This is a genomic window from Shewanella aegiceratis (genome assembly GCF_019457495.1).
In the GTDB taxonomy this organism is placed as follows: domain Bacteria; phylum Pseudomonadota; class Gammaproteobacteria; order Enterobacterales; family Shewanellaceae; genus Shewanella; species Shewanella loihica.
In genome coordinates this window covers 2,880,950-3,803,695 of the sequence record NZ_CP080416.1, presented here as the reverse complement: position 1 = coordinate 3,803,695, position 922,746 = coordinate 2,880,950, and the positions used below count along the sequence as shown (strand labels likewise).

Here is a 922,746-nt window from a genome sequence, read left to right as displayed (position 1 = left end):
GTGGCGGGCGCCGCCCGTTATCGCCAGTGGGGGAACCTGGATGAGTCGGGGCTCTCCGCCGACTATCTGTTCGCCGAGTATAAGTTCATCTTAGATCAGGGTTATGTGGGGGCCAGGGGCGGTCTGTTTAAGAGTGAGGCCGGCTTCTACACCAGTACCCGGGATGTCTCCTTTACCCGGCCGGGGATCTTGTTGCCCCAGTCTGTCTATAGCGACTATCTTCGCGATGCCCTGCTGCATATCACAGGCGGCGAGCTGTTTGGTGGCCATCCTGTGCTGGACGGCTCACTGGAATGGCACCTGACCCTGGGGGATGCACAAACCTCTGACGACCTGACCCGTAACGTGGTGGGCTCGAAGGAGTTTGGCCGCTTCGATGCCGATGGCTATTGGGGGGCGGATCTCGAGTATCAGGACGACAGCCTGAGGCTAGGGCTCACCTATTTCGACGCCAAGAGTCGTTATCAGTCCCATCTGGGGGGGCCTTTTGCCGATGGCAGCCTGCGATCCAAACACTGGATAGTGTCGGCCCAGTACCGGATTAACTTCCTCGAATTTACCGGCGAATACCTGCATTGGGATCGCTATGTGGGCGGGGTGTTTGTGCCGCCAGAGCTGGGCATCTATGAGGTGAGGGGCTACGGCTACTACCTGGATGTGCGCGGCTATCTGCCGGGGGATGTCGAGGTGTTTGTTCGCTACGATCATCAGGTACAGGATGAGAAGGACCCAGATGGCGACAAGCTGGCCGAACGAGGGCTGCCCGGCTACTTCGGCTACGCCCACGACTGGACCATTGGGACCCGCTGGCTGCCTGCGAAAGATTGGATGGTGGCGGCGGAATACCACAAGGTACGCGGCGCCGCTTGGGTGACCCCTATCCTGCTGCCGAATCCGGCGGTGCAGGACAAGGACTGGTCGCTGTTTGCCATCGAAATATCCTATAAGTTCCAGTGGTGATCCCATGATAGTGAATCACCCCAATCGCTTCTTGAGTATCAAATGGAAACTCCTTATCGCGGTGATTCTGATCTTGACCCTGGTGGGTGGGGTGATCTGTACCTTGGCCTACCAGCAGCTACTGAACCAGCAGAAGATGTTACTGGAGGCCCAGCGGGACAAGCTGGCCCAGAGCCTTTCCTTCTCCATGAGCACGGCGGTGGAACATTCACTGCAGGCGGCGATGCAGCTTGGGTTTGTGGCCAATGCCAAGGGCGATGATGGCGCCGAGGGCTATCAGCTACTGCTGAGCGAGAACTGGCCCGACGTACAGCTCTATTGGGATCTCAAGGGCTTCGGCCTGTATCAGCTAAACGGTGAACGACTGGCCCACGCGGGCGAGCCACACTCTCAGGACGATCTCCAGTGGCTGATGCAGAGCGAGGCCTCTTTCGAACTCACCTCCAGGGTGGTGTGTGTCGAGGACTGCGTGATCCAGGTGCTGGTGCCGACCTTGGTGAACAGCAAGCCTCATCTGTTCTTCTTCGAGTCGGCACTCACGGAGGTGATCAGCCACTTTCGTACCGACAAGTCGATCGAGCTGGCGGTATTAGGCGCCCAGTCTCGCGGCGCCGAGCCAGGTCCCCTGTGGGGGCGCCACCTCTACAGCATCAGCAACCGCCCCAGCAGCTTCGCCCTGCTGAGTCACATGGCCGACAGTTACTCCTGGCAGCAGATCTCCCTTGGAGAAGGCATCTATAGCTATCAGGGCAGCCACTGGGCGGTGTGGTCCTTCCCCCTGGATAAGGTGGAAAACGCCCCGGCGATCGTGGTGTTGATGAGTCTGGAACAGTGGCAGCAGATGCTATCTACCTTCCAGCTGGGGATGGTGGGCACCCTGCTGGTAGGGCTTATCTTGGCCGCCGGTCTGGTGCTGTTGGTGGCATGGTCGCCGGTGATAAGCCTGGCGCGCCACGCCAGCCTCTTGCCCCTGTTGGCGGACCACGACTTTGGCAGCGTGCGCACCAGCCTGCCGAGCAAGCCATCCTGGTTTCCCGACGAGGTGGACCTGATCCATCTGGCGACCCGTCAGCTGGCCGACAACATGCAGGGGATGGAAAATGAGGTGGACGAGTACACCCATGAGCTGGAGCGGCTCGCCATGCTGGATACCCTGACGGGCCTGCCCAACAAGGCCATGTTGCACCATGAGCTGCAGACCGCCATCGCCTGTATCGCCAGCGAGGAAGATTGTGTGGTGCTCATGTTCCTGGATCTCGACGAGTTTAAGCGGATCAACGACACCCTGGGGCACATTCAGGGGGATGAGCTGCTCAAGATAGTGGCCGCCAGGCTGACCAACAGCGTGCGCGAGATGGATACAGTGTTTCGTCAGGGGGGCGATGAGTTTCTTATCTTGCTCAGGCAGGTGCGCGACGAGCAGGAGGTGAGCAATGTGATCCACAGGATCTTCTCGGCCCTGCAACATCCCGTGGTGCTGGGCAGTCACAAGCTGATCGTTACCACAAGTATTGGCCTGGCTTACTGCAACAGTTCACAGCTCAGGGCGGAGGAGCTTATTCAGCATGCGGATCTGGCCATGTATCAGGCCAAGAGTGCCGGTCGCAGCAACTACCGGGTGTTCAGCGAGGAGATGCTGCATCAGGCCAATAACCGCCTAATGATAGAGCAGAGCATAGGCGCGGCCATCAACGAGGAGCAACTGGTGCTCTTCCTGCAGCCCATAGTCGAGCTGCCCTCGGGTAGGCTGCGCGGCTTCGAGGCGCTGATCCGCTGGTTTCATCCCGAGCGCGGCCTCATCATGCCGGGAGATTTCATTCCCGATATCGAGCATAGCGAGGCGATCATCGAGGTGGGCAACTATGTGATCCGCAAAGCCTCGGAGTTAGTCGCCCAGCTCAAGTCGGCTGGCTGGCCCGAGCTCTATATCGCGGTCAACCTGTCGGCCAAACATTTCCTGGCCCCTGATCTGCTTAACGTGGTGCGCCAGGAGGTGGAGGCGCAGCAGATCTCGGCTCAGTCCCTGCTGCTTGAGGTGACCGAGGAGAGCGTGATCGAGCAGGTAGAGCAGGCCATGGCGGCCATGGCGGCGCTCAAGGCTCTGGGGGTGAGGATCGCCATCGACGACTTCGGCACCGGCTACTCCTCGCTGAGCTATCTCAAGCAGTTGCCCTTCGATCTCTTGAAGATAGATCGCTGTTTCACCGCCAATGTGCTCGATGGTGAGGCCGATGCCCATATCATCACCACAGTGATCGAGCTGGCCCATAACCTGGGGCGTCAGGTGGTGGCAGAGGGGATAGAGACTCAGCAGCAGGCGGAGTGCCTCAGCTGTCAGCGCTGCGAGCTAGGTCAGGGCTACTACTTCTCGCGGCCACTGGACGTGGCGTCGGTGTTTAAGGTGTTGCAGGAGATAGAGGAGACTCGTCTGTGGCCCATCAGCCAGGCTCCCCAGCCTAAGTTGGCTAGGCAGGGGAGCTAACGAGAGAAGCTAGTAAAAAGTAGCGTTTAGTCTTGATTGTCTACCTGAGACACGGGGGCGGCAGACTGGCTCTCGGCGCCCTCGCTAAGCAGATCTTCTGCCTGCTGCAGCGCCTGCTTGGCGTCCATCTCCTTAGCCTCCATCTTCTTGGCGTTAGAGTCGCTGGCGGCCGGTTTGACCTCAACGGCCGGATTTACATCTTCTTTCGGCAATACCTGTGAGTCGATGAGATCCTTGGCCTTGCTTTCAACTTCAGCTTCAAGCTCAGCTTTAACCTTCCCCTCAGTTTTCTGCTGTGCCGCTTCTGGCTCGGCATCTAGTGGCAGAGCATCGACAGGCTTGGCAGACTTTGATTCTAAAGGCTTAGCTTCTGGCTTAGCTTTAGCCGCTTTAGGTAGCAGACTGATCAGCTTATGGGCGATATCCGTGTTGTCCTGATGGCCGGCAAACAGGGATGAGGCCGGGCCGGCGGCAAACACCTGTACGTCCACTCCCGTATGACCGCCCGTGGTCCAGCCTGTGTTGGAGCGCTGGTCAATTAGCTTCTTAAGCTGGGTGGTAAGCACCTGCTCGCCCTGCATTCTGGCGTTATCCAGTGCGCTAAACTCGTCATCGCTCGGGGTAAAACCTAGGGCGCCGCTCACGCCGCTTCGCCACTCGTCCTGGGCCAATGCCTGCTTGGCGATTTGTGTCGGGCTAGCGCTTATCTGACGCAGCATCTGGCTGTCCCAGCGGTACTCGCCTTGTTTGCCGATTGAGAGACCGCCGGTGTTATGGTCGGCGGTGACGACTAAGAGAGTATCTTGATGCTGACGCACATACTGCTCGACTACCTCGATGGCGCTGGCAAATTCATGCATCTCGGCCATGGCGGTGGCGATATCGTTGTTGTGGCCGGCCCAGTCGATCAGGCTGCCTTCTACCAATAACACGAAGCCTTGGTCGTTCTGGGAGAGTAGTTCCAGCGCCTTGGCGGTCATGGTGCTTAGGCGTCTGGCCTCCGGCTCATCGATCGCCCAGGGAAGCTGCACGTCGGCGAACAGCCCCATCACCTTAGGTTGGGTTACACCCTCCAGCAGTGCTGAATCCTTGAGTACCCGATACCCCTTGGCCTCGAACTGCTTGATCAGCTTGTCTGAAAAATATTTCTGACCGCCGCCGAGCATGACGTCGGCATCTGTGGTCAGGTAATTCTGGGCCAGAGCCTCATAGTTACGGCGGCTCTCGTTGTGGCTTAAGAAGGCGGCCGGGGTGGCGTGGTTGATCTGGCTGGTCACTGTCACGCCTGTGCTCATGCCACGCTTCTTGGCCAGCTCCAGCAGAGTGGGGACGGGGCGCTTGTCGACATCGACTGACACGGCGCCGTTATAGGTCTTCACCCCTGTGGCCAGGGCGGTGGCGGCCGCGGCCGAGTCGGTGACATAGCCGCTGACGGGCGCCGGATAGGTGCTGGCGTTACCCACCAAGAGGCGGTCAAATACCGTCTGCTCTATCTCCTGAGTGTTGGGATTGTCCTGATAGTAGCGATAGGCGCTGGTGTAGGCAGGGCCCATGCCATCGCCCACCATGATGACGATATTCTTGGGGCGGCTCGGCGCCGTCTGCGGGCCGAGCAGGTTGTCGGCCCAGAGGCTGCCCGATACCAGTGCGGCACCCAGGCAGAGGAGGGAACATAAGCGGGTTAGTTTCATCTTGGCTCCAGATTAACGACCAACACGGGCCTCGATGGCGTCCATCAGCATGCCTGTGATATCCACGTCGAAGGCGGCCTCGATCTCTCTGATACAGGTCGGGCTGGTGACGTTGATCTCGGTGAGCTTGTCGCCGATCACATCCAGGCCGACGAAGATCAGGCCACGCTTCTTCAGCTCTGGGCCGATGGCGTTGGCGATGGCCCAGTCGCTCTCAGACAGGGGCTGAGCGACGCCGCGACCACCGGCGGCCAGGTTACCCCGGGTCTCGCCCTTCTGGGGAATGCGCGCCAGGCTGTATGGCACAGGGACGCCATCCACCACCAGGATGCGCTTGTCGCCGGCGGTGATATCCGGAATGAAGGCCTGGGCCATGGCATATTGCTGACCATGGTTGGTGAGGGTCTCGATGATCACCCCTAGGTTAGGATCCTGTGCCTTAACCCGGAAGATAGAGCTGCCGCCCATGCCATCCAGCGGCTTGAGGATGATATCGCCCTTCTCCTGATAGAAGGCGCGGATGCGCTGGGCATCGCGGGTCACGATTGTGTCTGGAGTAAATTCGCTGAACCAGGCGGTAAACAGTTTCTCGTTGGCGTCGCGCAGGCTCTGGGGCTTGTTGACAATCAGCGTGCCTTGCTCCTCGGCGCGCTCCAACATATAGGTGGCGTAGACGAACTCGGTATCGAATGGCGGGTCCTTACGCATCAGGATCACGTCGAGATCTGCAAGCGGCGTATCGACGGCCTCTTCCAGTTGGTACCAGGATTGGGGATCTTGCTTCACCGTGAGGCGACGCATGTTACCCATGGCCACGCCGTTCACCATGGCCAGATCTTGCATCTCCATATAATAGAGCTGATAGCCGCGCGACTGCGCCGCCATCAACATGGCGAAGCTGGAGTCTTTCTTGATGTTAATGTCGCTGATGGGATCCATCACTATGCCAAGCTTTATCATCTCATCTTTCCTTTTGTTAATGCTAAGGGCCGAGCCTTTTAGCTCAGGTCGCCAAACTTAAGTTGCAGTGCGCTGATGGCCGTCAGGGCGGCGGTCTCGGTGCGCAGTACGCGGGGGCCGAGCAGCACGTCGGTGAAGGCATGGGTCTCTGTCATGGCGATCTCCTGGGGCGACAGGCCGCCTTCGGGGCCGATCAGCAGACGCACCCTGGGAGTCTCCATTACCAGGCCATTGATGCCATGGTCGGCCCTGGGGTGCAGGTTGAGCTTGAGGGCCTGGGTAGCTTCGCCGCACCAGTCGTCGAGCTGCATCGCCGGTCTCACCTCTGGTACCGTGCTGCGACCAGACTGTTCACAGGCGCTGATCACTATCTTCTGCCACTGCTGGATCTTCTTCTCCAGACGCTCGCCGGTCAGCTTGACGCCGCAGCGCTCGGAAAATAGCGGGGTAATCGTATTGACCCCCAGCTCGACTGATTTTTGCAGGGTGAAGTCCATACGATCGCCGCGGGAGATCACCTGACCCAGATGCAGGTTGAGGGGCGACTCGTTGTCGTTCGCCTCCTTGGATAGGACCCGCACTTCGACATTTTTCTTGCTGGCGGCGACGATCTCGGTCAGGTAGTTGTGGCCATCGCCGTTGAACAACTCGAGCTGTTCGCCGGCACCCATGCGCAATACGCGCCCGACATGGCCGGCGGCTTCCTCGTCCAGCATCAACTGCTGGTTAAGGTCATAGTTGCCGGGCTGATAGATCCTTGGAATTCTCATGCATTACTCCGCGATACGCTGGGTATCTGTCCGTTTTTGGCACTGGGCCTGGACAAAGGGGTTGTGGTTGCCCTGTTTGGCCGCGATGGCGGCGTCTCTCTGACACTCAATAGTATCAACTGGATAGCTTTTATCCCATGCCTGAAACAGTTTTAGCTGACTTTTGGCGATCTTGAGGCCATAGGCCTGCTGCATATAGAGATAGGTGCGGGCTATCTGACCGCGGGTCTGGCTGGGAGGCTCCACCTTTCTGCCCTTGAAGTCGATCACCATGGCACACTGGCCATATTGCTCAGCTTTGGCGTTCCATTGGCTGAAGCGGAAGTTGCTGCGATCGCCATTGACCTCACCGATAGCGGGTACCAGGTTATGCAGGTCGCTCTCCATTTTCTTAAACTGTTTGTCTATCTTGCCGCAGTTTTTGCGGCCACCCTCTTGCCAGCATTGACGCTGGTGGCCAAATTCCCAGGCGGGGACTATGTGTTCCCACTCGATACGCTTGGCGCGCTTCTCCTGTTTACGTACCTGATAGCCGCAGCGCTCAAAGTCGGGCAGCCACAGCTTACCTGTGATGCTGATGTCGCAGCCACAGTAGAAGCTCTTGGCTGGCAGTATCTCGCTGTAGATGCTGCGTGCGACCTGTTTGGCTTGATTAAAACTGGTGGGATGGGAGGCGAGGGCGCCCGTGGTAAAGCCGAGCGCCAGCAGCGCCAAGGCGCCGCGCAGCAGCGGCCTCAAACTCAATGAGGTAGTTAGCACATCTATTCCCTAAAAATAAAAATTGTCGCCTATCTCTGCCGCGCTCTCTATTTGGCCGGCTTGGTGGCGACTCGTGTGTTGGCACCCACTCATCTTGTACCGCTGAATATGGCGCCATAATTCAAGCCGATTCTACGGGAATCGACTCAGTTCAGGCAAGTTAAGCCGGATTCATCATGCCTCGCCGCCCATGCCACCCAAGGGGGTGAGGGTCTCCTTGCAGCGGCGGCAGCGATACTGAGTCTCTTGTCGCTGCACCTTGTTGTGTCTGCGAATGCTCAGAGGCACGACGCCGCAGCGGCAGCGATAGTCGAAGGTCCGGCCGGCGACCGAATCGGTATTCAGGCTGTGGGTGGTGCTCGGCGTGAGGCCATAGAGTTTCACCATCAAGGCCTGCCACTCCTTGCCATGGGGTTTGACCCGGCCATAGAGCTGATAGGCGAGCAGGTGACAGATCTCGTGGGGCACCACCTGCTGGACAAACTCATCCAGGTTTTCCTCCAGCAACACAGGGTTGAACCTCAGCTTGTTGAGCTGAAGATGGGCGGTGCCGGCGCTCTTGCCCCTGAGTTTGAAGTTCACCTCGGGGCGGGGAAAGTTGCGCTTAAGTTGCCCCTCTGCCTTTTGATAGCAAGATTCAACAGCCTCGAGAATAAGCTGCTGGTGTTCGTTAAGCTCGGTACTATTTGCGGGAGGGCTAGACGTTCTTGATTTAGACGTTCTTGATTTAGACGCTTTGGAGCTAAGCCTGGATGATTCTGGCGTAGGCGTGTGAAACAGGGATTGCAATCGTCGAAACATGAAAGGTCAACAGGCCCTAGGCGTTAGGTGATAGACGCCCGCCAAGAGGGCGGGCGTTTTCAGGAGGAGTGATTATAGCCGGGTTGCCGCGGCTTTGACCATCTCCTTGACCTGATCCACGATCGCCATCTCCGTCTCTGCCTCATAGGCCTTCACCCTTGGGGTGTGGATATGACCGACCTTGATGCCGCTGTTGAAACGCTGTCCCAGGAGCACCGCGCGGTAGGAGATCTCGTTGGACAGGTAACCGCCGCCCGAGCCGTTGACCGAGCCATTGACCTGAGTCGTGTTTTGCAGCTCGCTCAGGGAGCTGGCGTCGAATTCGCCTCGCGAGAGCGTGGTCACTGTGTGATTGTCATTGATCTTCCACTTACCCTTGACCGACTGCATGGCGCCGACAGGTAGCGAGAACTCGACAAACTCTGGGCCATAGAGTGGCTTGCCATCGAACATAGGCGCCTGTGGCGACTGGGCCGTGGCGCCGGTCAGCACATTGAGGTTATCGGGCGCTGCCGCGCTGCGGTTACGGCCGGGGAAGCGTTCCAGATCGAAGTCGTCACGGCCCATGCTGACGGTGAAGATGGCGTTGACGCTGTTTTCACGATACACAGGGGTGAGCAGGGATTCGATGATCCCCTGATCGAAGTCGGCGAAGCGCACCGGGATCATTACCGTCTCTATCTGGGCCTTCTTGCCGTCGACGCTAAACTTGTAGCCGTCCAGCGCCAGCGCGGTTAAGCCAGATGGGTTGCTCTGATCTATGTTGCGATCCAGGAAGAAGGGGTCGAAGCCGGTGAGCAGAATACGGATCTGGCTGTCGTCATCGAAGTGGATGTCGCTGAAGCCGCGGGAAGATTTCTCTACCGCCTTGAGTAATATGCTGCGCTGCCAGTCGGCCATGTTAAAGGCGGGCTTAGACTCTTTAAGGGTCTTCTTCATCGCCAGGCGACTCCAGTAGAGGGGTCTGTCGTCCTGACCGCCAGATTGCACGTCTCTCACGGCCTGTTGCCATAGGCGCTCGCCTTGGTGGGCCACCATCTGTGTCATGATGAGTTCATCTTTTTGCTGACGATACTTGTCGTCCAGGCTATCGACCAGGGCTTGATAGCGGTTGACGACGTCGGGCATGGCCTGGGTTGCCTTGGGAAGGCGCAGTTCTTCGAGATCCAGAGCGGCGAAGGCGCTGCTACTCAGCAAGCTGGTCATCGCCAGGGCTATGGCTGTTTTACGCATGACATGGTTCCTTTGCAAAAACCTCTTACCCTTACACTCAGCCTAAGGCTGATGTTGGGCAATGATGGCTCAGGGCGGTTATCAATTTGAATTTATTATACCAATCACGGTAAGTAAGTGATCAGAAGTAGCGTAGAGAAAACGTTCGAGAACAAGGCATGATTTTTCGATAAGTAGTTATTCTACAATCAAAAATAGTAACGCCGTTATCGGACGTTTTAACAAGCTAGCATGATCAGTTATTTACTACGATTGGTATTATAGTCAACAACTGAGTATGCACGACATCTGCCTGCAAATAAAGACTTGAGATGGCTTGATAAAATGCCAGATTCTTGACACAAATCATCATGAGTTTTCCCCCACGGCGCAGGGGCAAGTTGCTAGACTCGAGGCAGGGATTTTATACGGCCTAGTGGAGTGTGAAGATGAAAATGTGGGTTAGCTCGGAGTCTGGTCTTAGTTGTGGCTTTCGTTCCGGTTTTAGTTCTGGTCTAGGCTCTGGTCTAGGTTCTGGTATTAGTGCTGGCTTAGGTTACCGGCTGCTCTGTTCGCTGGGGTATCTGGGGCTACTCTGCCTGGCCCTGTTGAGTTGGGCTGGCGGCGCGGCGGCAGCACCTCAAACTGGGCCTGATAAACCGGTGGCAGAGCAAGAGTCGGCTGGGCCGCTCAGGCTGGATGGCGAGATACAGGCGGCATTCGATGCCGTGGGCGCGAAAGGTGTCATGGTGCTATTAGATGACAAAGAGGGGAAGCTGCTGACTAACGACGCCGCCCGCAGCCAGCATCCTTATATTCCCGCCTCCACCTTTAAGATCCCCCACAGTTTATTGCTGCTTGAGGCGGGCATAGTAGAAGATGAACACAGCCGATTTGCCTGGGATGGGGTTAAGCGCTCCTACAGCAGCTGGAATCGCGACCACAACTTTATTGGGGCGATGAAGTATTCCGTGGTGCCCATCTACCAGAAACTGGCGTTGCAGCTGGGGGCCGAGCGTATGGCCAGTGGGCTGGAAAATCTCGATTATGGTAACGCAGATATCGGCGGCGGGCTGGACAGCTTCTGGCTCGATGGTGACTTGGCGATATCGGCCCTCGAGCAGGTGCGCTTCTTAAGGCGTCTGTATCACAATCAACTGCCCCTGTCCGAGCGCAGCCAGCGCATCGTCAAGACCATGATGCTCAACGAGGCTAACGGCGATTGGGTACTAAGGGCCAAGACGGGCTATGGCGTGCGTAAGGGGCAGAAACTGGGCTGGTGGGTCGGCTGGCTCGAGCGTGAGGAGAACACCTACTTCTTCGCCATGAATATGGATATCACCTCAGATAAAGATCTAGCGCTGCGTAAGCGGGTGGTGAAGCATCTCTTAAAAGCCAAGGGCTGGATGTGAAAACCTAGATCCAACAGAGACTGCCTACATCTGCAGAGGTTAGCTACATCAGTAGAGGTCAGCTACATGAGTAGAGGTCAGCTACATGAGTAGAGATTGTAGCGACTCGTGGCTGTTGAAGCGCTTGGTGAAGAAATCCAGGAAGACGCTGATGTTGGTGGCCAGCTGTCGACGACTGGAATAGACGCCATAGACCTTGAAGGGTTCCATCGGCCACTCCTGCAATAGCGGCACCAGGCTACCACCGGCCAGCTCGTTCTTACATACTGAATTGGAGAGCATGGCTATGCCGAAATCGTCCAGCACCAGCTGCTTAACCATTATGGCGCTGTTTACCCTCACCTTACGCTTGAAGTTGACCATGGTTTTGCGGTCGCCCTTGCCCAGGGGCCAGATGGGCGCCGAGCGTGAGGTCCCCAGCAGTATGCCGCTGTGGTCTTTGAGATCCTGTGGGGTCGCCGGGGTGCCGTTGGCCTTGAGATAGCCGGGGCTGGCCACCAGTATGGGTTGACGCTCAAACAGCAGGCGGGCGACTAAGTCGGATGATTGCAGCGGCCCATACTTGATGGCGATATCATAGCCTTCGCCTACTAGGCCCACATCACTGTCGGTAAATTGGACGTCGAGATCCACGTTGGGGTAGAGCCGCATAAAGCTGCTACAGAGGCTGGCGATCAGCTCCTGACTGAAGGAAACCGGAATGGCGATGCGCAGTGAACCAAATACATCATTATGCGTATTTTCTATGGTTGCCTTGGCAGCCTCGATTTCATCGCTAATACTACTGCAATGCTGGTAAAAAAGCGCTCCAACCTGAGTCAGGCTGAGATTGCGGGTATCGCGTTGCAACAGGCGCACGCCTAGCTGCTCTTCGAGCTGAGCCACCTTACGACTAATGGTTGATTTTGGCATGCCCGTATTGCGAGCAGCCTGGGAGAAACCCTTGGCGCGAACGACGGCCGCAAAGAGCATCATACCGTTTAAATCTGGCATTATTTATCACTGTCTCAAATATGGAACAAAGCGTCTAAGCCAGTTTAATAGCATTTGACCCTATAACAAAGCTATATTTATGGGCTAAAAATTTTAGAGGCTAAAGCAGAGGATCTATTGATGACCAGCAACAATCAGCCCACAAACACGACTCAGGTTCAAACAGCCGATCCGCTTTTTCTTCAAGCTGAACATTTGGCACAGGATTTTTCTCTGTTTCCTAAGCATAGTAAGCAGAGCCTTTCACAGCAGATCAAGGGTCTGCTCAGCGACGATGAAATTCAAGCTAACTTAAAAGAGTTAGAGCAGTTGGATGTTGACGGCTACGTGGCCAAAGTCATTCAACCTACCTTAGATAAGAGCCGCCCTGGCGCCAAGCGCGTGATTGCGGATCTGAAAGGCAAGTTAATTGTCGAAAAACATATGGGGCCTTTTTATAGTGCCGAGATCGAACTGAATTTTGGATCTCGTACTCGTCGCATAGGTTTTATCGCCCAGGAACGTACCACGAGCAATGGTGCCTGGATGCCTGAGCATCACCTGGCGGCCTGCACGGCCATTCGTCATTTTGCCGAGCTTTCAATGCCTATCGTTTACCTCATCGACACTCCGGGTGCCGATGCGGGTGAGATAGCCAACAGCCAAAACCAGGCGCACACCATCTCTAAGGCGATTGCCGAGAGTGCTAACGTCGACGTACCTACCGTAGGTATCGTTATCGGTGCCGGTTACTCTGGTGGTGCTATTCCACTGGCGGCGGCCAACATCCTTCTGTCGCTACGTGACGGCATCTTCAACACCATCCAGCCACAGGGTCTACAGAGCATCGCGCGTAAGTACAACCTCTCTTGGCAGGAGTGTGCTAAGTCGGTTGGTGTGTCGCCAGAAGAGCTGTACACCTCAGGTTGTATCGATGGCATCATCGACTTCTCGCCATCTGACAAGGATGAGCGTCAGCACAACCTACGCCGCGCCATCATCAGCAGCATCGAGGCCGTTGAGCATGCGGCGGTACAGTTTGTTCGCGAATCTAAGGATCTGCGTGAGCACTACGATCGCAGCCTCCACCGTTTCCTTGAGCCTTCTAAAAATCTGGAAGCGCTTGAGCACCACGCCGAACTGTCGGTGGCTAACAACCCCACCATGCACCTCAACCTGTTTGGTAGCTCATACCGTTACCTGCGTTACCTGACGCTGCGTAGCCGTATCCATTCGATCTCACAGGAGCAATATGGTCGCCTGTCTAAGGTGAGCGTGCCTGAGGGTGATCTGTTGGCGCGTATTCAGCAGGAACAGGACAAGGTGTTCCAGTCTTGGCTGTCTAGCCCAGATAAACTGGTATACGACGAAGAGCTGAACAAGCTGTGGAGCAACTTCACCGCCAAGCGCGACGAAGTCTCTACCGAGCGTAACATGCTGACTCGTCTCATCTTAGGTGAGCCGAAGCAAAACTATAAGAAGGCCCGTAAGGCGCTGTTGTTCAACATTGGCTGGTCGCTGTACCACAGATGGAAGAGCAACGCCGAGAACAACTTCAAGGGGCTGATCCACTATCTTGAGAGCCTTCCTGACGAGGTGACTCAGGCAGATTGGCCTGAGCTGAACCAGCTGACGGTTCTGGATGTGATCGTGCACGAAGAGCTGCGCGAAGACTTCATCTGGCAATGTTATAACATCCTGATCTTCAACGCGCTGTACGACAACGTCGTGGGCAACCTTGCCTCTATCGCGAAAGAAGCCATGATGTCTAAGAGCCTGTCGCGCGCCTCGGTTGACGGCCTGCTACATGACTCTATTGACCGCGCTATCTCTAAGCAAGATACCGCTAACGATAAGAACAAGTTCTATAAGTGGCTGAAGTACTTCATGTCTCAGTCTAACCGCGCCGATCTGCTGACCAAGACTGAGCAGTGGAAGAGTGTTGGTTTCCCTCAGCTTAACGACTCTCTGTTCGTTATCCTGACCTACTTCTTCGAGCGTCTGCTGCCTGAATACTTCGCCAGCGAAGAGGAGAGCAGCGAGTACACGGGGGCCATCAACCCGGTTCGTATCGGTCGTCGTAAAGACTTCTGGAACCGTCTGACCATGGGTTATCAGGATCTGCTGATCCAGAAGGTACTGCGTGACGAGAAGCGCGCCGGTAAGATGAGCTGGGAAAATGTGATTGCCAAGTTCTTCACCGAGTTTGAAGAGCTAAACGGCGACAAGATGTCGGCTAACCTGCTGAACTTCCCTGGCTTCCGTCTCTCTATCGAAGACGCGCTAGACAAGGGTATCCGTCCTTGTGGCCTGATCACAGGTACCGCGGACTTCGAGCACCATGGACAAACCATGCGCGTTGGTGTGGCCGTGTCTAACACCGCCTTCCAGGCCGGTGCCTTCGATATGGCTTCTGCCGAGAAGTTCTCAGCGCTCTTGATCGAGTGTGCCAAGCGTAAGCTGCCGGTGATCTGCTTTATCAGTTCTGGCGGTATGCAGACCAAAGAAGGTGCTGCGGCGCTCTTCTCTATGGCGGTAGTGAACGACCGTATTACCCGTTTCGTTCGTGATAACGAATTGCCGGTATTGATGTTTGGTTTCGGTGACTGTACCGGTGGTGCACAGGCGAGCTTCGTGACTCACCCGTTAGTACAGACTTACTACTTCTCGGGCACCAACATGCCGTTCGCCGGTCAGATGGTGGTTCCTGCGTATCTGCCGTCTACTTCGACCCTGTCGAACTATCTGTCTAAGGTACCTGGCGCCATGAACGCCCTGGTCACCAACCCATTTAGCGACACTATCGACGATCAGCTAAGCAGCATAGATCCGCTGATGCCTAAGCCAACGGCTAAGGTAGTGGATGTGATTGGTAACGCCATTTCGACCCTGGTGCCTGAGATGTTGATCACCGAGGAAGAGCTGGTACAGGACGATCCACGTCAGCTGATGAAGCCGATCGATAAGGTACTGGTGCACGCCCGTGGCTGTACTGCGGTGAAACTGATCCGCAAGGCACACGACAACAACATCAAGGTGGTACTGGTGGCGTCAGATCCTGACATGACCTCAGTACCAGCCGACATGCTGAACGAAAACGACAAGCTGGTCTGTATCGGTGGTAACACCTCAGACGAGAGTTACCTCAACGCCTACTCGGTATTGAAGGTTGCCGAATATGAGCAAGTCGACGCGCTGCACCCTGGTATCGGCTTCCTGTCGGAAAGCCCGCAGTTTGCGGCCCTGTGTGTGAACAACGGCGTTAACTTCGTCGGTCCAAGTGTGCACTCAATGACGACTATGGGTAACAAGTCGAACGCGATTAAGACCTCGCAGTCGCAAAATGTACCTGTAGTGCCTGGTAGCCACGGTATTCTGACCAATGCCGAGCAGGCGGTGAACGTGGCCAACGAAATCGGCTACCCTGTGCTGCTTAAGGCGGTACAAGGTGGTGGCGGTAAGGGTATCCAGGTCGTTCAACGTCCAGAAGATATGATCTCTCTGTTCCAGAAGACCTCTACCGAAGCGGCTGCGGCCTTCGGCAACGGCGACCTCTATCTAGAGAAGTATGTGACCTCACTGCGTCACATCGAAGTGCAGTTGCTGCGTGATAAGTTTGGTAATACCAAGGTACTGGGTCTGCGTGACTGTTCGGTACAGCGTAACAACCAGAAGGTGATCGAAGAGTCTGGTTCTACCATGCTGCCAGAAGAGCTGAAGCAGAAGGTGATGGAATATACTCGCGCCCTCGGCGACGCCACAGACTACATGGGCGCAGGTACCGTAGAGTTCATCTACAACCTGGATGCCAACGAAGTCTACTTCATGGAGATGAACACGCGTCTGCAGGTTGAACACCCTGTGACCGAGGCGACCTCAGGTATTGATATCGTGAGCGCAGGCTTCGACATCGCCGCCGGTCGTTCAATCGAAGATCTTGAGCCACAAGAGATCGGCTACGCCATCGAGGTGCGTGTGACTGCCGAGAAGGCCGCACTGGACAGCAACGGCGTGCTACAGCTGCTGCCACATCCTGGCATGATCACCGAGTGTGTGATCCCAGAGCGTGACGATATCGAGATCATCTCTATCGCCGGTGAAGGCAAAGAGGTTTCACCATACTACGACAGCCTGATCGCCCAGATCATCTGCCGTGGTGAGAGCCGTGAAGATGTGATCAACAAGCTGCATGACTACCTGGCGAACCAAGTAGTGATCAAGGGCATCGCGACTAACATCCCATTGTTAACGCGCATCCTGAAAGATGGCACCTTCAACGAAGGCGTATACGACACTAACTACCTGCCACGCTTCATGGCCGAGCTAGATATTCCTGCGCTGATCGCCGAGATGGAAGCCGCCGCAGAGACTGTAGGCGTCGATACCGAGTCGCTGCGTGTGGGTGAGAGTAACGAGCTTAAGGTTCTGGCTCAGGGTGCAGGTATCTTCTATACCTCTCCAGCGCCGGGTGAAGCCGACTTCGTTAAGGAAGGCGACATAGTGACTGTGGATCAGACACTGGCGTTGACCGAAGCGATGAAGATGTTCTCTCAGGTGACACTGGCTGGCTTCAACCGCCAGGGTGCCGTGCTCTATCCAGAGGATAAGCAGTACCGTATCGAGCGTATCCTGAACAGCAATGGTCAGCAGGTTTCACAGGGTGAGCTACTCTTCGTGGTCTCTCCAGTCTAACCTAAGACGCTAGCTGCTAAATACCCGCCTGATGGCGGGTATTTTTTTGCCTAAGGCTTAGCTTCTGCTTAGTCGCTACTTACTGGCTATTTATCGTCTGTCGCCAGCGCCCACTTGAGTAGCAGGGGGCCGGCAATTGTGGTGATGGCGATGATCAGCACCAGCTCGGTAAACAGCTTTGGCGAGATGATCTCCATCTGCAGCCCCATCTCGGCAAACACTAAGCCTACCTCGCCCCTGGGCACCATGGCGCTGCCGACAATTGCCTTGGTGCGCAGGTGACCTGGCACCCTCAGCCCCGCCATCATCTTAGTGATAATCGCCAGCAAGGAGAGCATCAGCAGGGTAAGCAGGCCGCTCCAGCCAAGATCTATCTGGCTGAGATCTAGGCTTATTCCCACATAGACGAAGAAGATGGGGGCGAAGATATCCACCAGGGGCTTAGATTCCACCTCCATCTCGTGGGTGAAGGCGAAGGGGTTTTGCAGGTAACGATTGAGGGGCGAGATAAATTGGCGACTGAGCGCCAGGCCGACGGCGAAGCCGCCCAGCAGGGCCGGAGCGTGTAGGGCGTGGGCCAGCCAGGCAAACAGGCAGATGAGGATCATGGTAACGATCGCCTCATAACCTGTCTCCTCCTCTCTAGGTTTGACGGCGCGAAACAGATACAGCAGCAGGCGTGCCATAGGCGGTGCCAGCAGCAGGAAACCGACTATCTTGAGGATCAACAGGCCGCTGGGGATAAGCCCCACCTCACCCGAGCTGGCAAAGTTAAACAACAGGCTCAGTAGGATCACGCCGGCGATATCGTCGATCACCGCCGCACCGAGGATGATGTGGCCCTCCTTGCTTTGGGACTGTTTGGCCTGGGCCATCACCCGCACCGATATGCCTATGCTGGTGGCGGTCAGGGCGCAGCCCAGGTAGAGAGCGGTAAAGCCGGGGAGATCCAGATAGAGCAGGCACACCAAGCCGATGACTACGGCAGGTAGGGCGATGCCCAGCAGGGCCACCCCGGCGGCGCTGTTGCCCGCCTGAAACAGATGCTTGATGGAGGTTTCGCAGCCAATGGAAAAGAGCAGCAGGATCACCCCCAGCTCGGCCATCACCGCCAGGGTCTCGTGGGGGGCTATCCAGCCCAGCAGGCTTGGGCCGATAAGGATGCCCGCTAGGATCTCGCCGACCACGGCCGGGAGTTGCAGCCGTTTGAAGGCCTCGCCCAGCACCCGGCCGAAGAGCAGGATCAAACACAGGGATAAGACGAAGTTATCTATGGCCATAACAGGCGCGACTCCCCGAGAGTGGTGATAATGTGATCTTGATCATTTTGATGACCGAGATCAAGGCGTAACCCATGGAGTGTGACTAAGCTCAAATGAAAACTTGCCGACAGGAGGTAACCATGGACAAGGTGTTTATTATTTCCCAGAAAGCCGAGCAGCAGGCCGATGCCATAGAGACGGGGATCGCCTTGGCCAGGGTACTGGAGAAGGAGGCTGAGGTGTTTGCCTACAGCTACGAATCTTTTGCGGGTAAGGAGTACTACAACCCCAGGCTGGGTGCGGCGGCCAAGGTGGCCCTGATGAACCAGCGCAGCGAGGAGATCGCCGCCAAGCTTAAAGCGCTCAAGGCGGAAGACGTGGCCGTGCATAGCGTGTGGACCAAAGATCTGTTCGAACATGCCTGTCATCACTCCATTCGTCATGGGTTCGACCTCATGGTTAAGGCGGTGCATCACAAGACCCACTATCTGCCGATGGACTGGCAGCTGATCCGCCATGTGCGTATCCCGCTGATGATGCTGTGCGACAACCCCTTGCAGCGCGCCCGCAGCGTGTTGATGGCGGTGGATCTGGGCAGCGACAACCCCATCAAGCAGAAACTCAACCAGTGCGTCATTCAACAGGGTCGCCAGTTGGCCGAGGCCCTCGATTGCCAGCTGCATCTGGCCTATATCATACGTGTGCCTAAGATCTTAAGAGACATGGATCTTATCGACACCCGCACCCTGGTGAAGGACGCCTATCACAGGTATCAGCCTCAGCTGGACGAGATTGGCCTGCATCAGGAGCATGTACATTTCCTGGCGGGCGACCCGGATCTCTGCCTCTACGAGCTCTCTTGTCGCCTCAAGGCCGCCTATCTGGTGATGGGCGCTCGCCAACGCAAGGGGCTGATGGGCATGGTCATAGGCAATACCGCCGAGGCCATGTTAACCCGCATCCGCAGCAATGTGTTGATCATTCCAGCTGACGATCAGCTGTTGCCTGCCTAACCTTGGGCCTGTGCTGCTGACGCCAGAGACGCTTGTGATATTCATCGATGAACAACAAGGTCGAGGCGGCGCTCAGCAGCATCAACCACTGTCCTAGCCCGATAGGGCTAATGCCCAGGGCCTGACTCAATCCGGGCGTATAGCTGGCGCCTATGTGAATGCCCTGAGCCAGTATGATGCCAAACAGCAGCAGCGGATTGTTCAGCACGGGCATGCGAAGCAGCGAGTTACGCTCCGAGCGGCTGTTGAGGGCATGCACGTTTTCAAACAGCACCATCAGCATCAGGGTGAGGTTACGGGCGTCGTTCTCGCTGCTGCCCATGGCCAGCACCAGGGAGAAGAGGCCGAAGGCCACTATGCCCATCCACAGGGCGCTGACGATCAGCCGCTCCAGCATGAGGCGATCGAAGATGGGCTCGCTGGGGCGACGCGGCGGCTGATCTATCTCATGACCTTCGCCGGGCTCGAAGGCCAGCGCCACATCCTGTACGCCGTTGGTGACCAGGTTAAGCCAGAGGATCTGCAGCGGAAACAGTGGGATAGGCTGGGCAAACAGCACACTTAAGATAAACAGCAGCAGCTCGGCGGCCCCTGTGCTGATCAGCAGGTAGATCACCTTACGGATATTGTTGTAGACGATGCGCCCCTCGATGATCCCTTTGACGATGGAGCTAAAGCGGTCGTCGGTCAGCACAAGATCGGCGCTCTCGCGGGCCACATCCGTGCCCTTGAGGCCCATAGCGATGCCCACATGGGCATGCTTCAGCGCCGGGGCGTCGTTGACCCCGTCACCCGTCATGGCGACAAATTCGCCCTGGCGGATCAAGGACTCGGTGATCTCCATCTTCTGCCTGGGCTGTACCCGGGCAAACACCCTGTGGCTGGCTATCAGATGGTCGAACTCGGCCAGACTCTGCTGCTGGGCCTGGGTGAGCTGCTCGCCGGTGATCACCCCATCCTGGTCGTTGGCCAGCTTGAGCTGACGCGCCAGCGCCAGGGCGGTCACAGGGTGGTCGCCGGTGATCATCGCTACCTTGATCTGTGCCTGCTGACACAGGGCCACCGCCTCTATGGCATCTTCCCGCAGGGGATCGCTCATCGCCACTAAACCCAGAAAGTCCAGGCCGAGAAAATCCGGCTCTTGCAGTGGATGGTTTGGGTCGCTGACCTCGCCGCTGGCGAGCGCCAACACCCGGTAGCCGTGGCGCGCCAGCCAGTGGGTCTCATCCAACACAGCCTGCGTCTGCTGCGCATCCAGCTGACACATGGTGAGCAGCTTCTCCACCGCGCCCTTGACCGAGATGACGGAGCGCCCCTCTATCTGGTTGATGCTGGCGCTGAACTGGTTCTCCGACTCGTAGGCAAACAGCTGCTCCTGCGGTGGCTGCTTGGCTTTGTCCATCTCAAGATTGAGCTTATAGCCCAAAGCCAGGAAGGCGAGATCTACCCCGTCGCCGTCTGCATGTATCTGATCCGCATGGCTCTGTTCGGCCTCGAAGCTGAGGTGAGCCTCGTTGGCCAGCACGCCGGTGAGAGCCAGACGGTACAGCTCGGGATCCCGCGCGGTTGATACTGGCACCCCATGGCCATGCTTGTGCACCAGGCCAGTGGGCGTCAGCCCTGTGCCCGCCACATGATAGCGCTCACCCGACAGCAGGCTGATCTGGCTGATGGTCATCTCATTGACCGTCAGGGTGCCCGTCTTATCCGAGGCGATATAGGTGCAGGAGCCGAGGGATTCTACCGCCACCAGTTTGCGGACGATCACATTGGCCTGGGACATGCGTTTCATGCCTATGGCCAGGGCGACCGTAATGGCCGCCGGTAGCCCTTCGGGAATGGCGGAGACCGCCAGGGCGACCCCCAGCAGGAACACCTGGGAGAGATCCGCGCCCCGCAGCAATGTCAGGCCGAAGATGAGGGCGATGATGATTAAGGTGGCTATGGCGATGATCAGGGTGAAGCGCTCGATACGCTGCATCAGCGGCGGCTTGGCGCTGCCGCCCTGGCGAACCAGATCGGCTATCTGACCTATCTGGGTGCGGGCGCCGGTGGCGATCACCTCACCCTCGGCTCGCCCATGGGTGACCAAGGTGCCGGCGAAGGCGAGATCTGTCTTGTTGACCGCCACAGACTCGCCAGTGAGGGCCGATTCGTCCACCTTAAACTGGTTATGCTTTTCGATTTTGATATCGGCGCCGATGCGATCGCCGTTGGACAGCAGAATATAGTCGCCGGGTACCAGACTCAGGCTGTCCACCATCTTGGGGTGGCCATCGCGGATCACCTTGGTCTGGGAGGGCACCATCTTGCTCAGGGCATCGGCGGCCTGCTGGGCTGAGTATTCCTGCACTGTGCCTATGATGGCGTTGAGCATGAGCACGGCGAAGATGAAGATGGCGTTGAGGATCTGGCCGAGCAGCAGACAGGCGATGAAGGCTGCGAGCAGCACATAGATGAAGGCGCTCTTAAACTGCAGAATAAACAGGCGGATGAAGCTGAGTCTTGCCGGCTTGGGCAGGCAATTGGGCCCATATTGTTCCAGCCGCTCGGCCGCCGCTTGACTCGATAGTCCTGGCCCGGCCACGAAAACTCCTTGTGCACTTAGGCTGAGGTGATGCTAGATCTATAGCTCATCTCGGCCCTCGCTGCCGGGAATCGGCCTAAGGCTTGATAGAGATCAATGGCTTCGGGCTTAGCGAGATATTTTACTCCTTGAGGGGATGCTCCTCGGGTAGCTGGCGATGGATCCACAAAATCAGCTTGTGCTTCATGTTGGGGCCATCCTCCTTGTCGGTCGCCAGGGGCTGGATCAGCTTATCCTGCACCAGCAGGCGGTAGATGCATTCTACCTTGTCTTTGGGGGAGATCCCCTTATCGAAATCGGCGAAGCCACGTTTCTTGGCGTAGCCAACGCCAATCTCCAGGGCCAGTTTTAACAGCTGTGCGTCGTGCTTACCGTGTTTCATCACCTATCTCCATGGAACCTGATAATGACAAGCTACGCCAATTTTGCGTTTAAGCCTACCGCCAATTACCCGGAGTGGGCGCTTGGCCAAAAATATTAGCTACAACTATTTGCCGAAACGGTTAGCCGAGACTAGCTAGCAACTGCTGTCAGTTACAATTAGCGGCGGGCTATACTCATGGGGAGATAAACACAGGAGATAAGCAGAGGAGAGGGATTATGTTAGCGATCTTGGGGATAGATCATCTGGTGTTTCGCACCACAGATCTGCCCGCCATGCTGGCCTTCTATCGGGGCGTGCTCGGCTGCGTCATCGAGCGCGAACTTCCCGAGGAGGGGCTGACTCAGCTGCGGGCGGGCAATGCGCTCATCGATATCGTCACCTGCGACAGTAAGCTGGGCAGGCTCGGCGGCGGCCCTCCTGTGCAGGATGGCCGCAACGTCGACCACATCTGCCTGCTCATCGAGGCCATGGAGGAGCAGGCGTTGCTGGATTACCTAGCCCATCACGGCATCGCCACCCAAGGCTTTGCCAGACGCTATGGCGCCCAAGGATTTGGGCGATCCCTCTATATCCATGACCCAGAGGGGAACGTGGTGGAGTTGAAGTTGGCTAATGAGGAGCCTTAGTGGCTTCTCTATGGAACTATTCCTTACCTTTGGTTTGGTGTTCTTATCGCGTTGTAGCGTTAACCCTTACTTCATTTTGATGTTTTTTCATCTACCTGACTTAGGTACTTGGATGGGAGCTTTAAATCATAGCCTCATGGTTAATCAATTGCTTGGCAGCAGGCCTTATGTGCAAACATTCTTTTGGCACGCAGCAAGTCCATCCATGGATGCTCTGCGAAATCATCTATGATTTCGAAGGCCAAAAGCATGTTTACACCTAGTTATCCATCTCTTCGATTGAGCTGCATTTGGCAGTTATTATCTTCTAAAAGCTAAGTCCTTACAAAAATGAGTTAGAACTTTAGAGCTATATATGTGAGCTTTAGATTAATGTTTTTATGTGCTAACGCCCCGCTTAACCGGCGCAAAATAGCAGGCTAAAATTAGCGACGAAGGAGCGCAAGCCAAGCGTTTTGCGTCCTTTTTGAGTAACTTGTTATGTTGATAGTGTATTATGCAACTGATTATTGACAATGATTTTTGAATAATGCAAGATCGCGAAGCTATGTAGTTGATATGAATCAACATACTTAGTAAATCAGTTGGTTACAATAAATAAGACAAAAAAACAGAATGAAACAAACACTAAAACTTTATCGAGATATGCAGATTGACGAAGACGGTTACCCGAAACTAGGGTTAAACTCTAAACGTCTTGGTGTAAGAATCGTTGGTTTCAATAAAGTAGATGGTGAACCTGCTGATACAAAAATGGATGAAAATGGAGATGTACATCCCGGTAAGGGAATGAGCGTGACTCCACCAGATGTAAGAGTCAACGTTAAAGATTTCGCTGTTGAACGCATTAATGATGGTAAAACTGTAATGTGGGAAATTGACGAGGCTGTGCTAGCTCCTCTAAATTTAAAGTTCGTTAAAGACTCAGATGATCACGGATGCATCGAACCAGCCCACAAGATGCCTGCTCAGAGATATGCTATGCTTATCGAAGGTACAAAAAAATTATGGAGGGTAAGTAATGACTTATAACATAAATAGTCTAGCTACTTTATTAAATACCCAACCTGAACTCCCTATTTTAGTTTCAGCGTTGTCTGGCATGCTAGAAGCAGGGTATAGACATAACTCTCTTTCGGCAACAATTACAGCTTTTTGTAGAAGTAAAAATCTTCCTGAAGACTATGAAGATACATTAGATGATTTAGTTGCTGCTATGGAAGGATGGTGTGATAAAGATTATATCCTACACCCTAGCCACTACACTGAAGTAAAGCGCAACGCTGTAATTTAGTAACTGTAATTACTTTAGCTTGAGCCTCGCCTTTGCGGGGCTTTTTAATATCAACATAACGCCTGGCTCAGCCGCCGCAAAAAATGGCGGTTGTTTTGCCGGCTTTTTGGCAAAACAAGTGACAGTTTTTTCGGTCGGTTGCAGCCACTTGTTAAGTGCCCACCCTTTTAAAAGCGTGCACATCTAATTCAAATCCTTTGGCATGTATAAACCATTCATACCATGGTGTTCTGTTCTTGAAACCATCCAGATGGAAAATGCCATTCTCATAAGTTGCATGCATAATCTCATCTATTGGAAAATCTGGTTCCGGATGCGCTTTTGGTGAAACGTTATCTTCCCAGAACTTTGCCTCTTCAGATATAACACCTAATATTTTTAGCTCGCACCCTTCAACATAGAGATCGTTGCCTTGTGACATAGGGTGACCTTTAAGAATATAGACGCCCTTTATCTCTAAAATAATATCTCCACCAAGTCGCTCAATCCTTTCAATTGAAGCATCGTGTAGATCGAGTTTTTCGAAACCATCTCTAATTTTCATAAGCACTTAACGCTTATTAGCGAGAATGCCGCCTATATAAATCACTAATGCCTAATGTATGTCGCGACAATTTTTTAACCATCTGAAATTTATACCAATAATGGCATTACATAACAAGGAGAAAGTGAGCTGCCCAAAACAAAGCGAGACCTTGCTTATTTGAAAGAAAGGGCGAGACCTCAACCACTCCCTATTAAATGGCTGATGCTTAGTTTTTTAGTAAATTTAATCAATTGGTTACGAATTTTCAAAAAACAAAGCGAGAATTACAAGATTACATAGTAGGAAGCGAAAGGGGCGCTTTTTTGTAAAATCCCATTATACCTGTATAGATGCGCAGTATAGCGAGTAGAGTTTGGCAACCTGCCGAACACTCATCTAGCCCCCCTACTCACATCAAATAAAGCCAAATCGAAGAGGCGTTAGATACGGGTGTAAGCACGCTTTTGGCTCTCGGCGGCATGGCCAAAAATGTTCCCTACATTTTTTGGCATTCCCTACATCCATGTAGGTCAGTACCGCCGTGCTAGAAGTATGCTTGGTTTATTCTATTGATAACTAATGAAGCCAAATCGAAGAGACGTTGGATACCGGGTGTAGATGCATCTGCGGACGTCGATGGCAGGGATGCCATCGTCGAGCCTACAAGGAAGTATTCACGGCGTGTAGCAGATGTATCTGCACAAAAGCGAGCCGCAGGCTATTAATTACGGCGAAGGTAAGACCTTCAAATTCACTTAACCTACCACAGCTATGCTGAGCGTTTACAATCAATGCTTCGGGCATTATCTATCGAGTACTTTGGCATCCCTTGCCGGGCAGGCGCTAGATAGCCATGAAGGTACGACCCTCAAACATTTTCAATAAACTAAAATGCAGCCAAATTCTATTCAAGCAAATAAAGGAAGTGCCAACCATACACCCTTACCTAGGCATCGCCTTCAACAAGCGTGATGTTCAGCCCCTCATCGTCAGTTGGCGGCTCAAAAAATTGCGTCACCTGACGGAACACGACTTCGTTATCGAAGCGGGCGCGCTCGGGCTGCTCCTGGCGTCGCTTGTCTATTTGAGCCAGGCACTGCTGATCGCTGAGATCCAGATAGATGAGCTGATGCTCGCAAGCTAGTTCGTTGCAGAGCGAGAGAAACCACTGCCGCTGCTTTCTGGTGTTGGCGGGAAAATCCATCACCACATTAGTGCCGACGTTTATCAGGCGCGCCACATGGTTTCTGATGAAGGATTTGATGAGGCTTGAGAAGTGAATATAGTCATCAAACGACTCAATCTGATTGGGGTAGTGGGCTGCCAGCCATTCATCTTCCGACAATAACAGCGCCCCGTTTTCATCGGCGATGAGCCTCGCCTTGGTCGACTTACCCGCGCCCATCTTGCCGCAGAAAAAGAAGAGTTTTCCCTTATGTGTCATCTACTGTCCCTTTATTGTCTCTTTTCCGGTTCAGGCCATTTATGCCACAGCCACATTAAACCATCGCCACATATTTGGGATGCGCGGCGATGCGTTTGAGCCATGATTGAATCGCCGGGTAGTGGCTGAGTTCGAATCCGCCTTCGTGGGCCACATGGGTGTAGCCATACAGAGCGACGTCGGCCGTGGTCAGCTGCTCACCAGTTAAATAGGGCGTCTCTTTCAGCTGGGCTTCCATCACCGCCAGCGCCTTATGGCCGCCTTGCTGTTTCGACTCATAGTCGGCGCGGCGATCGTCAGGCAGCCCGAGATACTTGGCGATAAAGCGCGCCACGGCAATATAGGGCTCATGGCTGTATTGTTCGAAGAACTGCCACTGCTGTACCTTGGCAAGGGCAAAGCTGTCTCTGGGCAGGAGTTCGCTACCGGCGGCGAGGTAGTTCAAGATGGCGTTGGATTCTGATAGATAGCGGCCATCGCTCAGTTCGAGCAGAGGGATCTTGCCGTTGGGGTTCTTGGCCAGAAACTCGCTATTGCCGGTATCGCCCGCGAGAATATCCACATGAATCCACTCATGTTCAATGCCCAGCAGGGCGCACAACAACTTCACCTTGTAGCAGTTACCAGACTGCAGATCGCCGTAGATTTTCACACATTCTCCTTAGGTCTTTCGCGCCTGCCAAACAGACGCTTTTTACTGAACTCGCTAATTACAAAGCACCTGAAGGCGGATCATCGCCAGCCGGGTCGCCGGACTCCAGATCCCGTTTCACCTCTTCCTGTTTAATGCGTTGCAATTTTTTGATCTCGCTGGGCGGGATAGGAAACAGCGAAATCAGAGGAAACAGCGCAAAGGCGAGATAGGCGCCGGCGGGCATCCCCTTGGCCCAACGGATTAACCTTGCCAGCACTAAAATCAGCAGGATAAACAGAGTACCCAGCATAAAATAGCTCAGCAGCGGCTCCCAACCACCTAGTCGCCCAACAAAATCCATTTGCTTACCCTATCAATTCATCGTCATAAGTTAAATGGGTGTCAGATAGGAAAAATCAAGCGGACCTAATGCCCTGGCAAAGGCAGAAACAGATGAAGTTAAATCGAAGAGACGTTGGATACCGGGTGTAGATGCATCTGCGGACGTCGATGGCAGGGCCAAAAATGTTCCCTACATATATTGGCATTTCCTACGTCCATGTAGGTCAGATGCCATCGTCGGGCCTACAGGGAAGTATTTACGGCGTGTAGCAGATGTATCTGCACATAAGCGAGCCGCAGGCTATAAATTGCAGCGAAGGTTCGACCTTCAAATTCACTTAATTAACAGCTGTGACGCTATGCGCCCACATTAATTATCCGGACACTAATTACAACGTGTCTCCATGCTCCTCCGCCGGGCAGGCGATAGATTACCATGAAGGTATGAACTAAAACTGACCAAGTCAGTCACAATGCTGCCTTCCGCAAATAATCGTGCCCCATTGCCGCCTGGCAATAAAAAACCACCCATTATTGGGTGGTTTTATGTTTCAGCGTCTAACGTTCAAGTGTGCAAGACCTGAACTTCAAGCCTTATTGATTCGAGAAATTATTCTCAACCAACTTCTGCTTGTTTTCCGCCTGTGGCACGTGACATTGAGTACAGTTGAAATACTCATAGTTGAGCTTGTTGTCGGCCAGGATGTGCGACGAGTGGATCTGGGTCGCCTTCATGCGCTTGGCTTTTTCCGGGCTGTGGCAGGTCATGCAGCCATTCTTCTTGATGCTGATATTGTAGTCCGCCTTGTGGGGGATCAGCGGTGGCTGGTGGACGAAGCCACGCTCGATGGCCTGACCCTTCTTAGGATAGGTCGGCATCTCGTCGGCCGCGCGGACCGCGGTGATCTCGCCTTTTCCGAGTGAACTGATGTTCACGGGTTCGGCCGCAGGCTTGCTTTGCTGACCGGAACAGGCACCTAGCGCCATCAGCGCGACTAAAGTGAGTACTTTTTTCATTGGTTGTTCTCCGCCTTTAGGGCAATTCGATTTTGATACTGGAAAACGCGTTGGGCGCAAACATCGATACATCGGCCACACTGGGTGCAATCGCTGTCGACTATCATGGGGTTGTCGCCCTTGAGGGCGGGCTTCAACACCTGCCGTTCTGGGCAGACCTCGAAGCAATCCATGCAGTTGTCGCATGCACTGGCATTGACCGCAGATACCTTGACCGGGCTCGCCTTGCCCAGCAGGGCAAACAGGGCGCCTGTGGGACACAGGTGACCACACCAGGCCCGTTCACTGATGAAGAGATCCAGCAAGAAGATCATCGCCAGTATCCACAGCCCGCTACCGGCACCAAACAGCAGGGCGCGATAGAGGATAGGCACTGGGTTGACCCACTCCCACACTGTTATCCCTGTGACCAGGGGCAGTAATAGCACCAGGGCCAGCAGGTAGTAGCGCAGGCCTCGAGGCATCTCGGCGGTGCGGGGCAGACGCAGCTTGCGCCTTAGCCAGCTCGCAGCATCGGTGACCAGGTTGACCGGGCAGACCCAGCTGCAGAACACTCGTCCACCCGCAAGCAGGTAGAAGAGGGCGATCAGCAGCGCGCCGACAAGCAGCGCGGTCTCGGGTAGGTGTCCCGTCATCAGCACCTGCAGGGTCACAAGGGGATCCGACAGGGGCACAGTGCCCAGTAGCTCGCTGGAAGAGAGATTGCCTTTGAGTACCCAGAGCCCCATCCAGGGGCCGATGGCAAAGGTGAGCAGCACACACAGCTGACTGGCACGGCGCAGGAACAGGAACTTGTGGGCGCGCCACCAGCCGAGTTCATCGATCGCCGCCTGAGCGAAACGTGTCTGAGCCGCACCTGGCGTCTTCATCTTCGTATTACTCATGCCGTTTGTCATAGTGTGAGCCCCTTGTTTAACATCTCAAGCGTGGTCTCTTCGGTGTTGATATAGGTATCGTGGGTTGCCGTCTTTCCGAGCGCGATATGGGCAGGCAATACCTTGATGGCCGCCTCTTCCAACACGCAGGCATGTTCACACTTGCCACAGCCGGTACAGGTGTCGCTGTTGACCGTGGGCAGGAACATGGCGTGGTGGTCGCTGCGTTGGTTGTGCTGCCGCTCGAGCGTGATGGCGTTGTCGATCAAGGGGCAGACGCGGTAACAGACGTCACAGCGCAGGCCCTTGAAGTTGAGGCAGTTTTTCTCGTCGATCAGTACCGCTATCCCCATCTTGGCCTCGTCGATATTGGTCAAGGCGTGATCCAGCGACCCAGAGGGACAGGCCTTCACACAGGGGATATCTTCGCACATCTCACAGGGCACAGTGCGCGCCGTGAAATAGGGCGTGCCCGTCGGTGCCCCCTCAAACCAGCGTGCCAGTTTCAGGGTGTCGTAGGGGCAGGCCTGTACACAGAGTCCGCAGCGTACACAGGCCGATAAGAAATCTTGCTCATCTAACGCGCCAGGCGGTCGAATCGCCATAGGATCAAGGTGTGAGGATTGCTTGGCAACCCCACTGACGCCCAATCCCAAGAGGCCCATGGCACAGCCTGCCTTAGCCGTAGTGGCTAAGAACTGGCGGCGATTGACCCCCTTGGCTTTGCTATTGCGATTGACCTGGCTCATATCTAGCTCTTCATATCTGATGTTTGACTCAAGCGATTAAAGGGTTCGATGAACCGCTTTAGGCTTTCATCACTTTTACCGGACACTTCTTGAAATCCGTCTCTTTCGAGAGGGGATCCGTGGCGTCCAGTAACAACTTGTTGACCAGTTGGCGCGCGTCGAAGAATGGCATAAATACCACGCCTCGTGGCGGTTTGTTCCGGCCTTTGGTTTCAACACGTGTCTTGACTTCACCGCGAGGCGAGGCCACGACCACTTCATCACCACGCTTAAGACCACGGGCCTTGGCGTCGTCCGGATGCATGAAGATCTGTGCATCTGGGTAGGCGCGGTACAGCTCAGGTACGCGGGCGGTCATAGACCCTGTATGCCAATGCTCGAGCACACGGCCCGTCGACATCCAGAGATCGTATTCTGCGTTAGGCTCTTCCGCGGCAGGCTCGTAAGGCAGGGCGAAGATCACCGCCTTACCGTCTGGCTTACCATAGAAATTATAGCCTTCACCTGCTTTGACATAGGGGTCACTACCTTCGACGAAGCGGCGCAGCGTCTCCTTGCCTTCGACCACAGGCCAGCGCAGGCCACGGGTCTCGTGGTAGGTGTCGAAGTCGGCTAAGTCGTGGGCATGGCCGCGACCAAACTGGGCGTACTCCTCGAAGATACCCTTCTGCAGGTAGAAGCCGAAGGCTTCTGACTCGTCGTTTAGCTCGCCCTTGCAGTCTGAGGTGGGGAACTTGTTGATCACCCCGTTGGCAAACAATACGTCGTAGAGCGTCTTGTCGGCGTATTCAGGCTTCTTGGCCACCAGCTCGGCGGGCCAGACTTCTGACACCTTGAAGCGCTTAGAGAACTCCACCAGCTGCCAGAGATCTGACTTGGCGCCTTCGGGTGCCTTCACCTGCTGGTGCCACATATGGGTACGGCGCTCGGCGTTACCATAGGCACCTTCCTTCTCGACCCACATGGCGGTCGGCAGGATCAGGTCGGCGGCCATGGCGGTGACCGTTGGATAAGGATCCGAGACCACGATGAAGTTGTCTGGGTTACGGAAGCCCGGATAGATCTCATCGTTGATGTTAGGACCGGCCTGCATGTTGTTGGTACACATGGTCCAGTAACAGTTGAGCTTGCCATCTTTGAGCATGCGGCTCTGCAGCACGGCGTGGAAGCCAGGCTTAGGCGGAATCGTGCCTTCCGGCAGCTGCCACAGCTTCTCGGTGACGGCTCTGTGCTTAGGATTGGCCACAACCATGTCGGCTGGTAGACGGTGGGCGAAGGTACCCACTTCACGGGCGGTACCACAGGCTGATGGTTGACCCGTCAGCGAGAATGGGCTGTTACCTGGGGTGGCTATCTTACCTGTCAGCAGGTGGATGTTGTAGAGCATGTTGTTGGCCCACACACCACGTACGTGCTGGTTGATACCCATGGTCCAAAGGCTCATGATCTTCACGCTTGGATCGGCGTAAGCCTTGGCCAGAGTCTCGAGTTTTTCAGGCTCGACGCCACTCATCTTGGCGGCATATTCCAGGGTATAGGTGCTGACGAACTTGGCGTACTCGTCGAAGCTGATGGCGGTCGACTTGCCGTTACCTGGGTTCTTGGCCTTCTTCTCTAGCGGATGGTCTGGACGCAGTCCATAGCCGATATCTGTGGTGCCCAGGGCAAACTTAGTATGCTTGCTGACGAACTCTTTGTTTACCGCGCCATTCTGTATGATGTAGTTGGCGATGAAGTTGAGGATCACCAGATCAGACTGAGGGCGGAACACCATAGGGTTGTCGGCGAGATCGAAGCTGCGGTTCTCGAAGGTCGACAGCACATGCACGCGGCTGTTTGGCTTGCTGAGGCGGCTGTCTGACAGGCGTGCCCACAGGATCGGGTGCATCTCGGCCATGTTGGCGCCCCAGAGTACAAACTGATCGGCGGCTTCTAAGTCGTCGTAGCAGCCCATAGGCTCGTCGATACCGAAGGTACGCATAAAGCCACCCACGGCCGATGCCATACAGTGACGGGCGTTTGGATCTATGTTGTTGGTGAGGAAACCTGCCTTGTGCAGCTTAGACGCGGCGTAGCCTTCCCATACCGTCCACTGGCCAGAGCCGAACATGCCGACGGCGGTAGGACCCTTGGTCTTGAGGGTGTTTTTCCACTTCTCGGCCATGGTGTCGAAGGCCTTGTCCCAGCTGACCGGGGTAAACTCACCCTCTTTGTCATACTGGCCGTCCTTCATGCGCAGCAGCGGCGTGGTTAGCCTGTCTTTACCGTACATGATTTTGGATAGGAAATAGCCCTTAATACAGTTAAGGCCCTTGTTGACCGGACTTTCTGGATCGCCCTTGGTGGCAACGACTTTGCCGTTATTGGTGCCGACCAAAACGCTACAGCCCACGCCGCAGAAACGGCAGGGGGCCTTATCCCACTTGATGTTGTCATTCTGCTCAGCGGCTTCAACGATCTTCACTGGCAGAGTGACGCCAACCGTGGTCGCAGCGGCAACTGCGGCGTTGGCTTTTAGAAACTCGCGACGGCTAATGCTCATGGTGTTTCCTCACTCTTTTCTTCTATTGGTTCAACTTGGTGATAGACAAGACTGCTTGATAACACCCCGCTAAGGGCGTTAATGGCTTCGACGTTATCGAGGATCGCACCTTGGGTGGCCCCCTCCAGAGTAATGATGAACTTACCCTCGTCGGTGACGGCGTGAATATCCGCACCCGCAAGGGCGTTGATATCCTCTGTAACTTTTGCGACCTGGCCGGGGGCGGCGTGTACCACCAGGCTGGTCACATGATATTCCTGTGTCATGGGTTAACCCTTCTGTGGCGGCCTTGCTTCCCGGGATATTGGCGATATTTAGGGACTTGGCCGCATTAGGATAGGATTCAGTCTAATCCTTGCTTTTGATAGGGGTATACCTCTTGAGAGGTAACTGGAGCTTTTGTAGATCGAGATCAAAGTTTTTCGTGTGACCTGCCTCTCAGTTCGAAATTTAAACAGTTTTTAGGGCTGGACAACTTAGGTTTTCAAACACCTTAACAGTCGTTAATTTGCTCAATTTGGCATCGGGGCGTATAACCAAAAGAGGGGCAAAGGTGATATCTGCCCCTGCGGCGAAAGCCCAAGCTTAGTTGGGCTGGCGCTAATTTAGTGATTTGGGTTTTGCCCGGGAGGGAGCTAGCTATGACACAGGAAAATACGCGGGAGATCCCCGTATGGGATCTCTTTATTCGTCTGTTTCATTGGTCCTTGGTGCTGCTGTTTACCCTGACTTATCTCACCGAGGGTGAGGATGAATGGATGCTGGTGCACAGCTACGGCGGCTATATCATCTTAGGTATATTGGCGCTACGTATTATCTGGGGGCTGGTGGGCACTCGATATGCCAGATTCAGCAGTTTTGTCAGGCCTCCGGCCCAGGCGATGGAGTACCTCAAGCAGCTCTTTGCCGGCAGGGCGAAAGATTATCTGGGCCATAATCCCGCCGGCGGCCTGATGATAGTGGCGCTGATCGTCTGCGTCTCGCTGACGGCGCTGACCGGCATGGCGCTCTACGCCACCACAGGCCATGGCCCGCTGGCTGCCACCTTTGTGGCAACTTGGCCCGATGGGGCGCTGGAGGAGGTGCATGAGTTCTTCGCCAACTTCAGCCTGACGCTGATTGTGGTGCATATCGCCGGGGTGATCGTCGGCAGCCTGGCCCACAGGGAGAATCTGGTGCGGGCCATGTGGACCGGTAAGAAGCGCAGGCCGCTGCCTTAGTCAGAATTTCCCCTTTTCGCTAGGGCGCAGTTCGAGCTAGTAGCCGGTCAGCTCCATATAGCCTTGGCCTCGATGGGAGCCGCTTACCTGTATTGGGCCCTCCCAGTAGCGCACGCTGAGCGGCATCAAGCTGTTTGGGTTAAGGGGCGAGATGTTGAGGTTTAACTGCTCGCTGGGAATGGCTATCTGCCAGGCGATGGGGTAGTTGGCCCCGTCTATCTTGTGCCACTCAGTCGCTTTCATCCTGATGCCACTGCTCGCTATGTTGCGGCCGCTGCCGTCGGCGAACATGCGCCGCGCACTGTAAAAGGAATCTCCCTTAGATCTGAGTTGGAACAGCATCAGGGTAGAGGCTTCGTCGAGGCGCAGGGCGAACCAGTCCCAGCCCTGCTGCTGACGGGTGAGAAACTGCGAGCTCCACTCCCTGTCCAGCCAACCCTGCCCGCTGACGCCGTGAACCTTGCCATCCAGGGTGACACTGCCGGTGATCGCGATGAAGGGTTGGCTGTAGTAGTAGGAGGCCACCTCGCCATCCGCGCTCTTGATGCTGTAGCCCTCATCCCCCTGTCGCTGATACGGCGCGCCGCTACTCAGTGTTAACTGATAGCTAAAGTCGTCGCTGTTAACCGTTAGTGTCGCCGGAAACAGATCGTCTCCTTCGCTCTGCCAGCGCCAGTCATCCAGGGCTATGGTGAGCGGTGAGGCCTTTGTCCCCGCCAGCTTGGGGTAGGCGCGAGACCAGCGCTCACTCGCCTTATGGGTCTCACTGGTGGTGACCGCGCTGTGGGCCATGTAGAGCTGCTTGGTCGCCCAGGATGTTTCTGGCTTTGGTTTCTCTGACTTTAGTTTCTCTAGCTTTGGCGCTTTTGAAGTCGGCGACTCTTTTGTGCCAGGAGATTGTGGTGAATCGAGTGAACTAGGTAAGAGAGCGATGCGAAACTGGGTCCATTGCAGCCCCAGCGGTTCGCCCGTATCTGTGGTGAGGTTGGCGGTGAGATACCACCATTCCTGTCTGAAGTCATCGTGGGCCAGATGATCTTTAGGAAAGCTAAGTGGTTTTCCCGGAAGCACTTTGGCGTAGCCGCCAGACGTTGAATCAGAACCAGAAGCTGAGCCCATGAGATCCCCCATGCCTTTCGACTCCTGTTTGGGCGCGTCGCAGCCCAGCAGCATAAGGCTAGGTAGCAAGAGGGCCGTTAGCATTAGCGCTATCATTCCATGGTGTTGCCGGCGCGTCATATGACCTCCCGTTGCAGGCTCGACACCAGGGGGCGTCTGGTTTGTTGATAGAGGGGGAAGGCGAGTGCCAGCGTGCTGGCCAGCAGCGCCAGTCCCACCAGCTCGAGGTAGGCGAGCCAGTCCCACACCATGGCGATGGTCCAGCCGAAGGCCTGCAGGGTCACCTTATGGATCAGCAGGTACCCCAGCAGGGCGCCCGTCGGCAGGGCCACCAGACAGGTGAGCAGTACCATGAGCAGCATCTGGCCAACCACCAACCACACCAGCTGACGGCGATTGACCCCCAGGGCGTAGAGGCGCGCGATAGGTGCCAGGCGTGCCTGGGTCAACATGTAACAGGCGCTGAACAGGCCGATGGCGGCCACCATCAGGGTCAGGCTGTTAAGCACCTGGGTGATGGAGAAGGTGCGCTTGAACATGGTGATCGCCTGAGCCTTGATATTCTCCTGGCTGTAGACCAGCGCGTCTGGCAGTTGGAAGCGCGTCTGGATCTGCTGGCTAAACCCGGTCACATCAGTGCTCAGGGTGAGGGCCAGACTCAAGGGCGTCTCACTAAGGTTAGCCCTGCGCCACAGGGCTGGCGGGATGATCACCTCGCCGTAGGGATTTCCATAATCATAATAGATGGCGCCTATGGTGAGTTCGGCCTCGCCCAGGGCCGCTATCTGTATCTTATCACCCAGCTGCTTATCCTGCTTGATGGCGAAGGGCTCGCTGACTAAGGCGAGTGGCTTAGTCTCGGGATCGGCCGAGAAAAAATCTCGCCACAGATCCGGCCTCGCCTGCTTGATGATGGTGGTGTGCTCGATGGAGTAGGGATCCCGGGTCAGCAGGAAGATGGGCGTCTGTTGGTAGTGACTCTTGAGTAGCCACTGCTTGTAGAGGCCGGTCACCTCGGGGGCCTGGCTCAGCGCCTTCTCCACCTCGGCCATCTGGCTGGCAGGTGGGCGCAGGTAGAGCTGGGCATGGAGCCTGGCGTCCAGCCACTGCTTGAGGGTGATCTCGAAGCTCCCCACCAGGCTGTTCATGGCGATATTGGCGGTGAGCGCCAGCAGCATGGCCATCATGGCCAGCGACAGCGGCGCCAGCAGCTCCCGGGTCTCACTGATCTGATAGCCGATAAGCCCCTTGGGGCTGATTCTCTGTAGCAGGCCGATGAGCTGCCTGAGCAGATAAGGCAGGGCCAAAGGAATGGCGATCACCACCAGACCCAGCAGCGCCATGGTGAATCGGTAGTCTTGGCTGAGCGGCATCAGGATAAGGGTCATGATGCCCAGCGTGCAGGCCAATAGCATGAGGCGATTCTGCGCCGGCTGGCTGCTGCGCTGCTGACTGAGCTGGCCGCTGCTCTGGGCGAGGGGCTGATTGAGCATCTGCCTCAAAAGGGAGCCGCAGGCTAGCAGGGCGGCGATCAGGGTCAGCAGGCTAGCTTGGGCCAGCCACTGCCAGCGCCAGCTTCCCGGCAAGATGTTGGCGCCATAGAGCTGCTCTAGGGTGACAGACACCATAGGCTGTAGCCAGAAGCTCAGCTGTAGCCCGAGGAAGAAGCCGATGAGTGAGCCCAGTAGCACCAGCAGGGTGAGCTCCAGCCCCAGCGCGAGCATGATGGCGGCGCGGCGCACGCCCTGTTGCTGCAGCTGGATAATCAGCCGTTTACGTTTGAGCAGGCTGTAGCGCACGCCGTTATAGGCGATAAACAGGCCGACGATAAAGGCCAGCAGGCTCATGGCGGTGAGGTTGAGATGAAAGCTGTTGGTGAGGGCCTTCATCGCCTCGCCGTTATCGCTCTCTACCAGCTCGCCCCGGCCGATGAGTAAGGATGTAAGGCGCTGCTGTTGACGCTCGCCGGGCGGGTCAAACAGGGCGATATAACTGAGCTCGCCCGGCTTGCCCAGTAGCTGCTGGGCCAGGGAGATATCCATCAGCAGGCGATCGCCTAGCTTGTAACTCTCATCGACCGCCACCACCTGGAGATGCATGCCGTTGAGGCTAAGCCAGGGCTCTGGCAATCGCTTGGCGTTGGCCTCACTCATCACCACAATTGGCTCGCCCGCCAGCATGGCCGCCAGGGGCAGGGGGCCGCTCATGGGCACCTTGCTATCTGATGGCTCGTCTGTTTGCGGCTTGTTTTTACTGTTTGGCGCTAAGGCGGAGAGGGCGGCGATAAGATCGCTGCCGGTGACTTGCCAGCGGTGCTGGGCGCTATCCAGGGCCGAGCCTTGAAGCACCGCCAGGCTGTGGTGGAACCCTTGGGCCCTGAGATCAAAATAGAGGTTCTCAGAGAGCGCCTTACCCGGCAGCGGGGTGACAAGATTGCTGGCCTGGCCGCTCAGCAGCTCGTTGGCCTGGCCATAGCTGTCGATGGCGCTCTCGTTGGTGGCCCTGACGCCGGTCAGCAGGGTGACCGCCAGCACTATGCCGATCAGTATCGCTCCGGCCTGCAACGGCGCCTTCTTGTAGTGGGCGACGAATACCCTGAGGGTAAGACGGGTGGCTCGCAGCAGCGCCTTGGCGCCGTCTCTGGCCTGACTGTTAACAACTAGGCTACTCATGCACCCGACCAAGATCCAGGTGCCAACGGCGCTGCATGAAGGCAGCGCACTCCATGGAGTGGGTCACCATCAAGATGCTGGTGTCGTGCTCGGCCGCCAGGGTGCAGATAAGCGCCATCACCTCCAGGCTGGTGGTCTGATCTAGGTTGCCCGTGGGTTCGTCCGCCAGCAATAATGCTGGCTTGTGGGCCAGGGCCCGGGCGATGGCCACCCTTTGCTGTTGACCGCCAGACAAGGCCTCCACGTGACGCTTGAGCAGGGGCCTTAGCCCGAGCGCGTCGACCAGATGATCGCACCAGGCGTTCCAACCGTCTCCCTGCAGGTGCAGGGGAAAGGCGATGTTGTCTTCGACATTGAGCGGGGTGAGCAGGTTAAATTGCTGGAAGACGACGCCTAGTTGGTGGTGTCTGAACTGGCTCCAGCGGCTGTCGTCCCAGGTTCGGGTATCTTGGGTTAATAGGGTGAGGGCGCCACTGCTGGGGCGCTCGAAACCGGCGATGATATTGAGTAGCGTGCTCTTGCCGCTTCCACTCGGGCCGGTGAGGGCAACCGTCTCGCCGAGGGCGAGCTCTAGGTCGAGCCTGTCCAGCACAAGATGAAACTTATCGCCGTCGTTAAAGCCCTTTGAGATCTCGCTCAGGGTCGCGACACTCGTCATTGCCAGTCCTTATCCTTTGATCGCCCAAGCGCTGAAGTTGGCTTGCGGCAGGCTTTCCATTAAAGCCATAGCCCATTAAATCAATAGCCCATTAAACCCATTGATAACTCTATCGATAGCAGATTGCAACCGCCAACCAGAGCCAATAGACAGGGTTATAATTAAATACCAATCGTAGTAAGTAACTGATCATTTTAGCTTGTTAAAATGCCCGATAACGGCGTTAGTATTTTTGATTGTAGAATAACTACTTATCAAAAATTCTGCCTTGTTCTCGAACGTTTTTTCCGCGCTATTTCTGATCACTTATTTACCGTGATTGGTATTACTTACGTAGCGCCTCGAGCAAAGGATCTATCGTCGTGAAACCTCATGCACTTGATGTTGGATTTTTACTTTCAGATGGCGGCTCAGGGGCTGGTGAAAAGCGGCTTATTTTTCACCTGTTTAATCGAGTGTTCGACCAAAGGTAAAGATCGCGCTAACTGGTTGATTGTCGATGGGCAAGGTGATTTAATGAGCAAGTATTTTTCTGGTTCATCATGAAGTTAGCAAGTTTTCACTATTTGAAGAGCAGAGTCTTTCGTGTCGGAAAACGGCCCCAGGCAGACACGGGAGTGGGTGAGCTTACCCGTTACTTAGTCAAGTCATGAAACTGGCACTGAGTGGGTGAGCCGTGGCAGGCCTGCGCGCCGCTAAGCCGATTGCACTGTGGAATATGGACATGAGCAGACTTCGTACCTTTCGTAGCCGGATAATCGTACAGATTGCCTTACCCCTTATCGCCATCATGGCCATGGTGTTGAGCCTGATCGCCTGGTTTAACTACCGGGCCGAAGAGAGCTACCTCTATGGCGATCTCGAGAAGCAGGCCGAGATGGTGGCCAGCAGGGTGCATCATTTTCTCTCCTTCGCCGAGAAGGATACCCGCACCTTTGCCGACCTCTTAGGCCAGATGAGTCGCGATCAGCTGCTCGAGCAAGGTGGCGAGCTCAAGGCATTGCTGACCCGGCGCCTGGAGCGCCAAAGCGACTTCTATGCCAGCGCCATCGCCTTTCGCCCCAGCCTGACGGCTAATCAGCAGTCCTATGCCCCCTATGTCTACCGGGATCAGGACGGCGTGAAGTTCCTGGATATCGGCGCCGACAGCTATGACTACACCGACGGCCAATGGGCCTGGTGGAGCGAGGCGATAGACAAGCCTCAGGGCTATTGGTCGCTGCCCTATTTCGACGAGGGTGCCGGCAACATCTTGATGATCACCTTCTCCCAGCCCTTCGGCCCCTCAAGCCCCTATTGGGGCGTGGTGACAGTGGATCTGGCCCTGGACGCTCTGCCGGCCATGGCGGGGATCGATGCCGATCGCATGCTGGTGTTGGATGACAAGGGACGGCTGATCTACCACAAGGATGCGCAGCTGCTGATGTCCCAGGGCACAGATAAGTGGCTCGCCCCATCAAATGACAACGGCGACTTCATCACCCTGCTCCAGTCGGCTAAATCTGGTAACAGCCGCATGCTGGCCGCCGATGGTCAGGCCTATCTTGCCAGCGTGGGCGTGGTGCCTAAGCTCAACTGGCGGGTAGTGATCATGACCCAAGAGGACAAGCTCTCCCATCAGCTCTACATGGGGCTCTCCTCTCTGGTGCTTACTCTGCTGCTGATCTCCGCCGTGCTCTATCTAACGGGTTATCTCACCGCCAGACGCCTGTCACTGCCCATCGAGCGTCTGGCCGCCGGCATAGTGGCCTTCGGCGCCGGTAAGACCAAACATATCGAAGGCACCCGGGGCGCGGTGACCGAGGTGGAGACCCTGACGGACAAGTTTAACGAGCTGGCCGAGGTGCTGGCCCAGCGCGAGCAAGCGCTGCTGGATTCACGCGGCAATCGTTTCGCCAAGCTGATCGATGGCATGAGTGACAAGTCCTTCTACTGCTCGCTGGAGCCCGATGGTCAGATCGCCCAGGTCTCTGCCGGAGTGGAGAAGGTGTTGGGAGTCAGCCCGGATCTGCTCAAGCGTAAATATCAGCGGATGTTCTCCGACAACCCCATCAATGAGGCGAACTGGGAGTACATGGACAGCGCCCTGCAGGGCAATAGTGTACCGCCCCACCAGGTGGAGATGATCGCCGCCAACGGCAGTGTGCGTCGCCTGGATCTCTTCATGCAGCCGCTATTGTCGGACAACGGCGAGCTGCTCTCCATCGAGATGCTGTTTAACGATGTGACCGAACAGTTCTCGGCGGCGGCCTGGTCTAACGCCGTGCTGGAATCGGCCCCCGAGGCTATGTTGATCGTCGACGAGCAGGGCCAAGTCGTCTTCAGCAACAGTTGCTGCCAGCAGTTGTTTGGCTTTGATGCCCAGCAGATGCTGGCGCTGAATGTCGACCAGCTGGTGCCCGATAGCGTCAAGCATCATGAGGCCCTAAGAGCCAAGTTTATCGGCGAAGGGGTGGATCGTCGCATGGGTCTTGGGCTGGGGAAGACGCTCAAGGCCAAGAAGGCCGACGGCAGCCTGTTTCCGGTGGAGATCAGCCTTGGGCTGCTGCCCGCCGACAGCGATGGACTGCGCCAGGTGGCGGCCTCGATACGGGACATGACAGAAGAGTTGGCCACCGCCAAGCGGATCAAGGACAGCGAGAGTCGTTTCCGAGGCCTGGTGGGCAACATTCCCGGCGCCGTCTACCGCACCCGATTAGGCGAGCAGTGGGTGATGGAATATGTCAGCGACAACATCGCCGAGATCACCGGCTATCCCGCCGCCGACTTTATCGAGAACAAGAAGCGGGTCTTTGCCAGCCTGATCCTGGAGGCGGACAGGGAAGCCACCGACACGGCGATCAACAAGGGGATCGCCGAGCAGCAGAGCTTCGAGGTGCAATACCGTATTCATCACCGGGATGGCAGCCTGCGCTGGGTGCACGAGAAGGGCAAGGCCAGCTATGACGATGAAGGCAATGCCCTCTGGTTCGATGGCAGTATACAGGATGTCACCCAGAGCAAGCTGGCCCAGGAGAAGATTGCCCAGTCCCAGCAGCAGCTGGAGACGATCACTGAGTCGATCCCCAACACCGTCTATCAGCTGCGTTGGATAGCCAACGATCAGCGCTACTTCACCTTCCTCTCCCGCGCCTGCATCACCACCCTGGGTTTTCACCGGGATCAGCTGCTGGCGAACTTCGACCTGGTGGCCGATTGCATCATAGAGTCGGAGCGGGCCCGCATCATTCGCGCCCTCTCCGGCGAGAGCGCCTCTGGGCTCAAATGGATTGAAGAGTTTCGCTACCAACACCCCACCGGCGAGCAGCGCTGGCTACAGGCGGGGGCCAGGGGCGATCGTCAGGACGATGGCAGCATAGTCTGGAACGGTTACCTGATGGATATCAGCGAGCGCAAGCAGATGGACAGGGAGCTGGCCAAGCGCGAGGCGCACTTTAGGGCTCTGTTCGATAACGCGGGTATCGGCATAGTCAATGTCGACGATCGCGGCGTTATCTTAGATTGCAACGAGCAGTTCAGCCAATACCTGCAGCTGCCGATCGAGCGGCTCAAGGGCAGTCTCTTCTTCGATTATCAGGACCCTGAGCAGGGGCTCGAGGCCAAGAACAGCTTTAAACACCTGATGAGCGACGGCGCCGACAGCGTCAAGTTGGAGATCCGTCTGCTCAACCAGGCCGGCGAGGCCAGGTGGATGGACGTCAACATGACCGGCCTGTCGGACAAGCAGGGGGAATATCGCTCCGCCGTGCTCTCCATGGCGGATATCAGCTCCCTCAAGCTACTCTCCGAGGAGCTGACCCAGGCCAAGGATGTGGCCGACGCCGCCAGCAAGGCAAAGAGCGACTTTTTGGCCAACATGTCCCACGAGATCCGCACGCCGATGAACGCCATTATCGGTATGTCGCAGCTATGTCTACAGACCAGTTTGGATAAGAAGCAGCAGAACTATGTGGAAAAGATCGACCGCGCCTCCAAGTCGCTGCTGGGGATCATCAACGACATCCTGGACTTCTCCAAGATAGAGGCGGGCAAGCTGGATATCGAGGCGGTGCCCTTCCAGCTCGATACCATGCTGGAAGATCTCAGCGACATGTTCTCGGTCAAGGCCGCCGACAAGCAGCTCGAGCTGCTGTTTGCCGTGGCGCCCAACATTCCCCGCCATCTTGTGGGGGATCCGCTGCGACTCAGTCAGGTGTTGATCAATTTGATGAACAACGCCATCAAGTTTACCGAGCAGGGCGAGGTGATGCTGTCGATCAGCCAGCTGGTGCGCGAGGATGAGGAGATACTGCTCAAGTTCAGCGTGCGCGACAACGGCATAGGCCTCACCGAAGAGCAGCGCGGCAAGCTGTTCCAGTCCTTTAGTCAGGCCGACAGCTCCACCACCCGCAAGTATGGCGGCACCGGCCTTGGGCTGGCGATCTGCAAGCAGCTGGTGGAACTCATGGGCGGCGAGATCGGCGTCGAGAGCCAGTTCGGCAACGGCAGTACCTTCTTCTTCAGCGTGCGCTTCAAGGTCGCCGACAATCAGCTGATCAAGGTGGCCCAGGAGCTGGAAGGAATGCGGATTCTGGTGGCCGACGACAACGCCACCGCCCGGGATATTCTGCGCAGCACTCTCGAAAGCATGGGCTTTACTGTGGATACGGTGCGCAGCGGCGCCGAGGCGCTCAGTCGCTGTCAGGAGACCGACTATGGGGTGGCGCTGATCGATTGGCGCATGCCTGAGATGGACGGCCTGGAGACGGCGCGGCGACTGCTGAGCGAGCGCGCTAACCCGCCCAAGACGCTGATCGTCTCGGCCCATGCCGACGGTGATTTTATTGACAAGGCGGAGCAGGCGGGGATCTCGGGTTATATCACTAAGCCGATCAGCGCCTCACGCCTGTTGGACGGCATCATGTCGGCCCTGGGTAAGCAAGGCGCCATGCCGGTGCGGCGCAAGGGCAGTGAGATAAGCCCCGCCCTGCTGGCGCAGCTCAAGGGCAAGCGCATCCTGCTGGTGGAAGACAACGAGATGAACCAAGAGGTGGCCAGCGAGTTCCTCGAGCAGGTGGGGGTGATCCTCTCGATTGCCGAGAATGGTCAGGTGGCGCTGGAGAAGCTGGCCATGCAGAGCTTCGACTTGGTGCTAATGGATTGTCAGATGCCGGTAATGGATGGCTATCAGGCCACCGCCGAGCTGCGTAAGCGTCCCGAGTTGGCAGACCTGCCGGTGATCGCCATGACGGCCAACGCCATGGCTGGGGATAAGGAGATGTGCCTGCGCGCCGGTATGAACGACCATATCGCCAAGCCTATTGAGGTGTCGCTGCTCTACAAGACGCTGCTGGAATACCTGGGGGATGACAGTCAGGTCATAGAGGAGACCAGCACTGAGCAGACACATCAGCACAGTCAGGATGCCTATTGGCCACAGCACCCGGCGCTGGATATCGACAAGGGACTGCAGCTGGTGCAGAACTCGGCGCGTCTCTACCGGCGGATATTCGAGCGTTTCTATACGGGTCAGTCCCGCTGCGCCGAGCTTATCGCCACCGCACAGCGTGAGGGCAAGCAGGAGGAGGCGGTGCGTTACGCCCACACCCTCAAGGGGGTGGCCGGTAACCTCTGTTGCCCCGAGCTGGTGACCCTGGCCAAGCAGGTGGAGCAGACACTCAGCGATTCGATCCAGGCCGATGTGACAGAGGCGCTGACTCAGATGGGTGAGCTGTTAGACAGCCTGTGCGCCACCATAGGCGACTGGCTCAGTCAGACCGGGGCCGAGACGCTGCCGCAAGAAGATGGCACCGAGCCCGGGGCGGCTACCGATGCGCCAGCCATGTCGGCCCAGGAGCTGGATGCCGCCATCAAGGAGCTGCTCAAGATGCTGGAGGAGGCGGACGCCGAGGCGGTGGAGAAGCTGCAGGCGATCCGCGATCGTCTACCTAAGTCACTGGCTAATAAGATAGCGCCCGTGCTCAACATGGTGAACGCCTATCAGTTTGACGAGGCGATCGAGCTGGTGGAGGAGATCTTTAGCTAGGCTTTACGCATGGCTAGGCTTTACGCCGTGACTAAGTGTGAGTGAGCTGGCTGATCGTGATAGTCGCTTGGGGCGTATGACAAAGAGGGATGGCAAGATTTGGCCGCGCGCCGCTTCGAAGGGCTGCGGGGCCTTAGGCGTGTAGGAACTATACTCAAACAGCTGAGTATCACAGGGTGCAACGGGAGAAGGGATTGATGGAGAAAGCCACGGTATTGGTTGTAGACGATACCCCGGAGAATATCGATATCTTAGTGGGTATTCTTGGGGATGAGTATAAGGTGAAGGTGGCGATCGACGGGCCTAAGGCGCTGACGATCGCAGGCAAGAGCGCGCCTGACATCATCTTGCTCGACGTGATGATGCCGGGCATGAATGGCTATGAGGTGTGTAAGCGGCTTAAGCAAGAGCCTTTGACGGCGCACATTCCGGTGATCTTCGTCACCGCCCTGACCGACGTGGCCGACGAGACCCAAGGCTTTGAGCTGGGGGCGGTGGACTATATCACCAAGCCGGTCAGTGCCCCTGTGGTTAAGGCGAGGGTGAAGACTCATCTGTCGCTGTACGATCAGAAACGCCTGCTGGAACAGGAGGTGAAGGCCAGGACCCGTGAGCTGGAGGTGACCCGGCTTGAGATCATCCGCCGCCTGGGCCGCGCCGCCGAGTATAAGGACAACGAGACGGGGATGCATGTTATCCGCATGAGTCACTATGCCCGTCTGCTGGCCCGCCAGGCCGGGATGTCGGAACATTTCTGTGAGCTTATCTATAACGCCTCGCCCATGCACGACATCGGCAAGATAGGCACGCCGGACGCTATTTTGAAGAAGCCCGCCAAGTTAGACGATGAGGAGTGGCGAGAGATGCAGCGTCACGCCGAGATAGGCGCCGAGATCATCGGCGAGCATCCGGATCCCATGCTGGAGATGGCGCGGCGTATCGCCCTGACCCACCACGAGAAGTGGGATGGCTCGGGCTATCCTAAGGGGTTGAGCGGCGAAGAGATCCCCATCGAGGGGCGCATAGTGGCCATTGCCGATGTGTTCGATGCCCTGACCTCGATTCGTCCCTACAAACAGGCCTGGAGTGTGGAGGATACCCTGGCGCTGATCGATCGCGAGGCGGGTAAGCACTTCGATCCCGAGCTGGTGACCCATTTCAAGGCGATCGTCGATGACGCGGTGAAGATCCGTGACAGCCATCAGGACAAGGAGTGATCAGTAGTCAGATGGCGCTGAGGACTAGGCTCTGAGCGTTAGGCACAGAGTTTTGAAGATAGAGCCGTACATTAAAAAAGGCGCCATTGGCGCCTTTCTTCGTTAAATCTGAGCTTACTCTTCATCTAGGGAGTAGGGCAGCGGCACTAGGGTGAGAACTGATGCCTCATCGCCCGCCACTCTCAGCTGAGCCGTTAACGGCGTATCGTTGGGCAGTACGGCGCTCAGCAGCAGCTGACCGTCACGCTGCACGGCTTCTACAATGGTGCCGGCGCGGCGATAACCTTCATCGTCTTCCAGTTTCATCTCGAGCTGACTGTCGTCATCTATCGCCACACTGGCCGAGCCTTGGACGATATAGAGGGCGCGCTTGTTGCCGCCGCGATACTTCATGCGGGCCACGGTCTCCTGACCCATGTAGCAGCCCTTGGTGAAGCTGATGCCATCGACCGCCTGCACGTTACACATCTGCGGCACAAACTGGCTCTGATGACGGGCATAGATATTAGGCAGACCGGCGGCGATCTCGACCGCCTGCCAGGCGCTGAAGTCATAGATCGGCTGGTCTATCTTAGCTAGCAGATCAGCTTGGGTATCGCGCTTGACCGCTAAGATAAAGCGTTCGCCGTCTCTTAGGATGACGCCGCCAGGGATCTCGGTGAGCTCGGCTGTGGTCTCGCCGAAGGTCTGGGCTATCCAGGCAGGGGCCTGCTCGCCGCTGACGCCCATTAGACACCAGTCGTCGCTGGCATCGACCAGTTCTGCCTTGCTGAACACGGCATATTTCTGCAGCTGCGGCAGGTCCAGCGCCAGCGTCTCTCTTGGCATCATCATCAGCAGTGCATCTTGATGGGCGAAGGTTCTGAAGCTTGCCAGCATCTTGCCCTTAGGATCGCAGTGGGCGCCCCAGCGCCACTGATTGGCCGCCAGAGAGGTGATATCTGTGGTCACCTGACCGTGGATGAAAGTCCGTGCCTGCTCGCCGGTTACAGAGATAAGGCCGAGATGGGAGAGTTGGCTGAAAACGATGGCGGGTTGCGCCTCATTGAGGGGCCACTGAGGTTGAGAAACGGTAAGCGTCATATCATGTTCCTGGGCGAATGGGCAGATTTGGGGTTGCCCGGTTAAGGGCTCATTATCATCAATATAGGGGCGCGGGGAAAAATTTAAAGGGGCCAGGGGAGGAATCTTTCAAATGATTAAGGCCAATCTTTAAAATTATGATCCCTAAACGCTTTTGGTTTGGCATGCCAGACTGATTAGCGATTAGCGGCGCCGCGAGCTTCTTAGGCTCCACAGGCCAAACAGGACAATCGCCAGCCCAAGGATAATATCGCCAAGCTGCTCGAGCTGAACGCCCCTGATAAGCCGCGACTGTCGCGGATCGTCCGGGTCGAGATACACGGGACCCGCTGGCCGATGCCATAGGGCGCCAGACGCGCCTCGGCGTCTTCTCGGGTGCGATCGCCGCTGTAATCTGGATAGAGTAACTCGCCACGGTGTTTTATCCCCTGCCAGATATATTCATAGCCGACTTCGGCCTGGTAGAAGTCGGTGCCCTGACGGGCGCCGCTGGGGCGAAACCGGCCGATATGATTGGTCAGTACCTTAGCCTGAGTCTCCTGCCAGCCGTAGCTGAGCAGGCTCTGGTAGCTGTTGAGTCCGCCGCGGATAGCGAGCGCCGCCCCAAACAGTATCAGCCCCGTGATCACCAGTGAGACTAACACGCGTTGCTTATCCATGATTGCTCGATTTCCGTTTATGAGTCCAAGATGAGCCCAAGTTGTAGGGCCGCCGACTGCGCGCATCATATCCTATGTATTGCTTGAGGTGCCAGATTCTGCCGAGTGGTCGAGAGACTGAATCGTGAAATAAAGCGCTGTTAAAGAAAAAGGCACCACAGAGTGATGCCTTTTTTCGCGAAGCTTATTTCCAAAGACGGGGCCGTCTTAGTGCAGCAGGCGGGTCCTGATGGTACCGTCGATCGCCTTCATCTCTTCCAGCGCCTCATCGGCCTGATCTGAGTTGACCTCCATTACCACGTAACCAATCTCTGCGGTGGTTTGCAGGTATTGGGCGGCGATGTTGATCCCTTTCTCGGCGAAGGCCTGGTTAATCTTGATCAGAATACCCGGACGGTTGTGGTGAATATGCAGCAGACGCGAGGTGTCTTTATGCTGCGCCAGCGATACTTCAGGGAAGTTGACGGCTGTCATGGTCGAGCCGTTGTCTGAGTATTTCGCCAGCTTGCCTGCCACCTCGATACCGATATTTTCCTGAGCTTCCTGGGTGCTGCCGCCCACGTGTGGGGTCAGCAGTACGTTATCCAGGCCGCGCAGTGGGCTGACAAACTCGTCGTCGTTCGACTTAGGCTCGACCGGGAAGACGTCGATGGCGGCGCCGACGATATGATCGCCGCGGATCGCCTCGGCCAGGGCATCGATATCTACCACAGTGCCGCGTGAGGCGTTGATCAGAATGCTGCCCTGACGCATGGCCGCCAGCTCTTTGCTGCCAATCATGTTCTTGGTCTGCGGCGTCTCTGGCACGTGCAGACTCACCACGTCGGCGAGGGACAGCAACTGCTCCAGCGAGTGGATCTGTTGGGCGTTACCCAGAGGTAGCTTGTCTTCGATATCGAAGAAGATGACGCGCATGCCTAGGGTTTCGGCCAGGATCCCCAGCTGAGTACCAATGTGGCCATAGCCAATCACCCCAAGGGTCTTGCCGCGGGCCTCGAAGCTGCCATTAGCGCTCTTGAGCCAGCCACCACGGTGGGCCAGGGCGTTGCGCTGTGGAATACCACGCAGCAACATGATGATCTCACCCAGTACCAACTCGGCGACGGAGCGAGTGTTGGAAAACGGCGCGTTGAAGACCGGAATACCCAGCTTTTCTGCGGCGGCGAGATCGACCTGGTTGGTGCCGATACAGAAGCAACCTATGCTAACCAGCTTTTCAGCCTTGTCGAGCACGGCCTTGGTGAGTTGGGTACGGGATCGGATGCCAACGAAGTGAGCATCTTTAATCGAGGCTAACAGCTCCTCTTCCCCCAGTGATGCCTTGTGATATTCGATGTTGTTGTAACCTGCACGCTTGAATACATCTACCGCAGATTGGTGGACGCCTTCCAACAGCAGGATCTTGATCTTATCCTTGTCCAGCGAATGTTTCGCCATGATTTAGGTACCCTCTTGCTCAATTGTTGCTAGGTGAGTATCGCTCTCGGGGACAATTTCTACTCGGCTTTCGCTCTGTGGCCTGATACCAATGAATCTTCGTCGTCTCGCTATTGGCCTGGGGCCAGGGACGATGAGCTTCTAAGGATGGCAGGACGCTGAGCCCAGTCGGGCAAGGTTATTGCGGATGCTGTACGGTTTCCGGCTGACTTGTGTAGAATGACTACACAGAGCAAGCGTTTTAGCGCAAAGCCCTTTAAACCTTGGTAAAAATGCGCCCAGAAAGGTCTACAAGCCCTGTTCTTGTGGTGATTTTTATCTGTTGCCTGTCAATGCCTCCACAAAATAGCACCTTTTTTGGTCAGTGTGGAGGGCTAGATGGCTAAAGTTATTATTCTGATATTAAAACAATATCATCTAAGGAGTTCTTATTTTGAATAAAAGCACCGTGTGGCTCACAATTTTCTTCGCCGTGCTGATCTGGTCAGGGATAGAACCAAAAGATAGCTTTACCTGGTTTTTAGAGGTTGTTCCCGCGCTGATCGCCCTGCCTATCCTCTTTGTGACCCGCAAGAAGTTTCCACTCACCTCTCTGGCCTACGGTCTTATCTTGATCCACGCCATCATTCTCATGGTGGGTGGGCACTACACCTATGCCGAGGTGCCGCTGTTCGACACCATAGCCGACTGGATGGGCAGCGAGCGCAATAACTATGACAAGGTGGGCCATTTCGCGCAGGGCTTTATTCCCGCGTTGCTGGCCCGTGAGGTGTTTCTGCGCCTCGAGGTGGTGAAGAAGGGGGCCTGGTGCAATTTCCTGGTCTGCTGTTTCGCCCTGGCGCTGTCGGCATTTTATGAGTTGATCGAGTGGTGGGTCGCGTTGGCAACGGGTGAAGATGCCGAGGCCTTCCTGGGCACCCAGGGCTATGTGTGGGACACCCAGTCTGACATGGGGATGGCGCTTATAGGCGCCCTGGCGAGCGTGATGCTGCTTTCACGCTGGCATGACAGACTGCTGCTTAAACTGAAAAAGCAATAATAATCTGTAGCTTGCCTATCACATCAGAAGCATTATTATATGCTAATGATGTGATGAGTTAGCTTTATATAACTAATAGTGATAACTATTCTCACTAGAGTTAGTTAATATAGCTGACATACTTTTTTACTAGTCATAAATGGATAAATTAAGTGGTATCTATGACTAGGAGGAATGAAGTTCATAAAGATCAATAACAGGGATAGCTTACTCACATATGGTTAACTGCATTGAGATGCTTTTCAGGGAGAGAAGCGTATGAGTAAAATTGATGAACTGGTTTTTCTACACCAAGATTCAACACCGTGCCATCTGGCCGTTCTGGCCGAATCGATCGGCTTAAAGACGCGTATCGCCCGTCAGGTCAGCGACCTGGATCCGGAGCGGGATCGCAACAGTTTCTACCTCATTGCCCAGAAGGGTGCGGCGCTGGACAGCAAGGGCGTGCCCTTGATTGTCGCGCGTCTATTACCCCATGTGCCCATCGCCCTCTATCAGGTCGAACGCGGCAGCCTGGAGCCGGAATCTGCCCTGCTGCTCGGGGTGCGCGGCCTGCTGTTTTCCGATCAGCGTATGGATCTCTCGCTGACCGGATTGCGTAAGATGGTCAACGATGAGCTGTGGTATGACAGACCTTTGATCTCTAAAGTGTTTCGTCAGCTGGTGAGCCGCCAGGACAGTGGCGTCGAGCTGACCCAGGATATGGTCGCCATGCTGCAAAAGCTCACCACTCGTGAGCGCACCATCATACAGTTGGTCTCCAGCGGTGCCCGCAACAAGGAGATCGCCGATCGCCTCTGCATCAGCGAGCACACGGTCAAGGCCCATATCTCTTCAATCTTCCGCAAGACTCAGTCTCGTAATCGGGTCGAGCTGCTGCGCTGGTCCCAGGCAAACGCCTGCCACTTCGAGTTTTGTTAATCCAATAATCTTTCATACCTAAGCAAGCTCAGTGTCTGCTGAGCTGGGCTTTGTAGCTGGGCTTTGTAGCTGGGCTTTGGAGCTGGGCTTTGGAGCTAGGCTTTGGGCTAGGCTTTGAGGTTCGCTTTGGCATCTGCTTTTGGCATTAGCTCGTCGCACCGGCTAGTAGCATTAGCTTCTGGCATTTGCCTGACGCCTTGGCTTTAAATCCTGGATTTAGCTTACAAACTTTGTCAGGCGGCTGAATCTGGTTTGAATTGCATCGGATTCCCCGCCAGTCCAAGTTGCGGCTTGTCACACTTTCGACATTTCACCTTCTTATCAGTAGAAAGGTTAAATTGACCTTAAAATAAAACCACGGTTTGTAAAATCGTTGAGCATTTGCACTAATCAGGCTTGGTGCTGGGTGTTTGAATGCTCAAACTTATCTATTGTTTTGCTTGAAATTATCTAATCCCACCACGAATGAATCCTGACGGCCTCATGTTTTGTGCCGCGAAACCAATCGCTTAATCACAATTTACTAATATGTATGTCATTTGCTGTACAGATATTAACCGTATTTTATAAACATAATGTTCGCTATTTTGGAATGTGATCTTCGTCACAAATTGGCTTGGGCACTTCTGTAACAATCTCGCCGCACGTTAATAAAAATTAGCGGCATTATTATAAAAATGGGGTTGAACAATGGATAATGTTAAAAAGTTGTCAGTGCTTGCACTGTCAATAGCCGCGGCTTTGCCCGTTTCTGCGAAAGCCGACCTGCTGATCAGCGAGTATGTTGAAGGCAACAGCAACAATAAGGCGATCGAGCTGTATAACTCAGGCGACGCCGCCTTAGATCTTACCGGCTACAAGCTGGTGCGCTACAAAGATGGCGATACCAATGCCTTAGATATGGTCGCCCTAGACGGTCTCACCATAGATGCCAAAAAGCTCAAAGTGATCTTACACCCAAGTGCCGAAATCGCCCTAGGTAGCGATGTCGACAGCAGCACGGGTAATCTCTATTTCAACGGCGGTGATGCCGTAGCACTGGTCAAAGATGGTGCCGTGGTAGACATCATAGGTGCCGTGCCTACGCCTAGTGGCTGGGGCATGAACGTCACCATGCAGCGCAACACAGATGCCCTTGTTGCATCAAACGTCTTCGTCGAAAGCCAGTGGAAAGTATTGCCTGTCGATACCTTTACCGGCCTGGGTAACCTAGATGGCGCCAGCGCACCAACCGAACCTGAAGCTCCTGCCTTCACCTGTACCGGCGCTAAAATCACACCAATTTACAGCGTTCAGGGGGCAGGCAAGTCTAGCCCACTGATCGCCGACGGCGAGTATGCCTCTAAAGAGGAAGTGACGATTCGCGGTGTAGTAACCGCTCGTGGCGACAGCCTGTTCAAGGGCTTCTACCTGCAAGAAGTTGAGGGGGACAACTCGCCTTACACTTCTGACGGTATCTTTGTCTTCTTAGGCGAAGCGGCCGGCGAAGAGATCCAGCCTGGCGTTGAAGTCTGTGTTCAAGGTCTGGTGAAAGAATACTATGGCTTGACTCAAGTCGATATCAAGGCCGACAAGAAGATGGAAGTGGGTGAGAACGTAGGCGCGCCTGCTGCTCAACCTTTCTATGTGGCCGACGGCGAGAGCCTGGGTGATGCGCTAGAGCGTTTCGAAGGCATGCATGTGGTACTCGATGCCGGTAGCGACATGAAAGTTAGCCGTACCTTCAGCTATGACTACGCCGCCCGTCGTAACAACATGATGTTGTCTCACAAGGCGCCGCTGATGAAGGCGACCCAGCTCTATCCAGCGATGAGCGATGAAGCGATTGCGCTGGAAGCACAAAACCGCGCTAATCAGCTATTTATCGAGTCAGACTATAAGGCGAAAGATGGCGAAGTCCCTTACTTCCCAACCTTCAATGCCGAGAACGGTTATATCCGTGTCGGTGACCAACTGACTAACCTTCAAGGTGTGGTGAGCTACAGCTATAACGAATACCGCTTGGTGGCGACCAACGAGATTGTGGCGGGTGACTTCATTCGCGGCGATGATCGTAGCGATGCACCAGGCATTGCCACTAAGGGTGATATCCGTGTAGCTAGCTTCAACGTACTGAACTTCTTCAACAATGCGGTTGGTGGTGACGATACGCCTGCCGATAATCGTGGTGCTAACACCGAAGAAGAGATGCTACTGCAACGCACTAAGATAGTTAATGCCATCACCGCCATGAACGCCGACATCGTTGGCCTGATGGAGATAGGTAACAACGGCTTTGGCGAGAAGAGTGCGATTCAAAACCTACTCGATGCATTAAATGCCGAACTCAGCGATGCCGATGCCTATAGCTTCGTCGAGATCAACGATGCCGATAAATACCAAGGTAAGTTTGTCGGTAGCGATGCTATCACTGTGGGCATGCTGTACCGCGCCGCTAAGGTGACACCGAGTGGTGATGCCTTCTTGATCGCCACACCTGAGCAACACGCTACCGCAGGCGTAGTGACTCGCGGCGAAGGCGACAAGGCGGAACTCAGCCCAGCGTTCGATAAGTATCAACGTCACAGCCTAGGTCAAACCTTCAAGATCCATGACGAGCAGTTAACTGTCGTTGTGAACCACCTCAAGTCTAAGGGCTCAGGTTGTGTCGAAGATTGGGCTAACTATGAAGACAAGAGCGATCCAGCGGATCTTCAGGGCAAGTGTAACGAGTTCCGTGTATCGGCTGCTAAGGTCATTGGTGATGCGCTGCAGGACGTGAAGGGTGATCTCTTAGTGATCGGCGACATGAATGCCTACGGCAAAGAAGATCCTATCCGCGTATTGACCGACTTCGATGCCGCAAACAGCGATCGTGACATCATGACCGCCTCTTGGACAACGCTAGATGGCAAGGTCTATGAACGTGAAGGTAGCAAGATTGAGAAGGGCTATGGCCTGATCAACCTAAATACCAAGGTTCATGGCCCAGATACTTACTCATACAGCTACAACGGCGAGTTGGGTAACCTGGACCACGCATTGGCTAACACTAGCCTGGCCGAGCGCGTACTGGATATTCAAGACTGGCACATCAACGCGGTCGAATCGAACCTGTTCGAATACGGCAGCAAATACACAGGTGAGCTTGCCAAGTCTGAGAATGCCTTCTCTGCATCGGATCACGACCCTGTGATCGTGGCGCTAAGCTACCCAGCGCCTAAGCCAGAGCCTAAGCCTGAGCCGGAAGAAAAGGATGACGGCGGTTCACTGGGTTATCTAGGACTGATGTTACTTGGACTGGCCGGATTGCGTCGCCGCAACTAGTCTGCCAAGTCTCTCGCAAGCCAGCTGTTCTCCCCAGCTGGCTTTTTTTATGCCTGCATTTAACCGTCTAGTCTGTTTCGCCTTAGTGTCATTTAGTCTTTTAGCCTGTAGCTGATGTCACTCGGTTCTGTTTCATCTGTTTAGCCGCAAGTTTAGCGCCTTGTTAGCGGCTGTTTTGCTTTGTGTAGCGTCGCCTCGCCATTTCTGCGGCTCAGATAACGCTGTGATATTTTTCTATTTTTCTCTCACTCATCGGGCTTGTTAATTTGTATTTTCAGGATAAACTGTCGCGCGTTATCGGCCAGGCCCAAGTGCCCTAGCACTGTGCCGACAACGTGATACAGCGCCTTTGATTAAGAGCCCTTGATTCGGCGTAAACGTTACCAGTCACCCTAGGCCTTCATTCGTCACACAAACCCACTTGATGCGGCCAATTTGGCGGCAAACGAGACTAACAATTCAGGGCGGATGAAGGCCAACCCCAGTATGTTTTTCTGGTGACCCCTTAACACCGCCGTCTGTTCAAAGCAGCATGCCTCGCAAGGCGATTCCAGCCCTTATCCTTCAATATCCTAATGCTCTATTTCCTATTGCCCTATTTCCTATTGATTAGCGACGAAGTAGACTAAATATCACTTTTGATCGTTGTGGAATGAGACATGAGCATTTGGTTTAGACCCGTTACCCTGGAAGATTGCGCCAAGATGGACGCAGGTATGCATGGCAAAGGCACCTTGATGCAGACCCTGGGGATCACCATCAGCGAGATTGGCGAGGATTACATGAAGGCGACCATGCCGGCCTCGCCAGCGGTGCACAATCCCTTGGGAATAGTTCATGGCGGCGCCAATGTGGCCCTGGCCGAGACTGTGGCCAGCTATGCGGCCAACTTCGTGGTGGATTTTGAGCACTACTATTGTGTCGGTCAGGAGATCAACGCCAACCACCTTAAGGCGTCGCGCAACGGCACCCTGACGGCGACCGCCAAGCCAGTTCACCTGGGCAAACGCAGCTCGGTGTGGGAGGTGTTGATCCACAACAGCGCCGGTGAACTCTGCTGTATCTCGCGTATGACGGCGGCAGTGGTTAAGCGGCAGGCGATGGTCTGATGGCTGGACGCAGAAGCAGAACGGCTCTGGCGTAAAGCTCGCATTCATCTGACATGCACCTGAATTAGTAAGATAATTTAGTCAGATTGGCTGCCACTTGTGCAGCCCGGTGCCATAATTAGGGAAGATATGCTTAAGGGTTAAGGAGTGCCTATGGAAACGGCAACAATTTGGGAATGGGTCGGCTATCTGGCCTCTGTGGTGGTCGCCATCTCCCTCATGATGTCAAATATCAAGAAGCTGCGTTGGTGGAACCTGATCGGCGCCGCCCTGTTTGTCGCCTACGGTCTGGCCATCGGCGCCCTGCCTGTGGCCTTGGTGAACTTCTTCATCGTGTTGATCGATGCCTTCTATCTGGTGAAGCTGTATCAGGTGGCCAAGGTCAAGTTGGACAAAGATAGCTGATCTGAGCCAACTCAGGCTAAGCGGGGAGATAAGCGCGAGTGTTGACGCTTACTCCCCGCGGCTAAAGATCGCGGCGAAAACCCTGTCATCTGATTTTATATCTATCTAACTCTCTCCGCTCTCTCCACTCTATCTCCACTCTCTCTCCTTTCTGCTGTCGGCTCTCCGTTCATTCTTCTTCTCTGTTTTTCTGCTTTGCGTCTCTGTTTATCTCTCGCCTTTCCTTGGTATCTGCATCGTTTCTATCTCGTGTCTATCTCGTTTCTATCTCGTTTCTATCTCGTTTCTATCTCGTTTCTTTCTCATTTCTATCTCGTTTCTACCAACCCCTCTTAGGCTGGCTCGTCAGTGAGTTCGGCTCGTAAAGCGCGTACAGATTAGGCATCTGATTAGGAATCTAATTTAGAAACTAAACCTTAATCTATAAATCAGTTTAAAGTTATCAGTTTTAATCGTTTTATATTTCTCTGAGACTCGACTAATCTTGCTACATCGACAAGTTAATCGCTAAGCGAGTCACTTAACTCAATGGCCTAGCGCTTAACCTGAGCGCTTGGAAAGAGTGCTTGAAATGAGCGTTTAGAGGAACAGAGCTAATTTGGAGAAGAGCTATGGTCACAATATTTGATGTTATCGAAGACTGGTTGAGCTGACCAGGCCGCGGAAACGAAAAGCTAAATTTATACCTAAACTATTACTTAAATTTTTACCCAGGCCAAGACCCGAGCCGAGGGCCCAACAAGCTAAACAGGATGGAGCGAATTATGACAACCAACTACTTAACCAGCCAAAACGGCGCACCCATTGCGGACGATCAAAACTCTCTCTCTGCCGGCGAGCGCGGCCCGCTACTGCTACAGGACTGGCACCTTATCGAGAAGCTGGCGCACTTTAACCGTGAGCGGATTCCCGAGCGTATCGTCCACGCCAAGGGCACGGGGGTGTATGGCACCTTCACCCTGACCAAAGATCTGAGCGATTACACCATCGCCGACCACTTCAACGGCGAAGGTAAGCAGACTGAGACCTTCGTACGCTTCTCGACCGTGGGCGGCGAGATGGGTTCGGCCGACGCCGAGCGCGATCCCCGTGGTTTTGGCCTGCGTTTCTACACCAAGCGCGGTAACCACGATATCGTCGGTAACAACACCCCGACCTTCTTCCTGCGTGATGGCATCAAGTTCCCGGACTTCATCCACACCCAGAAGCGTAACCCTATGACTAACCTGAAAGATCCACAGGCGATGTGGGACTTCTGGTCGCTTAACCCAGAGGCTATGCATCAGGTGACCATCTTGATGTCAGACCGTGGTATTCCGGCTAACTACCGTCAGATGCACGGCTACGGCTCGCACACCTTCTCATTCTGGAATGCCAAGGGAGAACGTTTCTGGGTCAAGTTCCACTTCAAGTCACAGCAGGGCGTGGTTAACCTGACCAACGAGCAGGCGGACAAGCTTAAGGGGATCGATCCCGACTCGTCACAGCGTGACATGGTGGCGGCTATCCAGGACGCTAACTTCCCGCGCTGGACGGTGAATGTGCAGATCATGCCTGAGGCCGATGCCAACAGCTATCACATCAACCCGTTCGATCTGACCAAGGTGTGGCCACATGGCGACTACCCGCTGATCGAGATAGGCGTGCTGGAGCTTAACCGTCTGCCGCAGAACTATTTCGCCGAGGTGGAGCAGGTGGCCTTAGCCCCGAGTAACCTGGTGCCAGGCGTAGGCGCCTCGCCGGACAAGATGTTGCAGGCGCGTCTGTTTGCCTATGCCGATGCCCAGCGCTACCGTATCGGCGCTAACTATAACCAGTTGCCGGTAAACTGCCCTCATGCCACTCAGGCTAACCATCATCAGCGTGGCGGTGCCATGGCCGGAACCCAGTGCCCCTTCAGCGGCAGTCAGACGGGCGGCGATGCCAGCGCTAACTATGGGCCGAACAGCACTCAGTCTGCCCTGGTGGAGCCGACACAGTTTGCCGAGCCACCGCTGAGACTTGATGGTGAAGCCGACCGTTACAGCCGTTACGACCAGGATGACTACACCCAGGCGGGTAACCTGTATCGCATCTTCTCAGAAGACGAGAAGGCCAGACTGGCGGCGACCATCTCAGGCTCTCTCAGTCAGGCGAGCATGGACGTGCAGGAGCGCATGTTGGCCCACTTCTTCAAGGCCGATGAAGACTATGGTCAACGCATTAAGCAGGGCCTAGGTTTGTAAGATAGGTCTGTAAGTTAGGCTTGTAGATAACCAGGTGTGTACAGCCTGAAAATAGAAAGCCAGTGATCTGAATCACTGGCTTTTTGCTATCCAGCAGGGCTCACGTCCTGCGCCTGGCTGACTTAACTTAATAGAGCAGAGTTGCCACACCCAGCAGGGCAAACAAGGCGGCGCAGCCACGGTGGATCCACTTCATCGGCAGCTTCTCGGCGCTGAAATGACCGGCGATCACCACAGGCACGTTGGCGATCATCATCCCCAGTGTGGTGCCCAGTACCACTAGCGGCAGGGCGTCATACTTGGCGGCCAGCACGACTGTGGCAACCTGAGTCTTGTCGCCCATCTCGGCGAGGAAGAAGAGAATGAAAGTAGCGATAAAGGGGCCCATCTGATAGAAGCGGCTCTCTTCGGCGTCGACCTTGTCGGGCACCAGTACCCAGAGGGCGATGGCAAAGAAGGAGAAGGCGACGATATAGGTAGCCATCTCTGGGCTTATCCAGTTGATGGCCCACTGGCCAACCCAGGCGGCGGCAAAATGGTTAGCCAGGGTAGATAGCAGTATCCCCAGGATAATCGCGGTCTTATTCTTGAATCTTGCGGCGAGGATCAGTGCCAGTAGCTGGGTCTTGTCACCTATCTCGGCGATGGCGACGGTGAAGGTTGAGGCGAGTAATGCTTCCATCATAGTTCCTAAGGGGGCAAAAATTCCAAGCACGATCCGCCGCCCCCTAATGAATGAACGGTAACCGTGCTCAGGTCTTGCAGAGTAAGAGGTGTTCCCCTTACCGTGAGTACCATGGCATGTGGCCAAGTATGTTGACACTCACTCAAGGCAAATGGCTTTGCCTTGTTAGCTACTCCCCTGAAGCAGTGGTGGCCATTATACCCAAATCCGTTTGAGGTGCAAGGAGGTGCCGGCTCGCCTGTGGTGATCACTCTGTAGACAGCTTGTTTCGTGGTTTTTACGCCTTTGTACAAACTTGCATCCGATCAAGCGGCATACCTTGTGCGCCGCCTGTGGCTCTGTTAATGTGCCAAACAGTCAAATTTATAGAGTAAAGGTAGTGATGAAACATACCTATCGATATTGTTACCGATTTAGGCAGCCTCAGGGGCTTAGCTAGATCGTAAGATAGTAGAAGCTAAGCTGTTGAGGCCAACCCGACACGTACTAGGGCAGAGATCCATAGTTCGGTTAGGAGGCTATCGCTTAGTGTGTTTCATGACTAATTCCCGCCTTCGCAGTCGTTCTAAATCTGACCTTCCAAAAAGAGATAATAAATAAAGACAGGACAATTTTGTGAACTTAAAAATGCTTGGCTCTATTGCCATCGTTGCGGGGACCGCAATTGGGGGAGGCATGTTGGCCTTGCCTCTGGCAACTGCTTCATTGGGGACGATTCCAGCCTTACTACTATTAGTGGCGATCTGGGGGGTATCTATCTATACCTCTCTGTTGATGTTAGAGATTAACTTACGTGCCGGTGTGGGGCTGAACGTCCACGCCATCACGGGCAAGACCTTAGGCAAGGTCGGCCAGCTGATCCAGGGTGGCTCCTTCTTGAGCCTGCTATTTGCCCTGACCATGGTCTATCTGATGGGCGGCTCCTCCCTGCTGGAGTCCCGCTTCGAACCCCTGGGGATCAAGGTTAACCACGAGGCGGCAGTATTGCTGTTTACCTTGGTGTTCGGCGGCTTCATCGCTATCGGCGTCTCCTGGATCGACAAGGTCTCACGTGTGCTCTTTAGCGCCATGGTAGCCCTGTTTGTCATCGTAGTGCTCTTCCTGCTACCCGAAGTCAGCCCAAGCTATATCCTGCGTGAATCGGCCACCGAATTGGTGTCTAAGGGCGAGCTGGGTAACCTCTGGCTGGCTGCCATCCCTGTGGTGTTTACCTCTTTCGGTTTTCACGTCTGTATCGCAACGATTGTGCGCTACCTGGATGGCGATGCCATGTCGCTGCGTAAGGTACTCATGATTGGCTCGACCATCCCCTTGGTGTGCTACATCCTCTGGTTGATGGTGACCCTGGGCACTGTGGGCGGCGCGACCGTGTACGGTTTCGAGGGCTCTCTGCCTAAGCTGGTGTCGGCGCTGCAGGGTATCGCTCACTCAGACATTTTACGTCAATGTATCGATTTGTTTGCAAACCTGGCGCTGATCACCTCCTTCCTCGGGGTGACGATGAGCCTGTTCGACTATATTGCCGAGCTGACCCGCGCCAGAGACAACCTGCTGGGTCGCCTGCAGACCTGGTTGATAACCTTTGTGCCGCCGCTGCTGTGCGCCCTCTACTATCCAGATGGTTTCATTAAGGTATTAGGTTTTGCAGCCCTGCCGCTGGTGGTGATGATCATCTTCCTGCCTATCGCCATGGCGCTGGGACAGCGTAAGCAAAATCTGGGCGGTTACCAGGTGAGTGGTGGTCAGTTTGCATTAGCCGCGTCGGCGCTGGTGGGTCTGGTGATTATCGCCGCCCAGCTCTGGGTTGCGCTGTAAAAAGAGACTGACAATTTGCGCCTAAGCGAAGGGGCAGGGGATTGCTGGAAATACCTGCTTACCTTTTCGCTAATTTGCTAAGCTGTTTGTTACTCAAGAATTTATGATAAAGTCGGGCCATTGCCCGACTTTTTTGTAGGGCTTTTAAGGCTTCATGCGCTGAGGACTTAAAAGACCATTGGGTATTATAAAAATTTTTATAACGATAAAACGGACTTAGCAAATGAAAAAGTTACTCGTGTCAGTGGCGCTCGCCGCTGCCTTCGGCGCTCAAGCCGATGAGGGGATGTGGCAGCCCTATCAACTGCCTGCCATGGCTGATGAGCTGAAGGCCAAAGGGCTGGAAATCGACGCCAAATCTATCTCTAAACTCACCGAATTCCCCATGAACGCCGTGATCAGCCTAGGTGGCTGTACCGCGTCGTTCGTGTCGCCAAAGGGTCTGGTAGTGACTAACCATCACTGTGCCTATGGCTCGATTCAATACAACTCGACTCCAGAGAAGAACCTGCTAAAAGATGGCTTCCTGGCGAAGAACTATGGCGAAGAGCTACCCGCTACCCCAGGTTCACGCATCTATGTCACCGAAGCCGTGACTAATGTGACCGATGAGGTGAAAGCCGGCCTGGAAAACAAGGTGGGTAACGACTTCTATCAGGGCATCGAAGCCAAAGAGAAGCAACTGGTTGCCCAGTGTGAGGCCGACGACGGCTACCGCTGTCAGGTTTACAGCTTCCACGGCGGCCTGGAGTACTATCTGGTTAAGCAGCTGGAGATCCGCGACGTGCGTCTGGTGTATAACCCGGCGGCTAGCGTAGGTAAATACGGCGGCGACATCGACAACTGGATGTGGCCACGTCATACCGGTGACTTCTCTTTCTATCGCGGCTATGTGTCGAAAGATGGCAAGCCTGCTGATTTCAGCAAAGACAACGTGCCTTACGAGCCTAAGAGCTTCCTTAAAGTGTCTGCCAAGGGTGTGAGCGATGGCGACTTCGTCATGGTTGCCGGCTACCCGGGTCGCACCAATCGTTACCGCACCGCCAACGAGGTGGAAAACCAGTTCGAGTGGGCCTATCCAGAAGGCAAGATGCTGCGTGAACGCTTCATCGAGATCATCAAGGAAACCGCGCCTGAGGGCAGCGACGAGCGCATCAAGTATGAGAGCCTGATCGCCGGTCTGGCCAACTATGCCAAAAACTTCACCTCGATGATCGAGTTCTATGGCAAGTCGACCATGCTCGACGATCGCAAGGCTCGCGAGGCGGCGCTGACTGCTTGGATCAACAAAGACAGCAAGCGTCAGGCCCAGTATGGCCAAACCATGGCCGAGCTGGACAAGCTGATCAAGGAAAGCCAGGAGCATCAAGCTCGCGACATCATCTTAGGTTATATCGGTTACACCACCATGCTGCCGACTGCCCGTAGCCTCTACCGTCTGGCTAACGAGAAGCAGCTGGACGACATGGCGCGTGAGCCAGGCTACCAAGATCGCGACATGACCCGCTTCAAGTCGGGGCTTGAGCGTATCGACCGTCGTTATGCACCGAGTGTTGATAAGGCCGTGGTACTGGATCTGCTGAGCCGTTACGCCAAGCTGCCGAGCGAAGAGCGCATCCCTGAGCTGGACAAGGCATTCGGCATCGGCAAGAAGTTCGACGCCGCCAAGCTGAGCAAGGTACTGGACAAGATGTACGCCAAGACCGAGCTGGGCGACAAGGCGACTCGTCTTGCCTGGATGGACAAGTCGGTAGCCGATTTCAAGGCCTCTAAAGATCCTTTCATTCAGTTTGCCGTCGCCATGTATGACACTGATATGGCTCAGGAAAAGAAAGAGAAGGAGCTGTATGGCAAGCTGATGAAGGTGCGTCCTCAGTATATGGACGCCATCATCGCCTACAACAAGGAGCTGGGTAAGCCGGTTTACGCCGACGCCAACTCTAGCCTGCGTGTGACCGTGGGTCATGTGAAGGGCTACTCGCCACAAGATGGTCTGGTTGCCGTACCTTTCACTCGCCTGGAAGGCATAGTAGCTAAAGACACGGGTGAAGATCCGTTCGACGCGCCTAAGAAGCAGCTTGAGCTGATCAAGCAGAAGCAATATGGCGACTACTATGTGAAGTCTATCGACTCTGTGCCGGTAAACTTCCTGTCGACCCTGGATACTACAGGTGGTAACTCAGGTTCACCAACCCTCAACGGCCGCGCCGAGCTTGTTGGCCTGCTGTTTGACGGCGTCTATGAGTCAATCATCGGCGACTGGGGTTATGATACCGACACCAACCGCTCTATTCAGGTAGATAGCCGCTACATGCTATGGGTGATGAAGTATCTGGACAACGCCGACAACCTGCTGGCGGAAATGGAGATTGTTCACTAATTACAGCGATTAGTGGAGGCGCTGGTTGGATGCTTTTAGTATCTAGTCAGCGATAAGATAAAAGGGCTTAGATGAGAATCTAAGCCCTTTTTTGCGTTAAAGGGGTAACTTTTTTGGTGTTTACTCTTTGTATTTATTTGAAATTCATTACCCTTGTTTTAGCGTTAGCCGTTACTGTTATCAATTGCCTGCGGCAGGTGAAGTGCAGGAGGCACAAATGTCGTGATCACATGGATGTGAAGGAACGACCTCAAGTGCAGATACGCTTGTGAGACGCCGTAAATACTTCCTTGTAGGCTCTGCCGAAACATCCCTGTTTCGGAAGCTCACCAGCGTATCTACACCCGGTTTTCCATCTCTTCGATTTGCCCTTACTTGCATCACTCAGATAATCAAAAGCTAAATTGTTTTTGGACAATTCCGAGTTAAAGTCTTAACTCTAGTTCGTCAATTTTAGCGAAAAATTTCTATGAGATAACGCCCGCCTAAGAGGCGGAAAATGCTTGGCTAAAATTAGCGAAGAATGAGCGCAAGCCAAGCGTTTTGCGTCCATTTTTTAAGGCGTTTGTTAGGTGTTTGGATACACCACAATTGAACTTCCAGATTCTATTGCTTCGTGATAAAAGCCAGCAAAACCTTTGAATGAGTCAGTATTCAATACTTCAACCTTTAGAGGATTCCCCCTTAAATTGGATAGCTTCTCGAAGCCAAATTTAACTATTTCCAGCGATGCTACTTCGAAGTTTAATTCGTTATCATCTTGCAGTAGGAACAATATACAGCGATGTTTTTGACCTATTTTAGGAAAGGAATAATCGTATTCTGCTTTTCCTGTGAATGTCCCCTCAAATCCATAGATAACGACAATACTCATGAAACACCTAACATTCTATTAGTGCGCATGCGCGTTTACCTCATTGAACCAGTGAAAACGCGCACAGTTAACTATCTGTATCTAATGAACTTATCAGCATTTTGCTAGATACACCATTTGGAAAAACGCGCATGCGCGTTTCCCAAATCTATTATCTACCTAACGAATAGTATAAGCAGTTAATTTTAATGCTATTTATTTTGTCCGAAATGAGAAAATGCGCATGAATACAGGCTGAAAAACGTTCAAAATCCTTATGGTTTTAATATGACTGTATAGTTATCCAGTTTTTTGGGTTGGTGAGTAATGAATTACATCACGCTGGTGTAGCGATGTAAATGACCAGACCAGAAAGTCGATTCGTTACAACTCCGTCGACCCCTTGCCTAACAAGCTTTGGGGCAAGAATCAGTTAGCTTTTATGCCTTAAATACACCAATACCGCCAAATCGAAGAGACGTTAGATACCGAGTGTAAACACGTTTTTGGCTCTCGGCGGCATGGACGCCGCCGTGAAGCGTATAGGGATATATTCACAGCGTGCCAAAAACGTGTTTGCACATAAGTCCACCGCAGGTGATAGATTGCCATGAAGGCATGACCTTTAAACACCTTTAGACAAGCATTCAGCCCGACGCCAAGTCATAAATCACACAATCAACAGCCTACTTATATAGGCTGCTCACAAACTCATTGGTGGGCTCAGGTAAGAGATCCTGCGGATGATCGCCGCCGAAACTGGCCCATTTACTCTTGCCTGTGTATGACGCGTTGGCGATCTCTTGCTTGGTCTGTGCATCCAAGACGATAAGCTGAATCTCTATGGTGTCAGGGATCCCTGACCATTCGGTTGCCCTGTCTTCCCAGTGAAGAATGACAGGTTTGACAAAGTAGCCAAACTGATTGGCATCGAGCTGTTTTAGGCAGTCATCATCCACGCAATCGGTCGCGATACTGACCTTACTGGTGTATTTGGAGAAGGCGCTTCGCACTGCATTTGCCGTCATTCGGCCTGAGTTACGATATTCCTGGTTGCCATACCAGCCATCTTTGGGCATGGCGATTAATACGCCTTTTGCAGGATCTAATTTGGCAATGGGTGCCTGTAGCGCCGAGTGTTGATAGGTCGAGCTACAAGCTGTGAGTAATAACGCAGAGGTAAGAAGTGTTATCTTTTTTATCATCGCAGAGCCTTATTCAATTAACCCATTAATCGCCAAATTAGCCTAGCTTTATTCCATGTCTGAGTCCATGAACTGCATCACTAACAAATACCTCATCAAGAAACAAAGACAAAGACCTCATAGATACCAGTAAAGCCAAATCGAAGAGACGTTGGATACCGAGTGTAGATACGCCGGTGAGCTTCGGTTTCAGGGCCGAAAATGTTCCTGACATTTTTCGGCATTCCCTCCATCCATGGAGGTCAGATGGCGCACAGCCTGTCACAGGCGTATCTGCACAACCCCCGCCGGGCAGGCGTTAGATGGCGATGAAGGTACGACCTTCATTTACCTCCCCAACATCCATTCCGGTGTGAAGACGTACAGCGTGTCACAGGCGTATCTGCATATACGTCGTTCTTTCATATCTGACCCATAGGGATATGGAAAATGTCGGCCTGATGCAGGGAGCATCACTGACCATGTGATCACGACATTGGTACCTTCATGTACTGCACCCGCCGGGCAGGCGTTAGATAACAATGAAGGTTCGACCTTCAATCCCCAACCCAATACGAATTAAGCCGGAAGTTACTCTAGCAACTATTCACCCAACTAAGCCCCCCAACAAAGCCCCTTTAAGCAGGCTAGTGCTTAAGAAAAATGTTCCCATCGTTTCTTGGTGGTCACGAAGACGAGCACGCCGCCGAGTAGCCCAGTCAATGAGCCCATAACGCCTATGCCGATATAGAGGTTGATGATGAACCCGATGGCGATGACGCAGTAGAATCCATATACGCCTAGCTTCTGCCATCGCCAGATCATGACGGCCAGGACGACATTCACCAGACTCATCACTCCGAGAAAATAGAGTATGCCGGTGCTGGCGCTGGGGTAGATCTCTGTTATGGCTTGTGGATTGGCGAAGTAGGTGATGGCGGTCATCGGATTGGCGATAAACATCAGGACTAAGAAGGCGCTTAGCCAAAATCCGCGCTGCTTCTCTGTGATCTGCTCGCCCGTTTCTGTTGATGTCATATAACCCCCTAGTGAGTTTTATTTTTATATCGTTCTCTCGCGCAATAATCACTATAGCGCTGGCTTATGACAGGGAATGTGATGTCGCCCTTAATCAAGAGATTAAATCAGATTTGAATCATGGGGATATGGAGCGAGCCCTAGACGCAAGATCCAAGAGTGAAGGAATACGAGAAAAAGAGGGAAGCGATGATAAGAGGACGTTGGGATAAACAAGACTAACAGGCTGTTAAGAAGAACCTGCCAAGTGGAGCCCACCAACAGGAGCCGATCGCTTTAGGTGATACTCTCCTTGAGTGCAGCGATTTCCTGCGTGGTCAGCGGTCGCATCTCGCCTTCTGGCAGTTCGTCCAGGGTTAAGGATTCGATGGCGACGCGCTCAAGGTCTATTACCTTGTGGCCGAGAGCCTGGCTCATGCGGCGGATCTGGCGGTTGAGTCCCTGGGTGAGGATAATTTCGAAGCTGTCTGGCCCCAGGCGTGTCACCTGGCAGGGCAGTGTGGTGATATCCTTGTAGCTGACGCCCGCAGCCATCTGAACCACAAAATCATCATCGAAGGGCCTGTCTAGCCTGACATGGTAGCGCTTGTGGTGGGCGAAGCTTGGGTGCATCAGCTTCTGGGTCAGTTCGCCGTCGTTGGTTAGTAGCAGCAGTCCCCTGGAGTCTTTATCCAGCCGTCCCACGGGGTAGAGTCGCGGCTGCTGTGGCAGCAGATGGATCAGGCTGGCAGTATCCTCTGCCAGCAGGCGGCAGTCTGTCCCCACCGCCTTGTTGAATATCCAGTAGGCCTTGTCGGCGATGGGGGGCAGCGGCTCGCCATCAACACAGACGCTGAGCGATGCCTGTGTGCCTGCGGGCGTCTCTATCAACTCGATGCTGTCTGTGTGTTTGGCGAGCCGATCGCCCAGGCTGACTCGGCCGTCGCGGATCAGTCTCGATGCGGCGCGGCGGGAGCAGTATCCAGTTAAGGCCAGGTATTGGGCGAGGCGCATCGACGCGCCTAGCCGTGGGCCGAGACTTGGCTGATCAGGTTGTCCTGATAGCTGTGTCTGGCGAGCTTCTTGATGGTGAGCGCCAGGGTGACACACCAGACCATCACCAGATTGGTCTGGGCCCACATGGCAAAGGCGACGCCGCAAATTGAGCCATCGTGGTGGCTGCAGGGCGCAAAGTCGAGTATCCCCCAATCCACCATGAGGGCCAGGCTGCTGGCGGCCGTCAGGCCCAGGCCGCTGACGATAAACAGCGGCGTCGAACAGATTGCCTTATGGTTGACCCTGGCCGAGAGGGTCAGGAAATAGAGGATGATGGTGGCGATCAGGAAGATGGTGGAAAACAGCCTGTGCTCTTTGAGGTAGTTGATGGGGTAGATGCCGATGAGGATGATAGTCACCCCCACCACAAAGCCAGCGAAGGCGATATAGTTGCCAAAGTGTCCCAGCTTGAGCTGCAACAGGCCGTACATGGCCAGCAGTATGCAAGAGCCTGCCAGGATAAGTCCCATGTTGAAGATATAGGCCAGGGGGGAGTCCACATAGTTGCCCAGCAGATCCGGCCTTTGGTTAAAGGCCTCCAGTCCCATCACCTGAAATTTGGCGAACAGGGAGATAGAGATGCCCAGGGCAGAGATGAGCGCACCGGTCAGAATGGTGAAGACCACCATGCGCTGCAGGTCATAGTTTATGGGTTGGTGTAGGGCCATAGCGATGCCATTTATTGTTATTTTTTGAATATAAAAAAGGAGTACATTTTTGGTACTCCTTTCGTTTCGACGCATGGCTAATTTCAGTAAATGCTTAACCTAATTCACTGCGTCGCAATTATATCCCTATGGCATTAGTTTAAGTGAAAACCCCCATAGAGTGGAACTGTTAAGGTGAGGATTGTCACAAATTGATCCGTGCGCCCATGGTCAGGGCGCACAAATTCAGCTTAGTGACGCTTGCGCAGCACCACTATGGCGATGGCGACTATGGCGAGGATCATGCAGTACCAGGCGTGGGCAACCGCCTGCAGCGGGCTGATGCTGAAGGTAGAGGCGATCAGTAGCGCCTGGGCACCGTAAGGGATCAAGCCCTGAATGATACAGGAGAAGATATCCAAGATACTGGCGGCGCGCTTAGGGGTTACCTCATGCTTCTCGGCCAGATCTTTGGCGATATCGCCGGTCACCACGATAGACACGGTATTGTTGGCCACACAGGTGTTGGTCAGGGCGACTATGCCTGCCATGCCCAGCTCAGAGGCACGGGTCGAGGCCTCGCCCTTGGCGCTGGAGAAGCGGACGATCAGCTTCTCAATCTGCTTGCTCACAAATGCCAGGCCACCCTGTTGCTGCATCAGGGCCGCCAGGCCACCGACCAGCATGGAGAGGATGAAGATCTCCTGCATGTTGCTAAAGCCGGCGTAGATATCCTTACCAAATTGGATCAGGCCGTAGTCCAGGGTGGCAAAGCCGGTGATGCCTGCCAGCAAGATGCCCACGGTCAGCACCACGAATACGTTCAGCCCGGCGACCGCCAGCACCAAGATGGTGAGGTAGGGGATAACCTTAAGAAAATCTATCTGCTGCGGCGCCACATCGGCCTGGCCTTGACCGGCTAGGGTGAACACTACCAGGGTGATCAGCGAGGCGGGAATGGCGAAGATCAGATTTTCTCTGAACTTGTCTTTCATCTCACAGCCCTGGGTGCGGGTTGCGGCAATGGTGGTGTCAGAGATGATCGACAGGTTGTCACCAAACAGGGCGCCCGAGATCACGGCCCCGGCCATCAGCGCGAGATCGATCTGCGCCTCTTCGGCCACGCCCAGTGCGATGGGAGCAACCGCGGCAATGGTGCCCATAGAGGTACCCATGGCGGTGGCGATGAAGGCGGCGATCACGAAGAAACCGGGTAGCAGCAGGTTAGAGGGCACAAGCGACAGGCCCAGCGCCACGGTAGCATCCACGCCGCCAGTGGCCTTGGCCACAGAGGCAAAGGCACCGGCTAATAGGTAGATGAGACACATGGCGATGATGTTGGAGTGGCCTATGCCGCCGATGAAGGTCTCTATGCTCTGGTTCAGCTTCTCTTTCGAGATCAGCAGCGCCAGTATGATGGCGGGCAGGATGGCGACCACGCTCGGCAGCTGATAGAAGGCAAAGTCGACGCCCTGGCTCTGGAAATAGACGCCGGCACCGATAAACAGGGCCAGAAACAGGAATAGTGGCAGCAGGGCGATAAACGATGCCTTGGGGGCCGTGGTTTGTGTTGGTGTTGTCAAAACGCTCTCTCTTCTCGCTAAACGTCTCCGTGGAGACGTGTCATTAAAACTGGATGCTCGTTCCCTTGCCCTCCTAGCTGGAACATCTCGCTTTTTTGCGAAATGGGACATCTCAATAGGTGAGAGGATATGAGATCGAAAGACGTCTGTCAATTTAGACGTCTAGATGTTTTTACCGCTAAATGTTTGGTTGCTGTTAAATCCTCTGACAAGCCTGTTAACATCTTGCGGTAACAATTTATTAACTTGCCTAGCTTAAGCTGAGAGATCAAATTTTTTATCTTGTTAAAACTGTCACTTAACTTATTACTCATGCTAGGCTTGCGCCTCATGTGGCTTAGTGGAAATCGAAAAAATGATGTTAGTCGAGGTGGATAAGGCGCGTTATCGCCAGCACTTAAATCGGGTGATAGCGGTGTTTATCGCCAGTTTGGCTCTGCTGTCTCTGGTATCTGGGCAGCTGTTGATCGCCTTGTTTGGCAATCAGGAGGTGGTTAGCGGCGAGTCTACCGGCAACCTGCACCTGAATTTCTTCGGCGTGTTGATAGGCTTTGGCATCTGCGCCTTGGGGCTCTACCAACAGCGACACAAAGCGTACTTTCGCGAGATCTATTATGTGTCTAGGCTCAAGGCGCTGCAGAACCGCATCTACCGCAAGTTTAAGCAGATCAAACAGGCGGGCGAGCGTAACGACATCGACGCCCTCACCATACAGGTGTTCTATTTCAGCAGCCAGAAACTGGTTTATCTGCTGGACGACAACACATTGACCCTGAGCCAGGTCGATAAGGAATTAGAGGCAGTTAAGGCGCGTATCGCCGAGCTTGGGCTTAATATCGGCCCAGAGGATTTCGACGAGTCGCTGCTGAAGAAGTTTTAGCCCCTTTATCTCTGCTCGCCTCGTGGCTTATCCAGGCCAAACACTTCGTTGAAGGCCTGGGTCAGCAGCTCCACCTTGGCGCTCTCACGCGCCGACTGCTTGACCACCATGGAGAGGTTGAACTGGTAACAGGCCTCATCTCCGTGAATGATCTTGATCTCCTGCTGTTTCAGCTCCTCCTGAATGTAGCTCAGGGGCAGGTAACCTATGTAGCAACCCGATAGAATTAAGGTTTTACGAGTATCAAACTGATAAGCCTTGGCCGACAGGTTGAGGCGTTTGAGCTGCTCTCTGCCCTCGGGGTCTATATCGACACCTGGGTGGATAGAGGGGGTCTTGGCCAGCATCTCGGCGCTGATCTCTTCGTCGCTCAGGTGAAAATAGGGATGCTTGGCGCTGCAACACAGGTAGATGGGCTCGCTAAAGATGGTCTGATAGTTTAAGCCCTGGATCTGTTGATAGCTGGGCAAGAGGCCGACGTGGGCCTTGTCCTGTAGCAGCGACTTCTCAATCTGGTGCAGCGCCTCGCCATCAAGAATAAGGTGTAGCTGGGGCTGACGTTGGTGTATGTAGGCGATCACCTGGGCCAGCTTCTGCTGCATGCCGTAGTCCAGCTGATCGGCGCAGAGGATCACCAGTTCGCCGATCAACTCCTCCCCCAAGTTGTTAACAAACATCGAGAAATCGTTGAGGGAATCGAATAGTTCGATACAGGCGTGATACACGGCCTGGCCCGCCTCCGTGAGGGCAAATCCGCCCCGTCCTCGGCTACACAGCTTAAGCTTCATTCGACTCTCAAGGTTAGACATGTGCACGCTGATGGTGGAGCGGGTGACCCCGAGTTCATTCTCTGCGGCGGCGAATCCACCATTCTCGACCACGGTGCGAAAGATACGCAGTAACCTTAGATCGTATTCGGTGATCGCCTTAGGGATGATGGACTGTTTGCTCATTAGTTTTATCGGCTTCAAACTTTTTGTTGAATATTTGGTATTTAACCCGAGTTAGTTTTGCTATTCAATAGAGAAATTAGCGCGCCCGTCTTGATTCAAGCTCTGGCGTAGCCCTTTAGATTCGAACTATTTATGCAGGGAACTGTTATGCAGGGAATTAAAGACACTCAGTTAATCAAACTTTCCTCCTATATCGATGGCAGATGGACGGCGGGCGAGCAGCGCTTCGACGTGGTGAATCCGGCCAGCCAGGAGGTGATTGCTCAGGTGGTTGACGCCAGTCTCGACGATACCCAGGAGGCCATACTGGCCGCCAAGCGGGCACTGCCGGAGTGGTCTAAGCGTTCGGCCAACGAGCGCGCCGCCCTGATGCGTAAATGGTTCAACCTCATGATGGAGCACCAGGAAGATCTGGGCCGCTTGCTGACCCTGGAGCAGGGTAAGCCCCTGGCCGAGGCCAAGGGGGAGATCGCCTATGGCGCCGCCTTTATCGACTGGTTTGCCGAGGAGGGCAAGCGTGTCTATGGCGACACCATTCCGGCACCGGCCAACGACAAGCGTATTCTGGTGATCAAGCAGCCTGTGGGCGTGGTGGCCTCTATTACTCCGTGGAACTTCCCCAACGCCATGATCGCCCGTAAGGCAGCGGCTGCGCTGGCGGCCGGTTGTACCTTCGTGGCGCGTCCATCGCCGCTGACGCCGCTGTCGGCCCTGGCGATGGCCGAGCTGGCCGAGCGCGCCGGCATTCCTGCCGGGGTGTTCAACATAGTGGTGGGCGAAGATGCCGTGGGCATGGGCAAGGTGCTGACCCAGCATCCGGACGTGGCCAAGTTCACCTTCACCGGTTCTACCGCCGTGGGCAAGATTTTGCTGGCCCAGTGCGCGACCAGCGTGAAGAAGGTCTCCATGGAGCTGGGGGGCAATGCGCCCTTTATCGTGTTCGACGATGCCGATATCGATGCCGCGGTGCAGGGCGCCCTGATCTCCAAGTATCGCAACGCCGGGCAAACCTGTGTCTGCACCAACCGTATTTTCGTGCAGAAGGGAGTTGCCGCGGCCTTTACCGAAAAATTTACTGCCGCCGTGGCCAATCTCAAGTTGGGCGATGGCCTGGGCGATGGCGTGACCGTCGGCCCCATGATCTCCAAAGATGCAGTGCAAAACGTGCTTAAGCTGGTGGATGATACTGTGGCAAGCGGCGCCAAGCTGGTGACCGGCGGTCAGCCGAGTGAGCTGGGCGAGAGCTTCCTGGCACCCGTGATTGTCACAGATGTGACTAACGAGATGCCGCTGGCCCGCAACGAGATCTTCGGCCCTGTGACCCCTATCATCAGCTTCGATAGCGAGGCCGAAGCGCTGGCCATGGCCAACGATACCGAATATGGCCTGGCCGCCTATTTCTACGCCCGGGATATCGGTCGCATCTTCCGCGTCGCCGAGGGGCTGGAGTATGGCATGGTGGGCGTCAACGAGGGGATTATCTCCAACGCCGCCGCACCTTTTGGCGGGGTGAAGCAGTCGGGCAACGGCCGTGAAGGCTCCAAGTATGGCCTGGACGATTATCTGGAAATTAAATACCTGTGCCTCGGTGGCCTGGATAAGTAGTGGCTTGGATAAGTAAACGGAAGGATAGAGACGATGAGCAACGCAGAATTACAGGCGCGTAAGGTACAGGCGATCGCCAGGGGACAGGGGAACGCCTATCCCGTCTATGTGGAGCGGGCGTTAAACGCCGAGCTGTGGGATGTCGAGGGCAAGCGCTACATCGACTTCGGTACAGGGATCGCCGTGTGTAACACTGGCCATAGCCATCCCAAGGTGGTGGCGGCGGTCAAGGCGCAGCTGGATAACTTCAGCCACACCTGCGTGATGGTGAATCCTTATGAGTCGGCGGTAGCCCTGGCGGAGCAGCTTAATCGTATCGCCCCCGGTGATAGCGACAAGAAGGCTATCTTCGTGACCACGGGCGCCGAGGCGGTGGAGAACTGCGTCAAGATCGCCAGGGCTCATACCGGGCGTCGCGGCGTTATCGCCTTCAACGGTGGCTTCCATGGCCGCACCAACTTGACCATGGCGCTGACGGGTAAGATCACCCCCTACAAGCATCAGTTTGGCCCCTTCGCCGGGGATATCTTCCATGCGCCTTATCCGGTGGCCTTCCATGGCGTGAGCGTGAAAGACTCCCTCAAGGCGATCGAGCATCTGTTTAAGGTGGATATCGCCCCTTGTGATGTGGCGGCGATCGTGGTCGAGCCTGTGCAGGGCGAGGGCGGTTTCTACGCCGCGCCGCCTGAGTTCTTACAGGCGCTCAGGGCGCTGTGTGACCAGCACGGTATCGTGCTGGTGATGGATGAGATCCAGACAGGTTTTGGCCGTACCGGCAAGATGTTTAGCTGCGAGCACGCGGGCGTCGAGCCGGATCTGATGACCATGGCCAAGGGGATCGCCGGTGGCTTCCCACTCGCTGCCGTGGTGGGTAAGAGCGAGATCATGGACGCGCCGCTGCCGGGCGGCCTTGGCGGCACCTATGGCGGCTCACCCGTGGGCTGTGTGGCGGCGCTGGCGGTGCTCGAGGTGATGCAAGAGGAGCAGTTGGTGGAGCGCGCCGTTCAGATAGGCGACAGCTTCAATCAGGCGCTCTCTGCCCTCAAGGAGCAGTATCCACAGCTGATTGGCGAGGTGCGCAATCAAGGCGCCATGATCGCCATGGAGTTGGTGATCGACGGTGACAGTGAGCAGCCCAACACGGCATTGACCCAAGCGATTATCGCCAACGCCGCGGCCCATGGCCTGGTGCTGCTGGCCTGTGGCTTCTATGGCAACGTGATCCGCTTCCTGCCGGCGTTGACCATCAGCGATGAGATCATGGCCGAGGGGCTGGCCAAGTTTAAGACGCTGTTCGAGAGCCTGGTGGACTAATTCGCTCTTGTTTGCGAGCTGGGGACTAAATCCCCCGGGTTTGCGAACCATCACCAAAAGCCTGGGAGATTTCTCCCGGGCTTTTTTGTATCTGTATGTTGAAAATCGCCACAAGACCTTGAATAACCAAGTCGAAGCGCGTAAAACTGCCTGTCAGCAGCGTTATTCACCAGGCCAATGGGCCTCAGGCGAGGGAGTTTAGGTTTTTGGATCACTTTATTTGGAATATGGACCCTGTGTTGGTCTCTTTCATGGGGCTGACAATACATTGGTACGGCGTCCTGTTTGCTACAGCGATCTTCGCGGGCTTTCAGGTGATGAAACGCATCTATGTGCGCGAAGGCCTGGATGTGGAGTCACTGGATAACCTCTTAATCTACTGCGTTATCGGCATAGTGGTGGGGGCGCGTCTGGCCCATGTGTTGTTTTACGATCCCAGCTACTACTTCGCGCACCCGGCTAAGATTCTGGCGATCTGGGAAGGCGGCCTGGCCAGCCATGGCGGCGGCCTGGGGGCGATCCTGGCGCTCTACTATTACCATCGCAAGATGAAGTTGCCGTTCCTCTTCCTGCTGGATCGGCTGGCGATCGCCACGGCCATCTTCGGCTTCTTCGTGCGCATGGCCAACTTCGTCAATTCTGAGATCCTCGGGGTGCCGAGCGACAAGCCCTGGGCCATAGTGTTCGAGCGGGTGGACATGTTGCCGCGCCATCCGGCCCAGTTGTATGAGGCGCTGGCCTACCTGAGCATCTTCATCGCCCTTTGGGCTATCTACAAGACCACTGAGATGAAGCAGAAGCAGGGCGCCCTGTTCGGCCTCTTCCTGGTGTGGGTGTTCAGTGCCCGTTTTGCCATAGAGTTCGTCAAGGTGAAGCAGGCGGCCTATGCCCAAGACTGGACCATGAGCGCCGGTCAGATGCTGAGTATTCCTTTCCTGCTGGTGGGGGTCTTCCTGCTGGTGAAGCCCTATCTGGCATCCAAGGCCAAATAGCGATAAGTAAGCCCGACTCAGCTCGGGCTTTTTTTTCAATTAAAAACAGTTAATCAATCATTTAACTCATCTCCAATTAATAGTTCCTCTGCTAAAATAGGGGGGCAAATCTCATTGTCCCAGCCTATTCATCTGCCAGAAGGAGACCTATGTCCTACCAGGTTATCTTGTTAGGGATCGCCGCGCTGATTGCCGTGGGGATCTTGTTGCATCACCCCTCAAAGACCCTGGGGTTGCCCAGTCTGTTGATCTTCATGGGCGTGGGCCTGAGCCTGGGCAATGGCGAGTTTAATTTTGTCTACGATAACCTCACCCTGACCTCCACGGTCGGGGCGGTCGCCCTTAACATGATCGTCTTCGTCGGCGGCATTAATACCAAGACGGAGAGCATCAAGCTGGCCTACCGTGAAGGTGGGGTGCTGGCAACTTTTGGGGTGCTGCTGACCACGCTTATTCTGGGCGGGCTCCTCTATCCATTGACCGACTGGAGCCTGGTGATCTGCCTGCTGTTTGCCGCCGTGGTCTCCTCGACCGATGCCGCGGCCGTGTTCTCGATTCTGGAGTCGAAGAAGCTTAAGCTCAAGGAGCGCACGGATACCGTGCTGGAGTTCGAGTCGGCCACCAACGACCCGGTCGCCCTGGTGATGGTGATGATACTCACAGGTATCGCTCTGGCGCCGGATGCGCCGGTATCTCCCTGGGCAATAGGCCAGATGCTAGGCTTGCAGATCGCCTTAGGGATAGGCGTCGCCTTTGTCGTGGCCAAGTTGGCGGTGTGGGCACTGAACAGCATACATCTCGAGGAATATGGTCTGATCCCCGTATTTGTGCTCGCCAGTTTCGTGCTGGCGGCCTATGGCAGCGAGCTGGCCGGCGGCAATATCTTGATCGCCTCCTATGTGTGTGGCGTGGTGATGGGCAACGGCATACGCCGGGGCGTGGAGGTGACGCGGCATTTCTTTAACAGCCTCTCCTGGCTGGCGCAGTCGCTGATGTTCATCATACTCGGGCTGCAGATCTTCCCCCAGACCCTGTTTAGTGTGTTCTTCCTGTCGCTTATTCCGGCGGCGCTACTGATGCTGGTAGCCAGGCCCTTGGCGGTGCAGATCTGCTATCTGCCGTTTCGTCAGGCGAGCTGGAAGAAGCGACTGTTTATCTCCTCCATAGGTCTCAAGGGGGCGACCCCTATCGTCTTCTCGCTGATCCCGGCGGCGGCCGGTGTCGAGGGGGCGGTGGAGATGGTGCATCTGGTGTTTTTCATCGTGCTCTTCTCCATATTGTTGCAGGGCGCGGCGATTGAGCCCCTGGCCAAGCGACTTGGGCTCAATAGCGACAGTTAAGGGGCATTGCTCTGAGCCTAGTGCTTAATTCCGTGTGCTCAACTTCCAGCGCTCAACTTCCAGCGCTCAACTTCCACTGCTCTAGGGCGCCGTCTGAGCTGAGAGTGATGAGCTGCCCACCATAGCTCACCATATCCATGACGGTCGTGCCCATGGAGAAGGGGGTAAGCTGCCAGCGCGCTAGCTCCTTGCCGGTGGTGACCTGCCAGCGAAAGATAGTCTGCTTTGAGGTGGCGGTGATCAACTCATCGCCCCTGTGAATGAAGCGGGCGCGGCGAAAATAGCGGTAGCGCTCGAAGTAGCTCAGTTCACTCAGCGCCTCTCCCGTATCGAATGCCAGCAGTTGATGATTGTCCAGGTTGTCGGCGAAGAAGAGGCGTCTATCGGCCTCATCAAACGCCAGGCTGGTGATGCGCTGGGGCAGGGAGAACTGCTTTATTATCTCGCCGCTGCCACTGACCCACCAGAGCACCTTGCCATCATGGCCTGCCGATAACAGACGCTCATCCGAGCTGCCAAAGGCGAGGAAAGCCACCTCGGCGTCGTGTTGTTTAAACAGGGAAAACTGCTGCGCCGTGAAATCCACCAAGATCACGCTGCCTTCGTTCATGCCGATGGCGATGCGACTGCCCGACTGATTGAGTGCCAGGGTCGAGATGCTGGCGTAGTCGTCAAAGCCATTGACCTGCCAGGTCAGCTGGATATTGCCCTGCTGGATATCTATCAGAGTAATTTGGCGTTTGCCGCCATAGGCCAGATAGCGCTTGTTGCCCGATAAGGCCAGCTGATAACCCGGATGCTCGAAGGCGGTAGCCGGCCAGTGAAAGCGCTGCTTGCCCTCGGGGAGGCTCCAGACGCTGAGATCCCGACTTCGACTCAATGTGATGGCCAGGCTGGCATCCTCTGCCAGTAGCCCCGCCACCAGGTTGTCCTCCACCAGACGCTTGAGGCTCTGCGGTGGCAGGCTTGTCTGCTTATCTGAGCACCCTGAGAGGACGACGAGTAACAGGGCTAGGCTTACGAGGTGGCACAGGTGCTTGAGTGTGGACATGACAATTGCGGATAAGGCTCAGTTGCAGGGAGTTAGCTGAGCATAACACATGTAAAAGCCCGCCGGTGTCAGCCATCGGGCCTGAAGGGCCATGTCTTGTATGAGGCAAGGATTGTATGGGCCATGTCTTGTATGAGCCATGGCTTGTATCGACTAAGCCTTCTATGAGCCATTACTTGAGGCGGTAAATCACCTCGACGCGATCGCTGATGCTGGTCTGGGCCTCCTGATAACTCTCGGCCACATCACCACGGGCTGCGGCGCTCATCTTATACACCATGGGGCGCACCGCTCCCTGAGCCTGATAGCGGATCTCCCATACGCCATCCAGACGCTCACCGAAGCCTTCGGCCAGGGCGGCGGCCTTCTGCTTGGCGTCCTTGATCGCCATCAGCCTGGCCTGTTCAATCATCTCGGCCTCCTTACTGGATTTGAAGTTGATCTGATGGATGCGGTTGATCCCTTGCTGCAACGCGCTGTCGAGCAGGTCGTTGAGCTTGTCCAGTGCCCTTAGGGTGACCACCACCTGGCGACTGGCGAGGTAGCCAATCTCCTTGTTGGTGCGCGTTTCAGGGTCGTACAGATAGTCGGGACGCAGATTCAGGTTGGCGCTCTGTACATCGTCTCGAGCGATCCCCGCCTTGGCTAATCTGGCCAGGAAGTCGCTGACCGCCTTGTCTGATCCCGCCTTGGCCTTGGCCGGGTTGTCGGCCTTAGTCACCACCTCGACGGTTAGCTCGGCCATGTCGGCCTTGACGACCAGCTCGCTGGTGCCGACGGTTTCGATATGGGGGAAGTTTAGTTCTGCGGCGGCCGCGTTAGGTAAAGCAAGCAGGCTGCCGGTGAAAACCAATGAACCAAATAGGGTGGCAATCAGGGTCTTTTTCATCGAATACTCCAAACGCACGTAATAGTGACAAATCAGTAGATAAGAATCGGTTGTTTGAGCATATAGACGCAAGATTTCTGAAAAGGGGTTAAATAAACTGAAAATTTTTTTGGTGCTGTCGGAGAGGCTTCACCTAAAAGAAAAAACCTGGTGATAGAGCATCCTGCCTATCACCAGGCGAAAGCGCCTTTGGGGGAGCGCTGGGGAAGTTGCAAATAAGTCCTTGTGGGACTCGTTTGCATCTTCCCTAGAGGTGCCACCTGTAAAACACCTCTTTTTAAATGGTTTTGCGATTCAGGCCCGTCGTCGGTCTCTGGCCCTCGACTTAGGCTATTATGTTTGCTGCCCTCTAACCTGAAATCACATGCTTCCTGCAGACCACTTATTCTGTTTCCATCTTGTTATCTTGCCTTCCCTAGCCCTTGGCGAATCGATTAAGTCCTTGGCGATTCTATTTAGCTCTTAGCGAATCGACTTAGCTCTTGGTGAATAGAGGCTTATCCTTGGATAAGCTTGAGTTCACGCATGAGCTGATTGAGTTGCATGGTGAGTCGGTCGATCTCGGCGCGCAGCACACCCACGCGCCCGCCTTGCTGCTCACTCTGGCGAACCAGTTGGTAGACCGTCTTGGTGGAGACGCCAAACTGTTTGGCGACATCCGATAGCAGGCAGTTGTTTCCTTTGACTTCGGCGACGATCCGCTCTGCCATCTTAGGCGTGATACTCTTAGATACTGTACTCATCTGTGACTCCTTATGGATGAATCCGCGTGTTAGCCTATTCGACATCCCACTGGCTGATGCCGAGGTGAAAGATAAACTGCCAATCTTCGAAGCGGCTGACCGCCATTAACCAAGGTTTCATCTACAACTCCTTATGGGATGGTGCTTCATTTACCTTTGGCAATTCTGCCCGCCCCAATGACTACCTACAAAGTAATATGTAAGTTCTGTGCCAACTTTTTCAAAGATTGTTAATTAATTGATTTTTATGGTTATTAATGATTTTTGATTGCGTCTGACAAGTGTGACATCGCGCACAGGGCTCACCAACTTGGTGCCGCCATGGCTTGCATTGGTGCAAGTCTGCAAGTTTGGCTTGGTGCCGCTTTGGGCTGGCCGAGCTACACTGACAAATAGGCAAGTTTATGTTAATAAAAAGCAAACAAAATGACTAAATAGTCATTTTTATCGCATAAGTATTGACTGTGTGAGTCGGGCTGCCTATAGTCGTGGCCAATTGAGCGAATATTCCTGGTAAGAGAGTAAATAATGAACAAATCTATCCTGTTAGCCGGCTTTACGGCCCTGTTGCTGCTGAGTGGCTGTGGCAAAGAGAAAGATTATTTGGTGGTAGGCACCAATGCGGCCTTTCCGCCCTTTGAATATGTGGGCGGTGTCAGCGGCGATCAGGTAATGGGGTTTGATATCGATCTGGCCCGCAAGGTGGCTGAGGATGCGGGCAAGACGCTCAAGGTGGAGAACATGAAGTTCGACTCGCTGATCGTGGCCCTCAACGCCGGCAAGATAGATATGATCGCCTCGGGCATGACCATCACTCCAGAGCGTCAGGCCAGCGTCGACTTTTCCGAGCCCTATTACGAGGCGACCCAGGTGGTCTTGGTTAACAAGCAGGATGACAGCATCCATAGCCTGGCGGATCTCGCCGGTAAACACTTCGCGGTGCAGCTGGGCTCAACCGCCGACATGATGGCCAAGAAGTACACCCAGTCGGTGACCGCCTTCAATACCGGCTTTGAGGCGATCATGGAGCTTAAGAACGGCAAGGTGGATCTTGTGCTGTTCGACAGCGAGCCAGCCGCCAACTACCTGGCCAAGAACCCTGAGCTCAAGCTTATCAGCCTGGACTTCCCCCCAGAGTTTTATGGTTTCGCCGTGGCCAAGAGCCAGCCCGAACTGCTAGCCAGCATCAACAAGACGCTGGCGACCATGAAGCAGAATGGTGAATACGACGCCCTGCTCGCCAAACACATGAAGTAGGCCGCCATGTTAGATGCAATCAATTCCTCGCTGTTTACGCCCATAGGTGAAGATGGGCTCATAGGTATCTACCTGATCCTCAATGGCTTAAAGGTGACGCTGATCGTGACCCTGTTCGCCATGATCTTGGGTGCCATACTGGGCGTTGCCACCACATTGATGAAGATGTCGAGCCGCTGGTATCTGCGCTGGCCCGCCAACCTCTATGTGGGCGTGATACGCGGCACCCCAGTGGTGGTGCAGCTGGTGATCCTCTACTTTATCGTGCTGGCCACCTGGGATGTGGATAAGGTGAGCGCCGCCATCATCGCCTTCGGCCTCAACAGCGGTGCCTACATCTCTGAGATCATCCGCGCCGGCATACAGGCGGTGGATAAGGGGCAGACGGAGGCGGCGCGCTCCCTCGGCCTGTCGCAGGCGGTGACCATGAAGGAGGTGATCCTGCCCCAGGCGATCAAGAACATTCTTCCTGCCCTGGGTAACGAGTTTATCGTGCTGCTAAAAGAGACCGCGGTGATCGGTTTCATCGGCGGCGTGGATCTGATGCGCTCGGGCGAGATCATCCGTAGCCGCACCTTCGAAGACAGCGTGCCCCTGTTTACCTGTGCACTCATCTACCTGGCGTTGACCTATAGCTTCACCTTTATGTTGTCGAAGTTTGAGAAGAGGCTTAAGCAAAGTGATTAAGATTAGTAATCTGCATAAATATTTCGGCGACAACCAGGTGCTCAAGGGGATCGACGAATCGATCGCCCGGGGTGAGGTGGTCAGCGTCATCGGCCCCAGCGGCAGCGGCAAGAGTACCTTCCTGCGCTGCATCAACCTGCTGGAGCAACCCACCCAGGGGGAGATAGTGATCGATGGTCAGTCGATCACCGCGCCAGATGCCTGCATCGATAAGCTGCGGCAGAAGGTGGGCATGGTGTTCCAAAACTTTAACCTCTTCCCCCACAAGACGGTGCAGCAGAACATCACCCTGGCGCCGGTGAAACTGGGCTTGATGACTCAGGCCGAGGCCGATAGCGAGGCGATGCGCCTGCTGGACCAGGTGGGACTGAGTGACAAGGCGAGCGCCTATCCCGCCAGCCTGTCTGGCGGACAGAAACAGAGGGTCGCCATCGCCCGCGCCCTGGCGATGAAGCCTGAGCTAATGCTATTTGACGAGCCCACCTCGGCGCTGGACCCCGAGATGGTGGGCGACGTGCTGGATGTGATGAAACAGCTGGCTCAGGCGGGAATGACCATGGTGATCGTCACCCACGAGATGGGCTTTGCCAAGGATGTCTCCGACAGGGTGATCTTCATGGATGGCGGCTATGTGGTGGAGAGCAATGTGCCTTCGCTGTTGTTCGGTCAGCCACAGGAACCGCGCACCCAGGCGTTCTTGAGTAAGGTGCTCAGGTAAGTTAAATATTCAGGTAATTTAAATCTTCGGATGAGTTAAATCTTCAGGTCAGTATAGGGGCTAGCCCTCGGCCGCTTGCTCGGCCTGCCAGAACTGGTAGTCGTGTTTGCCCTGGGCCTTGACCCGGTACATGGCGGCGTCGGCGAACTCGCAGGCGCTGGCAAAGTCATCGCTCGGGGTGAAGCAGTAGATGCCGATACTCAGGCCGAGTTTGACCTCAGTGCCTTCTAAAATGATCGCCTGACGATAGACATCCAACAGCGACTGGGCCCGCTCACTCAGCAGAGTCTCGTCCTGGCTTGGGTGCAGAATTAAAAACTCATCGCCGCCGAGACGGGCGATCTGGGCCTGAGTGCCTATGACGCCCCTGAGGGTGTGGGCTACATGGACCAAGAGGTGGTCGCCAAACTTGTGGCCCAGCTTGTCGTTGAGCTCCTTAAAGCCATCGAGATCGATGAAGAAGATGCTGCCCGTGCCTCGTTGATACAGCTCCTCAAATGCCAGGGTGATCGCCTTACGATTACTCAGGTTGGTGAGAGGGTCGCAGTGGGCCAGCTCAGACAGCTCCTGCTCGTAGCGTTTCTCCTGGGTGATATCCATGTGAGTCCCCATCATGCGTAGCGGCGTACCATCCGGCTTGCGCTCGACGATACGGCCACGATCGGACACCCAAGTGACCGAGCCATCCTTGTGGATCATCCGGTGCACCGCCTGATAGTAATCAGACTTGCCCTCTACATGATCTTCGAAGGCCTTGATCACCCACTCCTTATCCTCCGGATGCAGATTCTGTTTCCAGCTGTCCACATGGGCCGCCAGCTCTTCGCGACTAAAGCCCAGCAGTTCGCCCCATCGCATGTTGAAGATGGTCAGGTTGCCACTGGGAAGATGTTGCTCCCACAGGCAGAGACGGTTGCCATCGAGTGCGGCAAAGAGTTTCTCTTCGGCGCGATCGTTGAGCAGCGTTAACTTGGCGTTCTCGCGTCTGAGCGCCGCATTTTCGGCGCGTAGCTTCGCGATCAGGTCCGCCGTTTGCTCGGCACTTTTCTCTGCCGATGGCTCTGTGTTGGCTAATTGATTAGATGGCTGCTCATCCGGCTCCATCGAAGGGGCTCTCCTTTACGTTTGTCAGGCATAAGTTAACCATTATTGGGTAGTGAAACAACTGTCTAAACAAGATGATACATTTTGCTACAGATGTTGCATCCCAGGCGTGGTGGCCGCTAGGTAAAGATTTGGAAGGCGAGCTACGAAACTTAACAAGAATTCACTTGCTAAGGTTCATGGCTAACTCATTAGCCCTAAAGCAAAAAAGAAGCCGACGAGCGGCTTCTTTTTCTATTGCTGAACGATATCTACTGGCTTAAAGCACTGGCAGGTAAGTGATCACTCGCTCATCGCGGGCGATGATGGGGTCGACCACCAATTGCTGGAAGGTCTCCCCTTTGCTGTTCATCTGATGCTTCATCAGCTCGGGTGAGCTGGCGATGAGTGCCTTGAGCGTGTCTATCTGGTCGATCAGCATGAGAGCCAGCTGGTTCTCCTCGGTCGCCACATAGTTTTTGCCCCGTAGGCTGATCTGCTTGCTGGCGGCTACGGCGTCGCTGGCAAGATGAATGCCCACATACTCGCGCCACACTCTGGCCTTCTCTTCGCCGCGGTAGTCGCTGTCGCGCGATGCCAGCACCACCTGCTTGAGCATCATCTGCAGCAGGTTGCTCTTACCCTTCATCTCATAGCTGCTCTGGGGGAAGCCGAAGTAGCGGCCCAGAGAGGTAGCGTAGCTAGGTAGTGCCTCGATATGCTGGTCGGCATAATCGACGTCGTTGACATAGTACTTGGCGTCTACTGCCTTACAGCTGTCGCTCAGCACAGGCTTGGTCAGGTACTGGTTGATCTCCTGAACCGTGTTGCCCAGCGTCATCTGACACAGCATGCCTTCGAGCTGATCCTTCACCTTAGGATAATCAGCCAGGGCGTAGTAGGTGCGGCCCGTGGTGCTGCGAGGCGACTTGCGGGTCAGCAGCTGACGCATCGCCAGCAGTTTATCGGGCCACATGCCCAGCACGTCACGCTCGTTGACATAGGGATGGTTCGGGCTCGATGCCGGAGCCTTGACGCCGTTGAGCAGGCGTCCCTTGTTGGCGCTGACATCGGCGTAGAGTAGGTCTTGGTAGGCCTCGACGATATCGGCCTTGAGCAGCAGCTCTTTCAATTTTTCAGGGGCTTGCTCGTAGGCGGTGATGATCTGACCCAGCTCGAAGCCTTCATCCAGCTTGCCGGCATTGAGGCGGTAGAGGCGAGTCAGAATATCTTCCAGCGAGTGCACCTTAGTCAGGGCGCGGCTGTCATCGCTGTTCATGCGATAGGTGACATGCAGATAGATGTCGCTCAGACCGGCCGCGGTAAGGAAGGTGTCGGCCGCCTTTTCCACCGCTCTTTGTGAGGCGCAGAACCAGTAGTTCTCATGGCTTGGGCAGAAATCGGCCAGCTCGTTCTGATCGAAGGCAAACAGCTCCTCAACCGTGGCCGTGTCTTCGACGAACTGACGTATGTCGCTAAAGCCTCTCAGACGGTTGATGGTGTAGGGCAGGATATGATCTTCGAACAGGGTCTGACGGTTGTGACGCACGTTCATGGTGTCATAGCTGTCGTGGTAGCTGTCGATATAGTACTGCACTATGTCGTCGTTGTTGGTGCCGGCGTCGAAGCGGTTACAGTTGGAGTTGAGGGTCACATGGCCGTCGGTACAGAAGGCGAAGTATCTCAGGTCGTGCTCTTTGTCTATCTGATGCAAGGCGCCATATTGGATCTCGCCCGTGATATTGCCCTGGCGTAGCTCCTCGCGGCGTTTGGCATCGGCCGCCTCGAGTGATACCAGGCTGCCATCTTGGGTCTCAACCTGACGACCATAGCCGAAGCGCAGCGCCGCCAGATCGTATTTCTGGAAGGTGGTGGCGAAACGGTCAGCGTTATAGTCCATCTGGCTGGAGAAATCGGCCTTGACCGTCAGATGCGGGTAACCCGCCTCGCTGAAGGCCTGGCTGAACTTGGCGATCTCCTCTTCGTTGAAGAAGTTGGCTTGATCCCGACTACCGGCGAAGTTGTGTCTCAGGCCAAGGGTGTGGCCCAGCTCATGGGTGAGGGTACCGGCAAAGGCCTGAGCCGCCAGCTTAGTCACCAGATCCGCCTGGAAGCTGGTGGGCATGGCTTCGATATCCTTCAGCTTGCCGCCTATGATGCCATCGACCCAGAATTGAGTGTCTTTCCAGTCGATCTCATAGCCCTGAATGCCGCGCGGCAGTTCGCGCAGGGCGCCGCCTGTGAGGCCGAAGGCCTGATCCACACTCATCAGATTATGCTCGGCCCAGAAGGCTTCGGTCTTGTTCTGCTGATTGACCAGCTCCTCGAAGGGGGCGTTGCTGGCATCATCTGTGGAGAGATCCGGGATGATGGTCTGAGGCTGGGCCTCGGTGCGCGGTTGCTGCACCATAGGATCTTGGCTCTTACTGTTCTGCTCGGCAATTAGCTTGTTGGCCGCCACCTGATTGGCGCGATCCACCGCCTCTTGTGATGGGGTGTAGTCGACCCCGGTGAGATCTTTGACCGAGTTAGGGTCTAGCATGCCGCGGTTGTAGTCCAGTTGCACCCTGCGGTAGTAGCGGGTCGAGCCCTGTTGTAGGTTGGCGCTGTATTGGTCTACCCGGCCGCTGACGATCTCGCCGGTGAGCGGGTTGGCGGCAGAGGGGCCGTAACCGGCCAGGCCGTTATCTAACGGCTCGTCGAACAGGGTGATGTTGCTGTAGCGCAAGTCTCCGTGTCTGCGTTCGTTGGCCTGGGCCAGCTTGAGCTCCGGCAGGCCGGTTTCGAACAGCTTGTTCTGGATGTTGATGGCAGTAATGCTCTGTTTGGCCGCGTCCAGGAAGGGCTTATTCTTTGGCTCGAAGAAGTTGTTACTCAAGAAGTAGGTGATTGCCTCCTTCTTGGGGTTGAAATGGTTGAGGTACTGGCGCACATAGCCATCCTTACCATCAGCATTGTTGCCGTCACGGTATTCATGCTGGGTGCGGAAGAAGCCGAAGGTGCCGTTTTCATCCTCACTATAAGGGATGGTGACAAAGTCCTTGCTGGCCAACTGATCCAGAGCCACGACAGAGATATATTCCGTGGTGGTGAAGGAGAGGTTGTCGAAGCTGCCCTTGAAGAACTTGCCGAAACAGGCGGGATTGGCCTGATAGGTGTGCTCGATCTCGAAGTTGATCACCCCCTTGGCCAAGTCCATCTCATAGCCTTCCCAGTTGCCATCTTTTACCAGGTGGGCCGACTCTGTCTCTGTGGTGCACTGCTTGAAGGTGACCAGATCCGTGTAGTTCTCCTCGGCGATCTGCGCCCCTTCAAACTTAGGAATGAAGAACTTCTTCTGATCCCAGGTGATGTTGCGATCTGTGACTTCCTCTTCGCGGTTGGTACAGTCGCCCCAGTTATCCTCCTGGCACTGGAAGTCGATGTAGTCGCCGGGAATGGTCAGCACTGGGGCCTTGTTGTACTCGTTATCGAAGCGCGAGTCGTGGTCCAGACCTATGTTGTCTCTGTCGATCTGACGCAGCTGGATGCCGTTTTCCGTCATCCGCAGGGTTACCAGCTTGGCTTCTCCCTGAGAGAAACCATGGATGGGGGCCGAGTAGCGCGGTGCCTCACCCAGGCTGCGGGTGTAGAGAAAGAGTCGCTCGGATTGTTTGCTGGCCAGCTCGCCGGTGGTGGTCGAGGAGGTAAGTTGATCCCCCGCGGCGCCGCTGGTGGTGGCATCTTTGAAGTCTTTGACGGCGATCATCCGCTCATCTTTCTTGACCTCCTGATACGGCTCGTCTGTGCCGCAGGCGCTTAATCCTATCGCGCTCAATATGGCGATGGCGACAGTGCTCTTGTACATTGAAACCTCTCCTAGTTGTTTAATTTATAAGTGCTTTTTATAAATATTTGGTAATTGACAGATAAAAGACGGAGTTGCGTTCGTCGTAGAGCGTAAAGCTGTGGGACGGGCCGCGATCCGGGTCGAAGAAATAGCCGCTGTTGTTGTGACCTATGGCCGCCACCCAAGTGGGGGCAAAGGACCAGCCGATCTCTTCGCTGATGGTGAAACGGTTGTCGTAACGACTGGTGTTAAAGGGCTTGTTCATGGTGTAGGAGGCGTTGACATCCAGATACCAATTGTCGATGAACTGCCAGGTGGCATCTGCCAGCAGGCTGATGCTGTGCTCGATGAAGTGCTCGCCGTGACGGCCTATCTCATGTTCATAGGCGTTATATTTAAGCCGGGGTGAGAGATAGAAGTTCCAGTCTTGGTTCGGGCGGTAGAAGAGATAGCCAGCCAACCTAGGGGCGGCCCTCAACTTGTTTTCTTTGCTGGTATGGCCGGTAGGCAGATAGATCCCGGCGCTGCCCACATAGCTCCAGTCATTGCCCAGAGCCTTGGACGGGGTGCGATACTCTAAGAAGGTGTCGTAGAAATAGCTCTGGTTATGGCGCGTCTCCACCTCGCCACCGCTGGAGAGACGTATGCTGCCCCAGGTGTCGCGGTAGGCTATCCTGCCGCTGGCACTGAGGGCCTGGTAGGAGCTGGGGGCCGACTGCTCGAAGGTGTTGCTGGCGGCGCTGGCACTGAGATAACCGGACCAATGGGAGCGCTTGGTGTCTATGGCGGCGGCGACGTTTTCATTATCGGCGAATGCCTGATTCGAAAGCAGCAGAGCCAATATGAAGCACAGAGATGCTGTTATTTGCTGCGCCGTTTTTTCTCGTATGGCCTTTTTACAAATTGTCTTTTTCCACATGGCTATTTTCCCTATGGTTGGTTTGGGCAAGAAAATAGGCGCGCACGGGGGCGCACTCGACAGACGTGAGTGTGCATAAGGCATGAAATAAACCTCATTAAAAATAAGTTAAAAGAAATAGCTTGGTTGGCGGCTAGGTATGTCCGTCAAAATTGATCGCGTTATAAATAGTGGCTCAGCGCTATCTATCTACGCGTGTCAAAATGGTATTTTGGTTGGCTAAGAAGGAGTGCCCTTAATAGGTTTAATCCAGCTCATTAATAAAGAGATGCACTCGATAATAGATTTTGGGGTGCGGTATTTCGTTCGCCCGTAACCAGGCAGTCCGGCAGAGAGAAATAACAGGCAGAAGATCACAACAGTCAGTGTCATTCCGTTGCCCTGACTTTCGTGGGTCTCGCCACTTAGCGGTGGCATGCTGGGAAATAGCTGCTGATATGTGTGGTGCCAGCAGGAGGATAATCCAGTCTCTTGCCTGGCGGGGGCGACCTCTTTGGTGGCCAGGCGATCTCCTTGGATGACGCTGCAGCTAAGGTTTTTGTTGGTGCTGCCGGTTTGTTGCTGCGCCATTAGGCCGCCGCTCAGCTGAGTGAGTACCAGTAGCCCAAGTAACAGGCTTAAGCTCGATAGTGTGACAGATCCTTGTTTCAACATATAACCAGCTAAGTGAGAATTGATATACCACCAGCTTGATACAAAGTGATACATTTAAATTCGAGACGAATATTCAATGTATGAAACCGATAATTTTTATTCAATATGAAAATAACATTAACCTCAATATTGCGGTCTTTGTCACATTCATCTTTCGATTGTGGTCTTTAATGTAAAATTTATTAACCTTTTATTATCTAGCTGTTTACCGCTAGGTGTTAGCTTTCTGGTTATTCTAAATTAGAAATAATTTGTGATATAAGTTTGTGCATCTTATTGTAGCTGGCTCTAAAAATGTGGCTTTGGGGTTTTTGAACTTTGAATATTTGATGGCAGAACTTAATTGCACAGGATTTAATTTTTCTGGATCTAGTTAATAAAAGATTTATTTAATTAAGTAGATGATCTTTTAATGATTAGTATGAATAAATTCTGTATCGATACTGAGGTCTAGGAATGTGGGTGTGAGTGTAATTTTGAGTATAGGTATAGGTATAGGTATAGGTATAGGTATAGGTGAAGGATCGGCGCCTTGCTCGACAGCTTTGCTAAAGACGTGCATCGAAAGATGGATTAGAGTAGGCATTAGCATTGATGATTAATGTCTCTCATCTTATCTGCCAAAGGAGCCTCTATGCCTAGTGATAGCCGCCTCAAGATTGCCTTGCCTCTGCTACTCCTGCTTGCCTCACTGCTGATGCTGTGGGCGCTCTGGTATCGCCCCAGTGATGAGTCGGGCGCCCTGTCTCCTGCCTTGGCCGCTGCCGGGATGGAGCCGCCGGTGGCAAACGCCGACGAGCTGGCGACCCCGGCTGACAGTCAGCAGACCCAAACCAGCTTTAAGACTGTCTCCAAGGCGAGGCCGACCAAGGCGCCCAAGGATGTGGTGCTTAACTCCCTCGATGAGCTGATCGCCCTGTTCGATAGTCTGGGGTATAACCAAGCCGGTTGGCAGGCGGGCAATCGTGAGGTGCCCAGACTCACCTTCGAGGCGGTGAGTGAGCGCTGGCAGAAGACCTCGTCGCAGATCCCGGTGCAGCTGAAGAAGATGGTGTTCTTCCGTCTGATGGCGCCGCTGATCCTGGTGGCCAATGAGCAGATATTGCTGGAGCGGCAGACTATCGCCCAGGCAGCGTTGGATGCCCCCGAGCTGTTGGCCCTGGCCCGTAAGTATCGACTGTTAACCGATGAGAGCGGCAGCCAGACCGTTGAGAGCGGCAGCCAGACCGGTGAAAGTGTCAGCCTGACCGAGGAGCAGCGCCAGCAGCTTTTGGTACGGGTCGATATCATGCCGCCTTCTCTGGTGCTGGCCCAGGCGGCGGAGGAGAGTGGCTGGGCGACGTCGCGCTTTACCGTCGAGGGTAACGCCTTCTTCGGTCAGTGGGATTTTAGCGGCAAGGGGATGACCCCCAAGGCGCAGCGCAAGGAGCTGGGCAACTATGGGCTGGCGCGTTTCGATACGCCGCTGGCCTCGGTGGAGGGCTACCTGCTTAACCTCAATACCAACGCCGCCTATCAGTCGTTGAGAAGCCTGAGGGCGCAGCTGCGGGCAGATAACAAACCGATCACAGGCCTGGTGCTGGCGGGCACCCTGGAGCGATATTCCGAACGAGGTCAGGCCTATATCGACGGCATACGCCATATGATCCGCTACAACGGTCTGGATCAGGTGGATGAGGCTTACCTGAGTGACGGGGCGCCGCTGCACCTGATCAGCGCAGATGACGCCCGTGATTGAATGGCCAGCGGGGATTAGATCCCCGTCATCTGGCCGGTATAGAGGATAAAGTTGCGCAGCAAGAACACCCCTATCAGGCTGAAGCTGGCGGTGACCGCCACATAGGCGAACTTACGATCTGCCGACACCTTCATCCATAGGTTGAAGGCCAGTGGCAGGGTGAGGCCTATGCCGATCACGCCGGCCCAGAAGATCCAACCCCAGAAGCCGAAGCCCAAGGCGTTGAGTGCCGCAACCTGGCTCTGACCGCCAGAGAGGATCAATCCGGCGAAGAAGGTAAACAGCAGGCCAATCTCCACTAAAATCAATGGGATCTCTATGCCGTGGATGAAACGCACCTCGACACCATTGGGGTTACCCCTGAGCAGCACACCACCCAGCAGGGTCGCGGCGGCGCCGGAGGAGAGCCCGGAGATCAAGAACAGCAGCGGCAATACCGGGTTATTCAGCAATGGGAAGCCGATCAGCGCCGACAGCAGGAAGCCGGTATAGGCCCCAAGGGAGATGGCGAGGATCACCAAGACGCCGGTGATCGCCGCTTCCTGTTTCACCAGCCAGTTCAGCAGCCGGTTGGCGATAGGTAAACGCTTACCCAACAGCTGAGTGATGCGGCGCTGGAAGACGCAGGCTATCCAGGCAAACAGCACCAGCTGATAGGCCATCAGCACCAGTACCCCCATGGACATCACAGAGCTGGTGTTGTAGAACACCAGGATCTTCCAGAAATCCAGTGGCCGGGTGAGGTCGAATACCAGAATACCCAGGCCACCAAACACGGCGACCGGGGCTATGATGGCCGCCGCCTGCACGAAGGGCGAATGCCAGGCCTCATGGGATAACTTGAAATGTTTCAGCATGATGGCGAAAAATACCGCCCCGGCTGACAGACCGGCGAGGAAGAGGTATATGGCGATAGGCCAATGCCATACCAGGCCTTCGAAATGAAAAGCACTCATAGCATTATCTCCCCATCTATGGTTTGAATATGGAACAGCTTAGGCCGGGTGCCCAGGTCCACCTTGGCGCGGTAGCTGGGCTTGCGCTTAAGCAGCTTGACCAGATCCGACTCGGGATCCTTGAGGTTGCCGAAGGTCAGTGCCTTGGTGGGGCAGGCCTCGACACAGGCAGGCTGAAGCCCCTGGGCCAGGCGACTCTTCTGACAGAAATCGCACTTGTCGGCGGTGCGGGTCTCGGGGTGGATATACCTGACCTGATAGGGGCAGGCGGCGATGCAATACTGGCAGCCCACGCAGCGATCGCTATTGACCGCGACTATGCCCGTCTCTTTGTCGATATAGGCGGCGCCTGTGGGGCAGACCCGTACACAGGGCGCGGCTTCGCAGTGCTGACAGGAGACACGGCTGAAGCGGTAGCTCTGATCTGGATACTCGCCGAAGGGCCCCTTGCGTTCTATCTTCACCCGGGTGACGCCTTCGGGAATATGATTGACCTCACGGCAGGCCTGGACGCAGGCGTTACAGCCGATACAGGCATTCTCATCATGCACCATGGCGTATTTGATCTCGCTTTCCTGCTCGGGCTGGAGCAGGGAATCGGCCTGGGGCGTGCGGGTGGCACCATACACAGAGACACCGGCCAGTAGGGCCCCAACCCCCTTGAGAAATTGGCGTTTAGAAACTTGCATCACAGGCCTCCTATTGTTCGACTTTGTGGCAGGCGACACACAGCTGGCTATGTTGTTGCGTATCGAGCGACAACATAGGATCCGTCTCGGGATGAAGCTTATGGCACTGATCGCAGCCAAGGCGATTGGCGTGCACATTGTGAGTCCATTCAACTTCACCCAGGGCCTGATGGTCGTGACAGGTCAGGCAGACGGCGCCGCGTTGCTGAGCCGAGAAGGGGCTATCGGGCCCAAAGGTCATGATGGTCGATCCCTTCTTGGGATGGCTACCTTTCGGGCCGTGACAGTCCTGACAGAGAATGGCGAGGCCAGGGCTTGCGTGTATGCCCTCGAGTTGGCCATTGCGTTTATGACACTTGATACAGCTGCGGCTGGCTTGTTCGTCGGCGGCTAAGGCATTGGGCGTTAGGCCCACCAGGCCAAGTGTTAGGACGCTGGCCAGCAGCAGAGTAGTACAAGGGGTAATTTGACACATAATGCATCCTTACACCTCAGTGAGCATGACGTTGTGGGGAAGAGGAGCGTCAAGTGGTCGGTTTGACGCTCATTGGGCGTTGCGGTGAGAGACACTCATCAGGCGGCGAGTGCGGTGCGCAGCAAGGCTTCGTCGCAATGCTTGTCTTTGTCCAGCTTAATCAGCTGCACCCCTATGTAATCTAAACATTTTTCGACAAACTTCATCTGCTCTGGAGAGCTGGCCGCAGGGTCGCTCACCACGAGTTTGACCGCAGAAGATTCGTTGTCGACGACCACGTAATCCAAGTGACAGTGCTCCATGAAGTCCTGTACCTCTTCGTGGTTCCTGAGGGAGTCATCTAAGTCGACTACATTCACCAGCGACGCTCCGTAAAGGACATCGTAGCGGTTGGCGGCGATGGCCTTTAAGCCTTTCAAAAAGTGCATTGAATCCTTGTCTAGCAAGTGAGGCTTGATGCTTACGGCGGCATCGACCAGCTGATTCTCGCTTGATCTAAAGAACTTGATGCACGTCATGACGAAGGTCACGATGACGAGAGGACAAATGATGAACAAAACAAAGTACATAAATGCATAGCTTAAAATAACGGTCGCGGTGGTGTTCATAGTAAACCTCCAAGGTTATTTTCATTTTTAACTCTCGATTTAATTATTACGCTATGGGATTTATTTACAATAATTATTGAAATCGGATTATTAAAATTTAGCCCTTGGTCAGATACTTATATTCAGCTATTTCATTTTGTAGATAATCAATAATTAGATATGTGTTTTTTAATTGTTGAATATCTGAATGTTGGCGTGGTTTATAAGATATTTTGCATGAAAATTAAGCTATTGCAATGTTTTTGTAAATGCTTGAAATTTAGAAATATGATCAAGATCTATTTTATTTGTTTTATTAATATCGAATAAAGATATTGTCAGCTTAAATATATTTACTATACTCTGAATGGGTATATTCGATGTCGGGAGAGGTATTTTGAAATGAAAAATATGACTCTAGATAGTTTAGATATGCTGAGCGCCAATATATTAGTTAATTTGTATGAAAAGCATTCCGCTTCGTCGGTGGCGATGGAGATGAATATACCCGCGCCCAAGGTGAGTCGCTGCCTACAACACGCGCGGATGATCTTTAACGATCCCCTGTTCATCCGTAAGAAACATGGCCTAGAACCCAACGAATTTACCCGTCAACTCTATCCCCTGGTCAAGGCCCTGGTGCAGTGTGGTGAACAGCTGCATCAGCTGGAGAGCTGCCACGATCTGGCCGCGAGCCAGATGATGGTGCTCTATGTGAGCGATCTCTTGATCGCCGAGCTGCCCCAACGCCTGAGCGGCGCCATCAGCGAGGCGCAGCTGCCCATCAGTTATGAGCTGCGCACCGGCTCTGTGGATCTGCTGGAAGATCTGGCCCAGGGACTGATCGATCTGGCGATCGTCAGCGAGTCCTCGGACAAGGCGCTGCAGGACGACAGACTCACCATCACGCCTCTCAAGCAGTTGACCCACCTGTATCTGCTCTGCTCCCTCAAGCATCCCCTGTTGCAGCAGGAGATCAGCCTGGCCAATATCGCCAACTATCCCTATCTGAGCGCCTTCGGTCAGCTGGACAGGCAGGCGCCGGATCCTTTCCAGCGTTACTGCACTCAGCAGCGCCTTAGTTGTCATCTGGCCCCTGTGGATCTGGGACGTGAGGGGCTGGAGTTTAATCAGCTGTATCGCTATCTGTCCGACGACAAGACGGTGAGCCTGCTGCCTTACAGCAGGGTGTATGAGCATAGCGAGCTGCTGCCCGGCCTGCATGTGTGCTGCCTGTCGGGCATGGATACCGCGCGCCTCTATCAAGATCAGCCCTATCCTAGGCTCTACATGTTGAGTCGTAGCGGTCGCAGCGCCGCCCATCTGGATTGGTTGAAGCAGGAGATAGGTCAGCTGATCAGCCAGAACGTGCACTAACACAGGCACTAATACGAGGCACTAATACAAGGTACTAATAACAGGCACTAATACAAGTACCAGTACAGGCAGCAACTAACCTACTGGTTCATTCGCAGCCTTATTGCGGCGCTAATTACAGGCTCTGGCTAAAGGGTCTAACTAAAGGGCTCTGGCTAAGGGCTTATGCTAAGCACTCTGGCTAAAGGCTTATGCTGAAGGCTCTGGCGCTATGCTCGGCTGGGCGAGGGGCGTACGTTCCCGGGCCACCTGATCGCAGTGGGCCTGCATCTCGATCAGCTTCTCCGTCAGTACCCGGCGCAGGCAGTTCGCCAGCTCCGGTTTGATCCCCTTGTGGCAATGCAGATAGTAGCTCTCGGTCTCGAGATCTCGGGTCTGCAGCCAGACCCTGGAGATATCCAAGTAATCCACATCGTCGCGATTCTCGAAATAGCTCATCGACATGGCCGAGGAGAGCAGGGCGATATCCTCGCTGTGACTCACATGATCCACCAACATCCTCAGGCTCGGGCTCTTGAGGGCCACGCGGATCTCTATCAGCCTGGCCTTGGCATACAGCTCTATGGGGTGAGGCTCCTGCTCCTGCAGGTGAGTGTTCACCAGGGCGATATGGTAGTTAAACATCTGCGCTAAGGGATCGTCGCTGGTTAAGATAGGATGGCCACGGCGGGCGACGATGAAGAAATGGGTGATATCCCCCAGCTTAAAGTTGTTCACCATGGGGTGATTAATCGGCTCGGTGGAGATGCTGCAGTCGACCTTGCCCTGACACAGGCGCTGATTGACCTTGTCGGTCCAGGGCTGAATATTGATGCTGACGCCGCCCTCGATGCAGTGGCAGGTGTTGTGCACACAATTCATCGCCATCAGCGACCATTGCTCATAGGTGGCGACGCTGAGCTGATAGGGCTCGGCGCCCTTGTCTATGGTGGCCGCCACTATCTTGTCGTACTGTTCCACTATGGTCTTGACCATGGGATAGATGGTGAGGGCGACCTGATTGGGCTCGAAGCCATATTGCTGGCGGATAAAGAGCTCGTCCTCCAGCACCTCCCGCAGGCAGGTCAGGCTGCGGCTCACCTTAGACTGAGTGGTACGCAATCGCTCGGCCACCGCACTGCCGCTCTTCAGCTCAACCAGTCCGATAAATACCTGCAGGGTATAGTAATCGAGTCGGCTCACTTTCTTCAGCATGACAATATCCCTCTATCGGCAGTTTTCGATGGCGTTAACAGGCAAAAGTAATAGATCTTATATTTAAAAATTAACCATTTGCTGAACGATCCTTGTAGCACAAGTTGGTTAAAAATTCTGCGGATCACATCACAGTTAACTTGTGGTTAACCTTTCGCTAAATCGCCAGCTAAGCCTGACAACACCGAATTTTAGCCACCTTGCCAGGATTTCTGTAACAAAAAGATACACCTAGGGGGACTAGTGACTGTGGGCCGCGGGCGCAGGGGACAGATCGCCGTGAGCTTAATTCCCTTAGCCCAGAGGATCTGTTTAGCCGGCAGCGGCTTGTTGGTAGGAGCTGTTGCGCGGCGAGCCACACCTAGCTTGAGTCACTATGTCCGGGAGACAGTAAGGGTTTTCCATGGTCACTTTTTCTAGGGTAAATACGGGTCGATTAACGGCTCAGATGTAGCCCAAATGTTACATAAAGGTACGTTTTTCTTTGACGTCGTTTGATATACCTAATGCGCATGTAAATGCATGAAAAATAATAAGCTTATGATTTCAAAGGAATATCAATGCGTACCCAACAAATGTTTAAGCGAAGCGCCGTCGCCAGTCTGACCGCGCTCTATCTCGCCGGGGCGGGCTCGATTGCCATCGCCCAGCCGGGGATGGAGAAGGTGCCTGGCACCAGCTTCTACACCCCGACCTTTACCGCCGAAGATATTCAGCGGGTCAACGAGGAACGTCAACTCGAGTTGAGTGGCGAGGTCTACCTGGGCACACCTGGGCAGATCAACCGCGTCAAGAAGGCGCGCACGCCTGAGGAGATCTTCACGCCATCGGAAAAAGCCAGCGGCGTGCAGACCTATATCGTTCAGCTCGATGCCGAGCCGCTCGCCACCTATGCCGGTGACGTGCCTGGCTACGCCGCCACCACGGCGCCCAAAAACCGCTCAGTGATCGCCAAGGGCCGAGTCGCGGTCAACACCGCCTCGGCTCAGGCCTACAAGCAATACCTGGTGTCCAAGCAGGATAAGTTTATCGCCAGCGCCCGTCAGGCCGGCGCCTCGGTGAAGGTGACTAAGCAGTTCACCCTGGCGAGCAATGCCATGGTGGTTGAGATGACCCAGGAAGATGCCATCAAGATGTCTCATCAGCGTGGCGTCACCCGCATCTCGCCTAACCGCGTGTTCCAGCTGCGCACCGACCGTGGCCCCGAGTTCATCGGCGCCGACAAGGTGTGGCAGGGCACGGCAACCTCGGGTAGCCTGGCCGCCAAGGGTGAAGGCATGGTCGTGGGGATCATAGACACGGGAATCAACACAGATCACCCGGCGTTTGCCGACGATGAGGCCTACGCCACGACTAACCCCTTTGGCGCCGACAACGGCGTGGGTGATTGTGTCGACTCGCCAGAGCTGTGTAATAACAAGCTGATCGGTCTGCACTCTTATCCGGAGATCACCGACATCTATGCGGCGCCCGAGTTTCAAACCGGCGGCCGCCCCGTGATGATCCGCCCTGCCAATGGCGAAGACTATAACGGCCACGGCTCTCACACCGCCAGCACAGTCGCGGGTAACACTCTGACCGACACCCCGCTGCAAACCTTCAGCGGCGAGGCGACCAGCGACGGCATCAATGTGCCCTTTAACTTCCCACAAACCAGCGGTGTGGCGCCCCGCGCCCATATCATCGCCTATCAGGTCTGTTGGCCCGGTGGCAGTGGCGACCCCTATGCGGGCTGTCCCGAGTCGGCGATCCTGTCGGCATTTGAAGATGCGATAGCCGATGGCGTCGATGCCATCAACTTCTCTATCGGCGGCGCCGAGTCTCTGCCGTGGGCCGATCCCATGGAGCTTGCCTTCCTGGCGGCCCGTGAGGCGGGGATCTCTGTCGCCGTGGCGGCGGGTAACAACGGCGCCTACTGGTCGTCGGATCACAGCTCGCCTTGGGTGACTACCGTAGGTGCCAGCACCCATGATCGTCAGCTCGACGCCGGGTTGAAGACCCTAGGTGAGTTCGAGGGGGTAAGCGCGCCAACGGCGCCAATGCAGGGTAAGAGCTTCTCCGGTGGTATCACGGGCCAGGTGGTGATGGCTGAGAAATATGCCGACCCGGATCTTAACGATGGCTATAACGCCGCCAGCTGTAATGCGCCTTTCCCTGCCGGTACCTTCACCAGCGACCAGATCGTGGTGTGTGAGCGCGGTGACATTGCTCGTGTCGACAAGGCCAAGAACGTGGCGGCCGGTGGCGCAGGTGGTTTCATCCTGCAAAACATCAGCTACTCGGCGGACAACCTGGTGGCGGATAACTTCGTGCTGCCTGGCATTCAGATCAAGGCCGCCGAGCGCTACAAGCTGCGTAACTGGGTCAACCGTAACGGCGAGGCCGCCCGTGCGACCATCTCAGACTATAGCAACGACTATTACTTGGACGCCGAGCTGGGCAACAACCTGGCGACCTTCAGCTCCATGGGGCCGAGCCGCACCAATAACACCTTGGTACCGGATCTGACGGCGCCGGGTGTCGATATCTATGCGGCTAACGCCGACGATCAACCCTTCACCTACTCACCGACGGCCTCTGACTGGACCTTCATGAGCGGTACCTCGATGGCGACGCCTCATGTGACCGGCGCCATGACACTGCTGAGTCAGATCCATCCAGACTGGACACCGGCGGAGATCCAATCGGCACTGATGCTAACGGCGGGTCCAGTGATGCTCAACACCGGTTATCAGCTGATTGAGCCTTACTACAACTTCATGGCCGGGGCGGGGGCGATCAACGTGGCGCGCGCCGCAGATACCGGCCTGTTGATGGATGAGACTGTCGAAAACTACCGCAATGCCGACCCGACCAACGGCGGCCTGGTGAACTGGCTCAACATCCCCTCTATGGTGGAGATGGAGTGTACCGACACCTGTAGCTGGATGCGTACGGTCAAGGCGACCCGCGACGGTACCTGGACGGTTGAGGGTATCGGTAAGGAGGAGGGCTTCGAGCTGACGGTATCGCCGGCGCAGTTCTCCCTCAAGGCGGGCGAGACCCAGAGCATTATCGTGACGGCGACACCGCCGAGCAAGATAGAGATCAAGGTCGATCCCGAAGAGGCCGATGGCCCGTGGGATGCTGTGCTCAACAAGGACACCTTCTTCAACGGCCAGGTGGTGTTGAAGGAGCAGGGTGACAGAGCACCAGAGGTGCACATGCCTGTGGTGGTGGCCACCAGTGGTGAGCAACTGCCCGTGTCACATCATTTTGAGATCACCAGGGATCAGGGCACAGAAATGCTGACGGTGAATACCGATGCCTATAGCCAGCTGACGCCGCGCTTCTACGGCCCGGTGAAGCCAGAGGTGTATAGCAATCGTCTGACCGCCGTGGGACCTTTCCTGCGTCAGGACTATATCGAGAAGGGCTGGGATATCCGCACCATCACGGTACCCGAGGGCGCCAAGCGTCTAGTGGTCGAGGTGCAGAAGGCCGGAGTGGTGAGCACCCTTGAGGATCTCAACCCGCGCTACACCACGCCTCATCCGTTTGTGATTGTGGGTCTGGATGAGAACGACAACGGCACCTTCGTGCCAGACAGCGAAGCTGACAGCAGCGCCATCAAGGCGGAATACTCGGCGGAAACCGTCTGTCTCTCAACCAGTCAGGCGGAGCACAACTACTGTAGCCTGGAAAACCCGGCCCCCGGCACCTACTGGGTTGCTACCGCCATGGCCTATGGCCAGGGTGAAGTAGATGTGGATACCGGCTACGCCATCATCATGGAAGATGACGATCGCGGTAACCTGAGCATCACGGGTCCAGCCTCGCACGATGGCAACGGTAACTATGAGATCGGCATCAACTGGAACCTGCCACAGACCCAGGCCGGTGATATCTACTATGGTGGTTTCGACCTCGGCAACATGCCGGGCGCCGAGGGCACCCTGGGCTTCACCGCCCTGGATATTCGCCGCGCCGACGATGCGGTGACCTGGGAAGTGAGCCAGGACAAGGCACGTAGCATGGATGTGGTGGATATCAGCCTGAAGATCGCCGCCAACATGGAGACTCAGGACCGTCAGTACCAGTTTGCCCTGCAACTGCCTGAGGGAATGCGTCTGGCACCGGCGACCCTGACCACCAACAACGATCAGGTGACTCAGGCGGTGACCGCCGATGAGCGCGGCTTTACCCTGACAGGCATGCAGGCATCGACCCGCGACGTACAGCGCGAGTACAAGATGACCACCAACCTGACCGACAAGATGTGTCGCACGCCGATGATCGACGAGTACTCGACCGGTGGCTATATCGACCTGTTCGGTGAGTTCAAGATGCAGCCGCTGGCCGACTGGTTTGTGGGCGACTATCGCAGCGCCTTCGACGTGCCTATCGACTGGTTGTTCTACAAGGAAGGCGCCAAGTTCGAGCTGTACAATCAGCCGAACGCCGGTTATCTGCGCATGCATACCGTAGGGGCCATGCAGCTCAACACGGGCTACTGGTACATGATGCTGCACCGTGGTCCTGGCTTCCTGGTCGAGGCGCTGGCGCCATTCTGGCGTGGTAGCTTCGAAGGTAAGTATCGTCGTCACTGGGAAGATCCGTGGGGACTGACCATTGCCTCTCAGTATGCCGATGAGCGTCCAGATCTTGGGGATCTACTCTTCCTCGAGTTCGATAACGTGACCGATAAGAACACAGGCGAAGAGTATGATTTCGAAACGATTCTGCGTAGCGGCATCGATGACCGTCCGGGTCAGTTCGAGATCATCTATGCCTACGATAACCTGGGGGCCGATCTGGCCAAGGGGGCCGTGTTCCTCGAAGGTTTCGATACTCAGTGGTCGACCAAGGCAGGTGCCAAGGGCGGCGGTCTCTATGAGGTGCTGGGCTTCGATAACTTAGATGAGGTGCTGGCCGACGATCTCGTGGTCTGTTTCGACTATGTGGGACCTGAGCAGAGCCGTATGGAGGTCAACTTCAAGGCGGTGATCAAGCCTGAGGCGACCGGTACGGTGCAAGACATAGTGCTGGATTACGACCTGGAAGGCGCACCGTCGATTCAGCTGATTCACGCCATCAGCGTCCAAGGCAACATACAGATCGCCGAGATTGCCGATCAGGTTGTGGCCGAGAACACGCCGCTGGAAGGGCTGACGGTAAGCTATATCGATGCCAACAAGGTGCCTAACACGGTAGAGGTGACAGGCGAGCACATCACAGCCGAGGTGCAGGGCAACAGCTTTACCCTGATCCCAGAGGCCAACTTCCACGGTGACACCCTGGTCACTGTGACCGTGCGCGATAACGAGCACAGTGGCGATGCCGCCAGCACCAGCTTCATGCTGACGGTGGAGTCCGATGGCGTCGAGCCGACACCGCCGCCTCAGCCTGAGGTTGTGCAGCCTGAGTCGAGCTCGGGTGGTGCCTTAGGCTTGGGTCTGCTTGGCCTGCTGCCGCTGGCACTGCTGCGTCGCCGTAAGGCCAAGGCGCGTGTGAGCTAATATGGCTGCATAAGATGGCTAATTAAAAAGGTCAAAAGTATGGCCAAACAAGCATTTCGGGTATGACCCAAGATGCTTGAAGCTAAAGTGAAAAAGAGGAGCCTAGACTCCTCTTTTTTTATGCCAGTAATCTTGGCATCGACCTAACTCCTTAACCTTTAACCTCTAGCCTAGAGCCTGCAGCCGGTTCTTCTGCTTCTGATAGAAGTAGGCCACCGTCAGCAGGATAATGCCGATAACGATGAAGGCGACCACCTTCTGCACCAGTACGAAGGAAGCCATGTCGATAAACAGTATCTTGAGACAGGCGAGGCCGAAGAGGATCCCCGCCATGCGTATCAGGCTGGTCTGTTGCGGTCGCAGGCTGAGGAACATGAGCGCGCTGCCGTGGCTCACCAACAGGATGCTGCTGACAGGCGCGGCTATTTGATCCCCCAGCTGATAGCTCCAGAGGAAATAGCTCACCGCCAGCAGGCTGTGCCAGCTCCACAGCAGGGCAGGTTTAGGCAGCAGCTTCTTGTGGGACTCGATGCCGAGTCGCTTGCCCCTGAGATACCAGGCGAGCACCACCAATATGCCCAGCTCGCTGAGGCTAAACAGCAGGCTGCTCATATCCAGCCCCAGGGGGCGATCGCCATGCAATATGATGGGCGCCAGCGGCAGCAGGAGAAGCAGGCCATAGGCGAGATCGTAGCCGGGTCTCAGCGCTTTGGCGAAACGTCTGCCCAGGGCATTGTCGCGCTCGACCAGCAGGGCAAAGTAGCCGGTCAACGCCAGGAATACCAGGGACCAACCCGGGGCGATAAGCCCGGACAGGGTCTGTACGGCAACGGCCAGGACCAAGGCAAAATAGAAGGGGCTCAACTGCCAGGGGAAGCGCAGTAATATGCGCCAGTGCCGGTTCATTTGCTCATAACGGCCGTGCACTGTGCCCAGTGCTAGCGCGCCTATGGCGAGAGCGACTAATCCCTGCCACTGATTGTCCAGACAGCTAATGGCGGTGAACAGCATGGCCGTGGCACATAACACTTGCGTCTCGATCACCAGACTCCTGTGGCGCACGAACCTTGCGAGGCCAAGGGCCATGGCGCTGGCCAACCAGAGGTAGATGGGTAGCAGTTCCAGATAGCTGCGCAGCACCTTAGGCAGCAGCAGGAGCGGCAGCGCCAGGTAACAGATGAGCTGAACATAATAGGCCAGACTTAGCAGCGGCGACTGAGGTGTGTATCGCTTATACCAGTTGTAGGCCAGCAGCAGGCTGCTGAACAGCTCGATACGCGCCAACTTGGCGTTGAGGGGCTGCTGGGCAAAGTTGACGCTGCCCGCCTCTAGCATGCCCAGCATGATGAGGCCGCCTAGCGGCAGTAGCCAGAACCAAGCCATGATCTCGGTAAAGCGCAGCCCGTCTCGTCTGCCGAGATAGAGCAGCATCAAGGCGATCAGTGGCAGGCAATTGAGATAGATATCTGGGCTCAAGCAGTAGCCGATAAACAGGGCGGTGATCGCCAGCAGCTGACCAAAAACGCCCTGCAGGGCGCGGCGCAGGAGTCGCTCAGCCCCGGCAAGTCTATCCCCCAGGGCGTCAATCAGGCGTATCGCCTGATAACAGGCGGCGCAGCTTAGTGTAAGGGTGAGAATGAGGATGAGGTTATCTGTCATTCCCGCGCCACCACCCAGCTTGCGGTGACTCACTGCCAGGCTGTCGAACAGGGTCAGCAGGTTGCTGCCAAGGCCCATGGCCAACAGGATATAGGCTTCGGTGCGAATGGCGATAAAGTCATGTTTAGCGCCGAGCCAGAGCAGCAGCAGGGCCTCGATCAACAGCACTAAGCCAAGGAGGTCGGCGCTGATGAGGTAGAGCGCCGCCACCCCGGCGAACACCCCGGCCGCGGCCAGCATCAGCGGCGCAATCAGGCTATCGCGCCTTATCTTCCAATAGAGCAGGGCGCAGATGGCGCCGTTGATTGCGAACAGCTCGCCGGCGTAGTGGGTAAATTCCCCCAGGGTATAGAGGGTAAAACAGAGCATGGCCACGGGCACCATCAGCAGGCGCGCACTGGGCTCCCGCTTGGTCTGGAGCCAGAGGCTACCCAGGCCATAGAGATAGAAGAGGGCGTTGACGCATCCCAGCGCAAGCATGGCCATGGTGTCGATTGGTGCCAGCGGCAGAAACAGGAAGAAGCTTAGTAGCTGCACACAGGCGATATGCAGCAGTGCCGTTATCTCGATCAGCACGGGCCAGTTCAGCCTGTGACTCTGCACCAGTGAACAGACGCCTATGATCAGCAAGTAGGGCAGATAGAGCAGCGGCGCCTGGCTGGCATCGAGCAGCATAAGCGGCGCCAGCGAGCCGCCGCACAGGGCGATGATGGCCACCACCTTGGTCTCCAGCTTCATCGCCAGGCCGTAACCCAGCAGGGTGTTGACCAGCATCAGCGAGAAGGCGACGCTCTCAGGGATCAGCTCAAAATAGGGGCCGAGGAAATAGATACAGAGGTAATTTAATATGATCCCAAGGCCCACTATGCCCGAGGCATAGTCCTCCATGCCGGGCCTGGCCCGCCGGATAAACAGGCCACCGGCGATCACCCCGTTGGCCGTGATTAGCCCTAGCATCGCCTTGCCAAGCTCAGAGAACCAGTGGTTGATGGAGTATTGCAGCAGGTAGCCAAAGCCCAGGGTCAGGGTGATGATGCCCGCGAGGGTCATCAGAAATACCGCGCCCTGTCCCTTGGCCTGATAGTGTTGATAGAAGGCCTTGGCCTGCTCGCCGAGGCCGCCGAAGGGGCCGAGTAGCAAATTAACCAGCTGCCCGAGCGAGCCCTGCAACTGCCCCACCGAGTTAGTCAGCTGTTGGCTAATACCTGGAACGGCGGCCTTCTGTTTTGTGGTTTTCGTTGAGCGAGCTGAAGGTTGAGTTTTAGCCTGTTCCTGTGGTTGAGGCGTCTGGCGCTGCCAGGCGTCGTGGCGATAGCTGGTATCGGCCTGCTGGCTGAGTTCGCCTTGCTGGGGTGATGGTGTCTGCTCTAACTCTAGCTGCGCTGACTGTAACGGCTCTGCCTGCGTCTGCGCTGCTTGTGGCGGCTCTGGCTGAGTCTGCCATGGCAAGTATTGGCTTGATTGGCTTGGCGCCGATGCCGAGGTTGAATCTATTGAATTTGCATGCGCAGTCGTCGAATGCGTCTGCTCTGGATGCTCGGCCTGGTCATAACCCTCAAGGGCATTTACCCGCGCGTTGAGCTCGGCCAGCTGCTGGCTAAACTCCGCTAATTGACTCGTGAGCGCCGCGCGGTCCGATGCCTGTTGTGACTGCATCGCCTCCTGGGCCTGAGTGAGCTTGTTGACATCTTCCTTCAGTGTCATCGCCTTTCCTTTGGTCTTGCCAACTTTTCCTAAGAGTTATCATTGTACTTGCAGTATAGGCACTTAGGGAAGTGGTTGATATTTTTATGAATGCGGACGTTCATTCGTTTTCCAAACTTTGTTTGGATTAGCGGAGTGGGATTCCATCCCACACTCAGGGATGTGCGACCTGACGGTCGAGGTAAGTCGTGGAACTCCGTTCCACACCAAGGTTGGTGTAGCCTTTCGGCATGAATTGAGTTTTCCAAACTCCGTTTGGATTAACGTCGAGGGGAGCTTCCCGTGTCGGGATGGATACGGCCTTACGGCCGAGAAAGTCGTGGGATTCCATCCCACACCCGGGCAAGGAGGACTGCTCGTCCTCGCCCTCCTTGCATCCACCCTGACGCCCCGACGAAGTTGTGATTCCTACGTGGCTATTTGAAAATGACTAACGCTTCCGATGGGGCGTCCAAGCCCCCCGGAAGCTAGCCTCACATCCATGTGAGTCTCACGTCATTTTCTGCTATCCACTCCGGCAACTTCGATGGGGATCTGTTGTAGCCACAACCTGCATTTGCAGTAAGTAAGTAAAAGTTTACTCTGACCCGACTATTCCTAATATTGTAACCACGCATACGCATTGTTTCTTGAACACCGATTAGAAATGGGCTTTTTAGACTCATGATTACCTCATTTCTAATGTGCTGTTTATTTATACAGTGTTATTTAGTATTTTCTAATATCAAGGGAAATAGTGAAATAATTTTGCGCGTTTATATACGTGCTAATCCATATAATTCATTTTTTATCAATCAGTTATGTGTTGGCTACTCGAGATAATAGGTTTGGAAAACGCGCATGCGCGTTTTTGCAGATGGTATATTTGGCAATATGCTGATAAGTTCATTACATACAGATAGTTAACTGTGCGCGTTTTCACTGGTCCAACGAGGTAAACGCGCATGCGCACTAATAAGCTGTTAGGAATATATTCAACATGGGAGTAATTAAATTTGAAAGAGGTTTCAAAATCGTTTGGTAAGGGGTTGTTGTGGACTTGTTTTACGATGATTTTCGGCTTGTTGCAATTATGGATAGTTTTAGCCAATGGCGCAGTTATTACTTCATATAACGTAGATTTCAATAAAATAGTTTTAGATGGAACTTTGCTATTTTTTACAAGCGCTGTTGTCGCTTCGATTTGTACTGATTATTACTTAGGTAATAAATGCAAACTAAATAAAATAGCCTCTTCAATTATCTATTTTGTTTATCCGGTCATAGTATTAATTTGTTGTATTTGGTTGTTTTCGTTGAATTTTTCCGAACATAAAAACAACTTGGATTTAGCTCAAATTACAAATATACAAATAACCATCATCGTTATGACAATCATTTATGCCATAACAACCAAAGCAATCATATTTTTTCAGGAAGATTATTAATGGACTTTTTAATTCAATTTCTTTTGCCTTTATTTGGTGTGTTGACCGCAATTCTAATAGCTACTTCTATTAACCAAATGAAGATCCTAAAAAAACATGAAGAGAATGAGGTGCAAAGACATGAAGTCATCTCAAATAACCATAATCAAATATTCAAAGAAGTGGAAAAAGTAAATAAAAAAATTGATAGCGAATTGATTCCTTCAATCTCAAATGCTTTCAAAAAGAAATCAAGTAATCAATATGAACTATCATCAGAAGACATTGGAAATGCCTTAAAAAATATTGGTTATGAAAATCACATTGTCAGTAGTAATGGTGAATTTATTCTTGTTGGAATGGAAGATAATGAAGAGACTGATTTTTTAAATGATACTTTTAAATCTTACTTCTTCATTCAACCAAATATTGAGTCAAAGGATCTACTTATTGAATCTCACAGTTTTGAATTCAACGAGTTTAATGAAGATATAGCATTAATGATATTAAAACTAAATGACTCATTTAAAGTTTCCAGTTTTTCAGTTGCAAATTATGGTGGTCGATATGTGTTGAAAACCCAATACCTAATTGATGCACCAGATGGTACTTTTAGCGCTAGAACATTAGATTTTATTATGAACGCTATGTTTTCTGTTCACCAAGAGTTAATACAAATGCTGAACGATAAAGGAATTCAATTAACTTTTATTGAACCTCATGATTTATTAATCTTGGAAAACGAATCCAATATTCCTAACAAGGCAATTAAGGCGGACACATAACAGTCGGCTATGTTCGTTCTTCACAAGTTTAGCCAACTATTACTTAGCCGCTTATTGCGGCGTTGCGCACGATCATTAATGATACTTATAAATGAAAAGTTGGGTCAGAGTTAAGTTTGTTCTAGTTAGTGAGGTTGCAGGTAGAGGTTACGACAAGTCCCCATCGAAGTTGCCGAAGGGCGTTGGAATAAATTGCGTGAGGCGGGCATGGATGCCCGACTAGCTTCCGCAGGTGCATGGATGCATCCTTCGGAAGCGGTAGCGATTTATCCATAAGCACGAGGAGCAACAACTTCGTCTGGGGCGCTGGGGGATTTCCAAAAGGGGAACAAGCGATTTTCCCCTTTTGGTCGGGTGTGGGTTGAAGACCCACGACTTACCTCGGCCGTAAGGCCGCAACTTGTCTCATCCCATCAAAACGTTATTTAAACCATTGTTAACTGACAATGGTGACACGAATCGTTAGAATAACCCCCAGATTATTCCTATCCAGAGCCAACCCCATGCATGTACATATCTTAGGGATCTGCGGCACCTTTATGGGTGGTCTCGCACTCCTTGCTCGCGCTAACGGTCACAAGGTCACGGGCAGCGATGCCAACGTCTATCCGCCCATGAGCACTCAGCTCGAGGAGCAGGGGATAGAACTGATCCAGGGCTTCGATCCTAGCCAGCTGGGGCAAAACGAGGACGATGCGCCGGATCTGGTGGTGATAGGTAATGCCATGAGTCGTGGCAATCCCTGTGTCGAGGCTGTGCTCAACCGTGGCCTGAAATATACATCTGGGCCACAGTTTTTGGCCGAACATATTCTGACCAATCGTTGGGTGCTGGCGGTGTCGGGTACCCATGGCAAGACATCGACCTCCAGCATGCTGGCGTGGATATTAGAAGATTGCGGCTATGCACCGGGCTTCTTGATCGGCGGCGTGCCGCAAAACTTTGGCGTGTCGGCGCGATTGGGAGATTCCCCCTTTTTCGTGGTGGAGGCGGACGAGTATGACAGCGCCTTTTTCGACAAGCGCTCCAAGTTTGTCCACTATCAGCCGCGCACCCTGGTGATCAATAACCTGGAGTTCGATCACGCGGATATTTTCGATGATTTAAAGGCGATCCAGCGTCAGTTTAATCACCTAATAAGAACCGTACCGGGTCAGGGCAAGGTGATCTGGCCCTCCGCCAGCGATGCGGTGCGCGAGGTGATCGACATGGGCTGCTGGAGCGAGCAAGAGACCTATAACCTGATGGCGGGTAGCCCAGGCTGGTATAGCGAGCTGCTGAGCGAGGATGGCCACAGCTTTGAGGTCTTCTTCGACGGCGAGTCTCAGGGCGTGCTCGACTGGTCGCTCATCGGTCAGCACAACGTGGAAAACGCCACCATGGCGATCGCCGCGGCCCGTCACGTGGGCGTCAAGCCTGCGGCGGCTATCGAGGCGTTGACCCGCTTCGCGCCGCCAAAGCGTCGCATGGAGCTCATCGGCACTGTCAATGATATCGCCGTGTATGACGACTTTGCTCACCACCCGACGGCGATTGCCACCACGCTACAGGGCTGCCGCGCCAAGGTGGGTGAAGGTCGCATCATAGTGGTGCTGGAGCCGCGCTCTAACACCATGAAGCGCGGCGTGCATAAGGATACCCTGGCGGGCTCTATGGCACTGGCCGATGCCGCCTACCTGTATCAGGCGGACAATATCGACTGGGACGTGGAAGCGGCGATGGCCAAGGCCGAGTTGCCCGTGACTGTGCTATACCAGATAGATGAGCTGGTCGAGACCGTGGCCGCGGCGGCAAGGCCCGGCGATACCATCATAGTGATGAGCAACGGTGGATTTGGCGGCCTGCATGGCAAGCTGCTGGCTAAGCTGGAAGAGACCAAGGCTTGAGTCTAGCCCGTAAGGGTTAGACTCGGGTCTTCAACATAGAGAGTGATATGAATTATCCCAAGCGGGCCAAGGCGATCAGCCTGGCCTGGACCGGTGCCAGCGGGGCGCCATACGGACTCAAGCTGCTGGAATGCCTCTTGATGGCGGATTATCAGGTGTTTTTGATGATCTCCAGCGCGGCGCGCGTGGTGCTGGCCACCGAACATGGGCTGCAGCTCAGCGCCAACGGCGACAAGGCCAAGGCCCAGCTGCTGGCGCTGTTTGCCGAGCGCGGCAATGAGGTGGCCGGTGAGCTGCATGTGCTGGGCAAGGAGGAGTGGTTCTCGCCACCGGCCTCAGGCTCTGCGGCGCCCAAGCAGATGGTGATCTGCCCCTGCAGTACGGGCACTCTGGCGGCGGTGGCCACGGGGATGAGCAATAGCCTGCTGGAGCGGGCCGCCGATGTGGTGATAAAAGAGCGTGGTCAGCTGATCCTAGTGCCCAGAGAAACCCCCTTTAGCAGCATACACTTAGAGCATATGCTGTCCCTGTCGCGCCTCGGCGCCACCATAATGCCGGCGGCTCCCGGCTTTTATCATGATCCCAAATCGGTTGAAGATCTGGTAGACTTCATGGTCGCTCGGATCTTAGACCATCTGGGTGTCGACCACGGGTTAACCAAGCGTTGGGGCTATGATAAGCACAGTGCCGACAACCGCGACAATTAACACAAATTTGAGAAGAGTATGAAACACACTACCGAAGTGATGATCTCGGCAGATGAGATTGAACAACAACTGGATATCCTGGCAGCGCAGATCAATGCCCATTACGCCAATAGCGAACGCCTGCTAATGGTTGGCCTGCTGAAGGGGTCTGTGGTCTTTATGGCCGACCTCTGCCGCCGCATCAAGGGCCACGTTGAGATCGATTTCATGTCGGTATCCAGCTACGGCAACGCCATGACCAGCTCGCGCGACGTGAAGATCCTAAAGGATGTGCAGTCGGATATCGAAGGCCGTGACGTGTTGATCGTCGAAGACCTGATCGATTCGGGTAACACCCTGAACAAGGTGCGCGAGATGCTACTGCTGCGCGAACCTAAGAGCCTGGCCCTCTGCACCTTGCTGGACAAGCCAGAGCGTCGCGAGGTTGATGTTCCGGTAGACTTTATCGGCTTCACCATCCCCGATGAGTTTATCGTCGGCTATGGTATCGACTATGCCGAGCAGTATCGCAACCTGCCTTACATCGCTAAAGTCGTACCCCTAGATTAATCGCGCCGTCGTTAAGATTTGAAACTCCTGCTTTGTGCGGGAGTTTTTGTTTTTTCATACCAATACCAATTTCAAGATCAGGATAACGGAAGTCACTAATGACCAAAGAGCCATATGCTTTAGTTATCGACTCGCTCAGAAAAACCTACAAGGGCGGTGTCGAAGCGGTAAAAGGGATCAGCCTTAAGGTCGAGGCGGGGGATTTCTTTGCCCTGCTGGGCCCTAACGGTGCCGGCAAGTCCACCACGATAGGTGTGATCTGCTCCCTGGTGCAGAAGAGTTCCGGCAAGGTGAAGGTGTTCGAACACGATATCGACACCCAGCTGGAGCTGGCCAAGATGTCCATCGGCCTGGTGCCCCAGGAGTTTAACTTCAACCAGTTTGAGACTGTGCAGCAGATAGTGGTCAATCAGGCCGGTTATTTCGGTGTCTCCCGCGAGGTGGCCTTCGAGCGCGCCAAGAAATACCTGAGCCAGCTGGATCTGTGGGACAAGCGCAACAGCCCGTCTCGAGCCCTCTCGGGTGGCATGAAGCGCCGCCTGATGATTGCCCGCGCCCTGATGCACGAGCCCAAGCTGCTGATCCTGGATGAGCCCACCGCCGGGGTGGATATCGAGCTCAGACGTTCCATGTGGACCTTCCTGACGGATCTTAACCGCCAGGGGGTGACCATCATCTTGACCACCCACTATCTGGAAGAGGCCGAGATGCTGTGCCGCAACATTGGCATCATAGACAAGGGCGAGCTGGTGGAGTGCACCAGCATGAAGTCCCTGCTCAGCCGCCTCAACATGGAGACCTTCGTGTTCGACCTCAAGGCCGACATCAACGAGGCGCCGACCCTCGACGGAATTAGCTGTCGCCTGACCGACCCACACACATTAGAGGTGGATGTGGAGAAGGCCCATAGCATCAACAGCGTGTTCGCCCAGCTCACCGAGCAGGGGATAGAGGTGTTGTCTATGCGTAACAAGGCTAACCGCCTGGAGGAGCTGTTTGTGGAGTTGGTGGAACAAGGCAAGGGAGGTAAAAAGGCATGAGCATGAATATGAAGCACGTCTACTTTACCGCCTTTAAGAGCATATTGATCAAGGAGGTGACCCGCTTCACCCGCATCTGGGTGCAGACCCTGGTGCCGCCGGCAATCTCCATGACCCTCTATTTTCTGATCTTCGGTAACCTGGTGGGTAAGCGCATCGGCGAGATGGGCGGTGTAAGCTATATGGAATTTATCGCCCCCGGCCTCATCATGATGTCGGTGATCACCGCCTCCTACTCCAACGTGGCGTCATCCTTCTTCAGCGCCAAGTTCCAGCGTAATCTGGAGGAGCTGATCGTCGCGCCCGTGCCTCACTATGTGATGATCGCCGGTTACGTGGGCGGTGGTGTGGCCCGTGGCCTGTGTGTCGGCACCATAGTGACCCTGGTGGCCATGTTCTTCGTGGATATCAGCCTGCACCACGCAGGCTTGGTGGCCCTGACCGTACTGCTGACCTCTATCCTGTTCGCCCTGGGGGGGCTGATCAACGCCGTGTTCGCCAAGAGCTATGATGACATCAGCATAGTGCCCACCTTCGTACTGACGCCGCTGACCTATCTGGGCGGCGTCTTCTACTCGCTTACCCTACTGCCAAGCTTCTGGCAGGGGGTGTCGCAGCTGAACCCTGTGGTCTATATGATCAACGTGTTCCGCTACGGCTTCCTGGGTTATGCCGACATCAGTATCGGCCTGTCGGTGGCGATCATGTTGGGCTTCTGCGCCGGACTCTGGTTGGTGGCCTACTACCTGATCAGCCGTGGCATAGGCTTGAGAACCTAGTTGGTTCATGACAGACAAATCCAACTAAAAAGCCCCACATTGGTGGGGCTTTTTTATGGCAGTACTCTTTAACGCATGGCGTGCATCGACTAGCTATCTTCCAAATAGCGCACCATCTCGAACAGCTGCGCCAGGCTGTCGGCGCCGATCTTGGCGCTGCAGAAGTGACCATTCTGGCAGGCATAATCGCTGACCCATAGCACCACCGCTGAAAGTGGTATCTGCTGGCCCGAGGGGCGTAGAGCGCCATCTTGGCAGTGGTAGCAGATGCCCTGGCTGTCGATAAGGATCAGGGACTCGGCCTCAAGATGGTCGCGCTCGGCGAGCCAGTCTTCCTGGCTCTCTAACAGCATCAGCTGCTTGTCGCAATCGACCTTGAGCAGGAGTGGCCAGTGGGGAGTCATATCTGAGTCTGCTCGGGTGGCATCTCGACTTCGGGATAGTCCCTATCGCAACCGAGGTGGAAGTAGGCGCCGGGTTTGTCCTCTATGCTGTGGGCCAGGCCGAAGGCGTAGCCTTTGACATAGATAAACAGATACAGCGCCGCGTCTTTGTCGTCGTCATAGGCCTTGAGGGTCTGTCGCAGCACTTGGTTAACCTGGTTTTGGTCTATGGTAAAGCCCATATCGATGGCGAGCTTGGCGCACAGCAGGGGGGCGATCACCTCGCTCTGGGTCGTCAGGTATTGGGCATGGTCGACGAAGCTGTCGACATTGAGTTCGCGAGAGTCATCGGCGGGCGAGAAGAGGCTCTGGCGCATAAAAAATCCCAGCAGAAGCAGGCCGATAACGAGCAGGCTCAACTGGGTCTTGTTCATGGCGACCTCGCGACTTACGCAAATTAAGAATGTGTTAACGTTTTAAGGCTAATCTATCACAGCCAGTGCTGCACAATTCATCTTGTACGGCTAATGCTGCGCAACTCATATTGTACGGCTAATCTTGCACGGCTAATGTTGTGCGACTAGTGTTGCACTACCTGAGGGGCGCCTTTGTCGGGCTTCTCTTCCTGTTCCCTCTGTCCTTCCTGCTCGGGCGCCTGCGTGATGCGCAGCTTGTGTTGCTGTAGCATGAGCATGGCGTCGTCGTTGAGCTTGATCAGGCCGTCGAAGTAGCGGTTCATCTCATCGAGCTTGGCGAGAAACTCAGGGTCATCCTTGGCCTGTTTCTGCCAGTAACGCTTGCGATCCAGTTTCTGTTTCTCGCTGGCCCTTAGGATCTCATAATAGCTGTTTTCCTGCTTGAGGCGGTAGATTTCGGCGTCGATCAGCTGTAACAGCTTCTCCTGGGAGAGGGTGCGCTTGTTGAGCAGCGCCTGCAGAGGGTCGACTTTCTCCTTGGGCTTGTCGCTGTCGGTTTCCGTGGTGATGCCGAGTTGGTATTGGATATGGTGCTGCTTAAACTCTTTCGGGCAGGAGGTCTGGCTGAACACCACCTTGTCGCCCTTGATGCACTTGTAGATGCTGCTGGCGTGGCTAAGGCCGGGAAGCAACAGGAGTGCGATGGCTAAGAGCAGTTTTCCCATGGAGCGATAATTCCTCTATCTGCGTCGAGTCCAGGCGGCATCGTAAGCTGAGCGGTCGCCGCGACGACTCATGTCCCTTTCTCTTGTGTAACGAATCTTTAGCTAACTTTATGTCATTTTACTTCATTCTGGCGTACATACCGGCAAGCTTAGGTCGCTAACTTATTGGGATATTAAGCTCAGTATGGTCAGCTATTACTATGGCGCAACTCTTGGAATAACACCAGTATTTTGCATGACTTAGGTTGTATGAGTAAGGTGATTTGTACTCGAATGCGGGGAGGGCAGAGATAAAAAACCGCGATGTGAGCTGATGTCACACCGCGGAGTTTGCTTGGGTGGGGTTATCTAAACCTTAAATCGGTTGCCTAGCGGCTGCATTCTTCCAGCAGATAGGCCAGGTGGCGATAGGAGATGCCGCTGTGCTGGGTCAGACCCACTTCACACATGCGGTTGGCGTAGTAGCCCTCCTTGATATCGACCGGGATCAGCTTCTTGATGTTGCGCAGGGCGCTGGCGTTGATCTCAGGCTTATACAAGCCCTTCTCGCCGGCGTAACCACAACACTCGATCCCCTCTGGCAGCTTAACGCCGTTACTACAGGCATCGGCCAGGGCCTGCATCTTAGGCTCAAGCTTCATCTTGCGGGCGCTACAGCCAAGGTGCAGTGCGACGTTGACCTTCTTGGTAAAGGTCAGCTTAGGCAAGATCTTGTCGTGCATGAACTCGACCAGATCGGTGATCTCCACCTTAGGGTTACCTGTCAGTGTGCGGTAGGTACAGGAGAGGGCATCTACCACTACTGGCACCTTGCCGTTGTCGCTCAGGGCGCTCAGGGCGTCGATCAGCTCGTCACGCTTGGCGTCGGCGTTCTTGAAGTCACCTTTAGATTCCCACATCTGGCCGCAGCACAGGTGACGGGTGTTATCCGGAGTGACCACGTTGTAACCGGCGCGCTCCAGCAGGGTGACTACCACTTCTGGCAGGGTGCGGTTGTCGGGATCTTTCGGCGTCGGGCCGAAGGTGCGACCACCACAGGCCGGGAAGTAGACCACAGTCTCCTTGTCTGGCGAGGCTGGGCTTGGCTTAGGCAGCTTGCCGCCCTTGGCGAAATCTGGGTTCCAGTAAGGCACCTCTTTGGACACCATGCGGCCCACCTTCATCAGGCCGTTGGTAACGCTGTCGCCTGTGACCTTGTGGATGATGTTGAGCACGTCGAAGCCTGTGCTGATCACCTGGTTGACGGCGCCGAAGTGTTTGGCCTGGAAGTCCAGTACCTTCTGCTCTGTGGTGGTGATGTATGGGGTTCTCAGCTTACGTACCAGCTGACCCATGCTGTTGTCTACCGGACAGGCGATGGTACAGAGCTGACAGGCGGCGCAGGTGTCGACCACGTCATATTTGGCCGCAGCGCGCATCTCTTCGGCGGCTTGCTTGTCGCCAGAGGCCTCCAGGCGGGCGATTTCACGCAGAGTCGCGATACGCTGACGCGGAGTGAAGTTAAGCGCCGAGGTCGGGCAGGTCTTCTCACAGAAGCCACACTCGATACATCTGTCCACAAAGTCGTCGACCACAGGGCATGGCTTGATGTTCTTGACGTGCACGTTGGCGTCGTCGTTGAGGATAACGCCAGGGTTAAGCAGGCCTTGGGGATCGAAGATCTGCTTGATGCGCTTCATCAGGGTGTAGGCATCGGCGCCCCATTCCATCTCGACGAATGGTGCTACCGCGCGGCCTGTGCCGTGCTCGGCCTTCATGGAGCCGTCATACTTGTTGATCACCATCTCGGCCACGTCTTGCATGAAGCCGTGGAAGCGGTCGATATCTTCCTGTGAGGCGAAGGTCGGCGTGATGATGAAGTGGAAGTTACCCGCCAGCGCGTGGCCGTAGATCACCCCTTCAGGGTAGCCATGCTTGTGGAACAGGGCGGTCAAATCGGTCGCCGCATTGGCCAGGTGTTCCAGCTCGAAGGCCACGTCTTCGATGATCACCGAGGTGCCCTTCGGACGCTCGCCGCCAATGATAGGGAAGAGGCCAGAGCGCATCGCCCAGTACTTGCTGTAGACCTCGGGGTCACGGCTGAAGCTGATAGGACGCTCGGTTTCGATGTGGGCCAGCTTGGCGATCACATCCTGGGTGTAGGCATCCAGGGTCGCCTCGTCGTTGGCACGGGATTCGATAAGCAGGATGGCGGCGCCTTCTGGCAGCTCGCTCAGCCAGTCTGGCATCCCTTTCTTGCCGGTGACCGCCTTGATCGACGCCCAGTCCAGCAGCTCGGCGGCCGCGACGCTGTCGCATTTGATTGGCGGAATGGCGCGGGCCGCATCTTCCATGTTGAAGAATACCGCCATGGCCGAGGCCTTGAACTTGGCCTCATCGACCGTGTTGTAGGTCACCTCTTCGACGAAGGCCAGGGTGCCCTCGGCGCCGACGATCAGGTGATTGATCAGCTCGAACGGATCCTCGAAGTCCACCAGGGCGTTAATGCTGTAGCCAGTGGTGTTCTTGATGGAGTATTTCTTGCGAATGCGATCGGCCAGTACCGGGTTGCTGGCGGTGAGCTTGGCGAGATCGGTCAGCTCGCTAAGCAGCTGCTGGTGAGACTCGCGAAACGCTTCTTTTGAGCGCTCACAGCCTGTGTCCAGACGGGTACCGTCGGCGAAGAGAAGCTTGGCCGAGGCGATGGTCTGGTAGCTGTTCTGGGCCGTGCCGCAGCACATGCCCGAGGCGTTGTTAGAGACGATACCGCCTACCATGGCCGAGGCTAGGGTGGCCGGATCCGGGCCAATCTTCTTGTTGAATGGCTTAAGCGCCAGGTTGGCGTCGCCACCGATAACGGCCGCGCCGAGTGAGATCTGGTTGTGATCCTCGCTGACGGCTATCTTTCTGAAGCCGTCGTGACCTAGGATCAACAAGATACCTTCGCCGATGGCCTGGCCTGAGAGGCTGGTGCCGGCGGCGCGGAAGGTCACTGGGGCATTGTGCTGGCGCGCGACTTCGAGTGTGTCACGGGCATCTTCCAGAGTCTCGGCGTGTACTACCACCTCTGGCACGATACGGAAGTAACTGGCGTCGGTGGACCAGGCGAAACGACGCACTGCATCGTCTGAGACGGCTTCATCACCGAGTTTGGCGCGTAAATCTGCGACTACTGCTGAATAATTAATCGACATAACATTACTCTTTAATTCGACCCACAGAAAGGCGGGTTCATCACGTCCGCCTATCTCGAGTTATCTGTTATAGACCGCCCCAAAGGGTAGCGATAGTACCTGCAATCAAGGCATAACCCAGAGCGACGGGCATGGTTTTACGGATAATTTCTGATTCACGGCCAGCCATACCCACCACGGTAGCGGCGGCGACCACGTTCATGACACACATCATGTTACCTGCGTTGGCACCAATGCCTTGTAGGGCCAGGACTAACGCGTGGTTCATGCCGATGTTGTCGGCCACGCTGTACTGCAGGCCTGAGAACATCATGTTAGAGAAGGTGGCTGAGCCCGACAGGAAGGCACCGAAGATACCCACAATCGGTGACATCCAGGCCCAGATGGCGCCCATAGAGCCAGCCAGCATATCGGCCAGGGCAACCGGCATAGACTGCAGGCCCGCCTCGTTGGTGCCAGAGTTAAGGAAGATCTTCACCATAGGCACAGAGGCGCCCAGGGAGATGATGGTCGGCAGCATAGACTTGCAAGAGACGGTGATCGACTCCTTGATGGCTGGCGATTTCATCTTAAACAGCACGAAGCCCAGGATACACACCAGCACGAAGAAGGCGCCAGGCGCGTACAGGGTCGCGAAACCGGCTTTCAGCTCAGTGCCCAGCAGATTAGTCCAGCTGATGTTGAAGCTGGTGAGCCAGGCCTTGAGTGGCGCCACGGTGCGAGACAGTACCAGCAGGCCCGCCATGATGATGTAAGGGGTCCAGGCGGCAACCTGAGAGAACTGCGCCTTGGTTTCTACCTTAGCCTGAGTCTGGTTGTCGTTTTCGGCGAAATCGTTCCAAGGAGTCTTAGGCAGTAGCAAGCCTTTGCGTGCCACTGGAATCACCAGCGCCATACCAACCAGAGAGCCGATAACCGATGGGAACTCTGGACCGGCGAAGTAGTTGATAAGCCATGCCGGTACGGTAAAGGCTAAGCCGGCGAACAGGGCAAATTTCCAGATCGCCAGACCCTCTTTGAAGGACTTGTTGCGGCCGAAGAAGCCGGTGAGTACAGAGACGAGAACCAGCGGGATCAGGGTACCAGTCACCAGATCGATAGTGATCATGTGCAGGGCGATAAACTGGGCATAGTCGGCGAAGCTGGTGCCGTGCTGGGCGATCTGGTCGGCAGCCATGCTCACACCACCTTGCATCAGACCCTGCTCCATACCGAACAGAACTGGCAGGCCGATGGCGCCGAAGGAGACGCTGGTAGAGTCGGCGATCAGGGCAACTACGGCGGCAGCCACAGGCGGCACACCTAGCAGTACCAGCAGCGGCGCGCCGATGGCGGCTGGAGTACCGAAACCGGCAGAGCCTTCGATAAATGAACCAAATAACCAACAGATGATGATCACCTGCACGCGGGCATCACCACTGATGTTGGTAAAGCCGGCGCGGATGGTGTCCATGGCACCCGAGTACTTCAGGGTGTTCAGCAGGAACACGGCGCCGAAGATGATGCTCAGTGGGGTCAGGGCCGAGAGTAGGCCTTCGACCACAGAGGCACCTAAGATAGTGGTATCCATCTGCCAGATAAAGACGGCGGCAAGACCTGTCATTACCATAGAGATGGGCATGGCGCGAGATGCGGGCATCTTGAGTAGCACCAAAAATAGCATAACGCTGATTACAGGCGTCAAACTGGCGAGTAGTTGAAGTAGGGTCATGATTGCCTCTTACTGTCGTTACTTGGTTATTTTAGTTGTTGTCGATGCTGACTCGTCCGATGCAGCATCCTGTGTTGTCGGAAGCTATTCCCAAATGGAATCGTTTCATCCTTGATGCGTAATAAACGCTAATTCACCAAATGCAAATATGATCTAGATCATTATGTGCTGATTATGTGAGATGGGGTTAGATGGGTGTGAACTTTGTCTGACCAGTTAAACCTAAAGTGTGATCTCTATCACTGGTGGGAGCGGGCCGTTATAACTATTTGAAAGAAATATGACGATTTTTAGCTAGAAATGGGATTTTACTAAGAGTAATTGCTCTAATTAGGTCTCAAAAGTGGAAATATCTGATCGGATAATTTCAGTTTAGAATCTAATCAGTTAGCGATGGAAAATTGCCCTTGGTGATCCAGATCACCTTGTTGAGCGCCTGTAGGAGCTCGCTATTTTTGGTAAATAGGTATTACCAATTAATTTCAGTAAGTTAGCCAGAATGGATGCCAATTCGTTTGAAATGCATGTAAATGAAATGCAGGTGATCTGGATCCAGGTCACTTTATTGGCTTTCGCTCAGATAAGTAATTTTATTTCTGAAACTCGCGGCATTTTCGACCGATTGGCCGATCAGAATTGGTGCATGACCAAGGACTTAGATGATCAAACTGACCTCATTTTGAGTTGTTTTGGGGCAGTTTTGGGAGCAGTTTTTAGAGAAAGCGCTGAGTAAAAAGTGAGCCTAAAATGAAAAATCGCTTCCCAGGCATTGGGCCAGAGAAGCGAAATTAGAGGTTAAAGACGCGCTAAGTTTAAGAGCTTTCCAGGCTTAAGGACGCCCTAAATTCGGACGTGCAGGGCTTAAGCGCGTTCGAAACTCAGGTTGTCGATCAGGCGGGTGCTGCCCATAAAGGCGGCGGCCAGGATCACCAGCTGTTTATCGCTATCCTGGGCTTCACGCAGATCGGCGGCGTTACGCACCGACAGATAATCTGGCTTAAACCCAGCCTGGTGCAACTGTTCCTGAGCGTGCTGCACTACATTAGGGATCGCTTGACCCTGGGCGATCGCCTCGGCCATCTCATCCAGGGTACGCTTGAGCTGAGCCGCCTGCTGCTTCTGCGCCTCGCTCAGGTAGCCGTTGCGTGAACTCATGGCCAGGCCAGAGCTTTCGCGTATGGTATCGACGCCGATAATTTCAATTGGCAGAGACAGATCTTCCACCATGGCCTTGATCACCATCAGCTGCTGAAAATCTTTCTTACCGAACAGGGCCACATCCGGCTGTACGATATTGAACAGCTTGCAGACTATGGTGGTGACGCCGCGAAAGTGCCCTGGACGGCTGGCGCCGCAAAGCTCTTCCGACAGGCCTGGCACCTCGACAAAGGTCTGCTTATCCATCCCCTTGGGATAGATGATGGCAGGTGTCGGGGTGAACAGCAGCTCGGCGCCGGCGGCCTCTAGGGCGGCCTGATCGGCGGCCAGGGTGCGTGGGTAGGCGTCCAGATCTTCGTTCTGCCCAAATTGCATCGGGTTAACGAAGATGGAGACCACCACGTGATCGGCACGTTTCAGCGCCTCGGTGACCAGGGTGATATGACCCTGGTGCAGATTGCCCATGGTGGGCACGAATGCCACTGTCTCGCCGGCCTGTTTCCACTGGCGCACCTGGGCGCGGATCGCGGCGATATCTTGGGTGGTGTACATGTTACAGCAACCTTTCTTAGCTAAATGTATGCTCGGCGGCGGGGAAGACGCCAGTGTCGACCTCTTCGATATAGGCGCGAATGGCGCTGCGGATCTCGCCGGTCTGGGCCAGGTAGTTCTTCGAGAAGCGCGGAATATAGCCGCTGGAGATCCCCAGCACGTCGTGCATCACCAGGATCTGGCCGTCGGTGTCTGCGCCTGCGCCGATACCGATAACCGGAATGGTCAGGGCTTCTGTGATGCTTTTGGCCAGCGCAGCCGGAATACACTCGACCACCAATAGCTGGGCACCTGCCGCCTCGATCGCCTTGGCCTCATCTATGATGCGCTGGGCGTTGTCGGCGTCACGGCCCTGTACCTTGAAGCCGCCGAAGACATGCACAGATTGCGGGGTGAGTCCCAGGTGGGCACACACGGGAACGCCGCGCTCGGTCAGCTTAGTGACGGTTTCCAGCAGCCAGTGACCGCCTTCGAGTTTCACCATGTTGGCACCGGCCTGCATCAGGGCGGTGGCATTGGTCATTGCCTGCTCTGGCGTGGCGTAGCTCATGAAAGGCATGTCGGCGATCAGCAGTGAACGCTTGATGCCACGGCGAACGCAGCGCGTATGGTAGGCGATATCTTCGACTGTGACCGGCAGGGTGTCGTCGTGTCCTTGCAATACCATGCCTAACGAGTCGCCCACCAGTAGGACGTCGATCCCTTCGCTGTCGAAGGCGCCCGCAAAGCTGGCATCATAGGCGGTGAGTGCAGTGAACTTCTTACCTTCCTGCTTGAATTTCAGCAGGGTAGAGCTGGTTATCTTAGACATAATGCTGGTCTTAACTTTGATTTAAAAAAGAGTTCTGCTTGGGCTGTAGTGAGCTTTAGCAGTAGTGTGCTTTATAAGCTAACTGGGGCTTAAGTTCAATGATCCGGGCCGAGTTGTTGAACTTGTCTCTTAAGTTCCTCGGTGATCAGTGAAGTCAGCTTGGTGCCGCAGGGGAGAATGAGATCTGGGGCCAGATCCAATAGGGGCAGCAACACGAAGCTGCGGGTCTTCATGCCGTAGTGCGGCACCTGAAGACGCGGGATATCCAGTTGCCAGTCGCCATAGAGGAGCAGGTCCAGATCTAAGGTTCTGGCGCCCCAGCGTACCTCACGCACCCGACCCTGTTCGTTCTCGATCGCCTGTAGGGCATCAAGCAGCGCAAGTGGGGCGAGGGTGGTGGTAAAGCGAGCCACGGCATTGAGGTAGTCGGGCTGCGGCACATCACCCATGGGGGCGCTTTGGTAATAGGGGGAGACGCTTAGTTGTCCGTCGCTTGCCAAGGCCTTCAGTGCCTGACAGGCCTGATCCAGTTGGGCTTTAGGGGACGCGAGATTGGCCCCCAGTGCGACATAGACGGTGTTCATTATTCGGCTTTAGGTGTCTTCTTCGGGCTGCGACGACGGCGATTGTTGCGGCTGCGGCTACCCTTGTTGGTGCTGCGGGCGATGACGCTGCGCTGCTCTTCGCTACCTTCGACGAAGCTCTTCCACCAGGCGGCCGTCTTGGCCAGGTTACCACTCTCGGCTTCGGCCCTCAGCAGTAGCAGATCATAGGCGGCGCGGAACTTAGGATGTTCGATAAACTTGAAGGCACGTGTGCCCTGGTTGCGTTCGAACCTCAGTTGCAGCTGCCAAATATCCTTGGCCGGGGTGCTGAAGCGACGGGGAATGCTGATGGTGCGGCATTGCTGTTCCATCACATCGCCCATGGCGGCGTAGAAGGCGTCATATTGGCTCAGGCCACTCTCCAGGGCGATATCATCGGCACGCTGGCTGAGGGGGTACCAGAGCATGGCGGCGTAGAAGAAGGCCGGAGTGACCGACTTATCTTGCTCAACCCGCTCGTCTGTGTTGCGCATGATCGCCTTGACCATCTTGTGGCTCGGTCCCTTAGGATCTTCCTCCAGCAGGTTATCCACCAGGGGAAAGAGAGGAGCGAACAGGCCAAAGTCACGCATCATGACGTAGTTGTTTTGGGCCTGACCGGCGAAGAAGAGCTTGAGCACCTCTTCATACATACGGGCGGCAGGGATATCTTTTAGCAGGGGCGCCAGCTCGGGGATCGGCTGCGCCGCGGCCTTGTCTATGCTCATCCCCAGCTTAGTGGCGAAGCGTACGGCGCGCAGCATGCGCACGGGATCTTCGCGGTAGCGTTTCTGCGGGTCGCCGATCAGACGCAGAGTGCGAGACTCGAGATCCTGCAGGCCGCCACCATAGCTGTGGATGGAAAAGTCGCTGATGTCGTAGTAGAGGGCGTTGACGGTAAAGTCGCGGCGCTCGGCGTCTTCATCTATGGTGCCGTAGACGTTGTCGCGCAGCAGGCGACCCTCGGCGTTGACTTTAGAGATCTTCTCGCCGCTGTCTACATGGTGTCCCCTCAGGGTGGCGACTTCGATGACGTCGCGGCCGAAGACGATATGGGCCAGACGGAATCTGCGCCCTACCAGGCGGCAGTTACGAAATAGCTTTTTGATCTCTTCCGGCGTGGCATTGGTGACCACGTCGAAATCCTTGGGCTCGAGTCCTAGGAGGATGTCGCGCACGCCGCCGCCCACCAAATAGGCCTTAAAGCCAGATTTGTGCAGACGATAGAGTACCTTAATAGCGTTTTCGCTAATGTGCTGGCGAGAGATTGCATGATGTTTACGTGCAACTATCTCTAGGCTTAGTCCCGCTGGTGTGGTTTCTGTGGTGTTTTGATTGTCTTCAAAAAGCTGCTTACAGAATTGACTAATACGGCGAAAAATAGGACACCTCGAACTTGGATCTTGAGTCAGGGTTAAAATTAGGCCGCTATCATAACTCAATTATGGGTCAAAGAGTATACCCGGACTCTGCTCGTCTGGCCGGGTTTCGTGACGGCGGCTAGGTTTATGCTTTTACGGGGCTTAAGCGCACGGCGTAAGTATGATCTCCTGCTGGCGCGGGATACGGCTCAATTCAAACTGGCTCACGGCCTGGACCAGCATGGTCTCTACGCTGTCTGGTTCGCAGGGGGCCTGCCCCAGGAAGGCGAGCGCGGCGTTGATACTGGCCTGGGGCGCATTAAGATCTATGGCCGGGGCGTGATTCTGCTTCGAGAGTTTCATCCCAGGCTCGGCGCACGCCAGCGGCAGGTGAAGCCACTTAGGCGAGCTGTCATCGAATAAATTAAACAGGGTCGCCTGGCGGGCGCTGGAGGTGAGCAGGTCGGCGCCGCGCACTACCTCAGTTATCCCCTGAAAGGCATCGTCCATCACCACGGCCAGTTGATAAGCGTAGAGGCCGTCGCGCCGCTTGATAATAAAGTCCTCGGCGGCAAACTCAGGCTCGACCTGGATAGGCCCCAGCAGCTCGTCATCGAAATGATCTATGGCAAGCGTGTTACGGATGCGAATAGCGCCTGCTGTATGTTTAGCTGTGCGGGTCGCGCAGCGGCCATCGTAGGTGCCGCCCATCGCCTGGATCTGCTTGCGGGTGCATTGGCAGTAGTAGGCCTTATCCTCTGCCAGCAGGCTGTCGAGCCGCGCCTGATAATCATCCAGGCGGCTGCTCTGGTAGAGCACAGCGCCGTCCCAATGTAGGCCGTAGGCCTCCAGGGTCTTGAGGATGAGGTCGCTGGCACCTTTTACCTCTCTGGGGGGATCGATATCTTCGATGCGCACCAGCCATTGTCCCTGCTCGGCGCGGGCACGCAGATAGCTGCCCAGCGCGGCGATGAGCGAGCCAAAGTGCAGCGGCCCGGAGGGCGAGGGCGCGAAACGGCCGACATAGGGCTTGTCGATTTGCATTGGGTTATCGGGGGAGAGGGAGGGGTCTGCTTGGGGGATCACGGCAAAACCTTTGTTCACACTTGCTATGTCGCTCATCGGGGCGACTGGATACAAAAAAGCGGGGCTAAGCCCCGCTTCTCGCCAGCTTAACCGGCCATCTGTTTCTCTTTGATCTCGGCGAGCGTCTTACAGTCGATACACAGGTCGGCCGTTGGACGGGCTTCGAGACGGCGGATACCGATTTCGATACCGCATGAATCACAGAAACCGAAATCGTCGTCTTCGATCTTCTGCAATGTCTTTTCAATCTTCTTGATCAGCTTACGCTCTCTGTCACGGGCGCGTAGTTCAAGACTGAACTCCTCTTCCTGAGCCGCACGGTCGACAGGGTCTGGGAAGTTAGCCGCTTCATCTTGCATATGATTCAGGGTGCGATCCACTTCTTCACGGAGCTGACTACGCCAAGCATCGAGAATCTTTTTGAAGTGACCCAGTTGAGCGGTATTCATATATTCCTCACCCGGTTTTTCCTGGTAAGGATCTACACCTGCGATAGCGAGCACGCCAAGTTTTTTAGTGCCTTCAGGCATAACGCATCTCCTGTTAATCATTTGCGTTGTAGGGCGTCTTTTATTAAAGGCCGATATCTATATCAGAATCTGATATACCACGCAAATTTTTTAAGCTGCCATGAGTTTATCTTTTGACTATGTCCTCTATTACGCATTAATTCAACTTTTACCGTCTATTTACAACTTGACAGGGCAGGATTTAATCAGCTTGGCGGCACTGGGGGAGAGTTCGCAGCTGTAGGCGAGAATTTCCACCCCGGTTTGGTGTGCCTGAGTCAGCAGTTCGGCGTACTCAGGGTCGATATGGCGGGCCGCTGCCACCGTGGTTATCCCAGTATGTTGCACCACAAATAAAAGCACCGCCCTGTGACCCTGCTTGACCATCTCCATCAGTTCGCGCAGGTGTTTCTGGCCTCGGGTAGTCACCGCATCGGGGAAGTATCCCTGGCTCTGCTCTAATAAGGTACAACTTTTGACTTCTATATAGCAGGCGGGTTTATCCTCGCTCTCGAGCAGCAGATCGATACGGCTGTTCTCGCTGCCATATTTAACTTCCCGGCGCAGGCGGTCGTAGCCGGTCAGCTCGCTTATCACCCCAGCTTCTATCGCCTCGGCCGCCAGGGCGTTGGCTCGTCCCGTGTTGATCCCTATGATGTGCCCCTCATTCGAGGCTGCCTGTTCCCAGGTGTGGGCATACTTGCGCTTGGGATTATCTGAGGTAGAGAACCAGACCCGCTCGCCGGGAAACAGGCAGTTGCGCATCGAGCCCGTGTTGGGGCAGTGGATGGTGATTTCCGTGCCGTCATCTAGCAGTACGTCGGCGAGGAAGCGCTTGTAGCGTCTGAGTAACTTTCCCTGTTCGAATGGGGGGGTAAAAATCATCTTGTCGACCTTGTTGTTCTACTTATATTGATGCGAGGGTTTTGCGCCTCAAGGTTATTGCGCCTTAGGTTTTTTAGGTTTTTGCGTTTTAGGGGCTGAGCCTGCGATCACACCCTGAGCGGCTATCTTGAGTCACCTGCTTGGGCGTCCATTTAGAGCGAAAAGATTCTACCTTATTAGGCGGCGCGCTGTCGCGGCGACCTGAAGTCGTTCCTGTAACCTTCTCCTGCCATGCCCCTTCCTTAGGGATAAGCGTGAGGGGGTTAGATAAAGCAGGGGGATTGGCGTTATACTTGGCTGCATTATTAGGCAGGCCCTAAGGCCTCGCCACTCTCTGTACTGACAAGGAACAATTATGAGCGACGTGATGAAGATTTATCTGACCGAGGACGCCCCTGCGGCCCATTGGGGCAGCGCAGATGTGACCTTTACGGCGGGCCAGGCCAATATCCATCTGCAGGCGGGGGATCAGCTACGCCAGGTACAGCAGGCGGCGCGTAAGCTACGTGGTCAGGGGATCAATGAGGTGGCGCTCGAGGGCGCGCTCTGGGATCTTCACACTCAGTGGGCCTTCGCCCAGGGGTTCGCTACCGCCAAGCAGATTGGCAAGATAGTCTGGACCGGCGACGATGCCGTCAAGAAGGTGCTGGATGACAGACGCGACAGCGCGGCCTTCGCCAGACAGTTGATCAATGAAACCCCTGAAAACCTCGCCCCAGTGACCCTGGCTAACCAGGCGGCCCAGTGGCTGACCAAAGTGGGCGGCGACAAGGTGAGCTACCGCATCATCGAAGGGGAAGCCCTGCTGGAGGAGAAGTGGATCGGCATTCATTCTGTCGGTCGTGGCAGCGAGCGTCCACCTGCGCTGCTGGAGCTGGACTATAACCCGCTGGGCGAAGACGCCCCTGTGTCGGCGGCCTTGGTGGGTAAAGGGATCACCTTCGATTCGGGCGGTTACAGCATCAAGGCATCCGAAGGCATGCTGGGAATGAAGTGCGACATGGGCGGCGCGGCGACCGTGACCGCGGCTCTGGGGCTGGCGATCAAGTCTGGCCTGAACAAGCGCATCAAGCTGTTCCTCTGCTGCGCCGAGAACCTGATCAGCGGCCGCGCCTATAAGCTGGGGGATATCCTCACCTATAAGAATGGTGTCTCGGTCGAGGTGGTCAATACCGATGCCGAGGGACGTTTGGTGCTGGCCGATGGTCTGCAGGCCGCCTGTGAAACCGGTGCACCTTTGGTGATCGACGCCGCGACCCTGACCGGTGCCGCCGTGATGGCGGTAGGCACCTCCTTCAACGCCATCTTCTCGCCGAGCCGTGAACTGATCAGCCGCACTCAGGAAAAGGCATCCTCCGTAGCTGAGCAGGTATGGCCGCTGCCACTTGAGCCTTGGCACAAAGAGATGTGCCCATCTGCCTATGCCGATACCGCCAACAGCCGTCCTGTTAAAGGCGGCGGCGCGGGTGGCGCCTCAAATGCTGCCGGTTTCCTTTGGCGTTTCGTGTCAGACGACACCCAATGGCTGCATATGGATCTCGCCTCGGCTTTCGCCGATACGGCTAACGGCCTGTGGGCCGCTGGGGCAACTGCCCACGGTGTGTTGACCATCGCCGAGTTGCTGCAGGACTAAGCTGTAGTGAATGAGAAAAACGCGCCATTTGGCGCGTTTTTTTTATGCTTTGGGGGCCGTGAGTGGCCAGGAGGCCAATACCTTATATTGCACCCCCTGCTCGCTACTCTGAGAGTGATACAGATGCAGGGCATGGCCGCTGAGGGTGAGGCTGGGCGCCTTGAGTTCGGGCAGCATCTTGGCCTTACGCATCAGGGTGATGTGGGGCGTGAAGCTGTGCTCGCTGGTGTGTAGCCCAAGCTGCTGGGCCAGACGCTGACAATGATTAAACAGGCTGATAAGCCCGGGATCCCGCGCCGCGCCCTTGAGGCAGAGGATCTTGGGCTTAACCCAATGCTCCAGGGTGTTGAGTGTCACCTCAAATGCCGGCAGACGACGTTGGTGGGCGAGCCGGGCGAGGGACTCGCTCAGCGCCTCCTGCTGCGCCTCGCTGCACTGGCCGAGAAAGGCCAGCGTCATGTGCAGATTGTCTCTGGGGACTAGGCGTCCCTCACCGTCTAAGCTCGCCTGTAACTGGGTCAGTTGCTCCAGCTGCCCCGCATCGGGGGCGATGGCGAGAAAGAGTCGTTTCATTGGCTATCCCCTGGTTGCCGAAAAAGGTTAAAGTGTGTTACAAAAATGCAACGAGTTGAGCTTTCTACAGGCTTGATTTTAAAGCGACTTATTTCGCTAATGTCGTCGAAAAAGTGAAATATAACCTATAGTCACTCTCAGCTAGCTTTTACAACTTAATCCATAGGGTAATCCTATGATTTCTGACTATAATCAGTGTTTGTATCAGATTAGCCAATCTAAGGACTAGATAGTATATGTCATCCGATACGCAACAGGGATCCCAATCGCTCGAGCAGACGCTCGCTTTTTTATGCGAACACGATCTGGAAGAGGAGCTGCAACTTATCCTGCAGCAACTTGCCGCCAGCAATCAGTGTGATGGCCTGTTTCTGTTACGTATTGGCAAGGGACGTCTGCCGGTGCAGATCGAAGCCATGTACCAGTCCGATGCCTCTATCTTCAGCAAGCGCGACGCCGAGATGCTGCTCAGCCGGGTGGCTAACAACCGTCATCTACACTCCTATACCTCACTGCGTGAACCTGCCATCGTCGAAGATGTAGCTTCCGTTATCGACGACGAGGACAGCCGCCTGCGTCTGAATCAGGCCAAGATCCGCAGCGTCCTGCTGCTGCCCGTGGGCGGAGAGAGACACTATATCTTCGGTGCCTATCGCTACGACTGCAACGGTGTTTGGCCAGAGGCGATTCGTCATAATCTGCTGCTGGCCGGCAGCTTGCTAGGCCTTGCTCAGGAGGTGGCGCGCCAGCGCTTAAATGCCAAGAGTAACGAGCTGGTCTGTATCGAGCATCTCTATCGCCTGCCCATCCCCTGCGTGCATATCGGCGTCGATGACAGGGTGATACGGTTTAACCAGAGCGCCGCCGAGAGTCTGCATGTGGAGACGCTACAGAAGGTGGAGACCCTGGTACCCAAGCGGGAGCAGAAACGCCTGCTGGACACCATGGCGCTGGTGCGAGACCAGGTGCTGGAGCAATCCAGCTGTGAGGTGCCACTGAAATACGCCCCCGATGATGCCCTGGCCAAGGTGACTTTCCTCTGCCTGTCCGGCGAAGACGGCCCCATCCTCATGCTGGTGGAGCCAGTGGGCGAGCCGGTTCAGGAGAGCGAAGCGCACAGCGTTTCGCTCAATTTCGACCCGCTCACCGGACTGCCCAATCGGGCCTACTTTGAGGCCCTATATGATCTGGCCAACCCCTGCGAGTGCGAGCGCTCTACCTTCGTGGGGTTCATCAACTTAGACAGATTCCAGGTGGTCAATAATGTCAGCGGTCACAGGGCCGGCGATCAACTCTTGTGTCAGCTCGCCGCCCGCCTGAGTCAGTTGGTGCGCAAGGAGGATGTGATCGCCCGCCTCAGCGGTGATGAGTTTGGCATACTAATGCCCAATATCGATGTGCAGATCGCCGAGCAGGTGGCCGAGCGTATCTGTCAGGCGATGGCCAACCACGAATTTAGCTGGGAGGGGCGCAGCCATAGCGTGAGTGTCTCCATGGGCCTGGCCCGCTGTGAGAGCGAAGTCGATTCTGTCTCGGATCTCTTGCGCCGCGCCAGCGCCGCCTGTCGTCTCGCCAAGGAGAAGGGCGGTAACGCCTGGTACTTCTATAGCGCCCAAGATCCTGTGGTGGAGAAGCTCAATACCGAGATGAGCGCCTCGGTGGATATCGTCGGCGCCTTGGCCAACGACAGGTTCGAGCTCTTCTACCAGCCCATAGAGCCACTGTGCGCCAGTGACGACGGCTTGCATCTGGAGATCTTGCTTCGCATGCGCTCCACCGAGGGCGAGCTTATTCCCCCCGGGATCTTCCTGCCCGCCGCCGAGCGCTTTAACCTGGCGGCCAAGCTGGATCGCTGGGTGATCGACAAGCTGCTGCGCTGGGGCAGTGAAAACCTGGCGTTGTGGCAGTCGCTTTCTATGGTGTCGGTAAACCTGTCGGCCCTCTCTATCAGCGATAGTGAGTTTATCAACTGGCTGGAGATGCGCCTGCTGGGCGAACCCGAGCTGGTGAGTAAGCTCTGCTTCGAGATCACCGAGACGGCGGCGGTGAGCCAGCTGGATCATGCCACCGGGCTTATTAAAACGGTGAAGCCCTTGGGCTGTAAGCTGGCGCTGGATGATTTCGGCTCTGGCTTCTCAAGCTTTGCCTACCTTAAGCTGCTGGACGTGGATTATGTGAAGATCGATGGCCAGTTTATTCAACACCTGTGCGAGGATCGCGCCGATCAGGCGATCGTCGCCGCCATCTGCCAGCTGGGCCGCGAACTGGCGTTCGAGATAGTGGCCGAGTTTGTCGAGTCGGTTGAGGTGGCAAAACATCTGCAAAAATTGGGCGTCGAGTTTGGTCAGGGCTACGGCATAGCGCGTCCCGAGCCGCTCACTTCACTGACCTCGGGCGAAGGCCTGCACTGGTATCGGGTGCTGGAAGGTTAAGAGATATTAACCTGGGACGAGCCCCAAGCGGGGACTCGTCTGTTTAGCTTTGCCCTCATCTTTAGTAAACTGTCGGCAGTTGTTGCCGATTGAATGCGCCCTTTGAACCAAGTAGCTACTCAAGAAATTCACCAAGTCCCGATCCAGACACTCCTGCCCGAGATCCAGCGGACGCTGGCGGAAAATGCCCTGCTGATCTTGCAGGCGCCGACCGGCGCAGGTAAGTCGACCGCGCTGCCCCTGGCCATGCTCGACTGGCCTGAGATCGAGGGTAAGATCTTGATGCTGGAGCCCAGACGCATCGCGGCGCGCAGCGTGGCGCACTTTATTGCGGCCAGGCGGGGCGAGCCCGTGGGCCAATCGGTGGGTTTTCGGGTGCGCGGCGAGTCGAGCGTGAGCGCCAAGACCCGTCTCGAGGTGGTGACCGAAGGCGTATTAACCCGGATGATCCAGCAAGACCCTGAATTATCTGGCTACAGCTTGATCATCTTCGATGAGATCCATGAGCGCCACCTCACCACAGATCTCGGCCTGGCTCTGGCGCTGGAGGTGCAGGCCTCGTTTCGTGAGGATCTTAAGATACTCGCCATGTCGGCGACCCTGGACGGCCTGCCGTTACAGACCCTGATGCCTGAAGCGGCCAGCCTGGTGAGCGAGGGGCGCAGTTTTCCCGTGAGCATGAGTTACCGACCCAGTGCTGCTCATCAGGATTGGCTGCTGCACATGGCCAAGGTGATCGTCGAGGCGGTGACCGAGCATCAAGAGGGCTCATTGCTGGCCTTCCTGCCCGGCCAGCGAGAAATCCGAAGGTTACAGACGCTATTAACCGAGCGCCTCGACTCTAAACAGTTTTTGATTACGCCGCTTTATGGCGCCCTGCCGCCGGCACAGCAAGACAGCGCCATCGCGCCGCCACCACCTGGGATGCGTAAGCTGGTGCTCTCCACCAACGTGGCAGAGTCGAGCCTGACCATCCAAGATATCCGCCTAGTGGTGGATGCCGGCTATAAGCGTCAGGCCAGCTTCAATCCTAAGACGGCGGTGAGCCGCTTGTCTCTCAAACGGATCAGCCAGTCGTCGGCCGCCCAGCGTAGTGGCCGCGCCGGTCGTCTGAGTGAGGGACACTGTATTCGCCTCTGGCCGCAGCAGGAGCATGAGCGCCTGCTCAAGGCCGATGAACCTGAAATCCTCCATGGCGACTTAACTAACGCAGTTCTGGATGGCGCATTTTGGGGCGTGAATGCCCTCGATGCGCTGCCACTGATCTCGCCCCCGTCTGAGGCTAACGAAACGGTAGCCTGGGAGCTGCTGCAAGCCTTGGCGCTGGTGGAGGGCGACAGGCGCATCACGCCCCATGGCCGCGCCGCCTATCGGCTTGGTTGTCATCCGCGTCTGGCCCACATGCTGCTGGCCGCCAAAGAGATGGATGGCATTGATGCTCCTTATTATCTGCCCCTTGCCGCCGTGCTGGCGGCGCTGCTGGAATCGCGCGCCCTGGCAAGACGCGGCGCCGATATCAGCCGTTATCTTAGCGATGCCAGAGGCGGCGAAGTCGCCAAGCTGGCCCAGCAATATCTGGCCAGGATGAATGCCGCTCGAGGCAATCAGATAGCCAAGATCATCAGTGAGAGTCGCGACCAGGATATCGCCACCCTGCTGGCGCTGGCCTTTCCCGATCGCATCGCCAAGGCCCGGGGCGCCAAGGGGTATCAGCTTGCCTGCGGCGCAGGTGTTGCCCTCAATGATGACGATGCCTTGCAGGGCGAGCCCTGGCTGGTGGTCGCCGATTTTCAGGAGAGTGAAGGCCAAAGTAGCGGCCGTATTCTGCTGGCGGCCAAGCTGGATGCCGCGCTGTTTGAGGGCCCCCTGATCAGCCAGGTGAAGTCGGTTGTTGAGACTGGCTGGGATGAGGAGAAGGCGCGTTTTTACGGGTTAACTCAGCGGCGCATCGGCGCTATCATATTGGGTGAACGCCCCCTGGCGACCCTGGATGAAGAGACGATCAAGCAGGCCATCTATCAGCTTATCCGCACCAAGGGGATCTCCCTGCTGGGATTTGATGATAAGGTGGAACAGCTTCGCCTGCGCGTCGCCCTGGCGAGTAAGCTCGCTCTTGCAGGCGATTGGCCGGATCTGAGTGATCAGGCCTTGCTCGCGACGCTGCCTGAGTGGCTCGGCCCCTATCTTGACGGGGTGCGCCGCCTGACCCAGCTCAAGGGACTGGATTTCTATACCTTGCTCCACAACCAGATGGAGTGGGGACAACAACAGATATTAAACGAGGCGCTGCCGAGCCATTGGCCCATGAAGACGGGCACTCGGGCGGCGATACGATATGAGATGTCGGGGCGGGCGCTGCTGAGCGTGCGTTTGCAGGAGGCGCTGGGCATGGCCGAGAGCCCCAGGCTGGCCCAGGGGCAACTTGTGGTGACCATGGAGCTGCTGTCGCCGGCGATGCGACCGCTGGCGCTGACCGCCGATCTGGCCAACTTCTGGGCCGGGCCCTATGTCGAGGTGAAGAAAGAGATGAAGGGACGTTACCCTAAGCATCTGTGGCCGGACGATCCCGCCAACACCTTGCCGACCAAATTAACCAAGAAAAAGATGTCAGCTAAGGGGCTCTAACCCCTTAGCTGTTTGACTGGAAACACGATGACGAATAAAGAGACGCCAACACCACGCAGACCGCGCAAGCCCAGTAATAGCAGGAAGGGCGATAGCAAGGCGGGCAATAGCCAAACGCCTAAGCGTAAGTCGGCGAGCAAGAGTACCGCGACAGCGAGGCCGGGTTGGGGCCGTAGGATCTGGTCTTTGAGCTGGAAGCTCGGCCTGATCCTGTTTGCTGCCATGACCATCTACAGTATCTATCTGGATCAGATCATCGCCCGCAAGTTTGAGGGGCAGAAGTGGCACCTGCCGGCGCAGGTATTTAGCCGTTCCATGGCCCTCTATCCCGGCGCGGCTGTGAGCCACGATCAGCTGATCGCCGAGCTTAAGCTGCTGGGTTATCGCAAGGTGGCCAATCCCCGTCAGGTGGGCGAGTTTTCCGCCTCCAGGACCAAGGTGGATCTCTGGCGCCGTCCCTTCCTCCATCCTCAGGGATCCCAGGAAGCCCAGCGGGTGATGATCAGCTTCGACAGCCAGGGCGTTGCCTCGGTGGCCCGCAGCAGCGACCATCGCGAGCTGGCGGTGTTCCACCTGGAGCCCGTGCTGCTGGATCGTATGATCACCGGCGATGGCGAAGACAGGCTGTTCGTGGCCACAGACAAGATCCCCAAGGCGATCGTCGATGCGCTGATCCTGGTGGAAGACAGGAGCTTCTATGAACATCACGGTGTGAATCCCTTTGCCATCATACGCGCCGCCATGGTCAACATCAGTGCCGGGCGCACGGTGCAAGGCGGCTCGACCCTGACCCAGCAGCTGGCGAAAAACTTCTTCCTCTCCAGCGAGCGCTCTATCATACGTAAGCTCAGGGAAGCCCTGATGGCGATCATTATCGATTTTCGCTACGACAAGGATGAGATCCTCGAGGCCTACCTCAACGAGGTCTACATGGGCCAGGACAAGTCCCGCGCCGTGCACGGCATGGGGCTGGCGTCTCAGTTCTATTTCGGCAGACCGATCGCCGAGCTGACTCTGCCGCAGCAGGCTTTTCTGGTGGCGGCGATCAAGGGGCCTTCCTACTACAACCCTTGGCGTTTCCCCGAGCGGGCTCAGGAGCGTCGGGATCTGGTGCTGCGCCTCTTGATGGAGTCGGGCCAGCTGCCGGTGGCACAATACAAGGCGGCGGTCGAATCCCCCCTTGGGGTGCGTAAGGCGAGCAAGCCTGTGCATCAGAAACTGCCAGCCTTCTTCGCCGTGGTGCGCGGTGAGCTGTCGCGTCGATTCGGTGATAGCCTGCTCCAGCAGTCGGGCATCAAGGTCTACACCACCTTAGATCCCCTGGCCCAGGAGGCGGCGGAGCAGGCGGTGCGCTCGACCATGAAAAACCTGGAGCAGCGTGACAAGGCGCTGCAGGTGGGCATGGTGGTCACCGACAAGTATTCGGCGGGTATCGCCGCCATGGTGGGCGACAAGGTGCCAAGCTATCAGGGCTTTAACCGCGCGGTGGAGATCCGCCGTCCTATCGGCTCGCTTATCAAGCCCTTTGTCTATGCTACGGCGCTGACCGACGGTGACAAGTACACCTTGGCGACGCCGCTGAAGGATGAGCCGATCACCCTTACCAACTCCCAGGGCAAGACCTGGTCGCCGCAGAACGTCAACAAGCAGTTCTCCGGCGAGGTGCCGCTGATGACCGCCTTTAAGAAGTCGATGAACGTGCCGACGGTGAACCTCGGCATGGCGATAGGTACAGACGCGGTGGCGACCACCCTGGCCAAGTCGGGCTGGGACGAGACCATCCCAGAGTATCCGTCCATGTTGCTGGGGGCCGTCAATGGCTCACCGCTGATGGTAGCGCAGGTGTACCAGACCCTGGCTGACAATGGCCGCTACCGCCAGCTGAGTGCGGTGACCCATGTGCTGGATGCCGACAATCAGCCGCTGTCGGCCAGTCAGCGCGGCGCGGATCAGGCTATATCTGTGGCCAGCGATTTCCTGGTGCAACACGCCATGACTCAGGTGGTGCAGTCGGGCACGGCAACTAAGCTGGGACAGGCCTTCCCGGGCGTGACCCTGGCGGGTAAGACGGGCACCAGTAACGATTCACGCGACTCCTGGTTTGCCGGGTTCGACGAGCGTAACGTGGCTGCCGTCTGGGTGGGGCTGGACGATAACGGCAAGACCAGCCTCTATGGTAGCAGCGGCGCCATGGCCGTCTACCAGGCCTTCCTCAAGCAGCGTGCGCCTATCAGCCTGAGACGCACGCCGGTCAATGGCGTGGTGTCTGGCTATTTCGATGCCAAGACGGGTGTCGCCAAACAGGGTAACTGCGGCAACGTGGTGGCCGTGCCGGCACTGGCTGAGAGCTATCATCCGGCCAAGAATTGCGGCGAGCCGCTCTCTTGGTGGCAGAAGCTGATGGGCGGTTAAGGCCGCCTACGACATAGCGCCTCAATAAAAAAGCTCACCTTAGGTGAGCTTTTTTATTTGCAAGAGGCGGCTTGTTTTTTAAGGACTGGCGTTAGTCGCCTTATCCTATCTACTGCCTTATACCTTGTGTTGCTTTATGCCTTGCGCTTGCGGGGCTTGCCCTGCTGCCAAAGATAGAGGCCGGAGATCGCCATGAAGATGAGACAGAGCGCCACCAGGTCCATCATCAGCGAGCCGGGCAGGCCGACGATACGGCCGCTGTGCAGGTCTAGCAGCACGCGCTCCCAACTGAGGTGCATGGCGCGGGCCTTGAGCGACAACTCTTTACTAATCGCCTCACTCTTGGCGTCCGCAAGCGGGGTTTGCCAGTCAAGCGCCAGCAGAGGCTTCGCTTCTTGCCACTCGATGAGATCGCTATCGCTAAGATAACTGCCGGACGCCGTATTTAGCCAGAGCTGCACAGCGTCACCCGTGGGTAGCAGCGCCAGGGCGCGCAGGTCTTGGGGCAGCCCGGTGGCGCGGCTCTGCTGCTCCAGCAGGGCACCTTGTTGATCCAGCAGGTAGAGGTGCTGGGCGTCGATAGCCACATAGTGCTCGCCATAGGCGAGGGCGCCAAGCAGCGGCCCCTGGGCCTCCAGGACTGGCGTGTCCCTGAGCCAGAGCAGGTTGTCACTACTGGCCAGTAGCGGCTCGCTGGCATAGATGGCGACCTGGCCCGGGGCCTTGATGCCATAGTGATCCAGCAGCCAGCCCTGATGCACGTGGGCGGTATCTAGCTTGAAGTCGTTGCTGTGGTTGATCAAGACGCCGCTGACGGCAACCATGACCACCAGGAGTGCGCTGGCGATCCCTAGGCGTCTGTGCCAAGGACGGAAGATCTTGGCGAGTTTCTGCCACAGGGGTTTACGATGGGGATGGCGGGGCTTATTTGTCATCTATGGCGTTCTTTATTCTGACTATTTATCTGGCGGGCGGCCGCAAGCAGACTCATGGATGCCCGGCGCTGACAGCCTGTTGGATGCGAAAAGAGCAGGACTCGCCTGCTCGCTGGCCATCATATAACAGCCATAGGGATAACACCAACTAAGCAGCTCGATGGGAGCTTAGTGATTGACCTTGTCGTCTAGGTAGAGGGCGATGCGTGACAGCTTGGTGAGGGCACGTACCGACAGGGTGGCGCCTGTGATGCCGTCTATCTTGCGATCCAGCTGGTGATCTTCGGTGAGCCTGGCCTGCTTAAACTGGTCGGTGAAGAATTCGTGACGCACCTCGTCGCCGCGGCTCTCACGATAGACCAGCACCTTGGTCTGCACTATGGCCTTGTCTTTGACATGGATGCCGACCGTGATGGGGGATTCCTTGCCTATCTCTTCGAGGATCCAGACGGTCTCGCCTTGTTGTTGCCAGTAGCGCAGGCGCATCTTATTGAATTTGTGGGCAAGGATCTCCTCGATCGCCTGCTTGTCGCCATCTTCTAACCAGTAGACCTTGGCCTTGGGCATAGGAGCGGCAAAGGCCTGGCTGATAAAGTCTTCGTTACTTTGATAGACGCTGGCGGCCTGCACGCAGAAGGCGGTGAAGAGTGAGGCAAGTAGGAGCTTAACAGAGAGAGCTTTCATCGATTGACCCGGTAGCAAGAGTGGATGAGGCCTATGGGATAATCCGTTGTTTTCACTGATTCCATTTACTATGGCTAAGGCACCTCGGGAAGTACCTTAGCCATAGGCAGTGCTCAAAGGGAGCATTGAGCACTGCGATAGGGGCTAATGGCTTAGAACTGGTAGCCAACGCCTAGGTTGAAACCGTCGGCATCTTTCGCGCCGCCAACTTTTTCGTAGTCGGCTTTGAAGACAACGTTTTCATGCAACCAGTAGTTCACACCGACGTTAGTCTGGGTGATCTCTGAGTCAACACCGTTACCGGCTTCGTTGTCGTAGGCATTGTAACGTGCGAACACACCGAAGCTTTCGTTGAAGCGGTATGAAGGCTCGATGTAGTAACCTTTCTGCTTGTCACGGCCAAGTGCTTCGGCTTCTTTTCCGTCGATATCCCACTGAGCGTATAGTGCCTTGATGGTGAAGTTTTCGATGGTGTAGATAGCGTGTGCTGTCATCAGGGTTGCAGATGCGGTATCAACATCGCCACGGCCTTGAGTCAGATCAGATTGGTACTGCACAGTTGCAGCCAGCTCTAGACCTGGAACGGCGGTGTATTTAACGCGCGCAGTGTAAGCCAGATCTTCGGCTTTCGCTTCAGAAACCTTCTGACGACCGCCACGGATCTTGTAGTCGTCGCCAACGTTCAGGCCAGAGGTGACCGCTGCGTCGAAGGCCAGGCCTGGGGCTGCCTTGATGTTCAGGTTGGCACCCGCTTCCCACCAAGTGGCAGGCAGGATGTTTTTCTCAACTGGGTTACGCTCAACGCCGTAGAATGCTGGTGGCTCGTGAGTTTCGTTGATGATACCCACTGGCATCAGGAACAGACCCGCCTTAGCAGTCAGCATGTCGTTGAAATCGTGTTCGATGTAAGCCTGCTCTAGCTCGACTTCACCGTTTTGGCCTTCGCCAGAGATAGAGTGCTCAACTTCCAGCTCAGAGAAGAAACGTGTCTTTTCGGTGAACTCGTGGCCGAAGAACAGCACGAAACGGTGGAAGTCGAACTCTTTCTTGTCTTTACCTGATTTGTTGTCGGTGATGTTGTTGTAGTGAAGTTCACCGTAACCGCCGATAGTTGTCGCGCTCTTGGCTGAGCTGCTTTCTTCAACGGCGTCGGCTGTCTTCTCTACACGCTGCTCAGTTTGCTCCAGACGCTTCTCAAGATCTTTCAGCACTTTTTGTTGCTGTTCGATCACTTTACGCAGTTCTTGAGTCTCATCAGAGGCGATAGCGGCTTGGCTAGCGAATGCGCTGACCAGTGCTGCGGCAATTAGCGTTTTCTTCATCATTTCTCTTCCCAGTTGTTTTGTCAGGGTTATTTAATTGCTGGCGATTCTATCAATTAGGTATCGTAATGCAAACTATTATCATTAAGTTTTTTGATTAAGATCAACAAATGTAAAGTCAAGGTAAAGGGATTTGCACCCAAGTTGTGCAGAGCGGTTTTAACTTAAAGGTGTTTTATAACAATGGCTTGAGGTGTTTTTCTCTGGGGTTATTACCTTGACATTGACTGACATTGTTAATTTTAAAAAATTTATCTTTTTTGCAGCTTTAGAGGATTCTTTGGGAAAATCAGCAGTCTTGCCTCTGGTTTGAGGCACAGCTTGAGGCATGGTTGAAGACCTAGTTAGAGCGATAAACTGCATGGGCTTAAGTCATAGCGAGTCAGTGGGATAGGTGCGTTGCAGCAGGGCAATAGCGGATATTTCGGCCTAGGTTTGTAGCAAAACCTTGGGGTCGTCAAGTCATCGGAGAAGTGTTTCGCGGGTTTTGCTATAGACTGTGCCTCCTTAAATTTATAACGAATGTTTTATCTCATCTTTAACATAACCCTGATTGACGAGCCGATATGTTTCTAAGTCCTTATTTTAATAAAGCACAGCAACTAGTCTCTGTGTCAGCCCAGCAGGCGAGTGAATTCGCCAAGGGTGTCGCACAGGACTTTAACCCCATCCACGATGTCGATGCCAAGAAGTTTTGCGTTCCCGGAGATCTGCTGTTCGCCCTGGTGCTGGGACAATATGGGCTGAGCCAGAAGATGACATTTCGATTCGAGGGCATGGTCGGTAGCGGCGTCAACCTGGTGTTTCCCGATGTGGTAGGCGACAGCTTCGCCATCCTGGATGACAAGGATAAGCAGTACCTGAGCGTGAGCCGCAGCGGCGAGTCGACCCTGTGTGAGGTGCAGACAGAATCTTTCGTGCGCAGCTATGTGGCCTTCTCCGGGCTCAACTTTACCCATGTGTTGGTGCCGCTGATGAAGCAGCACGGCATGATGATCAACCCGGCCCGTCCTCTGGTGATCTACGAGAGCATGTCGTTCGATCTCCATACCTTAGACTTTGACAGCATCGCACTCAACCTGGTGGAGCAGAATCTGGCCATCGACGGTAAGCGCGGCGACGTGACCCTCAAGTTTGAGCTGCACTGCGGCGATAAGCTAGTGGGTACCGGCGAGAAGACGCTGGTGCTTAGCGGCCTGCGTCCACTGGAAGCCCAGAGCATGGATGAGATGGTGGCCCGCTACGAGGCGCGCCGCATAGGCTATCAGCAAGCCGACTAATCTGTGGTAATAGCAGAGTTGAAATGCTGAATTGAAATACTGAATTAAAAATCTAAGTTAGGGTCGACATTAGTCGGCCCTTTCTATTTCTGCTCCCGACGCCTGAATTGTGGCCCCAGCTCTCAATTTCCTGTTCCCAGCTCCCGGCTCTCAATTTTCTGTTCTAAGCATTTAGCCATTGGCATTCGCCACGGCCTAGCCTGAACATCGCTCGCTAGCTTTATGCTTGCAGTCTTCCACATTCCTGCCGTGAAAACCGCCTGAAATAGGGCGTTACGCACGCTTTTTAAACGACTATCCCACCCAAGTCCCGGGCCAGATTGCCAAGCCGATAGCTTTGTTTTACTTTAGTGGGATTGTTTTGCTATTCCCCTTTGCTGCTCGCCCCGCTGGGCGGCCGACAAGCTCGTTTGGATAAGGAAAGAGATGCCAAGCTTAAATCGTATCGTGCTGATCAATACGCACCTCCCCGGCGTTGTGGAACTCGCCCTCGATGGACACACCAACATTTGTGGTACCAACGCCTCGGGCAAGACCACCTTGCAGCGTCTGGTGCCCGTGTTTTACGGCGAATACCCCAGCCGCGTGGTGCCCTCGACCCGTGACAGCTTCGAGCGTTGGTATCTGCCCCACGATTCCAGCTACATCATCTACGAGTATCGCCGCGACGACGGCCTGCTGACCCAGGCTGTGCTGGCCTCTGCCGGTGATGGCAAGGGCGTCAACTATCGTTTCATCGGCAAGGGCTTCGAGCTGGAAGACTATGTGAAGTCACAGCAGGGGGAGTCGATTCTCTGCCACAACATGGCCGAGCTGGGCCGTGAGATGAAACGCGCCGGTGTGGCGGTGACCAACCTGCTGAACACCCGCGAATATCGCGCCATCATCCAAAACGATCGCACCCTGCTGAGCACGGGCAGCAACCGCAGCGAGCTGAGGGCCTACGCCCGCCAGTTCTCCCTGTGTCAGCACGAACATACGCTGCGTCATATAGAGAAGCTGGCCAAGGCGGTACATTCCAAAGAGGGCAAGATGGAGACCATCAAGTCGATGATCGCCGCCATCTTGGAAGAAGACGGGGTTAACCCGCCGAGCTCACGCCTCAACCCGCAACGGGTCGAGTCTTGGATCCGCGAGAGCCAGCTGATCCAGGGCTTCGAGCAGATCCGCCCCGAATTTGACAAGTTGGAGCAGGAGTTTAACCAGTTGCTTAGCGCGGAGCAGCGCCTGGCTGGCCTGAAGCGCGGCTATGGCAAGGATGAGGCCCAGGAGATAGAGCGTCAGGAGCTAAATCAGCAGCGCTCGAAAGATCTCGGCAACAAGCTGCGTCAGCTCGACGATGAGTGGAAGGAGCTGCGCGACGAGCTCAACCTGGATCTCTCTGCCGCCAAGGGCGATGTCGCTAAGATAGAGCATGAGCTGGATATCATCGAAGATCAGCACGCAGGTTTTCTCGATGCCGACATCGAGCAGGCCAAACTGGATCTCGAGCTGCTGCCCAGCTGGCGCGCTAGCTTGGAGAACCTGACCGAGCGTCATAAGCTGCAAACCGAGAAGCACCAGGATATCGAGGCGGCCTACAACGCCCGTCGCAGCAAGATAGGCGAGAACCTCAACCGCGAGCTGGAGCAGCTAGATAAGGAACAAGATAAACATCGCGAAGCCAGAGACAAGCAGCAGGAGGCGGGCCGTGAGGAGCTGGCCGCCCTAGAGCAAAGCTGGCGTGAGCAGATGGAGGCGGGCCGGGCCAAGCACAACGAGCAGGAATACCAGCTCAAGCTGACGGCGGCCGAGCTGCAGATTCAGGTCAACGGCGTCACCTACAGCGAAGAAGAGAAGCTGACCCTGGCGGTGTTTGACGAGCGCATCTCCCGCGCCGACGAGGAGCAGGAGGCCTGCAACGCCATGGTGGATCGCCTGGCAGGCGAGGAACGCAAGCTCAGGGCCAAGCGGGACCAGGCCAACGAGAGCCTGAGACAGGCGGGGCTAAGGGTCATCGAGCGCCAGGGCGCGCTGGATGAGCTGCATCAGGTGCTCTTCCCTCAATCCCACACCTTGCTCGAATACCTGCGCAAGGAGGTCGACGGCTGGGAGGAGAGCATAGGCAAGCTGATCAACCCAGAGCTGTTACATCGCAGCGACCTGCACCCCGCCAAGTCGGCCGACGGCGACAGCTTCTGCGGCGTAGAGCTGGATCTCAAGGCGCTGACCACTCCAGAATATGCCGCCTCGGAGCAGGAGCTCAGGGGCCGCTACAGCGAGGCCGAGGAGGCGCTGGCCAGTGCCAAGCAGCTGCAGGCGGAGGCGGAGGAGGCCCTGGTGGCCATCAACGCCGAGCTGGATAAGCTTAACCGCGAACTCACCTTTGCCAAGACGGCCTACAAGAATAGCCGCGACGATCTGCGCCGCCTGTTTGACGAGAAGCGCGCCGAGCAGGAGAAGATCAATCAGGCGCTCAGCGCCCGCAAGGCCGATTCGCAGAAGCGTCTTGCCCGTCTCGACAGCGAGATGAAACAGCTCAAGGCCCAGCACCAAGAGTGGATCGATGAGCAAAACGAGCAGGCGCTCGAGGCGCGCATGGAGAAGAAAGCCTACTGGCAGGAAGTGGTCGGCGCCTTGGATGCTCAGCTCTCCCAGGTGAAGCAGAACATTAACGATCGCCGTCAGGCGGCCAAGACGGAGCAGAAGGCCTGCGAGCAGTGGTATAAGGATGAGCTGAAATCCCGCGGCGTCGACGAAGCCAAGATAGTCAAGCTCAAGCAGGAGATCCGCGAGCTGGAGAGCAACATCAGCAAGGCTGAGCAGCGCCGCAGCGAAGTACTGCGTTTCGACGACTGGTATCAACACACTTGGCTCGCGCGCAAGCCTAAGCTGCAGACCGAGCTGAGCAAGGTCAAGATGGCGGTAACCGAGCTGAGTCAACAGCTCACCACCAAGGCAAACGAGATTAAACATCTGCGCCAGCAATATGATAGCGAGCGCAAGCAGTCCGATGCCATCCAGGTGGAGGCCTCGGAGAATCTGACTAAGCTGCGCGCCGTGATGCGTAAGCTGGCGGAGCTTAAGCTGCCATCAAGCCAGGATGAGATGCAAGGTGGCCTCACCGAGCGTCTGCGTCAGGGCGAAGAGCTGCTGCTGCGCCGCGATCAGCTGATGGGCTCGGTGAAGCAGTATATCGAGCACTTCGACTCGGTGATCGCCAGCAAGTCTGGCTCCAGTCTGTCTGAGACCTGGGAGCGCGCCCGCGAGGAGTCGAGCTTCGTCAACGACAAGGGCATTCGTCTGCTGGATTATCGCAAGCTGGTGCCGCAACTGGAGCAGCTGCTCAACGTCATGGTGCCTCAGGCGATCATGGGCCTGCGAGAGCAGGGGCGTAACTTCGGTATCGATCTGACGGCGTTTTACGACGTGCTGGCGGATATCGACCGCCGCATCGCCTCCCAGAGTGCCCGCATCACCCGCGAGGTGGGCGAAGAGCTGTTCCTCGACGGGGTGAGCGAGTCGGCGGTGCGTATCCGTTCACGCATCAGCGAGCTGGAGTTCTGGCCCGAGCTGGAGGAGTTCGTCAAGGCGTTTAAACAGTGGAAGGCTGAGGGCTTCGCCGACTTGCCGGACGAGCACTACACCAGCAGCATGCGCCGCGCCCTGGATATTATCGGACGAGCCGCCCTGACCGGTGGCATCGCCAAGCTGCTGGAGATCGAGCTGCGCCTCAAGGAGGGCAACAGCGATCTGGTGATCCGCACCGACCGTCAGCTCAACGAATCCTCGAGCCATGGTATGGCCTATCTGATCTTGTGTAAGTTCCTGCTGGCCTTTACCCGTTTGCTGCGTGGCCGCGCCGATGTCACCATCCACTGGCCGATCGACGAGCTGGGCACCCTGCACCACGGCAACGTGAAGAAGATCTTCGATGCCTGTGAGAACAACAACATCTCGGTATTGGGCGCCTTCCCGAACCCTGAATCTGAGGTGCTTAACCTGTTTGCCAACAGATACATCATCAATAAGCAAACCAAGAAATTACAAGTGGTTAAGCCACAAGTTAACCCCATTGCCGATAAGCTGAGCCAGCGTTTTGCCAAGGAGGCTGTGTAAATGAGCAGTAGCACACAAACCGTACTCGTGGGCCAGGGCGCCCTGATCGAAGCCTTGCTGCGTGGCGAGTTTATCTGCCGTACCAGCAACGAAGACGCCTGGCGCGCGCTCAAGTCGCAGGCCACTCGTGATAATGTCGAGCAATACCTGAATCAGATCAATCGCACCCTGGCCTCGGCCGGGGAGGGCGAGGTGTTCTTCTGCGGTTACCTGCAACTGGGTGACGATGAGCGTAAGGTGATCTCCAGTCAGTTTCGTGACATCTGCCATGCGCTGATCCCTCTGGTGGAGTGGTTGGTGCTGGTACAGGAGGCCAGCGGCCAGGATGCGCCCCTGTCCGAAGGAGCCGCGGTGCGCCTCAACGAGCTGCAGACCCGCATCGAAGACACCCCGGCGTTTCGCGAGCAGCTGGCGAAGATCAGCCACTATCGCCTGTTTGGCTCAAGTTCTACCCAGGTGGATGCGCAGATCAAGCTAGTGTTTAAGCGTCTGGTGGAGCTGGGATATCTGCTGCGTCCCAACCAGGAGAAGCAGATCTATATCGCTACCGGCAAGCTGGATTACCTCTATGAGGTGATCCGCTTCATCGATGAGACCGAAGGGCTCAGCCTGGAGGCCCAGGCGGAAACCGCAACCCAGAGGGACTTGATCTGATATGAGTAGCAACTTACATCAGGCGGGGGTCACGCTACTTAAGCAGCTGGGGCGCCATGCGGATCTCATCATGGATGTCTACCTCTCCGGCTCTGTGACCGAAGAGGGCGAGCGCGCCGGAGCCATCGACAAGCTGCGTAAGGCGGATATCCTGTGGCAGCCCGAGGGCGAACAGGGGCTGAGGCTGAAACGCTCGGTGCGCGCCTTGTTGGAAGAGGTGCTGAGCGACGAGCGCAATCGTCAGATCGACGCCAATGTGGGCTCATCCCTGGCCACCATCAAGACCCTTGCCGACCACTACAAGGAGGCCCGTCAGGCCGCCGATTACAGCGCCAGCGAGGCTTATTTGGCGGATCTCAGCGAGCAGGTCTACAGCTTCACCGAGGGGCTGAAATACTCGATTCGTGTGCTCTGGAGCCGTATCAACAACGAGTTCGGCTATGTGGGCACCATCAACGCCAAGATACGTGAAAACGAGCTGGCCCAGAGTCAGGTGACCGAGCTGCTCAACGGACTGGAGATGTTCCAGTTTAGCGAGCTGGGTGAGATCGCCGGCGATATCCGCGAGCTGCGTAAGCTGCTGGTGACCCGCTTGCAGGAGACCCTGAGCGACTGTACTCAGGAGCTCAGTGTGGTGCAGGGACGTCTGCTGGAGCTGCTGGGACGATTCCGTCAGATCCAGGGGCGTACTCGTCTGCTCAAGGGCTGGCTGCTCTACACGGATATGCATCCAGATTATGAGGTGGCGGATCATGTGAGTCACAAGCAGCTGCCGACGCTGTTTAACCGCGCCGAGGCGATTTTGGCACCGGCGGCGGTGGACGTGACCAACACGGCGCAGGAGGTCGAGCTGCTGGCCATGGTGTCACAGATCAAGAGCATTAGCCGCGCCGGTCGCGATCTTGTGATGCGCGATCATGACGTGCCCTTCGCCCTGGTGGAGGCGGAAGACTTCGATATTCCCGACAATCCGCTCAAGCTGGCGGTGGATGAGTATTTCTGCGCCGTGATCGACTCTGGGCTGAGACAATCGGCGCTGGACTATCATCAGGCCAAGTCGCTCAGCTGGGATACCGAGAGCTGGCTGTATCAGGTGATCTGCGGCTACGAGGGCTTGCCCGAGGAGCATAGACGCTATTTCGAGCTTGAGCCCATAGGTGAGCGCCACCCTGTGTATAGCGGCAACTTCATCATACGTGACGTGGAGTTGTGGTTGGCCTAAGCTCAAGATTAACTATTAGCCGCGATCAGGTGTTAACTAATATAGTGACGGCTTATCCGGTTGCTATCTGATGCTAAAAATCACTTAAAACCGTTAAATCAGTAGCTTATAAAAATGCTGGTTTAGCGGTTTTTGTTTATCTGTCTTCTTGGCTATCTGCTGTGTTTTCGCCTGTGCCTAGTGGATCTCACTAGTCCCTGCCTGTGAGTAATGACTATCACTAAAAATTCGTTACCAGCCAGTTTTTAATCTCGTTGAATTTGCTCTTGTTGGCGTGTTTCACTGGCTTGTGTGCCGTCTTTGTGAACCTATTGTTGGCTTTTTGTGCTAACAAGTAAAACTTGCCGATTGGCCTAAATTCACCTATCTAATTTTTTAATCATAAAAATCATTACCTTGCTCTTTGTATGGCTTTGTGGTTGCCGTTTTGCGTCTGTTAACTTGCCCAGATTGTGATTGAAATTATCACTAGCATGATCCACTATCACTGACCAGTAACGGGAGAGCCACGGTTCTCATCACTATCTCCACGTCAGATGGAGAAGAAAAAAAGCGCACGATAGATGCGCAGCAAAACAAGGCAAGCATATGACTAAATCACTTTCTACGCGCATCTTTATCGGCCTCTTTTCTGGCCTGATTCTGGGTAGCATCATTCAATACTTCTTGGCCGATGTCGGGTTCTTCTCCGGCACTCTGGTCGAGGTCGCTTCAGGCTTAGGTACCATGTTCGTCAACATGATCATGATGATGGTGGTGCCCCTGGTCTTCGTCAGCATCGTCTGCGGCGTGCTGGAACTCGATGACCTCAAGAGCTTCGGTCGCCTCGGTGGCAAGACCTTCGGTTTCTACATCATCAACACCCTGGTGGCGATCTTCGCCGCCCTGACCGTGGCCCTGCTGCTTAAGCCGGGACTCGGGGTCGACATGACAGGGGGCACGGGCGCCGAGATCACAGCAACCGAGCTGCCTAACCTGATGCAGCTAATCGTCAACATAGTGCCGAGCAACCCGGTAGCCGCCTTCACCTCGGGCAACATGCTGCAGGTGATCTTCATGGCGCTGCTGGTCGGTGGTGTCATCAAGGCGATGAATGGCGCCGTGCCGCTGTTGCAACAGGGCTTTATGGAAGGCAACAAGCTGATGATGAAGCTTATCAGTGTGGTAATGCAGCTGGCGCCTATCGGTGTGTTTGCGCTGATGTTTAAGCTGGGCGCGACCCTGGAGGCGAGCCTGTTTCTCAGCGTGGTCGAATACCTGGTGGTGATACTCAGCCTGCTGCTCCTGTGGATCTTCGTGGTCTACCCTTGGGCGGTGAGCCTGTTTACCCCTGTGTCTGCTAAGACCTTCCGCGCCAAGACACAGGAGCAGATCCTATTCTCCCTGTCGACCGCCAGCTCGAATGCCACCATCCCTGTTACCATGCGTACCCTGACCGAGAAGCTGGGCGTCAAGCGCGCCGTGGCCGGTTTCGGCGTGCCGCTGGGGGCGACCATGAACATGGGCGGCGTCTCTATCTATATCACCATCGCCATCTTCTTTGTGGCCAACTCATTCGGCGCTCCTATCGCCATGGATCAGCTGCCAGCCCTGCTGTTCAGCATCTTCTTGTTGTCTGTTGGCGCAGGCGGCGTGCCAGGCGGCGGCATGGTGATGATTGGCGTGCTGATCCACCAGATGGGTCTGCCAGTCGAGGCCTTTGTGATTGTCGCGGCACTTGACCGACTGATCGACATGGTACTGACCTCTTGTAACGTCGTGGGTGACGCCGCGGTGCTCACCATAGTCGACGCCACAGAGAATGCCCATGACGAGGAGCAGGCTGTCGCTGTGCCTCGTACCAGTGAGGTTAGTTAAGGTTATCTTACGGTTTCGTTTTATTGATAATTGGCTCGCCTCTGGCGGGCCTTTTTATTATTTGAGTCTGAGGAAAGGGGTGCCAGCAAGCGTCATTCATCAGCGATGTGCATTAGCGCTTGGTTAATTAAGTGTTTGTTAAAAGTGTTGATTTTTTGTTTTATTTGGGTATTTTAGAGCGATTGATATAGCACTTTATTACTAGAAAATGAGAAACGGTAATTAATCGTCGCTTGTAATAGATAGACGAAAGGGAATTCGATGAAACAATTCATGACATTATTACTCATCATAGTGGTGAGTACCCTCTCTGGCTGTGCCCAAAGGCTACAGTCCATTTCAAAAGATGTTGATAAAACCTTAGCTGAAAACAGTGGTTACCTGCTGATCGGTGTTGATACCAATTGGGGATTACACAGTATTCTTATCGGCGGTGATAACAAGCTGATGTTGACCGAGCGCGATCTTAAGTTTGGTAGTAATTATATATTGGTGGATGTGCCGGCCGGCCATTATCGAATCGAAGATGTGAAGTTTGGGCGCTACGTCTATATGGAGCTTGAGGAGGGCTACTGGGATTTTGAAGTCCGGCCGAATCAGGTGAGCTATGTGGGGGACTTGAACATAGAAATTCAGGGATTGTGGGAGATCACGTCGGCAGAGATTATCCTCGAAAATCGTTCAACCAAGGCTCTGCGCTTTCTCGAAACTTCTTTTCCTAACATTTTGCAGTCGCGTCAGGTGCGTTATTCAGGCCCTGGAAAAGATAACTTTCTCCAATTTGCAGAAGGCTTAAGCGAGTCGAAGGAGGCTGCACTATGAAGTATTTGATCGCCTTAGCGCTGTTAATCATTAGCCTTTCTACTCATGCGTTGCCTATCCCGGCTTCGACGCTTTATCGCTCTCCCATGATGTCCCACGTGACATTTACGCCTGATGGTAAGCATATCTCTGCACTTATCGTGGAGGAGGGCAAATCCTATATTTCACTTATCGATACTCGCGACAAGGAGTATCAACATATCGGCTCATTTGATAGCGATGAGCGACTGAGTGAATATAGTTGGATCAATGATGAGATGCTCTATATCCATTATGTAAAGCGTGGTGAATCTAGGCATGTGCTACTCAAGTTGTCAGAGAAGGAGGGAAAATTTACCTCTGAGTTGGTGTCGCTGCCAAACGATAGCTACCTGGTGGATCCGCTTGTTGATGAGCCCAACCATGTGCTTTTCGCCAAGAATCGCTATGACGGACGACTCAGCTACCAACTCTATAAACTGACCCTGACACAGCTGCTGGATAAGGATTTCGACAAGGCCAGCCTTGTCGAACAAAAACTTAAAGATGTAGCTTTTTTTGGTTGGGACAATATACGCAAAGCCTTGTTTGCCGTGACCGTTGATATTGAGGCGATGAAGGGAGAGGTGCTTTATCGAGAGTTGACAGATAGACGCTGGAAGCACCTGTTTGAGATCACAGATAAGAAGGTGCAATTTAGTCCCATTGGCTTTATCGGCGATGATAGGCTGGCGGTCTTGAGCAACGAAAACACAGATAAGATTGCGCTCTATGAATTTGATATTGCTAGCCAAAAGCTTGGTAAGCTTATCTATGAACATCCTAAGTATGATCTTGTCAGCGGACAGGTGAATAATGCCGGCAATGGCATAAGCTCGGTGACCTATGTTGAAAATGGCCAGCATGTTATCCAATTTCTCGATAGTGGTACGACAGAAGGCGACTCACTGATTAAGCATCATTTTAAGGGTAAAGAAGGGGTTGTTAGTGCCTATGCGCCTGATAACAAGCACCAAGTATTATTTGTCTATGCCTCAAATGACCCCGGTAGCTACTATCTCTATGACCAAGAGGCGAACAAAGTTGAGTTGTTGACTGAGCTGAATCCTGAACTGATGGCCTTTGACTTGTCTGAGACTCAGGTCTTTAGCGTAGAGAGTGTGCCCGGTGTTAACGTCGAAGGCTATCTCACCTTGCCTTATTCGCAGAGTCGTAATGGTGTCTTGCTTGTTATGCCCCATGGTGGACCTATCGGTATACGTGACTATAACTATTTCAACAACGATACACAGTATTTTGCCAGCCGTGGTTTTGCCGTATTAAGGGTGAACTTTCGCGGCTCTCAGGGATATGGCAAGTCTTTCTTAAATAGTGGTAAGGGCGAGTTTGGAAAGGCCATTGAGCAAGATATCACGGCAGCGGTTAATCGTGTCAGGAAACAATATCCCTTCCAGAAGATGTGCGCCATGGGGGCGAGTTATGGTGGCTATTCAGCATTGATGCTAGCCATTAGCCACCCCAAGGATTATCAATGCGCCGTAGGTGCCTATGGTGTCTATGATCTTCCGCTCCTATTCAACGGTAGCAATTACAAGGTCCTTGAGGAATATCGCAAGACAGTGAGTGAAATTGTCGGTGAGCTGAGTGACGACTTGTTGAGGTATTCCCCCGTCTATCTGGCCGATAAGATAGAGGCGCCAGTGTTGTTAATTGCCGGTAAAGAGGATCGAATCGCCGACTTTGAACACTCGCAACGTATGCAATATGTGCTCGAGAAACAAGGTAAGCGGGTCGAGCACCTTTATTATGACAAGACGGCGCACGGCCAGAATACTTGGTATTGGCAGCAACATGAAAATGCTTATGTGGCCGATTACTTGAAACGAACCTTGGTGCTGTCTGAATACCATGAGATGGCGGGAGTAAAACCTGACCTTGCACACCAGCTGGGCTATGACCTGGCTATCATCGCCGATGGCTATAACTTTGATAATAAAGTTAAAAATAGTCCTTCTCAGGCACTTGCCTATTATCATCAAGCCGCGTTAGCCGGCGATGGTCGCTCTGCTTATAACTACGGGGTTAAGCTGGTGCAAAAGGGCAAGCAGTTGCTTAAAGAGACTCAAGGGAAGCAGACCACAGAGCTGATGGGGGTCGATGACAGTCAGGAAGGCACACGTCTGGTGACGGATGGGATAAGCTGGGTAGAGATAGGTTCCTCCTTAGGTTATGCGTCGGCCAGTAATTGGCTCGGCTTGTTATACGATGAGGGCGAAGAGGTGACTCAGGATCTGGCCAAGGCGGTGGAGTTTTATAGCGCTGCTGTGGAGCAGGGTTATGATGCGCGATCTCAACTGAGGATGGGGAAAATATACTGCCTGGCCAAGGATGAGTTGAGAGATGTGAAGCGCTGCACCGAACTGCTTGCGCTCTCTAAGTTGGCGGACTTGCCGAAGAAAGATCAGAAAAATGCGGTGACTGACGATTCGCGTAAGTTGCTGCATTGGATAATAAGCCAGCTTTATACTTACGGACATTTTGATGCCAAAGAGATTCAGCTCATCCGGGATTTGGTTAAACAGGAGTATGGCGTCTCGGATGTTCAGGTGATGTTGGAGGGTGTTGAAGCCGGTGCAATTGAATACAGCCGTTATTACAAGAAGTATAGGATTTACGAGAAGCGTAAGCGTTTTGATGCCTCACCCAGCCTGGTGTTAGGAATGGTCTTCGAAGTTGAGCCGCAAAAAGGCGTGGATCAACGGAGCAAGGTCGCCTTTATCGCCAAGTGGACTAAAGAGGACGATAAGGGACGCAAAGAGATAGTGCAGACGAACTTCTTGTGGGGAAGCCAGGAGGACACATGGAGTACGCGTATCTCGTTTGACGACGATGAGCTGTTCAAGGGTAAATTGACAGTGGAATTATCTGATCTCAATAATAATTTGCTTGCGACTAAGACATTGGAGCTCCTTTAACTTATTCGCTTGAGAGTAAAAAGGGACGCTACGCGTCCCTTTTTTAATTGTTGTAGCTTCTAACCTCTCGATAGGCGACTTGGGTCAGTGCCCCTTGGTCAGGCGCCGGCTGAGGGCGCTCTGGCTGATCCCTAGCATCTGCGCGGCGGCGGTCTGGTTGTTGGCGGTGCGGCTCATGGCCTCATCGATCAAGGCCTGATTCATCTGTGCCAGGGTGGGCAGCGACTTAGGAAAGATGATGTAATCTCCGGGGGCGGCGTCCAGCGACTTATGCTCCTTTATCGCCTCCATGAAGGGGGAGATATTGAGGGTAACGCCGTCGCTGCGACTGACGGCATCGAACACCATCCCCTTGAGCTCGTTAAGGTTACCGGGAAAGTCGTAATCCAGCAGTTTAGCTGCCAGATCCCTGGGCTGCTGCGGCGCGCTCAGGGACATCTCCTCGGCGGCCTCGGCGATGAAGTGGTTGATCAGCATGGCGATGTCCAGCGGGCGCTCGGCCAGCCTAGGCAGCCTTATCTTGTGGGCGCGCAGGCGGTAGAGGAGATCGCTGCGAAACTCACCAGCCTTGTTGAGGGTCAGCAGATCGTCCTGGGTGGAGACCACAAACTTACACTTGATGGGGAAGCGGCTGTCGCTGCCCTGGGGCGAGTAGCTTCGGCTCTCAATAAGCTCCAGCAAGGTGATCTGGGCGCTCAGGGGCAGGGCGCCTATCTCGCTCAGGTAGAGCACACCACTGCCTGCCTGGTGTAACAGGCCGGTAACTGCATCGACCTCACCGTTTGGCTTATGACTCAGGCGGCCACACAGCTTAAGCTCGAAGGTGTCGCTGTTGATCCCCGCCAGGTTGAGGTTGACGAAGGGGTGCTCTGGACTGAATAGCTGATGGCAGGAGCGGGCAAACTCGCTCTTGCCGGTACCGCTCTCGCCGTGGATCAACAGGGGTTCTGGGCTGAAGGCGACGGCCTCGAGATAGCGAAATTGATCCAGCAGCGCCGGCTCACAGGTGAGTATGTTATTGAAGGCCTTGGGGTTGTCTAAGGTGCGGCTGAGAAAGCGCTCCTTGATATGCAGATAGTTGCGCTCAAGCCCCACCACCTCCAGCGCGCGGCGCACCGTATGGGCCAGGTCGCTGACATTGTCTGTCTTGATGAAGTAGTCATAGGCGCCATGCTTGATGCAGCGCACCGCGGTATCCACCTCGTTGACGCCCGTGACTATGATCACCCGGGTGTTGGGGTGTTCGGCGCGGATCATCCCCAGCAGTTCTTCACCTGAGTGGAAGGGCATGGTGAGATCCAGCAGCACCAGGGCATAGTCGCCCACCTGCAGGCGATTGAGTACCTGGCGACTGTCGACGCAGGTGTCTATCTCTGCCTCGGGCACCAGACGGTTGAGGGTCACCGCCAGGGTGCGCAGCCAGGAGGCCTCGTCATCGACCAATAGGATATTGCGTGCAAGTTTCATCTGTTGTTGCTACTCCTGAACCAAGGCAAAACTAAGTTGGATACGTGTGCCCTTACCGGGCGCCGAGTGTATCTGCATCTGACCCTGATGCTCTTTGATAATACGGCTGCAGACCGACAGGCCCAGGCCGCTGCCCCCCTCGGTGCGCCGGGTGGTGAAGAAGGGCTCTGTGATACGCTTGAGGGTGGCGCTGTCCATGCCGCAGCCATTGTCGTTGACCTTGATCAGGGCCCGCCCCTGATTCACCTGGGTGCTGATCTGAATGCTGCCTTCATGGGCCGCACAGGCATGACAGGCGTTTTGGATCAGGTTGATCAACACCTGATGCAGCTGCTGGGCATCCCCCATGATCCTCGGACTGGGGAGGTGTAGCAGCTTAGTCACCTGCCGGGTCTTGGTCTGGTTAGCGGTGAGACGCAGTGCCACCTCGACCACCTCATTGAGGCAGACTAGCGTATGATCTTGGGTGAGATTAGGTAGGGCGTAGCGCTTGAGATCGTTGACGATACGGCTGATGCGCTTGGCGGCCTCCTCTATGGTGTCGCTGCTCACCGCCATCTCCTCCATGGCCTGGCTGGGCGCGAGCCCGGCGATCTGCCAGAAGGGGTTCTGCTGCTGATAATAGTTGGCCGCCGGATTTAGGTCCTTGATGGCCGCCGAAAATAGCGAGATGGCGTGCAGGATCAGCCCAGTCGGGTTGTTGATCTCGTGGGCGATGCCGGCAGACAGCTCCCCAAGCGATGCTAAACGGCTGGCCTCTTCGTTGGCCTGACGCAGCTTGTGCTGCTCGGTGGATTCTTCCAGCAGCACCACCACCTGATCATTGGCGATGGGGTGGATCTGCAGCTGCCAATATTGCTCCTGATACATCATGTCGGCAATCAGCGACTTCTGCTCGTTGAGCACCTGCAGCACGGCCGGTCTGAGATCGAAGGCTTGGTCGTCTATGTAATGGAAGTCCTCAGAGATCAGCAGATGCACATTGTTGTCGTTACTCCACAGGCGTTGCAGCTCGCGGTTGACTATGGTCACGCCGTGGGGAATACCGTCCAATACCGACTGAAACTGCTTGGAGATGTTGGAGATCTCCGCCTCGACCCGGCGACGTTGAATGAGCTCGGCGTCCAGGGCCTTCTTACGTCTGCGCAGGCTGGCGCTGATGAAGCCGGTATAGATCATGCCGCTGGCCGAGACAATGGCCACCAGGATAGCCAGGGAGAACATGCGTTTCTCGGTGGAGGTCAGGTCCACCTTCTCGCGGCCGGTACCAAACCACTTGTTGACCAGGCGGTCATACTCTCCAGATAGCTTGAGCTGACGTAGGGCGTCGTTGATCTCCTGCATCAAGGCGGCCTTCTTGCCGTTGCAGACGAAGTTGAAGGCGCCATAGATGAGGGCATCACTCGAGCTGCGCACCGAAGGGTAGAGGGGCAGCAGGCGGCGGGCCACGAAGCTCTCGGCGATCACCACGTCGACCTCGCCCTCGATCAGCTGCTTAAACCCGGTCTCATACAGGTCGACATCCACACGGTTGAATTTCTGTGGGTAGCCCGACAGGTAGACGTCGACGAAGGCGCCCTTCTTGATGGCGACCCGCTTGCCCACCAGATCTGTCCAGCTGTTGATCAGCGCCTTGCCTTGCAGGGTATAGGCCTTGGCGTGGGTGGCGTAGATGGGATCGGACTGGCTGAGCTTGCGATCCAGATTTACCGGGCTGACCACGGCGATCACGTCGATGTCGCTGCCCGGATTGTGCACATCTTTCACCAGCTGTTGAAAGCTCTTACGGCGGATGATGATCCGTTTATCGGTCAGCTGGCCGATCCTGTGCATCAACTCTATGTTGAAACCCTGATCCACACCGTTGTTGCGCCACTCCAGCGGCGCAGTTTTCGAGTGGACGCCAAAGACGATACTCTCCTGCGATAGTGCGGGAAAGCTGAAGAAGATTAGGCAGAGCAGTAAGCGTTTCATGCTGAAATACTACAATTTTCCGCAGCAATAAACTGTGCTGTATTACGCGAATTAGCGATTTCTTATCTAACCCAACCCCAGTGGGAATGCTGCGTGACCGGGATCTCACAAGGCTATGCATTTTTGCATATACCTCTTTGTGATTATGCATACTTGCATAGGCGATCTTGAGGGCTGTGATTGAGGTGTCATTTCTGAAGCCTAAAGCGGTGGCGCGATTGCTGGCTTCTCTTTCCTGGTTAATTATTTAGTTGAGCGATAGTGAAAGCCCGAGGTACTCATCAATACCGGTTAAGGCTTTCTTCTAAAGTGAAGTGTGAACCACTTTAATCTAAATATAATGTAAGTGCTTCTAAATTCAGCGGGTTAAACCTGTAAGTTTAGAAGGGGGAGCAAAGATGAAAAAGATGAAACTTGCGGTTTGTCTAGCCACCTTGATGGGCACAGCCGGATTCATGGGCAACGCCATGGCAGCCGACAACTTGGCTGATTTCCACGCCCAAAACCAAGAGTGTGATAGCTGTCACCAAGCAGACGGTGAGCTATCAAACGACAGCCTGACCTATGAAAATGCTCAGTGTGTTTCTTGTCACGGTACCCTAGCGGAAGTGGCTGAAAGCACTAAGCATGAACACTACAACGCCCACGATTCTCACTTCCCTGGTGATGTTTCTTGTACTTCTTGCCACAGCGCACACGAAAAATCTATGGTCTACTGTGACTCTTGCCATAGCTTCGATTTCAACATGCCTTATGCCAAGAAGTGGGAACGTCACGAGCCAACTATCGCCGAACTGGCGAAAGACAAGGCAGAACGTCAAGCGGCTCTTGCTAGCGCACCTCGCGATACCGTTGACGTAGTGGTTGTAGGTTCAGGCGGCGCAGGTTTCTCTGCCGCAGTATCGGCCCACGATAATGGCGCTAAAGTGATTCTGATCGAGAAAGAGCCGGTTATCGGCGGTAACGCCAAGTTGGCGGCCGGTGGTATGAACGCCGCTTGGACCGATCAGCAAAAAGCGAAAAACATCAAAGATGACCCAGAGATCATGTTTAAAGACACCATGAAAGGTGGTCGTAACATCAACGATCCTGAGTTGGTTAAGATCCTTTCTTCTCACTCAAAAGGCTCTGTCGACTGGATGACTGGCATGGGCGCCGATCTAAGCGACGTAGGTCGTATGGGTGGTGCTTCTGTTAACCGTTCACACCGTCCTACAGGTGGTGCTGGTGTTGGCGCACACGTGGTACAGGTGCTTTACGATAACGCGGTTAAGCGCAACATCGACATCCGCATGAACACTCGCGGTGTTGAGATCCTCAAAGACGACAGCGGTAAGGTGAAAGGTATCCTGGTTAAGGGTATGTACAAGGGTTACTACTGGGTGAAAGCCGATGCAGTGATTCTGGCTACCGGTGGTTTTGCTAAGAACAACGAACGCGTGTCTAAGCTGGATCCTAAGCTGAAAGGCTTCGTATCGACTAACCAACCAGGTGCAGTCGGTGATGGTATCGACGTAGCAGCAAACGCTGGCGCGGCGATGAAAGATCTTGAATACATCCAGGCTCACCCAACCCTATCTGTTAAAGGTGGTGTGATGGTGACCGAAGCGGTTCGTGGTAACGGCGCTATCCTGGTTAACCGTGAAGGTAAGCGTTTCGTCAACGAGATCACCACTCGTGACAAGGCGGCTGCGGCAATCCTTCAGCAAACCGGTAAGTCTGCTTACTTGATCTTCGATGATTCAGTACGTAAGTCACTGAAGAAGATCGACAAGTATATCGGCCTGGGTGTAGCACCTAGCGCAGATAGCCTGGAGAAACTAGGTAAGCTGGAAGGTATCGATGGCAAGGCGTTGACCGAGACTGTAGCTCGTTACAACAGCTTCGTGACCAGCGGTAAAGATGCCGATTTCGAGCGTCCTAACCTGCCACGCGCACTGAACGAAGGTAACTACTATGCCATCGAAGTGACTCCTGGTGTTCACCACACCATGGGCGGCGTGATGATCGATACTAAGGCCGAGGTAATGGATGCCAAGAAACAGGTGATTCCAGGCCTATACGGCGCGGGTGAAGTAACAGGTGGTGTTCACGGTGCAAACCGTCTTGGTGGTAACGCTATCTCTGACATCATCACCTTTGGTCGCCTAGCCGGTGAACAAGCCGCTGATTACGCTAAGAAACACTAATATTTCTTAATCAATATCAACCGGTTACTAACATAGTTAACACTCCAAAAGGTGGCTAGGAAGCCACCGCTGAAAGCCACGGCAATTGCCGTGGCTTTTTTGTATAGGGACTTACGTTTATGGGGAAGTTATCCCCGGTGGCCAGGGAAGGCCAAAGAGGGGATTTGTGTCAGGAACACTTATCTCAAGGGTCTGAGATGGACGGCTTTTGTATCGCCAGTTCACTGTCAGTCGAATCTTGGCTGTTACCTATCGCCTGCCCGGCGGGGATAGTGCAAACACTATTTTGGCACGCCACGAGCACATCCCTGTGGGCTCTACGAAATCATCCCTGATTTCGAAGGCCAAAATTGTGTTTACACTGGGTGTCCAACATATCTTCGATTTGACTTCAATTCTTGTTATGAAGGTTTCTTACTTTGCTCTTTTGGGAATCGACTAGGGGATAGTGCAAACACTATTTTTTTACCGCTTCTTCGAGTTGACTTCATTTGTGGATCCATGGCCTTGTTTACTCATGACAAACAGGGCGATGCCGCCGAGTACGGCGATGGAGGCAAACAGGAGTCTGCTTGTTAATGCCTCGCCGATCCAGATGAAGCCTCCGAAGGCGGCAATAATCGGCACACTGAGCTGCACGGTCGCGGCGGTGACGGCAGAAAGCGAGGGCAGGACTAAATACCATAGGGCGTAGCCCAGCCCCGAGGCGAGGGCGCCTGAGGCGACGGCGAAGCCAATCCCGGTGGCGCTGATCGTATCAGAGTGGACGAGCAGGGCAAAAGGCACCAGGGCCATGGGCACTGCGCGAATAAAATTTCCCGCCGTGGCCAGGGTTGGACGCTTAGTGCCTCTGCCGAGCAGGGAGTAGATGCCCCAGGAAACCCCGGCGATTATCATCAGCACAGCGCCAATTAAGGGTGGAGCACTCACCCCCGGCAGCAGTAACCATACCAATCCCGCTCCAGCCAGCAGGGCTCCTACCATCTGTTTTCGATTTATCCGCTCGCCCGACCATAAACCGTAGAGGATCATGGTGATCTGCACCGCACCGAACAGTAACAAGGCTCCCGTGCCGGCGCTTAGGCTGTTGTAGGCAAAAGAGAATGCGACCGCGTAACCAAATAGCGCCGTTGCCGAGAGCCAGTTGCCGCCAAGGCCACCGGCGCGAATTTGAGGTGATACCAGTATCCCCAACATTAGTGAGCCGGAAGTGATACGTATCAGGGTGAAACTGGCCGCGCCGATACTGCCCGAAGCCAGTGCCTCACGGCAGAAGAGTGAATTGGCCGCGAATGCCAGCATGGTGACTGAGGTGAGAATGACCAGGCGTAGCCAGGATGGTTTGGGCATGCTAAACCTTCTGCGTTGAATCTCTTAGCGATATTAGTTTCAGTGTATCGTGGGATTGGTTGTTTGCCATGGTGGTTAAGGGGTTAATGCTTTGGCATTTCACGGTATGTGAGTTTATAGGGGGAATTGAAGGTCGTACCTTCATTGCTACCTAACGCCTGCCCGGCGGGTGCTGTACATGGAAGTACGAATGTCGTGATCACAGGGATATGAGAGAACGACGTAAGTGCAGATACGCCCGTGACACGCTGTTCACCATCCCTGGCCGCTCTGCGGTTTCATCCCTGAAACCGAAGGTCACTGGCGTATCTACACTCGGTATTCAACGTCTCTTCGATTTGACTGCATTTGTTGCTGATAGATAGGAGAACTTAGTGCATCTTTGCCACTTTGTTTTCTATAGGCGGTAAACCGAGTGAATGAAAAAATCATTAATTTCATGCGTTTAAATTTAAGCTCGCTAGGTGGGAAGTTTGGAAAACGCGTATGCGAGTTTCTCTGGATGGTGTATTTAATGAAAAGCTGATAGGTTTTAATTAATGCAGTAAGTTAAGTGTGCGGATGTGGGTGCGCTTAATGCGGTAAATGTGCATGCTCTCTAATGAAATGTTAAGTTAAATATATGGAACTATACATAATCGGCGCACTTGCATTGGCATTGATCTACCTAGACTTGATGGCTATTTATTATGCTATAAAGTCAGATGTCTTTGAGCCTTTCCAAATAATATTCCAAACACTATTTGTTATTTTTATTCCCTTCGTTGGGGCTTTGATCGTTTTAAATGTTGCACTATCACAAATCAGATCAACTGCTTCAAATGTTGAGGTGCAGCAAACTAAACCTAGGTTTTTTGAACTATTATTTTTGTCATCTGTGATTGCCTCTCATAGCAATAGTTCTGGTTTATCTGACGACGGTAGCAGCGGCAGTGATTTCGGTGGCTTCGATGGCGGAGGAGATGGTGGTGGCGGTGATGCTTAATAAACTCACATATAATTAATCACTTAACTGGCGCTCAAACGGATTCGGCAAACTGTAACGCTTTTTGTATCAATAAGCCCGCCAGTTCATGTTTCCTTTTAGTTTTATGTTAAATCCAGAGAATCATTAATCCGAATTGACGGGACAGAGCCCAAGTAGCTAGCTCATTTTTGTCCAGAAGTTTTCCATTAAGGTCAAATCGAAGAGATGGATAACTGGGTGTAGATACGCCGGTGAGCTTCCGAAACAGGGATGTTTCGGCAGAGCCTACAGGGAGCGTACTCGCGGCGTCTCATAGGCGTATCTGCACAGTAGGTCGCTCATTCACATCCATGTGATCACGACATTGGTGCCTCCATGCACTGCACCTGCCGCAGGCAATTGATACACCATGCTGTCTTGGTTAAAGGATGCCTTTCATATACGAAATCGGGTAGATGTTCTAAAAGGAAACTTTAAGAAAGCGTCATTAGGCTGGCCGTTAACCAGCCTAGGTAAGAGTAACCAGCCTGGGTCAGAGGGACTAGCCTAGTACCTCGGTCAACACCCGCTGCCAGTTCCCGCCCATAATCTTGGCGCGATCGCCGCTGCTAAATCCGGCGTGGGATAGGGCGGTGTCGATGCGCTCCATGCGCTCGATATGGTTAAGTGCGGGGATCACCACGTGCTGAGGTTCGTGGTCGAAGCCGAGTACACCCCGTGCCTGCAGGCTGTGCCACCACTCGATATATTGTTTCACCCCTTCGGCGTTGTCGTTGCCGAGTTCCAAGAGTTTCTCGTGGCCCCGCAGCGGGTAGTCGTTGGCAATCGCCACGGCATCTATGCCGCCGACATTGGCCACATGCTTGAGCTGGGCCAGGTAGTGGTCTGTGGTGGGCGTGTGCTCAGTGGTCAGCCAGAAGGTCATCATGAAGACGCCGAACAAGCCGCCGGTGTCGGCGATCACCTTGATCACCTCATCGGGTGAGCAGCGGGCGTGATTGACGATGGCGCGCACGGCGCCGTGGCTCTGCACTATGGGCACGCGGCTGGCCTTGGCGCTGTCCAGCGCCGACTGAGGGCTGGAGTGGCTGACATCGATCAGCATCCGCTTGCTGTTGAGCTTGTGGATCAGCTGATGGCCGGCCTTGGTAAGCGGCAGGTTGAGCCCCTGCTTGCCGTCGTTGTCTAGGGCGCCGCCGCTAAACTGGTTGCCATAGTGGTGGGTAAGCTGCAGTACCCTTAGGCCGCGTTCATAAAACTCATCCACCTGATTAAGGTCTTGATTTATGCTCTGCTCGACGCAGTCGGCGCCTTGGATCTGGAAGAAGACGGCGGTGCGGCCGCTGTCATGGGCCGTTTGTATATCCTTGGCGCTGAGCCCCAGCAGTAGCTTGTCTGGGTTGGCGTTTACCCTGGTCAGGGCCTCGCCGATACTCTTGACGCAGGCGTTATAGGTGCGTTTGTAGTTGGTGGTGCCATCGGCCTGTTCTATGGCCTCGATGGCTGAGATATCACACAGGTAGGCATCAAGCTTTGAGGCGCCGAGATCGGCTAAGTCCTCCGGCAAAAAGGAGAGGCCGTCGATATAGAGGGGCTTAGTATTCCCCTTACCCAAGGCATTCGTGTTGGCAAACACATTAGCGGCGGGCAGTTGGCTGAGCATGCCTGCGGCGGCTAATGCCTTGATCAGTTGACGCCGGGTGACTTGAATGGCCATGGGACTCCTTGTTTTTGTTATTTTTATCTTTGCTGGACGGCTTAATAGCCATCGAGTGTATCACCAAAGCCGAGGGGGCGACCAGCGAGGCGTGGCGAATGCAGCACCTTTAGGACTGAAGCATTAGACCTAGACCTATATCTAGACTTTGGCCATGGCATTCCAGAAGAGGGCGAAGCTGGCGCTGCGCTCATGCGCTTGTTGCCAACGCTCAGGGTGGTCGACAAAGTAGCGGGTGGCGGCCAGGTATTGGCCGTGGCAGTTGTCTTGCATCAGCTCGATGGGGTACTCGGCCAGCTCGCCGCTTGCCTGGCCCTTGCGGATCAATTCGGCGATAAAGCCTAGGATGCCGTGCATCGCCTGATCCCGCACCGACTGCTCGACGTTGGGTGACATGGAATAGAGCTGAAAAAACGCCTGCTTGAGCGGATTGGCCATGGCCCAGGTCAGCGCCGCAAACCAGAGCTGCTCGGCATCTTGCTTGAGGCTGCCATTCTTGCTTGCCCCCGCTTGTATGGCGTCGGCAAATTCTTGCTTAACGCCGAGAAACAGCTGCTCGAGCAGCTGCTCCTTAGAGGGGAAATGGTGAAACAGGGTACCTGTCGCGACCCCTGCCTCGCGGGCGATGGTGGCCGTGCTGGTACCGTGAAAGCCCTGGCTGACGAACAGCTGCAGGGCGGTCTCTAAGATGGCCTGTTTCTTGGTGCGTTTGCTGCTTACTGTCATCTGAATCTGCCCGTTAGCGTAAAAACAGCTTCATCAGCAGCTGCTGAATCCCATTGCCATAGGGAGGATGCACCAGCTTGCCGGTGTTGAGCTTGCCACGGCTCAATATGGTCTTGGCGTGGCTCATGGTGAGGAAGCCTTCCTTGCCATGGTAGTGGCCCATGCCTGAAGGGCCAATGCCGCCGAAGGGGGCATCGTCCGCTGCCACATGGAACACGGTTTCGTTGATGCAGACACCACCCGAGTGGGTCTGCTCTAGCAGTCGCTGCTGAGTCCCCGCATCGAAGCTCATGATATAGAGAGCCAGCGGGCGAGGGCGGTCGTTCACATAGTCGATCGCCTGCTCCAGGCTGTCATATTCGACGATGGGCAGCAGTGGGCCGAAGATCTCCTCCTGCATCACCTTCATCTGCTCGTTAACCCCGGTTATCAGCTGCACCGGCAGCTTGCGGCTGTCTGGCGCCATGGTTTCATTGCTGGTGGGGGTCACCTGGGCGCCCAGGTCGATGGCGTCTTGCAGCACCGCCTGCAGGCGATCGAACTGACGCTGATTGATGATGGCGCCGTAGTCTGGGTTCTGGCCAATTTCGCCGTACATCTGCTTGAATCTGTTAATGAAGGCCTGCACGAAGGCCTGGCTCTGGCCCTTGGGCAGCAGCACATAGTCGGGGGCGACGCAGATCTGCCCGGCGTTGAGGCATTTGCCGTAGATCATTCGCTCCACGGCGGTATCGAGCGGCATGTCTGGCGCTATGATCACCGGCGACTTGCCGCCGAGCTCCAGGGTGACCGGGGTGAGGTTGTCGGCGGCGGCGCGCATCACATGGCGGCCAACAGTGGTTGAGCCGGTAAACAGCAGATGATCGAAGGGTAGCGCCGAGAAGGCGGCGGCGACCTCGGCCTCGCCTTCGACGACAGCCACCTGGGTCTCATCGAACAGGGCGGCCAGCATCTGCCTCAGCACCCTGTTGGTCTCTGGGGTAAATTCAGACAACTTGATCATGGCGCGGTTGCCGGCGGCCAGGGCGGTGATCAAGGGACCGATGGAGAGCATCACGGGGAAGTTCCACGGCACTATGATGCCGACAACACCCAGAGGCTGATACTGCACCTGCACCTTGGCGGGCGCCAGTAAGATACCCGCGTGGCGACGGCTCGGCTTCATCCAGCCCTTGAGCTTCTTCAGGGTGTAGTTGATGTTGTTGACGCAGGGCATGATGTCGGAGATGCGGCTGTCATCAGGAGATCTGTGGCCATAGTCGGCATTGAGGGCCTCGACGATCGCCTGCTGATGGCTCAGCAGCGCCTGCTTGAGGGCGATAAGCTGGGCCTCGCGTTGCTGCCTCGAAGGGGCGCCTTGCTCACGGAAGCTGGCCTTCTGCCTGGCCAGCAATTGGTTGAGGCCTTGGCCGACATCTAGGTTTGCGGGCATGTTCATTGTGCTTATCCTTACTCGTTAGGGGCGCCTGTCTATCTCAGTTCAACGCCGCATATTCACCTTTGTTAGCTGGCCTATGAGGCGAGGTCTGTGGGCCAACCTTAAAAACCGACTGATTAGTCGGTCTAATATTAGGGTGTGAAACGGCCTAGGTCAAATATTGTTCGATAGCGGTAAAGAGTGTGATCTGGATCAAGCGGGTGGAGGGGCTGGAAACCTAAAATGAAATAGGCCCTTTTAGCTTGGATTACAGGAGCTTGATATGAGCAGCAATCTACATGGTATCGCCATAGGCATAGAGCGCAGTCAGGATGATTTCTACCTCGCCTTCAAGGCCGTCGGCAAGTTGACCCACGAAGACTATGAGCAGATGACGCCGCTGTTGGAGTCAGCCCTGGCGGGCATCGAGGCGCCTGAAATCGTCGCCCTCATCGACATCATAGAGCTCGATGGCCTGTCGCTGCATGCGGCCTGGGACGACCTTAAGCTGGGCTTGAAACATGGCAAGGAGTTTAAGCGGGTGGCCATCATAGGTCAGGGGGACCTACAGGAGTGGGCGACCCGGGTGGCGAACTGGTTCACCCCTGGGGAGTTTAAGTTTTTCGAGGATAAACGCGATGCACTCGATTGGCTGTGTTAATGGCTAGCTCATTGTTTATCGTCAGTAAAGGTTTTGAGTACTGATTTGAGCACTGGTTATGAGTATTAGCCGCGGTTTTGGGGATTTGGCGAGCTTTTGAGGATTAGCCGTGGTTTTTAATATTAGTGGCGATTTTTAGCCGCTTTCACCGGCGCAACTAAGGGCCTGCATCAGCGCAGAGATAAGCGGAAAAAGCCCTGCCAGCTAAGCGATTTCTGTCAAGCCTGTGTCACTTTTATCCGCTATGCTTAAAGAAAGCGAATGGTAAGGAGTAACAGATGAGAAATGGTCAAATTTTATGCCCGACAGATTTTTCTGAAACGGCTTCCCATGCCCTCTCTTATGCCATCGAGATGGCCAACCTGTATCAGGTGGGATTTCGCTTACTTCATGTGGTCGAGCAGCCCATGGGGGATGAGAATTTTCAGATCCTCGCCATCACGCCGGAGGAGCTCGCCCAGTCCATGGAAGATGCCGCCGCCGAGAAGATGAAATCCCTGCTGGCCAAGCTCGATAGCAATCTGCCCATCGAGACCATGATACGTCGCGGCGACGCGGTGACCGAGATCTTAGCCGAGGCCGAAGAGAGCCATGTCGGCATGATAGTGATCGCCAGCCATGGCCGTAAAGGCTTGTCTCATTTTCTGCATACTAATGTGGCAGAGGCGGTGGCGAACCGCGCCAAGTGCCCGGTGCTGGTGGTCAAGTAGTCCGGGGCGAAGGTCCTGGTTTATAAGCCCGTCGTCGGTCAATAGTTTGTCGAGAATGGCTTTTGAGAATGCCTGTCGAGAATGCCTGTCGAAATTGATTGTCGCGAACGGCTATTGAAAACAGCTGACGACGCAGCTTAGTTTTTGCATTTGTAACAGAGGGATACGAGCGCCTGAACTGAGGAGGTGAATATGCGTACCCGTCAAATATTGTGCCCAACGGATTTTTCCGAGACGGCCTCTCACGCCCTGGGCTATGCCATCGAGATGGCGACCCTGTATGGCGTGGATCTGCGTATCGTTCATGTGGTGAGTGAACCCTACGGCGCCCATAACTATGGGATAGTGGTGGAGAGTAACGAGGAGCTGGAGCAGCACCTGCATGCCTATGCCAACGGTAAGCTGGGCGAGATTGTCAGGGACGCACAGATTAGAATGCCGCCCCATCTCAAGGTGCACAGCGAGGTGCGTACCGGCGGTGTGTTAGGTCAGATATTGCTCGATGCCGAAGAGAATGATGTGGGCATGATAGTGGTCGCCAGCCATGGTCATACCGGGCTCGCCCACCTGTTGAATCCGAGCGTGGCCGAGGAGCTGGCCAATAAGGCCAAGTGCCCCGTGATGGTGGTGAAATAGCCTAGCCGCGGCAGGTGTCGTGATAGAGCTGGTCCGCCAGGGCGTGCAATACCTCTGGCGCTGGCTTGGTATGGGCAAAGGTTCTGAGCCCAAAGATCCCCATAACGAAATAGCGCGCCAGATGAGCGGCATCTCCCTTAAGTTCTCCCCTGTCGACGGCCCGTTCAAACTGGGTCGTCAGCGCCTGCTGCCAACTCTCTAGATGCGATTGCACAGCGTCTCTTATCATCTCATCTTGCTCGGCCACCTCGTTGAGCGCCTTGGTCAGCAGGCAGGCCTTGGGCGTATCCTTGCACTGACACTCATCGACTATGCCGGCCAGATACTGCTTAAGCTGCTCGGGGAAGGGGAGCGCCGAGCCGAAACAGGCCGTTAGCTCGGCTTGCCTGTCCTGCCCATATTGTTCTATCACCGCCAGCAGGAGGCCGCGCTTGTTGTCGAAGGCGCAGTAGATGGAGCCAGGGTGTAACCCAGTGGCCTTGGTGAGATCTTGCATGCTGGTCTTGGCGTAGCCCTTGTCGATAAAGGCTTTCATGGCCTGTCTCAGTACCTGCTGGCGATCAAATTCGGCGTTGCGCATCTTACTCTTTGGCTGCTTGTTGGGGCGATAAATGGGATTGTACTCAATTTTGAATGAACGTTCAAAAAAGATCTTGAATCCTTTTTTGACTGAGAGTATCTTGAACGCTCATTCAAGAAAGAGAGCCGATTATGACCGCCGATCTGTTTCAGCCTTATGCGCTAAATGCCAGTATTACCCTTAACAACAAGATCCTGATGGCGCCACTTACCCGCTGTCAGGCAGACGATGACCTGGTGCCAACCCAGGCGATGGCGGACTACTATGCTCGCCGCGCCGATGCCGGGCTTATCATCTCTGAGGCGGTGATCATTCGTCCCGATGGTCAGGGTTACCCGAATACCCCGGGCCTGTTTACCCCAGAGCAGATCCAGGGTTGGCAGCGCGTGACCAGCGCCGTGCATGCCAAGGGTGGCAAGATCTTCGCCCAGTTATGGCACACAGGCCGGGTGGCACACTCGCACTTCTTCGGTGGCCAGACGGTAGCGCCGTCGGCGGTGAAGATTGAAGGCACAGTGCCGCGTCAGCGTGAGTTGGCCTATGAGACCCCTAAGGCGTTGACCACAGATGAGATAGCACAGTTGGTGGCCGACTATTCCCAGGCGGCGGCCAATGCCATAGACGCCGGTTTCGACGGCGTCGAGATCCACGGTGCCAATGCCTACCTCATCGATCAGTTCCTGCACCATGACAGCAACCGCCGCGATGATGAGTTTGGTGGCACACCGGAGAATATGGCGCGCTTCCCGCTGGCCGTGGTGGACGCTATCGTTAATCGTATCGGTAATGAGCGCACCGCACTGCGAGTGTCGCCGGGCGCCTATGTCAACATGCAGGGCGACAGCCGGGATCGCGCCGTGTTCGATTATTTCTTAGAGCAGCTGGAGTCTCGCAAGCTGGCCTACCTGCATGTGGGGATCTTCGATGATGCCCTGACTTTCGAGTATCTCGGCGGGCGAGTGTCTGACTATGTGCGTGGCCATTATAGCCAGACCTTGGTAGGTGTCGGCAGTTACAGCGCCGAGACGGGGGCCCAGGCCATCGCAGATGGTCGCTTCGACCTGCTGGCGATTGGTCGCCCCTTCATCGCTAACCCAGACTATGTGGTCAGGGTGCGCGACAGACAGCCGCTGGTGACTTACTCAGATGAGATGTTGGCCGAGCTGGTTTAATCGCAATGCTCGTTTTTAGCATTGGCCTTCAAGCCTAGCCTTTCAAGCCTTTGCTTAGGATGAGACAAATAATAGAGACAAATAAGAAAGGGCATATAGCGTCGGCGATATGCCCTTTTTAATGTCTGTTAGCGTTCAGCTCAAGCTTAGAGCTTCCAGGTAATGGTAGCGCTGTAGTTCGCCGGGGCGCCGTAGAAGGCCTGGGCCCAATAGAGACTGTTGAGGTATTTCTCGTCGGTCACATTGTTGGCGTTGAGGCTTAGCTGCAGATTGTCATTAAACTGATAGCGGGCCATGAGATCGACGATGGCATAGGCGTCCTGGCGGGTGATGATCGCCTCGCCCGCATTGGCAAAGCCGTCGCCAACCACGCCCTGATCGCGATAGATATCATCCTGCCAGCGCATGTTCATCCCCACAGAGAGGCCTTCGATGGCGGCCACGTCATAGGTGGCGGCAAACTTCAGCAGGCGACTCGGGGTGTAGGCGGCGACTATCTTGGCGTTGTCGTCATTGCCATCGATATCGAAGTCGGTGAAGCCCAGGCTCAGGTTGAGGCCGTCGAACACCTCACCCGCCACCTCAAACTCATACCCCTTGCTGTTGATGCCATCGGCACCTATGTAGCGCTGGTCGGTCGGCGGCAGATCGGCGGTGCGGGGATCGGGCACCGCCAGGTTGACCTGCTGAATATCGAAGTAGGCCAGGCTGGCGATCAGGCGGCCGTCGAACAGCTCGCTTTTGAAGCCTATCTCCTTGCTTTCACCCGTCACGGGGGCCAGCAGATTGTCGTCGATATCCATCTCGGTTTGCGACTTGAAGGTTTCGGTATAGCTGGCGTAGGCCACAAGCTCAGGGGTGATGCGATAGACGGCGCCCAAGTAAGGAATGAACTGGCTATCTTCCACGTCTTGTACCTTGTCGTAGGAGATGCCTTCGGCCTGCCACTTGTTGAAGCGGCCGCCGGCGATGAAGTGGAAACCGTCGAACAGGTTAAAACGACCCGTGAAGTAGGCGGCCTGCTGCTTGGCGCTGACGTCGCTGCCTCGTGGGCTGTCGGCAAACACTGGCTTAGGCGTGTTGCCATCCCAGTCGTTGAGATCCGGCATGGCCGGGAAGCCGTTGCCTGTGGTGTAGTCGTATAGCGAGGTGTCGATATAGTCCACCTTGGCGTAGTTCACCCCGGCCACTAGTTGATGGTCGCGGCCAAACAGGCTGAACTCGCCGTCGACATAGAGATCCACCAGATCATGGCTCTCATCCAGATCGTATTCGCTGCCATAGCCTGTAAGGCCAAGGCCCGTCTCTCTGTCGGGTGTGCCGTAGACATAGAAGAGTTCGGTATCTTCATCCGTGCTCTTGTGGGAGTAGGTGGCACGCAGGCGCCAATCGTCGGCGAAGTAGTGGCTCAGCTCCACCACTGTGTTGTTCTTGATCACCTGCCAGTTCGACCAGTTGGCCGAGGTGTTGGTGGATCTGTCGTAGTTGGTTGGGCTGCCGTCTGTGTAGTAGAGCGGCAGGGCGCCCCAGTTGTTGCCAGTGGCATCGTTGTTGATGTAGCTGTGGCTGACCGACAGGCTGGTGTCGTCGCTCAGGTTAGCCTCGATGAAGGCATATAGCACGCTCTTGTCTGTCTCGTAGCGATCGAGGTAGGAGTCCTTCTGCTGTTTTACCGCCACCACGCGGGCGGCAAAGGTGTCGTTGAGGCGGCCACTGGCATCGGCCTCGACCCTGGCGTTGTTGAAGCTACCATAGCTGGCCTGGAGCTTGAGTTGATTGTCAGAGGTCGGACGCTTACGAATGAAGTTGACCGTGGCCGAGGGATTACCCACACCTGTCATCAGGCCGTTGGCGCCGCGGATCACCTCGATGCGATCATAGATTGCGGTGTCTTCGTCGGCATGGTTGTTGCCCGAGGTCAGTGGCAGGCCGACCCCGTCGATCTGGAAGTTGGTGATGTCGAAGCCGCGGGCCGTGTAGTAGGTGCGGTCCGTCTCGATGCGCTCGACATTGATGCCGGTGGCGCTGTCCAGCGCGCTGTTGATGTCGTTGAGCTGGAAGTCGTCCAGCTGAGCATCTGTGATCACAGACACCGACTGTGGAATATCTATGATGGCCAAGTCCAGGCGCGAGGCGCCGCCGACCGAGTGGGCATTGTAGCCCTGCACATAGCGGCCGCGAACCTCGATCTTCTCGATATTCTGGTTGTCCTGTTGGCTGTCATTGTCGAGTTGAGCAGTTTGATTCTCTGCGTGGCCTGGCATAGTCGCCATGCTCAGGGCGCAGAAGATAGCGAGCGAAATAGGCTTAAGTTTCATGATCTGTCGTCATCTTAGCAAAAGAAGAATAGTGAGGAGCGGTGCAAGACCGCTGGGGACTTGGCACGCCAACCAAATTTACGCAACAAAGGATATACAAAAAAAGCAGGATTTTAAATGGGAATGGTTATCATTTACTTTTGTGTCGAATGTAAAGAAAAAGACTGATTTTTCAGGCCTGGCGGCCGCTTCGGCCTTTGCATTAGCAAGTTCGTCGGCTTTTTCTATACTCAGTGGTGTGAACTGGATCAGATTTTTAAGGTGAGGCACCCATGAGAAAAAGCGTAATTGGAGTATCTGGCTTGCTGCTGATGTCGGCAAGCGCCCTGGCCTTCGCGGGTCAAGCTCTTGCTGGTCAAGAGCTGGCTAAGACGAGTTCGACCCCGGCCTTCGACCATGCCAACAGTAATGCCGCCTTCCTGCGCTGCGGCACCCGTACCCCCTCGGATCTCGAGGTGAAGATGTTGAATGAACACCTCAAGGCCCTGAAGAAGCCGAGCGGTGTGGGTAATGGCAACGGCGGCGGTGGCGGCGGTGGTGGCGATGGCGGCACAGGCGGTAACTACACGGCCGTGGGTTATAATATTCCCGTCTATGTCCACCTGATCCTGAGCAGTAGCGGCGACGGCGATGTGTCAGGTCTGGTTGCGGAGCAGATGAATGTACTTAATGATGCCTTCGCCGGTGCAGGTGGCGGCAGCGGCTTCGATACCAAGTTCAGCTTCACCTTGATGGGGACAACAAAAACAGAAAACGATGCCTGGTACACCGCGGGGCCGGGCACCAGCGCCGAGCGTGCGATGAAACAATCCCTTCGCCAAGGCGGCGCCGATACCCTCAACATCTATGTCTCTAATCCTGGTGGTGGCCTGCTGGGCTGGGCGACCTTCCCCACGGACTATGCCAGCAATCCTAGCGACGATGGCGTGGTGATCCTCAATCAATCGCTGCCGGGCGGCGCGGCTTCGCCCTATAACGAAGGCGATACCGCGACCCATGAGGTCGGCCATTGGCTAGGTCTGTATCATACCTTCCAGGGTGGCTGTAATGGCGGTGACCAGGTTTCCGATACCCCGGCCGAGCGTTCGGCGGCCTATGGTTGTCCGTCGGGGCGTGACACCTGCCGACGTGACAGTGGGGACGACCCCATCTACAACTTCATGGACTACACAGACGATAGCTGCATGGTCGAGTTCACCCAGGGCCAGTCTGAGCGCGCCGATACCTTAAGCGGTGCCTATCGCTGGCCGTCCAACTAGTCTCATGGAAAATTCACTATTGAAACAGGGCCTATGGTGTCTCGCCATAGGCCTTTGTTTGTGGGGGAGTCCTTGCCCGGCGGAGCGACTGCGCGCCCCCGACTTCGTGCCCTGTGGCCGTGACCAGCTGACCTCATGGCAGGGAGAAGTCTTTAACTATCACAGGAGCGAGACCCAGATAGCCTTTGGTATTCGCACCGTCGACGGTAGCCTGGAGCGCCTGGATATCGCCTACGCGCTTGAGCAGATGCGGCTAAATGGTGGATTGTTTACCCTACCAGACTGGAAACGGCTGGAGGTCTCTCCCGGCGTGCTCAAACCCTCGGTGCGGGTGAGGGTATGGCGCTGCGATAAAGCCGGCGCCATCAGCTTCATGATCGACTGGCTGGAGTGATCCAGCAAGAGCCCTTAATCGCTAAGCTCTTAGTCGCTAAGCATAGCGGCGACGCTGCCACAGAGTGTCATCAGAAACAGAAACCACTTGAGTACCTTGGGGCTCACCTTGATTGCCAGCTTGACCGCCAGATGGGCGCCCAGCATGGTGCCTGCTGCTAGGATGAGCCCAGGCAGCCAGAGGATCAGATCTTCCTTGATGAAGATCAGCAGGGAGGCCAGGGTGAAGAACAGGGTACAGAACACCTTGAGGGCGTTGGCCCTCACCAGATCATATCTCAGGCTACCCGCCAGGGCCGCCAGTAAGACGAAGCCTACCCCCGCCTGCACGAAACCGCCATAGATCCCGGCCAGAGTCAGCCAGAACCAGGAGCTGGGCGTGTCCTTGACCCGGTTGACCGGCGTGCCCAGCTCGGGCGCTATGATGGCAGGACGCACTAAGATGATGAGCGCCATTAGCAGCATGGTGCCCAGCAGCAGGGGTTTAATCAGTGTGCTGGGGGCGTAGGCGGCCAGGCCCGCGCCTATAAAGCCGCCGAGTATAGTGGGCAGCAGTATCGGCCCCTTGTCCTGGGTATCTAACTTGCCATGCTTGTGAAAGCCTAACAGGGCGGTGATCGATTGCACAGTGACCCCGACCCGGTTGGTAGCGTTGGCAACCTCGGCGGGCATGCCCATCACCATGAGTGCGGGCAGGGTGAGGTTGGAGCCACCGCCGGCCAGGGTATTGATTATGCCAGCCAGAAAGCCGGTGACGACCAGTAACAGGCCGTGGGTGAGGGTGATCTCCATGGGTACTCCTTACGCCCGAATGGGGAATGACTCGCCGGATAAGTTAGAAACTTGAGCCAGGCTCGGCGAGAAACGCCAGCTCCTCTTGGGTGGACTCGCGCCCCAAGATAGCATTGCGATGGGGATAGCGTCCAAAGCGGTCGATAATTTCCTTGTGGCGCAGCTCAAACGCCAGGTTGTTTTCGGCGCCCTCACGATTAAACAGGATCAGGGCTACCTCGTGAATCGCCTGCGACTCGCTGTGCATGTAGGGCATATAGAGAAAGGGTACCTGTTTAGGTTGCAGCGCCTTGTCGATGCCAGCGGCCACGGCTTCCTGGGCCAGGGTTAGCGCCATGGGATCGGCGGCGAAGGCTTCTGGCGTATCCCGGTAGATGTTACGGCTAAATTGGTCCAGCACGATAATCTCGGCCAGACGCCCCTGGGGTGTGGTGCGCCAGTGATAGAGTTCGCCCTGTTTGGCCTGGGTGAGCAGCTCGCCGAAGCGGGCTTGAATCGTCCTGTCGAAGGCGAGGTCTTTGACAAACCAAGCTTTAGGTTCAATCTCCTCGAACCAGAAGCGAATGATCTCATCTGGCGTGTGGGCTATCCTGTTCATCTCTGCTCCTTCTTTCCTGCCTTATAGCCAGTTATGTTATATCCAGCTTTAGCTATATCCAGTTTTTCGGATCTTCTCTGGTCAAACTTAACGCGGTTTCGGCAATCAATCTAGCCTCTTCGAGGGGAATATAGGGGATCACCAGGGGGCCTGATGCCAGGCCTAAGTGCAAGGTGGCCAAGGCGTTACGCCGTTGCCCCGGCGTCTGTGAGATACAGACATCCTGGGTCTTACTCAGGGGGACCAGTTGCCAGGTCTGCCCCAGCACACCTGTGTGGATCCAGCAGTCATCCCCCTCCAGGCAGTAGCCCCATTGACGATAGTTGAGATAGAGGCCAACAAGCGCCACCAGGGTGAAGCCCGCGACCAGTTCGGTAAAGGGGTTGAGGCCAAGGATGAGGGTCATCACCACGGGAAGCAGTGCCAGCGGGATGGCGCGGCGCCAAAGCCAGCCGCTGTTTATCCCCTGATAACTGGCGGGCAGGGTGTTGGCCTTGGCCGCCAGGCTATCGAATCGGCCGAAGGCATTTGGGATATCTTCACGGCGCATGCTGGGGATCAGCAGGTGGCGCTTGGCGAACTGCTCCACTTCATTGCCTTTTACCTGCTCGAAATGTACCGTCCAGCGCCCGATAAGCCTGCCGATGACGGGCTGCTCGAATCTAACCATCTGCACCCTGTGCAGGCGCAGCGCATCTTGCTGTTTTGCCAGTATGCCGCCAGTTCGATGAAGCGTGCCCTGACGCAGGCTGAGGCGATAGGGGTAATACTTGAGCACGGCCGAGGCGATGGAGATAAGCGCAAGCAGCAGGTAGAGGAGCAGCAGCGCGGCCACTACCGCCAGGATCTGATAGATAAGTCCTGTGGCGATATTGGCCTGATACCAGTGCCAGGCGCCTTGCACCATGCTGGTTTGCCCAAGGGACTCCCAGTCGACCTGGCCTATGATGGAGCCGGATATTATCGAGAGCCAGATGAGGTTGTTCTGATAGAAGCCGAAGATCAGCAGATCCTTAAGATCTTTGGCCACCACCAGGCCTTCGCCCTGACGCCAGGATTGCGCAATCGCCCGATTGGCCGCCATGCCCGCCTGCTGCGGCTCACTGGCAGGCGACGGCGTCTCGCCATCGGGATAGATAGTCTCTGTACCTTGCAGTTGGGACTGGGAAGCAAACAGGTGTTTCTTGAGCTGCATGGCCTGGCGATAGTTGACAGCGGCCAGCACTGCCTCATCCTGCTTGGAGCCGGCCGTCTCCACCACCAGGCTGTAGAGGCCGAGTGGTCGGAAGTAGAGGGGCTGCTCCAGTCGCACATTTTGGATCTTGTTCAGCGGGATCTCCTGGGCGCGTTTAAACACCAGTCCCTGGCGGATCCCTAGCTTGGCGTCGCTGAGTCGATAGCGATACTTGGCCCATTGCAGGCTGGCGTAGGTCAGGGTGACCAGGACCAGCCCCGCGGCGACCAGCAGTAGCCAGGGGGAGTTAAATCCCCGCTGCCAGCCGGTGTAGACCAAGGGGATCAGCGCGTAACCATTGGTCAGCAGCTGACGCAGGCTGCCGACGCTAAAGCTGACGATCGACCAGGGAGACAGGCTCGCCCACTGGGCGAAGCGTGTGCTCATGGGTTAATCCTCGCGCCCGTCGGGGGCTTGATTCTGTGGTGCCTGTTTTTGGGAGGCCTGTTTCTGGGAGGCTTTGGCCAGCAGATGCTTACGCAGTGGCTCGGCCGTGTCGTCCCCCAGGCCTGGCAGGCTGATCTCGGCGCTGCCGCTACCTGCGCTGAAGCACTTGAGGGTGTGCTGATGAAAATAGCGCTCCAGTGGTCCCTGAGACAGGCTGACATGTTGTAGGCGGGTATAGGGCAGGGCGATTTTCTTATGCCAAATCAATCCCTTCTGCATGATGAACTCGTGATCGAATACGCCGTAGGCGATAGAGAGGGCGTAGCGATAGCGGCAATAGCTGATGATGCCAGCCAGGATAAGCAGGCCCGTCACCAGGGCGATGATCAGGCTGCCCGGCAGGTTGAGCAGGATTGCGGCCAGGGGCGCTATGATCAGCAGCGGCGTGAAGATCAGCAGGTTCTCTATCTGCACCTGATGCAGATAGGCCTGTTCCAGTGGTGTCAGTGGCACTTCATCTATGGCGAGCCAGTCTGGCTGCTCCAGCCGACGCCTGGCCTGCATTGATGCCGAAGTTTGAGGAGTCACATCTTCCATTTGTTATCCTGCGAAAGTTGGCTATTGGCTGACTATAACATCTTTCCTTTGGTTGTCAGCCATTTGCACCTGTTTGTGATGCTTGTTTTATGTTACAAGATAATAAAAACCATGTTGAGAGAGGATGCCTTGAGCGCCGAGTTATCTAAGCAAAAAATCGCTTTCCTGAGAAAGCTCTATCTGGCCCATCTGATCGATAGTGAGCAGCATAACCTGTTGTCGCTGAACAAGGCCACCAGCATGCCGAGGCGCACCCTGCAAGATGCCATTGCCGCCATGGGCGATATAGGTATCGGCTGCACCTTCGTGCAAGATGGTGAGCGCCACAATGCCGGGTATTATCGCCTCAGCGACTGGGGGCCTATCGACAAGGCCTGGGTGGCTAATAACATCGAAACCATCACCCAATCGTTGAAGCAGGACTGATCGCTGCAGCTAGATTGATCGCTGAGGCCAGATTAATATCATAGGCCTAATGACTTAGTGATTCAGTAGGTAGAGGCCGATGAAGCCAAGCCAACTCAGGGCTAGCAGTAGCCAGGGCAGCTTGCTGGCTTTTGGCGCGGCCTGGAATCCGTCGTCCATTGGCTCTATGGATTGACGCTGCTTCTCCTTGAGGACCTGCTTGCGCTGCTTGTCCCTGTCTCTGGCCTTGCTCTTCTGGCGCTTCTTGTATTCGGCAATCCCCTTTTCTATCCCTAGGGCGATAAGCTTGGTCTGCTCCTTGGTTTGCCCGGGTTTCTGGGTGGCCTTGGCAATTTTCATCGCCTCATCTTTGGTTTCGTTGGAGATCTGCTGCGCCATAAGGTCTTAAGCTGGTGAGTGTTGGCCTCACTATAACATGAGTCGTGCCATAGGGTGACACAGGCTTGGCCTCTGGTACGGCCTCTGCCCCTATACCATAGTATGAGTATGATTTTGTTAAGATATCGCTTAACCTGTCTGTGGCAAATTCAATCAATAATAATACCCTGCTATCAAGGACAAGATCATGCTTAATAAGGCCGCAAAACCTCTGGTCAAGTTGGTCGACCGCTATCTGCCCGACCCCTATATTTTCGTGCTACTCCTCACCCTGCTGGTGTTTATCGCCGCCATGACGGTGGAACAGCAGAGCCCGCTGCAACTGGTGACCTACTGGGGCCAAGGCTTCTGGGCACTGCTCAGTTTCTCGATGCAGATGTTGCTGGTGCTGGTGGCCGGTTACATGCTGGCCAGCTCGCCGCCCATTAAACGCCTGCTAGATAGTATCGCCGCCCTGGCCAAGAGTGCGCCCCAGGCGATCATACTAGTGACTCTGGTGTCGCTGCTCGCCAGCTGGATCAACTGGGGCTTCGGCCTGGTGGTCGGCGCCCTGTTTGCCAAGGCGCTGGCGCGTCAGGTGAAGGTGGATTATCGCCTGCTGGTGGCCAGTGCCTATTCGGGCTTCGTGGTCTGGCATGGCGGCCTCGCCGGTTCCATCCCCCTGACCATAGCCACCAAGGGGCATTTCGCCGAGGACAAGATAGGCATCATAGCCACAGACAATACCATTTTCGCCGGCTTTAACCTGGCGCTGGTGGCTGTTCTGTTCGTGCTGATCCCCCTGGTTAACCGCTTCATGTTGCCAAGCGATGATGAGAGCATCTATGTCGACAGGGACAAGCTAGCTGAGCCCGAGGTCGAGACCGAGGCGATCACCCGCCCGGCGGATTATCTGGAAAATAGCCGCCTGCTGGCCTGGGCCGTGGGTGGGGCAGGCTTGGTTTACCTGGGACAATACTTCTTCGCTGCCGGCGGTAAGCTCAACCTGAATATCGTCAACTACCTGTTTCTGTTTCTCGCCATCATCCTGCATCAGACGCCTCGCAGCCTGTTGACCAGCCTGAATGAGGCGATCAAGGGCGGCGCCGGCATAGTGATCCAGTTCCCCTTCTATGCGGGGATCATGGCGCTCATGGTGCAGTCGGGTCTGGCTCAGAGTATTTCGTCGGGGTTCGTGGCCATCGCCAGCGCCGACAGCCTGCCGTTCTGGAGCTTCATCAGCGCCGGTATCGTCAACATCTTCGTTCCGTCCGGTGGTGGCCAGTGGGCGGTGCAGGCACCTATCATGTTGCCCGCCGCCGAGGCCTTAGGCGCCGATGTGGCAAGGGTCGCCATGGCGGTGGCCTGGGGCGACGCCTGGACCAATCTGATCCAGCCCTTCTGGGCCCTGCCCGTGCTGGCGATCGCCGGGCTCAAGGCGCGGGATATCATGGGCTTCTGCCTGATGCAGCTGATCATCACTGGCATAGTGATCAGTATCGGCCTGACCTGGTTCTAGTCAGATCCCCACCGATTAATCTCCGCAAACAAACAAAACCCGCTTTTCCCGGCGGGTTTTGTTATTCTGTTAGCCAAGCCTGATACCGCTGCCGAAAAGGAATGCCAGCTTGTCTCAACCTCTCTCACCGACTGCCTCTCATGACGCAGCTTCCAGCCCTAAGCAGTCCGCACCGCAACCTAAGCGACCAGGAGCGAAGAAAGCCGTTTTGCCCTGGATAGGCGGCTTCCTGCGTCCCTATCGCGGCAAGGTGATCGCCGCCATAGTGTTTCTGTTTATCGGCTCGCTGGCCTGGCTGTCCCTGGGCCAGGGGGTGCGCCTCATGGTGGATGAGGGCTTCCTGCGGGAGAACGGTGAGCGGCTCAATGAGATCATCCTGCTGGTGATTGGCATCACCGCCCTGAGCAGCTCCGCCATCTTCTGCCGCTTCTATCTGATGACCTGGCTTGGGGAGCGAGTGAGCGCCGATATTCGCCTCAAGGTCTATGACCATCTGCTCAAGCTGTCACCCGGTTTTTACGCCAGGCTGCGCACCGGCGAGGTGATCTCCCGCTTCACCGCTGACGCCATCCTGCTGCAATCTGTGGTGGGCTCCAGCCTCTCCATGGCGCTGCGGGCCAGCGTTACCGTGGTGGGCGGCCTGGTGATGATGGCGATCACCAGCCTTAAACTCACCGCCCTGGTGCTATTGGCCGTGCCTCTGGTGCTGGGGCCTATCTTCTTCTTTGGCCGTAAGGTGCGCGAGCTGTCGCGTAAAAGCCAAGACAGGGTCGGGGATCTGGGGGCCTATGTGGATGAGTCGCTGCACGAGATCCACACTGTGCAGGCCTATTGCCATGAAGACCGCGACAGACAGCTGTTTTCCGAGCGGGTCGAGGCCGTGATGGAGGCGGCTAGGGGCCGCATCAAGTATCGCGCCATCCTCATCTCCCTGGTGATGTTTCTCAGCATACTCGCCATCGCGTTAATTACCTGGGTGGGCGCCAAGGATGTGATGAGCGAGGCGATCACTCCGGGCGAGCTCTCCGCCTTCATGTTCTATGCCGTGATGGTGGCGGGCGCCGTGGCGACCATCAGCGAGGTGATTGGCGAGATCCAGCGCGCCGCCGGTGCGACGGAGCGGCTTATCGAGCTGGTGGAGACGCCTATCGATATTCCTCTGGCGCCAAAACCAGTCAGCTTACCAGCAAAGGTGCGCGGCGAGTTGAGCCTAGAGCAGGTGCGTTTCAGCTATCCTGTTCAGGCCAGTGCCGATAGTGCTGAGGAGATGGCGGCGCAGGCTGGCGTCGAGGTGATCCGTGGCCTGAGCCTGCATATCTCTCCCGGCGAGCGGGTGGCTCTGGTGGGGGCGAGTGGTGCCGGCAAGAGTACCCTGTTTGAGCTGTTGCAGCGCTTCTATCCTCTGGATAGCGGGGTGATCGCCCTGGACGGTATCGACATCGCCAGCCTGCGACCACAGGATCTGCGCCAGCAATATGCCCTGGTGCCCCAGGAGTCGGTGATCTTCGCCACTAGCGTGCTGGAAAATGTGCGTTACGGTCGCCCAGGTGCCAGTCTGGAGGAGGTGCAGGCTGCCTGCGTCGCCGCCCGCGCCGATGAATTTATTGCTGATTTTAGCGAGGGCTATCAGACCTATCTGGGTGAGCGCGGCGTGCGTCTATCCGGCGGCCAGAAGCAGCGTATCGCCATCGCACGGGCGATATTGGCCGATAGGCCGGTATTGCTGCTGGATGAGGCCACCAGTGCCCTGGATGCGGTCAGCGAGCAGAAGGTGAAGCAGGCGCTGGATGTACTGATGCAGGGGCGCACCACACTGATCATCGCCCATCGCCTGGCAACCGTGCTCAATGCCGACCGTATACTGGTGATGGATAAGGGGGAGCTGATCGCCAGCGGTACCCATGGCGAGCTGATGCAGAGCAACAGCCTCTACCGCGAGTTTGCCAGCCTGCAGCTACTCTCAGAAGAGGCCTAAAGGATAAGAGAGTGAGATAAGGGCAGACTGGCTTAATCTGCCCTTTTTAACTTCTAAAATGAGCTAGCCTCTATGGCCGCCGTGGCCACCACCGCACTGATGGCGGGTTTCTCTTCCGCCATCTTCGACAGCGATCTCACCGCCATCCTCAAACAGCTTAAATGCGCCCTGAGTCATATCGTTTTGGGCTGGGTCATCAAGGTGGCCGAGGCAGGTGTAGCCAACTCGGTAGTTGCCGGCAGGCAGATAGCCCATGGCAAAGAACCAGTTACCATTGATGTCTTGGCGTATGGGGGAGATGGCCACCGGCGAGAAGAGGCCGTCGTCGCGGCTCTGTGCTATATCGCCCATCTGCGCCAGGCTGGTCACCTCGCTCGGGTAGAGATAGGCCATGTGATAGAACTGGCCGCCCTCGGGGGCGCTCGCTGCGTATTGCGTCTCACAATCGGCGATCCATTGAGGGTCCATCTCGCCGAATATATGCCCCATGGTGTCATCGTCGATGGAGTAGATGCCGTGATGGTTGAGTTGATATTGGCCATCGGAAAGGTGCATGGCCTGATAGAGATTGATCTCCATGGTCAGGTTAAGGTGCTGATGTTCGCCCAGGGTGAAGTTTGCCATGGGGAGGCGGCCATCTTGTATCATCAGCGGGTGCTGGCCCTGGCCGTTTTCGATGAGGCAGCCCTGGGCCTGATCGCCATTAACCAGGGTGAAGTGTACGTCGTGATATTGGCCTGCAGGGAGTTCAAGGCCATCGATCACCCTATGGCTGTCCATGCCTTGGTAGTCCAGCAGGTTAAACCTGTGCTGGGCCATATCCTGAGTGTGCAGCTGACCATGAGCATCTGTCATCACCAGTTTATCGAGCACCAGCTCGACCCGGCTGACCTGACTCATTGGCGAATCGGACAGGGCGATACTCACTGTACCTGTGGCGAGTGGCTCTGGTGGACTGGAGTCATCGGAGCCGCAGCCGCTGAGCATAAGGCCAACGAGGGTGAAGGGTAAAAAAGCTAAGGGTAGAGTTAAGGGTCGCATCTTGAGTAAACCTTTTAATGAGTTTTTTCTAATGGTTTTATTCATTCTAAGGAGTACTTGCACAAAATGTAGGGAATTGCTGGTTAAAATTTGTACTCTGTGAGTGGGCTAACGCTTAGAACGTTTGGGTCTTTATACCCAAAATAAAGTGCGATAGGGAGGCGGGCTTTATCACAGGAGAGCTTTATTACATGAGAGCATTATTACAGGAGAGCTTAAGTGCTTGTGAACCTAAGGCGAGATCCCTGCGTATTGATTTAACGAATTGGTTTAACGAATTGGTTTAACGAATTGGTTTAACGAATTGATTTTCCAATACACCTCAATGAGTGGAGTATCGCGATGAGATGGCCAGTTACCTTTTGTCTTGTTTGTCTGTTAACCCTGCTAACGGCCTGCACCAGCGCGCCCAAGGGAATAGCGCCGATAGAGGGATTCGAACTCTCCAGATACCTGGGCACCTGGCATGAAATCGCCCGGCTCGATCACAGCTTCGAGCGCGGCCTGAGCCAGGTGACCGCCGAGTATCAACTGCGGGGCGATGGCGGCGTGAGTGTGACCAATCGCGGCTTCGATGTGCAATCACAAAGCTGGAAGAGCGCCGAGGGCAAGGCCTATTTTGTTGAGTCGTCCGATATTGGCCATCTCAAGGTCTCCTTCTTCGGTCCCTTCTATGGCGCCTATGTGATCTACCGCCTGGATGCGGATTATCAGTACGCCTTCATCACCAGCTATAACCGCGACTATCTCTGGCTGCTGGCGCGCTCGCCCGAGGTGGATGAGTCGGTAAGACAAGCCTTTATCACCCAGGCCGAGAAGCTGGGGTTCGATACCCAGGCGCTTATTTGGCAGTAATAGATAGCTGGGAGCAATAGAAAGCTGGGAGCGATAGATAGGGCGCTTAAATCAAGATCTAGGAATGGGAATGATGAGTTGAATAAAAAAGGGCGCCCGAGTAGGCGCCCTTTTTATGGCTTTCGGCTCAAAGTCGCAGCATTAGCAGATTACTTTCTCAACTCACGCCGCAGTATCTTACCCACGGTTGACTTGGGCAGGGCAGGCATGAACTCGATTATCTTGGGGAGCTTGTAGGCGGCTAACTGAGCGCGGCAATGTTCGAGCAGGGCCTGCTTGGTGTCATCGTTTGCCAGCTCAGGTTCTCGCAGCACTATGGCGGCCTTGACCGCCTCGCCGCTACGGCTGTCGTCGACGCCAATTACGGCGCATTCCAGCACGCTCTCATGAGCGGCCAGCACATCTTCCACCTCGTTAGGATAGACGTTGAAGCCGGAGACGATGATCATATCCTTCTTGCGATCCACTATCTTGTGCATGCCATCTTCAGTGGCCAGGGCGATATCCCCGGTCTTGAAGAAACCATCGCTGGTCATCACCTTGGCGGTCTCCTCGGGCTTCTGCCAGTAGCCGCTCATCACCTGTGGTCCCTTGACCGCCAGCTCGCCTATCTCACCCAGAGCCACCTCTTGCTCGTTGGCGTCGAGGATCTTCACCTGAGTATCGATCACCGGGCGACCTATGGTGCCAAGACACTCGAGCCCCGGCGCGTTAAGGGAGACCACGGGCGAGGTTTCCGACAGGCCATAACCTTCGGAGATGGTGCAGCCCGTAGTAGATTGCCAGATGCTGGCCGCGGCTTGGGTGAGCGCCGTGCCACCTGAGATGGTGATCTTGAGGTGACTAAAGTCGAGCGCCTGAAAGGACTGCTGATGGCACAGACCGACAAACAGGGTGTTGAGGCCGGCAAAGCCGGTGAAGGGATGCTGGGACATGGTCTTAATAAGCGCGCTGATGTCTCTCGGGTTGGGGATGAGTACGCTGCATCCGCCCTGCTCGAAGTAGACGAAATTCACCATGAAGGCATAGATATGGTAGATGGGCAGGGGCGCGATAAAGATCTCCTCGCCCTCGACAAACTTGCTGGCCAGGCGCGACTGCACCTGCAGCATGTTGGCCAGCAGGTTGCTGTGACTCAGCATGGCTCCCTTGGAGAGGCCCGTGGTGCCGCCCGTGTATTGCAGCGCCGCCAGGCTCTGCTGCGCGACCTCTACCGGGCGGTACTCGGCCTGGCTGCCCAGGGCCAATACCTGGTTAAAACCTATGTGAGCGAGCTGGCTGTCGGCCTCTGCTTGGGGGGCTATCAGATCCAGCGGGTGGGTAGAAATGACCGTCTCTATCTGGGTCTCTGGGATCACGGCTTCCAGGGTTGGCAGCAGATCGCTTAGCACCACCAAGGCCTTGGCATCCGAGTCTCTGTATTGGTGGATCAGTTCTCGCTGGGTATACAAGGGGTTGGTGTTGACCAGTATCATGCCGGCCCTGAGCGCGCCATAGGCGGCGATAACAAACTGGGTGATGTTGGGCAGCTGGATGGCGACCTTATCGCCCACCACAAGTTGAGTGTGTTGCTGCAGGTAGGCGGCAAAGTAGCGGGAGTCGCGTTCTATATCGGCAAAACTGCTGGCCTTGCCCAGACACACATAGGCTGTCTTGTCGCCATAGCGCTTGGCGGCCGTTTCGATCAGATCGATCAGTGATGCATATTTTTGCAGATCTACATGGGCATGTGAGTCATAGGCCATGGACGCGTCTCCTTTGCTTATTATTGTCGGTATTCTTGGGCGCAGCTAAAAATCAAACAGGTGTTTAGACTGTGCTAAAACGCGTCTAAGGTCAACCTCTGTCGGCCTAAAATAAAACAATTGTTTAACGCTTATCTGTCTGTTTAATATCGCTATTTTTATAGTGTGACAAAACCACTCTGGTCTGACCTGATGGAGCCGTTATTATCGGGTATTGGGAGAGGGATTAAGAGTGAGGCGTGAAAGCGATTGGGTAAACATGCATATAAGTGTTGGCCCCGGTGGCCAGTAACACCACCGAGGCAGACTCGCACCCTTAGAAGGCGCTCAGGCTAAAGAAGGGGCTGGCCTGAGAGACCTTCTCCTTGGGGTTACTCAGGTTGGTGACCGTAAAGGCGATGGTCTGCTTCTGCAGCTTGGCGCCGACAAAGTCAGCCTGTTTCTGCTCGAAAACCGTTACCGGATAGCTCAGCTGCTCACCGGCCTTGATCAGCACCTGCTGTGAGGTCTCCTTGGCGAAGCCGTGGTTGCCTGTGTCATGGAGGCTGATAAGGTACTGGTGATCCTCCTGGGTCTTGTTGCGGATCTTCAGGGTGTAGCTGTTTTCGATGCGGCCGTCACCCACCTCGCGGTAGAGGCTCTGGCGGTCGCGGATAACGTTGAGATCTATGCTCTGGTGGCGATAAAGATCCAGGGCGAACACGCTGAGCATGATGATCACCGCGATGCCATAGCCGACAAATTTGAAGGAGGTAAAGCGTTTCACTTCCTTCTTCTGCAGCTCGTTCTCACTGGCGTAGCGGATCAAGCCCTTGTCATAGCCGAACTTATCCATGGTCTGGTCGCAGGCATCGACGCAGGCGCCACAGTTGATGCACTCATATTGCAGGCCGTTACGAATATCTATCCCCGTGGGGCAGACATCGACACACAGATTACAGTCGACACAGTCGCCGAGATCGGTAGCCTGTTTGCGTTTTCGCGGGCCGCGAGACTCGCCGCGGGCGGCGTCATAGGAGACGGTCTGGGTATTGGCGTCGAACATGGCCGACTGGAAGCGGGCGTAGGGGCAGCAGTGCAGACACATCTGCTCGCGCATCCAGCCCGCGTTGAGGTAGGTACACAGGGCGAAGAACCAGACCCAGGCGGTAACCCAGAAACTGGCGCTTAGGGTAAAGATCTGCGGATAGAGCTCGCTGGCCGGGATGAAGTAGGCGATGAAACCACAGCCGGTGATCAGCCCCGCGAGTCCCCAGGCCAGATGCTTGGCGCCGCGTTTAAGCACCTTCTCAAGACTCCAGGGAGCCTTATCCAGGGCGTGACGCTTGTTGCTGTTGCCCTCTATCTGCCGCTCTATCCAGACGAAGGCGAAGCTCCAGCTGGTCTGAGGGCAGAGGTAGCCACACCAGACCCGTCCCCAGAAGACGGTGACGAAGAAGAGGGCGAAGGCGGCGATGATAAATAGCCAGGCCAGCAGGGTGAAATCCTGCGGCCACAGGGTCAGGTTGAAGAAGTGAAACTCCTGGCGCTCCACATCCAAGAGGATCGCCTGGCGTCCCTGATAAGGGATGAAGGGCAACAGGAAGAAGAAGAGGATCAGCAGGCTGTTGAGGCCGGTGCGCAGACGCTGAAAGCGCCCCTTCTGTTCTTTTATGTGTATCTTACCGCGCTGCACCGGCAGGTTGGTCACGGGGATGGCCTGGCCCAGGGCGGCCTTGGTGGCGATTGGGTTCTCTGTACTGCTGAGATCTTGACTCATTGGCTTTCCAAACTCTTGCTAGGGGAATTGCCGACAGCCAATGCAAGTTGGGAACCAAGTTTTGTCGTTTAATAAGTGTTTGAAACTATGTGGGTTTAATTAAATTGACCTATATATGATTAGCGATATATCGTGCTTTGGCGAAATATCGCTAATTTGTATGCGATCACTCAAGATACTTTAGGCCGGACGCTTGATCCCCAGCTTGAGCATGCGAGATCTTAGGGTGCTGGCGGGCAGCCCGAGCAGGTTGGCGGCGCCGTTGGGGCCCGAGATACGCCAGTTGAGCCGCTTCAGGGTGCGGCGGATATGGTTGGCCTCGACCTGCTGCAGGGTCTGAAACTCCCCCTTGTCCTGAGGTAGCGGCTCGGCCTGTAGCGCCGGGATCTGCAGGATCTGACCGTGACAGAGAATGGTTTGACGCTCGATAACGTTCTGCAGCTCACGCACGTTACCGGGCCAGTGATAGGCCATCAGGTGCTGCATGCCTTGCTTGCTGACCCCTTTGATCTTCTTGCCCAGCTTATGGTTTAAGTTGAGCAGGATATCGCTGACCAGTAGTGGAATATCTTGCAGCCGCTCCCTCAGGGGCGGCACATGCAGGGGGAAGACATTGAGGCGATAGTAGAGATCCATGCGGAACAGCCCCTGTTCTACTCGCTTAAGCAGATCGTGATGGGTGGCGGTCACCAGGCGGATATCCACCTTGATGGGAGTGCTGCTGCCCACTCGCTCGAACTCCTGCTCCTGGATCACCCTGAGCAGCTTAGACTGGGCCTCGAGGGAAAGCTCGGCCACCTCGTCGAGAAATAGCGTGCCCTGATGGGCCAGCTCGAATCGCCCCTTGCGGCGGCTGGTGGCGCCGGTGAAGGCGCCCTTTTCGTGGCCGAAGAGCTCGCTCTCTAATAGGGTGGGGGAGAAGGCGGCACAGTTGACGCTCACCAGGGGCTGATCGCTGCGATCGCTGAGCGCATGTATGTTGCGGGCCACCAACTCCTTACCTGTGCCGTTCTCGCCGTTGATCAGCACGGTACTGCTGGTGTTGGCCACCAGTTTTATCTGCTGGATAAGCGACTGTATCGTCTCGCTCTCTCCCGAGATATTGACCTCCTGACGATGGCTGGCCAGCTCGGTGAGCAGGTAGTCATTCTCGTTGGCCAGCTTCTCCGACAGGGCCTGTACCTGCTTGAGCGCCTCCCTGAGGGAGGCTTCTGTCTGCTTCTGAATGCTAATATCGCGAAATATCGCGACCACGCCGATAAGGCGGTCGTTCTTGTAGACGGGGGTCGAGGTGTAGTGTACCGGGAAGCTGCTGCCATCCTTGCGCCAGAAGAGATCATGGCTGATCTCCCGGGCGATGCCGTCGTGCAGCGTGTTGTAGATGGGGCACTCTTCCTGGGGATAGGGGCTGCCATCGGCGTGGCTGTGGTGGTGACAGTCGTGGATGTTCTTACCCAGCAGCTCCTCGGCCTTCCAGCCCGTCATCCGCTCGGCGGCAGGGTTGATAAAGACGGCGTTGCCATCGAGGTCGAAGCCGTAGATCCCTTCGCCTACCGCGTTGAGCAGCAGTTTGTTCTCGGGTAGAAAGTCCACATGGGCATCATCGACCCTTGGATGTTTACAAGCCATGTTCGCCGCTCCTTGCTGGCAATGATTGTCGTGCTATCTCACTCTGAATATGAGGTCCGTATGCTAGGCGTGGAGAGTCATTCTCGAACAGTGACTCTTAGTAAGTCTTTAGAAAAGTCACTCACTAAATGTCGCTCAGCCTTTAAATTAGCATTTAAACTAACCTCTCACTTAGCCCCTATATTAGCCCGTTTTCTTGAATGGCGTCATCAAGCCTTTCCACGATATTTCGCTAATCTATCTTAGCTGCTCTGGCACTAATGCTAGAGCGCCTGTTTAGCAGACCACTTTGCTATCTCCTTAGAGGTAGATGTTAATCGTCGGTTAACATTTTTCGCATCTTTTGAATATCTGCTTTAATCGAAACTGTTTGAGCTTTAATGATTAATCTTTTTGGGGTTTTATCGTGAATGCCACGTATTTGTTCGATTTTTAGTCTGCTGGTGTCTTCTGCTCTCGTCTAAATTAGACCAATTAGTATTAGCAATTATTTTTTGTTTGTTATAAAAGTGTAAATGAAATGTATTCATTTCGCTCTGGGGTATGCCTGTGGTGGTTCGTGTGAGAAAGACGCGAATGATGGCGAAATATAAAAAAAACTATGCGGGAAAAATGATGACAACACATAAAAATAAAGGTTTCGGCGTGAGTGCGCTGAGTTTTGCCATCTCTTTGGCATTGACAGGGTCGTTAGCGAGTACACAGGCATTTGCCGATGATCAGCAGGCAGAAGCGTCTCAGAATATTGAAAAAATTGCCGTGGTGGGAACACGTTCTGCGCCACGCTCTATCGGCGATTCGCCGGTACCTATCGATATCATTAGCAGCGATGATCTGAAGAAGAATGGTTCTACCGACATGATCGACATGCTGGTCACCACTGTGCCTTCTTTCAACTCTCGTGCACAGCCCATCAGTGATGCGGCAACCCTGATCCGTCCGGTCAACCTACGTGGTCTGCCGTCAGACAGCACCCTGGTATTGGTCAACGGCAAACGTCGTCACCGCGCCTCGGTGATCGCCTTCCAGGGCGGTGGCATCAACGATGGTGCTCAGGGCCCGGATATCTCGGTCATTCCGAGTGCGGCGCTAAAACAAGTAGAGGTGCTACGTGACGGTGCGGCGGCGCAATATGGTTCAGACGCCATCGCAGGTGTGATGAACTTTGTACTCAAAGATGATGCCGAAGGTGGCTCTATCACGGTCGGCCAAGGCGAATACTATGAGGGCGACGGTGCCACTACCACTATCGATGCCAACGTGGGACTCCCTCTGTCAGACGCTGGGTTTGTGAACCTCAGCCTGCAATACAAGAATGCCGATGCGACCAGCCGCAGCATGCAGCGTCCGGATGCGGCCAACCTGATTGAGCAGGGCAATACCTTCGTCCAAGACCCAGCCCAGGTATGGGGTAACCCTGAGATAAAGGATGACTACAGCTTCTTCCTTAACTCTGGCTACGACATCAACGACAATGCGCGCCTATATGCCTTTGGTAACCTCTCTTCGCGCGATGTGGTCGGTGGTTTCTACTATCGTAACCCTCACAATCGCGGCAACGTCTACTCGTTAGATGGCGGTGAAACCCTGTTGGTGGGTGCGGTCAATGGCGATCCTTCGACCTGTGCCGTGGTGCCGATTCCTAAGAATGCAGATGGTAGCGACGGTAACGTGCTCGAGACCGATGCCTACAAGGCGATGCTGGCCGATCCTAACTGTTTCGCCATGAACCAGCTGCGTCCTGGCGGTTATACGCCGCAGTTTGCCGGTACTGTGGAAGACACCTCTTTCTTCGCCGGTGTTAAAGGCGAGCTAGGTGCCTGGAACTATGATTTCAGCGCCGGTATGGGTAACAACAAGTCGACCTTCAGCCTGAAGAACTCGCTTAACCCGTCACTGGGCTTAGACACACCCACCGATTTTGAAACCGGTGCCTATGAGCAGGCCGAGACCACGGTTAACCTGGACTTCTCGCGCATGCTCACCCTGGGTAGCGTCGAAGATATCAGCTTCGCCACAGGTTTCGAATGGCGTGAAGAGTCGTTCGAGATCACTCAGGGCGAAGAAGCCTCTTGGATTGCTGGCCCATACGCCGACCAGGGCTTCAACATCGGCTCTCACGGCTTCAAGGGGTTCGGCCCAGAGTCTGCTGGCAAGAACTCACGTAACAACATAGGCGTCTATGCCGACATGGAAGCCTATCTGGGTGAGCGCTGGTTGCTTGGCGCCGCGCTGCGTTACGAGGACTTCTCTACCTTCGGTGACACCCTGAACTACAAGCTGACCGCTCAGTTTACGGCTACCGACGATCTCTCTTTCCGCGCGTCACACAGCACAGGTTTCCGTGCGCCGACCGTGGGTCAGGAGAACGTGGTTAACACTCAGACCTCTATCGTTAACGGTGACCTGATCCAGACCTTTATCGCGCCGCCAACCGATCCGCTGTCGGCCTTCTATGGCGGTAAGGTGCTTAAGCCTGAAGAATCTGTTAGCTACGCCCTCGGCGCCGTGTTCGAGCATGAAAACCTCTTCGTGACTCTGGATTACTACAACATCGAGGTGACAGGCCGCATCGCGCAGTCGAGCCAGATTGAGGTCGAGGCGAAAGACTATGACGCGCTGCGCGCCGCCGGTGTCGAGTTCCCAGAGCTTATTTCTGCGGTGACTTACTACACCAACGACTTCGATACTACGACTCAGGGTATCGATCTGGTGGCGTCATACGACACTCAGCTATTGTCGGGCGATACCAAGTTCAGCCTGGCCTATGGCTGGACTGATACCAGCGTCGACAAGTACAACCCAAATACTACAGATGAGGGTAAGGTGCGTCGTCTAGAAGATGGTATTCCGGCTCACCGTGCGACTCTGACCTGGGCACAGTCTTGGGACAGATTCAGCATGTCGCTGCGTGGTAACTACTTTGGTGAGTACTATGCGACTCACGCCGACGATACCTCGGATTGGGGCTCAGAGATGGCCGATTCTGCGGTGACCGTGGATCTGGAGCTAAGCTATCAGTTCCTCGATAGCCTGACTGTCTCTATCGGTGCCAACAACCTGTTCGACCAGGAAGCGCAGAAGCTGAAAGACGGTACCCGTGGTGAGCTAGGTGCGATCTACTATGAGAGCGGCCCGTTCGATTACAACGGTGGCTACTACTATGGTCGCGTGAACTACCGCTTCTAATCTCGGCGTCCTAGGCGTTAGCGATTAAAATCACCAGGCGCTAGCAATTGAAATGATAAGAAGGCTGCATTGCAGCCTTCTTTTTTTGATGCCGAATACGACTAGCCGCGCGGAGGCAGGGCGCTGAGCAGGTCGTCGATAGACAGCACTCTTGGCAGGACTAAGCCATCGGGATGAGCCTGACTATAGACGATGTTAAAGGGCACGCCATAGGCCTGATACTGAGCCAGGTAGGCCTCTATCCTGGCATCGCTCTGGGTGAGGTCGCCGTGCATCAACACCATATCCTTATCCTTTAGCCGCTCAACCACCACGGCCTGATGCAGCACCCTATCTTTGTTGGCCTTACAGATGTTGCACCAGTCGGCGCTGACATCCACAAACACCGTCTTGCCCTGGGCCAGTTGGTCTGGGATAGCATTTGGGCTTAGCGACTGCCACACCAGCTGCTTATAGGCATCATCGCCAGTCTTGGGGGCAATAAAGTAACTCACGGCGCCGTTGATTAGCGCAAACACCAGCAGCACAGCCAAGACACCCGTTGGGATCTGGCTGCCCTTGAGCTTCTTGTAGCTGAGCCATACAAATAGCCCGAGTAGCAGGCTTAGGGTGAGTACGCTGACCAGTAAGATGTTGTTCATTATGATGCCTGGTGTCCTTTAGTAGATGATGAGTGGTTGATGATGGGTTTTGCTTGGGCGCACTTGCTATTCGGGCGCAGCTTGTTATTCGGGGGCAGCAGGGGATTTGCCGCGCCATCATGATACCCCTTCTGACTCTATGCAACCCTCTTAAGTTCAAAAGCTTATTCCGATCGCGATAGCACATAGGCTAAAGGGAGCTTGTCATAAATATGACATCCTACTGAAGTAATCTGCTGCTAATGGAAATTCTTTTTAAGCCTTGCCAATAGCTTGCCGCCGGTGTTAATCGCCTCGCGCTGGCCTGTGGTGTGGCAAAGATGCAATGAAGCCGCCGTTTTCCTGCGCTCAAAGGAGTAGTCGAGTGTCTCCCAATTCCGACAAGATGTTTATCGACAAGGAACTGTCCTGGTTGTCGTTTAATGAACGCGTGTTGCAAGAAGCCTGCGACAGCGAGGTACCGCTGGTAGAGCGGGTGCGTTTTCTGGGGATATTTTCCAGCAACATGGATGAGTTCTTCAGGGTCAGGGTCGCCCAGGTGCGCCGCAGCATCATGTTGTCGAGCCTACAAGATGGCCGCAGTAACAGCCGTCACCTGATGGCCAAGATCCAGACCCGGGTGCTGGCATTGCAGGAGCGCTTCGACAGCATCTACACCGAGTTGATGCGCGAGCTGATCCGCCGCAACATATTGCTGATCAACGAGGGGCAGCTGAGTGATTTTCACAGTCAGTGGCTAAGGGTCTATTTTCGTGACCATCTCAAGCGTCATATCGCGCCGCTGATCATTGGTAACAATAGATCTATGGTGAAACACCTCACCGACAACGCCACCTACCTGGCGGTCTGTCTGCACAGCAAGGAGAGGCGCCAATACGCCCTGGTGGAGGTGCCGACCAAGAACGTGCCCCGTTTCGTCGAGCTGCCTACCGGCAAGCCTAAGAGTAAGAAGTATCTGATCTTATTAGATAACATCATACGTCACTGCCTGGATGACCTGCTCTCGCCCTTCTTCGAGTATGAGTCTATCGACGCCTATTCGATGAAGCTGACCCGCGACGCCGAGTTCGATATTGCCGACGAGTTGGATCAGAGCCAGCTGGAGAAGATGACCCGCGGCCTGAAGCAGCGCCTCACCGCCGAGCCGGTGCGCCTGGTGTATGACAGACAGATGCCGGAGCATATGCTGGCGATGATCAAGGAGCAGCTGGGGATCAGTTCCACAGAGTGTCTGGTGCCCGGCGGGCGTTATCACAGCTTCAAGGACTTCATCGCCTTCCCCAATCCAGGGCGCAAGTATCTGGAGAATGCCAAGCTGCCGGCCCTGGACAGCGCGGGTTTCCAGCGTTGCAGCAATAGTTTCGATGCCATCGCCCGCGGCGACATCATGCTCAACTATCCCTACCATAAGTTCTCTCACTTTACCGAGATGGTGCGTCAGGCGGCCTACGATCCGGCGGTGAAGTTTATCAAGATCAATCTCTATCGTGTGGCCAAGAAGTCGCGGGTGATGCACTCGCTGATGGATGCGGTGAAGAACGGCAAGCAGGTGACCGCGGTTATTGAACTCAGGGCGCGCTTCGACGAGGAGCACAACATAGAATGGACCCGGATCCTGGCCGAGGCCGGGGTCAAGGTGCATCATGGTATCCCTAGCCTCAAGGTGCATTCCAAGCTGTGTTTAATTGGCCGGGAAGAGCAGGGCGAGACCCGCCTCTACTGTCATATCGGCTCGGGCAACTTTAACGAAGGCACCGCCAAGGTCTACACGGATCTGTCGCTGTTTACCGCCAATCAGGAGATAGCGCGCGAGGTGGAGCAGGTGTTCGACTTAATTGAGCATCCCTATCGGCGCGACAACTTCCAGCACCTGCTGGTCAGCCCCTTCGATGCCAGGCAGAAGCTGACGGCGCTTATCGATCGCGAGATCCTTAACGCACGTTGTGGCGGCAAGGCGGCCATTACCCTCAAGCTCAACAACCTGGTGGACGAGCAGCTGATCAACAAGCTGTATGAGGCCTCTATGGCTGGGGTCGGCGTTAAGCTGATCATTCGCGGCATGTGTTCACTGGTGCCGCAGATCCCGGGGATCAGCGACAACATTCAGGTGATCAGCATAGTGGATCGCTTCCTGGAGCACTCCCGCGTCATGGTGTTCCACGCCGGCGGCGAGAATCTGGTGTTCCTCTGCTCTGCCGACTGGATGAGCCGCAACATCGACAGCCGCATCGAGGTGAGTACCCCCATCTATGATTCTGCGTTGAAGCAGATGATCATCGACATACTGCAGCTGCAGCTGGGGGACAACACCAAGGCGAGGATCATCAACCAAGATCAGAGTAACCCCTATCGCGGCCGCGGCAATAAGCGTAAGGTAAGATCTCAAATCGCCATACATCAATATCTTAGTCAGTATGAGAAACAGGCCAAGGCGCGCATCAAAGCCGAAGAGACATCGAGCGAGCCTAAGCCCAACTATCCACTGCTGGCCGCCAGCTAGCCCCTATTGGAGGAACTTTGGCCCTAGTCACACAACGCCATTTTGTCGCTATCGACATGGGCTCAAACAGTTTTCATCTCATGATTGCCAGGGAGCAGGACGGCAGTCTGCAGATCCTCCACAGGGAGAAGGAACAGGTCCGTCTGGCTCAGGGGCTCAACGCCGAGGGCTACCTGTCGGACGAGGCGATGGCCCGCGGCCTGGAATGTCTGAGAAACTTCGGTCAGCGCTTTTCCGATCTCCTTGAGACCCAGATCCGCCTGGTGGCGACCCATACTCTGAGGGTCGCCAAGAACCGCGACAAGTTTCTCAAGGCCGCACTGAAGATCATCCCCTTTCCCATCGAGGTGATCTCCGGCCACGAAGAGGCCAGGCTTATCTATTCGGGTATCGCCCAGAGTCAGGTGCTGGCGCGCAATAATCTGGTGATCGATATCGGCGGCGGCTCCACCGAGGTGGTGATTGGCGAGAAACACCTGCCGGTGAAACTCTCCAGCCTGCGCTGCGGCTGCGTCAGCTTTAACGAGCGCTTCTTCGAAGATGGCACATTGACCACTGCGGCATTTCGCGCCGCCCAGGCGGCTGCCGACAGGCAGTTCTCCTCGCTTTCCAAGGAATATTTCGAGGCCGACTGGGAGCTGGTGCTGGGCAGCTCTGGTTCGGTCAAGGCGATCTGCGAGGCCTTGGCGGAACTGTCAAGGCGGGAGAGGCTGGCTGGTGAGGGCGCCTGTGAAGAGACACAAGAGAGCGATACAGAACCCGGCCACTATGCCCCTGTGACCCTGAGTCAGCTCAAGCGTCTCAAGCGCTTGCTGATAGAGGCGGGTCATGTGGACAGGCTGGATTTTGCCAATATCGACCGCAAGCGCATCATACTGGTGCCGGCGGGGCTGGCCATTCTGCTCAGCTTCTTTCGCCGCCTGGAGATCCAGCAGCTTAGCTTTACCCCGGCGGCCCTGCGCGAGGGCGTGCTCTACGAGCTGGCGCAGATAGGTCAGTATCATGATGTGCGCCATCGCACCGTAGACAGTATTGCCCAGCTCTATCATGTGGATATGGCTCAAGGCGCCAGGGTGTGTAAAAGCGCCATGGCGCTGTTCGAGTCTGTGGCTGATGCCTGGGAGATCCGTCCCCAGGCGAGGCTGCTGGCCTACGCCGCCACCCTGCATGAGATAGGCATACACATCAACTCCCGCTCCCACCATAGGCATGGCGGCTATATCATAGCCAACAGCGATCTGCCGGGCTTTAGTCAGGACCTGCAGCAGGATCTGGCGCTGCTTATCGGCAATCAGCGCAAGAAGCCGCAGTTTGAGCAGCTCAACGCCCTGCCGGATGGACGGCGCCAGCTGATGGTGCGCTTGTTGTGTCTGCTGCGCCTCGCCATCCTGGTCAATCTCGGCCGGGTCGCTCAGAGCCTGCGCCTAAGCTGCGCGCCGCTGGACACCAACGAACTGGCGCTGCTGCCCGAGCAGAGCGCCCGGGTGGACCTGCTACTTAAGGATCTCAAGCGGGAGAAGAAGCATATGCGCGAGCTGGGCCTTAGCCTGCGGCTGGAGAGCTAAGCGGGGCACGACAAGGGCCGTTAATTCGCTAGCGGCCCTTCACTGATCGTGAAAAATTTGTTTGCAATTGATGCTTTGCGACGCTTTGGGATTCTTTGTAAGCTGACCGACCCAAATCGACAATAACAATAATAGGACGTGCTCCATGGCTGATATTTTTACGCGGCGACACTCTGGTCAAAACTATTCTAGTCAAGACCACTTGAGTCAAAATCCACTCAATCATCTGACTCAACCATTATCGAGACTCAAGCTCTCCAAGCAATTGCTGGGTGCGGCGGGTCTGTCTCTGCTACTTCTGAGCCTTCCCGGTCAGGCGGCTCAGGAAAAATCTAACGGCAAGCCTGCCAAGACAGAGGCACAGGCGCCAGAGGCCAAGGTCTATCAAACCACGGGTCAGGTGAAGATCAACGGCGAGCGGGTGCACTATGAGACCATCGCCTCGGAAACCATCTTAGAAGATGACAAGGACAAGCCGCTGGCAAGCATCTTCTCGGTCACCTATCTGCGCACCAAGATTGAATCAGGTCAGCCACGCCCCGTGACCTTCGTGTTCAACGGCGGCCCTGGCTCGGCCTCACTCTGGCTGCACATGGGGCTGTTTGGGCCTAAGCGTGTGGTGGTGCCGGGGGATGCCAAGGACGATGGCGCCGCGCCTTATCGCTTAGTGGATAACGAATTTTCCATGCTGGATAAGTCGGATCTGGTGTTTATCGATCCCGTGGGCACTGGCTTTAGCCGCGCCCTGGGTGAGCACAAGGGCCAGGATTTCTGGGGCGTGAAAGAGGACGCCCAGTCGATTGCCGAATTTATTCGTCGCTGGCTGATTGAACATGGCCGCTGGAACTCGCCTAAGTATATCGCCGGTGAGAGTTATGGCACGACCCGCGCCGCCGCATTGGTGGACGAGCTGCAATCTGGCTGGACAGATATTTCGGTTAATGGCGTCATGCTGATCTCATCGATTCTCGATTTTAGCCATGCCCGCTATCAGCCCGGCAACAATCAGCCTTACATCGGCTTCCTGCCGACCATGGCGGCCACCGCCTTCTACCATGACAGGGTTGCTGCGGCCGATAAGGCGATGGGGCTGAGCGCCTTCGTCGAGGCGGCGCGCCAGTTTGCGATGAACGATTACGCCCTGGCGCTGCTTAAGGGCAGCCGTCTGCCTCAAGCTCAATACCAGGCGGTACGCCAGCAGCTGGCACGCTTTACCGGACTAACAGAGGATTACCTGGACAGGGTGAACCTGAGAGTCAGCGCTAGCCGCTACACCAAGCAGCTGCTCAGGGATGAAGATCGCACCGTGGGGCGTTTGGACAGCCGTTATCTGGGCGTAGACTATGACAGCGGCGGCGAGCGCACCGATGCCGACCCATCTGGCTATGGCATAGATGGCGCCTATACTGCCGCGATTCACCAATATCTGTATCAGGATCTGGGGGTGAAGATCACCCGTCCCTTTAACGTGCTCTCGGTCGATGTTAACCGTGGCTGGAACTGGAACATCAGCGGCAAGCAGATGCACTATGTGAATGTCGCCCCCTATCTCGGTCGCGCCCAGCGTGAAAACAAGGATTTCAGAATCTTGGTGGCCAATGGTTACTATGATTTTGCCACCCCCTTCTTCGCTACAGAGAACACCCTGGCCGATAACGGCATAGACAATAGCCGCGTGGAGATGCACTACTACGAGGCGGGCCATATGATGTATATTGAGCCCTCGTCGCTAAAGGCGCTGGCTAAGGATATTCGCCAGTTCTATCAGGCGGACTAATCAGGACAGCGAGGAGATAAGATGAGTTTTAGTGCGTGGCTGGGGCTGTTGGCCATCTGTTGTTTGGGCGCCATGTCGCCCGGGCCGAGTCTGGCCATGGTGGTGCGTCATACCCTGGGCGGTGGCCGGGCCAACGGCATCGTCTGCGCCTGGGCGCACTCTATCGGCATTGGTATCTACGCCCTGGTGACCCTGCTGGGGCTGGCGGTGCTGCTTAAGCAGGCGCCGCTGGTGTTTAATGGTATCGCGATCCTCGGCGCCCTCTATCTTGCCTATATTGGCGTGCAGGCGCTGCGCTCCAAGGGCGGCATGTCGGACAAGCTAGCGGCGGGCAAGTCGACAGACTGGTTGACGGCGGCCCGCGATGGCATTGCCATCTCGCTGTTTAACCCCAAGATCATGCTGTTCTTTCTGGCGCTCTTCAGTCAGTTTGTGATGGTAGCCGACGAGCTATGGGGCAAGTCGCTTATCGTGTTGACGCCGCTGGTGGTCGATGGCCTCTGGTATACCTTGATTGCGTTCTTGCTGTCGCATAAATCCGTACTGCCTAAGCTAAGGGAGAAGGCGGCGCTTATCGACAAGCTCTCGGGCGTGGTGTTGATTCTGCTGGCGGTGCGGGTGCTGGTGACCCTCTAGGGGCAATAGGCATTGCTTAATCCACGTAAGCTTTTGAAGCAGTTATAAAAATGCGGCTAAGGAATATTCCTTAGCCGCATTTATTTTATCTGATGTTGCCGGTTAGCAGACTAGCCGTTAAAGACCTGCACGGCATCATCTTTGGCTGGCTCCTGCTGAGCCGCAGGCGGATTGTCGATATGATCGTCTAGGTTATCGTTCAACATATCCTTGTATTCTTTGGTAAACCACTCCAGTGCGTTGGCTTTCTCGGCCTTAAGATCGGCAGATTTCAGCGCGGCCTCGAAGGCATTGAAGCGGGCGGCGGCGAAACGCAGGGCGGTGCCCACCTTGGCGATATCCTGTTCCTCGGCGCTGAGCTCGTTGGCTAAGGCGATAAACTTGTCGGCTAACTGAAAAATAGTGGTTTCTTTTTGCTGTTCTGACATGCGCATGCTCACAGGTAGGTCATAGTATGCTGGCATAGTAACGTAAATTAGCCGTTAATGAAGCATAGATTTAGAGGTAATGGGATCTGTATCGCCAATCCCTATGCGCGCCGCAAGGTTAACTGGTGGGATCGCTGTCGACCAGCACCCGGCCATCTCGTGAGTCATAGTAGATGCTGAGGTTTTGATTGTCGCTCAGGTTGTAGCGACACTGGTTCACGCTGATATAGTTGGCCTTATAATCTGTGCTCGTCTGGGCATCGCTGCGTGAGACGCTGGGCTCGTCGCCCTGAAACACTGTCTCCCACACCGAGATGCAATCTTCTACGTTGTCCAGCTGCGGCGAGGCCTCGTTATCGGTAAAGTAGTGCTGCGCCGGCCAGCCATTGGCGTTAAAATCCATCTCACCGGCTTCATCGTCGCCGAAGGTCTTGAGGTTTTCCGCCGGGCCTGAGCCGACGCGAACGGCCCAGACGGCGCGGGCCATGTCGATGCCGGACTTGAAGGCGCCGCCGGTCGCCTTAACGCTGGCGACTTGAGCGTCCTGGGAGAGATTGATAAATTTTGGTAGGGCGGTCACCGCCAGGATCCCCAGCACTATGATAACGACCACGAGTTCGATAAGGGTAAAACCGCGTTTATGCGCCAAGGACATCGTAAAACCTCTTGGGTATGCAGAGACTACTCTCGGTAGGCTTGAATGTGGCGTTTTGCTCTGTATGAGTTGGATTACGCCGTAAATATCACTCGATTCTAAGTTTTTTTCGAAAAAATATAAAGAGATAGCTATGACAGAGATCAGCCAATGGCAAGATTTTATCGACCAGGAGGCCCAGCAGGCCTACTTTGGCCAGTTGCAGTCTTTCGTGCAAGGTGAGCGCGATGCCGGTAAGGCGATCTACCCGGAAAAGGAGCAGGTGTTTAGCGCCTTCGAGCTAACCCCGCTGGATAGGGTGAGGGTGGTATTGATTGGTCAAGACCCCTATCACGGCGAGGGCCAGGCGCACGGCCTCTGTTTCTCGGTGCAGCCCGGGGTGAAGTTGCCGCCATCTTTGGTGAACATGTATAAGGAGCTGGCCAGTGATATCGACGGCTTTGCGATCCCAGACCATGGTTATCTGGCCAAGTGGGCAGAGCAGGGCGTCTTGATGCTCAATACTGTACTCACGGTAGAGCAGGGCAAGGCGCACTCCCATGCCAAGGCGGGATGGGAGACCTTTACCGACAACGCCTTGAGGCTGCTTAATGAGCAACAGCGCCCGATTATTTTCGTGCTGTGGGGCGGCCACGCCATGAAGAAGAGCAAGCTTATCGAGGCGGAGCAGCACCATCTGGTGAGCGGGCCTCACCCTTCACCGCTCTCTGCCTATCGTGGTTTCTTTGGCTGTAAACACTTCTCAAAAATCAACGAGTTGTTAAAGGCCTCTGGTGAGGTGCCTATCGACTGGCAGGTATAAAAACCAGACAAAGATGCTACAAAATCATACTTGCCGTACCATGAAAAGCTAATTATATTGATAGAGAAGTGTAACGTAACTGTTAACGATTTTGGGTGGGATACCCTGAATGGTTTAAACAGGTTACAGCGGCTTGGGTAGGTAGCCGCCTCCCAGGAAAGGCTTTCAAGGCGGACAGGAATATGGATATTAGAGCTAAGCGAGGAACGCTTGTTCGTTGGAATCAGGAGCAGAGGGTAGGTTTCATCGCCCCGGACGACGGATCGGACGAACTCAGAATTTTTGGCATCAATTTACTCCCCTATGAACACATGCCCAAAGAGGGTGAATCTGTGGTGTATCGCCAGTGGAAAGACGCGCTGCGCGGCACTAAGGTCACCAAGGGGGAGATAGATCTGGGTAATCCCATTACCTTGACCTCGCCTTTCGAGTCCCATGATAAGTTTGACAGTGAAGATGCCATCAGCTGGCGCGTCAAGGTGGGTCTGGTGGCCCTGGCGATCGCCTTTGGTAATCTGCTCTATCTATTTATGGTCAACTATGACTACTCGGCCGATGTGGATATCAAACCGCCGGAGGGGCTGTTCCCCCCAGGGTCTGAGTATTACGTGGGTAAGCAGGAGCTGCAGAATGTGGTGTTTAGCTGCGATGCCCGCCAGCAGTGCCTGCAGATGACCTCCTGTCAGGAGGCCAAATACTTCGCCAACCATTGCCCCGGATTTGAGGTCAATGTGGGCGACACTCCCTGCGTCAATCTCTGGTGTAAATCAAATTAAGTCTGTCAGGCAATATCAATTGGCTTTCAACAATTGATATTGCTGGGCCAGCGCCCCCTTAATCCGCTCCCCCTTATCATCCAGCATAAAGAGAATATTCTCGCCCACCTGAAGCTTCATGCCTCTGGCCTTGCTATCTAAGGTGATCTTGCTGCCCATCTCATTCCAGCTAAACTGCCCCTCAAGGACGACATCGGTTGCTTGATTTTGCTCACCAAGGTTTTGCTCACCAAGGTTTTGCTTGCCAAGATATTGCTGAGAGAGTTGATAGCTGTTGTCGCCATTAAGCTTGAGGCTCATGGCGATCCCCTCACAGTCGGCGCAGGGCAGGGTGCCTTTATAGAGGCCTGGCCAATCCAGCGCGTTACGGCTGGTATCGCCAAGGGGCATAGTCTGAGCGGCTTGAGGCTCTGACGCTTGTGAGGCCGGCGCTTCTGTCTGAGGTTCGGGGGCCTGACTGCTCTGTTGGGCGCAGGCGCCGAGGGTGAGCAGAACAAGGGGGAGGAGTCGCGCGCTAATCTTCATTGTTTCATCCTTTAATGGTGAAGAGCATGGCGGCAAATGGCGAAGAGCCTTGTGGCTTAGAAAACCTTTGGCCGCCAGTGCAAAAAGTCTCTGCACACTTTAGCCCGTAAACCTAAGGCTTTCAAAGTGAACCGAGTGGATAGCCTGATTAATTGGTAGAACAGGCGCGAGTTTGCCATCACTCAGGGCCTGCAGCATCACGAGCCGGTAAAAACTAGACTAAAATGTGATCTATCCTTTTGTTAATTCGCTGGAAAAGCTTAGATGGTTACAGCTTGTCATTCTGCTCAAGTTCGCCCGAGCACAGACTTAGGTTCGCATCGATCGACGTCGGGCATCAGTGCACTTAGGCTACTGATGTCTCGTCCGGGAAGGCTGAAACAAATCTGGCGAGTCATGAGCCTAGTCGTGGTGCTAGCCTTGTGGCAGATGTTGCTCTGCGCCCAGGCCATGGCCAGCGACGGAGAGCGACGTAGCGAGCTGCATCAACTGCCGGTGATGGCGAAAACGCCATTGATTAGCGTATCCAACGACTATCCGCCCTTCTACTCGCCGCAGATGCCCGAATGGGGCGTGGTGTACCACCTGGTGGAGGCGGTATTTCAACATGCGGGATATCCTCTGTCCCACGAGTTTTACCCCTTTATTCGCGCCCAAACGCTTATTAAGCGGGAGCTGGCGGATCTCATCATAGGCGTCTGGTACAGGCCCGAACGGGAGCTGTGGATCGACTTTTCCGACCCCTTGTTATCTGTCTCAATTAGCCTGTATAAGCGCAGTGACAGCAAGATCGTCTTTCGCGATATCGAGGACCTCAAGCCCTTTCTTATCGGCATCGGCCGCGGCTATGCCAACCCTGTGGCCTTCGGAGAGGCTAACCTGAATACCGAGGCCGCCAGCTCAGATGCGGTGAACCTAAGGAAACTGCTGGCCGGTCGGGTGGATCTGGTGCTGATCTGTGAGGATGTCGCCCGCTACCTTATCGAGCGTCCCGGCAGCGAATATCGTGGCAAGCTGGAGCCAGTGGGAGACCCTTTGAGCGTGGAGCTGTTTCATATCGGGGTGGCCAAGCATCTTCCTAACGCCCGGCAGATTTTAGCCGACTTTAACCAGAGCCTGGCTGAGCTGCATCGCAGCGGCGAGCTGACCAAGATTCTGGCCAGCCATGGTTTCGAGCACAACGCCTATTGGCAGCAAAAGTCGCAAAGCAGCCAATAGTCGCTTGCCAATTTTACCTTAACTTGTGTGGGTAGCCGATGGAGTCACTATCATGGGCAGGGGCACATCCCAGTGCTCGGTGGGCAGTGATTCGACTCGCTGGCAATCATGGGCATAGCCGATGGGGTAGGGTTTCCCCCTTAGCTGCCAGTCGCTCAGGCAGCGGTCGTAATAGCCGCCGCCCATCCCCATACGATTCCCTTTCTCATCGAAGGCCACCAGGGGGGTGATAATCACATCCAGATGCTGGGGCAAGATCATCTCTGTGATGTTGAGCTTGGGCTCCCAGATCTTGAGGCGATTCTGGATCAGGTGGCTGGTGGGATGGTATTTAAAAAACAGCAGGTTGCCCCGTGAGAAGGGGTGCAGACGAGGCAAATAGACATTCACCCCTGCCAGCCACAGGGTTTCAATCAGCGGCTGGGTATCCAGCTCGCCATCACTGGTTAGATAAAGCGCCACATGCTTGGCCTGACGCTGACTAATCACCGCCATCAGCCTGCTGGCCGCCTCCTGGGCAAATAGCTTCTGGGTCTGCTCGGGGATCGCCCGTCTTGCGCTGCGGATCTGATTTCTAATCGCCTGACGATTTTCTTGATTGGCGGCGCTCGGCGTTAAGGCTGGTTTCAATGTCGCTACTCCAGTGAAGGCAGTTATACCAATCGTAGTAAATAACTGATCATGCTAGCTTGTTAAAACGCCCGATAACGGCGTTATTATTTTTGATTGTAGAATAACTACTTATCGAAAAATTTTGCCTTGTTCTCGACCGTTTTCCCTGCGCTACTTCTGATCACTTACTTACCGTGATTGGTATTATCGAGTTTGCTTTGATGTGGGCAGTTTATCTCTGTTGTCATTACACTTTCAACTGCGCGGCAATTTAGCTAACGGGTTGGCGCGAGTTTGATGAGGTGATAAAAAGCCAGAAGGCTATCTTTTCGGATCTTTGCCTTCTGGCTTCTCTCTATTTATTAGCTTTAATGGTCTTAAAGCTTGAATTTGAATTGCATTCCCAAGATGCCGTTATCTGTGTGGCCCTTGAACCCATAACGGTTTCGAGGCGGGCAGTTTGCGTGGGATATAAAAAAGGCCGAAAAGTGTTATACCTTTCAGCCTCTTTAATTTGAATTGCTCCCCAAGATGCCGTTACCGGTGTAGCCCTTGAACCGTAGGTTCAAGGCGGGTAAATGATCAAATCCTAAGGCTTCTCGGTTCGCGCCGAGCTTGCGCAATGTCATCAAAACATTCACCCTGAGTTTGTAAATATCGGCACAGGGACATAACCGACTCACGCACACCACAGGGAGCAAAATTGTTGCGTATCGACCTTAGCGGTCGGGCGGCGATATTAGTGATAAATCGCTTCGCCTAACGCGTAATTACAGTTTAATCGTCTTTTGTTGCACGCTCAACCAGCGCACTCTCCAAGGTCGACTGCAGCAGACCGATCTTGTCATCCATCTGCTTAATATAATCTTGATTCTTCTTCTGTTCTTCCAACAATTCATAGCCAATATTTAGTGCCGCCATGATGGCAATTTCTTCCCGGCTAAGATTGTTGGTTCGAGCACGCAGGGAACTCAGCTGCTTTTCCAGCTTGTTGGCCACATGGCGCAAGGCATCTTCCTGTCCTATCGGACAAGCGATGGAGTAGGTGCGGCCCAATAAGCTAATTTCGATAGCATGGCTACTCATTTGCGATGTAGATCCTTTTATCCTGTCGTTGAGCGGACTATATCGGGCTGCCCTGGAAAGTGCAATAACACTGGGGCCTTAATAACGCTTTGTTAGATTAAATGTTGTTTAGATAACCAATAGCTTAGCATTGACTGCTTCGGCTTGGATGAATAGTGCGCAGTTACTGGGCCTCGCCATGGTCATTCATGACCTAACTTGGCGGTAGAACAATGCTTTTGGCTTGGTCGCGCAGGCCAGATCTGCTAGCATGTCCTGAGTGAAATTATGATTGGAACACCTTATGGCAACCCCTCCCTCTTTACGCATCGAAATTCTGTTCGCCGAGCTCAATGCCGCCGATATCGCCCAACATCCCGTTGAAGTCCATGGTTCCCTGGTGGGCCTTATCTGCGGTGGCGTGGGTCAGGGCAAGAGCGAGTGGATCAAGCCCTTGCTCGAACTGATCAACGATGGTCAGTTGCCGCCGCCTTCTCTGGTGCAGCTGCTGGAAGAGCTTTATCAAGACACCCTGGCGCGCATCACAGATGCCGATTTCGGTTTCACGCCTATGGCGCCGGAAGAGGAGGAGACCCTGAGCAAGCGGGTCGAGGCCCTCTCTCTCTGGGTGCAGAGCTTCCTGACGGGCATCGCCATGGCGCAGCCAAAGCTCAATCGCGCCTCGAGCGACGTAAAAGAGGTGATCAAAGATCTCGCCGAGATCGCTCAGGTGGAGTTCGATGTGGCCGAAGATGAAGAGTCTGAGGCGGCTTATATTGAGCTGATGGAGTTTGCCCGCATGGCGGCGCTACTCTGTTACGCCGAATTCGGCCCCGAGCCGAGTGAGATCAAAGATCAAGACCCCATGATTCATTAATATTGTCTGCATTTATCGGGGCGAGCAGATTTAACTGCTTGCCACAGAAAGAGAAAGTGAATGACCACTTCGTCTGACCCTAAGCAGTTTGATATCGCCATCGTTGGCGGCGCCATGGCCGGTGCCACCCTGGCCCTGGGCCTGGCCAACCTGGCACAGAAACGCCAGCAGGTGCTGCGCATCGCCCTTATTGAGGCCAACCGTCCCGGCGACGGCCATCCGGGATTCGACGCCCGCTCCATCGCTATCGCCCAAGGCTCCATCTTCGAGCTGACCCGTCTCGGCGTCTGGCCTAAGCTGGCCCATCTGGGCACGGCCATCGAGAATATCCATGTCTCGGATCGCGGCCATTTCGGCATGACCACACTCAACGCCAAAGATTTTCATCTGCCCTATCTGGGCCAGGTGGTGGAGCTTGAGCGTGTCGGCGCCAAGCTATTTAGCCTGCTGGAGCAACAGGATGTCAGCCTGTTTTGTCCCGCCAAGGTGGCCAGTATAGTCGCCGGCGTCGATGTCCAGCAATTGATGCTAGACGATGGCACTGCCCTCAGCGCCAAGCTGGTGGTGGCCGCCGACGGTCTAAATTCTAAGGTCAGACAGGACTTTAAGCTGCCGCTGGAGCAGGTGGATTTCGAGCAGGTGGCCGTGGTGGCCAACGTACTCACCGACAAGCCCCATCAAGAGTGGGCCTATGAGCGCTTCACCGACAGCGGCCCGCTGGCGATTCTGCCCATGGCCAATGTGGATGGGCAGTCTAGAGTCTCCCTGGTATGGGCGCTGGCGCCAGAGCATGCCGAGCTGATGCTGGGCGCCGAGAAACCCGCATTCTTAGATGCGCTGCAAGATGCCTTTGGCCACCGCGCCGGGCGTTTTATCGATGTGGGTGAGCGTTACGCCTATCCGCTAAAGCTCTCTTACATGGCGCGCCCCATCTATCAGCGCACCGTATTTATTGGTAACGCGGCGCAGACACTGCACCCCATCGCAGGTCAGGGCTTTAACCTAGGGCTGAGGGATCTCGTCTGTCTGCTCGAGGTGGTCGACGAGGCGATCGAGCGCGGCGAGGATATCGGCGGCGCCAAGCTGACCCACGAATACCTCAGCCGCCGTCAGCAAGACCGTGACACCACCATCAGCAATGTCGAATTCTTAGTGCGCGGCTTCTCGAATCAGCACTGGCCCCTGGTGGCCGGTCGTAACCTGGGGTTGCGTCTGCTTTCCTGGTGTCCGCCGCTCAAGACGCCCATTGCCCGCAAAGCCATGGGGTGGAAATCGCCTCAATCAGCCAGCCAACTTGGATAAAGGATCGCTATATGTTCAGTACACAAACCTATGACGTTGCCATCATCGGCGGAGGCATGGTCGGGCTGGCAACCGCCATCGGCTTGGGGCAGGAAGGGCTGAGAGTCGTGGTGATCGATGCCGGCGAAACCCAGGCGGTATCCGGCGAGGCCAGGCTAAGAGTCAGCGCTATCAACAAGGCGAGTCAGCGATTACTTACCCATCTGGGGGCCTGGGCCTATATCGACGAGTCTCGCGTCGGCCCCTATCAGAAGATGGCTGTGTGGGATAAGGATAGCTTGGGCAAGATAGGTTTCGATGCACACTCTATCAGCGAGCAGACCCTGGGCAGCATCATAGAAAATGACAACATCAGCCATGCCTTGGCGACCCGTGCCGGTGAGCTGAGTGAAATAACCCACCTGGAAAATCACCGCCTGGAAAAAATCGCCTTTGGCGAGCGTGAGGCCTGGCTGACCCTGGATAACGGCGACAACCTGTCGGCGGCGCTGGTGATTGGTGCCGATGGTGCCAACTCCTGGGTGCGCGAGCAGTGCAAGATCCCTATGACCTTCTGGGACTATGGCCATCATGCCATTGTCGCCTCGATCCGCACTGAGCTACCCCACAATGCCACCGCCAGACAGGTGTTCTTAAGCGATGGCCCACTGGCGTTTCTGCCGCTGTTTGAGCCAAATCTCTGCTCTATCGTCTGGTCGGTGCCACCGGCCAAGGCGCAGGCGCTACTGGAGGGCGACAAGGTGCAGTTCGAACGCAGCCTGACCGCTGCCTTCGACGGTAAGCTGGGCATGTGTACGCTGGAAAGCGAGCCACAGGCCTTCCCGCTGCGGATGCGTTATGCCCGCCACTTTGCCCGTCACCGCCTGGTGCTTGCCGGGGATGCGGCCCACACCATACATCCGCTGGCAGGTCAGGGGGTGAACCTGGGCTTCTTAGACGCCGCCGCCATTATCGAGACCCTGAGTGAACTCAAGGCCAAGGGTAAGGATCTCGGTGATTATGCCAATCTACGCCCGCTAGAGCGTTGGCGTAAGGCGGACGCGCTGGAGATGATCGCGGCGATGGAGGGCTTCAAGCGGCTGTTCGAAGGTAGCAATCCGGTGAAGAAAGCCCTGCGGGATCTGGGTCTCAACCTGGTGGATAACCTTTCTCCTGTGAAAACACTGTTTATGCAACAGGCTATGGGTAACAAAACCCGCTTGCCTGAGTTGTGTAAATAAGCTCGGGAAAAATGCGGCACCTTATCATTTTGTTTTTAAATACAAGTGGTTGACATCATTTGATTTGATATACGGATTCTCATGTAAAAAAACTACATTTTAAACATGAGAAAAAGTAATGGGAAAATGGTTCGGATTAGAAAATTCTCTTGTATACAAAACTGTGACGCAAGGTATAATTTCGCCGCATTTTGATACCAAGCGCGTATCTTAAAACAGAATTTGTTGATGCATCTTATTCGACGCAATTGATGCAAAAACTCATCTTTGCAATCACATCCTGGCCCTACGTACCCTAGGTTCAGGTGTGTCAGTTCGAGGCGGTTCACCATGACCGTCTGCTTCGCTACCGCCTATTGATGACAAGATAGTGCTTGACCGACTCTTTCGGCCTTTGCCCCATTTCATCAATCACGCCCTAGCGCTGAGGCACCGCCAGGTAAGACCCGAAAAGGGCAAAAAAAGAAGAGATAATAATGGCTAATAAAACTGTACTCTTTAACAAGCACCTAGAAGCTAACGCCAAAATGGTCGACTTTCACGGTTGGGACATGCCGCTAAACTACGGCTCTCAAATCGAAGAACACCATGTTGTGCGTCAAGACGCAGGTATGTTTGACGTGTCCCACATGACAGTAGTTGATGTTACGGGTGCTGAGGCCTGTGATTTTCTTCGTAAGCTACTGGCCAACGACGTCGCCAAACTCAAGGTGCCGGGTAAGGCACTCTACGGTGGCATGTTAGACCACAATGCAGGCGTTATCGACGACCTGATCACCTATTATCTCAGCGACACCCATTACCGTATCGTAGTGAACTCGGCCACTCGCGAGAAAGACCTCGCCTGGATCACCGAGCAAGTTAAAGGCTATGACGTGACTGTCACTGAGCGTCCTGAGCTGGCGATGATCGCCGTTCAAGGTCCTAATGCTAAGGCGAAAGCGGCGGCAGTATTTACCGACGAGCAAAACGCAGCGGTTGAAGGCATGAAGCCTTTCTTCGGTGTGCAGTCTGGTTCTCTCTTCATCGCAACCACAGGTTACACTGGCGAAGCCGGTTACGAGATCATCGTACCCGAGGCAGAAGCCGAAGCCCTGTGGCAAGCCCTGCTAGATAATGGCGTTAAGCCGTGTGGTTTGGGCGCCCGCGACACCCTACGTTTAGAAGCAGGCATGAACCTGTACGGCCAAGATATGGACGAGAGCGTTAACCCGCTGGCGGCCAACATGGGCTGGACCATCGCCTGGGAACCTGAAGACCGTGACTTTATCGGCCGCGAAGCGCTAGCCGCCATCAAAGCCGCCGGCACAGATAAGCTAGTTGGCCTAGTGATGGAAGCTAAGGGCGTACTGCGCACCGGCATGCCAGTCTTCTTCACCGACGCAGAAGGCGTAGAGCAGCAGGGCGCTATCACCAGCGGCACCTTCTCTCCAACCTTAGGCTACTCAATCGCCATGGCCCGCGTGCCAAATTCTGTTGGCGATGTCGCAGAAGTAGAGATGCGTAAGAAGCGCGTCCCTGTTAAAGTGATCGCACCTAGCTTCGTGCGCAACGGTAAGCAGGCTTTCTAACTGTTTGATAAGGGTTATCCCTGTTTAGCCGTCAGGCTGCCAAAAGGGCAATAGCGGGGCCGGGTTGCTCTACCTAAGCAACTCGGGCCAAAGCTGCTAAAATATCGGCTGACCCAGTCGAATGACAGGCGCTTGAGTGGTTATACAGTCTTAGTTTTTAAAATTTAGCACTACGGAACAAGGAACAAAAATAATGAGCAATATTCCGACTGAATTGAAATACGCTTCTTCACACGAATGGATCCGCAGAGAAGAAGACGGTTCATACACTGTTGGTATCAGTGAGCACGCCCAAGAATTGCTAGGCGACATGGTATTCGTTGAGCTGCCAGAAGTTGGCGACAGTGTTAGCGCTGGCGATGACTGCGCGGTAGCCGAGTCGGTAAAAGCCGCTTCTGACATCTACGCACCCGTTTCAGGTGAAGTAGTTGCGGTTAACGAAGCGCTAGAAGATTCTCCTGAGCTGGTTAACAGCGACGCATACGGTGATGGCTGGTTCTTCCGCATCATGCCAAGCGACCTGAGCGAACTAGACAATTTGCTTGATGCCGAAGGCTATCAAGCGGTTATCGACGAAGAGTAATTGTCGATGCCTACGAAGCCCCATATCGCAAAGAGATGGGGCTTCGTTCGTTATAAGCCCGCGCAATATGCAGGCCGATAACGAGAAGTAGAACCACATCAAACAACGAGACCGGTAACACCAGCCCCCTACAGCTAGGATACTGGCAAATATGGAACTAGGTTAATCATGACCACTGAAACCCTCACTCAGTTAGAGCAGCACGAACTATTTATCCGTCGTCATATCGGCCCGGACAGCGCAGATCAGCAAGAGATGCTGAACTTCGTTGGTGCAGAATCTTTAGAAGATTTAACACAACAGATAGTCCCTGAGTCGATTCGTCTTGGACGCGATCTTGCCGTTGGCAGCGCCTGTGGCGAAGCCGAAGGCCTTGCCTCAATTCGCAAGTACGCGGATAAGAACAAGGTGTTCAAGAGCTACATCGGCATGGGTTACTACGGCACTATAGTGCCGAGCGTGATTCAGCGTAACGTATTCGAAAATCCAGGTTGGTACACGGCGTATACCCCATACCAGCCTGAGATCGCCCAGGGCCGTCTGGAAGCCATCCTTAACTTCCAACAGCTGTCGATGGATCTTACCGGTCTTGACCTGGCTTCAGCCTCTTTGCTGGACGAAGCCACCGCAGCCGCCGAAGCCATGGCGCTGGCCAAGCGTGTCTCTAAGGCGAAGAAAGCTAACATCTTCTTCATCGCCGACGATGTGTTCCCACAGACTATCGACGTGGTGAAGACTCGCGCCGAATGTTTCGGTTTCGAAATCGTGGTTGGCCCAGCCAGCGAAGCGGTTAACTATGAGCTGTTTGGTGCCCTGTTCCAATACACCAATCACTATGGTCAAATCACCGACTTCACCGAGCTGTTTGCCGCGCTGCAAGAGAAGAAAGCCGTCGTGACTGTTGCCGCCGACATCATGTCGCTGGTATCGCTCAAGTCGCCTGGTGCTATGGGCGCCGACGTCGTCTTTGGTAGTGCTCAGCGTTTCGGCGTACCAATGGGCTTTGGTGGTCCACACGCCGCCTTCTTCGTGACTCGCGATCAGCACAAGCGTTCACTGCCAGGCCGTATTATTGGTGTGTCTCAAGACACCCGTGGCAACCGCGCCCTGCGTATGGCGATGCAGACTCGTGAGCAGCATATCCGCCGCGAAAAGGCTAACTCAAACATCTGTACTGCACAGGTGTTACTGGCCAACATGGCCTCTTTCTACGCCGTATTCCATGGCCCACAAGGCCTGAAGATCATCGCCGACCGTATCCACCGTCTGGCCGACATCTTTGCCGCTGGCTTGAAGGCTAAAGGCGTTGAGCTGGTAAACGATACCTGGTTCGATACCGTTTCCTTCAAGGTTGCCGACAGCGCCGCCGTGCAGGCTCGCGCCATCGCCGGTGAAGTTAACCTGCGTATCGACAGCGACGGCATCCTAGGTGTCGCCATGGCTGAAACTACAACTCGTGAAGATGTGGCGCAGCTGTTTGATATCGTACTGGGCGAAGGTCATGGTCTGGATGTGGCGGCAATCGATGCCGACATCATCGCTAATGGCAGCAACTCAATTCCAGCCGAGCTGGTACGTCAAGACGCTATCCTTGAGCATCCAACCTTCAATCGCTACCACAGCGAAACTGAGATGATGCGTTACATCAAGCGTCTGGAAAACAAAGATTTAGCACTGAACCACTCGATGATTTCGCTAGGTTCTTGCACCATGAAGCTGAACGCGGCGACCGAGATGATGCCAGTAAGCTGGCCAGAATTTGGCAACATGCATCCTTTCTGCCCGCAAGATCAAGCCGAGGGTTATGCCGAGCTTATCGAAGAGCTGTCAAACTGGTTGGTCGACATCACTGGCTACGACGCCATGTGCATGCAGCCTAACTCGGGTGCATCGGGCGAATACGCCGGCCTGTTGGCTATCAAGAAGTACCACGAGTCTCGCGGCGAAGGCCACAGAAACGTCTGTCTGATCCCTCAGTCTGCCCACGGTACTAACCCAGCTTCGGCTCAGCTTGCTGGCATGAAGATTGTGGTTACCGCCTGTGACAAGCAGGGTAACGTGGACATGGAAGATCTTAAGGCTAAGGCTGCCGAAGTGGCCGAAAACCTCTCTTGCATCATGGTCACCTACCCATCGACTCACGGTGTGTACGAAGAGACCATCAGCGAGATCTGCGAAGTGATCCATCAGCACGGCGGCCAGGTATACCTGGACGGCGCCAACATGAACGCTCAGGTAGGTCTGACTTCACCAGGTTCAATCGGCGCAGACGTGTCGCACCTTAACCTGCACAAGACCTTCGCTATTCCACACGGCGGCGGTGGACCAGGTATGGGCCCTATCGGCGTTAAAGCACACCTTGCGCCATTCGTTGCCGGTCACGCCGTGGTTAAGCATGGTCGTGAGTCAGACAACAACGGTGCGGTATCGGCAGCGCCATACGGCAGCGCCAGCATCCTGCCTATCACCTGGATGTACATCAAGCTGCTTGGCTACCAGGGCCTGAGACAGTCTACTCAGATGGCACTGCTAAACGCTAACTATGTGATGAAGAAGCTGTCAGCCCATTACCCTGTGCTCTACACAGGCCGTAATGACCGCGTAGCGCACGAGTGCATCATCGACCTGCGTCCACTGAAAGAAGCCTCTGGCGTTACCGAGATGGATATCGCTAAGCGTCTGAACGACTACGGTTTCCACGCACCGACCATGAGCTTCCCGGTTGCCGGTACCTTGATGATCGAGCCGACAGAGTCTGAGTCTAAGGCTGAGCTGGATCGCTTCATCGAAGCCATGGTAGCGATTCGCGGCGAGATCGCCAAGGTTGAAGCAGGTGAGTGGCCAGCGGACAACAACCCGCTGCACAACGCACCGCACACCATGGCCGACATCATGGACAGCGAGTTCGACTCACGTCCATACAGCCGCGAAACTGCCGTGTTCCCAACGGCTGCGGTTAAGGCTAACAAGTTCTGGCCGACTGTGAATCGTATCGATGACGTGTACGGCGATCGTAATCTAATGTGCTCGTGTGCACCGATTGACGATTACAAATAATTGCTGCTTGGACTCGCTACTGCGGCGTTGAATCTCAGCTTTCGTGCTCATTGACACAAGTCAACTCCGCGCGAAAGCTCTCAATCCGCCTTGCATTAGCTTCGTCAGCGACGCAATTATGTGATTAGATAACTGATAAAAAAGCGAACCCTTGTGGTTCGCTTTTTGTTGGCTAATTAGTTTATATAGCACGGCGTCATCCCGTTGTTTTCGCTGCTCATTGACTAGAGTCAACTGCGCGGCGAAAACAGCAGGCTTCCTTGTCTTATCTTCGGCAGTAACGTCATTTGGGATGTGTCTTAACACTGACCAAAATAAAAAAGCGAACCCATGTGGTTCGCTTTTTTTATGCTTGTTAGCTTTGCACGGCTGAGCCGTCAGCGGTATTGATAGTCGCAGGTGACCACGTCTCTGTCCTGGGTTGTAGTGGTGCCGTCGGGGGCGAGTCGTGTCGCGGCGATTGTCCTGTGCCAGCATTGGTTTAGGCGGATTTGATTCATTACAAAATGCTCCGCCCAAGGCCTGTTTTGATGAAAGACCTCATACTCGCTTTGGCTGAAGTTAATCAAGGGTAGTTGCTCTGCTACGCTCAAGCCGTCTTCAGCGGTTTCTGTGCTTCTCAAGCCTTCTTCGATTGTCTCTGCGATTAACCAGGTTTTGCCTGTAAGCATGAGTTTGAGGTGCAGTGCTAAGCCATGTTCACCAAGGAGTTTGACGTAAACTGTGGGTTGGTTCCCTTCGTTAATTTCGCTCTGAATGTCCGCCGCTAATAAGTTAGAAATTTCGGCCTTGCTTTGCTTGATACGGATAAGCAGAGGCTCGTCATCTTCTTCTAGCTTAAAGTCCGTGGCGTTCACTAGATTAAGCTGAGGCAGGTCGGCGAGGTAGCGGTTAAAGGCGATAAATAGCTGCCCTGCGTGACGGTTCAGGCCGTCCATGGTGTCACAGTCGCTATCACAACTGAGTGTCATGGCGGCGGAGAGGAATTTGGCGGCGCTGATTTGCGGTGTGGCTTGTCTATCAATCTCGTTACTAACTAAGGTGAGCTCGATTTCGCTCATCATATGAACCTCTTGCCCGCTCTCCAGCATGGCATCATTTCGATAGGTGAGGTTTGCCGTGTTATCGATCATGTCCTTTGTGCAGGGAGCCTCCATATGGGGATCCTGTAAGTAGGTATTTTCCAAGCTGGGGATGGCTAGGTTTTCCGCGCCCACCGACAGCCCTAAAACGAGTGTGGAGGTCAGTGATAGAGTCAGCAATAACGTCGGTAATAAAAACGGTATAGGTATCCGGTTAAGCTGTGTCATTCCCTTTGACATACTTACTATCCATTTGATCTAAAAACCTAACCTTGCGGTATTAGCTGGCCGTGGGCAATTGAATTTTCTTCAAGCGACCTCTTGGGTTTGTGCTATGCCGAACTGCTTGCAGATGTGGTCGATACACAGGGCTTGCTGCTGGCTCCACAGGCCGTAGCTTAGCGGCATCAGGCTGACGCCAGCGCGCTGCAGTAGCTTGTAGAGGTTAATCTCGAAGAAGTCCTCCCAGGGGCCGGGGTAGCCGATTAAGTCTATCGCCAGATACTGGTCGCCGTGGCGACAGAGGATATCCAGCTCCAGACCCGCCATATGGTAGGCGCGCCATACCGTAATGCCTTTTGCCTCAAGCGCCTGGGTAACCGCCTGACCGAACTCATCCAAAGCATCGACATAATTGTGTTTGGCCTCAAACTGGGTCGCCGAGGTGAGGTATTTTGCCAGCAGATTATTGTTAGGCAGCGCCGTTTCATCCAATGACAGAAACAGCCACTGGGCCTGTTTGGCGCGGGTGATGGCCACGTTAAACATATCGGCGCGGTTAAGGTAGGCCGCGGCGCGACTGTCTTGGGCGGTCACGCTGAAGGAGAGCAGCATGATGTCGCGCTCCTCGCCTTGAAAGCCGAAAGGCGTGGCGATTCGCAGCTGATGACGTTCTATCTGCGCCAGGCTGAACCGGGCCATGATCTGCTTCGACAGATACTCTGTCTGATGTCGAAAACAGGAGAGCACCCCGATGCTGGAGGGCACTAAGGCATCGGCCTGTTCCTCGATAAGCTGGCTCAGCTTGTCTATCAAGGCCTCGGCCTCGAGAAGGTTTACTCCCTTGGCATCGCGCTCACCATTAACCTGAACTCTGTGCAGGTGTCCCGAGCTGGTACAGGGCCTGTGCTGCATCACCTTGAGGGCATTTTGATAGAAGGCCTGATTACTGAACTGGATAAGCTCCGGCTTGCTGCGAAAGTGCTCGTCCAGGAAGGCAACCTGGGCCTGGGCGCTCAGCGAGCCAGATACCAGGTCGAGCATGCTGGCATCGCGGTAGCTTAGCAGTCCGCGTCTGTCGGGTGCTATACCGAGCTGGGTTTGAATGCTGGCTTGTTTCTCGCGAGAGAGAAACGAGAAGTGTCTCAGCTGTTTGCTGTCGCCCACCACTAGCGCCGCCTTGGCGCGCTGCAGTGCGGGCAGACACTCGGCAATATTGGCCTGGGTGGCCTCGTCGATGATCACCAGATCAAACATCTCCTGCTGCATGGGCAACACCCTATGCAGGTTGGCGAGGCTGGACAGCCAGATAGGAAAGGTCTGCTGCAGCGCCGAGAAGTCTGTGTTGTAAAAGGCCTCTAGCTGTTTCGCCGACTGACGTGCCCGTATCGCTTTGGCAAAGTTCACCAGGGAGCTGCGTTTGTTTTGCAATAGGCGGCTTTGTCTGTGGCTGGTGGCCAGCTGCAGATACTCAAGGCTGAGCTTCTCTTTCTGCGCAATCAGGCCGTTTAAGCTGTCCAGCACCTCCCACTGACGGGAGAAGCGCTTAATGCCGCCGTGATAGAACCAGTTAAAGTAGGGCAGGCGCCAGCGGGATTTTTGCTGCTCTAGCCTCGCCAGCTTTTGGCCGCGGCCTATGGCGCGCTTGCAATGGCGCGTAAAGCTCTGTTCCAGCTTGGCTTGCTGTCTGGTCACTATCTCGAGCTGCTTGTAGGCCTTCTGCAGCGCGATGTCAGTTACCTTCTTATTGGCGACGGGATGAATGCCGTTGAGCATGTCGTCCACCTGGGACTTGAGCTGCTTAATAAATTGCGGCGAACCGGCGCGGATCAGGCTACTGCCCAACTGAAACTGTTGCTGCAACTTATCGGCTATCACGTCCACGGCAACATCTGTGTGGGCGGCGATCAGCACCGATTTTCCGCGCAATATCTGCTCGGCGGCTATGGTGGCTATGGTGTAGCTTTTGCCCGTGCCGGGTGGGCCTGAGATCTGTCCTAGGGTGTGGTTGGCGGCGATACTCAGCGCCTGCATCTGGGCATTACTCAGCAGTCCCGGCAGGCAATCTTGCTGGGTAGCTATCTGTCGTTTGCTCTGGGGATATGGCTGCTGCTCGGCAAATAGGGCCTGTAGTGGAGGGGAAAGATCTGGTGTCGCCACCAATAGGTCGAGTTCGTGCAGTATGCCGCGACTGGCCAGGGACCGCTCGGCTAGCACCAGCTGGCTGCGATTCACCAGAAAGCCTTTGCGTTTTCGCCTTAAGCCTTCAAATTCCGCTTCATCAATCAGCTTGGGAAAATGCAGTAGCTGGGTGGCATCCACATCGGCCTGTCCGGCGCGCAGCCAGGCAATCCAGCCGCTCACGTCTGTGGGATTATCGCGCAGCTCCTGGGTTAGGCTGTGGCCTTCCACCACGAGCTTTTCAAGCAGCGCCTCGTTGATGGTAAATGGGGTCTGGCCGGTTAATGACTCGCTGGCCTGAAGAAAGATCTCATCGCCATCGGCCTGTATCTGGCACTCGCGATAGAGCAGCGGTGTAACCACCTTACGTCGCTCGCCATTGAGCTCTATGGTGCCGCTAAAGAAGAGGCTGCAATGCAGCAATACCCGCTCACGCAGATAGAGGGCGCTGCGATTCATTAACGCCGAGGCTAAGGTGTGGGGCAAGGGGAGACGGGGGAGAAAGCCACTGGCAAGCTCATCTTCACCCTGTAGCAGCAGCTGATCTTGCTCGGCCAGTTTATGACACGACCAGAGGTTGATCTCGGCGCTGTCGTGCGCGAAGCACTGTTTGTAGTAGCTCAGAATCCCTTGCAAACCCTATCCATCCCCATGGTTTATTAGCGTTGCAAGAGTAACTTAACCATTAAATTTCAACAAGGTGTGGTGGGAGATTGCGCCCTGGGTTTTGCTCTTTACCATTGCATCTGAGGCGGTTCACCAGCACAATCAAACCCTATCGACAGACCGAGGTCATTTCCGGCAGCCAAGAATAAGAGCAAGCTGGCGGGTAAAGTAAGCGAAAAGCTTACGCAAGAGGTAAAGAGAGCCATGCAGCAAGGATTCCCCATCACCATCACAGCCGATGATAGATTTTCGAGTTCACTTAAGCCCTTACTGGCCAAGCTTGAGATGTGGATTAACTTTCAGGCGCTTAAGGCAGATTGGTATGGCAAGGAAGACCATATCTTATCCTTCGACTTCACCCTGGTCAGAACCTTGGATGAAAAGGCCGAGCAGCTAATCTCAGAGAGCTGGATAGTCGAACCGGGTTACGCCTATCACTATGAGAGCAGCCGTCTGATGACCATCGCCTTCATCGCCGTTGATGACTTGCTGCAGCGAGGCACAGCCATAGAACAAGAGATAAAAAGCCGATTGGTGGCCGTCGCTAATGCTGTTGGGCAGCAGCACGGCCTCATAACTATTTCTTAAGTAAGATTTCTTTCATGTCGTCTAGTTTTGAACAATCAGTTTCAGCTGTGTTATTAGGAGATATTGTGGTTCCCATTAACCAAGACTATGAAAAATAATATTCATAGTCTTGGTTTGAAATGAATACATGGCCGAATTAAGGGCTTTCTAGATTATTAAGGTAGGGAAACCCCTAACCCAGTTAGAGTCTCTGTTGTCATGGTTCCTGTTGCTTTAAGGCCCATATCTTTTTGATACTGTTTTAATGCCAAGGCTGTATTCTGTCCCATCAATCCATCGATCGCACCAATCTTATATCCTTTCTTATAAAGGGCTATTTGCACCCTCATTATTAATGCTTTTAGTGTGTCAGGATTAGTCTGATTTGATTTTTCAGTCGTCGAACGGTTGTTAGTGGTTGCTGATGGATAGGATGGTGTTGATGGTTTTGTGTATACAGGACTTGGGCTTGAGGGGTAAGAATAAGTACCTGTTCTAGACGAATAGTGTGATCTATGGCTTGAGTGAGAGCGATGGCTCGAGTGTGACCTGTGCCCTGCATAGAGGTTTTCACTATTTGCATTTAATTGAACTTCAAAACTAACTAGTCGGTTTAATTGAGCATTGTCGATATCATCGATCGTTATTGTTGGTTGTATCCCGTACGCATTAGGAACTATTAATGTGCTAGTCCCAATGCCAGCTATTGAAATTGTAGGAATTACACCGCTAATTGATTGCCAAAAATGTTTAAGGTCAAAATGCATTGGTTGTACTCCTCTTAAATTGAATAGGTTCAATCCTTTGCTCGCCGAACCGTTGACGATGTGATTTAAAGAAACCACAGCATTGGTCAATTTTAATGCATTCATTGCATTCATCTCTGTAGCTATTTTTCCAATCAGAGATGCTCTGTGCGGCTAGGTTATGCAGTTCATCAGGCAAGTGGCACAAGGGGATGTTATATAGAACAGTATTGATTCCGGAGCTTAATAGCCGTCGAGTGCTTTCTAGTATGTTATCTTGGTATGTTATTAACTCACACCATACCGTTTCATAATTTGCTTTAGCAAATCCAATTGGTTCAATTCCCATAAGTGCAACAGTTTCCACAAATGGAAGATTTCTTTGAATGAAATCAGCAATACTTACAATGTTTTGAGCTATAGGTAGTGTTAAGACTATTCGGAGTTCTATACGCTCTCGAGCATGGCCTAAATTGTAGAGACCATGCATGGTTTTATTAAATGAGCCAATTGTTTGCGTATGATAATCGTGTTGTTGAGGCGTGGTTCCATATAGTGGAATTCCCCAAAGAATATTTTGGTGAGAAATTTGAGAGACTTTGGCTACGTAATCGTATTCCTCAAATGCACAACCGTTTGTTAGGATATGAAGCATCGTAAAAGGAAGAGCTTCTTTAGCATGTTTGAGTAATTCGAGAAAGTCTGTGCCCAACAGTGTTGGTTCACCACCACTAATTCCCAATACCTGCACATCTTGATCAATTAAGTCTAATAGTTGATGGCATTCATCTATACGCCAACTATCTTCTATTTCTTTAGGGGGTTGAGAGCACATGATGCATTTGTGATCACAATTTTCTGTGACAAATAGTAAGTTAGAGTTACTTTTTCTCCGATAGAGAATGTCTATTCGATTTTGACTTACTAATATTACATCCCCGGTACTTATAGCGTGTGGTAATTCTAACTTGGTAATCTGGGGGATTCGCGCAATATTAGGTCGTTCAGACTGATTGTCTGTTATTATAATAGCCCCCCAACCAATTGACAGAATCTCGCTCAAATCTGCACTGTACTCATGTAATAATAGGCAGTGTTTTTTACTGAATTGTCCAGTTGAGACAAACTCCTGTAAGTCTATGACCTTGTATAGTTGAGAACTGTTTAGAAAATCTACGTTTGCTGTTGTTTTCAAGGGAACGCCATTACGCATGATTCAGTTCTCCTTGATACGAACTGTAGCGATTATTAGGAAGCCAAGTGTAAAATACAGAACGATTTGAACTATCTTCAAGTAGCTGAAAAATATTTCGATAAAGAAATTTTTGTTTTTGGCAAAAAGCGCTGAAAGTGCGATGTCCAATCATATCCCCATAGCGAGAATAGTTTTGGATAGGGTTTGCTCCACAGTAAGGTAAATATACACAGTCCGAGCAACCTGGAAGGGACTCTGCTACGCCTGCTTGCAAGATGGTATGAAGTTGCTTGGAGGAAATTAAGTTGTTAAGAGGCTCATAAACCGAGCCTAATGCTAGTGAATTATCGCCCATTTCCACTAGCATTCTTGATTCATCTGATGGGTAAACTTTTCCATCGTAGTTATAAACTAGGACTCCCGTACCGTCTCCGCATGGAGAGCGCATATCCACGTATCCGGTAGCTTGAGGTGTCAATATATTGTTCAGCGCTAATGAAGCATTTACTTCGTCTAAACGAAATCCGCATTTATTTATTTGAATTATGTAGTTCAGTGATTCTTTATAAAATTTATTAAATTCTTCAGATGTATACCCCACCTTACTTTCTTTTTTTACAGCAAATCCATACATGTTCAAAGGTCTTAGAAAAATAGAGTGAAACCCTAGTTGAACATATTCATCTATGATGGCTTTTGACGATGATAAGCTGCTCTTGGTGATAGTTGTCATGCCTGCTATTTTGTCATGCCCTAATATTTTTCTTGCTTGTTCTAGACCTTTTAAAGTGCTCTCGTAACTATTTGAATGACAACTAGGTCTATTCTTCTTATGTAACCATTCGGGACCATCAACTGATGTTGATATGTGAACGTCGTGTTGATGGAAAAACTCAAGCATTTCTTCATTTATATTTTGAAGGCTTGTTGCGACAACAAATTGTAAGTTCTTATTATGATGAGTGTTTTGTTCTACGCTTAACTCAATAATGAATTTCATCACGTCAAATGCGAGTAAAGGTTCCCCTCCTTGAAATTCAACAGTAAGATTTTTTGCTGGGCATTCGAACATACGATAAACAGACTGCCTTGCTACATGAAGTGGCATATCGTATTTCTTTGCATCTGGATTTCGGCGAGTGACTTGACAGTAATCACACGAGTTTTCACACCTTAAAGTCAATACGAAAATGTGAAGTGCAGGCCCATCAAAAATGAAAGATTTTCTCGCTTTATATTTGGAGCAGAATGTCCGCAATGAATAATTGTTCTCTTCAGTGTAAACAAATGACTTGGAGTAAAGTTTTTGGAAGGCCATACAACTAGGCTCTAAGGAGCCATTCACTAGCATCTCTAACTCATGATTGTTCAGATAGCAGTGTTCGCCGACTTCATTGACCAGTAAACAGCTGTTAGGGCCAATTCGTTCAAATCGAAATGGTAGTAATTGGTAGTTTTTAGGGGAGTACAGCTCGGGATCATTTATTTTCATTTTCCAGAGCCTTATGAGAATTACTTAGTGCTGCCTCAATTAAAACTTCTCTAATCTTTTGAGTTTTATAGGAAATTTTCTCTCGTAATTGGTAGTCAATAACCGATGTCCTTAGATGATTTAGAATCTCTTCAATTGATTCTAGGCATTCTTTTTGCTTTTTTACTGAGACTAAGATGTTCTTATTCTTTCTTGTTACTTCGAAGACGGCTAGCGACGCTAATTCATAGCATGCTTTAAGGATTGCTTCTTGGCTGAAAATTTCGCCATCAAATGATACGGCCACATCTGAAGAGTTGGACATGAAAGTGCTCTTCCTTGAGAGTAAGTTGAACTTCTGTGTTGGTTGATAAACAAACTACACGATCAATTGACAAAGAAAGTGTACTCAGATCAAATTTTTCCTGGATTTTAGTACTTAGATGTTTGAAATAGTTTGTATAGGTGCACCCTCTTTTTTTTCACTTTTTAAATTTTAATGAAGGGAGCAGCCTTATCGTTTTGAGCTGGGAGAGTTATTTGTTTGCGAGGTAAAATGGTGTTTCTCTCTGTCGACTCTAAGGTAGACTCGTGAAGAGCAAGCGTAATTAATCAAGGAAGTAGAGGCTATATGTGATTTTCTAATACTAATGATCCCCATGGACCTGGGTTTATCTATGTGATGCGTGAGCCCGAAAACCTCAATCAGATTAAGATTGGACTCAGCATAGACCCTATTCGCCGTGCTCGTGACTTGGATACGACTGGCCGCGCTCAAGAACTCGATGTTTATTTTGCCATGCAGGTCGACGACATGAAGAAAGTCGAGACCATTATTCATAATTACTTTGACCACCTGAGGTATTCGGGCACAGAGTTTTTTATGGTGGTGCACCCGCTGCAAGAGGTAGATCTTGGCAATCCCAAGTATCTGGATGAGTTGACCATGGATATCTATCTGGATACGCGTATTGAGGAGATCTGTGACGGTCTAAGTTCAATAGGGATCAAGTGGCACGAGGTTTCGATTTCCTATCTACGTCAGAAGCATTTTGAGAGTGAAAATAACGGTGGAGGATTTTGGTAAGTATTTAGCGAGTACTGAGAGACGGATTTAGAGACAGTCAGTGTAGAGCAGGCTCATCATTGGCTTGCTCTACTACAAGAAATTCGTTACAGGCCTAATCAACCTGCATCCAATCGACTTCTACACCTGCCTGGTCAAACATATCCTGGCTGACCTTAATCTTATCGCCCCAGCGGGAGAGGAAGTCGTCGCTGGGTTGTGGGCTGTGGACTACCTTTAGCCCAGTCTGGATGATCTTGGCGGCGCAGTTGGGGCAAGGAAAGTGGGTCACCCAGATCTCGCAGCTGCTGAGATCCCGCTTGGCGTAGAGAATGGCGTTCTCTTCGGCGTGCAGGGTCTTGAGCAGTTTCATCTCGCGGTTGTCTGTCTCGGCGCTGTCGGAGATCCCGCGCGGGTAGCCGTTGAATCCCAGTGAGACAATGCGGTTGTTTTCAGTGATCACGGCGCCCACTTGGGTGGAGGGGTCTTTACTCCAAGAGGCTACCAGTTCGGCCATTTGTAAAAAACGTATCGCCCATTTGCTCATCATCTACTTAGGGTTCCTATTCTATATGGCTGAATATATTGACTTAACCAGAAACAATTCTCTGTCGAGAACAATGATAAATCAAGCCGCGCCCAACACAAAGCAAAGTCTGGCGGATTGAGTGTTCTTGCGCTAATTCATCACTACTCACAGCTCAAAACTAACTCATTAAAGCTAACTCATTAACACTGGCTCATTAAAAACCATGGGGATGGCATTGGCTTTTTTCCAAGGCTCTGGCTATTTTCCAAGGCCCTGGCCGGTCAATCTCTACTCGCGATTATCTGGGGAATGGTTTCAATCTCGGGTTCAAAATCCGGCTCGAGTGTCGACGCGATAGTGGTTCTTACGCTTTCGACATGATAACTGCGTTTGGCGTCGAACCGAATCAGAGGAAGCCCCGCGGTGCGGCAGGCATCCTCCACCAGTTGGTCGCGCGCTATGGTCTTGGCTTGTTTGTGGCTCTTGTCGTCGAGTTCGATGGCGGCGATAACGTCCAGGGTCTGTTTATCGCAGAGGAGATAATCAAAGTGCTTGGCCGAGATCTTGTTGAAGGCATTTTGCCAGTGTTGGCGCGTCATCCCTTTTTCTGGAGTGAGCACATCGGCAATGCGTACCTTGCCAAGGATACGGTATTGCTCGCCAACGGCGCTATCTAACACCCCCAGAAACGAACGCTCGGCGGGGGTAAACAGGGCTTTATGTTTACGATATTGGTAGTGGCGACTGCTAGTGCTACTGCCTAGTCGCGACAGCAGGGTCAAAATGATGATAAAGCCAAAGGCCATTGCGAATAAAAGGTTGAGGTTCATCGAACATCCATCTCTTGAGGTTGGCGTCATTGCCGGTTGATTTGTTTGCACAATAAGCCTTGTTCCTCGCTTTTTCAACTCGCCATCTTTTCAGTAGCAGCTTTGCCAACTTTGCTTGAATCCCAATCGAAACCAGACTAGCTTGGGGTATTGCAATGGATGGTCGGTTTTTAAGCTGGCTGAGTGCGGATCCTGGATGCAGGATGACAAAGGGAGTGCCAAATGATGTTGAAAAATATGTGGGAACAGCGCAAGTCTAGAACGGATAAAGCGGAGCCGAGAGCATGGGTGAGTAACCTGATGAGTGCTGTGATGGTCACCTTTGCCAGTATCCTAGCCGGTGTCCTGGTCAGTGGCTGCAACAGTGACGATGAGGAGGCGCTAAACGCCATCGACTCGGCCAAGATGCAGCAGACGGTGGCAGAGCTGGCCGAGGATATGCTGGTGCCGGGCGCCGTGGTGATACTGCATACCCCCAAGGGGAACTTTGAGTACAACTATGGGGTGAGCCGGTATGGCGGCAGCGAGCCGACCCGTTTCGATCAGCACCTGCGGATTGGTTCCAATACCAAGACCTGGGTCGGCACTATCATTTTGCAGATGGTGCAGGAGGGCAAGCTCCAGCTAGAAGATCCTGTGGCCATGCACTGGACTGGCGTGCCGAGCGGCGAGCAGATCACCATAGCTCAGCTGCTGTCGATGGAGAGCGGCCTACATAACTACACCACCACATTGGCGCTGAATCAGATCTTAGATCAGGATCCCGCTTATGCTTGGCCCCAAGCTGAGCTGCTTAAGCTGAGTTTTGACTCTCCGCTGGATTTTATGCCGGGCACAGACTTTGGCTATTCCAACACTAATACGGTATTGCTTGGCCTGATCGCCCAGAAGCTCGATGACAGCACCTTGCCTGAGATCATGCAGCGCCGCCTGTTTGCTCCCCTAGGCATGACACAAACCCTGTTTCCTGAGATCACCGATAACGTCCTGCCCGAGCCCTACGCCCACGGCTATATGTATGGCACCAATGTGTTGACCATGGATGGGGCGCTGCCTGAGGCGATGCAGCAGGAGGCGCGTGATGGGGTGATAATGCCGGGGGATCAGACTGAGGCTAATCCCTCCTGGGGCTGGGCGGCCGGCGCGGGGATCTCTACCGCCAGAGAGCTGCTGGTCTGGGTCGAGGCCTTGGTTGGCGGAAAACTGTTAAATGAGGAGATGCAGAAACTGCGTCTGGCAAGCGTTAAGCCTATCGATCCCGACAATCCTAACACCGCCTACTATGGCCTGGGCATAGCCAAATTTGGTCAGCTCTATGGCCATACCGGCGAGCTGCCGGGTTATAACTCTTTCATGGGCCATGACCCAGACAACAAGGTTAGCCTGGTGGTCTGGACCAACCTGGCGCCTAGCGTGGATGGGCGTGACCCGGCCACCACGATTGCGGCGGCGCTCATCAATCAAGTCTACCGGCCGGTTAACTAAAATCTCTGTCTAAATCGCTGCTTACTGCCAGTGGGTCGCCACATCCTTCTTGGGTGAGGCGCCAAACAGGCGGGAATATTCCCGGGAGAATTGCGACGGGCTCTCGTAGCCCACGCGATAGGCGGCGGCCGAGGCGTCGATGTCTTCCCCCAGCATGAGGCGGCGCGCCTCTAACAGCCTGAGGCGTTTTTGATATTGCAGCGGGCTCATGGAGGTGAGCTGGCGAAAATGGTGGTGAAAGGTGGATTTACTCATTCTGGCCATGTCTGCCAGGCTGTCGACGCTCAGATGTTGGTCGTAATGCACCTTGAGCCACTCTATGGTGCGGGCGATACGCAGCCCATGACTACCGGCCGAGACAATCTGACGCAGGCGGGCGCCTTGTTCGCTCATCAACACGCGCCAATAGATCTCGCGTTTAATCAGCGGTGCCAGCACGGCAATGGATTCGGGTTCATCCAGCAGGTTAACCAGGCGTGAGATAGCCCCCAGCAACTTAGGTGTGGTGGCGCCTAATATCATCCCCTGATCCGATGCGGTTTCTTTCTGCATCGTCAGCGGTGTCTGCAACATCAGGTCGCTCATCACTGCCAGATCCAACTTGATCACTACACCCAGATAGGGCACCTCTTCGCTGGCCTCTAACACCTGCATCTTGGCGGGCAGATCCAGCGAGGTGATTAAGAAGCGTGACGGATCGTAGCGAAAGGTCTGCTCCCCCAGGGTCATCGCCTTGGCCCCTTGCACCACCAGGGCTATGCTGGGCTCGACGACGCAGACTGAGCAGCTGGTAGGCGCCGACTGGCGATAAAAGTCCAATCCTGCAATCTCGGTTTCACACCAGTCGACGCCCTGAGTGCGGCGCTCGACCTCTTTGGCGATGGCCGCAGAGAGAGACGGGATCACTTTGTCTTGCATTGGTTGGCCTCCTCGATAGCAGGCGAATGGATGTTTGTCGTTGCAGTAAGTGTAAGCCAATCGCGCTGGCACTTAACGGATTAATCTGCCATTTCGGAGGATTAGGCAAGCATTTGCCAGTAATGGACTATAGATCGCCCCGGCAAGCTGAAAAAATGGTGCCATCTGGTCTGGTGCACGCCAGCGTGTCGTTTTGCTCCCGCTAGGAGGGTCTATGAAATCCATCATCTCTGCATTCGTTATTTCCTCATCCTTACTCGGCCTCAGTGGCCAGGTGGTGGGGGAGACGCTCCCGCCGCCATCGATCAGCGTCGCGAGCAATGGCACTCAGCTGCCCATGCAGGGCCTGGAGCCCTATTTTATCGGTAAAACACGGGTCGAACCTCTGTTCGGCGCCAAGGGCGAGGGCCGCACCTCGGGCGCCATGGTGACCTTCGAGCCGGGCAGTCGCACCAACTGGCATACTCATCCCATAGGCCAAACCCTCATCGTTACCAGTGGTCTGGGCTGGGTGCAGCAGTGGGATGGTAAGCGCATCGAGATAACCCCGGGCGATGTGGTGCAGATCCCGGCCAATGTGAAGCATTGGCATGGCGCCACCGACAAGACGGCGATGAGCCACATCGCGGTGCAGGAGGCGAAAGAGGGCAGCGTCGTAAACTGGCTGGAGCCGGTCAGCACCGCCCAGTATCAGGGGCATTGAGTGACGCGAACCATTCGTTGGCGCAGCAATCCTTGGCAGACCCTGTTTCGGTAGCGCCAGCCTTGGGTAAGCACACTTTTGATAATCAGAGACGGGCGATGACGATGAAGATTCAGCTTGTGGTTAAGGGCGAGCGCCTGAGCGCCACCCTGGCCGATAACCCAACGGCGCGGGATTTCTATGCCCTGTTGCCGCTGCGGCTCACCCTGAAAGATTATGCCCAAACGGAGAAGATAGCCTATCTGCCGCGTAAGCTGACCACCGACTCGGCTCCCGAGGGGGCCAAAGGCAGATTGGGCGATATCTGCTACTACGCCCCCTGGGGAAATCTGGCCATTTTCTATCGCGACTTTGGCTACGCCGCCGGGCTGATCACTCTGGCGCATATCGATGGCGATCTCGGCGCGCTCACTATGGCAGATAGCCTTGAGGTGGTGATCGAGGCGGCAGAGTAAGTTTTAGGTTTCATCATTGCAGTTTTAGCCTAAGGAAACTGGAGTAGTACACCATGAGATTAGCAACGGGCAGTGCATTTGTGATTGCCGCAACGGCTTTTATCTTGGTGTTTGCGACAGCCGGCGCCCCCATATCGCTATTTAATAGCTACCGGCTAGACGATGGTCTTTCTAATGCAGATCTTGGTCTGGTTTCCTTAGGCTATTTTTTTTCTGCCGCCACTGCGCTTATCGTGTTTGGTCGCCTGTCTAATGTTGTTGGCCGTAAGCCCATGGCCCTCACCGCGCTGCTGTGCGCCGTAGCCTCCTGTTGTTTACTGCTCAATATGCAGCATATCCTTGTGCTGTTTGCCGCCAGAGTGCTGCAAGGCTTTGCCTGTGGTATCGCCACCGGCAGCATAGGCGCCTATGTGGTGGACACCTCACGCGGTCGCCCCGCCTGGTTGGTGGCGGCAATTACCAGTACCTCTCCCATGATAGGTATCTCAAGTGGCGCCATTGCAAGCGGGGCCTTGGTCACCTGGGCGCCTATGCCGAGGATGCTGATCTTCATCTTGCTGATTACTATATTATCTATCTGTTTATTCTTGTTTTTATTCTCGCCAGAAAGCGTCAAGGCGCGTGCTGATGTATATGCTAGTGCGTTGGCCTCGCTGCGCCCGCGCCTCTATTTTCCGACCGAGCGAAAGTGGGCGTTTCTGACCCTGGCCGGTGTGGTGGTTGCCACCTGGTCGCTGGGCGCCTTCTATCAAGCCTTTGGCCCTTCGATTGTGGCCGAGCAGCTCGGCACTAACAGCCCCATCCTGGCTGCGCTGGCTTTCTCCTCTGTGATGATACTGACACCTATGGGCGGCTATCTCACCAGTGGCCTGACGCCGAGGCGCGCCGTGCTGCTTGGCATGCTGCTCTATATCGGCGCGGCGCTGATGATCCTCGTCTCGCTGGACAATGGCTGGCTGCCGGCTTTCCTGTGCGCCAGCCTGCTGGTGGGCATAGCCCAAGGGGCGGCGACCACGGCCTGCTTTAATGTCTTGTTGGCAGGGGTGACGGTGGAGCAAAGGGCTGGCTTACTCTCTAGCGTCTTCGTGATCTCCTACGCCGGCGCCGTTGTACCTGGGCTGGTGGCCAGCCTGGCGGCGAGCAGCTTTAGCGTGTTTCAGATCTGCATCGGCTATGTGGTTCTGGGAGTGGCGGCGGCCATCGCCGCTATGTTGACATCATTCAGGCTCGAAAGCGATCACAGCTTGTGAGCGGGCGGCAGAGGCGGCTTGACGCGAGGAGAGTTGAAAAGATGAAGCAAGTGATAAAAAAGGCGCCGATGGGCGCCTTTTTAGTTTGGGTGAATTGTTAGTGGGCTTGCTCAGATGGCTTGCTCAGCTGGCTCGCTGAACTGGATTGCCATCGAGCCGGATTAGAAGCTTGATGCCTGCATGTCGATGACGAAACGATAACGCACGTCGGCCCGTTCGAGCCGTTCAAATGCCTGATTGATCTCCTCCATTTTGATCATCTCCACTTCCGGCAGAATGTTCATCTTGGCGCAGAAGTCGAGCATCTCCTGGGTCTGCGCGATACCGCCTATGAGCGAGGCGGCTATACGGCGGCGTCCCATGACCATAGGCACGGTATTGACCTCGGCAATGGGGCCTACCTGGCCGACTAGGGTCAGGGTGCCGTCTACCTTGAGCAGCGGCAGGTAAGGGGTGATGTCATGTTTTACCGGCACAGTGTCGAGTATCAGATCGAAACGATTGGCCGATAGTTCCATGCTTTCTGGCTCGCTGGAGAGTAGAAAATCGTTGGCACCCAAGTCGAGGGCATCGCCCTGTTTATCCTGGGAGCGGCTGATCACTGTTACATGGGCGCCCATGGCGACGGCGAGTTTAATCGCCATATGACCTAAGCCGCCCATGCCTATGATGGCCACCTGGCTGCCGGGGCCGACGTTCCAGGTTCTTAGGGGCGAGTAGGTGGTGATCCCGGCGCACAGCAAGGGGGCCGCCTTGGCGAGATCCAGCGACTTAGGGATGCTGAGTACAAACTCCTGTCTCACCACTATGTGTTTGGCAAAGCCGCCCTTGGTGATCTCCTGGGTGTGACGATCGACGCTGTTATAGGTTTGGGTGAATCCCGCTTCGCAAAACTGCTCCTCGCCGCTATGGCACTGGCTGCAGCTCTGGCAACTGTCGACCATGCAGCCCACGGCCACCTGATCGCCAACCTGATAACGGCTGACCTGGCTGCCGACCTCGACCACGCGGCCGACGATTTCATGGCCGGGCACTGTGGGGAAGATTGTCCAGCCCCAGTCGTTGTTGACCGTGTGCAGGTCGCTGTGACACACGCCGCTGTAGAGGATCTCGATGGCGACATCATCTTCTCTGAGGGGGCGGCAGTCATATTCATAGGGTTGTAATGGACTATGGGCCGACTCGGCGGCATATCCGATGGTTTTCATCTTGACTCCATTTAGGCTGTCAGCCGTTAATTGGCTGAATAAATGAGAGATTCTGATGCGTAGGTGAGGTCAAACTGAGCATCAGAATCTCGCGTAATAGCCGGTGCTAAATCAAAGGTTATTGGTGAAGAATGTGCTGATCTTGTCGAAGGGGATCAGCTCGACCCTGTCGTAAAGGTCGACATGGCCGGCGTCCTCGACCAGGTAGAGCTCTTTGGGCTCGGCGGCGAGGGCGTAGGCTTGCTGGCTAAACTCGATAGAGTGCGCATGCTCGCCAGCAATAAACAGCAGAGGGCGCGGCGAGATGGTCTCGATGTCGTTAAAGGGATAGAAGTTCATAAACTTGGTATTGCTGCTCAAGGTTGGGTGCGTCGTCAGTTCGGGTGACGAACCTGCTGGCGTGTATTCACCCCTTGGCGTGCGATAGAAGTCGTAAAACTCTTTGGCGATCGGGTGAGAGTTTTCATCTACTTCATGGGGTGTGCCGCCCGTGTATTGGGTCTCACCGCCGGTAAATTCGACGTAACGTTGCTCGGCCGCTGCGGCGATGATCTGCTTGCGCTGCTCGAGGGTTTGCACCTTGCCATACAGGTGACGGCTAAAGCCGCCCATGTCGTACATGCTTACTGTGGCGATGGCCTTCATGCGAGGGTCTATCTTGGCGGCGCTGATGGCGAATCCGCCGCTACCACACACGCCTAGCACACCGATACGCTCGCGCTCGACGAAGTCGCGGGTGCCTAAGAAGTCTACGGCGGCGCTAAAGTCCTCGGCATACATGTCGGGTAATACGGCATTGCGTGGCTCGCCTTCACTCTCGCCCCAGAAGGAGAGATCGATCGCCAGGGTGACAAAGCCACGCTCGGCCAATTGCTGGGCGTAGAGCACGGCGCTCTGCTCTTTGACCGCGCCCATGGGATGGCCGACTATGATGGCGGCGCGTTTCTCACCGGGCTTGATATTGTCAGGCAGGTAGAGATTGCCGGTAACATTCATCTTGTACTGATTCTTAAAGGTCACTTTCTTCATGGTGAGTTGCTCGCTGTGATAGAAATTGTTGGCACCTCGGGAGAGGTCTGCTTGATAGTCGGATGGGGCGGCGATGGTGCCGCCGATAGAGGCTAAGCCTGCCGATCCCATCAGGGTCGTCAGGGCTAATGCGGTTAGCGTTTTCTTCATCTCGATTCCTGTGTATTGGTTTAAATTGGCTATGGCTAAATTGTCGATAATTTGGTCGCCGACTTGAATACACGAAAATCGTGCATGCTTGCCTAAAAGTCCGAATGCTTGATTTGGGTTTGGGTTTGGGCTTGGGCTTGGGCTTGGTTTGGACGTGAGTTTGGACGTGAGTTTGGGGGCGATTTCGTTGTGGGTTTTGGCTTTACGCTGATCTTGCATGTCAGCGTAAGACGGTCAGGGCAAGGCAATGGGGCTTATTGTCTATGGCCTTGCGCTGGCCTAGGTGAGGTGGATTATGCCTCTCGAATCAGTTTAGGCTTCGGCGAAGACCTCTTGGGCGACTTGAATTGCCGTCATCGAGCTTGGCCAACCGGCATAGAACGCCAGTTGGGTGATCACTTCAATCAGTTCCTGCTCTGTAAGACCATTCTCTCTGGCCTTGGCGAGGTGAAAGCGCAATTGGTCGGGTCTGTGCTGGGTGATGAGGGCCGCCACAGTGATCAGGCTTCTGTCTCGCTGGGATAGCTCATCGCCGCCCCATACTGGACCGAAGAGTACCTCGTCGGTTAACTGGGCAAGCTTGGGGGCGAACTCGCCAAAAATTTGCTGGGCGACACCTGGGGTTTTAGACATCTCTGCCTCCTAAATACAATGAGTCTGTTCATCGATTATGGTAGGACATTCCCCGTTTTTTTCGCTTGCCTGAAACTGTCGCGTCATTGCTTATTCGTGCGAGATGTCGAATTTAGTGAATGGTGGGGCGTGATGAGAATAGCGCTTAGCTAAGCCTTAGCCTCAGTCGCTGGCGCTCTTGGTGCAGGTCTCGGCGTTTTCCGGTGTGCAGAGTTTGATGGGGGTAAAGACTATTTGCTCGAAGGCCTGGTCGCTGACAATTTTGTGCAGGGTGAAGATCGCCTGGCGGCCCATCTCATAGGGGCTCTGGCCTATGTTGGTATGGGCGAGGCGGTCTTGCAGCATGGCCAGTTGAGGCGGCGCCGCATCTGAGATAATCACGACTATCTCTTTGTTATTTAGCTTGATTTTATAGGGCGCTATCATCTTGCGATACAGGGCCTCATCGTTTTGCGGCCAGCCACCTACGGCGATAAAGGAGTCGGCCTTGATGGGCTTGCCTTTCATGACAGACTCCATCTGCTTCACCGCCTGACTGAGCTGATCGAAGTTAGAGAAGGGCTCCCTGATCTCTGTCCAGCCGTTGTCATCCTGCAGCCGCTTGCCCGGTGGAGTAGTGTAGCGTTTGCCAGACAGAGCGCTACGAATGCCCATGATCCTGAGGTTGAGATTGGGGGAGTCGGGGCGGCCGGTTTGGATGATCAGAGTGCCGCCATTGGGCCTGAGTTTTTTGAGTTGCTCACCCAGTGCCAGGCCAAAGGCAAAGTTGTCGGTACCTATGTAGGCGCGTCTTAGATCTTGATGCTCTGCCAGGGTTGGGGCGTCGAAATCTGAGTCGTAGGTGATCACCGGGATACCGGCGGCCTTGGCCTTGGTGAGACTGTTTTCGGCGAGAAATTTAGATTGGGTGATGGCCACGGCAATGCCGTCTATGCCTTGGTCGATAAGCTGCTCGATCACCTTATCTTGCAGTCTCACGCTGGAGATCTCTGGCCCCAGATAGATACACTCGACATCCTTGAGCTGTCTTGCGGCGGCTTCGCAGCCAAGCTTACTCTGGTCGAAGAAGGCGCCGTAAAATTTTGGCACTACGGCGAATCTCAGGGTTTTGGCACTGAAATCGGCGCTGAGCGTGGTGGTGGCCAGTAAGGTCAGCGAGATGAGTGTGATGAGTAACCGAGTCACGATAGCCTCTCGAATCCATTTCCTAATACTAAGGTATTGGCAACTAACGTCTTGATAAGCATAGCTATATCAAGCCAGGTCAAGATTTTACATTTTGATAACCAAATGTAGCAAAGTGATACGGCTAAAGATATGTGTTGGATCAAGAATTTTCGGTGATAAATGCGCGTAAAACTAAGCGGGCTAAAGGTGTCGGCGCCTCTATCAGAGCAGAGGCGCCGAAACTAGCCTAGGCTAGCTTGAATTTACTCACCATGGCGCTGAGCTGTTGATTGGCGGCCGACAGGCTCTGGGTGCTTTCCAGTGTCTGCTGGCCATTTTGCAGCAGGGTCTGGGCCATTGCCTCTATGGTGTGCATGTTTTGGCTGATCTCGGCCGTTACCACACTCTGCTGCTCTGAGGCGCTGGCGATCTGGCCGCCTAGGTCGTTGATCTCGGCGATGGAGTCGGTGACGGCGCTCAGGTTTGAGGTGACGCGGGCGGTATTTTGGGTGACCTGCTGGCAGCTGTTTTGGGTTTCCAGCATCAGTTGTTCGGCGGTGTCGGCGTCGCGTCTCAGGGTGGAGAGGATCTGCTCTATCTGTGTGGTGCAGGACTGGGTGCGTGAGGCGAGTGAGCGCACCTCATCGGCCACTACGGCAAAGCCGCGTCCCTGTTCGCCGGCCCGGGCCGCCTCGATGGCGGCATTGAGTGCCAGCAGGTTGGTCTGATCGGCGATCTCCTTGATCACCCCCAATACCGAGATGATCTGATTGGTGTTCTCGCTCATGGTGTGAATGCTCTGGCTGGCCGAGTTCATCTCATTCGCCAGTGACTGGACGCTGCCGGCGGCATCTGAGACAGTGAGGGTCGAGGTCTTGGCCTCTTCGTTTGCCTGATGCGTGCTGGCGGCCATCTTGCCCGCGCTCTGGGCCACGGCGTCTGCCGAGGCATTCATCTGGGTGATGGCGGTGACCACAAGCTCAGTCTCGCTGCTGTGTTTACTCAGCGCCTGACGATTGTTTTCCGAGTGGCTGTCGAGTTGGCCTATCCCTTGGGTGATCTTCTGTGAGGCGTGGGAGATCTCCAGCATCATGGCCTGCAGGTAGCCGATGAAGCTGTTAACCGAGTGGCCGATGGCCGCCAGTTCATCCTTGCTGGATATGGCCAGCCTGGAGGTGAGGTCGGCGTCGCCGGTGGAGAGGGTGTCGATGCGGTTTTTCAGCATCACCATGTCGGCGATGATCTTGTTGAGCAGGAATACGCAAAACGCCAGGGCGATGATGATAAGCAGGCTGGCAATGGCGATGCTGCGGTAAATTTTCTGTTTGAATATCGCCTCAGTGCCGTCGGTGAGCCCCTGTTCGATGGCGCTGATGTTGGACTCATAGGTGCCCGTGCCTACCACCCAGCCCCACTCGGGGAGGATCTTTCTGACATAGGCGATCTGCGTCTCTTGGCTGTGGGTCTTAGGGTCGGTGACAGGTAAGGCGACGAAGGCATCCGCTTGGTTGCCGAGCGCCTGTTTCGCCTTGGCGGCGTTTGGCGTGACTTGGCCTATGAGAGATGACTGCGAGTGGGCCAATATCTTGCCGTCACTGTCCTGTACCCAGAAGTGGCCGTCTTCGCCAAACTTGGCCGCCAGCACGGTCTGCAGCGCGCTGTTAAGTTTGTCTTGTTTCAATGTGCTGACATATTCCCCGGTGGCGATCACCAGGTTGAGCGGCTCGAAGTAGAAGGAGGCCGAGAGTTTCTCCTCTACCTGACCGGTCGATGGATTGGAGAAGAAGTAGCTGGTAAATCCAATAGGATTGGCTCTGGCAGCGGCGACTATGTCCCGGGCATAGTAGTTACCTTTCTCGTCCAGGGCATCGCGGCTGTTACCCATGGAGACGCCGCCCATGCCGGACGCCTCATTCTCCAGGGTGTCGGCGTTGTAGGCAAACAGGTAGCGGCCGTTACCCCATTGATACTCATTGAGGAAGGTGTAGACCATCATGGCGGCATCGTCGGTGAGGTTGTTCTCGTACATGCGATTAATAACATCGCGGAACATCTTTATCTCATCCCCCAGCGCCTGCTTGATATTGGCTTCTCGGGACTGTTGGTAGAAGTCGTTGACGGAGCGGCTGAGGGTGTCGACTTGGCCGATGAGGTTCTGTTTGATGAGGGCTTCAACCTGTTGGTTGATGTTGCTTTGTTCCTGCTTAAGGACTTCTTGCGCGATGATATAGGTGTTGATGATAAACAAGCCCGATACCGCGACAAGTAAAGCACCTACTAATATGATTAGTTTAGCTTTTATTGTTATTTTCATAAAAACCAGCCTAAGACAATTTTGACTAGATATAAGAAAAATCTAATGGATATTAAGTGGCAAAATTAACCCAAAGGCAATCTGGTGTTTACAGAAGCGTGATGTGGATGCAACTTGCTTGGCGCAAATGAGAGTTGATTAACAGATATGGCCAAGAGGTGAGCCAGGTGGCATTTAAGCTGAATCTAACTGATTGGCTAGGTTAGCAAATATGGCTAGACCTATAGTGCTGAAGAGGGAAGAGAAGACGTGAAAAAGGGAAGCCTGAGCTTCCCTTTAGTGTCGCGGCTTTATCTAAGCTTGTCGCTTTATTTATAGAAAGCTTCGATGGTGCCTTTGACTGTCATCATCAGCGGTTGGCCGTGACGGTCTAGGGCTTTAGGGCTAGGGATCTTCACCCAGCCTTCACTGATGCAATACTCTTCGACGTTGAAGCGCTCTTTGCCGTTAACGAGAATGCCGATGTCGTGCTCGAAGTAGTCGGCCACATGGTGTGGGCTACGTGGATTGACAGATAGGCGATCGGGCAATGCAGGTAGTGATTTAGTGTCAGTCATAGTGGTTATCTTCATCAAAAAAGTTGTGCGCTATTGTAGGCAATAGTGCTGGTGGGCTCAAGAAATAACAGGTGGCAGGCGAAACCGCGAGAAGCAGGGTTGAGCGTTCGCCTTGAGTTTTTGTGTCTGGGCTGGAAAAATGGCCTGCCTGTTTACTATCGCCGCCCCATACCTTGAGGATTTTGTCGCCATGAATGAAGCGATCGTCATCGCCTTACCTTCGCTGATCCACCGTATCGGCCGGGAGCAGGTGACTCAGGCGCAGACCCTGGCGGTGGAATTTGGCTGCGGCCTGAAGCGGGTGCGGCGTTCGCGCAACTGGCAACTGACTGGCGGTGCTGTGGATGTGCAATCCTTTACCCTGGCGCTTAAGCGGTGTCAGCCGGCGATGGCGCCCTATCTGATCGCTAAGCTCGAGGCGGGTCTGTTGCTGCATGCCGATAAGCTAGAACCCTTGCCTGTCAAGTTGGTGCGCCTGATCCGCGAGACCCCGGGCATCACCCTAGGGGAGCTGATGGAGCAGACCAAGTGCACCATTATCGAGGCGCGCCAGGCCAGGTTCGATGCCGATAGCTAAGGAAAGTTTTTAATTTAGAAACAAGGGGGTAGCCTATTTGGCTATCCCCTTTGTGGTTATGGACTAGACTAAAAGGCGCTAGGCGCTCAGTCTGCGCCAGGCGCCGCCCATCAGGGTGAAAATGAAGGTGAACAGCTTGTAGGTGAGCCAACAGAAAAAGATAAAGCCACCGATCATCAGCACCCAGACCATCACCTCTACCGTGGTCGAAGGCTTCTTCTTGGCCTTGTCTGTCGCTTTTTCTGTTTTCTCATCTGCCTGCTCGTTGGCGGCGGTTTGACTGCTTTGCTCTGGCTCTGAGGCCTTAGTGCTTGCCTTGCCATCATCTGCGCTGCTGGTGTCGGCTGTGACCACCTTGCCATCGATCGATTGCAGGATGACGCCGAATTGGTTCTGGTTGTGGTCCAGCCTGACCTTGAGGTTGCGGGTCTTATAGCCCTTGTCGCTGACCTCTAGCTGGTAGTCACCGGCGGCCAGTGGCATGCCGAACTCATATTTGGGACCTATGTTCATCACCCTGACTTTGGCCGTGGTTGGCTGGGTCACTATCTCCAGCGGGAAGCTCTTACGACCCTTCTCCCAGAAGGTGAGGGTCGCAATGTTGCGGCGCTTGGCCTGAACATAGACTTTGCGGGTGATGGCCTGCTTCTTCTTGTCCTTAGGGCTGGCCTTGAGCCAATAGGTGCCGGGTGCCAGATAGGCGCGGCGGCTGATTGCTATCCCGCTGCCATTGGCCTGGCGCGACAGGGTTGCCTTGTCGAGATCTGGGTTGCGGCCCAGGTCCAGCAGGCCGGCATTCTGGTTGGTGCTCACCAGTTGATATTGATTAGCCTCCACCTGTGCGATCAGGTGTGACAGCCCCGGCAGCTGAGCCAGTTCACCGGCGAAGGCCTCGAAGATGCCATCTTCAATCTTATCTTTGATCTTCTGTTTCAGATCGGCGTGGGCGACCTCGGGGGCGAGGATCAGTAGCAGCGCCGCACAGCAAGGTAAAATCCATTTATTCATCTGAACCTCCGATGATCTGTAGCAGTCCTGCGGCCAGTTCTGGGGCGGCATCGCCCAGTAGGTCGATGATCATCAATACTGTATCGGTATCACCGTGGTTGACGATATAGTCGCGGATCATGGCATCGACCATCTCTTTGTTTTGCTTGTAAAGCTCCTCACCGCTGCTCTTGATCAACTCATCGAGCGCCTCGCCTCTGAGGGCATCTTCGAGCTTCTGGGCTAGTTGGTTCGAAGTCTCCGTCTGGCGTTTGACCTCAAATGCGGTCTGATTATTAAACTCGATCGTATGATCGTTAATCTGCGCCTCCTTGATGCCCATCATCTGGGCAAACAGGGAGCTGATGTTGGAGAGGGCGACCACGTCGAAGATATTTTTTTCGATCTCCGCTTTTTCCGGCATCTTCTGTTTGCTGGGTCGGCTAACGTTACAGATGTTGGCATCTGGGAAGCATTTATATTCTCCCTTGGCCGCCTCGACGCCGTCTATCACTAGACGCCATTCGAAGACCAGGCCAAAGACCAGCCAGAGAATATTACCGCCGGAATATTGGGTATCTCCCATGGTAATGGTCTCGTGCCTGAGTTCGCCAGTCCATACGCCGGATGAGCGTTTACCGTTTTGTTCGTTGAGGGACTGCATGTAAGTGAACTCCAGGCTGACTTCAGGTTGTTTAAACCCTATGTCGCTATGTGGAGTGAACTGCACCAGCTCGTCGCCAAGGAAGCGCTTCTTGCCCTGGTTCAGCACGCTGGCGAGCTGTTTCTCGATGATTCTGCCGGCAACCTGGGGCTCGGGGTAGGTGAAGCGCAGGTGCTCCGGCGTCTTGAGCAGCTGAGCCTCGAAGGCATCGGGCTCGGCCTTCTGCTCGGCGCGCGCCTTGCGATTGGCGTAGTAACGCTGCATAAAATACTGCGGGTCTAAGCCGCTCCAGCCGCCGACGAGCAAATTAATGTCTATGTCGCTAACCGGTTTGGTGCAGCTCATGTGTGTGGCTTTAACGCTGATCTGTGAATGACCCGTCTTGATCACCTTATGCAGCATGTCGAGGAACTCGGCATTGAGTCCTCGCTCGGCCCAGCCCTTGCGGTACATCTCGAGTTTCAGGCGCCCACGCTGATCGATCGACTGCATGGCGACATCCGCCTTCTTGATAAAGCCGTTGCAGTGGGCTCGTCTGAGGGGATTGCTGCGTGCCCAGGTTAAGAAGTCGCGGTAGCCGGCCTTGGTGTCTGTGCTGACGGCCTCCTGCCAGCGCTTATCGGTATGGCGGTGGCGAGACAGATAAGCGGTGAGCCAGACGAGCAGCAGCAAGGTGCCTAAGAATTTGCTTAGTCCCTGAAAGCGCGGCGCGTAGGGGAACTGCTGGCTGAGGGATTTCTCTGTGGCCTTGCTCATGGGGAAGCTGGTTTGATAATCCAGCGACAGCAGCACAGGCTTGGCCAGTGCCTTGATGGGTAGCAGGCGGTTCTCTTCCCAGGCAAACACGGTTTGTACCTTGCTCTTGTAGGTAAAGGTCTTGTCTGTGTAGATCTGATATTTCACCGAGCCGAAGGCGATCACCACAAACCAGGCGGCGGCGCCTATCATCAGGTAGCGGGCGAGTCGTCTTAGCTTGAGTCGCCAAATCGAGTCGGGTTTAGACTTGCTGAGCTTGCGAATAAACATCCATGCCACAAAACAGCCAAGAATGATCAGTTTTATCATTATCTCTTCCGTGTCCGAGCTGAGGTGTCATGGCGCGAGTTGGACTGAGTGATAGATTCGATGCGCCACGAACAGGGGTTACTTTTGTTAAAAACTATACCTATAGCCGCGGCGAAAAGAAACCTAAGCATTAGCCTAAGTGTGTGATTAATCACAGAAGATTAACATTGCTGTCATTAAGGACTCGGCTTGGTGGCCAGTATTGCCGAACGAATGCAGGGGGGCTGCAAAGAGGCAATGAGGAAGGAAATGATGAAGCTTCTGAGGATGGTTTTAAGGATAGGAGTAGGGTGGGTTAGAAGATTATCTGCCCGCCACATCCTGAGTCAGAACCTTTCGCTGAAAGGGCAATGGCAAAGCAGATTTTCTCTTGATGTTAAGAGAGGCGTTAAGAGCGCTGCTAAGATCAGTGTCAAGAGAAGAGCTGTGTTAAGAGCGCTGCTAAGATTCAGTATCAAGAGCCTAGTCCAAAGCGAGATTGGACAGCGCCGCGTGAGTGTTTTAGCTTGAAGCCTATCTTTTATGCTCCTTAGGGCAAGCCAATCATTTGGCTCGACTCAAGTTGGGGATAAACCGGCTGAAAGCATTTGGTGAAGAGGGAACAGATTATGTGTGGTCGACTCAATGTGATAAGCGATCCCCTGTGCGACTGGGTGTCGGGTCAGCTGGGGATCAAGTTTCATCGCGAGACCAATAACGACCTCAGGCCCACCCAGCAGCTTGGGACCATAGCGCTGGACGGCCGCGCGCTGCAGCAGGTGGATGCCAGCTGGGGGATTAAGCCTGATTGGGCCAAGCGGCTGCTGATCAATGCCCAGGCCGAGACGGTGAGGCAGAAACGTACCTTCGCCCAGGCCTTTGCCCAACATAGGGCTGTGGTGCCCTGTAGCGGTTGGTATGAGTGGCAGCAGGCAGGCGGCGCCAAGCAGAAGTATCTGTTTCAAGGCCATGACGGACAGCCGCTCTTGATGGCGGGGATCCTCTATCCTCAGATTGATGGCACCCATGCTCTGGTAACCCTTACCACCAAGCCGATAGCCAGCTGCGCGCCCTATCATCATCGCATGCCGCTGCTTATTGAGCCCCAGGCGCTGGATTTCTGGTTTCACTCACAGCCCCATGAGCTGGACGCGCTGCTGACTGCGCCGGAAATCTCGCTCGCCATTACTCCCTGCATGTAAGCGTCAGTCTCTGCTTTGGTCCCTTCGATTATGCGCAGCACTCACCTAGGCTTTGATCTCCGTCATGGCTTGGCGGTTAATAAGTGGTCAGTATATTAGGCAGTTTAGATATGTAGTTACAGGAGGCTGGGGTGACAGAGGAAAAGGAGGCGGATGCTAAGCTGATTCGGCTGCTCAAGACCTGTATCGTCATTGGGCTCTGCCTGATTTTGCTGGGGATCTATCTGCATAACTTTAGTGAAACCATGGAGGCCATGGGAGTGACCGGCATTATCATCAGCGCCGTTTGTGTGGCCTTCGGCATGGTACTCTCCTTGCCGACCAAGATGTATCTCACCTTTATCCTGGTTAAGCGCGAAGCTCAGGTTAACAGCGAAGCTATGGTTAAGCCCGAAGCAGAGAAACAGCAAGATTAGTCGGCCTGTCCTCGCTCGATTGTTATAGCTCGACAGTCATAGCTCAAAAGTCATAGCTTGTCTGACCGCCTCTACTATATTTGCCTGTGGAGTCGTTGCCTGGGGAGTCGTTATCCGTTTGAGCCTTGTATTTAGGCGCCTTGTATTTTGGGCCTTTAGGGCGGTCCGCTCAGTTGCCCTATGCTTATGTATAATTAGCAGATGCTGAATTAAAGGGTCAGTTTTTAGAACAAGGTTAAGGTTTTGAATGACAAGGTAATTTATACTGTGTCGGAATTAGGCCTGCTCGGCTGGCCATCTTAATGAATCTGGATGAGTAAAACATAGCGCCGTTATGGATAGAGATGCCCCTCAGGAAGTTAACCTGACCTACGCTAAATACAAGAAGAGCATGGTGTATTCACTGCTGCTCCTGCTGTTCCTGTCTGCCGTACTGGCAATTGTCTATCTGATGTCCAGCGGCAACATCTCCCGCGAGCGAGAGATGCGCCAATATGCCGAGCTTGGCAATATGCAGGCGAGTCTGCTGGCCGAGCTCAATATCGTCGGCACTGATCTAGCCTATTACGCTCACAGCGAGTTGGCGGTGTCGACCCTGGAGGAGAAAGACCCTAAGGCTAAGGGGTACCTCACCTCGTTGATGTTCCAAATTGGCAATCTTTATAAACATTACGATCAGCTCCGCCTGCTCAATGACAGGGGCGACGAGGTGATCCGCATCGATCAGCAGCGGGATAATAGCCTCCAACTGGTGCCGGACGAGGCGTTGCAGAATAAGGCCGACCGCTACTATTTTCGCGAGCTTGCCGGACTCAAGCCCGAAGAGATCTATGCCTCGCCGTTCGATCTCAACGTGGAGCACGGTGAGGTGGAGCAGCCCCTCAAGCCCACCATACGTTTCGCCACGCCCATCTACAGTAAGGCGGGGGATTTTATCGGCGCCGGGGTGATCAACTACAAGGGTAAAGACCTTTTGCAGATCATCGACGATCTGAATGTGCATGAGGGTGACAGGGTCTATCTGCTGAATCACAAAGGTTTCTATCTCAAGGGAGAGCAGGCCGACAAGGAGTGGCGTTTCATGTTCCCCGAACGTGAACAGCTGGGCTTTGATAGCGAGTATCCAACTGCCTGGCGCCAGATGCAAAAGGCGGAGCTGGGCAAGGTGGTGACGGACGATGGCGAGTACTATTTCAGTCGCTTCAAGTTGGCGCCCCATTCGCTGTTTAACATAGTGAATAGGGAGAGCGCCTACCTGGTGATGTTTGTGCCCGAGAGCACCATTCAGGCCGCGCAGCAGAACCTCAACAACAGCGCCCTGTTCGCCTTCTTGTTGGTGTCGCCCATGTTTATCTTCCTGGCCTACAAGCTGGCCGGTTCTCAGATAGAGCAGCAGCGCCTGTTTAGTAAGCTTACCTTCGATGCCCGTCACGATGCCCTGACCGGCCTGTATAACCGCAGCGCCATCATAGAGTATCTGGGCAAGAGCATCAGCCGCAGCCGACGTCAAAAGGCGCAGCTGGCGGTGAGCTTTATCGACGTGAATGATCTGAAGAAGACCAATGATCTGCACGGTCATGAGGCGGGAGACGATCTGCTCAAGGGCGTGGCCAGCGTGATCAACATGTCGATCCGCGACGGTGACTTTGCCGCCCGCATCGGCGGCGATGAGTTTCTCATCGTCTTCGTGGACTGTGATGGTAGCTGCGCCAGCGAGATTATGGAGCGGATCCAGGCCGCCTATGGCGTCATGGGGCTTGGCAAGACTGGCAAGGAGTGGAGCCTGAGCTTCGGCTGCACCCAGCTGCTGCACGAGACCGACGATGTGGACAGCATCATAGAGCGAGCCGACAGCCTGATGTATGAACACAAGACGGGGCAGAAGAACCAGCTGCTGCCTTAATCCGCTCTAGTCATCTGTTTCTCTTATTTGATCTATTCTCTAAATTAACCACCGGCGCGGCGCCGCTTCTTCGTCGCCCTGGTGGTTAATTCGGCCCATTTGGCCTTTTTCGGTAATTAACCCAAGACTAATGGGGCAAAAACACCGATAATTCCCCTCAATTGTCTCATTTTCAAATAAAGCATGCTGGCCCAAGGGCTTTGGTGCGCAGTGGAAACCACCCCATGGAAATCAAAGTTAATTTTCTCGATAACCTCAGACTCGAAGCCAAATTCGACGATTTTACCGTCACCGCCGATCAGCCCATCCGCTACAAGGGTGACGGCTCGGCGCCTAGCCCCTTTGATTATTTCCTGGCGTCGTCGGCCCTGTGCGCGGCCTATTTCGTAAAGGTCTACTGTAAGGCGCGCGATATCTCGACCGATAATATTCGTCTGTCTCAGAACAATATCGTCGACCCGGAAGATCGCTATAACCAGATCTTCCAGATCCAGGTCGAGCTGCCCGACGATATCTCGGACAAAGATCGCGAGGGGATCCTGCGCTCCATCGACCGTTGTACAGTGAAGAAGGTGGTGCAGACAGGCCCAGAATTTAAGATTGAGACGGTAGAAAACCTGGACGCCGATGCCAACGCCATGTTGATGGGCCAGCCTGAAGGCGACAGCAGCACCTATATTCTGGGTAAAGATCTGCCGCTTGAGCAGACTATCGCCAACATGACGGAGATCCTGGCTGGACTCGGGATGAAGATAGAGATCTCCTCCTGGCGCAACATAGTGCCCAACGTCTGGTCGCTGCATATTCGTGACGCGGCCTCGCCCATGTGCTTCACCAATGGTAAGGGCGCGAGCAAGGAGAGCGCCCTCTGTTCGGCCCTGGGCGAGTTTATCGAGCGTCTGAACTGTAACTTTTTCTACAACGATCAGTTCTTCGGCCTGGATATCGCAAACAGCGAGTTTGTGCACTACCCCAACGAGAAGTGGTTCGCCCTCACCGATGACGACTCGCTGCCTGAAGGCATGCTGGATGACTACAGCCTGGAGATCTATAACCCGGATGGCGAGCTTTGCGGCTCGCACCTGATCGATACCAACTCGGGCAATATTGAGCGCGGTATCTGTACCATCCCCTACAAGCGCCGCTCGGACGGTGAGACCGTCTATTTCCCTTCGAATCTGATTGAGAACCTGTTCCTCAGTAACGGTATGAGTGCGGGCAACAACCTGCAGGAGGCCGAGGTACAGTGTTTGTCGGAGATCTTCGAGCGCGCGGTGAAGCGTCAGATCATCGAGCAGGAGATAGTGCTGCCGGACGTGCCTATGGCCGTGCTGGAGAAGTACCCTAGTATTCTTGCCGGTATCAAGGGACTCGAGGAGCAAGGCTTCCCCGTGGTGGTGAGAGACGCTTCCCTGGGCGGTCAGTTCCCGGTGATGTGTGTGACCCTGATGAATCCTAAGACTGGCGGCGTGTTCGCTTCCTTCGGTGCGCACCCAAGCTTCGAGGTGGCGCTGGAGCGCAGCCTGACCGAGCTTTTGCAGGGCCGTAGCTTCGAGGGTCTTAACGATGTGCCTAAGCCGACCTTTAACAGCATGGCGGTGAGCGAGCCGGAGAACTTCGTCGAGCACTTTATCGACTCGACCGGGGTGATCTCCTGGCGCTTCTTCAGTAACAAGGCGGACTATGAGTTCTGCGAGTGGGACTTCTCCGGCACCAACGAGGAGGAGGCCAAGGGGCTGTTCGGCATCCTGGAAAGCCTGGGCAAAGAGGTCTATGTCGCCGAGTTTGAAGAACTTGGCGCGTCTGCCTGCCGCATCCTGGTGCCTGATTACTCTGAGGTTTATCCGGTGGACGACCTCATCTGGGACAACACCAACAAGGCGCTGGACTATCGTGAAGATATCCTCAACCTGCACAGACTGAGCGATGATGAGCTTGCCGATCTGGTCAATCGTCTGGAAGAGAGTCAACTGGATAACTACACGGATATCCGTACCCTGATCGGCATCGTCTTCGACGAAAACACCGTCTGGGGACAGCTAACCATTATCGAGCTGAAGATCCTCATCTATCTGGCGTTGGGCGCACACGAAGAGGCGCTGGAGCTGGTGGAAGACTTCTTGCAGTTCAACGACAACACGGTGCAGCGTGGCCTCTTCTACCAGGCGATGAGCGCGGTACTCGAGGTAACTCTGGATGAAGAGCTCGAGCTTGAACACTTCATCGGTAACTTTACCCGCATGTTTGGTGAAGAGGTGATGGCTCAGGTGGTAGGTTCGGTGAACGGCGAGGTGCGCTTCTCAGGCCTTACCGAGACCAGCATGGCGCTGGAAGGGATAGAGCCGCACCTGCGTCTTATCGAGAGCTACAAGAAGTTGCATCAGGCCCGTAAAATTAAAGCCGGCCTTTAGTCTTTAATACTGTGAGTTACAGATAGTGAGTTAAAAAAGCGAGCCTTGGCGCTCGCTTTTTTGTGCTCGATTTTTCGTGGCTGTTAGCCGAGTGGTTAGCCGTTAGCCTTGGCGCAGGCGGCTGCCTTTTGCTGCTGCACCTCTGGGCTTTTGTCTTGCATCGCCTTGAGGATCAACTCATTACAGCGTTTCTGCGCCCGTTGCTGCTCGCTGCGCAAGCTTGGCTCGCCTATGTGGGCGATCATCGGCTTATAGCTGAGGGAGGCGTTACAGTACATGGTCGACAGGCGTCTGCCGTGCTGATTGAGATCGTCACGCCTGGAGAGCTGCTGACACAGACTGCTGAACATGCGCTTGGCCTTGCGGGTGCAGTAGGCATATTGAGTGACGTCTTGTTTGATGTCGGCGCAGACGCTCTGATCCCGGATACGCCACAGCTGATGTTGAAAGCCGATGGCCGTGTCTTCATACACCAGACGCTGGCTGACAAGGCGGGTATTGGCGGCATCTTCATAGCTGGCGACAATGTTGCTGCTGACCATTTCTAGATAGGCGGCAAACAGCTGGGAGATAGGGTCCATGACTCGTCCTTAAGTGGTTAACCTTAGCCATTTCCTTGCTAAGGGCTTTTGTGATCAGATACTTGGCCTATGCATTAGGCGGCGATATTTTACGCGATTTTGCGTTTAGGTGCCAGCGCCGAGAGCACTGCAAATGTATCCTTAATAGGTTTTGGCTTACAAACAATGCACTCTAAGGAAATAGTCACCATAGAATAAGCCGCCATTGTCGTTGAGGTATGGGACGGCACGTTGTTTAAAAAAGTAAGTTTCTCCATTGATCAAGAATGCTTTATCTCTACCGACGTTGTAGGGAGTGTTATTCTTATCGCGAATATTGCTGTACCAGGTTCGACTGTTTATGGCATTAAATAGGGCTGATCTATTTATTGGGATGGTACGTTTTATGACTCCCCAATCATCCCTGCCCTCGGGTTGGTGATAGGCCTGAGCAATGATCTCTCTATCACAGCGGTTTTCGATATGGATATAGACTTTCTTCGTGGTTTTGAATGCCACTTGCTCAAACTGAGTGACCTTATCGGGATGCCGAGCAATGATTTGCTCTATGTCTTGAATCACCTCATTTGAAAAGAGTACCGCTTCACCAATATGACCGTTCTCTTTGGCGCTTGATAAGACCCCGATTAATCTATGCCTCCTGGTTTTGGGATCTTTCATCATCATGCCTGCACCACTTGCGCCTGGGGCAACACGGCAATTGGATTGACCTATGAGTGAGCTTGTTTTCTTTAGCTCACAATCTTGATACCAAAGTGTGTTTTCTGCTTTATCCGAGGGGTAGCTCAAAAGGCTCACGGGAAGATGATGGGCTTCAGTGGAAATTGCGCTTTCACTTATTGGCTTCACATAGCCAAAGCGCTTACCAAGCCCTTGTCCTGTATTAGGATTAATGACTTTTAAGATAGCGAGATCGCTAGTGTGAGTATTACGATTCAGTGATACCAAACCATTGGGAAACTGTTGAACCTCCTTGTAGTCCTCCTTAATGTACTGCTTGTGTATCCACCCCTCCTCGATAAATACCCTAGAGCGTTTTTGTTGCCCCTCACCGAGGAATTGAGGGAAAAATTCAACACTCATGGCTGGGGTTGCCCCCAAGTGGTCGAATACGCAATGGGCTGAAGTCATTAAGTATTGCTCAGCGATCAGAATAGCCGTGCAGAGGGAGCGGGTGTCTGTGGTCAGTCGGTTTTTGATGACCACCAAATTGCCGACACTTTCGGCAGGCACTATCTGACCGATTTGCGTGACCTGTACGCGCGAGTCTTGGTCAGAAAACTCAAATGCATGACAGTGAGATGTTATCAATACAGCCAGTAAAAGCAGTGTCTTGGGGATAAAGTCCATTTTATGTTGTTCTCTCTAATTGGCACTATCGGGCATGTTTTATCTGCTCAATACAGGTGTCGGCATCCTGGTAATCTATGGAGATTGGCGTGATGCCAGCAGGGCTCTGCGCAAACAGGGAGGGGAAGCTACTGCCGCCGATGGAGCGTGCAAACTGGATTTCGGCCAATAGGGCTTGTTGCGTCTTCTCATCCAGTAGAACCGCGCCGAATTTCGCCATATCTAGCCCAAGGTTACTGGCTAAGTCGATTAACACATCATTGTCACTCGGGTTACGAGCCTGCAGATAGTAGGCCTCTTGTATGGCGGTTAGCATCTCGGCTTCGGCTTGTTGAGCGCGGGCGGCCAGTATGGCCCTGCAGGCGGGGTAGGTTGCTCGCCTTGGCGTATTGAGCGCCCAAAACTCATGATTAAACTCTGTGCCTAGCAGGGCCTCGATTCTGCGCCAATATGCGGCAATCTGCTGTTGCATAGCTATGGGCATAGGTTGGTCGTTATCTGGTGCGAGCCCTCCAAGCAGGTAAACTATCTCAATTTCGCCCGATAGCGCTTGCTCTATCTTCTCCCAGATGGGTTTGAATCCCCAACACCAGGAGCACATGGGATCGTAGACATAATACAACTTATTCATATCGGGCGGTTTCTCATCTGTAATCGCAGTTACACTATCATGGCTGAAAAGCATTGAATTGATAACAGTTTATTTAGTGTCACATCTATGCTTATCGATATATCGACGCTTGCCTATGCGCTCACTTTTATCGTTGCGATCGGGGCTGATTAATGGCCGTGACCGCAACTGAGTTACAACTATGACAATAGGTCTTCGATGTAGGGGCGAACCGCTTCTAGGGTATCGCAGTGATTTGGGATGGCGATGCTGCGGTATCCGTCGCCGAGGAAAGCGCGATCCACTTCGATCAGCACGCCTGTCTCCTCGCCGTTGTCGACGAAGCTGACTTCCAGCTCTCTGGCGCCGAAGAAGGAGTGAGACTCGGGTTTAAACTCATATTCCTGGTAGCAGGGCAGGTGCGAAGAGAACTCGTGGGCGTGGATATAGCCCGCCTCGATATCTGTCTTGTAGAGGCGATAGCCTGCCTGCTCAATAAGCTCGAGCACCGCCAGCTGAGTGGGCGAGGGTAAGATGGTCAATGGGTCTTTATCGCTGCCGTCTATGCCGTTCTTGATATCTAGGCCGGTCTGCAGCCAGATCTTACCGATGCGCTGACCAAAGAGGCGGGTAGCCGGGGTCTCGGGATGCAGGTTGAGATTAAACTGGCGTGTAATGGTCTCTCCTGGGGCTATGGTCTGCTTCAGCATGGGCTTCCAGCTCTGCAGTACTAGGCTCTTGTTGTATTTTATCTCGTCGTCGCCGACGCTTTTTTCCGCCTTGGCTTCTGCCATGATGGCGAACTCCAAGCCGTTGAGTTCCTGCTCCACCTCTCCGCCTGTGATCACTACCTCGATGCGAAAGGGCTCTCCGGCGCGCAGTTGCTCATCGAGTAGTATGGTATCGACATTGGCCTTACCTATGCCAACACTGGCTAAGATCTTCTTTAACATATTCTTTCCTTGAAGGTTTAAAATTCGCGCTGACCCTAACATTGTCTGTTTAGACCTGCAACTCCAGCAGCGTAATCGCTTATTGCCCCTAAAGACTGGGCTTTCGTTGAGTGGTCTTCTTGCTACTAAGGCGCCGCTCGCTGGGCGGCCGAAGCCAGCAGTAGCTGATAGAGGTGTTTAGCCGCAGGCCCCGTCTTGGCCCCCTTGGGGAGCGTCAGATGCAGGGGCACCTGATAACTGTGGGCATGCTCCAGGTTGAGCACGCTAACGTTTGGGTCTCGATATCTCTCAATGATGTGGTGGGGCATGCGGCAGTAGCCGAGCCCAAGAGTAACCGCCTGCCAGGCGTGGTCGAAATTATCCACCGTGATGCGTTGATTGGACTTTAGCCAGCCGACATCCTGCTGGTTTGTGTCGCTCAGATCGCGGATCACTATCTGGCGGTTGATGGCCAGATCGGCCGTAGTCGGCGAGGGAATTACGGCGAGCGGATGCTGGCTGGCGACAACTGGGTAAAGCTTGACCAGGGCGAAGGTCTCAGAGGGATAGTCTTTGATAGGCAGATTGATGATGGAGATATCAGCCTGCTCCTCCACCACCATCTGGGTGGTTTTCGATAGCGAGGTCTCGACTACCTTGACCGAGGTGCCACTGTTATGGGCGAAGAACTCACTCATTGGCTGAAACAGCCAGCTGCGGTCGCAGAGGTGATCTATGGCGACCACGAGCTGTGACTCTAAGCCGCTGGCGAGCTGGGTGCTGAGCTCCTCGAGGGTCCTGGCCTGCTCCAGCATGGCATTCGCCCGCCTAAGTAGCGATTTCCCCTGATCGGTGAGCACTGCCTTACGTCCCTCGATGCGCAGCAGCGGCAGGTCTAGCTGAGCTTCCAGTTTCTTCACTGCGTAGATCAAGGTGGTGTGGCTCTTGTTGAGGGACAGCGCTGCCGCCTGAATGCTACCCGCCTTATCTATCTCCAGCAGCGTCTGCCACTGATCTAGGGTCGTCTTGAGTTTCATTGGTCTAATTTCTCTACATTAATACGCAGTATTATGAACTTTAATGTCTATATTTTGCGAGTAGTATGACACTCATCGACGGCAAACGCCTAGTTCGTTTGTCAAGAAGTCTTACAAGATCCTTCGTCTTAGGAGGGATCCCATTAATGAATCAGTTAAACCGCATCTGGAGAGAGACGATGAGCAAGTTGTTACAGGTAGATTTTGCATTTGAAGGCCCTTTTGGTCAGGAGATGGCCGAGCAGTTGGTGGGGCTGGCCGAGTCCATCAATCAGGAGCCTGGAATGATCTGGAAGATCTGGACTGAAAGCGAGAAGGATAAGTTAGGTGGCGGCATCTATCTTTTCGAAGATGAAGCCTCGGCGCGTGCCTATCTGGCCATGCATAGCGCCCGCCTCAAGGCGATGGGCGTCGACGAGGTACGCGGTCAGATCTTCGATATTAACCTGCCGCTGTCGGCTATCAATCGGGCCCCGCTGGCCTAAGGAGTGCTGAGATGACCAATAAGGTTTTCTTGAGTCTACATGGCGCCATTTACGGCTTGTTCGCCATAGTGCTTTTTTTCCTACCGTCGCAGGTGTGGCCTCTCTATGGGGTGCAGATACAGGATCAATATGCTTATTTCCTGTCGCAGCATACGAGCATCTTCTTAGGGGGCATTGCACTTGTGGCTTGGCTACTTAGGGAGTTAGCCCTGGGCAAGGTGGCGAAGAAGCTGATACTGGCGTTACTCCTGACTAATCTGTTGGGAGTGGCGATCACCACCTATGCCGGCGTGAAGGGAATATTTACCGGTTTTGGCTGGAGCGATCCTATCTTCTTCGCCGTGATGGCACTGCTGTCTGCGGCCCAATACCGTAAACAGGGGGCGCTTTATACCAATCACGGTAAGTAAGTGATCAGAAATAGCGCAGGAAGAACTTTTGAGAACAAGGCATTATTTTCGATAAGTAGTTATTTTACCGAACAAAAATAGTAACGCCGTTATCGAATGTTTTAACAAGTTAGCATGGTCAGTTATTTACCACGATTGGTATAAGCCCCAACAAGGTTCACATCTTGGCTGACTCAGGGTAGAGTACGCGACATTGAGTAAGACCCGTTAGCGGGTGGATGAAGATGAGAAGCAAAGTCATGAGTGATGATAAAACGGTTATCGACAACCTGGACGATCTCGCCAGTTTCCTGCTGGCGGTAGAAAACGGTGGTCTGGGACTGGAAGGCGTCGAAGGGGTCGGCATGGCAACCAATAACGCCGATGGCCGCCATTTTGTGGCTGTGTTCGACAAGAACCACAAACTCCTGCACGCCCGCTGGATAACGGATGAAGTGTTCGAGCAGGGCAAAGAGATGGTGCGTCACGGCGTCTCTAAGCACTAATTTGTTGCGAGCGAATAAGCCGTTGCGAGCTAAGCGGTCGTAAAACACAAGAAAAGCCCATGGCATAAGGCCCTGGGCTTTTTTATATAGGCTATGATGCGACACGCTTGCCTCGTTGCTCAGCTCAAGTCACAGCATGGCGCATCAACATAGGTTAGAGTGCTGGGCCATTGATTTAAGGTCATTGATCCTAAAGTCGAGTCGGTTAGAACATGAAGAAGGAGAGGTTATGCAGCGCGCGGAAGATTTCATCAATGCATTGCAGTTAGAGCAACATGTGGAAGGGGGCTATTATCGCTCCTCCTACCGGGCGGCAGAGGCCTTCGATGACAGGCGTCAGCTGTGGAGCAGCATCTATTTCCTGCTACGCACCGGCGAGGTGTCTCACTTTCATCGTCTGACCGCAGACGAGATGTGGTATTTCCACGGCGGCGAGCCGCTGACCATCTATATGATCGACGGGGCGGGCGAGCTGACCACGGCTGAGCTGGGGCTGGATGTGGCCGCAGGTCAACGGCCGCAGTTTCTGGTGCCTAAGGGTTGTATCTTCGGCTCGGCCATGAATAATCCTGGCTTTTCTCTGGTGGGCTGCATGGTGTCGCCGGGCTTTACCTTCGAGGATTTCGAGTTGTTCGAACGCCAGCCACTGCTGGAGGCCTATCCACAGCATAAGGCGATTATCGAGCGTCTGACCCGCTAACCCTTTGGGCGGCGTTTGCAGACGATTTCTACAGCGTCATCGTCTAGGGACGACTGCAAAAACAAACGGTAAAGTTACACAGTCCCTTAAGAAAGAATAAAAAAGGGGCGGCCCATATAGGCCGCCCCTTAATGCTTTAGCGAGTGACTACTTGCTCTGCCACTGAGCGATATAGTCTTTCAGATCTATCATGGCGGCGTTACCCACATAAGGCACGGCGGCCAGTGCATCCATGTCGGCAATCGGCCTGGCGGCGATGATATTATTGGCGGCTGTCTTGTTCATGGCCGCGTCGATATCCAGCTCGGTCAGGGTCGCGTTGTTGACGATATCCAGTACCACACCCACTTCGCTGGCGCTAAAGAAGACCCCTTCCCAGGTGCCTTCCTCATAGGCGGGCTTGGCGCACTCAGTGCCGTTGCCTGCTACGCAATAGGTGTAGCTGAAGTGTCCCTCAAACTCGGCGGCGGTCTCGGCGTCGTGGATAACCACTATGTTTTCGTCGTTACCAAAGGCCGCAGCGCCACTGATATTGTGGGAACCTGTCAGCACCATATCGTCGATAATCATGTACTTATGATGGAACTTGTCGTTGCTGTTTAGCTTGGCTACGCGCACATCGGCAGGGTTTTCCCAGATGTTATTGGCCGCGCCAGTGTAGCTGTCCACCTCGATCTCACCTGACGTGTTAGGTTTTTCTATACCTAACATATCCTGAAATTCAGAGTAGTAGCGCGAGAAGAAAGACGCATCGCCCAGGCCTTGCACCTCGACGCCGGCATCGTGTCTCAGCTCCATTTCATCGGCTACATCCTGGGCGCTAATAACAAATTGCGCCAGGTGAATACGATATTGGGCGTTACGAATATATTGCTGCATGTTGTACAGGGTCGAGCCCACGTAGACGCTTGGCGACTGCGGGGTGAACTGTACATCGATGCGGATATTGTCGTTGTTGGTGTAGACGGTCTCCAGCTGATGATCAGGCTTGCCGAGGCCAAAGAGTGAGTCTTTGGCACCGCCCTGACCGTCGCCCCACATCAGATTGAACTGGTGGGTGTAGACGCTGGCTAGCTGGTTAGAGTCGATGATAACGATATGGTTATCATTGCCTTCGCTGATCAGGTTGCCTTGGGCATCCAGATCGCCATGCACGCCAGACTGACTAAAGTTGGTGCTGCCGGTGAGCACCTTCTTGCCGTCGACGACGATGAATTTGTTGTGCTGGATCTTGGAGCCTGAGCTACCGTTTTCGGTATCGTCGATCCAGGGGACGCCGCCTTGATTTAAGATGGCGATGGCCTGGTCATTCTCGCCGGCGATATTGTCTTCGTCGGTGACAAACTTCACATCGACGCCGCGCTGTTTAGCGGCCACCATGGCATTGGCAATACCGGGTAGGTCGAGATCATAGATCGCCATATACAAGGTGCTATTGGCGGAATCGATAAGCTGGATAATTTTCTGTTCAAGGTCGGCTTGAACGGCCGGTGGATTGACCACGTGATTAAAGTAAACTTCAACATCATCGGCATAGCTCATTGACGACGCTAGCGATAACAACAACCCCATACTCAGTTTATTAATTTTCATGTTTTACCTTATTTTTATAATAAAAGTGTAAATCGAAAATGAGTAATCTGAATCCAATTTTCATTGTAGGTTTTAGCTACGTTTAACCATCCTTAGTTTAAAAACTCGACAGCATACTAACAGCCTATTATGACAATTAGTAGGTGTGATTTAACAAAAGTTATACAAATGTCTCAGTTTTCGTACATTTCAAAATTATGCGCGTTATCTGTTAGTTATGCAGTGTGTTGAATAAAATTTGCCCGATTAGGCGTCTAAAATGACTAATCATTCTGTCGCGATTGTTTTGCTTTAAAAACAGCGAAATAAGCAGAATTAATCTTTTCTGTGGCGGTGAGTTTAAGAAGGTTTAGGGAAATGACTTATAAGTGGTTAATATTATTTGTTTAAGCTTTTAATTAGGAGATATTATTTGAATTGATCTTGCTTGTTAATCAAGTGTTAATTGGTTTGTTTTGAAAACAGGTCGAATATATTGGATTATTTTCAAGGTGAGATTTTGAATAAAAATAACTCAGATAAAAGAGGCGATATTGAAGAGTCTGTGAATATAGTAAAAAGTATAAAATCGGCTCGGTCAGAGACATTAACTCTCGATAAAGGAACTCTCGATAAGGGATATTCACGAGCCGATTTCATGTTTGTCTATTGCCGCATTACTGATTATTCCCACATCACGTTGTCATTATTCTTAACCGCCGACTCGAATAGCTCGATGAGGGGCAAGGCTCGCTGTCTTAGGCTCACATAGGGGCCTTTATCGTCCTCGTCATCTTCTGTCTGTGGGGGCTGAGTCGGTGCATTGGCGACCGCCTGTTGCAGTCGGGCCAGCGCTGCGGGTACATCTTCGGCGCGAATCGCCCCCGGTACTGAGTTGCTATGGCCGAGTATCTTTAAGAAGGTCTGGGCCACATCGCCAAACAGGGTGATGTTGGCGTAGTGCTTGGTTTTAAAGGTGACTAGCATGTTGCGACTCCTTGGTGTGCGCCGGGACTATGACTCGACTAGCAATAGCCTGTGACTGAATTATAACCTATTGTCTATTAAACGTTTTGTATTTAGACGGTATAAAAAAGCCCGGTAATCGAACCGGGCGCTTTTAAGTATTTTGTTACTGAGCATCCTTGATATCGAATACCTTGTGGCCATTGATCCAGGTCTGGTTCACCTGAGTTTGCCATAGCCGCTGCGGGTCCATGGTGAAGGGGTCGTCTTCTAAAAGGATGAAGTCGGCCTTCATGCCGGGCAGCAGTTCGCCTATCTGGGTTTCCTGATGGGCGGCGTAGGCGGCGTCATGGGTAAAGCTATTTAGTGCCTCGATGAGGCTCATCTTCTCGCCGGGATACCAGCCCTGCTCAGGCTTATTGGCGTGATCCTGGCGGGTGATCGAGGCGTGTAGGCCAAAGAAGGGATTGGCCGACTCGATGGGAAAGTCTGAACCTGCGGCGATCACCGCGCCGCTATCCAATAGCTTACGCCAGGCGTAGGCGCCCTTTATCCGCTGCGGGCCTACCCTGTCTTCGGCCATGTTCATGTCGCTGGTGGCGTGGGTTGCTTGCATGGAGGCGATCACCCCCAGCTCGGCAAACCTGGGAATGTCGCTCAGTTGCAGTATCTGCGCGTGCTCGACCCTGTGTCTCAACGTCTTGGTGTGGGTCTTGGCGATCAGACTCTGGTAATCATCCAGTACCAGCTTGTTGGCACGATCGCCTATGGCATGGGTGTTCACCTGAAATCCCGCCTGCATCGACTTCAGCATCAAGGCCTTCAGCTCATCTTCCTTGTAGAGCAGCAGTCCCTTATGGCCGTGCAGATCCGAGTAGTCCTGTAGCAGGGCGGCGCCGCGGCTGCCCAGGGCGCCATCGGCGGAGATCTTCACGCTGCTGATATCCAGCATGCTGCCAGGATGGCGATAGGGCCCCTTGGCCAGGGTCTTGTCGAACTGACTATCGTCGGCGGCGACCATGGCGTAGATGCGGATCGGCATCTGCTTATCGTCTGCCAGCTGGCGGTAGGCGGCGAGGGTATCGTGACCGACACCGGCATCGTGCACACTGGTGAGGCCGAGACGGGCGAGATCTGTCATGGCCGCACGTAGCACGCGAGCCTGCTCCGCCTGGGTCAGGGCTGGGATCTGCTGTTCGATCAGCGCCATGGCATTGTCGATAAACACGCCGCTGGGTTGTCCCTTATCGTCTCGGACGATCTCGCCGCCGCTGGGGGCCTGGGTGTCGCCATTGATGCCTGCTAGCTTCATGGCGGCGCTGTTGGCCCAGCCGGCGTGGCCATCGACCCGTCTTAGCCACACGGGCGTGTCGGGAAAGGCCTTATCGAGTGTCTTGGCCGTGGGAAAGCTTTTTTCTGGCCAGAGCACCTGGTTCCAGCCTCGGCCCAGCACCCAGTTAAGATCCGGGTTTTGCTTTCTAAAGGCCTGAACTCTCGCTACGGCGGCCTGTTCAGACTCGCTACCCTTGAGATCGACCCGGATCAGATTTAGCCCCCAGCCGAGCACGTGGCCGTGGGCATCGATGAGCCCGGGTAGCATGGTCTGCCCCTTAGCATCGATTACTTTGACGTTAGTAGATTGCGTTTGCAGCTCATTCGGCGGCTGCTGGTAGATCTTTTCTATCTTGTCTCCACTAAAGGCGATGGCGCTAAATTGGGTCAGCTTGCCCTGCTCCAGGGTGTAGCCCTTGAGGTTATGGATTAGGGTGGTTTGTGCCAGGGCACTGCCGGAAAGCAGCAGGCCAACGGCGAGACTTACTTTAGTTAGGGTATTCATATTATTGGTTTTTTAGGGTGTTATTGGTTTCATACTAGCAGCTTAAGCACCGCTGGCAAACTAGCCATAGGTAGTGGCTGGCACGCGCCAGGATAGCCTGAGCTAAAGCCGCAGTAGCGGCCTTAATTGCTGATGTTTAGTCGTTAACGGCGCGGATGTGGGGGCTTGCGGCTTCGGCCACGACTCGATTGCGCCCCGTGTGTTTGGCCTGATAAAGGGCGTTATCGGCGCGGTTGACCAGGGTCTTGGTCGTGTCATCTTCCCTGAGCTGGGCGGCTCCCAGGCTGATGGTGAGAGACTGGCCATCAAACTTCTGTGCGGCGATATCCTGGCGTAGCTGTTCGGCCACGGCAACACAGATTGAGAGTGAGGTATCGGGCAGCAGGATCACGAACTCTTCGCCGCCCCAGCGGGCCAGAAAATCCCCCTCACGGCAGAGGCTCCTGAGGCTGTCGGCCAGCTGGACCAGCACGCGATCGCCGGTCAGGTGACCGTGGGCATCGTTAATCTGTTTGAAGTAATCCACATCCAGAATCAGCAGGCTAAAGGGGGTCTGCCGGTGACGGCTCTGCAGCACATACTCCTCCAGCGTGATGTCGAGCTTCTCTCTGTTGTAGAGGCCGGTGAGCTTGTCGGTCTCCGCCAGTTTCTGGATCTTGGCGTTGCGCTCACCCAGCTGACGATAGGCCGAGGAGCGGGTACCCTCGTAGAAGCGAAACAGCAAGATATGGGCAATCGATACCTCGATGACATTGAACAGGGCGCCCATGCCGAAGGTGACGGGCCTAGCCTCCTGGATCTGGTTATAGACGATATAGGCGCACACGCCGAAGGCGATTAGAGATACCAGGCTACCTCGTTGCCGTCCGAGGAGGAAAAAGGCGAACGGCGGGATCAGGGTTGCCCAATAGAGGGAGTGGGCATAGCCGCCCACCGAGGCAACGAACAGCAGGATCAATCCGGTGACCATCAGAGTCACCGCCCAAGAGGCGAGGTTGACGTTGGCGGTGCGGTTGAAGAAGGCCAGAATCGATAGGGAGAGCACGAAGCCGCTGGCGTCCAGGGTGGCGTACTCATAGCTCTCGAAATAGAAGATGTTGAGCAGGGTAAGCACCAGGAAGAAGCTGCTGCTGAGCAGCAGGGTATGGCCGATCAAACGGGTGCGCCAATAGTCTCTGTGGCCCGGTGGATATTGGGCAAAGTCTTTGTACCAGTACTTTAGCATGATGTCCCTTTCCTCACTGCGTCAGAGGATTATTACCCAAAATTAAGTAGATTAACAGTGGCTTATATCGAGGTGGTTTTTCGGTTGGTTTTCGCCAGCTTTTACTCCTGCTAGCCTCAGGATTGATGACGCCGTGTCTGGGTCTATGCTAGGGTGAGCGCCAAGGGGAAGCGGTTTAGCGAAAGATATTAGCGGACATTTGCGCTAAGCGGGCCGCTAGGATTTTGATGGGGTTAGAAAGGCGATGACGGCATTCTTGCTACAAAGGTGGAGTGAGATTGATTGGCAATTTGGCGGTGCTCAGCTACTGACCATAGCCGTGCTGGCACTCTGGCTTTGGGCCATCTGGCCGGTCGAGGATGTGAAGGCGCTACTCAAGGATAAGGCGCTGCAGACCCGCTTGCTGCTGGCCATCTTCTTCGTCAATGCCCTCTGGCTTATCGACGCCAGCATCACCCCGGGGATTCATGCCCACTTTCTCGGCCTGGTGACTCTTATGCTGATGTTTGGTTGGCGCCTGGCTACCCTGGCGCTGCTGTTGCCGGTCGCCTTCTTCGCCACCTTCATGCTCAAGTTGCCGCTGGATTCCGCCATCTATGGCCTGGTGGCTATCGCCTTGCCGCTGTTTCTCAGCTATGTGGTCTACAGTCAGGTGTTTAAGTATCTGCCGCACCATCTGTTCGTCTACATCTTCTGCGGCGCCTTCATGAACGCCTTCCTCTGCATAGTGTTTCACATACTCAGCTGGTCGACCTGGCTCTACCTGACGACCGACTATGACTGGGCCTATCTGACAGATAACTATCTGCTGCTGATCCCGCTGCTGGCCTTTCCCGAGGCGCTGCTGAATGGCATGGCGGTGACCCTGATGGTGGTCTATCGCCCCGAATGGCTCTATGACTACTCGGACAGAACTTATTTCTAAGCACCTGTTGTAAAAGAACTGGCTGTAAAAGCACTGGCCGTAAAAGCACCTGTTGTAATAATCCTGCGAGAACTGCCTGTTAGCTTGATTTTAATCAAAGGTTATCAAGATGATGGCTTAAATGTTTCAATTTGTAACCTTGGGGCGTTAGTATGCCTCCTTGTGCTCCCCGAAGGGATTTACCTTCGTGGCGTACGGGGTCAGCCCAGGCCTTAGGCCGGGCTCAATAATAAAAATACTAGAGTGAAAATTTACGATGGATATGTATAAGTTATCAACGGCTGCGTTAGTGGCTGGCCTGGCTTTCAATGCCAATGCCAATCTGCTGATCAGCGAAGTGTTATACGATGCGCCCAACAATGACAGCGTCGAAGAGTATGTCGAGCTGTATAACGCCGGCTGCAGCAGTATCGACTTGAGTCAGTACCAGCTCAGCGACAACGGCAGCAGCCAGGTCTTGCAGGGCATGCTCGCCCCAGGCGCCTACTATACGGTGGCGGCCAACCAGGCGGGCTTCTACAGCCTGTTCAACACCAATCCAGATCAATCTCCCATGTCGTTAACCCTGGGCAACTCAGGCGACTTCGTGCGTCTGTCAAAGGGCAGCGAAGAGGTGGATCTGGTCGCCTGGGAAGGCGGCCTAAGTGGCTGGTCGCTCAATGTGCGCGACGTCTCCCTAGCACGAACCACAGTGATCAACACTAAGTCACAGGCCGACTGGAGTGCCATGGACAACGCCGGCACGCCGGGCACGGGTAGCCTGGATAGCTGCGACACCTCCGCAGGTGGCAGCGACAATCTGCTGGGCAATGGTCAGCCAAAATCTGACCTTAACGCCGCCAAGGGGCAGACTCTCAGCTACCTGTTCGACCTTCCTCAAGGGGCGAGCGATGTGGTGGTCACCATGAGTGGTGGCACAGGGGATGCCGATCTCTATCTGCGCCAGGGCAGCGAGCCTACGCTGTCAGAGTATGACTGTGCCCCTTATCTTACTGGCAACAACGAGCAGTGCAGCGTCACCACGCCTGTGGTCGGGCGCTACTATGTGAATATCAACGCCTATGAGGCCTTTAGTGGCGTCTCGCTCAGCCTAAGCTATAACGTGGCGAGCGGCGGCGATGGTTCTGGCACTGGAACTGGAACTGGGTCAGGCGGTGATGGCTCGGCCGGCGACAATGGCGATTATGTCTATACCAGCTACTATGGCGATGCGATAGGCAAAACCGGCGCGGCGCTAAAGGCCAGCCTAAATGGGATCATCAAAGGCCATACCCGTTTCAGCTATAGCCAGGTGTGGGATGGACTCAACTATGCCGATGAAGATCCGGCCAACAGCAATAACGTGATCCTGCTGTACTCGGGCCGCTCTGAGCCTAAGACGAATCGGGCAGGATTGAGTACCTCACTCGATGCCTGGAACAGAGAACACGTCTGGGCTAAGAGCCATGGCTTCCCCAGCAGCAGTCAGTACGCCTATACCGATCTGCATCACCTGCGTCCGGCGGATGTTACCGTCAACAGCAGCCGCAGCAACAAAGACTTTGCCGCCGGCGGCGATGAGATCTCTGAGGCGCCGGGCAACTTTACTGATGCCGACAGCTTCGAGCCGCGCGATGAAGTGAAGGGCGATGTGGCGCGTATGGTGTTCTATATGGATGTCAGGTATGAGGGTAACGATGCCAGCGGCACGCCGGATCTTAGCGTGGTGAGCGGGGTTACCGGTAATGGTGAGGCTCTGCTTGGGGATCTCTGTACCCTGTATCGCTGGCATCAGCAAGATCCGGTCAGCGACTGGGAGCGCCGCCGCAACAACCGTGTATTCGAGTGGCAGAAGAACCGTAATCCTTTCATCGATAACAGCAGTTGGGTGAGCGAGATCTACGGCTCATCTTGTCCCTAGGCTTAGTTAGCGTACCTGTTTGATGAAAAGCGCAGCCTCAGGGCTGCGCTTTTTTATGCCCATAAAGGACTACCAGAAATAGCCATAGCTGAGACCAACCACGTTGAATCCATCGTTCTCGCTGGCAAGATTGGCGTTAGAGTAATGGTTGAAGGAGATCCCGAGCTTGTGGTGCTTTTGCAGTATCACGCCGGCGCCTAACTTGTCTTCGAATTGCCAGTGGGAGCCCAGGCTGCGGTCAAGGTAGTGCTCGCTGTCGATATAGGTGATGCCTATGCCTCCCTCGACGTAGAGGCTGAAGCTCTCTAGGGGATATTGATAGCTGAGCACTGGGATGAGTGACACGCCATGATTGTCCCTCGGGGTGTAGTCTTGCCAGTAGTGGTAGGCCAGCTCCAGATTGATGCCGAGGTTGTGGCGGGTCAGCAGGGTGTCTTGCATGGGGATCGGATAGACCAGAGCGAGTCGGTGGGCCCTGGCGTTATCCGAACCATGCCATTTGGGGTTGGTTTGCCCCAGGCTGTAGCTCAGGCCCCAGTCGGCGAATGCCGATAGCGGCAAGAATGAGAGGCCCAAGATAATAAACAAATTTTTCATTGGGTTATCCTTAGAAGATGTGGCCTTGTCAGGAGATTAGCTAACGCCCTGATGCAGGCCGAAAGCCGCTAATGCAAAGTTGCTAATGTAAAGTCGATAAGGTAAGGCCGCTAAGTTAAAGTCTTTAGAGCAAAGCTCTTAAATAAAAGCTCTTAAATAAAAGCGCTTAAATTAAGGTTAGTCTAAATCACTGGCCCTCTCGTTAAAGTGCCCAAATCCAGGTCTGGCGAGTGTCATCTCCCTGTCGCATTGTCAGGCTAAGTTAAGCCCATGGATAAGCAGTGTTAAGCTGGGGCAATGAGCCGATTCTCCTTCGAGCATGCCTTCGAGATAGATACCCTAAAGCGGCTGATCGCCCAGCATCAGGCGCATTTTCGGCATCGTTCACTGCTGGACTTTTATTTCCGTGGCGAGGGGCTGTCGGTGACCGCCATCGAGCTGGGGGCACAAGAAAGCGACGCGCCCTGCGTGCTCTTTGTCGGCGGGGTACATGGGGTCGAGCGTATCGGCGCCCAGGTGGTGCTGGCGTTTCTCGGCAGCCTGCTTAACCGCCTCGATTGGGACACGCACCTGCAGGCGCTGTTAAGAAGAGTAAGGCTGGCCTTCGTCCCCATAGTTAATCCGGCGGGGTTCTTGCGCGGCAGTCGTGGCAACGGTCAGGATGTGGATCTGATGCGCAATGCCCCGATTGAGGCGCAGGAGGGAGTCACCTTCCTGGTGGGGGGGCAGCGCTTCTCCCGTCATCTGCCCTGGTATCGCGGCGAGGCGATGGCGGCGGAAACCAAGGCCTTGATAGACTATGTCACTTCGCTACAGGCGCGCAGCAGCAGCCTGCTGGCGCTGGATGCCCACTCGGGCTTCGGGCTCAAGGATCACCTCTGGTTTCCCCATGCCCACACCCGCGAACCTTTTGCCGGCATAGGCTATGTCTATCAACTGCATAAGCTTTTCGAGAAGGGCTATCCCCACCACGGCCACTATCAGCTGGCGCCCCAGAGCCATTTCTATCGCACCCACGGCGACATCTGGGATTATCTGGTGACTCAGGTTGACGGCAAGACCCCCTTCGTACCGCTAACCTTAGAGATGGGGTCATGGGCTTGGGTACGCAAGAATCCGCGTCAGCTGTTTAACTTTCCCGGCTACTTCAATCCCCAGGCGCCTCACAGACACCACAGGATCTTGCGTCGTCATGTGGTGTTGATGCAGTTTCTGCTCGACGCCGCCTATGGCAGGGTGCTGGAGCGCCTCTCGCCGTCCGAGCTGTCAATGCTCACTGCCGAGGGGCAGCAGCTTTGGTTTAATCGAGGAAAGAGATGACCACCTGGGTAATGCTTAGAGGCTTGATGCGCGACGAACGCCACTGGCAGGGCTTTGTCGAGCGCCTGATTGCTGCCGGCGAGCGGGTGATCACTGTGGATCTGCCCGGTAATGGTCGCCTGGCATCTGAGCAGAGCCCCACGAGTATAGAGGCCTATTGCGACAGCGTCTGGGGCCAGGTACTACCCCATATCAACCCCTTTCGGGGCAAGTCTGTGGTGCTTATTGGCCTCTCCATGGGGGGCATGACGGCGCTGGCGCTGGCCAGTCGCTATCCGGATCGCGTTCGTCAGGTGGTGCTGCTCAATAGCAGCGCCGCTAATCTCTCTCCCTGGTATCGCCGTTTTCGTCTGCTACCCTTGCTGAGGGCGATATTAGGCGGAGTGCGCCTCAAGCTGACCCAGCTGGGCTCGGGTCTTAGCCTGGTGGAGGCGTGCGTGCTGCAATACACCAGCCTGTATCATGGCGACAACCTGGCGCTGATTGCCAACTGGAGCCGCTGGCGCGATGAGCGCCATACCGGCCTCTGCAACGGCGTTCGTCAGCTTATCGCCTGCGCCCGCTTTCAGGCGCCGCCGCTGGCGAGTATTCCCGTGACGGTTATCTGCGCCGCCGAGGATCGTCTGGCCGATCCCCGCTGCAGCCGCGCGCTGGCCAGCTTCTACCATACTCAGGCGCTGGTGTTGCCGAGTTGCGGCCACGATATCAGCCTGGACGCCCCCGAGGCGCTGCAGGCCAGTCTGCAGGCGAACATCATCGATGATGATGGCCAATCGTCACATTAATGTTGTCTAACTGTCATCTGCACTGGCTAGTATCCCTGGCCGACTATGGTTAATTAAGGGAATAATAAAGTGCGAATTCAATCAGCTAATCTAACTGCCTTAGCGGGCATCCTACTGGGAAGCCTCAGCCTGGCGGCTTGTAATAGCAATGATGATGACAACCAGGAACCGAGCAATCCTCTCGTCAAAGTGATGGGAATCGATAAGCAGGTTCCTGCCCAGGTGGGTGTTCGTCCCCTGTTTCTGGTGGATCAGATGGTCGACGGTGAGCTCAAGAGTCAGCTGGAGCAGTGCCGTCAGGGGCCTTTCTATCGCAGCGACTTTGCCATCGGCCATCGCGGCGCGGCCATGCAGTTTCCCGAGCATACGAAAGAGTCTTACCAGGCGGCCATCGACTCGGGCGCCGGCGTGGTGGAGTGTGATGTGACCTTTACCGCCGACAAGGCGCTGGTGTGCCGTCACTCCCAGTGTGACCTGGCCACCACCACCAACATTCTGGCCATCGATGATATCGCCGCCAAGTGTAGCGTGCCCTTCACCCCGGCCGATGCCGTTAACGGCGTGAGCGCCAGTGCCACCTGTTGTACCAGCGACATCACTCTGGCAGATTTCAAGCGCCTCAAGGGCAAGATGGATGGCGCCAACCCTAAGGCCACCAATGTGCAAGAGTATATGGCGGGCACCGAAAGTTGGCGCACGGATCTCTACGCCGGCGAGGGCACCCTGATGACCCACGCCGAGAGCATCGCCATGTTTAAGGCGGCAGGCGTCAAAATGACCCCAGAACTGAAGGCGCCGAGCGTGACCATGCCGTTTGATGGCATGACGCAAGCAGACTATGCCCAGATGATGCTGGATGAGTATCAGGCGGCCGGTGTCTCGCCATCTAGCGTCTATCCTCAGTCGTTCAACCTCGATGACGTGAAATATTGGATTGCCAATACGCCCGAGTTTGGTCAGCAGGCGGTCTACCTGGATGACAGATACGATCTGAGCGACTTCGACCCCCAGGACAGCAGCACCTGGTCACCCGGCATGGATAGCCTGGCAACCGATGGCGTGCAGATCATCGCGCCGCCGCTCTGGGTATTGGTTACGCTGGACGATGAGGGCAAGATAGTGCCATCGGAATATGCCAAGGCGGCTAATGCGGCGGGCCTTAAGATCATCACCTGGACCCTGGAGCGTTCGGGCCTGCTGACCCAGGGCGGCGGCTGGTACTATCAGAGCATCACCGAGGCGATCAAGGATGAAGGTAAGGCCTTCGAGTTGCTGGATGTACTGGCGAAGGATGTTGGGGTGATCGGCGTGTTTAGCGACTGGCCGGCGACCGTGACCTACTACGCCAACTGCATGGCGAAATAGACGCTTCAAGGCGATTAAACAAGAGGCGCGCTCAAATGAGCGCGCCTCTTTGATTTAGCGGTTCAGCAAGAGGCGCGGCTTAGCCGAGCGCCAGCTCCTTGGCCCGGCGGGCGGCGCTGTCCATCGCCCTGGCGACTAAGGCATCGAGATCCCCATGCTGAAAGGCCAGCACCGCCTGCTCTGTGGTGCCCTTAGGGGAGGTGACCTGATGGCGTAGATTAGCGAGTCCCTCCTTGCTGGCCATCGCCATAGAGACGGCGCCCATGGCGCTCTGCAGCACCGCCTTGCTAGCGGTCTTGGCTGGCAGCCCCTGGGCGATGGCGGCCTTCTCCATCGCCTCTAAAAACAGGAAGAAATAGGCGGGCGAACTGCCGGCGGTAGCCACTATGCTGGCCATCTGCTGCTCATCTTCGAGCCAGACGGTATCGCCGACGGCGCGCATCAACTGCTCGGCATCATCGACGGCCTGCCTGTCCAGGTGGCCCGGCACATAGAGGCCGGTGAGTCCCTTGCCTATAGCCGTTGGCAGGTTGGGCATGGCGCAGACCAGCTGAACATTTTGGGGCAGTTTGTCTGAGATGCTGGCATGAGTCAGTCCTGCCGCGATGGAGATCAGCAGTTTTTGCTCGCCCTCTTGGTCGCTACGCTGTTTAGTTAGCCGATGGTTAACTTGCCCAAGCAGGGGGCGTAACTCGTCACACACCAAGGGGACGATAAAGGGTTTCACCGCCAGTATGATGATGTCGGCAAAGGCCGCCGCGGCGCTGTTATCCGAGTGTACCCTGACATTAAAATCCTGCACCAGGCGGCTGCGTGTGCGCTGGCTGGGGGCACAGACCAGGATATGTGCGCTCCTGTGGCCGTGCTTGATCAGGCCGCGAATGATGGCGCTGGCCATGTTGCCGCCGCCGATGAAGGCGATGCGTAACTGGGGATTTAACCCCGGGTCTTGATAAGAGATGTTGGGCCTCCTATGAATGTTTTTTAGGCGCGAATCTGACCGTCGCCATTGACCAGGTATTTCTCCGTGGTGAGGGACTCCAGCCCCATGGGGCCGTAAGCATGCAGCTTAGTGGTGGCTATGCCGATCTCGGCGCCCAGCCCCAGCTCGCCGCCGTCGGAGAAGCGCGACGAGGCGTTGACCATGACCACAGAGGCGTCGACCGTGCGCTGAAAGCGTTTGGCGGTCAGCTCATTTTCGGTGCAGATCACCTCGGTATGACGGCTGCCGAAGCGATGAATATGGGCGACGGCCTGGTCAAAATCCTTCACCTGACGCACGGCGAGTTCAAGGTCCAGATACTCCTGGCCAAACGCCTCATCGCTGATCACCTGGGCCCCATTGAAGTATTGCTGGGTATTGGCGCAGCAGTTGATCTTTACCTGGTGCTTGGCCAGCGCGGTGGCCGCCATGGCGAGAAACTTGGGGGCTATCTCGCTGTGTACCAACAGGCCCTCGAGGGCGTTACACACGCCGGTACGTTGGGTCTTGCCGTTCAGCAGCAGGGCCAGTGCCTTGTCCAGGTCCGCATCCTTATCCACATACAGGTGGCAGACACCCTTAAAGTGCTGAATAACGGGCACCTTGCTGTGTTCGGTTACGAAGTTGATCAGGCCTTCGCCGCCGCGGGGGATGATGACGTCTATGGTCTCACGTTGCTGCATCAGCGCCATCAGCAGGGCGCGGTCTGGGTCTGGCACCACGGCGATTAGCGAGGCCGGCAGGCCATACTGTTTGAGGACTTTCTGCAGCACAGAGGCGATCACCTTGCTGGTGTGCAGCGCCTCCTTGCCGCCTCTTAAGATCACCGCATTGCCCGACTTGAAGCAGAGGGCGCCGGCGTCGGCGGTAACGTTGGGGCGCGCCTCGTAGATCATGCACACCACACCGAGCGGCACCCGCATCTTGCTGATGGCGAGGCCGTTAGGACGGGTACTCAGGTCGCGCTGGACACCGATAGGGTCGGGCAGGGTGGCGATGTTCTCTATTCCCTGGGCCATCGCCTCGATGCGATCTCCGTCCAGGGTGAGTCTGTCTATCATGGCGTGGCTCAGCCCGGCCTGCTCGGCGCTAGCGAGGTCGATAAGGTTAGCGCTGCGGATCTCGAAGCTGTTGTCGCGCAGGCTGCGTGCCATGTCCAGTAAGATGGTGTTCTTGGTTTGGGTGTCGACCTGGGCCAGCGTCTTGGCGGCCTGGGCGGCATCCCTAGATAGGGTTTCAATTATGCTCATATTTACTCCAATATGGCGATGTTCTCATCGCTTAAGATGGGACCGGTTTGCTGCTCGACATCATGGGCAAAGGCACGGTCCGGTTGCTTGGCGATAAAACTCAGTAAGCAACTGCTGTAATTGGCCTGGGCCTTCGCCAGCTTAGTGCCATCGCCTTTGCGCACTAAGATGGTGTCACCGACGGAAAAGTTGCCTTTTACGGCCACTACATCGTCGCTGGTCAGTTGCGTCTCCTGGTCGTCCAGGGGGGCGTCGAAGTTATCTTCGACAATCACTTCACCCTGGGCCTGTGAGGTGTGGGTCATCCAGTGCACATGCTCCTGCATGGGCTGGTCGAACGGGGTAAACAGGGTGCCCGGATTCTGGCCTTTGAGCAGACGGTTGAAGGCATCGGGGTCGAAGCCGTTGATGATCACCGTCTCTATGCCGTGGGCGATCGCCTTCTCTGCCGCCTCTATCTTGGTGCGCATGCCGCCTGTGCCGACCTCGCTGGTGGCGCCGCCGGCCATGGCGTAGACAGACTCGTTGATCTCGTTCACCTGTTTGATCAGCTTGGCATCATCGTGCAGCTGGGGATTCTTGGTGTAGAGCCCGTTAACGTCGGAGCAGATGATCAGGGCGTCGGCATCGGCCGCCGCCGCGACCATGGCCGACAGGTTGTCGTTGTCACCGACACGCAGTGTGTCTGTGGTGACTGCATCGTTCTCGTTGACTATGGGCAGCAGGCCGTGGTCCAGCAGGCTAAACAGGGTGTTCTTGATGCTGATGTAACGCTCGCGATCCCTGAGATCCCCATGGGTAACCAGCAGCTGGGCCGAGGGAAAGTCGAATAACTTGTCCCAGGTGGCCATCATATCGGCCTGGCCCGCGGCGGCCATCGCCTTCTTCTGCGAGACGCTTGGCTGTTTGACATCACCCAGTCGGTGCCAGCCGGCGGCCACCGAGCCGGACGAGACCAGGACGACCTGGACGCCTTGGGCGCGGCAGTTAGCGATAAATTGGGCGATACCCAGCAGATAGTGGCTGCTGCATCCTTGCTTATGGGGCGCGATCAGGGCACTACCCACCTTAACGACGATGCGTTTCCAGTGTATGTTTGCCATGTTTCCCCCGCCTTATCTCTGCTCGGCTAGTTGACGCCCGGCCTCATCGAAGGTCTCTATGGTGTTTTCACAAGGATCGCCATCTAAGGCGCTCACGCCCCAGATCACCAGGCTGCTGGCCATAAAGCCAGGGATCATCTCATAGAGCATGGAACTCAGTGCCTTACCTTCGGGGAGCACAGGGGCATAGATCCAGAAGAGTACGGTGGCGGCACCGGCGACGATACCGGCCACGGCGGCCTTATGGGTCAGGTTCTTCTTGTAGAGGCTAAACAGCACCAGTGGACCGAAGGCGGCGCCGAAGCCGGCCCACGCATTACTCACCAGTGACAGAATGCTGTTGGAGCGATCCAGTGCCAGCAGGCTGGCGACTATGGCCACCCCGGCTACGCCGAAGCGTCCCAGCTTGACCATCTCCTGTTCGCTGGCCTCCTTCTTCGACACCACGCGGTAGATATCTTCGGTCAGCGAGCTGGATGACACCAGTAGCTGAGACGAGATGGTGCTCATGATGGCCGCTAAGATCGCCGCCAGCAGGAAGCCGCTGATCAAGGGGTGGAACAAGAGCTCAGAGAAGACGATAAAGATGGTCTCAGGGTCGCTGAGTTTCATGTCGAACTTGTTGGCATAGGCGATACCCACCAGGCCGGTGGCCAGGGCGCCTATGATGGTGACCGTCATCCAGCTCATGCCGATGTTCTTGGCCGTCTTGATGTCAGACACACTACGGATCGCCATGAAGCGCACTATGATATGGGGCTGACCAAAGTAACCCAGGCCCCAAGAGAGCGCCGAGATCAGTCCCAGCAGGGTGACGTTTTGCATCGCCTCGCCGAAATGAGGGATAGACTCGTAGGCGAAATTCATCATCTTGTCGGCGTTGCTGAACTCCTGGTAGGCCACCACGGGCACTAAGATCAGCGCGACAAACATGATACAGCCCTGGACGAAGTCGGTCAGGCTGACAGCCAGGAAGCCGCCGAGCAGGGTGTAGGAGACGACGACCCCTAGGGTGATCACCAGTCCCAGCTCGTAGTTGACCTCGAAGGCCGACTCGAACAGCTTACCGCCCGCCACCAGGCCTGCCGAGGTGTAGAGGGTAAAGAAGATCACTATGATGGCCGCAGAGATGATGCGTACATTGCAGCTAGGGTCATGAAAGCGCTTGGCGAAAAATTCCGGAATCGTCAGCGCGTTGTTGGCCACCTCGGTATAGACCCTCAGCTTAGGCGCGACGATCAGGTAGTTCACCAGGGCGCCAAGTAACAGGCCTAGTGCGATATAGATGGTCTCGAAGCCCACCAGGAACATGGCACCGGGCAGACCCATCAGCATCCAGCCACTCATGTCGGACGCACCGGCTGAGAGGGCGGTGACCTGAGGGCTCACCTGTCTGCCGCCCAGGATGTAGCCCGACACATCATCGGTCGAGCGGCGGTAGGCAAACAGGCCTATGGCCAACATGGCAAGAAAATAGATAGCGAGGGAGATATAGGTTAAATAATGCATTGAGTTAGTGGCCTCCTAACGCTTTGTTATTTTGAATCCCACCGGGTTTCAACATGACAAAAAGATAGGTACTTAAGATGGCGAAAAGACAGGTGAGTTGCATGGCGTAAGTGGCCTTGCGGCGGGCGGTTTGCCACACCTGTGAGATGAGATTTTCTTCCGTTGCATTGTCTGACGACATAGTGCCCTCCCGAGCGAAGTGAGTGTTCTTATGAAAAATTAATTACACAGCTAATAGTTAGTGTTCAAACTATATTAACACTCAATCGATCTATTTTTCCACCCTGAATCCAGAGATAATGCTTAGTCGTACCTTCATCTAATCCTCTGTAGCCCTTGCGGTTACTGAGGTTGAGGCGTGATAAGTGGACACCGAAATAAAAATATGAAGCGGCAATACACCTAGTGCTGTTGTGGGATTAGTCTTACCTTTGTGCGAAAAACAACCAACGAACAATTATCAGCAGCTTGGCTGGAGCTGCGGTTTGGGACAAATCATGTCCATAGTCGTTGGTCATGTTGATGACTCAATGACGGCTGAGCGAATGGTTAGCACTTACCCTGTGGTGGCCTGGGTTGTTGTCCATGACTGAGGCCGATTGTGTATGCTTCTTGCGCGCTGCCGACCCTGATATAGCTAAGGGAAGTTTAGGCTGGCAGAGTTTAAATATGGGGAGTAGTTTAATTAGCTCTGTAACTATTTTGTCATCTTGATTTCTAGGGATTCTCTCTAGTCGACTTTAGGCTGTGCGTGGGTAAGCTCGGCGATCACGAAGTCGATAAACAGGTTGATCAGCGCCGAGTCTTTTCGCCTATGGCTGTAGAGGGCGTAGAAGTTGGCTGACGCAAGTTGGTAGTCGGGCAGTATGGTCACCAAATCGCCCCTCCGCAGGTCGGCATCGATCAGATATTTTGGCAGCACGGCGATGCCTAATCCAGCCTTGACCGCCTGGTAGATGGCGCTCTTATTGTTAAAAGTGAGTTCGCCGTCCAGTCGCTGTTCAATACTCTGCATGGCACTATGGTTAGTGCGCAGCAGCTTGATGCGATCGAATACCTTGTCCCTGCTGCTGAGGAGGATCATCTTGTGTTCAGCCAGCGCCTCTGGGGTCGGCGGGGCGGCATGTCGACTCAGGTAGTCTTGGCTGGCGCAAAGTATAGACTCATCTTTTGCGATCAGCCGCGCCAGGTAAGGCTCTGTGGTGATCTGTGTGCTGCGAAAGGCGATGTGTAGCTTGTCTCTGTGAAGGTCGCTGTGTTCGTTGGAGAAGCTGGCCTTGATGCGCACATCGGGATGATGACGCTTGAAGGCCAAGATGATGGGGGTCAGTATGCGTTCGCCCCATAGCTTGGGGGCGGTCAGGCGCAGCTCGCCGCTAAGCTGGGTCTTTTGGTGACTCAGGTAGTCGAGCAGTTCGTCGTTGAGCTCGAGGATCTCCTGGGACTTGTGATAGAAGAGTTCGCCGGCGTCCGTGGTGGTTACATGGCGGGTACTGCGCTGCAACAGTCGGGTATCGAGCAGGCTTTCCAGGTATTGAATATCCTTAGAGGCCTTGCTTGGGGTGATCGACAGCTGTGCGGCCGCGGCAGCAAAGGAGCCGCGGTGGACAATGGCGGCAAATAGCTTCATCAGGTAGATGGTATCTAGCTTACTCTTCACAGTTATTATTTCCTATTGGGAAATTTACTCTTGCTAATTTACCTGATTATATCGCCACAAGGAGTCGTGTACAGTAGGCGCCATGAGTTTAATGGTGTGGAATATCTACTATGGTGACGACAAGCTTTACCCATCCCCAGCTGTTTTGCCGCGCAGGTAAGAGCGCGAAAAACAAGACGGTTCTGGCCCCACTGACCCATAACATGAGCGAGGATAATGGTGATCTCAGCAGCGATGAGATGGCCTGGCTTAGCCTGTGTGCCCGGGGCGGGTTCGGCACCCTGATCTTGGCCGCCACCCAGGTTCAGACCGGCGGGCGCTGCTGGCAGGGGCAGCCCGGTCTGATGAGCGATCATCAGCAGGGACAGTTTGCCAAGGTGGCCGCGATGGCCAGGGGGCATGAGGTGCTGACCCTAGTGCAGTTGCATCACGGTGGCGTACGCGCCTCGGTGGAGTTAAATAGCCATGCGCCAATGGGGCCCTCAGCCATCCCACCGGGTGGACGCTATCCGCTCGGGGTACAGGAGATGAGCGGCGAACAGATTGCCGAGCTTAAGGAGGCCTTCGTTCATTCGGCGCTGCGGGCCTTTGAGGCGGGATTGGATGGCATAGAGCTCCACGGCGCCCACAATTTTCTGCTGTGTAATTTTCTCAATCCGACCCTCAACCAGCGTAGCGACGAATGGGGCGGCAGTGTCTATAAGCGTACTAAGTTGCTGCGCGACATCATCGCAGAGATCCGCCGTTGTCTGCCCCGTAACTTTATCGTCGGCGTTCGTCTGTCACCGGAAAGCTATGCCAATGTGCGTGGCATAGCACTGAGCCATCAGATGGAGGTTGCCAATATCCTCGCCGAGCAAGATATCGACTATCTGCACTTCTCCATGGGGGACAGCTTTAAGGCGCCGGATGAAGGCGAGGGGAGTTCCCTACTGGCGAATATTCGTGAAGGCTTTATCGGTGATATTCCTTTGATGGTAGCGGGTAAGATTGCCGATGGCCTCAGTGCCCAACAGGCGTTGCATCTGGGTGCCGACATGGTGGCCGTGGGCAGTGCGGCCTTGGGTAATCCCGACTGGTTCAACCGGGTGTCGACTCGCACTAAGTTGATTAACCCGCCCTTTAGTCGAAAGCGGCTGAATCTTAATGGCTTCAACGCTAAGGGACTTGAATATCTGCTCTCTGTACCCGGGCTGGTTGCGACGCCAGACGACATTCAGGCTTAACTCAAGATAGGGAGAGGCTCTGTGGATTTCTCATGGTTACTGGTCTTTATGTTGACCTTCTTTCTCATGTCGCTCTCACCTGGGATCTGCATGATGCTGGCAATGACGCTCGGAGCTAACATCGGCGTGCGTCGAACCCTGTGGATGATGCTCGGCGTGTTGGTGGGCATCGCCTCGATCGCCACCTTGGCGCTTGTCGGTATCAGCAACTTGCTTAGCCGTCATGAATGGTTGTTGCTGATGGTGAAATACCTAGGGGCTGCCTATCTCATCTATCTCGGGGTAAAGAGCTGGCGATCGCCTTATTGTGCCAGTAAGGTGGAGAGTGCGTCGCAATCATCGCCGGGGGCACTGGCATTGAGTGGCTTCTCCGCCGCGATCTCTAATCCTAAGGCTTGGGCCTTTCTGATGACGCTGCTGCCGCCCTTTATTCGTCCCGAGCAGCCTTTGATGACCCAGGCGCTAGTCTTGCTGACGCTGGTGGTGGTCATAGAGTTTGCCTGTTTGCTGCTCTATGCCTATGGTGGTCGACGGCTCTCGAGCTTCCTCCAGCAGCGCGGCAGGGGCCAGTGGCTCAATCGTCTCTCGGGTTCCATGCTCTTTCTGGTAGCCGTGCTTTGGCTCAGTATTTAACTTAGAGAGCTGCACTGTCCAAGTGATTGACCCCGATGGCTAAATCACGCTTTTCGCCCCGGCTGTTATACTCAATGAACGGCGCAAAGTGAGGGGCGGGGCATGAGCTGGCAGGATATTAAAGAGATCTTATCTTTCGTTCTCTTCACCTACGGAGACTCGGCGATCACCGTCTCCCAGGTGTTACAGGTGCCGCTGCTCCTGCTACTGGCCTGGTTTATCGTGACTCGCATCGGCAAGCTGATCCGCCGCGCCCTGCTGGCCCGTAAGGTGGCCCCGGATGCGGTGCATCTCTTCTCCCGTATCTATCTCATACTGGCGATCGCCATCATCCTGGTGACCAGCCTGGAGATCCTCAATATTCCCATTAAGGCCTTCGCCTTCGTCTCGGGCGCCGTGGCAATCGGTGTCGGTTTCGGCGCGCAGAACATCATCAACAACTTCATCAGCGGCTGGATCTTGATGTGGGAGCGGCCGATCCGTATCGGCGATTTTCTGGAGATAGGCGAGACCAAGGGGGTGGTGGAGAGCATCAATACCCGTTCGACCCTGATCCGCCGCAACGACGGTGTGCATATGCTGGTGCCCAATAGCCAGCTGCTGGAAAATACCGTCACCAACTGGACCCTGATAGACAACATCGCCCGCTCGACCGTGAGGGTGGGGGTTGCCTATGGGTCGGATGTGGAGCGGGTGGCGGATATCATCAAGCAGACCCTGGATGAGCATGAGGAGATCTTGACTACGCCATCCCCGGTCGCCATCTTCGAAGACTTTGGCGATAACGCACTCATCTTCGATGGCATCTTCTGGGTGTGTGCCAACACAGAGGCGGACATTCGCCGGATCCGTAGCGATATCCGTTTTCGCATCTACAAGCTGTTTACCCAGGCCGGCATAGTGATCGCCTTTCCTCAGCGGGATCTGCATCTGGATGGCGAGCTTAAGATAGTCAAGGCGCCGCGAGGAAACTCTGAGGATAAAGCCGCTGAATAATCAGCTTTAAAGAATGAACAGGGTCGCCAATCCTAAGAAGGCGAAGAAGCCCACCACATCTGTGACTGTGGTCAGCACCACGCCGCCCGCCAGCGCCGGATCTATGCCTATCTTCTTCAGCAGCACAGGGATGCTGGCGCCCGCCAACACGCCGGTGATCAGCACTATCACCATGGCGAGACCAAACACCAGCCCCAGCTGCCAGTCGCCAAACCACTTGAGGGCGATGAAGGCGACCAAGGAAGCCCACAGCAGGGCATTGAGCGCGCCGATACCAAACTCATGGCCAATCAACTTGATGATGTTATTACGATTGATCTGATCCAGTGCCAGGCCTCGGGTCACCATGGTGAGGGTCTGGCTGCCGGCGACGCCGCCCATGCTGGCCACCACGGGCATGAGCACGGCGAGGGCAACCACCTTCTCGATAGCCGCCTCGAACAGGCCGATCACCCAGGCCGCCAGAAAGGCGGTGAGCAGGTTGATGCCGAGCCAGAGTGCCCGGCGGCTGGCACTGCGCACTATGGGGGCAAACAGGTCTGGGTGATTGTTCAGACCCGCCTGGGAATAGAGGGCCTTGTCGGCCTCGTCCTGGATCACGTCGATCACATCATCCACTGTGATGCGGCCAATCAACTTATGCTCAGCGTCCACCACGGGAGCCGACAGCAGATCTTTGTCTTTAAAGACTTGTGCTACCTTGCTGGCGGACATCTCTGGGGTAAAGCTGGTGATCTCTGTGGACATCAGCTCGCTTATGCTGGTGTCCATCTCGCTGGAAACCAGCAGGCTCAGGGGGATGATGCCGACCAGGGTGTTGTTTCTGTCGACCACCATCAGGCTGTCCAGATGTTCCGGCAGCTGGCCTTCGCGCTGACGCAATCGGCGCAGATAGCGCAGCGCGGCTTTTATTGAGACATCGGCGCGCAGGGCGCTGATATCCACATCCATCAGGCCGCCGGCGCTCTGGTCGGGGTAGTCTCTGACTAGCTCGTATCTCTGCCTGCGCTGGGAGTCCATCGCCTGCACCATGGCCGAGACCACAGGCATGGGCAGGTCGGCGTCGATATCCGCCAGCTCATCCATCTGCATCTGGCTAAGACCGGCGATCAGTTTGGCTTCATCCGTATGTTGAATGAGCGCCCGGCGCTGGGGCTGTGGCAGGGCCAGGAGCACCTTGGCGCAGCGCTTGGGGGCAACCTGGGCCCAGACGCTTAGCCGCTCCTTTGGTGGCAGGGACTCCAGCAGCCTGGCGATTTCGGCGCTGGCTATCTCGGCTAAGATTGTCGCGATGGCGGTGTTATCGCCTGTGAGCAAGGCGGCATCTATCTTGTCTGCAAGCTGCTGAAATTTGTCGGTCATTCGATATCCTTTACTGCCTGGGTTGCACGACTCGGCCTGTCCGTTGTGAGTTGGACTCTTATCTTTCAAGTGACGGAAGGAATAAGCCAAGCTTAGTATACGCTAACGAATTTAGAGCCTTAGTGACAGCTTTGCTTCTTAAGCTGTTAGCTAAAGTGATTAGTCGATGACGTAAGATAGGGGAGCAGGCAAGTTGGATGATTTATATAATCCATCCCTTAAAGCGCCGGCAGCTCACCCGACCAGGCGCGTTTTGCCTAGGTGATGTTTAGGGGCGCTCACCACCTTTACTGGCTGAGCTTTTCCGTTTCGTTAGCCTTGATGTAAGGCTCTAATAACATGAGCCAGCTGCGTGAGATGGCGGCATATTCTTCGATGCACAGCTCGGCCCTCTCTTCCCCTAGTAGCCCCTCTTTAACTATGGTTGCATACTTGTTGGGGGCGCTGCCGTAGACGTGACATAGGGTCGTAAAATAGCGTTGATCGTCTAGGCTGTGCTCGTCCCAAAAGTCTTCATCTTCAAGGACCTCTCTGTCGTCACTCTCTATATCAAACAGATCCGCGGCGCTTAACGCAATCTCCTGACCATCATCGAAAAACTCGACGAGAAGCGTCGTGGCGAGGGCATCGGCGGCATCTTCCTCTTTTCCGAGAACTGGCAGCTGATACATGTCGATGAGGGCGTGGGCAAACTCGTGAAACAGGGTGTGCAGCAAGGCATCATCGGTCGCCTGCTCAGGCGTCACGCCAGTCTTATCATAGTTAGCCTGTTTGAATCTGTGCCTGACCTCGTTAACGAAAGCATAGGGGATCATTATGCTGCCGCTCTCGCCATCAAACAGCGGGCCATCATCGCCGCCAAAGGCAACCACAAGGGGCTCTGCGAGTTTGAAGTGGTCATTGATAAAGCTAACGCCCGTGTCTATGACACCCGATGCGATAAGCTCCTCTCTTACCGCCTTATCTGCCACGTCGCTAGGATTGCCATACTCGAGGCGCACACCAACCTCAGCACTGGCCGACGAAGCCATTACGATCACCCCCGCAACAGCAAGCGATATAGATTTTACGATACTCAATATTTTTCCTTACTCGCTTGTAATTTTTTATGCGCTAAATTCGCTCAATATTTGTTTTGCTATACCATCTAGTCCGGGGAACATTGTTTGATGATTAATTCCAAGTCGACTCAACTGTTTTCGAAGTTTTGGTTTACTATCTTTTGGAATAATGATTGTCTCACCCCAATAAACCTCAGTAGAAACATAGCTATTAGGATCACTTAGACTGGCCATAGGGACCAATTTTTTAGGGTAAGGGAAAACTGTAAAACATCCACTTTGTGCGACTATTCTTGGATTTAGGTGTCTAGGATAAAAGGCAATTAGATGTGGAATACTATCTATATCATCTGAATCTGAGTGCCAACTCTTCGGCACTATGGTGTGTACAGCTCCATCAAAACCGTCATTGTCAGTTTCACAAAGAGAAAAATATAAAGCAACTAATGGGTTTGTTGTCCAATCCAATAATGGAGTCGGCAAGCCATGATGTTGAGCATGGATAAGCCATTCTATTTTAGAAGATGGAACAAAATTCATGTAAGGCGTTGATTGAGTTTTGAATCGTGAAAGAAGAGATTTCTCAAGACTTTCCCAGTCTTTATAAAGAGTATTATGATTTTCTAATTTGTCATGCAGTCGTCCAATACTGGGAATTAAATCCCAACCTTTATTGGCTTGCCCTCTATAAATAGTATGCTCAGATGTTTTCTCTAAGGCATTTATATAGTCTGATATATTCTCGATAATCATTATTGTTCCAAAGCATGACAGACAAATTGACCCCTTATTCTATGATAAGTTTACTATTAGTTAGCATTTTTTATCTGGCGTCATATAGTTATGAACAATACTACGATCATTGGTGTTGATTTAGCAAAAGATGTCATAGGTGACTGTTTTTACACAGATTATAAGATAGTAAAAAACTTTGAAATGCAGCCTAAGCATTATTTTTTGGTATTGCTTTTACAAAGTATTAAATGAAGTTAAATCGAAGAGAGATAAATACTCTGTGTAGATACGACTGTGACCTTCGGTTTCAGGGATGAAACCGTAGAGCGGCCAAGGATGGCTTCACAGCGTGTCACAGGCGTATCTGCACAACCCCCGCCGGGTAGGCGATAGGTTAAAGAGAAGGTAAGAATTTCAAATCGGTATATAAGTCCGTTAGGACGCTTGTTTTACACCGAAGAAGCAAGGTTTAAACCGGTTAGCGGAGAGGGTTAACAATCACCCCTTTGAACACTTAGGCTAAACCTTAGCATCAGGTCCGATACAACACCTTCACCACGTGCCAGCCAAACTTGGTCTTGACCAGATGCGGCCTGATCAACTCGCCGGTGAAGCAGACCTTGTCGAAGGCGGGCACCATCTGACCTTTCTTAAACTCCCCCAGGCTGCCGCCTTTCTTACCCGATGGGCAGGTGGAGTGTTTCTTGGCGAGCTGGTCGAACTTAGCGCCCTTGTTGAGCTTCTCGATGATCTCTTCGGCGAGTTCTTTATGTTTGACCAAAATGTGTAATGCGGCGGCGGTTCTAGCCATCTTAATGCTCTCTGGATTGGCGGGAATTAATCATTGCCGATGATTATAACTCAGCTTGCGGGCGAGATTCACGGGGCGCTTACCGGAAAAGAGGAGAATTTATTGCACTTTTCTTGATGCGGCTCAGTGTTGCCTAAGGCTTTTCTACTGCGCTATGTGCGCGGTTTTGTTATAATTCTTATCCATTTCTAATCGGTTTTTTCGAGGCTTTTGATGGCGCGTAGCGTAGGCACAGAACTTGAGCTTATCCATCTGTTTGTGCATCTGGTGAATACCGGCGGTTTTTCCCAGGTGGCCAAAGAGCTGGGGATGCCCGTGGCGACAGTTAGCCGCAAGGTGACTAAACTCGAGAGCCTGCTGGATACTCAGCTGATCATGCGCAGCACCCGTAAGCTGAGGTTAACCGAGGAGGGCAGCGAGCTTTTTGGCCGCTATCAAAATGTGGTGGCCCAGTTTGATCGCTGTAGCGAGCCCAGAGTCGAGAAGGCCGAAGGTACACTGCGCATCGCGGCGCCCGTGTCTATCATCTCGATGATCTTCATCGGGGTGCTAAACGACTTCTCTAAGGCCTATCCGGATATTCAGCTGCATATTACCCAGAATAACTCCAGTATCGATCTGATCGACGAGGGGGTGGATGTGGCCATTGTCGGCGGCGCCCAGCCCGACTCTTCCTGGGTCTCTAAGTCGCTGGGGGTCTTAGATTATGGCCTGTTTGCCTCGCCGGGCTACCTTGCCTGCGCCGGCACGCCCCAACACCCGGATCAGCTGGTGGAGCACTCCTTGATCAAGGTGTGGCCCCTGTTTAACTGGTCGATGAAGCATGTCAGCGGCGAAGATTTCTATTACGAAGGCCCGGCTAAGTTGACCCTTGGAGATCTCAACGGTGCGGTGCGCGCCGCGGTAGATGATGGCGGCATTCTCTACGGCCCAGAGCTGTTCGTGAAGGAGGAGCTTGCCTCGGGTGAGCTTCGCCGGGTGTTGCCCGACTGGCACGGCGAGCAGCGACGCATCTCCCTGTTGTATCATCAGCGCACCCATCAGCCCCTCAAGGTGAAGCTGTTTATCGAGTTCATGCAGGACAGAGCCAGCTGTTTGTTCCATTAACGCCGCGCTGCTAACACCTTTGCTTCGCGTCAGTTTCGCTAGCCCCTTGTCGTTGGCGCTGGCGCCTGCCCAACAAACTCACAGCTAGCCGCCTACCAAGATTCCGTCTGCATCGTCTCTGACGTTTGGTGACAAATTAAGACAACTATTTCACTCAAGAAATTATTTCACTCAAGAAATTCAGGCAAAAAAAAGCCACCACAGTGATCGTGGTGGCCAGGCAGTTTGAGGCTGCTAAATAGGGTTGAAGCTTAGGACCTAAACTAATGTTTTCAGCTAGGCGCTTAAACCAGGTAGACATTCAGGCTGCAGGCGCCGTGGGCACCCACGACCAAGGCCTGCTCGATGTCCGCTGTCTTGGATGGGCCGGCGATAAAGACGCCGAACTCACCGCTGTCTAAACCAATCTGCTTAATCGCCTGATGCATGTTGGCAACCACCTTATCGGCGCTCACTACCAGGAACAGGTTTTCACAGATGAAGGGAGTTACCCTGTGGCCCAGGTGCTGGTTGTTGACCCAGATGGCGCCATTTTCAGCCACGGCGACATCGCCGGGGATCACCGCAAAGTCGATGTCTCTTAGCTCATGGGCTGTGTCCGGGGCATTACGGTTGCCCGTGACACCTTCGACCTGGGAGATCACCTGCTTGCCTTCTTTGATCAGCTCGTCGACCTTGGCTTGCAGGGCGGCCAGGCCACCCTCACGATGCAGGGTACCGGCAACCGTGCCCAGGTTGGTTTCAAACTGGCCAATCACATCGTCTAGACGTGGGCTGACATTGATTGGCGGCATGGCCTGAGGTGCAACCGCGACGCTTTTTAATGCATTGAGAATAGATTGCTTGCTCGACATTTTTATTGACCTCTGTTTTTGTTAAACCAAGCTTCGAAGCTGGACTTAGGTGCGACTGGCAGCTCTCTGTATTTACCCCAGGCGCCAGAGAATGGCTTGAGCAGCGAGCCCGGCAGGATACGCAGTGCGGTGCGGGCGACGCTCATGGAGCAGTTGAGCATGGTTTCGCTGGCCATGAAGTTACCGACCAGCGGCATATAGTTGCGCTTACCGTAAGGCAGTTTGCCCGCCTTGGCCTTGAGGCGACGGTGATGGTGGATGATCTTATCCAGCGGCACCTTGGTCGGGCAGACATAGCTACAGCTGCCACACAGGGTACAGGCCCAAGGGATAGAGTGGGTATCATCGGCCTGAGCACCCACGGCGATGCCGATAGGGCCAGGGATGGTGTAGTTGTAGCTGTAACCGCCTGAGCGACGATACACAGGACAAGTGTTCAGACAGCCACCACAGCGGATACACTTGAGCGATTCTGCCAGGATCTTGTCTTGCAGCATGTCGGTGCGGCCGTTGTCGACGATGATCACATGCATTTCGCCGCCATCCTGTGGACCGCGATAGAAGCTGGAGTAGGTGGTGATCGGCTGACCGGTGGCGTTGCGGGCCAAGGTGCGCAGCAAGATGGCGGCGCTGTCGAGATCCGGCACTATCTTGTCTATGCCCATGGAGTGCAGCTGCAGTTTCGGCAGGTTAGCGCCCATGTCGGCGTTACCTTCGTTGGTGCAGACCACAACGGCGCCTTTGTCGGCGATGGCCATGTTAACCCCTGTCATGGCCGCATCGGCAGACAGGAACTGCTCACGAAGGTGAGCGCGGGCGGCGCGGGTGAGATAGAGAGGATCCGAGGCGCCCGCCTCTGTGCCTAACTTGTCGTGGAAGAGGTCGCCCACTTCCTCTTTCTTTAGGTGGATCGCCGGTACCACGATATGTGATGGCGGCTGCTTGGCCAGCTGAATGATGCGCTCACCCAGGTCGGTGTCGATCACCTCTATGCCCTTGCTCTCGAGGTAAGGGTTGAGGTGACACTCTTCGGTGAGCATAGACTTGGACTTAACCAGCTTCTTCACCTGATGCTTGGCCAGAATGTTATGGACTATCTGGTTGTGCTCGGCGCCATCTTTGGCCCAGTGCACGACGATACCGTTGGCCAGACAGTTCTTCTCGAAAGTCTCCAGGTATTCGCCCAGATGGGTCAGGGTGTGGAGCTTCATTTCGGAGCCGAGCTGACGCAGCTGCTCCCATTCCGGCAGGCTGGCGGCGGCGCGATCGCGCTTCTCACGCAGCACCCATAGGGCCTTTGAGTGCCAATCGACGCGAGCCTCATCCTGACAGAAGATGTCGGCCTTCTTCGCATGCACGCCTGAGTTGAGTGCGGTGGTTTGACTAGACATGAGCTACTCCTTACAGGGCTGCGTTGATGACTTCGGCAATATGACGGGTCGCGATCGGCAATAGCTGACGGCGGATCATGCCATCCAGGTGTAGCAGGCATGAGGGGTCGAAACCTACCGCATAGGTGGCGCCCGTGGCGGCGTGGGCCTGGGCCTTGTCTTTACCCATCTTGGCCGAAACGGCGCCCTCGTCGACGGCGAAGGTACCACCGAAGCCGCAGCATTCGTCGCGGCGATCTGGGTAGACGATTTCGATACCTGGGATACGGCTCAGTACGGCCTCGACCTTATTGGTGCGTGGGCCCATCTGCTCGCTCGGCGTCGCCAGGTCCAACATGCGGATGCCGTGACAGCTCAGCTGCAGGCTGATCTTGAAGTTAAACGCCTTGTTGAAGGCAGGGATCGGCGCCACATCGTGGAGGAACTCGGTCAGCTCATAGAGCTTGTCGATCACCGCCTGGGCTTCTGGGCTGTCGTCAAACTCATGGAAGTTCTCCTTGGCGGCAACCAGGCAAGAGGCGGCCGGGCAGACGATGACGTCACACTCGACACCCTTGAAGGCGTTCAGCAGCTTAAGGGTGGTTTTCTTGGCTTCATCAAAACAGCCCGAGTTAGTCATGGGCTGGCCACAGCAGGTCTGCCCCTTGGGCAGTATGACCTGATGGCCGAGTTTTTCGAGGAGTTCGACGGTGGCGATGCCGACATGGGGCATCATCTGGTTCACCAGACAGGGAATAAATAGGGCTATCTTCATGAAGCACTCTCTTATTTTGATGGCTGCATGTGGGCGAATGCGCTGGCTTATCGTGCCGCTACAGGTGGCATAAGCTGGGTATTTGGCCCATATCGCAGGGTTATTTGTGATGATAATTTAAGCTTATATCCACATAATAAGTAGTGCTAATTTAGTAAATATATATGCTTATTTTTCCATTTTTGAAACAGGGTGATTTCGCTCACTCATTAATGAAAAATGTCTCTGATCTAGGTCAAAAAAGGCCTTATTCAAACAATTATATGAAACAAGTGTTTAAATTTTTTATTTGAGCGTACACTTGTAACCTTTTGAAAAGAATGAGCTTAATTTTTAGTTGCGTTTGTAACTGTAAAATAAAGCATTTTTTTGAGGTTAGAATATTTGATCTAATCCATTTTTTGTGACGTAATGCACACTAGGTTTTCTGGTCGGATGAGTCTGAAAGATGAGTATTAGAACAAAATTTAAAAAAGTACTGCCGAGTATTTCTACCACTGAACAAGAGGCGCTCGACGCCGGTGATGTATGGCTAGAGGGATCTATCTATCAGGGGATCCCAGACTTCGATGCCCTGCGTCAGGTTCCGGGGGCGACCTTGTCCGATGAGGAGCAGGCCTTCCTCGACGGCCCAGTGCAGACACTTATCGAGATGGTGGATGATTTTGTCATTCAAAACAGCCTGCATCTGCCAGACAACATACTGAATTTCCTAAAAGAGCATAAGTTCTTCTCGCTGATCATTCCTAAGGCCTTCGGCGGCCTGGAATTCAGCCCTTATGCCAACTCGACGATTGTGGCCACCATTGCCGCCAAGAGTTCGGCGGTGGCGGTGACCGTTATGGTGCCAAACTCATTAGGTCCGGGTGAGCTGCTGATGCATTACGGCACTCAGGCCCAGCAAGATTTCTGGCTGCCGCGTCTGGCCAATGGCCAGGAGATCCCCTGTTTCGCATTGACCAGCCCAGAGGCGGGCTCGGACGCCGGTGGTATTCCCGATATCGGCACTGTGACCATGGGTGAATACCAGGGCGAGCAAGTGCTCGGCCTGTCGGTAACCTGGGACAAGCGTTACATTACCCTGGCGCCCATCGCTACCGTACTGGGTCTGGCCTTCAAGGTGGAAGATCCACAAGGCCTGTTGGGCGGCAAGGAGCAGCTGGGGATCACCTGTGCGCTGATCCCTAAGTCGCATCCGGGTGTCGAGTTGGGTAACCGTCACGATCCTATGGGCTGCCGCTTCTATAACGGCACCACACGTGGTGAGAATGTATTTATCCCTATGGACTTCATCATAGGCGGTCAGCAGAATATTGGCCGTGGCTGGCAGATGTTGGTGGCCTGTCTCGGTGCCGGCCGTGGTATCTCGCTGCCGGCTCTTGGGGTCTCGGTAAGCCAGGCGTCTTTCAAGTCGTCGGCGGAATACGCCGCGGTGCGTGAGCAGTTTGGCCTGGCCATCGGCAAGTTCGAGGGGATCCAGGAGAAGCTGGCGGATATCGCCGGTAAGACCTATCTGCAAGAGGCGATGCGCGTACTGACCACAGAAGGCCTGGGCCTGGGGCTCAAGCCCTCAGTCGTAACCGCGATGGCCAAGTACCACATGACGGAGATTGGCCGCGACGTGCTGAACTCGGCCATGGATATTCAGGCCGGTAAGGCGATTCAGCGTGGTCCGCAGAATACCCTGGCTTCTGGCTATGTGGCGCAGCCTATCGCCATCACGGTGGAAGGGGCGAACATTCTGACCCGCAACCTGATGATCTTCGGTCAGGGCGTGATGCGCTGTCACCCTCATCTGCAAAGCATGGTTGAGGCGATTCACAGCGACGACAAAGATGCTGACAAGACCTTTAACCGTATCTTCAAGCAGACTGTTGGCTACAGTGTGGGCAACAGCCTGCGCGCCTTCCGCCTGGGTCTGCTGCCTTTTACCGCCGATGCCAAGTCTGAGTTGAGCGAAGTGGTGGAATATGAGAAGGCGGTGCACAAGCTGGCGTCGAAACTGGCTGTATATGCCGACTTCTCTCTCTTGGTGCTTGGCGGCAAGCTTAAGCAGGCCGAGATGCTGTCGGCGCGTCTGGGGGATGTGATGAGCTACCTGTACGCGGCCATGGCCTCGATTCGCTACTACGAGCAGAAGGTGAGCAGCGAGCATCGTGCCCAGGCTAAGCCTTACTTCGAGTACGCGACCCGCTGGGCGCTGATGAACGCCGAAAATGCCCTGTTGAGCTTCCTGGATAACTTCCCATCTGCAGCGACACGTCAGCTGATGAAGCTTATCACTGTGACCTACTCGCCTAAGATGAAGAAGATCAACGACGATCTGATCCGCGAACTGGCCCATGAGGCGCAGCTCAACACCCAGATCAAGCGTCAGCTGACCCATCTGGTGAAGCCGGTACCGGGGGATGGCAATGACATCAACCAGCAGGCATATCTGGCGAAGATCGCCTGTCTGCCGCTGCTGGCCAAGGTGAAGAAGGGCCTGAAGCAGGGGTACTTCAAGTCTGGGGTGAGATTCGCGCAGACGCTGGACCGCGCCCGCGAAGCCAAGATCATCACAGAGGGCGAGCACAAGCAGCTGCTGGACTATAACCTCAAGCGTGAGCGCGCCATTCGTGTCGATGAGTTCGACTTCGATATGCAGCTGATCAGCGACAAGGCGGCGCTGAAGATAGCCTAGCCTAATGGTTTAAGTCTGATCTGCTTCGTATCAGCATCAATGCCAATAGCCGCCCTAGGGCGGCTTTTTTGTGTGCCGATGTTGCGACTATCTTCGTCGCTGCTGGCGCGATTATCGGGGTCATGACCTGCACTTGAAAGTGTGCCACACCTCCTTTATCGCCGAGATCATCTGCAGATAGAAAATAGGGTATGATGGCTGCGGGCAATTTTATGGGCAGGCGAGTGATAAAACGAAACCAGTATCGACGTGAGGGACCAGACTATCGCTGCGGCGAGCAGGTGAGCTTTCACGACATCAAGGAGGTGTTCGGCCTCAATCATATTCGCCTGGGCAGCTGGGTGGAGGAGGAAGAGAAGCATAAGGCGGCTAACCTTATCTTCGACGCCTTTGCCGATCTCGCCTTCATGTTAAAGCTGCCGCCCAAGGCCATGGGGCTGAGACAGACGCTGAACCTGGCCTTCGGGACAGGTGGGCAGATGGGCGTGCAGGCCCACTATATGCCTGCTCAGAGGGAATTAGCCCTGGCAAAAAATGCCGGCGCCGGCGCCCTGGCACACGAGTTCTGGCACGCCTTCGACCACTATATTGCGACCAAGGCCTTCGAGATCCCAACCACAGGCATCGCCTTTGCCAGTCACTGCTGGCTGGTCGACCACACGCCAGTTGTTCATCCCCTTAACGATCGCCTGATGCAGCTGTTTGCCTGCGTCTTGCTGAGCGGCGATGGCCAGGACAGCCACGAGTATGTACGCCGCGCCGTGGCGCTGGACAGGCAGCAGGGCAGGCAATACTTTTCCAAACCCACAGAGATGATGGCCAGGGCCTTCGAGGCCTGTATCGAGTCCCATCCCGAGATCCGCAATCCCTACCTGGTCAACGAGACCCTGGACTCGCCGCTGGCCAAGGCAGGTGGATACCCCAGCCTCGATCACAGAGAGAGCATCTATCGCCAGCTACTGGCCTATTTCGGCCCCCTGGGTGAGGCTTTGGAACGAGAAAGGTAATCGAGAAGGCTAGTACGAGACGGTTAGCAATGAGAAAAGCGAGCCAAGTTCTAGTCTACCCAGTGCAGCACGTCCCGTATGATGGACCACCTGGGTTTAGGCTCGCTGGCGCCTTGGCCTAGCATCCAGTAGCTGTAGAGCCGCTCTTGGTGGCCATCCACCTTGCGCAGCTTCTGCCAGTTGTTGACATAGTTGAGCAGCGACTGGTTGTCCTGGGCGACCGCATAGGCGATAGGGTACTTCGCCTTGTACTCCAGCGGCGCTATGCCATAGCCGGGGAAGAAGAGGGTCCAGGCGGAGCCCGCCTCGGCGCTGATCACCACGGCATCATACTTGTCGCCCTTCTGACGGAAGAAGTCCTTGTAGCCCTTAATCTTGACGAACTTGAGGTTGGGATAGAAGGCCTTGGCATCTTCTATGATGTCGCTGTGCTCCACGTAGGCGATGGTAGTATCTTGCATCGCCTTGATCGACTGGTTGCGCTTGAAGCTGTTGACCTTATGGTCTTTGGTTGCGATGGCAAGGTTGAGTAGCAGCACGGGTTCCACATAGCTCAGATTGTCCATCTGCTCGATATCCATCGCCAGACCCGACATGGCGATATCGAAGAAACCCGCGTCGAGGGATGCTGCCAGCTTATCCTTCTCGAAGGGTATGAACTCGACTTTTACCCCAAGATCGTCCGCCAGACGATTGGCCATGGCGCTGTCGAAGCCCACCAGTTGCCCGGCGTTGTTGTAATAGCTAAAGGGCACATTGCTGGGGATATAACCGACCCTCAGCAGGCCGCGGGCGCGGATGGCGTTGACATCGGCGATAGGGCGACTGGCGCTCTGGCCTAATACCGGATATTGCTTGCTCACCTTGGTCGGCACCTTGTCGGCCACCTGCATGTTGGCGATAACGCCGCTGGTCACCTCTGGGCTATGAATAAACAGCCCCATGCCCACCCGGCAGACGATGAGGGTGAGCACCACGCTGGCCCCCACGCCTATGGCCATCTTGAGCAGTTGCGGTGGCCTGAATCTTAGACGCTTCTCAAATAGCGCCACCGTCAGCAGTGTCAGGGCAAACAGGTTCATCACGGCGGTGATGGAGTTAAACTTGCCCGTGATGAAGCCAGACATCACAAATAGCTGGAACAGATCTTGGGGCAGATGCACCAGGTCCAGCATGAAGGGGATAGCCACATACACGCTGCCAAATAGCGACAGCACGCCGCTGATGGAGAGCGATGGCAGGGCGCCGAGCTCTATCGGCGTGCCGTTAAACCAACCGGCGAAGAGCACGAAGAGGATCACCGTCAGCTTGCCTATGTTGGGGAAGGTGAAGGCGATGGGCACCAAGATCTCCACCAAGGTTTCGGCATCGTCGCTCAGGCTCTGATGCTCGCGCATGATCTGCTTACACTCCTCGACGATCACCGGGATCACGATGAAGATGTTGCCGGTGGCAAAGGCGGTAACCAGGCTGGACTTGCTGATCCTTAGCGCCTGGGCGAAGGTGACCGGCGTCAGGGAGGCGACTATCCAGGGCAGTACCCAGAAGGTGAGCAGCAGGCAGAGGACGAAGTAGCTGATGAGATAGACTTGCATGCTGGCAAACTCATCCACTCCCATGGTGCCAGCGGCCGAGGCCGACATGGCGAAGATCCCTATAGGCAGTACCTTCACCAGCGCCTGGGTGATCTTGGAGAATATCTCGCTGCAGGTGTGCATGAAGTTAATGATCAGCTGCTTGTTGTCGCCCTCCATGCCAATGAGTGCCAGCCCCATGGCGATGGCGAAGATAACCATGGCGGGCACATAACCCTCGGCCATCGACTGGAAGGGGTTAGAGGGAATATAGAGCTTGAAATAGTCGATAGCCGCGGCGGGCTCGATGGAGCTGGTGCTGAAGAAGGAGGCGGTCTCGACAAAGGGAAAGGAGAGCGGCATCAGGGCGACCAGTAGCAGGCCTACAGCCCAGAGCAGCAGCATGATGACGCCGGCGCGGCTAAAGATCAGGCTGGCGGTGGCGCGCTTGAGTTTACCTATGCCCCCTACCAGAGAGACCAGAATATAGGGCAGTACCGTCATCTGCATCAAGAGGATCACGCTGGTGCCTATGCTGCTCATCCAGCCGACGGATTCACCGAAAAAGAGCCCCACGGCAAAACCGACAAACATGGCGACGAGCATCTGGGTCGAGCTGGTCATGGCGAGCAGTTTTTTTAGCACCAGAGTCATTCCCTTTTTACGTATGTTTGAGTTTCCGACTGCCTGATTATAAAAGGGGCTGCGGCTTGGCAAAAGGCTTTCATCTCAATCTGTTGCGCAGCAGCACAATTAATATCCGGGCAGATAGTCGTAGCCAGTCTCATGCCAAGGCTGGCCCGAACGCTTAATGCTAGCCTCCCTCGTTAGAGGGAGAGCAGAGAATGGGACGCCTGAGGGATAGTGCGCTTGGATTCGGGGTCGAAGATACAGATGCGATCTCGCCCGGTTTCCTTTGACTGATACATGGCGCTGTCGGCGTCGTTGATCAGCCGCTCCAGCTTATAGCCGGACATCTGAGTATCTGTGATCCCAAAGCTGGCAGTAACCTCAAACTCATGGCCGGTGGCGCTACAATCAATCCCGGCAATCGCCTTACGGCAGGCCTCAGCCAGCTTAACCGCCGTCTGTAGATCGCAGCCGGGCAGGGCGATACAGAACTCCTCGCCGCCGATGCGGGCGAAGATATCGTTCTTGCGTCCCTGTGCCTGACAGGCCTTGGCAACTTTCTTCAGTACCCAGTCGCCAATTGCGTGACCATATTTATCGTTGATCTGCTTGAAGTTATCCAGATCGAACAGTATATAGCTGAGGTCTACCTCGCTGCTCTCGCAGTAGGTGAGTGCGCTCTGGGCGACCTGGGTGAAGTGACCGCGGTTAAACACATGTGTCAGGGCATCGTATTCTGCCAGCTGCTTGAGGCGCTTCTGAATCGTCCATGACTTATAGGCCCAGAAGCCCAGCAGGGTGATGATGGCGATTAGCAGCGAGATAAATAGCCGGTTGTTTTCCGCCTGGGTCTTCGCCAGTTGCTGTTCGGTCAGTAGCAGGTTGTTCTGTCTGTCCAGCAGTGTGATACGACTCTTCTGCTCCGCCGCCTGATGCTCGGCGAGCTGGAAGGCCAGATGCTTGGTCTTGATATCATCCAGGTATGCCTTGTCGGCCTGGGCGTACTTGACGTGATAATCCAGCGCCGCCTTGTAATTGCCGCTGAGCTCGGCGATCTGATAGAGCACCTTGTAGGCGGTAACGACCGCCTGAGTATTGCCTAAGCCCTTTGCCAAATTGACAATTTTCTCTGCCAGTAACCGCGCTTCACCTATCTTGTGATCCTTCAGATAGGCGCTGGCCAGGGTGGCGTAGACCTCGGCGATAAGCCTTGGGTAACGGGTTTTCTCTATGGTTTCCAGCGATGGCTTGAGTTGGCCATAGACTTCTGCCGTATTCCCGTCTCGCAGGTATTTAGTGGCGATAAAGGAGTGGATAAAGCTCTCCATTATCACCTCTTCGTCACAGCTGGCGACCGCGGCCTGCAGGCTGGGGGAGTCGACCTCGAGTTGATTGAGGCCAAGCTGCGCCTCTATGGCTAAGCCATTGGCTAGGCAGGTGTTTCTTTTCGATGGCTTGCTGCTTCTTAGTTTTTCGGCGTAGCTTAGGCCTAACTCATACTGCTCAATCTGGTTGTAAAAAATGGCGGCGATGGCCAGTCCGCTCTGAACCGTTTCGGGGTCCTTTATCTGCTCGATAAATTGAAAGTTTTTGGAGAGATGCGTCAGGCCTTTGGACCAATCCTGGGAGATTGCATAGATGTTGATTAAGGTTTGATTGGCCCGGAATTTTAGTGTTTCGTTGGCGTTCGAGTTAAGGATCTTGTTGAATACGTCGATGCTCTGCGCTTGCTTGCCTTGGTAGGTCAGCTCATATCCGCGCAGGTAGTCTAAAAAATATCTCTGTTGTGGATTGAGTGGTTCCTTTTCTAGGGTATTTAGCAGCTCAGAGAAGGCTTTTGGATTGCTGCTCTTAAGTTGATCAGCCTGAGTTAAGGTTGCGTCAATATCGACTTCTTCAGCCATAGACTGGCTGAAGAAGAATATTAACAATAATAATAAATATCTGACTTTCATCTAAATAGTCTGAATAAGATTATTGGTTAACTGCGCTGGCCTGTTCCTGTTCTTCGTTTTCATTATTTTCATCTTCTTTCTGCTCATCTTCTGCCGGCAGTAGGAAGGCGACGACGTCAGGACAGATATCCAGCTGTTCGTGCAGCGCTTCTGTGTCGTTGACCAGTAGCGAGTTTTTAATTTCAGCCGCGACATCGGCAGCTAAAATTTCTTGTGCTTTAGCGTCTTGGTTTTGTAGCGCCGCATCCTGACCCATGCGTTCCAGTAATTGAATAATGTTCGACATTGTTCGTCCTTATTGTTGTTGGTGGTTAGTTTGTTATTGATTAGTTTTCGGGTAGTAGGGTGTCATCGACTTGGTATGCCGTTTCAAGTTTAGCCAGCTTCTCCAAGATTGTAGGGTTTGGCCGCATCTTTTCGCTGGGCGGGATCACCAGGGTGGTATGCATGAAGATCTTGGCATCGGCCAGGTCCCGTAGCGGCAGAGTGTGTTTGCGCACCTTATCTATGGGGAGCACGGCGGCCTCGTAGAGGATCACCTGATGATCTAAGGGGTAAGTCTCTGCCAGCAATTCTATCAGCACCTGACGATGGGCCTTGCCGGTGGCGAATCTGGCCATGCTCTTATCACCTGCCAGGCCTATCTGCCAGAGGATCAGGTAACAGGAGGGGTCGAAGCGCCGCTGGTAAAACATAAACTGGCTGGCTTCAAACTGCTGGCAGCCAAATTGCCCTGGGTCTATGCCGAGGTCGGCGATGAGGCAATCTTCAGCGGAGATGCCGGGCACCATGACTGCCTCGAACCCTTCGGCGCGCGCCGCCTCTATGGATCTATGGGGCGCCTGGGCGAATACGCCGGGGTGACCGTAGAAGGCGCCGACAACTTTCTTGCCTTGTCTGACCTCTGCCAGTATGGCGTCGACCATCTCACGGTAGGTGATATGGCGTGACTTACCCTCGCCGTAGTAGACCTGTAGCGAGCGTACGTCTGGGTGCATCTCCTGTAGCCAGAGTTCTACTATGCCGTTTGAAACGCCCGAGAAAACGACGTCGGCTTGTTCAATATAGCTGCGTGCCAGCGGGCAGATATGGGCGCCTAAGGTCATCCCTATGCCGACACAAGCCAGGCTTCCCGCCATGAATTTGGGTCCTGATGTTATGCATGTTAATTAAGGGTTAAAGCTAACAGCAATTTCTCTGTTTTAAAACCGCTAATTGCCTTGAATTGAATACTTATTTCGTACTTTTATAGTGGTGAGAATCGGCGAAGCAGGATTTCATCTGGCGAGCCTCTTTTGCCACTGTGGATGCCAGGGGCAACGCATCTGCGTCGAACACAAATCCCAGCTTCTTAACGAAGCGTTCGGTGGCGAGGTTCTTGGCGGCAAAGTTTGCCAAGATGCGCGTCACGCCTAGCTTAAGATAGGCATACTCCATTAGCGACCCCATGGCTTCCTCCGGGTAGAGTTTACCGTTGGCTTGGGGCATCAGCATTATGCCTATCTCGGCCAGGGTGCGATCCTCGCCCTGCCAGGTGAGACCTTGTATGCCAATAGCGTGCTGACTTTGCTGCTCGACTATCGCCCAGTTCATATATTGGCAACTAGATGCAGCGCCAGAGAGTGCCCGGTGCATCTGGCTCAAGGCGGTTTGAAACGCCCTGTCGGCCTGGGTCTGGGTGAGCGGCGCGCCGATATGGCGCATCACCCTCTCGTCGCAATAGAGGCGGCGATACAGCGCCTGGTCTGACTCATCTATCGGGCGCATGGTCAGGCGCTCGCTGGCAAAACCATGGTCTGCCAGGTAGTGGGTTAGCCGCGAAGGCAGCGCGGAGGAAGGCTGCTCCCTTGAGGGGAGTTGCTTTGATGAGAAGGGGTCATTATCTGGCATGCTGCACTTCGGATATCTGCAGCGGCCTCTGCTCGGCGAAGCGGATCACCCCCTTGTCATCTACCGAGCGGTCGAACACCACATAGTAGGCGCTCATCAGCGGCAGCCCCAATATGGATTGATCCGGCCAGTTGGGCAGCTGCGACAACAGCTTGAAGCAGGCCTTGCCCTGAGTCGGCGTGTTGATCTGCCAGTAGTGCTGTGGCGTGACGCGGATGGCGATGGGCTCGCATCCCGGCGGACAGTCGGGATCGTTGCAGCTCGGCGCCGCGTCATGCTCGTTTCGCGGGCCGACAAAATAGAAGGTGATATCTGGCCAGAGCTCCAGCTGTAGCTCTGCCATGTCGATACCTGTCTGCTGAAAGGCGATATCGCTAAAGGGGGCTATCTGCTGGGTGAACTTGGGGTCTATCGATTCCAGGGCCTGAGTCAGCGCGCCAAACAGGTGACGGGTGAGTACGATTGCAGAGGCGCCCGTGTCTATGATGGCGTTGCTCTGCCCCCTGAGAGTGTCGCAGATATGTACCCCATGGGTGTGTAGGTGCTGGCCGTCTGGGCAGAGCGCACTAGTGTCTGATGGTGCGTTATCTGGCTGGGCCTCGCCTGTTTCTGCTACTTCATGTTGCTCTGCTAACTCGTGCTCCGCTAACGCTTGCTCCTCTGCATCCTCTACAGATTGCGTCAGCAGGCTGGGGATCATCTCGCCATCGCCTATTTTTAGTCCCACTAGGTTGACGTTGTAATACCGGTTTTCGATCACCGCTATGGTCTTAAATTCGCCCTGGTACAGCTCGGTATGCTCCTCGCCGCCACCTAAGATCAACCAGCCCTGGTTGAGGGGATCTTGGCCGAGGAAGGCGAACTCGTTGGCGCTGTTGGGTGCGAGCACCTCTTGGTTTGCCACATGTATGCTGGAGCGGCGGGCGAAGAAGGCAAACTTGTTAGGGGTCAGGCCGTGGCTGGTTAAATTGCTGAAATAGGGCGGTAGATCATCTGTCGGCTGGGTGCGAAGAAAGCGCTTAAATTGGCGCAAATCTTCGCTGTTGAAGCTCGTCTCGGTCGCCTGATGCCACTGGGAGTCTTGCGCGGCGAGCGCGCCATGACCCATGGAGAAGTCATGATTCGCGTCAGTGAGTATCGGGCGATAGTGCTGGCTGCACAGGTGGATCTCCTCATCGAAGGGCCAGGGGAAGGTGAGCGCTGGGGCTATGCCATAGTGATGAAAATAGTTCTTGAGATCATAGACCTTGTTAAGGGCGTCGTAGGCCAGACCTAAGATGCCGTCGGCATCGGCAAAGCTGGTCTCCTGGGCAAGAGATGACACCACGGCCACAGGACACTGCTCAAGCACAATCGGATGATGGGCATGGGGAACATGGTCGTCATGGAGATCGAAATCTATCGCATCCTCACGAATCCCCACCCGGGTGTAGACCACTGGGCCGTCCCAGCCGCCTATACCGTAAAGCACCTCCTGGGCGAAGCTGGTGGGGGTGAGGGCAGTGTCGCGCTCCTCGACATAGTCGCTGCCGGACACGACCAGTGTGCTGCTGCCGGTATCTAAGATCAGGTTCAGCGGGTGCTTCTCGGCGCCAATTCTTAACTGGGCACTGTAGCCACCTTTGGCATACACATTGACGAGAGGGACTTTGAGGGTGCGGGCATTGGTGGTTGAACTCATCGATGACCTTTGGGGCTAAGGGAATTCATATAATTGTTATATAAGTGATTGTTTTACCCTATCCAATCAAGAGGGTCAATTTAAGGAAGACGGCCAGTTGCTGGTCTGGAAGAAACCAAGAGATCCGGATGAGCCTGTTTGCGGGAGCCTTGCTGATTGACAAGTTTAGGAAATGTTTAGTTACTCGGGAGATGGCCTGAGCAGTTTTGGTAACAGAAAAAGAGCTACGCGGCCCCTTTTCACTTTTCGGATTGTGTATCTGGCCTTAGCCGGCGGTGACCCGAACTCTTTCGATCTCAGCCTTAGGCGCCGACATCATAAAATCCAGCTGAACTTTAGCCTGGCTGACGCCCTCTGGTGAGGCTTCATAGCGCCACTGACTCAGGGCCTTGACCGCTTCGACGTCAAACACACCGGCAGGGGATGACTCGATAACAGACACATTACTGACTTTGCCCTGCTTGTCGATATCAAAGGCTAGCTGCACATAGCCCTCGATACTTTGTTTCGCCGCCTCGGCCGGATAGACTGGCTCGATGCGCATCACAGGGCTTGGGGCCTTGGCCTTGTCCTGGTGTTTGTCATTATGCTTGTCGCCCGCGATGGCGCTCTGGTTGATTAAGGCGCCTGACAGGCCCAGTGTAAGTGCCAGACCTAAAATGGCGAGGGGCCGCTTGGTGTGTGTTTTCTTCATTTGCATGATCCGCTCCTTGAGGATGGTCTTGTTTCCATAGTGAGTGTGTAGCATGCCCTGGTGGGCCTGCTGGGAGTAGGCCAATAGCGTTTGGCTATAGGCAATTCTTTGTTGTTTATCCATGTGGGTGGTGACCTCGGCATCGCAGGCTAGCTCCTGATCGTCACGAAAACGACGATAGGCCAGCCAGCACACAGGGTTGAACCAGAAGAGCGTTGCCAGCAGGTAGCCAAAGAGGTTGGCTGCTATGTCGTGGCGGGTTAGATGCTTAAGCTCATGGCTGAGTACCGCCGCCTGTTGTGACGGGGCGAGCTGTGTAAAACCTGTCGGCACCAAGATCACTGGCTTAAACAGTCCCGCGAGCATGGGCGAATCTATCTCTGGGTGGCACTTGATCACCAGAGAGGTCTCGCGCCCAGTCAGAGATAGCGGACCCTGGCTCAATGCTTGTGGCAGCTCGATCGCTTCGGCTCGATTGCTCAGGCGTTTAAGCTGAGTCGCCTGATAGAGCAGGGCACCAAGCAGTGCCAGACTGCCCAGCAGCCAGATGCTGGCCAATATCAGGTTTAGTGTCGGGTTCTCGCCCTGGGATAACAGCTCGCTCGCCAGCACGCGATAGTGCTGTAGCTGTTCAAGTGAGGGGCTGGCAAGCCTGGCGGGAACCAGCAGACCCAGTAGTGTGCCCGCCAACAACAAGGGCACCGAGGCCCAGAGCATGTAGGTGTTGTGGGCACCCAGACGCGCCAGCAGGGGCCTGTGCAGCAACAGGATAACCGCGCACAGCAGGGTTAGCGGTAGCATCAGATTTATGATTAGCGAGATCATCAGGATTGCTCCTCTTCCCAGTTATCGATGAGTGCCTTAAGTTCGGCGATATCCTCTGGGCTCAGCTGTTTCTGCTTGGCAAAGCCAGCCACCAGGGGAGCGACCTTACCGGCGAACACCCGCTCCACGAAAGACTGGCTCTCCTTGAGTTGATACTCGCTCTGATCGATCAGCGGGAAGTAGCGATAGGCTCTACCTTGCTTCTCAAAGCCCAGGGCCTGTTTCTTCACCAGGCGGTTGAGCAGTGTCTTCACGGTTTTTTCGTGCATGCCCTGGCTGCTGGCCAGCGCCTCTACCACCTCGCTGGCGCCTAAGGGCGAGTCTTGCCATAGGATGTTGAGTACCGACAGTTCGGCGTTGCTAATCTCTTTCATGATAGGACCGTCTTTACGATTACGTTTGTAATTTTCAATTAAGATTACATCTGTAATCCAAAGCGTCAAGGAATTTTTCAGTCTTAATTTTTGTAAATCATCCGCTCCCTCTGGGTAACTTTGTAGTAATATCTGCTGGAAATCACTGGTGTTTAGTGATTCACACTGCAAATAGCCGCAGATTGTTATCGGTTTGTCGGCTATCTTTGTTTGCTATCTGGGTGTCGCAGCATTGAGGATGAGGTAGATAAAATGGATTTTTCACTACAGGTATTCACTCCGGCGTTGGCCAAAGGGTTGACGCTTGGCCTGTTCGCACTACCCCTGTTCGCGCAGCCCTTGGACGCGACCGCCACCGAGCTGGCACAGATGTCATCACGGGCCCATGTCCAGCCCAGTCAATTGACGATCTTCAAGCAGAACCTTGGCCTGCATTCCCCGCCAACTGGCGCCTGGCCTACAGTGAGCAGCGTGGCGATATGTTTTCGGCCGAGTTTGTGCCCGCCCAGGAGATGCTGGCCCATTGGTCGTCGCTCTACTGCGTGCAGGGGTTTAAGGCGATGGCGCAGCGTATCGACCCCGAGGCCTTTCTCGACGGTTTTGCCGAGCAGTATCGCCATACCTGCGAGGGGGAGATGCAATACCAGAAACTGGGCGCCAGCGAGCTCGGCGGTAAGGCGAGCTATAGCGCCATGTTGACCTGCGATAAGATGCCGCAGACCCACAGAGGCGAGCAGGGCATAGATAAGCCGGTCGGCGAGATAGGTCACTATACTGTGATTGCCGGCAAGGAAGATCTGTTTCTGCTGCATCAATCGGCGCGGGGCGAAGCCTTGCTATCTCTCTCCTCCCTTAAGGTAGCGCCGCCCATCGAGCGCATCGCCGATATGTCGGGCCTTAGATAACGCCTGCTTGGCCCTTGCTTGCGACTGTGCTTTAGCCTGGGCTAACAATGGCCGCATTTGTGGTTGTTTTTAGGCCAATTTGTTGTCATGTTAGTCAAGTTTTAGGCGCTCGCCCTTGTCCTTACCGGGAGCTTTCTCGGCAAGGCGCGGTGAGTTCTCACTCCTTCACACATGATTAACGGGCCATAATGAAAAATAATACTCTGCTCCCCCTCGCCGCACTGACGGCTGCTCTCTTGTCGCCATCCCTGTTTGCCAATGATGTGACAGTGATCCATGCCGGCACTCTGCTGGCCGACCCGGCCGCCAAGCCGCTCAGCGAACAGACCCTGGTGATCACCGACGGTAAGATTAGCCAGGTTGCCCCCGGTTATCTGAGCGTCGAGACCGTCGCGCCCGGCGCTAAGTATGTGGATCTCAAGCAGGGCTTTGTGATGCCGGGTCTGATGGATATGCATGTGCATCTACAAGGTGAGCTAGGGCCCAAGAATGATAGCCAGCGCCTTAGGATGTCAGACGCCGATGTGGCGATGCAGAGCGCCTATTTCGCCAATAAGACCCTGATGGCGGGCTTTACCACGGTTAGGGATCTCGGCGCCAAGCCGGAGCAGATGTATGCCCTGCGTGACGCGATTGCTAAGGGGTGGATAGACGGACCGCGTATCATCGCCTCGGGCGGGGTGTCGGTGACTGGCGGCCATGGCGATGTGGACGGCATGAGCCCGGATCTGCTGGATAAGTTCACCACTAAGACCATCTGCGACGGTCCCTATGACTGTCGCCGCGCCACCCGCCGCGCCATCAAGTTTGGTGCCGATGTTATCAAGATCACCTCCACCGGTGGCGTCTTGTCGGATACCGACACAGGCACTGGCCAGCAGATGAACGATGATGAGATCAAAGAAATTGTAGCGACGGCCCATGCCCTTGGACGTAAGGTGGCCAGCCATGCCCATGCGACAGAGGGGATCAACGCCGCCCTGCGCGCAGGGGTCGATAGCATAGAGCACGGCAGCTACGCCGATAAGGAGAGTATCAAGCTACTCAAGAAGAATGGCGCCTTCTTGGTGCCTACCCTGTTGGCGGGCGATACCGTGGTGCATATGGCCAAGGAGTCAGACTTCATGTCGCCGGCCATCAAGCAGAAGGCGGTGCGAGTGGGCGCCGATATGACGGCTAACTTTACCCGCGCCTATAAGGCCGGGGTCAAGATTGCCTATGGTACCGACAGCGGCGTCTCGGCCCACGGCACCAATGCGCGCGAGGCCGTGTTGATGAATCAGGCGGGCATGAGCAATAAAGATGTGCTGATCTCGGCCACCATCAACGGCGCCGAGCTAGTGGATATGTCAGATAGCCTGGGCACCCTGAGTGTCGGCAAGCAGGCCGATATTATCGCGACTCAGGGCAACCCGCTGGAGGATATCTCGGCCCTGCTGGATGTGGGCTTCGTGATGAAAGGTGGCAAGGTGGTGAAGTCGTGCCTGTGAGTGAAAAAAGATTGTCATTAAAATTCAATTATATTTTTTAAACTATTGATATATTATGACACTTATCCAATAGGGGGCTTAGGAATGGCCCCCTCTTTTATTGGAGCTTTTCAGTCAATTTACGTAAACAAAGGGAACTATATGGAATATTTTATTGGTGCGTTGAAGAAGTTTGCTGATTTCACCGGTCGTGCACGTCGCAAAGAATTTTGGATGTTTACCCTGTTCTACATCATCTTCTATGCCGTGGCGGCAACTATAGATGTGGTGACAGGTCTGTATATGCTGAGCGGTATCTTCTCGCTGGCACTGCTTATCCCAACTCTCGCTATCTCGGCCAGACGCCTACACGACACCGGCCGTTCGGGCTGGTGGCAGTTGATCGGTCTGATCCCGCTTATTGGCGCTATCGTGCTAATCGTCTTCTATGTACAAGACAGCGTTGAAGGCAACGAATATGGTGAAAACCCTAAGGCATTAGCCGAGGCGTAACTTTCCCCTATCTGCGATGAAGGAGGCTTAGGCCTCCTTTGTTGTTTTTAGGCAGTAATGCGGCCCTTTGGGGAAGATGCCGACTCGGGCCATCATGGGAGTATTAGACATTTATACGTGTAGACGTCTATAATGCCCGCGTTCTGTCACAGTAGCCGGGAGAGAGCCTCTCCATCACGCCGCGGGTAAACCGCGGCTTGCCATGAGACAGAGCGTGACCTAATTTAGTCAACCTTATGTGGTGCCCTAGCCAAAATGGCGCAAGGGATAATCGGGAAGCCAGTGAGAATCTGGCACTGCCCCCGCAACGGTGATAGGTGAGAGCTGGGTGCGCCATGCCTTTAACATCATGGCGTTAAAAAAATCTAAGCTCGTCGTTTAAACCCTTTGTTTAGACTTAGCCTCAGTCCGGAGACCGGCCCTTAAGGTGATTTTGAGATTTCGGCGGGCAGATCTCGAAATGCGACCCTGGCGGTTTGATGGACTGCGCCCAGTCGTGACGCCTTGCCCTGTTTCCCTTTTAGGAGTTAAAGGAAAATGGGTACACAACCTAGTAAAATTGCGCTACTGCTTGGCGCCTGTCTGGCCGGAAGCTTTCCTGCCTTAGCGGAAAGTTCGGGCACCCCAGGGCCTGTGGATGAAACCATCACGGTTATCGGCCGCACCGAAAACACCCCTATCAATATTGCGGCTAACGTCAATGTGATCGACGCCGCCGCCATCGAACTCAGCGGTGCCACCAACCTCACCGAGCTGCTGCGCGGACAGAGCGGCATTCAGGTGTCAGATTCAAACTCGGGTGCCGTGTTTGCCATGCGCGGTTTCAGCGCCAGTCAGGCGGTCAACAACACCTTGATCCTGATCGACGGTCGTCGTCTCAATAACATCGATATCGCCGCGCCGAGCATCAGTGCCATCGGGCTCAATCAGGTGGAGCGAATCGAGATCCTCTCAGGCAGCGCGGGTGTGCTCTATGGTGACCAGGCGGTTGGCGGGGTGATTAACATTATCACCAAGGCGCCGAAAGATAACGGTGGCAGCCTGCAGCTCTCCGGCGGCAGCTTCGACACCCTTGAGGCAAAGGCCGAGGGCTCGGTCGCCATCAACGACAACTGGCGCCTCTATGGCGCGGCCAACCACCTCAAGAGCGATAACTATCGCGATCACAATGCTAGCAAGACCAGCTCTGTGCTGGGACGCCTGCAGTATGACGATGAAGTGCAGCAGTTCTTCGCCGAGGCGAGTCATTATGACAACCACCGCGAACTGGCTGCTGCGCTGACCGACGAGCAGCTCAAGGAAAACCCAAGACAAATGGGTGACCTGAAGCAGGGCGATCTCTTTATCGATGCCTACCTGCATGAGATGACCACGGCGGCCCGCACCGGCTATCAGCGCCAGCTGAATGAGGCCTGGGCACTGGGCGCCGACCTTAACTACAGCGACACCCTGACAACCGGGCTAAGCACCTGGAACACAAGCCGCCGCGATACCCGCTCCCTGCTGGAGTTTAAGCCTAAGGCCGTGGGCAACATCAAGACGGATAACGGCGAGCTCAAGCTGGTGACCGGCCTGGATCTCAGTCGCGGCGAGGCGACATTTAGTAATCGCAGAAATGTGCAGAAGTTGGCCAGCGCCTATGTGCAGGCAACCGTGCCCCTCACCGAGAGTTTTAGCTATGTGGTGGGCGGTCGTTACGCCGAGGTGACCGATGAGCTGGTGGACGGTAAAGCCTATCCAAATGGGATCGATCTGGATCAGGATGCCCATGCATTCGAGCTTGGCATCAACTATCGCCCGAGCCAGCAACATAGATTCTACCTGCGGGCCGACGAGAACTTCCGTTTCGCCAAGGTGGATGAGCAGGCTTATACTCCAGAGAGCATTCAGGGGCTCAAGCCGCAGACGGGTCGCTCCTACGAGGCGGGGTGGGATCTGCTGCTCGAGCGCAATACCCTGCGCCTGAGTGCTTATCGACTGGATCTCGAAGATGAGATCGTCTTCGACCCGAGCGCCGAGACGCCTGCAGGTGGTGACTTCCCCGGGGCCAACGTGAACGCCGATGCCTCGCGCCGTTATGGGGTAAGCGCAGACTGGGATTGGCAGGCGACTCAGGATCTAATGCTTGGGCTTGAATACAACTATATAGACGCTGAGTTTACCGAAGGGGCTAACGAGGGTAAGGCGCTCTCCTGGGTGGCCAAGAACTCAGGTCGTGGCTATGTCAGCTACGATGTATATGAGCATCTGCAGCTCTTCGCCGAGGCGGTCTACACGGGTGAGCGTTACATGGAGGGTGACAATGCCAACCAGGGCGATAAGCTCGATGCCTATACCCTTGCAAATATCGCCATTAACTATTCCCGCGATGCCTGGCTGGCCAGCCTGCGGGTCGATAACCTGCTGGACAAGGAGTATGTCAGCTCTGGGTATTTCAGCACCTGGGGTAGCGGTTATTATCCTGGTACGGGCCGGGCGCTGCGCCTGACTGCCAGCTACCGCTTCTAACGCGGCTTTAGCCTTAAAAGCCAGTCAGATCTGACTGGCTTTTTTATTGCCCGCTGTTCATCATAGGGCATAGATCATTTGGGAGTCTGTGGGATGAAATTAAAGTGGTTGCTTGTGCCCGTTATCTTGATCTTGGCCATCATCTTCTGGCCAAGTGGCGGCCCCTCTCTTGCCCCTTTGTCGGGGGGGGCCAGGATCCTCGCTTTTGGCGATAGCCTGACTCAGGGCGTGGGAGCCAGCCCCGGCATGGATTATCCTGCGCAGCTGCAAGCAATGAGCGGACGCGAGGTGATCAACGCCGGTATCTCGGGGGAGACCACATCCCAGGGCCGCGAGCGCTTCGCCCGAGTGCTGGATGAGACGGCGCCGGATCTCATCATCTTGCTCGAGGGAGGCAATGATTTTCTGCGCAATGGCAACGCGGCGCAGGTCGAGGCCAACCTCTCAGCCATGCTGGCACAGGCTCAGGGGCGCGATATTCCTGTGGTGTTGATTGGCGTGCCCCAGAAGAGCATCTGGCTGGAAACCGCGCCCCTGTATGGGCAGCTGGCCGCGCAATATCAGCCGCTATTTATTGAGGATTTTCTGACAGAACTGCTAAAATTATCAGAGGTAAAATCTGATGCGATTCACCTCAACGATGAAGGCTATCGTCGTCTCGCCGAGCACCTATATCAGCGTCTGCAACAGGCAGGTGCCCTATAGCTAAAATGGCCCTGGCAGTAGCCAGTCAATGGGCGTCACCCCTTGGTTAAGTGGCGGAATTTTGTCGCTTATCTTTCGTCCATTACAGGCTGAAAGCTCAAGCGTGAGTGGCAAGATGAATTTATTTAGGTTAATGTCCGTTTTTACCCCAAATCGACTTGACCCAGACAGTCGTTTTATGGGTAAATTCTCGGATAACAAATGGCGCCGTGCCAATAATAAATCAGGTTAATAACTTCTCATGACAGATCTTGAGCATCAGGTATTCACTCAAGTACGCGCAATTATTGCCAATGAAGAACAGGTTATCGGACGACGGGGGATTCTGATCCCGCTGAAGAAAGCCATTATTGCCGATGGCGATATCCGCAATGTGATCGATATAGTCTCTTCCGATCCCGCGTTGGCGGCGCATCTGCTATGGCGCAGCAACTCGGCGGCTAACGCCAGCGTGTCATCGAAGAATCGTTCATTGAAAGATGCGCTGGTGCGCCTGGGCCAGGTCAATATCTACCGTTATGCCTTCACCTTCTACCTCAAGGAGCGTCTCGACGAGTTGCCACAGCCCTACAAGAAGCTGGTATACGGCTACTGGGCGCTCACCGAGAGCATTGCCACCGACGCCGTGGATAGCCTGCATCATATGGAAGGGGTAAATATCAATCCCGATGAGGTGCAGACCCTGGCGCTGTTTAGCGTATTTGGCGAGATCATCGCCTTGACCGCCTTCGCCTACCTGAATGCCGAGTCGGAGCAGTCGTTCCCGCTCTCTATCATCAAGTCGCTGATCGATAATCAGAAGCAGACGCTGACCCTTGAGGCGTTCGAGTCACTAGGACTGGATGAGGAACTCAGAGAAGAGTTTATGATCGCCCATAACCTGCGTCAGACTCGCAATCCAGACTCACCGGGTCTGGTGCTTCGCAGAGTGCTCTCCATGCGCAATCAACTGCTTAATCCGCTCTAGGGCCTGTTGACCTTTTAGGTTCATTTTTGCAGCATTCTGTATCGATTTTATTCAAGGCAGAGTGATTGTAATCTAGTGAGCTACATCAATGAGCGGTAACGTAGTCGAAAAATGATACAGACGCTGCCCGCAGGGTTCGTCTTGAGCACGTTCAACTCTTTGTTACTCGGCTTTTATATAGAATAACTATATCTCAAGCCTCGAGCCGCGATTTGAACGTGCTCAATTAGAACAAAATTTGTTCTCAAAAGGCCAACAGGCCCTAGGGTCTTCGACCTGATAAAAGAAAACCTGCCGAGTGCAGGTTTTTTTGTGCCTTAATTTTAGCTTTTCTGAAATTGCGCCTTTAGTGCCCCTGACGCTCCAGCCCCTCAGAGGTCACCAGATTGAGCCACTGCTGGGCGAGGCGCGCACTGCTGCCGTTGCTGCGATAGGCGCCAAACAGCGGGCGTCTGAGCCCTTCTGATCCCAGTTTTACCGCCTTGAGCGACAGACCATGAGCCTCGTTGATCGACCAACTCGGCAGGGCGGCAACCCCATCCTTGCAGGCGATGCGTTGCAGCAACATGGCGGTGAGATCGCAGCGGATCTGCTTGGCAACCGGCACGCCCGCAGGCTCCATGAAGTGGCGGTAGATATCCAGTCTGTCTAGTGGCACTGGGTAGGTGAGCAGGGTCTGATCCTTAAGCTGCGCCGCCGTGACATAGGGAAGTTCGGCCAGCGGATGATCCGCGGCAACCAGGAGCTTGACCTCGAAATCGAACAGGTGCTGATAGGCGATATCATGGTCGGGAATAGGGTCTGAGGTGAGCACCACATCCAGCTGTCCCTGTTTGAGCGCGGTTAGCGAGTCGAACAGGTGGCGGCTCGACAGCTCCAAGTTGGTGTGGGGAAAGCTGGCATTAAACTGCTCGATCACCGGCATCAGCCAACGAAAACAGCTGTGGCATTCGATACCCACAAAGAGATCTCTCGCCTCGCCGCCCAGGCCATTCTTCAGATCGATTTCGGTTTCTATCACCTTAGGCAAGATCTCTTCGGCCAGATTGAGCAGCCGGGCTCCCTCCTGGGTAAAGGAGAGGGGTTTACTCTTACGCACGAATATCGCCGAGTTGATGCGGGTCTCCAGTTCCTTGATCTGGTGGGATAAGGCCGACTGGGTGACAAAGCGCTTCTTGGCTGCGCCCGCGAGACTGCCGCTCTCTTTCAGGGCGACCAATGTACGTAAATGCCTAAGCTCTATCATTTTTACCTCACATGAATTTGGCTCATGTTGCTCGTGAAATCAATTCGATTGCGAGACAACAGACTAGCACAATAAACTTCTAGACGTCCAGACGCCTGTTTTAGTTTGTTGTGCAATTTCAGTTCTCAAACCTGTATTGCGATGACAGCGAAGGGCGCTAACCATGAATTTCGCTCATCTTAATGCAAAAGGTATACAATATGCAAACTCTAGATATCGCATCATTAGGCTTTCCCCGCATAGGTCGTCAACGGGAACTCAAATTCGCCCTGGAAAAATATTGGCGTGGCGAGATAGACCAGGCGCAGCTGCAATCGCTCGCCAGTGAACTGCGCAGAACCCATTGGCAGTGGCAGCAGGCGGCGGGGGTGAAGCAAGTGCCGGTAGGGGACTTTGCCTTCTACGATCAGGTGCTCACCCTGAGCGCCACCATCAATGCCATCCCGGCGCGCCATCGCAGCGGCGAGCAGGTGGATCTCGACACCCTGTTTCGAGTGGCCCGTGGCCGCGCCCCCACCGGGGAGGCGAGCCGCGCCGCCCAGATGAAGAAATACTTCAACACCAACTATCACTACATAGTGCCCGAGCTCACGGCGAATCAGCGCTTCGAGATAGCTTATGAGCAGCTGTTCGACGAGGTGGCCGAGGCTAAATCCCTGGGGCATCAGCCTAAGCCGGTATTGCTTGGCCCGGTCAGCTACCTCTATCTTGCCAAGTGCGAGGGCGAGCCCTTCGATAAGCTGAGCCTACTGCCCAACTTGCTCGAGGCCTACCAAGCGATTCTGGCGCGATTTGCCGATCAAGGCGTGAACTGGGTGCAGCTCGACGAGCCTATCTTGGCGCTGGAGCTAGATGATGACTGGCTGGCGGCCTTCGAGCCGGCATACAGGGAACTCAGTGGCCAGGGGGTTAAGCTGCTGCTGGCCAGTTACTATGGCTCTGTGGCCCATCATCATGAGTTGATTAAGGAGCTCGTGGTCGATGGCCTGCATCTGGATCTGGTGAGCGATGCCGAGCAGCTCACTTTGTTTGGCACCAGCTTGAAGACGACGCAGGTGCTCAGCCTTGGGGTGATCAACGGCCGCAACGTGTGGGCGGCGGATCTCGACATCTTGGCCGAGCGTCTGCGCGCTGTAGTGGCAGATCTTGGCGATCGTGTCTGGCTGGCGCCTTCCTGTTCGCTCTTACACGTGCCCGTGGATCTGGAGAGCGAAACCGAGCTGACGCCAGAGCTCGCCAATCAACTCAGCTTTGCCAAGCAGAAACTCGACGAGCTAGCTGCGCTGCGCACCCTGTTGCTTACCCCACAAAGCGAGGCGGCGCAGGCGATAGTGGCGCGCTGTGAGGCGAGGCGTCAGGCCCGAGAGCAGGCGGCCAACCCTGAGGTGCTGGCGAGGCTCAAAGCCTTAACGCCTGAGGATTTCAATCGTCCTAGCGGTTTTGGCGAGCGCCGCCTAAAGCAGCAGGCCCGTTTTCGTCTGCCGCTGTTGCCCACCACCACCATTGGATCCTTCCCGCAGACGCCGGCCATTCGCGGCCTGCGCAGTCGCTGGCGTAAGGGCGAGCTGACCGAGCAGGCCTATGTGGCGCAGCTCGAGGCGGTGACCCGTGACAGCATAGCGCGTCAGCTTAAGTTGGGGATCGATGTCTTGGTCCATGGTGAGGCAGAGCGTAACGACATGGTGGAGTATTTCGGCGAGCAGCTCGACGGGGTAGGCTTTACCCAGTTTGCCTGGGTGCAGAGTTACGGCTCACGCTGCGTCAAGCCGCCGCTCATCTATGGCGATGTCTCACGTCGTCAGCCGATGACACTCGCCTGGGCGAGCTTCGCCCAGAGCCTGACCGACAGGCCGGTGAAGGGGATGTTGACCGGCCCAGTCACCATACTGCATTGGTCTTTCGCCCGGGAAGATATCGGCCGTGAGCAGATCGCCAATCAGCTTGCCCTGGCGATCCGTGACGAGGTGGCCGACCTGCAGGCGGCGGGTATCGGCATCATACAGATAGATGAACCGGCGTTTCGTGAAGGCCTGCCACTGAAGGCCAGTGACTGGAAGCATTACCTCGACTGGGCGGTAGCCGCCTTCAAGCTGAGTGCGGCGGGCGCCGAGGATGAGACTCAGATCCACACCCATATGTGCTACAGCGAGTTCAACGCCACCATAGATGCCATCGCCGCCATGGACGCTGATGTGATCACCATAGAGACCTCGCGCTCGCATATGGAGCTGCTCAATGCCTTCGAGGACTTCGAGTATCCCAACGAGATAGGCCCGGGTGTGTATGACATCCATAGCCCGAACATTCCGACTGTGGATCAGATGGTGGCATTGATTGAGAAGGCGGCGACCAAGATCCCTGTGGGACAGCTGTGGGTGAATCCCGACTGTGGACTGAAGACGCGCACTTGGGATGAGGTGGAGCCTGCGCTGCAAAATATGGTGAGGGCGACCAAGGAGTTGAGACGCCGCCTGGGTTAGTCTCTTCTAATCCCCGTTTTTAGACTAAGGGTGACCAGCTTACTGGCCACCCTTTTTTGGGCTTATATTTTGGGGCTAGCGCTTTTGGGCTTAGCGCTTTGGGGTTTAGCGTTTTGGGCTTAGCGCGTTTGAAAATGGCGACGAGTGCTGGTGAAAGCCTAGTGACCTGTGAGTGCCTCTCGCCGTTCTTGTAAGCGCTGCTCAAACAGCGCCTGCTCTGACTCGCTAAAGCCTTGCTTGAGGCTGGCTAAGCTGCTCTCCATCTCGCCCGTGGGCAGAAAATAGAACTGATCTTCCAGGGCGATCTGTGCCCAGACGGCGGCATCAACCCTCTGGCTCAGCTCGGCGCAGGCTTTATGCAACGGCTTAAATGCCAGGTTCTCGCCGGCGAGTGCGGCGCGCTCCAGAAAGCTAATAGCCTCTCTCGGATGGCGTTTACCTTTATCGTCTTCATGGAGCAGACGCAGGCCGTGCGTCAGATCTATGCAGGCCTGCTGGGACTTCTCTATGGGGTGCTCGGTGAGAAATGCTTGATACAGGCTCTCGGCCTGCTCCTTCTCATAGCTGCCCATCTTGGCACTTAATGTCTCGACCCGCTCAAGATGATAGGGCGCGGGATCGGTCGCCGCCAAACGATAGTAAGCCAGGGCCGTGGGGAGATGTCGACGGGTGCCAAGCCCCTCTTCGTGGGCATGACCCATAAGGAAGAGGGCGTCTGTCATCCATTGCTGGGCCAATGGCGTGAGCAGGGCGATCGCCTCAAGGTGACTGTCGTTGGCGCGTTTATGTTTGAGCTGTAGCTCCCCCAACAGGTAGGTGGCGCTATTGTTTTCCATGGCCATCGCCTGTCTTAGGCACTCCTCTGCCTTATCGATATCCTTAGGCAGATGTTTACCTTCCTGATAGAGATGCGCCAGCTCGATGAGGGCAAACTCGTTGTCCTCTGCTTCCTCGCGCATCAGGCGCTCGGCCTCACGTGGCTCGGCCGGGCCACCTTCTCCCCTAAGCAGCATCTGCGCCAGTTGGCTCTTGGCCAGTGGATCGCTGTCGGCAATGGCCGTGAGCAGGGCTCTGGCCCTGATGGGATCCGGCTCGCCATGGCGCGGTTCCAGCAACACCTTGGCCAGATGATATTGCGCTTCAGCATCACCCGCCTCGGCCGCAAGCTCGAGATAGTGCAGCGCCTTGCTGCCGTCGGGGTCGAGCAGTGGGCTCTCCTGATAGAGTCTGCCTAGTTCGCCTTGATGCTGGCTGTTGCCCTCATCGGCGCCAGGTTTCAGCATGGCTTCCAATTCGTGACTGCCACCTTTTTGGCTTGGATGAACCTTCAACTTGAGCATTTGGCGTTGAATCTGGGCAAATTGTTCATCCAGCTCGCCCGCTTGTTGAAACCAATGATTGGCCTTGTCTAAATCATACAGATGATGATCGTCGAGGCTGTAGAGTTCACCCAGGAACTGCGCCGCGTGGGCCATCCCCATGGCGGCAGCGCGCTCCAGATAATCGAGGGCCTGGGCTTCCCGACCGCTGTGCAGCAGTTGGTTGGCGAGAAAAATGACCTCATCCGGGCCGCCGGTGACTTCGATGGGCTGTTTGCTGCGCCAGTTTAGGTAGACCAGCAGCAGGCTGATAAAGAGCAGGGCTAAGATTACCGAGAAAATAACGACTTGCATTGTGATCCTTCACATTATCTATGGCTGAATTGACGTGGCTTTTGGCCTTAGGCTTTTGGTCTTAGGGGATGGATTGTCCTAAATCGCTGGCAAGTGTGCACCTATTTATCTTGTTAAACAAGTCTTTACTGGTGTGGCGTTTGTCTTATTGTTTTGGTCTTAATAGAGTTGAGTGCCCGCCCGCGAAGGGGACGGGCTGGGGAAGGCGGGCAGATGAGTGTAACCTGTCACGTTAAATCGGCGTCACGCCTGCGTAGGAGATGCCGGAGAGCCTTGCCATTTCGCTGTGCCAGGTGGCGATATCGTCCAAGGTAAAGTCCTGCAGGCTGTGATGGCCACAGGCCCTGGCCATCACCTGCATCAGCTCGGTGGAGGCGTCCAGAAAGTTGGCCAGCTGCTGCGCCGACTTGTCGATGTTGAGGCGTTGGCGCAGGTCGGCATTCTGAGTGGCGATACCCGCGGGGCAGTTGTTGGTGTTGCAGATTCGGGCGGCGACACAGCCTATCGATTGCATGGCACTGTTGGCCAGGGCAACGCCGTCGGCGCCTAGCGCCATCGCCTTGACGAAGTCCATGGGGAGCCTCAGGCCACCTGTGATGATGAGCGTCACCCGGCCGCTGGCACCTTGCTGATCCAGGTAGCGGCGGGCGCGAGCCAGGGCGGGGATGGTGGGCACGCTGATGTGGTCGCGAAAGATCTGCGGCGCAGCGCCTGTGCCGCCACCACGGCCGTCGAGTATGATGTAATCGGCGCTGGCATCCAGGGCAAACTGAATGTCCCGTTCGATATGGTTTGCGCTCAGCTTAAAGCCGATAGGCACGCCGCCGCTGAGTTCACGTACCCTATCGGCGAAGCGTTTAAAGTCGGCCACCGAGTTGAGATCCTTGAACCTGGGCGGCGAGATGGCATCTTGGCCCGCCGGAATGCCGCGGATCTCAGCAATTTTCCCCTGGTTCTTGCTGCCAGGCAGGTGGCCGCCTGTGCCTGTCTTGGCGCCCTGGCCGCCCTTGAAGTGAAACGCCTGTATCTTGGCCATCAAGGCTTCCTGATAGCCAAATTGGGCGCTGGCCAGCTCGTAGAAGTAATGTGAGTTGGCCGCCTGCTCCTCGGGCAACATACCGCCCTCGCCGGAGCAGATCCCGGTACCCGCAAGTTCGGCCCCCTTGGCCAGGGCGACCTTGGCCTCTTCCGACAGGGCGCCGAAGCTCATGTCTGACACCAGCAGGGGGATCTTCAGCCTCAGGGGCTTTCGCGCTTCAGGGCCTATGACTAGCTCGGTGTCGACCACTTCCTCTTCGAACAGGGGCTTGCTGGCCATCTGGGCCGTCATGATCTGAATCTCATCCCAGCTGGGTAGCTGATATCTGGGCACCCCCATGGCGACCATGGGGCCATGATGGCCGAGTGTCTTGAGTCCATCTCTGGCGAGCTGATGGATCAACTCGACGCCGGGCTCTTCTTTGGTGGCGACCGCCTTGGGAGCCTGGTTGCCATCTTTGGCGATCGCCTCGCGGCCAGGACCCTCCTTGCCCACCTGTTCGGCGCTAAACTGTTTGTGGGTGCCGTCGCAGTAGGGGGCGTTGCCCGTGTGTTTACAGGCGCACAGGTAGGCCTCGCCGCTTCGCTCGGCGGTAAAGGCCTTGGGGCTAAATCCCGTTCCCTTATGGGAACCATCGCAGAAGGGCTGGCTGTTTGAGCGGCCGCAGACACAGAAATAGTATTCCTTTCCTTTGGTTAGCTCGACTTTCTTGGGCTTGTTATCGGCGATGACGGGTTTAACCATGGGAGCTCCTTAGGCTTGCTGCGCGGCTGTTGTCTTTAGTCTAGGCGCTTTTGCGGCGGGTCGCCGCCTCGCGACCTTTTGTTAGTCCCCTTCGTCATAGTCTCTCGATACTCGATGTGAGTGTTGACCCGGCGCGCCGAAAAATTCACACTCAATTGAATCAATTTGACGATAATCAGGGTCTTATGTAAGGCGTTCTGATTTATGTCATGGGCAATAAAACAGACAGATTTAGTGAGCAAAGGGGAGATTAAGTTGGCGAGGAGTAAGCGCGAAGCAAATAGACAATATGCCTTCGAAAGCGGCCTGACCCGGCGCGACTTTCTTGTGCGCAGCGGCGCCCTGGGCCTGCTGCTGGCGGCGAAGCCTGAGTTGAGCCTTGCCAGCGACGAAGGTTTCTCTCTCACCACGCGCCCCAAAGATTTCGACGTGATCAACCGCGCCGTCATAGAGAGCGTGCAGCTGCACCTGTTTCCCGACGATGGTGATGGCCCTTCGGCCAAGGAGCTGAACGCCTATCGCTATCTGCTATGGGCCATGGAAGATCCTGACAATCGCGCCGATGAGGACAGGCAGTTCATCTTGCAGGGGGCGGCCTGGTTGGAAGATTGGGCCGATACCCAGACAGGACGCAGCTTCCTGGTGCTGAGCTGGGATGAGCAGGAGGCACTGCTAAAAGCGATCGCCAAGAGCCGCGCAGGTGAAAACTGGCTCTCCCTGTTGCTCTATTACCTGATTGAGGCATTGATGTTAGATCCACTCTACGGCGGTAACCCGGATGAGATTGGCTGGCATTGGCTCGAGCATCAGCCAGGCTTTCCACGACCCGTGCCGGGTAAGAGTTATCTGGATTTTTAAATAGAGACTATGGGACCGTTTTTACAGGGATCTTTAAATGGGATTAGCAGCTAAGAGTGAGGCGCAGGCGCCGCAGCAATTTGAGGTGTGTATCGTCGGCAGCGGCGCGGGCGCCGGCCCCATCGCCTATGAGCTGGCCAAGGCGGGGATTAACGTTGTCGTGCTCGAGAAGGGCGACTGGTATACCGAGCAGGATTTCGTTAAAGATGAGCAGTTGCCGCGCCATAGGGTGTTTCGCTCTCAGTTCGATGAGGAGCGCCATGTGCTCGAGCTTCCCGACGGCGAGGGCGGCTGGCGCAGGGAGACCACGGCGCAGTTTTGGGGCGGCAATATCGTCGGCGGCGCCTCGAATTTCATGAGTGGCTATTTTCATCGTCTCAAGCCGAGCGACTTTCGCCTCGCCTCCACGTTTGGGGCTATCCCCGGCGCTAACACGGTAGATTGGCCCATCAGCTATGAGGAGCTCGAACCTTATTATGCCAAGGTGGAGCAGATTGTCGGCGTCAGCGGTCGGGTGGTGAAGCATCCACAGTTAGAGCCGAGATCGACCCCTGATTTTCCCTTTCCGCCAACCGCCGAGCACCCCATTGCGGCGCGCTTCGACAAGGCCTGTCAGACACTTAAGCTGCATCCTCTGCCCATGGCGCGGGCGATTCTGTCTCGCCCCTTTAAGCAGCGTCTGAGCTGCGAGTATTCCGGCTACTGCGGCAGCTATGGCTGCCACTCGGGCGCCAAGGGCAGTTCGCGGGCAGCGCTGCTCAATGAAGCGGTGGCCAGCGGTAATTGTCGCATCATCACCCGGGCCAAGGTGTATCGCCTCAATACCGATGCCGAGGGAAGAGTGAGCTCTGCCGACTATTTCGATGCCAGTGGCCAAAGTCGGCGCATTGTGGCCAAGATCTTCGTGGTCGCCTGCTACGCCATAGAGAGTGCCCGCCTGCTGTTGGCCAGCCCAGGGGAGAAACATCCCAAGGGGATAGGCAATCGCTTCGATCAGCTGGGTAAGAACCTGCACTGCTGCGCCGGCGGCACGGGCCATGGGGTGTTTAAGCTCGATAGGCTACCGGCGGATACGGCTAAGGGGCTCAAGCAGCGTGGGCCCTTCTTTAATCGCGCCCTGCAGGACTGGTATCTGATCGACGACAAGACGGCGTTCGATAAGCCCATAAAGGGCGGCACCTTAGACTTCGTGTTTGACCCGCCATCGCCCACCAGTGAGGCGAACGCGCTCAAGTGGCAGCAGGGCAACCTGCTTTGGGGGACGCCGCTCAAGCAGAAGCTTAAGGCACACTTTACCCAGTCGCGGGACTTTAAGTTCGAGGTATTCTGTGACTGGCTGACCAATGACAATTGTTTTGTCACCCTGGACGATGAGGAGCGAGACAAATGGGGCCAGCCGGTCGCCAAGGTGCGCGCCGGGTTTCATCCACACGATCTTAAGGTGGCTCAGTATCTGGTCGACCGGGGCGTAGAGGTGATGAAGGCGATGGGCGCCGATGAGGCCTGGGGTAATGTGTTTAGCGATCCCACCGCTAATTTGGTGGCCGGCGGTTGCCGATTCGGTACGGATCCAAAGACCTCGGTGCTGAACCCAGATTGCCGGGTCCACGACTGTGATAACCTGTATGTGACCGACGGCGCCTTTATGCCGAACGGCGGCAGTGTCACCCCGACCTTGACCATCTATGCCAACGCCTTTCGGGTGGCCGACAAGCTGTTGGCGCGGCTCGCGAGCGCCTCTGAGACTTCAACCTAAATGTAAATTTTTCGCTTATTCCTCCTTTTAAGGGGCATTTGAGTGGCGATTACTGAACTCTGTGGCTAACTTCAATAGTCAGGAAAGGGAAGTAGATCGTTCATCATGCTTTAGAAAGGAGTTTCTATGCGCCATCTTAATTTCGTTGTTGCGGTAGCTTCGCTCGTTATTGCACTGCCGTCGCTGGCTGCAACCCAGGCCAAGCCTGCGACGCCCCATACCCAGAAGGCCAATGCTGCGGTTCTCAAAGAATTGCCATTTCAAGATAAACAAGACTTTGAAAATGCCAAGCGGGGCTTTATGGCAAAGCCTGATGTCGTCACCATTAAAGACGCTAAGGGAAATGTTGTTTGGGACCTTGAGCAGTACAAAACCTATATTGCAGACGATAAGTCAGCACCTGATACGGTCAACCCCAGCCTATGGCGCAATGCCCAGCTTGGAATGCACCACGGCCTATATCAGGTGACAGAGGGGATCTATCAGATCCGTGGTTTCGATCTTACCAATATCACTTTCATCAAGGGGGATAAGGGCTGGATTGTCTTTGATCCGCTTATTTCACCTGAGACCGCCAAGGCGGCCCTCGATTTTATCAACCAGGAAGTCGGTACGCGTCCCGTGGTGGCGGTTGTTTATAGCCATAGCCATATCGATCACTATGGCGGGGCGACTGGACTGGTCAGCTTGGATGAGGTTGAGTCGGGTAAGGTGGCCATCATAGCCCCCGAGCATTTTACCGAGCATGCGGTATCGGAGAATGTGATCGCGGGCAACGCCATGGGACGGCGCGCCGTCTACATGTATGGCGCACTCTTGCCACGTAATGCCAAGGGCGGTGTAAATGGCGGCCTGGGGATGACGGTATCCACAGGATTGGCCGGACTGCTGCTACCCACCCATGAGATCACCAAGACAGGCGAAAAGTTGACCATAGATGGCATTGATATGGTATTTCAATTGACGCCAGGCAGTGAGGCGCCTGCGGAGATGAACACTTGGTTTCCTCAAGCTAAGGCTCTGTGGATGGCCGAAAACACCACAAATACCATGCACAACATCTTAACCCTGAGGGGCGCGCAGGTGAGGGATGCACTCATTTGGTCGAGTTTTCTGGATGAGACTATTGACCTCTGGGGAGATCAGGCTGAGGTGAAGTTTCAGAGTCACCATTGGCCAATGTGGGGCAATGACAAGATTATTCCCTACTTCAAGAAACAACGAGATATCTATAAGTTTACCCATGACCAATCTGTGCGCCTGATGAACCAAGGTTTCACCGGGGAAGAGATTTCGGAGATGATCTCTCTGCCAAAAGAGCTGGAACAGAGTTGGTCTACCCGCGGTTACTACGGTACCTTGCGACACAACAGTCGCGCCGTCTACCAGCGTTATATGGGATGGTATAACGGCAATCCAGCTAACCTAAACAATCTGCCTCCCGAAGCCGTCGCTAAGAAGTATGTGCAGTTTATGGGGGGCGAGGCTGAGGTCATCCGTAAGGCAAGAGCCTCCTTTGATGAGGGGGAATACCGTTGGGTAGCAGAGGTGATGAAGCATGCCGTATTTGCCAACCCCAAAAGCATCGACGCTAAAGAGTTGTTAGCCGACGCGTTAGAGCAGCTTGGGTATCAGGCTGAATCTGGCCCGTGGCGCTCAGTTTACCTGCAAGGGGCATATGAGCTGAGAAATGGTGTTCCGGCGGCCGGTGGAACACAAACGGCCACGCCCGACACGATTCGAGCCATGACCCCCGAGATGTTGTTTGACTATCTGGCGGTGAGGCTAGATGCCGCCAAGGCGGAAGGAAAGCAGTTTGACATAGAGATCGCCTTTTCCGATCTCGACAGCCTTTATACCCTCACCGTTGAGAATGCGGTGTTGCATCACAGCAAACATAAGGTGGATCAACCCGATGTTAAGCTGGTCATGAGCATGAAGACCATGAACAGCATTCAATTGAAGGAGTTGAGCTTCGATGATGCGATTGCCAGCGGCGAGGTGAAGCTAACTGGCGATAAGGCCCTGTTTACCTCGTTCCTCGGGATGTTAGACGACTTTAACTTCTGGTTTAACATCGTCATGCCTTAGTGATGTTCAAGGCAAGCCTATGGATAAGAAACCACCCTAGAGGTGGTTTCTTTTTTCGGTAATAGGGAAAGGCATTATTTCTTCTATACTCAAGTGGGTAGCCGATTTGCAACAGGAGATCCGCCATGAGTCATACCTACAAGATCATCGAACTCGTTGGTTCCTCGCCCATCAGTTCGGACGAGGCGATTAAGAATGCCATCGCATCGGCCAGTCAGTCGCTGCATCATCTGAGGTGGTTTCAGGTGGTCGAGACCCGGGGGCACCTGGAGGCTGGGCTGATCGCCCACTGGCAGGTGACGGTCAAGGTGGGCTTTACCTTAGACTAGTGATGCCAATCCTAGTAAATAACTGATCACTCTAGCTTGTTAGAACGTCCGATAACGGTGTTATCATTTTTGATTGTAGAATAACTACTTATCTAAAAATGCTGCCTTGTTATCGAAGGTTTTTTCAGCGCTATTTCTGATCACTTACTCACTGTGATTGGTATTAATATCTCCTCTGAGGCGTTTGGCGAGTACCTTTAGATCAACGGCCTAGGCGTCTCTGGGGAGCCCCTTCTCGACGGTGCGGATCACTCGCTGTGTCTTACGGTTGGCCTGATAGTCGCCAAGCCTCTGGCGAGACAGTGCCCAGTCGATATGCTCGCGCACCATCTCATCTACCTCATCGCTTTCCCTGCGAGCCTCGAGGGCGGCGATGATCTCCTGCGAGGCCGGTGCATTGCCCAGCGCGATGGCTATGTTGCGCAGCCAACGTTTGTGGCCGATACGGCGGATGGCGCTCCCCTCGGTAAACTTCAGAAACTCCGCCTCGTTCCAAGCGAAGAGGGTGAGCAGTTCGGGATGTTTTAGCGGATCCCGGGTGTGGAAGTCGCTCTCCTGGGTCAGCGGCGCCTCGCCATTGACCGGGCAGACCAGCTGGCAGTCGTCACAGCCATAGATGCGGTTGCCCATCAAAGGCCTGAACTCTTCGGGAATCGCCCCTTGAAGCTCTATGGTGAGATAGGAGATGCAGCGCCTGCCGTCTACCACATAGGGCTCGACGATGGCGTTGGTGGGGCAGGACTTGATGCAGGCGACGCAGGTATTGCAGTCGGCCTGCACCGGAATGTCTACCGGTAGCGGCAGGTCGATCAGGAGTTCACCGAGGAAGAACCAGCTACCGGCTTCGTGATTGAGCAGCAGGCTATGTTTGCCGGTCCAGCCGAGCCCAGCCTTGTCGGCCAGGGGGCGCTCCAGGATGGGGGCCGAATCCACAAAGGGGCGATAGTTGGGGCGTTCGAGTCCCAAGGTTTCCAGCTCGTTCTCAATCTGTTGTCCCAGTTTCTTCAGGCGGTTGCGGATCATCTTATGATAGTCACGGCCACCGGCATAGCGCGAGATGTAGGCCAGGTTGGGATCCTTGAGATGGGTGGCGAAACCCGCCTCTGGCGGCAGGTAATCCATACGCGCCGAGATGACCCGCACAGTGCCCGGATGTAGCTCCTGCGGGCGGGCGCGCATCATGCCATGGCTCTCCATGTAGCCCATCTCACCGTGATAGCCCTTATCGAGCCAGGCCTGAAACTTGGGCTCTTCGGCGCGAAGATCCGTGTCGCAGATGCCGATTTGCGCAAAGCCTAACGCCTTGCCCCAGGTTTTTATCTTGAGGGCGAGCTGCTGTAACGCTTGAGGCGAGAGGGGGCTATGGTCTGACATACTTGGGCTAAGGGCTAAGGGCTAAGGGCTAAGGGCGAGTGGCCAGGGTGAACAGTGGCGCCATGATACCAGTTTTGCGTGGGAGGAGAAAACTTAAGCCGGTTTGGAGATTGCTTGATACAAGGAAAAAGAAAGAACGAGAGAAAGAGAGCGTCTGGTCTTGCCTCAGCTAGTGCCTATTGCAATTTGGTTGGGCGCTATTTATGTTGAACAGAGCAAGTTTGTAAAGCGCTCAGCATTCATGGCTTAGGGAAAGCCTGTCTATCTTAGACGATAATCAATAACAGGCGTTGGCCTCATTTCCGGGAGAACTATTTGATCTGGCGTAGCGTGCGGCTCATATCGCTGACTGGCTTATCACTGGCAGGCTTATTACTGACGGGCTTATCAATGATCGGCATGTCGCTGCTCTTGTCATCCTGGCCTGTCGGGGCGGCATCGTTGCGCATGCTCACCGAAGAGTGGGCGCCCATGAGCTATCAGGAGCAGGGGCTTCCCATGGGCTATGGCGTCAGCCTAGTGCAGCGTCTTGCCAAGGAGCTCGGTGAGGAGGCCAATATCGAGGTGCTGCCCTGGGCCCGCGCCTTTGCCATCGCAGAGGGTCAGGCCAACGTGCTGCTGTTTGCCACCTCCCTTAATGAGCAGCGCAGCAGGGATTTCGATTTCGTCGGTCCCATAGCCACCACAAGTATCTCTATCTATGCCAAGGCCGATGACAGGGTGACCCCCGCCTCGGTGGCCGAGCTGGACGCTCTGGGCAGCGTCGGCGTCTATCGCGGCTCCCTTGGAGAATCTATCCTGACCCGTCAAGGAGTCGAGCACCTGACGGTGGCCAGCTTTCCACAGCAGTCGGCGCGCCAGCTACAACATGACAGGATACGTTTCTGGTGCCAGGCGGATCTGGCGGTGGAGCGTCTGTTGGCCGAGGTGAATATGGGGCTGGATGAGGTGCATCCCGTGCTGGAACTGGCGCAGATAGATCTCTACCTGGCTTTCTCTAAGGGGACCGACCCTGAGCGGGTGAGTCGCTGGCATGAGGCTTTGGTTAAGTTACAGGCCTCGGGTGAGATGGCCCGTCTCTATCATGCTTGGTTTCCCAAGCTAAATCCCCCGAGCCGTGTCGAGCTGCTTAAGCACGGCGACTAAGGATGCAGCGATAGGGCTTTGTTGCCTGTACTGCAACCTTGCTTTCGTTTTGCTTTTCAGAACATTAGGTATCTAATATGGCGCAGTTACGACCCGATGACTTAGCGCGGTAGAGGGCATCGTCGGCGCGCTTCAATAGATGCTCGAAGCTCTTGTCGCCATCTGTGCAGGCGATACCGGCACTGATGGTGAGCTTGAAGTTCATGTAGACGTCATCGAAGTTGCTGCTCTCTACTGTGGTCACCAAGCGCTGCGCCACATTGAGGGCCTGCTCGGCCGTGGTGCCGGGTAAGATCACCAAAAACTCTTCACCGCCGACCCGCCCCACCAGATCCTGTTTGCGCATCAATCCGTTGCTGATGTTGGCCAGGGCGATAAGCACCTTGTCGCCGATGTCATGGCCATACTTATCGTTGACCTTCTTAAAGTGGTCGGCATCGAACAGTATGATAGACAGGGGTTGGTGGCCCTCATCCTTAGACTTGAAGTAACCCTCACCCTTAGAGTAGGTATAGCGCCTATTGGGCAGCTGGGTCAGATGATCCGTCAGCGCCAGGATTGAGAGCAGCTTGGACTTCTGCGACTGCTTGTAGGCGACGATGGAGAGAATGATCATTATGATACAGCCCAGGACGATCACCGCCAGCTGCAGGTACTTGTTCTGCTTAAGGATCACCAGCTCGTTCTCTTTGATCTTCTGCAGTTCGATCAGCTGCTGGTTCTCGCGCTCTATCTGCTCGGTATTGAAGCGGGTGCGCATCTCTGTGGTGCGGTTGGTCTGCTGGGTGGCATCCAGCGACTTATGGGTCTGTATGTAGCTCAGCAGCGCCTCGTAGGCCTGTTTCCAGTCTTTCTCGGCGACGAAGATCTGGCTGTGCACCATGTGCAGCTGTTCCAGGCCGCGGGCATTCTTGATCTGTTTAAAGGTCTCTTCGGCCATGTCGATATAGTCGAGCGCCTGTTGATACTGGCCATTGGTGAGGGCAGATTGCGCCTGATACAGACGCATGAAGCTGTAGCTGGCGCCTTGGTCCGGGGTGATGCTTTTCTGCGCCGCATCCAGGTAGGGCTTGGCCTCCCCTTGACGATGCAGCTGAATCAGCACGCCGGCGACATTCACCGCCGTGTGGGCACTGGCTTCCTCGCCCAGAGTATCACGCCAGTATTGGTAGGCTTCCTTGTGCTTTTTTAGCGCCGCCTCATATTCGCCAAGTTCCTCCAAGGCGAAGCCTATCTCCGTCTTGATGGCGTTGGCGCCATCTTTATCGCCGGTATCTTCGAAGCCCTTCTCCAGCTTGCGATAATATTTTATTGCCGTCTGAGGATCGCCGAAACGGCGGTAGCTGGTGGCCAACTCGGTGAGGTTGTAGATAGCCCAGTGTTGCAGGTTGAGGGACTCATAGAGGTGCTGGGCGGTGATCAGATCTTCCAGCGCCTGGGCAAAGTTACCCTGGAAAGAGTAGATAGCGCCGCGCAGTGAGCGCGAGTCGGCGATGAGCCGTGGCGATTCTATCAGGTAGGCTTCGGCGACAACCTTGTTGTACTCCTCCAGGGCAATATCGACCTTGCCAAGTAATTGGTGCATGAAGGCGCGGCACAGCTTGAGATCTGTGGTGGCCTCCGCCGAGGCGGCAACCCCTTCGGTGAGCAGTTTCAGATCGGCAAAGGCGATGGCATCTTTGAGTGCCTGCTGCTTGGTGATGTCGTAGTTATTCCAGCAAAGTACCGTCTGCAGCTTGAGGTAACGCTCCATGTCGTCGGCAGTAATATTGGCTGTCAGGTAGCCGAGTGCCTCTTTGATCGCCTGCTGATCTTTATACTCGCCCTGGTCGAACTTTTTAAAAATGGCGTCTATCTCTTCGGCGCTATCTTCTTGCGCTTGGCTCAATGGGCTGAGGCCTAAGAGTGAGAGGCTAAGACTGATCAGCAGCAGAGAAGTTATCCAGGATTTTGCTTTTGTTGTTCTTGTCATTTTTAGCTTTGCCAACCTTGCTATGTGACCATTTAACCATAGCATAAACACTTTTTTTGTAACTATATTATACGGATGACAGTTTATTGACAGTAAAAAGTATATTTTTTATGCGTTTATTTTTAACTTTTATATAACAAAAGTGTCAATTTTGCTTTTCAGTCAGACTAGGGTATAACGTCAGCCTTTATTCTGCGCCTGCTTGTCGGCTCTATTTGGCAAGTTTTGATAGGCGAACCTGCCGCGATGAATGCGGCGCTTTGTGTCGAGAGTGTTTTATGAGTAAACCCAGTCAAGAATATCAGGCGATCGCCGAGCAGGCGGCGCTGAATGTATGCAACACAGTGATCCCCATGGATAAGGTGCCGGCGAATCTGCTGGAGGCCTATGCCAATCTGTTCAATGAGCTGCTCAGCGATGAAGAGGAGAAGTTCGCGGCTGCCTGGAACGCCATGCCTGCCAGCGCCAAGGGGTTAATCGGCCAAGCCGAATTCCACGGCTTCTATATCGCCAATTCTTGGTTGCAGCTAAGCCGTGTCGCCCAGGATATTGCCGAGTTGGCCGACAGCGACGAGGCGATCGAGGAGAAGGAGTACAACAACATCTTCACCCGCCTGGCGGAAGCCTCGCTCAAGGAGAGTGTGAAGAAGCTGAAGAAGGCGCGCACCGACCGCGCCCTGCTCAACAGCATCAAGGCGGTCATCGCCGGCCGATAATTGATAACTGTGCGCTACTTTACCGAGGCTATCTCAGCCTCTGTCAGGTAGCGCCATTCACCCGGTGCCAGACTCTCGTCCAGCACTATCTCGCCAACAGATTCCCTGTGTAGTCCCACCACCTTGTTGCCGACGGCGGCAAACATCCGCTTCACCTGATGATACTTACCTTCGGTGATGGTGAGTCTCGCCTCGTGGCTGCCCAGCAGCTCAAGTGTAGCCGGTTTTGTGAGTCCCTCTTCGCTGCGTAGCGCCAGCCCGGTGGCAAATTGCTTGACCCACTCAGCCTTGAGGGGATCGGCAAGCTGCACCAGATAGGTCTTACCGCATTCGCGTTTCGGCGAGGTGACCCTGTGGGACCATTGACCGTCACTGGTGATCAGCACCAGGCCCGTGGTATCTGCGTCCAGGCGTCCGGCGATATGCAGCTCCTCTTTGTGGGGCAGGTCGAGCAGGTTGAGCACAGAAGGGTAGACCTCATCGACGGTGGAGCAGAGGGTGTCCACCGGCTTGTGCAACATGATAAAACGCGGCCCAATCAGCGAGATAGGCTCGCCGTCCAGACAGACCTTCTGGCTCTCATTCAGCTTGAAGCTGCCATCTTTGATGACCTGACCATCGACTGTCACCTCGCCCCTGTGTAGGGCCTTCTTGGCCAGAGAGCGGGTGAGCTGGGTGGATTCGCTGATAAATTTGTCTAGACGCACTGGATTACCCTAAGGATGCTACTTTGGGGCGATATTATGAGGCCGCCGAGAATTAATGGAAAGTGGCAATTAAAAAGGACTCGTCACGAAAAGCGTCAGAGAGGAAAAGAGCTAGCCCTGAAAAGTGTTAGCATGGCAAATTTCAGACACATTATGCATCCTCGAAAGGAGCCGATAGGCGATGGAAGAAGTGAGTGAATTTGACAAGATGGTCAGCGGTCAGGAGTACAACTGCCTCGATGGCGAGCTGCAGAGCCGTTGGCAGGCGCGGCAACAGGCCAATGCCGAGATGAACCGCCGCGGGGAAGTGGACAAAGAGCTGCTGCCTCATCTGGACGCCAAGGCTGTGGTTAAGCTGCCGCTCTATATCAGCTATGGGCAGAATCTGCATGTCGCGCCTCAGGTGTTCATCAACGTCAATGTCACCTTACAGGACAATGCTCCCATCACCATAGGGCGTCAGACCATGATAGGGCCAAATGTGCAGTGCTATACCGCCAACCATCCGCTGGATGCGGCGCGTCGCTGTCAGGGCTGGGAGCAATCCGAGGCTATCCATATCGGCGAGCGGGTTTGGATAGGCGGCGGGGCGATCATTTTACCGGGCGTAACCATAGGCGATGAGGCCGTTGTCGCGGCGGGCGCCGTGGTGACCAAGAATGTTCCTCCAAAAACTCTAGTGGGCGGCAATCCGGCGCGGGTGATACGTCACATTGAGGCGTAATAGGGCGTTAGCGCCAGGGAGAGGAAATCTTTACTTACATATGAGTGACCAGAAATTCGCCCAAGGGTAGCAGATAAACTTGTTTACATTGACCCAATCCCTTTAACATAGGTCTCTTGAAGCAGTTTTTGCACCATTTTGGCTTCGCCATGACAGTCGCATTGCTAACAAAAAAACAATTAAGCATAAAAGGAATTCACATGAAAAAAGTGTTCGTTGGAGGGGTTTGCGCCTCTTTGATTCTTGGTCTTAGCGCTTGCAACAGCGACCAGGCAGAAGTTAAGGCCCCGGAAACCGCCAAGACAGAGACCGCAGTAGCGGTACAACAGGCCCTGACCTCGGGTATCGATTTTGCTAACTTCGACAAGTCGGTACGTCCGCAAGATGATTTTTATGCCTACGTTAACGGCACCTGGATCAAGAACACTGAGATCCCAGGCGATCGCACCAGCACAGGTGCCTTCTATGATCTGCGTGAGAAGTCTCGTGACGACGTTAAAGCCATCATCGAAGAAGTGGCGGCTACCCCTAACCTGAAGGCGGGCAGCGACGAGCAGAAGGTAGCCGACCTGTATCGCTCTTTCATGGACACAGAGCAGCTAGACAAGCTGGGCATCAAACCGATTCAGGGTGAGCTGGACAAGATCGCCGCTCTGGAGAACAAAGATCAGCTGGTGGAATACTTTGCCCATAGCCAGATGATTGGTGGCGGCACGCCGCTGGCATTCTACATCGACATCGACTCTAAAGATTCTAGCCGTTACGCCACTCATATCTGGCAATACGGTCTGAGCCTGCCTGAGAAGGATTACTACTTCAACGAAGCCGAGCGTTTCGTCAACATTCGTAAGGCGTTTGTGGCCCACATCGAGAAGATGTTCACCCTGGCCGGTCTGCCAAACGCGAAAGAGAGCGCCGAGCATATCCTGGCGCTGGAAACCGCTATCGCCAGCCGTCATTGGGACGTCGTCGAGACCCGCGACAGCACTAAGACCTATAACCTTTACCAGGTGGCCGATCTGCCTAAGCTGGCGCCGGACATCAACTGGAACGGTTACCTCAAGACCCTGGGCGGCGACAAGCAGGCCGACATCATCGTCAACCAGCCAAGCTTCATCGAAGGTTTCAACGAAGTGCTGAAGGCTAACGATCTGTCTGTGTGGAAGACTTACATGACCTGGCAGACCCTGACCCACTTCGCCGGCGATCTGAGCACAGATCTTGACCGTGAAAATTTCGAGTTCTTCTCTAAGACACTCAACGGCCAGGCCGAGCAACAGCCACGCTGGAAGCGCGGCGTGAGCACGGTAAACAACCTGCTGGGTGAGGTTGTGGGTAAGGTTTACGTGAAGCGTCACTTCAAGCCTGAAGCCAAGCACCGCATGCAGGAGCTGGTTGAAAACCTACGTCGCGCCTATGGCGAGAGCATCGATGGCCTGGAGTGGATGAGCCCAGACACTAAAGTCGCGGCCAAAGACAAGCTGGCTAAGTTCGATCCTAAGATTGGTTACCCAGATCGCTGGGAAAACTACGACAAGCTGACCATCAAGGCCGATGACCTGGTAGGCAACAGCATGCGCGCCAGCGAGCTGAGCCATGAGAAGGATCTTGAGAAGCTAGGTGCGCCAATCCGTAAGTGGGAATGGCACATGACACCACAGACGGTGAACGCCTACTACAACCCAACCATGAACGAGATCGTCTTCCCGGCGGCAATTCTGCAACCTCCTTTCTTCAACATGGAGGCAGATGACGCGGTGAACTATGGCGGTATCGGCGCGGTGATCGGTCACGAGATGGGCCATGGCTTCGATGATCAGGGCGCTAAGTTCGACGGCGAAGGCAACATGCGCGACTGGTGGACAGAGCAAGATCTGAAAGAGTTTGCTGCGCGCGGTAAGGCGCTGGTAGATCAGTACAATGGTTACTCGGTGTTTGACGATCTGAATGTTAACGGTGAACTGACGCTGGGTGAGAATATCGGCGACCTGTCAGGCGTAACCATCGCCTACAAGGCTTACAAGATGTCACTCAATGGTAAGGAAGCACCGGTTATCGACGGCCTGACCGGCGACGAGCGTTTCTTCATCGGCTTTGGCCAGATCTGGCGTGCCAAGATCAAGGAAGAGGCGATGCGTAACCGCGTGGCGACCGATCCACACTCACCGGCTAAGTTCCGTGCCCTGGGCGCGCTGTCTAACATGCCTGAGTTCTACACCACCTTCGACGTTAAGCAAGGCGATGCCATGTACATCGAACCCGCTCAGCGTGTGAAGATCTGGTAATTCGAGTTTTCTCGATAAAAAAGAGCGCCTTGGCGCTCTTTTTTTATGTCTGTTTCATGATAAATAATTGTTCATGATCCATTCAGCAAGGGTTAAGTGAACCCTGGCTAGATTAAGGGTACAAGGTTTGCGCTTTTACCGAGGACGGTTATGAATAAGTTGTTTAGACCCTTTTTTATTTTCCTGTTACTTGTCTCCACCCGTAGCGCCCTGGCGACCAATTACGACGCCTTAATCGATACCAAAGAGGAATCTGGTTGCTACGCCCAGAAACAGTCCTTCAGTAAAGACCAGCATGGTCTGCACGCCATCGCCAGTAGCTCCGCCGCCCTGATCCGCCAGAGTAGCGACGACCTCGATAGCCTCTATGCCCAGGCCCAGAACGCCCAGCAAGAGCTGACTAGCCTGCTAGAGGGGCTAAATACCCAAGAGAGTTACCAGCTGCTGATCCCCGAAGTGAAAAGCTATGAGCGTGCCAAGGCCAAGATTGCCGCCAAGTTTGACGGCGATGCCAGCCGCATCACGGATCTTGCCAGGGCCAGCCTGGTGGCTAACGACATTCAGGGGCTGATGACGGCGTTTGAGGATCTTCAGCAGCAGGTCCAGGTATTGCAGGTGAAAAACCGTTTCGCCGAGCCTAAGGCCTCCGGCTATCGCGACCTCAACCTGCTGGTGCAGTTACCGCAAACTGGCATGATCGCCGAGGTGCAGCTGCACCTCAAGGCCATCGCCGAGATCAAGAGTGGTGAAGAACATAAGGCCTACGAGCAGATCCAGGCCATCCAGTCCCGCGCCTTGGCCCAATCCCGCGACTTGAGCCAGCTGGAGCAGGCGCAGATAACCAATCTGCGTCAGGCCTCCCACAAGCAGTACCACAAGGCGTGGCTCTACTATAAAAGGCTGGACAGCGCCGAGCTGTTAGCCGCCGCGGCCTAATCTCATTGAGGTGCAGCGTCTGCGATAAATTGGATTAACAATCTGGGCTTAAAGCGATTATACTTGCGGCCATTAGCCCATTTAGAGCAAACGACAATGCACGATCTTATCGAGCAACTCAGGGAACTGAGCGAGACAGTTCCCGTTCCTCTGGAGCTGCCCAGCTTCGATCAACTGGTCGAAGTGGAAGAGCAGATCCTGATCCCCTTACCCGCTGAGCTGAAAGAGTATCTCCTCTACGCCAGCGACGTGATTCACGGCACTTTAGAGCCTGTGACCGCAGCCGACCCTTATGCCCATACCTATCTGCCCGAGGTAACCTCTTATGCCTGGTCTATCGGCATGCCGAGGGAATATATCGCCATCTGTCAGCAGGGCGATGACTTTTACTGTATCGATCAGGAAGGTCAGGTGATGCTGTGGCAAGACGGCGAACTGGCCGAGGAGAGCTGGGAGTCGTTCTGGCAATGGGTCGAAGAGGTTTGGATCCCCGCCTAGGCGCGTGACAAGATTAACTCAAATTTGGATATCAAGATGGCAAAGACAGCTGAATTAAATGCAATAGAAATTAAATACCTGCGTCACTCACTCGGCCTGAGTGCCGCCCAGGTGGGCGAGCTGAGCAAGTGTAGTGAAGCCGACGTACTGGCCTGGGAAGCGGGTGAGGCCGAGGTGTCGGGTCTGGCGGCCAAGAAGCTGCTGGAACTGGATGAGACCATAGAGATGCAGGTGCTAAACACCTGTGACGGCATCGAGGAGCTGTTTAAGAAGGAGCCTAAGCGCCGCCTGAGCTTCGTGGTCTACCCGACACAGGCCATCTACACCCAGTACAACCCCGAGTTCTTAAGCTCGTTGCCGCTGACCGAGCTGTACAACACGGCGGCCTGGCGCATCAAGAAAGAGTGTAAGCTGGTGCTGGAAGTCGAGGTCACCCTGGTGCCGCTGGACGTCGAGGCTTACAAGGCTTATCGCGAGAAGGAAGGCCTGAAAGAGAGCCGCGAGAGCCGCGCCAAATGGGCAGCTACTCAGCTGTGAATTAGCCCCTGATTCGATAAAAAAGCCCTGCTGGTTAAAGCGGGGCTTTTTTAATTATCTTTCATCTTTAAACTGTGTTGCTTCAACGAGCTCAATGCTATCTTGTGCAGATGTTACTTAAAGGTTAACTCCATTTGGACAAGGATATGTACCAAGCCGCCAGCCTTCGCCAGCCTACTTCATTCTTCATTGCCATCGCAGCGCTTATCTATCTGCCGCTGATTGAGAGCCTGTTACCCGGCCTGTTTGGCGCCTACTGGGTTGATCCTAGTTTTATGGCCAAGGCACAACCTGTGGTTCTGCTGAACAAGCTGATTGCCCTACTATTTGGATTGTCGCTGTTGGAGCGTTTTCGTCGTCAATTTGCAAAGGTCGTCAAAGGCAGTTGGCCGTTAACGATTGTTATGGGGCTGAGTTATCTGCTGGGGGCCGTGCAGCTGATCTTCTTGGTGCTGGGTCTGTTTATGAGCCTGGTGTTTAGCGCGCCTGCCAATGAGCAGAGTCAGTTTAAGCGCTATGAAGATTACGCCATCTGGGTGCAGACCGTAGATCCCGGCGCCATGGGCAAGGCCTATCACAGGGTATGGATGCAGTGCGATCTGCCCCTGTGGCGGTATCGATTGGCGCCGATTCAAACCTTGGACTGGATGGGGGAGTATGAGATGAGCCTGGATGAGCATATCTTGAAGATAAGCTCTAGGTTTGACGAGATCAGTTTGGATCTCTCCAAGGTGCCAGACTGCCCGTCTGCTTGATTATCGTTTGCTTCAAATAGCAAAGTGTTTGGCTATTCACTAAGGCCTCATGGCAGTGGATTGCAGCATAATCTCTATAGCGTTAGACATTATGCTGCTAAACCTTTTACGCTTAACTACTCTGCTGCTTGAGCGGCGACGGCCTCGGTTTTTTCCAGCGCGTGGATCAGGGCCGGGCGTGTCTTCATTCTGTCTCTGAAGGCGGCGAGTTTAGGTGGGATCTGCTGCTCAAATACCGTCGCCCACATCAGAGTATGAGCCAGCATGATATCGGCAACCGTTGGGATATCTCCTAGCAGGTAGTCGCTGTCCGGCAGCCACTGTTCGGCGATGGCGGCGGCCTTGTTGAACTCCCACACGGCTGTGGGCAGTATGGCTGGCAGGCGCTGCTCCTCGGGTAGGGCGAACTTATGCTTGCCCATGGTCCACAGGGGCTGCTCCAGTTCGCAGATGATGTAGCTCATCCACTGATGGTAATGGGCGGCTTCAGGTGTGCCGGGTGTGGGCAGAAACTGTCCCTGACCATATTTTTCCGCCAGATATTGGCAGATGGCGGCGGACTCGGTGAGCACCAACTCATCGTCCTTTATGACGGGCACCTTGCCGCAAGGGTTCATGGTCAGAAAGGCCTCGCTGCGGTTATCGCCCTTGGCAAAGTTGATGAAATGAAATTGCCAGTCGATACCCAGTTCTTCCAAAAGCCAGGAGACGCGCAGGGCACGGCTTCTTGGGGTTCCATATAGAGTGATCATCCTTTTCCTCGCTTATCTTTAGGTGAGTAATGAGTGTAAATAAAAATGGCATCCATTTGGATGCCATTTTTGTGACAGTGTATGTTTTACCTATCCTAGTAAATAGCTGATCATCCTAGCTCGTTAAAACGTTCGATAACTATGTTAGGTTTTTTGATTGTAGAATAACTAGTTATCGAAAATCCTGCCTGGTTATCAAACGTTTTTTTACGCTATTTCTGATAGCTTACTTACTGTGATTGGTATTAGAACCTCATGCTCAACTTGGTGTAGAAGTAGCGGCCCATTGGGTTATGGGTGGCAATCACATAGCCGTAGAGGTCTGTGTCGCCGTCGCCGATGGCAAATGGCGGTTCTTCATCCAATACGTTGTTGACGCCGACTGTCCACTTGAAGGTGTCGTTGAAGCGGTATGAACCGGACATGTCCACCAAGAGTTGAGACTCAACCATTCGCGACTTGTTGACCTCGAAGTCGAGTGAGCCGTCGAAGTCGATATCTGGCGTATCTTCAAACTCGCCTATGTAGCTGAAGTTGATGTTGGCGGCGAAGTCATCCATGGTCCAGTTGGTGGTCAGCAACCAGCGATGTTGCGGGTAGCGGTACTCGCCGGTGTAATCCAGCTTGTCCTTCTCAAACTTGTGCAGATAGCTGTATTCCAGACCAAACTTGAGGTCGCCGAAGCGGTCCATCTCCAGGCCGTAGTGGCTGGAAACGTCCACACCTTGAACCTCTTGCGAGCTTAAGTTGATGAAGCTTGAGTGGATCAGGCTGATTGGGCCCAGAGTTTGTCCCGGCTGCGGCGCCAGACGCTCACACACAGTGCTGTTTTGATCGTTACAGTTAGCCAGGTAGATCTCGCCCAGTGGCTGCTTATCGATCTTGTTGTCTTGAGTGATACTGAAGACATCGAAGCCGATATCAAACTTCTGGCTCGGTGCCCAGATCAGGCCCGCGTTCCAGGTTTCTGACTCTTCGGCGTCCAGTTCTGAGTTACCGGCAAATTCTGTGTTGTAGTCCAGCGCGGTACAGTCGACGTTGTCGGCGGCGCAGCGGTAGGTATCGATGAAGAAGCTACTCTCTCTCGATGGGCCAAGACCGATTTGTGCCAGAGATGGCGCGCGGAAACCGGTCGCCCAAGAGGCGCGAGCGGTCAGCTGATCGCTAATTCCCCATTGGAAGGCAACCTTAGGGTTGGTGGTTGAACCGAAATCACTATAGTGATCGTAACGGCCGGCCAGTTGCAGCTCGAAGTTGTCGGTAACCGGGATAGAGAACTCCACATAGGCCGCGTACTGGTCGCGGTCTGCCTGGGCTGATACGGCTTCGGTACCGAAGATCAGGCCGCGCTGGAATTGATCATCCGGGACATCGCTCACGTCCTCTTCACGGTACTCGACGCCCGCGGCCATCATGACTTCACGATCCGCCAGGGTAAAGGCCGGGCCCGTGATGCTGGCGTCATAAGCGGTCAGGTGTGATACACCTTGGCGAACCAGGCTGGTGGTGATGCGATCGATCACATCCTGTGAATTCATGGTGCCGCCAAATGGGTTGTAGTTACCGGCGTCGATTTCGGCTTGCAGGAAGTCGGTGCGCACCCAGCCTTGGGTTCTGTCACCCTTCTGGGTTGATTCGCTGCGGCCTTTCTGAGCCGAGACTTCCCAATCCCATTCATCTATGTTGCCGCGTAGACCGGCAACCAGACGTAGGGTGTCAGATTCTATGTCCCAGCGACGAGCGCCGGCATCCACTGTGCGATAACGACCTATCTCGATATCCTTGCCCCACGGGTTGTTTGGGTGGGTGCCGGGAACCGTTAGCATGGCATCTTCATCCAGCGGAGTCGGCGCGCCGCCGGCCTCAGAGGTGTTGTGCTGGGCCGCGACTTCCAGGAAGGCGGTCATCTCGTCGCTCAGGTGATAGTCGAATTGGGCGATTGCCCCCACACGCTCGGCGGCTGGGATGGTGAGGTTGTATGGACCGTAGTCGAACAGACAGCTGCCGCTGGCGGTGGCCGAATCGGCCGGACAGTCAGGGTCTATGGTCTTGACGCCATCGACATAGAAGTAGCCGGGGAAGCCGCGTGATGAGCGGAAATCTTCACCGCCGTATGGGCTCTGGTTGGCGGTGCCGAAGCGGCCCATCTCGGTGGCGGCGAGTGTGCTGTTTTTGAAGTAATCGAGAATGATAGAGGCGCTGCCCTTATCGGACTGCATGCCCCACAGCATAGAGCCGCTCTGCTCGTCATAGCCTGAGCCAGAGGCTTCGCCGTAGCCCAGGTTGACTTCGATACCTTCGAAGTTTTTACGCAGAATGATGTTGACCACACCAGCGATGGCGTCTGAACCATAGATGGCCGAGGCGCCATCTTTAAGGATATCGATACGCTCGATGGCGGATACCGGAATATTGTTGATGTCGACGAAGGAGTTAGTGATCCCTTCGGCGAATGAGCTGATGGCCACACGGCGACCGTTGATCAGTACCAGAGTAGCGTCTGGGCCCATGCCGCGCAGACTGATAGAAGCCGCGCCGTTGGCGGTAGAGTCCTGGCTGTTACCACGGGTCGAGAAGGCGCCCGCGCCGTTGGCTGGCATGCGTTCCAGCAGTTGTTGTAGGTTGTCGAAACCCATGTTGGCGATATCGTCTTTGTTGATCGACTGGATTGGCGATGGGCCTTCGATATCGGTACGTTTAATGCGAGAGCCTGTGACTTCGATGCGCTCGACGCCTTCGTCGGCCGCATAAACATGTGGGGTTAGCGCAATGGTAATGGCGATAGCGCAGGCGCTGGGCCAATATTGAGGTCTTTTCATGTTCATCCCTTTTGAATCATTATATTTTTAATTCAGTGACTACCACTCAACTACCGCCACCATTTGTTACATTAACGTTACTAAACTAATTCCTTAAGTAACAAAGTCAATAGGGCGAATTGATAACAAATGTAAATAAATAAACCCATGAATTTGATTGATTAATACAAAGGCTCTTGGCATTGTCATAGCTCGGTTCCCGTCAGACCTATGGGGAGATGTAAATAAAATGGAAGAAAAAACACTGCTCGAGGCACGCTTTCACCACAAGCTTGGGCACTATTGGCTGACCTCGGGGGCGGTAGTGCTTGCCGTCTCCGTCGTCGGGATCCCGCTCTTGCTGCTCTGGTACCCCATCGGCCTGTGGGCGACTCATAGATATATCGCCAACATGAGCGCCGAGCTGACCACCAAGAAGCTTATCGTGCGTAAGGGAATACTCACCCGCACCGAAAATACCGTGCCGCTGGATAAGATCACCGACATGGCGATGATCCAGGGACCGCTGATGCGCCTGTTCGGCATCCACAAGTTGACCATAGAGACGGCGGGGCAGTCGGGCAATGGAGCGCTGATCAGCCTTACCGGCGTCGAGGAGGTGGCCGAGTTTCGCGCCGCGGTGATGGCGCAAAAGAGTGCGCTGGCCGAGCAGAGTCAGCCCGGCGAGGCGAAAGTTGATGTGGACGCCCAGACCCTGGCCTGCCTGCAGAGTATCGACGAGACCCTGAGGCGCATCGAGGCCAAGCTGGCTCAGTCTTAGTTCAAGCAGGCTCAGTCTTAGTTCAAGCTGGCTCAGTCTTAGTTCAAGCAGGCTCGGCCTTAGCATCAGCCGTAGCAGGCCATTGCTGACAGAGCCCTGCCTGGGCAAACAATTTTAGTTTATCTGAAGGAAAATCGAGAGTGGAAAACGTTAGTGTAAATACAACCCAGACGAGCCTATGGCTGCAGGGCCGCCGATTGTTAACCGCCACAGGCCCTGGTCTGCTAATGGCGGCCGCGGCGATCGGCGCCTCGCATCTGGTGGCCTCGACCCGGGCCGGCGCCGAGTTTGGCTGGCAGCTGGCCTGGGTGATACTCCTGGTGAACCTGCTCAAGTATCCCTTCTTTGCCGCCGGGGCACGTTATACGGCGGCAACCGGTGAGAGTCTGCTGCACGGCTATCAGCGCCAGGGAAGGGGCTATCTGCTGCTCTTCTCGCTGCTCAACGCCCTGGCGGCGGTGGCCAGCACCGCAGGCGTCGCCATGTTAACTGCCGCGCTGCTCACCCAGTTTATTCCCCTGCCAATCGATCTGCTGGCGCTGATCGTCTTGGTCGCCAGCCTGCTGCTCTTGGTATTGGGTCATTATCGGGTGCTGGACAGGGTGACCAAGGTGATCATGCTCTGCCTGACGGTGACCACCCTGAGCGCCGCCGCGCTGGCCTTTAACGCCGAGCCTATTCTGGCGCCGGGCTTCGTGTCGCCTTCCCCCTGGCAGTGGGCTCATGTGGGTTTTCTGGTCGCCATGATGGGTTGGATGCCGGCGCCTATCGAGGTGAGCTGCTGGAACTCCCTCTGGCTTTTGGAAAAGCAGAAACAGCAGATGGTGACGCCTAAGCAGGCGCTGTTCGATTTTAATCTGGGCTTCATCACCACGGCGATACTGGCCGTGGTGTTTCTCTCGCTCGGCGCCATGGTGATGCACGGCTCGGGCGTGCACTTCTCGCCTTCCGGGGCCAAGTTTGCCGAGCAGTTGATTCAGCTCTATAGCCAGGTGCTGGGGGAGGGGAGCCGTTACCTGATCGCCCTGGTGGCCCTGCTCTGTATCTTCAGCACCACGGTTACCGTGGTGGATGGTTACAGCCGTACCCTTATCCTGAGTGTGCAGCTACTGCGAAAGGATGAGGTCAGCGAGCGCGGGCTGAACCTGACCATGTTGGCCGTGAGTCTGCTGGGGCTGGGGATCATACTCTTCTTCAAGGGGGCATTGCTGCCACTGTTGCAGTTTGTGATGACCCTGGCCTTCATGACCACCATCATCTTCGCCTGGCTCAACTATCGCCTGATGACCAGTGACAACCTGGCGCCCGGCGATCGCTACGGCGTGGCCATGCGGCTGCTTTCTTGGATCGGCATGACTTATCTGCTAGGGTTTGCGGCTTTATTTGTCTACTGGAAGTTTGTCGGTTAAAAAGCCGTTTAGGGGAACAAGGATGAAGATGAGTGTGTTGGCGAGCAGCCTCTGTCTGCTGGGGGCCATGGCTAGCGGCTGCGCGTCTGCTAGCGAGTTTGTTATCGGGGATAAGCTTGAGCAAGCCGCGGGTGAGCGGGCTAATTTACCCTCTGCGCATGACTCTGTGAGTAGCGCTAACTTTGCCGAGCTAGGCAATGCTTTCGATAGCATCATCGCCGCCAACGAGCGGCCTTTCTATGGGGTGATCGCCCTGATGCAGCACGGTGAGCTGCGCTACGTGAAGGCTAATTCTTACGGTGAGGCGGCTGCGCCGACACTGGATAGTCGGGTCATGTTGGCCTCACAGAGCAAGATGATCACCGCCGCGCTGGTGATGCAGGCGGTAAGCCAGGGCAAGTTGGCTCTGGAGGATAAGATCAATCCTTATCTAGCGTCCAACAATTTGCCGACCTATGACGAGCGCATCACTATCGCTCAGCTGCTTAGCCACAGCTCAGGCATAGCGCCTCAGGGCAAGGCGAATCGGTTCGCGCCCGGCAGCGATTTTCAATACTCCAATCTGGGCTTTCAGGTGCTGGCGCAGCTGCTCGAAATCACCTATCAGCAGGACTTTGCCACCCTGGTGAATACCTTTCTAGGCGAGCACGGCGTCAAAGGCATCAAGGCCCAGCTTGGGGCGCAGCAGGGGCTGATTGAAGGGACAGAGATCGCTACCCAAGAGCCGATGGAATATGAGGTGCAGATGAACCTCCTGCCGGGCGGCGGCATGACGGGCTCGGCTACTGGGCTGCTCGATTATCTCAGGGCGCTCCATGGCGGAAAGCTGCTGAGCGACGAGGCCTACCAGGCGATGATGGCTCCTCAGATACTGCGGCCGCATCGTTGGTCGCACCTCTATTACGGCTTCGGCGTGCAGGTGAACCAGCAGGGGATAAAGGAGTACAGCCATTCTGGTTATCTGCCTGGCTATCAATCCCTCAGCCTGAGTTATCCCGAGTCAGACACTTATCTGGTGGTGCTTGAAAATGTCTCCTGGCCTATTGATGAGAGTAACCAAGCCTTCGGCCTGCACGATAAGCTGCGCCAGGCGCTGCGAGAGACTCTGATGGCCGGTCGCAAGCTTGAAAATAATGCCTCGGCGTCGACGCAAAGTCGGTTATAATGTCGTCGCTATGGCAGGCGCACCCGCGCGAGCCAGTAATTTAAGAATTTAAGTCATGATAAATAACGATATTTTACGCCGTCTACGATTCGTATTCGATTACAAGAATGCCAAGATGATCAAGATCTTCGCCAAGGTCAAACATGAGATGAGCCAAGAAGTCCTGCTCAACATTCTCAAGAAAGAGGCCGAAGAGGGTTATAAGCCCTGTAACGACAAGACCTTGTGCCTGTTTCTGGATGGCTTGATCATCGAAAAGCGCGGCCTGCGCGATGGGGCAGAGATCCCCGCTCCCGTGTCTCAGTTAAACAACAACCTGATCTTCAAGAAGCTGAGGATCGCCCTTGAGATGCGTGAAGAGGATATCATCGAGACCTTAGCCCTGGCGGACTTCAGAATGACGAGTTCCGAGCTGGGTGCCCTGTTTAGAAAACCCGGCCATAAACACTTTAAAGAGTGTGGCGACCAGGTGCTGCGTAACTTCTTGATGGGCTTGTCGATCAAGTATCGCGGTAAGTAAATAATATCATTCGCTAAAGACGCGGCTCGGGCCGCGTTTTTTTATGCCTGGCGTTTGGCTAAAGCCATGGCTGTTTAAAACAACCAGGGTGTGAAAATAATCAAAAAAATGATCGCGCGAAAGGCAACAAAGATCACACTTTGTGGTAATCTTGCCAAAATTGAACGCACAGCCATTCCAACATACCCACAGATAGAGAAAAGGTTACCAATGGACGATAATAAACGCCCGCTATATCTTCCTTTTGCCGGCCCTGCCATTCTTGAAGCCCCCTTGATTAACAAGGGAAGTGCCTTCACCGAAGAGGAGCGTATCTTCTTTAACCTAGAGGGCTTGCTGCCTCACGTGATCGAGACCATCGAAGAACAGGCATCGCGCGCCTACGATCAGTACAAGAACTTCGGCAACGATCTCGACCGTCATATCTATCTGCGTAACATTCAGGATACCAACGAGACCCTGTACTACCGTCTGCTGCAGAATCACATTACCGAGATGATGCCTATCATCTACACGCCGACGGTTGGCCTGGCTTGTGAGCGTTTCTCGAAAAACTATCGTCGTAACCGCGGCCTGTTTATCTCCTATCCCAACAAGGATCGTATCGACGACATCCTCAATAATTCGACCCGTCAGAAGGTGAAGATTATCGTTGTTACCGACGGTGAGCGCATCTTGGGTCTGGGTGATCAGGGGATCGGCGGCATGGGTATTCCTATCGGTAAGCTGTCACTCTACACCAGCTGTGGCGGTATCAGCCCGGCCTATACTCTGCCTATCACCTTAGACGTGGGCACAGATAACCCGCATCTGTTGGAAGATCCTATGTATATGGGCTGGCGTAATCAGCGTATCGGCGGCGAAGAGTATGCTGAGTTTGTCGAGGCCTTCATGGAGGCGGTACATAGACGCTGGCCGGATGCGTTGATCCAGTTTGAAGACTTCGCCCAGAAGAACGCTATGCCGCTGCTTGAGCGTTACAAGGACAGATACTGCTGCTTTAACGATGACATTCAGGGCACCGCGGCGGTGACCGTAGGCTCCTTGCTGGCGGCCTGTCAGGCGGCGGACAGTAAGCTGAGTCAGCAGCGCATCGCCTTCTTAGGTGCGGGCAGCGCAGGTTGCGGTATTGCCGAGGCGATCATCGCCCAGATGGTCTCAGAGGGCATTAGCGACGAGCAGGCGCGCCAGCAGGTGTTCATGGTAGACCGCTGGGGACTGCTGCAAGACAACATGCCTAACCTGCTGCCTTTCCAGCAGAATCTGGCGCAGCAGGTGGCCAAGGTCGAGGGCTGGAACACAGAGAGTGAGAACATCTCGCTATTGGATGTGATGCACAATGGTAAGCCGACCGTGCTGATCGGGGTATCCGGCGCGCCGGGTCTGTTCAGCGAAGAGATCATCAAGGCGATGCACACTCACTGTGAACGCCCAATCATCTTCCCGCTGTCTAACCCGACTAGCCGCGTCGAGGCGACGCCGAAAGATATTCTGCACTGGACCAAGGGTCAGGCGCTGGTGGCAACCGGCAGCCCGTTCGAGCCTGTGGTGATCGAGGAGCAGACCTATGAGATCGCTCAGTGTAACAACAGCTATATCTTCCCTGGTATTGGCCTGGGTGTGCTGGCCTCTGGGGCCAAGCGCGTCAGCAACGAGATGCTGATGGCATCGAGCCGCGCCCTGGCCGAGTGCTCGCCCCTGGCGAAGGACGGCGAGGGATCCTTGCTGCCGGCGCTGGAAGATATTCACTCGGTCAGTAAGCATATCGCCTTCGCGGTGGGCAAGGTTGCCATCGAGCAGGGCCATGCGCTGCCGGCCAGCGACGAGCTGCTGATGCAGGCGATTGAAGATAACTTCTGGACGGCGGAATATCGCCGTTATAAGCGCACCTCTTTCTAACCGCTTTGGCTTAGCCGTTTGCGCGTTAAAAAAGCCGCCTCTGGGCGGCTTTTTTGTGTCTTATGCAAGATGAAATTTTGCTTTGGATCACAAAGCGTTATTTAAGCCTATGATCCTGTCGGCACTTCTTTCTTCGCGATGGCTTTTTTAAGTTTGGCTTAATCTTGGCTGGTAATGCTCGCCGGATAGCTTGCTGCGCCTTGGATCTTGCCCGCTTTGGCCATACCAGGCGGCAAGCCTTTGAATGTAAACTTTTTAGTTGTTTGACTTGCCAAAACCAGGAGCCCGAGATGAAAACATTGATCACCCTAGCCGCCGGCCTGCTATTTGCTGGCGCCGCCGTCGCCATGGATTGTAAAGATTGCCATGAGCCTATCGACCTGACCATGCACACTGAGTCAGAGGCCACGTTGGCAAGCTGTAACGATTGTCACGCCATGAAGGATGCCCATGCCCCCGATGCAGAGGTGCATACCCCAGAGCTGACCATCAAAGAGTGCAGTGATTGCCACGGCATGAACTAGTGGCTGCGCCAATTTAAGAATGCATAAAAAAGGGCCCTCAGAGAGGGCCCAAAGACAAGGTCGAACTAAATAGTTGGACGCTTAGTGCAGCTTACGGCGTCCGGCGATTAGGCCCAGTAGGCCCAGAGCCAGGAAGCCAAGGCTACCGCCCAAGTCAGAGTCACCGCCCTGATCTGGGGTTTCTGGCGCCGGTGGCGTAGGCTCAATACCGTCTGAGTTCACCGTCAGCATGAAGCTGGTGGAGGCGGCGTCAGATGGGTAGGCCATATCGTGTACGGTTACCGTCACCAGAGTCTCGCCATACCAGTCGGCATCAGGTGTGATACTGAAGCTGTCACCATCAACAGTTGCCGTGATGTGCTCACCCGATACCATGATGCCGTTGGCTGTGCCTTTAACATCGTTGTAGGTAACAGTGATGCCTTCCAGCGTGGTGTTCTCTTCCATCATCATGTCGGCAATAGCTGCCACGCTGATATTCGATGGGCTAGAGACCTCATGGGTTACCGTCACCAACTCTGAGTCTGCATACTGAGTATCGACTTTCACATAGTTGCTAGCGCCGACGGCATTTGCCGACACACGCGCCGAGAACTTGAGTGATACCTTTGACTGCTCAGGGCCGCGATAGTCGGCGCAGACCACTGTGCCAGAGCTGATCTTCTCATCGACATCCTTATAGGCGAAGCCATCGTTCAACCAACCTCCTGCAGGGCCGAAGGTGGCGCGCTCACCCCAGTAACCGTGTAGACCGACAGAACCGAACTGATCGTTCTTTGTGTCTAAGGTTTCATAGGCGAAGATGATCTCTGGGCTTGCCTCATCGAAGCTGATGTCAGTTGCGACGATAGTCTGAATGTTGAACTTAGCATCCGGATCAGGCGTATCGTTACCGCTGAGGAAGGCGTTCCACTCCTCACCACCATCCCACTGGAAGATATAGTGCTTATTGGTGATCACCGCATAAACAGCATGCTCATAGCGACCCGTATTCCAGTTGAACATGGTCTGCGGCATTTTCACATCGCCGCGCCATAGTGGTGCCACCATAGTGTCTGGGAAGCCCTGGAAGCTATCGTTAAATTCCAGGTTGTAGTTCCAGAAATCAGGCATAGGGTCAAACTGCACATAGCCGAATGGCGAGATGGCTAACACGTCCTGTCCAAACACCTCTGGGTTGCCATACAGTGGCACATGGGGTAAGCCATTGGCACTGAGTGGGATCAATAGCGTCTGATTCGATCTTCCAGACAGACCTATGGGTTGAGACCCTTGAGAAGGTAGATCGAAGAAGCTACCATCTTCCCCATAAGGTACACGACAGGTCTCGTCAGTAAGGTTGGTGGTAAACACATAGTGGCGATTCATCTCGCTGGACGAGGGCTGCACCGCCGCGATTGCGATATTGTTGCCTTCGACCGTCATGCCTTCGCTATAGTTGCCTATACCGCCCACAGAGACAGAATCTGGAATAAGCACTAGGCCATCGCTTAATTCTGTGTTGAAGGTAAACTCACGCTCACCACCAAGCAGGTTAGGCGCCAGTTCGACGACGAAATCTAGGATGTCACCCTCTTTGGCTGCCGTTTGTGAGGCGCTGATATTGGTGTCACTGCCCATGTGGATTAGCTTGACTGCGAAGTCACCTAGGTTAGTGTCGTTATACTCATCGCTTCCCAAACCGACCATGCCGTAGTAGACATCGCCTTCCTCTGCGCTTGGCAGATTGTAGTTGAGCTTCAGTTGATATGGAGTCATGCCGTCATTGGTAGCAGGCCCTTCGACGGTCAGGTTGCCAGTATCAGCGTCGCCTACCACGGCAAGGCTTAGCTCGAATGGATCGGCGAGGTTCTTCTCGTCCTCATAATCCCACTTCCAGTTGGCAGCGATGGCCCAGTAACGACCCGGCATAGGGTTATTGATGGCGCAGAAGTCACCGTTATCTGTCTGTGAGAAACAGATGGCTTCGTCTAACCATTGGATATCCTCGTCGCCGTTTACATCCATACCTAAGTCTATCGAGGTATAGGCGTGTTTTGGTGCCGATAAGACTTCCCATACGACACGCTTGGTACCTTCGGGCACATCGAAGAAGATAACCTTGGCGCCGCCATCCTCAATTTCCTGACGTGTATAGCCGTCTGAGTAGAGTCTGACGTCGGCGCGCTTAAGCTCGGCGTCGTGACGCTCACCTTTGGTGAGGCCATAGACACGTGAGTTTAGCGACTGTACCTCTTTGGTATGGATCTCTGGTGTCAGGTTGTGGCCCTGCTGGCGATGTATGATGCCAGAGACCTCACTAGGCAGGGTGTCGCCCTTATAGCGGACTCCAACAGGCAGGTGCTGCATCGGCTTGCTGCTGTCGCTCGGCGTCAGCTTAACGCTACCTGTCAGCTGGATCTGCGAAGAGTCGGCGCCAATGGCTTCCACTTCGAGGATCTTAGCCTTGAGGCTGATTGCCTGAGACTCTCCGGCCTTGAGGGTAAAGGTCTTAGGCGATACCTCAAGTTCCAGCATCTGTGCGCCTTCCATCTCGTTAGGCGTTGCCTCAACCGTCCAGGTACCGTCTTGGGTTGCGGTTACCGTACGCATCCAGGTACAGGTGCCAGCACAGCTATCGTGATAGAAGTAAGGCAGGTTCAGGGTGTGAATGTTGCCACCATTCTTAGGGTTAGCGGCGCGATAGTTGTCGACGCTTTCATCCAGAAGCAGTGGAGCGTTGTTGGCACGTGATACGTTGATTACCCCGCTACCCGCATCGCTGAAGCCCGCCGCGACTGGGTCGTAAGGATTACCGTCACGAGCGCGCGTGACCCCTTCCAGTGATGCCGTGGTCATCAGCGCCGATTGGATCTGCGCAGGTGTCCAGTCAGGATGCGCCTGAGTCAGCAGTGCCATGGCACCGGCAACGTGTGGAGCCGCCATAGAGGTACCGCTGATGGCCGCGTAGTCGGCAGGCATGCCTTGGGTAGTGAATGGCATCTCATCGGCCCAGGCGGCGTAAATATTCACACCTGGAGCGGCAAGGTTAGGTGACATTACATCTGGCGCTTCCAGGTTGGGGCCGCGAGATGAGAAGTCGGCAACATAGTCGGCGGTACCTTCTTTAGTGCTGACCTCAGATGCGGTGATGGTCAGGGTGTGACCGCTACCTGCGGCGAGCCAGCTTTGCAGGCCGTAATAGCCGTTATCGCTGTTGCCATAGTAGCTGCCATAGTCGATGTTGATGCCAGGGATGACATAAGGGTCGTTATGGGTCGGTTCTGAATATCCTGGGTTCCACAGGATAAAGCCGCCAGCGCCACCGGCCTGAACATTTACTGCCTTGCTTACACGGGCGATATCGCCGCGCTTACAGACGACGATTGGTGCGGTGGCATAGGGATTGCCTTCTGGGTCGGCATCAAAGAAACCGGCTGGGAAGGGCTCGTTACACATCTCATACTCGCTGCCATAGGCCTTGGCCTCGACAACTGGGCCTGTGTAAGCTTCGGTGATCCCCGAGCCTTCCAGATTGCTAAGTGGCTGATCGCCGCCCGTGGCATTGGTCAGCATCTTACCCTCGACGGCAATAACACGGCCATGCGTGGTGGCCGCTACCGAGGTGAGCCAAGGCGAGAAGTGATCGATGGCGCCGCGTGCCTGAGAGGCATACTGTGGCATGTAGGAGTTACCCGCAGAGGCCGACACTGAGATGCCTGCTTCACGGGCGGCCAGGAAGCCCAGCTCCATAGGATCGTCCCACGGGAATGTGCCGAAGGTAGTCCCGATAGAGTAGTTGATCACATCCACGCCATCGGCGATGGCATCATCGATAGCTGCAAGCAAGGCAGAGCCCTTACAACCAGCATAGCTGTCGCCAAAGCTGCCATCACCCGGATAACAGACCTGATACATGATGACGTTGGCACGAGGCGCGACGCCTGAGATCTTGCTGAATTTGAGTCCAGTAGGAATACCGTCGCCGGTTTCGCCAAGTGAAGCTACCACATAGTCGACATCTGAAAGCTCGTTACCCGCTGCGGTCGAGGAGGTGTGTGAGCCATGGCCGTTGTAGTCTTCACCGTTTTGAGGACGCTTAGGATCCTCGACCTGCCAACTTGGGATATCTGGCTGGAAGATAGGATCGAGATAGCTATCTGTGATCGCCTCGTACGAGCGTACCCCGATTAGCTTATCGTTACACATGCTGGCAAATTCGGCCTTTTCACAGTCACCTAGATAGTGACTGTAACGTGCAGGCATCTGGTGCACGTAGCCATCACCTGCGACGGCGGCGAACGATGGATGATCTGTGTTGATCCCCGTATCCAGTACGCCGACGACTATGCCTTCGCCCTTATACTTATCGTCTGCTGCCGTGCCCATCCACATGCCATCGGCGCCGATATGTTTAGGTCCCACGTCTGTGTGCAACTCATACATTTTTTCCAGGCTGACATTGCGAATGCCTGGCAGTGCAGCCACACGAGCGGCTTGATCTTGGGTCATGCGCATTGCCATGCCGTTAAAGGCCAGGCTATATCGTTGCTTCACCTCGACATTACCACCTACTGTGGCACTGATCTGAGACAATACCTGAGTCTGTTTGTCGGCGAGGTAGTTGGTGTATTGCTTCACCGCACGACTACTCATATCGACCTTGTTGTGGCCTCGTGCATTGAGCATCACGGGGACAGTGCTCATCTTAGGTGAGGTGGCCGCCAGGTTAGGCAGGTCGCCGCGATAGAGTGAAACCGGCTTGTCGCTGAGCTCGACGATATAGGTCTGCTCGCCTGTTAGGCCGGCCTCAAATTTGAACGGCACCTTGCTGTTTTGCTGAGTGGCAATTGCGCGGTGTACGTTCTTGCCGTTGCTGCCACGTTGTTGCAGCGATTCACTACTCTGGATACCGTTGCGCTGTTTACCGGCGCGCAGGTCCTCATTGTATTTCAGGATGGCGTCGGTGATCTCTATGCTGCGCATGTTATGCGTATCAGCATTACTCGACGCGGCGGCGCCGCCAACGCCGGCGGCATAGATGGCCGCTATCGTCATGAGACTTATTTTTTTCAATTTCATTGGTTGTTCCCTTTTCTTTTTATTGTCAAAGCTTGGGCTTGGTTGCAAAAGTAAGGCACTCGTACACCATTCGATTTTTATTGAGTTACTGATGTGCAGGCCAATGCGTAAAAGCTATAGGGGTATGCATAACAGGTATGTGGGGAGGAAAAGAGAAAGCTTAAATCGCCAGGGTGAGATGAGAGTTGATTGGTTTTTTAGGCTGTTAATTTTTCAATGAACAGTGTTTTGTATTGCAATGGATGGGTTTTGTTGTTTTAACTGTTTGTGAGGAGAAACTTTTGTGGAAAGTTTGCGACTCGCATAACAGGCTGCCGTATGTATCATTTGGTAGCAAACTGATACAAATTGTTAATTTTGTGTTGCATGCGACCAATTTGTCTATTTGATTAGCGAATACTTAACCATCAATTATGTTAAGTTTTTGTTTTAAATAGTCTTGGTTGAATTTTGTCCGGAGGCTGATCTTTTTCTTCTGTATCCCCTAAGGCCCGAGTCTTGCGCTTGGTAGGCGCACCCCCTATTTCTCTTGTCTCGCGATAGTGATAGAAATTAAGCCTAGGCTGTATTCAATGCGGCACTAGGCCAAGTTCATATCTGTGGCAATCATAAAAATAACTATAAGAGTGAGATAGATGGAATTACGACACTTAAGGCACTTCATTGTTCTGGCAAGGTTGAAGAGTTTTAGCAAGGCAGCCAATGAGCTGCACCTAGCTCAGCCTTCATTATCTCGCAGTATTCAGAAGATGGAGGAGCGTCTGGGGGCCAGCCTGCTGGCCAGAGATGAGAAGCATTTTGCCCTGACCGAATATGGCCGCTTGGTATTGGCTCAGGGGGAGTTGATCGTCAGCCAACTCGAATACTTGGAATCTGAGATCAAAACCAAACAGGGGCTGGAAAAGGCCAAGCTGGTCATCGGCGCCAGCCCCATTCCGTCCAACAGTATTATTGGCCCTGCGGTAGGCAGGTTTATCCGCGATAACCCGGATATCTCTCTGGAGTTAAAGGTCGAGAGTTGGAGCCGACTCTACAAGCTGTTGCTTAAGGGGGAACTCGACATGTTCATCGCCGAGACTAATGCCACCTTACTGGATCAGCGAGACAATGTAATCACGCAGTGCCTGCCTCAGTCCCAGGCCATTTTCTGCTGCCGTCCCCATCATCCACTGACTCGTCTGAAAACCGTCTACTTACCTAGTCTGCGCGATTACCCTGTGGGTATGCCCAGCGCCATGCCGCAGCTGTTGAGGCAAAGATTTGAGGATCTGTTTGAGGAAGACAGACATGACTTCGTGGGCTTGGTTAAGTATGCCCAGTTTCAGCCGATCAAGTCGGCCATAAAAGAGTGTGACATGGTGGTGATTACCCCTGATATTTCGGTGCGCGAGGAGCTGGCATCGGGAGAACTGGTGGCTCTGGATGTGGTGGGGGTACCGAATATCAAGGCGAGCTTTAGTGTGGTATCGATGAAGAATCGTCGCTTGAGCCACAGCGCCGAGCAGTTTGTCGACTCCTTACTGACCCACTCTTCCGCCAAGGCGGTTGGTTTTTAGCTACTCGATAAGAGAAATAACAAAAGGGCCTGATATCAGGCCCTTTTTTGATGCGAAGATTTGGGTTGTCAATCTCAGCCCTAGCGCTGCTTGAGATTGATATCGCCGCTGATGGTGTTGATCAAAATATCGGCGCTGCCTTTGCCCATCTGGAATTGTAGCGAGCTGCCAGGACCATACTTAGGTCGTTTCGGTTTATCCTGGGTCAGGCGATTGTCGATGTCACCGCTTGGGCCGCCGTCGATGGCGAAGGTCGCATCCAGGTTCGCCGGTAGGCTGAAGCTGATATCGCCGCTGACGCTGTCCAGGCTGGCCTTGGTGGCCAGGGTGGAAACCGACAGGTTCAGGTCACCGCTGACGCTCTGGGCCTTGAGTCGGTCCACTTTATCTAAAGTTACCTTGGCATCTCCCGATACCAGCTCGATAGAGACCTGGTCGGCGCCGCTGTCGGCCTCGAGCTTACCGCTGACCAGGGTGTAGCTGACCTTACCCAGACTCTGTTTGTCTTTGATGTTGCCAGATACTGTCTCCAGCTTGAGCTTGCCTTCAAGTTTCTGGCTGACAATGTTGCCCGAGACGGTATTGATGGTCACCTGCTCGGTGAGATCTTCGGCCTTGATGTTGCCGCTGACGGTCTGCACATTGATGTCACCGGCAAGCTTACTCACTCTGTAGTTGGCCGAGACCCCTTCGCCGTTGAGCTTGAGCTTTGCCGGCACCTTGATGGTCAGGCGTGAGCCCTCCTTGTTGCTACCCGAGTAGTGGCGGGGCAGTTTATCTTCGATAGAGATGGTGCCGGACTTTTGCTCTACCGTGAGGCCTTCGCTCAGCTCATCCAGGGTGCCCGTGATGGAGATGGCGTCTTGATCCCAGGAGAGGATCTCGACTTCGCCGCGCTGCACCTCCAGGTTCAGACGCAGGTCACCTTCGACTTCGATGCGTTTATCCACGCTCTGCGCCGCCAGCACAGATTGGCTCAATAAAAGCAAAGGCAATGCCAGGGTGGTAGTTTTTAGTTGTATTTTCATATCATCTCTCCTGTGGTATCTCGATCGACAGGGAGTTTTTGCCCCTGTTTGATTAATTCAATCTCGCGTTGCTGGGTCCATAGCCAAAGCTGCCACAGCTGTTTGTCAGTCGGGTTGAGCTTTAGCGCCTCATAGATCTCCTTGGCGGCGGTTCTTAGCTGTTCTATCCCTTGCTCGACCGGCTGGCTGTATGGGCTGCTGCGCCAATCCACTCGCTTGGTCAGGCTTAGCGCGTCGACGCTTGCCTTATGCTGGGCCTGAATGGCGGCCAGAGTCTGAATGAGGGCCTCGTTCTCGGCATCAGGAATTGTTGGCCCAAGGCTCAACTTGCCGACCAGCAGCGCCAGCAACAGGGTGCTGGCGATTGCCATGGGACGCCAGTAGCTGCGGGGGCTATCCTTGGGCGCATCGAGGCGAAGTTCGACCCCTTGCCAGAGATCCCGCTCTGGCGTCATCTCCCTCGGCGCATTCTCAATCAGGCGCCTGAGTGTGTCTGCCTTGTCGACCATTAGATCATCTCCTGCAGTAGTTTCTTGGCCCTGTGGTACTGCGCCTTACTGGTGCCGGGGGCAATATTGAGGCGCTTGGCGATCTCGTCATGCTGATATCCCTCCAGGGCGTAGAGGACGAAGACGATACGGGCGCGCTCCGGCAGACGCAGCAGCAACTTGTCCACCCCCTGGTAGTCGAAGTCGATGGCGGCTGCGTGAGTCTCTTCGCTCGGCATAAACCTGGCCCAGAAGCTCTTATGCTTCTTGATGCAGCTCAGGGCCTGGTTCACCGTCAAGCTGTGCAGCCAGGTGGTAAATTGGCTCTTGCCATCAAACAGGGGCAGCTTCTGCCACAGGCGCACAAAGGTTTCCTGGGTGGCTTCTTCTGCCAGCTCGGTCTGGCCGGCCAAACGAAAACAGAGGGCGTAGACGCGTCTGTGATGCTGATCGTAGAGTTGTCGAAATGCCGTCTTGTCTCCCTGTTTGGCGCGCTGCACCAATACGGCATCGAGGAGCTGGTGAGCATCATCTGGACTCGTGAGTGCGCTCAAATCTGTCTTCCCTGTGAGTGAACAATACCTATTAGACATAGGCAGCGATTGAAATGGTTTAAAGCGAAATGAAAAAAAGTGTTGGCTTAAGGTATATCAGCGAAGATCGAATGCCAACCAGGTGGGAAAAGTCGCATTTGAAGAGGTAGAAACATTCGAGGCTATGGTGAAGCAGCCTATGAAGAAACCGTCATTGAAGGAGCGAATGTCGAAGGAGGCAACGGTTAAAAGGGGCTAAGAAAACAGGGCGGATTAGCTGTACTAGATTAGCTGTACTAGCTTAGCCGCCCCATGGTGTCATCTTATAAGCGTTAGGCCTGTTTTTCGTATACCAGCTGGGCACCTACCAGGTCCGCAAGGGCGGTGCCGACCGATTTAAATAGGGTAATGCCTTGCTCGTCTTGGCGACCAGGTATGTCACCGCGACAAAGATCCGCGAGTTCGCCCTTGACCTGGGACAGCTCAAACACGCCTTCCGACACAGGGATCAGCAGCTCGCCAGCTTCGGCGAAGACATTGACCTTGGCATCCACATAAACCTCGGCCTTGACGACCAGCTCGCTGTCGCATTCGCGTCTGTCATGGTTGTGGTTGCCCACCAAGTCCACATGGGTGCCGGGCGCGACCCAGGCGGAATCGAAGAGTGGCGCTGGCGCCCCGGTGGCGCAGCTGATGATGTCGGCCGTGGCGACGGCCTTTGGAAGCTCCTCACAGGCCTTCACCTCTATCTGCGGCGCGGCGGCCTGGATAGCGCTGATGGTCTTATCAACCTTATCCGGCGAGCGGCCCCATACTGTTATAGTTTTTAGCTGCCTCACGCTGGCATGCGCCAATGCCATAAAGGTCGCCAGCCGTCCCGTACCAAACAGCAGCAGATGCTTGGCATCAGAACGCGACAGATACTGGCTCGCCAGCGCCGAGATTGCGGCCGTGCGCCAGTAGGTGACGCTGGTGCCATCGACCAGGGCCTGGGGCTCACCGGTTTCACGGTTGAAGATTAAAATCTTGGAGTAGAGGCTCTCAAGTTCGGGAGACTTCTTGGGATTGCCGGGAAAATAGGTGAAGGCCTTCACCGCTATGGTCTTCTGGTTCCAGGCCGGCAATACGGCAAAGGCATCGCTGTGACTGCTGTCGTCTAACGGAAAGACTTGGCGCTGGGGCATTCCGGCGGGCTGGGCAAAGGTGTCTCTTAGGGCGGCGGTGAGACTGGGGAAGTCCAGCCCCTGGTGCACCGCTTCGGCATCGATAACTTGCATAGTACCTCCTATTTATTTTGGGATATTGTATGCAGTTTGTGATTAAATTGAAAGCTGGGCCATATACTTAAAGCTGATGGTGGATTTTTTTTAGTCAATCGAGCTCGATAAGCGGCTGAATTATTAATAATTCATTAAAGATGAATGTATGTAAGTCGATAGTTACTATACTCAATATTGGAATCAAATTTGGCATTCCAAGGTGTTAATTGTCGTTGAAGACAAGTAAAGCAATAACTTCAACAAAAAGGATCTCCCCCTATGCTCATTCGTCACAAATTACTCGTTAGCGCAGCAGTGTCTATCTGTTCTGTGATAGCGATGTTTGGTTTGCAGCGCTTTTCAGCGGCAAAGCTGGATGATTTGTCCCATGCTGCACAACAAGTTATCGAACTTGAAAAGGATGTTTTGAGTTTACGTCGAGATGAAAAAGACTTTTTTGCCCGTTTGGATCTGGCCTATCTAGATAAGCACAAGATGCAGGCGAGAGAGTTAGACGAGAAGATGGTCAGCCTGGGAGCCATCTTCGATCGGCATGATATCTCCCAGAGCGATCTGCAAGCCTTTAGGCAGAACCTGACCCGTTACGAGTCTATCTTTGCCGAGATTGCCGAGCTGCAAAAGCAGATTGGCCTGCATCCTAAGGATGGCCTCTATGGTGCGCTGCGAAGCGCGGTGCATAACGTAGAGACCCTGGTGAAGGAGAAGAACGAGCCCGAGCTGATGGTGACCATGTTGCAGCTGCGCCGCAACGAGAAAGATTTTATGCTCAGGCGCGCCATGAGTTATCTGGATAAGTTTAATGGCAACTTGGCGCTGCTGAGACAGCAAGTTTCTGGCGCCATGCTCAGCGATTCGGTCAAGGGGGAGCTTAACGCCTTGATCGACGATTATGAGAAGAACTTCAAGGCCTTGGTCAGCAAGGAGCAGGAGCTGGGTTTGGACAAAGACAGTGGCAGCATGGCGAGCCTGCGAGACAGTATTTCCTCGGCAGAGAAGTCCTTGGTGCAGCTTAAGGCACAATCCATGGACGCGATTAGCGATGCTGAGAGCGCAACTGTTACCATCAGTATCGTTGTTTTTATCCTAATTACTCTGGTTTTAATCGGTTTCACTCTGGCGATCATTCGCAGCATCATGGAGCCTGTGCAGCGGATCAGCGATGCGATCTCCCGCATCGAGGCAACCAAAGATCTGACCCTGAGATGCGATACTAAGGTGGATGATGAAATCGGCCAGATAGCCCGTCATTTTAATAGCATGGTGGAGTCGTTTCAGTCGCTGATCCGAGAGGTGCTGACCTCGGTCGAGGTGGTGAATCACTCCTGTCAGGAGCTGTCGGAGAACTCGATGCGTGCCTCGGAAGGGGTGGGACGTCAGCTCAATGAGACTGACATGGTGGCGACCGCGATCACCGAGATGGGCGCGACCATAGATGAGATTGCCAGCAATACCGAGCTGGCGGCAGAGCGGGCCGGCAACACTCATGATAATGCTCAGCAAGGTCAGGTCGGCGTCGAGCACACCATAGAGAAGATCCAGGCATTGGCGGCGCAGCTGACCGATTCGGCCCAGGTGGTCTCCGAGCTTGAGAAAGACAGCGAAACCATTGGCAGCGTGTTGGATGTGATCCGAGGCATCGCAGAGCAGACCAACCTACTGGCGCTAAATGCCGCCATCGAGGCCGCCAGGGCCGGTGAGCAGGGCAGAGGCTTTGCCGTGGTCGCCGATGAGGTGAGAAGTCTGGCGATGCGTACCCAGGAGTCGACCGAGGAGATCGCCGGTATCATTCAGACACTGCAGTCTCGTACTCGCTCTATTGTGCAGCTGATGGAAGCGACCCAAAGGCAAGGCATTGAGAGTGCCGATCAGGCGGCGAGTGCCGGCGCCCTGCTGGAGCAGATCAACGCCGATGTCACCAACATCATGGACATGAGTACGCAAATCGCCGCGGCCATCGAGGAGCAGAGCATGGTAGCCTCCGAGGTGAACAAGAATGTGGTAGTGATCCGCGACATCGCCGCCGAGTCGGCCCAGGCGGCGGATGAAAACGCCAAGGCCTCCGACGATGTGAAGGCGCGCACTCAGGTACTCTATCAGGCGGTGAGTCTGTTTAAGATTTAGGCGGTTGATTTAGAAAGGGGGCTTAGGCCCCTTTTTTTTTGAAATTTATTTGTGAAATGCTGGGTTTATACTCAAATTCTGTCGTCGGGTCGACTAAGCTAGTCTAGAGTGCAGGACAAAGAGAGTGGTCGATGCGATTAAATCACTTCCTAAATATTTTAGCCCTAGGGCTCTTGCTGCTGTCATTTCTGACCGCAAGCGGCATCTATTACCTCATCTACCTGCCAAGAATTGAAGAGCAAGTGATCTCAAGGCAAGACAGAGATCTGCAGGCGGTCCAAAAGGGGATCGCCTACGCCCAAAAAAACCTGGACACCCTCTGCTACGACTACGCCATCTGGGATGATATGGTGAGCTTTGTCGATAATGTATCGCCTGAGTTTGTGACCAAGAATTTGTTTGATAACGCCTTTGAGGCGGCCAATGTCGATGGTTTCTATGTGTTTAACCGCCAAAATCAGCTGGTGTGGCAATATCGAAGTGGCGCCGATTTTGACTCGCAGCAGCTGCCCTTAGGCAAGGTTGGTGTGGCAGGCAAGCTTCTCCCCTCAAAGGTGGAGATGGATGCAGGGAAGCCTTCGGTGCGCAGCGGTCTGCTGCGCATGGGATCTAGGGTGGTCTATTTCAGCAATGTCACCGTCTTGCCCAGTAACGGCGAGGGAGAGGTGGCGGGTAGCTTGCTGACAGTACGTAACGTAAGTCAGGCGATTCATGAGGAGATAGAGCAGTTTAGCCTGATCAAGTTCGATCTCGAGGTGCTGGCTAAACCTGAGCTTTCCGGTGAGACCTCGCTGGGCTTTAGAGAGACACCTAAGGTGGATGAGATCGCTGCCCAGCATTCTTGGTATCTGCATGATGCGCTTAACGTGCCTTCCCTCAAGATCACTGTGATCCACGACCGGAACCTTATCCCCTCTATCTTTACCGTAGAGTCAATCCTGATGTTTTTAAGCGTCCTGGTGATGTCCTACATCGCCATCGTCCCCTTCTCGGCGCTGGTGGTCCGGCCGCTGCGGGTCGCCAACGCCGTGCTGGATAAGATGGCCCACAGAGGTGTGTTACTCACCATGCCTACGGGTTGGGCGATCACCGAGGTGGCTAAGCTGACCGAGTCTTTCAATCTGGTGGTGGAAAAGTTGGAGCGGCATCAAAACTATCTGGAATCTCTCTCTTTTAACGACCCCCTGACAGGCATCGCCAATCGCCGCAGCCTGGAGGTGTTCGCCGAGCGTGCTCATAAACAGTGGCGCGAGGGTAAGGGTGCGATTGGCTTCATCATGCTGGATATCGATTTCTTCAAGCCCTATAACGACACGGTCGGGCATCAGAGTGGCGACCAGGCCCTGATCAAGGTGGCCCAGGCCCTGATGCTTGAGTGTCGTCGCCGTGGCGAGCTAGTTACCCGTTATGGCGGCGAAGAGTTTTGTGTGGTGATCCACGGCGATAACCTGGCGCAGATGGAGCTGCTGGCCAGGCGCATGCTGCAAAGGGTGCGGGACCTCAACATCTATCACCAAGCCTCGCCCTACGAGATCATTACCGTCAGCATGGGCGCCGTGCTCTACGACGGCTATCATCCCGAGTTTGCCGATGACGACTGGCAGCATATGGTCAAGTTGGCCGACGAGCAGCTCTATCAGGCAAAAGAGAGCGGGCGAAATAACTTGCAGATACTGCATCGCAAGGTGAGCCCGCTCTTCGTGGTCGGCTGAGTCAGAGCCTGAAGGTGGTGACCTGTTGCCGCATCGAGTCGGCCAGTGAGGTGAGCTGAGCGATGGAGTGACCCAGCTCTAAGGCAGATTCCGTTGACTGGCTGGCGATATCGCTGATGGCGATAATGCTGCGGTTAATGCTCTCGGCGACACTGCTCTGCTCCTCCGCCGCCGTGGCGATATGGGTGTTCATCTCTGTGATGTTGTCGACCGAGGCGACTATCTCCTGTAGCGCTTCCCCCGCCTTGTTGGTCTGTTGATTGGCATCATCCACCTGTTTAATGCCCACATCCATGGCGGTGACCGCCTCGTTCACCCCGCTCTGCAGCGTCTCTATCATGGTCTCGATCTCTTGGGTCGCCTCCTGGGTGCGCTGGGCGAGGGAGCGAACCTCATCGGCGACCACGGCAAAGCCGCGCCCCTGCTCACCGGCCCTGGCGGCCTCGATGGCGGCGTTGAGCGCCAGCAGGTTGGTCTGCTCGGCAATTCCCTTGATGACACTTAGTACGCTGCCGATATGTTGGCTCTCGTGAGACAGGTGGGTGATCACCTCTGAGGTGCTCTGGATCTGCATCGACAACGCCTGCATGCTGCTAATTGACAGTTGGACGATATCATTACCGTTGGCGGCGAATCGGTCGGCATTTCTGGCCGAGTCGGCGGCGGCCGTGGTGCTCTGTGCTACCTCGTTGACCGTTGCCGTCATCTCATTCATTGCCGTGGCGGTCTGCTCTGTCTCCGCCTGCTGCTGTTGAATGCGGGCATTGGAGATCTGGGTGAACTCGTTGAGGGCTAACGCCGAGTCGCTGACGCTGTTGGCCGCCTCGGCAACGCCTTTGAGGATGCCGCGCAGGTGGCGAAAGACGTCGTTGAGCCCGGTGGAGATCAGCCCCAGCTCGTCCTTATTCAGTTGCTCGAAGGTGACAGTGAGATCTGAGTCTTGCTGTATGGTATGTAGCTGAGTGCGTATGTGGTTGATGGGTTTCATCACGCTGCGGTTGATCCAGACGCCGAGCACTATACTGGCAATGGCGGCCACCAGGGTGATGAGAATGAAGAGGGAGATAGAGGACTCGTAGATCTCGGCGACCCTGTCTTTCTCCTCGCCGGCGACCTTGAGCTGCAGGCTGATCAGTTCGGCGATGGTGCCGCTGATGGGATCGATCACCCGGTAGAGTGGGATAATCTCCTCCCGAAGCTGGCCGGCAATGTTACCTGACTTACCCCCGAGCAGCTGTTCCAGATGGGTGATACGCTGATTGGCCGGAACAAACAGGCGCTCGGCCTCATCGACCAAGCGTTTCTCATCCGTGGTGAGTTCGGTGGCGACGTATTGGCGCCACTTGCTGTCTATGTTGTTGCTTGCTTCCTGCAGGGCTTGATTGGCCTGTTCGGCGCTGAACTCACCGGCATTGGCCTTGTTGATGGCATCGATGACAAATACCGCGTAATCATCGGCGATCACCTTGAGATCTTCTAGCGGAACGACTCTGTCGTTATAGATGGTGACGACACCTTTCTCGATATTATTCATCATGTTGATTGCTAAGATGCAGATACAGATGAGGAGCGAGAGGGGGAGTAAGATGCCGAAAGCCATCTTGTGCTTGATTTGAATATTGTTCATATAGATACCCAAATGAAGGAGTAAATAGCAGAAAGCTAAAACTTATGACGTATCTATAGGTATAGCAAAAGATTGAAATGGGTAAGATGAATAGAAACAAAAAAGCCTCGCAGTGCGAGGCTTTTTTGTGTGGTGCGCTAGGCACCCTCAGAATATGGTGCCCGAACCCGGAATCGAACCAGGGACACGAGGATTTTCAATCCTCTGCTCTACCGACTGAGCTATTCGGGCGACGGGGTGCATTAAAAGGCTTTTGCGCATTTGAGTCAACACATTTTTGCAAAAACTTTGTTTATCTCGCTTGTTTGGATAACTTTTACTCGAAACGTCGATTTTTAGATCAAATGTCGCTGTAAGGCCTCAGGGAGGAGTGAGAAAGGACGTGGACTGGGGAGTTAGTTATTGGTCGTTTATCTCGGTGAAATCTGACTGCTTATAGGCGGAATGGATGGTTATTTCGATAATAACGGACAAGGTGTAACAACCGATAAGGTGTAATGGTAATTTGTGCCGACAGTTGGGCCATGTGGTGGGTAAGAGGCTAGATAGCGAGTAAGAGGCTCCCGAGATAAAAACAGATCAAAAAAAGCCCCGCAGTTGCGGGGCCTCTTAATTCAATTATTGCCAGGCTTACTTGAGCATATCGTTGTTAGGGAAGTTGCTCTGCATCACCATTAGTACGTGATCTTTCAGCTTCTGCTGGCCGAGTTCCTCGTAGGCGGTTGCCATGATCTCTAGGGCGCGCTCGGTAGCAGGAGTACCCGGGTAGGTTTCCAGCACTGTCTGGGCACGCACTGCTGCGGCGCTCCAGGCATTCATCTTGATGTAGTATTCCGCAACCGTGACGGCGTACTTGGCCAGGCGGTTTTTCAGGAACTGCATGCGTTTTTGCGCATCGGCGGCATACTTGCTGTTAGGATATTGCTTGATCAAACGATCGAAGTCTTTGAAGGCGTCCTGGGCGGCCTTGGGATCTCGGTCGGTTCTGTCGATGTTGAGCATGTCGTGGAACATATAGTTGTCCGACTGCATGTTCACCAGGCCACGCATATAGTAGACATAGTCGATATCTTTATGTGTGGGGTTGAGGCGAATGAAGCGATCGATATTGGCAATGCCTGACGCCGAATCGTCCAGTTTGTAGTATGCGTAGATCAGGTCTAACTGCACCTGAGTCTTGTGTGGACCGAAGGGATAACGAGAGTCTAGGGCCTCCAAAGAGCGCACCGCTTTACTATAGTTACCCAGTTCCATAGAGGTTCTGGCTTGAGAATAGAGGACTTCGGGGGAAGATTTGCTCAGTTCAATATCATCTTCGGGTTTACTACTACACGCCGCTAAGGCCAATGACAACAAGGCGATAGCTGCGCCTTTAGCAAAATTATGCATACTTGAATTCGATTCTTTGTAAGTTGTTGTTTAAGAATTTTTCCATTTCACGATAAAATAGAAACAATCCGATTGTAACAGATAGCACTTTATTTTGGACCCCAAAACGCGGGTACGGTTCCTATGACACAAGAGATTAATCTAAAAAGCGAGATCACAGCAACACAAACCGGGCAGAGATTAGACCAAACCTTGGCCGAGTTGTTCCCTGATTACTCCCGTACACGTATTAAAGAGTGGATTCAGGCTGGTGCCGTCTACGTCGATGGTATGGTGCAGACTAAGCCGAGAGAAAAGGTACTCGAAGGCCAGGAAATTGAGATCGAAACCACTCTTAAGGAAGAGATCAAGGCAGAGGCTCAGGCGATCGATCTGGATATCGTCTACGAAGATGACCATATTATCGTGATCAACAAACAGGCGGGTCTGGTGGTTCATCCGGGAGCGGGCAACAGCGACGGCACCCTGATGAACGCGCTGCTGCACCATTGTCCTGAAATTGAGCTCGTCCCCAGGGCCGGTATCGTGCATCGTCTCGATAAGGACACCACTGGCTTGATGGTGGTGGCCAAGACGGTCGAGGCCCAGACCCATCTGGTCGCTGCCCTGCAGGCCCGCGAGATCACCCGTGAATATGAGGCGATCGTGAGTGGCACCATGACGGCTGGCGGCGTGGTGGATGAGCCGATCGCGCGTCACCCAACCAAGCGCACCCATATGGCTGTGCATCATAGTGGTCGCCCCTCTGTGACTCACTACCGTGTGGCAGAGAAGTTCCGCGCCCATACCCGTCTGCGTCTGCGTCTGGAAACCGGTCGTACCCACCAGATCAGGGTACACATGGCGCACATAGGTCACATCTTGGTGGGGGATCCCGTCTATGGTGGTCGTCCTCGTCCACCGAAGAAGGCGACACCTGAATTGATGGAGGCGCTGAACGGCTTTAAGCGTCAGGCGCTGCACGCGGTGCGCCTCGAGCTGGCACACCCCTTCACCTGTGAGATCATGAGTTGGCAGGCGCCTATCCCAGAAGATATGGTGGCCTTGACCCGCGCTCTGCGTGACGACACTAAGGCTCATCCGGTGGAATATTAATGCTGCCTCAAGACTGGTTCATTCCCCCTGGCGTGAAGCTGGCTTTTAGCCGGCGTCAGGGCGGTGTGAGCCAGGCTCCCTTCGATAGTCTCAATCTTGGTGACCATGTCGGGGACGATCCCGAGCATGTTCGCCAAAATCGTCTGCTTGCGGCAAAGGCTCTGGGCATGTCTGGTGAGCCAGCCTGGCTGCAGCAAGTTCATGGTATTGAGCTGGTAAACCTGGATCTGGACACTAACCGTGTCGCCGATGGTAGCTTCAGCCGCAGCGGCGAGCATACGTGTGTGGTGATGACCGCCGACTGTCTGCCTGTGCTTATCTGCGATCGCGCGGCGAATCAGGTGGCGGCGGTGCACGCCGGTTGGCGCGGCTTGTGTAACGGCATTGTCGAGGCCGCTATCGCCGAGTTTGATGCGCCCGCCGATGAGCTACTTGTCTATCTTGGCCCCTGCATCGGCCCCAAGGCCTTCGAGGTCGGGGCGGAAGTCAGGGCGCAGTTTATCGCCCAGCATGCCGAAACAGATGCCTTTTTTACCTCGAGAGACGATAAGTTTTTAGCCGACCTGCAAGGGATCGCCCGTTACCGGGCAGAGCGTCTCGGCATCGCTTCCGTCTTTCAACTGCCACACTGCACCTATAGCATGAGCGCAGACTATTTCTCCTACCGCCGCGAGGCAAAAACCGGGCGCATGGCCTCATTTATCTGGCTGGAAAAATAGCGTAAATTTTCAGCAATTTTTTCCTTGTTGCTTGAATCCTCCTAAAAAGTCCCCATTTATACTGGTAACAAAGCACTGAAGGTTTCCTTCATTCGTTAATTTTTAGGAGGCTGTATGCGACTCGATCGTATGACGAACAAATTCCAGATAGCAATCTCCGATGCTCAGTCATTAGCGTTGGGGCGTGACCATCAGTTTATTGAGCCGATCCATCTGATGATGGCGCTGCTTAATCAAGATGGTGGCTCAATTCATCCACTGCTGACCCAGGCCGGGATCTCGGTCAGCACCTTGCGTTCCGCCCTGAGCCAGGAGCTTGAACGATTACCGCAAATTGAGGGCACGGGCGGCGATGTCCAGCTCTCGCAGGCACTGATTCGCCTGCTGAACCTGTGTGACAAGCTGGCGCAAAAGCGTAAAGACAAATATATCTCCAGCGAGCTCTTTGTCTTGGCGGCACTCGAGGGGAGCGATGCGTTGGCGCAATGTCTGAAGAAGTCTGGCGCTACCAAGGAGCTGCTGGAGAAGACGATAGAAGAGGTGCGTCTTGGCAAGAATATCGACGACCCTAACGCCGAAGATCAGCGCCAAGCGCTGAAGAAGTTTACCGTGGATCTTACCGAGCGCGCCGAGCAGGGCAAGCTAGACCCTGTTATTGGCCGTGACGATGAGATCCGCCGCACCATTCAGGTGCTGCAACGCCGCAGTAAGAATAACCCTGTGCTCATCGGTGAGCCGGGTGTGGGTAAGACGGCCATCGTCGAAGGGCTGGCGCAGCGCATCATCAATGGCGAGGTGCCTGAGGGGATCAAGAATAAGCGGGTGTTGTCACTCGACTTGGGCGCCCTGGTGGCCGGGGCTAAGTACCGCGGTGAGTTCGAGGAACGCCTCAAGGCGGTGCTCAACGAGCTGGCTCAGGAAGAGGGGCAGGTGATCCTCTTCATCGACGAGCTACATACAATGGTGGGCGCCGGAAAGAGCGATGGCGCCATGGATGCGGGGAATATGCTCAAGCCTGCCTTGGCCAGGGGCGACCTGCACTGCGTAGGTGCGACTACCTTAGATGAGTATCGTCAATATATCGAGAAAGATGCCGCCCTCGAGCGACGTTTTCAGAAGGTGCTGGTGGATGAGCCGAGTGTCGAAGACACCATCGCCATCCTGCGCGGCCTGAAAGAGCGTTATGAGCTGCACCACCATGTGGAGATCACAGATCCCGCTATCGTGGCGGCGGCCAGCATGTCGCATCGTTATATCTCAGACAGGAAGCTGCCCGATAAGGCGATCGATCTTATCGATGAGGCGGCGTCCAGTATTCGTATGCAGATAGACTCTAAGCCAGAGCCGCTGGACAGATTAGAGCGCCGCACCATTCAGCTTAAGCTGGAGGAGCAGGCCCTGAGCAAGGAGAGTGATGAGGCGAGTCTGCGTCGACTCAGCACCTTGCGTAGCGAGCTTGCCGAGGTCGAGGCCAAGGCCGCCGAACTTAATGAGGTATGGCATACCGAGAAGGCGGCGCTGGCGGGCACTCAGCATATCAAGGCAGATCTCGAGCAGGCCCGCATGGATCTTGAGGTAGCTAGACGCGCCGGGGATCTGACCCGCATGTCTGAGCTGCAATATGGTCGTATCCCAGAGCTGGAGAAACAGCTGGATCTGGCGGCTCAGGCCGAGATGCAGGATATGACGCTACTGCGTAATAAGGTTTCCGATGTGGAGATCGCCGAGGTGCTGTCTAAGGCGACCGGTATTCCTGTATCTAAGATGCTCGAAGGGGAGAAAGAGAAGCTGCTGCACATGGAAGAGGCGCTGCATACTCGGGTGATTGGTCAGAACGAGGCCGTGGATGCGGTGGCTAACGCCATTCGCCGTAGCCGCGCTGGTCTTGCGGATCCGAATCGTCCTATCGGTTCCTTCCTCTTCCTCGGCCCTACCGGTGTGGGTAAGACTGAGCTGTGTAAGTCGCTGGCGAAGTTCCTTTTTGATACCGAAGCGGCCATGGTGCGTATCGATATGTCCGAGTTTATGGAGAAGCATTCGGTGTCGCGTCTGGTAGGGGCACCTCCAGGTTATGTCGGCTATGAAGAGGGCGGTTATCTCACCGAAGCGGTGAGACGTAAGCCTTATTCGGTGATCTTGCTCGATGAGGTGGAAAAGGCGCATCCCGATGTGTTCAACATACTGTTGCAAGTGCTGGACGATGGTCGTCTGACCGATGGTCAGGGACGCACGGTCGATTTTCGTAATACCGTGGTGATCATGACTTCTAATCTGGGGTCCGATGTGATTCAGGAGCGTTTTGGTATCGCCAGTTATGCCGAGATGAAGAGCGAGGTGATGAATGTGGTGACCCACAGCTTCAGGCCCGAGTTCCTCAATCGTATCGATGAAAGCGTGGTCTTCCATCCGCTTGAGTCTGAACATATCGCTCATATTGCGCAGATCCAGATAGACAATCTGAAGGCACGCCTAGCGGAGAAAGACTTTGAGCTTGAGGTGAGTGACGATGCCCTAGCCTTGATCGCTCAGGCTGGATTCGACCCCGTCTATGGTGCAAGGCCGCTAAAACGCGCCCTGCAGCAAGAGGTGGAAAACCCACTGGCTCAGAAACTCTTGAGTGGTGAGCTGTTACCTGGCGCGCCCATCAAGGTCGATGCCGCGGGTGGCGAACTCGCCTTCCATCAATAAGTCTTAGCCTTATACAAGAAGCCCAAACCTAGGTTTGGGCTTTTTTTATCACTGGCATCAGATTGCATTTGGCTATTATTTGCACTAGTTTGCAAAGGGTGAGATCTCTTCCTAATTTAAGTTTTTATACTGTGAAGGAGTACTGGATGAAAGCAAGGTTAGCAGTTATAGCATCTCTGGCCGTGTTGATGACGGCATGTAGCTCAGCACCAATGCAAAGCAGTGGCCCGGCCTTTGTCGGCGTCGGCAGCGTCGACTATGACAGCCTCTATCACTATGGCTACAACACGGGTTGCCGCAGCGCCGGATACCTGAAGCAAAACCCAGGCGCCGATACCTTAGAAGGAATGAAGGATAAGGTGTTGGATGGTTTGAGCGAGTTTGATAAAGGCTGGGACGCCGGTACTCAGGCCTGTCAGGATGGGGTGAGCCGTTCTATGTATACGGTGAAAGCGAGTGGTTAGATTCGGTCGGTTAAGGCTATTTGGACGGTAACCCTAAAAAACAAGAAGCGACAGGCAGATTCATTTTGGTTGTCGCTTCTTTATTTCTTCTCTACTTTTCTACTTCTCTATATTAGGAGAGAAGTAAGAAAGAAGGGCTGTTTAAATTAGCAGGGCAGTTTAAATTAGCAGAGCTATTTGTCGCAGAAAAGCTTGATGCGCTGTTTCTGCGCGGCGATCTCTGACTGCCTGTCTTCCTCTGTCATACGCACCATTTCACCATTTTCTTCATTCTTACGTGTCAGACGAGTATGTGTCTCGAGCACATTTAACTGATGCTTGGCATTTTCGCAGATGGCCTTGGCCTGCGCCTTATCTTTCTCATTGATCGCTTCGGCGGCTAACGCGGCTTCGCTCTTCTGCTCGCCCTGTTTTTCGACGACTTTAGGGGCGGTGAAGCCAACCTTCTTCTGTTCGATATCTTCGCTATAGAGCTTTTCTGTCTTTGCCTCGGGGGGCTTTTCTTGACTGTAGTGGGTGACACCGTTTTCATCCACCCATTTATAGATGGTCGTTGCAAATGCTGGGGCGCAAAGGAATAGGCTTAACAGTGCGCTGAGATAAAATTTTCCGGTCATCATAGTATCCATATCCAGGCCGGGAGAGAGTGCAGGAGTGACTCATCTGCCAACAATTAGAGGTCCGTATAAAAAGTGAGCTTAAATCTGTGTTATCTTTTTATTTTATCAAGATAACCTTGCTCCTTAGTATATGCAAAATTTAAACAAAGAGACGGTGAAGAACCGTGGTATCTACCTTTTACCCAACCTGTTCACCACGGCGGGATTGTTTTCCGGCTTTTATGCGGTGATCGCCTCCATGAATGGTCACTTTGAGGCAGCAGCCATTGCCATCTTCGTCGCCATGATCTTCGATGGCCTCGATGGCCGTGTCGCTAGGATGACCAATACCCAGAGTGCATTCGGCGCCGAATATGACAGCATGGCCGACATGGTCTCCTTCGGGGTGGCCCCGGCGTTGATCGCCTATAACTGGGCCTTGGCCGATCTGGGCAAGGTAGGTTGGTTGGCTGCATTTATCTATTGTGCCGGCGCCGCGCTCAGGCTCGCACGCTTCAATACCCAGGTTGGTGTCGCCGATAAACGCTATTTTCAGGGGTTGGCGAGCCCGGCCGCAGCGGCGATTATTGCCGGCGCCATCTGGACTGGCACCTATTATGAGATAGAAGGCCAGCAGGTCAGCATATTGGCGCTGCTAATGACAGCTGGTGCGGGTCTCTTGATGGTGAGTAACTTCCGCTACTACTCTTTCAAAGACTATGACTGGCGCGGCCGGGTTAACTTCATGGTGATCCTGGCGCTGGTGGGCTTGTTTGTGGTGGTCTCGGTTCAACCGGCAACTATCCTGTTTATCGTCTTTAGTCTCTATGCTCTCTCCGGTCCCATCTACACCATACGCACGGTGAAGAAGTTAAAGGTGAGCCATGTGGTGGGTGATGAGAACGAAACCGATATAGATATTGCTCAAGAGACTGATGCATCCAAACCAACTGAGCAAGATGATTCAGATACTGATAAGAAGCAGTAACACTTAAGCTTATATTCTAAGCCTATACCCATATAAGTAGCCAAAAGAAGGCGACACAGAGATAAGGCGACATAAGGGGGCTTGCTATATAGTGTAAATAAGCCAACAGGGCAGCCTTGCAATCAGGCTGCTCAGATTTTTGGCAGAGTCGAATTTTTTGTGCCAAACTTATTTTCCGGTTTCAAATAAGCGGGTCACCCAATCGATAGTTTGTGGTGTTGTCGTTACTCGCATGTTGCCTTTGTGTGTGGCTTTTCGCTGAATCTATCTCGTTTTGCGTGTTTTTTGTTCGATCGATGTATTTCGTTAAAAAAGCCCTTGCGCAAAAGATTTGGCTCCCTATAATGCGCTCCCACTGATACGGCAAACGGCGCTACTTACCAAGTGAGTAGGTAACGAATGTCGAGTCAAGGCGATAAGCGGTTCGAGTTTTTAAGCCGGTAGCTACAACGCGAAAGCACAGTAATTAACCACTTAAAAATCTTTTGAAAAAAGCGCTTGACGCCGACAGGGAGAAGCGTAGAATACGCAGCCCTAGCCCGCTGGACTCCAGTATGAGGCGAACGTTCTTTAACAAGATAAAACAAGAAATCTGTGTGGACACTCACAGGTATTGAGTTAATCGAAAACGATTTAAATCTCAATGCAACGATGAGTGTTCATAGCAATATGTACAAACATGTAGATGATTCTTCCGAGTCATTTATGTGAATCAGAATTCATTGAGTCGCTTCCTTTTGAATAAAGAGTGAAGCAAAAAACTTTTAATTGAAGAGTTTGATCATGGCTCAGATTGAACGCTGGCGGCAGGCCTAACACATGCAAGTCGAGCGGTAACAGAAAGTAGCTTGCTACTTTGCTGACGAGCGGCGGACGGGTGAGTAATGCCTAGGGAACTGCCCAGTCGAGGGGGATAACAGTTGGAAACGACTGCTAATACCGCATACGCCCTACGGGGGAAAAGAGGGGATCTTCGGACCTTCTGCGATTGGATGTACCTAGGTGGGATTAGCTAGTAGGTGAGGTAATGGCTCACCTAGGCGACGATCCCTAGCTGTTCTGAGAGGATGATCAGCCACACTGGGACTGAGACACGGCCCAGACTCCTACGGGAGGCAGCAGTGGGGAATATTGCACAATGGGCGCAAGCCTGATGCAGCCATGCCGCGTGTGTGAAGAAGGCCTTCGGGTTGTAAAGCACTTTCAGCGAGGAGGAAAGGTTAACGGTTAATACCCGTTAGCTGTGACGTTACTCGCAGAAGAAGCACCGGCTAACTTCGTGCCAGCAGCCGCGGTAATACGAGGGGTGCAAGCGTTAATCGGAATTACTGGGCGTAAAGCGTACGCAGGCGGTTGATTAAGCGAGATGTGAAAGCCCCGGGCTTAACCTGGGAACTGCATTTCGAACTGGTCAACTAGAGTCTTGTAGAGGGGGGTAGAATTTCAGGTGTAGCGGTGAAATGCGTAGAGATCTGAAGGAATACCGGTGGCGAAGGCGGCCCCCTGGACAAAGACTGACGCTCAGGTACGAAAGCGTGGGGAGCAAACAGGATTAGATACCCTGGTAGTCCACGCCGTAAACGATGTCTACTCGGAATTTGGTGTCTTGAACACTGGGTTCTCAAGCTAACGCATTAAGTAGACCGCCTGGGGAGTACGGCCGCAAGGTTAAAACTCAAATGAATTGACGGGGGCCCGCACAAGCGGTGGAGCATGTGGTTTAATTCGATGCAACGCGAAGAACCTTACCTACTCTTGACATCCAGAGAACTTTCCAGAGATGGATTGGTGCCTTCGGGAACTCTGAGACAGGTGCTGCATGGCTGTCGTCAGCTCGTGTTGTGAAATGTTGGGTTAAGTCCCGCAACGAGCGCAACCCTTATCCTTACTTGCCAGCGGGTAATGCCGGGAACTTTAGGGAGACTGCCGGTGATAAACCGGAGGAAGGTGGGGACGACGTCAAGTCATCATGGCCCTTACGAGTAGGGCTACACACGTGCTACAATGGTCGGTACAGAGGGTTGCGAAGCCGCGAGGTGGAGCTAATCTCACAAAGCCGGTCGTAGTCCGGATTGGAGTCTGCAACTCGACTCCATGAAGTCGGAATCGCTAGTAATCGTGGATCAGAATGCCACGGTGAATACGTTCCCGGGCCTTGTACACACCGCCCGTCACACCATGGGAGTGGGCTGCACCAGAAGTAGATAGCTTAACCTTCGGGAGGGCGTTTACCACGGTGTGGTTCATGACTGGGGTGAAGTCGTAACAAGGTAGCCCTAGGGGAACCTGGGGCTGGATCACCTCCTTACCTATACGATTGATTGATATTTGTTGAGTGTTCACACAGATAACTTGTTCTTGTTAGAGCGAGTGGCACGTCCGAGCGACGATGCTTGTTCTTTAAAAATTTGGAAAGCTGATAGTAATAATCGAAAGATTATTGCGAAAAATAATTGAGTTCTCAAAACACACTTTAATCAAGTGACTTGAGTATTCTTTTGGCGAAAGTAGAAACCGTTAGTTGCGATGCAGCTCAGATGAAACTCATTTGGGTTGTATGGTTAAGTGACTAAGCGTATACGGTGGATGCCTTGGCAGTCAGAGGCGATGAAGGACGTAGTAACTTGCGAAAAGCGTTGGCGAGCTAGTAACAAGCATTTGAGCTAACGATGTCCGAATGGGGAAACCCGGCACCATAAGGTGTCATCACTAAGTGAATACATAGCTTAGTGAGGCGAACGAGGGGAACTGAAACATCTAAGTACCCTTAGGAAAAGAAATCAACCGAGATTCCCCTAGTAGCGGCGAGCGAACGGGGATTAGCCCTTAAGCCTAGAGGGTGTTAGTGGAATGTGTTGGAAAGCACAGCGATACAGGGTGATAGCCCCGTACATGAAAACTAACTTTAGGTGAAAACGAGTAGGACGGGACACGTGATATCTTGTTCGAATATGGGGGGACCATCCTCCAAGGCTAAATACTCCTGACTGACCGATAGTGAACCAGTACCGTGAGGGAAAGGCGAAAAGAACCCCTGTGAGGGGAGTGAAATAGAACCTGAAACCGTATACGTACAAGCAGTGGGAGCGGTTCTTGAGACCGTGACTGCGTACCTTTTGTATAATGGGTCAGCGACTTACATTTTGTAGCGAGGTTAAGCGAATAGCGGAGCCGTAGGGAAACCGAGTGTTAACTGCGCGTTTAGTTGCAAGGTGTAGACCCGAAACCCGGTGATCTAGCCATGGGCAGGTTGAAGGTTGAGTAACATCAACTGGAGGACCGAACACACGTATGTTGAAAAATGCGGTGATGACTTGTGGCTGGGGGTGAAAGGCCAATCAAACCGGGAGATATCTGGTTCTCCTCGAAAGCTATTTAGGTAGCGCCTCGAGCGAATACCATTGGGGGTAGAGCACTGTTAAGGCTAGGGGGTCATCCCGACTTACCAACCCTTTGCAAACTCCGAATACCAATGAGTACTACTCGGGAGACACACGGCGGGTGCTAACGTCCGTCGTGAAAAGGGAAACAACCCAGACCATCAGCTAAGGTCCCAAAGTTATTGCTAAGTGGGAAACGATGTGGGAAGGCTTAGACAGCTAGGATGTTGGCTTAGAAGCAGCCATCATTTAAAGAAAGCGTAATAGCTCACTAGTCGAGTCGGCCTGCGCGGAAGATATAACGGGGCTAAGCAATACACCGAAGCTATGGGTACTAGCGCTTGCGCTGGTGCGGTAGAGGAGCGTTCTGTAAGCCGTTGAAGGTGAAGGGGTAACCCACGCTGGAGGTATCAGAAGTGCGAATGCTGACATGAGTAACGATAAAGGGGGTGAAAAACCTCCTCGCCGAAAGACCAAGGGTTCCTGTCCAACGTTAATCGGGGCAGGGTGAGTCGACCCCTAAGGCGAGGCCGAAAGGCGTAGTCGATGGGAAACGGGTTAATATTCCCGTACTTCTGCTAACTGCGATGGAGAGACGGAGAAGGCTAGGCTAGCGCGGCGTTGGTTGTCCGCGTTTAAGGCTGTAGGTAGGGTGCTTAGGCAAATCCGGGCACCTAATACTGAGAGTTGATGACGAGTCACTACGGTGATGAAGTAGTTGATGCCATGCTTCCAGGAAAATCTTCTAAGCTTCAGGTTAGCAGGAATCGTACCCCAAACCGACACAGGTGGTCGGGTAGAGAATACCAAGGCGCTTGAGAGAACTCGGCTGAAGGAACTAGGCAAAATGGTACCGTAACTTCGGGAGAAGGTACGCTCCTGTTGGTGATGAGACTTGCTCTCTAAGCTGACGGGAGTCGCAGATACCAGGTGGCTGCAACTGTTTATCAAAAACACAGCACTGTGCAAAATCGCAAGATGACGTATACGGTGTGACGCCTGCCCGGTGCCGGAAGGTTAATTGATTGGGTTATCTTCGGAGAAGCTCATGATCGAAGCCCCGGTAAACGGCGGCCGTAACTATAACGGTCCTAAGGTAGCGAAATTCCTTGTCGGGTAAGTTCCGACCTGCACGAATGGCGTAATGATGGCCACGCTGTCTCCAGCCGAGACTCAGTGAAGTTGAAATTGCGGTGAAGATGCCGTATACCCGCGGCTAGACGGAAAGACCCCGTGAACCTTTACTATAGCTTGGCACTGAACATTGACCCTACATGTGTAGGATAGGTGGGAGACTTTGAAGCGGGAACGCCAGTTCTCGTGGAGTCATCCTTGAAATACCACCCTTGTAGTGTTGATGTTCTAACTCTGGCCCCTGAATCGGGGTTGAGGACAGTGCCTGGTGGGTAGTTTGACTGGGGCGGTCTCCTCCCAAAGAGTAACGGAGGAGCACGAAGGTTGGCTAAGTACGGTCGGACATCGTACGGTTAGTGCAATGGCATAAGCCAGCTTAACTGCGAGACATACACGTCGAGCAGGTGCGAAAGCAGGTCATAGTGATCCGGTGGTTCTGAATGGAAGGGCCATCGCTCAACGGATAAAAGGTACTCCGGGGATAACAGGCTGATACCGCCCAAGAGTTCATATCGACGGCGGTGTTTGGCACCTCGATGTCGGCTCATCACATCCTGGGGCTGAAGTCGGTCCCAAGGGTATGGCTGTTCGCCATTTAAAGTGGTACGCGAGCTGGGTTCAGAACGTCGTGAGACAGTTCGGTCCCTATCTGCCGTGGGCGTTGGATGATTGAAGGGAGCTGCTCCTAGTACGAGAGGACCGGAGTGGACGAACCGCTGGTGTTCGGGTTGTCATGCCAATGGCATTGCCCGGTAGCTACGTTCGGAATCGATAACCGCTGAAAGCATCTAAGCGGGAAGCGAGCCCTAAGATGAGTCATCCCTAGACCTTTAAGGTCTCTAAAGAGCCGTCCGAGACTAGGACGTTGATAGGCAGGGTGTGTAAGCGTTGTGAGGCGTTGAGCTAACCTGTACTAATGACTCGTGAGGCTTAACCATACAACCCAAAAGGGTTTCGTACGATGGTTTTACGTAATCAAAAGAATACAAAAGTACTTGATTGAAGTGCGAATTCAAGCAGCTTTCTAAATTTACTATTTTGGTTAATTACGCAGGTAATTGTTTGGCTGACAAAGCCGTAACGAAGCGAAGCGCGGAGTGTACTAGAGTACATGAGCACTGTAGCAAGGAAACAATGCCGTCAGACGAAGAATTAACCAGTAAGAATTTGTCTGGAAACCATAGCATTGTGGTCCCACCTGATCCCATCCCGAACTCAGAAGTGAAACGCAATCGCGCCGATGGTAGTGTGGGGTCTCCCCATGTGAGAGTAGGTCATTTCCAGGCGCCTAATAAAGCAAAAAGCCCTAGCCTAAAACGCTAGGGCTTTTTGCTTTCTACGCTCGCCTAAATTGCTCCCAGCAATTTATGGCACTTCCTACATCCATGTAGGTCGCGCGAAAGCGCTACTTCACATGCAGCCCACAGCCACTTCGTGGGGGGCAGTTAAGTGCTCCAATCATTAACTGCATTTCCGCCATCCATGGCGGTCAGCCCCCTCAGGTCGCAGCATAGCTGCTTCGCGCTCCAGTCATCCATCAAGCTGCGCTTGATAAACGGATGTCTTACGCCCCCATGTGAGACTGGAGGGAGTTAGTATCTGATATCTGGCTCGAAGCAGGCCATGACGGGCGTCTTTCTTCTTTATTCATTAGAGCCTCAGCTCGCAGCCTAGCTGCTTCGCGCTCCAGTCATCCATCAAGCTGCGCTTGACAAGCGGATGCCTTACGCCCCCATGTGAGATAGAAGGGAGTTAGTGTTGATGTCTGGCTCGAAGCTGGCTATGACAGGCGCCTTTTCTCTTTATTTGTCTGGCTCCTCAGCTCGCAACTTAGCTGCTTCGCGATCCAGTCATCCATCAATCTGTGTTTGATAAGAGGATGTCTTACGCCCTCATGCGTGAAACCTTTGGCGGATTCCATTTTTCGAGATATGACTAGATAGCGGTTTCCTAGCATTCAACCCTGTAATCTGTGCTTCAGCCGTCTAGTTAAAATGGACCTATATCTCCCTCTATATCTTCAAGCCTTTGTTCTATATCGACGCTTCGATTATTTAGGGTGAATGCCTTCTAGTAAGTTGGAGGCTCGCAAGAAGATCTGGTTCGCGCCGTGGTTATCTAGTGTCTTGGCCCTATTTTGTTCTCATATGGTGACTGAGTCGTAATAATTGCTTTATAGAGCTGGTTGGATCGCTAGTATGGTTTTCGTTTGTGGTGTCTAGGATAGAGAGGAAGGTGCGGGTAGCAGGTCTCTATGTATTTGTCCCCAGGTGCTTGTCTCGAAGAGGCTCGATGCAAAAACATGCGGGCTTATTTAGGATGTTTTAGGTAGGGCTGTTATTTGCCTATTGAAGGTAATCATTAATAGAACTTGCTTGGGGGATTTCAGGCTCGATATGCCATTAATCAATGACCCATAACGTCATTAAAAGCGGGTTAAATGATGGTATAGATGACAGTTATTTGGTCGGGAATGTGAGGATATGACTTAATATTCGCTATCTTGCATGAAAAAGCCGCAATTGAGCGAGTTAGCCATAAAAAGTCCTTTACCTTTGGAAGGGGTTTTAGCATAATGCCCCACGTCAACAGGGGTGTAGTTCCAATTGGTAGAACAGCGGTCTCCAAAACCGATGGTTGCGGGTTCGAGTCCTGCCACCCCTGCCACATTCTAGAGAAGCCGTTCAGAAATGAACGGCTTTTTGCTTTTCTGAGTTTTATCTTTTCACTCAAGTTCATATAGTCTCTGGTCGTCGTGACACTCGCCTGGGCAGAGGTTATCCTTAAGGGGTTAGCATTTGTCTGGAGGCGATTTGGAACCGAGTGCATATTTAGATGCGATGGGTATAATCCGCTGGGTAGAGAAGGGAGCCGAGCTTCCCCTGTACCATATTCTTGTGGATCGAGGAGCGAGCGTCTCAGGTGACCACCCGCTTATCCGTCAGGTATTGGCGCTCTTTCCCGAGCAGGATAAGCAGGTCGTCGTCAGCGATTCGCTTAGCAGCACCAAAGAGGTGTTTTGGGATATGCGAAGTCTCAGGTTACCTAAGGTGGCATGCGCCATCAGCTCTGCACCTATCGCCGTTCTCGAGCAAGAATCTAAGGCCAAGCGCGAGCTATGGCAGCATATTTGGGAGAGCGATGCCTATGACGCTAACGCTTAAGACACTGACCAAGGAAGACGCTCCTAAGTTGCATGAGCTGGAGTCGGCCTGCCATCGTTTCCCCATGTCGCTGAGTAACCTTGAGACCTGTTTCGGGCGTTTCTACCATGTTATCGGTCTCTTCGATGATGAGCAGTTGTTGGGCTTCAGTATTCTGCATCAAATCTTCGAAGATGCCACCCTGATGGATATCTGCGTCAGGCCAGACGCTCAGGGGCGAGGTTTGGGTAAGCGCCTCACCGAGGCGTTAATCGAGCTGGCAGCCACTCAGGGGGCCGAACGTATGATGTTAGAGGTGAGGGCCTCTAATGAAAGGGCTATCGCCCTATATCGCCAGATGGGCTTCGAGCAGACAGGAATGCGGGCCAACTATTATCAGCTGGAACAGGGCAAAGAAGACGCTATTTTGATGGAGCGTTTGTTCTAACTGTTTGGATTTGTATTTGGGGATAAAAAAATAGCGCCGCAAGGGCGCTATTTTTACATCTAAGCTATTAAAGCCTATGACTTAAGGCTATTTAACCTCTTTACCTTGGGCCTGCAGGTCGGCATGGTAGCTAGAACGCACCATAGGACCACAAGCGGCATGGGTAAAGCCTATCTCTTCGGCATAGTCTTTCAGCTCGTCAAACTCGGCTGGCGGCACGTAACGCTCTACCGGCAGGTGGAACTTAGAAGGCTGCAGGTATTGACCGAGTGTCAGCATCTCAACATTGTGCGCACGCAGGTCGCGAAGCACCTCGGCGATCTCTTCGTTGGTCTCACCCAGACCCATCATCAGGCCCGACTTAGTCGGAATATGTGGGTGTTGCTCCTTGAATTTCTTCAACAGATCCAGTGACCATTGGTAGTTCGCCCCTGGACGAGCCTTACGGTAGTGCTTAGGTGCCGTTTCAAGGTTGTGGTTGAAGACATCGGGTGGCTCGGTGGCCAGGATCTCCAAGGCGGCATCGATGCGGCCCCTGAAATCGGGCACTAAGATCTCAATCTTGATCTCTGGGTTGAGCTTACGGATCTCGCGGATACAGTCGGCAAAGTGCTGGGCACCACCATCACGCAGATCGTCACGATCCACAGAGGTGATCACCACATATTTCAGCTTCATGTCTCTGATGGTTTGCGCCAGTTTTACCGGCTCTTCGGCATCAGGCTTGAGTGGACGACCATGGGCCACGTCGCAGAAGGGGCAGCGACGGGTGCAGATGGCGCCCAAGATCATGAAGGTGGCGGTACCATGGTTAAAACATTCGGCAAGGTTAGGGCAGGAAGCCTCTTCGCATACAGAGTGCAGACCGTTCTTACGCAGCGCCTGTTTGATGTCGACGATACGTTGATTCGATGCCGGGAGCTTGACTCTCAACCAATCGGGTTTGCGTAGCATGGTTTCGCGCTCGGAAGGCACGACCTTGACCGGAATACGAGAGACCTTGTCGGCATCGCGTAACTTGACTCCGGGTTGTAATCTTTCAGGCCTACTCATATTAGTCTGTTAACCCTTGATGATGTTCTAGATGTTGATAGCCCAATTCTTGGCTAAAGGTTTGTATCAGTTTCTCGCCGGCTTCTTCGACGCTTTGTGGCCCCTTGAGCGGCTTACATTGAGCCATCTCTAATCCGGCATAACCGCAGGGGTTGATGCGCTGAAAGGGGGACATATCCATATCGACGTTCAGTGCCAGGCCGTGGAAGGAGCAGCCTTTACGGATCCGCAGACCCAGAGAGGCTATTTTGCGCTCCTCGACATAGACACCAGGAGCATCGGCCTTAGGATAGGCCTCGATACCATAGAGGGCGAGCATCTTGACGATACTCTGCTCTATGTCGGTCACCAGTTGGCGAACACCTATTTTGAGGCGTTTGATGTCCAGTAGCGGGTAGGCGACTAGCTGTCCTGGACCATGGTAGGTCACTTGGCCACCACGGTCGACTTGAATGACGGGGATATCACCGGGGTTGAGAATATGCTCACTCTTGCCTGCCTGGCCTTGGGTGAACACCGGAGGATGTTCGACTATCCAAAGCTCATCTCGGCTTGTTTCATCGCGATTATCGGTATATTCCTGCATGGCGTGCCATACCGACTCGTAATCCTGGCGACCAAGATGACGAATATGTAAAACCGTATCTTTCAAGGGCAACCTCTCCCCTCAGCGTTTAAGTGCGCCTATTATACGCGCGAAATCAGGAAATGTAAGGTAGATCACATTTCCTACCAGGAGGGCGCATCTTAGAGGACGCGCTTAACTCCTTCGATAGCCGCTAACTCGATGTAAAGTAGTTCGATCTGCTCTTTACTGTGAACCGTTACCTTGACGGTGATCGAGTGGTAGCTGCCTTTGCTTGAGGCCCTGGAGGTTGGCATATAGTCGCCTGGCACGTGACGCTGCACAACGGCAACGACGTCATCGGCGAGTGTGTCTCTGGCGTCGCCCACGACTTTGAAAGGGAAGGCCGCGGGGAAGTCTAGGAGTTCATGAAATTTGGTGTCTAACATAGGTGTCTATCTCTTGCCTAACTTAATGGCTATAAAATGGGGGTTATTATACCTAATTCAAGCCTGAGAGGCTAAAAACAAAAAAGTCACCCTTAGGTGACTTTTTACTATCTCATGCATTTGTCGCTGTGGAATTAGTTAAACCAGCTGGCAAACATCTGCTTAAAGTAGTCCATCAGCTTGCTGAACCAGCTGCCTTCGTTCACCTCTTGCAGGGTGACCAGCGGGAACTGGGCAATGTCTTTGCCGTTAAGCTGGAAATAGATGCGGCCTACTGTCTCACCCTTGGCGATCGGGGCGGTCAGCTCCTTGTTCAGCTCGTAGTTGGCCTCGAGGTTTTTCGCCTGGCCGCGGCTGATGGTGATGGGGGTATCTGTTAATACGCCAAGATCCACTGACTCTCTGTCACCGTACCAGATCTTCTGGGTTACAAAGCTGTCGCCCGCCTTGTAGGGGGTGATGGTTTCGAAAAAGCGGAAACCATAGTTGAGCAGTTTCTTGCTCTCGGCCTTACGGGCTGATTCGCTGGCGGTACCCAAGACTACAGACACTAGGCGCATGCCATCTTTGGTCGCCGAGGTCACCAGGTTATAACCGGCGCCAGAGGTGTGGCCCGTCTTGATACCATCGACGTTCAGGCTCTTGTCCCATAGCAGACCGTTACGGTTGTACTGCTTGATGCCGTTATAGGTGAAAGACTTCTCCGAGTATACGCGGTATTCCTCGGGTACGTCGCGGATCAGCGCGGCGCCCAGCAGTGCCATGTCGTAGGCGGTGGTCTTGTGATTTTCCGAGTCCAGGCCGTGGGAGTTCTCGAAGTAGCTGTCACGCATGCCCAGCTGCTTGGCCCAGGAGTTCATCAGATCTACGAAACCATCTTCGGTACCAGCAATATGTTCGGCCATGGCGACACAGGCATCGTTACCCGACTGAATGATGATGCCGCGGTTGAGCTCTTCGACAGAGACCTGCTTGCCCACCTCGATAAACATCTTGGAGGAGTCGGGGAAATTCTTCGACCAGGCATTCTTACTGATGGTCACCTTGTCTTGTGGTGAGATGTTGCCCACCTTGATCTCGTGGCCTATCACGTAGCTGGTCATCATCTTGGTGAGACTGGCCGGGTTCAAGCTCTCATATGCATTCTCTTCGGCGATGATCTGGCCCGAGTTGTAATCCATCAGGATAAAGGCTTTGGCTGCAACCTTAGGTGCATCAGGCGTAACAACGGGTGCCGCGTTGGCTGCCGTGATAGAGAGAGAAGAGACAAGGAGGAGTGTTTTCAAGCTATGATTCAGTAATTTCATATTATCAAGGCACGTCTTCTGGTTGAATGCAAAAATTTGGGCGCTATGTCGGGCGAGTATAACATTAGTCGACCATCGAAATCAGTGAAGGTTCCTTAATCTTAAGGAAAAGCGCACCGATTTCGGGTCGTTACCTTATTCTGTCACCAGATAGCTCTGGGGGTAGCCGTTTTGCTGCAGTGTCTGATGCAACTGGGCGGCGATCTGCTGGCGACCTATGGGGCCCAGTTGCAGGCGATAGAGGGTGCCGCTCTGCTGGATACGGGTCTGCACCTGATACTGGTCCGCCAGGGTCTGTGCCAGATGGTCGATGCGCCCCTTATCTGAGGAGGCGATCACCTGCACATAGTGAAGCTTGGTTTCCTGCAGTGCGGCCAAAGCCACAGACTCGGGGTTTTCGATGTAGATCACCTCGAGCTGCACCTTGGCCGTGCCCGTTTTGAGCATGTCCAGGCGATGCGCCGCGGCGTAGGAGAGATCTATGATGCGGTTATCATGAAAGGGGCCACGATCGTTGACCCTCACCACTACCGATTTGTCGTTGGCCAGGTTAGTGACCTTCACATAGCTTGGCAGTGGCAGCGTCTTATGGGCCGCCGACATGGAATACATGTCGTAGGTCTCGCCATTGGAGGTGAGGTGACCATGAAACTTGGCGCCATACCAGGAGGCGATGCCCGTCTTCTGATAGCCTTTGCCTGTGTCCAGCACTCGGTAGGTCTTGCCCAGAACAGTATATTCCTTGCGGTTGCCGCCGCGGCTGTAGGGCTCAAACTTGGGGTGAGCATCTTCGACCTTGGAGACATCGGGCGCATCGGTCGGCGCTAAGTCGTCGGCAATCTTATAGCGGCCGCTCTGCGACGAGCAGCCCGCCAAAACCAGTAGCAGGATGAAGGAGAGCAGTGACAGGGCGTTACTGTTTCGCATAAGCATCTTTGAGTTGTTGGCTAAATTGATACACCGCCATGGCGTACAGCGGGCTGCGGTTATAGCGGGTGATCACGTAAAAGTTGTTCAGTCCCAGCCAGTAATCTTTACCGTCTTGCTGCTCAAGCTCGACCAGTAGTGCAGGTTGTTGCACGTCGAGATCGACATTCTGCGCCAGGGAGATGGTTGGCGAGAGGATGTCGGCAACCTTATAGGAGAGCTTCTCTCCCGACCAGGCCTTGAGATGCGCGGGCAGATGGTGAGTCGTCAGCGGTAGGGTGACCAGGTCGCCCTTCTGCCAGCCATGTTGATGGAAATAGTTGGCGACACTGCCGATGGCATCGACCGGATCGCCAACCAGGTCCCGGCGGCCGTCGCCGCTAAAATCCACCGCGAAATGACGGTAGCTAGAGGGAATAAACTGACCATAACCCATGGCGCCGGCGTAGGAGCCCTTTAGCGTAGTCAGGTCCAGTTTTTCCTCTTTGGCCAGGGTCTGTAGCTGGGCGAGTTCCTTGCGAAAGAAGTCGGCCCGCGGCGTGTAATGAAAGCCCAAGGTGTAGAGGGCATCGATCACCGGATAGGTGCCCATGTAGCCGCCGTAGAAGGTCTCGATGCCGATAATGGCGACGATGATCTCAGGATCCACCTGATAGGTCTTTGCCGCCTTGGCGATGGTCGCATCATGGGTGCGCCAGAAGGCCAGTCCCTTTTCCAGACGTTTATCGGTGAGGAAAATGGGGTGATATTGAAACCAGGGCTTGGCTTCCCATGGGGTGGTGATGGCGTCGATCACCTTCTGGTTGTATTGGGCGCTGGCGAGAAAGCTGTCTATCTCTGCCTGGGTGAAGCCGGCGCCGAGTTGCTGCTCGGTGAAGGCTGTCTTCAACTCACTGATGTCACCCTCTTGGGGGATCACCTTGTCATCGGCCTGGGCCAGCAAGCTGGTGCCGCCCAGCATCAGGGCGAAAAATAGCTGTGAAACTGGTTTCAAATCGTCTTCCTTTAACGGTCAATGAATCGTCTATGGGTATGTATGCTCATCAGAATGCCGAAGCCTGTCATCAGGGTCAGCATAGAGGTACCGCCGTAACTGATGAGGGGCAGGGGCACACCAACTACGGGGAGTAGTCCCGATACCATGCCAATATTCACAAAGACATATACAAAGAAGGTTAAAGTAATACTGCCAGCGAGTAAACGGGCAAAACTGGTTTGTGCCCGCGAGGCGATCACCAGGCCGCGGCCGATCACATACAGATAGAGGCAGAGCAGAATGAGGCTGCCGATCAGGCCAAACTCCTCGCCGATAACCGCGAAGATGAAGTCGGTGTGGCGCTCAGGCAGGAACTCCAGCTGAGACTGAGTGCCGTCGAGCCAGCCCTTGCCCCAGATCCCACCGGAGCCGATGGCGATCTTGGATTGAATAATATGATAGCCAGCGCCCAGCGGGTCCTTTTCCGGATCCAGCAGGGTCAATACCCGGGTACGTTGATAATCGTGCATCAGGAAGAACCAGAGCACAGGCAGCATGGCTAGCACGCCGCCGATGAAGCTGCCGACGATGGCCCAGCTCATGCCGGAGAGAAACAGCACGAAGATCCCTGAGGCCGCCACCAGGATAGAGGTGCCCAGATCTGGCTGCTTGGCAATTAACAGCGTCGGAATGAGCAGGATCACCCCTGCTCCGGCCAGATAACGTTTCTTCGGCGGCAGCGGGAACTTACTGATATACCAGGCCATGGTGATGGGGAAGGCCAGCTTGATCAGCTCAGAGGGTTGAAACTCCATGAAGCCGAGGTTGAGCCAGCGCTGCGCGCCCTTGTTGATCTCACCGAAGAAATGCACCCCGAGCAGCAAGATCACCCCGGCGATATAGATGGGGAAGGCCCAGCGCCTGAGCACTTCTGGATTGATCTGGGCGACAAACAGCATGATCCCCAGCGACAGTCCCATACGGATCAGCTGACGCTCCATCAGCGCCATATCTTCGCCGCCGGCGGAATAGATGACGAACAGGCCATAGCACATGAGCGCCAGCAGCCCAAGAAGCAGTGGCAGGTCGATATGCATGCGCTGCCAGATGTTGGGTCTATGGCTATGGGCGTTCATTGTGTGGGCTCCCGGCGGTTTCTAAGGGCAGGTTGTCGCGTAGCATATACTCATCCAGCAGGGCGCGGGCCACAGGGCCGGCGTTGGCGCCACCCCAACCGGCGTTTTCCAGCACCACTGCCAGCACGATGCGCGGCGCCTCATAGGGGGCGTAGGCGACGATCAAGGCGTTATCCCTCAGGTGTTCGTCAATATTTTCGGCGTCATACTTTTCATCTTCGGCCACACTGAAGACCTGGGCGGTACCCGTCTTCATCGCCGCGGTATAGCCGGCATCGACGAAGCGCGACTTATGGGCGGTATCTCTCATCGCCTCGTTGATGATCTGCCAGTTGTGTGGACTCTTCAGTACCACGGGGGCCATCTTGTCTACCGGCGTATCGACCTTGACGGTATCATTCTTGATCGACTTCAGCAGGTGCGGCACGAAGCGCTCGCCCTTGTTTGCCATGATGGCGGTGGCGTTGGCCAGCTGCAGCGGTGTTGTGGTCCAGTAACCCTGGCCGATCCCCACCGAGATGGTATCGCCGATATACCAGGGCTGATTGTATTTGAGGCGCTTCCAGTCCTTGGATGGCATGTTACCGGCCGACTCTTCGAAGATGTCCACGCCTGTGCGCTCGCCAAAGCCGAACTGCTGCATGAAGTTGCTGATCTTATCTATGCCCGTCTTGTAGGCCATGTCGTAGAAGTAGGTGTCGCAGGAGTGTACCAGGGCGCCGTTGACATCGACCCAGCCGTGGCCCCAACGTTTCCAGTCGCGATACTTGCGCTCGACGCCGGGGATCTGCCAGAAGCCTGGATCCCACACCCGGGTCTTAGGAGTCACAACCTTCTCTTCAAGCCCCAGCAGCGCCATGTGAGGCTTAACCGTCGATGCCGGGGCGTATTGGCCCTGGGTGGCGCGGTTGATCAGCGGGCGAGAGCGAGCGTTGAGCAGATCGCTATAGGCCTTGGAGCTGATGCCGTGCACGAATTGGTTTGGGTCATAGCTGGGGCTGGAGACCATGGCCAGTATGCCGCCGTCGCGGGGATCGATAGCCACGATCGAGCCGCGGCGACCCGCCAGCAGTTCCATCGCCTTCTTCTGTAGCTGAAGATCCAGGGTCAGGTAGATATCCTGGCCCGGCTCTGGCGCCACAGATTTAAGGGTACGAATGGTGCGGCCGCGGTTGTTGACCTCTTCTTCCAGATGGCCCGGCATGCCGTGCAGCAGGCTCTCATAAAACTTTTCGATCCCCTGCTTGCCAATATCCTTGGTGGCGGCGTAGTTCTGCCACTGGCCGTTGCGCTGCAGCGCGGCTTGGTCCCGGTTGTTGATGCGGCCCACATAGCCCAGCACATGGGTCAGCAGCCCATCGTAGGGGTAGTGGCGTTTCAGGCCTGCGTCGATGGAGAAGCCAGGGAATCTGTGTTGGTTAACGCTAAAGATCGCTACTTCCTCCTCCGACAGGCGGTTCTTGACCGTTATCGGCTTGAAGCGGCGATGGTATTTGAGAGAGGCGACCAGGCTTTCTCTGTCATCCTTGCTGAGCTCGACGACCTTGGCGAGTTCATCCAGGGTCGCGGGGATGTCCTTAACCTTCTCTGGGATCAGCTCCAGCGAATAGAAGGGCTGGTTCTCCGCCAGCAGTTGGCCGTGTCTGTCGTAGATCAGGCCGCGGCTTGGCGCCACTGGCACGACGCGGATGCGGTTGTCGTTGGAGCGGGTCTCATAGTCTTTGTAGGACAGGACTTGCAGATGATAGAGGTTGCCTAGCAGTACGCTTAGCAAGACCACCACGCAGGCAAAAGTAAAGATGGCGCGGCGTTTGAACAGCGAGGCTTCGGCGGCATGATCATGCATGGCCATCCGTTTACGTGGCGCCAATTATACTCTCTCCGGCAGTATGTTGGTTGTCACTATCATCGTCTATCCCTCGATTGACTCGAGTGTCGCGCGGCGCACTACTCTCTATGATACGGGTGGTTGTTGTTGATGCTCCAGGCACGGTATAGGCTCTCGGCCACCAAGACGCGTACCAAGGGGTGGGGCAGGGTCAAGGCCGATAGACACCAGCTTTGATTCGCCGCCTGTTTACAGGCGGGGGCCAGCCCCTCGGGGCCGCCGATAAGCAGGCTAACATCGCGACCGTCCAGTTGCCAGCGATTGAGCTGAGTGGCAAGCTCGGGCGTGGTCCAGTTTTTTCCCGGCAGATCCAGGCTGACGATATGGTTTCCCTTAGGGATAGCCGCCAGCATCTGTTCGCCCTCTTTGTGCAAGATGCGGGCGATGTCGGCATTCTTACCGCGCTTTCCGGCAGGGATCTCAATCAGTTCGAACGCCATGTCCCGGGGGAAACGGCGCTGATATTCTTCGAAACCTGTGGTGACCCAGGCGGGCATGCGAGTGCCCACGGCAACGAGTTGTAACTTCATTAAGCTGGCTTTTCAGACCACAGCTTTTCAAGCTGATAGAAGTCACGGGTCTTGTCTTGCATCACATGAACAATCACGTCGCCCAGGTCGACCAGCACCCATTCGCTGCTGTCACGGCCTTCGACGCCATGGATATGTAGGTTGGCACGTTTGGCCTCGAGTACCACGTTCTCGGCGATCGCTCTGACGTGGGTCTTAGAAGTACCCGAACAGACCACCATATAGTCGGTCACATTCGACTTGTCGGTGACTTCCAGTACTACAACATCTTTTGCTTTTAAATCTTCGACCTTGTCGACTACAAACTGTTTAAGCTCGGCGCTTTGCACGCTAAATTCCTCATTCATTTTTAACAGCGAGGCAGTATAACAGGTTATGCCCCTAAAGTAATTGCTAATAGCGGTGCGCGAAATGCCTGTCTACACCCTAACGGGCGTGAGTTTGGCTAAAGGTTGAAGCCTTGTTATCTGGCTGTTAGCGATAGAGCCGATGGGCAGCGATATAGTCGGCGATAGCTTGCGGCATGGCATCGGGCGCCAGCTGATTCAGGGCCAGCTGCTGGCGAATCTCGGTAGAGGAGTAGGGCTGAGGTGTGATGGTCACCGGGAAGATGAGACCGGCGTAGCAATCGGACTCGGCAGCCCTATCAAATCCTGTCTTGTCTGCGCGGCGGGTATTAAGCTGTGCAGCCATCTCGCTATCATCACACAACGTCCAGCCGGGGCGTTGACAGACGGCGATATGACACAGCTCGAACAGCTGCCGCCAGTGATACCAGGTCGGCAGGCCGACGAAGGAGTCCATCCCCATGATAAATACCAGCTGATCCTGGCCATGGGCCTGACGCAGGTGTTTCAGGGTCTCTACCGAATAGGAGGGCTGGTCGCGGTTTGCCTCTATGTCACACAGCTTGAGCTGCGGGTATTGCTGACACACAAGCCGGGCCATCGCCAGGCGATGCTGGGTCGAGCTGTTGGTGCCGTCCTTGTGGGGCGGAATATGGTTGGGCATCAGCCAGACTTCGTCGAGTCCCAGGGCGGCCTGCACCTCAAGCAATGGCTTGATATGACCATAGTGAATGGGGTCGAAGGTGCCGCCCAGTATGCCAATTTTCATCAGCTTTTTCCTAGCCGAGTTCGATATGGCTAAGATGGCTGTGAGCCTTGGGATCGTACAGCAGGCAGAGGTGACTCATGGCGGTCCAGTCTTCAGCTCCTTGCTGCTTGAGTTTTAGCTCGATCTTCGAGGCGCTGGCCAGAGCTGTCTCTATCTGACTTAGACTCAGGCGCGACAGCGCGCCCTGATACAGCCCCTTGCGCTTGTCCCAGATCCTGAACTGACTCCACAGACTCTGCAGTGGCGTTCCCGCCTCCTGAGCCTGCTTGAGCTGTAACAGTGTGGTCAGCTCCTTAAACTGGCCCCACAGCAGTATCGGCAGGGCCGTGCCCTCTGCCTGGAGCTGGGCAAGGATATGCTGAGCCTTCTCCTGTTGATTGGCCAGCAGGCAATCGGCCAGCTGAAACACGCTGAAACGGGACTGATCTTCGAAGTAGTTTTGCAGTTGCTCGCTGGTGATCTGGCTGCTGGGGCTAAGTAGCACCAGCAGTTGTATCGCCTGATCTGCCGCCAGCAGGTTGCCTTCATACAGACTCAGCAACAGCTGCTGGGCGTCCTGGGTGAGGTTTAAGCCGGCCTCGCGAATGCGGGTCTGTAACCAGCGCTGAAACTGTGGCCCTTCGGGCGTGGCGCAGGGGATATAAATCCCTTTGTCATCCAGCTGCTTAAACCATTTCGACTTGGTCTGTTCGCTGGCAAGCTTAGGTCCTGTGATCACCAACAGAATATCCGGATTCACCTGCGCCATCAGGCTCTGTAGCTGGCTACTGCCCTCGCTGCCGGGTTTGGCCTGGGGCAGGTGCAGCTCTATGATGCGGCGACTGGCGAACAGGCTCATGGTGTTCCACTCATCCTGCAATTCGCGCCAGTTAAAGCCTGTCTCCTGATTGAGCACTATGCGCTCCTCGAACCCTTCTCGCTTTGCCTGATCGAAGATCGCCCGCTTGCTGGTTTCACACAGCCAGGGGTCATCACCAAAGATGAGGTAACAGGGCTTGACCGGCGAGAGCTGCTTGGCGAGTTGGTCAGGGTAGACGCGCATCAGTTGGTCTCGATAGAGGCCAGGATCTGGATGATCTGGTCGGCGGCCTGGATGCGCATCTCTTTTACGAGCAGCTCCATCTCACGGCTCTTTGCCAGTGCGGTGCGGGGATCGTCCAGGTAGTCGCGGTGAATGTCGACATCGAAGGCCTTGGCCTCGCGCTCGGGATACTGCACCGCGAAGCGCACATGATAGTTGAGCTCATATTCTGCCACATTCCCCGTGGGGTAGAGGGAGAGGGTACTTCTGTCCAGCGAGTCGTTGAGGATCCGCACGACAGGCACACTGGTATCGTCTTCCACCACTGTGATGCTGTTGAGACGCAGGCGTTCGCGCACCAGGCGGGTCAGCTCGCTGTATTCGTCCTGGCTGCTCAGGGTGAGCGTCTTAAGAGAATCTGGGATCGAGTAGCTGCGCTGAAGTTTAAAACCACATCCGGCGCTAAGCAGCACCGAGAGGGCTAAGATTGCAAAACATAAGCGTTTAATAAGCATAGGCTAAGCCATCTATTTCCATGTTTGATAAGACTCGGCCACCAGAGGTGGCCGAGTAAAGCGGGCAATTAGTTGGCTACGATATTGAGTAGCTTACCAGGTACATAAATCACCTTACGTACCGTCTTGCCTTCGGTGTGCTTGATAACGCCTTCCTCTGCCATACCGGCGGCTTCCACCGTCTCTTTGTCGGCGTCGGCGGCCACTGTTACCTTGGCGCGTAGCTTGCCATTCACCTGTACTATGATCAGCTTGCTGTCTTCGACCAGCGCCGACTCATCGACGACCGGCCAAAGCACGTTTTCAATCGTCTCTTCGTGACCCAGTGCCTGCCACAGCTCGAAGCTGGTGTGCGGGATGATAGGGTAGAGCAGACGCACCACGGCGCATAGGGCTTCCTGCATCAGGGCTCTGTCTTGCTCGCTCTCCATCGGCGCCTTTTGCAGACGGTTCATCAGCTCCATCACAGAGGCGATGGCGGTGTTGAACATCTGACGACGCTCAATATCGTCACCCACCTTGGCGATGGTCTTGTGCAGTTCACGACGCAGCTCTTTTTGAGCGCTATCGAGTGAGGCAACATCCAGGGCAACAGTTGGGCCTTGTGACACATGATCGTGGGCCAGTTTCCACAGACGCTTGATGAAGCGGTGAGCTCCTTCGACGCTCGACTCTTGCCATTCCAGGGTCAGCTCTGGTGGCGAGGCGAACATCATGAACAGACGCACAGTATCGGCGCCATACTTGTCCACCATCTCTTGCGGGTCGATACCATTGTTCTTCGACTTAGACATCTTGCTCATGCCGGTGTAAACCAGTTCATGACCTTGGCTGTCGACGGCCTTGACGATACGGCCCTTGTCGTCGGTTTCGGTAACCTTGGCGTCGTTCGGCGATACCCACACACGGGCACCCTTGTCGTCTGTGTAGTAGAAGGCATCGGCCAGCACCATGCCCTGGGTCAGCAGACGCTTGGCTGGCTCATCGCTGTTAACCAGGCCGATGTCACGCAGCAGCTTGTGGAAGAAGCGGAAGTAGAGCAGGTGCATACAGGCGTGCTCGATACCACCGATATATTGATCCACCGGCAGCCAGTAGTTGGCCTTGGCCGGATCCAGCATCTGGTCGGCCTTAGGGCTACAGTAGCGGGCATAGTACCAAGAAGACTCCATGAAGGTGTCGAAGGTATCGGTTTCTCTAAAGGCTTCCTGACCGTTAACCTGAGTCTTAGCCCACTCTTTGTCGGCCTTGATTGGGCTCTGGATACCATCCATGACCACATCTTCTGGCAGGATCACCGGCAGTTGATCTTCAGGCGTTGGCATCACGGTACCGTCGGCCAGGGTGACCATAGGAATTGGCGCGCCCCAGTAACGTTGACGGGAGACACCCCAGTCACGCAAACGATAGTTTACCTGACGCTTACCTTTGCCTTCGCTGGTTAGCTTAGCGTCGATGGCATCGAACGCCGCCTGGAAGTCCAGACCGTCCAGCTCTGGGAATGAGTCGCCAGAGTTAAACACTATGCCCTTTTCTGTGTAGGCTTCTTCGCTGATATCCAGCTCGCCGTCCACAGGCTTGATCACGCCCTCAATAGGCAGACCATACTTAGTGGCAAATTCGTAGTCGCGCTGGTCGTGACCCGGTACCGACATCACGGCGCCCGTGCCATAGTTCATCAGTACGAAGTTGGCGGCCCAGATAGGCACCAGCTTACCTGTCAGCGGGTGGATGGCCTTAAGGCCTGTGTCGACACCTTTCTTCTCCATGGCAGCCATGGCGGCTTCTGTGGTGTCGGCGTTCTTGCACTCTTCGATAAAGTCGGCCAGCACAGGGTTGTTCTCTGCCGCTTGCTCAGCTAACGGATGACCGGCGGCGATCGCCACATAGGTCACGCCCATAACTGTGTCTGGGCGAGTGGTATAGATGTCGAAGCTCTGATCGCTACCCTCAACCTGGAAGGTCATCTCGATACCTTCGCTGCGGCCAATCCAGTTGCGCTGCATCGTCTTGACCTGCTCTGGCCATTCGTCCAGCTGGTCGATGTCGTTCAGCAGTTCTTCGGCGTAGTCGGTGATCTTGATGAACCACTGAGGGATCTCTTTTTGCACCACTTGGGTGTCACAGCGCCAGCAGCAGCCGTCTTGTACCTGCTCGTTGGCCAGTACGGTTTCATCGTTTGGACACCAGTTAACCGAGGCGGTCTTCTTGTAGACCAGGCCTTTCTCGTACAGCTTGGTGAAGAACCACTGCTCCCAGCGGTAGTATTCTGGGGTACAGGTGGCGATCTCACGGCTCCAGTCGTAGCCGAAACCCAGCATCTTCAGCTGGTTTTTCATGTAATCGATGTTTTCATAGGTCCAAGGGGCCGGTGCCGTCTTGTTGTTGATGGCGGCGTTCTCAGCAGGCAGACCGAAAGAGTCCCAACCTATGGGTTGTAATACGTTTTTTCCTTGCAGACGCTGGTAACGGGCAACGACATCGCCTATGGTGTAGTTGCGGACATGGCCCATATGCAGTCGGCCAGAAGGGTATGGAAACATAGAGAGACAGTAAAACTTCTCTTTGCTTTCGTCCTCGGTTACTTCAAATGTTTTAGTGTCTTGCCAGTGCTGCTGCACCTTAGCTTCAATCTCTGAAGGTAGATATTGCTCTTGCATTGATGATTCCCGGCCATGCCGCCTATTTATTTGATCTTGCGCATCTTGCGCGCGAGTTAGATCTGCATAGAATAAACTAGAAGTGAGTCATTAAAAAGGTTCGCATGAAGGAGTATTGAACATGAGTGAAAGAAGTACCGAGTTGCTAGCGCTTTACCAGGCCCTATTCGAGCAGGTGAAATCGGATTTCTCTGAAGATAACTCAATGACTGCAAAGGAATTATATAAGACTGTCACGGCGAGTAAGGAGTTCTTGCTGCTCAAGGAGCAGGCCAAGGAGGAGGAGCTTGCCCTGGTAGAAGAATTTTTAAAGCGTGATATCGGCAGCTACCTGGCCGAAAAGAACGCCACGGATCTTAGCCACAGCCCCACAGTCATCGCCGCCGAGAATACCCTGTGGCATTGGCTGAGTGAGATTACCGACAGGAGTCAGGTGGAGTGGCATGAGGTGACCCAAGACTTCAAACATCACGGCTATTATCAGAGCGGCGAGATAGTGGGTCAGGGAGTGATGGTCTGCACCGGCTGCGGCCACGAGATGCGTATCGAATTCCCCGGTGTTGTCCCCGACTGCCCCGAGTGCGATGGCGATCAGTTTACCCGTGAGGCGCTAGCGCCTTAATCTGGCTGAGTCTCGTTGCTTGAGTGCCTGATGCATAAGCATCTAACCAGAGTCGTGAGTCTTACCGGCTCATAAAAAATCCCCGCCAATGCGGGGATTTTTGTTTCCGTTCGGAAATGGAGAGAGCACCTGAGCTAGAGCCTTAGTTTGCGGATCACCGCGCCGATTAAGATGATGGTGCACAGCAGCAGGAGTGGCGTCTGCCCCCAGCGGGCGAAGCCTGTGCTGCCGGACACCAGCGGCACCTCGGCCTTGAGCACCCCAGTCTCAAACTGCGGCAGGCTGTGGGTGATCTTGCCCTGTGGGTCGACCACGGCGGTGACACCATTGTTGGTGGCTCTTAGTAGCGGCCTGCCCAGCTCGATGGCGCGCATCTGGGCGATCTCCATGTGCTGCAACGGCCCGTTTGAGCGGCCGAACCAGGCATCGTTAGAGACGGTGAGCAGCAGCTCAGTACCGGCATTCACGTTAGCCCTGAGCTGCTCCGGGAAGGCTATCTCATAACAGATGGCCGGCGCCAGCTGATGCCCTAAGGCGTCTAGGTTAGGCTGCTGGAAGTCGCCTCTGGCGAAAGAGGACATGGGCAGGTTAAAGAAGGGCGCCAGCGGCCTGAGCAGATCTTCCAGCGGTACAAACTCGCCTATGGGCAGCAGGTGATGCTTACGAAATTCGTTGCTGCCATCGCCGCGATAATCGGCGCTCTCTTGTTGTAGCTGCTGGTGGTTACCAAGGACGATCAGCGAGTTATAGAAGCGATTCTGCTGCTTGCTGATGATGCCGGTGATGATGGCGCTGTTATTCAGGTTGGCAACCTTGTTGGCGTTGTCGAGAAACTCTTCCACCATATACTCGGGGGCGGGGATTGCCGCTTCAGGCCAGATAAACAGATCTGTGTCGGCCAGCGACGGCCTTGAGAGATCCATATACTTAATCATGGTTGGCCAGAGCGCCTCGGGCTGCCATTTCATGCTCTGGGCGATGTTGCCCTGCACCAGCGCCACCTTGACCGACTTGCCCGTAGAGGTAATGGGCGATAGTTGCGCGCTGGCAAATGCCCCTAGGCCGGCAAGGGGGGTGATAAGGAGCAGCGGTGCTACTCGCAAGCTAAATGAGCGTGGCCCATTTGAGTCCAGCGCATCAGCACGATGGGTAAAGGTGAGGGCTAAGGCGCCGGCGATCATGGCCAATACCAGGCTGAGACCCAGGGCGCCTATGTTGCTGGCAAGGGGCGCTAGTGGCCCATTGGTTTGGCTATAGCCAGCCCAGAGCCACGGGAAGCCGGTCAGTACCCAGCCTCTGGCCCACTCGGTTAGCACCCAGGCGGCGGGGAAGACGGCGAGAAAGCGCAGTGTGAGCGACTTAGGCACCAGCTTGATGCTGAGGTAGGCCGCCAGCGCCGGGTAGAGCGCCAGGTAGAGGGCCAGGATGGCCATCAGGCCCAGTGAGGCGATAAGCGGCAGGCCACCGTAGGTGTCTATGCTGACATGCACCCAGCTGATCCCCACAGAGAAACAGCCAAAGCCAAAGCTCAGCCAGTAGAGAAATGTCTGTTTCGGGGTAAGCCGGCGACTGTGCCCAAGGGCGAACGCCATGGCCAGCGGATAGATGGGCCAAAGTGCATAGGGGGCGAAGCCCAGTGCGGTACTGGCACCCGCCAGATAGGCGAGTACCAGCCGTATTACAGGATGATGGGCAATTGCCCTAAGTCGTAGCAGCATTATAGCCTCATCAGGGGACCGAAGGTTTACGCGTTTTCTTCTTCGGTCTGGGGATCGGGAAGTTTCACCCTGAGCTGAACCAGCCTGCGGGTGTCGGCGCTAATCACCTTAAATTCAATCTCATCTATGGTGATCTTCTCGTTGCGCTCGGGCAGGTGGCCAAAGGCGTGGGAGACCAGGCCGCCGACGGTATCGAACTCTTCGTCACTAAACTGAGTGCCGAAGGTCTCGTTGAAGTCGTCGATAGGGGTCAGTGCCTTGACCATGTAGATCTGTTTGCCCACCTTGCGGATCTCTGTCTCTTCGGCGGAGTCGTGATCGAACTCATCTTCGATCTCGCCGACGATCTCTTCGAGAATATCCTCGATGGTGACCAGACCGGAAACGCCACCATATTCATCGACGACGATCGCCATATGGTAACGTTGGGAACGGAATTCCTTCAGGAGCACGTCGACACGTTTGCTCTCTGGCACCACTACGGCCGGACGGATCACCTGCTCGAGGGAAAAGGGCTCGTCGTTATTTTTAAAGCCATACTGCAACAGGTCTTTAGCCAGCAGTATGCCTTCAATATGATCTTTATCTTCGTTGACCACGGGGAAGCGGGAATGGGCCGAGCCGATTACGGTCGACAGCAGCTCCTCTACCGTGTTGTCTATTTTTAGCGCCACAATTTGTGCCCGTGGGATCATGATGTCACGCACGCGCAGATCGGAGACTTCTAAAACACCTTTAATCATTTCGCGCGTGTCTTCGCTGATCACTTCTCTCTGTTCAGCGTCGTGGATCACCTCCACTAACTCGTCGCGACTCTGTGGTTCGCCCTGGAATAACTGACTTACTTTTTCAAACCAGCCCTTCTTATGGGCGTTGCTACTCGGTGGGTTATCGTCACTCATAGTAATTTCCTGACCAGAATTGGCCGGCTATTGCTCCTTGTAAGGATTGGGAAATCCCAAACTTTCAATAAGTTGAGTCTCTAAAGACTCCATTTCTTCTGCTTCGCTATCGATAATATGATCATACCCTAGCAGATGCAGACAACCATGTACAACCATGTGGGCCCAGTGGGCTGTAAGGCTTTTTCCTTGGATCTCAGCCTCCTGTTCGACCACAGGCACACAGATCACTAAGTCGCCCAGCAGAGGCAGTTCAACCTCCGGCGGCGACTCGAACGGGAATGATAGCACATTTGTCGGCTTGTCTTTGCCTCTATAGGTATGATTTAACTGCTGACTTTCCGCCTCATCTACCAGGCGTATGGTCATCTCGGCCTCGGGCATGACGTTGCCAAGGGCCAGACGTACCCAAGACTCGAACTCTTCCTGGCTCGGCAATTGTTCGGCCTGGGTCGCAACCTGCAGATCTAGGTGCAGTGCTATTGGGCTATCAGGCATCATGGTGCTTAGGCTCCTCTGCCTTAAACTGGCTCTCACGCTTGGCCTTTTCGCTGGCTACCTTCTGATCGTGCGCCTCATAGGCCTCTACGATACGGGCAACCACGGGGTGGCGCACCACATCCTTGGCCTGGAAGAAGTTAAAGCTCACCTCGTCGACTTCGCTAAGCACCTCGATGGCATGGCGCAGACCAGACTTCTGATGCTTGGGCAGGTCGATCTGAGTGATGTCGCCGGTGATCACCGCGCGGGAGTTGAAGCCGATACGGGTGAGGAACATCTTCATCTGTTCTACCGTGGTGTTCTGGCTCTCATCCAGGATGATGAAGGCATCATTCAGGGTACGGCCACGCATGTAGGCCAGGGGCGCGACTTCGATGACGCTGCGCTCGATCAGGCGCTCGACCTTCTCGAATCCCATCATCTCAAACAGGGCGTCATACAGGGGACGCAGATAAGGGTCGACCTTCTGGCTGAGATCGCCGGGCAGGAAGCCGAGCTTCTCGCCGGCCTCGACCGCTGGGCGGGTCAGCAGTATGCGTCTCACTTCCTGACGCTCCAGGGCGTCGACCGCCGCGGCGACCGCCAGGTAGGTCTTACCCGTACCGGCCGGACCAATACCGAAGGTGATGTCGTGGCGCACTATGTTGGCCACATAATCGCTCTGGTTAGGGTTGCGAGGCTTGACCACGCCGCGCTTGGTCTTGATATAGAGCTCTTTGTCGTCGCGGGGGGCGTCGGCTTCCAGGGCGATCGCCTCTTGTATCGCCATGTGCACCTTATCGGGTTCCAGGTCTGGCGTACTGCCGCGTACCGGCTGCGTCTCGACATAGAGTTCTTTGAGCAGATTATTGACCGTCAGGCAGTTGCGGGCCTGACCGACAATTTGAAAATGGTTGTTGCGATAGTTGATCTCGACGCCGATGCGGCGTTCGAGTTGTTTGATGTTGTCATCAAAGGGGCCGCAGAGCGACGCTAGCCTACGGGTATCAGACGGCTCGAGATACAGATTGAGCGTGGTGAGTTTGTTTGACAAAAATAGCTCCAGTTGCGTTTGTCGTGAATGCGTGTGCCATCGGGTGTCATTCCCGACAGACTATAGTGACAGTTTACGAGGCATTAAGTTTAATTGCTAATGCTATTTGATTGCACCATTTGATTGGAAATTCGCCGCCCTTAAAAGGTTTATGGATTCAAGGCGCAGTAAAGATGGGCGATAGAAATGTGCAATAAAAAAGCGACCCTGGGGTCGCTTTCAATTCGCATTTTAGAGATGCCTAAGGGATAAACTGAGTCACCCCAAGATCGTCATCTTTCTTATGCTTGGCCAGGATGTCAGATGGACGCAGGTCACGGCGCAGGTCCATCTCATCTTCGCCGCGAATGAACTTGCCACGCAGCGAGTTGGTAAATACATCGACGATCTCGACGTCGACGAAGCTACCTATGTGCTTAGGATCGGCTTCGAAGTTCACCACACGGTTGTTTTCGGTGCGGCCACGCAGCTCCATCGGGTTCTTCACCGATGGGCCTTCAACCAGGATACGCTGCACTGTGCCTAGCATCTGACGGCTGTAGCGCATCGCCTGCTGGGTGATCCTGTCTTGCAGTATCGCCAGGCGTTCCTTCTTCTCATCCAGCGAGACATCATCGGGTAGATCCGATGCCGGCGTGCCCGGGCGTGCGCTGTAGATAAAGCTGAAGCTGTGGTCGAACTGCACATCTTCAATCAGCTTCATGGTATCGGCGAAGTCCTGCTTAGACTCGCCAGGGAAGCCGACGATGAAGTCAGAGCTGATCTGAATATCGGGTCTTGCCTTACGCAGACGACGGATGATCGATTTATATTCGATTGCCATGTGGCCACGCTTCATCTGGGTGAGGATAAGATCCGAACCAGACTGTACCGGCAGATGCAGGAAGCTCACCAACTCAGGCGTGTCTTCATACACGTCTATGATGTCTTGGGTAAACTCGATAGGGTGGCTGGTGGTGAAACGAATACGATCGATACCGTCGATGGCGGCCACATAACGTAGCAGCTCGGCGAAGGTACAGATATCGTCATCGTGGGTCGCGCCGCGATAGGCGTTCACGTTCTGGCCTAGCAAGTTAACCTCACGCACGCCTTGCTCGGCGAGCTGGGCGATCTCTAGGATCACGTCGTCCACCGGACGGCTCACCTCTTCACCACGTGTGTAGGGCACCACGCAGAAAGAGCAATACTTGCTACAGCCTTCCATGATGGAGACGAAGGCGCTCGGGCCCTCGGCGCGCGGCTCTGGCAGGCGGTCGAACTTTTCAATCTCGGGGAAGCTGACGTCGATGACTGCTTTGCCGCCTTGCTGGATCTGTTCGATCATCTCTGGCAGACGATGTAGCGTCTGTGGGCCGAAAATGAGGTCGACACACTGAGCTCTGTCTTTGATTGCCTTACCTTCTTGAGACGCCACGCAGCCACCTACACCTATGATAAGGTTAGGGTTCTTGTCTTTTAGCGTCTTCCAGCGACCCAGCTGGTGGAATACTTTTTCCTGTGCTTTTTCGCGAATCGAGCAGGTATTGAGTAGCAGTACATCTGCTTCCTCGGCCTCTTCGGTCAAGGTGTAGCCTTGATATTCGTCGAGCAGGTCGGCCATCTTTGATGAGTCATACTCATTCATCTGACAGCCCCAGGTTTTAATGTGGAGTTTTTTACTCATCAGTTTTGCGCCGTTGTTGCAACTACTGGGAAAAATAGCGCGACATTTTACCCTCTGCGCCGCCTGCTGGCTAGCTTTTGCACGTCATAAGGATGAATTTACTCGGTGCGTGCGGATCCTTTGACCGGGAAATCCACCAGGGCGACCTGCGCCTCGGGCGTCTGAGTAAAGAAGGCATCGGCCATCGCCTGGCTGCTGCTTTTGGCCTGACGCTGTATGCTTGTTTGGATATCCGCCCTATAATGGCTCATTAATTCAATCGTATATTGATATAGGGCATAATCAAGCGAGTTGCGATAGGTTACAGTCATCCTCTCCATCCCAGAGGTGGGCGTGGCAAGGGCTGAGGCCGACACTAGACTGGCGGCGGTGATTAGGCTGGCTAGCAGTAACTTTTTCATAGGACACTCCGTGACACTCAGCAGTAATGGTTAGCTGTATTGCAAGTTAGCTGTGAACTGAGAGTGTAAAGGCGCAAATGGCGTTATGCGCCGCGCCTTTGTAACTGAGTGTGAGTAGTTGCCTGCCTGGTAACATTTATACACGCAATCCGTCGATGTGACATATTTGGTAATAAGAAGTAGGGAGTCGAACCCAAGGTGAGTCAGAACCAGCGCAAGACCTTAGTAAAAGATGTTGTCGTGTTAGGCGGCGGTATGGTGGGGGCGGCGACGGCCCTCGGGTTGGCGCAGCTTGGCCTGTCGGTGGCGGTGGTTGAGGCCTATGCGCCCAAGGCCTACGACAGTGAGCTGGAATTGGATCTTAGGGTATCGGCCATCAGCGTGGCCTCCGAGCAGTTGCTCGAGCGCCTCGGCGCCCTGTCGGCACTCGGCGAGATGCGTCAGGTGGCCTACAAGGGTCTGGAAACCTGGGAGATGGAAGGTTGCATCACCCAGTTTCATAGCGACCAGATTGGCGCCTCTCATCTTGGTCATATCGTCGAGAACCGTCTGGTGCAGCTGGCCCTGTGGCAGCAATTTGACCGACATGACAATCTCAGTTTGCTTTGCCCTGCTAAGGTCAGCCAGTTTGCCCGCATGGAAGGCGGCATTCGCCTCACCCTGGAGGATGGCAGCGAGATAGAGACGCGGCTGCTGGTGGGGGCCGATGGCGCCAACTCTCAGGTGCGCCAATGGGCAGGGATCGGCGTGACGGGTTGGGATTACGCCCAGTCGGCCATGCTGATCAATATCGCCACCGAGCAGGAAGAGCAGGATGTCACCTGGCAGCAGTTTACCCCTAAGGGGCCGCGCTCCCTGTTGCCGCTACCGGGTAAGCACGCCTCCCTGGTGTGGTATGACGATGCCAGTCGTATCGCGCAGCTGAAAAGCCTGAGTAATCAGGCGCTGTATGAGCAGATAGATATCCATTTTCCTATGCGTCTGGCGCGTGAGTTCAAGGTGCTCTCTAAGGGAAGTTTCAAGCTGACCCGTCGCCACGCCCAGCGCTACTTTGATGATCACCTGGTCATCTTGGGAGATGCCGCCCATACCATCAACCCGCTGGCCGGCCAAGGTGTTAACCTGGGCTTTAAGGATGTCAGCGCCCTGATAGACACCTTCGCCGATGCCATCGCTAACCATAAATGCTGGTGGGATAACGAGGTACTTAAGGGCTATCAGGCTAAGCGTTACACCGACAATCAGCTGATGATGACCACAATGGATCTCTTCTACGCCGGCTTTAGCAACGAGCTCTTGCCGCTCAAACTGCTTAGAAACGGCGCCCTCAAGCTGGCGAACATAGACGGGCCCATCAAGCAGAAGGTGCTGAAATACGCCATGGGGCTATAAGCTCCGGCCATATTGTCCTTGTCTGGGATAAATTTGTTGCCGACTCGATTGAGTGCTAAAATGCCGCGTTTTTTATTGGCACTTGCGAATGGACAAGGGTGAAATGAGCAATATAAAGCTTATCGTAGGCTTGGCTAATCCAGGCGACAAATATGAGCAGACTCGGCACAACGCAGGTGCATGGTATGTCAACGAGCTGGCACGGGTATGCGGTGTCAGCTTGGTGGCCGACAGCAAATACTATGGCCTGACCGCCAGGGCAACTCTGTACGGTAAAGATGTGCGCCTTTTGATCCCGACCACCTTCATGAACCTCAGTGGCAAGTCGGTGGCGGCTTTGGCAAACTTCTTTCGTATTGCACCCGATGAGATCTTAGTGGCTCACGATGAGCTGGATATGCCGCCGGGTGTGGCTAAGTTTAAGTTGGGCGGCGGTCACGGTGGCCATAACGGCCTCAAAGATATCATCGCCAAGCTCGCTAACGACAAAGGTTTCTATCGACTGCGGATCGGCATTGGCCATCCAGGCGACAAGAGCATGGTCAGCAACTATGTGCTGGGTAAGGCGCCGCAGACCGAGCAACGCCTCATCGAAGAGGTGATTGACGAGGCGGTGCGCGCCACCGAGGTGCTCTTTAAGGAAGACATGAGTAAGGCGATGCACAGGTTGCACTCTTACAAGGCCGGTTAAGTCGATTCGTCGGCAATGAACAGCTTTATTATCGCCTCGGCGATAAGGTTAATTAAATAAAGGTAATAATATGGGTTTTAAATGTGGCATCGTCGGCCTACCAAACGTAGGTAAATCGACTCTGTTCAACGCCTTGACTAAGGCGGGTATCGAAGCGTCAAACTTCCCGTTTTGTACGATCGAGCCTAACACGGGTGTGGTACCTGTGCCGGATCCACGTTTGGAGGCCCTGGCGGAAATCGTTAAGCCTGAACGTGTCCTGCCGACTACCATGGAATTCGTCGATATCGCCGGCCTGGTAGCGGGCGCCTCGAAAGGCGAAGGCTTGGGTAACAAGTTCCTGGCAAATATTCGTGAAACCGATGCTATCGGTCACGTGGTGCGTTGTTTCGAAGATGAGAATATCGTACACGTCGCCAACAAGGTTTCGCCTGCGAGCGACATCGAGGTGATCAACACCGAACTGGCACTGGCCGACTTAGACTCTTGTGAGCGTGCCATTTTGCGTCAGCAAAAGCGTGCCAAGGGCGGCGACAAAGATGCTAAGTTCGAGGTGAGCGTGCTGGAGAAGATGCGCCCAGTACTGGACGAAGGTCACATGCTGCGCTCTATGGATCTGAGCAAAGAGGAGCTGGCGGCGGTTAACTACCTTAACTTCCTGACCCTCAAGCCAACCATGTATATCGCTAACGTTGCCGAAGATGGTTTCGAGAACAACCCACACCTGGACGCGGTACGCGAGATCGCGGCGAAAGAGAATGCGGTAGTCGTGGCCGTGTGTGCGGCGATCGAATCCGAGCTGGCCGAGATGGATCCTGAAGACCGTGATGAGTTCATGGCCGACCTTGGCCTGGAAGAGCCTGGTCTAGACCGAGTGATCCGCGCCGGTTACCAACTGCTAGATCTGCACACCTACTTTACCGCCGGTGTGAAAGAGGTTCGCGCCTGGACTGTACCAGTTGGCGCCTGTGCGCCGCAGGCGGCCGGCGTTATCCACACCGACTTCGAACGTGGCTTCATTCGTGCCCAGGTGATGTCTTATGACGATTTCATCGCCTATAAGGGTGAGGCGGGTGCCAAAGAAGCGGGTAAACTGCGCGTCGAAGGTAAGACCTATGTGGTTAAAGATGGCGATGTGATGCATTTCCTCTTCAACGTTTAGCGGTTGACGTCGTTCTTGGCGGCGAAAACCAATAAACGCTTAAGCGGCTCGATACTCATATCGGGCCGTTTTGCTTTATCCTGCTAGGTAAAATAGGCGTTAATTGCAGGTTTTTAGGGGCGAATTGCATAAGGCCTGTTCACTTTGGTGAGTTTATAGGCGAACGGCTAAGATAGTTTAAATTAGCGAAAAAAAGCTGTTGACCTGCCTACGCTGAATAAGCATAATACGCCCCGTTCCTCAGCAAGAGGGGCGCGAAATATCGATGGCTATGTAGCTCAGCTGGTTAGAGCACAGCACTCATAATGCTGGGGTCGCAGGTTCAAGTCCCGCCATAGCTACCATCCTTTCAAGATGTAAAATTGATAGTGGCAGACGCCACCATCTGTTCAAGATGTAAAACTAGAAGCAGTGCGGGAGTGGTGGAATTGGTAGACACGCCAGATTTAGGTTCTGGTGCCGCAAGGTGTGAGAGTTCAAGTCTCTCCTCCCGTACCATTTATTTTTGACTAGAGGTTGTCTACCTTTAGTCTTAAGCAAGAAAATTGGGGTATCGCCAAGCGGTAAGGCACCGGGTTTTGATCTCGGCATTCCTAGGTTCGAATCCTAGTACCCCAGCCATTTTCCTCTTGCTTAATTTGATTCTTGGGGTATCGCCAAGCGGTAAGGCACCGGGTTTTGATCTCGGCATTCCTAGGTTCGAATCCTAGTACCCCAGCCATTTATCAGTAAGATAAATGTGGCTATGTAGCTCAGCTGGTTAGAGCACAGCACTCATAATGCTGGGGTCGCAGGTTCAAGTCCCGCCATAGCTACCATCTTATTTCAGGTAAATCCGCCGTTATCGGCGCCATCTGCTCAAGATGTAAAACTTGAGGTCTGCTAGTTAGTTGAGCCCCGGCTCAGACATATGACTAGAATCTTCATCAAGATATAAAACTAGATGCTAAGCGGGAGTGGTGGAATTGGTAGACACGCCAGATTTAGGTTCTGGTGCCGCAAGGTGTGAGAGTTCAAGTCTCTCCTCCCGTACCATTATTTGAGGTTATAGGTGTTTCCTGTAATCTAAGCCGAGCTTGTTGGGGTATCGCCAAGCGGTAAGGCACCGGGTTTTGATCTCGGCATTCCTAGGTTCGAATCCTAGTACCCCAGCCATTTTTATCTAGCTTAAGATGTTAAACTAAGCCATCAAATCAGATGTAAAGCGATGCGGGAGTGGTGGAATTGGTAGACACGCCAGATTTAGGTTCTGGTGCCGCAAGGTGTGAGAGTTCAAGTCTCTCCTCCCGTACCATTATTAAGATTGCAAAGAGCCTGTCCAAGTGACAGGCTTTTTTGTATCTGTCTTTTACCTATCCGTCGTTTGTTTATCTATCAGTTGCCTATCAGGCCTGATTCTGATTCCTCTGATTCGAGATTTAAGCATCGCTTCAATCCTTGCGTGAAGTCTTCAAGTCACGAGCCGACTCAAGCTTTGATCTAACTGGCTAGTCGCTGCTAGGCCCCTGTGATAGCATGAGTTTTTTATTATCACAGGGAGTGACAACCTTGAGCATTAAAACATTAGTCTGTGGCCTGAGCCTACTGGCGCTTAGCCCTCTTATGATTAGCCCTCTGGTGCTGGCACAGCCCAGCGCACTAACGATAAAACAAAACACCAAGCCTAAGTCTTCAGACCGTTATATTCGCGCGGTGCATCAAGAGATAGAGACCCACAACATAGGGCTCGAAAAGACCCGCTACGCCATCCTGATGGGCATGCTGAATACCAAGGGGTTCGCCTGGGTGTATGACGGCGAGGGCGAGGGTTATATCCTGGCGCGCTTCGACTATCGGGGCGACACCAATGTGATGCGCATCGAATACGACGAGTCCCTGGTGCAACTCAAGTATCAAGATGCCTTGGGCGATTATCAGTGCGCAAATCTCATCGACGGGATCTGCTATAAGAATGGCCGAGGCTACTTCAACTACATCAAGAACCTCAGAGCCAGCATCGCCAGACAGCTGCAAATGCGTTAAGGAAGCGTGAAGATGAAAAAGATTATGCTAGGAATGCTCATAGGTCTAAGCCTTGCGGCGCCATTGCAGGCACAGGGGCTGCACCTCTATCAAGATCCCATTCCACTGGGCAGCTATGTGACAGATTACGACGATATGCTGGACAAGGCCGTGTCTCGCAACCATTGGCGCTTCGAGCGTGAGGGGGACAAACGCTTCGCCAGACTGAGCTACAAGACCTACGAGATAAACGTCGAGCTGGTTGAGAGCGACAAGGGTATCGCCATCACGCTGATCGATGCCAAGCGCGAAGGCTGCACCAAGAACTGTGACGTCGATATGGACAAGGTCAGTGGCTGGCTGGTCAAACTGCGCCGCACCATCGCCTATGATCTTACCCTGGCGGTACGGGATGACGCCTTGAGGCGCACGGTCAGATAAGAGTAGGCATAGATAAGCATTCGCTGACACTAAGTCATGCTAGATACAAAAAAGCCACTCAATCGAGTGGCTTTTTTCGTTACCCTTGAAAGTGGGTGATTAGTGCTTAAACATCGCAGAGATAGACTCTTCGTTGCTTACGCGGCGGATAGCTTCAGCCATCACGCTAGACATGGTCAGCTGAGTCACTTTATCCAGTGCCGCCATCTCTTCACTTAGTGGGATGGTGTCGGTCACGATCACTTCGTCGATCACAGACTCGGCGATGTTTTTAGGCGCGTTGCCTGAGAATACTGGGTGAGTGGCGTAGGCGAATACGCGGTTAGCACCGTGCTCTTTAAGTGCCTCGGCTGCTTTACACAGGGTACCGCCAGTGTCGATCATGTCGTCGACTATGATGCAGTCGCGGCCTTGAACGTCACCAATGATGTGCATCACCTGAGCAACGTTTGCCTGTGGGCGACGCTTGTCGATGATAGCCAGATCTGAGTCGTCCAGTAGCTTGGCTACGGCGCGGGCACGTACTACACCACCGATATCTGGTGAAACTACGACAGGGTTGTCCAGCTGCTTGGCCAGCATGTCTTCCAGCAGCACTGGGCTACCGAATACGTTGTCTACAGGTACATCGAAGAAGCCCTGGATCTGCTCGGCGTGCAGGTCACAGGTCAATACGCGGTCAACACCAACGCTTGATAGGAAGTCGGCGACTACCTTAGCGGTAATAGGTACACGAGCACTGCGTACACGACGGTCTTGACGAGCGTAACCGAAGTAAGGAATAACCGCAGTAATACGGCCAGCAGATGCGCGACGTAACGCGTCTACCATAACGATAAGTTCCATCAGGTTATCGTTAGTAGGTGCACACGTAGATTGAATGATAAATACATCCGCCCCACGTACATTTTCGTTAATCTGGACACTGATTTCACCGTCACTGAAAACGCCAACCTCAGCGTCTCCGAGTTTACAAAATAGGCGATCTGCTATCTTCTTGGCGAGACTGGGGGTTGCGTTACCAGCAAATAGTTTAATGTCAGGCACTGTATGGACCTCAGGCGTATGCTTCATTGTAATTGTCGGGATAACCTAGGCTATCCCGCATGAACTTAGCGCTGCGTTAACCGCAACGCTAATGGTGATTTATTTGTCCCTTTGGCGATGAAACCGCACAAACCCGCCGGCAACTTGGCAAAAACCTGCTCTGCCTGCTGGCGTGTGTCGAAGATACCGAATACACATGCTCCGGTTCCCGTCATTCTGGACGGCGCATATTCTATCAGCCACGCCAATGCTTTGGCAACTTGGGGGTATCGCTCGGCGACTCTGGGTTGGCAATCGTTGTGCCAGTCACTGCTCATTAAATCATCCATGGAGAGCTTAGGCGTATCCCGTGGTAACTGGGGATCGTTAAACACCTCGGCGGTGGAAACGTGAACATCTGGGGTCAGGATCAGGTACCAATTTTCCGGCGCCTCGACCGGGATCAACTTCTCGCCGACCCCTTCGGCAAATGCCGCTAAACCATTAATAAAAACAGGGACATCAGCGCCAAGAGACAGGCCTATCTTTGCCAGTTCATCCTGTGATAATTGAGTCTGCCACAGATGATTCAGGGCGACCAGTGTGGTGGCCGCATCGGATGAGCCGCCACCTATGCCGCCGCCCATTGGTAGTTTTTTATCCAGCCAGATCTCGGCACCTTGATGGGTACCTGTGTACTCCTGCAAAGATTTTGCAGCTTTTAGAATTAAGTTATCGTTATTTGCGACAACAGCTTCCATCTCGGAATGCAGGGTGAGGCTGCCGCTGTCGTTGACGGCAAAATCCAGGTAGTCGCAGTAGTCGATAAACTGAAACAGGGTCTGTAGCTCATGGTAGCCATCGGCGCGGCGGCCGTTGACGTGGAGAAACAGGTTGAGTTTAGCCGGTGCCGGCCAGGCGGTGGATCTATTGCTTGTCATCTGTCGATTCCGGTTGTGATGCGCGCTTGGGTGTCAGTGCCTGCCATTGGCTGACCTGTAGCTTTAAACGAATTTCGTCGCGCTCTAGCTGCAGCAGTCTCGGCAGTTCGGCGCCGCTCTGCTCTTGCCAGCTGTTGAAGCTGACGTGCCAGGGGCTGCTGCCCGTGTGGTTGAGCACTTCCTTGGGGCGACCCTGCTCGTCGACTGCGACCACCTCATCCTGAGCGGAAACCTGCCCCGTGATCCACAGCGGCAGGGTGTCGACCGGTATCGACCAGCCGGTGAGGCGCCTGAGCAGCTCCTCGGCATCGCTGTCCTGATACACCTTGTCTTCGATCTCCAGGCTCGCCTGACTAGGGGTCTTGTTAAGGGTCATGACAGTGGTGCCCAGCATAGTGGTTAGGGTCAGGTCGTCATTGCTCTGGGTATGGAACCAGTAGAGGTTGGTGCTGAATTTATCGTCTGGGGTGCGCACCGCTAACTTGCCCTGGAGCTCCCAGGCCTCTGCCTGGTTAGCACTTTCTACCTGTGTGGGGGCGTAGTCGATCGGTTTGTGGGAGGCACAGCCGGCGAGGGTCATTAGCGCTAAGGCCGCACAGCTTGCCGAAATTTTTGTGAAGTAGTTCAAATTATTCATCTATGGCTAAAATCACTAGCGCATATCATACGAGGGCTGACTTTAAATACCAACGACTAATCCCAAATTTCCTGCCAGCCTAGGCTAGGGTTAGCAATGGCTAATTTTCGCCGAGGCCTGAGGGCTTGATTTTAAGCCTCAGGTTTAATAGAAAAAAGTTGTGACAAGCCAGATTATTGTTCGGTTTTGTTAAGCGTATTCTGTTTTTAGTCGACTCAATTGCGTAGAATGACTGGCATTAAGTGAGATGATTAAGGCCTATGGCCGGTAGTCAATGAACTCGCAAGATTAACAGACCCTAGAGACCAGAAAGAGTCAGATGAGCCTTGTAGCAATCGGTATTAATCATAAAACAGCCACTGTAGACCTACGAGAAAAGGTAGCGTTTGCGCCTGATAAAATTCATGAAGCGATGAAGAGTCTTGCCAGTCGGACTAAGACAGGGGAGGCGGTGATCGTCTCGACCTGTAACCGCACCGAGCTCTATTGCAACACGGGTGATGAGGCGGATGTGATCAGCTGGCTGGAGTCTTATCATCAGTTATCTCACGATGACGTATTGCCATGCCTGTACAAGTATCAGGGGCAGCAGGTGGTACAGCATCTGATGCGAGTCTCGTCGGGACTCGACTCGCTCATTCTGGGCGAACCGCAGATCTTAGGTCAGGTGAAGCAATCGTTCGTGAAGGCCAAAGAGGCCGGTACGGTTGCCGTCACCATGGACAGACTGTTCCAAAATACCTTCTCGGTGGCCAAGAAGGTGCGCACCGAGACCGAGATCGGCGCCGCCGCCGTATCGGTCGCCTTTGCGGCCGTGAGCATGGCCAAACATATTTTCTCGGCGCTGAGCGCCACTAAGGTGCTGCTGATCGGCGCCGGCGAGACCATAGAGCTGGTGGCACGCCACCTGAAAGACAATGGTGTCGACTCCATGATAGTCGCCAACCGCACCATTTCCCGCGCCGAAGCCATGTGTGAAGAGTTCGGTGCGACGGCAATTACGCTCGAACAGATACCAGATTTTCTCCCTAAGGCCGATATCGTGATATCCTCTACCGCCAGCCCATTACCTATACTGGGTAAAGGCATGGTAGAAAAAGCGCTTAAGCAGCGTCGTCATCAACCTATGTTATTGGTTGATATAGCAGTTCCTAGAGATATCGAGGCCGAAGTTGCCGATCTGGACGATGCCTTCTTATACACGGTTGACGATCTGCAAAGCATCATTGAACAGAATATGGCCTCCCGACGTGAGGCGGCCGAGAAAGCTGAATTAATTGTTGAAGAGGAATCTCATCATTTCATGGAGTGGATTCGATCGTTAGAGTCGGTCGACAGCATCCGTGAATACCGAAGCCAGAGCATGGCGATCAGAGATGAGTTGGTCGAGCGAGCGATCAATAAGTTGGCCCAGGGTGGTGATAGCGAGCAGCTAATACTGGAACTGGCGAACAAGTTGACCAATAAGTTGATCCACGCCCCGACCCAGGCGCTCACCCAGGCGAGTCGCCGCGGTGACCTCAATAGCTTAGGACAATTAAGAGCAGCGCTCGGACTAGATAAAGACTAAGGTTAGCGTTGTAATGAAGGACAGTGTTATTCGCAAGCTCGAAGGCTTGCTTGAGCGTAATGAAGAGGTTTTGGCGCTGCTGAGTGATGCGGAAATCATCGCCGATCAGGAGCGTTTTCGCGCTCTGTCCAAAGAGTATTCTCAACTCGAAGACGTGGTAAAGAGCTTTAAGGCCTATCGTCAGGCAGAAGAAGATCTTGCCTCGGCGCAGGAGATGCTCGCCGAAGATGACGCCGATCTGAAAGAGATGGCGCAAGAAGAGATTAAAGAAGCCAAGGCGACCCTGGAAGCCTTGGAAGGCGAGCTGCAGATCTTGCTGCTGCCAAAAGATCCTAAAGATGACAACAACGCCTTCCTCGAGATACGTGCCGGTGCCGGTGGTGACGAGGCGGCTATCTTTGCCGGTGACCTGTTCCGCATGTACAGCCGCTACTGCGAGGCAAACCGCTGGCAGATGGAGATCATGAACGCCAATGAAGGCGAACATGGTGGCTTCAAAGAGATCATCGTTAAAGTCTCAGGCGATGGCGTCTATGGCAAGCTCAAGTTCGAGTCGGGCGGACACCGCGTACAGCGCGTGCCTGAAACAGAATCTCAAGGGCGTGTGCATACCTCGGCCTGTACCGTGGTAGTAATGCCTGAGATCCCAGAAGCCGAAGCGATCGAAATCAATCCTGCCGACCTAAAGGTCGACACCTTCCGCGCCTCGGGCGCCGGTGGTCAGCACGTTAACAAGACAGATTCTGCTATCCGTATTACCCATATTCCGTCGGGTATCGTGGTGGAGTGTCAGGATCAGCGCTCGCAGCATAAAAACCGCGCCCAGGCGATGAGCGTCTTAGCCGCTCGTATTCAGGCGGTGGAAGATGAGAAGCGCCGCAGCGAAGAGGAATCGACACGTCGTAACCTGGTGGCCAGTGGTGACCGCTCGGAGCGTGTGCGTACCTATAACTTCCCTCAGGGACGTGTGAGCGAGCACAGAATCAACCTGACTCTCTATCGCCTCAGCGAAGTGATGGAAGGCGACCTCGATGCCATCCTCGGCCCCTTGATGCAGGAAAACCAAGCCGACATGTTAGCAGCCCTTTCCGAAGGTTAATCTTGCTATCATTGCCGCTAGGTGATTAAGGATATGCTTTGTTCCAGACGTTAGCACAGGCCCTCGAATGGGCCTCGACTCGACTCCAGGATGTGTCTGACAGTGCCAAGCTCGATGCCGAGGTGATGCTGCTGCATATCATTCATAAGCAGCGCAGTTATCTCTATACCTGGCCAGACGAGCGTCTGACCAGCGAGCAGGTGACCGAGTATAAGCAGATGGTTGGTCGCCGCGAGTTAGGTACTCCCATCGCTCACATCGTCGGCGAACGGGAGTTCTGGTCGCTGCCCTTCATGGTTAATCCCACCACACTGATCCCGCGCCCGGATACCGAGATTTTGGTAGAGACGGCCCTTAACCTGCCGCTGGCGGAGAATGCTAAGGTGCTGGACCTGGGGACTGGTACTGGGGCTATCGCCCTGTCGCTGGCCTTCGAGCGTAGCCACTGGCAGATCACCGCGGTAGATAAGGTGCTCGAGGCCGTCGCCCTGGCCAAGGCTAACCGTGACAATCTCAAGTTGCCTCAGGTGGAGGTGCTGCAGAGTGACTGGTTCGACGCCATCAATCGCTATGACTTCAACCTGATCGTCTCCAATCCGCCCTATATCGATGAGGAAGATGAGCACCTGTCCCAAGGGGATGTGCGCTTCGAACCCCATAGCGCGCTCACCGCTGGTGAACACGGCTATGCGGATCTCTTCTACATCGCCGAGGCGGCGCGCGACTACTTGGCGCCCGGCGGCTATCTGCTGCTTGAGCATGGTTTCGGCCAGGCTCTTACGGTGCGCGATAAGATGATCGAGCTGGGTTACGAGGCGGTCGCGACGGTACGCGATTTTGGCAGCAACGACAGATGTACCCTAGGTCGCTGGCCAAGATAGTTGGGTTTGATAGCTTCTTAGCTTAAGCCACAGCACTAGCACTTCACCGCGCGACACTAAAAACGCCATGGGCCTGAGCCTGTGGCGTTTTCTTTTCGTAATATTGTCGTTCTGTTTTAATGCCTCCCAGGATAGTCCATACTCAACAGGTCGCAGGCTAGGGCTGACCTAGCGTTTCAGGAAAACACCATGAAAATGATCGCTATGTTACTGGCCTTGTTAATCATCGGCCTCTTGTATTATCAGCAACTCGCCAAGCAACCTGTGCTCAGCGAGCAGACCGAGGCGGCCCTGGAGGCCACTCAAGGCACAGGTCCTAAGGTGCCGACCCGCCCGGATGAAATCGCCACCTTCGATAAGGAGATGAACGCCCTGATGCAGGAGGAGGCCGAGAAGCGGGCCAAGGCGTTAAAGGAAGCCGAGGGCCAGTAGCGCTTAAAAGAGAGGCCGCTACTGTTTGAAGAAGCCTTAGGTTTGAAATTGATTCGCTAAGGCTGGTTAGTTTAGACTTGCTCGCTTAGAGCATCTTGGTCATGAAGTATTTACAGCCCGTCTTAGGGTATTGCTCCTGAGTCCACTCTAGAGAATAGCCTCTGGCCTCGTAGAAGGGTCGCGCCTGAAAGTTTAGGGTATCTAAGATGGCGTAGATGCAGCCGCGTTCCCTGGCGATACGTTCGGCCTCTTCTAACATCTGGCTGCCGATCTGTTGTCCTCTGAGCGACTCGCTCACCCAAAAGTTATCTATCATCAGCCAGTTGCCGAAGGTGCGGGCCGACAGGCCGGCGATCATCTCTCCCGCCTCATTCTCCAGCTTAAGCCCCAGGGGTAAGCGCTCGCTCACCTCCCAACGCTGCCAGTTAAACTCGGCGATTTTTTGCTGCACTGCCTCGGCAAATTCGGGGCTGGCGTCTTGGGTAAAAGTGATGCTCATGATTAACTACCTTGATGTTGATTCCTATGCCGACTAGCTTAAACTAGCGGGATAAATCTGATAAGTGCATTATCTGCATTGGGAGATGAAATCTGTGCATAAAGGTTTGTATCATGTTGATTTAAATCTTCTTAAGTTGTTTCATTCGCTCTATTGCTGTCGCAGTGTAACCCAAGCGGCGCAGCAGATGCACCTGAGTCAGTCGGCGTTTAGTCACGCGCTCTCCAGGCTACGCCAGCAATTGGATGACCCACTGTTTATCCGCTCGGCCAGCGCGATGCTCCCAACTCCCTATGCCGACTCCATCAGCGTCGAGGTCGGCCAGGTGCTGGACAGGCTCAGCGACTGCCTATTACCCAAACAGGCATTTTCTCCGGTGCAGAGTCAGCATGCATTTCGCATCGCGGTGACTGACTTTACCGCCCTGATGTTAATGTCGCGTCTTGCCAAGCGGCTCAGCACCCTGGCGCCCAAAGTTCGCCTCAATCTGATTCACGATGAGCAGCGTATGCCCCTGAGCCGTTTCGAGTCTGGTCAATTGGATTTCGCCTTGGACTTCTCCCATGACGAGGGCCAGGGTCACAGACTTATCAGCGAGTCCCTATGGTGGGAGGGAGACTATTGCACCCTGGCAAGCTCCAAGGTGACCAAGATGAACCGTGACATCTTTCTCGCCAGTCGGCATATCCTGGTTTCCCCATGGGGAACTGATACAGGGATAGTGGATCAGGTACTTGCCTCACAGGGGCTGAGCCGGGATATCGCCATACAGCTGCCAAATGTCATCAACGCGCCATTTCTGGTGGAGGAGTCGGGGTATCTGGTGACCCTGCCGCGTCAGGCGGCGCGCCTGCTTGCCCATAGCCTACCGCTCAATGAGTTCGACGTCCCTCTGCCTATGCCAAGCTACAAGTTGACGTTGATGAGTTATAAGCCGACCGAAAACACCTCAGAAAACCTTTGGCTGAGGGAGCAGATAAACGAGCTGTTCGACACCTGAGAGGCGTGATCATCCAAGGTGTTAACTCAATTTAAGTGGATATGTTGAAATCGGTTGTGCCGATATTGGTGCCCCGGCCTTTGATCGGGTACACTAGCGCCTTTGCGAGCCACGAAAGAAGATATAATGGACAGTTTATACCCAGCTATTAAGCATATACACCTCACCCTGATTGCCGTGAGTGTGCTGTTTTTTATCGTACGATTTGTGCTGCATCTTAAACAATCAGCCATCATGGACAAGAAATTTGTTAAGATTGCGCCCCATGTGATCGATACCTTCCTGCTGCTCTCCGGCCTAACCTTATGCTTCATCATCAAGCAGTATCCGTTTCAGGATGCTTGGTTGACCGAGAAGATAGGCGCAGTGATCGCTTACATCTTCCTGGCTGCCATCTCGCTTAAGGCTAACCGTAACAAACTCTTCAAGACCTTTGCCGCCCTGGGCGCGTTGGCCTGGGTGATGTACGCTGCGAAAATTGCCATGTTTAAACAAGCAATATTAATGAGCTAATGACAAACCTGATCTTAAACGAGGCGCTCTCCCTTCCAGAGAGCGCCTTTGATATTTCCGAGCACCTGGGATTTTCCGATAAGGAAGCGGCTAAGTGGGCCTGGTTTGAACTGGCAGGCTCTGTACTTAGCCACTATCTGGTCAACAGAGAAGCCCGTCTCGAGGCGCTGCTCAAATGGTTCTATCAGGATCTCGGCTTCTGTGCGCGAGAGTCCTATTTCAGTATCGAGGCGGCGGATCTCGCCAGCTGCATCACCACGCGGCAGGGGAACAGTACCACGCTGGCAAGCGTGCTTATGCTGCTGGGTAAGCAGCTGGACCTGGTAATGCAGCCGCTGCTGTTGCCGGGCACCACAGTGCTAAGCTGTCGTATTGACGATAAGGTGCGCTATATCGACCCGCTCACTGGGCAATCCCTGACTCGTCATCAACTGCATGTGTTGGTGCGCGGCGAGTTAGGCAATGGCGCGCCCTTTAAGCCGCGTTATCTGAAGCCCGCGAGCCTCAAGCGCCTGCTGTCACGCATGCTGCATGAACTCAAGGCCGGCGCCATTCTGGCGAGCAAGTTTGAGAGCGCCATGGAGTGCTGTAACTTATTGCTGCAGTGGCACCAAGATGACCTGAATCTTAACCGGGAGCGGGCCTTTATCGCCCAGCAGCTAGGTTGTATCAGCGTCGCGGCGGCGGATCTGCGACACTTTGTCGATAACAGTCCCCATGACCCTGTGACCGAGCTGGTCAAATTACAGTTAAAAGAGCTCAACGACGAGGTTGAGGTCTATCATTAACCCTTAGCGTCGAGGCCAGGATGGCCAGGCGCGGGGCGAATTTGCCGCGATTGCCAATCGGCTGGCGCGGCCACCACTATAACTACAACAATAAATAACCCATACAAAACAAAAGGGAGATGAGATGAGCAGTACCGCGATAGTCAGCAATGACGCCACGGCATTAGTCACCAATGATGCCACGGGCCTAGGCCTGTTGGCGGTGATCTTAGGATTCGTGTTTTACACCAATAGCAGCCAGCACCCATTCTGGGTGAAGTTTTATCGTTTCATTCCTGCGCTGCTGCTCTGCTACTTTCTGCCTTCGCTGCTCAACTCCTTTAATATCCTGGATGGCGATACCTCAAATCTCTATTTTGTCGCCTCCCGTTACCTGTTACCCGCCTGTCTGGTGCTGCTGATCTTAAGTGTCGACCTCAAGGCGATCCTAAGCCTTGGCCCCAAGGCGATTGTGATGTTTTTAACCGGTACCGTCGGCATAGTGATAGGGGGGCCAATTGCCTTACTTATCGTGTCGACCCTCAACCCTGAGATCCTCGGGGTGAGCGGGCCAGATGCGGTCTGGCGCGGCATGACTACCTTGGCCGGCAGCTGGATTGGCGGCGGCGCAAACCAGGCGGCGATGAAGGAGATCTACGAGGCCGGTGGCAACATCTTCTCCATCATGGTGACGGTCGATGTGATCGTGGCCAACATCTGGATGGCGGTGCTGCTGTTTATGGCCTCTAAGGCCAAGGAGATCGATGCTAAGACGGGCGCCGATACCCGCGCCATAGAGACCCTCAAAGAGAAGGTAGAGAAGTATCACGCCGAAAATGCCCGTATCGCCAGCCTGCGTGATCTGATGATGATCGTCGCCGTGGGCTTTGGTATCACGGGCCTGGCCCATGTGATCGCCGATTTCCTCGGCCCCTTCTTCGAGGCCAACTATCCCTGGACCCGCGATTACAGCCTGACCTCTAAGTTCTTCTGGCTGATCGTGACGGTAACCACCATAGGCCTGGCCATGTCCTTTACGCCTGTGCGCCATCTTGAGGCGGCGGGGGCTTCTAAGGTCGCCTCGGCGTTCCTCTATATCCTGGTGGCGACTATCGGCCTGCATATGGATGTGTTCAAACTGTTTGACCCGGCCAACCTCTGGTATTTCGCCATCGGCATCATCTGGATGATAGTCCATGCCGGCTTCATGCTGCTGGTGGCCAAGCTTATCCGCGCGCCACTGTTTTACATGGCGGTGGGCAGTCAGGCCAACGTCGGCGGCGCGGCCTCGGCGCCCGTGGTGGCCGCGGCCTTCCATCCGGCCCTGGCACCTGTCGGTGTACTCCTGGCCGTATTAGGCTATGCTGTAGGCACCTATATGGCGTGGGTGTGTGGTCAGATACTGCAGGTCGTGGCTCAGTGATAGGCCGATAAAGAATTTGATTCCTGCCGGGCTTGCCCCGGCTTCTTAAGAGAGAAGTAGCGATGAGTAATAAAACCATAAAGTTAGGTAGCATTGAAATTGCAAACGACAAGCCCTTTGTCCTGTTTGGCGGCATGAATGTGCTCGAGTCGCGAGACCTGGCCATGCAGATCGCAGAGACCTATGCGGAAGTTACTCAGAAGCTTGGGATCCCTTATGTGTTTAAGGCATCATTCGACAAGGCTAATCGCTCATCGGTGAACTCTTACCGTGGCCCAGGCATGGAAGAGGGACTGAAGATCTTCCAGGAGATTAAGGATACCTTTAAGCTGCCGCTGATCACCGACGTGCATGAACCCTACCAGTGCCAGCCGGTGGCCGAGGTGGTGGATATTATTCAGCTGCCCGCCTTCCTGGCACGTCAGACGGATCTTGTGGTCGCCATGGCCAAGACTGGCGCCATCATCAACGTGAAGAAGCCACAGTTCCTGGCGCCCCATGAGATGCGTCATATCATCACCAAGTTTAACGAGGCGGGTAACGACGAGATCATCCTGTGTGAGCGTGGCTCTTGCTTCGGTTACAACAACCTGGTGGTCGACATGCTGGGCATGGATGAGATGAAGCAGTCGGGTTACCCAGTGATCTTCGATGCGACCCACGCCCTGCAGCGTCCAGGCGGACGTGCCGATAGCGCTGGCGGTCGTCGTGCCCAGGCCACCGAGCTGGCCCGTAGCGGCATGGCGCTTGGCCTGGCGGGTCTGTTTATCGAGGCGCACCCGGATCCAGACAACGCCAAGTGTGACGGCCCATGTGCCTTGCCACTGCATCAGCTGGAAAACTATTTGACCCAGATGAAGGCGATCGACGATCTGGTGAAATCGTTCGACCCAATCGATACCAGCAAGTAAGCGAGCCTTCACTCAGACGGCTGTTAATCGAGGTCGACATAATGCTGAAGCCCCGCCTGTGCGGGGCTTTTTGTTGTTCGTTGAATTGTCTCAGGCACCAGCGCTTTAGCCTGCAATCGTCCTAAGGCTTAATCACACGGCTCACTGTCCATGAGGCATTTTCACTCGCCCGGCAGGCGGTTAGGCGTTAGGCTAGTAGCCCCTTTTTGTGAGAGTCGCTTATGTGGATTGTCTTTACCTTTCTCGCCGCCTTCATGCAGTCCTGGCGTAATGCCCTGCAGAGTCAGCTGAGCCGCGACGTCAAGGTGGCCGGGGTGACGCTGGCGCGTTTTCTCTGGGCCGGGCCCATCGCCGCCTGTTATCTCGCCGCGCTTTACCTCTTCCTGCCGCCTGATCTGCAACAAGCGGGGCAACAAGCGGGGCAAGAGAGCCTGCAGCTGTTTCCCGCCCCTTTCTGGGGTTTCGTGCTCGGCGCCGCCTTGATGCAGATTGTGGCCACGGGCTTGATGGTGAAGCTGTTTCAGCTCAGAGACTTCGCCATAGGTGCAGGCCTTGCCAAGAGCGAGGCGATCGTCGCTGCCGTGTTTGGCGCCCTGTTTTTCGGCACCCAACTGAGCCTGCTGGGCTGGCTCGGCGTGGTGGTAGGCGCCCTGGCCGTGCTCCTGATGAGCAAGGGGTCTGGGGTTGCCAGGCTCTCGCCTCAGGTGTTACTGCTGGGACTCGCCTGCGGCAGTGCCTTCGCGCTCACTTCGCTCTGGGTCAGAGAGGCGAGTCTGGTGCTGACTCTGCCTTTTCCTCACAGCGCCGCCTGGGTGCTGTTCTGGGTTATAAGCGTGCAGACCGTTATCTTGCTGCTGTTTCTCTACTTGCGGGACCGTCAGACCCTGGCGGCCCTGTGGCGTCGGCCTAAGTTGACCCTGGCTATCAGCGTGACAAGCTGCCTGGGCTCCATCGGCTGGTTCAGCGCCATGGCCTTGCAGGCGGTGCCCTATGTGAAGACATTGGGTCAGGTTGAGGTGTTTTTTACCCTAATCGTGGCGGGGAGTTATCTCAAGCAGAAGGTGAAGCCGAAGGAGATGACCGCCTTGCTGCTTATCGCAGTGGCGGCCATCTTGGTCATCTGGGGATGATGCGGACTTAAGCGGTCTGGTAGCGGGCGAGGATCTTGCCCAGACTCTCAGAGGCCTGAGACAGCTGACTGACGCCTATCGAGGACTGGTTGGCCAGCTCCTTGATCACGTTGGCCTGCTGACGTATCTCACTCAACTCGGAGGCGATATCGTTGGCCACGGCGCTCTGTTCCTCCGAGGAGGCGGCGATCTGGAAGCTCATGTCGATAACCGATTGCGACGACTCGTTGATGGCGCTGACGTCTGTGCCTATCTCGGTGATTAGCGACTGGCTGGATTCGGCCTGTTTGACCGTGCGCTGGGTGATGTTGTCTATGTTATTGGTTTCCTGCTGCAGGTTCTCGATCATCGCCTGAATTTCCACCGTGGCCGACTGAGTGCGGCTGGCCAGGGTTCTCACCTCGTCGGCAACCACGGCGAAGCCGCGGCCCATCTCACCGGCGCGGGCGGCCTCGATGGCGGCGTTAAGCGCAAGCAGGTTGGTCTGCTCCGAGATGGCGTTGATTGTGGTGATCACTTCGTTGATCTTGGTGGCGTTGACCTTGAGGGTGCTGACCGAATCTGAGGTCTGCTCGATAAAGCCAGACAGCTGTTCGATATCCTTGATCGCCTTCTGTACGCGCTCATAGCTCTGACGGATTGAGTGTGAGTTTTGCTCCACTTTCTCCACCGAGCTGTTGGAGATGTTGGATACCTCACCGGCTGAGGCCGTCATCTCCTCCATGGCGGTGGCAACCGAGTCGAGGGATTGATATTGCTGCTCGATCTGGCGCTCGCTCTCCTGATTCTCCGAGGCGAAGGAGCTGGCGGTGTGATGCAGCGTCTCGGCATTATCTTTCACCGTGACCACAAGCTCGGTGAGTGTGTCCATGGCGTTGTCCAGTGCGCAGCCTATGGTGCCAAACTCGTCACGACCCGGGTGAAAGCCCAGGCGTGAGGTGAGGTCACCCTTGGCGATATTCTTGGTGGTGGTCCACAGCACCCAGAGGGCACCGCCGATGAAGGTGGCGTTCCAGTAGAGCAGGACGGCGAATGGCAGTAACCAGAGATAGGTGAGCAGCAGGCTGTAGAGGGCCGACTGTTTGGCATCGCGCTCGCGGCTGGCGACATTCTGCGTCAGCGACAGGTTTTGCCCCGCGGCGCTGCGCACCACGGCGGTGACGCTGTCTTGGCTGCGGCTTGAGCTTGCCTGACCGCTGGGCTGGATATTCAGGCTGGCAAACTTATCGGTCTGGCCGCTGGTTTCCAGGGCGCGTACCATGCCCGATAGCTCACTTTCCAGCGCCGTCATCGTGGCTTGCTCTATGGCATCTATGCTGCCTTGATAGCGGCTGACGCCGATGCAGGTGATGGCGATGAAAAACAGCGCCCCAATGACCCAAAATTTATCGTTAATAGACATCTTGATGAAGAGTTTGTCTATGGTGCGAAAATTAACTTCTCTCATAGTTTTTTTCCGTCTCGTATTAAGGCTGAGGCCTTAGACAATAGTAGAATAAAATGCGGCGACATCCTTAAAATTACGCCTTTTTTACCAATAAATACAGGATGGTTTAACGTTTTTTTTACATAGGTTGCGGCGCACCTGTTCTAGGTCAAGCTTGGCATTCGTCGCTTGAGGGAGTTGTGTAGCGTCAGCGCCAATTGGCTGGCCAGCAGACCAAAGCTTGCTCCGGCCAGCAGATCCCCGAGATAGTGATAGTTGAGGCTCAACTGCCCGGTGATGACGGCAAACATGCAGCCTAGCCAGAGGGGCATCAGCTTAGGCGTGTGGCGCCAGAAGGTGAAGGCGAGGGCGAAGGTCAGCAGCGCATGGCCCGAAGGGAAGGAGTCATAGGCGAGCCCCTGGGCAAATGGATGAAACGCCTCGATACGATCGGCTACCCAGGAGGGATTATGGCCCTCGCCCAGGGTTATCCAGCTCTCAGGCCAGGTGCGGCCAAAGAGCAGTTTGGCGACCCAGCGAATCGAGAAGGCCAGCGCCAGGGTGAGCCCCAACTCAATGGCCAGGGCCTGGAACCTGGCGCGAAAGCGCGCGCTGATGCAGGCGAAGATGGTCAGCCCGGCGAGAAACTCCAGTAGCAAGGGCGTCTTACTCAGAAGCTTTAGTGCGGGGTGTGACAGCTGCTGGGTGTGCATCAGGTCCGCCAGCTGGCGATCGATAAAGTGAACCGAGATAAGCACCAGGGTAAGCAGCAGGCCATAGAGGAGCAGGGCGCCCTTGGCGCTACCGGGAAACAGGGGTTTTAGCATGGAGTTTTGCATCTTTGGGAGAAAGCCCTAGCCTAAGGCAAATCCGAGTACTTGCAAAGTTTGCCACTTCACACTCTGCTTATTTTGGCTGTCTCTCGCTGCACCTGTACGCAGCGCTTGTTAGGGCGCGATAAGATTGGGTGGCGTGAGAAGTGAGTATCTATAAAAGAGATAAGTAAGCGTCATGACGGCAGGCATGAACCTTGCCGCCATGACGCGCGACCTAATACCAATTCGTTAGCTACGCAGGCTCTCGATAAGATAGTTGAGGCTGGGGCTCTCTTCTAAGTTACTGGTCGGGATGACGTTGTACTTAGGCGGAATCAGCCAGTCGCGCTGCACCAGCTCGTCGAGCAGATCCAGGTATTGCACGCTGGTCTTACCCACGAGTAGGTTGTCCAGGCTGCGGGTCTTAGACAGGTGTAACATATCCAGGAAGCCGCTCAGGTAGAGGTGATCCTTAGTGAAGCCGCCGCCGCGATAGACCCGGGCCGTGGTCATGAAGGCATCATCCTTGTCCATCTCCAGCTCATCGATGAGATAGCTGTAGGTGAGATAGAAGTCCTGATCCTTGAGCATTGAGTCTACTGCTAGCACGCGCGCGGCCAGGGTGTTGAGGCGTGAGTGGGCCATGAAGCCCGCCTTAAGCTCCGCCAAAATCGCCAAACCTTCCTGGGTATAGGTCGAGCCGGGCAGACCCAGACGCAGCACCTTGAGCGATTGCTGCTTGGCGTTGAGCGTGGTGGCCATGTGCACCCCAAGCTCATGCTGGATCAGCCGCTGCACCTCGCTCTCGTGGAACTGGGCATGGGTGCTGATCGCCAGCTGCGCCGGATTGGAGCTGACCATGGCGCGGGCGACGATGGCACCGCTGAGGCCAATCTTACAGCGCATCTGCCACTGCTCGGCGCTCTGCTTCATCATCTCGCAGACCTGATGGGCATCCAGGCTTTCCCCTCTCTCTTCGGGGATCTCCTTGGCGTACAGCAGGAACTTGGCGTTGGCGATGGCGCTCTTATCCGGGCGGCCATGATAACGCAGCGAGTTGTAGACGAAGCCTTCCTGACCAACGCTGGTTAGGAGATCTATCTGTTCGCCCAGCTTGTTAACGATATCCTTGTAGAGCTGCTTGAGCGCGGGATCGGCAATATTGTCTATGGGCAGACGATAGAGACGATACTTGAACTCGTTGGCATCAATAGGCAGCTGACGATAGGCAAAATTTGGCTTGAAACGACTCGGCGCCTTCATGAAGCGTCGACGCTCGGCCGCCAGGTTGGTCGGGTTGACATACTTTAGCGTGTCGACCTTCTGTGCCAGGCGGAACAGCGCGGCGTCTATCTCCAGCACCTCGGGCTCGATGGCGCTGCTGAGCATGTCGGCGCTACGGGTCTTGCTCTGGCGATTGAGCTTGCGCTGGAAGTAGGCGCTGGTGGCGCTAAAGGCATTCTTCAGTCCCAGCTTGAGATCGTCCAGTACTATGGGGTAGACCTCGCCGGTCAATTCATCCATAAATACCTTCTTGATCTCCGTCGGCAGCACTAAGGTGCGGTCGAAGCGGGCGTTGGTATGAGCGATCAGGTAGCCGCGGCCCTCGAAGGCCACGTCCAGCTCGGCGTCTACCTCTACGTTGGGCAGGGTGATGGTCTTGAGTTCACGCTGGAACTTGTGGACCACGCTGCCCCAGCGCTCCATATCGATCTGCGAGGTGCCTATGTTAAACACGGGCGTCGCCTTCTCGATACGCTTGTAATTGTAGGAGTGTAGGTCGAACACTATCACCATGCCGAACATGCTCTCCAACTTGGCGATCAAGGCCTCGTAGAGTCGATAGAAATCTTGGTGTTTGGCGTGGCTGATGGCGCGCTGCTTGGCGCTTAGCGGCTTGCGCCACACCTGCTTCATCCAGGCGGACTTGTAGTAGGTACTCAAGCTCTTAGGGCGATTGAGATCGTACTCGAAGCGCGAGTCGCTGCCCGCCAGGGTAATGGGCTGGGAGGCGATCACCTCGTCGGTGAAGGGATCTTCCTCGAAGTAACGCTCCTCGGCGCTCAGCTGACATAATTTGATCAGCTCAGGGCGCAGGTTGTGCCCCGCGTGAATCGCGGTGCACACTACGGGCAGATACTCTTGGATGGTGATCACACAGCCGGAGGAGGCCAGCTGGCCTGAGAATGTCTCCCCGCGTTTAATCAGGGAGAGCATCTGGTCGAGACTATAGATTTGCATTTTCTACCGCTTGACGATATGCACTCTTACGTTGCACCAATAGCTCTTTGGAGTTGATGATGTTTTCGGCGAAATCGATCACCTGCTTCTGCAGGCGGACGCGGTTAAGCTTGTTGATACGCGTGATGCCGCCCGGACTGAGGACGTTAACCTCGACCAGCTTGTTGCCTATCACATCCAGACCTGTGAAGTAGAGACCGTCGCGCACCAGCTTAGGGCCGATGGCGGCGCATAGCTCGCGCTCTTCACGTGTGATTGTGTGTCTGACCACGCTGCCGCCAGCATGGACGTTAGATCTGAACTCACCCGAGGCGGGTACGCGGCGCATGGCGCCAATAGGCTCGCCGTTTAGCATCAAGATGCGCTTGTCGCCTTCCTCGGCGCCCTCGATGTAGTCTTGCAGGATCACATAGTTGCTCTGCTCGTCGGTGCCGATATAGAAGTCCAGCAGCGAGCTGAAGTTTTGGCGGGCGCTCTTTTCGATCACGATAACGCCATGACCGCCGAAGCCATTGAGCGGCTTGAGGATCATCTTATCGCTTTCGCTCTCTTCCAGCACACGTTGCAGGTAGTCGCGGTTCTTCGACACGTGGGTGGCAGGAATATACTGGCTCGCCGCACCGCTCATGCTGGCGGTGTAGAGTTTGTTGTTAGCGACTCTTAACCCTTCGAGATCGTTGATGATCAGGGTGTCGCCCTTTACCGAATCCAGGAAGTTAAGCGCCAGGTTATCCAACGGCGGATTGGCGCGCATAAAGATGCAGTCGAAGCCGGCCATGGGCAGGCGCGCCTTATGAAATTCGGCGGAGCGGTAAAAGCGGGGAATGTTGTCCGATATCTTCATCCCTTTCTTGATGATTTGACAAAACCCGTAGACGCTACTGTCACGAATGGTCAGCCCACTGGTCGTGGTGATGGCAACGGTATGACCACGCTGCGCGCACTCATGAACTAATCTCAGGGTGGTATCGGTTTCAGGATCGATACGCTCCCACGGGTACATCAAAAAACAGATGTGCATTCTTTAAGCAACCTCATCTTCTGGGGGAGATTCCACATATTCATACTGTTCAACACGCTTATTAGTCGTGCTGTTTAGGGTGTGGAACTTTTTTGGTTCGCGGGTAAGCTTAGTGTATTTCAACCATACATGCTCAAGCTTGGTATTAGCCTTGTTGGGGTGTTTTAGTACCTTAACAAAGTGTTTTTCCTCTGCAGTTTCAGGCTCGAGATCGCCTGCTTCAAAGGCCTGCATAGTGTCGCCATATAGGCTCAATAATTCAGCTTCAGACAAGGTGAACTCTCCGGACTTACTGAAGCCGCGGGGAAAGTTTTTGTCATCAAAAAAACGCTTTTGACCAAAACGAAATGAATCTTCTGACATAACAACCTCTCACTGTGATAGCAACGCTGTAACTACAGGGTTTTTCGATCGCGAAATTATGATTTTTGTCGTTAAAAGAGAAACAAAACTTTTTTATCGTCACCATTAGGATTAGTTGTTATTCTCTCGGTGAAATTGACCGAGAGAATAAAATGGACGTCAAAGTATTTAAGACCTTTTTAGAGGTGGCCAGAACCCGGCATTTCGGCCGTGCGGCGGAGAATCTCTATATCACCCAGGCGGCCGTGAGCGCCCGTATTAAGCAGCTGGAGTCCTTCTTCGACTCCGCCCTGTTTGTGCGTAATCGCAACAGCATTCAACTCACCACCTCGGGTGAGCGTTTAGTGCCCTACGCCGAGGTGATGGTGAGCACCCTGGAGCAGGCGAAGAACGAGTTGGCCCTGACCAATCATAAGGCGTTGCAGCTGACCATGGCGGGGACGCCCAATATCTGGGATGCCTACCTGCAGCACTGTTTGAGTAAGGTGACAGATGCCTTCGGTGGCTATGGCTTCCTGGCCGAGGCGCTGAGTCGCGAGCAGCTCAACCGTAACCTGCTGGAGCGAACCCTAGACATGGCTTTTGCCTTCGATCCGCTTAAGTCGGAGGAGTTGGTGTGTAAGCAGGTGGCCGACCTTATCCTGGTGTTGGTCTCGACCCGCCCCTGCGATCAGTCAGAAGCCCTGAGCGATAAGTATGTTTATGTGGATTGGGGCACACGTTTTGCCTCCGAGCACGCCGAGCGCCACTATCGCATGCCGCCACCTTATCTGCGCACCTCCACCGGGCGTATCGCGCTGGACTTTATTCTGGATAAGGCGGGGGCGGCCTATCTGCCGCTGTCTATCGTCGAGCCGTTTCTGCAATCTAAGCAGCTCTATCGGGTGGAAGGGGTAGAGCCCTGGAATCGTCCCATCTATCTCTCCTACCGCAAAGACAGCGGGTCGCTAGAGGCGATCATCAAGATTGAGGAGCTGGTCAAGGAGATAGATCCTCTGACCGCCTTCAGCCTGCAGCAGATAGGTCAGCTGGGCTGATCTGCTTGAACTGACTCTGGTGAAATGAGTAAGAGGAGACCGGCTAATCGTCGGCCTCCTCTTTTTGTTTGCGCTTGATGGCGATGCCGATACACAAGGCGGCGCCGCCCCAGGTCAACGTCAATGCAAACAGCATCATGATAAGAGCGCTGTGACTCATGTTTTACCTCCCGGATGTTGGTCTGGATAGCCTGGCGACTTGCTGGTGAAGTTGATCAGCACGGCAAAAAAGAGCATGGTGCCCACTAGGCCCCAACCTAAGAAGAGCTGATCGGCAATGGGGTAGTCGCCATAGCCGTTAACTAAGGTGTTGTAGAGGTTCTTCGCCAATATGGTGGCCAGAATCGCTGGGCTGATGAAGCGCAGGCAGATCACAAACCAGCCGCCGACCCTAAACTCCGAATTTTCATTGGCATGCTGGTGGATCACTGTCACCTTGAGTAGCCAGGTGATGATCACCAGCTCCAGCAGGCAGCTGAGCAGCAGGGCGATGTTGTTGATGAAGTAGTCCACCAGATCCAATAGCAGCAGGCCACCATTGGTGGCAAAAGCCATGGAGACCAGATAGCCCAGGCTACACACCAGCACGGCGGCGGGCTTGCGGCGTACATGAAATTTGTCAATCACCGCACTGGTCACCGCCTCTATGATGGATATGTGAGAGCTCAGTCCGGCGATCACCAGGGCGATGAAGAAGAGGGGCCCGAGAATATAGGGCGCCGGCATCAGGTTGATGGCCGTGGGTATGGTGACAAATGCCAGGCCTATCCCCGAGCTGACCACCTCGGTCAGCGGTTTCATCTGCTCCTCTGCCATATAGCCGAGCACGCCGAAGATTAATATCCCCGCCAGAATCGAGAAGCCGCAGTTGATCAATACTGTCATGAAGGCGTTGTTGTTGATGTCGGCCTTGGTCGGCAGGTAGCTGGAATAGGCGAGCATGATGGCGAAGCCGACGCTGAGGGTGAAGAAGATCTGGCCGTAGGCGGCGGACCAGACCTGGGCATCCACCAGGCGGCTAAAGTCGGGCTCGAACAAATAGTTGAGCCCCGACAGGGCGCCGGGCAGAAACATTATTCGGCCGATAAGGACCAGCACCATGATAAACAGCATGGGCATCATGATCTTGTTGGCGCGTTCGATCCCCCCTTTGACGCCGGTAAAGACCGCCATGAAGGTCATCAGCCAGGCGATGCTCATGGCGATCGCTATGCCGATTTGAAACTCGCCCAGGTGGGAGGGGGAGTTGTTGCCGAGTTTAAGATAATGATTGAAGAAGAAGTCGTTGGGATTGTCTCCCCAAGCCTGACTGAAAGAGAAGCCGAGATAGGAGAGGGTCCAGCCTATGATGGCCACATAATAGACGGCGATAACCGCGGCGATAAACACCTGAAACCAGCCGAGCCATTCGAGTCTGAAGCCGAGGGTGTGGCCGAGCTGGGCGAAGATGCGCGGTGAGGTCTTCTTTATCTTATGGCCCAGGCTAAATTCCATGATCATAAAGGGGATACCGGCGGTGATCATGGCGAATAGATAGGGGATGAAGAAGGCGCCGCCGCCGTTGTCATAGGCCATGTAAGGGAACCGCCAGATGTTGCCCAGGCCGATGGCCGAGCCGACCGCCGCCAAAATAAAACCTACCCTAGAGTTCCACTGCTCTCGTTTCATCGATCACCTCGAGCCTCGCGCCTTTTAAGAATAATTCTAGACGCTTATGTCGAGGTGGGGCAGAAATTGTCCTGCCCATGCTTGGTTAGAGAGCTTACTCGAGAGTTGGTTAGAGAGCTGCCTAGAGAGTTGATTATTGCACTGCTTAATGCTCGGAGTTAGTCGCCCTGCTCGAGAGATTTTAGCTGGTGGTAGATGGCTTGGTTGGCCGGTGTGGCTATGCCGTGCTCGGCGGCGCGGCTCAGCAGGTAGCCGGTGATCGCCTCAATCTCCGTCTGGCGGCCATGGTGGATATCCTGATGCATGGAGGAGTAGTTGCTAGCGGTAAGCTGGATCACCTGATAGACGCGCTCGGTTAGCTGCGCTTGGTCAAGTGCTATCCCATCGGCGTTTGCCACGGCAACCACCTCCTGGACAAGTGCAGCTATGCATGGTTCGAACTCAGCATCGACCAGCTTGCCGTTACGGCAGTCGTTGATGGCGGTCAGCGGGTTGATGGCGATATTGATGGCGAGTTTTTGCCACAGCATGGGCAGAATGGGCTCGCACCACTCGCTGTTGTGGATCGCTCCAAGCAGCGCTTGGCGCAATTTGTCCGCAATCCTTGGTCCCTGAGCATGGCCAACTTGTGTCAGCCCGGCTCCGGTTTGTTTGATCTGCCACCTTCCCAGTTTCAGTGCGCCCTGCGAGGTGGTTCCTAGGCTAAGGCCACGACCAGCTAGATGGGGCGCCACGCTAAGGTGTGGGCCCATGCCATTGTGCAGCAAGAGTATGTGGGCATCGGTCGGGAGGGCATCTAGTAGCGGTAGTAGGGCCGCTTCGACCTGATAGGCCTTGACGCAGACGATCAGCAGCTTGCAGCTGGCAAGCATTGATTTATCGATAAACTGTGCCTGGCGCGTAACTGTCTCGCCTTCGAGATTGGTGAATTCCAGTGTCTGGCTATCCGCGCTTGCGTCTCTACCCAGCAGCGCGGGCGAGAGTCCATATGCCGATAGCTGGTGGAAGATCAGCTGACCTATGGCGCCTGCGCCCAGGATCACTATCTTACCCGCATGAGTCATATTACTTGTCGTCATGACTGGGTCTTAGCCCGGGTTTTACCGATCACGGCGGCTTTAATATAGCGGCGGTAGAGCCAGAGGCCGAAGTAGAACAGCAGCACACCCACCATGTCGGCGATGAAATCGGCGCTGGAGGCGCTGCGATAGGGCAGGCGAGACTGCACCAGTTCGATAAAGAGGGCATAGCCGGCCAGTATGCCTGCCAGACTGTACCACTTAGGCTCGAAGGCGAGATGGGTCAATAGCGCCAGACAGAAGAAGCTGCCCAGATGGCCAAGCTTATCCATGTGCGGGATCACTTGTGGGTAGTTAGGGCGGGAGAATACCAGGTAACTGATCACTATGATGGCAAGAAGAAGCGCTATCTTAAAAAAGGTTTTTCGAGAATTCACGGGTCGCTTAGGTTAAGTGGTTTTGCCCAATCATAGGAAAATGTCATCTTAAAGTCATTAAGAAACGCCTGTTGTAACATTAAGAATTTTTGGCGCTCACAGGCCCGAGCGGGTAAACTAGCGGGCAGATAAAGTGGCTAAATAGAGGATGATAAATATGCCTTCGATGGATATCGTATCGGAAGTAAACGAAGTTGAACTGCGTAACGCGGTAGATAATACGCGCCGCGAACTGGATAGCCGTTTCGATTTTCGCGGTGTCGAGAGCGAAGTCTCCTATAAAGATCATCAGGTGACCCTGTCATCTGAGTCCGATTTCCAGTGCCAGCAGATGGTCGACATGCTGCGCAATCAGCTGAGCAAGCGTAACGTAGACCCTGCCTCTATGGACGTTGCGGAGAAGGCGATCCACAGTGGCAAGACCTTCTCGCTCAAGGTGACCTTTAAAGAGGGGATCGACAGCCTGGTGGCCAAAAAGCTGGTGAAGCTGATTAAAGACAGCAAGCTTAAGGTGCAGGCTGCCATTCAGGGTGACTCGATTCGAGTGACCGGTAAGAAGCGTGATGATCTGCAGGCGGTGATGGCGATTGCCCGCGAATCGGATCTGGGCCAGCCGTTCCAGTTCAATAACTTCAGAGATTAATACCAATCGTAGTAAAAAACTGATCACTCTAGCTGGTTAAAACGTCCGATAACGGTGTTATCATTTTTGATTGTAGAATAACTACTTATCAATAATTCTTCCTTGTTCTCGAACGTTTTTTCTGCGCTATTTCTGATCACTTTCTAACTGTGATTGGTATCATTCTCGCCTGCTTCAATTTAAGAAGCGTTAAGCTCAGATTAAAAGGCCCCGCCGATGAGCGGGGCTTTTTATTGTCTGTTATCGAGACGAGTGACCTTTGGCTGCTAGTCTCTTGCCTATTAGTCTCTTGCTTACTGGTCTCTCGCCTGCTGCCCATTAGGTGAGTCCAGAGACTCGGCCTGCTCGTTGCCATTGGGATGGGGGGCGTATTTCTGGACCAAGACAATCAGCCCCAGCACAGGGAAGCCGATGACGCTGGCGGCAACGAAGAAGTTCACATAGCCGTAGGCATCTATATATTGGCCCGAGAAGCCCGCTACAAACTTGGGAAACAGCAGCATGATGGAGGAGAGCAGGGCATATTGGGTGGCGCTATAGCCGCTGCTTGTCAGGCTGGAGAGATAGGCGATAAAGGCGGCGGTGGCGACTCCGGCGCTGAAGTTGTCGATGGAGATCACCACAGTCAATAGCTCTAGGTTGTAGCCGATCATCGCCTGATAGGCGAAGAGCAGGTTGGTGACCGCCACCATGAAGGCGCCTAAGAAGAGGATCTTCATGGTGCCGTAGCGGGCCAGTAGCATGCCGCCGGCGCCAGCGCCCACCAGGGTCATGATCAGGCCGTAGACCTTGCTCAGGGTGGCTATCTCCGTCTTAGAGAAGCCCATGTCCACATAGAAGACGTTGGCCATGATCCCCATGACGATATCTGAGATCCGGTAGCAGGAGATCAGCAGCAGGATCAGTATGGCGCTGCGGCCGTAACGCTTAAAGAAATCGATGAAGGGCAGTATGCTGGCGGTATAGAGCCAGGAGGCTGCGGCGGCCACGGGCCTCGGGTAGCGCTCTGATAGGCTCTGCTTCAGGTCTGATTCTATCTGATCCGCCTCCTTAGCCTCGATCTTGGGTTCACTGCTCAATAGTGTGGTGAAGATACCGATAAACATCAGGCCCGCCATGACCAGGTAAGCAGTCTGCCAAGAGGCGAGATCATAGGTCTCGCTATTGGGGTCGACCCAGGCGGCTATGGTCAGGGCACCGGCGGTGGCGACAATCATGGCGCTGCGATAGCCCACCTGATAGGCGGCGGCGAGGGCGGCCTGCATCTTCTGCGGCGCCGATTCGATACGAAAGGCATCGATCACAATATCTTGGGTGGCCGAGGCAAAGGCGACCATGAGGGCGAACAGCGCCAGGCGCTCCAGGTCGGCCAGGGGATCACTCTGGCTCATGCCTAAGATGGCGACTACTAACAGCATTTGGGCGAAGAGCATCCAGCCGCGGCGTCGTCCCAATATTTGGGTGAAGAAGGGCAGCGACATGCGATCTACCAGAGGCGACCAGGCCCACTTAAAGCCATAGGCGAGGGCTATCCAGCTGAAGTAACCGATGGCGGTGCGGTCTATGCCGGCTTCCCGCAGCCAGAAGGAGAGGGTGGAGAACACCAGCATCAAGGGCAGGCCGGCGGAGAAGCCGAGAAACAGCAGGATCAATACCCGCTTGTGAAAATAGATGGTGAGGGCGTCTCGCAATCGGGAAACTCGGGATGCAATCAAAATAGCAGTCGGCGTTGTCAGGCTAGGTGGGGTTAGCTTAAACGCTGGCGCCGCAAATAAAAAGTGAAAAATCAGTCATGAAAAAAGCCCAGTCCCGAAAGACTGAGCTTGGCTTTTTTTCGACTTATCTTAATAAAGATAGTCGCTATGACATTGAGCTTGGCCTGGTACCGACACAACAACTTGGGCAGGTGCCACCGAGACTGAGAAAATCGCAGCAATCGTCTATCTGCTTTCGCAAGAACTGATTGCCCCGTATGGTCCAGTCGGGCCACCTGTCGAAGGCGTGTATCAAGTGCCAAAACACTCGCTCGATATCGGTTTGCGCATCACCCTGATGATTGAACTGTGCCCACTCTTCAAGGGTGTCCCATAAGTAAAGCTGGATCTCATTGAAATCGAGTTGATTATTTAAAAACGCTTTTCCATATTGAGCCAGCTGGGGCGCTTTATTATCGATGAACTCATTGGGTGTCATCGTCCGCCTCCTTGCTACTACAGGCCTAAGTATAGCCAGTGGATTGAACGCCAGTTGTCTGAGATAAAAAATTTAATGTTCTGATTTATGGCACTTTAATGAAAGAAACATCAATCTTGAATTAAAGTGCCATTAATTTTGAATGAATGCAAAGTCTTATAGGTTTTTCAAGCCAGCAGACACTATCTATTGCCTAGGTAGCAGGGTGGCCTTCTTGAGGATGATCGGCTGCACCGGGAAGTCGGGCCAGCCCAGCTTGGTATTGATCTGCGTCTCTACCTCGGCCATGGCTTCCAGCACTTCCATCCCCTCGGTGACTTCACCGAAGACGGCGTAACCCCAGCGACGCTTAGAGGGATCCAGACGCTTGTTGTCACCCACGTTGAAGTAGAACTGGGCGGTCGCCGAGTGGGGATCGTCTTCGCGGGCCATGGCGATGGTGCCCAGGCCGTTGCTTAGGCCATTGCCAGACTCGTTAACGATAGGCTTGCCATAGGGCTTCTCTTCCAGCTTGGGGTTGAGGCCGCCGCCCTGGACCACGAAACCAGGGATGATGCGGTGAAACAGGGTGTTGTCGTAGTGCCCCTTGACCACATAGGTGAGAAAGTTATCTACCGTGATGGGAGCGCGCTTACGATCCAGCTCGACCACTATATCTCCCATGGTAGTTTCCAGTTTGACCTTGGGATAGATGGTGTCGCTCTGAATGTCCAGTGCCTGCGCCAGGCCGGAAAAAGCGAGTAATAGTAGGGCGCCAAGCCAGATTCTCATGTGAACTTCCTTATCTTAGTTATTGTTGGATGAACTGGTTGAGTTCGGGATCGTTGATGATCTTCGCCGTCAGATCGCCGAGCAGGTCGTTGACCGACAGTTCCAGAGTCGCAAAGTCTGCGCTAAAGGGACCCGACACCAGGTTACGGGCGGTATAGCGCTTGGTAAAGGTCTTGCTTTCGTTACTGGCGATCACATTGATGATGATATCGTTGGTCGCCTGATAGCCAAAGGTGGTGTCGCTGACATCGGTCAGCAGCTTTTCCAGTTGCAGCTGCATATGGTTCACCGAGCTTGGGTCGATACGATATCCCGCCTTGGTAAAGCCGTCGCGAAACACCTGCTCCAGTTGTCGGCGTGGCGACTCAGATGGGCTCACCAGCCTGGCGGCATCCCCTTCATTATTAAAGCGGGCAATAAAGCTAGCCGAGCGGGTATCTATCATCTCGATGGCGATGGGCTTGGCCGGGACCCCTTGAGATTCAATCGCAGGCAGTTGCGGATTGAGCGCCATATGGGTCGGTGTATGAGAGGCGCAGCCAAACAGCAGGCCAGCACAGGCGATGATGGGAATAAATCGTTTCATAGCGGAAAATCATGCTGTAAAAAAGGTGGCATCAGCATACCAGAATCCTCATTGGATGCCAGTGGGTGACCTGTTTGTTAAGGCTTTGTTGCTCGCCGGGGTTTTAACTTAAACCAGAAAGCGTTAGAGTAAAAATTCCACTAAAAAGGCGCGGCCAAATGGCCGTCAGCCAGATAACAAAGATAAGAAAGATAACAAGCAATGAAGATGGATATTCAATCCGACGCGGTGCAGACCCTGGGGGCGCCGGATAGCCTGATCTCAAACTCGGGCCAGGTACAATATGGTCACTTCGATGGTCCGGTCAAATCCTTTGGCCTGGAGCACTTTCGCTATACCAATGTGATGGACAAGCCCGCCAGTCATCTCGCCCGGCATTTTCATTTCAAACAGTTCCAGTTTGTCTCTGTGGTGACGCCAAGGTATGTGATTGGGGTCGCCATCGCCGATATCCGCTACGCCGGCACAGGTTTCTGTTACCTCTATGACATCAAGGCCAATCAGCTGGTGGAAACCACCTGGCTCAAGCCTCTGGCCATGGGCTGCCAGCTGGCTGACTCACCTTGGAGTGGTCGGGCACAGCTCGCCAGCGGCAAGGGGAAGGTGACCATAGAGATAGCCGAGGGAATATGGCAGCTCAACATCGACACGGCGCAGATCAAGGCCGAGTTGGTGCTCACGCCTATGCCCCTTAGCCTGCCCATGGCCATGTGCAACCCAACAGGCTATAGCGGCTGGACCTATACCCAGAAGCACAACGGCCTCAAGGTAGGCGGCAGCCTTACCATTCATCACGAGCCACAGCCCCTCAACCGCGCCCTGGCGGGCTATGATTTTTCCGCCGGTTATATGCGCCGGGAGACCAGCTGGCGCTGGGCCAGTATCAATGGCTATCAGGGTGATGATTTGCTCGGCCTCAATCTGGCGGCGGGGGTGAATGAGACCGGCTGCAACGAGAATGTGTTTTGGGTCAACGGCGAGCGTCATCTGCTGGGGCCGGTGCATTTTGCCTTTAGCCGCGCGCCCGAATCCGCTGATGACGCCAGCTGGCAGATAAGCTCCCAGGACGGCCGGGTGGCGCTGAACTTCCGCCCGCTGAATCGCCGCCAGGAGAAGCTCAACCTCTGGCTGTTGAAGAGTAACTTCAGGCAGTACCTGGGCTATTTCGACGGCGAGATCCGCGACGGCCTGGGACGTACTCACTACATAGATAATCTGCTTGGCTTAACCGAAGATCACTTTGCCCGCTGGTAGGGCGTGCTTAGGGAATAACTTAGGGAATATAAAGGAATAATTAGATGGATTTTAATTCACTCATCGCGCACCCCGAGGTGCTGTTACTTGTGCTGGCGCCGCTGTTTTTTGTCTGTATCCTGGCCGAGTGGTATCTCGGGGACCGTCGTGGTCGCCTGCCCGATAATGCCCGATATCATCTGCCCGAGGTGCTGTGTAACTTTACCCTGGCGGGCCTGCATCAGGGAGCGGATATTCTCACCGGGCTATTAATAGCCAAGCTTTATCTCTGGGCTTTCGACTGGCGTCTGCTGGATATTCAGATGGGGCTGGGCAGCTTTATCGCGCTTATCATCGCCCAGGACTTTTGCTACTACTGGTTCCACCGCGCCAGCCACAGGGTGCGCTGGATGTGGGCGGCCCACGTGGCGCACCACAGCTCGGAGCGCATGAACTTCAGTACCGCCTTCAGGCAGAGCCTGATGTACCCCTTTGCCGGCATGTGGATCTTCTGGCTGCCGCTGGTGGTGGTCGGCTTCGATCCTAACTGGGTGGTATTTGCCGTATTGCTTAACCTGGGACTGCAGTTTTTCGTGCATACCCAGGCGATCAAGACACTGGGGCCGCTGGAGTGGCTGTTTAACACCCCTTCCCATCACAGGGTGCATCATGGACGCAATCCCCAATATATAGACAAGAACTACGCCGGCGTGCTGATCATCTGGGATCGCCTGTTTGGCACCTATGTAAAGGAAGAGGAGACGGTGGAGTACGGCATCACTAAGCCGGTGAACAGCTTTAACCCGCTGGTGGTGACCTTTAGCGAGTGGAAGGCGATGTTTAGCGAGGCCTTCGCGCCAGGGCTAAACCTTAAGCAGCGTTTTGCCCTGATGTTCGCGCCGCCGGCGGCGCCCGAGCCGCAAGATGAAATTGCCGATGCCGAGCCCGAGCGTAAGCTTGCCTCATAAAAGCAAGGTTAATAAAAGAATCGCTTGGTGATCTAGGGGGAAGCAGTCTCTGACGAACCGCTAAGCTTCACTCATAAAAAAACAGGGCCCTGGCCCTGTTTTTTGTGTTAGCAAGTTAAGTGACGAGCTGGTCAAGAGATGTGCTGATCAGATTCGGTCTGCTGGCCGAGCCATCAGCTTTGGTGGTCTGGCGCGCTCACATCTTTAGCCGGTTTAACTGGCTCTTTCGCTGACTTGATGGCCCTCAAGATCACAAACTTGCCGTTAGAGGCGGCCGTTTCGCAGTTCTTAAAGATCCGCTTGAGCTTGACGTGGTAACCCAGATGACGATTGCCCACCACCTGCAGCATGCCGCCAGGCCTGAGTTGGTGGAAGGCGTCTAGAAACATCTGCCAGGCGATATGATCTGTAATAGCCTCACCCTGATGAAAGGGAGGATTACAGAGCACCAGATCCGGTTTCACCTCATCGCCCAGGTGGGTCAGGCAGTCGTCCCAGTGAAAGTGGCCCTGTGGCAGCTCGGAATTGTCGAGCTTGTTCGCCTGCCAGTTTTGTCTCGCCGAGGTGATGGCCATCTCTGAGTCATCCACGAAATGAACCTCAGCGTTCGGATAACACTGCTTGGCCCGCAGCCCCAGGATGCCGTTGCCGCAGCCGAGATCCACTATGGTGTCGAACTGGCCTTCGGGCAAATTGTCCAGCATGATGCGGGCGCCGATATCTAGCTTGTTGGCGGCGAAGACATTGCTGAGGTTGCTGATGCTGAGGTTAAACTCCTTCACCGCCCAGCTCACCTCGCTCGGCAAGGCTCTTTGTTTACCGTCGGCGATGCAGGTGATCACCCGGGTCTTCTTCCAAGCCAGGCTGGCGCTGGCAGGCCCCAGATGCTTGGCGATGGTCTCAAGTAGTGACTTATTGATCGACTTGGCCTTGGCGCCAATATACACAGGGGTGTTGGGCGCTAGCGACTGTGACAGGCGCTGCAGCTGGTGGATAAAATAGTTGAGGTTCTTCGGCAGTTTCATCAGCACCAAGTTTAAGCCTTGGGGCGGCAGCTCGCGGCTGTTGAGCCAGGTGAGCTTGCTATCGCTTAGCCGATTGGCTTTGAGGTTTTGCAGCGTGCCTAGCTGACTCGTCTTAGCATCCGTCTCTACCCAGATAGGCCAGTCGGCCGCCTGGGCGGTGAGGGCGGTGCACAGGGCGCCGAAGCTGTCGTTGATGACGGCGGTGTTATCAGCCTTCTGCTCAATCTCCATTAGATGTTTTATCAGGTGCTCGTCCGCCGCATCCCAGGCCTGCAGGTTAGAGACCTGATTGGCGGGATAACGGGAGAGACTCAGCTCGATATCGGCAACGGAGAATTGAGTTGTCATGGCTAGGCTGCTACTTTGAAAATTGGGGCGGCGATTATCGCAGATTTGCTCCGCGAGGTATATGCCTGGCGATGTGTGAGTTAGGTGACTAGGGCAGTAGGAAGCGACAGATGCAACAGCAAGGGTTTGGGTTTGAAGATATTGGCGACGAGGCCAAAGATGAAGGGGCTGAGAAGCAACCGACTCCCAGGCCGCCTATTACCCTGATCCCGGGGTATCTCAATCAGGCCCGGCAAAACGCCTTGCTTGATGAGGCCGAGCACTATCCCTTCAGCCGACCAGAGATTACTCTATTTGGCCGCACCCATCCCATCCCCAGGCGTCAGGTATGGTTTGGCGACGACGGCTGCGATTATCTCTATTCAGGCCTCTTCATTCGCGCTGAGCCTTGGCCCAAGTATGCCCTGCGCCTGCGGCAGAAACTGCAGCGCGACTTTGGCCTGGTAAGCAATGGCGTGCTGGTCAACCATTATCGTGACGGTAGCGATACCATGGGCTGGCACAGCGACGATGAGGCCGAGATCGTGCCGGGTTCGGATATCGCCTCAGTGACACTTGGGGCCAGTCGCTCCTTCTTTTTGCGCCATACTCAGAGTAACACCAAGGTCGAGCTGATGCTCAATAGCGGCGATCTGCTGATCATGCACTGGCCCATGCAGTCGAGCTGGCAACATGCGCTACCGAAACGAGCCAAGGTAACCAAGCCTAGGCTAAACTTGACCTATCGGCATTTAATTCCACACTTTCATCAGGGGTAAAGTGATCGCGCCGAGGCGGGAAGTGTAAGCTAGCTCTCACCTTTGCAGGGATGAAAGTTTTATTCTCATCGTGAGCAGGTGTGTCGCACAATGTCTGTGTGACCCTATAACCACCAGAAGGAGTTGCTTATGAATAAGATGTTCGTGACCACGGTAACGGGTATTGTCACCCCTGGGGTGGTGAAGGCGATGGCTAACCTGACCCGAGAGGCGGGTGGCGAGTGGTTAAGCAGCAAGGTGATCAAGATGGATGCCTGGTTTGCCGCCTTGATGAAGGTGGCGATCGCCGGGGATAAAGTCGCCGCACTGCAAGCCGATTTTGTGCAGCAGTTCCCCGAACTTGTCTTTAGCTTCAGCGACATGGCCGAGGTGTTGAGCGAACACACCCGCAGCCTGAGGTTTAATGTGGACTGCTCAGACAGGCCCGGGCTGACGCGGGAGATAGTCGATATCCTCTCCAATCTGGATCTCGAGGTGGAGCAGATGGAGTGCAACCGGGTCCATGTCTCTACCCTGGGACAGACGGTATTCTCCGCCAAGTTGGCCGTATCCGTGCCCGATGAGATCAGCGGCGACAGCATTATCGAGCTGTTGGAAAATGTTTCCCAAGATGCCAGAGTCAGCCTGACTTAAGCCAGAGGCAAGGGCTGTGGGTTAAGTGATCGCCTGCGGAGTCTGGGTGATGGAGAGTTGATCTTTGTTGCCACTCACAGTACTCTGCGGCCACTTAAGTTTTCTATTCGATAGAGACGATAGCCATGTCAGTAAAACAGCAGATAATCGATACGCTCACCCAAGTCTTAGCCCCTGTGCATCTTGAGGTGATCAACGAGAGCGACAACCACCATGTGCCGCCAAATTCCGAGACCCATTTTAAGGTGATCGTCGCCAGCGCCGCGTTCGAGGGCCAGCGTCTCATCGGCCGCCACCGAGCAGTCAACGAGGCGCTCAAGGCGCAGTTCGACGCCGGGCTCCATGCCCTGTCTATGCACACCTTTACCCCCGAAGAGTGGGACCAAGAGGTGCAGGTGCCTAACTCGCCAAAATGTAAGGGCTAAAGGTGTAAGGGCTCAACCCTAGCAACCGGCCCTAATGACCCATATGATTGCGCCATACAAAGACCACAGCAGGTAACCGCCGCTGTGGTTTTTTGGTTTCTAGGCCTTGAGCTAAGTTCACTTTACTTTCCCCGGCACCTACCGCATATTGTGTAGGTCTATCGCGGCGCGAGGGAACACCCTGTCGCCGCACGCCATACTGGTGCTCAGTATGTTGGCAAGTAGATAGTTTGAGCATCACCATTTTGGGAGAATAATAATGCCGTTACTCGATAGCTTCACCGTAGATCATACCCGCATGAACGCCCCTGCCGTGCGCGTCGCCAAGACGATGACCACCCCAAAGGGCGATACCATTACCGTCTTCGATCTGCGTTTTTGCGTGCCCAACAAGGAGATCCTGAGCGAGCGCGGCATTCACACCCTGGAGCATCTCTTTGCCGGCTTTATGCGTGACCATCTCAACAGCGATCGCGTCGAGATCATCGATATCTCGCCCATGGGTTGTCGTACCGGTTTCTACATGAGCCTCATCGGCACGCCGAAAGAGGCCGAAGTGGCCGAGTGTTGGTTGGCCGCCATGGAAGATGTGCTCAAGGTCAAGCAGCAGTCTGAGATCCCTGAGCTGAACGAATACCAGTGTGGCACCTATGAGATGCACTCTTTGGAGCAGGCCAAGGAGATCGCAAAGAACATCATCGCCGCCGGGGTGAATGTGAATCGCAATGACGACCTTAAACTTAGCGATGAGATCCTAAAGGGTCTGTAACTTCGCCTCGGAATTTAGCGTCATCAGAGTGCTAATCTGAGTGGTAAAATGTCATAAAAAGCAGCTTAGGCTGCTTTTTGGCTATCTGTATCTTCTTTTTAGTGCTTGGTGGCAGTGTGCATCTGGCTCGTGATGCTCAAATAGACGCCGACTTCTGCCTGAGTTTGGCTTATGGTGTGGTTAAACTTTAGTCGAACAGTCCGGCTTTTCGCCGATTTTTTATGCGTTAAAAAGAGGTGAAAAAAAGCGCGTTTTAGGGGGCGATTTTGCTTCGCAAATCCATATAACCCTGCTAGGACAGGGGGCTAAATTAATTTCCGTTTACCTAAATCATAAAAATCTCTCGAACTGTGATCTACTCCTCACTGTAAAAATCCCCGCATCCCTTTTAAAACACCCGTATTTTTCATGGCGATAAGCAATTATTTACGGTAAAATGCGCCCGACCAGCGTGATTGCGATCGCATTTCTGTAATAAATCTGCGCTAGCTCAATGCGATAGCTGATGTTTGAAATCTATCTCATTTAGCAGGAACGCGACGCATTATCTTTCCTTCATAAACGTAGTGCTTGTGGATATGATTACAATAAAGAAAGGATTGGACCTGCCTATAACAGGCGGACCAGAGCAAGTTATCCATAATGGCCCAGCCATTAAACACGTAGCTACTTTGGGTGAAGAGTATATTGGCCTGCGCCCCACGATGAAGATCAAAGTGGGTGATAAAGTGCAGAAAGGTCAGGTGATTTTTGAAGACAAAAAGAATCCTGGCGTTAAATATACTGCTTTAGCCAGTGGCACCATCTCAGAAATTAACCGGGGCGCCCAGCGTGTTCTTCAGTCTGTCGTCATCGAAGTAGAGGGAGACGACAGCGTTTCTTTCGCTAAATACGATGCCGCAGCGTTAGACACCCTAGAGCCGCAACTCGTACGCGACAACCTGATCGAATCAGGTATGTGGCCTGCATTGCGCACGCGTCCTTTCAGCAAAGCACCCGCAGTTGACTCAACGCCTGCCGGTATTTTTGTGACCGCTATCGATACCCAACCGCTTGCTGCCGATCCTGCCGTTATCATTAACGAGCACAAGGAAGACTTTGCCAATGGCTTAAGAGTCCTTGCACGATTGACTGAAGGTAAGGTGTATCTGTGTAAGGCGCCAGGAGCCGATATTCCTGCGGCCAACGCACAAGTCGAAGAGTTTGCCGGTCCGCACCCTGCGGGTCTTGCTGGTACTCATATCCATTTTGTTCTGCCTGCATCGGCTAAACGCACCGTTTGGCATGTTGGCTATCAAGATGTGATCGCAATCGGTCAACTATTTACTACTGGTGAGCTAAACACTCAGCGCGTGGTAGCGATTGCGGGTCCTAAGGCCCTTAAGCCTAGACTCGTACGCACTCACAGTGGCGCCTCTATTGCTGAGCTAACTGCCGGTGAAACAGCCCAAGGCGATGTACGCGTTATCGCAGGTTCTGTGCTTTCTGGTAAGACGGCAACTGGCCCACACGCCTACTTGGGACGTTTCTTTAACCAGGTTTCTCTGCTTGAAGAAGGCCGCGAACAAGAATTTATCGGCTGGGCTATGCCTGGTGCCAACAAGTTCTCTATCACGCGCGCTTTCCTGGGTCACCTGTCACCGTCTCGTCTGTTTAACATGACGACCAGCACAGGGGGCTCTGACCGTGCCATGGTGCCTATCGGCAATTATGAGCGTGTTATGCCTCTCGACATTCTTCCTACCATGCTATTGCGTGACCTGGTGTCAGGCGATACCGACGGCGCAGCTGCCTTAGGCGCGTTAGAGTTAGACGAAGAAGATTTGGCACTATGTACTTTCGTATGTCCTGGTAAGTATGACTACGCGTCGTACCTACGCGACTGCCTAGATACGATTGTGAGGGAAGGCTAATGGGCTTGAAACAGTTTTTCAAAAGTATTGAACCCCAGTTTGAGAAGGGCGGGAAATACGAGAAATGGTATGCGCTGTTCGAAGCGGCATACACGGTATTTTATACCCCAGGTCACGTAAACAAGGGTCGTACCCATGTGCGTGATAACTTAGACCTGAAGCGTATGATGATTACGGTTTGGGCCTGTGCATTCCCTGCGATGTTCGTGGGTATGTACAACGTGGGTCTTCAGGCACAAGATGCCTTGCTCGCTGGCTTTGCGACGCCGGATACCTGGCAAACTGCATTGTTTGGCCTGTTCGGTACTGAGCTGACGGCTGACTCTGGTGTTGCTGCCCTGATGTGGTATGGCGCCTGTTGGTTCCTGCCTATCTACGCGGTGACCTTCGCCGTGGGTGGTATCTGGGAAGTGCTGTTTGCTACGGTACGTGGCCACGAAGTTAACGAAGGCTTCTTCGTTACCTCTATCCTGTTTGCCCTGACACTGCCGGCAACCATTCCGCTATGGATGGTGGCGCTGGGTATCACCTTCGGTGTGGTCGTGGCGAAAGAGATCTTCGGTGGTACCGGACGTAACTTCCTTAACCCAGCACTGGCTGGCCGTGCCTTCCTGTTCTTCGCTTACCCGCTAAACATGTCAGGCGACACCACTTGGGTGGTTGCTGACGGTTTCTCTGGTGCGACGGCGCTGAGCCAAGCGGCACAGGGCACACTGGAATATGGCTTTAACCAAGCTTGGTGGGACGCCTTCCTTGGTTTCATCCCAGGTTCTGTTGGTGAAGTGTCTACGCTGGCGATTCTGTTAGGTGGTCTGGTCATCATCTATACCCGTATCGCGTCATGGCGCATCGTTGGTGGTGTGATGGTCGGTATGATTGCCGTCTCTCTGCTGCTTAACGCTATCGGTAGCGACACTAACCCTATGTTTGCGATGCCTTGGTACTGGCACATGGTACTGGGTGGCTTTGCCTTCGGTATGATGTTCATGGCGACTGACCCAGTTTCTGCGTCTTTCACCAACCAAGCGAAGTGGGCGTACGGTATTTTGATTGGTGCTATGGCCGTATTCATCCGTGTCATTAACCCTGCTTTCCCAGAAGGTATGATGTTGGCCATCCTGTTTGCCAACCTATTTGCGCCGCTATTCGACCACTTCGTGGTTCAAGCGAATATCAAGCGGAGGATTGCTCGTGGCTAGTAATAAAGATTCGTTCGGTAGAACGCTGTTTGTTGTTGTTGGATTATGTTTTATCTGTTCGGTATTCGTTTCTACTGCGGCCGTACTGCTTAAGCCAACTCAACAAGAAAACAAATTGCTTGATAAGCAAAAGTACATTCTTGAAGCCGCTGGCCTGGTAGACACTAAGTCTGGTGAAGTCAGCAAGGCTAAGATCCTTGAGACTTACGACAAGTATGTTGAAGCTAAGCTGGTTGACCTTAAGTCTGGTGACTGGGTTGAAGGCAACGCCGACACATTCGACACAGAGAAAGCGGCTCGCACCCTAGAGACCTCTTTCAAGCCTGAGCACGACATCGCTTCAGTTAAGCGTGTGGCGAACAAGGGCGTGGTTTACCTGGTACGTGATGACGCTGGCACACTACAGACAGTGATCATTCCGGTTAAAGGTTACGGCCTATGGTCAACCATGTACGCCTTCCTGGCCGTTGAGTCTGATCTGAACACAGTTCGCAGCTTGGTGTACTACGACTTTACCGGTTCGGGTGAAACTCCGGGCCTAGGTGGTGAAGTTCAGAACCCTAAGTGGATCGCCAAGTGGAAAGGTAAGAAGCTTTATGATGACCAAGGCAACCTGGCTATCAAAGTGACTAAGAACCCTGCCGTTGCAGAGAGCGTTCACGGTGTTGACGCACTATCGGGTGCAACACTGACCAGTAATGGTGTACAGCACTCACTGGATTTCTGGTTGGGTAAAGAAGGTTTTGCACGTTTTCTTGAGAAGGCGCGCAACGGAGGACTGAGCTAATGGCTGACGCAAAAGAACTTAAACAGGTTCTGACTGGACCTATCATTAGTAACAACCCGATTGCGTTGCAGATCTTGGGTGTATGTAGTGCCCTGGCGGTAACCAGTAAGATGGAAACTGCCTTGGTAATGACCATAGCTCTGACTGCCGTAACGGCCTTGTCTAACTTGTTCATCTCTATGATACGTAACCACATTCCAAGCAGTGTGCGTATTATCGTTCAGATGACCATTATCGCTTCACTGGTGATCGTGGTTGACCAGGTACTGCAAGCTTATGCCTATGACGTGGCTAAGCAGCTGTCGGTATTCGTGGGTCTGATTATCACCAACTGTATCGTAATGGGCCGCGCCGAAGCTTACGCGATGAAGACGCCGCCTATGATGAGCTTCATGGATGGTATCGGTAACGGTCTGGGTTATGGTGCCATCTTGTTGTCAGTTGGCTTCGTGCGTGAATTGTTTGGTAACGGTTCGCTATTTGGTGTCGAGATCCTAAGCAAGATCTCTGAGGGCGGCTGGTATCAGCCAAACGGTCTGCTTCTGCTGCCACCAAGTGCGTTCTTCCTGATTGCATCGTTGATCTGGATTATCCGTACCATCAAGCCAGAGCAAGTTGAAGCAAAAGGATAAGCGTAATGGAACATTATATTAGTCTATTAATCCGTTCTGTTTTCATTGAAAACATGGCGTTATCCTTCTTCCTTGGTATGTGTACCTTCTTGGCTGTGTCTAAGAAAGTCACCACGGCCATGGGCTTAGGTGTTGCCGTAATCGTGGTATTGGCAATTTCAGTACCTGTTAACCAAATCATCTATCAGGGTATTTTGGCACCGGGCGCCTTGGCCTGGGCTGGCGTACCCGATGCGGACCTGAGCTTCCTTAAGTTCATCACCTTCATCGGTGTGATCGCGGCGCTGGTTCAAATCCTTGAGATGGCATTGGATAAGTATTTCCCACCGCTATACAACGCGCTGGGGATCTTCCTACCACTGATCACAGTAAACTGTGCGATTTTCGGTGCGGTTTCTTTCATGGTTGAGCGTGACTACAACCTGGGTGAAAGTTTAGTGTTCGGCATAGGTTCAGGTATCGGTTGGGCACTTGCGATTGTGCTGCTGGCCGGTATCCGTGAGAAGTTAAAATATGCTGATGTCCCTAATGGTCTGCGTGGTCTAGGTATTACCTTCGTGACTGCGGGTTTGATGGCGCTAGGTTTCATGTCGTTCTCAGGTGTGTCTCTGTAATAGAGACACCTTAACGGCTTCTGATTTTGAACCTTTAAGGATAAGTTAATGGGTATTATTGAATCTACTCCAATCGATGTATACCTCGGTGTGAGTATGTTTACAGCCATCGTACTGGTCTTGGTGTTGGTGATTCTGTTCGCCAAATCAAAACTGGTTCCGAGTGGCGATATTACTATCGGCATCAACCATGATGCGGATAAAGCAATTAAAACACCTGCGGGCGGTAAACTACTGGGCGCTCTGGCTAGTAACGGTATCTTCGTATCGTCAGCCTGTGGTGGCGGTGGTTCTTGTGGCCAGTGTAAGGTGATCGTTAAGTCTGGCGGCGGTGACATTCTGCCAACAGAGCTCGACCATATCTCTAAGGGCGATGCCCGTAACGGTTGTCGTCTGTCTTGTCAGGTGAACGTTAAGTCAGATATGGAGATCGAACTGGAAGAAGAGATCTTCGGTATCAAGAAGTGGGAATGCAGCGTTATCTCTAACGATAACAAGGCAACCTTCATTAAAGAGCTTAAGCTGGCTATCCCTGATGGCGAGTCTGTGCCTTTCCGTGCCGGTGGTTACATCCAGATCGAAGCGCCTGCGCACCATGTTAAGTACGCCGATTTCGACGTACCAGAAGAATATCGTGGTGACTGGGAGCACTTTGGCTTCTTCAAGCTGGAGTCTAAGGTTGACGAAGAGACAATCCGTGCGTACTCAATGGCGAACTATCCTGAAGAGGAAGGTATCATCATGCTGAACGTACGTATCGCGACACCGCCTCCACGTAATCTGTCACTGCCTTGCGGTAAGATGTCTTCATACATCTGGAGCCTGAAGGCGGGCGACAAGGTGACTATCTCTGGTCCATTCGGTGAGTTCTTCGCGAAAGACACCGATGCCGAGATGGTATTCATCGGTGGTGGTGCAGGTATGGCGCCTATGCGTTCACACATCTTCGACCAGCTCAAGCGTCTTAAGTCTAAGCGTAAGATGAGCTTCTGGTACGGTGCGCGTTCTAAGCGTGAGATGTTCTACGTTGAAGATTTCGACGGCCTGGCGGCTGAGAACGATAACTTCGTATGGCACGTGGCATTGTCTGATCCACAACCCGAAGATAACTGGGATGGTTACACAGGCTTCATCCACAACGTATTGTATGAAAACTACCTACGTGACCACGACGCGCCAGAAGATTGTGAGTTCTACATGTGTGGACCTCCAATGATGAACGCGGCCGTTATCGGTATGCTTAAAGATCTTGGCGTTGAAGATGAAAACATCCTGCTGGATGACTTCGGCGGCTAAGCAATCATTCTTGTGATATTATTGCCGTGATTATCGTGCTCCCTAAGGCGCCAAAGGCCCTTAGGGAGTGTGTTACCGGGTTATCATTAAGGACAATGGTCAATATGTATAAGACCTTTATCAAGGGGTTAGTCCTGGCGGGACTAGCCTTTTTTATTTCGGCCTGTAGCCAACCTGTCAAGATGATCTCCATGTCTGGGCAGACCATGGGCACCACCTACCACATCAAATTTGTCGGCGACAAGCAGATGCCCGACGAGCAGCTGCTGCAGGCGGAGATCGACCTGGCGCTGGAGCAGGTGAACGATCAGATGTCCACCTATCGCAAAGACTCAGAGCTGTCGCGCTTCAATCAGATGACGCTCGAATCTAGCCTGACGGTATCGCCAGACACGGCCAAGGTAGTGCAGACCGGTATCGACCTCTATCGCAAGACAGATGGTGCGCTGGACATCACCCTGGGCCCGCTGGTAAACCTCTGGGGCTTCGGTCCCGACAAGCGTCCGACTCGCGTGCCAAGCGCCGAGCTGATTGCCGAGACCAAGGCCAAGACGGGTATCGAGTATCTTAAGGTCGATGGCCTTAAGCTGAGCAAGACCAATCCTGCTCTGTATGTCGACCTTTCTTCCATCGCCAAAGGCTTTGGGGTCGATAAGGTGGCCAAGCTGCTGAGCAAGTATCAGCCCAAAGGTTATCTGGTGGAGATAGGCGGCGAGATCAGCCTCTTCGGTGTCAAGGCCGACGACAGCCCTTGGGTGATCGCCATAGAGCAGCCCGATGAGGATGAGCGCGTGGTGCAGCAGCTGCTGGAGCCTGGCAATATCGCCATGGCGACTTCGGGCGACTATCGCAACTACTATGAGGAGGAGGGGCAACGCTTCACTCATATTATCGACCCGCGCAACGGCTACCCGATCGACCATAAGCTTGCCTCGGTGACCGTACTAGCCAAGGAGAGCATGATCGCCGACGGTTACGCCACCGCCATGATGGTGCTGGGCACAGAGGCCTCGCTGGCGCTGGCCGAACGTGAGCATCTGGCCATCATGTTGATCGAGAAGCAAGCGCAAGGTTTCAAGGTCTACTATAGCGATGCCTTTAAGCCCTACGTGGGTTTGTGATAGAATAGCGTCCATCGGTGCGCCGGCCCGCTCAATATAGTGGCTAGGCGCACTCTTAAATGCAGTCTTGCATGTCGGTTGATTAGCTTGTCAACGAGCTAGTCGACTAGTTAGCGAATGGTTAGACACATAAGCGAAACAGCCACTTATGTGTATCTGGAGTCAGTGATGAGCACTTTTTTAGCGGCTTTTGTGGTATTACTACTGTTTTTCGTTCTTATGTCTATCGGCTACCTGGTGAAGCAGAAGGCGGTTGCCGGCAGCTGCGGTGGTCTGGGTGCCCTGGGTATCGAGAAGGCCTGTGACTGTGACGACCCATGCGATAAGCGTAAAGCGAAGATGGCCGAAGAAGAGGCCCGTCGCGAGAAGCTGGCCAAAGATCGTATCATCTAGTTCATGCCTTTGAGGCGTCGTTACTAAAGGTCCCATTCGGGGCCTTTTTTGTTGTCCCTGTTTTTCATCACTCTTCACTTAGACTTGCCTTTACCTAGTCTCATCTCCTCCTTAGCGCTTTGTGCTTACTATCGGCGTTAACACGCTGGATTTATTATCTTTAATCGCCTTGGTAATCAAAGCGCGAATGAGAACGATTTTCTTTGATAACTGATTGAAACTTAATGTTTATTTGTAATTGGGTGAAAATTGCTCTAGGCTTAAATATTGATTTAGATCAAATCTTACTAAGGAGATCAAATGAAGGGTCATCCGAACGTCATTCGTCAGTTAAACAAGATACTGACCTTCGAATTGACGGCCATCAACCAGTACTTCTTGCACGCACGCATGTACAAAAATTGGGGGCTGGAAGAGCTCAATGAGAAGTGCTACAAGAAGTCGATCAAAGATATGAAGCATGCCGACAAGCTGATCGAGCGGGTGCTGTTTCTCGAAGGCCTGCCTAACCTGCAACAGCTCGAGAAGCTGCGCATAGGTGAGAACCCGGAAGAGATGTTGCAATGCGACAAGACCATGCTCGAAGAGCAGTTGGTCGAGCTGCGCAGCGTGATCGCCCTGTGTGAGACGGAGCGAGACTATGTGAGCCGCGAGATCCTCGAAGACCTGCTCGAAGATGAGGAGGAGTATCTGGACTGGATCGAGGCGCAGCAAGATCTGATTAAGATGACGGGCATTCAAAATTACCTGCAGTCGCAGATGGAATCTGAATAGGGAGAGAAGCATGAAAGGCAATCAGGAAGTGATCGACACCCTCAACAAGCTGCTTACCGGTGAGTTGTCGGCGATGGATCAATACTTTGTTCACGGCTTGATGTACGAAGACTGGGGGCTTAACGAGCTGCACGAGCGTATCTCCCACGAGTCTGACGACGAGCGCGAACACGCCAAGAAGCTGGTGCAGCGGATTCTGTTCCTCGAGGGCACGCCAGATGTCGCCAGTCGCGAGGCGCTGAACATAGGTAAAGATCCCCAGGAGATGCTGCAGAACGATCTCAACTATGAGTATCAAGTAGCGGCCAACCTGCGTGAAGCCATCGCCCTGTGCGAGGAAAAGCAGGATTACGTCTCCCGTGAACTGTTAGAGGTCTTGCTGGAAGAGACAGAGTCTGATCACATGTACTGGCTAGAGAAGCAGCTGGGCCTCATGGACAAGATAGGTCTGCAGAACTACCTCCAGTCTAAAATGTAATAGACTGAGCCGATATAATGCATTAGCCATTCGGCGCCACGAAACAGAGATAAAGCCACCTTAGGGTGGCTTTTTGCTGCCCGTCATCTGACGCATAGCTGCCGTTCATCGCGAAGTGATTGAATACTGTTTAAATGTACAGTATTCTTGGTGGTGGAGGTATTAAGGTGAAAAAGATTATTCATGTAGACATGGATTGCTTCTTCGCGGCGGTCGAGATGCGTGATTTTCCCGAGCTTAGGGGCAAGCCCATTGCCGTCGGCGGCCGCAGCGATCGCCGCGGCGTCATCAGCACCTGTAACTACGAGGCGCGCAAGTTTGGCGTGCGCTCGGCTATGGCCTCCGCCTATGCTCTCAAGCTCTGCCCGGATCTCATCTTGGTGCCAGGGCGCATGTCTGTCTACAAGGAGGTGTCGGCGCAGATCCGTGAGGTGTTTGCCCGCTACACTGAGTTGATCGAGCCGTTGTCGCTTGATGAAGCCTATCTGGATGTCAGCGAATGCACCCAGCATCAGGGCTCGGCCACCTTGATCGCCGAGGCGATTCGCCGGGAGATCTTCGAGGCGACCGGGCTCACCGCCTCTGCTGGCATCGCGCCGGTGAAGTTTCTGGCCAAGATAGCCTCGGACCTTAATAAGCCCAACGGTCAGTATGTGATCACTCCGCAGATGATCCCCGAGTTTGTGAAGACACTGGCGCTGATTAAGATCCCCGGTGTCGGCAAGGTGACCGCGGCTAAGCTGGAAACCATGGGGCTGATTACCTGCGCCGACGTGCAGGCCTCTAGCCGTCAGAGCCTGATGGAGGGCTTCGGTAAGTTTGGTAGCGTGCTCTATGACAGGGCGCAGGGGATAGACCCCCGCGGCATCTCCCCCCACAGGGAGCGGAAGTCTGTCGGCGTCGAGACCACCCTGGCCAAAGATATCTACACCTATGAGCAATGCCAGGCGGTGATGCCTCAGCTTATTCAGGAGCTGTCCGGGCGTATCAGTCGCAGCGCCAAGTCGCGTCGCATTCACAAGCAGGTGGTTAAGCTAAAGTTCGACGACTTTAAACAGACCACCATAGAGCAACGTAGCGACGAGGTCTCGGTGAAGTTGTTTTACGACCTGCTTAAACAGGCGCTGGAGCGCCGCGCGGGTAGAGGCATTCGCCTGCTGGGTGTATCGGTCGGGCTCGAGAGCGAGGCTGTGGGGGCCGGGCTGGATGAGACCGAGCATGGGGCGCAGATGGATCTCGGGTTTTAGCGTTAACCCTATTAACCCTATTAACCTAATTTAGCTCGTAGCTTGGACGGTTATTGCACCTGATTAGATTTTTGAAGCTTTACCCTTCATGGCAATCTAACGCCTGCCCGGCGGGTGCAGTACATGGAGGTACCAATGTCGTGATCACATGGATGTGAAGGAACGACGTATGTGCAAGCACACTTTTGACATGGTGAGTGAAGCGCAGCTTCGCGCTCGCGAACGAGAGGCATGGATGCCGAACTGGCATTTAAACACGGATGTTATTTGAATATGTCCCTATACGCTCCGCGGCGACGTCCTGTCGCCGAGGGTCAAAAGCCTGCTTACACCTGTATCTTCTATCTCTTCGATTTGACCTTTTTTATTTCCAATGGTTTGGCGCGAATTGACTTTAACTCTTTGTAACAGCTCCGATGAGCTTGGTGGTTTGGGCCATCTATGGGGCTGTTTTCCTCTCTCTTTCACTACGTTTGCCCAGGTGTAATAGAGCTAGCTTTGCCTAAAAAACGAGCCCCTACAAGGGGTAGGGGTTTTTAGGGGAGCTATGGGGGCAGATGAATGATTCATCATCACCATTATGAATGTTACACAATCATTATAATAAATTTAAAAATTGGTAACGCGCTCCATATACTCGATTCTTACAGTCTTTGCTTATGTTTGTGGCCTGATGTACCGCGGGGGGAATAGGTGCTATGGCAATAAATATTGCAGTTAGTGCAGGACTCGGTAAGGAGGTGCGGCTGATTTCCACATCGCCAACATCCTAATAAATATAAAACGTAATAAAGGAAGGATAGGATGATGGAAAAATACATTAAACCCAATCACTTATTACGCTCCCGAGCAGCAGTAAGTCGGAGCAACATGAAGCTAAGTTGTTTGGCCATGGCGGTTTTTGGGGCTATTTCAGGTCAAGTTTTTGCAGAGGAAGCGCAGGCGCCAGAAGAAGCGAAAGAGCAGAAGGCGAGCGCGTTTGAAGTCATCGAGGTGACGGCGCAAAAACGTGTACAACGTATGCAAGATGTCGGCATCGCGATCTCCGCGTTTAAAGCCGATGAGCTAGAAGATCTCGGTGCCTATCAGGCGTCGGCTCTGGCGGAATTTATCCCTAACATGGAGGTCGCCGTCTCAGACGATAGCGGCATCCCTATTTTCGTGATCCGTGGTGTGGGTCTGCAGGACTACAACACCAACAACACGCCTAATACGGCCGTGGTCGTCGACGACGTCTATCAGCCCTATGGCATCTATAGCGCCTTCGCCATGTTCGATACCGATAGGGTAGAGGTGCTCAAGGGGCCTCAGGGCGGTCTGTACGGACGTAACTCTACCGGCGGCGCCATCTCTTTCTCTTCCAAGCGACCAGAGCTGGAGACCACGGAAGCCAATGTGGCGGTGGATTATGGTAACTATAATTCGCTCAACATCCGCGCCGGTGCCAGCCTGCCCCTGGGTGAGGTCGCCGCTGTGCGCCTCGCCGTGCAGTCAGAGACCAGCGACGGTTACTACTACAACACCTATCTGAGTCGCGATCAGGGCGGCAAAGATAAGCAGCAGGCACGCTTCACCCTGCACTATGAGCCAGCCGACTATTTCGCGGCAGATCTCAGATATACCTATGGCCGTGACACTTCAGAGGCGTCGATCCCCGAGGTCACAGGCCTGCTGGACAGCAACGCCTATTGGGAGGGACCGCTGGCGGGTTTCCCTGGGTTGCCATCGATGAATATTCCCTACAACCAGGATGGCACACCGGCTTATTGTGACGCCGTGCTGCAAACCGGTATCCCGGATGCCAGCTGTATCAACATGAACCGCGCCAGCGCCGATGGCGACCCATACAGCGGCGCCGATGCCAGGGTGCATCCTAACGACGACACCTACCATTCGGTGTCGCTAAACATGAACTGGGATTTCTCCGACTACTCGCTGATCTCCATCACCAATTACACCCAGATGCAGTTTAAGCATCGCAACGGTGTCGGTTCGGTCGGTCTTGGCCCTGGTCAGGATCAAGAAGCCTGGGAGCAAGCCAGCCGTGACTATGGTCGCCTCAATGGTGGTGACCTCAACGAGATGTATGTCACCCAGTATGACTCTGACACCAGCTCATGGAGCCAGGAGCTGCGCTTGCTGTCCAATTATGGTGGTGACTTCAACTGGATGGTGGGTCTGGTGTATGCCGAGGATAACCTGGACGACCTGAGAAACTGCTCCTTTGCCGCCAACGTCTATGCCGACTGGAAGCAGTTCCCGGGCTGCGGCACCATGGCCTATACCCAGGATACCGAGGTGACCTCAGGCTATGCCCAGCTCACCTATGCCATCAGCGATACCTTGTCGACTACGGTGGACCTGCGTTACACCCAGGAGAAGAAGGACTATGTTGGCGACGTGTTTGTCAACGACGGCACCTGGATCTGTACGGCCAATGGCCTTAACACCACAGATCCCGATAGCCCGACCTACTGCGCCAACTTCATCGGTTGGGACCCAGTTACCGGCCGCTACGATCTGGCGCGAGGCAACAAGTCTCACTATGACGAGAGCGACCCGTCGTGGAAGGTTAACCTGGACTGGAAGGTCACCCCGGATACCCTCTTGTATGCCAGTGTGGGCAGCAGCTTTAAGTCCGGCGGCTTCTTCGGTGGCTTCCTGACCAACCCTAACGCTATCCGTCCCTACAAGCCGGAGCGCAACAACGGGGTGGAGCTGGGCTTCAAGTCGACTCTGGAAGACTATCGCGTACAGATCAACGGCGCGGCCTTCTACTACGACTACCGCGACTTCCAGTCGGCTATCCAGGAGGTTGACCAGTCAACCGGCGGCGTTTTCAACGGCCTGCGTAACCTGGGTGACGTCATCATGCAGGGCGCCGAATTGGATCTGCGCTGGATGGCGACCGAGGACTTCGAGATCCGCGCCGCTATCGGCCTGCTCGACACCGAAGTCGACAAGGTCACCAAGTTCGAGTCTGCCGATGTCGGTATCACTAACATCTTCGGTGAAGTGATCGATATTCAGGGTAACGAACTCAACAACGCGCCTAAGTTCAGCGGCAACCTGATCGCCCGTTATCACTATCAGCTCAGCGCCGAGCTGGAAGGTTTCATCCAGTTGGATGCCTCCTTCAAGGATGACTACTGGCTGTCTGTGTCTAACGAACCCATCTATCGCGAGAAGGGTTACACCCTGGTCAATATGCGGGCGGAGATCTTCAGCCCGGCCGACAACTGGAGTGTGGCTGTCTGGGGACGCAACCTGACCGATAAGACCTATCGCAACAGCTTCTATCTGGATGGTTTGGACAGTGGCTATAGCGAATATAACGCGCCGCGAACCTTTGGTGTGAGCCTGTCTTACAACTACTAGAGCACAGTTTTTCCCCGGCTTCCCTGACTTAAAGACTGCACACTGTCGTCAGGGAGCCGCTTTTTATTCCTTCCCTGGCGATGTATCTGCATCGCCAGGCCTCGAAGGCGGGGCGCTAAGGGATAACTCTGCGGTAAGGGATAACCCTGGAGGGAAGGGCTTAAGTTGGTGTAAGCGCAATAAGATCAATAACAGATAGGAAATGAGACATGGAACAAGTTAGGGGAAAATCACAACGCGCCGCTTGCTGGCTGGCCGCCGGCCTGTTGACGATTTCGGCTGGTGTAACACCCGTAGTAATCGCCGCGGCTGAGTCTGCCACAAACCAGCCTGGGCAGAGCGAACAGGCTCGTAGCGAACAGGCTCTTAGTGAAAATAGTAAGGTGTCCAGCTTTGGCCACTACCAAGGCTACTCTCAGGAACGTTTCGATGGCTGGGTGACCAGCTCTGAGTACATCACCACGCGCGACGGTACCAAGCTGGCGGCGGATATCTCACGTCCGGCCAATCATGGCGTGGTGACGAAAGAGAAGTTACCTGTACTCTGGACTTATTCTCGCTACCACAGGGAGTTTGAGCCTGGGGTAACCAACATAGACGACGATGCCATCTTGCAGCGTCTCGCCAGACACGGCTATGTGATCGCCAGCGTCAACGTGCGTGGCGGCGGGGCCTCTTTCGGCCGTTACCAGGGGCTGTTCAGCGCGCCCGAGACCCGCGATGCCTATGATGTCATCGACTGGCTGTCCAAGCGGCCGTACAGCAGCGGCAACATAGGTATGTATGGCCTCTCTTACATGGGGATCACCCAGTACATGGCCGCCAGCACTAAGCATCCGGCGCTTAAGGCGATCACCCCGGAAAACGGTTATTTTAGCCTCTATGACGCCGTTCGCCGTGGCGGCATAATGCGTCAGGACTTGGTGGAAAGCTGGGGCAAGGGTACTCAGTACCTGGATAAGGTACGCAAGCCAACGCCGGTGGATGCCGATAGCGATGGCACTCTGGCGGCGGCCGCCGTGAAGGAGCATGCCACCAACTTCGACCCCATAGCGCCACTCGCGGCGGCGAAGCTGCGCGACGATACCGCGCCCGAGTTCGATTGGTACAAGGATATGCCCTCGGCGATAAACACTGCCCTCAACGAGTCTGGCGTAGCCATCTACCATTTCGGCTCCTGGCATGATCCCTATACCACAGACACCTTAGTGCATTTCGAAAACTATCACGGCCCGCAGAAGATGGCCTTTGGCCCCTGGTCCCACGTCACCAATAACGAGGCGGAAAAGCTGGAGCGTGACAAAGTATATGGCGCCGAGTTTCAGCGCTGGTTCGACTACTGGCTGAAGGGGATCAAGAACGGCGTGATGGATGGGCCGCAAATTCATGTGGCCGAGGTGGATAGCATGCGCAAGCAGTGGCAATGGATCTCGCTGCCCCAGTTCCCCCTCCAGAAGGCGCGCACCAGCTTCTATTTTGGTGAATCCAGCGCCAAGAGCGACTTGGTGACAGATCATCTGCTGTCGACTCAGGCGCCTGTGCTGTCGACGCAGAAACCCGATGCCAGCGCGCTGCTGGCCTATCAGGTCAACGATCTGACCACGACGGGCACGGCGACTCGCTGGGATTCCAACTATGGCACTCAGGTCAACTATCCGGATATGACGGCTAACGACGGGCATTCGCTGACCTTCACGACGGCGCCCCTCGACAAGGATATGGTGATCGCCGGCATCCCGCTGGTCAAACTCTTCGTCTCGGCCAGTACGCCAGATGCCGATGTGTATGCCCTGCTGGAAGAGGTGGAGGCCGACGGTCGCTCCAACTACATCACAGAAGGCAATCTGAGATTATCCCTGCGCAAGCAGCACAAGGCGCCCTGGAATAATCTGGATATCCCCTGGCATCGCGCCTTAAAGGAGGATCAGCAACTGCTGACGCCGGGCGAGGTGGTCGAAGCCGACTTCGACATCATGCCCGTGGTCTATCGCATCAACAAAGGCAATCGTCTGCGCGTCGCCATCATGGGCGGTGACAAAGACAATATGGAGGCGCCGCCATATCCCGAGGCGCAGCTCTCCCTGAGCGTAGGTGGTGCCCAGGCATCGCAAATCGCCTTGCCGCTGATGTAGCGTGTTAATCCTAATGGTTGATAAAACGGCGGAGATAGTGCCGTTTCATCACATAACTTATTGAGTTTATTGGATATCGGCTTTGGTTTAGGTACCCAATTTATACCGGCCGGGCAGATCTTGTCCCTGCGCCACAGCGCCCTCACTCGTGAGGGCTTTTGTGCCAGAGTGCGGTTCACTAGGCCAATTTTCGCAGACGTTAATGGAGTTTCCCAATGACAGTACAACTACTCAATGCCCGCGACATGGATTTTCTGCTGTATGAATTCCTGGACACAGAAGGACTACTGCAGCGCCCCCGTTATTGCGAGCACAGCCGCGAGGTGTTTGACGCCACCCTGGAGACGGCGAAAACCATCGCCGAGAAATACTTTGCCAATCACAACCATAAGGGGGATGAGCAGGAGCCGACCTTCGATGGTGAAAGGGTGCAGATGATCCCGGAAACCAAGGAGGCCTGGGATCATTTTGCCGATGCAGGCTTTCTGGCTGCCCACTATGACTTCGAAGATGGCGGCATGCAGTTGCCAGAGATCATACTGCGCGCCGCGATGGCCTATTTCAGCGCCGCCAATACCGCCACCGCCGGCTATCCTTGCCTGAGTCTGGGAGCGGCTAACCTTATTCAGAGCTTTGGCAGCGACGAGCAGAAGGCTAAATTTATTCCCCCCATGCAGGAGGGCCGCTTCGCCGGCACCATGGCGATGACAGAGCCGGGCCAGGGCTCGGCGCTGGCCGACATCACCACCAAGGCGGTGCCACAGGCCGACGGCAGCTATCTGATCACGGGCCAGAAGATGTTTATCTCAGGCGGTGATCAGAGCATCACAGAGAACATTATCCACATGACCCTGGCGAAGATCGAGGGCGCGCCGGCCGGCGTCAAGGGGATCTCCCTGTTTATCGTGCCCAAGTTCCTGGTCAATGACGATGGCTCCCAGGGGGAGCGCAACGACGTGGCGCTGGCCGGTCTGCTGCACAAGATGGGCTTTCGTAATACCACCTCTACCGTTTTGTCATTTGGCGAGAAGGGCGGCGCCGTGGGTTACCTGGTCGGCGAGCCCCACAAGGGCCTGGCCTACATGTTCCAGATGATGAATGAGGCGCGCATCTTCGTCGGCAGCACGGCGGCAGTGCTGGGCTATCAGGGCTTCAATGCCTCCCTGGAATACGCCCGTGAGCGTCCTCAGGGACGTCTGCCATCGAACAAAGATCCAGAGTCCAAGCAGGTCCCTATCGTGCAACATGCCGATGTGCGCCGCATGCTGCTGGCGCAGAAGGCCTATGTGGAAGGCTCGCTAGCGCTGTGTCTGTATGCCAGCTCGCTGTTTGAAGATAGCCACACGGCGGATACGCCAGAGGCCCGTCAGCAGGCCTTCATGCTGCTGGATCTGCTGACGCCCATCGTTAAGTCATGGCCCTCAAAGTACGCCCTCAAGGCCAACGATCTGGCCATACAGGTACTCGGTGGCTCGGGTTATATCCGCGAGTATCCGGTGGAGCAGTATTATCGCGACAACCGCCTCAATCCAATCCATGAGGGCACGGAGGCGATCCATGGCCTGGATATCCTGGGGCGCAAGGTGCCTATGGGGAACATGGCCGCCTATGAGCTGTTTGTGAAGGCGGTGGAAGCCACCGCCGCCGAGGCCGCTGCGAGGGAAACAACTTCCGAGATGGGGCTGTCCCTACTCGCCGCGCTTGGCAAGCTGAGCAGGCTCAATGCCGTGCTGCTGCCTATGCTGGCCAAAGATCCGGATTTGGGCCTGGCCAATGCCACTTTGTATCTGGACGTGTTTGGCCGCGTCACCGCCAGCTGGATCTGGCTACAGCAGGCCAATATCGCCGCGGCCAAGCTGGCTGAAGAGGGGACTCTGTCTGTCGATGATGCCAACTTCTACCTGGGTAAGCTGCAGGCGGCGCGTTACTATCTGGAGTGGGAATTGCCGGAGATCGACCCGCAGATCGCCCTGCTGGAGAGTTATAACTGTGTGCCCTTCGAAATGCAGGACGCCTGGTTCCAGGCTTAGGGGGCATGCTAGGGCTGTCTATGACTAGGGCCTTAGATCGCCGATAGCAATATCAGTTGTAACGTCTGTACCAGTAGCAATGCCAGTCGGGAGGGATCTCAGGCTGGCATTTTGTTACCTTCTGCTCCTTATTTCCTGCTCTTTCTCTCCAGCTCCTTCTCTTCTGCTCTTTAACTCAAATCCCTGCTTTTCCCCTCTGCGGCTCATCGAATCGCTGCATGCCTTTCTCAGCGTTCTCAGCTTTCTCAGCCTCTTCTCAGCGCGCTTTGCCTGTCGTCGAGACGCTGTATTGCCCGGTTGCATTGTATCGGCTTGGGGCAGCCTCAGGGCGCCTAGCGCTGCTTGTCGCTGCTCAGTGAGCCGGTTAGGAGACGATTGGGAAGGGCTGTGACAGGGCCGTGGTAGAGGAGGTTAGCCGCTAGAAAACAGGGAGAAAAAAAGCCAGCCTGTGCGTCACACTGACTGGCTTTGGGCTTATCTGATACCGGTAAAATGAGTTGTTTGACAGCCTTGGGCTTTACCAGGTATCGATACAGTTACGTTTCTTGTCGCTGCGCTTCTCGGGCTTTGGCAGGCAGGCTAGGCCGCGAACGATCCAGTCGCGGGACTCCATGGGGTCGATCACCGCATCCAGCTCCAGATAGCTGGCGGTATTGATGGCGCTGCCGTGGCTGTAGAGCTTATCCACCATGGCTTTGAAGGTGGCCTCGCGTTCATCTGGGTCGGCTATCGCCTCCAGTTGTCGCTTGGCCGCGATACGCACAGCACCCTCTATGCCCATGGCACCAAACTCGCCACTTGGCCAGGAGGCGGTAAACACAGGTGCGGTGAAGCCGCCCCCTGTCATCCCCATGACGCCAAGGCCGTAGCCCTTACGCAGCACCAGGGCGAACAGAGGCACAGTGCTGTTGGCGCCGTGGACGAAGAGGCGGGAGATATGGCGCACAGTGGCGCGTTTTTCCGACTCTGGGCCCACCATGAAGCCAGGGGTGTCGCACAGGGAGATCATAGGGATATCGTGGGCGTCACACAGCTGGATAAAGCGGGCCAGTTTGTCTCCGGCATCGGCATCTATGGCGCCGCCGAGGAAGCGTGGGTCGTTGGCGTACAGGCCGTAGGCCTTGCCCTCGATACGCACCATGGCGGTGATCATATTCTTGGCAAACTCGCTTCTTAGCTCCAACACCGAGTCCTTATCGCACAGGGTGTCGATCACTTCACGGATGTCATAGATAGCCATGCGGTTTTCGGGGATCAGATGGCGCAATTTGCGTTGATCCGCCACCTGCCATTCACTCAGATCCCCTTGGAAGTAGGAGAGGTACTTCTTGGTGACCGCAACTGCCTCGGCCTCATCCTCTACCAGAATGTCGATCACTCCGTTAGGACTGAGTACCGACGGCGGCCCCACCTCTTCGGGTTTAAAGACACCCAGGCCGCCGCCTTCGATCATCGCAGGCCCCGCCATGCCTATGCTGGCCTGACGGGTGGCGATGGTGAGGTCGCACACGCCGTAGAGGGCCGCGTTACCGGCAAAACAGTTACCGGCGGCGATACCCACGGTGGGCACCAAACCTGACAACTCGCCCAGGGAGGAGAAAGTGTGCAGGTTCAGGAAGGCCACACCAGGGTAGTCGGTATCCGAGGGGCGCCCACCGGCCCCCTCGGCGAATATCACCAGTGGCAGTTTCCACTTCTTACAGAGATCCAGCAGGCGGTCGGTCTTCTTGTGGTTGACCAGGCCCTGTGAGCCTGCCATGACAGTGTAGTCGTAGGACATCACGGCGCAGCGCGCGGCTTCCTCGCCGAAGTTATCGGCGTTGACCGTGCCTATGCCTGTTATCTTGCCATCGGCCGGGCTGATCTCCACCAACTTATCGATGGCATGCTTCTGCCGCTGGGCGGCGATGGCCAGCTGGCCATATTCGTTGAAGCTGCCTTCGTCGAGGAGATCGTTAAGGTTTTCCCTGGCAGTGCGCTTGCCCTCGCTATGACGCTTGGCCACGGCATCGCTGCGGCTCTCGTCCAGTGTCTTGTCGCGGCGGTCGAAGAACTCGGCCAGGTTAGCGCGGATATAATCGAGATCGATCTCCATCTCGGTCTGACCGCCGCTGACAGAGACCTCGCCTGGTTGAATGACCGCCAGGATCTGATGCTCGTCGATCACCTCGCCGATATTGCCGGTTAGCACCTCGGTGACGATACCTGCGTGTTCAGATTTTACCGGGATCTCCATCTTCATCGCCTCGATGACGGCGATCTCCTGGCCGGCGTATACCTCATCGCCAGATTCGATGTTGACCTGCACCAGCACGCCTGCGGTGGGAGACTTGACCCCCTCACAGCCGGCGGGAATATTCACCGCCTGCACCGTTTCCTGCTGGTCGCTGGCGATGTTGAAGAAGTGCTCGTGGTGGTCGTCATCGGCCAACAGCTCGGCCATGTGCGCCTCGACGAAGCGGGTGCTGAGACGGTTGTGCTGCACCTCTTCACGCTGCAGCAGGTTCATCAGCAGGGCCTTGTTGCTCTGCACTCCGTCGATATTCAGCGCCTTGAGGCTGAGGTAGACCTTGTTCAGCGCGGCGCTGTAGTCTTCGCCCTTAGCGATGATCTTGGCGCCCAAAGAGTCGTAGCTGGGACTGACCTTATAACCTGCGTACAGGTAGTCATCCACCCGCACGTTGTGGCCGTTTGGCACCTGGTAGGCCTTGATCACCCCTGAGGCGGGCTTGGTGCTGCCATCGGGCAACATCTGCTCCAGATTGATGCGCGCCTGAATGGCGCAGCCGCGTTTGACCGGTGCTTCGGTCAGTGACAGCTCGGCCAGGGTCTTACCGGCGGCGAGCAATATCTGTAACTTGACCAGGTTCAGGCCGGTGATCTCTTCGGTGATGGTGTGCTCCACCTGGATCCGAGGGTTGATCTCCATGAAGTAGAACTTGCTGTGATCGTCTGCATCCAGCAGGAACTCGAAGGTGCCAAGGCCCTGGTATTTCACGTCGCTGGCCAGCTGCAATGCCGCCTCGATGATTGGCATGCGCGTCGCGTCGTCAAGGCTCGGGCTGGGGGCGATCTCCAGCAGCTTCTGGTTGCGGCGTTGCAGGGTACACTCGCGCTCCCAGGCATGCACCGCGGCGCCCGTGCCGTCACCCAAGATCTGCACCTCGATATGACGGGCATGTTGCACCAGTTGCTCCACGTACAGCTCGCCGCTGCCGAAGGCGATGATCGCCTCCTCACGGCATTGACGATAGGCCTCGGCCAGATCCTCGTAGCGGCTGACGGGACGCATGCCGCGTCCACCACCGCCGGCCAGGGCCTTGATCATCACCGCCGCGCCATCACCCTGGCTGGTGAAGAAGGCTTGCACCTCTTCCAGGCTGCAGGGCTTGTTGATGCCGCCGGTGAGCGGCGTGTCTGAGCGCAGGGCGGTTTCCCGCGCTGTGGCCTTGTTGCCAAGCAGGTCTAAGAGCTCGGCCGATGAGCCGATGAAGCAGATCCCCTCCTCGTGACAGCGCTTTGAGAAGCTGCTGTTTTCAGACAGGAAGCCATAGCCGGGGTGCACTGCATCACACCCATGGGCCTTGGCCACGGCAATCAGCTGCTCGATATCCAGGTACGCCTTGACGCCGCGGCCCTCGAGGGCCACGGCCTGATCAGCCTTTTTGGTATGCAGCGACTGACTGTCGTCTTCGGCGTAGATTGCCAGGCTGTCGATGCCCATATCGGCACAGGTCTGTGCGATACGGATAGCGATTTCACCCCGATTGGCAATCAGGATCCGATTAAAAACACGTGTCATAAACTTTTCTCCAGATCCACCTTACGGATCTTGCCGGTGGCGGTCATAGGTAATCTCTCCTGGATGCGGATCTCCGGCACCTTGAAGATGGCCATGGCATTCACACACCAGGCCTGCAGGGACTCTTGGGTCTCGTCGAAGCCCGGCTTTAGGGTAACAAAGGCCACGGGCACCTGACCCTTGCGCTCGTCGGGGCGACCGACGACGCCGCATGAGGCGATGGCCGGATGTTGGCCCAGCATGCTTTCCACCTCGGTGGGGAATACGCTCATGCCGTTGACCTTGAGCATCTCCTTGCGGCGGCCCAGATAACGGAAGAAGCCTTCCTCGGTGATCATTCCCAGATCGCCGGTGCGGTACCAGCCACCCTCCTCAAACAGGTTTTTGTTCAGATCTGGCTTATTCCAGTAACCCTTGAGTAGGGTAGGGGTGCGGATCTGAATCTCACCTTCCACGCCAAGCGGCATGAGCTCGCCGGTGACAAAGTCGCAGATCTTGATCTCTGTGCCGGGCACGGGCAGGCCAAGGAATGCCGGGTCGAAGGAGAGATCCATGTCGTCCACCTGGAAGCCGCGAGTGAAGGTGTCACAGGTATGGGTCTCTGTCATGCCATAGGCCACCTCGAACAGTGTGGTGCCGGTCAGCTCGCGCCAACGTTGACGGTAGTCTCGGTTGAGTTTCTTGATGAAGGAGATACAGGGCACTGTGGTGAGCGAGGTGAGGTCGAACTGGTGGAGCTGAGGGTGGTTGAGGATCTCATCCACGCTGTCTATCAGCATGATGGTCATATTGACCTTGTGGTGGTGTACCAGCTCCATAAAGGCCTTGGTGTCCCAGCGGGCCATCAATACCAGAGTCGCGCCCGAATACAGGGGGAGCAGTAAGCCTGTGTCTTCGCCGGCAATCCAGAACTCTGGCAGGAAGCTGAGCATCACCAGATCTGTGCCTTCGGGGCCGACCTCGCCAAAGGTGACCGGATAGTAAGAGGCCATAGTGCCTATCATGTTGCGGTGGGTGTGCATCACGCCCTTGGGCATGCCGGTGGTGCCACTGGTGTAGTTGATGGCCGCAAGATCGTCCAGCGCCGGGATATAGTCCAGCACTTCCTTAGAGGCGTTATCTATCGCCTCGAAGAAATCGATAATGCCATCTGCCAAGGGGGCTTTGGGGATCTCAAACAGATCAGGTAGCACGGCGGTGATGGCGCGGGGCCTGACATCGGTATAGCTGGTGGTGATGATGTGCTCTATGCCCAGCTCCTGACAGACGGGGCGCATGGTGGGCAGCAGGGCGTCGTAGCATAGGGCAACCTTAGGTTGACTGTCACCCAGCTGGTGGCGCAGTTCCATCTCTTTCGACAGTGGGCTCACCGGCATGTGCACGGCGCCGCACTTTAAGATGCCGAGAAAGGCGATGTGAAACTGCGGGCAGTTGGGCATGAATACGGCAACACCGTCACCCTGGCCCACGCCAAGCCCTCTGAGGACGTTGGCAAAGCGGGTGCTCATCTCATCCAACTGGGCGTAGGTCAGCTCATAGCCGTAGAACTGGATGGCCACCTTGGTAGGGTTGAGTCTCGCCCAGGCGGAGAGATACTCGGTGACCGGCTTTTCGCCATGGGGGTAGATGGGTTCCCGCGTTGTGCCTTTGGGCCATCTTGCCGCTTGGAGTGCTTTGACCTGCTGGAGATAGGTTTGCTCGTTCATGTTTCTGCCTCGCTATTGTTGTTATGGGCCGGTGCCGGTCATATCGTGCTAACCCGTGATTAGCTCTATGGCACCACCTGGCGTATTCGATTCAAGTCAACCCAGTCCTTGCAGCCGGAGCCGTTAACTGTCCTGCTTGAAATTTCTTATAGTCTTGTTGACGCTGCGACGCCGTATCCCGCGGCCGTTTCGACCATGATTTTTGGTCGGCAGCCAGCTGTGGATTTCGGCATTAGGCATTACTTATACAGCAAATGTATAATTACAGTAACTATAAAAATATGTCAATTATGATGTTAATACTTACGACTTATTGTTAAATTAATTTACATTTAGGGTGGTGCGAACGTGACATCTCTGAGGCGAGACTGGCGTGGCGACGCGCTAACGAAAGTTCGTTTTATCAAGGCGGTAAGTTAGAATGTCGGTATATTTTTCGTGTGCTTTCGAAAAAAAGCGTTTTTAAGAAAAGTGTTTTCGAGAAAAGCGTTTTTCACTTGAAGCGCGCTCAAGGCGAGGTTTTAGGTGGCGGACGATATGGCAGACGGTAAGGCTGAGGGGAAGGTAGAGGGCATGGCAGAAGGTAAGGCTGAGGTTAAGGTTAAAGGTAAGGCTGAGGTTAAGGCTAAGGCTGGGGGGAAGAGAGCCGAGATGAGTCTCAGGGAGCGCAAGAAGCTGCAGATGCGTCAAACCCTGCTGGATATTGCCGAGGAGCTCTTTTCGACCTTGCCTTTCGAGGAGGTGATGGTCGATGAGATCGCGGCGCGGGCCAACATCAGCCAGAAAACCTTTTTCAACTACTTTCCCACTAAGGCGCAGTTGCTGGAGGAGCTACTGCTGAGCTGGTTGCGCCAGGTTAACCTCTGGCCGTCGCCCACGGAGAATGTGACCGATGTGCGTTCGGCCCTGGTGCCGCCAAACCTCAATGAGATTCAGCTGTGGGTGATCGCCCACAGGCATATTCTGCAGATGATCATGCGCCACACGGATCTCTTCGCCTCTGTCTATTACTCCTCCCTGGTGCCTGCAGGCAAGAATCTGCTGTTCCCGCCCGAGTATCGCCAGCCGCGGATGGACAGGGTCAAGCGGGCGCAGGAGCAGGGCGTCATACGCGGCGATATCGCTCCAGAGCTCGTCTGTGAGATGTATGATCTGCTACGCATCGACATAGTGCAGCGTTGGCTCTGTATGCCTGAGGAGCAGGCCTGTGGCGAGCTGTATCAACGCACCTATGATGAGATGGTGGCCATTTTCTTCCGTGGCCTGCAGCCCGACAGCAACTAGTTTGAACCAGGCAGGTTTGCAGTTAGCTTGATGATTGCCACTGCTTGTTTGGTGCAAAGCCAGCCTCGGCAATATCCGACCACGACGAAAGCGCGCCCTCGGGCGCGCCTTGTTTATCAGCAGATATTTACTGGCCGTGAGTTAGCTACACGGCCATTCGCCGATCGCTAGTTAAGCCTGGTATTGGGCAAAGGTCTTGCCTTCTTTCACCAGTCGCTCCAGCAGGGGCGCAGGCTTAAACCACAGCTCTCCCTTGTCCAGGGTGTCGCGGTACTTGTTCAGCGCCGTTAGCACCCTCTCCAGACCTATCTCGTCGGCATACTGCATTGGGCCGCCACGGAAGATGGGGAAACCGAAGCCGTAAGCCAGCACGATATCGATATCGCTGGCCCGCAGGGCGATGCCTTCCTCCAGGATCCGCGCGCCTTCGTTGATGATGGGGTAGATGGTGCGCTCGAGGATCTCCTGGTCGCTTATCTGCTCTGGCGAGCGGCGGGTCACGCCGAACTCCTTGGCGGCCTCGGCGGCCAGTTCCAACACCTCTGGATCTTCCTGCTTGTCGCGTCCCTCGTAGATATAGAGGCCACGACCCGTCTTCTGACCATAGCGCTGCTTGGCATAGAGCTTGTGCAGTATGGCGAAGTGGCTGGGGTCCAGATCTGTGGTGAACGCTTTGCGATCTTCCCGGGTGAGGATGCCCACGTCGATACCGGCCAGGTCGACCATGGAGGGCAGCCCCATCGGCATACCGAAGTCTGTGTGCACCTTGTCTATCTGCGCCGGGCTCGCCCCTTCGAGGATCAGCGACATGGACTCACGCAGGTAAGAGTCGGTCGCCCGGTTGCCGATAAAGCCCCAGCAGACGCCTGAGACCACAGGGACTTTCTTGATGCGCTGTGCCAGCTGCACAGTAGTGAGCAGGGCATCCGGAGCCGTCTTGTTAGCGCGCACTATCTCAAGCAGCCTCATCACGTTCGCCGGGCTGAAGAAGTGCAGGCCGAGTACGTCCTGAGGGCGGGAGGTCACGGCCGCTATCTCGTCCACGTCCAGGGTGGAGGTGTTGGTGGCCAGTATGGCGCCGGGCTTACAGGTGGCATCCAGGGTCTTAAATACCTGCTTCTTGATCTCCATCTTCTCGAACACGGCTTCGATCACCAGGTCGACATCGGCGATGTCGGCATAATCTGTGGTGCCGCTGAGCAGCGCCATGCGCTCATCGAGCTGGGCCTGACTCAGTTTGCCCTTTTTGAGGGTGTATTCGTAATTCTTGCGGATCACCCCAAGGCCACGCTCAAGGGCCTCGCCGTTGAGATCCAGGATCTGGGTTGGGATCCCCACGTTGATGAAGTTCATGGCGATGCCGCCGCCCATGGTGCCTGAGCCTATCACCGCCACCTTGCGGATCTCACGGGGCGCCGTGGTTTTAGGGTCTATGCCAGGGATCTTGGCAACGCCACGCTCGGCGAAGAACAGGTGTTGCTGGGCGCGGGCCTGGGGCGTATCCAGGCACTCCATGAAGAGCTGATGCTCACGCTTGAGGCCCTCGGCCAGTGGCAGTTCACAGGCCGCTTCCACCGCCTGAATGCAGCGTTCGGGGGCGTAGTAGCCGCGGCTGCGCTTAGCAATGGCAGCGCGAAACTCGTTAAAGATCTCACTGCTGACATTGCGGGTGTCGACACTCATCTCGAAGCAGCTGCGCTTAGGCTGGTGCTGTGCGACCAGCTCTTGGGCAAAGTCGACCGCGGCCTGAATGAAGTCGCCGCCCTCTTGATACAAATTGTCGATCACGCCAGCATCCAGCATAGCCGCCGCGCCGAGGGGGCGACCACTGGTGATCATCTCAAGGGCGAGCTGAACGCCACCGATGCGGGGCAGGCGCTGGGTGCCGCCGGCGCCGGGCAGGATACCGAGATTAACTTCGGGCAGTCCCAGCTTGGCCGCAGGCAGGGCGATGCGATAGTCGCAGGCCAGCGTCAGCTCACAGCCGCCGCCAAGGGCCAGGCCGTTCACGGCGGCGATAACCAGCTTGGGAGAGGCCTCGAGGGCATCGCAGACCTGAGGCAGGTTGGGCTCGGCGAGCGCGTCGTCGGAAGAGAACTCGCTGATGTCGGCGCCGCCGCAAAACAGCTTACCCGAAGAGGCGAGCACTATGGCGTCGACCGACTCATCGGCTTCGGCTCTCTTGAGATCGGCCAGCAGGCTGGTGCGCAGCGCCAGTCCCAGGCTGTTGACAGGATGCTGGTTGAGTATGATAACGGCGGTGCGTCCATGAATTTGGTACAGGGTGGCGTTCGTCATAGGGATACCCTTGTTATTGTTGTGAATGAGGATCAGATGGCAGAGACGCCACCATCGATGGCAATGGCCTGGCCGGTCATAAAGCCGTTGTCCGGGTTGACCATGTGCAGCATGGCGCTGACCACCTCGTTTGGATCGGCCAGGCGGCGCATGGGGACGGCGCGGGTCAGCTGCTCGATTAGCGCGGGATTGACCCCCTCGGTCACCATAGGTGTTGGGGTGAAGAAGGGGCAGATGGCGTTGACCTGGATACCCTGGGCGGCAAACTCCAGCGCCGCGGTGCGGGTAATGCCGACTACGGCATGCTTGGCGGCCACATAGGGGGTCAGCTTGGGGGCGCCGTTAATGCCGGCCATGGAGGCGACATTTAAGATCGCCCCACATTTATGTTTCTGCATCAGAGGGATCTGCGCCTTCATGCCGAAAAACACCCCCTTGGTATTGATGGCGAAGCTAAGGTCCATGTCGGCCTCTGTGGTCTCTAGCAGGCTCTTCATGGGGGCCGAGATACCGGCATTGTTGATGGCGATATCCAGGCGGCCAAAACTCTCTTCGGCCAGCTGAGCCAGGGCCAGCTGATCGGCCTCGATGCTGACATCACAGCGCTGGCCGACCGCGCACTCGCCCAGCTCGCTGCACAGGGCGTCGAGCGCCGTGTCGTTAATATCACCCAGCACCAACTTGGCGCCCTGAGGGGCCAAACGCTGGGCCAAGAGCTTTCCAAAACCGCTGGCGGCGCCCGTGATGAGCACCACCTTACCTTCAAAATTCGACTGCATTGATTCTTCCTCTGTTAGAGCGTCAGGCCGCCATCTACCACCAGGGTTTCGCCTGTGGTGTAGCTGCTGGCATCGCTGACCAGGTAGAGCACGGCGCCGGCCATCTCGCTGGGCACGGCGTGGCGGCCCATGGGGATCCTGGCGATCAGCTGCTGATAGATCTTGTCGTTATTGAACAGGGCGCCGGCAAACTGGGTCTTGGTGAAACCGGGCAGCAGGGCGTTGCAGCGGATCCCAAGCGGGGCGCACTCTTTGGCGAAGGCCTTGGTCATGCTGACCACGGCCGCCTTGCTGATGGAGTAGATCCCCTGCATCTCCCCGGGCTGCAGCGCATTGACCGAGGCGGTGTTGAGGATCACCCCGTGGCCCTGCTCGCGCATCATGCGACCGGCGGTGACCGACATAAAGAAGTAGCCCCTCAGGTTCACCTCCATGGTCTTGTTGAAGGCGTTGAGATCCGTATCGAGGATATGGCCGAAGTAGGGGTTGGTGGCGGCGTTGTTGACCAGGATATCCAGCCTGCCGTGTTTGGCCTGGATCTGCTCGAAGGTGGCCTGGATGGCCTCGAGATCCCCCACATGACAGGCCATCGCATCGGCGCTGCCGCCATTGTCGATGATCTGCTCGGCCACCGCCTGGCAACCCTCGGCCTTGCGGCTGGCGACAATCACATGGGCGCCATAGGCGGCCAACAGCTCGGCGATGGCGGCGCCTATGCCGCGGCTGGCGCCAGTTACCAGGGCGATACGCCCGCTTAGGTCAAACAGTGATTTATTGTCCATGGCGTTACTCCTTAATCTGATCGGCTATGGCTTCCAGCGCCATTTCCGCCAGTGGCCCTACATGTTGGCCCAGCTCGGCGGCGTTCTTGTTGGAGGCATTACCATCGATGGCGCGCTTGGCGACGCCCTGGATGATGGCGGCCAGGCGGAAGAAGCTAAAGGCGATGTAGAAACCGAAGTTGTCTATCTTGTCTATGCCGGTGCGCTGGCAGTAGCTGTTCACATAGGCCTGCTCATCTGGGATCCCAAGCTCGGCAAGGTTTTTACCGCGAAGGCCTGATACTGTGCCTATGGCGGGCATGCGCATCTGCATGCAGAGATAGCCAAGATCGGCAAAGGGGTGGCCTAGGGTCGAGAGCTCCCAGTCCAGCAGGGCGACGGCTTTCGGCTCAGTTGGGTGGAACATCAAATTGTCCAGTCGGTAGTCGCCGTGGACCAAGGATACCCGGCCGTCATCTTGTGGAATGTTACTGCCCAGCCAGGTCATCAAGGCTTCCATCGCCTCTATATGACCGGTCTGCGAGGCGCGGTATTGGCTGCTCCAGCGGTCGAACTGGCGCTGAAAATAGTTACCGGGCCGGCCGTAATCGCTAAGGCCCACCTTGTCGATATCGACGTTGTGTAGCGCCGCTAATACCCGGTTCATCTCATCGTACAGCTGGCCACGCTCCTCGCGGCTCACCTCGGGCAGGGCGGCGTCCCAATAGATGCGGCCCTCGCAATATTCCATCAGGTAGAACATCGAGCCTATGACGCCGGTGTCTTCACACAGGTGATACACCTTGGCCACCGGCACATCTGTGTCGGCCAGCGCCTTGAGCACACGATACTCACGATCCACCGCGTGGGCGGATTTAAGCAGCTTGCCCGGCGGCTGACGGCGCAGCACATAGGTGCCGGACGCCGTCGTCAGCTTGAAGGTGGGGTTAGACTGGCCGCCGGCAAACTTCTCGACCTGCATTGGGCCCTTAAAGCCGGCTACCTGGGCCTCGAGATAGGGCTGCAGTGTATCGAGGTCCAGGTTTTCCACGGCGCGGCTCATGATACGGCTCCCACAGGTTTTGCAGCATGTTGAGACGCCAGGTTTTGGGCGTGAACGTCGCGGGCCAGGTTGCGACCCAGCTGCATCATATGCACCTGATCCGGGCCGTCCGCCAGACGGATGGAGCGGGTTATCGTGTAGGCCTTGGCCAGGAAGAAGTCTTGACTCAGACCACCGCCGCCGTGGAGCTGAATGGCGCGGTCGATCACGGCGCAGCCCATGTTGGGGGCGACAATCTTGATCATGGCGATCAGATCCTTCGCGGCCTTGTTGCCGCCCTGATCCATCTTGGCCGCGGCCTTGAGGGTCAGCAGGCGTGCCTGCTCGACCTCACAGGCCGACTTGGCGATGGCTTCACGCACAGACTGTTGCTTGCTCAGCGGCTTGCCGAAGGCGATACGGGTCTCGGCTCGCTCACACATCTGCTCCAGCGCGCGCTGGGCCAGGCCCACGGTGCGCATGCAGTGGTGAATACGGCCTGGGCCGAGGCGCCCCTGGGCGATTTCGAAGCCGCGTCCTTCACCCAGCAGCATGTTGCTCAGCGGCACGCGGACATTGTCGTAGATCACCTCTGCATGGCCCTCGGGGGCATCGTCATAGCCAAATACCTTCATGGGGCGCACGACCTTGACCCCTGGGGTGTTGGCCGGCACCAGTATCATAGACTGCTGCAGGTATTTATTGCTGTTATCGGGGTCAGTCTTGCCCATCACGATATGGATCTGGGTGTGATTGTTACAGGCGCCTGAGATATACCACTTGCGGCCGTTGATCACATACTCGTCGCCGTCGCGGACGATGGAGGTCTCGACGTTGGTGGCATCTGAGGAGGCGACATCGGGTTCTGTCATGGAGAAGGCCGAGCGGATCTCGCCATTTAGCAGCGGCTGCAACCAGCGTTCCTGTTGCTCTTTGTTGCCGTAGCGGGCCAGCACCTCCATGTTGCCCGTGTCTGGCGCGCTGCAGTTAAACACCTCAGAGGCCCAGTAGACCCGGCCCATGATCTCCGCCAGGGGCGCATATTCAAGGTTAGTCAGGCCCGGACTGAACTCGCCATAGACTTGGGGCAGGAAGAGGTTCCACAGGCCGGCGTCTTTGGCCTTGGCCTTCAGCTCGGCCAGGATAGCCGGCGACTCCCAGCGGTCGCCTTCTTCGACCTGTTGTTCCCACAGGGATTCGTTGGGGGAGATGTGCTCATCCATGAAGGCCAGCAGACGTTCGCGCAGCGCTTGTACTTTGGGTGAGAATTCGAAGTTCATGGTAGATTCCTTTAGCTGTAGCTGACCGAATCCCATCGGTCTGGACGATCCAGATGGGGGGTGGCATTGATGCCGGTAACATAGGTGGCGCTGTCAGAGAAATAACAGTGGGTGATCCCCGAGTTCTTGCTCTGCAAATTCAGGTTCACCACCGTCTGGGCGCCAAAGCCCATGATTTGGCTCAGGGCGATGCTGATGGCGCCGCCCGAGGTGGCAACCAGTGTGTTGCCCTTGGGCTGGCGGCGGGCGAAATCCAGCCCGTCGGCCACCCGCTGCTCAAAGGCCTGCCAGCTTTCCAGCGGCAACTCGGCGGGCAGGGCGTTCTCCGACCAGGCCAACATGGCGAGCCTGAGACAGGAATACACCTCGCGGGGATTACGCCAATCTTTGATGGCGTGCTGCGGGTTTGCCTCACCGAAGCCTTTCAGTAGCGTCATAAAGTCAAACTCATTGAAGCCAGGGTGGCATTCAAATTCAAGGCGGTGCTCAAGCCCTTGGCAGATCGCCTCGGCCGACTGGCGATGGCGCGCCATATCGCCGCAGATGATGCGCTCGAAGCGGACGCTGCGCTCTTTGAGGTACTCACCCAACCAGAGGCACTGCTGGGTGCCCAGGTCTGAGAGCTGATCATAGTTGGCGCTGCCAAAGGAGGCCTGACCGTGCCGGATGAGATAGAGCGCTGCCATCAGTCTGGTGCCGTGTCTTGCTAGGCGACTTCAAACAGACCGGCCGCACCCATGCCGCCGCCGATACACATGCCGACGACCACATATTTGACGCCGCGGCGCTTGCCTTCGATAAGCGCATGGCCCACCAGACGCGAGCCTGTCATGCCGTAGGGGTGGCCGATGGAGATGCCGCCGCCATTGACGTTGTAGCGGGCGGGATCGATACCCAGATGATCGCGGCAGTAGAGCGCCTGCACCGCGAAGGCCTCGTTGATCTCCCACAGTCCGATATCATCTATGGTCAGGCCGTGCTGTTTCAGTAGCTTAGGGATGGCGTAGATGGGACCTATGCCCATCTCTTCCGGCGCGCAGCCGGCTACCGCAATGCCGCGGTAGATGCCAAGTGGCGCCAGGCCACGCTGTTCGGCCAGTTTACGTTCCATCACCACACAGGCGGAGGCACCGTCGCTGAGCTGGCTGGCGTTACCCGCGGTAATAAAGCCACCTTCGATCACAGGCGCCAGATTTTGCAGGCTCTCCATGGTGGTCGATGGGCGGTTGCACTCGTCGCGCTCCAGGGTCACCTGTTGGTAGGAGAGCGCCTTGGTCTCGCGGTCCTGAATCGCCATAGTAGTGGTGAAGGGGACGATTTCGTCGTCGAAGTAGCCTGCCTCCTGGGCGGCCGCGGTGCGTTGCTGTGACATCAAGGCGTAGATATCCTGAGCCTCGCGGCTGACGCCATAGACCTTGGCCACGTGCTCGGCGGTCTTCAGCATTGGCATGTAGGCGTGGGGCTCGAATTGCATCACGTTGGGGTCGGCGTTATCGGCGGCCCACTTCATATATTCATTCTGTACGGCAGTGATGTTTTCCTGGCCGCCGGCAACCACTATCTGCTGATGATCGACGATGATCTGTTTCGCGGCCATGCCGATGGCCATCAAACCCGATGAGCATTGACGGTCAATGGTCTGGGCCGAGACGGTGTTAGGCAGGCCGGCGGCCAGCACGGCGTTACGGGCGATGTTCATCCCGGCGGTGCCGGCGGTGAGCACTGTGCCCATGATGGCATCATCTATCTCGCCGCCCTCAACCCCGGCGCGCTGGACGGCGTGCTTGATGCAGTGGCCCAGCATGGTTGGGGACTTGGTGTTGTTTAACGATCCGCGAAATGACTTTGCCATCCCTGTGCGGGCGGTGGATACGATTACGGCTTCTCTCATCTTGGGCTCCCTAAACTAGTGACGGATTGATGCTCAATCCTCGCATCTTTAATAATGGTTTAGACCGCCCGTTGGCGATCTTTGCGTTGAAAAAAGTATAGTGGCTGTACTAATATTTACGTACTTTATTATTTTGATACCTTGTTATTCATGTGATGTATATAACCAGCTGCCGATGGGAGCGCCAATGCGTCTACAAAATGTTGATTTAAATCTGTTTGTGGTGTTCGACGCCATCTACACCGAGCGCAACCTAACCCGGGCAGCCGAGCGTCTCTGTATCACCCAACCCGCGGTCAGCAATGCCCTGAGCCGGCTGCGAACCAGTCTCAACGATCCCCTGTTTATCCGTACTCCCAAGGCCATGATGCCCACGCCCGTGGCAGAAAATATGATAGGCCAGGTGCGCGAAGCCCTGAAATTGCTGAGCAGCAGCATGCACCTTGGGGACAGCTTCGACCCCCTACTTGCGGAGCATCATTTTCAGCTGGGGATGTTCGATGTGACCGAAGAGACCATGTTGCCATCCCTGCTTGCCGCCTTGCAGGTGCATGCGCCCAAGTTGTCTATCTCCAGCTATCCGGTATCGCGGGAGGAGATGCTCAAGGAGTTTGTTTCCGGCAGGCTGGACCTGGCCATCGACGCCCCTATAGTGACCCATCCCGACCTTTACCATCATCCACTGATTACTGTGCCCTATGTGTGCCTGGTGAGGAAGGATCATCCTGAGGTTGGCGATACCCTGAGCCTGGAGCAGTATTTGGCCCTCTCCCATGTTCATGTCTCCAGCCGCCGCCAGGGGGTAGGTTATGTCGATGCCGCGCTTAACCGTCTCGGCAAACATCGCAATATCCAGGTACGCACCAAGCATCACCAGGCCGCGCCCAAGCTGGTGGCCGAGACGAATCTGGCAACCACAGTACCCGAGAGCCTGGCGAAAAATACCGACCTTAAGGTGCTTAAGCTGCCCTTCGAGGTGGAGCCGATAGAGTGGCATCTCTACTGGCATCGCAGCGCCGATCAGGATAACGCCAACCGCTGGTTAAGGGAGTTTATTACTGCGCTGATGCAGGGGCAGGGGTAGATTGGCGAATGTTCGCCTGCCATTTTGGTCATTGAAATCTAGCTATTGCCTTGACCACCTTGTTTATTGGCTGGAAGGTTGAATGTCACACCTTCATCTTTATCTAACGCCTGCCCGGCGGGTGCCGTACAGGAAGTACCAATGTCGTGGTCACAGGGATGTGAAGGAACGACGTATGTGCAAGTACATTTTGTGACACGCTGTACGTCTTCAGACCTGCATGGATGCTGGAGAGGCGATTGAAGGTTGTAGCTTCATGGTTATCTATCACCTGCGGTGGGCTTATGTGCAAACACGTTTTTGGCTCGCTGTGAATATATCCCTATACGCTCCACGACGGCGTCCATGCCGTCGAGGGCCAAAAACGTGTTTACACTGGATATCTAACGTCTCTTCGATTTGGCTGTATTTGGTTCAGAAAGAAGAGCAACAGCTAACTTGGTTTTGCCCTAAAGTGTGTTGGCCTCGGAATGAAGGTTCGGCTTTCCAAAAGTTTTTTTGATTAGCATTTAACGAGATGCTCATTTATTAAATGAGTTGAAGGTCGTACCTTCATCGCCATCTAACACCTGCCCGGTGTGGCGCTCTTGATTGAATAAGTCGTAAGGCTGAAATTTTCGATATCTGGGGTTGAACTGGGGGAGGCTCGGATTTTTTGAGTGCTTTCTTCGTTGCTTGTGAGATATAACTCTGATAACCAATTGCCGTTATTGAATAAATTGGTTTTTAGGCGGCTGGGTGTCGCCTCTTTGATGTTCTGGCTAGTTTGCGGCTACAAAGATATAGCTAACTCACAGTAAGGCGTGATTCGATTCATAGCTAAGTGATTAAGGGTACAGGGATTATGTATAAAGTTGGCATCGTGTTGCTTGATGACTTTACCGATGTAGATTTCTTTTTGATGAATGACTTGCTGGGAAGAACCTCTGATAGCTGGACGGTCAGGATACTCGGCACTAAACCTGAGCATCATTCACAGCTAGGGATGACGGTGAAGACTGACGGTCATGTGTCTGAGGTAAAGGATCAAGATGTCGTTCTTATCACCAGTGGTTATCGCGGTATTCCCGCGGCGCTGCAAGATGAGAATTTTATGTCTGCCTTAAAACTCGACCCGAGCAGGCAGTTGATTGGCTCTATATGTGCAGGCTCCTTTGTGCTTCATGAGCTGGGGTTACTGAAGGGAAAGAAGCTAACGACAAACCCAGATGCTAAGGCGGTTCTGCAAGGCATGGGCGGTGATGTTCAGGATCTACCCCTGGTGATAGAGGGGAACATAGCAACCGCTGGTGGCTGTCTTTCTCTCCTCTATCTAGTGGGCTGGTTAGCCGAGCGTTTGTTTGACTCGGCTAAACGCAAGCAGATCCAGAGTCAGTTGATCCCCGCAGGGCAAATGGAGATATTTGAAACGCTTATTTCCGAGACTATCCAATCGGCCGAAGCCGCCTATGAGCATCGCTCGGCGTGTGAGAGTGATGCCGAGTCTTTGGTGGTTTAGGGAGTAAGGCCTGCTTAGGCGTTAGCTGGTAAGCGTAAGATTTAGAAGTAAATAAATGGAGTTATATGAATTTTCTGAAGCAAATGGTTATGAAACCACTGGAAGGCTATCTAGATCTAACCGCTTGGTTAATCTTTGCATGGCTGTACTTTCAAATCGTACTTTCTGCAACCGCAATTTTTTGTATGTTGAGTGTATTTGGATTTTATCTTTTTGACTTCGAAACGGCCTTAAATATCTGTTACGGCGCAGCTGGTGTCGGCGCTATTGCGGGTGTTGTTTGGGCCGAGAGTATTCGTAAAACACTCGGAATCGTTACTTTTCATGCTTACCTTCTTTCCACTCCCGAAATTGAAGGTTGGCGTGATAAACATGGAAACGTCATTCGTAAATGGAAAAAACAGGGGAGTCATTAGGGCGCCTGTTTGAATAGCATTTGGTGATACGCTGTACGTCTTCAGATCTGCATGGATGCTGGAGAGGCGATTGAAGGTTGTAGCTTCATGGTTATCTATCACCTGCGGTGGGCTTATGTGCAAACAAGTTTTTTGGCTCGCTGTGAATATATCCCTATACGCTCCACGGCGGCGTCCATGCCGCCGAGGGCCAAAAACGTGTTTACACTGGATATCTAACGTCTCTTCGACTTGGCTTCATTTGATGTGAGTAGGAGGGCTAGATGAGTGTTCGGCAGGTTGCCAAACTCTACTCGCTAGACTGCGCATCTATACAGGTATAATGGGATTTTGCAAAAAAGCGCCCCTTTCACTTCCTACTATGTAATCTTGCGGTTCTCGCTTTGTTTTTTGAAAATTCGTAACTAATTGATTAAGTTTAGTAAAAAACTGAGCATCAGCCATTTAATAGGGAGTGGTGGAGGTCTCGCCCTTTCTCTCAAATAAGCCAAGTCTCGCTTTATTTTCGGCAGCTTATTTTCTCCTTGTTATGTAATGCTGTTATTGATATAAATTTCAGATATTTAAAAAATTGCCGCGATGTACATTAGTAGGAAGTGATTTACATGAGCGGCATTCTCGCTAATAAGCGTTAGCTGAACAAGGAGAGTCTAGTGTTAAAAAAATGGATGTGGAAATTATTCACTTTGGTTTTTATTGGCTTTTTACTCGTTAATTCAGAACTAGTTGGACTTGCAATGTTTATTGATGTAATAGGTCTTGATCTGTTTTTAATGCTTTTAGAAGTCCAATTAATTGCTGTATTTGGTTTTTACTTTAATTCTTGGTTTAAACCAATTTTGCTGCCTATCTATAAAAAAATTCAAAAGCTAGACCCTTACTTTTTCATTCCTAAGTATCAGCATGTAAAGCAATTACCTGCATTGTTTTGTCATGCGATACCTGGCTTTATGTTATTAATTGTTGGTGGTTTAGTAATTAATCAAGATTCGGGTTTGGTATAAATATTCACCTAACAAGCATTCAACAGGGACCAAAAATCGCGAGCTGATTTTGCTTCGCAAAAAGTTTAGCCCACAATTTTTAGCCCGTTAATAGGGCGTTAGCCATCGAAATATTAATTTTAAACTCACATAGTAGAGCAAAAGTCCTAACGTAGAAATGTCCAAATATGATTCAGCTTTTGATTTTCGGATGATACAAGTAAAGGCCAAATCGAAGAGGCTGATAACTCGGTGGAAACACGCTTATGGCCTTCCGAGGCAATTCAAAACAATGAAGGTTAACGCTGGAGTTTGTTACGGTAAGAGCTATACCGTTGAATTCTTCAGCTAGGCAAGATTTGTTTGCCAATAAAAAAGGCGTCTCGTGAGACGCCTTTTCTCATCATTTACCTAATTACGCTTTCTCTGGAATACGTTCCAGCACGGCGAGAAGTAGCTTCCAGTATTGCTCGACGGTCTCGATAAGTACCATCTCATCTGGGCTGTGTGGGAAGCGGATGGTGGGGCCAATGGAGACCATATCCATCTCTGGGTATGGCTTCTTGAACAGGCCACACTCCAGACCCGCGTGGATCACCATTATGACGGGTTCTTTGTTGTAGATAGACTCATAGGTGTCTTTCACAATCGCCATCACAGGAGAGCTGCTGTCTGGCTTCCAGCCAGGGTAGGCACCGCTGAATTCCACTTCGGCACCGGCCAGGTTGCTTAGGGCGGTGAGGTAGCCTTCGACCTCTTCGCGGCCCGAGTCGATCAGCGAGCGGATGAGGCAGAGGATGCTTACCGATTCGGCTTCTGTGGTGATCACACCAACGTTGAGCGAGGTCTCGGTCACGCCTTGGATCTCATCGCTCATGCGCATCACGCCGTTAGGGCAGGCGTTTAGCAGGTCGATCAGTGTCTGCTGGGTGGCTTCACTCAACACCTGGGTGGCGGCCGGGATCTCGCTGAGGGTCAGCAGCATGTCAGGGTCGGCGATGGCCAGTTCCTGACGGACCAGATCGGTATATTCCTGGATCAGGGTTTCCAGGCGTGGCAGGTTTTCGCTCGGCAGCATGAAGCTGACGCTGGCCTCACGTGGGATGGCGTTACGCAGCGAGCCGCCGCTGAAGTTGGTTAGCTCCAGTGCCAGTTCGTCGGCGTGGTTAAACAGGAAGCGGGCCAACAGCTTGTTGGCGTTGCCACGACCCAGGTGAATGTTCACCCCTGAGTGACCGCCCTTAAGTCCCGAGAGTGTTAGGGTGTAGGTCGACAGGCTCGGCTCGGCCGCCTGCCATACCATAGGCACAGTGATCTGGGCATCGACGCCGCCGGCGCAGCCCATGTAGATCTCGCCTTCCTGCTCTGAGTCTGTGTTGATCAGGATCTCGGCGTCAAGGTAACCGGCTTCCAGACCGAAGGCACCTGTCATGCCAGCTTCTTCATCTATGGTCAGCAGCACTTCCAGCGGGCCGTGAGGGATGTCGTCACTGCCGAGGATAGCCAGCGCAGAGGCCATGCCGATGCCGTTGTCTGAGCCCAGGGTGGTGCCCTTGGCCTTAACCCACTCGCCGTCTACATAGGCTTCGATAGGATCTTTCTCGAAGTCATGCACCTTGTCGGCGTTTTTCTGCGGCACCATGTCGATATGCGCCTGTAGGGCCACGACTTTGCGATTTTCCATGCCAGGGGTTGCCGGCTTCTTGATGATCAGGTTACCGACCTTGTCTTCGACAACGCTGAGTTGTTTGTCTTTGGCCCAGTTTTGGATGTATTGGCTTAGCGCCTGCTCATGCTTGGAAGGGTGGGGAATGGCGCAGATCTGTTCAAACCACTGCCAAAGTGCCTGAGGTTGCAATTGACTTAATGTGCTCACGGACAAACTCCTCTGTAATAAAGGTCTTTGAGGTCAAATTTGGCGATAGTCTATCATAGACTCTAGTGGTGCGGGGGCATGAAAGCGGGTAGGTATCCCTCAAGTGTCATACTAAGTTGCCACCCGCCAAAAGCCGCCTTAGGGGGCGACATCATTATTTTCATTTGGCATTGGCGCCAGATAGGAGAATAATGCCAACACTCACGGCGATTTAACCTTGCTGGACATGGCCTTAACCCAACCCTCAAACCTTGGGTAAGCGGCCTTCCAGAGATGGCAGGGGTTAGTATTGTCTTTAGTGAGAGGTTGATATTCACGATAGGCAGGCAAAGATCTGTCAAAGCTCAGGGCGCTTGTATGGCTTATATAGGTGCCAGTTGATTCGGCTAAGACCGAAAAACCGCTAGATGAAAAGGATGAGGCATGACCGGGGTTCAATTTATAGATGTAACAGATTCAGAAGCCATTTTTGACGATAACCAGTGGGATGCCGTGGTACTGGTAACCCATGGCCTAGACGCCATCGCCCAGGAGGAGCTGGCCATGCTCGCCAGCCATGGCGCCCAGGTGGATGCCAGGGTAGGGCGCTCGACCACGCTGTTGTTTGCTCCCGGGCTGGCCGGGGGGCGCCTGATTGTGGCGCCAGTGGCCGATGGCGACAGCGATATTCAGGATGTGCGCGGTTATAGCGACGCCGCTCGCCAGGGCATAAAAGTAGCCTTCGATGCCGGCGCAAGACGCCCGCTGCTGATCGTCACGCCATCGACTCAGGCGAGATATGCGCAGTCCATGGGGGTTGCGGCGCTGGGTTGTGCCCAGGCGTTATGGCAGTCGCTGGAGCGCCGCGAGGCACTGGGTGAGATGGATAACATCTCACAGATCGGCCTGCTGGTGGACGATAAGGCCGCTGAGCTGCTTAGCGCCATCGAGGCGGGTAAACACCTGGCGCGCGACCTTTGCGGCACAGAGCCAGAGCGCATGTCGGCGCCCGCCTTTGCCCAGTACTGTGTCGATGCGCTTAAGGGGCTGGGGTTGACCATGTCTGTGGTCGAAGACAGAGACGTGCTGGAGCGTGACTATCCGCTGCTGAGCGCGGTGGGCCGGGCTTCTTTCGCGGTATCAAGACATCAGCCGAGAGTGGTCAAGCTGGAATATAAGGCCGAGGGGCCGATCGAGCGCAGCTACTTCTTTGCCGGTAAGGGCGTGGTGTATGACACGGGCGGGGCCGACCTTAAGGTTGGCGGCGCCATGGCGGGGATGAGCCGCGACAAGGGCGGTGCGGCCGCGGTTGCCGGCCTGATGAAGACCCTGGCCCTACTGAAACCTAAAGGCGTTCGTGTGGTGGCCGAGCTTGGCCTGGTGCGTAACAGCATAGGCAGCGAGGCCTTCGTGACCGACGAGATCATCACCAGCCACGCCGGCGTACGGGTGCGTATCGGTAACACAGACGCCGAGGGGCGCCTGGTGCTGGCGGATCTGCTGTCGCACCTCAGACTCAAGGCGCAGGATGCCGTGGCGCCGCAGCTCTTCTCGGTAGCGACCCTGACCGGCCATGTGGTGCGCGCCTACGGCGGCTATACCGCAGTGGTCGAAAATGCCGTGGCGCGTCAGCAGCAGGTGGGTGACAGCCTACAGGCGATCAGCGAGGCCTGGGGTGAGCCGATAGAAGTATCGCGCCTGCGCCGCGACGATTATCAGAAGATTGTCGATCCTTCTGGCGCGGCGGACGTGTTGTCGTCCAACAACGCGCCTTCCTCCGTGACGGCCAGGGGCCATCAGTATCCCGCGGCCTTCTTGCTGAAAGCCTCAGGGCTGGAGGCCCATGGCCTGACGAGCGACAAGCCGCTGGCCTACACCCATGTGGATATCGCGGGTAGTGCGACCGAGGGTGACCCCTTGTATGGCACGCCTACCGCGGCGCCACTTGTTAGTTTGTGTCAGCTGATCCGTGGCTGAACTAAGCAGACCCTAGCCTAGCTGGGCGCAAAATTTGACCGGGGCAAGCATAGGCTTGCCCCTTTTTGTTGCCGGATCACAATAGGGTGAAAAAGCGTGATCTTGCCCCGCCTCGCAAAGGGGTTTTGATGTAGTAAAATTACAGTTTGAAGGGTTTTTTAAAAAAAATAGAAAAAAAGCTTGTAATAAAACTACATTTAAATATAATGGCTCTCGTTGGTTAGACACAGTGTCTTCCACCTCAAAGTCTATCCAGGATGGATAACTCTCCAAGGAACCGAGCGACAAGTTGACTGCGGCATGGCCCCGGAAATGAAAGGCCTGCCAAGTTTCACTAGAGATTATTTTTTCAACTTTGTTAGGAGTTAATGACTATGTCTTATACAGGAATTCAGCACGTTTATTGGCAGAATACTTGGTTTTGTACCGATGCCCTTCGCGGTGGTCTGTACGCTATGACTTTTAAGGGTTAACTACCCCTGAGATCATTTGAACCTAGTTCACTTGATTAAAGTAGTTGCATCATCCATCAACCTTACCCCATTTGGGGATTTTTAGACTCAAGTTGTCTATTGCTCATTGAGCGGTAGGCCAGTGTAACCCGCTAGCGCGGTAACTCTTTCCTTTCGGAACACTTGAAACATGTCTCGCCTGCTCTTTGAGCAGGCTTTTTTTTGCCTGAAATTTGCCATCTCTGTCTCGCATCCCCGGCGATAAATCTGGCGTAGATCACCTTTATGCAATCGTCTCGAGTCATGGCTCTAAACTGGCTCGCGTTTGCGCAATTATTGCGTATATAATCGTCGCTTGTTATCAAGTCGTTAACTTGGTTTCAACTTTTACCCTACCTAAATAAACCATAATTAAATCAAGGAACCTCGTTCCATGTTAGAAAAAGTATTTAAGTTAACCGAGCACCAAACAACGTTAAAACAAGAGGTGGTGGCCGGATTGACCACCTTTTTAACCATGGCCTATATCATCTTCGTCAATCCCATGATGCTGGCCGATGCGGGCATGGACCATGGCGCCGTGTTCGTCGCCACCTGTCTGGCCGCGGCCGTGGGCTGTCTGGTGATGGGCATAGTGGCAAACTATCCAATCGCCCTGGCACCGGGCATGGGGCTCAACGCCTTCTTCACCTATACGGTGGTTGGTGAGATGGGCTACAGCTGGGAGACGGCGCTGGGGGCTGTATTCCTGTCGGGTATCTGCTTCCTGATCCTCTCTTTGGTGAAGATCCGCGAGTGGATCGTCAACAGCATCCCTATGTCGCTGCGTCTGGGGATCGCCGCCGGTATCGGCCTGTTTCTGGCGCTGATTGGCCTCAAGAGTGCCGGCATAGTGGTGGCCAGCCCCGCGACTCTGGTGACCATGGGCGATGTGACCGCCTTGCCGGCGGTGATGTCTGTGCTGGGCTTCTTCATCATTATCGCCCTGGTACACAGAGGCTATCAGTCGGCGGTGATCATCAGCATCCTGGGGATCACGGCGCTGGGCCTGCTGCTGGGGGATGTGCAATATAGCGGCATGATCTCGACGCCACCGTCGATTGCGCCCACCTTCATGAAGATGGATCTCTCCAATGTGCTTGAGATCAGCATGCTCTCCGTGGTGTTCGCCTTCCTGTTTGTGGATCTATTTGACACCTCTGGCACCCTGGTGGCTGTGGCTCAGCGCGGCGGCTTCCTCGACGACAGAGGCAGACTGCCGCGTCTCGGTCGCGCCCTGACCGCCGACAGCAGCGCCACCATAGCCGGGGCCATGTTGGGCACCTCGACGACTACGAGTTATATCGAGAGTACGGCCGGGGTGAGCGCAGGTGGCCGCACCGGACTCACCGCCGTGGTGGTGGGGATCATGTTCCTGCTGTCGCTGTTTATCTCGCCGCTGGCGGGCATGGTGCCGGCCTACGCGACTGCGGGCACACTCTTCTATGTCGCCATCCTGATGATGTCTGGCCTGGTGCATGTGGATTGGGAAGATCTCACCGAGGCCGCGCCCGTGGTCGTGGTCTGTATCTTGATGCCGCTAACCTTTTCGATCGCGACCGGCATCGCCATGGGCTTTGTTGCCTATGCGGGGATCAAGCTCTTCAGTGGTCGCTACAAGGATCTCTCTTTGGGCGTCTTGGTGCTGGCAGCGCTGTTCCTTGCTAAGTTCATCTATGGCTAAGTTCATCTATGGTTAGGCGAAGCCGGGAGTTAGCTTTTGGCCTAAGTTGAATTTAGCCTGAGCCGAATTTAGCTTAAGTTAAGTGCCAGCCAACTTAGATTAAAGGTCATACAATGTATGGCCTTTTTTATGGGCTTTTATTGAAGGAAAGTAGACTGGCTCTAATCTTTTATCTTACCCGCTACCATTTACCCTGGGGATTGGGTATAACTTGGGGTTCGGTTTTTTTCTGTCTAAATGTCAATGAACTTAAGTGAGATAGGCTACCGCCGTGTGGTGGTAAAGTTGGGCACTAGCGTGCTCACCTCCGGATCGCGCCAGCTGGATAAGGCGCATATGGTTGAGCTGGCCAGACAAATGGCCAAGCTGATGAAGTCGGGTGTCGAAGTGGTGCTGTGCACCTCGGGCGCCATCGCGGCCGGACGCGAGCACTTAGGTTACCCCACACTGCCGGATACGGTCGCCAACAAGCAGCTGCTGGCGGCCGTCGGCCAGAGTCAACTGATCCTCGCCTGGTCACAGCTGTTTAGCATCTACGGGCTACATGTGGGCCAGCTGCTGCTGACCCGCGCCGACCTGCACGACAGGGAGCGTTATCTCAACGCCAGAGACTCACTCAACGCCCTGCTGGCCAACGGCATCATTCCTATCATCAACGAGAACGATGCGGTGGCCACAAACGAGATCAAGGTGGGCGACAACGACAACCTGTCGGCTCGGGCGGCGCTGCTGTGTGATGCCGATCTGCTGATCCTTTTGACGGATCAGAAGGGGCTGTTCGATGCCGACCCAAGGGCCAACCCGGATGCCAAGCTTATCAAGCAGGTGGTCAATATCGACGACAGCCTGCGCAGCCTGGCGGGCGGCGCGGTTTCTGGCCTGGGCACAGGTGGTATGGCGACCAAGCTGCAGGCGGCGGATATTGCCCGCCGCGCCGGAGTCGAGGTGGTGATCGCCTCGGGTCATCATCCTAAGGTGATCTTAGATGCCGTATGTCAGCTGCCGGTCGGCACCCATTTTACCGCGCTGGAAAATCCGCTGGAGAGCCGCAAACAGTGGATCTTGGCCGGCCCGGCGACCAAGGGCCGGCTGGTGCTGGACAGCGGCGCCATTAATGCCGTGACCCTGAAGGGACGCAGCCTGCTCTCTAAAGGGATAGTGTCGGTGAGCGGTGTGTTCGACCGCGGCGCCACCCTGCAGCTGGTGGATGAGCAGGGGCGGGAACATGCCAGGGGCATGAGCCGTTACAGCGCCAAAGATCTGCAGAAGATCGCCGGTAAACATTCGGATGAAATTGAGTCGCTGCTGGGCTACGACTACGGCGATGCCATAGTGCATCGTAACGACATGGTGGTCCTGTAAGGTTTTCGGCAGAGTCAATCTGTGCAGATTAAAGATGAGTGGAACAGAAACGATGGACGATAAACAGCAGTACTTAAACACACTAGGCGAGCAGGCCAAGGCGGCCAGCTACGCCATGGCGAGCCTCACGGCTTCGCAGAAGCGCGACCTGCTTAGGGCAATAGCCGCTAAGCTTACCGATAAGCGCGCGCAGATAGTTGCAGCTAATCAGCAGGATGTGGCCAAGGCGCGGGAAAACGGCCTGAATGACGCCATGATAGACAGATTGCTGCTGGACGAGTCGCGTCTATCTGGCGTGATTGCCGACATCGAAAACGTGGTGGCCCTGGCCGATCCCATTGGTAGCGAGCTGGAGAGCCAGCTGCTGGATAACGGGCTGCGCTTGTCCCGCCGCCGGGTACCGCTTGGCGTGCTCGGGGTTATCTATGAGGCACGCCCCAATGTGACCGTGGATATCGCCGTGCTGGCGCTCAAGACCGGCAATGCGGTGATCCTGCGCGGTGGCAAGGAGACCCTGGCTTCTAACCTGGCATTAAGCAAGGCGATCAGGGAAGCCATTAGCGAGCAGGGGCTGCCGAGCGATGCGGTGCAGCTGATCCAAGACCCTGATCGCGCTCTGGTCTCTGGCCTACTCAAGCTCGATAAATATGTGGATATGATAGTGCCCCGTGGTGGCCAGAATCTGCAGCGCCTGTGCGCCGAGCAGGCGACTATTCCGGTGATCTTGGGCGGTATTGGTATCTGTCATCTCTATGTGGATAGCGAGGTGAATCAGCTAAAAGCAATTGAGGTGATTGCCAATGCCAAGGTACAGCGCCCGACCGTGTGTAATGCCCTGGATACTGTGCTGGTTCACCAGTCTATCGCCCAAAGTTTCCTGCCTAAGCTCTATGCCCACTTATGTGCACTCGGCGTGAGTTTCTATGCCTGTGACCAGGCCGAGGCCATAGGCAAGGATGCCGGCACTGTCACTCACAAGGCGAGCGATGAGACCTTTGGCACAGAGTGGCTGTCGCTGAACCTGGGCGTTAGGGTAGTGGATGATATGGATATGGCGATCGCCCATATTCGCCGCTTCTCCAGTGGTCACTCTGAGGGGATATTGAGCGATAACATTCATGCCACGGCTCGTTTCATCAACGAGGTGGATGCGGCGGCCGTGTATGTCAACGCCAGCACCCGTTTCACCGACGGTGGTCAGTTTGGCTTGGGGGCCGAGGTGGCGGTATCGACCCAGAAGCTGCATGCCAGAGGCCCGATGGGGCTCGAGGCGCTCACCACCTATAAGTGGATTGGCGTCGGCGACTACACCGCCCGCGGTTAATCGGGCTAACAGCCAGTAGTTTAAAGGAGCCTTAGGGCTCCTTTTCGTTTTTCTGCTTCGCTAGATTTTATTCAAGTCACTTTATCTCAGTAGCTTTATCTCATGATCGCTAGTGATGAAATTGACCAGATCCCTTGGTGAGTTTCGCAACTTGTTTGGGGAAAACCCTAAATCAAAAATACAAAACCACCACAAATACTTACAATTACAACAGGTTACAGTTTTGGCATCTTGCTTGCTTTGTCTTAATCAATCTCACAGGGAGTCGGTTACGGAGCTTAAGATGAAAAACAACATGGTTAACAAGGCATTGGTAAGTTTAAGTCTGCTAGTAGGTTTGATGAGCGTGGGTGCTCAGGCGGCCTCTAGCATCACACTCAACGATGAGTTCGATTATCGCGGCCAGAAGGTGGCGTTGGACATGGATGTGGGTCAGGCGGAGCTGATCGCCGGCGACCAGGACAAGGTGCGGGTCGAGGTAGTCGTAAAGGCCAATGATTCGAAATGGTTTGGCTTCTGGCAAAACAGCGATGTGAGCTCGGCCAAGTTCGATATCCTCGATGATGGCGACAAGCTGGTGCTGCGCTTGGCGGATCAGGATGATGTGAACCAGAAGTGGCGTGTCTATCTGCCTCGTAACGCCGCGCTCAAGGTGGATGCCGGTGTGGGCGAGGTGATTGTCGATGGCCTGAGTGCCAGCATAGAGGTGGAACTTGGGGTAGGCCGCGCGGAGATCACGCACCAGGCGAGCTTTGGTGATGTGTCGCTCGAGTCAGGCGTGGGCGAGGTGAGCATTCGTGACGGTGGTCAGCGCCTCAAGGTAAATCAGAACTTGGTGAGCCAGAGCTATCATCAGCAAGGCACAGCCGGCAATGACCATCTGTATGTGTCGGTGGGTGTGGGCGAGATAGACGTGCGCAACTAGCCACTGAAAATCAATGAGCGATAAGCGTAAAAAAACCGACCCTAGGGTCGGTTTTTTTACGCAAGGGTGTCTATCTCTTACACCTTATGTTAGCCGATGACTTTAGTTCTCCGGCGTCAGCGCAGGGTCTGTTTTGGCGCGCAGGCGTTTAAGCTGAGGCAATAGCTGCTGCAGCGCCAGCGCGGTCAGGATAAGTCCCAGACCGATAAAGGTCGACGGGGTGATGGTCTCTTGCAGGATCCAGGCAATGAAGCCCACCGAGAGCACAGGGGTGATAAATACTAGGGTACTCATGCTGGCGGTGCGATCCGCTTTTTTCAGCGCGACCAGCCAGAGGACGAAGGTGACCCCCATCTCAAACAGGCCCACATAGATGCCGGCGCCAAGGGCCTTGAGATCCCAGTTCGGCAACGATTGGGTCAGCAGCAGGGTTACCAAGATAAACGGCAGTCCCACCAAGAAGCTCAGCAGCAGGCTCACCACTGGGTCGCCCTCATCTTTAGTGTTGACTATCCAGTAGAGGGACCAAAGCAGGGTGCTGGTGAGCGCCAGCAGTACCCCGGTAGCGCTCTCGAAGCGCACGCTGGTGATCTCGCCATTGGTGGCGATAACGAAGACGCCCAGATAGGCGACCAGCGCCGCGGTGAGATCGCTCTTGCGCAGCTTCTGTTTCAATAGTGGCACCGCCAGCAGCGGCAGCAGTATGGCCCAGGTGTAGTTGAGCGACAGCGCCTGCTGGGCAGGTAGCAGGGCGTAGGCCTTGAACAGCACTAGATAATAAAGGAAGGGATTGAGCAGCCCGGTCTGCAGGTAGAACCAAGGACGACTTGCAAATTGGCGCTTGATGAGGTGCAGCTTACCGGTCGCGGCGAGTATGACGCCTAGGGCGACGATTGAGGTCGAGACGGCGACAAACACCAGCTGTAGCGGCGTAAAATGGCTCAGGGCCAACTTGAAGGCGGTGGCGACGGTCGACCAGAGTAAGATGGCCGCTAAGGCATAGAGATAAGCTTGGTTGGATGATTTCACTGAACCTTCTCACTAAACGAGACAACTAAAAAAATCCCACGCGCCTGGGGCACAGAGGGAGTTTTACTTCGATTGCATGCATTATACGCTTCTTGTTGGCCACCCGGCAGCTTTTAAGATCAAAAAAATACTCAATTAAGTTAATTTTTATCTTTCTTGCCCTTGTATTCCCATTTGCTGTCCCAATATAGGGTGTTAAGGAAAGATATTGGCTCGGAAAATTAGGCTTGAAAACGAATTCGCCTATCCCCATATCTGAATCAGATAACAAAGTTAGCGTAAGTTAAAAGTTTTTTTGGAGGACTCCATGGGTAAAATTATTGGTATCGATTTAGGTACAACTAACTCTTGTGTAGCTGTACTTGATGGCGATAAAGCACGCGTGATTGAAAACGCGGAAGGCGATCGCACTACCCCGTCGATCATCGCATATACAGGCGAAGAAGTATTAGTTGGTCAGCCTGCGAAACGCCAAGCTGTAACAAACCCAAAGAATACCTTCTTTGCTATTAAGCGTCTTATCGGTCGTCGTTTCAAAGATGACGAAGTACAGCGCGACGTAGACATCATGCCATTTAAGATCATCGCGGCAGACAACGGTGATGCATGGGTTGAAGCGCACGATAAGAAGATGGCACCGCCACAAGTTTCTGCAGAGATTCTGAAGAAGATGAAGAAGACTGCCGAAGACTACCTGGGCGAGCCAGTAACCGAAGCGGTAATTACCGTTCCGGCTTACTTTAACGATTCACAACGTCAGGCGACCAAAGACGCCGGTCGTATCGCTGGTCTGGAAGTTAAGCGTATCATCAACGAGCCTACTGCTGCGGCACTGGCTTACGGTATCGATAAGAAGCAAGGCGACAACATCGTTGCGGTATACGACTTAGGTGGTGGTACCTTCGATATCTCTATCATCGAGATCGATAGCGTAGATGGCGAGCAGACCTTCGAAGTATTGGCAACCAACGGTGACACTCACTTAGGTGGTGAAGACTTCGATAACCGTCTGATCAACTACCTGGCCGACGAGTTCAAGAAAGAACAGTCTCTGGATCTGCGTAACGATCCACTGGCGATGCAGCGTCTGAAAGAAGCTGCCGAGAAGGCGAAGATCGAGCTGTCTAGCACGACTCAGACTGAAGTTAACCTGCCATACATCACGGCAGATGCGACAGGTCCTAAGCACTTAGTGGTTAAGATCACTCGCGCCAAGCTTGAGTCTCTGGTTGAAGACCTGATCCAACGTTCACTCGAGCCGCTAAAAGTGGCACTGGCTGACGCAGACCTGTCTGTATCAGACATCAACGAAGTGATTCTGGTGGGTGGTCAAACCCGTATGCCTAAGGTTCGTGCAGAAGTTTCTGCCTTCTTCGGCAAAGAGCTGCGTCAAGACGTTAACCCTGATGAAGCGGTTGCTATCGGTGCTGCGGTTCAGGCGGGTGTACTGGCTGGTGACGTGAAAGACGTACTGCTGCTAGACGTAACGCCTCTGTCTCTGGGTATCGAAACCATGGGCAGCGTGATGACCAAGCTTATCGAGAAGAACACCACTATCCCGACTAAGGCTAGTCAGACCTTCTCAACGGCCGATGACAACCAGAGCGCGGTAACCATTCACGTGCTACAGGGTGAGCGTAAGCAATCTAGCGCCAACAAGTCGCTGGGTCAGTTCAACCTGGAAGGTATCGAGCCTGCACCACGTGGCATGCCACAAATTGAAGTGGCCTTCGATATCGACGCCGATGGTATTCTGCACGTGTCTGCGACCGACAAGAAGACGGGTAAGGCACAGAACATCACCATCAAGGCCTCTTCAGGTCTGAGCGATGAAGAAGTTGAAGCTATGGTACGTGACGCTGAGGCGCACGCCGATGAAGATGCTAAGTTCGAAGAGCTTGTGTCTGCACGCAACCAGGCTGACGGCATGGTTCACGCGACTAAGAAGCAGATCGAAGAAGCGGGCGATGCACTGCCAAGCGAAGACAAAGAGAAGATCGAAGCTGCGATGGCTGACGTCGACACTGCCACTAAGGGCAACGACAAAGAAGCTATCGAAAAGGCAACGCAAGCTCTGATGGAAGCGTCTGCCAAGCTGATGGAGATCGCTCAGGCTAAGGCGCAAGCTGGCCAAGGCGAGCAGGCTCAGCAGTCTAACGAAGCTCCTGCTGATGATGTTGTCGATGCCGAGTTTGAAGAAGTTAAAGACGACAAAAAATAATTCAGGCCCAGCCTAAATTATTTCCAGCGGGCGTTATGGGGTAACTCTAACGCCCGTTCGTATAACTTAAGGGGCAGTTGATCTTTTTAGATTGAACAAAAAGTAAACCTAAAAGGTCAACAGACCCTAGCGCAGAAAGTATGAGACTATGTCAAAGCGAGATTATTACGAAGTATTGGGCGTAGGTCGCGACGCCAGCGAGCGTGAGATTAAGAAGGCCTATAAGCGCCTCGCCATGAAATTTCACCCGGACCGCAACCCAGGTGACAAGGCGGCCGAAGCCAGCTTCAAAGAGGTAAAAGAAGCCTACGAAATTCTAACCGACAGCGATAAGAAGGCGGCCTATGACCAGTTTGGTCATGCGGGTGTCGATCCTAATCGCGGCGGTGGCGGATTTGGCGGTGGCGCCGACTTCGGTGATGTATTCGGTGACGTATTTGGTGACATCTTCGGTGGTGGACGCCGTGGTGGCCAGCGTCAAGCGGCGCGCGGCTCAGATCTGCGTTACAACCTGGAACTGTCACTGGAAGAGGCGGTACGTGGCCTGACTAAAGAGCTGCGTATTCCAACCTTAGCCACCTGTGACCTCTGTGACGGTAGCGGCGCCAAGAAAGGCACCTCTCCGACCACATGTGGTACCTGTCACGGTCAGGGCCAGGTGCAGATGCGCCAAGGTTTCTTCGCTGTGCAGCAAGCCTGTCCTACCTGTCATGGCCGAGGTAAGATCATCAAAGATCCTTGCGGAAAGTGTCATGGCGAAGGCCGCGTAGAGAAGAGCAAGACACTGTCGGTGAAAATTCCTGCGGGTGTGGATACCGGCGATCGCATTCGTCTGTCGGGCGAAGGGGAAGCGGGCGAGTTTGGCGCACCTCCAGGGGATCTCTATGTACAGGTCACAGTGCGTGAGCATGCCATCTTCGTACGTGACGGTAACAACCTCTACTGCGAAGTGCCTATCTCATTTAGCACGGCGGCATTGGGCGGTGAGATCGAAGTGCCGACACTCGATGGTAAGGTCAACCTGAAGATCCCATCGGAAACCCAGACCGGTCGTATGTTCCGTCTGCGTGGCAAAGGGGTCAAGTCGGTGCGCAGCCATGCGGTCGGCGACCTGCTGTGTAAGGTGGTGATGGAAACGCCGGTGAATCTGAACGACAAGCAGAAAGAACTGCTACGTGAGTTCGATAACACCCTGACGGGGTCATCAAAGAAGCACAGCCCTAAGGCGGAAGGTTTCTTCGATGGCGTGAAGAAGTTCTTTCAGGACTTGAACAGCTAAGCCTTGCTGATACACAATGAAAAACCTCGCGATGCGAGGTTTTTTTATCGCCACATGTTTTATACCAATCGAAGTCAATAATTGATCATGCTAGTTTGTTAAAACGTCCGATAACTGAGTTACTGTTTTTGTTTGTAGAATAACTACTTATCGAAAAATTCTGCCTTGTTCTCGAGCGTTTTTCCTGCACTATTTCTGATCACTTACTTACCGTGATTGGTATTAGCTATCTTTAAATAGTCAAGAATAAGGTTTCATAACGAGAAGGGATGAGAGATGAAACAGTTAACCGCGGCGCTGGTAATACTTTTATTAGCCGGCTGCGCCACCACACAATCGCCCACAGGGCGTAAGCAGACCCTGCTGTTTTCAGCCCAGCAGATGGATCAGATGGGGGCCGAGTCTTTTGCCGAGATGAAGAAGCAGCAGAAGGTGAGCCAGGATAAGCAGGTCAATCAGTATGTGGCCTGTGTGGCAAACCGCATCACCTCGGTATTGCCGGGCCGTCAGCCCAACTGGGAGGTAGTGGTGTTTGAATCGGATCAGGTTAACGCCTTCGCCTTGCCCGGTGGCCACATTGGTGTCTATACCGGATTGCTAAAAGTGGCTAAAAATCAGGATCAGCTGGCGACCGTTATCGGTCATGAGGTGGCCCACGTGCTGGCCAACCACAGCAACGAGCAGGTGTCGCGGGCACAGATGACAGGCGTTGGCATGCAGATCGCCGGCGCCGCCATCGATGTCAGCGGCCTGAGCAACAAAGACCTCTACATGTCGGCCCTTGGCCTGGGCGCCCAATATGGCTTTATCCTGCCCTATGGCCGTGCCCAGGAGAGTGAGGCCGATGTCATGGGCGTCGAGCTGATGGCCAGAGCCGGGTTTGACCCCAGCCAGAGCATAAGCCTGTGGCAAAACATGGCCAAGGCGGGAGGCAGTCAGGGCCCAGAGCTGCTGTCGACCCATCCGTCCCATGACCACCGCATCGCCGATCTGCAGCAGATGTTGCCAGAGGTGACGCCGCTGTACCGCAGTGCAAGCGCCAGTGGAAAAAATCGCTGCGACTAGGGTCAATTTTTGGCTTTTTTATCACAGTCTGTGATAAAATCCGCCGCGAAATTAATTGAATAAATGAGAGTACAATCATTATGTCTGATAAGTTCACCACAATTGAACAGCACGCCAGCTATGGCGTTGGCCGCCAATTAGGCGAGCAACTCGCAGCTAACTCATTCGAAGGTATCGATATTTCAGCTGTTCAGGTTGGTCTGTCAGATGCGTTTGAAGGTAAAGAGAGTGCTGTCTCTATGCAAGAGCTTCAAACTGCATTCACTGAGATTAGTCAGCGTATTCAAAAGGTTCAGGAAGAAGCTGCTGCGGCTGCATCGGCCGAAGGCGAAGCTTTCCTCGCTGAAAACCAAAAGCGTGACGGCGTTGTGACCCTGGAGTCTGGTCTGCAATATGAGATCATTACCGAAGGTTCAGGCGACAAGCCTAGCTATGATTCGACTGTGCGTACTCACTACCATGGTACTTTCATCAGCGGCGACGTATTCGACAGTTCAGTACTGCGCGACCAGCCTGCCGAGTTCCCAGTTTCTGGCGTGATCGCCGGTTGGACCGAGGCACTACAACTTATGCCAGTTGGTTCTAAGTGGAAGCTGTATGTACCGCATCACCTGGCCTATGGCGAGCGTGGCGCAGGTGCCTCAATTCCTCCTTATTCGGCACTTGTGTTCGAAGTGGAATTGCTCGACATTATCTAATCGAAATAGCCTAAGCGTTTGCTTAGGCTTTTTTTTGAAATGATTTGGCGTTAGCCTTGTGCTCAAATAACCGCAGCAAATGTTTAGGAGAATTAGATGACAGAGCAAGTAAGAGTGGCGATAACCGGTGGCAGTGGTCGCATGGGCCGAACTCTTATTGAATCGGCAAAACTCAGCAGCAATATCTATTTAGGTGCGGCGGTTGAGCGTGCGGGTTCCACATTGATAGGTGTCGATGCGGGCGAACTCGCCGGTGTGGGCGCGATGAATGTTGCCATCACTGATTCGCTGGACAATGCCGTAGACGACTTCGATATCCTGATCGACTTTACCTCGCCCGAGGCCAGTGTGGTGCATACCGACTGGTGTTCGCGTAACGGTAAGGCGATCGTCATCGGCACTACAGGCTTCAATCATGCCCAGAAAGAGCAGATTGCCGCCTACGCCGAGAACACGCCGATCGTGATGGCGCCTAACATGTCTGTGGGGGTCAACCTGATGTGGCGCCTGCTGGAGCTGGCCGCCGAGGTGATGGGCGACTACACAGATATCGAAATCATCGAGGGTCACCACAGACATAAGAAAGATGCGCCGTCAGGCACTGCACTCAAGATGGGCGAGGTGATCGCCGAGGTCTTGGGTCGGGATCTGGAAAAATGCGCCGTCTATGGCCGTGAGGGGATCACCGAAGAGCGTAGCCGTGAGACCATAGGCTTCTCTACCATTCGCGCCGGCGATTTGGTGGGTGAGCACACCGCCATGTTCGCCGATATCGGTGAGCGTTTGGAGATCACCCATAAGGCCTCGAGTCGAATGACCTTTGCCAACGGTGCCATGCGCGCCGCATTTTGGTTGGGCGATCAGGGCCCCGGATTATACGACATGCAACAGGTCTTGGGCCTGAAGGATTAGTATTTAAAAAAAACGCCAAATTGGCGTTTTTTTTTGAAAGAAAGTACCGCTTATCTATAGACGAGCTTCACAATTACCTTTAAAATTGTCGGAATTTGTCAAAATTTCGTATTTAAGCGGAAGTTGGTATTTTAAACACAAAATAAAACCTTATTATTCAATGGCTTGGCTCTTTTCGGAGGTCGCGTTGACAAAGTCTGCCTTACTCGTACTCGAAGATGGAACCGTATTCTCTGGCACTGCAATCGGTGCTGATGGACTCGCAGTTGGTGAAGTGGTATTTAACACTTCCATGACGGGTTACCAAGAGATCCTCACGGATCCTTCCTATTCTCGTCAAATTGTTACTCTAACCTACCCGCACATTGGTAACACTGGTACCAATAGTGAAGATACCGAATCTGAAGCCGTCCATGCCTGTGGTCTGATCATCCGCGATCTACCGCTACTGGCGAGCAACTTCAGAAATGAGCAATCCCTCAGCGATTACCTAAAAAGCAACAATGTTGTAGGCATTGCCGATATCGACACTCGTAAACTAACACGTATCCTCAGGGAAAAAGGGGCACAAGCGGGTGCCATCTTAGTGGGTGACATGGATGAAGCTAAGGCGCTGGCGGCTGCCAAGGCGTTCCCTGGCTTGAAAGGCATGGACTTGGCCAAAGAAGTGACCACGCAGAAGCAATACCAATGGCGCAGCGGTAGCTGGCGTCTGGTGGGCGGCCTGCCGAGTGACACTCCTGAGTCAGAACTGAAATACAAGGTCGTGGCCTACGACTACGGCGTTAAGCGCAACATCCTGCGTATGCTGGTTGACCGTGGCTGCGATGTGACCGTAGTACCGGCGCAAACCCCAGCTGCCGAAGTGCTGGCGATGAATCCAGATGGCATCTTCCTGTCAAACGGCCCTGGCGACCCAGAGCCATGTGACTACGCCATCGAAGCGATTCAGGCTTTCCTCAAGACTGACATTCCACTCTTTGGTATCTGCCTTGGCCATCAGCTGTTGGCACTGGCCTCTGGCGCTAAGACGCTGAAGATGAAGTTTGGTCACCATGGTGCCAACCATCCGGTAAGCAACCTGGAGAAGGGCAACGTGATGATCACCAGCCAAAACCATGGTTTTGCTGCCGATGAGACCAGCCTGCCGGCCAACGTTAAGGTGACTCACAAGTCGCTGTTCGACGGCTCGTTGCAGGGTATTCACCTGACCGACAAGCCAGCGTTCAGCTTCCAGGGCCACCCTGAGGCAAGCCCGGGTCCACACGACGCCGCGCCGCTGTTCGATCACTTTATCGAGTTGATCGAAGAATATCGTCATAACGCCAAGTAGTCCGGGAGAAAGTTTCAGCAATGCCAAAACGTACAGACATAAAAAGTATTCTTATCCTGGGTGCTGGCCCGATTGTTATCGGTCAGGCATGTGAGTTTGACTACTCTGGTGCCCAGGCGTGTAAGGCGCTTCGTGAAGAGGGTTACCGGGTTATTCTGGTGAACTCTAACCCAGCGACCATCATGACAGACCCAGAGATGGCCGATGCGACCTACATAGAGCCTATCCACTGGGAAGTGGTGCGCAACATCATCGCTAAGGAACGTCCCGATGCGATTCTGCCGACCATGGGCGGTCAGACTGCACTGAACTGTGCCCTGCGCCTGGAGGCAGAAGGTGTGCTGGCCGAATTTAACGTCGACATGATCGGCGCGACGGCCGATGCCATCGACAAGGCCGAAGACCGTAGCCGTTTCGATGCGGCGATGAAGAAGATTGGTCTCGAGTGTCCTCGCGCCGGTATCGCCCGCAGCATGGAAGATGCCTACGAGGTACTTGAGCAGGTTGGTTTCCCTTGTATTATCCGTCCATCATTCACCATGGGTGGCTCGGGCGGCGGTATCGCCTACAACAAGGAGGAGTTCGAGGAGATCTGTTCTCAGGGTCTCGAGCTGTCACCGACCAACGAGCTGCTGATCGACGAGTCGCTCATCGGTTGGAAAGAATATGAGATGGAAGTGGTTCGTGACCGCAACGATAATAGTATTATCGTCTGCTCTATCGAAAACTTCGATCCTATGGGCGTGCACACCGGCGACTCAATTACAGTCGCACCGGCGCAGACCCTGACTGACAAAGAATATCAGCTGATGCGTAACGCCTCACTGGCGGTACTGCGTGAGATCGGCGTAGAAACCGGTGGTTCAAACGTTCAGTTTGGTATCAACCCGAAAGATGGCCGTATGGTGATCATCGAGATGAACCCGCGTGTATCGCGTTCATCTGCCCTGGCATCGAAAGCGACAGGTTTCCCTATCGCCAAGATCGCCGCCAAGCTAGCCGTGGGCTTCACCCTGGATGAGCTGAGCAACGACATCACAGGCGGTGCCACCCCTGCCTCGTTCGAGCCTGCCATCGACTATGTGGTTACCAAGGTGCCACGCTTCAACTTCGAGAAATTTGCCGGCGCAAATGATCGTCTGACCACTCAGATGAAGTCTGTGGGTGAGGTGATGGCGATTGGCCGTACCTTCCAGGAGTCGCTGCAAAAAGCACTGCGCGGCCTAGAAGTCGGCGTTAATGGCCTGGATCCTATCGTCGATGTCGAAGATAACGATGCCCTGTCGCGTATTCGCCACGAGCTGAAAGAGCCAGGCGCCGAGCGTATCTGGTATATCGCCGATGCCTTCCGCGCTGGTCTGAGTCTGGATGCCATCTTCAAGCTGACCAATATCGACCCTTGGTTCCTGGTGCAGATTGAAGAGCTGCTATCACTTGAGAACCAGGTGAAAGAAGCTGGCATGGCTAGCATGGACAAAGATTTCCTTTACAAGCTCAAGCGCAAAGGTTTCTCCGATGCGCGTCTGGCGGCCCTGATGGGTGTTAGCGAGTCAGAGATGCGTAAGCTGCGTTACCGTCACGAAGTGTACCCTGTGTACAAGCGCGTCGATACCTGCGCCGCCGAGTTCTCAACCGATACCGCCTACATGTACTCGACCTATGAGGAAGAGTGTGAGGCTAACCCATCTAACCGCGACAAGATCATGGTGCTGGGTGGAGGTCCTAACCGTATCGGTCAGGGTATCGAGTTCGATTACTGCTGTGTGCACGCGGCGCTTGCCCTGCGTGAAGATGGTTACGAGACCATCATGGTTAACTGTAACCCAGAGACAGTCTCTACCGACTACGATACCTCTGACAGACTCTATTTCGAATCTGTAACCCTGGAAGATGTGCTGGAGATCGTCCGCATCGAGCAGCCTAAAGGGGTTATCGTGCAGTACGGTGGTCAGACGCCGCTGAAACTGGCGCGTGACCTGGAAGCCGCCGGTGTGCCAATTATTGGTACCAGCCCGGATGCCATTGACCGCGCCGAAGACCGTGAGCGTTTCCAGCAGGCGATTCAACGCCTGGAGATGAAGCAGCCGGAAAACGATACCGTCACTACGGTAGAAGGTGCCGTGATCTCCGCCGAGCGTATCGGTTACCCGCTAGTGGTACGTCCATCCTACGTACTGGGTGGCCGCGCGATGGAGATCGTGTACGACGAGCAAGACCTGCGTCGTTACTTCAACGAAGCGGTAAGCGTCTCTAACGCCTCGCCAGTACTGCTGGATCACTTCCTCGATAACGCCACCGAGGTGGATATCGATGCAGTATGTGACGGCACGACTGTTGTGGTTGGCGCCATCATGGAGCATATCGAGCAGGCGGGTGTTCACTCGGGTGACTCGGGTTGTTCGCTGCCTCCATACACACTGAGCCAGGAGATCCAGGATCAGATGCGCGAACAGGTGCGCAAGCTGGCGATGGAACTCGGCGTTGTGGGTCTGATGAACGTGCAGTTCGCGGTACAAGACAACACCATCTACATGATCGAGGTTAACCCGCGTGCGGCCCGTACCGTACCATTCGTCTCTAAGGCGACGGGTGTACCGCTGGCTAAGATCGCCGCGCGCGTCATGGCCGGTCAGAGTCTGGAAGAGCAGGGCTTTACCAAAGAGGTGATCCCACCTTTCTACTCGGTGAAAGAAGTAGTGCTGCCGTTCAACAAGTTCCCGGGTGTTGACCCGCTACTTGGCCCTGAGATGCGCTCTACCGGTGAGGTAATGGGTGTGGGTGCTACCTTCGCCGAGGCCTATGCTAAGGCTGAGCTGGGTGCGACCTCTGAGGTGCCTAAGTCTGGCCGTGCGCTGCTCTCTGTACGTAACAGCGATAAGAAGCGTGTTGCCGACCTGGCCGCCAAGCTGATCGAGTTGGGCTATGAGATCGATGCCACCCACGGCACCGCAGTAGTGCTGGGCGAGGCGGGTATCAATCCTCGTCTGGTGAACAAGGTACACGAAGGTCGTCCGCACATTCTTGACCGTATCAAGAACGACGAGTACACCTATATCGTGAACACTACCGAAGGCCGCCAGGCGATCGAAGACTCACGTCAGCTGCGTCGTGGCGCGCTGCGTTACAAGGTGAACTACACCACAACCTTGAACGCCGCCTTCGCGACCTGTATGGCGCACTCTGCCGACAGTCGCACCAATGTGACTTCAGTGCAGGAGCTGCACCAGCGCATTAAAGGCTAAGGGTTACCCCTTACGAAAAGGCCGCGCAAGCGGCCTTTTTTATGGGCGTTCAATTCGTTGAAATAGATATAACAAGGCAATCTTGATACTGGGCGAATGGCGCCATCTTGCTTGCCTTGGGCGCGCCATGGAACACACAGTTCTGATGGCGCGCTAACAATCTCTTGGGGATCCGATAGCTTCTCTATGCATCAGGGTATAGAATAGATGGATTCCAAGCGTTCTTTATTCCTGGTCAGTGGCCCTAGTGGTCAGGCTGACTAGGCTGCTTTTGTTTTGAGGAGACGAGTGTTCCTATGAATAAGGTTCCAATGACAGTTGTTGGTGCAAATCAACTGCGTGAAGAGTTAGATTTTTTGAAGTTTGAGAAGCGTCCAAAAATTGCCGAGGCCATTGGGATTGCGCGTGAACTAGGCGATCTGAAAGAGAACGCCGAATACCACGCCGCCCGCGAAGAGCAGGGGCTGTGTGAGGCCCGCGTGCGCGATATCGAAGGCAAGCTGTCTCATGCACAGATCATCGACGTGACCAAGATGGAAAATACGGGTCGTGTTATTTTCGGCACCACGGTAACCATTTTGAACCTGGATAGCGACGAGGAATTTACCTACCGTATCGTGGGTGAAGATGAAGCCGATATTAAGGCTAACCTTATTTCTGTGACCTCGCCGATCGCTCGCGGCCTGGTGGGTAAATCGGAAGGGGATGAAGTCTCTATTCAGACCCCGGGTGGTATGACAGATTATGAGATCACTGCGGTAGAGTATATCTAAACTGATTTATGCATGGACTCATGCCCACAAAAAAGCCGCTATCGATAGCGGCTTTTTTGTGGGCATGAGTCCAGGAGTTATTTTGCTCTTGGTACGGCAATCTTCATCTCTGGAGATTGACGGAATAGGACCAATACGTGACCGATAAGCTGAACCTTTTCAGCTTGAGTTTCGCGTACAATGGCGTCAACGACTGCATTTTTTAGCTCTCTGTCTCCAGAGGCAACTTTCACTTTGATTAATTCATGATGAGAGAGTGCATTATCAATTTCAGCCAGTACACCTTCAGTCAGGCCATTGGCACCAAGCTGCACAACAGGCTTGAGGTTATGCGCTAAGCCTTTTAGATGCTGTTTTTGTTTGGTTGTTAAGTTCATTTCTACCAACTTTATGCTGAGTTACTGTTGAAAAACCGCTATTCTACCCTCATATAGCCTTTGTGTAACTCATATTTGTTGCGGATTTTAAATGTCAGGTAAAAAACGAACAGCCAGTTCCACCCGTTGGATGCAGGAACATTTCGATGATCATTATGTTAAGTTGTCGCAGAAACGGGGATTGCGTTCGCGCGCTGCGTTTAAAATAGAAGAGATACAACAAAAGGATAAGCTGATCCGCCCCGGCATGACTGTGGTGGATCTCGGGGCCGCGCCCGGGGGCTGGTCGCAGATTGCCGTCAAGTTGGCGGGAGAGACGGGTAAGGTTATCGCCTGCGATATTCTGCCTATGGACCCCATCGTCGGTGTCGATTTCCTGCAAGGCGATTTTCGCGAGGAGAAGGTGCTTAACGCCTTACTCGAACGGGTCGGCGATGCTAAAGTCGATGTTGTGTTGTCGGATATGGCACCTAATATGAGTGGTACGGGCGGTGTGGATCAGCCGCGCGCCATGTATTTGGTGGAGCTGGCACTGGATATGTGTCATCAGGTGTTGGCACCAAATGGTAGTTTTGCTGTCAAAGTCTTTCAGGGGGAGGGCTTTGATGAGTATATGAAGGCGGTGAGAGAGGCATTTACCACCGTTAAAACACGTAAGCCAGACTCGTCGCGACCGCGTTCGCGTGAAGTCTATCTTGTGGCGACGGGTTACAAGTTGTAGTAACCTAACGTCAGTAACCGCAAGACTGTATGAGGTCTAGTAATTTTGAGTGATATGGCAAAAAATTTAATTCTCTGGGTTGTCATCGCCGTCGTGCTGATGTCAGTGTTTCAGGGCTACTCCCCCTCTTCATCGAACTCCATGAAGATGGATTATTCAACTTTCTTGGATGATGTTCGCTCCGGCCAGATCAACACCGTCGAGGTGAAGAGTGACCAGCGTACCATCGAGGGTACCAAAAGAACCGGGGAAAAATTTACCACTATCATGCCTATGTATGATCAGGATCTGATCAACGATCTTGACCGTAAGGGTGTGACCATGAAAGGTCAGGAAGCCGAAGAGTCAGGTTTCCTCACACAGATCTTCATCTCTTGGTTCCCTATGCTGTTACTCATCGGGGTATGGATCTTCTTCATGCGCCAGATGCAGGGCGGTGGCGGTAAAGGCGCCATGTCTTTCGGTAAGAGTAAAGCCAAGCTGATGAGCGAAGATCAGATCAAGACCACCTTCGGTGACGTCGCCGGTTGCGACGAGGCCAAGGAAGATGTCAAAGAGCTGGTCGATTATCTTAAAGAGCCGACTAAGTTCCAGAAACTGGGTGGCCGTATACCTACCGGTGTGCTCCTCGTTGGTCCTCCAGGTACGGGTAAGACTCTACTTGCCAAGGCGATTGCCGGTGAGGCCAAGGTGCCTTTCTTCACGATTTCCGGTTCTGACTTCGTTGAGATGTTTGTCGGTGTCGGTGCCTCACGTGTTCGCGACATGTTTGAGCAGGCGAAGAAGTCTGCGCCTTGTATCATCTTCATCGATGAGATAGATGCCGTAGGTCGCCAGCGTGGCGCGGGTGTTGGTGGTGGTCACGACGAGCGTGAGCAGACCCTTAACCAGATGCTGGTTGAGATGGATGGCTTCGAGGGTAACGAAGGTATCATCGTTATCGCCGCGACTAACCGTCCAGACGTATTGGATGCAGCCTTGCTGCGTCCGGGACGTTTCGACCGTCAAGTGGTGGTTGGCCTGCCAGACGTACGTGGTCGTGAGCAGATCCTTAAGGTGCATATGCGTAAGGTGCCGCTGGCCGATGACGTTAAGGCGAGCGTGATTGCCCGCGGTACGCCAGGCTTCTCTGGTGCCGATCTGGCTAACCTGGTAAACGAAGCGGCGCTGTTTGCTGCCCGTGGTAATCGCCGCGTGGTGGGTATGGAAGAGTTTGAGAGCGCCAAAGACAAGATCATGATGGGCGCCGAGCGCCGCACCATGGTGATGTCTGAAGAAGAGAAAGAGATGACCGCCTATCACGAAGCGGGTCACGCTATCGTTGGCTGTCTGGTACCCGAGCACGATCCTGTGCACAAGGTGACTATCATTCCTCGTGGCCGCGCCTTGGGTGTGACCTTCTTCCTGCCTGAGGCGGATGCCATCAGCCAGAGCCGTCGTAAGCTCGAGAGTCAGATCTCTGTGGCCTATGGTGGACGTATCGCCGAGGAGTTGATCTATGGTAGCGAGCGTGTCTCTACCGGTGCTTCTCAAGACATCAAGTATGCGACTACGATTGCGCGCAACATGGTGACCCAATGGGGCTTCTCGGACAAGCTAGGTCCGGTGTTGTACGCCGAAGATGAGGGCGAAGTGTTCCTCGGCCGTAGCATGGCTAAGGCGCAGCATATGTCGGATGAGACGGCGTCGATTATCGATCTCGAAGTGAAGCAGCTGATCGATAATAACTATGGACGCGCGCATCAGTTCCTGACCGATAACATGGATATCCTTCATGCCATGAAAGATGCACTGATGAAGTACGAGACCATAGATGCGACTCAGATTGACGATCTGATGGCCCGTCGTGAGGTGCGTGCACCGGCCGATTGGAACATGGATGAGAATGGTTCAAACGGTAAGGGTAATGGCGGTCGTGGTGAGGCGGTTACATCGCCAGAGCCGAGTGAAGTGCCTGCCGCCGAGCCTGCGAGCGAGCCAAAAGAAGGTGATGAATCACCTGTCATCAAGTAATCATCGTTGCGATAGATTAACTGCATTATCTCAGAAAACCCCTTAACGGGGTTTTCTTGTTTACGTCATCAGTGTGATCGAGGAGCCTATCTTGCAGCAAGGGTTTCAACTTGTCTGTGGCGACAAACGCCTGGACCTTTCCCAGCCCAGAGTGATGGGAATACTTAACGTGACGCCGGATTCCTTCTCAGACGGTGGTCGCTTCGCCAATCTTGAGCCGGCCTGTCGCCATGCCGATACATTAGTCGGTGAGGGCGCCAGCATCATAGATATCGGTGGTGAGTCGACCCGCCCCGGCGCGGCCGAGGTCAGCGTGCAACATGAGCTGGATCGGGTGATCCCCCTGGTGGAATATGTCAGTGCCAATCACGATGTGTGGATCTCGGTCGACACCAGCAAGCCTGAGGTGATGAGTGAGGCGGTTGCCGCCGGCGCCCATCTGATCAACGATGTGCGCGCCCTGCAGGAGCCTTGTGCCCTAGCCGTGGCCGCCAAGCTGAATGTGCCCGTCTGTTTGATGCATATGCAGGGACAACCGAGAACCATGCAAGACTCACCCGTATACCAAGATATCATAGGGGATATCAGTGCCTTCTTTGAGGAGCGTATCGAGGCCTGTCTGGATGCCGGAATCGCCAGAGACAATCTGCTGCTGGACCCTGGGTATGGCTTTGGTAAGACACTGTCACATAACTATGAATTGTTAAACCGTCAGGCCGAGCTTAAGGCATTTGGCCTGCCGCTGCTTATCGGCCTGTCGCGCAAGAGCATGATAGGCAACCTGCTTAACGTGCCGCCGAGCGAGCGTCTTTCGGGCAGCCTGAGCGCCGCGCTCTTGAGTATTCAGCAGGGCGCACATATTATTCGTGTCCATGACGTAAAACCGACCATGGATATGATCAAGGTCATGCAGGCTTGCGCCAATTATCAGGCATTATAGATTGATGCGCGGCGCTAAGAGCAGCGACGCCAATTGGATTAAATAGGAAAGACCCTGGGATGGGGCAGAGGTAATAACAAGTGAGAAAATTCTTCGGAACCGATGGTATCAGAGGCAAGGTGGGCGCGGGTAAGATGACCCCGGAATTGGCGCTCAAACTTGGCTGGGCGGCGGGGCGCGTGTTGTCCCGCACCGGCACTAAGAAGGTGATCATAGGTAAGGATACGCGTATTTCAGGCTATCTGTTCGAGTCTGCGATGGAAGCCGGCCTGTCGGCCGCAGGTTTGAATGTGATGTTGATGGGACCTATGCCGACACCGGCAGTGGCCTATCTGACCCGTACCTTCAGGGCGGAAGCCGGTGTGGTGATCAGTGCATCTCACAATCCTTACTATGATAACGGCATCAAGTTCTTCTCTACCGACGGTAGCAAACTGGATGACGAGGTAGAGCTGGAGATCGAGCGTGAGCTTGAAAAGCCGCTGGAGTGTGTCGAGTCACACTTGCTGGGTAAGGTGTCTCGCATCGAAGACGCTGCCGGTCGTTATATCGAATACTGTAAGGGGAATTTCCCTGCCGAGCATACCCTCAACGGTCTAAAGATAGTGGTCGATTGTGCCCACGGGGCAACCTACCATATCGCGCCGAGTGTGTTTCGCGAGCTTGGCGCCGAGGTGATCACCATAGGTGACAAGCCAGATGGCATCAACATCAACCATGAGGTGGGCGCCACCTCTATGGGTAAGATCCGCGAGACGGTGATCGCCGAGAAGGCTGACCTGGGGATCGCACTGGATGGCGACGGTGATCGCATCATGATGGTGAATCGTCATGGTAAGGTGATCGACGGCGATGAGATCCTCTATATCCTGGCCTGTGATGCTCAGGACCGCGGCGTGCTAAAGGGCGGTGTGGTCGGTACCCTGATGTCTAACCTGGGGCTGGACTTGGCACTCAAGGCCCGTAATATTCCCTTTGCCCGCTCTAAGGTGGGTGACCGCTATGTGATGGAGCTGCTCAAAGAGAAAGATTGGCGCATCGGCGGCGAGAACTCAGGCCATATCCTGAACTTGGATCATGGCACCACGGGTGATGGTATCGTTGCCGGTATTCTGGTGCTGGCGGCCATGTGTCGTAAGCAGGCGACTCTTGAGGAGCTGACCGAAGGCATTAAGATGCTGCCACAGGTGCTGGTTAATGTCAGATTTGAAGGTACTCACAACCCGTTAGAGTCCGATAGCGTATTGAGCGCCCAGGCTGAAGTGGAAGCCAAACTTGGTGAGCGTGGCCGCGTGCTACTGCGTAAGTCGGGCACAGAGCCGCTGATTCGCGTCATGGTCGAAGGCGATGTCGCCAGCGATGTAAAAGCCCACGCAAACTATATTGCCGAGGCCATCAAGGCGCTAGTTTAAGGCCCTTGTACAGGATTTAGCCTTGCCGGGTTAAATCCTGTGCTATTTATCCCGCGCGAGGATAAAAAGTAATCGCTTCGACACTTTATCGCAAAAATTCGAGATTTAGGTATTGTAACTTAACAAGTGGTTCGCTATTATTCAGCCCGCTTTCAGAAGGAGACAGTGATGGCACTAAGACGCCCAATGGTCGCTGGTAACTGGAAAATGAACGGTACTGCGCAGCTAGCGCAAGAGTTGTTTACCAAGTTTGCTACCAAGCTTCAAAATGATTCTGCGGAAGTGGTCTTGTGTCCACCAAGTATTTTTCTTGAAAGTGTTCGTCAGCAACTCGATGCTAACAAAGAAGCCTTAAACGGCTGCTTAGTTAGAATGGGTGCCCAAAACCTGAGTCAGCATGACTTCGGTGCCTATACAGGCGAAGTGTCTGGGCAGATGCTGAAAGATTCTGGATGTCGCTATGTGATTATCGGTCACTCCGAGCGTCGTAGAATGTACGGCGAAACTAGCGACATCGTGGCGGAAAAATTTGCCGCCGCACAGAAGCATGGTTTGACCCCTATCTTATGTGTAGGTGAGTCGGGTCCAGCACGTGAAGCAAGACGCACCTTCGAGGTGATTGCCGAAGAGCTGGATGTGGTCATCGAGAAGAATGGCACCATGGCTTTTGATAATGCGATTATCGCCTATGAGCCACTTTGGGCCGTAGGGACAGGTAAGAGCGCTACGCCAGAGCAGGCGCAGGAAGTACACGCGTTTATTCGCAAGCGTCTCTCTGAAGTGTCTCCGTATATCGGAGAGAATATCAGGATTTTGTACGGTGGTAGCGTAACGCCGAGTAATGCAGCAGATCTATTTGCTCAACCTGATGTAGATGGTGGACTGATAGGCGGTGCTAGCTTAAACTCTACCGAGTTTTTAAGTTTATGTTCGATAGCGATGAGCGCATAATATGTACGAAGTTCTAATGGTTATTTACTTGTTGGTTGCGTTGGGCCTGATTGGCTTAATCCTCATCCAGCAAGGCAAGGGAGCTGACATGGGGGCCTCTTTCGGCGCCGGTGCTTCAGCCACTCTGTTCGGTTCTTCTGGTTCGGGTAACTTTTTGACTCGTTCCACAGCGATACTGGCAATTGCCTTCTTTGCCCTGAGTCTGACGATTGGCAACTTGAGCGCAAACCACGCTAAAACAGAAGAATCTTGGAAAGATTTAGGTGCCGATGCGGCGGCCGTAACTGAACAAGTTACCGATGCAGCAAAAGACGCACAAAAGTCAGAAGATAAGATCCCTGACTAATCGCTCGAAAGAGCATAGCGCGACTTAGATTAGACCTTGGTTTTATTTAGGTAGTGTGACTGGAAAAGATGAGTCTCCTCAAACTCATAAAAATTCTTAACCAGTCGAAGTAACGATCACATGCGGATGTGGTGGAATTGGTAGACACGCCATCTTGAGGGGGTGGTGAGCCTAGCTCGTGAGGGTTCAAGTCCCTCCATCCGCACCAAATTTAGATTGAGCCTAGCTTGGTCTGAATCGATAAAGTGGCAGAGGTTTCTGCCTTTATCATTGCAAATATTGTTCACAATCAATATAATTGCAGCAGTTGACGCGGGGTGGAGCAGTTTGGTAGCTCGTCGGGCTCATAACCCGAAGGTCGTCGGTTCAAATCCGGCCCCCGCAACCAGCTTCCCAGTGATGAAGCAGCGCTTCATTTCTGTTACAGGTTCTGAATGATATGACCTCGTGATTACGGGGTTTTTTGTTATCTGGACTTTTGAAATATCGTCATTTGATGATGTCGTACTGGGGCTTTATGCCCTTTTTTGTTTTTCGGGGGGTAACCTTGGCAACTTTAGAAAGTAAGCTGGAACAGATGCTTATCGCACCAGTTGAAGCATTGGGCCATAGTCTGTGGGGATTGGAATATGTACAGGCAGGCAAGCATTCAGTGCTGCGTGTATATATAGATAATGAAAACGGCATCTTTATCGATGATTGTGCCGATGTCAGTCGCCAGATCAGTGCCGTGCTCGATGTCGAGGACCCGATTTCGACCGAATATACACTAGAAGTTTCCTCACCGGGTGTCGATAGACCATTATTTACTGCAGAGCAGTATGCACGATACCTAGGTGAAACCGTAAAGGTACAACTGACTATGCCTGTCGCTGGTAGTCGTAATTTAAAAGGGACCGTCGCGGGCGTTGAGGGGCAGATGCTGACCCTTACCGTAGATGGCAACGAACTGATTATTGCCTTGGATAACATCCGCAAGGGCAACTTAATCGCTAAGTTTTGATGGATTCGAGCTGAACGAGGCAAGAGAATGAACAAAGAGATTCTGCTAGTCGCTGAGGCGGTTTCAAATGAGAAGGCCGTGCCACGCGAAAAGATTTTTGAAGCGTTGGAGATTGCGTTAGCGACGGCTACCAAGAAAAAATATGAAGGCGATATCGAAGTTCGTGTCGCTATCGATCGTAAGACAGGCGAGTACGAAACTTTCCGTCGTTGGATGGTGGTTGAGGACGAAGGTCAGGCGCTGGAAAATCCTTTCCGCGAGATCACCCTGGAAGCGGCCCGTTACGAAAACCCAGAGATTCAAGTGGGCGAGTATATCGAAGATGAGATCGAGTCAGTCGTCTTCGACCGTATCACCACTCAAACCGCTAAGCAGGTAATCGTACAGAAGGTACGTGAAGCAGAGCGTGCTCAGATCGTCGACCAGTTCCTGGAAAAGGAAGGCGAGCTGATCACGGGTGTGGTGAAGAAGAGCAACCGCGAGAGCGTCGTTGTGGATCTGGGTAACAACGCCGACGCCGTGCTGTTCAAAGAAGATCTTATCTCACGTGAGAGCTTCCGTCCTGGTGACCGCGTTCGTGCGCTACTCTACGCCGTACGTCCAGAGGCACGTGGTGCACAGCTGTTCCTGACCCGTACCAAGCCAGACATGCTGATCGAGCTGTTCCGCGTAGAAGTACCGGAAATTGCCGATGAGATGATCGAGATCATGGGCGCCGCTCGTGACCCAGGTTCTCGCGCTAAGATTGCGGTCAAGTCTAATGACCGTCGCATCGATCCTATCGGTGCTTGTGTGGGCATGCGCGGCGCGCGTGTTCAGGCCGTGTCTAATGAGTTAGGCGGCGAGCGCGTTGATATCGTGCTTTGGGATGATAACCCAGCGCAATTTGTGATCAATGCGATGGCGCCGGCCGATGTGGCTTCTATCATAGTCGACGAAGATAACCATTCTATGGATATCGCCGTTGAAGCCGACTCATTGGCGCAAGCTATTGGCCGTAACGGCCAAAACGTACGTTTGGCGACTCAGTTATCGGGCTGGGAACTAAACGTGATGACAGTGGAAGATATGCAGGCTAAGCATCAGGCGGAAAGCGCCAAGATCGTTAACCTGTTCGTCTCTGCACTGGATGTCGATGAAGATTTTGCTCAAGTACTGGCAGATGAAGGTTTCACCTCACTTGAAGAAGTTGCCTACGTACCTGAGTCAGAGTTGCTTGAAATCGACGGCTTCGACGAGGAGATCGTTGAGGCACTCAGAGAACGCGCTAAGGCTGCGATCTCTACACGGGCTTTGGCATCCGAGGAAGCACTTGACGGTGCTGAGCCAAGCGAAGATTTACTTGCCCTAGAAGGTTTAGAGCGTCACTTGGCGTATGTGTTGGCAAGTAAAGGCGTGATTACGCTTGAAGATTTAGCCGAACAAGGCATTGATGATTTGATCGAGATTGAAGAATTAACAGAAGAAAAGGCTGGTGAGCTCATCATGGCGGCCCGCAACATCTGTTGGTTTGGCGAAGAAGCTTAAGTCGATCAACAGAGGGGAGTTTACAGATGGCAGATACCACAGTAGCAAAACTGGCCGAAGAAGTAGGGAAGAGTGCTGATCGATTAGTTGAGCAGTTTTCTGAGGCCGGTATTAAGAAGAGTAAGACCGACACAGTTTCAGAAGATGAAAAGCAGAAGTTGCTTGAGTTTCTTAAGAAGCAACACGGTGGCGATTCAGCGCCAACCAAGATGACACTGCAGCGCAAGTCTATCTCGACACTGAGCGTGTCGGGTAGCGGCGGCCAGTCGAAAGATATTAAGGTAGAAGTGCGTAAGAAGCGTACCTTCGTTAAGCGTGATGTAGCGGCTGAAGCCGAGGCAGAAGCTAAGGCCAAGGCTGAAGCCGAAGCGAAAGCAGCTGCGGAAGCAGAAGCTAAGGCCAAGGCAGACGCGGAAGCCAAGGCGAAAGCTGAGGCGGAAGCCGCAGCAAAAGCTAAGGCTAAGGCCGAGGCAGAAGCTAAGGCGAAGAAGGCTGCCGAAGGTAAGCCTGCTGCTGAAGAAACAGCAGAAGAGAAAGCCGCCAAGGTGGAAGAAGCTCGCCTGCTAGCGGCTAAAGAAGCTGCCGCTAAGGCTAAGGCCGACGAAGAAGCTAAGGCTGCAGCCGAAGAAGCACGTCGTCTTGCCGAAGAGAACGAGAAGCGTTGGGCGGAAGAAGAACGTCAGCGTAAAGAATCTGAAAACAGCGCCGATCACCATGTGACCACATCGAGTGAAGCGCGTGCCGCCGAAGATTCGGCCGACAGAGACGCCGAGCGACGTGGTCGCCGTGCACGTAAGCCTGCCGGTGGCAAGAAAGAGCCTATCGGCAAGAAGCGTGGCGGTAAAGAAGTTCGCGGTGGTCGTAACAACCGCAATCAGCGCAACGCGCCTGAGGCGATGGACCATGGCTTTAACAAGCCTGCTGCGGCCGTTACCCGTGACGTGACCATCGGCGAAACCGTAACGGTTGCCGAGCTGGCACAGAAGATGGCGGTTAAGGCGACCGAGATCATCAAGCAGATGATGAAGATGGGCTCTATGGTTACCATCAACCAGGTGCTGGATCAGGAAACTGCGCAGCTGGTTGCCGAGGAGATGGGCCACAAGGTGGTTCTGACTCGTGAAAACGAGCTTGAGCATCAAGTTCTTGCCGACCGTGACGGCAACGTTAAGGTTGAGCCTCGTGCGCCGGTTGTGACCATCATGGGTCACGTTGACCATGGTAAGACATCGCTACTCGACTATATTCGTCGCGCTAAGGTAGCCTCTGGTGAGGCGGGTGGTATTACCCAGCACATTGGTGCATACCACGTTGAAACCGACAATGGCATGATCACCTTCCTGGATACCCCAGGTCACGCCGCGTTTACCGCGATGCGTGCACGTGGTGCCAAGGCGACCGATATCGTGGTGCTGGTAGTAGCCGCCGATGACGGCGTGATGCCACAGACCATCGAAGCGATTCAGCACGCTAAGGCGGGCGGTGTACCGCTTATCGTTGCGGTGAACAAGATTGATAAGCCAGAAGCGGATCCTGATCGCGTTAAGTCTGAACTGTCTCAACATGGCGTGATGTCAGAAGATTGGGGCGGAAACAACATGTTCGTTCACGTGTCTGCTAAGTCTGGTGAAGGTATCGACGAGCTGCTGGAAGGCATCTTGCTTGAAGCCGAAGTACTAGAACTGAAAGCGGTACGCGAAGGCATGGCAGCTGGTGTGGTTGTTGAGTCTAAGCTAGACAAGGGCCGCGGCCCTGTGGCGACTATCCTGGTACAAGAAGGTACCCTGAAGCAGGGCGATATCGTTCTTTGTGGCCTGGAGTACGGTAAAGTCCGTGCAATGAAGGACGAGAACGGTAAGTCGATCACCGAAGCCGGTCCATCGATTCCAGTTGAGATCTTAGGTCTCTCTGGTGTGCCATCTGCCGGTGACGAAGCGACAGTTGTTCGTGATGAGCGTAAAGCACGTGAAGTGGCACTCTACCGTCAAGGTAAGTTCCGTGACGTTAAGCTGGCCCGTCAGCAGAAGTCTAAGCTTGAGAACATGTTCGCTAACATGACCGAAGGCGAAGTCCAAGAGCTGAACATCGTCCTTAAGGCCGACGTACAAGGCTCGCTGGAAGCGATCTCTGACTCGCTCAACAAGCTGTCTACCGACGAGGTGAAGGTTAACATCATCGCCAGCGGTGTAGGTGGATTGACCGAGACAGATGCGACCCTGGCGGCTGCGTCAAACGCTATCATGGTTGGTTTCAACGTTCGTGCCGATGCACAGGCGCGTAAGACGATTGAAAGCGAAAGCGTTGACCTACGTTACTACAGCGTTATCTATCATCTGATCGATGAAGTTAAAGCGGCGATGGGCGGTATGTTGGCACCTGAGTTCAAGCAAGAGATCATTGGTCTTGCCGAAGTGCGTGACGTGTTCAAGTCGCCTAAGATTGGTGCTATCGCTGGTTGTATGGTTACCGAAGGTACCATCAAGCGTAGCGCGCCAATCCGTGTACTACGTGACAACGTGGTGATCTTCGAAGGTGAGCTAGAATCACTGCGTCGCTTCAAGGATGACGTTAACGAAGTTCGTAACGGTATGGAGTGTGGTATCGGCGTGAAGAACTATAATGACGTCAAAGTCGGCGATCAGATTGAGGTCTTCGAAACGGTCGAAATCGCTCGAACCTTATAATACCAAGGGGCGGCGTAAGCCGCCCTTTTTGTTCAGGCATGACCCAGCGTCAAGACTCGACCCAAATAACAGCGGTTGCAGTTTTAACGAGTCGGTCACCTGTTTTTGAGATGGCAAAATATTATGGCAAGAGAATTTAGTCGTACTCGTCGCATCGCTCAGCAGCTGCAACAGGAGCTGGCTCAGGTGCTGCAACGGGACATCAAAGATCCGCGTATCGGTATGGTGACGGTTAACGACGTCGATGTATCTCGCGATCTGAACTACGCCAAGGTCTATGTCACCTTCTTCGAGGAGGACAAGGCGGTTGTAGAAGAGAAGCTGGCGGCGCTGGAAGCGGCCGCGGGTTATGTTCGCTCTCTGGTGGCGGGTCGTATGAAGCTTAGGGTCATGCCCGAAATCCGCTTCATCTACGATGCGTCGCTGATCGAGGGGATGCGCATGTCTAACCTGGTGAGTCAGGTGATCACCAAGGATAAGGCTAAGGCGGCTGAACACGGTCGTGAAGACGAAGAGCTGGACGACACCGAGCAGGACGATAAATAATGGCGCGTAAACCTAGAGGTCGCTTGGTCGACGGCATAGTGCTGCTGGACAAAGACACGGGAATGAGCTCCAACTTCGCCTTACAGAGAGTAAAGCGAATCTACAACGCCGCCAAGGCGGGTCATACCGGCGCGCTGGACCCTCTAGCGACCGGCATGCTACCGATCTGCCTGGGGGAGGCCACCAAGTTTTCGCAGCATCTGCTCGATGCCGATAAACGTTACTTGGTGACCGCCAAGCTAGGTGTGCGCACAGACACCAGCGACTCAGACGGTGAGGTGGTGCAGACGCGCCCGATTAACTTCACCGAGCAGCAGCTCGAAGAGGCGCTGGAGCATTTTCGTGGTGAGACCATGCAGGTCCCCTCTATGTACTCGGCGCTCAAGTATCAGGGCCAGCCCCTGTACAAGTACGCCAGAGAAGGCAAAGAGGTGCCGCGCGAGGCGCGTCCTATCAAGGTCTTCGAACTCAACTTTATTAAGCTTGAGGGTGACGAGCTGACCTTGGACATCCACTGCTCCAAGGGGACCTATATCCGCACCATTACCGATGATCTCGGTGAGATGCTGGGCTGTGGTGCTCATGTCATCATGCTGCGCCGCACAGGCGTTGCCGGTTATCCTTACGATAAGATGGTGACACTGGAGCAGCTCGAGGCCTTGCTAACCAAGGCGCAGGAAGAGGAGCGTCCGCCTAAGGAGCTGCTGGATCCTTTGTTGCTGCCCATGGATACCGCGGTGAGCGGGCTCAAAGAGATCAACGTCTCCGATGAGCTGGCCCACTATCTGATGAACGGTAATCCGGTTCAGGTGGCCAATTTGCCCGTCGATGAGTTGGTGCGTATCACCCTAGGTGAGGCGAAACAGTTTGTCGGTATCGGCCAGATGAACGACGATGGCCTGCTGGCGCCTAAGCGCTTGGTGGTATTGCACGACGAGCAGGCTTGAGGCTTGCTTAATGGCGCTAAAATCGGTACTATAGCGCGCTCTCTTTGGCTGAGTTAGTGATCGGCTGAAGTTTCTATCTATTTTTGGAGAAAGAAATGTCACTAAGTAAAGAAGTAAAAGCACAAATCCTGGCTGATTTCGGTCGTGGTGAAAATGACACTGGTTCTACTGAAGTTCAGGTTGCTCTGCTAACTGCACAGATCAACCACCTGCAAGGTCACTTCAAAGAGCACATCCATGATCATCACTCACGTCGTGGTTTGCTTCGCATGGTTAACTCTCGTCGTAAGCTTCTAGCTTACCTGAAGCGCACTGAAAACGAGCGCTATCAAGAGCTTATCAAGAAGTTAGGTCTACGTCGCTAATCTATCAATTAGTGCTGTAGTGAAAAAAGGAGGCTTAGCCTCCTTTTTTTATGCCTGATTTTCAGCGATTAAATCTGACTGATGCTGGCGGTGTTGGGGGCGATATAGCGGTTCTCGAATTCGCTGATATCCAGCGGCTGACTGTAGTAGAAGCCCTGGCCTATCTCACAATCCATCTGTTTTAGCCAGTTCAGCTGCTGCTCATTCTCAATCCCCTCGGCCACGATATGTAGGTTGAGCTGCTTGCCGAGCATCAAGATGGTGGAGGCGATAGCGCTCTCGTTAGGCAGGTCCGTCACGAAGCAGCGATCGATCTTCATGGTGGTGATCGGCAGATGACGCAGGTAGGAGAGCGAGGAGTAGCCGGTACCGAAATCATCGACGGCGATACCAAATCCTGCGCCCTTGAGCTGCTCTAGTTTATGGATGGCGAGCTCGATATCATTCATCAGTGAGGTCTCGGTGATCTCTACCTCTAGAAGACTGGGATCTATCTGGTATCTCAGCGCCAGCTGTTTGATGTCCGGTACCAGGCTGGCATCGGCAAACTGCTGTGAGGCGACGTTGACCGCGATAGGGATTGCATAGTTGTAGCGCTTACGCCAATGTTTCAGGGTGCGACAGGCCTCTTCGAGCACCCAGCGTCCCAGGGGGATGATGATGCCTGTCTCTTCGGCCACAGGGATGAAAGACATGGGGCTGATGAGCCTGCCATCTTTCTTCCAGCGAATCAGCGCTTCACAGGCGATCACCTTGCCTGTCTTGATATTAAACTTGGGCTGAAAATGCAGCAGGAATTCGTTGTTCTTCAGGGCGTCGTGCAGGGAGGCCTCAGTTCTCAGACGCACCGCGGCCCGCTCTGTCATCTGCTGCTTGAAGAAGGCCCACTGATTAGACCCCGCTGCCTTGGCGCTGTACATGGCGATATCGGCATGGCGGATCAGATCTTCGGCGCTCAGGCCATCGTCGGGGTAGATGGAGATCCCCACCGACGCGGCGGGATGTATGGTGTGCTCGTTCAACTGTAGCGGCACGTTGAGTTGCATCAGTAGCTTATCGACAAAATCTGCGGCCTGATCCGGCGTTCTGGCATCTTCGGCCAGGATGACAAACTCATCGCCGCCGAGACGCGCCACTGTGCCGCGATCGCCGACTACCCGCTCCAGCACCCTGGCGATACGGGCCAGGAACTGATCCCCCAAGGCATGGCCCAGAGAGTCGTTGACGTTCTTGAAACGGTCGAGGTCGATAAACAGCATAGTAAATTGATGCTTGTGCACCCTGGCGCGCTGAATCGATACCGCTATGGTCTCCAGCAGGAGGGTGCGGTTAGGCAGGCCAGTGAGAGGATCCCGGGTCGCCATGCGGCGAAGCTTGCTCTGGGTCTGGCCAAATTGAATTAAGATTTGATTAAATTTTGATGTCACCAGGCCTAGTTCGTCATCTTGGTGGGCGGTTGACGTGGGCAGCAGGTTCTCATCCGGTAGCTCAGGGTCAATTTTATCAATCGCCTCACTGATCTGCGCGATCGGCTTGGTGAGAAAGCGGTGGAAGATGATGGACAGTGCCATGGTGACCAGGAGCGCCCGGGCCAGGGTGGCCAAGAAGCTAAAGCGTAACTGAGAGAAGAGGGAGTCGGTCAGTTCCTGGGTGTTATAGAAGATGGTCAGGGTGCCGATGATCTGCTGCTTCTCTGTGCCCTCGAAGAAAGAGGGACGGTAGAGGGTACGGCTTATCTGTTTCAGGTCACCAAACAGCTTTTCACTGAGCTTACGCACCAGTGGATTGTCGGTGAAGGGGTTGTTCATGGAGACAAACATGCTGCCGTCGTCGAGTTCGATCACCGCCTCGCCCACATGCTCGACCTTAAGTACCCCTTCGAGGGTCTGAGTCGCCAGATTGTCATCCAGTGCCCAGACGGCGTTGGCGGCGGGTTGTTCGATGGAGTCCAGCAGCTCTTCCTGGGCCACCATGAGCTGTTGACGGGCCGAGACGCCGACTAAGGCGACTTCGACAATAAAGATGGCAACGGCAAAAAATAACGCTGAAAACACGACCAGTGTCGTCTGTTTCCATGTTAAGGATTTAAACCGAGCGCTCATTTGCCACCCCTTGTTCCTAGTGACCAATCACATTCTATTTTCAGAAAAAGCAGCGATAGACAGAAATTTATCTTTATCTAACCACTTTAGAGAAAAGATTCAGCTTTGTCATCTACATGTGCTCTTTATCTATTGATTAGACTTGCAGTATACTTAGCCGCGAAATTAAGGTTATTAAATTAAGGAAAGGTTCACGTGAATCCAATCGTAAAGAGTTTTGAATATGGTCAGCACACAGTCACGCTAGAGACTGGGGTTATTGCACGTCAAGCAGACGCAGCTGTTTTGGCAAGTATGGGCGATACAACAGTATTGGTTACTGTTGTTGGCAAGAAAGCTGAAGAGCCAGGTCGTGACTTTTTCCCGTTAACCGTTAATTACCAGGAAAAAACTTACGCTGCGGGTAAAATCCCTGGTGGATTCTTCAAGCGTGAAGGTCGTCCATCTGAAGGCGAGACCCTCACTGCACGTCTGATTGACCGTCCTATTCGTCCTCTATTCCCTAATGGTTTTAAGAACGAAGTTCAGGTGATCATCACTGTGGTTTCTGTTGATCCAGAAATCAGCCCAGAAGTGATCTCTATGATCGGTACTTCTGCGGCACTGTCTATCTCAGGCATCCCATTCAATGGTCCACTGGGGTCTGCTCGTGTGGGTTATGTCGATGGCGAGTACATCCTCAACCCAACGGTTTCGCAGCTAGAAAACAGCCAGCTGGAACTTTCTGTTGCCGGTACTGAAAATGCAGTACTTATGGTTGAGTCTGAAGCCGATGCGCTGCCAGAAGAAGTGATGCTTGGCGCCGTGGTTTACGGTCACGAGCAACAGCAAGTTGTTATCCAGGCAATCAAAGAGCTAAAAGCCGAAGTTAACAAGCCAATGTGGGACTGGACTGCACCAGTACAAAATGAAGAGCTGGTTGCTAAGGTTAAAGATTTGGCTGAAGCGGGTCTAACCGAAGCGTACCAGATTGTGGTTAAGCAAGATCGTTATGCTCAGGTTGATGTCGTTAAAACGGCGGCTAAAGAAGCATTACTGGCTGAAAACCCAGATGCCGATGCACGCGAAATTGACGGTCTGCTTGGTAGCCTAGAGAAGAAAGTGGTTCGTAGCCGCATCATCGCGGGTAACCCACGAATCGACGGTCGTGAACCAGATATGGTTCGTGCCCTGAGCGTGATGGCGGGCGTGCTGCCACGTACTCACGGTAGTGCTCTGTTCACCCGTGGTGAAACTCAGGCGCTGGTGACTTGTACCTTAGGTACTGAGCGTGACGCACAGAAGATCGACAGCATCATGGGCGAGCAAACCAGCCGCTTCATGCTGCACTACAACTTCCCTCCATACTCAGTGGGTGAAACCGGTATGGTTGGCTCGCCTAAGCGTCGTGAAATCGGTCACGGTAAGCTGGCATGGCGTGGTATCCACGCGGTAATGCCTACCGCTGAAGAGTTCCCATACAGCATCCGCGTAGTATCTGAGATCACCGAGTCTAATGGTTCAAGCTCAATGGCGTCTGTGTGTGGTACTTCACTGGCCCTGATGGATGCCGGTGTACCAATCAAGACTTCAGTTGCTGGTATCGCTATGGGTCTGGTTAAAGAAGGCGACGATTTCGTTGTACTTTCTGACATTCTGGGTGACGAAGACCACCTGGGTGACATGGACTTCAAAGTGGCTGGTACCCGTGACGGTGTTACCGCGCTGCAGATGGATATCAAGATCGAAGGTATCACCAAAGAGATCATGCAGATCGCTCTGCAACAAGCCTACGGTGCTCGCGTACACATCCTGAATGTGATGGACCAGGCTATCTCTGGCCACCGCGCCGAGATCTCTGATCACGCACCGCGTATCACCACACTGAAGATCAACCCTGAGAAGATCCGTGACGTGATCGGTAAAGGCGGTGCGACAATCCGTGCGCTGACCGAAGAGACTGGCACTACTATCGAGCTGGAAGATGACGGTACCGTTAAGATTGCCTCTGCTAACGGCGATGCGACCAAAGAAGCTATCCGTCGTATCCAGGAGATCACTGCCGAAGTAGAAGTGGGCACTGTCTACAACGGTAAGGTTGTTCGTATCGTTGACTTCGGTGCCTTCGTGACTATCCTGCCGGGTAAAGACGGTCTGGTACACATCTCGCAAATCGCCGAGGAGCGTGTTGCCAACGTTTCTGACTACCTGGAAGTGGGTCAGGAAGTGAAGGTTAAGGTGATGGAAGTCGATCGCCAAGGCCGCGTACGTCTGTCGATGAAAGAAGCTCAGCCGAAAGAAGAAGCGGCAAGCGAATAATCGATAGCGAAAGCGAGTGAAATTTGAAAGGAGACCATTAGGTCTCCTTTTTTATTGGTTTTTTCTCATAGAAGATAGCCGTCACTATTTGGTATTGCTATGATTGTGGCTATTGCAGCGCTGAAAAGGTTAAATGGATGACTCATAAATTACGCTCGGTCTCGTTAGCGGTGATGACCAGCCTAAGTTTGTTACTGACAGGATGTGTATCGACTCAACCGGCGGCGACGGCGGAGCAGGGCAAGTTGATGGTTGCCCCGGTTATGCCCGATTATAAGCTCGAGGTGACCCTCGCCAGATTAAACGATATCTTGGCCTCGGCCGAGTTGACCCCAGAGCAGCGTGCGCGCTTTCATTATGACCGCGGGGTGATCTACGACAGCGTCGGGCTACGCATCCTGAGTCGCATCGATTTTCATCAGTCGCTGAAGCTGCAACCTAATCTTGCCGATGCCTATAACTTTATCGGCATCTACTACACCCAGGAAGGAGAATTCGAGAGCGCCTATGAGGCCTTCGACGCCGTGCTAGAGCTGTCACCCGATTATGACTATGCCTACCTCAATCGCGGTATCGCTCTCTATTATGGACAGCGCGATGAGCTGGCCGTGGCCGACATGCAGTCTTTCTATCAGGCCAATGAGCAAGATGGCTATCGCGCGCTTTGGCTCTATATTACCGAGTCGAAACTCGATGGCGAGCAGGCGATGCAGCATCTCGCCGCCAATAGAGCCAAGCTGGATGACTCTCAATGGTCGACTACGTTAGTGGACTTCTATTTGGGTAAGGAGAGCCGCGAGCAGGTGTTTGAGGTGGCCAAGCAGGGGCTGAGCCATCCCAACGAGTATGCCGAGCGCCTGTGCGAAGCCTACTTTTATATCGCCAAGATCGCCGAGAAGCAGGGCAATTACAGTGACGCCGCGAACTACTTCCGCCTGGCCTTGGCGACCAACATCTATGATTTTGTCGAGCACAGGTATGCCAGGGTCGAACTGGCGAAGATAAACGAGCTGATTGCTCAGCCCTAGTGCCTGGTTTAGGTTAGCCAAGCCGAACGATTCAGCAACTCAGCAACCTATCACTCTATAAGGCTCGCCATTTTCGGCGGGCCTTTTTACTTAGGTTAGCTGCCTGCCTCAGTTCCGCCGCGCTAAACTAGCCATAGGTCAAGCTTGGCGCTATAATTGCCCGCTTTTAACACTCCATCAAATTCGCAGGTAATCATGTCAGGCTATAAAGTTGAAGTCGACAAGCGTCGTACTTTCGCCATCATCTCGCACCCGGATGCGGGTAAAACCACCATCACCGAGAAGGTCTTGTTGTTCGGACAGGCGTTGCAGAAGGCGGGCACGGTAAAGGGTAAGAAGTCGGGACAGCATGCCAAGTCTGACTGGATGGAGATGGAAAAGGATCGTGGTATCTCGATTACCACCTCTGTAATGCAATTCCCTTACCGCGAGGCCTTGGTGAACCTGCTGGATACTCCAGGTCACGAAGACTTCTCGGAAGATACTTATCGTACGCTGACGGCGGTTGACTCTTGCCTTATGGTGATCGACTCGGCAAAGGGTGTTGAGCAACGCACCATCAAGTTGATGGAAGTCACCCGTCTGCGTGATACGCCGATCGTGACCTTCATGAACAAACTTGACCGCGATATTCGTGATCCTATCGAGTTGATGGACGAGGTAGAGAACATACTGAACATCGCCTGTGCGCCAATTACCTGGCCAATCGGTGCAGGTAAAGAGTTCAAGGGCGTGTACCACCTGCTGCGTGATGAGGTGATCCTCTACCAGAACGGCATGGGTCATACCATCCAGGATTCACGCGTCATCAAGGGCTTGGATAATCCAGAGCTGGATGAGGCAATCGGCAGCTACGCACAAGACCTGCGCGATGAGATGGAGCTGGTGCTGGGTGCCTCTCATGAGTTTGATCTTGAGGCCTTCCTCAAGGGCGAGCTGACACCGGTATTCTTCGGTACCGCGCTGGGTAACTTCGGTGTCGATCATATTCTCGATGGTATCGTCGAGTGGGCGCCGCGTCCTCAGCCGCGCGAGTCGGATCAGCGTAACGTCGAGCCCGATGAGCCTAAGTTCAGTGGCTTCGTGTTTAAGATCCAGGCAAACATGGATCCTAAGCATAGGGACCGCGTCGCCTTCATGCGCGTCTGCTCAGGCCGTTACGAGCAAGGCATGAAGATGCATCACGTGCGTATCGGTAAAGATGTGAATGTAAGCGACGCGCTCACCTTTATGGCGGGCGATCGTAACCGCGCCGAGGCGGCCTATCCTGGTGACATCATAGGTCTGCATAACCATGGCACCATTCGTATCGGCGATACCTTCACCCAAGGCGAGAAGCTACGTTTCACCGGTGTGCCTAACTTCGCACCTGAGATGTTCCGTCGTATCAGGCTGAAAGATCCGCTGAAGCAGAAACAACTGCTCAAGGGACTGGTACAGCTGTCAGAAGAAGGTGCGGTGCAGGTGTTCCGTCCGCTCGACTCTAACGACCTGATTGTAGGCGCCGTGGGTGTGCTGCAGTTTGAAGTAGTTGTGCAGCGTCTCAAGAGCGAATATAAGGTTGAGGCTATCTACGAGGCGATCAGCGTGGCAACGGCGCGCTGGGTTTACAGCAAAGATGCCAAGAAGCTGGAAGAGTTTAAGCGTAAATGCAGCAATAACCTGGCACTCGACGGTGGTGATAACCTCACCTATGTGGCACCGACCATGGTGAATCTGAATCTGTCGATGGAACGTTATCCCGACATAGAGTTCGCCAAGACCCGCGAAAACTAATCAAATGAAAAAGCAGCCTAGGCTGCTTTTTTTATGCATATTTTTTGAGCCCTTCAGTATAGTAATACCAATCGTAGTAAATAATTGATCATTACTAGCTTGTTAAAACGTCCAATAACGGCGTTATTATTTTTGATTGTAGAATAACTACTTATCGAAAAATTCTGCCTTGTTCTCGAACGTTTTTCCTTGGCTATTTCTGATCACTCACTTACCGTGATTGGTATAAAGGTGAGCCATAGAAGTGAGGAGTTAAGATGATAGTCAAATGGTGGCGGGCCTACATCGCCTGGTGCGATCGTATGGGCCTCACGCCCGAGAATCAACGTTGCTGCGCGCCCAAGCTGAGCGATCCCCATTTAGATAAACCAAAGCTAGATAAACCAAAGCTAGGTAAACCAGAGTTAGATAAACCAGAGCTGAAGGACTCAAATTTAAGCTCAAGCTTCCAAGAGGTGCGAGAGCCTCAGCAAGCCCTTCAAGAATCTAAAGAATCTCAAGTGTCTCAAAACCTTAAGGCCAAAGCCGATGATGTCAGCCGCCGATAAGAGAGGCGGTGACGTCGGCGATAATCGCCTAACCGTTATCGACAGTCATGTGCATCTGGATTTTGGCGAATTTGATGCTGAGCGTGAGCTGCTTGTCGAGAGACTCAAGGCCAGTGGCCTTAAAGATGCGGTGATCCCAGGCGTCAGTGCCAGTCAATGGCCTAAGCTGCAGGCGGTCGCCAGCCGCTACGGATTTCACTACAGTCTCGGGGTGCATCCCTGGTATTGCACGGCAGATTGGCGGCAAGATATTGAAAACTTGTCTAAACTGCTTGATGAGCGAGGCGGTGATCCTAAGCTGGTAGCCATCGGCGAATGTGGATTAGATGCCTTACATAAAGCTTCCTGGGAGGCTCAGCTTCCCTGTTTCGAGGCGCAACTGCAGTTGGCACAGCAACACGACTTGCCGGTGATTTTGCATGGCGTCAAGGCCCACAACGAGGTGCTGGCGTTACTCAAGCGCTACCCACTAACAAGAGGAGGTGTGATACATGGCTTTTATGGCTCGATGCAGCTGGCTCAGCGATATGTGGATGCGGGGTATTACCTAGGTATTGGGCATCTGTTGCTGGAGGAAAAAGCGAAAAAATTGCAAGAAACCCTTGTCAAGTTACCGTTAGAACATCTGGTGATCGAGACTGATTTAGCCCTGGTTTCCCAGGTGAAAAAGTCGGACTTTGCCGATAAAACCGGCGGATCCAGCTTAATTTTGCATTTGCTAATTGAGAAAATCGCTAAATTGCAAAAAAAATCTAACGTTCTGGTATCAGAACAAGTGTTCCTAAATACACTGCAACTCTTTGACCTCTAGTTTATTTTTGAAAAAACAGATGTTAATCGCACCAAGTTTTTTTTGTAACACCTTGAAATAAAACTTCAAAAACTTGATCAAAACGACGATTTTAACCATTCGGTCGGGTATAATCTGACAGTGAAAAAGGTTGGTTAACAACATAATTAAAAAGTATTAACAATAGGGTGATGGTTAATGGATATTTTAATGAGTTTAGTAGGGGTGGTCGTCCTACTCGCGATAGGTTTTTTGCTTTCTAACAACAAAAAAGCTATCAACATGCGTACCGTATTTGGTGCACTTGCGATTCAGGCATTCTTTGCAGGTTTCGTACTGTACGTACCTATCGGTAAAGACATTCTAAAAAGTGTTTCAGATGGCGTATCTAGCGTTATCGGTTACGCACAAAACGGTATCGGCTTCCTGTTCGGCGATCTGGCTAACTTCAAAGTGGGCTTCATCTTCGCTATCAACGTACTGCCTGTTATCGTCTTCTTCTCATCGCTGATCGCGGTACTTTACTACCTGGGCATCATGCAGTGGATCATCCGTATCATCGGTGGTGGTCTGCAGAAAGCTCTGGGTACTAGCCGTACTGAGTCTATGTCAGCGACTGCTAACATCTTCGTTGGTCAAACTGAAGCGCCACTGGTTGTTCGTCCATTCATCGCGACTATGACTCAATCTGAGCTGTTCGCTATCATGGTGGGTGGTCTAGCCTCTATCGCTGGTTCAGTATTGGCTGGTTACGCGCAGATGGGTGTACCTATCGAGTACCTAGTTGCTGCATCATTCATGGCTGCACCAGGTGGTCTATTGATGGCTAAGCTAATGCATCCTGAAACAGAGAAAACTGTTAACGAAATGGATGAGCTGCCAGAAGATCCAGACAAGCCAGCTAACGTACTTGACGCTGCTGCTGCCGGTGCTTCATCTGGTATGCACCTAGCTCTGAACGTTGGTGCTATGCTGCTAGCCTTCGTTGGTCTGATTGCGATGATCAACGGTATTATCGGTGGCGTAACTGGTCTGTTCGGTGCGGAAGGTATCACCCTAGAGCTGATCCTTGGTTACATCTTCATGCCACTTGCATTCCTAATCGGTGTGCCTTGGAACGAAGCGCTTATCGCAGGTTCTTTCATCGGTCAGAAGATCGTTGTTAACGAATTCGTTGCTTACCTGAACTTTGCTCCATACCTGAAAGACGTTGCTGACGGTGGTCTGCTAGTTGAAGCGACTAACGCTGTAATGACTGACAGAACTAAGGCAATCATTTCATTCGCTCTGTGTGGTTTCGCGAACCTGTCTTCTATCGCGATTCTACTGGGTGGTCTAGGTGCAATGGCTCCTACCCGTCGTCATGACCTAGCTAAGCTTGGTATCCGTGCGGTAATAGCTGGCTCTCTGGCTAACCTAATGAGTGCAACGCTAGCGGGCCTGTTCCTAGCGTTATAAGTCTCAGGAAATTCCTTGGGGGGATGCCCCTGAACGACGACTCTGCCCAGCAGGGCAGAGTCAGCGTTAACTCAACCATTTTTCAACATATTAGCAACAAGATGACTGTTTATCACTGCTGTTGATGCTTAGTCATGGGTAGATAAACTTCGATCTGGCCGGTGATAAAACACCAATATCAGTGATAAATCAGAAGTTTGTTTTAGTGTTAGAATATTGTGTTCGCATTTTTACATTAATTGTATTGTGATTTAATACAATTTGAGTAAAATGCGGCGCCAACAAAGAAAGAAACGCTGACTCGTAAAGAGCAGTAAAACCATAAAATAATGGGGTTGATGATGAAAAACGTTAAAACTTTAGCTTTAGCCGCTACCGCAGTAGCAGCAATGTCTAGCAGTGCTTTTGCAGCAGATCGTTCAGATCTATACGCTACCGACTACAAGTGGATGCAGTTCAACGCTATGTACTCTGTAGACGAGCTACCAAGCTCAGGTGAAAGCGGACACAACTACCTAGAGATGGAATTCGGCGGCCGTAAAGGTATCGTTGATCTATACGGTTATGTTGACGTGTTCAACCTAGGCAACGAAAAAGCTGGCGACAAGGCACAAGGTTCTGGCGCTAGCAAAATGTTCATGAAGTTTAACCCACGCTTCTCTCTAGATGCGATCACTGGTAAAGACCTGTCTTTCGGTCCTGTTCAAGAGCTGTACTTCTCAACTCTGTTCAACTGGGGTGGCGGAGCTATCGGTGAAGACGTAAACGCTACTTTCTGGGGTATCGGTGCTGACGTAAACGTGCCTTGGTTAGGCAAAACCGGCATGAACCTATACGCTCACTACGACCTGAACAAGAAAGAGTGGAACGGTTACCAGTTCTCTGCTAACTGGTTCAAGCCTTTCTACTTCTTCGAAAACAAGAGCTTCCTATCTTTCCAAGGTTATGTTGATTGGCAGTTCGGTGGTGACGAAGATATGGGTAACGAGTTCGTTCCTATGTCTGACAACGGTGGTGCAGCCTTCTTCGGTCTGTACTGGCACTCTGACAAGTATGCACTTGGCTATGGCCTGAAAGGCTACAAAGACGTTTACCTGCTGAAAGATGGCGCTGGTATCGTTGGCCTGGAAACCACTGGTTGGGGTCACTACTTCACCGCAACTTACAAGTTCTAAATTCAGAATTTTGTAGGTTTGGGAGCCGCCTGAAGGCGGCTCCTCATCTCTCTCTTAGGTTTGTCATGATTGTTTAACCTAAGTGAGTAATCTTTATCTAAGCATGGACTATATTAATAGAGCTTGTTTACATAAAGGTTAGTAGTTTTACGCGCTAAAAAGGATTTTTCGCGGAAAGGCTGGAACACTACTCTACAAAGTATAATTACTTAGTTCCCCCTTCCCGGTCTTCAAGGATTCAAGTCGTGACCCTTGTGTCAGGATCGCCGCTGGTTTCACCAGGGCATTGAATACCTGAATTAGTAAACTTGTTATGTCGTACCGATAAAACAAATTTACGGCAACGCCTGAAGGCCCGGCCATAAATATAATCAGAAGATGCCAACTCTAGGTGCTGCCATACGTCGATTTCTTGTTTCTGAATTTATAATTTACGTTTCGGAGAGCTAATATGAGTGATTTAAAAAAAGCAGCACAGAAAGCCATTGAGCTGATGGATCTGACGACCCTGAACGATGACGATACCGATCAGAAAGTGATTGAGTTATGTCATAAGGCTAAGACGCCTGCAGGCAACACAGCTGCAATCTGTATCTATCCTCGTTTTATTCCTATCGCTCGTAAGACCCTGAATGAAATGGGTTGTGAAGAGATCAAAATCGCTACAGTCACCAACTTCCCCCATGGTAACGATGATATCGCGATCGCCGTGCTAGAGACGCGTGCCGCCGTTGCCTATGGTGCCGATGAAGTTGACGTAGTATTCCCATACCGTGCCCTGATGGAAGGCAACGAAACCGTAGGCTATGAGCTGGTTAAAGCTTGTAAAGAAGCCTGTGGTGACGACGTACTGCTGAAGGTGATCATCGAGTCTGGCGTACTGCAAGACCCAGCGCTTATCCGCAAGGCCTCTGAGCTGTCTATCGACGCCGGCGCCGACTTCATCAAGACCTCTACCGGTAAAGTGGAAGTAAACGCCACCTTGGAAGCCGCCGAGATCATGATGACAGTTATCGCCGAGAAGAACCCTAAAGTTGGTTTCAAACCAGCCGGTGGCGTGCGTGATGCTGCAGCCGCAGAAGAGTTCTTAGGTGTTGCTGAGCGTCTGCTAGGCAAGGGCTGGGCTACTCCACGTACCTTCCGTTTCGGAGCGTCTAGCCTGCTAAACAACCTGCTACACACCCTGGAATTGGCCGAAGCGCCTAAGGGTCCTCAAGGTTACTAAGCGACGCGGTTAGCTTTATTAGTTAAGTGTGATCTAAATCTATTTGATAACGCCAAAACTTGTATATATTGTTCGTAATTAAATTACGGTTTTGGCGTTAAACAAGAGAATTTGTCACTCAAATACGATTTTTTGTGACAAATTTGGAGGCAGTACCATGTTTCTAGCACAAGAGATTATTCGTAAAAAACGTAATGGCGAAGTGTTGTCTACCCAAGAGATCCAATTTTTCGTTCAGGGGATCACCAACAACACAGTTTCTGAAGGCCAAATCGCTGCACTGGGTATGGCGGTCTATTTCAAAGACATGAACATGGATGAACGTATTGCGCTGACCACAGCCATGCGTGACTCTGGCACCGTCCTTAACTGGAAGAACCTCGGCCTCGACGGCCCTATCATCGATAAGCACAGCACTGGCGGTGTGGGCGATGTGATTAGCCTGATGCTTGGCCCCATGGCTGCAGCCTGTGGCGGATATGTGCCAATGATCTCCGGCCGTGGCCTGGGTCACACCGGCGGAACTCTGGATAAGTTCGATGCGATTCCTGGTTACCAGACTGAGCCCGACAGCGACCTGTTCAGAAAAGTCGTTAAAGAAGCCGGCGTCGCCATCATAGGTCAAACTGGAGACCTGGTCCCCGCCGATAAGCGCTTCTATTCTATTCGCGATAATACCGCAACCGTTGAATCCATCTCTCTCATCACAGCTTCTATTCTTTCTAAGAAACTTGCCGCCGGTCTCGATGCATTAGCCATGGACGTTAAGGTGGGCAGTGGCGCCTTCATGCCAACTTATGAGGCCTCTGAAGAGTTGGCTCGCAGCATTACCGCGGTAGCCAATGGTGCCGGTACCAAGACTACTGCTCTGCTGACCGACATGAACCAGGTGCTGGCATCATGTGCCGGTAACGCGGTAGAAGTGAAAGAAGCGGTGGATTTCCTGACCGGTGCATACCGTAACCCACGCTTGTATGAAGTGACTATGGGTCTATGTGCCGAGATGTTGCAGCTAGGTGGCCTGGCCGCCAATGAAGCCGAAGCCCGCGAGAAACTCAACCGCGTGCTGGATAACGGTAAGGCTGCCGATATCTTCGGTCGCATGATTGCCGGCCTGGGCGGCCCAGCCGACTTTATCGAAAACTATGCTAAGTATCTGCCACAGTCGCAGATCATTCGTCCTGTATACGCCGACCGTAGCGGTTTCGCGGCCTCTATGGATACCCGTGAGCTAGGTCTTGCGGTAGTAACCCTAGGCGGTGGACGTCGTAAGCCAGGTGATGCCCTAGATTACAGCGTGGGCTTGACCCAAGTCTGTGCGCTGGGCGATGAGATCACCTCAGATAAGCCGATTGCCATGGTACATGCGCAATCTGAAAGCGCCTTCGAAGAAGCGGCGGCAGCCGTGAAGAAAGCGATTCACATTGGCGATGAAGCGCCAGAGAAAACACCAGAGATCTATCGTTACATTCGTCAGTCAGATCTCTAGGAGAGTATAAGATGAAAAGAACTGTCATTATGATGCTCGACTCTTTCGGGGTCGGTGCAGCAAAAGATGCTGAAGCCTTTGGCGACTCAGGTTCAAACACCTTTGGTCATATTGCTAAGGCATGTGCCGAAGGCAAGGCCAACGACGGTCGTGAAGGCCCGCTTAAGCTACCTAACCTGGCCAAGCTTGGCCTGGCACTGGCCGCTAAAGAGAGCACAGGCAGCTTTGCTGAAGGTTTCGGTGACGATGTCGAAGTGATCGGTGCCTACGGTCATGCCGATGAGCTGAGTTCGGGTAAAGATACGCCGAGCGGTCACTGGGAGATGGCGGGGGTTCCCGTTCTGTATGAGTGGGGCTATTTTAGCGACCTGAAAGACTCTTTTCCTAAAGAGCTGACCGACAAGATCCTTGAGCGCGCCGGTCTATCAGGCTTCCTGGGTAACTGCCACGCCTCAGGCACGGCGATTCTCGAAGAGCTAGGCGAAGAGCATATGACCTCTGGTCTACCTATCTTCTATACCTCGGCGGACTCTGTGTTCCAAATCGCCTGTCACGAAGAGACATTTGGTCTGGAAAACCTCTACACCTTGTGTCAAATCGCTCGTGAAGAGCTTGAGCCATACAACATCGGCCGCGTTATCGCCCGTCCATTCGTTGGCACAGGCCCAAGCGATTTCGCCCGTACCGGTAACCGTAAAGATTACGCGGTCGAGCCACCATCAAAGACGGTTCTCGATAAGCTGAAAGAGGCCGGTGGTGAAGTGGTTAGCGTGGGTAAGATTGCCGATATCTATGCGCACTGCGGTATCACCAAGAAGGTGAAGGCCACAGGTTTGGAAGCTCTGTTCGATGCGACCCTGGAGCAGGTGAAGCAAGCCGGTGACCGTACTATCGTGTTCACTAACTTCGTCGATTTCGACTCTCACTACGGCCATCGCCGTGACATCGCCGGTTATGCCCGCGCGCTGGAGTACTTCGACAGCCGTCTGCCAGAGATGTTGGCGCTGCTGGGTGAAGAGGATCTACTGCTGCTGACCGCAGACCATGGTTGCGACCCAACCTGGCAGGGTACAGACCACACCCGTGAGCGCGTGCCAGTACTTGCCTATGGCGCAGGTCTAGCACCTGGTTCACTGGGTCGTCGTAACAGCTTTGCCGATATCGGTCAGAGCATTGCGAGCTACTTCGGTCTAGAGCCTATGGAATACGGCGAGTCATTCGTCGCCTAGACAATAAGGATGACTTAAGGTCATCCTGCTACAATATTATGATTTGGTGGCTTAAATTGGGCCACCGCTACTAGAAAAAGACTTAAGTCTAAAAATAGGGGTTATATAGATGGCTACACCACACATTAATGCAGTCGACGGTGCATTCGCTGATACAGTGTTATTCCCAGGCGACCCGCTACGTGCTAAATACATTGCAGAAACTTTCCTTGAGAACGTTGAGCAAGTCACCGACGTACGTAACATGCTAGGTTTCACAGGTACTTACAAAGGCGTTCGTATCTCTGTGATGGGTTCAGGCATGGGTATCCCTTCTTGCTCTATCTATGCGACTGAGCTGATCAAAGACTACGGCGTGAAAAACCTAATCCGCGTGGGTACTTGTGGTGCGATCAGCACAGACGTTAAAGTACGCGACGTGATCATCGGTATGGGTGCTTGTACCGATTCTCAAGTTAACCGTCTACGCTTCAAGGGCCAAGACTTCGCCGCTATCTGTGACTACAGCCTGTTGAGCGCAGTGGTTAAGGCAGCCGAAGAGAAGGGTACTAAGTACCGCGTTGGTAACGTATTCTCTGCCGACCTGTTCTACACGCCAGATCCAGAAATGTTCGACGTGATGGAAAAGATGGACGTGCTAGGCGTTGAGATGGAAGCCGCTGGTCTATACGGTGTTGCTAAAGAATTTGGTGCTAAGGCGCTATGTGTGGTGACAGTATCTGACCATATCCGTACCGGTGAGAAGACCTCTTCTGACGAGCGTCAAACTACCTTCAACGAAATGATCGAAATGACACTGGAAGCGGCTATTACTCTGTAATTATCACGCGAGTGTTTAATAAAAACGGGCCAATTGGCCCGTTTTTTTATGTCTGTTTCAAGGTTTCTCTGACCAGGGCATTACTGTGATCAAGGCTTCCCTCTGATCAAGGTTTTTGTCTGACTAGGGCTTTCCTCTGACTTAGCCTTTCATCTGACTAAGAGTTTCCTCTGTTTAAACCTGGCTTAAGCTGAGCGTGAGTCTTATCTGTATCCTTCGCCGGGTGACGCCTTCTTAATTGCCTTGTTTCTTATCACCGCCTGCATCTGGGGCTGAGTCGTCGCTCTCCTGCGCGTCATCCGCTCCCAGGGTGGCGGCGATTTTCTTACCGATTTTGCTCTTGGTCTTGCGGCGCTCGAAGTCGGCTCGTTTAAAGGAGAGGGCGCGGGAGAGCAACATGCCGATGAGGCCTGCGATGATCAACATCATCTGCTGCTGTTCCATGTTGAGCTGGTGCGCCTCCTTGATCTCATTGAAGAAGCGCTGCGGCACCAGACGCACCTCTATGTAACCTAGGTTCTTATCATCCTGCAGCACCGCCTCTACATAGGGCGGGTAAGGCGCCAGCAGGGCCTTTAGCTCTTCCGATTCCGGCTCCAGCTGCTCGTTGGTGACGCTCTGAGCGAATGCCAGGCGCTGTCCCTTCTCGCTGAAGATGGTGGCCGACATCACCTTAGGATCCAGCACCAGGGCGCTGGTGAGCCATTGTAGCTGCTCATCGTTTTGCAGCTGCAGCGCCGGGGCGGCGCCATAGGCGGTCTGCTGCACTAATAATCGTGCCATCTTTTGGGTTTGGGACTTTAGAAGCTGCTGACCTTGTAGTAGGCTAGTTTCCCATAATTGGAACAGGCCCACCATGAGGGCGACCGCCACAGCAATCTGCAGTAGTCGCGTCAGCCTCTGGGTCTTTTTGAGTCCTTTAAGAAAAAACACTTTGTACCTGAAGATGATAAGGGTTTTATTAATCATAATGGATTATCCTCTAACCCGATACCCGGAGACGCACGACTAATGGCAAATCAGCAACAAAATCCTCTGTTTTCATGGCTCTATGATGAGGTTAGCGCGAGTATCACCCTGGATGGCTGTCTGTTTTCACGCCATGAGGAAGCAAGCGCCCCCAACGCTGATTTTCGCCTGCGCCTGGTCTATCTGGGCTCTCAGTGTCAGGTGATTATCGCCGAGCAGCTCTTGTCCTGTGCAGCGTCTGTGAGCATCGCCCTTATCACCCGCCAAAACGATCTTACCTGTATCGAGCTCTGCCTCGACAAGCAGGCGGGGCAGCAAGTCTGTGATGCGCTCGGCGAGCGAGACGATATCGAGCTGCTGCATATCGGCGCAGAGCAGCCTAGGCTGGATAGGCCCGGTCTACTCGTGATGGACATGGACTCGACGGCGATTCAGATAGAGTGTATCGACGAGCTGGCGGCCATGGCCGGCGTTGGCGAGGCGGTGGCTGAGGTTACCGAGCGCGCCATGCAGGGCGAGCTGGATTTTGAGCAGAGCCTGCGTGAGCGGGTAGCCAAGCTGGCGGGCGCCGATGCCGGTATCATAGATACCCTGTGTAGCAAGCTGCCGCTGATGCCTGGGCTGGAGGCCATGGTGGCCGAGCTCCAGGATTATGGCTGGCGCCTGGTGTTGGCCTCTGGCGGCTTCACGCCGTTTGTTGGGCACCTCAAGCAGCAGTTAAACCTAGATGCCGCCTATGCCAACGAGCTGGTGATCGTCGAGGGTAAGCTCAAGGGAGAGGTGATAGGCACTGTGGTCGATGCCCAGTTCAAAGCCGATACCGTGCTACGCAGCGCCGAGGGCTGGCAGATCCCTGTGGGTCAACGCCTGGCTATAGGCGATGGCGCCAACGATATCCCCATGGTGCAGGCGGCCGACTTTGGCATCGCCTATCATGCTAAGCCTAAGCTAAAGGCGGCAGCCGATGCGTCCATTGCCAAGTTGGATCTAAGGGTACTGCCCTACATGTTGGTGAACCTGGCCTAGGCGGAATTCTCGGCCGAATCTAACTCAACATCAAAAGGCTCGCCCTGTGCGGGCCTTATTTTATCTCGACTAGAATGGCTAAGTTTCTGCCTGATCGAATCTAAAGCTCGCGTTTAAAATCATCCTTTTATCTTTGATCTTCAAGTCATAATTTTAAAACACTTGTTTAAGATGGCTTCAGGCCTGTTTGAGTCCTGTTTTTCTCTCGCTTTGCTCTTGTGTTACTCCTTTAAAGTCAGTACTTTAAATCAAATTTTACTGGGATGTTTTCAGTGTCAACTCTGATCCAAGAATCACGTTTTATTCCCTATCGTCAGGGACAACTCCACCTGCGCCTGCTCAAACGGCCCGATGCCGACATGAGTCGGCCACCCATACTGATGCTTCATGGCGCCATGTCTAACGGCCGGGTCTTCTATAGCGATAAGGGCAGGGGGCTTGGCTGCTACCTGGCCGAGGCGGGCTTCGTGGTTTATGTGCTCGATACACTGGGGCGCGGTTTGAGTACACCAAAATTGAGCACAGGCGCCAGCCATGGTCAGGGTGAGGTGATCCGTGAACAGCTTCCTCTGGTACAGCACTATATTTTGTCTCAGCATCCCGAGGCTCATCAGGTGCATTGGTGCGCCCACTCCTGGGGGGGCGTACTGATGGCCAGCGCCATCGCGCGTTTCGATTTCTTTCAGACCAGTGTCGCGTCTTTGCTGACCTTCGGCAGCAAGCGTGCCATCAAGGTGCGCTCCCTTAAGAAGTGGCTGATGGTGGATCTGGTATGGAACAAACTGGCGCCGGCGATTGCCGCCGGTCATGGCTATCTGGCCGCCGATCGCTGGCGCATGGGGATGGATAATGAGACCAGGGCCTCCTTGTCCCAGAGTATCGACTGGGTCAGAGGCGAGTGGATTGATCATGACGATGGCTTCGATTACGCCAAGGCGGCAACTGCCTTAGGGGCAAAGCAGGGCTGGCCTAAGAGCTGGTTTATTGCTGGCAAGGGGGATCAGGTGCTGGGTAATCCGGCCGACGTGCAGCGCATGATTAAGGAGTGCTATATCAAGCCGGTGACCTATACCTTACTCAGCAAGGCCAATGGCAACCGCCACGACTATGGCCACGCCGAGATGCTGACCCACAAGGATGCCACAGAGGATCACTTTCCCCAGGTGCTGAGCTGGTACCAAGCGCTCTAGCCTCGGCTGTTACTCTTTTTGCGGCTCAAGCAGCTCTGGATAGCGCAGCATCACCTCGTCCGTGATGTCCAGCAGCTCACCAACCCCTATGATGTGCCACATCAGCTGCTCCAGCTTCTTGGCCTTGTGCTGGGCATGTAGGCCAATATATTCCAGCTCGCGCTTGATATAATTGATATCCGGCTTACCGGCGGCGCCGCGGTAGACGCGAAGCGCCATGAAGCGTCCCAGGTTCTGGCTCTGTCTGATGAAGTGTAGCTGGGCCTGTTGATCGCCAATCTCCCTTGGCGGCACGCATTTTATCTTGATGCGTCCCTGAGACTGGCGGGAGATCTGTACATAGGTCTCGAAAAACTCGAGTCCGTGTTGCGGCTTCATCTGACGGATAGGGGTGATGAAATCCTCTTTGAGGCGCCCCTTGTCCAGCAGAGCACTGAGGTCATATTTCAATGCCTCCTGGGTGGCCGCCGCGAAGAGGTCGGCGATGGCGTTGGAATGTTTACTCACCCCTAATACGCTGAGTTTGGCCGACTTTGCCGTCTTCTCGATGAAGTAAGGGACGGAGGCCAGCTCACGCATCAGCAGGTTCTTCAGCCCGTCCGAGAGCTCCTTCATGTCGCTGTTGGCCTCGGTCAGCTTTCTCAGCTTGTCACGGTTGGCCTCGATGAGGCGGCTGAGGAAGGCGACGCCGACATGGGGCGTGTGGCCGACCATGGCGGCGAGGTGTATGGTGACGCCGTTCTTGCGGGTGCGGATCAGTCGATAGGGCAGCTGCGCCAGCCGCGTCTTACCCGCCAGATGTTGCAGCTTGGGAAAGGCGACCATCACAGGGGCCGTGGTATCGAAGTTGGCCGGCTCATCCAGGGTAACCTGCAGCCCCTTGCCCGAGATATCTAAGGTGAAACCGTGGTGAGTCTGCTTGCCCTGGCTGACGGTGACCAGCGTCTTGAAGGAGAAGCGCGCCTCGTTACGTCGCTCGGTAAATTGCAGCGACAACAGCTTGATCTGATCTTCCAGCAGCTTCTCCTGTCCGAAGCGTTTCAGCTCGTTGGCCTGATGGCCTTTGGCATCCCAGGCCTCATATTGCGGCAGCACCTCCTCGTTGGTGAGATCGATCAGCTGCAGCACATGGGTGAAGCACTTGAGCTGGGCCTCGGTCAGCGAGGCGTAATAGCTGGAGTCACCGGGTAAAATACTGGATTTATAGGAGATCTCATGGTCTATCTCATGACAGGCCAGCTTGAAGATGCGCCAACTGGCCTTAGTAGCACCAAAGCGCAGGAAGAGACCGAGCAGATCGCTCTGTTTTAGCTCGGCCAGGCTGGCGGAATAGAAGAAGATCGCCCCCTGTGCCTGAAAGGTAAAACAGAAAAACAGGTTGTGATCTGGGTCTTGAGGTGCATTAAACAGCGCCTGTAACCGCTCATGGGTCAACATGCCGCCGAGCTGGCTGACCGACTTCTCGTCGACAAAATACTGCTGCAGCTTCTGGTTGTCGCGGCTCAGCAGCTTGTGGGTGATGCGATGCTGACTATCCTTAAGCTCCACATATAGCGGTAGGTGGGGCAGATGGGGCAGATAGTGACGCTCGAAGCCCAGTCCTGTGGCGGCGACCAGTATGTCGTTGATATCCACCTTGTAGCGAAACTTGTAGCCCTGGATTAGGTTGGCCAGCATGTCCGACAGGGCGTCGCTGCCGCCGACACGCTTGAGACGCATCCAGCTGAACTCGTGATTACTCTCGACATCGACCACCTGATACTCCACCCCTTTCTGTAGGTCATCGAAATAGTATTCGGCGCTCAGCTCCAGTAGCTTGACGATAAGCGGCTGTTCAGGATTGAGGCCGTGATCGACTGGCAGGCGAATGCGGGCGCCGCCGACCGAGAGGTCGACCGTGATCCCTTTTACCTCGCTGCGTCCCGGCTGCAGCACGCCGATGCGGATCGCATAGTTCATCCGCTCTTCGGAGCGATTGAAGTAGCTGCCTAAGATGGCGCCGCTGGCCACATAGGGGGTGAGGGCAGTGTCGGCCCCTTGATCGCCTTCGCGCGCGCGTTGCCGGCGCAGCTTATGCCCCTCGACCACCTGCTCGTATACCCCAAGGGTGTACTGTCCCTGATACAGGGCCAGGGCCTGAATAAAGTTCTCTTTCGCCGGGGTATCGATAAAGTGAGTCTGGGCGCCGCTGTTAAAGGGGGCGCAGGGCAGTTCGGATCTGTCCCTGAGATCGATAACCCGGGTACAGGGAGAGGAGAGGCGGTTGAGCTCCATCTTGAGCAGAAAACGGGTCGAATTAGACTCGCCTGAGGTCAGATGTTCAAACAGCTCCTGGAAGTTGGTCTCCATCAGCAGGGGTTTTAACTGTTCGATCAATGCCTTATGTTGCTCTAGACTCATGGATAATATCTTTTCGACTCATAGTGGATGGCGCGGCTTATCTTCATGTGTCGGCAGCTTAGGTAAAAACTTGATAGCCTTTTGTTTATTCAGCACAATTTGCTAACGCTGCGGCGGACACTTTGGTTGAAAGCTCTAACGCCAGTGTAAGGCATTTTAGCTCCCTTGTGGGAATCATTTTACTGCAGAGCGATAACGCGGATTGGCGTATGCACACTACAGCCGCTCAAGATACTCATGTAGAATGCCTGCATGGAAAAGGGCCTTTCTGGTCTGCGCGTGCAGATGCAGCAGAGTCCGGACATTGATGAGATGACAAACAGTTAAGCTATGGCGAAGAATAAAACAGCATATGTGTGCAGCGAATGTGGTCAGGACTTTCCCCGCTGGCAGGGGCAGTGTAATGCCTGCGGCGAGTGGAACACCATCTCTGAGGTGAGGCTGGCACCGGCTAAGTCAAGCGCCGGCTCCGTGGCCGGTTATGCGGGGGCCGTCGGTGGCGGTTCGAAGAAGCTTAGCGAGGTGGAGGAGTTCGAGGCCAAGAAGCTGCTTACCGGCATTGGTGAGCTGGACCGGGTGCTGTGCGGCGGGCTCACCACGGGCTCGGTCAACATCATCTCGGGGGATCCCGGCGCCGGTAAGACGACCATATTGTCGGATCTGGTGTCGCGCATGTCCCAGCTGATGCCCTCGCTCTACTGTACCGCCGAGGAGTCGCTGTCGCAGTTTAAGAACCGGGTCAATCGCCTCAGGCTGGACTGCAACGAGGAAAACCTCTACCTGATGGCCGAGACCAATGTGGAGGCGATCATCGCCGAGCTGGAGGCCAAGCAGGTCAAGTTTGCGGTGATCGACTCGATTCAGGCCGTGGTGACGGATCTGGCCAACGGCAGTCCCGGCTCGCCATCTCAGGTCAAGGGCAGTGCCCAGGCGCTGACCCAATACTGTAAGCAGAACAATGTCACCATGTTCTTGGTCGCCCACGTGAACAAGAACAACGAGACGGCAGGCCCGCAGACCCTGATCCACATCGTCGATTGCCTGACGCATCTCGAGTGTAACGATGGCCAGGTGCGCACCCTGAGGGCCAACAAGAACCGTTTCGGCGACGTGGATACCGTAGGCATCTTCAGGATGACGGAGCGGGGCATGTTAAGCGTCGATAACCCCAGCGAGATCTTCCTCTCGGGCTCGACTACCGAGTCCCCCGGGGCAGCCATCACCTGTATCCGCAAGGGCAATCGCAACCTGTTGCTGGAGATCCAGTGCCTGACCACTGAGGCTGAGGGGGAGTTTCCCCAGCGAGTCTGTGTTGGCCTGAACATGAACCGTATCAAGATGTTGACCGGGATTTTACGTAAACATACCCGCACCAAGATCTATCACGACACCTATTTCAATCTGGTGGGCGGGCTCAAGATAGACGAGTCTGAGACCTGTATCGACCTGGCGCTGGTGGCTGCGCTGCTGAGCAGCCTCAACGAGTTCGTGGTGCCGCGCACCACCTGCATTATGGGTGAGCTGAGTCTTAACGGCGATGTGCGCCCCATCGACAGCGGCGTGCCCAGGGTGAAGGAGGCGGTGCAGCATGGCTTCACCGAGATCTTCATTCCGTTTCGCAACTATCATAAATCGATGGAAGGTCTGGGCGCCAAGATCAACCCCATCAAGACGATACACGAGCTACTAGAGCTGATCTGTTAAGGTGAACGGACAGCGAGAGGAAACCCATGCATATACGTAGCGAAGCACCCGGTGATATCGCCGCTATAGAAGAGATCACCAAGGCCGCCTTTCTCGAGGCGCCCCACACAGACCATACCGAGCATCTTATCGTTAACGCCCTGAGAGATGCAGGTGCGCTGGCGATATCGTTAGTGGCCGAGGTGCAGGGAAAGATAGTGGGGCATGTCGCCCTGTCCAGGGTAACCATCTTCGATGGGAGCCAAGACTGGTATGGACTCGGCCCCATCTCGGTATTGCCCGAGCGTCAGGGAGAGGGGATCGGTAGCGCCTTGATGGGCGCCGCGCAGGAGGCGCTCGATAACGCAAGTGCCCATGGCTGCGTGTTACTGGGCGAGCCTGAGTTTTATCAGCGTTTCGGCTTTGCCCCCAAGGCAGGGCTTATTCTGCCCGGCGTGCCCGAGGCTTATTTTCTCGCATGTAAACTGCGCGGCGAATGGCCTCAGGGCGAGGTGAGTTACCATGATGCCTTTCAGGTAAGGGATTAAGCTAACGGCCCAGATTAAAAAACGGATCCGTTTAGATAAAAAAAGCCTCCGATATCGGAGGCTTTTTTGCGCTTAGGGTCTGTTAGCTACACTTGCCAAAGGTTGGTGCGGCGCGACCTTCGTGAGCATCGACTGAGAGGTTTGCACAGACCGGCTCTTTGCCAACGCTAACCTCTGCGAAGTTGAACTTAATCTGATGGCCTTCATACAGGTCTGAGTAGACGGTGTCGCCGTTCTTCAGGTTGTACTGTACGGTGAAGAAGGTTGGGAACACGCCGCCTTCTTCCGCAATCTTAGGACCATCGACGAAAGGTGCCTGGACTGATTGTGGGATGGCTACCGCGCTGTGGAAGGCCAGTAGCTGCGCCGCCATAGTCTGCTGATAGGTCATGTTTTTAAAGTCCTGGCTTTCTGCATGGTGCAGGCCGCGCACATAACGTGACAGTGGCGAGTAATCTGCAGGGAGTTTAGTGCCCAGCGCACTGCGGTCGATCGTCTTAGAGAACTCCAGGTGATCCTGGAACAGGGGCTCGTTGGTGACGAAGCGCAGTTCATCGTTGGTGCTACCACGCCATACCTTCAGCTTACCACCTGCGTTGAGCTGGATGAGGGCCACGTTGCCTTCGTTATCGCGCAGGTTGAAGTGACCGGGTACCAGATGTTCCATGTCCATCATAGGATCCGAGAAGGCTGGCTGCCATTCGCCTTTTTCCAGGCCGTCGATAGCTTCGGCAACGGTTTTGTAGTTTGAGGTGATGTAGGTGGCGAGCAGGCCGTTGTTGACCGCTGGGGCACCATTATCATTGTCTTTGTGCATTGTCAGGAACGGCTTGCTGGCTTCCTGATACTGGCCATGTACCGACAGGCCTTGATCGTTGATGGCATCGTAGGCAGTGCCATGGAAGATAGGGTTGTCAGACAGTGACATTGACTTGTACTTGGTGGTCCAAGTGGCCTGAGTCTTGTAGCTAGGCGCCTTGGAGCTGATTTCTACACCAGCTGGAATGATCTTGGCGCGAGCTTCCACGTGAACATCCCAGTCTAGTGAGCGGGCGACTAGCGTGCCATAGTCTGTGGTGGCTGAAACGCTAGAGCAAGCTGAAGCGGTTTGTACTGCACCGATTGTCATAAGCGCGACGATGCTGGCTGCGACGATTGATTTTTTCATGATGAGTGCCTCGTTTGGTTGAACCTAAAATGGGTTGGTTTCTCGGCTAGGTCTTGCCTATGGGTCTAGAATAGGCTCAAAACCTGATAGTTAATAACTAATAACTATTCGATATTCGAATATGTTGGTTTGATTCACGCCGAGCGTTTAGGGAGGCTTTTAGCTGTGCTTTGGCGAGCCTTAACGCGCGTTTTTAAATGAGTGGTTAAGCGAGTTACTAAGAGAGTTATAAAGAGAGTTAAGGAAGTGCTTAAGCGGGTGACATAGTGAGTTATTCGGTGGTTGTGGGGGAGGCGAGCTTGCGGCCCATTGACAGGAGAGCATAGAGAGTTAACTCATGGCGCCCGCATCGGGTAGTGCCAGGGTTAGCAGCTAGCCCAATGGTTAGAGCGAAGGCAAGTTGCGCCAGATCGAAAAGAGGACCCTAGGTCCCCTTTGCGTTGCATTCATTGAAGCCTGGTGCGTTCAAGTTAAGTGCGATTGGCTAAGTGCGCTCAAGCTAAGCTCATGGCTGTCAGGAGAGCGCATCAGCCCTGATCATGTACCTCGATAAACATCTTGAGTTCACGGTCGAGCAGAGAGGCATCGCCTGTGTTGAGCTCGAGCATGCGCCTCAAGTGGCTGATGCTGTCGATATCGATATGCAGGCATTCGAGGCCGAGTTGGCCATCTTGACGGTGGATCACCTGGGTCTCCATGGTGACCTCGACATCCGAGCCTTCCAGGGTGAAACTCAGGAGTATTGGCGCCGGATTTGGCGCGAACTCTTGGGGCAGCTCGACCAGGGCACCATTCAGGCTAAGATCGTGCAGCTTGGTCGACCACACCTTATCCTCTTGGGTGAGCGTCGCATCGACATCGAAGAAGATGCGCGAAAATTGCCGCCGTTCATTCATAACCTGTCCTAGCCTCAAGTGTGAGCGTAATGTTAATAAGGTAAGCATAAGCTAACATGACCCGGGTGTAAAAATCTTGATTTATATTTAGCTTTAGTGACTTGTGCCAAAATCTATTTGCATTGAGCGTGAGATCTGATAGGTAGCATAGGCCTTAATAGCAGGGACGCTATGGCGGCTAAAAACCGCGCCAGATCTCATAATTGAGATAAAGCTGATATGCAATTATGAAAAATTGTGAATAATAGCCTTAACCTTTATTTAACGCGTCTGGGAGCGGGGTCATGGCCCTAACTTCATTACAACCTTGTGTGCTTGTGGTCGATGATGAGGCGGTGATCCGTGCTCGCCTGAAGGGCTATTTCGAGAAAGAGGGTTATCGGGTGCTCGAAGCCGCCGACGGTGAAGAGATGTGGCAGCAGTTTAGTCAGCAGCATATCGATCTCGTGATGTTGGATATCAACCTGCCCGGCGTCGATGGCCTCAGCCTGACCCGCGAACTGCGCAGCCGATCCGAGGTAGGCATCATACTCGTGACCGGGCGCGACGAGGCGATCGATAAGATCATCGGCCTGGAGATGGGCGCAGACGATTATGTGACTAAGCCGTTTGAGCTGCGTGAACTTCTGGTGCGGGTGAAGAACTTGCTCTGGCGTATCTCTTTAGTGAAGAAGGCGCAGCAGCAGGCGATTGCCGAGCTGGAGCGCTGTGACGATCTCATCGAATTTGAAGATTACAGCCTGGCCCTCAACAGCCGCAGGCTCTCTCAGGGCGAGTCGGTGATCAAACTCACCAAGGCGGAGTTTGAGCTGCTTAGCGCCTTCGTGCTGCACCCACAGCAGGTGCTGAGCCGTGAACGCCTGATGCAGCTGACCAGCCACCGTAATCAGGATGTCAACGACAGAACCATAGATGTGATCATCCGCCGTCTGCGTAACAAGCTACATGCGGAACTCTTCGTTACCGTCCACGGCGAGGGCTATCTGTTCTCCGCAAAAGTAGAAGATTAGGGTATAAGACTAGGGTTGAGGAGTCGCCTTCGGCGTCTCGACCCGGTAGATGGGGTAAAAGTCCGCCGGCGCCAGGCTGTCGGTCAGCTGCTTCATCTGAATATTGTCTGGAGTAAGCCCCTTTATCTTGGGGCCTATATCGCCAAAGGGGGCTGCGCCCTCAAGTTCCCGCACCACCACATCTATCGCTAATTTCCCCTGCAGCACCACCTGATCGTCGCTACTAAAGGCGACCCTATGGCGGTAAAGCCCACGCAGGGTGGCGGGTGAGAGATAGCTGCTCACCAAGGCTATGCCTTGAGCTGTGTCCTGTTGCGCCAGGGCGCCGATGGCGGCCTCGATGGCCACGGCGCTGCCCAGTATATAGTCTGGCCTGTGATCCTTGAGCAGATGATGTAGCTGATCCCGATAGAGATCGCGATTGTTATCGGCGTGGCGGTTGGAAGAGATGGTCACACTGCTGCCCTTAAGCGCCGCCATGATCCCTTGCTCGACCCAGGTGCTGCCCCCGAGTTTCTCTGGGCCGAGCAGCAGTGCCAGTTGCACAGCCTGGCCGGTGTTAGTCTTGTCGGTATTAGCCTTGGCCGGCGGTTTTGCTGTGGTGCGGTGAATATAATCGCCGGCATGCCAGCCCATCTGATACCAGTTGACGCCTATGCGGGTGCTCACCAGGGGGCTGTCGAGGCGGTTGACTAGGGCCAGCATGGGCTTGCCTATCTGTCCCTGATACTGTTTCAGTAGCTCAGGGTCCACAGTGCCCAGTAAGATGGCGTCGAAATCGGATTTCATGCAGTGTTCTAGCTGCTCGAGCTGCTTCGCCTTGCCATAGTAACTGCCGGCCTCAAACAGCTCCAGGGCGACTCCCAACGTTTGCGCCCGGGTCACCAGGCCATAGTCTATGCCAATCCAGTAGGCGTCTTTGAGGTGGGGCACCAGGGCGCAGAGTCGCCAGGGCCGTTTCGCCACACTCAGGGGGCGATAGGTGAGCGACTCCACCTGCTGGAGCTTGGCGTTATAGGGGGTGCGCTGCTCCAGTGACCAGGTCTCAACTGCATTGGCCGTCACCGATATCGAAAAACTGGCGGCGATTGCCAGCCCATGGAGGCAAGCCCAGAGGGAAAAGGCGCGGAAAAAGGGAGATTTATTATGCTTCACCACAGGGCACTCAGTATAATGTAACCAGACGCATGTCATTGATTCATTGTAACAGTTAAACGGGAGCCATGTGGGCGCTTTATCACTCTCGGGGAAAAGTTTAGTCGGCCGTCTCATGCTGGCCTTTAGCCTGCTGGCGCTGCTCCTGCTCATGCTGGTGAGCCTGGGCAGCGTATCCCTCTACTGGGTGAAGGCCGCCGACAAATACCTCTATGAGGAGGCGCTGCCCGCCTCGGAAGCCGCGCGCCAGTTGATGCAGTCGGTCAGCGCCCTGCAGGAAAACGCCCAGGCCTTAGAGCGGGCCCAGGAGGAGGCGGAGCGCGCCTTTCTCGGGCGCAAGCTATCCATCGAGAGCAGCAACCTGCTCGGCGCCATCGCCCGCCTCAAGTCGCTTAACCTTCAGGGCGACAGCCAACTAGGCCCCAGGGCGGCCGAGATCATCCACGACTTGACTCAGCTAGGCCATCAAGTGGGCGAGCGTCTGGCCCTCGCCAAGCAACTCAGGGGCGATGGTCAGGCTCTGGTGGATGCCTCCGGACGGGCTATCGAGCTGCTGGAGGCCGAGCTGGCTGTCGTCGATTCCGCCGTGTTGGCCAAGCTGAGCCTAGCCTATCCCGAGGTTGCCGGCACAGCCCAGAGCGGCTATCTGCTCGATACCATCATAGAGAAGGATCTCGATATTCAGGCGCGTCTCAATCGCGCCCTGGCCCTCATTCATCACCTGGCGCTGGTGGGCCAGCTGCTGCAATCGCCCGAGCAACATCTGGGGCTGAGCAAGGTGCTGGTCAGCATGTCGCGGGTGCTGACCGAGCAGGGCGGCGAGTATCGATTGCAGCCAACTGAGGCCCGGGGCGGCATGCCTGGCAATGAGCTCGCCAGCGCCACCAGCGATGTTATCCTCGGCATCAATCAACCTAATCTTATGCCGCTCGAGCTGCTCAAGGGCGTGGTGCGTGACCCTGTGCGGGCCACAGAGCTGGCCCATGAGCTGGCGATACTGCGCGGCGTCGGCGATAAACTCACGCTGCAGCGCCGCTATGCCGGGGTGCTCGCTTCCCAGACGGCGCAGCTTCAGACACTGAGTGACAAGCTGAGCCAGCTCAACACCCAGGTCGATGCGGCCATGACGGCCCAGCAAAGCCAGGCGGAGCAGGCCAGGGGGGATTTTCTTCGCCAGCTCTTCTGGGCCAAGGCGGGACTCTGGGGCACGGGGTTATTGATGCTGGTGTTGATTCTGCTGGTGGTATACCGGGTGATCTACAAGGGGATCGCACTTAGACTACACGAGGCGACCGACGCCCTGTCACGGCTGAGCCGAGGGGATACTCAGGTGGCGCTGGACCCCCATGGCGACGATGAGCTGACTGCCATGGCCTCGGCCATCGATGCCTTCAAGCAGAAGACAGATCACAATCAGCGTCTGCAATCTGAGCTGCAGGAGACGGCCTCCGAGTTGTCGGCCCACAAGGCATCGCTGGAGACGACGGTGCAAGAGCGTACCCAGGAGCTGGCCCAGGCCAATCGCCGTCTCGATGCCGAGGTGCAGGGCCATGCCCAGGCGAGACAGATGGCCGAGGCGGCCGACAAGGCCAAGTCCCTCTTCCTGGCGACCATGAGCCATGAGATCCGCACCCCCCTCAACGGCCTGCTCGGCACCCTGACTCTGCTGGGGGAATCTGAGCTGCCCACGGCCCAGAAGCAGATGCTGGCCCTGTCCCAGTACAGCGGCGCCCTGCTGCAGACTGTGCTGAACGACATCTTAGATTTCTCCCGCCTGGAGCAGGGCAAGCTGAGCAATGAGCCGCGCCCGGTTGCCATCAACGAACTGCTCGACGAGGTGGTCTCCATCATGCTCGCCGGGGCGGGCAACGCCGGCCTGTCGCTGCGTCTGGAGCGAGACCGCCTCCCCGAGTGGATCAATATCGATGGCCCAAAGCTGCGCCAGGTGCTGTTTAATCTGCTGGGCAATGCCATCAAATTTACCCCGACGGGGGAGATCTGTCTGCGGGTGAGCCAAGCAGGGGCGCGCCTTAAGTTTACCGTGAGCGATACTGGCCTTGGGATCCCCGAGGACGCCAAGGCGCGACTGTTTATCGCCTATAGCGCCCAGCCCAATCAGGGACGCAGCCGTGGCACGGGCCTAGGACTGGCCATCAGCAAGGAGCTGGTCACCCTGATGGGGGCCGGCGATGAGGGGCTCTGGGTCGAGACCGAGGTGAACAAGGGCAGTACCTTCGGCTTTAGCCTGCCCTCGGAGGCTTGTGAGGCGCCCGTGTTAAGCGCTACCGATATCATCCCGCAGGTCGCACCAAAAAGAGTGCTGGTGGTGGAGGATAATCAGGTCAATGCCATGGTGGCCCAGGGCTTCCTGGCGCACCTTGGCCACGAGGCGGTTTTGGCGCCAAGCTGCGCCGAGGCCATGGCGGTTTTCGAGGATAAAGACGCGGGTTTTGATGCCGTGATGCTGGATATTCAGCTCAGCGATGGCTCTGGCATAGATCTCCTGAGTCAGCTCCGTGAGCGCGCCGCGAGTGATGTGCTGTTTGCCGCCTTCACCGCCCAGTTGCAGCCACAAGATCTCGAAGTCTATCGTGAGGTAGGATTCGATGAGATCTTGGCCAAGCCGCTCAACATGCAGGCCCTGATGTGCTGGCTAGGGCGGGCGTCCAAAGTATCGGCTCCTGTCGCCAAAGGAAGCGAAGAGGCCGAAGAAACACAAGAGGCCGAAGCAGTAGTATTAGTCGAATCTGGTGAAACGTCGGCGGAGGCTATAGAAAAGAATGATCCTCTGCTGAATGCCCCTCTGCTGAATGCCCCTCTGCTGGATGCTCCTCTGTTGGATAAGGCCCAGTTTCAGGGGGATCTCGACTGTCTCGGCGAGGCGGCCATGGCGCAGATGCTGAGCCTCTATCTGTCCTCCAGCGAGGCGCAGCTGACCAAGTTGGAGCAGCTTGTCGAATCCACGCCTGAACAGAAAGCTGAACAGAAAGCCAAACAGGCAGATGATGGTAAGAATGAGGTGTGTCGTAAGCTACTCCACGGTCTCAAGGGCAGCAGCGCCAACATGGGCATGGTTAGGCTAACAAGGCGCTGCCAACAGCTGGAAAAAAGCGAGCTGCAGGCGACTGATATTTGCGGGCTCAGGCAGCTGTGGCGTGACTCGGTCGCCGCCTTCGAGGCACAGCTAGCATTAACGCAATAGTGCAGCTAGCATCAACGCAATAGTGCAGCTGGCATCAATGCAATAGCGGAGTTAACAAAGCGGCGCATTAGGCGCCTGAATCTGCTAGAGCCATGGGCGAAATCTGCTACACTTGCGCCCCATTGTTAACCATCTGCTCACAACAGCAACTAAAGCGGGATCTTCACCTATGTTATTTTCTCAATTGTCTCTGCCTCAGCCGCTGCAACAGGTGCTGGAAGCCTTGGCTTTTAGCGAGGCGACTCAGATCCAGGCCGAGGCGATCCCCCTGGTGCTGAGCGGCGTCGATCTCATGGCCTCGGCCCAGACGGGCACAGGCAAGACAGCCGCCTTCGCCCTGCCTATCCTGGCTAAGCTGATGGGCCTTGCGCAGGCTGAAGGGTCAGATAAACAGCCCAGAGCCCTGGTGCTGGTGCCCACCCGCGAACTGGCGCTGCAGGTTCATCAGGGGATCTCCGATCTCGCCCGTTTTACCTCGCTGTCGGCGGGACTGGTGTATGGCGGCGTCAGCATAGAGGCCCAGTGCCAGCAGCTCGCCGCAGGCGTCGACCTGATCGTCGCGACCCCGGGTCGCCTGCTGGATCTGCACAGACGCGGCGCCGCCAAGCTAGATGGCGTGGCACACCTGGTGTTCGATGAGGCCGATCGCATGTTGGACATGGGCTTTGCCGATGAGATTACCGAGCTGATGGCGCTGTTGCCGAGCGAGCGTCAGACCCTGCTGTTTTCCGCGACCCTGGATGACAAGGTGCTTGCACTGAGCCATCGCTGGTTAAAGCAGCCCAAACGCATCGCCGTCAGCCCGCAGAACAGCGCCAGCCAGGATGTCGAGCAGAAGGTCTATGCGGTGGATAGCGAGCGCAAGTTTGCCCTCCTGTCTCATCTGATCAACAAGGGGGATTGGCAGCGGGTATTGGTGTTTAGCCGTAAGAAGGTGGCCGCCGACAAGCTGGCCGCCCGCCTATGTGAGCAAGGCATAGCCGCCAAGGCGTTTCATGGGGATCTGGGCCAGGGCGCGCGTGAGCAAGTGCTGGCCGATTTCCGCCGCGGAGAGATCAAGGTGCTGGTGGCCACGGATGTGGCGGCGCGGGGGATAGATATCGAGTCTCTGGACTATGTGGTTAACTATGAGCTGCCCTATGTGGCCCAGGATTATGTACATCGCATCGGTCGCACGGGCCGTGCGGGTAAGCAGGGGGTCGCGGTGACCCTCTACTGCGAAGAGGATGCCTTGCTGCTGGAGGAGATAGAGGCACTGCTGGATAAGCGTCTGCCTCAGCAATGGTTGCCCGGTTTCGAGCCGGATCTCACCAAGGCTGATCCCAATCCCCGTCGCAATGGCAAGGCGGCGCAGAAACGCCGCGCCAAGCGGCGCGGTCAGGGTGGCAGACGCTAGCAGCTCTGATATCAGGCGCCAAGCGCCTCACTGTCTAAGTGCTTCACAATCTAGGCTGACCCAGATTTGGGTGAGCCTGGCGAGGGCCTGATAGAAGCGGCCTGGGTCTCTGTCACTCACGCGCTTGGCAAACTCGGTTAGCCAGGCATCAAGATATTTAGCGATAAAGCGCTGCTGCGCCTTATCATCCAGGCTGCTGGCCTGCTGAGCGACATAGGCCAAGATCACTGAGATATGATCGGCCGGCTCGGGAAAATCGCTCTGCACTCCCAGCTTGCTCTGCTTGAGCAGGGCAAGCATCTCCTGATGCTGAGAGCCGAAGAGCAGCGGCTGCTCCTCATCGCCGTCAGGCGTCAGATAGAGGCCCGCATAGGGATTGGCGCTCTGCTTGCCGCCGACCAGGAAGAGGCCGCAATAATCCGCGGCCAGATTCAGCAGGGAGGGCTCGTCGCCCAGCCCCGCCAACACCTCCTGGATGGTGTTCACCTCAGGCGCCAGCCTGGATTCCCCAGCCAGCAGGTCAAAGAAGGCCTGCGCGTCGGCGCTTTGCAGGCTCTGTAGGCGCTGATGATCTATCTCTTTGGCAAACAGATCCGACAGCAGGCGGTAGACCCTGGCTCGCGCCTGGTTGGCTGGTGTTTGATAAATCGATGGCTTATTCATCTTAAATCTCCTTTGACCGCTAGCTTACTTTAGCGGCTGATCTCTATGGGGCCGCTGAAGGCGCTGACTTCTGGGACCTTACCGCTGAACTTCTCGAACTCCACCAGACAGGTGTAGGCGGCGCAGGCCTGTGCCAGCTTAGAGCTGCCGATATCCTGAGTCAGGGTGTTGGGGTCGCCGTAGCTGCACAGGGCGCCTATCTCGTTGCCGCCTTGCTTGCTACCATCCTTGCCCACTGGGCCATACCAGGCACCCTCGTGGATACGGATCACGCCTTGAGGGAAGCGGTTCGATACCCGGGCGCCCGCCAGTAGCTGGCCCCTGTCGTTGAACACGCGCACCAGATCGCCATCCTTGATGCCGCGGGCCTTAGCGTCGAGCGGGTTGAGGTAGACAGGCTCGCGTCCCTGTACGGTATAGGTCTCGCGGTACTCCTGGGATTCACACATCTGGGAGTGCAGACGCTGATCCGGGTGACAAGACTGCATCCAGATGGGGTACTTGTCTGAGCCTGGGCCGCCGTGGCTGCGCTCGCTCTTCTCCATCCAAGTCGGATGGCCGGGGCAATCGTCGTAGTTAAACTGGGCGATCTTGCGGCTAAAGATCTCGATAAGGCCTGATGGCGTGCCCAGTGGGTTGATCTCGGGATCATCCCTAAAATCGCTGTGGCGTGTCCAATTCTCTCCTTCACCGAAGTGCACATAGCCCTGCTGCCAGAAGGTGTCGAAATCAGGCATCTCGAACTTACCTGCGTTGGCGGCCTTACACTCGTCGTAGAGCTTTCTCAGCCAGTCCATCTCGGTCAGGCCGCGGGTATATTGCTTCTCTTTACCCATGAGCGCCGCGAAGCGGGTGAAGATTTCAAAGTCCGACAGACTCTCGTACAGGGGCTCGACCATCTTCTGCATCGCCAACACGCCGCGGTTGGCATAGCTGCCGTAGACGTCTATGTCGTTGCGCTCGAAGGTGGTACAGGCCGGCAGCACTATGTCTGAGAAGCGACAAGTAGCCGTCCAGTTCACGTCTATGGTGACCACACATTCCAGCTTGTGGAAGGCGCGCTTCATCTTGTTTCTGTCCTGGTGATGGTTCCAGGGGTTGTTGCCCGAGAACACCATCATCTTGATGTCGGGGTAGGTGACCTTGCTGCCGTTGGCATCTATGGTCTTGCCCGGCTCCAGTATGGCATCTATCCAGCGCGCCACCGGGATGGTGCTGCTGGCGCCCTTGAAGTCTGTGCTGTCAAACAGAGGCTTCTGGCCCTCATCCAGGTTACGCGGAAAGGCGCCCGGCGCCGCCGCACCCGACGATGGCACACCTATGCTGGAGTAGTGGTGGCCATAGCTGATGCCGCCGCCCGGCAGGCCGATTTGGCCTATCATGGTGGCCAGCACCGCCGCCATCCAGTAGGGCTGCTCGCCATGCTGCTGGCGTTGAATACACCAGCCCATCATGAGTTGGGTGCGTCCCTTAGTCATCACCTTGGCCAGATCTTTGATGATCTCGACACTCACGCCTGTGATCTGGCTAGCCCACTCAGGGGTTTTGGCCACGCCATCTTTCTCCCCAAGCAGGTAGGGCAGGAACTCGTCGAAGCCGAGGCTGTAGCCGTCGATGAAGGCCTTATCGTGCAGATTCTGGCTCACCATCTCGTGGGCGATACCCAGCATCAGGGCCACGTCTGTCTGTGGGTTGATGTAGAGCTGCTCGCAGCCCAGGTATTTCTGGGTCTTGGTGACCACGGGATCTATGCTGATCACCCGGATCTTGCCCTGGGCCACTTTTTCTTTCAGCTCTGCCAGATAGGCGTAAGACTCGTGAGTCTCGGCGTTCCAGCCCACCTGCAGGTTTTTATAGGGGTCGTTTGACCAGAGTACTATGGTGTCGCTGTGTTCAAGGATCAGTGGCCAGGACGTCCCCTGGGCGTAGACCTCGGTGGAGCCGAGAACGTAAGGAAGAATCGTCTGTCCGGCGCCGGTGGAGTAGTCGCCGACCTTCTTGACGAAGTTACCGTGCATTCCTACCGCGCGCTGCATATGGCTGGTGGAGGAGTGCAGCTGACCCGTGGCGCGCCAGCCGGTCTGGCCCGCATGCAGCCCCGAGGGGCCATACTTGGTCTGGATCTCATCGAGTGAGTCCTTAAACAGCGACAGGGCCTTGTCCCAGGTGACGCGCACGAAACGGTAATCACCGCGTTCCAGGGTATTGCTCTTGTGTCCCTTGAGCAGGAAGTCGAGGCGCACCATAGGGTAGCGCACGCGGGACGGGTTATAGACCAGTCCTTTGACCCCATTGATCATATCGGTGGGGTATTTATCTAGGTCGAAGGGGATCACCTTATCGATGACGCCGTTTTTGCGAGTCATCTTAAAGGCGCCGAAGTGGGAGCCGGTGGTTTTCCACACCTCATCCGTGCCCGTGCTGGCCAGGGCGTTGAGCGGCGCCAACAGCGATGAGCCGCTTAGGGTGACATAGGAGCTGGCGGCGAGGCCTTTTAGGAAATCTCTTCTGTTCATGATGCTATCCTATTGGTGCGCTGAGGTGGCAAAAGTCGATGAATGTTCTTGCAGGTATTTCTGCACCAGTGCCTGGGTGTCCTGATCCATGTTGACGAAGGCGATCATTCCCTGAAACATGCCAGGCCAGGTGTTGGCGTCGAAATGGGCCTCATCGGGCTGGGTATGACAGACGCTACAGCTACTCGAATAGGTGTCGCGGGCGTAATCCCAGAGTGGCTGCAGGTCTTTCACCAGATAGTCACCATCCACCCAGATCTGCGCCTCGACGCGCTGCCAGATCAGGCCGGTGAGCGGATCCTGCTGCTCTTCGAACACTTGCATCACGCCAGGCTCCAAGGCGGCATCTTTAGAGAGCTGGGCCGAGAGGATGTTCATGCCGAAATCGAAATAGATCACCCGGCCTGCGCCTATCTTCTTACGCCAGCCATCGATACCTACCTTGGCGCGTTGACCCTTGACCTCAAGCACCTTCACCTTAGTGGCGATGTTGAGTGTGCCCGCCTCGACGTCTGTCTTCTCGTTGAAGAACAGCGGCTTGGTCAGGGCGCTGAAGTAGCTTTCGCCGATAGCCAGGCTGCTCTCGCCAGAACCCACCTGGGCGATCAGTTCAGGAGCGCGTGAGGTGCCCATGTCCGGCAGCTTGTGGGCGATCCCCTTGTGGCAGTCGATGCAGCTCTGATCCAGCTCGGCGGCGCGTTTCATCTGCTTCTGGGCCAGCTTGGACATCTCGTCCCACTTCATCGAATCATAGTTATGGCAGTTCTTACAGGCGAGTGAGTTGTCGCGATCGAAACGTTTCCATTCGCGGCTCGCCATCTCCAGACGCTTGGTCTCGAATTTCTCTTCTGTGTTGACGGTTTGCAGCAGCCAGCCCCACATGTCGTGGGAGGCTTCTATCTTGCGGCCTATCTTACGGCTCCAGTTGTGGGGCACGTGACAGTCGGGGCAGGTGGCGCGCACACCTGAGTGATTCGACCAATGCACTGTGCTTTGCAGCTCCTGGTAGGGTTTACTCTCCATGCTGTGGCAGCTGATGCAGAAGGCTTCTGTGTTGGTCGCCTCCAGGGCAGTGTTGAAGCCACCCCAAAAGATGATGCCCATCAGGAAGGCTGACAGGCTAATGGCGCCAAGGGTGAGGGTTTTGGCGGGTTTGTTGAGGGTACGCCAAAGGGTGATAAACCACTTCATAGCAACATCCTTTCTCAAGTTGGTAATGGGTTAATGGGCGACGACGCCGCCAAAGGCCTGGATCATCCAGATGATGAAGCCATAGGCGCTGATGCCTGTGACGGTCAGCATCGGGAAGAGCAGCACTATGATGAAGCCGAGGGCTCTGAGCTCTTTGGATTTATCCTGATCTCGTGTTTCGCTTATTGGGTGTGATGGCATGACAGACTCTCTTAGTTGATCTTTGTCCATGGCTGCATGGTAGAGGAGGGATGTGAATGGGGGTGCTGCCTGGCATGAACCAAGGGTGACAAGTTATGAAAAAATATGAATAAAACTGAGCCTGGTGGTTTGATGGCGAAGAGTTCGTTTTTAACTATCTGATATTAAATGAGTTAATTGAGTGTTCTCTTGCGCGTATATCCCATGGCTGTCGCGGTATTTCAGGCTAAAAAGGCCTTCGCGCGAAAGTTGAACAAAAGTTTGGCGAATTGTTAGCTTGCTCTAGTTTATGTCACAGTCTTTGCTGTAGAATGCGCCGCCAACAAAGGCTGTGTTATGGGTAAGTGTTTGCTTACCTTAAAAGGTCGGTATCTCCTCGGTTACCGATCTGCAGGTCACGTAAGGTACACCAATAAGTACCCAGTGGATCTCTCACCCACAGACATCTGTCGTGGGGCTCTAACTTGCCACAGCCTTCCAAATTAAGAGATCAAAAAAGGTAACTACTATGAAGTCTGAACAGACTCTCGCTGCACCCGCTGCACCCGCTGCACCCGCTGTACCTGCAAGCTCCCTGCTTGACCGTTATTTCGCCATCACCGCTCGCGGCAGCACGCTGCGCCAAGAGGTGATTGCCGGCTTAACCACCTTCCTCGCCATGGTCTATTCGGTGATCGTGGTACCAAACATGTTGGGCGCCGCCGGTTTCGATCCCGGCGCCGTCTTCGTGGCCACCTGTCTGATTGCGTCTTTCGGCTCCCTGCTGATGGGGCTGTGGGCTAATCTGCCGATGGCGATTGGCTGCGCCATCTCACTGACCGCCTTCACCGCCTTTAGCATGGTGCTGGGCCAGGGGATCTCGATTCCCGTGACCCTAGGGGCCATCTTCCTCATGGGCGTGGTCTTCACCCTGGTGAGTGTCACTGGCGTGCGTCAGTGGGTACTGACCAACCTGCCCAAGGGGATCGCCCACGGTACCGGCATAGGCATCGGCCTGTTCCTGCTGCTGATCGCCACCAATAGTGTGCATCTGATCGTCGCCAACGACGCTGGCCTGCCGGTGAAGCTTGGCGATATTCATAGCCTGCCTGTCATCGCAACAGTGATTGGCCTGGCGGCCACCATAGGCCTGGAGCGTCGCGGCGTGCCCGGTGGCATTCTGCTGGTGATCATCGCCCTGTCGGTATTTGGCCTAGCGTTTGACCCAAGCGTGACCTACCAGGGTTTATTCGCCCTGCCTGATTTGATGTCAGATAAGTCGCTTATCGGTCAGCTGGATATCATGGGCGCCCTCAACCCTGTGGTGCTGCCTATTGTGCTGGCGCTGGTGATGACGGCAATCTTCGATGCCACGGGCACCATTCGCGCGGTGGCCGGTCAGGCGGAACTGCTGGATGAGAAAGACAATATTGTCGGTGGCGGTAAGGCGCTGACCTCAGACTCCATGAGCAGCATCTTCGCAGGTGCCGTGGGCGGCGCACCGGCGGCCGTGTATATTGAGTCGGCGGCGGGTACCGCGGCCGGTGGTAAGACGGGCCTGACGGCGACAATCGTCGGCGTGCTCTTCCTGCTGATGGTGTTCCTGGCGCCGCTGAGCTATCTGGTACCTGCTTATGCTACGGCGCCGGCGCTCATGTATGTGGGCCTCTTGATGCTGAGCAACGTGACTAAGCTGAACTTCGACGACAAGGTCGATGCCATGGCGGGACTGACTTGCGCCGTGTTCATCATCCTCAGCTGTAATATCGTTACCGGTATCATGCTGGGCTTCGTGACCCTAGTGGTTGGCCGTCTGGCCAGCGGCGAGTGGCGCGCCCTGAAACCCGGTGTGTTAGCCATCACTATCGGCCTGGTGGTCTTCTACATGGGCGGCTGGGCTATCTAGAAAGTATCGAGTCAGCAGCTTTGAGCTGCAGCTCAAATAACACAAACCCAGGTCGCTTGACCTGGGTTTGTCGTTTAAGGCTGTGGTTCGAGGCTGATAAGTAAGGCTGTTGAGTAGGCCAATTTCAAAACTGGCGAGCACTATTCCTGTTGGGGAACCAGCTCATCATGGCAGAAGGCGCGCAGCAGATCTTTCCAGGTGATGATGCCCACTATCTTGCTAAATGCCATCACGGGCAGGCAGCCGATGTCGTGGGCCAGCATGAGTTGCCCGGCGGTCTTGATGTCGGCCTCGGGGGCTATGGTGATGGGATCCCGGCTCATCACCTGATGGGCGCGGCGCTGCAGGGTGTCGCTGTCGCGCTCCGTCTCGCCTATGCTGCCGATATGGGGGCTGAGGGTGCGCAGATAGTCGCGCTCAGATAGCACGCCTTGTAAGCTGTCGTTCTCGATCACCAGCAGATGATGAAAGGGGGCGCTGTCAAAGATCTCTTTGACTATGGTAAGCCTGTCGTCCATCTCTATGGTGACGACCCTGGTGCTCATGATCTCCGATACCCGTGTTGCCATGGCAGACTCCTGAGACTTAGGGGGAGGTTGACTGAGTTTTGTAAGGTTCTCAGTGACTTTGGTGAATGTTCACCCTGTTTCCAGTTATAACAGATAAATGAATGTTCAACAAATGACCATCTAAATTTCACATAAATGTCATGGGTTTGCCCTTTAATGGTTGGGTTTATCTTAGTATCGGGGCAAAAAGATGAAATCCATGCCATTGGCATCCCAGGCCAGCCAGTCCGACCCTTTCTATGTCGATTCCGCTCAATTTCAGCTCACCCAAGGCAAGCATAATCAAGACGAGCTAAGCCAGGAAGATCTAAGCCGGGAAGAGCTAAGCCAGGAAGATCTTAGCCAGCACAAGGCGGTGCGTTACTGCCGTGAGCTGATGCGCCGCCCCTCTATCACCCCGGAAGATGCCGGTTGCCAGCAGTGGTTAGGGGAAAGGCTTGCCGCAATGGGTTTCGACGTCAGCTACTATCAGGATCAGGGGGTGAGTAACCTGTTGGCCTCCTTCGATGAGCGCCCGGCGCAGCTGGCGCTGGCGGGGCATACGGATGTGGTGCCGCCTGGGGATCTGAGCCGCTGGCAGACGCCGCCGTTTGCCGCCACCTTAGTGGATGGCATGCTGGTTGGCCGCGGCGCTGTGGACATGAAATCAGGCTTGGCGGTGATGCTGGCGGCGGTCGAGGATCACATCAGTTGTCATGGCCTGCCCAAGGCCAACTGGCAGTTTATCGTCACCAGCGACGAAGAGGGCGAGGCGGAACATGGTACCCGCACCCTGGTCGAGCGCCTCAAGGCTCAGGCACGTCTACCCAAGTATTGTGTGGTGGCCGAGCCGACCGCCGATAAGCAGGCGGGCGATGTGATTAAGATTGGTCGTCGCGGCGCCATCTCGGCCCGGCTAACGCTCAAAGGCAAGCAGGGACACGTGGCCTATCCCAAGAACGCGGTCAACGCCCTGCATATGGCGGCGCGGGTGATGCAGGCGCTAGAAGCTCTCATTTGGGATGAGGGCAGCGACGACTTCCCCGGCACCAGCTTGCAGGTGACCCATGTGGATTCTGGGGCGTTTACCGACAATATCGTCCCGGGTAGCTGTGAGATCTGCTTCAACATCCGCTATAGCTATCGTTACAGCGAGGCGGGGATCATGGCGCGGATCCAGGCCTGTCTCGACGGGCTTTCCCTGGGGGAGGATGCCATTAGCCTGCGCTGGGAGCGCGGCTGTCTGCCCTACCATACCCAGGAAAATGATGAGCAGAGCCTGATCGCTCAGGTGGAGGCGGCGATCTTTGAGGTTACCGCCAGCTTTCCGCGCCTTTCCACCTCGGGGGGCACCTCTGACGGGCGTTTTCTGTCATCACCCCAGACTCAGGTGATCGAGCTGGGGCTTCCCAATCGCACCATACATCAGGTCAACGAGCGGGTGGAGCTGGCGCAGATAGTGCGCCTGTATCGTATCTATCGCGCCCTGCTGACGCGCTTTCATGACTAGAGATTCATGACTAAATAGTTAAGCTTGGGAGGCTTGGTCGGACGGTTAATTGAGAGTCCGCCAAAGCTATTGGTAAAACTAACTTACAGAACTAACTCGCAGAGCTAACGACAAGCCTTTGTCGCAAAAAAATTCACAAGAGCTTGCCGCTAAATCAATCCACAAAAGCTTGCGATAAAAAAGACGCCTTGGGGCGTCTTTTTTATTGCTTGAAGATAGCCCTGCTAGCGCTAGAGTTAGAGTTAGAGCTATTTTAGGGGGCTGTCTTCGCCGCTGGTGTTGAGTTCGGGCAGGTGGCAGTCGATGTAGCGGGCACGCTTCTTGGCCTTGAGCTTGTGGGTGTCCACCAGTACCAGGCCGTCTATGCAGTCGCCAAACTCGGCGTCTATGCCAAAGTCGAGGAAACTCACCCCTAAACCGTCGCACAGCTCGCCATATTGTTTATACAGGGCGGGCACGGCCGCGCCCATGCTGGCCAGTGCCTGCTTGAGCAGCTTAAACTCCGCCTGATAGTCTTCGCCGGGGAAGAGGCTATGTAACTGTTCGTGCTGCTCTGGGGTAAATCTGTAGCGGCTGTTGGCGTGTGCCAGCTCCTGCACCGGGCAGAAGTGGGTCTGGTAGAAGTAGACCAACATCGCCTTGGCCTGCTCCGGCAGGGCGTCGCTGATGGAGACGGGGCCGAACAGGTAACGATATTGTGGGTGTTTGGCGAGGAAGGCGCCTATGCCGAACCAGAGGTAATCCAGGCTGCGCTTGCCCCAATACTTAGGCTGCACGAAGCTGCGCCCCAGCTCCAGCCCCTGCTCGAAGTAGGGGGCAAATTCGTCACGGTACTGAAACAGCGACTGGCTGTAGAGGCCCTTATGCTCATCTTGGTAGAGGCTATTGGCGCTGGCGAAACGGTAGGCGCCGACGATCTCCAGCGCCTTGTGATCCCAGAGTACCAGATGCAAGTAGTCGGCGTCGTACTTGTCTGTGTCGCGGCGCTTGCCGCTGCCTTCACCTACGGCGCGAAAGGCGATCTCCCTCAGCCTGCCTATCTCACGCATGATGGGATTGCTCTGCTTGTGGCGGTAGAGATAGATGAGCTTCTCGTCATGGGTCTGGCCCAGCAACTCGCACAGAGACAGCGCCTCGATCAGATCGCTGCGCGACTCGGGGTGGGCGATGGCGTTTTGAGTCTTAAACAGTGGGCTGCGGTTCTTGCCGATACGGTAGAGATGATTCTTCAGCAGCTTCACCTGGGTCTTGAGCGGGAAGTCGCTGCTGGCCACCACCTCCTTGGGGATCAGCTGGCCTATGCGCAGGGGCATGGTGCGCTTGGCCTGCTTGAACATCTCCTTGACCAGCAGCAGACTGGCCAGAGGCTTGTAGATCATCGAGGCACCGTAGAAGGTGGCCGAGTTCTTGGCATCGGCAAACATGGGCAGCAGCGGCGCCTGACAGGCCTTGGCGATCTTCAGAAAGCCGCTGTGCCAGTGCAGGTCCCTCACGCCGTTGGGGCGCAGGCGCGAAACCTCGCCGGAGGGGAAGATCAGCACGGCGCCTTCGCTCTTGAGGTGCTGGTGGATCTTCTCCAGGTGCTGTTTGGGGGTGCCGCCTGTCATGTTGCGAACGGGTAGCAGGATGGAGTGCAGCGGCTCCAGGGCCATCAGCAGCTCGTTGGCCACCACCTTGATGTCGGGGCGTACCTTGCTGATCAGCTTGATCATCGCCAGGGCGTCCAGTGAGCCGATAGGGTGGTTGGCATAGATCACCACCCGCCCCTCGCTGGGGATATTCTCCACCTCTGTGCTGGGCACGCTGTAGGTGAAGTTGAAGCTGGCCAGGACCTGCTCGATAAAGTCTACCCCCTCCAGGTAATCGAACTCCTGGGTGATGGCATGGCACTCTTTTTCCATCAGGAAATAGCGCAGCAGCGCCTTGGTGGGGGTCGCCAGCCAGGGGCTCTGATTGAGCTTGGGCAGGTTGTTGGCTACCACATCGTCTACGGTGAAAATCATCTTTTGCATGGGGTCTGCTCGCTGTGTAAGGGATGGTGCCCGTGATGGAGACACCCTATCCATAGCGCCAGAGTAAGAGGGGAGTTTGACTAAGAGATGAACAAATTATTGCAGCCAGATGACGCCTAGCGAACGATCAGGCTGTCGGGCAAATGTATGATGAAGGTGCTGCCGCGCCCCTCCTGGGAGTCTATGCTGATCTCGCCCTTGAGGACCTGAGTGACTATGTTGGAGACGATGTTCATCCCCAGGCCGCTGCCGCCCTTGCCGCGCTTGGTGGTGAAGAAGGGCTGGAACACCTGGGCCTGAACCTCCTGGGACATGCCGCAACCATCGTCCTGATAGGTGATGCAGATCCCCTGGTCGGTTCGAGCGACGTCTAGGCTGAGCTTGCCAGATTTGCCATCTGGGTAGGCGTGGATCACCGAGTTGTTGAACAGGTTGCTGACGATCTGGTAGAAGGCCCCCGGGGTGCTCTGGATGATCAGCTTCTCCGGACATTGATAGCTGTACTCATGGGGCGTGCGTGACAGCATGGGGTTGAGGGAGATGAAGATCTCCTCCAGGTAGGCATGCAGGTCGAACTCGCGTACATCTTCGTGGGACTGATCCACCGAGACCTGTTTGAAGCTGGCGATAAGCTTTGAGGCGCGCTCCAGATTGGCCAGGATCAGTCGGCAGCACTCGGCCACCTCATTCTGATACTGCTCAAAGTCCTCTTCGGTGATCTCGCCGCGGCGATAGAGCTGGTCGAAGTGTTTAACGCTCTCCTGCAGGTGGGAGGCGGCGGTGACGCTGATCCCTATGGGAGTGTTGACCTCGTGGGTGATGCTGGCCACCAGGCCGCCCAGCGCCGCCATCTTCTCCTTGTCCATCAGCTCGCCCTGGGTATGTTCCAGCTCATCCAGGGTGTGTTTCAGCTCGTCGTTGCGCTGTTGTAGCTCCAGGGTGCGCTCGTTGACGCGTTGCTCGAGACGCTGATTGAGCTCGCGCAGGGCGTGCTCCGTCTCTTTCTGCTGCTGTATGTTCTTGATGGTCCCTGCGATGCGTACCGCCTTGCCCGCCTCGTCACGCTCTACCACCTGACCACGATTGAGCACCCAGAGCCACTCGCCGTCGGGCGCCAGGCCACGATAGGTGAGGGAGAACTTATCTATCTGGTCGTTGATGCACTCCTTGGCGACCCGTGACACCTTGGGGATGTCGTCCGGGTGGACGCAGGTGGCTATGGTCTTCTTCAGCTCCTGCTCCTGCTCGGGATACTTGAGGAAGGTGTTGGTACGGGTGGCGTTGCCATGAACGATATTCCAGTCCCAAAACTCATCGCCGCTGCCCCACAGCGCCAGCTGCAGGCGTTGCTCGCTCTGGGCCACCTCGTGCAGCAGGGCGGCCTGCTGCTGATACTGGGACCACTTGCGATAGAAGATCAGGCTTACCAGCATCAGGGTCAGGGTGAAGTACAAGGTGTAGGCGAAGGGCGACTGCCATGGGGCAGGTTCGAGCATGATCTTGAGGCGCCTGATAGGGCTGTATTGCTGGTTGATATCCTTGGCACGGATCTCAAACAGATAGTTGCCCGGGTTGAGGCCGGTGAAGTAGGCGACCTGCTCCGGCGAGCCCGCTATCCAGGTGTCGTTGAGCCCGAGCAGGCGGTACTGATAGCTCAGCCGGGTGGCGTTGTGCAGATCCGGGCTGTGGTAGTGCAGCGAGAAGATATCGGCGGTATGGGGCAGCGCCAGCGAAGGGGGCAACCTTGGCGTGCCCTGGTCCATGTCGGGGAGTCCCTGGGCCTGATCCAGCACAAAGAGATCTGTGATCACCGGCAGGGTCGGTGGCTGACGACGGGGCAGCTGGGCTGGATTGAAATGGTTAAAGCCGTTGACGCCGCCAAGATAGAGGCTGTTGTTACGCCCGAGCGCCGCGGCGCCGAAGTTGAACTCATTATCTTGTATGCCGTCGATATCTGTGTAGTTAGTGGTCTTCAGGCTGCCTGGGTCGAGCTGGGTTAGCCCCTTGGTGGTGCCGAGCCAGAGGTGACGGCGCTGGTCGGCAAACAGCAGATAGATGGTGTCGTCGATCAGGCCATCTGCCGTGGTAAGCAGTCGGCTGCTGAAGTCTTGGGTATTGAAATGCAGTAGCCCCTCGTTGCTGGCGATCCATAGGCTGTGGTTATCACCGGCGACGATGGAGAAGAGATGTTGCTTGGGCAAGGCATGGGGCGTGTGGCTGGCGAAGTGGGTGATCTCGCCATTGGCCGCGAGCCTCAGTAGGCCGTCGCTGGAGGAAGTGAGCCAGTAGTTGCCGTCGCCATCCTGCAGCATGTCGGTGACCGTCTTGATGGGCAGGGGCACGGCAATGAAGCCTGTGGCTATGCCGGCGTATCTGGCGATGCCACCATCGCTGCTGGTGATCCAGGGTGTCCCCTGCCTGTCGAAATAGAGCGAATAGAGCTGATTGCTGGGGAGGCTGTTGGGGCTCTTGGCATCGGCCAGATAGTGAATATAGCTCTGCTTGTCTGCGGTATAGATGAAGAGGCCATCGCCCCGGGTGCCGATCCACAGCTGACCCGGCTCATCCTCTTTGATGAAGCTGATGAAGGCCTGACTCAGGCTGGGGTTTTGCACATGGAAGGGGATGAAGCCTGTCAGCTCGCCCCTGGGATTTTTCAGCCCCCGGTAGACGCCGCTGGCGGTACCGACCCAGAGAGTGCCCTGGCTGTCCTCCAGCAGGCTGCGAATGTCCACGTTGAGCAGGTTATTGTCGTTGAAGCTAAAACCATGGATATGACCGAAATATTGGGCGTCGAGAAAGGTCTTACTCAGGCCGCCACCCTTGCTGCCGATCCATAGCTGCTGCTCGTTGTCTATCCATAAGGATGTGATGACTGGACTGTTGATGCTGTAGCGGTTCTCGGCGGAGGCGTTGAGCCTGTGGATCTCGTTGCGACTCGGTTCATATCTGGCCAGCCCCTGGGCGCGAAAGCCTATCCAGAGGCTGCCGAACTTATCCCGCCTGAGGGCGGAGATGGAGAAGGCGGGGCTGGCGGGCACGGCGGCGATCGCCATGGCCTGATCGTTGGTGATATCCAGCAGGAACAGGCCGCGGGTTTGGGTGCCGACCCAGAGGGTGTTGCTCTTACCCGCCTCGATGGCGGAGACGCCGCGCAGCACCTCAGGGGCGTATTGGGTGACGCTAATCTCATCTGCTGTTTGCTTGAGGCTGGCGAGACCGTTGAGCGTGCCTACCCAGAGCCTATCCTGCCGGTCGCGATACAGGGTGTTGATGCGCCCGCTGGGCAGTCCTTGAGTCGTGCTGCTGTCCAGGGTCGCCAGCAGCTTGTTGCTGGCGGGGGAGAAGTAGAGCAGGCGATTGTCGGCGGTGGCGATCCATAGGTTACCCTGGGCATCTTCATCGAGATCGACGATATCGTCGGGCAGCGGGCTGTTACTGGCGTTGAAGGGCTCGAAGATGCCGCTGTCGGCGTGATAGCGGTTGATCCCGTCGTTACGGGTGATGAGCCAGAGGGTAGTGCGGCTGAAATGCAGCTTCTTGATATATTTGGCCGAGGGGCCGCGATTATCCCCCTGGGTGTCGAAGATCTTGAAACGCTTACCATCGTAGCGGTTGAGCCCGGCCTGGGTGGCGATCCACAGATGTCCCTCCTTGTCGTTGACTATATCTGTGACCGTGTTCATCGACAGCCCCTCCTTGGCGCCGAAGGAATCAAACTGCGGCTGATAGCTGAAGGCTAGGCTGGGCTGGCTCACCAGTAGCAATAGCAGGAGTGAGAGAATGAGTGCTCTCATCTAGGCGCGCCAACTCGTGTGTTTGCAAGTCATAACTTGGCCCTTGTGATCTAGGGGGCGGTTTGGCGCTCAGTTTTTTGGGGATGGGGGGCGAAAAACAGCCGCGTAAATCCCGGCACAATGAGCGCTGCTTGAGTGTTTAAGTTTAGAAGTCTTTGGGGAAATTGCGAGTTGAATGAATAAGATAATGTGCCATTACGGCCATAAGAAAGGGCAGCCTGAGCTGCCCTCTTAAGCTAACGCCTCTGCCTTAGAAGATAAGGTGGGCGACGCCTGCGATCACCGGCAGGGTGACCAGGGTTCTTAGGATAAAGATGACAAACAGCTCTAGGATATTGACCGGGATCTTACTGCCGATCAGCAGGGCGCCCACTTCACTCATGTAGATCAGCTGGGTCACCGACATGGCGGCGATGATGAAGCGGGTCATGTCCGACTCGATGGAGCTGGCCAGGATCGACGGGATGAACATGTCGGCAAAGCCCACCACTATGGTCTTAGAAGCTTCGGCGGCTTCCGGCACCTGTAGCAGCTCAAGCAGCGGAATGAATGGCATGCCCAGATAGTTAAAGATAGGCGTGTATTCGGCGATCATCAGGGCGACCGTACCTATGGCCATCACCACAGGGATCACGCCGAAGATCATGTCGATCACGTTCTTCAGACCATCTTTCAGGGTATGACCCACGCTTTCGGCCTTGGCCGCCTTGGTCAGCGCCTGCTCCAGGCCCCAGGCGAAGACGCCTTTGCCATGAGGGATCACCTCGTCGTCGGGATGACGCGGGGTTTCATCTATGTAGTGATCTTTCTTCCAAGAGAGCGGAGGCAGCTTAGGCACAACGATGGCCGCGACCACACCGGCCAGACAGACGGTCAGATAGAAGGGCACGAACAGGTGCTCGAGCTTAACCTGAGAGATCACCACCAGTGAGAAGGTGATAGAGACTGCCGAGAAGGTGGTGCCGATCACCGCCGCTTCTCTCTGGGTGTAGAAACGGGATTCATATTGCTTACTGGTCATCAGAATGCCGACGCTGCCATCGCCCAGCCAGGAGGCCATACAGTCGATGGCGCTGCGTCCCGGCAGGTTGAACACAGGGCGCATCACCTTGGTCAGCAGGGTGCCGAACAGCTCCAGCAGGCCGAAGTTAAGCAGCAATGGCAGCAACATGCCGGCAAAGATAAACACGCAAAATAGCACGGGCAGCAGGTCGTTGAGCACCAGTGCGCCGGTATTGCCCGAGTGAATCGCCTCGGGCCCAGTGCCGGTAAAGGTCAGTACGATGAAGATGGCACCCAGCACACGCACCAGGGTCCACATGGGGCTGACATCGAGCAGGGCACGAAAGAAGGGATAGCGATTGAGTATCGCGGGTTTTGCCGCCTTGCAGATGAGAGTCGCGACAGCGGTGAGCACCACAATGGCGGTGACGATGGCGACAATACTATCGCCCAATAGATTTTGCAGCCCCTTAGATACGATGGCGATGGGGATCGTGATGGCATCTTGATAGCTAATGGGGGTCATGAAGAGTAACAGTCCGATAATGGAAGGGACTAGAAACGTCAGCACGGTTTTAATGTTATGGGTTTGTTTTTCAGCCACTTTATTTAGCCTTTATTCTTTGCTTCCCAAGCGTGGGCAGCCATCTACTCAAAGATCCGTTAATCAATACACTCTGAATATCCATTCATGAGATAAGCGGGGAAGGTTACCCCCTAAGTCCAGTGATGTAAAACGATTATAATGCTTGGTGAACCGTTTCACCGCCGCAGCATAGTTATTAGCACTTTATGACTATTTATATTGTACCTAAATTGCCAAGGTCTATGCTAGGTAAATATTGGTTAAACCCCTTTGAAAACAAGGTTATGCATTTGTTGCTTGGGTGTTGCATGGCGACGCGCCGTTTAGTCTGAGAGATACCCCTTTAGTGGAGGTGAGCTATGATTATCATGTATGATTTTTGTTGAGTTTTTATTCAGTCCGTGTCAGAAATATGCGCTAGACCTCTGCAAAAAATTCTGATTCCATATATGGTTAACCAATGAGTGTGTTAAACGATAAAGGGCCTATGACTTCAAAAGAGCAGAAACTGTCTAAATTAGCATTTAGGTTTGGCTTGCTTGGACTCGTAGGACATCTTATCGGCTTGGTGGCGGCCAGCTTAGGGTTCAGCGATTACAGCGGCCAAGGCTTTAGCTTCTACAACTTCTCCCTGAGTGAGCTGGGTCAGTATGGCCACTCCGAGCTGGCGGTGGTGTTTAACGGCGGACTATTCTTCGGCAGTTTAAGCCTGGTGTTATTTGCCCTGTTTGCCCTGCAAAACAGCGACGGCCCTTGGGTGTTGACCAGCTTCTCTGTGTTGGTGGCATCGCTTCTGGCGTTGGCCTGTGTCGGCCTGTTTCCGGTTAACGTCTATCACCTGCATATCTTAGGCATAGAATATTTCTTCTACTTCGCGGCGATGAGCGTGGCGGCGTATCTTGTCTACCTGTTGAGTCGTAGAGACAGGTCCAAGCGCTTTGCCCTGCGCGGTAGTCTGTTGATCTCTGGGCTGACGCTGGGCTTGCTGCTGGTGTTTATCCTGATGGCTCATACGGATGATGGCGTGGTGGCGAGCGGAACCTGGTTTTACCATGATCTCGTGATGGTGGAGCCAAGACCCGAGTTTCGCTGCCCTGTGATCATGGAGTGGGCGGCGCTGTTCAGCTTCATGGGATGGCTACTCTCGCTGGTGTGGACCCAGCGAGAGACGCGTCGACTCGGTTAACCTTTCCTTTTATCTAAACCGACGTTTTATCAGCTTTTTTAAAATTCCCTCATGAGTCCTGCTTTTTTCATCTAGTTATCGCCCGCCTAGCTTAGGGTCAGACCGGGCAGCTGATGCCAATAACCGTTACACTGCCTGTCGTGGCTGGCCGACTTGGCCGGCAACTTATCGGCCAGGGCGATGGATGCCAGGGACGAGGGGGAGATGCGGAAATAGTCGACCCCCAAGGCCTGCATCTGAGTCTGCTGGTCGCACAGATCCATATAGTTGGCCGACTGTGTCTGTATGCCGTTGAGGCGCAGCAGCGGCTGATCTTCCTGGGTTTGCACCAGTAATCCCTCGGGATTTTCGATACAGATGGTCTGGCACTTATCCTTGGTGAGTCCCTTGTGGCGGGCGGTGAAGCAGCGGGCCGAATGGGCCAGCGGCATGAAGCCATGGCCAAACACCTCGACCTCGACCTGGCGCGGGGCGAGATCTTCAAGTACCTGAGTAAGCCAGGCCTTGGACAGCTCCAGCGGCATCACGAAACGTTGCATGCCCCAACTGGCAAACTTCTTTACGGTGGCGGCATTATAGCTGTTGATGCTGGGCCCACAGACGAAGGGGATCCCTTGCTCCTTGGCCAGATAGATGGCGCCGACATCGTTGGCCTCTATGGTGAACTCACCATTTTCCACCTGCTTCTTGAGTTCAAGAAATTCCGACTGCGCCTCGATAAGCGTCAGGGTGGAGAGCACCACCTCCTTGCCTGCGGCCTTCAGCATGCGCGCCAAAGCAAGATAATCGCTGAACTTGAGCTCGCGGCGACGACTGCAGACGGTCTCGCCCAGATAGACCAGGGGCACGCTGCTCAGGGCCACGGCCTCATAAAATTCGACCACCTTCTCTTTGGGCCAGCAATATTGAATCGGTCCTAATGAGGTTTTCATCTTGTTATCCTTTTGTCTTTATTGCTTTGCAGTTATTGCCAGGTGCGCTCATAGGCGCCCAGTGTGGTGACCTGTCCCTCTGATACCTTGGCCAAGGCCTGATCCCACTGGGCCTGGGTGGTGTAGGCCGCTGGGTCGTTCAGGTAGGTGTCGATCGCCTGACGCCAGACCCGGGTCACCTGCTCCACATAAGCCGGGCTGCGTTGACGCCCCTCTATCTTGAGGGAGACCACGCGAGCCTTGGCGAGCTCCGGCAGCAGGCTGAGGGTGTTGAGACTGGTAGGGGATTCCAGCAGGTGCGAGGCCTCCTGGCTGTCGCTGGTGGTGTAGCGCCCCTTACAGACTACGGGATAACCCATCTGCTCATCCTTGCCCGACTGATCGATCAACACATCGTTGAGCCGGGTTTGCTGGCTGTCGCCTACATCTTGCCAGCGCACATGCTTGGCCGGCGAGCAGGACCCGCCCGTATTGGGGGACTGACCCGTCACATAGGAGGAGAGGTGGCAGCGCCCCTCGGCCATGATGCACAGACTGCCGAAGGCGAACACCTCGAGATCCACAGGGGTCACCTTGGAGAGGTCTCTGACCTGTTTCATCGACAGCACCCGCGGCAGAACCACACGGTCGATGTTGAACTCCTGCTTGTAGAGGTTGAGGGCCCCTAGGTTAGTGGCGCTGGCCTGCACCGACAGATGCAACGGCAGGTGAGGATAGCGGCTGTGGGCATAATCCAGCAGGGAGAGGTCGGCCATGATCAGCGCATCGACGCCAGTGTCGGCGGCCAGCTCGATCGCCTGGTACCAGCGTTGCTCTTCACCGGGTTTGGGGAAGGTATTGATGGTCAGAAAAATCTTCTTACCCGCCTGCTGGGTCAGCTTGGCCGCCTGGGCCAATTTTTCCGGCGTAAAGTTCAGCCCGGCGAAGGAGCGGGCGTTGGTATCGTTTTTCAACCCAAGGTAGACGGCGTCGGCACCGGCGTTTAAGGCGACCTTGAGGGAGGCGAGGTTACCCGCCGGACAAAGAAGTTCCATGTGCTGTTCTCCCTTAAAAAGTGTGAAGTGTAAAAGGGAATGGCTGAACAATTCTTGATGTAAAACAGGTTTGTGATCATAAAATCTGGTTAAAATTGATTTCCTTATCACTCTCGACAGCGGTTGTCGGGAACCTCACTAAACATTGATCGAAGTCACGATTTCGGTCCTCCAATTTGGTAGGAGAACGTCAGTCATGCAGCGAAGTGTGTTGGCAAACATGGCCAAACATCTATTGCAATATGGGCCTAAAGTCATAGCTAAACCATTAAACTTATTGCCTTTTTCAATTAAGGCTCAGCTTATCGAGCGTATTTTAAATTTGCTGATGGCGGCGCAGATCAAAGATGGCGAGCTGGATTTTTTGCAGGCTCGCTGGGTGAAGATAACTGTGACCGATCTCGAGTTAAGCTTCGAGGTTAGCTTCGATGAGCGCCTCATCGTCCGTGAAAGTGGCGAGGCCGAGGTGAGCTTTAGCGGCTGTAGTCAGGCGCTGCTTCTGATCGCCGCCGGTAAGGAAGACCCTGATACCTTGTTTTTCCAGCGCCGTCTGGCGATTGAGGGAGATACCGAGTTGGGGCTCGAGGTAAAAAATCTGCTGCTCAGCATAGAGTTCGACACCATGCCAGTGTTTATGCGCCAGAGCATCACTCAGGCCGCCGCCATGCTGACTCAGTTGCAGCGCCAAGCGAACATGCCCTGGGCCTAAAATAGCCCGTTGAGCTAACTCATGATGAGTCATCAACAAGCGAAGCCAAGGCTTCGCTTTTTGTTTATTTGAAGACGGTTAACTCTTGTTGGTAGCTTAATCGATCGGCTTACCGGTGATCAGGTGATACTTGACCAGGAGTTCATCCTGGGACTCCACATGGGCGGGGTCCGGGTCGATACAGTCGATGGGGCAGACGGAGACACAGGTAGGCTTGTCGTAGTGGCCGACGCATTCGGTGCACAGGTTAGGATCTATCTCATAGATCTCTTCCCCCATGGTGATCGCCTGGTTGGGACACTCAGGTTCACACATGTCACAGTTGATACAGCTGTCGTCGATCAGTAATGCCATCTAGTTGTAATACCTTATACTTGCCTTTTATAACAATCAGTTAAGTTTAATTGTGATTGTTATCGATAATCTTATTTCGCCCGTTTAAGAGCCTTGCCTTACGCCGATTTTCTTATCTCATTTGCTGGAGACAATCGCTTAGCGCCTATTGTATCACAGGCTTTGGTTATCCGATGACAAAATAGCGGTGGCTAGGTGGGGACCGTCTAACCCAGCCTTATGCACTCCTTTTGGGTGGCATGGCTAGAGCCTCGACGGGAGTGTCTCTCCTTGCTTGGAGTTATCCTAATGGACACAAACTAGCGCTTTTGGTTGTGCAAGGCCTTGTTTCGGTAAATGCCTGGGGTGATGCCTATGACCTTCTTGAACTCTCGTATGAAGTGAGCCTGGTCGTAGAAGCCGACGTGATAGCCGATGTCGGTGAGTGACTTGTCGGCGTCATGCCTGAGTAGCTCCTTGGCATAGGCGGTGCGCTGTAAGATGCTGTAATTTTTCGGCGTCATGCCTACATCTTGCAGGAATAGACGCTCCAGCTGTCGCTGGCCGATATCTAGCTCGCCCAATAAGTGGCGCAGCTCTCCCTGGCCTCTCTGTCTGGTGATCCAGTTTAAGGCCTGCCTCATCCTAGATTCACTGGCATCAAACAGTGATTCCTTGGCTGCCAGATAGTACAGCAACCTGGTTTCCAGCAGGGCAATTCGCGCCGGCGTCGTCGGCAGCGCGGCTAGGCGCTCGGTCAACTCATCGCCGAGTAGCGCAACGGATAGATCGGCTGGCATCAGGTTTTGTCCCAGCATCTCCGACATAGGGGCATTTAGAAAGGTGCGCCCGCTGCCGGGCCAGAAGCGCACCCCTAAGGCATCGACCTTGCCCGACAGTTCCAGTTTGGTGCTTTGTCTCGTGGGCCCGGTCACCAGGCAATGGGCGCCATGTTGCATGCCATCCAAGTGAATCGGCGCGCCGAAGTTGAAGATGATGCCACTACCGCCCTCAGGATGCATAAACTCTGTCGACAGCGACTCTGGTCCCTCAGTCCTAACAATATGCCAGTAACACTGGATATAGGGCTGAAGCGCGACGCAGGGAAGAAAGCGCTGAAAGCCAAGGTGTGCCAAGGTTGGCATGTTAATCTGCTCCTTTAACCTCTCAGTCCAGTTTATCTGTGCATGGATGCGGTAAAAGCGAGTCGTCTCCTTCGAATCTTAATGAAATGTCGAAATTTTACAATTCGCATTTCCCAGCTTTACATAAGATGCCCTTAGTCGCTTATCTGCCATGGCAGGTTGAACTTGTGCGCTCGCCAGGTTTGGCCCTTTGGCCTGCGACCTTCATTAGTCATCATCGAATATGGGAACCCAGCATGAAACTCCTAGCAATTAAACCCTCCAAGTGGCTAACCGTCAGCCTGTCTGTATTGTTGCTATCCGCGGCGTTTTTGGGGCAGGCGTTGGCAGAAGATGATTTTGCCGCCGAAGGGGAGAGAAGGGCCAAGCTTGCTGGCAGCTCGCTGCTTGGTACGCCGGCGCCGCAGCGCCAGCTGACCACATTAGCCGGGGACAAGATTAACCTTGGCGAGCTGTATGGCAACAAGCCTGTGTACATCAAGTTTTGGGCGACCTGGTGCGTCCCGTGCCGCCAGCAGATGCCTGGATTTGAAAAGATCTATCAAGAATATGGCGACAAGCTGCAGGTGATTGCCGTAAATACTGGGATCAGTGACGACAGCAACTCAGTCGGCGCCTTTGTCAAGAAGGCTGGCCTCAAGATGCCGGTGACCATAGATGACGGCTCCCTGGCGCGGGCCTTCAAGTTACGGGTGACGCCGCAGCATTTCTTGATCGATAAGAATGGCCGCATCGCCTACGTTGGACATCAGGATGACGAGGCGTTTCATCAGGCATTGGAGCAGGTTATCGCGGGAAATTATTCCAATGGTCCTTCTGGTAATGCTCAGGCCGTTAGTGGTTCAGCTGTTGTAGGAAGCCTGGCCGAGCAGGCGTCCGGCTACGAGCTGGGTGCAGAAGTGAGCCCTATGTCATTGAAGGCGCTTGATAACAGTGACTACCCCTTGCCGTCGGCGGCGCGCCACGGCAAGGCAACCGGACTCGTGTTCTTCGCCCCTTGGTGTGAGTGGTACCTGGCAGAGTCCGAGCCTAAGACGGCCAAGTCTTGTCAGTTGGTGCGGGAGCGGGTCGAGCAGTTTGCTGCTGGTGTCGCTGCCGATAATGCCACTGCAGAGAACGCCGTCCAGTGGCTGCATCTCTCCAGCAACCTCTGGTCCACCCAGGCCGATCTGGTCGAGTATCAAAGCAACTATCACACTCGCTTGCCCATAGTATTCGACGAGGATGGCAGCCTGTTTGAGCGATTCGGGGTTACCCAGCTGCCGACCATAGTTTTCATCGATGAGACGGGCAAAATCACCGAAAAGGTTAGCCTGAGAGCCCCCGACTTTGCCGAGCGTCTCGAGTCGCTGCTCGCCGACCTAGAACGCAAATAAATCACGCGTTTGGAGTATAGGTATATGTTTAAAAACAGATCCTTATGGGCGCAAGTTATCGCCGGCTTCTGGCTGATGTTGTGCTTGTTCATTCAGGCGCAGGTCTTGCCAGCACAGGCCACACCGGCTCAGGCCACACCGGCTCAGGCCAGTGACGAGGGCGGCCGAAAGATAACGGCATCCCTATTGCTGGAGTCCGGCGCGCCTGCGCCCGGCGCCGAAACTACGCTGGCAATCACTATGTCTCCCGCAGCTGGCTGGCACGGCTACTGGCTTAACCCAGGTGATGCCGGCTTCCCACTAAAGGTGCAATGGCTGCTGCCTGACGGGGTGACGGTTGGTGAGCTGCAATATCCTGCGCCCGAGCAGTTGCTGACCAGCGGTCTGATGAATTACATCTATCACGGCGACTACGCCCTGTTGACACCGCTGCACATAGACGAAGATCTGCCGATCGGCAGCCTTATCACATTGACTGCGGATCTTCGTTATCTGGTGTGCAGTCCCAAGCTGTGTCTGCCGGAGCAGCAGAGCCTTCATGTGCAGTTCAGCGTAGGGGATGGCGGCGCGACTCAAGAGGTTCTCGAGACCTTCGATGGCTGGCGTCAACAACTGCCAAGGCCAATTGTGGCCAGCGCTGAGTTTAGTATTCAAGATGGGCAGCTTGCGTTGTCACTCCCTCTGCCTGAGTCTGTCCAGCTGACTGACATTGCCCATCTATACCCAGAGATGAACGGGGTGATTTCAAACACGGCGCAGCAGAACTTTATCAGAAAGGGCAATCGCCTCTTGATGACGACTGCGGCCGGTGATGGTGATGGTGATGGTGATGGTGATGGTGATGGCGAGGAAGATATCAGTGACTTTTATGGGGTGATCACCCTAAATGAGTCGCTGGTCGTCAGATTCAGGGCCGTTCGGCAGCCAGAAGCTGCCTTGGTGTTTCCAACCTCGTCGGCCTTGACGGCTCAGGTTGCAGTTTCAACCCAAGAGAACTATTCAATTGCCGCTATACCGCCAGAAGCGCCCGGCAATCCGCTGGTTACAGCTGCGGTGGCCGTATTTGGCGCCATGTTAGGTGGACTCTTGCTTAATCTGATGCCCTGTGTCTTTCCCATTCTCAGCTTGAAGGTGCTCAGCCTGACTAACTTGGGGGACGAGCGGACAGCCAAAACAGGCGCGTTGGCCTATACACTGGGAGCCGTGTTGGTGTGCGTCCTGCTGGGCGCGCTTATCTTGATGCTTAGGGCATTTGGCCATCAGGTGGGCTGGGCGTTTCAGCTGCAGCGTCCGGAGATCATAGTGGTACTCATCCTGCTGATGATGACCATAGGGCTCAATCTGGCCGGTTTGTTTGAGTTGGGTACCCTGAGTTCTGGAAGCAAGCTACAACAAAAGCCCGGGCCTTCGGGAGATTTTTGGACCGGCGTGCTGGCCGCCTTTGTGGCGACACCTTGCACCGGCCCCTTCATGGCGACGGCCCTAGGTGCAGCCATGTTGCTGCCGAACCGCGTAGGCCTCATGGTGTTCGCCGGTTTGGGCTTGGGGATGGCCTTGCCTTTCTTGCTGGTGGGTTTCATTCCGGCGCTGCGTAAACGCATGCCAAGACCCGGCGCCTGGATGCTAACGGCGAAACGCTGCTTTGCCGTGCCCATGTTCTTGACGGCCTTGGGGCTGGTATGGGTATTGATGCAGCAAGCTGACAGCGGCTATCTGTTCATCGCCTTGCTGCTGTTGCTCTTGTTGAGCCTGGGATTATGGCTGATGGGATTGTTGCAACGCTCGGGTCGTCATCGCCCCTGGTGGCCGCTGGTGCCGATCGTTATCCTTGTTGGCGGCACCCTGATGATTGCAGTGCCTGGAGGCAGCAATCATCTCGGGGCGAACTCGGCGGCGAGTACTGAGATGAAGGCTGGTGCTGATGCAGATGCTGCGGCTGAGTCTGTACACCCTCTAGTGTTCGATGAGGCTAGCCTATTGGCCTTGGTCAAACAGCAGGATGTGTTTGTGTATTTCAGCGCCGACTGGTGTTTAACCTGTCAGGTCAATGAGAAGGTGGCCATCGAGCGCCAGGAGACCCAGGCTGCCTTCGCCCGTGCAAATACGGCTGTGATGCTAGGCGACTGGACCAAGGGGGATCCAGCGATTACCCGTTTCCTTGCAAAAAACCGGCGCTCAGGTGTGCCGCTGTATCTCTGGTACAGCAAGGGCAATCCAGCGCCGCAGGTGTTGCCGCAACTTTTGACCCCTTCGCTGCTGATAGAGAAAGCCAGCGCAGGAGGCTGATGTCACCAGAGCTGGCTTAGAAGCTATAGGTGACGGCAAAGCCTGCGAAGTTAAAGCGGGCGTCGTTATAATATTCGTCGGTGTCCGAGGTCTGCTCTAGCTGACCGTAGAAGAGTGAGGCCGCCCAGCGCTCGTTGATCTGGTAGGTGACATTGCCCCAGAAGGCGCTGGAATCAAAATCGGAGAGACCGGTAATGCGATAGCCCAGGCTGGCTTTGACTGCCGGGGTAAAGCGATAACCCAGCTCCGCAGCGGCGGCGGGGACGATGAAGAAGTCGTTAAACTCTCCAAGATTTCCGCCCTCCAGGTCATCGAGGCGGATCCATTGATCGATCAGGCTGATACCGGCGCCGACATTCACTATCCAGTCGCTCTTTGGCATCAGGTTAAACATATAGTCGGCGGAGAGGTTCCAGCTGCGATAGGCGGCGATAACCTCGCTACCGGCGGCGTAGCGTTTGCCGTTAAAGCCGATATCCTGGTTGAGTACGCTGGTGTCTCTGGCCTCCAAGGGGGTAAACCTGAAGGAGAGATATTGCTGCTTACCCATCCCCCAGTTGACCAACGCAGAGGCGTAGGTGTTGGGTTCGCTCTCTTTGCTGAAGCCATTAAGGTCGAAGCCGGTTTCCTGCTTGTCGCGAATATAGTTGGTGTCGGTGTCGAAGCCACCGATCATCAAGGTGTAGCTGTTATTGAGTGGCTTGTCTTGCTGGCCCCAATCATGGCTTTTTTCGCGCTCGCTCCGAGGGCCCTTGTTACCCGCCAGCCCTGGGGTGTAGCTCAGCGCCAGGCCAATATGATCTTCCCCCAGGCTTGGGGCGATCACCAGATCTGTCTGGGCATAGGGGTCGGTGAAATAGAGGCTGGTCATCACGGCGATGGAGCCGCCGGCCAGCACATCGTCCATGTAGTGGCGGTTGGCCCAGATACGACTGCCGCCCACGAAGGCCGCCGCCGCATAAGCCGGAATGCCGTAGGCGTTACCGTATCTGTGATGAATAAAGGCGGCGCCGGAGAAGGCCGCCGAGGTGTGACCCGAGGGGAAGGAGTTGGACTCAGTGCCGTCGGGTCTCAGGCGCTCGACGCCAAACTTCAGGGTATGTGTGATGGCCGCCGTGGCCGCGACCCCCTTGGTGACCTGCCAGGCGCCTTCGGTATCGCCTATCCAGAGGGCGCCGATTAGGCCCGCGGCGGGCAGGGCGATCTGTACCACATCCCCCACCTCAGAGACTGTGCCTGACTGGCCTTCGAGGATCTCACTCTTGCCGTAGGCCGTCGGTGACGCCAGGCTAGCGGCCATTAGAGTAGGGAGTAGACATTTAACGGAAGCGCGGGGAGTCATCATTTTTATGCCTTGTATTTCATCAAGATAACTATGCGTTTCAGTGTAACAGCTAATGGCGGGCTTGCTACCAAGTTGTAGAAAAAATGTGAAGATGTAACAGGGGGCAAGTATGGCGCTTGGATGTGAAACTTGGATGTGGAGCTTGAGTGTGGGAGTCAGTTGTGAGACTTGGCTGTGGAGCGTGTGCGAGGCATGGCTATGTCTAGGGTTAGAGTCAGACATTGGGAGGCTTTCGCGGAGCAGACGCTTGCCGAGTCTGGCACTCGGCCATAGCCGTTCAAGGTAAGTCGTTCAAGGTAAGTCGCTTAGAGTAAGTCGCTTAAGTTAAGTCACTTAAGTTAAGTCACTTAAGTTAAGTCGATTAGGGTAAGTCATTTAAGTTAAGTCACTGAGGATAAGTCGCTTAGTCAGAACTAGAGTAAGTCGTTGAGCTAGGTGTCGAGTTAGGCTTATTTTGTGGGGATAAAAAAACAGCCCGAGAGATTCGGGCTGTTTAAAGGCTGTGTTTAAGTCGTTCGAGGCGAATCTTAAGGGTGTGGCTGACGTGTGCTCTGCTCGCCCGTCAGGTTACGCATCAGGATGGCACGCTCGACCTCGACTTCGGCCGGTACCGGCAGATAGACGAAGTGACCCGAACCTAGTCCCGCCTCGACGCTCTCGCCCTTGCGGTTTTCCAGGTGTTCTATGGTCAGGTTGATGTTGCCCTGGGGCGTCATCAGTTCGACGCTGTCGCCGACGGAGAACTTGTTCTTCACGTCGATCTCGGCCATCCCCTTGGCGTTGCGCTTGCCGGTAAACTCGCCGACAAACTGCTGGGTATCGCTGATGGAGTAGCCATAGTCATAGTTCTGGTACTCGTCGTGCACGTGACGACGCAGGAAGCCCTCGGTGTAACCTCGGTGCGCTAGCCCTTCGAGCTGGTACATGAGCGCCGGGTTAAACTCGCGACCGGCCGCGGCATCTTCGATCGCCTGGCGATAGAGCTGGGCGGTACGGGCCACATAGTAGAAGGACTTGGTACGACCTTCGATTTTCAGTGAATCTACGCCCATCTTGGTCAGGCGCTCGACGTGCTGGATGGCGCGCAGATCCTTGGAGTTCATGATATAGGTGCCATGCTCATCTTCAAACGCCGGCATATACTCGCCCGGACGTCCCGCCTCTTGTAGCAAGACGATCTCGCTGCTTGGCGCGCCTTCGCCCAGGGTAGGGTTGTGCATCTGCACCTCGGGGTTAACCGCCACTATGTCGCCGGTCTCTGTCTGCACCGCCTCGTGGGCGTCGTACTTCCAGCGGCAGGCGTTGGTGCAGGTACCCTGGTTAGGGTCACGCTTGTTGATATAGCCAGAGAGCAGGCAGCGGCCTGAATAAGCCATACACAGGGCGCCGTGTACGAAGACCTCAAGCTCTATGTCTGGGCAGCGTTGACGTATCTCTTCGATCTCATCCAGCGACAGCTCGCGAGAGAGGATCACACGCTTGATCCCTTGTTGCTGCCAAAACTTTACCGAGGCCCAGTTGATGGCATTGGCCTGAACAGACAAATGCACCGTCTGATCCGGGAAGGCCTCGCGCACCATCATGATAAGACCCGGGTCTGACATGATCAGCGCATCGGGCTGCATGGCCACCACTGGCTCCATATCCTTGATATAGGTCTTGAGCTTAGTGTTGTGGGGGGCGATGTTGCTCACCACATAGAGTTTCTTACCCAGGCTGTGGGCCTCTTGGATACCCGTTGCGAGGTTTTCCATCTTGAAATCGTTGTTTCTGACACGCAGGCTATATCTCGGTTGGCCAGCGTAAACCGCATCGGCGCCATATGCGAAGGCATAACGCATATTTTTTAGGGTCCCGGCAGGAGACAGCAGCTCAGGTTTAAACATCATTTCTCTCAATTAACAGGTATCGAACAAACTTGGGGCGGGCATTTTACTCAATGGGACAAGGCTTATGCAAATTAGAAGTTGTTTATTTTATCGACAGCCGTCAATGACTGACGATAAAAGCGGGCAAACAGGAGAAATTTAAGCCAATTAATAACCTATAATCTTAAACTTAGCTAAAATTACACAAATTCTTAACTGGATGGATGATTTTTACCATCACGGTTAGCAAGAGTGCTGATATACTCTCTGGCAACATCAATATGGGCATAGTTTTTTTAAGGAGTTTGCATGTCTAGCGAGCATCAACTACTGGTTGGGTTACTGAAAAAGTTAAAGGCAGATGCTTTGGTCTTGCCGACTTTGCCCGAGGTAGCAATGCGCGTTCAGGAGGTGGTTTCCCGCCCCGACTCCAGCCCTAAGCAGGTGGCCGAAATAATCGGTCAGGATGCCGCCATCTCGGCCCGTATGATCAAGGTGGCCAACAGCGCCATGTATAGCCGCGGCATCAAGGCGGAAAATATCAACGCGGCGGTGACTCGCATCGGCCTGACGCAGATCAAGGCGATCGCCACCTCAGTGGCCATGGAGCAGCTGTTCATCTCTACCAACGAGATGGTGTGGGAGGTGATGGACGAGGTGTGGCGTGCCTCTATCGAGGTGACCTCGGCTGCCTGCGCCCTGCTACTCAAGTATTCCAAGACCCATAAGGGCTGTGGACTCAATTACGACACCCTGACTCTTGCGAGCCTGGTGCACAATATCGGCGCCTTGCCGGTACTGACCGAGGCCGAGGCCAATCCCCATCTGTTTACCAGCATAGAGCAACTCAGGGCGCTGGTGAGAAAGATGCAGGGGCCGCTAGGTCGCGCCGTGCTCAAGAGCTGGGACTTCTCGCCCGAGGTGACAGAGGTGGTCGAGCGCTGGGCGGATCTGCCTTATCTGCCAGAGCAGGTGACCTATCTGGATTTCGTGCGCGCGGCGGCCTTCTATACCGGCGAACTGCGTGCCGGTCACGATCTGGAGGAGCGTCTGGACGTGTTCCTTCAGCGCGGATTACCCGTGAGCCCGGAATATCTGGGATCGGATGAATTTCTCGACAACTACCATTCGATTAAATTAAGTTATGAATAGATAAGGCCTGGTCGGCAGAGTGTGCCGATCCGTCTTGTCGTTTCTTTATTTATCAAAATATTAGGGATTGTGTGACGGCAACTGAGCTGATTTGGTTAATAGTCTATCTGATAGCAATCGGCATCGCTGGTATCATCTACTGGTACTGGCATAGGCGCACTGAGCTTAAGTTTCTTAAGCGTCTGGTGACCCAGTTAAGTCAGCAACATAAGGTGCGCCAGCCCCTGAATATTGCCACCATTCCCTACCGTTTTATCCCCCTCTATGTGCAGCTGCAACATCTGCTGAAACAGCTGCCGCCCCCCAAGGGGCGCGACAAGCTGACCGGGCTGCTCAATCGTGTCGGCCTCAAGGCCAAGTTGACCCGCAAGATGCCTCTCACCCATGGGATGTTTGTGCTTATCGATATTCACCGCTTTCGCTATGTGAATGATCTCTTTGGCTTCTCCCTGGGGGATAAGCTGCTGCAGGCCTTGGCGGAACGTCTGGAGCGACGAATCGGCGATAAGGACATGCTGGCGCGGATGAATGAAGATGAGTTTCTGATCTACTTTAATACCCCCATGAGCGAGGCGGAGCTTATGGTGTTTCAGCAGGGGTTGGCGCAGCCCATCAGCATCAAGGGAACCGTGATCAATTTGCAGCTGCAACTTGGCTATCTCGAGCTGTCATTGCACCACGCGGATGTTAGTCAGATGCTGCGCCGCCTGGATCTGGCATTGGTGCGGGCCAAGTCGGCCAGTAACTATATCGCCGCCTATCAGGAAGGGGATGATCGCAGTCAGCATAGGCAGTTGACCATAGTCAGCTGTTTCCCCAAGGCGCTGGAGCAAAACGAACTCTATCTGGTGTTTCAGCCCAAATATAATCTGGCCACAGGCAACTGCACTCACGCCGAGGCCTTGATCCGCTGGGACAGCTCTGTGCTTGGGCCTGTCTCGCCGGGTGAGTTTATCCCGCTTTTAGAGTGCGCCGGGATGATCAGCCTGCTCAGCCAGTGGGTGATCGATCAGGTGCTGTTGCAGCAGGTGCGTTGGCAGGAGAGCGATATTCGCCTGCAGTTGGCGATCAACCTGGCGATTGACGATCTGAGCGAGAAGCAGCTGAGCGAGCGGATCATCACCCGCTTGAAGCAACATGGGCTCAGTGCTCAGGTGCTCTCTATCGAGATCACCGAGAGCCAGCTGATGACAGACATGGTGCGCACCGTGGCCGTGCTCAATCGCCTCAAGCGCGCCGGCGTCAAGGTGGCCATAGACGATTTTGGTACCGGTCACTCCTCGCTGGCCTACCTCAAACACCTGCCGGTGGACGAAGTTAAGATAGACAGAGCCTTCCTGACCGGGCTGGAGTCGGACCCTCGGGCGCAGCATATCGTTCGCAGCGCCGTCGACCTGGCCAAAGGACTAGACTTTTCGGTGACTGTCGAGGGTGTCGAGCAGATGCCGGTATTTAAGCTGCTTCAGCAGATGGGGGTCGATAAGGTGCAGGGGGATATTTACGCCAAACCGATGCGAGCTCCAGAGCTTGAGATGCACTGGCGCAAGTTAAATCGGCCGCTCTGCTAGGATTTAAGAGCTAAAAGGCTTTATTACAGGCTGATGGCTTGGTCGAAGTGACGGCCGAGCTCCTCGATGAGGGGCGGCGCCATGGGGCAGAGCTGTCTCGCCTTGTTCATGCATACCATCTCGATATGGGCGGTCACCGCTGGCTTGGTGCCCTTGGGACGCCAGATCTCCTGCTGCCATACGGTGCGATACTTGCTCTCGAAATAGAAGCGGGTACGTACATCCACCACGTCGGCAAATTCAACCCCTTCATGGCAGAGCATGTCGCTGCGATAGACGGCAAAGCCCAGGCCGTGCTGCTGCCAGAGGGCTGCCAGTCGCTCGGCGCCGATCACATGCTCGCGGGCACGCTCGAAATATTTCAAGAAGTTAGGATGGTACACCACGCCGGAAAAGTCGGTATCTTCGTAGTAGATCTGCACCGGAAAATGAAAGGTAGGGCTGAACTTATCGTCTGGCTTCATCTGGAGTCTGGGCTAAATAACGCTATATAAGAGAGGCGGCCAGCATAGCATACTCTCGGTCTGTCATGGCACGACTTGTTGGCGAGTGGTGTGTTAACGTGCTATTTGCTGGCGATAGCCTGTAGGCTGTTCATTATGCTCTGATAGCTGCCGTCTTGCTTGAGGGCCTTGAGGCCGAGATCTAGCTTATCGGCAAACAGCTGGGCGTTGGGACGCTGCTTGGAGAAGGCCACATAGAGGTCGCCGGTATGATTGTGCACGCTGCGGCTAATCACCTTGCCGACCCCCATCTGACCAAGATACTGATTGGCTACCTCGTCGTACATGATGGCGGCATCGATGCGGTTGAGCAGCAACAGGTTGATCAGCTGATTGTGATTGTCCACCTCGACTAATTTGAGCTGCTTAAGCTCAGACAGCTCATCGCCATATTCATAGCCCTTGATGATGCCGACAAGCAACCCCTGGGGCAGGTGCCATTTGTCCTCTGCCTGCAGCGGATGGGCATTGTTCTGATAGAAGGAGGCTGAGGTGGTGAACAGGGGGATCTGGCCGAAGACAAACTCCTCCTGGGTCTTACGCTCTTTGTGCAGATTAAAGACACCATCTACTATGCCTTGCTTGGTCATCACCACGCCGCGGGCATAGGAGACCACCAGACTGTCGACATCGACATTGACCCGGGAAAACGCCTGCTTGACCAGACGATGGGACAGGCCTTTGCCATAGGGATCGGCAAAAGGCGCCCAGTTATCTTCGGCGGCCAGCTTGACCTTTAGCGGCGCCGACGGGCTGTCGGCCGAGGCCATATTCAGCTCCTGGCCAGTGACGGTGAGGCTAAAAAGCGCCAGCATGAGTGTCAGGCCAGAGGTGAGTTGATTGATTTGCCGAGATAAGCTGGGGTGCAACATCAGATTCCTTGCAGCGGTCGCGTCCTTATGTTGCCCATGATAAGGGGTTTTCGAGGGAGATCAACTGCATTGCTGCGGCTGACGGGGTGTTTTTTGTAGCATTCGAGCTACATCTGTGTGTGGCTTAGGCGATTTAGGCTGTCATTCGCTGCTGCCGCGGTGATTTGTATTGCTGGGCAAGGGGTTGCGGGACTGAGGGAGAGGCGTTCAAAATCATTAGCTTATTATGATTTAGTGGGTTTTTTTTTCGGGGCTTCTGCTACACTCTGAATGATGTTATCAGGTTGATAATAAAAAACTTAGCCTCGAGAAAATTTAAGCCTTGTATGAATCAAGATACATTATTTTCGCTCTCTCAAAATGCCGCGCTCTTGTTGATCATGGTATTTATCTACGACGCGGTGCCACGGCACCATCGTAGCGAGTATTTTCTGTTGTGGCGCCTCATCATGGGGGCGGTAATAGGCGGCGTGACAGTACTGACCATGATGACCTCCTGGGAATATCAGCCCGGGGTCTTTATCGATACCCGCTCTGTGGTGTTGGCCATCAGTGGGCTCTTCTTCGGCGGCCTGCCTACCTTCGTCGCCGCTTCTGTTGCCTGTGCCTATCGCCTGTTCCAGGGGGGGGATGGCATGCTGGTCGGGGTGACAGTGATTCTAGTCTCCGCCCTGTTTGGCAGCCTGTGGCGCTACTATCGCAAGACCACCATCGCCGATCTCAGCTTTATCGAGTTGTATCTGTTTGGTTTCCTGCTGCATTTCTCGACCCTGTCGCTGCTGTTTATTCTGCCCTTTTCCATGTTTGTCGATCTCCTGGTGCAGATCGCTTTGCCTGTGATGTTGATTTTTCCCATAGTGACGGCCCTGCTGGGCATGTTGCTGGCCAGGCGGCTGGAGGTGGAGCGGGACGCTAAGATCCAGCTTCAGGATGACTTTATTTTTCGCTCGCAATTTAACGTTGGCAACATGGGGATAGCCATCACCTCGGTGGATCAGCATTGGATTAAGGTCAATCCTCGCCTGTGTAAGATGCTTAAATATTCTGAGACAGAACTGCTCAATCGCACCTGGACCGAGCTGACCTATTTCGAAGATCTTAAGGCGGATATGACTCAATTCCAGCGCATGTTAAAGGGGGAGATAGATGCCTACGAGATGGATAAGCGCTTCGTCGCCAAGGATGGGGAGATTGTCTATACCCACCTGACGGTGGCCTGTCGCCGCAACCATAACATGGTGGATATGGTGATCGCCGGTCTTATCGACATCACTGAGCATAAGCGGGCGGATATGGCGATGCGCACCAGTCAGGAGCGCCTGGCCTTGGTGCTGGAGAGCAGCGATCTTGGCATGTGGGACTGGGATATCAAGAGTAACGAGACCAAGCGTAATCCCTGGTGTGCCAAGGTGCTGGGCTGCGACCTCGAGAAGCTCAATCGCGACAGCCGTATCTGGATCGACGCCATCCATCCCCAGGACAGGATGGCGGTGTTGAACTCCATCGACCGTCACCTCAAGGGGGAGGCTCAGAAACATTACATCGAATACCGGTTGATTAGCCTCAGTGGCGAAGAGCACTGGATCTTGGACACCGGCAAGGTGGTGAGCCGCGACCGTAATGGCCTGCCGACCCGCATGTGCGGCGTGCACTCGGACATTACCGAGCAGAAGAAGGTGCAAGAATCGCTGGAGCTGGCGGCCTCTGTGTATAACAACTCCAGCGAAGCCATGAGCGTGCAAGATCACAAGGGGCATATCATCACCATCAACGCCGCCTTCACTGCGATTACTGGGTACAGCCAGGAGGAGGCGCTGACGCAAAACATCCGTATATTGCAGAGTTCCCGCACCCCGAGAAGCCAATACGATGAGATGAACAATGCCATTCGCGATACCGGCTATTGGCAGGGGGAGCTGTGGATCAAGAACAAGAGCGGCGAGGAGTATATGGTCTGGTTGACTATCAATACCATCTTCGACCAGCACGGCCAGGTGTACCGCAGGGTGGCGCTCTTCTCCGACATCACCGAGAAGAAAGAGGCTGAGCATATCATCTGGAAACAGGCCAACTACGACCCCCTGACCGGCCTGCCCAATCGCCGCATGTTGCTGGAGTACCTCAATACCGAGATATTGCGTATCGATCGTAATCATAGCCACTTTGCCCTGATGTTCCTGGATCTGGACTTCTTCAAGGAGGTCAACGATACCCTGGGCCATGATATGGGAGATCTCTTGTTGCAGGAGACCGCCAAGCGGCTCAAGGGCTGCATCCGTGAGTCGGATGTGGTGGCGCGCCTGGGGGGCGATGAGTTTACCGTAGTGCTCTCGGGGATCGACTCCCCCAGCGGCGTCGAGCGGGTGGCCCAGAGCATACTGGAGCGCATCGCCGAGCCCTACAGCCTGGGGGATGAGACCGCCTACATCAGCGCCAGTATCGGCATTACCATCTATCCCGACGATGCCACCAGTATCGAGGGGCTGCTGAAACATGCGGATCAGGCGATGTACGCCGCCAAGGAGCAGGGACGCAACCGATTCCATTACTTTACCCCGTCGATGCAGGAGTACGCCCGCTATCGCATGGCGCTGATTAAAGATCTGCGTAACGCCATCAATCGCAAGGAGTTTGAGCTCTTCTACCAGCCTATCGTCGACATGAACAAACAGGGAGTCTACAAGGCGGAGGCGCTGATCCGCTGGGTGCATCCCCAACGAGGGCTGGTCTCGCCGGGCGAGTTTATTCCTGTGGCGGAAGAGACAGGGCTTATCAACGAGATAGGTAACTGGGTATTTGAGAAGGCCGCTCAGCAGAGCGCCCGCTGGCGAACTCAGCATGGCGTCGAGATCCAGATCAGTATCAACAAGTCGCCGATCCAGTTCAGGGACGAGGGTGACACCTTCAGCGACTGGCTGGCGCTTCTGCGGCATCTCGAGCTCTCCAGCAACGCCATCTGTGTCGAGATCACTGAAGGTCTGCTGCTGGATGCTTCAATGGGGGTGACCGACAAGCTGCTGGCCTATCGTGACGCCGGTATTCAGGTGTCTCTGGATGATTTCGGTACCGGCTATTCGTCGCTGGCCTATCTGAAGAAGTTCGACATAGATTATCTCAAGATCGATCAGTCCTTTACCCGTAATCTCGAATCCGACAGCGACGGTGTGGCCCTGTGTGAGGCGATCATAGTGATGGCCCACAAGCTGGGGATCAAGGTGATCGCCGAAGGGGTGGAGACCCAGTTCCAGCACGATATCCTGGCTAGCGCGGGATGTGATTTTGCCCAGGGCTATCTCTACTCCAAGCCTGTCTCCCTACCGGAGTTTGAGCGCCTCTATGTTAACCCCGAGGCGCGCTAGCCTGAGCAGTGAAGATAGCATTACCTTTATGGGGCGCTTTTTGCTAGACTCCGCGCTCACTTTTTGTCAGCTCGCAGGTTGCCCATGAATTTCGATGCCCTCCCGTTAGACCCCTTACTGGCCCAGGCGGCTAAGGCCTGCGGCTACGAAAGCCTGACTCAGGTTCAGGCCAAGGTGATCCCCACGGCGCTGGCCGGGCGGGATCTGATGGCCTGCGCCCAGACAGGAACCGGTAAGACGGCGGCCTTTAGCTTTGTGTTGTTGCAACGCCTGCTCAATCAGCCCAGACAGCAAGGACAGCTCAGAGCCTTGGTTCTGACTCCAACGAGAGAGCTGGCGATCCAGGTGGCAGATAGCATCAGTCGCTACAGCCAGTTCACCGAGCTGACCACACTGGCCGTCTATGGCGGCGCCAACATCAATCCCCAACGCAAGGCCTTGGCGAGAGGGGTCGATATCCTGGTGGCCACGCCGGGGAGGCTATTCGATCTCTTGGGCCAACATGATTTGAGCCTGGAGACGGTTGATCAGCTCATTGTCGATGAGGCAGATCGCATGCTCGACATGGGGTTCGTGAGAGATATCGAGCGCACCAAGCGGCTCTTGTGCGTGTCTCACTCGACCATGTTGTTCTCGGCCACCTTCACCCCAGAGGTGAAGGCATTAGCCACTAAGATGCTGGATAACCCTGAGTGGATCAATGTGACCAGCGCTAGTAGCGGGCCGCAGATCGAGCAGAAGATCTATCCCTTAGATGCAAGGCGTAAGGCGGAGCTGCTGGCCGAGCTTATCGGCCGCAATAATTGGCAACAGGTGCTGGTGTTCGTCAACACCAAGGAGAGCGCGGAGCGCCTGCACCGCGAGTTGAAACTCGATGGCATCAAGAATGCGGTGTTTCACGGGGATAAGACCCAAGGGGCGCGCAATCGGGCGCTGGAGCAGTTTAAGGCCGGCGAGCTGAGAGTGCTAGTGGCGACCGATGTGGCCGCCCGCGGTCTGGATATCACCGCGCTGCCCTTAGTGATCAACTTAGAATTGCCCGATGAGCCTCAGGACTATGTGCATCGTATTGGCCGTACCGGCCGCGCCGGTCTCAGTGGGGTCAGCATCTCTTTTGTTGCCAAGCAGGATGAGGCCGCACTTGCGGCGATCGAGACTCTTATCGGCAAGACCTTGCCACGTGAGGTGCAGCCGGGATATGAGCTAGGGGCGCCGTTACCAGCCAGGTATCGCGAGCTCGACGCCGCCGTGCAGCCAAAGGCCAATCAGTTTAAGAAAGGCAAGGGGCAGAAGTTCGGCGGTCAGGATAATCGAAGAGGCCAGAGTCGCACTAAGGCACCCCAGCGCAAGGCTAGTAGCGACAAGGCTGGTAGTGGTAAGGCGAGACGTCCATCGAGTGATATGGGCTTTCGGGGCAAGCGCTAGCAGGTTAAGCGAGGGCTGCTGAAAAGGATTGCAATCTCAGGCCCGCCCTCTACACTGGGGCGATTTTTCAGTGCGGAGCCGCCAATGATCCTCAAGCCTATTCCTACCCATGTCGTGACAGGTTTTCTCGGTGTGGGTAAAACCAGTTTTATCCAATATTTGCTCGCCCATAAGCCAGCCGATGAGACCTGGGCCGTGCTAGTAAACGAATTTGGCGAGATTGGCATAGACGGTGAGCTGCTCAAGGGTGAGGGCGATGATGTCGCCATCAAGGAGGTGGCGGGTGGTTGTCTCTGCTGCGCCGCAGGGGTGCCGACTCAGGTGGCGGTCAACCAGCTTATCGCTAAGGCGAGGCCTGATCGTCTGTTTATCGAGCCCACTGGGCTGGGCCATCCCAAGGCTATCGTCGAGACCCTGAGCCAGGGGCATTTCAAGCCGGTGCTGTCGATGCGAGCCAGTCTCTGTCTGGTGGATCCCAGAAAACTCAATGACCCGCGTTACCTCGAAAGCGAACTGTTTACCGATCAGCTAAGCATCGCCGACCTTATCCTGGCCAACAAGATGGATCTGGCAAGCTTGGCTGACTTGCAGCAGCTAGAGGCCTATCTGAAGCAGCAATCCATCACGGCCGAGGTGTTGCCGGTGCAGGTGGCGCAGCTCCTCTCGGCAAAAGAAGCCAGTCTGTATCAATATCTTGAGAAGCACTATTTTGCGCGCCCAACCGCCTGGCGCATTAGTAAGCCTGTAAACTCGACAGGCTCCTCGCTCTTAGGCAGCCGGCCCGCGATGCCCTTCGATGAGGCGGATGATGCGCGTAAACTATCGATTGATGAGCAGGCATTTGATGAGCTGGGGATTTACCGCGCCAGCAATCGGCATGAGGGCCGTTATACCCTGGGCTGGGTGTTCGACTGTCGCTATGAGTTTGACTTCGAGGCTTTGGTGGCCTGGGTAAAGGCCCAAGATTGTCTGCGCCTCAAGGCGGTGATGATAACAGATGAAGGGATCGCGGCCTTTAACTATGTGGACGGTCAACTTGGCGTGATGGAGCTGGATGATAGCTTGGATTCGCGCCTGGAGATGATAGCCGAGAAGCCGCAGCCCCAGGCCGAGATAGAGCAGGCGCTGCTCAGTCTCACTAAACGCCTGTCTAACTAAACGCCTGCCTATCTAAACGTCTCGCTATCTGATATCTTCGCTCTCCAATAGCCGTTTAGGTGTTGAATCAACAAATTATCAACAAACATGATAGAGAAATTTTCCGAAAATCATGACCGAGCATCATGCCGCGCACCAGAGTGATGAGCACTCAGATCTAGCCACAGCCCCCATCCCTAAGCTGGTGTGGCGCTACGCCATTCCCACCATACTCTCCATGGTGGTGACCGGCGTCTATGTGGCCATCGACGGCATGTTTGTCGGCCATTACCTTGGCGAGGTGGGGCTGGCGGGCATGATGCTGGCCTATCCCGTGGGGGCGATACTCTACGCCGTCGGCGCCCTGATCGGCATGGGCGCCGCATCATTGGTGTCGATAAATCTGGGGCTTAAAGATGTCGCCCGGGCGCGGCACTTGCTGGGTAATGCCTTCACCCTCTGTCTGCTGGCGGGCACCGGACTGGCCCTGCTGGGTACCCATTGGAGCCAGACCATACTCATCTGGCTCGGGGCCGAAGGGGAGGTGCTGACCAGCGCCGAGCAGTATCTGTTTTGGTATTTTGCCCTCGGGGTCTTTCCCGTGCTGGCCATCGCCTTTACCGCCTTGCTGCGCAACGATGGCCGCCCCGGCTTCGTCACCCTGGTGCTTATCCTCTCGGGCTGTTTGAACGTGTTATTGGATTGGCTGCTGATCGTCGTCTTTCCCTATGGCCTGGCGGGCGCCGCCATCGCCACCATGATATGTCAGGCCTTCACTGCGCTCGCCTGCCTGCAGCATTTCTTCACTAAGCGCACGCGATTGGGGATCAACTGGCAGCAGATGCGTCTGAACCTGGATCATTGCAGCAACATCCTCAGGGTCGGCGTGCCAAGCTTCTTGATGAACCTCTACCTCTCCATCGTCCTGACCCTGCATAACATGGCGTTTCTCTGGGTCGGCGGCCCCATTCATGTGGCGGCGTATGGGGTGGTGAGCTACGCCGAGGCGCTGTTTTACCTGATCTTCGAGGGGATAGCCTTCGGTACCCAGCCTCTGTTTAGCTTCAACACCGGGGCGAAGCGTTTCGACAGGGTGTTCGAGACCCTGAGGCTGGTCATTATCATGACCCTGGTGACCGCGCTGGCGGGCGTCGCCTTCATCTACTGGGCGCCAGAATATCTGGTTTATATCTTTGCCGGGGATAATTCTGAGCTGACGCCCGTGGCGATAGAGGGGATGCGTCTCTACTTCTGGGGACTGCCGTTTGAGGGACTTATTCTGGTGGGCGCCGCCTTCTTCCAGGCGATCAACCGTCCTAAGGAGGCCTCGATATTGACAGGTAGCAAGCTGGTGCTGATCGCCATGGTGCTCTATCTGTTCGCCTGGCTGTTTGGGGTTACAGGCGTCTGGATCTCCCTGGCAAGCTGCTCCTTATTGCTGACCATCTGGATGGTTTACACTTTAACTAAGCTTTCCAAGAAGTTAACTAACCCAATGTTTTAAGTTAGTCAGGGATTTTAATTAGCCAGTGATTTAAGTTGGCCTGGATTCCTGTTACCCTAGTGGCGATTGTAGTTTCCGCGCTGCGAGTCGATACTCCGGGTGTGCCAAGGTGGGCGTATCCCGGCTGAGATTCGGCAAGGCTGTTTAAATTTATATAGGAAACTAATCGCTGGACGCCATTCTCTATATGAGAATGTTGCAGGATCACAAATAAGGATATTTGTTCACTATGAAGAAGTCATTATCAGGCCTCGCCCTGGTGTTGTGCGCGCACTTCGCTGCGCCCCTAAGTTTCGCCTCGCCATTTAGCGAAAGCTACGCCGCCTATCAGCAGGCGCTGGCCGGGCAAGATAAAGCCCAGGTGGCGCTTACCGCGGCCAAGGCCTACGAGCTAGGCCAGGGCTATTTCGAATCAGACAGTATCGATCTGGTTAATCTCGAGCTTAATTTGGCCACTGCGCTGCAAGATAGTGGCGAGACTCAGGCCGCCCACGAGCATTTCAACAATGTCATTCAGGTCTATCGAAAACATTTTGGCCGCGACGCCATAGAGCTAGTCGATCCCTTGATTGGCGCCGCCCAGACCATGCCCGCCTCGAGAGAGAAGGTGGATCTGTTTAAGCAGGCGATCGCCATCGCCGAGGACGCCGATAAGCCGCTGCTGCTGGCCGAGGTGAAGATGTTGACCTTTCATGGTCTGGCATCGACCCATTTCTATACCCGGGAGATACGTGACGAGGCGCTGGAAGCCTACGAGATCTATCGCCAAGAGATGCCGGCCGATGCCATGTCAAGGCTCAAAGCCACCTACTATGTCGGCATGATCAAGGCGGCGGAGAAGAAGTATGACAAGGCGGTTCCTCTGCTCGAAGAGGTGATCAAGCAGTTCTCCGTGCTCGACTTTAGCCATCCCTACAAACTGGCCGCCCATGCGCGTCTGGTGGAGATCTATGAGGCCGAAGGCGAGAGCGACAAGTCGACTCAGCATTGTGTGGCGATCGGCAGCATGAAGCCCTGGTCTGACGAACAGGAGCAGGCGCCCCTCTATCGGGAAGCGCCAAAGTACCCTATCTCCTATGCCAGAGATCGACGGGAAGGCTGGACCCAGATGTCCTTTACCGTGGATGAGCAGGGATTTGTGCGTGACCCTGTGGTGCTGGCCTCTGAAGGGGGACAGCAGTTTACCCGCGAGTCGCTAAAGGCCATCAAGCGCTGGCGCTACGCCCCTAAGTTTGTCGATGGTAAACCCGTACCTGCCGAGGTGAGCGTGCAGCTCGAGTATAAGGTCAACTAACAAGAAGCCCGCGATAGATGCGGGCTTTTTAATGATACTTGTGGCCTAAAACAGCTTGCTGCCCCAACCCAGTTTGTTTCGAAGCACGTGGAAGTAGTTGTAGCCCTTGGGGTGGATCAGTCTGAGCCGCTCCTTACTGCGCCTGACGATGATCTCGTCCCCCGGCAATACAGGCAGAGTGACGTGACCATCACAGCTCACCTCCAGGGCGTCGCCGTTGTCCGGCGACACGACCAGCTTAATGATGCTGCAGGCGTCTACCACGATTGGGCGGCAGGAGAGGGTATGGGGAAACATTGGCACCAGGATCAGGGCTTCCAGATTCGGCGTCAGTATGGCGCCACCGGCAGACAGCGAGTAGGCGGTCGAGCCCGTTGGGGTGGAGACTATCATGCCGTCGGCGCGCTGGCTGTACATGAATTTGTCGTCGATATAGACCTCGAACTCGATCATATGGGCAATCTTGCCCGGGTGGAGCACTGCCTCGTTGACCGCGGTGTTGCTCGACTTCATCTCGCCGTGTCTGTGCACCTCAGATTCCAGCAGGAACCTGTGCTCAGTCTCGTACTCGCCCTGTAGCACCTTGCCCAGGGCCTCTTCGAAGGTATCTGGGGGCAGGTCGGTAAGAAAGCCCAGGTTGCCGCGGTTAACGCCAATCACGCCGATATCGAAGCGGGCCAAGACCCGTGCGGCGCCGAGCATATTGCCGTCACCGCCCACCACTATCGCCAGATCGCAATACTCGCCAATCTGCAGCAGATCCACGGATTTCACCTGTGGGCTTATCTCGGCGGCAACCCGCTCTTCGACATAAACATCATAGGACTGCATGGTCAGCCAGTGGTGCAGACGTTTGAGGGTCTTATGGGTCCCTGAGTGATGGGGTTTGCCGATTAAGCCGATTGAGTGAAACGCTTTGCTCATATTTCTGTTTGATCCATGCCTTAGGGGCTGTTGAACTTTCCTGTTTGTTTTTGCGGCAATTTGTAGGCCATTTATCCCAGGCAGAGCCCGTGTCATGTAGTTATTCTACATAAACGGGCGATAACGCAGTAGAAATGGTCTACAAAAGCTGCCCGAAGGGTTCATCTAAACACCCCTTGAGTCGTGTGGCGTACTATTACATAGAATAAGTATGCGACACAGCGCGGGCCTTGAGTAAAAAGCGTTTAGATAGAACAAAAATCAAATCTGAAAGATAAACAGACCCTAGGGCTTGAAACCTCAAATTTGATCCCCATAATATGCCCAGAGCATGCAGAAACAAAGCATTTTTAGCTGGAGTAACAATGAGCAAAGAGTCAAACAAAGCCCAAGAACCACAGATTGAAGAAACCGAAGCTGTAGCCGTTGAAACCGAGGTGGTTGAAGATGCAGCCAGTTTGATGGACGAGCTTACCCAAGCTAATTTCCGAGTTGAAGAGCTGGAGCAGGCCCTGGCCGCTGCCGAAGCTAAGGTGGAAGAGCAGAAAGATTCTGTGATCCGCGCCGCCGCCGAGGTAGAGAACGTGCGTCGCCGTGCGGCCATCGACGTCGAGAAGGCCCATAAGTTTGCCTTGGAGAAGTTTGCCAACGAGCTGCTACCTGTTATCGATAACATGGAGCGCGCGCTGCAAGGCACCAGCAGTGAAGATGAGGCCACCAAGGCTATCTACGAAGGGGTTGAATTGACCCTGAAGACCTTCACCAGCGCCGTGGCCAAGTTTGGTCTGACCCAGGTCGATCCACAAGGTGAAGCCTTTAATCCGGATCATCACCAGGCGATTGGTATGCAGCCTAGCGAGGAGTTCCCGGCCAATACCGTGATGATGGTGATGCAGAAAGGTTATATGCTAAACGAGCGTCTGTTGCGTCCTGCTATGGTGATGGTGTCTCAGGGCGGTGGCAGCGTCGATACTCAGGCTTAATTGGCTGAGGCTGATTTAAGTCAGTAAAAGAAAGCGATAAAAAAGGCCTCAATATGAGGCCTTTTTTGTTCGCATAAAATGGATTTTACTTCGCCAGATAGGCGCGGATCTGCGCTTCTATGCCCGGGCCATCCAGCTGTAGCTCGGCCAGGATCTCGCCGCACTCGCCATGCTTGATAAACTCATCGGGCAGGCCGATATTGAGCACAGGCATAGGTAGCTTAAGCTGCTGTAGCAGTTCGAGTACGCCCGAGCCTGCGCCGCCCATGATGGCGTTCTCTTCCACAGTCACCAGCAGATCATGGCTGGCAGCCAGTTGTTTCACCAGCTCCACATCTAGCGGCTTAACGAAGCGCATGTCTGCCAGGGTGGCATCGAGCGCCTCGGCCGCCTGACTCGCCGATGCCAGCGTGGTACCGAAGTTGAGGATAGCTATCTTTTTGCCTTCGCGCTTGATCAGGCCCTTGCCAATCTCATAGGCGGTCATGGTCTCGACCTGAGGCTCGCCGGTGGCGCTGCCACGTGGGTAACGGATCGCCGTCGGTCCCTCGTTGTAACAGTAGCCTGTGTAGAGCATCTGGCGACATTCGTTCTCATCCGACGGCGCCATGATCACCATGTTAGGAATGGCGCGCATATAGCTGAGATCGAAGGCGCCCTGGTGGGTCGGGCCGTCAGGGCCGACGATGCCGCCACGGTCGATGGCGAAGATCACCGGCAGTTTCTGCAGCGCCACGTCGTGGATCAGCTGATCATAGCCGCGTTGCAAGAAGGTAGAGTAGATCGCCAGTACAGGCTTGTAGCCTTCACATGCGAAGCCGGCGGCGAGTGTCACCGCATGTTGCTCGGCGATGGCCGCATCGAAATACTGATTCGGGAAGCGCTGGGAGAACTCCACCATGCCTGAGCCTTCACGCATGGCCGGGGTGATCCCCAGTACCTTGTCATCCTTCTGAGCCATGTCGCACAGCCAGCGACCAAACACCTGAGAGAAGGTGGGGTTAGCCGGTTTCGCGGCTGGCTTGGCGAAGGTGGAAGGATCGAACTTAGGCACGGCGTGCCAGCCGATGGGGTCTTTCTCCGCCGGTTCGTAGCCTCGTCCCTTCTTGGTCATGATGTGCAGAATCTGCGGGCCGGAGAGGTTGCGCATGTTGCGCAGAGTCTCGACCAGGGCGTCGACATCATGGCCATCGATAGGGCCGATATAGTTAAAGCCCAGCTCCTCAAACATGGTGCCGGGGACGACCATGCCCTTGAGATGCTCCTCGGTGCGCTTGGCCATCTCTTTGATGACAGGCATCCCTTTGAGCACCTTCTTGCTGTTTTCGCGAATAGTGGTGTAGAGACGGCCCGACATCAGTTGCGCCAAGTGGTTGTTCAGCGCACCGACGTTCTCGGAGATCGACATCTCGTTGTCATTGAGCACGACCAGCATGTCGTTGTGCAGATCGCCGGCGTGGTTCATGGCCTCAAATACCATGCCGCCCGTCATGGCGCCGTCGCCGATGACGGCCACGACCTTACGGCCCGCCTGTTCTTTCTCGGCGGCAACGGCCATGGCCAGCGCCGCGCTGATAGAGGTGCCTGAGTGCCCCACGCTGAAGGTGTCATATTCGCTCTCTTCCCGCCAAGGGAAGGGGTGAATGCCGCCTTTTTGGCGTATGGTAGGCATCTTGTCCCGGCGACCCGTGAGGATCTTATGGGGATAGGCCTGATGGCCCACGTCCCAGATCAGGCGATCGAATGGCGTGTTGTAGACATAGTGCAGGGCTACCGTCAGCTCGACCGTGCCCAGGCCAGAAGCGAAGTGGCCACTGGAGATGCCTACCGACTGTAGGAGATAACTTCTGAGTTCGTCAGCAAGTTTTGGTAGCACACCCTGGGGAAGTTGTCTTAATTCATCTGGGGTGTCGGCCTGTGCCAGCACAGGGTATTTCGTAATATCCAAACTCATAGCGAGATTCTTTGGCTCTTTATTATACTCTTCGCTCTATGATGAAACGGGCGAATTCGGCAATTAACTGGCTATTGTATGGTAATTTAGCCAGCGCTGATAGGGCGTCTTCGATCAAACTTTTCGCAGTCGCTTGGGCCCCGGATAAACCGAGTAGTTTCGGATAGGTACTCTTGTTCGATTCGCAGTCCGAGCCCTGGGGCTTACCCAGCTCTTCTGTGCTGGCGATGATGTCCAGCACGTCGTCTTGTACCTGGAAGGCGAGGCCGATGGCGTCGGCAAATGTTAACAGATGGCTCGCTTGCTCATCTGTGACCTTGGCAGCAATGATAGGTAATTCTACTGCACAGCGAATCAAGGCGCCGGTTTTTAATCTGTGTAACCGCTTTAAGGTCTCGAGATCTATCTGTCTGTCGGTGGCGTTAAGATCCATCGCCTGACCACCACACATGCCGCTGTAGCCAGACGCCTTGGCGAGGGCGCGCACCATGGCCAGTTGTTGACTGGCACTCAGCTCGCCGCCTTCCTGGCTGATGATCTCGAAGGCCAAAGTTTGCAGGGCATCGCCGGCCAGGATGGCGGTGGCCTCATTAAAGGCGATATGCACTGTCGGCTGGCCGCGGCGCAGGGCGTCGTCGTCCATGGCCGGGAGATCGTCGTGGATCAGCGAGTAGGCATGAATACATTCGATGGCGGCAGCGCAGGCATCTAGCCTTTCCAGTGGTACACCCAGCATCTCGCCCACGGCGTAGACCAGAAAGGGGCGGATACGTTTGCCGCCAATCAGAGCGCCGTGTTCCATGGCGGCCTTGAGTTGTGGCTCGGTATCGTCTTGTGCGTTGATAAAATGGCGCAGCTGGCCGTCGACGCGCTGCTGGTATCGCGTTATCGCTTCGTTTAGCAATTATTCGCCCTCTGGCAGATAGGGTTGCAAGCTGGGTTGATCTTGTTCCTGGGTCAAGATAGAGACTTTCTGTTGGGCCTGTTCGAGTTTGCCTTGGCTGTTTCTGACCAGATTGATGCCGCGCTCAAATTGTTTGAGGGCGTCATCCAGAGAGACATCGCCCTGCTCCAGGCTGGTGACGATGTTTTCTAATTCTGTGAGTGACTCTTCGAAGGTCAGGTTTTCAGGTTTTTTGGCCACGGTGATTTTCCCAAGAATTTAGCGACAGACAAAGTATCTCAGTCGACCCTAGGGGTCAAATTGCGCTGTCGTATATTTGTGCAATAGCACGCTTTAAGGAGGTTTTTTTATAAAAAATTGAATTTGTAGCTAAACTTGCGTGTAAGCTGTCCGATAATTGAATTAGAACAATACTCAATTTTGTCAGATATTATATCGTAAACTCCCGTATGCGGTTAGGCGAATTCCCGTCTAATTGACGACTTTTGTGTCGTCGTCCAGGTCCTGGGAGATGCCTTTCGTTGCAAGAGTGAGTAGAGTAGAGACCTGTCTCGAGATGATTATGGTGTTGACTGAGAGCTTGATCCCGAGATCAAGATATTAGCAACGGCCGATACTGTAAATGAGGAAGAGTTGTGGATTTAGCGACCCTGATAGGCCTGATAGGTGCATTTGGTTTTATTATCGGAGCTATGGTCAGCAGTGGCGGTATCGCCATCTTTGTTGACGTGCCCTCTGTGCTTATCGTGATGATAGGCTCTCTGTTTGTGGTGATGATGAAATTTAACCTCAAACAGTTCCTCGGTGCGGTTAAGATCGCCGCAAAAGCCTTTATGTTCAAGATAGATAAGCCGGACGAGTTGATCGAGCAGTCGGTCACCATGGCCGATGCCGCTCGTAAGGGGGGCTTTCTGGCTCTGGAAGAGGCGGAGATCAGCAACAGCTTCATGCAGAAGGCGGTCGACATGCTGGTGGACGGCCATGACGGCGAGGTGGTGCGCGAAGCCTTGGAGAAGGATATTGCCCTCACCGAAGAGCGGCATAAGACGGGGATCAGTATCTTTAAGGCGCTGGGTGATGTAGCACCTGCCATGGGGATGATAGGTACCCTTATCGGTCTGGTTGCTATGCTGTCTAACATGGATGACCCTAAGTCTATCGGCCCCGCCATGGCGGTGGCCTTGTTGACTACACTCTATGGCGCCGTGATTGCCAACATGATCGCCTTGCCGATCGCCGATAAGCTCTCGCTGCGCATGGGCGAAGAGATGCTCAACCGCAACCTGATCATGGATGCGGTACTCGCCATTCAAGACGGCCAAAACCCCAGGGTTATCGAGGGTTTCTTGAAGAACTATCTCTCGGAGAAACAGCGAAATATAGACACGACGGACGGGGAATAGCCAGATGGCTAAGAAGGTCAAATGCGATTGCCCTCCTGCCGGGGCGCCGATGTGGTTGGCAACCTTTGCCGACCTTATGTCGCTATTGATGTGTTTCTTCGTATTGCTGCTCGCCTTCTCCGAGATGGACGTGATGAAGTTCAAGCAGATCGCCGGGTCGATGAAGTATGCCTTCGGTGTGCAGAACAAGGTTGAAGTCAAAGATATTCCCAAGGGCACCTCGGTGATCGCACTGGAGTTTCGCCCCGGTAAGCCAGAACCTACCCCCATCGAGATCATCAATCAACAGACTAACGAGATGACCGAGCCCACCATAGAGGTGCAGGCAGGTGAAGACGACAGCGCCGGCGGCGTGCAGCAGCAGCGCGGTGAGCAGCGCGGCGGCGAGGCGTCATCCACCGCTCAGGAAGAGGCGGATGCCGAGGCCCAAGCCAAGCAGGAGAAACAAGACGCCGCGTCACAGGATCAGATCAACGATCAGGTGAAGAAGATGGCCCAGGAGCTCAATAAGGAGATCGTCGATGGGGCGATCGAGATTGAGTCCTTGGGGCAGCAGATCATCATACGTATCCGAGAGAAGGGGGCCTTCTCATCGGGCTCTGGTTTCTTACAGCCTAGGTTTAAGCCGGTGATCCGCCGTGTGGGCGAGCTGCTCAAGGATGTGCCGGGGATCATTACCGTATCCGGTCACACGGATGATATGAATATCAGCAACGAACTCTATAGCTCCAACTGGGATCTCTCCAGTAAACGCGCCGTGGCCGTGGCCCATGAGCTGGTGCGTGTGCCGGGCTTTGACCAGCAGCGGATGAAGGTGGTGGGCATGGCCAGCACGGCGCCGTTGGTGCCGAACGATTCGGCAGCCAACCGCGCCCGAAATCGCCGGGTCGAAATTGCCATCGAGCAGGGCAAGCCGAAGGAGTCAGACGAGATTCAAGTGGAGCAGTAGCCTGTCTATTTAGGTCTTAACTTAAGGCAAACAGTTTCAGATAAGGCGTCCACACCAGTGGACGCTTTTCATTTCTACCAGCCTATCCTCAGCCACTCTCTTCGGAGCGGATTATCCTAAGCTGAATAAATATTGCGCACATTAAGGGGATGTGGGCAGAAAATCCCTGCCGAGTCGCTGATTTATGGGCATTTGTGCACCGGGCTTGGTATAATGGCAAGATTGCTGTTTAAAATTATTCCCGCGGAACGCCCATGAAATTTATCGTAAAACTCTTTCCTGAAATCATGATGAAAAGCAAACCGGTAAGAATGCGTTTTACCAAGATGCTTGAAACCAATATCCGAAACGTGCTGCGCAAGGTCGATGAAGAGGCCAGAGTGCAGCGCCAGTGGGATAAGATCATGGTCAGGGTGCCAGAAGACAAGCCAGAGATGATTGAGCGTTATGCCGAACGTCTCGCCTGTATTCCGGGTATCGCCCATGTGCTGCAGGTGCGTGAGAGCACCTTCGAGTCGGTGGACGATATCTACCAGCAGACGCTGGCACTCTACAAAGAGGAATTGGCCGGTAAGACTTTCTGTGTGCGGGTAAAGCGCAGCGGTAAGCATGAGTTCAACTCTATCGAGGTAGAGCGCTACGTGGGCGGTGGACTCAACCAGTTTACCGAGGCGGCCGGTGTCAGACTGAAGAACCCTGACATGACGGTAAACCTTGAGATAGACAACGAACATCTTTATCTGGTGGAGAAACGCATCGACGGCTTGGGCGGTTTCCCTATGGCGACCCAGGAAGATGTGCTGTCGCTGATCTCGGGTGGTTTCGACTCAGGTGTCTCCAGCTTCCAGTTTATCAAGCGCGGCTCTCGTACCCATTACTGCTTCTTTAACCTAGGCGGCGACCAACACGAGATAGGTGTGAAGCAGGTGGCCTATCATCTGTGGCAGAAGTACGGCGAGTCTCATAAGGTGAAATTTATCTCTGTGCCGTTCGATCCTGTGGTGCAGGAGATCCTGGAGAAGATAGATAACGGCCAGATGGGCGTTATCCTCAAGCGCATGATGATGCGCGCCGCCAGCCGTATCGCCGAGAAGATGGGCATTCAGGCGCTGGTGACGGGTGAGGCCATGGGGCAGGTGTCCAGCCAGACCCTGACCAACCTGAATGTGATCGACCGCAGCACCGACATGCTGATTCTGCGTCCGCTGATCGTGATGGATAAGCAAGATATTATCAACATGAGCCGCGAGATCGGCACCGAAGACTTTGCCAAGTCGATCCCTGAATATTGCGGCGTGATCTCACAGAAGCCGACGGTGAAGGCGGTTATGGGTAAGATCCTCGCCGAGGAGGAGAAGTTCTCCGAAGACTTGATCGACCGTGTGGTGGAAGCCGCCGAGGTGATCGATATTCGCGACATCGCCGTCAGCATGGATACCAAGATCACCGAGACTGAGACTGTCGATGCGGTATCCGGTGGTGAGGTTGTGGTTGATATCCGCTCGCCAGAAGAGGAGGAGCAGAGCCCGCTTGACCTTAATGGTATCGAGGTGAAGTGTATTCCTTTCTTCAAGTTGGCGACTCAGTTTGCCGATCTCGATAAAGAGAAGACCTATCTGCTCTACTGCGACAGAGGCGTCATGAGCAAGCTACAGGCGCTCTACCTGCAGGAGCAGGGTTATCACAACGTGAAGGTCTATCGCCCCGCATAATGGCTTTAAGTGGCTCTCTTTAGAGGGCCAAGTATTAGAAAGCTAAGTATTTAGAAAGCTAAGTATTAGAGAGCTAAGTATTAGAAAGCTAAGTATTAGAAAGCCAAGCATTCGAGATTAAGGCTGCCTTCGGGCGGCCTTTTTTATGGGTTGTTTCTATGGAGAACTTTCACGCTTCGAGGTATAAAGCCTTGGATCTGTTTAGCTTCTCACGTAACGTATCTGGCAAGTCGCTCTCGCCTTTACTGCAAGAGATGGGGTAGCTGTGTTGGTGGACGTTAAGCTCGCGGGCATAAAAAAGCCGCATCATAAGACGCGGCTTGTTGCTTAGTGTTTGCAGCTGGCTATTGCTTACAGCTGGCTATCGTTAACTGCCGACTGGCGATTACTCGGCGCGCTGGGCGCTGACGCTGGTGTCCGCCTGCTCGTCTTTCTGAGCAACCAGAATGGCGTTAAGATCTTCATTCAGATCTTGTTGCATCTGCTCTAGGCCTTCGGCCAGTTGTGCGCTGATGGCGGCATGCAGGTCTGTGGTATCGATAACGATTTCATCGGCAGTGGCAGCGGTTGAGGCTGAGAGCAGTGCGATGGCAAATACAGTTTTAAAGTTAATCATAGTGGTCGCCTCCGGGCGGCATATCTTGGGGTGTCAGACACTCCCCAAATACGTCGTAGAGGCTGTCTAACTTCAATCATTTCGTTGGCGCAAAATTTAACCAAAACCCCTTCCCTTTACAAACGATAAAATGTAACAATACGGATTAGAAAAACTAATTAAAATGTGAGACAAGGATCACTATGTCGAGACGTTTACCTCCATTGAATGCGGTGAAGGCTTTCGAGGCAGCAGCCCGTCATTTAAGCTTTACGCGCGCCGCGGAAGAACTTTTTGTGACACAGGCCGCAGTAAGTCATCAGATTAAGGCATTAGAAGAATATTTAGGGCTAAAGCTCTTTCGTCGTAAGAACCGATCTTTGCTGCTGACTGAAGAGGGGCAGGGCTACTTTCTCGACATAAAAGATATCTTTGTACAACTGGCCGATGCCACCGACAGATTGCTGGCCCGAAGCGCCATAGGCTCGCTCACGGTAAGCACTTCGCCTAGTTTCGCCATTCAGTGGTTGGTGCCCCGCCTGGCGAATTTCAGCGAGAATAATCCCGACATCGACGTGCGGATCAAGGCGGTGGACGATGAGACCAGCAGCCTGACCGACGACGTGGATGTGGCCATCTATTACGGCATGGGCAACTGGCCAGGGCTGCGCGCCGATAAGCTGAGAAACGAGGTGTTGATCCCTGTCTGTTCGCCCATGTTGCTCAGCGGCCCCAAGCCGTTATCCCAGCCGAGCGACCTGAAACATCACACCCTGTTGCATGATTCTAGCCGTCATGATTGGCAGGCTTGGTTTAGACAATGTGGAATTAATGACATTAATGTGAACCAGGGCCCCATCTTCAGTCACTCCTCCCTGGTATTGCAGGCCGCCGCTCACGGTCAGGGGGTCGCCTTGGGTTACAGCGTGTTGGCCCGTCCCGACATCAAGGCCGGGCGCTTGGTGTGTCCTTTCCCCGAGGTGTTGGTGAGTAAGAACGCCTATTATCTGGTGTGTCAGCAGAATCATGCCGAGATAGGCAAGATTGTTGCTTTCAGAAAGTGGATGCTCGACATGTTCGAAGAGGAGTCTCGCAGCGAACTACTGCCGGGCTAACCCGATTGAATTACCTGGCTACGCTCTTCATGGGGGGTGAGCCAAACATAAAGAGGCAAGATGAGTTTTACCCAAAAATTAAATGCACGGCTCGAGGCGGCCGAGTTGCCCGCGAGCCAGTGCCTATTCTCGGGCCCGCTGGATGACAATGCGCTGGCCTGCGACACCTTAGTGGTGCTGGCCCATGGCGCTGGGGCCAACATGGCACACGATTTCATGGCGCAGATGGCTGAGCGTCTCGCAGGCCAGGGGCTTGGGGTGATCCGCTTTAACTTTCCCTACATGCGCAGCAACGCCATAGATGGTAAGCGCAGGCCGCCGGACAGGGCGCCTAAGCTGATTAAGGATTTTGGCCTGCTGTTAGAGACGGTGCGTGAGGTCTATAAGCCCAAGTGCCTTATAGTCATGGGCAAGTCCATGGGCGGACGCATGGCGGCGATACTCGCTGGCGAGCAAGCGGTCGATGGGGTTATCTGTTTGGGTTATCCCTTCGTGCCGCCCAAAGGGGGCGAGCCCAGACTCGAGCCTATCGCCGAGTGTCAGGCGCCGCTCTTGGTGATACAGGGGGAGCGCGATAAATTTGGCGCCAAGGGGCAGGTCGAACCTTGGCTTGCACCTTTTAAGGCCAAACTCGAGTGGTTAACCGATGGCGATCATAGTTTTTTACCAAGAAAGTCGTCAGGTACGAGCCAAAGCGCTAATCTGGATTTGGCAGTCTCACACAGTATTCAATTTATTAGGGGGTTAGATGCGTAAAGGTTTTCTATTGCTGGCAGCCTTGAGTGGTTTTTTAGCCGTGGCCCTGGGAGCCTTCGGCGCCCATGGACTCAAGCAGGTGACCACGCCAGAGATGATCGACATCTTTAATCTAGGGGTCGAGTATCAGTTCTATCACACCTTTGCCCTGATCGCCGTGGCCTTTAGCGGTCACTGGCTCAAGTCGCGCCTGATCGACTGGGCGGGCTACCTGTTCCTGTTGGGCATAGTGATGTTTTCCGGTTCCCTCTACCTCTACGTGTTGGTGGGTAGCAAGTGGACTGGCCCTGTGACCCCTATGGGCGGCGTCTGCTTCCTGCTGGGGTGGTTGTTCATCGCAGTAGCCGTGTGGCGTAATCGCGTGGTGGAGCTGGACGATTAGCCAGCCGCTAAGATAATCGTATTCATTTTCGAGAAAGTGTAGAATGGCGCCCCAATGATATGGGTCGCCATTTTTTATTCAGGATCTTCCTATGATAAACCTATTTTTATATTGCCGTGCCGGCTACGAGAAAGACTGCGCCGCCGAGATCCAGCAGCGAGCCGCGGAGCTGAATGTTGGCGGCTTTGTAAAGACCAATCGTAACGATGGTTACGTGATTTTTCAGTGCTTCCAGGTGGGCGATGCCGATCTGTTGGCCGAGCAGATCGAGCTGGACTCGCTTATCTTCACCCGTCAGATGTTTGCCGCCAATGAGCTGCTCAAAGATCTGCCCGAAGGCGATCGCGTCACGCCTATCGTCGATGCCTTGGCTAAGGTGCATAGGGCGGGCGAGCTCAGGGTCGAGACGCCAGATACCAACGAGGCCAAGGAGCTGTCGACCTTCTGTCGTAAGTTAACCGTGCCCCTGAGGCAGGCACTGAAACGCAGCGGCGCCCTGCTGGAGAAGGAAAACCCTAAGCGTCCCATCATCCATGTTTGTTTCGTCGGGCCGGGTACTGCCTATGTGGGCTACTCCCTGAGCCATAACAGTTCTCCCTATTTCATGGGGATCCCTAGACTCAAGATGGCCAGCGATGCACCGAGCCGCTCTACCCTCAAGCTGGACGAGGCCTTCATCCACTTTATCCCTAAGTCGGAGCAGGAGCAGCGTCTGCGCAGCGGCATGAACTCTGTGGATCTCGGCGCCTGCCCGGGTGGCTGGACCTATCAACTGGTGCGCCGCGGCATGTTTGTAGCGGCCGTGGACAACGGCCCCATGGCGCAAAATCTGATGGATACGGGGCAGGTGAGACACTATCAGGCCGACGGCTTCCGTTTCGAACCGCCTAAGAAGAATATCTACTGGCTGGTGTGCGACATGGTTGAGAAGCCCTCGCGAGTGGCCGAGCTGATGGAGGCCTGGGCGATCAACGGCTGGTTTAAGGAAGCGATCTTTAACCTTAAGCTACCGATGAAGAGCCGCTATAAAGAGGTATCGACCATTCTGGCGACCATGCAAGAGGTGCTAAGGGAAAATGGTATCGATGACTTCCACCTAGCCTGTAAGCATCTGTACCACGATAGAGACGAGGTGACAGTGCATCTCTGGCTAAAACCTAGCGTCGGTTTTAACTTTGGTTAACAGCAGAATCCATGGTTAACAACAGAATCATTGGTTAACTTAAGAAATATCGGATAAAAAAAGCCCCGCGATTGCGGGGCTTTTTGTTTTTTAGCTTACGGCTACTTGGTCTATTACAGACGCTCGAGTACCGCCTGAGTGAAGTCAGAAGTACCGTGAGTACCGCCAAGGTCGCGAGTCGTGCGATCGCCTTCTTCGATCACGGCAGAAACCGCAGCGCGAATGGCTTGCGCCTTGTCTGACATGCCCAGGTATTCCAGCATCTGGATTGATGCCAGGATCACTGACGTTGGGTTAGCCAGGTTCTTACCGGCGATATCTGGCGCACTGCCGTGTACCGCTTCGAAGATCGCCGCGTTCTTACCTATGTTGGCGCCAGGTGCCATACCCAGGCCGCCCACCAGACCGGCACACAGATCCGATAGGATGTCGCCGAACAGGTTGGTGGTGACGATCACGTCGAAGTTTTCTGGGTTCATCACCAGCTTCATACAGGTCGCGTCGACAATCATCTCTTCAGTGGTGATGTCTGGGTAACGCTGGCTCACTTCACGAGCTACCTTCAGGAACAAGCCTGAGGTCGACTTCATGATGTTAGCCTTGTGTACGATAGTCACCTTCTTACGACCCTCTTTGCGCGCTAGCTCGTAGGCGAAGGTAGTGATCTGCTCGGCACCCTGACGGGTAATGATACTGGTGGCTTCAGCCGTCGCACCATCTTCTGAAACGGTTTGACCTAGGCCTGAGTACATGCCTTCGGTGTTTTCACGTACCGTGATGATGTCGATGTTGTCATAACGTGCCTGAGTGCCTTTAAAAGACAATACAGGGCGTACGTTGGCATATAAGCCGAATTTTTTACGTAAAGTGACGTTGATTGAGGTGAAACCTTCGCCGACAGGGGTCGTTAGTGGCCCTTTCAGCGTGATACGGTTCTTCTCGATCATATCCAATGTACGTTGAGGTAGAAGTTCACCTTGCTTCTCAAGTGCGGCTAGGCCAGCATCGGCAAATTCGTATTCGAAATCACATCCAGCTTTATCTAAGATCTTGATTGCTGAGTCGATTATGCTTGGGCCAATCCCATCACCCGGGATAACGGTAATAGTTCTTTTTGACATGGAGAGTCCTTCCACGGTTGGTCGTTACTGCTATTGTCTGACCATGTCGAAAGACACGGTGTTATGACTATGAATTTTTAGAATCTTATCGGTCTTATTTTAACTACTTTTGCGCAAATTTCACAGGAAATAGTGAGCAATCTCACGTTTTTTTGTGTAGGCTAACTTGCAATAACAAAGGCTAATGACGATGATTGATCCTTAAGCGTTAAAAAAGTCTACTTTAGTCTAATAACCCAGGCTACATCCGTTAATGACAAGCTGCATCCGTTAATAATAAGTTAAAAACGAGGAAGACCTTGAAGCCATTACCGACCCTATCCCTCTTGTGTGCCAGTCTCTTTTCTTGCGCCGCCTTCAGCGCCGATGTGACACCCGATGTCATCATGAAATTCGAATCTCTCAATAAGCCAGTGCTCGCCGCCAATGGCAGTGCCTTTGCCGTCGAGTTCAGTCCCGACAGGGGAGACAGTCACGGCATGGTGAAGCGCTTGGACAGCGAGCAAAGTTTTACCGTGGCGGGTGGCAGCAAGCCGCTGATCAGCCATGATGGCCGTTTCGCCGCCTTTGCTATCGCGCCAGCCTTGCTTGAGCAGGAAAAAGCCAGCCCCAAGGCCCGCAAGAAACTTAAGGCCGGTCTGGCGCTGCTGGACACTCAATCTGGCAAAGAGACCCGCTATGACAAGGTGAAGGAGTTTGCCTTTAACGATGCCGGGACTCATCTGGCCATCTGGTATGAGGCCGGTGAAGAGGTCGATGGCGATAAGAAAGATGAGCCGGAAGCTAACGACAAGAATAACGAGGCTAAGCCTGCCCCCGCTGCCAAGAAGCCCAAAGTCGATAAGTATGACAAGGGACGCACCTTAGAGGTGGTGAACCTCAAGGCGGGAAGCAGTGAGAAGCTCGCCCATGTGACCGCCTATTACTTCGATAAGGTGGGTCGCCAGCTGGTGGTGGCACAAAACGATATCGCCAACAATCTACACAGAGTGCAGCGTATGGATCTTGCCAGCGGCGAGCTAGAGGTGATTGCCGGTTATGTGGATCAACAAGTAGGCGCAGTGTCGGCCAGCGAAGATGGCAAGTATGTTGCTTTCACCTATGGTAAGGCCGGCGATGCCCCCTGGGGACGTGAATATCATCTCGCCCTGCATCAAGTGGGTAGCGACAAACTGCATCAGGTGGCCAACACCAAAGAGTGGACCCTGAATCGTTACAGCCAGCTGACCTTCTCCGAGGATAGTAAGCGTCTGTTCTTCGGCCGCGTGCCCGAGGTGAGTCAGCAGCTAGAGCTGCCTAAGGTGGCCAAGGCCGAGGATCTCTATGATCCTGAGGTGATCACCGGCCAGCGCGAACTCAGGGTTTGGCATGGGGACGACCCACGCATCAAGCCAAATGAGGTCAAACAGTACAAGAAAGAGTTGAAACGTACCTATCTGGCGGTGTTGCACCTTGGCTCTAAGCAGGTGGTGCAGCTGGCCGATCAGGCGGTGCCGGATATTGAGCTTGGTCAGCAGCAGCGCTTCATGCTCGCCAGCACAGATGTGCCTTACCTTAAGATGATCACCTGGGCCGGTTTCTACCGCGACTACTATCTGGTGGATCTCAACACGGGGCGCAAGCAGGCGTTTCTCGTTCAGCAACCTGTTTCCGAGAAGCCGTCGCTGTCGCCTAACGAGCGCTTCGTGGCCTATTATCAGCAGGGCAATATCTTCCTGTATCAGATCGCCCAAGACAGCAGGGTCAAGCTGACCAAAGATTTCAAGACGTCGTTTGCCGACGAAGATCATGACTATCCGTCTGTGGCTCCAGGCTATGGACTGGGCCCCTGGGTCGAAGATGGCTCGGCCTTCCTGGCCTACGATAAGTACGATATCTGGCAGTTCAATACCGATTCTCGCGATGCGTTTCGTCTCACAGCCGCCAAGGGACGTAAGGCGCAGATCCAGTATCGCGTCACGGGCTTGCTAGACAAGGCGGACAAGCCGGATCTGCTTAAGGCGGATCAGAACCTGCTGCTGCATGGCTATAACGAACGCACCAAGGGCGATGGTTTCTACAGCGCCAAGGTGGGCGTCTCTGGCGTCAAGGCGCTGATAGAGGGCGACTATAAGCTCAAGCTGCTGGCCCGCGCCGAAGAGAGTGATAAGGTGCTGTTTTCTAAGGAGCGTTATGATCTCTACCCGGATCTCTACGCCAGCGATCTGCAAAGTCCTGAACAGGCGACCCGCCAGACCCGTCTCGACGACCAGAAACGTCAGCTCGATTGGGGTAAGGCCGAGTTGGTGCACTGGACCAATGGTGACGGCAAGCCGCTCGATGGCGTGCTGATCAAGCCATCTAACTATGTGGCCGGTAAGCGCTACCCTGTGCTGGTCTATTTCTACCGTTTCATGAGCGACAGACTGCATGCCTTCCCAGACATGAAGCTGAACCACAGACCAAACTTCGCCTGGTATGCCGATAACGGCTACGCCATCTTCCTGCCGGATATCCGTTTCGAGGTGGGTTATCCAGGTGCAAGCTCGGTTCAGGCGCTGACCTCTGGGGTGCAGAAGCTTATCGATATGGGCATCGCCGATCCCGATGGCGTGGGCATCCAGGGTCACTCCTGGGGCGGTTACCAGACCGCCTTTGCCGTGACACAGACCTCTATCTTCAAGGCGGCGGTCACCGGCGCGCCTGTATCTAACATGACCAGCGCCTACAGCGGCATTCGTCACGGCACTGGGCTTGCGCGTCAGTTCCAGTATGAGACGGGACAGAGCCGCATCGGTGAGAGCCTGTTTAAGGCGCCGCAGAAATATATCGAAAACTCGCCCGTCTTCTATGTCGAACGGATCAAGACGCCTATGATGATCATGTTTGGCGACAAAGACGATGCAGTGCCTTGGGAGCAAGGGGTTGAGCTGTATCTGGCGATGCGCCGTGCGGGTAAGGATGTGGTGTTCCTCCAGTATCAGGATGAGCCACATCACCTGAAGAAATATCCTAATAAGGTCGACTATAGCCTGCGCATGATGCAATATTTCGATCACTACCTTAAGGGCAAGCCAGCGCCTAAGTGGCTGTCTGAGGGAGAGGCCTATCAAGAGTATAAGAAGGCGGGCTAAGCCCAACTTGTATACCTTAAGCCGGGCCTAGCCCGGCTTTTTTATGGTGTGTCTTAATAGCGTGCTGCACCCTAAGATAATTAAGCGTCTGGGTGTTTGAGGAATTAAAGGATTAAGGAGGGCGAAACAACATGGAGCAGGGCATGACAGATACCGACAGCAAGGGCGCCAGCGTCAGGGTGCCGCCGCCCTTGATCTTTATCATCTCCATGGGCCTGGCTTTGGCCTTAGAGTGGCGCTATCCCATGGGGCTGACGAGTCACCCCATAGGTCAGATAGCCGGTGCTGCCTTGCTGCTGGCAACTAGTTTAGTCTTGCTGCATATAATGCTCATCTTCAGGCGACGCCAGACCGCCATCGAGCCCTGGAAGCCTACCTCCAGCATCATCACCTCTGGCTATTATCGTTATAGCCGCAATCCCATCTATGTGGCCTTCTGTGGCTTTCCCATTGGATTAGGGCTCTTGTTAGCTTCGCCCTGGTTACTGCTCAGCACCTTGCCTGCCTGTTTCGGGGTCTATTGGCTGGCGATCCGCCGTGAGGAGGCCTACCTGCTGGCAAAGTTTCCTAATGAATATGGGGCGTATCTAAAGAGTGTCAGGCGCTGGTTATAACAGCGCCTGTTCTATCTTGGCGATTAGCCGCCGACGGGAGAGTCGAGATATTGCTGATAGGTGTCCTGGCCCCAGGCGATCAGCTTGTTGTTCTTAAACAGTAGCGGGGTACATTCGTCGCGAGTAGTCTCGCCGTCCGACTTGCTGTGATGGGTGCGATAGAAGAGCACCTGTAGGGTATCTTGATTGCTGCTCTTGGCCTCGGAAAAATCGGCCTTACCCATGAGTGTCTTGATCTGTTCTATCGGTTGTCCTATGGACAGTTCGGTTAACTTGGCGTTGTTGTAGGCCTGTCTGTCTTCCCAGTCCATATCATCTGGCGTGGGTTCATAAACCAGGACGACGACGGCGACAAAGGCCAGATAGGCCGCGAAGATTGAGCCTATGATCACTGGAACTTTAGATTTCATCTTACCTTGGGATCCTTCCATGCTGCGGGTGTATCTGCAGTGGATTAAACCACTGCAACATATTGCTTACAATATAAATCAGATGAAAAAGGTATGGTAGTACCGTTATTGCTTACAGGTGCGAGAACGCCAACAAATAAGTAAGCGAATGTTTACGCCTTGGCCGTCTGCTCGACCCTGAAGTTCGCCAGGCGGGTGTTGAGGGGGATATTGGTCTGCAGTTGCACCAATTTATAGCTCAATCTCGCTAGCGAGCGTCCCTCTTCGAGCTTCTTGGCCTGTTTGGCGCCTATCTTATCCAGGGAGGCGTAGACGTTGGCCAGGGTGCGGAAGGTCTTTAGCAGCTCGCAGGCCGACTTAGGGCCGATACCCGGGATGCCGGGGATCTTGTTGCCGCTGTCGCCCGCCATGGCGAGAAAATCGATGAACTGACTCCTATCGACGCCGAGCTGACGCTCGCGATCTTCTATGCTGATCGCCTGCTGATTGAAGTGATCCCACAGCTGTATCTGGGGGGAGAGCAGCTGGGTAAAGCCCTTGTCGGTGGAGACGATGATCGCCTCTCCCTTGGCCTGTACCATCTTGCTGGCCAGGGTAGCGATAACATCGTCGGCCTCGGCAATGGCGTCGATGGAGTGAAAGCCGCGCTCGGCGAGGTGCTGCTTAAGGGCGGGCAGCGCCTGACTCAAGGCCTCGGGCATGGGCTTGCGCCCCTTCTTATAGTCGTCATAGAGCTTCTTACGCCAGGAGATGGCATCGCCATCCCACACCAGGGTGACATGGCTGGGGTTGTGTTTGCTCAGCAGCTTACGGCAGGCGGAGGTGACCCGTTCTGGCAGGCCGTTAACATCATTTTCGTTTGGCTGGGCGGCGTGGATGCGCCGCACCAGGTTGAGTCCATCTATGATTAAAAATCGGTTCATCTTGTCTCTAACATAGGGTTAAGTGGCGATCCGATAGCAGGGGACATAGGCGCTGCCGGGCAGCTTCATGCGCTGCTGATCCACGAAGGCCTGCAGCAGGGTGTCCATTAACTTCATCAACTGCTTATCGCCCCTGAGTTCGAAGGGGCCTGAGCGCTCTATCTCTCGCATGGTGTCCATCTTGACGTTGCCCGCCACTATACCAGAAAAGGCGCGTCTCAGGTTGGCGGCCAGATCCGCCTTGTTGGGCTGGTAGTATAGGTTGAGGTTGTTCATGATCTCATGATCCGGCACGAAGGGCAGCTGAAACTCGGGCTCTATCTTCAGCGACCAGTTGTACTGATAGGAGTCGCCCGTGTCCCTGCGATGCTGCTTGATGACTGTCATGCCATGGCTCATGATCCGCGCGACCCGCACCGGGTCATCGATGACGATCTCATACTTGCTCTGGGCCTCTTCGCCTAGGGTGGCGGCGACAAACTCATCTATCTTGGTAAAGTAATCGGCGCTCTCTCTGGGACCTGTGAGCACCAAGGGGAAGGGGATGTTGGCATTTTCCTTGTTGAGCAAGATCCCCAGCAGGTAGAGCAGTTCCTCGGCGGTGCCGGCGCCACCGGGGAAGATCACTATGCCGTGTCCCAGGCGGACGAAGGCCTCGAGGCGCTTCTCGATATCGGGCAAGATCACCAGCTCGTTGACTATCTGATTGGGGGGCTCGGCGGCGATGATACTGGGCTCGGTCAGACCCACATAGCGGGCGGTGCGTACCCGCTGCTTGGCATGGCCGATGGCGGCGCCCTTCATGGGGCCCTCCATGGCACCCGGGCCGCAGCCGGTACAGATATCCATGCTACGCAGGCCCAGCTCGTAACCTACCTCTCGGGTGTATTGGTATTCATTTTCATCTATGCTGTGGCCGCCCCAGCAGACCACTAGGTTGGGATCCTGACGGGGGATCACCTGGGCATTTCTCAGTATGTCGAACACCACGTTGGTGATATGGCTGGAGTTGGTCAGGTTGATATGTTTCAGGTTGTCGTAACGATCGCTGAGGTAGACGATATCCCTGAGGACGGCAAACAGATGTTCCTGGATCCCGGCGATGATGTTGCCATCGACGAAGGCGGCCTCGGGGGGATTGACCAGCTCTATCTTGATGCCGCGCTCGCGCCTGAGCACGTTGATATTGAAGTTACTGTACTGCTCAAACAGGGTGCAGGCGTTGTCGCTCTTTAATCCTGAGGCGAGCACCGCCAGGGAGCAGCTGCGAAAGAGTTGGTAGAGTTCACTGCTAGCGTTTTGCTTGAGGCGATCAACTTCCAGCTGGGAAAGTTGATCCATACTGCCTCTGGGACTGATATTGACGATCATGGCGACTCCTTAGCAGTAGACCCAAAGCCATGACACCGGGGAAAAGGGTGGAAACTCCTGGGATAGCCCCAGGATTAGGCGTCAATAATCACTCTGTCTCTGCTTTCATGTTTGGCCTTGTAGAGTGCTGCGTCGGCGCGTTCGAAGGTTTCGCTTATCTGCTCGTTTTCAAGAATTTGTGCAGCACCTATTGATACTGTAACTGTAATCCTCTGATTTTTAAACTTAAAGGGAATATTTTTTACTTTCTCCCTCACGCGATTCAACAACTGCTCTATGTCGTTGGCCGACACATCCGGAATGAGGAGGACAAATTCTTCACCGCCGTACCGGGCCACAAACTCAGATTCACGCAGGGAATTCTTCAGTGCCATGGCGATCACCTGTAGCGTCTTATCCCCAGTGCTGTGGCCGAAGTTATCGTTGATGGATTTGAAGTGATCTATGTCGGCAACCGCCACCCAAAGTGGATGACGATGGCGTTGATAGTTGCGGAACTCCTGCTCCATACGCTCTTCCAGCGCCGCGCGATTGGGCAGCTGGGTCAGAGTGTCGAGCAGGTTGAGTTTCTGCTGCTCGAACAGACGCTCTTTATAGGCGTTGGCCTCTTTACTTAGCTCGTTGAGCTCGTCGCGCATCGTCTCCATCGACTTGCGCAGCATCGCCTGTTCGCGCTGCTCCAGCGCCTCCTTGCGCCCTAGGGCGGTGCGGATAGAGGCTAACTGTTCAGTGACCTGCAGCTTGAGGTGGTCTATGTCATCTATGTCTATGATGGCATCGCCCACATTGTCGACTCGCGAGTTGATCTCACGGTTGAGCTGCTTCTTCAGCTGATAGCTGCGCTGGTTGCTGTTGTAGGAGTCATTCACCACCTCACGCACCGCAGAGAGGGCATCGTTAAGGGCGTAGAGGAACTCCTGAGAGGCGCTCTTTTCCAGCGCAATATTTTCCAGCAGCAGGGAGAGTATGGTCTGATAGGCGTCGATTAGACCGTCGACATCTATTTCGGCGGCCAGGTAATCCTTGATCACCAGTACCTGATCGCGCTGATCCTTACGAAACTCGATCTCAGAGATCATCTGCGCCAGCTCGTGGGCCAGCTGCCTGTGTTTCGGCAGAACCTCTAGCTTGTCGCCCTGGCTGAGCTGCTCATGCATGATGGCTTCGAAAAAGCCCACCAGGCGCTCTACCTTAGGAAAGTAGTCCCAGTAAGTATGAAACGGCTTGCCGAGATCTTGCTTGTAGTAGGCGATCTCTTTCTTGAGTTTGTCCGGTACCGAGTCTACACGCTGTAGCTGACGGATCACCTTGGCGAGGCTGGCGCGGCCATCTTCGAGCTGTCCCATCACATGGTGGTACTGCTGCTTGAGTAGCTGCTCGACCTCGAGCAGGTCCGGCAAGACCTCGTCGATATGTTCGACGTTGATCAGGTTGTGGCGTAGCTTGGCCAGCTTGTTGTCCAGCTCTATGCTCTGACCCTTACAGGCGAGGCTGAGATGTCCGATAAATTGCAGCAGTGAGCTCTGGCTCTGGGCCTTCTGATCGTTGAGTTCGGCCAAGGCGATTTTGGCAGAATGGAGTTTCTGCTGAAGGAGCGATACCTGGGAGAGGCTTGTCATAGCGTCTTTCATTCTAGACCTTATCAATAAGCTTCAGCGTCAGTTGATGGAAGAAACTTCTATATTGTAAAGCAGTTAGAAGTTGCCGAACAATTTTACCATTGGCTAATGGAGACCTATTTGAGGCCAATGGTATCCGATCTCGTAGGTTATGCAAATGTACCGTCGAGGGGATGTGACCCAAGCAGGATACTTTTGTGAAATTATGTGGGGTCTGCATCGTTTGCTCCCTGCCATTTGGGCCATTGGATGAGTGCCTTATTCTCATTACATTCGACCTTAACCAATCCTCGGCTGATCCCTTTTTCCAAGTGTAAGTATAGCGGGTTAGACAAAATTGCTGCCGGCGCAAAATTCAGTGGTGTGATACTGACATAACAATCTTTTTGCGTGCCCAGACTCATGGCACCTGCTACTAACATTTGCAGTACATTGAAGTAGGTATCCGGCGTCACCTTGATGTCCGGATTACCAAGTAGCGGCACCTTGATGCAGCCCAGCTTGAAATAAGTGCCCTGACTCTGTGGCTGGTCATCGAGCAGGCTGCGGATCCGCTCCAGCAGTGCTTGATGGGCGTTTACCTCGTTAAGCGTCAGCAGGATAAGGCCCGGACGAATAAGATAAGCCTCTCCGGCTAGGCCCCGGCTCAGGGTGTCCATCAGGCGCGCGGTGCTCTCGAGATAGGTATCGTTGCCCAGGTTGAGATCCAGCGTGTGGCCGTCATCGAGAGAGAGCAGCGCCAGCTGGGCAATCTCATTTTTCTGTCGCATGCGGGCGATGAAGCCGTGATAGCCCGGCAGTTGAGTGATGGGTTCCTGATTTACCTTCTGTTTTAGGCTGGCCAGCTGTTGTTTCAACTTACTCTTACCGCGCCACTGGTTGATGCCGGCCAGCGCCAGCAGCAGACTCACGATAAAGATGATGCTGGCGGCCAACCTGAACTGATGGGCCTGCTTCTCTTGTGTCTTGTTTGATGCCTGTAGCTGACTGAGCTGCAGCTTGAGCTGCTGCTCGGCCAACACGCTCGGGCTATAGTCTGAGGGCTTCTGACTCTCGTGTTCGAGATCCTGACTCAGGGTGATTAGCTGCTCCAGCGCCGCCAGGGCCTTGTCGATGTCGCCCAGTTCCTTCAAGGCGCGGGTCTTATATTGCAGCGCCTCAAACATCTGCTCTGGCAGTTTCTTCTCCCGGGCCAATACGAAGGCCTTGGCGGCATAGGCGTTGACCATGCTCCAGTCGCCGAGTTGGCTGGCCACCTGGGCGATCAGCAGGTCGTTATAGATCAGGTAGTGCTTGCTCTTCTTCTGCAGGAACAAGCCGTTAGCCTTGATGAGGTTTGTCAGGGCGCGCTTGGGTTCCTTGTTGTTGAAATAGGCTTCGCCCAGGTTGTGTAGGTTAAGAGCCTGGGCGGTAAGGTTGCCGCGTCTGATATCTATCTGCTGGGCATTGAGGTAGTAATCGATCGCCTGATTCCAGCGCTCCTGTTCACCATACACCATGGCGATCACCGTCATGGCGCTGGACAGATAATTGTCTTTACCCACCTTGGTAAAACCGTCGGCGGCCTTGTGGGCGTAGGTCAGGGCCTCATCCCAAGACTTGAGATCCCGATAGACGCGGGCGAGGCGCAGCGACAAGATGGCGTTGAGGAAAGGCTTGTCCAGCCCCTCGGCCAGGCGGATCGCCTCGGTATAATGTTGCAGCGCCTTGGCAAATTGCTCATCACCGCTGTAGTAGCGCCCCAGCGTCGACTCAGCCTTGGCGATCAGATAGTCGTCTCTGAGCTGATAGGCCAGCTCGCGATACTGATTGAGGTGGGTGAGGGCGGCGTTCTTTTGCAACGTGATGCGATAGAGGTCGCCAAGCTGATAATGAATGTTGTGTAGCAGCAGCTGAGTCGGCAGATCTTCGCTGGCCTTGAGCTGGGCCAGCGCCTGCTGATAGTAAGTGATCGCCTGCTGGTAATCTTGCTTATCCCGGCCTGTCTTGCGCCCCTGTAGCATCAGCAAGTAAGCCCTGTCGTAGGGAGTGTCGGCGATGATCTCAAGCTGGGTCATCACCTGCTGCGCCTTCTCCATGGCGTCATCGACCCCTATACCCGGCTCTAGGTAGACACGGGCCAGCCACTGTAGCTGCTGCTCTAGCTCCTGGCTACTGAAGCCCTGGGTATCGGCGAGGTGATTGAATTCCACTACGCTGGCAAATTCGATGGGAAAGGAGAGGCTGGCGATGGCGTCTTGGTAAAACTCGGGGGCCGACTCTTTAAACTTGACTTCTTTGCTGATCAATTGGCTGAAGGCTGCATTGACCGAGGTCGCACAGCAAAAGAACAGCAGCAGACTGTAGAGAAATACGCGCATTTTTGTAGCATCACCGAGCCGCAGGCGGGCATATTATGTTTTTAGAATTCTGTCCGCAGTGAGAGGGATAAATCGGGTTATACTGACGAACTTCACATTACAACTATGATAACAGAAGGAAGCCAGAGTGAAACTAGCTGTACCCTTGATTTTGATTTTTAGCCCTTTTTTCCTGTCTCAAGCTCACGCAGATGTTAATTACCGGATCGATCTCACCCAGCCTCAGCATCACCTGGCCAAGGTGGAGGTCGATTTTCCCCGCAGCGAGGCCAAGCAGCTTAGTGTGAATCTGCCCGTGTGGCGCACCGGCAAGTATCAGGTGTTGCCCCTGGGGGATGCGATTCGTCATTTCAGGGCCGAAGATGAGTCGGGCAGGGCGCTAGCGTGGCAGCGCAGCGCCAGCGGCGAATGGCAGGTGAAACTGAGCCAGCCGACTCAGGTCAAGGTCACTTATCAGCTGTATGCCAACAGCCTGGGGCAGAGAGTGAGTCATATCGATGCCTCCCATGCCTATTTGGATGCCTGCGGCGTATTTGTCTACAGCCCGGATTTTCGCGATCAAAAGGTAAATGTCTCGCTAAAAGTGCCTGAGGCCTGGCGCAGCTACTCGGGCATGGAATCAAAGGATGCCCATCTATTTATAGCGGACAATTATGATGTGCTGGTGGACTCGCCCATAGAGACGGGGATCAGCCAGCACAGAGCTTTCTCGGCAGACGGCCGTGACTACGAGCTGGTGGTCTGGGGGGAGGGTAACTATGATCTCGATAAGATGGTGGAAGACCTTACCAAGCTTAGCGGCCAGGCTAAGGCGATTTGGGATGGTTATCCTTTTAAGCGCTATGTCTATATGGTGCACGCCACCAGCGGCGCCAGTGGCGCGACCGAGCACCTGAACTCTACCGTTATCCAGCGCCCACGCTTTAGCTTTCGCGAGCGCAAAGATTACCTCGGCTTTATCAAGACGGCTTCCCACGAATTTATTCATACCTGGAACGTGAAGGCCTATCGCCCTCAGGGCTTGGTACCCTACGATTATCAGCAGGAGGGGATCACCGAGCTCTTGTGGATCGCCGAAGGCTCGACCAGCTATTTTCAGAGTCAGCTTTTGTTGCGCGCCGGTGTGATCACTCCTAAGGAGTTTCTGGAAGATCTGGCGCGGCGTATCACGCGCAACGAGCAGACACCGGGGCGGGAGGTGCAGTCTGTCGCCGAGGCCAGCGCCGGTCAGTGGGTGGCCGGTGGTGGCGATTATGCCCAAAACCACAGCAGTAACATCTATGCCGAAGGCTACCTGACCTCTCTGGCATTGGATTTTAGCCTGCTGAGTGACACCCGCCTCAAGGCCTCCTATCGGGATCTGCATGCCAAACTATATCAAGATTATAAGCTTCCGGTGGGATACCAAGTTAGCGATGTGCAGCAGATTCTGCGTGAGCTGTCGGGCGAAGATTATGGCGACTGGTGGCAGAGTCATGTCAACAGCCCGCTGGTGCTGGACTATGAGGCCTTGCTGGCCAAGGCGGGACTGAAAAAAGATTATGGCAGTGATAATAAGGCGATCGCCTATGCCGGCATGCTGACCCGCGAGGGCAGCCTGAAGCTAAGTCATGTGAAACGTGAGGGACCGGCTTGGCGGGCAGGCATAGTAGCGGGCGATGAGCTGGTGGCGATAAATGGCCTTAAGGTCACCGCCAAGGGCTTTGCGGCGCGCATCAAAGACTTTACCCCGGGCGATAGCATCAAGGTGACGCTCTTTAGTAACGATACCCTAAAAGAGGTGGCGCTGACGCTGGCGGAGCAGCCCAGTGAGAAGCTTAAGCTCGTTAGTGTCGATAAGCCGAGCCGGAAACAGAAAGCCTTCTTCGAGGCCTGGCTGGGAATTGATTGGCCCTTCGATGGCGAAGGTAAGCTGAAAGGCTAATTCACGCCTATCGCATTTGTGGTGTCGGGCCAGTTGCATCGTCTGAACGCAAGAACATACCAGTAAAAAAACCACCCGCTTGGGTGGTTTTTTATTCCTTGGCAACTCGAAAGTTAGTCTCTCAAGCCGTCAAGAATCTAAGCTTACAGGCTGGCTTACAAGCCATCTTTCTGGCTAGCTTACAGGCTATCTTCCAGGCCGCCCAATACTTCGACTAGTGAGTTCATCAGGGCGATCAGCTCGCTGCCCATCAGGGCAAAGTCGGCGTCCAGACGCGCCAGTGGATCTTCTGTGCTCACCTCGTCGTTGTGCGCCCTAAACTCCTCCGAGAACTTCAGGCGTTTGATGCCGGCATCTGACTGCAGCACGAAGGCGATAGACTGGCCGAAATGCAGCGCCAGCTTATGCACCTGCTTGCCCACCTCAAGATGCGCCAGCACCTCGTTTTCGGTCAGGTCTTGCTGTTTAAAGCGTACTATGCCGCCTTCATCTGAATCTGACTTAAGCTCGGCCTCATCCTGCATTTCAAACGGTGCAGGCGCGCTGTTGCTCTTGAGCCACTCGGTCAGCTGGGCTTCGATTGGCGTCTTGAAGCTCATAGGGATCACTGGCAGTGAGCCCAGCGCCTTACGCAGTAGGGCCAGTAACTCTTCTGCCTTGGTGGCGCTTGATGAGTCCACCAGGATCATTTCAATCTCAGGCAATATCAACGCGTGGATCTGGCTGCGACGAGAGAAGGCGCGTGGCAATAGCGTGGTGGTGATCTCCTCTTTAAGCGCATCTTTCTCTTTCTTGGCGAGCTTACGGTTTTCTTCGGCTTCGATCTGCGCCACTTTCTCTTCGAGGGCTTCTTTTACCACCTGAGAAGGCAGGATCTTCTCCTCTTTGGTGGCACAGATAAGATGTCTGTTCTCGGCGCTGTGTACTAAGGTGTGGCCGAGTTTACCCAGTGCTTTGGAGAAGCCGAACTTGCTGATGTCCTGGCTTGAGCAGGGAGAAAAGGTAAAGTCTTCCAGTGACTTCTCTAGCGCTTCGGTATCGACAGAGAAAGGTTTATTAAAACGATATACGGTAAGATTCTTAAACCACATGATAGGCGCTCAATCAAAAATAAAGCCGCAGTGTAAGCCATTGTTGGGCGCGGGTAAACCGCTAACAATCTTCCTCAAAATGTCACAAATATTGCTCAAGTGACATAATTCATCAAACTGTAATATTTCTTTTTATCGCCTCGAAGCGCCCATATCGCCTGGGTTTGTGGCCAGGGGGCGTAGTTCATATTATCAAATTTATCCAGTTGCTAAATCGATGAAATAAAACTGCAACATAAAAGTTGCACACTTTCGGCCGTCCAAACCAATAACCAAGACGAACAAACGTCGAAAGGATTAAATGATGAACGTTTTTTGTAAAACACTACTCGCTTCTGCGCTAGCAACTGCCACTCTCGCTTCTGCACACGCTGCAGAGCCATTGACTGTTTACGGCAAACTAAACGTAACGGCTCAATCTAACGATGTAGATGGTGATGCAACGACGACTATTCAGAGCAACGCTTCTCGTTTTGGCGTGAAGGGTGCTTTCGAGCTGAGCAGCTCACTTGAAGCTTTCTACACTGTTGAGTATGAAGTGGACACAGGTGATGCGGCTAAGGAAAACTTCTTGGCTCGTAACCAGTTCGTTGGTTTAAAAGGTAACTTCGGTGCTTTCTCTGTGGGTCGTAACGACACCATGCTGAAGCAATCTCAAGGTAAAGTTGACCAGTTCAACGACCTGTCTGGTGACCTGAAGCACCTGTTCAAGGGTGAAAACCGTATCGAGCAGACTGCGACTTACATGACGCCTTCTTTCAGCGGTTTCAAAGTAGGTGTGACTTATGCTGCTGAAGGCGCTAGCTCACAGTATGGCCAAGACGGTTTCAGCGTTGCCGCTATGTACGGTGATGCTAAGCTGAAGAAGTCTCCTATCTTCGCTTCTATCGCTTACGACTCAGACGTTAAAGGTTACGAAGTTGTTCGCGCTACTGTTCAAGGTAAGATCGCTGGCCTGAAGATTGGTGGTATGTACCAGCAGCAGGAAGAGACTTACAAGAAAGACGGTACTGCCGTTGTTGGTGCTGACAGCAAGACAGGTTACCTGGTAAGTGCTGCTTACACTATCGATGCCGTAGTACTGAAGGCTCAGTACCAAGACATGGAAGATAAAGGTGATTCTTGGTCAGTGGGTGGTGACTACAAGCTAGGCAAGCCAACTAAACTGTTTGCCTTCTACACCAACCGTGATTTCGAAGGTGTTGACACTACCGATAAATTCTTCGGTCTGGGTCTAGAGCACAAGTTCTAAGTTATTGATAAATAACTTTCACTCGCCAGTCGAGTGCTGACTAAAGGGAGGCTTATGCCTCCCTTTTTGATGTAAGATTTATGACAAAATAAGCCGTTTTATGACAAACTAGCCCTGCGGTTTCATAATTTTGTAATAAAAAAGACCAATAATGGACACGTGGGAATTCACAGATAGAAGATCGCATATGACTGCTAGGATTTTGATAGTTGAAGATGAGCTGGCCATCCGAGAGATGTTAGCTTTTGTTTTAGAACAACATGGATTTACGACAACTACAGCAGAGGATTTCGACTCAGCATTGGATATGTTGTCAGAACCTTATCCAGATTTGGTGTTGCTCGATTGGATGTTCCCGGGCGGCAGTGGTATCCAGCTGGCCAAGAAACTGCGCCAGGATGAGTTTACCCGTCACATTCCCGTCATCATGCTGACGGCCCGTGGCGAAGAGGAAGACAAGGTGAAGGGGCTCGAAGTGGGCGCCGATGACTATATTACCAAGCCTTTCTCGCCCAAAGAGCTGGTGGCACGCATCAAGGCGGTAATGCGCCGCGCGGCACCAACGGCACTGGAAGAGCCAATAGACGTACAAGGATTGGTACTCGACCCTGTGAGCCACCGCGTGACCGTGGGCGATCAGGTACTGGAGATGGGCCCGACCGAGTTCAGGTTGCTCCATTTCTTCATGACCCATCCAGAGCGCGTCTACAGCCGTGAGCAGCTGTTGGACAACGTCTGGGGTACCAATGTGTATGTCGAAGACAGAACCGTCGATGTGCATATTCGTCGCCTGCGTAAGGCCGTCGAGCCATCGAATCACGACCGTTTGATTCAAACCGTTCGTGGTGCCGGCTACCGTTTCTCGACCCGTCTCTAGGGCCAAATTTCTTTGTGGTTTAAGATTCATCTAAACAGGTTTTGATTGCATGGCTTGGGGGGTGTAACCATAGACTGCTAGCCGGCAAGAAAGCACAGACGCTGTTTAGATGAACCCTAGGGGCCGCGCCTCTTGTGTCTTATTTATTAGCCATCCCATGTCTGTGTACATCATTGCTTCAGACATGGACTGCTGGGGAAAAACACAAAAGATCGCCGCAGAAACAAACAGCAAGGGTCGATAGATCCAAGCAAATTGATAGGCACAAGCGGCAATTTAAGCTATCTTGTGCCCATTCGCTCACTATGGCTTATCTATGTTTGATTCATATTCAGGGTATCAACTACTCACTCGATTAGTGATATATCTACTGCTCTGTCTTGCCGTTGGATTACTCATAAATCAGGTGCTGTGGATCATGTTGCTGGGCAGTATCGCCCTGCTCATTTGGCACTATAAACAGATCTCAAGACTCAACTATTGGCTGTGGCGCGATAAGCGGCTGACGCCCCCCAACGGCAGTGGCAGTTGGGAAGGGGTGTTCAACGGTATCTACCGTTTGCAAGGTAAAAACCGTAAACGTGTCAGCCAGCTTGCCTATCTTCTCGCCCGCTTCAGACAAGGGGCCGAGGCGCTACCTGATGCGGCCGTGGTGCTCGATTCCGAGAACAACATCGCCTGGTGTAACAAGCTGGCTCAGCTCATGTTAGGCCTGGTATGGCCCCAGGATAACGGTCAGCGGATCGACAACCTTATCCGTCACCCCGACTTCTCCAAATACCTCAAGCAGGCCGATTTCGACGAGCCGTTCGAACTTATCGACACCCAGAGCGATAGCCGTATCTTAGAGATTCGTATCATGGGCTATGGTTCGGGGCAGCGACTATTGATTGCCCGCGACATCACACGTATTCGCCAGCTCGAGGGGATGCGTAAGGAGTTTGTGGCCAACGTCTCTCACGAGCTCAAGACGCCGCTGACGGTATTGCAGGGGTACCTGGAAATGATGCAGGGGATGGCCGAACCTGACTCGCCCAACGCCAAGGCGATGTCGCAGATGCAGCAGCAGACCAACCGCATGCGCTCCATGGTCGAGCAGCTGCTGGTGCTGTCGCGTATCGAAGATGGCAGCGCGGTTAACCTCGAGACCAAGGTGAACATGACAGTGCTCATGGAGACCCTCAAAGAGGAGGCGCAGGCGCTGGCCTTGGGCCGGTATGAACTGTCTATCGAGGCGGATCCCGGGCTGAATCTCTATGGCAGCGAGGTGCAGCTTCGCAGTGCCTGCTCTAACCTAGTGTCGAACGCCATTCGTTATACCGAACCCGGCGGTAAGATCAGCATTCGCTGGAAACGTGTGCCTATGGGGGCCGAGTTTAGCGTGACAGATACCGGCGAGGGCATAGCGCCGCAGCATCTTACCCGTCTGACCGAGCGCTTCTACCGGGTCGATAGCGCCCGCTCGCGCCAGAGTGGCGGCTCGGGATTGGGTCTGGCCATCACCAAACACGCTTTGCATCATCACCAGAGCGATCTCACCATAGAGAGTAAGCTCGGGGTGGGCAGCCGCTTTAGCTTCATCATCCCTAATCATCTGCTCGACCTTTAGCGGTTTGATGTTAGGTGTCAGATGTTAAGTGCCAGATGTTAGACGTGAGGAATTAGTTGTTAGGTACTAGCCGTCTTGCAAAGCTCAAACGCCGTCGATAATGACGGCGTTTTTTATGGGACTTATTTTATGGCGGCTAGGTTATGGCACTCGCCGCCACCCATGACGCAAACTTGACGATTTGATGTCAAACTTAATATGGCGACGCTAAAAAGCGCATTTGCGGCAAATTAATTTGTCATTGTCATCTAAGTGTCACATCACAGTCATAGACTTGTCACTGTTGCGATTGATACTGGCTGCAACTTAAATGAAACGAGTAAGCAAGTCCGCTTAACACTGGAGCATAGAATGAAACTTAAACAGCTTGTCGGTGCGGTGAGTTTAACAGCCGCTAGTGTATTCTCAGCAGCCTCTATGGCCGCTCTTGATCCATCACTGCCAACTTATGAAAAAACAAGTGGTGTATCAGGTAACCTATCTTCTGTAGGTTCAGACACTTTAGCCAACATGATGACCCTATGGGCGGAAGAGTACAAAGAAATGTACCCTAACGTTAACATTCAGATTCAAGCAGCGGGTTCATCTACTGCGCCACCAGCACTGACTGAAGGTACTTCACAGTTCGGTCCAATGAGCCGTAAGATGAAGCCTAACGAAATCGAAGCATTCGAAAAGCACTACGGTTACCAGCCAACGGCTATCCGTGTAGCAATCGATGCTCTTGCAGTATTCGTACACAAAGATAACCCAATCAAGGGTCTAAGCATCGAGCAGATCGACGGTATCTTCTCTGCAACACACAAGTGTGGCGGTAGCGATGTTCAACGTTGGGGCGATGTAGGTCTAGACGGTTCTTGGGCTGCTAAAGACGTACAGCTATATGGTCGTAACTCAGTATCTGGTACTTACGGTTACTTCAAGAAGAAAGCACTTTGTAAGGGCGACTTCAAGGCTAACGTAAACGAGCAACCTGGTTCTGCATCAGTGGTTCAGTCTGTATCTCAATCACTTAACGCTATCGGTTACTCAGGTATTGGTTACAAGACAGCAGGCGTGAAAGCGGTTGCTATCGCTAAGAAAGGTACCAACTACATCGAAGCATCAGCTGCTAACGCTGCTGACGGTAGCTACCCACTATCACGTTACCTATACGTTTACGTGAACAAGCACCCTAACAAAGAATTGGCACCACTCGAGCGCGAATTCCTACGCTTCGTACTGTCAAAGCAGGGTCAGCAAATCGTAATGAAAGACGGTTATGTACCACTACCACGTAGTGTGACTGCGAAAGACCTGGAAAAAGCTGGTATCCGTCTGTAAGACGACAGCTTGAACTGAAAAGGCCTCCTAGTGAGGCCTTTTTTGTCTTCCAAATAAGACGATATTTTTGTTTGAGTCTTGGTTGCATTCTTATTTGTTGAGTGTGTTTGAAGAGCCTATCTTCATGGCAAGCTAACGCCTGCACGGCGGGGGAATGTGGGAATGCTTTCAGGTCGTAGCGTTTGGCTGCTTGGGTATTTGCTATGGACTTGAAGGTCACACCTTCATGGCTATCTAACGCCTGCCCGGCGAGGGCTGTGCAGATACGCCTGTGACACGCTGTACGCCATCTGACCTCCAAGGATGGAGGAAATGCCTGAATATGTAAGGAACATATCTGGCCCTGGCCGCTCTGCGGTTTCATCTGACCTACATGGATGTAGGGAATGCCAAGAATTTCGGGAACATTTTTTGGCCTTGAAACCGAAGGTCACCGGCGTATCTACACTTGGTATATAACGTTTCTTCGATTTGGCGTCTGTGGATTCGGGGAACAAAAAGCTGTCTAAATTTTACCCCAAAGCTTGTTAGCGGTGAGTTTTCTTCGGAGTCTTGTGAGCGCCTTAGTTGACCAAATTTTAGTAATGCTGCAACTTGGCTAAGACGACTGTGGCGATTCACCCTGTTCACATTGTGCTGAGGCAGTATTTACTTTACTGTCTGATTTACGATAATTTTTTGAGTCTGAAAAGTGTGCCTATAAATGCTCGGTCTCCAACCTTACAAGGCTGCGTACCTTGCAAGGTCTCGCTAATAAATTGTTGTGCATATGAATAAAATAATCACAATATTTTCATTATCAATCCTATTGATAGGATGTGCGTCCGTGAATATGAATGAACGCTGCTCACATTTCGAAGACTCTGAATGGGTCGAAGTTATGTTAACTTCTGAAGAAATATCAGAGCTAGGTAATATTGAACGCTCAATTTCAACTCAAAGTGTTCAAGTCTGGTTTCAAAATCAAGATAGAAAAATTGGACTTTGCGAATATTCGGTAAGTTCAATAGACAAAGATTCCAGTTGTGGATCTTCTTTTACGACCTTCAAAAAGACTGATGGTAAGTGGGAGCTAGAAAATGAAGGACTTAATATCTGCAGTGGATATCCTCGATGAAGAGCATAATCAAAAAGTGCATTAGACCACTCACTCGCCACGCGCTCCCGCTTGTGGTGAGTGAGGGTCTAATGACTTAAACGTTAGGGTGCAGGGCGAAAATGGACAAGATCGTAGAGCTAATAAAACAAGATCCAATCAGAGTTGAGGCACTTTACCATGTGTCTCAATTAGGTTTGCCCCAATGCTATATTGCGGCAGGTTTTGTTCGAAACTTAGTTTGGGATTCATTGCATAATTTCAATGAACCGACTCCTCTAAACGATGTCGATGTGATCTACTTTAACCGAGCCGAAACTAGTACGGATGCCTATCTGGTTTATGAGGCGCAGTTAAAGGTGCAGATGCCGGGGCTTAACTGGCAGGTTCGCAATCAAGCCGTTATGCACCTGCGCAATGGCGATTCTCCCTATACCAGTTCGTTGGATGCCATGGGGCATTGGCCTGAGAAGGAGACGGCCATCGGTATCAGGCTGATCGCAGACAATCTGTACGAGTGTATTGCCGCCTTCGGCTTCGAATCATTGCTGAATTGCAGCATTACGGCTAACCCCAAGCGATCCCGCCAGACATTTGAGCAGAGGGTCAACTCAAAAGACTGGCTGGTCCGCTGGCCATTGCTGCGCATCGCACCCTAGGGGCTAATTCACCGTCTGAAGTCTATGACCTTAAATCTATGACCTTAAATCTATGAGCTTAAAGCCTGAGCTTACCGCTTAAGATTTTCGCATAGTCACTCAAGTCTCTCCAATTTTTATTGTCTCTCCAATTTTATATAAGGTCGTCTTTAGTGCATGAGCAGCCAAAAGCATGATGGCGTTATCCTTTGTCTTGGACTTCACTTACTCTCACGTTAGGTTGAATAAGCGTAACTAGATGATGATTTTAGGGAGGGAAACCTATGAGGCTGACGATTGAAACTCAGGTGAGGGCAGGTATCGACCGGGTGTGGGCGGCATGGACCCAGGCGGAGGAGATTAAAGGCTGGTATTTTGCCAGCGACGACTGGTGCTGTCCGGCTGCAGAGCAGGCGTTAACGCCAGGCGGGCAATTTAGCTATCGTATGGAGGCCAAAGATGGCGCTATGGGGTTTGACTACTGCGGCGAGTTTACCCAGGTCGCGCCGAATGAGGCGATAGCCTACAGGCTCGAAGATGGGCGGGAGGTTGAGATTGGTTTCTTCCCCAATGATGCCGGTGTCAGGGTGACTCAACGTTTCGAGACCGAATCCAGCTATCCCGTGGAGCAGCAACGTCAGGGCTGGCAGAGCATCTTAGATAACTTCAGGGCCTATGTTGAGAAGTACCCCAGCGATTAGCCGTGGATATCCTATGTCGCGCACAGTGGCGAAAATTGCGGATAAAAAAAAGCGACCCTGATGAGGTCGCTTAAGTTCCAAATTCGGAATCTAAGGATAGTTGCGCTAGAAACTATCTAAAGGGAATGATGATGAACGGTAAACACACTGATGATTAATTAAGACCTGTCACTGGGATAACTAATCGATGCAAATTCTGTTCATATTATCAGAGTGCTTTAATCGGGATTAGTTCAGAAAAATTTTTAAATATTTTTCTGTTTTTAAAAAAACCTTATTAAATCAATTAAAAACTTCATCTTTAGCGCCATCTAAAGTAGGCTGACCTGCTTACTCATCACGCATCATTACAAGGGATAGCACACCGACATGAAGTTACATCAACTGGCTCTATCGTTGGCCATCTTGCCATTAATCGTCTCATTGACCACTATAGCCGCCGCTGTGGAGTCAGTCGTCGATGCGGCGCCGGCTTCTAAGGCGGTTGCTAAAGCGTCCGTGCCTAAGGTGGAGATCCCCCGCACTCAGATTTTTGACATGACCGATCCCGTGAGTAAGCGCATCTATCCGCTCTGGGTCAAGTTGCCGCGCTCTTATCAAGCCGATAGCACGAGACATTACCCCGTGGTCTATGTCTCCGATGCGCCCTATGCCTTTCAGATTGTCTCGGGCATAACCCGCTTTCCCATGAATAGCGGCAAGATGCGTGAGGCCATCATAGTCGGGCTCTCCTACGCAAAAGGGGACAAGGGGCCGCAGAGCCGGGTGCGCGACTATACGCCGTTTAACGATTCGAGCTGGAAGCTGACAACCGGCGGTGCCAGTCGCTACGCCGATTATCTAGAGACTCAGGTGTTACCCTTCATGGCCGAGCATTATCGGGTGGATGACAAGGAGCGCACCTTTGTCGGCAACTCCCTCGGCGGCCTGCTTGGGGCCTATCTGCTACTGGAGAAGCCGAATCTGTTTGATAACTATGTGCTGGGCAGCCCCTCGGTGTGGTTTAATGGCGAGCAGCTGTTATCCCTGACGGCAAAGCCGAGAGCCGATGATAAACAGGCGCGGAGAGTGTTTCTGGCGGTCGGCGCGCTGGAGACACCAGCCAAGGCGGGGATGCAACACGACATGGTGGCCGGGGCGGATAAACTCGGACGCCACCTAAGGCGCCAGCTGGGGGATAACTTGGTACTCGAGAGCCTCACCATAGCGGGGGCGCGCCACGAAACCGCCTTTCCCACCACGGCGAGCCAAGGCCTCTATTGGCTTTTGGCGCGCGATGGGGAAGGCAGTACTCAGTAGGAAGCTCGGCGTTAAGAGGTTTGTTTAGCGGCGCTGGTGGCATTCAGCGCCTTAAGCCAGGCCTGAAACTCAGCATCCATGCTGGTGCCCCACTGCTTTACCAATGCCTGATATCTCGGGTAATCGCCCTTGCGGGTAAAGCCCAGCATGGTGTCTACCTTGTCTTTGTGATGCTCCATCATGAAGCGCACCGCCAGATAGCCCCAGCGATAGACGCGATCTGTGCCGCCGTTGTGCTCGTAACTGGTGTTAAACAATTCACTCAGCTCGAAGTGTTGTTTGGCGATGATGGCGATGGCCGCCGGGTTGTCGTCTCCCTGAGAGATATATTCCCCCAGCCCTTCGCTCCACCACACTAGGTGAGGCAGCAGCGGCGCCGGCTCAGGACAATATTCGGGGGCGCTGTGGGAGTCGTGCAGCGAGGCGCAAAAATCGCCATAGAGATTGAAGTGACCGTCCAGGTAATGCACATACTCGTGGGCTAGGTTCCAGATCTGTCCACCGCGCTCATAGGCGACAAACTCTGCCTGATTTCCTGCCAGGTGGGGGAGCCCCTCCAGGAACATGCCGCCGTTGTCGCTTGGCACGTCGAAGTGCGCCGTGACGTAGCGGGTGTAGTCGTCGCGGCTGTGGTAGACGTTGGCGCGCATGCGTTGGTTGTTGTCATTGGCCACCGGCTTGCCTTGGGTGCCAAACAGCTGGTGGAACTTGGCCTCCTGCTTCTGCATCAGGGCGCAGGCCTTGGTTATCTGCTCTGTTGTAAGCGCCTGGGAGCGAATGGTGATGGTGGGGCTGCAGTCGTGATTCTGGCTTAAGATTTGTTGTAATGGTGCAACCGGCGAGGTTTCACCTGCCTGCAAGGCAAAGCTGGTCAGCAAGGGCAGGGCAACCACAAAACCCATGAGAGATGATTGAGACACAGAGGTTTCCTTATTGTTATTTTTGTATAAAATATCCTAATTGTTTCACCTTCATTCGTTGAAGTCAATTTCTACGCAGATTGTATAAGCGGTCCGTATAGCCCGTTTGCTTAGCCCGTTTGTAATGGCCATTTGTTTGAGCCAATCGCCTTAGGCTTTATTTAGTCAGGTCGCTCTATCGGGTGGCCATGACATTCTTGGCCTGCGGGACTAAAATGGCACCAGCCCTCCATCATAAAAAGGAATCCTTGTGGTCACTCAGTGGGATAATCAACAAGATCATCATTCATTTGCCAATGTGGACGCTCTGCGGGTCACGCATTTGAGCCTGGCCCTCGAGGTCGATTTTGCGGCGCAGCAACTCAAAGGTAGCGCCAAGCTTAACTTAGATTATCGCGAGCAAGATTGCCGTGTCCTCTACTTAGATACCCGCGAGCTTACCATCACCGGTGTGCAGGACGAGGCCGGCAATGCCTTAATCTATAGACTGGATGAGCAAGATGTGGTGCGCGGTCAGCGCCTAGCCATCGAACTGAGCTCGCCAAGTAAACAGGTCACTGTGCAGTATCACACCTCGCCCTCGGCTCAGGGGCTGCAGTGGCTGTCACCGGAGCAGACCAGCGGTAAGCAGTTGCCGTTTCTCTTCAGTCAGTCGCAGCCAATTAACGCCCGCAGCTGGATCCCGTTGCAAGACAGTCCCAAGGCGAGAATCACTTTCGATGCCAAGATCACAGTGCCGCCAGGCATGCGCGCGGTGATGAGCGCCATGAACCATGGCGATGCGCCGTTAACGGGCGAGTTTAGCTTCGAGATGGAAAAGCCTATCCCGACCCATCTGCTGGCGATTGCCGTTGGGGATCTGCACTTTGGCGCTATCGGCCCGCGCACCGGCGTGTATGCCGAGCCCGAGGTGCTATCCGCGGCGGTGAAGGAGTTTGAAGATACCGAGAAGATGGTGGAGATCGCCGAGTCCCTGCTAGGCCCCTATGCCTGGGATCGCTACGACATGCTGATCCTACCGCCAAGCTTTCCCTTCGGTGGTATGGAAAACCCAAGACTCGCCTTCATGACCCCCACACTGATCGCTGGCGATAAGAGCCTGGTTTCAACTGTCGCCCACGAGCTGGCCCACTCTTGGACCGGCAATCTGGTGAGTAACGCCACCTGGCGGGATCTCTGGCTCAACGAAGGCTTTACCACCTATTTCACCAATCGTATCGTCGAGGCCGTGTATGGCAAGGAGCTGGCTGAGCTTGAGGTCGTGTTGGAATATGGCCGGCTCAAAGAGGAGCTGGTCAGCATGCCACTCGAGGCGCAGACCCTGCCGGCCAATGTGCAGGCGGGTGACCCTAACGATGCCTTTAACCGCTTCACCTATGATAAGGCGTCCATGTTTGTTCACGAGCTGGAGCATCGTCTGGGGCGTGACGCCTTCGACCGTTTCCTGTTCGAGTATGTGAATCATTTTGCCTTTGAGGCGATCACCACTGAGACCTTCGTCGATTACGCCAGACAGACACTGCTTATCCAGCACGGCAATAAGATAACCGAGGCCGAGTTACTCGAGTGGGTCTATGGCGAGGGGATGCCCGCCTGGTTCGTGCCGCCTGGCTCAGACAGTCTGGAGAAGGTCGATGCCCTACGCGCCGCCTGGCTCGCCGGTGAGCCGATCAATAAGGCCAACACAGCCAATTGGCGGGTGCACCACTGGCAGTACTTCCTAAACAGCCTGCCCGAGGTACTCGAGCAAGAGTCGTTGATCGACTTAGATACCAGCTTCGATTTCAGCCGCAGCACTAATGCCGAGATCGCCTGTGACTGGTATCGGGTCGCCATACGTAATCATTACGATCCCGTACTGCCTTTCGTCGAGACTTATCTGATGAAAATAGGGCGGGGGAAGTTTGTGCGTCCCCTGTATAACGAGTTGTTGCTGGCCGGCTATGGCGAGGAGCTGCGCCGCATCTATCAGAAGGCGAGGGCGGGTTACCATCCTTCGCTGTCAGTGCAGCTGGATAAACAGCTATTGCCGTAAGACAGATCGCTTGCAGTAGAACGAAAGAAGCAGGATAAAAAAATGGCAACCCAAGGGGTTGCCACAACTATCTATTTGGAGAAAGAAATCTGTGCGCTAGCGAAATTTCTTGCCTCCTGAGACCAACTCAGTCTCGAAGGGAGATGATGAACAAACAATGATGAAAAATCTGTTACATCTCTTCAGAGTCACCAATAACGAGTTAGTTCCCCACGCCGCGACAATTAATTAAAAAATTTTCCAAAAGGCCGATTTTTCCCGTTAGCTGGGGCGCTAGGCACCAAAGTGTCTAAACAGGCAAAAAAAATGGCAACCAAAGGTTGCCATGAATCAAATAAGTGTCGAGTCATAAACCTCAATGCGCTAGCGAGGTAGATGCTCTTGGGACCTAGAGGGTCACCAAAGGGAGATGATGATGAACAATGTAACTTGAGCCAGGCAAGCCTACCGAATCATTCGTTAGCTAAATTACCCAACCCGCTAATCCGTTCACTTATTCAGAGTCTCCCTTAGCAGATAAGTTCAATAAAGCTTGTAAAAAATTCAAATTTTTTTCCTATCCGTCGCCAAAGGGGCAATTTTAACCTTTTAGTATAGATGTCAGATTGTCATCTTGCCGTCGGGAATAGGCCTAAATTGCTCCGGGTGTTGGGCAGGAAGCTGTGGGGGTTTGAATCCTAATAGATTGATATAGATGATTTTTATAAAAAAAGGCAACCAAGGAGGTTGCCTGTCGATCCATCTAGATCTAGGGGGACTGCGCTAGAAGTCCCAGGGAGAATGATGAACATGAAAAAGCAAATCTTCGCGTTCAATAATTGGAGTTTTCAAACGTTGAAAAGTTCAAAAAATAACCAAAAATGTTTGAAAATATTTCCAACATTCTCCTATCTATTTGGATTGGCTCACTAAAGCAGCAATTTTTTCTGCCAAAGATTCAGGTTTTGTGGTGGGAGCGAAGCGTTCCAGCACACATCCGTGTCCGTCGACCAGGAACTTGGTGAAGTTCCATTTGATCGATTCGCTGCCAAGCACCCCCTTGGCTTCACGCTTGAGGTAACGATACAGAGGATGAGCCTTGTCGCCGTTCACCTCTATCTTGGCAAAGAGCGGGAAGCTGACGCCAAAGTTGAGTTCGCAGAACTGACTGATCTCACTCTCATCTCCTTGCTCCTGCTGACCAAACTGGTTGCAGGGAAAGCCGAGCACGGCAAAACGCTCAGGACCGAACTGCTCATACAGCGCCTGTAGCGCCTGATATTGAGGGGTGAAGCCACATTTACTGGCCGTGTTGACGATAAGCAGTACCTTACCTTTGTAATCCGCCATCGGCTGGGTGCTGCCATCGATGCGGGTGAGTGAAAAATCGTAAATCGACATAATAGGCTTCCTCCTGATGATGTTATAAGCCTAGCAATAAAATACATTGTGCGCAATTTAAATTGCGGTTTCGAGGTGAATGAGCTCGTAGGGGCCTAATCTGCTGCGGGTCGGCATCGAGCAGACTTAGGTGACCTTTGTGTCTGACTCGATGGGCTTGTAAGTTCTATGGGGTGAATATGCAGCGAGTTTGTTAATAATGCCTTTAAAAACAATTTGATGAAGCATATTTAATGGTGAGTAAAAATACAGTCTGATACCCTCTTGGCCGAATAAAAACCGCATTTTAAGGGGTGAAGATGAAAACCAAATTTGCGCTACTGCTCTTAGGCTCCCTGAGCCTCACGGCCCAGGCTAACGACTTTAATCTTGGAATAAATGATGATGTGATCTCTACGGATCTGCAGATGGATCTTAATTCGTCGGCCAATCTGGTGATGGGGTATCTATATTCCAATCATGAGGGGCACACAGTCTCGGCCGCGGCCCATATGAGTCACGATGCCGGGGCGCATCACTTCGAGATAGGGCCAAAGTTTTCCCATTACTGGGCGAAAAACAGCAGTAACGGCAGCGTGGTGGCTATCGGTGGTCGTTACTCGTTGGATCTGGGCTCAAACATTGCCCTTAAGACCTCGGCCTACTATGCGCCTTCCGTGTTGAGTTTCGGCAGCGTCGATGGCCAGTATGAGCTGGATGGCAAGATCCAGTTTCAGGTCAACCCCAGCCTGGGACTGTTTGCCGGCTACCGTAACATACGCCTGCAGTACGATAATCGCTCCGACAACACCTTCGACAGTGGCTTCTACATCGGCGCCAGCGCTCACTTTTAGTTGGCGATTAGCCGCTCGGTAAATTGGGTGAGCGTGGCCTCATGCTCACCCAAGCTTTCATCTAAGAGAGGTATTTACTCAAGAGTGGCTAGCGCCAGATCTCTTCGTCAAACTCGTCATCATGGTCATAACGCTTTGGTTGGTTTGCCTGATGGCGACGTCTCTGCTTGCTACGCTTGTTGCGTAGCTTATCCTGGGCATCAAATTCCCAAGTGGGTGTCTGCTCCGATGCCATCTCAAATTCATCATAGTGTGACATGATCTCACCTGTCTCTTGTGACTTATCTAATGTTACGAATCTTCTGTGACTAATCTTTTGTGGCTAAGTTTAATGACTAATCTGCTGAGGCCAGCCTCTTGTCATTAATCAAGCCGAAGTCGCATGGTAAGAAGCTAAGATGACGCTTAGGTGACAGAGATGAGACGAACAGGTGACACGTGCGCCGCCAGATCACGGAGCAAGAGCCCTGAGCCAATGCACTGAGTCAGAGCACGGAGAAAGCGCACGGAGCAAGCGCACGCCGCAAGAGTGCGGCGCAGCGCATTGACAGACGAGAAGACTACTCGCCCTGGCGGATCATCTTAGCGACAAACATGCCGTCGCTATCGGCCTGATAGGGCAGTACCGTCAGCATCTGTGTGGCCTCATGGGTGAAAGGATGGGTCAGTGTCTGCAGGCTGAAGTCGGGTCGTTTGGCCAGGAAGGCCTCTACCACCTCTTGGTTTTCCACCGGGCTGATAGAGCAGGTAGCATAGACCAAAGCGCCGCCGGGTCTTACCGCCTCACAGGCGCGGCTTAAGATATCCAGCTGCAGGCTCGCCTTGTCAGTGATGGCACTGGCATCATCCAGCCAGCGCATATCCGGGTTGCGTCGCCAGGTGCCGGTGCAGCTACAAGGGGCGTCGACCAGCACGCCGTCGAAATGACCGGCGGCAACCGGCAGGGCATCCGACTGCCAAGGCTGGGTGCTGATCTGGCTAAAACCGGCGCGCTTGGCGCGCTTAGTGAGTTCTTCGAGCGGTTTACGGCGAATGTCAGAGGCGACCACGCTGCCGCTGGCCTTGCTATCTTGCTGTAACATGAGCGAGCGCAGTTGCAGAGTCTTACCGCCGGCGCCACTACAGGCATCCCACCAAGATTCATCGGCCTTGGGCGCGCAGATGTTGCCTATCACCTGAGAGCCGAGGTCCTGGATCTCCAGCTTGCCTTCGCTATAGAGTGCTACGCCATTGAGGTTGATGCTCTTATGGCCAAGGTTGATAGCATCTTTGAAGTAGTCGCTGCCGCTTGCCACTATCTCTTGCTGTGCCAGCTTGGCTTTTGCCTTAGCCAGGGAGATCCCCTGCAGACGACCCCAGATAGGCGGGCGAGTGCTTAGGCTGCTTACTAAGCGCTCTTGCATCTCAAGGTCTTGGTCGAAATGGGCCCAGAACCAGTCCGGCGCCAGGGCTGTAAAGTGGAAGACTTGAGCTGGGAAAGCGGCCGCTAGCATGGCCTGCTTGATCTTAAGATCGTCAGTGTCTGCTCGAGCATTTATTGCTGACTCATCGAGTCCAGCAAAACCGCGCCAGGCCGAGACGATATCCTGCCAGGGATGAGTCTCCAGGGCGGCGGTCATGGCCAGCTGGGCAAACCACTGCTGGGTGATCGCCTGTTGGCTGTCGTCCTTTAACGGGATTAACTTGAGCCAGCCATGCCAGCGAAACAGGCCAAACAGGGTTTCGCGGATCACCCGTCTGTCTTTGGAGCCATGTTTCTTATGGGCGCGAAAATAATCCGCCAGAATGCGATCCCCCGGCAGCTTACTCTGCAGGGTCTGACAAAATAGCTGGTGAATGGTCAGGCTGTAACTCAGGGCGCGTTTCTCGGCGCCGCTTTGGGCGTTTAGCGCCTGATGAAGCTGCTCGCTGCATATGCTGGCGACCGCTAGAGGAGCCTTGCTAGAGGTGGTTGCCGAAGTTGTGGAGTCGCCCATGAGTGTATGCCTAAGCTGAGATCTGATACTGAGGGCGCAAGTGTACCAGATGTCGGCATATTTGCTACCGCCGAGGCACGCGAAACGACCCATAAAACCTTGGTTCTAGTCGCCACTCTCGCCTCATTCACACCGGCAGGTTATACCAATCACAGTAAGTATGTGATCAGAAATAGCGCAGGAAAAACGCTTGAGAACAAAGCAGGATTTTTAGATAAGTAGCTACTCTACAATTAAAAATGCTAATACAGTTATCGAGCGTTTTAACAAGCTAGAATGATCAATTACTTATTACGATTGGTATTAAGTTCGCAAGATGTCGAAAATCTGCAATAGCGCAAATCAGATGCTGGGTATCCTGATGCTACTCGACTATCGGAGGAACCCACATGAGTACAAATATCGATTACATGACGCTGGCGCCAGAGGCCCTGGGCATCTTATACAACCAAGAAAACTATCTAAAGCAAGTGTTTAGTGATCATGAGAAGTTGGGGCTGGCGGAGCTTGAGCTGTTGAAACTGCATGTCTCCCAGGTGAATGGCTGCGCCTTCTGTATTGAGATGCATACCAAGGTTGCCTTGGAGCTAGGCGTGAGCCTGGAGAAGATCGTCGGTCTCAGTGCCTGGCGTGGTCTACCCTATTACAGCGAGGCGGAGCGTGAGGCGCTCGCCTGGGCCGAGCAACTGGCATTGCCGCACATTTCTATCGAGGCCCGTGAACAAGCGCGGCGCTATTTTGGCGACAAGCTATTGGTCGATTTGACCTTAGGGATCAACGCGATCAATAGTTGGAATCGTCTCTGTAAGGCGCTCAAGCCTAGCCTAATCTAGACTGACAGGTTTCGAGACCAGAATTTAAAGGGAGAAAACGTGACCAGCGACTTAGACTTTCACCTCTTCTGCCCTAAGGGCGTGCTGTCTGACTTAGTTCAGGGGATCTGGTCAGTCTCGCGCCCGACAGAGGCCGACGAGTTGCATGCCTGGCTCCATAGCGATGCGGCCAGCGGCCTGCTGATTAATCTCAGTGCGCCGCTGGGTTATGACGAGCAGGAGGTGCCCGCCGGAGTCTATCTCCTGCCCGTCAATAAGCAGACTACTAGGGTGACGTTGCCGCCCGACGCCCTGGCCGTTGGCGTGCGTTTCCTGCCCGGCGCCGGGCGGGCCTGGATGATGGAGCGTTTCGCCTTCGAGCAGGGGAGGGAGGTCATCACGCCGCTCACCTCTCACGCGGAACTCATGGCCTTGGCGGCATCGCTGCGCGCATGTCGTGGCCATCGTCAGCGGTTAAGCCTGACCTATCGCTGGCTGCGAGCCAATCAGACGCTAAACCAGCCATTGCCACAAGTGATCACCGAGGTGCTGCAGGCGCTAGACCGGCCCGATGCCGACATGACGGCCTTTGAGAATGGGGTCATGAGTCAGCGGCAGATAGAGAGGTATTTTCGCCGTTATCTCGAGATGACCCCCAAATATTATCAGCGGCTGATGCGGGCGAGGCAGACTCTGCTGGCCTTGAAACTCTCTCCTCTGGCGCCCCTTGCCGATGTCGCCTTAGCGCTTGGCTTTGCCGATCAGGCCCATATGACCCGGGAGCTGAAACAGCTGATTAAGATCACCCCCAAGCGTTATCGTCAGTGTCTGACTCAAGGCGCCGGTTAAGGCTTAGTGCCTCAAGCCTTCGTCGGCTTGCAAGCGTTGTGCTTAGCCCATCTTTCTCGATATTTAAAAAACCTCAGCATAGATAAGCCCTTGGCATTAGTGCAAAAGCAGAGCAAGTGATAAGCTTGTATTGCTTTTTTGCTAATAGAGCATGAGTCTGGAAATTATTTCTGGTATGGTGCGGCTGAAACGAGAGGAGATTATGGAAAAGTACGAACAACTACTGATTTCGCTGCGCCGCGTGATCCGCGCCATCGATATACATTCTCGGCAGCTCAACAAGCAATCAGGCCTCACCGGGCCGCAGCTGATGGTGATGCAGACCATTGCCGCCTACGACCGTCCGCTGGCCAAGGAGATCGCCCAGGAAGTGGCGCTCAGTCCTGCCACGGTGGCTACCATTATCGACCGCCTCGAGGCGCGAGATCTGGTGGTGAGAACCCGTAGCGTGTCAGACAAGCGCAAGTGGCACCTGTCTCTCAGCGAGGCGGGCATCGAGATCTTAAAGGCCGCGCCTAAGCCGCTGCAGGATCACTTTATCAAGCGTTATCAAAACCTTGAAGACTGGGAACAGAGCCAGTTGCTCTCGTCCGTCGAGCGTATCGCCTCCATGATGGATGCCCAGGAGCTGGATGCCGCCCCTGTACTCCTGGTGGGGCAGATCCAGGCGGAAGAGTAATTCGTGTTGGGCGCGGCGCTACAAGACTCAGCATTACCGGGATCAGGAATGTCAGATTCACCCTTGCCAGGCTCTGAAACGTCAGCAGCGGCCGAGTTCAAGGTGGATAACTGCGCCTTGGTACTCGAAGGCGGTGGTCTGCGCGCCATCTATACCGCGGGCGTGCTCGATGCCTTCTTAAGGGCGGGGATCCATTTCCAGTATCTGGTGGGCGTCTCCGCCGGCGCCATCTATCCCGCCTCCTATCTGTCGCGTCAGATGGGACGTAATCTCACCATTCAACAGAATTTTCTTGCCGATAAGCGCTACATGGGGCTCAAGCACCTGCTGCGCACCGGTAACTATGTCAACACCGACTTTACCTACCGCCGCATGGCTCATGAGCTGGTGCCCTATGATTTCGACGCTTTTGCCAGCAGCGAGGCCGAGTTCAAGGTGGGCGCCTTTAACTGCCTGACCGGCGATACCGACTTCTTCGGCATGGCAGACTTTGCCGATCACGACACCTTTCTTGAGGTGCTTATTGCTTCGAGTAGCCTGCCGTTTATCTCAAAACCTACCTTCATCGACGGCACGCCCTATCTCGATGGCGGCATAGGGGCACCGATCCCCCTGGCACAGGCCCGTGAAGATGGCTTTAAGCGCCAGGTAGTGATTCTGACCCAAGAGCAGGACTATCGTAAATCGGCCTTCAAGGCCAAATGGCTGGCGAAACGTCTCTATCGCCGCTATCCCAAGGTGGCTAGCGCCTTGCTCGCCCGTCACCAAATCTACAATCAGGCGCTGGATGATTTGGCCAAGGCCCAGGCCGATGGCAGTGCCCTGGTGCTGCAGCCCGCCACGCCGCTGGGGTTGTCGCGTCTGGAGCGTGACGTGAGTAAGGTCGAAGCCGTCTATCGTCGCGGCCTTAGCGAGGGTGAAGCCTTTATCCCAAGCCTGTTGGCCTTTATTGCCAACAGCTAACTCTTCGCCGTCTGTTGCGATTCGTGTTCACTCAGGTGAACCCTAATCTGTCTTAACCTTGCAGTCTTAATCTCGTTTCTTTTGCTTGTTTTAGCCTTCGCTTTAATCCGCGCTGCAGTTTTAGCCTCATGACTCATGTTTCAGGTTCATGGTTATGATTGATGGTTCATGCCTTTTAGTTCAGGTTCATGATTATGGTGGATGGCTGATGCTTCTTAGCTCTGGCTGATGGCTCAGGAATGGGGTTGACCTTTGGCGGTTTTACAAGCACTTTAAACGAGTGTTTATAATCATGACGTAGAAGGAGTCTCTATGGATAAGGCCAAGTATGATCAAGGGTTAGCCATCAGGCGCGAGGTGATGGGCGATAGTTTTGTCGACAGGGCGCTGTCGTCGGCCAGCGATTTTACCCAGCCCCTGCAGGAGCTGGTGACCCGTAACGCCTGGGGCGAGGTGTGGGCTAGAGAGGGACTCGACAGACGCACCCGCAGCCTGATCACCATAGCGACCCTGGCCGCACTCAAGGCCTCCACCGAACTCAAGGGCCATGTGCGCGGCGCGCTGCGTAACGGCTGCACCGTCGAGGAAATCCAGGAGGTGCTGCTGCATTCTACCGTCTACTGCGGCATGCCAGCTGGAGTTGAGGCGTTTCGCGCCGCCAATGAGGTGATTAGCGAGTGGTTGGAAGGAGAGTCATAAGGGGACTCTTGCCCTTTTGTTTCTGTTGTTGCGATTACCGGGATTGTTGTTTGAAGGGGCGTTGAAGGTCGTACCTTCATGGATATTTATCGCCTGCCCGGCGGGGGCTGTAAATGGATGTACCAATGTCGCGATCACATGGATGTAAATGAGCGACCTTATGTGCAGATACTGCTGTGACACGCTGTGCGCCATCTGACCTCCAAGGATGGAGGGAATGCCGAAAAATGTCGGGAACATTTTCGGCCCTGTTTCGGAAGCTCACCGGCGTATCTACACCGAGTATCTAACGTCTCTTCGATTCATCGTCGATTGTTTTCGATTTGGAGGCAGCATTTGGCCACATTTGTATTTGTGAGGGATTCGAAGGTCGTACCTTAATGGCAATCTATCGCCTGCCCGGCGGTGGTTGTGCAAGCACTCTTTTGGCACGCCGACTTTTTGTCAAAGAGAGTCATCCCTGGAGGCTTCACGGCGGCGTCCATGCCGCCGAGAGCCAAAAGTGTGCTTACACTTGGTATCTAACGCTTCTTCGATTTACCGTCACTGAGAATGGATAGATTCAATTTACTAATTTCTAGAGAGAATTCTTTGATTAAATGTGAGCGGGCATGTTGTATAGCCCTGACTAGATAGATTAAAGTATCACCAATCAAGGACAGAGCTAGGCTAACTCGAATCAAACATCGACTACGCCATTCAGGGAATGAAAAAGCCAACCACATGCGCCAATCACCTCCTTTAGAAGATTACTCTGTCCCCACTTATTTACATGCTTGGTTTCCTACCTTACAAGGTAGCGTACCTTGCAAGGTCTCACTAATAAGTTGTTAACCCCAAAAGGAGACAAACGTGATCGTAGTTGGAGAGACTGACTCCTTTGAAAGAAAGTATATGGAGAAATTCAGAGCATTCGCTTCTGAGTATGGAGAGTTTATTAATTATGAACATGATCGAGGTGCTCGAGATATTGGGATGCACCTTACGCGTAAACTTTCTTCTGGGAAGGAGCAACTGACTAGCGCGCTCGTGTGGTTTCAAATGAAAGGTAAAATGGCAAAAACCATTTCATTAGGAGAGTACGAGAAAAGCAAAGAAGTAAAAATATCTTTATCAGTTAACCACCTTCGTTATTGGTTTCTACAACCAATGCCGACTTATCTTGTTTTATTTATTGAGTCAGCGGAAGAGTTCTTAATTCTTAATATATCTGAGTACGTAAAAAACACTTGGGGCAGAGAAATTCTTACGCTAAGCCAAGAGACTGCAACAATTAATGTTCCCACGAGCAGCAAGCTAGATTCGCAGGCATTTCGTCTTATTTTGCAAGAAAATGACATCAAAGAATGGAAGAAAGCTCTTGGGGACGAAAACGAGCATGTAGATGTCTGCTATCGAGATTACGACCTAATTTGGCACTTGGCAACAGCCGAGAGCAGAGCAGTATGTCATAAGTTAGAGTTTTGGGATTGGCAAAGTAAGACTAGAAGCCAGCTCTATATTTATGAAGAAAGTGAAACTGAAAGGGTGATCCTTAGGGAGCACTGGCAGTACATGATGAGTATTGGTCAACTAGAGGATGCATATCCTTATATAGAGTTTTTTGTAGATCAAGATGCTGAAGACTGGTGGGATGATGAGGAAGTTCCTGATGTAGTGTTGTCAAACGGAGATGTCATGTCTGGCGTTAATGCCGCTTACGAGTATTTTGCATACGAGTGTGGTGTTCGGTTGAATGATATAGGTCTGCAAATGTTTGAGTGGATTAAGTTTATGTCGGAGATTGGCTTGATTGAAATAAAGCCGGGTAAAAGTGAATTCGTCAGTTTTGCTCCGTGGCATGGTCGATCTGTGTAAGGGTTAACAAGGTGCTGCTGTCGGACAAATTTTCCGCTGCGCTCCAAATTTGCCGCAGAGCGCGCGTTATACATATTTGCAAACTGCATGATCGTGCTTTTTATTAAAACAAAGGATATATCACGTGCGCTCAAGGATTAAGATTCACATATTTGCTTCAATGCTATCACTTATCGTTTCTAATGCCATTGCGGAAACTTTTCCTACAATATCCGGCAATGTATCTAGTCAAGAATGTTCAGATGCTTTAACACTCGCCAGATCCATGTTTAACTCAAAATCAACACAACTATATGCCCCACTCGACATTCCTGAAAATCTAAATAGTAATTTAATTTTAGGTTCATCAGCACTTGATATTTCTGGTGGCGCCGCATTAGAAGCAGATCAAGACCAGTTTGAAAAAGTTCCTCAATTTGGAGAAGAATCTATACGCAGTGTTTACTGGGAAAAGAATATTACGGGTGGTGTACGTATTGCAGTAAAAGAAACTAGTTTTGGCTGGCGTGGAGATATGTATTCACTTTTTTTAATTGACTCGAAAGCCCAGAAAAATGAGTTTCTGCAAGATTTACAAGAAAGCTATGGTCACTCCAAATACACAGCACTAATTGGAGATGTTTGGAGACCGCCACTTATCTTTCTTTCAAAGCAAACAAAAAGAAAATGGTTCATGTCTGTTGGCCAGCCTTATGATTTTCTAGCACCATGGGCTATATATATAAATTCTTCTGAAGCATTCGACCAATCCTGCACAATCAAATTTCGTCCGGACGTCAAACTCTCTCAGTCATTATTACCAAACCCAGTTCAATACTTCGCCCATCTTTTGGATGAAACAATGGGGCCAGGAAATGATGAAGGTACGTTACAACCAACTGCTCGCCTAAGAAACCATGTTCAGGATGTATGGGCAAATGCAGCTCTCAGACCATGGGCTCTTTCTGACTCCGATACCTATAACTCAACGGAAGAAGTTAATATGGCTTTAGCAGCATGGTCTAAAACTGGTTCTTCATATAAAAAGGTTTATGCAGAAATCATCAAATCATATCCGGTCGCAGAGAAATCACTCTCATACTTCTATATAAACAATTTTAATTTATCAAAAAATCAGGCTGAAAAGATTGCTAAATGGGTACTAGATATAGCGTATCGTGCGCATTATAGTTTTCCAAATGGTTCAGACTATTTCCGCTATGACAACGTTAATACAAATCCATGGGATGTTAAAAATTAAAAATATGTATAAAAAGACACTGCAGGCGTATTTCATGATCGTGCCTCGTAAATTTTAGCCGGGAATTCTGTTCCCACTACGTGAAGCGTTACTAGTCAAATATGGATAAAATTGATTACACAAAGTATAGCGTCGAGGAATTAGAAGACGCATATAGGCACATTGATCGGGATAGATGGCCTGATCGCGTAAAAGAAATAGAGCTGATTCTTAATGATCCGGTTAAGCGGCGAGCACAGGTTAATACTGATAAATATCGTAAGAAAATAAAAGAAGAACGTGCTCAGAAGTCAAGGAAGCGAAGGGAGCCTCTAGGTTATGCACTAATGTATATAGTGCTAGGTGTTTTAGTCTCATTTTTTGGATTACTAGCTTCGCGGACAGGACAAGGAACAACCGTTGATTCAATGGGGGAAAGAGTCTTAATTGGAATAGTTTTTTTTGCTATTGCATATTTGTATTTTAATAAATGGCGAAAAAGCGCCGGTAAACGCAGGAACAAGTAAATCTAACCGAGCCAGCACTGCTTCCGTTGTTTGCTGGATTTTGTTTTACTCGGCCGAAGCTGGTGACGTTGAGCTAGTATTCCTAACCTTCACTATTTTTGTCCTTGGCCATTTGGCAGGCGAGCTTCAGCATTTGAACTCGCCACCTTAGATTCTTCTATCTCAAATTTAGCCGTTGACGTCTATGATGGCGGGGCGTTGTTCCATCTTGTTGAGCCAGGCGGTGAGGTGGGGCTGGTCGTCGCTTGGGGTGATCTCCAGGTGTTTGATGAAGCTCATCATTACGTAGGCGGTGATGTCGGCGATGGAGAACTTCTGACCGGCCACAAAAGGCTGCTGGCCGAGTTGTTTCTCTAGTGTGGGCAGAAACTCTATCACGCGCTGGCGGGACTCTTGGCCCCAGGCCTCGACGCAGCGCTCTCTGTCTTCATACACCTTGGTGATGTTTCTAAAGGCTTGGAAGGCGACGAATAGGCCTTGCAGTTCGCAGATCCGCTGCCACATCTCAACCTGGGCCTTCTCCAGCGGCGTATTGCCAAACAGCGAGTGTGCTGGCGCAGTGATTTCATCGAAATAGCGGCAGATGGCCACAGATTCACATAGGGTCTGGCCGTCGTCGAGCTCGAGTACCGGGATGCGGCCGTTGACGCTGATGGCCTTAAACTCATCACTCAAATTGTCACCGGCGCGCAGGTTGAGGCTCTCACGCTCAAGACCTATCTCTTGTTCGTTTAGACCAAGTTCCTTAAGGAAGATATTGACGCGTCTGGCGCTGGGGGTCATGGCTAATTCGTAGAGTTTCATCTATCCCTCTCTGACTCTTGTGGAAGTTGTTGTGGTGGCCGCAGTTGAAGGTTTTCGCTTTAACTGAACGCTCGTTTAGAATAGAATCTAATTCATAACTGAACGTTCGGTCAAGAAACTTGTTGCGAACACATGTGACTACAGCAGAGCAAAATCATCTATGGCGAGAAGTTGTAATTTTGATAGGCAGGAGAAGCTGATAGCAGCCATGGAGCTGTTTTGGCAGAAAGGCTATGCCGATACCTCGGTAGCGGATCTGGTGGATCACCTTAAGATTAACCGCTTTAGTCTGTATAACAGCTTTGGTGACAAGCTGAGCCTGTATCGTGAGGCGCTGGGCTACTACTTCGATAACCATGCCATGCCCAATCTCACGCCCCTGTTTGCCGAAACGGCAGGTTTAGATGAGTTGGTGACCTATCTGGAGGAGTTTATCGCCAGGCAGTCTAACCAGCCCTTCGGCTGTTTCTTGCAAAATGCCGTACTGGAAAAATACCTAAGCGATGAGGTGGTGCAGGGGATCTGTACTCGCCTGTTTGACGAGCTGCATCAGACCTTCGAGCGGGTGCTGCAAGGGGCGCAGCAACGCGGTGAGTTGTCGGCAGGTGTCCAATGTACGCAGCTGGCAAGCTTTCTGGTGATGCAGATGCAGGGAATACGTGTGCTGGGCAAGGCGAGGCAGCAGGCGCGTATCGCCCAGGCCCGTGAGGTGCTTATGGGTTATCTTAAATCGCTAGCTGTGAGTGGTTAGCTAAAGTTGCTCGCTAACTAGTTTGTTTAAGGCACTCGAATCAAGGCCTTACTAATGCTTTATCTCTAACGCTTCTAGTGCCTGTCGCCTAAAGGACGACAGGCTTTTTGAGTTCCGTTACTGCTATTTGGCGCCCTTGATCAGAGGGATGCCGTTGGTGCCGACCGGAATGTATACGGTCGTGTGATTCGGCGAGTCCGCCATCTTCAGCTGGGCGTTAATCGCCTCGTGCTGTAGATAGTTGGGCGTCAGGGTCTCGTTGATGATCTTCTGTGCCTGGGCGATCCCCTTGGCCTCTTCGATGCGGACCTCCGCATCTTTCTGGGCGATCTCCTTCTGGGTCTCTTTTTCCGACAACAGCTGTTGGGCAGCGAGCTTCTTCTCGACCGCGATGGCGACTATTTCGGGGTAGTTGATGTTACCTACGATCACATTGTTGAGCTGAAAAGGTGATGTCTTGAGGTAGTCCTTGAGTTTGACCGATACCGCCTGGGCGATCTCAGAGCGGTTTTCTTTCAGCGCCACGCTGTCATAGCGTTGCACCTCGTCGCGCACATAGGTGCGGAAGGTCTCGCGGACGAAACGCACGTACCAGTTCTCGGCGCCATATTTTTCCACCACCTCTTTCACCGTGCCCGACTTGATGGCGATCACCGCGTGGAAGTTGAAGCTGATGTTGAGATCGTCCTTGGCGAGGATCTTAAAGTTTTCCGTGTAGGTGTTGGGGCGCATGTCGATGTTGATCACCTCGTTGCGCCACAGGGAGACCCCATAGTTGCTGGGGCCTATGAGGGTGCCGCGATAACCACCTGCGCCGAAGATGCGTGGCTTCTCAAACACATAACCCTCTTCCCCCGCCGGGGTGTTGGGGTTGGTGCAGCCAGAGAGGCCGCCCGCAAGGGGCAGTACCACCACAAGCAGTGCGATAAATTTCAGACGGCCGAGTCCGCTTATGCGTGGGCCGAAAGTCTTGTTGGTTTTACGATTAAACATCAAAAATCCTTTTTAATAATCAAGATCCAGGGCGAAACAGAGGTAGCCCATGAGTTTGTTGACCTGGTTAAACTGTTCGGCGCACCAGGTGTCGAAATCTTTGGCAAACAGCTGCTGAGTGTCGAGCGGCTTGATGGCGATAAAGTCCTTACGCTTGAGCTCGTCTAACATGGGGTGATGCTTGTCATAGCCCTTGGGCGGACGCTGCAGGCTGTCGCCCTCCATGGCAAATCCGGCGGCGCTGAGTTGCTTGAGCGCCTGTTTGTAGGCGTTGGGGTTATCGTCGATGCAGCTGCGGATCTGGCTCAGCGCCTTGCTGTCTGGGTGCCAGATCCCGGCGCCGAGAAAGCAGCCGTCGTTGGCGATATGCAGGTAGAGCCCCGGAGCGTGCACATCTTTGCCCTGAAAATGGCGAAACTGAATGCCCACGTTGACCTTGTAGGGAGTCTTATCGCTGCTGAAACGGGCATCGCGCTGGGGGCGCATCAGGCTGCCGCCGATCTTCTTAGGCACTGCCGTGAGGCGCGGCGAGAGCTGCTGGATATGGGGCGCCATGGCGCCGATAAAGTTGAGCGCCGGGGTGCGTACCTTGGCCTCATACTCGGCCTGGTGGGCCTTGAACCAGTCACGCTCGTTGTTGCTGGCCAACTTGGCGAGAAATTCGAGACAGCCCGGGCTGAAAAGCGCTTCCTTGGTGGCAGATGTGGTCATAATCTATCTACTTAAAATCAATGTATTGAATAAATTACCATAAGAGATCCCCGGAGCGTTAATGCCGCTTGCTAAGGGATAAGGTCACTCGTTATTAAGCGCGATAGCTATGCTATAGTGCTCGCAGCCATGATTGACTGTGATGACAGGAAGAAGAGATGAAAATTTGGGTCGATGCCGATGCCTGCCCAGGCGTGATTAAAGAGATACTGTTTCGCGCCGCCGATCGCGCCGAGATTGCCGTGACCTTAGTGGCCAACCACGCCATGCGGATCCCGCCATCGCGTTTTATTCAGCTGGTGACAGTCTCCTCTGGGTTTGACGTGGCCGACAATGAGATAGTACGGCGCGCGGCGCCTGGCGATCTGGTGATCACCGCCGATATTCCACTGGCCTCGGAGGTGATCGACAAGGGCGCCCTGGCGCTAAACCCTAGGGGCGAGCTGTATACCGAGCATAACATCAAGTCTATTCTCAACATGCGCGACTTCATGGACACCATGCGTGCCAGCGGCGTGCAGACTGGCGGCCCGGCGGCCATAGGCCAGAGCGAGAAACAGGCCTTCGGCAATCAGTTGGATCGCCTGATCACTAAGTATCACAAGCGTTAAGCAGCTTAAGCTATTTAGCCCTAGTTTCAGCTGCCGTCCGTCAATTAATGAGCGCCTATTTGGCGCTTTTTTTATGCTCGAAAGTTAGTGCTTGCTGACACCAAAGTGCCTGCCTGAGTGGGAAAGAGGTTGTCGACCTGTGTGGCACTCCTCACATAACTACTTGATTCCGATTTTGTTTACCTTGCGCTCGCTGGCGAGATCGATTAATGTAAAACAAAAGTTTGGTATGCAAACATTTGTTTGTTTCTTGCTATTTGCTTGCTATAGCTTTGCATAGCCAGACAGTACCCATGCACACACTACCTATTGCTTAGTGAGATCGCCTAAATGACGGAACGTGAATTAGAAATCTTAGCACTACTCAAGCAAGACCCTTTGATCCCCCAGCAGGAGCTGGCCGACCGTTTAGGGATCAGTCGCTCCGCCGTGGCGGGGCATATCATGAATCTCACCAACAAGGGGGTGATTCGTGGCAAGGGCTATATCCTGGCCGAGGCCAAGTACGCCATGGTGATCGGCGGCGCCAACATGGATATTCTCGGTCGTCCGGCGTCTAGCCTGCGGGTGGGGGATTCCAATCCGGGGAGCGTCAGCTGCAGCCCAGGTGGGGTGGGGCGTAACATCGCCGAGAACCTGGCCCGCTTGGGGTCGGATACCCGCCTGATGACCGCCGTGGGCAAAGATGCCTATGGTCAGCAGATCGTCGAGCACTGTCAGCGCGCCGGCATCGACATGAAGCCCAGTTTGCAGCTGAGCGATGGCGTGACCTCCACCTACCTCTCAGTGCTCGACGGCGACAGCGACATGCATGTGGCGATCAACGACATGGCGATTCTGGAGCGTCTCGGGGTCGAGCAGCTCAAGAGTCAGCAGGAGATGCTCAAGCGCGCCAGCCTGGCGATTATCGATGCCAACCTGTCCGAGGCCGCCTTGGCCTATCTGCTCAGTAACTTCGCCGATATTCCGTTGTTTGTCGATACCGTCTCCTGTGCGAAGGCGGAGAAGATCAAACCCTATCTCAGCGCCGTCCACACCCTCAAGCCGAACCTTAAAGAGGCCGAGCAGCTGTCGGGGATCTCCATCGCCAACTATGGTGAGCTGCCAGTGCTGGCGAACTGGTTCCACGAGCAGGGGGTTAAGCGCGTCTTCCTGAGCCTGGGGATCGACGGTGTCTTCTACAGCGATGGTGAGGAGCAGGCCCATATTCCGGCCATTCCGGTGGAGATGGTCAATGCCAATGGCGCCGGCGATGCCTTCCTGGCGGGCCTGGCCCACGGATTTATTCAAGGCTGGTCGACCCGTCAGTCGACCGAGTTTGCCATGGCGGCGGCGGTAGTCGCCCTGTCGGATCTGGCAACGATCAACCCAAATATGTCTGAAATATCAGTTAACCGAGTTATCAAGGAGTCTCTATGTTAGCGCAGTACCTAGATATCAACCCAGAAGTGAAAGCGGCATTGGAAGCCGGTCGTCCCGTGGTGGCACTGGAGTCGACCATCATCTCTCACGGTATGCCTTACCCGCAAAACGTCGAGACCGCCCTCAAGGTGGAGCAGATCATCCGTGATAACGGCGCGGTTCCTGCGACCATCGCCATCCTCAAGGGACGCCTCAAGGTGGGCATGACTCACGATGAGATCGAGTATCTGGGTAAGGCGGGTCAGGCGGTGATCAAGACCAGCCGCCGCGACATTCCCTTTATCGTGGCTAAGCAGGCCGATGGTGCCACCACGGTAGCCTCGACCATGATCTTGGCAGCGATGGCAGGCATCAAGGTGTTCGCCACCGGCGGTATCGGCGGCGTGCATCGCGGTGCCCAGCAGACCTTCGATATCTCTGCCGACCTGCAGGAGCTGGCCAATACCGATGTGGCCGTGGTCTGCGCCGGTGCCAAGTCGATTCTGGATATCGGCCTGACCCTGGAATACCTAGAGACCCAAGGCGTGCCAGTCGTCGGTTATGAAACCGAGACGCTACCTGCATTCTACACCCGTGAGAGCGACTTCGGCGTCGACTATCGTCTGGACACTCCTAAGCAGGTGGCCGATGCCATGACGGCTAAGTGGCAGATGGGCCTCAAGGGCGGTGTGGTTGTGGCTAATCCTATCCCGGCCGAGTATGCCCTGGATAAGGCAATGATCGATCAGGTGATTAAAGATGCGGTGGCCGAGATGGATACCAAGGGGATCTCTGGTAAGGCCTCGACGCCTTTCCTGCTGGCCAAGGTCGCCGAGAAGACAGAGGGCAGCAGCCTGGCGGCCAACATCCAGCTGGTGTTTAACAATGCCAAGCTGGCGGCGCAGATCGCCTGCGAGTACAGCCGTTAATTCCTAGCAATAGGTATTAAAAAGAGCGCTGCGGCGCTCTTTTTTGTGGGTTTATTGGTGGTTTATCTTGAGATGATTTTAATTCGTGAGCAGTTCATCTGGTGAGTAGCTCATCGCGGATCAGCCTTAGCAGATAGGTCTCGCGCTCGATAGATAATCCCTTCTTCTCGCTATGGGCCATGGTGTGTTCATTGTGGGCAATAGCCTCATGAATCTCTATCCAGACCGGGTGCATGCCGTTTTGTAGCTCATGGCTCTCCAGCTTAGTATCGCCCAGCTCCTCACCAATTTCGCAGACGAAGCAGTAAGACTCCATCTGCACAAAGTCGAATCCGGGTTTATACCATGGGCGAAACTCCTGGTAGCGGCCGAACTCGCTCAGTATCTCGATGGTGTGGGCGCCGGTTTCCTCTTCCAGTTCCCTCAGCAGCGCCTGGCGAATATCTTCGCCCTCATCCACGCCGCCACCGGGAATACTGTAGTCGTGATAGCGCGCCGTGTAGAGCATCAAAATTTGGCTGCCCCTAAGTACTATGGCGCGCGCCGCGCGGCGGATGAAGCCCTGTCCTTCTACCTCCTCTGGCGTGGCGGCATTAAGGTCGGGATGGATAGTGGATTTCAGCATGCGCATAAGTGACTCACTTGAAGATGAAAAAGGATGCCAAAGACAACAGGCTAGGCGCTAAGCAGGTCCAGCTGCGCCTGATAGTCTGAGATGGCGCGCTCGAGCAGCGGTTTCTGATCTAACTGGCTGCCTCTGACCACCTGATGATAGTGCTTCAAAAGGCGCCTTAGGTAGGCCATTTGTAACTCAAACGGCGCCTTTGACCAGAGGCTGTCGCCAATCGCCGTGATGGGACGCTCGCCGCGGCGCGCCACATGCAAAAGCTCGTAGCAGCGCTTGTTCTCGCTGATGAGTTTCTCATCGATCAGATTGAGCCCCATGGCACTTAGCCTGTCCCTGAGCTGATAGGTGTGATGCACGGGGCAGAGGAGAAACTCTATGTTTTGCCCGAAGGCGTCGGCGCTGGCTTGAATCGCGCTGACCAGCTCGCCGGTCAGCTCGCCGCCGACCCCAGCGATGATCACCAGCTGCGGCGTCTCGCTCGGAAAGTCCGCCAGCGGCAGCTTGGCCACATCCATACAGTGCACCCGCCATTGAGGGCTGGTGACATCTTGATTTAGTGGGAAGAAGCGCTCGAGTTTGCCCTGCAGGGTCTGCATGATGCCAGGCACGATGTCGACAAAATGCAGGGTACCGGCCACCTGCTTCTTTAGCAGGGCGGCGCCGAGCAGGCCGTGATCGCAGCAGCAATCCCAGATATGGGCGTAGTGGCCATCGACCATGTCCTGCAGGTGAGAGAGGCGTTGACTGAGTTTCAAAGGGGAGGCTCGTCACCGGGAATGGCGGTTGTATAGACATTGCCGGTGTTTAATGGGTTGCTTGATCTAGGGTGTCAAAAGTTAAAGCAGATCGATTTCCAGCTCGATATCCGTACAACCCTTCTTACAAAACACGCCGTAATGGCCTGTCTGCGCCTTCTCGGTGGGCACGATCAGCTGCAGTGGTTGTTTACATTTTTGGCAATCGACTCTGTTGCCCTTAAATAGCCGCTTGATCAGATTCTTCTGCTCGTTAAAGGAGGCGGCCGTGCTCTTGTTGATGGCCGAGAAGTCTACTGCTTGGTTTGCTGGCGTGGCGTTGTCTGTCATCGTCAATGTCGTCAATAGTGGCAAATGAGGCCCTAGTATACCAGCCTTGGCGCGTTGCAACAGTGCTTTTACCAGTCGACAAGCCGGGATCTGTATTGCAAAGCGTCTTGTCTGATGATTGCAAAGCTTCTTGTCTGGCAGAGCGATAAGCCAGCCAGCGAATTCCACTCCCGAATAAAATGTACGCTCGTGCAACATATGTTTATTTTTTGTTAACACCTTGTTGCTATCAAGTTGGTGTGATAGCTTGTGCCTTGTTGTGTGGTAGTAAATGCCAAATCAGGTCGCAATTGAAGAGAGATATACCGCGGCATTTGCTATTCAGGGAAGTTCTAATAAAAAGACTCTTAACAAAATAAATATAATGGAGAGACCTCTATGAAGTTAACTAAGTTGGCAAGTGCGGTAATGGCATTAAGTGTTGGCCTATCAACTCAGGCATTTGCCGATGATGATCGTTACATCATCCAGGTAGACAATGGCAGTAAGGGTGTCGTTAAGGCACTGGCTAAGCAGTTAGGCGCACAGATCCATGTAGATGGTGAAGGCTTTATCGCTGCAACCTTTGCGGGCAAAGATCTGGCCCAGGTCAAGGGACTGTTAAACAACCCACACGTTAAATTGGTCGAGGCGGACCAGCGTCGTCATCTGATGAGCTTTAGCGATGATGCGGGTAACCCAATGACGCAGCAGGTAACACCTTACGCTGTGTATCAATCACAGGCTAACCAGCTGACTTTCAACGCCGCAGCCGGCATGAAGGTTTGTATCATCGACTCGGGTCTGGACGCGTCTAACCCAGATTTCGAATGGAACAAGATCACTGGCGACAACGATTCGGGTACAGGTAGCTGGAACGTCAACGGCGGCCCACACGGTACTCACGTTGCCGGTACTATCGGTGCAGCCGACAACAACGTCGGTGTGATCGGTATGGCGCCTGGCGTCGACATGCACATCATCAAGGTATTCAACGCCGAAGGATGGGGTTACTCATCTGATCTGGCCCACGCCACTAACCTGTGTAGCGCGGCCGGTGCCAACATCATCAGCATGAGCTTAGGTGGCGGCGGAGCTAACTCTACCGAATCTAACGCTTTCCAAGCCTTCGTCGATGCAGGCGGTCTAGTGGTCGCCGCTGCGGGTAACGATGGTAACAACGTACGTTCATACCCAGCGGGTTATCCATCGGTCATGATGGTGGGCGCGAACGATGCAAACAACAACATCGCAGATTTCTCTCAGTTCCCATCTTGTACTTCTGGTCGTGGTCCTAAGGCGACTTCAGACGAGACTATCTGTGTGGAAGTGACTGCCGGTGGTGTGGACACACTATCAACTTACCCAGCAGGCATGGCGACTGCGTCTAACCTGAGTGCAGACGGCGCTTCATTTGCCAGCAGCGCGATGGAAAATTCAGGCACAGTTTCAGGCAACACCTATTACATGGGCACTGCCGAAGCGACCGATGCTGGTGCTAACGGTAACATCTGCGTGATCGACCGCGGCGTGATCTCTTTCCACGACAAGGTCGCTAACTGTGAAAACTCGGGTGGTGTCGGTGCGATCATCATCAACAACGAGCCTGGCATGCTGTACGGCACTCTAGGTGACACCAACACTACTTCTATCCCAGCTGTGGGCACAGCACAGGAAGATCGTGCGGCGCTGCTTGCGGCGAGTACTGCAACTGTAGATATCGGTACTGCCGACTACGGTTTCATGAGCGGCACTTCTATGGCGACACCTGCGGTATCTGGTATTGCGGCGTTGGTTTGGTCTAACCACAACCAGTGTACAGGTAGCGAGATCCGTGCGGCGCTGAAAGCGACTGCCATGGACAGCGGTGCACCGGGTAAAGATGAGTACTTCGGTTACGGTATCGTTCAGGCTGCGGCTGCCGATGCTTACCTGACGGCTAACGGCTGTGCTGGTGGCGACAATGGTGGCGGAAACAACGGCGGTGGTGATTTCACTCTGTCGGCCAACGGCTACAAGAACAAGGGCGTTAAGACAGTGGATCTGACCTTCTCTGGCGCCGCTGGTGCAAACGTAGATGTTTACCGTGATGGCAGCAAGCTTGCGACCACTTCGGCGAGCAGCACCTACACTGACACCATCAACACTAAGGGTGGCGGAACTTACGTGTATAAGGCTTGTGACGAAGGTACTTCTACCTGCACTGCCGAGCAGACAGTGATCTTCTAAACAACTCCCTGAGTAACACTAAAAACGCAGCCTAGGCTGCGTTTTTTTATGGTTAATTCTTTAGCAATAGATGGGCGCAATGAAAGGGAGCAATGAGTTGGAGCAATGAATGAGCCGCATGTGAATGCCTGATGCCTTGAATGTAAGGCGTAAACTGTTAGCCTTGCTCAAATTGCTTTGCTCAGTTTTCTCTGTAGATCCTGCTTGACTATCTCTAAAGCCGCCAGCGCCACATCTGGCTCAATCTCATGACTCTCCAGAAGATAGATAAGGTCTACGGCGAGTTTGATTTCATCACTCGCGTCATCAAGAGCCGTCTTAGCCGTGGTCGAGTTATCTGGTGCTTGCGTCATATTCTTCCCTCAAATGCCTGCAGTCGATTCTCACATAGGGCGCCAATGGGAACAAGTTGCTTAGGCTGTCACTTGCATGCATCTATGTGTTGCTAAATAAAAAAACAGGCCATAAATGGCCTGTTTTAGTGTGATGAACCTACGGGGGTTAGTAGGTATATTTGGCTTCTAAGAAGACGTAACCACCATTAAAGCCAAATGGCGTATTGGTTAATGGATAGACGAAGATGCCATTGAAGTTATTGCTGTCCGGACGCTTCTCCGGGTAGACATCAAACAGGTTTTGCGCCCCGGCGGTGAAGCTTAGCGCATCAGTTGCCGCATATTGCACCGACATGTCCATTACCCACTGGTCGCTGTAAGTGACATCGCCTGAGGAGTAACCCACAGTATAGTCGCCAAAGTAACTGAGACGAATGTTGGTTTTGAAGTCGCCGAGCCTATGGGTGAGCCCAAGGTTGCCTGTGTTGTTTGGCGTGGCCGCGGTCATACGGGTTTGTTCGATACGATCGAAGAGCTCTTTACCTACGCCGTCTAACACTTGCGGGAAATGAATGTCTTGAATTTCCGTTTTGTTATAGGCATAGGCCAGGTTGGCTCGCAGATCGCCCCAAGCGCCGATATCGAAGTCCTGGCTTATTACCAGATCGACGCCTCGGGTACGGGTATCGACGGCGTTGATGAAGAAGCGTGCCGATTCGGCGTTGGTGCCGGCCAGCGCCTCTGCGACCGCCGGTGAATCATCTGGCGTGACTGAGCTCGACAAGATGATACGGTCATCGATAGAGATCTGATAGGCGTCCAAGGTCAGTGCCAGGCCCGCATCATTGCGATAGACCAGACCTAGACTGAAAGATTGTGATAACTCTGGCTCGAGCTCATTGATCCCTAAGCCTTTTGTCACCGGTGACAGGGTGTTGAAGGTGCCCGATTCTGTCGGTACCAACTGACCCGTGACGGGATCTGGGTTAAACAGGGTAGAGATGTTGCTGAAATACAGCTGCTGCACGCTAGGTGCTCTAAAGCCTGTGTTGATGGTTCCGCGCAGTGCCAGGTTGTCGGTAAAGTCATAGCGGCCCGCTAGCTTCCAGCTGGTGTTGTCGCCGAAGTCTGAATAATTTTCGTAACGCAGCGCCGCCGCCCAGTAAAAGTCATCGGTTAACTGGTTTTCAAGCTCGACATAAACGCCCGTGTTATCTCGGGTCTCATCGACTTCAGATTCTGGGGTAAAGCCCGAGAAGCCCTGGCTGCCGGCGGCGCGATTATCGAAACCGCCATTGATGTAGGAAGCACTCTCACCGGCTTCAATTTGGTAGCCATTCTTGCGCCATGACACACCCGCGGCAAAGAGGATCTCTGAGTCGTTTGCAAAGTTAAAGTAGCGCGACGCATCGATATTTACATTGGTTTCACGGGTCGACAAGGTGCCTGCATCAAACTCGGTCGGGCTATCGGGGCCCAAAGATGCGTTTAATGAGTTAACAATGTTGTAGTTAAATGAGTTTTCGCCATGGCCTGCGGAGGTATCGATGTTCCATTCACCCAGGGTGAACTCATAACCAAGCACCAACGAGGTGTCGATAATTTCAGGGTTGATCTGGGGTAAGAAACCGTCGGGGTAAACTTCGGTTAAGTTACGCTTATCCAGGGCTCTGCGGTAGAAGGCGCCTGATTTAGTTTCGCGTTTGCTTACGCCACCGAAGGCGTATAGCTCGCCCTTGTCTGAAATGGCCTTGGCTGCGTTGATAAACAGGCCTAGGTTGTCGTACTCGGCATCACCAACCTGATGGCTCTTGCGATTAAAGGTGGCTTCGCGAGGATCCGCTGAGCCATCGGCTAACTGCGGATACTGCTGGCGAGGATCTAGCCCAGCGCGGTTAGTGCTGTCTTTATGGTGTGCTTCGAGTGAGACATTGACGAAGCCATCGTCACCCAGGGCTATGCCATGGTTGGCACCCAAGCGCCACTGTTCGCCGTCACCGGCGTAGGTCTGGCCAGCTTGTGCGGATAGGCTACCTCCTTGTTCACTGTCTTTTAGCACCACGTTGATGACGCCGGCAATCGCATCGGAGCCATATTGCGCCGACGCGCCGTCACGCAGGATCTCGATACGCTTGATTGCGGTCATCGGAATGGCATTCAGGTCGACGTTAGAAGAGCCTTTACCTACTGTGCCACTCAGATGGACCAGTGCCGAGCCGTGACGACGCTTGCCGTTGACCAAGACCAAGGTGTGATCCGGTGATAGACCGCGCAGGCTCGCCGGGCGCACCGCATCTGATCCATCGGTTACCGATGAGAATGGAAAGCTGTAGCTGGGTGCGGCAAATTGCAGTGCCTTAGCCGTTTCTGTCATCCCCGTCGATTCGAGCTGCTCGGCGGTGATAATGTCCACCGGTGCCACACTGTCTGTGGCGGTACGTAGTGCGATACGTGAACCTATGATCTCGATTTTTTCGAAGCTGGCTTGTTGATCTAAGGTCGCTTGTTGATCTTCAGCGTGGACGCCAGGAAGGATGAGTGCAGATGACACTGCTAATGCGGAAACAGCTAAGCGCATAAGGCCTCTTAATAATTGGTATGTAAAACAATAATGAGAAGCGCGGGATAATATCACTGTAACAATTGTTACATTTAGAAGGATATGTACTAACTCAGTGCAGACGGTTCTATTGAGCACTCGCGATAGCGTATCGAAGTAGCATTTTATCTCGCCTAACGCGCCCAGTGAGCTTGATGATGTTTGCAGAATGGGTCCTTGTCGTTGGGGAGGGGGAACGCCAAAGTTTAGGCCTGATGATAGGTTCGCGGCCAGCAGATAAGATTAGCTATGAGTGCACTAATAATAAAAAACGACGGCTGCTTTGGGTAAGCAGCCGTCGTGGGGATGACTCATCGTCATGGGCAAATAGCCAGGCTGATTGTATTCAGCCTGGTTTATTCCACATGGCTTATTCAGGAGAGCAGCGAGTCACTGTCAGCGGCGCACTACGATGCTCCTCGGTATCTAAGATAAAACACTCATCACCGCTAATCCAAAGCTGGACGATTTGCGGCAGCTCAAAGTTACGGCCCATCAACAGTTGACCATTAGGATCCCTATGGGGATTGCGCTCAAACGCCAATCGACTGTTTCGGGTGAACGCGTCGGCGGCTAGGGTCACCTTCTCCATCTGTAACAACTTGGCGATGGCGTTTTCCAGCTCAGCCAGACTCTCTGCACTCGGCTCGCTAATTATTGCTGGCACTGGGGCAGGCACAGGATCTGCCAAAGCTGCATCTTGTGCCTGTAGTGAGCAGCCAAGGAGCGTTAACGGCATGACGCCGAGCATGATATGAACTATGCGTTTCATCATAAATCCTACTTAGGCTGAGTCAGAATCCGGTTATTAAACAGCAGGTTTTGATTGCGGGTATCTTGCAGCACATAACCCGCATCGACAAACTGGGGTTTCGCCTGGGCACGGGACGCCTTAGCCACCTGAGCCGGGCAGCTGTTGTTGTCACGGTAGTAGAGGGCCGCAGCCAACTGGCCTTCATCTTGGTCGCCTAAGGCATGATTGAAATCATCTGCTACGTCACAGCCTGGCACTTCGCTTTGTAGCGTCGGGTTGCTGCTGGGGACGAAACCGTCTGAGTAGTCGCCGAAGCCCTTGTCGTTTTCCCCCTTGAACTGAATGGTGAAGTAGGTGGTGGCGCAGTTTGGCGTTGGGTAGAAGCCATAGGGCTTACCACAGGTGGTGCCGCCAATCTGGATCACCTCGACATCGACGCCGCGCAGGCTGTTGATCAGCGCCTCACTGGCGGAGCAGGTGTTGTCTGTGGTGAGCACGAATACCCGTGACAGGTTAAGGCTTGGCAGGCTCTGGCCGCCGCTCAACAGACTTGGATTAAAGCCTATGGTTTCATCGATGAAAGGCATAGGCGTTAATGTCTGGCCGGTGACAGGATCTTTGGTGGGGTACTTGTCGTTAAAGGTGCTGCGCTCGAAGATACGATTTTGCGTTGCCTGCTGGCCGGCAATCATGTAGCCCAGCTGGCTCGCCATGGCCAGTAAGCCGCCGCCGTTGTAGCGCAGATCCAGTACCAGATCGTCTACCTTGGCATTGGCCAGCGTGGCGATGGCATCATAGAGGCCGCGCTCTGCCGTGGCGATGTGGGAGTTAAATTGGAAGTAACCCACGTTACCAGATGGGCTGGCGAGCACCTTGGTATTCTGCACTGGGGTAGAGACCACGGTTTGCGCGGTAAGAACCACGTCACGGGTCTGGCTGGCACCAAGATCTAGGATGGTGAAGCGTGTCTGCTGGCCGTCGTCACTGGGGAAGAGGCCGTTATTCAGGGTATTGATCGAGGCCGTGTCGTTGGCATCTTTCACGCTCACGCCATCTATGCTGACGATGACGGCGCCGCGGGCGATATTGGCGCTGGTGGCCGGTGAGCTAGGCTCTGTGTAGGTCACGGTAACCTTTCTGTCTACTGTGCTGCTGGCCTGCTGGAGGTGGAAGCTCATGCCATAGCCGACCGAGGCACCCGATTGATTGAGCTGTTCCCATTCGCTGGTGGGCATAGAGAAGTGGAACTGATCTTTAGGGTTGCCCGTGGCCGACAGGTTTTCGGTTTTCAGTAGGCTGAAATATTCTAAGACTTGGTAAGGCGCCGGATCTCTGTCGATGATTTCGCTGTACCATAGGTAGGTGTCGTTACTCCAAGAACGTAACCACAGTTTTTCCTTGAGACCCGCATCGCATTGGTTGGCCAATTGTGCATAGGGGGTAAATTCTCCCTCGACCCATTTCACCGTGCTGCCCGTGCCTATGGAGCCACCGCTGCCAGAGGTATCGCTACCACTGCCACCGCCGCTACAGCCAGTGAGCAAGAGGCCTAATGCGATCAGGCTTGTAAACAGAGCATTTGAGATTGACTTCATAAATAATCCTTTATTATTAAACTCTTGTGTTTGGTGATGTTGCAATTGTTAACGGGTCTCATGCCGGAAAACATGGGTGTAACAATTTCTTGACCATCTTAGCTAAGAATTGCAGACAGGTATAGCCTAAGTCGCGGACGGTCTTGTGTTTTCCTGCTCGTTTTCCATCTATTTGTAGCCGATTGCATCGAGAAGGTGGTCTTAACAGGGCGAGCATCCAGATAAACCGCAGATATTGCAGCAGAAATGGTCGAATATGCAGGCATTGGGATCGGTTCTAATTTACCTGCGTTTCTTCGTTTGCACCCATTTAACTGTACCTTATAGCCAGCCGACAATTGTCACCTGTCATGCTTTTGCTGGCGATGAGCCGCCTGAGGGAGCGATCGCGCATAACCACACCAATTAGACATTAAGATACGAGGAAATTGAGTTGCAATATCAATGGGCTATGATTAAATGAATCTTGGCAGCCTTTGACCACTTTGACCCTTGTTAACAAGTTGAATCCATAATGAATAATTACCTGCTCGACCTTATCGCCGTGACCTGCTTCTTTAGCTGCTGGATAGGTTACGCCCGCTTTGCCCGCAAGAAGGCCAAGAACACTAACTGTATCGCCCGTTGCCTGCATCAGCATCGTATTCATTGGATGTATCAGCTGCTAGGACGCGAGGTGAGGGTGGCGGAGGCAGCCCTGCTGGCTAATCTTGAGCGAAACATCACCTTCTTCGCCAGTACCACTATGCTGGTGCTTGCCGGGGTATTGACCCTGTTTGCCCAGGTCGAGCGTCTGGAGGCGGTGATCGCCTCTATCCCCATGACGGCGCCGCCGGTTCACATGCTGATCCAGTTCAAACTTGGCATATTGACGCTGATCTTCGTGATGGCCTTCTTTCAGTTTACCTGGTCGATGCGCCAGTATGGTTTTCTCAACGTCATGGTGGGGGCGACCCCAGTCGATAAGAGTGGTCAAGATGAGCAGCTAAAGGCCTATGCGCTGCAGATGGCGATAGTGCAGGACAGGGCTGCCCACGCCTATAACTATGGCCTGCGCTCCTACTATTTTTCGATGGCTGTGCTGGGCTGGTTCTTCCATCCGCTATTGTTTATCGTCTCTAGCCTGGTGGTGGTCTATACCCTGTATCGCCGCGAGTTTAAGTCCAGGGCGGTGCAGGCGATCACTCAGGGAATGTTGATCCTCGATGAACGTGAGCAGGCAAAAGCGACTAAGACTGTCTAGCGCTAAATAGAACTAGAGCAACTGACTACCCAGAGCCCAAGATTGCCCTGAGCAACTAGCTGCCCAGCGCCGCTATTCGCCGAGCACTAATTTCCGATAAGGTTAAAGCGTCTTAGGATTAGTGGTCTCTAAAAATTAATGGCTTATGAGGATACGAGAGCAAGCAGCGGGGTGTCTTTGAGTCAGGGTGGCGAAGTGTAACCTTTAGGTATCACTTGTTATCTATTTGTTGCTCATTGTTTTTATTAATGTTTTATTGATTGGCTTTTATGAAGTTTTTATTGCACTTTTCCTAAACTATGGCGTATCGTTAGCGCCGCTAGGAGAGCGCCGGATATTTATTCTCATAAATATCAGAATTTTACAATGGATTGTGTAAAACACCTTTCTATTTTTTGTCTTTTATTCTCCTAGCTTCATAAATATAAGGGAATACATTGATGAAAAAATCAGTAACAGCCGTTGCCATTCTTCTTGGTCTTAGCAGCATGAGCGCCATCGCTGCCCAGGACAATGCCTTTCAACACGAAGCCGGTTTGAACTATAAGTCTAATTCTGAAGAGTTTGGCGATGGTATCTGGAACGCGAACTACCGCTACTATGTGACGCCAGTGGATCAGAAAAGCAGCCCATACGCCCTAAATGGCTTCCTGGCGCAAAGCTCTAACCTGGGTGCTTACTACAGCAACTTCGACGATGCCGACCTGGACTCTTACGGTATCGATGGTACTTATGTATTCGCCTCTAAGTGGTTTGTTGGCGTGAACTATAACAAGCACGACTATGCTAACTTTGACTTCGACACCTATGGCGCCGAAGTGGGTTACTACTTCAACGACACATCAGCTGTGTCTGTCTTCTACGCCGATGGTGATGAAGGCGTGGAAGAGAGCTATGGTGTGAAGGTTCGCAGCTATATCGCGCTACAATCTACTGCCGGTGTGGATCTGCAGGCTAACTGGACTCACAGCGATAGCGACGACATGATCAATCTGGGTGCAGACTGGTATGTGAACAATGCTTGGTCTGTGGGGCTGGGTTACACCAATACCGACGATGATGATGCATTCGACGTGAGAACCGCTTACTGGCTACGTATTTCTGATAACTTCTCGGCTAACTTCGAATTGGCTCGCGTATTGGATTCAGATTTCGATGGCGTAAATATCGGTCTTGGCGTAGTCGGTCGTTTCTAAGATTTCTGCCAGACAAATGTTTGAGACTCAATGTCTTTTACTTGGTGTCTCTTACTTAGTGTCTCTGACCTAATGTTTCTGACTAAGTGTCTCTGCTTTAAAATCTTGTTTTCAAGGTGAGAGATATAGTGAGTAACAAAGGCCTGCTAGCGCCCTGGCTTGGCAGGCCTTTTTCTTATCTTCTTTTGCTGATCATATTGATGCCTAGCTCAGTGCTAATCCTTTTCTGCGCTCTGATCTCAGGTCTCAGATCAGTGGCCTTTGGCGCTAATGCTTTGCTACCTATTTTGCTTTTTCGCGCCCAATCTTTTTGCTGCTAGCATTAGAACTCGGTGGAGTCGAAGGTGGCTTGAATCCTGAGCACCTCGGGGAGAGCCTCATGGAGGGCGGCGACACAGTCGGCGTCCAGCTTACTGCCCGCCAGACGTGCCAGTTCGGCAAAGGCATCGCTATTGGTCCAGGCGGCCTTGTAGGGGCGCTCACTGGTGAGGGCATCGAACACGTCTGCAACCGCCACGATTCTTGCCTCGATCGGCACAGCTTCGCCAATCAGTCCCGCTGGGTAGCCGGAGCCATCCATCGCCTCATGATGACAGAGTACGATATTGCGCAGCATCTTGGTGTGGTCCAGGTTACTCAGGCGATAGTTACACAAGAGTTTGTCGATAAGATCCCGGCCCGACTCACAGTGTTTCTGCATCTCGGTGCGCTCATCTGGGGTGAGCGGGCCACGCTTAAACAAGATCTCGTCGGGTACTGTGATCTTGCCAATGTCGTGCAGAGGCGCAAACATGAAGATATGTTCGATGAAGTGATCATTTAAGCCTCTCTCATCCGCCACTCGCTGGGCGATCAGCCGCGAATAATGGGCCATGCGGCTCAGGTGTCCTGCGGTTTCCGGGTCACGAAAATGGGTGACATCTATGGCGGTCTTCATGGTCGAGGCCAGGGTGATCACCTCGCTCAACTCGTTGATCACCATCAGCGCCAGCAGATTGCCGATAAGATCCAGATGCTCCACGCAGCGCTTGTCGAACACCTGCTCATCGTCGCCGTTAAAGAAGATAAAGCCCAGCAGGGTATTGCCTGAAAGCAGGGGCAGGGTATAGCTGCTGCGATAGCCCGCCTCATAGATCTTGATGGCGTGCTCGTGTCGGCTGTCTCTGTAGATGCCAAGATCTTGCACTATCCTGGCCTGTCTGGAGCGGGCAACCTCTTGCAGCGAGTGGCACTGGCTGAGATTGGCCTGATAGTGGTTGAGGGGGGAGGGCTTGCCGCTATAGATGAAGGTGCGCACTATGTCGCTGTCCTGGTCGAATAGGGCGACGGCGATACGGGTGATCTGCGGCAGCTTGGCCTGGGTGGTGGCGTGAAGGTGTGACAGCTTGCTCATGATAGAGGGGTGCTGATTAAGGTCCGTCGAGGTGTAGTACATGTGCCGCTCCCTTGGCCTGTCGCCTGCTTGCGCGCAAATCGCTACCCATCATTATAGTCAACACATCGGCAGAGATAGCATTATACCTATGGCTTAGGGGTAAAAGGCGTAAAACCATGACCTTAATCAAGAAATCTGAGTGAACGGTTTTTGCGACCTCGGCCACTAAAGCCTGATTCGAATCTTATTTCAGGTATTTGCTAAACCATGCTATCGCCTCCGTTATCGAGCGCGTCGAGTGTGTCACATAGGGGTCGAAGTGACCGTCTGGCAGCAGGCAGAGCCGCTTGGGTTCTAGCGCCCTGTTAAAGGCCGATAGGGCTAAGTCTGTCGGTGTGACAGTGTCATTTTCAGCGACTATCATCAAGAGCGGCGTTGGACTGACGCGCGCTATCCATAGGCCAGGCTCATACTCGCTCGCTTTTTCGCTGGACCTGAGTGTGACCCGATTTTCCCATCCCTCGGCGAGCGTCCAGGCTTTGCTGTAAAACGCCATGGCTTCATCGCTGGCATAGATGCCGGGCAGCTCTTCTTGAGGGATCACTCCTATGTAAGTGGGCGTCTCGCCCTTGTAGCGCCTTGCCCTGTCTTGCTCAAATTCGTCTTGCACTGCGCTGAGCCGTGAACCTGCGCGGCGAAGGAACGTTTGATAGCCGCTGATGGTCGGCACCTGGGCGACGACACATTTCGCCCGGCGATCTAAGGCGCCCACCATGATGGCATGTCCACCGCTAAAACTTGTGCCCCACACGCCTATCTGCTCGGCGTTAACCTCGGGATTAAAGCTCAGCCAGCTGATCACTTCTCTCATATCTTCTATCTGTTGATAGGGGATGATCTCGCCTCGGGGTTCACCGCCACTCTTGCCGAAATTTCTGTGGTCATAGAGCAGCACGGCAAAGCCCGCCTTCGCAAATGCCTCGGCGAACTTGTCGATGTACAGCTCTTTAACGGCGGCGAAGCCGTGGCTCATCACAATCGCCGGGGCTGGTTTATTCAGGGATGCTTCTTCGCGAATAGGCAGATAAAGCCAGGCGTCTAGCTCGACTCCGTTGGCTGGCACCTTAACGCTGTGGCGGGTAAATCGACTCATAATCACCTCTCTATCACTCATTAACTCTGAACCTCAAATATGAGGAAACGAGAAAATAGTAAGGCGAGAGGGCGAAGGGGTCTGCCTTGAAACGGACAGGTATCTTCGCTAATCAGACAACTTGCGTGCGAAACTCGCTTGGGGTGACTCCCATCATCTTTTTAAATGCCGATGCGAAGGCGCCGGCAGAATCATAGCCCATCTCCATCGCCACCCGTACTATGGGTTCGCCGAGATTTAGCCTGGGGATGGCGGCGAATATTCTGGCCTGTTGACGCCAAATGGCAAAGCTCGTCCCCAACTGGGTTTGAAATAGCCGGGATAAGGTTCTGGGTGATGCGCCGACTATCTCCCCCCATTGGCTAAGGGTGCTACTGTTGCCGGGATCTGCGAGCAAGCCTAGGCAGATCTTCTGTAGCCGGTTATCTTTTGGCATGGGGAGCTTCAAGGGGATCTCTTGTGCCCAGCCGATCTCACTCATCAGAAGGTGCATCAGGTGCACCTCTCTGCTGCTGGGTGGGCTGCTGCTGGTCACCGGCATCGCACTCTTCATCAGTTCGCTAAGCAGGGGGCTGACCACTAGGCTTTGGGGCTGCTTGGAGAAGCGCTCGGGCAGGGCATCTGGTTGAAAATAGACGCTACGCAGACTGACTTGGCCTCGGGCCTTGAGTCTGTGGGGCAGCTCGGCAGGCACCCACAGGGCTTGCTGAGGCGAGATTATCCAGAAACTTTCTTGGCAGCTCAGTTCCATCACGCCGGATTCGGCGTAAATCAGTTGGGCGGCGTGGTGCCAATGGGGCGCCAGTAGCTGGCCATCAGGATACTCCCGAGCAACCGGCTTAAACAGCTGAGATGACGAGCCAAAGACGGGGATATGTTCGATCGCTTGCCTGTGCATCATCAAGCTTTTGACCTCTTTGTCTTCATGCCCGCCTTCTCCTTTTTAGCATCTAGACCGCTTCGGCATCATAGCCTATCCCAAGACTTAATGTTACCACCGTATTTTCAAGCGCTTGCCTCAACTTCTTGCTTGCGCGCCTAGCCCTTGAGGCCGTGTTAACGCCAGGAGCGGGCTTAAAGTGGAGATAAAAAACGGCCCCAATGGCCGCGCCTCGTAGGGCGGTGCTTGGGGCCGATATCTGAGTTGGCTTGTTAAGTCAGTTATCTAAGCGCTTTGCAGGAGCCGTTTAAATTAGATTGCCTTATCCAGCGCCTGAGAGACATCCGCGATAATATCTTCGATATGCTCTATACCGACCGAGATGCGGATCAGATCTTCCGATACCCCGGCCTTGGCCAGCTCTTCGCCGTTGAGCTGTCTGTGGGTGGTGGTGGCCGGGTGGCAGGCCAGGGACTTGGCGTCGCCTATGTTGACCAGGCGCAGGATCATCTGCAGGGCATCGATAAAACGTCCGCCGGCCGCCTTGGCCGCCTCGCTATCTTCCGCCTTGATGCCGAAGCTGATGATGCCCGAGGCCTTACCCGAGGTGATCTTCTCACAGTTGTCGCGGTAGGGGCTGTTGTCCAGCGCGCCATAGTTGACCCAGCTGACCCTGGGGTCCTGCTCGAGGAAATTGGCGAGGGCCAGGGCGTTGTCGCAGTGACGCTCCATTCTCAGGGCCAGCGTCTCTAAGCCTTGCAGTAACAGGAAGGCGCTCTGGGGCGAGAGGGCGGCGCCGGTATTACGCAGTGGCACCACGCGGCAGCGACCAATAAAAGCTGCCGGACCGAAGGCCTGGGTATAGACCACACCATGATAGGAGGGGTCTGGCTCGTTGAGCAGGGCGAAGCGTTTAGGCTGGGCCGCCCAGTCGAACTTGCCCGAGTCGATAATCACCCCTCCTATGGTGGTGCCGTGGCCGCCAATATATTTGGTAAGTGAATGGATGACGATATCGGCGCCATGTTCGAAGGGGCGGCAGAGCACTGGAGTGGCGACCGTATTGTCGACGATCAGCGGCACGCCATGCCTGTGGGCTATCTCGGCCAGACGGGCGATGTCGACGATATTGCCCGCCGGGTTGCCGATAGACTCGCAAAACAGCGCCTTGGTCTTGTCATCGATATGGGCCTCCAGGCCATCGAAGTCGTCGAAGGCCGACATACGCACCTCGACGCCTTGTCTGGGCAGGGTATGGGCAAACAGGTTATAGGTGCCGCCATAGAGCTGACTGGTGCTGACGATGTTATCGCCCACCTGTGTCAGTGCCTGAATCGCATAGGTGATGGCGGCCATGCCGGAGGCCAGCGCCAGTGCGCCGATACCGCCTTCGATGGCGGCCAGGCGTTGTTCGAGCACATCTGTGGTGGGGTTCATGATGCGGGTATAGATGTTGCCCGCCACCTTAAGATCAAACAGGTCGGCACCATGCTGGGTGTCGTCGAAGGTATAAGAGGTGGTCTGATAAATGGGCACGGCCGCCGCCTTGGTGGTCGCTTCCGAGATATATCCATGATGCAGGGCTAGAGATTCGAGTTTCATCTAATTCATCCTATCGCTTAACTGAAAACCTGTGATCGAAAAATGACCATAGCATTTAGACTTCTAGATGTCTAAATCTTTTTGGTTTGCAGGTGATTTGCTCTATGAGGTGAGTTTTATGGTCGAATTGGCTCGAGAGCGGATTGGCTATCCGGCTTTTTTCTCTGGATCCTATTGCATCAAAAAATGAGCCCGGATGACATCACTCGAGTCGAGCAATTTTTGTCCCAAATTGAATGTTTTAGCCCCAGCTAAATAAGCGGCATCCCCTTTACCTGTTTTATTGTTATAAAACTACATTGTTAACAGTTCTTAGGATTCGCCAGCGATCAGGATCACAAATCCGGCGGAAAAACTGTAGCTAAGTTACAAGCTGGTGTCGGAATGTGACCTCAATAGCGGAATCCCGGTTAACAAACTTTTACCATGAGGCATCCCAATTTAGTAACGGTTGATGTTTGCGATGGCAGGTTTTCCAGACAAGATTAAGACGATAAAGAAGGGCCTAGATGTGCCTATCGCCGGCGAGCCGAGGCAAGAGATAGATTGCTGCGCTCGTCCTGCAAAGGTGGCACTCCTGGGTGAAGAGTATGTTGGCCTGAAACCCACCCTCTTGGTGGAGGTCGGCGATCGGGTGAAGAAGGGTCAGACCCTGTTCGAAGACAAGAAGGCGCCGGGCATAGGTTTTACCGCGCCGGCCAGTGGTGTGGTCGTCGAGATCAACCGCGGCGAGCGTCGTGTGTTGCAGTCTGTGGTGATCCAGGTCGAGGGCGATGAGCAAGTCACCTTTAAGGCCTATTCAGATCTGAGCCGCCTCAGCCGTGAAGCCGTGCAGCAAAACCTGGTCGAGAGTGGTCTGTGGACCGCGCTGCGCACTCGCCCCTTTTCGCGCGTGCCCCTGCTCGACAGCGAACCTGCCGCCATCTTCGTCAACGCCATGGACACCAACCCGCTGGCGGCCGATCCCCGCGTGATCATCGCTGAGCAGCGCGAGGCCTTTGCCGCCGGACTTCAAGTACTGACTTATCTCACCTCTGGCAAGATCCACCTATGTCACGATGCCGGTGAAGCCCTGCCGGGCGCCGACCTCGCGCGTGTCGAGAGCCATCGTTTTGCCGGTGTGCATCCCGCTGGCCTGGTGGGCACCCATATTCATTTCATCGCGCCTGCCAGCCTGGAACGCCCAGTATGGCACCTTGGCTATCAGGATGTGATCGCCTACGGCAAGCTGTTCCTGACAGGTGAGCTCTACACAGATCGCGTCGTGGCTCTGGGTGGCCCGACGGCGCTCAATCCGAGACTGCTGCGCACTCAGCTGGGCGCTCAGCTCAGCACCTTGGTAGAGGGGGAGATCAAGCCAGGCAGCAACCGTGTGGTGTCAGGCTCTGTGCTGGCCGGCCATACCGCCTTTGGCGTTCACGATTATCTGGGCCGTTTCCATCAGCAGATCTCCGTGCTGGCGGAAGACGCTAAACATCAGCTACTGCCATGGGTGCGCGGCGGCGCAGACAAGTTCTCTATCACCCGCGCCGTGACCTCTCGCTTCAAGGCGACTAAGCGTCTGTTCGACCTGACCACTCACGCCGGTGGTTCACACCGCGCCATGATGGCCTTCGGTCAGCTGGATCGCGTGATGCCGCTGGATATCCTGCCGACCCTTTTGGTGCGCGACCTCGTGGTGCGTGACACAGATGAGGCGCAGGCCCTGGGGGCCTTAGAGCTGGATGAAGAAGATCTGGCCCTGTGTACATTTGTCTGTCCGGGCAAGTATGACTTCGGACGGGAACTTCGCATCTGCCTAGATATTATTGAGAGGGAAGGTTAATGAGTAAGCAAGACAATAAGCCAGATGTGCAAGAGAATTACTATGCCCACGGCTCGTCGATGCGTAGCTTCCTGCGCTCGCTGCTTTATGCCCATGGCCGTAGCACCAAAGGTAAGGTGCATGTTCGTGATGCGATCGATGTAAAACGTACCATGACCCTGGTGGGTCTGTGTCTGCTGCCGGCGATTCTGTTCGGCATCTATAACCTGGGTCTGCAGGCGCAGCTGGCGCTGGCCTCTGGCTTGACCACTCCCGATGTTTGGCAGCTACTGCCGTTCAATGCCATCACCGGCGGCCTCGGCGAGCAGAGCGGTTTCTTTGGCCTGTTTGGCTATGGCCTGAGCTTCTACCTGCCTATCTATCTCACCGCGCTGTTGGTGAGCCTGTTTTGGGAGATGGTGTTCGCCAAGGTGCGTCGCCAGGAGCTGCATGAAGGCTTCTTCGTCACCGCCTTGCTGTTTACCCTGATCCTGCCGGTATCGACACCGGTGTGGATCGTGGCCCTTGGTATCACCTTCGGGGTGATCATGGCCAAAGAGGTGTTTGGCGGCATGGGGTACAACTTCCTTAACCCTGCGCTGGCTGGTTACGCCTTTATCTACTTTGCCTACCCGACCGAGGTGGCGCAGATTGCCCAGTTTGTGGCGGTCGATGGCTTCTCGGGAGCGACAACCTTGATTCAGACTGCCGCAGGCAAGATGAGCTTCGAGGGTTACACCTGGTATCAGGCCTTTAGCGACCCGCTGTGGTGGGATGCCTTCTTCGGCTTCACCGTCGGCTCTATCGCCGAGACCAGCACCCTGGCCATTCTGATCGGCGGCCTGTTCCTGCTGTTGACTCGCCTGGCCGACTGGCGCGTGGTGGCCGGTGTGATGGCCGGTATGGTGGCAACCGCCGTGCTGTTCAACCTTATCGGTTCGGCCAAGAACGAGATGTTCGCCATGCCTTGGACCTGGCATCTGGTCACCGGCGGCTTCGCCCTGGGGATGATGTTTATGGCCACAGATCCTGTGACTACCGCCTATACCCGCCAAGGCAAGTTTGCCTACGGCGCCCTGATCGGCTTCATGACAGTGCTTATCCGCGTGCTGAATCTCAAGATGCCTGAAGGGATCATGCTGGCGATTCTGTTTGCCAACCTGTGGGCGCCTCTCTTCGATTACCTGGTGGCGCGCAGCAACATGAAGCGGAGGCTGAAACGCAATGCCTTATAAGTCAGAACATATGTTAAGGATCCAGACCGCCAACCTCTGGTCGTCAATCTTCGCATCCTTTTTGTTTCGTCGTTCCAGAGAGCGCGCCACTATGGAGAAGCAACGCTAATGGCATTTAAGAAAGATACCGTTGTGGGGACCATGATCTTCACACTCGTCCTCTGCCTCTCTTGTTCTTTTATGATCACAGGAACGGCCGAGGTACTCAAAGAACGTAAGTTGGTGAAGAAGCGCGACGAGCTTAAGCGCAACGTCTTGCTGGCCGCCGATATCGATATCAGCGGCGACAAAGATTTTCGCGCCATCTTCGAGCAGTCTGTGAAGCCTCTGCTGGTGGAGCTGGACACTGGAGTTATCGATAGCCAGGCGAACGTGCTGGATTTCGACGACCGCATGGCGGCCATCAATCCGCAGACCTCGAGCAAGCCCAAGAAAGATATCGCCAAAATCAAGACCCGCGCCAATCAGGCCCGCGTGTTCAAGGTGTTTGACGACAAGGGCGAGCTGCACGCCGTGGTGCTGCCTATCTATGGCAAGGGGCTCTGGTCGATCATCTATGGTTATGTGGCGCTCAAGCCAGACTTGAACACCATAGAAAACGTGGTCTTCTACGAGCATGGTGAGACACCGGGTATCGGCGACTTCCTCGACGACAAGGCCTGGACCGACAAGCTTAAGGGCAAGCAGCTGTTTGATGAGAAGGGACAGGTTTCCTTCAAGGTGGTCAAGGGCGGTGCTAAGGCCGGCGATCTCCACGGTGTAGATGCCGTGAGCGGCGCGACCATGACGGGACGCGGCGTACAGCGTGCCATGCAGTTCTGGTTCGGGGTCGAAGGTTATCAGACCTTCCTTCACAAGCTAAAAGCGTCGGAGGTTTAAGATGAGTAAGAGTATGACGGCGACCCGGGACATTCTAACCGGCCCGATTTTCGCCAATAACCCCGTGGCCATGCAGGTGCTGGGGGTCTGTTCGGCGCTGGCGGTGAGCAACTCGATGCAGACCGCATTGGTGATGACCCTGGCGGTGACCTTCGTGTTGGTCTTCTCCAACCTGATCATCTCCAGCATCCGTAACTTTATTCCTAACAGCGTGCGCATCATCGCTCAGATGACGGTGATCGCATCCCTGGTGATCATCGTCGACATGGTGCTGCAGGATGTGGCCTACGAGCTGTCGCGTCAGCTGTCGGTGTTTGTGGGCTTGATCATCACCAACTGTATCATCATGGGCCGCGCCGAAGCCTTCGCCATGAAGATGCCGCCGCATCTGGCTGTGGTGGATGCCATGGGCAACGCCATGGGTTATGGCGTTATCCTGCTCAGCGTCGCCTTCGTGCGTGAGCTACTGGGCGCCGGCACCCTGTTTGGCCATGAGATCTTAAAGACGGTCGAGAACGACGGCTGGTATCTGGCCAACGAGATGTTCAAGTTGCCGCCGAGTGCATTCTTCCTGATTGGCTTACTGATCTGGGCCATCAATGTTATCCAGCGTAAGCGAGGTTAAGGCTATGGAACACTATATCAATCTCTTTGTTCAGGCCGTCTTTATCGACAACATGGCGCTCTCTTTCTTCATGGGCATGTGTACCTTCCTGGCCGTGTCGAAGAAGGTATCGACCTCCTTCGGTCTGGGTATTGCGGTTATCGTGGTGATGACACTTGCGGTGCCGCTGAACCAGCTTATCTACTCTAAGGTGTTGGCACCCGGCGCCCTGGCCTGGGCGGGTTATCCCGAGCTGGACCTGAGTTATCTCAAGCTCATCACCTTTATCGGTGTGATTGCGGCTTTGGTGCAGATCCTGGAGATGTTTCTGGATAAGTATATTCCTAGCCTGTACGACAGCCTGGGGATCTTCCTGCCGTTGCTAACGGTTAACTGCGCCATCTTCGCCGGGGTGATCTTCATGGCCAACCGCGACTACACCCTGGGTGAGTCAGTGGTGTTTGCCACCGGCTCTGGTCTTGGCTGGGCGATGGCCATCGTGCTGCTGGCGGGTCTGCGTGAGCGGATGAAGTTTCACGCCATTCCAGCCGGACTGCAAGGTGTGGGGATCACCTTTATTACCACGGGCCTGATGGCATTGGGCTTTATGTCTTTCTCCGGCATCTCGCTGTAACGGGCGTGCTAGTGTCAGTGCATTAAGAAAAGGGTTATTAGATGGAAATGGCAATAGGCATAGGCATGTTCACCATAGTGGTGTGTGTGCTGGTGATGGTGATTTTAGTCGCCAAGAGCAAGTTGGTGATCAACGGTGACGTGAGCATCCGCATCAACGACGATGATGACAAGAGCATAACCACGGCGGCGGGCGATAAGCTACTGGGCGCCCTGGCGAGCAAGAATATCTTTATTCCGTCGGCCTGTGGCGGCGGCGGTACCTGCGGTCAGTGCCGGGTAAAGGTTAAGTCGGGTGGCGGCGATATCCTGCCGACCGAGCGCGATCATATCAACAAGAAAGAGGCCAAAGAGGGTTGTCGTCTGGCCTGTCAGGTGGCGGTGAAGACCGATATGGAGCTCGAGCTGGAGGAGGAGATCTTCGGCGTCAAGAAGTGGCAGTGTGAGGTGATCTCTAACGATAACCAGGCCACCTTCATCAAGGAGCTGTTGCTCAAGCTGCCCGAAGGGGAAGATGTGAAGTTCAAGGCGGGCGGATACATTCAAATTGAGGCGCCTGCTCACGAGGTGAAATACAGCGATTTCGATATCCCGACCGAGTACCGTGATGACTGGGAAAAGTATGGCCTGTTCGATCTGGTCTCGACCGTAGAGGAAGACGTGCTGCGCGCCTACTCCATGGCCAACTACCCGGATGAGAAAGGGGTGATCATGCTGAACGTGCGTATCGCCACGCCGCCATCAGAAGGGCTGCCACCGGGTAAGATGTCCTCTTACATCTTTAACCTCAAGGCGGGCGATAAGGTCACCATCTCAGGGCCTTTCGGTGAGTTCTTCGTTAAGGAGACAGACGCCGAGATGGTGTTTATCGGTGGTGGTGCCGGCATGGCGCCGATGCGCTCACACATCTTTAACCAGCTTAAGGGTGAGCAGACCAAGCGTAAGATGACCTTCTGGTACGGTGCCCGTTCACGCCGCGAGATCTTCTATCAGGAGGAGTTCGACGCGTTGGCGGCGGAAAATGATAACTTCGAGTGGCACGTGGCCCTGTCGGACCCTCTCCCAGAGGACAACTGGGACGGCTACACAGGCTTCATCCATAATGTGCTCTATGAGAACTACCTGAAGAATCACAAGGCGCCGGAAGACTGTGAGTTCTACATGTGTGGCCCTCCGATCATGAACTCCTCGGTGATCAACATGCTAGAAAGCCTAGGGGTTGAGCAGGAGAACATACTACTGGACGACTTCGGCGATTAATCCTTAGTCTTTCTAAGACAAAAACGCAGCCAATGGCTGCGTTTTTTTATGTCGACGTGGGACAGGTTGCTATTTGATCTGTGTCATAGTGGTCTGGCAGGCATAGCTTTATATTGTTTTGTTATCTAAAGGTTAACGAAGCAATGATATGAGCAACAAGGCAGATAGCTGCGAGAACAATACACCCAAGAGTACCTATACCATCTCGGCGCGGGGCAAGGCGGATCATCAGTCAGTGATTAAGTTTTTAAAACAACACTTTGCCGCGGTGCCCCTTGGGCAGATTGAGAGTGTATTTGGTTTCGTCGAGCCATCGACCCTATATGGCGGGCGTTTCTATCTGATGCGTCAGCTGTCTGAGCGGGACACGGGCCTGCTGGCGGATCATGGTATTGGGCTTAGAATTCCCTTTACCAACCACTTTGCCACCAAGGAAGAGTTCGACGCCAATCGCGCCTTGCTGGCTAAGTATCATCACAAGCGCAACTCTATTATCTGCACAAGCGATGACCTGGCCTACTGGATCAAGCAGGAGTTTCCCGACTATGACATCGAAGCCAGCGTGATTAAGAACTTGCTAAAACCCGAGCAGATCGAAGAGGCCTTTGGGCTCTACGACACCCTGGTGCTTCCTATGGTGCTCAACGATGATGAGGCCTTCTTGGCGGCCTTGGCGCAGAAAGATCGTATTCGTTTGTTTGCCAATGCAGGTTGTGCCTACACCTGTCCGGCGCGTATCTGTTACAAGTCTATCTCTAAGTTTAATAAGGGGCAGGGGGGCGAGTTTAAGTGCTCCCAAGATCTTAAGGCGAGAGAGATGCAGGGCATGATAGATTTCGATCTACAAAGGCTGAGAAACCTGGGATTTCATAAGTTTAAACTGCTCAGGGCGAGGGCTGGCGCCCAGACTGGTTATTAGTGGATTTTGGTCGATAGCAGGGAAGTAAGGCGCTAGACAAGCCCGAATATTTAGCCCATTAGGTCGAGTCGAGTTGCTGCCAAGGCTTTATCTTTAGCGGCGCTTTCTCTTTTTCTGCGTTTTCTATTTGTCTGCACTTTCTATCTGGCAGAGCGTTATCTTTGGCGACGCTTTTCTCTTGTTGCGCGTTAGGCGATCGCACTTGGGCTATCTTGTGTCTTTTAATGTAATTACCTTAATAAAATTAGCTTGATACTACAAATCTTGGCTGGCGCTTAGCCAGCAATATTCCCCGTTCAATCAACATACTTTTCTGTCTCTTTAGCTTTGAGCTGAGTTGCCGTTGAGTCACTGCAACCCAGTGTCTCTGCGAAATTACGGATTTACAAAATATTCACATTTGGGTTTACTCCTATTTTTATTTGGGTATATTGTATACAGAATATTTTATCTCAATAGGTAATGTTGTTATTCACCCGAAAGGAAGCGCAGACGCCAGGGAGAGGGCGATTTACCCTAAAAAGCTAACAATAAGAGTGACTAATAACATGACCAACAAATTGACTTTATCTATCCTGGCCGCCCTGTTGACCACTAGCGCAGGCGTTAGCGCCAAGCAGCCCGAGTTTGCCGCCGATCACTGTAAGGCGGGGGAGATCAACGCTCAGCATTATCGTAATTTCCCTGCTGCCGAGGCTGAGGCTAAGGCTCGTCATGCCAAGCTGTTTGAGCGTAAGCGTGCCATGGCTAAGCCTGGTGATGACGCCAGTGTGGCGACGGGCGATACCCCTTCGGCGCTAGCCTTGTCGGCGAACCCAAGTTACGTGATCCCTGTGGTGTTTCATGTGTATGGCACCCAGTTCAATGGCAAGACGGTGACAGATGCGGTGATCATAGATGCGCTCAACAAGACCAACGAAGACTTTCAGGGGCGCACCGCCGATTTTGCCGACATAGATGCCGAGTTCCAAGGGGTGAAGCAGGCGCTCAATATCGAGTTTCGCCTAGCCAGTATCGATCCCCAGGGGAATCCCACTTCGGGTATCGTCTATCATCCGGCATCGTCCGGGGCGGGTAACTATTCCAGTTCAGATGTGAAGCGGGATCACTGGGATAACTATAAGTACATGAATGTCTATATTCAGAACGACCTCTATGCCGATGGGGTGACCAACAATTCAGGGGTGGCCTGGTACCCGGATACCACAATGTCAGACGAGGGACTGGCACGGGTGACCTACAACGGCGCCTACCTTGGTAGCAATACCGACGAGAACTTTCGCTCTGTGTTGACCCACGAGTTTGGTCACTTCCTGGATCTGATCCACACCTTCGAAGGCGGTTGTAAACGTGGCATGGAGCGCCGCTGCGGCACCACGGGCGATGAAAACTGCGATACACCGCAGCAAAACAGCTGGCAGATGAACCCGGGTGATGGCGGCATAGTCAACTGCATGGGACAGACCATCAACTGGCAGAACTTTATGGCCTACTCAGATCAATACGCCAACTTCACCCAAGATCAGGTGGCGCGTATGGTTAATGGCCTCGACAGTCAGGCTCGCGTGACCCTCTGGTCGGCGCAAAACCAGGCCGCGACAGGTGTGGCTAACTAATAGCGAAAGCCATGAAAACGCTCAAAAAAAACGCAGCCTAGGCTGCGTTTTTTTATCTCTTGAGGCGAAGATTAGACAAATGGCTAGATAAATACCGGGGCGTCGTATTCGTAGCCCTCGTCGGTATAGGCGGTCACTATGGCATCATCCACCAGGCCTGCGGGGTCGCTTACCTGAGTGTCGAAGAAGTGTTTGATCTGCTGGCGACGGCCGTGAGCCGCCCAGCTTTCGCCATCGGCCCAGATCTCGTTGAAGACGATAGGGTAGTCGGTGCGACTGGCGCTCGGATGATCTATCTGGCGGGTGAGAATGTACTGAATACAGCCCTGTTCCCGCAATGAGTCGGGCTCAAGTGCCTTGAGTACCTCGAAGAGTTCGGCGGCTTTTCCCGCCTTGGGACGAAACTGGGCTATCACAAAAACGCGTGTTGACATCTGTGGCTCTCCGCTGGTTAAAAAACTAAATAAAATCATGGATGACCTCTGAGTCTAGCCTAAAAAGCGGCGCGGTTTAAAGGAGGCGTTTCACTGATATGCTCATGCGTTTCTGGCGAATAGAGCGATGGTTATTCAGCGTCGTCTGGGAGTGCTATCATCAGGGCCCTAACAGAGCGCAGAGGAAACAGAGTGACACAGAGACCAGCTAATGATGCCCTTAGCATTTTTGCTGAGCGACTAGGTCAGCTTGGGCTGGCGGATAATGAATGTTGTGAGGCGCTGAGTCAGGCCAAATGCATTCGCGCGCCCAGAGGTGAGATACTGCTGCACCAAGGGGCCTGCCAGGAGCATGGTTATTTCATCGTCGGTGGCATCTTGGGGGCTCAGTATTATGGCGATTGTGGCGGCCTGTTTTCGAAGGAGTTTTATTTCGAAGGGGAGCTCTGTCTGCTCTATCACAGCCTGCTGACGGGGGATGCGGCGCCCTATCAGCTGGAGGCGGTGATTGACGCGACCCTGGTGCGCTTCCCCCTAGCATTGCTCAAACAGGCTAGCTGGCAAGCCGTGCTGATCGCTCTGCTGAGTCAACAGCTGCTGTACAAGGAGGAGAAGGAGGCCTTCTTGCTGCTCAAACGTCCCGAGGAGCGCTATCTCTATCTGGTCAACCATAGGCCCATGTGGGTCGAGTGCCTGAGTAACGTGCAGCTGGCTCGCTATATAGGTATCACGCCCGTGAGTCTGTCGCGGCTCAAGGCCAGGCTAGCCTAGCCTGAGACTAACTGATGAGAGGAACGAATGAGAATCAGTAGTTTAAAAAGATAGACTTGTTGCTATAGGTGAAAAGATATCGGTGCGACACTTTCTCTGCCTTGGTATAAGCTAGTACATATCAGCACCGAAAAGATTTTTCCCGGCTTATCTTAAGTTAATGCGCCTTGAATCAAGGCTGAACCATACTAGCGCCATCTTTCGCATGTTGAAATCTTAGGTGGTGTATGTCGCTGTTTCTTCTCTCTCAATGTCTGATCGCCATGGCGATCGTTACAGACATTCTCTCTTTTCAATTCAAGCAGAAGCGCCACATAGTGCTCTGCCTCGCACTGTCTGGGGTATTAATCAGCGTTCATTTTGCGTTGCTGCTCCAGTGGACGGCCGCCGGGCTCATGTTGGTTGCCGCGATTCGCTATCTGGTAACCGTATTTTCGCACTCGCGGCGCCTGCTCTGGCTGTTCCTGGGGATTAATAGCCTGATCGCCCTATTTACCTATGCCGGCCCCCTGAGCCTGATAAGTTTTGCCGGTAGCTGTACTCAGACTATCGCCGCCTTCTGTTCAAGGGATCAACGCCTGAGACAGCTGATGTTAGTGGGTACCAGCATCTGGCTGCTTAACAACTATCTGCTGGGTTCGCCGACGGCTGTGGTGATGGAGCTGCTGTTTATCGGCAGTAATCTGGTGGGCTACTACCGCTTCTATGGCTTGCCGTGGCGCCCTAGGCTGTTAGATTAAGACGCTGGTAGATTTAGGTGAATAGGGGGCGGGATCCGAGTATTGAAATCTGGCTCGAGAAAAATGGTGGCGGTGATTGCCACCGCCAATAATGTTAGTTATCACGTTGCTTAGTTCGGCCCTGTTGATTGTGAGATGAGGCTCCGCGACCGTTATTGGTCTGATGGCTCTTTTCCCGCTGATGGCTCTTCACAGGCTGAGGGCTCTTCATCTCACGCTGAGGGCTCCTCTCTCTTTGATAGCTCTGGGGCTGATGACTCCTTTCTCGCTGAGGGCTCTTCACTTCTCGCTGAGGGCTCCTCTCTCTTTGGTAGCTTTGCTGTTGATGACTCTTATTGTCGCGCTGATGACTTTTTACTTCTCGCTCATGGCTTTTCACTTCTCGCTGATGGCTATTCATCTCACGCTGATAGCTGTCGTTTCGCTGAGGGCTCTTATCGTGCTGACGGCTCTTCTCTCTATTCCACTCTTTCGTCCTGTTGTCGGCTTTATTGCTCGATGAGCGATTGGCCTTGTCATTAAGGCTGAGCCGGTCGCGCTTCTCGTAATACTTGGTCGGCGTCTTATGCGCGTTTTGATGACGGTCATGCTGGCCGCGAGCATCGCTCAGCTTATGGCTGAAGTTCTGCTCGCGGCGCTTTTGAACCTGCGCCGCGTTATAGTGCTTGGCCTGACTCGGCTTGGCCTGCTTTGAATTGGAATAGCGCTCCATGCTGCTATTGTGTTTTACGTCATAGCGGTTAGGACGATACTTGTCGTAGCGGGCCTTAACCTTTGGCGAGCGATACGCCACACCGTGTCTATGGACCGGCTTGTGGTGCCAACGTTGGGCGCCGCTGCTGGTCACGATTCGGCTGTAAGGGCGGTAGCGAGTCGTATGATGGTGATGGGTCACCACTATGTGACGCTGATGCCAGCTAAACGCACTGAAGAAGTAGTTAAAGCTGATATGTATGCCGCTGTTGAAGTAGAAGTGTCCCGAAATATGACCCGGGTAGTAACGGGCGTAATGGGGCGGATAGGCCCAATATACTGGCGGGTAGTTGTACCAGTGCCAATGGCCGTAGACTACTCGGGTGTCATAGTAAGGCACATAGATCACCTCACGCTGCACAGGCTCGATAACGATCTGGCGATTGACCTTAGTGACCTTCATATTCTCCATTTCGTCGAAGGCATTGGCGCGCTCGGCCTGCTGTCTCAGGCTCTGAATGCTGTCCAGCACTCGCTCCTCGTCCTGCAAGAAGGCGTCGCCCAGCTTCTGAGTCCACTCGAGATCGTCACTCAGGCGTTGCAGCAGGTCGGGAAAGGCGACCAAGGCGGTGACGCTGGGATCCCAGTCCTGTTTCTCAGCGCGGTTAACCGCCTCAGCGCCTTCTAACGACTTGTTTTTGTTGCGCCAACGATTGGCCTGCACCACCTCTAGCGGATAGGTGGAGGCAATTAAGATGTGGGTGAGTAGGCTGTCGGGATACAGGGCGATGGGGGCCAGCATCTGTGCCAGCTCGGCATCACTAAATTGGATCTCTTGAACAGCGTCTTCTGCCCGCGACACTGAAGGGGTAAGCAGTGACTGTGAAAGGGCAATGAGCAGGAGCAAAGTCCATTGTCTGATGCTTTTCATAACGTCTCCTAGGCTTATCTGTCATTGGATTTACTCAGATAATAAAAGGCCCAAGATGAACATTAGCTGAAAGCTAAAAATGGGGTAGAAAATAATAAATAAATGCGAACAGAGATGATTTAGGCTTTAGATCAAAACCGGCTTTTGCTCACGCTTAAGCCTGAACTCTGACTACTCGGCGAACTGTTGGGGGAAGCTCAGGATGAATTTGGCGCCTCCAAGCGTCGCCGAGCTGTCTATGGTGAGCTCTCCCTGATAGCTCTGCACCAGGTCGCCGACGATGGCGAGTCCTATGCCGTGGCCCTTCTCATAGGTATCGGCGCGTCGTCCACGCTCGAGTATGAGCTGACGCTGCTCTGGGCTAACGCCGGCGCCGTCATCTTCGACGCTGATGATGAGCTTTCCATTGTCAGCGCCGACGCTCAGCATCACTTTGCCGCGTGCCGCCTTGCAGGCGTTATCCAGCAGGTTGCCCAGCATCTCGGTGAGATCGCTCTGATCGCCGTAGAAGATCTGGTTTTCCTCTGGGGCCTTGCCATAGCTGAGGGCTACCCCGGGATGGATCTTGACCAGGGTGCGCAGCAGCTTGTCGGAGACCAGGCTGACCTTGATCCCCAGGTGCCAGGCGTTACCGGCGGCGCTCTGGGCACGTTTGAGTTGGTGGCCTATGGTGCGATTGATCTGTCCGACCTGCTCAAGCGAGGTTGGGCTGAGGTCTTTCTGGCTCTGGATCACCGCCAGTGGCGTCTTGAGGCTGTGGGCCAAGTCAGAGAGGGCGTTGCGATAGCGGCTGCGCTGGCGCTGCTCTGTGCTCAGCAGTGTATTGAGTTGTTTGGCCACCGCCTGCAGTTCATTGGGGTAATGGCCGCTGAGCTGCTCCGCCTCGCCTCGCTGTACCTGTCCCAGCTCCTCTCTGAAGCGCGCTAGGGGTTTTAATGTCCAGGCCAGCCAGGCAAATTGAATCGCCAGCAGTACCAGCATCAACACCACCAGCCAGCTCCACAGATGTTGGCTAAAGGCCTTGAGCTGCTGCGCCACGCCGTCGAGATCTTTGATGATGTGGATGGTGATTGGTGCGCTCCGGCGCTGAGCCTCGCCGGGGGCGAAGCGTACGCTGAAGCTGTAGATGAGATGGGGCTGTTTTTCTAACATCAGCTCGCCAAATTCGCTGCGTCCCACCTTGGGATGGGGCAGGGGCGTCGTGATGTTTAACCCTAGAAAGGAGTTGGATGACCAGAGGGGCTCAACGCTGGCCTGGCGGTCACTTTCAGTTTGGTTATCGCTCTGGCTGTCATTTTGGTTTTCACCCAGGCGGACGCTATCAGTTCCATGATCGCCTGCGCTGTCGATCACTGCGTAGAGGCCTGAGCCTATGACATTGAACTGATTTTCCAGTAGCGCCTCTGGCATATAGAGCTTGCCATCGTCCATCTCGGCCACCGCCAGCACAGAATAGAGGTAGGCGCTTAGCTGCTCTCTGACGTTGGTCATCACCTGTTGTTTAAAGGCGTTGTTGAGGGCGAAGCCAATGGTGGGCAGCAGCAGCAATATCAGCAGCAGGGCGCTGAGGATCAGGCGAACCCTGAGGGAGTTGAGTTTGCCCTGTGGGGCGCGCTGGCTGCTCATCAAATGGCCTCGAAAGCTTAACTGTTATCCAGTGGCTTGAGGCGGTAGCCCTGGCCACGCAATGTCTCGATAAGCCCATATTGGCCGTCGGGGTCGAGTTTCTTACGCAGACGGCGGATAAAGACCTCGATGACGTTGGAATCTAAGTCGAAATCCTGATCATAGATGTGCTCGATGAGAATGCTCTTGGACTTCACCTCGCCGATATGCAGCATGAAGTACTCGAACAGCTTGTATTCGGAGCCGCTCAGGCTGACATCCTGGTCGCCAAATTTGATCTCGTGGCTGCTGGTGTTGAGAGAGTAGGGCCCGTTTTGAATCACAGGGCTGGACTTACCCGCCGCCCGGCGGATCAACGCCTTGAGCCTGGCAACCAGCTCTTCGGGATGAAACGGCTTGGTCAGGTAGTCGTCTGCGCCAGCATCCAGGCCCTCGACCTTGTCTTGCCAGTTGTCGCGGGCGGTCAGGATCAGTATGGGGTAGTCTATTCCCTCTTCTCTTAACCTGGCGATCAGCGCGATACCATCTAACTTAGGCAGTCCCACGTCGATAATGGCGGCGTCGTAGGGATACTCTCGTCCCTGAAACAGGCCCTCTTCGCCGTCGCTGGCGATGTCTAAGGTGTAGTTGGCATCGAGCAGGTGTTGTCTCAAATTTTCCTGAAGGGCTAAATCGTCTTCAACCAGTAGTAATCGCATTGGCGTGTCCTTTCTTAGCAGGTTATTGTCGGCTCATCTGTCCTGTGACGGCGTCGATGGCGACATAGAAGACCAGGCCATCTTTACTGAGCAACTTGGCGCGGTAGCCTGGGTTGCCATTGACCCGTGATGATTGCACGCTCAGGACCTTGGCGTTATAGCGCCCCTTTACCATCTGAGTGGCCTGCTGACGATTTTTAACACGTAGATTTTGATTCGTATTTTTCTGAGCCGCCATCAAGATGCTGCTACTGGCCGCCGATATTCCATAGTCCGCACTGTATCCATGTAGGGGAAACAGGAGTGACGCTATGGCGAGCAATATTAGGGCTGGTTTCATCAAAATCACCTGTGTTGAATTCTTCGGACAGTGTAAAAGATCCTATAAAAATAAGAAACATATGCCGCGAATCTCCATGCTCGCCAGGGTAAAGCGGCAAGCGTGCTTTTTCATTGTTATCTTGCGCAGATGAACAAGAGCTGAATGTTTAATTTTTCGCCATCTTGTTGAATAGGCTGATTTTTAATGTTCAGCTTACGTTCATTTTCGATCGCATCTAATGGCCTTAAGCAAGACGCAGTCCATTCTATGGAGATTGATTATGAACAGACTCACGATGAAAACGAGCCAGCAGCTGGCAACTAATACGCCATTAACTAAGACGCTCTCAACTATGACGCCCTCAATTAAGGCCCCCTCTGCTCTGGGTAAGCTGTATAGCGCCATCAAGGCCACCGCCTTGTTGACCATGCTGGGTAGCGGCGCAGCCATGGCGGCAGACAATCTCGGAGAAAATACAGCTCTAGTCGGCTCGGCATCGACCAGCGTAGTGCAGGATGAACAGACGCTGGCCCAAGGTTTTAGCCGCGCCGGGCAGGCCATGACCAGCACGCAGCAGGCGAGCGCCGACCAGCTTAAACAGCAGAAGGTGGAACTTGCCCCGCGTAAGACGCGTGAGCAGGTGATTGCCGAGCGTCAGGGGCTGGCACTTAGCTCATCTGATGCTGGGATTAAGGTGCTCAAGTCCTCCGCTCAGCGCCTCGAGGCGGGGATCTACCACGAATTTGCTATCTATGAGGCCAGCAGCCGCCTGTTTGAAGATATCGATTATGACGGCTTCTATCGCACCTTCAGCGTGACCTTCGATGCCGACGTCCACAGTTATTATCTGGGTGAGCATGCCAACGTCTATGCCGACCTTTATCTGAGCCGGAATGGTGGCCCCTGGGAGCTGTACCACACCACAGATGTGTTCACCATAGTGGACGATGCCAGCGACGATGATTTTGAGGTGCTCACCACGCTACATACTGGTTATCCGACGGACCACTATGATGTGTTGATCGATCTCTATGAGGTGGGTTACAGCGATATCGTCGCCACCATCAGCAGCGATGATCTGGATGATCTCTATGGTCTGCCGCTGGAGAGCGCCGATCGTGACCGGTATGTGGTCGAAGAGGTTGTCACCGAAGTCGAGGTGAGTGGCGGTAGCCTCTCTGTGGGCTGGCTGTTCGGGCTACTGGGGTTGGGCTGGTTGAGCCTTATCAGACGCCGCCAGCAGGGTTAACAAAGTTATCGAGATCTTCCTTCGTAGCAAGATTAATTAACCATAAAAGAATTAAGGTTAAGTTGCCTTGCCATGAAGCATATTTCACAAAATTTTGCCCCCAACAGGCGTATATTATTAGCCACTGGATAAACGTCTGAAATGGGGGAGACGATGCCAAAAGAGGCGATTAATCAAGTAGCTGCCAATCAAGGGGCCGTCAGTCATGAAGGAGTTAGTTATGAAGGAGTTAGTCAAGAGGTGAAGGTTTACAAGGTGTGGGACAAGCCCACACGGTTGTTTCACTGGATAAACCTTGGCTTAGTCATGGTGCTGATCTTCATTGGCATGGTGATGTTATTTAAGGGTGATATCGGCATCAGCGGCCTGGAAGCCAAGATTGGCTTGAAGAAACTGCATGTCTGGGTCGGTTACCTGTTTGCCATTAACCTGAGTGTCAGGCTGATCTGGGGTGTCATCGGCAGTCATAGTGCCCGCCTGAGTCAGTTTCTCCCGGATTTCAAGGGGCTGTCTCGCTACAAGGCCAAGCTGGCCAAGGGGGAGTCGCCTCAATATCTGCATCATAACCCCATGGGGCGTCTGGCCATCTTTGCCATGATGCTGCTGTTGGTGACCATAATGGTGACTGGCCTGGTGCGCGCCGGAACCGATATCTATTACCCTCCCTTTGGCGGTCCGGTTAGCGACTATATCGCCCAGCCTGGCGTCGATGGTGCCAGCATCAAGCCCTATGACGACACCGGCGTCGATGCGCAGAAGGTAGCGGTATTAAAGCCCTATAAGTCGCTGGCCGGCGAGGTGCATGTGTATAGCGTGTATCTGCTGATCCTGATGATAGTGCTGCATGTGGCCGGGGTGATAGTAGCCGAGATTAAACATCAGCCTGGCCTAGTGTCGGCGATGATATCGGGTAACAAGCCCCTCAGCGGTCCCGCCGAGGATGAGAAGCACTAACTACGGCAAACAAAGGCGTTAGAAGATTAATTGCCTAAGCCAATGCCATCAGTTAACTGGTTTTAGACGTCGTTGTGAGAAAAATGCAGCCCAGGCTGCATTTTTTATGCCCTGGATTCTACCTATTTGCCGGGCAGACAAAGCTTGGTTGGTTTTTTATCAAAGTGGCAATTAAAGACTTAATTTAATGCGATTTTTGGTCTAGTATGTTGGCTACTTGTAAATGTTTCGTTTCCGGGGGAAGCATGAAGCGCGCATCTATGCTGGCACTGTGTTTGGCGAGTCTTATCGCATCGGGATCTGCGATGGCGGTTGCCGATATTAAGGGGTATTACCTGGGGGCCATGGCGGGTCATTCTACGCTAGAGGCGGGAGAATTTGACGAGTCGGCCATCAGTTATGGTCTCTATGGCGGTTACTATTTCAGTAAAAACTTCGCCGTCGAGAGCACCTATGTTCGCACCGACAACTTTGTCGATGTGGGGGATGTGAAGGCCAATCAGCTGTCTATCGCGGCCAAGTTCCACCACTATTTCAATAATACTTACTCTATGTTCATCAAGGCGGGGATGGCGGCTACTAAGGTCGAAGCCGATCTGGACTACGACGGCAACGGCTGGCTGTGGGGCACTGGCTTTAATATGGCTTTCGACAATGGCATTAACGTGCGTATCGCCTATGAGATGCTCTATACCGATCTCGATGCGACCGGGCTCGATGAGCAGGTGGAAAGCGACTGGGGCAATGTCTATCTAGGCGTGCACTATCAGTTTTAGGCGCTAGATTAACGTTAGGCGTTAGCCCAACTTTAGACTCACCTCCATTTTTAGACTCAGGTCCAATTTTAGATAGTGAATGTCGATAAATAAGATGCAGCCCCAGGGCTGCATTTTTTGCGCTTTAAGTTTGTAAAACGTCATCTAAGGCGTATTTACAATGTAAAAAATCTACAATAACTCCTTCTTAAACAATTACAAAGCTTCTGCTTCTCTCTCCCCTTGGCTTCTCCATATTGAAAGCTTATTGATAATCGTTATCATTTGCGTGCAATTTTTAGGGGAATTCTTAACAAATGAAACAGATGCGCTTATCAGCAGTCGCGCTAGGATGTGCCGTATCCTTATCGGTATCGGCAGAGCAACACAATACCAGTATCGAGCAACAAGCTTCGACAGAGGTCGAACGCATTACCGTATATGGCCGGCAAAACAAGGTCGTGATGAATTCAGGTCTGGCGACTAAATCTGATATGTCACTCATGGAGACACCAGCGGCCGTGGTGGTGGTCGATGAGGAGTTGATCACGACCCAGGGGGCAACAGAGCTGCAGGAGCTGCTGCGTAACATCAGTGGTGTGACCCAGGCGGGCAACAACTATGGCATAGGCGACAATATCGTTATTCGTGGCCTGGGGGCGAACTACACCTATGATGGCATGTATGGTGGCGCCGGTCTCGGGAACACCTTTAATCCGACACGATCATTGACTAATGTCGAGTCGGTTGAAGTGTTAAAAGGCCCTGCAACCGGCCTCTATGGTATGGGCAGCGCCGGCGGCGTGATCAACCTTATTGAGAAGAAGCCTCAGTTTAATGCCAGCCATCAATTCACTGCCGAAGTTGGTCAGTGGGACAGCTATTCACTGGGGCTAGACAGCACGGCGGCATTGACTGATAAGGCGGCCTATCGTTTGGTGGCAAAGCATGCCAGAAGCGAGGGGTATCGAGACATAGGTACCGATAGGGATGAGGCTTACGCTTCATTAAAATATCTACTGAGCGATCAGCAAGATATCATGCTCAGCGCCGCCTACATCAAAGATGCGATAGCGGTAGACTCTATCGGACATCCTATTCGTATTTACAATGCCGCGTCGGTTGGGGGTAAGCCAGCGGGTGAGGTTAGCTGGCAGGATCTGGTCAACGATGCTTCTAGCGCGGAATTACAGCTGAGCGATGAACAGCGCCAGCAACTGGCTGACTCGCTATCTGCCGGCGATGGCCTGACCCCTTATGCTTTCGGTGAGGCGGGAATTATTTCTCCTATGGCGAAAGACAATGAGGGTGAAGAGCTAAGGTTTAAGCTGACCCATAATATCTTTTTCGCTGACAATCTCTTTCTTAATCAGCAGTTGCAATATCGCGATTATCAGTCGGGATTTGCCCGTCAGACAGGTGCCTATAATTATGTTTATTGGAACCGCAACGGGGTGATCAACAGAGATCCCCGAGCGCCTCTGGTAGTTGATGATCGACTGTATCCCTTCGCCGCACGTCGCCAGGAGTATCGTCAGGTTCAAGCCGACGAGACTTCGTGGCAGTATTTTGCCGATCTGCGTTATGACTTTAGCGTCGCGGGAATAGATAACGAGCTGTTAGTTAACGCCAATTTTGAAGATCGCAATATTCGCTTCAAGCAATACTCCATCTATGACGCGGACAAGGTGATCAAAAATAAGGCCGGTGAGGTGATCTATCAGGGCCAGCTGCCCTATATTTTCGATATTCGCTCGCCTAATTGGGCGGAGGGACAGTTCGAAGATTATGACCCTCTGATGACCAGCAACTATAACAAGAAGGTGCAGGCATGGGGCGTGGGCCTGCAACATGTGGGCTACTTTGATTTTGGTATTACGACGCGAATTGGCGTCGCCTTCAATGACATCTCTCAGCGTTACGAGCATTATGGCGTCGATGCGCGCTACAGCGCCAGTCTCGCACAGCCTACGCCGGAAGCCGATACCTCAGATGATGGGATGACCTATAACTTGGGCATTACCTACATGCCAACTGATGATCTGTCGTTCTTTATCAATCACGCCAAGGGTCGCACCGCCTATAGCGTGCTGGGCAGCCTAAAGGGCGATGGTGCCGATAGAGAAGACTCGGAGTCTATCAGCAACGACATAGGGGTACGTTTTAAAGCCTTTGATGATCAGATGCTGGCCTCGATTGTGGTGTTTGAAAGTTCACGAACGAACTTGCAATACAACAACAAGGACTATGAGGCGGGGGTATCGGGCCCAGATGTGGCGCAATATTTCTATGACGGCAAGGAAGAGACCAAAGGGGTTGAGCTGGATCTCAATGCTCACCTTGGCGAGCGCTGGGCGATAAATGTCAATGGTGTCTATCAGGACGCCAGAGATAAGCAAGATCCCAACAGCACTAGCTTCGATACCCGTCAGAAAGGTGTGCCTTACGTGACGGCTAGTACCTGGGTGACCTATGATGCCGACTGGTTTAAGTTGCCGAGTCCGCTCAGTGTTAGCCTGGGCGCAAAATATGTAGATGAGCGCAGCACCCACTCCGCATCGTTTGGGATCCCAGATGGTTATGTGCCCAGTTATACCGTGATGGATGCTGCGTTGAGTTATCAGGCAGACAGTTGGACAGTGCAGCTGAATGTGAATAACCTGCTGGATGAGGACTATTACGAGAAAGCCATGTTCCTCGGCGGTATGCCTGGCGCCGAACGCAACGCTAAGCTGAGCCTCAGCTATCGTTTATAACTGGCCCTGTTATCAGCTAGATAGGTAATAAAAAACGCAGCCCATGCTGCGTTTTTTTGTGGATAAATCCTAGCGTAATTTACCCGGCAGATATTTGAATCTCGCCATCTGCTCGCCGTGGTGCTCAACGATTTTTGCCACCTGCTCGTCGCTCAGTACCTGACGCCACTGGTTCTTGCTGCCTTGGCGGAAGAAAGACTTGGCATTTTCATGTTTCTCCACAAAGCCGCGTTTGCTTTCCTGGGCCTTAAGCTGGGCGAAGGAGGAGTGCTTGATGGCGTTCTTGAGGCGATTGGGGTCTTTCTTCAGGCCGAGGAAAGATTCTATCTTGCGAAACACCTTCTTAGGGTCATCTAAGATATCTTCGTAGCGCAGTACCAGCTTGGCCTCTTCTGGGTTTTGAGTCCAGCTGGAGACATGCATTGACCATGAGGTGATCACCTGTGGCACGTTTTCGGGCTCGTTGGGGGTGCCTGTCATCTCTTCTGCCATGTAGGCGATGGTCTCATCTATGCTGTAACCGAAGTAGTTGGCCATAGAGACGGTGACGTCTAAGGGGTTTCGCACTATGTAGATGGAGCCCGAGGTCACCGAAGAGTTATGCAGCGGATATTCTTTATAGGTGCCCAGATAGTTATGGGTCTTCACGAAGGTGGTGCCGTGAGCCTGCATGGCGATGTCGGCTTGTACCGCGGGCCTGAGGGCGCAGATCTCATCCAGACTGAGGTCTGTCGTCTTACGGCCATCTTGCAGGCGCGCTTGAAAGCGGTGCGCTGCCGACTCGGCGGTCGAGATCTTGTGCATGGTGTTGATGTCGACCCCTTGCTCGGCGTTCTGGATATAGTTTTCAAGGAAGGCGCGAACCCAGGTGTTGCCCGATTTGGGATAGGAGGCGACCCAAAGAATATTCCCCATCAAAAAGTCCTTTCATTATTCTTGTGACTAGCTGGACGTATGCGTGTCCGGGTACAGGCATATGAAACTACCGATTTGCCGGGCAAATGGCAAGGGAGAGGCAAAACTCTCTTTTGTCTCGCCGATGGTGCATGGGATATAGAATAATGGCTAGATTGGTTTCCGCCCTAAGAGTCGCTATGCTGAGCACCTAGTGGAAAAATTTTAGGCAATGGAGTCAAGCATGTTACGCCAGATCATTCATCAATCCTGTTTAGCGGGCGCCCTGGTTGCCCTCGGCACCAGCCAAAGCCTCTGGGCCCAAGACGAGGCGCTGGCGCAGTCGGTCAAGCAAGCCATGCCGGCGCTCTCTAGTCTCTATCTCGAGCTGCACCAAGCTCCCGAACTTTCTTATCATGAGCAACAGAGTGGCGCGAGAATGGCGGCCGAGTTTGAGGCCTTAGGCATAGAGGTGACCCGGGATTTTGGTGGTCATGGCGTGGTTGGCATCTACCGTAACGGTAAGGGTCCCACTGTGATGATCCGCGCCGATACCGATGCATTGCCGATTGTCGAGGAGACGGGCAAAGCCTACGCCTCTAAGGTCACTACTCTTGATGCCCAGGGCAATCAGGTGGGGGTGATGCACGCCTGTGGCCATGATGTGCACATGACCAATCTGGTGGGCACGGCGCAGCAGTTGATAAAGCAAAAAGATAAGTGGCAGGGCACCTTGATGCTGGTGGCTCAGCCCGCCGAAGAGGTGGGGGGCGGTGCCAAGGCGATGCTTAAACAGGGGCTGTTTAGCCAGTTCCCGACACCCGATCATATTCTTGGGCTGCATGTCAGCACCTCGGTACCTGCGGGTAAGGTGGCCATCGCCCCGGGCTATGCCCTGGCGAACGTGGATTCGGTGGATATCAGCGTGAAGGGGCGCGGCGGTCATGGCGCCTATCCTCATACTACGGTCGACCCTGTGGTCTTGGCGGCGCGCATAGTGCTTGCTTTACAGACTATTGTCAGTCGGGAGGTCTCGCCATTATCGCCCAATGTGATCACCGTGGGCTCCATTCACGGCGGCTCGAAACATAACATCATAGGTAATGAGGTGAAGCTACAGCTGACGCTGCGCTCATACGATCCTAAGGTGCGCGAGCAGCAGATCGCCGCCATCGAGCGACTCACTAAGGGGATCGCCATTAGTGCGGGACTGACCGAGGCCGAGTGGCCTGATGTGTATGTGCATCAGGAGGAGAGCATTCCATCGACCTATAATGACCCGGAGCAGACAGCTAAGGTCAGGGGCAGCATCGCCAAGCAACTGGGGGATGATAATGTCCTTGAGGCATCGCCTGTGATGGCGGGAGAAGATTTTGGCTTGTATGGCTTAACCCCCGCCAAAAAGCCTATCACCCTGTTCTGGTTAGGCGCTGTGCCGGCTGCAGATTATGCGGCCAGTCAGGTATCGGGCGCGAGTCTCCCCTCGCTGCATTCCAGCAAGTTTGCGCCCGATTACCCCGTCGCCATCGAGGCGGGAGTGCAGGCGATGAGCCGTGCGGCCTTGGATCTGTTTAAGGAATAGCGCGTTAACGGGTCGATATTTTAGAGCACTTTTTAAGGTAGGGCTGGCATGTGCCAGCCCTTTTTGCTGTAAGGACTTAGTTGCTAAGGAAGGGGAGTTGTTAGGACTGAGTAGTTGCTAGGACTGTGTAGTAGCTAGGGCAGAGTTGGGGTGTCGAAGCCGTAGCTGGCCAGAATTTTTTGCCCCTGTGGCGACAGGATAAAGAGTGCCAGATCCGCCGCGTGGGGCTGCGCATCCTGAATGACGGTCAGGCCATAGTTGGCGCCGACGCTCAGGTTTTCAGGCAGCTGCACTATCTTGAGGGGCTTGACCTCTTTCTGTGCCAGCACGGCATTGGTGCAGTAGGTGAGGAATATATCCGCCCGCTTGTTCTCCATCACCCAGCCATAGGGATTACGGCCTTTCGGTGGCTTAGCACTGTCTGGGCCGCCGGTTAGCTTAAGTGCCTTGGCTTCCAGTTGCTGCTGGGCGCCGGATGAGATGGCCTCGGCGCGCTCGAACACCTTAAAGGCATAGTCACCGGCGGGGTCTGCCTTAGGGGTCGAGGTGCCAAGGCGTATCTTGCTATTGAGCATCTGGGTCAGCAAAGTCTCGCTTGAGAGTTCAACCTCAGGCTGCGCCAGGGCGCAGAGCTTGTTACGGGCAAACATCACCACATCGCCGCTGCGGGAAGCTTGGCTCAAAGTAGTAGGATGTTTCATGTTGGCCGAGGCAAAGAGATCCACCTTCTCACCGGATTCGATACGCGCTCTAAGCAGTCCAGATGGAGCAAACTGAGGGGCAACCTCGCTATAGCCCATGGCCTGATAGGCGCCAATCACCTCTGTCATGGCGGCCTTGAGGCTGCCGGCGGCGCGAAATTCGATGGGCGCCTCATGGGCGATCACTTGAGTGCTCATGCCTGCGATGAAAAGCGTGCCTAGAAACCACTGATATTTCATGATTAAAATCCCTGTTTGTCATAGATTGGCCTATCAAACCCGAGATTTAGCCCCTGGGCAATAGACGGCTTTAGCCGGCAAGTTAACTTGCTACAGGGATCGCTGAATTAAGTGGCGGGCGAGACAAAATGTCGCGCCTTGGATTGACTAAGTTATGGATGGCGCACTTATGAACAGCCTGCTTCAATCACAGCTTGGCTTTCCCTTATTCTCAACATTTTTTTAGTTTCGACATCGCTTAGTCTTAACATCGCTTAGTCTTAACATCGCTTAGTCTTAACATCTCATAAGCTTTGCATTGTCTAAGTGAGCAAAATGGCGGTGGCGCTCGCATCGGCAGGGTCTCTATATGGCTTATATTCCTGGATAAATTTTGTTCGGCACCAATTTGATTTATTGGATTTTCACTTCTATAAATTAGTGTTATTTCAAATATTAATGCTGAAATGAATGAGGGGAAAAGGATGTTTACATTGTCGATGAAAACGCCATTTATGGCGGCTATCTTGGTTACACTCATTGCCGGTTGTGCCACAGGCAATACGCCCGAGGCGAAGAAGGAAAATGCCCGTAAGGAGACCCAGGAGGCCCTTGCGAGTATCTACGCCGAGCATCCTGCTGCCAAATCGGCCGTGGCGAGTTCGATTGCTCACGTGGTCTGTACCGGCAGCAACAGTTATCTGTTTGCGCTATCGACGGGTGGTGGCATCTGCGTGCTCAGTGAAGGCGGCAAGAACAGCTACTATCGCTTCGCGACGGGCGGCGTTGGCGCGGGGATTGGCTGGAAACAGGTGGCTTTCGTGCAAGCCTTCATGAAGCCAGACGCGCTGCAGCGATTCAAGGACTCTGGTTATGAAGGCCAGGCCCAAGCCGAAGCCAGCGCCAAGTATGAGGAGAGTGGCGATCAGATGTCGGCCAATCAATCTGCGGATCTCGATGGGGTGAAAACCTATCAGATCAATTTGATGGGGGCGGCGGCGCAGGCGACGGTGCAAGGCTATAAATACTGGCCGACAGACTTTACCGATGACTTCATCGAGAAAGATAAGTAGCGGCTTTCTGTCCAAGACAATCGCCAGTCTGACTGGCGATTGCAGGCGAGCTTGATTAACTCCCACTCTTAGTAATCAGTTTTAGCTTTAGCGCTAGCGTTAGATTTAGCTCTAACTCTAGTGTTGGCCTAGCGACAGCTATTTAACTGACTACTCGTTTCGTTTTATTCACCCATTTAGTTCATCCCGATTAGTTCATTCCCTTTCGCTCATCCATTAGCTTGTATCGACTCTGGCTAATTGCCTTCGATGTTTCATCACTCAAACTATCTGCATCACTCATACATTTTAGGTTTATCCATTATTTCATCGGGTAGATTTGCTGCTGAGCTCTCACAGTTGACCATCTGTTTTGCATTGTTTTAATGCCTGGATATATTACGCGGCAATAAAATATTTCATTAAAATTCAATTGTTTAAATTTATTTTGCGTATTTCACGCAGGCGTTAATAGAGAGTTGGTATGTTTACAATTTCGACAAGAAAAACACTTTTGGCTTTTATCGGGATAACACTTGTTGCTGGCTGCGCTACAGGCAATACGCCCGAGGCGAAGAAGGCCAATGCTCGTCAGGAGACACAGGAGGCCTTAGCGAGCATCTACGCAAAGCATCCGGGGGCTAAGCGCGCGGTGGTGAACTCGGTTGCCCACGTAGTCTGTACCGGCAGCAACAGTTATCTGTTTGCGCTATCTACGGGGGGCGGCATCTGTGTACTGAGCGAAGGCGGCAAGAACAGCTACTATCGCTTCGCGACAGGCGGCGTTGGTGCCGGGATCGGCTGGAAGCAGGTGGCCTTCGTGCAGGCCTTCATGAAGCCAGATGCGCTGAAAAGATTTAAGGACTCAGGCTATGAGGGCCAGGCCCAGGCGGAGGCCAGTGCCAAATATGAGGAGAGTGGCGATCAGGTGTCGGCCAATCAGTCGGTGGATCTCGACGGCGTAAAAACCTATCAGGTTAATTTGATGGGGGCGGCGGCGCAGGCGACCGTACAAGGCTATAAGTACTGGCCGACCGACTTCAGCGAAGATTTCATGCAAAACCGGCAGTGATCTCTGCCTTGCCGAGACAATCGCCAGCGAGCCTAGCGATTGATGCTAGCCTGACGATTAGTTAGCGCTTAGTAGAGCAGCAGGCCGATCATCCGGCCGAAGAAAAATGCGGTGAGACACAAGAGTCCCAACAACGCCAGAGCGACGAGTGGTTTTAGTAATTCGGGGGTGGCGTCCCATGCCTTGAGTAGTGAATTCATCCTTGTTTCCTCATGCCAATTTGTGCTTTCCATTTCGCTTATCCATTAGCCTTCACCGACGCAGTTTAGTCTAGTGAGCGATCGATGCAACAGGCCAAGCTTGGATTTGGCCTTAGCTTGCAGCCAGTCATAGCATAATCGCAGATTGTGACACAATAAAGTCGCAGGCACTGCCTAAGCAGTTGCTCAAGCCGGTATTCAGTCACTCAAGTCATTCAAGTCATTGACTGTGTGAGGCGGAAGTCACATCAGTGGCTTGGCTTGGCGCGAAAAAGCTCTCTCTTATCCTTTCTGTCTCGCCGCTGGCACGCATTCTCTCCAGTTCGTCGGCCAGGGCGTGAGCCTTACTGCCGGGCGTCAACAAGAGTCTTCTGTTGGCGATGGAGTCGGCTTGGCTGGGATCGTAATCAGGATTGGGTGAGGCCTTAAAATAGCGACTCGCCCGTGAAAATCCCAGATACATGTCGCGCATCGGCTCGCAACATTCTGGGTGAAGCTTGAGCCCGGGGTGGGGATGGTGGGCCAGTTCGAACCTTAAGGTGGTCTCATCATAGCTGAAGAAGTCACCCTTGCGGGCAATCAGCAGCTCAAAGGCCTGGGCGGCATCCATTTCCGGCGGACGACGGGTGATTATGCCCTTAGGAATGCCATCGAGATCATAGCCCCCGGGTGAGATGAGTAGCACATAGGGGGTGCCGACCAACTCGTTAAGGGAGCTGATTTGTGCTAGGTCTTTGTGGCTGATCCCTGTGTAACGCTCATAGAGGCCATTGGCAATGAAGTAGCTGTACTGATTACGCTTTTGTGTAAAACCAAAGCCGGGATAAAAGTCCACCTTGCCCAGACGCATTTCTCTGAGTATCCGCTTCTTGGGAGCCCTGAGTACCTTGAGGGTACAACCGATCCGCTCTGCCGCCTTCTGGTACAGGGCGAGATAGAGCCCCTGGTTATTCGCCTCGGCATGTATGTAAGGCAGGCGCTCGCTGGTGCGATAGCCCATGGTGAGTTCGCAGGAGGCGGCGTTAGTGCTGAGTGTTAGGGAAAATGTAAGTGTGAGTGTAAGCGCGAGTGTATGGGCTAGTGACAAGGAGGGCTTATGAGGGATGCGTGTGAGGCGAGCCTTTTGCTCCGTCAGGCCAGCAGTATCCCCAGGACTTGCCTGTAACAACCTTGCTGCTCGCTTGGTTAATCCCATGGGCCAATCATCCCTTTTATGCATTGAATCCCTTTTTACTGCCAACTTTAATCGATTTGCGTCAAGTTGTGCCTAGTCGCGCCGAGAGTGGCGTAGGCCGAATGATAAATTTAGCTTATCTTGCAATTGGTTAGCTATTTCATTGTTGCCTTGCCACCAATTATCTTAAAAGCGGGTACGCCTCTAATCAAGGTATCGCGGGCAAAACACTGCTCGCAGTTTGGGCAATGGCAGGGCGTGTGCGTATCATCTTCTACGATGCGCTCCTTGAAGCATTTGACCAAGGCACCTTTACCGCCCTTGCGATACTTAAACAGCCGGGTCTTACACTGGGCACAGAAAATTTCGACGGTGCGACTGGGCGCTTTCTTGTTGGGGCGGGCCATGGCCGAATAGGGTAGTGGACGTTGGGGGAGAGAATGCCCTAGATCGGCTGAGAAAAAAAGCCTTCGACGGGGCGAAGGCTGGGCCAAAAGCTATTCGTACAGCGTTAAACGAACTCGGAGCCGACCCTAAAGGTGGTCATCGACTATCGAATGAGGGTGGCGTCCGATAGTCGATAGACCACACTGGCGGTTAGAAATAGTAGGCCATGCTAATGTTGATGCGCTTGTCCCAATCGTTGCCGACTTCGGGCAGGCCGACATGGTCGTTGTTAGCGGTAGAGAAGGTCATGTTTTTACCCATGATGAAGTCGATATGGGTGTAAGTCGGGCCGGCAGAAAGTGCGGCGCCTAGTACGTTCTGCATACTGTTGTCGTAGGTGTCATCATCTACGTCCGGCGTCATCAGGCCGAAATCGTTGTAGAACTTGATACTGCCCCAATCGGTAGGGATGGTCTTAGCTATGTTCAGGTTATAGATCTGCCCCTTTGAAGCTACCTCGTACTGCCAGCTCACCACAGATACGGCGATCTTGTTGTCATCGACGGCATCGGCTGCATCAAACTCATATTGCATCGCCTGCAGTTGAATGTTCCAGCCATCGAATACTGTGTTGAGGTGGGCGGCGACGGCGTAGCGATCGCCGTTATTGCCCGTCTTGGCATTGTAGATTTGGCCGGCTTCTAAGGATGCACCCAGCGTGGTGGTGCCGCCCTGGTGTTCGAAGGTATAGGTCTGGCGCAGGTTGATCTGATTGGTCTCTTCGTTGTTGTATTCGGTACCGTTAATGGTGCCTGTGTAGAGATCGGCCGCATAACGCTTGTTCTCGGTTGGACCGTACTCGGCGCCTTTGTAGAAGGCCATGTCGGTATGCCAGCCGTTGCGTTCGAAGGTCGCCTTCACACCAATGTCATAATCGTCTTCGAAGCCCAGGTAGTAGGGCAGGCCGAACCAATAGCTATTTGAAATATAATCGCGGTTGCCGAAAGGTACCTGGTTGATACCCATCTGTAGTTGCCACTCTGGATTGAGATCATAGAAGGCGTAACCATATTTGATGTAGTTGGTGCCAGAGGTGAAACGATAGTCAGATTTCAATCCCCAATTACCCAGTTTGCCATCAAATCTTAGCGAGGCCATATCGAAGGTAAAGTCACCGCCTTTGTCTTTAGAACTCTCGCTATAGTCTTTATAAGCATAATTAATACGCACGGCGCCGTGAATATTAATACCATCTTCTTCTGCGGCTAAGGTATTGAAACTACTGAGCGCCATGGCGCTGGCTAAAATAGAAAGGCAAAATGTTGTTTTATTCATCATCGTATATCCAATTTAAATTTTAAACTGTGTTGCTTTATATTTGTTTATTACTTTTTGATCTTTATTGATGTAGCGCTTTATATATCTTGTGTTTTCCAAGGTGTGCAAAACCTCCTTACCTGAACTCTGCAAGAGTGGTAATAATTTATTGAATGTTTTATTTGTGATTAATTAACTATCGAAAGCGTTATTTATTAAGCTGTCTGTATTGTCCTATTCTTCATGCCGATAATACTCGTCATTCATCCAGTTAGGATGGTGCTACTCAAAGTCCACCGAGCTGGTGGTCTCCAGTGTCAGCCCCTTGGTTTCCGGCGCCATAAAGATGGAAACCAGTAGCCCAAGCAGGGAGATCGCCGCGCCAACTAGCAGGGTGGCCGAGATGTCATAGGTCGCCATAAACAGTGGTAAGCCATAGGTGGAGACGATAGTGCCTATACGGCTGAAAGACATCACGGCACCAACCGCCGAGGCGCGTATCTCTGTCGGAAACAGTTCGTTAGGATATAGCCATTGCAAGATCCCCGGGCCTCCGGAGAAGAAGGCGTAGATGGCAAATGCGGCAACAATCAGACAGATACTCGGGGTATCCACTATTCCCAGCACCGCTAGGGCGGCTGTCATGATGGCGAAGCTGCCGATGAGCAGGGGGCGACGACCTATGGAGTTAAGCCAGTACATGGCCGGAATACAGCCCGCCATGAAGAAGATGCTGATGACAATATTACCCAGGGCGGCATCTTTACCGTCGGTGAAGCCCAAGAGTTCGATGATCTCCGGGCCAAAGGTATATATGGCGAACATAGGGATCACCTGGCAGGTCCAGATAATGCCGACAAACAGGATACGTTTTAAATAAACGGCCTCGAATAACTTGCTGTATTTAGTCTGCTCTGCAGTCTCAAAATTCAGGCTGATATCTTTGCCGAAAAATTGGTGCATCACCTGTTTGCACTCTTCGATACGGCCTTTCTTCAGCAGCCACCTGGGAGATTCCGGCAGATGGAAGCGTCCGAGCAAGATAACCAGGCAGGGGATGATAGCGCTGCCAAACATCCAGCGCCATCCATCGGTGACATCGTATAGCAGATAGCCCACCATATTGGCGGCGGTCGCGCCCACGTACCACATGGCTGCGATGAAGCCCATGGTAAAGGCGCGTTGTTTCGTTGGGGAAAATTCGGCGACCATAGAGGTGGCGATAGGGTAGTCGGCGCCTATGACTATGCCAATCAAGAAACGCAATATCACCAGTTCTATGGGGGAGGAGATGAACATGGTGGCGAAGGAGAGGACGGCGATGGCAATGATATCTATCATGAACATCAGTTTGCGCCCAAAAAGATCAGCGACATAACCAAATAGCGCCGTACCGATAAACAGGCCGACCAGAGTTGCGGCTCCGACTAGTCCTATCCATTGGGCATCTAGCTCTAGGGCAGGTGTGAGTTGTTGTAGGGCTAACCCTATGATCACTAACACATAACCATCGAGGAAAGGACCCCCACTTCCCCATAACATTATTTTTTTATGAAGCGGAGTAAACTCCAAATCATCGAAACTCTTCTTTGATTTCATGCTTCTAACCACCGACTTAACTTGTTAATTTAAATCACAACTTGTCAGGTTGTGCCGGGCGTTAAAATGTACACAGGTTTAAATTTGTACATTTGATCTTTTTATAATCATCGACCCGCGCTGTTATTTTATCTGGTTTACATTTTGTAAACGGTGATGTAACCAAGTTTTTTGTTCTGTTTTAAAGTCTGTTAATTGTTAATTTATAACTTCGTGATCGGTGTAGGGCTTTGGTTATTTTTTATCGCGCGCAATAAAACTTTTATGATTAATATCGTTTCAAGTATTAATTTATTTGAATGGCCGATATCTATTTGCCATATTATTGGCGCGATAATAACGATTAAAGACTTATTTATATCCCAAACGGGTTATCCGTAGCGGTATTCGATACCGAAGGTGCCCCTTGGGTATTCCCATTTCTCTAGAATGGTCTCGCCACAGAGAAACTTACAGGTGCCGCATTCCAGGCAACCGGCGGAGTCGAAACGTATGCTGCCGTCCTGCTCCAGCTTATAGAGGCCCGCAGGGCAGGCGTTTACCAGCTTGCGATACTCCTTAATGTCCGGGTTGTCTTTTAGAATGATGTGTGGGTGTCCCTCATCGACATAGAACTTATTGACACCCAATTTCACGTCGACATTGACTGCTTCGGTCATATTGATGTGACTCCTTTATAACCATCTTTGATTAGGTTCATGAAACCCACCTCTTTGCAGTGTTTCAGCAACGTCTTGCGTAGTGGCTGCGCAGGGGTTCCGTCTATGATGAACATCTCGTGCATGATGTCGGCCACCATCTTTGGATACTGATTGAAGATGCGCGGCGTCTCCATGAAGGCGGGGAGCTGCTTGTACAGCTTCATGTCCTTCATCAGGAAGCTCTCTTCCAGCAGGCTCTGGTAGCTGCTCAGCCCCTGGGCTGAGAAGTCTTGCTGGGCGCGCGCCGCGAGTACTGCCTTGGCCGCAGCCTCTCCAGAGGCGATGGCGAGATCCATGCCGCGAACCGTGTAACCGACGTTTAGGCAGAATCCCGCAGCATCGCCGGTGATCAGCACGCCATGGTCAACCAGCTTAGGCACCATGTTGAGACCCGCCTCGGGCACTACATGGCCTGAATATTCCAGTAGCTTGCCACCTTCGATGAGAGGCTTGATGAGCGAGTGATTCTTAAAGTCTTCCAGCATCTGTGGCACGCTCTTATCCGACTCACCTATGCCATGCAGGCCACACACTATGCCTAGGGAGATGCTATTGCGGTTGGTATAGATAAAGCCGCCACCCATCAGGCCATTGGAGGGGGAGCCGGCAAATAGCCAGGCGGCGCCTTCGTCATCCTTGAGGTTAAATCTGTCTTTGATCACCGACTCGGGGAGCTCGATTAGCTCCTTGGCACCGACCGCCATAGCATCGGCGCTTACCTTAGGCTTCACCATGCCTAGCTGTTCGCCCAAAATGGGGTTGACCCCTTCGGCCAAGATCACCGCCTTGGCGGTAAGCTCATCGCCGTCGGCCTTAACACCGATAACCTTGCCATCCTGGGTGAGGATCTCGTCCACTCGGATCCCTGTGATGAACTGAGCGCCCACCTCTTCGGCCTTGCCCATGAGCCACTGGTCAAACTCGCCCCTAAGCAGGGTGTAAGACTCCTGCAGCGGGCTCTGATCGCGGCCGTTGTGGTAATCCAGGGTGACGCCGGTATCATCCGTCAAGAAGGTGACCTTCTCCTTGGTGACCTTGCGTTCTATGGGAGCCTCTTTGGCAAAGCCTGGGATGATCTTCTCCAGACTATGGGCGTAGAGGCGTCCACCCGTCATGTTTTTGCTGCCGGCGTAGTTACCGCGCTCGATCACCAATACATCGGCGCCCTCTTTGGCTAGGACATAGGCGGCGACGCAGCCTGCGAGCCCGGCGCCAACGATGATCGCGTCAAATGCTTCTTCTGACATATCTAGTCACTCTTGTGTTGGGGGAGGGAGGCCGAGCCCTAGGCCCGGCTCTCCGCCTTGATCTGCCTAGCCTTTCATGGCCTGAATAAGGGCTGGTAGTACCTTGTTGATGTCACCTACCAGACCGTAATCCACGTATTGGAAGATCGGCGCGTTCTTATCTTTGTTGACCGCGAGTATGGTTTGAGAACCTAAGGCGCCCACCATGTGCTGGATCTGCCCTGAGATACCCAGGGCAAGGTAGATGTCGGGTTTAAGCATGACACCCGACACGCCCACGTAGCGTTCGCGCTCCATCCACTTCTCGGTCTCGGCGATAGGGCGTGAGCAGCCGAGTTCAGCTTGGATGGCTGTAGCGAGTTCACCAGCCAGAGCCAGGTTGTCCAGGTTGCCGATGCCGCTACCGACGGCGATAACCCGCTTGGCCTTACCCAGATCGACGCTGTTGCCTTGCTTGACGCGGCGCTCGATGCAGCGAATGGCCTGTTTAGGCGCAACGAAAGCTAAGGAGACCCCTTCACCCGTTAGTGAGGTATCGGCCGCTTGTGGCTCAAAGGCACCGCTGGCCAGGGTGACCAGGGCCACGGGGGAGGTGATTCTCTCAGTACCTATGGCCAGGCCGCCATAGACCATATGTTTGGCGGTGACGCCTTCATCCAGGCTTACCTCGGTGGCATCGTTGATTAGGCCAGCCTCAAGCTGGACACTGAGTTTTGCTGCCAGTGCCTTGCAGCGCTTGGTGGCCGGAAGCAAAACGAGGGTTGGCTTGTCGCCGTCATTGATCGCTTGGCTCATGGTAGCTGCATAGTCTTCCACCATCTGAGCATCGGCCTTGTTGCCAAGGTAATAGACATGCGTGGCGCCGTAGGAGTAGGCCGTGGCGATATCGGCTTCGCTGCCGATGATAAAGGCAGAGACTTTTTCACCTAAGGCGCGACCACCGGCGATGGTCTCGGGTAGACGTGTGGCAATATCACTAAATACCCATACATTTGATAGTTTGCTCATCGTATTCCCCTCGATTAGTTCATTGCTTTACGTAGATGGTCGGCAAAGGCCGCGATTTGCGCCTCATCGTCACCTTCGACGATGATCTGTGCGCGCTCGGCCTGTTTAGGTGCGACAACACTGATGGCGTCGACCAGTTTAGGTAGCGCTTCCAGAGCCAACGCTTGGGTGTCGAGTGTGGTAACGGGCTTCTTCGCCGCCGCCAGAATCGTCTTCATCGATGGGATCTGAGGTTCATTGATGTCGGCAGAAACTGAGAGCACTGCAGGTAGGTCGATCTCCAGCACTTCAACTTCATCGTCCAGGGCTCTTTCTACCGTTAGTGTGCTGTTCGTAGCCGACACAATCTTGCTGACGGCATTGATGCAACTGACATTAAGCAGTTCACCCAATTGCATGCCCACCTGTTGGGCGAATAGATCGCCCGAGCCATCGCCACACAGGATCAGGTCAAACTCGCATTGACGTGCTGTGCTAGCAAGAACACGTGCGGTTTGATGGGGCAGTAGTGCTTCAAATTGCTCATCGATCACTAGCGTCAGATCGTCAGGACCACGGGAGAGGATATCTTTGCGTGCCTTGGGATTATCCAGTGCTTTGCCGCCAACACTTAGGGCGGTGAGCTGACTGCCTTCAACCATAGCTTTAAGCTGTACACCGGCTTCGACGGCGTTGAGATCGAAAGGGTTAATCTTAGGGGCGGCCTTGTTGGTATCTAGCGAGCCGTCACCATTTACCGATATGTCTTGTTCTTCGGGGACCAGTTTATAGCAGGTAATAATTTTCATTATATCTCCAAATTATCAGTGTTTATTTATGGCCTAATCAAAACGATAAAATACTAATTCTGATGATCTGCTGTCGTTGAGTGAGACAGATGATCTAGAATTCTCATTAATAGAATTAAACATGTAGTCGCTACAGATAGACGATAAATAATTTGTATTTGCCATTCTGTTGATTGACTGTGGGGTAATTATAGGATCATAAATATTTAATCTGATGTTACACGCTTCACATTTATGCTTTGAATTTAATTTTTACCTGATAGGGTTTCTAACAGATATATTAGTCAGGCTAATATATCTAATATTTTTTAGTTTTATTTAAAAGGGTATAAGTATGGCTAATAAGATGGTTTAGCTTTTCTTATGACCAGTTAAGTCAAACTTATTCTGTCATTTTTAGATTTTCTAATAACCTATTTAGTATTTATTGTTAGTCGTCTTGATTCTAGATTTTATTATCGCCATCAAGTCGTAAGTTGTTGTATTTTATGGTTTTTCTTGCCTTGGGTTGTATGGCGTTAGCTGGTTTCACTATGATTTAAATCACTTTTTATTTCTAATTTGATATCGTGAGCACATGTTTTTTGTGACCGTGTCGATGATCAATTATGTCTTATAGATGTCATTTGAATGGTCTGTATTTATGGCTTTTTTATTGATTTTATTTATACGTGATAACGATCACTGAACAATAAGATTGCCTGCGTATTATTTAAATGCCTGCTAACCATTTAATTACTCGTTAATTGCGGTGTAATTAAAGTTGTGTGGTGAAACAAAATAAAAACTGCTTATCAATTGTATGTGGAAGTGTTTGGTCGAGGTCTGCTTGTCGATAAAACATAAATGTACGGATGAAATTGGCTTTTACCTATTGTCCTCCTAAAAAGAGGGAGATCTATTAAGATGAACGAAAAAACCATGGGATTTGATCTCGCAGAAGGGAAAAAGAAGAAGGTGACGATTGAACCTAAAATCTTTTTCCCTTCTCTGATTGCCGTGATATTGCTCTCTTACTTGACCGTAAGAGATCTCGATGCGGCCAATGTTGTTATCAAGGAAGTATTTCATTATCTGACCCACTCTTGGGGATGGGCATTTGAGTGGTACATGATTGCCCTGGCCATAGGTTGGGGTTGGCTGGTATGGGGACCCTATGCCAACAACCGTCTGGGTCAGGAAAAACCTGAGTTCAGCACAGGAAGCTGGATCTTCTTGATGTTTGCCTCCTGTACCTCCGCCGCCGTGCTCTACTGGGGCTCGTTAGAGGCATACTACTATCTGACCTACCCGCCATTCGAAATTCAGTCGATGTCGGTACAGGCCAAGGAGCTTGGTGTGGCCTATAGTCTCTTCCACTGGGGCCCCTTGCCTTGGATGGGATATGGCTTCTTTACCGTCGCCTTAGGTTACTTCCTGTTTGTGAAGAAGATGGACGTGGTTCGCCCCAGCGGTACCCTGGCCCCAGTGCTAGGTAAGCATCACAAGGGGATCCTCGGCACATTCATCGACAACATCTATGTGGTAGCACTAATCCTTGCCATGGGCACTAGCCTTGGTTTGGCGACGCCGCTGGTGACCGAATGTATTCAGTGGTTGTTCGGCATTGAGCGCACCATAGAAGTGGATACCTTCGTGATCTCTGTGTGGATCATCTTCAACGCCGTGTGTGTGGCCTTCGGCCTGACTAAGGGCATTAAGATCGCCAGTGACCTGCGCAGCTACCTGAGCATCATCATGCTGTTCTGGGTGTTCCTGATCGGTGCGACCAGCTTTACCGTTAACTACTTCACCGAGTCCGTCGGTGTGATGCTGGCTTACCTGCCACGCATGCTGTTCTACACCAGCTCAATCAGCGCCGACAGCTGGCCACAAGACTGGACCGTATTCTACTGGGCCTGGTGGGTCGTGTATGGCATCCAGATGTGTATCTTCCTGGCTAAGATCTCTCGTGGCCGCACAGTGCGTGAGCTGTGTCTGACCATGGTATTGGGTCTTACCGCTTCTACCTGGTTCCTGTGGACCATCCTCGGTAGTAACACTGTGAACCTGATGCACGAAAGCATCATCAACATGGGCCAGTTGATCCAAGATCATGGGGCGCCACGCGCCATCATCGAGACCTGGGCTGCCTTGCCGATGAGCACTATCACCATGTGGGGCTTCTTCATCCTCTGTTTCCTCGCCACAGTGACTCTGATCAATGCCTGTTCTTACACCCTGGCCATGTCGACCTGTAAGGGCGCCGACGCCGACAACGAGCCACCTGTGTGGATCCGTGTGGGTTGGTCTGTGTTGGTGGGGGTGATCGGTATCGTGTTGCTGTCACTGGGTGGGTTGAAACCCCTGCAAACCGCCATCATTGCCGGCGGGGCGCCGCTGGTGATCGTCAACATCCTGGTGATCATCTCTTTCTTGAAAGATGCACGTAAAAACAATTGGGCTTCTTAATGGGGCCCTCCCACTAAGCAGCCGTTAACTGTAAAGATAGGAATATACGATGGACTTTAAATTAACCGACGAGCAAGAGCTATTCGTTTCTGGTATTCGCGATCTCATGGCGAAGGAGAACTGGGAAAGCTATTTTGCCGAGTGTGACGAAAATAGCCAGTACCCTGAAAGGTTTGTCAAAGAGCTGGCCGAGATGGGTATCGATAGCCTGCTGCTGCCAGAGGAGCACGGTGGCTTCGAAGAGGGCATGGTGACCCTGACGGCGATCTGGGAGGAGCTGGGCCGCCTGGGCGCGCCAACCTATGTACTGTATCAACTACCTGGCATCGCCACTGTGCTGAGACACGGTAACCAAGATCAGATCGATAAGATCATGGCGCTGCGTGGCACGGGTAAGCAGATGTGGAACTCGGCCATTACCGAACCAAGCGCGGGTTCTGATGTGGGCAGCCTGCTGACCACCTACAAGCGTCGCAACGGCAAGGTCTACCTGACGGGTAGCAAGTGTTTCATCACCAGCGCCGCAGGTATCCCCTATGTGGTAGTGATGGCCAAAGATGCAGACAGCGAGAAGCCAATCTTCACCGAGTGGTTTGTCGACATGACCAAGCCGGGCATCAAGCTGAGCAAGCTACCTAAGCTGGGTCTGAAGATGGACAGCTGCTGCGAGCTGCAGTTCGACGAGGTCGAGCTGGAAGAGTCTGACATGTTCGGTATCGAGGGCAACGGCTTCCTACGTGTGAAGGAAGAGTTCGACTCGGAGCGTTTCCTGGTGGCATTGACCAACTATGGCGCGGCCTACTGCGCCTTCGAAGATGCGGCCAAGTACGCCAACCAGCGCGTACAGTTTGGCGAGACTATCGGTCGCTTCCAGCTGATCCAAGACAAGTTTGCTCACATGGCCATCAAGCTCAACAGCATGAAGAACATGGTCTATGAAACGGCCTGGAAGTGCGATCAAGGCACCATGACATCGGGTGACTCGGCCATGTGTAAATACTTCTGTGCCAATGCCGGCTTCGAGGTGATCGACTCCGCCATGCAGGTACTGGGTGGCTATGCTATCGCCGGTGAACATCGCATCAGTCGTATGTGGCGCGACATCCGCGTCGACCGCGTATCCGGTGGTTCGGATGAGATGCAGATCCTCACCTTAGGCCGCGCCGTGTTGAAACAATATCGCTAAGCGGGGAGGGTAGCGGCGCGGCTCCCAGCGTCGCTGCCCACGGATGGCGGTGTGATGGCCGCCGTCCTCCTCACACTCTATTAAGTTTGTAAATTCGCTACCGCATTGATGCCTTTGTATTAGTGCCGGGGACGGGTTTGTGTAAAAAAGGATGTTAGATATGTCGAAGAAGTTATTTACCCCGCAATTTGGTCCCCTGTCGGGCCTGCGTGTGGTGTTCTCAGGGATTGAAATTGCCGGTCCTTTTGCGGCGCAGATGTTGGCCGAGTGGGGCGCCGAGGTGATCTGGATTGAAAACGTCGCCTACACAGATACCATTCGCGTGCAGCCTCACTATCCAGAGCTGTCGCGTCGTAACCTGCATGCCCTGTCGCTCAATATCTTTAAGGATGAAGGCCGAGATGCCTTCCTTAAGTTGATGGAGACTACAGACATCTTCATCGAGGCCAGTAAGGGCCCTGCCTTTGCCCGTCGTGGCATCACAGATGAGGTGTTATGGCAACACAATCCTAAATTGGTGGTCGCTCACCTGTCTGGTTTCGGCCAGTACGGCACCGATGAGTACACCAATCTTGCGGCCTACAACACTATCGCCCAGGCCTTCAGTGGTTACCTGATCCAAAACGGCGACAAAGACCAGCCAATGCCGGCTTTCCCTTATACCGCCGATTACTTCTCGGGGATGACGGTGACCACGGCGGCCTTGGCGGCCCTGCATAAGGTACGCGAGACGGGTGTCGGCGAGAGTATCGATGTGGCCATGTATGAGGTGATGCTGCGCATGGGGCAGTACTTCATGATGGATTACTTCAACGGCGGCGAAGTCTGCCCACGCATGACCAAAGGCAAAGATCCTTACTATGCCGGTTGCGGCCTCTACAAGTGTGCCGATGGCTACATCGTTATGGAGCTGGTGGGTGCCATGCAGATCGAAGAGATGTTCAAGGATATGGGCATTAGCCACCTGTGGGCAACGCCTGAGATCCCAGAGGGCACTCAGCTTATCCATAGGGTGGAATGCCCATTTGGCGACGAAGTCGAGACCAGCCTGGACAACTACCTCAACGGCAAGACCATCGAAGCCGTGTTGGCACGCTTTGCCGAGCTGAAGATTGCCTGTGCCAAGGTGCTGACCATCCCCGAGTTGGAAGGAAATCCTCAGTACCAGGCGCGTGAGTCTATCACCGAGTGGACCAACATCGATGGCAAGGCCTACAAGGGCCCTAACGTGATGCCTAAGTTCAAGAACAACCCAGGCAAGATCTGGCGCGGAATGCCTAAGCACGGCATGGATACCGAGGCGATTTTGAGCGATATCGGTTATTCGGCAGAAGAGATCGCGGCGCTGAGCGCCAAGGGTCTTGCCAAGGTGTTTGAAGGTAAGTGAGGCAAGTGATGGATATCGTGGGCAGCAGAACATTAAGGTGCATGTGGCAGGAGCGTGCTCAGCAGTACAGTGATAACACGGCATTGATATATGAAGATGCTGGCGGCGATATCCGCACCTTTACCTATCAATCCCTGGACGCCCAGATTAACCGGGCGGCCAACCTCTTCCTCAAACAGGGAATAGCCAAGGGCGACAAGGTGGCGGTGCAGCTTTATAACAGCCCGGAGTTTATCTTCTGCTGGTTTGGTCTGGCCAAGATAGGCGCGGTGATCGTGCCTATCAACACCCAATATGTGCAGGGTGAGTGCAGCTACATACTGACCAAGTGTGACGTCACCGCCCTGGTGACAGAGCCAAGCTTTCTGCCTATCTATGAGGCGGTGGCGGCGAAGGGTCAAAGGCTCGAGCAGGTCTTGGTCGCCCGTGCTGCGGGAGAGCAGTTTGCGGGGCGGGTGAATTTCGATGATCAGTTAGCACTGCAGGCGCCAACTCTCGACCTGCATGTGCCGCTGGAAAGCGAAGACCCCGCGGAGATCCTCTTTACCTCGGGGACGACTTCTTTACCCAAGGGAGTGGTGCTCACCCACTGCAACCTGCAATTTGCCGGGCACTATACCGCCTGGCAGACCCGCTTGACGGCCAAGGACAGGTATCTCTCCATGATGCCCAATTTTCACATCGATTTTCAGTGCAATGCGGCCATGGCGGTGTTTACCGTCGGCGCTTGCCTGGTGATGTTGGAGAAATACAGCGCCCGCCGTTTCTGGAAGCAGATTTGCGACTACCGAGCCACGCTGACCCATAGCATGCCGATGATCCTGCGCACCCTGATGCTGCAACCCGTGGCCGAGGGGGAAGACCAGCATTGTTTGCGGGATATGCTGTTTTTCATGCATATCTCAGATCAGGAGAAGCTGGATTTCGAGACGCGCTTCAAGGTGACCCTGTTTAACTCCTACGGCATGACAGAGACCCTGGTGGGCTTGATTGGCGACACGCCCGGCGAGCCTCGCCATTGGCCATCAATAGGACGTCCCGGGCTGGGATATGAAGCCAAGGTGACCGATGAGACAGGGCGGGAGGTGGCCCCTAACCAGGTGGGCGATCTCTGGGTCAAGGGCGTGCCTGGCCGCAGCCTGTTTAAAGAGTATTACCAGGACCCACAGGCGACCCGGGCGGCGTTAGGTGACGATGGTTGGCTGCTCACCGGCGACAAGGCCTACGTGGATGAGCGAGGCCTGTTCTACTTCGTCGATCGCAAGAGCAACATGATCAAGCGTTCGGGCGAGAACATCTCCAGCACAGAGGTGGAGAACGTGCTGATGTCACACCCCGCCATCCAGGATGCCGCCGTCATCGGCATAGCCGATCCGATTCGAGATCAGGCCGTTAAGGCGTTTGTCATCTTCGCCCCAGGCCAGTCACTCACCCGAGAGGAGATCTTGGCGTTTTGTAGCGCCAACATGGCCAAGTTTAAGGTGCCCAGTGTGGTGGAGATCCGCAAGAGCTTTCCCCGCACCTGCACCTGCAAAGTCGATAAGAAACTGCTCGAGACCCGTTGAGGCCACGAGCCGTACAAATTTTTCCGTTATCACGCGATAACTTCAATGGAGTAGTAACATGAGCGAATCATTACACGTGACCCGTAATGGCAGCATCTTAGAGATCGTTTTAGACAGACCTAAGGCCAATGCCATCGATGCAAAAACCAGTTACGAGATGGGAGAAGTCTTCCTGGCATTTCGTGACGATCCCGAGCTAAGGGTCGCCATCATTACCGGTGCCGGCGCGCGTTTCTTCTCTGCGGGTTGGGATCTCAAGGCGGCGGCAGAGGGAGAGGCACCAGATGCAGACTTCGGCCCGGGTGGCTTTGCCGGTTTGACCGAACTGTTCGATCTCGACAAGCCGGTGATCGCCGCGGTCAATGGCTATGCCTTCGGTGGCGGTTTCGAGCTTGCTCTGGCGGCTGATCTGATCGTCTGCGCCGACAACGCTAGCTTCGCGCTGCCAGAGGCCAAGTTAGGCATAGTGCCAGACAGCGGCGGCATGCTGCGTCTGCCTAAGTTGCTGCCTGCACCTATCGTTAACGAGTTGATGATGACGGGCCGCACCATGGACGCTCAGGAGGCATTGCGCTGGGGTGTGGTCAACCGTGTGGTTGAGCAAGAAGCACTGATGGAGACGGCTCGTGAGTTGGCAAACGAGATCAGCCAGAGCGCACCACTTGCCCTGGCGGCCATCAAGGAGATCTATCGTGAGACTGGCGAGCTGTCGGTCGAACAGGGCTATGCCCACATCCGCAGTGGTCAGCTTAAGCACTATCCGAGTGTGCTGCATTCTGAAGATGCGCTGGAAGGCCCAGCGGCCTTCGCCGAGAAACGTGACCCTGTGTGGCAAGGCAAGTAAGCCGCAATAGACGCAAATTGGGATGGAGGTCGCCTAATAGGCGCCTCCATTTCTGTATCTTTATCAGCAAGATGAGACCGGATGAGCCTTGTGAATGGCGACGGTGAAACGAGCGCAGCTTGGGGGCGACTCAATCTAAGGCGCTTTAAGTATAAGGAGTTAGTCATGCCACTCGATCCCGAGGTAGCGCAATTTTTACAAGAGGTTGAAGATTCAGGGGCGCCTGCCTATGAGACGATGACGCCTGCCGAGGCCAGACGTCAGGAGCTGACGGATCTCGCCATCGCCAATGCGGGTAAGACGCCTGAGGCCGTCAGTGAGGTGATCCACAGTTTTATTCCCGGCCCGACGGCGGATCTGCCCGTACGTATCTATCGCCCCCTGGGCATAGAGGTGCCTGAGGCTGGCGCACCAGCGCTGATCTTTATTCATGGCAGCGGTTGGGTGGTGTCTAACATAGAGACCAATGATCACTTTAGCCGCGCCCTGGCCAATCGCACCGGGGCCGTGGTGATCGCGGTGAACTATCAGAAGGCACCTGAGCATAAGTTTCCTATTCCCATGGACGATTGTTACAACGCGACGCTCTGGGTGTTTGAACAGGCTAAGGCGCTGGGGCTGGACCCTAAGCGTATCGGTATCATGGGCGACAGCGCCGGCGGTAATCTAGCCGCCGCAGTGACCTTGAGGCTGCGCGATGAGATGGGGCCTCTGCTAGCCTGTCAGGTGCTGGTGTATCCGGCTGTGCATTATGGCTGGGACACGGACTCGGCAAAGCTTCACGGCACTGGTTATCTTTTGCAAAGAGAGAGCATGAAATATTATTGGGGGCATTATCTTCGCAGTCCGGCCGATGGACAAAACCCCTACTGCTCGCCCTTAGATGCCGCCAGCCATAGCTGTCTGCCGCCGGCGCTCATCTATACCGCCGAGTACGATCCCCTGTGTGACGATGGCTTTAACTATGCGCAGAAGCTAAAACTGGCCGGTGTGCCTGTGTCTTACAAGATGTATGAGGGCACGATTCACGGCTTTATCAAGATGTTGCAACGATTTACTCTGGCGCAGACCTTTCTTGATGAGCTGAGCGAGGCGGTAAGGCCGCTGCTGGCGCCTCAGGGAGAATAGCCGGCTTCGGCGATAGGGGCTCAACGAGCGGCGTGAGGAGTGGGGTTGGCCGCAGGATCTGCTGTCACCCCCCACTTAAGTTGCCGTCTGTGGTCGATATCACTAGCTCATGCTTGTCACTTAGTGATCTTAGTCTGATTACCGCAATGAATCAGTAATTTAACCTGGTGTTAACTTAGATATTGTGCGCGGCGTTACATCTTTTCTGCAGATCCCTTGTTAGCATTTTGATTCGGTTTTCGCTTTGCTAAAGAATCATGAACAATAATATTCCACTAAGAGCACTGCAGATATTTGAGGCATGTGCCAGATTAGAAAGTTGTTCCCTCGCGGCCAATGAACTGTGTATCACCCAGAGTGCGGTGTCACAGCAGATAAAGCAGCTGGAAGACTATTTCTTAGAGAAGTTATTTTACAGGCAAGGCGGAAAGATCAATCTTACCGAGGCGGGCATAGAGCTCAGAGAGCGCCTGGCACCTGTGTTTTACGATCTCAACAGCGTCTGCTCCAGCCTGGTGCAGAACATGGCGGGTGAGGTGAGGGTGCATTCCTATACCTCGCTGGCGGCCAGATGGCTGGTGCCTAAGATGGAGCAGCTTAGGCAGATGTACCCGGAGCTCAATATCAATGTTGGCATGTTCCAGAATGATATTGAGATGAGTGACATGATCGCCGATATCTTTATCGTCACCCGGGAATGTCAGGACGGTTATACCATCATCCCTCTGGTCACCGAGAAGCTGGTGGCCTTCTGCAGCCCAGATTATCTTGCTCAGTCACAGGGGATCAGCCTGGCGACCCTAGATCAACATTGTCTGCTCTATTCCAAACATAAAGACTATGGCGTCGATTGGGATACTTGGTTTAGAAACAATGATATCGCCATCAGTCCCAACCAGAAGAAGATCTTCTTCAATCACAACATGCTGGCAGTGCAGGCGGCTATCTATGGCCAGGGGATAGTATTGGGGCTAGAGCAGACACTCAAGGTGGAGCTGGACTCGGGAAATCTGGTGAAACTGGACCTGCCGACTTGTCTTTCGGGACTGACCTATTACATCGCCTACAAGACTTCCAAGAAGCGTGACGCGCGTATTATGCGTATCGTCGACTGGATCATCGACAACTATCCGGGGGACCATCCGGGAGATCGTACCTTGGCGCGTTAACCTTCATCCTATGGGGTAGCGCGGCCTTGGCCTAGAAAACAAATACAAATTTGTTTTAGGAGCTTAACAAGTAAGCAACTTTTGTTATGATGAGTTTCCATTGACTTATCACTCGCTTATCTCATGTTAAGACACCTGAAAACCCTGTTGCTCATCCTACTATCGCTTGTTTTTCTGCTGGTGGTCGGCGTCTATGTCAGCCTCAATCTCAGCCTGCCCAAACTCTCTGGCGAGGTTCAAACTAGTCAGATCTCGGCCAAGACCAGCATAGAGCGGGATCGCCTGGGCACAGCGGTGGTCCACGCCGAGAATCGTCAGGATGCCGCCTTTGCCCTGGGATTTGCCCACGGCCAGGACAGGTTTTTTCAGATGGATCTGCTCAGACGCAACTCTGCCGGTGAGCTGGCCGAGTTGTTTGGTAAGCCCGCCCTGGCACTGGATGAATCGCGCCGCTTCCATCAGCTGAGAAAGCGCGCCGAGCATATCTATCGTCATCTGCCCACCGCCCAGCAACAGCTGTTGCAGCGCTATGCCGACGGCGTCAATCGCGCGCTCACCGCCCAGTCGCTGCCCTCGTTCGAGTATCTTCTGACCCGTGCCAAGCGTGAGCCATGGCGACCCGCGGACAGCCTGCTGGTGATCTACAGCATGTATCTGGATCTGCAGGGCAATGGCCCCAAGCGTGATCTCGCCCTTGATCATGTCGAGCGCCGCTTCGGTCCGGAGATGCGCAGTTTTATCACCCAGACCTCAAATTATCAGGCGGCGCTGGATAACAGTCTGTTTCCATCGGATCCGCCGGCAATTCCAAAGCTAAGTCCAAGCGTCAGTCTACAACAGAGCACGGCCTCGACCCTGGCCCAGCGCCTGGCGGTGACCTTAGAGGAGCCCATCGAAGTGGGCAGCAACAACTGGGCGGTGACAGGCAAGATGACCCGCACCGGCAGCGCCATGCTGTCAGATGATATGCACCTCTCCTTCGCCGTGCCCATCATCTGGTACCGCGCGCAGCTAAACTACCCGGATGGTGAGGGCAAGGCGGTGCAGGTGACCGGCGTGTCACTGCCCGGCGCACCGGCGATTGTGGTCGGCAGCAACGGCAAGCTGGCCTGGGGGTTTACCAACGCCTATATCGACACCGCCGACTGGGTGGCGCTGGACAAAGATGAGCCGCTTGAGGTGGTCCACGAGACCATTAAGCTGCCAAAGGGGGAGCAGGACTATGCCATCACGCTGTCGCGCTTCGGTCCGGTTCGCCGCCTGGGGGAGCAGGCCTATGCCCTGGCCTGGGTCGCTCATCAAGAGTATGCGGTCAATATGGAGCTGATGGCGCTGGAGCAGATAGATAGTGTGCCCGAGGCGATGGCCAAGGCCAGCGGTTTCGGGATCCCGGTGCAGAACCTGATGCTGGCCGATGATAAGGGCCACGCCGCCTGGCAGCTTGCCGGCGCCGTCCCTGCGCGCACCAATAGCAGCGATATCGCCCTGCCAAGTGAGGAGATAGCCTGGGATAAGTGGCAAGAGAGAGACAAGGTGCTGCCGTCGCTTCAGGATCCCACTAGCGACAGGCTGTGGAGCGCTAATGCCAGGGTGATGTCGACCCAAGAGGCAGAGCGTTACGGCGATGGCGGCTACGCCCTGGGGGCCAGAAGCGCGCAGATCCGCGACCGGCTGCTGGAGCAGGAGCTGTTCGATGAGAGCGACTTCTATCGCATTCAGCTCGATAATCAGGCTCGCTTCTACCGTCCCTGGCAGGCTTTTCTGTTGGAGAGCTTGATGCGCGAGCCTAAGCGTTTTGCTAAGGATATAGTGCAGCTGCGCGACTGGCAGGAGTGTGCCTGCGCCGAGTCGGTGGGCTTCACCCTGGTGAAAGCGTTTCGCAGCCAGATGTTAGACAGCGCCTTTGCGCCGGTGGAAGCCGAGCTAAATAGCGCCCAGTTGAGTCTCTCTGTGCTCAAGCGTTACCTGGAGCCCGCCATCTGGCAACTGGTCAAGCAGCAGCCTGCCGACTGGCTGCCACAAGATGTCGCCAGCTGGGATGAGCTGGTGATCGCCAGCTATGTCACCGCCCGCGACGAGCTGCTAGATAAATACAGCGAGGATGGTGAGCTGAATGCGCTTAATTGGGGGCGGGTGAATACGTTAGCGATACAGCATCCCTTTAGTCGCCAGTTCCCGCTGCTGAGTCGCTGGCTGGATATGCCTAAGGTGGCTGGTTTTGGCGATACCTTCATGCCGGCAGTGCAGCGCAAGAGTTTCGGCGCCTCCCAGCGTTTCATCGTACAGCCAGGTTATGAGGAGCGAGCCATCATGGCTATCCCCGGTGGTCAGTCGGGCCACCCCTTGTCGAAATACTACCGCGCAGGCTTTAGCGAGTATGCCCGCGGCGCGGCGACGCCGCTGCTGCCGGGAGAGATAGAGGCCAGGCTGATCCTGACTCCGAGCCAGGCGCAAGACTGATTCATAGGGGCTAGGCAATAGATGTATAAGCCGACAAAAAAGCCACCCTGGGGTGGCTTTTTTTTGATCTAGCTAGAGTCCGAGTTAGCCGATGGTCAGGCTCACGCCAGCGCCACTTGCGGCTTGTAACGCAAGAGCTCGCCAGGCAGCTTGATCCCCTGTGCCTTGATGGCGTTGACCCGCGCCAGATAGGCGGCGCCATACATCAGGTGTTTGGCCAGATCCACAGCATGACGCTTGCTGTAGTCATCCAGGTAGCTGCCCTTGGCCCACTGGTTGAAGGCGCCCAGCGCGGGACCCGCCCAGATCTGATAGTCCATCTCGCGGCCCTGCTCGCCGGTGTTCGACCAACGGCTCGACAGCCCCAGATACCAGCGGAAGATCAGCGCCATCTTACGCTTGGGGTTCCCCTCGGCGCGCTCTATCTGCTTAGGATCGCGCTCATTAAAATGAGCGACTGTGCCGGCCCAGATCTCATCTAAACTGGCGCGAAACACCTGTTTCTCCAGCTTGTCGCGCTCATCGACAGGTATCGCCTCTATCGAGTCGTAGCGGCTGTAGATCTCATATAGCTTGTTGGCGCGCATGGGGAATAGGGTGCCGCGCTTGACCACCTGCAGCTTAACGCCCATCTCAAACATGTCGGCGGCCGGTGCCATGGTGACATCGGCCATCTCTGTGGTGGCCAGCAGCTTGCGGGTGTGCTCGCTGGCGCCCGCCTCGACACAGGACTGGTTGATAGAGCCTGTCACTATGTAGGCCGCGCCCATGTTGAAGGCCGCCAGGGCCGCATCTGGAGTGCCTATGCCACCGCCACAGCCGACGCGCAGGGGCGTGGCATATTGATACTTGTCCTGGATCTCCTCCTTGAGTGCCAAAATGGTCGGCAGCAGGGTCACCAGAGGACGGTTATCCGTGTGGCCGCCCGAGTCCGCCTCCGCGGTGATATCGTCGGCCATGGGCACAGCCTGAGCCATCTCCATCTGATCATGGGTGATCAAGCCCTCGTCTACTAACTTTTGCAGCATCTTTATAGGCGCTGGCTGCATAAACTTCTCGGCGACCTCGGTGCGGCTTACCTTGGCGATCACCTTGTTGCCTATGACGATGTTGCCGTTGGCGTCGCGGCTCAGGCCTGCGGCGCGATAGTAGACGATCTGCGGCGTTAGCCCCAGGAAGGCCGAGGCCTCGACCGTGCGCACCTTATGCTTGAGGAAGAGCTCGACGCTGCCGCGCTCCAGTGCAGGCTCGCTCGGGCTGTGGATCAGGTTAAACATGTAGGGGCCGTTTGGCAGCGCGGTTTGGATACGCTCGATCGCCTGCTCGACCCGGCTGGGGATGAGTCCCGCAGCGCCGAAGGAGCAGAGGATCCCCGCCTTGCCTAGGGCGATCACTAGTTCTTCCGACGAGATGCCATTGGCCATGGCGCCGGCATAGTAGGCGTACTTGACACCGTGCACCCGGCGAAAGTTGCCATCGCCCAGGCTCTCAGTGCCCAGGGCCGGGGTGAAGGCGCTGACCGGGTGGCCCGAGGCCTGAGCGCCCGAGCCTTGATTATTGGTCATCAGGCTCGCCTCGGTGGCGATGCCCACACCTAGGTCGCTGTCGTTGACCAGGTAGCAGGCGCGGCTGAAATCTTTGAGCGCAGTCGCCATGGCGGCCCTGTCGAAGCTTATCTTGCTGTCGCTTACCTGCCAGGGCCAGGGAGAAAGCTGCTCGTTTGTGGTAGTCGGATTCATCTAATAAAAGACCTTTTTCGTCTTGGGCGACCCGGGAACATGCCTGTTTTGTTAGGCATGGCCCGCATCGACCGATTTTCTTATGTTGCTCAATCTATGTGTTTCTATCGTGCTGTCTACATCTTTGTTTGTGCTTAGGCTTCTTCGATGCAGATGGCGATGTCGCTCACCTCGTAGATCCGCAGACCATCCTTACTCAGGCTGGCATTGCCGGTGATCACCAGTTTGCCTGTGTCCTCTTTGACCGAGGTGATGCTCACATCCATCGACATCTGTTTGTTCAGTGGGTTGATCTGACCACGATACTTCCACTTGATGTTGGAGAGGATCTGGCCAAATTTCGGATTGGCGAACCCGGCGCCCAAGTCTTTGCTGATGGCATAAGTCTGCATGGTTTCTATGATGGCTTCAACGCCTAATGAACCCGGCATCACAGGATCCTGATGGAAGTGGAACTGGAAGAACCAGTCGCTCGGATCTATGGTGCGCTCGGCGTAGAGGTAGCCCAGGCCGTGGGTGCCGCCGTTATCGACGATCTCGACGCTGTCGATAAAGTTGAGCTGACCGCCCGCCAGACGATAGTGAGGCTGGCCCGCTGGCGCGTTGAAGTGGCGGCCGCCCTTGTCCAGCAGATCGACCCGAATATCCGGTGTAATACCCTTGGCCTGATGCCAGGGCTGAGTGGTCTTGCCGTTGTCTAAGCCTAGCTGATCTTTAAGTGCCTCGGCCTTGAAGTAACCGAAGACGGCGGTGCCGCGATAGAAGGGCTCGCCATCTGTGCTCAGCTCGAAGCTGAAGCTCTGGATGATATTGGTGCCCGCCATCACGGTAGAGAGCAGGCGCGAGTCGTTGACTATCGTCTTGCCGCGCAGATCCACCTTACGCAGCAGTTCGCCGCTGCCATCTAGGTTACGGAAGAAGAGCTCGAGACCTGGGAAACCGAGGGTAGTGCCCATGTAGCCCGAGATGAAGCCGTTTGGCTGCAAGGCGATCTCCATCATCACAGAGTAGGGCATCAGCGCCTGATGACTGTTGGCATCGAAATACCAGGCATCGCGTGGCACCTCATACTCGGCGATACAACTGGCGGGACGCTTGAAGTCGCCGCGCTGACCATTGACCTCTATCACCCGGGTGGTGAGCTGCAGATCGCCGCAAGGCGTACGCGGCGGGATCATGCCGCGGTAGATGGCGAACTCAGGGCCGAAGCACTTCTCGATATCGCCAGTGGCGAATTCGAACAGGTGATAGGGGGTAAAAGGCACTGTGTCGGGTACCCGGTTAGGATAGTCAGAGATGACAGGCGCCTCCACATGCGTTAGCGGAATTACCCCCTTGTTGGGTGTGGCGTTGAGATCGGGGATCTGAGCCATTAGCGGTGCATTGGCTGATGCACCTTGAACCTTTTTGACTTGTGTCGCCTCGGTTGGCTTTTCGTTGGTAGATTTAGTATCGAGATCCGGATAGCGGGTACACTCAGCTTCCTCTTTGATCATGACCCCCAAATTCTGGAAGTCGACCACCACCTTGCCATTTAGCAAGATATCGATATTCGCCTTGGCAAAGGGGCGTGGGCTGAAGCCTATCTCTGTCACCTCCATGCGGTAGGTGAGACGGGCCGATTGCGGGATCACCTGGCCGCGACAACGCACCTTCTGCGAGGCATTTTCCAACGGCTGGAAACGACCGTTTTGGGTCTGGGTATGCATGCCAAGGTGCAACATGTAGAACTGCAGCAACTGACCACACCCCTCGGCCATCAGTGAGCCGGCCATCACCTGATCGTCCTTGAAGTGGCAAGGGAAATACCAGTGGTTAGGCTCCAGCTGCTTATGGCCCTCGACCAGTCCAAGGCCCCAGGCGCCGCCGTTTTGTTCTACCTTGCTGACCTCTTCGATCATCAAGAACTTCTCCGAGGCGAAGCAGAGCGAGGGCTGAGCAGGTCCAGCATGTGAGGGACCGAAACAACCTTGGATATCGGCCGACAGCAACTTGTGGATGTCGCCATAGCTGAACTGGGTGCGCGGGCAATCCAGGAGTGGGTTAAAGGTCTGCTTGGTGGCGCGGCTACGGGCCAGCAGCTCCTCCTCGGTGCGGATCACCCCTTTACCGTCAGCCAGCTCGGCGTCGGTGAAGAAACCGGCGCAGCCGCCATCCATCTTGAGTATCATGGTATCGCCAACGAAACACTCGTAGGAGAAGAAGAACAGCAGGGTATCGCCATTGCGGGCGAAGTTGTTGATCTTAATCTCATATCTTAGGGTATCGCCACCACGGGGCAGATCCCCTAAGAAGGTGAGGGTACAGTCAAGCAGGCGATAGACACGCTCGCCCTTGTTTTCGAAGTCTATGCCCAGGTAGCTAATTAGCATGAGGTCACACTGACCCGATTCCACCGCGACCGCCCAGGGGATCTGACCGTCCACCAGGTAGGGGGCGTCGACGGGAATGTCGTATTCCGTGGTCATGGTGCTGGGCTTATATTCGCCCAGTTTGGCGTCCAGCTTGGTGACCCGTGATACCAGCAGATAATCTGTGGTGGGCAGGCGCACCCGGCGCGAGTAGCCGTCGATGACGCTATAGTCGGGGCCGAATACCTTGGCGATATCGCCCTCGGCGTATTCCACCAGGTCGTGATAGTCCCAGATGCAGGGCTTATGCTCGGGGACGGGCGCGCGGTATGGCGCGACCAGATCATGCGTTGGCCTAAGTGGCATCTGGGTGACGCTTGAGGCCGAAGCTGGCGTCGATGGGCTACCTATGGCTTGGGCCAGTTGCTGCTTAAGCAGCAGGTCGGCCACTTTCAGGCCTGATTCACGGCTCTTGAGGAAAGCTAGATGGGCCTGACGCACCTTTTGTTGATTGTCATGAAAGGCGCTGAGATCAGGGTTGCTGATCGGTGAGCCTGGTGGCTTAGCTGAATGCTGGGTCATAGTGGGTAAGTTACCTGTTGCACCGCCTGTCATCGACGGCGTGGCAAACTGTGATGCTTGAGTCGTGTTCGAATTAACCTGGCCTAAATAGCTTACAAGCTTGGCCACTTTTTTCGGTTTAGTCTGAACTTGTCCATTGGCCGCGGCCAACTTATCTTGCAGCGCTGACAGTTGCGTCAGCGGCTGAGTCAGTATGTGTTCTATGATGCCGCGTCCACCCAGGGTGACCCGCTTGATCAGGCTACGCCCCTCATGGGTAGTGAGATCTTGGTCTAGCCTTTGGGTCAGCGCGCTGCGCTGGGCGTGGGTTTGAGTAAGGTGCACCAAGGCGCTCTGATCTTCGCTGAAGTTGGCGACCAGGGCGTTGCCTGCGCTTTCTTGTGTCATGCGCAGCAGTGTGGCGATAAGGCTGGTCATGCCGGCGGCGGCAAAGCTGTGGCCCAGTTGTTGGTCGCTCTGCATCAGACGAGCCTGCGCCGTAGGCAGCTGCGCTATCAGCTGTTGGGGCTGATGCTGGCTGCAAGGCGCCACACTCATCTCGACCAGTGAGATCTGCTCGGCATCTGTGCCATTGAGAGTCAATAGCTCATCGCACAGGCGCGCTAATTGGTGCTGAGGACCAAAGTTGAGGCTCTCTATCTTGCCATAGGCTTTAGCGCTACGCTGGCTTTGGTGGGTTGTGGTTTCCAGTACCAGGGCGCCGGCGCCTTCCGCCAGTCGCCAGCCGTTTGGATGGCTCTGACTGGCCACAGGGGCGATGGCGTTTTTTAGCATCACCTGCTCCAGGCTACCACAGAGATCGACCGCGGCGATCACCACGGCATCAAGCTGCTCCTGCACCATGATATTTTCCGCCACATCCAGGGCGCGGCCCACAGATTGCTCGCCAGCGGAGATGGTGAAGGCCGGACCGCTGAAGTCCCACAAGGAGGCGATACGCGAGGCCATGATGTTGCCGATAAAGCTGGTGTATTGGTTTAGCTTGGCGGCGTCGAGCACGCTGTCCATCGCTAGGGCCTCAAGCTCGCGATATTGGCTGTCGCTCAGGCTGGCCCCCATGGCATCCAGACTCTGTTTGAGCTGAGTGTGCAGGTTTACCCGGCCGCGGAACTGGTGCAGTTCCAGCTCTGTCTCCATAGCGACCAAGACGGCCACTCTTTGCCCTGGCTGTAACGCTGCGTCGCGTATGGCTTCGTCGGCGACTTTCATCAGCATCAGCTGTTGGCCGATAAGGCGATCGTCTTCATTGGGGGGCAGTTTAAAGCGCAGGAAATCCAGCTCGAAGCTATCTACATAGGCGCCTTGGGGAGCCGAGTCCAGGCCAAATTGTGCTAGCAGTTCTGGGTGCTGATCTAACCCTTTCCAGCGCGCTGGTGGCAGGGGCACAAAGGCCTCTTGCTCTTGGCGAATACAGGTGTCGAGGGCGTTAATGCTGCCAAGTGGGCCGAGATGCGCCGCAATGCCACTGATCACAAATTGTGGTGTCGAGCCGTTGTGACAAGGCGCAGTTAACTGCGGCGATGTCGCTGTGGTTGAAGGCTCGCACTCTGTGGGTGTATAGGACTCTAACAACAGATGAGCATTACAGCCGCCGAAGCCAAATACCGACACCCCGGCTAATCGCGCTGCGTTATCGACCTTAACCGGCCAAGGCGTCACTTGACTTGGCAGGGTATGAGCGCCAAATAGGCCGTTTGGCGACTCGATGGCCTCACTGAGGTTGATGCTTGGGGGCAGCAGGCCCTGATTCATGGCAAAGATCATCTTCATGATCCCCGGCATGCCCGCGGCGGTAAGTAAATGCCCTAAGTTGGACTTGGCCGAGCCTATCATGGGCGGCTTCGCACCCTCTAGCCTAGGGGCAAAAAATTGCTCCATAGAGGCCAGCTCTACCTTGTCTCCCAGCGGGGTGCCCGTGGCATGGCATTCGATCACTTCAATCTGTTTAGGATCGACGCCACTGTGGCGATAGGCACGCTCGAAGGCCTTTACTTGCCCCTTACTGTTGGGGCTGAGCACAAACTGTCCCTTGCCGTCGTTAGACAGGCCGATGCCGCTGACGATGGCGTAGATCTTATCATTATCACGCTCGGCGTCTTCGAGGCGTTTGAGTGCCAGAACTCCGGCGCCTTCTCCGGCAAACAGCCCCTTGGTATTGCGATCGAAGGGGGCCGAGAAGCCGTGCTCTGGATAGGCGTGGAAGATGGAGAAGCCCATGTTGATGAAGAAGGGATCTGCGCCGGACACCGCGCCCGCCAACATGAGATCGGCCTTGCCCGTGTTGAGATAGTCGCAGGCCAGCTTGAGCGAATAGACAGAGCTGGCGCAGGCGGCATCCAGGCTAAGTTGAACGCGCCCAAGGCCAAGGGCATCGGCCACTAGCTTAGAGGCGTTGTGGGCGATGGCACCGTTGGCAACGTCTAAGGTGTTGGCTGCGGGGCGATGGGCGTTATAGTCGCTCAGGCTGAAGTCTGGGCAGGCCAGCTTCTGCTTGAGGGCTTTTTCTACCGCCTTATGGTAGAGGGGCAGAAACAGCTCATTCGATTTTGCCGTAGGGAAAGAGAGGGTGCCCATGATGATGCCGCAGCGTGATAGCTGAGGAGAATCCAGGGCAATGCCCGCATCGAGCAGGGCATTGCGACTGGTGTCCAGCGCCCACAGCAGGCTATCGTCCATCCCTTGGAGCTGCTCGGGCGGCAGTTTATAGCCATAGGGATTAAAGTGAAAATCTTCAATATACCCGCCCTTGTCGCAGTAGAAGCGATCGGCTTCGCCCTGCTCGCCGCGATAGTCGGCTAAGTGGGCGCCGAGCTTGTCATCGCTGAGTTGGGTGCGAGAGTCGCGTTTGTCGAGCAGGTTTTGCCAAAACTGCTTAGGGGTCTTGGCGTCTGGGTAGAGGTTTGCCAGACCCACGATGGCAATCTTGCCATGACCTTGGGTCTTTGGGGGCACTTGTTTGGCAGAAGGCGCTTCATTTGAAGGCATTAGACTTCCTCTTGAAATAGGGGATTGGCGAGCGGTGGCTCACCTTGAGCGCTGCGCTGTTGCAGCTTAGCCAGTTCACGCTTGAGTCCCAGTTGCAGCACAGTGAGGCTGACGGGAACTCTGTGGCTGATCAGTGTGCCCAAGGCTTTGAGCAGGGTGATCACCTCGTTTGCGCCGCGGGCATTGACCGGCACGCTGACATGAGGTGTCTCGCTGGCTTTTAGAATTTTATCTATCAGGGTGCAGTTTTGTCTGTCGGCACCGACCTCGACAAATAGCGCAGCCCCCTGATGGGTTGCGCTCTGGATGAGCGACTCAAAATCGAGGCGGTGGCAGAAGGTCTTGGCTATCGAGGTAGCGATAGCTTCGGCGCTCAGGGACTGAATTTCGTTGACGGCGCCATCTTGGCCATCGATGAGGCTGGCGGCGCTGATAAATTTGACCGGATGCTCGGCGGCCTCGGCCATGATCGCCTGATGATAGAAGGCCTGCACCTGCGACTGCAGGCTTAAGGCTGGTGGCGTATGCATGGCGGTGACGCGGTTGGCGGCTATGCCACGTTTACCCAGTTCCTGTAACAGGGCCTGGCAACTGGCCTGACAGCCAGCGATCACGCAGGTATCCCCCTGGGTGATGGCAAGATAGACTCTGGGGTAACGCTCCAGCAAAGGCTGAATATCATCGCCTTGGCATCGCACCAGAAAACTGTTCCATTCGAGAGGATCCTTGTCTGACAGTTGCCAGTGACGACGAACCGCCTTGAGCGGACCTGAGATCTCCTCGGTAAACAGGGGCTCGCTCAGGGTCTTATCGATCAAGCTATGGGGATCTTGCCACACATCCAGGCTGGCCCACATGGCGGCTTCACCCATGGAGTAACCCAGGGCAAAGTGCGGCTGCACTGCAAATTCATCCACCAAGAGCTTGGTCAGCAGGTAGCTGGCGCCCACACCGGCAATGGCCATCTTGCTTAGAGGGATCTGCTGAGTGTCGGCCTTATCTTCTTGATAGATCATATCGGCCTGCAGCATCGCCTTGAGATCCCCTTGCTGCTGCAAGCGGCTAAACAACGCCGGAAAGTAGCTATGTAGCTCATGCAGCATATCAGGGTAGATGGTGCCAACGCCGGGATAAACGAAGGCTAGCTTGGCCTGACCCAGCGGCGCGGCGCTGAAGTAGCTACCCGATGGCGTGCGGTATTCCCCTTTCTCCTTACAGATTTTGGCCAGCGCCTGGCTCATGGCGGTGATCTCCTGCCCAAGCGCCTCGATACTTATGGCCTGTAGACAGATCACAAAACGTGTCGGACCGCTGGTGACAAAGGCATCGAGATTTTGCTGCATCAGCTCAATGATCGCCATCTCGCGCGCTAAGGGCTCGGTCTGTGATAAGGCGAGCTTATCCAAGGCCGCCGCCAGGGCCCAGAGACCTTGGTTGAGCGCGGCTTCACTGCTACCGGGTAACAGAAAGAACAGCTGGCTGGCCGACAGTAGCGAACGCGCCTTGAGCCGGCCTGTGCCCTGTGTCAGCACCATGGCCAGATGAGTTTGCGCTTTCCCTTGTGCTTGCTGAGGCTGGGTATTCTCCAGGGTAAGCGTCGCCACTCGTCCCTGATAGGGCTCGGTAAACCAGTAGTGACGCCGAGTATCTGAACGCCTAATGGTTCGCTGTGCAATATCAGCGATCAGGCGACACAAGGCGTCGAAGCCCTTGTTCATATCATCGATATGCGCTCTGCATTGGACACTATCCGGTTGGCGTTTGGCCTGTGCCAGCGCGCCTTGCAGTGCACTGTTCTGGCTTTGACCATATTGCAGCGCCGCCAGATGGGCATGAGGGTGCAGCTTGTGCTGCGCCGCCTTGAGCGCTGGCATCAGCAGCATAGTTTGCTGGGCGCCTTGCAGGCAAACCAGATCGCCTGTGGCGACCCAGCTCACTGCCTGCTCCAGCGTCTGAGCCAGCTTATTCTCAGTCTGCTCAGCCTCGGTTAACTTAGGCTCAATTTGGTCAACTTGCAGCTCACGAACTGGCTGATTGGCTAAGGTATCGGGCAAGGCTGAATCTTTTGGCAACAGCAAGAGGGCTACCCGTAGTGGAGTAGCGCCTTCGCTGTTAGCGTTAGCATTGCTTACCTTTTGGCCAAACTCCTGGGTCACTGCATCGCCTCCTCGTTGGCCGTTTCACCGCGTGCGCCGTGCGGCACGAAGGCGGCATTGAGGGTTGAGCTGATGGTGATCCTGGCCCCTTTCATCAGGGCGCTCAGGCGGCCATCTTGATGGTAAAGCGCCACATCGGCCGTCAGGCTTCTGCGATTGCTCTTGTCAACGTTCAGCTCGATATAGCCGGTTTCGCCGCCGTGCATCGGCTGCACACTGATGAACTCGTCGATGGCCGATGGCAAACTGGCCGCCCCATAGCTGAGCCTTGCCCAGACCAACATGGCTTGGAGCAAGAGATCCTCGGCAAAAGGCTGACAGCCTGCGCTGCTTAGGCTAGGTACAAACTCGCCGCAGTCGGCTTCGCGCACCTGGGGCAGGCTAACAGAGGCGAGAAGCCCCTGCTCATCGAACCTCACAACCTTATCCAATCCCTGCAGTCTTGGCCCATGAAACAGGGTGCCGTCACTGTAGAGCGTGCTGGCATCGGTGACCGCCTCGCCACTGTACAGCCCCTCGAAGGCCTTGATTGGCGCCGAGCTGTCCTCGCTATCCATCAAACAAAGGCTCGCCTGGTACTGCGGCCGTCCCTCGCTGCTTATTAAGGCCTGAATGGCCGTCAGGCTATCGCCCTTATATTCAGGGGTTAGCGTAAGCACTAAGGTTTGCGGCGCTTCGGTATCGAAGATAATGCCTTTGAGCAGCTTGTAGCTGCGCACCTTTACCGGGGCGCCAATGTGCGCCCGAGCGGCTTCACGCATCCATTGGATAGCACAAACCGTCGGTAATACCGGGTTACCGCCGATCACATGGTCTGAGACAAAGGCCATGGTCGCGGGCGTTAACTGGCGCGTTAAGGTGACAGGCGGCAGCGGATGCTGTGCGACGTGCACCTCATCCGCATCAGGCTTTTTTACTGAGCTTACCTCATTGGCTTTAGCTGTGTTGCCTTGCATGTCGCTGCCGATTAACAGCTGCACGCCGCTGTGACCCAGTAGCTGGGTGGCAAACAGCTCGGCACCCGCCTGCAGTGGGATCACATAGACGCCGCGATCGACAAACATCTTCTTCAGCGCAGGATTGACCATGCCGCCATCCCAAGGGCCCCAGTTAAAGCTCATCACCTTGGTCTGCTCGTTTAACTGAGTCAGTTGCAGTGCCGCCTTGTTGAGGATCTCGTTGGCCATGGCGTAGTCGCTCTGGCCCGTGTTGCCATAGAAACCCGCCGCCGAGGAGAAGAGGGCAACCAGCTTGAGCTGGGCGGGATCGATCACGCTTAGCAGCGCCTTAAGCCCTGCCACCTTAGTGCCGTAGACTCGCCCAAGCTCATCTAAGGTTTTGTCTTGTATGTGTTTATCGGCCAGTACGCCCGCACCATGGATGAGTCCTGTAATTGGCGTTAGCTGATTGATGGCGCCGAGAGCCTGCTCGATCGCCTCGGCCTTGCTGACATCCATCGCCAGATATTCAGCCGAGGCACCCACCGCCTCGAAGGCGTTGAGGGCGGCCTGGATCTCAAGGCTGCTCTTTACCGGCCAGATGAGGGCATCGACCTGCTTAGGCGTCGGCTTGTCACCGCTAGCCATAATATGGGCGATTGCGGCCTGCTTAAGTTCGCCGATAGTCTTGCCTTGGGCCCATTCTGGTAGATCCTTCGCGCTAACATGTTCGCTGCGACCGGCTAGGATAAAGTGCGACTGGCAACGCTTAGCCAGTGCCAGGGCACATTCGAAGGTCACCCCTTTTGCACCCCCGGTCACCAGTATTTTATCTGAGCTATCTAGCTGGGATTCTGCGGTTTTTATCGCCGCTTCACCCGGCTGTAGCCTATGACGGCACAGTTTGCCGCCGGCATCGACACTGATACCGACCTCGTTGAGACCGCTGTCGCTGTCCATGAGTTCCGCGAGCAGGGCATCGCCCAGCTGCGCCGCGCTCATCTCTGGCGCTAAGTCCAACGCGCGGCAGAAGATGCCTGGCCACTCATGACTCAGAGTCTTGGTGAGACCCGAAAGCGCGGCCTGATTGAGTTCGCTCTTGGCCAGTTGCTTAGCATCCAGGTAGCCGAAGCCGCCGTCGATACGACTGACGGTGACAAAGCAGCGACGACCCGTCTGCGCGCTCAATGGCGCCTGCAGATGCTTGGCCCAGAGGAACGCCGAGCTCAGGTGGCTAAAGCCAGCGTCGCTCAGTTGTAGCCCTGAGACAGCGTTGGCCTCCTGCTGAGGCTGTAGGTGTACAAAACCTGCAATGTTACCGTGGTCTGCGCTAATTCCTGCTATCGCCTGCATCACATCTTGCTCAGCCAGTCCTTCTGGCTGCCAGCTGGCGATGGCGCTGCTCAGCGGTGACTGAGGCTGACCTTCTGGCAGGCGCAAAACTACGACCTTGAGTCCCTTGTTGCTGAGTTTCTCGGCCAGTACCCCGGCATTGTGGCCATCGTCTTGGATCACCAGGGTAGCATTGGCGGCGAAACCCTCGGCATCAGGCTTCGCCGCTTCAAGCTTTTTTAGCGCGACCTCGCTGTGAGGTGGCAACTCGACCAGCGGCTCGGCGGAGATGGCTTGCACCTGGGTAACCGAGACACTCTGCTCCTGGTTGCCCGTCGTTTCTGCCAAAGCGCCCGCGGCGGTTTGTTGAACATGAGTGCCTGCGGCGGGCAGCTTGCTATTCATATAAGCGACGATTTCACCCAGGGTGCGGCACTCTGCCAGATCTTCTGGGCTGAGGTCAGGCAGTCCCGGCAGTTCGTCTTGAACTGTGCCTAAGATCTCGACCCGTTTAATGGAATCGATGCCGAGATCGGCTTCCATATCCATCTCGAGGGCGAGCATCTCGGTTGGGTAGCCTGTCTTGTCGGCCACCACGCTCAGCATGGTCTGCTGTACCTGTGTTGATGACAGGCTATCAGTCGCAACAGAGCTTTGAACCTCTGGGCTGACTGTAGCGCCTGCGGCGGCTTTTGAAATGTGAGCGCCTGCGGCGGGCAGCTTGCTATTCATATAAGCGACGATCTCTCCCAGGGTGCGACACTCGGCCAGATCTTCTGGGTTGAGATCCGGTAGTCCCGGTAGTTCGTCTTGAACTGTGCCTAAGATCTCCACCCGCTTGATAGAGTCGATACCTAGGTCGGCTTCCATGTCCATCTCAAGGGCCAGCATCTCAGTTGGGTAACCTGTCTTGTCGGCGACCACGCTCAGCATGGTTTCTTGGACTTGTGTCGAAGACAAGCCAGCGGCGGCTTGCTGAATAGGTGCACCTGCGGTTGGCTGTTGGCTGTTCATAGAGCCCGCGGCTTGCTGAACATGAGCGCCTGCGGTGGCTTGTTGAATATGAGCGCCTGCGGCGGGTAGTTTACTGTTCATATAGCTAACTATCTCACCCAGGGTGCGGCACTCGGCCAGATCTTCCGGGCTGAGGTCAGGCAGTTCTGGCAGCTCGTCCTGCACAGTGCCTAAGATCTCCACCCGCTTGATGGAATCGATGCCGAGATCGGCCTCCATGTCCATCTCAAGCGACAGCATCTCGGTTGGGTAGCCTGTCTTGTCGGCCACAACTGTGAGCATGGTCTCTTGGACTTGTGTCGAAGATAAACCGCTAGTAGCTGTGTTTTGAACCTCTGGGGTAGCAACAGCGCCTGTGGTGACTTCTGAAATGAGAGTGCCTGCGACGGGTAGTTTACTGTTCATATAGCTAACGATCTCACCCAAGGTGCGGCACTCGGCCAGATCTTCCGGGCTCAGCTCAGGCAGAGCCGGTAGCTCATCCTGAACCGTGCCTAAGATCTCTACGCGCTTGATTGAATCGATGCCGAGATCGGCCTCCATGTCCATTTCAAGTGAGAGCATCTCGGTAGGGTAGCCTGTCTTATCGGCCACAACTGTGAGCATGGTCTCTTGGACTTGTGTCGAAGATAAACCGCTAGTAGCTGTGTTTTGAACCTCTATTGTAGCAACAGTGCCCGCGGCGGCTTGTTGAGTTGCGCCAGCGGCGGTTTCTGTAATGTGAGCGCCTGCGGCCGGCAGCTTGCTTTCCATATAGGCCACGATCTCATCCAGGGTGCGACACTCGGCCAGATCTTCCGGGCTGAGCTCGGGCAAACCCGGCAGTTCATCCTGCACTGTGCCTAAGATCTCCACCCGCTTGATGGAATCGATGCCGAGATCGGCCTCCATGTCCATCTCAAGCGACAGCATCTCTGTGGGATAACCTGTCTTGTCGGCGACCACCTCAAGCATGGTCTTCTGAATCTCGTCTGCACTCGATTTTGCAGCAGTGCTTGGGGTCGCAGGCACAGGCGCCTGAACCTCTGCGGTATGGACTGGTGCTGCTACGACAGGAGTCTGAGGCGCCTGTTGCACTTGCTGAATCACTGGTGCCGATGCCGCTACAGGTGCGCTCTGGACGGCGGGCGTCTCTGCTGGCAGAGATTGAGGCTGAATAACAGGCGTCGCTAGCGGCGCGGCTTGCACTCTAGGCGTTAGCGGTTGACCGCCTTGTCCCATCAGTTGCAGGGCGCTTTGATTGCTCTGGGCCTGCATCTCGAGGAACTGAGTATGGCTCTGTAACGTCTGCGCCTGATGTTGGTGGAACTGCTCCATGGCGCGCTGCAGACTTTCAGGGATCGCCACACCGGCGGCGGCCATCTGTGCCTGCGCCGTCATCAGCTGAGTGACTGTCTCACCATACTGCTGAGGTATGGTCAGGAACTGTTGATGCAGCTGAGCCGTCTGTTGCTGGGCGGCGAACAGTGCCGTCAGGGCATCATCGCCAGCGATTGTCTGTAACGTCTGGATGGCAGGTGTATTGATGACTGAGCCATGAGAGTCATTGGCCTGTGGCGCTAGGGCTGCGGGGATCGATTTTTCCACTATCTTCTCTACTTCTACAAATTTTTCGACAACTTTTTCGACTTCGACCAGTTTTTCAACTTCCACTATCTTCTCTTGCACTCGGGTCTGTGGCGTGATGGTGCCCGTGTTAAGGGATTTTTCCATCTTTGCCAGGGTCGCCGGACTGATGTAGTTTGTCGCGTTGAGCGTGATATTCATGGGGGAGACAGGCTCCGCCTGGGCCGGTTCGGCTTGGTACGGGTCTATCTCATCCAGTGCGATGCCGCAGACGGCAAGCTGCATGGCGCCCTGACGAAGTTGCAGGTCGCTATCGCCCTTAGGATTAGGGTTGAGGCTGATGGTGCACAGGGTATCTAGCTTGTCGCTAAGGGTGTTCTCCACCAGTTTCTGTAGAATATTCTTCGGGCCAAACTCGACGAAGACGCGCGCACCATCGGCGTACATGGCCTCTAGCTGCTCGCTAAAGCGCACAGATTGCAGCATGTGCTGCTTAAACTCATTCTTGATGGTCTTGGCGACATTGGCGTAGCGAGCGCCGCTGGCGTTGGCGTACACAGGCAGCGCCGGTTTGGCAAACTTCACTTTGTCGATCGCCTCGGCAAACGGTGCCTGGGCGTGGCCCACCAGTGGCGTATGGAAGGCGCCGGATACCGGCAGGGCGATCGCCTTGAAGCCGAGCTCGCTAAGGGCCTTGGCCGCTTGGGTGGTCGATTCGGTTGGGCCTGCGATCACCAGCTGGGTCGGCGCGTTGTAGTTGGCGACCTTAACCCCCTCAAAGGTTTCAAGGGTAGATTCCAGTCGAGTCAGATCCTCGGCGGTTTTGGTGATGATGGCATACATGGTACCGCGATCGGCCCCCTCGGCACTTGGGCTGGCCATGGCATCGCCACGGGCGAATGTCAGCTGGTAGTAGTCTTCGAGGCCTATTACCCCGGCGGCGCACAGGGCGCTGAGTTCACCAAAGCTGTGGCCTGCCACCATGTCGGGCGTGAAGCCGGCTTGCTTGAGCAGGGTGTATTGTCCCATGGAGATGGCGCCGATGGCGCTCTGTGCATTAGCGGTATTGGTCAGTAGTGCCTCTTGTGCCTTGCGCTGCTCAGTCGTGAAGACTGGCACCGGGTACACCAGTTGTGACAACGGCGTCTTATCCTGGCTGGCAAACACCTTGTCGGCTATTACAAATTGCTCGCGCATCTCAGGGAAGTGGCAGGCAAGCTCAAGCCCCATATTGAGGTATTGGGCGCCTTGTCCGGCAAACAGCGCCGCCATTTTAGGGTTAGTCAGACTGCTACTGCGATAGTGCAGGCCGCCAGGCAGCGACCAGTGGGCCTCATCGCCCGCTTCCAGGCGGCTTAGCGCCTGATTAAGTTGGGTCTTGAGGCTGTCTGTGTCGCTAGCCACCAGGCCAAGACGCGGGGCATTGGCGTCAAGCGCGCGCAGCGGATGTTGAGCGGCCAGGGCATAGAGGGATTGTTGTTCTGCGTCTGCAACGAGCTGCCTGATGGTGGCGATAAGCCCCGTCTTGTCGGCGGCGCTCAGTAGCAAGCTTTGAGGCACGGCGCGCTGGCGGAATTGGGTCAGCTTGCCCAGATCCCTGCCGTGGTCACTCTGATACTCCTCAAGCACGAAGTGGAAGTTGGTGCCACCAAAGCCGAAGGAGCTGATACCTGCGCGGCGCGGGGTGCCGTCGGGGCGTGGCAGCCAGGGGCGCGTCTCGGTATTGAGATAGAAAGGCGAGTTGGCGATATCCAGCTTAGGATTGGGCTGGTCCACATTGATGGTCGGCGGTAGCACCTTGTGGTGCAATGCCAGCGCCGCCTTGATAAGCCCGGCGGTGCCAGCGGTCGACTTGGTATGGCCAATTTGCGACTTCACCGAGCCCAGGGCGATATGCTGGGTCGTCTCGCAGCCTTCGCTGAACACAGACTTGAGGCCGTTAAACTCGGCCACGTCACCGGCGGCCGTACCCGTGCCGTGGGCTTCCATTAGCCCTAGGGTATGTGGCGGGAATCCGGCATCGTCGTAGGCGCGTTTGAGCGCCTTGGCCTGGCCTTCGGGGCGCGGTGCGTAGATAGACTTAAACTTACCGTCCGACGAGGCGCCTACGCCCTTGATCACCGCATAGATGCGATCGCCATCGCGCTCGGCGTCTTCTAGACGCTTCAGGGCCACCATGCCTATCCCTTCGCCTATCATCATCCCCTTGGAGTCGATATCGAAGGGCTGCACCGTCTCGTTGGTGGTGAAGGCTGGCGTCTTGGAGAAGCTCATATACATGGAGGGGGAGTTGTCGGTACAGACACCACCGGTGATCATCATCTCGGCGCGGCCGTCCACCAGTTCACTCAGGGCCATGCGCATGGCTGCCAGCGAGCCGGCGCAGGCGGCGTCGACGACGCAGTTCATGCCGCCTAAGTCGAAACGGTTGGCGATACGCCCGGCGATCACATTGCCCAGGGAGCCCGGGAAGGAGTTTTCTTCCCAGTGGACATATTGGTCCTGAAACTTCTTGATCAGCATCTCGCTGTCGGCGTCGCTGATGCCGCTGTGCTTGAACACCTTCTTGAGCACTGGATATTGCAACCTGGCGTTGAGGCTGTGGCTAATCTTCTGACCGCCGCCCACACCTAGGGTAATGCCTATCTTGTTTCTGTCGTAGTCGCTCGGTAGCTTGGCATCGGCGAGCACCTCTTTAGCAACGATGAGTGACAACAGCTGTGAGGTGTCGGTCAGCTCTAGGATGTTGGGCGGCAGGCCAAACTCCATAGGGTTGAAGTTAACCTCGGGCATGAAACCGCCGCGTTTGCAGTAGCTCTTGTCCGGCGCGCTCTTGTTGCTGTCGTAGTAATCGTCGACCTGCCAATGGGTGTCTGGCACCTCGGTAATGGCGTCAATCTTGTCGCAGATCAGATCCCAAAATTTGTTGAGATAACGTGAGTTGGCAAAGATGCTCGCCATGCCAACGATGGCAATGGGCATATCTTTCAGACGCTTGTTGAGGCGCTGATCGCTTGACGTCTTTGATGTTTCGGTCTGGCTCATTATGAGTCTCCGCTTGCTACCTGATGCTCAGGTATCTGTATGTCAGCGCCGGGTGTTAGCTGTGCCATGGTGGCACCTGGGAAGCGCTGTAAGAAAGTGTGATAGTTGCGTACCAAAAGCTTACGCAGATGAAACGGCCCCTGACGAAGCAGATGGGTGATGTATCGCTTGGTGGCCTGGGTGTTACCGTCTTGATAGATATCTAAGTAGATCCAGTCGCTGTGGGGATCTATGCCCAAAAGTACCGAGCTTGGCTCGGCGTCCGCCAGTTGTGGCGGCAGGGTGAGCGAGGCCACCTGCAGCACTGTGTCGCCGTCGGCCTGTGGCAGCGCCAGGGTATGGGCCAGGGTCTCTGGATTTAAGGTATAGGTGACAATATCGCTGCCCTGGGCGATGGGCAGCTGGTTGAAGTAATGATCCGGCACCTCGGGACGCTCGATGTTGTGGATGCGCGATACCCCGTAGCGTTTGAGGCAGCGGGCGAGGCCGGAGCGGGACACATTGGGATTGATAAATTCCTGGGTCACCTTGAGCAGCCTGTCCAGCGGCATCTTCAGCTGGTAGCGCAGCCCCACGACCACATACTCCTGCATAGGCGTTAGCGTGGTGTTGAGGTGGTGAGGGGTGTTGGGCGTGTCCTCGATGGAGTCACGTCGACGCCATTTACGCACCGTTGCTTCGCTGATGTTGAGCACCTTTGCCAGCTGGCTCACCGGTAGTTTCGATTCCTGGATAAATTGACGCATCTCAGGGGTGGTGGTGGCATTCTTGTGCCTATATTCACTGGCGCTGAGTTTTCGCGCCGCGGTTTGCGAGTCCCGGCGCTGCGTCTTGTGGTTAGGCTTCTCGAGCATACTGGTTAGGGCGTTCCATCAATAATCTATTGGGACAAGCGCTGTCGCGGTTCGCTGCTAGCCTGCATAAGCCCGCGTTGTCCGTCTGAACTGACGTTAATAGAGCAGCAGACTACAGTAGCTTGAGGGCCAATACAATCACCTGGGACTTAAAAGTCTTCGACACCGACTATTTTAGCTTACATATGTTCGCTGTTTGTGACAGGCGTTAGCTAAATTAACCCTGTGAGTTAAAGCGTGATCTCGATCAAAAGCAAGGCAGGGTGACAGGCCTATACTGGTTGTTAATAGACCGATCACAACACATTGTTTTTGTTTGCAGCAAACACGATTTTAGTGGCAGGGAAAGAGGTCGTGGTGCTGTTACCTATTGATATAACAGATCAAAGGAGGCCGATATGGCTGAGTTTACCACGGAGCAGATCCGGAATCTGGCGGTGCTCGGACACACTGGGGCGGGTAAATCCACTCTGCTCGAGGCATTGCTGTTCCAGGGCGAGGCGATCGCCCAAAAAGGCAGGGTGGACAAGGGCACAAATCATGCTGATTTCACTGCCCAGGAAAAAGACCACAGACATAGCCTAGAACCTTCCTTCCTCAATCTCGATTTCGACAATCATCACATCAATTTCATCGACACCCCGGGCCTGCCCGATTTCTTTGGCCGTGCCTTGTTGCCGCTTAGCGGCGTGGAGTCTGTGCTCTTGGTGATCAACGCCGCCACCGGCATAGAGACCATCACCCAGCGCGCCTTCGAGGCTGCAAGGGCACAGGGTAAGGTGGTGCTCATTGCGATTAACCATATCGATGGCAATGGCGCCAATCTGGCGGGCTTGCTCGATGAGATCCAAACCAAGTTCGGTCATCGCTGCCTGCCGGTGAATCTGCCTAACGCCGCCCTGGATGATGTGATCGACTGTTATTTGCATCCGCAGCCCGAGTTGCAGGGCGAGGCCCTGTTCCACGATGTAGCCAGCGCCCGCGATGAGCTGGTGGATACTGTGCTGGAGGAAGACGATGAGCTGATGGCGCTGTATCTTGAGCAAGGGGAAAACCTTACGCCCGAGCAGCTGCATGCCCCGCTGGAAACCGCGCTGCGCATGGGCCATCTGGTGCCTGTCTGTTTCACCAGCGCCGAGCAGCAGGTGGGCATAGGCGCGCTGCTGGAGCTGATTATTAAACTCAGTCCCAATCCATTAGAGGCCAACCCGCCCCAGTTCATCAAGGGGCAAGGGGAATCGGCCCTGCCGGTGGATGTGACCCAGTCCAGCGAAGATCACGCCCTGGCCTATGTTTTTAGGGTGGCCATCGATCCCTTCTTTGGTCGCATGGGAGTGTTTAGGGTCTATCAGGGCACCATCTCTCTGGGGATGAAACTGTTTATCGGCGATGGTCGTAAACCCATCAAGGTGGGCAACCTGTTTAAGCTGCAGGGGGACAAGCAGATCAGCGTGAACTCTGCGGTGCCAGGCGATATCTGCGCCATCTCTAAGGTGGATGAGCTAACTGTGGGCGCCGTGCTTCACGACAGTCACGACGAAGATGAGTTCCACCTGCCTGAGTTGGTGCTGCCACAACCTATCTTCGGTCTTGCGGTGTCGGCCAAGCGCCGCGGCGACGAGCAGAAGATCGCCGAGGTGCTCAACAAGCTGGTGGTGGAAGATCCTAGCCTGCATATCGCCAAGAACGAGGCCGAAGGACAGACGATTCTACAAGGTCAGGGGGACTTGCATCTGCAGATCGCGCTGGAGAAGGCCCATGATCTCTTTAACGTGGATATGGAAACCGATGTGCCCGCGGTGGCGTATCGCGAAACCATCACCCGCAGCGCCACGGCGCGTTACCGTCACAAGAAGCAGTCTGGCGGTGCCGGTCAGTTTGGTGAGGTGGAGCTCACCGTCGAGCCGCTGCCAAGAGGCGCAGGCTTCGAGTTTGTCAGCAAGGTGGTGGGTGGCTCTGTGCCGAGCCAATACATTCCTGCGGTCGAGAAAGGGGTGAAAGAGGCGATGAACGGCGGCGCCGTGGCGGGCTTCCCTATGCAGGATGTACGCGTCTCCTTGCTGGACGGTAAGCATCATAGCGTCGACTCGAAGGAGATCGCTTTCGTGATGGCGGGTAAGAAGGCCTTCCTCGATGCCGTGCAGGAAGCCAACCCTGTGATCTTGGAGCCGATCGTCGAGATGCAGGTGCAGGTGGCTCAGGAGCATGTGGGTGACATTACCGGGGATATCAGCGCCAATCGCGGCATCATCTGCGGCACTCAGGCTCAAGGCAATGGCAAGGTCGAGGTGGAAGTCGAGGCACCGCTTGCCACCGTCGACGATTACTCGACCCGGCTGAAATCCTTAACCGGCGGCGATGGTCAGTTTGCCATGACCTTTAGCCGTTACGATGTGGTGCCGGAACATGTGCAGAAGGCATTGGTCTCGGCGGCAAAGGCCCACTAAAACTCGATCAGGCATTAGCGTTATTTACTGCTTTTGAAACATGAGTTATTGAAAATGAACCTTGATGATTGAATCAAGAAAATGAGTCGCAAGAAGGAGAACTAAGTTCTCCTTTTTTCTTGTGCCAGCGCTATGTTGCATTAGCTAAATACCCCGACGCTTATTGCACTCGCTGAGTCTTAGCATTAGCTTGGTCGCATCATAGATTAATCTAGCAGCGGGAATGAGGAGTGGGTATCGATGACGGTGGTCAGTCGCGACAACAGTGAGCACTATCTTTGGGGCGAACAGGATATGGAAGGCAAAGCCTGTGATGGCTGGCATCTGGTGAAGCGTCCTGCGCTAAGCGTGATTCAGGAGCGGGTACCTGTGGGCAGGGGCGAGCAGCGTCACTACCATAAGGTGGCGGAGCAGTTTTTCTTTATCCTGTCGGGCACGGCACTGCTTGAGGTGGAGGGGATCGAGCATAGACTCACTGCTCACCAGGGGATGCATGTGGCGCCGGGTCAGGCTCACTGCCTGCGCAACGGCGGCGAGCAGGTGCTGGAATTTCTGGTGACCTCGACACCGCCAAGCCATGGTGACAGAGAAAAGGCCTAGGAAAAAGGTTTAAGTAAGTTAAGAGTGAGGGAAAGAAGCGGGTCACACTTTCGTTTGTTTCCTTTTAAGACAACAAGTTATAGTCTAAAGTTTTAGTGTTTAGTGCGGCATTTGAGCAATTGTTGGAGGCGTCGACATGGATGGAGCGAGACCTTGGTTAGCGGGCATGCTAGGCCTTGCCCAGGTGTGTATGGCACCAATTTCAGCGACAGCCGAAACTCTGGCTGCTGAGAGTTTGCTTTCAGAGGCTAGGGTTGCCGAGACTGCGGTTATAAATAGTAGCGACGCCCTGGAGGCGCGCGAGATAGTGCGCCGCGCCGACGAGCAGATGCGCGGCAAGTCCAGCTATGTGGTGGCGACCATGAACATCGTGCGCCCGGACTGGACGCGCTCCATGAGCATGAAGAGCTGGACCAAGGGGCAGGAGCTGTCGCTGGTACTGGTGACGGCGCCGGCGAAGGATAAGGGCAGCGTGTCTCTCAAACGCTACCGTGAGATGTGGAATTGGGTGCCCGCCATCGAGCGTATCATCAAGATAGCTCCCTCCATGTTGAGTCAGTCTTGGATGGGCTCAGACTTCACCAATGACGATCTTATCAATCAGTCCTCCATAGTGGTCGATTATCGCCATCAGCTGGTGCAGCACGAATCGATCGAGGGGGATGACTGCTTCGTCATCGATGCCTTTGCCAAGCCAGACGCGCCAGTGGTCTGGAGCCGTATCCGTCTGTGGATCTCGAGTCGCGATTATTTGCAGCGTAAGGTGGAATTTTTCGACGAGTTCGATGAGCTGGTAAACACCCTGACCACCTCGGGTATTCAGGAGATGGGCGGGCGCATCTTAGCCACCAAGATGGTGATGATCCCGGCCGATAAGCCGGGGCAGCGCACCGAGCTTATCACCCATGAGGCGGCATTTGATTTCGAGATAGATGATGATTTCTTTTCTCAGCAGCAGATGAAGGCGCTGCGGGACTAACACAGAGATAAATCTAAGACGCTAAGCCTAAGCTACAAAGACATAGGTACAAAGACTTAGGTACAGAGACTTAGATACAAGAATAGGGGTGAGGCATGTTGATTAAGCTGGCGTGGCGCAATCTCTGGCGGCAGAAGCGGCGCACCCTGCTGACCGCCTTCGCCCTGGCGCTGGCGCTGTTTCTCTCCCTCTTTATGCGCAGCATGCAGGAGGGCAGTTACGAGCACAATATCGACAACAGTGCCCGCTTCTCTACCGGCCTGATCCAGCTGCAATCTCCCGAGTATGCCATCACAGAGAGCATCGAAGACCTGCTTCCCGGCGATGATGGCTTTATCGCGCCGGCCAAGGCCTTACCCCACATCAGCTACGCCCTGCCCAGAATCGAATCTTTCCTTTTGGCCTCCAGCGAGGAGCGCTCCAAAGGCGTGCTGGTGTATGGCGTGCGGCCACAGCTTGAGAGCGACTATTCGGGCATAGATGACAAGCTGGTGGCTGGTCGTTACTTAACCCCGGGTGCCCAGCAGGTGCTGCTGGGACAAGGATTGGCGGAGTATCTGAAACTAGGTGTCGGCGATGAGCTGGTGCTCTATGGTCAGGGCTACCATGGTCAGACGGCGGCCGGTGTCTATCCTATCGCCGGCATACTGCATTTCCCCTTGGCGCAGCTGGACAATCAGTTGGTCTATATGCCCCTGAGCGCGGCCCAAGGCTTGTTTTCAACCGGTGATCAGGTGACCTCCTGGGTGCTGCATAGCGACGACTTGGATGAGGTGGCGCCTCTGACCGAGAGGCTTTCTGCGCTTTATGGTGACAGGGTCAAGGTACGGGACTGGCAGTCGCTGGCCCCTGAGATGGCGCAGCAGATCGCCCTGGATAGGGCCGGCGGCCTGTTTATGATCTGCCTGCTCTATCTTATCGTCGGCTTCGCCCTGTTTGCCACCATCTTGATGATGACACTGGAGCGCAGACGGGAGTTTGGCGTCATGCTGGCGACCGGCATGGCGCGCCTGACCTTGCTGCGCCTGGTGATGATAGAATCCTTGTTGATCGCCGCCTTGGGGACGGCCTTGGGGCTCGGGGTCAGTAGCGTGGTGATAGGTTATTTCTATTATCATCCCATCTCTCTGACTGGCGAGACCGCCAAGATGATGCTTGAGATGGGCTGGGAGCCTGTGATGCCCATGAAGGTATCGCTGGCGCTGGTACGCAATCAGGTGTTAATTATCCTCAGCTTGATGGCGCTGTGCCTCTGTTACCCCCTGTGGCGCACCCAGCATCTGGTGGTGGTGGCGGCCCTCAAAGGAGGCGATGATGAACAAGGATAGGCCAGTCTGGCATCCGCCCATGTTGGCCCTTTTGGCCTGGCGCAATCTGTGGCGTAACCGCCTGCGCACCAGCATCATGGTGTGCGCCATGGTGTTTGGCCTGGTGGGCGTGGTGGTGATGTTAGGCTTCATGACGGGCATGTACGCCAACATGATAGATAACGCTGTCGCCTGGCAGACCAGCCACCTGCAGGTGCATAACAAGGACTATCTGCTCGACCCGGATATCAATAGCCAGATACGCGCGCCAGAGCCCGTGCTGGCTAAGCTTAGTGAGATCCCTGAGGTGCAAGGTGTCTCGGCGCGCTTTGTGGTGCAGGGCATGCTGGCCTCACCCCGGGCGAGTCGCGGCATTCGCATCAATGGCGTCGACCCTGTCGCCGAGGCCTGGGTGACGCCCATCGCCGACAATATCACCCAGGGTGGCTGGCTCGAAGCAGGTGGACGCCACCCCATAGTGATCTCGGAGAAAACGGCGAGCCGCCTCAAGTTAAGGCTGGGCTCCAAGGTGGTGCTTACCTTCAGCAACGCCGATAAGGCGGTTAGCGGCGCGGCGTTTCGGGTGGCGGGCCTCTATCGCTCCCCCTCCAGCACCTTCGATGAGGCCAACGCCTATGTGCGCCGCGCCGATCTGACCGCGTTGGCGGGGCTGGATGGCGTGCATGAGATCGCCATTCGCCTGACAAAGAGCGATAGTCTGGATAATAGCCGCGCCAGGGATCTTGCCAGGAGGTTGTCGAGCGTGTTGGCGCCCCAGAACAGGGTGCGCGACTGGCAAGAGATCCAGCCCATGCTGGCCACCATTATCGCTCAGATGGACACCAGCAACGCGGTGATTCTGCTGATCTTCATCTCGGCGCTGGGGCTGGGAATTGCCAACATCATGTTGATGGCGGTGTTTGAGCGCACGCGGGAGTTTGGCGTGCTGATGGCCATCGGCATGGTGAAGCGCAAGATAATGGGGCTGATCCTGCTGGAGTCTCTGCTGCTTGGGCTGACGGGGGCGCTACTTGGCCTCTTGCTCAGCATGTTGGTGATAGCGCTGCTGGCAAACACAGGCATCCCCCTTGGTAACATGGCCGATGGACTCGGCGCCTTCGGGGTGTCGACCACCCTCTATCCCCAGGTCACCCTCGGTCAGTATCTCTCAACCCTGGCGATGGTGGTGATTGTGAGCCTGCTGGCGGCCCTCTATCCGGCGCGGCAGATAGTCAAGCAGCGTCCGGTAGACGCCATGTCGCAGAAGCATTAGGGCCAAAGGAGTCAGATATTTAATGACCATAGCGATTCAAGCATTAACTAAGATCTATAACCCCGAGAGTGACTTTCCGGTGGCGGCGGTAAAGTCTTTGGACCTCACCATAGCCCAGGGCGAGTTTGTCGCCATAATGGGCCCCTCGGGCTCGGGCAAGACCACGCTGCTGAACATGATAGGTGGCATAGATACTCCCAGTAGCGGAGCCGTGTTTATCGACGGCGAGGATATCACCCACCTGAGCGAGCAGGCGCTAATCGCCTTTCGCCGCGACCATGTGGGCTTCATCTTTCAAGACTATAGTCTGCTGCCGGTGCTGACGGCGCTGGAGAATGTCGAGTTTGTCATGCAGCTGCAGGGCCACAGCGAGGACGAGTGTCGTGAGCGGGCCATGGCGCTGCTCACCCAGGTGGGGCTGGCAGGTCAGCAGGATAAGATCCCCGCCAAGTTGTCGGGCGGGCAACAGCAGAGGGTAGCCGTTGCGCGGGCTCTGGCTCCCAGGCCGAGGTTTGTGATGGCCGATGAGCCCACCGCCAACCTGGATGCCAAGAGCACCGCCGAGCTGCTGGATATCATGCAGTCGCTCAATGAGCAGGAGGGCACTACTTTTATCTTTTCGACCCATGATCCCAGGGTGATCGCCAGGGCCAAGCGGGTGATCGTATTCGAGGATGGTCGCTTGGTTGAGGATCGTCGCCAATGAATCGGGCGGCTGAGTGCTTATGCTAAAGCTAGGGTTAAGGCCAATGTTGACTGCCACCCTCTGCCTTTGGGCGGCTGTGTTAAGTCTTGCGGCTTTAGCCTCGCCCATTCCTGGCGTTACGCCAGAGCAGCCCTGGCAGGTCAAGGGCTATGTGAGTTATCTCGGCTCTGTCATTGCCCCGGCCGAGGGCGAGCAGCTGTGGGACAGCCTGCTGCATAATCGTATCGACGCCGAGTATCGCTGGCAGTCGCTCAGGGTGAATGTTGGCCTGCGCAATCGCCTCATGGTCGGGGACAGCGGCAGGCTGCCTGGATACGGTGACCTGCTCGCCTGGGATCCCGGTTACTGGGATCTGTCGGCCAACTGGCTAGATAGCGACGGCTGGATCGGCAACAGCCAGTTAGATCGCGCTTATTTGAGCTGGCAGTTTGCTGACAACTGGGAGCTGGTCGCCGGGCGCTTTAGGGTTAACTGGGCCATGAGCACCCTGTGGAATCCCAATGATATCTTCAACGCCTACTCTATCTATGATGTCGACTATGCCGAGCGCCGCGGGGTCGATGCTCTTAAGCTTAGCCGCCAATTGGGTTACGCCAGCCAGCTGGAGTTTGTCTATAGCCAGGGGGCAGATAGCGCAATAAATGATGTATCGATTGGCCCCACTAATCGTCAGTACGCCGGGCGCTATCTTGGGCATAACTTTTTTGGCTATGACTTCGGCTGGGATTGGCAGCTGATACTCGGCGAGACCCGTGATGACAGGGTGTTTGGCGGCGGATTCGCTGGCGATATTTGGGGCGCGGGGCTGCGGGGCGAGGTGACCCATTTCGATCCTATAAATACGTCATACGTGGCGCCTGTCGATGCCCAGTCTAGGACTACGCAGTCGCTCGCAAGCGCGACACAGATACTTGAGGCCAGTACTGTGGCGACCCTGGAGATGGATTACAGCTTCGCCACTGATGCCAACTGGCGCATGCTGGGCGCCGCCCTCTATATCTCGTCGCCCCTGAGCGTCGACAGTGCCTTGCTCTACCTGAATTTGCCGCTCTCGGCCCGTACTTTGAGTTTCACCACCTGGACCTATTATCTGGATCTGGGTTTTGATCTGACGCCGCTCAGTCGTCTCAGTGCCAATGCCAGCTACTATGATGATGACTCCTTTTTTGTCGGCTTAACCTACCAGTATTCGCTGGCGGATGACTGGCAACTTAGCCTGATCGCGCAGCGCTTCGACGGCTCGAACGCCAGCCTGTTCGGCCAGTCGGCTTCCACCTTGGGCTACCTGCAGCTTATGTGGAGCTTTTAGTTCGCCTGTCTAATCCTATGCTTAAGGCCTTGCTTGAACGACTCCTTTTGAACGATTCCTTTTGAACGGCGCCGCTTGAAAGGCTCAGCTTAAAAGGCATGTGTGGTACTTCAAAGCCTGAGATGCTAGGCTTGGGCCTCTTATCTTTTCTCCTCCTCTGCTGGACATTAAGCGCAGGAAATTAATCGAGTTGAACATGGCCGCCGGCGACGCTATCCCCCTACATCTTTATCTGTGCCCATTGAACCTGCCGGGACTCAGCAGCGAGCTGCAAGCGCATCTGCTCAATACCTTACCTTTGGATGAGCAGCAGAAAGTGATGCGTTATCGAATGGCGCCGGCGAGGGAGAAGGGGCTCCTGGTCAGGTGCTATCTGCGCGCGCTGTTGTCAAAATCTCACACCCAGTTAATCCAAAGTTCGTTAAACCAAAGCCCGTTAAACCAAAGCCAATTAAATGCGAACATAGATGGCGCTATCGCCCCGAGTGAGTGGCGCTTCGATTATTTGGATAAGGGTAAGCCCGTGCTCAACAAAGCTTTTTTTGCGCGCAGCCAGCTGGTGTTTAACCTGAGCCACAGTGGCGACTATATGTTGCTGGCTATCGCTCAAGCGCCGCAGCTGGAACTCGGGGTCGATATCGAGCGGCTGAGGCAGAACACCAACATTCATGCCATCCTGAATCATTACTTCACCTGCCAGGAGCGAGAGGCCTTGCTGGCGCTGCCGAGCGCGCGTCAGCGTGAGCGCTTCTTCGATCTCTGGGCGTTGAAGGAGTCCTACATCAAGGCCAAGGGGCTTGGGCTGGCACTCTCGCTCAAATCTTTCTATTTCGAATTGAGCGAGGCTCGGCGTCAGGCGCTAAATTTTAAGGGGCTAGATACCAGACAAGCCAGACTTGAGCAGGCGGCGCGCCTGTTTATCGTTAAAGAAGATTCTCAGCAAACGGATTTAGGCAATGACCCACAACAGGCTCAACCGGCTGCGGGCTGGCAGAGTATGTTGTGGCAACTGGATGATGAGTATCGCTTCGCGTTGAGCCTCTCATCGACAGATCCGCTAGATTTACGCTGTGAGATGGTAAGTGCACAGGCCTTGTTGCCCGAGTGATAAGCCTTACCAGGCCAAAGGCTTCACCCGAGCTAAAGATTTCAACTGAACCAAAAGCTAGCTTGATATTTACCGCTAAAAAAAGCGGGAAGGCCGAGGTTTTCACCTGTGGTTTTCCCGCAAAAGCTGTTTTTACTCAGGGAGTATTGGCGCCTATCGCCCGCTGCGGGCGATAGGAAAAGGGCTTAGTAGTTTGCCTGGAAGGTCAACCAGAGTTTGTCTGTGTCGTTAGAGAAGGCATATCCAGCGTCGGCGCCGCTGAAGCTGGCGTATTTCACCCCTAGGCTATAGTGCTTGGCGAAAGGATAGGTAGCCGAGACGCCCCATTCCTTACCCATGTCCACATCGCCGTAGTCTGAATCAAACTTGTGGTACTTGGCCAACAGTTTCAAGCCTGCAACCTTTGCGGTGAGGATCACATGAGTATCTACGATACCGTTTTCCCAGTTACCCTTGCCGCCGAAGAGGAACTTATCTGTCCAGCCGTTAAAGGCGTGTAGTGTGGCCAGTGGCGTGATAAAGCCCGCCTTGCCATCGTCAGAACCCAACACCTCGTAGCCCACTTTCGCGCCGAAGGCATCGAAGTTTACGCCAGCCCCCAGCTTATAGTAAGGCGCCGAGTAGCTGACAGGGTTGTCGCCGCCTTCAGACTGCTGCGCGTACTCCGCCTCGTAGTTGAACTTGAGTTGATCCAGCTTGATATCGCCAGTGGCGCGCAGACCATAGGTATCGGTGGAGAAGGCGGCCACATTGACGTTGTCGATAAGATAGGCGTAACCACTAAGCTTAACGAAGTCTAACCCTTTGTAGTTAACGTTAACCAGGTGGGTCTTGTTCTTGTGCTCATCCTTGCCAGAACCTTCCGGGAAGATACGATTAACGTTATTCACATAGGCGTAGTAAGCCGTCAGCCCCTCGACCGCAGTGTTCTTCACCGAGAAGGCATCATAGGTTTGTTCATTTTGACGGAAGCCAACACCACCGACGAAACGTTGGTTGTCGAGCAGGATGCGCTGACGACCGTATTGGGCCAAGGTATTGGCCGGGCCGCGGTAGCCGATAAAGGCCTGATTAATTTGTGTATATTCATAGTCGGCAATCAGCGGCTCATCGTCGGTAGAGCGCACGTCGTCCACTTCAGCCAGGGCAAATAGCTTGTAGATGTCGCCGGTTTGATAGGTCAGGCGGGTACGCAGTGTGGTTTGATTTTGCTGGTCGACATCGGCCAGATCCACATCTTCATAGCGCAGGCGGAACTGCACTTTGACTTGAGAATCGTCGATAAAGGCTTTCTTGAGGGGATCGATGCTCTCTGTCGCAAGGGCAGAGGCGGACAAGCTGGCAAGCACGGCGAGGCTGAGGGCGTGAAGTTTCATTAATTGTGATCCTTTTGTTTGGTCATTGCTCAGGAGCTGTTATAGGGCTGCAAAAGGATCGGTTTGTTGATCTAAAACAATGTTGCACAGTGATTGATTTTTTGTGTCAATAATTGTGATAAAGATCATGAGCTTATACTAAATTAGAGGTATCCCTAAAGTGGTATTTTTTAAGGTGTGCTAAATAATATTTTTTGCATGCATTGAGGTGAGATGAAGTGAGATGAAGTGAGATGAGTTGGCACGTGAGGTGAGTGTAGCGCTTTTATTACTTCATTGGGGCTCATAACAAAAAGCCCGCTTAATGCGGGCTCAATCCTTCATCCACCAGGTTACTGGCGTGCCAGTCGATGGTTTTCGGGTGGATTTTCGAAGTCGCTGCGATAGGGGTTGATATCTAGGCCGCCGCGGCGGGTGTAGCGTGCGTAGACGGTCAGCTTGGCGCAATGACACAGGCGCTTGAGGTCGACGAAGATACGCTCGACACACTGCTCGTGAAACTCATTGTGCTGCCTGAAGGAGATCAGATACCGCAGCAATTTCTCGCGATCTATCTTTGGGCCCTGGTAGCGGATCATCACGCTGCCCCAATCGGGCTGAGAGGTGATCAGGCAGTTAGACTTCAACAGGTTAGAGGTGAGTGTCTCGGCCACCACGCTCTTGTCGTCTGTGCTGTCGATAAGGTAGTCGCTCGAAAATTCGTAGTTGTCGATCTCAATATCCAGATCGTCGATACAGGTGCCAGGCAGTTCCACGACGCGCTGATGGGCGAACTGCTTTGGCTCGATGATCTTGACCACTACCTCACCGCCTGCGCAGGCCGACAGATCCTTAGCCAGGGTCTGCTGAACCTGCTCGATGGAGTCGAAACGGGTCTGGTTGAAGCTGTTGAGATAGAGCTTGAAAGACTTGGACTCGATCAGATTGTCGCTGTTGAAGTCGAGGATAAACTCGGCGATGGCCACCATGGGCTTGCCTTTGGCGTTTAACCAGGAGAGTTCATAGCCGGTCCAGATGTCGGCGCCATGGAAGGGCAGGGTATCGCCTAAGGCGATGGCATCCCGATTGAGCTGGCGTGGTACGCCTTGTAGCAGGGAGGCATCGTATTGGGCCTGATAGCCGGTCGATTTACCTAAGGTCAGTTTGGACAACGCGGGGGCGTCGCGATAAGGGTCATGAACCTGTGTCATCAATCGTTTTTCCATGTCAAAATAGGCGCACATTATACTTAAAATTCGGGTAACTGCTAAGTGTCTTCTTTGCCTGCACTGGATCAATTTTTTACGCTTTATCATCAAGCCTATAGCGATAGACTGGGGGAATCGCCCCGTTATTTCCCGCTAGGGGAGGCCTCTCCCTGCGTGCTGGAGTGTGATCAGGAGAAGGTCGATGCCTCGCCCGAGCGTTCGGTGCAGTGGCAGGCGGTAAAACGCGACAGCCGGGGGCTGTTTGATAACATAGAGCATGCCCTCTCAATCACACTGCATCCAAGCATACAGGCCTTCTACGGGCGTTACTTTGCGGCGCCGTTGATGTTTGACTCAGACTTTGGTGAGGGTGAGTTGTTGCAGCCCTGGAACCAACAAGATTTTGAATATCTGCAGCAAAACCTTATCGGCCATCTGATGATGAAGCAGAAGCTGAAACAGCCTGCGACCTGGTTTATCGGTGTGCTGGGGGAGGGGGATGAGATGCTGGTGGTGGAGAACGAGACCGGCAGCGTCTGGATAGAGATCCCAGGCGAGCAGCCACATAGGCAATTGGCCGCTAGCCTGGATGATTTTATCGCCTCTCTTCGCCCGCGAGTCTGTCCGCCGCAAAAGCCGGTTGAAGTGCCTATGCCCGAGATGGATCATCCCGGGATTTGGCAGCGACTCAAGACCATGTGGCGGCACCTAGGCTCAAGGAGATAGTCGGCGTGTTGAAAGATAATTAGCTCGCGAGAAGAGAGTGAGCGCGAACCGCCATTAGAGATGATCCCAGGAGATGTTGGAGACGATGCGGCAGTTGTCGCACCTGAAGTGGAAAAGATCCAGCAAAGGGGTTTCCAATAGCCAGTGAGTGTTACCGCAGCGAGGACAGGGCCTTTGCTGCTCGGCGGCCAGGCTCTCGCCGCCCACGCGGTAGAGATAGTAGTAGGTGGGGATCTTGGTGAGATATTCGATGCGTCCACGCAGATCCCAGCCTCGGCGAAACAGGTCGCTGTCACACTGGCTCAATTCATCTAAGGCGGCGAACTCCGCCTTAGTGGCCGCCGCCATCTGCAGTTCATCGCAGGCCTGCCATTCGGTTTGCCACTTGATCACCCGTTTGTGATCGCCGTTGAAGGTTGCAGGGATCTGATACAGGGGAATGGGTTGCAGGGTATCGCCGTTTCGTAGCGGCGAGCACATGTGTACATAGCTGGTGTAGAGCAGTTGCCAGCTGGGCGTCTCAGTGCTGCTGACTTCAGAGTTGATATCCTGGCCGATATATTTTTCCCTTGGATGCAGCAGCTTAGCCTGGGTAAGCTCCTCGAGCGCGTAATTGACCCAGGGGCTGTTGAATCGTTTGGCCAGGCTACTCTTTTCTGGCAGCAGCAGGCGTACCCTGAACTCCCCTTCATTGAAGGCCACGGCAAATTCTCGGCCTAGTACCTGGCCATTGGCCCGGTAGGCTTCCATCAGACCATTAATCGCGCGTTCGGCGGCCGTAATAGTGGTGTTGTCAAAACACTCGAATCTGAGTTCCACCACGTGCATCAGCGAGGGTCCTTGTCGTTCAATTTGGCTTCGAGTTCGCTGATACGCTCAACCAAGGCCTGTTGATTGGCTGTGAGCCTGGCAACCTGCTCGGCGAGCTGCGCCAGCGTTGGCGTAGCGTCGTCGCTTTGGACATTTGCTGCTGGCGCGGTCGAGGTTACCACTATCGCCGCCTGCTCATCGGCTGACATAGATTTAAAGCGTTGTAATCCTTGAACCAGGATAGGCATGGGCAGCGAGTTGCCCAGATTTGCCTTGATCAATGCCAGGCTGGGAGGCTTACCCGCCAGACTCAATTTACGTGCGGCGACCAGCACCTGTTCGAGTGGACTCATGATTGGTGAAATTCCTTACTTTTTAGCCTGACAGACATACTCTTGAACCTTGGGCCTGCTTCAAGGTGTTGAAAATTATAGATATATCTGTTTGGCATAAGCTTTGCTTTACCTGAATCCAGTTATAATAGATAAACAGGACGTGAAAGTGAAAACAAAATTAATAACAGCATTGGTCTTCGGCGCGACCAGTATAGCGCTATCTGGGTGTGTATTGAATGTGGGTGAAGGCGACAAGGGCTGGAGCACGGGTAATTCTTGGGAGCGCGTGCAGGAGCAGAATCGCGTGAATTTGTCTAAGTTGTCCTTGGGGATGACGCGCGATCAGGTGATGACACTTATGGGCACCGCCGATTTTAACGAGGCCTATACCAAGCAAGATAAGACGATCAACGTGCTCTACTATCGTACCCAGCGTACGCGCGAAGATGGCACCACCACCAAGGATGAATGTACGCCTATCGTGATCACAGACAATCGCGTCGTGGGCTGGGGTGAGAAGGCTTACCACAACATGTAATGGGATACTCTTTAGTAAAAAGGCAAGCCAGTTCGGCTTGCCTTTTTTGTATAAGCCATTCACAAGTGAGACTTTTCGAAGCCTAACTTTTAAGCCTATTCTTTAGTCCCAGATACCCGAGTCATAAGAGGATGTTTAAGCCTCGCTATCTAAGTGCGAAGCTGGGCATCGAGGTGATCGATCACCTCTGTCCACATGGCATCTTCTGCTAAGGCTTCGGCTAAAAAATGCCTCTGGGCCTGGGTCCAAAAGGGGGCCTCGGCGATATGGATCTCCGCGGAGATGGAATGCTGCTTGATGAAAGCCTCAACGGCATCGGGTTCACTCGGCAGGCCGAGTTGGTCAAATAGGGTGGCTAGATCCGGTTGTGTGATGTCCATCTTATCCCTCGCTTGTTGATGATGAGGTGCTTCTATTTAGTATGCGATAAATTGATAAAGTTTCGAATCGATTAAAGTTTGCACTTTTTTACAAGCTTGTTACATTGGACCATGTTGATCTGGATCAAGGAATAACAGCAATGATGACAACAGCTACCCCACCTGTTAACGAAACCTATAAAGCTGTCTATTTAACCGCCGAAGACCTACGCGTCGCCGCCTCGATTCTCTATAACGCCTACCATGACGACCCCTTCTTTATTGCTGCCCTGCATAAGGGAGACAAGGCGCAATATGAGCAGAAGCTACGCGGTGCCATTCGCGAGGAACTGCACACCCTGTGGCAAGAGGAGCAGGCATTGATCGGCCTGTTTGAGGAGGAGCGCCTGATTGGCTTGGCCTGTATCGTGACCCAGCAGGTGCCATTGGGGGAGGCCAGATACTGGCATTGGCGCCTGAAGATGTTGCTGAGCGCCGGCTGGCAGTCGACCCAGGCGCTGATGAAGAAAGAATCTTCGATTCTAGAGCATCTACCCAGCACTCAATGTGGCATATTGCAGTTCATTGCCGTCACACCGATAGAGCAGCATAAGGGGTTAGGTAGACGTTTGATCCAGGCTGTGATGAGCTGGTGCGACGAGCAACCGGAGCTCGAAGGGGTTGGGGTTTACGTGACCCAGGATGATCATGCCCACCTGTTTTCCTCCATGGATTTTGCCCCCATCGAGCGCCTTGTCATAGGCGGCGTGCCGGGCGAGCTGCTTTTCTACCGGAGCCCTGAGATTGAGTAAGCGCTACACCAACTTCAAAGACTTCTATCCCTTCTACCTGTCGCAACATAGGGATCCCAGATGCCGCGCCTTGCATTATGTGGGTAGCCTGTCGGTGATCGCGCTCCTGGTGGTGGCCATAGTGCTAGCCAAGTATTGGCTACTCTGGCTGCTGCCTGTTCTGGGTTATGGCGCAGCCTGGATAGGGCATTTCGTGTTTGAGCGAAACCGGCCCGCAACCTTCGAGTACCCCTTATATAGCTTCATTGCCGACTGGGTGATGTTGGCCCAGTGGCTAACCGGCCGTCGATGAGGGCCAATCGCGAATAATTTGGATATTGAGCGCCTGGACATTATGAGGCTGGGCATTAAGGCTGAATATTTAGCGTCTGGTCATTAATAGCAAGGTCATTAATGGCCAGGTCACTAATGGCCAGGTTATGATGGGCCTAGTCGATAATCGTCTGATTAGTTCTTTGCTAATAAGTTCTCAGCTAATAAGTTCTCAGCTAATAAGTTCTCAGCTAATAAGTTCTCCTCTAACTAAGTCTTCACCTAATAGCTTCTCAGCTATTAAGTCTTCATCTAATAGCGCTCGTCGAGCTAATAACAGACTCGTTAATCATTAGTTTTTTAGCGTCGGCTAGGAAGTGTCTTATTGAGCCTTTGACCCACAAACATTGAATGAGCCGGTGAATATGATTGTCCTAGCGCAGCGGTGAATAAACTTAGCGAAGGATGCGGCGACTCACAATTTGCTAGGTCGCTTGTGAGAGATCGCTTACAAACATGTGAGTCTTTCTCCTGAAATCAACCCTGTTTTCGCCTGCGGATATTTGAATATCATTAATGTTCAATAAGTTAACTGTATATTTGCCTGCGGTTAAAATTTAAACGGTTTACAATTGTTTCTGATAGCGTACATTCTAGCGCAGCGTTAAGTATACTGAACTCATGTTAAGGAGCTTACTTAAGCAATACGGATGGCGAAGGAAAGCCAAGGATAGAGAGATTGTCGAGGAAGCGAGAATCTTAGCGTCAGGGATGAGAGCAGGATGCTTTAGGAAGATAGGCGATAGGGATTATCGCGAAATGGACTTCAGCAAAATGGACTATCGCTAAAAGGACTATTGCTAAAAGGATTGCCACTCAAGGGATTGTGAGTGTAACCAAGGACTGTTTATCAAGGAATTGCTTACCTAAGGAACTGGTAAGAGTAAGCATAGAAGGATAATGGCAGGATGCGTTGGAACCCATAGGATGTGGGAGCGTGGTTGAATGAGTCGACCACCCAGGGAAGAATAAGACAGGATGTCTCAGGAATTGGAGACGGCAGGACGCCGATGTGATCAGGATGATGCAGGGAGCACGGCGATAGCGGGATGGCTAACACAAGAGTATAGAAAGGCGCACTTTATAGTGCGCCTTTTCTTTTTCTGCTTGATTTTTTTAGCCCCTCTTTTTAGCTAGGGAATCCAGAGTTCTAGGGGCATTGAGTAAAAGGTTTTGCTGGAGTTGGCCTTAGCTCACAGAAAGTGCCCGCCGCCATGTGAGACATCTCTTACATTGATGTGCGAGATAAAGCTGATAACATGCTATCTATATCTGTAACGGTGTTTATTTGTTTTGAAATTCAGTCGTTTATAGTTAAGCGGTAAGATGGCAATAATGTGACTCCTTAAGCAGAATTTTTTCCATCCCTATTATTGGGCGACAGGGACGCTAGAATTAACAGTGTTCAAGGATGAATGCGCAAGGACGGGTTAGGATGACCTACACATCATCAGGATGATGATGGCAAGGATGGTACAAGGATGGCAACTCACGGAAGAGTCGACAACTAGGGAAGGCCAAACACTCACGGATGATGGATATCTGCCTAGGATGGCAGATGACAAGGAGTGTAGGAAAGGAATCCCAAGGAAGAGACTGGACATGCTTAGGGATTAAGCAAACTTGGTAAATGGATGACCAAGCTCAGGGACGGTACCTTAGTATGGAAGTGCTAAAAGGTACAAGGAATAGATGGACCAAGGAAGATGCAAGGAGCATAAATTCGCAAGGATGGAGCAGGGAGCACTAAAATAGCTGGATTGCTTAGCGAAAAAGATAGAAGGCGCGACTCTTAATTGAGCCGCGCTTTTTCTTTATTTGGGTTTTAGAATTGGAGCTCTGTTGGTAATAGCAGGCGCCTGGATTTATACCAATCACGGTAAGTAAGTGAACAGAAATAGCGCGGGAAAAACGTTAGAGAATAAGGCAGCATTTTTTGATAAGTAGTTATTCTACAATCAAAAATGATAACACCGTTATCGGACGTTTTAACAAGCTAGCATGCTCAGTTATTTACTACGATTGGCATTATGCGTGGCTACCGGTTGAACACTAATGTTAGTGAGTATTAGGAATGCGAGGCAGCCGTCGATGCGTACTTAATGCTTACTTGCAGCCGCCAGAGTTGCAACCGCCGCGACTGCCACAGCTGCCGCCGACCGAACCTCGTGCCTCTGGGGCTTGCAACCATTCGGGTTCGGGAAAGATAGGCCACTGAATCTTCTCTATCTTCTTACCATGCATCCAGATATGGGCGCGATATTGATTGATACCGTCGGTGCTGAACTCCATCAAGAACTTGGCTTTCCAGGTCAGTCCGCTAGTGCCCCCCACGCTGGGTCGGGCCGATTCCATGGCGATAGCCAGGAGCTGCACTCGCTGTTTCTTGCATTCACTGCTGGCAAATACCCGGCTCAGCTCCGCCATCTGGCGTAATTGCCAGAAGAAGGCGGCAATGATCACCAGCGCGGCGATCATTAAAAAGTCTGTCATCATGCTTTGGTCACCCTAAAGAGTCCACCTATGGCGTTGGCGAGGGCTTGGCTGCGCTCGCTGTCTCTTAATGCCATCAATAGTTGAGTTCGTATAGCTGGAATTGCCACAATATCAGCAAAGATCTGGTTAAAGAAGCCCTGGGGTTGTTTTGCTAAGGCCTCGAGATAGATCTTGCGAGTCTGATCGTCTTTTAATGCGATCCAATTTCGGCCCGCAATGGTGATTAAGGCGTTGTCATCCAGCGCATCTTGCTCATCCAGATATTGTATCGCTTGCTGTGCAAGGGCTGGCGCCGAGGCCAGAGCGCGCAGATAGTAGAGTCTCTGTTCGGGACTGGCCTGATAAAACGCGCTTAACAGCCGCTCGGCTAAAGGCGCCTCGAGCGTGATGTGCTCCAGCTGTTGGCACAGGGCTATCTTGACTTCGTCTGTGCTGTGTTCAAAGGCGTTAAGCAGCTGCTCATTGTGGTCGAGCGCCGCGGCGCGCACGCAGATATCCGCTAATCCCTGTAATCCCACATTTTGCCAACGCTCAGGTGATACTTGCCCCGATAGGTATTGATAGGCAAATTCATATTGCGCCGAGGCGGGCAGGCCCAGCTGTTTACGTACCAAGGCGTTGAACAGCGCCAGCTTCTCCGCGCTTGGTTTAAAGGCGAAGGGATGGTTGGCGAGCTTGTCTTGCTGATCTTGTGAGAGCGCCTGGGTTGGATCGCTGCCCAGCGCCTCTATCACCATACGAATAAACTGGGTTCTCGGCGCAGGTGAGAGTAGGCCTCGTTCATCCAAGGGGAGCTTAAGGAACCAGATGAAGTGTTGGTTGGAGTCGTCCCAGAAGACGATGGCAAATTGGGCATGGCCTTGGATAGGCGAGGGATAAGGGGCCTGGAGCGCCTCAATCTGGGAGAAGGCCATCATGTCAATATGCTGTACCCGGCGGCCGAGATCATAGACTTGGAATTGGGTGTTAGCCGTGCTGAGAAATTGAGTAAGAGTGGTAATTTCAGTCATTAGAATGCCGTCTTGCTTACAGGGAACAGATTAAATGGCGCTTATTATAGGGAGAAGTCCGCTGAGATGGTACAATTTCGGCCGAAATAGCTCGCAGGCTAAAGCTCTTGTACTGACTCATGTGCTGACTCGGGTTCATGTAAAGGCTTAGGCGCCGCGGCGAAAGATATCATTGAGGAAAGTGTGTCTCTCTATACCGAAAAACAGCTCAGGCTTATCGAAGCCGAATTGAAACGACTGCAATTGTGGCAAGACCAGCCGCCTTCTGCCGAGGCGATGGCGGACCCGACGCCCTTTGCCTGCGAGTCGATGACATTTGAGCAGTGGCTGCAGTTTATCTTTCTGCCCAAGATGGGCGAGATCATCGCCGTTAATGGCGCGCTGCCCAGTCAGATTGCCTTGGCTCCCATGGCCGAGCATGTGTGGCAGGGTCGGGGCGAGATGCGAGTATTAATCACCATTATTAATCAATTAGATGAGCATTTGAGTGGATCTAAATAACCCTGAAACCATGGAAAACCTTAACGAGCAACTAGCTGGAGACGATGACAGCCTTGCCGTAGAAGTGGCACCGACAATCGAGATCCTCTATGAAGATGACGATCTTGTCGCCATCCATAAGCCCGCTGGTCTGCTGGTGCACCGCAGTTATCTGGCGCGGCGGGAAAAATATTTCGCCATGCAGATGACGCGGGATTTGGTGGGCTGCCATGTGTTTCCAGTCCATCGTCTCGACAGGCCGACTTCGGGTGTACTGCTGTTTGCCAAGAGCAGTGAGATGGCGAATCAGTTGTGTGAACAGTTCGCCAGCAAGTCGGTGCAAAAGCATTATGTTGCCCTGGTCAGGGGGAACATGCACGAGCCCGGGCTGCTGGATTACCCTTTGAAGCAGGAGCTCGATGAGCTGGGTGACAAGAATGTCGACCCCAATAAGGCGGCGCAGGAGGCGCAGACCAGTTATCAGCCCTTACTCAATTGTGAGATCCCTTATCCTTCTGGCCGCTATGCCACCAGTCGCTATGCCTTGGTTCAGCTAACTCCCCATACGGGGCGCAAGCATCAGCTGCGTCGGCACATGGCCCACCTGCGCCATCCCATCATTGGCGATACTACCCATGGTGACGGCAAGCAGAACCGTTTCATGCGCGAGCACGCTGGCATCAATCGTTTATGGCTGATCGCCAAGAAACTTGAGTTCAATCATCCGCGAAGTGGCGAGCGAATAGCGGTGGAGACAGAGCTAGAGGCCGAGTGGCTGTCGCTGTTTGAACTGCTCGGCTGGGATGATCAGCAGCTGAGTGGCGAACAAGCGCTACTTATCTGTGAGGCTTAACTGCTAAAGGTGAGCGCCTAGAGAAGTTTATGCCACCCAACCCAAAGGCCCGTGACTCGATACTTGAAGTTCGGGCCTTAGGGTTACTTGACCAGCGCGCAGGCCGATTTAATCACTGTTAGGGGCGATAGCCTCTCTTCGGGGAGGTCAATTTCTGATGGGGGATGCGGGTTGAGCGAGAGGGACTGAACAGTTCTGAAATAACACATGCGCCTGATGTGCGCGCTGCGGTGAACATGCTTTAGATGTTTCTGTCGGCTCGAGTGTCGCATCGAATTGATCCTTGAAACTCAATAACCTAGTGTAGCTATCAAGCTTTCAATAAAGTATGTTTAGAGTATAAGTAATTAATGCGCTAAGGGCTAAGTAAAACATGAGAAAAGTGAATCTGGTATATGGAACTGTCTATGGCAATGCACAGTTTGTTGCTGAGACCCTGCAAGAAGAGCTATTGGCCAAAGATATCCAGGTCACTCTGATGACGCCTGAGACCCTAAATGGCTTCGTACCGCCCGAGGATGAGTTGCTGCTGGTGGTCACTTCTACCACGGGGCAGGGCGATCTGCCCGATGATATTAGCCCCTGGTTTGAGACCCTCAGAGGCGAGGCGCCTTACCTGCCAAAGCTCGAATATGGTGTCGTGGCGCTGGGGGACTCGAGCTATGAGACCTTCTGTTTCGCCGGTATACGTTTCGATGAGTTGTTAACTGAGCTTGGCGGCACGCGCATAGGTGAACTGCTTAAGATAGATGCCTGTGAGACGATGGAGCCGGAAGTAGAAGCAAAAGCATGGTTAACCCAATGGACCCAACTCATCAACGACCACGCGGCCGACTGAGCCGGATCAGTCGTCAATGGTTTAAGTTTGCCCAGCGGCTGAGCCAGGCCCTGCTGCTGCCTATCGCCATCTTGCCCGCGGCGGGGGTGATGATTGGTCTTGCGACCAATCCCATTCCTTTTATTTCGGCGGATCTCGCCACACTCATGTGGACCGTGGGCAACCTGGTGTTCTCCATGATGCCCATGCTGTTTGCGGTCACTATTGCCATAGGCTTCTGCCGAGATCAGGGGATAGCCGCCTTCAGTGCGGTCTTCGGCTATGGCGTCTTCTTCTCTAGCCTGTCGGCGCTGGCGAAGATCTATCATTTGCCGACTGAGATGATATTGGGGCAGGCCACCATAGACACGGGCATTGCCGGTGGCATGATGGTGGGCGCCTTTACCTGTCTTGCGGTCAAGCACAGCGAGCGTATACGCCTGCCGGCGGTGTTTTCCTTCTTCGAGGGACGCCGCTCGGCGCCGCTGTTAATGCTGCCGATGGCCATCTTGCTGGCCTACCTGTTTCTGCTCCTGTGGCCTTTATTGTCTAGTTGGATCGAGCAGATCTCAAACTGGGCCGTCTATCAGGAACCCGCCTCGGCCTTTGCCGTATATGGCATGGTGGAACGCTTGCTGATCCCACTTGGGCTACACCATATCTGGAATGCCCCCTTTTACCTTGAGATGGGTCAGTATTTCAATGGCGATGAATGGGTAAGAGGCGAAGTGGCCCGCTATCTGGCCGGTGACCCCCAGGCCGGAAATCTGGCCGGTGGTTACCTGATTAAGATGTGGGGCCTGCCTGCGGCCGCGCTGGCCATCTGGCGCTGCGCCGATAAACACGAGCGTAACCGGGTCGCCGGGATCATGCTGTCGGCGGCTACTGCCTGTTGGCTGACCGGGGTCACCGAGCCCATCGAATTTGCCTTCATGTTCGTCGCCCCGCTGCTGTTTATTCTGCATGCCCTGATGACGGGGATCGCCTATGCGGTGACGATTTCGCTGGATATCCACCATAGCGTGGTATTTTCCCATGGCTTAGTCGATTTCAGTCTATTGCTGGGACAGTCCAGAAATGTAGAATGGTTTTTGATTCTAGGCCCCCTCACGGCGGTTATCTATTATCTGGTGTTTCGCGGCGCCATCTTGGCGTTTAACCTTAAGACCCCGGGGCGTATGGAGGCGGGCAGCGGCCAGCGGGCCGGGCTGATCTCCATGATCACCGCGTTGGGCGGACAGGATAATATCAATGAATTAACCGCCTGCCTGACACGACTACGCATCAGTGTGAAACATGCCGAGCTGGTGGATAAGGCCCAGCTCAACAAGCTGGGCGCCAAGGGCGTGGTATTGGTCGGCAACGGGGTTCAGTTGGTTTATGGCACGAAAGCGGAGAGTATCAGGCGTTTATTGCAGCGCTATCTAGATAGGCACAAATCGTGAAATTGAAAGGTTAGACATTTAGAGGTAGAGAAGATGCAACAGAGAGTTTTAATCACAGATTGTGCCGACGCACCAGGACTTATCACTAAGATCACGGGTGTCTGTTATGCCCACGGGCTCAATATCGTTAAGAACAGTGAATTTGTCGACAATGCTCAGGGGCGATTCTTTATGCGCACCGAGTTGGAAGGGGTGTTCGATGAGGCAAAGTTCCTGGCCGATATTGATGAGGTGCTGCCTGAGCAGCGTCATCGTAAGCTGGTGGTTAAGGGCAAGAAGCGCGTGGTGGTGATGGTGACCAAGGAGGCCCATTGCCTCGGGGATATCCTGATGAAGGCCTATTATGGTGGCCTGGATGTGGAGATAGCCGCTATCGTCGGAAATTACGACACGCTAAAGCCGCTGGCCGATAAGTTTGAGGTGCCTTTCTACTGTGTCTCTCATGAGGGCAAGACGCGCCATGAGCATGAGCAGGCGATGTTAGCCGTGATTGCGCAACATGACCCTGACTATCTGGTGCTGGCGAAATTTATGCGGGTGCTGACCCCAGAGTTTGTCGAGCAATATCCAAACCGTATCATCAATATTCATCACTCGTTTTTGCCAGCCTTCATCGGCGCCTCGCCCTATCGTCAGGCGTGGGAGCGTGGGGTGAAGATCATCGGTGCCACGGCCCACTTCGTAAACAACTGCTTGGATGAAGGGCCGATTATCAAACAGGATGTGATCCCTGTGGATCACAGTTACAGCGCCGAGGAGCTGGCCAGGTGTGGCCGGGATGTGGAGAAGAGTGTGCTGAGTAAGGCGTTACAATTGGTGTTGCAGGAAGAGGTGATCGTCTACGGTAACAAGACTGTGGTCTTCTAGTCTGTAGTACCGAGCAAATCTATAATTTATAGTTAATAAAAAAGAGCCTGTAGGCTCTTTTTTATTGGTTTTTAGCAGCTGGTCAGCTTATTGCCAAAGCTTATTACCTTAGAAGTTAACGGCTAAAATCTCTTCGTCACCATAGTTCATGGCGAGATCTTTAATGGTCACAGTACCTAAGCTGTAGCGTTCAATCTTAGCGGCAGTGCGATCGGCGCCGTTGCTCAGAGCAAATTGATGGAAGCTCTGGTCATTGCAGACAAGGCGAGGGAAGACGCGCTGTTTGTTGATGCGATACTCTTTCATTGTACCGTTAAATTCAATAATGCTGTTGCTTGCGCCGGCTTTGCATACGGCAACTAAGGTTTTTTCCATCTGAGGCGACATGGCGGCTTGAGAAGAAAAAGCCAGTGGGGCTAATGCGATGGCGGCAATCGTTAGTAACTTTCTCATTTTGTGCTCCTAGCATATTTCCGTTGGGATCGACTATGAGTAAAGCCCTTTATTTAGCGAAAAGCTGTTAGCTATTTGTCGCGAAATGTATCGGTATGTGAGGACTGGATCAGGCTATGTCTGGGAGTAACAGAATATGTCTGGATATCCCTTTAGGGGTAAAAAAGCCAGGTGAATACCTGGCTTTTTAAGGTTAGGGTGCGATAGGAATTAATCGACGATGCGTAGCAACTCGTTGATACCTACCTTACCGCGAGTCTTGGCATCGACCTTTTTCACTATGATGGCGGCATACAAGTTATATTTGCCACACTGAGAGGGCAGGGTGCCTGATACGACAACCGAACCCGCTGGCACACGGCCATAGTGGATCTCGCCGGTTTCACGGTCATAGATGCGGGTGCTCTGGCCTATGTATACCCCCATAGAGATAACACTGCCTTCTTCGACCACTACGCCTTCGACGATCTCTGAGCGCGCACCGATGAAGCAGTTGTCTTCGATGATGGTAGGGCCTGCCTGTAGCGGCTCCAACACGCCGCCGATGCCGACACCGCCTGAAAGGTGCACGTTCTTACCAATCTGGGCGCACGAACCAACGGTCGCCCAGGTATCAACCATGGTGCCTTCATCGACATAGGCGCCGAGGTTAACGTAAGACGGCATGAGTACGGTGTTCTTGCCGATAAAAGAGCCTTTACGCACAGCGGCAGGTGGTACCACACGGATCGCTTCCTGCTTGAAACGTGCCTCGTCATAGTCGGCAAATTTCATCGGTACTTTGTCGAAGAACTTGGTTTCCGCGCCGTCGATCACCTGGTTGTCGAAGATGCGGAAAGAGAGTAATACGGCTTTCTTTAGCCACTGGTGCACATGCCATTGACCGTCGATCTTCTCGGCGACGCGCGCTTCACCTGTGTCTAGCATGGCGATGGCTTTCTCAACGTCGGCGCGAACACTCGGCTCGACCGTGGTAGGGGTGATTTCTGCGCGAGCTTCAAAAGCTGCTTCTATACGTTGGCGTAAAGCCTCCATTAACGTCTCCCAATTATCATAAAATTGTCTGTTGATTAAACTTGGTTTTGCGTATCGAGCGCCTTGACCAGTGCTTCACTGAGCGCCTCTTGTTGTGTCTCGTTCAGTTGCTGCCCATCTTGTGTCTGCAACATAAAGAAATCTTCGGCGCGCTCGCCAATGGTGGTGATCTTCGCCGCCAACAGGGTGATCTCACAACGATAGAAGATATCACCCACCTTGGCCAATAATCCTGGGCTGTCCAGGGCGATCAGCTCCATCATACTGGTGCCTTGTTTGCGCGCCGGTAGGAAGCTTACCAGGGTCGGTACCCTGAAAGGTTTCATCTTACGGGGCAGCTTCTTAAATTTCGGCAATTTCGCCGTGTCATTGCTTAAGGTTTTCACCAGTGCCTTTTTGATCCCCTGGATGCGGGAGATCTGCGACACCGGGCTGCCATCTTGCTCTAAAATGACAAAAGAATCCAGTGCGTAGCCATCTTTTGAGGTCATGATGCTGGCGTCATGGACATTGATATTCTTGTTATCCAGTACGGCCATCACTGTGGCAAACAGCTTAGGCTTATCCTGACTGTAGACAAACAGCTCGGTGCCGCCGCGGGTGGTGTGCTTGGAGATCAACACCAGGGCCTCATCGTGCTTGTGTTTGAGTATCGCCTCGGCGTGCCAGGCCACCTGATTGGGCTGATGACGCAGGAAATAGTCGGCCTTGAATCGTTGCCACAGGGTATCAAGACTCTTCTCCTTGATCCCGCGGCGCAGCAGCTCCTTCTTCGCCTTGCCCTGATGCTCGCGCACGCGGGCGCGAATATCCACCGGCTTCTCCTTGCCCCGGGCAAGCACCCTTTGGGTGGAGAAGTAGAGATCCCGCAGCAGCGAGCCCTTCCAGTTGTTCCAGGTCTTCTCGTTGGTGGCGCAAATATCGGCGACCGTGAGACAGTAGAGGTAGCTAAGATGCACGGCGTCACGCACCCTGTCGGCAAACTCGGCCACCACATCGGGATCCGAGATATCCCGGCGCTGGGCGGTGACCGACATCACCAGGTGATTTTCCACCAACCAGCTCACCAGGCGACCATCATGTTTGTTGAGGCCATGCAGATCGCAAAATTCTTGGGCATCCACCGCGCCGAGTTTACTGTGATCGCCGCCGCGTCCCTTGCCGATATCGTGGAAGATGGCCGCAAGCACCAGCAGCCCCTTCTTCGGCAGCTGATTGATCAGTATGGAGCCTAAGGGGAACTCATCCTTTTGCTCCGTCTGTGAGAATCTGTCGATGTTGAGCAGCAGTCTGTGGGTATGTTCGTCGACCGTGTAGGCGTGAAAGAGGTCGAATTGCATCTGCCCCTCGATGTTGCGCCAGGCGGGTAGGTAGGCCGACAGTATGCCGTGACGGTGCATCAGGGAGAGAGAGGCGATGCCCCGAGGGTGACGTAAGATCTCCAGGAACACCTTGCGGCAATCCTCGTTGTCCATCAGGGGAGTCTGCTGAGCGCGGCGGGCGCGCCTTAGGCTACGCAGGGTAGGGGCGTAGATCCCCTTGATATTAGAGTTGCGCGCCGTGTGCAGGAAGAGGCGCATGATCTCCACCGGGTCATGGAACAGATCCGCCTGCAGAGATTCGATAAAGCTGCCGCGGCGCTGGTAATCCTCGTCTATGGGCTGGATCTCCAGCTCCTTGGTGTGGCCCAGGGTCGCGCGCTTGAAGAGTTGCAGCAGCATCTGGTTGAGCTCCATCACCCGGCGTACGGTGCGATAGTAGCGCTTCATCATCTGCTCGACCGCAAGTTGGGTCTCATCCTTGTAGCCGAGCAGCTCCGCCACTTGACGCTGCAGGTCGAACAGCAGGCGGTTCTCGTCGCGCCCCGAGATCAGGTGCAGGGCAAAGCGCAGCTGCCAGAGATAGCCCTGACACTCCAGCAGCTCCTCGAGTTCATCCTGCTCCAGAAAGCCGTGGGCAACCAGCTCCTCGGCGCAACTGGCGTCGAAGTAGCGCATCGCTACCCAGGTGATGGTCTGAATGTCTCTCAGACCGCCCGGGCAGGATTTGAGATTGGGCTCGAGATCGAATGCGCTGGCCTTGGCATGGCGCGCCACCTGTTCATCGCGCTTGGCGACAAAGAAGTCGCTAGCGGGCCAGAAGTCACCTTCGCGCACCTTGTCATACAGAGTATTAAACATAGCCTGGGGGCCACAGAGTAATCTGGCTTCCAGCAGGTTAGTGGCGATGGTGATGTCGGCCTTGCCCTGAGCTATGGTCTCATCAATTGTTCTGACGCTGTGACCCACCTCGAGACCCGCATCCCAGAGGAAGGCGATAAACTGACTGAGTTTGGCTTCGTCACTTGGGGCGAGCGACCCTTGGATAAGGAAGAGTAGGTCCACATCGGATTGGGGATGCAGTTCCCCCCGGCCATAGCCGCCGACGGCGATTAGCGCCACGGGCGTGGTATCGAGCTGATGGGCTTGCCACTGGGCAATAAGGAGTTCATCGACGAAACGGCAGCGTTGGCTGACCAGGGCGGTCACAGATTCGCCGGCGCTGAAACGTTCTAGGAGTTCTTGATTTTGTTGTTTTAGGGCGTTCTTAGCTGTTAGCGCAGTGTTCATTGCAGTCCTTAACCTCAGAGCGAGCATAGCAGGCCGGATGGCCTGCTATGGGAGTAAACCACAATTTAGCTGCGTGTGCGATTAGTGGTTGATGATGCGGGGGAAGTTTTCTTCTTCGCGCAGGGTCAGGACCTCTACACCCGTTGGGGTGATCAGCAAAGTGTGTTCCCACTGAGCCGAGTTTTTACCGTCAGAGGTGGTCACCGTCCAGTTGTCGTCCTTGTCCAGTACGCTGGTGTGACGACCGGCGTTGATCATCGGCTCTATGGTGAAACACATGCCAGGACGCAGTACCGTCTTGTCATTGTTCTTGTAGTGCATCACCTGCGGCTCCTCGTGGAAGCCGGCGCCGATGCCGTGGCCACAGTAGTCGGTGACGATACTGTATTTTTCCAGGCCGGTTTTCTTGCTCTTGATATATTTCTCGATGATGGTGCCGATCTCGCCCAGTTTCATGCCTGGACGCACCTTCTTGATTGCCTCATACAGGCTTTCCTGAGCCACGCGGCACAGGCGCTTATCTTTGGCGCTGACGTCACCGATGAGGAACATCTTAGAGGTGTCGCCATGGTAGCCATCTTTGATCACTGTGATGTCGATATTGATGATGTCGCCATCTTTCAGGGCGCGATCGCTTGGGATGCCGTGGCAGATCACTTCGTTGATAGAAGTACAGATAGATTTAGGAAAGCCATGGTAATCTAACGGGGCCGAAATTGCGCCTTGCTCTTCGGTATATTTCGCACAGATATCATTGAGTTCGTTTGTGGTTACCCCGGCCTTAACATGGGGAGCAATCATCTCTAACACCTCGGCGGCCAGCTTGCCTGCCGCGCGCATTTTTTCGATCTCTTCGGCTGTTTTTATCACTATACTCATTAAGCTTTCTCTGTTGTGTCGGTAGTCGAATTTGGGGCGCCTCAAGGCGCTAAAAATTTGTGTTGGCGCCGATATTATGGTATAAAGCGCGCCGTTATGTTTGACTCTTGCCGATGAGGTTCATTGTGACCCCATCTTTGAGCGAATGTGGCGGCCATTATACATGGCTATGACTAAATACTAAATCACACACGTATCGACACGTTCTTCGGGGTGCCTATTTAGGTCGGAGATATGGGATGCGTGGAGGTCTAACCCCCAATTTTTTAAGGTAAAAAAATGACTACAGTTTCAATGCGCGACATGCTTCAGGCCGGTGTTCACTTCGGTCACCAAACTCGTTACTGGAACCCTAAGATGAAGCCTTTCATCTTCGGCGCTCGTAACGGTGTACACATCATCAACCTAGAGCACACTGTGCCTATGTTCAATGAAGCACTAGCGTTCATCAGCAACGTAGCATCTAAGAAAGGTAAAGTACTTTTCGTTGGTACTAAGCGCGCTGCAAGCGAAGCGATCAAAGAAGCTGCTATTTCTTGTGATCAATACTACGTTGACAACCGTTGGTTGGGCGGCATGCTGACTAACTGGAAAACAGTTCGTCAATCAATCAAGCGTCTAAAAGATCTTGAGAGCCAGTCTGTAGACGGTACTTTCGACAAGCTGACCAAGAAAGAAGCGCTAATGCGTACTCGTGAGCTTGAGAAGCTAGAAAAGTCTCTTGGTGGTATCAAGAACATGGGCGGCCTACCTGACGTTATCTTCGTTATCGGTGCTGACCATGAGCATATCGCTATTAAAGAAGCTAACAACCTAGGTATCCCAGTTGTTGCTGTTGTTGATACTAACTCTTCTCCAGACGGCATCAACTACATCGTTCCTGGTAACGATGACGCTATGCGTGCAATTCGTCTGTATGCTGAGTCAGTAGCAGCGGCTGCTAAAGCAGGTCGTGGTCAAGACCTAGCTGTACAAGCTGAGCAAGACGGTTTCGTAGAAGCTGAATAATAAAGGCGGGATGAATTTCATCGCCCTTATTAACCAAGATAGATAATTGGTGAACAGGGGCCCTAAGGCCCCTGTTTTTTCACATTTGATTTGTAGAGTTACCTATAGAGGATTTAACAATGGCAATTACTGCTGCCCAAGTTAAAGAACTACGCGAGCGTACTGGCGCTGGCATGATGGATTGTAAGAAAGCGCTAACTGAAACCAATGGTGACATTGAGCTAGCGATTGAAAACATGCGTAAGAGCGGTGCTGCAAAGGCTGCTAAGAAAGCAGGTAACATCGCTGCTGAAGGTACTATCCTGATCAAGCAAGGCGAAGGTTTCTCAGTACTTCTAGAAGTTAACTGTCAAACTGACTTCGTTGCTAAAGACTCTAACTTCCTGGCTTTCGCTAACGAAGTTCTGGATGTTGCTGCAGCTGGCAAAGTATCTATTGCCGACCTACAAGCTCAGTTCGAAGAAACTCGTGTTGCGCTAGTTGCTAAAATCGGTGAAAACATCAACGTTCGTCGCGTTGAGTACATCGATGGTGCTAGCCAAGCTTCTTACCGTCACGGCGACCGTATCGGTGTTGTTGTAACTGGTGAAGCTGACGAAGAGACTCTGAAGCACGTTGCTATGCACGTTGCTGCTTCTAAGCCTGAATACGTTAACCCATCAGACGTACCAGCTGAAGTTGTTGAGAAAGAGAAAGCCGTTCAGATCGAAATCGCGATGAACGAAGGCAAGCCTCAAGAGATCGCTGAGAAGATGGTTGCTGGCCGTATGAAGAAGTTCACCGGTGAGGTTTCTCTGACTGGTCAAGCTTTCATCATGGAGCCTAAGAAGACTGTTGGCGAAATCCTAAAAGAGAAAGGCGCTACAGTAACTAACTTCATTCGTCTAGAAGTTGGTGAAGGTATCGAGAAGAAAGAAGAAGATTTTGCCGCTGAAGTAGCAGCGCAAATCGCCGCTTCTAAGGCGTAATCGCCAGTTGTAAGATACCCTAAAAACCGCAGCATTCGCTGCGGTTTTATTATGCCAATTAGATTGCTGCACAGCGCTTTTTTTTCTATATAATTGGCACGTTACCCATCGGCATTTATCAGGACAAACAACTATGAGCACAAATCCAAAACCTGCTTTTCGACGTATTCTTCTCAAACTGAGTGGCGAGGCCCTGATGGGCGAAGAGGGCTTTGGCATCGATCCCAAGGTGCTAGATCGCATGGCACAAGAGATTAAAGAGCTGGTTGAGCTTGGTATTCAGGTAGGTGTTGTGATTGGTGGCGGTAACCTATTCCGTGGTGAAGGCCTGGCACAAGCTGGCATGAACCGTGTGGTGGGCGACCATATGGGCATGTTGGCAACCGTAATGAATGGTCTGGCGATGCGCGATGCGCTGCACAGGGCCTATGTGAATGCCCGCCTGATGTCGGCCATCCCCTTGAAAGGCGTCTGTGACGACTATAACTGGGCCGAAGCGATTAGCCTGCTTAAATCTGGCCGCGTGGTGATCTTCGCCGCCGGTACGGGTAATCCTTTCTGTACCACAGATTCTGCCGCCTGCCTGCGTGGTATCGAGATCGAAGCCGAAGTGGTACTCAAGGGCACTAAGGTAGATGGTGTTTACTCTGATGACCCAGTCAAGAACCCAGAAGCGGTAAAATATGACGAGATGGGTTATGGCGAAGTCCTGGAAAAAGAATTGAAAGTGATGGATCTTGCGGCATTTACCCTTGCAAGAGATCACGATATGCCTATCTTAGTGTTTAATATGAACAAGCCTGGTGCGCTACGACGTGTTATCATGGGCGACCATGAAGGTACGCTTATTAGAAGTAGCCGTAAGACTGCCGAATAAATAACCCGATACGAACGAATTTAAGGATATTTAACGTGATTAACGAAATCAAAGAAGATGCAAAGAGCCGTATGGCGAAGTGTGTTGAAGCGACTAAGAATCAAATGGCTAAAGTACGTACTGGTCGTGCTCACCCAAGTCTGCTTGATTCGATCAAGGTGCCTTACTATGGTACGCCAACTCCGCTTAAGCAGGTAGGTAACGTATCTATTGAAGATTCTCGTACTCTGGCAATCACTGTCTTTGATACCACTATGATTGCAGCGGTTGAGAAGGCGATCATGAGTTCAGATCTGGGTCTAAATCCTATGTCTGCCGGTACGACTATCCGTATTCCACTACCAGCACTGACCGAGGAGCGTCGTAAGGACCTGATCAAGGTTGTTCGCGCCGAGGCTGAAAACGGTCGTATCGCCGTACGTAACGTACGTCGTGACGCTAACTCTGACGTGAAAGCGCTAGAGAAAGAGAAAGAGTGTACCGAGGACGATGTACGCCGCACTGAAGATGAGATTCAGAAGTTTACTGACGCTCACATCAAGCAGATCGATGAGATCTTGACGGCAAAAGAAGCAGAGTTGATGGAAGTCTAATCTCCCTGTTTCGTTACTAGAGTTCGCACGCCGTGTAGGGGTATACTACACGGCGTTTGCTATTTTTAAGGGTTGTAATAGATGTCAATCGAATCTCAATCTGGCTCTGAGTTATCTAATGAAGCACTCGCAGAGCTGGTAAAACAGTCTATTCCCAAGCACGTGGCGATCATCATGGATGGCAACGGACGCTGGGCACAGGCACAGGGCAAGCCCCGTGTAGTGGGCCATAAGGCCGGTGTAAAGACTGTTCGTCGCGCGGTGAGTATGGCGCGTGAGATGGGGATAGGTTCGTTAACCCTGTTTGCGTTTTCCAGTGAAAACTGGCGCAGACCCGAGAAAGAAGTCAGCCTCTTGATGGAGCTGTTTTTCACCGTTTTACAACGAGAAATAAAACTACTGGATAAAAACGGGGTCAGGCTCAACATCATAGGGGACATCAGTCGTTTTTCTGCCCGCTTACAAAAGCAGATCGCCGCGGCGATGGAGAAGACGGCCAACAACGATGGTTTGATCCTCAATGTGGCAGCCAACTACGGCGGTCGCTGGGACATAGTGCAGGCGGCGCAAACCTTAGCCAAAAAGGTGGAATCTGGCGAAATGACCAGCAGTCAGTTCACCGAGGAGGCGCTAAGTCAGCATTTAAGCATGCAAAATCAACCGGAAGTTGATTTAATGATTCGCACCGGTGGCGATTTTCGCATTAGTAACTTTGTGTTATGGCAAGCGGCTTACGCAGAGTTAGTGTTTACTGATGTGTTGTGGCCAGATTTTGATGAACAGGCCTTTAAAGATGCGGTAGCCGTATTTGCTACCCGGCAGCGCCGTTTTGGATTGACGGGTTCTCAAATTGAGACTTTGCAGGCTGAGTAATAAATTTAAGAGGGAAAGTTTTGCTAAAACATAGAATAATAACAGCAGTATGGTTGATCCCATTGGTGATGGGAGCCATTTTCTTTTTCCCTGTGGAGTATTTTTCATGGGCTTTGGTGGCTGTGTTCCTGATCGCCGCCAAAGAGTGGGGACGCATCATAGACAAGCGCTGTAATGTGACCCAGTGGAGTTTCACCCTGACCATAGGCATCTTGCTGGTGGCGTTAAACCTCCTGGTGCCCACCGAAGAGGTTTGGTTTAAGGGACAGCTACATCCTGTCTATCTCGCCATCACACTGATTGGCGCCATGTGGTGGGTCATCTCGTTATTCCTGGTGCTCAGCTACCCTAAAAGCGCCGCCCTCTGGGGTAAGAGCCACATGCTGAAATCCATGTTCGGCCAGCTGACCCTAGTGCCCTGTTTTACCGCGCTGATCGCGCTAAAGGCCCTGAGCACGGCGAGCATGCCATACTATGGCGGCGCCTTGGTATTCCTGGTGATGCTGACCGTGTGGGCGACCGATTCTGGAGCCTATTTTGCCGGTAAGGCCCTGGGCAAGCACAAGCTGATGCCTAACGTAAGTCCGGCGAAAACCGTCGAGGGGCTGCTCGGTGGCCTGGTGACTACCATGGTGGTCGTGGCGGGCGTGATGATGGTCTCGCCAGAGCAGGAGCTGGGACTCGTGATCGGCGTGACCCTATTTGTCGCCCTGGTTTCGGCCCTTGGGGATCTATCGGAAAGTATGTTTAAGCGTGTGGCCGACATTAAAGATTCTGGCACCATATTGCCGGGTCATGGCGGGGTGCTGGATCGCATCGACAGCCTGACGGCGGCGCTGCCCATCTTTACCCTAATTTATATCGCATTTTGGATGTAACCATGCAGAAAATGGTGATTCTAGGCGCCACAGGTTCTATCGGCGCCAGTACCCTGAGCGTTATCGAGCAAAATCCTGAGGCCTACAAGGCCTTTGCCCTGGTCGCCCATAAGAGTGTCGATAAGATGCTCGACTTGTGTATCAAGTACAATCCATCGATAGCCCATATGGTCGATCCCCAGGCGGCGGCCGAGTTGCAGCGTCGTTTGCCGGCGCACATGGCGATTGCCGTCTCTTCGGGCGAAGATGAGTTGGCGGCTATCGTCGCGCTGCCCGAGGTGGATTGCGTCATGGCGGCCATCGTCGGTGCGGCAGGTCTACCTGCCACACTGGCGGCGGTTAAGGCAGGTAAGCGGGTGCTGCTGGCCAACAAAGAGTCACTGGTGATGTCGGGTCGTCTGTTTATCGATGCGATGCAGGGCTCAAACGCCAAGGTGTTGCCAGTAGACAGTGAGCACAACGCCATCTTCCAGTGTTTGCCAGAGCCTGCCCAGCAAGCCATTGGCGCCTGCGATCTGGCCGGTGCCGGCATCTCCCATATTCTGTTGACCGGATCGGGCGGACCTTTTCTCACCTCAGATCTCGATAGTCTGAGTCAGATGACGCCGGATCAGGCCTGCAAACATCCTAACTGGTCGATGGGCCGCAAGATCTCGGTCGATTCCGCCAGCATGATGAACAAGGGACTCGAGTATATCGAGGCCCGTTGGCTGTTTAATGCCACCAAAGAGCAACTCAAGGTGGTGGTGCATCCCCAGAGCGTGATCCACTCTATGGTGCAGTATAAGGACGGTAGCGTGTTGGCCCAGATGGGCAACCCAGACATGCGCACCCCCATCGCGCACTGCATGGCGTATCCGCAAAGAATTTCGGCGGGCGTTGAACCTTTAGATTTTTTCAAAGTCGGACAGTTAAGCTTTCTTGAACCCGACTTCAATCGCTTCCCCTGTCTGAAGTTGGCCATAGATGCCTGCGAGCAGGGACAGGAAGCCACCACGGTATTGAACGCGGCCAACGAAGTGTCGGTCGAGGCCTTCCTGGCAGGATTGATACTTTTTACCGATATCGCACGGGTAAACGAGTATTGCCTGAGTCATGTCGAGCAGCGTAGTTTAGACACCATAGAAGATATTTTGGCGCTGGACGGCCTGGCACGGCGTGTTGCGCAGGAGCGGGTCGCCAAGCTGTAAGGCTCGCGCTAGCTAGTTTAAAGGCTTTCGTGGCTTACGTAAGCAAAGATAAGCAGAGATAAGGAGAGGAATGCTAGACTTTTTGTGGAACTTGGGCTCATTCATTATCGCCCTTGGAATTCTCATCACGGCCCATGAATATGGTCACTTCTGGGTGGCCAGACGTTGCGGCGTGAAAGTTGAGCGTTTCTCTATCGGTTTCGGTAAGGCCATATGGCGTAAGATCGGCGCCGATGGTACCGAGTACGTGGTGGCCATGATCCCCCTTGGCGGCTATGTGAAGATGCTCGACGAGCGGGTCGATACCGTTGCCGACGAGCTAAAGCCCCAGGCCTTTAACCGTAAATCTGTCTGGCAGCGCATCGCCATCGTCGGTGCCGGCCCCATGGCCAACTTCGTGTTTGCCATTTTCGCCCTTTACATCATGTACCTTATCGGGGTGCCCTCGATTAAACCTGTGATCGAATCGACACAGTCCGGCTCGCCGGCGGCGGTGATTCAGGTCAAGAAGCCGATGCAGGTGATTGCCGTTGGCGATCGCAGCGTACGCAACTGGGAAGAGGTGACCTACGCCTTGGTCGGTCACATAGGCGATGATGCCATCGACGTCACGCTGGCCCCTTTGTCGGGCGTGATGGGCGAGGAGCGCACCCATAAGCTAGATACCCGCCAGTGGAAGTTTAATCCTGAGACTGAGTCGCCCATTACTTCTTTGGGCCTCAATGTCTTTAGGCCTGCCATCACCCCTAAGCTCGGTTTTGTCGACGAAGATGGCGCCGCCTACGCGGCTGGTTTGCGCCTAGGTGACACCTTAGTCGCCGTCGATAACAAATCTTATGGCGATTGGGATCAGTTTGTTGCCAAGATCAAGGCATCGGCCGACAAGCCTATCAGCGTGACCATCAGACGCGATGGTGAGCAGCTTAAGTTCAATGTCACTCCTAAAGCGCGCACTATTGACGGCGGTAAGGTCGAGGGCGTGATTGGCGTGGCACCGACCCAGGCGCCTTGGCCCGATGAGATGCGTCTGCAACTGGAATACGGTGTCGGTGAGTCTCTCATGGTCGCCGCCGATAAAACATGGCAACTTGTATCGGTCAGCATTAAGATGATTGGCAAACTCTTTACCGGTGATGTGTCGGTGAAGAACCTGAGCGGCCCAATCTCTATCGCTCAGGGCGCGGGAAACAGCGCCAATTATGGTTTAGTTTACTTTTTAGGATTCCTGGCATTAATCAGCGTGAATTTAGGCATTATTAATTTATTGCCTTTACCCGTGCTTGATGGCGGGCATCTGTTATATTACTTCATCGAAGTGATCACAGGCAGGCCTGTACCGGAAAAGGTGCAGGAAATTGGATTCAGATTTGGGGCAGCCTTGCTGCTAATATTGATGAGTATCGCCCTTTTCAATGATTTTTCCCGACTCTGAGCAAGGACACACACATAATTAGAAGTGCTCTATGAGATTGAATAAAATTTTTGCCTCGATGTTATTAGTCGGTGCGTCTTTATCAGGGAAGGGTTGGGCCGATACATTCCAGCCTTTTGAAGTGACCGACATCCAGGTTAAGGGACTGCAGCGTGTTGCACTGGGTGCGGCGCTATTGAATATTCCTATCAAGGTGGGAGACACGGTCGACGAACTGCGTCTGCAGCAGGCGATCAAGAGCCTGTATTCCTCGACCAACTTCGAGCATATCGAGGTGAGCCGCGATGGCAGCGTCTTGGTGGTGACGGTCAAAGAAAGGCCTACCATCAGCGCAGTGACCTTCGAAGGCAACAAAGACATTAAAGACGAGCAGCTGCAAGAGAGTCTCGACGGCAGTGGCGTCAAGGCCGGTGAGTCGCTGGATCGCACCATGCTCAGTGGCATCGAGAAGAGCCTGCAAGACTTCTACTATGGCGTGGGTAAATATGGAGCCAAGGTTCAGGCTCAGGTGATCAACCTGCCACGTAACCGTGTCGAGTTGAAGTTTAAGTTTACCGAAGGTTTGGCGGCAGAGATTCGTCAGATCAACGTGGTGGGCAACACTGTCTTTAGCGACGCCGAACTGATCGGCATGCTGGAGCTGAAAGACTATGTGGCATGGTGGGATCTCTTCGGTGAGCGCCGCTATCAGAAGCAGAAGCTGCAGGCCGACCTTGAAACCATCAAGACCTTCTACCACAACCGCGGTTATATCCGGTTCGAGGTGACCTCCACTCAGGTGGCGATGACCCCTGACCGTAAGGGTCTCTACATCACCATCAACGTCGATGAGGGTGAGCAGTACAAGGTTAAAGAAGTTAACCTGACTGGCGACCTCATGGGCCGTGAAGAGGTGATGCAGGCGATTCTGCCGATCAAGGTAGGCGATACCTATAACGGCGCAGACGTGACCTTTACCGAAGAGATGTATGGTAAGTATCTGGGCCGTTTCGGCTATGCCTATCCTGAGGTGAAGACCTACCCTGAGATCGATGATGAGACCAAAGAGGTCGCCCTCAACGTCAACATCAAGCCGGGTAAGCGCGTCTATGTGCGTAGCATTAACTTTACCGGTAACCAGGTTACCAAAGATGAGGTGATGCGCCGCGAGCTGCGTCAGATGGAAGGCGCTTGGCTGAACTCGGCCCAGGTTGAGCAATCCAAGGCGCGTCTGAACCGCCTGGGTTACTTCGAAACCGTCGATACTCAGACGGTTCAGGTGCCGGGCACAGACGATCTGGTGGACGTCGACTTCACCGTGAAGGAGCAGCCATCAGGCTCGTTCAACGCGGGTGTGGGTTATGGTACCGAGTCGGGCCTGAGCCTACAGTTTGGTGTGCAGCAGAGTAACTTCTTGGGTACAGGTAACCAGGCAGGTATCAACCTTAATACCAACAAATACTCGAAGAACGTCAATATCAACTACACAGATCCTTACTTCACCAAAGATGGCGTGAGCCTGGGTGGTAGCATCTACTGGAACGAGTTTGACGCTCAGGAAGCGAACCTCGAACGCTATAAGAACAGTTCTTACGGTATTGCGGTCAACTCTGGCTTCCCGATCAACGAATACAACCGTATCAACGGTGGTATCGGCTATCGTCACAACAGTATCTCGGAGATCTCGGCCTACGAGCAGGCCCTGCGCTTCTACAACATCTATCGTGATGCCAACGATCCTAACGCCGACCTGTCGTTCGATAACTTCGAGCTGACCCTCGGCTGGTACCGCAGCACGCTTAACCGCGGCACCTTCCCAACCGATGGTTCGTCACAGCGTCTGAGCGGCAAGATGACGGTGCCAGGTTCGGATCTGCAGTACTTTAAGACAGATTTCGATACCAGCTTCTACTGGCCAGTCAATCGCAGCCACAGCTTCGTGCTCCTGACTAAGGCGCGCCTGGGTTATGGTAACGGTTATGGTCAGTACAACGACAACGACCAGATCCTACCTTTCTGGGAGAACTACTACTCGGGCGGTAGCAGTTCACTGCGTGGCTTCAAGTCTAACTCTGTGGGTCCACGTTCATTCTACCTGTATCGTGGTAGTGAGCCGTGCTCGCCAGATCCTGCAGGGGATACTTGTACCTTGCCAGGGGATCCTAACCGTGTCACTGTGAGCGGTGGCCGCTCTATCGGTGGTAACGCCATCGCTACGGCGAGTGTCGAGATGATAGTGCCAACCCCATTCCTGGATGAGGCCTACACTAACTCGGTTCGTACCAGCTTCTTCGTCGATGCGGGTAACGTTTGGGATACCGAGTTCGATTACGACTCATATCGCTTCCTGCCGGCTGAGCAGTTTGACAAGTTGTCTGACTATTCCGACCCAGGACGTATCCGTGCCTCGGCGGGGATGAGCGTTCAATGGTTGTCGCCAATGGGACCTATGGTATTTAGTCTTGCATGGCCAATCAAAAAATATGAAGATGATGACACAGAGATCTTCTCGTTCAACATTGGTAAAACTTTCTAAAGTAGAACTAATTTAAATAAAAAGTCATCGGCAAGTTTTGCTGATTATAAGGAGTTTATTTTGAATAAGATGTTTAATCGCGCAATGATGGTGTTGGTTCTGTTAGGCGCACCAATTGCAGCACAAGCTGAAAAGATCGCCGTTGTCGATATGCAGGCGGTATTTGAGCAGCTACCACAGCGCGAAGAAGTCAGCAAAACGCTGAAAACCGAATTCGGCGATCGTGTGGCTGGCGTACAGAAGATGCAGGAAGAGCTTCGCGGCATGCTAGAGAAGCAGCAACGCGACGCGGCCCTGATGAGCGAAACGCAGAAGACTGAGATGCTGCGCAAGATGGAATCTCTCAAGGCTGAGCTGCAGCTCAAGGGCAAGGCGCTGGATGAAGATATGCGTCGTCGTAACGGTGAAGAGCAAAACAAGCTATTGGTTAAGGTTCAAAAAGCCATCAGCGCTATCGCCGAGAAAGAGAAGTATGACGTAGTGCTACAGCGCGGCGCCGTGATCTACGTGAAGCCGACTTCAGACATCAGCAGCAAAGTGGTTGAAGCTCTGAGCAAAGGCTAAGCATTGATGACAAGTTATACCCTAAGTGAGATCGCCGCCCATCTGAATGCCGAGGTCAAGGGTGACGAGACGGTGACTATTCACCGTGTCGCCACGCTGGAGAAGGCACAGGCGGGGGAGATCTCCTTTCTGGCGAATCCCAAATACCAGAGTCAGTTAGAAGGCACGGCGGCCTCTGCCGTTTTGCTCTCGCCCAAGATGTCCGAGCATTATAGCGGCAATGCCATAGTGTTAGCCGATCCCTATGTCGGTTTTGCAAGAGTTGCTCAGCTGCTCGACACCACGCCTAGGGCCGCCGAGGCTATTCACCCCAGTGCGGTTATCGATCCTAGCGCCCAGCTGGGTGAAGGCGTCGCCATAGGGGCCAATGCGGTGATCGGCGCCAATGTTATCTTAGGTGAGAATGTTCAGATAGGTCCCGGCTGTGTGCTTGGTCAGGATGTTATCGTCGGTTCAAACTCCATCCTGTGGGCCAACGTGACCCTATACCATGACGTACAGCTGGGTACGGACTGTATCGTGCATTCGGGCACAGTGATCGGCTCTGACGGTTTTGGTTATGCCAATGAGCGTGGTCAATGGATCAAGATCCCACAAACTGGTGGGGTGCGTATTGGTAACCGTGTCGAGATAGGTGCCTGCACCAGTATCGACCGCGGCGCCCTGGATCACACAGAGATCCACGATGGCGTTATTATCGACAACCAGGTGCAACTTGCACACAATGTGGTGGTAGGTGAAAACACCGCGCTGGCCGGTAGCTCTACCTTTGCCGGCAGCTGTACCATAGGTAAATACTGTATCATAGGCGGCAGCAGCGCCGTGGCAGGGCATCTGTCGATTGCCGACGGTACCCATATCTCAGGTGGCACCAATGTGACGAGTGTTATTCGTGAGCCTGGTGTATACTCTTCTGCTACCGTTGCGATGGAAAACAAGTTGTGGCGACGTAATACCGTCAGATTCAGGCAACTTGATGAATTGTTCCAACGCGTCAAACAGCTTGAAAAAAACGTTAAATCAGATGATTAACTGCCTGAGGGCAGCTAAGGAAGTTATTGAGTGTCAAATCAATTAAATACGATGGATATCAAAGAGATCCTAAAGTTCCTACCTCACAGGTATCCGTTTTTATTGATCGATAGAGTCCTCGACTTTACGCCAGGTGAAACACTGCATGCGATCAAGAATGTCACCATCAACGAGCCATTCTTCCAGGGCCATTTCCCTGTAGCTCCTGTGATGCCAGGTGTATTGATCCTAGAGGCTATGGCTCAGGCGACCGGTCTGTTAGCGTTTAAAACCATGAGCGATGAGCCATCTAACGATGCCTTATACTATTTTGCCGGTATCGATAACGCTCGCTTCAAGCGTGTGGTCGAGCCTGGCGACCAACTTCATTTCGAAGTTAAGATGATTAAAGAACGCCGCGGGATTGGCGTCTTCACAGGTGAAGCTAAGGTCGATGGCGAACTAGTTTGTTCGGCAGAGATCATGTGTGCCCGCAGAGAGATTGCCAAGTGATTGATAAGTTAGCATTTGTACACCCAGATGCCAAAATCGGTAACAATGTTACCATAGGCCCATGGACCTATATCGGCCCAGATGTCGAGATCGGCGATGACTGTCATCTGAGCTCTCACGTGGTGGTCAAGGGCCCTACGGTTATCGGCAAGGGTAACCGTATTTTTCAGTTCGCCTCAGTAGGGGAAGACTGCCAGGATAAGAAGTATGCTGGCGAGCCAACCCGACTGATCATCGGCGATAACAATGTGATCCGCGAATCTGTCACCATACATCGCGGCACGGTGCAGGATAACGGTGAGACCCGTATCGGTTCTAACAACCTGTTTATGGCCTACGTGCACATCGCCCACGACTGTGTGGTGGGTAACAATGTGATCATGGCTAACAACGCCTCTATCGCTGGCCACGTCCATGTGGGCGACTGGGCGATACTAGGCGGCATGACGGGTGTGCATCAGTTTGTACATATCGGTGCCCATGCCTTTACCGCTGGTTATTCACTGATCCTGCAAGATGTGCCGCCATTTGTGATGGCGTCGGGTCAGCCCGCTATCCCAAGGGGACTGAACAGCGAAGGCATGAAACGCCGCGGCTTCTCCAAGGAGAGCCAACTGGCGGTGCGCCGTGCCTACAAGACCTTATATCGAAAGGGCTTGACCATTGAAGAAGCGGTTGCCGCCTTGGGTGAGGATGCCGAGGACGAGCAGGTTAAGCTGCTGATGGACTTTGTGGTCAACTCGAGCCGAGGCATTATTCGTTAATCGGTTTCTTTAATCGGTTTAGCTAATTGGTTTAGCTATCGAAGAAAAGCTCGTGTTCACGGGCTTTTTTATTTTCAGTAAGCAAGTAACAGAAGATGAATCAGAGCAATCAAAAAGTATTCGCCATGGTGGCGGGTGAGCTGTCCGGTGATATTCTCGGCGCCGGCCTGATCAAGGCCTTGAAACAGCAATATCCGAATGCCCGCTTCGTTGGTATCGGTGGCCCGCAGATGGATGCCCTGGGGTTTGAGTCCCTGTTCTCTTTCGAGGAGCTGGCCGTGATGGGCCTGGTCGAGGTGTTATCGCGCCTGCCACGCCTGCTTAAGGTGCGTAAAACGCTGATCGACGAGCTGACCGCCCTAAAGCCAGATTGCTTTATCGGTATCGATGCTCCCGATTTCAATATTGGCCTGGAGCTGAAGCTTAAGGCGCAGGGGATTAAGACGGTTCACTATGTCAGCCCTTCTGTGTGGGCCTGGCGCCCGAAGCGGATCTTCAAGATCGCCAAGGCGACCAACATGGTGCTGTCGCTACTGCCCTTCGAGAAGGCCTTCTACGACAAGCATAATGTGCCTTGTACCTTTGTCGGCCACACACTTGCAGACGATATTCCGCTGGTAAGCGATAAGCTCAGCGCCCGCGAGACACTGGGGTTAGATCCCCATGCCGAATACCTCGCCATCTTACCCGGTTCTCGGGGCGGCGAGCTCAAACAGCTGGCCGAGCCTTTCGTACAGGCAGCGGTTAAACTGCGCCAGCGCTACCCGGACCTTAAGTTCGTCACCCCGCTGGTCAATGCTAAGCGTCGGGCCCAGTTTGAGCTGGCCCTCAAGACTCATGCACCGGATCTAGACATACATCTGGTCGAGGGACAGTCTCGCACCGTGATGGCTGCGGCCGATGCTATCTTGCTGGCGTCCGGCACGGCGACCCTGGAGGCCATGCTGGTGAAACGTCCCATGGTGGTGGCCTACAGGGTATCGCCGATCACCTACCGTATCGCCAAGGGAATGATGCAGATTTCTCATTACTCCTTGCCAAATTTGCTGGCGGGCAGGGAGATCATCCCTGAACTTATCCAGGCCGACTGTACCCCGGATAAGATAGTCGACGCGGTGTCCAATCAGCTCGATGGCGATCATCAGCCGTTGATGGAGACCTTTATGGCTCTGCATCAACAGCTAAGGTGCGATGCCAGTGCGCGCGCAGCACAGGCGGTTATCGAGCTAGTGGAGACAAAATAGTGGCTATCTATAAACAAATTACCGCCGAACAGGTCGAGGCACTGTGTTGCGGCTTCTACGCCGGCGTCGATGAGGTGGGCCGTGGCCCCTTGGTGGGCGATGTGGTGACCGCAGCGGTGGTGCTGGACCCGGACAATCCTATCGAAGGGCTAAATGACTCCAAGAAGTTGTCGGAGAAGAAGCGCGACGCCCTCTATGAGGAGATCCTCGCCAAGGCGCTGGATGTCAGCGTCGGACGCTGCTCGCCGCTGGAGATCGATGTGCTCAACATACTGCACGCGACCATGCTGGCGATGCAGCGCGCCGTTGCTGGACTGCGCGCCCGACCTGACAGAGTATTGATCGACGGCAATCGGGTACCGGACTTTACCGATGAGACCCTGGAGGGGCATGCGGTGATCAAAGGCGATGGCCTGATCCCAGCCATCAGCGCCGCCTCTATCGTTGCCAAGGTGGTGCGCGACAGAGAGATGGAAGCCTTGGATGAGCGTTATCCCGAGTATGGCTTCGCCAAGCACAAGGGCTACCCCACCAAGGCGCATTTCGAGGCGCTCGAGGCCCATGGCGTGCTGGCAGAGCACCGCAAGAGTTTCAGGCCGGTCAAGGAGCGTCTGGAGGCCTGTTAAACCGCCTGCTCCGGGCGCCTGCGACTGGTGCCCTGTGTGTGACTCTGGTACTCTTTCAAGGCGACTCTTTCACGGGAATAGTTCGCCGCATAAATATTAGAAAATTTGCTAACTAAATCAGAATCTTCTTATGTCAGAACCTCGTTTCGTGCACCTGCGCGTACACAGTGATTTTTCCATGTCTGATGGCCTCGCCAAGGTCAAGCCCATTCTCGCCAAGGCAAGTGAAGATCAGATGGCCGCCCTGGCCCTGACCGATAACACCAACCTCTGTGGCCTGGTGAAGTTTTATGGCGGCTGTCACGGCGCGGGGATCAAGCCCATCGTAGGTTGTGACTTCTTCATGCTGGTGCCGGGTTTCGAGGATGAATTTTGCTCTCTGACTGTGCTGGCGATGAACAACGAGGGGTATAAAAACCTCACCCTGCTGATCAGCGATGCCTACCTGCGTGGCCATGTGAAAGACAGGGCGGTGATCGACCAGGCTTGGCTGGAGCGCTACAGCGAAGGGCTGATCTTGCTCTCCGGCGCCAAAGATGGCGACGTGGGCAAGGCGCTGCTCAAGGGTAACCAGGGCCAGGTGGACTCTCTGGTCGCCTTCTATCAGACCCATTTCCCCGACCGTTATTATCTCGAGCTTATCCGCACCGGGCGCCCCGATGAGGAGCGTTATCTGCATATGGCAGTCGAGCTGGCGGGCGAGAAAGACCTGCCCGTGGTCGCCACCAACCAGGTGGTCTTCATACAGCCTGAGCAATTCGAGGCCCACGAGATCCGCGTGGCCATCTCGGATGGTTTCACCCTGGCCGACCCAAGGCGGCCGCGCCGCTACAGCGAGCAGCAATATTTCCGCAGTCAGGATGAGATGTGTGAGCTGTTTGACGATATCCCTGAGGCGCTGCAAAACAGCGTGGAGATCGCCAAGCGCTGTAACGTTACCGTGAGACTCGGAGAGTATTTCCTGCCTAACTTCCCCACCGGCGATCTCTCCATCGAAGATTTTCTGGTCGAGGTCTCCAAGAAGGGCCTGGAGGAGCGTCTAGAGTTCCTCTTCCCCGATGAGGCACAGCGCGCCGAGCGCCGCGGTGAGTATGACGAGCGTCTCGATGTCGAGCTGACGGTAATTAACAACATGGGATTCCCCGGCTACTTCCTCATCGTGATGGAGTTCATCCAGTGGGGTAAAGACAACGGTATTCCTATCGGTCCCGGCCGTGGCTCGGGGGCGGGCTCTCTGGTGGCCTATGCGCTTAAGATCACCGACCTCGACCCGCTGGAATTCGACCTGCTGTTCGAACGTTTCCTTAACCCAGAACGTGTTTCCATGCCCGACTTCGACGTCGACTTCTGCATGGACAGACGCGACGAGGTGATCGATCACGTGGCCGAACTCTATGGCCGCGACGCCGTATCGCAGATCATCACCTTCGGTACCATGGCGGCTAAGGCCGTGGTGCGTGACGTGGGCCGTGTGCTGGGCCATCCCTATGGCTTCGTTGACCGTATCTCTAAGATGATCCCGGCCGAGCCAGGCATGACACTGGCCAAGGCGTTCGAGGCCGAACCGGCGCTGCCCGAGGCCTATGATGCCGACGAAGAGGTAAAAGATCTCATCGACATGTGCCGGGTGCTGGAAGGGGTCACCCGTAACGCGGGTAAACACGCCGGGGGCGTGGTGATCGCGCCGACTGTGATCACCGACTTTGCGCCGCTCTACTGTGACGCCGAGGGCCACAACCCGGTTACCCAGTTCGATAAGAACGACGTAGAAACCGCCGGTCTGGTGAAGTTCGACTTCCTGGGTCTGAGGACCCTGACCATCATCGACTGGGCGTTGCAGATGATCAATCCGCATCTGGCGAAGCAGGGCAAAGAGCCAGTGCGTATCGAGGCGATCGTTTTGGATGATCCTGCCTCCTTCCGTCTGCTGCAGCGTTATGAAACTACCGCCGTGTTCCAGCTGGAATCCCGCGGCATGAAAGATCTGATTAAGCGCCTACAGCCTGACTGCTTCGAAGATATGATCGCACTGGTGGCCCTGTTCCGTCCCGGGCCGCTACAGTCGGGCATGGTAGATAACTTCATCGAGCGTAAGCACGGCCGTGAAGAGGTTTCCTATCCGGACCAGCAGTGGCAACACGAGAGCCTCAAGCCGATTCTGGAGCCCACCTACGGCATTATTCTCTACCAGGAACAGGTGATGCAGATCGCCCAGGTGCTGGCGGGCTATACCCTGGGCGGCGCGGACATGCTGCGCCGTGCCATGGGTAAGAAGAAACCCGAAGAGATGGCCAAGCAGCGTAGTGTCTTCGAAGAGGGCGCGGTCAAGAACGGCGTCGACGGCGAGCTGGCGATGAAGATCTTCGACTTGGTGGAGAAGTTCGCCGGTTACGGCTTCAACAAGTCGCACTCGGCCGCCTACGCCTTGGTGTCCTACCAGACCCTCTGGCTCAAGACCCACTTCCCGGCGCAGTTTATGGCGGCGGTGATGTCGGCGGATATGGACAACACAGACAAGATAGTGACCCTGGTGGACGAGTGTGAGCGCATGGGCTTGCCGCTGTTGCCGCCGGACGTCAACAAGGGCCTGTTCCGCTTCACCGTGGATGACGATCTCAACATCGTCTATGGCATCGGCGCCATCAAGGGCGTGGGTGAAGGCCCGGTGGAATCGATTCTGAAGGCGCGTGAGGATGGGCCATTCGTGGACCTGTTCGACTTCTGCGCCCGGGTCGATCTCAAGAAGCTTAATCGAAGAGTGATTGAGAAACTGATCTGCGCCGGCGCCCTGGATAACCTGGGACCGCACCGCGCCGCCATGATGGCGACTCTGCCTGAGGCAATTCGCGCTGCCGATCAGCATGCCAAGGCCGAGGCGATTGGTCAGCACGACATGTTTGGCCTGCTCAACAGCGAGCCGGAAGACAACAAGCAGCAGTTTGTGCACTGTACCCCCTGGCCGGACAAGGTGTGGCTCGAGGGCGAGCGGGAGACCTTAGGTCTGTATCTGACTGGTCACCCGATCAATCAGTATCTCAAGGAGCTCAAGCACTACACCTCGGGCAGGCTCAAGGATGTGCATCCCACCGAGCGAGGCAAGACCACCAAGGCCGCCGGCCTGGTGGTGGCGACCCGTGTGATGATGACCAAACGCGGCTCCAAGATGGGCCTGGTTACCCTGGACGATAAGAGTGCGCGTTTGGAGGTGATGCTGTTTACCGAGGCCTTTGAGAAATTTGGTGAGCTGCTGGAGAAAGACAGGATCTTGATCGTCGAAGGGGAGGTAAGTTTCGATGACTTCTCCGGCGGCAATCGCATGACGGCCCGTAACATCATCGACATGGGTGAGGCGCGCAGCCACTTCGCCCACGCGGTCGAGGTGGATCTGGACGGCGCTAGTATCACACCAGAGTGGCTCGGCCAGTTCCAGCAGGCGGTCGAGCCCTGGAAGGCGGGCAGTGTGCCCTTGGTGATCAACTATGCCCAGCCTACCGCCAAGGCCCAGTTCAGGCTGGGGGATGAGTGGCGGGTGAATCCGACCGACGAGCTGATGCTGGCATTGGAGACACTGACCGGGTCTGACAAGGTAAGGATCCTCTTCTAGATGGCGCATGACAGCTTCTGTCCATTTCATGCCCTGACCCAGCTACTAGCGCGGGTGAAGCCTGCGGCTGGCATTAAGTCACGTACTAAGCCAGCTATGAAGTTAGTGCTGGCTTACAGTGGCGGCGTCGACTCAGAAGTGCTTGCCCATGGCCTGAGCCTATTTGCCAAGCAGCATCCCGAGTATCAATATCTCCTGGTGCATGTGCATCATGGCCTCAGCGCCAATGCTGATAGCTGGCAGAGCCACTGTGAGCGCCGCGCCCGCGAGTATGGCTTGCCGATTAGCGTCAAGCGGGTGACAGTGGCTAGCGGCGCCCGCATCAGTCTCGAGGCCGCGGCCCGCGAGGCGAGATACGATGCGCTGCGAAGTGAGTTAGCCCCCGGCGATATCCTGCTCACCGCCCATCATCAGGACGATCAGCTCGAGACGCTATTGTTGGCGCTCAAGCGAGGTCTCGGGCCCAAGGGGCTGGCGGCCATGGGAGAGGTTCAGGCTTTTACCCCCAATAATCTGTTGCTCAGGCCGTTGCTGACCACATCCCGCGCCCAAATAGAAGCCTTCGCTAAGGCCGAGAGGCTTAGCCATATCGAGGATGAGAGTAATAAGGACAGTCGTTTCGACCGTAACTTTTTGAGGAACGAGGTGCTGCCGATTCTCACGGCGCGCTGGCCAGCCTTTGCCGCCACCGCCAGTCGCAGCGCTCAATTGTGCGCCGAGCAGCAGGCGCTGATCGATGAGGAGGTGAGTCTTCGCTTACCTGCCATGTTGCTAAGTGTGTCCCATAGCCAGGCGGCCGTGTTGGATCTAAAGGTGCTGGCAGAGCAACCAGGGCGCTGGCATCCCCATCTGCTGCGGGGCTTTATCGAGCATCGCGGCTTCCCCTTACCCTCGGCGGCGCAGCTGGGGGATATTTTGGCGCAGCTCGAGGCCAAGGCCGATGCTCAGGTGGCGATTCGCATCAAATCTATGGTGCTGAGACGTTTTCAACACGCCCTCTATCTGGACTCTGCAGAGGTCGGCCCCAGGCATGAGCAAGTGCTGGAAGGCCTGGATGAGGATGTGAGATCCCAAGGCTCGACGTTAAGCTGGCCCATCGACAGCCAAAGCCAGCTTGTGGCGAACTGGAGCCTAACTGGCCCTAGGCTACGTCTAGAAAAGGCCGACGAGGTGACGCTGCGTTTTGGTGCCTCGGGTAGTCTGCGCTGTCACCCCGATGGGCGGGACAAGGGGCGGGAGCTGAAGAAGCTGTGGCAAGAGTTTGCCGTGCCGCCATGGGAGCGAGGGCGTATTCCGCTTATTTTTTACGGAGAGCAATTAGTTGCGGCTGTGGGGCTCTGGGTGGATAAGCGCTACCTGGCACCTCAAGGCGAGGGGGGCTGGCAGTTCAGCCTTGCTGAAGTTAATGGCTAATAGCTGATATCTAATCGCTAACATCTAGTATTTAACGGCTAATAACTAACATCTAATACCTAACATCTAATACCAATCTTCCAATACCTAACATCTAATATCAATCATTCAAGCGGCAGGATAGCGCTATCCTGCCGGGTACTTTTCAAATCGCGACTTCTTTAAATCTGCTCTAAACCTGTTCCAAAGCCCTTCTAATCTCTACTCGATCTCGCCTTTGACTCGGATGCCACTCTAATCGACGCGGTAGCAGCGACGTCCGGCCGCCTTGGCGCGGTAGAGGGCCTTGTCGGCCCTGAGGTACAGGGTCTCGGCATCATTGCCAAGCTGCCACTGGGCAAGGCCCATGCTGGTCTGCACCTGAAACTTGGTCAGCAGGCTATCGCCTTCCATCATGGCGAGGATCCGCTCACACAGCACGCTGGCCGCCTGGGTATCGCCTTCGATCAGCAGGGTAAACTCGTCGCCGCCGATACGAAAGGCTTGGTCGCTGTCGCGAATCGCCTGCTCAAGTGTGTGACCGAATTGACTCAGCACCTCATCGCCCACCAGGTGGCCATACTTGTCATTCAGACTCTTGAAGTTATCGAGATCCAGCACCACTAAGGTGATCGCATCCCCATGGCGCTGAGCGCGGGCCAGAACCTGCTTGAGGCTCTGCTCATAGTAGCGGCGGTTTCCCAGGTGGGTGAGTGAATCATGCATCGCCTGTTTCGCCATCTGCTGGTAGGCGATGGCGTTCACTAAAGGGCTCAGCAGCAGCGACTGCAACTGATACAGCAGCTCTGTCTGTGGCTTGATCAGCGGCGCCGACAGACGATAGGCGATGCTGATGCTCACCCCATCATGGCTAAGGTTTTGTTTTATTAGTAAACCTTGCTCACCGCCCCAGCTTAGCTGATACTCTTTATAGCAGAGGGTGATCCCCAGCACTGGCAAGTGTTGTCCCATGAGTTTGCCGTAGCAGGCAAATACCGTCCGTGGATCTAGGCTCTCATGCAGCTGCTGCATGACGGTGACCAGATTAGGCGCACCGACTGTATTGTGATGGTGATCTGGCTGATAGCGATATTCGTCAAACGAAAATTCTGTCGCTAAGGCAAAGTCCATAATCTTTACTCCACAATGTAACGGACCCGAGATAGGTTATATAAAGCAAAAAACGTGCCTAATACTAAATGATGAGTTTGTCTATATATGTCATTGAGTTAGTCTGGGGAAGGGGGGACTGAGCCTGTGACAGTATTTTGACTTTGGCAAGAAACTTGACGTTAGAGATCGCGTCCAAGCACATTTGGGCACACCGTTTTGGCACACAGTTTTTGGGAAGAGAGTATTTGAGGGCAGGCAGAGGAGCGCGCAGCGGTAATGGAACACAGCATACTGATTAAGATCCTGTTGATGTTGATGATGGCCATAGTGGCGATCGCCCTCTTTAGGCGGGCGGGGCTGCCGGCTATCCTGGCCTATCTAATCACCGGGGTGATCAGCGGCCCTTCTGTGTTCAACTGGTTCACTCAGCAGCAGATCCACTCGGTGGCCGAGCTGGGGGTGGTACTGCTGATGTTCTCCCTAGGTCTCGAATTCTCGCTGCCCAGGCTGTGGGCCATGCGCCGCACCGTATTTGGCCTGGGTAGCGCCCAGGTGTTCGTCACCGCCGTCCTCACCATGTGCATCAGCATGTTGTTGGGGCTTAACTTGAGCGAGTCCATCGTGGTGGGTTCGGCCATTGCTCTCTCCTCTACTGCCATCGTACTCAAGCTGCTCAACGAGCGCGGCTGGCTCAGGCGGCGCCACGGTGAGCTGTCGGTGAGTGTCTTGCTGTTTCAGGATCTGGCCGTGGTGCCCCTGCTGATCCTCATGCCTCTGCTGGCCTCAGATGGTGAGATGCTGAGCTGGCACCAGATCTTGCTCGCCATGGGGGAGGGGGTATTGGCCTTTATCGCCCTGATGGCAGTGGGTAAGTGGGCTCTGCCTAAGGTGTTTGATGAGGTGGCGCGCTCGCGCTCCAACGAGCTGTTTGTGCTCTCTACCCTGGTGGTGGCGCTGGTCACTGGCGCCCTGACCCAGTGGCTGGGGCTCTCCATGGCACTGGGCGCCTTTATCGCCGGTATGCTGCTGGGGGAGAGCCAATACAAGCGCCAGCTGGAGGCGGACATTCGCCCCTTCAGGGATCTGCTGATGGGACTCTTCTTCATCTCTATCGGCATGTTGCTCGATTTTAGCCTAGTGATCACCTTCTGGTGGCAGGTACTGCTGCTGGTGGTGGCGGTGATTATCGCCAAGGCCTTGATCGTCTTTGGCCTGCTCAGGGCGGCCAAGGAGTCGTTTCGCACCTCTGTGGCTACTGCCATCAGCCTGGCGCAGGTGGGTGAGTTCAGCTTCGTGGTGCTGGCGCTGGCGGTTAACTATCAGCTGCTGGAGATCACCGTCAGCACTAAGCTGGTGATGGTGGCGGTGCTGTCGATGGCGGTGGCTCCCTGGCTGGTGCGTCACAGCGTGGATATCGCCAGACGCCTGCATGGGGTCAAGTCGGTTAAGCAGGGCGGCCACGAGACTATTCCTATCCCGGAGCAGAGTAGCGACCTGGTGTTGATTCTAGGCTACGGTCGGGTGGGGCAGACCATAGCCCGTTTCATGAAGACCGAGGCGATCCCCTATCTGGTGCTTGACCGGGATCCTACCAGGGTGAGCGAGGCGCGCCGGGCGGGAGAGCCTGTCTATTTTGGCGATGTGGCCAAGCGGGCGATCCTCAAGCAGGCGCAGATCAAACAGGCCAAGCTGATCGTGCTCACCTTTACCAGTAGTCATGTGCTCGATGAGGTATTGCCCCTGTGCCGTCAGCTGGCGCCCGAGGCCAAGATCTTGGTGAGGACCCGCGACGACGAGGGCATGGAGGCACTGGAGGAGGCGGGCGCCAGTCAGGTGATCCCGGAAACCCTGGAGGGCAGCCTGATGTTGGTGTCTCAGGTGCTCTATCAGTGCGGCGTGCCCCTGACCCGGATCCTCAAGCGCCTCGAATATGAGCGGCGCAATCACTATCAATATCTGCATGGCTTCTTCTCCGGCGAGGAGACAGACTTTACCTTGGAGCTGCTGCACGCCGTGGCCCTGCCCAAAGGCGCCCAAGTGGTGGGCCAGCCGCTCTCGGCCATTCCTTGGGACAAGCTCAGGGTGGAGCTCAGGGCGGTACGCCGCAGCGGCGCCGAGGTGGAAAGCCCTGAGCTTGATTGGCTGATTCGCCCCGGGGACATCCTCATCATCCTGGGTAAGCCGAGGCGCATTGAGAAGGCCGAGCATTACCTGCTTCAAGGCTAATCGGATAAGAGAGGGTAAAAGCGCTATGGTACGACCAGCCCTGTTAATTATGCTCTCTCCCTTGCTGCTGATGCAGGCGCTATGGGTCAAGTGGCGCACGCCAAGGCTGCCAGAGCCCGATGGTGAACGCAGTGGCGAGTTGGGGGAAGGGAAGCCGCTTAGGCTCTTGATTCTTGGCGACTCAGCAGCGGCGGGCGTCGGCGTCACCCACCAGGATGAAGCCCTGAGCGGTCTGCTCACTCGTCTGCTGGCACCTCACTATCGACTCAACTGGTGCTTACTTGCCAAGTCGGGCATGACCACAGCCCAGACGCTCAAGCTTATCCAGCAGGCACCAAATAGGGTCGATGTCATTCTTATCTCTTTGGGAGTCAACGATCTCCTCTCGCCCATAGACGTGCAGGGCTGGCTTGCCTCGACCGGCGCGCTGATAGGCGGCTTACTCGAGGCCTCGCCCGGCGCAAGGGTGCTGCTGACGCCACTGCCGCCCCTAGGGGACTTTCCGAGATTTTCTCAGCCTCTCGCCGGTGTGTTGCGGCGACGGGAGGCGCGCTTTAATCGGGCGCTAGAGCAGTTTTGCCAAGAGGAAGCGGCCTGTCAGCTCCTGCCCCTCATGCTGCCTCTGACGCCAGAAGCCCTGGCCAGCGATGGCTTTCACCCCAGTGCGGCCAGCTATCGTCTGTGGGCGAAATGCGCCAGTCAGGCGATCCTCGCCCGCCGCGGGGCTGTCACCTTATAGTCGACCCGTCCAGTCTAGTTAACGCCTTTTGAGAGTCTTTAGCGGATATTGAAGAAGGCCTTGATCTCATCTATCTGACACATGGCATCCTGATAACCCAGGTTGATCAGTGCGCTGCAATAAGACTGCTCGAACAGCAGGTAAGAGACGATACTCGAGTCAGATTGCTGGTTGATGCCGATTAGCCGCAGCAGGGCCTTCACCGCCATCGGCATATCCTGATAGTGCTGGGCGGCGATAAGACTCAGATCCTCGCTGGGTTTTATCACAAGTGTGTCTATGGTCTTGAGTGACGCCTCATGTCTGCGCTCCTTGGGGATCAGATTGAGTGTGCTGTTGATCCGCTGAAGACGCTCGAGATCGCTGTTTAACGTATCGGAGAAGATGGTATCGAGCAGGTGACCGGCTATGGTCGCCGTCTTGGGATGATGCTCGAACTCCTTGTGCACCTGCTTATGGGGGCTCTCCAGGTTGATCACCATGATCTTCTCCGCCCCCAGATGAATCGGGCTGCTCAGGGGGGCCAGCTGATGCACAGAGCCATCGCCATAATAGCCGCGATTGAGCTTCACCGAGGGAAACACCAGGGGGATGGCGGCGCTGGCCAGCAGGTGTTCGGTATGAAGATGAGTGCGCTGGCCGCCACGGCGGGCGCGGTTCCACTCGTCAATCTCCTTGGCGGCCTGGAAGAAGCTTACCGAGCGCGACGAGTTATAGCAGGAGGTGTCTACGCTCAGGGCATGCAGGGCGCCGTTGGCGATATTGCGGTCGATCCGCTCGAAGTTAATCAGGTTGTTCAGCAGGTTTCTCAGGGGCTGGTTGTCAAACAGGCTGCCGGCTTCGGTGTTGATCTTCACATCCTGTAGCCCCATCAGCGCCATCTGCGCCAGGTGAGAGAAGATGCCGCCAAAAGAGGAGCGGTAGACCTTATGGGTGCTAAAGTGGCGCCAGACCCACTCTAGCTTACGTACCCCGAGGTGAAAACAGGAGGCGTGGGTAGCAATCGAGGTGCCGTTGATGGCGCCGGCAGAGGTGCCGCAGATGATCTTAAAGGGCACGCCGTGGTTACGGGGATAGAACTGCACTATCGCCTTGAGTACCCCGACCTGGTATGCGGCGCGCGCACCGCCGCCCCCTAACACCAATGCTGTCTTATCTGGCAACTGAGTTCCCTCTGAATGAATTCTATTGTGTCGCGCCTGGCGGCAAGTCTTGTGATTGCGCTGGCCTTGACCAGCCTGTCATTTTTATACGCTTTGCCAAGTTAGCTATGTCCTGCAATTGGAAACGTCCCTTAGCGCTGTCTCTTTTATGATGGCCGAGGCCGATATTGATTAGGATATGTGAGCCGTGAGCCATGTTCAAGCTAGTGTCCCTGGATGATTTTCTCGCCCCAGTGGCGTAGCTTCTAGGGCCTTTTGGGATCAACAAGCTGCGATTCGGCCTCAATACGTCATCTCTAGCACAAATAATAGGGTGATGACCTAGATAATAAGTCTATATTGACTCAAGCCTCAGTGGTCGCTTTTGGCGTCCCAATGCCGCTATCTACTTGTAATGTAAATGTTAACTGACAAGTTGTCCCTCGACCATGGGTTTTGGGCCTGTTTGATAATCTCTAAGGTTCGCGTAGACTGGAAATGAGTACATATGAGGGATCAAACATGTTACAGCCACTAAAAATAATAATAGCTGATGATCATCCACTGTTTCGGCAAGCACTCGTAAACACCCTAACCACTCAGTTCGATCAGCCTATGCTGTTTGAGGCGGAAACGGTGACGGCACTGGATGAGATCTTAACCCAGCATCAGGATGCAGACCTGCTCTTATTGGATCTGAATATTCCTAATGCGCATGGATTCAACACCTTAGTCAATATTCGTAACAGCTATCCCCACATAGGGATAGTGGTGATTTCCGGCCAGGAAGATAAAGTCACTGTGGGCAAGGCGATGTCCTTCGGCGCGGCGGGCTTTATTCCCAAGTCCTCGCCGGTCGAGCAGATGGTCAAGGCGATCAATGCCGTGATGGCCGGCCGCCAGTGGACGCCGCCGGGCTGTGAGGATCTTAGCGCCGTGACCCTGGACAGCATGAGTAGCAAAATCGCCAGCCTGTCACCACGTCAGCATAAGATCTTGATGATGTTTGCCGACGGCCTGCTCAACAAGCAGATCGCCTATGAGTTAGGTCTGTCAGAGGCTACTATTAAGGCCCACGCCAGCGCTATCTTCCTCAAGCTTGGGGTACATACCCGCACCCAGGCGGTGATCGCCATGAGTCAGCTCTATCTGGACAAGACGCCGCTGACCGCCGAGGTGGAAGAGGTCTAGTCGTTTAGGGCTGATAGGTTTCTCACATTTGATAAAAAACGCCCCGCAGCGGTTTATGTCTGAAGCGGGGCGTTTGCTTTTAATCGGTCAGCGGGTCCACCAGATTAAAGTGGGGACTCGGCTGGGCCGAATAGTTGTTGTGCAGGCTGTTGGCCAGGGTAGCGCTCATCACGGCGCGCAGGGCGATGGGCTTGATGATCTTACGCAGATAGCCATAACCCAACGCCTTGGTGCGCTGCACCACCTCCTCGTCTATGGTGGCGGTGATCAGAATCGCCGGAATGGGGCGGCTGGAAAGGGCCTGTAGCTCGGCCATGAGATCCAGGCCATTTTGGTTGTTATCCAGCTGATAGTCCATCAGCACTATGTCCAGCTTACCGGCAAACTGGCTGACACAGGCCTTGGCCTGCTGCGCCGAGGAGGCGGTATGCACCTGACACTTCCAACCCTTCAATAGCTCCTCCATGCCCGCCAACACGTTGGGGTCGTCATCGACGCACAGCACCTTGACGCCGTTGAGGGTGAGGATATCCGGCTGGCTGGTCTGCTCCTCTATAAGCTTTGGCTGGGCGACACTTAGGCTCAGGCTGAAGATGCTGCCCTGATTGACCTGTGATGACAGGGTAAGCCTGTGCTGCATCAGCTCCGCCAGGCCCTGGGCGATATTCAGTCCCAGTCCCAGGCCGTTAACGCCCTCATGGCCTGAGTGCTGCAAACGGGTAAACTGCTCGAAGATCACCGCCTGCTTATCGGCGGGGATCCCAGGGCCGTCATCCACTACCTGGATGGCGATGGTGTCGCCGTGGCGGCGACAACCCAGCAATATGCGTCCGCCACCGGCGTAACGAAACGCATTGCTGATCAGGTTCTGCAGTATGCGTCTGAGCAGCACCTTATCGCTGCGCACCCAGAGTTTGGTCTTGATACACTTAAACTCCGCCTGTGTGGTGCTGGCCATGGCGCTGAACTCCTCCACCAGGGAGTCGAGCACCTCCTGCAAGGCAAACTCGGTGATCTCGGGCACTACTGTGCCTCCCTCGATGCGCGACACCTCATTGAGATCCAGCAGCAGCTCGTTGGCCACCTGCAGGGCATTGTCGATATAGCCTATCTGCTGTTTCTGTTTGTTGGACAGCTGACCGCCCTGGACGAAGGCGGAGGAGAAGAGCCGCGCCGCCGACAGCGGCTGCAGCAGATCATGGCTACAGGCCTTGAGATACTGGCTCTTCTTCTGGTGCGCCTGTTCTACCTTCTGTAGCGCCTCGGCAAGCTCTTCGTTGGACTTGGCCAGCTGTAGATTAGCCTGCTCGAGCCGCTTGGTGCGCTCAAACACCCTGGCTTCCAAGTCTAAGTTTTTCTCTTTCAGCAGTTTCTCCGCCTCACGGTACATGCTGATGTCGGAGAAGATCATCACGAAGCCGCCGCCGGGTATGGGGTTGCCCTGGATGCGTATCGTCTTGCCGTCGGGTTGGATGCGCTCTGTGGCGTGGCGGCTCCCCTGGCGCAGGAAGTTGAGGCGCCGCTCCACCTGCTCATCCAGGTTGGGAATATAGCCCTTGCCGAACTTGAGGTTGTACTCGATTAGCTGGCGCACCGGGCAGCCGATGTAGACCAGGTCGTCCGGGTAGTTAAACAGGCTGAGGTATTGCTGGTTCCAGGCCACCAGGTTGAGGTCTTTGTCGATAACCGATATCCCTTCGCTGGCGTTCTCGATGGCGCTGTGTAGCACGCTGCGGCTGAACTCCTTGCGATGGCTGGAGGCCTCCTCTACCAGCTGGGCCACATCCTCGATAGCGATGTCGCGACCGTGGAGGGCGCAGGAGAGCACCAGGCGCGCCGAGGCCGAGCCCATGACGCTGGCGAGCATGTTTTCGGTAAAGAAGATCAGCGCCTGATTGTGGGCGTTCTTGTCCTGAATTGGCTGGGGCTGACAGGAGAAGAAGGAGTAGAAGCCCTGGGCGGCCTTGTCCTTACCCACGAAGCGGGCCACCAGTAGCTCAAGCTCGGTCGGGTTCACATGCTTGGGTACCTCGGGCAGCGCCTTGTCCAGCTCTGGGCGCTCAATGAAGTGACCTATCTGCATCTGCTCGTGCACGCTCTGGCGGGTAAAGGAGGAGACCAGCCAGATGGCCATCACGTTGACAAACAGACCCACCAGAGTTGCCATAGTGGTCATCGAATAACCGCTGCCGGCGAAGGGGTGACCGTAGAGACCCAGCTGCGGCAACAGGTTCAGCACCAGCCAGAGGGCGAAGCCGCTGGAGATCCCAACCAATACGCCGATCAGCGTGACCCGGCGCCAGAGGAAGGCGGCAAACAACGCCGGGCCTATCTGGGCGATGGCGCCGAAGGCCACCTCACCTAAAGATGCCAGGGTGTCGGGCGGGGCGATGAGGAACATGCCATAGCTCATGAAGATCACCAGCAGCACCAGCGCCTTGCGGATATTAAGCAGGTGCGAGCGGAACTTGTGGAAGTCATTGCTCTGTATGTTGTTGATCTTAAATAGGGTTGGGAAGACGATCTCGTTACTCAGCATGGTACTCAGTGCGATGGTGGAGATGATCACCATGGAGCTGGCCGCCGAGATGGCGCCGAGAAAACTAAACAGCCCCAGCCAGATATCGCCGCTGAAGACAGGCAGAAACAGCACATAGGCGTCGCTCTGTAGCGAGTCGCCATAGAGGATGTTGCCCGCCTGACCCAATGGCGTGGCGAAGAAGGCAAACACCAGCACATAGAGGGGGAAGGTCCAGCGGCTCCAGAGCACATGCTTCTGTGATTTCAGCTCGACGATCAACACCTGGAACTGTCTCGGCAGACAGAGAAATGCCGACATTACGATAATCAACAGGCCAAACAGCGAGATGAAGTTGGGGTAATTAAACTCCGCCTCTAGGGGCTTTATCTCCGTCGCCTGGCGCCAGATATCCATGGGCGAGTCGAACAGGAAGAAGGAGACGAAGATGCCTATGGTGAGGTAGGCGATAAGCTTCACGAAGGACTCGAAGGCGATGGCCAGCATCATGCCCGGATGGCGCTCGGTCACGTCGATGGCGCGTACCCCGAAGACGATGGTGAAACCGGCGAGGATCAGGCTCACCACCAGGCCCAGCTGCCAGGAGGAGAGCAGGTGATCTTGCCGCAAGATCTCATAGGAGTTGACGATCGCCTTCTGCTGCAGCGCGATATAGGGCAGGGTGCCGAACAGGGCGACGAAGGTGACCACCACCGCCAGCAAGGGCGACTTACCGAAACGGGCCGCCAGCAGATCGGCAATCGAGGTGATGTTGAGCTTGAGACAGACGCGGATCACCCGCTGGATAAAGGGCCAGGCGAAGATAAACAGCAAGATAGGCGCGATATAAACCGGCAGATAGGCGAAGGAGTTGTTGGCGGCCTGTCCGGCGGTGCCGAGAAAGCCCCAGGAGGTACAGTAGACCCCCAGCGACAGGGAGTAGATGATGGTGTGCTGCCCGGCAAACCACTTGCCGCGGTACTTGTCACCCAGAAATGCCATTAAAAACAGCAGGCCGATATAGCTGATGCTGATGGCAACCAATAGCCAGTTTGGGAACATCTGTCACTTATCCTATCTTTTCAGGAGCTTATCTCGCCATCCCGGCTCGCTCCTTTTATTTTGTTATTCAAGCCAACATATCACAGTTAAGGTGAAAGTCGGCATTTACGGCCATCGACTTAAGTATTAGTGCTTACTGCCTAATCCTTGGGTATTGCGCCCTATGGCCTACGACCGCTGCATTACTACCTATTCCCAATTGAGGCAAAGGAGGCATTTCTCCATCTTGGAGGCAACCACAAAAGGGGATAATCAAGATGCTCACATTAACAATAAAAAAACTCACACTCGCAACTTCACTCGGTCTGATGGCCAGTTCTGCCATGGCAGGTTATGACTTTAACGTCGGCGACGACGGCAAGCTGTCTTTCGGCGGCTACCTCAAGGTCGATGCCCGCTATGTTAATGGCGATGTCGCCTATCGCGACTTCTGGATTGGCACAGGCACGCCGCTCGAAGAGAGCGCGTCACAGTTCCGTATCTTCGCCAACGAGTCTCGCTTCAATACCAAGTATGTTCACGGCGACGTGATGGGTTTCATCGAGATGGATTTCCTCGGCGGTGGCGGCAACCAGGTGGTGTCTAACTCGGCCCATCCGCGTCTGCGTCACGCCTTCATCAAGTATAAAGACTTAACCGTGGGTCAGACCTGGACCACCTTCATGAACACCAGTGCCATCCCGGAAACCGCCGACTTCGCCGGTGCCACGGTTGGTCTGGCCTTCGTGCGTCAGGGCCAGATCCGTTACGACATGGGCGGCTTCCAGGTCTCTATCGAGAACCCTGAGAGTGACGGCGGCGATACCGCCAACGACGATCTGCCGGATGTGGTAGCCCGTTATAACTTCAAGGGCGACTGGGGTAACGTCTCCATCTCGGCGCTGGGTCGCAGACTTAACACCCTGGGCGGCAACAGCGAAACTGCCTTCGGTGGCTCGATTGCCGGTCGCATCAACACCTTCGGCAAAGATGATCTGCGCTTCCAGTTCCACCAAGGGGAAGTGGGCCGCTACGTGGGCCTGGGGGTGACTAAAGATCTTATCGGCGAAGAGGTGGAAACCAGTACCTCTTATCTCGCCGCCTACCGCCACTACTGGACAGACACCCTGCGCAGCACCTTCCTCTATGGCCGCATCGAGACCGACAAGTCCGATGCCGATCGCAGCCAGTGGAGCGTCAACCTGTTCCAGAACCTGACACCGGCACTGGCCGTGGGCATCGAAGTGGGTAACTTCGCCCTGGATGACCAGAAGGTCGATTCTAACTACGCACAGTTCTCAATGCGTTACGCCTTGTAAGTGCTCTTGGGGGAGGACTTCCTCCCCACTTTTTTTACCCGTTTAACCCTCGTCCTGGCATCTGCCGGGGCGACTCATCGCCGAGACACCCAGGCAGAGCCGTTTAAAGGAGTAGGGTTGTGAAAGATACCATTTTAACTGTCGATCAGATCTCGCTCGCATTTGGTGGGGTAAAGGCCCTGACCGATGTGAGCTTTGAGGTCGAGCGCGGCGCCGTGTTTTCGATTATCGGTCCCAACGGGGCGGGTAAGACCTCGATGCTCAACAGCATCTCGGGTCGCTACCGTCCGCAGAAGGGGACAATTCATTTCGATAATCAGGATGTCACCCATCTCAGACCCAATGCCCGTGCCGATCTCGGCATAGGCCGTACCTTTCAAAACCTGGCCCTGTTTGGCCACATGTCGGTGCTGGACAACATCATGGTGGGTCGTCACCACCTGATGAAAAACAACTGGCTCACCGGCCCCCTGTACTGGGCCTCACCGGCGCAGAAAGAGGAGCTGGCCCATCGCCGTCAGGTGGAGGAGATCATCGACTTTCTCGACATCTCCCATGTGCGCAAATCTATCGCCGGCACCCTCTCTTATGGCCTGCGTAAGCGGGTCGAGCTGGCCCGCGCCATGGCGCTCAATCCTAAGCTGATTCTGCTCGACGAGCCGATGGCGGGGATGAACCTCGAAGAGAAGGAGGATATGGCCCGCTATATCCTGGATCTCAACGAGGAGTTCGGCATTACCGTGGTGATGATTGAACACGACATGGGGGTGGTGATGGATATCTCCCATGAGGTGATGGTGCTCGATTTCGGTAAGAAATTGATCTCTGGCCTGCCCGAAGCGGTGATGGCCGACGAGCACGTGAGACAGGCCTATCTCGGCCTTGAAGATGACGAGCAATTACAAGAGGTTGGCTAATGACTCAGGTAAATAATGCGTCGACGGCGCGGGCCTTCGACATGGGTAATCTCGATACCTTTCCCAAGATCCTGCGCCACAATGCGGCCAACTGGGGTAAAGAGATTGCCATGCGCGAGAAGGAGTTCGGCATCTGGACCGAATTCAGCTGGCAAGATTATCACAACCGGGTGAAGTGGATGGCGCTGGCCTTCGACCACCTGGGCATCAAATCACACAGCACCATAGCCTTGCTGGGCGAGAACCGTCCCGAGTGGGTCTGGGGCGAAGTCGCGGCCCATGCGCTGGCCTGCTTCTCACTGGGGATTTATCAAGATTCGCTGCACGAAGAGGTGGCCTATCTGCTCAATCGCAGCGAGGCCCAGGTGATCGTCGCCGAAGATGAAGAGCAGTGCGACAAGCTGCTGGAGCTGGGCGACAGCATCCCCTCGGTGAAATATATCGTCTACTGTGACCCACGCGGCATGCGCAAGTACGACGATCCACGCCTAATCAGCGTCGAGGAGATCTATCGTCTCGGCCAGGAGGTGGATAACACCCAGCCGCGCCACTACGACAACCTGGTCGATGCGGGCAAGGCCGAGAACATCGCCATCTACTGCACCACCTCGGGTACCACCTCTAAACCTAAGATTGTCTTGTTGCAGGGCAGCAAGTTTATCGACCACTGCTGCTCTTATCTAAGAGCCGATCCCCGCGCGCCGGGGGACAACTATGTCTCGGTACTGCCGCTGCCCTGGATCATGGAGCAGGTCTACGCCGTGGGTCAGGCGCTCATCGCCCGTCAGATCGTTAACTTTGTCGAAGAGCAGGAAACCATGATGGCGGATCTGCGCGAGATAGGCCCTAGCTTCGTCTTGTTAGCGCCTAGAGTGTGGGAAGGGATCCTCGCCGATGTGAAGGCGCGCATGATGGACTCGACTCCGCTCAAACAAAAACTGTTCGACTTTGCCATGAAGCGTGCCGAGCAGCGACTAGCCGAGGGCAGACGCTCTAAGCTGGCCGACATCATCTTGATGAAGGCGCTGCGCGACCGCCTAGGGTTTTCCTTCCTCAAGTCCGCGGCTACCGGCGGCGCGGCCATGGGACCTGATACCTTCAAGTTCTTCCAGGCGATCGGTGTGCCTCTGCGTCAGCTCTATGGCCAGACCGAGATGTGCGGCGCCTACACCATACACGACGAACATGACGTGGATTACGACACGGTTGGTGTGGCCTTCGATACCGCCGAGCTTAAGGTGATCAACACCGACAGCGAAGGGGTGGGCGAGGTGATCGCCAGAACCGTAGGCATGTTCAACGGCTATCTGGGCGACCAGGCGGCTTATGATGAAGATGTCAAAGATGGCTGGATGCACACGGGGGATGCCGGTTACTTCAAGCCCTCGGGCCATCTGGTGGTGATCGACCGTATCAAAGATCTGGCCAAGACCAGCCAGGGCATTCAGTACTCGCCGCAATATATCGAGAACAAGCTTAAGTTCTCCTCCTTCATCGGCGAGGCGGTGATCTTAGGTAAGGACAAGCCCTATCTGTCGGCCATCCTCTGTATCCGTTTCAGCATCGTCTCCAAGTGGGCTGAGCAGCAGGGACTGGCCTTCACCAACTACACCAACCTGTCGAGTCTGCCAGAGGTGTATCAGCAGCTACAGGCCGAGGTGGAGCGGGTGAACGAGACACTGCCCGATGCGCAGAAGATCAACAAGTTTATCTTGCTTTACAAGGAGCTGGACGCCGATGACGGCGAGTTGACCCGTACCCGTAAGGTGAGACGTGGGGTAATAGCCGACAAGTATGGCGAGATCATCGAGGCCATCTATGGCGACCAGTCCCATGTGGATATCGACACAGTGATCACCTTCCAGGATGGCACCAAGTCGCGCATCCAAACTCAAGTCAAGGTGGCGACCGTGATCGCCCCGCGTCAGTCCATCGAGGGCGAGGCGAGTCAAAGGAGAGCATCATGAATTTTGAACTCTTAATTCAATTAATTATCAACGGCCTGATCGTCGGCCTGCTGTATGGCGTGGTGGGCATGTGTTTCGTGCTGGTGTACAAGTCGACCCAGATCGTTAACTTTGCCCAGGGGGAGTTTCTGCTGGTGGGAGCCTGGGTCTGCTGGGCGTTCCTGACCTACTTCCAGTTGCCCTTTTTCGTCGGCTTCCTCTTCACCCTCTGCTTTATGGCGGTGTTTGGCGTGCTCTTACAGATGATAGTGCTGCGCCCCATGATAGGCGAGCCGATCATCTCGGTGATCATGGTAACTATTGGCCTGTCTATCTTCTTCCAGTCGCTGACCAAGTGGATATTCGGCGTGTCGCCCCAGAGCTATCCTCAGGTGTTCGACACTCAGTCCATCGCCATCTTCGGCCTGAACATAGAGCTGGCTTATTTGATGAGTACTGTGATCGCGATACTCATCATGGCGGCCTTCTTCCTCTTCTTTAAGTACTCCAAGCATGGTCTGGCGATGCGCGCCACGGCGTTTGACCAGCAGGTGGCCCAGAGCCTGGGGATCTCGGTCAAGCAGGTGTTTGCCATGAGCTGGGGCATCGCCGCCACAGTATCGGCCACCGCAGGCGTGGTGATCGGCATGGTCAACGGCGTGTCTGATTCACTCTCCACCATAGGCATCAAGGTGTTCCCAGCGGTGATCCTGGGCGGGCTGGACTCTATCGTCGGCGCCATCGTCGGCGGCGTGGTGATAGGCGTGCTGGAAAACATCGCCGAGTTCTTCGACAGCCAGTGGCTGCATATCGGCAACATGTACGACATCGCGCCTTTCTATGTCTTGCTGGTGATCCTCTGGTTCAAGCCTTACGGCCTGTTCGGCACCCGTGATATCGAGCGAATTTAAGGAGCATAGCCATGACACAGCTAATTGCGTTCGACCCTATTGCAGTTCAAGGAGTTTTCTATGTCTAGTTTAGCGATGCGCCCGTGCGGGGATTTTCGCACCAGCTATAAGGCTGACAACACGATTTTTGAAACCAAGACCATACGCCTGGTGACCTGTCTGGTGATTGCGCTGGCCTGCGCCGCGCCCCTGGTATTGGACGGCTATTTTCTGACCCTGTTTATTCAGATCTCATACTTAGGCATCGCCGCCCTGGGGCTGAATATCCTGGTGGGCTTTACCGGGCAGATATCCTTAGGTCACGGCGCCTTCTTCGGCTTCGGCGCCTTCGCCTCGGCTTGGCTCAACACCAGCTTTAACATCCCTGTGGTGTTTTGTATTCCGCTGGCGGGCTTTCTCACCATGGGCGTGGGCATGATGTTCGGTATGCCGGCAGCAAGGATCAAGGGGCTCTATTTGGCGATTGCGACCCTGGCGGCTCAGTTCATCATTCAGGACTTCTTCGGCCGCGCCGAGTGGTTCTCGGGTGGTTCGTCCGGCGCCATGGCGGCGCCTGTGAGCCTGTTCGGTTTCGATTTCGACACCGACATGAGCTTCTATTTCATCGCCCTGTTTGCGCTGGTGTTCATGTATATCTGGGGCTGCAACCTGATGCGTAGCCGCGACGGCCGCGCCTTCGTGGCGGTGCGCGACCACTATCTATCCGCCGAGATCATGGGGGTCAAGCTTAACAAGTATCGCCTCTTGTCCTTCGGCATCTCCTCTTTCTACGCCGGCATAGGTGGCGCCCTGTATGCCCACTACCTGGGCTATGTCTCCTCCGAGGGCTTCACCATCTTAATGTCGATTCAGTTCCTGGCCATGGTGATCATCGGCGGCCTGGGTTCTATCAAGGGCACCCTGATGGGCGTGGTCTTCATGGTGCTGCTGCCCGAGGTGTTAGAGGGCATGGTGGGACTGATGAAGTATACCGACTTCGGCAACCTGCCTATGGTCACCGACGGTCTGGCCTACATCAAGGAGATGGCTATCGGCCTGGTGATTATCCTGTTCCTCATCTTCGAACCCGAGGGACTGGCCCATCGCTGGGGACAAATTAAGAACTATTGGAAGTGTTACCCCTTCGCCTACTAAGTCGAGGGCTAATGAAATTGATGTAAAACCGACACAGTTTGAATAGCAATGAGCGTTGATCCTGGCTGTAGCGCTGCGTTAACCGCATTCAATCTATCTGGATCATGTTGAAGGAAGATAACGATGACTAAAAAAATATTACTTAGCACCACGCTTGCTTGTTTCGCCTTCGCCTCGGGCGCTGCCCAGGCCGAAGACACGGTTTTTGTTGGCCACCTGGCCGACATGTCTGGCCCCACGGCCTTCGTGGGTAAGCCCTACGCCGACGGCGTGCGTGATGCCCTGGCCTATATCAATGCCCACGGCGGCATCGACGGCACTAAGCTGGAATATGAGACCATAGACTATGCCTACAAGGTGCCTCAGGCGATCGCCTCTTACAAGAAGTGGCTGTCGCGCAAGAACATGGTGGCCATGCAGGGTTGGGGCACGGCGGATACCGAGGCGCTGATCTCTTTTGCCGCCAAGGATAAGACGCCTATCTTCTCGGCCTCTTACTCTGGCCACCTGACCGACCCTCAGGGCAAGAACCCGAACACCACTAAACCGGCGCCATATAACTTCTTCTACGGCGCATCGTACTCTGACGCCTGTCGCGGCCTGGTGCAGTGGGCGGCTGAAGATTGGAAGGCCAAGGGCGGGCAGGGCAAGCCTAAGTTTACCCATATCGGCGCCAACCATCCTTTCCCTAACGCGCCGAAAGAGGCCTGCGCCGAGTACGCCACCGAGCTGGGCTTCGACGTGCAGCCATCCGTGGTGATCTCCATGAAGCCGGGTGACTTTAAGGCCCAGTGTTTGAGCCTCAAGAGCTCAGGCACCAACTATGGTTATATCGGCAACCTGGGGGGCTCGGTGCAGTCGCTGATCAAGTCTTGCGACACGGTCGGAACCGATATCCAGTTCATGTCTAACATCTGGGGCGGCGACAAGCTGGTATTCAAGGCCGCCGGTGAAGGGGTGAAGAACTATATCTTCCCGACCATGACGCCGTTTTGGACCGACGATGTGCCGGGCATGAAGCTGGTACGCGAGATCTCTAAGATGTCTGACAGCACGGGCAAAGAGGAGCGTCTGCACCACTATATTCGCGGCGTCTGTTCGACCTATTTCATGAAGGAGTCGATGGAGTGGGCCAAGGCGCACGGTGGCATCACAGGTGAGAACGTTAAGAAGGGCATGTATGTGCACAAAGACTGGGTGCCTAAGGGGCTAGAGGGCGTCTGCCTGGCAGCTACTTGGACACCGGAAGATCACCGCGGCATCAACCAGGTCAACATCTACAAGGGTAACTATAACCATGGCGACATCAAGGTCGAGAAGGTCAATCAGGTGACCCTCGAGCGTCGCGTCGACTGGTTAGGCTACTAATCTCTTTTCCCTGCGCCGGGTAAGTCCGTCTTGCCCGGCCCGCTTCTTGACCTTGGAGTTGTTATGACACAAGCAGTGCAGTTAAAGCCCGAGACACCACTTCTCGCTATCAACAATATCGAAGTGGTCTATGACGATGTGATCCAGGTGCTACGCGGCGTGAGCATAGAGGTGCCACAGGGCGAGATAGTGACCCTGCTGGGGCCCAACGGCGCCGGTAAGTCCACCACCCTCAAGGCGATCTCTGGCTTGCTAAAGACAGAAAATGGCGAGGTGTCCCGGGGTGACATCCACTTCATGGGCGAGCGTATAGACGTGAAAAATGCCGATGACGTGGTGCGTTCCGGCCTGTTTCAGGTGATGGAGGGGCGCCGCATCGTCGAGGATATGACGGTGATCGAAAACCTCAAGCTGGGGGCCTATACCCGCCGCGACGGTCAGGTGAATCAGGATATCGAGATGGTATTCAACTACTTCCCGCGCCTCAAGGAGCGCACCGGGCTGGCGGGTTACCTGTCGGGCGGTGAGCAGCAGATGCTGGCCATAGGCCGCGCCCTGATGGCGAGGCCTAAGATGATCTGCCTGGATGAACCCTCAATGGGGCTATCGCCTCTGCTGGTGAAGGAGGTGTTTGGCATCATAGAGAAGATCAACCGCGAGCAGGGTATTACCATGCTGCTGGTGGAGCAGAACGCCAACTACGCCCTCAAGGCGGCCAACTATGGCTACATCATGGAGTCGGGCAAAATCGTACTCGACGGCACCAAGGCGCAGCTGCTCAACAACGAAGATGTGAAGGAGTTCTACCTGGGGGGCGGCAACGAAACCCGTAAGAGCTTCAAGAACCTAAAGTCCTATAAACGCCGTAAGCGTTGGCTGTAGGGAGGCAATATGGCCGATTATTTCAAACCCGAAGAGGCGCTTGCGCCCGAGCAGCGCGAGCAGCAGCTGATGGCGGCGCTGCCTGAGCAGCTCAGCTATGCCAAGGCAAACTGCCGCTATTACGCCGAGCTATTGACCGATATCGAGGTGAGCAGCGTCGATAGCCGTGAGGCGCTGGCGACCCTGCCCATCACCCACAAGGCAGACCTTATCGCCCTGCAGGCCAAGCTGCCGCCTTTTGCCGGCATGACGCCAAGCAAGCCCAGCGGGCGCATCTTTCAGTCACCCGGGCCCATCTATGATCCCGAGTGTGACGGCCACGACTGGTGGCGCATGGGGCAGGCCTTCTTTGCTGCCGGATTTAGAGTAGGCGACCTGGTGCAGAACTGCCTGGCTTATCACCTGACGCCGGGGGGCTTCATCATGGATTCGGGCGCCAGGGCCTGCGGCTGCACCGTGATCCCGGCAGGGCCTGGGCAGAGCGAGATGCAGCTGGACCTTATCGCCTCGCTTAAGCCAAATGGTTACTGCGGCACCCCCTCGTTTCTTAATATCTTGCTGGAGAAGGGCAAGACTTTGGGGAAGGACACCAGCTCCATCACCAAGGCACTGGTGTCGGGCGAGGCGTTAACCCCCTCCCTTAAGGCCAGCTTCGAGGCGGCGGATATCGACGTCAAGCAGGCCTATGTCACCGCCGATATTGGCCTTATCGCCTTCGAGAGCGTCTCGGGTGAAGGCCTGGTGGTCGCCGAAGACATTATCGTCGAGATAGTGCGGCCCGGCACCTTAACCCCAGTGCCCGAAGGCGAGGTGGGCGAGGTGGTGGTTACCAGCTTTAACCGCGACTATCCACTGGTGCGCTTCGCCACCGGCGACCTGTCGGCCATCATGCCGGGCACGAGTGCCTGCGGTCGCACCAATGTGCGTATCAAGGGCTGGCTGGGCCGCGCCGATCAGACCACTAAGGTGAAGGGGCTGTTTGTCCATCCCGAGCAGGTGGAGCGGATTCGCTGCCGCCATCCCGGTATCGCTAAGGTGCGCTTGGTGGTCACCCGCCAACAGGAAAACGATCTGATGCGTCTGCTGTGCGAGGTGGATGAGGCGATGCGTCCTCAGGTGGATATTGCCGCGGTGCAGGACTCGATCCGCGCCGAGACCCAATTGTCGGGTGAGGTGGCCTTGGTGGCGCCTGGGGCCTTGGCGGATGATGGGGTGGTGATTGAGGATCAAAGATAATGGTCTAGGCTTCGTCTAGTCTGACTTTAGGGTAATGCCCGGCCTTGGATGAGGTTGGGCATTGTTGTTATTTGGGATTGTTGAATTTGGCAGAGTTGGTGTTTGATGGTTTTTTGAAGGTTGTACCTTCATGGGAACCTAGCGCCTGCCCGGCGAGGGCTGTGCAGATACGCCTGTGACACGCTGTGCGCCATCCCTGGCCGCTCTGCGGTTTCATCCCTGAAACCGAAGGTCACAGCCGTATCTGCACTGGGTATCTAACGTCTCTTCGATTTGGCTGTATTTGATGTGAGTAGGATAGCTAGATGATTGTTCGGCAGGTTGCCAAACTCTGCTCGCTGTACTGCGGATCTATACAGGTATAATGGGATTTTGCAAAAAAACGCCCCTTTCGCTTCCTACTATGTAATCTTTCGATTCTCGATTTGTTTTTACATTAATGTTTAACGTATTGATTAATTTGAATTAATTACTTAGAGCTTTCTATTTAATGGGAAGAGGTGAGGGTCTCGTTAAATAGGGTCTCGTTTTGTTTTGGGCTTGCTCACTTTCTACTTGTTATGCAATGTCATTATTGATATAAATTTCAGATGGTTAAAAAAATTTGTCGCGATGTATATTAGGTGGTAGTGATTTACATAGGCGGCATTCTCGCTAATAAGCGTTAGGCCTACAAGAAGGGTCATATGAAGAAATGTAAAGCAACAACTAAATCTGGAGAGCGGTGTAAGAAAACGGCGATCAACAACAATGATTACTGCTCAGTACACCAAAGCACAGATAGCACAGATATGATTGCGCCTGCTATTGGGGGCGCATTGATTGGGAATCTCATTATTCCAGGTATAGGCGGAGTGATACTTGGCGGCATACTTGGTGCGCTGGCAGCGTCAAAATCTAAAAATGGTGGTGAAGATGATTAATCAGCCAACCATTTATGGAATTTATGTCGGACTTGGTTTTGGCGTTCTCTATTTGCTAATGCACCTATATATAAAGCAGCCACCTGACTTTAAGAAATTCGCTACAATTGTGCTGTCATGTGTTGGTGCTGTGGTAGGTATCGCATTTGGTTATGTTGCGCTTACTGCACCAGATTCAAATCTCGGGGTTCTTACCGATCAGCGGCTTCCAATGGTTCTCGGGGCAGGGGCAGTTATCTGGTTAGCTGTAGAGCAAGCATTAAATATTTATCATCCTATTTTTGCTAGGTGTGTTCAGAAATATAGGCCTAACAATGCCATTAACACAGACAACTAAAAGCGTCGCTTCGCTATGTTTTTAGTTGCTGGTTATGGCTAGCGTTATGTGCTTAGGAGAAGTATTGAAAGTGAAAGCACCAAAAAGTGAATTGGTCAGTAGGGCTGGAGTCCACTATGCAGGATATGTATTTTCGACAGAGGGAGTCATATTCAGAGAAACGTCATCAACTGATGTAGGTGTTGATGGGCAATTAGAGCTAGTTTCTGATGATGGCACAGCTACAGGTATGCTACTAGGTGTTCAAGTTAAAAGTGGAGATTCTTTTGTAGACAATCATTCAGAGATTTTCTCATTTAAATCCAGTAAGGCTCATTTTGAATATTGGCAACAATTACGTATTCCTGCTATTGGTGTAGTTTACTCTCCAACCCTTAAAAAAGCGTCTTGGTTTGATCTTACGAAACACGCTAGTGTGATACTTGAAAACGACAAGCCACCTATAATCAAGCAAAAAATCAACAAAAGTAATGTGCTTGAAATAGGGCAAGGGCTAAACGAGTTAATAAAGTTAGCGCATCAATACTATGAACTTCCGGTGACGAAAGAGGACGTGGATAAACTGGTCGTTATTCAAGAGCAAGTCGTTGACTCCACTCAAACATCGAAAGAAGATTCATGGAAAAGGCTTATATCCATATTCTTTTCATCCGATAGTGGTAGCGACATTATAGGTGAAGTTGGTTATCGCTTGTCATGGTATTTCCCAACAGTTTCCGATTTGCAAAAAGAACAATTCAAAAGTCGATTAAAGCTGTTAACACTTTCAGAATTAAACCGGATTTTTTGTGCTATCAAGCTTGCTTTTGATCGGAATCGAGATGACGTTGTATCACTAATTTTGGGCTTAATTAGCTATCATCCTCAGATAACTGAATTTCTCGATAAACTTGATGAAAATGGTTTTGTTGCTTCTGAAGATAAGTGGATACTTGAGCAGCTTAAAGAATACTTAGAACAACTTTAAGACGCACATAACAAGCAATTTAAGAGGGATTCACAACGCTCGGCATTTTTGCTTCTACTTCAATTTTAGTGGTTACGGTACAATGCTTTAGGTTTGTGTGGTAGCGTTGCTCACCCCTTAATTGGGCGTTATATTTTGCTTGGAGTTTAGCGTATGAAAATTACAAATTCTACCTTTAGAGGGGGTGAACCTGCTCGGGCTAATGCGTGTGTTGGGGATAATGGTTCTCCTAGTTACGTTGAATACGCAAAAGGTTTCTCCAAAGCAGCTAACTTGATTATTGATCAAGCACTTGACTCTGAAAATGTAGATTTTCATGTAGATGACATGGTTTATCCAGCATGCTTCAACATGAGACATTCTGTCGAACTAAGATTGAAAGGTGCAATCGAAGATCTTGAGGTTATTGCTAAATGGCAAGGGCGTCGAATTGAATTCGACTTGGTAGGTTCTCATGATATTGGGAATATTTGGGAGTTTTTTAAACGAGAATCAGAAGCTATAGATATTCGATATCAATCTATCAATGAAAAGATTGAACCTACCATATTAGATATCGCAGGTGTTGACGCAACAGGTCAAACGTTTAGGTATCCCGTTGATCGAGATAGCCGAAAGCACTTAGCAGAAGTCGCCATCATCAATTTTAATGTGCTAAAGGCTAAATTTACATCATTAGAAGAAGAGCTTGATAACCTACTATTCCTGACTGAATTCCTGAGAGAGGAATACTCACTAAGTACATTCACGACAAAGTTATCAAGACAGCAATTATTTTCTTTGGCAGATGAACTGCCAAGTATTACTTCATGGCGCAATGACACCTTTAAAGAGACTAAAAAGAAACTTATGGAACGGTTTTCTTTAGGAAGTCGAGACCTTAGTAAAGCAATAGATCTCATAAAATCTAACTATGAATTAAATCATAGAATAGGCTCGCGCTTGCCACTTAAAGGTATAGATGAGTATGACTTGATTTGGTTCCTAGATTTTTGGATGGAATTAAATCCGGAGATATTATCTCGCAAAAATCATACAGGTGGTTTGGTTAAGTTCGAACTTGACTCAATGTTGGACTCACTAGATCGTGATTCAAAGATCAAAGCAATGTTTTGGGATAATTTGAATGGCTATTTGACGCCTGAAAGCTTAGCAGGTTTAAATGCGATCTTCTATTTCGCTAGAGATAAGAAATTTTCTGAAAGGTATGTCACTACCTACGAAAATGAGTTGAAAGAATCGACAATGTACTTCAACGAGGGTGGCAGCGGTGTGTGGGATAGTATTATGCACATGGCTGATAAGACAAACTTTTTTGATAACTTAGTTATGAGCCTGTTTTGCCTACACTATGACGAATTAGCTGAGGAGTTGATTGATATTTATGGTGTAAGTGATGCTTTTAATTGGTTAGACAAAGCGAGGACGAGAGAGTTGTTCTCCCTTCCAGAATTGGCTGGGTACTAATGCAAAATATAACAAACAATTTAAGAGTGATTCCCCACGCTTGGCATTTTTGTTTCGGGTTTAGCTCAGTGTTTACGGTGTCTCAGTTGAGTGCAGTGGTAGCGTGGCTCACACCTTAATTGGGCGTTATATGCCTAAGGAATAGCATGAGTAGCCAGCAAGATATTTGCGCTAAATTTAAAACGGAATTTTCTCCTTGTAGTGAATCCGACAAACTAGGCATTGCTATTGAAACTATCGGTAAACTTCCGATAAATGGTTTAAGGCATGTGGCTGAAAATGGTACGTGTGGTTGGTATATTTGGTGCGGCGAAGAATGGAGCGACGCCCCTGACTTCTTCAAGCCTATACACGTTAAACGTATTAACGAGTACCTTCCTCAAGTTGAGTCTTATTTGGCATTGCCACCGGGACATAGATTTCTAGTTACTGAGGGTTACGAGGATGTGTGGCAAGATTTGTCGTTAATCGGCATATAACTAGGCTTTACAGCAACGGGACTGCTAACAGCTTGCTCGGTTCCGCTTCGCTACACATTTTAGCAAGCTATTATCAGCCCCTGAATGGGGCGTTATACGTTTCTGGAGTTCGGAGTATGTCAGAAGGATTTGCTACAACATATGCAAAAGCTATAGACGATTTAGCAGGGAAGATCTTTATTCCTGGTGTAATAGCTTCTTTATTAGTCGAGTTAGGCCCCACCTTTCAAGCCTATAAAGGCGCTGGTTTACTTGAAACTTATCTAGTATTCGTAATTGGCGGGTTTATTCTAACTGGCGTTATATTTATGCTTCTTACTCTTTGCACTATTTACCTTTTTAAAGGCAAAGATGCTGCGCCAATTATTTCAATAGCCTTAATGCCATTGGGTTTTGCTTGTTTATTTCCAACTTATTTTTCATCTTTCCAAGTTCCTTTGTCAGAAGTAACTGGTGTCGCTATTTTGGCTTGGTGTTTTATGTTGCTGAGCGAAGGTACTTTTGGCATTTTAGAAAAAAACGTATAACAAGTTACTCAAAAGGACGCATAACGCTTGGCTTGTGGTCCTTCGTCGCAAATTTTAGCCAAGCATTTATGCGCCCATTAGTAAGGCGTTACTATTGAGATTTTTACATTATGTCTATATCTACTTTAGATTTTTACATCATGTCTATGTCTACGGCATGATGAGGTTTGGCGTTAAAAATCAACTAATTATCAAGGAGTGATATCTATGTTTGAAGAAAGGGTTGCAGAGAGTACGATTTGGGTGGTCATGTTTTGGCTCACTGCAGCTTATCTGTTAATTCCTTTTCCCTTTAAGGTCGGCGCGCTGGTGATGGGAAAGGATAAACGCCCTGTGGCCGCCGTTATCGAAGAGCAAGCCAATGCGATATTTCATTTTTTAGGGCTTTTCGCATTTTGGGGATATGTTTATGCTGACAATAGTGTGGCGAATCCCATGCTTTGGTACGCCTGGTTAGTCATTGCCACTCTCTGGTCTGTCATCGCGCTATTTAAATCGGCAAAGGTCGATTATGCCCTGAGTCAAATAGGCCCTAAAGCCACTAAGGTACTTTGCTTGGTGGGTATGCTGCTCTTTCTGCCTATGTATATCGCCGTGTTTGAATATGCGGCCATTTCCTAGCGTCTCGCTGAGTGGCTCAACAATTTAAATGGGCAATGGAAATGGACAATTGTCAGGGTAGATGATGGAGGGAACCGAATGATGCTAAGCGCTTCAGTAAAATCAAAAATACCTCTGCTGTTTCTAGTTTGTGTCTCTGTCTGGTGGGCGTTTTATTACCAGAGTAATGGCCCGTTCAATGACTATGGCAGGGCTAACTTCGAATGGCTTTATCTGCTTGATGCCTTAGTGGTCGCGCCGCTGTTGTGTTTCTTCTGTATCAAGGAGAAGAAGGATGCACTCATTAAGGCGCTGGCGCTTATCTGTCTCGGGGTCTTGTTTGGCAGTTTTATTGTGCCTGAGCAGAACAAGTTTATCTGGCATCACCTGGAGCTGGGGCGTTATCTGATCGTCGCCGTGATGGTGCTTTTTGAGGTGGTGGCGATAGCCAGTGTAGTCTTAGCCATCCGATCGGCGCTCGCGCAGGGCAGAGATCCTGATCTAGCGATCGATGAGCCAATAACAAAATTGCTCGGAGGCGGCGCTATTGTCTCTTTATTGCGTTTCGAGACCCGCATCTGGACCTACGCCCTATTTGCCTCTCGCATCGACAGGCATCAGTTTAACGGCGTGCAGCACTTTAGTTATCATCAAAAGGATGGGGCTCAGAGCAATCTGCTGGGTTTTATCTTAGTGATTGCCTTTGAGGCGCCACTGATGCACCTTCTGATGCATTACCTCTGGTCGCCCATGGCGGCGAATGTTATTAGCCTACTGACGTTGTTGAGTTTAGTATTCTTTGTTGCCGAATATCGCGCTCTGTCCAGACGGCCTATTTCACTTAGCCAAAATGATCTCGTGATCCGCTGCGGTCTCTATTCGCCCTTGGTGATCCCCCTTGGTAATATATCGCGAGTGGTGTCAAACCAGGCCTTTGTTAAGCGATCCTCACAGGTTAAACGCTATAACTATGCTGGCATTCCCAATGTCGAAATCAGCTTAAGTGAGCCAATTGGTCAGCTAGAAAAGGTGTATCTCGGCGTGGATGACCCAGGAGCGTTTATTCAGGCTATTCGGTCCAAGCTCGATAAAGACTGCTGAAAAGGCCAAAAGAACATTGCAATGGGAAGGGGAATTAGACAAGGAAATTGGTAAAGGGAGATAGTGTGTCAGTCGATTATTCGAAATGTACCTTGGATGAGCTGCTTGATGTTAACGACAACATAGATAAAGAACAGTACCCTGATAGGTATCAACAACTCACAGATGAGATAAAACGTAGGAGGGCCGCTGGCGAGGTTGCCTCCAGCAGGCAGGGGCCACCAGATTGGCTTTATGATGATGAGGACGATGTTTTTATTGAGTTCGCATCGGATGGCCCCAAGGGCTCCAGATACTTGTTTATCTTTTTATTTTTCATGGTCAATCTTATCTTTCTCGCCTATGTATTGCCTAAATATCATGTGGCCGAGTTGGCAGATGTGCATGAGTATTCGACCACTATAGACGCTATCCAGTGCCGTAGTAGCGAGGTTATCGATGAGGAGACGGGTGGGACTTTTTACGACCTGGAAATTACCTCTTTTCAAGATAACTTTTATGCCGTCAATATCGGCGCGAGCAAGTGCCATCGCCTAGCACAAAGTCTCAAAGTGGGAGAGAAGATCGCCATCTGGCATGAAGCTGGATTGATACTTCAGCTGAAAGCCGCTAATAAGACTCTGCTTCCCTATAAGTATATGAAGCCTAAGGTACGTCAGTTTCAAACCAGTTATCTAATCTACTTCTGGTTTGGCTTGCTTATCTTTTGGGGCGGGCTGTTTAAATCTCTGGTCAATGCCCTGGTCCCTGGCACCTTTAAGGCTCGAGAAGATGTGCCCGAGGTCAGTCGTTAATATCTAAAACTCTTGGTTATTTTTTTAGTAGATAATAAAAACGCCCGGCAGTTGCCGGGCGTTTTTGTGTAAGCAGCTTATTTTGAAAGCAACTAAGCGTATTATTTGGCGGACTTGATGAAGTCGACGATCTCCTCGAATGGGATCTCTTGCTTCTCGCCGGTACGACGGTTCTTGTATTCGAATACGCCGTTGTCTATGTTGCGCTCGCCAATCACGATGACGTGCGGCAGACCAATCAGTTCCATGTCGGCAAACATCACACCTGGACGCTCTTTACGGTCGTCGAACAGCACTTCGATGCCGGCATCACAAAGATCGCTGTAGAGCTTCTCGGCCATATCTTTGATGCGATGTGACTTGTGCATGTTCATCGGCAGGATACCGACCTTGAACGGTGCAATGGCGGCTGGCCAGATGATGCCACGATCGTCGTGGTTCTGCTCGATGGCTGCGGCCACGATACGGCTCACGCCAACACCGTAACAACCCATCAGCAGTGTCTGTGCCTTGCCGTTCTCGTCCAGTACGCTGGCGCCCATGGCTTTCGAGTAGTTGGTGCCCAGCTGGAAGATGTGACCCACTTCGATGCCGCGTAGCAGGCCGATGGTGCCCTTGCCACATGGGCTAGGCTCACCTTCGATAACGTTACGCAGGTCGGCAACCTCTGCCTGTGGCAGGTCGCGTTCCCAGTTGATGCCCACATAGTGCTTACCGTCTTGGTTGGCACCGGCGGCAAAGTCGCTCATGACGTTGACGCTGTGATCTACATACACAGGGATGGTCATGCCAACAGGGCCGAGTGAGCCAGGGCCTGCACCCAGTGCGTCGCGGATCTCGGCTTCACCGGCCATCTCAAATGGAGAAAGTACGGCATCGAGCTTTTCGACTTTGACTTCGTTCAGCTCATGGTCGCCACGCACGATCACGGCTACCAGAGGTGCCTCTTCGCTGGCGCCTTTAACGATAATGGTCTTGATGGTCTTTTCGATGGCGATACCGTGCTGCTCAACCAACTCTTCGATGGTCTTGGCATTTGGTGTGTCGATAACGCTCATTTCCATGGTGGCGGCGCCACGAGGCTCGGTAGGGATTGGCGCCTCGGCCTTCTCGATGTTGGCGGCGTAGTCGCTCTCGGTCGAGTAGGCGATCAGGTCTTCACCGCTGTTGGCCAGCACGTGGAATTCGTGTGACATGCTGCCGCCGATAGAACCTGTGTCGGCCAATACCGGACGGAAGGCCAGACCCATACGGCCTAAGATGTTGCTGTAGGCGGTGTACATGGCCTGATAGGTATCATCCATGGTTTCCTGATCAAGATGGAAAGAGTAGGCATCTTTCATCAGGAACTCGCGTGAACGCATCACGCCGAAACGGGGACGTACCTCGTCGCGGAACTTGGTCTGGATCTGATACAGGTTCAGCGGTAGCTGCTTGTAAGAGCTAACCTCTTTACGAATGATGTCGGTGATCACCTCTTCGTGGGTTGGGCCCAGTACGAAGTCGCGGTTGTGTCTGTCTTGGAAACGCAGCAGCTCAGGGCCAAATTTGTCCCAACGGCCGGTTTCAACCCAAAGGTCTGCCGGTTGCACCATGGGCATCAAGATCTCAACAGCACCTGCATTGTTCATCTCTTCGCGAACGATCGCTTCGACTTTGCGCAGCACACGTAAGCCTGACGGCAACCAGCTGTATAGGCCAGAAGCGTTACGACGTATCATGCCGGCGCGCAGCATTAATTGATGACTGACCACCTCAGCGTTTGCTGGGGTCTCTTTTTGTGTTGAAAGCAGGTACTTGCTAACTCGCATTCCCAATATCCAGTTGTGTGATGAAATAGGTCGACATTTTAGCACCCTGACGTTTGATGTCACCTAGTTTGTTGGCCAGTAGCCGCGGGAGATCTGTGTCGGTAAGCAGGCGGCTTTGGACCTCTACTGTTTGCCTTTGTGGCAATGTGTTGACGATTCATACAGGGTAGGGCTAGCGTGGCGCAGTTCTTCTGCCCAAACGAGTGATAAGCCCGAAGAAAGGGCCGATAAAAGCGGTCTCAAGGGGCATGTAACGCGCTCAGGTTTATTGTGTGCAAGCGCGTGCAATAGACGTTACTCACTGTGCTCTGTTGACTATCGCGCTATTCACAATATTAGCCACCTCACCGCTTGTTTGATTAGCCACTTCATTGCTCGGCTCGTGAGCAAACCGCCCTGAGATTAAACAGAATTTAACCTTAAACATAAACAACCCCTAGTGATCAACAGGGATAAATCGCGTAAAGTATTGGGTTTTTCGTAATAAGCTACTGTCAGCTTAAAGGTAAACAGTTACATGGAAGTGATCGCACAGATCTATCCCGACCGTATCGTCGTGAGTCATGGCGAGCGGCAAACGGCCCTGTCGCCGAGTACGCCTTTTACTACCCGGCGTTTGCTGGTGGGCAATTTTTCCCCTGCCGAGCAGTGCCTCAAACAAGGGCTTAATGAGCTGGGTTGCATTGGGCTGTTTAAGCGGCCAAGACTCGTCATCCAACCTATGGCCATGTGTGAGGGCGGCCTGTCTGAGATCGAGGAGCGCTGCCTGATGGAGCTTGGTCTGAGCGCCGGTGCCCGTGATGTCAGGATACAGCTAGCGAGAGCCTAGCTCTCGGCCTATAGGCGCCGGAAAGAGCAGGCGCTAGTCATCTGTCCTTAAGGCCAGATATTTTAGGCCGTTATTTTAGGCCAGTTATTTTAAAAGTAGTTATTTAGGCCGTTGTTTTAAGCGCAGTTATTTAAGGATAGCCATGAAAGCAAAATTTATTATCGTCATAGGACTGACCCTGGGGGCATTGTTTGTGGTGCCTAAGCTCGAGACCACCTATCAGAAGGCGACCCTGAGCAACGACAAGGGGGAGACGGTGCAGTGCGAGGTGAATTGGACCGGGCTTGGCTTTGGCGACACCCTGTCGGACAGCAAATATCAAGCCTGTATCGACGACTATATCGACCAGGGCTATGTGATCAGCCGCAACGAGAAGCGGGTAGAGAAGGTGGGCGCTCAGCTGCTGAGTCTCTGATATCAGCCTCTAAAATCAGCCTTTTAAATTGATGCTAGGCACCAGATGCCGGGCAAAAAAATGCCAGCCTATTTAGGGAATAGGCTGGCGAAGGGCTAGCTGGGATCGCTAGTTGCAGTTGATCGCCTCATAAAGCTCTTGATACATCATCTCGCGCATCTTGAACTTCTGGATCTTACCGGTCACCGTCATGGGATACTGCTCGACGAACTTGATATATCTCGGGACCTTAAAGTAGGCAAATTTCTCGGTGAGGAAGTGACGTATCTCCTCCTCGGTAACGCTGGCGCCCGGTTGCACCTTGATCCAGGCGCACACCTCTTCACCATATTTCTCGCTCTTCACACCGAAGATGGCGGCATCCTGCACGTCCGGGTGGGTGTAGAGCTTCTCTTCGATCTCTCTCGGGTAGATGTTCTCGCCGCCGCGGATGATCATATCCTTGATGCGGCCGACAATCTTGACATAGCCTTCGCTGTCCATCTCACCCAGGTCGCCCGAGTGGAGCCAGCCTTCGCTGTCTATGGTGGCGGCGGTCTTCTCGGCATCGTTCCAGTAGAACTGCATCACGCAGTAGCCGCGGCTACACACCTCACCTGGTTGGCCGACGGGGAGCACCTCGCCAAATTCATCGACGATCTTCACCTGGGTGTGGGCCAGGGCGCGGCCGACCGTGGTGACGCGTTTCTCCAGCGACGAGCCAATTTCTGTCATGTTGTTGATGGGGCTGCATTCCGTCTGGCCATAGCCGATCAGCACCTCTTTCATATACATGAGATCTTGCACCCTGCGCATCACCTCTTCGGGGCAGGTAGCCCCCGCCATCACGCCGGTGCGTAGCGAGCTGAGATCGAAGCGCTTAAATTCTGGATGCTCCAGCTGGGCGATAAACATGGTCGGTACCCCATGCAGCGCTGTGCAGCGCTCGGCCTCGACCACCTCAAGAGTAGTCAGGGGATCGAAGGAGTCGCTCGGGTAGATGGCCGAGGCGCCCACAGAGATGCAGGAGAGGTTACCTAGCACCATGCCGAAGCAGTGATACAGGGGCACAGGAATACAGAGTCTATCTTCAAGCCCTAAGCGCATCGCCTTGGCGACCAATAGGCCGTTGTTCAAGATGTTGTGATGGCTCAGGGTCGCGCCCTTGGGGCTGCCGGTAGTACCCGAGGTAAACTGGATATTGATGGCATCGAAGGGGGAGAGCTGGGCGGCGGTGTCTTTGAGCGCCTTGCGATCGCTCTCGGTGAGCGGACGCTTGAGATGGTTGAAGTTGAGCATGCCGGGCGAGGCTTCATCGCCCATGCGGATCACAAACTCCAGGCTGGGCAGGTTGGCCGATTCAAGCTGTCCCGGCAGGCACTGTTTCAGCTCCGGGGCCAGCTCGTAGAGCATTGACAGGTAGTGGCTGGACTTAAATTTCTCGGCGCAGATGATGGCGCGGCATCCCACGTTGTTGAGGGCATATTGCAGCTCCTCTGGGCGGTAGGCCGGGTTGATGCACACCATGATGGCGCCTATCTTGGCGGTGGCAAACTGGGTCAGACACCATTCTATGTTGTTGGGTGACCAGATACCGACGCGATCGCCGGGCTTGATGCCGATGGCCAGCAGGCCTGCGGCCAGTTCGTCGATATGGGACTGGTATTCCTGGTAGCTCCAGCGGATCCCTTGATGATGCATGACGATGGCGAGTTGGTCGGGGTGGCTGGCGGCCATCTGATCCAGGTAGTCGCCTATGGTTTGTTCGATGAGCGGCGTGCTGGTGTCGCCGTCAAATTGGCTCAGTTGTAGGGGAAATTGGTTCTCAGTTGCAAATGTCGTTACAGCAGACATAGAGCCTCCGTGCATAGGGTGTGTCGATAGCGGTCTGAAGACACACTACTCAAAGTGTGAGGTTTCTCACAAGCAAAGAATGGCGTTTATAGACTAAAGAACTAAGTTGGCAGCGGGGGATAGATAGAAAGGTGAAACTAGGGTTTTATTGAATAAAAACAATATGAAAAAGGAGGCTGTGGCCTCCTTTTGTCGGTAAGTATCACGGCTATGGCTAGCGGCCATCCTGGGCGCGGCGGGTCTTAAAATCTGACGCCTCGAGCCACTTTGGCCAGTCGTTATTGTTGGCTAGTTTCTCCAGAATATCGCTGATGAGCGCCAAATCTTGCTCGACGCCACCGAGTGTCCAACTTGGGTCGTAATCGTCGGCGCCCTGATGATACTTGTGGGCGATATAGTCGGGATCTGTGTCTCCCAGGCTCATGAACATCAGCCCGGGGACTCCTTGCTTGGCCAGGGCGAAATGATCCGAGCGGAACATCAGGCCATTTTGCGGTCTAGGATCGGCCTTTACCCAACGTCCTTGCGCCTTGGCGGCGTTGTCCAGATAGTTTTCCAGCTCAGAGACCCCTTCACCATAGCGAAGTATGTAATTCACTCCCTTGCCGACATTCATGCCGTCGATATTGAGGAAGGCGACCAGCTGCTTGGTGGGCACAGGTGAGTTTTCGGCGAAATACTGGGCGCCGATGAGGCCGGTTTCCTCGGCGGTGAAGGCGCTGAACAGCATGGAGCGCGCAGGTGGCTGAGTAGCGCTAAGCTCCTTGAAGTGACGCGCCAGCTGCAGTACCCCGGCCACGCCCGAGGCGTTGTCTACCGCGCCGTTGTAGATGCGGGTCTGATCTTCATGGACCGTCTTACCCAGGTGATCCCAGTGGGCGTGCATCACCAGCCACTCGTCAGGGCGGGTCTTGCCCGGCAAGAGACCTGCAACGTTATAGGAGGTGGCCAGTTCGATATCGTTGTTCACCTCCAGATTGGCCTTGAGATCTAGCGAGCGCGACTTAAAGCCTGGCTTGGCGGCAGTGAGTTTGAGCTTGTCGTAATCCAGGCCCGCGGCGGTGAAGATCTTCTGCGCCACCTCATGTTGGACCCAGCCCATGACGCCTATGTGGGAGCGGTTCTTCTCCTTGTCTACCAAGGTGTATTTGGTATTGGTGTTGCTGTTTTGCACCACGTTCCAGCCATAGGCGGCGGGAGCGGTTTCATGGATGATAAATACCGCCTTGGCCCCTTGTCTGGCGGCCTCTTCATACTTATAGGTCCAGCGGCCATAGTAGGTCATGGCGTTGCCCTTAAACACCTCTGGGTCTTGAGTGGCAAAGCCTGGGTCATTGACCATGAGGATCACCGTCTTGCCTTTCACATCGATACCGGCGTAGTCGTTCCAGCCGTATTCGGGGGCGTTGATGCCATAGCCGACGAAGACGATTTCGCTGTAATCCAGCGTGATGCTTGGCTGGATCTGCTCGGTGCGGGCGGTGAAGTCGCTGCCGTTGTTAAACACCAGCTCGCCTACTTTTAGCTGCATATTCTGATCGGCGGTGATCTTGGCCATGGGCACGCTCTGGCGATAGCTGTCACCAAAGCCTGGTGCTAACCCCATCTTCTTGAAGGCATTCTCAAGATATTCCACCGTAAGAGTTTCACCCTGTGAGAGGGGGCCGCGGCCCTCAAACTCATCGCTGGCGAGGGTTTGCACATCCTGACGGTAGCTTTGTTGGTCAAAGACGAAGGGGGCGGCACTGGCGGCCGGTAGGAGCAACAGGCCGAGTAAGCCCAAGAGGCGTGGGGTATTCACAGACGACTTCCTTTTGTGATGTTTGTTTTATTATCTGGAGCTCGCCGCCATGGGTAATGGCAAACGATTAATACCAATCAGGGTAAGTAAGTGATCAGAAGTAGCCTAGGAAAAACGGTCGAGAACAAGGCATGATTTTTCGATAAGTAGTTATTCTACAATCAAAAATAATAACGCCGTTATCGGACGTTTTAACAAGCTAGCATGTTCAGTTATTTACTACGATTGGCATAGTCATCATATGTGCATCAGAAAGGTTGATGCAAGAGGGGAGCGATGGCGGGGCAAAGATCTGTTAAGTTTGTTTGCTTGTTAAAAAAATCTGATTTAGCTTTAAGCTATTGGTAAATGTAGGTTTGCCATTGTTTGGCGCTATTCATGTTAGTGGATTCAGGGAATGACGATGAAAGTCACTTGGGATAAGGAAAAGACGATGAAGGCTACAATAATCGTGCTGATGGCAAGTGTCTGCCTAGGGCTCATGAGCGGCTGCGCCAGTAATAAATCTCTCGATCAGGCCTTCTACGATGGGGTTAAGAAAAGCGCCGAGTCACGGCCCAATAATCCGGATAATCGCGTGGAAGATAAGGACTTAGGCGGCGGAGTCGTCAACGTGATTTTCCATGGTACCGGTAAGCTGATCCATGGCAATTAGCTTGGCCGATTAGCTAATTAGCAAATTAGCTAAGCCGTTTATTTCTTATCGCGCCTGTCGCCTATAACGCGGGCCGGATTACCGGCGACGATGGCGTAGTCGGGCACATCTTTGGTGACGATACAGCCCATGCCGATCACGGCGCAGTCACCTATGGTCACCCCATCGACTATGCCCGCCTGGGCGCCGATCCACACATCTCTGCCTATGACGATCCCCTTCGACTGACTGCTCTGCTGATAGATAGGCGTGTCCGGGTGCATGCCGTGGTTGAAGGCGTAGATGGTGACATTGTTGGCGATGCGGGTCTGATCGCCAATCACTATCTTGCCGCGCCCGCCGTCCAGGGAGCAGCCATGATTGATAGCCACCTCGTTACCCATGGCGATGGGGCCGTGCAGAAAGCTGTCGGCGGCGATCATGCAGCGATCACCGATTAGAATATCTCGTCCCGGCTCGGCAAACAGTTTCGCCTGGGGAGCGATAAAGCACTCCTTGCCTATGCTCACGGTTTCAACGGCCATCAACTGCGCTTGTATCTCATCCTGCCAGGGCTTGGCCCAGACCAGATGCTTGGGCTTTAAGGAGAAGTAGAGCCAGGGCATGTAGGCCAGGCGCTGCTTATGTTGCTCTCGGTAGTCCACCTGGTTAGCTAATGGAGCTTGCATGATTAATCTGCTTCCCTAAGGGCGTCTGGCTGCACCGGGCGCACGGCATCGACCAAGATGCCTGTCTCATCCACATGCCAGAGGATATCCAGATCATAGAGGGCGACCTGATAATGCTTAGGATCTTCCTTGGCCTTCTTGTAGGCTGGGCGGGGATCCTGCGCCAGCACCCCTTCGATGATGGCCTTGAGGTTGGGGTACTTGTCACTGGAAAGCTTGTCTAGCTGACCGAGCACCGCATCGCTAAATCGCACATCGATCAGCACAGGCGCCTCATGGGCAATGCCGCCTATGGCTCCCTCGATGGCGTCGGAGAAGGGGATGTAAGGCTTGATATCCAGGATCGGCGTGCCGTCCAGCAGATCCATGGCGGAGATCTCGAGCTCCACCTTGCCCTTACGCTGGTGGATGGCGTGCAGCCTAACCACTGACTGACCTATGCCGTTGGGGCGGAAGGTGGAGCGGGTGGCAAATACCCCCAGCTTCTCGTTGCCGCCCAGGCGCGGCGGTCTGACCGTGGTCTTCCAGCCTTGGCTCAGGTTTTCATGGAAGGTAAACAGCAGCCAGATGTGCGAGTACTGGGACAGGCCGCGCACGGTATCGATATGGTTATAGGGAGGCTGCAGCTCGACGAAGCCGCGGGCGGCGGTGACCAGCCCCGGCTGTCTGGGAATACCAAATTTCTGCTTATAGGGAGTGCGGCAGATAGCCACCGCCTCAATTTCACGCTTGAGTGTCATGGTAAAGACTTATGTTCACGCTATTGCGCAGGGCGCTAAAACTACTTTTCTGTGGTGGGCAACAATATGGCCTGACCGACGCACAGGGCTTGGCTAACACATGCCTTGCTCGGCTCCTCGATGAGGGCACAGCGTTTGATGATCAGCCCGTTGGCGCCTTTATCGGCGGCGGCGCGGCGGGCCATGGTGCGGGCCTCGCTAACCGATGCCGGCACATCCTGGGCGCGCTCCTGACAAGATTCACCCTCGACCATTCCCTTGAGCTCATAAGGACCCTTTGGCTGAGTCTCTTGAAACAGCTGGACCTCACCGGCCTTGAAGTAGTCGTCGATGGCCTGACCATCTAAATTGCTGTTGAAGGTGTATTCGCCCGCACAGCCACCGAGTAGCAGGGCAGAGAGCAGCAGGACAGACTTAGGAGCCATTTTCAGAGCAGTGGTCAGGTCGGAATTAGTCATGATTTGGGCCTGTATTAGGAAGAGAGCTCAAAACTGGCCAATAACCGGCCAGTTTTGAGTCGTTTAGAAGCAAAAGTCTAACGCTTTAGGTACTTTTGATAAAGTTGTTGTTGGCGATTATTGAGATCTATTTGGCGACCGTCGATAAACACAGCATCTATCTTGCTTGCGGCGGGATCGAGAATGTCGCCCTTGGAGAGCACCAGGTTGGCGCGGTAACCCACGGCGATGGCGCCCATGTCATCCACGCCTAAGATCTTGGCCGCATCCAGGGTGATGCTCTTAAGTGCCTCTTCTTTGCTTAGGCCATAGGCCGCCGCCTGACCGGCCGCAAAGGGCAGGTTACGGGCGTTCCAGTCGCCGCTAAAGCCGATGGCGAAGGGCACGCCCGCCTGTTTCAGCAAGGCTGGGATCTTAAAGCTCATCTCCACCGGCTCATCCTTGCGCAGCGGCAGGCTGAGGGTGCGGTTGTAGATCACCGAGGCGCCGATCTCGCCCAGTTGATCCGCCAGGCGCCAGGCGTCGTAGCCGCCGACAAATACCAGCTTGAAGCCGTAGGGGCGGGTCATGGCGATGGCGCGCTCTATCTCTTCGCTGCGATTGGCGTGGATAAACAGGCTCGCCTTGCCTCGATACAGGGGCAGCGCTGCTTGCCAGCGGTTATCCAGCTTCTGTACAGTTCCAGCCTTGTCAGCCAGATAGTAGCGGTAACCATCTTCGAGCTGCTCGGCTAATCGGCTCATCTGTTCATCCCGCGCCTTGAGCTGCTTGGCGGCGACCTCTTTATCTTTGGAGAGATAACGAATGGCGGGCCAGTAGAGATGGAACTGGGGCGCGGTACTTACCAGGGCATCTTCTATGGTCCAGCTGTCGAGGGAGACCAGAGAGGACTGACCGGCCAGGGCATCGCCCTGGGGTACCACCTGGGCATGGGTGATACCGTTGACCCTGATGGTTGGGATAAGCTCTGAGTCGGGATTGAAGGCGCTAACGGCCAGCAGCTGCGGGTTGCTGTCACCCACCTCGAAGGCGTCGTTGCTGGCGCGCATCATCTCCACCTCGACGATGCCGATAGAGGTGTCCAGCGCGATAAGCCCTGGGTAGAGATCTTGTCCGCTGGCATCGATCACCTTGGCACCCTCTTGTGAGAGCTGTTGACCTATGGCGACTATCTTGCCCTTGTCGAACAGTACGTCGGTAGCATCCAGCACGCCGTTAAGGGCGGTGTGAACTCGGGCGTTGTGGATCAGTATCGGCTGGCTCTGGGCGCTGGCGGGCACCATGTCGTGGGCAAGCGCTGCACAGGAGAAGAGGCCTAGGCTAAGGGCAAAGAGTGTCTGCTTCATCAGAATGCCTCCATGAAAGCGTGGCTGTGGGCGCTGTTTTTGGTTTTTGTTTCGCTTAGGGCTGTATTGCCCCAGGCGTTGTAGTGGGTATCGCAGTGCCACTGGGGCTCGCTCTTCTCTTCTGGCGTCTCGCCAGGGACCTCGGGTTTATCCCGGGTCAACACCGCCTGGATCAGCGCGGCGCGCTCCAGCTCGACCTCATGTTGCGCCTGCTTATCCTGCTGGCGGTCGAAGTAACGACGGCCGCCCACCCAGGTGTTCTCCACTTTGGCATAGACGGAGAGGGGAGAGTCGCTCCAGAGCACCAGGTCGGCCTGCTTGCCTTCTTCCAATGAGCCAGTCAGCTGGTCGATCCCCAGCTGTTTGGCCGGGTTGATGGTGACCATGTTCCAGGCGTCAGTTGGCGACATGTCGCAATACATCATGGATTTTGCCGCCTCTTGGTTGAGGCGTCTCTGCATCTCATAGTCGTCCGAGTTGATGCTGGTGAGCACCCCCTTGTTATGCATCAGGCAAGTGTTCTGCGGAATAGCATCATAGACCTCGAACTTGTAGGCCCACCAGTCGGAGAAGGTGGAGGCGTAGGTGCCATGCTTGGCCATCTCCTCGGCGACCTTGTAGCCCTCCAGGATATGGGTGAAGGTGCCGACCTTAAACTTGTAGGCCTCGGCGAGGCGCAGGAACATCAAGATTTCAGATTGCACATAGGAGTGAATGTGTACCTGACGATCGCCACGTAGCACCTCGGCTACCGCTTCGAGTCGATAGTTTGGCTTAGGCGCTACCTGCTTGCGCTGCTGACTGCTGCGTAGGCGATCATAGTCGGCCAGGGCTTTCTCGTAGGCGAGCGCCTCGTTGAAAGCCTCCTCAAACAGCGACTTCACCCCGATGCGGCTCTGGGGGAAGCGACGGTTGTAGTTGTCGCCCCAGTTGGCCTGCTTGACGTTTTCACCCAGGGCAAACTTGATGCTGGCGGGGGCCTGCTTGAGCTTCATCGCCTCGGCGCTCTCGCCCCAGCGCATCTGGATCACCTGGGCCTGTCCGCCTATGGGGTTGGCGCTGCCGTGGAGGATCTGCGCCGTGGTCACCCCGCCCGCCAGAGCGCGGTAGATGGCGATATCGTCTGGGTTGATCACATCGCCGATACGCACCTCGGCGGTGACGGCGTCGGTATCTTCGTTGGTGCCGCCGTTAAGGGCGATGTGGGAGTGCTCGTCGATAATACCTGCGCTCAGGTGTTTACCCGTGGCATCCAGGGTTTGGTAGCCAGATGGCGTCTTGAGGGATTGGCCAATCTTCTCGATACGACCATCGCGGATAAGCAGATCATAGCCTTCCAGCACCCCTTGCTCGCTCGAAGTCCACAGGGTGGCATTTTTGATATGCAGGCGCTCAGCCTTGGGCTGCGCTGTCAGGCCGTAGGCGGTGTTGGGCTTGGTCAGCTTAGAGACGAGTTCGGGCGCAGGTGACTCGGCCGCTTTCTGTTCATCACTCTTATCACTCTCACCACTGCCATCAATGGCGTCTTTGGCCATCACCACACCAGCTATGGGGTGTTGGCGATTGCTCTTGTCCAGCATACGGCCGTGAATACCCTGGGCGTCGAACCAGAGGGTGAAACGGCTGATGCCAGGGTAACCCGCCTCGCCGAGATCGGCATTAAAGGTGAGACGCTCCTTGGCATACTTAAGATCGCTAAGTTTGATCTCCTGCTCGCCGCTGGCCAGGGTGCCGCTCAGCTTATCGTCATCGACTAAGTCCAGATCTAGGGTGAGTTCGCCCAGGGTCAGCTGATAGCCCTGGCTTAGCCAGTGTCTGTCGCGGGGTACCTTTTGGTTCTCGCTGCCTTGGAGCCAGACGCTGACTATCTTGCCTTGGGTAAAGATGTCACCGTCGGTGACCACAAGATCTGCCATGAAGCCGGGTTTCAGCTTGCCGCTGAAGGCCGAGATGCCGGCGATTTCTGCCGCCTCTGTGGTGAGCGCCGCCAATGCGGTTTCTTGGCTCAGCCCCTGCTTGACCGCCTGTTTGAGTCTAGGCCAGAAGGCGTCGGCCTTGATGCCATGTTGGGTAAAGGCAAAGGGAATACCAGCGTTTTCTAGTGCATGAGGATTACTCGGCGCGCGCTCCCAGTGGCGCAGATGAGCCAGGCTTATCTCTCTCTCTTTATCGCTGTCTTTAATATTGGGCGCCGCAGGAAAATTGAGCGGCGCAATAATGCTAAAGCCGCTGGCTTTCACCTCATCGATTCGCGCATATTCTCGGCCACTGCCGACCAGAGTCGCCGGCAATTTAAACTCGTTTAATAATTGAGCGGCGCGCAGTAAGTTATTTAAATTCTTGGTTTCAAATACCGTAGGGCTCTTGCTTATATCGCCCAGGCGTTCGAGCGCGATATTAAACTCTATGTTCTTCTCTTGGGTGGCTGAGTCGGCTTTATCGATATTGGCCTGATACCAGTTGGCATCGGCCAGAGTTTGCCGAATAAGGGCGATACTGCCCATCAAGGAGTTGGGGTAATCCTGAATCGAACTGCCTTTATCGAAGGCGAGTAGGTGGCTGGATTTTGCACGATAAATAATATCATTGGCTTTTAACGGCGCCAGCGAGACAGTCGCCGCCCGGCCTCTGAATATCCCATCCAACATGCCGGTTTGTACGCTGGTAAATCCATTATCTATCCATTGCTTCGCCGCTTCCTGGTCGGGATAAATATAGTTAAACCACTCTTTCTCTGCGTGCACGGCACCATTATCGGCGTTGCCACCGATACGCTTAATTTCATATACCGGGCGAGCCACTTTCTGCTGGTCATATTTAAAGTCGATACCGTAATTGGTGTAGGGATCGATAAAGCCGGGATATATCAACTTACCCGTCATGTCGATGACATAGGCATCCTCGGGTATTTTGTCGTTGGCGATAATGGCTTTAATTTTATTATCTTCAATTAACAGTGTGGCATCCTGCCTGGTTTCGCCGGGGGCGATCATCAGGGTGGCGTGGGACAGCGCGGTTAATTTTGGCGTGTTATCAGTTAATTGAGAATTCGCTATCGCCGACGGACTCCCCAATAGACAGGCCGCCAGAATCGCGCTCACAGAGAGAAAATGGATTCGCATAGAGTTTAATTATTATTGGCTGGGATCAAAAGTAGCCCAAGATTATCCCATATCATGAACAATTTCCAAGGGCGGAACTGTATCGGTTTATGTCAAACCTTAGGGCAGGTGTTATCTGAAAGGGTAGGCTATTGATTGGCTAACTTTGACGGAAATAGTACCAAGGAATAATGCCCAGAAGAATGACCTAAATGAATGACCTAAATAAGGATAGATAAAATACTCTAGACATGCCCAAGGCAAATGAGCGACATAAAGGGCAAAACGCGCTTAATCACAAATAAAGAGTAGAAATAAAAAAGCCAACCTTGAGGTTGGCTTTTGCTTGCGACGCCCTAAGTGGGGCGTTTAGGCTTAGATAAGGAAGTCTTCGAGTGAACGACCCTTATCTAATTCATTCTTAAATACGGTTGGTGTGCGACCCTGACCCGTCCAAGTGATCGTTTCGCCATTCACTTCAATTTTATATTTTGGTGGGCGTGGAGCACGTTTTTTAGGAGCTGGCTTAGCAGCCACTGTACCTAAATCGTCAATTGATAAACCAACAGCTTCCATTTGTTGGCGAATCTCTTCTATCTTTGCATTGCGCTCGGCCATAACCGCGCTTTCTTCTTCTGCTTGCTTCTCTTTCTCGGTGATGATTTTTTCAAGCTTAACCGCTACATCTTTTAAATCTTCTACCGACAAATCTTTAACAGCAGCTTTAAAGCGACGACCATGCGTCAATATATCTAGAAATTCGCTCATATTAATTATGTCCTGCTTAAAAATAAAATAGTAAATAGGATTACAGGGCTAATAATAGAAACTAAAAAAGGTTTTATCAAACGAATTAAATGAATATTTGACGCTTTAATGTAAATTTTATTTCAGCTTCTCTATTTTCGCCCCTTTTTGACCCTTTACTTCCCCCTAAACACGCTGTTTTTGATCTGATACAAAGATGCTGATGACTTCCTGTTGACGTTAACGTCAACAGCACGTAAAGTGGCATAAGTTGGTGATAGTTTCGCTATGCACTATTTGTTATCCAGAATAAAGACGTAAGAAGGAAGCCTTATGAAAGTATTGGTGCCAGTTAAACGCGTCGTCGATGCTAATGTGAAGGTCAGGGTTAACGCTGACAATACAAATGTCGATACCGCAAATCTGAAGATGGCCATTAACCCATTTTGTGAGATTGCTGTAGAAGAAGCGGTACGTTTGAAAGAAGCAGGTATTGCGACCGAGATTGTGGTAGCAACCATAGGGCCTAAGGCGTCGCAAGAGCAGCTACGCACGGCGATGGCGCTGGGCGCCGACCGCGGTATTCATGTTGAAACCGACGAAGAGCTTGCGCCGCTTTCTATTGCAAAGATCCTTAATGCGATTCAAGCCAATGAACAGGCTCAGCTGATTATGCTGGGTAAGCAATCAATCGATGGTGACAACAACCAGACTGGCCAGATGCTGGCGGCGTTGGCTGGACTGCCTCAGGCTACCTTTGCCTCTGAGGTGAAGGTTGAGGGCGAACAACTTGTGGTGACCCGTGAAATCGACGGCGGCCTGCAGACCCTTAAGATGCCACTGCCTGCGATTGTCACCACAGACTTGCGTCTGAACGAGCCTCGCTATGCCAAATTACCTAACATCATGAAGGCGAAACGTAAGCCGCTCGATACCGTGACGGTAGACAGCCTGGGCGTGACCCTGAAACAGCATCAGAAGGTGCTCAAGGTGACACCGCCTGCCGAGCGTCAAGCGGGTATTATGGTGGCTTCTGTCGAGGAGCTGGTGGAAAAGCTAAAGAATGAAGCGAAGGTGATCTAAATGGCGATTCTAGTAATAGCAGAACATGATAATGCGACTTTAAAACTCGATACCGCCAAGGTTGTGGCTTGTGCCCAGGCGATCGGCAGTGAAGTCGATGTGCTGGTAGCCGGTCATAACTGTGGCGCCGCGGCCGATAGTGCCAAGCAGCTTGCCGGTGTACGTCAGGTACTGGTTGCCGATAGCGGCGTTTATGCCAATGCCATCGCCGAAAACCTGTCACAGCTGATCGTCTCAGTGGCCAGCGAGTATCAACACATTCTGGCTGCGGCTTCAAGCGTAGGTAAAGATGTGCTGCCTCGTGTGGCGGCGCTTCTGGATGTGGCGCAGCTTTCTGAAGTGGTCGAAGTGGTGAGCGAAGACACCTTCGTGCGTCCTATCTATGCCGGTAGCGCCATGGCGACGGTTCAGAGCCTGGACAACATCAAGGTGATGACGGTTCGTGCCAGCGCCTTCGATGCGGTAGCCCAGGACGGTAGCGCCTCGGTGCAGACCCTGGACAACGAATACAGCGGCGATGTTGAGTTTGTAACTCAGACTCTGTCAGTGTCAGAGCGTCCCGATCTTGGCGCCGCCTCTGTGGTGGTTTCAGGTGGCCGCGCCATGGGCAGCGCAGAGAACTTCGCGATTCTCGAGCAGTTGGCCGATAAGCTGGGCGGGGCACTGGGTGCATCGCGCGCCGCGGTCGATGCCGGTTACGTGCCAAACGATCTACAGGTTGGTCAGACGGGTAAGATTGTCGCGCCGGATCTCTATATCGCCGTGGGTATCTCGGGTGCCATCCAGCACCTTGCGGGGATGAAAGATTCTAAGGTGATCGTGGCGATCAACAAAGATCCAGAAGCGCCTATCTTCCAGGTAGCCGACTATGGTCTGGAAGCGGATCTGTTCGAGGCAGTCCCTAAGCTACTCGAACTTCTTTAATAAAATGTAAATGCCTGGTGAGCACTTTGGTGTTCACCTAAAATTTAGTGTGATATAGATCACATGGAGCGGCTTTGAGGTAGCGTCCTTAAAGCCGCTTGTGTTTTTATGTGCCTCACGTTTGCCGATAGTGACATTGGCAGGCGTCCTGAGACGTAGAGGTGCATTAAATATCAGTAGTATTCGTTAGGGTGATGCCGTTAAGCGAATATGAAAGGATTTGGTGCCGAAGTGGTGGAGTTGATCAAGGCTTGCCGCTGGGGCTGTCATCGAATAGAGGCAGCACTGCCATAGTGCTTCTTATCTGGATTGATAAGTGGAAGGTATACCGAGAATGGGTATCACTATGGAGCGCTACTGATAGGACAGGTGTAATATCTCATGCTATATCCCACCAGTTCAGTTGCCCTCCATTCGTATTTTAACGAAGACAAAATTTTACAATGACAACTTTGAGTTATGCCGATTCGGCACTTTCTTTGCTGCCGCCCGTGGTAGCGATTCTGCTGGCGATCTTTACCCGCCGCGTTCTGCTCTCACTCGGTGTGGGGATCCTCCTGGGGGCACTGTTAATTGCCGACTTTTCACCGCTGGATATGGGTCAATACCTGGGACAGCAGGTGGTGGGCCTGTTTTGGGATGATGGTGCCCTAAACAGCTGGAACGTTTATCTGCTGGGCTTCTTGATTCTGCTTGGGATGATCACCGCCCTGATCACCGTCAGCGGCGCCGCCAAGGCCTTTGCCGATTGGGCGCGCCAGCATATTCGCAACAAGCGTGATGCCAAGCTGCTCACCATGTTCCTGGGCTGCGTGGTCTTTATCGATGATTACTTCAATAGCCTGGTGGTGGGCAGTGTCGCCAGACCGCTCACCGACAGATACTATATCTCGCGTAGCAAACTGGCTTATCTGCTGGACTCAACCGCCGCGCCTATCTGTGTGATCTCACCCGTCTCTAGCTGGGGCGCATACATTATCGCGCTGATCGGCGGCATACTCACCGCCCACGGCTTCACCGACAGCGGTCATCTGAGCGTGTTTATTCAGATGATCCCGATGAATTTCTACGCCATCTTCGCCCTGGTGTTGCTGCTTTGCGTCGCCTTTATGGGGCTGGATGTGGGACCCATGCGTCAACATGAGCTCAACGCCCAGAAGGGTAACCTGTATGACGAGGCCAAGGGCCTGCCGCCCGGGGCTAACAGCGACCTGCCTGAGGCCGATTCTGGCAAGATATTAGGCCTGTTCCTGCCGATCACTGTGCTGGTGTTTGCCACCATCTACTTCATGATAGGTAGCGGTGCCGATGCCCTGGCGGTGGAGAATCTGCCCTTTAGCGTCATTGGTGCCTTCGAGAAGACAGACGTTGCCTCATCGCTCTTCTTCGGCGCCGTGGTTGGCCTGGCCGCGACCTTGGTATTGGTGGTCAGTCAGGGGCTGGATAAGTCGCTTATCCTTAAAGGCGTGATTGCCGGTGCCCGCTCTATGCTGCCCGCCATCTATATTCTGCTGTTCGCCTGGACCATCGCCGGTGTGATAGGCCAGATGGAGACGGGTAAATATATGGCCAGCCTGGCGACCGGTAATATTCCCTTCGCGCTGCTGCCGGCCGTACTGTTCGTGCTGGCGGGCCTGACTGCCTTCTCCACAGGTACCAGTTGGGGCACCTTCGGCATCATGCTGCCTATCGCCGCCGACATGGCCATGGGCACCCATACCAACATGATGTTGCCTATGCTGGCCTCAGTGCTGGCGGGCGCCGTGTTTGGCGATCACTGCTCGCCTATCTCAGACACCACCATATTGTCTTCTACCGGCGCCAACTGTCACCACATAGACCATGTGCTGACTCAGCTGCCCTATGCCCTTATCGTGGCGGGGATCAGTTTGGTGGGTTATACCGTGCTGGGCTTCACCGAATCTGTGGGCGCCGGTCTGGCCGCCTGTAGTGCGCTGTTTGTAGTGAGCGTTCTGGTGCTGCGCCATAAGGCCAATCGCCCGGCTTAATTCAGCTACGCCAAATCAAGGTTCAATTGATATAAAAATGCCGCTCATCGAGCGGCATTTTTTATGGGTGACTCCCCATTACTGGGGAGTGAGTTGAGGCAGGATTTAGTTGAGGCCACGGCGCTGAAGCAGGGCCTCAGTGGTTGGTGCCTGACCACGGAAGGCCTTGTAGGCTTCCATTGGCGGCACGCTGTTACCCACCTCGCGGATGGTCTTGCGATACTTCATGCCTATTTCGCGGTTGAGGCCACCCTGGGTCTGCACATAGGCAAAGGCGTCTGCCGCCAGGATCTCACTCCACATGTAGGCGTAGTAGCTGGCCGAATAGCCACCCGGGAAGGCGTGGGCAAAGTAGGTCGACTTGTAGCGTGGCGGCACGGCGGCGATATTGATGCCGTGTTTCTTAAGCGCCTTGGCTTCGAATTCGGCCACATCTTGCAGTGGAGCATCGGCGCTCAGTGAGTGCCACTCGAGATCCACCAGGGCCGCCGCCATATATTCTAAGGTGTCGAAGCCCTGGTTGAAGCTGCGTGATTTCAGCAGTTTCTGCAGCAGCTCATCGGGGATCACCTCGCCTGTCTCATAGTGCTTGGCGTAGTTGGCCAGCACCTCGGGGTGGGCTGCCCAATCTTCCTCGAAGGTCGAGGGGAACTCGACAAAGTCGCGGGACACGGCGGTGCCCGACAGGCTAGGGTAGGTCACCTTAGAGAACATGCCGTGGGTGCCATGGCCCATCTCGTGGAACATGGTGGTGACTTCATCGTAGCTGACGAAGGTCGGCTCACCCTCTGGGGCCTTCTTGATGTTCATCACGTTGACCACCACAGGCTTCTGGTTGAGCAGCTTAGACTGGGTCACGAAGGAGCTCATCCAGGCGCCGCCGCGCTTGCCTTCGCGGGCAAAGTAGTCGGCGTAGAAGATCGCCATCGAGCTGCCGTCGGCGTCAAACATCTCGTAGGCCTTCACATCTTCATGGTAGACAGGCAGGTCCGGGCGTGGCTTGAGGGTCACACCATAGAGACGCTCCAGGGTGAAGAAGACGCCGTCTTGCAGCACGCGGTTGAATTCGAAGTAGGGCTTGATGGCGGCGCCGTCAAGGTCGAACTTGTCTTTACGCACCTTCTCGGCATAAAACGCCCAGTCCCATGGCGCCAGGGTGAAGTCGCCACCAGTCTTGTCGATCATCGCCTGGATATCATCGGCTTCCTTCTGGGTGTTGGCCACCACTGCGGGCACCATAGAGCCGAACATCTGGTAGACGGCATCCGGAGTCTTGGCCATCTGCGGCGTCAGGCGGTAGTCGGCCCAGCTCTTGTAACCCAGTAATTGGGCGCGCTCGGCGCGAAGTTGTGCCAGGCGGGCAACCAGTGAGGCGGTCTCATTCTCACCGCTCATGCCGCGAGTCGACGAGGCTTGCCACACCTTCTGGCGCAGCTCACGGTTTTCAAGCTTGGCCAGGATAGGTTGGCGGGTGGTATTGGTGATATTGATGAGATACTTGCCTTCATGGCCAGCGGCACTGGCATCGGCCTTGGCGGCGCGGATCTCGCTGTCTGACAGTCCCTTTAGCTCATCGACGCTGTCGACCACGACGGCGATCTCCTTGGTGAGCCTTAGCAGACGCTGACCAAACTCATTGGTAAGCTTAGATTGCTCTTCGTTAAGCAGGCGTATCTGCGCTTTTTGCGCCTCGGTTAGCTTGGCACCGGCCATGACGAAGCGTTGGTGGTAGATCTCGATGAGGCGCACCTCTTCGGCGGTCAGCCCTAAGGTGTTGCGGCTCTTATACAGGCTATCGATGCGGGCAAATAGCTTGCCGTTGAGGTGGATGTTGTCCGAGTGGGCGGCCATCTTAGGTGCCATCTCGCCTTGAAGCTTACGCAGCGCCGGGTTGCTGTTAGACCCTGTTAAGTTATAGAACACCTTGGAGGCGCGGGTCAGCAGCTCGCCGCTGGTTTCCAGTGCCACGATAGTGTTGGCAAAGGTGGCAGACTCGCTGTTGTCGGCAATGGTCAGCACCTGGGCATAATGCTCATTGATGCCTTGCTCTAGGGCGCTCTTAAAATGCTCATCCTTGATCTGGCTAAAATCTGGGGCCTGATATTGCAGGGTGCTTGGCTGCATCAGCGGGTTTTGCGCCTCGATGCTGGCGGTGGCCTGTGTGGTAGAGCTGCTTGATTGACAACCACTGAGGAGCAGTGTGGTCGATAAGGCGCCGACGACGGCAAAGGCGATAAGATTCAATTTCATCTAGTACAACTTCCTTAGATTTGCGATTGTTATTTTTATGTGGGCGAGTTTGGCGTTAATGTAGCTTTTGTAAATTAACTCAGGCTGAAAATGGCACTGGGGCCAAGAAAAAAGGAGCCTGGCGAAGGGCTCCTTTGGTTGGAACTAGGGATAATGTTTAATTACCTTGCTTTCACCTCAGGTGTTAGCGGGTAAAGTTATGGTAATTTTCGATACCAAAACTGCTGCCTTCGGCGTGACAGGTTGCACAAGACTCGGTGGTGCTGAGCTTGTACCACTCGGTAGCCGGTACATCTTCCGTGGTAGTACCGCCGTTTTGCATCATGTGGTTCAGCGCGCTGTCATCGTTATGGCAGGCGTAACAGTTGGCCGTGATAGGGCTGGCCATCTTGTTGCTTACACCATAGGCACGTGCTTTGATGAACTGATTTGGTACGGCTTTCAGATCAACCACACCGCTATCGTGACAGGCCACACAGCCGGTTTGCGGTGCGATCACGCTGGCAGAGTTAGACACTTCCTTGCCATTCTCATCCAAGCTCTTGCTGCCCACACCCCAGTGCATGCTGTGCACCATAGGGCCGAAACCTGGTGAAGAGTTGCCGGCGCGGCGATCCTGACCATTGTTGTGACAGGCCACACAGCCCAGACCACCTTCGGCGAAGTTACCATTCTTGTGGAAGTTGGCTTCGCTGTTGTGACAGGTAGTGCAAGACTCGCTGCCGACGTTGTGACGACGCTCGTAGGCTGTCACAGCGCCATCGGCTTGCGATGCCACATCTGTGTAGCCGTGGATAGTCACCACGTCAGATTCGGCGCCCATGTAGTCTTTGGCGGTGAAGCTGACACGTAGTGAGGCCATCAAGCCTGCATCAGCCCAAGCCGTCAGATCGGGCGTTGAGCCGACGACATGTGGATTTCCGTGGCCAGCATCTTGCGCAAAACACATGGTCTTGCGACCCTCTGCGTCATAGCTGTAATCATAGGCACCTGTAACACGGCCAATCACGCTGTCGTTATACACACCGTGCAGATATGAGCCCACATAGTTAATTGGCTTGTCAGGGTTATGAATTGTCTGGGTATCATCAAACAGTTCATGTAGATCGACTAAGGTTTCCTTGCCTTCGGCATCGACCTTAAACAGCGACAATGTGGTACACCATTGACCCGCAGCACCTGAGTCAGGGAACCAGGCTGGCGCCGTGCCAGTCACCTTATAGCTATCCTTGATCGCTTGGTTAGAGGTGATGGCGCTCTTGGCTTCGTGTAGCTTACGCAGATCTGAGCCATTGCCGAGAACGATATCGCCTGGGATGCCGCCAGTGTCATGACAGTCGATACAGCCTGGGCCGGCGACGTTGACGTTGACGGTTGGCTCGCTGTGACAAGAACTACAGTTCAAGGCGCTAAAGCCGGTCTCAAATTCCTGGTGGTTGATGTGACCTATCTTAGAGAGGGTGTTTCTGGCGTAGCCGCCAACTGAGAAGCCTTGTTCATTCACCACACTACGGCTCACCGAGCCGTGACAGGCCATACAGCCCTCGACGAAGGTGACTTCGCCATCCATGCCTTGAGACACATAGCTTGAGTGACGATTAGGGCTGGTCGAGTAGTCGACGTGACAGGAGAAACAGGCTTCCGTGGTGGTCGAGAAGGCGCCTTCTGGCTTGTTGACCACTATCTCATTTGAGCGGGCGATACCCGACTCGCTGTTACCGCCGACACGTAGCCAGACGATCCCTTCGGTACCGGCGTTGACCCCAGGCATAGGGGCATCGAAGCGGTAGTGGCCGTCACCCAGAGCGGTCAGTGTCGCGCCCTCTGTGCTCATGGTTACCGCGCCACCGATGTGGACATTATCTTCCACTTCGTTGATTGGGCTTTCGTTACGGTTGTTGATAAAGCCTTTGTCGGTCAGTGCGGCGACTTTACCTTCGGCGTTCATCAGGCCGTTGACCAGCTCTTCGTTTTCATTGGTAAGTTCGAATTCGAAGCTGATGGTGCCTTCGCCCAAGGTGTAGTCGATCACCTTAACGAAGCTCTCCAGAGAGCTGGTAGCTACCGGCGGTTTCCAAGATTCGCCTGGTGCGCCGGGTTGACCATCAACCCCATCTTTACCATCTTTACCGTCATCTCCACTGCATCCTACTAGCGCACCGGTCAGCACGGCGGCGACCAGGTAGGCGAGTCTTTTCGATGTGAATAATTTCATCATTCATCTCCGTTCGATCCAAAGTGCCAGATGTGATGCCTTAGGGCGACTGCTTGCAGGGGAGGGCATTCGTCTCAACACATACCCCGAGCCTTTTGGATACTGGTTATATTTATTATTTAAACCGACGCTAATGCATCTATCGATAAAGAAAATGGATGCGAAAGCTATCGATTCGAAAATGAGTGTATTGTTAAATCTCTGTTGGTTATTTGACCCAATTCACAGGAAGGTGTATCTCTTTGGAGGTAGATCTCATTTTTGTTAAATTTATTTAAAATCAATAACTTGCTTAAGGTTTATTAAGTTTAAATTAAGCTTAAATTAAGCTTGGGTTTGCATTTTTGTAACATCTTGGCCTGGGGCATAGTTAAAGGCCATTGGGGACATTAGAAGGGACACCTGAAGGGACATTAGTTGGGACATTAGGAGGAACATTTGAGGGAACAACTGAGTGGGCAAAGGGAATGTCGAAAAACCATAGGGAAGGACGAAGCGCCAAAAGCCACTAGCTAAGGGCTAGGAGCTGAGGGTCAAGAGGGGCGGCAAGCGAGTCTATTGCCGAGCAAGCGAGGGAATAGGCCTCTAGCTTGCCTATTCCTCTGTCTTGTTTTCCTGTTACTCTCTAATCACTTTCGCCTTTTCGCCTTTTAGGCTTAGTGGCTGGCTATTGGCGAGTGTCTGTCTTCTAAGCTTTCACCTTCCAACTATCCTTTGCCCTTCCACTCTTTTGTCTATGGCTTTGCTTCGAGCTTGTTAACCGTCAAGGATAAAGCGAGGGGAAAGCATGATAATGTGTGGCATCGCCCAATGCTAAGGCCTTTGGCGCTGCTAATTGGCGCAAGATGGTGATAGAATCGCTCGATAACAATAATCAGGGGACTACTCGCTTTGGCACAGCTCTATTTTTACTATTCGGCAATGAATGCCGGCAAATCTACCTCACTGCTTCAATCTTCCTATAACTATCGCGAACGTGGCATGAATACCTTGGTCATGACGGCGTCGATCGATGATCGCTACGGCGTGGGTAAGGTGGCGTCTCGTATCGGTATCGAGACAGATGCTCAGGTGTTTGCCAGCGACGATAACCTGATCGAGATGGTTAAAACCGCCTGTCAGGCACAGACCCTGCACTGCATTTTGATCGATGAGTCGCAGTTTCTCAGCAAGGAGCAGGTGAGACAGCTGACCTATGTGGTCGATGTGATGGATATTCCCGTGCTCTGTTATGGCCTCAAGACAGATTTCCAGGGCGAGCTGTTTAGTGGCAGTCAGTACCTGTTAGCCTGGGCCGATAAGCTGGTGGAACTTAAGACCATATGTCACTGTGGTCGAAAGGCCAACATGGTGGTGCGACTCGATGGCGAAGGCCGCCCGATGAAAGAGGGTGAACAGGTGGCTATCGGCGGTAACGAGAGTTACGAGTCCGTCTGCCGTAAGCATTTTCGCGAATTCCTGTGGGATTAATACCCGCCTAGGTGATCGCACTAATACAAAAGCCACCCTTGGGGTGGCTTTTTTAATGGCCTAATGTCTTGAGTATGCTCTGGTCGTCAGAGGCGCTCACCGCTGCATGGGTTTATGGGCTGTGTCAGAGCATTAGGTGAATAGGTTTAAGAGGTGAAAAGGTTTATGAGGTGAATAGATTTATGAGGTGAGTGGTGCGCCCTGTACCTCATCGGCTTTCTCGTCATGGCGCTGGGGATGTTCGGGGAACCACTTCTCATAGAGGCGTTGGATCTCGCCTTCGCTGATCAGCGCCTCCAGCGCCTCATCGATCTGTGCCAGCAGTTGATGATTACCGCGTTTGACGGCGAAGGCCACCGGCGAGCCCGGATCCGGGTTGTCCAGTATCTTAACTTCTATCCCCATCTGCTGTGCCAGGTAGAGGCCGACTGCCTTGGGCATGATGGCCGCCTGGATCTTGCCCTCTTTTAACAGCTGCATCGACCTCTCCTTGCTCGGGGTGGCGATGATGCGAAAATCGTACAGTGTGCCCAGCTCCTTCCAGTGGGTCTCTATGTAAGAGTGGCGATCGCCGCTGACAAACTGGTTATGAAGATCTTCTAGCTTAGTGATCTGCTGGTTGTCTTCGAGAATGAAGATCACGTCATATCGATAGTAATAGGGCCGGGTGAAGTCGAAAAACTTGGTCCTGAGGGCGTTGATCTCCATACCGGCAATCAGCTCAATATCACCAAACCTGAGTTCGTTGAACACCAGATCCCAGGCCTGCTGCCGAAACTGAAACGGCATGCCAAGACGCTTGAAGATCAGCCTGGCCACGTCGGCATCGAAGCCTGTGGTCTCACCGCCTGCGGAAAACTGATAGGGGGGAAATCCTGTGGCCACGCCGCAGCGCGCCGCTGGGGTATGCTGCGCCAGCGCTGGCAGGCTCAAAAAGAGGAGGAGGGCGACAAGGAGCTGCGTCTTGTAGGCAAAATAGTGCATCAGTTGAGGTGGCCTGCAAATTTCATCATTTCACTCTTACGGCTTTAGTTTAGTTGGTTTTGTCATCTTGATGGCGAACGCGCTATGGGCCACCCTGGCAGGCGCGTCGTCGCTAAAGGCCATGATAATAGTGTGGATTAGACGTAAATAGCAAACAAAAGCTGTTACAAGGTATTTTGTGGTCATAAATTCAACGAATTAGGTGAAAATAATCTTTATTATTAACGTCTTAATTAGTAGCTGTTGAAAGATGCCTCCTATGAGATCTGGCTCAAAAAATCAACAGTTGTAACCTTTCTTGATACAGAAACATTGCTTTAGATCAATTGCCAATGAATTGTCAGGCGTCAAAATTCAGTCACCGCTTGGATAACTAACTAAAATGCAATGCGAAACAATCAACCCGTGATAGACAACGAGGTCGTGCTGACCGACGATGATATTCTGCTGTCCACGACGGATCTCAAGGGCAACATAGGTTATGCCAACGAGGATTTTTGCCGTATCTGTGGGTTTTCCGAGGAGGAACTGGTTCGCCAGCCCCATAACATAGTGCGCCATCCCGACATGCCCAAGGCCGCCTTTGCCATCTTGTGGCAGCGCCTGGCGCAGAAGCAATCCTGGCTGGGGGTGGTGAAGAATCGCTGTAAAGATGGCTCCTACTATTGGGTCAATGCCTATGTGGCGCCCGTGATGGAGAATGGTCAAGTCAAGGAGTATCAATCGGTGCGCCGCCGGGCGAGTCAGGCCCAGGTAGAGCGTGCCAGCGATATCTATCAGAGCCTGAATAAGTCTGAGCAGCGCAGCGAAATCAAGGATGCCAAGCTCAGTTACGGCGGCAAGCTGACCCTGTTTGCTTTTCTTTGCCTTATGTTAGCCATCGGCCTGAGTAATATCTCGCCCTGGTTGGCGCTTGCCTGCGCGCCGCTGTTGGCGTTTGGCATGAGGCTCCTCTTGGCGCCGCTAAGGGCGCTGAATGAGCATGCGCTCACTATCGTGTCAGACCCGGTGGCCAGACACATCTACGCCGGGCGGCGGGACGAGCTGGGCAACATTCAATTTGCCATGGAGTTCACCACGGCGGAGATCGCCGGGGTGGTAGGGCGGATGACAGATGCCTCAAGCGTCATTGCCAGAGACAGCGACGCTCTACTCGGCTCCATCACGGCCACGGCCGATCGCGCCGATGGTCAGAATCAACAGACGGCACAGGCCGCGGCGGCGGTGGAAGAGCTGACCGCCAGCTTTAACGAGCTGGGTCAGCAGCTTAAGCAGGTCTCGGCGGATGTGGAGGCCAGCCAGGCGGCTGTGCTGCAGGGCTATGAGCAGCTCGACGCCGTGGTGGCCAGCATAGATGAGCTACACAATGAGGTGGGCAACTTTGCCCAGGTGGTCAGCGAGATAGAGCATGACAGCGTGGCCATCAATCAGGTGCTTGAGGTGATCACTAAGATTGCCGAGCAGACCAACCTGCTGGCGCTTAACGCCGCCATCGAGGCAGCAAGAGCAGGGGAGTCGGGCCGGGGCTTCGCCGTGGTGGCGGACGAGGTGCGCCAGCTGTCGGCGCGCACCGCAGATTCCACCAGTCAGATCGATGCCATCATCGCCAAGTTCCAGCAGAGCACGGCTAATGCCGCAAACACACTGACCGCGGGTCAGCGCCAGGCGACCCAGGCTGTGCAGCTGGTGAAACAAGCTGAGGCCGTGTTTGCCGAGCTGGTGACCCGTATCGATAAGATTAATCAGATGACGGAGCTGAGCGCCGATGCCATGCAGGAGCAGGGACTGGCGGCGGTGGATATCAGCGATTCGCTGCAGGCGATCAGCGAGCTGGCCAGCGAAGGCTTTGCCCAGTCCCAGGCCGATAGACAGCTTGGCGAGCGCAGCTCACTCAAGTCGATGGAGTCACGCCAGCTGGCGCGTCAGTTCTGGCGTCAGGCGGTGCATCGCGCCAATGCTTAATGAAAGCCTGGCGAATGTTTAAGCGTTAGTATCGGAAATGAAAAAGCCCAGCGTTAACGCTGGGCTTTTCTTTTGATGAGGCTTAAAGCCTAGGGATTAGAGCTGCATCTCAGGTACATGCTCAGGCACGATAAGCTTGCCGGCGGTCTTCTCGACGATCTCCTCGACGCTCACGCCTGGGGCTCGTTCCAGCAGGTGGAAGGCGCCATCTTTGATCTCCAGGAAGGCCAGGTCAGTTAGCACACGCTTGATGCAGCCATAGCCGGTCAGCGGCAGCTCACACTTAGGCAGCAGCTTAGAGTTGCCGTGCTTATCGGCGTGCATCATGGTGACGATGATATTGTCGGCACCGGCCACCAGATCCATGGCACCGCCCATGCCTTTGATCAGCTTGCCGGGGATCATCCAGGAGGCGATTGAGCCTTCCACATCCACCTCGAAGGCGCCCAGCACGGTGAGATCCACATGACCACCGCGGATCATGGCGAAGCTCTCGGCTGAGGAGAAGAAGGAGGCGCCGGGGACGGCGGTGACCGTCTGCTTACCCGCGTTGATCAAATCGGCGTCTATGGTCTCTTCGGTGGGGAATTCACCCATGCCGAGCAGGCCGTTTTCCGACTGCAGCATCACCTGCATGCCTTCGGGAATATAGTTGGCGACCAGCGTCGGGATGCCAATGCCCAGGTTGACATAAAAACCATCCTGTAGTTCCTGGGAAACACGCTGTGCCAGTTGTTCTCTCGATAAAGCCATGGTGTCTCCTCCCTATTTGCTCTTCACTGTGCGCTGCTCGATACGCTTCTCGAACGTACCTTGGATCAGGCGATCCACATAGATGCCTGGTGTATGGATATGGTCGGGATCCAGCTCGCCCGGCTCGACGATATGCTCGGCTTCGACCACAGTGATCTTACCGGCCGTAGCCATCATAGGGTTGAAGTTAGCCGCCGTCTTGCGAAACACCAGGTTACCCATGGTATCGGCCTTCCAGGCGCGCACCAGGGCGAAGTCTGCGGTCAGCGCAGGTTCCAGCACATAGTGACGACCATCGATCTCACGGGTTTCCTTGCCTTCGGCCACTGGGGTGCCGTAACCGGTGGCGGTGAAGAAGGCGGGGATACCGGCGCCGCCGGCGCGGATCTTCTCGGCCAGGGTGCCTTGCGGGGTGAGGATCACGTTGAGTTCACCCGAGAGCATCTGCTGCTCGAAGGTGGCGTTCTCGCCCACATAGGAGGCGATCATGGTGCTGATCTGACGGCTCTTGAGCAGTAGCCCCAGGCCAAAATCGTCTACCCCGGCGTTGTTCGAGATGGCGGTGAGCCCCTTGGCACCACTCTTGACCATCTGGGCGATCAAGCCTTCGGGAATACCGCAGAGGCCGAAGCCACCGACCATGACGGTCATGTTGTCTGTCAGACCTTCCAATGCTTCTTCATAGCTGGCGACCAGCTTATTGAGTCCTGCCATTATCATTATCTCCTTTGAGCGTGAGTCGGGCCTGAGCCCAACCCTATTATTCTGTTAGCGCGCGTGCGACCTTGGCACCGCTGACTCTGCCAAGCGCCTGGCTGATGTTGTTACCCGCGGTGATCAGGGCGTTAAGATCCACACCTGTCTCTATGCCCATGCCGTGAAGCATGTAGACCAGATCTTCTGTGGCCAGGTTGCCCGATGCGCCTTTGGCATAAGGGCAGCCGCCCAGCCCTGCTACCGAGCTGTCGATGACGCTGACGCCAGTCTCCAGGCAGGCAAGAATATTGGCTAATGCCTGACCATAGGTGTCATGAAAGTGTAGCGCCAGTTTCTCTACCGGCACCCTGCGCGCGACCGCTTCCACCATTCTACGGGCATTTAAGGGGGTGCCAACGCCTATGGTGTCACCCAGAGAGATCTCGTAGCAGCCCATTTTGTAAAGGATCTCTGCCACGCGAGCCACTTCCTCGACCTGGATCTCGCCTTCGTAGGGACAGCCAAGCACGCAAGACACATAGCCGCGCACGGGGATCTGTTTCGCCTGAGCCGCCTCCATCACAGGGATAAAGCGCTCGATCGACTCCTCGATAGAGCAGTTGATGTTACGCTGGCTAAAGCTCTGCGAGGCGGCGCCGAAGATGGCCACCTCGTCCGCGCCGGCGTCAAGCGCAAGTTCCAGCCCCTTGAGGTTAGGGGTCAGGGCGCTGTAGACCACGCCCGGTCGTTTGCTGAGCTGGCGGAAGATATCGCCCGAGTCGGCCATCTGCGGTACCCACTTGGGGGAGACGAAACTGCCGGCCTCGATACGGGTCAGGCCCGCCGCGCCCAGTTGATCAATTAGAGCTAGCTTGTCGGCGGTGGTGACCGCCTTCTCGTTCTGCAGGCCGTCGCGGGCGCCGACCTCGAAGATACTGACCCTGCTTGGAAAGCTGTTAGTCGCGGACATGGTTAGACATCCTCTTTCGCAGTGACTTCGAGCAGCAGGGCGCCATCGCTCACCAACTCGCCTGGTTGGAAGAAGAAGGCCGCCACCTTGCCGTCAAACGGCGCCTCTATGGTGTATTCCATCTTCATCGCTTCCATCACCATTAGGCCTTGACCCGCCTCGACCTCATCGCCCACCTCGACCAGGTGAGTGACGATAGTGCCGTTCATCGGCGCCTTGAGCTTGTCTTCGCTGTTGGCCTGCTCTTCTACGACCTCTGTCTGCAGGGCGCGGAAGTGATAGCTGCCGCTTGGCAGGAAGAGGGTGAAGTCGTCGCCTTCGCGGCTGACGGGGATCTTGCTCTTGTGGCCGTTGATCTCGGCGTGTAGCAGATCTTGCTTCAGCTCGCCGCTCAGGGTCAGCTGTTGATCGTTAAGGTTCAGGTAGTAGCAATCGCCAATCTGGCTCAGGGTCAGGTGCTGCACCTCATGCTCATCGTCCAGCAGGGAGAGCTGATGCATGCCGCTGCGGTTAAGCCTGAAGCCGCTCACCTGTCCCCAAGGCGAGTAGGGATCCTGGCTGTTGGTGGCGGTAAGCTTGGCCTGTTCCTTCTGGGCGCACAGGTGATAGAGGGCGGCGAAGGCCAGGGCGCCATTCTGTTCATGGCTGTTGTCGCCATCCAGGTTGGCACCTATCAGGGTGTCGCCATAGCGCTCGATAAAGTCTGTGCTGAAATCCGCCTGGCTGAAGGCCTTGTGCTCGGCGATGTTGGCCAGAAACTCAATGTTGTGCTTGAGGCCGCTGATCTGGTACGACTCCAGGGCGTGCACCAGGCGCTGCAGGGCGCGGGGGCGCGACTCGTCCCAGACGATCAGCTTGGCGATCATAGGGTCGTAGAAGTTACTGATCACATCGTTTTCGCGGATGCCGGAATCGATGCGCACATAGCGGTTCTGCTCAGGCTCACGCAGGAAGTTGAGCTTGCCGCTGGCGGGCAGGAACTCGTTCTGCGGATCTTCGGCGTAGATACGCACCTCGAAGGAGTGGCCGTGGATGCGTACATCCTCCTGGCTCAGGGGCAGTTCGCTGCCACTGGCGACCATGAGCTGCCACTTGACCAGATCTTGGCCTGTGACCATCTCGGTCACCGGATGTTCCACCTGCAGACGGGTGTTCATCTCCATGAAGTAGAAGCTGTTGCTCTCCTCGGTCGCATGAGTGTCCAGCAGAAACTCTACCGTGCCGGCGCCCACATAGTCGATCGCCTTGGCGGCGGCCACGGCGGCCTCACCCATGGCGCGGCGTAGGCTGTCAGACAGGCCAGGCGCCGGGGCTTCTTCAACCACCTTCTGGTGACGACGCTGAATAGAGCAGTCGCGATCCGACAGATAGATGCAGTTGCCCTGGGTATCGGCAAACACCTGCACCTCGACGTGGCGAGGCTGTCTCAGGTAGCGCTCGATCAGCAGCTTGTCGTTGCCAAAGGAGGAGGCGGCTTCACGGCGGGCCGAGTTGATCGCCTCCAGGGCCTCAGACTCGGACTCGACGATGCGCATCCCCTTACCACCACCGCCGTAGGCGGCCTTGATCAGCTGAGGGAAGCCAATTTCTTTAGAGGCCTTGAGCAGCACCTCGTCGCTCTGGTCGTCGCCGTGATAACCGGGTACCAGGGGCACATTGGCCTGTTCCATGATGATCTTGGCGGCGCTCTTGCTGCCCATGGCATCGATTGCATCGGCGCTTGGGCCGACGAAGGCGATACCGGCCTGCTCACATTGGCGGGCAAAATCGGCGTTTTCCGACAGGAAGCCGTAGCCAGGGTGAATAGCCTGGGCGCCGCTGCGCTTGGCGATCTCCAGGATTAACTCGCCCTTGAGGTAAGACTCGCTCGGGGCGCTGCCGCCCAAGTAGAAAGACTCGTCGGCCATGGCCACATGGCGGGCGTCCTTGTCGGCGTCCGAGTAGAGGGCGACCGTCTTGATGCCCATGACCTGTGCGGTCTTGATGATTCTGCAGGCGATTTCGCCACGGTTGGCGATCAATAATTTGGTAAACATGTTAGCGTGCTCCCCGAACTGGTAGGGCAATAGGGTCTAAGATGATCTCTGGCTTCATTAGGCGTTCCACCTCGGGCTTCTCTTCTCGAAGAAGGCGTTTAGCCCCTCCTGGCCCTCGTCTGAGACGCGAATGCGGGCGATACGCTCGCTGGTGTAGGCCAGGGTCTCCTGATCGATCACACCATCTTCCAGGCGTGACAGCAGGGTCTTGACCCAAGCCATGCCCTGAGGGCTGTTGCCCTTGAGCGCGGTTATGATAGGCGCGCTGGCACCCTCGAGATCATCGTTAATCTCATGGATCACATTGAGCTTGAGCGCGGTTTCGGCGTCGAAGCGCTCGGCGGTCAGCATGTAGCGGCGCGAGGCACGCTGGCCCATGGCGCGTACCACATAGGGGCTGATCACCGCCGGGATAAGCCCGAGTTTGACCTCGCTCAGACAGAAGCTGGCGCGGCTATCGGCGATGGCGATATCGCTGGCGCAGATAAGACCCAGGGCGCCGCCGAAGGCTGCTCCTTGTACCAAGGCCAGTGTCGGCTTGGGGAACTTGTCGAGCTTGTGCATCAGGGTCGCCAGCTCGTTGGCGTCACTCAGGTTCTGCTCGAAATCCATCTTGGCCTGCTTGCGCATCCAGTTGAGATCGGCGCCGGCGCTGAAGTTACGGCCGTTGGCCTTAAGCACCAGCAGCTGACAGTTGTCGTCGGCCGCGAACAGATCGAGGGCGGCGATCATCTCAGCGATCATCACCTCATCGAAGGCGTTATGTTTGTCGGCGCGGTCAAGCACCATCTCGCCGACCCCATCGCTCAGGGCGCAGCTTAAGTATTCAAATTCTTGCGTAATCGTTTGGCTTGTCATGGTCTACTTCCTTGCCTCTGCGTTATCGATTGTTGACTTAGCGGCGCATTACATGCGGAACACGCCAAACTTGGTGTCTTCAATCGGCGCATTGAGCGCCGCAGAGAGGGCAAGGCCGACCACGTCACGGGTCTGGGCCGGGTCGATAATGCCATCGTCCCACAGACGCGCGCTGGCATGATAAGGATGTCCCTCCTTGTCATACTGAGCCACGATAGGGGCGCGGAAGGCGGCCTCATCTTCGGCCGGCCAGTCCACCCCTTTGCGGGCCAGACCGTCGCGGCGCACGGTCGCCAGTACGCCGGCTGCCTGCTCGCCGCCCATGACCGAGATGCGGGCGTTAGGCCACATCCACATCATGGTAGGTTCGAAGGCGCGGCCACACATGCCGTAGTTACCGGCGCCGTAAGAGCCGCCGATGATCACGGTAAACTTAGGTACGGTGGCGCAGGAAACCGCAGTCACCATCTTGGCGCCATGCTTGGCGATCCCTTCGTGCTCATACTTCTTACCCACCATGAAGCCTGTGATGTTTTGCAAAAACAGTAGTGGGATCTTGCGCTGACAGCAGAGCTCGATGAAGTGAGCGCCTTTTTGCGCCGACTCGGAGAAGAGGATGCCGTTGTTGGCGACGATACCAACTGGGTAGCCGTGGATGCGGGCGAAACCGCACACCAGGGTGGCGCCATAGTTGGCCTTGAATTCGTCGAAGTCTGAGTCGTCCACGATACGGGCGATCACCTCTTTGACATCGAACGGCTTCTTCAGATCGGTACCCACTATGCCGTAGAGCTCGTTGATATCGAACTTAGGCGGCTTGACTTGGCTCAGTTGGCTGGCGATCTGCTTGTTGTGATTGAGGCGGGTCACCGACTTGCGCGCTAATTCCAACGCGTGCTCATCGTTTTGCGCCATATGGTCGGCTACGCCCGAGATCTTGGTGTGCACCTCGGCGCCGCCCAGCTCTTCGGCCGAGACCTCTTCGCCTGTGGCGGCCTTCACCAATGGTGGGCCCGCGAGGAAGATGGTGCCCTGTTCCTTGACGATGATCGACTCATCGGCCATGGCGGGCACATAGGCGCCGCCCGCGGTACACAGACCCATCACCACGGCGATCTGAGGGATGCCCTTGGAGGACATTTTGGCCTGGTTATAGAAGATGCGACCGAAATGGTCTCTGTCGGGGAAGACTTCGTCCTGGCGCGGCAGGTTAGCCCCGCCCGAGTCCACCAGATAGATGCAGGGCAGGTGACAGCGCTCGGCGATCTCCTGAGCCCTAAGGTGTTTCTTCACCGTCAGTGGATAGTAGGTACCGCCTTTTACCGTGGCATCGTTGGCGATGATCATGCACTCGACGCCGCTGACGCGGCCGATACCGGCGATGATGCCCGCGGCCGGTACCACGTCGTCATACACCTGGTAGGCGGCAAACTGGGAGATCTCCAGAAACGGCGAGCCGGGATCCAGTAGCTTCTCGACACGCTGACGTGGCGACAGCTTGCCACGGGAGAGATGGCGCTCCATGGCGACGGCGCCACCGCCTTGTTCGATTTCAGACAGTTTTAACTTGAGATCGGCGACCACCTGGCTCATCTGTTGATGCTTGGCCTTAAACTCGTCGCTGCGGGGATTGATTTGACTGCTCAGTTGCGTCACGGCTTGGTTCCTTTTAAGACTGTGGTGAACGGGAAGTGGCGATTGCCCGCCCGAGGCCGGACTGGGTCCGGCCTACTCTACGCATTCGACTATTTCGACTCGTTGAACAGCTCGCGGCCGATCAGCATGCGACGGATCTCTGAGGTACCGGCGCCAATCTCATAGAGCTTGGCATCGCGCAGCAGGCGACCCGTGGCGTATTCGTTGACATAACCGTTGCCGCCCAGCAGCTGGATGGCATCCAGGGCCATCTTGGTAGCCAGCTCAGCGCTGTAGAGGATGGCGCCGGCGGCGTCTTTACGTGTGGTCTCGCCGCGATCGCATGACTTGGCCACGTTATAGACGTAAGACTTGGCGGCGTTCATGCCTGTGTACATGTCGGCAAGCTTGCCCTGTACCAGCTGGAACTGACCGATAGACTTGCCGAACTGCTCACGCTCGTGAATGTAAGGCACCACGATATCCATACAGGCGGTCATGATCCCAAGTGGGCCGCCAGAGAGCACCACGCGCTCATAATCCAGGCCGCTCATCAGCACCTTAACGCCGTTGTTGAGGCCGCCTAGGATGTTCTCTTCCGGCACTTCACAGTCTTCGAACACCAGCTCACAGGTGTTAGAGCCACGCATACCCAGCTTGTCCAGCTTCTGCGCCTGGCTGAAGCCCTTGAAGCCACGCTCGACGATGAAGGCTGTGATGCCGTGTGGGCCCTTGTCCATGTCTGTCTTGGCGTAGATCACATAGGTGTCGGCGTCTGGGCCGTTGGTGATCCACATCTTGTTTCCGTTGAGGATATAACGGTCACCCTCTTTACGGGCGCTCAGCTTCATGGAGACCACGTCGGAACCCGCGTTAGGCTCGCTCATCGCCAGGGCGCCGATATGCTCGCCGCTCACCAGCTTAGGCAGGTACTTGGCCTTCTGCTCGGCGTTACCGTTACGGTTGATCTGGTTAACACACAGGTTTGAATGCGCGCCATAGCTCAGGCCGATAGAGGCCGAGGCGCGGGAGATCTCCTCCATGGCGACCACGTGGGCCAGGTAACCCATGTCTGCTCCGCCGTACTCTTCGGGCACTGTCACCCCAAGCAGGCCCATCTCGCCCAGCACAGGCCAAAGCTCGTTAGGGAAGGCGTTTTCCTGATCCACCTTGGCGGCGATAGGAGCGATTTCGTTGGCGGCGAAGCTGCGTACTGCGTCACGCAGCATGTCGATATCTTCGCCGAGGCCGAAGTTGAGAGAGGAGTAGAGTTGAGTCATTGTTTTATCCTACAGGTCAGATGCTTTTATAATTTTTTATCAGGCCGGTTTACCCAGCCTTGCTTGTGTTCAATTTGTTGCTGCGTTAACTCGATATGGTCTGTGCCTGGCCTAGGCGCGTTCTTGCTGCTCCAGGGCGGCGCGGCACTGCTGCTCGGCGGAGTTGAGCTCCATCAAGACCACCTTGATGTCGTCCATCTGCTGTTGCAGGGCCGATTTCTTCTCTTCCACCAATTCCAGCATGGTGTGAAGCTGGGTGCTGCTGTTCTTGTCGGCGTCGTAGAGCTCGAACAAACGGCGGGTTTCGGCGAGCGAAAAGCCCAGACGTTTACCCCTTAAGATCAGCTTGAGACGAACGCGATCTTTCAGGCCATAGATGCGAGTTTGCCCGCGGCGCTTAGGTTTCAGTAGCCCCTGGTCTTCGTAGAAACGGATACTACGGGTAGTAATATCGAACTCCTTCGACAGGTCGCTGATAGAGTAGGTGGTCTGTGGACTGTGTTTGTCACTCATCGAAAAAATACCATATTGATTAACTTTCCTAGCACGATATATGAAGTTTACGTAAAGGTAAAGATTTTAGGTGGCGCTATTGGTCTATCTGGCTGTAAAAATCGCACGGCAAACTGGTGAAATAACCGCCAGCCGCGGGTTTGGGGTGAGGTAAGGGAAGTTGCGCATAAGTCCTCGTGGCCTTCTCTTTTATTGAGAGTGGCTTACGCAGCGATTGGCGTTCAAGGCGTCTGACTGAACGCATGCCGGGGCCTGGCAAAGTCAGATAACGCAGAGAGCCGGTTGCTGTGAAAGCCCCGAAGGGCGTAGTTTACAGGTCAGATTGCTGTGTTGTGCTTCTTGCAAAGGACTTAGGCCATTTGCCGCGAACCACGCCTTGCATTCAGGCCTGTAAGCCGACGCAGAGCACACAGGGGACTTGTTCGCACCTTCCTTATGCAAAGGTCTAATGGGAAAAGTGCAACTTGGCTCCATAATGTGATCTATGGCGCATAAGCCAAATCGTATGGAAGGGGAAGCCGATATGTCGACCGTGAGTGGCGGGCGCATGTCATTCGGAGAAGATCACATGAAGGATTTGCATAATCAGTTACACCAGGAATCTATCGATAATCCTAACGCCTTCTGGGGCGAGGCCGCCGGGGCCTTAGCCTGGGACAAGACGTTCGAGCGGGTACTCGATGACAGTCATGCACCTATGTATCGCTGGTTTAGCGGCGGGCAGCTCAATACCTGTTATAACGCGGTCGACAGACACGTGGAGGCCGGGCGCGGCGAGCAGGTGGCGATTCAATATGTGAGCCCGATTACGGGCACAGAATATGGGATCACCTACAACGAGCTGCAGGCACAGGTGAGCCGACTGGCGGGCTACATGGCCAGCCAGGGCGTGGTCAAAGGTGACAGGGTGATCATCTATATGCCTATGGTGCCAGAGACAGCCTATGCCATGCTGGCCTGTGCGCGACTCGGCGCGATTCACTCTGTAGTGTTCGGCGGTTTCGCCGCCAACGAGCTGGCGACCCGAATCGATGATGCCAAGCCTAAGATGATCCTCTCCGCCTCCTGTGGCGTCGAGCCCTCGGGCGTGGTCGCTTACAAGCCGCTGCTGGACGATGCGCTGGAGCAGGCGAGCCACAAGGTGGAGCAGTGTGTGATCCTCAATCGTCCTCAGCTGCAAGCTGACTTAGTCGATGGCCGTGACGTCGACTGGCAGGGGGCCATGGCCGATGCGCCAAACATCGAGTGTCAGACGGTAGAGGCGACCGATCCCCTTTATATCCTCTATACCTCGGGCACCACGGGTCAGCCCAAGGGGGTCGTGCGGGACAATGGCGGCCACGCGGTGGCGCTCGCCTGGTCGATGAAGCATATCTATGATATCAACCCGGGGGATGTCTTCTGGGCGGCCTCGGATGTGGGCTGGGTGGTTGGCCACTCTTACATTGTCTATGGCCCCTTACTGGTTGGCGCCACCACAGTGCTGTTCGAGGGCAAGCCGGTGGGCACGCCGGATCCCGGTATCTTCTGGCGCACCATAGCCAAATATAATGTGAAGAGTTTCTTTACCGCGCCGACGGCGATCCGCGCCATCAAACGCGACGATCCCGAGGGCGATTACCTCAAGGATGTGGATCTTAACTGTCTCGGTACCCTGTTCCTCGCCGGCGAGCGCTGCGATCCAGATACCCTGCACTGGGCCGAGCAGCAGCTAGACAAGCCGGTGATCGACCACTGGTGGCAGACGGAAACCGGCTGGCCGGTAGCCGCCAATCTGATGGGCACGGCGCCGGTACCCGTCAAGGCGGGCTCTCCTGCCAAGGCGGTGCCTGGTTATGATGTGCAGGTGCTCGATGAGATGGGTGATATCGTGGCGCCGGATCAGTCGGGCAACGTGGTGATCAAGCTGCCGCTGCCGCCGGGTACGCTGGCGACCCTGTGGCAAAACGAGGGACGCTACAAGGAGAGCTACCTCTCCATGTATCCGGGTTACTACCTCACAGGGGATGCCGGCTACATGGATGAAGAGGGCTATCTCTATATCATGAGCCGCATCGACGACATCATTAATGTGGCCGGTCACCGTTTGTCGACCGGACGCTTCGAAGAGGTGCTGTGTCAGCATGAGGAGGTGGCCGAGGCGGCGGTGATTGGGGTGGACGATAAGCTCAAGGGACAGGTGCCGCTCGGTCTGGTGGTGCTCAAGAAGGGCTGCGATCTCAGTGACGAGCAGCTCTACAAGGAGCTGATCGCCCTGGTGCGTGAGCAGATTGGCCCTGTGGCCGCCTTTAAGCTGGTGAGCGCCGTGCCTAAGCTGCCTAAGACGCGCTCGGGTAAGATACTGCGCGGCACCATGCGTAAGATTGCCGACAATCAAGAGTTCAAGATGCCGGCAACCATAGAAGATCCTTATACCCTAGAGCTGGTGCGCAACGCCCTGACCCGTATGGGTTACGCTGACGCCCACGTCTAGCGCGTCTTCTACTAGTTAATTAAAAAGGGCCCTCGGGCCCTTTTTTGTTGCATGCTTCTCGCTACTTGCGGGCGTCTGGTCTGCGCTTATGGCTTAAAGTAGTAGCTTAAATAAGATCACAAACAAAATAGCCAAACCGCTAATTTTCATAGATTTATCCATTAAAATACTTGCCAAAATAGACTCATCTATCGAACATAGCGGGGTATTCGGCGCAGCCTATGAGTCGCGGCCTTCTGGTTTTGGGAAGGTTTAGGGAAAACCTGATTAAGCGCGAGTTGGTCAAGGAGTGAGGAAAAGGATCTTGGCAAGGGAAGTTGAGAGTAAGGGAAGTGGAGAGTAAGGGAAGTGGAGAGTAAGGGAAGTGGAGAGTAAGGGAAGTGGAGAGTAAGGGAAGTGGAGAGTAAGGGAAGTGGAGAGTAAGGGAAGTGGAGAGTAAGGGAAGTGGAGAGTAAGGGAAGTGGAGAGTAAGGGAAGTGGAGAGTAAGGGAAGTGGAGAGCAAGGGATGAAAGCGAAAGGATTACTGGCGGGTATAGTTGCTGTTGCGTTAGTGGCGCTGAGCGCCGTGGGGCTTAGCGTGAAAATGGGCGCATTCGCTAAGGACTATGTCGACTTCGAGAAGCTTGAAAGGATCGACGGCCGCTTTCATCTGCGCGGTGAGGCCGAGCCCTATAGCGGTAAAGCCAAGTATTTCGGCGATGATGGCTGGCTGAAGCAGCAAGCCATGCTCAGTCAAGGCAAGCTTAACGGCGAGCTGCAGGAGTTTTATGAAAGTGGTGCCGTCCAGGCGGTCACGTATTATGTCGATGGTCAGATAACGGGCGTGACCCGTGTCTATCTGGAAGATGGCACCCTGAATAAGGAGATCCCCTATCAAGATGGGCTGAAACAGGGCACAGAAAAACACTATGGCTTCGAGGGAGGCCTGCTGTCTGAGTCCATCGAATATCGCCAGGGCAAGCGTAACGGCTGGAGCACGAGTTACTGGGATCCGGGCAGATTAAGGAATCGCATCCATTATGTGGACGACCTGCGCGACGGTTTGTGGCAGCAATACAGCTTCGGCAAGGTGGTGATTGAAGGCACCATGGTCGAAGACAAGGAAGAGGGCGAGTGGCGCACCTATTTTCAGGATACCGACATCTTGCAGGGGATCGCTCATTTCAGGGCGGGCCAGCTTCACGGTGAGGTGACCGAGTTTTATGAGAATGGCGCAAAGGAGTGCATCGAATATTATGCCACAGGCAGCAAGGTTGGCACCTGGACACGTTTTTATGATGATAACAGTCTGGAGCAGGTAAAAAACTATCGCAATGACAAGCTAGAGGGCAGCTATCGCGAATATTTCCGCGGTGGTCTGCTTGCCGAAGAGGGGCAATACCGAGATGGCGAGAAGGTCGGTATATGGCGCCGCTTCAGCCCGAATGGTGAGCTACTCTCCGAGCATGAGGAGCAAAGGGTCAGGCTGGAAGCGGACATTGCTGTGAGCGACGAGTAAGGCGCTATTTTGTAAGGAATGAGTGAGGCATTAAATATGGAAGTGATTTTTATCAAGGGAGATGGCCGCTACGGCAGGCTCTGCTGCGTGCGAGAGGACGCCAGTCGCACCGAGACTCAGATACCGGAGCAGGGGATCGCGCCCCACGACATGATCCATTACGTGGTGGAGAAGATCCTGGGCATAGGAGGCGCCTTCTATGGTCAGCTAAAGGCCGGCGCCAACATCAGCTTTACCCTGGAGCACAATCAGCTGTCGCGGCAGATAGCCGATAAGACCCAGGTGTGGCAGACAGAATCTATGGTGGAGGCGCTGCAGTCGCTCTATTGGTCGCAGGATCTCAACTTCGAGGGTTTCTGTTATCTACTGGCTCAGGGCTGTGAGCAGCGAGGGCTAACCGTCCCTGTAGTGAGTGAGCATGAGTTCAGGCAGATAATCGATGAGATCACCGAGCTTACCCGCCAATGGCAGGCCCTAACACCGGGGCAGAGCATGACGTTAGTCTTCTAGTTGGCTCTTTTAGATTAGATGGGGACTTGTCGCTGGGGGCTATTTAGGGCGGTCGCCGAGGGATCAAAGCCTGCTCAGGGTTTCAGCCGTAAATGTTGCGGGATAAATCTTGAGGCGCAAATCCTGTCATTGAAATATGGCTTTAAGCTGTCGTATGCTGGGACCGAGATTGATTTTCAAGAGGTTGGGGAAATGAAGAGTAAGTATTTGGGGATTGTCCTGTTGGTTATTGGTGTGGCCTTGGCATGGTGGGGCTACAACATCTACGATTCTACCAGTTCGCAGATCACCCGCGCGGTTAACGGCGACACCCCCATAGAAGCCTGGGCCGGCATGGTCGGCGGCGCCATCTGTGTGCTGGTTGGCCTGCTGAAACTGAAATAGTCCTTAGGTTATATATGTCGCTAAACCAAACCAGGAGAAAGCGTGTATTAGATGAAAAGCCTGCATGATGCAGGCTTTTTTCTTTTGCAGGGAGCTTATTTTTGCAGAAAAAGTTTCTTTGCAGGAAGTCTCTTTCCAGGGAGTTTCTCTTGCTTCAAATAAGCTGGGCAGATCCTTTGCCCTTAGGCCGAGCGGGGTTTAGGCCTAATTTTTCCAATTTTTTAGAAACGGTAGCTCGCCATCAGGTTGGCCGACCACTGATTGCGTGAATCGGTAATGGGCGAGTCGGCAATCTCCTTGCTCAGGTGGGTGTAGCTGGTCTGCTGGGTTATGCGCCAGTTACTCGAAAGCGGCAGTATCAGCTGGTAGCCAATGTCATAGTTAACGCCAGCCTTGGCCTCGTACTGCGCACGCTTGGGCATAGCCATTTTCTTGCTGACGCCAAAGTAGTGATCGTTAAACTTGGCGCTGTTGTAACTCACCCCCACAAACGGCACCAGATCCAGACGGCCGAGGTTGAGGATCTGCTGATAGCGCACACCCGCCACATAGCCTTTATATTCGCCGCTGATGTCGTGCTGGAAGTTGGTGGAGAGGACGCCGCGCGGCCCCACCTTGATATCCATGTTCAGGCCCAGATCCACGCTCATGCGACGCTCTTCCATGCCGGTCAGCACCTTAGACACATCCTTATCCAGCCAGAGGCCGTTACCTGTCAGATAGGTGCTGAAGGTGATGGCGTCTCTGTCTTTGCCATAGAGGCGGTAGTTGATGCCCTTGTCCAGATCCGCGTTGAAGCGATCGCCGTGATAGCCCACATTCAAGCGGGGGCCGAAGCGGTTGTGGTCGCCGAAGGCAAATTTGTAGTCGTTCTTCTGTTCTTTGATGATGTCTGAGTTGTAGCCGGCGCCAAACTCGACCACCCAGCCTCTGCTGTGATAGACCTGACCATTGCTGATATAGGTGTCCGACTCGGCGGCCTGGGCCAGATTGATGCTGCCAAGGGCAACTAGGGCTAAGGGAAGGTAATTCATTGCTCACTCCACTTTGAAGGTGTTTATTGGTTGAGGGCAATGTACTCGCTGGGCACTTAGATAAGTATCATGAGTTTGTAAGCCTGTGTCGCCTTTGTGTATGGCGGGCCGTGAATGCCCAAGACTTTGTTGTATAAAGGTAAAAAAAGACCGGCCCTATGGAGCCGGTCTTTGTGGCGTTATCTTGTGAGGCGAATGCTTACAGCTTAACCACCATCTTACCGTGGTTCTTGCCTTCAAACAGGCCGATAAAGGCCGCCGGAGCGTTGTCGAGTCCCTCGTAGATGGTCTGCTCGGCCTTAACCTTACCGCTGGCCAGCCACTGACCCATCTGCTTGGCGAACTCGCCATAGTGCTGCCAATGCTCGAACACGATAAAGCCTTCGACTCTGAGCTTCTTCATGATGATATAGGCCAGGTTGCTTGGGCCCGGGGTCGGCTTAGTGTCGTTGTACTGGGCGATCATGCCACATACGGCGATACGGCCATGGTCGTTCATGTTGTCCAGCGCCGCGGCCAGATGTTCGCCACCGACGTTTTCAAAGTAGACATCAACGCCTTGTGGCGCCGCATCTTTCAACGCCTGGCTCAGGTTAGCCGTGGTCTTGTAGTTGATCACCTGCTCGATTCCCATCACCTTGAGGGCCTCGGCTTTTTCATCCGAGCCGACCGAGGCAACTACCTTGGCGCCCATCAAGAGACCTAGCTGACAGGCGACGCTGCCCACCGCGCCCGAGGCGGCCGAGACAAACAGGGTCTCGCCTTCTTTCAGCTGGGCGATGCGGTTAAGGCCGGTCCAGGCGGTCATACCTGGCATGCCCATGACGCCGAGGAAATGAGATTCAGACAAAGGAGTGTCCGGTAGCAGGGTATGATCTGCGCCGTCGGTGACATAGTGGCTGCGCCAGCCCTTCATGCTGCTGACCTTGCTGCCCACAGGGAAGCCTTCATGGTTCGACTCTACAACCTCACCAATGGCGCCGCCTTCCAGCACTTCGCCTAAGGCGAAGGGGGCGATATAGCTCTCTCTGTCTATCATGCGGCCGCGCATGTAAGGGTCGACCGACATCCAGAGGTTCTTGACCAGGAATTCGCCCGGCTTGAGGGCCGGAAGTTCCACCTGCTTAAGGCCAAAGTTGGCTTGGGTTGGCATGCCTTCAGGGCGGCTGGCCAGTGTTATCTCTTGTGCTTGCATGGAATTAACCTCTTTTTGCTTTGCGCGCTAACTAATTGTGGTAAACTCTACAAACAAATTGAGTACAATGCAAATACTTTGTGCGCAAAGCAATGTGTTTTAATGTCCGCTCCTTGCTCGTGAATTCTGTTAAGATAGCCGCCCTAAAGCTTGCGGCAGCTAGCATATGCGGGAAAGGTGATGAAATCTTAAGTCGTAACGCATTAAGTCATAAGGCGTTAAGTCATTAAGTTGCACATTAAGCGGTAGCGCATTGAGCAAAAGTTGAGTAACAGTTAAGTCAGGTAGATGGGTAAAACTATGAGTAAGCAGATGAGTGAAGCAGAGACAGCAGTAGTAACTGAAGGGGCGCAATGCCTGTCGGATAATGTCTGCTTCGCCCTCTATACCGCCGCCAATGCCCTGGTGCGTGCCTATCGTCCTTTGCTGCAGGAGTGCGATCTGACCTATCCACAATACCTGGCGATGCAGGCGCTCTGGCTTAAAGATAACGCCAGCCTGACGGATCTCTCCCAGGTGACACGGCTGGATCTCGGCACCTTAACCCCTATCGTCAAGCGCCTGGAGGCCAAGGGGCTGGTGGTGCGTCATGTGGACAGCCGGGATGAGCGCAAGAAGGTGATTCAGGTGACTCAGGCCGGCGAGGCCCTAAAGCAAGAGGCGCTGGCGCTGAAGCAGCAGCTTTTGGAGAAGGTGAGCGTGTCGGACATTGAGCTGGAACAGCTAAGGCAAGTTTGTCTAACCTTGACCCATGAGCTCAACCAGAAGTAGTCGATTCAGCAAGCTATTCAGGTGCTTGATGGCGCTACCTTTTAAATGAGAAAACACTGTTCTGCACAGCGGCCAGTAAGCCTGGACTTTCCCTAGTAATTAACTTACCAACTTTTGTATAATCGCGACCAATTTCGTGCCTATCGACTATGTGGCTCGCAGTTGAAGCAATTGAGCGATTTAAGCTTATGATTTGACTCGGATAGTCCAGACTATAATAAAGGATAGGTGTAGACAATCTCAGTTTCCCATGGGGAAAAATCTCATGCAAAATCACTCAGACCTCCTCAACATAGGCGTGATAGGCCTAGGCGTTATGGGCAAAAACCTGGCGCTTAACATTGCCGACAATCGCTACCGTGTCGCCGCCTTCGATCTCGACTCAGCCAAGCGAGATGCCCTGCTTGAACAGGAGCAAAAAGAGCGTCCCGCCGATCAAGTCCAGCGCATCCTAGGATGTAGCAATCTTTCAGAAATGTTATCCAGTCTCGCAAAACCTCGGGTGTTGGTCCTGTCGGTACCTGCCGGTGCGCCAGTGGATGGCGTCTGTAGTGCCCTGCTTGAGGCCGGGATAGAGCAGGACGATATCGTGGTGGATACGGGCAACAGCCTGTGGACAGATACCGTTGTCCGCGAAGCCCAATACCAGGACAAGTTTATCTTCTTTAGCTGCGCCATCTCAGGCGGCGAGATGGGTGCCCGCTTCGGGCCCTCTCTGATGCCGAGCGGCGACATCAAGGCCTGGGACAGAATCAAGCCCATCTGGGAGGCGATTGCCGCCAAGGTCGACCCTAAAACCGGCCTGCCTATCGAGCGCCAAGAGCCGGGTAACCCTGTGACCGAGGGCGAGCCATGCACCACCTACATAGGCCCGGCAGGCGCCGGTCACTATGTGAAGATGGTGCATAACGGCATCGAATACGCCGACATGCAGTTGATCTGCGAGGCCTATCAGCTGCTGAGCGACGGGCTTGGGCTCAGCGCCGCCGAGGTGGGTGAGATCTTCGCGCGTTGGAACCAGGGCAGCCTCAATAGCTACCTGATGGAGATCAGCGCCGATGTGCTGTCACAAGCCGATCCCCTAACCGGTAAGCCGCTGGTGGAGATGATCTTGGATAAGGCGGGTCAGAAGGGCACCGGCCTGTGGACCGCGGTCAGCAGTCTGCAGATTGGCTGTCCCGCGCCAACCATCGCCGAGGCCGTCTATGCCAGGGCGGTGAGCACCCAGAAGCAACAGCGTCAGCAGCTGAGCCTGTTGCTGGCTGGCCCCGAGCCGCAGACATTGAGTGATGATGAGCGCGCCGCCTTTATCGATGAGCTGGAAAACGCCCTCTACTGCGCCAAGATCGCTTGTTATGCCCAGGGTTTCCAGCTGATGGCGATGAATGCTCAGGAGCGCGGCTGGCGGTTGGATTTTGCCGAAATCGCCAAGATCTGGCGCGCCGGGTGTATCATTCGCGCCACCTTCCTGCAATCGATCACCCAGGCCTATCAAGAGGCGCAGAAGGTGGGTGAGCCTCTCGACAACCTGCTGATGGCCGAGACCTTTAGCCTGGCCTTGTCGGCCAAGCAGCAAGATTGGCGCCGCGCGGTGGCAAGGGCCATCATGAGCGGCGTGCCCGTGCCTTGTATCGGCTCGGCGCTGGCCTACTACGACAGCTACCGCAGCGAGACCCTGCCGGCCAATCTGCTGCAAGGTCAGCGGGACTTCTTCGGCGCCCATACCTTCGAGCGTATCGACAAGCCCGCCGGTGAGAAATATCACCTCAACTGGAGCCATAGCGAGCGCACGCTGGAGAAGCTCTAGTGCTTCATTAAGCTTCAATAGAAAAGAAAAACCGCTAGCGATTGACTAGCGTTTTTTTTATCTCGGCGTTGTGGCCGCCTAGCCCTGACAGCCACCACTCTCGTAGCAGCTTGGCTTGCGGGGGCAGCTGGCGCCGCGGGAACAGATGAGCCTCGCCTCGCTGTCGATGCCACGCTCGACCCAATTGATGTTGAGGATCTTCGCCACACGCTTGATGTCCGTCTTGATGTTGCTGGGCAGGGGCGCCGAGCCGCCATTGTCCACACAGACCTCCTTGAGTTGCTGGGCCACCTGGTTGGCATCGCCGCCCTGGGCCTCGATGGCCGGGTTAAGGTCGATACCGGCGCAGAGCACATGGGGATTGCCCGCCAGGTCTTTTACCCGAATCGATTCGCAGCAGTAGATCTTGGGCTCGTTGGCCACATCCAGGATGGAGATCTGCGCCGAGGAGCCCTGAGTCGAGGCGTTGATCATCCTAAACACCGCCCAGTGTTGGCAGGGATCTTCCACCTGGCGCATGTTGCCCCAGGGCAGGGGAATACCGTTGCCTCGGTATACGGCCTTGAGCTTACCGGGTGAATAGGCATCGAAATAGTGCCAGTGGCTGTAGGGGGAGACCGCCGTCATGCGGCGCATAGCCACCGAGGGGGAGACATCCACCAACTTGGCCACATCTATCTCATAGCCGTGACGGTCGAGCAGCTGCCTGAAGGGCACCTTAGGGCAGAGTAGGGCACCGGCGAAGAAGCTGGACTCGAAGTCCCGCCAGGCATGCAGGATATCCTGGGCATCGACTGTGGAGGATTGCCCACGATTGTCCGCCTCATCCACCAGGCTGGTGCCATGGCTGCGTCCGGCCACCATGATACTTTTTAAACCGTCTTTATTGTGCAGCACACTGTGGCCGATATGGACCGCAAGGTCGTACTTGAGGCGGCGGGTATGCTGGTTGAGCAGCTGGTTGAGGCAGATCTTGTTGGGCTGCTCGAAATAGGAGGTGATGATGTGCTGCTTGCCGGCCCCCGCCTCTTCACGGATCGCCTTGGGCGCCCGGGTAAACCATTTTACTACCAGGCCGAGACGCTGGACTATGGCCAACAGATCCTCGAGGCTCAGGGGCATGCGTTTGAGCCCCACCTCTTCGGCGGCGCGCTCGAGATCGGGAAAATGATTCTGATGATGTTCCTGATGGGCACGGATCAACAGGTGCGCAAATTGACGGCCGCTGATCCCTGTCTGGGAGAGCATCTCTGGGATGGCGATCTGCAGTATTTCGTTGGAAAACAGGAAGCTCGGCTCCAGCGCCATGCCACTGATCCCGCCGCGAGAGCCCTTGACCGGGGTGATCGCCTGCTCCTCGGGAGCGTCGTCGAGAAACCAATCCACCTCCTTTTGAAACACGGCGGCGATCACCGCCAACATGCCGGCACTGGGCACGCGCTTGCCGCGCTCTATCATGGAGAGGTAGGAGACAGAGGGTGCGGAATCCGCATCCACCCTGACACAGCGGGCCGATAGGTCTTCCATGGTTAGATTATTACGTTTCCTGAGATTGCGTATCTTAGTGCCCAGGAAATGCGACTTTCTCATCAAGCTGCTATTGGTCTTCATTTTGTAAAATTCACACTGTGAAATTTCTATTGTGAAATTGTAATGAAAAAGCCGCTAGACTACAAATTAAGCAATCGGGGAAGCGACAAATCCCTTAGAGCGCCACTTAAAGCTGTAGGGCAAAGATGTCATCAGCGAGTCAAACATAGCGATAGATAGCATAAGTGAGAGGGATGAGGCGATGAATATACAGACAGAACAACTAGACCAGAGTATTTACAACTTCATCAAGCAGGTAATGCCTATGACACAGATTAATGGAAACAATGCGCTGGCACCTCAGATGCAGCAAGATGGCCTGACTTATGCCAAGCAGATCTTGGATCAGTACTTTCCACTGAGTCAGGGTTCTCACCAGGATGTCTGCAGCTATGTGATCTACTACAAGCAGCTACTGGCCTTCTTCGCCGATGGCAGCCAGAGCGGTCTGGCACAGCCCAAGCAGTTTGTGGCCCTCTCTGGTCATAAGTGCGAGCCAAGCTCTCTGGTGCTGAAGAATAACGGCTTCCATATCGAGATCGCGCTGGATCGTCGCGGCGAGCAGGGACGTCACGACTTGGCCGGCATCAACGATGTGCAGGTCGAGGCGGCGCTGATGACTATCGTCAACAGCGAGCAGAGCCCTTGTCAGCGTACCTGGACCAGTCTGGTCACGGGTCAGGCAGATCAACACTGTAAAGAGTTCACCTCGAAAGACGGAACCGAATACTGCCTCTAAATTGTGTGATGACTCGCCATAAAAAATGCCAGCAATTGCTGGCATTTTTTATGGTCATGTCGATTTGCCGCTTTAGGCCAAGGCGAGTCCCAGGCTGAACAGGGCGCTGAAGATTACCGTGAGTTTCGCCGTGCGTCCCAGCAGCGGGTTTAACGCCGCCCCCGAGGTCTGACTAAATTCGCTGTTGAGTTTACGCGCCAGGACTAGCGACAGGCCACCGAGCAGCACAGGCAGACCGGGTAAAGTCCCAAGCAGAAAACCACCAATGACGAGGGCGAACGGCAGATAAACCAGCGCCTGATACAGGACTCTGGCCTGACCTTCACCTATCTTAACCGCCAGGGTGCGCTTGCCCGCCTTGGCATCTGTTGGGATGTCGCGGGTGTTGTTTACCAGCATCACGGCGGCGTTAAACAGGCCGATGGCGCTGCCTAAGATCCAGGCGGCGACACTGGTGTCATGGGCCTGAAGGTAATAGCTGCCCACCACGGCCACCAGGCCGAAGAAGATAAAGGCGGCGACTTCACCCAGACCATGGGACGCCAGCGGGTAGGGGCCGCCACTGTAACCCAGGGCGCCCAGGATGGAAGCCGCGGCCAGGATGGCGATGGGCCAGCCACCATGATAGATGAGCAGCGAGCCCACCAGAAGTGCCAGCAGCAGACAGGCGATCATGGCGTTGCGTACCTTGCTTGGGTCGAGCAGGCCACTCTGGGTGACGCGCACCGGGCCGAGTCGCTCCTCGGTGTCGATACCGCTCTTAAAATCGAAGTAGTCGTTTGCCAGGTTAACGGCGATCTGCAGCAGCAGGGCGCACAACATGGAGGTTGCGGCGATAAGCCAACTAAATTGTGTCAATGACAGGGCAAGGGCATTACCGACTAAGATAGGGCCAATGGCTGCGGGAAGAGTACGTGGGCGTGTCGCCAGGATCCAGGGATTCATTATCTGCGTTCGTAATTATTAGGTAGGGACTGAGCTAGGCTCGAAAATATAGCCCAAGCATAGCAAAAAAGCCCAAGTCGATGAAGCGCTTGCATTAGCATTATGTGAACAGCCTCGTTTTATTTTTCAGGGAGCTCTAGCCTAATCCCAGAGCCTTTAATAAAGCTTAAACGTCTTGTTAAAAATTTGTGTGATTTTGACGCGGCGCACATCTTTGCGGCCCCTTTCCTTCAAATCTGTTGCCAGCCTCAAAGAACTCTTGCCAGACATGTGCTGTTATAGCTGTCTGACTGTGAGATTCTGCTGGGAATGTTTTAAGCTTATCTAATTAATTTATATAGATTTTATAAATTTAGCACTTGGCTTAATTAGGGCGTTTCGGCGGCGAGAGACAAGGATCAGGATGATGCGTTTTGATGAACAGGTTGCTGTCGTCACAGGAGCGGGGGCTGGCTTAGGACGAGCCTATGCGATCGCCTTAGCCGAGCGCGGGGCGCGCTTGGCCATTATCGATTCGGGCTGCGGCGATAGTCGCTGCCAGACTTATGCAGGCGCAGGTCTCAACAAGACCGCCCGTACCCTGGCCGAACTGGGCGCCGACTGTCTGAGCTTCCAGTTGGATGTCACCGACAGCCAGGCCCTAAAGAGCGCGATAGAGACTGTCCTCAAGCGTTGGGGGCGCATAGATATCGCCATCAATAACGCTGGCATCCACACGCCAGTCTCCTTCGATAGCCTGAGTTTCGAGCAATGGCAGCGGCAGCTGGATGTGGATCTCAACGGCAGTTTCCATCTGACCAAGTTGGTGTGGCCGCAGATGAAACGGCAAAACTATGGTCGTATCGTCATGACGGCCGGGGCCAGCGGCCTCTATGGCGACATGCATGAGACCTCCTACAGTGCCAGCAAGATGGCGCTCGTCGGTCTGGTCAACAGCCTGGCCAAGGAGGGGCGCGACTACAACATCTCGGTCAATACCCTGGTGCCCCAGGCATTAACCGCCATGACGGCGCATCATCTCAGCCCTCTGGTGAAGCCGCTGTTTAGTACCTCTTCGGTCAATGCCACCCTGCTGTATCTCTGCTCATCGATGGCCTGCAGCGGTCAGCACCTGCTGGCCGCGGCCGGTAGTGTGAGCCACGGGATGTTTGTCGAGTTTCAGCCGCTGCGTATTGTGGAAGATGGCTGCAAGCCCGAGGTGATTGCCCAGCGCTGGGATGAGCTATACCGGGCGCAGCCCTATCATTTTCATGAGTCTGGCGAAGAGCAGGTGACCGCCTGGGCGAGGCGCAGCGCCGCCGAGCACCACGTGGATATAGAGTAGGCCTAGATAATGGAGAGATAACGAAGAGATGGCGAATCGGTGACAAATTGCTGCAGGAACCACCAGGAAAGGTCAACAGCCCTAGGGCCTGTTGATCTTTCAAGTTTAATTTTTGTTCAATCTAAACGCGTTTTGCGCGAGGCGAGAGCCATGAAGCATAGTTACTCTATGTGAATGGCGAACAACAAAGTGCAGCGCGCGTTTAGATGAACCCGTTGGGCAGCGTTTGTAGGCCATTTCTACGGTGTTATCGCCCGTTGGTGTAGGATACTACACGACACAGGCTCTGCCTTGTATAAATCACCTTCAAACTGCTGCAAAAACAAACGGCAAAGATCAACAGGCCCTAGCAAGATAAGGGGAATCTAAGGTAAGCTTGACGACCAATATTGATGAGTTATCGGTGAGGTTGCATGAGTCAGGTGTTAGATGATCTGTTATCCCTTTTATCGCTGGAACAGATAGAGGTAGGCCTCTATCGGGGTCAGAGCCAAGATCTGGGCTTCGGCCACGTGTTTGGCGGACAGGTCATGGGCCAGGCCCTGAGCGCAGCGGCGCAAACCGTCGACAGCGAACGTCAGGTGCACTCCTTCCACTCCTATTTCTTGCGCGCCGGTGATGAGAAGCAACCCATAGTCTATGACGTGGAAAATATGCGCGACGGCGGCAGCTTTAGTGCCCGCCGGGTGAAGGCGATTCAGAAGGGCAGACCCATCTTCTACATGACCTGCTCCTTCCAGAAGCCCGAGCAAGGGCTAAATCACCAGAGCAAGATGCCGGATGTGCCGGGCCCTGAGGGCCTGCTGAATCAGCAGGAGCTGGCCTCGACCTTGAGGGACAAGGTGCCTCGTAAGGTGCTGGAGAAGTTTATGGCGGACTCGCCGCTTGAGATGCGCCTGGTTAACCCATGCAATCCCATGGAACCCAACCAGAGTGAGCCCATCAGGCATGTGTGGATCCGCGCCAATGGCAAGGTGCCCAAGGATCTCTCGGTGCATGAGTATCTGCTGGCCTACGCCTCAGACTTTAATTTCCTGGTGACGGCGGCGCAGCCCCACGGCGTCTCTTTCTTGACCCCGGGTATGCGCATGGCCACCATAGATCACGCCATGTGGTTCCACCGTCCGCTGGATCTCAGCCAGTGGCTGCTCTATAGCATAGATAGCCCCAATGCCGGTGGCGGCCGTGGCTTTGTGCGCGGCGAGTTTTACACCCAGAGTGGTGAGTTGGTGGCCTCGGCGACCCAGGAAGGCTTGATTCGATTAACACAGGGATAAACGAACAGTGAGTGAAAGGTTGAATGTGATGAAGATGAAAATGAAAGCCATATTGGCGTCTTTGCTGCTTATTATGTTGGCGGGTTGTGTGACGGTAGAGCCTGAACCTCCGATTTTTGTCAACGGCGCCGCCGGTTATCTGGAGAAGATTAACCTGCCGCAAGGCAGTAGCATTACCATAGCGGTGATCGATCTCGACACCCCGGGTGCCATCATTGCCCAGAAGAGCTTCGATATCGCTAGGGCGCCTGTGCCCTTTAAGTTTGCCTTCGCCCGCGAGACCATAGACAAGAGCGTCAACTATGGTGTGGTCGCCATGATCCAGTATCAGGGCAAGGTGATCTTCCAGACCTACGATAGGTTCCCGGTGATCAATAATGGCAAATACACCACGGAAGTGGTGATGAAGCTGGTCAAATAAGCCAAGCAGTTAATGAACAGATAAGGGAGCCTCAGGGCTCCTTTTTTATGCCCTTATTTTGCCTCTAATTTATCACCCGATTTTTGCTCCAAGTTATCTCCACTTGTGGGCGTCGTCTTTGCTCTTATATCTATTAACTTGAGTAAATTTCAGCCAGGCGCCCTTATATGAACCTTGATTAAATATATTTTATCCAATAGGGTGAAATGATAACAATAACAAATCAAGGAAGAACAGATGCAGTTTATCGGCAGTCATCATCTCATAGGTAGCTTGCCCGGCGCCGAAGATCAGGGCGCTGGATCTCAAGATAAGCGTGAGCAGCGTAATAATTGGCAGCATGCTAGTTGGCAGGATCCTGAAGCTCAGGAGCCCCTGTTTGCCAGCCTGGTACTGCTCAGCCTGGCGATGTTGTGTCTCACGCTCGCCATCTCTTCGGCGAGTTAGCCGAGTCTAGTCAGTTCAAGTTTGCCGTCTCAAGCCTGTTCTCTCAGGGGGCTCAGCTAGGGATTGTCATCTGAGGTTTGTTCTCTTATGCGTGTCATCTAGATAGTTGCATCTCAAGCGTGTTATCTCGAGCGTAGCTTCTTGAGCTTGGCATCTAGAGTGTGTCATCTAAAAAGTGTCTCCTTAGCTTTGCCATCAGGGAGCTGCGAAAGCTGACGCCTCTTGTTATTAGTGTCTTATTTCTAGCGCCGTATTCCTAACGTCATATTCCTTGCGCCGCCCCAGGCTTATCAAAGTTGCCCCAGGCTTGTCAAAGTTGTCCCGGCTTATCAGAATTGCCCAGTCAGCTTGATGCGCTAACCCCTTCTCCCATATCGGCCAATCTTGCTGTGCGTCTCTAGGCCGTTATCGCTTGCTCATTTCTCCAGTTAGCAGGGCTTCCCTCAGCATTGTTTTATGAGGCGTATGCTTAAATGCAGCGCTAATTCACGCAGCGTTATCAGCTTGTTAATAACATAATTTGGCCGAGATCGGTTTGGTTGGTCAACAAGTGATCGATGCGGATATGGGTCACGGAAATTAAAGGGGTATTGTCAATATTTGTTTATTTGCTGTGATCTGGATCGCGCCAGGCTATACAAAAAGGGGTATTACTCTGGCTTATTGATTTGGATCAATAACTTCTTGGTGTCTATCTGGCAGGATACGCGCAAATGTAAGGATTTTGATAATAAAAACAACGTTAACTGTTGTATTAATGGAGTAGTATGATGAAAAAAACTATCGTTTCAGGTCTGATCGCTGCCGCCCTACTGTCTACTGGATTTGCCGCTTCTGCTCACCAAGCTGGTGACATCATCGTTCGTGCCGGTGGTGTTGTTGTTGCCCCTAATGAGTCGAGCGAAGACGTTGCTGGTTTTGGCGAATTCAACATCAGCAGCAATACGCAGCTGGGTCTGAACTTCGGTTACATGCTGACCGATAACATTGGTATCGAGTTGTTGGCCGCTACCCCTTTTAGCCATGACGTATCGCTAAAAGGCGTTGGTAAGATTGCCGAGACCAAGCACCTGCCACCTACCTTAGTGGCTCAGTATTACTTTGGTTCGGCCGATTCTAAGCTGCGTCCTTATATCGGTGCCGGTGTGAACTTCACTAACTTCTTCGACAGTGAATTTACCAATGACCTCGATGGTGCATTGACCGACCTTAGCCTAAGCAACTCATGGGGCTTAGCGGCGCAAGCGGGTATCGACTACCAAGTGAACAAGAACTGGTTGGTTAACGCCTCAGTGTGGTACGCCAAGATCAATACCGATGTGAACTTTAAGCTTGCCGGTCAAGCGGTTAGCATCGAAACCGATATCGACCCTTGGGTTTACATGGTGAGCGTAGGTTACACCTTCTAATCTCGCTAGATAGCGAAAAGAAAAAGGAGCCAATCGGCTCCTTTTTTCATCTCTGCTTTTTAACTTTCTGCTTTCTTTGGCCTATTGGGCCTTCTTGGCCGCTCTGGCCGCTCTGGCCGCCTTGCGCTCTTCCTTGGTACGCCAGTGACGGGTGTTGTAGATAAATTCAGGCAGCAGCTTGGTTAACCAGGCTACCAGACGCCAACGCTTGGTGATATAGGCGCGGCGCTTACCTTTCTGCATCGCCTTGAGTGCCTGGCGCGCTACCTCATGGGGTGGTGATAGCCAGAGACGGCTCTGCTGCATGGCCGCCTTGTCCAGTAGGCCAAGCTGAAGATCGCTAATGGTGATCGGCAGCTTGAGGCGCTGGGCATGCATGCTCAGTCCTTCGAGGTAGCTGCTGGCATAAGCCTTGGAGGCATGATAGGCCACGCTTGGGCCGCCCCTTAGTCCGGCGATGGAGTTGATGGCCGCGAGCTGGCCATAGCCCTGCTCGACAAATAGTCTGAATGCCGTATTGCATATGGCACTATAGCCCTGCACATTGACGGTAATGATATCCTGTTCCAGTTGCCAGGGCAGCGAGGCGTCGTAGCCATTGAGGCCGGTATTGACGATCACCAGATGGGCGCCGCCCAGTTGCTGCCAGACGCTTTCTAGAGTGGCGATGATATCCTTTGGTCTCTCTATCGCCAGCTCATGTAGGCTGACCTGGGAAGGCAGAGACTGGGAAAATTCCTTAAGGGATTCGGTATCTTGTGCCAGCAGGGCCAGTTCGACGCCTTGCTCGGCAAGTTGTGTGGCAATTTCACGACTAACGAGTGAGCTGGCGCCCACAATTATTGCAGTAGCTTGAGACATGAGGCTATTTCTCAATAAATGGTTCGCCTATGATATGAAGATCTCTGATAGAGAACAAGATTTATAGTGTAGACATATGGACATCCAGAAGTCTTGATGTATGATTAGGAGCAAGAGTATGAACAGATGGTTAAAACCCCTAGCGGCAGTGGCGATGAGTGCGGGCCTGTTGACGGCTTGTGCAACCCCTAATGCCAGCGTGGAGATCCAGGGGGAGGTTTGGTTTAAGGAGCGAATCGCCTTACCACCCCAGGCTGTGCTGTCGGTGCAGATCCAGGACGTGTCTAAGATGGATGCGCCTGCCGTGGTGTTAGCGGCCTTCGATCGCGACGACGTGACAACACCGGCACCCTTTGGTTTTGTCATCCCAAGGGATCAGTTCGAGGCGGGCCATACTTATAGTGTGGGCGCCAAGATCACCCTGGATGGCAAGCTGATGTTCATCAATACTCAATCCTACCCCATAGATTTAGGCGATAGTGCGCCTATCTCTGTGCTAGTGCAACGCGTCGGCGGTTAAGGCGAGACACCGCGCCGCTTGCGACACCTAGCCTATTATGGGGCTCTGTTAACCAGGTCGAAAGAGGCGCGGTATGCCGGTAAAAATTCCCGATAATCTGCCAGCGGCGGAAATTCTCGAATCAGAAAATATCTTTGTCATGTCCGAGACCCGGGCGGCCAATCAGGATATCAGACCCATGAAGGTGCTGATCCTCAATCTGATGCCAAACAAGATAGAGACTGAGACTCAGCTGCTTCGCCTCCTGGGTAATACCCCCTTGCAGGTGGATGTGGATCTGCTGCGCATCCACGACAAGGTCTCTAAGCACACCTCTATCGACCATATGAACAACTTCTATCGTGATTTCGAGGCGGTGCGCCATAAGAATTACGATGGCCTGATCATCACGGGCGCGCCGCTGGGGCAGATAGAGTTTGAAGAGGTAACCTACTGGGATCATATTCGCGAGATCATCGACTGGTCCCAGCACCATGTGACCTCTGTGCTGTTTCTCTGCTGGGCGGCCCATGCTGCCCTGTATCACCTCTATGGCCTGCAGCGTAAGCTGCTCTCGGCCAAGCGCTCCGGGGTGTTTAATCATCAGCGCACCCATAAACATTTTCCGCTGCTGCGGGGCTTCGACGATGAGTTTTTTGCCCCTCATTCTCGCTTTGCCGAGATGGAGGTGGCCGATCTCAAGGCTCATAAAGAGCTGCAGGTGCTGGCCGAGTCCGACGAGGCGGGCGCCTACCTGGTGCTGAGCCGCAACAATCGCAACCTGTTTGTGATGGGCCATCCCGAATATCAGAAATCCACCTTGAAGGATGAGTATCAGCGGGATCTCGCCGAAGGCCTTAATCCGAGTGTGCCGAAAAACTATTTTCGCGGTGATGATCCCAGCCAGGAGCCGGTCGCCCGCTGGCATGGTCATGGCAGCCTCTTGGTCAGCAACTGGCTAAACTACTATGTCTACCAGCTGACCCCCTATGATCTCCATGATATGAGCGCCATCACCCCCTGGGAGCATGAGTACAAGGATACCGAGGACAATGACTAAAGTGGATGCGGGCGCAGAGCCTATTCTGATTGAGACGCCCAGGCTCATCATGCGCCAGTTTGTGCTGCAAGATGCAGAGGCTGTGTACCGTTTCTCCTCTCATCCTGAGGTGGTGCGTTATACCGGCGATGAGGATGCGGTAAAGAGCCTGGATGATGCTAGGCATGTCATTGAGAAGTATTGGCTCGCAGGTTATCGCGATCCAGGCTATGCCCGTTACGCGCTGATCCATAAGCAGAGCAATGAGCTTATCGGCTTCTGCGGCGTTAAGTATGAGCCGCTGCTCAACCGCGGACAAGGCGGGGTGGATATCGGCTATCGCATGCTGCCCGAGTATTGGGGCAAGGGGCTGGCCACCGAGGCCGTGATCGCCTGTCTGCATTACGCCAGAGAGACATTAGGCATAGCCTGCGTATACGCCGAGGTGATGGTGGAAAACATCGCCTCCAGCCGGGTGCTGGAGAAGGCGGGCATGGAGCGGATCGACAGCTACGAGGATGACGGGGTTCGCCTCTATCTCTACCGCACCCCCGGATAACCTTGCTCAGCCCTCGAGGCGTAACGGCCCTTGTAAATAGCAGACCTGGTACATAACGCACTGGCACATAACCGCCCTGGCAAATAACAGATCTGGCACATAACTGGTTAAACGGGAAAAATTGCCTAGAGTCGCGCTAGCTGCGCTTGAAGAACAAGGTGTTAGGCGCTATTTTATCTAGACCTAGCGCCCGATATTCAACCGACGCGTCACCCTCAAGAATGGATCCTCATGTCAGAGCCACAACAAGCCGTACTCCTGTTATTGGCGCATCCTTCCCAACATAGATCTGAAGTTAATCTGCCCCTGTTTGAACTGGCCAAGACGGTACCCGGTGTCACCACTGTGGATCTCTATGGCGAGTATCCCGAATTTGATATCGACATCGAGCGCGAGCAGCAGCGCCTGCTGGCCCATGATGTGGTGATCTTTCAGTTTCCCCTCTACTGGTATTCCACGCCCGCCATCCTGAAGGAGTGGCAAGACCTGGTGCTGGAATATGGCTTTGCCTATGGCACGGATGGCAATGCACTCAAGGGTAAACGCTTCTTCTGCGCCATCACGGCCGGGGGCAAGGAGGAGGCCTATCAGGCCGAGGGTTACAATCATTTCACCCTGAGACAACTGCTGGCGCCGCTGGAGCAGACCGCCAGCCTCACCGGTATGCGTTATCTGCCGCCGTTCGCCCTGTTTGGTGCCCGCACCGCCGTCGAAGATGGCCTGATGGCGCAGCACCTCGAGGAGTGGCGCGAGCTGCTCACCGCCCTGGTGGCGGGCAAGCTCAATCGCCGTCTGGCCGCCAAGCTTGAGAGGTTAAACGGCCATCTTGATCAGATCATCACGGGGTAAGCGCCATGACCAACTATTTCCTGCAAGCCTTTATCTATCTGGTCGCCGCCGTGATCGCCGTGCCCCTGGCCAGGCGTTTTGGCCTGGGTTCGGTGCTTGGCTATCTGATCGCCGGGGTGGTGATAGGGCCTGTGATCGGTCTGGTGGGGGAGGAGACCTCAGTCATTCAGCACTTTGCCGAGTTCGGTGTGGTGATGATGCTGTTTGTGGTGGGGCTGGAGCTCGAACCTAAGATGCTGTGGGCCATGCGGAACCGCCTGATGGGCCTAGGTGGGTTGCAGCTTACGCTGACCACGGCCGCCGTGGCGGCCATTGCGCTCTATTTCGAGGTGCAGTGGAGCATCGCCTTTACCATAGGCCTTATCTTCGCGCTCTCATCGACGGCGATCGTGTTGCAAACCTTTAACGAGAAGGGACTCAATCGCACCGATGGTGGCCGCAACGCCTTCTCTGTGTTGCTGTTTCAAGATATCGCTGTGATCCCCATGCTGGCCTTTATCCCACTGTTGGCCCTGCCGGAGCTGGTGGAGCAGGCGCAGCAGGCGGCGACTCAGGTGGCGACCCAGCATGAAGAGATAAGTCTGGTGGCCGGCTTGCCGCCCTGGGCCTACGCCATAGTGATCGTCGCGGCTATCGCCATCTTAGTGGTGGGCGGCCACTACCTGAGCCGTCCCCTGTTTCGTTTCGTGGCCTCATCCGGGGTGAGGGAAATTTTTACCGCCACCGCGCTGATGTTGGTGATAGGTATCGCGGCTCTGATGAGCCTGGTGGGGCTTTCGCCGGCTCTGGGCACCTTTTTGGCGGGCGTGGTGTTGGCCAACAGTGAGTTTCGCCATGAACTTGAGTCCAACATCGACCCCTTCAAGGGCTTGCTGCTGGGGCTTTTCTTCATCACAGTCGGTGCCGGTATCGATTTTGGCATACTGTGGCAGGATCTCGGCCTCATCCTGGGGCTGACTCTGGGGATCATAGTGCTTAAGGCCTTGGTGCTCTTGCTGATCACCCCAGTGTTTAAGATAGGCAAAAGCGATCGCTGGTTGTTCGCCCTCAGTCTGGCCCAGGCGGGGGAGTTTGGTTTCGTGCTGCTGAGTTTCACCGTGCAGAATCATGTGCTACCAAGCGAGCTGGCGCAGAAGCTCTCATTGGTGGTGGCCCTGAGCATGATGTTGACCCCTGGGCTGTTTATTCTGTTCGAGCGTTTTATTGAACCTAGGTATCGCAGCGCCAAGGCGGATCGCGAGGCGGACACCATAGATGAGCACGGCAGCGTGATCATCGCGGGCGTCGGTCGTTTCGGACAGGTGATCAATCGCCTGCTGAGCGCCAATGGCATCAAGACTGTGGTGCTGGATCATCAGATTAGCCAGGTGGATATGCTGCGGCGCATCAATGTGAAGAGTTATTTTGGTGATGCGACCCGCCCGGACCTACTGCATACGGCGGGGATAGAGGAAGCCTCCCTGTTGGTGGTGGCTATGGACAATCGCGACAGCGCGGTGGAGCTGGTGAAGTATGTTAAGCATACCTACCCCAAGGTTAAGGTGCTCGCTAGGGCGTTCGACCGCGGTCATGCCTATCTGCTGCGGGATGCAGGTGCCGACTTCATCCAGAAGGAGACCCTGCTCTCAGCCCTTGAGCTAGGGGCCGACGCCATGAAGTGTCTCGGCTTTCACCCCTTCCATGTGGAGCAGCAGAAGAACACCTTCAAGCGCATCGAGAAGCGCAGCTCCGACATGCTCTACGGCGCCTGGAAAGATGACAGCAGCGGCGAGCGATTCGATAACAACTATCGCAAGCTGTTTATCGAGCTTGAAGAGACCATCAAGGCCGCCATGGCCAGGGATAGAAACGACAAGTATGCCATGAGCGAGCGGGGCTGGACGCCGCCGCCCAAGGGCTATGATGAGCTACTGGACGGCGATGAGCCCCTGACCGTCAAGCGGGTCGAAGAACCTTTGCCATCGACGCCTGGTGACGAGCAGATCAAGCCTTAAGCGGCGCTCAAACCTTAAGCGCTGCTCAAGCCTTAAGCGCTGCTCAAGCCTTAAGCGCTGCTCAAGCCTTAAGCGCTGCTCAAGCCTTAAGCGCTGCTAGGCTGGGCTGCAGCGCCTCGGGGAGTGCCACATGCAGAGGCTGCTTACTTAAGGGGCAAGTGAAGTCCAAAAAGCAGGCGGTGAGCTGCAGATTCACATCGCCCGTCTCGGCGCCGCCATGTTGTCTGTCACCCACCACGGGAAAGCCTATGCTGGCCATGTGGATGCGGATCTGATGCTTGCGGCCCGTCTCTATCTTTACCTGCACCAGAGACATATCCAGCTCGCTGTCGTATTCCACCAGGTTGGCGTGGGAACACGCTGGCTTGCCGTCCACCTCAGTGGTGATGGTGCGTGGTGTCTTGGGATACTCCCCATTGACGATCACCCGGTACTGTTTGTCCAGCTCGCGATGCTCGAACTGGGCCGCGAGCGCCGCCGTAATCGTTTTGCTGTGGCCTATGATCACCAATCCCGTCGCCGCCCTGTCCAGACGGTGGATGATAAAGGCGGGGCGCTGCGGCGTGAGATGAGTCTCGACGAAGCGGTTGATGGTGGTGTGATCGCTCCATTTTGAGCCCTGACACAACATGGCGTAGGGCTTGTACCAGATACTGTATTCGCCTTTATCCAGAATCAGCTGGGCATCCTCTACCTGCTGAGCCAGTACCTTAGGGTTGTAGTAGAGGTGCAGTAGATCCCCAAGCTTAAGCGGTTTCTTGGCTCGGCGTAGACGCTGAGTGTATTTGCCCCTCGTGAGCCACACGGCGCCCTTGGCCATCGCCTGTTTAATCTCCTGCTTGGAAAGCTGGCTCGCCTCGGCCAGCAGGGTGCAGGCGTCCGTCTCTGTCTGGCTGACATTGAGGTGATGTTCGATAGGGCTTAGCTTGGAGTCTGGTTGCATGGCAGGCTTATCTTCTAGGTGCTTATCTTTTGCGGTTTATCTTTTACGGCTTAGCTTTACGTACTAGAGAGCTCTTGGGCGAAAAACCCCGTCAGTTTACACTATTTTTCCCCTTTTGCGGCGCTTGACGCTTGGCCTTGTTGTCATTGGTTAAGTTCTGCTCTCGGCTCTCTCCCTCTGCTCTCTACCTCAGCATCGGCTGCTATACTCAAGGCAGTGGGAGCAGGGAGGAGCGAGATGGTGCAAAGTGCGATGGTGTGCAAGACATTCGTTTGTCTGAGAAAAGCTTGCTCATTTACTGCTTGTCTCATAACTACCTGTTTCATAATCGCCTGTCTCATAACGGCAAATGTGGCGCGGGCCGAGGTGACTGAGGTGCGCTACAACCTGTCGACCCATTTCGTCGATCCCAAACAGAGCTACTATATCGACCTGCTACGCCTGGCCATGGAGAAGAGCCAAGACCAATATGGCGACTATCGCTTGCTGCCGGTGGAGATGGATATGCCCCAGGGACGCACCATCAAGCTGGTGGAACAGGGAAAGCTGGATGTGGTGTGGACCATGACCAGCATCAGCCGGGAGCGGCAACTGCGCGCGGTTTACTTTCCCCTGCTCAAGGGGTTGATGGGTCATCGTATCGCCATCATACGCACCGAAGATGAGGCCCGTTTCGCCAACATCACCCAGATAGAAGAGCTCCAGCGGCTCCCCGTTGGCCAGGGCAGCGACTGGCCAGACAGCGATATCTTGCAGCGCCAGGGCTTTACCTTGGTAAGGGGGACGGCCCACAGCCTGTTGACCATGCTGGAGAAGGGCCGCTTCGACTATTTTCTGCGGGCGCTCCATGAGCCCTGGGACGAGATTGCCGACAGACCAAAGCTGATGGTGGATACTCAGTTTGTCATCGTCTATCCCGCGCCCCTCTATTTCTTCGTTAGCCCTGATAATCTGGCGCTGTCGGAGCGGATCGAATATGGCCTGCGCGCGGCGTTGAGCGATGGCAGCTTCGATGAACTTTTTTATCATCATGCCATCACAGAAGGTATGTTGGGGCGGGCTAGGCTGACCGAGCGACGTGTGTTTCGCCTGGATAATCCATTTCTGTCACAGACCAGTAAGAACCTGCTCAGCGAACCTGAACTGTGGTTCGATTAAGTATATTGATTTGTCTGGCTATTCTTGTCGATTTGGCGTCAAATAGGGTTTAATGAGAGTGAGTCAGGCTGCATTGATGGGGTGGTTATGATCGCAAATGAGCAGATGGTCGCCGTGCTTGAGGCACTGCCGGATCCAGCTTTTATTTTGTCCAGTAGCGGCAAATATGTGGCCGTCTTCGGCGGCAGCGATGCGCGCTACTATCACGATGGTCGTGGCCTCATAGGTGCCTACCTCCATGAGGTGATCAAGCCCGCTAAGGCCGCCTGGTTTCTGCAGACCATAGACAGGGCACTCTCGACTCGCCGCTTGCTGATCGAAGAGTATGAGCTGAGCAACAAGGATGTGAAGGGGCTGCCCGACGAGGGGCCGGTGGCGCCCATCTGGTTCGAGGGGCGAATTCAGGCGCTGGATTTTCGCGTCGACGGCGAAGAGGTGGTGCTCTGGGTCGCCAGTAATATCTCTAAGCGCCACGAGCTGGAGTTAAGGCTCAGGGAACTGAGTGATACGGATCAGCTGACCGGCCTTTATAATCGTCGCCGTCTCGAGCGCGACTTTGCCCTGCATTTCGACAACTTCAGCGAGCAGGGGATGCCAACCACTATATTGATGCTGGATATCGATAACCTGAAACAGATCAACGACGCCAAGGGCCACCATAAGGGGGATGAGAACATCCTGGCCGTGGCCGAGATCTGCCGCCGCGAGTTCCGTAAGACAGACTATGCCTACCGCTTCGGTGGTGATGAGTTTGTGGTGGTCTTGCCGGGTCTGCTGCCGACCCAGGCGATGGCCATGGTCGAGGCGCTGCATCAGAGTTTCAATCGCGCCTTATCTGCCCTGGCCGAGGATGAGCTGCTGGCCACCATCAGCCTGGGGATGACGGGGATCAAGGCGGGCGATACCTCCTACCAGGATACCCTAAGGCGAGCCGATATGGCCCTGTATCAGGCTAAAGACCTGGGTAAGAATCAGCTGAGCTATATCCCTTAGGCTTTCGCTAAGCCGTTTTACCTTCTTTATCGACGCGCTCATTCTGGCGCTGGCGACCATCTAGGGGGAGGCCGCCTCTTTGATAGCTAAATCGGCACTAGAAACAGGTCACCTCAATTGGGGCATCTGGGTGTTTCTTCTATAGTTTATATAATGAATCTTTAATGCAAATTCACTTGTTAACCCCTTCAGGCAGACATACTGTTAAGGGAAACTGGTGCTGCGGAGGCATTATGCAAACACAGATACAGGCAAGGATAAAACATTGGTTGAGTCTCGATAGCGACGCCAAGAGTCGCGCCGAGATCCAGGCCCTGGTCGAACAGGGGGCGCAGGAGGAGCTGGCGGCAAGGTTCGCTGGCCGTCTCACCTTCGGTACCGCGGGCATTCGCGGCGTGGTGGGCGCAGGTCCCATGCGGATGAACCGTCTGGTGGTGCAGCAGACCTCCAAAGGGGTCGCCGAATACCTCAAGGCTCAGGTGGAAAATGCAGTGAGTCGCGGCGTTGTCATCGGCTACGATGGCCGTCACGACTCCAAGCAGTTTGCCGAGGACGCCGCCAGCGTGCTTACCGCTTCGGGTTTCAAGGTATTCCTCACCAGCAAGGTGGCGCCGACCCCTCTGGTGGCCTTCGGCGTTCTGCATCTCGGGGCGGCTGCCGGCATAGTGGTGACCGCCAGTCATAACCCGCCGCAGTACAATGGCTATAAGGTTTACTGGGGTAATGGCGCGCAGATCATTCCGCCCCATGATACCGGCATCGCGGCCCGCATCGAGCTGGCGGCCAACTCGCCGGTGGATATGTTGCCGCTGGAAACGGCAGTGGAGAATGGTAAGCTGGTGATGCTCGAGGAGGATTACTATCAGGCTTATCGTCAGGGCGTGTTAAACGCAGAGGTGCTGCAAAGCCCCGCCCGTCCCGAGTTGGTGAGCCTGGCCTACACCGCCATGCATGGGGTCGGCGCCGAAATGGCCGAGACCCTGCTTAAGGATATCGGGGTTACACAGGTCTATTCGGTCGCGGCCCAGCGTGAGCCAGACGGTGACTTCCCCACGGTGAACTTCCCCAACCCCGAAGAGGCAGGCGCCATGGATCTGGTGATGGCCGAGGCTCACAAGCATGGTGCCATGCTGGCCTGTGCCAACGATCCAGACGCCGACCGTTTCGCGGTAGCGGTGCGTAAACCCGGTGCCACACCAGAGATGTCCTCCACCGAGGCCTATCAGATGCTGACCGGGGATCAGGTGGGGGTCTTGCTGGGCCACTACCTACTCTCCCACGCCAGTGATGATCAGCGTTTGCTCTGCTGTACCATAGTCTCCTCCAGCCTGCTGACCCGCATCAGTGAGGCATGCGGCGCTCGCTGCGAGACCACACTCACAGGCTTCAAGTGGCTGACCAATGTTGGCATGAGCAAACAGACTCAGGAGAACCGCTTCCTGTTCGCCTACGAAGAGGCGCTCGGCTACACGGTTGGCAGCATGGTGTGGGACAAGGATGGTCTATCAGCCTTGGTTGCCTTCGTGCAGCTCACCGCCGAGCTGGCTGCCAAGGGGGAGACTCTGTGGGACAGGCTGGAGACCATTTATCGTCAATATGGCTATTATCTCAACCGTCAGGTGAGTATCGCCCTCAGCGGCGAGCCAGGTGCGCCCACCATAGGCGAGCAGCTAAGGGCGCTCAACCCCATCGAGATTGCCGGTAGGGCCCTGGAGTCTGTGGATGACATCAGCCTGGGCGTGCGCCGTTTTGTCGATGGCCGCGAAGAGACAATAGACCTGCCTCGCAGCGACGTGCTCATTTATCGTCTGCAAGGCAACGCCAGGGTGATAGTGCGCCCCTCGGGCACAGAGCCTAAGGTGAAGTGCTATTACGAGGTGGTCGAGCCCTTCGGCGAGCAGGAGGGGCTTGCGGATGTGCAGCGCCGCGCCGAGGCCGCCATGGCGGAATTTGTCTCCCGGCATCAAGCGGGCTTGCCTAACGCCTAATGCCTAAAGCCTAATGCCTAACGCCTGGCGCCTAATGTCTGGAGGCGAGTCATGGTTTGTTAACTGGTTGACAGCCTACTGACACTAGGCTGTCAGTAGGGGGGCGTTAAGCTCTTCTTACTGACCGAGTGAGGGAGACGCTCAGGGTTGAGCGTCGCATTCGGCCCATTAAGGAGAGCAAGATGCAAGAACAGCAAGTGTTACACCAGGCACCTTTACAGCAGGCACCTTTAGTCTGGGGCGAGATCGCCGTCTCGGATATGGCGCGGGCCAAGGCCTTCTATCAGACTCAGTTCGGGGTGCGTTTTCGCGATGAGCAGATGTTTGGCATGGAGATGGCCATACTAGAGACTGAGGCGCCCCAGGCGGCCAGCATCGCCCTGGTAAAACATGATATGATGCGCCCAAGTGGAGCCGGCAGCATCCTCTATCTACACCTTAGCGATCACCTGGCCCCCCTGATTGAAAGGTTGGAGCAAAATGATGTCGAAATCGCTTTGCCTGCCATGGCTATCAAGGAAGGGGAGTGCGGCTATAGCTGCGTCATCGTCGATAGCGAAGGCAATCGCGTCGGCCTCTGGGCGCCGAGTCTCAAAGGTTAATCGAGAGCACTTAAACCGCTAACGATTTAAGTTCATAGAGCTAATAGAGTTAACGCAAGCGCCGCGGCGCTTGCAAGCTATGTAATTCAAGCTATGCAAAGGATATAACAGAAGGAATTGAGATGAAGACGATAAACCTCGCCCCCAAGTCACTGGTCGGCATGAGTGTTCGTACCAACAATGGAGCCGAGTCTGAAGCGGCGACGCAAAAAATCGCCCCCCTGTGGCAGGCCTTCATGGGGCAGTATGGCGAGCAGATCTTCGGTAAGTTGCCTGTGTATGGGGTCTATTACGACTATGCCAGCGACATGGATGGCGACTATAGCCTGATGACGGCGGTCGAGGCGGGCACCATAGAGCATGACGACAAGTTAACTCCGCTCACCTTAGAGGGCGGTAACTACCTCTGTTTCAGCGCCACAGGAGAGATGCCCCAGGCGGTTATTTCACTCTGGCAGCAGATCTGGGCCTATTTTCAGCGCCCCGATTGCCCCTATCGTCGCCAGTACCTGACCGATTTTGAGTGTTACGCCCAGCCTGACAGCGTCGATATCTATATCGGCGTCCACGTCGAAGTTTAGATAGGTAGAGGTCTAGCCAAAGTCTAGTTAAGCCTGGATTTAGCAAGGTCCAGTCATAATCACCACGGGCCGTCCAAGGGGCGGCCAATTCAGGTAAGTCATGCGCCGCGCCGATCGCCTATTTCAAATCGTACAAATTCTCAGACACAGACGCCTCACCACGGCTAAGCAGCTGGCGGAGCGACTCGAGGTCTCTAGCCGTACCATCTACCGGGATATTCAGGATCTCTGCCTGTCGGGGATCCCCATCGAAGGGGAGGCCGGCGTCGGCTATCTGCTGCGCCAGGAGGTGAATGTACCGCCGCTGATGTTTAACGAGCAGGAGCTGGAGGCGATACAGGTGGGCATGCGTATGGTGCAGGCCCAGGGGGGCCACGAGCTGGCCAGCGCCGCCAAGCAGGCGATGATCAAGGTCGAAGCCGTGTTGCCTGAGCGGCTCAAGGCTTATCAATCCTTGATGTTTGCCCCCGATTTTTACAGCGACGGGCAGCTGTTCTCCTTTCTCGATCTGCTGCGAAGGACATCCAGGGAGCGGGAATATATTCTGCTGAGCTATCAAGACGTGAAGCAAAGCGGTAGCGAGCGCCAGGTTCGCCCCCTCGCGCTCTATTACTGGCAAGGGGTCTGGACACTACTTGCCTGGTGCGAGCTGCGCGGTGATTTTCGTAACTTTCGTGTCGATCGCATAGTGGGCGTCTTGCCCCTTGGCAGCCATTTCCCCCACACGCCGGGCCAGGAGATGCCAGATTATATCGCCATGATGCAGGCGCAACATGGCGAGTGTTAGCTGTCTTACCATCGGTATTTTAGATTATTCCGGCAGCAGCGGGCGCATGAAGCTGCGCTCATAGCGGCGGATAAACTTGTGCTGCTTGGCGTACTCGAAGGCCGCGATACATTCTTTATCATGCACTGAGGCCTCGCGGTATTGCTCGTAGCTGGCCAGCGAAGGAAAGCTAAATAGAGCCAAGGCGACATCGTTGGCCCCCTCGCTGGGCAGGAAGTAGCCGTGATGTTGCCCACCAAACTTGGCCACCAAAGGTAGCCAGAGTCTGGCATAGTGCTCAAACATATCCAGCTTATCCGGGTCGATGATGTATTTCACGTGACAGGTAACCGCCATCTTATTTTCTCCCTAATGTATGATGAAAAACAGCGCCATACTCACCAGCACGGTCAGCAGTGTGTTGCGGGTAAAGTAGGCCAGTAATACGGCTAGTAAGCCGCAGATGAGGTAGCTGTTATCGAGAGCTATCGCCAGCTGCTGGTCGCGCACGAAGAGTATGGGAGCGGCGATGGCGGTTAGCACCGCAGGCGCGGAATATCCAAGAAACTGCAGGGTATTTTTACTCAGGCGCAGGGGCAGTTTCGGCTCGAGAAACAGATAACGACTAAGGAAGATCACCGCCGTCATGGCGATCATGGTAAGCCAAATCATCATGCCTGCCTCCAAGATTCACCGCTGAGTTTGGCATAGAGCTGGCCGAAGGCCATTCCGGTCAAAGAGGCGATAAGCAGTCCCGCCTGCAGCTCCATCAGGGCGCACACCACACTGCTCACCATGGCGACCAGCACACACACCAGGATTGAGGGGCGTTTCACCGCTGGCACCACAATGGCGATGAAGGTGGCGGCGATGGCGAAATCCAGCCCCAAGGCGTCCAGATTCTCTATCTTATGGCCCAGGGTTATCCCCATTGCCGTGGCCAGGTTCCACCCCAGATAGAAGCTAAAGCCGCCGCCGAAGGCGAACCAGGGATCCAGGCTGCGCTGTTTGCCCAGGTTGGCGATGGCAAACAGCTCATCGGTGAGCAGAAAGCCTAGGGTGAGTCGCCACTTAAGTGGCAGTGGGCTGATCTGCGGGCGCATCGCCATGCCATAGAGCAGGTGGCGCGAGGTGATCAGCAAGGTGGTGATTAATATGCTGGCAAGGCCAATCCCTGCCTTGATCATCCCAAGCGCCACCAGCTGCGCCGCACCGGCGAAGACCAGCGCCGACATGGCCTGACTTTGCAATGGCGTGAGCCCGGCGTCTATGGCAAAAGAACCGGCGAGTATGCCCCAGGGAACGACTGCTAGTGTCAGGGGCGAGATGGCCAGCGCCCCCTTGAGCGCCGCACGCATTGGTGATGCATTGCCTATTCTTTCGTTACCTATTTCGTTACCTAGGCTTTCGTTGTCGAGCATAGCGTTTTCGGTATTAGCGCTGTTTGCATCCGGGCTTCCGGCATCTGGGCTTTCGGTGGCCGAGTTAGGCAAAGGCTTATTCGAGTCTGGTTGAGATTGGCGTGTCATCTTAGCTGGTTTTGATTGAGGGATTATTCGACCTTACTAGAAAAGGGCGCACCTGGCTTGTACATTGTTGCGCTGCTTTTTCTGTCTTGCTTTGCCGATTGGGCTATTGGCCTCTTGCCCTACTGGCTTCGACCTCTCTGGCATACTGGCCCGGGGTGACGCCCATGGCGCGTTTGAAGTGACGATTGAGGTGACTCTGATCGTGAAAGCCACAGGCCAGCGCGACCTCCAGCAGCTTGCATCCCTGGCGGATCATCTGTTTGGCCAATCGAATCCGTCCCTGGATCTGGTAGGCGTGGGGCGGCAGACCATACTGGCGCTGGAACTGCTTGATCAGATAGAAGGGGCTGAGCCCCGCTAGTTTGGCCAGCGCATCGAGGGAGACATCGGCGGTGGGCATATCATCCAGAAACTGCTTTACCAATGCCAGCTGCGCCGTTGGCCGCAGTGATTTCTCGACCGGGCGACTGGCACCATGGCGGGACATCAGGCGTGCCAAGCTGGTGTAGATAAGACTCTCACGTAGCAGGGCATTGTCTGAGGAGCTTAATGTGTCGAAGGTGAGGCGTAACAGCTCCGCTAATGGTTTGTCGTGCACCACTGGCTTGGGAAAATAGGGCGCGTCGCCACTTTTACCGCCTAGCTCGTCATGGACCCTGGCAAACTGCTGCGGCAGGGGATACATGGCGCGATAGGACCAGCCAAAATCTGTGGCCGAGCGGCCGTTATGCACCTCATCTGCGTTCACCAATATGATGCTGTGCTGCGGCGCCGTGTGATTGCCGCCGGTGCGATAGAAACGCTGCGCGCCGGTTTCGATTACGCCCACCGTATAGCCCTCGTGACTGTGGCGCGAGAAGTTTTGCTGATGGTAACTGGCATCCAGTAGCTCTATGCCGCCCAGCTCCTTTGCCAGGCTGAAGTTGGCCTGCTCTTTTGTCTGCTCATTTTCTCGGGCTTTCGTTTGGGCCTTTGCTGATTTACGGCCGAGACTTTGGAGAGCAGCTGCATGCTTGGTTGTTGACTCAGTTGCTGGTGACTTCATGGGTGTTTGGGCAATCTCTTATACTCGCGTCGAGAGGCCGATACTCAGTGGTTAGTACTCAATAGTTCTGGTTCGTCACTGGTTTGTATCGGCTCTTAGCCATCATAGCCTAAATGAGTTGACTGTTTTTGTACAAAATTGGCCTCTGTTTAAAATGAACTAAAGCGGATTATGGTGTCTTGGGTGGTACACTCAGGAGAGAGGCGAGCGCAAAGGCTTTCCAAGCCCTGAGAACTGATAGCTGATAGCTTGGGAAGCGAGTCGAGAGCCGAGAACGTTGTGAGTCGAAAGTCAAGAATGTGGCAAAAATGAGGATTCAGCGAATTAACAATCAACCCACTGACATTGAGGATAGAGCCCAGCAGGGGGATCTCTATCCTTTAGTGATCTTCGATGGCAGCTGTAACCTGTGCCACGGCGCGGTGCGCTTTATCGTCAGGCGCGACAGGCGCGAGCATTTCAAATTCGCCTCGATTCAGAGCGAGACGGCCCAGCGGCTGTTGGCAGATCGCGGTATAGAGATTGACCTTGAGGATCTCAGCAGCTTCTATCTGCTCGATGAGCAGGGCGTGTTAGCCCAGAGCGAGGCGGCGCTGGCGGTGGCAAGCAAGCTCGATGGCCTCTGGCCCCTGTTAAGGGTATTGAAAGTGCTGCCCAGGGGCCTGCGAGACTGGGGCTATCGCCAGATAGCCAATCGGCGTTATCGTCTGTTTGGTCGCAGAGCCTGCGCCCTGCCATCCGAGGTAGACAGGGGCAGATTTGTCGAGTGAGCGTGCTCGATTGCACTTTCTAGATTGAGCTATTGAAAAACTAGAGGGCCAGCAGCTTAGGCAGGAAGCGGTCGTCTAGCTTGGCTATGTCGCGCTGCTCATCCAATACCTGCTGTAAGATCTCATTACTGGTCAAGGGGTTGGCCAGTACCACGCGGAACACCACAGAGGTCTGCTCAAGGTTATTGGCCGGAATGATGCGGGTACGGGAGACGAAGGATTTTCCCTGCTCACGTTGGCGCTTCTGAATAAACTTGGTCAGGCCGTCCAGTAATGCATTGATTTCGCTCACCCGGGCCGCGTCACCGGCTGCGACCGCCTCATTGAGCAGCGCCTGCACCTTGGCCGGCACATAGCGGTAGGTCAGTAGGCAGAGCTCAGGCCTGGAGACCAGCTGAAAATCGTCCTGGATGGCAATCAGCTCGCCGAAGTAGCGCGCCTTCTCCAGGCTGTTGTTAATTAAGATCTCGTAGCCGTCGCGGCCTATCACCTGCAGGCAGGCATGTACCAGCATGGCCATGCCCGGGCGCGAGCCCTCTAGTGTCTGACTGCCCAGATCTTTCGAGCCCTTACGCAGAATATATTCGGCGTGGTGTTTGATGGCGTTGGCAAATTCCGGGTCTTTAAATAGCACCATACCTGCGCCCATGGGCACATACATCTGTTTGTGGGCATCGATAGTGACTGAGTCGGCGCGCTCTATGCCGGCTAACAGGTGGCGATACTTATTCGACAGCAGGCTGGCACCGCCCCAGGCGGCGTCCACATGGAAATGGCAACCCAGCTGCTCGGCGAGATCCGCAAGCTCACCGAGCGGGTCTATGTTACCTGTCTCCGTGGTGCCAGCTACGCCGACAATAGCCATCACCTTGATGTTCTGCTTGGCTAACTGCTCGGCCGCCTCGCGCATCTTGGCCACATCTACCTTGTTATCGCTGGCGCAAGGCACGCTGATGATGTTGTCGCGGCCTATGCCTAGCAGATCCGCGGCCTTGCCGAGAGAGTAGTGACCTCGGGTCGAGACCAGAATGGCCAGATCGTCGTAGCCGTAGTGACGCAGCGCCCGCATCAATCCAGATTGGGCCACGCCCTTAAAGTCGCCATCCGGTTGTAACAGTCGGTTACGGGCGATCCACAGCGCCGTGATGTTGGCGACCGTGCCACCGGAGCAGAAGGCGCCCAGTGAGTGACTGGCGCTGTGCATCCAGCTCTGGTAGAACTCTTCTGTCTGGCCATAGACCATGTGGTGCATCATCCCCAGCACCTGGCGCTCCAGCGGCGTGAAGGCCTTGGAGGTCTCTATCTTCACCAGGTTCTGGTTGAGTCCCACCATCATCTTCGACAGCGGCAGCACGAAATAGGGCAGCGCCGAGGTCATATGACCTATGAAGCTGGGAGCCGAGGTGTGCACGCTGTGGGCGATTAGGGTCTGCATCATCTGCTCGGCATAGTCGGAGACGAAGCTGGGGGCTGTGGGGATCTGGTAGGCCTGGAAATCTTTTTCTATTTCGGTCAGCGGCTTCTCGACCGCGACGATACTCTCTTTGAGGAAGCCCATCAGGTTTTCCGACAGGTTTTTCTCTATCTTACCCAGGGTCGAATTCGGTGCCTCGGGCAGAGTGAAAATACGCATCAAGGCCTCTTCAGAGGCGGTCGCTTGTCGTGTCTGTTTTGATGTCATCGAGGCGCGTCGCTTAACTTGTGTCTGTTTTGAAATAGAAAAACAGGCGATCGAAAAAGGGAGCTAACTTTACTGTAAGCTTTATACCGCATCAAGGGGAAAAGTGAAATGGCTGGCGGGCGACTGGCCTATTAGAGACCATTCTTGAGCTTATTATACGTACTGATAGTAAAAAGCCCCTAGCCAAGGCGGCGTCAGGGCATTTAGAGTCAACTCAGAGCGGCAGCTAACGCCCCAGACGATAGAGACGGGCGATATTGACTGCGCAGCTATAGAGGTTATGACGGGCGCCGGCTAGCACCTCTTCGAGCGGCAAGGCCCTGGGGGTTACGGAAAACAGGGCGTCTATACCGTGGTCCAGCAGCACATTGGCATCCTCGCTGACGCAGCCGGCGATAGCGATAACCGGGATCCCCTGTTTATTGGCCTCGCGGGTGACGCCCATGGGGGTCTTTCCATGCAGGGTCTGGCTGTCGAGGCGGCCTTCACCCGTGATGACGAGATCCGCCCCCTTGAGGTGTTCGCTCAGCCTGACCGTCTCCATCACGATATCTATGCCGGGTCTTAACTTGGCGCCCAGATAGGCGAGCATGGCAAAGCCCATACCGCCCGCGGCGCCGGCGCCCGGCATGTCGCGGCACTCCTTGAGGCCAGCAGAGCTGGTGATAGCGGCGAAGTGGCTAAGGGCCTTGTCTAATCTGGCGACCATGATCTCATCGGCGCCTTTTTGCGGCCCGAAGATGGCCGAGGCCCCCTTGTCGCCACACAGTGGATTATCTACATCGCAGGCGACCTCAATTGCTACCTGGGCAAGCCGTGGATGCAGCTCGCCGATATCGACACTGGCGAGGTGCTCAAGCGCGGCGCCGCCAGGTCTTAGGGGCTTGCCGTCATTGTCCAGCAGGTGCGCGCCCAGGGCTTGCAGCATGCCGGCGCCGCCGTCGTTGGTGGCGCTGCCGCCAAGGCCGAGGATCAGATGGGTGACGCCACTGTTGAGGGCATGACAGATAAGCTCGCCCGTGCCATAGCTGGTGGTGACCAAAGGGTCGCGCAAGAGGGTCGGCACATGGTGTAGCCCAGAGGCCGAGGCCATCTCAATCACCGCGGTGCGCTGCCCTTGCGCCTCCTGGCCCAGCAGGCCATAGTGGGCATCCACCTGACTGCCCAGGGGGCCGGTGACCTTAAGTTCGACTAATTTGCCGCCGGTGGCATCCACCATAGATTGCACCGTGCCTTCGCCGCCGTCGGCGACCGGCAATTTGATATATTCGGCGTTGGGAAGCACCTCACAAAACCCCCGGGCTATCTCGGTGGCGACTTCCATGGCGCTCAAACTTTCTTTATATGAATCGGGCGCGATGACTATTTTCATGCAGGCTTCCTGTGTGAAGAGAGAAGGACATTTCTGAAATAAACGAGTTGGGTTGTCCGGCGCCCAGGCTTAGTCCAATGGCGCCGGCTTGTTTAGCTTAGAGTAGGACGAGACTCAGCAGGTAGACAAGGATCATGGCGGTGACCCCCTGGATAAGGGTCGCCATGGTTTGCGCCTTGTAGGCCTGCTTCACGCTCATGCGGCTAAACTGAGTCACCACCCAGAAGAAGCTATCGTTGGCGTGGGAAACTGTCATGGCGCCAGCACCTATGGCCATCACAGTCAGCACCCGGCCCATGTCGCTGGCAAGGCCGATATCGCCAAGCATAGGGGCTACCAAGGCAGAGGTGGCTACCAGGGCTACGGTCGATGAGCCTTGGGCCGATTTCAGCGCGGCGGCGACGATAAACGGCATGAAGATACCTATGCCTAGGGCGGAGAGTGAGCTGCCGAGGAAGTTACCTATTTCTGTGGCCTTGAGCACGGCGCCGAAGGCACCGCCAGCACCCGTGATCAACAGGATAGGCGCTGCCACCACTAAGCCGTGGCTGATGCGATCGCTAAACTCTTTGATCTTATCCTGACTCTTGAGCAGGCTCAGCGATAGGAATAGACCTATCATCAGGGCGTTTACCGGTTGACCTAGGAAGGCCAGGGTATCGAACAGGGCGCCATCACCCAGTGGTTGTGATGGGAACTTGGCAATTGAGCCCAGGCAGATCAGCAAAATAGGCACGAAGATAGGGGCAAACGCCTTGGCCGGGCTAGGTAGCTCGCCGTAGGCAGCCTTGAGCTGCTCGAAATCTTCCACATTGTTCTTTAGCTCCTCGGCACCTTCACCGTCGGGCTCGACATGAGCGAAGCGGTTGGCCCATAACATGCCAGCCAGCGCGGCGACGGCGGCGACGAAGATGCCCACGCCTATGACCAGACCCAAATTAGACTCTAGCCCCAGGTTACCGGCGGCGGCAATCGGGCCGGGCGTTGGCGGCACGAAGGTGTGGGTTGCATACAGGCCGGTAGCCAGGGCGACGCTCATGGAGACGCTGGAGACCTTCATGCGGTTGGCCATCGACTGCTTGAGCGAGTTAAGGATCACGAAGCCCGAGTCACAAAATACCGGGATGGAGACCAGGTAACCTATGATCGACATGGTCAGGGTCGGGAAGCGCTTTCCGAGCACCTTAATCACCACGTCGGCCATGGTGATGGCCGCGCCGCTCTTCTCCAATATGGTACCTATGATGGTACCCAGCACGATAACCAGGCCGATATAGCCCAGGATACCGCCGAAGCCGGAGGTGATGGTTTTTGCCACATCGGCGCTGGGTAGCCCGTAGGCAAAGGCGGCGATGAAAGAGGCGAGAATGAGGGTTAGGAAGGGGTGAAGCTTAAATTTGGATGTCGCGATAACGATAAAGGCTATCACGGCGATCAAGATCAGTACTAGGCTCATAGGGTGTCCCTGTATTGGGTTATATTTGTTGGCTATAGTTGTTGGTTTGATCTAGCGATGACCCGTTAACTCGCTCCAAGCGCGGGAGCAAAGGGTTTTCAGGCTGGCACTATTATCCGGAGAATCGGACAATCTGGCTTCGTGCCAGCTTCCTAATATTTAACTTATGTGCAACCGATATTTGTGCTTTTGCCCAAATATCGGTTGAGGGGGAGGAGTAAAGTCGGTCTGGATCACAAAATGACCGACAAGGGGTGTTCGATTAGGCGGTTAATTTAACGTCGTTGGCCGATTGCCAGCTGGCCTCGCCGCGACAGGCGCTGCCGAAGGCCTGGAACAGCTTGATTGAATCCGGGTTGTCATTGGCCTGCCACTCGGGGTGCCACTGGACGCCGAGGATAAACTGACCATATTCCGGGCCGTGGATCGCCTCGATCAGGCCATCTTCACCATAGGCCAAGGCCTCTAGCCCCTTACCCAGGGTACAGATCCCCTGGCCGTGGAGAGAGTTGACCATGGTCTTATCGCCAATCAGCTTGGCCAGCCAACTGCCGGGCACAGTCTTGATGGGGTGTCTTGGGCCATATTGCACATGGTTTGGGGTCAGTGGATCTTCACGGTGATCATCGAAACCTGGCTCACTATAGACCTTCTGATACAGGGTGCCACCCAGCGCGATGTTGAGTTCCTGCATGCCGCGGCAGATCCCTAAGATAGGCAACTTACGCTTGAGGGCGCCGGCTATGATGGCCAGATCGACGGTGTCGCGATTCACATCTTGGCTTTTTTCCGGGGTGAGGTTTTCCTGACCATAGAGGCTAGGGTCGATATTGGAGCCCGCGCCCGAGAGATAGACGCCATCGACCATATCCAGGTAGCGGTCCACATCTTCGATGCCGAAACAGGTCGGCATCAGCAGCGGGATGGCCCCGGCAATCTCCACAATCGGCTGCATATACTTGTGGGTCATCACCTGGTAGGGATGCTGGTTCCTGTCTTGTTGACCCATGGTCATCAAGATGATTGGTTTGGATTTCTTAGCACTTATAGTCTGTGTTATTGGCATAGATCACCCGTTTGGTCGATTTGTATGTCACCCGATGCGTGACGTCTGTGTAGCCTGGTGAGGCCGCTACTGGCCCTAGCTATCGCCTTTCTTAAGGATAGCAAAATGTGTAAAAGCACATTTGTTGACCACCAGTCTGCCAATCTGTGTTCATTATGTCAAACGCGGTGGGTGTAATTAATTACATTTTGGTGCTGGTAGGAGGAGAGGCGAAATCCCTGATTTCATTCTCTGGTTGTGTTTGATTTACTTGGCGTTGCTTGCTTCGGGGAATTTTAAATGTTTGCGTTTACCTGGATTGTTCTTTGAAGGATGATGTAAGGTCAATATCAACGACCTTGATAGACATGTTCATTACTCCTGCTCTGACTGTACTTAAATTTTGGTAAAGCGACGGGCTTTGTTTCCTAAATCGTGAGTAGGGTTGGATCTTTGCTCATACCTCAAGACTTAATCTCTAGTCACAATAAATTTCGTTAAATCGAAGAGGCGTTGGAGTAATTGTGTAAGCACGATTTTGGCCCTCGGCGACAGGACGTCGCCGTGGAGCGTATAGGGATATATCCACAGCGTGCCAAAATAGTGTTTGCACGATCCCCGCCGGACAGGCGTTGGGTGGCCATGAAGGTGCGGCCTTCAAGGACCTTTCAAAGAACCATGTCGTTAGAAGCTACAACAAAATAACCCTGATAGACGCGACCATCTTAATCCCCAGTCGGCTGATCATAGCCTGACAACAAACCGACTTAGATCAAAACAAGCTTGCCAATATCCTCTTATTATTGGCGTGAACTGTCACCCTACAGCTGATGTTCCCGCTCCCAGTCATGACAGAAGGCGATAAAGGTTTTCAGCAGTGGGCTTAAGTACTTCTCCTTGTGGACCAGCAACCAGAAGCGGCGCTTCATGTTTAGCGGCAGGCTAATCACCTTGACCCGACCGTCGCGGATCGCCGGTTCGGCGGACAGGCGTGACAGGCAGGCGAGGCCAAGGCCGGCCGAGACTGAGTTGATCAGCGCCTCTGTGTTGTTGAGCTGAAAGGCTTCATGCCATTGCTCTAGCCTCGGGGCGACCACGCGCAGGAAAAATTCCCGGGAGCCTGAGCCGGCCTCGCGCAGGATCCAGTGACTGGCCTCGAGTTGATGCAAGGGGATGTCGCTACCTGCTGGCAGGGAATGATCTGGCGGGCAGATCACGCACATCTCATCTGAGCTGAAGGGGGTAGCGTCGAGTTCTGGGTGCTGGATCTTACCCTCGATCAGCGCAATATCCAGCTCGTAGGCGATCAGCATGTCGCAGATCTGTGTCGAGTTAGAGATAAACAGGCTCTGCAATTCGTGCTGGGTATAGCGGCGAAAGTCACTCAGCAGATAGGGGGCCACCTGATTGCCCAGGGTATCGCTGGCACCGATACGCAGCTGACCCGAGAGTGACTGTTCATCGTTAAACAGCTGCTCGATATCGTCGGCTCTGTGTAAGAGCTCATCGGCCAAGGGCTGCAACTTGTGTCCCTCCTGATTGAGGATGAGACGGTTGTTCACCCGGTCAAATAGGTGGTGGCCGAGCTGCTTCTCCAACTCCGACAGCGCCATACTCACCGCCGCCTTAGAGAGAAACAGGCTGTCGGCCGCGGCCGTTAGGGTCTTGTGTTGGGTGAGGGTGCTAAAGACCTTGAGTTGCTTGAGCGAGATGTGGCTGGCCATAGATGATGCGCGTTTAGTTATTCTGAACGTTAGTTATAAATAATTAGATATAACGAAACGAAAGGCAAGAGTATTATCGCTTCACAGCAAGAAACTTGATTGAGACCGTGATGATTCATAAAACGAAAAAGGCAGTAATGGGCGTCCCCACACCGATGGCGGGCTTGGCGCTAGGCATTGCAAGCCTGGGTTGGTGTTGGGAAAACTTCACTGAGCTCCATGGCTATGGTCAGTGGGCTGGCGCCGCCCTGGCCAGCGTCTTGTTAGCCGTCTTGAGCGTTAAGTTTTTCTTTCATAACCATCTTTTAAGGCAAGATCTCGCCCACCCGGTCGTCGGCAGTGTGGTGCCTACCTTCGCGATGGCGACCATGGTGGTGTCTAACTCATTGGGGCAATTCTTTCCGGTTGCGGGCGACGCCCTGTGGCTCGCGGCTGTAGCGCTGCATATCGTCTTCCTGGTGAGCTTTATCTATCACAGGGCGAAGGATTTTGAGCTGCACCACATGGTGCCCAGCTGGTTCGTGCCGCCGGTGGGCATAGTGGTCGCGGATGTGTCCTTCTCCGGCAATCCTGTGCTTGCGACTATTGCCCAGGGCACTCTGGTCTTCGGCATGTTGGCCTATGCCGTGATGCTGCCCATGATGATCTATCGCCTCATGTTCACCTATGAGGTGCCCGATGCGGCCAAGCCTACGTTGGCGATTCTGGCGGCGCCGGCTAGCCTGTCTCTGGCTGGCTATCTAACGGTGACAGTGACGCCATCGCCGGTGATCATCGCCCTGTTATTTGGTATCGCGGTGTTGATGACAGCCATCATCTACCTTGCGTTTTATAAGCTCCTCAGGCTGCCCTTTAGTCCTGGCTATGCGGCGTTTACCTTCCCCATGGTGATAGGCAGCACGGCGCTGTTTAAGATGGCCAACTGGATGGTGGTAGAGGGGCTAGAAGCCGAGTATGTGCAGCAGGTGAGAGACCTCGCGGCGCTGGAGTTGGTGGTGGCCACAGTTGTGGTGGTCTATGTTGCGCTGCGTTACATCAACAGCCTCCTGATACAGCCGCGCCTAGTGTCACGGACGGCTTAGTGTCACGGATAGCCTAGTGTTACGGATAGGCTAGTATCGCGTCCTGTCTATAGGGCAATGGCGATATGCATTATTGGCAAGGATGCCTTGGTTTCAGCTCTCAATTGCCTTTCGCTAACCTGTATAGCAAGAATACAAACCTGGCCGCCTTTCTCCTTATAGTGCAAATTATTACGTCAGCCCCATGACTTCACCGGCGTGAGCGCGTAAAATCCCCGCTTTCAGTAAGGGCCCTAATGCCAAATGGGCCCGCTTATCGCCTATTTACTCAAGATGTCAGACGCCATGTACAGTGCCCAGCAATGTTTTACCCCCTTTAGCGCCTCAATTGAGGGCATAGCGCTGCCTGAGCGGTTTACCTTTCCCTTCTATTATGAACCCCACAGGCTGTGTGAGCTGGCGGCCAGCGAGCTGCAAGAGCATTTAGAGCAGCAACAGAGTTGGCAACATAACTTTGGCCTGACGGGGCAGCGCGAAGGGGCCATAGGTAAGATGTTTGGCGTGCTGGTGGTGCAAAAGGCTGATGGCGAGCTTGGCTACCTCAAGGCGTTTTCCGGCAAGTTAGCCGAGCAGAATCTGCTGCCGGGCTTCGTGCCGCCGGTATTTGACATGCTGACCCAGGACAGCTTCTTTCATGGCGAGCAGCTGACCATCAATCAGTTAACCGTCAAGCTTGAATTGCTGCAGCAGGCGCCAGAACTGGCATCGCTTAGTGATGAGCTAAACACATTAAACGCTGATAAAGCCGCGGCGGTGGCCGAGCTGCGGGCAGAGATCATCGAGAACCGTAAGGCGCGTAAGGCCAGACGTGTGGCCGGCGAGCCGCTAGATGCCCAGGCTTTCGAGGATTTGCAGCAACAACTTGGCCGCGAGAGCGTGGCCGAGAAGCACAGGCTAAGGCAGTTAAATGAGCAGTGGGATAGCCAGATAGCCGAGCGCGAGCATCGCCTAAGCGCGCTTCAAGATGAGATTGAGGCGCTTAAGCAGCAGCGGGCCGCTCAGTCCAACGCGCTGCAGCGCAAGCTGTTTGCCCAGTATCGCTTCTTGAATCAGGCGGGGGAGGTCAAAGATCTCAACACCCTATTTAGCCTCTCAACTAAAAGCCTGTCGCCAAAAGGATTACCTCCTGCTGGTGCGGGAGAATGCGCCGCGCCTAAGCTGTTGCAGTTTGCTTTCGCCAATGGCCTCAAGCCCGTCGCCATGGCGGAGTTCTGGTGGGGAGCATCGCCCAAGTCGGAGGTGAAGCAGCATAAGCAGTTCTATGGCGCCTGTCACGGCAAGTGTGAGCCGATTTTGGCCCATATGCTGAGCGGCATAGCGCTGGATGACAACCCACTGCTGAACAATCCCGCCGAGGGCAAAGATCTCTCCATTATCTATCAGGATGAGGCGATCGCCGTGGTGAACAAACCGGCGGAGTTTCTCTCTGTGCCGGGTAAGCATGTAACCGACAGCGTCTATAGCCGTATGCGCCAGGCCTTTCCCAAGGCGACCGGGCCGCTGATCGTTCACCGCCTGGATATGTCCACCTCAGGCCTGATGGTGATCGCCCTGAGCAGTGAGGCTAATACCGCATTGGTGCAGCAGTTTATCGGCCGCACAGTGGAGAAGCGTTATCTTGCTAGGGTAGCAGGTGAGGTGCAGGGGGAAGAGGGCGAGATCAAGCTGCCGCTGCGGGTAGATCTCGACGACAGGCCGCGTCAGCTGGTGTGTTTCGAGCACGGTAAACACGCCCATACCTATTGGCAGGTAAAATCCAGAGGCGAGGGGACGACCTTGCTGTCACTGTTTCCTAAGACGGGACGTACCCATCAGCTCAGGGTGCACTGTGCCCACCAGGATGGCCTGGGCATGCCCATCATAGGCGATGATCTCTACGGGGCTAAGGCTAACCGCCTACATCTGCACGCCCAGTATCTGGCCTTTAACCATCCCATCAGCGGCGAGCGGGTAAGCTTTAGCTGCGATCCCGATTTCTAGGCCTGTTTGCCATAGTCATCACTTAACCTTGGTCATGGCCGCGGCTTAGCAGCACCTGGCCCAGGTAGAGCTGTAGCAGGCCGTCGAGTTTTTGAATATCCACCTTAGTGATCTGGGCGATCTTATCCAGGCGATACCTCAGGGTGTTGCGGTGGATAAACAGCGCCTTGGCGCAGGCCTGCTGGTCGCCGAAATGGCCCAGATAGCTGGCCAGCGTCTTGCGCAGCAGAGCGTTTTTGTCCCTGTCGATGAGGCGCTGAAACGGCCTCAGCAGCTGCTCGCCGCGCCAGTCATGTTTAAGCCCAGAGAGCATCACCAGCAGGGCATGATCTTCATACAGGTACTTACTCTGCTCTGGGTGTAGCTGCTGGCCAAAATTAAGGGTTTCCAGCGCCGTCTGATAGGAGCGGTTGATATCCATGGTGGCGGGAAAATAGTGGCCCAGGGCGATCTTGAGCCTGGCGTTTAGATCACTGGGCAGACGCTTGAGCAGACGGTCGATACGCAGGCTCTCGGCCTCGGCGCTCCAGGCCTTGCCATCGAGGAAGGCGGGTTTGAGGATCACCAGCTCTGTCATGGAGGTCATGGCGATCAGGTTGCCGCGGGACGGCGTCTCTAACAGATGCAGCACCGTCTTGAGCTGGGAGTTGGCCAGCTCGTCGCCGGCGTCGTCGCTGATACGCAGCACTGCTGCGACCCTTGGCATCTCGAGATCGATATCCAGGCGTTGGGCCCAGATCTTCAGGTGATTGAGGTCCCGCCCCTCGGGTTTTATCAGCTGCAGAATAAACTCCTCCTGCTGACGGGCGCGCCACTGGGCCACATCCAGTGAGTTGGCCTGCTCGACGATCATCTCGGCGGTCATCTTCAGCAGCTCACCGAAGGCCTTGAGGTGTTCGGGTTCTCCCGTGATGCCGATGACGCCGATGATCTCTCCCTGATAATGCAGCGGCAGGTTGATGCCGGGCTTGACCCCCTGCAGGCTGGCGGCGCTGGCGCTGTTGAGCTCGACGGTGCGGTTCTGACTGATGGCCAGTAGGGCGCCCTCATGGGTGGAGCCGATGCGGTGGGGCTCGCCCGAGCCGAGGATCACCCCCTGGCTGTTCATCACATTGATGTTGTGTCCTATGATCGCCATGGTGCGATCCACTATCTGCTGGGCGAGTTGATTATCGAGAAAGTACAAGGCGCTGCGTCATCTTGGAGGTGGTGTGTTGAGCTTACGGCAAAAGCCCGACGGGAAAAAGCCTGGGAGGCTGTTTTTGCGAGATGGTCATTAACGATGGAGCATAAAAAACCCGCGACGGGCGCGGGTTTTTAGCTAGCTATAAATGCACGGTAATTACAGCTTGTAGCTCATGCTCAGCATGATCAGGTGAGCGTTGTAGTCATGGCTGTTGTAGCCAAAGCCGACCACGTTCCAGATCCCGTCTGGCGCTATGCTATTACCTGGATCATTGTCCTTGTATTTCTCCATCTTGTAGTCAAGACGCAGTGCCATATTGTCTGTGGCCTGGTATTGACCGTAGACATTGACGTTATGGACCTTGGCATAGTAATCACCATAGTCGCCGCTGAGACCCTGTTTCACCTGGGTGTTGCTGCTCGAATCTGAGTAGGTGTAGTCCACGCCCAGGCGTAGTTTCTTCTCTAACAGATTGTTGTAGCTGAACCCGGCGCCGATCACATCGACCTGATCTTCCACCAGACCAAACCAGTTAGGCGTGCTGTAGTTGCTGCTGCCTGCCTGCTCTGAGTCTATGTTTTGACGATTGTAGAAGGCATTCACCATCATGTCGTCGTTGATTAGGTAGCTGGCGTTGATGTCGTAGCTGACATCTTTCGACTCGGTCAGACCTATCTGGGTGTCGTTGTAGTCATCCAGGGCATAACGGCCACCGAAGTCTATGGTCAGGGCATCGATTGGCGTGTGGCTGATACGTGCCTCAACCATGGTGCGCTGACGATCCGCCAGATTGTACTTGCGCAGCAGGCTGTTAGACTCGCTCGAAGTCCACTCTGAGGCCTGATATTCGGAGCCATCACGCTCGCCATAGCTGCCCTTGATCCACATATCCCAGTTGTCGAACGCGCTGAGGTGGAACTTGGTCCATAGCGTGTTCTCATCTGTGGTTTCGCGGTCCTGGTAGCTACGCTCGTCGCGGCGGAAATCATAACCCGCTTCCAGCTTCATGCCACGGCTTAGACGGAAATCGGCGCCCAACTTAGCCCTTTGTGTCGTGAAGTCATAAGGGGTGTTGTAGGCCACCTTGCCTGTGGTGGAGTTGATGCTGATCTGGGTCCACTCTTCCACATTGGTCTTGTTATCGCGGTCGCTATAGTCATAGCTGGCGTTAACGCGAACCGTGCGGTTGATGCGAGACACCACCTTGAGGTTAGCGCCCTTCATGTCGACCTTGGCATCCAGCGCATCCACAGGTGTCTGGTAACCATAACCTGAGGTAACCAGCGCCTGATCCTGGCTCATCTGACCGTAATGTACGCGGCCGCTCATGATGGTGCTGCCCGCCGTGTATTGGCCCATCAGCGAGACTGTGTGTGCCTCGTTGTCTGGATCTAAGGCCATGGTGCCCTGAGTCTGGGCGCCGAAGGTCGGGTTAAAGGCGTTGTCGAAGGTGAGCTGGCTGTACTGGTTCTTAAAGCTCGAGCCTGAGTAGGCCAGGGCGGTAAACCAATTGTCGCCTTTAAGCTTGATACCCGCCTCAACTGTGTCTGTGGTGTAGTCCACAGGCTCTGCGAGCATCATAGACTGATTGAAGAAGCTGCCCGATGCCTGCTTAAGGCCGGTCTTATCTTCACGCTGGTAGTTGACGTAGGTGCTCCACAGTTCTTCACCCTGATACTCGAAGCCGATGCCGGCGCGCTTGCGCTTGAGCGACAGCTCCAGTGGGTTGAGGCTGCTGTATAGCTCGCTCATATCCTGGCTCGAACCCGCCGTCTGCCAGTTGTCTGGCAGGGTTAGGTTGTCGCCGCCTACGCCTTGATAAGGACTCATCGCCTTATCGGTCTTGTAGGTGGCGATCTGACGGTAGTTGAGGCTCAGCTTGTGCTGACCTACCTTGCCAGACTCGAGATCCAGGCGGCCGTTTTCCATGCCGAGATTTTGCGCCTCTATGCTGGCACGGTAGCCAGACTCGCTGATGTAGCTCACATCGGCGTCGACCTTGCCGACAAATTCATTTTCGGCGGCAAAGGCGTTGGCTGAGCGGATGTCGTCGCTGTCGTTGTAACCGACGCCGGCACCGATAGTGCCAGTGACGCCTGTCTCAATCTTACAGCGCTTACAGTCCCAGTTATCGAACTTCACCTTTTCTGTGTTGGCGTTTTGAATGCCATAGCCGTCGGCCAGCGCCATGCCGGGAATGACGATACCGGCATTAGCGATAAGGGCGAGGGTGACTACATTGAGTTTGAATTTCATCTTCTCGTCTCCTTAGCGCTGGAACAGTTTGCCAGATGGATGGTTAGAACCATGGATCTGGTTGTGACAGTTCAGACAGCTGCGACCACCGGTAAAGGCATTGCCACCCACGGTAGAACCTTGGTCAGTGTTGCCCATGTAAGCATTGCTGGCATGGCCATCGCTAGCGTGGCACTGCTGGCAAAGTTGCGGGGCGCGGGTCTTCAACATGCCCTCGTTAACACTGCCGTGCGGGTTGTGACAGGTAACGCAGTTTTCAGTTACGGGCGCATGTTCCCATAGCTTTGGGCCGCGTTTTTCTGCGTGGCACGAATAGCAGGTTTCGTTAACGCTGGGCTTGACCAGGTCCGAGTCCGACAGGGTACCGTGTGGATTGTGGCAATCGCTACAGACCATCTGCGCCCACTTCATCGGGTGAGAAGAGCGCTTGTTCATGTCGGCTTTTTGCTTGGTGTGACAGCTGGTACAGACTTCCATCTCTGTGTTCTTAGAGAGCACAGGATCTTTATCTGTGTGCACCGAGTGACAAGAGGCACAGGCAACATCGGCGTTGTCATGGTGACCGCCGTTCCAGGCCATGCGCTTGTCATCTTTGTGACAGCTCATACAGACACTGTTTTGCTTCTCGGCAGATAGGGTAGAGTCGGGACCGAAGGCGATCATCGGCTCGTTACCGCCGCGGTTATGCTTACCCATAGGGCCGTGGCAGGCTTCACATTGCAGGCCGGCCATCGGGCTCTTGCTCGAGTCGGCAGCGCCGTGTACGCCCTTGAACAGGTCCATGACCTTTTCAGACTTGCCGTGACACATGAGACAAGAGTCGGCGCCCTTAGGCGAGTATTGGCCTTCGGCGAACTTCTTGTCCAGGGTGGCTTCCACCTCGTCCGGGGTCATCTTGGCATCCCACTTGGACGCTACCGCGCCCTGGCTTATGCCCAGCGACAGCAGTGCCGCTGCCATCACCGCCGGAAACAGGCTTTTGAATTGATTTGTGATTTTCATAATAGGCATCCTAATTTGCACAAATGAGTCGTGAAAAGTGGGGGAGGTGACTCCCCCGGTTTTCAATTTGAGATGCGCAAATTACATCTTCACCGCAGTGTGATCTTCGATAACAGGTGCGTGGCAGAAGAAACAAGTTTCTAGCTGCGCCGCATCGTTAGCGACATCTTTAGCACCATTGATGATGGCACCTTGGCTTTCGGCGTGGGCCTTGACGCTATCGCTGGTGTGACAAGAAGTACAAGTCGCGGCGATAGGTGTGCTGTATTGGCCAGCAGCAGTTGCCAGGGCACCTTTAGCCTTGAAGGCGTCCAGGTTGAAGTCGTTGTGACACTGGGCACAATCTTTGATGATGCCTTGCTCGCCGTGTACCACGTGCAGCTTCATCTCCAGGGCACCCTTGTTCGCGCCGCCAGCGTATGTGCCGTCAGGAGTGTGACAGGCCACACAGGCGTCGACACCTATGATAGGCATGTCGTTGGCGTCTTTCGCGTGAGAGAGCTGCTCAGACAGGACGAAACCTGCATGGTGGCTACCCTTGTGCACTTCAAACTCTGTGGTGTGACAAGAGGCACAGGCGGTGAAGTTCACTGAGTCGACGTGACGCATGCTTGGCGCCTTGTCTGCTAGTGCGGCGAAGGCAAGGTCGGCTTTCATGCCGGTGTACTTGTCGGTGTCGCTACCGTCGAAGGCAGGATCGTCACAGTTGACGAACTCACCCTTGTCTGAGCACATTGCCCAGCCAACGAAGGTAAAGGCGGTCTCGCTGTCGATACCGTTGGCACCTAGCTTAAGATCTTTGCTAGTGGTGTAAACCAGTTTGCCATCTTCGACTAGAGCCTTGGCATCGACCACGCCATTCTTCACGGCGTTGATAGAGTCTTTACCGCCATAACCTAGGGTCACATTGTTAGGACCTACGTTAGTCACGATCTCGAAGCGCTGTACCATAGGTAGAATGGTGTTGATATCAACGGCGGCGCCGCTGGCATCGACCACTTGAACACTGATGGTGGCTGCAGTGCCTTCGGTGTTGATGGTTGACTCAACATTCAGGCCGTATTGGTCGATAAGGGCTTTCTTGTCGTTGCCAGCTTGGGTGTGCAGCTCGGCAGTCCAGCTCGCGTTATGACAGGCAACACAGTTGCTGTTGTCATTTTGCTGAGAGTGGCCTTTACCCGCCTTAAAGTCGATGTTGACGTGACAGCTAGTACAGGTTTCCATGGTTGGAATACGTGACCAGTTGCCCCACTCGGTGAGCTCGTCAGACTGAACGTGACAGGCTTGGCAGTTGTCCTGGACAATGTGGTGCGCAGTTTCGGCGCTCTGGTCCATGTTGCGGCCATACATCTTAGCGTCGTTATGGACGTTGTGGATCAGATGGTTAAAGGCAACTTGTGGCTTACCTTTCTCATCAGCCATCTCTTGGGTGTGACAAGAGACACAGGTCTCTACGCTGGTGTAGCTGTGGTAGATCTTCTGTCCTTCGGCGTGACAGCTGTTACAGCTGGCGGTTGAGACCACATTCTTGGTGTAGAGTGGCTCATAACCTTCGCCAGAGAAGTCTTCGGCGATCTCGGTTTGCGGCACCAGGGTGACGCCGTCGAGCAGTGTCGAGGCCTTGGCGACGATATTGTATCTTTGGGTCAGTTCTGAGTTGTAGCCTTCCACTTCGATGGTGAAGGTGTAGTTACCATTCTTGTGGTCGGTGAAGGCTTTTTGTGAGCCGATATATTGCCATTCGGCGGCATTACCTGCACCGGTCGCGCCTTGTGGCAGTAGCTGAACCACTTTTTTCACTTCAAGATCTTTCAGACCGATAACAGGAAGATCTTCCTGGTTGGTCGCAAAGACTGTGATTGTGGGTGTGCCGTTGTCGTATTCAACCTTGGTGACATCAAGGTGAAGTACTTCAATGGCATCGGCTGCTGGGCCGCCTGGATTGCCAGGATTACCATCACTACCGTCGCTGCCACCACAACCAGTGAGAGCCATGGAGACGGCACCTGCTGCGAGTAGCAGCTTAAATTTATTATTTTGTACGTTCATCATTTTTTCCCTGCATAGGTTTGGCATCGTCTTAAGTGCATGGCCATTGATTGCGCCGGTTCTCAGTTATAAGTTGTGCGACCTAAGTCAATGCTGGAAATAGAAATCCCCAAGGAAATGCTAACGTAACAAGCGGCTAAAATCTGCCTGACTGAGTCTAATGTGTGACCGAGATCTTTCTATTTCTAAAGGGGTAGCCCGACGGGCGGAGAATGGGGCGGATTGGGCGAAAAAATGTTGCAAAATGAAACAGTTTTGCGATTTTTGTTCTTATTTTAGCGTTCACTGTTCTACAGTAAAAACAAAGGGAGGCGAGTGCCTCCCTTCTAGGTAGATGTCGACCCACTAACCTTGAGAGTTAGTGGGTCAAACCTACTAGTGACCGTGCAGTTCCATCACCTTTTCAGGTGTGTGACAGGTCTTACAGGTTTCTGCTGCGCGAGTACGTACGTCATCGGCATCAACACCGTCTAAGATACCGCCGTTGGTCTCGATGTGAGACTTGGCTGCATCGCTCAGGTATTTCTGGTGACAGCTCATACAAGCACCTGCATCGGAAGATACCCAGATGTCTTCACCTGTTAGCAGGTTGCCATAGCGCCATGTACGTTCAGGAGCGCGGCCCAGTTCGATACCGCCGTCTGTGTGACAGGTCATACAGTCGGTTTTCACAACAGTGCTAGAACCTACGCCAGCATACTTGAGGAAGTGACCCTCAGCTTCGTGCGCCTTGTAGGCGTAGCTGGTTGGTTTCTTCGCATTTGGATACTGCTCGCTGGCGTTAGCCTTAGTGGTCTTGTCAGAGGTATGGCAAGTCTGACAGTTGTAACCATTGTTGTAGTGATGGTTTTCCTGGTTGTGACAGCCCTGACACTTGGTTGGGTCAATGATGTCACGACGCTCGGCAGGTGTTGCGCTGTCGTCGATGGCGCCATCTTTCCAGACGAAGTGCATCGCTTCTTGTTTAGCTTCTACCTTACGTACGCCTTCGGTCGCACAGGCGGTAGGCTTAATCTCGGCAACGCCATAGCCACCGTTGTTAAAGCAGACTTTCAGCGCTGACCAGAGCTCGAAGGTCTTGCCGTTGGCATCGGCAGGTAGATCAAACTTAGTACCGGTTAGGGTGTAAGTCTTAGTCTCGGCGTTGTAAACCCCTTCTTCTAGGGCGATACGACGATTGCTATAAGAGGCATCGCTGTAGGCAGGGAAGTCTTTGTCGATATCCCAGGCCACAACCACACGAGATTTTGGATCTAATAGCTCGCCATCCAGGGCGGCGCCATCGGCACCCAGTACCTGTACGTCGAAGACGAACTTACCATTAGCATCAACACCTATGTTGCTGAACTTAACGCTCATCGCCTCGGCATCTTGGTAGGCTTTCAGTACGTCGCCATGACGCTTGAAGGCGCTACCTGTGCCGCCGTATGGTTCGGTGCTGTTGTGACAGGCCATACAGTCTGTGCTGCTGTGGTGAGAAGATGGTTTCTCGCTGTGACAGGCGATACAGGCTGTGTTGCTCAAGTCTGCCTTGTAAAGGTCGGCATTTGCCGGTGCATTGCTGCCCTCGACGTGACAGGCGCTACAATCGGCCGCTGGTTTTTGTGGGAACATCACCTTGCCGTAGTCATGTACGCCGCCGCCATAGCCGATCACCTTGTAAGGTGCTGGCACCTGGTTGCCGTCGGCATCATAGGTGTGACGTTCTTCACCACGGTGAATGGCGTGGATCATGTAAGTGAAGTCGACGCTGTTGCCGGTTTCTGGATCGCCAGAGGTGGCGGTGTGGCAAGAGGCGCAGTTTTCGATGTTGATACGACGGCCACCGTGCAGCGCCAGACTCTCTGGCTGGTGACAGGTGTAACAGGTTTCGATAGCAACCACGTTGCGGGTTTGAATGCCTTCGGTCGCGCCACTAGAAGGTTGAAAATCATAGTTGGCGTTAGCCGTAACGCTAGGTTGTTCCAGTTCGAGCGTAATACGCTGAGTCGCATCGGCGTCATAGGTCACAGTGACAGGTGAGGTGACGTTGGCAATGTTGGTCTGGAAGGTATAGGTGTAGCTACCATCTTCGTTGTCGACCAAGCAGTCGTCGCACTTGGCGGCCTGCTCTACGTTGGCTTGGAACTGGTTAGACGGATTGATGTCGGTATCGCCCTCAGGTACCCAGTCTGGGTTAGGCGCTTTCTCGCTATTGATGTAGGCCTGCCATTGGAAGCCGCGATCGGCGGTTTCGCCATCAGCTTTGGTTTCAACCACATGGGTCAGCTGCGCGACACCAAATCTCAGGTCGTGGTCTTTGGTGAGCCCAAGTACGGCAACGCCGTTTGCATCTTGAAGCTTGAAGTCGACCGTGACTTTACCTGCGTCGATTGTCGCATTGGTAAAGGTTGCCTGAAGGGTAGGTGTAGTGTCGATGTTGACACCAATGACGCCGTCCTTACCATCTTCGCCATCTTTACCGTCGCTGCCGCAACCGGATAAGGCGAGAGAGAGAAGTCCGGCACCTAATACAGCTTTTGTCGCTGCATTAACATTGAACTTTTTCATCATGATTATTCCCTGCAATAGTTTTAATCATCACTAATTGATTGTTCTTCAATAAAAACAAGCACTGAAATTGAGAACAGTATTTGTTTTGTCTACTGAAAACACCCGCTTAGTGTGTGGAATTAATTTCCACCTCTAAGGCTATCGAAATGGCAACTTTTTAGCAGGTGTTTCAGTCTGCTTATGTGATTGAGATCTGACTATTTCTTTAGAGGTAGGTAAAAAAATGCATTTTTGGTGAAATTTTCATTTTCACTTAAGAAAGTCAGCCAGTTAAATCACATCCTGTTAATTTGCTGTAGCCGAAAATGTGGCGCCTTTGGGGGTATGTAGACCCTGTGTTTCTTTGAGTTTGCTCCATGCGCACCCGTGGTCTTGCGGCAGATGGGAGCGAAAGTGGAACAGAAAGCGGCGATAAAAAAAGAGCGCCAGGCATGGCCTGACACTCTTAGCTTATTTTAAATGGGTCTTTAAAACAGTGGCGTCTGTTTTAGTTTTGCTTGTGCAGCTCGGCGACCTTCTCTGCGCTGTGGCAGGTGAGGCACGACTCGCTGTTTAGCATGGCCGCTTCATAGCTGCCGGCAACGACGCCGCCCATACTCTCGATGTGAGACTTGGCCGCATCTTTACCACCGCCGATCTCGTAGCTCGATGAGACGTGGCAAGAGGCGCACACACCGGCCTGTGGGCTGGAGTAGCTGGCATCGCCCTTGTTCCAGCGCATCGGTGTTGAGCGTGCATTCTCTAGACCGAAGTTGAGATCGCTGTGACAGGCAGAGCAGTTGGCGCTGCTGACCAGTTGATGCACATCGGCGCGGCCATGGGCCTTACCGAAGGTGCCGTGAACGCGCACCACTAGGCTGTTGTAGTCACCGGCTTCGTGACACTGGGCACAGGTGTGTACGTCGGCGTTGCGGTAGTGCGCCGCACCCTTACGGGCCACCATGTCGTTGTTGTGACAGCTTGCGCAGTTGTCATAGTCCACGGCGCTGGCACGCACTGCACCTGGTGTTCCATCAAGCTTAACGAACTCTGTCTTAGCCGCGTTGGCGCTTAACACGCCGGCGCAGTTGCCTTCGCCGTCAAGTTCAACCAAGGTGGAAGACTTGTTCTTAAAGCAGGTGCTAAAGCTTGAGGTGATCGCCAGATCGGCCCCATTGGCAATAACCTCGGCCAGTGAAGGTAGGCCATAGTTAGGCTTAGACGCATCGACGGTCACGGTATAGCTGCCATCAGGATTCGCGGTTGCACTACCACTGGTGCGCGCCGCCAGGTAGGCGTCAGGTTTAACCGCATCGACGGCGTTAACGTACACGGTAACGCGCGGTACATGTAGGCTGGTAACCGCCTCTTCACCCTTATTCAGGTTAAGGGTAAAGCTTAAGGTCGCGCTGGTTTCATCCCAGGCGATTTGGCTGTAGCTTGCACCGACTAAGATACCGGCCTGTGACGCGGCCTGGCTGCTGGCCTGCTCGTGGCCGGCGAAGTGACGGAAGGCGCCGCCGCGGGTAATGCCATCTTGGCTGCTGTGACAGGTGACACAACCTACCATGGTTGCGCCATCTTCACCCGGCGCCACCAGGCTGCTGCCCTTGTGGTATTCGCCATGACAGCTCTGACAGCTGGTCACATCTTTATCGCCAAACCAGGCGAGGGCGTGAGCGGTCAGGCCTTCGGGCAGCGTTTCTTCTGTGGTGGTGTAGCTTACGTGACAGCTTTGACAGTTGGCTGTCGAGGCCGGGAAGTTAAGCTCGGCCTTAGGATTGCCTTCGCTATCGAGCGCCGCACCATCAAACTCATAGGTAAAGGCTGGGTTGTTGGCATTGGCGATAACCGAGTTGAACTTGGCCAGCTCGCGGCGATCACCCTCTGTGATGCCTGTGTGCACGGCGTGAACCAGTCCCTTGATGGAGCCATCAAAGTTAAATTCGACCGTGTTGCCTTCGCCATCGATACCTGAGCCGCTGTACTGTGTATAGTCTGTGTGGCAGAAACCACAGCCGTCGGCGGTATTACCATAGTTGCCGTGGCGGATATGATCCTGACCTACGTGACAGCTGATACAGGTATCCATCTCCAGCACTTTCTTAGGCGAAGAGACTGACTGCTCGGTCAAAGGATCCCAGTAGTAGGCTTCGACATTCTTTAGCTTGTTCTGTCCCACACCATAGGTGATCAGGTAGATACCATTGATACGGTTGGCATCATAGTCGTAGTCCAGGCCATTGGTGTCTATGATCTCTGGCGCCGTAACCCTATAACGGCCTTCGCCTAGGTAGCTCAGGCAGCTCAGTCCTTCCGGGCAGTCACGAGTTGGACGCCAGTTGTTGGTGCCCGTCATAGGTACGCCGTTCTTGCTGGCGTTGCGGTAAGAGAGCCAGATCTCCTCGTCGCCATCGGCGCGGCCGGTGACCTGGGTGCCATCTTCCAGGCTGTAGGGTGTGAATGCCTCGCTGCGTGTGCCCATACGACCGAAGGCGATGCGTAGTGGGTCGGTGAGCGCCTCTAATCCTGTGACGGCGACGCCATTAGGATTGGTCAGGCTAAATTCGAAGCTTAGGGTCTTGGCCGCCGCGTCATAGCTGGCGCTTTCTATCTTTGTTTGGACCGCAGTCGCGCTGTTGATATCGACCGCGATTTCACCAGGCTTGCCATCTTCACCATCTTTTCCATCGCTGCCGCCACAGCCGACCAGCGCCAGAGACAAGGCTCCGACACCGAATGCTGCTTTGACTGCGGTACTGATTGAATACCGTTTCATCATTTTTCCCCTGCATGAGAATGAGAGTGATCTCAATTTTTTCTTTTTTGGTATGAACAAGGTGGCCAGAGTTATTGCTATTGCCTCAACAACTTGGCGGCACCTTAGGGGCCATATTACTTAAAAGGGGGTAGGTGCAACGGCCCACTTGGCGCAAACGTGAAGCGGATCCATTAAGCTTGGTGGAAATTGATAAACTTGTTAAATCTATTGTTTTACAGTGGCTTACAAATATCGAGTAGGGGCGTTTTCTCTTGGGAGGCCTAAAAATAAGCCTTTTCTTAAATAAAGCTTAATCGGCAGGGGATTTTTTCACCGCAGTTTTGATCTAACGCAAGCATAGGCGCTGGGAAACCGATCCATTTTGCCGATGAAATTCCCGGGTTTGTGGGCCTGATGTTATTATTTTGTGAAATATGCGACTGAGTGGCGCGGCATATGGCGTTATGCATTGATGGCATGCATAGGTGTAGGGCGATAAAAAAGGAGGCTGCAGCCTCCTTTTATCCAGTGTTTCGCTCACCATCTTTTATAGTAGCGATGCTACTCTAGGTGAATGCCTAACAGCTGAGTCGGCGTATGGCAGGTGGCGCAGGTCTCTGCCGCCCGGGCGCGCACATCGTCTGCGTCCATACCGTCTAAGATACCGCCGTTGGCCTGGATATGGGCCGCACCAGAATCCTTAAGGTATTTCTGGTGGCAACTCAGGCAGGCGCCGGCATCGGATGAGACCCAGATATCGATGCCTGTGGTGGTATCGCCATAGCGCCAGACGCGATCGCTTGCGCGGCCAAGTGTGATGCCATCATCGGTATGACAGGTGAGGCAGTCTGTCTTGAGCACTGTGCCCGACTGCACGCCGGCATACTTGAGATAGTGACCCTCTGCCTCGTGGGCCTTAAAGGCGAAGCTGGTGGGGCGACGTCCGCCCGGATAGCTGTCGTCGCCGCTGGTAGTCTTGTCTGAGGTATGACAGGTCTGACAGTTATAACCATTGTTGTAATGGTGATTCTCCTGGTTGTGACAGGTCTGACACTTGCTGGTATCGACGATGGTGCGGCGCATGGCCACCTGGCCATCTTCGGCAACGCCTGTGCCGGACCAGACGAAGCGATAGGGCGCCTCTTTAACGGCTACCGAGCGGGTATCATCGCTACAGGCGGTCATCACCACATCGGCAACGCCATAGCCGCCGTGGTTGAAGCAGACCTCAATGGCAGACCAGAGCTCGAAGGTCTTGCCCGCTGCATCCATTGGCATGTCGAAGCTGCTGGCCACTATGGTGAAGGTCTTGTTGGCATCGTCATAGGTGCCTTGGGACAGTCTGAAGCGACGATTGCTGTATGAGGCATCCGTGTAGGCCGGGTAGTCCTTGTCCACATCCCAGGCGACCACGACGCGGGTGCCAAGCTCGATAAATTCGCTGGCTACCGGATTACCGGCAGAGTCGGTTACCTGGAGATCAAATTTCAGCTTGCCGTCGCCATCCAGGCCTATGTTGCTGAAACTGACGCCCATGGCCTGGGCCAGCGAGTAGGCCTTTAGCACGTCGCCATGGCGCTTCTCGGCGTTGCCTGTGCCCGGATAGGTATCCGTGGCGTTGTGGCAGGCGACGCAGTTGGTGCTTGAGTGATTCTGCGATGGTTTCTCGGTGTGACAGCTGATACAGGCGACGCTGGAGTTATCTGCCTTAAACAGGGCGGCGTCGCTTGGGGCGCCGTCGCCCTCTTTGTGACAGGCGGCGCAGTTGGCTGCTGGCTTCTGCGGGAACATCACCTTGCCATAGTCGTGCAGGCTGCCGCCAAAGCCCACTATCTTATAGGGGGCGGGTACAATCCCTTCAGGCGTGCTGGTGACCCTGTCCTGACCCTTGTGGATGGCATGGATCAGATAGGTAAATTCGATGCTGTTGCCGCTCTCGGGATCGCCTGAGGTCGCGGTATGACAGCTGGCGCAATTCTCGAGGCTGATGCGGCGGCCACCGTGCAGGGCTAGGCTCTCCTCCTGGTGGCAGTTAAGGCAGGTCTCCTTACTCACTACATTACGGGTTTGAATGCCGTCGGTCGACCCCGAAGAGGGCTGCCAGTCATGGTGGGCGTTGGCGGTCGCCTGGGGTAGCTTCAGCTCCAGGGTGACCCTGTGGGTGTTATCGCCATTGTAGGTGATGGCCAAAGGCTCTGTGACATTGGCGATGTTTTGCTGAAATTTATAGGTGTAGCTGCCATCGAGGTTATCTGTCAGGCAGTCTTCGCAGGCACTGGCCGCCTCGACATTGGCCTGATATTGAGGCGAGGGGTTAAGGCCTGAGGTGTCATCTGGCAATGACCCCGGTTGTCTTAGGCTGTTGATGTAGGCCTGCCACTGGTAGCCGCGATCGAAGCTTTGGCCATCAATCGTCTCTGTTACCTGGGCCAGCTGGGCGATGCCGAATCTGAGATCATAGTCTTTGGTCAGGCCGAGTACGGCCACGCCGTTGGCATTTTCCAGTTTAAAGGTCACGCTGACCTGGCCATCTTCTACCGATGCCTGGGTAAACTGGGCCATCACGCTTGGGGTATCAGTGATGCTGACCCCTATTACCCCGTCGGGGCCGTCTTTACCATCCTTACCGTCGCTACCACAGCCCAGTAGCAGCGCGCTGCAACTCAGGGCGATGAGGCTCCATTGATTCACCTTCTTCTTCATATCCATCATAGTGCCTTCCATTTCAGTCAATCTCTCAATGCGTTGTCGAATCGGCGCCAGTGGCCTGGCGCCTTGTCCGGTTTATTTGATGGGATGCACGCTCAGCACATCGGCATCGGCGCCTTGTCGGTGACAGGTGCTGCAGCTCTCGGTGCCTGCGGTGGCATCGGACAGGGTGCCGCTGAATACTGCGCCTTGCTGGATCATATGGTTCTTGTTGGTCTCGCTGCTGTGGCAGTCGCTACAGATGGCGGCCGTCGGGCTGGTATAGCTGCCATCGTCTATGGCCAGCGGTTTCACACCGGGATCCAGCGGCAGGGCGACCGAGAGCACGCCATCTCTGTCGGCGTGACACTGGGCGCAGTTACCTATGTTGCCCGGGTAGTTGATCCCTTCGAAACCGACGCGCTGGCCGCTATGAATGCCGTGGATAAGATGCTTGAAGTCCGCCGTGGTGAGGGACGGATTGTCCGCAGCCTCGGCCTGCATGTTGGGGTTGTGACATAGCTGACACTGACCCTCAAGATCGTTGCGCGAACCGTGGAAATTCAGCTGTTGATCCCCGTGGCAGCTACCGCAGGTGTCGTTGCTGACCACTACGCGGCGGCCGCTATCGCTTAAGGCCTCTGTGGCGAAGAAACGATGGCTGGATTTGATCACCACTTCGCTGTTGGCCTCATCACTACAGGCGCCCAGTACGCCGTTGGCGGCGCAGACTCTGCCTTGAATCGCTAGCGTGCCTTTATCCATCTCGCTACCAGCGGGGACCGTCAGCCCGGCTATCTGATAGTCGAAGCTGCCGTTGCTGCCGGAGATAGGCGCGGTTTCATGCACACGTATGGAGCGCGCCGAGCGGGTGGCATAGTCGAAGCTGGTGCCCCAGTTGGCGTAGACGCGAAGGTCGGAGACGAAATCGAGTTGGTCGGCGCTGGCTGTGTAGGGTTGACCCGTCGCAGGATTTTCCAGCGTTAGGGTGAATGAGACGGTATCGCCGCTGCGCATCGCTTTGGTGATCACTGGCTTAAATTGTGCCAATGCCTGGGCGTTGCCGCCGTCGTTGTGGACGCTGGCGGTCCAATCCGGGTTGTGACAGGCGACGCAGTTGGCGTTGTTGAGCTGCGCCGGATGGCCTTCACCCTTCTTGAAGTCGATATAGGTATGACAGGCGCCACAGGCCTCCATGGTGGGTACCCGTGCCCAGTTCATCTGCTCGCTTAGGGTCTCATCTTCGGCATGACAGGTCTGGCAGTTTGCCAGCGAGCCGGGGAAGCCGGTCAGATGTTTGCCGTGGATCATCTGCGGAAAGATGTTATCTGGATTGCTGACGCGATCGGCATTGTGACAGGTCACGCAGGTCTCAATCTGGTTATAGTTACCGCGATGAAAGGCCAGATCGCTGTGACAGCTGTTGCAGGTTTCTATCTTGATCAGGTTACGTGTGTAAACCGGATCGCTGCTGGCGCCGTCTTTGTCACCCTGCCAGTCGAAGTGCTGGTTGGTGATGGGCAGGCTGGTGCCGTCGGCCAGGCTGTCGCCGCCTAGCTTAACCACTATGCGCTGGGTGGCGCCGGCCTGGTAGCCGACATCGTTCAAGCCGTCGAAGGCGGCGCTAAAGGTGTAGCTGTAGCGGCCATTCTTAAGATCCACATACTCCCCAGGGCAGCTGTCGTTGCAGCTCTCCGAGGTGAAGTATTGCCATTGGGAGGCGTTGCCCGCATTGGTGTAGCCCTGGGGCAGCAGCTGAGCGGCAATAAAGGTGGCGCTTGGGATCCCTACTACAGGTTCGTCATCCTGATTGGTGACGCGGTAGTTCACCGTGGCAACGCCTGATTGCATCTGCACGGGATCGAAGCTGACCACTAAGGTGTCGATCACCATGGCTGGTGGGCCGCCGGGCTCGCCAGGATTACCGGGTTTACCATCATCGCCGCCACAGGCGGAGAGTAGCGAAACTAGCCCAAACAGGGCGGCATAATGGAAAGTTTTGTTCATCTTCATCATCGCTTCCTTGGCATAGGGGGCGCCTGAGTTACAGCTGGTAACTCAGGGTCACTCCAAAGTAGTGGGCGTTGTAATCATGGCTGAGGTCACCGAAGGTCAACACGTTGGGGATGCTGTCTGGCATCAGGTTGTCGTTGGCCCAGTCGGCGTCTTGGTATTGCTCGAAGATCCAATCCAGCCGCAGCCCCAGGCTCTCGCTGAGATTAAAGTCGGCGAAGGCGTTGAGATTGTGCCGGGTGGCGTAATAGCTGCCGTATGGGCTGTGCAGACCCTGGCTGACCTCTGTGTCGCTCTGGCCGTCGCTATAGCTGTAGTTGAGGCCTAGTCGCAGACGGTTCTCCATCAGGGCGTTGTAATCGAACCCGGCACCGATAAGGGTCGCCTTATCCTTGGTGGTGGCAAACCAGTTGGGACTACCGAAGTTGTTGCTGCCCGCCTGATCGCTGTCGCGCCAATCCTGATTGACGAAGGCGCTGAGGTTAATCTGCTCATTCAGGGCATAGTTGGCGGAGAGATCATAACCCTGGCTATCGACTTGGGGCAGGCCTATCTGGGTGTCTGTGTAGTCATCCTGCATCAGGTGCAGGTTGAGCGTGGCGCTGAGTGCCTCGCCGCTAAAGCTGGTGTAGAGGCCATAGCGCTGGCGCTCACGATCGGCCAGATAGCTGCGCCTTAACAGCTGGTTGTTGGGGCGATTGCTGACGCTCGATCCCAGATATTCGCTGCCGCCGCGATCCTCAAACTCGGCCTTGAGCCAGGCCTGCCATTGGGAGGAGAGCCGATAGTGGAGCTTGGCCGTAACATCTGATGTCTGCAGGCTGTCGCGGTCGAGGGCGTTGTAGTTGTTGTGCTCATACTGGTATTGCAGATCCAGATAGAGGCTGCGGGTAAAGCGGTACTTGGCTCCCAGATTCGCCTGTTGACGGGTTCGGTCATAGGCCTGATTAACCTTATCGCCGCTGTAGTAGCTGTCGGTAATGATCTGCGGGTAACTCATTATCTCAGACTTGTTGTCGCGATCGCGATAATCGTAGCCGGCCCTAAGGCTGAGCTCTGGGGTGAGACGCCCGAGATACTTAAGCTTCATCTCCAGCAGATCTACCTGGCCGTCGAGATTGGTCGCAGGCAGCATGGGGGAAGGGCCGTTGATGGTGGCCGGCAGATACGCCTGATCTTGGGTCATGCGGCTAAAACCCAGATGCATCAGCACCTGCTGACCCGGGGCGGAGAATTGGCTGTGGGCCGCGACGCGATAGGCCTTGTTATCGGGCGCTACAGCGCTCTGGCCATAATAGGCGGCGCCGAAGGTGGGGCTGAAGGCCGATTGCCAGTGCAGGGCATTGATATCGTTCTTGTAATGACTGAGCTCGGCATCTATGCCAGTCAGCCACTGATCGCCACGAAAGTAGAGTTTGCCTTCGATGCGATCGCTCTTGTCGTCGACGCGCTCGGCCAGCATGGTGCTGTTGGTGAGCAGATTGGCGCTGGCGCGGCGATTGCCCTGCCGTTGCTCATGTTGATAGCCGAGGCTTGCCTCGTAGAAGCTGCCGGTATAGGCTGCGTCGAGACGGTAGCGGTCACGGGTGATCTTAAGCTCACTCGCCATAAGGCTATCGTTTAGGCTGCTCATCTGATCGGTTGTGGCGGCGCTCTGCCATTGGCTGGGGAGCTGCCAACTAGCGGCCGTTAGTCGATAGGGGGTTAGCGCCGCGTTATTGTCGAAGCGGGCAAAGCCTCGATAGCTGGCGGCAATCTCGTACTGACCCTTGCGCCCTGTGGTTAGGCTGGCCGAGCCGGCGTCATAGCCTAGGCGGTCTGCCTTAAATTGGGTCTGGTAGCCAGAGGCTTTCTTGTGGGTTAGATCTGCCTCTAGGCTCGCCACGGCACCATCTGTGTCTGTGCCCGTGGTGTTACCAAAACGGCTATCGCCGCCGTCGTTATAGGCGACGCCGACGCCTATCTCGCCAGTGGTTGCATCTTTGACCTCACAGCGTTGGCATTTCCAGGCATCCATCTTCACCTTGCTGCGATTGGCGGAGGATAGATCGTAGCCCTGGGCCGATGCCAGGCTGCTGAGGATTGAGAGGGTCAGCAGGCTGAGTGGCCAAGCGCGTGTTTGAGTCCCTTTAAGTCTGTTCATCGCTATGCTCCCTCATTAACGTTGCAGTAGTTTGCCCGATGGATGGTTAGAGCCATGCACCTGGTTGTGGCAGTTGAGGCAGCTTTGGCCGCCGTTGAAGGCATTAGGGCTGTTGGCAAATACCGGATTAGCGGCGTGACCGTCGCTGGCGTGGCACTGCTGGCAAAGCTGAGGGGGCTTGGCGATCAACATGGCCTCGTTGACCGTGCCGTGGGGATTATGACAGTTGGCGCAGTTGTCGGTGACCGGTGCATGCTCCCACAGCTTAGGCCCACGTTTCTCGGCATGGCAGGCGTAGCAGTTGTCGTTGATGCTCATCTGCTTCAGGCTGGCCTCGCCCAGACCGCCGTGGGGATTGTGACAGTCGCTACAAACCATCTGCTGCCACTTGAGTGGGTGGCTGCTGCGCTTGTGTAAGTCGGCCTTTTGTTGGGTATGACATGTAGTGCAGACGGCGACCTCCTGGCTCTTATCGCTAATGGGGTCATGCCCAGTGTGCACCTGATGGCAGTCGCTACAGGCAACATCGGCATTGTCGTGATGATTGCCGCTCCAGCCCATACGCTGGTCGTCGTTATGGCAGCTCATGCAGACGCTGTTTTGTTTCTCGGCTGGCACGGGTGAGTTGGCGCCGAAGGTGATCATAGGCTCCTTGCCGCCGCGATTATGTTTGCCCATGGGGCCGTGGCAGGCTTCGCACTGCAGGTCGGCCATGGGCGAGCCTTTTACCTGGGGATTGCCATGCACGCCGTCAAATAGCGCCATGACGGTTTGGTTCTTGCGATGGCACATGAGGCAGCTATCGGCGCCCTTGGGGGAGTATTGACCTTCGGCGAATTTGCTATCGAGGATCTTCTCCACCTCCTCGGCGGGCATCTCGTCCCAGGGGGTTGCCTGAGCGAGCAAACTAAAGAGAGGGTATAGCGCGAGTAGGGCCGTTAGCCTAAGGGCACGCAGCCAAGTCGATTCCTTTTTCATCATCATCCATCCAAGCACAGTGTGGCGTTTAGTTGTTATCTTTATGAATTACTAATTTACCAAAGCTAAATAATAGGCAAGATTTGTGACGAATGTGTAAATTTTGTGGCGATAAATAATGGGTAAAAATGAAGTATTTGAGCGAATTAGCACTTTATGTGAGCTAGATCACGTTGCACCCGTGAGTTGGGACGTAGAATTGCTCGCCAATGAAAATGGTTCTCATTTGATAATCTCGTTTACTGATTGAGATATCTGTCACATAATATAAAATACAATTGAAAATTATTATCGTTTCCAATCATAAATATTGATCTAGATAAAGTTATTGGAAGCCTTGCTCCGTTAGAATCTGGTGTAGTTCAGATTTATCGAGACCTGAAAAGGTAGAGTTGCAATATGAAATTAAGCGAATTAAAGCCTGGCGATAGCGCAGTGATCTCCGAGGTTGGCCAGATTAGCCTGCCTGCGGTGGTGAAACGCAAGCTTTTATCTATGGGGATCACCCCCAACACCTCTCTGACCCTGTTACGACGCGCCCCACTGGGCTCGGGATTAGAGTTAGCCATTCGTGGCAGTAAGTTATGCATGCGTAAGGACCTGGCTGAAGTAATTGAGGTGGAGCTGGCTCATGGCTAAACAATTTCATTGTGTGACCGTTGGTAACCCTAACGCGGGCAAGTCAACACTCTTTAATGCGCTAACCGGTGCCAACCAGCAGGTGGGTAACTGGTCTGGGGTGACGGTAGAGAAGAAGACAGGGGCCTTTACCCTTAACGATACCCAGGTGCTGCTGACGGATCTGCCTGGAATTTACGATCTGCTGCCCGCCGGTAGCAGCTGCGATTGCTCTCTCGACGAACAGATTGCCCAGCAATACCTGGCCGAGGCGCAGATGGATGGCATCATCAACCTGGTCGATGCCACCAACATAGAGCGTCACCTGTATCTGACGGTGCAGCTGCGTGAGCTTGGCATTCCTATGGTGGTAGTGATCAATAAGATTGACGCGGCCAAGGCCCATGGGATCGAGGTCGATGTCGACAAGATGAGTCAGCAGCTAGGCTGCCCAGTGATCGCCGTCTGCTCTCGCGATATGAATGATATCAAGCAGGTACAGGCCCAGGTGGTCGACCTGTTAGATGGTAAGGTTTCCGAGGCGCCTCTGGTGTTGGATTACGATGTTGAGATCGAGGCGGGTATTAAGGCGCTGTTTGAGCGTGATAGCCAGCTGAGTCGTGGCCGCGCCCTGGCGATGATGGGTAACGGTCTTGGCTGTGGCCAGTGTAAGAATGGTCAGATGCTGTCTGAGGTGTCCCAGTGCTCCGAGCGCTTAGCGGCCCAGGGTAAGGATATCGAGATCATGGTGGCCACCACACGTTTCGATTTCGTGCAGCAGGTTTTTAACCAATCGGTGAAAGACAGCGATCAGCTTACCCTGAGCGACCGTCTCGATAAGCTGGTGTTACATCCCATCGCAGGTGTCCCGGTATTCCTGTTCGTGATGTACCTGATGTTTATGTTCAGTATCAATGTCGGTAGCGCCTTTATCGACTTCTTCGACATCACGGCCGGCGCCCTGTTTGTCGATCATCTCGGCGCTCTGATGAGCAATATCGGTGCCCCAGCCTGGTTGGTGACCATAGTTGCTGGCGGTATGGGCCAGGGTATCCAAACCGTAGCCACCTTTATTCCAGTGATCGCCGCGCTCTTCCTAGCGCTTTCGGTGCTGGAAGGCTCAGGTTACATGGCACGCGCCGCCTTCGTGGTCGATGGCCTGATGCGTCGTATCGGTCTGCCGGGTAAGGCGTTTGTGCCTATGATCGTCGGTTTCGGCTGCTCGGTACCTGCCATCATGGCGACCCGTACCTTAGGCAGCGAGCGTGAACGTATCGTGACAGGAATGATGGCACCCTTCATGTCTTGTGGTGCGCGTCTGCCGGTTTATGCCCTGTTTGCGGCGGCCTTCTTCCCCGAGTCGGGTCAGAACCTGGTATTCCTGCTCTATATCATAGGCGTATTAGCCGCGGTAGGGACGGGCTTATTGTTACGTTCAACCTTGCTTCCCGGCAGCAGCAGCGCCGTGGTGATGGAACTACCTAACTACGAGAAGCCGAAGCTTAAGGCGGTGATGGCCAGAACCGGCAAGCGTACCAAGAGCTTTATTCTGGGCGCGGGTAAGACAATTGTTATCGTGGTAACCCTGCTTAACTTCATCAACGCCATAGGTGTCGATGGCAGCTTCGGCCACGAGGATAGCTCTGAGTCTGTGCTGAGTGTGGCGAGCCAGAAGGTTACCCCGCTCTTCTCGCCAATGGGCATAGAGCAGGATAATTGGCCAGCAACCGTGGGTATCATCACAGGTATCTTCGCCAAAGAAGCCGTAGTCGGCACTCTGAACAGCCTCTACTCGACCGCGAGCGGTGAAGATGAAGCCTTGGCGCCACTGTCTGAGAGCTTTAGCGAAGCCTTGGCGACCATCCCTGAGAACCTGTTTGGCATCGCGCCTGAAGATCCGCTGTCTATCTCTGTAGGTGACATTCAGACCATTGAGACGGCTTCGAGTGAGCTGGACGTAGATACCTCGACCTTCAGCGCGCTGCAGAGCGGTTTCAGCGGTGTGACGGCAGCCTTTGCCTACCTGCTGTTTATCCTGCTCTATACGCCGTGTGTGGCGGCCATGGGCGCTCTAGTGGGTGAGTTTGGCCCTCGCTGGGCAACCTTTGCAGCAACCTGGACCCTGGGTCTGGCCTATGGCACAGCGACCGTCTTCTATCAGGCGATGACCTTTGCGGCGCACCCGCTGCAGTCTGGCCTGTGGATCGCCTTCTTCCTGGTCGCGCTGGTGGTCTTCTACCTCTGGCTAAAGCGCAAGGGACAGCGTGCTCAGACTATTATTCCGGTGATCAATGTGGTGACCGAGTAGATTTAAGCCTGATGTAAAACAGCTTGTTAAACCGAGAAAAGCAGCGATAAGTCGCTGCTTTTCTGTTTTTGCGCTAAATCATGGTAGTTTTTGCGATTTGGCCGTTGTAACGAAGCGAAATCTGTAGGAATATGCAGGTTTTCTCCCATTAGTCTCGAGCGGCACCTGTGCGCCCGATGAAATAGAGTTCGCAAAGAGGATTTCCATGAGTCATGTGGACACCGAAGTACGTCCAAGTAACTTCATTCGTAACATCATAGATGAAGATTTAGAGAGCGGTAAGCACACCCGTGTGCACACTCGTTTTCCGCCCGAGCCAAACGGCTATCTTCATATCGGTCACGCAAAATCGATCTGTTTGAACTTCGGTTTGGCGCAGGACTACAAGGGGCTATGTAACTTACGTTTTGATGATACCAACCCTGAGAAAGAGGATATCGATTACGTTAACTCTATTCAGGCCGACGTACATTGGTTAGGTTTCCAATGGGATGGTGAGATCCGTTACTCGTCGAACTATTTCGATCAGCTGCACCAATACGCGGTAGAACTTATCAACAAGGGACTGGCTTATGTCTGTTTCCTCAATGGTGAGCAGACCCGTGAATACCGTGGCACCCTGAAAGAGCCGGGTAAGAACAGTCCCTATCGCGATACCTCTGTCGAAGAAAACCTTGAGCTGTTCGAGAAGATGCGCAAGGGCGAATTCAAAGAGGGCGAATGTGCACTCAGGGCCAAGATCGATATGGCGTCCCCCTTTATGTGTATGCGCGACCCTGTGATCTATCGTATCCGTTTCGCCCATCACCATCAGACAGGCGACAAGTGGTGCATCTACCCTATGTATGATTTCACCCACTGTATCTCTGATGCGCTGGAAGATATCACTCATTCGCTCTGTACGCTGGAGTTCCAGGACAACCGCCGTCTGTATGACTGGGTGCTGGATAACCTGGACGATTTCCAGGCGCCAAACCGTACCCGTCAATATGAGTTCTCTCGCCTGAACCTGGAATACACCCTAATGTCGAAGCGTAAGCTTAACGATCTTGTGGTGCGTGGTCTGGTTTCGGGATGGGACGACCCACGTATGCCAACCATCGCCGGTTTGCGTCGTCGTGGCTACACGCCAGCGGCGATTCGTGAATTCTGCCGTCGTATCGGTGTGACAAAGCAAGAGAACATGGTCGAAGTGAGCATGCTTGACGCCTGTATTCGCGAAGAGCTGAACGAGCACGCGCCTCGCGCCATGGCGGTGATCAACCCGGTTAAGGTGATCATCGAAAACTACCCAGAAGGCCAGGTAGAGAAGCTATCTGCACCGGCGCACCCGACTATCGAGTCTATGGGCGAGCGCGAGCTGGTATTCGGTCGCGAACTCTATATTGATGCCGATGATTTCCGTGAAGAGGCCAACAAGAAGTACAAGCGTCTTATCCAGGGCAAAGAGGTGCGTCTGCGTAACGCCTATGTGATCAAGGCCGAGCGCTGCGATAAGGATGAGGCGGGCAATGTGACCACCATCTATTGTACCTATGACGATCAGACCCTGGGTAAGAACCCAGCAGATGGCCGTAAGGTGAAAGGGGTGATCCACTGGGTTGAGGCAACAAGCGCATTGCCAGCCGAGTTCCGCCTGTATGACAGACTCTTCAATCAGCCAAATCCGGCGGCCGCCGAGACGGTTGATGAGGTGCTGAACACTGAGTCATTGGTGGTTAAGCATGGTTTGGTCGAGCCGGGTCTGGTTAATGCAGAGGCCGAGAAGGCCTATCAGTTCGAGCGCGAAGGTTACTTCTGCGCCGATAGCAAAGACTCATCGCCTGAGCATCTGGTGTTTAACCTGACGGTTGCCCTGCGAGACTCTTCTAACTAATACTGCTTGGTATTAAACTTGATATTAAAAAAAAGGCTTTAGGTGAACCCTAAAGCCTTTTTTGTATCTTGCGTCAGCTAAGTCGTCTATTGGTACATGGGGCCTAGGCCGAAGCTCCAAAGGATGACGCTCGAAGCCATCAGCGCGACCAATAGCACCAGGCCTGCGGTGACTACCGAACTGGCATAGATGAAGCCTTTCTCTTCCGGGATATTCATGATGATAGGTACCCCAGTGTAGAGCAGGTACACAGAGTAGGTGAGTCCTACCAGTCCAACGACCATCATGAACCAGAGCGCAGGATAGAGCGCCGCCAGGCCTACCATAAAGAGTGGCGTTGCGGTATATGCTGCCAGCTCGATCGCCTGTGTGTAGCTAGGCTGAGCATCGAAGGTTTTTGCCATCCAATAGGCCAGATAGGCCAGGGCGAAGACGCCGGCAATCAGGCCGAAATACATGCTGATGGACATCATCATGGCGCTTTGCTTGGTGAGGAAGAGGGGATCGGATACCCCTAGGTTCCAGCCGAACATGGTGGAGGCAAGATAGGTACAGATGGCCGGTATGAGGGCGATTAGCATGACATGGCTAAGACTGCTTCTCAGCGCTTCGTGGTTTTTCTCAATTGTGTGCCACTCTTCTTTCGGATGAGTGTATAACCCCATTAAGTGATTCAATATCATTATAATTATCCTTGTTCAGCTTTCATATTGTGCTCGCCAAACTTCAGACGAACCCGCATTGCCTGTTGGTCTGCTACCCAATAGACCTCAGGCTCCCAAACAGCCCTGTGAGGACTGACATAGTTTATTTATTGAACATAAACTTAGACTAGTCAAGCTAACTTTCATCTGTTAGGCGGATGGACCTGCCCAAGGCTGGCTTTTATAGGTAAAATAGTCGGCGTCTGTCCGTTTAACCCTCGAGTGTGTGATGCAAGCCCTATTAGCCCCGATAAAGCAATTCCTACAATGTGAAACCCCTGATGAGTGGATAGCGCTCGCCAGCCAGCCGGAGCAGCTTGCTGCGCTGCTTATCGATCACTGTAACTGTGAGCTGAAGGCGGCGCAGACGGCGATGTTTTTGATCCGTAAGTATGCGGTGGATAAGGCGAGTGGCGATCAGCTACTCCAGTGGGCCAGGCCCTATGAGGAGTTCGTCTATAACAAGTCGCGGGATATCGATGCCTTTCTGGCGCGGGATGTGAAAAAGAATGAGCTGGTGGGTGAGTTGACCGCGAAGGGTGGGGTCGATTACGGCCTGGATCTTATCGCCAAGATGGTACGCCTGATAAAAGAGGAGTTTCACCATTTTGAGCAGGTGCTGGAGATCATGCAGGCACGGGGCATACCCTATCAGAATCTCACCGCAGGCCGCTATGCCAAGGGGATGATGCGCGCGGTGCGCACCCATGAGCCGGCTACCCTGGTGGATAAGCTGATCGTAGGCGCCTTTATCGAGGCTCGCTCCTGTGAGCGTTTCGCCAAGCTAGCGCCTTATCTCGATGAGGGCCTGAGTAAGTTCTACGTGTCGCTGCTGCGCTCAGAGGCGCGTCACTATCAAGATTATCTGGTGCTGGCCCAGGCGATATCGCCTGAGAATATAGATGAACGTGTGGCCCACTTTGCCAAGCTGGAAGCGGAACTTATCAGCGCGCCAGACACTGAGTTTAAGTTTCACTCGGGAAGACCCGAGGCCTGTTGATACGGGAAAAGTTTAACAGACCTTAGTTAGGGCGCATTGTAGACTATCGGAGGATTAGGCTGTTTCGGCTGGCCTATGCCTCTGTTTCACCAAAGGGCAGGCTCTGCAGGTTCACTTCCTTGGGGCTGATCTTCAACACGCTGCCTTGCTCATACCAGTCGCCCACAACGATACGCTGAGCGTTATCGGCTAGGCGATGAATGTCTGGTCTGTGGGTATGACCATGGATCATGCGCTTAGCCCCAGTCTCAGCCATCAATTGCTCGACCGCACTCTGCTCCACATCCATGATGCTATAGCTTTTAAGCTGATTGCTCTGCTTACTCTTGCTGCGCAGCTTGTCGGCAATTGCTATGCGTTTCGACTTGGGCAGGTGGTTGTAGATAAACTTGGCCCAGGCCATATTTCTAAAGCGGCGGAATCTCTGATAAGCCTTATCCAGGGTGCACAGGCTATCGCCGTGGAGTAACACGCTGGGCTCACCATAGAGATCAATGCTATAAACCTCGGGCAGCAGCGTCATGCCTGAGCGCTTGGCGTACTCTTTACCCAGCAGGAAGTCGCGGTTGCCATGGATAAAATAGATGGGCGTATGGGTCGAGAATCGCTTTAAGCGCTCGGCAAGCTCCAGGGCAAAAGGCTCGGCGATATCATCGCCCACCCAGACTTCAAACAGATCACCCAGGATATAGAGGGCGTCGCAATGGCTGGCATCTTGGTCAAGAAATTGATGGAAGGCGTTTAGGATATCGGGGCGATCGGCACTGAGGTGCAGATCGCCCACAAACAGGGTGTAGTTCAACGAGTGTCGGCCCTGTGATTACGCTTCGACGGTTACGCTTTCGATGATCACGGCTTCTAGCGGTACGTCTTGATGCATGCCGCGGTTGCCGGTGGCAACGGCCTTGATCTGGTTAACCACATCCATGCCTTCGGTGACTTTACCGAATACACAGTAACCCCAGCCTTGTACCGACTCAGATTTGAAGTCGAGGAAGGTGTTGTCGTTGATGTTGATGAAGAACTGCGCGGTGGCCGAATGTGGATCTGAGGTGCGGGCCATAGCGATGGTGCCGACCAGGTTAGACAGACCATTGTTGGCTTCGTTTTCGATCGCTTCGTTGCAACGCTTTTGCGACATATCTTCGGTGAATCCGCCGCCCTGGATCATGAAACCATCGATAACGCGGTGAAAGATGGTGCCATCATAAAAGCCGTCTTTCGCATACTTGATGAAGTTAGCGACGGTTGCTGGGGCTTTTTCGGCATCGAGTTCGAGTTTAATAACACCGTGGTTGGTTTGCATTGTGATCATATGACTGTATCTCATCATGGTTACTTATTCAGATAGCGCCAGATTCTAGCCTATTAACCAAGGCGCATAAAGGGATGACGTGACTTTTCTCCCCCGGAACATGCTTAGCCGAGCGATAAACTCTCGCATTTTGCCCTATTCGACTAAGAGAATGTGCGTAGGCACAAAAAACGCTTTAGATTCACGCAATCACGCTGGAAGCGTCCGTTTGCAGGTGGTAGACTGAGCGGCCTATTTGTTGTCAATTATCTGTAGAGAATATCAATGTTGAAGCTATACAACAGTCTTACCCGCCAAAAAGAGGAATTTAAGCCAATACAGCCAGGTAAAGTCGGCATGTATGTCTGCGGGGTTACCATTTATGATTTGTGTCATATTGGTCACGGACGTACGTTTGTTGCTTTTGACATGATCGTCAGATACCTGAGATATATCGGCTATGATGTGAATTTCCACCGTAACATCACAGATGTCGACGATAAGATCATCAAGCGCGCCACCGAGAATGGCGAGAGCTGCGACGCCCTCACCGAGCGTCTGACCCAAGAGATGTATCACGACTTCGACGCGCTGAACATGAAACGTCCCGATTTTGAGCCTCGCGCGACTCAGCACATGCCTGAGATCATCGAGATGGTCGAGCGTCTGCTGGAGCGTGATCATGCCTATATCGCCGACAATGGCGATGTGCTCTTCAGCGTCGCGTCCTTCCCTGAATATGGTCGTCTGTCTGGTCAGAACCTGGATCAGCTGCAGGCTGGGGCCCGCGTAGAAGTGGACGAGAACAAGCGCGATCCTATGGATTTCGTGCTGTGGAAGATGTCTAAGCCGGGCGAGCCAACTTGGGATTCGCCATGGGGCCCTGGTCGTCCAGGCTGGCATATTGAATGTTCGGCGATGAACAGCAAGCATCTGGGTGAGCATTTCGACATTCATGGCGGCGGTTCAGATCTGCAGTTCCCTCACCATGAAAATGAGATCGCTCAGTCATGCTGCGCCCACGACACCCCGTATGTGAACTACTGGATGCATACCGGCATGGTGATGGTGGACAAGGAGAAGATGTCCAAGTCGCTCAATAACTTCTTCACCATTCGCGACGTGCTCGCACATTATGATGCCTCGACCGTGCGTTACTTCCTGCTGTCTGGTCACTACCGCAGTCAGCTGAACTACTCGGAAGATAACCTAAAACAGGCCAAGGCAGCGCTTGAGCGTCTCTACACCGCGTTGAAGGGACTGGATTTGAGCGTCGAGGCTGCGCCAGCAAACGAGTATGTGGCTAAGTTTAAAGAGGCTATGGACGATGACTTCAATACGCCTGAGGCCTACTCAGTGCTGTTTGACATGGCCCGTGAGATCAACCGTCTAAAAGTTGATGACCTAGCGGCGGCTTCTGCCCTGGGCGTTAGTATGAAGCAGTTGGGTGACGTGCTGGGGATCTTAGAGCAGGATGTCGATGGCTTCTTCAAAGGCGAGGGCAGCGACGATGAGGTGGCGCAGATCGAAGCCTTGATCGCTGAGCGTAACCGTGCCCGCGCCGAGAAGGATTGGGCCGCGGCCGATGTGGCCCGTGATGGCCTTAATGCCCTTGGGGTGATCTTGGAAGATGGCCCAGAAGGAACGACCTGGCGTAAGAAGTAAGGCGTTATGATGTTTTCCGTCACTTAATAAAGTGACACGCGTAAAAAAGCCTGCAATATGCAGGCTTTTTTGTATCTGTCGCTAGCTAATCAAGTCAGACGACTAATACTTGTCGACATTTAGCCGTCGACGTTAGTCGTGATAGCTTAGTCGAGAGAACTAGTCGTGATAGCTTTAGTCGTGATAGTTTTCCGCGGCGTACAGGGTGTTTTCCAGTAGGCTGGCGATGGTCATAGGACCGACACCGCCCGGTACTGGCGTGATATGGCTGGCGTGCTCGGCGGCCACATCATATTGCACATCACCAACGAGCTGACCGCTCTCTAAGCGGTTGATGCCCACGTCGATAACGATGGCGCCCGGTTTAATCCACTCGCCAGGAATAAAGTTCGGCTTACCCACGGCGACGATCAGTAGGTCGGCGCGGCGCACCTTGTCTTCAAGGTCACGGGTGAAGCGGTGGCAGGTAGTCGTGGTGCAGCCGGCTAATAACAGCTCTAGCGTCATCGGGCGGCCGACGATATTAGAGGCGCCAACGACCACAGCATCCAGACCATAGGTATCTACGCCGGTGGACTTGATAAGTGTCATGATCCCCATTGGCGTGCAAGAACGCAGTACTGGAATGCGCTGAGCCAGACGACCCACATTATAAGGATGGAAACCGTCGACATCTTTATCCGGGCGAATACGCTCGATCACCTTTGACTCTTCAATATGATCCGGTAGCGGCAGTTGAACCAAGATACCGTCGATGCTCGGGTCTTCGTTGCACTTGTCGATCAGGGCCAGCAGATCGGCTTCCGAGGTTTCGGTCGGCAGGTCAAAAGATTGTGATAGGAAGCCAACCTCTTCACAGGCACGGCGCTTACTGCCGACATAGACCTGAGAGGCGGGATCGGCTCCCACTAAGATAACGGCTAATCCCGGTACACGTTTTCCGGCCTCTTTGCGGGCGGTTACTTTGGCACTCAGTTGTTTTCGAATGGATTGAGCAATCGCTTTGCCATCGATTATTTGTGCTGTCATGGGGGGTGGATTTCCTTAATATGGCGCGATAATAAAAAATCGGCGACATTTTAACAGGGGGGGCGGAAACTGTCATTGACTTAGCTCGATAACAGTCAGTTCTAATATATGAATAATGTCGGCGAGGGCCACGATATGTCTAGCTACTCTAAATAAGGCTATTTAGGGGGATGAAATTGATTAATTGCTTGGATATTTGCGCGAATTGCTTAATAAAGTTGCGGATAGCTGCTTAAATAGTCAGGCGCGTCGGCATTGCAAAAAAATCGTTGACGCTAACCATATGAGGGGATAATATGCGCTCCGTTCTCGACGACACCCAGAGTATCGTCAGGAATCAAGATTCTCGGTGATTAGCGCAGTCCGGTAGCGCATCTGGTTTGGGACCAGAGGGTCAGAGGTTCGAATCCTCTATCACCGACCAAATTTTAAAATAACGTGGAGACGTTATTTGCCCTGTTAGGATATGAACCAAGTTCATAACGACGCGCCCGTAGCTCAGTTGGATAGAGCATCCGCCTTCTAAGCGGATGGCCGCAGGTTCGAATCCTGCCGGGCGTACCAAATCAGTGGTGATTGTAGCTCAGTTGGTAGAGCCCCGGATTGTGATTCCGGTTGTCGTGGGTTCAAGTCCCATCAGTCACCCCACTTCTTTCGAAGAAAATAAAAAAAGCGACCTTTGGTCGCTTTTTTTACGTCCGTAATTAGGGCTTTGAGGCTCGACTATGCCGAAAACCGTGGCTATAATGTCGCGTCTTGATAAATTTCAACTATGTGCGACGACTGCCAAACCCAGTTACCAAGGCATTTTAGTCGTTTTTTTAGATCAAGAAACGAATACCTTAATAGTTGATGATTCGGCTATTACAAAAGACGTTTGACATATTTCGAGGTAAAACAATGCAAGTTTCTGTAGAAACAACACAAGGTTTAGAGCGCCGCCTAACTATCTCTGTTCCTGCTGAGCAGATTGAAAAAGCCGTTTCTGATAGTTTGAAAAATGAAGCTAAGCGTGCACGTATTCCTGGTTTCCGTCCAGGCAAGGTACCTGTAAGCGTGATCAACAAGCGTTATGGTAAAGCGATTCGTCAAGAGATCACTGGCGAAGTGATGCAACGTAACTTTATCGAAGCCATCATCGCAGAAAAATTGAACCCAGCCGGTGCACCAACTTTCGTTCCTGGTGAAACCGACGCTGAAAACTTCCAGTTTGTTGCTACCTTCGAAATCTACCCAGAAGTAGAACTAAAAGGCCTAGATGCGATTGAAGTTGAGCAACCAACTGCCGAAGTTACCGATGCAGACGTTGATGCAATGATCGAAACGCTGCGCAAGCAACACGCTACGTTCGAAGCGGTTGAGCGTGAAGCTGCCGAAGGCGACAAGGCGAAGATCGACTTCGTTGGTTCTATCGACGGTGAAGAGTTCGAAGGCGGCAAGGCTGAAGATTTCGAACTTCAACTAGGCAGCGGCCGTATGATCCCAGGTTTCGAGTCTGGTGTTGAAGGTCACAAAGCCGGTGAAGCATTCGATATCGACGTGACTTTCCCAGAAGACTACCACGCAGAAAACCTGAAGGGTAAAGTAGCCAAGTTCGCTATTACTCTGAAAGAAGTACAAGCGGCTAACCTGCCAGAAGTGAACGACGAGTTCGCTAAGCTGTTCGGCGTTGCCGATGGCGGCCTGGAAGCGCTGAAAGTTGAGATCCGTAAGAACATGAGCCGTGAGCTTGAGCAAGCGCTTAAAGCTAACGTCAAAGATCAGGTCCTAAACGGTCTGCTTGAGCAAAACGAAATCGACCTGCCTAAGGCACTAATCGATGGCGAAGTTAACGTTCTGCGTCAACAAGCTATGCAGCGTTTCGGCAACCAAGCCGCTAACATGCCTGAGCTACCAGCTGACCTGTTCACCGAGCAAGCCGAGCGCCGCGTAAAAGTGGGTCTGCTACTTGGCGAAGTGATCAAGACTAACGAGCTGAAAGCTGACGACGAGCGTGTTCAAGCGCTGATCGCTTCTATGGCTTCTGCCTACGAAGATCCACAGGAAGTTATTGAATATTACAATAACAACCAAGAGATGATGCAGAACATGCGTAACGTTGCGCTAGAAGAGCAAGCTGTTGAAGCACTGCTGAAAACTGCCAAGGTTACCGAGAAAGCAGTTCAATTCGAAGAATTTATGAACAAGGCTACCGGTCGCGCGTAACCTATGCTTGACTTAAATGGCTGTTAGCCATTTATAATGGCTCGTATGAGGCTCCTCATGCGGGCCGTTTTTATTTAGGGAAGTTAATAATGCAAAATGCGCCAGAATCAGTACTGAATGCACTTGTGCCTATGGTCGTTGAACAAACTGCCAAAGGGGAACGTTCATATGATATTTATTCTCGTCTGCTCAAAGAGAGGGTGATCTTTCTCGTTGGTCAGGTTGAAGAGCATATGGCTAACCTGATTGTGGCTCAGCTACTGTTCCTCGAGTCTGAGAGCCCAGATAAAGATATCTATCTTTATATTAACTCTCCTGGTGGCTCGGTCACTGCGGGGATGGCGATTTATGATACCATGCAGTTTATTAAGCCAAACGTCAGCACAGTCTGCATCGGCCAGGCCGCCAGTATGGGGGCCTTCCTGCTTGCCGGTGGTGCCAAGGGTAAGCGTCACTGTCTGCCGAACTCACGTGTGATGATCCATCAGCCATTGGGTGGCTTCCAGGGCCAGGCATCCGATATCGCGATTCATGCACAAGAGATTTTGGGCATCAAGAACAAGCTGAACCAGATGCTTGCCGACCATACAGGCCAGCCGCTGGAAGTGATCGAGCGCGATACGGATCGTGACAATTTCATGAGTGCAACCGAGGCCGCAGAGTACGGATTGGTTGACTCTGTGCTCGATAAACGAGGCTGATATTTGTCGCTTGCTGAGCTATGATCAGTAAAAGGCGTAAGAGAAGAATTGTGCAGTGAGTGAAACTGCAAAAGAGGTAAACTAATGGGCGACAACAAAAGTAACGGTGATAGCGGGAAACTGCTGTACTGCTCTTTTTGTGGAAAGAGTCAGCATGAGGTTCGTAAGCTCATCGCCGGCCCTTCTGTGTATGTATGTGACGAGTGTGTAGAGCTTTGCAACGATATTATCCGTGAAGAGATTCGTGAGATATCGCCAAAGCAAGATCAAGATAGATTACCTACGCCACATGAGCTCAGAGCGCATCTTGACGACTATGTCATAGGTCAAGAGAAGGCTAAGAAAGTCTTATCTGTTGCTGTATATAACCACTATAAGCGTTTAAAGAATGCTACGCCTAAAGACGGTGTCGAGCTGGGCAAGAGTAACATCCTGCTTATTGGCCCAACCGGTAGTGGTAAGACGCTGCTTGCCGAGACCTTAGCTCGGTTCTTGAATGTGCCTTTTACCATGGCCGATGCCACCACCTTAACCGAAGCCGGTTATGTGGGTGAGGATGTTGAGAACATCATTCAGAAGCTGCTGCAGAAATGCGACTATGATGTCGAGAAGGCCCAGCGCGGTATCGTCTATATCGATGAGATCGATAAGATCAGCCGCAAGTCAGATAACCCATCGATCACCCGTGACGTGTCCGGTGAAGGCGTGCAGCAGGCGCTGCTTAAGCTGATCGAAGGCACAGTGGCTGCCGTACCGCCCCAAGGCGGACGTAAGCATCCTCAGCAGGAGTTCTTGCAGGTTGATACCTCTAAGATCCTCTTCATCTGTGGCGGCGCCTTTGCGGGCCTAGAGAAGGTGATCGAGCAGCGCTCTCATGTCGGTACCGGCATAGGTTTCGGTGCCGAGGTGAAAGGCGAGGCCGATAAGGCGACTATCTCAGACGTATTGCTGCAGGTTGAGCCTGAAGATCTGGTGAAGTATGGTTTGATCCCTGAGTTCATCGGTCGTCTGCCTGTACTGGCAACCCTGGCCGAGCTGGATGAAGCGGCGCTGATTCAGATCCTGTCTGAGCCAAAGAATGCGCTGACTAAGCAGTTTGCCGCCCTGTTCGAGATGGAAGGGGTTGAGCTTGAGTTCAGAGAAGATGCGCTCAAGGCGATTGCCCTGAAAGCGATGGATCGTAAGACGGGTGCTCGCGGTCTGCGTTCAATCGTCGAAGGCATTCTACTGGACATCATGTACGACCTGCCATCAACCGAGAACGTGGCCAAGGTGGTTATCGATGAGTCTGTGGTTAAGGGCGAGTCCGCTCCTATCCTCATCTACGAAGCCAACGAGACGCAAGCCGCGGTGGCTGAACAATAATTCGGCTAACGTGAAGCGAAATAAACATAAAGGAGTCCACTGGGCTCCTTTTTTTATATTTGCCATTGAAACCCACTTAAACACCCCAATATACTCATTAATATTGTTACCAAACGGAATCGAGCTATGACCTTAGAGCGTGAAGCGCGAATCGAACTCCCGGTACTGCCATTGAGAGACGTGGTGGTTTACCCCCATATGGTTATTCCCCTGTTTGTCGGTCGGGAAAAATCTATTCGCTGCCTGGAAGCGGCGATGGAGCAAGATAAGCAGATTATATTAGTGGCCCAGCGCGATGCTGAATTAGATGAGCCGACCAGCGATGATATCTTCGAGGTCGGTACCGTTGCCTCTATCTTACAACTGCTCAAACTGCCTGACGGCACTGTGAAGGTGCTGGTCGAAGGTGGCCAACGTGCCCGTATCGACAAGTACACTCAAGAAACCGAATTTTTTGTGGCGACCGCCCAATACCTCGAATCGGAAGAACTTGCCGATAAGGAAGAGGAAGTATTGGTGCGATCGGCCATCGGTCAGTTCGAAGGTTATATCAAGCTAAACAAGAAGATCCCGCCAGAGGTATTAACCTCACTGTCGGGGATCGATGAAGCCGCGCGCCTTGCCGATACCATGGCGGCCCATATGCCACTTAAGCTTGAAGATAAGCAGGCGGTGCTGGAGATGGTTAACGTCTCCGAGCGCCTCGAATATCTGATGGCCATGATGGAGTCGGAGATCGATCTGTTGCAGGTGGAGAAGCGCATTCGCTCTCGCGTCAAGAAGCAGATGGAGAAGAGCCAGCGCGAGTATTATCTCAATGAGCAGATGAAGGCAATTCAGAAGGAGCTTGGGGATATCGACGAGTCTCACGACGAGTTCGAGACCCTGACCCGTAAGATTGAAGAAGCCGGCATGCCGAGCGAGGCCAAAGAGAAGGCCACCGCCGAGCTTAACAAGCTGAAGATGATGTCGCCTATGTCCGCCGAGGCCACTGTAGTGCGCAGCTATGTGGACTGGATGATCTCTGTGCCCTGGAAACAGCGCTCTAAGATTAAGCGCGATCTCGCCAAGGCCCAGGATGTGCTGGACACAGACCATTATGGTCTGGAAAAGGTTAAAGAGCGCATTCTCGAGTATCTGGCGGTGCAGAGCCGTGTTAAGCAGCTAAAGGGACCTATCCTGTGTCTCGTGGGGCCACCGGGTGTGGGTAAGACCTCGCTGGGACAATCTATCGCCAAGGCGACCGGACGTAAATATGTCCGTGTTGCGCTCGGCGGTGTGCGAGATGAAGCCGAGATCCGTGGTCATCGCCGTACCTATATTGGCTCAATGCCAGGTAAGGTGATCCAGAAGATGTCTAAGGTTGGCGTGAAGAACCCACTCTTCCTGCTCGATGAGATCGATAAGATGAGCAGCGACATGCGTGGTGACCCGGCGTCGGCGCTGCTTGAGGTGTTAGATCCTGAGCAGAATGCGACCTTTAGTGACCACTACCTGGAAGTCGATTACGATCTGAGCGATGTGATGTTTGTGGCCACCTCTAACTCAATGAACATTCCAGGTCCACTGCTGGACCGTATGGAAGTGATTCGTCTGTCGGGTTACACAGAAGATGAGAAGCTCAACATCGCTAAGCAGCATCTGTTGCCTAAACAGATCGAGCGTAACGGCCTCAAGGCCAGCGAAGTCAACGTCGATGAGAGCGCCATTATTGGCATCATCCGTTACTACACCCGCGAAGCCGGTGTGCGTGCGCTTGAGCGCGAACTGTCTAAGATCTGCCGTAAGGTAGTTAAACAGATCCTGCTGGACAAGTCGGTGAAGCATGTGGATGTCAACCAAGACAATCTCAAGTCGTTCCTCGGCGTGCAGCGTTTCGACTATGGTAAGGCCGAGTCGAACAACCAGATTGGCCAGGTGACAGGCCTTGCCTGGACCGAAGTGGGTGGCGATCTGCTGACCATCGAAGCTACCTCTGTGCCGGGTAAGGGCAAGCTGACTTACACTGGCTCTCTGGGTGACGTGATGCAGGAGTCGATTCAGGCGGCCATGACAGTGGTACGTGCCCGCGCCGAGCAGCTGGGCATCAATCCAGATTTTTATGAGAAGCGTGACATTCACGTGCACGTGCCTGAAGGGGCGACGCCGAAAGACGGTCCTTCTGCCGGTGCGGCCATGTGTACCGCCTTGGTCTCGAGCCTGACAGGGAACCCGGTGCGCGCCGATGTGGCCATGACCGGTGAGATCACCCTGCGCGGTGAGGTCTTGCCAATCGGCGGTCTGAAAGAGAAGCTGCTGGCGGCCCATCGCGGCGGTACTAAGTTGGTGCTTATTCCTAAGGAGAACGAGCGTGACCTCGAGGAAATCCCAGCCAATGTCGTGGCCGACCTTGAGATCAGACCCGTACGTTGGGTGGATGAGGTGCTTAAGCTGGCGCTAGAACGACCAATCGAAGGCTTTGAAGTTGTTAAAAATTTGGTCTAACGCAAGAAAATGCCTATTTGCATTAAAAAAAATGCAAAAAGGGGCTTTTTAAAATCTAAACCTGTGGTAGCCTAGGTCTGTGGATAGCATATTAGCTGCAGCCCTTGGCGCTGCTGGTTTTTAGGCTTATTCCAATTTTAATTCTTAGGTTTTCCTATTTGGCTTGAACTTTAGTTTCAAGCTTGTTATAAAAAGCCTCCGCAGACCGCTCTAGAGAAGGATTTGGTTGCGGCGCAAAAATTAAATTCAAGGGGATGACATGAACAAATCTGAACTAATCGAGAAAATCGCTTCTGGTGCTGATATCTCTAAAGCGGCCGCTGGTCGTGCTCTAGATTCTTTTATTTCTGCTGTGACTGATGGCTTAAAAGATGGCGATAAAATCTCTCTAGTTGGTTTTGGTACTTTTGAAGTGCGTCAACGCGCAGAGCGTACTGGTCGCAACCCACAGACTGGTAAAGAGATCAAGATTGCTGCAGCAAACATTCCAGCATTCAAGGCCGGTAAAGCACTTAAAGACGCTGTAAACTAAGACACACTTAGTTAAGGTGGCCTTTGTAAACCTTACGAGTAGTTTGATAAGCACTGTTTAGACAGTGCTTTTTACGAGTAGGGGTTTTGATAATGTAACCCTCATTATCAAGCCGTTGGCCTAACATTACGCACTGTGTAAACTAGGTCTACAAATTACAAAAATGGCGCATCCTCCAATAGGTGATGCGCCTTTTTATTTTTATTGCAACGAGCGAGAAGTCTGATGTTAGAAAAGATTCGCGAAGGCTCACAGGGCGTGATTGCTAAAGGCATTCTCGTTCTTGTCATTTTGTCCTTTGCATTTACTGGCGTGAGTAGCTATTTGGGTTCATCTTCGGAGCCGAGCGCGGCTACGGTTAATGGTGAAGAGATCAGTAAATCTGCACTGGAGCAAGCCTATCAAAGCGAGCGTGCTCGATTAGAGCAGCAACTGGGTGATATGTACGACACCTTGGCCAGCAACGAAAGCTACCTGGCTAGCGTGAAGCAGAATGTATTAGAGCGTCTGATCGCCGACAAGTTGGTGGATCAAGCCGCTGCCGACTTAGGGCTTACAGTGTCTGATCAACAGATCAAGACGGCTATCATGAATGAGCCCGCCTTCCAAACCGACGGTAAGTTTGACAACGACCGTTACCTAGCTTTAATCCGCCAGCTTGGCTATCAAGCCAACAGCTTCCGCGACATGATGCGTGGTGACATGACTCGTCGTCAGCTAGTGGTGACCGTTGTAGGTTCTGAATTTGTGTTGCCTGGTGAAGCCGAGTATCTGGCCAAGATCCAGGGACAAACCCGTGACATTCGTTACCATGTGGTCGATGCCGAGCCTATGCTGGCCACTGTAAGCGTAAGTGACGAAGAAGCGAATACCTACTATCAGCAAAATCAGTCGCTGTTTGTGCGTCCTGAAACCATTGCGCTGGATTATATCGAGCTAAGTGCTAATCAATTGGCCTCGGCGATTCAGGTAAGCGATGATGAAGCTAAGACCTATTACGACGAGAACAAGGCGCAGTACCTGCAGCCTGAGAAGCGTCTGGCTGCCCATATTTTGGTAAGCCTGGGTGATGATGAGGATGCCGCTAAGGCTAAGGCCGAAGCGATCATGACTAAGCTTAAGGCGGGCGAAGATTTTGAAGCGCTGGCTAAGAGTGATTCAGATGACAGCTTCAGTGGTGAGCAGGGCGGTAAGCTGGATTGGTTCGAACAGGGCGTGATGGAAGCGCCTTTCGACCAGGCGCTATTCGCACTGGAAAAAGGTCAGTACTCAGACATAGTGAAGACCAGCTTTGGTTACCACATCATCAAGCTGCTCGATCTACAAGCGGCATCGACCTCGCCATTCGAGGCGGTAAAAGACAAGATCGTTGCCCAGATCCAACAAGACAAGGCAGTTAACGAGTTTTATACCCTGCAACAGCGCCTGTCTGACGTGAGCTACGAAGTACCTGATACCCTAGCCGAAGCGGCTAAAGAAGTGGGCGTTGCGGTCAAGACCAGCCCAGTATTTACCCGCGACAATGCGCCAGAGCCACTAAACTCTGCCGATGTGCTTAAAGCGGCCTTCTCTAACACGGTTTTGCTCGATGGCATGAACAGTGATGTGATCGAGCTGGGTGATAACCATGTGGTCGTGGTGCGTGTGAACAAGCACGCTGCGGCGGGCACCATGGAGTTTGCCGACGTGAAGGCGACCATTGTCGAGCGTCTCAAGCAAGATAAGGCTAACGAGCTGGCACGCGACAAGGCGCAAGAGATGATGGCAGCCATCAAGGGCGGTGAGATCCCGGCCGAGATGATCACTCGCACTCAGCTAAGCCGTGGCGAGCAAGGCATAGATACCTCTATTGTTAGCAAGGCGTTCGAGATGGCCCAGCCAGCAGAGCAGTTTGTGGTTGATACCGCGGCCTTGGCTAACGGTTATGCCGTGGTGATCCTAGATAAGGTGAATCAAGCCGAGAGCGTCGATGAGAGCCTGGTAACGGCTCTTAAGCAACGTTTAAACTCTCAGTACAGTGAGAACGACTACCGCGCGCTTATCGCCGCGCTGAAGGCTCAGGCGGAAGTGGTTTACACGCCAGCCGAATAATTTATCTTGAGAATAAGATGAGTTGCCAAAAGCCAGTCCTAGTGACTGGCTTTTTTGTTGCTAAGATTTGGCCAGAGGCCATTAAATTCGGTTTGCCTGTGTGTTCAGAGCGACAATCCGACGAAGGGGGAGATCAGCCTGAATTGCTGTTTAGAAGGCATTTTCACCGCTTCGTTTGGGGAGGTGAGTGTGGACAACTGCCTTTCTATCGGGTGTTTGGTCTAGGCTTCTAGCCAGTAGCGATCAGCATCTGCTTTTGCAGTTATCACTCTTATTTGTCTTCTATGGGGGATTGGTAGGGAGATTGTTTTTAGCCTACTCATAACGCCGCTTAGAAGAGATGAGTTGAGAGAATGCAACTTTTATTGGGGCTTATGGCAGGTCGAACCAATTGCGGCTTAAGAATACGTCTGAGGCGCTTCAGGGCAAATAAGCCGGAAAACAAAAAGCCACGGCAATGGCCGTGGCTTTTTATCGATGAGCGAGCGGTTTAGAACTGCTCGACGTCGAAGTTCACCTCAGGGTTCACATCGGCGTCATAGTCTACAGACTCGATACCGAAACCAAACAGCTTGAGGAACTCTTCCTTGTACTCACGGTAGTCGGTGAGTTCGCTGAGGTTCTCTGTGGTGATGGTCGGCCATAGGTCGCGGCAGTGCTGCTGAATTTCGTCACGAAGCTCCCAGTCGTCCAGACGCAGGCGGTTAGCATCATCGACTGCCGGTGCTGCACCGTCGGCGCGGTAGAGGCGCTCGTGGAACATACGGTTGATCTGCTCCTGACAGCCCTCGTGCAGACCCTCTTCGCGCATCTTCTTAAATACCATGGCGATGTAGAGTGGCATTACAGGGATGGCCGAGCTGGCCTGAGTGACCACACTCTTGAGTACGGCGACGTTGGCGCTGCCACCTGTGGACGATAGCTTGTCGTTGAGTGCTTGCGCGGCGCGGTCAAGGTCCATCTTGGCCTTGCCCAGGGCGCCGTGCCAGTAGATAGGCCAGGTCAGCTCTGTGCCTATGTAGCTGTAGGCAACTGTCTTACAATCTGGAGTCAGCACGCCAGCCTCGGCCAGGGCATTGATCCACAGTTCCCAATCCTGACCGCCCATGACGGTAACAGTATCTTGAATTTCTTGCTCTGTGGCCGGCTCTACGCTGGTTTCGATGATCAGATCTTTGTTGGTATCAACCGCGGTAGACTTGTATGTCTCGCCAATTGGCTTCAGTGACGAGCGAATCAGCTCACCGCTGTCAGGCAGTTTTCTTACCGGAGAGGCCAGTGAGTAGACGACCATGTCTACCTGACCCAGATCTTGCTTGATCAGCTCGATAGCTTTCTGCTTGGCTTCATGGCTGAAGGCATCACAGTTAAGGCTCTTAGAATAGAGACCGTCTTGCTTCGCAAACTTGTCGAAGGCCGCTGAGTTATACCAGCCAGCCGTACCAGGTTTAGTCTCGGTACCTGGTTTTTCAAAAAAGACGCCGAGGGTTGCCGCGCCGCTGCCAAAGGCTGCCGCAATGCGCGAAGATAGACCATAGCCACTTGAAGAGCCGATCACTAATACTTTCTTAGGGCCGTTGGCGACAGGGCCTTTTGCCTTAGTGATGTTGATTTGCTCTAGTACATTTGCTTCACAGCCAACCGGATGAGTGGTGGTACAAATAAAGCCACGTGTTTTGGGTTTGATTATCATGTTTCTGCTTCTCTTGAAAAAGTGCCATAAGGATAATTAAACCACGCTGAAATGGCACACCTTTTTTAATAATAAGACGTTAATGTTCCAGTGGTTGGAGCAGTTTAACGCTTGTAGGAAAACATGGTCTGTTCCTGAATAAGCCGCTGGGTGTATTCATGCTCCGGGGCGTTAAACAGCTTCTCTGTGGTGGCTTTTTCCACCATCTTGCCCTGGTGCAATACCATGATCTTATCGCTGAAATGGCGAATGATATTCATGTTATGGGACACGAAGATATAGGAGAGTCCCATCTCCTGCTGCAGCTTGAGCAGCAGGTTCAGAATCTGCGAGCGAACCGAGAGATCCAGTGCCGTTAATGCCTCGTCGGCGATGATGATTTTTGGGTTTAACATCAATGCCCTGGCCACCGCGACCCGCTGTTTCATCCCCTCTGAGATCATGTGAGGATAGAAGTCGGCGTGCTCTGGCAGTAGGCCGACCTTGCGCAGGGTATCGACCACCTGCGCGAAGCGTGCCTGCTTGTCGAGATCCGTATTGAATCTTAAGGGTTCATCCAGCAGCTCACCCACAGTCAAGCGCGGGTTGAGCGAGGTGTTTGGGTCTTGGAAAATCATGCGAATGAGCCTGCAACGCTGCTTCAGGTTGCGGCTTTCCAGCGCTTCGCCCTCAAATAAGATCTCACCATCGGTGCGCTGCTCTGCGCCCACCAAGATACGCGCCAGGGTACTCTTGCCCGAGCCGGTTTCGCCCACAATTGCCAGGGTCTCGCCGCGATTAAGCTCGAAGGAGATGGGCTCGAGGGCATGGTTATACTGGCGCTTAAATCCCTTATAGCCGGCGAAAAAGGTTTTACTGAGTCGATTAACTTTTAGTAAGGGGCTCTTCATGGCATGGCTCATTGTGATAAGGGAAATGGCAGGCAAAATAGCGATCTTTCTGGTGACACAGGCTAGGCTGATTGACACAGAGTTTCTGTGCCTGGGGGCAACGTGGGCCGAGTCGGCAACCTATGGGCAGATGCTGTAGCGCCGGCGCCGAGCCTGGCAACGTCTGCATCATGGTCTTGTGGTGCTCCGGATTGGAATAATCGGGAATATTATCCAACAGCGCCTTGGTGTAAGGGTGATAGGGATTGGCGATAACATCGCTAGTCACTCCCGATTCCATCACCTGACCACTATACATCACGGTTAAACGGTCGCACCACTGAGAAAGTGTCTCTAACTCGTGGCTAATCAATAGGATAGATACGTTTTGTAGCTGGTTGAGTTTACTCAGCAGACGGAAGATCTGCGCCTGGGTGCGTACCTCCATCGAGTTGGTGGGCTCGTCGGCAATCAGCAGCCTGGGCTGGTTGGCCACGGCGATGGCGATCATCACCTTCTGGCACTCACCGTCGGAGAGCTCCCAGGCGTAGCTGGACATGATCTTCTGGGTCTCTTTAATGCCTACCTTGTGCAGCCACTGCTGGGCCTTCTTGCGCTTGTCGCTGCCGCGCTTCCACCATGGCAGTTCCTTGTTTTCGGGCATCGCCTCGATGATCTGGGTGCCGACGGCTATGGCCGGATCCAAGCTGCTGATGGGGTCTTGAAAGATCATCGCCATCTCGCTGCCCATGAGTACACGGCGCTCGCTGGGAGACATGTCCATCAGGTTCTGTCCATCCCACATCATGCGATCCGCCTGTATGGTCCAGTTGTGACCCGGGATGCCAAGAATAGCCTTGGCTAACAAGGTGCGGCCCGAGCCTGACTCGCCCACCAGGCCGTGAACCTCGCCCGGATTGAGGGTAAGGCTCACACGCTCCAGGGCCTTGACGCGGCCGTGGGGGGTATCGAGTTCTATGGTGAGGTTTCTAATGTCCAGTAATGGCATAGGTGCGTCTCGTTAGGAGCGAATCGGCGAGAGGGCAGAGCGCAGTCCGTCTCCCACAAGGTTAATGGCTAGCACGCTACAGAGGATGGCGACGCCGGGTATGGTAACCGTCCAGGGGGCGGTGAGCAGATTATCTAAGCCTTGTGACACCATGGCGCCCCATTCCGGGCTAGGGGCCTGGGCCCCCAGGTTGAGGAAGCCCAGCGCGGCGATATCCAAAATGGCGGCCGAGATCCCTAAGGTGGTCTGAATGATCATGGTGTCCATGACGTTCGGCAGGATCACATACCAGAAGATCTGCAAACTATTGGCACCGTCGAGTCTGGCGGCGGTGACATACTCTTTCTGTAACTCTTCGTGCACCGCCTGATGGATGGCGCGGACAAACTGCGGCGTGAGCGCGATGCCCACGGCCCAGAAGACGTTGCCAAGCCCTGGTCCTGTGACCGCCACCACCAGAATGGCCATCAGCAGCGAGGGGATCGACAGCAGCGCATCGAGCAGGTGGCTCAAGATACTCGACTTGAGGCCCTTCATCATGCCCGAGATGGAGCCTATGATGAAGCCCAGCAGCAGGGCGGTGATAACGATTGCCAGCGCCATGCCGAAGGTGAGGTGAGCGCCGTGAAGCAGGCGGCTGAAGATGTCGCGGCCCAGGTCGTCTGTGCCGAGGAAGTGCTCTACAGTGCCTGTGGGCTCCCAGGAGGGCGCAAGCAGCAGCGCTAAGGGGTCTTGATGCTCAGGGCTGTAGGGGGCGATAAGCGGGCCAAATAGAGCCAGAAGCAGCAGACAGCAGACGGCCCAGAGCCCTGCGAAGGCGAAGGGGTTATCGGTAAAGGCGGACCAGATCCGGCTCAGGGGCGAGGGGATATGATCTTCCTGATAGATTTTAATTTGCGGCATAGAGCTCTTTCCTGCTGAGGGGGTTCATTGCCGTATGGATCACCTCGATAAGAATGCTTAAGAAGATGATGATTAAGGCGACGGCGAGGATCCCGCCCTGTATCACAGTATAATCCCGTTGATAGATCCCGGAGACCAGCCAGGCGCCCACGCCAGGCCAACTAAAGATCACCTCTACCACCATAGCATAGCTGGCGAAGGCGCCCAGCATGAGGCCGAGGTTTTTCAGCACGGGAATAAAGGCGTTCGGCAATGCGTGGCGCAGCACTATGATGCTGGTGTGAAGGCCGCGGGCCTCGGCGGCCTTGATATAGGTCTGCTCCATGATGGATATCATCGCCGCGCGGGTGATACGCACCACCACGGTAAAAGGCAGTACCGCCAGGGTCACCGCAGGTAAGATGATGTGCAGCAGGGCGTCGATAAAGGCCGAGGTGGCGTATTGGGAGTCCGACAGCAGTGTATCGATCAGCAGAAAGCCGGTGACAGGGCGTATGTCATACAAGAGATTTATCTGCCCCGAAATCGGCAGCCAGCCCAGCTGCACCCCAAACCAGAGCGACAGTGACAGGCCGAGCCAGAACACGGGAATGGAGTAACCGGTCAGGGTGATCGCCATGATGGTGTGCTGGGTGATCTTATGTTTGCTCAAGGAGGCAAGCACCCCCAGCGGCAGACCCAACACCAGGGCAATCAGCCCGGCGACAATCCCCAGCTCGAAACTGGCGGGCAGCACGGCGGTGAGCTCGTCGATCACCGGATTCTGTGAGGTGGCCGATATGCCCAGATTGCCCGACAGGCGCTGCTGCAGATAGGCGAGAAACTGGTGTGCCTGCGAGTTATCGAGTTGATAATCTTGCGCTATCTGCGTCAGCTCCTGAGCTGTCGGTGATTGTAGGCCCGTTAATGCAAAAGTGTGGGCGACGGGAAACTTACCGGTGGCGATAAACATCACCAGGAAAAGCACCAGTGAGGTCGCCAGGAAAAGATTTAACCTACGGATCAGATATCTGGCCATCAGTTACTCTCCTTGTTGTCGCTGGCAAGGCGAGGCTGGGCGGAGGTCTTGGTGAAGGAGATGCCGCCAAAGGGAGTCAGCTTAGCCTCGGTCACCGATTTCTGTTTCACTACCATGCGGGTAGCGTGGGCGAAGGGCAGCATAGGTACCTGCTCGGCCACATACTGCTCGGCCTCTTGATAGAGACGCGCTCGCATCTCTCTGTCTGTGGTGGACTTGGCCGCGTTGAGGATATGGTCGAAGGCGGGGTCGCACCAGCGAGAACGGTTACTGTTTGAGCCCACCGAGGCGCAGCTCAAAATAGGGGTAAAGAAGTTATCGGGGTCGCTGTTATCGGCGTTCCAGCCGATGAGCACAGAGTCGTAACCATGCTGGCTCAGCTTCTGATTGAAGACGCTCCAGTCGTAGTTGACTATGTTGACCTTGACGCCAATATTGGCCAGGTCTGCCTGGATAAGCTCGGCGGTCTTATGGGCATTGGGGTTGTAGATACGGGCGACCGGCATGGCCCAGATATCTATGGTGAGGTTTTTCACTCCAGCCTCGTCAAGTAGCTCGCGCGCCTTTTCCGGGCTGTAGTCGATCATCTTCTCGTTGGCCGAATAGGCCCAGGAGAGTGGCGGCAGCAGGCCCACCGCCTCTTCGGCCGTCTTCTGGTACACGGCCCTGAGGATGTTCTCTTTGTCTATGGCGTGGGCCAGTGCGCGGCGCACCCTGACATCGTTAAAGGGGATCCGCTCGGTATTAAAGGCCCAGAAGGCGACGTTAAATCCGGGGAGCGACTCCACTTCGAGATCCTCTTTCTCGATCACCACCGGCAGTTCACCGGCCTTAGGCAGGGCCGAGACGTTACAGTCGCCGGTGATAAGCTTAGCCAGGCGGGTGGTGCTCTTTGGCGTGATATCAAACACCAGCTGGTCGACCTCTGGGGTCAGGCGCCAATAGTAGGGGTTGCGGTAGTAACGAATAAAGTCGTTCTTGACGTAATCGATCAGCCTGAATGGTCCGGTCCCTATGGCCAGTTTGTCCAGCAACTCTTCCTGGCCCGTGCGCTGTAGTTGGTCGGCATATTCTTTAGAGAGGATCACCGCAAAGCCTGTCGCCAGGTTAGAGAGGAAAGAGGCATCTTTGTGTTTGAGATGAAAGGCGACATGGTAGTCATCTATCTTCTCTATGTCGTCGATAAGCTCGGCAAAGCCGATACTCTGGAAGAAGGGATAACCGCTTTTAGAGACAAAGTGATAGGGATTGTCGGTATCTATAATGCGGTTGAAAGAGAAGAGCACATCGTCGGCATTAAAGTTGCGACTCGGGGTAAAGATGTCGGAGCGATGAAATTGCACGCCCTGGCGTAGCTCGAAGGTGTAGACTTTCTCATCATCGCTCAGGTGCCAGGAGGTGGCGAGAGATGGGGTCATCTCACCAGTTCTGGCATCGTAATCCACCAGACCGTCGTATAGCTGCTGTGAGGTCGCATCGACCGTGGTCCCAGAGGTGACCAATTGGGGGTTGAAGGACTCAGGGTTGCCTTCAGAGCAATAGACCAATCCCGAGGGCACTCGCGTCGGTCCACAGGCCGACAGCAGTGGCACGATACAACAAAACGCCGAACTTAACGTGAGACGTTTGAGCAGCTCTTTCATCAGCAGATGTAATAGTTATTTGAATGAAGGGGTTTATTTTAACAGTGGTCTGGAGTTAGGGGCAAACATCATCTGCCCCTGGCGCGCTTATTTATCCAGTAAGTTGTACTTTTTTAAGATGCCTCTCAGCTGATGGTAGCTAAGCCCGAGCAGCTCCGCCGTCTTCTTCTGGTTGTATTGCCCCGATTCCAGCGCCTTCTTAAGCAGCATGATCTCCTGCTGCTCGCAGTGCTCTTTAAAGTCCAGCGGGAAGCTGATATCTAAGCCCTTAGCCTTGCTCGTTGATTCGGTAGCGGGCGTCGCAGGGCTCTCCTGTTCAGCGATCGGCTCACTCTGCACCTGGCGGGACTTGGTCTTGACGCGGTTGGTCGGCCTATAAGGGGAAGCAAAGGGATCTATGATAATGCTGTCGATCGGTTCTTCCAGATCCGTATTACGGTAGACGGCGCGCTCGACCACGTTCTTCAACTCACGGATATTGCCTGGCCAGTGATAATCCAGTAATTGGTCGATGGCATTGCGACTAAAGCCGTCAAATTGTGGCTGTTTCAGCTGGCGAGCCATGCCGATGGCGAAATATTCGGCCAGGGGCATAATATCTTCCGGGCGATGACGCAGCGGAGGCAGGGTGATCACATCAAATGCGAGGCGGTCGAGCAGGTCGGCCCTAAATTCGCCGGCTTCGGCCAGTGAGGGCAGATCTTCGTTGGCGGCGCACACCAGGCGCACATCTGTCTGTACCGTCTTGCTGCCCCCCACACGTTCAAACTCGCCATATTCGATGACGCGCAGCAGCTTCTCTTGGATCAACCCAGAGGTGTTGGCGAGCTCGTCTAAAAACAGAGTGCCACCATCGGCGCGCTCGAACCGTCCTTCATGCTTCTTGTTGGCGCCGGTGAAGGCGCCCGCATCATGACCGAAGAGCTCGCTCTCTAATAGATTTTCACTGAGGGATGAACAATTTAGCTTAATAAAGCTTTGATCCCAGCGCTTGGAGAGATAATGTAAGCGCTCGGCGATCAACTCTTTACCGGTTCCGCGCTCGCCAATAATTAAGACTGGCTTAGATAAGGGTGCAATTTTTGAAACGTGCTCAAGGACTTCCAGTAGAGCGTTCGACTGACCTATGAGGTTGTCTTGTTGAAATTGATTGGCCACTTTATTTTTTAGTCTTTCACGCTAATTATTGGTGAAAATTATAATATGTGCCCTGTGAATTAAAATAAAGAAAAAGTTATAAATATGTTTAACTGATTGTTTTTAATCGGTATAGTTAAGTTGGCACACTTAATGTATTAATCTAGGCGAAACCAACATAAATTTGAGGACAGTATTATGGGAATTTTCTCTCGCTTTGCAGATATTATTAACTCGAATATCAGCGCATTACTCGATAAAGCAGAAGATCCAGAAAAAATGGTTCGCCTGATCATCCAAGAGATGGAAGATACGTTAGTAGAAGTTCGTTCTACCTCAGCCAAGGTACTGGCAGAGAAGAAAGAGATCATTCGCCGTATCGCTAAGGTGCAGGAGCAGGTTCAGGATTGGCAAGACAAGGCGGAACTGGCATTGTCGAAAGACCGTGAAGATCTGGCCAAGGCCGCTCTGCTTGAAAAGCAAAAGGCCAGTGAGCTGGCAAGCACCCTAGAGCAAGAGCTAGTGGTTGTCGAAGAGCAGATCGCACGCCTGAAAGAGGAAGTGAACCTGCTGCAAGAGAAATTGGCCGATGCCAAGGCACGTCAGAAGACTATCATTATGCGTAAGCAGACTGCGTCTTCTCGCCTTGAGGTGAAGCGTCAGTTGGACTCTAGCAAGATTGACAATGCCATGAGCCGATTCGAGCAGTATGAGCGTCGTGTCGAAGGTCTTGAATCTCAGGTGGAAGCCTATGATCTGGGTAACCAGAAGACATTGAACGATGAATTCGCCGCGCTGGAAGCTGAAGATGCCGTTAGTGCAGAGCTAGAAGCCCTGAAGGCTAAGGTAAAAGCAGCGAAAGCCAAGAAACAGACTAAATAACAACAATTCTGAGGTGAGTTATGGATTTGGATTTATTAATAGCCCCAATTATTATCTTTATGGTAGTGGTGGCGCCCATCTGGCTGATACTGCACTATCGTAGCAAACGCCAAGTGAGCCAGGGACTCACTGAAGAAGAGTATGCTCAGCTAAATGAGCTAATCGGCAAAGCTGATAAAATGGCCCAACGCATAGAGACATTGGAAGCGATTTTAGATAGCGAGGCCCCGCAGTGGAGGAATCGAGATGAGCGAATCTAAGGGACGACCCTTATATCGAATCCCCGAGTCAGGCAAGATAGCTGGAGTATGCGCAGGGATAGCGGACTACTTCAACTTTGAAACCTGGTTGGTCAGAGTGGTCGCCGCATCGATATTTTTGCTTGGGGGATCTGGGGTTATTCTTATCATCTACGTACTACTCTGGATGATCTTGGATATCAAACCCGGCAGCGCAAAGAACAAGCAACAACACAAGGAGATCGAGGTGAAGAAGAAGGTATGGCAGGCAGGAGAGCCGGCTAAGGCTGCCTTAAGAGACGTCAACAACCAGTTCCGCGATTTAGAACTCAGGTTGCAGCATCTTGAAAGGCACGTCACCTCAGATAGCTTCGATCTTAAACAACAGATCAACAATCTTTAAATCCTTTCAATGGGCGGTGTATACCGCCCTTAGCCGTATTAAGATAAGAAGTCTTTAACCCTAAAGCTCTTAGCCATAAAGCCCTTAGCCAATAGTAAAAGCAAATGATGAATTCATTTAACCGCTCACTTCGTCAACTCGGCCATCACTCCAAGTCACTGGTTAAACGCACCACGGACAATCATGTTCGTCTGGCGGTGACAGGCTTATCGGGCGCGGGCAAAACCGCCTTCATTACCGGACTGGTCAATCAACTGCTGCATGCCGGTGTCGGTCAGCGCCATAATGCGTTGTCGCTGCTGCAGGTCTCCCGTGAGGGGCGCCTACATGGAGTGAAACGTGCGCTACAGCCGGATCTGACCATAGCGAGTTTCGACTATGAAGGCGCCATGAGCGCCTTGTGTGGCGAGACGCCTACCTGGCCACAATCGACCCGTACCATCAGTGAATTGCGCCTGGCCATTCGCTATCAGCCTTCGGCAGGACTTAGGGCGAAATTTACCGACAGCGCGACGCTTTTTTTGGACATAGTGGATTACCCCGGCGAGTGGCTGCTGGACTTGCCTATGCTCAAGCTGAGTTTCAAGGCCTGGTGCCAGGTGCAGGCGCGCCGCGATGCCGTGTTGTCTCAGAGCGCCCATTATCAGGCGTTCGTAGCGGCTTGTCGGGAGCTGGACCTCAAGCAAAGTGCCGACGAGCTCAAGTTAAAGCAGATAGCCAGCCTATATCAGGCCTTGCTGGTAGATTTAGTGGAACAGCAAGGCTTCTATCATGCTCAGCCCGGGCGCATGTTGCTGCCTGGGGAGCTTGCAGATACCCCCATCCTGGCATTCTTTCCGCTGCTGCATCTGAGCGAGGCCGAGCTGGACGCCGCTGAAGAGAGTTCAAAGCATTCCTACTATCAGGTATTGAAGCAGCGCTACCACAGCTATGTTAGCCAGGTGGTGAAACCCTTCTATCGTGACTATTTTGCCAAGTTCGACCGCCAACTGGTGCTGGTCGACTGCCTGACGCCGCTCAATTGCGGCAAGGCTCAGTTTGATGATATGACGGGGGCGCTCGATGCCATCATGGAGAGTTTTCATTTCGGGCAATCGAATCTGCTGAGACGCTTGTTTGCCCCGCGAATTGACAAGCTCTTGTTTGCCGCCAGCAAGGTCGATCACATCACCCGGGACCAGCAGGGCAATGTGTTGTCGCTCTTGTCTCATCTGGTGAAGCGCAGTCAGCAACACGCCCAGTTTGAAGGCTGTGAAGTCGAGGTGATGGCGATCAGTGCCATCAAGGCGACTCAGCACGGCATGGTGCAGAGCCAGGGGAAATCGGTCGAGGTGGTGAAGGGGATAGAGCTTGCATCAAACCAAGAGGTGACTATGTTCCCCGGCGAAGTCCCCACTCACTTACCTGGTGGCGATTTCTGGCAGCGACAAGGGTTCGAGTTTGTTGATTTTGCCCCGCCGCGACTGGCCGAGTCTGGCCATCAGGCGCAGTTTGAGCACATACGCCTGGATCACCTATTGCAATTTTTGCTCGGCGACAAGCTGAGTTAAATCGGGCATTTGGGTGTAGAGAGCTAGTTGTTTGAAAACTAGCTGTTAGAAAGCATGCATTGCAAAGAGGGCACCGAAAAGCGTTATGAGTAAAGCCGATATGCAGATTGAAAAGAAGCAAGTGTTCGAGCCAGAGCAGGCGTTAAGCGTTACCGAGCTTAAGGCGGTAGAGCGCTTCGATGACCAGGTGGTGTTTGAGGATGCTGAGAGAGGTGAACTCGACGAAGCGGCGCTCCAGGCGCTGGTGCCTGAGCTTGACGGCATCGTTAGCAAGTCGCCATCTGGCGCGCGTCGGCGATCATGGTCATGGCTTGCCAAGGCGTCCTTACTCGGGATTGGCAGTATCTTACTAGTGGAGCTCGGGTTGACCCTAAGGGATGCGTGGGCGCAGAGCCCTTGGCTGTTTGGTCTCTATGGTAGCGTGACTGCCATCGTGAGTCTGTGGGCTATCACCCTAGGCGTGAAGGAGTGGCGCCAACTGCGCAGGCTAAGGGCGGTAGAAGAGGCCCAGGCGGTGAGTGAGCGCTTATCTCAGAGCATGCAGAGGGGCGAGGCGGACAGGTTTATCGACAGACTCATCTCGAATCTGCCAGAAGATATTGACACCAATAGTTATTATCGCCTGGTGCACGAGGAGCATAACGACGCCGAACGCCTGATACTGTTCGAGAGCAGCGTGCTGCCGCAGGTCGATGCCAAGGCGAAGAAACTAGTGCATCGCTATGCTAGCGAATCGGCACTCCTGTTGGCGGCCAGTCCTATCGCCGTGCTTGATATGGCAATCATCCTCTGGCGCAATCAGAAGATGATAGCAGAGCTGGCGCGCTGCTACGGTATAGAGCTGGGCTACTGGAGCCGCATCAAGCTTATCCGGTCGGTGATCACTAACATCATCTACGCCGGCACCAGCGAGATTGTTACCGACATAGGGACTCAGCTGTTTTCGCTGGAGATGTCAGGCAAGATTTCTGCCAGACTGGCACAGGGGCTGGGCGGCGGCCTGCTCACGGCGCGCCTGGGCTATCAGACCATGCGACTGTGCCGCCCCGTGGTGTTTACCCCAGACTCCCGACCTAAGTTGAGTAAGATACACACGGCCCTGCTTGGCGAGTTGAAAGACTTCTCCATTAACGTCTTAGGTAAAACAACTGTTCGTAACAAAGATTTTACATCCAAATAGGAGATAATTTCTCGAGACAGGTTTACTCCGCGTCCCGAAACTGGGCAAGTTAATGCATCGCTGCCACGCTAAACCAATAAATATAAGCCAACAATAATAGGCAGCGAGTATGACGGAGAAAGTGTATGCAAGATAAATGGAAACTTGCCACTCAGGTGATCCATGCAGGGCATGAGGCCAATCAGCATGGCGCCTTGGTATCCCCTTTGGTGCAAAGCGCCACCTTTACCTTTGAGACAGTCGAGCAGGGCGGTGATTGCTTTGCCGGCGAACAACAAGGCTATATCTACACTCGCCTTGGTAATCCCACTACGGCAGAACTAGAACGTAAGATGGCGGTGCTGGAAGGCAGCGAAGCCGCTGCTGCGACCGCATCCGGCATGGCGGCGGTATCTGCGGCCCTGCTGACCAATTTAAGCCAAGGCGATCACCTGGTCGCTTCCAAGGCTGTCTATGGCTGTACCTTTGCTTTGATGACGGAGCAGTTTAAGCGCTTTGGCATAGAGGTGACCCTGGTGGATTTCTGCGAAGTCGCCAACATAGCTCAGGCCATTCGCCCCAACACTAAGGCGCTGTTTTGCGAGACGCCTGTTAATCCACATCTTGATGTCTATGATCTTGAGGCAATCGCGGCGCTGGCCAAAGAACATCAGCTGGTGAGTATCGTCGATAACACCTTCATGACGCCGCTGTTGCAGCGCCCGCTGAGTATGGGGATCGACATGGTGATCCACAGCGCGACTAAGTATCTCAACGGTCATGGTGACGTGATTGCCGGTATCGTCTGCGGCACTGAGGAGATGATCACTAAGGTGAAACTCGAGGTGCTTAAGGATATCGGCGGGGTGATCTCCCCGCACGATGCCTGGTTGATCCTAAGAGGGCTTAAGACCTTAGATGTGAGACTGGCGCGCCACTGCGATAACGCCGAGCGGGTCGCCGACTATCTCGAGCAGCATCCTGAGGTGGCCAGAGTCTACTATCCTGGCCTCAAGGGGCATTCTGGGCATGCTTTGCTGTGTAAACAGATGCGCCGAGCCGGCGGCGTGGTGGCCTTCGAACTTAAAGGCAGTTTCGACACTGCCAAGGCATTCGCTAATAGGCTCAAGCTGTTTAAAATCGCTGTCAGCTTGGGGGACGCAGAGTCTTTGATCCAGCATCCCGCCTCGATGACACATTCGCCCTATTCGCCAGAGGCGAGAAGGGATGCCGGCATAGGTGATACCCTGCTGAGGATCTCTCTGGGCCTTGAAGATAGCGAGGATATCATTGCCGATCTGGCCCAAGCCTTCGAGGCTTAGAGCGAGAGCTAATTCGACGACTAATTTGACGATAAATTGGGAAACTAACGTCTTGAGTGTTATGTGAGCCGTTAAATCGGACGAATATAAAAGCCTGCAGTTGCAGGCTTTTGTGTTCTAGATGGTCCAGAACAGATGGGCGATCACATAGAGCGCCAACATACTTATGAAGTTGATGATCACCCCGGCGCGCATCATCTCCGATTGCTTGATAAAGCCAGAGCCGTAAACGATGGCGTTTGGCGGTGTAGCGACCGGCAACATGAAGGCGCAGGACGCGGCGATACCTATGAGCACAGAGAGCATCACAGGTGACAGGCCAAGTGCCTCGGCGATGGCGGCAAATACCGGCACCAGGAGGGCGGCGCTGGCGGTGTTACTGGCAAATTCGGTAAGCATCACCACAAAGAAGATCACCGCAAAGGTAAACAGGGCCATATGGGTGTTGCCGAAGATATCTGTGACCCAGTGGGCCAGGAAGACGCTAGTGCCCGTGGTTTTGAGGATGGCGCTGAGCGTGAGGCCGCCACCGAAGAGGATCAGCACGCCCCAGTCAGTGGTTTTCTCAATCTTCTTCCAGTCAACCAGGCCAAGCCCGGCGAGCATGACGACTGAGCCCAGTGCCACTATGGTATCGAACTGCTTAATTCCCCCCAGTGCGGTGGAGATAGGCTTGCTGAAGATCCAGCAGCACACAGTGGTAAGGAAGATAAGCAAGGTGAGTTTACCCTGTAGGGCGAGATGTTCGTTGCTCTTGGGGATCTCACACACCACATTGAGATTGGGCTTTAGGTAGATATAGAGAGCAATCAACATGCTAGGCAGCATGAGGGCCACGGTAAGCAGGCCAAACTCTAGCCAGTCGGCGAAACTCAGGCCGACCTGGGCTGCGGCGATCGCGTTCGGCGGGCTGCCCACTAGGGTGCCTATGCCGCCAATGTTGGCCGAGTAGGCGATGCCCAGCAGCATGAAGAGATAGGTGCTTCTGTGCTCCTTGAAATCCAGTTGCCTGAGGATCCCAAGGGCCAGAGGCAGCATCATGGCCGCCGTGGCCGTGTTGCTGATCCACATGGAGAGTAGCGCTGTGATCCCAAACAGCAACATGCAGGCGATGCTGAGTTTGCCCTTGGAGGCGGTCAATACCTTTTGGGCGATGCGTCTATCAATGCCCTGATGGTTGAGGGCCGCAGCCAGCACGAAGCCACCGAAGAAGAGATAGATGATAGGGTTGGCGAAGTTGCTCATGGCCGCCTTGGTTTCAAAAACCCCTAGCAAGACGCCCATGATAGGGATCAGTATGGCGGTGACGCTGATGTGAATCGCTTCGGTCAGCCAGAGTACGGCGGCGAAGACGAGAATAGCGATGCCGGTATTCACCCCTGGCTCGAAAGGCAGGAAGTTATAGAGCAAGGCGAACAGCACTATATCGCCAAACAGAATCGGCAAGTTGGTTTGGGCTGCCTGCTTTGGCGGTGCGGCGAGCGCCTCTTGTGTGGTGTCGAGGGACATAGGGGTTCCTTAATTATTATTTTGGCGCTCTACACTAGCCTAGCGGTTGCGGGGCGCAACTAAATTTTTTCTGTGGCAAAACTACATTTCATACTTTTTCTAGTGTGATTCAGATCGCTTTTTTGTGGCTGTTTGGCGTGTAGGTCACGCAGTGGTGACGTCTGACGATCAATTTTTTTTACGGCGGCTGGGTAACGGGGCGCTAATTAATAACAGACTGAAATAAATTAATATAATTTATTTTGTGATCCATCTCTCGCCGCGGTTAGGACTCTGTGTTCGTTGGTCACGAATTGGCGAAATTTTTGAAGCTGTTCTATGTTTTCGAGGTGGCCGAGGAAAATGGATTGTTGGCCATGAACAGCATAAGGATATTTAAGGAGAGCCCCAATGAAGAACCTACTTTTAGCTGCGTTCGTCGTAGCGTCATTTTCCCTCTTTCCCGCGCTGGCTGCCGAACAGGTTTCGATACCTGCCGACACGGCCCAGGCGAGCCTAAGCCAGGTTAATATCAATACCGCAAGCGCCCAGGAGCTGACTCAGCTCAAGGGGATTGGTGAAGCTAAGGCGTTGGCCATAGTCGAGTACCGAGATGCTCACGGTAAATTCAACAGCATTGAAGAATTAACTCAGGTAAAGGGTATCGGCCCTAAGGTGATCGAACAGAACAAGGCGATATTGGCCCTGTAGACACCCTGAACGTCGATGGAATTTGGCCCGCACTCGCGGGCTTTTGTTTATAGAATGGGCAGTTGGGCCTGTTCTGGCGATTACTCTTGGTTATTGACTTGATTGCCGGGCTGCCATAGTAGATAATGCTCGCCGTCTTAAGGATTTAATTGCTTGAGAATCTATGGTGACCCTAGGGTCCCCCCGCAATGATAACTTGTGAACTCGGCCAGGCCCGGAAGGGAGCAACCGCAGCAGGCGACTCATGTGCCGGGGTGTTGGCTCTAGGGGAACCTCCAATCCCAACTATTATCAACGAGTTAACTCAGAAATACCTCAGGTGATACACTTGGTGGTACACTCGATGATAAATAGTCTACCTAAAAGTTCTCCTTATCTGTTTCAATCTCGTCCATACATCAGTCATTTGGTTTGCGTGAGTGTCGTGCTCTAGGCTCAGCTACTTTGGGCTTAGCTACCAATGGTTTAGCAAGGTATTCTGCCCATTTATTCTGGCTATTTCTTCTGGGGAAGTGTGATAGCAGAAAGTAGCTCACCACCAGAGAAAGTTTCCGGCGGTTGGTTTTGCTTATGACGGCAACCCACGAAGACTGTCTGGTATTTCCCCTGGGCTAATCCGTCTAAGTCTGCTCTTCCGGGAGTTTTGACTTTAAGAAGGCGCGCGATTTTTCCAGTGCGGTCTGGATCTCTTCCTTCATCTGCTTGAGTTCGTTGTAGTCTTCGAAGAAATAGGTATCCACCAGATGACGTATATAGCGCACCGGCAGTTGGTTTAGGGTCACGCAGCAGAGATCGGCTAGATAGTCTTCGGGTAGCTCGTCAAATAATCCTTCATCAGACAGTAACTCCATCAACAGCACTTCGTAATAATTGCGAATTTCCAGTTGCATAGGTCTCTCCCTCAGGCTCCGTTGTGGTTTAACTAAGCATAATCTAGTTTGCTACCATATGGCATGAGCGGCAATAAAAACTTGTGCGTGGCGCTCTGCGAGCACCTCTATCTCCTTGCTATAACCTCCGCCGACGACGCAGGCGATGGGAATGCCGGCTGCCTTAGCGTTGTCCAGCACCAGCCTGTCCCTTTGGTAGATCCCTTCTGTGGTGATATTGAGATGGCCTAGCCTGTCGGCCTGATGCACATCGACCCCGGCATCATAAATAATCAGATCCGGCTTATAGAGGCGAATAGCGAGCGCTAAGGTTTGAGCGACAGCCTCGAGATATTCCTCATCACCGATGCCGCGGCTCAACTCCAGATCGAGATCTGAGGTCTGTTTGCGGGCGGGGAAGTTTTCCTGGCAGTGAATGGAGCAGGTGTAGAGATTGTCATAGGCCTGGCCCATGGCGGCGGTACCGTCGCCCTGATGCACGTCGCAGTCGAAGATGAGCACTGTCTCTATGCCTTCCAGGCTCTGGGCATGCAGGGCGTCGGAGATCAGGTCGTTAAATACGCAGTAGCCGCTGCCGAACTGATAGTGAGCGTGGTGATAACCGCCGCTCAGTTGCAGGGCAACGCCATGTCTAACTGCCAGCTCACAGGCAAGATGGCTGCCGCCGACAGAGTTTAGTGTCCGCCGAGTCAATCGCTCGCTAAGGGGAAATCCCAGTCGGCGCACCGCCTTGTCGGGCAGACGCTGCTCGATAAACTGCATGACATAGTCGGGACAATGGATCGATTTCAGCCACTCTAGGCTGACCGCCTCGGGGGAGTGAAATGCGGCCGGGTCGACTATCTGTCTGTCCAGCAGGTATTGGTAGAGCGCCTGGTATTTAGTAATGGGAAATCTGTGGTGGTGGGGTAACGCCAGCTGTGAATAGCTGGCGTGATAGACAAGTGGAACCATCTAAAAGTTACAGCTGTTTGATTGCCCAGCTCATAAACTCTTTACGTGTCTTGTCGTCTGCATGTAGCCACCAGTATTGCAACATCTGCTGAGCATGATCGGCATCGCTAGCAGTTGGATTGGCCGGTAGCGTCGCGGGTAGGGTAACGGCTTCGACAGTACCAGTTGGTTGCACTGGCGCAGTTGCATGGGCGGCGACGGCTGTTCCTGTCGCGGCAGCGGCTGCTGTTTCGATATCCTGACCCGAGTTGCCGTTAAACAGCTTGCTGACGAAGCTGTCTTCAGTGAGCTCGGTGTGAGTCACCTTGTAGTTGACCGCGCCGCCATCGATACGGCTGATCACGACCGCTGGTGATTTGGCGAATGACTTGGGCTTCTTGATGATCTCGCCTTCGGCTGGCTGCAGGCGGTAATCATAGTCGCCGTCAACCGCCAGGGTCACGATGAAGGGAGATGATTTTACAAAGCTTTCGCTGTCGCTAAAGTCGTCTTGCACCATGTCATGGTAACGGATAGCGATTTTGTGCGTGCCTTGGCTTAGCTCAAGATCAGATTTGTGATTAAACAGGCTGCCTTCTACCTTCTTGCCGTCTAGGGCAAGGTATTCGAATGCCATGGGGATGGAGAGGTTGGCAGCCATTGCCGATGAGGCACCAAGCAGAGCGATTAAAGCGGTGATTGGCTTGATTGATTTCATTGTTGCTCCTTAACGATTCTGATGCTTGTATGGGCGTTCGAACGCCTGAATACGATCTTCTATATAGCTGATAGCTTGTCGGCACTTGCCTAGGCGGCGATGGACCAAAAGTATTTCATTTTGCAGTGCAATTTTGTCAGCACTATGACAGTTTTCAAGCTTAGATTGCAAATGCGCAATTTTTTGTTCAAAGGTGTGAACCCAGTTCATATGTTTGTTCAATTCTTCATAGAGCTGGTGGCTGTTATTCATCACGCCGGCCGCGATCCAACTAAATCCACTCTGGGCATGGCTCTTCTGTCGCCGTTTGCGCGCGTGGGCGATACGAGATGCCTTCTGCTGCTCGGCCGACTTTACCCCAAGCGCCGTGGTGTTCAACGCGCGCCTTAGGGCGGTAAACCTG

The 922,746-nt window shown here is 54.3% G+C and carries 748 protein-coding genes, 15 tRNA genes, 3 rRNA genes, 2 other RNA genes, 1 pseudogene and 3 riboswitches (2 of these 772 only partly in view); of the genes and pseudogenes, 420 read left to right on the top strand and 349 right to left on the bottom strand.

Annotation, left to right across the window (positions count from 1 at the left end; translation table 11 throughout):
* Both K0H80_RS16510 and K0H80_RS16505 read left to right on the top strand, forming a co-directional pair.
* Window positions 1–960: the 3' portion of a hypothetical protein gene (locus K0H80_RS16510; protein WP_220072301.1), read on the top strand. The gene continues 237 nt to the left of window position 1, outside the view; 960 of the gene's 1,197 nt are visible here — the last part of the coding sequence; its start codon lies beyond the left edge, outside the window; it ends in the stop codon at window positions 958–960.
* A gap of 4 nt (window positions 961–964) precedes the next feature.
* Window positions 965–3,442, top strand: coding sequence for a putative bifunctional diguanylate cyclase/phosphodiesterase (locus K0H80_RS16505; protein WP_220072300.1), 2,478 nt, complete (start codon window positions 965–967; stop codon window positions 3,440–3,442).
* A gap of 374 nt (window positions 3,443–3,816) precedes the next feature.
* Here the strand turns inward: K0H80_RS16505 and K0H80_RS16500 are convergent.
* From K0H80_RS16500 to K0H80_RS16475, 6 genes and pseudogenes are all read right to left on the bottom strand, one after another.
* Window positions 3,817–5,133 (bottom strand): annotated as a pseudogene (locus K0H80_RS16500) (alkaline phosphatase); the annotation flags it as partial.
* A 12-nt stretch (window positions 5,134–5,145) separates the two neighbouring features.
* Window positions 5,146–6,093: a glutathione synthase gene (gene gshB / locus K0H80_RS16495; RefSeq protein ID WP_011867021.1), complete on the bottom strand. Its 948-nt coding sequence runs from the start codon at window positions 6,091–6,093 to the stop codon at window positions 5,146–5,148.
* A gap of 38 nt (window positions 6,094–6,131) precedes the next feature.
* Window positions 6,132–6,863, bottom strand: a complete 732-nt coding sequence (gene rsmE / locus K0H80_RS16490; RefSeq protein WP_144204335.1) for a 16S rRNA (uracil(1498)-N(3))-methyltransferase — start codon at window positions 6,861–6,863, stop codon at window positions 6,132–6,134.
* Window positions 6,864–6,866: 3 nt separating this feature from the next.
* A complete protein-coding gene (locus K0H80_RS16485) occupies window positions 6,867–7,601 on the bottom strand; it encodes an endonuclease (protein ID WP_434086655.1) in 735 nt (244 codons plus the stop codon).
* 195 nt (window positions 7,602–7,796) lie between these two features.
* Complete coding sequence (locus K0H80_RS16480; protein WP_220043354.1) at window positions 7,797–8,423, bottom strand: SprT family zinc-dependent metalloprotease; 627 nt, start codon at window positions 8,421–8,423, stop codon at window positions 7,797–7,799.
* Between the two features lie 72 nt (window positions 8,424–8,495).
* Window positions 8,496–9,656, bottom strand: a complete 1,161-nt coding sequence (locus K0H80_RS16475; protein ID WP_144204338.1) for a PA0049 C-terminal domain-containing protein — start codon at window positions 9,654–9,656, stop codon at window positions 8,496–8,498.
* Between the two features lie 518 nt (window positions 9,657–10,174).
* Here K0H80_RS16475 and blaOXA point away from each other — a divergent pair.
* Window positions 10,175–11,047, top strand: coding sequence for a class D beta-lactamase (gene blaOXA / locus K0H80_RS16470; RefSeq protein ID WP_434086654.1), 873 nt, complete (start codon window positions 10,175–10,177; stop codon window positions 11,045–11,047).
* An 81-nt stretch (window positions 11,048–11,128) separates the two neighbouring features.
* Here the strand turns inward: blaOXA and K0H80_RS16465 are convergent, their stop codons facing one another.
* Window positions 11,129–12,040 (bottom strand): LysR family transcriptional regulator, encoded by a 912-nt coding sequence (locus tag K0H80_RS16465; protein ID WP_220072297.1) that lies wholly within the window; start codon window positions 12,038–12,040, stop codon window positions 11,129–11,131.
* 120 nt (window positions 12,041–12,160) lie between these two features.
* Here K0H80_RS16465 and K0H80_RS16460 point away from each other — a divergent pair, with 120 nt between their 5' ends.
* A complete protein-coding gene (locus K0H80_RS16460; protein WP_144204340.1) occupies window positions 12,161–16,711 on the top strand; it encodes an ATP-binding protein in 4,551 nt (1,516 codons plus the stop codon).
* A gap of 86 nt (window positions 16,712–16,797) precedes the next feature.
* Here the strand turns inward: K0H80_RS16460 and K0H80_RS16455 are convergent, their stop codons facing one another.
* Window positions 16,798–17,991: a cation:proton antiporter gene (locus K0H80_RS16455; protein ID WP_220072296.1), complete on the bottom strand. Its 1,194-nt coding sequence runs from the start codon at window positions 17,989–17,991 to the stop codon at window positions 16,798–16,800.
* Between the two features lie 122 nt (window positions 17,992–18,113).
* Here K0H80_RS16455 and K0H80_RS16450 point away from each other — a divergent pair, with 122 nt between their 5' ends.
* The gene (locus K0H80_RS16450) at window positions 18,114–18,986 is read left to right on the top strand and encodes a universal stress protein (protein WP_220072295.1); all 873 of its coding nucleotides are present in this window, start codon (window positions 18,114–18,116) and stop codon (window positions 18,984–18,986) included.
* On the opposite strand, the gene K0H80_RS16445 is transcribed toward K0H80_RS16450, so the two are convergent.
* A complete protein-coding gene (locus K0H80_RS16445; RefSeq protein WP_220072294.1) occupies window positions 18,952–21,573 on the bottom strand; it encodes a cation-translocating P-type ATPase in 2,622 nt (873 codons plus the stop codon). The genes K0H80_RS16450 and K0H80_RS16445 overlap by 35 nt on opposite strands.
* Before the next feature lie 121 nt (window positions 21,574–21,694).
* Window positions 21,695–21,955 carry a DUF5062 family protein gene (locus K0H80_RS16440; protein WP_011867010.1) on the bottom strand — a complete coding sequence of 87 codons (261 nt, stop codon included), beginning with the start codon at window positions 21,953–21,955 and terminating at the stop codon, window positions 21,695–21,697.
* Between the two features lie 218 nt (window positions 21,956–22,173).
* On the opposite strand from K0H80_RS16440, the gene K0H80_RS16435 reads away from it, so the two are divergent.
* The 3 genes from K0H80_RS16435 (at window position 22,174) to K0H80_RS16425 (ending at window position 23,878) form a co-directional block, all read left to right on the top strand.
* Complete coding sequence (locus tag K0H80_RS16435) at window positions 22,174–22,584, top strand: VOC family protein (RefSeq protein WP_220072293.1); 411 nt, start codon at window positions 22,174–22,176, stop codon at window positions 22,582–22,584.
* Between the two features lie 615 nt (window positions 22,585–23,199).
* Window positions 23,200–23,616, top strand: a complete 417-nt coding sequence (locus tag K0H80_RS16430) for a Tse2 family ADP-ribosyltransferase toxin (RefSeq protein ID WP_220072292.1) — start codon at window positions 23,200–23,202, stop codon at window positions 23,614–23,616.
* On the top strand, window positions 23,606–23,878 hold the full coding sequence (locus K0H80_RS16425; protein ID WP_220072291.1) for a hypothetical protein: 273 nt from the start codon (window positions 23,606–23,608) through the stop codon (window positions 23,876–23,878). Before K0H80_RS16430 ends, K0H80_RS16425 begins: the two co-directional genes overlap by 11 nt.
* Window positions 23,879–24,029: 151 nt before the next feature.
* Here the strand turns inward: K0H80_RS16425 and K0H80_RS16420 are convergent, their stop codons facing one another.
* The 9 genes from K0H80_RS16420 to K0H80_RS16380 all read right to left on the bottom strand — a co-directional run bounded on the left by K0H80_RS16420 (window position 24,030) and on the right by K0H80_RS16380 (window position 32,273).
* Window positions 24,030–24,422 carry a hypothetical protein gene (locus tag K0H80_RS16420; protein WP_220072290.1) on the bottom strand — a complete coding sequence of 131 codons (393 nt, stop codon included), beginning with the start codon at window positions 24,420–24,422 and terminating at the stop codon, window positions 24,030–24,032.
* 928 nt (window positions 24,423–25,350) lie between these two features.
* A complete protein-coding gene (locus K0H80_RS16415; RefSeq protein WP_220072289.1) occupies window positions 25,351–25,848 on the bottom strand; it encodes a P-loop nucleotide/nucleoside kinase family protein in 498 nt (165 codons plus the stop codon).
* A gap of 55 nt (window positions 25,849–25,903) precedes the next feature.
* Window positions 25,904–26,500: a glutathione S-transferase family protein gene (locus K0H80_RS16410; RefSeq protein ID WP_220072288.1), complete on the bottom strand. Its 597-nt coding sequence runs from the start codon at window positions 26,498–26,500 to the stop codon at window positions 25,904–25,906.
* A gap of 58 nt (window positions 26,501–26,558) precedes the next feature.
* A complete protein-coding gene (locus K0H80_RS16405) occupies window positions 26,559–26,843 on the bottom strand; it encodes a hypothetical protein (protein WP_220074043.1) in 285 nt (94 codons plus the stop codon).
* 575 nt (window positions 26,844–27,418) lie between these two features.
* Window positions 27,419–27,841 (bottom strand): nitrate reductase cytochrome c-type subunit, encoded by a 423-nt coding sequence (locus tag K0H80_RS16400; RefSeq protein ID WP_220072287.1) that lies wholly within the window; start codon window positions 27,839–27,841, stop codon window positions 27,419–27,421.
* Window positions 27,838–28,737 (bottom strand): quinol dehydrogenase ferredoxin subunit NapH, encoded by a 900-nt coding sequence (gene napH, locus K0H80_RS16395; RefSeq protein WP_220072286.1) that lies wholly within the window; start codon window positions 28,735–28,737, stop codon window positions 27,838–27,840. The genes K0H80_RS16400 and napH overlap by 4 nt, the downstream gene beginning before the upstream one ends.
* Window positions 28,734–29,465 (bottom strand): ferredoxin-type protein NapG, encoded by a 732-nt coding sequence (napG, locus tag K0H80_RS16390; RefSeq protein WP_160798973.1) that lies wholly within the window; start codon window positions 29,463–29,465, stop codon window positions 28,734–28,736. The genes napH and napG overlap by 4 nt, the downstream gene beginning before the upstream one ends.
* Window positions 29,466–29,523: 58 nt before the next feature.
* A complete protein-coding gene (napA, locus tag K0H80_RS16385; protein ID WP_220072285.1) occupies window positions 29,524–32,007 on the bottom strand; it encodes a nitrate reductase catalytic subunit NapA in 2,484 nt (827 codons plus the stop codon).
* A complete protein-coding gene (locus K0H80_RS16380) occupies window positions 32,004–32,273 on the bottom strand; it encodes a chaperone NapD (RefSeq protein WP_011867001.1) in 270 nt (89 codons plus the stop codon). The genes napA and K0H80_RS16380 overlap by 4 nt, the downstream gene beginning before the upstream one ends.
* A gap of 375 nt (window positions 32,274–32,648) precedes the next feature.
* Between K0H80_RS16380 and K0H80_RS16375 the strand changes: the two genes are divergently transcribed.
* Window positions 32,649–33,227 carry a cytochrome b/b6 domain-containing protein gene (locus tag K0H80_RS16375; RefSeq protein WP_220072284.1) on the top strand — a complete coding sequence of 193 codons (579 nt, stop codon included), beginning with the start codon at window positions 32,649–32,651 and terminating at the stop codon, window positions 33,225–33,227.
* A gap of 36 nt (window positions 33,228–33,263) precedes the next feature.
* Here K0H80_RS16375 and K0H80_RS16370 read toward each other — a convergent pair whose 3' ends face one another.
* The 3 genes from K0H80_RS16370 to K0H80_RS16360 are packed head-to-tail and all read right to left on the bottom strand — an operon-like array spanning window position 33,264 to window position 37,676.
* Window positions 33,264–34,442, bottom strand: coding sequence for a lipocalin-like domain-containing protein (locus K0H80_RS16370; RefSeq protein WP_434086653.1), 1,179 nt, complete (start codon window positions 34,440–34,442; stop codon window positions 33,264–33,266).
* 20 nt (window positions 34,443–34,462) lie between these two features.
* Complete coding sequence (locus K0H80_RS16365; RefSeq protein ID WP_220072282.1) at window positions 34,463–37,018, bottom strand: ABC transporter permease; 2,556 nt, start codon at window positions 37,016–37,018, stop codon at window positions 34,463–34,465.
* Window positions 37,011–37,676, bottom strand: a complete 666-nt coding sequence (locus K0H80_RS16360) for an ABC transporter ATP-binding protein (RefSeq protein ID WP_220072281.1) — start codon at window positions 37,674–37,676, stop codon at window positions 37,011–37,013. Before K0H80_RS16360 ends, K0H80_RS16365 begins: the two co-directional genes overlap by 8 nt.
* Before the next feature lie 718 nt (window positions 37,677–38,394).
* Here K0H80_RS16360 and K0H80_RS16355 point away from each other — a divergent pair.
* Both K0H80_RS16355 and K0H80_RS16350 read left to right on the top strand, forming a co-directional pair.
* The gene (locus tag K0H80_RS16355; protein ID WP_220074015.1) at window positions 38,395–43,701 is read left to right on the top strand and encodes a PAS domain S-box protein; all 5,307 of its coding nucleotides are present in this window, start codon (window positions 38,395–38,397) and stop codon (window positions 43,699–43,701) included.
* A gap of 197 nt (window positions 43,702–43,898) precedes the next feature.
* A complete protein-coding gene (locus K0H80_RS16350; RefSeq protein WP_220074014.1) occupies window positions 43,899–44,918 on the top strand; it encodes a response regulator in 1,020 nt (339 codons plus the stop codon).
* Between the two features lie 114 nt (window positions 44,919–45,032).
* On the opposite strand, the gene ygfZ is transcribed toward K0H80_RS16350, so the two are convergent.
* From ygfZ to serA, 3 genes are all read right to left on the bottom strand, one after another.
* Window positions 45,033–46,001, bottom strand: coding sequence for a tRNA-modifying protein YgfZ (gene ygfZ / locus K0H80_RS16345; protein WP_220072280.1), 969 nt, complete (start codon window positions 45,999–46,001; stop codon window positions 45,033–45,035).
* Window positions 46,002–46,204: 203 nt separating this feature from the next.
* A complete protein-coding gene (locus tag K0H80_RS16340; protein WP_220072279.1) occupies window positions 46,205–46,660 on the bottom strand; it encodes a DUF3592 domain-containing protein in 456 nt (151 codons plus the stop codon).
* Between the two features lie 207 nt (window positions 46,661–46,867).
* The gene (serA, locus tag K0H80_RS16335; RefSeq protein ID WP_011866992.1) at window positions 46,868–48,097 is read right to left on the bottom strand and encodes a phosphoglycerate dehydrogenase; all 1,230 of its coding nucleotides are present in this window, start codon (window positions 48,095–48,097) and stop codon (window positions 46,868–46,870) included.
* Between the two features lie 433 nt (window positions 48,098–48,530).
* On the opposite strand from serA, the gene K0H80_RS16330 reads away from it, so the two are divergent.
* From K0H80_RS16330 to katB, 6 genes are all read left to right on the top strand, one after another.
* Window positions 48,531–49,136: a DUF2238 domain-containing protein gene (locus K0H80_RS16330; RefSeq protein WP_220072278.1), complete on the top strand. Its 606-nt coding sequence runs from the start codon at window positions 48,531–48,533 to the stop codon at window positions 49,134–49,136.
* 258 nt (window positions 49,137–49,394) lie between these two features.
* Window positions 49,395–50,057: a helix-turn-helix transcriptional regulator gene (locus K0H80_RS16325; protein WP_011866990.1), complete on the top strand. Its 663-nt coding sequence runs from the start codon at window positions 49,395–49,397 to the stop codon at window positions 50,055–50,057.
* 690 nt (window positions 50,058–50,747) lie between these two features.
* Window positions 50,748–53,363, top strand: coding sequence for an extracellular exonuclease ExeM (gene exeM / locus K0H80_RS16320; RefSeq protein WP_220072277.1), 2,616 nt, complete (start codon window positions 50,748–50,750; stop codon window positions 53,361–53,363).
* A 659-nt stretch (window positions 53,364–54,022) separates the two neighbouring features.
* Complete coding sequence (locus K0H80_RS16315) at window positions 54,023–54,472, top strand: PaaI family thioesterase (RefSeq protein ID WP_220072276.1); 450 nt, start codon at window positions 54,023–54,025, stop codon at window positions 54,470–54,472.
* A gap of 153 nt (window positions 54,473–54,625) precedes the next feature.
* Complete coding sequence (locus tag K0H80_RS16310; RefSeq protein ID WP_011866987.1) at window positions 54,626–54,877, top strand: YgjV family protein; 252 nt, start codon at window positions 54,626–54,628, stop codon at window positions 54,875–54,877.
* A 764-nt stretch (window positions 54,878–55,641) separates the two neighbouring features.
* The gene (katB, locus tag K0H80_RS16305) at window positions 55,642–57,102 is read left to right on the top strand and encodes a catalase KatB (RefSeq protein ID WP_220072275.1); all 1,461 of its coding nucleotides are present in this window, start codon (window positions 55,642–55,644) and stop codon (window positions 57,100–57,102) included.
* Between the two features lie 127 nt (window positions 57,103–57,229).
* Here the strand turns inward: katB and K0H80_RS16300 are convergent, their stop codons facing one another.
* Window positions 57,230–57,784 (bottom strand): TMEM165/GDT1 family protein, encoded by a 555-nt coding sequence (locus K0H80_RS16300; RefSeq protein ID WP_011866985.1) that lies wholly within the window; start codon window positions 57,782–57,784, stop codon window positions 57,230–57,232.
* Between the two features lie 82 nt (window positions 57,785–57,866).
* Window positions 57,867–57,977, bottom strand: a riboswitch (yybP-ykoY riboswitch).
* A gap of 425 nt (window positions 57,978–58,402) precedes the next feature.
* On the opposite strand from K0H80_RS16300, the gene K0H80_RS16295 reads away from it, so the two are divergent.
* Together K0H80_RS16295 and K0H80_RS16290 are read left to right on the top strand one after the other, a co-directional pair.
* Complete coding sequence (locus K0H80_RS16295; RefSeq protein WP_220043330.1) at window positions 58,403–59,602, top strand: aromatic amino acid transport family protein; 1,200 nt, start codon at window positions 58,403–58,405, stop codon at window positions 59,600–59,602.
* Between the two features lie 223 nt (window positions 59,603–59,825).
* The gene (locus tag K0H80_RS16290; protein ID WP_220059054.1) at window positions 59,826–61,982 is read left to right on the top strand and encodes a S46 family peptidase; all 2,157 of its coding nucleotides are present in this window, start codon (window positions 59,826–59,828) and stop codon (window positions 61,980–61,982) included.
* A 568-nt stretch (window positions 61,983–62,550) separates the two neighbouring features.
* On the opposite strand, the gene K0H80_RS16285 is transcribed toward K0H80_RS16290, so the two are convergent.
* The 6 genes from K0H80_RS16285 to K0H80_RS16260 all read right to left on the bottom strand — a co-directional run bounded on the left by K0H80_RS16285 (window position 62,551) and on the right by K0H80_RS16260 (window position 68,322).
* Window positions 62,551–62,856 carry a hypothetical protein gene (locus K0H80_RS16285; protein ID WP_220072274.1) on the bottom strand — a complete coding sequence of 102 codons (306 nt, stop codon included), beginning with the start codon at window positions 62,854–62,856 and terminating at the stop codon, window positions 62,551–62,553.
* Window positions 62,857–63,521: 665 nt separating this feature from the next.
* Window positions 63,522–64,040 carry a DUF4823 domain-containing protein gene (locus tag K0H80_RS16280; protein WP_220072273.1) on the bottom strand — a complete coding sequence of 173 codons (519 nt, stop codon included), beginning with the start codon at window positions 64,038–64,040 and terminating at the stop codon, window positions 63,522–63,524.
* 633 nt (window positions 64,041–64,673) lie between these two features.
* Complete coding sequence (locus tag K0H80_RS16275) at window positions 64,674–65,057, bottom strand: hypothetical protein (protein ID WP_220072272.1); 384 nt, start codon at window positions 65,055–65,057, stop codon at window positions 64,674–64,676.
* Window positions 65,058–65,333: 276 nt separating this feature from the next.
* Entirely contained in the window at window positions 65,334–66,050 is a 717-nt protein-coding gene (locus tag K0H80_RS16270; RefSeq protein WP_220072271.1) for a pseudouridine synthase, read from the bottom strand.
* An 8-nt stretch (window positions 66,051–66,058) separates the two neighbouring features.
* A complete protein-coding gene (locus K0H80_RS16265; protein WP_258406125.1) occupies window positions 66,059–66,760 on the bottom strand; it encodes a DUF998 domain-containing protein in 702 nt (233 codons plus the stop codon).
* Between the two features lie 230 nt (window positions 66,761–66,990).
* A complete protein-coding gene (locus K0H80_RS16260; protein WP_011866974.1) occupies window positions 66,991–68,322 on the bottom strand; it encodes a Na+/H+ antiporter NhaC family protein in 1,332 nt (443 codons plus the stop codon).
* 340 nt (window positions 68,323–68,662) lie between these two features.
* Here K0H80_RS16260 and K0H80_RS16255 point away from each other — a divergent pair, with 340 nt between their 5' ends.
* Window positions 68,663–69,202 carry a DUF3087 domain-containing protein gene (locus K0H80_RS16255; protein WP_258406124.1) on the top strand — a complete coding sequence of 180 codons (540 nt, stop codon included), beginning with the start codon at window positions 68,663–68,665 and terminating at the stop codon, window positions 69,200–69,202.
* A 5-nt stretch (window positions 69,203–69,207) separates the two neighbouring features.
* Here K0H80_RS16255 and K0H80_RS16250 read toward each other — a convergent pair whose 3' ends face one another.
* The gene (locus K0H80_RS16250) at window positions 69,208–70,155 is read right to left on the bottom strand and encodes a LysR family transcriptional regulator (RefSeq protein WP_220072269.1); all 948 of its coding nucleotides are present in this window, start codon (window positions 70,153–70,155) and stop codon (window positions 69,208–69,210) included.
* A gap of 147 nt (window positions 70,156–70,302) precedes the next feature.
* Between K0H80_RS16250 and K0H80_RS16245 the strand changes: the two genes are divergently transcribed.
* The 4 genes from K0H80_RS16245 (at window position 70,303) to K0H80_RS16230 (ending at window position 75,406) form a co-directional block, all read left to right on the top strand.
* Window positions 70,303–71,760: an NAD-dependent succinate-semialdehyde dehydrogenase gene (locus K0H80_RS16245; RefSeq protein ID WP_220072268.1), complete on the top strand. Its 1,458-nt coding sequence runs from the start codon at window positions 70,303–70,305 to the stop codon at window positions 71,758–71,760.
* Between the two features lie 33 nt (window positions 71,761–71,793).
* On the top strand, window positions 71,794–73,074 hold the full coding sequence (gene gabT / locus K0H80_RS16240) for a 4-aminobutyrate--2-oxoglutarate transaminase (protein ID WP_220072267.1): 1,281 nt from the start codon (window positions 71,794–71,796) through the stop codon (window positions 73,072–73,074).
* Window positions 73,075–73,301: 227 nt separating this feature from the next.
* Window positions 73,302–74,066 (top strand): prolipoprotein diacylglyceryl transferase, encoded by a 765-nt coding sequence (lgt, locus tag K0H80_RS16235; protein WP_434086652.1) that lies wholly within the window; start codon window positions 73,302–73,304, stop codon window positions 74,064–74,066.
* Between the two features lie 149 nt (window positions 74,067–74,215).
* Window positions 74,216–75,406, top strand: a complete 1,191-nt coding sequence (locus K0H80_RS16230; RefSeq protein ID WP_220072265.1) for a potassium/proton antiporter — start codon at window positions 74,216–74,218, stop codon at window positions 75,404–75,406.
* A gap of 52 nt (window positions 75,407–75,458) precedes the next feature.
* Here K0H80_RS16230 and K0H80_RS16225 read toward each other — a convergent pair whose 3' ends face one another.
* From K0H80_RS16225 to K0H80_RS16215, 3 genes are all read right to left on the bottom strand, one after another.
* The gene (locus K0H80_RS16225) at window positions 75,459–76,457 is read right to left on the bottom strand and encodes a WD40 repeat domain-containing protein (protein WP_220072264.1); all 999 of its coding nucleotides are present in this window, start codon (window positions 76,455–76,457) and stop codon (window positions 75,459–75,461) included.
* A gap of 172 nt (window positions 76,458–76,629) precedes the next feature.
* A complete protein-coding gene (locus K0H80_RS16220; protein WP_011866964.1) occupies window positions 76,630–77,346 on the bottom strand; it encodes an oxidative stress defense protein in 717 nt (238 codons plus the stop codon).
* Window positions 77,347–77,843: 497 nt separating this feature from the next.
* Entirely contained in the window at window positions 77,844–78,089 is a 246-nt protein-coding gene (locus K0H80_RS16215) for a hypothetical protein (protein ID WP_011866963.1), read from the bottom strand.
* Window positions 78,090–78,617: 528 nt separating this feature from the next.
* Between K0H80_RS16215 and K0H80_RS16210 the strand changes: the two genes are divergently transcribed.
* From K0H80_RS16210 to K0H80_RS16200, 3 genes are read left to right on the top strand one after another with little or no spacing between them, the layout of a single operon-like run.
* The gene (locus K0H80_RS16210; RefSeq protein ID WP_220072263.1) at window positions 78,618–79,346 is read left to right on the top strand and encodes a basic amino acid ABC transporter substrate-binding protein; all 729 of its coding nucleotides are present in this window, start codon (window positions 78,618–78,620) and stop codon (window positions 79,344–79,346) included.
* A gap of 6 nt (window positions 79,347–79,352) precedes the next feature.
* Window positions 79,353–80,033 (top strand): amino acid ABC transporter permease, encoded by a 681-nt coding sequence (locus K0H80_RS16205; RefSeq protein ID WP_011866961.1) that lies wholly within the window; start codon window positions 79,353–79,355, stop codon window positions 80,031–80,033.
* A complete protein-coding gene (locus K0H80_RS16200) occupies window positions 80,026–80,751 on the top strand; it encodes an amino acid ABC transporter ATP-binding protein (RefSeq protein WP_220072262.1) in 726 nt (241 codons plus the stop codon). The genes K0H80_RS16205 and K0H80_RS16200 overlap by 8 nt, the downstream gene beginning before the upstream one ends.
* Window positions 80,752–80,811: 60 nt before the next feature.
* On the opposite strand, the gene K0H80_RS16195 is transcribed toward K0H80_RS16200, so the two are convergent.
* The 4 genes from K0H80_RS16195 to K0H80_RS16180 all read right to left on the bottom strand — a co-directional run bounded on the left by K0H80_RS16195 (window position 80,812) and on the right by K0H80_RS16180 (window position 87,236).
* Entirely contained in the window at window positions 80,812–81,855 is a 1,044-nt protein-coding gene (locus tag K0H80_RS16195) for a diguanylate cyclase domain-containing protein (protein WP_220072261.1), read from the bottom strand.
* A gap of 259 nt (window positions 81,856–82,114) precedes the next feature.
* Complete coding sequence (locus K0H80_RS16190; RefSeq protein ID WP_220072260.1) at window positions 82,115–85,681, bottom strand: zinc-dependent metalloprotease; 3,567 nt, start codon at window positions 85,679–85,681, stop codon at window positions 82,115–82,117.
* A 37-nt stretch (window positions 85,682–85,718) separates the two neighbouring features.
* Entirely contained in the window at window positions 85,719–86,504 is a 786-nt protein-coding gene (locus K0H80_RS16185) for a hypothetical protein (protein WP_220072259.1), read from the bottom strand.
* A 297-nt stretch (window positions 86,505–86,801) separates the two neighbouring features.
* On the bottom strand, window positions 86,802–87,236 hold the full coding sequence (locus K0H80_RS16180) for a hypothetical protein (protein ID WP_220072258.1): 435 nt from the start codon (window positions 87,234–87,236) through the stop codon (window positions 86,802–86,804).
* 634 nt (window positions 87,237–87,870) lie between these two features.
* On the opposite strand from K0H80_RS16180, the gene K0H80_RS16175 reads away from it, so the two are divergent.
* Window positions 87,871–88,974 carry a glucosaminidase domain-containing protein gene (locus K0H80_RS16175; RefSeq protein WP_220072257.1) on the top strand — a complete coding sequence of 368 codons (1,104 nt, stop codon included), beginning with the start codon at window positions 87,871–87,873 and terminating at the stop codon, window positions 88,972–88,974.
* A 14-nt stretch (window positions 88,975–88,988) separates the two neighbouring features.
* Here the strand turns inward: K0H80_RS16175 and nrfD are convergent, their stop codons facing one another.
* The 4 genes from nrfD to K0H80_RS16155 all read right to left on the bottom strand — a co-directional run bounded on the left by nrfD (window position 88,989) and on the right by K0H80_RS16155 (window position 91,522).
* Window positions 88,989–89,930 carry a cytochrome c nitrite reductase subunit NrfD gene (gene nrfD / locus K0H80_RS16170; protein ID WP_011866954.1) on the bottom strand — a complete coding sequence of 314 codons (942 nt, stop codon included), beginning with the start codon at window positions 89,928–89,930 and terminating at the stop codon, window positions 88,989–88,991.
* Complete coding sequence (locus K0H80_RS16165; RefSeq protein WP_011866953.1) at window positions 89,927–90,619, bottom strand: 4Fe-4S dicluster domain-containing protein; 693 nt, start codon at window positions 90,617–90,619, stop codon at window positions 89,927–89,929. The genes nrfD and K0H80_RS16165 overlap by 4 nt, the downstream gene beginning before the upstream one ends.
* A 10-nt stretch (window positions 90,620–90,629) precedes the next feature.
* Window positions 90,630–91,094, bottom strand: coding sequence for a cytochrome c3 family protein (locus K0H80_RS16160; protein WP_220072256.1), 465 nt, complete (start codon window positions 91,092–91,094; stop codon window positions 90,630–90,632).
* A gap of 98 nt (window positions 91,095–91,192) precedes the next feature.
* Window positions 91,193–91,522: a PDDEXK family nuclease gene (locus tag K0H80_RS16155; protein WP_398350090.1), complete on the bottom strand. Its 330-nt coding sequence runs from the start codon at window positions 91,520–91,522 to the stop codon at window positions 91,193–91,195.
* 657 nt (window positions 91,523–92,179) lie between these two features.
* Here K0H80_RS16155 and K0H80_RS16150 point away from each other — a divergent pair.
* A complete protein-coding gene (locus tag K0H80_RS16150) occupies window positions 92,180–93,058 on the top strand; it encodes a LysR substrate-binding domain-containing protein (protein ID WP_491572511.1) in 879 nt (292 codons plus the stop codon).
* 189 nt (window positions 93,059–93,247) lie between these two features.
* Here K0H80_RS16150 and K0H80_RS16145 read toward each other — a convergent pair whose 3' ends face one another.
* On the bottom strand, window positions 93,248–94,252 hold the full coding sequence (locus K0H80_RS16145; RefSeq protein ID WP_220072254.1) for a LysR family transcriptional regulator: 1,005 nt from the start codon (window positions 94,250–94,252) through the stop codon (window positions 93,248–93,250).
* 560 nt (window positions 94,253–94,812) lie between these two features.
* Here K0H80_RS16145 and K0H80_RS16140 point away from each other — a divergent pair.
* On the top strand, window positions 94,813–99,750 hold the full coding sequence (locus K0H80_RS16140) for a S8 family serine peptidase (RefSeq protein WP_220072253.1): 4,938 nt from the start codon (window positions 94,813–94,815) through the stop codon (window positions 99,748–99,750).
* Between the two features lie 165 nt (window positions 99,751–99,915).
* Here the strand turns inward: K0H80_RS16140 and K0H80_RS16135 are convergent, their stop codons facing one another.
* On the bottom strand, window positions 99,916–103,113 hold the full coding sequence (locus K0H80_RS16135; RefSeq protein ID WP_220072252.1) for a DUF2339 domain-containing protein: 3,198 nt from the start codon (window positions 103,111–103,113) through the stop codon (window positions 99,916–99,918).
* Between the two features lie 995 nt (window positions 103,114–104,108).
* On the opposite strand from K0H80_RS16135, the gene K0H80_RS16130 reads away from it, so the two are divergent.
* The 7 genes from K0H80_RS16130 (at window position 104,109) to K0H80_RS16100 (ending at window position 110,265) form a co-directional block, all read left to right on the top strand.
* Window positions 104,109–104,540 carry a hypothetical protein gene (locus tag K0H80_RS16130; RefSeq protein WP_220072251.1) on the top strand — a complete coding sequence of 144 codons (432 nt, stop codon included), beginning with the start codon at window positions 104,109–104,111 and terminating at the stop codon, window positions 104,538–104,540.
* Complete coding sequence (locus K0H80_RS16125; RefSeq protein WP_220072250.1) at window positions 104,540–105,304, top strand: hypothetical protein; 765 nt, start codon at window positions 104,540–104,542, stop codon at window positions 105,302–105,304. Before K0H80_RS16130 ends, K0H80_RS16125 begins: the two co-directional genes overlap by 1 nt.
* 503 nt (window positions 105,305–105,807) lie before the next feature.
* Entirely contained in the window at window positions 105,808–107,190 is a 1,383-nt protein-coding gene (mpl, locus tag K0H80_RS16120; protein ID WP_220072249.1) for a UDP-N-acetylmuramate:L-alanyl-gamma-D-glutamyl-meso-diaminopimelate ligase, read from the top strand.
* Window positions 107,191–107,237: 47 nt separating this feature from the next.
* Window positions 107,238–107,897 carry a flavin prenyltransferase UbiX gene (locus K0H80_RS16115; protein ID WP_220043297.1) on the top strand — a complete coding sequence of 220 codons (660 nt, stop codon included), beginning with the start codon at window positions 107,238–107,240 and terminating at the stop codon, window positions 107,895–107,897.
* 18 nt (window positions 107,898–107,915) lie between these two features.
* A complete protein-coding gene (gene hpt, locus K0H80_RS16110) occupies window positions 107,916–108,446 on the top strand; it encodes a hypoxanthine phosphoribosyltransferase (protein WP_011866938.1) in 531 nt (176 codons plus the stop codon).
* A 98-nt stretch (window positions 108,447–108,544) separates the two neighbouring features.
* The gene (locus tag K0H80_RS16105) at window positions 108,545–109,486 is read left to right on the top strand and encodes an ABC transporter ATP-binding protein (RefSeq protein ID WP_220072248.1); all 942 of its coding nucleotides are present in this window, start codon (window positions 108,545–108,547) and stop codon (window positions 109,484–109,486) included.
* A gap of 8 nt (window positions 109,487–109,494) precedes the next feature.
* Window positions 109,495–110,265, top strand: a complete 771-nt coding sequence (locus K0H80_RS16100; protein ID WP_220074012.1) for an ABC transporter permease — start codon at window positions 109,495–109,497, stop codon at window positions 110,263–110,265.
* Between the two features lie 89 nt (window positions 110,266–110,354).
* Here the strand turns inward: K0H80_RS16100 and K0H80_RS16095 are convergent, their stop codons facing one another.
* The 5 genes from K0H80_RS16095 to K0H80_RS16075 form a co-directional block, all read right to left on the bottom strand.
* Complete coding sequence (locus tag K0H80_RS16095) at window positions 110,355–110,669, bottom strand: DUF4144 family protein (protein ID WP_220072247.1); 315 nt, start codon at window positions 110,667–110,669, stop codon at window positions 110,355–110,357.
* Window positions 110,666–111,082, bottom strand: coding sequence for a hypothetical protein (locus K0H80_RS16090; protein WP_220072246.1), 417 nt, complete (start codon window positions 111,080–111,082; stop codon window positions 110,666–110,668). Before K0H80_RS16090 ends, K0H80_RS16095 begins: the two co-directional genes overlap by 4 nt.
* A 146-nt stretch (window positions 111,083–111,228) precedes the next feature.
* Window positions 111,229–111,789, bottom strand: coding sequence for a DUF4124 domain-containing protein (locus K0H80_RS16085; RefSeq protein WP_220072245.1), 561 nt, complete (start codon window positions 111,787–111,789; stop codon window positions 111,229–111,231).
* A gap of 368 nt (window positions 111,790–112,157) precedes the next feature.
* Complete coding sequence (locus K0H80_RS16080) at window positions 112,158–114,962, bottom strand: FAD-binding and (Fe-S)-binding domain-containing protein (RefSeq protein ID WP_220043292.1); 2,805 nt, start codon at window positions 114,960–114,962, stop codon at window positions 112,158–112,160.
* A 67-nt stretch (window positions 114,963–115,029) separates the two neighbouring features.
* Window positions 115,030–116,673 carry an L-lactate permease gene (locus K0H80_RS16075; protein WP_011866931.1) on the bottom strand — a complete coding sequence of 548 codons (1,644 nt, stop codon included), beginning with the start codon at window positions 116,671–116,673 and terminating at the stop codon, window positions 115,030–115,032.
* Between the two features lie 499 nt (window positions 116,674–117,172).
* Between K0H80_RS16075 and K0H80_RS16070 the strand changes: the two genes are divergently transcribed.
* Window positions 117,173–117,406: a hypothetical protein gene (locus tag K0H80_RS16070; protein ID WP_220072244.1), complete on the top strand. Its 234-nt coding sequence runs from the start codon at window positions 117,173–117,175 to the stop codon at window positions 117,404–117,406.
* Window positions 117,407–117,534: 128 nt separating this feature from the next.
* Here the strand turns inward: K0H80_RS16070 and panC are convergent, their stop codons facing one another.
* The 7 genes from panC to sfsA all read right to left on the bottom strand — a co-directional run bounded on the left by panC (window position 117,535) and on the right by sfsA (window position 123,619).
* Window positions 117,535–118,383, bottom strand: coding sequence for a pantoate--beta-alanine ligase (panC, locus tag K0H80_RS16065; RefSeq protein ID WP_220072243.1), 849 nt, complete (start codon window positions 118,381–118,383; stop codon window positions 117,535–117,537).
* 16 nt (window positions 118,384–118,399) lie between these two features.
* Window positions 118,400–119,194, bottom strand: a complete 795-nt coding sequence (gene panB, locus K0H80_RS16060) for a 3-methyl-2-oxobutanoate hydroxymethyltransferase (protein ID WP_220072242.1) — start codon at window positions 119,192–119,194, stop codon at window positions 118,400–118,402.
* A 95-nt stretch (window positions 119,195–119,289) separates the two neighbouring features.
* Window positions 119,290–119,778: a 2-amino-4-hydroxy-6-hydroxymethyldihydropteridine diphosphokinase gene (gene folK, locus K0H80_RS16055; protein WP_144202083.1), complete on the bottom strand. Its 489-nt coding sequence runs from the start codon at window positions 119,776–119,778 to the stop codon at window positions 119,290–119,292.
* Window positions 119,778–121,220 (bottom strand): polynucleotide adenylyltransferase PcnB, encoded by a 1,443-nt coding sequence (gene pcnB, locus K0H80_RS16050; RefSeq protein WP_220072241.1) that lies wholly within the window; start codon window positions 121,218–121,220, stop codon window positions 119,778–119,780. Before pcnB ends, folK begins: the two co-directional genes overlap by 1 nt.
* A gap of 81 nt (window positions 121,221–121,301) precedes the next feature.
* Window positions 121,302–122,183 (bottom strand): tRNA glutamyl-Q(34) synthetase GluQRS, encoded by an 882-nt coding sequence (gluQRS, locus tag K0H80_RS16045; RefSeq protein ID WP_220074011.1) that lies wholly within the window; start codon window positions 122,181–122,183, stop codon window positions 121,302–121,304.
* 128 nt (window positions 122,184–122,311) lie between these two features.
* Window positions 122,312–122,755 carry an RNA polymerase-binding protein DksA gene (gene dksA, locus K0H80_RS16040; protein WP_011866925.1) on the bottom strand — a complete coding sequence of 148 codons (444 nt, stop codon included), beginning with the start codon at window positions 122,753–122,755 and terminating at the stop codon, window positions 122,312–122,314.
* A gap of 159 nt (window positions 122,756–122,914) precedes the next feature.
* A complete protein-coding gene (gene sfsA / locus K0H80_RS16035; RefSeq protein WP_220072240.1) occupies window positions 122,915–123,619 on the bottom strand; it encodes a DNA/RNA nuclease SfsA in 705 nt (234 codons plus the stop codon).
* A 355-nt stretch (window positions 123,620–123,974) separates the two neighbouring features.
* On the opposite strand from sfsA, the gene pepB reads away from it, so the two are divergent.
* A complete protein-coding gene (gene pepB, locus K0H80_RS16030; RefSeq protein WP_220072239.1) occupies window positions 123,975–125,252 on the top strand; it encodes an aminopeptidase PepB in 1,278 nt (425 codons plus the stop codon).
* A 42-nt stretch (window positions 125,253–125,294) separates the two neighbouring features.
* Here the strand turns inward: pepB and thpR are convergent, their stop codons facing one another.
* Entirely contained in the window at window positions 125,295–125,825 is a 531-nt protein-coding gene (gene thpR / locus K0H80_RS16025; RefSeq protein WP_220072238.1) for an RNA 2',3'-cyclic phosphodiesterase, read from the bottom strand.
* A gap of 236 nt (window positions 125,826–126,061) precedes the next feature.
* On the opposite strand from thpR, the gene K0H80_RS16020 reads away from it, so the two are divergent.
* The 3 genes from K0H80_RS16020 to mrcB all read left to right on the top strand — a co-directional run bounded on the left by K0H80_RS16020 (window position 126,062) and on the right by mrcB (window position 133,294).
* A complete protein-coding gene (locus K0H80_RS16020; RefSeq protein ID WP_220072237.1) occupies window positions 126,062–128,257 on the top strand; it encodes a putative bifunctional diguanylate cyclase/phosphodiesterase in 2,196 nt (731 codons plus the stop codon).
* 93 nt (window positions 128,258–128,350) lie between these two features.
* A complete protein-coding gene (gene hrpB, locus K0H80_RS16015; RefSeq protein ID WP_220072236.1) occupies window positions 128,351–130,882 on the top strand; it encodes an ATP-dependent helicase HrpB in 2,532 nt (843 codons plus the stop codon).
* A 27-nt stretch (window positions 130,883–130,909) separates the two neighbouring features.
* Window positions 130,910–133,294 carry a penicillin-binding protein 1B gene (mrcB, locus tag K0H80_RS16010; protein WP_220072235.1) on the top strand — a complete coding sequence of 795 codons (2,385 nt, stop codon included), beginning with the start codon at window positions 130,910–130,912 and terminating at the stop codon, window positions 133,292–133,294.
* 134 nt (window positions 133,295–133,428) lie between these two features.
* Here mrcB and K0H80_RS16005 read toward each other — a convergent pair whose 3' ends face one another.
* The 3 genes from K0H80_RS16005 to K0H80_RS15995 all read right to left on the bottom strand — a co-directional run bounded on the left by K0H80_RS16005 (window position 133,429) and on the right by K0H80_RS15995 (window position 136,235).
* Window positions 133,429–134,229, bottom strand: coding sequence for a PepSY-associated TM helix domain-containing protein (locus K0H80_RS16005; protein ID WP_220072234.1), 801 nt, complete (start codon window positions 134,227–134,229; stop codon window positions 133,429–133,431).
* A 168-nt stretch (window positions 134,230–134,397) separates the two neighbouring features.
* Window positions 134,398–134,913 carry an FMN-binding protein gene (locus tag K0H80_RS16000; RefSeq protein ID WP_220072233.1) on the bottom strand — a complete coding sequence of 172 codons (516 nt, stop codon included), beginning with the start codon at window positions 134,911–134,913 and terminating at the stop codon, window positions 134,398–134,400.
* Window positions 134,914–135,065: 152 nt separating this feature from the next.
* Window positions 135,066–136,235 carry a porin gene (locus K0H80_RS15995; protein ID WP_041406713.1) on the bottom strand — a complete coding sequence of 390 codons (1,170 nt, stop codon included), beginning with the start codon at window positions 136,233–136,235 and terminating at the stop codon, window positions 135,066–135,068.
* A gap of 566 nt (window positions 136,236–136,801) precedes the next feature.
* Between K0H80_RS15995 and K0H80_RS15990 the strand changes: the two genes are divergently transcribed.
* The 7 genes from K0H80_RS15990 to K0H80_RS15960 all read left to right on the top strand — a co-directional run bounded on the left by K0H80_RS15990 (window position 136,802) and on the right by K0H80_RS15960 (window position 149,122).
* On the top strand, window positions 136,802–137,515 hold the full coding sequence (locus K0H80_RS15990; RefSeq protein WP_220072232.1) for a DUF3581 domain-containing protein: 714 nt from the start codon (window positions 136,802–136,804) through the stop codon (window positions 137,513–137,515).
* Between the two features lie 426 nt (window positions 137,516–137,941).
* The gene (locus K0H80_RS15985; protein WP_220072231.1) at window positions 137,942–141,613 is read left to right on the top strand and encodes an ATP-binding protein; all 3,672 of its coding nucleotides are present in this window, start codon (window positions 137,942–137,944) and stop codon (window positions 141,611–141,613) included.
* The gene (locus tag K0H80_RS15980) at window positions 141,614–142,267 is read left to right on the top strand and encodes a condensin complex protein MksE (RefSeq protein WP_011866913.1); all 654 of its coding nucleotides are present in this window, start codon (window positions 141,614–141,616) and stop codon (window positions 142,265–142,267) included.
* A gap of 1 nt (window position 142,268) precedes the next feature.
* The gene (locus tag K0H80_RS15975; RefSeq protein ID WP_011866912.1) at window positions 142,269–143,489 is read left to right on the top strand and encodes a hypothetical protein; all 1,221 of its coding nucleotides are present in this window, start codon (window positions 142,269–142,271) and stop codon (window positions 143,487–143,489) included.
* A 588-nt stretch (window positions 143,490–144,077) separates the two neighbouring features.
* Window positions 144,078–145,346 carry a dicarboxylate/amino acid:cation symporter gene (locus K0H80_RS15970; protein WP_220072230.1) on the top strand — a complete coding sequence of 423 codons (1,269 nt, stop codon included), beginning with the start codon at window positions 144,078–144,080 and terminating at the stop codon, window positions 145,344–145,346.
* 261 nt (window positions 145,347–145,607) lie between these two features.
* Complete coding sequence (locus K0H80_RS15965) at window positions 145,608–146,168, top strand: hypothetical protein (RefSeq protein WP_220072229.1); 561 nt, start codon at window positions 145,608–145,610, stop codon at window positions 146,166–146,168.
* Entirely contained in the window at window positions 146,165–149,122 is a 2,958-nt protein-coding gene (locus K0H80_RS15960; protein ID WP_220072228.1) for a prolyl oligopeptidase family serine peptidase, read from the top strand. Before K0H80_RS15965 ends, K0H80_RS15960 begins: the two co-directional genes overlap by 4 nt.
* An 84-nt stretch (window positions 149,123–149,206) precedes the next feature.
* Here K0H80_RS15960 and K0H80_RS15955 read toward each other — a convergent pair whose 3' ends face one another.
* Window positions 149,207–150,589, bottom strand: a complete 1,383-nt coding sequence (locus K0H80_RS15955; RefSeq protein WP_220072227.1) for a sigma-54-dependent transcriptional regulator — start codon at window positions 150,587–150,589, stop codon at window positions 149,207–149,209.
* A 9-nt stretch (window positions 150,590–150,598) separates the two neighbouring features.
* Window positions 150,599–152,563 carry an ATP-binding protein gene (locus K0H80_RS15950; RefSeq protein ID WP_220058999.1) on the bottom strand — a complete coding sequence of 655 codons (1,965 nt, stop codon included), beginning with the start codon at window positions 152,561–152,563 and terminating at the stop codon, window positions 150,599–150,601.
* 398 nt (window positions 152,564–152,961) lie between these two features.
* Between K0H80_RS15950 and K0H80_RS15945 the strand changes: the two genes are divergently transcribed.
* Window positions 152,962–154,752: a flavocytochrome c gene (locus K0H80_RS15945; protein WP_011866908.1), complete on the top strand. Its 1,791-nt coding sequence runs from the start codon at window positions 152,962–152,964 to the stop codon at window positions 154,750–154,752.
* 465 nt (window positions 154,753–155,217) lie between these two features.
* Here the strand turns inward: K0H80_RS15945 and K0H80_RS15940 are convergent, their stop codons facing one another.
* A complete protein-coding gene (locus K0H80_RS15940) occupies window positions 155,218–156,102 on the bottom strand; it encodes a DMT family transporter (RefSeq protein ID WP_220072226.1) in 885 nt (294 codons plus the stop codon).
* A 622-nt stretch (window positions 156,103–156,724) separates the two neighbouring features.
* Between K0H80_RS15940 and K0H80_RS15935 the strand changes: the two genes are divergently transcribed.
* Window positions 156,725–157,087, top strand: a complete 363-nt coding sequence (locus tag K0H80_RS15935; RefSeq protein WP_220072225.1) for a hypothetical protein — start codon at window positions 156,725–156,727, stop codon at window positions 157,085–157,087.
* 523 nt (window positions 157,088–157,610) lie between these two features.
* On the opposite strand, the gene K0H80_RS15930 is transcribed toward K0H80_RS15935, so the two are convergent.
* The 3 genes from K0H80_RS15930 to K0H80_RS15920 form a co-directional block, all read right to left on the bottom strand.
* Window positions 157,611–158,786, bottom strand: coding sequence for a membrane dipeptidase (locus tag K0H80_RS15930; protein WP_220072224.1), 1,176 nt, complete (start codon window positions 158,784–158,786; stop codon window positions 157,611–157,613).
* Window positions 158,787–158,927: 141 nt separating this feature from the next.
* Entirely contained in the window at window positions 158,928–159,512 is a 585-nt protein-coding gene (locus K0H80_RS15925; protein WP_220072223.1) for a TetR/AcrR family transcriptional regulator, read from the bottom strand.
* Between the two features lie 13 nt (window positions 159,513–159,525).
* On the bottom strand, window positions 159,526–160,950 hold the full coding sequence (locus K0H80_RS15920) for a coniferyl aldehyde dehydrogenase (RefSeq protein ID WP_220072222.1): 1,425 nt from the start codon (window positions 160,948–160,950) through the stop codon (window positions 159,526–159,528).
* A gap of 262 nt (window positions 160,951–161,212) precedes the next feature.
* Between K0H80_RS15920 and K0H80_RS15915 the strand changes: the two genes are divergently transcribed.
* The 3 genes from K0H80_RS15915 to K0H80_RS15905 all read left to right on the top strand — a co-directional run bounded on the left by K0H80_RS15915 (window position 161,213) and on the right by K0H80_RS15905 (window position 162,936).
* Complete coding sequence (locus tag K0H80_RS15915; protein WP_220072221.1) at window positions 161,213–161,590, top strand: SpoIIAA family protein; 378 nt, start codon at window positions 161,213–161,215, stop codon at window positions 161,588–161,590.
* A gap of 278 nt (window positions 161,591–161,868) precedes the next feature.
* A complete protein-coding gene (locus tag K0H80_RS15910) occupies window positions 161,869–162,300 on the top strand; it encodes a universal stress protein (RefSeq protein ID WP_011866897.1) in 432 nt (143 codons plus the stop codon).
* A 192-nt stretch (window positions 162,301–162,492) separates the two neighbouring features.
* Entirely contained in the window at window positions 162,493–162,936 is a 444-nt protein-coding gene (locus K0H80_RS15905) for a universal stress protein (RefSeq protein ID WP_144202026.1), read from the top strand.
* A 1-nt stretch (window position 162,937) separates the two neighbouring features.
* On the opposite strand, the gene K0H80_RS15900 is transcribed toward K0H80_RS15905, so the two are convergent.
* Window positions 162,938–163,516, bottom strand: coding sequence for a TetR/AcrR family transcriptional regulator (locus tag K0H80_RS15900; protein ID WP_220072220.1), 579 nt, complete (start codon window positions 163,514–163,516; stop codon window positions 162,938–162,940).
* A gap of 131 nt (window positions 163,517–163,647) precedes the next feature.
* Here K0H80_RS15900 and K0H80_RS15895 point away from each other — a divergent pair, with 131 nt between their 5' ends.
* Entirely contained in the window at window positions 163,648–164,688 is a 1,041-nt protein-coding gene (locus K0H80_RS15895) for an alkene reductase (protein WP_220043262.1), read from the top strand.
* A 146-nt stretch (window positions 164,689–164,834) separates the two neighbouring features.
* Here K0H80_RS15895 and K0H80_RS15890 read toward each other — a convergent pair whose 3' ends face one another.
* Window positions 164,835–167,006 carry a TonB-dependent siderophore receptor gene (locus K0H80_RS15890; RefSeq protein ID WP_220072219.1) on the bottom strand — a complete coding sequence of 724 codons (2,172 nt, stop codon included), beginning with the start codon at window positions 167,004–167,006 and terminating at the stop codon, window positions 164,835–164,837.
* 272 nt (window positions 167,007–167,278) lie between these two features.
* On the opposite strand from K0H80_RS15890, the gene K0H80_RS15885 reads away from it, so the two are divergent.
* Together K0H80_RS15885 and K0H80_RS15880 are read left to right on the top strand one after the other, a co-directional pair.
* Window positions 167,279–168,265, top strand: coding sequence for a zinc metalloprotease (locus K0H80_RS15885; RefSeq protein WP_220072218.1), 987 nt, complete (start codon window positions 167,279–167,281; stop codon window positions 168,263–168,265).
* Between the two features lie 19 nt (window positions 168,266–168,284).
* Window positions 168,285–168,659 (top strand): hypothetical protein, encoded by a 375-nt coding sequence (locus K0H80_RS15880; protein ID WP_220072217.1) that lies wholly within the window; start codon window positions 168,285–168,287, stop codon window positions 168,657–168,659.
* A 29-nt stretch (window positions 168,660–168,688) separates the two neighbouring features.
* Here the strand turns inward: K0H80_RS15880 and K0H80_RS15875 are convergent, their stop codons facing one another.
* From K0H80_RS15875 to K0H80_RS15860, 4 genes are read right to left on the bottom strand one after another with little or no spacing between them, the layout of a single operon-like run.
* Window positions 168,689–169,450 carry a sulfite exporter TauE/SafE family protein gene (locus tag K0H80_RS15875; protein WP_220072216.1) on the bottom strand — a complete coding sequence of 254 codons (762 nt, stop codon included), beginning with the start codon at window positions 169,448–169,450 and terminating at the stop codon, window positions 168,689–168,691.
* A gap of 43 nt (window positions 169,451–169,493) precedes the next feature.
* Entirely contained in the window at window positions 169,494–170,048 is a 555-nt protein-coding gene (locus K0H80_RS15870; protein WP_220072215.1) for a DUF924 family protein, read from the bottom strand.
* Between the two features lie 52 nt (window positions 170,049–170,100).
* Window positions 170,101–171,669, bottom strand: a complete 1,569-nt coding sequence (locus tag K0H80_RS15865) for a PH domain-containing protein (protein WP_220072214.1) — start codon at window positions 171,667–171,669, stop codon at window positions 170,101–170,103.
* A gap of 3 nt (window positions 171,670–171,672) precedes the next feature.
* Window positions 171,673–172,266, bottom strand: coding sequence for a PH domain-containing protein (locus K0H80_RS15860; RefSeq protein WP_220072213.1), 594 nt, complete (start codon window positions 172,264–172,266; stop codon window positions 171,673–171,675).
* A 111-nt stretch (window positions 172,267–172,377) separates the two neighbouring features.
* Here K0H80_RS15860 and K0H80_RS15855 point away from each other — a divergent pair, with 111 nt between their 5' ends.
* Complete coding sequence (locus tag K0H80_RS15855) at window positions 172,378–172,692, top strand: winged helix-turn-helix domain-containing protein (protein ID WP_011866886.1); 315 nt, start codon at window positions 172,378–172,380, stop codon at window positions 172,690–172,692.
* Window positions 172,693–172,746: 54 nt separating this feature from the next.
* On the opposite strand, the gene K0H80_RS15850 is transcribed toward K0H80_RS15855, so the two are convergent.
* Window positions 172,747–173,070 carry a DUF2956 domain-containing protein gene (locus K0H80_RS15850; protein WP_220072212.1) on the bottom strand — a complete coding sequence of 108 codons (324 nt, stop codon included), beginning with the start codon at window positions 173,068–173,070 and terminating at the stop codon, window positions 172,747–172,749.
* Window positions 173,071–173,257: 187 nt separating this feature from the next.
* Here K0H80_RS15850 and K0H80_RS15845 point away from each other — a divergent pair, with 187 nt between their 5' ends.
* Together K0H80_RS15845 and K0H80_RS15840 are read left to right on the top strand one after the other, a co-directional pair.
* On the top strand, window positions 173,258–174,568 hold the full coding sequence (locus tag K0H80_RS15845) for a short-chain fatty acid transporter (RefSeq protein ID WP_220072211.1): 1,311 nt from the start codon (window positions 173,258–173,260) through the stop codon (window positions 174,566–174,568).
* Between the two features lie 109 nt (window positions 174,569–174,677).
* Complete coding sequence (locus tag K0H80_RS15840; RefSeq protein ID WP_220072210.1) at window positions 174,678–176,543, top strand: ABC transporter transmembrane domain-containing protein; 1,866 nt, start codon at window positions 174,678–174,680, stop codon at window positions 176,541–176,543.
* A gap of 63 nt (window positions 176,544–176,606) precedes the next feature.
* Here the strand turns inward: K0H80_RS15840 and K0H80_RS15835 are convergent, their stop codons facing one another.
* Entirely contained in the window at window positions 176,607–177,584 is a 978-nt protein-coding gene (locus K0H80_RS15835) for a DUF4382 domain-containing protein (RefSeq protein ID WP_220072209.1), read from the bottom strand.
* Window positions 177,585–177,926: 342 nt separating this feature from the next.
* Between K0H80_RS15835 and K0H80_RS15830 the strand changes: the two genes are divergently transcribed.
* On the top strand, window positions 177,927–178,439 hold the full coding sequence (locus tag K0H80_RS15830; RefSeq protein WP_220072208.1) for a lipocalin family protein: 513 nt from the start codon (window positions 177,927–177,929) through the stop codon (window positions 178,437–178,439).
* Between the two features lie 149 nt (window positions 178,440–178,588).
* On the opposite strand, the gene K0H80_RS15825 is transcribed toward K0H80_RS15830, so the two are convergent.
* The 3 genes from K0H80_RS15825 to K0H80_RS15815 all read right to left on the bottom strand — a co-directional run bounded on the left by K0H80_RS15825 (window position 178,589) and on the right by K0H80_RS15815 (window position 183,572).
* The gene (locus K0H80_RS15825) at window positions 178,589–180,184 is read right to left on the bottom strand and encodes an AMP-binding protein (protein ID WP_220072207.1); all 1,596 of its coding nucleotides are present in this window, start codon (window positions 180,182–180,184) and stop codon (window positions 178,589–178,591) included.
* A gap of 316 nt (window positions 180,185–180,500) precedes the next feature.
* Window positions 180,501–181,943 carry a cytochrome c oxidase accessory protein CcoG gene (ccoG, locus tag K0H80_RS15820; protein ID WP_220072206.1) on the bottom strand — a complete coding sequence of 481 codons (1,443 nt, stop codon included), beginning with the start codon at window positions 181,941–181,943 and terminating at the stop codon, window positions 180,501–180,503.
* Between the two features lie 180 nt (window positions 181,944–182,123).
* Window positions 182,124–183,572 carry a sigma-54 interaction domain-containing protein gene (locus K0H80_RS15815; RefSeq protein ID WP_220072205.1) on the bottom strand — a complete coding sequence of 483 codons (1,449 nt, stop codon included), beginning with the start codon at window positions 183,570–183,572 and terminating at the stop codon, window positions 182,124–182,126.
* A gap of 612 nt (window positions 183,573–184,184) precedes the next feature.
* Here K0H80_RS15815 and K0H80_RS15810 point away from each other — a divergent pair.
* Window positions 184,185–186,761 carry a TonB-dependent receptor plug domain-containing protein gene (locus K0H80_RS15810; protein ID WP_220072204.1) on the top strand — a complete coding sequence of 859 codons (2,577 nt, stop codon included), beginning with the start codon at window positions 184,185–184,187 and terminating at the stop codon, window positions 186,759–186,761.
* A gap of 101 nt (window positions 186,762–186,862) precedes the next feature.
* Here K0H80_RS15810 and K0H80_RS15805 read toward each other — a convergent pair whose 3' ends face one another.
* Window positions 186,863–187,402: a thioredoxin family protein gene (locus K0H80_RS15805; RefSeq protein WP_220072203.1), complete on the bottom strand. Its 540-nt coding sequence runs from the start codon at window positions 187,400–187,402 to the stop codon at window positions 186,863–186,865.
* Window positions 187,403–187,766: 364 nt separating this feature from the next.
* On the opposite strand from K0H80_RS15805, the gene ppk1 reads away from it, so the two are divergent.
* The 4 genes from ppk1 to K0H80_RS15785 all read left to right on the top strand — a co-directional run bounded on the left by ppk1 (window position 187,767) and on the right by K0H80_RS15785 (window position 193,880).
* Window positions 187,767–189,902, top strand: a complete 2,136-nt coding sequence (ppk1, locus tag K0H80_RS15800; RefSeq protein ID WP_220072202.1) for a polyphosphate kinase 1 — start codon at window positions 187,767–187,769, stop codon at window positions 189,900–189,902.
* Between the two features lie 56 nt (window positions 189,903–189,958).
* On the top strand, window positions 189,959–191,467 hold the full coding sequence (locus K0H80_RS15795) for a Ppx/GppA phosphatase family protein (RefSeq protein ID WP_220074010.1): 1,509 nt from the start codon (window positions 189,959–189,961) through the stop codon (window positions 191,465–191,467).
* A gap of 145 nt (window positions 191,468–191,612) precedes the next feature.
* Window positions 191,613–193,244 carry a S10 family peptidase gene (locus K0H80_RS15790; RefSeq protein ID WP_258406123.1) on the top strand — a complete coding sequence of 544 codons (1,632 nt, stop codon included), beginning with the start codon at window positions 191,613–191,615 and terminating at the stop codon, window positions 193,242–193,244.
* Between the two features lie 21 nt (window positions 193,245–193,265).
* Window positions 193,266–193,880 carry a LysE family translocator gene (locus K0H80_RS15785; RefSeq protein ID WP_144201984.1) on the top strand — a complete coding sequence of 205 codons (615 nt, stop codon included), beginning with the start codon at window positions 193,266–193,268 and terminating at the stop codon, window positions 193,878–193,880.
* A 110-nt stretch (window positions 193,881–193,990) separates the two neighbouring features.
* On the opposite strand, the gene K0H80_RS15780 is transcribed toward K0H80_RS15785, so the two are convergent.
* Both K0H80_RS15780 and K0H80_RS15775 read right to left on the bottom strand, forming a co-directional pair.
* Window positions 193,991–194,308: a DUF3144 domain-containing protein gene (locus K0H80_RS15780; protein WP_220043241.1), complete on the bottom strand. Its 318-nt coding sequence runs from the start codon at window positions 194,306–194,308 to the stop codon at window positions 193,991–193,993.
* Between the two features lie 118 nt (window positions 194,309–194,426).
* The gene (locus tag K0H80_RS15775; protein WP_220072201.1) at window positions 194,427–194,963 is read right to left on the bottom strand and encodes a type II secretion system protein; all 537 of its coding nucleotides are present in this window, start codon (window positions 194,961–194,963) and stop codon (window positions 194,427–194,429) included.
* Between the two features lie 133 nt (window positions 194,964–195,096).
* Here K0H80_RS15775 and ung point away from each other — a divergent pair, with 133 nt between their 5' ends.
* Together ung and K0H80_RS15765 are read left to right on the top strand one after the other, a co-directional pair.
* Entirely contained in the window at window positions 195,097–195,765 is a 669-nt protein-coding gene (gene ung, locus K0H80_RS15770; protein ID WP_220072200.1) for a uracil-DNA glycosylase, read from the top strand.
* 182 nt (window positions 195,766–195,947) lie between these two features.
* Complete coding sequence (locus K0H80_RS15765; protein WP_220043238.1) at window positions 195,948–196,541, top strand: hypothetical protein; 594 nt, start codon at window positions 195,948–195,950, stop codon at window positions 196,539–196,541.
* 15 nt (window positions 196,542–196,556) lie between these two features.
* Here the strand turns inward: K0H80_RS15765 and K0H80_RS15760 are convergent, their stop codons facing one another.
* On the bottom strand, window positions 196,557–197,066 hold the full coding sequence (locus tag K0H80_RS15760; protein WP_220072199.1) for a copper resistance protein NlpE: 510 nt from the start codon (window positions 197,064–197,066) through the stop codon (window positions 196,557–196,559).
* Window positions 197,067–197,462: 396 nt separating this feature from the next.
* Between K0H80_RS15760 and K0H80_RS15755 the strand changes: the two genes are divergently transcribed.
* The gene (locus K0H80_RS15755; protein WP_220072198.1) at window positions 197,463–198,284 is read left to right on the top strand and encodes a substrate-binding periplasmic protein; all 822 of its coding nucleotides are present in this window, start codon (window positions 197,463–197,465) and stop codon (window positions 198,282–198,284) included.
* 18 nt (window positions 198,285–198,302) lie between these two features.
* On the opposite strand, the gene K0H80_RS15750 is transcribed toward K0H80_RS15755, so the two are convergent.
* From K0H80_RS15750 to K0H80_RS15740, 3 genes are all read right to left on the bottom strand, one after another.
* Entirely contained in the window at window positions 198,303–198,914 is a 612-nt protein-coding gene (locus tag K0H80_RS15750) for a 5-formyltetrahydrofolate cyclo-ligase (RefSeq protein WP_220072197.1), read from the bottom strand.
* A gap of 501 nt (window positions 198,915–199,415) precedes the next feature.
* Window positions 199,416–199,596, bottom strand: a non-coding RNA gene (ssrS, locus tag K0H80_RS15745) — 6S RNA.
* A gap of 77 nt (window positions 199,597–199,673) precedes the next feature.
* The gene (locus tag K0H80_RS15740) at window positions 199,674–199,982 is read right to left on the bottom strand and encodes a cell division protein ZapA (RefSeq protein ID WP_011866864.1); all 309 of its coding nucleotides are present in this window, start codon (window positions 199,980–199,982) and stop codon (window positions 199,674–199,676) included.
* 283 nt (window positions 199,983–200,265) lie between these two features.
* On the opposite strand from K0H80_RS15740, the gene K0H80_RS15735 reads away from it, so the two are divergent.
* The 6 genes from K0H80_RS15735 (at window position 200,266) to gcvP (ending at window position 208,571) form a co-directional block, all read left to right on the top strand.
* Window positions 200,266–200,838, top strand: coding sequence for a UPF0149 family protein (locus K0H80_RS15735; RefSeq protein WP_220072196.1), 573 nt, complete (start codon window positions 200,266–200,268; stop codon window positions 200,836–200,838).
* Between the two features lie 60 nt (window positions 200,839–200,898).
* Window positions 200,899–202,140: a 2-octaprenyl-6-methoxyphenyl hydroxylase gene (gene ubiH / locus K0H80_RS15730; protein WP_220072195.1), complete on the top strand. Its 1,242-nt coding sequence runs from the start codon at window positions 200,899–200,901 to the stop codon at window positions 202,138–202,140.
* An 11-nt stretch (window positions 202,141–202,151) separates the two neighbouring features.
* On the top strand, window positions 202,152–203,360 hold the full coding sequence (locus K0H80_RS15725) for an FAD-dependent oxidoreductase (RefSeq protein WP_220072194.1): 1,209 nt from the start codon (window positions 202,152–202,154) through the stop codon (window positions 203,358–203,360).
* Between the two features lie 476 nt (window positions 203,361–203,836).
* Window positions 203,837–204,931, top strand: coding sequence for a glycine cleavage system aminomethyltransferase GcvT (gene gcvT / locus K0H80_RS15720; protein ID WP_144201962.1), 1,095 nt, complete (start codon window positions 203,837–203,839; stop codon window positions 204,929–204,931).
* Window positions 204,932–205,124: 193 nt separating this feature from the next.
* The gene (gene gcvH, locus K0H80_RS15715; protein ID WP_011866859.1) at window positions 205,125–205,514 is read left to right on the top strand and encodes a glycine cleavage system protein GcvH; all 390 of its coding nucleotides are present in this window, start codon (window positions 205,125–205,127) and stop codon (window positions 205,512–205,514) included.
* Between the two features lie 168 nt (window positions 205,515–205,682).
* Entirely contained in the window at window positions 205,683–208,571 is a 2,889-nt protein-coding gene (gene gcvP / locus K0H80_RS15710; RefSeq protein WP_220072193.1) for an aminomethyl-transferring glycine dehydrogenase, read from the top strand.
* A 377-nt stretch (window positions 208,572–208,948) separates the two neighbouring features.
* Here gcvP and K0H80_RS15705 read toward each other — a convergent pair whose 3' ends face one another.
* Both K0H80_RS15705 and K0H80_RS15700 read right to left on the bottom strand, forming a co-directional pair.
* A complete protein-coding gene (locus K0H80_RS15705) occupies window positions 208,949–209,893 on the bottom strand; it encodes a hypothetical protein (protein ID WP_220072192.1) in 945 nt (314 codons plus the stop codon).
* 69 nt (window positions 209,894–209,962) lie between these two features.
* A complete protein-coding gene (locus tag K0H80_RS15700) occupies window positions 209,963–212,689 on the bottom strand; it encodes a DEAD/DEAH box helicase (RefSeq protein ID WP_220072191.1) in 2,727 nt (908 codons plus the stop codon).
* 234 nt (window positions 212,690–212,923) lie between these two features.
* On the opposite strand from K0H80_RS15700, the gene K0H80_RS15695 reads away from it, so the two are divergent.
* Window positions 212,924–213,307 carry a hypothetical protein gene (locus tag K0H80_RS15695; RefSeq protein ID WP_220072190.1) on the top strand — a complete coding sequence of 128 codons (384 nt, stop codon included), beginning with the start codon at window positions 212,924–212,926 and terminating at the stop codon, window positions 213,305–213,307.
* A gap of 155 nt (window positions 213,308–213,462) precedes the next feature.
* On the opposite strand, the gene hxsA is transcribed toward K0H80_RS15695, so the two are convergent.
* The 4 genes from hxsA to hxsD are packed head-to-tail and all read right to left on the bottom strand — an operon-like array spanning window position 213,463 to window position 217,023.
* Complete coding sequence (gene hxsA / locus K0H80_RS15690; protein WP_220072189.1) at window positions 213,463–214,053, bottom strand: His-Xaa-Ser repeat protein HxsA; 591 nt, start codon at window positions 214,051–214,053, stop codon at window positions 213,463–213,465.
* The gene (gene hxsC, locus K0H80_RS15685) at window positions 214,043–215,245 is read right to left on the bottom strand and encodes a His-Xaa-Ser system radical SAM maturase HxsC (RefSeq protein ID WP_220072188.1); all 1,203 of its coding nucleotides are present in this window, start codon (window positions 215,243–215,245) and stop codon (window positions 214,043–214,045) included. The genes hxsA and hxsC overlap by 11 nt, the downstream gene beginning before the upstream one ends.
* Window positions 215,238–216,719 carry a His-Xaa-Ser system radical SAM maturase HxsB gene (hxsB, locus tag K0H80_RS15680; RefSeq protein ID WP_220072187.1) on the bottom strand — a complete coding sequence of 494 codons (1,482 nt, stop codon included), beginning with the start codon at window positions 216,717–216,719 and terminating at the stop codon, window positions 215,238–215,240. Before hxsB ends, hxsC begins: the two co-directional genes overlap by 8 nt.
* Window positions 216,706–217,023: a His-Xaa-Ser system protein HxsD gene (gene hxsD, locus K0H80_RS15675; protein ID WP_220072186.1), complete on the bottom strand. Its 318-nt coding sequence runs from the start codon at window positions 217,021–217,023 to the stop codon at window positions 216,706–216,708. The genes hxsB and hxsD overlap by 14 nt, the downstream gene beginning before the upstream one ends.
* Before the next feature lie 354 nt (window positions 217,024–217,377).
* Here hxsD and K0H80_RS15670 point away from each other — a divergent pair, with 354 nt between their 5' ends.
* Window positions 217,378–217,785: a GIY-YIG nuclease family protein gene (locus K0H80_RS15670; protein WP_258406122.1), complete on the top strand. Its 408-nt coding sequence runs from the start codon at window positions 217,378–217,380 to the stop codon at window positions 217,783–217,785.
* A gap of 94 nt (window positions 217,786–217,879) precedes the next feature.
* Here the strand turns inward: K0H80_RS15670 and K0H80_RS15665 are convergent, their stop codons facing one another.
* On the bottom strand, window positions 217,880–218,314 hold the full coding sequence (locus K0H80_RS15665; RefSeq protein WP_220072184.1) for a dCMP deaminase family protein: 435 nt from the start codon (window positions 218,312–218,314) through the stop codon (window positions 217,880–217,882).
* Between the two features lie 260 nt (window positions 218,315–218,574).
* Window positions 218,575–219,123: a DUF2726 domain-containing protein gene (locus K0H80_RS15660; RefSeq protein ID WP_220072183.1), complete on the bottom strand. Its 549-nt coding sequence runs from the start codon at window positions 219,121–219,123 to the stop codon at window positions 218,575–218,577.
* Window positions 219,124–219,423: 300 nt separating this feature from the next.
* Here K0H80_RS15660 and K0H80_RS15655 point away from each other — a divergent pair, with 300 nt between their 5' ends.
* The gene (locus K0H80_RS15655; protein ID WP_258406121.1) at window positions 219,424–220,608 is read left to right on the top strand and encodes a serine hydrolase domain-containing protein; all 1,185 of its coding nucleotides are present in this window, start codon (window positions 219,424–219,426) and stop codon (window positions 220,606–220,608) included.
* 21 nt (window positions 220,609–220,629) lie between these two features.
* Here the strand turns inward: K0H80_RS15655 and K0H80_RS15650 are convergent, their stop codons facing one another.
* A complete protein-coding gene (locus K0H80_RS15650; RefSeq protein WP_220072181.1) occupies window positions 220,630–221,526 on the bottom strand; it encodes an AraC family transcriptional regulator in 897 nt (298 codons plus the stop codon).
* Between the two features lie 214 nt (window positions 221,527–221,740).
* Here K0H80_RS15650 and K0H80_RS15645 point away from each other — a divergent pair, with 214 nt between their 5' ends.
* The 3 genes from K0H80_RS15645 to K0H80_RS15635 all read left to right on the top strand — a co-directional run bounded on the left by K0H80_RS15645 (window position 221,741) and on the right by K0H80_RS15635 (window position 223,934).
* Window positions 221,741–222,229, top strand: coding sequence for a (R)-mandelonitrile lyase (locus K0H80_RS15645; RefSeq protein ID WP_220072180.1), 489 nt, complete (start codon window positions 221,741–221,743; stop codon window positions 222,227–222,229).
* Between the two features lie 104 nt (window positions 222,230–222,333).
* Complete coding sequence (locus K0H80_RS15640; protein ID WP_258406120.1) at window positions 222,334–222,684, top strand: cyclophilin-like fold protein; 351 nt, start codon at window positions 222,334–222,336, stop codon at window positions 222,682–222,684.
* A gap of 53 nt (window positions 222,685–222,737) precedes the next feature.
* A complete protein-coding gene (locus K0H80_RS15635) occupies window positions 222,738–223,934 on the top strand; it encodes an MFS transporter (protein ID WP_220072178.1) in 1,197 nt (398 codons plus the stop codon).
* Window positions 223,935–224,095: 161 nt separating this feature from the next.
* Here the strand turns inward: K0H80_RS15635 and K0H80_RS15630 are convergent, their stop codons facing one another.
* The 6 genes from K0H80_RS15630 to K0H80_RS15605 all read right to left on the bottom strand — a co-directional run bounded on the left by K0H80_RS15630 (window position 224,096) and on the right by K0H80_RS15605 (window position 230,992).
* Window positions 224,096–225,142 carry an NAD(P)-dependent alcohol dehydrogenase gene (locus K0H80_RS15630; protein ID WP_220072177.1) on the bottom strand — a complete coding sequence of 349 codons (1,047 nt, stop codon included), beginning with the start codon at window positions 225,140–225,142 and terminating at the stop codon, window positions 224,096–224,098.
* A 111-nt stretch (window positions 225,143–225,253) separates the two neighbouring features.
* The gene (locus tag K0H80_RS15625; protein WP_220072176.1) at window positions 225,254–226,321 is read right to left on the bottom strand and encodes an alpha/beta hydrolase; all 1,068 of its coding nucleotides are present in this window, start codon (window positions 226,319–226,321) and stop codon (window positions 225,254–225,256) included.
* Window positions 226,322–226,633: 312 nt separating this feature from the next.
* A complete protein-coding gene (locus K0H80_RS15620) occupies window positions 226,634–226,954 on the bottom strand; it encodes a carboxymuconolactone decarboxylase family protein (RefSeq protein ID WP_011866842.1) in 321 nt (106 codons plus the stop codon).
* Window positions 226,955–227,116: 162 nt separating this feature from the next.
* Window positions 227,117–228,139, bottom strand: coding sequence for a substrate-binding domain-containing protein (locus K0H80_RS15615; protein ID WP_220072175.1), 1,023 nt, complete (start codon window positions 228,137–228,139; stop codon window positions 227,117–227,119).
* 229 nt (window positions 228,140–228,368) lie between these two features.
* Window positions 228,369–230,435: a methyl-accepting chemotaxis protein gene (locus K0H80_RS15610; protein WP_220072174.1), complete on the bottom strand. Its 2,067-nt coding sequence runs from the start codon at window positions 230,433–230,435 to the stop codon at window positions 228,369–228,371.
* A 308-nt stretch (window positions 230,436–230,743) separates the two neighbouring features.
* Window positions 230,744–230,992, bottom strand: a complete 249-nt coding sequence (locus tag K0H80_RS15605) for a DUF3297 family protein (RefSeq protein ID WP_011866839.1) — start codon at window positions 230,990–230,992, stop codon at window positions 230,744–230,746.
* 190 nt (window positions 230,993–231,182) lie between these two features.
* Here K0H80_RS15605 and K0H80_RS15600 point away from each other — a divergent pair, with 190 nt between their 5' ends.
* Window positions 231,183–231,569, top strand: coding sequence for a ribosome recycling factor family protein (locus K0H80_RS15600; RefSeq protein ID WP_220072173.1), 387 nt, complete (start codon window positions 231,183–231,185; stop codon window positions 231,567–231,569).
* Window positions 231,570–231,647: 78 nt separating this feature from the next.
* Here the strand turns inward: K0H80_RS15600 and K0H80_RS15595 are convergent, their stop codons facing one another.
* Both K0H80_RS15595 and K0H80_RS15590 read right to left on the bottom strand, forming a co-directional pair.
* The gene (locus K0H80_RS15595) at window positions 231,648–232,577 is read right to left on the bottom strand and encodes a hypothetical protein (RefSeq protein WP_220072172.1); all 930 of its coding nucleotides are present in this window, start codon (window positions 232,575–232,577) and stop codon (window positions 231,648–231,650) included.
* A complete protein-coding gene (locus K0H80_RS15590; RefSeq protein WP_220072171.1) occupies window positions 232,570–234,285 on the bottom strand; it encodes a hypothetical protein in 1,716 nt (571 codons plus the stop codon). The genes K0H80_RS15595 and K0H80_RS15590 overlap by 8 nt, the downstream gene beginning before the upstream one ends.
* 608 nt (window positions 234,286–234,893) lie before the next feature.
* Here K0H80_RS15590 and K0H80_RS15585 point away from each other — a divergent pair.
* The 4 genes from K0H80_RS15585 to K0H80_RS15570 all read left to right on the top strand — a co-directional run bounded on the left by K0H80_RS15585 (window position 234,894) and on the right by K0H80_RS15570 (window position 240,196).
* Window positions 234,894–235,466, top strand: a complete 573-nt coding sequence (locus K0H80_RS15585) for an SOS response-associated peptidase (protein ID WP_220072170.1) — start codon at window positions 234,894–234,896, stop codon at window positions 235,464–235,466.
* Window positions 235,467–235,597: 131 nt separating this feature from the next.
* Window positions 235,598–235,882, top strand: a complete 285-nt coding sequence (locus K0H80_RS15580; RefSeq protein ID WP_220072169.1) for a hypothetical protein — start codon at window positions 235,598–235,600, stop codon at window positions 235,880–235,882.
* A gap of 334 nt (window positions 235,883–236,216) precedes the next feature.
* The gene (locus K0H80_RS15575; protein WP_220072168.1) at window positions 236,217–237,785 is read left to right on the top strand and encodes a sensor domain-containing diguanylate cyclase; all 1,569 of its coding nucleotides are present in this window, start codon (window positions 236,217–236,219) and stop codon (window positions 237,783–237,785) included.
* Between the two features lie 224 nt (window positions 237,786–238,009).
* Entirely contained in the window at window positions 238,010–240,196 is a 2,187-nt protein-coding gene (locus K0H80_RS15570) for an OsmC domain/YcaO domain-containing protein (RefSeq protein WP_220072167.1), read from the top strand.
* 95 nt (window positions 240,197–240,291) lie between these two features.
* Here K0H80_RS15570 and K0H80_RS15565 read toward each other — a convergent pair whose 3' ends face one another.
* The 5 genes from K0H80_RS15565 to K0H80_RS15545 all read right to left on the bottom strand — a co-directional run bounded on the left by K0H80_RS15565 (window position 240,292) and on the right by K0H80_RS15545 (window position 244,706).
* The gene (locus K0H80_RS15565; RefSeq protein ID WP_220072166.1) at window positions 240,292–240,777 is read right to left on the bottom strand and encodes a hypothetical protein; all 486 of its coding nucleotides are present in this window, start codon (window positions 240,775–240,777) and stop codon (window positions 240,292–240,294) included.
* A gap of 156 nt (window positions 240,778–240,933) precedes the next feature.
* Window positions 240,934–242,127, bottom strand: coding sequence for a trypsin-like serine peptidase (locus K0H80_RS15560; RefSeq protein WP_220072165.1), 1,194 nt, complete (start codon window positions 242,125–242,127; stop codon window positions 240,934–240,936).
* Window positions 242,128–242,152: 25 nt separating this feature from the next.
* Complete coding sequence (locus tag K0H80_RS15555; protein ID WP_220072164.1) at window positions 242,153–242,758, bottom strand: DsbA family protein; 606 nt, start codon at window positions 242,756–242,758, stop codon at window positions 242,153–242,155.
* Between the two features lie 179 nt (window positions 242,759–242,937).
* Window positions 242,938–243,690 (bottom strand): sporulation protein, encoded by a 753-nt coding sequence (locus K0H80_RS15550; RefSeq protein ID WP_220072163.1) that lies wholly within the window; start codon window positions 243,688–243,690, stop codon window positions 242,938–242,940.
* 125 nt (window positions 243,691–243,815) lie between these two features.
* Complete coding sequence (locus K0H80_RS15545) at window positions 243,816–244,706, bottom strand: LysR family transcriptional regulator (RefSeq protein WP_220072162.1); 891 nt, start codon at window positions 244,704–244,706, stop codon at window positions 243,816–243,818.
* A gap of 179 nt (window positions 244,707–244,885) precedes the next feature.
* On the opposite strand from K0H80_RS15545, the gene K0H80_RS15540 reads away from it, so the two are divergent.
* The 4 genes from K0H80_RS15540 to K0H80_RS15525 all read left to right on the top strand — a co-directional run bounded on the left by K0H80_RS15540 (window position 244,886) and on the right by K0H80_RS15525 (window position 246,786).
* Entirely contained in the window at window positions 244,886–245,191 is a 306-nt protein-coding gene (locus K0H80_RS15540; protein ID WP_220074008.1) for a monooxygenase, read from the top strand.
* Window positions 245,192–245,202: 11 nt separating this feature from the next.
* Window positions 245,203–245,601, top strand: coding sequence for a hypothetical protein (locus K0H80_RS15535; RefSeq protein WP_220072161.1), 399 nt, complete (start codon window positions 245,203–245,205; stop codon window positions 245,599–245,601).
* Between the two features lie 239 nt (window positions 245,602–245,840).
* Window positions 245,841–246,086, top strand: a complete 246-nt coding sequence (locus tag K0H80_RS15530) for a hypothetical protein (protein ID WP_144201911.1) — start codon at window positions 245,841–245,843, stop codon at window positions 246,084–246,086.
* 229 nt (window positions 246,087–246,315) lie between these two features.
* Window positions 246,316–246,786: a cupin domain-containing protein gene (locus tag K0H80_RS15525; RefSeq protein WP_220072160.1), complete on the top strand. Its 471-nt coding sequence runs from the start codon at window positions 246,316–246,318 to the stop codon at window positions 246,784–246,786.
* 147 nt (window positions 246,787–246,933) lie between these two features.
* On the opposite strand, the gene K0H80_RS15520 is transcribed toward K0H80_RS15525, so the two are convergent.
* The 4 genes from K0H80_RS15520 to K0H80_RS15505 all read right to left on the bottom strand — a co-directional run bounded on the left by K0H80_RS15520 (window position 246,934) and on the right by K0H80_RS15505 (window position 252,386).
* Complete coding sequence (locus K0H80_RS15520; protein ID WP_011866824.1) at window positions 246,934–248,379, bottom strand: phospholipase D-like domain-containing protein; 1,446 nt, start codon at window positions 248,377–248,379, stop codon at window positions 246,934–246,936.
* Window positions 248,380–249,042: 663 nt separating this feature from the next.
* On the bottom strand, window positions 249,043–249,345 hold the full coding sequence (locus K0H80_RS15515; RefSeq protein ID WP_220072159.1) for a DUF1840 domain-containing protein: 303 nt from the start codon (window positions 249,343–249,345) through the stop codon (window positions 249,043–249,045).
* 145 nt (window positions 249,346–249,490) lie between these two features.
* On the bottom strand, window positions 249,491–251,161 hold the full coding sequence (locus K0H80_RS15510; protein ID WP_220072158.1) for an amidohydrolase: 1,671 nt from the start codon (window positions 251,159–251,161) through the stop codon (window positions 249,491–249,493).
* 136 nt (window positions 251,162–251,297) lie between these two features.
* Window positions 251,298–252,386, bottom strand: a complete 1,089-nt coding sequence (locus tag K0H80_RS15505) for a GGDEF domain-containing protein (RefSeq protein ID WP_220072157.1) — start codon at window positions 252,384–252,386, stop codon at window positions 251,298–251,300.
* 244 nt (window positions 252,387–252,630) lie between these two features.
* Here K0H80_RS15505 and K0H80_RS15500 point away from each other — a divergent pair, with 244 nt between their 5' ends.
* A complete protein-coding gene (locus K0H80_RS15500; RefSeq protein WP_220072156.1) occupies window positions 252,631–253,311 on the top strand; it encodes an energy-coupling factor ABC transporter permease in 681 nt (226 codons plus the stop codon).
* Window positions 253,312–253,567: 256 nt separating this feature from the next.
* Entirely contained in the window at window positions 253,568–255,211 is a 1,644-nt protein-coding gene (locus K0H80_RS15495) for an endonuclease (RefSeq protein ID WP_220072155.1), read from the top strand.
* A gap of 69 nt (window positions 255,212–255,280) precedes the next feature.
* On the opposite strand, the gene K0H80_RS15490 is transcribed toward K0H80_RS15495, so the two are convergent.
* Complete coding sequence (locus tag K0H80_RS15490) at window positions 255,281–255,808, bottom strand: acyloxyacyl hydrolase (protein ID WP_220072154.1); 528 nt, start codon at window positions 255,806–255,808, stop codon at window positions 255,281–255,283.
* Between the two features lie 297 nt (window positions 255,809–256,105).
* Between K0H80_RS15490 and K0H80_RS15485 the strand changes: the two genes are divergently transcribed.
* The 3 genes from K0H80_RS15485 (at window position 256,106) to K0H80_RS15475 (ending at window position 259,278) form a co-directional block, all read left to right on the top strand.
* Window positions 256,106–257,128: a M14 family zinc carboxypeptidase gene (locus K0H80_RS15485; RefSeq protein ID WP_220072153.1), complete on the top strand. Its 1,023-nt coding sequence runs from the start codon at window positions 256,106–256,108 to the stop codon at window positions 257,126–257,128.
* Window positions 257,125–257,913: an alpha/beta fold hydrolase gene (locus K0H80_RS15480; RefSeq protein ID WP_220072152.1), complete on the top strand. Its 789-nt coding sequence runs from the start codon at window positions 257,125–257,127 to the stop codon at window positions 257,911–257,913. Before K0H80_RS15485 ends, K0H80_RS15480 begins: the two co-directional genes overlap by 4 nt.
* Before the next feature lie 69 nt (window positions 257,914–257,982).
* A complete protein-coding gene (locus tag K0H80_RS15475) occupies window positions 257,983–259,278 on the top strand; it encodes a glycerophosphodiester phosphodiesterase family protein (protein ID WP_220072151.1) in 1,296 nt (431 codons plus the stop codon).
* Window positions 259,279–259,357: 79 nt separating this feature from the next.
* Here the strand turns inward: K0H80_RS15475 and proC are convergent, their stop codons facing one another.
* The 6 genes from proC to K0H80_RS15445 all read right to left on the bottom strand — a co-directional run bounded on the left by proC (window position 259,358) and on the right by K0H80_RS15445 (window position 265,782).
* Window positions 259,358–260,239, bottom strand: a complete 882-nt coding sequence (gene proC / locus K0H80_RS15470) for a pyrroline-5-carboxylate reductase (protein WP_258406256.1) — start codon at window positions 260,237–260,239, stop codon at window positions 259,358–259,360.
* A gap of 23 nt (window positions 260,240–260,262) precedes the next feature.
* A complete protein-coding gene (locus K0H80_RS15465) occupies window positions 260,263–261,510 on the bottom strand; it encodes a glutamate-5-semialdehyde dehydrogenase (protein ID WP_220072150.1) in 1,248 nt (415 codons plus the stop codon).
* A 2-nt stretch (window positions 261,511–261,512) separates the two neighbouring features.
* On the bottom strand, window positions 261,513–262,613 hold the full coding sequence (proB, locus tag K0H80_RS15460; protein ID WP_220072149.1) for a glutamate 5-kinase: 1,101 nt from the start codon (window positions 262,611–262,613) through the stop codon (window positions 261,513–261,515).
* Between the two features lie 12 nt (window positions 262,614–262,625).
* A complete protein-coding gene (gene putP, locus K0H80_RS15455) occupies window positions 262,626–264,122 on the bottom strand; it encodes a sodium/proline symporter PutP (protein ID WP_220072148.1) in 1,497 nt (498 codons plus the stop codon).
* Between the two features lie 4 nt (window positions 264,123–264,126).
* Window positions 264,127–264,303 carry a hypothetical protein gene (locus K0H80_RS15450; protein WP_186300604.1) on the bottom strand — a complete coding sequence of 59 codons (177 nt, stop codon included), beginning with the start codon at window positions 264,301–264,303 and terminating at the stop codon, window positions 264,127–264,129.
* A 549-nt stretch (window positions 264,304–264,852) separates the two neighbouring features.
* Window positions 264,853–265,782 (bottom strand): LysR family transcriptional regulator, encoded by a 930-nt coding sequence (locus K0H80_RS15445; protein WP_220072147.1) that lies wholly within the window; start codon window positions 265,780–265,782, stop codon window positions 264,853–264,855.
* 110 nt (window positions 265,783–265,892) lie between these two features.
* On the opposite strand from K0H80_RS15445, the gene K0H80_RS15440 reads away from it, so the two are divergent.
* From K0H80_RS15440 to K0H80_RS15430, 3 genes are all read left to right on the top strand, one after another.
* Window positions 265,893–267,008 (top strand): NADH:flavin oxidoreductase, encoded by a 1,116-nt coding sequence (locus tag K0H80_RS15440; RefSeq protein WP_220072146.1) that lies wholly within the window; start codon window positions 265,893–265,895, stop codon window positions 267,006–267,008.
* 21 nt (window positions 267,009–267,029) lie between these two features.
* Window positions 267,030–267,641 carry a LysE family translocator gene (locus K0H80_RS15435; protein WP_220072145.1) on the top strand — a complete coding sequence of 204 codons (612 nt, stop codon included), beginning with the start codon at window positions 267,030–267,032 and terminating at the stop codon, window positions 267,639–267,641.
* A gap of 102 nt (window positions 267,642–267,743) precedes the next feature.
* Complete coding sequence (locus K0H80_RS15430) at window positions 267,744–268,637, top strand: mechanosensitive ion channel family protein (protein WP_144201875.1); 894 nt, start codon at window positions 267,744–267,746, stop codon at window positions 268,635–268,637.
* Window positions 268,638–268,643: 6 nt separating this feature from the next.
* Here the strand turns inward: K0H80_RS15430 and mgtE are convergent, their stop codons facing one another.
* The 4 genes from mgtE to ppiC form a co-directional block, all read right to left on the bottom strand.
* Window positions 268,644–269,999, bottom strand: a complete 1,356-nt coding sequence (mgtE, locus tag K0H80_RS15425) for a magnesium transporter (protein ID WP_220072144.1) — start codon at window positions 269,997–269,999, stop codon at window positions 268,644–268,646.
* Between the two features lie 287 nt (window positions 270,000–270,286).
* Entirely contained in the window at window positions 270,287–271,078 is a 792-nt protein-coding gene (locus K0H80_RS15420; protein WP_258406119.1) for a DUF4344 domain-containing metallopeptidase, read from the bottom strand.
* Window positions 271,079–271,105: 27 nt separating this feature from the next.
* Complete coding sequence (locus tag K0H80_RS15415; protein ID WP_220072143.1) at window positions 271,106–271,813, bottom strand: FRG domain-containing protein; 708 nt, start codon at window positions 271,811–271,813, stop codon at window positions 271,106–271,108.
* A gap of 514 nt (window positions 271,814–272,327) precedes the next feature.
* Window positions 272,328–272,606, bottom strand: coding sequence for a peptidylprolyl isomerase PpiC (gene ppiC, locus K0H80_RS15410; RefSeq protein ID WP_220072142.1), 279 nt, complete (start codon window positions 272,604–272,606; stop codon window positions 272,328–272,330).
* A 213-nt stretch (window positions 272,607–272,819) separates the two neighbouring features.
* Between ppiC and K0H80_RS15405 the strand changes: the two genes are divergently transcribed.
* Window positions 272,820–273,713: a LysR family transcriptional regulator gene (locus K0H80_RS15405; RefSeq protein ID WP_220072141.1), complete on the top strand. Its 894-nt coding sequence runs from the start codon at window positions 272,820–272,822 to the stop codon at window positions 273,711–273,713.
* 284 nt (window positions 273,714–273,997) lie between these two features.
* Here the strand turns inward: K0H80_RS15405 and K0H80_RS15400 are convergent, their stop codons facing one another.
* From K0H80_RS15400 to K0H80_RS15390, 3 genes are read right to left on the bottom strand one after another with little or no spacing between them, the layout of a single operon-like run.
* A complete protein-coding gene (locus K0H80_RS15400; protein WP_220072140.1) occupies window positions 273,998–274,567 on the bottom strand; it encodes a LutC/YkgG family protein in 570 nt (189 codons plus the stop codon).
* A 2-nt stretch (window positions 274,568–274,569) separates the two neighbouring features.
* On the bottom strand, window positions 274,570–275,958 hold the full coding sequence (locus tag K0H80_RS15395; protein ID WP_144201865.1) for a lactate utilization protein B: 1,389 nt from the start codon (window positions 275,956–275,958) through the stop codon (window positions 274,570–274,572).
* Window positions 275,959–275,968: 10 nt separating this feature from the next.
* Window positions 275,969–276,712: a (Fe-S)-binding protein gene (locus K0H80_RS15390; protein WP_220072139.1), complete on the bottom strand. Its 744-nt coding sequence runs from the start codon at window positions 276,710–276,712 to the stop codon at window positions 275,969–275,971.
* 448 nt (window positions 276,713–277,160) lie between these two features.
* On the opposite strand from K0H80_RS15390, the gene K0H80_RS15385 reads away from it, so the two are divergent.
* Together K0H80_RS15385 and K0H80_RS15380 are read left to right on the top strand one after the other, a co-directional pair.
* On the top strand, window positions 277,161–279,395 hold the full coding sequence (locus tag K0H80_RS15385; RefSeq protein WP_220072138.1) for an acyl-CoA dehydrogenase: 2,235 nt from the start codon (window positions 277,161–277,163) through the stop codon (window positions 279,393–279,395).
* A 224-nt stretch (window positions 279,396–279,619) separates the two neighbouring features.
* Complete coding sequence (locus tag K0H80_RS15380) at window positions 279,620–280,402, top strand: CLCA_X family protein (protein ID WP_220072137.1); 783 nt, start codon at window positions 279,620–279,622, stop codon at window positions 280,400–280,402.
* 50 nt (window positions 280,403–280,452) lie between these two features.
* On the opposite strand, the gene K0H80_RS15375 is transcribed toward K0H80_RS15380, so the two are convergent.
* From K0H80_RS15375 to K0H80_RS15340, 8 genes are all read right to left on the bottom strand, one after another.
* Window positions 280,453–282,630: a cation:dicarboxylate symporter family transporter gene (locus K0H80_RS15375; protein ID WP_220072136.1), complete on the bottom strand. Its 2,178-nt coding sequence runs from the start codon at window positions 282,628–282,630 to the stop codon at window positions 280,453–280,455.
* A 173-nt stretch (window positions 282,631–282,803) separates the two neighbouring features.
* On the bottom strand, window positions 282,804–284,510 hold the full coding sequence (locus K0H80_RS15370) for a GGDEF domain-containing protein (protein WP_258406118.1): 1,707 nt from the start codon (window positions 284,508–284,510) through the stop codon (window positions 282,804–282,806).
* 70 nt (window positions 284,511–284,580) lie between these two features.
* The gene (locus tag K0H80_RS15365; RefSeq protein ID WP_220060067.1) at window positions 284,581–284,847 is read right to left on the bottom strand and encodes a hypothetical protein; all 267 of its coding nucleotides are present in this window, start codon (window positions 284,845–284,847) and stop codon (window positions 284,581–284,583) included.
* A 40-nt stretch (window positions 284,848–284,887) separates the two neighbouring features.
* On the bottom strand, window positions 284,888–285,700 hold the full coding sequence (locus tag K0H80_RS15360) for an SAM-dependent methyltransferase (RefSeq protein ID WP_220072134.1): 813 nt from the start codon (window positions 285,698–285,700) through the stop codon (window positions 284,888–284,890).
* A 94-nt stretch (window positions 285,701–285,794) separates the two neighbouring features.
* Window positions 285,795–286,451 (bottom strand): GNAT family N-acetyltransferase, encoded by a 657-nt coding sequence (locus K0H80_RS15355; protein ID WP_220072133.1) that lies wholly within the window; start codon window positions 286,449–286,451, stop codon window positions 285,795–285,797.
* Entirely contained in the window at window positions 286,441–288,132 is a 1,692-nt protein-coding gene (locus K0H80_RS15350; protein ID WP_220072132.1) for a pepsin-like aspartyl protease, read from the bottom strand. Before K0H80_RS15350 ends, K0H80_RS15355 begins: the two co-directional genes overlap by 11 nt.
* Before the next feature lie 265 nt (window positions 288,133–288,397).
* On the bottom strand, window positions 288,398–289,651 hold the full coding sequence (locus K0H80_RS15345; RefSeq protein WP_220072131.1) for a M56 family metallopeptidase: 1,254 nt from the start codon (window positions 289,649–289,651) through the stop codon (window positions 288,398–288,400).
* Complete coding sequence (locus K0H80_RS15340; RefSeq protein WP_220043179.1) at window positions 289,651–290,025, bottom strand: BlaI/MecI/CopY family transcriptional regulator; 375 nt, start codon at window positions 290,023–290,025, stop codon at window positions 289,651–289,653. Before K0H80_RS15340 ends, K0H80_RS15345 begins: the two co-directional genes overlap by 1 nt.
* A gap of 479 nt (window positions 290,026–290,504) precedes the next feature.
* Here K0H80_RS15340 and K0H80_RS15335 point away from each other — a divergent pair, with 479 nt between their 5' ends.
* The 6 genes from K0H80_RS15335 (at window position 290,505) to K0H80_RS15310 (ending at window position 297,092) form a co-directional block, all read left to right on the top strand.
* On the top strand, window positions 290,505–290,930 hold the full coding sequence (locus K0H80_RS15335; RefSeq protein WP_220072130.1) for a hypothetical protein: 426 nt from the start codon (window positions 290,505–290,507) through the stop codon (window positions 290,928–290,930).
* A gap of 188 nt (window positions 290,931–291,118) precedes the next feature.
* Entirely contained in the window at window positions 291,119–292,420 is a 1,302-nt protein-coding gene (locus K0H80_RS15330; RefSeq protein ID WP_220072129.1) for a metal-dependent hydrolase family protein, read from the top strand.
* A gap of 141 nt (window positions 292,421–292,561) precedes the next feature.
* Entirely contained in the window at window positions 292,562–292,912 is a 351-nt protein-coding gene (locus K0H80_RS15325; RefSeq protein WP_011866788.1) for a DUF805 domain-containing protein, read from the top strand.
* Window positions 292,913–293,133: 221 nt separating this feature from the next.
* Window positions 293,134–293,350: riboswitch (cobalamin riboswitch) on the top strand.
* Between the two features lie 99 nt (window positions 293,351–293,449).
* Window positions 293,450–295,420 carry a TonB-dependent receptor gene (locus tag K0H80_RS15320; RefSeq protein ID WP_220072128.1) on the top strand — a complete coding sequence of 657 codons (1,971 nt, stop codon included), beginning with the start codon at window positions 293,450–293,452 and terminating at the stop codon, window positions 295,418–295,420.
* A gap of 93 nt (window positions 295,421–295,513) precedes the next feature.
* Window positions 295,514–296,125 carry an arylesterase gene (locus tag K0H80_RS15315; RefSeq protein ID WP_220072127.1) on the top strand — a complete coding sequence of 204 codons (612 nt, stop codon included), beginning with the start codon at window positions 295,514–295,516 and terminating at the stop codon, window positions 296,123–296,125.
* Between the two features lie 241 nt (window positions 296,126–296,366).
* The gene (locus tag K0H80_RS15310; protein ID WP_011866785.1) at window positions 296,367–297,092 is read left to right on the top strand and encodes an HDOD domain-containing protein; all 726 of its coding nucleotides are present in this window, start codon (window positions 296,367–296,369) and stop codon (window positions 297,090–297,092) included.
* A 346-nt stretch (window positions 297,093–297,438) separates the two neighbouring features.
* Here K0H80_RS15310 and K0H80_RS15305 read toward each other — a convergent pair whose 3' ends face one another.
* The gene (locus tag K0H80_RS15305) at window positions 297,439–298,338 is read right to left on the bottom strand and encodes a LysR family transcriptional regulator (RefSeq protein WP_220072126.1); all 900 of its coding nucleotides are present in this window, start codon (window positions 298,336–298,338) and stop codon (window positions 297,439–297,441) included.
* A gap of 200 nt (window positions 298,339–298,538) precedes the next feature.
* On the opposite strand from K0H80_RS15305, the gene metE reads away from it, so the two are divergent.
* Window positions 298,539–300,818 (top strand): 5-methyltetrahydropteroyltriglutamate--homocysteine S-methyltransferase, encoded by a 2,280-nt coding sequence (gene metE / locus K0H80_RS15300; protein WP_220072125.1) that lies wholly within the window; start codon window positions 298,539–298,541, stop codon window positions 300,816–300,818.
* A 158-nt stretch (window positions 300,819–300,976) separates the two neighbouring features.
* On the opposite strand, the gene K0H80_RS15295 is transcribed toward metE, so the two are convergent.
* Window positions 300,977–302,491 (bottom strand): tetratricopeptide repeat protein, encoded by a 1,515-nt coding sequence (locus K0H80_RS15295; protein WP_220072124.1) that lies wholly within the window; start codon window positions 302,489–302,491, stop codon window positions 300,977–300,979.
* Between the two features lie 232 nt (window positions 302,492–302,723).
* Window positions 302,724–304,274: a glutamate synthase-related protein gene (locus K0H80_RS15290; protein WP_220072123.1), complete on the bottom strand. Its 1,551-nt coding sequence runs from the start codon at window positions 304,272–304,274 to the stop codon at window positions 302,724–302,726.
* A gap of 255 nt (window positions 304,275–304,529) precedes the next feature.
* Here K0H80_RS15290 and K0H80_RS15285 point away from each other — a divergent pair, with 255 nt between their 5' ends.
* From K0H80_RS15285 to K0H80_RS15270, 4 genes are all read left to right on the top strand, one after another.
* Complete coding sequence (locus K0H80_RS15285; RefSeq protein WP_258406117.1) at window positions 304,530–305,132, top strand: gluconate 2-dehydrogenase subunit 3 family protein; 603 nt, start codon at window positions 304,530–304,532, stop codon at window positions 305,130–305,132.
* A gap of 37 nt (window positions 305,133–305,169) precedes the next feature.
* Window positions 305,170–306,888: a GMC family oxidoreductase gene (locus K0H80_RS15280; protein ID WP_220072121.1), complete on the top strand. Its 1,719-nt coding sequence runs from the start codon at window positions 305,170–305,172 to the stop codon at window positions 306,886–306,888.
* A gap of 126 nt (window positions 306,889–307,014) precedes the next feature.
* The gene (locus tag K0H80_RS15275; protein ID WP_220072120.1) at window positions 307,015–308,979 is read left to right on the top strand and encodes an alkyl/aryl-sulfatase; all 1,965 of its coding nucleotides are present in this window, start codon (window positions 307,015–307,017) and stop codon (window positions 308,977–308,979) included.
* A 125-nt stretch (window positions 308,980–309,104) separates the two neighbouring features.
* Window positions 309,105–309,308, top strand: coding sequence for a dodecin (locus K0H80_RS15270; protein ID WP_011866777.1), 204 nt, complete (start codon window positions 309,105–309,107; stop codon window positions 309,306–309,308).
* 210 nt (window positions 309,309–309,518) lie between these two features.
* On the opposite strand, the gene queG is transcribed toward K0H80_RS15270, so the two are convergent.
* A complete protein-coding gene (gene queG / locus K0H80_RS15265; RefSeq protein WP_220072119.1) occupies window positions 309,519–310,682 on the bottom strand; it encodes a tRNA epoxyqueuosine(34) reductase QueG in 1,164 nt (387 codons plus the stop codon).
* 399 nt (window positions 310,683–311,081) lie between these two features.
* On the opposite strand from queG, the gene K0H80_RS15260 reads away from it, so the two are divergent.
* Window positions 311,082–311,828, top strand: coding sequence for a substrate-binding periplasmic protein (locus K0H80_RS15260; RefSeq protein WP_220072118.1), 747 nt, complete (start codon window positions 311,082–311,084; stop codon window positions 311,826–311,828).
* A 64-nt stretch (window positions 311,829–311,892) separates the two neighbouring features.
* Here the strand turns inward: K0H80_RS15260 and K0H80_RS15255 are convergent, their stop codons facing one another.
* Complete coding sequence (locus K0H80_RS15255; protein ID WP_258406116.1) at window positions 311,893–313,716, bottom strand: diguanylate cyclase; 1,824 nt, start codon at window positions 313,714–313,716, stop codon at window positions 311,893–311,895.
* Window positions 313,717–314,078: 362 nt separating this feature from the next.
* On the opposite strand from K0H80_RS15255, the gene K0H80_RS15250 reads away from it, so the two are divergent.
* A complete protein-coding gene (locus K0H80_RS15250) occupies window positions 314,079–314,516 on the top strand; it encodes a DUF3069 domain-containing protein (protein WP_220072116.1) in 438 nt (145 codons plus the stop codon).
* 14 nt (window positions 314,517–314,530) lie between these two features.
* Here the strand turns inward: K0H80_RS15250 and rsuA are convergent, their stop codons facing one another.
* Entirely contained in the window at window positions 314,531–315,223 is a 693-nt protein-coding gene (gene rsuA, locus K0H80_RS15245; RefSeq protein WP_220072115.1) for a 16S rRNA pseudouridine(516) synthase RsuA, read from the bottom strand.
* A 190-nt stretch (window positions 315,224–315,413) separates the two neighbouring features.
* Between rsuA and K0H80_RS15240 the strand changes: the two genes are divergently transcribed.
* The 6 genes from K0H80_RS15240 to K0H80_RS15215 all read left to right on the top strand — a co-directional run bounded on the left by K0H80_RS15240 (window position 315,414) and on the right by K0H80_RS15215 (window position 320,958).
* Window positions 315,414–315,947, top strand: a complete 534-nt coding sequence (locus K0H80_RS15240) for a sugar O-acetyltransferase (RefSeq protein WP_220074005.1) — start codon at window positions 315,414–315,416, stop codon at window positions 315,945–315,947.
* Window positions 315,948–316,147: 200 nt separating this feature from the next.
* A complete protein-coding gene (locus K0H80_RS15235; protein WP_220072114.1) occupies window positions 316,148–318,232 on the top strand; it encodes a M13 family metallopeptidase in 2,085 nt (694 codons plus the stop codon).
* A 150-nt stretch (window positions 318,233–318,382) separates the two neighbouring features.
* The gene (locus K0H80_RS15230) at window positions 318,383–319,168 is read left to right on the top strand and encodes a RelA/SpoT domain-containing protein (RefSeq protein WP_220072113.1); all 786 of its coding nucleotides are present in this window, start codon (window positions 318,383–318,385) and stop codon (window positions 319,166–319,168) included.
* Window positions 319,169–319,264: 96 nt separating this feature from the next.
* Window positions 319,265–319,666: an SMI1/KNR4 family protein gene (locus K0H80_RS15225; RefSeq protein WP_011866768.1), complete on the top strand. Its 402-nt coding sequence runs from the start codon at window positions 319,265–319,267 to the stop codon at window positions 319,664–319,666.
* 36 nt (window positions 319,667–319,702) lie between these two features.
* Window positions 319,703–320,203: a DUF4447 family protein gene (locus K0H80_RS15220; protein WP_220072112.1), complete on the top strand. Its 501-nt coding sequence runs from the start codon at window positions 319,703–319,705 to the stop codon at window positions 320,201–320,203.
* A gap of 134 nt (window positions 320,204–320,337) precedes the next feature.
* Window positions 320,338–320,958, top strand: a complete 621-nt coding sequence (locus tag K0H80_RS15215) for a hypothetical protein (RefSeq protein WP_220072111.1) — start codon at window positions 320,338–320,340, stop codon at window positions 320,956–320,958.
* Between the two features lie 116 nt (window positions 320,959–321,074).
* On the opposite strand, the gene K0H80_RS15210 is transcribed toward K0H80_RS15215, so the two are convergent.
* Together K0H80_RS15210 and K0H80_RS15205 are read right to left on the bottom strand one after the other, a co-directional pair.
* Window positions 321,075–321,710 (bottom strand): glutathione S-transferase family protein, encoded by a 636-nt coding sequence (locus tag K0H80_RS15210; RefSeq protein ID WP_220072110.1) that lies wholly within the window; start codon window positions 321,708–321,710, stop codon window positions 321,075–321,077.
* Window positions 321,711–321,955: 245 nt separating this feature from the next.
* Window positions 321,956–324,529: a TonB-dependent receptor gene (locus K0H80_RS15205; RefSeq protein ID WP_220072109.1), complete on the bottom strand. Its 2,574-nt coding sequence runs from the start codon at window positions 324,527–324,529 to the stop codon at window positions 321,956–321,958.
* A gap of 229 nt (window positions 324,530–324,758) precedes the next feature.
* Here K0H80_RS15205 and K0H80_RS15200 point away from each other — a divergent pair, with 229 nt between their 5' ends.
* The 6 genes from K0H80_RS15200 to K0H80_RS15175 all read left to right on the top strand — a co-directional run bounded on the left by K0H80_RS15200 (window position 324,759) and on the right by K0H80_RS15175 (window position 330,806).
* Complete coding sequence (locus tag K0H80_RS15200; protein ID WP_220072108.1) at window positions 324,759–325,289, top strand: PH domain-containing protein; 531 nt, start codon at window positions 324,759–324,761, stop codon at window positions 325,287–325,289.
* A gap of 182 nt (window positions 325,290–325,471) precedes the next feature.
* On the top strand, window positions 325,472–326,698 hold the full coding sequence (locus K0H80_RS15195) for an Nramp family divalent metal transporter (RefSeq protein ID WP_258406255.1): 1,227 nt from the start codon (window positions 325,472–325,474) through the stop codon (window positions 326,696–326,698).
* A gap of 28 nt (window positions 326,699–326,726) precedes the next feature.
* Window positions 326,727–327,863 (top strand): serine hydrolase domain-containing protein, encoded by a 1,137-nt coding sequence (locus tag K0H80_RS15190; RefSeq protein ID WP_220072106.1) that lies wholly within the window; start codon window positions 326,727–326,729, stop codon window positions 327,861–327,863.
* A gap of 55 nt (window positions 327,864–327,918) precedes the next feature.
* On the top strand, window positions 327,919–328,383 hold the full coding sequence (locus K0H80_RS15185) for a YehS family protein (protein ID WP_220072105.1): 465 nt from the start codon (window positions 327,919–327,921) through the stop codon (window positions 328,381–328,383).
* A gap of 210 nt (window positions 328,384–328,593) precedes the next feature.
* Window positions 328,594–330,282 carry an NAD-dependent malic enzyme gene (locus K0H80_RS15180; protein WP_011866759.1) on the top strand — a complete coding sequence of 563 codons (1,689 nt, stop codon included), beginning with the start codon at window positions 328,594–328,596 and terminating at the stop codon, window positions 330,280–330,282.
* Between the two features lie 290 nt (window positions 330,283–330,572).
* Window positions 330,573–330,806, top strand: a complete 234-nt coding sequence (locus K0H80_RS15175; RefSeq protein WP_220043157.1) for a hypothetical protein — start codon at window positions 330,573–330,575, stop codon at window positions 330,804–330,806.
* Between the two features lie 81 nt (window positions 330,807–330,887).
* Here K0H80_RS15175 and K0H80_RS15170 read toward each other — a convergent pair whose 3' ends face one another.
* Window positions 330,888–335,867 (bottom strand): S8 family serine peptidase, encoded by a 4,980-nt coding sequence (locus tag K0H80_RS15170; RefSeq protein ID WP_220072104.1) that lies wholly within the window; start codon window positions 335,865–335,867, stop codon window positions 330,888–330,890.
* Between the two features lie 635 nt (window positions 335,868–336,502).
* On the opposite strand from K0H80_RS15170, the gene K0H80_RS15165 reads away from it, so the two are divergent.
* Window positions 336,503–337,423 (top strand): LysR family transcriptional regulator, encoded by a 921-nt coding sequence (locus tag K0H80_RS15165; protein WP_011866756.1) that lies wholly within the window; start codon window positions 336,503–336,505, stop codon window positions 337,421–337,423.
* Window positions 337,424–337,503: 80 nt separating this feature from the next.
* Here the strand turns inward: K0H80_RS15165 and K0H80_RS15160 are convergent, their stop codons facing one another.
* From K0H80_RS15160 to lhpI, 4 genes are all read right to left on the bottom strand, one after another.
* Entirely contained in the window at window positions 337,504–338,451 is a 948-nt protein-coding gene (locus K0H80_RS15160; protein WP_220072103.1) for a DUF4097 family beta strand repeat-containing protein, read from the bottom strand.
* Window positions 338,448–338,960 carry a hypothetical protein gene (locus K0H80_RS15155; protein ID WP_220072102.1) on the bottom strand — a complete coding sequence of 171 codons (513 nt, stop codon included), beginning with the start codon at window positions 338,958–338,960 and terminating at the stop codon, window positions 338,448–338,450. The genes K0H80_RS15160 and K0H80_RS15155 overlap by 4 nt, the downstream gene beginning before the upstream one ends.
* The gene (locus K0H80_RS15150; protein ID WP_011866753.1) at window positions 338,960–339,532 is read right to left on the bottom strand and encodes an RNA polymerase sigma factor; all 573 of its coding nucleotides are present in this window, start codon (window positions 339,530–339,532) and stop codon (window positions 338,960–338,962) included. The genes K0H80_RS15155 and K0H80_RS15150 overlap by 1 nt, the downstream gene beginning before the upstream one ends.
* Before the next feature lie 272 nt (window positions 339,533–339,804).
* On the bottom strand, window positions 339,805–340,749 hold the full coding sequence (gene lhpI / locus K0H80_RS15145) for a bifunctional Delta(1)-pyrroline-2-carboxylate/Delta(1)-piperideine-2-carboxylate reductase (protein WP_220072101.1): 945 nt from the start codon (window positions 340,747–340,749) through the stop codon (window positions 339,805–339,807).
* Window positions 340,750–341,010: 261 nt separating this feature from the next.
* Between lhpI and K0H80_RS15140 the strand changes: the two genes are divergently transcribed.
* Both K0H80_RS15140 and K0H80_RS15135 read left to right on the top strand, forming a co-directional pair.
* The gene (locus K0H80_RS15140) at window positions 341,011–342,873 is read left to right on the top strand and encodes a methyl-accepting chemotaxis protein (RefSeq protein WP_220072100.1); all 1,863 of its coding nucleotides are present in this window, start codon (window positions 341,011–341,013) and stop codon (window positions 342,871–342,873) included.
* Window positions 342,874–343,004: 131 nt separating this feature from the next.
* On the top strand, window positions 343,005–344,585 hold the full coding sequence (locus tag K0H80_RS15135) for a sensor domain-containing diguanylate cyclase (protein ID WP_220072099.1): 1,581 nt from the start codon (window positions 343,005–343,007) through the stop codon (window positions 344,583–344,585).
* A gap of 1 nt (window position 344,586) precedes the next feature.
* Here the strand turns inward: K0H80_RS15135 and K0H80_RS15130 are convergent, their stop codons facing one another.
* The 3 genes from K0H80_RS15130 to K0H80_RS15120 all read right to left on the bottom strand — a co-directional run bounded on the left by K0H80_RS15130 (window position 344,587) and on the right by K0H80_RS15120 (window position 347,601).
* Window positions 344,587–346,212, bottom strand: coding sequence for a methyl-accepting chemotaxis protein (locus K0H80_RS15130; protein ID WP_011866749.1), 1,626 nt, complete (start codon window positions 346,210–346,212; stop codon window positions 344,587–344,589).
* 155 nt (window positions 346,213–346,367) lie between these two features.
* Window positions 346,368–346,443 (bottom strand) — tRNA-Phe (locus K0H80_RS15125).
* Window positions 346,444–346,842: 399 nt separating this feature from the next.
* Window positions 346,843–347,601: an outer membrane protein assembly factor BamD gene (locus K0H80_RS15120; RefSeq protein WP_220043147.1), complete on the bottom strand. Its 759-nt coding sequence runs from the start codon at window positions 347,599–347,601 to the stop codon at window positions 346,843–346,845.
* A gap of 123 nt (window positions 347,602–347,724) precedes the next feature.
* On the opposite strand from K0H80_RS15120, the gene rluD reads away from it, so the two are divergent.
* The 4 genes from rluD to K0H80_RS15100 all read left to right on the top strand — a co-directional run bounded on the left by rluD (window position 347,725) and on the right by K0H80_RS15100 (window position 352,567).
* Window positions 347,725–348,696, top strand: coding sequence for a 23S rRNA pseudouridine(1911/1915/1917) synthase RluD (gene rluD, locus K0H80_RS15115; protein ID WP_220072098.1), 972 nt, complete (start codon window positions 347,725–347,727; stop codon window positions 348,694–348,696).
* Window positions 348,696–349,415, top strand: a complete 720-nt coding sequence (gene pgeF / locus K0H80_RS15110) for a peptidoglycan editing factor PgeF (RefSeq protein WP_220072097.1) — start codon at window positions 348,696–348,698, stop codon at window positions 349,413–349,415. The genes rluD and pgeF overlap by 1 nt, the downstream gene beginning before the upstream one ends.
* 114 nt (window positions 349,416–349,529) lie before the next feature.
* Window positions 349,530–352,103 carry an ATP-dependent chaperone ClpB gene (gene clpB / locus K0H80_RS15105; RefSeq protein ID WP_220043145.1) on the top strand — a complete coding sequence of 858 codons (2,574 nt, stop codon included), beginning with the start codon at window positions 349,530–349,532 and terminating at the stop codon, window positions 352,101–352,103.
* Between the two features lie 146 nt (window positions 352,104–352,249).
* The gene (locus K0H80_RS15100; protein WP_220072096.1) at window positions 352,250–352,567 is read left to right on the top strand and encodes a hypothetical protein; all 318 of its coding nucleotides are present in this window, start codon (window positions 352,250–352,252) and stop codon (window positions 352,565–352,567) included.
* A gap of 173 nt (window positions 352,568–352,740) precedes the next feature.
* On the opposite strand, the gene K0H80_RS15095 is transcribed toward K0H80_RS15100, so the two are convergent.
* Complete coding sequence (locus K0H80_RS15095) at window positions 352,741–353,184, bottom strand: DUF4124 domain-containing protein (protein ID WP_258406115.1); 444 nt, start codon at window positions 353,182–353,184, stop codon at window positions 352,741–352,743.
* A gap of 133 nt (window positions 353,185–353,317) precedes the next feature.
* Here K0H80_RS15095 and pssA point away from each other — a divergent pair, with 133 nt between their 5' ends.
* The 7 genes from pssA (at window position 353,318) to rimI (ending at window position 362,259) form a co-directional block, all read left to right on the top strand.
* A complete protein-coding gene (gene pssA / locus K0H80_RS15090) occupies window positions 353,318–354,154 on the top strand; it encodes a CDP-diacylglycerol--serine O-phosphatidyltransferase (RefSeq protein ID WP_220072095.1) in 837 nt (278 codons plus the stop codon).
* A gap of 765 nt (window positions 354,155–354,919) precedes the next feature.
* Window positions 354,920–356,462 (top strand): 16S ribosomal RNA (locus K0H80_RS15085).
* 251 nt (window positions 356,463–356,713) lie between these two features.
* A 23S ribosomal RNA gene (locus K0H80_RS15080) occupies window positions 356,714–359,606 on the top strand.
* A 232-nt stretch (window positions 359,607–359,838) separates the two neighbouring features.
* Window positions 359,839–359,954 (top strand): 5S ribosomal RNA (rrf, locus tag K0H80_RS15075).
* Together the 16S, 23S and 5S rRNA genes form the textbook arrangement of a ribosomal RNA operon.
* Window positions 359,955–361,258: 1,304 nt before the next feature.
* Window positions 361,259–361,335 (top strand) — tRNA-Trp (locus tag K0H80_RS15070).
* 146 nt (window positions 361,336–361,481) lie between these two features.
* Window positions 361,482–361,832, top strand: coding sequence for a hypothetical protein (locus K0H80_RS15065; protein ID WP_220072094.1), 351 nt, complete (start codon window positions 361,482–361,484; stop codon window positions 361,830–361,832).
* Complete coding sequence (rimI, locus tag K0H80_RS15060; protein WP_258406114.1) at window positions 361,816–362,259, top strand: ribosomal protein S18-alanine N-acetyltransferase; 444 nt, start codon at window positions 361,816–361,818, stop codon at window positions 362,257–362,259. Before K0H80_RS15065 ends, rimI begins: the two co-directional genes overlap by 17 nt.
* 87 nt (window positions 362,260–362,346) lie before the next feature.
* Here the strand turns inward: rimI and lipA are convergent, their stop codons facing one another.
* From lipA to leuS, 14 genes are all read right to left on the bottom strand, one after another.
* Entirely contained in the window at window positions 362,347–363,312 is a 966-nt protein-coding gene (gene lipA, locus K0H80_RS15055) for a lipoyl synthase (RefSeq protein WP_011866739.1), read from the bottom strand.
* 1 nt (window position 363,313) lies between these two features.
* Window positions 363,314–363,964 carry a lipoyl(octanoyl) transferase LipB gene (lipB, locus tag K0H80_RS15050; RefSeq protein ID WP_041406693.1) on the bottom strand — a complete coding sequence of 217 codons (651 nt, stop codon included), beginning with the start codon at window positions 363,962–363,964 and terminating at the stop codon, window positions 363,314–363,316.
* 95 nt (window positions 363,965–364,059) lie between these two features.
* A complete protein-coding gene (gene ybeD, locus K0H80_RS15045; RefSeq protein ID WP_011866737.1) occupies window positions 364,060–364,326 on the bottom strand; it encodes a DUF493 family protein YbeD in 267 nt (88 codons plus the stop codon).
* A 134-nt stretch (window positions 364,327–364,460) separates the two neighbouring features.
* A complete protein-coding gene (locus K0H80_RS15040; RefSeq protein ID WP_220072092.1) occupies window positions 364,461–365,633 on the bottom strand; it encodes a serine hydrolase in 1,173 nt (390 codons plus the stop codon).
* Window positions 365,634–365,768: 135 nt separating this feature from the next.
* On the bottom strand, window positions 365,769–366,566 hold the full coding sequence (locus tag K0H80_RS15035; RefSeq protein ID WP_220072091.1) for a septal ring lytic transglycosylase RlpA family protein: 798 nt from the start codon (window positions 366,564–366,566) through the stop codon (window positions 365,769–365,771).
* Window positions 366,547–367,554, bottom strand: a complete 1,008-nt coding sequence (gene mltB, locus K0H80_RS15030; RefSeq protein WP_220072090.1) for a lytic murein transglycosylase B — start codon at window positions 367,552–367,554, stop codon at window positions 366,547–366,549. Before mltB ends, K0H80_RS15035 begins: the two co-directional genes overlap by 20 nt.
* Before the next feature lie 11 nt (window positions 367,555–367,565).
* Window positions 367,566–368,672: a rod shape-determining protein RodA gene (rodA, locus tag K0H80_RS15025; RefSeq protein ID WP_011866733.1), complete on the bottom strand. Its 1,107-nt coding sequence runs from the start codon at window positions 368,670–368,672 to the stop codon at window positions 367,566–367,568.
* Window positions 368,659–370,542: a penicillin-binding protein 2 gene (mrdA, locus tag K0H80_RS15020; RefSeq protein WP_220072089.1), complete on the bottom strand. Its 1,884-nt coding sequence runs from the start codon at window positions 370,540–370,542 to the stop codon at window positions 368,659–368,661. Before mrdA ends, rodA begins: the two co-directional genes overlap by 14 nt.
* A 77-nt stretch (window positions 370,543–370,619) precedes the next feature.
* On the bottom strand, window positions 370,620–371,090 hold the full coding sequence (gene rlmH, locus K0H80_RS15015) for a 23S rRNA (pseudouridine(1915)-N(3))-methyltransferase RlmH (RefSeq protein WP_041509028.1): 471 nt from the start codon (window positions 371,088–371,090) through the stop codon (window positions 370,620–370,622).
* The gene (gene rsfS / locus K0H80_RS15010; protein WP_041407387.1) at window positions 371,090–371,419 is read right to left on the bottom strand and encodes a ribosome silencing factor; all 330 of its coding nucleotides are present in this window, start codon (window positions 371,417–371,419) and stop codon (window positions 371,090–371,092) included. Before rsfS ends, rlmH begins: the two co-directional genes overlap by 1 nt.
* 145 nt (window positions 371,420–371,564) lie before the next feature.
* Complete coding sequence (nadD, locus tag K0H80_RS15005; protein WP_220072088.1) at window positions 371,565–372,206, bottom strand: nicotinate-nucleotide adenylyltransferase; 642 nt, start codon at window positions 372,204–372,206, stop codon at window positions 371,565–371,567.
* 10 nt (window positions 372,207–372,216) lie between these two features.
* Entirely contained in the window at window positions 372,217–373,248 is a 1,032-nt protein-coding gene (gene holA, locus K0H80_RS15000; protein WP_220072087.1) for a DNA polymerase III subunit delta, read from the bottom strand.
* Complete coding sequence (locus K0H80_RS14995; RefSeq protein WP_144203645.1) at window positions 373,248–373,742, bottom strand: LPS-assembly lipoprotein LptE; 495 nt, start codon at window positions 373,740–373,742, stop codon at window positions 373,248–373,250. The genes holA and K0H80_RS14995 overlap by 1 nt, the downstream gene beginning before the upstream one ends.
* A gap of 68 nt (window positions 373,743–373,810) precedes the next feature.
* Window positions 373,811–376,402 carry a leucine--tRNA ligase gene (leuS, locus tag K0H80_RS14990; protein WP_220072086.1) on the bottom strand — a complete coding sequence of 864 codons (2,592 nt, stop codon included), beginning with the start codon at window positions 376,400–376,402 and terminating at the stop codon, window positions 373,811–373,813.
* A gap of 121 nt (window positions 376,403–376,523) precedes the next feature.
* Between leuS and K0H80_RS14985 the strand changes: the two genes are divergently transcribed.
* Window positions 376,524–377,024 (top strand): zinc ribbon-containing protein, encoded by a 501-nt coding sequence (locus K0H80_RS14985; RefSeq protein WP_220072085.1) that lies wholly within the window; start codon window positions 376,524–376,526, stop codon window positions 377,022–377,024.
* A 134-nt stretch (window positions 377,025–377,158) separates the two neighbouring features.
* On the opposite strand, the gene lnt is transcribed toward K0H80_RS14985, so the two are convergent.
* The 6 genes from lnt to K0H80_RS14955 form a co-directional block, all read right to left on the bottom strand.
* A complete protein-coding gene (lnt, locus tag K0H80_RS14980; RefSeq protein WP_220072084.1) occupies window positions 377,159–378,742 on the bottom strand; it encodes an apolipoprotein N-acyltransferase in 1,584 nt (527 codons plus the stop codon).
* A 26-nt stretch (window positions 378,743–378,768) separates the two neighbouring features.
* Window positions 378,769–379,644, bottom strand: coding sequence for a CNNM family magnesium/cobalt transport protein CorC (gene corC, locus K0H80_RS14975; protein ID WP_011866723.1), 876 nt, complete (start codon window positions 379,642–379,644; stop codon window positions 378,769–378,771).
* A 27-nt stretch (window positions 379,645–379,671) separates the two neighbouring features.
* On the bottom strand, window positions 379,672–380,145 hold the full coding sequence (gene ybeY / locus K0H80_RS14970) for an rRNA maturation RNase YbeY (RefSeq protein ID WP_011866722.1): 474 nt from the start codon (window positions 380,143–380,145) through the stop codon (window positions 379,672–379,674).
* On the bottom strand, window positions 380,135–381,178 hold the full coding sequence (locus K0H80_RS14965; RefSeq protein ID WP_011866721.1) for a PhoH family protein: 1,044 nt from the start codon (window positions 381,176–381,178) through the stop codon (window positions 380,135–380,137). The genes ybeY and K0H80_RS14965 overlap by 11 nt, the downstream gene beginning before the upstream one ends.
* 241 nt (window positions 381,179–381,419) lie before the next feature.
* Window positions 381,420–382,844, bottom strand: a complete 1,425-nt coding sequence (gene miaB, locus K0H80_RS14960) for a tRNA (N6-isopentenyl adenosine(37)-C2)-methylthiotransferase MiaB (RefSeq protein ID WP_011866720.1) — start codon at window positions 382,842–382,844, stop codon at window positions 381,420–381,422.
* A gap of 98 nt (window positions 382,845–382,942) precedes the next feature.
* Window positions 382,943–383,245: a hypothetical protein gene (locus K0H80_RS14955; protein ID WP_220072083.1), complete on the bottom strand. Its 303-nt coding sequence runs from the start codon at window positions 383,243–383,245 to the stop codon at window positions 382,943–382,945.
* Between the two features lie 255 nt (window positions 383,246–383,500).
* Here K0H80_RS14955 and K0H80_RS14950 point away from each other — a divergent pair, with 255 nt between their 5' ends.
* The 13 genes from K0H80_RS14950 to K0H80_RS14890 all read left to right on the top strand — a co-directional run bounded on the left by K0H80_RS14950 (window position 383,501) and on the right by K0H80_RS14890 (window position 388,932).
* Window positions 383,501–384,637 carry an FAD-dependent monooxygenase gene (locus tag K0H80_RS14950; protein ID WP_434086651.1) on the top strand — a complete coding sequence of 379 codons (1,137 nt, stop codon included), beginning with the start codon at window positions 383,501–383,503 and terminating at the stop codon, window positions 384,635–384,637.
* Between the two features lie 103 nt (window positions 384,638–384,740).
* Entirely contained in the window at window positions 384,741–385,328 is a 588-nt protein-coding gene (gene pth, locus K0H80_RS14945; RefSeq protein WP_220043130.1) for an aminoacyl-tRNA hydrolase, read from the top strand.
* 70 nt (window positions 385,329–385,398) lie between these two features.
* Window positions 385,399–386,490, top strand: coding sequence for a redox-regulated ATPase YchF (gene ychF, locus K0H80_RS14940; RefSeq protein ID WP_011866716.1), 1,092 nt, complete (start codon window positions 385,399–385,401; stop codon window positions 386,488–386,490).
* A 267-nt stretch (window positions 386,491–386,757) separates the two neighbouring features.
* Window positions 386,758–386,834: transfer RNA gene (locus K0H80_RS14935), tRNA-Met, on the top strand.
* Between the two features lie 69 nt (window positions 386,835–386,903).
* A tRNA-Leu gene (locus tag K0H80_RS14930) sits at window positions 386,904–386,988 on the top strand.
* Window positions 386,989–387,036: 48 nt separating this feature from the next.
* A tRNA-Gln gene (locus K0H80_RS14925) sits at window positions 387,037–387,111 on the top strand.
* Window positions 387,112–387,136: 25 nt separating this feature from the next.
* Window positions 387,137–387,211, top strand: a tRNA-Gln gene (locus K0H80_RS14920).
* Between the two features lie 20 nt (window positions 387,212–387,231).
* A tRNA-Met gene (locus tag K0H80_RS14915) sits at window positions 387,232–387,308 on the top strand.
* A gap of 132 nt (window positions 387,309–387,440) precedes the next feature.
* Window positions 387,441–387,525 (top strand) — tRNA-Leu (locus K0H80_RS14910).
* A gap of 45 nt (window positions 387,526–387,570) precedes the next feature.
* Window positions 387,571–387,645: transfer RNA gene (locus K0H80_RS14905), tRNA-Gln, on the top strand.
* Between the two features lie 54 nt (window positions 387,646–387,699).
* Window positions 387,700–387,784 (top strand) — tRNA-Leu (locus K0H80_RS14900).
* 245 nt (window positions 387,785–388,029) lie between these two features.
* Window positions 388,030–388,512, top strand: coding sequence for a hypothetical protein (locus K0H80_RS14895; RefSeq protein ID WP_258406254.1), 483 nt, complete (start codon window positions 388,030–388,032; stop codon window positions 388,510–388,512).
* A 12-nt stretch (window positions 388,513–388,524) separates the two neighbouring features.
* A complete protein-coding gene (locus K0H80_RS14890) occupies window positions 388,525–388,932 on the top strand; it encodes a hypothetical protein (RefSeq protein WP_220072080.1) in 408 nt (135 codons plus the stop codon).
* Window positions 388,933–389,031: 99 nt separating this feature from the next.
* On the opposite strand, the gene K0H80_RS14885 is transcribed toward K0H80_RS14890, so the two are convergent.
* The 3 genes from K0H80_RS14885 to lolB all read right to left on the bottom strand — a co-directional run bounded on the left by K0H80_RS14885 (window position 389,032) and on the right by lolB (window position 391,536).
* Complete coding sequence (locus K0H80_RS14885; protein ID WP_041407381.1) at window positions 389,032–389,979, bottom strand: ribose-phosphate pyrophosphokinase; 948 nt, start codon at window positions 389,977–389,979, stop codon at window positions 389,032–389,034.
* 65 nt (window positions 389,980–390,044) lie between these two features.
* The gene (ispE, locus tag K0H80_RS14880; protein ID WP_220072079.1) at window positions 390,045–390,899 is read right to left on the bottom strand and encodes a 4-(cytidine 5'-diphospho)-2-C-methyl-D-erythritol kinase; all 855 of its coding nucleotides are present in this window, start codon (window positions 390,897–390,899) and stop codon (window positions 390,045–390,047) included.
* Entirely contained in the window at window positions 390,886–391,536 is a 651-nt protein-coding gene (lolB, locus tag K0H80_RS14875) for a lipoprotein insertase outer membrane protein LolB (protein WP_220072078.1), read from the bottom strand. Before lolB ends, ispE begins: the two co-directional genes overlap by 14 nt.
* 319 nt (window positions 391,537–391,855) lie before the next feature.
* Here lolB and hemA point away from each other — a divergent pair, with 319 nt between their 5' ends.
* The 4 genes from hemA to K0H80_RS14855 all read left to right on the top strand — a co-directional run bounded on the left by hemA (window position 391,856) and on the right by K0H80_RS14855 (window position 395,518).
* Window positions 391,856–393,106: a glutamyl-tRNA reductase gene (gene hemA, locus K0H80_RS14870; RefSeq protein WP_011866710.1), complete on the top strand. Its 1,251-nt coding sequence runs from the start codon at window positions 391,856–391,858 to the stop codon at window positions 393,104–393,106.
* A 13-nt stretch (window positions 393,107–393,119) separates the two neighbouring features.
* Entirely contained in the window at window positions 393,120–394,205 is a 1,086-nt protein-coding gene (gene prfA / locus K0H80_RS14865) for a peptide chain release factor 1 (protein WP_220060126.1), read from the top strand.
* A 38-nt stretch (window positions 394,206–394,243) separates the two neighbouring features.
* Window positions 394,244–395,086, top strand: coding sequence for a peptide chain release factor N(5)-glutamine methyltransferase (prmC, locus tag K0H80_RS14860; protein ID WP_220072077.1), 843 nt, complete (start codon window positions 394,244–394,246; stop codon window positions 395,084–395,086).
* A gap of 189 nt (window positions 395,087–395,275) precedes the next feature.
* On the top strand, window positions 395,276–395,518 hold the full coding sequence (locus K0H80_RS14855) for a hypothetical protein (protein ID WP_220072076.1): 243 nt from the start codon (window positions 395,276–395,278) through the stop codon (window positions 395,516–395,518).
* A gap of 85 nt (window positions 395,519–395,603) precedes the next feature.
* Here K0H80_RS14855 and K0H80_RS14850 read toward each other — a convergent pair whose 3' ends face one another.
* Window positions 395,604–396,017, bottom strand: coding sequence for a GNAT family N-acetyltransferase (locus K0H80_RS14850; RefSeq protein WP_220072075.1), 414 nt, complete (start codon window positions 396,015–396,017; stop codon window positions 395,604–395,606).
* 85 nt (window positions 396,018–396,102) lie between these two features.
* On the opposite strand from K0H80_RS14850, the gene K0H80_RS14845 reads away from it, so the two are divergent.
* From K0H80_RS14845 to K0H80_RS14820, 6 genes are all read left to right on the top strand, one after another.
* Entirely contained in the window at window positions 396,103–397,017 is a 915-nt protein-coding gene (locus K0H80_RS14845; RefSeq protein WP_150099974.1) for a LysR family transcriptional regulator, read from the top strand.
* 126 nt (window positions 397,018–397,143) lie between these two features.
* Window positions 397,144–397,530 (top strand): SirB2 family protein, encoded by a 387-nt coding sequence (locus tag K0H80_RS14840; protein ID WP_011866704.1) that lies wholly within the window; start codon window positions 397,144–397,146, stop codon window positions 397,528–397,530.
* Complete coding sequence (locus K0H80_RS14835) at window positions 397,530–398,318, top strand: SirB1 family protein (protein ID WP_220072074.1); 789 nt, start codon at window positions 397,530–397,532, stop codon at window positions 398,316–398,318. The genes K0H80_RS14840 and K0H80_RS14835 overlap by 1 nt, the downstream gene beginning before the upstream one ends.
* Before the next feature lie 124 nt (window positions 398,319–398,442).
* The gene (locus tag K0H80_RS14830) at window positions 398,443–399,720 is read left to right on the top strand and encodes a DUF819 family protein (protein WP_144203675.1); all 1,278 of its coding nucleotides are present in this window, start codon (window positions 398,443–398,445) and stop codon (window positions 399,718–399,720) included.
* A 62-nt stretch (window positions 399,721–399,782) separates the two neighbouring features.
* Window positions 399,783–400,631 carry a 3-deoxy-8-phosphooctulonate synthase gene (gene kdsA, locus K0H80_RS14825; protein ID WP_220043122.1) on the top strand — a complete coding sequence of 283 codons (849 nt, stop codon included), beginning with the start codon at window positions 399,783–399,785 and terminating at the stop codon, window positions 400,629–400,631.
* A gap of 221 nt (window positions 400,632–400,852) precedes the next feature.
* Window positions 400,853–401,761: a DMT family transporter gene (locus K0H80_RS14820; protein WP_220072073.1), complete on the top strand. Its 909-nt coding sequence runs from the start codon at window positions 400,853–400,855 to the stop codon at window positions 401,759–401,761.
* A 7-nt stretch (window positions 401,762–401,768) separates the two neighbouring features.
* Here the strand turns inward: K0H80_RS14820 and K0H80_RS14815 are convergent, their stop codons facing one another.
* The 5 genes from K0H80_RS14815 to K0H80_RS14795 form a co-directional block, all read right to left on the bottom strand.
* Window positions 401,769–403,208 (bottom strand): methyl-accepting chemotaxis protein, encoded by a 1,440-nt coding sequence (locus K0H80_RS14815; protein WP_220072072.1) that lies wholly within the window; start codon window positions 403,206–403,208, stop codon window positions 401,769–401,771.
* 143 nt (window positions 403,209–403,351) lie between these two features.
* The gene (locus K0H80_RS14810) at window positions 403,352–404,026 is read right to left on the bottom strand and encodes a phosphatase PAP2 family protein (RefSeq protein WP_220072071.1); all 675 of its coding nucleotides are present in this window, start codon (window positions 404,024–404,026) and stop codon (window positions 403,352–403,354) included.
* A 225-nt stretch (window positions 404,027–404,251) separates the two neighbouring features.
* Entirely contained in the window at window positions 404,252–406,243 is a 1,992-nt protein-coding gene (locus K0H80_RS14805; RefSeq protein ID WP_220072070.1) for a flavohemoglobin expression-modulating QEGLA motif protein, read from the bottom strand.
* Window positions 406,230–407,264, bottom strand: coding sequence for a glutathione synthase (gene gshB / locus K0H80_RS14800; RefSeq protein ID WP_011866696.1), 1,035 nt, complete (start codon window positions 407,262–407,264; stop codon window positions 406,230–406,232). The genes K0H80_RS14805 and gshB (K0H80_RS14800) overlap by 14 nt, the downstream gene beginning before the upstream one ends.
* Window positions 407,265–407,267: 3 nt before the next feature.
* Complete coding sequence (locus K0H80_RS14795) at window positions 407,268–407,627, bottom strand: MaoP family protein (protein WP_011866695.1); 360 nt, start codon at window positions 407,625–407,627, stop codon at window positions 407,268–407,270.
* 152 nt (window positions 407,628–407,779) lie between these two features.
* Between K0H80_RS14795 and K0H80_RS14790 the strand changes: the two genes are divergently transcribed.
* Window positions 407,780–408,664, top strand: a complete 885-nt coding sequence (locus K0H80_RS14790) for a LysR family transcriptional regulator (RefSeq protein ID WP_144203686.1) — start codon at window positions 407,780–407,782, stop codon at window positions 408,662–408,664.
* Window positions 408,665–408,707: 43 nt separating this feature from the next.
* On the opposite strand, the gene K0H80_RS14785 is transcribed toward K0H80_RS14790, so the two are convergent.
* The 4 genes from K0H80_RS14785 to K0H80_RS14770 form a co-directional block, all read right to left on the bottom strand.
* On the bottom strand, window positions 408,708–408,824 hold the full coding sequence (locus K0H80_RS14785) for a MetS family NSS transporter small subunit (RefSeq protein ID WP_150099973.1): 117 nt from the start codon (window positions 408,822–408,824) through the stop codon (window positions 408,708–408,710).
* Window positions 408,821–410,332 carry a sodium-dependent transporter gene (locus K0H80_RS14780; RefSeq protein WP_220072069.1) on the bottom strand — a complete coding sequence of 504 codons (1,512 nt, stop codon included), beginning with the start codon at window positions 410,330–410,332 and terminating at the stop codon, window positions 408,821–408,823. Before K0H80_RS14780 ends, K0H80_RS14785 begins: the two co-directional genes overlap by 4 nt.
* A 158-nt stretch (window positions 410,333–410,490) precedes the next feature.
* Entirely contained in the window at window positions 410,491–411,411 is a 921-nt protein-coding gene (locus K0H80_RS14775) for a ketopantoate reductase family protein (RefSeq protein ID WP_220072068.1), read from the bottom strand.
* Window positions 411,408–411,788, bottom strand: coding sequence for a VanZ family protein (locus K0H80_RS14770; RefSeq protein ID WP_011866691.1), 381 nt, complete (start codon window positions 411,786–411,788; stop codon window positions 411,408–411,410). The genes K0H80_RS14775 and K0H80_RS14770 overlap by 4 nt, the downstream gene beginning before the upstream one ends.
* 157 nt (window positions 411,789–411,945) lie before the next feature.
* Between K0H80_RS14770 and K0H80_RS14765 the strand changes: the two genes are divergently transcribed.
* The gene (locus tag K0H80_RS14765) at window positions 411,946–412,431 is read left to right on the top strand and encodes a YajQ family cyclic di-GMP-binding protein (protein WP_011866690.1); all 486 of its coding nucleotides are present in this window, start codon (window positions 411,946–411,948) and stop codon (window positions 412,429–412,431) included.
* 293 nt (window positions 412,432–412,724) lie between these two features.
* Here the strand turns inward: K0H80_RS14765 and K0H80_RS14760 are convergent, their stop codons facing one another.
* The 4 genes from K0H80_RS14760 to K0H80_RS14745 form a co-directional block, all read right to left on the bottom strand.
* Entirely contained in the window at window positions 412,725–414,146 is a 1,422-nt protein-coding gene (locus K0H80_RS14760) for an AmpG family muropeptide MFS transporter (RefSeq protein WP_220072067.1), read from the bottom strand.
* A 145-nt stretch (window positions 414,147–414,291) separates the two neighbouring features.
* On the bottom strand, window positions 414,292–414,624 hold the full coding sequence (locus K0H80_RS14755) for a hypothetical protein (RefSeq protein WP_011866688.1): 333 nt from the start codon (window positions 414,622–414,624) through the stop codon (window positions 414,292–414,294).
* 186 nt (window positions 414,625–414,810) lie between these two features.
* Entirely contained in the window at window positions 414,811–415,395 is a 585-nt protein-coding gene (locus K0H80_RS14750) for a peptidylprolyl isomerase (RefSeq protein WP_220072066.1), read from the bottom strand.
* Window positions 415,396–415,414: 19 nt separating this feature from the next.
* A complete protein-coding gene (locus K0H80_RS14745; protein ID WP_220072065.1) occupies window positions 415,415–415,981 on the bottom strand; it encodes a YajG family lipoprotein in 567 nt (188 codons plus the stop codon).
* A gap of 201 nt (window positions 415,982–416,182) precedes the next feature.
* Between K0H80_RS14745 and K0H80_RS14740 the strand changes: the two genes are divergently transcribed.
* Window positions 416,183–417,235, top strand: coding sequence for a DUF2804 domain-containing protein (locus K0H80_RS14740; protein WP_220072064.1), 1,053 nt, complete (start codon window positions 416,183–416,185; stop codon window positions 417,233–417,235).
* Window positions 417,236–417,279: 44 nt separating this feature from the next.
* Window positions 417,280–418,182 (top strand): sterol desaturase family protein, encoded by a 903-nt coding sequence (locus K0H80_RS14735; protein ID WP_220072063.1) that lies wholly within the window; start codon window positions 417,280–417,282, stop codon window positions 418,180–418,182.
* A gap of 173 nt (window positions 418,183–418,355) precedes the next feature.
* Here K0H80_RS14735 and K0H80_RS14730 read toward each other — a convergent pair whose 3' ends face one another.
* Entirely contained in the window at window positions 418,356–419,555 is a 1,200-nt protein-coding gene (locus tag K0H80_RS14730; RefSeq protein WP_220072062.1) for a methyltransferase, read from the bottom strand.
* 110 nt (window positions 419,556–419,665) lie between these two features.
* On the opposite strand from K0H80_RS14730, the gene K0H80_RS14725 reads away from it, so the two are divergent.
* The 18 genes from K0H80_RS14725 (at window position 419,666) to K0H80_RS14640 (ending at window position 440,134) form a co-directional block, all read left to right on the top strand.
* A complete protein-coding gene (locus K0H80_RS14725) occupies window positions 419,666–420,313 on the top strand; it encodes an alpha-ketoglutarate-dependent dioxygenase AlkB family protein (RefSeq protein ID WP_220072061.1) in 648 nt (215 codons plus the stop codon).
* Between the two features lie 129 nt (window positions 420,314–420,442).
* On the top strand, window positions 420,443–420,946 hold the full coding sequence (locus tag K0H80_RS14720; RefSeq protein ID WP_220072060.1) for an ACT domain-containing protein: 504 nt from the start codon (window positions 420,443–420,445) through the stop codon (window positions 420,944–420,946).
* Window positions 420,947–421,071: 125 nt separating this feature from the next.
* The gene (locus tag K0H80_RS14715) at window positions 421,072–421,371 is read left to right on the top strand and encodes a BolA family protein (protein WP_011866680.1); all 300 of its coding nucleotides are present in this window, start codon (window positions 421,072–421,074) and stop codon (window positions 421,369–421,371) included.
* A 259-nt stretch (window positions 421,372–421,630) separates the two neighbouring features.
* Window positions 421,631–422,140 (top strand): S-ribosylhomocysteine lyase, encoded by a 510-nt coding sequence (gene luxS, locus K0H80_RS14710; protein ID WP_011866679.1) that lies wholly within the window; start codon window positions 421,631–421,633, stop codon window positions 422,138–422,140.
* 578 nt (window positions 422,141–422,718) lie between these two features.
* A complete protein-coding gene (locus tag K0H80_RS14705; RefSeq protein ID WP_011866678.1) occupies window positions 422,719–424,053 on the top strand; it encodes a Na(+)-translocating NADH-quinone reductase subunit A in 1,335 nt (444 codons plus the stop codon).
* On the top strand, window positions 424,053–425,252 hold the full coding sequence (locus tag K0H80_RS14700; RefSeq protein WP_011866677.1) for an NADH:ubiquinone reductase (Na(+)-transporting) subunit B: 1,200 nt from the start codon (window positions 424,053–424,055) through the stop codon (window positions 425,250–425,252). The genes K0H80_RS14705 and K0H80_RS14700 overlap by 1 nt, the downstream gene beginning before the upstream one ends.
* Window positions 425,245–426,039 (top strand): Na(+)-translocating NADH-quinone reductase subunit C, encoded by a 795-nt coding sequence (locus K0H80_RS14695; protein WP_011866676.1) that lies wholly within the window; start codon window positions 425,245–425,247, stop codon window positions 426,037–426,039. The genes K0H80_RS14700 and K0H80_RS14695 overlap by 8 nt, the downstream gene beginning before the upstream one ends.
* A complete protein-coding gene (locus K0H80_RS14690) occupies window positions 426,039–426,671 on the top strand; it encodes an NADH:ubiquinone reductase (Na(+)-transporting) subunit D (RefSeq protein ID WP_011866675.1) in 633 nt (210 codons plus the stop codon). Before K0H80_RS14695 ends, K0H80_RS14690 begins: the two co-directional genes overlap by 1 nt.
* Before the next feature lie 5 nt (window positions 426,672–426,676).
* Window positions 426,677–427,285, top strand: coding sequence for an NADH:ubiquinone reductase (Na(+)-transporting) subunit E (nqrE, locus tag K0H80_RS14685; protein WP_011866674.1), 609 nt, complete (start codon window positions 426,677–426,679; stop codon window positions 427,283–427,285).
* A 48-nt stretch (window positions 427,286–427,333) separates the two neighbouring features.
* Complete coding sequence (gene nqrF / locus K0H80_RS14680) at window positions 427,334–428,581, top strand: NADH:ubiquinone reductase (Na(+)-transporting) subunit F (protein ID WP_220072059.1); 1,248 nt, start codon at window positions 427,334–427,336, stop codon at window positions 428,579–428,581.
* A gap of 104 nt (window positions 428,582–428,685) precedes the next feature.
* On the top strand, window positions 428,686–429,702 hold the full coding sequence (locus tag K0H80_RS14675) for an FAD:protein FMN transferase (protein ID WP_220072058.1): 1,017 nt from the start codon (window positions 428,686–428,688) through the stop codon (window positions 429,700–429,702).
* 168 nt (window positions 429,703–429,870) lie between these two features.
* On the top strand, window positions 429,871–430,095 hold the full coding sequence (gene nqrM, locus K0H80_RS14670; protein WP_011866671.1) for a (Na+)-NQR maturation NqrM: 225 nt from the start codon (window positions 429,871–429,873) through the stop codon (window positions 430,093–430,095).
* Between the two features lie 300 nt (window positions 430,096–430,395).
* A complete protein-coding gene (bfr, locus tag K0H80_RS14665; RefSeq protein ID WP_011866670.1) occupies window positions 430,396–430,869 on the top strand; it encodes a bacterioferritin in 474 nt (157 codons plus the stop codon).
* Between the two features lie 10 nt (window positions 430,870–430,879).
* On the top strand, window positions 430,880–431,347 hold the full coding sequence (gene bfr / locus K0H80_RS14660; RefSeq protein ID WP_220072057.1) for a bacterioferritin: 468 nt from the start codon (window positions 430,880–430,882) through the stop codon (window positions 431,345–431,347).
* Window positions 431,348–431,514: 167 nt separating this feature from the next.
* Window positions 431,515–432,594 carry a DNA polymerase IV gene (gene dinB / locus K0H80_RS14655; RefSeq protein ID WP_220072056.1) on the top strand — a complete coding sequence of 360 codons (1,080 nt, stop codon included), beginning with the start codon at window positions 431,515–431,517 and terminating at the stop codon, window positions 432,592–432,594.
* Between the two features lie 870 nt (window positions 432,595–433,464).
* Complete coding sequence (locus K0H80_RS14650; RefSeq protein ID WP_220072055.1) at window positions 433,465–435,972, top strand: TonB-dependent receptor; 2,508 nt, start codon at window positions 433,465–433,467, stop codon at window positions 435,970–435,972.
* 209 nt (window positions 435,973–436,181) lie between these two features.
* Window positions 436,182–438,104 carry a CocE/NonD family hydrolase gene (locus tag K0H80_RS14645; RefSeq protein WP_220072054.1) on the top strand — a complete coding sequence of 641 codons (1,923 nt, stop codon included), beginning with the start codon at window positions 436,182–436,184 and terminating at the stop codon, window positions 438,102–438,104.
* Window positions 438,105–438,319: 215 nt separating this feature from the next.
* Window positions 438,320–440,134, top strand: a complete 1,815-nt coding sequence (locus K0H80_RS14640) for an acyl-CoA dehydrogenase (RefSeq protein WP_220072053.1) — start codon at window positions 438,320–438,322, stop codon at window positions 440,132–440,134.
* A 517-nt stretch (window positions 440,135–440,651) separates the two neighbouring features.
* On the opposite strand, the gene K0H80_RS14635 is transcribed toward K0H80_RS14640, so the two are convergent.
* Window positions 440,652–443,936 carry a carboxyl transferase domain-containing protein gene (locus tag K0H80_RS14635; RefSeq protein ID WP_220072052.1) on the bottom strand — a complete coding sequence of 1,095 codons (3,285 nt, stop codon included), beginning with the start codon at window positions 443,934–443,936 and terminating at the stop codon, window positions 440,652–440,654.
* Complete coding sequence (locus K0H80_RS14630; RefSeq protein ID WP_220072051.1) at window positions 443,933–445,642, bottom strand: AMP-binding protein; 1,710 nt, start codon at window positions 445,640–445,642, stop codon at window positions 443,933–443,935. The genes K0H80_RS14635 and K0H80_RS14630 overlap by 4 nt, the downstream gene beginning before the upstream one ends.
* Window positions 445,643–446,167: 525 nt before the next feature.
* On the opposite strand from K0H80_RS14630, the gene K0H80_RS14625 reads away from it, so the two are divergent.
* Window positions 446,168–446,926 (top strand): TetR family transcriptional regulator, encoded by a 759-nt coding sequence (locus K0H80_RS14625; protein ID WP_220072050.1) that lies wholly within the window; start codon window positions 446,168–446,170, stop codon window positions 446,924–446,926.
* Window positions 446,927–447,097: 171 nt separating this feature from the next.
* Here K0H80_RS14625 and K0H80_RS14620 read toward each other — a convergent pair whose 3' ends face one another.
* Genes K0H80_RS14620 through K0H80_RS14590 form a run of 7 tightly spaced genes read right to left on the bottom strand, consistent with a single transcriptional unit; the run spans window position 447,098 to window position 454,977 of the window.
* A complete protein-coding gene (locus tag K0H80_RS14620; RefSeq protein ID WP_220072049.1) occupies window positions 447,098–449,224 on the bottom strand; it encodes a 3-hydroxyacyl-CoA dehydrogenase NAD-binding domain-containing protein in 2,127 nt (708 codons plus the stop codon).
* 32 nt (window positions 449,225–449,256) lie between these two features.
* Window positions 449,257–450,003: an SDR family NAD(P)-dependent oxidoreductase gene (locus K0H80_RS14615; protein ID WP_220072048.1), complete on the bottom strand. Its 747-nt coding sequence runs from the start codon at window positions 450,001–450,003 to the stop codon at window positions 449,257–449,259.
* Window positions 450,004–450,017: 14 nt separating this feature from the next.
* The gene (locus K0H80_RS14610) at window positions 450,018–450,785 is read right to left on the bottom strand and encodes an SDR family oxidoreductase (RefSeq protein WP_220072047.1); all 768 of its coding nucleotides are present in this window, start codon (window positions 450,783–450,785) and stop codon (window positions 450,018–450,020) included.
* 4 nt (window positions 450,786–450,789) lie between these two features.
* The gene (locus tag K0H80_RS14605; RefSeq protein WP_220072046.1) at window positions 450,790–451,827 is read right to left on the bottom strand and encodes a phosphotransferase family protein; all 1,038 of its coding nucleotides are present in this window, start codon (window positions 451,825–451,827) and stop codon (window positions 450,790–450,792) included.
* Window positions 451,824–453,086 (bottom strand): acyl-CoA dehydrogenase family protein, encoded by a 1,263-nt coding sequence (locus K0H80_RS14600; RefSeq protein ID WP_220072045.1) that lies wholly within the window; start codon window positions 453,084–453,086, stop codon window positions 451,824–451,826. The genes K0H80_RS14605 and K0H80_RS14600 overlap by 4 nt, the downstream gene beginning before the upstream one ends.
* Window positions 453,087–453,097: 11 nt before the next feature.
* On the bottom strand, window positions 453,098–453,772 hold the full coding sequence (locus K0H80_RS14595; protein WP_220072044.1) for a histidine phosphatase family protein: 675 nt from the start codon (window positions 453,770–453,772) through the stop codon (window positions 453,098–453,100).
* 20 nt (window positions 453,773–453,792) lie between these two features.
* Window positions 453,793–454,977, bottom strand: coding sequence for an acetyl-CoA C-acyltransferase (locus K0H80_RS14590; protein WP_220072043.1), 1,185 nt, complete (start codon window positions 454,975–454,977; stop codon window positions 453,793–453,795).
* Between the two features lie 187 nt (window positions 454,978–455,164).
* Between K0H80_RS14590 and K0H80_RS14585 the strand changes: the two genes are divergently transcribed.
* The 4 genes from K0H80_RS14585 to K0H80_RS14570 all read left to right on the top strand — a co-directional run bounded on the left by K0H80_RS14585 (window position 455,165) and on the right by K0H80_RS14570 (window position 458,979).
* The gene (locus K0H80_RS14585; RefSeq protein ID WP_220072042.1) at window positions 455,165–456,061 is read left to right on the top strand and encodes a LysR family transcriptional regulator; all 897 of its coding nucleotides are present in this window, start codon (window positions 455,165–455,167) and stop codon (window positions 456,059–456,061) included.
* A gap of 844 nt (window positions 456,062–456,905) precedes the next feature.
* Entirely contained in the window at window positions 456,906–457,559 is a 654-nt protein-coding gene (locus tag K0H80_RS14580) for a DJ-1/PfpI family protein (protein WP_220072041.1), read from the top strand.
* Between the two features lie 65 nt (window positions 457,560–457,624).
* A complete protein-coding gene (locus K0H80_RS14575; RefSeq protein ID WP_220072040.1) occupies window positions 457,625–457,975 on the top strand; it encodes a hypothetical protein in 351 nt (116 codons plus the stop codon).
* A 653-nt stretch (window positions 457,976–458,628) separates the two neighbouring features.
* Window positions 458,629–458,979, top strand: a complete 351-nt coding sequence (locus K0H80_RS14570; protein WP_258406113.1) for a hypothetical protein — start codon at window positions 458,629–458,631, stop codon at window positions 458,977–458,979.
* A gap of 394 nt (window positions 458,980–459,373) precedes the next feature.
* Here the strand turns inward: K0H80_RS14570 and K0H80_RS14565 are convergent, their stop codons facing one another.
* Window positions 459,374–460,834: an aminoacyl-histidine dipeptidase gene (locus K0H80_RS14565; RefSeq protein ID WP_220072039.1), complete on the bottom strand. Its 1,461-nt coding sequence runs from the start codon at window positions 460,832–460,834 to the stop codon at window positions 459,374–459,376.
* Between the two features lie 423 nt (window positions 460,835–461,257).
* Here K0H80_RS14565 and K0H80_RS14560 point away from each other — a divergent pair, with 423 nt between their 5' ends.
* From K0H80_RS14560 to K0H80_RS14540, 5 genes are all read left to right on the top strand, one after another.
* Window positions 461,258–462,790, top strand: coding sequence for a M17 family metallopeptidase (locus tag K0H80_RS14560; RefSeq protein WP_220072038.1), 1,533 nt, complete (start codon window positions 461,258–461,260; stop codon window positions 462,788–462,790).
* A gap of 885 nt (window positions 462,791–463,675) precedes the next feature.
* Window positions 463,676–464,965: an NCS2 family permease gene (locus K0H80_RS14555; protein ID WP_011866646.1), complete on the top strand. Its 1,290-nt coding sequence runs from the start codon at window positions 463,676–463,678 to the stop codon at window positions 464,963–464,965.
* A gap of 243 nt (window positions 464,966–465,208) precedes the next feature.
* On the top strand, window positions 465,209–466,327 hold the full coding sequence (gene proB / locus K0H80_RS14550) for a glutamate 5-kinase (RefSeq protein ID WP_041406688.1): 1,119 nt from the start codon (window positions 465,209–465,211) through the stop codon (window positions 466,325–466,327).
* Window positions 466,328–466,379: 52 nt separating this feature from the next.
* Entirely contained in the window at window positions 466,380–467,651 is a 1,272-nt protein-coding gene (locus K0H80_RS14545; RefSeq protein ID WP_258406112.1) for a glutamate-5-semialdehyde dehydrogenase, read from the top strand.
* 283 nt (window positions 467,652–467,934) lie between these two features.
* Window positions 467,935–468,576: a hypothetical protein gene (locus K0H80_RS14540; protein ID WP_220072036.1), complete on the top strand. Its 642-nt coding sequence runs from the start codon at window positions 467,935–467,937 to the stop codon at window positions 468,574–468,576.
* A gap of 102 nt (window positions 468,577–468,678) precedes the next feature.
* Here K0H80_RS14540 and K0H80_RS14535 read toward each other — a convergent pair whose 3' ends face one another.
* A complete protein-coding gene (locus tag K0H80_RS14535; protein WP_220072035.1) occupies window positions 468,679–469,605 on the bottom strand; it encodes a DMT family transporter in 927 nt (308 codons plus the stop codon).
* A 307-nt stretch (window positions 469,606–469,912) separates the two neighbouring features.
* On the opposite strand from K0H80_RS14535, the gene dnaK reads away from it, so the two are divergent.
* The 8 genes from dnaK to greA all read left to right on the top strand — a co-directional run bounded on the left by dnaK (window position 469,913) and on the right by greA (window position 481,128).
* Complete coding sequence (gene dnaK / locus K0H80_RS14530; protein ID WP_011866641.1) at window positions 469,913–471,826, top strand: molecular chaperone DnaK; 1,914 nt, start codon at window positions 469,913–469,915, stop codon at window positions 471,824–471,826.
* Between the two features lie 148 nt (window positions 471,827–471,974).
* Window positions 471,975–473,105, top strand: a complete 1,131-nt coding sequence (gene dnaJ, locus K0H80_RS14525; protein ID WP_220072034.1) for a molecular chaperone DnaJ — start codon at window positions 471,975–471,977, stop codon at window positions 473,103–473,105.
* 276 nt (window positions 473,106–473,381) lie between these two features.
* Complete coding sequence (locus K0H80_RS14520; protein ID WP_220072033.1) at window positions 473,382–474,170, top strand: M48 family metallopeptidase; 789 nt, start codon at window positions 473,382–473,384, stop codon at window positions 474,168–474,170.
* 80 nt (window positions 474,171–474,250) lie between these two features.
* A complete protein-coding gene (gene bamJ / locus K0H80_RS14515; protein ID WP_220072032.1) occupies window positions 474,251–474,868 on the top strand; it encodes a BamJ family beta-barrel-assembly machinery protein in 618 nt (205 codons plus the stop codon).
* A 96-nt stretch (window positions 474,869–474,964) separates the two neighbouring features.
* Window positions 474,965–475,780 (top strand): 4-hydroxy-tetrahydrodipicolinate reductase, encoded by an 816-nt coding sequence (dapB, locus tag K0H80_RS14510; protein ID WP_011866637.1) that lies wholly within the window; start codon window positions 474,965–474,967, stop codon window positions 475,778–475,780.
* A 160-nt stretch (window positions 475,781–475,940) separates the two neighbouring features.
* Complete coding sequence (gene carA / locus K0H80_RS14505) at window positions 475,941–477,113, top strand: glutamine-hydrolyzing carbamoyl-phosphate synthase small subunit (RefSeq protein ID WP_011866636.1); 1,173 nt, start codon at window positions 475,941–475,943, stop codon at window positions 477,111–477,113.
* 20 nt (window positions 477,114–477,133) lie between these two features.
* Entirely contained in the window at window positions 477,134–480,355 is a 3,222-nt protein-coding gene (gene carB / locus K0H80_RS14500; RefSeq protein WP_011866635.1) for a carbamoyl-phosphate synthase large subunit, read from the top strand.
* 296 nt (window positions 480,356–480,651) lie between these two features.
* Window positions 480,652–481,128: a transcription elongation factor GreA gene (gene greA, locus K0H80_RS14495; RefSeq protein WP_011866634.1), complete on the top strand. Its 477-nt coding sequence runs from the start codon at window positions 480,652–480,654 to the stop codon at window positions 481,126–481,128.
* Window positions 481,129–481,205: 77 nt separating this feature from the next.
* On the opposite strand, the gene yhbY is transcribed toward greA, so the two are convergent.
* Window positions 481,206–481,505, bottom strand: coding sequence for a ribosome assembly RNA-binding protein YhbY (gene yhbY / locus K0H80_RS14490; protein WP_033537396.1), 300 nt, complete (start codon window positions 481,503–481,505; stop codon window positions 481,206–481,208).
* Window positions 481,506–481,596: 91 nt separating this feature from the next.
* Between yhbY and rlmE the strand changes: the two genes are divergently transcribed.
* From rlmE to rpsO, 14 genes are all read left to right on the top strand, one after another.
* Entirely contained in the window at window positions 481,597–482,226 is a 630-nt protein-coding gene (rlmE, locus tag K0H80_RS14485; protein WP_011866632.1) for a 23S rRNA (uridine(2552)-2'-O)-methyltransferase RlmE, read from the top strand.
* Between the two features lie 45 nt (window positions 482,227–482,271).
* Window positions 482,272–484,239 (top strand): ATP-dependent zinc metalloprotease FtsH, encoded by a 1,968-nt coding sequence (gene ftsH / locus K0H80_RS14480; RefSeq protein WP_220072031.1) that lies wholly within the window; start codon window positions 482,272–482,274, stop codon window positions 484,237–484,239.
* 154 nt (window positions 484,240–484,393) lie between these two features.
* Complete coding sequence (folP, locus tag K0H80_RS14475) at window positions 484,394–485,179, top strand: dihydropteroate synthase (RefSeq protein WP_220074003.1); 786 nt, start codon at window positions 484,394–484,396, stop codon at window positions 485,177–485,179.
* Between the two features lie 80 nt (window positions 485,180–485,259).
* Entirely contained in the window at window positions 485,260–486,591 is a 1,332-nt protein-coding gene (glmM, locus tag K0H80_RS14470) for a phosphoglucosamine mutase (protein WP_220072030.1), read from the top strand.
* A 168-nt stretch (window positions 486,592–486,759) separates the two neighbouring features.
* Complete coding sequence (gene tpiA / locus K0H80_RS14465) at window positions 486,760–487,542, top strand: triose-phosphate isomerase (protein WP_011866628.1); 783 nt, start codon at window positions 486,760–486,762, stop codon at window positions 487,540–487,542.
* Window position 487,543: 1 nt separating this feature from the next.
* Window positions 487,544–487,888, top strand: a complete 345-nt coding sequence (gene secG / locus K0H80_RS14460) for a preprotein translocase subunit SecG (RefSeq protein ID WP_011866627.1) — start codon at window positions 487,544–487,546, stop codon at window positions 487,886–487,888.
* 122 nt (window positions 487,889–488,010) lie between these two features.
* Window positions 488,011–488,096: transfer RNA gene (locus K0H80_RS14455), tRNA-Leu, on the top strand.
* 103 nt (window positions 488,097–488,199) lie between these two features.
* Window positions 488,200–488,276: transfer RNA gene (locus K0H80_RS14450), tRNA-Met, on the top strand.
* A 159-nt stretch (window positions 488,277–488,435) separates the two neighbouring features.
* Window positions 488,436–488,891 carry a ribosome maturation factor RimP gene (gene rimP, locus K0H80_RS14445; RefSeq protein WP_041407366.1) on the top strand — a complete coding sequence of 152 codons (456 nt, stop codon included), beginning with the start codon at window positions 488,436–488,438 and terminating at the stop codon, window positions 488,889–488,891.
* A gap of 27 nt (window positions 488,892–488,918) precedes the next feature.
* Window positions 488,919–490,418, top strand: a complete 1,500-nt coding sequence (gene nusA / locus K0H80_RS14440; protein WP_011866625.1) for a transcription termination factor NusA — start codon at window positions 488,919–488,921, stop codon at window positions 490,416–490,418.
* Window positions 490,419–490,444: 26 nt separating this feature from the next.
* Window positions 490,445–493,102, top strand: coding sequence for a translation initiation factor IF-2 (infB, locus tag K0H80_RS14435; RefSeq protein ID WP_220043077.1), 2,658 nt, complete (start codon window positions 490,445–490,447; stop codon window positions 493,100–493,102).
* A gap of 123 nt (window positions 493,103–493,225) precedes the next feature.
* Entirely contained in the window at window positions 493,226–493,648 is a 423-nt protein-coding gene (rbfA, locus tag K0H80_RS14430) for a 30S ribosome-binding factor RbfA (RefSeq protein WP_011866623.1), read from the top strand.
* Window positions 493,648–494,595: a tRNA pseudouridine(55) synthase TruB gene (gene truB, locus K0H80_RS14425; protein ID WP_220072029.1), complete on the top strand. Its 948-nt coding sequence runs from the start codon at window positions 493,648–493,650 to the stop codon at window positions 494,593–494,595. The genes rbfA and truB overlap by 1 nt, the downstream gene beginning before the upstream one ends.
* Before the next feature lie 95 nt (window positions 494,596–494,690).
* Window positions 494,691–494,960 (top strand): 30S ribosomal protein S15, encoded by a 270-nt coding sequence (gene rpsO / locus K0H80_RS14420; protein WP_011866621.1) that lies wholly within the window; start codon window positions 494,691–494,693, stop codon window positions 494,958–494,960.
* A 68-nt stretch (window positions 494,961–495,028) separates the two neighbouring features.
* Here the strand turns inward: rpsO and K0H80_RS14415 are convergent, their stop codons facing one another.
* On the bottom strand, window positions 495,029–497,062 hold the full coding sequence (locus K0H80_RS14415; protein ID WP_220072028.1) for a putative bifunctional diguanylate cyclase/phosphodiesterase: 2,034 nt from the start codon (window positions 497,060–497,062) through the stop codon (window positions 495,029–495,031).
* Between the two features lie 195 nt (window positions 497,063–497,257).
* Here K0H80_RS14415 and pnp point away from each other — a divergent pair, with 195 nt between their 5' ends.
* From pnp to deoD, 11 genes are all read left to right on the top strand, one after another.
* A complete protein-coding gene (gene pnp, locus K0H80_RS14410) occupies window positions 497,258–499,360 on the top strand; it encodes a polyribonucleotide nucleotidyltransferase (RefSeq protein ID WP_011866619.1) in 2,103 nt (700 codons plus the stop codon).
* 137 nt (window positions 499,361–499,497) lie between these two features.
* Window positions 499,498–500,388 (top strand): lipoprotein NlpI, encoded by an 891-nt coding sequence (gene nlpI / locus K0H80_RS14405; protein ID WP_011866618.1) that lies wholly within the window; start codon window positions 499,498–499,500, stop codon window positions 500,386–500,388.
* Window positions 500,389–500,583: 195 nt separating this feature from the next.
* On the top strand, window positions 500,584–502,164 hold the full coding sequence (prfC, locus tag K0H80_RS14400) for a peptide chain release factor 3 (RefSeq protein WP_220072027.1): 1,581 nt from the start codon (window positions 500,584–500,586) through the stop codon (window positions 502,162–502,164).
* A gap of 257 nt (window positions 502,165–502,421) precedes the next feature.
* Window positions 502,422–502,712 carry a DUF5363 family protein gene (locus K0H80_RS14395; protein ID WP_011866616.1) on the top strand — a complete coding sequence of 97 codons (291 nt, stop codon included), beginning with the start codon at window positions 502,422–502,424 and terminating at the stop codon, window positions 502,710–502,712.
* On the top strand, window positions 502,693–503,523 hold the full coding sequence (locus K0H80_RS14390) for a TatD family hydrolase (RefSeq protein ID WP_258406110.1): 831 nt from the start codon (window positions 502,693–502,695) through the stop codon (window positions 503,521–503,523). The genes K0H80_RS14395 and K0H80_RS14390 overlap by 20 nt, the downstream gene beginning before the upstream one ends.
* Before the next feature lie 177 nt (window positions 503,524–503,700).
* Window positions 503,701–504,960: a NupC/NupG family nucleoside CNT transporter gene (locus tag K0H80_RS14385; protein ID WP_011866614.1), complete on the top strand. Its 1,260-nt coding sequence runs from the start codon at window positions 503,701–503,703 to the stop codon at window positions 504,958–504,960.
* Window positions 504,961–505,301: 341 nt separating this feature from the next.
* Window positions 505,302–506,135, top strand: a complete 834-nt coding sequence (locus K0H80_RS14380) for a nucleoside-specific channel-forming Tsx family protein (RefSeq protein ID WP_011866613.1) — start codon at window positions 505,302–505,304, stop codon at window positions 506,133–506,135.
* A gap of 451 nt (window positions 506,136–506,586) precedes the next feature.
* Window positions 506,587–507,360, top strand: a complete 774-nt coding sequence (gene deoC, locus K0H80_RS14375; protein WP_011866612.1) for a deoxyribose-phosphate aldolase — start codon at window positions 506,587–506,589, stop codon at window positions 507,358–507,360.
* Window positions 507,361–507,517: 157 nt separating this feature from the next.
* Window positions 507,518–508,849: a thymidine phosphorylase gene (gene deoA, locus K0H80_RS14370; protein ID WP_220072026.1), complete on the top strand. Its 1,332-nt coding sequence runs from the start codon at window positions 507,518–507,520 to the stop codon at window positions 508,847–508,849.
* 11 nt (window positions 508,850–508,860) lie between these two features.
* Window positions 508,861–510,078, top strand: coding sequence for a phosphopentomutase (locus K0H80_RS14365; protein ID WP_220072025.1), 1,218 nt, complete (start codon window positions 508,861–508,863; stop codon window positions 510,076–510,078).
* 109 nt (window positions 510,079–510,187) lie between these two features.
* Window positions 510,188–510,898 (top strand): purine-nucleoside phosphorylase, encoded by a 711-nt coding sequence (gene deoD, locus K0H80_RS14360; RefSeq protein WP_011866609.1) that lies wholly within the window; start codon window positions 510,188–510,190, stop codon window positions 510,896–510,898.
* A 234-nt stretch (window positions 510,899–511,132) separates the two neighbouring features.
* Here deoD and K0H80_RS14355 read toward each other — a convergent pair whose 3' ends face one another.
* Entirely contained in the window at window positions 511,133–511,756 is a 624-nt protein-coding gene (locus K0H80_RS14355) for an AhpA/YtjB family protein (RefSeq protein ID WP_434086650.1), read from the bottom strand.
* Between the two features lie 153 nt (window positions 511,757–511,909).
* On the opposite strand from K0H80_RS14355, the gene serB reads away from it, so the two are divergent.
* On the top strand, window positions 511,910–512,893 hold the full coding sequence (serB, locus tag K0H80_RS14350; RefSeq protein ID WP_220072024.1) for a phosphoserine phosphatase SerB: 984 nt from the start codon (window positions 511,910–511,912) through the stop codon (window positions 512,891–512,893).
* A gap of 263 nt (window positions 512,894–513,156) precedes the next feature.
* Complete coding sequence (locus K0H80_RS14345; RefSeq protein ID WP_220072023.1) at window positions 513,157–514,083, top strand: alpha/beta fold hydrolase; 927 nt, start codon at window positions 513,157–513,159, stop codon at window positions 514,081–514,083.
* A 9-nt stretch (window positions 514,084–514,092) separates the two neighbouring features.
* On the opposite strand, the gene K0H80_RS14340 is transcribed toward K0H80_RS14345, so the two are convergent.
* Window positions 514,093–516,483 carry a PilZ domain-containing protein gene (locus tag K0H80_RS14340; RefSeq protein WP_220072022.1) on the bottom strand — a complete coding sequence of 797 codons (2,391 nt, stop codon included), beginning with the start codon at window positions 516,481–516,483 and terminating at the stop codon, window positions 514,093–514,095.
* A gap of 330 nt (window positions 516,484–516,813) precedes the next feature.
* Between K0H80_RS14340 and radA the strand changes: the two genes are divergently transcribed.
* Both radA and K0H80_RS14330 read left to right on the top strand, forming a co-directional pair.
* Complete coding sequence (gene radA / locus K0H80_RS14335; protein ID WP_011866604.1) at window positions 516,814–518,187, top strand: DNA repair protein RadA; 1,374 nt, start codon at window positions 516,814–516,816, stop codon at window positions 518,185–518,187.
* Window positions 518,188–518,213: 26 nt separating this feature from the next.
* A complete protein-coding gene (locus K0H80_RS14330; protein WP_220072021.1) occupies window positions 518,214–518,714 on the top strand; it encodes a GNAT family N-acetyltransferase in 501 nt (166 codons plus the stop codon).
* 82 nt (window positions 518,715–518,796) lie between these two features.
* Here the strand turns inward: K0H80_RS14330 and K0H80_RS14325 are convergent, their stop codons facing one another.
* Window positions 518,797–519,882 carry a linear amide C-N hydrolase gene (locus tag K0H80_RS14325; protein ID WP_220072020.1) on the bottom strand — a complete coding sequence of 362 codons (1,086 nt, stop codon included), beginning with the start codon at window positions 519,880–519,882 and terminating at the stop codon, window positions 518,797–518,799.
* Between the two features lie 527 nt (window positions 519,883–520,409).
* Window positions 520,410–520,778: a PilZ domain-containing protein gene (locus tag K0H80_RS14320; RefSeq protein ID WP_220072019.1), complete on the bottom strand. Its 369-nt coding sequence runs from the start codon at window positions 520,776–520,778 to the stop codon at window positions 520,410–520,412.
* A 284-nt stretch (window positions 520,779–521,062) separates the two neighbouring features.
* On the opposite strand from K0H80_RS14320, the gene torR reads away from it, so the two are divergent.
* Window positions 521,063–521,788: a two-component system response regulator TorR gene (gene torR, locus K0H80_RS14315; RefSeq protein WP_220072018.1), complete on the top strand. Its 726-nt coding sequence runs from the start codon at window positions 521,063–521,065 to the stop codon at window positions 521,786–521,788.
* A gap of 9 nt (window positions 521,789–521,797) precedes the next feature.
* Here torR and torT read toward each other — a convergent pair whose 3' ends face one another.
* Window positions 521,798–522,946 carry a TMAO reductase system periplasmic protein TorT gene (torT, locus tag K0H80_RS14310; RefSeq protein ID WP_220072017.1) on the bottom strand — a complete coding sequence of 383 codons (1,149 nt, stop codon included), beginning with the start codon at window positions 522,944–522,946 and terminating at the stop codon, window positions 521,798–521,800.
* A gap of 67 nt (window positions 522,947–523,013) precedes the next feature.
* On the opposite strand from torT, the gene torS reads away from it, so the two are divergent.
* Both torS and K0H80_RS14300 read left to right on the top strand, forming a co-directional pair.
* Window positions 523,014–526,145 (top strand): TMAO reductase system sensor histidine kinase/response regulator TorS, encoded by a 3,132-nt coding sequence (gene torS / locus K0H80_RS14305; RefSeq protein WP_220072016.1) that lies wholly within the window; start codon window positions 523,014–523,016, stop codon window positions 526,143–526,145.
* 169 nt (window positions 526,146–526,314) lie between these two features.
* Window positions 526,315–527,541, top strand: coding sequence for a DEAD/DEAH box helicase (locus tag K0H80_RS14300; RefSeq protein WP_220072015.1), 1,227 nt, complete (start codon window positions 526,315–526,317; stop codon window positions 527,539–527,541).
* Between the two features lie 27 nt (window positions 527,542–527,568).
* On the opposite strand, the gene torD is transcribed toward K0H80_RS14300, so the two are convergent.
* From torD to torE, 4 genes are read right to left on the bottom strand one after another with little or no spacing between them, the layout of a single operon-like run.
* The gene (gene torD, locus K0H80_RS14295) at window positions 527,569–528,204 is read right to left on the bottom strand and encodes a molecular chaperone TorD (protein ID WP_220072014.1); all 636 of its coding nucleotides are present in this window, start codon (window positions 528,202–528,204) and stop codon (window positions 527,569–527,571) included.
* Window positions 528,205–528,233: 29 nt separating this feature from the next.
* A complete protein-coding gene (gene torA, locus K0H80_RS14290; RefSeq protein WP_220072013.1) occupies window positions 528,234–530,720 on the bottom strand; it encodes a trimethylamine-N-oxide reductase TorA in 2,487 nt (828 codons plus the stop codon).
* A 9-nt stretch (window positions 530,721–530,729) separates the two neighbouring features.
* On the bottom strand, window positions 530,730–531,911 hold the full coding sequence (torC, locus tag K0H80_RS14285) for a pentaheme c-type cytochrome TorC (RefSeq protein WP_220072012.1): 1,182 nt from the start codon (window positions 531,909–531,911) through the stop codon (window positions 530,730–530,732).
* Window positions 531,912–531,941: 30 nt separating this feature from the next.
* A complete protein-coding gene (gene torE / locus K0H80_RS14280; RefSeq protein ID WP_220043056.1) occupies window positions 531,942–532,112 on the bottom strand; it encodes a trimethylamine N-oxide reductase system protein TorE in 171 nt (56 codons plus the stop codon).
* Window positions 532,113–532,620: 508 nt separating this feature from the next.
* On the opposite strand from torE, the gene K0H80_RS14275 reads away from it, so the two are divergent.
* Complete coding sequence (locus tag K0H80_RS14275) at window positions 532,621–533,997, top strand: NCS2 family permease (protein ID WP_258406108.1); 1,377 nt, start codon at window positions 532,621–532,623, stop codon at window positions 533,995–533,997.
* 140 nt (window positions 533,998–534,137) lie between these two features.
* Here K0H80_RS14275 and K0H80_RS14270 read toward each other — a convergent pair whose 3' ends face one another.
* Window positions 534,138–534,566 (bottom strand): CBS domain-containing protein, encoded by a 429-nt coding sequence (locus tag K0H80_RS14270; RefSeq protein ID WP_011866591.1) that lies wholly within the window; start codon window positions 534,564–534,566, stop codon window positions 534,138–534,140.
* 199 nt (window positions 534,567–534,765) lie between these two features.
* Between K0H80_RS14270 and dapE the strand changes: the two genes are divergently transcribed.
* Window positions 534,766–536,055, top strand: coding sequence for a succinyl-diaminopimelate desuccinylase (gene dapE, locus K0H80_RS14265; RefSeq protein ID WP_220072011.1), 1,290 nt, complete (start codon window positions 534,766–534,768; stop codon window positions 536,053–536,055).
* 248 nt (window positions 536,056–536,303) lie between these two features.
* Here the strand turns inward: dapE and olsF are convergent, their stop codons facing one another.
* From olsF to K0H80_RS14250, 3 genes are all read right to left on the bottom strand, one after another.
* Complete coding sequence (gene olsF / locus K0H80_RS14260) at window positions 536,304–538,058, bottom strand: bifunctional ornithine lipid synthase OlsF (protein WP_491572527.1); 1,755 nt, start codon at window positions 538,056–538,058, stop codon at window positions 536,304–536,306.
* A gap of 125 nt (window positions 538,059–538,183) precedes the next feature.
* Window positions 538,184–541,864 carry a two-component regulator propeller domain-containing protein gene (locus tag K0H80_RS14255; protein WP_220072009.1) on the bottom strand — a complete coding sequence of 1,227 codons (3,681 nt, stop codon included), beginning with the start codon at window positions 541,862–541,864 and terminating at the stop codon, window positions 538,184–538,186.
* A gap of 250 nt (window positions 541,865–542,114) precedes the next feature.
* Window positions 542,115–543,470, bottom strand: coding sequence for a YjiH family protein (locus K0H80_RS14250; protein ID WP_220072008.1), 1,356 nt, complete (start codon window positions 543,468–543,470; stop codon window positions 542,115–542,117).
* A gap of 517 nt (window positions 543,471–543,987) precedes the next feature.
* Here K0H80_RS14250 and K0H80_RS14245 point away from each other — a divergent pair.
* On the top strand, window positions 543,988–544,638 hold the full coding sequence (locus K0H80_RS14245; protein WP_220072007.1) for a hypothetical protein: 651 nt from the start codon (window positions 543,988–543,990) through the stop codon (window positions 544,636–544,638).
* Window positions 544,639–544,724: 86 nt separating this feature from the next.
* Here K0H80_RS14245 and K0H80_RS14240 read toward each other — a convergent pair whose 3' ends face one another.
* Together K0H80_RS14240 and ubiU are read right to left on the bottom strand one after the other, a co-directional pair.
* Window positions 544,725–545,570 (bottom strand): U32 family peptidase, encoded by an 846-nt coding sequence (locus K0H80_RS14240; protein WP_220072006.1) that lies wholly within the window; start codon window positions 545,568–545,570, stop codon window positions 544,725–544,727.
* Between the two features lie 32 nt (window positions 545,571–545,602).
* A complete protein-coding gene (gene ubiU, locus K0H80_RS14235; RefSeq protein ID WP_220072005.1) occupies window positions 545,603–546,604 on the bottom strand; it encodes a ubiquinone anaerobic biosynthesis protein UbiU in 1,002 nt (333 codons plus the stop codon).
* Window positions 546,605–546,800: 196 nt separating this feature from the next.
* Between ubiU and ubiT the strand changes: the two genes are divergently transcribed.
* Window positions 546,801–547,313, top strand: coding sequence for a ubiquinone anaerobic biosynthesis accessory factor UbiT (ubiT, locus tag K0H80_RS14230; protein WP_220072004.1), 513 nt, complete (start codon window positions 546,801–546,803; stop codon window positions 547,311–547,313).
* Between the two features lie 96 nt (window positions 547,314–547,409).
* Here ubiT and K0H80_RS14225 read toward each other — a convergent pair whose 3' ends face one another.
* On the bottom strand, window positions 547,410–547,667 hold the full coding sequence (locus K0H80_RS14225; RefSeq protein WP_011866582.1) for a YfhL family 4Fe-4S dicluster ferredoxin: 258 nt from the start codon (window positions 547,665–547,667) through the stop codon (window positions 547,410–547,412).
* Window positions 547,668–547,966: 299 nt separating this feature from the next.
* The gene (locus tag K0H80_RS14220) at window positions 547,967–548,791 is read right to left on the bottom strand and encodes an AraC family transcriptional regulator (protein ID WP_220072003.1); all 825 of its coding nucleotides are present in this window, start codon (window positions 548,789–548,791) and stop codon (window positions 547,967–547,969) included.
* 236 nt (window positions 548,792–549,027) lie between these two features.
* Here K0H80_RS14220 and K0H80_RS14215 point away from each other — a divergent pair, with 236 nt between their 5' ends.
* Both K0H80_RS14215 and K0H80_RS14210 read left to right on the top strand, forming a co-directional pair.
* A complete protein-coding gene (locus K0H80_RS14215) occupies window positions 549,028–550,167 on the top strand; it encodes a TlpA family protein disulfide reductase (protein WP_220072002.1) in 1,140 nt (379 codons plus the stop codon).
* Between the two features lie 24 nt (window positions 550,168–550,191).
* Window positions 550,192–552,453 carry a protein-disulfide reductase DsbD family protein gene (locus tag K0H80_RS14210; protein ID WP_258406106.1) on the top strand — a complete coding sequence of 754 codons (2,262 nt, stop codon included), beginning with the start codon at window positions 550,192–550,194 and terminating at the stop codon, window positions 552,451–552,453.
* Window positions 552,454–552,469: 16 nt separating this feature from the next.
* Here K0H80_RS14210 and K0H80_RS14205 read toward each other — a convergent pair whose 3' ends face one another.
* Both K0H80_RS14205 and trhP read right to left on the bottom strand, forming a co-directional pair.
* Window positions 552,470–553,798 carry a phosphatase PAP2 family protein gene (locus K0H80_RS14205; protein WP_220072001.1) on the bottom strand — a complete coding sequence of 443 codons (1,329 nt, stop codon included), beginning with the start codon at window positions 553,796–553,798 and terminating at the stop codon, window positions 552,470–552,472.
* A gap of 527 nt (window positions 553,799–554,325) precedes the next feature.
* Window positions 554,326–555,684 (bottom strand): prephenate-dependent tRNA uridine(34) hydroxylase TrhP, encoded by a 1,359-nt coding sequence (gene trhP, locus K0H80_RS14200; RefSeq protein ID WP_144203825.1) that lies wholly within the window; start codon window positions 555,682–555,684, stop codon window positions 554,326–554,328.
* A gap of 291 nt (window positions 555,685–555,975) precedes the next feature.
* Between trhP and K0H80_RS14195 the strand changes: the two genes are divergently transcribed.
* The gene (locus K0H80_RS14195; protein ID WP_011866579.1) at window positions 555,976–556,818 is read left to right on the top strand and encodes an HDOD domain-containing protein; all 843 of its coding nucleotides are present in this window, start codon (window positions 555,976–555,978) and stop codon (window positions 556,816–556,818) included.
* A gap of 71 nt (window positions 556,819–556,889) precedes the next feature.
* Window positions 556,890–558,386 carry a putative bifunctional diguanylate cyclase/phosphodiesterase gene (locus K0H80_RS14190; protein ID WP_220072000.1) on the top strand — a complete coding sequence of 499 codons (1,497 nt, stop codon included), beginning with the start codon at window positions 556,890–556,892 and terminating at the stop codon, window positions 558,384–558,386.
* A 23-nt stretch (window positions 558,387–558,409) separates the two neighbouring features.
* Here K0H80_RS14190 and K0H80_RS14185 read toward each other — a convergent pair whose 3' ends face one another.
* Together K0H80_RS14185 and K0H80_RS14180 are read right to left on the bottom strand one after the other, a co-directional pair.
* The gene (locus tag K0H80_RS14185; protein WP_220071999.1) at window positions 558,410–558,850 is read right to left on the bottom strand and encodes a thioesterase family protein; all 441 of its coding nucleotides are present in this window, start codon (window positions 558,848–558,850) and stop codon (window positions 558,410–558,412) included.
* Between the two features lie 101 nt (window positions 558,851–558,951).
* Window positions 558,952–559,761: a substrate-binding periplasmic protein gene (locus K0H80_RS14180; protein WP_220071998.1), complete on the bottom strand. Its 810-nt coding sequence runs from the start codon at window positions 559,759–559,761 to the stop codon at window positions 558,952–558,954.
* A 326-nt stretch (window positions 559,762–560,087) separates the two neighbouring features.
* On the opposite strand from K0H80_RS14180, the gene K0H80_RS14175 reads away from it, so the two are divergent.
* From K0H80_RS14175 to K0H80_RS14155, 5 genes are all read left to right on the top strand, one after another.
* Window positions 560,088–563,120 (top strand): EAL domain-containing protein, encoded by a 3,033-nt coding sequence (locus K0H80_RS14175; protein WP_220071997.1) that lies wholly within the window; start codon window positions 560,088–560,090, stop codon window positions 563,118–563,120.
* An 84-nt stretch (window positions 563,121–563,204) separates the two neighbouring features.
* Window positions 563,205–564,545 carry a DEAD/DEAH box helicase gene (locus tag K0H80_RS14170; RefSeq protein ID WP_220071996.1) on the top strand — a complete coding sequence of 447 codons (1,341 nt, stop codon included), beginning with the start codon at window positions 563,205–563,207 and terminating at the stop codon, window positions 564,543–564,545.
* Between the two features lie 84 nt (window positions 564,546–564,629).
* On the top strand, window positions 564,630–565,703 hold the full coding sequence (locus K0H80_RS14165) for a CobW family GTP-binding protein (RefSeq protein ID WP_220071995.1): 1,074 nt from the start codon (window positions 564,630–564,632) through the stop codon (window positions 565,701–565,703).
* A 112-nt stretch (window positions 565,704–565,815) separates the two neighbouring features.
* Window positions 565,816–567,186, top strand: coding sequence for an MATE family efflux transporter (locus K0H80_RS14160; RefSeq protein ID WP_220071994.1), 1,371 nt, complete (start codon window positions 565,816–565,818; stop codon window positions 567,184–567,186).
* A gap of 229 nt (window positions 567,187–567,415) precedes the next feature.
* On the top strand, window positions 567,416–568,480 hold the full coding sequence (locus K0H80_RS14155) for a TonB family protein (protein ID WP_220071993.1): 1,065 nt from the start codon (window positions 567,416–567,418) through the stop codon (window positions 568,478–568,480).
* Window positions 568,481–568,525: 45 nt separating this feature from the next.
* Here K0H80_RS14155 and nadK read toward each other — a convergent pair whose 3' ends face one another.
* Entirely contained in the window at window positions 568,526–569,404 is an 879-nt protein-coding gene (nadK, locus tag K0H80_RS14150; protein ID WP_220071992.1) for an NAD(+) kinase, read from the bottom strand.
* A 365-nt stretch (window positions 569,405–569,769) separates the two neighbouring features.
* Here nadK and grpE point away from each other — a divergent pair, with 365 nt between their 5' ends.
* Window positions 569,770–570,387: a nucleotide exchange factor GrpE gene (gene grpE / locus K0H80_RS14145; protein WP_220071991.1), complete on the top strand. Its 618-nt coding sequence runs from the start codon at window positions 569,770–569,772 to the stop codon at window positions 570,385–570,387.
* Between the two features lie 85 nt (window positions 570,388–570,472).
* Here the strand turns inward: grpE and dxs are convergent, their stop codons facing one another.
* Genes dxs through xseB form a run of 3 tightly spaced genes read right to left on the bottom strand, consistent with a single transcriptional unit; the run spans window position 570,473 to window position 573,485 of the window.
* Window positions 570,473–572,341, bottom strand: a complete 1,869-nt coding sequence (gene dxs / locus K0H80_RS14140) for a 1-deoxy-D-xylulose-5-phosphate synthase (RefSeq protein WP_220071990.1) — start codon at window positions 572,339–572,341, stop codon at window positions 570,473–570,475.
* A gap of 22 nt (window positions 572,342–572,363) precedes the next feature.
* Window positions 572,364–573,245, bottom strand: coding sequence for a (2E,6E)-farnesyl diphosphate synthase (gene ispA / locus K0H80_RS14135; protein WP_011866567.1), 882 nt, complete (start codon window positions 573,243–573,245; stop codon window positions 572,364–572,366).
* A complete protein-coding gene (gene xseB / locus K0H80_RS14130) occupies window positions 573,246–573,485 on the bottom strand; it encodes an exodeoxyribonuclease VII small subunit (protein ID WP_011866566.1) in 240 nt (79 codons plus the stop codon). It lies immediately after the preceding gene.
* A 395-nt stretch (window positions 573,486–573,880) separates the two neighbouring features.
* On the opposite strand from xseB, the gene pomA reads away from it, so the two are divergent.
* The 3 genes from pomA (at window position 573,881) to thiI (ending at window position 577,309) form a co-directional block, all read left to right on the top strand.
* Window positions 573,881–574,648 carry a flagellar motor protein PomA gene (pomA, locus tag K0H80_RS14125; RefSeq protein WP_220043035.1) on the top strand — a complete coding sequence of 256 codons (768 nt, stop codon included), beginning with the start codon at window positions 573,881–573,883 and terminating at the stop codon, window positions 574,646–574,648.
* Window positions 574,649–574,652: 4 nt separating this feature from the next.
* The gene (locus K0H80_RS14120; protein ID WP_220043034.1) at window positions 574,653–575,597 is read left to right on the top strand and encodes a flagellar motor protein MotB; all 945 of its coding nucleotides are present in this window, start codon (window positions 574,653–574,655) and stop codon (window positions 575,595–575,597) included.
* A gap of 254 nt (window positions 575,598–575,851) precedes the next feature.
* Window positions 575,852–577,309 carry a tRNA uracil 4-sulfurtransferase ThiI gene (gene thiI / locus K0H80_RS14115; protein WP_220071989.1) on the top strand — a complete coding sequence of 486 codons (1,458 nt, stop codon included), beginning with the start codon at window positions 575,852–575,854 and terminating at the stop codon, window positions 577,307–577,309.
* A gap of 385 nt (window positions 577,310–577,694) precedes the next feature.
* Here the strand turns inward: thiI and K0H80_RS14110 are convergent, their stop codons facing one another.
* Window positions 577,695–577,925, bottom strand: coding sequence for a hypothetical protein (locus tag K0H80_RS14110; protein WP_011866562.1), 231 nt, complete (start codon window positions 577,923–577,925; stop codon window positions 577,695–577,697).
* A 182-nt stretch (window positions 577,926–578,107) separates the two neighbouring features.
* On the opposite strand from K0H80_RS14110, the gene K0H80_RS14105 reads away from it, so the two are divergent.
* The 4 genes from K0H80_RS14105 to rlmM all read left to right on the top strand — a co-directional run bounded on the left by K0H80_RS14105 (window position 578,108) and on the right by rlmM (window position 581,340).
* Window positions 578,108–579,019 carry a transcriptional regulator GcvA gene (locus K0H80_RS14105; protein WP_011866561.1) on the top strand — a complete coding sequence of 304 codons (912 nt, stop codon included), beginning with the start codon at window positions 578,108–578,110 and terminating at the stop codon, window positions 579,017–579,019.
* Window positions 579,020–579,079: 60 nt separating this feature from the next.
* Entirely contained in the window at window positions 579,080–579,775 is a 696-nt protein-coding gene (locus K0H80_RS14100) for an alpha/beta family hydrolase (protein WP_220071988.1), read from the top strand.
* Window positions 579,768–580,157 (top strand): DUF423 domain-containing protein, encoded by a 390-nt coding sequence (locus tag K0H80_RS14095; protein ID WP_041509171.1) that lies wholly within the window; start codon window positions 579,768–579,770, stop codon window positions 580,155–580,157. Before K0H80_RS14100 ends, K0H80_RS14095 begins: the two co-directional genes overlap by 8 nt.
* A 91-nt stretch (window positions 580,158–580,248) precedes the next feature.
* Complete coding sequence (gene rlmM / locus K0H80_RS14090; protein WP_011866558.1) at window positions 580,249–581,340, top strand: 23S rRNA (cytidine(2498)-2'-O)-methyltransferase RlmM; 1,092 nt, start codon at window positions 580,249–580,251, stop codon at window positions 581,338–581,340.
* Window positions 581,341–581,453: 113 nt separating this feature from the next.
* Here rlmM and K0H80_RS14085 read toward each other — a convergent pair whose 3' ends face one another.
* Window positions 581,454–582,461, bottom strand: coding sequence for an isocitrate dehydrogenase (locus K0H80_RS14085; protein WP_011866557.1), 1,008 nt, complete (start codon window positions 582,459–582,461; stop codon window positions 581,454–581,456).
* Window positions 582,462–582,760: 299 nt separating this feature from the next.
* On the opposite strand from K0H80_RS14085, the gene K0H80_RS14080 reads away from it, so the two are divergent.
* Together K0H80_RS14080 and K0H80_RS14075 are read left to right on the top strand one after the other, a co-directional pair.
* Window positions 582,761–585,574, top strand: coding sequence for an alpha/beta hydrolase family protein (locus K0H80_RS14080; protein WP_220071987.1), 2,814 nt, complete (start codon window positions 582,761–582,763; stop codon window positions 585,572–585,574).
* A 143-nt stretch (window positions 585,575–585,717) separates the two neighbouring features.
* On the top strand, window positions 585,718–586,188 hold the full coding sequence (locus tag K0H80_RS14075; protein WP_258406105.1) for a methyltransferase family protein: 471 nt from the start codon (window positions 585,718–585,720) through the stop codon (window positions 586,186–586,188).
* A 23-nt stretch (window positions 586,189–586,211) separates the two neighbouring features.
* On the opposite strand, the gene K0H80_RS14070 is transcribed toward K0H80_RS14075, so the two are convergent.
* From K0H80_RS14070 to K0H80_RS14050, 5 genes are all read right to left on the bottom strand, one after another.
* Window positions 586,212–586,598 carry a DUF3192 domain-containing protein gene (locus K0H80_RS14070; protein ID WP_220071985.1) on the bottom strand — a complete coding sequence of 129 codons (387 nt, stop codon included), beginning with the start codon at window positions 586,596–586,598 and terminating at the stop codon, window positions 586,212–586,214.
* Window positions 586,599–586,750: 152 nt separating this feature from the next.
* A complete protein-coding gene (gene xni, locus K0H80_RS14065; RefSeq protein WP_220071984.1) occupies window positions 586,751–587,521 on the bottom strand; it encodes a flap endonuclease Xni in 771 nt (256 codons plus the stop codon).
* Window positions 587,522–587,539: 18 nt separating this feature from the next.
* Window positions 587,540–588,892 (bottom strand): nucleotide 5'-monophosphate nucleosidase PpnN, encoded by a 1,353-nt coding sequence (gene ppnN, locus K0H80_RS14060; RefSeq protein WP_220071983.1) that lies wholly within the window; start codon window positions 588,890–588,892, stop codon window positions 587,540–587,542.
* 74 nt (window positions 588,893–588,966) lie between these two features.
* Window positions 588,967–590,523 (bottom strand): GGDEF domain-containing protein, encoded by a 1,557-nt coding sequence (locus tag K0H80_RS14055; protein ID WP_011866551.1) that lies wholly within the window; start codon window positions 590,521–590,523, stop codon window positions 588,967–588,969.
* Window positions 590,524–590,714: 191 nt separating this feature from the next.
* A complete protein-coding gene (locus K0H80_RS14050; protein WP_220071982.1) occupies window positions 590,715–592,871 on the bottom strand; it encodes a tetratricopeptide repeat protein in 2,157 nt (718 codons plus the stop codon).
* Window positions 592,872–592,998: 127 nt separating this feature from the next.
* On the opposite strand from K0H80_RS14050, the gene K0H80_RS14045 reads away from it, so the two are divergent.
* Entirely contained in the window at window positions 592,999–594,795 is a 1,797-nt protein-coding gene (locus K0H80_RS14045; RefSeq protein ID WP_220071981.1) for a M61 family metallopeptidase, read from the top strand.
* A 179-nt stretch (window positions 594,796–594,974) separates the two neighbouring features.
* Here the strand turns inward: K0H80_RS14045 and rdgC are convergent, their stop codons facing one another.
* Window positions 594,975–595,886, bottom strand: a complete 912-nt coding sequence (rdgC, locus tag K0H80_RS14040; protein ID WP_011866548.1) for a recombination-associated protein RdgC — start codon at window positions 595,884–595,886, stop codon at window positions 594,975–594,977.
* Between the two features lie 301 nt (window positions 595,887–596,187).
* Here rdgC and K0H80_RS14035 point away from each other — a divergent pair, with 301 nt between their 5' ends.
* From K0H80_RS14035 to K0H80_RS14000, 8 genes are all read left to right on the top strand, one after another.
* A complete protein-coding gene (locus tag K0H80_RS14035) occupies window positions 596,188–597,138 on the top strand; it encodes a porin (protein ID WP_011866547.1) in 951 nt (316 codons plus the stop codon).
* A 187-nt stretch (window positions 597,139–597,325) separates the two neighbouring features.
* Window positions 597,326–598,015, top strand: a complete 690-nt coding sequence (gene phoB, locus K0H80_RS14030) for a phosphate regulon transcriptional regulator PhoB (RefSeq protein WP_041406681.1) — start codon at window positions 597,326–597,328, stop codon at window positions 598,013–598,015.
* Window positions 598,016–598,331: 316 nt separating this feature from the next.
* Window positions 598,332–599,624 (top strand): phosphate regulon sensor histidine kinase PhoR, encoded by a 1,293-nt coding sequence (phoR, locus tag K0H80_RS14025; protein ID WP_220071980.1) that lies wholly within the window; start codon window positions 598,332–598,334, stop codon window positions 599,622–599,624.
* 351 nt (window positions 599,625–599,975) lie between these two features.
* A complete protein-coding gene (locus K0H80_RS14020) occupies window positions 599,976–600,947 on the top strand; it encodes a PstS family phosphate ABC transporter substrate-binding protein (protein ID WP_011866544.1) in 972 nt (323 codons plus the stop codon).
* An 826-nt stretch (window positions 600,948–601,773) separates the two neighbouring features.
* Complete coding sequence (locus K0H80_RS14015) at window positions 601,774–602,064, top strand: hypothetical protein (protein WP_220071979.1); 291 nt, start codon at window positions 601,774–601,776, stop codon at window positions 602,062–602,064.
* Between the two features lie 101 nt (window positions 602,065–602,165).
* Window positions 602,166–602,702 carry a nucleotidyltransferase family protein gene (locus K0H80_RS14010; RefSeq protein WP_220071978.1) on the top strand — a complete coding sequence of 179 codons (537 nt, stop codon included), beginning with the start codon at window positions 602,166–602,168 and terminating at the stop codon, window positions 602,700–602,702.
* A 263-nt stretch (window positions 602,703–602,965) separates the two neighbouring features.
* A complete protein-coding gene (locus tag K0H80_RS14005; protein WP_220071977.1) occupies window positions 602,966–603,382 on the top strand; it encodes an SRPBCC domain-containing protein in 417 nt (138 codons plus the stop codon).
* Between the two features lie 369 nt (window positions 603,383–603,751).
* Window positions 603,752–604,681, top strand: a complete 930-nt coding sequence (locus K0H80_RS14000) for an alpha/beta hydrolase (RefSeq protein ID WP_220071976.1) — start codon at window positions 603,752–603,754, stop codon at window positions 604,679–604,681.
* An 11-nt stretch (window positions 604,682–604,692) separates the two neighbouring features.
* On the opposite strand, the gene K0H80_RS13995 is transcribed toward K0H80_RS14000, so the two are convergent.
* On the bottom strand, window positions 604,693–605,601 hold the full coding sequence (locus tag K0H80_RS13995; protein ID WP_258406104.1) for a collagenase: 909 nt from the start codon (window positions 605,599–605,601) through the stop codon (window positions 604,693–604,695).
* A 250-nt stretch (window positions 605,602–605,851) separates the two neighbouring features.
* On the opposite strand from K0H80_RS13995, the gene K0H80_RS13990 reads away from it, so the two are divergent.
* Window positions 605,852–607,636 (top strand): M1 family metallopeptidase, encoded by a 1,785-nt coding sequence (locus K0H80_RS13990; RefSeq protein ID WP_220071975.1) that lies wholly within the window; start codon window positions 605,852–605,854, stop codon window positions 607,634–607,636.
* 891 nt (window positions 607,637–608,527) lie between these two features.
* On the opposite strand, the gene K0H80_RS13985 is transcribed toward K0H80_RS13990, so the two are convergent.
* Window positions 608,528–609,016, bottom strand: coding sequence for a glutathione peroxidase (locus K0H80_RS13985; RefSeq protein WP_011866538.1), 489 nt, complete (start codon window positions 609,014–609,016; stop codon window positions 608,528–608,530).
* A gap of 299 nt (window positions 609,017–609,315) precedes the next feature.
* Between K0H80_RS13985 and K0H80_RS13980 the strand changes: the two genes are divergently transcribed.
* Complete coding sequence (locus tag K0H80_RS13980) at window positions 609,316–609,849, top strand: YfaZ family outer membrane protein (protein ID WP_220071974.1); 534 nt, start codon at window positions 609,316–609,318, stop codon at window positions 609,847–609,849.
* A gap of 88 nt (window positions 609,850–609,937) precedes the next feature.
* On the opposite strand, the gene K0H80_RS13975 is transcribed toward K0H80_RS13980, so the two are convergent.
* Together K0H80_RS13975 and K0H80_RS13970 are read right to left on the bottom strand one after the other, a co-directional pair.
* Complete coding sequence (locus K0H80_RS13975; RefSeq protein WP_190272391.1) at window positions 609,938–610,108, bottom strand: hypothetical protein; 171 nt, start codon at window positions 610,106–610,108, stop codon at window positions 609,938–609,940.
* Window positions 610,109–610,409: 301 nt separating this feature from the next.
* Window positions 610,410–611,825, bottom strand: a complete 1,416-nt coding sequence (locus K0H80_RS13970) for an RsmB/NOP family class I SAM-dependent RNA methyltransferase (protein ID WP_220071973.1) — start codon at window positions 611,823–611,825, stop codon at window positions 610,410–610,412.
* A 389-nt stretch (window positions 611,826–612,214) separates the two neighbouring features.
* Here K0H80_RS13970 and K0H80_RS13965 point away from each other — a divergent pair, with 389 nt between their 5' ends.
* From K0H80_RS13965 to K0H80_RS13930, 8 genes are all read left to right on the top strand, one after another.
* The gene (locus K0H80_RS13965; protein ID WP_220071972.1) at window positions 612,215–612,658 is read left to right on the top strand and encodes a carboxymuconolactone decarboxylase family protein; all 444 of its coding nucleotides are present in this window, start codon (window positions 612,215–612,217) and stop codon (window positions 612,656–612,658) included.
* Window positions 612,659–612,697: 39 nt separating this feature from the next.
* Window positions 612,698–613,486 carry an AraC family transcriptional regulator gene (locus K0H80_RS13960; RefSeq protein WP_220071971.1) on the top strand — a complete coding sequence of 263 codons (789 nt, stop codon included), beginning with the start codon at window positions 612,698–612,700 and terminating at the stop codon, window positions 613,484–613,486.
* A 202-nt stretch (window positions 613,487–613,688) separates the two neighbouring features.
* A complete protein-coding gene (locus K0H80_RS13955) occupies window positions 613,689–614,165 on the top strand; it encodes a MarR family winged helix-turn-helix transcriptional regulator (RefSeq protein ID WP_011866533.1) in 477 nt (158 codons plus the stop codon).
* A gap of 102 nt (window positions 614,166–614,267) precedes the next feature.
* A complete protein-coding gene (locus tag K0H80_RS13950; protein WP_220073997.1) occupies window positions 614,268–615,128 on the top strand; it encodes a patatin-like phospholipase family protein in 861 nt (286 codons plus the stop codon).
* Window positions 615,129–615,440: 312 nt separating this feature from the next.
* Entirely contained in the window at window positions 615,441–615,827 is a 387-nt protein-coding gene (gene pcaC / locus K0H80_RS13945) for a 4-carboxymuconolactone decarboxylase (protein ID WP_220071970.1), read from the top strand.
* Window positions 615,828–616,679: 852 nt separating this feature from the next.
* Window positions 616,680–617,684 carry a DUF4365 domain-containing protein gene (locus tag K0H80_RS13940; protein ID WP_220071969.1) on the top strand — a complete coding sequence of 335 codons (1,005 nt, stop codon included), beginning with the start codon at window positions 616,680–616,682 and terminating at the stop codon, window positions 617,682–617,684.
* A 124-nt stretch (window positions 617,685–617,808) separates the two neighbouring features.
* Window positions 617,809–618,924, top strand: coding sequence for a hypothetical protein (locus K0H80_RS13935; protein WP_220071968.1), 1,116 nt, complete (start codon window positions 617,809–617,811; stop codon window positions 618,922–618,924).
* Between the two features lie 101 nt (window positions 618,925–619,025).
* Complete coding sequence (locus K0H80_RS13930) at window positions 619,026–619,430, top strand: DUF3169 family protein (RefSeq protein ID WP_220071967.1); 405 nt, start codon at window positions 619,026–619,028, stop codon at window positions 619,428–619,430.
* 168 nt (window positions 619,431–619,598) lie between these two features.
* Here K0H80_RS13930 and K0H80_RS13925 read toward each other — a convergent pair whose 3' ends face one another.
* Window positions 619,599–620,234, bottom strand: coding sequence for a glutathione S-transferase (locus K0H80_RS13925; protein WP_220071966.1), 636 nt, complete (start codon window positions 620,232–620,234; stop codon window positions 619,599–619,601).
* Between the two features lie 160 nt (window positions 620,235–620,394).
* Between K0H80_RS13925 and K0H80_RS13920 the strand changes: the two genes are divergently transcribed.
* Window positions 620,395–620,985 (top strand): TetR/AcrR family transcriptional regulator, encoded by a 591-nt coding sequence (locus tag K0H80_RS13920; protein ID WP_220071965.1) that lies wholly within the window; start codon window positions 620,395–620,397, stop codon window positions 620,983–620,985.
* Window positions 620,986–621,108: 123 nt separating this feature from the next.
* Here the strand turns inward: K0H80_RS13920 and K0H80_RS13915 are convergent, their stop codons facing one another.
* Entirely contained in the window at window positions 621,109–621,978 is an 870-nt protein-coding gene (locus K0H80_RS13915) for an SPFH domain-containing protein (protein WP_258406103.1), read from the bottom strand.
* Between the two features lie 12 nt (window positions 621,979–621,990).
* Entirely contained in the window at window positions 621,991–622,689 is a 699-nt protein-coding gene (locus K0H80_RS13910) for a DUF2461 domain-containing protein (RefSeq protein WP_220071964.1), read from the bottom strand.
* 158 nt (window positions 622,690–622,847) lie between these two features.
* On the opposite strand from K0H80_RS13910, the gene K0H80_RS13905 reads away from it, so the two are divergent.
* From K0H80_RS13905 to K0H80_RS13895, 3 genes are all read left to right on the top strand, one after another.
* Window positions 622,848–623,300: a YaiI/YqxD family protein gene (locus tag K0H80_RS13905; RefSeq protein WP_220060241.1), complete on the top strand. Its 453-nt coding sequence runs from the start codon at window positions 622,848–622,850 to the stop codon at window positions 623,298–623,300.
* Window positions 623,301–623,630: 330 nt separating this feature from the next.
* Window positions 623,631–624,722 (top strand): PfkB family carbohydrate kinase, encoded by a 1,092-nt coding sequence (locus K0H80_RS13900; RefSeq protein ID WP_144200194.1) that lies wholly within the window; start codon window positions 623,631–623,633, stop codon window positions 624,720–624,722.
* Complete coding sequence (locus K0H80_RS13895) at window positions 624,716–625,630, top strand: pseudouridine-5'-phosphate glycosidase (protein ID WP_220043003.1); 915 nt, start codon at window positions 624,716–624,718, stop codon at window positions 625,628–625,630. Before K0H80_RS13900 ends, K0H80_RS13895 begins: the two co-directional genes overlap by 7 nt.
* Window positions 625,631–625,724: 94 nt before the next feature.
* Here K0H80_RS13895 and K0H80_RS13890 read toward each other — a convergent pair whose 3' ends face one another.
* The 3 genes from K0H80_RS13890 to K0H80_RS13880 all read right to left on the bottom strand — a co-directional run bounded on the left by K0H80_RS13890 (window position 625,725) and on the right by K0H80_RS13880 (window position 627,343).
* The gene (locus tag K0H80_RS13890; protein WP_220071963.1) at window positions 625,725–626,261 is read right to left on the bottom strand and encodes an NUDIX domain-containing protein; all 537 of its coding nucleotides are present in this window, start codon (window positions 626,259–626,261) and stop codon (window positions 625,725–625,727) included.
* 44 nt (window positions 626,262–626,305) lie between these two features.
* Window positions 626,306–627,013 (bottom strand): tRNA (adenine(22)-N(1))-methyltransferase, encoded by a 708-nt coding sequence (locus K0H80_RS13885; RefSeq protein WP_220071962.1) that lies wholly within the window; start codon window positions 627,011–627,013, stop codon window positions 626,306–626,308.
* An 81-nt stretch (window positions 627,014–627,094) separates the two neighbouring features.
* Window positions 627,095–627,343 (bottom strand): hypothetical protein, encoded by a 249-nt coding sequence (locus K0H80_RS13880; protein ID WP_041406678.1) that lies wholly within the window; start codon window positions 627,341–627,343, stop codon window positions 627,095–627,097.
* 378 nt (window positions 627,344–627,721) lie between these two features.
* On the opposite strand from K0H80_RS13880, the gene K0H80_RS13875 reads away from it, so the two are divergent.
* Window positions 627,722–629,551: a S8 family serine peptidase gene (locus tag K0H80_RS13875; protein WP_220071961.1), complete on the top strand. Its 1,830-nt coding sequence runs from the start codon at window positions 627,722–627,724 to the stop codon at window positions 629,549–629,551.
* Window positions 629,552–629,718: 167 nt separating this feature from the next.
* On the opposite strand, the gene rsmS is transcribed toward K0H80_RS13875, so the two are convergent.
* The 4 genes from rsmS to K0H80_RS13855 form a co-directional block, all read right to left on the bottom strand.
* Window positions 629,719–629,904 (bottom strand): pleiotropic regulatory protein RsmS, encoded by a 186-nt coding sequence (gene rsmS / locus K0H80_RS13870; RefSeq protein ID WP_220071960.1) that lies wholly within the window; start codon window positions 629,902–629,904, stop codon window positions 629,719–629,721.
* Between the two features lie 148 nt (window positions 629,905–630,052).
* Window positions 630,053–632,464, bottom strand: coding sequence for a TonB-dependent receptor plug domain-containing protein (locus K0H80_RS13865; protein WP_220071959.1), 2,412 nt, complete (start codon window positions 632,462–632,464; stop codon window positions 630,053–630,055).
* A gap of 391 nt (window positions 632,465–632,855) precedes the next feature.
* Complete coding sequence (locus tag K0H80_RS13860) at window positions 632,856–633,260, bottom strand: hypothetical protein (protein WP_258406102.1); 405 nt, start codon at window positions 633,258–633,260, stop codon at window positions 632,856–632,858.
* A gap of 5 nt (window positions 633,261–633,265) precedes the next feature.
* The gene (locus K0H80_RS13855) at window positions 633,266–634,834 is read right to left on the bottom strand and encodes a S41 family peptidase (protein ID WP_220071958.1); all 1,569 of its coding nucleotides are present in this window, start codon (window positions 634,832–634,834) and stop codon (window positions 633,266–633,268) included.
* 514 nt (window positions 634,835–635,348) lie between these two features.
* Here K0H80_RS13855 and K0H80_RS13850 point away from each other — a divergent pair.
* Together K0H80_RS13850 and K0H80_RS13845 are read left to right on the top strand one after the other, a co-directional pair.
* Complete coding sequence (locus K0H80_RS13850) at window positions 635,349–636,077, top strand: DUF599 domain-containing protein (RefSeq protein ID WP_144200757.1); 729 nt, start codon at window positions 635,349–635,351, stop codon at window positions 636,075–636,077.
* Between the two features lie 440 nt (window positions 636,078–636,517).
* Complete coding sequence (locus tag K0H80_RS13845) at window positions 636,518–637,273, top strand: putative porin (protein ID WP_220071957.1); 756 nt, start codon at window positions 636,518–636,520, stop codon at window positions 637,271–637,273.
* A 322-nt stretch (window positions 637,274–637,595) separates the two neighbouring features.
* Here K0H80_RS13845 and K0H80_RS13840 read toward each other — a convergent pair whose 3' ends face one another.
* The 4 genes from K0H80_RS13840 to K0H80_RS13825 form a co-directional block, all read right to left on the bottom strand.
* Entirely contained in the window at window positions 637,596–638,708 is a 1,113-nt protein-coding gene (locus K0H80_RS13840) for an HD domain-containing phosphohydrolase (RefSeq protein ID WP_220071956.1), read from the bottom strand.
* Window positions 638,709–638,892: 184 nt separating this feature from the next.
* The gene (locus K0H80_RS13835) at window positions 638,893–639,801 is read right to left on the bottom strand and encodes an alpha/beta hydrolase (RefSeq protein WP_220071955.1); all 909 of its coding nucleotides are present in this window, start codon (window positions 639,799–639,801) and stop codon (window positions 638,893–638,895) included.
* A 112-nt stretch (window positions 639,802–639,913) separates the two neighbouring features.
* On the bottom strand, window positions 639,914–640,702 hold the full coding sequence (locus tag K0H80_RS13830) for an AraC family transcriptional regulator (RefSeq protein WP_220071954.1): 789 nt from the start codon (window positions 640,700–640,702) through the stop codon (window positions 639,914–639,916).
* A 291-nt stretch (window positions 640,703–640,993) separates the two neighbouring features.
* Window positions 640,994–642,283, bottom strand: a complete 1,290-nt coding sequence (locus K0H80_RS13825; protein WP_220071953.1) for an O-acetylhomoserine aminocarboxypropyltransferase/cysteine synthase family protein — start codon at window positions 642,281–642,283, stop codon at window positions 640,994–640,996.
* A gap of 463 nt (window positions 642,284–642,746) precedes the next feature.
* Between K0H80_RS13825 and K0H80_RS13820 the strand changes: the two genes are divergently transcribed.
* From K0H80_RS13820 to K0H80_RS13785, 8 genes are all read left to right on the top strand, one after another.
* Window positions 642,747–644,108: a Na(+)-translocating NADH-quinone reductase subunit A gene (locus tag K0H80_RS13820; RefSeq protein ID WP_220042992.1), complete on the top strand. Its 1,362-nt coding sequence runs from the start codon at window positions 642,747–642,749 to the stop codon at window positions 644,106–644,108.
* Window positions 644,108–645,322: an NADH:ubiquinone reductase (Na(+)-transporting) subunit B gene (locus K0H80_RS13815; RefSeq protein WP_220071952.1), complete on the top strand. Its 1,215-nt coding sequence runs from the start codon at window positions 644,108–644,110 to the stop codon at window positions 645,320–645,322. Before K0H80_RS13820 ends, K0H80_RS13815 begins: the two co-directional genes overlap by 1 nt.
* 108 nt (window positions 645,323–645,430) lie before the next feature.
* A complete protein-coding gene (locus tag K0H80_RS13810; RefSeq protein ID WP_220071951.1) occupies window positions 645,431–646,201 on the top strand; it encodes a Na(+)-translocating NADH-quinone reductase subunit C in 771 nt (256 codons plus the stop codon).
* A 1-nt stretch (window position 646,202) separates the two neighbouring features.
* Window positions 646,203–646,826: an NADH:ubiquinone reductase (Na(+)-transporting) subunit D gene (locus K0H80_RS13805; RefSeq protein ID WP_011866503.1), complete on the top strand. Its 624-nt coding sequence runs from the start codon at window positions 646,203–646,205 to the stop codon at window positions 646,824–646,826.
* A gap of 4 nt (window positions 646,827–646,830) precedes the next feature.
* A complete protein-coding gene (gene nqrE / locus K0H80_RS13800; protein WP_011866502.1) occupies window positions 646,831–647,439 on the top strand; it encodes an NADH:ubiquinone reductase (Na(+)-transporting) subunit E in 609 nt (202 codons plus the stop codon).
* A gap of 41 nt (window positions 647,440–647,480) precedes the next feature.
* Window positions 647,481–648,698 carry an NADH:ubiquinone reductase (Na(+)-transporting) subunit F gene (nqrF, locus tag K0H80_RS13795; RefSeq protein WP_011866501.1) on the top strand — a complete coding sequence of 406 codons (1,218 nt, stop codon included), beginning with the start codon at window positions 647,481–647,483 and terminating at the stop codon, window positions 648,696–648,698.
* A gap of 148 nt (window positions 648,699–648,846) precedes the next feature.
* Window positions 648,847–649,617: a hypothetical protein gene (locus tag K0H80_RS13790; protein WP_220071950.1), complete on the top strand. Its 771-nt coding sequence runs from the start codon at window positions 648,847–648,849 to the stop codon at window positions 649,615–649,617.
* A gap of 548 nt (window positions 649,618–650,165) precedes the next feature.
* Entirely contained in the window at window positions 650,166–651,233 is a 1,068-nt protein-coding gene (locus K0H80_RS13785) for a M43 family zinc metalloprotease (protein WP_220071949.1), read from the top strand.
* A gap of 83 nt (window positions 651,234–651,316) precedes the next feature.
* Here K0H80_RS13785 and K0H80_RS13780 read toward each other — a convergent pair whose 3' ends face one another.
* Window positions 651,317–651,667, bottom strand: a complete 351-nt coding sequence (locus K0H80_RS13780; protein WP_220071948.1) for a putative quinol monooxygenase — start codon at window positions 651,665–651,667, stop codon at window positions 651,317–651,319.
* Window positions 651,668–651,859: 192 nt separating this feature from the next.
* On the opposite strand from K0H80_RS13780, the gene K0H80_RS13775 reads away from it, so the two are divergent.
* The gene (locus K0H80_RS13775) at window positions 651,860–652,438 is read left to right on the top strand and encodes a Crp/Fnr family transcriptional regulator (RefSeq protein ID WP_220071947.1); all 579 of its coding nucleotides are present in this window, start codon (window positions 651,860–651,862) and stop codon (window positions 652,436–652,438) included.
* Between the two features lie 227 nt (window positions 652,439–652,665).
* Complete coding sequence (locus tag K0H80_RS13770; protein ID WP_220071946.1) at window positions 652,666–653,178, top strand: YgjV family protein; 513 nt, start codon at window positions 652,666–652,668, stop codon at window positions 653,176–653,178.
* Between the two features lie 94 nt (window positions 653,179–653,272).
* On the opposite strand, the gene K0H80_RS13765 is transcribed toward K0H80_RS13770, so the two are convergent.
* The 4 genes from K0H80_RS13765 to K0H80_RS13750 form a co-directional block, all read right to left on the bottom strand.
* On the bottom strand, window positions 653,273–654,802 hold the full coding sequence (locus tag K0H80_RS13765; protein WP_258406101.1) for a DUF3300 domain-containing protein: 1,530 nt from the start codon (window positions 654,800–654,802) through the stop codon (window positions 653,273–653,275).
* Window positions 654,803–654,973: 171 nt separating this feature from the next.
* On the bottom strand, window positions 654,974–656,428 hold the full coding sequence (locus tag K0H80_RS13760; protein WP_220071945.1) for an ATP-binding protein: 1,455 nt from the start codon (window positions 656,426–656,428) through the stop codon (window positions 654,974–654,976).
* A 17-nt stretch (window positions 656,429–656,445) separates the two neighbouring features.
* A complete protein-coding gene (locus K0H80_RS13755) occupies window positions 656,446–657,126 on the bottom strand; it encodes a response regulator transcription factor (protein WP_220042982.1) in 681 nt (226 codons plus the stop codon).
* 22 nt (window positions 657,127–657,148) lie between these two features.
* Window positions 657,149–657,466, bottom strand: a complete 318-nt coding sequence (locus K0H80_RS13750) for a PepSY domain-containing protein (RefSeq protein WP_220071944.1) — start codon at window positions 657,464–657,466, stop codon at window positions 657,149–657,151.
* Between the two features lie 262 nt (window positions 657,467–657,728).
* Between K0H80_RS13750 and K0H80_RS13745 the strand changes: the two genes are divergently transcribed.
* From K0H80_RS13745 to K0H80_RS13730, 4 genes are all read left to right on the top strand, one after another.
* A complete protein-coding gene (locus tag K0H80_RS13745; protein ID WP_258406100.1) occupies window positions 657,729–658,697 on the top strand; it encodes a choice-of-anchor H family protein in 969 nt (322 codons plus the stop codon).
* Window positions 658,698–658,850: 153 nt separating this feature from the next.
* Complete coding sequence (locus K0H80_RS13740; RefSeq protein WP_258406099.1) at window positions 658,851–659,651, top strand: cytochrome b/b6 domain-containing protein; 801 nt, start codon at window positions 658,851–658,853, stop codon at window positions 659,649–659,651.
* Between the two features lie 245 nt (window positions 659,652–659,896).
* Window positions 659,897–660,427, top strand: coding sequence for an outer membrane beta-barrel protein (locus tag K0H80_RS13735; RefSeq protein WP_011866488.1), 531 nt, complete (start codon window positions 659,897–659,899; stop codon window positions 660,425–660,427).
* Between the two features lie 296 nt (window positions 660,428–660,723).
* Window positions 660,724–663,162 carry a TonB-dependent receptor gene (locus K0H80_RS13730; RefSeq protein WP_220071942.1) on the top strand — a complete coding sequence of 813 codons (2,439 nt, stop codon included), beginning with the start codon at window positions 660,724–660,726 and terminating at the stop codon, window positions 663,160–663,162.
* 69 nt (window positions 663,163–663,231) lie between these two features.
* On the opposite strand, the gene K0H80_RS13725 is transcribed toward K0H80_RS13730, so the two are convergent.
* A complete protein-coding gene (locus tag K0H80_RS13725) occupies window positions 663,232–664,077 on the bottom strand; it encodes a sulfotransferase domain-containing protein (protein ID WP_011866486.1) in 846 nt (281 codons plus the stop codon).
* Between the two features lie 223 nt (window positions 664,078–664,300).
* On the opposite strand from K0H80_RS13725, the gene K0H80_RS13720 reads away from it, so the two are divergent.
* A complete protein-coding gene (locus K0H80_RS13720) occupies window positions 664,301–665,638 on the top strand; it encodes a M20 metallopeptidase family protein (protein ID WP_220071941.1) in 1,338 nt (445 codons plus the stop codon).
* A 134-nt stretch (window positions 665,639–665,772) separates the two neighbouring features.
* Here the strand turns inward: K0H80_RS13720 and K0H80_RS13715 are convergent, their stop codons facing one another.
* Window positions 665,773–666,579: a molybdate ABC transporter substrate-binding protein gene (locus K0H80_RS13715; RefSeq protein ID WP_220071940.1), complete on the bottom strand. Its 807-nt coding sequence runs from the start codon at window positions 666,577–666,579 to the stop codon at window positions 665,773–665,775.
* Between the two features lie 464 nt (window positions 666,580–667,043).
* Here K0H80_RS13715 and K0H80_RS13710 point away from each other — a divergent pair, with 464 nt between their 5' ends.
* The gene (locus tag K0H80_RS13710) at window positions 667,044–667,631 is read left to right on the top strand and encodes a lipid-binding SYLF domain-containing protein (RefSeq protein WP_011866483.1); all 588 of its coding nucleotides are present in this window, start codon (window positions 667,044–667,046) and stop codon (window positions 667,629–667,631) included.
* Window positions 667,632–668,094: 463 nt separating this feature from the next.
* Complete coding sequence (locus K0H80_RS13705) at window positions 668,095–668,682, top strand: lipid-binding SYLF domain-containing protein (RefSeq protein ID WP_220071939.1); 588 nt, start codon at window positions 668,095–668,097, stop codon at window positions 668,680–668,682.
* Window positions 668,683–668,750: 68 nt separating this feature from the next.
* Here K0H80_RS13705 and K0H80_RS19765 read toward each other — a convergent pair whose 3' ends face one another.
* The 9 genes from K0H80_RS19765 to K0H80_RS13670 all read right to left on the bottom strand — a co-directional run bounded on the left by K0H80_RS19765 (window position 668,751) and on the right by K0H80_RS13670 (window position 677,103).
* A complete protein-coding gene (locus K0H80_RS19765) occupies window positions 668,751–668,882 on the bottom strand; it encodes a hypothetical protein (protein WP_258406098.1) in 132 nt (43 codons plus the stop codon).
* A 220-nt stretch (window positions 668,883–669,102) separates the two neighbouring features.
* Complete coding sequence (locus tag K0H80_RS13700) at window positions 669,103–670,077, bottom strand: substrate-binding periplasmic protein (RefSeq protein ID WP_220042976.1); 975 nt, start codon at window positions 670,075–670,077, stop codon at window positions 669,103–669,105.
* Between the two features lie 134 nt (window positions 670,078–670,211).
* A complete protein-coding gene (locus K0H80_RS19760; protein ID WP_011866480.1) occupies window positions 670,212–670,463 on the bottom strand; it encodes a hypothetical protein in 252 nt (83 codons plus the stop codon).
* 190 nt (window positions 670,464–670,653) lie between these two features.
* Window positions 670,654–671,781, bottom strand: a complete 1,128-nt coding sequence (locus tag K0H80_RS13695) for a hypothetical protein (protein ID WP_220071938.1) — start codon at window positions 671,779–671,781, stop codon at window positions 670,654–670,656.
* Window positions 671,782–672,042: 261 nt separating this feature from the next.
* Entirely contained in the window at window positions 672,043–673,302 is a 1,260-nt protein-coding gene (locus tag K0H80_RS13690) for an MFS transporter (RefSeq protein ID WP_258406097.1), read from the bottom strand.
* A 428-nt stretch (window positions 673,303–673,730) separates the two neighbouring features.
* Window positions 673,731–674,018, bottom strand: coding sequence for a ferredoxin family protein (locus K0H80_RS13685; RefSeq protein WP_011866477.1), 288 nt, complete (start codon window positions 674,016–674,018; stop codon window positions 673,731–673,733).
* Entirely contained in the window at window positions 674,015–675,307 is a 1,293-nt protein-coding gene (fixC, locus tag K0H80_RS13680) for an FAD-dependent oxidoreductase FixC (protein WP_220071936.1), read from the bottom strand. Before fixC ends, K0H80_RS13685 begins: the two co-directional genes overlap by 4 nt.
* 66 nt (window positions 675,308–675,373) lie before the next feature.
* Complete coding sequence (locus tag K0H80_RS13675) at window positions 675,374–676,315, bottom strand: FAD-binding protein (RefSeq protein WP_011866475.1); 942 nt, start codon at window positions 676,313–676,315, stop codon at window positions 675,374–675,376.
* A 14-nt stretch (window positions 676,316–676,329) separates the two neighbouring features.
* Window positions 676,330–677,103 carry an electron transfer flavoprotein FixA gene (locus K0H80_RS13670; RefSeq protein ID WP_220071935.1) on the bottom strand — a complete coding sequence of 258 codons (774 nt, stop codon included), beginning with the start codon at window positions 677,101–677,103 and terminating at the stop codon, window positions 676,330–676,332.
* 906 nt (window positions 677,104–678,009) lie between these two features.
* Between K0H80_RS13670 and caiT the strand changes: the two genes are divergently transcribed.
* The 8 genes from caiT to K0H80_RS13630 all read left to right on the top strand — a co-directional run bounded on the left by caiT (window position 678,010) and on the right by K0H80_RS13630 (window position 689,293).
* Complete coding sequence (gene caiT, locus K0H80_RS13665) at window positions 678,010–679,554, top strand: L-carnitine/gamma-butyrobetaine antiporter (RefSeq protein ID WP_011866473.1); 1,545 nt, start codon at window positions 678,010–678,012, stop codon at window positions 679,552–679,554.
* Window positions 679,555–679,603: 49 nt separating this feature from the next.
* Window positions 679,604–680,740 carry a crotonobetainyl-CoA dehydrogenase gene (caiA, locus tag K0H80_RS13660; RefSeq protein WP_011866472.1) on the top strand — a complete coding sequence of 379 codons (1,137 nt, stop codon included), beginning with the start codon at window positions 679,604–679,606 and terminating at the stop codon, window positions 680,738–680,740.
* 160 nt (window positions 680,741–680,900) lie between these two features.
* Window positions 680,901–682,127 (top strand): L-carnitine CoA-transferase, encoded by a 1,227-nt coding sequence (gene caiB / locus K0H80_RS13655; protein ID WP_220071934.1) that lies wholly within the window; start codon window positions 680,901–680,903, stop codon window positions 682,125–682,127.
* A gap of 8 nt (window positions 682,128–682,135) precedes the next feature.
* Window positions 682,136–683,692, top strand: coding sequence for a crotonobetaine/carnitine-CoA ligase (gene caiC, locus K0H80_RS13650; RefSeq protein WP_220073992.1), 1,557 nt, complete (start codon window positions 682,136–682,138; stop codon window positions 683,690–683,692).
* A 58-nt stretch (window positions 683,693–683,750) separates the two neighbouring features.
* Window positions 683,751–684,536, top strand: coding sequence for a crotonobetainyl-CoA hydratase (gene caiD / locus K0H80_RS13645; RefSeq protein WP_220071933.1), 786 nt, complete (start codon window positions 683,751–683,753; stop codon window positions 684,534–684,536).
* 165 nt (window positions 684,537–684,701) lie between these two features.
* Window positions 684,702–685,664, top strand: a complete 963-nt coding sequence (gene lipP1, locus K0H80_RS13640; protein ID WP_220071932.1) for a LipP1 family hormone-sensitive lipase — start codon at window positions 684,702–684,704, stop codon at window positions 685,662–685,664.
* 257 nt (window positions 685,665–685,921) lie between these two features.
* Window positions 685,922–686,833, top strand: a complete 912-nt coding sequence (locus K0H80_RS13635) for a LysR substrate-binding domain-containing protein (RefSeq protein WP_011866467.1) — start codon at window positions 685,922–685,924, stop codon at window positions 686,831–686,833.
* A gap of 123 nt (window positions 686,834–686,956) precedes the next feature.
* Window positions 686,957–689,293, top strand: coding sequence for a penicillin acylase family protein (locus K0H80_RS13630; RefSeq protein WP_220071931.1), 2,337 nt, complete (start codon window positions 686,957–686,959; stop codon window positions 689,291–689,293).
* Between the two features lie 101 nt (window positions 689,294–689,394).
* On the opposite strand, the gene pfaD is transcribed toward K0H80_RS13630, so the two are convergent.
* From pfaD to K0H80_RS13605, 5 genes are all read right to left on the bottom strand, one after another.
* Window positions 689,395–691,032 (bottom strand): eicosapentaenoate synthase subunit PfaD, encoded by a 1,638-nt coding sequence (pfaD, locus tag K0H80_RS13625; RefSeq protein WP_220071930.1) that lies wholly within the window; start codon window positions 691,030–691,032, stop codon window positions 689,395–689,397.
* Between the two features lie 134 nt (window positions 691,033–691,166).
* A complete protein-coding gene (locus tag K0H80_RS13620) occupies window positions 691,167–696,950 on the bottom strand; it encodes a hotdog fold thioesterase (protein ID WP_220071929.1) in 5,784 nt (1,927 codons plus the stop codon).
* Window positions 696,950–699,106: a PfaB family protein gene (locus K0H80_RS13615; protein ID WP_220071928.1), complete on the bottom strand. Its 2,157-nt coding sequence runs from the start codon at window positions 699,104–699,106 to the stop codon at window positions 696,950–696,952. Before K0H80_RS13615 ends, K0H80_RS13620 begins: the two co-directional genes overlap by 1 nt.
* The gene (locus tag K0H80_RS13610) at window positions 699,103–707,001 is read right to left on the bottom strand and encodes a type I polyketide synthase (RefSeq protein WP_220071927.1); all 7,899 of its coding nucleotides are present in this window, start codon (window positions 706,999–707,001) and stop codon (window positions 699,103–699,105) included. The genes K0H80_RS13615 and K0H80_RS13610 overlap by 4 nt, the downstream gene beginning before the upstream one ends.
* Entirely contained in the window at window positions 707,001–707,855 is an 855-nt protein-coding gene (locus tag K0H80_RS13605) for a helix-turn-helix domain-containing protein (RefSeq protein WP_220071926.1), read from the bottom strand. Before K0H80_RS13605 ends, K0H80_RS13610 begins: the two co-directional genes overlap by 1 nt.
* Before the next feature lie 398 nt (window positions 707,856–708,253).
* Here K0H80_RS13605 and fusA point away from each other — a divergent pair, with 398 nt between their 5' ends.
* The 8 genes from fusA to K0H80_RS13565 all read left to right on the top strand — a co-directional run bounded on the left by fusA (window position 708,254) and on the right by K0H80_RS13565 (window position 717,584).
* Window positions 708,254–710,302, top strand: coding sequence for an elongation factor G (gene fusA / locus K0H80_RS13600; RefSeq protein WP_220071925.1), 2,049 nt, complete (start codon window positions 708,254–708,256; stop codon window positions 710,300–710,302).
* A 240-nt stretch (window positions 710,303–710,542) separates the two neighbouring features.
* Complete coding sequence (locus tag K0H80_RS13595) at window positions 710,543–710,902, top strand: cupin domain-containing protein (RefSeq protein WP_220071924.1); 360 nt, start codon at window positions 710,543–710,545, stop codon at window positions 710,900–710,902.
* Between the two features lie 136 nt (window positions 710,903–711,038).
* Window positions 711,039–711,881: an outer membrane lipoprotein-sorting protein gene (locus K0H80_RS13590; RefSeq protein WP_220071923.1), complete on the top strand. Its 843-nt coding sequence runs from the start codon at window positions 711,039–711,041 to the stop codon at window positions 711,879–711,881.
* Window positions 711,882–711,976: 95 nt separating this feature from the next.
* Complete coding sequence (locus K0H80_RS13585) at window positions 711,977–713,209, top strand: ABC transporter permease (RefSeq protein ID WP_220071922.1); 1,233 nt, start codon at window positions 711,977–711,979, stop codon at window positions 713,207–713,209.
* The gene (locus tag K0H80_RS13580; protein WP_258406096.1) at window positions 713,193–714,461 is read left to right on the top strand and encodes an ABC transporter permease; all 1,269 of its coding nucleotides are present in this window, start codon (window positions 713,193–713,195) and stop codon (window positions 714,459–714,461) included. The genes K0H80_RS13585 and K0H80_RS13580 overlap by 17 nt, the downstream gene beginning before the upstream one ends.
* Window positions 714,462–714,483: 22 nt before the next feature.
* On the top strand, window positions 714,484–715,167 hold the full coding sequence (locus K0H80_RS13575) for an ABC transporter ATP-binding protein (RefSeq protein ID WP_220071921.1): 684 nt from the start codon (window positions 714,484–714,486) through the stop codon (window positions 715,165–715,167).
* Between the two features lie 43 nt (window positions 715,168–715,210).
* The gene (locus K0H80_RS13570) at window positions 715,211–716,476 is read left to right on the top strand and encodes a hypothetical protein (protein WP_220071920.1); all 1,266 of its coding nucleotides are present in this window, start codon (window positions 715,211–715,213) and stop codon (window positions 716,474–716,476) included.
* 196 nt (window positions 716,477–716,672) lie between these two features.
* The gene (locus tag K0H80_RS13565) at window positions 716,673–717,584 is read left to right on the top strand and encodes a 4'-phosphopantetheinyl transferase family protein (protein WP_258406253.1); all 912 of its coding nucleotides are present in this window, start codon (window positions 716,673–716,675) and stop codon (window positions 717,582–717,584) included.
* Between the two features lie 185 nt (window positions 717,585–717,769).
* On the opposite strand, the gene K0H80_RS13560 is transcribed toward K0H80_RS13565, so the two are convergent.
* A complete protein-coding gene (locus tag K0H80_RS13560) occupies window positions 717,770–718,960 on the bottom strand; it encodes an alginate export family protein (protein WP_220071918.1) in 1,191 nt (396 codons plus the stop codon).
* A 332-nt stretch (window positions 718,961–719,292) separates the two neighbouring features.
* Window positions 719,293–720,150 (bottom strand): NADPH-dependent 7-cyano-7-deazaguanine reductase QueF, encoded by an 858-nt coding sequence (gene queF, locus K0H80_RS13555; protein WP_220060284.1) that lies wholly within the window; start codon window positions 720,148–720,150, stop codon window positions 719,293–719,295.
* Between the two features lie 60 nt (window positions 720,151–720,210).
* On the opposite strand from queF, the gene syd reads away from it, so the two are divergent.
* Window positions 720,211–720,873 (top strand): SecY-interacting protein, encoded by a 663-nt coding sequence (syd, locus tag K0H80_RS13550; protein ID WP_220071917.1) that lies wholly within the window; start codon window positions 720,211–720,213, stop codon window positions 720,871–720,873.
* Window positions 720,874–720,927: 54 nt separating this feature from the next.
* On the opposite strand, the gene K0H80_RS13545 is transcribed toward syd, so the two are convergent.
* Both K0H80_RS13545 and K0H80_RS13540 read right to left on the bottom strand, forming a co-directional pair.
* On the bottom strand, window positions 720,928–721,701 hold the full coding sequence (locus K0H80_RS13545; protein ID WP_220071916.1) for a Zn-ribbon-containing protein: 774 nt from the start codon (window positions 721,699–721,701) through the stop codon (window positions 720,928–720,930).
* The gene (locus K0H80_RS13540) at window positions 721,701–722,036 is read right to left on the bottom strand and encodes a hypothetical protein (RefSeq protein ID WP_220071915.1); all 336 of its coding nucleotides are present in this window, start codon (window positions 722,034–722,036) and stop codon (window positions 721,701–721,703) included. Before K0H80_RS13540 ends, K0H80_RS13545 begins: the two co-directional genes overlap by 1 nt.
* A gap of 148 nt (window positions 722,037–722,184) precedes the next feature.
* Here K0H80_RS13540 and K0H80_RS13535 point away from each other — a divergent pair, with 148 nt between their 5' ends.
* Window positions 722,185–722,556, top strand: coding sequence for a DUF3192 domain-containing protein (locus K0H80_RS13535; RefSeq protein ID WP_220071914.1), 372 nt, complete (start codon window positions 722,185–722,187; stop codon window positions 722,554–722,556).
* A 149-nt stretch (window positions 722,557–722,705) separates the two neighbouring features.
* Here K0H80_RS13535 and K0H80_RS13530 read toward each other — a convergent pair whose 3' ends face one another.
* Window positions 722,706–722,936: a DUF2789 domain-containing protein gene (locus K0H80_RS13530; RefSeq protein ID WP_220071913.1), complete on the bottom strand. Its 231-nt coding sequence runs from the start codon at window positions 722,934–722,936 to the stop codon at window positions 722,706–722,708.
* A 140-nt stretch (window positions 722,937–723,076) separates the two neighbouring features.
* Here K0H80_RS13530 and K0H80_RS13525 point away from each other — a divergent pair, with 140 nt between their 5' ends.
* Both K0H80_RS13525 and K0H80_RS13520 read left to right on the top strand, forming a co-directional pair.
* On the top strand, window positions 723,077–723,727 hold the full coding sequence (locus K0H80_RS13525; protein ID WP_011866445.1) for a GNAT family N-acetyltransferase: 651 nt from the start codon (window positions 723,077–723,079) through the stop codon (window positions 723,725–723,727).
* Complete coding sequence (locus tag K0H80_RS13520; RefSeq protein WP_220071912.1) at window positions 723,720–724,019, top strand: Mpo1-like protein; 300 nt, start codon at window positions 723,720–723,722, stop codon at window positions 724,017–724,019. Before K0H80_RS13525 ends, K0H80_RS13520 begins: the two co-directional genes overlap by 8 nt.
* A gap of 2,126 nt (window positions 724,020–726,145) precedes the next feature.
* Here K0H80_RS13520 and K0H80_RS13515 read toward each other — a convergent pair.
* The gene (locus K0H80_RS13515; protein WP_220071911.1) at window positions 726,146–726,535 is read right to left on the bottom strand and encodes a DUF3301 domain-containing protein; all 390 of its coding nucleotides are present in this window, start codon (window positions 726,533–726,535) and stop codon (window positions 726,146–726,148) included.
* A complete protein-coding gene (locus K0H80_RS13510) occupies window positions 726,532–727,545 on the bottom strand; it encodes a DUF3549 family protein (RefSeq protein ID WP_220071910.1) in 1,014 nt (337 codons plus the stop codon). The genes K0H80_RS13515 and K0H80_RS13510 overlap by 4 nt, the downstream gene beginning before the upstream one ends.
* A 183-nt stretch (window positions 727,546–727,728) precedes the next feature.
* Between K0H80_RS13510 and K0H80_RS13505 the strand changes: the two genes are divergently transcribed.
* From K0H80_RS13505 to purU, 5 genes are all read left to right on the top strand, one after another.
* The gene (locus tag K0H80_RS13505; protein WP_220071909.1) at window positions 727,729–728,046 is read left to right on the top strand and encodes a YqcC family protein; all 318 of its coding nucleotides are present in this window, start codon (window positions 727,729–727,731) and stop codon (window positions 728,044–728,046) included.
* A gap of 10 nt (window positions 728,047–728,056) precedes the next feature.
* On the top strand, window positions 728,057–728,878 hold the full coding sequence (truC, locus tag K0H80_RS13500) for a tRNA pseudouridine(65) synthase TruC (RefSeq protein ID WP_220073990.1): 822 nt from the start codon (window positions 728,057–728,059) through the stop codon (window positions 728,876–728,878).
* Between the two features lie 373 nt (window positions 728,879–729,251).
* Window positions 729,252–729,716: a flavodoxin gene (locus K0H80_RS13495; RefSeq protein ID WP_011866439.1), complete on the top strand. Its 465-nt coding sequence runs from the start codon at window positions 729,252–729,254 to the stop codon at window positions 729,714–729,716.
* Complete coding sequence (locus K0H80_RS13490; protein WP_220071908.1) at window positions 729,668–731,140, top strand: PTS transporter subunit EIIC; 1,473 nt, start codon at window positions 729,668–729,670, stop codon at window positions 731,138–731,140. Before K0H80_RS13495 ends, K0H80_RS13490 begins: the two co-directional genes overlap by 49 nt.
* A 33-nt stretch (window positions 731,141–731,173) precedes the next feature.
* On the top strand, window positions 731,174–732,007 hold the full coding sequence (gene purU, locus K0H80_RS13485) for a formyltetrahydrofolate deformylase (protein WP_220071907.1): 834 nt from the start codon (window positions 731,174–731,176) through the stop codon (window positions 732,005–732,007).
* Window positions 732,008–732,115: 108 nt separating this feature from the next.
* On the opposite strand, the gene K0H80_RS13480 is transcribed toward purU, so the two are convergent.
* The 4 genes from K0H80_RS13480 to map all read right to left on the bottom strand — a co-directional run bounded on the left by K0H80_RS13480 (window position 732,116) and on the right by map (window position 737,028).
* Entirely contained in the window at window positions 732,116–732,460 is a 345-nt protein-coding gene (locus K0H80_RS13480; RefSeq protein WP_011866436.1) for a DUF3718 domain-containing protein, read from the bottom strand.
* Window positions 732,461–732,670: 210 nt separating this feature from the next.
* Window positions 732,671–733,495 carry a 2,3,4,5-tetrahydropyridine-2,6-dicarboxylate N-succinyltransferase gene (dapD, locus tag K0H80_RS13475; protein WP_144200295.1) on the bottom strand — a complete coding sequence of 275 codons (825 nt, stop codon included), beginning with the start codon at window positions 733,493–733,495 and terminating at the stop codon, window positions 732,671–732,673.
* A 35-nt stretch (window positions 733,496–733,530) separates the two neighbouring features.
* The gene (glnD, locus tag K0H80_RS13470) at window positions 733,531–736,104 is read right to left on the bottom strand and encodes a bifunctional uridylyltransferase/uridylyl-removing protein GlnD (protein WP_220071906.1); all 2,574 of its coding nucleotides are present in this window, start codon (window positions 736,102–736,104) and stop codon (window positions 733,531–733,533) included.
* Between the two features lie 81 nt (window positions 736,105–736,185).
* Window positions 736,186–737,028, bottom strand: coding sequence for a type I methionyl aminopeptidase (gene map, locus K0H80_RS13465; protein ID WP_223294717.1), 843 nt, complete (start codon window positions 737,026–737,028; stop codon window positions 736,186–736,188).
* A gap of 234 nt (window positions 737,029–737,262) precedes the next feature.
* Here map and rpsB point away from each other — a divergent pair, with 234 nt between their 5' ends.
* The 17 genes from rpsB to tilS all read left to right on the top strand — a co-directional run bounded on the left by rpsB (window position 737,263) and on the right by tilS (window position 757,056).
* The gene (rpsB, locus tag K0H80_RS13460; RefSeq protein WP_011866432.1) at window positions 737,263–737,991 is read left to right on the top strand and encodes a 30S ribosomal protein S2; all 729 of its coding nucleotides are present in this window, start codon (window positions 737,263–737,265) and stop codon (window positions 737,989–737,991) included.
* Window positions 737,992–738,110: 119 nt separating this feature from the next.
* Entirely contained in the window at window positions 738,111–738,959 is an 849-nt protein-coding gene (gene tsf / locus K0H80_RS13455) for a translation elongation factor Ts (RefSeq protein WP_011866431.1), read from the top strand.
* A 133-nt stretch (window positions 738,960–739,092) separates the two neighbouring features.
* Window positions 739,093–739,836 carry a UMP kinase gene (pyrH, locus tag K0H80_RS13450; RefSeq protein ID WP_011866430.1) on the top strand — a complete coding sequence of 248 codons (744 nt, stop codon included), beginning with the start codon at window positions 739,093–739,095 and terminating at the stop codon, window positions 739,834–739,836.
* Between the two features lie 35 nt (window positions 739,837–739,871).
* Window positions 739,872–740,429 carry a ribosome recycling factor gene (gene frr / locus K0H80_RS13445; RefSeq protein ID WP_011866429.1) on the top strand — a complete coding sequence of 186 codons (558 nt, stop codon included), beginning with the start codon at window positions 739,872–739,874 and terminating at the stop codon, window positions 740,427–740,429.
* An 81-nt stretch (window positions 740,430–740,510) separates the two neighbouring features.
* Entirely contained in the window at window positions 740,511–741,302 is a 792-nt protein-coding gene (gene uppS, locus K0H80_RS13440; RefSeq protein ID WP_144200298.1) for a polyprenyl diphosphate synthase, read from the top strand.
* 20 nt (window positions 741,303–741,322) lie between these two features.
* Window positions 741,323–742,180: a phosphatidate cytidylyltransferase gene (locus tag K0H80_RS13435; RefSeq protein WP_041406674.1), complete on the top strand. Its 858-nt coding sequence runs from the start codon at window positions 741,323–741,325 to the stop codon at window positions 742,178–742,180.
* A 2-nt stretch (window positions 742,181–742,182) separates the two neighbouring features.
* A complete protein-coding gene (ispC, locus tag K0H80_RS13430) occupies window positions 742,183–743,370 on the top strand; it encodes a 1-deoxy-D-xylulose-5-phosphate reductoisomerase (protein WP_220071905.1) in 1,188 nt (395 codons plus the stop codon).
* Between the two features lie 70 nt (window positions 743,371–743,440).
* Window positions 743,441–744,802 carry a sigma E protease regulator RseP gene (rseP, locus tag K0H80_RS13425; protein WP_220071904.1) on the top strand — a complete coding sequence of 454 codons (1,362 nt, stop codon included), beginning with the start codon at window positions 743,441–743,443 and terminating at the stop codon, window positions 744,800–744,802.
* 31 nt (window positions 744,803–744,833) lie between these two features.
* Complete coding sequence (gene bamA / locus K0H80_RS13420; RefSeq protein WP_220071903.1) at window positions 744,834–747,317, top strand: outer membrane protein assembly factor BamA; 2,484 nt, start codon at window positions 744,834–744,836, stop codon at window positions 747,315–747,317.
* 69 nt (window positions 747,318–747,386) lie between these two features.
* Window positions 747,387–747,881, top strand: coding sequence for an OmpH/Skp family outer membrane protein (locus K0H80_RS13415; protein ID WP_011866423.1), 495 nt, complete (start codon window positions 747,387–747,389; stop codon window positions 747,879–747,881).
* 6 nt (window positions 747,882–747,887) lie between these two features.
* Window positions 747,888–748,913 carry a UDP-3-O-(3-hydroxymyristoyl)glucosamine N-acyltransferase gene (lpxD, locus tag K0H80_RS13410; protein WP_220071902.1) on the top strand — a complete coding sequence of 342 codons (1,026 nt, stop codon included), beginning with the start codon at window positions 747,888–747,890 and terminating at the stop codon, window positions 748,911–748,913.
* A gap of 30 nt (window positions 748,914–748,943) precedes the next feature.
* Entirely contained in the window at window positions 748,944–749,405 is a 462-nt protein-coding gene (gene fabZ / locus K0H80_RS13405; RefSeq protein WP_011866421.1) for a 3-hydroxyacyl-ACP dehydratase FabZ, read from the top strand.
* Window positions 749,402–750,169 (top strand): acyl-ACP--UDP-N-acetylglucosamine O-acyltransferase, encoded by a 768-nt coding sequence (lpxA, locus tag K0H80_RS13400; protein ID WP_220060302.1) that lies wholly within the window; start codon window positions 749,402–749,404, stop codon window positions 750,167–750,169. The genes fabZ and lpxA overlap by 4 nt, the downstream gene beginning before the upstream one ends.
* Before the next feature lie 95 nt (window positions 750,170–750,264).
* A complete protein-coding gene (gene lpxB, locus K0H80_RS13395; RefSeq protein ID WP_220071901.1) occupies window positions 750,265–751,413 on the top strand; it encodes a lipid-A-disaccharide synthase in 1,149 nt (382 codons plus the stop codon).
* On the top strand, window positions 751,413–752,039 hold the full coding sequence (gene rnhB, locus K0H80_RS13390; protein WP_220071900.1) for a ribonuclease HII: 627 nt from the start codon (window positions 751,413–751,415) through the stop codon (window positions 752,037–752,039). The genes lpxB and rnhB overlap by 1 nt, the downstream gene beginning before the upstream one ends.
* Before the next feature lie 130 nt (window positions 752,040–752,169).
* Complete coding sequence (gene dnaE / locus K0H80_RS13385; RefSeq protein WP_220071899.1) at window positions 752,170–755,643, top strand: DNA polymerase III subunit alpha; 3,474 nt, start codon at window positions 752,170–752,172, stop codon at window positions 755,641–755,643.
* Window positions 755,644–757,056, top strand: coding sequence for a tRNA lysidine(34) synthetase TilS (gene tilS, locus K0H80_RS13380; protein ID WP_220071898.1), 1,413 nt, complete (start codon window positions 755,644–755,646; stop codon window positions 757,054–757,056).
* A 234-nt stretch (window positions 757,057–757,290) separates the two neighbouring features.
* Here tilS and dgcS read toward each other — a convergent pair whose 3' ends face one another.
* Window positions 757,291–758,166, bottom strand: a complete 876-nt coding sequence (gene dgcS / locus K0H80_RS13375; RefSeq protein ID WP_220071897.1) for a diguanylate cyclase DgcS — start codon at window positions 758,164–758,166, stop codon at window positions 757,291–757,293.
* A gap of 258 nt (window positions 758,167–758,424) precedes the next feature.
* Here dgcS and K0H80_RS13370 point away from each other — a divergent pair, with 258 nt between their 5' ends.
* Together K0H80_RS13370 and K0H80_RS13365 are read left to right on the top strand one after the other, a co-directional pair.
* Window positions 758,425–760,374: a monovalent cation:proton antiporter family protein gene (locus K0H80_RS13370; RefSeq protein WP_011866414.1), complete on the top strand. Its 1,950-nt coding sequence runs from the start codon at window positions 758,425–758,427 to the stop codon at window positions 760,372–760,374.
* A gap of 25 nt (window positions 760,375–760,399) precedes the next feature.
* Window positions 760,400–761,113 (top strand): SGNH/GDSL hydrolase family protein, encoded by a 714-nt coding sequence (locus K0H80_RS13365; RefSeq protein WP_220071896.1) that lies wholly within the window; start codon window positions 760,400–760,402, stop codon window positions 761,111–761,113.
* A 38-nt stretch (window positions 761,114–761,151) separates the two neighbouring features.
* Here the strand turns inward: K0H80_RS13365 and K0H80_RS13360 are convergent, their stop codons facing one another.
* Entirely contained in the window at window positions 761,152–762,276 is a 1,125-nt protein-coding gene (locus K0H80_RS13360) for a patatin-like phospholipase family protein (RefSeq protein ID WP_011866412.1), read from the bottom strand.
* A gap of 501 nt (window positions 762,277–762,777) precedes the next feature.
* Here K0H80_RS13360 and K0H80_RS13355 point away from each other — a divergent pair.
* On the top strand, window positions 762,778–763,446 hold the full coding sequence (locus K0H80_RS13355) for a response regulator transcription factor (RefSeq protein ID WP_220042930.1): 669 nt from the start codon (window positions 762,778–762,780) through the stop codon (window positions 763,444–763,446).
* Between the two features lie 79 nt (window positions 763,447–763,525).
* Here K0H80_RS13355 and K0H80_RS13350 read toward each other — a convergent pair whose 3' ends face one another.
* Window positions 763,526–767,026 (bottom strand): PAS-domain containing protein, encoded by a 3,501-nt coding sequence (locus tag K0H80_RS13350; RefSeq protein WP_220071895.1) that lies wholly within the window; start codon window positions 767,024–767,026, stop codon window positions 763,526–763,528.
* Window positions 767,027–767,283: 257 nt separating this feature from the next.
* Here K0H80_RS13350 and K0H80_RS13345 point away from each other — a divergent pair, with 257 nt between their 5' ends.
* From K0H80_RS13345 to K0H80_RS13265, 17 genes are all read left to right on the top strand, one after another.
* Window positions 767,284–768,324 (top strand): DcaP family trimeric outer membrane transporter, encoded by a 1,041-nt coding sequence (locus tag K0H80_RS13345; RefSeq protein WP_220071894.1) that lies wholly within the window; start codon window positions 767,284–767,286, stop codon window positions 768,322–768,324.
* Window positions 768,325–768,443: 119 nt separating this feature from the next.
* Entirely contained in the window at window positions 768,444–769,241 is a 798-nt protein-coding gene (locus K0H80_RS13340; RefSeq protein WP_011866408.1) for an ABC transporter ATP-binding protein, read from the top strand.
* A complete protein-coding gene (locus K0H80_RS13335) occupies window positions 769,241–771,208 on the top strand; it encodes a long-chain fatty acid--CoA ligase (RefSeq protein ID WP_220071893.1) in 1,968 nt (655 codons plus the stop codon). Before K0H80_RS13340 ends, K0H80_RS13335 begins: the two co-directional genes overlap by 1 nt.
* A complete protein-coding gene (locus K0H80_RS13330; RefSeq protein ID WP_011866406.1) occupies window positions 771,205–772,098 on the top strand; it encodes a branched-chain amino acid ABC transporter permease in 894 nt (297 codons plus the stop codon). The genes K0H80_RS13335 and K0H80_RS13330 overlap by 4 nt, the downstream gene beginning before the upstream one ends.
* A 60-nt stretch (window positions 772,099–772,158) precedes the next feature.
* Window positions 772,159–773,232: a branched-chain amino acid ABC transporter permease gene (locus tag K0H80_RS13325; RefSeq protein ID WP_220071892.1), complete on the top strand. Its 1,074-nt coding sequence runs from the start codon at window positions 772,159–772,161 to the stop codon at window positions 773,230–773,232.
* A gap of 123 nt (window positions 773,233–773,355) precedes the next feature.
* Window positions 773,356–774,600, top strand: coding sequence for an ABC transporter substrate-binding protein (locus K0H80_RS13320; RefSeq protein WP_220071891.1), 1,245 nt, complete (start codon window positions 773,356–773,358; stop codon window positions 774,598–774,600).
* A 63-nt stretch (window positions 774,601–774,663) separates the two neighbouring features.
* Window positions 774,664–775,482, top strand: a complete 819-nt coding sequence (locus tag K0H80_RS13315) for an ABC transporter ATP-binding protein (protein WP_011866403.1) — start codon at window positions 774,664–774,666, stop codon at window positions 775,480–775,482.
* A gap of 9 nt (window positions 775,483–775,491) precedes the next feature.
* Window positions 775,492–776,718 (top strand): phenylacetate--CoA ligase family protein, encoded by a 1,227-nt coding sequence (locus K0H80_RS13310; protein WP_220071890.1) that lies wholly within the window; start codon window positions 775,492–775,494, stop codon window positions 776,716–776,718.
* A gap of 686 nt (window positions 776,719–777,404) precedes the next feature.
* Window positions 777,405–777,641: a DUF5763 domain-containing protein gene (locus tag K0H80_RS13305; RefSeq protein ID WP_220071889.1), complete on the top strand. Its 237-nt coding sequence runs from the start codon at window positions 777,405–777,407 to the stop codon at window positions 777,639–777,641.
* Window positions 777,634–777,978, top strand: a complete 345-nt coding sequence (locus K0H80_RS13300) for a hypothetical protein (RefSeq protein ID WP_220071888.1) — start codon at window positions 777,634–777,636, stop codon at window positions 777,976–777,978. Before K0H80_RS13305 ends, K0H80_RS13300 begins: the two co-directional genes overlap by 8 nt.
* 70 nt (window positions 777,979–778,048) lie before the next feature.
* The gene (locus K0H80_RS13295; RefSeq protein ID WP_258406252.1) at window positions 778,049–778,945 is read left to right on the top strand and encodes a DUF4365 domain-containing protein; all 897 of its coding nucleotides are present in this window, start codon (window positions 778,049–778,051) and stop codon (window positions 778,943–778,945) included.
* A 153-nt stretch (window positions 778,946–779,098) separates the two neighbouring features.
* Window positions 779,099–780,412, top strand: coding sequence for a hypothetical protein (locus K0H80_RS13290; protein WP_220071886.1), 1,314 nt, complete (start codon window positions 779,099–779,101; stop codon window positions 780,410–780,412).
* Window positions 780,413–780,558: 146 nt separating this feature from the next.
* The gene (locus K0H80_RS13285; RefSeq protein ID WP_220071885.1) at window positions 780,559–780,891 is read left to right on the top strand and encodes an immunity protein Imm33 domain-containing protein; all 333 of its coding nucleotides are present in this window, start codon (window positions 780,559–780,561) and stop codon (window positions 780,889–780,891) included.
* 116 nt (window positions 780,892–781,007) lie between these two features.
* The gene (locus K0H80_RS13280; protein WP_220071884.1) at window positions 781,008–781,418 is read left to right on the top strand and encodes a hypothetical protein; all 411 of its coding nucleotides are present in this window, start codon (window positions 781,008–781,010) and stop codon (window positions 781,416–781,418) included.
* Between the two features lie 207 nt (window positions 781,419–781,625).
* Window positions 781,626–782,039 carry a hypothetical protein gene (locus K0H80_RS13275; protein WP_220071883.1) on the top strand — a complete coding sequence of 138 codons (414 nt, stop codon included), beginning with the start codon at window positions 781,626–781,628 and terminating at the stop codon, window positions 782,037–782,039.
* 78 nt (window positions 782,040–782,117) lie between these two features.
* Window positions 782,118–783,119: a hypothetical protein gene (locus tag K0H80_RS13270; protein ID WP_258406094.1), complete on the top strand. Its 1,002-nt coding sequence runs from the start codon at window positions 782,118–782,120 to the stop codon at window positions 783,117–783,119.
* A gap of 65 nt (window positions 783,120–783,184) precedes the next feature.
* The gene (locus K0H80_RS13265; RefSeq protein ID WP_220071882.1) at window positions 783,185–783,913 is read left to right on the top strand and encodes a hypothetical protein; all 729 of its coding nucleotides are present in this window, start codon (window positions 783,185–783,187) and stop codon (window positions 783,911–783,913) included.
* A 101-nt stretch (window positions 783,914–784,014) separates the two neighbouring features.
* On the opposite strand, the gene K0H80_RS13260 is transcribed toward K0H80_RS13265, so the two are convergent.
* A complete protein-coding gene (locus K0H80_RS13260; RefSeq protein ID WP_220071881.1) occupies window positions 784,015–785,724 on the bottom strand; it encodes a proline--tRNA ligase in 1,710 nt (569 codons plus the stop codon).
* Between the two features lie 517 nt (window positions 785,725–786,241).
* On the opposite strand from K0H80_RS13260, the gene K0H80_RS13255 reads away from it, so the two are divergent.
* Both K0H80_RS13255 and K0H80_RS13250 read left to right on the top strand, forming a co-directional pair.
* Window positions 786,242–786,553 carry a hypothetical protein gene (locus tag K0H80_RS13255; protein ID WP_220071880.1) on the top strand — a complete coding sequence of 104 codons (312 nt, stop codon included), beginning with the start codon at window positions 786,242–786,244 and terminating at the stop codon, window positions 786,551–786,553.
* A 142-nt stretch (window positions 786,554–786,695) separates the two neighbouring features.
* Window positions 786,696–786,968, top strand: coding sequence for a hypothetical protein (locus tag K0H80_RS13250; protein ID WP_220071879.1), 273 nt, complete (start codon window positions 786,696–786,698; stop codon window positions 786,966–786,968).
* Between the two features lie 108 nt (window positions 786,969–787,076).
* Here K0H80_RS13250 and K0H80_RS13245 read toward each other — a convergent pair whose 3' ends face one another.
* A complete protein-coding gene (locus tag K0H80_RS13245) occupies window positions 787,077–788,801 on the bottom strand; it encodes an AMP-binding protein (protein ID WP_011866390.1) in 1,725 nt (574 codons plus the stop codon).
* A gap of 214 nt (window positions 788,802–789,015) precedes the next feature.
* Entirely contained in the window at window positions 789,016–790,569 is a 1,554-nt protein-coding gene (locus K0H80_RS13240) for a M28 family metallopeptidase (protein WP_258406251.1), read from the bottom strand.
* Between the two features lie 466 nt (window positions 790,570–791,035).
* Between K0H80_RS13240 and K0H80_RS13235 the strand changes: the two genes are divergently transcribed.
* Window positions 791,036–791,257: a hypothetical protein gene (locus tag K0H80_RS13235; protein WP_220071877.1), complete on the top strand. Its 222-nt coding sequence runs from the start codon at window positions 791,036–791,038 to the stop codon at window positions 791,255–791,257.
* A 38-nt stretch (window positions 791,258–791,295) separates the two neighbouring features.
* Here K0H80_RS13235 and K0H80_RS13230 read toward each other — a convergent pair whose 3' ends face one another.
* The 6 genes from K0H80_RS13230 to K0H80_RS13205 form a co-directional block, all read right to left on the bottom strand.
* Window positions 791,296–791,925 (bottom strand): acyltransferase, encoded by a 630-nt coding sequence (locus tag K0H80_RS13230; RefSeq protein ID WP_220071876.1) that lies wholly within the window; start codon window positions 791,923–791,925, stop codon window positions 791,296–791,298.
* Window positions 791,926–791,927: 2 nt separating this feature from the next.
* Entirely contained in the window at window positions 791,928–792,665 is a 738-nt protein-coding gene (gene tsaA / locus K0H80_RS13225; protein WP_220071875.1) for a tRNA (N6-threonylcarbamoyladenosine(37)-N6)-methyltransferase TrmO, read from the bottom strand.
* Window positions 792,666–792,706: 41 nt separating this feature from the next.
* A complete protein-coding gene (gene rcsF / locus K0H80_RS13220; RefSeq protein WP_220071874.1) occupies window positions 792,707–793,123 on the bottom strand; it encodes an Rcs stress response system protein RcsF in 417 nt (138 codons plus the stop codon).
* Window positions 793,124–793,200: 77 nt separating this feature from the next.
* The gene (locus K0H80_RS13215; protein ID WP_220071873.1) at window positions 793,201–794,469 is read right to left on the bottom strand and encodes an amidohydrolase family protein; all 1,269 of its coding nucleotides are present in this window, start codon (window positions 794,467–794,469) and stop codon (window positions 793,201–793,203) included.
* Window positions 794,469–797,591 carry an amidohydrolase family protein gene (locus K0H80_RS13210; protein WP_220071872.1) on the bottom strand — a complete coding sequence of 1,041 codons (3,123 nt, stop codon included), beginning with the start codon at window positions 797,589–797,591 and terminating at the stop codon, window positions 794,469–794,471. Before K0H80_RS13210 ends, K0H80_RS13215 begins: the two co-directional genes overlap by 1 nt.
* A 354-nt stretch (window positions 797,592–797,945) precedes the next feature.
* Complete coding sequence (locus K0H80_RS13205) at window positions 797,946–798,338, bottom strand: H-NS histone family protein (protein ID WP_011866382.1); 393 nt, start codon at window positions 798,336–798,338, stop codon at window positions 797,946–797,948.
* A gap of 312 nt (window positions 798,339–798,650) precedes the next feature.
* Here K0H80_RS13205 and K0H80_RS13200 point away from each other — a divergent pair, with 312 nt between their 5' ends.
* From K0H80_RS13200 to K0H80_RS13190, 3 genes are all read left to right on the top strand, one after another.
* The gene (locus tag K0H80_RS13200) at window positions 798,651–799,400 is read left to right on the top strand and encodes an electron transfer flavoprotein subunit beta/FixA family protein (RefSeq protein WP_011866381.1); all 750 of its coding nucleotides are present in this window, start codon (window positions 798,651–798,653) and stop codon (window positions 799,398–799,400) included.
* Window positions 799,401–800,324 carry an electron transfer flavoprotein subunit alpha/FixB family protein gene (locus tag K0H80_RS13195; RefSeq protein WP_011866380.1) on the top strand — a complete coding sequence of 308 codons (924 nt, stop codon included), beginning with the start codon at window positions 799,401–799,403 and terminating at the stop codon, window positions 800,322–800,324.
* 148 nt (window positions 800,325–800,472) lie between these two features.
* Window positions 800,473–800,689, top strand: a riboswitch (Lysine riboswitch).
* Between the two features lie 78 nt (window positions 800,690–800,767).
* A complete protein-coding gene (locus K0H80_RS13190; protein ID WP_220071871.1) occupies window positions 800,768–802,333 on the top strand; it encodes a Na+/H+ antiporter NhaC family protein in 1,566 nt (521 codons plus the stop codon).
* A gap of 105 nt (window positions 802,334–802,438) precedes the next feature.
* Here K0H80_RS13190 and K0H80_RS13185 read toward each other — a convergent pair whose 3' ends face one another.
* Together K0H80_RS13185 and K0H80_RS13180 are read right to left on the bottom strand one after the other, a co-directional pair.
* Window positions 802,439–804,583: a M3 family metallopeptidase gene (locus tag K0H80_RS13185; protein ID WP_220071870.1), complete on the bottom strand. Its 2,145-nt coding sequence runs from the start codon at window positions 804,581–804,583 to the stop codon at window positions 802,439–802,441.
* A 184-nt stretch (window positions 804,584–804,767) separates the two neighbouring features.
* The gene (locus tag K0H80_RS13180) at window positions 804,768–806,798 is read right to left on the bottom strand and encodes a multiheme c-type cytochrome (protein ID WP_220073988.1); all 2,031 of its coding nucleotides are present in this window, start codon (window positions 806,796–806,798) and stop codon (window positions 804,768–804,770) included.
* A gap of 891 nt (window positions 806,799–807,689) precedes the next feature.
* On the opposite strand from K0H80_RS13180, the gene K0H80_RS13175 reads away from it, so the two are divergent.
* The gene (locus tag K0H80_RS13175; protein WP_144200381.1) at window positions 807,690–808,268 is read left to right on the top strand and encodes a thymidine kinase; all 579 of its coding nucleotides are present in this window, start codon (window positions 807,690–807,692) and stop codon (window positions 808,266–808,268) included.
* Window positions 808,269–808,448: 180 nt separating this feature from the next.
* On the opposite strand, the gene K0H80_RS13170 is transcribed toward K0H80_RS13175, so the two are convergent.
* Entirely contained in the window at window positions 808,449–809,252 is an 804-nt protein-coding gene (locus tag K0H80_RS13170) for a transporter substrate-binding domain-containing protein (RefSeq protein WP_220071869.1), read from the bottom strand.
* Window positions 809,253–809,639: 387 nt separating this feature from the next.
* On the opposite strand from K0H80_RS13170, the gene K0H80_RS13165 reads away from it, so the two are divergent.
* The gene (locus K0H80_RS13165; protein ID WP_220071868.1) at window positions 809,640–811,214 is read left to right on the top strand and encodes a methyl-accepting chemotaxis protein; all 1,575 of its coding nucleotides are present in this window, start codon (window positions 809,640–809,642) and stop codon (window positions 811,212–811,214) included.
* A gap of 96 nt (window positions 811,215–811,310) precedes the next feature.
* On the opposite strand, the gene K0H80_RS13160 is transcribed toward K0H80_RS13165, so the two are convergent.
* From K0H80_RS13160 to K0H80_RS13125, 8 genes are all read right to left on the bottom strand, one after another.
* Window positions 811,311–811,967 (bottom strand): 3-oxoacid CoA-transferase subunit B, encoded by a 657-nt coding sequence (locus K0H80_RS13160; protein ID WP_011866373.1) that lies wholly within the window; start codon window positions 811,965–811,967, stop codon window positions 811,311–811,313.
* 12 nt (window positions 811,968–811,979) lie between these two features.
* Entirely contained in the window at window positions 811,980–812,681 is a 702-nt protein-coding gene (locus K0H80_RS13155; RefSeq protein WP_144200389.1) for a CoA transferase subunit A, read from the bottom strand.
* Window positions 812,682–812,727: 46 nt separating this feature from the next.
* Entirely contained in the window at window positions 812,728–813,633 is a 906-nt protein-coding gene (locus tag K0H80_RS13150) for a hydroxymethylglutaryl-CoA lyase (RefSeq protein ID WP_220071867.1), read from the bottom strand.
* Window positions 813,634–813,635: 2 nt separating this feature from the next.
* A complete protein-coding gene (locus K0H80_RS13145; RefSeq protein ID WP_220071866.1) occupies window positions 813,636–815,669 on the bottom strand; it encodes an acetyl/propionyl/methylcrotonyl-CoA carboxylase subunit alpha in 2,034 nt (677 codons plus the stop codon).
* Between the two features lie 57 nt (window positions 815,670–815,726).
* On the bottom strand, window positions 815,727–816,527 hold the full coding sequence (locus K0H80_RS13140) for an enoyl-CoA hydratase-related protein (RefSeq protein WP_220071865.1): 801 nt from the start codon (window positions 816,525–816,527) through the stop codon (window positions 815,727–815,729).
* 48 nt (window positions 816,528–816,575) lie between these two features.
* Window positions 816,576–818,183: a carboxyl transferase domain-containing protein gene (locus tag K0H80_RS13135; RefSeq protein WP_220071864.1), complete on the bottom strand. Its 1,608-nt coding sequence runs from the start codon at window positions 818,181–818,183 to the stop codon at window positions 816,576–816,578.
* 89 nt (window positions 818,184–818,272) lie between these two features.
* Entirely contained in the window at window positions 818,273–819,442 is a 1,170-nt protein-coding gene (locus tag K0H80_RS13130; protein ID WP_011866367.1) for an isovaleryl-CoA dehydrogenase, read from the bottom strand.
* Between the two features lie 111 nt (window positions 819,443–819,553).
* Entirely contained in the window at window positions 819,554–819,955 is a 402-nt protein-coding gene (locus tag K0H80_RS13125) for a MerR family transcriptional regulator (RefSeq protein ID WP_011866366.1), read from the bottom strand.
* Window positions 819,956–820,523: 568 nt separating this feature from the next.
* On the opposite strand from K0H80_RS13125, the gene K0H80_RS13120 reads away from it, so the two are divergent.
* The 4 genes from K0H80_RS13120 to K0H80_RS13105 all read left to right on the top strand — a co-directional run bounded on the left by K0H80_RS13120 (window position 820,524) and on the right by K0H80_RS13105 (window position 824,821).
* On the top strand, window positions 820,524–822,428 hold the full coding sequence (locus K0H80_RS13120; RefSeq protein ID WP_220073987.1) for a propionyl-CoA synthetase: 1,905 nt from the start codon (window positions 820,524–820,526) through the stop codon (window positions 822,426–822,428).
* Between the two features lie 506 nt (window positions 822,429–822,934).
* Complete coding sequence (locus K0H80_RS13115) at window positions 822,935–823,927, top strand: toxin-antitoxin system YwqK family antitoxin (protein ID WP_220071863.1); 993 nt, start codon at window positions 822,935–822,937, stop codon at window positions 823,925–823,927.
* A gap of 36 nt (window positions 823,928–823,963) precedes the next feature.
* Window positions 823,964–824,437, top strand: coding sequence for a cytoplasmic protein (locus K0H80_RS13110; RefSeq protein WP_220071862.1), 474 nt, complete (start codon window positions 823,964–823,966; stop codon window positions 824,435–824,437).
* 192 nt (window positions 824,438–824,629) lie between these two features.
* Window positions 824,630–824,821 (top strand): DUF3185 family protein, encoded by a 192-nt coding sequence (locus K0H80_RS13105; protein WP_144200401.1) that lies wholly within the window; start codon window positions 824,630–824,632, stop codon window positions 824,819–824,821.
* 221 nt (window positions 824,822–825,042) lie between these two features.
* On the opposite strand, the gene K0H80_RS13100 is transcribed toward K0H80_RS13105, so the two are convergent.
* Complete coding sequence (locus K0H80_RS13100) at window positions 825,043–825,855, bottom strand: MipA/OmpV family protein (protein WP_220071861.1); 813 nt, start codon at window positions 825,853–825,855, stop codon at window positions 825,043–825,045.
* Window positions 825,856–826,054: 199 nt separating this feature from the next.
* Entirely contained in the window at window positions 826,055–827,050 is a 996-nt protein-coding gene (locus K0H80_RS13095; RefSeq protein WP_220071860.1) for an NADP-dependent oxidoreductase, read from the bottom strand.
* Window positions 827,051–827,350: 300 nt separating this feature from the next.
* Here K0H80_RS13095 and K0H80_RS13090 point away from each other — a divergent pair, with 300 nt between their 5' ends.
* Window positions 827,351–827,821 carry a MarR family winged helix-turn-helix transcriptional regulator gene (locus tag K0H80_RS13090; RefSeq protein ID WP_220071859.1) on the top strand — a complete coding sequence of 157 codons (471 nt, stop codon included), beginning with the start codon at window positions 827,351–827,353 and terminating at the stop codon, window positions 827,819–827,821.
* A gap of 265 nt (window positions 827,822–828,086) precedes the next feature.
* A complete protein-coding gene (gene gnd, locus K0H80_RS13085) occupies window positions 828,087–829,628 on the top strand; it encodes an NADP-dependent phosphogluconate dehydrogenase (protein WP_220071858.1) in 1,542 nt (513 codons plus the stop codon).
* Between the two features lie 78 nt (window positions 829,629–829,706).
* Here the strand turns inward: gnd and K0H80_RS13080 are convergent, their stop codons facing one another.
* On the bottom strand, window positions 829,707–831,239 hold the full coding sequence (locus K0H80_RS13080) for a DUF3612 domain-containing protein (RefSeq protein ID WP_011866357.1): 1,533 nt from the start codon (window positions 831,237–831,239) through the stop codon (window positions 829,707–829,709).
* Window positions 831,240–831,420: 181 nt separating this feature from the next.
* Here K0H80_RS13080 and K0H80_RS13075 point away from each other — a divergent pair, with 181 nt between their 5' ends.
* The gene (locus K0H80_RS13075; RefSeq protein WP_220071857.1) at window positions 831,421–831,957 is read left to right on the top strand and encodes an aldolase/citrate lyase/malate synthase family protein; all 537 of its coding nucleotides are present in this window, start codon (window positions 831,421–831,423) and stop codon (window positions 831,955–831,957) included.
* A 72-nt stretch (window positions 831,958–832,029) separates the two neighbouring features.
* On the opposite strand, the gene K0H80_RS13070 is transcribed toward K0H80_RS13075, so the two are convergent.
* The gene (locus K0H80_RS13070; RefSeq protein WP_011866355.1) at window positions 832,030–832,902 is read right to left on the bottom strand and encodes a 1,4-dihydroxy-2-naphthoate polyprenyltransferase; all 873 of its coding nucleotides are present in this window, start codon (window positions 832,900–832,902) and stop codon (window positions 832,030–832,032) included.
* Window positions 832,903–833,308: 406 nt separating this feature from the next.
* Between K0H80_RS13070 and K0H80_RS13065 the strand changes: the two genes are divergently transcribed.
* From K0H80_RS13065 to ompW, 5 genes are all read left to right on the top strand, one after another.
* Window positions 833,309–834,226: an SDR family NAD(P)-dependent oxidoreductase gene (locus K0H80_RS13065; protein WP_220073986.1), complete on the top strand. Its 918-nt coding sequence runs from the start codon at window positions 833,309–833,311 to the stop codon at window positions 834,224–834,226.
* A 413-nt stretch (window positions 834,227–834,639) separates the two neighbouring features.
* Window positions 834,640–835,503: an acyl-CoA thioesterase II gene (gene tesB, locus K0H80_RS13060; RefSeq protein WP_011866353.1), complete on the top strand. Its 864-nt coding sequence runs from the start codon at window positions 834,640–834,642 to the stop codon at window positions 835,501–835,503.
* A gap of 28 nt (window positions 835,504–835,531) precedes the next feature.
* Entirely contained in the window at window positions 835,532–835,924 is a 393-nt protein-coding gene (locus K0H80_RS13055) for a YbaY family lipoprotein (RefSeq protein ID WP_220042891.1), read from the top strand.
* 237 nt (window positions 835,925–836,161) lie between these two features.
* On the top strand, window positions 836,162–836,371 hold the full coding sequence (locus tag K0H80_RS13050; RefSeq protein ID WP_220071856.1) for a hypothetical protein: 210 nt from the start codon (window positions 836,162–836,164) through the stop codon (window positions 836,369–836,371).
* A 767-nt stretch (window positions 836,372–837,138) separates the two neighbouring features.
* Entirely contained in the window at window positions 837,139–837,780 is a 642-nt protein-coding gene (gene ompW / locus K0H80_RS13045; RefSeq protein ID WP_011866351.1) for an outer membrane protein OmpW, read from the top strand.
* A gap of 81 nt (window positions 837,781–837,861) precedes the next feature.
* Here the strand turns inward: ompW and K0H80_RS13040 are convergent, their stop codons facing one another.
* Window positions 837,862–838,641, bottom strand: a complete 780-nt coding sequence (locus K0H80_RS13040; RefSeq protein WP_220071855.1) for an SDR family NAD(P)-dependent oxidoreductase — start codon at window positions 838,639–838,641, stop codon at window positions 837,862–837,864.
* A 118-nt stretch (window positions 838,642–838,759) separates the two neighbouring features.
* Here K0H80_RS13040 and K0H80_RS13035 point away from each other — a divergent pair, with 118 nt between their 5' ends.
* The 5 genes from K0H80_RS13035 (at window position 838,760) to K0H80_RS13015 (ending at window position 843,581) form a co-directional block, all read left to right on the top strand.
* The gene (locus K0H80_RS13035) at window positions 838,760–839,161 is read left to right on the top strand and encodes a YbaY family lipoprotein (protein WP_220042888.1); all 402 of its coding nucleotides are present in this window, start codon (window positions 838,760–838,762) and stop codon (window positions 839,159–839,161) included.
* Between the two features lie 73 nt (window positions 839,162–839,234).
* Window positions 839,235–840,200 carry a homoserine O-acetyltransferase MetA gene (gene metA / locus K0H80_RS13030; RefSeq protein WP_220071854.1) on the top strand — a complete coding sequence of 322 codons (966 nt, stop codon included), beginning with the start codon at window positions 839,235–839,237 and terminating at the stop codon, window positions 840,198–840,200.
* Entirely contained in the window at window positions 840,193–840,738 is a 546-nt protein-coding gene (locus K0H80_RS13025) for a GNAT family N-acetyltransferase (RefSeq protein WP_220071853.1), read from the top strand. Before metA ends, K0H80_RS13025 begins: the two co-directional genes overlap by 8 nt.
* Before the next feature lie 231 nt (window positions 840,739–840,969).
* Window positions 840,970–841,587, top strand: a complete 618-nt coding sequence (locus K0H80_RS13020; RefSeq protein WP_220060350.1) for an NAD(P)H-dependent oxidoreductase — start codon at window positions 840,970–840,972, stop codon at window positions 841,585–841,587.
* A gap of 5 nt (window positions 841,588–841,592) precedes the next feature.
* On the top strand, window positions 841,593–843,581 hold the full coding sequence (locus tag K0H80_RS13015) for a monovalent cation:proton antiporter-2 (CPA2) family protein (RefSeq protein WP_220071852.1): 1,989 nt from the start codon (window positions 841,593–841,595) through the stop codon (window positions 843,579–843,581).
* Between the two features lie 79 nt (window positions 843,582–843,660).
* Here K0H80_RS13015 and K0H80_RS13010 read toward each other — a convergent pair whose 3' ends face one another.
* Window positions 843,661–844,524 carry an RluA family pseudouridine synthase gene (locus K0H80_RS13010; protein ID WP_220071851.1) on the bottom strand — a complete coding sequence of 288 codons (864 nt, stop codon included), beginning with the start codon at window positions 844,522–844,524 and terminating at the stop codon, window positions 843,661–843,663.
* A gap of 366 nt (window positions 844,525–844,890) precedes the next feature.
* Between K0H80_RS13010 and K0H80_RS13005 the strand changes: the two genes are divergently transcribed.
* The 6 genes from K0H80_RS13005 (at window position 844,891) to K0H80_RS12980 (ending at window position 850,633) form a co-directional block, all read left to right on the top strand.
* Window positions 844,891–845,682, top strand: a complete 792-nt coding sequence (locus K0H80_RS13005; protein ID WP_258406093.1) for a substrate-binding periplasmic protein — start codon at window positions 844,891–844,893, stop codon at window positions 845,680–845,682.
* 87 nt (window positions 845,683–845,769) lie between these two features.
* Window positions 845,770–846,675, top strand: coding sequence for a GGDEF domain-containing protein (locus K0H80_RS13000; protein ID WP_220071849.1), 906 nt, complete (start codon window positions 845,770–845,772; stop codon window positions 846,673–846,675).
* Between the two features lie 233 nt (window positions 846,676–846,908).
* On the top strand, window positions 846,909–848,663 hold the full coding sequence (locus tag K0H80_RS12995) for a phospho-sugar mutase (RefSeq protein ID WP_220071848.1): 1,755 nt from the start codon (window positions 846,909–846,911) through the stop codon (window positions 848,661–848,663).
* Between the two features lie 182 nt (window positions 848,664–848,845).
* Complete coding sequence (locus K0H80_RS12990) at window positions 848,846–849,265, top strand: VOC family protein (RefSeq protein ID WP_220071847.1); 420 nt, start codon at window positions 848,846–848,848, stop codon at window positions 849,263–849,265.
* A gap of 122 nt (window positions 849,266–849,387) precedes the next feature.
* Window positions 849,388–849,846, top strand: a complete 459-nt coding sequence (locus K0H80_RS12985; RefSeq protein WP_220071846.1) for a GyrI-like domain-containing protein — start codon at window positions 849,388–849,390, stop codon at window positions 849,844–849,846.
* Between the two features lie 100 nt (window positions 849,847–849,946).
* Complete coding sequence (locus K0H80_RS12980; protein WP_220071845.1) at window positions 849,947–850,633, top strand: helix-turn-helix transcriptional regulator; 687 nt, start codon at window positions 849,947–849,949, stop codon at window positions 850,631–850,633.
* A 24-nt stretch (window positions 850,634–850,657) separates the two neighbouring features.
* Here K0H80_RS12980 and K0H80_RS12975 read toward each other — a convergent pair whose 3' ends face one another.
* From K0H80_RS12975 to K0H80_RS12960, 4 genes are all read right to left on the bottom strand, one after another.
* Window positions 850,658–850,969 (bottom strand): NIPSNAP family protein, encoded by a 312-nt coding sequence (locus K0H80_RS12975; protein WP_220071844.1) that lies wholly within the window; start codon window positions 850,967–850,969, stop codon window positions 850,658–850,660.
* A gap of 12 nt (window positions 850,970–850,981) precedes the next feature.
* Window positions 850,982–851,284 (bottom strand): AzlD domain-containing protein, encoded by a 303-nt coding sequence (locus K0H80_RS12970; protein ID WP_220073985.1) that lies wholly within the window; start codon window positions 851,282–851,284, stop codon window positions 850,982–850,984.
* Entirely contained in the window at window positions 851,284–851,970 is a 687-nt protein-coding gene (locus tag K0H80_RS12965) for an AzlC family ABC transporter permease (protein WP_220073984.1), read from the bottom strand. The genes K0H80_RS12970 and K0H80_RS12965 overlap by 1 nt, the downstream gene beginning before the upstream one ends.
* A 274-nt stretch (window positions 851,971–852,244) precedes the next feature.
* Entirely contained in the window at window positions 852,245–853,186 is a 942-nt protein-coding gene (locus K0H80_RS12960; protein ID WP_258406092.1) for a helix-turn-helix transcriptional regulator, read from the bottom strand.
* Window positions 853,187–853,494: 308 nt separating this feature from the next.
* Here K0H80_RS12960 and K0H80_RS12955 point away from each other — a divergent pair, with 308 nt between their 5' ends.
* The gene (locus K0H80_RS12955; protein WP_220071843.1) at window positions 853,495–853,956 is read left to right on the top strand and encodes a thiol-disulfide oxidoreductase DCC family protein; all 462 of its coding nucleotides are present in this window, start codon (window positions 853,495–853,497) and stop codon (window positions 853,954–853,956) included.
* Window positions 853,957–853,996: 40 nt separating this feature from the next.
* Here K0H80_RS12955 and panP read toward each other — a convergent pair whose 3' ends face one another.
* The 5 genes from panP to K0H80_RS12930 all read right to left on the bottom strand — a co-directional run bounded on the left by panP (window position 853,997) and on the right by K0H80_RS12930 (window position 861,234).
* Window positions 853,997–855,637 carry a pyridoxal-dependent aspartate 1-decarboxylase PanP gene (gene panP / locus K0H80_RS12950; protein WP_220071842.1) on the bottom strand — a complete coding sequence of 547 codons (1,641 nt, stop codon included), beginning with the start codon at window positions 855,635–855,637 and terminating at the stop codon, window positions 853,997–853,999.
* Between the two features lie 226 nt (window positions 855,638–855,863).
* Entirely contained in the window at window positions 855,864–857,009 is a 1,146-nt protein-coding gene (locus K0H80_RS12945) for a glycerate kinase (protein ID WP_220071841.1), read from the bottom strand.
* Window positions 857,010–857,106: 97 nt separating this feature from the next.
* Entirely contained in the window at window positions 857,107–858,465 is a 1,359-nt protein-coding gene (locus K0H80_RS12940; protein WP_011866330.1) for a GntP family permease, read from the bottom strand.
* Window positions 858,466–858,727: 262 nt separating this feature from the next.
* Complete coding sequence (locus K0H80_RS12935) at window positions 858,728–859,531, bottom strand: gamma-glutamyl-gamma-aminobutyrate hydrolase family protein (protein ID WP_220071840.1); 804 nt, start codon at window positions 859,529–859,531, stop codon at window positions 858,728–858,730.
* An 800-nt stretch (window positions 859,532–860,331) separates the two neighbouring features.
* Entirely contained in the window at window positions 860,332–861,234 is a 903-nt protein-coding gene (locus tag K0H80_RS12930; protein ID WP_220071839.1) for a LysR substrate-binding domain-containing protein, read from the bottom strand.
* A 110-nt stretch (window positions 861,235–861,344) separates the two neighbouring features.
* On the opposite strand from K0H80_RS12930, the gene K0H80_RS12925 reads away from it, so the two are divergent.
* Window positions 861,345–862,316 (top strand): TDT family transporter, encoded by a 972-nt coding sequence (locus K0H80_RS12925; RefSeq protein ID WP_220071838.1) that lies wholly within the window; start codon window positions 861,345–861,347, stop codon window positions 862,314–862,316.
* A gap of 285 nt (window positions 862,317–862,601) precedes the next feature.
* Window positions 862,602–864,296 carry an RluA family pseudouridine synthase gene (locus K0H80_RS12920; RefSeq protein ID WP_220073982.1) on the top strand — a complete coding sequence of 565 codons (1,695 nt, stop codon included), beginning with the start codon at window positions 862,602–862,604 and terminating at the stop codon, window positions 864,294–864,296.
* 22 nt (window positions 864,297–864,318) lie between these two features.
* On the opposite strand, the gene K0H80_RS12915 is transcribed toward K0H80_RS12920, so the two are convergent.
* The 10 genes from K0H80_RS12915 to K0H80_RS12870 all read right to left on the bottom strand — a co-directional run bounded on the left by K0H80_RS12915 (window position 864,319) and on the right by K0H80_RS12870 (window position 883,910).
* Window positions 864,319–865,482 carry a sugar diacid recognition domain-containing protein gene (locus K0H80_RS12915; protein ID WP_220071837.1) on the bottom strand — a complete coding sequence of 388 codons (1,164 nt, stop codon included), beginning with the start codon at window positions 865,480–865,482 and terminating at the stop codon, window positions 864,319–864,321.
* A 156-nt stretch (window positions 865,483–865,638) separates the two neighbouring features.
* The gene (locus K0H80_RS12910; RefSeq protein ID WP_220071836.1) at window positions 865,639–867,738 is read right to left on the bottom strand and encodes an MtrB/PioB family decaheme-associated outer membrane protein; all 2,100 of its coding nucleotides are present in this window, start codon (window positions 867,736–867,738) and stop codon (window positions 865,639–865,641) included.
* A 12-nt stretch (window positions 867,739–867,750) separates the two neighbouring features.
* A complete protein-coding gene (locus tag K0H80_RS12905; RefSeq protein WP_220071835.1) occupies window positions 867,751–868,740 on the bottom strand; it encodes a DmsE family decaheme c-type cytochrome in 990 nt (329 codons plus the stop codon).
* Between the two features lie 81 nt (window positions 868,741–868,821).
* The gene (locus tag K0H80_RS12900; protein WP_220071834.1) at window positions 868,822–870,792 is read right to left on the bottom strand and encodes an OmcA/MtrC family decaheme c-type cytochrome; all 1,971 of its coding nucleotides are present in this window, start codon (window positions 870,790–870,792) and stop codon (window positions 868,822–868,824) included.
* Between the two features lie 372 nt (window positions 870,793–871,164).
* Window positions 871,165–873,342 carry an OmcA/MtrC family decaheme c-type cytochrome gene (locus K0H80_RS12895; RefSeq protein WP_220071833.1) on the bottom strand — a complete coding sequence of 726 codons (2,178 nt, stop codon included), beginning with the start codon at window positions 873,340–873,342 and terminating at the stop codon, window positions 871,165–871,167.
* 487 nt (window positions 873,343–873,829) lie between these two features.
* Window positions 873,830–876,103 (bottom strand): multiheme c-type cytochrome, encoded by a 2,274-nt coding sequence (locus tag K0H80_RS12890; protein ID WP_220071832.1) that lies wholly within the window; start codon window positions 876,101–876,103, stop codon window positions 873,830–873,832.
* A 540-nt stretch (window positions 876,104–876,643) separates the two neighbouring features.
* Window positions 876,644–878,791 (bottom strand): OmcA/MtrC family decaheme c-type cytochrome, encoded by a 2,148-nt coding sequence (locus K0H80_RS12885; RefSeq protein WP_220073981.1) that lies wholly within the window; start codon window positions 878,789–878,791, stop codon window positions 876,644–876,646.
* A gap of 75 nt (window positions 878,792–878,866) precedes the next feature.
* Window positions 878,867–880,777 carry an OmcA/MtrC family decaheme c-type cytochrome gene (locus K0H80_RS12880; protein ID WP_220071831.1) on the bottom strand — a complete coding sequence of 637 codons (1,911 nt, stop codon included), beginning with the start codon at window positions 880,775–880,777 and terminating at the stop codon, window positions 878,867–878,869.
* Window positions 880,778–880,814: 37 nt separating this feature from the next.
* Window positions 880,815–882,926, bottom strand: coding sequence for an MtrB/PioB family decaheme-associated outer membrane protein (locus K0H80_RS12875; RefSeq protein ID WP_220071830.1), 2,112 nt, complete (start codon window positions 882,924–882,926; stop codon window positions 880,815–880,817).
* 15 nt (window positions 882,927–882,941) lie between these two features.
* Window positions 882,942–883,910, bottom strand: coding sequence for a DmsE family decaheme c-type cytochrome (locus tag K0H80_RS12870; RefSeq protein ID WP_220071829.1), 969 nt, complete (start codon window positions 883,908–883,910; stop codon window positions 882,942–882,944).
* A 393-nt stretch (window positions 883,911–884,303) separates the two neighbouring features.
* On the opposite strand from K0H80_RS12870, the gene K0H80_RS12865 reads away from it, so the two are divergent.
* The 3 genes from K0H80_RS12865 to glnS all read left to right on the top strand — a co-directional run bounded on the left by K0H80_RS12865 (window position 884,304) and on the right by glnS (window position 888,706).
* Window positions 884,304–884,543 carry a FeoA family protein gene (locus K0H80_RS12865; protein WP_011866315.1) on the top strand — a complete coding sequence of 80 codons (240 nt, stop codon included), beginning with the start codon at window positions 884,304–884,306 and terminating at the stop codon, window positions 884,541–884,543.
* Complete coding sequence (feoB, locus tag K0H80_RS12860; RefSeq protein WP_220071828.1) at window positions 884,536–886,830, top strand: Fe(2+) transporter permease subunit FeoB; 2,295 nt, start codon at window positions 884,536–884,538, stop codon at window positions 886,828–886,830. Before K0H80_RS12865 ends, feoB begins: the two co-directional genes overlap by 8 nt.
* A 205-nt stretch (window positions 886,831–887,035) precedes the next feature.
* Window positions 887,036–888,706 carry a glutamine--tRNA ligase gene (gene glnS / locus K0H80_RS12855; RefSeq protein WP_220071827.1) on the top strand — a complete coding sequence of 557 codons (1,671 nt, stop codon included), beginning with the start codon at window positions 887,036–887,038 and terminating at the stop codon, window positions 888,704–888,706.
* An 86-nt stretch (window positions 888,707–888,792) separates the two neighbouring features.
* Here glnS and K0H80_RS12850 read toward each other — a convergent pair whose 3' ends face one another.
* Window positions 888,793–889,389 (bottom strand): Yip1 family protein, encoded by a 597-nt coding sequence (locus tag K0H80_RS12850; RefSeq protein WP_220071826.1) that lies wholly within the window; start codon window positions 889,387–889,389, stop codon window positions 888,793–888,795.
* A gap of 250 nt (window positions 889,390–889,639) precedes the next feature.
* Here K0H80_RS12850 and miaE point away from each other — a divergent pair, with 250 nt between their 5' ends.
* Complete coding sequence (miaE, locus tag K0H80_RS12845; RefSeq protein ID WP_220071825.1) at window positions 889,640–890,410, top strand: tRNA isopentenyl-2-thiomethyl-A-37 hydroxylase MiaE; 771 nt, start codon at window positions 889,640–889,642, stop codon at window positions 890,408–890,410.
* A 73-nt stretch (window positions 890,411–890,483) separates the two neighbouring features.
* Here miaE and K0H80_RS12840 read toward each other — a convergent pair whose 3' ends face one another.
* Together K0H80_RS12840 and K0H80_RS12835 are read right to left on the bottom strand one after the other, a co-directional pair.
* Window positions 890,484–891,212, bottom strand: a complete 729-nt coding sequence (locus K0H80_RS12840) for a UDP-2,3-diacylglucosamine diphosphatase (protein ID WP_220071824.1) — start codon at window positions 891,210–891,212, stop codon at window positions 890,484–890,486.
* An 18-nt stretch (window positions 891,213–891,230) separates the two neighbouring features.
* Window positions 891,231–891,725, bottom strand: a complete 495-nt coding sequence (locus K0H80_RS12835; protein WP_220042855.1) for a peptidylprolyl isomerase — start codon at window positions 891,723–891,725, stop codon at window positions 891,231–891,233.
* A gap of 264 nt (window positions 891,726–891,989) precedes the next feature.
* On the opposite strand from K0H80_RS12835, the gene cysS reads away from it, so the two are divergent.
* Window positions 891,990–893,369: a cysteine--tRNA ligase gene (gene cysS / locus K0H80_RS12830; protein ID WP_220071823.1), complete on the top strand. Its 1,380-nt coding sequence runs from the start codon at window positions 891,990–891,992 to the stop codon at window positions 893,367–893,369.
* Between the two features lie 174 nt (window positions 893,370–893,543).
* On the opposite strand, the gene folD is transcribed toward cysS, so the two are convergent.
* Complete coding sequence (gene folD / locus K0H80_RS12825; RefSeq protein WP_011866307.1) at window positions 893,544–894,398, bottom strand: bifunctional methylenetetrahydrofolate dehydrogenase/methenyltetrahydrofolate cyclohydrolase FolD; 855 nt, start codon at window positions 894,396–894,398, stop codon at window positions 893,544–893,546.
* A 347-nt stretch (window positions 894,399–894,745) separates the two neighbouring features.
* Between folD and K0H80_RS12820 the strand changes: the two genes are divergently transcribed.
* The 9 genes from K0H80_RS12820 to K0H80_RS12780 all read left to right on the top strand — a co-directional run bounded on the left by K0H80_RS12820 (window position 894,746) and on the right by K0H80_RS12780 (window position 903,776).
* Window positions 894,746–894,822, top strand: a tRNA-Pro gene (locus tag K0H80_RS12820).
* Window positions 894,823–894,885: 63 nt separating this feature from the next.
* Window positions 894,886–894,962: transfer RNA gene (locus K0H80_RS12815), tRNA-Arg, on the top strand.
* Between the two features lie 8 nt (window positions 894,963–894,970).
* Window positions 894,971–895,046: transfer RNA gene (locus K0H80_RS12810), tRNA-His, on the top strand.
* A gap of 252 nt (window positions 895,047–895,298) precedes the next feature.
* Complete coding sequence (gene tig / locus K0H80_RS12805) at window positions 895,299–896,603, top strand: trigger factor (RefSeq protein ID WP_220042853.1); 1,305 nt, start codon at window positions 895,299–895,301, stop codon at window positions 896,601–896,603.
* Window positions 896,604–896,692: 89 nt separating this feature from the next.
* On the top strand, window positions 896,693–897,304 hold the full coding sequence (clpP, locus tag K0H80_RS12800) for an ATP-dependent Clp endopeptidase proteolytic subunit ClpP (RefSeq protein WP_011866305.1): 612 nt from the start codon (window positions 896,693–896,695) through the stop codon (window positions 897,302–897,304).
* Between the two features lie 84 nt (window positions 897,305–897,388).
* Window positions 897,389–898,669 carry an ATP-dependent protease ATP-binding subunit ClpX gene (gene clpX / locus K0H80_RS12795; RefSeq protein ID WP_011866304.1) on the top strand — a complete coding sequence of 427 codons (1,281 nt, stop codon included), beginning with the start codon at window positions 897,389–897,391 and terminating at the stop codon, window positions 898,667–898,669.
* Window positions 898,670–898,795: 126 nt separating this feature from the next.
* Window positions 898,796–901,153 carry an endopeptidase La gene (lon, locus tag K0H80_RS12790; RefSeq protein WP_011866303.1) on the top strand — a complete coding sequence of 786 codons (2,358 nt, stop codon included), beginning with the start codon at window positions 898,796–898,798 and terminating at the stop codon, window positions 901,151–901,153.
* Between the two features lie 259 nt (window positions 901,154–901,412).
* Window positions 901,413–901,685, top strand: coding sequence for an HU family DNA-binding protein (locus K0H80_RS12785; protein WP_011866302.1), 273 nt, complete (start codon window positions 901,413–901,415; stop codon window positions 901,683–901,685).
* A 225-nt stretch (window positions 901,686–901,910) separates the two neighbouring features.
* On the top strand, window positions 901,911–903,776 hold the full coding sequence (locus K0H80_RS12780; RefSeq protein ID WP_220071822.1) for a SurA N-terminal domain-containing protein: 1,866 nt from the start codon (window positions 901,911–901,913) through the stop codon (window positions 903,774–903,776).
* A gap of 490 nt (window positions 903,777–904,266) precedes the next feature.
* Here K0H80_RS12780 and fabV read toward each other — a convergent pair whose 3' ends face one another.
* From fabV to pspF, 7 genes are all read right to left on the bottom strand, one after another.
* Complete coding sequence (gene fabV / locus K0H80_RS12775) at window positions 904,267–905,469, bottom strand: enoyl-ACP reductase FabV (RefSeq protein ID WP_220071821.1); 1,203 nt, start codon at window positions 905,467–905,469, stop codon at window positions 904,267–904,269.
* Between the two features lie 104 nt (window positions 905,470–905,573).
* Entirely contained in the window at window positions 905,574–906,359 is a 786-nt protein-coding gene (locus tag K0H80_RS12770; RefSeq protein ID WP_011866299.1) for a peptide ABC transporter ATP-binding protein, read from the bottom strand.
* Window positions 906,334–907,347 (bottom strand): peptide ABC transporter ATP-binding protein, encoded by a 1,014-nt coding sequence (locus K0H80_RS12765; RefSeq protein ID WP_011866298.1) that lies wholly within the window; start codon window positions 907,345–907,347, stop codon window positions 906,334–906,336. Before K0H80_RS12765 ends, K0H80_RS12770 begins: the two co-directional genes overlap by 26 nt.
* A 12-nt stretch (window positions 907,348–907,359) precedes the next feature.
* A complete protein-coding gene (locus tag K0H80_RS12760; RefSeq protein ID WP_220071820.1) occupies window positions 907,360–908,250 on the bottom strand; it encodes an ABC transporter permease subunit in 891 nt (296 codons plus the stop codon).
* Entirely contained in the window at window positions 908,237–909,268 is a 1,032-nt protein-coding gene (locus K0H80_RS12755; protein ID WP_220071819.1) for an ABC transporter permease subunit, read from the bottom strand. Before K0H80_RS12755 ends, K0H80_RS12760 begins: the two co-directional genes overlap by 14 nt.
* Complete coding sequence (locus K0H80_RS12750) at window positions 909,268–910,911, bottom strand: ABC transporter substrate-binding protein (protein ID WP_220071818.1); 1,644 nt, start codon at window positions 910,909–910,911, stop codon at window positions 909,268–909,270. Before K0H80_RS12750 ends, K0H80_RS12755 begins: the two co-directional genes overlap by 1 nt.
* An 87-nt stretch (window positions 910,912–910,998) precedes the next feature.
* Entirely contained in the window at window positions 910,999–912,069 is a 1,071-nt protein-coding gene (gene pspF, locus K0H80_RS12745; protein WP_220071817.1) for a phage shock protein operon transcriptional activator, read from the bottom strand.
* A 177-nt stretch (window positions 912,070–912,246) separates the two neighbouring features.
* Between pspF and pspA the strand changes: the two genes are divergently transcribed.
* The 6 genes from pspA (at window position 912,247) to megL (ending at window position 917,603) form a co-directional block, all read left to right on the top strand.
* The gene (gene pspA / locus K0H80_RS12740) at window positions 912,247–912,930 is read left to right on the top strand and encodes a phage shock protein PspA (RefSeq protein WP_011866293.1); all 684 of its coding nucleotides are present in this window, start codon (window positions 912,247–912,249) and stop codon (window positions 912,928–912,930) included.
* A 20-nt stretch (window positions 912,931–912,950) separates the two neighbouring features.
* Window positions 912,951–913,190, top strand: coding sequence for an envelope stress response membrane protein PspB (gene pspB / locus K0H80_RS12735; RefSeq protein WP_011866292.1), 240 nt, complete (start codon window positions 912,951–912,953; stop codon window positions 913,188–913,190).
* Window positions 913,177–913,572 (top strand): envelope stress response membrane protein PspC, encoded by a 396-nt coding sequence (gene pspC / locus K0H80_RS12730; protein WP_144200503.1) that lies wholly within the window; start codon window positions 913,177–913,179, stop codon window positions 913,570–913,572. The genes pspB and pspC overlap by 14 nt, the downstream gene beginning before the upstream one ends.
* Window positions 913,573–913,679: 107 nt before the next feature.
* Window positions 913,680–915,122, top strand: a complete 1,443-nt coding sequence (locus tag K0H80_RS12725) for a YcjX family GTP-binding protein (RefSeq protein ID WP_220073980.1) — start codon at window positions 913,680–913,682, stop codon at window positions 915,120–915,122.
* Between the two features lie 85 nt (window positions 915,123–915,207).
* The gene (locus K0H80_RS12720) at window positions 915,208–916,302 is read left to right on the top strand and encodes a TIGR01620 family protein (protein WP_220071816.1); all 1,095 of its coding nucleotides are present in this window, start codon (window positions 915,208–915,210) and stop codon (window positions 916,300–916,302) included.
* 125 nt (window positions 916,303–916,427) lie between these two features.
* Complete coding sequence (gene megL / locus K0H80_RS12715; protein ID WP_220071815.1) at window positions 916,428–917,603, top strand: methionine gamma-lyase; 1,176 nt, start codon at window positions 916,428–916,430, stop codon at window positions 917,601–917,603.
* A 117-nt stretch (window positions 917,604–917,720) separates the two neighbouring features.
* On the opposite strand, the gene K0H80_RS12710 is transcribed toward megL, so the two are convergent.
* On the bottom strand, window positions 917,721–919,112 hold the full coding sequence (locus K0H80_RS12710; protein ID WP_144200510.1) for a DASS family sodium-coupled anion symporter: 1,392 nt from the start codon (window positions 919,110–919,112) through the stop codon (window positions 917,721–917,723).
* 390 nt (window positions 919,113–919,502) lie between these two features.
* Between K0H80_RS12710 and K0H80_RS12705 the strand changes: the two genes are divergently transcribed.
* Window positions 919,503–919,802, top strand: coding sequence for a ComEA family DNA-binding protein (locus K0H80_RS12705; RefSeq protein ID WP_220042842.1), 300 nt, complete (start codon window positions 919,503–919,505; stop codon window positions 919,800–919,802).
* Window positions 919,803–919,974: 172 nt separating this feature from the next.
* An RNA gene (gene ffs, locus K0H80_RS12700) (signal recognition particle sRNA small type) lies at window positions 919,975–920,072 on the top strand.
* Between the two features lie 350 nt (window positions 920,073–920,422).
* Here ffs and K0H80_RS12695 read toward each other — a convergent pair.
* The 4 genes in view from K0H80_RS12695 to K0H80_RS12680 are tightly spaced (at most 51 nt apart) and all read right to left on the bottom strand, a layout consistent with a single transcriptional unit that may run on beyond the window.
* On the bottom strand, window positions 920,423–920,692 hold the full coding sequence (locus K0H80_RS12695) for a late competence development ComFB family protein (protein ID WP_220042841.1): 270 nt from the start codon (window positions 920,690–920,692) through the stop codon (window positions 920,423–920,425).
* 51 nt (window positions 920,693–920,743) lie between these two features.
* Window positions 920,744–921,646: a histone deacetylase family protein gene (locus K0H80_RS12690; protein WP_220071814.1), complete on the bottom strand. Its 903-nt coding sequence runs from the start codon at window positions 921,644–921,646 to the stop codon at window positions 920,744–920,746.
* 7 nt (window positions 921,647–921,653) lie between these two features.
* On the bottom strand, window positions 921,654–922,343 hold the full coding sequence (locus K0H80_RS12685) for a DUF2057 domain-containing protein (RefSeq protein ID WP_220071813.1): 690 nt from the start codon (window positions 922,341–922,343) through the stop codon (window positions 921,654–921,656).
* Between the two features lie 9 nt (window positions 922,344–922,352).
* A protein-coding gene (locus K0H80_RS12680; protein ID WP_220071812.1) for a primosomal replication protein crosses the window boundary here: on the bottom strand, window positions 922,353–922,746 show its 3' portion. The gene runs 269 nt beyond the window's last position; only the last 394 of its 663 coding nucleotides appear in the window; the start codon falls outside the window, past its right edge — the gene reads right to left on this strand; it ends in the stop codon at window positions 922,353–922,355.

Bases quoted from the DNA above. Each gene is read 5' to 3' on its own strand.
- K0H80_RS16505 (WP_220072300.1), top strand. From the start codon at position 965: ATGATAGTGAATCACCCCAATCGCTTCTTGAGTATCAAATGGAAACTC.
- gshB (WP_011867021.1), bottom strand. From the start codon at position 6,093: ATGATAAAGCTTGGCATAGTGATGGATCCCATCAGCGACATTAACATC.
- rsmE (WP_144204335.1), bottom strand. From the start codon at position 6,863: ATGAGAATTCCAAGGATCTATCAGCCCGGCAACTATGACCTTAACCAG.
- K0H80_RS16480 (WP_220043354.1), bottom strand. From the start codon at position 8,423: ATGTTTCGACGATTGCAATCCCTGTTTCACACGCCTACGCCAGAATCA.
- K0H80_RS16475 (WP_144204338.1), bottom strand. From the start codon at position 9,656: ATGCGTAAAACAGCCATAGCCCTGGCGATGACCAGCTTGCTGAGTAGC.
- K0H80_RS16465 (WP_220072297.1), bottom strand. From the start codon at position 12,040: ATGCCAGATTTAAACGGTATGATGCTCTTTGCGGCCGTCGTTCGCGCC.
- K0H80_RS16460 (WP_144204340.1), top strand. From the start codon at position 12,161: ATGACCAGCAACAATCAGCCCACAAACACGACTCAGGTTCAAACAGCC.
- K0H80_RS16455 (WP_220072296.1), bottom strand. From the start codon at position 17,991: ATGGCCATAGATAACTTCGTCTTATCCCTGTGTTTGATCCTGCTCTTC.
- K0H80_RS16450 (WP_220072295.1), top strand. From the start codon at position 18,114: ATGGACAAGGTGTTTATTATTTCCCAGAAAGCCGAGCAGCAGGCCGAT.
- K0H80_RS16440 (WP_011867010.1), bottom strand. From the start codon at position 21,955: ATGAAACACGGTAAGCACGACGCACAGCTGTTAAAACTGGCCCTGGAG.
- K0H80_RS16435 (WP_220072293.1), top strand. From the start codon at position 22,174: ATGTTAGCGATCTTGGGGATAGATCATCTGGTGTTTCGCACCACAGAT.
- K0H80_RS16430 (WP_220072292.1), top strand. From the start codon at position 23,200: ATGAAACAAACACTAAAACTTTATCGAGATATGCAGATTGACGAAGAC.
- K0H80_RS16425 (WP_220072291.1), top strand. From the start codon at position 23,606: ATGACTTATAACATAAATAGTCTAGCTACTTTATTAAATACCCAACCT.
- K0H80_RS16420 (WP_220072290.1), bottom strand. From the start codon at position 24,422: ATGAAAATTAGAGATGGTTTCGAAAAACTCGATCTACACGATGCTTCA.
- K0H80_RS16415 (WP_220072289.1), bottom strand. From the start codon at position 25,848: ATGACACATAAGGGAAAACTCTTCTTTTTCTGCGGCAAGATGGGCGCG.
- K0H80_RS16405 (WP_220074043.1), bottom strand. From the start codon at position 26,843: ATGGATTTTGTTGGGCGACTAGGTGGTTGGGAGCCGCTGCTGAGCTAT.
- K0H80_RS16400 (WP_220072287.1), bottom strand. From the start codon at position 27,841: ATGAAAAAAGTACTCACTTTAGTCGCGCTGATGGCGCTAGGTGCCTGT.
- napH (WP_220072286.1), bottom strand. From the start codon at position 28,737: ATGACAAACGGCATGAGTAATACGAAGATGAAGACGCCAGGTGCGGCT.
- napG (WP_160798973.1), bottom strand. From the start codon at position 29,465: ATGAGCCAGGTCAATCGCAATAGCAAAGCCAAGGGGGTCAATCGCCGC.
- napA (WP_220072285.1), bottom strand. From the start codon at position 32,007: ATGAGCATTAGCCGTCGCGAGTTTCTAAAAGCCAACGCCGCAGTTGCC.
- K0H80_RS16380 (WP_011867001.1), bottom strand. From the start codon at position 32,273: ATGACACAGGAATATCATGTGACCAGCCTGGTGGTACACGCCGCCCCC.
- K0H80_RS16375 (WP_220072284.1), top strand. From the start codon at position 32,649: ATGACACAGGAAAATACGCGGGAGATCCCCGTATGGGATCTCTTTATT.
- K0H80_RS16370 (WP_434086653.1), bottom strand. From the start codon at position 34,442: ATGATAGCGCTAATGCTAACGGCCCTCTTGCTACCTAGCCTTATGCTG.
- K0H80_RS16365 (WP_220072282.1), bottom strand. From the start codon at position 37,018: ATGAGTAGCCTAGTTGTTAACAGTCAGGCCAGAGACGGCGCCAAGGCG.
- K0H80_RS16360 (WP_220072281.1), bottom strand. From the start codon at position 37,676: ATGACGAGTGTCGCGACCCTGAGCGAGATCTCAAAGGGCTTTAACGAC.
- K0H80_RS16355 (WP_220074015.1), top strand. From the start codon at position 38,395: ATGGACATGAGCAGACTTCGTACCTTTCGTAGCCGGATAATCGTACAG.
- K0H80_RS16350 (WP_220074014.1), top strand. From the start codon at position 43,899: ATGGAGAAAGCCACGGTATTGGTTGTAGACGATACCCCGGAGAATATC.
- ygfZ (WP_220072280.1), bottom strand. From the start codon at position 46,001: ATGACGCTTACCGTTTCTCAACCTCAGTGGCCCCTCAATGAGGCGCAA.
- K0H80_RS16340 (WP_220072279.1), bottom strand. From the start codon at position 46,660: ATGGATAAGCAACGCGTGTTAGTCTCACTGGTGATCACGGGGCTGATA.
- serA (WP_011866992.1), bottom strand. From the start codon at position 48,097: ATGGCGAAACATTCGCTGGACAAGGATAAGATCAAGATCCTGCTGTTG.
- K0H80_RS16325 (WP_011866990.1), top strand. From the start codon at position 49,395: ATGAGTAAAATTGATGAACTGGTTTTTCTACACCAAGATTCAACACCG.
- exeM (WP_220072277.1), top strand. From the start codon at position 50,748: ATGGATAATGTTAAAAAGTTGTCAGTGCTTGCACTGTCAATAGCCGCG.
- K0H80_RS16315 (WP_220072276.1), top strand. From the start codon at position 54,023: ATGAGCATTTGGTTTAGACCCGTTACCCTGGAAGATTGCGCCAAGATG.
- K0H80_RS16310 (WP_011866987.1), top strand. From the start codon at position 54,626: ATGGAAACGGCAACAATTTGGGAATGGGTCGGCTATCTGGCCTCTGTG.
- katB (WP_220072275.1), top strand. From the start codon at position 55,642: ATGACAACCAACTACTTAACCAGCCAAAACGGCGCACCCATTGCGGAC.
- K0H80_RS16300 (WP_011866985.1), bottom strand. From the start codon at position 57,784: ATGGAAGCATTACTCGCCTCAACCTTCACCGTCGCCATCGCCGAGATA.
- K0H80_RS16290 (WP_220059054.1), top strand. From the start codon at position 59,826: ATGAAAAAGTTACTCGTGTCAGTGGCGCTCGCCGCTGCCTTCGGCGCT.
- K0H80_RS16285 (WP_220072274.1), bottom strand. From the start codon at position 62,856: ATGAGTATTGTCGTTATCTATGGATTTGAGGGGACATTCACAGGAAAA.
- K0H80_RS16280 (WP_220072273.1), bottom strand. From the start codon at position 64,040: ATGATAAAAAAGATAACACTTCTTACCTCTGCGTTATTACTCACAGCT.
- K0H80_RS16275 (WP_220072272.1), bottom strand. From the start codon at position 65,057: ATGACATCAACAGAAACGGGCGAGCAGATCACAGAGAAGCAGCGCGGA.
- K0H80_RS16270 (WP_220072271.1), bottom strand. From the start codon at position 66,050: ATGCGCCTCGCCCAATACCTGGCCTTAACTGGATACTGCTCCCGCCGC.
- K0H80_RS16265 (WP_258406125.1), bottom strand. From the start codon at position 66,760: ATGGCCCTACACCAACCCATAAACTATGACCTGCAGCGCATGGTGGTC.
- K0H80_RS16250 (WP_220072269.1), bottom strand. From the start codon at position 70,155: ATGAGCAAACAGTCCATCATCCCTAAGGCGATCACCGAATACGATCTA.
- K0H80_RS16245 (WP_220072268.1), top strand. From the start codon at position 70,303: ATGCAGGGAATTAAAGACACTCAGTTAATCAAACTTTCCTCCTATATC.
- gabT (WP_220072267.1), top strand. From the start codon at position 71,794: ATGAGCAACGCAGAATTACAGGCGCGTAAGGTACAGGCGATCGCCAGG.
- lgt (WP_434086652.1), top strand. From the start codon at position 73,302: ATGGACCCTGTGTTGGTCTCTTTCATGGGGCTGACAATACATTGGTAC.
- K0H80_RS16230 (WP_220072265.1), top strand. From the start codon at position 74,216: ATGTCCTACCAGGTTATCTTGTTAGGGATCGCCGCGCTGATTGCCGTG.
- K0H80_RS16225 (WP_220072264.1), bottom strand. From the start codon at position 76,457: ATGTCCACACTCAAGCACCTGTGCCACCTCGTAAGCCTAGCCCTGTTA.
- K0H80_RS16220 (WP_011866964.1), bottom strand. From the start codon at position 77,346: ATGAAAAAGACCCTGATTGCCACCCTATTTGGTTCATTGGTTTTCACC.
- K0H80_RS16215 (WP_011866963.1), bottom strand. From the start codon at position 78,089: ATGAGTACAGTATCTAAGAGTATCACGCCTAAGATGGCAGAGCGGATC.
- K0H80_RS16210 (WP_220072263.1), top strand. From the start codon at position 78,618: ATGAACAAATCTATCCTGTTAGCCGGCTTTACGGCCCTGTTGCTGCTG.
- K0H80_RS16205 (WP_011866961.1), top strand. From the start codon at position 79,353: ATGTTAGATGCAATCAATTCCTCGCTGTTTACGCCCATAGGTGAAGAT.
- K0H80_RS16195 (WP_220072261.1), bottom strand. From the start codon at position 81,855: ATGGAGCCGGATGAGCAGCCATCTAATCAATTAGCCAACACAGAGCCA.
- K0H80_RS16190 (WP_220072260.1), bottom strand. From the start codon at position 85,681: ATGTACAAGAGCACTGTCGCCATCGCCATATTGAGCGCGATAGGATTA.
- K0H80_RS16180 (WP_220072258.1), bottom strand. From the start codon at position 87,236: ATGTTGAAACAAGGATCTGTCACACTATCGAGCTTAAGCCTGTTACTT.
- K0H80_RS16175 (WP_220072257.1), top strand. From the start codon at position 87,871: ATGCCTAGTGATAGCCGCCTCAAGATTGCCTTGCCTCTGCTACTCCTG.
- nrfD (WP_011866954.1), bottom strand. From the start codon at position 89,930: ATGAGTGCTTTTCATTTCGAAGGCCTGGTATGGCATTGGCCTATCGCC.
- K0H80_RS16165 (WP_011866953.1), bottom strand. From the start codon at position 90,619: ATGCAAGTTTCTAAACGCCAATTTCTCAAGGGGGTTGGGGCCCTACTG.
- K0H80_RS16160 (WP_220072256.1), bottom strand. From the start codon at position 91,094: ATGTGTCAAATTACCCCTTGTACTACTCTGCTGCTGGCCAGCGTCCTA.
- K0H80_RS16155 (WP_398350090.1), bottom strand. From the start codon at position 91,522: ATGCACTTTTTGAAAGGCTTAAAGGCCATCGCCGCCAACCGCTACGAT.
- K0H80_RS16150 (WP_491572511.1), top strand. From the start codon at position 92,180: ATGAATATACCCGCGCCCAAGGTGAGTCGCTGCCTACAACACGCGCGG.
- K0H80_RS16145 (WP_220072254.1), bottom strand. From the start codon at position 94,252: ATGCTGAAGAAAGTGAGCCGACTCGATTACTATACCCTGCAGGTATTT.
- K0H80_RS16140 (WP_220072253.1), top strand. From the start codon at position 94,813: ATGCGTACCCAACAAATGTTTAAGCGAAGCGCCGTCGCCAGTCTGACC.
- K0H80_RS16135 (WP_220072252.1), bottom strand. From the start codon at position 103,113: ATGACACTGAAGGAAGATGTCAACAAGCTCACTCAGGCCCAGGAGGCG.
- K0H80_RS16125 (WP_220072250.1), top strand. From the start codon at position 104,540: ATGGACTTTTTAATTCAATTTCTTTTGCCTTTATTTGGTGTGTTGACC.
- mpl (WP_220072249.1), top strand. From the start codon at position 105,808: ATGCATGTACATATCTTAGGGATCTGCGGCACCTTTATGGGTGGTCTC.
- K0H80_RS16115 (WP_220043297.1), top strand. From the start codon at position 107,238: ATGAATTATCCCAAGCGGGCCAAGGCGATCAGCCTGGCCTGGACCGGT.
- hpt (WP_011866938.1), top strand. From the start codon at position 107,916: ATGAAACACACTACCGAAGTGATGATCTCGGCAGATGAGATTGAACAA.
- K0H80_RS16105 (WP_220072248.1), top strand. From the start codon at position 108,545: ATGACCAAAGAGCCATATGCTTTAGTTATCGACTCGCTCAGAAAAACC.
- K0H80_RS16100 (WP_220074012.1), top strand. From the start codon at position 109,495: ATGAAGCACGTCTACTTTACCGCCTTTAAGAGCATATTGATCAAGGAG.
- K0H80_RS16095 (WP_220072247.1), bottom strand. From the start codon at position 110,669: ATGACTCCCCACTGGCCACTCCTGCTCAAGGTCGATTGCGACAAGCAG.
- K0H80_RS16090 (WP_220072246.1), bottom strand. From the start codon at position 111,082: ATGAACAAGACCCAGTTGAGCCTGCTCGTTATCGGCCTGCTTCTGCTG.
- K0H80_RS16085 (WP_220072245.1), bottom strand. From the start codon at position 111,789: ATGGGAAAACTGCTCTTAGCCATCGCACTCCTGTTGCTTCCCGGCCTT.
- K0H80_RS16080 (WP_220043292.1), bottom strand. From the start codon at position 114,962: ATGTCGATTAATTATTCAGCAGTAGTCGCAGATTTACGCGCCAAACTC.
- K0H80_RS16075 (WP_011866931.1), bottom strand. From the start codon at position 116,673: ATGACCCTACTTCAACTACTCGCCAGTTTGACGCCTGTAATCAGCGTT.
- K0H80_RS16070 (WP_220072244.1), top strand. From the start codon at position 117,173: ATGGATGCCAATTCGTTTGAAATGCATGTAAATGAAATGCAGGTGATC.
- panC (WP_220072243.1), bottom strand. From the start codon at position 118,383: ATGTACACCACCCAAGATATCGCCGCGATCCGCGCCCAGGTGCGCCAG.
- panB (WP_220072242.1), bottom strand. From the start codon at position 119,194: ATGTCTAAGATAACCAGCTCTACCCTGCTGAAATTCAAGCAGGAAGGT.
- folK (WP_144202083.1), bottom strand. From the start codon at position 119,778: ATGAACACCGTCTATGTCGCACTGGGGGCCAATCTCGCGTCCCCTAAA.
- gluQRS (WP_220074011.1), bottom strand. From the start codon at position 122,183: ATGCAAATCGACAAGCCCTATGTCGGCCGTTTCGCGCCCTCGCCCTCC.
- dksA (WP_011866925.1), bottom strand. From the start codon at position 122,755: ATGCCTGAAGGCACTAAAAAACTTGGCGTGCTCGCTATCGCAGGTGTA.
- sfsA (WP_220072240.1), bottom strand. From the start codon at position 123,619: ATGATTTTTACCCCCCCATTCGAACAGGGAAAGTTACTCAGACGCTAC.
- pepB (WP_220072239.1), top strand. From the start codon at position 123,975: ATGAGCGACGTGATGAAGATTTATCTGACCGAGGACGCCCCTGCGGCC.
- thpR (WP_220072238.1), bottom strand. From the start codon at position 125,825: ATGAAACGACTCTTTCTCGCCATCGCCCCCGATGCGGGGCAGCTGGAG.
- K0H80_RS16020 (WP_220072237.1), top strand. From the start codon at position 126,062: ATGTCATCCGATACGCAACAGGGATCCCAATCGCTCGAGCAGACGCTC.
- hrpB (WP_220072236.1), top strand. From the start codon at position 128,351: ATGCGCCCTTTGAACCAAGTAGCTACTCAAGAAATTCACCAAGTCCCG.
- mrcB (WP_220072235.1), top strand. From the start codon at position 130,910: ATGACGAATAAAGAGACGCCAACACCACGCAGACCGCGCAAGCCCAGT.
- K0H80_RS16005 (WP_220072234.1), bottom strand. From the start codon at position 134,229: ATGACAAATAAGCCCCGCCATCCCCATCGTAAACCCCTGTGGCAGAAA.
- K0H80_RS16000 (WP_220072233.1), bottom strand. From the start codon at position 134,913: ATGAAAGCTCTCTCTGTTAAGCTCCTACTTGCCTCACTCTTCACCGCC.
- K0H80_RS15995 (WP_041406713.1), bottom strand. From the start codon at position 136,235: ATGAAGAAAACGCTAATTGCCGCAGCACTGGTCAGCGCATTCGCTAGC.
- K0H80_RS15990 (WP_220072232.1), top strand. From the start codon at position 136,802: ATGTTTCTAAGTCCTTATTTTAATAAAGCACAGCAACTAGTCTCTGTG.
- K0H80_RS15985 (WP_220072231.1), top strand. From the start codon at position 137,942: ATGCCAAGCTTAAATCGTATCGTGCTGATCAATACGCACCTCCCCGGC.
- K0H80_RS15980 (WP_011866913.1), top strand. From the start codon at position 141,614: ATGAGCAGTAGCACACAAACCGTACTCGTGGGCCAGGGCGCCCTGATC.
- K0H80_RS15975 (WP_011866912.1), top strand. From the start codon at position 142,269: ATGAGTAGCAACTTACATCAGGCGGGGGTCACGCTACTTAAGCAGCTG.
- K0H80_RS15970 (WP_220072230.1), top strand. From the start codon at position 144,078: ATGACTAAATCACTTTCTACGCGCATCTTTATCGGCCTCTTTTCTGGC.
- K0H80_RS15965 (WP_220072229.1), top strand. From the start codon at position 145,608: ATGAAACAATTCATGACATTATTACTCATCATAGTGGTGAGTACCCTC.
- K0H80_RS15960 (WP_220072228.1), top strand. From the start codon at position 146,165: ATGAAGTATTTGATCGCCTTAGCGCTGTTAATCATTAGCCTTTCTACT.
- K0H80_RS15955 (WP_220072227.1), bottom strand. From the start codon at position 150,589: ATGAAACTTGCACGCAATATCCTATTGGTCGATGACGAGGCCTCCTGG.
- K0H80_RS15950 (WP_220058999.1), bottom strand. From the start codon at position 152,563: ATGAAACGCTTACTGCTCTGCCTAATCTTCTTCAGCTTTCCCGCACTA.
- K0H80_RS15945 (WP_011866908.1), top strand. From the start codon at position 152,962: ATGAAAAAGATGAAACTTGCGGTTTGTCTAGCCACCTTGATGGGCACA.
- K0H80_RS15940 (WP_220072226.1), bottom strand. From the start codon at position 156,102: ATGCCCAAACCATCCTGGCTACGCCTGGTCATTCTCACCTCAGTCACC.
- K0H80_RS15935 (WP_220072225.1), top strand. From the start codon at position 156,725: ATGGAACTATACATAATCGGCGCACTTGCATTGGCATTGATCTACCTA.
- K0H80_RS15930 (WP_220072224.1), bottom strand. From the start codon at position 158,786: ATGGCCATTCAAGTCACCCGGCGTCAACTGATCAAGGCATTAGCCGCC.
- K0H80_RS15925 (WP_220072223.1), bottom strand. From the start codon at position 159,512: ATGACAGTAAGCAGCAAACGCACCAAGAAACAGGCCATCTTAGAGACC.
- K0H80_RS15920 (WP_220072222.1), bottom strand. From the start codon at position 160,950: ATGAACATGCCCGCAAACCTAGATGTCGGCCAAGGCCTCAACCAATTG.
- K0H80_RS15915 (WP_220072221.1), top strand. From the start codon at position 161,213: ATGAGCAGCAATCTACATGGTATCGCCATAGGCATAGAGCGCAGTCAG.
- K0H80_RS15910 (WP_011866897.1), top strand. From the start codon at position 161,869: ATGAGAAATGGTCAAATTTTATGCCCGACAGATTTTTCTGAAACGGCT.
- K0H80_RS15905 (WP_144202026.1), top strand. From the start codon at position 162,493: ATGCGTACCCGTCAAATATTGTGCCCAACGGATTTTTCCGAGACGGCC.
- K0H80_RS15900 (WP_220072220.1), bottom strand. From the start codon at position 163,516: ATGCGCAACGCCGAATTTGATCGCCAGCAGGTACTGAGACAGGCCATG.
- K0H80_RS15895 (WP_220043262.1), top strand. From the start codon at position 163,648: ATGACCGCCGATCTGTTTCAGCCTTATGCGCTAAATGCCAGTATTACC.
- K0H80_RS15890 (WP_220072219.1), bottom strand. From the start codon at position 167,006: ATGAAACTTAAGCCTATTTCGCTCGCTATCTTCTGCGCCCTGAGCATG.
- K0H80_RS15885 (WP_220072218.1), top strand. From the start codon at position 167,279: ATGAGAAAAAGCGTAATTGGAGTATCTGGCTTGCTGCTGATGTCGGCA.
- K0H80_RS15875 (WP_220072216.1), bottom strand. From the start codon at position 169,450: ATGGAGATCACCCTCACCCACGGCCTGTTACTGGTCGTCACCGGCTTT.
- K0H80_RS15870 (WP_220072215.1), bottom strand. From the start codon at position 170,048: ATGAACAGGATAGCCCACACGCCAGATGAGATCATTCGCTTCTGGTTC.
- K0H80_RS15865 (WP_220072214.1), bottom strand. From the start codon at position 171,669: ATGAGCACACGCTTCGCCCAGTGGGCGAGCCTGTCTCCCTGGTCGATC.
- K0H80_RS15860 (WP_220072213.1), bottom strand. From the start codon at position 172,266: ATGGAAGATGTGACTCCTCAAACTTCGGCATCAATGCAGGCCAGGCGT.
- K0H80_RS15855 (WP_011866886.1), top strand. From the start codon at position 172,378: ATGTTGAGAGAGGATGCCTTGAGCGCCGAGTTATCTAAGCAAAAAATC.
- K0H80_RS15850 (WP_220072212.1), bottom strand. From the start codon at position 173,070: ATGGCGCAGCAGATCTCCAACGAAACCAAAGATGAGGCGATGAAAATT.
- K0H80_RS15845 (WP_220072211.1), top strand. From the start codon at position 173,258: ATGCTTAATAAGGCCGCAAAACCTCTGGTCAAGTTGGTCGACCGCTAT.
- K0H80_RS15835 (WP_220072209.1), bottom strand. From the start codon at position 177,584: ATGCGACCCTTAACTCTACCCTTAGCTTTTTTACCCTTCACCCTCGTT.
- K0H80_RS15830 (WP_220072208.1), top strand. From the start codon at position 177,927: ATGAGATGGCCAGTTACCTTTTGTCTTGTTTGTCTGTTAACCCTGCTA.
- K0H80_RS15825 (WP_220072207.1), bottom strand. From the start codon at position 180,184: ATGGCCTATGACTCACATGCCCATGTAGATCTGCAAAAATATGCATCA.
- ccoG (WP_220072206.1), bottom strand. From the start codon at position 181,943: ATGAGTCAAGATCTCAGCAGTACAGAGAACCCAATCGCCACCAAGGCC.
- K0H80_RS15815 (WP_220072205.1), bottom strand. From the start codon at position 183,572: ATGGCTTGTAAACATCCAAGGGTCGATGATGCCCATGTGGACTTTCTA.
- K0H80_RS15810 (WP_220072204.1), top strand. From the start codon at position 184,185: ATGATGACAACACATAAAAATAAAGGTTTCGGCGTGAGTGCGCTGAGT.
- K0H80_RS15805 (WP_220072203.1), bottom strand. From the start codon at position 187,402: ATGAACAACATCTTACTGGTCAGCGTACTCACCCTAAGCCTGCTACTC.
- K0H80_RS15795 (WP_220074010.1), top strand. From the start codon at position 189,959: ATGGGCTCAAACAGTTTTCATCTCATGATTGCCAGGGAGCAGGACGGC.
- K0H80_RS15790 (WP_258406123.1), top strand. From the start codon at position 191,613: ATGGCTGATATTTTTACGCGGCGACACTCTGGTCAAAACTATTCTAGT.
- K0H80_RS15785 (WP_144201984.1), top strand. From the start codon at position 193,266: ATGAGTTTTAGTGCGTGGCTGGGGCTGTTGGCCATCTGTTGTTTGGGC.
- K0H80_RS15780 (WP_220043241.1), bottom strand. From the start codon at position 194,308: ATGTCAGAACAGCAAAAAGAAACCACTATTTTTCAGTTAGCCGACAAG.
- K0H80_RS15775 (WP_220072201.1), bottom strand. From the start codon at position 194,963: ATGTCCTTGGCGCATAAACGCGGTTTTACCCTTATCGAACTCGTGGTC.
- ung (WP_220072200.1), top strand. From the start codon at position 195,097: ATGACAGAGATCAGCCAATGGCAAGATTTTATCGACCAGGAGGCCCAG.
- K0H80_RS15765 (WP_220043238.1), top strand. From the start codon at position 195,948: ATGGATATTAGAGCTAAGCGAGGAACGCTTGTTCGTTGGAATCAGGAG.
- K0H80_RS15760 (WP_220072199.1), bottom strand. From the start codon at position 197,066: ATGAAGATTAGCGCGCGACTCCTCCCCCTTGTTCTGCTCACCCTCGGC.
- K0H80_RS15755 (WP_220072198.1), top strand. From the start codon at position 197,463: ATGAGCCTAGTCGTGGTGCTAGCCTTGTGGCAGATGTTGCTCTGCGCC.
- K0H80_RS15740 (WP_011866864.1), bottom strand. From the start codon at position 199,982: ATGAGTAGCCATGCTATCGAAATTAGCTTATTGGGCCGCACCTACTCC.
- K0H80_RS15735 (WP_220072196.1), top strand. From the start codon at position 200,266: ATGGCAACCCCTCCCTCTTTACGCATCGAAATTCTGTTCGCCGAGCTC.
- ubiH (WP_220072195.1), top strand. From the start codon at position 200,899: ATGACCACTTCGTCTGACCCTAAGCAGTTTGATATCGCCATCGTTGGC.
- K0H80_RS15725 (WP_220072194.1), top strand. From the start codon at position 202,152: ATGTTCAGTACACAAACCTATGACGTTGCCATCATCGGCGGAGGCATG.
- gcvT (WP_144201962.1), top strand. From the start codon at position 203,837: ATGGCTAATAAAACTGTACTCTTTAACAAGCACCTAGAAGCTAACGCC.
- gcvH (WP_011866859.1), top strand. From the start codon at position 205,125: ATGAGCAATATTCCGACTGAATTGAAATACGCTTCTTCACACGAATGG.
- gcvP (WP_220072193.1), top strand. From the start codon at position 205,683: ATGACCACTGAAACCCTCACTCAGTTAGAGCAGCACGAACTATTTATC.
- K0H80_RS15705 (WP_220072192.1), bottom strand. From the start codon at position 209,893: ATGTCAAAGGGAATGACACAGCTTAACCGGATACCTATACCGTTTTTA.
- K0H80_RS15695 (WP_220072190.1), top strand. From the start codon at position 212,924: ATGCAGCAAGGATTCCCCATCACCATCACAGCCGATGATAGATTTTCG.
- hxsA (WP_220072189.1), bottom strand. From the start codon at position 214,053: ATGCATTTTGACCTTAAACATTTTTGGCAATCAATTAGCGGTGTAATT.
- hxsC (WP_220072188.1), bottom strand. From the start codon at position 215,245: ATGCGTAATGGCGTTCCCTTGAAAACAACAGCAAACGTAGATTTTCTA.
- hxsB (WP_220072187.1), bottom strand. From the start codon at position 216,719: ATGAAAATAAATGATCCCGAGCTGTACTCCCCTAAAAACTACCAATTA.
- hxsD (WP_220072186.1), bottom strand. From the start codon at position 217,023: ATGTCCAACTCTTCAGATGTGGCCGTATCATTTGATGGCGAAATTTTC.
- K0H80_RS15665 (WP_220072184.1), bottom strand. From the start codon at position 218,314: ATGATGAGCAAATGGGCGATACGTTTTTTACAAATGGCCGAACTGGTA.
- K0H80_RS15660 (WP_220072183.1), bottom strand. From the start codon at position 219,123: ATGAACCTCAACCTTTTATTCGCAATGGCCTTTGGCTTTATCATCATT.
- K0H80_RS15655 (WP_258406121.1), top strand. From the start codon at position 219,424: ATGAGTGCTGTGATGGTCACCTTTGCCAGTATCCTAGCCGGTGTCCTG.
- K0H80_RS15650 (WP_220072181.1), bottom strand. From the start codon at position 221,526: ATGCAAGACAAAGTGATCCCGTCTCTCTCTGCGGCCATCGCCAAAGAG.
- K0H80_RS15645 (WP_220072180.1), top strand. From the start codon at position 221,741: ATGAAATCCATCATCTCTGCATTCGTTATTTCCTCATCCTTACTCGGC.
- K0H80_RS15640 (WP_258406120.1), top strand. From the start codon at position 222,334: ATGAAGATTCAGCTTGTGGTTAAGGGCGAGCGCCTGAGCGCCACCCTG.
- K0H80_RS15635 (WP_220072178.1), top strand. From the start codon at position 222,738: ATGAGATTAGCAACGGGCAGTGCATTTGTGATTGCCGCAACGGCTTTT.
- K0H80_RS15630 (WP_220072177.1), bottom strand. From the start codon at position 225,142: ATGAAAACCATCGGATATGCCGCCGAGTCGGCCCATAGTCCATTACAA.
- K0H80_RS15625 (WP_220072176.1), bottom strand. From the start codon at position 226,321: ATGAAGAAAACGCTAACCGCATTAGCCCTGACGACCCTGATGGGATCG.
- K0H80_RS15620 (WP_011866842.1), bottom strand. From the start codon at position 226,954: ATGTCTAAAACCCCAGGTGTCGCCCAGCAAATTTTTGGCGAGTTCGCC.
- K0H80_RS15610 (WP_220072174.1), bottom strand. From the start codon at position 230,435: ATGAAAATAACAATAAAAGCTAAACTAATCATATTAGTAGGTGCTTTA.
- K0H80_RS15605 (WP_011866839.1), bottom strand. From the start codon at position 230,992: ATGACTGACACTAAATCACTACCTGCATTGCCCGATCGCCTATCTGTC.
- K0H80_RS15600 (WP_220072173.1), top strand. From the start codon at position 231,183: ATGAATGAAGCGATCGTCATCGCCTTACCTTCGCTGATCCACCGTATC.
- K0H80_RS15595 (WP_220072172.1), bottom strand. From the start codon at position 232,577: ATGAATAAATGGATTTTACCTTGCTGTGCGGCGCTGCTACTGATCCTC.
- K0H80_RS15590 (WP_220072171.1), bottom strand. From the start codon at position 234,285: ATGATAAAACTGATCATTCTTGGCTGTTTTGTGGCATGGATGTTTATT.
- K0H80_RS15585 (WP_220072170.1), top strand. From the start codon at position 234,894: ATGTGTGGTCGACTCAATGTGATAAGCGATCCCCTGTGCGACTGGGTG.
- K0H80_RS15575 (WP_220072168.1), top strand. From the start codon at position 236,217: ATGGATAGAGATGCCCCTCAGGAAGTTAACCTGACCTACGCTAAATAC.
- K0H80_RS15570 (WP_220072167.1), top strand. From the start codon at position 238,010: ATGGAAATCAAAGTTAATTTTCTCGATAACCTCAGACTCGAAGCCAAA.
- K0H80_RS15565 (WP_220072166.1), bottom strand. From the start codon at position 240,777: ATGGACCCTATCTCCCAGCTGTTTGCCGCCTATCTAGAAATGGTCAGC.
- K0H80_RS15560 (WP_220072165.1), bottom strand. From the start codon at position 242,127: ATGGACTTTATCCCCAAGACACTGCTTTTACTGGCTGTATTGATAACA.
- K0H80_RS15555 (WP_220072164.1), bottom strand. From the start codon at position 242,758: ATGAATAAGTTGTATTATGTCTACGATCCCATGTGCTCCTGGTGTTGG.
- K0H80_RS15550 (WP_220072163.1), bottom strand. From the start codon at position 243,690: ATGTTAAAGAAGATCTTAGCCAGTGTTGGCATAGGTAAGGCCAATGTC.
- K0H80_RS15545 (WP_220072162.1), bottom strand. From the start codon at position 244,706: ATGAAACTCAAGACGACCCTAGATCAGTGGCAGACGCTGCTGGAGATA.
- K0H80_RS15540 (WP_220074008.1), top strand. From the start codon at position 244,886: ATGAGCAAGTTGTTACAGGTAGATTTTGCATTTGAAGGCCCTTTTGGT.
- K0H80_RS15535 (WP_220072161.1), top strand. From the start codon at position 245,203: ATGACCAATAAGGTTTTCTTGAGTCTACATGGCGCCATTTACGGCTTG.
- K0H80_RS15530 (WP_144201911.1), top strand. From the start codon at position 245,841: ATGAGTGATGATAAAACGGTTATCGACAACCTGGACGATCTCGCCAGT.
- K0H80_RS15525 (WP_220072160.1), top strand. From the start codon at position 246,316: ATGCAGCGCGCGGAAGATTTCATCAATGCATTGCAGTTAGAGCAACAT.
- K0H80_RS15520 (WP_011866824.1), bottom strand. From the start codon at position 248,379: ATGAAAATTAATAAACTGAGTATGGGGTTGTTGTTATCGCTAGCGTCG.
- K0H80_RS15515 (WP_220072159.1), bottom strand. From the start codon at position 249,345: ATGCTAGTCACCTTTAAAACCAAGCACTACGCCAACATCACCCTGTTT.
- K0H80_RS15510 (WP_220072158.1), bottom strand. From the start codon at position 251,161: ATGAATACCCTAACTAAAGTAAGTCTCGCCGTTGGCCTGCTGCTTTCC.
- K0H80_RS15505 (WP_220072157.1), bottom strand. From the start codon at position 252,386: ATGCTAAAGTACTGGTACAAAGACTTTGCCCAATATCCACCGGGCCAC.
- K0H80_RS15500 (WP_220072156.1), top strand. From the start codon at position 252,631: ATGACGGCATTCTTGCTACAAAGGTGGAGTGAGATTGATTGGCAATTT.
- K0H80_RS15495 (WP_220072155.1), top strand. From the start codon at position 253,568: ATGGATATGTATAAGTTATCAACGGCTGCGTTAGTGGCTGGCCTGGCT.
- K0H80_RS15490 (WP_220072154.1), bottom strand. From the start codon at position 255,808: ATGAAAAATTTGTTTATTATCTTGGGCCTCTCATTCTTGCCGCTATCG.
- K0H80_RS15485 (WP_220072153.1), top strand. From the start codon at position 256,106: ATGAGCCGATTCTCCTTCGAGCATGCCTTCGAGATAGATACCCTAAAG.
- K0H80_RS15480 (WP_220072152.1), top strand. From the start codon at position 257,125: ATGACCACCTGGGTAATGCTTAGAGGCTTGATGCGCGACGAACGCCAC.
- K0H80_RS15465 (WP_220072150.1), bottom strand. From the start codon at position 261,510: ATGAGCATAATTGAAACCCTATCTAGGGATGCCGCCCAGGCCGCCAAG.
- proB (WP_220072149.1), bottom strand. From the start codon at position 262,613: ATGGCAAACATACACTGGAAACGCATCGTCGTTAAGGTGGGTAGTGCC.
- putP (WP_220072148.1), bottom strand. From the start codon at position 264,122: ATGCATTATTTAACCTATATCTCCCTCGCTATCTATTTTCTTGCCATG.
- K0H80_RS15450 (WP_186300604.1), bottom strand. From the start codon at position 264,303: ATGTCGTCAGACAATGCAACGGAAGAAAATCTCATCTCACAGGTGTGG.
- K0H80_RS15440 (WP_220072146.1), top strand. From the start codon at position 265,893: ATGGTGACGACAAGCTTTACCCATCCCCAGCTGTTTTGCCGCGCAGGT.
- K0H80_RS15430 (WP_144201875.1), top strand. From the start codon at position 267,744: ATGAGCTGGCAGGATATTAAAGAGATCTTATCTTTCGTTCTCTTCACC.
- mgtE (WP_220072144.1), bottom strand. From the start codon at position 269,999: ATGACCGACAAATTTCAGCAGCTTGCAGACAAGATAGATGCCGCCTTG.
- K0H80_RS15415 (WP_220072143.1), bottom strand. From the start codon at position 271,813: ATGATTATCGAGAATATATCAGACTATATAAATGCCTTAGAGAAAACA.
- ppiC (WP_220072142.1), bottom strand. From the start codon at position 272,606: ATGGCTAGAACCGCCGCCGCATTACACATTTTGGTCAAACATAAAGAA.
- K0H80_RS15405 (WP_220072141.1), top strand. From the start codon at position 272,820: ATGGCGCGTAGCGTAGGCACAGAACTTGAGCTTATCCATCTGTTTGTG.
- K0H80_RS15400 (WP_220072140.1), bottom strand. From the start codon at position 274,567: ATGTCGAGCAAGCAATCTATTCTCAATGCATTAAAAAGCGTCGCGGTT.
- K0H80_RS15395 (WP_144201865.1), bottom strand. From the start codon at position 275,958: ATGTCTAGTCAAACCACCGCACTCAACTCAGGCGTGCATGCGAAGAAG.
- K0H80_RS15390 (WP_220072139.1), bottom strand. From the start codon at position 276,712: ATGAAGATAGCCCTATTTATTCCCTGTCTGGTGAACCAGATGATGCCC.
- K0H80_RS15385 (WP_220072138.1), top strand. From the start codon at position 277,161: ATGAGTATTAGAACAAAATTTAAAAAAGTACTGCCGAGTATTTCTACC.
- K0H80_RS15375 (WP_220072136.1), bottom strand. From the start codon at position 282,630: ATGACTCTGGTGCTAAAAAAACTGCTCGCCATGACCAGCTCGACCCAG.
- K0H80_RS15370 (WP_258406118.1), bottom strand. From the start codon at position 284,510: ATGGCTGAAGAAGTCGATATTGACGCAACCTTAACTCAGGCTGATCAA.
- K0H80_RS15365 (WP_220060067.1), bottom strand. From the start codon at position 284,847: ATGTCGAACATTATTCAATTACTGGAACGCATGGGTCAGGATGCGGCG.
- K0H80_RS15360 (WP_220072134.1), bottom strand. From the start codon at position 285,700: ATGGCGGGAAGCCTGGCTTGTGTCGGCATAGGGATGACCTTAGGCGCC.
- K0H80_RS15355 (WP_220072133.1), bottom strand. From the start codon at position 286,451: ATGCCAGATAATGACCCCTTCTCATCAAAGCAACTCCCCTCAAGGGAG.
- K0H80_RS15350 (WP_220072132.1), bottom strand. From the start codon at position 288,132: ATGAGTTCAACCACCAATGCCCGCACCCTCAAAGTCCCTCTCGTCAAT.
- K0H80_RS15345 (WP_220072131.1), bottom strand. From the start codon at position 289,651: ATGATCTCGCTAATCATAAATCTGATGCTACCGCTAACCCTGCTGTGC.
- K0H80_RS15340 (WP_220043179.1), bottom strand. From the start codon at position 290,025: ATGAAAGAGATTAGCAACGCCGAACTGTCGGTACTCAACATCCTATGG.
- K0H80_RS15335 (WP_220072130.1), top strand. From the start codon at position 290,505: ATGTTTTCGGCCGAGTTTGTGCCCGCCCAGGAGATGCTGGCCCATTGG.
- K0H80_RS15330 (WP_220072129.1), top strand. From the start codon at position 291,119: ATGAAAAATAATACTCTGCTCCCCCTCGCCGCACTGACGGCTGCTCTC.
- K0H80_RS15325 (WP_011866788.1), top strand. From the start codon at position 292,562: ATGGAATATTTTATTGGTGCGTTGAAGAAGTTTGCTGATTTCACCGGT.
- K0H80_RS15320 (WP_220072128.1), top strand. From the start codon at position 293,450: ATGGGTACACAACCTAGTAAAATTGCGCTACTGCTTGGCGCCTGTCTG.
- K0H80_RS15315 (WP_220072127.1), top strand. From the start codon at position 295,514: ATGAAATTAAAGTGGTTGCTTGTGCCCGTTATCTTGATCTTGGCCATC.
- K0H80_RS15310 (WP_011866785.1), top strand. From the start codon at position 296,367: ATGACAGATCTTGAGCATCAGGTATTCACTCAAGTACGCGCAATTATT.
- K0H80_RS15305 (WP_220072126.1), bottom strand. From the start codon at position 298,338: ATGATAGAGCTTAGGCATTTACGTACATTGGTCGCCCTGAAAGAGAGC.
- metE (WP_220072125.1), top strand. From the start codon at position 298,539: ATGCAAACTCTAGATATCGCATCATTAGGCTTTCCCCGCATAGGTCGT.
- K0H80_RS15295 (WP_220072124.1), bottom strand. From the start codon at position 302,491: ATGCAAGTCGTTATTTTCTCGGTAATCTTAGCCCTGCTCTTTATCAGC.
- K0H80_RS15290 (WP_220072123.1), bottom strand. From the start codon at position 304,274: ATGGTTAAACCCGTCATCGCCGATAACAAGCCCAAGAAAGTCGAGCTA.
- K0H80_RS15280 (WP_220072121.1), top strand. From the start codon at position 305,170: ATGGGATTAGCAGCTAAGAGTGAGGCGCAGGCGCCGCAGCAATTTGAG.
- K0H80_RS15275 (WP_220072120.1), top strand. From the start codon at position 307,015: ATGCGCCATCTTAATTTCGTTGTTGCGGTAGCTTCGCTCGTTATTGCA.
- K0H80_RS15270 (WP_011866777.1), top strand. From the start codon at position 309,105: ATGAGTCATACCTACAAGATCATCGAACTCGTTGGTTCCTCGCCCATC.
- queG (WP_220072119.1), bottom strand. From the start codon at position 310,682: ATGTCAGACCATAGCCCCCTCTCGCCTCAAGCGTTACAGCAGCTCGCC.
- K0H80_RS15260 (WP_220072118.1), top strand. From the start codon at position 311,082: ATGTCGCTGCTCTTGTCATCCTGGCCTGTCGGGGCGGCATCGTTGCGC.
- K0H80_RS15250 (WP_220072116.1), top strand. From the start codon at position 314,079: ATGAGTAAACCCAGTCAAGAATATCAGGCGATCGCCGAGCAGGCGGCG.
- K0H80_RS15235 (WP_220072114.1), top strand. From the start codon at position 316,148: ATGAAAAAAGTGTTCGTTGGAGGGGTTTGCGCCTCTTTGATTCTTGGT.
- K0H80_RS15230 (WP_220072113.1), top strand. From the start codon at position 318,383: ATGAATAAGTTGTTTAGACCCTTTTTTATTTTCCTGTTACTTGTCTCC.
- K0H80_RS15225 (WP_011866768.1), top strand. From the start codon at position 319,265: ATGCACGATCTTATCGAGCAACTCAGGGAACTGAGCGAGACAGTTCCC.
- K0H80_RS15220 (WP_220072112.1), top strand. From the start codon at position 319,703: ATGGCAAAGACAGCTGAATTAAATGCAATAGAAATTAAATACCTGCGT.
- K0H80_RS15210 (WP_220072110.1), bottom strand. From the start codon at position 321,710: ATGATCACTCTATATGGAACCCCAAGAAGCCGTGCCCTGCGCGTCTCC.
- K0H80_RS15205 (WP_220072109.1), bottom strand. From the start codon at position 324,529: ATGAAAAGACCTCAATATTGGCCCAGCGCCTGCGCTATCGCCATTACC.
- K0H80_RS15200 (WP_220072108.1), top strand. From the start codon at position 324,759: ATGGAAGAAAAAACACTGCTCGAGGCACGCTTTCACCACAAGCTTGGG.
- K0H80_RS15190 (WP_220072106.1), top strand. From the start codon at position 326,727: ATGAGTGTGTTGGCGAGCAGCCTCTGTCTGCTGGGGGCCATGGCTAGC.
- K0H80_RS15185 (WP_220072105.1), top strand. From the start codon at position 327,919: ATGATAAATAACGATATTTTACGCCGTCTACGATTCGTATTCGATTAC.
- K0H80_RS15180 (WP_011866759.1), top strand. From the start codon at position 328,594: ATGGACGATAATAAACGCCCGCTATATCTTCCTTTTGCCGGCCCTGCC.
- K0H80_RS15175 (WP_220043157.1), top strand. From the start codon at position 330,573: ATGAAAACATTGATCACCCTAGCCGCCGGCCTGCTATTTGCTGGCGCC.
- K0H80_RS15170 (WP_220072104.1), bottom strand. From the start codon at position 335,867: ATGAAATTGAAAAAAATAAGTCTCATGACGATAGCGGCCATCTATGCC.
- K0H80_RS15165 (WP_011866756.1), top strand. From the start codon at position 336,503: ATGGAATTACGACACTTAAGGCACTTCATTGTTCTGGCAAGGTTGAAG.
- K0H80_RS15160 (WP_220072103.1), bottom strand. From the start codon at position 338,451: ATGAAAATACAACTAAAAACTACCACCCTGGCATTGCCTTTGCTTTTA.
- K0H80_RS15155 (WP_220072102.1), bottom strand. From the start codon at position 338,960: ATGGTCGACAAGGCAGACACACTCAGGCGCCTGATTGAGAATGCGCCG.
- K0H80_RS15150 (WP_011866753.1), bottom strand. From the start codon at position 339,532: ATGTCTAATAGGTATTGTTCACTCACAGGGAAGACAGATTTGAGCGCA.
- lhpI (WP_220072101.1), bottom strand. From the start codon at position 340,749: ATGCAAGTTATCGATGCCGAAGCGGTGCACCAGGGGCTGGACTTCCCC.
- K0H80_RS15140 (WP_220072100.1), top strand. From the start codon at position 341,011: ATGCTCATTCGTCACAAATTACTCGTTAGCGCAGCAGTGTCTATCTGT.
- K0H80_RS15135 (WP_220072099.1), top strand. From the start codon at position 343,005: ATGCGATTAAATCACTTCCTAAATATTTTAGCCCTAGGGCTCTTGCTG.
- K0H80_RS15130 (WP_011866749.1), bottom strand. From the start codon at position 346,212: ATGAACAATATTCAAATCAAGCACAAGATGGCTTTCGGCATCTTACTC.
- K0H80_RS15120 (WP_220043147.1), bottom strand. From the start codon at position 347,601: ATGCATAATTTTGCTAAAGGCGCAGCTATCGCCTTGTTGTCATTGGCC.
- rluD (WP_220072098.1), top strand. From the start codon at position 347,725: ATGACACAAGAGATTAATCTAAAAAGCGAGATCACAGCAACACAAACC.
- pgeF (WP_220072097.1), top strand. From the start codon at position 348,696: ATGCTGCCTCAAGACTGGTTCATTCCCCCTGGCGTGAAGCTGGCTTTT.
- clpB (WP_220043145.1), top strand. From the start codon at position 349,530: ATGCGACTCGATCGTATGACGAACAAATTCCAGATAGCAATCTCCGAT.
- K0H80_RS15100 (WP_220072096.1), top strand. From the start codon at position 352,250: ATGAAAGCAAGGTTAGCAGTTATAGCATCTCTGGCCGTGTTGATGACG.
- K0H80_RS15095 (WP_258406115.1), bottom strand. From the start codon at position 353,184: ATGACCGGAAAATTTTATCTCAGCGCACTGTTAAGCCTATTCCTTTGC.
- pssA (WP_220072095.1), top strand. From the start codon at position 353,318: ATGCAAAATTTAAACAAAGAGACGGTGAAGAACCGTGGTATCTACCTT.
- rimI (WP_258406114.1), top strand. From the start codon at position 361,816: ATGACGCTAACGCTTAAGACACTGACCAAGGAAGACGCTCCTAAGTTG.
- lipA (WP_011866739.1), bottom strand. From the start codon at position 363,312: ATGAGTAGGCCTGAAAGATTACAACCCGGAGTCAAGTTACGCGATGCC.
- ybeD (WP_011866737.1), bottom strand. From the start codon at position 364,326: ATGTTAGACACCAAATTTCATGAACTCCTAGACTTCCCCGCGGCCTTC.
- K0H80_RS15040 (WP_220072092.1), bottom strand. From the start codon at position 365,633: ATGAAATTACTGAATCATAGCTTGAAAACACTCCTCCTTGTCTCTTCT.
- K0H80_RS15035 (WP_220072091.1), bottom strand. From the start codon at position 366,566: ATGCTTATGCGAAACAGTAACGCCCTGTCACTGCTCTCCTTCATCCTG.
- rodA (WP_011866733.1), bottom strand. From the start codon at position 368,672: ATGAACGCCCATAGCCATAGACCCAACATCTGGCAGCGCATGCATATC.
- rlmH (WP_041509028.1), bottom strand. From the start codon at position 371,090: ATGAAGTTACAACTCGTTGCCGTGGGCACTCGCATGCCCGCCTGGGTC.
- nadD (WP_220072088.1), bottom strand. From the start codon at position 372,206: ATGAAAATTGGCATACTGGGCGGCACCTTCGACCCCATTCACTATGGT.
- holA (WP_220072087.1), bottom strand. From the start codon at position 373,248: ATGCGCGTCTACCCTGACCAACTCGCCAAGCAGCTCTCGCCGGTCAAG.
- K0H80_RS14995 (WP_144203645.1), bottom strand. From the start codon at position 373,742: ATGCTTATTAAACGCTTATGTTTTGCAATCTTAGCCCTCTCGGTGCTG.
- leuS (WP_220072086.1), bottom strand. From the start codon at position 376,402: ATGCAAGAGCAATATCTACCTTCAGAGATTGAAGCTAAGGTGCAGCAG.
- K0H80_RS14985 (WP_220072085.1), top strand. From the start codon at position 376,524: ATGAGTGAAAGAAGTACCGAGTTGCTAGCGCTTTACCAGGCCCTATTC.
- lnt (WP_220072084.1), bottom strand. From the start codon at position 378,742: ATGCTGCTACGACTTAGGGCAATTGCCCATCATCCTGTAATACGGCTG.
- corC (WP_011866723.1), bottom strand. From the start codon at position 379,644: ATGAGTGACGATAACCCACCGAGTAGCAACGCCCATAAGAAGGGCTGG.
- ybeY (WP_011866722.1), bottom strand. From the start codon at position 380,145: ATGATGCCTGATAGCCCAATAGCACTGCACCTAGATCTGCAGGTTGCG.
- miaB (WP_011866720.1), bottom strand. From the start codon at position 382,844: ATGAGTAAAAAACTCCACATTAAAACCTGGGGCTGTCAGATGAATGAG.
- K0H80_RS14955 (WP_220072083.1), bottom strand. From the start codon at position 383,245: ATGAAAAAGTTACTGCTAGCCAGCCTAATCACCGCCGCCAGTCTAGTG.
- K0H80_RS14950 (WP_434086651.1), top strand. From the start codon at position 383,501: ATGGTGGGGGCGGCGACGGCCCTCGGGTTGGCGCAGCTTGGCCTGTCG.
- pth (WP_220043130.1), top strand. From the start codon at position 384,741: ATGAGCAATATAAAGCTTATCGTAGGCTTGGCTAATCCAGGCGACAAA.
- ychF (WP_011866716.1), top strand. From the start codon at position 385,399: ATGGGTTTTAAATGTGGCATCGTCGGCCTACCAAACGTAGGTAAATCG.
- K0H80_RS14890 (WP_220072080.1), top strand. From the start codon at position 388,525: ATGAAAAAGATTATGCTAGGAATGCTCATAGGTCTAAGCCTTGCGGCG.
- ispE (WP_220072079.1), bottom strand. From the start codon at position 390,899: ATGACAAGCAATAGATCCACCGCCTGGCCGGCACCGGCTAAACTCAAC.
- lolB (WP_220072078.1), bottom strand. From the start codon at position 391,536: ATGAATAATTTGAACTACTTCACAAAAATTTCGGCAAGCTGTGCGGCC.
- hemA (WP_011866710.1), top strand. From the start codon at position 391,856: ATGAGCCTTGTAGCAATCGGTATTAATCATAAAACAGCCACTGTAGAC.
- prfA (WP_220060126.1), top strand. From the start codon at position 393,120: ATGAAGGACAGTGTTATTCGCAAGCTCGAAGGCTTGCTTGAGCGTAAT.
- K0H80_RS14855 (WP_220072076.1), top strand. From the start codon at position 395,276: ATGAAAATGATCGCTATGTTACTGGCCTTGTTAATCATCGGCCTCTTG.
- K0H80_RS14850 (WP_220072075.1), bottom strand. From the start codon at position 396,017: ATGAGCATCACTTTTACCCAAGACGCCAGCCCCGAATTTGCCGAGGCA.
- K0H80_RS14845 (WP_150099974.1), top strand. From the start codon at position 396,103: ATGAAATCTGTGCATAAAGGTTTGTATCATGTTGATTTAAATCTTCTT.
- K0H80_RS14840 (WP_011866704.1), top strand. From the start codon at position 397,144: ATGGACAGTTTATACCCAGCTATTAAGCATATACACCTCACCCTGATT.
- K0H80_RS14835 (WP_220072074.1), top strand. From the start codon at position 397,530: ATGACAAACCTGATCTTAAACGAGGCGCTCTCCCTTCCAGAGAGCGCC.
- K0H80_RS14830 (WP_144203675.1), top strand. From the start codon at position 398,443: ATGAGCAGTACCGCGATAGTCAGCAATGACGCCACGGCATTAGTCACC.
- kdsA (WP_220043122.1), top strand. From the start codon at position 399,783: ATGAGTAATAAAACCATAAAGTTAGGTAGCATTGAAATTGCAAACGAC.
- K0H80_RS14820 (WP_220072073.1), top strand. From the start codon at position 400,853: ATGTGGATTGTCTTTACCTTTCTCGCCGCCTTCATGCAGTCCTGGCGT.
- K0H80_RS14815 (WP_220072072.1), bottom strand. From the start codon at position 403,208: ATGAGAGAAGTTAATTTTCGCACCATAGACAAACTCTTCATCAAGATG.
- K0H80_RS14810 (WP_220072071.1), bottom strand. From the start codon at position 404,026: ATGCAAAACTCCATGCTAAAACCCCTGTTTCCCGGTAGCGCCAAGGGC.
- K0H80_RS14805 (WP_220072070.1), bottom strand. From the start codon at position 406,243: ATGCAAATCTATAGTCTCGACCAGATGCTCTCCCTGATTAAACGCGGG.
- gshB (WP_011866696.1), bottom strand. From the start codon at position 407,264: ATGCACATCTGTTTTTTGATGTACCCGTGGGAGCGTATCGATCCTGAA.
- K0H80_RS14795 (WP_011866695.1), bottom strand. From the start codon at position 407,627: ATGTCAGAAGATTCATTTCGTTTTGGTCAAAAGCGTTTTTTTGATGAC.
- K0H80_RS14790 (WP_144203686.1), top strand. From the start codon at position 407,780: ATGGACGTCAAAGTATTTAAGACCTTTTTAGAGGTGGCCAGAACCCGG.
- K0H80_RS14785 (WP_150099973.1), bottom strand. From the start codon at position 408,824: ATGAGTCACAGCGCTCTTATCATGATGCTGTTTGCATTGACGTTGACC.
- K0H80_RS14780 (WP_220072069.1), bottom strand. From the start codon at position 410,332: ATGAAACGAGAGCAGTGGAACTCTAGGGTAGGTTTTATTTTGGCGGCG.
- K0H80_RS14775 (WP_220072068.1), bottom strand. From the start codon at position 411,411: ATGACGACAAGTAATATGACTCATGCGGGTAAGATAGTGATCCTGGGC.
- K0H80_RS14765 (WP_011866690.1), top strand. From the start codon at position 411,946: ATGCCTTCGATGGATATCGTATCGGAAGTAAACGAAGTTGAACTGCGT.
- K0H80_RS14755 (WP_011866688.1), bottom strand. From the start codon at position 414,624: ATGACACCCAATGAGTTCATCGATAATAAAGCGCCCCAGCTGGCTCAA.
- K0H80_RS14750 (WP_220072066.1), bottom strand. From the start codon at position 415,395: ATGAGAATCTGGCTTGGCGCCCTACTATTACTCGCTTTTTCCGGCCTG.
- K0H80_RS14745 (WP_220072065.1), bottom strand. From the start codon at position 415,981: ATGAAACGATTTATTCCCATCATCGCCTGTGCTGGCCTGCTGTTTGGC.
- K0H80_RS14740 (WP_220072064.1), top strand. From the start codon at position 416,183: ATGAAGATGGATATTCAATCCGACGCGGTGCAGACCCTGGGGGCGCCG.
- K0H80_RS14735 (WP_220072063.1), top strand. From the start codon at position 417,280: ATGGATTTTAATTCACTCATCGCGCACCCCGAGGTGCTGTTACTTGTG.
- K0H80_RS14730 (WP_220072062.1), bottom strand. From the start codon at position 419,555: ATGACAACTCAATTCTCCGTTGCCGATATCGAGCTGAGTCTCTCCCGT.
- K0H80_RS14725 (WP_220072061.1), top strand. From the start codon at position 419,666: ATGCAACAGCAAGGGTTTGGGTTTGAAGATATTGGCGACGAGGCCAAA.
- K0H80_RS14720 (WP_220072060.1), top strand. From the start codon at position 420,443: ATGAATAAGATGTTCGTGACCACGGTAACGGGTATTGTCACCCCTGGG.
- K0H80_RS14715 (WP_011866680.1), top strand. From the start codon at position 421,072: ATGTCAGTAAAACAGCAGATAATCGATACGCTCACCCAAGTCTTAGCC.
- luxS (WP_011866679.1), top strand. From the start codon at position 421,631: ATGCCGTTACTCGATAGCTTCACCGTAGATCATACCCGCATGAACGCC.
- K0H80_RS14705 (WP_011866678.1), top strand. From the start codon at position 422,719: ATGATTACAATAAAGAAAGGATTGGACCTGCCTATAACAGGCGGACCA.
- K0H80_RS14700 (WP_011866677.1), top strand. From the start codon at position 424,053: ATGGGCTTGAAACAGTTTTTCAAAAGTATTGAACCCCAGTTTGAGAAG.
- K0H80_RS14690 (WP_011866675.1), top strand. From the start codon at position 426,039: ATGGCTGACGCAAAAGAACTTAAACAGGTTCTGACTGGACCTATCATT.
- nqrE (WP_011866674.1), top strand. From the start codon at position 426,677: ATGGAACATTATATTAGTCTATTAATCCGTTCTGTTTTCATTGAAAAC.
- nqrF (WP_220072059.1), top strand. From the start codon at position 427,334: ATGGGTATTATTGAATCTACTCCAATCGATGTATACCTCGGTGTGAGT.
- K0H80_RS14675 (WP_220072058.1), top strand. From the start codon at position 428,686: ATGTATAAGACCTTTATCAAGGGGTTAGTCCTGGCGGGACTAGCCTTT.
- nqrM (WP_011866671.1), top strand. From the start codon at position 429,871: ATGAGCACTTTTTTAGCGGCTTTTGTGGTATTACTACTGTTTTTCGTT.
- bfr (WP_011866670.1), top strand. From the start codon at position 430,396: ATGAAGGGTCATCCGAACGTCATTCGTCAGTTAAACAAGATACTGACC.
- bfr (WP_220072057.1), top strand. From the start codon at position 430,880: ATGAAAGGCAATCAGGAAGTGATCGACACCCTCAACAAGCTGCTTACC.
- K0H80_RS14650 (WP_220072055.1), top strand. From the start codon at position 433,465: ATGAAGCTAAGTTGTTTGGCCATGGCGGTTTTTGGGGCTATTTCAGGT.
- K0H80_RS14645 (WP_220072054.1), top strand. From the start codon at position 436,182: ATGGAACAAGTTAGGGGAAAATCACAACGCGCCGCTTGCTGGCTGGCC.
- K0H80_RS14640 (WP_220072053.1), top strand. From the start codon at position 438,320: ATGACAGTACAACTACTCAATGCCCGCGACATGGATTTTCTGCTGTAT.
- K0H80_RS14635 (WP_220072052.1), bottom strand. From the start codon at position 443,936: ATGACACGTGTTTTTAATCGGATCCTGATTGCCAATCGGGGTGAAATC.
- K0H80_RS14630 (WP_220072051.1), bottom strand. From the start codon at position 445,642: ATGAACGAGCAAACCTATCTCCAGCAGGTCAAAGCACTCCAAGCGGCA.
- K0H80_RS14620 (WP_220072049.1), bottom strand. From the start codon at position 449,224: ATGACGAACGCCACCCTGTACCAAATTCATGGACGCACCGCCGTTATC.
- K0H80_RS14615 (WP_220072048.1), bottom strand. From the start codon at position 450,003: ATGCAGTCGAATTTTGAAGGTAAGGTGGTGCTCATCACGGGCGCCGCC.
- K0H80_RS14610 (WP_220072047.1), bottom strand. From the start codon at position 450,785: ATGGACAATAAATCACTGTTTGACCTAAGCGGGCGTATCGCCCTGGTA.
- K0H80_RS14605 (WP_220072046.1), bottom strand. From the start codon at position 451,827: ATGAGCCGCGCCGTGGAAAACCTGGACCTCGATACACTGCAGCCCTAT.
- K0H80_RS14600 (WP_220072045.1), bottom strand. From the start codon at position 453,086: ATGAACTTCGAATTCTCACCCAAAGTACAAGCGCTGCGCGAACGTCTG.
- K0H80_RS14595 (WP_220072044.1), bottom strand. From the start codon at position 453,772: ATGGCAGCGCTCTATCTCATCCGGCACGGTCAGGCCTCCTTTGGCAGC.
- K0H80_RS14590 (WP_220072043.1), bottom strand. From the start codon at position 454,977: ATGAGAGAAGCCGTAATCGTATCCACCGCCCGCACAGGGATGGCAAAG.
- K0H80_RS14585 (WP_220072042.1), top strand. From the start codon at position 455,165: ATGCGTCTACAAAATGTTGATTTAAATCTGTTTGTGGTGTTCGACGCC.
- K0H80_RS14580 (WP_220072041.1), top strand. From the start codon at position 456,906: ATGTATAAAGTTGGCATCGTGTTGCTTGATGACTTTACCGATGTAGAT.
- K0H80_RS14575 (WP_220072040.1), top strand. From the start codon at position 457,625: ATGAATTTTCTGAAGCAAATGGTTATGAAACCACTGGAAGGCTATCTA.
- K0H80_RS14560 (WP_220072038.1), top strand. From the start codon at position 461,258: ATGACCGGGGTTCAATTTATAGATGTAACAGATTCAGAAGCCATTTTT.
- K0H80_RS14555 (WP_011866646.1), top strand. From the start codon at position 463,676: ATGTTAGAAAAAGTATTTAAGTTAACCGAGCACCAAACAACGTTAAAA.
- proB (WP_041406688.1), top strand. From the start codon at position 465,209: ATGAACTTAAGTGAGATAGGCTACCGCCGTGTGGTGGTAAAGTTGGGC.
- K0H80_RS14545 (WP_258406112.1), top strand. From the start codon at position 466,380: ATGGACGATAAACAGCAGTACTTAAACACACTAGGCGAGCAGGCCAAG.
- K0H80_RS14540 (WP_220072036.1), top strand. From the start codon at position 467,935: ATGAAAAACAACATGGTTAACAAGGCATTGGTAAGTTTAAGTCTGCTA.
- dnaK (WP_011866641.1), top strand. From the start codon at position 469,913: ATGGGTAAAATTATTGGTATCGATTTAGGTACAACTAACTCTTGTGTA.
- dnaJ (WP_220072034.1), top strand. From the start codon at position 471,975: ATGTCAAAGCGAGATTATTACGAAGTATTGGGCGTAGGTCGCGACGCC.
- K0H80_RS14520 (WP_220072033.1), top strand. From the start codon at position 473,382: ATGAAACAGTTAACCGCGGCGCTGGTAATACTTTTATTAGCCGGCTGC.
- bamJ (WP_220072032.1), top strand. From the start codon at position 474,251: ATGTCTGATAAGTTCACCACAATTGAACAGCACGCCAGCTATGGCGTT.
- dapB (WP_011866637.1), top strand. From the start codon at position 474,965: ATGACAGAGCAAGTAAGAGTGGCGATAACCGGTGGCAGTGGTCGCATG.
- carA (WP_011866636.1), top strand. From the start codon at position 475,941: ATGGCTTGGCTCTTTTCGGAGGTCGCGTTGACAAAGTCTGCCTTACTC.
- carB (WP_011866635.1), top strand. From the start codon at position 477,134: ATGCCAAAACGTACAGACATAAAAAGTATTCTTATCCTGGGTGCTGGC.
- greA (WP_011866634.1), top strand. From the start codon at position 480,652: ATGAATAAGGTTCCAATGACAGTTGTTGGTGCAAATCAACTGCGTGAA.
- yhbY (WP_033537396.1), bottom strand. From the start codon at position 481,505: ATGAACTTAACAACCAAACAAAAACAGCATCTAAAAGGCTTAGCGCAT.
- rlmE (WP_011866632.1), top strand. From the start codon at position 481,597: ATGTCAGGTAAAAAACGAACAGCCAGTTCCACCCGTTGGATGCAGGAA.
- folP (WP_220074003.1), top strand. From the start codon at position 484,394: ATGGGAATACTTAACGTGACGCCGGATTCCTTCTCAGACGGTGGTCGC.
- tpiA (WP_011866628.1), top strand. From the start codon at position 486,760: ATGGCACTAAGACGCCCAATGGTCGCTGGTAACTGGAAAATGAACGGT.
- secG (WP_011866627.1), top strand. From the start codon at position 487,544: ATGTACGAAGTTCTAATGGTTATTTACTTGTTGGTTGCGTTGGGCCTG.
- nusA (WP_011866625.1), top strand. From the start codon at position 488,919: ATGAACAAAGAGATTCTGCTAGTCGCTGAGGCGGTTTCAAATGAGAAG.
- infB (WP_220043077.1), top strand. From the start codon at position 490,445: ATGGCAGATACCACAGTAGCAAAACTGGCCGAAGAAGTAGGGAAGAGT.
- rbfA (WP_011866623.1), top strand. From the start codon at position 493,226: ATGGCAAGAGAATTTAGTCGTACTCGTCGCATCGCTCAGCAGCTGCAA.
- truB (WP_220072029.1), top strand. From the start codon at position 493,648: ATGGCGCGTAAACCTAGAGGTCGCTTGGTCGACGGCATAGTGCTGCTG.
- rpsO (WP_011866621.1), top strand. From the start codon at position 494,691: ATGTCACTAAGTAAAGAAGTAAAAGCACAAATCCTGGCTGATTTCGGT.
- K0H80_RS14415 (WP_220072028.1), bottom strand. From the start codon at position 497,062: ATGAGCGCTCGGTTTAAATCCTTAACATGGAAACAGACGACACTGGTC.
- nlpI (WP_011866618.1), top strand. From the start codon at position 499,498: ATGACTCATAAATTACGCTCGGTCTCGTTAGCGGTGATGACCAGCCTA.
- prfC (WP_220072027.1), top strand. From the start codon at position 500,584: ATGTCAGGCTATAAAGTTGAAGTCGACAAGCGTCGTACTTTCGCCATC.
- K0H80_RS14395 (WP_011866616.1), top strand. From the start codon at position 502,422: ATGATAGTCAAATGGTGGCGGGCCTACATCGCCTGGTGCGATCGTATG.
- K0H80_RS14390 (WP_258406110.1), top strand. From the start codon at position 502,693: ATGATGTCAGCCGCCGATAAGAGAGGCGGTGACGTCGGCGATAATCGC.
- K0H80_RS14385 (WP_011866614.1), top strand. From the start codon at position 503,701: ATGGATATTTTAATGAGTTTAGTAGGGGTGGTCGTCCTACTCGCGATA.
- K0H80_RS14380 (WP_011866613.1), top strand. From the start codon at position 505,302: ATGAAAAACGTTAAAACTTTAGCTTTAGCCGCTACCGCAGTAGCAGCA.
- deoC (WP_011866612.1), top strand. From the start codon at position 506,587: ATGAGTGATTTAAAAAAAGCAGCACAGAAAGCCATTGAGCTGATGGAT.
- deoA (WP_220072026.1), top strand. From the start codon at position 507,518: ATGTTTCTAGCACAAGAGATTATTCGTAAAAAACGTAATGGCGAAGTG.
- K0H80_RS14365 (WP_220072025.1), top strand. From the start codon at position 508,861: ATGAAAAGAACTGTCATTATGATGCTCGACTCTTTCGGGGTCGGTGCA.
- deoD (WP_011866609.1), top strand. From the start codon at position 510,188: ATGGCTACACCACACATTAATGCAGTCGACGGTGCATTCGCTGATACA.
- K0H80_RS14355 (WP_434086650.1), bottom strand. From the start codon at position 511,756: ATGGTGGGCCTGTTCCAATTATGGGAAACTAGCCTACTACAAGGTCAG.
- serB (WP_220072024.1), top strand. From the start codon at position 511,910: ATGGCAAATCAGCAACAAAATCCTCTGTTTTCATGGCTCTATGATGAG.
- K0H80_RS14345 (WP_220072023.1), top strand. From the start codon at position 513,157: ATGTTTTCAGTGTCAACTCTGATCCAAGAATCACGTTTTATTCCCTAT.
- K0H80_RS14340 (WP_220072022.1), bottom strand. From the start codon at position 516,483: ATGAGTCTAGAGCAACATAAGGCATTGATCGAACAGTTAAAACCCCTG.
- radA (WP_011866604.1), top strand. From the start codon at position 516,814: ATGGCGAAGAATAAAACAGCATATGTGTGCAGCGAATGTGGTCAGGAC.
- K0H80_RS14330 (WP_220072021.1), top strand. From the start codon at position 518,214: ATGCATATACGTAGCGAAGCACCCGGTGATATCGCCGCTATAGAAGAG.
- K0H80_RS14325 (WP_220072020.1), bottom strand. From the start codon at position 519,882: ATGAAAAAATCAATCGTCGCAGCCAGCATCGTCGCGCTTATGACAATC.
- K0H80_RS14320 (WP_220072019.1), bottom strand. From the start codon at position 520,778: ATGAATGAACGGCGGCAATTTTCGCGCATCTTCTTCGATGTCGATGCG.
- torR (WP_220072018.1), top strand. From the start codon at position 521,063: ATGGCCCTAACTTCATTACAACCTTGTGTGCTTGTGGTCGATGATGAG.
- K0H80_RS14300 (WP_220072015.1), top strand. From the start codon at position 526,315: ATGTTATTTTCTCAATTGTCTCTGCCTCAGCCGCTGCAACAGGTGCTG.
- torD (WP_220072014.1), bottom strand. From the start codon at position 528,204: ATGAATAAGCCATCGATTTATCAAACACCAGCCAACCAGGCGCGAGCC.
- torA (WP_220072013.1), bottom strand. From the start codon at position 530,720: ATGAACAGAAGAGATTTCCTAAAAGGCCTCGCCGCCAGCTCCTATGTC.
- torC (WP_220072012.1), bottom strand. From the start codon at position 531,911: ATGAAGTGGTTTATCACCCTTTGGCGTACCCTCAACAAACCCGCCAAA.
- torE (WP_220043056.1), bottom strand. From the start codon at position 532,112: ATGCCATCACACCCAATAAGCGAAACACGAGATCAGGATAAATCCAAA.
- K0H80_RS14275 (WP_258406108.1), top strand. From the start codon at position 532,621: ATGAAGTCTGAACAGACTCTCGCTGCACCCGCTGCACCCGCTGCACCC.
- K0H80_RS14270 (WP_011866591.1), bottom strand. From the start codon at position 534,566: ATGGCAACACGGGTATCGGAGATCATGAGCACCAGGGTCGTCACCATA.
- dapE (WP_220072011.1), top strand. From the start codon at position 534,766: ATGCCATTGGCATCCCAGGCCAGCCAGTCCGACCCTTTCTATGTCGAT.
- olsF (WP_491572527.1), bottom strand. From the start codon at position 538,058: ATGATTTTCACCGTAGACGATGTGGTAGCCAACAACCTGCCCAAGCTC.
- K0H80_RS14255 (WP_220072009.1), bottom strand. From the start codon at position 541,864: ATGAGAGCACTCATTCTCTCACTCCTGCTATTGCTACTGGTGAGCCAG.
- K0H80_RS14240 (WP_220072006.1), bottom strand. From the start codon at position 545,570: ATGAAAACCTCATTAGGACCGATTCAATATTGCTGGCCCAAAGAGAAG.
- ubiU (WP_220072005.1), bottom strand. From the start codon at position 546,604: ATGGAACTTCTTTGTCCGGCGGGTAACCTCGCCTCCCTCAAGGTCGCC.
- ubiT (WP_220072004.1), top strand. From the start codon at position 546,801: ATGCAGCGAAGTGTGTTGGCAAACATGGCCAAACATCTATTGCAATAT.
- K0H80_RS14225 (WP_011866582.1), bottom strand. From the start codon at position 547,667: ATGGCATTACTGATCGACGACAGCTGTATCAACTGTGACATGTGTGAA.
- K0H80_RS14220 (WP_220072003.1), bottom strand. From the start codon at position 548,791: ATGCCAACCTTGGCACACCTTGGCTTTCAGCGCTTTCTTCCCTGCGTC.
- K0H80_RS14215 (WP_220072002.1), top strand. From the start codon at position 549,028: ATGAAACTCCTAGCAATTAAACCCTCCAAGTGGCTAACCGTCAGCCTG.
- K0H80_RS14210 (WP_258406106.1), top strand. From the start codon at position 550,192: ATGTTTAAAAACAGATCCTTATGGGCGCAAGTTATCGCCGGCTTCTGG.
- K0H80_RS14205 (WP_220072001.1), bottom strand. From the start codon at position 553,798: ATGATGACTCCCCGCGCTTCCGTTAAATGTCTACTCCCTACTCTAATG.
- trhP (WP_144203825.1), bottom strand. From the start codon at position 555,684: ATGTTTAAACCTGAGCTGCTGTCTCCTGCCGGGACCCTAAAAAATATG.
- K0H80_RS14195 (WP_011866579.1), top strand. From the start codon at position 555,976: ATGTCTAGCGAGCATCAACTACTGGTTGGGTTACTGAAAAAGTTAAAG.
- K0H80_RS14185 (WP_220071999.1), bottom strand. From the start codon at position 558,850: ATGAAGCCAGACGATAAGTTCAGCCCTACCTTTCATTTTCCGGTGCAG.
- K0H80_RS14180 (WP_220071998.1), bottom strand. From the start codon at position 559,761: ATGTTGCACCCCAGCTTATCTCGGCAAATCAATCAACTCACCTCTGGC.
- K0H80_RS14175 (WP_220071997.1), top strand. From the start codon at position 560,088: ATGAATCAAGATACATTATTTTCGCTCTCTCAAAATGCCGCGCTCTTG.
- K0H80_RS14170 (WP_220071996.1), top strand. From the start codon at position 563,205: ATGAATTTCGATGCCCTCCCGTTAGACCCCTTACTGGCCCAGGCGGCT.
- K0H80_RS14165 (WP_220071995.1), top strand. From the start codon at position 564,630: ATGATCCTCAAGCCTATTCCTACCCATGTCGTGACAGGTTTTCTCGGT.
- K0H80_RS14160 (WP_220071994.1), top strand. From the start codon at position 565,816: ATGACCGAGCATCATGCCGCGCACCAGAGTGATGAGCACTCAGATCTA.
- K0H80_RS14155 (WP_220071993.1), top strand. From the start codon at position 567,416: ATGAAGAAGTCATTATCAGGCCTCGCCCTGGTGTTGTGCGCGCACTTC.
- nadK (WP_220071992.1), bottom strand. From the start codon at position 569,404: ATGAGCAAAGCGTTTCACTCAATCGGCTTAATCGGCAAACCCCATCAC.
- grpE (WP_220071991.1), top strand. From the start codon at position 569,770: ATGAGCAAAGAGTCAAACAAAGCCCAAGAACCACAGATTGAAGAAACC.
- dxs (WP_220071990.1), bottom strand. From the start codon at position 572,341: ATGAGTTTGGATATTACGAAATACCCTGTGCTGGCACAGGCCGACACC.
- K0H80_RS14120 (WP_220043034.1), top strand. From the start codon at position 574,653: ATGGCTAAGAAGGTCAAATGCGATTGCCCTCCTGCCGGGGCGCCGATG.
- thiI (WP_220071989.1), top strand. From the start codon at position 575,852: ATGAAATTTATCGTAAAACTCTTTCCTGAAATCATGATGAAAAGCAAA.
- K0H80_RS14110 (WP_011866562.1), bottom strand. From the start codon at position 577,925: ATGATTAACTTTAAAACTGTATTTGCCATCGCACTGCTCTCAGCCTCA.
- K0H80_RS14105 (WP_011866561.1), top strand. From the start codon at position 578,108: ATGTCGAGACGTTTACCTCCATTGAATGCGGTGAAGGCTTTCGAGGCA.
- K0H80_RS14100 (WP_220071988.1), top strand. From the start codon at position 579,080: ATGAGTTTTACCCAAAAATTAAATGCACGGCTCGAGGCGGCCGAGTTG.
- K0H80_RS14095 (WP_041509171.1), top strand. From the start codon at position 579,768: ATGCGTAAAGGTTTTCTATTGCTGGCAGCCTTGAGTGGTTTTTTAGCC.
- rlmM (WP_011866558.1), top strand. From the start codon at position 580,249: ATGATAAACCTATTTTTATATTGCCGTGCCGGCTACGAGAAAGACTGC.
- K0H80_RS14085 (WP_011866557.1), bottom strand. From the start codon at position 582,461: ATGTCAAAAAGAACTATTACCGTTATCCCGGGTGATGGGATTGGCCCA.
- K0H80_RS14075 (WP_258406105.1), top strand. From the start codon at position 585,718: ATGACAGATACCGACAGCAAGGGCGCCAGCGTCAGGGTGCCGCCGCCC.
- K0H80_RS14070 (WP_220071985.1), bottom strand. From the start codon at position 586,598: ATGAAATCTAAAGTTCCAGTGATCATAGGCTCAATCTTCGCGGCCTAT.
- xni (WP_220071984.1), bottom strand. From the start codon at position 587,521: ATGAACCGATTTTTAATCATAGATGGACTCAACCTGGTGCGGCGCATC.
- ppnN (WP_220071983.1), bottom strand. From the start codon at position 588,892: ATGATCGTCAATATCAGTCCCAGAGGCAGTATGGATCAACTTTCCCAG.
- K0H80_RS14055 (WP_011866551.1), bottom strand. From the start codon at position 590,523: ATGAAAGACGCTATGACAAGCCTCTCCCAGGTATCGCTCCTTCAGCAG.
- K0H80_RS14050 (WP_220071982.1), bottom strand. From the start codon at position 592,871: ATGCGCGTATTTCTCTACAGTCTGCTGCTGTTCTTTTGCTGTGCGACC.
- rdgC (WP_011866548.1), bottom strand. From the start codon at position 595,886: ATGTGGTTTAAGAATCTTACCGTATATCGTTTTAATAAACCTTTCTCT.
- K0H80_RS14035 (WP_011866547.1), top strand. From the start codon at position 596,188: ATGATGAACGTTTTTTGTAAAACACTACTCGCTTCTGCGCTAGCAACT.
- phoB (WP_041406681.1), top strand. From the start codon at position 597,326: ATGACTGCTAGGATTTTGATAGTTGAAGATGAGCTGGCCATCCGAGAG.
- phoR (WP_220071980.1), top strand. From the start codon at position 598,332: ATGTTTGATTCATATTCAGGGTATCAACTACTCACTCGATTAGTGATA.
- K0H80_RS14020 (WP_011866544.1), top strand. From the start codon at position 599,976: ATGAAACTTAAACAGCTTGTCGGTGCGGTGAGTTTAACAGCCGCTAGT.
- K0H80_RS14010 (WP_220071978.1), top strand. From the start codon at position 602,166: ATGGACAAGATCGTAGAGCTAATAAAACAAGATCCAATCAGAGTTGAG.
- K0H80_RS14005 (WP_220071977.1), top strand. From the start codon at position 602,966: ATGAGGCTGACGATTGAAACTCAGGTGAGGGCAGGTATCGACCGGGTG.
- K0H80_RS14000 (WP_220071976.1), top strand. From the start codon at position 603,752: ATGAAGTTACATCAACTGGCTCTATCGTTGGCCATCTTGCCATTAATC.
- K0H80_RS13985 (WP_011866538.1), bottom strand. From the start codon at position 609,016: ATGTCGATTTACGATTTTTCACTCACCCGCATCGATGGCAGCACCCAG.
- K0H80_RS13980 (WP_220071974.1), top strand. From the start codon at position 609,316: ATGAAAACCAAATTTGCGCTACTGCTCTTAGGCTCCCTGAGCCTCACG.
- K0H80_RS13975 (WP_190272391.1), bottom strand. From the start codon at position 610,108: ATGTCACACTATGATGAATTTGAGATGGCATCGGAGCAGACACCCACT.
- K0H80_RS13970 (WP_220071973.1), bottom strand. From the start codon at position 611,825: ATGGGCGACTCCACAACTTCGGCAACCACCTCTAGCAAGGCTCCTCTA.
- K0H80_RS13965 (WP_220071972.1), top strand. From the start codon at position 612,215: ATGAGTACAAATATCGATTACATGACGCTGGCGCCAGAGGCCCTGGGC.
- K0H80_RS13955 (WP_011866533.1), top strand. From the start codon at position 613,689: ATGGAAAAGTACGAACAACTACTGATTTCGCTGCGCCGCGTGATCCGC.
- pcaC (WP_220071970.1), top strand. From the start codon at position 615,441: ATGGATAAGGCCAAGTATGATCAAGGGTTAGCCATCAGGCGCGAGGTG.
- K0H80_RS13930 (WP_220071967.1), top strand. From the start codon at position 619,026: ATGGATAAAATTGATTACACAAAGTATAGCGTCGAGGAATTAGAAGAC.
- K0H80_RS13925 (WP_220071966.1), bottom strand. From the start codon at position 620,234: ATGAAACTCTACGAATTAGCCATGACCCCCAGCGCCAGACGCGTCAAT.
- K0H80_RS13920 (WP_220071965.1), top strand. From the start codon at position 620,395: ATGGCGAGAAGTTGTAATTTTGATAGGCAGGAGAAGCTGATAGCAGCC.
- K0H80_RS13915 (WP_258406103.1), bottom strand. From the start codon at position 621,978: ATGTTTAATCGTAAAACCAACAAGACTTTCGGCCCACGCATAAGCGGA.
- K0H80_RS13910 (WP_220071964.1), bottom strand. From the start codon at position 622,689: ATGACCACATCTGCCACCAAGGAAGCGCTTTTCAGCCCGGGCTGTCTC.
- K0H80_RS13905 (WP_220060241.1), top strand. From the start codon at position 622,848: ATGAAAATTTGGGTCGATGCCGATGCCTGCCCAGGCGTGATTAAAGAG.
- K0H80_RS13900 (WP_144200194.1), top strand. From the start codon at position 623,631: ATGACGGAACGTGAATTAGAAATCTTAGCACTACTCAAGCAAGACCCT.
- K0H80_RS13895 (WP_220043003.1), top strand. From the start codon at position 624,716: ATGTTAGCGCAGTACCTAGATATCAACCCAGAAGTGAAAGCGGCATTG.
- K0H80_RS13890 (WP_220071963.1), bottom strand. From the start codon at position 626,261: ATGCGCATGCTGAAATCCACTATCCATCCCGACCTTAATGCCGCCACG.
- K0H80_RS13880 (WP_041406678.1), bottom strand. From the start codon at position 627,343: ATGACAGACAACGCCACGCCAGCAAACCAAGCAGTAGACTTCTCGGCC.
- K0H80_RS13875 (WP_220071961.1), top strand. From the start codon at position 627,722: ATGAAGTTAACTAAGTTGGCAAGTGCGGTAATGGCATTAAGTGTTGGC.
- rsmS (WP_220071960.1), bottom strand. From the start codon at position 629,904: ATGACGCAAGCACCAGATAACTCGACCACGGCTAAGACGGCTCTTGAT.
- K0H80_RS13865 (WP_220071959.1), bottom strand. From the start codon at position 632,464: ATGCGCTTAGCTGTTTCCGCATTAGCAGTGTCATCTGCACTCATCCTT.
- K0H80_RS13860 (WP_258406102.1), bottom strand. From the start codon at position 633,260: ATGATGAAACGCATAGTTCATATCATGCTCGGCGTCATGCCGTTAACG.
- K0H80_RS13855 (WP_220071958.1), bottom strand. From the start codon at position 634,834: ATGAAGTCAATCTCAAATGCTCTGTTTACAAGCCTGATCGCATTAGGC.
- K0H80_RS13850 (WP_144200757.1), top strand. From the start codon at position 635,349: ATGAATAATTACCTGCTCGACCTTATCGCCGTGACCTGCTTCTTTAGC.
- K0H80_RS13845 (WP_220071957.1), top strand. From the start codon at position 636,518: ATGAAAAAATCAGTAACAGCCGTTGCCATTCTTCTTGGTCTTAGCAGC.
- K0H80_RS13840 (WP_220071956.1), bottom strand. From the start codon at position 638,708: ATGTACTACACCTCGACGGACCTTAATCAGCACCCCTCTATCATGAGC.
- K0H80_RS13835 (WP_220071955.1), bottom strand. From the start codon at position 639,801: ATGAGTCGATTTACCCGCCACAGCGTTAAGGTGCCAGCCAACGGAGTC.
- K0H80_RS13830 (WP_220071954.1), bottom strand. From the start codon at position 640,702: ATGATGCACAGGCAAGCGATCGAACATATCCCCGTCTTTGGCTCGTCA.
- K0H80_RS13825 (WP_220071953.1), bottom strand. From the start codon at position 642,283: ATGAAACTCGAATCTCTAGCCCTGCATCATGGATATATCTCGGAAGCG.
- K0H80_RS13820 (WP_220042992.1), top strand. From the start codon at position 642,747: ATGGCAGGTTTTCCAGACAAGATTAAGACGATAAAGAAGGGCCTAGAT.
- K0H80_RS13815 (WP_220071952.1), top strand. From the start codon at position 644,108: ATGAGTAAGCAAGACAATAAGCCAGATGTGCAAGAGAATTACTATGCC.
- K0H80_RS13810 (WP_220071951.1), top strand. From the start codon at position 645,431: ATGGCATTTAAGAAAGATACCGTTGTGGGGACCATGATCTTCACACTC.
- K0H80_RS13805 (WP_011866503.1), top strand. From the start codon at position 646,203: ATGAGTAAGAGTATGACGGCGACCCGGGACATTCTAACCGGCCCGATT.
- nqrE (WP_011866502.1), top strand. From the start codon at position 646,831: ATGGAACACTATATCAATCTCTTTGTTCAGGCCGTCTTTATCGACAAC.
- nqrF (WP_011866501.1), top strand. From the start codon at position 647,481: ATGGAAATGGCAATAGGCATAGGCATGTTCACCATAGTGGTGTGTGTG.
- K0H80_RS13790 (WP_220071950.1), top strand. From the start codon at position 648,847: ATGAGCAACAAGGCAGATAGCTGCGAGAACAATACACCCAAGAGTACC.
- K0H80_RS13785 (WP_220071949.1), top strand. From the start codon at position 650,166: ATGACCAACAAATTGACTTTATCTATCCTGGCCGCCCTGTTGACCACT.
- K0H80_RS13780 (WP_220071948.1), bottom strand. From the start codon at position 651,667: ATGTCAACACGCGTTTTTGTGATAGCCCAGTTTCGTCCCAAGGCGGGA.
- K0H80_RS13770 (WP_220071946.1), top strand. From the start codon at position 652,666: ATGTCGCTGTTTCTTCTCTCTCAATGTCTGATCGCCATGGCGATCGTT.
- K0H80_RS13765 (WP_258406101.1), bottom strand. From the start codon at position 654,802: ATGAAAAGCATCAGACAATGGACTTTGCTCCTGCTCATTGCCCTTTCA.
- K0H80_RS13760 (WP_220071945.1), bottom strand. From the start codon at position 656,428: ATGAGCAGCCAGCGCGCCCCACAGGGCAAACTCAACTCCCTCAGGGTT.
- K0H80_RS13755 (WP_220042982.1), bottom strand. From the start codon at position 657,126: ATGCGATTACTACTGGTTGAAGACGATTTAGCCCTTCAGGAAAATTTG.
- K0H80_RS13750 (WP_220071944.1), bottom strand. From the start codon at position 657,466: ATGAAACCAGCCCTAATATTGCTCGCCATAGCGTCACTCCTGTTTCCC.
- K0H80_RS13745 (WP_258406100.1), top strand. From the start codon at position 657,729: ATGAACAGACTCACGATGAAAACGAGCCAGCAGCTGGCAACTAATACG.
- K0H80_RS13740 (WP_258406099.1), top strand. From the start codon at position 658,851: ATGCCAAAAGAGGCGATTAATCAAGTAGCTGCCAATCAAGGGGCCGTC.
- K0H80_RS13735 (WP_011866488.1), top strand. From the start codon at position 659,897: ATGAAGCGCGCATCTATGCTGGCACTGTGTTTGGCGAGTCTTATCGCA.
- K0H80_RS13730 (WP_220071942.1), top strand. From the start codon at position 660,724: ATGAAACAGATGCGCTTATCAGCAGTCGCGCTAGGATGTGCCGTATCC.
- K0H80_RS13725 (WP_011866486.1), bottom strand. From the start codon at position 664,077: ATGGGGAATATTCTTTGGGTCGCCTCCTATCCCAAATCGGGCAACACC.
- K0H80_RS13720 (WP_220071941.1), top strand. From the start codon at position 664,301: ATGTTACGCCAGATCATTCATCAATCCTGTTTAGCGGGCGCCCTGGTT.
- K0H80_RS13715 (WP_220071940.1), bottom strand. From the start codon at position 666,579: ATGAAATATCAGTGGTTTCTAGGCACGCTTTTCATCGCAGGCATGAGC.
- K0H80_RS13710 (WP_011866483.1), top strand. From the start codon at position 667,044: ATGTTTACATTGTCGATGAAAACGCCATTTATGGCGGCTATCTTGGTT.
- K0H80_RS13705 (WP_220071939.1), top strand. From the start codon at position 668,095: ATGTTTACAATTTCGACAAGAAAAACACTTTTGGCTTTTATCGGGATA.
- K0H80_RS19765 (WP_258406098.1), bottom strand. From the start codon at position 668,882: ATGAATTCACTACTCAAGGCATGGGACGCCACCCCCGAATTACTAAAA.
- K0H80_RS13700 (WP_220042976.1), bottom strand. From the start codon at position 670,077: ATGGGATTAACCAAGCGAGCAGCAAGGTTGTTACAGGCAAGTCCTGGG.
- K0H80_RS19760 (WP_011866480.1), bottom strand. From the start codon at position 670,463: ATGGCCCGCCCCAACAAGAAAGCGCCCAGTCGCACCGTCGAAATTTTC.
- K0H80_RS13695 (WP_220071938.1), bottom strand. From the start codon at position 671,781: ATGATGAATAAAACAACATTTTGCCTTTCTATTTTAGCCAGCGCCATG.
- K0H80_RS13690 (WP_258406097.1), bottom strand. From the start codon at position 673,302: ATGTTATGGGGAAGTGGGGGTCCTTTCCTCGATGGTTATGTGTTAGTG.
- K0H80_RS13685 (WP_011866477.1), bottom strand. From the start codon at position 674,018: ATGACCGAAGCAGTCAATGTCGACGTGAAATTGGGTGTCAATAAGTTC.
- fixC (WP_220071936.1), bottom strand. From the start codon at position 675,307: ATGTCAGAAGAAGCATTTGACGCGATCATCGTTGGCGCCGGGCTCGCA.
- K0H80_RS13675 (WP_011866475.1), bottom strand. From the start codon at position 676,315: ATGAGCAAACTATCAAATGTATGGGTATTTAGTGATATTGCCACACGT.
- K0H80_RS13670 (WP_220071935.1), bottom strand. From the start codon at position 677,103: ATGAAAATTATTACCTGCTATAAACTGGTCCCCGAAGAACAAGACATA.
- caiT (WP_011866473.1), top strand. From the start codon at position 678,010: ATGAACGAAAAAACCATGGGATTTGATCTCGCAGAAGGGAAAAAGAAG.
- caiA (WP_011866472.1), top strand. From the start codon at position 679,604: ATGGACTTTAAATTAACCGACGAGCAAGAGCTATTCGTTTCTGGTATT.
- caiB (WP_220071934.1), top strand. From the start codon at position 680,901: ATGTCGAAGAAGTTATTTACCCCGCAATTTGGTCCCCTGTCGGGCCTG.
- caiC (WP_220073992.1), top strand. From the start codon at position 682,136: ATGGATATCGTGGGCAGCAGAACATTAAGGTGCATGTGGCAGGAGCGT.
- caiD (WP_220071933.1), top strand. From the start codon at position 683,751: ATGAGCGAATCATTACACGTGACCCGTAATGGCAGCATCTTAGAGATC.
- lipP1 (WP_220071932.1), top strand. From the start codon at position 684,702: ATGCCACTCGATCCCGAGGTAGCGCAATTTTTACAAGAGGTTGAAGAT.
- K0H80_RS13635 (WP_011866467.1), top strand. From the start codon at position 685,922: ATGAACAATAATATTCCACTAAGAGCACTGCAGATATTTGAGGCATGT.
- K0H80_RS13630 (WP_220071931.1), top strand. From the start codon at position 686,957: ATGTTAAGACACCTGAAAACCCTGTTGCTCATCCTACTATCGCTTGTT.
- pfaD (WP_220071930.1), bottom strand. From the start codon at position 691,032: ATGAATCCGACTACCACAAACGAGCAGCTTTCTCCCTGGCCCTGGCAG.
- K0H80_RS13620 (WP_220071929.1), bottom strand. From the start codon at position 696,950: ATGCCTTCAAATGAAGCGCCTTCTGCCAAACAAGTGCCCCCAAAGACC.
- K0H80_RS13610 (WP_220071927.1), bottom strand. From the start codon at position 707,001: ATGAGCCAGACCGAAACATCAAAGACGTCAAGCGATCAGCGCCTCAAC.
- K0H80_RS13605 (WP_220071926.1), bottom strand. From the start codon at position 707,855: ATGCTCGAGAAGCCTAACCACAAGACGCAGCGCCGGGACTCGCAAACC.
- fusA (WP_220071925.1), top strand. From the start codon at position 708,254: ATGGCTGAGTTTACCACGGAGCAGATCCGGAATCTGGCGGTGCTCGGA.
- K0H80_RS13595 (WP_220071924.1), top strand. From the start codon at position 710,543: ATGACGGTGGTCAGTCGCGACAACAGTGAGCACTATCTTTGGGGCGAA.
- K0H80_RS13590 (WP_220071923.1), top strand. From the start codon at position 711,039: ATGGATGGAGCGAGACCTTGGTTAGCGGGCATGCTAGGCCTTGCCCAG.
- K0H80_RS13585 (WP_220071922.1), top strand. From the start codon at position 711,977: ATGTTGATTAAGCTGGCGTGGCGCAATCTCTGGCGGCAGAAGCGGCGC.
- K0H80_RS13580 (WP_258406096.1), top strand. From the start codon at position 713,193: ATGATGAACAAGGATAGGCCAGTCTGGCATCCGCCCATGTTGGCCCTT.
- K0H80_RS13575 (WP_220071921.1), top strand. From the start codon at position 714,484: ATGACCATAGCGATTCAAGCATTAACTAAGATCTATAACCCCGAGAGT.
- K0H80_RS13570 (WP_220071920.1), top strand. From the start codon at position 715,211: ATGTTGACTGCCACCCTCTGCCTTTGGGCGGCTGTGTTAAGTCTTGCG.
- K0H80_RS13565 (WP_258406253.1), top strand. From the start codon at position 716,673: ATGGCCGCCGGCGACGCTATCCCCCTACATCTTTATCTGTGCCCATTG.
- K0H80_RS13560 (WP_220071918.1), bottom strand. From the start codon at position 718,960: ATGAAACTTCACGCCCTCAGCCTCGCCGTGCTTGCCAGCTTGTCCGCC.
- queF (WP_220060284.1), bottom strand. From the start codon at position 720,150: ATGACACAGGTTCATGACCCTTATCGCGACGCCCCCGCGTTGTCCAAA.
- K0H80_RS13545 (WP_220071916.1), bottom strand. From the start codon at position 721,701: ATGCACGTGGTGGAACTCAGATTCGAGTGTTTTGACAACACCACTATT.
- K0H80_RS13540 (WP_220071915.1), bottom strand. From the start codon at position 722,036: ATGAGTCCACTCGAACAGGTGCTGGTCGCCGCACGTAAATTGAGTCTG.
- K0H80_RS13530 (WP_220071913.1), bottom strand. From the start codon at position 722,936: ATGGACATCACACAACCGGATCTAGCCACCCTATTTGACCAACTCGGC.
- K0H80_RS13525 (WP_011866445.1), top strand. From the start codon at position 723,077: ATGATGACAACAGCTACCCCACCTGTTAACGAAACCTATAAAGCTGTC.
- K0H80_RS13515 (WP_220071911.1), bottom strand. From the start codon at position 726,535: ATGATGACAGACTTTTTAATGATCGCCGCGCTGGTGATCATTGCCGCC.
- K0H80_RS13510 (WP_220071910.1), bottom strand. From the start codon at position 727,545: ATGACTGAAATTACCACTCTTACTCAATTTCTCAGCACGGCTAACACC.
- truC (WP_220073990.1), top strand. From the start codon at position 728,057: ATGGAAAACCTTAACGAGCAACTAGCTGGAGACGATGACAGCCTTGCC.
- K0H80_RS13495 (WP_011866439.1), top strand. From the start codon at position 729,252: ATGAGAAAAGTGAATCTGGTATATGGAACTGTCTATGGCAATGCACAG.
- K0H80_RS13490 (WP_220071908.1), top strand. From the start codon at position 729,668: ATGGTTAACCCAATGGACCCAACTCATCAACGACCACGCGGCCGACTG.
- purU (WP_220071907.1), top strand. From the start codon at position 731,174: ATGCAACAGAGAGTTTTAATCACAGATTGTGCCGACGCACCAGGACTT.
- K0H80_RS13480 (WP_011866436.1), bottom strand. From the start codon at position 732,460: ATGAGAAAGTTACTAACGATTGCCGCCATCGCATTAGCCCCACTGGCT.
- dapD (WP_144200295.1), bottom strand. From the start codon at position 733,495: ATGGAGGCTTTACGCCAACGTATAGAAGCAGCTTTTGAAGCTCGCGCA.
- glnD (WP_220071906.1), bottom strand. From the start codon at position 736,104: ATGAACACTGCGCTAACAGCTAAGAACGCCCTAAAACAACAAAATCAA.
- rpsB (WP_011866432.1), top strand. From the start codon at position 737,263: ATGACTACAGTTTCAATGCGCGACATGCTTCAGGCCGGTGTTCACTTC.
- tsf (WP_011866431.1), top strand. From the start codon at position 738,111: ATGGCAATTACTGCTGCCCAAGTTAAAGAACTACGCGAGCGTACTGGC.
- pyrH (WP_011866430.1), top strand. From the start codon at position 739,093: ATGAGCACAAATCCAAAACCTGCTTTTCGACGTATTCTTCTCAAACTG.
- uppS (WP_144200298.1), top strand. From the start codon at position 740,511: ATGTCAATCGAATCTCAATCTGGCTCTGAGTTATCTAATGAAGCACTC.
- ispC (WP_220071905.1), top strand. From the start codon at position 742,183: ATGCAGAAAATGGTGATTCTAGGCGCCACAGGTTCTATCGGCGCCAGT.
- rseP (WP_220071904.1), top strand. From the start codon at position 743,441: ATGCTAGACTTTTTGTGGAACTTGGGCTCATTCATTATCGCCCTTGGA.
- bamA (WP_220071903.1), top strand. From the start codon at position 744,834: ATGAGATTGAATAAAATTTTTGCCTCGATGTTATTAGTCGGTGCGTCT.
- K0H80_RS13415 (WP_011866423.1), top strand. From the start codon at position 747,387: ATGTTTAATCGCGCAATGATGGTGTTGGTTCTGTTAGGCGCACCAATT.
- lpxD (WP_220071902.1), top strand. From the start codon at position 747,888: ATGACAAGTTATACCCTAAGTGAGATCGCCGCCCATCTGAATGCCGAG.
- lpxB (WP_220071901.1), top strand. From the start codon at position 750,265: ATGAATCAGAGCAATCAAAAAGTATTCGCCATGGTGGCGGGTGAGCTG.
- dnaE (WP_220071899.1), top strand. From the start codon at position 752,170: ATGTCAGAACCTCGTTTCGTGCACCTGCGCGTACACAGTGATTTTTCC.
- tilS (WP_220071898.1), top strand. From the start codon at position 755,644: ATGGCGCATGACAGCTTCTGTCCATTTCATGCCCTGACCCAGCTACTA.
- dgcS (WP_220071897.1), bottom strand. From the start codon at position 758,166: ATGGACTTTGCCTTAGCGACAGAATTTTCGTTTGACGAATATCGCTAT.
- K0H80_RS13370 (WP_011866414.1), top strand. From the start codon at position 758,425: ATGGAACACAGCATACTGATTAAGATCCTGTTGATGTTGATGATGGCC.
- K0H80_RS13365 (WP_220071896.1), top strand. From the start codon at position 760,400: ATGGTACGACCAGCCCTGTTAATTATGCTCTCTCCCTTGCTGCTGATG.
- K0H80_RS13355 (WP_220042930.1), top strand. From the start codon at position 762,778: ATGTTACAGCCACTAAAAATAATAATAGCTGATGATCATCCACTGTTT.
- K0H80_RS13350 (WP_220071895.1), bottom strand. From the start codon at position 767,026: ATGTTCCCAAACTGGCTATTGGTTGCCATCAGCATCAGCTATATCGGC.
- K0H80_RS13345 (WP_220071894.1), top strand. From the start codon at position 767,284: ATGCTCACATTAACAATAAAAAAACTCACACTCGCAACTTCACTCGGT.
- K0H80_RS13335 (WP_220071893.1), top strand. From the start codon at position 769,241: ATGACTCAGGTAAATAATGCGTCGACGGCGCGGGCCTTCGACATGGGT.
- K0H80_RS13330 (WP_011866406.1), top strand. From the start codon at position 771,205: ATGAATTTTGAACTCTTAATTCAATTAATTATCAACGGCCTGATCGTC.
- K0H80_RS13325 (WP_220071892.1), top strand. From the start codon at position 772,159: ATGTCTAGTTTAGCGATGCGCCCGTGCGGGGATTTTCGCACCAGCTAT.
- K0H80_RS13320 (WP_220071891.1), top strand. From the start codon at position 773,356: ATGACTAAAAAAATATTACTTAGCACCACGCTTGCTTGTTTCGCCTTC.
- K0H80_RS13315 (WP_011866403.1), top strand. From the start codon at position 774,664: ATGACACAAGCAGTGCAGTTAAAGCCCGAGACACCACTTCTCGCTATC.
- K0H80_RS13310 (WP_220071890.1), top strand. From the start codon at position 775,492: ATGGCCGATTATTTCAAACCCGAAGAGGCGCTTGCGCCCGAGCAGCGC.
- K0H80_RS13305 (WP_220071889.1), top strand. From the start codon at position 777,405: ATGAAGAAATGTAAAGCAACAACTAAATCTGGAGAGCGGTGTAAGAAA.
- K0H80_RS13300 (WP_220071888.1), top strand. From the start codon at position 777,634: ATGATTAATCAGCCAACCATTTATGGAATTTATGTCGGACTTGGTTTT.
- K0H80_RS13290 (WP_220071886.1), top strand. From the start codon at position 779,099: ATGAAAATTACAAATTCTACCTTTAGAGGGGGTGAACCTGCTCGGGCT.
- K0H80_RS13285 (WP_220071885.1), top strand. From the start codon at position 780,559: ATGAGTAGCCAGCAAGATATTTGCGCTAAATTTAAAACGGAATTTTCT.
- K0H80_RS13280 (WP_220071884.1), top strand. From the start codon at position 781,008: ATGTCAGAAGGATTTGCTACAACATATGCAAAAGCTATAGACGATTTA.
- K0H80_RS13275 (WP_220071883.1), top strand. From the start codon at position 781,626: ATGTTTGAAGAAAGGGTTGCAGAGAGTACGATTTGGGTGGTCATGTTT.
- K0H80_RS13270 (WP_258406094.1), top strand. From the start codon at position 782,118: ATGATGCTAAGCGCTTCAGTAAAATCAAAAATACCTCTGCTGTTTCTA.
- K0H80_RS13260 (WP_220071881.1), bottom strand. From the start codon at position 785,724: ATGCGAGTTAGCAAGTACCTGCTTTCAACACAAAAAGAGACCCCAGCA.
- K0H80_RS13255 (WP_220071880.1), top strand. From the start codon at position 786,242: ATGGAAGTGATCGCACAGATCTATCCCGACCGTATCGTCGTGAGTCAT.
- K0H80_RS13250 (WP_220071879.1), top strand. From the start codon at position 786,696: ATGAAAGCAAAATTTATTATCGTCATAGGACTGACCCTGGGGGCATTG.
- K0H80_RS13245 (WP_011866390.1), bottom strand. From the start codon at position 788,801: ATGTCTGCTGTAACGACATTTGCAACTGAGAACCAATTTCCCCTACAA.
- K0H80_RS13235 (WP_220071877.1), top strand. From the start codon at position 791,036: ATGAAGGCTACAATAATCGTGCTGATGGCAAGTGTCTGCCTAGGGCTC.
- K0H80_RS13230 (WP_220071876.1), bottom strand. From the start codon at position 791,925: ATGCAAGCTCCATTAGCTAACCAGGTGGACTACCGAGAGCAACATAAG.
- tsaA (WP_220071875.1), bottom strand. From the start codon at position 792,665: ATGACACTCAAGCGTGAAATTGAGGCGGTGGCTATCTGCCGCACTCCC.
- rcsF (WP_220071874.1), bottom strand. From the start codon at position 793,123: ATGACTAATTCCGACCTGACCACTGCTCTGAAAATGGCTCCTAAGTCT.
- K0H80_RS13215 (WP_220071873.1), bottom strand. From the start codon at position 794,469: ATGAAGCAGACACTCTTTGCCCTTAGCCTAGGCCTCTTCTCCTGTGCA.
- K0H80_RS13210 (WP_220071872.1), bottom strand. From the start codon at position 797,591: ATGCGAATCCATTTTCTCTCTGTGAGCGCGATTCTGGCGGCCTGTCTA.
- K0H80_RS13205 (WP_011866382.1), bottom strand. From the start codon at position 798,338: ATGAGCGAATTTCTAGATATATTGACGCATGGTCGTCGCTTTAAAGCT.
- K0H80_RS13200 (WP_011866381.1), top strand. From the start codon at position 798,651: ATGAAAGTATTGGTGCCAGTTAAACGCGTCGTCGATGCTAATGTGAAG.
- K0H80_RS13195 (WP_011866380.1), top strand. From the start codon at position 799,401: ATGGCGATTCTAGTAATAGCAGAACATGATAATGCGACTTTAAAACTC.
- K0H80_RS13190 (WP_220071871.1), top strand. From the start codon at position 800,768: ATGACAACTTTGAGTTATGCCGATTCGGCACTTTCTTTGCTGCCGCCC.
- K0H80_RS13185 (WP_220071870.1), bottom strand. From the start codon at position 804,583: ATGAAATTGAATCTTATCGCCTTTGCCGTCGTCGGCGCCTTATCGACC.
- K0H80_RS13180 (WP_220073988.1), bottom strand. From the start codon at position 806,798: ATGAAATTATTCACATCGAAAAGACTCGCCTACCTGGTCGCCGCCGTG.
- K0H80_RS13170 (WP_220071869.1), bottom strand. From the start codon at position 809,252: ATGCACTATTTTGCCTACAAGACGCAGCTCCTTGTCGCCCTCCTCCTC.
- K0H80_RS13165 (WP_220071868.1), top strand. From the start codon at position 809,640: ATGCGAAACAATCAACCCGTGATAGACAACGAGGTCGTGCTGACCGAC.
- K0H80_RS13160 (WP_011866373.1), bottom strand. From the start codon at position 811,967: ATGGCTTTATCGAGAGAACAACTGGCACAGCGTGTTTCCCAGGAACTA.
- K0H80_RS13155 (WP_144200389.1), bottom strand. From the start codon at position 812,681: ATGGCAGGACTCAATAAGCTGGTCGCCAGCTATGAAGAAGCATTGGAA.
- K0H80_RS13150 (WP_220071867.1), bottom strand. From the start codon at position 813,633: ATGTCCGCGACTAACAGCTTTCCAAGCAGGGTCAGTATCTTCGAGGTC.
- K0H80_RS13145 (WP_220071866.1), bottom strand. From the start codon at position 815,669: ATGTTTACCAAATTATTGATCGCCAACCGTGGCGAAATCGCCTGCAGA.
- K0H80_RS13140 (WP_220071865.1), bottom strand. From the start codon at position 816,527: ATGACAAGCCAAACGATTACGCAAGAATTTGAATACTTAAGCTGCGCC.
- K0H80_RS13130 (WP_011866367.1), bottom strand. From the start codon at position 819,442: ATGACTCAACTCTACTCCTCTCTCAACTTCGGCCTCGGCGAAGATATC.
- K0H80_RS13125 (WP_011866366.1), bottom strand. From the start codon at position 819,955: ATGAGTGACAAACACAGTCCACAGACCACCTACTCTATCAGCGACCTG.
- K0H80_RS13120 (WP_220073987.1), top strand. From the start codon at position 820,524: ATGAAGGATTTGCATAATCAGTTACACCAGGAATCTATCGATAATCCT.
- K0H80_RS13115 (WP_220071863.1), top strand. From the start codon at position 822,935: ATGAAAGCGAAAGGATTACTGGCGGGTATAGTTGCTGTTGCGTTAGTG.
- K0H80_RS13110 (WP_220071862.1), top strand. From the start codon at position 823,964: ATGGAAGTGATTTTTATCAAGGGAGATGGCCGCTACGGCAGGCTCTGC.
- K0H80_RS13105 (WP_144200401.1), top strand. From the start codon at position 824,630: ATGAAGAGTAAGTATTTGGGGATTGTCCTGTTGGTTATTGGTGTGGCC.
- K0H80_RS13100 (WP_220071861.1), bottom strand. From the start codon at position 825,855: ATGAATTACCTTCCCTTAGCCCTAGTTGCCCTTGGCAGCATCAATCTG.
- K0H80_RS13095 (WP_220071860.1), bottom strand. From the start codon at position 827,050: ATGCAAGCACAAGAGATAACACTGGCCAGCCGCCCTGAAGGCATGCCA.
- K0H80_RS13090 (WP_220071859.1), top strand. From the start codon at position 827,351: ATGAGTAAGCAGATGAGTGAAGCAGAGACAGCAGTAGTAACTGAAGGG.
- gnd (WP_220071858.1), top strand. From the start codon at position 828,087: ATGCAAAATCACTCAGACCTCCTCAACATAGGCGTGATAGGCCTAGGC.
- K0H80_RS13080 (WP_011866357.1), bottom strand. From the start codon at position 831,239: ATGAAGACCAATAGCAGCTTGATGAGAAAGTCGCATTTCCTGGGCACT.
- K0H80_RS13075 (WP_220071857.1), top strand. From the start codon at position 831,421: ATGAATATACAGACAGAACAACTAGACCAGAGTATTTACAACTTCATC.
- K0H80_RS13070 (WP_011866355.1), bottom strand. From the start codon at position 832,902: ATGAATCCCTGGATCCTGGCGACACGCCCACGTACTCTTCCCGCAGCC.
- K0H80_RS13065 (WP_220073986.1), top strand. From the start codon at position 833,309: ATGCGTTTTGATGAACAGGTTGCTGTCGTCACAGGAGCGGGGGCTGGC.
- tesB (WP_011866353.1), top strand. From the start codon at position 834,640: ATGAGTCAGGTGTTAGATGATCTGTTATCCCTTTTATCGCTGGAACAG.
- K0H80_RS13055 (WP_220042891.1), top strand. From the start codon at position 835,532: ATGAAGATGAAAATGAAAGCCATATTGGCGTCTTTGCTGCTTATTATG.
- K0H80_RS13050 (WP_220071856.1), top strand. From the start codon at position 836,162: ATGCAGTTTATCGGCAGTCATCATCTCATAGGTAGCTTGCCCGGCGCC.
- ompW (WP_011866351.1), top strand. From the start codon at position 837,139: ATGATGAAAAAAACTATCGTTTCAGGTCTGATCGCTGCCGCCCTACTG.
- K0H80_RS13040 (WP_220071855.1), bottom strand. From the start codon at position 838,641: ATGTCTCAAGCTACTGCAATAATTGTGGGCGCCAGCTCACTCGTTAGT.
- K0H80_RS13035 (WP_220042888.1), top strand. From the start codon at position 838,760: ATGAACAGATGGTTAAAACCCCTAGCGGCAGTGGCGATGAGTGCGGGC.
- metA (WP_220071854.1), top strand. From the start codon at position 839,235: ATGCCGGTAAAAATTCCCGATAATCTGCCAGCGGCGGAAATTCTCGAA.
- K0H80_RS13025 (WP_220071853.1), top strand. From the start codon at position 840,193: ATGACTAAAGTGGATGCGGGCGCAGAGCCTATTCTGATTGAGACGCCC.
- K0H80_RS13020 (WP_220060350.1), top strand. From the start codon at position 840,970: ATGTCAGAGCCACAACAAGCCGTACTCCTGTTATTGGCGCATCCTTCC.
- K0H80_RS13015 (WP_220071852.1), top strand. From the start codon at position 841,593: ATGACCAACTATTTCCTGCAAGCCTTTATCTATCTGGTCGCCGCCGTG.
- K0H80_RS13010 (WP_220071851.1), bottom strand. From the start codon at position 844,524: ATGCAACCAGACTCCAAGCTAAGCCCTATCGAACATCACCTCAATGTC.
- K0H80_RS13000 (WP_220071849.1), top strand. From the start codon at position 845,770: ATGATCGCAAATGAGCAGATGGTCGCCGTGCTTGAGGCACTGCCGGAT.
- K0H80_RS12995 (WP_220071848.1), top strand. From the start codon at position 846,909: ATGCAAACACAGATACAGGCAAGGATAAAACATTGGTTGAGTCTCGAT.
- K0H80_RS12990 (WP_220071847.1), top strand. From the start codon at position 848,846: ATGCAAGAACAGCAAGTGTTACACCAGGCACCTTTACAGCAGGCACCT.
- K0H80_RS12985 (WP_220071846.1), top strand. From the start codon at position 849,388: ATGAAGACGATAAACCTCGCCCCCAAGTCACTGGTCGGCATGAGTGTT.
- K0H80_RS12980 (WP_220071845.1), top strand. From the start codon at position 849,947: ATGCGCCGCGCCGATCGCCTATTTCAAATCGTACAAATTCTCAGACAC.
- K0H80_RS12975 (WP_220071844.1), bottom strand. From the start codon at position 850,969: ATGGCGGTTACCTGTCACGTGAAATACATCATCGACCCGGATAAGCTG.
- K0H80_RS12970 (WP_220073985.1), bottom strand. From the start codon at position 851,284: ATGATTTGGCTTACCATGATCGCCATGACGGCGGTGATCTTCCTTAGT.
- K0H80_RS12965 (WP_220073984.1), bottom strand. From the start codon at position 851,970: ATGCGTGCGGCGCTCAAGGGGGCGCTGGCCATCTCGCCCCTGACACTA.
- K0H80_RS12960 (WP_258406092.1), bottom strand. From the start codon at position 853,186: ATGAAGTCACCAGCAACTGAGTCAACAACCAAGCATGCAGCTGCTCTC.
- K0H80_RS12955 (WP_220071843.1), top strand. From the start codon at position 853,495: ATGAGGATTCAGCGAATTAACAATCAACCCACTGACATTGAGGATAGA.
- panP (WP_220071842.1), bottom strand. From the start codon at position 855,637: ATGACATCAAAACAGACACGACAAGCGACCGCCTCTGAAGAGGCCTTG.
- K0H80_RS12945 (WP_220071841.1), bottom strand. From the start codon at position 857,009: ATGAAAATAGTCATCGCGCCCGATTCATATAAAGAAAGTTTGAGCGCC.
- K0H80_RS12940 (WP_011866330.1), bottom strand. From the start codon at position 858,465: ATGAGCCTAGTACTGATCTTGATCGCCGTGATAGCCTTTATCGTTATC.
- K0H80_RS12935 (WP_220071840.1), bottom strand. From the start codon at position 859,531: ATGCCAATAACACAGACTATAAGTGCTAAGAAATCCAAACCAATCATC.
- K0H80_RS12930 (WP_220071839.1), bottom strand. From the start codon at position 861,234: ATGGCCAGCCACATCTCGCTCAAGCAACTCAAGGTCTTTAGCACCCTC.
- K0H80_RS12925 (WP_220071838.1), top strand. From the start codon at position 861,345: ATGATTCATAAAACGAAAAAGGCAGTAATGGGCGTCCCCACACCGATG.
- K0H80_RS12920 (WP_220073982.1), top strand. From the start codon at position 862,602: ATGTACAGTGCCCAGCAATGTTTTACCCCCTTTAGCGCCTCAATTGAG.
- K0H80_RS12910 (WP_220071836.1), bottom strand. From the start codon at position 867,738: ATGAAATTCAAACTCAATGTAGTCACCCTCGCCCTTATCGCTAATGCC.
- K0H80_RS12905 (WP_220071835.1), bottom strand. From the start codon at position 868,740: ATGAAAATCACAAATCAATTCAAAAGCCTGTTTCCGGCGGTGATGGCA.
- K0H80_RS12900 (WP_220071834.1), bottom strand. From the start codon at position 870,792: ATGATGAACGTACAAAATAATAAATTTAAGCTGCTACTCGCAGCAGGT.
- K0H80_RS12895 (WP_220071833.1), bottom strand. From the start codon at position 873,342: ATGATGAAAAAGTTCAATGTTAATGCAGCGACAAAAGCTGTATTAGGT.
- K0H80_RS12890 (WP_220071832.1), bottom strand. From the start codon at position 876,103: ATGATGAAACGGTATTCAATCAGTACCGCAGTCAAAGCAGCATTCGGT.
- K0H80_RS12885 (WP_220073981.1), bottom strand. From the start codon at position 878,791: ATGGATATGAAGAAGAAGGTGAATCAATGGAGCCTCATCGCCCTGAGT.
- K0H80_RS12880 (WP_220071831.1), bottom strand. From the start codon at position 880,777: ATGAACAAAACTTTCCATTATGCCGCCCTGTTTGGGCTAGTTTCGCTA.
- K0H80_RS12875 (WP_220071830.1), bottom strand. From the start codon at position 882,926: ATGAACAGACTTAAAGGGACTCAAACACGCGCTTGGCCACTCAGCCTG.
- K0H80_RS12870 (WP_220071829.1), bottom strand. From the start codon at position 883,910: ATGATGATGAAAAAGGAATCGACTTGGCTGCGTGCCCTTAGGCTAACG.
- K0H80_RS12865 (WP_011866315.1), top strand. From the start codon at position 884,304: ATGAAATTAAGCGAATTAAAGCCTGGCGATAGCGCAGTGATCTCCGAG.
- feoB (WP_220071828.1), top strand. From the start codon at position 884,536: ATGGCTAAACAATTTCATTGTGTGACCGTTGGTAACCCTAACGCGGGC.
- glnS (WP_220071827.1), top strand. From the start codon at position 887,036: ATGAGTCATGTGGACACCGAAGTACGTCCAAGTAACTTCATTCGTAAC.
- K0H80_RS12850 (WP_220071826.1), bottom strand. From the start codon at position 889,389: ATGATATTGAATCACTTAATGGGGTTATACACTCATCCGAAAGAAGAG.
- miaE (WP_220071825.1), top strand. From the start codon at position 889,640: ATGCAAGCCCTATTAGCCCCGATAAAGCAATTCCTACAATGTGAAACC.
- K0H80_RS12835 (WP_220042855.1), bottom strand. From the start codon at position 891,725: ATGATCACAATGCAAACCAACCACGGTGTTATTAAACTCGAACTCGAT.
- cysS (WP_220071823.1), top strand. From the start codon at position 891,990: ATGTTGAAGCTATACAACAGTCTTACCCGCCAAAAAGAGGAATTTAAG.
- folD (WP_011866307.1), bottom strand. From the start codon at position 894,398: ATGACAGCACAAATAATCGATGGCAAAGCGATTGCTCAATCCATTCGA.
- tig (WP_220042853.1), top strand. From the start codon at position 895,299: ATGCAAGTTTCTGTAGAAACAACACAAGGTTTAGAGCGCCGCCTAACT.
- clpP (WP_011866305.1), top strand. From the start codon at position 896,693: ATGCAAAATGCGCCAGAATCAGTACTGAATGCACTTGTGCCTATGGTC.
- clpX (WP_011866304.1), top strand. From the start codon at position 897,389: ATGGGCGACAACAAAAGTAACGGTGATAGCGGGAAACTGCTGTACTGC.
- lon (WP_011866303.1), top strand. From the start codon at position 898,796: ATGACCTTAGAGCGTGAAGCGCGAATCGAACTCCCGGTACTGCCATTG.
- K0H80_RS12785 (WP_011866302.1), top strand. From the start codon at position 901,413: ATGAACAAATCTGAACTAATCGAGAAAATCGCTTCTGGTGCTGATATC.
- K0H80_RS12780 (WP_220071822.1), top strand. From the start codon at position 901,911: ATGTTAGAAAAGATTCGCGAAGGCTCACAGGGCGTGATTGCTAAAGGC.
- fabV (WP_220071821.1), bottom strand. From the start codon at position 905,469: ATGATAATCAAACCCAAAACACGTGGCTTTATTTGTACCACCACTCAT.
- K0H80_RS12770 (WP_011866299.1), bottom strand. From the start codon at position 906,359: ATGAAGAGCCCCTTACTAAAAGTTAATCGACTCAGTAAAACCTTTTTC.
- K0H80_RS12765 (WP_011866298.1), bottom strand. From the start codon at position 907,347: ATGCCATTACTGGACATTAGAAACCTCACCATAGAACTCGATACCCCC.
- K0H80_RS12760 (WP_220071820.1), bottom strand. From the start codon at position 908,250: ATGCCGCAAATTAAAATCTATCAGGAAGATCATATCCCCTCGCCCCTG.
- K0H80_RS12755 (WP_220071819.1), bottom strand. From the start codon at position 909,268: ATGGCCAGATATCTGATCCGTAGGTTAAATCTTTTCCTGGCGACCTCA.
- K0H80_RS12750 (WP_220071818.1), bottom strand. From the start codon at position 910,911: ATGAAAGAGCTGCTCAAACGTCTCACGTTAAGTTCGGCGTTTTGTTGT.
- pspA (WP_011866293.1), top strand. From the start codon at position 912,247: ATGGGAATTTTCTCTCGCTTTGCAGATATTATTAACTCGAATATCAGC.
- pspB (WP_011866292.1), top strand. From the start codon at position 912,951: ATGGATTTGGATTTATTAATAGCCCCAATTATTATCTTTATGGTAGTG.
- pspC (WP_144200503.1), top strand. From the start codon at position 913,177: ATGAGCGAATCTAAGGGACGACCCTTATATCGAATCCCCGAGTCAGGC.
- K0H80_RS12725 (WP_220073980.1), top strand. From the start codon at position 913,680: ATGAATTCATTTAACCGCTCACTTCGTCAACTCGGCCATCACTCCAAG.
- K0H80_RS12720 (WP_220071816.1), top strand. From the start codon at position 915,208: ATGAGTAAAGCCGATATGCAGATTGAAAAGAAGCAAGTGTTCGAGCCA.
- megL (WP_220071815.1), top strand. From the start codon at position 916,428: ATGCAAGATAAATGGAAACTTGCCACTCAGGTGATCCATGCAGGGCAT.
- K0H80_RS12710 (WP_144200510.1), bottom strand. From the start codon at position 919,112: ATGTCCCTCGACACCACACAAGAGGCGCTCGCCGCACCGCCAAAGCAG.
- K0H80_RS12705 (WP_220042842.1), top strand. From the start codon at position 919,503: ATGAAGAACCTACTTTTAGCTGCGTTCGTCGTAGCGTCATTTTCCCTC.
- K0H80_RS12695 (WP_220042841.1), bottom strand. From the start codon at position 920,692: ATGCAACTGGAAATTCGCAATTATTACGAAGTGCTGTTGATGGAGTTA.
- K0H80_RS12690 (WP_220071814.1), bottom strand. From the start codon at position 921,646: ATGGTTCCACTTGTCTATCACGCCAGCTATTCACAGCTGGCGTTACCC.
- K0H80_RS12685 (WP_220071813.1), bottom strand. From the start codon at position 922,343: ATGAAATCAATCAAGCCAATCACCGCTTTAATCGCTCTGCTTGGTGCC.